Below are 679,592 nucleotides of genomic sequence, written 5' to 3' on the forward strand. Positions count from 1 at the left end.
GAAGGCGCGGGTGTCGACGATGTCGATGCCGTCCGGCCCGAGATCGGGCGCGGCCGCAACCGGGAAGTTCTCGAACACCAGCAGGCTGTCGAACAGGCTGTCGCGCGCGGGCAGTTCGCTCCATGACTGGATGTCGACCAGCGAACTGTACGAATGCGGCTCCATTGCCGTCTGGGCGGCATGGACCGCCGCCAGCCATTCGGTGAAGGGGCGCTCCGGCGCGATGCGCACGCGAAACGGCAGCGTATTGATGAACAGCCCCACGATCGATTCGACGCCGTCGAGCAGCGGCGGGCGGCCGGACACGGTGACGCCGAACACGACGTCGTCGGTTCTGGCGTAGCGCCGCAGCACCAACGCCCAGACCGCGCGTATCAGCACGTTGAGAGTGAGGCGATGGGTGCGCATGAGCGCTTGCAACCGCGCGGTCAGCGCCTCATCCAGCAGGAAACGCTGCTCCCTGCGCTTGTCCTGCCGGGCGTCGTCGCCGGCGCCTTGCCGGACCGGCTCGGCCACGATCGGCGTGGCGGCATGGAACCCCGCCAGCTCGGCGCGCCACCACGCTTCATCCTCCGAACGGGGATGGCGCGCGAGCCAGTCGATGTACTTGCGGTATCCCGGCGCCGGCGACGCGAGCGCGGGCACGCCGGTGCGGGCGATCAACAGGTAATCGTCGAACACTTCCTTCATCAGGATCGCGGTGCTCCAGCCGTCGAGGATGATGTGGTGCGCGCTCCAGCAGAAGCGATGGCGGTCCTCCGCCTCTTGGATCAGCGTGCAGCGGAACAGCGGCGCCTTTTGAAGATCGAAGCCGCGCCGCCGGTCGTCGGCGAGGAATGCATCGAAGTCCTGCGCGCGGCGGGACGCATCGCGGGACCGCCAGTCGACGAACGTCCACGGCAGGTCGACGGCGTGCAGGACGGTCTGGACCGGATGATCGCGATCGGTCCACGCAAACCCGGTGCGCAACACGGCATGGCGCTCGAGCGCATTGGCCCAGGCTTGCCGGAGCGCCGGCACCTGGAGCGGGCCGTTGACGACGAAGCTGAACTGCTGGAAATAGGCGGCAGGGTCCAGGTCGTACAGCGAGTGGAACAGAATGCCCTGCTGCAGGGACGAGAGCGGATAGCTGTCCTCGACGTTGTCCCAGCCGGTGTCGGGGACCGACGCCGCGAAGTCGATCAGCCGATCCTTGAAGTGCACGGCCAGGTTCTCGACCGTCTGTCGCTGGTGGATGCGCTCGCTGTAGCTCCAGTCCACGTGAAGCCTGCCGTTGGAAACGGCGGCGACGATCTCGAACAGGTGCGTGCGCAGCGACCGCTCGGAGCGCAGCGAACCGAGGTCTTCGGCAGCCGGACTCCAGCCGTCGGAGCGCTGCAGCACGGTATCGAGCTGCCCGTGATAGTTGAAGAGGATGTCGGCGTTCGGCAGGGCGGCGAGACTGTCGCGCACGGCGTCGTCGGGGCTCAGGTAGCGGAGCAGCGAATAGCCGAGGCCGTCGGCCGGAATGCCGCGCAACTGCCGCCGCGCGGCGCGCAGCGCGTCCTCCGGCGCTTGCAGGGCGTCGACGTCGAGCACGACGGGGTAAATCGACGTGAACCAGCCCACCGTCCTGGTGAGGTCGAGCGGCGCATCCGACACGTGGCGGCCGTGGCTTTCGAGATCGATCCGGGTGCGGGCGTTGCCCGTGACCATGCCGCATGCCTGCGCGAGCGCGACGAGCAGCACGTCGTTGATGCGCGTGTCGTAGGCCCGGGGCAGCCGGCGCAGCAAGGCCGTGGTGTCGGCTTCGTCCAGCTCGAATGAAACGGATGCCGTGTCGCCGACATGGTTGGCCGCGCCCGCGGCCGGGTAATCGACCGGCATCGGCTCGACGTGCTGCGACAGGAGCGCTCGCCAGTGCCGGGCTTCGTCGCCGATGGCCGGCGACCGGGCCAGTTGCTGCAGATGAAGGGCCCATTCGCGGAACGAAGTCGTCTTCGCGGACAACGGCTGGCCGTGGTATGCCGCATGCAGGTCCTCGAGAAGCACGCGCCATGAGACGCCGTCCACCGCGAGGTGATGAACCGACACGAACAGGCGCGCGAACGGCTCGTCGTCGAAGCAGAACAGACGGGCCGCCAGCAACGGGCCATGCGTGATGTCGATGCCGCGTTCCGCTTCCGCGGCGGCGGCGCGCATGGCCGCGATGCGCTCGCCGGCGTTGCCGGCTATCGCCTGCTTCGCGAAGAGCGCCGGCGTATCGCCGACGGCGACGACTTCCTGAGTCCAGCGGCCCGCGCGGCGCGAGAAACGCAGGCGCAACGCATCGTGATGTTCGTAGACTTGCCGGATCGCGTCGGCGAGCCTCGAATCGTCGATGTCCGCCGGCACCTGGATCAGGACCGTTTGGTTGTAGTGCGACGGCGCATCGACATCCTGATCGAAGAACCAGTGCTGGACCGGCGTGAGCGGCGCTTCTCCCAAAGGGCTGACGGTCGGTGCGAGCGCTGCCCGTTCTTCAGGCGCGGCGGCGAGCTGGGCGATCGTCTGATGCTGGAACAGCTGTTTCGCCGTCAAGCGAAGTCCCGCCTGATTCGCGCGCGAGATCACCTGGATGCTCAGGATGGAGTCGCCGCCCAGCTCGAAGAAATTGTCGTGGATGCCGATGGACGGCAGTTGCAGCACGTCTTTCCAGATCGATGCCAGCAGAATTTCGCGGGGCGTGACGGCAGGCGCGTCGGGACGGGCCTCGTCGACGGGGTCCGCCGGGACGGGCAGCGCCTTGCGGTTGATCTTGCCGTTGGGCAGCAGCGGCAGGGATGCCAGCGCGACGAACTTCGACGGCACCATGTAGCCCGGAAGCCGGCCGCTCAGATAGCCGCGAAGTTCGGCGACGTCCGCTGACGCGGTCGCGACATAGGCGATCAGGAAGGTCCGGTCGCCGTCGGTTTTCGCGATCACGACGCAGTCGGCGACCGACGGATGCTCGCGCAGCGTCGCCTCGATTTCACCGAGTTCGATGCGCAGGCCGCGCAGCTTGACCTGATGGTCGATGCGGCCGAGGAACTCGATGTTGCCGTCGGCGCGGTAGCGCGCGAGATCGCCGGTGCGGTAGAGGCGCGCGTGCGGGTCGGCGGAGAACGGATCGGCGATGAACTTCGCGGCGCTCAGTTCGGGCTCGCCATGGTAGCCGCGCCCGACCGGCGTGCCGCCGATCAGCAGCTCGCCCGCCACGCCGACCGACACGGGCTGCATCTGTGCGTCGACGATATAGACGCGGGTATTGGCGATGGGCCGGCCGATCGGGACGTTGCGGTGCGCGTCGTCGCGCCGGCATTCCCAGGCGGTCACGTCGACGGCGGCTTCGGTCGGGCCGTAGAGGTTGTACAGCCTGGCGTCCAGGCGCTCGAAGAAGCGCTGCTGCAGGTCGTAGGGCAGCGCCTCGCCGCTGCACACGACGCGGCGCAGCGACGCGCAGTGCGCGTCGAGGTCCGGATGGTCGAGGAAGGCGCGCAGCATGGACGGCACGAAATGGACGGTGGTGATGCCTTCGCGCGCGATGAGACCGACGAGGTAATCGGTCTCGCGCTGGCCGCCGGGCCGGGCGAACACGAGGCGCGCGCCGGTGACGAGCGGCCAGAAGAATTCCCAGACCGAGACGTCGAAGCTGAACGGGGTCTTCTGGAGCACGGCATCGTCGGCGCCGAGCGCGTACGCGTGCTGCATCCAGAGGATGCGGTTGGTGATGGCGCGATGGGAGTTGAGCGCGCCCTTGGGCCTGCCGGTCGAGCCGGAGGTGTAGATCATGTAGGCGAGGTTGTCGCCGCTCAGCGCAGGTGCGGGGTTGGCCGCGGGCGCGGCGGCGAACTCGTGCGCGTCGCGATCGACGACGATCAGGCGGGCGTCGGTGTCGGGCAGCGCGGCAAGCAGATGCTGCTGGGTGAGGAGCCAGCGCAACTGAGCGTTGTCGATCATGAAGCGCACGCGCTCGGCGGGGTAGTCGGGGTCGACGGGGACGTAGGCGCCGCCGGCCTTGAGGATGGCGAGCAGCGCGACGATCATGTCGAGCGAGCGCTCCATGGCGACGCCGACGAGGGAGTCGGGGGCGACGCCGAGCGCGATGAGGTGATGGGCGAGGCGGTTGGCGCGGAGGTTGAGCTCGGCGTAAGTGAGCGACGCGTCGTCATGAACGGCGGCGACGGCGTCGGGGGTGCGCTCGGCCTGCTGCTCGAACAGCCGGTGCAGCGGTTGCTCGGCGTCTGCGCCGAAATCCGTGTCGGTCCGGTTCCACTCGACGGTCAGCGTGTCCCGCTCCGCATCGCTCAGCAGCGAAAGCTCGCCGAGCGGCCGGTTCGAATCGGCGATCACGGCTTCGAGCAGATGGCGGAAGTGTTCCGCCATGCGCTCGATCGTGGCGGCGTCGAACAGGTCCAGGTTGTATTCCAGCGAGCCCGCGAGGCCGTGGCCGGCATCCTGCACATGGAGCGTGAGGTCGAACTTGGCGGTGTGGGTCTCCACCGACACCGGCGTGGCGACGAGACCGGGGAAGTTCACCGGTTGGGACGACGCCTTCTCGTACGCGAACACGACCTGGAACACCGGCGTGCGGCTCAGATTGCGTTCGAGCTTGAGGGCATCCACCACCTGTTCGAACGGGATCTCCTGCCGGCTGTAGCCGTCCAGCGCGACGCGCTTCACGCGCGCCAGCAGTTCGCCGAAGCCCGGATTGCCCGACAGGTCCACGCGCAGCGCCAGCATGTTGGCGAAGAAGCCGATCAGCGGCTCGGTCATGCTGGAGCGCCGGTTGGCGATCGGGGAGCCGATGACGATGTCGTGCTGATTGCTGTACCGCGAAAGGAGCAGCGCATACGCGGCGAGCACGACCATGAACGTGCTCGTGCCGGACGCGTGCGCGATCGCGCGCACGCCGTCGGCGAGTTCGCCGTTCAACTGGAACGGCAGGACCGCGCCGTCGAAACGCTGGATGGCGGGCCGGGGGCGGTCGGTGGGAAGCTCGATCTGGTCCGGCGCGTCCGCCAGCGACGCGCTCAGCAGCGCCAGCTCCCGATGCGTGTCGGCGGACGCCAGGCGCTCGTGCTGCCAGACGGCGTAATCGGCATACTGGACAGCTAGTTCCGGCAGGGACTGGCCTGCGTAGAGCGCAGCCAGTTCGCCGATGAGGGTGCCTGACGACCAGGCATCCGAAATGATGTGATGCATCACGACGCCGAACAAATGCACGCGCGCATCCACGCGATACAGCACGACACGATAGAGCGGCCCGACGGCGAGATCGAACGGGCGGTCGGTTTCGTCGGCCAGCAGCGCGAGCGCGTCGGATTCGCCGGCGACGTCGACGACGGCAAGCTCGACCGGCGCCGGCGGGGCGATGCGTTGAACGCCGCGGCCGTCGATGGCGGGAAACGTGGTGCGCAGGATCTCGTGGCGCCGGCTGATTTCGGACACGGCGGCCCGCAGGCGTGGAACGTCCAGGTCGCCCTCGAATCGCAGCGCGCTCGAGATGTTGTAGGCCGCCGACGGGCCTTCCAGTTGCGCGAGGAACCACAGGCGCTGCTGCGGAAAGGACAGCGGAAGGTCGTTCGCGCGCGATCGGGGCGTGATGGTGCCGGCCATCGAGCCGGACAGCGGCGACGACGCCTCGATCAGGTCGGAAACCGCGCTGATGGTCTGGAGTTCGAAGATCGCGTCGATGCCGATCTCGACGGAGAAGCTGCTCCAGATTCGCGAGACAAGCTGCATCGCTTGCAGCGAATCCCCGCCGTAGTCGAAGAAGCGGCCGTCGAGATCGACGGCCGGATTGTCGAGCACGTCGCGCCAGATGCGCACCAGCTCGCGCTGGATCGGCGTGGCGTCGAGACCGGCGGCATCGTCGGGCGTGGCGGCAGCCTCCATCGCGAGGAGCGCCGGGCGATCCAGCTTGCCGTTGGCGTTGAGCGGGAATTCGGCGATCGGGAAAATGTCGGACGGGACCATGTAGTCGGGCAGCTTCCCGGCCAGAAAGGCCCGGAGGTCCGGCACGCTCAGGCTCGCGGAGCCCTTGACGTAGGCCGCCAGCTTGCGCACCCCATGGGCGGTTTCACGCAGCATGACGGCCGCGCCGACGACGTCCTCGTGCGCGGTGAGCGCGGCCTCGATCTCGCCGAGCTCGACGCGGTAGCCACGGATCTTGACCTGGTCGTCGACGCGTCCGTAGCACTGGATCTGTCCGTCGGGCAGCCATCGGCCGATGTCGCCGGTGCGATAGATGCGCTGCTCGCCGGGCAACGGGTTCTCGACGAATTTCGCGGCGGTGACGTCGGGCCGCTTGTGGTAGCCGCGCGCGAGGCCGTGGCCGGCGATGCAGATTTCCCCCGGCACGCCGATGGGGACCGGCCGCAGCGCTTCGTCGACGATGTAGACCCGGGTGTTGGCGATGGGCCGGCCGATCAGCACCGTGGACGGCGCGTCCTCGACGAGCTTGACGATGCAGCCGACCGTCGCCTCGGTGGGGCCGTACTCGTTGTAGATTTCGATCGCGGGATCGATTTTCCGCAGCGTCGCGATGTGCTGGGGCGTCAGCTCCTCGCCGCCGACGATCACCTTGCGCACGCCGGAGCGCCCCAGGTTCATGTATTCGAGCAGGTGAATGTGGGTGGGCGTGAGCTTGAGCGTGTCGACGCCGCTGCCGGGCTGGAACATCCTGGCCAGGATGGTGTCGATGCTTTCCGATTGCGGATAGATGCGCAGCGATTTCCCGCGCACCAGCGGGCAGAACACGTTGGTCAGCGTGAAATCGAAGCACAGCGAGCTGTACAGGCCGAAACTGCCGGTCTCGCCTTCCGGAAAGTAATACCCGACGGCCCACGAGATGTAGTGGGCCAGGTTCCGGTGTTCGAGCAGGCAGCCTTTCGGCTTCCCGGTCGAGCCCGACGTGTAGATGACGTAGGCGAGGTGCTCCGGCGCCGCGCGGCGCGGCGGATTGTCCGGCAGCGGCGTCCAGCCGGGGAGCTCCTGATCGAGCAGCAGCGTCACGCCGGCGTATTCATACCACTGCGCCAGTTGGCTGGATTGGGTCAGCAGCAGCGACAGGCCGGTATCGCCGAGGATGTGATTGATGCGTTCGGCCGGGTACGCCGTGTCCAGCGGCACGAACGCCGCCCCCGCTTTCAATACGCCGAGAATCGCGACGATCATCGCTTCGGATCGGTCGAGCATGATGCCGACCAGCGATTCCGGCCCGACGCCGTAGTGTTTGACCAGCTGATGCGCGAGGCCGTTGGCCCGCGCGTTCAGGTCGGCGTAGGTCATCAGCGAGCTGTCGGTGACCAGGGCCGGCGCGTCGGGCGTGCGGGCGACCTGGGCTTCGAACATGCCGACGACCGTCGGGTGGCTGGGCCCGGCCGCCGCGGTTTCGTTGAAGGCGGCCAGCATCCGCCGCTCTTCCGCCGGGATCGATTCGATGTCGCCGACCGTCTTGTCGAGGTGTTCGAATTCCTGCAGGACCGCGCCGAGGCTGCTTGCGAAACCGTCGATGAGGAAAGGTTCGATGGCGCCCGAGTAGCGGATCTCGATTTCGCCGCGCGCGAGACTCAGATGCAACTGCATGTCGTCGTCGTGGCCGGACAGCGCGTGGTGCACCCGATCGTCCACCAGCCTGACCTTCGTGAGCTGCGCGAGATCCATGTCCTTCTCGTTGCGCACGAGCGTTTCCAGCGGGAATTGGTGCTCGGCGTAGCTGTCTTCCACGATCCCGGCCACGCGCGACAGGTAGTCGTCGATGCGCTCGTCGGGACGCACGTCGATGATCAGCGGAATGGTGGCCGCACGGGCCGGCGGATGTCCGGCAAGCCCCGGCGTGCCGAGCACCGTGACCGGGACCCGGAAGGTTTTCCAGAGCAGGAACGCGATGCCCGCGGCCGTGACCGCGAACTCGGCGAGCTCGTCGTCGCTGACGCGCCGCAGCAGGTCGAGCGACGCGGGCGTGAGCGGCACCGTGCGGGAAAGCAGGCCGCCCGGCTGCGGGCCGGGGGCGTGCGATGCGATGCGGTAGACGCCGGTGACCAACGAAAGACATTCGCGCCAGAAGCTCGCGGTCTGCGCATAGCGATGGTCGGTGACCAGGACGTTGTTGTCTTGCACAGGAAAAACTCCTTGAGACGTGTTGTTCACGTGTTCTCCTCGACGGCGTCGTCGGCGGTGGGTTCGGGCGCGGTCTTCAGGCGAAGGCCGACCCGGACCTTCTGGCCGGCTGCGGGCGCACTGCCGGAGAGCGCGATGCGATCGACCGGCGTGCCCGGATCACGCACGAAGACGTCGAGTATCTCGAGCAGCCGATCGCGCATCGCGGCGATGGTCGCGGGGCGGAACAGGCGGGTGTTGTAGATCAACTGGATACGGTGCCGGCCTTCGCTTTCGACGATCTGGAAGGACAGGTCGAACTTGGCCGTGGTGTCCGCCGGCGACAGGTCCGTGATGCGAAGGCCGGGCTGCGGCGCCGGCGCCGAAATGTAGTTCGCTTGAATGTCGAAGATCGGGAAATGATTCGCCGGGGTGCGGATCTTGAGATCTTCGAGCAACAGGTCGAACGGGTAGGACGCGTGCTCCAGCGCTTGCGCGGAGGTTTTCGCCACGGCGTCGATCACCTCGTCGACGGTCGTGGATTTCCGCAGCGGCACACGGAGCACGACGGTGTTGAGGAACACGCCGATCTGCGATTCGAGCTGTTCGCTGTCGCGCCCGGCCGACATGCTGCCGATGACGATGTCTTCACGCCCCGTATAGCGGTGCAGCAGCACGCAGAACGACGACAGGATCACCGCGTACAGCGACGTATGGTGAGCGCGGGCCAGCTTCGCGAGTTCCGCCGCGTGCAGGTCCGGCAGTTCCACGTCGAGCGTCTGCCCCGCGTGGCTGAGCCGCTCGGGGCGCGGATAGTCCGGCGCCAGTTGCAGGCGGGGCAGTGGCGGCGCCAGTTGCTCGAGCCAGTACGCGCGATGCGCGGCGGCGCGCGAATCGTCCAGGCAGGCGTTGTGCCACGCGGCGTAGTCGCGGTACTGGATGGCAAGCGGCGGCAGGTCGCGTCCCGCGTAAAGCGCATGCAGATCGTCGGTCAGCACGCGGATCGACCACGCATCCGAAATCACGTGGTGCATGTTCAGCAACAGCAGATGCTGCTCCGGCGAGAGCCGGACCAGCTTGACGCGAAACAGCGGGCCCGACGCGAGATCGAAGGGCTGCTCGCTTTCTGCGCGGATCAGCGCATCGATCGCTTGCGGCCCGGCATCTTCCGCGAGCTCCGTCTGCTCGACCCGGAATCCGGACGCTTCGCGGCTGAGGATGCGTTGCCGCAGCTCGCCTTCGATCATCGCAAACACGGTGCGCAGGCTCTCGTGGCGATCGACCAGCGCGTCGAACGCATGGACGAGGCGCGCCGTATCGACGGCGCCGTCCAGTTGCAGCGCACCCGCCATGTTGTACGTGGACGGGTCCGCGCCGCGGCTCGCGAGCCAGATGCGCTTCTGCGCGCGAGACACCGCGTACGACGGTTGCGCAGGGAGCGCCGGAATGATTTCCTCCGCGCCGGCGGTGGCGGTGGAAACCAGCTTCTTCGCGAGCTCGCGCGGCGTCGGCGCATGGAAAACATCGGCGACCGCGACGTTCAGCTTCAGTTCGCGGCGAATCCGGCTGACCATCTGGATCGCCTTGAGGCTCTGGCCGCCGTGCTCGAAGAAGTTGTCGTCGACACCGTTCGGCCGGCGGCCGAGCACCTCGGCGAAGATGCGCAGCAGCGCCGCTTCGGTGGGCGTGCGCGGTTCGGCCGCCGCGCCGTCGGGCGCGGACGCGGCATCCGGGAGCGGCAGCGCGGCGCGGTTGATCTTGCCGTTCGGCGTGACGGGAAGCGCCGGCAGCAGCATCACGGTGTCGGGCACCATATGGGCCGGCAGCTTTTCGCGCAGCGCCTGGCGCAAGCTTGCGGGCGTCCAGCCGGTTCCCGACGCGTAGGCGCACAGGGTCGTTTCGGCGTCCGCGGCGTCGCGGGCGACCACGACGGCGTTGGAGATGCCTTCGAGATCGGTCAGCGCGGCTTCGATTTCCCCCAGCTCGATGCGATAGCCGCGAACCTTGACCTGGAAGTCGCGGCGTCCGAAGAAGTGAAGGTTGCCGTCCGGCCCGAAGCAGCCGATATCGCCGGTGTGATAAAGGCGCGCACCCGGTTCCGGATTGAACGGATCGTCGCGGAACACCGCGCGGGTGCGCGTTTCGTCGAACAGGTAGCCGCGCCCGACGCCGGCCCCCCCGATGCAGATCTCGCCCTTGACGCCGATCGGGCAGAGATTCATGTCGGCGTCCACGACGTAGAGGCGCAGGTTCTCGATGGGGCGGCCGATCGGAATCGCGGGGAGGTCCGGCGCGCACTCCATGCTGTAATGCGCGACGGAGTCCGAAGCTTCGGTCGGCCCGTAGGCATTGATGAGGCGGACTGCCGGATTCAGGCGGAACCACGTTCGCACGGAGGCGGGCTGCAGGGTTTCGCCGATGGTCAGCAGCGTGTCGAGGTGCGGGAAAGCCGGCGCCGCGTGCCGTTCCAGCTCGACGAGAAAGGTCGCCAGATAGGACGGGACGAATTGCATCGCCGTGATGCGGTCGCGGTGCAGGCTGTCGATCAGCAGCGCGGGCTCGAGGATCACGGCATCGGGATAGATCACCGTCGTGCCGCCCGACACCAGCGCCGCGAAGCATTGCCAGACCGAAATGTCGGAGCAGTGCGAAGCAGTCTGCGCGACCGCGCTGTGCGCGCCGAGCCCGACCCTGCGCGCCATCGCGAGCACGTGGTTGAGCATGCCGCGATGCTCGACCATCGCGCCCTTGGGCTGGCCGGTCGAGCCCGACGTGAAGATCACGTAGGCGAGGTCCGCGGGCCGGCAACGCGGCGCCGATGGCGCCGGCGCGCCGGCGCCGCGATCGTCGGGCAGGCGCGACGGATCGACCGTCGGGATCGACGACAGCGCCGGCGGCGGCACGCAGTCGGTGGCGACGATGATCGTCGGCCGGGCCGACGCGAGGATGGCTTCGACCCGCCGGGCCGGATAGGCCGGATCGACGGGCACGTACGCCGCGCCGCACTTCCAGATCGCCAGGATCGTTTCCAGCATCAGGTGCGAGCGCGGCATCCATACGGCGATCCGGTCGTCGGGCTGAATCGGCGCGGCCTGCAGCAGATGCCGGGCGATCCGGTCGGCGCCTTCGACGAGTTCCCGATAGGTGCGGACCACCGTGCCGCAGCGGACCGCGATGCGCTCGGGGTGCGCGGCGGCGGCGGCCTCGATCAGTTCGGGCAGCGTGCGGTCGGACGGGACCGGCGCGAAGGTGTCGTTCCAGTCCAGCAGGATCTCGTCCCGCTCGGCCGGGGTGAGGAGCGGAATGCCTCCGTTCGGGCGATCCTCTTCGGACGCAAGGCCGACGAGCAGGGTTTCGACATGGCGCAGCAGGCGGACGACCGTTTCGCAGTCGAAGCGGCCATCGTCGTACAGCACCTGCAACGACAGGCGCTTGCCCGGCGTCACGACCAGCGTCAGCGGGTAGTTGTTCGGATCGGACACGTGAAATGCGCCGATGCGCAGACCGGGAAGCGCATCGGCCAGCGCTTCCTCGACCGGATAGTTCTGGAAGATGAGCAGGCTTTCGAAGAGCGGCACGCCGGGCGGCAGGCCCGCGAATTTCTGAATGTCGGCGAGCGGATAGTGCGCGTAGTCCTCCTGCTGCGCGAGATCCATCTGCAATTGCGCCAGCCACGCAGCCGTCGGGCGCTTGTCGATGCGGACCCGCACCGGCAGCGTGTTGATGAACAGCCCGACCATCTCGTCCGAGTCCGGCAGCGACGCCGGGCGACCGGAAACGATCGTGCCGAACACGACGTCCGCTTCGCCGCTATAGCGGCCCAGCAACTGTGCCCACGCGCCCTGGGCGAGCGTGTTGAGCGTGATGCGGCTGGCTTGCGCGAACGCGACGAGCCGCTGCGTATCGCGCTCGGAGAGCAGAAGCTGCTCTTCCAGATAGGCGCCTGGTGCGGCCGTTCCGTCGAGTTCGGGGCGACCGAGCACGAGCGGCGTCGTCGTCGGGAAGTCCTCGAGCTTCGTCTTCCAGAAGCGCTCCGCGGCCCCGGCGTCCTGGCGTTCCAGCCAGCGCACGTAATCGCGGAAGGCCGGCGGCGCGGGCCGCTGCGTGGTGGCATCGGCCGGCAGGGCCTGATAGGCGGCGGCCACTTCGCTCAGCAGCCGGGCGGAGCTCCACCCGTCGAGCAGGATGTGGTGATGGCTCCAGTAGAAGCGCCATGCCTGCGGGCCCACGCGGAACAGCCCCATGCGCATCAGCGGCGCGCGGGTAAAGTCGAAGCCGCGCGCGCGGTCTTGCGTCAGGTACGCGTCCCAACGCCGTTCCGCTTCCTCGGCGGAAGCCGCGCTCAGATCCTCCTCATGCCAGGGCAGGTCGATGCGGCGATGCACGACCTGCACGGGGCTTTCGAGTTCTTCCCAGTGAAACGAGGTTCGCAGGATGTCGTGCCGGTGCATCACCGCATCCCACGCGTGGCGGAACCGTTCGACATCGAGTGCGCCGTCGATGCGGAAATCGAGGCTGCTGAAATACGCATCCGACGCCGGTTCGTACAGGCCGTGGAACAGCATGCCCTGCTGGGTCGGCGTCAGCGCGTAGACGGCGTCGATCTCGTCCGCGATGACCGAGGCCAGCGCCTGCGGCAGACCTGAAGCGGACTGCTCGACATGATCGACATGGTCGGCGACGAGGGATTCGAGCGCCGCGATGTACGCCTGCGCGACGCGCCGGATGCTGTCCGTTTCGTGACAGGCCCGGCTGAACTCCCACGCAACGTGCAGACGGTTGCCGGTCACGTACGCGTTGATGTCGAGCAGATGCTCGCGCTGCTGGTTCGCGTTGCGGCCGTCTCCGCTCGGCTCAGCGGCCTGCTTCCAGTCGCGTGCGGCGGTCAGCACCTGGTCGATCTGACCCAGGTAGTTGAACAGCAGCCGGGGCTGCGGAGCCGGGCCGTCGAGCCGGTCTTGCAGCACGCCGTAGCTGATGCCCCCGGCCGGCACGGCGCGCAGTTGCGCCTTGACCGACGCAACGAGGCGCGCCGGATCGTGCGGGCCCGCATCGACCTTCAGCAGGACCGGGAAGAGGGACGTGAACCAGCCCACCGTGCGCGAGACGTCGAGGTCCGCGACGTGTTCCTCGCGCCCGTGCGCTTCGAGATCCAGCAGGACGTCGGCGCATCCGCTCCAGTCGCTGACCACGCGCGCGAGCGCGGCCAGCAGCAAGTCGTTGATCTGGGCGTCGTAGGCGCGGGGCGCGGCGGCCAGCAAGGCCGCGGTCGCGGATTCGCCCAGCTCGACCACGATCGTTTCGGCGGACGAAACGGTATTGGCGTCGGCCGTTGCGGCGCGATCGAGCAGCAGGCCGGGCGGCGTCGAACGAGCGAGGGCCTGCCAATGGGCGAGATCGGCGTCGGCGGCGCCGGAGCCGGCCCAGTTCGACAGGGCCCGGGTCCATGCGGTCCACGATGCGCCGCTGCCCGCGAATTCGGGCGCTTTGCCGCTGCGCAGCCGGGTATAGGCGTCGTACACGGTTTCGAGCAGCGCGCCCCATGACACGCCGTCGATCACCAGATGATGGGCGACCAGCAGCAGGCGCAGCGATCTGCCTTCGTCGATGCGGAACAGGTCCGCGCGCAAGACGGGGCCGTCCGACAGATTCAGGCTCGCATGAGATTGCGCGACATGCTGCGCGAGCTGATCGGCGCGGATGTCGAGCACGCCGACGGGGATCTCCGGATCGTCGACGACTTCCTGAATCCAGCCGGACGCGTCCGCGCGAAAGCGCAGCCGAAGCGCGTCATGCCATTTGGCCGCGTGCCGGAGGGCCTGGCGCAGCGCGGCCGGATCGAGGTCCGGCGGAACCTCGAGCAGCACCGCCTGGTTGTACTGGTCCTGATCGTCCTTGCGCTGCGAAAAGAAGCGCTTCTGGATCGGCGTCAGCGGCAGCGGGCCGGACGACGCGACGAACTCCGCCGCCTGGGCTTCGCCGCGAGTGGCCACGGCGGCGAGCTCGGCGACCGTCGGATGCTGGAAGATGAGCCGGGTGGTGATCTTCAGGCCCGCCTTGGCGGCCAGCGCCACGATGCGCATGCTGAGAATCGAATCGCCGCCCAGCGCGAAAATGTTGTCGTGGATGCCGGGCGACGGAATGCCCAGCGCTTCGCCCCAGATGCGGCACAGCAGCGTCTCGGTGGGCGTGCGCGGCAGCGCGGGCGCCTGAGCCGCGGCCGAGAGCCGCGACCGGTCCAGCGGCGGCAAGGCCTTCCGGTCGATCTTGCCGTTGCCGCTCAACGGCAGCGCGTCGAGCACCACGTAGATGCCCGGCACCATGTAGGCGGGCAGCGTGGCGGACAGCGCGGCGGCGATCTCGGCGTCGCTCAGCGACGCGCCGTCACGGAACGCGACATACGCGCACAGGGCGGCGCGGCCGGCCTCGTCGCGATAATCGAGCGCGGCCGCCTGGCGGATTTCCGGAATGGCGGCCAGCGCGTTGTCGATCTCCCCGAGCTCGATGCGGTAGCCGCGAATCTTCAGTTGGTGGTCCTTGCGACCGTGGAGCACGAGCGTCCCGTCGGGGAGATAGCAGCCGATGTCGCGGGTGCGGTACATGCGCACGCCGCAGGCCGGATGGAACGGGTCCTCGACGAAGGCTTCCCGTGTGCCGGCTTCATTGTTGAGATAGCCGCGGCCGACCGCGACGCCGGACACGCAAAGCTCGCCGGGAATCCCGATCGGGCACAGGTTCATCTGCGGGTCGACGACATAGATGCGCACGTTGCGGATCGGCTTGCCGACCGGCACGTAAGGCGTGTTCGGTGCGTGCGTCATGCGGTGCTGCGCGACATCGTCGGACGCTTCCGCCGGGCCATACGCGTTCACTACCGCGATGTCCGGGAATACGTCGAACCACTGTTTCACCAGGGCCGGGCTGACCATCTCGCCGGTGATGAGCAGGTGCCGCAGGTGCCGCATCAGCGCCGGCCGTTCCGACGCGCGGTCGAGCAGCGCGGACAGATAGGACGGCACCAGTTCGAGGATGCTGATCCGGGCGGATTCCAGATACTCCAGGAAACACGCGGGATCGCGAATCCGTTCGTCGTCGACGATCACGGTCTTGCCGCCGACGAGCGGCGCCGTGAAAAATTGCCAGACCGAAATATCGAAGCAATGCGGTGCGGTCTGCGCGATCACCGACGACGCCGAGATCGAAAACTCGTCGATCTCGGCGAGCATGTGATTCAGCATGCCGGCGTGCTCGACCATCGCCCCCTTGGGCTTGCCGGTGGAGCCGGACGTGTAGATCACGTACGCGAGGCTGTCGGGCGACACGGGGCGGCCGGGGTTGGTATCGTCGACGACATCGGTGGCGGCATCGAGCGACACGACCGGCGCGAGCGCGGCCAGCTCGGCGGGCAGGAGGCCGTCGCAGGTAATGACGAGGTCGGCGCCGGAATCCTCGAGAATGGTGCGGATGCGGGCCGCCGGAAAGTTGGGATCGATCGGGATATAGGCGGCGCCGCACTTCCAGACGGCGAAGATCGCCTCCATCAGGCACTCCGACCGGTGCATGCAGATCGCGACCAGCGCATCCGGCTTCAGCTCGACGGCGGCCAGCAGGCGGTGGGCGGTGCGGTTCGCGCGGGCATTCAGCTCGCCCGCGCTCAGGACGACATCCCGGTACTCGACCGCCGGCCGTTCGGGGTGGTCCGCGGCGGCCTGCTCCAGGCGATGCACGACGGTGAGCTCGGCGTCGAACGGCACGGCGGTGTCGTTGAAGGTGTCCAGCAACTGACGACGTTCGGCCTCAGGGAGAATCGGCATGCGTCCGAGCAGCCGGTTTGGATCGGCCGTGAACGCGTCGAGCGTCGCGGCCACGTGGCCCAGCATGCGCTGCATCGCGTCTTCATCGAAGCGCCGCGGGTCGAACGACAGCTCCATCTTCCAGTCGTCGCGCGCCGTCACGACGAATTCGAGGGGGATGTCGGCGCGGTTGTAGAGCTGCACGTCGTCGACCGCCAGGCCGTGCGCGCCGTGCGTCAGCGACTCGTCCAGCGGGTAATTCATGAACGTGATGTTGCTTTCGAACAGCGGCGTCGTCAGCGGGACTTCGCTGCAGCGCTGGATGTCGGGCAACGGAGTGTGCTCGAACGGCGCACGCGCGGCCACGCGCGCCTGGATCATCTTCAGCCACGGCGCGAGCGGCTGCCGCGGGTCGACCCGCACCCGCACCGGAACCGTATTGATGAACAGGCCGAGCATGGTTTCGATCCCCGGCAGGTTGGCGCCCCGTCCGGAGACGACGGCGCCGAACACCACGTCGGTTTCCCCGCTGTAGCGCGACAGCACGAGCGCCCAGGCCGCTTGCGCGAGGGTGTTGAGGGTGACGTGGTGCCGGGCCGCGAATTGCCGCAGGCGCGTGCTGAGGTCGGCCGACAGGTCGGCCTGGACTTGCGCGAGGCCTTCGCCGAAGCGCTCGCCCGCCTGCGCGCGCGCGGCCGTGGGCAGCGGGGTCGGCGTGCGGAAGCCTTCGAGATAACGCGTCCAGTATTGCTGCGCGGCTTGCGGTTCGCGCTGCTGCAGCCACTGGATGTAGTCGCGATACGGGCGCACCGGCGGGAGCGCCGGCGGCAGGCCGCGCGTGAGCGCGCCGTAGACCTGGAAGATTTCCTCGATCACGAGCGACAGGCACCAGCCATCGGCAAGGATGTGATGGTGGCTCCAGCTGAACAGGTGCGCGTCCTCGGCGACGCGCACCAGGCGGCAGCGCACGAGCGGCGCGCGATCGAGCGCGAAGCCCTCGGCCAGATCGCTTTCGAGATGCGCGCTCCACCGCGCGCGCTGCTGGTCTTCCGGCAGGTCGCGCCAGTCGTCCTGCACCCACGGCAGCGTGGCGTGCGCGTGCACGACCTGCATCGGCTTGTCGAACGCTTCCCAATGGAACGACGTGCGCATCACCGGATGCCGATCGACGAGCTGCTGCCATGCGGCATGAAACAGCGCGGGATCGAGGCTGCCGGCGATCCGGCAACTGAGCTGGTTGAAGCTGCTTCTCGCGCCGGGCGAGTGCACGGCATGAAAGAGCATCGCCTCCTGCATCGGGGAGAGCTCGTAGATATCGGCAATGGTGGCGGATGTCACGATTTGATCCTTGAGACGAGGGCGTCCAGCGCTTCCTGGCTGATGCGCGCAGCCGGAAAGTCCGACGGGCTCAGCCCCGGCTGGCCGTCGCCGCTGGCCGCGACGATCGACAGCAGACGGCTGCGGTAGCACTGCGTCAGCCGCTCGATGACGCCCGGTGCGCAGGCTTCGCGGTTGTAGTGCCAGGTGAGGCGCAGACGGCCGTCGAACACCACCCCGTCGATCTCGAAGAGATGGCCGCGCCGCGCGCGCGGACTGTGCTCGGGACTCTGGAAGTCGAGCACCGGCTTCCAGCCGGTGTCGTCGGCCAGCACGCGATCGATCTGGCCGAGATAGTTGAAGCGCACCGGCGCCGGCGGCTGCCGTTCCAGCGCCGCCGCGATGCGGGCGTCGTTGCCGAGGTAGCGGGCGATGCCGTAGCCGAGCCCGCGCATCGGCACCGCGCGCAACTGCTCCTTGACGTTGCGCAGCGCGTCGGCCGCCACGGCGGCGTCGCCGGCGTTCAGGAACACCGGGTAGTGCGACGTAAACCAGCCGATGGTGCGTGACGTATCGACGCCGTCGAAGATGTCCTCGCGGCCGTGGCCTTCGAGATCGACGACCAGCGACGCGTTGCCGGTCCAGTCGCCGAACGCGAGCAGCAAGGCCGTCAGCAGGACTTCGTTGATCTGCGTATTGAACGCGCGCGGCACGTCCTGCAGCAGCGCTTGCGTCTGCTGCGCGTCGAACTCGACGACGGTCGACCCGGCTTCGGCGACGGTGCCGACCGGCATGTCGTCGAAGCACGCCTGCGCGTCGGCGTTCCCCTGGAGCCAATAGTCCAGGCCGTCGAGCCTGGTCGCGCCGAGTTCGGCCAGGCGGTTCGCCCAGTCGCGCCACGCGGTCGTTCGGGCCGGCAGCCGCACCGCTTCGCCCGCTTCGAGCTGGCGGCACGCGGTGTACAGGTCTTCGAACAGGATGCGCCACGAGACGCCGTCGATCACCAGATGATGCGCGACCACGAGCAGGCGCTGTGGCGCGTCCGGACCGAACTGGAACAGGTGAGCGCGCAGCAGCGGCGGCGCGGACAACGTGAAGCTTTCCTGCATGCGGGTGGCGGTCGCGAGCATCGCGGCTTGGCCGCCGGCGGGCGCCTCGCCGGCCAGCGACGTGACGCCGAGCGGAATCGCCAGCGGCGGCGCCGCATGCGATTGCCGCCACGCGCCGGCCACGCGCTCGAAACTCAGCCGCAGCGCGTCGTGATGCGTCGCGACGGCGGACAGCGCCTGCTCGATCACGTCCGGCCGCAGCGACGCGGGCACCTCGATCATCGTCGACTGGTTGTAGTGGTGCGGGTCCGCGACGTCTTGCGCGAAGAACCAGTGCTGGATCGGCGTCAGCGGGGCGGGCCCGACCACCGGCTCCTGCGGGATCGTCATCGACGGCGCATCGACGGCAACCCGGGCGAGCTCGGCGATGGTCGGATGGGCGAAGAACTGATCGGCAGTGAACTTGAGGCCGACTTGCTGCGCGAGCGACATCACCTGGATGAGCAGGATCGAGTCGCCGCCCAGTTCGAAGAAGTTGTCGCGAATGCCGATCTGCTCGCGGCCCAGCACGTCGCACCAGATCTTGCCGAGGCGCGCCTCGACGTCGTTGGTCGGCGCGCTGTACACGGTTTCGCTCGGGGCCGGCGCCAGCTCCAGCGCGGCGAGCGCCTTGCGGTCGGGCTTGCCGTTGGGCGTCAGCGGCATGCGTTCGAGCGTCACGATCGACGCCGGCACCATGAACTCGGGCAGGCGTGCCTGCAGGTGTTCGCGCAGGCTGGCGACGCTGGCCGTCGCCGTCTCCACACAGGCCACCAGATGCTTGTGCTTCGACGCATCTTCGCGCACGAACACGAGCGCGTCGGCGACGCCGGCGTGCTGCCGGAGCGCCGCTTCGATTTCCCCCGTCTCGATCCGGTAGCCGCGAATTTTCACCTGCGTGTCGCGGCGCCCGGTGATTTCCAGATTGCCGTCCGGCAGCCAGACGCCGAGGTCGCCGGTGCGGTAGAGGCGCTCGCCCGGCTCGAACGGGTGGGCGACGAACGCGGCGGCGGTCAGGTCGTCGCGGCCGAGGTAACCGCGAGCGAGTGCGATGCCGGACACGCAGATCTCGCCCGTGCAGCCTTCGGGCGCCAGGGCTCCGTGCTCGTCGAGCAGGTACAGGTGCGCATTGCGGATCGGGCGGCCGACCGGCAGGCGGGCGCCGTAGGCGGTTGCGGCGTCGACCACGTAGTCGGTGATGCAGACGGTCGCCTCGGTGGGGCCATACGAGTTATGGCACGAGCGCGTCCGGGCCAGCTTGCAGAGATCCGCGACGCGGGCGTTGTCGCCCGCGCTGATCACCCGTTTCACGGCGCCGAGCGCGTCCCAGTCGAGCGCGGCGAGATAGGCCGGCGTCGCGTTGATGGTGGTGACGCCCTGCTGCGCGACGTATTCGACGAAACGCGGCGCGTCCCGGATCACCGACGTTTTCGCCAGCACGAGGCGCGCGCCCGCGAGCAGCGTGACGAAAATCTCCATGATCGAGCCGTCGAAGCCCGGCGAGTAGAACTGCACGAAGCGGTCGTCGGCATCGAAACCGAACGCGTCCACGTGATACTGCGCCATGTTCAGCAGGCCCGCGTGCTCGAGCACGACGCCCTTCGGCGCGCCCGTGGAGCCGGACGTGTAGATGATGTACGCGGCGTCGTCCGGCCGGACCTCGGCCTGCGCCGACGCGGATGCGGGCTCCAGCGTGTCGAGCTGGAAGTCGAGGGCGAACATCGGGATCGCCCAGAAATCGGCGAGCAGCGGCAGGTGCTCCGAGTGCGTCAGCAGCGCCTTGACTTTCGCGTCCTCGATCATGAAGCGCAGGCGCTCCTGCGGAAACTCCGGGTCGAGCGGCAGATACACCGCGCCGGCTTTGAGGACGCCGAGCATGCCGACGATCCAGCGCTCGGAACGGTCGGCCACCACGCCCACCACGTCGCCTCGTTCGATCGCGTATTCCGCGAGCAGGAAGCGCGCGAGCCGGGACGACTGGTCGTCCAGTTCGGCATAGGTCAGCGAGGCTTCGGCGGTCGCGACGGCGATGCTGTCGGGCGCGGACGCCGCGCGTTGCGCGAACTGCTCCAGGAACGTGCCCTGCACCGCAACGGGCTCGGCATGCGCGCGAAGGCGCGCGCGTTCCTCGTCGTCGAGCAGCGAGACCGTGTCGAGCGGCGCGTCCAGCGCGTCGAAGCCGGCCAGGACGTTGCGCAGGTGCCGCGCGACATGCTGTAGATAATGCAGCGTGAAGACCGTCGGCCGGCCCGTCAGCACGATCTCGTAGCGCGCGCGATGCCGGATCTCGATCGACAGGTCGTAGTCCGCCGACGCCCGGGCTTCGTGAAGCCCGTCGAAGCGCACGGCCACGTTGGTCGCGCGGGTTTCGCCATGCAGCTTGTGCGCGAGGGCGGCGATCGGAAAGTCCTGATACGAGTAGCTTCGCTGCACCGTGTCGCGAACCTGGTTCAGGTACTCGCGAACCGTCGCGCCGGGCCGGGCGGCGTCGATGAGCGGGACGGGGCCGGCGGAAGCTGCCGCGGATTCGGCGATCAGGCGCGGCGAATCCACGAACAGCCCGGCCGTGGCGTCGTAGCGCCCGAGGACACGGAACAGGGCCGCCAGCAGCACGACGAACGCGCCCAGCTCGTTGCCGGCGGCGAGCTTCTCCAGCACCCGCGCCGCGTCGCCGTCGAGCTCGAACGCGTGCACCGGCGCGGGGCCGAGCGGCAGCGCATACGCCTGCCACGCCTGCTGAAGGCGGAAGTCTTCGTCGATGCGACCGAGCGCGTCGTTCCAGAACGCCAGATGCTCCTGGTATTGGCCGCTGGTCGAGAGCGTGTTCAGATTCAGTTCTGACAAAGCACGATCTCCTTCGTCGCGTACAGCACTTCGGAAGCGATGCCCTTGGCCTTGCAGTGCGCGACAAACTGGGTGGACTGGATGTGGCTCGGCGAGTTTTCGTCGAAGGTGTTGTCGAGCAGGTGGTTCAGCCACGGCTCCTGACCCATCGCATAGACGTACGCCGCGTTGAACGCGAAGCCATCCACCAGCGCGGCGGCCTCGTCGATCTTGCAGCCGCGCGCGCGGCGCGACTGGTCGATGTCGCGCGGCAGCGCCTTGGGAAACAGCGGGCCATACACCCACGACGGCGGCGCGCCCTCGGTCTCCATCCCGACGAACAGGGTGTCCGGCTTGCCGGCGAGGCGGAAGACGTGCTCGTAGAGGACGGGGTCCAGGTTGCACGAATCGGCGATGCTCAGCACCGAACGATTGCCGAAGCGGATCATGAAGGACTGCTTGCTCTGGATCGCCAGGTCGTTGTGCTCGCCGAGGAACGGAATCGCGGTGATGGCCCCGTTGGGCAGCTTGATTTCCTGCGCATCCCGGACTTCCAGCACGTCGTCGAAGCCGAGCTTGCGCAACGCCAGTTCCAGCGACGGGTCTTGCGGGAAACCGTCGAAATTCCGGCCCACCACCACGGTCTTGATCTTGTGGCGAAGCTGCAGCAGCGTTTCGAGGACGATGTGGTCGTGATGGCTGTGCGTGAGCAGCACGTAGTCGATCTGGTCCGGCAGGTCGGCGAAGGTATAGCGCGGCAGGCGGGTGTCGTAGCCGTAGCTGATCAGCGGATCGAGCAGGATGCTCACGCCCCGGCTCTGGATCAGCAGGCACGCATGGCCGAAATAGCGGATGCGGATATCGTCGCCGTCGAACGAACGATCCGGTTTCGGCTCCGGCGCCTCCTCGACGAAGAACGAGCGGAACAGCGGCTCGTCCTTTTCCTCCACGCGCATCAGGTCGACGATTTTCGCGTAGCTGCCGGGCGTGTCGCGCATGCGGAACAGCGTGTCGAGCGCGGGCTCGTCGAAGGCCATGTTGCTGAACAGCGTGCGCTCGTCCTTGAGCCGAGGCGTGCTGAGAATGAATGGCCGCGGCGTGTTCTCGTCGATCGCCGACAGCGCGATGCTCTGCGCGTCGCGCGCATAGAACGGGCTCGCGTACAGCAGGCTCTCGAAGACCCGGAAGGACGGGTTGTGATTCAGGTCGTAATAGATCTCGACATAGCCTTTCAGCACCTCCGGAATCTCGGCGTAGATCGGGTCCGAGGCCATCCCCTTGGCCTGTTCCAGCAGCAGCGTGGAGAGCGCCTTGTAAGCCTTCGCCAGTTCCAGTTGCCGGGTGGCGCGCGCGGTGGTCTGCGCGATCAGCGCGCGGATTTCGTCGACGCGCTGGCCGCCCAGGTCGATGAACGGGCCGCCGCGCATCGCCGGGTCGTTGCATGCGGCCACATGCATCATCGGCGATGCGGCGTAGGACTTCATGATCGGCAGGAACCGCTCGGCCACGTTGAGCGCGGCGGTCAACGGCGGAAGCGTGTGAAACCACGCGTACCAGCCGTTGATCAGCGGTTCGAACTGGATGTTTTGCCGCAGGTAGACTTGCGTGCTGGACGAGATATTCAACGAGTTCTCCTTAGAATGCGCTGAGTTCGACGGCGGGCTGGCGGGTGTCGGCGCGCAGCGCGCGCTGTCCCAGCGTCAGGTTCCGGATGCGTACGCCCGGGTTGGCCAGAATCTCGCCGATCACGGACGTCAGCTCGTCGGCGAGGCCTCGCACCAGCGCTTCGCTGAACCGCCCGGCGTGATAGACGACGCTGATCGCGAGACCTTCGTCGCGCGGCTCGGCCAGGAACCAGAAGTCGGTCGCGGCTTCCGTGTCCGCGCCTTGCAGGTTGTGATCCGGCAGCTCCGAAATGCGCACTTGCCCCGAATAGCGATCGACGGCGCCTTGCCGCTGGTTCTGCAGCGTCAGGCCGATGTCGAAGAGCGGATTGCGGCCCGGAACGCGCTTGACGTGCAGCTCGTCGAGCAGGCGATCCAGCGGATAAAGCGGGTGGGAGAACGCTTCGATGGTGGTGTCGCGCACGCGGGTCAGCAGCGTGTCGAAACGATCGTCGCCGGCGACGCGATCGCGCAGCGCCAGCACGTTCAGATAGGGGCCGACCTGCGACTCGAGCTCGGGAAGCTCGCGGCCCGCGACCGGCGTGCCGACGACGATGTCCTCCTGGCCGGAGCGGCGGTAGAACAGCGCCTTGATGGCGGACAGCAGCGCGATGAACAAGGTCGCGCCATGACGCTTGCCGAGCGATTCCAGCGCCGTCGTCGCGGCGGCGGGCAGTTCGAAGCGCCAGGTTTTCCAGCTCGGCGCGGCAGGCTGCTCGACGTCGCCCGGCAGTGCCAGCGCGCGCAGGCCGCCGCCCAGCTTGTTCAGCCAGTAATCCTTCATGCGCTCGCCTTCCGGCCCCGCGAGCAGGCGGTTCAGCCAGCCCGCGTAGTCCTTGTACTGGATGGCGAGCGCGGGCAGCGGATTGTCCCGGCGCTCGACGAACGCGTTATAGATCTGCGACAGGTCGTCGAGCAGCACTTCCGTGGACCAGCCGTCGGTCACGATGTGATGCATCGTGCAGATGCAGACGTGACGGACTTCGGAGAGCCTGAGCAGCTTGACGCGGAACAGCGGGCCGGCGGCGAGATCCATCGGCGCGAGCCGTTCGCGGGCTTCGATCGACGCGGCCTGCGCATCGCGGTCCTCGGCATCCTGCAAATCCACGACCTCGACCGGGAACGCGGCTTCGACGGCAGGCAGCACTTGCTGGAACGGTTGATTGCCGACCAGCACGAAACGCGTGCGCAGGATCTCGTGACGTTCGCTCAACGCCCGGAACGCGCGCACGAGCGCGTCCACGTCCAGCACGCCCTCGAACAGCAGCGACGTGGGCAGCGGCCCGCCGGCTTGCGCCGCATTGAGGCGATCCTGGACCCAGAGCCGCGTCTGCGCGGGCGAGAGTTCGTATTGCGGCTGCGCGGGCAGCGGCGTCACCGGCGTGTAATCGATCGGCTGCGTATCGGCGATGCGTTTCGCGAGGCTCGAAATGGTGGGGTGCGAGAACAGGCTGCGGATTTCCAGCTTCACCTGCAGATCGCGGCGGATGCGCGCGGCGACCTTCGTCGCGGAGAGCGAATTGCCGCCCAGCTCGAAGAAATTGGCGGTCGTGCTGATCCGGTTCTTGCCGAGCACTTCTTGCCAGATTGCCGCAAGCTGCGCTTCGAGCGCGTTGCCGGGCTCGACGTGGTCCACGCCGTCGCCGGGTTCGGGCAGGCTGGCGCGATCGAGCTTGCCGTTGGGCAGATGCGCGAACGCGGTCAGGACGACGAACGCGGACGGCACCATGTAATCCGGCAGCCGCTGCTGAAGGTGCCCGCGCACCGCCTCGATCAGTTCGGCTTCGGGGTGCGACGAAAGCAGCCACGCGACGAGTCTCGCGCCGTCGTCCACGCCGCGCAGCGCCACGACGGCTGCGTCGACCCACGGGTGCGATGCCAGCGTTGCCTCGATTTCACCGAGTTCGATGCGCAGGCCGCGCAGCTTGATCTGATGGTCGATGCGGCCGAGGAATTCGATGTTGCCGTCGGCACGGTAGCGCGCGAGATCGCCGGTGCGATAGAGGCGCGCGTGCGGATCGGCGGAGAACGGATCGGCGATGAACTTCTGGGCGCTCAGTTCGGGCTCGCCATGGTAGCCGTGCCCGACCGGCGTGCCGCCGATCAGCAGCTCGCCCGCCACGCCGACCGGCACGGGCTGCATCTGCGCGTCGACGATATAGACGCGGGTATTGGCGATCGGCCGGCCGATCGGGACGTTGCGGTGCGCGTCGTCGCGCCGGCACTCCCAGGCGGTCACGTCGACGGCGGCCTCGGTCGGGCCATAGAGGTTGTACAGCCTGGCGTCCAGGCGCTCGAAGAAGCGTTGCTGCAGGTCGTACGGCAGCGCCTCGCCGCTGCACACGACGCGGCGCAGCGACGCGCAGTGCGCGTCGAGGTCCGGATGGTCGAGGAAGGCGCGCAGCATGGACGGCACGAAATGGACGGTGGTGATGCCTTCGCGCGCGATGAGATCGACGAGGTAGTCGGTCTCGCGCTGGCCGCCGGGCCGGGCGAACACGAGGCGCGCGCCGGTGACGAGCGGCCAGAAGAATTCCCAGACCGAGACGTCGAAGCTGAACGGGGTCTTCTGCAGCACGGCATCGTCGGCGCCGAGCGCGTACGCGTGCTGCATCCAGAGGATGCGGTTGGTGATGGCGCGATGGGAGTTGAGCGCGCCCTTGGGCCTGCCGGTCGAGCCGGAGGTGTAGATCATGTAGGCGAGGTTGTCGCCGCTGAGCGCAGGCGTGGGGTTGGCCGCGGGCGCGGCGGCGAACTCGTGCGCGTCGCGATCGACGACGATCAGGCGGGCGTCGGTGTCGGGCAGCGCGGCAAGCAGATGCTGCTGGGTGAGGAGCCAGCGCAACTGAGCGTTGTCGATCATGAAGCGCACGCGCTCGGCGGGGTAGTCGGGATCGACGGGGACGTAAGCGCCGCCGGCCTTGAGGATGGCGAGCAGCGCGACGATCATGTCGAGCGAGCGCTCCATGGCGACGCCGACGAGGGAGTCGGGCGCGACGCCGAGCGCGATGAGATGGTGTGCGAGGCGGTTGGCGCGCAGGTTGAGCTCGGCGTAGGTGAGCGACGCGTCGTCATGAACGGCGGCGACGGCGTCGGGGGTGCGCTCGGCCAGCTGCTCGAACAGCCGGTGCAGCGGTTGCTCGGCGTCTGCGCCGAAATCCGTGTCGGTCCGGTTCCACTCGACGGTCAGCGTGTTCCGTTCCGCATCGCTCAGCAGCGGCAGCCGGGCAACGGCGGCCGACGCATCGCCCGCGAGACTCGTCAGCAGTTTCCGGTAAATCCCGAGGAAACGCTGCACCGTGCTCTGTTCGAACAGATCGGTGTTGTAGTCGCAATCGATCAGGAGTTCCTGCCCCGCGTCGAGCACGTTGACGTTCAGGTCGAACGCGGTATGGCGGATCAGCGGGGCGACCAGGCCGACCTTCAGGCCGGGCAGTTCGGGCAGCGCCGACACGGGTTCCAGATTGAAGACCGCCGATACCAGCGGCGCGGCGTTCAGGTCACGCTGCGCACCGATTTCGCGGACCAGCTCGGCGAACGGGAAATCCTGATGCTCGAGCGCGTCGAGCAGGTTCTGGCGGGTGCCGGCCAGGAAGCTCGCCACGGTGGCCGCGTCCGGCAGCGTGGAGCGCAGCGGCAGCAGATGCGTGCAGTAGCCGGCGAGGCGGTCGCTGCCGGCCACGGAGCGGCCGGTCACCGGGATGCCGGTGACGATCTCCTGCTGGCCGGCGATGCGGTGCAGGAACAGATTGAAGCCCGCGAGCAGCATCATGTAGAGCGTGCAGCCGTTCTGACGGGCGGCGGCGCGCAGCGACGCGGCCTCCTCCGCGCTCAGATGCAGGGACACGCGCTCGCCGTGAAACGTCTTCACCGCGGGCCGGGGGTAGTCCACCGGAAGATTCAGCGGTTCGGCGTGGCCCGCGCATTGCGCCAGCCAGTACTCGCGGTTCGCCTTCGCTTCCGGGCTGTGGCGCTGGCCGTCGATCTGCTTCAGGTACTCGCGGAACTGCAGCGGCGCCGCGGCCGGCGCCGCGCCGGCATAAGCCCGCGCCAGATCCTCGAGCAGGATGCCGAACGTGGAGCCGTCGCAGATGATGTGATGGGCCGTCATCACCAGCAGGTGGCGCTCGCTGCTCAGGCGCACGAGCGCGGCGCGAAAGAGCGGGCCGTTCACCAGGTCGAACGGCTGGCGGCTTTCCTGATCCCGCCACGCGTCCTGGTCCGTGTCGATCAACGGGATCTGGAGCGTCAGCGACGGATGCACGATCTGGCCCGACCCGTCCGGCGTCAGCGTGGTGCGCAGCGCCTCGTGCCGATCGACGAGGCCCTGGACGGCCGCGCGCATCGCGGCCTCGTCGAGCCGGCCGTTCAGTTCGAGGGTGGTGTTGACGTTGTAGGCCAGCGATCCTTCAGGGTCGACTTCCGACAGGACCCACAACTGCCGCTGCGCTTCGCTCAGCGCGGCAACCGTGCCGTGCTTCGAATGAGGCCGGATGAAGCCGCCCCGGCGCAGGTCGGCGACGCTGTCCTTCACCGCGCGGATGAAGCGGTCGACATCGGCGTCCGTATGCGCGGTGGACAGGAAGCAGGTGCGCCATTCCCAGATGTAGATGCCCTTTTCGAGCATGTGATAGAAGAACAGGTCGAGGTTCTCGGTGAATTCGAAGCGGAACATCGAGCCGAACCACGTGACCTTGATCGGCGCCTCGGCCTCCGCGAAGAACGCGTTCAGCGTGGCGGCGATTTGCGCGGTCCGTTCGTTGAGCGTGGCCTGCAGCGCCGGACCTTCCTGCTCGATCTTCTCCAGCACGGCCAGCGCGGCCGACATGGCGAGCGGATACTGGCAGAAGGTGCCGCCGAACGCCGTGCGGTCCGCGGCGGGGAACGAGTGGTCGCCGTAGGTCCACATGCCGCCGTCGATCGCGTCCATGAAGCGTCGCGAGCCGGCGATCACGCCCAGCGGCAGGCCGCCGCCGATGATCTTGCCGTAGGTTGCGAGATCGGCCCGAATGCCGAACATGGCCTGCGAGCCGCCCGGATGGACGCGAAAGCCGGTGATCATTTCGTCGAAGATCAGCGCGGCCCCGGCCTCCTCGGTGATGCGGCGCAGCTCCTTGAGGAATGCGACGGGCTGCAGCGACGGGTTGCGGCTCTGCACCGGCTCCACCAGCACGGCGGCGATCGTCGACGCCATGCCGCGGATGGTCTCGAGCGCGGCGTCGCTGCCGTAGTCGAGCAGGACCATGTTCTCGACCGAGCCGAACGGCACGCCGGGGGCCATGGCTTCCGTCACGCCTTCCGCGTTCGCCGCGGCGAGCGTGCCGTCGGCATGGCCGTGATAGGAATGCGTGAACATCACGATCTTGTCGCGCCCGGTCACGGCGCGCGCGAGCCGCATGGCGGTCATCACCGCCTCGGTGCCGGTGTTCGAGAAGGCGACGCGATCGAGGCCGGTGACGCGGGCGAAGCGCGCGGCCACTTCGCCGACGAGGCTGGAGCGCGCGCCCAGTTCGAGCGGACGCTGCCATTCGCGGGTGACCTGCTGCTGGATGAATTCCGGCGTGTGGCCGAACAGGTGCACGCCGAAGCCCATCGTGAAATCGATGTACTCGTTGCCGTCGATATCCCACAGCCGCGAACCGGCCGCGCGATCGCCGACGATCGGATACAGCATCTCCTTGGTCGAGAAGCGGAAGCCCACCGTCGCGCGGCTGTCGGCCAGCACCGAGCGCGAAGCCTGCACCGACTCCTTCGATTTCCGGGTGCGCGTGGTGTAGCGCACGATCAGCGCTTCGAGATGCTCCTGCTGCACGGCGGACAGCCCGCGCGCCCGCTGTTCGACCGGGCTGCCCCACGGCATCATGGGCTTGCGGGGCTGATCGTCCGCGGCAGGCGCAGCCGCAGGCGCGGGTTTCGTTGCGGGCGCAACTGAATGGACCGCAACGGCGGCCTTCGGCGCGACGCTCGCGACGGCTTGCGCGGCGACCGTCGGCCGACCGTCGGCATGGCCGGTCAGCGACGTGCGCAGCAGCTCCATCTGCTGGCTCATGACGTGGGACAGCAGTTGATTCTGTTCGCGCAACACCCGCTCGACCGTGGAGCCGCCTTCGGCCGCGACCCATTCCACCGAGGCAGCCGGGGCGGCGGCGAGCGGCGCAGGCACGGCCGTAAGGCGCGGCGCGGCCGCCGTTGCGGACGGTTCGGCCGCTGCCGGGGGCGGCGCGTCCTCCGCCGGCAGGTTGTCGGCGACGTACTCGGCCAGCGCCTGCACCGTCGCCAGGTCTTCGAAGAAGCGGCGCATCACCAGCTTCACGCCGTACTGCTTCTCGATGTGCCGGATCGCCTCGATCAGCACGATCGAGTCGGCGCCCATTTCCAGGAAGGGCAGGTCGATGTTGATGGTGGAGGGATCGGCCTGGATCAATTCGCCGATCTTGCCGCGAAGCCATTCGAGAACCTCGCCGCTACGGTTGTGCGTCGGCGTTGCGGCGATGGGAAGTGCGCTTGTCTGGGTCATGGACGTGTCCGCTTTCTGGAACCAGGTACGACTGCGTTGGAAGGGATAGGACGGCAATGCGACGCGCGTGAGCGCGGGTGTTTCGGTTGAGGCCCAATCGACGTCGACGCCGTGGGCGTAAAGACTCGACAGCGCTTCGACCAGGGCTTGCTGCTCCACTTGCGGCCGCTGCAAGCCGAGGAACTGGATGCCGGCGTCCGGCGCGCAGCAGGCGCGCGCCAGGTTGACGAGCACCGGCTTGGGGCCGATTTCGACCAGCAGGTTGAATCCGGCCTCGACAAGGCGTTCGACGCTGCTCGCGAACTGCACCGGCTCCCGGCAGTGACGGCGCCAGTACGCGTCGGTGGGCGCCTCGTCCATCACGGCGCCCGTGAGATTGGAATAGAACGGGATCGCCGGGCGCGCGACGCGCACCGCTTTCGCCGCGGCCTGGAACTCGTCCAGCATCGGCTCGAGCAGCGGCGAGTGGAACGCGTGCGACGTATTGAGCGGCACGGACCGGATGTCTTGCGCGGCGAACGCGTCGACGAGCATCGCGATGCGCTCGCGCTTGCCGGAGATCACGATGCTGGCCGGGCCGTTGACGGCAGCCACCGCCACCTCGTGCGGATAGGCTTCGATCGCGCGCTCGACCGTGGCGAGGTCCGCGAAAATGGCCGCCATCTCGCCGTCGCGGGGCAGCGCCTGCATCAGCCGGCCGCGTTCGGCGATCAGCCGCAGGCCGTCTTCCGGCGAGAAGATGCCGGCCGCGCAGGCCGCCGCGTACTCGCCGACGCTGTGTCCCATCACGGCGTCGGGCGTCACGCCGAACGACGCCAGCAACGTGGTGAGCGCGTACTGCAGCGAGAACAGCGCAGGCTGGCTGTAGCCGGTCTGGTGAATGTCCTCGTTGCGGGCGGACAGCACCTCGAGCAACGGCTTGTCGAGCAGCGCGTCGGCCACCGCGCGGCAGCGGTCGATCGCGTCGCGGAACACCGGATACGCGTCGTACAGGCGGCGGCCCATGCCGGCGTATTGCGAACCCTGGCCGGTGAACAGGAACGCCATCTTCACGCGGGGCGCGGGCTGCGTCGCGGCGGCGGGCTCTTTCGCGTGGAACGCGCGCAGCTTTTCGACGGCGTCCTCGAGCGACGACACCGGCAGCGCCAGCCGATGCGCGAAATGCGAGCGGCCGGTCGACGCCGAATACGCCACGGCCGCGATATCGAGACCGGGTTCGGCTTCGAGCCGCCGCTGATAGCGCGCGGCAAGCTCGCGCAATGCCGCCGGCGTCTTGGCCGACAGGACGAGCGGATGCACGTTGTGCCTCGACGGCGTCGCCTGCCGCGCCGGCGCGGGCGCTTCCTCCAGCACCAGGTGCGCGTTGGTGCCGCTCGCGCCGAACGCGCTGACGCCGGCTCGCCGTGGCTGCGCGCCGCGCGGCCACGCGCTCGCCTCGGCGCAGATCTCGATCGGCAGCTCGTCCCAGCGCACCAGCGGGCTCGGGTGGCGGAAATGCAGGTGGGCGGGAATGCGCTCGTGGTTGAGCGACAGCACGACCTTGATGACCCCCGCGATGCCGGCGGCGGATTCCGTGTGGCCGATGTTGGTTTTCACCGAGCCGACGCGCAGCGGCCTGCCCGCGTCGCGGCCGGCGCCGAATACCGTCGCCAGCGCCTGCACCTCGATCGGATCGCCCAGTGCGGTGCCGGTGCCGTGCGCTTCCACGTAATCGACGGACGCGGCGGGAATCCCGCCCAGCGCCTTGCGGATCACTTCTTCCTGCGCGCGCCCGTTCGGCGCGGTAAAGCCGCTCGACGCACCGTCGTGGTTGACGGCCGAACCGCGCAGCACGGCCAGCACGCGATCGCCCGCGGCGAGCGCATCGGACAGCCGCTTGAGCACGAGCGCGCCGCAGCCTTCGCTGCGCACGAAGCCGTCCGCCGCCGCGTCGAAGGTCTTGCAGCGGCCGTCCGGGGCCAGCGCCCGCGTGCGCGACACGGCGATCGAGTTGTCCGGCGAAAGAATCAGATTGACGCCGCCCGCGATGGCGAGATCGCACTCGCCAGTGCGCAGGTTCTGGCTCGCGGTATGGATCGCGGTGAGCGACGACGAGCAGGCGGTGTCGATCGCCATGCTCGGGCCTTGCAGGCCCAGCCCGTAGGAGATGCGGCCGGCCGCCGTGTTGAGCGGATTGCCGGTGAAGAAATAGCCGTCGATGCCGCTGCCGCCGCCGTTGCGAAGCTGCAGATTCGCGTAATCGTTGGTGGTGATGCCGACGAACACGCCGGTGCGGCTGCCCTTCAGGCTGTCGACGGGAATGCCGGCATGCTCCAGCGCTTCGTGACTGACTTCGAGCAGCAGGCGCTGCTGCGGGTCCATCGCGGCCGCTTCGCGCGGCGTGATGCGGAAAAACGCCGGATCGAACTGGTCGACGCCGTCGAGAAAGCCGCCGAAGCGGCAATACATGCGCCCCGGCGCTTCGGGATCGGGATCGTAGTACGCGTCGATGTCCCAGCGCTCGCGCGGCACTTCGGAAATCGCGTCCACCCCGTCGTTCAGCAACTGCCAATAGGCGTCGAGATCGTGCGCGGCGCCCGGAAAGCGGCAGCTCATGCCGACGATCGCGATCGGCTCCTGCGTGCCGGCCTCGCGTGTCGCAACGGCGGGCGCGGCCGGCCGCGGCGAGACGGCCTGCGCCGGCGCAGTGGGCGCGGCGGTCGCGTCCGGCGCCGTGGCGGACGACTGCTCCGCCAGGAAATCCGCGAGGGCGTTGACCGTCGGATGATCGAACAGCAGCGCGACCGACAACGGCGCGCCGAGCGCTTTTTCGAGGTGCGCGCGCAGGTCCACCGCCATCAGCGAATCCATGCCCATCTCGAAGAATCCGCGGTCGCGGTCCGGCGTCGCCGAGCCGAAGCCGAGCACCTGCGCAACCGCGCGGTCGATGGCGTCCGCCAGCAGGCGCTTGCGCTCGCGGGGGGATTTGTCGCTCAGCGCGGGCATCGCCGGCGCGCTCGGCGGGGTTGCGTCGACCCGCACGCGGTCGAGGAAGGGCTTCGGTCCGCGCGCCTCGTAGGAGCCCTGGAACAGCGCGAGGTCGATGTCGACGACCGCCACCTGGGGCACGGCGGGGAGATGATCGAGCACGTCGAGCGCGCGATCCGCCGCCAGCGACCGGATGCCGACGCGCCGCAGCAGCGCTTCGGCCTCGGGGAAGGTCATGCCGCCCTGCGCCCACGGCCCCCAGTTCACGCTCGAGGCCGGCAGGCCCAGATGGCGGCGATGATGCGCGAGCGCGTCGAGGAAGCGGTTCGCGGCGCTGTAGTGCGCCTGGTCGCGCGAGCCCCACGCGGACGCGATCGACGAAAACAGGATGAAGAAGTCGAGCGGGAACGGTTCGCTGTGCTGATGGAGCAGCCATGCGCCGGCGACCTTCGGTTGCAGGACGGCTTCCAGTTCCTCGCGCTCGACCTGCATGATCGGCTTGTAGCCGACGATGCCGGCCGCATGCACGATGCCCCGCAGCGGCACGCGTTCGCGCCGGAGCGCGGCGAAGCAATCCGCGACGGCCGCCGGGTCGGTGATGTCGAGGCGCTCGCAACGGACGGTCACGTTCCGCTCGCGCAGCTCGGCGATCGCCCGCTGGCTCTCGTCGCTCGCGGCCCCTTGCCGGCCGACCAGGATCAGCGTGCCTGCGCCGTGCGCCGCCAGCCACCTGGCGGTGTGCAGCCCGAGCGCGCCGAACCCGCCGGTGATCAGGTAGGCCGCTTCCGGGTCGACCGGCAGCGCGGCCGTTTCGGCTTGCGCGAGCGGGCTCAGGCGCGCGACGTAGCGCGCGCCTTGCCGCAAGGCCACCTGTTCTTCGCGGCTCTCGCCGAGCACCTCGTGAAGCAGCGCCTGCGTCTCGTCCTCCGGCGCGGCCGGATCGAGATCGATCGCGGTGCCGAACCATTCCGGATGCTCGATCATCGCACCCCGCGCCAGGCCCGCCAGCGCAGCCTGCGCGAGTCCCGATACACGGGGCGCTTCGCCGGCTTCCACCGCGTCGCGCGTGACCACCCAGATCCTGGGCCGGGCCGACGCCGCCCAGTCGCGCTCGCCGCTGCCCAGCGCGCGCACGAGATGCAGCAGCGCCGTGGACATGCGCGACGCGCCGACGGTTTCGTCCAGCGCCCACAAGAAGACGATGCGCTGCCCGGGCGCGGCGGCCTCCTTCAGCAGGCGGACGAAATGGTCCGGCTGCTCGGGCGCGACTTGCCAGGCCGCATCTGCTTCCGCGGGTGCGCGATAGTCGCGGCCGGCGCGGACCAGCGCGCAGGATGCGCCGCGCGCGCGCAGCAGGGCCGCGAACCGGTCGCCTGCGCCGCTCTCGTCCGCGAAGATCAGCCACGGCGATGCGTCGGCGGCGAACCGGGCCGCCGGCAACGCGGCTTGCTGCTCCCACACCACGTGATAGAGCGGGTTTGCGTCCGGGGCGGCGGTTTCGGCGGGGGCGAACGCGGTCTGAAGCAGTTCCGGGAATGCGTTCAGCACTTCCTCCGAATACTTGCCGGACGTTCTGAGGCGCCGCGATGCTTCCTCGATGCTGCCGGCATCCATGCCGACGACGGGCGAGCGGTTTTTCTCGAGACTGAAGCGCTGGCGCTCGAACGGGTAGTTCGGCAAGGTCGTGGCGGGCTGGGCGGACCCCGGGAACAACGCGTTCCAGTCGAACTGCCAGCCCTGCACGTACAGGGCCGCGAGCGCGCGCTCCAGTGCGTGGCCGGCGCATGGCGGCGGCAGCCAGCCGTCGGCGAGCCCGTCCGGCGTGTGCGGCGCGTCGGCCTGATCCGGCCGCCCGGTCAACTGCAGCCAGTACTGCGGATGCGTGACCTCGTCGGTCACCTCGGTGCCGACACTGCCGGAAATCAGGCGGACCGACGGCCGTGCGAGCGCCATGTCCTGCAGCGCGGCGCGCAACGCGTCGGCATCGGACCGGGCGGCCACGAGGCGCAGCGCGTCGGCAAGGCTCACGACACCCGCCACGCAGGCCGCGACATATTCGCCGACGCCATGGCCCGACACGACGGAGGGACGGATGCCCCATGCGTTCCACAGTTCCGCCCACGCGAAGTGGACCGCGAAGCGGCCCGCATCGGTATCGAGCGCCGACAGCGGCACCGAGCAACGTTCGAAGGCTGCGCGGAAATGCGGTTCCGACGCGTGCAGCTCGCGCGCGACGCCGGTGTCCAGCGACGCGAACATGAAGCCCATGCGCGAGGCCTTGCCCGCGCGCGCCGAAGTCGTCGCCGGTTCCCGCACGCCCGACGCATAGGCCGCGCGAAACGGATAGTGGCTCCGTCCCACGGCGGCGGCGCGGCAGATCGCGGCCAGCTCGTGCGGCGGCGCGCCGGCGATCGCGCGCTCGTAGCGTTGCGCGAGCGCCGTCAGCGCCGCTTCGGACCTGGCCGATAGCAGCAGCAGCGAACGCTGCGCATCGTGCGCCGGCGCGACCGGCGGTTCCTCGACGATCGCGTGGGCATTGGTGCCGCTGAAGCCGAACGCGCTCAACCCGGCGACGCGCCGGCGCTCCCCGCGCGGCCACGCGACCGGATCGGCCGCGACGCGGATCGGGATGTCCTGCCACGGCGTATGCGGATTGGGTTGCGTGAAATGCAGATGCGCAGGAATCCTGCCGTGTTCGAACGACAGCAGCACCTTGATCAGCCCGGCGATGCCGGAGGCCGATTCCAGATGCCCGATGTTGGTCTTGACCGAGCCGATCACGAGCGGCTCGGAGGCCGCGCGCCCGGGGCCATAGACGCCGGCCAGCGCCTCGACCTCGATCGGGTCGCCGAGGGACGTCCCGGTGCCGTGGGCCTCGACATACGAGACGTCGCCGGGCGCGACGCCGGCCTGGTTCAGCGCGCGGCGGATCACGCGCTCCTGCGAATCGCGGCTCGGCACCGTCAGCCCGCCGCCCGCGCCGCCCTGGTCGACCGCCGTGCCGCGCACGATGCCGAGCACCCGGTCGCCGTCGGCGAGCGCGTCGGCGAGGCGCTTGAGCACCACCATGCCGCAGCCTTCGCCGCGCACGTAGCCGTCCGCCGCCGCGTCGAAGGTCTTGCAGCGCCCGTCCGGCGACAGCATGCGCGCCTGCGAGAAGCTGACCATGACCTCGGGCGAGAGCATGAGATTGACGCCGCCCGCGAGCGCCATGCTGGTTTCGCGCGAGCGCAGGCTTTCGCACGCGAGGTGCAGGCAGACCAGCGACGACGAGCACGCGGTGTCGATCGCCATGCTCGGGCCGGTGAGGCCCAGCACGAACGACAACCGGCCCGCGGCCATGTTCAGCGCGCTGCCGGTGCCGGCGTAGCTGCTCGACGGCGTCGACGCATTGGACACCTGAATGGCATGGTCGAAGCAGGTGATGCCGACGTATACGCCCGTGGCGGACTGCCTGAAGCGCTCGGGCGCGAGATGGGCGTTTTCGAGCGCTTCCCAGGCCACTTCGAGCAGCAGCCTTTGCTGCGGATCGAGGTAGGTGGCCTCGCGCGGCGCGATCCCGAAGAACGCCGCGTCGAATTGATCCACGCGTTCGATGAAGGCGCCGTGGCGGGTCGCCATCTTGCCGGGCGCGGCCGGGTCCGGGTCGTAATAGCGGTCGATGTCCCAGCGTTCGCGCGGCACTTCGGTGACGGCGTCGCGCGCGTGGTCGAGCAGTTGCCAGAACGCGGCCGGCGTATCGCTGCTGCCGGGAAAGCGGCAAGCCATGCCGATGACGGCGATCGGCTCGTTGCGGTCCGAACGCAGCGCCGCGATTTCCGCGCGCCGCAGGCGCAGTTCGTCGAGCGCGGCTTTCAGTGCTTGAGTGGCCTTGGCGTTCATTGTGCGCCGATCTCCTGGGCGATCAGTTCGGAAAGGTCGTCCTCGTCGAGGTCATCGGATGCTTCGTCGACGACGGGCGCAGGAAGCGACGGCGACAGTTCGTTGAGCACGTATTGGGCGAGCGTCTGCAGGTTCGGATAGGAAAACAGCAGCGTGGCGCGAAACGGTTTTCCGAACACCTTGGTGAGGCTGTCGGTCAGTTCGAGCGCGATCAGGGAATTCAGGCCGAGATCGAACAGCGATTGCTCGGGCGCGATGGCGTCGGCGCCGGAGAGGCGAAGGGTCTTGGCCAGCATCTGCGCGAGCGTGCCGGTGACGAGCTCGATCCGCTCGCGCGGCGCGCACGAACGGAGCTGGCGCAGCAGTTCGGTCTCTTGCTGCGCCGGCTGGGCGGCCGGTTGCGCCAGTTCGGAAAACAGCGCCGACCCGGCGGCCGGCGCATCGACCCGGAACAAGGTCGGCCAGTCGATCCGGGCCACCCCGGACTGGACGACGCCGGACGCCATCAGCCGCTCCAGCGCCGCGATCGCCAGTTCGGGCGACAGCGTGCCGACGCCGAGCCCGGCCAGTTGCTCGTGGGCGCGCCGCCCATAGTCGGTGGCGGCGTGGCCGATCTCCGCCCACGGCCCCCAATTGACGCTGAGGCCCGGTTTTCCGTGCGCGCGCCGATGATGCGCGAGGGCGTCGAGGAAGCCGTTCGCCGCGGCGTAATTACCCTGGCCCGGCATGGTGAGCAGCGCGGCCATCGACGAGAACAGCACGAAATGGTCGAGCGGCAGGTCGGCCGTCAGCTCGTGCAGATACCAGGCTCCGTCGGCCTTGCCGCTGCCGGCGCGATGGAAGGCATCGCCGTCCTGGCGCGTCAGCAGCGCATCGTCGAGCGTGCCGGCGAGGTGGAAGACGCCCTTGAGCGGCGGCATCGAGCGTGCGATTTCGCCGATGGCTGCGGCGACGTCCTCACGACGCGACAGATCGGCGCGAATGACCCGGGCGTCGAGCGTGCGCAGGATTTTTTCGGCCGCGGGGGACGGCTCGCCGCGCCCGAGCAGCGCGATCTTGCCGGCGCCGTTGGCGGCGAGCCAGGACGCGAGCCGCAGGCCGAGCCCGCCGAGCCCGCCGGTCACCAGATAGGTCGTGTCGCCGTGGAACCTGATCGGGCGGTGACTGACGAATTCGCGATTGTCGCGGGCGATGCGCGCGACGTAGCGCTGGTCGCGGCGATACGCGATCATGTCTTCACGGCCGCCGGCCCGAACCGCTTGCACGACGTGCGCCGCGGACGGCTGCGCGGGATCGAGGTCGACGAGCCCGCCCCACAGCGCGGCATGCTCGACGGCGATCGCCCGGCCCAGTCCCCACAGGGGCGCCTGCGCGACGGCCGTCGATTCGCCTTCCAGCACGTTCATCGCGCCCGACGTCACCAGCCACAGACGCGCCTGCCCGGCCGACGGGGCGCGTGACGCAAGCGCCCTGACCAGTTGCAGCACGCTCGTGCTGGCATGCCGTCTCGCCGCGATGTCGGACGGCTCGAGATCGAGGCTCCACAGGTGGATGACGCCCTTCAGCGGCCGGTCGAGCGCGGGCAGGCGCGGCGTCGCGTCCGCGAAGTACAGCGCGCACGTATCGCCCGCGCTTTCCAGCAGCGCCGCCACTTGCGCGCCGACGCCGCCGCGGTCCGCGAGAATCAGCCACTCGCCATGCGCCGAGCGGCCGGTTGCCGCGTCGCCGCTCGACGGTCGCCAGACGCGCTGATACAGCAGCGGGGCGACCTCTTGCCGCCCGACGGTTTGCGCGGAACGCACGTGCTGCAGCCGCAGCGCGTCGATCTCGATCAGCAGTCGTCCGGCGAGGTCATAGACGCGGATATCGCCCTCCAGCGCATCTTGCCCGACCGGCTTGCGCAGCGTGGCATGACTCCACGCGTCGGCCGACGACGGCGGCTGATGCACGCGCACCGCGCCGATCGAACTGGGCAGGTACATGCCGCCCTCGTTCAGCGCATCCGCGTCGATCGCGGCGGCGAGCACGCGGCTGCACGCGTCGAGGAAAGCGGGATGCACGTGGTATTGCGACGACGCCGGCGCATCGGCGGGCAGGCTGATTTTCCCCAGCGCCTCGCCGGCGGTACGCCAGATCTGCCGGATCGCGTCGAACACGCCGTCGATCTGAACGCCGTGTTGGCGGATTTCGCCATTGAAGTCCGCGCCCGATGCCGTTTCGGTGCAGCGGGCCTGCACCGAAGCGGCGTCGAATCGCCGTGGCGCGGCGGACGGCCTGGATGCGCACATCTCCCGCAGCCGGCGCAACTGCGGCAGATTGCCGAGGATCAGCTCGACCGGCGGACCGAAATCGAGCAGGCAGGCCACTTCATCCACGCCGATCGATTCCAGGTCCCGCACCAGCTCGACGCAGGTTTCCGGGGTGCCGATGAGGCCGCGCGATTGCGCGAAGCGTTCGTAGAGAAACTCGACGAACTCGTCCAGCTCGCGCGCGCCCATCGCGCGCACGTCCACCGACTGGCCGCGGCTTTGCGCCAGCCCGTTCAGCAGGCCGATATTGCTGCGGATGTAGTTGCAGAACGGCGCGCGCGCCTGCTCGCGCACCTGCGCCGGGTCCGCGCCGACGAACGTGTGCAGCATCACGGAGACGGTGCCCGCCGCCGGGTCGAAGCCATGCTTCGCGCGCGCGTCGCGGTAGAGCGCGATCTTGTGGGCGAGCTGATCCCGATCCTGGTCGAGCACGTGGGTCAGCAGGTTGGCGCCGACTTCGCCGGCGAGGACGAAGGTCTGCGGGTTGCTGGCCGCGGTCACCCAGATGGGCAGCTCCGGCTGCACCGGCGTCGGGTAGATGCGCAGCTGCACCGGCTTGCCGACGCCGTTGCGCGCATCCAGCGTGCCGCCGCGCCACAGATGCTGAACGGCGCGCATCGCGGTCAGCATCTCGTCCTGCCGCGTCGCGTACTTTTCCGGGGCGAACACGAAATCGTCAGGATTCCATCCGGACGCGAACGAAACGCCCACGCGGCCGTTCGACAGGTTGTCCACCATCGACCACTCTTCCGCGATGCGGATCGGGTTGTGCAGCGCGCCGACCACGCTGCCCGCGAGCAGCCTCACGCGTTGGGTGGACGCGGCGAGCGCGGCGTGCAGCACGGCGGGATTGGGGTACAGCGAGCCGAATTCGGTGAAATGGCGCTCCGGCACCCAGACGCTGGAAAACCCGTTCGCATCGGCGAAGCGGGCGCTTTCCATCACGAGCCGGTACTTGTTGCCGGACAACGCCTCTTCACTGCTGGCGAAGAACATCAGGCCGAATTTCATGCGTGGCTCCAATCCGATTCGTGAATTTCGGCACTGGCGCACATCTGCCATGTCGCGGCGGCGCTCGTGTCCTCGATCCGGTGATAGACGGCAAACGAAAACGGTCCCCCGGACTGACGGCTCAGCACGGTCTGCACGGTGCGCGATTCATGCGGATGCAGCGGCAACGGCGCATGCAGCGCGAGGTCCTTCAACGTCGCATGGCCGGCGGAACCGATCTGCGACGCGGCCGCCAGCGCCATTTCCACATAGGCGGAATAGGGCAGGACGGGCGCGCCCTTGACGCGATGCCCGCCGAGAAACGCGGTGGCCGGCGCGTCGAGGCGCGACTCCCAGATCCACGTGCCGGGCGTGTGCGCGTGCTGCTCCTTGAGGCGCCCGAGCAGCGGATGCCGGGGCTCGCGCGCGGGTATCCAGAAGCCGCGACGCTCGAACGGGTAGGTCGGCAGCGTGAGCCGCCGGTGCGCGTCGTCCTGCTCGACCGCATGCCAGTCGATGGATGCGCCGCGCACGTAGAGTTCGGCGAGCGTGTGCAGGATCGTGTCCCACGCGGCCGTGCGCGCGCCGATCTCGATCACGATGCTTCCGGCCGCATCGCCGTCCGGCGCCGGCGGCACGTCCGCAAACGAGGCCGCGGCGCGATGCCCGTCGCCGGTGCTGCGAACCGCTTGCGGCGTGATGCCGAAGGACATCCACAATTGCGCGAGCGCACGCTGGAATGCCGTGAACCGTGCTTCGGGAGTATCGAGCCCGGGCGCTTCGCGTTGCCGGTCCATCAGCGCGCGAAACGCGGGGCTGGCCGCGCGCAATTGCCGCTCCGCGTCGGCGCTGCCGCCATCGTCCGCGCAAAAGTGGAACGTCGCCGCAGGCGGTGTTTCGGCGCTTGTGCTTGCCGTAACGCCATGCAGTTGCGCACGCAACGCATCGAGACTCGACGCGACGACGGCGGCGCGCCGCGAGAAGTGGGTGCGCCCGGTGTTCGCCGTGAACGCGACATCCCGCAAACGGATCTCGGGATGGGCGTCGAGATATGCGGCATAGGACGCCGCCAGGGCCTGCAATGCTTCGGGCGTGCGCGCGGAGAGCGTCACGACGCGCGCCGCAGGTGCCGTGAGCGCCGCCGGATCGGCTTCGATCTCCCCGGGCCGCGGCGGCGCTTCGGACAGGATCATGTGCGCGTTGGTGCCGCCGAAGCCGAACGAACTCACGCCGGCCACGCGCGGCCCGTGCTCCGCATGCCAGGGCGTGACCTGCTGCGGAATACGGAAGGGCGTGCCGTCGAGCGCGATATGAGGATTGAGCGACCGGAAATGGAGGTTCGGCGGGATGGCGCGATGGTGCAGCGCCAGCGCGGTCTTGATCAGGCTGGCGATGCCCGCCGCCGATTCCAGATGGCCGATGTTGGTCTTGACCGAACCGATCCAGCAGAGATCTTCCGGGCGACGCGATCCGCCCAGGACCGCCGTCAGCGAATTCAATTCGATGGGGTCGCCAAGCGGCGTTCCCGTCCCGTGCGCCTCGACGAAGCCGACGTCCCGCGCCTGCACGCCGGCATCGCGCAGCGCACTGTCGATCACGGCCTGCTGGGCCGGACCATTGGGCGCGGTCAGGCCGTTGCTGCGGCCGTCCTGGTTCACCGCCGAGCCGCGGATCACCGCGAACACGGTGTCGCCGTCCCTGACGGCATCGTCGAGACGCTTGAGCAGCACCATGCCCACGCCTTCGCCGCGCACATAGCCGTTGGCTGCCGCGTCGAACGCCTTGCATCGGCCGTCCGACGACAGCATGCCCGATTGCGTGAAGGAGGCGCTCAATTGCGGCGCCAGGATCAGGTTGGCGCCGCCGGCGAGCGCCGCATCGCACTCGCCGCGCTGCAGCGCGCGGCACGCCTGATGAGCCGCGACGAGCGACGACGAGCACGCGGTGTCGACCGCCCAGCTCGGGCCGCGCAGGTCGAGCGTGTAGGAAATGCGGTTGGCGGCGACGCTCAGCGCATTGCCGGTCGCGACATAGGGGCCGACGTCCGCGGCTTCCTCCTGCGCCAGACGGACGTAGTCCGTATTGCTGATGCCGACGATGACCGCGGTGCGTCCGCCGGCGAGACTCCGGGGTGCGATGCCCGCGTGCTCGAACGTCTCCCAGGCGACCTCGAGCAGCAGGCGCTGCTGCGGGTCCATCGCCTCGGCTTCGCGGGCGCTGATGCCGAAGAAATCCGCATCGAACTGGTCGACCTGCTCGAGCAGTCCGGTGGCCGGAAGGTTGGCGGCGCGCGGGTTCGACGCGCCGACCGCGTCGCGGCCTTCCAGCAGAAGCTGCCAGAACGCGTCGGGATGATCGGCGCCGGGGAAGCGGCATCCGATGCCGACGATGGCGATATCCGCGCGCGCTTCGGCGGAAGCGGGCGCCGTTTCCGGGCGCGCATTCGCGCCGCCGCTCAAATGGCGCGCCAGCAGGGAAATACTCGGAAAATCGTAGACGACCGTAGGGGAAACCGGCTGCCCAAGCCAGTCCTGCAACTCGCCCGTGAGCATGATGGCGTCTTTCGAGTCGAGCCCATAGGCGCTGAACGGCGCGTTGGGGTCGAGATCGCCGGGCGCGATGCCCGACAGGCGCGCGACATGCTCGACGAACCATTGCACCAGCGCCTGCGTGCCGCGTGCGGCAGCGGTTGCGGGGGGCGCGTATTCCGCGGAGACCGCACGCCGCCACTCGCCCGCGATCGCGAGCCCTTGTCCGTTCAGGAATGCCTGCCGGGTTCGGCTCCGCTGGATTTTTCCGCTGGACGTGCGCGGGATCGTGGCGGGCTTCAACAGGATCGCCGCATACAGGTCGACGTCATGCGCTTCGGCGAGCGTGCGCCGGATCTCCGCGGCGACGGCTTCGGCGTTCAGCGTGTTGAGCGCTTCGCGGCGCACTTCGCACGCGATGACGACCCGCTCCACGTCGTCGACGGTGATCGAGAAGGCCGCCGACGCGTTGGGCGCCAGCGCCGGGTGGCTTCCCTCGGCGGATTGTTCGAGATCCTGAGGGTAGTGATTGCGGCCGGCGATGATGATGAGGTCTTTCAAGCGGCCGGTGACGAAGAGGTCGTCGCCGTCGACGAAGCCGAGATCGCCCGTGCGCAGGTAACGCGCGTCGTCACCGTCCAGCCTCGCGTGAAAGGTGCGCTCCGTTTCCTCGGGGCGGTTCCAGTAGCCGACGCCGACGCTCGGGCCGGTCACCCAGATTTCGCCGATCCGGCCCGGCGGGCACGGCTGGCCGGTCTCCGCGTTCACGATCCGCAGGCGGTGCTCCGCCCAGACCCGGCCGCACGAGACGAGCGCATGAGGCTTGCCGCCCGCGCTTTTCGTCGCCACGCCTTGGGCCAGGCCGTCGGCGTCGAAGTCGGCCACGAGCGGCAGCGAGCGCGCCGGCTGGCCGGTGATGAACAGCGTCGCCTCGGCCATGCCGTAGACCGGGCGCATCGTATGCGCGTGGAAGCCGCACGACGCGAATGCGCGCGAAAAACGCGCCACCGTGTCGGCGCGCACCGGCTCCGCGCCGTTGAAGGCAACCTGCCAGCTGCTCAAGTCGAGCTGCGCCTTGGCTTCGTCGGAAATCTTGCGCGCGCACAGGTCGTAGGCAAAGTCCGGCGCGGCGCAATGCGTGCCGCGATACTTCGTGATCGCCTGCAGCCAGCGGATGGGCTTCTGCACGAAAGCCGCCGGCGCCATCAGCACCGAAAGCACGCCGAGATGGATCGGCAGCAGCACTTTCCCGAAGAACCCCATGTCGTGAAACACGGGGAGCCAGCTCACGAACACGGTCGACGCGTCGGCATTGCTCGCCTCGGCGATGACCGCCATGTTGCTCAGGATGTTCGCGTGGCTGATCATCACGCCTTTGGGCGTGCCGGTGGAGCCCGACGTGTATTGCAGGAGCGCGAGCGTCTGCGGCGTGATGTCCGGCGCGCGCCATTGCCCGGCCGGTGCGTCGAACCCCTGATCCGTCGCAAGGATCTTCAGTTCCAGCGTGTCGGAATAGCCATCCTCGCGATGCGCGATGCCGTCGAGCGTGGCTGCGTCGGTCAGCGCGACGACCGGCCCGGCGTCGGCGACGATCGACTTGAGACGATCGGCCGGACGATGCCTGCGCGGAGGATAGGCCGGCACGCCGATCAGGCCGGCGTACAGGCATCCCGCCCATGCGCTGATGAATTCCAGCCCGGGCGGATAGACCAGCAGCACGCGATCGCCCGGTTGCGCCATGCCCTGCAATCTGGCGGCGATGCCGCGGGCCCGCTTGTCCAGGTCGCCGAACGTCAGCCGGGTCAGCTCCGCTTCGCCGTTGTCGAGAAAAATGAATGCCGTTTTCTCCGGCGTGTCATGGCCGCGAAATTGCAATAATTCCGTAACAGTCCTGAATTTCATTTCGGGAAGCATACGAAACCTTCGTTGTCTGCAGAGCATTGATTTGGAGGCACGCCACCTTGAGGCCGGTTAGCGTTCATTCCGATGGGCAACGGCAGGCTGTCCTGCGCGAAGCAGATTGAGATCCGGCGTGGCGAACGAGATAACGCATCGCCTCCGTTTCGATTGAATGATTGAACGTCAGTGTGTTTCGCCTGTGGAAATTAGAGCACCGCGAGAACCCGGTGTCTGCCCCGTAAATGCCGGACAAGACGTTTCGCGAAAGTGTTCTATGCAGGGGAGTATGGGTCCAGCAGCGACACGACGACCTTGCGCTCGCCTTCGAACGGATTGCGGCCATGCGCGAATCGCATGTTGTCGACGAGCAGCACGTCGCCGCGTTGCCATGGAAATGCGATCGCGCATTCGCGGAAGGCGTTGCGAATCTGCTCGATGTCGGCGAGATCGAGTGGACTCCCGTCGCCGTAGAAGGCGTTGCGCGGCAGCCGATCGTTGCCGAACAGGCTGACGATCGAGCTGGCGAGCGACGCGTCCAGGTTCGAGATGTGGAACAGATGGGCCTGATTGAAGAACACCCGGTCGCGGGTGACAGGATGGTAAGCGACGCCCTGGTTGATCTGTGCGGTGCGTAGCGTGTCGTCGTCGAGCCATGCGTGCTCGATGTCGTTGTCCGCGCAGAAGGCCGCGAGCTGGCCGCGGTCGCTGGTCTGAAAGACCGTTTCCCACGGAATGTCGACGTGCCGCCGGTAGTGCCGGACGTAGCGGACCTGTTTCGCCTCGAAGTCGTCCAGGATGCGCGGCCCGATCCTGCGGCTCACCTCGCGCATGTCGGCGATCGGCGTTTCGCCGCCGGCCGTGGGCGCGGTCAGGCAACAGAATGCGACTCTCAGCGGCCAGTTGCGTTGATACGCGTTTTCGCAATGAAGCGATATCGTCTCGCTCGGCGGATATTCGGTTGCGGTGAAGATGCCGTTGCCGATCGACGTGCGCGGCGTGGAGCGATAGACGTAGTCGGACTTATGGGCCGAAATCGCGTTCGCAAACGCTTCGAATCCGTCCACGGATGACACGTCGAAGCCGCGAAACAGCAGCGCCCCATGCTCCAGCAGCCGGGCGTCCAGCTCCGCTCGATTGTCGTTCACCGCCCGCACGATATCGCGCTCGTTCGATGCCGGCTCCAGCAGCCACGGCGAGGCCCCCTCGGCAAGCAGCTTGCGTTCCGTCATGCCCAGCATGGTCGATGTTCCTTTTCTGAATCTGAACGTGGATCGCGGCGAAACCCGATCCGGTTGGTGTTCACGGGTCGCGCCGCGGTGCGCCTATGCGCGGCAGGCCGTTTCCACGGCTTGCTCGAAGCGGTTGAGAATCTCGTGGATGTCCGCTTCCGACACGATCAGCGGCGGAAGGAACCGGAGTACCGCGCCGTTGCGGCCGCCGGTTTCGATGACGAGCCCGTTGTGCAGGCAATGCAGCTTGATGGCTTTTGCCAGTGCCCCATCGGTCGGGCCGGTTTGGCCATGCGTGCCGGGCTTGACGACTTCAACGCCGATCATCAGGCCCTTGCCGCGTATCTGGCCCAGGCAGGGGAAACGTTCGGCGATACGTTCGAGGCCCGCCACCAGCAGTGTGCCGACCCGGCCCGCGTGCGCCGGCAGGCCGTCTCGATCGATGATGCGCATGGTCGACAAGCCGGCCACCATCGCAATCTGGTTGCCCCGGAAGGTGCCGGCGTGCGAGCCGGGCGGCCAGGTGTCCAGGCGCTCGTCGTAGACCACCACCGATATCGGGTAGCCGCCGCCGATCGCCTTCGACAACACCAGCACGTCCGGCCGGATGCCGGAATGCTCTATCGCGAACAGGGCGCCGGTTCGGCCGAGGCCGGTCTGCACTTCGTCGACGATCAGCGGGATTTCGTGCCGCAGCGTCAGTTCGCGCAACTCGATCAGCCAGGCGTCGGAAGCGGGGATGCAGCCGCCTTCGCCTTGCACGACTTCGACGATGATCGCCGCCGGTTTCGTGATCCCGCTCTCGGGATCGGACAGCACGGTCCGAATGTAGTTGATGCTGAGCTGATCGGTCGCCGAGCCGTCGGTGCCGAACGGGCAGCGAAACGCATACGGGTAAGGCAGGAAATGAACGCCGTGCCCGCTGCCGCCGGCCGATTTGGGCATGAGATTTCCCGATGCGGCGAGCGCGCCGGCCGTCATGCCGTGGTAGGCGCCGTGGAACGCCATGATCGTCGAGCGGCCCGTATAGTGCCTGGCCAGCTTGACGGCCGCTTCGTTGCCGTCCGATCCGCTCGGGCTGCAAAACTGGATCTTGGCGGTCTCGGCGATTTTCCCGGGCAGGAGCGAGAAAAGCTGTTCGACGAACGCGTGCTTCGCCGGTGTCGCCAGGTCGAGTGCCTGCTGCATTTGATCGGAGGTCAGAAACCGCATCACGGCTTCATTGACTTCCGGGTGGTTGTGCCCGAGCGCGAGCGTCCCTGCATTGGACAGGCAGTCGATGTATTCCCGACCCTCGGCGTCGCGTATGCGTACGCCCTTGGCATGCGTAAACAGCCGGGGGAAGGAAGTCGCGTAGGTTCGGGCCTTCGATTCGACGTGCTTCAGATACTCGAGTTGTTCCATGCGCGGTGATCCGGCTTGCAACGCGGATTGATGGACAGTGGCACACGAGAGCAGCTTCATGTCGGCCAATGGTGTACCGGTATGGCCAGATTGAAGCATGGACGCCGTGTCGCGTCTGTCACGGGAAAATGGGACATGTGCGATGCAAAGTCACGTCGCCATCGTCGAGCGGAAATAGTCGATGGTCCGCCGCAGCCCCGCTTCGAGCCCGACCGTCGGCTTCCAGTCGAGCTGCGCGCGTGCAAGGCCGATGTCGGGGCAGCGTTGCGTCGGATCGTCTTTCGGCAGCGGGTGGAAGACGATCCGCGACTTCGAGCCGGTCAGGCGCAGGATGATCTGCGCAAGCTCGCTGACCGCGATCTCGTGCGGATTGCCGAGATTGATCGGGCCGGTGACGTCCGCGGGCGTGGCCATCATCCGGATCAGACCTTCGACCATGTCGTCGACGTAGCAGAACGCGCGGGTCTGACTGCCGTCGCCGTACAGCGTGATGTCCTCGCCGCGCAGCGCCTGCACGATGAAGTTGGACACCACGCGGCCGTCGTTGGGATGCATGCGCGGCCCGTATGTGTTGAAGATGCGCACCACCTTGATTCGCACGTTTTGCTGGCGGTGATAGTCGAAGAACAGGGTCTCCGCGCAGCGTTTGCCTTCGTCGTAGCACGCGCGCGGCCCGAGCGGGTTGACGTTGCCCCGGTAACTCTCCGGCTGCGGATGCACGTCGGGGTCGCCGTACACCTCGCTCGTGGAGGTTTGCAGCACGCGCGCGTGCGTGCGCTTGGCGAGCCCCAGCATGTTGATCGCGCCCATCACGCTGGTCTTGGTGGTCTGCACGGGATCGAACTGATAGTGGATCGGCGAAGCCGGACAGGCGAGGTTGTAGATCTCGTCCACCTCCACGTACAACGGAAAGGTCACGTCGTGGCGCAGCGCCTCGAAGCGCGGGTTGCCGAGCAGCGCGGCCACGTTCTGCTTGGTGCCGGTGAAATAGTTGTCGACGCACAACACGTCGTGACCGAGTTCGACCAGGCGCTCGCACAGATGCGAACCGAGGAAGCCGGCGCCGCCCGTTACGAGGATTCGCTTTCGATCAAGTTGCACAATTGCACTCCAGGTATGGCGCGGAGGCAGGTGACGCGCGGCCTCCGGGCCTGTTCGATCGGACCGCGGTTCGGGCCTGGAAGCCGAGAGGGCGCGCGCGGTGCTCCGCTTCGACGATCGCGGCGTCGGCCCCTCGGATCAGGAATGCGCCCGATCCGGTTCGGCATGAGTTAAACATGGGGCCGCGTGGATGTATGTCGTAGAAAAAGGGGACGCGGTTCAGGCCGGCCGAGCCGTTCGGCGCATCGACAGGTTCGAAGAACGAAATGATTTGAGGCTGCCGGACCGAAGCACGCGAGCACATCCGACTTGCAACGATTTACGGCTCGCCTTGCGCCGGCCGTCCCGGTCCGCCGAGCGCCAGCGATGCGGCGTGATCGCGCACGTCGGCCGGCCAATTCGCGATGAGCCTCGACAGGCGCGGCCGGTCGTCGGCGAACAGCGCGCGGACGGCCTCCTCGAATCCGGCCAGGTCGCCCGCGATCGCGGCCATGAAGTGATAGGCGCGCGCCTTTGCTTCGTGAGTGAGGCCGATGGCGGCGCGCGTCTGAATGCGCTCCTCGACGAGCTTGCGCAGCGCGACCGACGCGCCGCCGGATTGCGCGGACAGCCACGCCCATTGACGCGGCAGCAGCGTGACCTCGCGCGACACCACGCCGAGCTTCGGCCGGCCGCGGCCGCGCCGCGCACCGAGCAGCGCGGCGGCCGGCGCCGCCGGCAACCCGGCGTCGGCCGCGCCGCCCGGCTGGCTGTCGGATCGCTCGCGCTCCCGCCATGTCGAGGCTGTCGCACTGAAGCGGCCGCGAATGTCTTGGTCGGAGCCGCGGAGATCGATGTCGATGGGGCGGCCGGTCGTGTTGTCGATGATCAGGATCGCTCCAGCCGCCCCGCTATCGATCACGCGCCGTGCGGCAAGCGCGACGACCGCAAGCGGTCCGGAGGCGATCCGTCGAAAGCCATGGAAGCCGGTGTACTCGTAACAGCGCGGATCTTTCATCCCGTTGGATTGGATTTTGGGCCGCCGGCGCGGCGGCCGTCTGCCGCGCTGCGTGCAGCCTCATCGATTGAATGCCGAATACACGAGCGTGCCGGAGAACATCAACAGCACGATCGACGCGCAGCGCAGCAGCGTCGAGGCGCGATCGGCCCAGTTGCGATTCGAGGTCAGCAGGCCGCCGAGGCTGGACCAGCCGACGCCGATCGGCACCAGGACCACGAGAAACACCCCGATGGCGATGGCGAACTGGCTGACCGAGCGGAACGCGGCGAGCGGGAACAGCGTGCTGGCGAACAGCAGCGCCTTCGGGTTCATCAGCGTTGCAAAGAAAAGGTCGCGTCTGCTGACCGGCCCTCGCGCGAGATCATGCAGCTTCGGGCCCTTGGTCCACATCTTCACGGCAAGGTAGAAGATGAATCCGGAGCTGAGCAGCTTGATGCCGATGAGCATCCAGTTGTTGCCGGCGGCGAGCGCATGCAGGAAGAAGCCCCATATCGAGATCGCGATGACGTAGCCTGCCGCCTCCGAGGCGACCAGCGGCCACGTATCGCGAATGCCGGCCTTGAGGCCCGCCGAGAGCAGCAGCGTATTCGTGGGCCCCGGCACGATCAGCACGAGCGATACATAAAACGACATCTTCAGCATTGCATCCAGGGTGGGCACGATATCTCCTTGGCATGTCGGAACCCTTGCGGCCGTGCACCGTGCCCGGCCGACGCGGACGAACGGTAGCGCACGCGCAGCGGCGCCCGCGCGGACGTCCGGATTCGCGGAGCCAGCAGGAGTGAACGGCGATGCCGCGTGCCGATGTGCGCTGATGCTGCCCAGGTCGCCCGATGGGAACGGGCGGGCGGAGCGAAAGACGGCCCATTGTCCTTGGAAGGCAAAGCGCCATCAAACTGCTAAATTTAGTAGGTCGGCAGACCGACACAATCCAGGGCGATTCAGTTAGGATCGCTCAGCCAGACGTCACCCGTCGCGTCACATTCCGTATGGACCAGTCGGCGCCCATGCCGCGCGACGCATCGTGCTCCCCGGGGACGAACCGCATGTATCGGCGGGCTCTCGACGGATATCCGTCGCCAGTGTGACGCGCCATTACGTTGAGCCCCCGCCGGGGCGCTCATGGAAGTATTCGATAGGGTAACGAAATAATGGATGGTTTAGTCGAAAACACCGCCGCATTGCCGAAATCGACGATGCGCGAGGCGTTGAAGATCTCGCTGCCGATCATGATCTCGCAGTTCGTCGTGATGATCGGCGGCTTCGTCAGCAACCTGCTGCTGTCGCGCGTCGACGCCGCGACGTTCGCGGCCGGCCTGCTCATCAACTCGGTGCAGATGCTGCTGATGACGGTGGTGTTCGGCATGCTGTTCGCGCTGAGCCCGCTGATCGGCCACGTGAAGGGAGAAGGGCGCGAGCCGGAGCGGATCGGCCACCTGTTCTCGGCGGCGCTCGTGGTCGCGATGCTGCTCTGCGTGCCGACCATCATCGCGCTGCTGTTCATGGGCCCGATCCTCACGGCGCTGCACCAGCCGCCCGAGCTCGTCAGCGCGTGCACCGGCTTCTTCCGCATCTACGTCTATTCGCTGCCGGCGGTCGGCATCATCTCGGTGTGCGTGCAACTGCTGCTCGGCATCCTGAAGCAGGCGCTCGTGCTGCTCTACAGCCTGTGCAGCCTGCTGCTGACGACGCTGCTCGGCTACCTGCTGATCTTCGGCAAGCTCGGCTTGCCGGCGCTCGGCCTCGACGGTCTTGCGTGGGCGCAGTCGATCACGGCCTGGGTCGCGGCGCTGGTGCTCGGCGGCTTCGTGCTGAGCCATGGCAGCCATCGTCCGTACGGACTGCTGGCGATGCGCGGCGAGCCGGTCAGGCAGGGGGTGACGCGCATCGTCAAGGTCGGGTTTCCGATCTCGGTGCAGATGGGCAACGAGATCCTGTCGTTCTTCGTGACGACGGTCATGGTCGGCTGGCTCGGCATCGCCGCGCTGAACGTGCAGCAGGTCGCGACGCGCTACCTGCTGCTGCTCGTGATCCCGATCGTCGGGCTGTCGCAGGCGGCCACCGTCGTGTCGAGCCGGCACTTCGGCGGCGGGCGGCTCGGCGCCGTGAAGCAGGTGGGCGATGCCTACACGCGCATGGGCGTGGTCTATTCGCTGATCGTGCTCGCCGCGTTCGCGCTGATGCCGAGCCTGTTCGTGCGCGTGTTCGTCGCCGACACGCCGGAGAACGCGGGCATCTATCACACGCTGTCCGTCATCCTCGTGCTGATCGCGATCGGACAGATCTTCGATGCCGCGCGCAACACGTTGACGGGCGCGCTGCGCGGCCTGCAGGACACCCAATTCCCGATGAAGGTCAGCATGATCCTGATCTGGCCGGTGGGCGTGCCGCTCGCCTACGTGATGGGATTCACGCTCGATTGGGGCCTCGTCGGCATCACCGTCGCACACGACATCGTCATGGTGATCGGCGCGGCGATCCTCTGGCAGCGCTGGAGAAACCGCTTCCCGCGACACGGCTGATCGCCGTCGCCGGGCGCAGGGTGCGTCGTCCGGCTGTGGAGGCTCCTCAGGAGGCATCTATGGCAACGAAATCGGCGCTTGCGGGCGTCGCGATACGGCTCGCGCTGCTCGGCGGCGCACTGACAAGCGGCGCGTCGCAGGCGGAGCCCGGCTATGGAGGCGAGGTCGAATGGCCGCACTACGCGGCCGATCAGGCCTCGTCGAAATACCTGCCGGTCGACCTGATCAACCCGGGCAACGTCCGTCGCGTGGTCCAGAAGTGGGTGTGGGAGTCGCCCGACAACGCGATCGTCGCGCAGGCGAACGCGGGCGGCATGAAACTGTGGCCGAACGCGAACGAGGCGACGCCGCTGATGGCGGGCGGCCGGCTCTACGTGATCACGTCGCTCAGCCAGATCGCCGCGATCGACGCGACCACCGGCAAGACGCTCTGGCTCTTCAATCCGAAAAGCTACCTGGCCGCCGACGGCGCCACCTTCGCCTATCCGCCGAATATCGGCTTCGTCCAGCGCGGCGTGTCGTACTGGAAGCACGGCGACGTCGAACGAATCTTCTTCGCGACCGGCAGCGCACTGCTGATCGCGCTCGATGCGCGCACCGGCAAGCCCGACAGCACGTTCGGCAGCGGCGGCGTGGTCGACCTGAAGCAGGACCTGCGTCGCAGCGTGTCGCAGACGCTGTACGGCATGAGCTCGCCGCCGATCGTCTGCGGCGGCGCCGTGATCGTCGGCTCGAACATCCTCGATTTCCCGCTCGCGCAGCCGATGGCGCCGGGCGACGTGCGCGGCTTCGACCCGCGCACCGGCCAGTTGCTGTGGACCTTCCACACGGTGCCGGAGAACGGCGAAACGGGCGCGTCCACCTGGGTCGCGAACGACAACGTGAACACCGGCGGCGCGAACGTCTGGGCGCCGATGAGCTGCGACGGCGAGTCCGGCATCGTCTACCTGCCGGTCAGCACGCCGTCGAACGACTACTACGGCGGCAAGCGGGCCGGCGACGGCTGGTTCGGCGACAGCCTGCTCGCGCTGCGCGGGCGCACCGGCAAGCTGGTCTGGAACTACCAGCTGATCCACCACGGCCTGTGGGACTACGATCCGCCCGCGGCGCCGACGCTGTTCGACGTGCGGCACGACGGCCGGCTCGTGAAGGCGGTCGCGCAGGTCTCGAAGCAGGGCTTCGTCTACGTGTTCGACCGCACCAGCGGCAAGCCGATCTGGCCGATCGTCGAGCGGCCGGCGCCGCCCTCGACGCTGCCCACCGAGGCGGTGTCGCCCACCCAGCCGACGCCCACCCGGCCGTTGCCGTTCGACCGGCAGGGCGTCACCGACGACGACCTGATCGACTTCACGCCGGCGCTGCGCGCCGAGGCGCGCGCCACCGTCGCGAAATACGTGCACGGGCCGCTCTACACGCCGCCGTCAGTCGACCAGACGTCCAGCGGCGGCACGCAGGGCACGCTGATGATGCCGGGCAACGTCGGCGGCAGCAGCTGGGCGGGCGCCGCGTACAGCCCCGAGACGGGCTACCTGTACGTGCCGTCGGTGACCAAGCCGTCCGTGATCGGGCTGTTCCCGTTCTCGACGCAGACCTATGCCGGCGTGCCGAAGATGCTGAAGATGCCCGACGGCCTGCCGATCTCGAAGCCGCCGTACGGCCGGCTGACGGCAATCGACATGCGCACCGGCGACCATGCCTGGATGCGCCCCGTCGGCCGCGGCCCGGTCGACCATCCCGCACTCGCGGGGCTCAGGCTCGGGCCGCTCGGGTGGGATCGCCGCAGCTTCTTCATCGCGACCAGCGGCCTGCTGTTCGGCACGCAGGAAGGGATCGTGACCGCGAACCCGACGCAGTTGAGCCGCACCACCACGCTGAACCTGATCAAGAACGACGACGCGTACCTGTGGGCGCTCGACCCGCGCACCGGCCGGACGCTGCTCGAATTGCCGATGCGGTACGGCAACGCGTCGGGCTCGCCGATGACTTACGTCACCCACAACCGGCAATACATCGTGGTGCCCGTCGGCGGCGGCGGGAATCCCGCGCGGCTGGTTGCATACGGTTTGCCCTGAAGCCCCCGCCCTGAAGCCCGTCACGAAGGAGGAGATCGTGCTGACCACCAAGTCACGTACCCACGTTCGACCCGAGTTGTCGCTGTTGCTGCGTTCGCTCGGATCGCGCCTGGCGCAGGCGCGCCAGGCGATCGATCCCGCGCGGCTGGACCAGATCCTCGCCCAGCCGCACCTGTCCGAATACGAGCCGCGCCAGGCCGTGCACGGCCTCGACCGGTGCGAGGCGGCGCGGCATCGCTACCAGCAGCGCCTGCTCGCGCGGACGATCCTGCAGGATCACCACTACGAACGCGAGGAGATGGCCGCCGATTGCGAGGAGATCTTCGCGGCGATCGCCGGCGAGAATCCCGTCGCGGCGGCCGTGCCGCTGCCGCGCGTCGATTTCCGCACGATCTCGCCCGAGGCGTTCCACGAGAACTACGTGCGCCGCCCGCATCCGGTCGTGATCGAGAACGTCGGCCACGACGCGTCGTCCTACCATCTCGACGCGCTCGTCGAGCGCTACGGCGACGACATCGTGCCGATGATGCGCATCGACACCGGCGAGAACTACGAGGGCCCACTCGCGGAACTGCTCGAGGGCAAGTCGTATCTGGCCAACAGCGACCGGCTGTTCGTCGATCATCCCGAGCTCGAGCAGAACCTGTACTCGTCGTCGTTCGCGCCGTACACGAAGATGACGCGCATCTCGTCGCAGTTGTTCATCTCGAACGGCGGCGCGGGCAGCCCGTCGCACTTCGGCAAGATCGCGAACACGTTCTACCAGCTCGAGGGCGTGAAGGTCTGGAGCCTCGTCGATCCGGCCTTCCTCTATCTCGTCTATCCGCTGCTGCTGCCGGGGGATGCCGTCACCGCGCTGCACTGGCAGGACGAATCGGATCACGAGCGCTGCCCGCTGTTCCGCTTCTGCCCGCGCTACGAAGCCGTGCTGCAGCCCGGCGACGTGCTGTGGAATCCGTACTACTGGTTCCATTCCGTCAAGAACCGCACCAAGCGCAGCGTGGCCGTGGCGGACCGCTGGTTCGGCGTGCCGGGCAAGGATTTCCTGAGCCCGGCGCCGCTCTACGACTTTGCGTCCACGCTGTGCCCGCAAAGCGTGGACGTCGATACCTACGTGCAGTGGATGCAGATCCAGCAGAGCGTCACGAAGCGCAAGATCCCGTGGTACGAGCGCGTGTCGCACGGCCGCCGCTACCGCGCGTTCGATTCCGCGTACAACGCGGCCGCCTTCGGGCTGCAGCCGCCGGACCTGAGCCGCGGCGTGTTCAACCACGACTGACCCGATTCCCGGCGGCGGCCGCGAGCGCGGACGCCGGCCATCGAACCTTCACGAGGGCCTTACGATGAAGCGCAACTACATCGGACTCGGCACGAGTCCGCACGATCCGTCGCTCGCGATCGTCGACTCGCGCGGCCAGCTGGTGTTCGCCGAGGATGCGGAACGCTATCTGCAGAACAAGCGCGCGTGGTGCAGCCCGCCCGATGACTTCATCCGCATCGGCAAGCTGCTCGGCGAATACTGCGAGCCCGACGCGGAATTCGTGATCGTCGGCAGCTGGCGCGAGAAGTTCTTCAAGCGCCTGCACTTCTTCTCGTTCGGCCCGCTCAAGGGGCTGATCCGGCGCAAGATCGGCGCGGACAATTTCGACATGCTGCGCTGCATCGCGAGCTATGCGAACCCGCGTCACGGCATCAACACCGAGGCGCACCTGCAGCGCGTGTTCGGCCGCCGGCCCGTGATCCATCGCGAATACGAGCACCACCTGACCCACTCGGCGGCGGCCTGTTTCGGCAGCACGTTCTCCGATGCGGTCAGCGTCGTGATCGACGGGCTCGGCGAATCGACGTCGTGCAAGGTGTTCCATTTCGATCGCGGCGTGCATCGCGAGATCTCGACCAAGCCGTCGCAAGGCAGCTTCGGCCAGTACTACAGCCTGCTCTGCGAGCTGTGCGGGTTCGACCCGATCGGCGGCGAGGAGTGGAAGGTGATGGGGCTCGCGCCTTATGGCGCGAAAAGCGACCGCTACTACGGCCTGCTGCGCAGCCTGCTCGACGTGGACGACCTGCGCATCCGCGAAGGGCGCCGCGCCGCGGCCGCGATCGGCGAGCTCGTGAAGCTGCGCCGCACGCGCGGCCAGCCGGCGCTCGCTTTCGCCGATCTCGCGTACACCGGGCAGCTCGTGTTCGGCGAATTCGTCGACGAACTGCTGGCCAACGCGCATCGGCGCGGCCTGTCCGACAACCTCGTGCTGTCGGGCGGATGCGCGCTCAACTCGGCCTACGTCGGCAGCCTCGCGGGCCGCGGGCCATTCCGCCGCAGCCACGTATTCTGCGCGCCGGCCGACAACGGCAATTCGGTCGGTGCGGCGTGGCTCGCGTATCACGCGGATCATCCGGGCGAGTGGCAGCCGCGCGCCGAGGTGCAGTCGCCGTACGTCGGCAGCCGCCTGTCGGCGGACGCGCTCGACAAGCTGCTCGAATACGGCGGCTTCGACGCGCAGCGCACGCCCGATGCGGACGAGCTGTGCCGGCGCGTCGCGACCGAGCTGAGCGAAGGGAAGATCGTCGCGTGGGTGCAGGGCCGTGCGGAATTCGGCCCGCGCGCGCTTGGCAACCGCTCGATCCTCGCCGACCCGCGCGATCCGGACGTGAAGGAGCGGATCAACGCGAAGGTGAAGTTCCGCGAGGAGTTCCGGCCGTTCGCGCCGTCGATCCTCGCCGAGCACGCGCACGCCTATTTCGAGCACGCGTGCGATACGCCGTACATGGAGCGCGCGCTGCGTTTCCGTCCCGAGATGGCGCCGTGCGTGCCGGGCGTCGTGCACGTCGACGGCACCGGGCGCCTGCAGACGGTCAAGCGCGAGCTGAACCCGCGCTACCACGCGCTGATCGAGGCGTTCCACGCGATCACCGGCGTGCCGATCCTGCTCAATACGAGTTTCAACGTGATGGGCAAGCCGATCGCGCACTCGGTCGAGGATGCGATCGCGATCTTCGCGACGAGCGGCATCGACGTGCTCGTGCTCGACGACGTGATCGTGCGCAAGGGACCGGCGCGGCGCGACGAGGCGCGCGCTTTAAATGAAAACGTGAATTTATTTATTTAAAACGAGTAAATAGTTTGCTGAAAAATATTCGTCGATATATTCCAGGATTGAGCATTTCTCTGGATCAGTTGAGATTGATATGAAATTTTGCGAGGTATGCCATCGTGAACACTGCTATCGTGTATCGCAGAAGTGACGTGCACGGTATGGCAAGCCTCGGGAAGCTGACATTGTCCGAGCATCTCAATGCGCTAATGGCGATTGCCGCATCGGCAAGTCAATCTGTCGATGCGGCATCCTTTACGCGGTGTGCCGCCGATGCGATCGGCGCGTCGCATTCAGCTCGATAAGGCGGCACTTTCCATTCAGGTTTTAAATCCTATGAGAAGCGTGTCATGAGCAACCCGATCAAGAATATCGTCATCGTGGGCGGCGGCACCGCGGGCTGGATGGCCGCCTCGTACCTCGTCCGGGCGCTCCAACAGCAGACGAACATTACGCTCATCGAGTCTGCGGCGATCCCCCGGATCGGCGTGGGCGAGGCGACCATCCCGAGTTTGCAGAAGGTGTTCTTCGACTTCCTCGGGATACCGGAGCGGGAGTGGATGCCCCAGGTGAACGGCGCGTTCAAGGCCGCCATCAAGTTCGTGAACTGGAGGAAGTCTCCCGAGCGCTCGCGCGACGATCACTTCTACCATTTGTTCGGCAGCGTGCCGAACTGCGACGGCGTGCCGCTTACCCACTACTGGCTGCGCAAGCGTGAACTGGGCTTCCAGCAGCCGATGGAGTACGCCTGCTACCCGCAGCCCGGGGCGCTCGACGGCAAGCTGGCGCCGTGCCTGTCCGACGGCACCCGCCAGATGTCCCACGCGTGGCACTTCGACGCGCACCTGGTGGCCGACTTCTTGAAGCGCTGGGCCATCGAACGCGGGGTGAAACAGGTGGTCGACGAGGTCGTGGAGGTTCGCCTGAACGACCGCGGCTACATCTCCAGCCTGTCCACCAAGGAGGGGCGGACGCTGGAGGCGGACCTGTTCATCGACTGCTCCGGCATGCGGGGGCTCTTGATCAACCAGGCCCTGAAGGAGCCCTTCATCGACATGTCCGATTACCTGCTGTGCGACAGCGCGGTCGCCAGCGCCGTGCCCAACGCCGACGCGCGCGTGGGGATCGAGCCGTACACCTCCGCGATCGCCATGAACTCGGGGTGGACCTGGAAGATTCCGATGCTGGGCCGGTTCGGCAGCGGCTACGTCTTCTCGAGCAAGTTCACCTCGCGCGACCAGGCCACCGCCGACTTCCTCGACCTCTGGGGCCTCCCGGACAATCAGCCGCTCAACCAGATCAAGTTCCGGGTCGGGCGCAACGCTCGGGCGTGGGTCAACAACTGCGTCGCCATCGGGCTGTCGTCGTGCTTTCTGGAGCCCCTGGAATCGACGGGAATCTACTTCATCTACGCGGCGCTTTACCAGCTCGTGAAGCACTTCCCCGATACGTCGTTCGACCCGCGGTTGACCAACGCATTCAACGCCGAGATCGTCCACATGTTCGACGACTGCCGGGATTTCGTCCAGGCGCACTATTTCGCCTCGTCGCGCGACGACACGCCGTTCTGGCTCGCGAACCGGCACGACCTGCGGCTCTCGGACGCCATCAAGGAGAAGGTCGAGCGCTACAAGGCAGGGCTGCCGCTGACCACCACGTCGTTCGACGATGCAACGTACTACGAAACGTTCGACTACGAATTCAAGAACTTCTGGTTGAACGGAAACTACTACTGCATCTTTGCCGGCTTGGGGCTACTGCCCGACCGGTCGCTGCCGCTCTTGCGGCACCGACCGGAGTCGATCGACAAGGCCGAGGCGATGTTCGCCCGCATCCGGCGCGAGGCCGAGCGTCTGCGCACGAGCCTGCCGACAAACTACGACTACCTGCGGTCGCTGCGCGAGGGTGCCGCGGGACTGTCTCGCAGCCAGCCCGGGCCGACGCTCGCCGCGCCGGAAATCCTGTAGTGGAGCGCACCCTGGACCGGGTATGCGCGTGCGCGGCCACGCACGCCGCGGTGGCGGCCTGCGATCCGCTGCAGGCGCGGGCGCTCGTTCTGCAACTGCCTGGCCTGAACCGTAAAAAGGACGTGCCCGGCATCGTCGGCCTGTTGCGCGAGTTCCTCCCGGCGCGCGGCGTGCCCTCCGGCTGGGGCTTCGTCGAAGCCGCCGCCGCGATGCGAGACATCGGGTTCTTCCTGGGGTCGCTCAAGCGGCACGGACACGAGCCCGTGGACGTGGTGCCCGGGCTCGAGCCGGTGCTGCTCGACCTGGCGCGCGCGACCGACCTGCCGCCGCGCGAGACGCTCCTGCACGTGACGGTCTGGAACCCCGCAGCGGCCGACGCGCAGCGCAGCTACACCGGGCTGCGCGACGAAGCGCACCTGCTCGAGAGCGTGCGCATCTCGATGGCGGCCCTCGAGGCGGCCATCGCGGTGACCGTCGAGCTGTCCGACGTGCCCCTGCGGTCGCCGGCGTTCGCGCAAGGGTGCGACGAGCTGGCGGACTATCTCCACAAAATGGTCGAATCGATCGTTTACGCCTACCGCTATATCTCGGTACAGGTCTTCTACGACGAGCTCCGCCCGTTCTACGAACCGATTCGAGTCGGCGGCCAGAGCTACCTCGGCCCCGGCGCCGTGGAAATGCCCCTCTTCGTGCTGGAGCACGTGCTGTGGGGCTCGCAATCGGATCACCAAGGTTATCGAGAATTCAAGGAGACGTACCTGCCCTACGTGCTTCCCGCGTTCAGGAAGGTCTACGCCCGGTTCGCCGGGGGGCCGGCGCTCGTCGACCGCGCGCTCGGCGAGGCGCAAGCGGTCGGCGCGCGGGGCGAGGTCGGGGCCGGGCTGGCGGCCCTCGACCGGGTCTTCGAGGTCCTGCTGCGCTTCCGGGCGCCTCACCTCAAATTGGCGGAGCGGGCGTACGAAGTCGGGCGAAGCGGCCCCACGATCGGCAGCGGGGGGTACGCGCCCAGCATGCTCGGCGATCTGCTCACGCTCACGCGTGCCGCGCGGTCGCGCCTGCGCGCCGCGCTCGACGCGCCCTGACGCCTGACGCGTGCGGCCATGTGTTCCATCTCACAAGGAGAGTGTGCCCCCATGACTCAGAACAGCCCCGCGAACGGGTGCGACAGCAACCACTTCGACGTGATCATCCTCGGCTCGGGCATGTCCGGCACCCAGATGGGGGCCATCCTGGCCAAGCAACGGTTTCGCGTGCTGATCATCGAGGAGTCGTCGCACCCGCGGTTCACGATCGGCGAATCGTCGATCCCCGAGACGTCCCTGATGAACCGCATCATCGCCGATCGCTACGGCATTCCGGAGCTCGACCGCATCACGTCGTTCTATTCGACGCAGCGTTACGTCGCGTCGAGCACGGGCATCAAGCGCAACTTCGGCTTCGTGTTCCACAAGCCCGGCCAGGAGCACGACCCGAAGGAGTTCACGCAGTGCGTCATTCCCGAGCTGCCGTGGGGGCCGGAGAGCCATTATTACCGGCAAGACGTCGACGCCTACCTGTTGCAAGCCGCCATCAAATACGGCTGCACGGTCCGCCAGAAGACGAACGTGACCGAATACCACGCCGACAAGGACGGCGTCGCGGTGACCACCGCCCAGGGCGAACGGTTCACCGGCCGGTACATGATCGACTGCGGAGGCCCCCGCGCGCCGCTCGCGACCAAGTTCAAGCTCCGCGAAGAGCCCTGCCGCTTCAAGACGCACTCGCGCAGCCTCTACACGCACATGCTCGGGGTCAAGCCGTTCGACGACATCTTCAAGGTCAAGGGGCAGCGCTGGCGCTGGCACGAGGGGACCTTGCACCACATGTTCGCGGGCGGCTGGCTCTGGGTGATTCCGTTCAACAACCACCCGCGGTCGACCAACAACCTGGTGAGCGTCGGCCTGCAGCTCGACCCGCGCGTCTACCCGAAAACGGACATCTCCGCGCAGCAGGAATTCGACGAGTTCCTCGCGCGGTTCCCGAGCATCGGGGCGCAGTTCAAGGACGCTGTGCCGGTGCGCGACTGGGTCAGGACCGACCGCCTGCAATTCTCGTCGAGCGCCTGCGTCGGCGACCGCTACTGCCTGATGCTGCACGCGAACGGGTTCATCGACCCGCTCTTCTCCCGGGGGCTCGAGAACACCGCGGTGACCATCCACGCGCTCGCGGCGCGCCTCATCAAGGCGCTGCGCGATGACGACTTCTCCCCCGAGCGCTTCGAGTACATCGAGCGCCTGCAGCAGAAGCTCCTGGATCACAACGACGACTTCGTCAGCTGCTGCTACACGGCGTTCTCGGACTTCCGCCTGTGGGACGCGTTCCACAGGCTGTGGGCGGTCGGCACGATCCTCGGGCAGTTCCGGCTCGTGCAAGCCCACGCGAGGTTCCGCGCGTCGCGTGACGAGGGCGACCTCGATCACCTCGACAACGATCCCCCGTACCTCGGGTACCTGTGCGCGGACATGGAGGGGTACTACCAGTTGTTCAACGACGCCAAAGCCGAGGTCGAGGCCGTGAGCGCCGGGCGCAAGCCGGCCGGGGAGGCCGCGGCGCGGATTCACGCCCTCATCGACGAACGAGACTTCGCCAGGCCGATGTTCGGCTTCGGGTACTGCATCACCGGGGCCAATCCGCAGCTCAACAACTCGAAGTACAGCCTGCTGCCGGCGATGAAGTTGCTGCACTGGACGCAAACCAGCGCGCCGGCAGAGGTGAAAAGGTACTTCGACTACAACCCGATGTTCGCGCTGCTCAAGGCGTACGTCACGACCCGCATCGGCCTGGCGCTGAAGTAGTCGGCCGACACTTTCACGAAAACCATGGACGACGTTCAATTGGATCAAGCGGCCGCCAAGGAGCCTCTCCCGGGGGCGTACGACGCGACCACGCGCCTGGCCGCGAGCTGGTACGTCGCGATGCGCTCGGACGACCTCAAGGACAAGCCGACGGAGTTGACGCTCTTCGGCCGTCCGTGCGTGGCGTGGCGCGGCGCGACGGGGCGGGCCGTGGTGATGGACCGCCACTGCTCGCACCTCGGCGCAAACCTGGCCGACGGGCAGGTCAAGGACGGGTGCATCCAGTGCCCGTTTCACCACTGGCGGTACGACGAGCAGGGCCAGTGCGTTCACATCCCCGGCCACAGCGCGGCGGTGCGCCGGCTGGAGCCCGTCCCGCGCGGGGCGCGCCAGCCGACGTTGGTCACCGCCGAGCGATACGGCTACGTGTGGGTCTGGTACGGCTCCCCGCAGCCGCTGCACCCGCTGCCCGAAATCGCCGCGGCCGACGTCGACAACGGCGACTTCATGCACGTGCATTTCGCGTTCGAGACGACGACGGCGGTCTTGCGCATCGTCGAGAACTTCTACGACGCGCAGCACGCGACCCCCGTGCACGCGCTCCCGATCTCGGCCTTCGAGCTCAAGCTCTTCGACGATTGGCGCCCGTGGCCGGAGGTCGAGCCGCTGGCCCGGGCGGGCGCGTGGTTCGGCGCCGGGATCGACTTCACCGTGGACCGGTACTTCGGGCCCCTCGGCATGCTGTCGCGCGCGCTCGGCATGAACATGTCGCAGATGAACCTGCACTTCGACGGCTACCCCGGCGGGTGCGTCATGACCGTCGCCCTGGACGGAGACGTCAAATACAAGCTGCTCCAGTGTGTGACGCCGGTGAGCGACGGCAAAAACGTCATGCACATGCTCATCTCGATCAAGAAGGTGGGCGGCGCGCTGCGCCGCGCGACCGACTTCGTGCTGTTCGGGTTGCAGACCAGACAGGCCGCGGGGTACGACGTCAAAATCTGGAACGGGATGAAGCCGGACGGCGGCGGCGCGTACAGCAAGTACGACAAGCTCGTGCTCAAGTACCGCGCGTTCTACCGGAGCTGGGTCGACCGCGCCGCCGAGGCGACCGCTCGACCGCGCCGCCGCGAGTGAGCGGCGATGCGTGAGTCGGCGACCCCGGCAGGCTGTTGAAAGGCGTCTCGTTTTGACGGCCGGGGCACTGTTTGAAAGGGTTTCGCATGCGATTGGCTGCTGAGTTGCGGATAACTCGTCCCGGCTGTGCCCCGCTGGCGAACGGGCCAGCAGGCGAGCTGCGGTGCAACGGCCGCGCTTAGCCGGCTCATCGCATTGCCGCTTGCGGCGCCGCCGTCAGTCTTCGGGCCATTCGAGTCAGGGTGCTCGCCGCCGGACGCCGCTCAGTTGCCGGCCGGCTTGCCGGCCTGCTCGCGCGCGAGCCGCAGCTTGTCGCGCAGGCGCTGCTTGGCTTCCGGGTCCTTCGGCTTGACCCAGTCCCGGCCGATCCGGTCCCAGTCCGGGTCGTTCGGGTCCAGGCCGATGTCGATGATGTGCGGCGCCTGCGCGAGGAAGCAGCTGCCCTTGAACTGCAGCAGGTAGAAGCCGCGATGCGTGTCGAGATACTCGCGCGCGTCCTCGTAGGTCGGGAACCAGACGTTCAGGTTGAATTCGCTCGCGTTGAACTTGTAAAGCTCGGTCTCGGCGAAGTCGTCGTCGGCTTCCTGTTGCGCGCGCAACTGCCGGTTCAATGCCGGCCAGTCGTCGTGCCCCGCCTCGCGCGCCAGCAGGTCGAGATACTTGCCGGCCGGTAGCGCGTGCAGCCGCTTGCGCAGCAGCGCGTCGTTGTCGGCGCTCAGTCCGACATGCTCGCGCAGGCGCTGCACGACGGGATGCCGTGCGAGCGCGACGGAATCGTCTTCAAGTGCCTGCTTGACCGTTTTTTGCAGGCGCGCGGCCTGCAGCCGGTATTTGTCGATGGGACTGATGGTCTTCATGGTGGTATTCCGAAATGACGGGTTGCATCGACGATGCCCGCGCGGCACGCACGCATCGCGCGCGCGTGTCGCGCCCGGCCGGTCGAGTCGATTCGGAATGGAACCATCTGCGCGTGCCGGCTGCTACTCGGAAATTTAGTAGGTATTCCGATTGGTGTTTCGATGGTTAAGATGATTTGCGAGGCGAATCGATCAAGCAGCGTTGATGGCGAAGCAGGTTTCGTCATCGTCACCGCGCATCCAGTTGCAAACGCGCCTCGCCCGGCAGGCCATCGCGCCACAGTGTGCCGGACTCGTGTGAATCAATCATGTCGCGCCTGGGCCGCGCTCCCCGGATCGAATGCGGATCGGGTCGCACGGGCGGCCGGCCGTCATGGGCCCTTTTCGTCATCGAATTCGAACATTCAAGGATGGAGGCGTGGATGGAGGCTGATGTCGCAATCATGGGGGGTGGGTTGGCGGGCTTGTCGCTGGCGCGTCAGTTGCGGCTCGAGAAGCCGGACATCCGCATCGTCGTGCTCGAGCGCGGCAAGCGCCCCGCGCCGGAGGCGAGCTACAAGGTCGGCGAGTCGAGCGTGGAGGTGGCCGCGCACTACTACGGCGAGCGCCTGAAGCTGAAGGAACACATCGACGCGGCGCAACTGCCCAAGCTCGGCCTGCGCTTCTTCTTCCCGCACGGCGACAACGGCGACGTCACGCAACGGCTCGAGATCGGGCCGAGCGACTATCCGACGGTGCCGAGCTACCAGCTCGACCGCGGCCGCTTCGAGAACTACCTTCACGACCAGGTGGTGGCCGACGGCGTGACCGTGTTCGACCGCGCCCGCGTGCAGCGCGTCGAGCTGCGCCCCGGCGATCGCCACGAGATCGGCTTCGTGCACGGCGACGAGGTCAGGACCGTCACCTGCCGCTGGGTGGTCGACGCGGCCGGCCGCAGCAAGATCCTCAAGCGCAAGCTCGGGCTCGAGAAGGACGGCAACCTGCGCAACGGCGCGGTGTGGTTCCGGCTCGGCGCCGAAGTCGACATCTCCGACATGAGCGACGACGCCGAGTGGCGCGCGCGCACCGGCCCGTCGCGGCGCTTCAGCACCAATCACTTCATGGGGCCGGGCTACTGGGTCTGGTTCATTCCGCTCGGCTCGGGCTCGACCAGCGTGGGCATCGTGTTCGACAACACGATGCACAACGTGAAGGAAATGAACTCGTTCGAGAAATCGATGAACTGGCTGCGCGAGAACGAGCCGCAGTGCGCGGCGCTCGTCGAGCGCTATCGCGACACGCTGCAGGACTTCCTCTGCTACCAGGATTACTCGTACAGCTGCAAGCAGGTGTACTCGGCCGATCGCTGGTGCATCACGGGCGAGGCGGGCGTGTTCATCGATCCGTTCTATTCGCCGGGCAGCGACTTCATCGCGTACAGCAACGAGTTCGTCGGCGACCTGATCCTGCGCGACCTGCGCGGCGAGGACGTCGCGCCGCTGGCGCGCGCCTACGACCGCGTGTTCCTGCAGCTCGCCGAGATCGTGTTCATGCTCTACGAAGGGCTCTACCCGAAGTTCGGCAACGGCTTCGTGATGACGCAGAAGATCCTGTGGGACAGCGTGATCTATCTCGGCGTGACGTGCCTGCTGTACTTCAACCGCAAGTGGCACGACCTCGCGTTCCTCGGCCGCATCGACACCGAGCTCGCGCGCTACAACGACCTGCTGCGCTCCGTGGCCGATCACTTCAAGCGCCAGCCGATCCTGCACGACGCGTCGCTGGCCGGCGAATACGTCGACCTGACCAAGACCTACCTGTTCGGCCGCAACCTGAACCAGGAACTGCTGATCGAGTACACCGACGACGACGCGCTGATCGCGAAGCTGCGCGAGAACATCGGGCTGCTCGAGGAGCTGGCCGTCAGCATCCACAACAACGTCGACATTTCGCGCAACCTCCAGCCGCTGCGGGCGGCGGAACCTGCGTGAAAGGAGGGGACATGTCGCCGTTCGAGAAAAACCTGACGATACGCAGGGCCGTACTGGACGTGATGAAGCAGGGGGGATGCTACCGGCGGATCATGGACGGCGGCCCCGAGCTCGATCGCGTGAAGGAATTCCTGCTGCGCATGGCGCGGCCCGAGCACGGCGAGCGCCTGCCGAAGCAGCATCCGACCTTCCTGCCGATCTTCCCCGGCCTCGACAACCGGCCGATGCGCAGCCCGGAGGGCGACCCCGTGGCCGACTACCTGCGCGCGGCGACGCCCGCGATCCGCGACGAGGCGCTGCGGCTGCGCAGCCGCGTGCTGTCGTTTACGGGCGGCGTCGTGACCGACGGCGCGTGGCTCATCTATCCGCTCTGGTACATGGGCACGCAGCTGCCGTTCATGACCATGCACTGCCCCGAGCTGAAGCGCATCGCCGCCGGGCTGCCGCGCTGCGGCATCGCGCATCCGTTCTCGGAGGCGCTGCTGTCGTGGCAGGAGCCGAACACCCATCTCGGCGCGCACTGCAGCGTCGATTCGCTGCGCCTGCGCTACAGCGTCGGGATCATCGTCGACGCCGACTGCACGCTGCGCGTCGGCGAGATCCGCAAGCAATGGCAGGTCGGCGAATCGATCGTGTTCGAGGACTGCTTTGAGCACGAGGCCTGGAACGGCCCGAAGAGCCGCCTCGTGTTCATCATCGACACGTGGCATCCGGACTTGAGCGAGATCGAGCGCGACGCGCTGCAGGCCATGTTCCGCAAGCGCGAGGTGCGCGACATCCTCTGCGAGTTCCGCATGTCCGAGCCGATGCGGCCGTTCCTCGCGCAGCGCTTCGCCGAGGAGGATCGCGATCCGGCGCTGCGGCGCTACTGGGATGCCGACGCGTCGATCACGGCGCCGAGGATCGAGGACTGGGGCACCTGGGACACGGTGCCGGTGTTCTCGTGACGCGCGGCCCGCGCGCGGCGCCGGCCGGCGCCGCCGCGGAACGGTTCGATGTGCCCGCCGCCGCGGCGTAGCGGCGGCTCGGAGTGGGGAGCGTCTGATGGCTGGTCAGGATATCCATGCTTGGTTTCATGCGCCGATCGATCCGGCGCCGGGCCTCACGCCGCGGGCCGCGCTGGTCTGCTTCCCGTATGCGGGCGGCGGGCCGTCGGCCTATCACGCGTTCTGCCGCGCGCTGCCGCCGCAACTGCGGCCGCTGGTGGCGCGGCTGCCGGGCCGCGAGGCGAGCCGGCAGATGCCGCCGCTGACCGATCTCGACGACATCGTCGCGCACCTGGCCGATGCGCTGCGCCCCGCCGTGGGCGATCTGCCGATGGTGTTCTGGGGGCACAGCATGGGCGCGCTGGTCGCGTTCGAGGTGGCGCGCCGGCTCGGCGGCGAGGCCGGCCCGCGCAGCCTGATCGTGTCGGGCTGCAAGGCCCCGCAGTTGCCGCGCGCGCCGCGCCCGGTGCCGGTGGAGGCCCTCGACGACGCGCGTTTCGTGCAGCTGCTGCAGGGCTACGGCGGGATGCCGTCCGCGATTCTCGATAATCCGGACCTGCTCGCGCTGCTGCTGCCGCAGATCCGCGCCGATTTCATCGCGATGGACGGCTATCGCTACCGGGCCGGCGCGCCGCTCGAATGCGACCTGCTGTGCGTGAACGGCACGTCGGACCATCTGGTCGGCCGCGATGCCGCGCGCGCGTGGGCCGCACAGACGTCGCGGCACGCTGCCTGTGAATGGCTGCCGGGCGGGCATTTCTTCATCAACGAAAGCCGCGCCGCGCTGGTGCGGCTGATCGTCGATGCCGTCGAGGATGGCGTCGTGCGGTCGGATGCGGCGTCGACGCGGGGTACATGACATGCTGGAACTCGTCAACACCTACCTGCACGGCTTTGCCGCCGTCCCGCTGCTGTCGGCTTGCCGCGCGCTCGGCATCCTCGCCGCGCTCGAAGCGGGCCCCGTCGGCGTGACGCGGCTCGGCGGCGCGCTGCGCGCGAACCCCGGCTACCTGCGCCTCGCGTTTCGCGCGCTGCACGCGCTCGACTGCGTCACGTCGGACGATCAGGAAACCTATGCGATGACGGATCGGTTTCGTGCGTTGCCGGCGCTGCCCGACGGCATCGATGCGCTTTACCGGATCGACTTCGACGCCTGTCTGCGCGACGGCGTGGAGGCGGCGCAGCTCGCGCCGTGGCTGGCGCGCTCGGCGCGCGGCTGGGACACCGGCGACGCCGACTGGGCGCGCCTGCTCGACGGCGCGCTGACCGTGCCGCTGCTGCTCGCGCTGGCCAAACGCGGCGCCGGGCGTGACGGTGGCGACGGTGGCGACGGCGATGACGGCGCGAACCTCGCGACGCGCGTGCATCCGGCGCTGCACGCGATGCTGCGCGACTGGCTCGACGCGCAGCAGCTGCTGGCGCCGGCCGTACCGGCGCGGCCGCTCGCGCTGAACGAACGCGGGCGGCATCTGTGCGAGCGTGCGCTGACGATGGGCGTGACCGCTTCGTACCGGCCGCTGCTGATGGCGCTGCCCGAACTGATCTGCGGCGACCCGCGCCGTGTGCTGACGCGCGACGCCGACGGGCACGAGACCTACGTCGACCGCACCCTCAACGTGATCGGCAGCGGCTTCCAGCACGGCAAGTATTTCAGCGATCTCGCCGATCTCGTGGTCGAGCTGTTCGACCGCGAGCCGATCGACGCGCAGCCGCGCTATATCGTCGACATGGGTTGCGGCGACGGCGCGCTGCTGCGGCATCTGTACACGGCGATCGCGACGCGCTCGGCGCGCGGCCGCTGTCTCGACCGGCATCCGCTGCTGATGATCGGCGCCGACTACAACCAGCGCTCGCTCGACGCCGCCGGCCGCACGCTCGACGGGCTGCCGCACCTGCTGGTGCACGCCGACATCGGCAAGCCGCGGGCGCTGCTCGACGTGCTGCGCGAGCACGGCATCGACGATCCCGACGCGATCCTGCACGTGCGCTCGTTCCTCGATCACGACCGCCCGCTCGACCTGACGGCCGAGGCCGCCGACGCGGCGCAGCCGCCCGGCGACGATCACGTGTACGTCGACGCGCGCGGCAACTGGCTGCCTTCGGCGCGCGTCGCGCGCGACTTGCGCGAGCATCTGGCACGCTGGGCCGGCATCATGGGCCGCCACGGGCTGATCGTGCTCGAGGTGTTCGCGTTGCCGGTGCGGCTCACGCGTGAGTATTTCAGCCAGACCGAGAGCTTCAGCTTCGACTTCTATCACGCACTGTCCCGCCAGGCGCTCGTCGATGCCGGCACGTTCCACCAGGCGCTCGCGAGCGCGGGGCTCTATCCGGACCGCGATTCGCTGCGCCGCTACCCGACGGTCACGCCGTTCTCGCGGATCGTCCTGCAGCGCGTCCACCCGAAACCGTTCGCGATCCGCGCGATGACGCCGGACGATATCCCGGCCCTGCTGGAGATCGACGCGCGCTGCTGGCCCGAGCCGCTGCGGCTGTCGCGCGCCGCGATCGAGCGGCGCCATCGCACGTTCGCCGAGGGGCAGTTCGTGGTCGAATACCGCGGGCAGGGGGCCGGAGTGCTCGCTGGTGTGCTCTATACGCAGCGCATCGACGATCTCGATGCGGTGCTGCGCGTCAGGCACGCCGACTATGCCGACGCGCACGTCGCCGACGGCCGCTACTGGCAACTGCTCGCGATCAGCGTGCATCCCGATTTCCAGTCGCTCGCGCTCGGCGATCAGCTGCTCGAACACGCGCTCGACCTCGCCGCGCTGACGGCCGGCGTCGAAACCGTCTACGGCATCACGCGCTGCCTGTCGTTCGCTTCGCAGTCTGAAACGATGGCGCGCTATATCGGCCTGCGCGACGCGCACGGCCAGCCGGTCGATCCGCTCTTGCGCTTTCACCACCTGCATGGCGCGACGATCGAGCGCGTGGTGCCGGGCGCACGCCCCGAGGACGTCGACAACGGCGGCGACGGCGTGCTGATCCGCTACGACCTGTCGTCGCGGTTCCGTGCGGCGCGTGCGCAGCCGGCGCCCGCCGCCGGCGAGCATGGCCGCGAGCGCGGCACGCTCGACGTGGTGGCCGAAGCGATCCGGCGCATCATGCGCACGCCCGAGGCCTTCGCGGCCGACCGGCCGCTGCGCGAGCTGGGCCTCGATTCGATGGGTCTGATGGAGCTGCGCCTGCTGCTCGGCGCGGCGTTCTCGATCGAGTTCGATCCGGCCTCGTTCTTCACCTATCCGAGCGCGCGCGCGATCGCCGGCCATATCGACGCGCGGCTTCGGCCGGCACGAGCCGGCGCGGGGGCCGCAGCGGCGGCGCACGAGCCGCGCCGCGAGGCCGCGTCGAGCCCCTCGGCCGCGCCGGGCGGCGCGCGCGACACCGACGTCGCGATCGTCGGCATCGCGCTGCGTTTCCCGGGCGGCATCGATACGCCGCAGGCCTACTGGCGCATGCTCGACGAGGGCCGCTGCGTGATCGGCCCGCGCCCCGACGCGCGCTGGCGCGAATACCGCGACGAGCTGGCCGCGCTGGCGCCGGCGCTGCCGCAGATCCACCGGGGCGGCTTCCTGTCCGACCTCGACCGCTTCGACGCCGCGTTCTTCCGCATCACGCCGCGCGAGGCGCAGGCGCTCGATCCGCAGCAGCGGCTGCTGCTCGAACTCGTGCACGAGGCGTTCGAGCAGGCCGGCATCGACCCGGACACGCAGGCCGGGCGCGACGTCGGCGTGTTCCTCGGCGCGTACACGCACGACTACGAGGCGCTGACGCTGCGCGAGCGCGCGCTCGGCGAGATCGACGCGTGGTTCGGCTCGGGCACCGCGCTGTCGACGGCGGCCGGGCGGCTCGCGTACTGCTTCGATTTCCGCGGGCCGACGATGACGATCGACACGGCCTGCTCGTCGTCGAGCAGCGCGATCTTCTCGGCCTGCCGCAGCCTGCTCGACGGCGGCGCCGCGATGGCGGTGGCCGCGTCGGTCAACATGATGGTCGGGCCGTCGCTGAGCGTCGCGTACGGCCGCGCCGGCATGCTGTCGCCCGACGGTCTCTGCAAGACCTTCGATGCGAGCGCCGACGGCTACGTGCGCGGCGAGGGCGGCGTCGTGCTGCTGCTCAAGCGGCTGGCCGACGCGCTCGCCGACGGCGACCGCGTCCACGCCGTGATCAAGTCCGCCGCGCTGATGCAGGACGGGCGCACCAACGGCCTGACCGCGCCGAACGGGCAGGCGCAGGTGGACGTGATCCGCCGCGCGCTCGCGCTGGCCGGCTGCGCACCCGCAGACGTCGACTACGTGGAGGCGCACGGCACCGGCACGCGGCTCGGCGATCCGGTCGAGATCCAGGCGCTGCACGACGCGTACTGCGCCGGCATCGAGCGCGCCGCGCCGCTGTCGGTCGGCTCGGTCAAGACCAACCTCGGGCATACCGAGGCCGTGTCGGGCATGGCGGGCCTCGTCAAGGTGGTGCTGGCGATGCAGCATCGCGTGGTGCCCGCGCACTTGCACGTCGATGCGGTGAGCCCGCTGCTCAAGCTCGACGAACGGCGCATCGAGATCGCGCGGCAGGCCCGCGAGTGGCATGCGACGCCGGGTCGGCCGCGCCGCGCCGGCGTCAGCTCGTTCGGCTTCAGCGGCAGCAACACGCACCTGATCGTCGAGGAATTCGTCACGCCCGAGGCCGGCGACGCCGCCGCGCCGGCGCCGGCGTCGCCGCTGCCCGCCGTCGTCTCGGCCGCCACGCCCGCCGCGCTGCGCGCGAACCTCGCGGCGCTCGCCGAGTACGTCGACGCGCGCCGGGAGCGGCTCGATCTCGCCGCGCTGTCGCGCACGCTGACGGCCGGCCGCGCGCAGCATGCGCTGCGCGTCGCGTTCGCGTTCGATTCGCACGACGCGCTGCGCGAACGCCTGGCGGCGGCGCCGGCAGACGGCGGCGCTGCCGCCGACGCGCCGCGCGCGGGCCTGCGGATCGCGTTCATGTACACGGGCCAGGGCGCGCAGTATCACGGCATGGCGCGCCGGCTCGCGCAGGCGAGCCCGGTGTTCCGCGCGCATCTCGAACGCTGCGCGGCGCTGGTACGCGAGCAGGCCGGGTTCGACCTGTTCGACGTGATGTGGGGCGAGCCGCGCGCGCGCATCGACGAGACGCGCTACACGCAGGTGGCGCTGTTCTGCGTCGAGCACAGCCTTGCGCTGCTGCTGCGCGAGGCCGGCATCGAGGCGAGCGTGGTGCTCGGCCACAGCGTCGGCGAATTCGGCGCGGCGTGCTATGCCGGCGTGATGAGCGAGGCCGCCGCGATCCGCCTGCTGAGCCGGCGCGGCGAGCTGATGCACGAGGGCACCGCGCGCGGCGCGATGGTCGCGCTGCTCGCGCCGCTCGCCGAGATCGAGCCGCTGCTGCGCGGCTTCGACCGGCTGGCCGTGGCCGCGCTCAACGGGCCGCGCAACCAGGTGGTGGCGGGCGACCCGCAACAGCTCGACGCCCTCGTGAAGCTGGCCGGCGAGCGGCAGATCGCGGCGTTCCCGCTGCCGGTGGAGCGCGCGTTCCACTCGCCGCTGATGGAGCCGATCCTGAGCGCCTTCCGCGCGGTCGCCGAAGGCATCGAGTATGCCGCGCCGCGCGCGACGCTGATCTCGAACCTGACGGGGGACGTGCACACCGGGCCGCTCGGCGCCGGCTACTGGACCGATCACATCCGGCAGCCCGTGCGTTTCGAGCAATCGGTGCGCAGCCTGCTCGCGCAGGACGTCGATCTGGTGGTCGAGATCGGTCCCAAGCCGATCCTTACGCGCATGGCGCAAGCCGCCGCGCCGTCGCGCACGGTGCAGTGGCTGCCGGCGCTCGTCGATGCCGACCATCACGGCCTTGCCGCGATCTTCGCGAAGGCCAGCGAGGCCGGGCTTGCGGTCGACTGGCGCGCCTACCCGCACGAGAGCGCCGCGACGCTCGACGACTTGCCGCATTACCGCTTCCAGCGCGAGTCGTACTGGCTGCCGGCGATCGGCGCGCGGGCGCGCGAGGCGAGCGGGGCGGCGGCAGCGGTGGCGGCCGACGCGGCAATCGGCACGGCCGTGAAGACGGCCACCCACGGCGCGCCGGCCACCCGCACCGCGCCTGCCGCCCGCACCGAGGTGCGCGTCGATCCGGCACTCGACCGCGCGCCGTGGTCGCACGTGATCGGCAGCCACAGCGTGTTCCCGGCGGGCGGTTTTCTCGGGCTGGCGATCGAGGCCGGCCTGCGCTGGCTCGGCCGGCCGGCGGGCGTCGTGCTGCGCGGGCTGCGCTTCGAGCAGATGCTGCGCCTGGCCCAGGACACGGCCTACCGGCTCGAAGCGACGGCCGAGCCGTCCGAGGGCGGCCACGCGGCGATTCGCGTGCGCAGCGCGACCGGCGCCGACGGCGCGTGGACCGCGCATGCGCACGCCAGCGCGGAGCCGCTCGCCGCCGGCACGGCCGCGCCCGCGATCGCGGCGCCGGCCGATGCGCAAGCGGTCGCGATGGACGGCGCGTTGTTCTACGGGCGCGTTGCCGCGCTCGGCTACGACTATGCGCCGCCGTTCCGCGGCATCACCTGGCTGCGGCGCGCCGGCGACACGATCGGCGCCGACCTCGTGGCCGGCGGCACGCCCGAGCCGGCCGGCTACGCGGCCGCGCCGTGGCGTCTCGATCACTGCCTGCAGACCGTGCTGGCCGCCACGCTCGAATCGCTCGAAGCGGACGCCGCGCACCTGCTGCTGCCGACCGGCGTCGAGCGGCTGGCCTGGCACGGCACGCTGCCGGCGCAGCCGCGCGTGGTCTGCCGCGTGCGTGCGCATGACGAGGGCATCGAGGCCGACCTGCGCATCACCGATGCGCGCGGCACGCCGTGCTGCGAGATGGACGGCGTGCGCTTCGCGCGCGTCGATCGTCGCGGGCTCGGCGGCGCGGTCGGCAGCGCGGCTGCGACCACCGCATTTGCCGCATCCGCCGCATCGACGCTGCATGCGCCGCGCTGGCAGCCGGTCGACCTGCCGTCCGATGCGTCGGCCGACGAAGCCGGCCGGCCGTGGCTGATCGTCGGCGACGCGGCGGCGGCCGGCGACGCGTTCGCCGCCGCGCTCGCGGCGCGCGGCGCGCGCGTCGAGCGGCTCGACCTCGCCGGCGCTGACGCGGCCGGCCTCGCGGCGCTGGAGCGGCGTCTGCTCGATTACGCGGCCGCCCATGCCGAACCGTTCGGCCTGATCCATGTGCACCCGGCCGGTTCGCCGGGCGCGGCGGCCGCCGATCTGGCCGTGGTCCGTTTCGTCGCCGGCCTGAGCGCCGGCCGCCTGCATCGCGCGCTGCTGGTCACGCGCGGCGCGCAACCGGTGGCGGGCGAGGCGCCCGGCGCATCGGGCGCGGCGCTCTGGGGGCTCGGCGCCACGCTGCAGGCCGAGGCGCCGCAGCAGGCGGTCACGCTCGTCGATCTCGACGCCGGCCGGTGCGACGCGGCGGATGCCGATGCCGTGCTGCGCGCGGCCGACCACGCGGCGTCGCGCGACGCCGCGCGCTGGCCCGACCATCTCGCGCTGCGCGCCGGCCGTTGCCATCAACGCGCGCTCGGGCCGGTGCACGCGCTCGGCCCGATGGCGATCGCCGGCGACGGCACGTATCTCGTGACGGGCGGCCTGGGCGGCGTCGGCCGGCGCGTCGTCGAATTCCTGCATGCGCGCGGCGCCGGTCGCATCGTCGTGCTCGGGCGCGGCGTGCCGGCCGAGCCGCCGGCGTGGCTCGCGGCGCTCGACGCGCGCCGCGCCGCCCTTGAATGGGTGGCCTGCGACGTGACCGATGCCGCGCGGGTCGCGGCCGTGGTCGGCGCGCTGGCGCGCGAGGCCCGCATACGCGGCATCGTGCATGCGGCCGGCGTGCTCGACGATGCGCGCCTCGTCGAGCAGGACGCCGCGCGGCTGCAGCGCGTGGCGGCGCCGAAGCTCGACGGCGCGCGTCACCTGCTCGACGCGCTGCCGGCCGCCTCGCTCGATTTCGTGTGGCTGTTCTCGTCGATCACCGCGCTGTTCGGCGGCGCGGGCCAGGCCAATTACGCTGCCGCCAACGCCGCGCTCGACAGCTTCGCGCATGCGCTGCGCGCGCGCGGCGTGCCGGCCACGGCGATCAACTGGGGGCCGTGGCGCGATACCGGGATGCTGGCGCGCGTGGCGCAGCCCGACGCGACCTATGCGCGGCTGCATGCGGACCCGCTCGACCCCGCCGATGCGGCGCGCTGGTTCGACGCGCTGCTGGCGATCGACGACGCGCAGTGCAGCGTCGTGCACTGGCGGCTCGACGCGCTGGCGCAGGCGCGGCGCCTGCCTGTGCTGCTGCGCCCGCTCGCGGCGAAGGTGGCCAAGGCGGAGGGCGGCGCCGCCGCGACGGCATCGGCCGACGCCGGTTCCTACCTGCAGCGGCTCGCCGGCGCGCTGCCCGCCGAGCGTGCGGCGCTCGCGCGGCGCTTCGTCGCGGAGCAGATCGCCGCGATCACCGGCATCCCGGCCGACGCGATCGCGCCGGCGGCGCCGCTGAGCGGGCTCGGCATGGATTCGCTGATGAGCGTCGCGCTGAGCGATGCGCTGGCCGACTGTCTCGGCATCGCGTATTCGGCGACGCTGCTGTTCGATCATCCGACGCTCGACGCGCTGGCCGCGCACGTGCTGGCCGGTAACGGCCTGGCCGTGCCGCCGCCCGCGGCGTCCGCCGCGCCGGCGCCCGCCGTGGCCCCCGTCGATGCCGAACTGGCCGAAATCGAGGGATTGCAGGACGACGATCTGGCCGCGTTGCTCGGCAAGGAGTTCATCCGTGAATAAGTCCGCGTCGTCCGCCGGCTGGAAGGACGAATACCTGAGCCGGCTGTCCCGGCTGTCGAAGAACCAGTTGATGGCGCTCGCGCTCAAGCTCAAGCAGCAGCAGGTCGAGGACGGCCCCGCCGCCGAACCGATCGCGATCGTCGGCGTCGGTTGCCGGCTGCCGGGCGGCGTCGCCGGCCCCGACGACTACTGGGCGCTGCTGCGCTCGGCGGGCAGCGGCATCCGCGAGATGACGTCCGAGCGCTGGAACATGGCCGCGTACTACGACCCGGACCCGGAGGCGGGCGGGCGCATCCATACGCGCTCGCTCGGCCTGGTCGACGAAGTCGACCGCTTCGACGCCGATTTCTTCTCGATCTCGCCGCGCGAGGCCGAGTCGATGGACCCGCAGCAGCGGCTGCTGCTGGAGGTCGCGTGGGAGGCGATCGAACGCAGCGGCCACGCGTGCGCGTCGCTCGACGGGCGCCGGGTGGGGGTGTTCGTCGGCATGATGAACAAGGACTACCTGCACCTGAACGCGCCCGATGTCACCGGCGCGGACGCGCGGCACTCGCCGTACTACGCGTCCGGCGAGGCGTTCAGCATCGCGGCGGGGCGGCTCGCCTACATCCTCGGCGTGCACGGGCCCTGCATGACGATCGACACGGCCTGCTCGTCGTCGCTGGTCGCCGTGCATCTCGCCTGCCGCAGCCTGCTCGACGACGAATGCGAGCTGGCGCTCGCGGGCGGCACCTCGCTGATCCTGTCGCCGGAAGCGTCGATCGTCAGCTCGAACGCGCGCATGCTGTCGCCCACCGGGCAATGCTGGACCTTCGATCACCGCGCCGACGGCTACGTGCGCGGCGAAGGCTGCGCGGTGGTGGTGCTCAAGCGGCTGTCGCGCGCGCTGGCCGACGGCGACCCGATCCTGGCCGCGATCGCCGGCTCGGCCGTCAATCACGACGGCCGCAGCCAGGGGCTGACCGCGCCGAACACGGCCGCGCAGATCGCGCTGATGCGCGACGCACTGCGCGCCGCGAAGCTCGACGCCGCGCGCGTCAGCTACGTGGAGGCGCACGGCACCGGCACGCCGCTCGGCGACCCGATCGAGATGAACTCGATCCAGGCCGTCTACGGCGACGGGCGCCGCGACGACGCGCCGCTCGTGATCGGCTCGGTCAAGACCCAGATCGGCCACACCGAGGCCTGCGCGGGCGTGGCCGGCCTGATCAAGCTCGCGCTCTGCGTCGCGCATGGCCGCGTGGTGCCGCAGCGCAACTTCGAGCGGCTCAATCCGCACATCACGCTGCGCGACGGCGTGCGGCTCGCGCTCTCCGAGGCGCCGTTCGGCGGCGCGGCCGGCGCGCGCTACGGCGCCGTCAATTCGTTCGGCTTCAGCGGCACCAACGCGCACCTGATCGTGCGCGACGTGCCGCCGGCCGCGGCCGGCGCGCCGCCGGCGCGCGGCCCGCGCGTGCTCGCCGTGTCGGCCGCCAGCGCCGCCGCGCTCGACGCGCTGCTGCTGCGCTATCGCGACTACCTGGCCGAAGGCGAGTCCGGGGTCGAGCCCGACTGGGACGCGCTCGCCTACACGAGCCAGGTGGGCCGCAATCATTTCCGCGAACGCGTCGCGCTGACGGCCGACGGCATCGCCGGGCTGCGCGCGGCGCTCGACGCGACGATCGACGCGCGGGCCGCCGCCCGCGCCGAGGCATCGGCGCAGCGCGCGAAGGCGGCGCCGGTCGACGGGATGCGCTGGGTGTTCAGCGCGTTCGACGCCGCGCCGGCGGTGGTCGTCGAGCAACTGAAGCAGACCAGCGGCGCGTTCGCGGAACGCTTCGACGCGCTCGCCGCGCTCGCGCCGGACGGCGTGGCCGCGCGCGACGACGCGCTGGCCTACCTGACGGGCTGCGCGATCTTCCAGACGCTGATGGCTGCGGGGCTGCGCCCCGACGCGGTGGCGGGGCGCGACTCGGGCGGCCGCCTCGTCGCGGCGACCGCCGCGGGACTGGTGAGCGTCGAGACGGTGCTCGCGTGGCTGCCGCTCGATGCCGGCGCGCGCGATCTCGCGCTGGCCGGCTGGCCGCTCGCGCAGCCGGACGTCGCGCTGGTCGACGCCGGCAGCGGCGCGAGCCGCGTCGAGACCTGGCGCGATGCCACGCGTCGCCGGGACTGGCTGGCGATGCCGGCCGACGAGCCGGCCGCGCATGACGTCGCCGAGGGCGCCCTGGCCGCCGGCCGCTGGCTGGAGATCGGCGACGCCACGCTGCCCGCCGGCCCCGCGTCGCAAGCCCTGTTCTCGCGCGAGCCCGCGTCGCGCTCGTGGGATCGCGCGTGGGCCGCGCTCTACGTGTCGGGCCTGTCGCCCGACTGGTCCGCGCTGTATGGCGCGACGCGCCCGCGCCGGCTGGTGCTGCCGACCTATGCGTTCCAGCGTCGGCGCTACTGGCCGCGCAACGCGAAGGTCGCGCAGCTGCAGGCGTCGCCGCTTCAGGGCGGGGCCGAGTTCCGGCTGGTCTGGCAGGCCGCCGCGCCGACGTCCGATACCGCGCATGAGACGGCGCCCGCGCGGCGCCGCATCGTGCTGGCCGAGCCCGGCGACTGGCAGCACGCGGCAGCCTTGCCGCCCGGCGTGCAATGGCAAGCGCTGCCCGCCGGCTGGCGCGACGCGGGCGTGCTGGCCGGCGAGCTCGCCGCGCTCGCGCTCGATGCGGCGGGCGGCCCCGTCGACCTGCTGTTCTGGCTCGCGCCGTCACGCGCCGGGCTCGACGGCACCGCCCGGCAGGCCGCGCTGGCGCGCCACGCGGCTCAAACGGCGCGCGGCTTGTGCGTGATCGGCCAGACGCTGCTCGGCCTCGGCGATACGGCCGGCCTGCGGGTCGGTTTCGTGACCGAGGGCGTCGAGCGCGTCGGCGACGCTGACGAAGGCATCACGCCGAACGTCGCCGATGGCGTCGTCGCCGGCTTCGCGAAGACGCTCGGGTTCGAGCAGCCGCACTGGCGGCCGTGGGTGGTCGATCTCGACGCGCGCGCCGACGGCGCCGTGCGGGCCGCGCAGATCGTGCTCGCGCTCGACGCGGGCGACGGCGAGAACGACGTCGCGATCCGCGACGGGCGTCGCCACGTCCGGCGGCTGGCCGTCGTCGCGCCGGATGCAGCGGATGCGGCAAACGTGGCGGATGCGGTTCGCGACGCGCCTGTGCGCGGCGACCGCGCGTACCTGATCACGGGCGGCCTCGGCGGCATCGGGCTCGCGCTCGCGCGCCGGCTGGGCCGCGCCGGCGCCGGCGAACTGGTGCTGGTCTCGCGCCGCGGCCCCGACGATGCCGATGCGTGCGCCGCGCGCGACGCGTTGGCCGCCGCCGGCGTGCCGCTCACGTGGGTGCGCGCCGACGTCGCCGACCACGACGCGCTGCGCGCCGGCCTCGCCGCCGTGCGCCTGCCGCTCGGCGGCATCTTCCACGCGGCGGGCGTGCTCGACGATGCACCCTTGCAGAATCTCACCGACGCGCATTTCGAACGCGTGATGCGCGCGAAGGTGGCCGGCACGCTGAACCTCGACCGGATCGCGCGCGAGGCCGGCGTCGAGCGCTTCGTGCTGTTCTCGTCGGTGGCCGCGATCGTCGGCTCGGCGGGGCAGGCGAACTATGCGGGCGCGAACGGTTTCCTCGCCGCGCTTGGCCGCGCGCGCCGCGCCGGCGGCTTGCCGGCGACGGTGATCCATTGGGGCCCGTGGGCCGAAGCCGGGATGGCGTCGGCCGGGCGGGTGCGGCAGAAGATCGAGCGGGCAGGCTTCGTGCTGCTCGAGCCGGAGGCCGCGCTCGACGCGCTGGAGGCCGCGCTCGCGCGCCCCGAAGCCGAGGCCGTGATCGCGCGCTTCGACTGGACCCGCATCGCCGACTACCTGGCCGAGCGCACCGCGCAGCCGCTGTTCGATCTCGTCTCGGGGGCGGCGGCCCGGCCCGCCGCGAAACCCGCCGGCCCGGCCGGCGACCGGCTCGCCGATTTCGTGCGCGCGCTGCTGCAACAGACCGACGCGGCCGCGCGCAAGCAGATGGAGGCGCACGTCGAGGCCACCGTTCGCGACGTGCTGGCGATCGACGCCGGCGACGCGATCGACCCGGCGCGCTCGCTGCTGGAGCTCGGCATGGATTCGCTGCTGTCGGTCGAGTTGCGCAACCGTTTCGCCGCGCAATTGCAGCTGTCGTTGCCGGTCTCGCTGATGTTCGACTGCCCGAGCGTGGCCGCCGTGTCGCGGCGGCTGCTCGACGACCTGCGCGCGCGCGACGCCGCGCAGGCACCGCAGGCACCGCAGTCGCCGCAGCCGCCGCGGCCACGACCGGACGACGCGGCGGCCCCGGCCGCCGCGCTGCCCGTCCCGCCGCGCGCCGAAGCCGCGCGCTGCGACATCGCCGTAATCGGCATGGCGTGCCGGATGCCGGCCGGCGCGAACGACGTCGACACGTTCTGGGACCAGTTGCTGGCGGGCGCCGACATGGTCCGTCCGTTCGACGGCACGCGCTGGGACGTGTCGCGTTTCTATGCGCCGGGCTCGGCCGACGACGGCAAGATGGTCGCCAACGACGGCGGCCAGATCGCCGACGTGCACGGCTTCGACAACCGCTTCTTCGGCATCGGGGATCGCGAGGCCGAGTACATGGATCCGCAGCAGCGCATCGCGCTGGAAGTGGCCTGGGAGACGCTCGAATCGGCCGCCTACACGCCCGAGCAGCTTGCCGACGGCGCCGGCGTGTTCATCGGCCCCGGCCCGTCCGATTTCGCCGACCTGTCGCAGCGCCACGCGAAGGCGCTGGTCGGGCTGATGGGGCCCGGCCATCACGTCAGCGCGATCCCGGGGCGCATCGCGCACCTGTTCGACTGGCAGGGGCCGTGCATGGCGATCGACACCGCCTGCTCGTCGTCGCTCGTCGCGGTGCACGTGGCCGCGCAGCATCTGCGCGAGCGCGATTGCCGCGTCGCGCTCGCGGGCGGCGTCAACGTGATCCTCTCGCCGGCCAACAACATCGTGCTGTCGAAGGCCGGCATGCTGTCGCCGGCCGGCCGCTGCCGCGCCTTCGATGCCGGCGCCGACGGCTACGTGCGCTCGGACGGCTGCGGGATGGTGCTGCTCAAGCGCCTCGACGACGCGCTCGCCGACGGCGACACGATCCACGGCGTGATCCGCGGCAGCGCCGTCAATCACAACGGCCAGGGCCAGGGGCTGACCGCGCCGAGCAGCCGCCAGCAGGCGCGCCTGATCGAGGCCGCGCTCGCGCGGGCCGGCACGCGGCCGTCCGAGGTCCGCTACGTCGAGGCGCACGGCACCGGCACGCCGCTCGGCGACCCGATCGAGATGGCCGCGCTGAAGGCCACCTACGGCGCGCGTCGCGACGCGGCCGATCCGCTCTACGTGGGCGCCGTGAAGTCGGCGATCGGGCACACCGAAAGCGCGGCCGGCGTGGCCGGGCTGATCAAGGTGCTGCTGATGATGCGGCACCGGATGATCCCGCCCACGCTGCACCTGCAGACGCTCAATCCCCACCTCGAGATCGACCCGCGCGCGATCCGCATCCCGACCGCGCCGCAGCCGCTGGTCGCGCGCGACGACGGCGCGCTGACCTGCGCGGTCAGCTCGTTCGGGTTCAGCGGCACCAACGCGCACCTGATCGTCGCCGCGCCGCCGGCGCGGCCGGCCGCGCGCGACGGCCGCGGCGCGTTCGCGGTGTCGGCGCGCACGCTGCCCGCGCTCGCGCGCCTGTGCGAGCGCCATGCGCGCCATCTCGAACGCTTCGGCGCGGCCGACGCGCTCGCCGATCTCTGCGCGACGACGCTGGCCGGCCGGCGCCGCTTCGAGCACGCCGTCTGCCTCTATCCGGACAGCCTCGCCGACCTGATCGCGCAACTGCGCGCGACGGCGGCGCGGCTGCGGCGCGGGCAGGCCGGCGCGCCCGCCGTGATCGACACGCTCGCGTTGCGCTTCGTCGCCGGCGCCGCGCTGCCCGCCGCCACGCCGGCCGGCTGGCGCGGCGAGCCCCGTTTCGCGGCCGCGCTCGCGGCGGCGCGCGCGGCGCTCGCCGCGCAGCCGGGCGGGCACGCGGCCGGCCGGATCGACGCCGTGCCCGAGGCGGCGTGGTTCTGCGTGCTGCATGCGCTCGCCACCTGCGTGGCCGCGTTCGGTGTCGAGCCGGACGAGCTCGTCTATCGCGGCCGGATGTGGCTCGCGGCGGCGGCCGTCTATCGCGAGTGCTCGCTCGACGAGGCCGCGCGCCGCTTCATGGCCGCCGATCCTGCGCCGGCGCCCGAGCGGCTCGGGCGGATCGCGCTGCGGGCGGCCGACGGCGACGAACGCGGTGAAGGCGGCGGCTTCCTCGCGCTGCGCGATGCGAACGGCCGCGCCACGGGCTTTCTCGATGCAGCCGCCGGCCTCGACGACGACGCGTGGCGGCGCGCGTTCGGCGCGCTCTGGGCCGGCGCGCGCCCGGTGGACTGGCAGGCCGGCTTCGCCGGGTCCGGATACCGGCGCGTCGTGCTGCCGGCGTATCCGTTCGAGCACCGCGACTGTTCGCGGCCCGCGCGGCTCGCGGCCGGCGAGCGTTCGCTCGAACAGCTGCTGGAGGATCTGCAAGCCGAATAACCGGGCATCCGGGCGCGGTGCGCCCGGCAACTGACTTTCGCCGCCGGCATGGGGAGGACCGTGGCACATTTTCTCGATCGGATCGAACAACTGTCGAAGCCCCAGTTGCAGGCGCTCGTGCGCGCGTTGCGCGACGAGATTCTGCAGTTGCGGCCGGACGAGCCGGCGGACGCCGCGCCGGCCTCGCGGCTCGCGTACGAGACGCGCTGGCAGGCCGCGCCGCTCGTCGCCGCCGGCCCGGCCACGGCGCGCGCCGGCGCCCCGCGCGTGCTGCTGCTGACCGAGCGCGGCGCCGCGTGGCCGCCGGCCGGGTTCGCGTCGTGCACGGCGTCGGAGCTCGATCCCGGCGCCGGCTGGGCGCCCGACGCGCTGGCCGCGCAACTGTCGACGCTGTCGCAACTGTCCGGGCCGTTCGACGCGATCGTCTATGCCGCCGCCGCCCACGCCGACGCGGCCGCCCACGCCGACGCGGCCGCCGAGCCCGCCGCCGCCGCGCTCGCCGCGCGCTGGGGCGCCGCGCTGGCGCTGGCCGCCGCAGTCGCCGATCACGCGGCGCCGGCGCGGCTATGGCTGATCACGCGCGGCGCCCAGCGCCTGCCCGGCGACGCCGCGCCGGCCGACGTCGCGCTGGCGCCGCTCGCGGCGCTCGGCCGCACGCTGTCGCTCGAACGACCGGCCGCCTGGGGCGGCTGCATCGATGTCGACGATTCACCGGCCTCGCTCGATCGCGCGTTCGACGAGATCGCGCGCGACGCGGCCGGCAGCGACGACGAGATCGCCTACCGCGCCGGCCGGCGTTACCTGCCGGTGCTCGAACGCGTGGCCGACGCATCGCCGCCGCGCGCCGCGTTCGCGCCGGCGGCCGACGCAACCTATCTCGTGACGGGCGGCGCCGGCGGCATCGGCACCGTGCTGGTCGACGACCTGCTCGCGCGGGGCGCCGGGCGCGTGGTGGTGTTCGGGCGGCGCGACCCCGCCGCGCCGGAGGCGGCGGCGTGGCTCGCCGAGCGGCGCCGCGTCGCCGGCGATGCCGCGCGCGTTGCGCTGGTCGCGGCCGATCCCTGCGATCCGGCGGCGCTCGGCGCGGCCCTCGACAACATCCGTCGCGACGGCCCGCCGCTGCGCGGCATCTTCCATGCGGCCGGCAGCAACGAACGCATCCCGCTCGCGCGCCTCTCGCACGAGGACATCGCGCGCATCGTCGGCGCCAAGGCGTTCGGCGCGCTGCATCTCGACCGGCTGACGCGCGCCGACGCGCTCGATTTCCAGGTCTATTTCTCGTCGATCGCCGGCCGCTGGGGCACCGCGCAGATGGCGCCCTACGCGATGGCGAACCGCTTCCTCGACGCGCTGGCCGAGCGCCGCGAGGCCGAGGGCCGCGTCACGCGCAGCCTCGCGTGGGGGCCGTGGGCCGAGGTCGGCATGATGGTCCGGCAGCGCCAGCAGGGCTTCGGCGCGCTCGGGCTGCGCGGGCTCGCGCCCGGGGCCGCGCTCGCCGCGCTGGCGCGCGCGCTCGGCGAGCCGGGCGCGACGCGGCAGATCGTCGACGTCGACTGGCATCGCTATGCGGAGCAGGTCGCGGCGGCGAAGCACCTGCGCCCGTTCGCGGCGCTGTGCGCCGCCGCGCCCGCGGCTTCGGCCGAGGCCGCGGCACCGGTGAGCGCCGCTGTCATGGCCGACGATTTCGGCACGCCCGACGCGACGCTCGCGTTGCTGCGCGAACTGGTGGCGGAGCTGACCGGCGCGGCGCTGCCCGAGCGCGGCGAGACGCGGCCGATGCAGGAGCTCGGGCTGAACTCGCTGCTGAGCATCGAGCTGAGCCAGAAGCTGCGTCAGCGGCTCGGCGTGCCGTGCCGCCCGACCGTGGTGTTCGATCATCCGACGCTGCACGCGCTGGCCGACGCGCTGGCGCAGGCGTGGGCGAGTGCGAATCCGCGCCCGGCGCCCGGCGGCGCCGCGCAGGCCGGCGCCGATGCGGCCCGGGCCGACGCCGACGACGGCGCGATCGCGATCGTCGGCATGGCGTGCCGGCTGCCGGGCGCCGATTCGCCCGACGCGCTTTGGGCGCGACTGATGCACGCGGCGCCGGCCGGCGACGACGCGCTCGACGTCATCGACGCGCGGCCCGCCGCGCGTTTCGACCTGGCGCGCTACCTGTCCGACGACGACGCGCCCGGCAAGGCATACAGCCTCGCGGGCGGCTTCCTCGACGGCCTGGAGCAGTTCGATCACGCGCGTTTCCGCCTCTCGCATCGCGAGGCCTGCTTCATGGACCCGCAGCAGCGGCTCGCGCTGGAGACCACCTGGCGCGCGTTCGAGGACGCGGGCATCGATCCCGCCGCGCGGCTCGACGGCAGCGCGGCCGGCGCGCTGGACGCGGCCGTGTTCTTCGGCATCGGCCAGAACGAGTACGGGCCGCTGTGCCGCTCGGTGGCCGACGGCGAGGACGCCGGGCTGATGTCGACCGGCCAGTCGATGAACGTCGTCGCCGGGCGCATCGCGCACCTGTTCGGCCTCGACGGCCCGGCGATCTGCCACGACACCGCGTGCTCGTCGTCGCTGGTCGCGCTGGACGCGGCGGTGCGGCACCTGCGCGGCGGCCGGAACCGGCTCGCCCTGGTCGGCGGCGTCAACGCGCTGGTCTCGCCCGACACCTTCGTGCTGCTCGGCAAGGCGCGCGCACTGTCGCGGCAGGGGCGCTGTGCCGCGTTCGATGCGCGCGCGGACGGCTACGTGCGCGCCGAGGGCTGCGTCGTGATGGTGCTCAAGCGGCTCGCCGACGCGCGCGCCGACGGCGACGCGATCCACGCGGTGATCCGCGGCAGCGCGATCAACCACGATGGCCGCAGCAGCGGCCTGACCGCGCCGAACGGCCGCGCGCAGGAGCGCGTGATGCGCGCCGCGCTGCGCGACGCCGGCGTCGACGCGCGCGAGGTCGCGCTGGTCGAGGCGCACGGCACCGGCACCGCGCTCGGCGACCCGATCGAATACCACGCGCTGCGCGCCGTGTACGCCGACGAGACGCCGCGCGCGACGCCGCTGGTGCTCGGCGCGCTGAAGTCGTTCGTCGGCCACACCGAGGCCGCGTCGGGGCTCGCGGGGCTGCTGAAGCTGGTGCTGAGCCTGCGGGCGCGCACCGCGCCCGCCCAGTTGCACTACGCGACGTTGAACCCGTTCATCGACGCGAGCGAGCGGATCGAGATCCCGCGCGCCGCGCGCGCGCTCGCCGGCGCGGACGCGGGCCGGCTGCTGGGCGCCGTCAGCGCGTTCGGCTTCAACGGCACCAATGCGCACGTGATCGTCGAGCGCGGCGACGACCGGCCGTCGCGACGCCTCGCCGGCGAGCCGTTCGCGCGCGTGCGCTGCTGGTACACCGCTCGCCCGCTCGCGGCGAGCAGCGGGCTCGCGCAGGCGTTCGGCGCCGCGCCGGCAAGCGCCGCGCCGGCGAGCTACGTGACGCGCTGGACGCCGTTCGCGGCCGACGCCGCCGCGCCCGCGCCGGTGCGGCAGGTGCTGCTGCTGCGCGCGACGGCGGCGGCCGGCCGGGGCCATGACGACGGACGCGGCGCGCCGGCCGGCGACGCACCGCGGGACGAATCGACCGCGGCATTGACCGCGGCATTGACCGCGGCATTGACCGCACGCGGCATCCGCGTGGTCGAGGCCGCCTGCGAGAGCGCGTCGGGCGCGGGCGTCGACGCGGTGTTCGCCGCGCAGGCTGCCGCGCACGGCGCGTTCGACCGGGTCGTGCTGCGCGTCGACGACGGCGCCGCGTGGCCCGGCGACGCGCTCGATGCGGACTGGCTCGAACGGCTCGGCGGCTGCTGGGCGGCGCTCGCGCGCCTGCCTGCCGATGCGCCGCACGTGCTGGCGATCGGCGCCGCGCCGGCGCGCGGTGAGCTGGATGAGCCGGGCATGCAGCCGCGCTGGCCGGCCGTGCTGGCCTGCGCGGACAAGGAGCGCGCAGGCCCGTCGATCACCTGGCTCGAACGCTCGCCCGACGCCGACGATGCGACGCTCGCCGCGCACCTCGACGCGCTGCTCGCGATCCGCGAGCCGGCTTGCCGGCTCACGCGAGACGGCCTCATGGTGCCGCGCCTCGCGCGCGCCACGCCCGCGCCGTCGGCCGCGTTCCGCGCGCGCGACGCTCATGCCTATCTCGTCAGCGGCGGCCTGGGCGGGGTCGGCGCGCGCGTGCTCGCGTGGCTGCTCGAACAGGGCGCGCGCCACGTCGTCAGCCTGAACCGCCGCGCGCCCGACGCCGCCGAGGCCGCGTTGCTCGACCGGCTCGGCCGCCGCTACGGCGCGCGCATCGATGCGCTGGCGACCGGCGTCGCCGATCCCGCCGCGCTGCGCGACGCGCTGCAACGCACGCTCGGCGCGACGCCGCTTGCCGGCGTGTTCCATTGCGCCGCCGTGCTCGACGACCGGCCGTTCGCGCGCGAGGCCTGGGGCCCCGCTCGCGACGTGCTGCTGCCCAAGGGCGCCGGCGCCTGGCATCTGCACCGCGCGACGCTCGGCCAGCCGCTCGATCACTTCGTGGTGTTCTCGTCGCTGTCGGCGCTGCTCGGCCAGCCGGGGCAGGCTGCCTATGCGCTCGCCAACGCGCTGGCCGAGGCCGTCGTCGAGCACCGCCGCGCGCTGGGCCTGCCGGCGCTCGCGATCCAGTGGGGGCCGTGGGCCGGCGTCGGGATGGCGGCGCGCGGCGGCGATGCGCTCGCGGCGCAGCATCGCGCGATCGGCCTAGCCGCGCGCGGCGCCGACGACTACCTGCGCGTGCTGGCGGATTGGCTCGCGCCGTCCGCGAGCGCCGCGCCCGCGGCTTGCGTCGGCGTGTTCGATCTCGATTGGCGGCGCCATGCGGCCACGTACGCGCCGGCGCCGCTGTGGGCCGGGCTGGTCGCGGACGGCGCCGGCGCCGGGACGGCGGAGGCCGAGCCGCCGTCGTTCGCCGAGCGCCTCGCCGAGGTGCCGCCCGACCGGCGCCGGCACGCGTTGCGCGCGCGCTTGCGCGAGCTCGTCGCGGCCTGCGTCGGCTGCGACGCCGCGTCGATTGCCGACACCGACGGGTTCGCCGAGATCGGCGTCGATTCGCTGCACGCGACGGTGCTGCACCGGCAGCTCGAACGCGAGTTCGGCGCATCGCTGCCCGCCACCGTCGCGTTCGATCACCCGACGGTGGCCGCCGTCGCCGACTGCCTCGCGCGCGGCGCGCTCGGTGCGCTGTTCGCGCCGGCGGGGGCGCCGGCCGTCGTCCCGGCGCCGGCTTCGGCGCCGCCGGCCGCGCGCGCGCCCGCCGCCGCCGATGCGCCCCTGACGGACCACAGCGCCGCCGAACTCGCCCGCATCCTCGAACGCGAGCTCGACGGCCTCGAATCACGCGGAGCACTTTGATGACGGACATGGACAAGGACTTGCTGCTGCAATCGATCCGGACGATCCGCGAACTGAAGGCGCGGCTCGCGCGGGCCGAGCGCGGCCATCGCGACGACGTGGCGATCGTCGGCGTGTCGCTGCGTTTCCCGGGCGGGGTGACGGATCTCGACGCGTACTGGGCGCTGCTGCGCGAGGGCCGCAGCGGCGTGATCGAGGTCGGTCCGGAGCGCTGGAGCAACCGGCAGTTCGTCGATCCCGACTACGCGGCCGCCGGCAAGCTGGTGACGCCCTACGCGGGCCTGCTGGAGCGCATCTACGACTTCGACGCCGAGTTCTTCGGCCTGTCCGCGCTCGAGGCCGAGAACCTCGATCCGCAGCAGCGGCTGCTGCTCGAGCAGAGCTGGCTCGCGCTCGAGGACGCCGGTTTCGACATCGGCCGGCTGCGCGGCAGCGACACCGGCGTGGTGGTCGGGATCGGCAGCCAGGACTACGGGATGGCGCTGCTCGCCGATCCCGCGCACGCCAACCCCTACGTGGCCTCCGGCAATTCGTTCAGCATGGCGGCCGGGCGCCTGTCGTACTTCTATGATTTCAGCGGCCCGTCGCTGTCGATCGACACGGCCTGCTCGTCGTCGCTGGTCGCGGTGTACGAGGCCTGCCGGCGGCTGCAGCAGCGCGAGTGCGGCCTCGCGCTGGCGGCCGGCGTCAACGCGATGCTGACGCCGCACGCGGGCATCAATTTCTCGCGCGCGCGGATGCTGACCCCCGAGCGCGACTGCCACACGTTCGATGCGCGCGCGCAAGGCTACGTGCGCGGCGAGGGCTGCGCGGTGCTGGTGCTCAAGCGGCTCGCCGACGCGCAGGCCGACGGCGATCGCATTCACGCGGTGATCAAGGGCGTGGCGATCAATCACGACGGCCACAGCAGCGGCCTGACCGTGCCGAACGGCTCGGCGCAGCGCGCGGTGATCCGCGCGGCGCTGCAATGCGCGGGCGTCGCGCCCGGCGAGGTCGACTACGTCGAGGCGCACGGCACCGGCACGCGGCTCGGCGACCCCATCGAGGCGCATGCGATCGCCGACGCGTACGGCGCGGCGCGCGAGGCCGGCCGGCCGCTCTCGATCGGCGCGGTGAAGGCGAACCTCGGCCATCTCGAGGCCGCCGCGGGCCTGGCCGGGCTGATCAAGGCGATGCTGGTGGTGCGCCACGGCGAGGCGCCGCCGCAGCCCGGCTTCGACACGCTCAACCCCGCGATCGGCTGGGACGCGGCGAAATTCGAGGTGGCGCGGCGGCCGACGCCGCTGCCGCCCACCGACGGGCGGCCCTGGCAGGCCGGCGTCAGCAGCTTCGGCTTCAGCGGCACCAATGCGCATGCGATCGTCGCGGCGCCGCCGCCGGCATTGCAGGCGCCGGACGGCGCGCAGGCGGCCGACTGCGCCGCGCCGGCCGGCGTTCACGTGCTCGCGCTCAGCGCGAAGACGCCCGATGCGCTGCGCCGGCACGTCGACGAGGTGGCCGCCTACCTGCGCGCGAAACCCGCTGCCGAACTGGCCGCGATCGCGCATACGTCGACGCGCCGGCGCGTCGCGCTCGGCGAGCGGATCGCCGTGACGGGGCGCGACGGCGCCGAGCTCGCCGCGCGGCTGGAGCGCGCGCTGGTCGAGCGCGAACCGCGCCGCGCGCCGGGCCCTATCGTGCTGTTCCTGTCGGATGACGGCGTGGCGGACGACGCGTCGCTGGCCGCCACGCATCGTGCGTGGCTCGCGCGCTGCGCGTCGTTCGGCCTGTTTCCCGACGCGGTGGCGGTGCGCGGCATCGAGCCCGCGTTCGTGCGCGCGTGGCTCTGGCATCGCGACGAGCCGGCCGGCTTGCCGTACCGTGCCGGCGCGGCGGGCAACGATCTGCACGTGATCGCCGCGAACGAGGCCGTCGCCGATGCAACGCGCGCCTGCAGCCCGGCCGACGCGTTCGACGGCGCGCACGTGCTTGCGCTCGGCGTGCCGCCGTGCCCGTTGCCGGCCTCGGCGCGCTGGCACCGCATCGACGACGACGCGGCGCTGCGCGCGGCGCTGGCCGCGCTGTTCACGGCGGGCGTCGAGATCGACTGGACGCCGCTCGATGCGCGGCGCCATCCCGTCGTCGCCGATTTTCCGCGCCGGCCGTTCGCGCGCCGCACGTTCCGCTCGCCGCGCATCGACGCGGCGCTGGCCGCGGACGACGCGCCGCGCGAGGACGCGATCCATCCGCTCGTGCGCGACCGGCTCGCGCATCCCGACGGCCGCGTGAGCTGCCGCCTGCGCACCGCGACGGCGTGGCTCGATTTCATCGACGGGCACCGCGTGCAGGGCCGGCGCCTGCTGCCCGCGTCGCTGCTGCTCGAACTGATGCGCGCGGTCGCCGCCGATGCGCGCGGCGCGGCCGTCACGCTTGCGGATGCGCAGTTCCAGCGGCCCGTCGATCTCGATGCCGCCGCCGGCGACTATCTGGTTCAGGTCGACGCGCCGGCCGAGGGCGCGCGCGTGTCGCTGTGGAGCCGGGCGGCCGGCGACGCGGCGGCGCCGTGGGTCCGGCACGCGAGCGCGGCGTGCCGGTTCGCCGATGAAGCCGATGAAGCGGACAAGTCGGACAAGGCAGACGATGGCGACTGGCCCGCCGCCGGCTGGCGCGCGCTCGACGTCGCCGCGCTTTACGCGCATCACGAGGCCGGCGACGTGTCGCTCGGCGAGGCGTTCCGCTGCCTCGGCGCGTTGCGCGTGCAGGGCGCGCGCTGCGAGGCCGAGGTCGGCCCGGTGCGCGCCGCCGGCTACGACGCGCCGCAGCGCGCCGCACTGCTGGTCGACGCGTGCCTGCAGGCCAGCGCGGCCGCGCGCGACGCGGACGACGGCCTGTTCCTGCTCGCTGGCGTCGGCGAGGTCGCGTTGCCGCCCGCCGCGGCGCTGCCCGACCGCTTGCGGGCGCGGCTCGTGCGCGAGGCTTGCGACGACGGCTACCGCTTCGCGATCACGCTGGCCGACGCCGGCGGCCGGCCCGTCGGCCGGCTGCGCGACGTGCTGTTCCGGCGCGTGCAGGCGGCGCCGCGTGCCGCGCCGGTCTACGAGACCGCGTGGGAAGCCGTCGACTGGCCGCCGCGCGCCGCCGCGAGCGTGCGCGACGCGCTGCCGGCGCCCGACGCGCTGGACGGCCTCGAACCGTCCGCCGCGTGGGCCGCGCGCTTCGGGCTCGACGCCTACGATGCCTATCGCCGGCAGATCGAACAGGCGTGCGCCGGCATCGTCGCCGATACGCTGGCCGCGCTCGGGCACGATGCCGACGCCGACGCAGCCGATGCCGTCGACGCGATCGCGCCGGCCCAGCAACGGCTGTTCGCGCATCTGCTCGCGGTGCATGCGCGCGGCGCCGCCGCACAGCCCGCGCCGGCGGATGCGGCCGCTGCGCGGCTCGATGCGGTGGACGCCGCGTTCCCGCAGTTTCGCGGCGAGACCGAGTTCCTGCGCCGCTGCGCCGACGCGTTGCCCGACGTGCTGCGCGGCCGGCGCAATCCGCTCGAGGTGCTGTTCGGCGGGTCCGCGTTCGACGGCAGCGAGGCGGTGTACGTCGAGTCGCCGATCGCGCGCGTGCTGAACGGCCAGCTCGCGCAGTGGGCCGCGCGCCTCGCCGCGCACCGGCCGCTGCGGATCGTCGAGATCGGCGCCGGCACGGGCGGCACGTCGCGCACCGTGCTCGACGCGTTGCGCGCGATGCCGGTGGAGACCTACTGCTACACGGACGTCTCGCCGCTGTTCCTCGAACGCGCGCGGTCGCGGTTCGGCGACGCGGGCTACATCGACTACCGCCTGCTCGACATCGAGCGGCCGATCGCGGACCAGGGGTTCGCGGCCGGCTCGTTCGACCTCGTGATCGCCGCCAACGTGCTGCATGCGACGCGCTCGATCGCCGACACGCTGCGCCACGTGCGCGACCTGCTTGCGCCGGGCGGCTACCTGCTGCTGCGCGAATGCACGGCGCCGCGGCTCAGCGCCGACCTGAGCTTCGGCATGACCGACGGCTGGTGGCGCTTCGAGGATCACGCGCTGCGCGCCGACTACGCGGTGCTGTCGGTCGAGCAATGGCGACGGCAGCTCGCCGTTGCCGGTTTCGAGCACACGCGCGGCCTGCCGCCGAGCGACGCGAGCGCGGAAGCGCTGATCGTCGCGCAGGCGTCGGCCGCCGATCGCGCCGAACGCTGGCTGGTGGTCCACGACGGGCAGGGCGCCGGCTGCGTCGCGCAGCTCGCGCGCGAGCAGGCGTCGTACCGCGAGCTGTCGTGGGCCGACGCGCTCTCGGCCGACGCCGATCCGGCGCGCGACGCGTTCGACCGGATCGTCTGCTTCGCCGATGCCGGCGAGCGCGAGAACGCCGACACCGTCGCGGCGGCCACCGCGCAGTACGAGGCGAGCATCGCGCTGTGCCGGCGCTGGCTCGGCGCCGACGCGGCGCCCGGCGCGCGGCTCTGGTGCGTGACGCGCCAGGCGGAGCGCGCCGTCGATGCCGACCGCGTGGACGGGCTCGCGCAGTCGGTGGCGGCCGGCGTGCTCAAGTGCGCGTCGCTCGAATTCCCCGGCCGCATCGCGGGCGTGGTCGACCTGGCGGCCGAGCCGGCCGATTTCGGGCCGCTGCTCGCGCATTTCCGCGATCCGGGCGTGCTGCGCTACGTCGCGGTGCGCGGCGGCCGGCCCCATGTGCCGCGCCTGCGGCCGGCCGATGCCGGCGTAGCGCGCGCGGCCGTGCCGTTCGACGGCGCGGTGCTGATCACCGGCGGGTTCGGCGGGATCGGTCATGCGCTCGCCGACGCGCTGGCCGCGCGCGTCGACACGCTGGTGCTGGTCGGGCGCCGCTGCGACGGGCCCGACCGCGACGCACGCGTCGCGGCGTTGCGCGCGCGCGGCGCGCGCGTGATCGCGCTGGCCGCCGATCTCGCCGACGCGGGGCAGGTCGCGGCGCTGTTCGCGCGGCTCGCCGCCGACGGCGTAACGGTCGCGCACGTCATCCACGCGGCCGGCGTCGGCGGCAGCCGGCTGCTCGGCGAGAGCGCGCGCGGCGACTTGCGCGAGGTGGTCGACGCGAAGCTGGCCGGCACCTGGCACCTGCACACGCATGCCGGCCCGGGCCTGAAATCGTTCACGGTGATCTCGACCATGCTCGCGCTGTGGGGCGCGCGCGAGAAGGCGCACTACACGCTCGCCAATCACTTCGCGGAACGCGTCGTGGCGTGGCGCCGCGCGCGCGGCCTGGCCGCGTCGGTCGTGCATCTGGGCCCCGTCGACGGCGGCATGCTCGATGCGGCCGGCAAGGCCGCCGCGGCGCGCGTCGGCGTGCGCAGCTTCTCGCTGCGCGAGGTGGCCGGCTGGCTCGCCGCGCCGGTGCCGCACGCCGGCGCCGCGCTGCTCGACATCGACTGGGCGCGCTTCAAGCCGATCTACCGCCACGGCTGGCTCGACGCGCTGTTCGCCGAGGTGGGTGCGAGCGCCGACGCCGGCGCCGCCACGGCAGCCGCCGACGACGGCGCCGCCGCGTTCCGGCGCGCGTACGCGGCGGCCGGTTACCGCGAATCGATGCTCGACGACCTGCTGCATGCGCTGCTGCGCGAGGTGCTGGGCCTGTCGGGCAGCTTCGCCGCGTATGCCGGCACCGGCTTCCACGATCTCGGCATGGATTCGCTGCTCACGCTGTCGTTCGCCGAGAAGCTCGGCGCGCGCGCCGGCGTGCCGGTGTCGTCGGTCGACGTGTTCGACAACGCGAACCCGGCGCGCCTGCGCGGCTGGCTCGCGGCGCGGCTGAAGGCGCTCGACGCGGCCGCCGCGGCGCAGGCCGACGCGCAGGCCGCCGCCGCGCGGCCGCTCGCGTCAGCGGCCGCAAATTCGGCTGCAAATTTGGCTGCAAGCGCGGCTCCACTTGCGACTGCAACCGCAACTGCGCCCCCGGCCCCCGCGCCCGTTTCCCCCGCCGCGCGCGATGCCGCGAGCGACGCCACGACCGATGAAATCGAACGCGAGCTGCAGATGATGCAGGCGCTGCTGGAGGACCGCTGATGGAACCGAAAGACCACGACCTGCTCGCGCGGCAACGCGACGCGATCCGGCAGGGCATGCAGAAGATCCAGGCGCTGTCGGCGCGTCTCGACCAGCCGGTCGCGATCGTCGGCATCGGCTGCCGGATGCCCGGCGCCGATTCCCCCGACGCGCTCTGGGCGCTGCTGCGCGACGGGCGCGAGGCGCTCTCCGAGGTGCCGGCCGAGCGCTGGGACCTGGACGCCCATTACGACGCGACGCCGGGCACGCCGTACAAGACCTACGCGCGCCGCGCCGGCTATCTCACCGGGGTCGACCGCTTCGACGCGCGCTTCTTCGGCATCTCGCCGCGCGAGGCGCAACGCATGGACCCGCAGCAGCGGCTGCTGCTCGAGGTCAGCCACCAGGCGCTCGAGGACGCCGAACTGCCGGTCACGGCGCTGCGCGACCAGCCGGTGGGCGTGTTCGTCGGCATCAGCTCGGGCGAATACGCGGTGATGACGTTCGGCAAGGATCGCGCCGACAGTCAGGATGCCTACTCGATCACCGGCACGTCGATGAACTCGGCCGCGGGCCGGCTCGCCTATCACTACGGGTTCAACGGCCCGGCGCTGGCGATCGACACGGCCTGCTCGTCGTCGCTGGTCGCGATCCACCAGGCGTGCCGCAGCCTCGTCAACGACGAATGCCATACCGCGCTCGCGGGCGGCGTGAACTGCCTGCTGACGCCCGAGCCGTCGATCGCGCTCGCGCAGAACAAGGTGCTGAGCGCAAGCGGGCGCTGCAGTCCGTTCAGCGCCGAGGCCGACGGGCTGGTGCGCGGCGAGGGCTGCGGGATGCTGGTGCTCAAGCGCCTCGACGACGCGCTCCGGGAGGGCTGCCGGATTCTCGCGGTGATTCGCGGCAGCCACGTGAACCAGGACGGCGCGAGCAGCGGCCTGACCGTGCCGAACGGCTATGCGCAGCAGGCGCTGATCGCCGCCGCGCTCAAGCGCGCGAAGCTCGCGCCCGGCGCGATCCGCTACGTCGAGGCGCACGGCACCGGCACCGCGCTCGGCGATCCGATCGAGATCAAGGCGCTGCAGCAGGCGCTGGGCGCCGGCCGCGGCGCCGACGCGCCGATGCTGATCGGCGCGCTGAAGGCGCACATCGGCCACCTCGAGGCGGCGAGCGGCGTGGCCGGCGTGATCAAGACCGTGCTCGCGTTCCGCCACCGGCTGCTGCCCGCGCAGATCAACCTGGGCGCGCCGACGCCGCACGTCGACTGGGCGTCGGGCGGCGTCGCGGTGGTGCGCGAGCCCACGCCGATCGCGTTCGGCCCCGACGCGCCGTACTACGCCGGCGTCAGCAGCTTCGGCTTCAGCGGCACCAACGCGCACCTGATCCTGCAGGACCCGGTCAGCGCGGCGCCGGCGCGTGCGGGCGCGGCGGCCGATGCCGGCGCGGCGGCGCCGCTGCCCGAGGTGGCGCGTTTCGTCGGCGTGTCCGCGAAGGACCCGGTCGCGCTGCGGGAGCTGCTCGCGCGCTGCCACGCGTATTTCCGCGACGCGTCCGACTGGGCCGCCGCCTGCGACGCGCTCAACGCCGGCCGCGCGCACTACGCGCACCGCGCCGCGTTCGTCGCGAAGGATCGCGACGCGCTGCTCGCGCAACTCGCGCAGGCGCTGGACGCGCCGGCCGACGCCGGCCCCGGCGCGGCGCCCGGCGAGCCCGCGCTGGCCTGGCTGTTCACGGGGCAGGGCTCGCAGTACGCGGGGATGGGCCGCGCGCTGTACGACACGCAGCCGGCCTTTCGCGCGTGCCTCGAAGCCGTCGATCGCGCGCTCGCGCCGCATCTCGGCGAATCGGTGCTGCCGGTGATCTGGGGCGAGGCCGGCGCGCTCAACAGCACGCGCCATACCCAGCCGGCGATCTTCGCGCTGCAGTACGCGCTCTCGCACTATCTCGCGGGGCTCGGCCTCGCGCCGCGCTACGTGCTGGGCCACAGCATCGGCGAGTACGCGGCGGCGGTGCTGGCCGGCGTGTTCGGCCTCGACGACGCCGCGCGCATGATCGTCCAGCGCGGCCGGCTGATGGAGGCGCGCTGCGCGCCGGGCGGCATGCTCGTGCTGCTCACCGACGCGGCCCGCGCGGCGGCGCTCGCGCGCACGGCGGGCGGCGCCACGCTGGCGGTGGCGAACGGCCCGGCGAGCCTCGTCTACGCCGGCCCGGCCGATGCGATCGAGCGCCTCGCGAACGCCGCGCGCGCGGCCGACGTGCGCTGCGTGCCGCTCGCGGTCTCGCATGCGTTCCATTCGCCGATGATGGAGCCGATGCTCGCCGAGTTTGCCGAGGTCGTCCGGCAGACGCGCTTCTCGCCGCCGCGCATCGCGTTCGTCTCGACGGCGCTGGGCCGGCTCGCCGCCGGCGAGGTGACCGACCCGGCCTACTGGGTCGCGCACGTGCGCGACGCCGTGCGCTTCGACGCGGCGGTGGCCGCGTTGTGGGCCGACGAGGGCTGGCGCGCGGCGCCGGCGCGGCTGGCGATCGAGATCGGGCCGAACGAGCAGCTGATCGGCATGGCGCGGCAGATGGCCGGCGCCGACGGCGCGCAGTGGCACGGCTTGCTGCGCCCGCGCGACGACCTGACTTCGTTCGCGCAGACGATGCGCGCCGCCTACCTGGCGGGCCTGCCGCTGCGCTGGCCGCGCTGCCCGGCGCCCGATGCGGCGCGGCCGGCCTTGCCCGGCTATCCGTTCCAGCGCCAGCGCTACTGGCTGCCCGACGGCGCGCCGCGTGCGGCGCGCGCCACGGTGCGCGAACCTGCCGGCACGGGGATCGGCCATTCGGCCGATTGCGCAGTCGACGGCGCGATCGACTACGCGATCGACTGGGTGGCCGCGCCGGCGGCGGCGCCCGCCGAGCCGCCGGCCGGCCGCTGGCTGCTGTTCGCCGGCGACGCCGCGCTGGCTGCCGCGCTCGATGCGCGCCTCACGCAAGGCGGTGCGCTCGTGACGGTCGGCCGGGCGCTGACGCCGGTCGGCATCGCGGCGCTGGCCGGCGACCTGCCTGACTTCGACGCGGTGCTGGTGTGGCCGGGCGAACCGGAGCCGGCGCAGGCGCCCGGGCCCGCGCCGCTGGTCGGCCTGCTGTCGCTGGTCGCGGCGATCGAGGCGATGCCGGCCGCGCGCCGTCCGATGGTCCACTGCATCGGCGAAGCGCGCGCGTCCGGCTATCGGCCGCTCGCGTCGGCGCTGGCGGCGTTGTGCCGCTCGCTGCACGAGGAAGTGCCCGGGCTGCGTTTGACCATGACCGGCGTCGATGCCGCGCTCGATGCCGACGCGTGCGCCGTCGCGCTGGCCGGCGAGCTGGGCCTCGAGCGCGGCGCCGAGCACGAGCGGTGGATCACGGCCGAGGGCGCTCGCGTGCCGCGGCTCGTCGAAGCCGCTATCCCGTCCATGGCGTCCATGGGCGCGGGCGTGCGCGCCGATCGCTGCTATCTCGTCACGGGCGGCACCGGCGCGCTCGGCGCGCTGTTCGCGCGCGCGCTGATCGAGGCGGGCGCACGCGATGTCGTGCTGACCTCGCGGCGCGGCCCGGCGGCGGAGCCGCCGGCCCTGCGCGCGCTGGCCGATGCGCGCGGCGCGCGGCTTGCCGTGATCGCCGCCGACGTGGCCGACGCCGCGTCGGTCGAGCGCCTGTTCGCGCAACTCGCGCGCGAGCACGCGCCGCTCGCGGGCCTCGTCCATGCGGCGGGCCAGCTTGCCGATGCGGCTTACGCGCGGCTCGACGCCGATGCGTTCCGCCGCGTGTTCGACGCGAAGGTCACCGGCGCGTGGCTGCTGGACCGCGCGAGCCGCGGCGCCGAACTGGATTGCTTCGTGATGCTGTCGTCGATCGCGGGCGTGCTCGGCGCCCCGGGGCAGGCCAACTACGCGGCCGCCAACGCCGCGCTCGACGCGCTCGCGCGGCGGCGCCGGGACGAGGGGCTGCCGGCCCTGAGCCTGTGCCTGGGCGCGGTGGCCGGCGAGGGCATGGCGGACGACCCGCGCGTGGCGCGCCAGTTGCAGCGCGCGGGGGTGCGCGCGCTCGATCCGGCCCGGCTGCTCGCGCGCGGCGCGCTGTGGTTCGCGCATCCCGGGCCGCAGGCGATCGTCGGCGCGTTCGACTGGGCGCGGATCGGCGCGACGCCGCGGGCCGCCGCGCGGCCGCTGCTGCGGGCGTTCGTGGCGGCGCCGCGCGAGGCGGCGGGGCCGTCGTCCGCGTCGATCTCGCCCGCCGCGCGCACGCCGGGCGAGGTCGACGCGTTGCTGCGCGAATCGATCGCGTCGGTGCTCGACCTGCCCGATCCGGGCGCGATCGGCGCGAACGAAACGCTGCATGCGCTCGGCATGGATTCGATCACGCTCGTCGAGCTGCGCGACCTGCTGGCGCGGCGGCTCGGCCGCGAGCTGCCGTCGCGGCTGCTGTTCGATTTTCCGCAGGTCGGCCAGTTGGCCCGGCAGCTGGCGCAGGGCCAGGCTGACGCGCCGCGCGCGCCGGCCGCCACGGCCACGGCCACGGCCACGGCAACGGCAACGGCAACGGCAACGGCAACGGCAACGGCAACGGCAACGGCCACGGCAACGGCCGCAACGCCGCCGCGCGCGGCGGCCGGGCGCGAGGACATCGCGGTGATCGGCATCGGCTGCCGCTTCCCCGGCGGCATCGATTCCCCGGAGGCGTTCTGGGCCGCGCTCGGCGAGGGCCGCGACCTGATCGGCGAGATCGACGCGCTGCGCTGGGACGCGCCCGCGCTGCTGCGCGCCGGCGCGCTCACCACCACGCGCGCCGGCGTGCTCGACGGCGTGGACCGGTTCGATTGCGACCTGTTCGGCATTACGCCGCGCGAGGCCCAGTGCATGGACCCGCAGCAGCGCCTGCTGCTCGAAACCGGCTGGGAGGCGCTGGAGCGCGCCGGCTACGATTTCGCGTCGGGCGGGATCGCGGGCGGCGTCTTCGTCGGCCCGGGCCCGAACGACTATGCGCGCCGCTTCGCGACCGGCGCCGACGCGCTGTCGCACCATCACAGCACGGGCAACGCGCTCAGCGTGACGGCCGGCCGGCTCGCCTTCGTGCTCGACTGGCAGGGGCCGGCGCTGGCGGTCGACACCGCGTGCTCGTCGTCGCTGATGGCGGTGCATTTGGCGGTGCAGGCGCTGCGGCGCGGCGAATGCGCGATCGCGCTGGCGGGCGGCGTGAACCTGCTGCTGTCCGCCGAAACCTCGGTGCTGCTCTCGAAGGGCGCGATGCTCGCGCCCGACGGCCGCTGCAAGACCTTCGACGCCGCCGCCGACGGCTACGTGCGCAGCGAGGGCTGCGCGATGGTGGTGCTCAAGCGACTCGACGACGCGCTGGCCGCGGGCGACGACGTGCTGGCGGTGGTGCGCGGCTCGGCGGCCAACCAGGACGGCCACAGCCAGGGGCTGACCGCGCCGAACGGGCAGGCGCAGCAGCGCGTGCTGCGCGACGCGCTGGCCGACGCGGCGCTCGATCCCGCGCGCGTCGGGCTGCTCGAGGCGCACGGCACCGGCACGCCGCTCGGCGATCCGATCGAATTCGCGGCGGCGCGCGCCGTGTACGGCGACGCCGCCGGCCGCGATGCGCCGCTCTGGATCGGCTCGGTCAAGACCAATCTCGGCCACGCCGAGGCGGCGGCGGGCATCGCGGGATTCATCAAGGCCGTGCTGTGCCTGCGCCACGAAACGATCGTGCCGCACCTGCATTTCACGCGGCCGAACCCCGAGATCGAGATCGGCGACGCACCGATCCGGATTCCGACCGAGCCGGCCGAATGGCGCGGCGCCGGGCGCTGCGCGGCGGTCAGCTCGTTCGGCTTCAGCGGCACCAACGTGCACGTCGTGCTCGAAGCCGCGCCCGCTGCCTCGTCGGCCGCCGCGACGGTCGCTGCCCCGTGCACGGAGGATGCCCCCCCTGCCGCGCTGCGGATCTCGGCGGCGAGCCCCGCCGCGTTGCGCGCGTATCTGGCCGCCTACCGTAACCGGCTGGCCACGCTGCCGCCGCAGCGCTACGGCGCGCTGGTCGCGCAGGCCGCGCGTCGCGCGCGGCTCGCGTGCACACGCAGCTTCGCCGCCGCGAACGCCGCCGAGGCGCTGGCCGCGCTCGACGCCGCGCTGGCCGAAGCCGGCGGGGACGCGGAAACCGGCGCGGGCGCCGGCCGCGACCTGCCGCGCGGCGACGGGCCCGACGCGCCCGTCTACCCGTTCGACCGGCAGCGTTTCTGGCTCGCGCCGCGCGTGGCGGATGCGTCCGCGCCGGCGGCGCCGTTCGGCCTGCGCGTGACGGCGAAGGACGCGCGCCAGGTGATCTACGCGGTCGACTACGTGCGCCAGCCGCCGTTCCGGCTCGACGACCACCTCGTCCACGGCGAGCGCGTGGTGCCGGCCGCCGCGCACCTGGCGCTGATCGTCGGGATGCTGAACGAGCTGCGCGGCGAGCAGGGCTGGGCGCTGGCCGACGTCGTGTGCGAGACGGCGCTGATCGTCGGCGCGGACAGCGAGGCCGTGCGCTACGTGTTCGACGCGCTGCCCGATGCCGACGGCGGCGGCGCGGCGTATCGCGTCGAGGTGCTGTCGGACGGCGACGGTCGCACGCGCCGCCACTTGCGCGCCGACGCCCGCGCGCTGCCGGCCGGCGCGCAGGCGGCGGAGCGGGCAGACGAGCCGCTGCCGCCGTCCGCCGCCGCGCTCGCGCGCTTCGACGGCGCGACGTTCTACGACCGCCTGTACGGCGCCGAGATCCGCCTCGCCAACGCGTTCCGCGGCGTGGCGTCGATCGAGCAGCACGTCGGTCATGCGCGGGCCGAGATCGCGTGGCCGTGCGCGGCGGGGCAGCCGCTCGCGCCGGGCGTGCTCGATTCCCTGTTCCAGACCATCGCGCTCGCGACGCTCGCCGACGAGCCGGGCCGCAGCCACATGCACGGCGCGACGATTCCGTTCGCGCTCGACCGGCTCGTCGTGCATCCGCGCGCGGGCAGCGCGGCGGCGCCGGCGATCGCCAGCGCGCGGCTCGTCAGCGAGAGCGCCGACGGCGCGGCCTTCGTGCACGACCTCAGCGTGGCCGACGCGGGCCAGCCGCCGTTCGTGCGCGTCGACGGCCTGCTCACCAAGCGTGCCGCCGCGGCGCAATTGCGGCGCGCGGCCGAGCCCCTGCCGCCCCTCGTCGAGCGCTGGGTCGAGCGCGCGCCGGCCGAAGCTGCACCATCCGCCGCGCCGTGCCTCGTGCTGCTCGACGACGCGGCGCGCACGGCCGCGCATCCGTGGCTTGCCGCATCGGCCGATGCGCTCGATGCGAGCGCGCTCGACGATGCCGCCGTGCACGACGTGCTGGCCGGCCGCCCGGTCGTGCTGCTGGCGGGGCTGCCGGCCGCGCCCGCCGACGATGCCGCGGCCGAGGCCTGGCGCGCGCCGCTGCTGCGGTTCGTCGCCGCCGCGCGCCGCGCATCCCGGCTCGGCGACGCGCTCGAAGCGGCGGGCGGCACGGTGCGCTTCGGCGTGCTGTCGGAGCGGCAGGCCGATCTCGACGGCGGCGGCGCGCCGCTCTACGGCTACGCGCTCGGCCTCTGCAAGACCCTGAGCCTCGAATGGCCGGGGCGCGCCGTCACGCTGCTCGACGTGGACGCGCCGTCCTCGCGCGAGCACGCCGCCGCGCTCGCGGCCGAATGGCAGTCGCCGCGCGGCGACTGCATCGCGTGGCGCGACGGGCGCCGCTACGTGCGGCGCATCGCCGAACTCGCCGCGCAACCGGCCGCGCTGCCATGGCAGCCGCGCGCCGACGGCCCCTGTCTGCTGACGGGCGGCCTTGGCGACCTCGCCGCCGAGACGTGCCGCTGGCTCGCCGCGCAGGGCGTGCGTCACGTATGGCTGACGGGCCGCCGCGAACCCGACGCGGCGCTCGCGCGCCGGCTCGACGCGCTGCGTGACGCGACCGGCCTGCGCGTCGATTACCGCGCGTGCGACGTCGCCGATCGCGACGCGCTCGCGGCGGTCTTCGCGCAGGCGGCGCAGCACGGCCCGCTGCGCGGCATTTTCCACTGCGCGGGCGTGCTCGCCGACGGTGCGTTCGCGACGCTCGACGACGCCGCGTTCGAGCGCGTCGCGCGCGCCAAGGTGCTCGGCGGCTGGAACCTGCACCAGCTTTCGCGCGGGCTCGATCTCGACGCGTTCGTGCTGTATTCGTCGCTCGCGTCGCTGCTCGGCTCGGCGGGCCAGGGCAATTACGCGGCCGCGAACGGCTTCATGGACCAGCTCGCGCACGCGCGGCACGCGCTCGGCCTGCCGGCGCTGTCGGTGAACTGGCCTGGCTGGGACGGCGTGGGGATGGCCGCGCGGAGCGGCGGGCGCAATCCCGGAGAAGGGGGCGGCTTGCGGCGGCTCGCGCCGGCGCAGGCGCTCGGCGAACTCGGGCAGGCGCTCGCGAGCGGCCGCGCGCAGGTGGGCATCGCCGACGTCGACTGGCCGGCGTTCGGCCGCGACTGGCGCGCGCCGGCCGCCGCGCCGGCGCTGGTGGAGGACTGGCTGGCCGCCCATCCGCCGGCCGCGACGCAGCCGGCGTCCGTGCCGGCCGCCGCGCGCGCCGGCGAAGCGGCTCGCGAGCTCGACGCGGCGGCCGGCGGCGAGCGGCTCGACGTCGCGCGGCGCCATCTGGTGCGGATCGTGCGCCGGATCATGGCGCTCGATGCGGCGCGGCCGCTCGCCCACGACAAGTCGTTCCACGAGCTCGGCTTCGATTCGCTGATGGCGATCGAGCTCAAGCGCGCGCGCTGCAGGAAGACTTTCGCACCCGCGTGCCGTCGACGGTGATGTTCGACTACCCCGACATCGACGGCCTCGCGCACTGGCTGGCGGGCCCCGCGCAGGCGGCGGCATCGGCGCCGGCGACGGCCGCATCGCCCGCGACGGGCGCCGCGGCCACCGCCGACGACGCGCTCGATCAACTGGACGAAGGCGAGCTGGCCGACGTTCTCGACAAATTGCTGTGAGGAGTCCGAGTTGAACGACTACAAGGCATTGCTCAAAAGCTCGATCCGCAAGATCCAGGAACAGGACCGGCGCATTCGCGAGCTCGAGTCCGGCGTCGACGAGCCGGTGGCGATCATCGGCATGTCGTGCCGGTTTCCCGGCGCGGCGGACCCGGACGCGTTCTGGCGCGTGATCGAGGACGGCGCGGATACGGTCGCGACGATGACCGGCCAGCGCTGGGACATGGACGCCTGGCATGCGGACGACCCGCGCGAGGCGGGGCGGATCTACACGCGCCGCTTCGGGCTGCTCGACGGCATCGACGGCTTCGAGCCGGCCGCGTTCGGCATCTCCGAGGACGAGGCGCCGTACATCGATCCGCAGCACCGGCTGCTGCTCGAGGAGGCCTGGTTCTGCCTGGAGCGCGCCGGGCTGGACGTGAAATCGGTGAAGGGCGCCGACATCGGCGTGTTCGTCGGCCAGATGAACAGCGACTACGCGCGGCTGATCCGCCGCGCGGAGGACCTGAACCCGTACGTCGGCGCCGGCAGCGCGCCGAGCGCGGCGGCCGGCCGCCTGTCCTACGTGTTCGGCCTGAAAGGGCCGAGCATCACGATCGACACGGCCTGTTCGTCGTCGCTGGTCGCCGTGCACCTAGCCAGCCAGAGCCTGCGCCTCGGCGAATGCTCGATGGCGCTCGCGGGCGGCGTGAACCTGCTGCTGAGCCCCGAGACGGCGGTGGGCGCCTGCGTCGCGCGGATGCTGTCCGCGCGCGGGCGCTGCAATGCCTTCGGCAACGAGGCCGACGGCTACGTGCGGGCCGAGGGCTGCGGGCTGGTGCTGCTCAAGACCCTGTCGCGCGCGCGCGCGCCGACGGCGACGCCGTGCTGGCGGTGATCCGCGGCTCGGCGGTGAACCAGGACGGCCGCAGCCACGGCCTCAGCGCGCCGAACGGCCCGGCGCAGGTGCAGGTGATGCGCGACGCGCTCGCGCGTGCGCACGTCGACCCGGCCGAGGTCGGCTACCTGGAGACGCACGGCACCGGCACGCCGCTCGGCGATCCGGTCGAGGTGCAGGCGATCGACGCCGTCTATGGCCGCGCCGAGGGCCGCCGCGCGCCGCTCGCGCTCGGCGCCGTGAAGGCCAACATGGGCCACGGCGAATCGGCCGCGGGCATCGCCGGGCTGATCAAGCTCGTGCAGCTGCTGCGGCACGATCGCCTGCCGCCCGTCGCGCATCTCGATGCGCTGAACCCGCATTTCGACGGCCTGAGCGAGCACCTGCTGTTTCCGAAGGGCGCCGCCGCCGCGTGGCCGCACGGGCGCCCGGCGCTGGTCGCGCTGAGCTCGTTCGGCTATACCGGCACCAACGCGCACCTGCTGCTCGCGCGCGGCGACGAGGGCGCGGCCGGCGCGCCCGCGCGGCCCGCGCACCGTTTCGAGCGCCGCCGCTACTGGCTGCCCGACTACATGACGGCGCGCGCCGGCGCGCTGCCGGCGCTGTTCGATCCGGTCCGCCATCCGTTCTTCGCGACCAGCATGAACGAGCCCGACGGTGGCTGCCTGCTGGCGGGCGAGCTGTCGCTCGCGCGCCAGCCGTTCCTGCGCGATCACGTGGTGGCCGGCGACGTCGTGCTGCCTGCCAGCTGCTTCGTCGACATGGTCGCGCACGCGTGCGCGACGGCGCTCGGCGCGGCCGCGCGCATCGAGCAGATGAGCCTGCTGCAGCCCTGCGTGCTCGACGACGCGCCGCTCGGCCTCTATTGCCGCGTCGGCGCGCGCAGCGGCGGCGCGGTGGCCGTCGACATCCTGACGCGCCGCGCCGGCCGCGACGACTGGCAGCACCATGTGCGCGCGAGCGTGCGCGCCGCGCGCGCGCCGAGCGCGCGGCGCCATGACCTGGCGGCCGATCGCGCCGCCTGCCCCGAGCCGGTGTCGCCCGACGCGCTGCGGCGCGCGGCGCGCGAGGCCGGCGTGGCCTACGGCCCGGCGTTTCGCGCGATCGACGGCCTGTGGCGCGGCCCCGGCGTCGCGCTCGGCCGCATCGTGCGGCCGGCCGCGCTGACGGGCGGCTGGAGCGGCCCGGGCCTGCACCCGGTGATGCTCGACGCCTGTTTCCAGGTGATCGGCGCCGCGGCCGCCGGTGAAGGCGGCCTGGGCGAGCCGGGCGGCGCGCGGGGCCTGTTCGTGCCGGCCGCGCTGCACGGCGTCGAGGACGCCGGGCGCCGGGCGGCCACGCTCTGGTGCGCGGCCCGCATCGTCGGGCCGGCGCCGGCCTGGGACGACGACGCCCAACTGCACGACTACCTGCGCGAGCGCGACACGTTCTCGGTGCAGTTGCGCGTCTATGACGACGACGGCCGGGAGGTGGTGTCGGTCGAACGCTTCGACGCGGCGCGCTACCGGCCGCGCCCGGCGGCCGACGCGTGGCGCGACTGGCTGCTGGAGCGGCAATGGATGCCGTCGCGCGCGCGCCGCGCGGCCGGTTTCCCGTTCGCGGCGGCGGCGCTCGTCGCGGGGCTCGGGCCCGACGAGGGCGCCGCGTCGCGCGTGGTCTCCGCCACGGTGCGGCGCGGCTTCGACGAGATCGCGGCCGGCTATATCCGCCGCGCGCTCGACGCGCTCGACCTGACGCCGGCCCGGCTGCGTGCGGGCCTGCCGTCGCCGCAGGCGCTGGAGTCGCAGTACCGCATCGCGCCCGCCCATCACCGGCTGGTGCGCCGGCTGCTGGCGCTGCGCGACACGCTGCCCGTGCCCACGCGCAGCACGCCCGAGCTCGAGGCCGAGCTGCGCCGCGAGCTGGGCGGCGAAACGCGCGAGCTCGACCTGCTGGTGCGTTGCGGCGAGGTGCTCGCCGACGTGCTGCGCGGCCGGGTCGGCGCGCTGACGCTGCTGTTCGAGCCGGCGCAGGCGGCCGACGTCGAATCGGTCTACCAGGACAGCGCCGGCAGCCTCGCGCTCAACGATCGCATCGCGGCGCTGGTCGCGCGGCTCGCGGACGCGCTGCCCGAGGGCCGGCCGCTGCGCGTGCTGGAAGTCGGCGCCGGCACCGGCGCCACCACCAGCCGCGTGCTGCCGGTGCTGCGCGCTCGCGCCGCCGAGTACGTGTTCACCGACGTGTCCGCGCACTTCCTGCACCGCGCCGAGGACAAGTTCGCCGGCGACGCGTTCGTCACCTACCGCAGCCTCGACCTCCAGGCGCCGCCGGGCGAGCAGGGCTTCGACGCCGGCGCGTTCGACGTGGTGATCGCCGTCAACGTGGTGCACGCGACGGCCGGCATCGCGGCCTCGCTCGCGCATCTGTCCGAGTGCCTCGCCGAGGGCGGGATGCTGATCCTGCGCGAAGTGACCGAGCCGCAGGCGTGGCTCGACGTGACCTTCGGGCTCACGCCGGGCTGGTGGAGCTTCACCGATGCCGGGCTGCGCGAGGACGGCCCGCTGCTCGACGCGGCGCAGTGGGACCGCGTGCTGCGCGAACAGGGCTTCGAGCCGGCGCTCGCGACGCCCGAGGCCGGCCGCACCGAGAGCGTGATCGTCGCGCGCAAGGCGGCCGCTCGCGCGGGCGGGCACTGCGTCGTGTTCGCCGATGCCGACGACTGGTCCACGCAACTGGTGGCGGCGTTGCGCGAAAGCGGGCGCATCGTGTCGGTCGTGAGCGCGGACGAGGACGCGCCGCGCGCGCCGCTCGAACGCGACGACTTCGCCGGCCGGCTCGACGCAATCGAAACCGCGCACGGCGCCGTGACCGAGATCGTCTATGCATGGTCGGCGCGCGCCGCGACGCTCGACGCGGCCGATCCGGAAGTCGCGGCCGAACCGTACCTGCGCGAGCCGCTCGCGCTGTGCCAGGCGCTGCTGCTGCCGCGCTGGCGCGAGCTGCAGGCCAGCTTCGTGACGGCCGGCGCGCAACCGGTCGCGGGCGGCGTGACCGAACCGCTGCAGGCGCTGCTGTGGGGCCATCTGCCGGCCTTCGTGAACGAGAACGCGCGGTTCGCGCGGATCGTCGACGTCGATCGCGACGAGCCGGTCGGCCCCGCGCTGCTCGGCGCGCTCGCGCAGCGCGACGAATGCCAGATCGCGGTGCGCCGCGACGCGTGGTTCGTGCCGCGGCTGCGCGCGGCGACGCTGGTCGAGGCCGGCGCGCCCGTGGTGTCGGGCGACGCGAGCTACCTGATCACGGGCGGCTTTGGCGCACTCGGCATCGAGACCGCCCGCGCGCTCGCCGCGCAGGGCGCGCGGCACCTGCTGCTGCTCGGCCGTCGCGTGCCCGCGTCGGCCGAGGCCGCGCTCGCCGGGCTGCGCGAACAGGGCGTCGCCGTGCATGCGCTGGTGGCCGACGTCGGCGACGAAACGGCGCTGCGCGCCGCGCTCGCGAGCGTGCCGCCCGAGGCGCCGCCGCTGCGCGGCGTGGTGCATTCGGTCGGCGTGCTCGACGACGGCGTGGTCGGCCAGCAGAGCTGGGAGCGCTACCTGCGCGTGCTGCGGCCGAAGATGGCCGGCGCGCTGCTGCTGCACCGGCTGCTCGATGCGTGCGCGCTCGACTTCTTCGTGCTGTATTCGTCGGCGGCCGGGCTGATGGGCAATCCGGGCCAGGCCAATCACGCCGCCGCGAGCGCGTTCCTCGACGCGTTCGCCTGGTATCTGCGCGGCCAGGGCGTGCCCGCCGTCGCGCTCGATTGGGGCGCATGGTCGGAGATCGGCGCGGCGGCGGCGCGCGACGTCGGCGCGCGGCTCGGCGCCGAGGGCTCGATCGCGGGCGTGATCGCGCCGGAGCAGGGCGCGGCCGTGATCGCGCGCCAGTTCGGCTGCGCCAATACGCAGCTCGCGGTGCTGCCGCTGAACCTGCGCCAGCCGGTCGACGCGAGCCGCCAGCCGCAGGTGCGGCGCCTGCTCGCCGAACTGCTGGCCGACGCGCCGGCCGCCGCCGGCATGCGCGCGGTGGATGCGGCGCGGGACGGCGCAGGCGACGGCGAAGGCGAGGCCGCGGAAGCGGGCGACGCGTGGCTGGCGCGCCTGCTGCGGATGAGCGTGCGCGAGCGTCGCCGTCATCTCGGCGACTATCTCGCGCAGACGGCGGGCGCCCTGCTCAAGCGTCCCGGCGCGATCGACGCGCAGGCCAGCCTGTTCGACCAGGGGCTCGACTCGCTGCTCGCGATCGACCTGCGCGGCACGCTCGAACGGCGCTTCGGGCAGCGCTTCGAATCGACGCTGCTGTTCGACCAGCCGAGCGTCGCGGCGCTGACGGACTTCCTGCTCGGCGCGCTGGCCGAGCAGGCGCCGCGCGCCGACGCGCCCCCGGCCTCGGCCGAGGCGGCGGTGTCCGCGCCGGCAAGCGCCGCCGCCGTGGCCAAGCCGCCCGCCGGGCCGCGCGATGCGGATCGCGACGCCGGCGGCGCGATCGCTGTGATCTCGATGGCGTGCCGCTTCCCGGGCGGCGCGAATTCGCCGGAAGCGTTCTGGGAGCTGCTCGCCGACGGCGTCGACACGGCCGGCCCGATCCCGCCCGAGCGCTGGGATCACGCGCGGTACTACGACAGCGAGAAGGGCAAGCCGGGCAAGGCCTACGTCGACGAAGGCTGTTTCGTCGACACGGTCGACCAGTTCTATCCCGAGCGTTTCGGCATTGCCGGCATCGAGGCGGAGCTGATGGACCCGCAGCAGCGCATGCTGCTCGACGTCTGCTACGAGGCGTTCGAGCGCGCGGGCATCGATCCGGGCGCGCTCGGCGGTTCCGAGACGGGCGTGTTCATGGGCGTGATGACGCAGGACTACCTGCAACTGACGCAGCACGTGCGCGAGCATGCGTTCTACGTCGGCACCGGCTCCGCGAACAGCATCGTCTCGGGCCGCATTGCGCACGCGTTCGGCCTGATGGGGCCGGCGATGACGATCGACACGGCCTGCTCGTCGTCGCTCGTCACCGTGCAGCTCGCCTGCGAGCAGCTGCGCTCGGGCGCCTGCGACATGGCGGTGGCCGGCGGCGTGAGCCTGCAGCTGACGCCCGAGCCGCTGGTGCTCGAATGCGCGGGCGGGATGCTCTCGCCGAGCGGGCGCTGCCGCACGTTCGACGCGGATGCCGACGGCTTCGTGCGCGGCGAGGGCTGCGGCGTGGTGGTGCTCAAGCGCCTGGCCGACGCGGTCGCGGCCGGCGATCCGGTGCTCGGCGTGATCCGCGGCGGCGCGGTCGCGCACGACGGGCGCGCCGGCGGCCTGACGGTGCCGAACGGGCTGGCCCAGCAGCGCGTGCTCGAGAAGGCGCTGGCCGACGCCGGCATCGGGCGCGAGCGCGTGTCCTACGTCGAGGCGCACGGCACCGGCACCCATCTCGGCGACCCGATCGAGCTGAACGCGCTGCAGGCCGTGTACGGCAGGACGCCGCGCGAGGCGCCGCTGCTGCTCGGCTCGGTCAAGACCAACATCGGCCATGCCGAGGCGGCGGCCGGCATCGCGGGGTTGATCAAGGTGCTGCTGTCGATGCGGCACGAGACCTTGCCGCCGCATCTGCATTACCGGCGCGCGAATCCCAATTTCGACTGGGCGCGCGGCGCGCTCGAAGTGGTCGGCCAGCGCCGCGGCTGGCACGCGGCGGCGCCGCTGGTGGCGGGCGTCAGCTCGTTCGGCCTGAGCGGCACCAATGCGCATCTGCTGGTCGAGCAGTACGTCGCGCCGGTGACGCTGCCCGATACGCCGGCCGGCTTCGTGCCGCTCGCGATGCTTTCGCAGGTCGATCGCGCGCAACTGGCGTCCGACGCCGCGCGTTACGCGGCGGCGCTCGCGAACGGCGCCGAGGCGGCCGACGTCGCCTACACGCTCAGCGTGTCGCGCGCGGGCCATGCGGTGCAGGCGGTGCTGCCGGCCGGCTCGGCCGCGCAGCTGCGCGACGGGCTGCTGGCGCTGGCGGCCGGCACCGGGCCGGCGTTCGACCGGCCGGCCGCGCCGGCGCCGCTCGAATGGCGGCTCGGCGACGGCGGGCGGCCCGACTGGGCGGCGCGCGCCGTGCATTTCTACGACCTCTATCCTGCGTTCCGCGACGCGGTGGACGCGTGCGTCGACGGGTTGCGCGCGCGCGGCCGGGCGCCGACCACGGGCCGCGCGCTGTGCCTCGGCGACGCCGCCGCGTTCGAAGCGGCCATCCTCGTCTACGCGTTCGGGCGGCTGCTGCAGCGGCTCGGCGTGCAGCCCGAGCGCATTCATGCGCGCGGCCCGCTCTGCTTCGTGGCCGCCGCGCTCGGCGGCGCGCTCGATCCCGACGCGATGCTCGACGGCCTCGTGGCCGACGACGCGCAGGCCGTGCGCGATGCGCTGGCGCAACTGGGCGACCGCGAGAGCGAGGTCGCGCTCGCGTTCGAGCCGGTGCCGTCGTGGCCGGTCGAGCTGAACGAGGCGGCCGCGCGGGCCTGCCGGGCTCACGCGCCGGCGCGCGGGACGCAGCGCGTGCCGGCCGTCGTCGTCCTGCCGTCCTGCGCGCTGGACGGCCGCCCGCTCGGCGGGCTGGCCGGGCTGTTGGCCGCGCTGCCGGCGCGCGGCCAGCGCATCGACTGGCACGCGTATTTCGAGCCGTCGCGCGCGCGCCGCATCGAGCTGCCGGCCAGCCGGTTCCCGGCGCGCCGCTACTGGGTGCCGCAGACGCCGGCCGCGCCGGCATCTGCGCCGGCAACGGCGCCGGCCGCGGCCGGCATCGTCGTCGCGGATCTCGTCTCCGCGCGCGACGGCAGCCGCTACGTCGAATTCGCGCTCGATCGCGAGCGTCATCCGTTCCTCGACGAGCATCGCCTCGGCCGCGACAACGTGCTGCCCGCGGCCGGCACGCTCGCGCTGGTGCTGCATGCGCTCGGCCGCGACGCGCTGGCGCACGGCGTCACGCTCGAGGACGCGCGCTTCCTGAGGCCGTTGCGGTTCGGCGCGCGGCTCGACGCGCAACTCGAGATCGGGGCCGACGGACGCGCGTCGCTGCACGACTGGTCCACTGCCGAGCGCGCCGCGCAGCCGTTCGCGACGGTCGCGAAGCTGGCGGCGGAAGGCGGCCCGACGCAGGCGCAGGCCGAATCCTGGCTCGCGAGCCTGCGCGCGCTGCGCGAGCCGTCGGCCGAACGCCACGACGGCGACGCGTTCTATCGCGACCGCCTGCCGCCGCAACTGCGGCTCGGCCCGAGCTACCGGCGCATCGAACGGCTCGCCTGCGACGCCGGCCGCGCGCTGGCGGAGATCCGCGCGATCGACTCGGCGTTCGCCGTCGATCCGCGCGTGCTGGACGCGTGCCTGCAAGCCGTCAATGCGATCGACCACGCGTCGGACGGCGAAGCGGGCGCGAGCTACCTGCCGTTCGCGCTGCGGCGCGTGTCGATCGCCGGCTGGCCCGCGGGCGAGCGCTTCAGCTGCGTCGTGCGCCATCTGCCCGACGCGGGCGCGGCAGGCGAGCTCGTCTACGACCTCGCGCTCGTCGACGAGCACGAGCGCGTGTTCGCGGTGATCGAGCAGGCGCGGTTCCGCCGCGCCGCGCTGCCGGCGGGCGATGGCGATGCCGCGACCGAAGCGACCGAAGCGCACGAAGCGCACGAAGCACATGAAAAGGCCCCCGCGCAGACCGCCCCCGGCGACGCCCCCGCCGCGCTGCCCGACGATTTCGCGCAACTGAATCCCGACGCGCAGGCGCAGGTGGTCGCGACGCTCGTGCGCGACCTGCTCGTGCGGTTCCTGAAGATCGACGCGGGCGCCGTCTCCGACGAACGCCCGTTCTTCGATCTCGGCATGGATTCGGTGTCGGCCGTCGAATTCAGCGATCAGCTCGACGCGTGCTTCGCGCTCGACCTGCACGTCGACACGATCTTCGACTACCCGAGCGTGGCGAGCCTGACCGGCTACCTGCTCGAACGGCTCGCGGCGGCGCGCGCGCCGCGCGAGCCGGCGGGCGCGGCCGGGCAGGCGGCTGCCGGGTTGCCGATCGACGAGCTGTCCGCGCTGCTCAGGCAAGAGATGGGCGACGACTAACCGCAATCTCCAGGAATCCGGAACATGCAAGACATCCAGCAGCTCCTTGCGAAGAGCCTGAACGAAATCAAGCGCCTGAAGGCCGCGAACCACGCGCTCGAACACGCGCGCCGCGAGCCGATCGCGATCGTCGGCGCGGCCTGCCGCTACCCGGGCGGGATCGGCTCGCTCGACCAGCTTTGGACCGCGCTCGAAGCGGGCCGCGACGGCATCGGCACGATGCGCGCCGAGCGCTGGCCGATGCAGCGCTTTCTCAGCGACGATCCGCATCGGCCCGGCGGCATCTACAGCGACGCGATGGGGCTGCTCGACGCGATCGACCAATTCGATCCCGCGCATTTCGGGCTCAAGCGCGACGAGGCGATCCACATCGATCCGCAGCACCGGCTGCTGATGGAAGTGGCGTGGGAGGCGTTCGAGGACGCCGGCTACGCGGTGGAGACGTTCTCCGGCAGCCGCACCGGCGTCTACGTCGGGATCATGAACGACGACTACGGCCAGCTTCAGGGGCCGCTCGAGGCCGCCAGCCTCTACATCGGCTCGGGCATCGCCAAGAGCTGCGCGGCGGGACGCCTGGCCTACACGTTCGGGCTGGAAGGGCCGACGCTCGCGCTCGACACGGCCTGCTCGTCGTCGCTGGTCGGCGTGCACCTGGCCGTGCAGGCGCTGCGGCGCGGCGAATGCGACGCGGCGCTCGCGGGCGGCGTGAACCTGATCCTGTCGCCGCAAGGCACGGTGGTGGCGTGCCGTTCGCAGATGCTCTCGCCGAGCGGGCGCTGCCGCACCTTCGACGCGGGCGCGGACGGCTACGTGCGCTCGGAGGGGTGCGGCCTGGTGCTGCTCAAGCGCCTCGCCGACGCCGAACGCGACGGCGATCGCATCCTTGCGCTGATCCGCGGCTCGGCGGTCAATCACGACGGCCGCACGCAGGGCCTGACCGCGCCGAGCGGCCAGGCGCAGCGGCGCGTGATCGCGGCGGCGCTGGCCGACGCGGGCGTGGCGGCGGCCGACGTGGGCTTCGTCGAATGCCACGGCACCGGCACCTCGCTCGGCGATCCGATCGAGCTGCGCGCGCTCGAGGCCAGCTACGTGCACGAAGCCGGCGCGCGCGCGCCGCTGGTGGTCGGCGCGCTGAAATCGAATCTCGGCCACATGGAATCGGCGGCCGGCATCGGCGGCCTGCACAAGGCGATCCAGGTGGTGCGCCATCGCGTGGTGCCGAAGAACCTGCATTTCGAGACGATCAACCCGCAGATCCGCGTCGACTTCGAGCGGCTGCGCATCGCCGCCGAAGCCGTCGCGATGCCGGCCGACGGGCGCGCGCTGGCCGGCGTCAGCTCGTTCGGCTTCAGCGGCACCAACGCGCACCTGATCGTCGAGGCCTATGCGCCGGCCGCCGACGCGCACGCATCCGCGGGTGTGCCCGCGGGAGCCTCCGATTCGGCGCCGCTCCAGCTGTTCCGGCTCGCCGCGCAATCGGGCGCCGCGCTCGTCGATTACGCGGGCCGTTACCTCGGCTGGCTCGACGACGCGCTCGCGCGCCATGCCGCGCCCGATCCGGCGGCGCTCTGCTACACGGCCGCGGTGGGCCGCGGCGACGGCGCCTGCCGGATCGCGCTGACCTTCGAGACGCCCGACGACCTGCGCGCCTGCCTGCGCGAGTACCTGGACGTTGCCGGCGGCGATCCGAGCGCGCCGGTGCCGAAGTCGTGCGCGGCCGAGTGGGTGATCGGCGGCGCGGCCGACGTCGACTGGGGCGTCGCGCGGGCGCTCCATGCGCGGCGCGGTTTCTACCGCGAACGCGTCGAGCACGCGTGGGCCAGCCTCGGGGCGCATTTCCCGGACGGGCCCGCCGCGTTTCGCCGGCTCTGCGACGGCGTGGCGGACAGCAAGGACGGCGGCACGACGGCGAACGCGACGCTGCCGCATACCGTGCATCGCTGGGCGCTCGCGCAGCTGCTGATCCATCTCGGCCTGCAGCCGGCGCGCGTGCGCGGCTACGGCGCCGGCGAATATCTCGCGGCGGCGGTCGCGGGTCTCGTCGACTGGGATGCCGCGCTGCTGCTCGCGGCCGGCGGCGCGGTGCCGGCCGGCCTGAAGGCGGGCCGCGCGCGCTGCGCGTTCGCAAGCACGTTCGGCGACGGCGAGGCGCCCGCGCTCTGGCAGCGCGACGGCGGCCCGGCGGCCGGCAGCGTGCCGCCGCTCGCGGACGAAGCATGGCCCGACGACGCGGACGGCATCGTCGTCGAGCTGGGCGCGGGCCTCGCGTTGCGGCTCGGCGATGCGGCCGACACGCGCCTGTTCCGCTGGACGCACGGCCGCACCAATCGCGACGCGGCCCGGCCGCTCGAAAGCTTCCTCGCGCAGGCCTACATGGCGGGCCTGCCGGTGCGCTGGGCGCGCGTGTTCGAGGAGCAGCCGCCGCGCCGCCAGAGCCAGCCCGGCTATCCGTTCCAGCGCGAGCGCGTGTGGACCGACTGGGGCTATTCGTTCGATGCGGCGCTGCCGTCCACCGTCGGCCGCGCGGCCGGCGCGGCGGCCGTGCGCATGCCGGCGCTCGCGACCGGCCTGGCCGGCGAGCCGGTCGCGCACCCGGTGCTGCGCTCGATGTTCGCGTGTCCGTCGGGCGCGCGCAATTTCTCGGGCGAAGTGTCGCTCGCGGCGCTGCCGTACCTGGCCGCGCACCGCATCCTCGGCGAGATCGTGCTGCCGGCCAGCGCGCAGCTCGACCTGATCGCGACGGCCGGCCGCGCGTGCTGGCCCGGCCGGCCGCTCCTCATCGACGAGCTGCAGCTGCCGAACCGCTGCGTGCTCGGCGACGAGCCGCTCGACCTCTATTGCCACCTGCGGCCCGCCGAAGGGCGCGTGGAGCTGCACGGCCGGCCGCGCGGCGCGCCGGGCTGGACCCTCTACGCGCGGGCGCGCATCGGGCCCGACGAGGCAGCCGCGCCGCCCGCCGCCGATCCGGCCGTCTGGCGCGCCGCGTGCGTCGAGACGGTGCCGGTGCGGCGCCACTATCACGAGATCGCGCAGGTGGGGCTCGAGTACGAAGCCGACTTCCAGGGCATCTTCGAGTTGTCGCGCGGCGCGGGCGGCGCGCTCGCGAAGATCGCGCTGCCGCCCGGCGTCGACCAGTCGCTCGACGGCTACAGCGCCCATCCGATCCTGCTTGACGCGTGCCTGCAGGCGATTTCGGCGGCGGCGCCGCCCGATGCCGACGGCGAGCTGCTGATCCCGGCCGCGATGCGCGGGATTCATCTGTACCGGCCGCTGCCGGAGCTGATCTGGTGCCGCGTCGACGTGCATTCCGACGGCGCCGGGCGATCCACCCGGCACGCGACGCTGACGATCGCCGACATGCAGGGCGAGCCGGTGATGCGCATCGACCGTTTCGAGACGACGCGCTACACGGGCGCCGTCGCGCGCCCGGCCGAGACCTGGGCGGACTGGCTCTATGCGAAGCACTGGGTGCCGGCCGTCGCCGTCACCCCGGCCACCCCGGCCGCGCATGTCGCGCGCCACTGGCTGCTGCTCACCGACGGCGGCGCGGCCTGCGCGGCGCTCGCGACGATGCTGGCCGCGCGCGGCCATCGCGTGTCGGTGCTCGGCCGCGAGGCGGCGCCCGCCGATGCCGACGGCTTCGGCGCGCTGCTCGATCGCGTCGCGGCCGACGGCGGCCTCGACGGCGTGATCTACGGCTGGTCGCTCGACGGCTTCGATCCCGAGGCGGCCGGCGAGGGGCTCGATGCATCGCTCGGCGCGTCGCTCGGCGATTGCGCGCGCCTGCCGCTCTGGCTCTGCCAGGCCGCGCTCGCGCCGGGCCGGCGCGACCTCGCGCTGCATTTCGTCACGCGCGGCAGCCAGCCGGCCGGCGAGACGCGCGTGAGCGCGCCGCTGGCCGCGCTCGTCTGGGGGCTGGTCGGCAGCTTCGTCAACGAGCAGCGCCGCCCGGCGCGCCTCGTCGACCTCGATCCGGATTGCCGCGACGGCCGCGCCGACGCCGCGCTGCTGGTGCAGGCGATCCACGCGGACGGCGACGAGGCGCAGTACGCAATCCGCGACGGCCGCCTGCTGGTGGCGCGGCTGCGGCGCGCGACGCTGCCGGCGTCGCCGGCGCCCGTCATCGATCCCGAGGCCTGCTACCTGATCACGGGCGGCTTCGGCCAGCTCGGCGTCGAGACGGCCGCGGCGCTGGCGCGGCAGGGCGCGCGGCACCTGGTGCTGGCGGGCCGCGATCCGGCGCGCGGCGACGGCGACCCCGCGCTCGCCGCGTTGCGCGAGATGGGCGTGCAGCTGCATCCGCTCGCCGCCGACGTGGGCGATCGCGCAGCGTTCGCGCCGCGCCTTGCCGAGTGCCTGCGCGACCTGCCGCCGCTCAAGGGCGTCGTCCACTCGGCGGGCGGCCTCGCCGACGGCGTGCTCAGCGAACAGAGCTGGGAGCGCTATCTCGCGGTGTTCGGCGCCAAGGTGCACGGCACGCTCAATCTCCATCACGCGCTGCGCGGCCGCGCGCTCGACTTCTTCGTGCTCTATTCGTCGGCCGCCGCGCTGCTCGGCAACCCGGGGCAGACCAACTACGCGGCGGCGAACGCGTTCCTCGACAGCTTTGCCGCGTACCGGCGCGGCCTCGGGCAGGCGGGCCTCGCGATCGGCTGGGCCGGCTGGGCGGGGGCGGGATGGCCGCCGGGCGTGCCGATGCGCGGGCCGACGCGGCGATCGGCCTGATCCCGCAGGAGCAGGGCGCCGAAGTGATCGCGCGCCAGTTCGCGCACCGCGACGGCGATGTCGCGCTGATCCCGATGCGGATCGCCGCGCTGGCCGGCCAGGACCGCATGCCGTTGCTGCGCCCGCTGCTCGCGGAGCTCGTCGATGCCGACGCGCGCGACGCGGTGGTCGCGCGCGCCGAACGCCGGCCCGGCGGCGCAAGCGGCACGGCGCTGCTGGCGGGCCTCGCGGCCCTCGACGTCACGGCGCGCGCGGCGCGGCTCAAGCGCCACCTCGACGACGCGATCCGCAAGCTGCTGAACCACTCCGACGCGCTCGACGACCGCGCGAGCCTGTTCGATCTCGGCCTCGATTCGCTGCTGAGCATCGACCTGCGCATGCAGCTCGAAAAGGATCTTGCTTGCAGCCTGTCGACCACGGTGCTGCACGACTATCCGACGATCGATGCGCTCGCGGGCTTCCTGGCCGAACGCGTGGGCGCGCCGCCGGCGGGCGCGGCGGCGCCCCGGGCGGCTTCCGTGCCGGCTGCGGCGGCGGCAACCTCGGCAACCTCGGCAACCTCGGCAACCTCGGCAACCTCGGCAACCTCAGCGACAGCGGCGACTGCGGCGACTGCGGCGACTGCGGCATCGCCCGCCGCACACGCCGCGCCCCCGGCCGAACCGCACCGCGCCGCCGGCCAGGCGCTGCCCGCCGGCGCGGGCCCCGACGACATCGCCATCATCGGCGTGGCGGGCCGCTATCCCGGCGCCGCCGACCTGCGCGCGTTCTGGGACAACCTGCGCGACGGCCACGACGCGATCACCGCGATCCCGCCCGATCGCTGGAACCACGACGCCTGTTTCGACCGGCGCCGCAACGTGCCCGGCAAGAGCTACAGCGCGTGGGGCGGGTTCATCGACGGCGTGGACGCGTTCGATCCGGCGTTCTTCAGCATCTCGCCGAGGATGGCGGCCTATCTCGATCCGAAGGAGCGGCTGTTCCTCGAGACGGTCTGGAACCTGCTCGAGGAGGCGGGCGAGACGCGCGAGCGCATGCAGCAGGCGTACGGCGCGCAGGTGGGCGTGTTCGTCGGCGCGATGTACCAGCTCTATGGCGCGTGCGCGGCCGACGAGGGCGAGCGCACCGCCACCGCGCTGTCCTCGTACAACGCGATCGCGCATCGCACCTCGTACTTCTTCAACCTGCGCGGGCCGAGCGTCGCGCTCGACACGATGTGCTCGTCGTCGCTGACGGCGGTCCATTACGCGTGCCGCAGCCTGCTCGACGGCGACTGCGCGCTGGCGATCGCGGGCGGCGTGAACCTCTCGCTGCATCCGCGCAAGTACGTCGGGCTGAGCCAGGCGCAGATCGTCGGCAGCCACGCCGACAGCCGCAGCTTCAGCGACGGCGACGGCTACCTGCCGGCCGAGGGCGTGGGCGCCGTGCTGCTCAAGCCGCTCGCGCGCGCGCTGGCCGACGACGACCGGGTCCTCGCGGTGATCAAGGCCTCGTCGGTGAACCACGGCGGCCGTTCGAGCGGCTACTACGCGCCGAACGCGAACGCCCAGGTCGAACTGATGGAGGCCAGCTTCCGCAAGGCCGGCATCTCGCCCGATTCGATCGGCTACGTCGAGGCGGCCGCCAACGGCACGAGCCTCGGCGACGCGGTCGAGCTGAAGGCGCTCGCGCGCGTGTTCGACGGCGCCGCGCGCGACGGGCGCACGCTCCCGATCGGCACCGTGAAATCGAACATCGGCCACCCGGAGGCGGCGTCGGGCATCGCGCAGCTCACCAAGGTGATCCTGCAGATGCAGCACGAGACGCTCGTGCCGTCGATCAAGACCGAGCCGCTCAATCCGAACGTCGATCTGTCGCGCACGCCGTTCCGGCTGCTCGCGCGACAGGCGGCATGGCCGTCCGATCCGGCGCGGCCGCGTCGCGCGACGGTCAGCTCGTTCGGCGCGAGCGGCGCGAACGCGCACCTGATCGTCGAGGCGTTCGAGCCGGTCGCGGCGGAGCCGGCGCCGGCGCCGGCTGCCGGGGCGACGGCGCCGCAGGCCGAGATCGTCGTGCTGTCGGCGCGCACGCCGGCGCAACTGGCCGAAGTGGCGCGCCGCCTGCTGGCGTGGCTCGCGACGCGGGACGACGCGAAGGATGGCGCAGGCGACCCGGCGGCGGCGCTCGCCGATCGCGGCCGCGCGCCGTCACTCGCGAATCTCGCGCACACGCTGCAGACCGGGCGCGAGGCGATGGACTGCCGGCTCGCGCTGCTGGTCGACGGCCTCGACGCACTGCGCGACGGGCTGCAGCGTTTCCTCGGCATGCCGGCCGGCGCGGCGGACCTCGCGATGTATCACGGCAACGTGCAGGACCAGCTCGAGATGCGCAACCTGCTGTCGGGCGCCGCCGGTGACGCGATGGCGCAGGCGCTCGCGGCCGAACGCAACCTGGAGGGGCTGATGCTGCACTGGGTGCAGGGCGGCAACGTGCCGTGGCTCGCGTTGCGCGAGGGCCGGCCGGCGCGCCGCATCGTGCTGCCGACCTATCCGTTCGAGCGCGCGCGCTACTGGCTGTCCGGCGGTGAGGGCGAGGCGCCCGGCGAGGCGGACGCGGGCGGCCTGCCGGCCGGCGCGGACGCGGCGCGCGAGCCGGACGTCGTCGACGGCCGCGCCTGAGCCTGAGTCCGACCCGATGCGCGCCCTGACCACCCATTCCTTCAACCTGTCCAACCGTACTTCGACCATGTCGCTGTTCTCACCGTACCAACTGGGCAACGTCACGTTGCGCAACCGCATCGCGATCTCGCCGATCTGCGTGTACTCGGCGCGCGACGGCGTTCCCGACGACTGGCACCTGGTGCATCTGGGCAGCCGCGCCGTCGGCGGCGCGGGCCTCGTGTACACCGAGGCCACCGCGGTGTCGCCCGAAGGCCGCATCACGTTCGGCTGCACGGGCATGTGGAACGACGCGCAGCGCGACGCGTGGGCGCGCATCGTCGCGTTCGTTCGCGCGCGCGGCGTCGCCATCGGCGTCCAGCTCGCGCACGCCGGGCGCAAGGCCAGCACCGACCTGCCCTGGCTGGGCGGCAGGCCGCTGCCGGCCGACACGCGCGGCTGGCGGCCGCTCGCGCCGAGCGCGCTGCCGTTCGACGTCGGCTACGGCGTGCCGGCCGAGATCGACGAGGCCGGCATCCGCAAGGTGGTCGCCGATTACGCGGCCGCCGCGCGCCGTGCGCTCGAGGCCGGGTTCGACGTGATCGAGATCCACGCCGCGCACGGCTACCTGTTCCATGAATTCCTGTCGCCGCTGTCGAACCTGCGCACCGACCGCTACGGCGGCGCGCTCGAAAATCGCGCGCGGCTGCTGCGCCTGGTGGTGGCGGCGGTGCGCGAGCAGTGGCCGCGGCCCCGGCCGCTGGTGGTGCGCCTGTCGTCGACGGACTGGACGCCGGGCGGCTGGGACATCGACGAATGCGTCGAGCTGTGCGGCTGGCTGCGCGGCGACGGCGTCGACATGATCGACGCGTCGTCGGGCGGCAACATCGCCGGCGCGACGATCCCTGTCGGCCCCGACTACCAGGTGCCGTTCGCCGCGCGGATCCGCCGCGACGCTGGCATCGCGACGGGCGCCGTCGGGATGATCACGTCGGGCAGGCAGGGCGCCGACATCATCGAGCGCGGCGACGCCGACGTGGTGCTGGTCGCGCGCGAATCGATGCGCGATCCGTATTTCCCGCGCCGCGCGGCGGCCGAACTCGGCGTGCCGATCGAGGTGCCCGAGCAATACCTGCGCGCATGGTGACGCCGCCGCGCCGCGGCGCGTTCCCCCCATCTTCCGATCGTTCCAACCGAACCTGACGACGCCATGTCCATCGATATCCTGCAAGCCGCCGAGACGGCGGAAATCATCGTGCTGTCGGCGCCGGGCGTCGACGCGCTGCGCGGCGCCGCGTGGCAACTGCTCGGCCAGCTGCGCGCGTTCGCGAACGGCGCGCCCGCCGAGCCGTTCACGCTGGCCGATCTCGCCTACACACTGAAATCGTGCCGCGACGCGTCCACCTGCCGCGCCGCGTTCGTGGTGCGGCGCCTCGACGATCTCGCGGCCGGCCTCGAACACTACCTGCGGGCACGCGACGAGGCCGACGCGATCGTGCCGCGCAGCGTGACGGCGGGCCGTCACGGCGAACTGGTGACGATCCTGCGCGGCGACGTGGCCGCCGACGCAGGCGCCGCGCGGCTGCTGGCGGGCGCCGCCGCCCAAACGATGGCGCGCGTGCTGTGGGCCTCGCGCGACCTCGAAAACGTCGCGCTGATCTGGGTGCGCGGCGGCCGGCTCGACTGGGACGCGCTGCGCGACGGGCCGCCGCCGCGCCGCCTCGCGTGGCTCGACGAGGCGCCGCCCGAATCCGGCGCGCCGCCGTGCGCGGGCGATGCGCCGGCGGCCGGCATCGAGCCGGGGCTCGCGGCGATCTGGCAGGCGCTGTTCGACCTGCCGTCGATCGGCCGGCACCAGGATTTCTTCGCGCTGGGCGGCGATTCGCAGCTGGGCCTGCGCATGCTCGCGCAGGTGCGCGAGCGGCACGGCATCGACCTGCCGCTGCGCTACCTGTACGAGGCGCCCACCATCGCGCGCATGAGCGAGACGATCGTGCGGCTCGCGGCGCTCGCGCCGTCGGCCGGCGACGACGATGCAACGGAGTACGAAGAAGGTTTCATCCGCTGATTCCCCAGGTGAATTCAAAGCAACCCGCACCCTGATATCGATGGAGACCCCATGTCAACCCAACCTCAACCGCTGAAGGGCATCCGCGTGGTCGACTACACGCACTTCCTGGCGGGGCCGTACGTGTCGCGCTGTCTCGCCGCGCTCGGCGCCGACGTGATCAAGGTGGAGCGGCCGACCAGCGGCGACGCGGGCCGCGCGCATCCGTACTTCATCAACGGCGAGAGCGGCTATTTCCTGCAGCAGAACATGGGCAAGAAGGGCCTGTGCGTCGACGTGAAGGACCCGCGCGGGCTCGCGTTGATGAAGAGGCTGATCGGCGAGGCCGACGTGCTGGTCGAGAACTACCGGCCCGGCGCGCTCGCGAAGCTCGGGCTCGGCTACGACGCGTGCGCGGCGTCGAATCCGGGGCTCGTCTACTGCTCGGTGTCGGCCTACGGCCAGACCGGGCCGCGCTCGCAGCAGGCCGGCTTCGGCCTGATCGCCGAGGCGATGAGCGGCGCGATGGACCTGATCGGCAATCCCGACGAGACGCCGCCGCTGTTCCGGATGCCGGTGGCCGACATGTATGCGGGCGCGCACGGCGTCGCGGCCGTCTGCGCGGCGCTGCTGGGCCGGCATGCGACGGGGCGCGGCCAGCACGTCGATCTCGCGCTCTACGACTGCATGGTGGCGATGCACGACTACGCGGTGCAGTGCCACACGCTGAGCGGCGGCGAGGAGCGCATGACGCGCAGCGGCCACTACCTGCCGCAATCGACCGTCTACGGCGTGTTCGCGACCCGGGACGGCAGCGTGGTGATTGCCGCGCAGGTCGACGACGCATGGCGGCGGCTCGCGCGCCTGATCGGCGGCGCGGGGCTCGCGGACGACCCGCGCTTCCTCGACGCGGCGAGCCGCAACGCACACGGCCGCGAGGCCGTCGAGCTGGTGCAGGCCTGGACGCGCGGGCGCACCGCGCAAGCGTGCCTGGCCGCGCTCGACGAGGCGGGCGTGCCGGCCGCGCCGGTCCAGCGCATCGACCAGGTGCTCGCCGATCCGCAGATCCACGCGCGCGGCATGCTGATCGAGCAAGCGCATCCGGTGCTCGGCACGATCCGGCTGCCGAACGTGCCGTTCCGGTTCTCCGGCATCGACGCGCCGACCATGCGCGTCGCGCCGATGCTCGGCGAGCACAACCGCGAGATCGCCGCCGAACTCGGTTACGACGACGACGAGATCGACAGGATGGAGCGCGACGGCGTGCTGTTCGCGCGCACGCCGGTGCCCGCGGCGGCGACCCTATGAGCGCGGAGCGGCCCATGACCACGCTTCCCGCGCTGCTGTCGGACCTGCAGGCGCGCGGCATCGCGCTCACGCTGGTCGACGGCGAGCTGTCGTTCCGCGCGCCCAAGGGCGCGCTCACCGCCGACGATCGCGCGGCGCTGTCGGCGCGCCGCGACGCGATCGTCGCCTATCTGGCCGCGAAGGCCGCGCGCCGGCTCGACCCGGTGTCGATCGCGCCGTCGGCCACGCTGCGGCCCTCGCTGCTCCAGGAGCTCTGGTGGCACTGGTACGGCCTGCCGCCGCGCCAGCTGGACCAGGAGCGGCTGCCGCTCGTCAAGCTGTTCCAGGGCGTGCCGGCGGCGCGCGTGGCCGACGCGCTGCGCGGCATCGTCGCGCGCCATCACACGCTGCGTTCGTCGTTTCACGAGGAGGACGGCCGGCTGGTCCTCACGCTGAACGACGCCGACGCTTTGCCGATCGAATTCGCCGAGGCCGACGGCTCGCGCCCGCCCGCCGAACTCGAGGCCGAGCTGAAGGCGCAGGCGGCCGAGTACGCGTCGCGCCAGTTGCCGCTCGACGGCCCGTGGCTGCTGCGTGCGCGGATCGTCTCGCTCGCGCCCGACGTGAGCCTCGTGCTCTGCGTGTTCCATCACATCATCGTCGACGCGGCCTCGCTGCTGCTGATCCTGTCCGAACTCGACGCGCGGCTCGCCGATCCGCCGCGCGCGCTGCCGAGCGCCGCGCAGTTCATCGACTACGCGGCCTGGGAGCGCGAGTGGATGGCCGACGCCGCGCGCAAGCCGCTGATCGACTACTGGGCGCGGCGCTTTCGCGAGCTGCCCGAGCTGGCCGGGCCGGTCACGGGCCGCTCGCTCGCATGGCAGCCGGGCACCAAGGTCGACTACAAGTTCGTGATTCCGGCCGCGCAGCTGCGCCGCATCCAGGCGGCCGCCACACGCCTGCGGACCTCGCTGTTCAGCGCGCTGGTGACCGCGTTCGGCATCGCGCTTGCGCGCTGGTCCGGCAGCGAGCGCGTTCCGGTGCGCTGCGTCGGCGACCTGCGCACGTCGCCGGAGCTGGCGCACATCGTCGGCTACCTGGTCTGCAGCGACGTGATCGAGATCGACGCGCCCGCCGGCGCCGATTTCGTGTCGATCCTGAAGGCCACCGAGATCGAATCGCACAGCGCGATGATGCTGCGCGTGCCGACGCTGATGCGGCATCCGCTGCACGCGGGCGGCAGCGGCATCGAGGACCCGCGCGGCATCGCGGCGACCATCAACATGTTCTCGGTGCGGATTCCCGGCGCCGGCGCGCCGGCCGACGACACGGCCGATCCGCCCTGGCCGCCGCCGCTCGCGCGCACGGCGGGCGAGCCCTGGCCGATCCCGCTGCCGTCCGTCTACCTGCGGCTGATCGACTACGGCCACGCGCTGGAAGGCTCGCTGGAGCTGAACGACACGCTGCTGACGGCCGCCGAGCAGGCCGCGCTGATCGACGCGCTGTTCGATGCGCTCGACCGCTTCCTGCTGCAGCCCGCCGCGCCGGCGGCGGTTCCCCTGACAATGGAGACTTCATGAAAGCAATCCTGAGCACCGCCCCGGGCGGCCCTGAAACGCTCGCGCTGCACGAGGTGCCCGAGCCGACGCCGGCAGCCGGCGAGGTGCGCGTGCGCATCGTGTCGTGCGCGCTCAACCATCCCGATCTGCTGGTGATCCACGATCGCTACCAGGACCGGCCCGAGCGGCCGTTCGCGCCGGGCTCGGAGGTGGCCGGCGTGGTGGACGCGGTGGGCGACGGCGTCGGCGGCTTGCGGGTGGGCGACCGCGTGTTCGGCGCGACGGGCAACCGCGGCGGGCTGGCCGAGAAGGTCACGCTGCCGGCCGGCGACTGCTTCGTGCTGCCGGCCGCGATGTCGTTCGACGACGCGTCGGCGCTGCTCCTGACCTACGCGACGATGATGCATGCGCTCAAGGACGCCGCGCGGCTCGCCGCCGGCGAGACGCTGCTGGTGCTCGGCGCCGCGGGCGGCATCGGGCTGGCGAGCGTCGAGCTCGGCAAGGCGATGGGCGCGCGCGTGGTGGCGGTGGCGTCGTCGCAGCGGAAGGTGGATCTCGCGCTGAGCCGCGGCGCCGATGCCGGCGTCGTCTGTCCGGCCGGCCCGCTCGACCTGGCGGCCGCGAAGGCGTTCAAGGACGCGCTGCGCGCGGCCTGCGGGCCGCAGGGCGCGAACGTCGTCTGCGATCCGGTGGGCGGCGACTACGCCGAAGCCGCGCTGCGCGCGCTCGCGTTTCGCGGCCGGTATCTCGTGATCGGCTTCACGGCCGGGATTCCGCGGATTCCGCTGAACCTGGTGCTGCTGAAGGCCGGCCAGATGATCGGCGTGCTGTGGGGCTCGTTCGCGAGCGGCGACGCGCAGGCGAACCGGCGCAACGTCGGCGAGCTGATGGGGCTCTACGAGCGCGGGCTGATCCGGCCGTTCATCTCGGCGCGCTTTCCGCTCGAACGGGCGCCCGACGCGCTGGCCGTGCTGGCCGAGCGCCGGGCGCTGGGCAAGGTGGTGGTCCGCTGCTCGGCGGCGCTGGCCTGACGGGGGGTGCCGGGCCAGCGCCGCGCGGGCCCGGCGTCTCTGCGCCTTCAGGGCGCCGGCAGCTCGCGAAAACGCCGCTGCATCCGCGCGACGTCGGCGCGGCGCCCCGTGAACAGCTCGAATGCGCGCGCGGCCTGCGCCACCAGCATCCGCGTGCCGTCGAGCGTTTCGCAGCCGAGCGCGCGCGCGGTGCGCAGCAGGGCCGTTTCGGCCGGCGCGTAGATCACGTCGGCCACCCAGAGGCCCGCGCGCAGCGCGGCGAGCGGCACCGCCGAGCCGGGATGGCGCGCGGTGCCGACCGGCGTTGCGTTGACCACGCCGTCGGCCGCGCCGAGCGCGTGATCGGCGTCGGCAAGCGCCTCGACGGTGCGGCCGGGGAAATGCCGGCCGAGGTTCGCCGCGAGCGCGGCTGCACGGGCCGCCACGTCGTCGACGAGCGTCAGGTGCGACACGCCGAGGTCGAGCAGCGCGAACGCGGTGGCCGCGCCGGCGCCGCCCGCGCCGAACTGCACCACACGCGCGCGCCGCGCGTCGGGCAGGCCGGTGCGAAACCCTTCGCCGAAGCCGTAGGCGTCGGTGTTGTAGCCGATGCGCCGGCCGGCCGCGAAGCGGACCGTGTTGACCGCGCCGATCGCCGCCGCCTCGGGGGCGACTTCGTCGAGCAGCGGGATCACCGCCTGCTTGCACGGCAGCGTGACGTTCACGCCCGCCCAGCCTTCGCGTTCGAGCCGCCGCAGCAGGCCGTCGAGCGCGTCGACGCCGATCCCGAGCCGGTCGAGGTCGAGCAGTTCGTAGCGGCAGGGCAGCCCGTGCGCCGCCGCCTCGCCCTCGTGCAGCGCCGGGGAGCGCGACTGGGCGATGCCGGCGCCGATCAGGCCGAGCCGGACGATGCCGGTGTCGGCGGCGGCAGCCGGGCCGCGTGCGAGTGCTTCGAGCGGCGCGCCCGTCATGACTGCACCGTCGCGAGCGACGCGATCAGCGCCTGGGTCGCATCGAACACGTCGCGCACATGGCGTTCGATCGGGACCTGGCCGCCGGTGGGCACTTCGAGCGACAGCGCGGTGTCGTCGGGCAGCGCGGCCAGCAGCGCGGCGAGCGGCAGCGCGCCGCGGCCCGGCGCGAGCCGGCCGGCGCGCGCCTCCTCGAGCAGCGCCTCGGGCGTCGCGGGCCGCTCGGCCGCCGCGTCGCAGAGCTGCGCGGTACGGATCATCGACGGCGGCGCCGTGCCGATGTCGCGCTCGGAGCCGCCGGTGCGCCACACGTGCAGCGCGTCGATCAGCACGCCGCCGTTGGCCTGGCGCGCCGCCGACACGACCTCGAACGCGTCGTCGAAGCGGGCGACCGCGCGCCAGGCCATGAATTCGAGCTCGACGCGCAGGCCGAGCGGCGCGGCGCGCTCGCACAGGCGCGCGAAGTTCGCGGTCAGCCGCGCGCGATCGGGATCGTCGCCGCACACGCTCAGGCACCGCGCGCCGAGTTCGGCGCCCGTATCGAGCAGCGGATCGAGCGCGGCGACGTCGAATTCGGCGCCGATTCCGATGAATTCGATGTCGTTGACCGCCAGGCCCGTGTCGTCGAGGCGCTGGCGCACCTCGCGGATCGCGGCCGAGCCGGCCGGCAGCGAATAGAACCGCGAGCCGGCGAAGGCCGGGTAGAGCCGCAGGCCGACCGCCGCATAGCCGGCGGCCGAGGCCAGCGTGACGAGTTCGGGCGGCGGCACGTCGAGCGCCGTCAGGTGCGCGAGCGCGAGGGGAACCGGCGGGGACAAGTCCATGGGCATCCTTGTGGGTTGGCACGAACGAAGGCGCGCGGCTTTCGCAGGGAGCGAAACGGCGCGGCGGCCCGGTACGGGCCTGTCGGCGGGCGGCGGCCTCACCGGTTGTAGAGGTGCTCCTTGTCGAACTCGCTGCGTTCGAGCGTCATCGCGAGCAGCATCTCGAGATCGTCGTCGGGGTTGTAGTCGGGCTTGTCGAGCGGCTTGAGCGCCTCGATCAGCTCGAAGCCGAACGCCTCCGCGCCGAGGCGGTTCCAGTCGCCCTGCAACTGCTTGTTCGGGTGATTGCCGAAGCGCAGTTGCGTCATGTGCCGGTTCAGGCGTGCGTTGACGTCGCGGCCGGCCTCCACGAGCGAGCGCCCGGTGGTCTTGTTGACGACGCGGTAGACGCCCATCAGGCGCGGCGTGTCCTTGTACTGCTGTTTCAGTTCTCGCTTGCGATCCATCGTGTTCGTGTCGGATTCAAATGGTTGGAGGCTTTCGAGCGCCGGATGCCGCCCGGCCTCAGACGAGCAGCCCGAGCATCGCGGCGCGTGCGACCGCCGCGGTCGTGTTCGAGGTCTTCAGCTTGGTGACCGCGTTCTTCACGTGGAAATTCACGGTGTAGACGGAGATCAGCATGATCATCGAGATCTCGCTGGCGGTCTTGCCGTCGGCGACCCACTTCAGCACCTCGACCTCACGCGCGGTCAGTTCGATGGCGTTGTCGGGCGACAGCTTCGGCAGCACCGCGCGCGTGATCGCCAGATGCGCCGCGTTCACGAGCCAGCGCATCTTGAGCTCCTGCTGCTGGAGTTCACGGCGCGTGAGGGGGCCGTGCGAGCGCGCCATCGACATCATTCCGGCAACCCCGCAGTTCGACACCGCCGCGAGCGAGTAGCCGTAGCGCAGGCCATGCGCCTGCGCCTCCTGCCACAGATGCGGGGTTTCCTCGAACACGGCGTCGCTCCAGATGATCGGCGCGTACGACTGGCGCGCGTGCCGGATGACCGGATCGACATCGACGTAGCGCGCCGCGTGATAGCGCTGCTGCCATGCTTCCGGGAAATTGGTCAGCGTGTAGATTTTCGGTCGCGACAGCGGCCAGGGCGTGTGGAGGTAATACGCACTGTATTCGAACCCGACTTCCCTGACCGCAGCCGCGATTTTCTCGTACGCATCGTGTTCGGAGCGTGTCGATTCCAGGTCGAACAGGATTTGTTCCATCCAGTGCGTCGGACTTGCACTACCATCACGCGGCGGCGCGGCGGGAAAACTAATTGGACGGACTTTGACTTCGGTCATATCAATACGCATCGGTTATACCGCTATGGATTGAAGGAGACGCGAGTGCTGGCGTGCCAATGTCTTTCGACGGCAGACGTCATCGGGAATCGTGCGAATCGTGCGAATCGTTCATTAGGCAGCGTGAAAAGCGTGTCGCTCCGTCTGTGCGAATTTGCCGGGTATTGCTTTGCGAAATAAAATTTGACGAATCCATAACTTTTGCCGTGAGAGTTGTGGATTTTTAATCAATGGGAAGATCGATTCTCAAGACCTCGTCGCGAGATCGATCTGCCTGGGCTTCATGGTCGGACCTGCTCGAGGCGACACGCCATCGTTGTCGCGAAGGCAATGCGGTCGTCAATATGAAAGATTGCGCACAATTCAATGAGAATGGCGGCGAAACCGCGTGCTGCGGATGTCTTCAAGCATTCACGAAAAAGCTACGGTGACGGCCATCTGTTCTTTCGATGATCGATTGGCGTATTTATATCCGGATTAAAATTGACTGTCAACCGGATGGATAAAATACAATTCATAGAGTCGGGAAATAAAAATTAAGATATTTTCAAATTTGTAAATTATTGGAAGTAAAAATTCCCGGCGCGGTTTTAATCTAATATCAGGCGGTAAATTTGGCTGCGCGTTGTTTGCAATGGCGTGAAGCGCGCAACGAGTTTCATCCGGGACGATGAGGCACGCTGCGACGCGATCGCGACAGCGCGACGCGCGGCTTGTACGGCGAATGTCAGCCACAAGCGTGTCAGCGCTTTCAAATCGTTGATACTCCGGGAATTCTTTCTGAGAGATGTCGGCGGGGCGTCTGAAGAACGTAAGAAACGTTTCAGGTTCGACACGCAAGCGGCCCCGACGCCGCGTTACTTCAGCAGCAGGCTCGCGACGATATCGACGATCCGCTGCAGCAGCACCTCGTCGTAGGGCAGCCACGGCACCGCGCGCAGCGGCGCGGCCGGGGTTTCGAACGGCACGTCGACGGGTTCGCCGTGGCGGGTCACGCGGGCCGTCGCGCAATGCACCGCATGATCGCCGACGCGCACGTGGCGCTCGTCGATCGACAGCCGGCCCTGTTCGACCTGCTCGGCGAACACGAGCGACAGCACCTGCCGGCGCTGTCGCGCCATCGCACCGAGCGGCACGTCCAGCAGCCGGTACAGGCGATGCTCGCGCACGCCCTGCTCGACACGCAGCCGATGGGCGTCGGCGGCTGTCGCGCTCGCGTGATCCGCGGCGTCGTCCAGCGCGAAGCTCGCGACGCTCACCAGCAGATCCACCGCGCGCGCCGCTTCCGAGAACACGATCGGGTCCAGCTCGTCGAGCGGCGCGCTTGCCCAGCGCCGCTCGCGCTTGCGCTCGAAAGTCAGGAGACCTGACGTGCCGAGGCCGTCCGCGCCCGGATACAACCGCGCGGCGACGGAGAAGGTCGCGCGCACGTCGCCGAATTCGCGGGCGAGGCCGGCGTCGTCCGAACGGATCGACCAGCCCTCGCGGCGCGCCAGGCCGAGCAGCGGGCGGATCGCCAGCACGTGGCCCTCGAACAGCGCGGCTTCGCCGGCCGTTGCTTCGTCGGCGGCCGGCGCGTAGAACTCGCGGAACGCCTGCCGCACGGGCTGGCGAATCCTGCGCGCGACCACGGCGCGCTGCCACGCGGCACGCTCGTCGGCGTCGGCCGCCAGCGGATGCCACAGACGGATCGATCCGTGCGGGTCGATCTCGCACGGCTCGCCGGCCGCGTCGCGCAGCACGAGCGCGCCGTGCGCCGCGTCCGGCATGAACGACCGGCGCTGGCCGTCCGGCCCGAACGCCTGCCAGATCATCCGCGTCGAGAACGCCGCGCCCGCCGGCGCATCCACCAGCCGTTGCCGCCACTCGGCCGGGGCGAGCGACGTCGCCTGCCAGTAGCCCGCTTCCATGCACGCGGCGAGCATCGCCTGCTGCTTCTTGTCCGGCTTCGCGTCGAGCGTCATGCGCAGCGCCGTGGCCGGCCGGTCGCCGAGCGCGCGCTCCGCCGGCTTCAGGTTGCGCGCGAGCTTTTTCTGCAGGCCGGCGTGCCGGACGACGGCCAGCGCGTCGCGCAGCGCGCGCACGCCTTCCGGCGTCGGAATCGTTTCGACCGCATGCCCGAGCGCGATCGCGAGCGACTGCGACGGCGCGGTCTTCGCGGCGGTCGGCGCGACGCACACGCCGGTCAGCAGCGGGCCGATCAGCGGGCGGAACCACGCTTCGTCGCGGTACGCGGCGACGCGGGCGGCCCGCGCGACGACCTGCGCGTCGTCGGTCGTGAACGCGCGATCGGCGGCATAGGGAAGCTGCCCGCCCTGGATGTCGGCGACGCGCCGGGCCGCTTGCGTCAGCGTGTCGCGCGCGAACTCGACGTAGGCGATCTCGTCCGCGAGCGTGACGGCCGGATCGTCGAGATCGAACCACAGGCGCTTCGGCGCGAAATAGCCGTCATGGGTGCCGGCGAGCGCGAGCAGCGCGGCTGGCCCCAGTTCGGCGAGGACGTCGCACTCGCGCACGCGCAACGGCGAGTCCTGGTGGAACGCGACGACCTGGTCCCGCAACGGCGTGCGGCCGCGCCGGCCCGCGAAGTGCTCCAGCGCAACCAGCCCGTAGGACAGCGTGTTGCGCCATTCGCCGTCGGGCGACGCGCTCAGGATGCGGACGAGCTCCGCCTGCAGCGCGGGCGAAGGCGCCTGCGCGAGATACGGCAGGTCCTGCAGCGCGTGCGCCCATTCGCCGGCGCGCACGCCGCGGAACAGTTCGAGCGCGGCGGCTTCGTCGAGCTGCGGCGCGAGGTCGAGCGCCTCGATTTGCCGGTGCAGCCAGCGCAGGCATTCGGCGCGCGGATCGTCGTAGGCATGACACGCACGCTCGGCTTGGCGCAGCGCGGGCCAGACCGCGCCGAGCGCATGCGCGTCGAGACCGGACGGATCGAGCGGCGCGCCGACGAAGCGCGGATGGTCCGGCGTGCCGGTGAGCCGTGCGACGAGTTGCTCGACGATGGGCGGGCGGGGGGAGGTGTTCATATGACGTACGGAACGCGCACGCCGGGCTCTTCGGCCGGGAAATCTTTCGTGTTGCGCGAGACCAGCAGCAGCCCCCTGACCTGCGCGCTCGCCCAGACGATTGCATCGGGTAGACGAATTCGCCTCGCTTTGCGGATCGCCACGGCCCTATCGGCAATAGTCGAGTCGAGATCGACCACTTCGAACGTCGCCAGCCACGCGCGGATGGGCGCGTCGTCGGCAGGCGTGGTGCCGACCAGCACTTCCATCCAGGTGATCGTGCTGATCGCCGGCGCGGGATATCGTGCGAGTTCTGTCTTCGCTGCCTCGACTCCGTTCAGATAGTCGATCAGGATATTGGTGTCGAACAGGGCGTTCACCATTCTTCGCGCAACGCCTCTTGATACGTCAGGCCGTCGACCTTCTTTTCTTTCCAGAGGCCGAACACATCGGCGCCGACTGCGCGCTTGCGCTGTGCGAGGTAAGCGTCGATCGCGTCGCGGATGACTGCCGCACGCGGGCGCCGCTCCGCTTCGACCAGGGCCGCCAGGGCTTGGATCTGTGCGTCCGGCAGGTCAACCAGGATTCGGCTCATGGCACTCTCCATATATGATATCGATACCGTATATCATCGCGGCGTCTTGATCAAGCCGACCGAACGAAACCCTGGTCGACGGCGCGCACGTCGCGGAGTAGTTCGAGCGCCTCGATCCAGGGCCTGTTCATGCTAATAACGGGCTTGCGCTGGCCGCCCAGAAGGGCCGCGTGCAAGGATTGCGACGAAGCGCGGATCGTCCGGCGTGCCGGTGAGCCGTGCATTGCGCTGGTCGTTGGTGCAGGTCAGCGGCTTCGCAGCCGACCGACCATCTCATGAATGACGATATGGCGGATCGCGCGCAGCAGATGAACTTCGCCGCCGAGCGTCGCCGTCAGTTCGGGGCGCGCCGCGATCATCGCGTCGTTGTCCCGGGCCACTTCGCGCAGCAGCGCATCGGCCTCGGCGGGAATGTGCTGCAGCAGCGCGTCGACGTGGCGCAGCGCGGTCGCGCGCGTCAGCCCGAGCGCCGCGCCGGCCTGCTCGAGCACGTCGCGCGTGAAGTCCGCGTAGCGCCGCACGCCGGCGACCGGCCGCGTGAATTCGGCGAGGTCCGGCCAGCGGCTCCTGGGGCTGTAGGTCGCGGTTTCGTACACGCCGTCGCACAGCAGGTCATAGTGCGGCGACAGCGCGAGGCCGCTGTCGGCAACGAGGAAGCTCAGGTTCTTCAGGTGCGAATCGCCGTTGCCGACCACGATGCAGAACACGAGCCAGCGAAAGATTCGCAGCCGCGCCGGCGCGGGCGCGCGGCAGGCGTTCGCCAGCGCCGCGAGCGCGTCGAGCGACCAGCCCGTGTATTTCATCGTCGCGGCCAGGTTGAGCACCTGGCAGCCGTCGATCGCATGACGCCGCTCGACCGCGCCGTCCGTCACGTCGCGATCGAAGCGGCGGATCACGTACACGGGCGCCGGCACGTAGCGGCGCTCGATGTCGGGCACGTCGAGGCCGACGCGGCGCGCGAGCGTCATCACGAACCATTCGTTGACGACCGAATGCGGGTAGTCGTGCGCGTGCGGGTGATTCGGCTTCAGGATGTGGGTCGAGACCGCCTGCCCGCTCGGCTCGAACAATTGCCCGTCGCGCAGCACGACCGGAAGCTTGTGCTGCGCGCCCGCGAGCGACATTTTCTTCGGCGCGTCATGCGTGAGCGGGACCGTCGGCAGCGCGCGGATGCGCGCGTCGAGTTCCGCGTCGCCGAGCGGCCGCAGCCGCGTGTCCGGGTCCGCGTGATCGTCGGGCGCGCGCAGCGTCACCGAGCCGGCCGATTCGCGGCCGTAGTGCGCGAGCAACGCAAACGCGTCGGCGATGTCGGGCAGCCCCGCGTCGCTCGCGAGCAGCGCGCGCACGGTTTCCTCGGGCAGCAGGTTGTCGAAATACCACTGCACCGGGCGCGTGGTCGCGCCGTCGCGCAGCACGTCCGCCTGCAGCGGCAGGTGCGGGCTCAGCGCGAAGCGGGCGGGATGGTCGAGCCACGAACGCGCATACTCGAACGCCCACAGGTTCTGGTGCTCGTGCAGCGTGCCGATGCGCTGGCCGTCGATCGACGCGACGAGGGTGCGCGCGGTCATTGCCCGTCCCCTGGTTCGGCCGGATTGCCGCGCGGCGGGCGGGGCGCGTGCGCGTGGGCGTCCGCGTCGGCCAGCAGGCGACGGGCGACGTCCAGCGCGCGGGACGCGGCGTTCGGCACGGGCGGTTGCGATGCGCGCGTCGCGCGCGGGGCCGGTGCGGCGGATTCCGCCGCGGTTTCCGCGTCGGCGACGAGCAGCCTGGCGGCTTTCAGCAGGCGCGCCGCGTCGATGGAATCGGGCAGTGAAGCGGCATCGGCGCGCAGCAGCAGCCGCTCGGCGGCGCGCCGTTCCCTGATGCTCGCGCGATGGTTCGCCCTGGCCGACTGGTTTCGAAGGAGCTCGTCGTTCGCGTCGGGAATGTCGACGACGACCCGCACGCCGAGCCCCTGCAGGATCTGGAACACCTTGCCCCACTGGACGGTGTCCGCGCCGCGCTCGGCCTTGACCATGAACGACTCGCTGACGCCGACGCTGCCGGCGGCATCGTCCTGGCGCAGGTTCTGCACCTTCCGGGCGGCGCGGATCACGCCGCCGAGGTCGGACGCGTGCTCGATCGTGTAACGCATGTCGACGGACTCCAGCGACGGAAACGGCGGGCCGGCCGCTGGCGCGGCGCCGGTGCGTTTCGTCGCGGCAAAAGGAAGAAACTGTACGATCACACAGTATTGCACCTATATCGCGAAAAGCAAGCCGAAACTGTGTGATCGACGAGTTTTGACTGGATCGGCTTCGGATTTCTTGAAAACTGTGCGATCGAACGGTTTTTCGTGACTCAGCGGGTTTCGATGGAAAAAACCGTTCGTATGCACAGTCCGGCGGATCATGTTCGAAATTGCCATCGAATGCAAAGTCATGCGGGGGCGAACGGTGGCGTATGTTCGCGCGTCGCATCATCCGCGACGACGGAAAAGCACGTCTGCCGGTGGCTCGATACACATTTGTATGTCGTTTGAAAAATCGTGAACGCCCTTTGTTCCGGCAGTCTCTCGCGCGATGCAATGTTTGGAATTCGGTATCAATTTACATACCGCATTCGTCGGATCATAGTTTCACGCAAACAACGCGGCGCCGTCACGAGCTCCGCGAACCGACGGAGACCGAGATGAGACACCGAGGCTGGGGGCAGACGACGCAACATCATTCCGCGCGGATCGCCCGACAGGGCCGCGCACGCAACGCACCGCCATCCCGCGCGACCGGTTTCTAGCCGGCCGCATTCCACCGCCACGATTTCCGCTCTCGCGCGCCGCCGCACGACCGGCGCGCGAGGGCCGCGCATGCACGCTCACGGCCGTTGGCGGCCGGGGCGCCATCCGGCAGCCGCCGACCCGTTGCCCGGTCGACGGCGGCCGGCATCAATGGCGACGGGCCGACGAGCCCGCGCCGACGAGACACACGTTCATCATTAGGAGGGGCTGATGCGTTTCAAGCCTGGGCTGTCTGCCTTGTTGTCCTGCGCGATGCTGGCCGCGCCGTTCATCGCCGGTTGCGGTGGCGGCGACGATCCGGCGCCGATCAACGTTCCGCAATGCTCCGGCGCGACCTGCGGACCGAGCGGACCCGTGACGCAGCCGCCCGTCGTCACGAAGCTTTGCCCGGACGCGCTCGACTACACGACGACCTACACCGGCGGCGCGGGCAGCGGCGAATACGTGAAGGTGCGCTTCGACACGACGAAGCAGACCTATCAGCTGCAGTTCATCGAATCGTCGGTGCCGACTTCGGCCGGGCAGATCAACAATACGCGCGCGGGCCTCACGATCAGCGGCGCGTTCCACCATCCGTCCAACCTGCCGACGGCCGAGCAGAACCGCTGCGCGTTCGTGCTCGACAGCGGCGCGACGAGCGACGGCGCGTATGCGGTGACGATCAACCGCGCCGATCCGCCGATGCTGTTCGTCGGCAACGGCGTCGTGGGCGGCGGCATTCCCGGCGCGACGATCGCGTTCTCCGGCATCGAGCTCTTTCCGGGCGTGACGCTCGGCATCGTGCCGTCGCGCACGTTCGACTTCTATCCGTTCATCGGCTTCAGCGAGACCGAAACCGACTTCTCCAAGGTCGCCGGCAACTACAACGAGCTCGGCATCCATCTTCAGCCGACCGGCAGCTCGTTCCAGAGCACGCAGCCGCAAGGCTGGCAGCCGGACGTCGTGAACTGGAACCAGACGCTGAACGCGGACGGCTCGTGCACGATCACGGCCGGCAGCGACTACTCGTGCCAGACGACCGGCATGCCGTGGACGCTGCGCACGAACGCGGACGGCTCGCCCGACAACGTGTTCGTCAGCCTGCCGCAGACGGGGCGGCCTTACCCGATCGCGGGACAGTCGCAGACGATCGTGTTCATCACGCCGTCGCAGGCGAAGGGGATCATGATCGTCGGCAAGCTGAACGGCGTGCGCGTGCCGGTCGTGATCCGCGTCGGCTACTCGTATTCGCCGCCCGGCAATCCGGCCGGCGCGGTCGCGGACCCGGAGGTCGGCATCTCTGTGCTGGCGCCCGCGACCGCCATGCCGGCGAACGCGATGCAGGGCGGCTTCATCGGCGCGACGAGCGCCGCCGCGTGCGGTGTCGTCACCTACAACGGCGTGACGGGCGCGCCCGCGGAGGACGGGCCCGCGTTCGACCACAACGCGCCGCACCCGGACCTGCCCGGCATCTACAACGGCACCTTCTTCGAACCGGGCGCCGGCAATTGCTCGGACGGCAGCGCGATCTCGTCGATCGCGGCGAACTACACGTCGACGCTGTTCCAGGGCGCGACGGCCGCGTTCATCAATCCGCAGACGTCGGGGGTGACGGGCCAGTTCGCGCTCGACTACACCCAGGCGACGCCCGGCAAGATCAAGGTGACGGCGACGCGCGACTTCAATGCGACGAGCGCGAACGGCAACGTCGCGATCATCAGCAAGGGCGACACCGGCTGGGCGGTGAAGATCGGCAACGTCTACGCGATGGTCATGAACAACAGCCGGACGAACCCGTTCTTCACGGTCGGCGCATTCGTCCAGTAATCATCCGGCAGGCAAGGCGGCGCGCAACGCCGCCTTCGTCCACATAAACAGGATTCCTATGAAAATCTCCCATTGGATGGCCGCCGCCGCATGCGCGCCGGTGCTCGCGGCATGCGGCGGCGACGCCGATCCGCCGCCGGCGCCCGTCGTGCGCCTGTGCCCGCAGCAGATCGACTACAACACCGCGTTCATCGGCGGCTCCGGTTCGGGCGAGCTCGTGAAGGTGCAGCTCGACACGGTGAAGATGACCTACCAGATCACGTACCTCGCGTCGCCGGTGCCGGCGACGACGGGCACCGTGCAGCCGACGCGCGCCGTCGCGCCGTACAACGTGATGACCGGCACGCTGTCCGACGAGACCGGGCTGCCGACGCAGAAGCTGAACCAGTGCACGTTCCGCCTGAACAACGCGAGCCTCGATCCCGCGCGGCCGGCGCGCATGTTCCTCGGCGAGGGCGTGCTGGGCGGCGCGATTCCGGGCGCGACGATCCAGTTCGACGGCGTGATCGGCGTCGGCCGGATTCCGAAGACGACGTTCCCGACCTACCCGTTCATCAGCTTCGCGCAGGTGGAGACGGACCTGTCGAAGATCGCGGGCACGTACAACCAGCTCGGCTATCACCAGGTGCCGTCGCAGAGCTTCACGCAGGTCGCGATCGACCAGTCGGTGACGATCAACGCCGACGGCAGCTACGTCGAGACCGACAACCTCGGCGTGAAGAACGGCGGCGCGCCGCTCGCGTCGTCCGCGACGGTCAACCAGAACTTCACGCTGCGCGCGGACGTGCCGGCCTTCCAGTCGGTCAACTACCTGCCGCAGATTCCGGCGACGCTGGCCGCGGCGGACCCGGCGAAGGCCGGGCGCGCGAACCTGATCGTCGGCAAGCTGCGCAACCAGCTCGTGCCGATCCTGATCCGCACGGGGGCCGCGAACGCGGACCTGACGCAGGGCGCGCCGTCCGCCGACGACGAATCGGGCATTTCGATCCTGGGCCCGCGCAATGCGATCGCGCCGGGCTCGCAGAACGGCGAGTACACCGGCGTCGACAGCCGGCTCGACTACCGTGCGACCGCGCTCGTCGGCGCGCAGGCGACGCTGCTCGATCCGTTCAACGCATCGCAGGCGGCGCTCACGCGCGCGCTGAATCTCGACTACACGCAGCAGGTGCCGGGGGTGATCACGACGGTGCATGCGGATGCGGCGTCGGGGCCGCCGACCGGCAAGTTCGTGTTCACGGGCGGCGTGTTCGGCTTCCTCGACACGAGCGCCGCGGGCAACCCGTATTTCACGATCGGTGCATTCGTGCAGTGACGCCGGCGGACGCAACATGCGAGGAGATCCCATGAAGAAGCTGTTTTTCGCCGGCGTCGCCGTGGCAGTTCCGGCGGTCGCGCTCGCGCAGCAGGCGGGCGACAACGTCGCGACGCTCGGCTGGCTGCACGTGATGCCGCAAGGCTCGGGCGGCCCGCTGACCACCCACGTCGTGGATTCGCCGATGAACGGGCCGCTGCGGCTGCCGAGCTCGTTCACGTCGCCGGGCACGAGCCTCACCGTCAACAACGCGGACACGGTCGGCCTGACGCTCACGCATTTCTTCACCGACCACATCGCGGTCACGTCGGTGCTCGGCGTGCCGCCGGAGTTCAAGCTGACGGGGCACGGCGAGATCCGGCCGTTCGGCCCGAGCGGCTCGCTCGGCAACGTCGATCTCGGCAAGGCCGCGAACCAGCCGGCCGTGAAGAACGCGCGGCAATGGAGCCCGGCCGTGATCCTGCAGTACTACTTCAACGCGTCGAACGCGCGCTTCAGGCCGTTCGTCGGGATCGGCGTGTCGTACAGCTGGTTCACGAACATCCAGCTGAACGGCAATTTCGCGCGCGACGTCAACGAGAACCTCGGCAGCGTGCTCGCCGCGGGCGCGGGCAAGCCGGGGCCGACGTCGGTCGAGGCGAAGTCGTCGTCGTCGTTCACGCCGATCTACAACATCGGCGCGAGCTACGCGATCACCAACCGCTGGGCGCTGACCGCGACGCTGTCGTACATGCCGCTCAAGACGTACGCGACGACGACCATCAAGGCGGCCGACGGCTCGACGCTCGCGACCTCGCGCTCGAAGGTGAAGGCGGACCCGCTGATCACGTTCGTCGGCATCTCCTACAAGTTCTGATCCGGCCGGCGCCCGCCGGGCGCCGTGCCGGATTCCCGCGGCGCAAGGGCCGGCCAGGCCCGCGCGCCGTACATTCGGCGGCTCGCCGCCATTCGTCAAGTGAGGCCAGTACCATGAAGATTCGCAAAGCCGTTTCTGCAGTTGCTGCGCTTGCATTGTCATCCGCGCTCGCCGCGCCCGCATTCGCCGTCACCGTCACGCGCGCGGACGGCCATGCGATGAACCCCAATGGCGAACCGTTCTCCGCATCGGGCATCACGGGCCTCAGCAAGGGCGGGATCAGCGCGAACTGCACGGCGACGTTCAACGGCACGATCACGTCGACCGGCATCGTGACGATCACGTCGACGCAGTTCACGGGCGGCGGCACGTGCGGGCTCATCTCGGGCAGCGCGTCGAGCACGTCGCCGTGGACGGGGCAGGCGGACAGCGCGACGCAGCTGTCGGTGAACAACGCGAAGGTCACGGTGACGCTGCTCGGCACCTGCGGCCCGAGCAAGGTCGTGCTGGCGTGGAGCGATCCGAACTCGTCGCTGACGTTCAACAACGCGGTGCTGACGCCGGATTGCAAGGTGAACGGCACGTTGACGACGTCGCCGAAGTTCCACGTGCAATAAGCGGTTGAAGGGGCCGCGCGCCGCCGCGGCCCGCTCGCGCCGGTCGATCGTTGCGACGATCGGCGCAGCGGACATTTGCTCGCCCGATCCGCTGCGCGTCGACAATCGGGTCGAGTCCGTTGGTGCGCCGTGCGTACGCAATGAATGTGTAATGCATTCGTAATGCTGCGTTGTCGTCCGATTCGACCTGACGCGGAGAATCGAACGGTCAGCCCCGCTTTCCATTTCACAATCCTTCCGAATGCCCCCGGCGCGATATCGCTTTCCGGATGACGCGCCGCGCAATCATTCCCCGGCATGCATGCGCACCGATTACGGAATATGCGCGGAATTCCGGAAGTTCGAGGTCGTCCATTCCCGTCAATCGCGCTGCCGGCGTTTTTTGTGCGTGCCCGGCTTGCACCGAAACGGCGCCGCTTTCGCCAGCGCTGGCGGATGTTCGGAGGCTTGCCGCCGGGCTGCCGTCGGCGCTCGCGCCACGGCGTCGATCCCGCATTTTCAATCCGCCGCTTCATGTCGACGTTTGACATGAAAATATGCCGGATTCCATTGCTTGAACTATTAACTATCTTTTCCACGGATTTGTAAGGCACTGAAAGCTTGGCGTGCAATCGGGGTTGTTTCCTTTTCTCACGCGTGCTGCGATTCCGTTTCATTTTCGAATGAATTGACGGGCGAGCAGGTTGCGATCGATTTCGGCGAAGTGCACAATCGCGACGTAACTGAAATCAATCCGCATCGGTATTCCGGTCCGCACGATCTCTCCCGCCATTCACCGCAAGCTTCCCGCTTGCGGCCGCACGAACACCGTCCGGTGCGTCGGTGCGGCCGCCGCTTCCGGTGCATCGCGCGTCAGGGTGAGCGCCTGCGCCCGCCGCGCGATGCCCCTGGCCCATGAGCCATTCGGTTCCGACAGCACAGCATGAGCGCATCATGGCGACAACCATCGATCTCAATCTCCTGGTCGTACTCGACGCGCTGCTGTCCGAGAACAGCGTCGTCGGCGCGGCCAATACGCTGGGCCTCAGCCCGTCGGCGCTCAGCCGGTCCCTGGCCCGCTTGAGGGTGATGACGGGCGATCCGCTGCTGGTGCGCGCCGGCCGCGACCTCGTGCCGACCCCGCGCGCGCTCGAGTTGCGCGGCAAGGTGCATGCGCTCGTCGAGGACGCGCGCGCGGTCATGTGCCCGTGCCAGGAGCTCGATCTGCGTACGCTCAAGCGCACGTTCTCGATTCGCGCAGGCGAAGGGTTCGTCGAGACGTTCGCGGCGGAGCTGCTCGCGCATGCGTCGCGCAGCGCGCCCGGCATCCGGCTGCGCTTCGCGCCGAAGCCCAACAAGAACGTCGACGCGCTGCGCAACGGCGACATCGATCTCGAGGTCGGCGTGATCGGGCAATCGGGCCCGGAGCTGCGTGTGCAGGCCTTGTTTCGCGATCGCTTCATCGGCGTCGTGCGTGCGAATCATCCGCTTGCGACCGGCGAAATCACGCCGCAGCGTTTCGCGTCGTTCCCGCAGATCGGCGTGTCGCGGCGCGGGCAGTTCGACGGGCCGATCGATGCGATGCTCGCTTCGCTCGGCATCAAGCGCTGCGTGACGACCGTCGTGTCGAGCTTTCCGACGGCGCTGGCGCTGGCGCGCGATTCCGATCTGGTGGCCAGCGTGCCCGAGCGGCAGACCGAGCAATCGCGCGCCGGCATGTTCAGCTTCGCGCTGCCGATGCCGACGGAGGAACTCACGGTATCGCAGATCTGGCATCCGCGTTTCGATCGCGATCCCGCGCATCGATGGCTGCGCGACAGCCTGCGTCAAGTCTGCGCGGCGCGCACCCGGGACGAGGATTGTCCGGACGCGATCGCAACCTGACGCGCGACGCAAGCTCGGCGCCGGCCTGCACGCCGCGATTGCGTCCACGCACGGTAGTCATTGATATATTGCGTTCCATGCATCTTCCGCGTCTTAAATCGATTCGGTATGCTCAATTCTGTTCGGTATAAACCCGGAATAATCAAAGAATTGGACCGGGATCTGGAAGCGCCGGACCTTCCCGCCGGGGTCAGGCTGAATCAAGCCATGCACGCCGGCAGCAGGCAATGCCCAATCAATAAAAATCACGCTTCTCGCGTATCGAGGCACAGTGATCCGCCTGCCCGGGCGGTCAATAAATCAATTTCAATTACGAGGGACACATGAATTGAAAAAATCACTGAAATCCGCCAATTCTTTTTATTTGACGTGTTCGTCTGGATGGGGAAACGAATGGTTCGGTATGCAGCGAACGTAGCGACACCGGCGGCAGCCACACTGAGCACCCGCGAGTGCGAGGTGCTGCGGTGGGCGGCGGAGGGAAAGACAGCCTATGAAATCGGCATCATCCTCGGGCTGACGGAGCGAACGATCAATTTCCACATTTCGCGATCGATCGCCAAGCTCGACGCATCCAACAAGACCAACGCCGTCGTGAAGGCCGTGCTGATGGGCCTGATCGTCTTCGCGTGAATGGCGCCGGGGCGTCCGCGGACGCCCCGGAAAACCGCTTCAGATCGCGCCCTGGAACGCCATCACGCGCGTCCTGAATTCTTCCGGCACCGGCACCGTCGTCTTGCTGCCGTAGTCGAACATCACATGCGTGGACAACGCGCGGGCGACCACCCGGTCCTCGTCCGGCGCGTCGGCATCGTCGGGCTGCCCGTCGCGCACCATCAGGTATTCCAGCTCGAAGCTCTTCGAGCCGAACCGCGTGACGCTGCTGCGCACGGTGAGCGTATCGCCGTACTGCGCCGGCTTCAGATACTCGCACGACGTCTTGACCATGATGTGCGGCAGTTTTTGCGAATAGGGCAGCTCCAGCAGATCGTGCATGTAGGTCAGATACGCGTGCTGCAGATAGTCGTAATAGACCGGGCTGCTGACGTGGCCCAGCGCGTCGGTTTCACGATATTTCACGACGATGCTCGTCTCATAGTATTTCTTCGTCATTGCCAATCTCCTTCGATCGAATATGGGCATGGATAGCTTTACCCGGAGATCAAATTAGCGTCGAAAAGAATGCGGGAATACTGTCGGAAATTCCAGACATTCACGATATGAAACGTTTCTGAGATAAATGACAGTATCGAAGCGGATTCGAGCGCGCTCTAATTGGCCCCGTCAATCGGATCTGATCAGCGAGGCGGAGCGTCAAATGGAAGATTCTGTTCAGGCGGCATCGGAGCAAGGCGTGGCGGTGATCAGTGCGGAACGGCTGCGCGCCGAACTGCCGTGCGATCCCCTGGTGGCGCGATCGATTCGCGACGCCCGTCGCGCACTGGCACGCATCATCGCGGGCGAGGACGACCGGCTCGCGCTGATCGTCGGACCCTGTTCGATCCACGACGCGGAGGCGGCGCTGGCGTTCGCGCGACGCCTTGCGCCACTGCGCGCGCGGCATGCGGACACGCTCGACATCGTGATGCGCGTCTATTTCGAAAAGCCGCGCACCACGGTCGGCTGGAAAGGGCTCGTCAACGATCCGCACCTCGACGGCAGCTATCGGGTCGAAGACGGATTGCGCGCCGCGCGCAACGTGCTGCTCGGCATCAACGCGCTGGGCCTGCCGGCCGCGACCGAATTCCTCGACCCGATGACGGCGCCGTATCTCGACGATCTCGTGTCGTGGGGCGCGATCGGCGCGCGCACCACCGAATCGCAGATTCATCGGCAGACCGCCTCCGGGCTCGACATCCCGGTCGGCTTCAAGAACAGCACCGACGGCAACGTGAAGGTCGCGATCGATGCAATCCGCGCGTCGCGCGTGTCGCATCGCTACCTGCGGCCGTCGATGTCCGGGGGCGTGGAAGTCGCGACGACGCGCGGCAATCCCCATACGCACGTCGTGCTGCGCGGCGGCAGGACACCGAACTATGACGCCGCCAGCGTGGCGTCGGCATGCGATGCGCTGCGCGACGCGCACCTGCCGCCGTACGTCGTGATCGACGCGAGCCACGGCAACAGCGGCAAGCAGACGCGCGCGCAGCTGCGCGTGTGCGACGACCTCGCGGCGCAGCTGCAGCGCGGGCAGCGCGCGATCGTCGGCGTGATGATCGAGTCGTTCCTCGTGGAGGGGCGGCAGGACATCGTCCCCGGCATGCCGCTCGTGTTCGGCCAGAGCATCACGGATGCGTGCCTCGGCTGGGACCACACGGCCGCGCTCATCGAGCAGTTGGCTGCCGCGGTGGTTGCGCGGCGGCGTTCGCCAGTCGGCTTCATCGCGCCAGGCGTCGCCGCCGCCGCGATCCAGGCCATTTCCTACTGAAAGGAGCTCTCTTGAACTCACCCATCGACATCGCCCGCACGCTCGACTGGAAAGGCGACGGCGCGAGCCGCACGCCGTACGAGGCCTATACGAGCGACGCGCTGTACCAGCGCGAGCTCGAGCGCCTGTTTTACGCGAAGCACTGGTGCTACATCGGCTTGGAAGCCGAAATTCCTTCACCCGGCGACTTCCAGCGGACCGAAGTCGGCGAGCGGTCCGTCGTCATGACGCGCACCGAGGACGGCGAGGTCGTCGTCTTCGAGAACGCGTGCGCGCACCGCGGCATGCAGTTCTGCCGCGAGCGCGCGGGTCATGCGAAGGATTTCCACTGCCCGTATCACCAGTGGAACTACGACCTGAAGGGCAACCTGGTCGGCGTGCCGTTCCGGCGCGGCGTGCGCCAGGGCGGCAAGGTCAACGGCGGCATGCCGCCCGATTTCGATCCGAAGAACCACGGGCTGCGCCGGCTGCGCGTGTCGACGCGCGGCGGCGCGGTGTTCGCGTCGTTCGACCAGGACGTGGAATCGTTCGAGGATTTTCTCGGCCCGCAGATCCTGCAGTACTACGACCGCCTGTTCCACGGCCCGAAGCTGACCGTGCTCGGCTACACGCGGCAACGCGTGCCGAGCAACTGGAAGCTGATGGTCGAGAACATCAAGGACCCGTATCACGCGGGCCTGCTGCACACGTGGTTCGTCAACTTCGGGCTGTGGCGCGCGGACAATCCCGCGCAGCTCGTCACCGATGCGCATCACCGGCATGGCGCGATGATCTCGATTCGCAGCGGCGGGGGCGGCGGCGAGGTGACGCACAACGTGACGAGCTTCAAGGAGCGCATGACGCTGCACGACGACCGCTTCCTCGACGTCGTGCATGAACCGTGGTGGGGCGATCCGACGGTCGTGATGCTGACGCTGATGCCGAGCGTGATCATCCAGCAGCAGGTCAACGCGCTGTCCACGCGCCGCATCCGCCCGATCAGCCCGGGCGTGTTCGACTACGTGTGGACGCACTTCGGCTTCGAGACGGACGACGACGCGATGACGCGCCGCCGCCTGCGGCAGGCCAACCTGTTCGGCCCGGCCGGCTTCGTGTCGGCGGACGACGGCGAAGTGATCGAGTGCGTGCAGCAGAGCTTCGAGCAGATCCAGCACGGCAACGTGTACAACGAACTGGGCGGCCGGCAGATCGACGATCGCACCGACCACATGGTCAGCGAAACGCTCGTGCGCGGGATGTACCAGTACTGGCGTCAAGTGATGGAGGCCTGAATGAGCACGATCACGACACGGATGGGCCAGCGTGCCGCCGAACCGCATGCGCAAGGGGCCAGCTACGCCGATTTCTACGCGCTCGTCGAGCTGAACGCACGCTACGCGGCGGTGCTCGATGCGGGCGACTGGGACGCGTGGCCCGAGTTCTTCGTCGAGCAATGCACGTACAAGGTCGTGCCGCGCGAGAACCACGAACGGAACCTGCCGCTCGCGCTGCTCGCGTTCGAGAGCAAGGGCATGCTCAAGGACCGCGTCTACGGGATCAAGGACACGCTGTTCTTCGATCCGTACTACCAGCGCCACGTGATCGGCCTGCCGCTCGTTACGTATCTGGACGACGAGGTGATCGAGGCGGAGACGAATTACGCGGTGCTGCGCACGAAGACCGAGCAGATGAGCGACGTGTACAACACCGGCCGCTATCTGGACCGGATCGTGCGCACGCCGCAGGGGCTGCGCTTCGAATCGCGCATCTGCGTGTACGACAGCGAGATGGTACCGAACTCGCTGATTTATCCGATCTGAACGAGGGGGCCGACATGGATGCGGAATGGATCGAGGCCGTCGCGCCGGACGTGGTGCGCAACGACGGGGTGATCGGCGTGCTGGTGGGCGGGCGGGACATCGCGCTCTATGCGGTCGGCGACGAGATCTTCGCGACCGAGAATCAATGCACGCACGGCGACGCGCGGCTGAGCGACGGCTTCCTGCTCGACGACGAAATCGAATGCCCGCTGCACCAGGGGCGGTTCAGCGTGCGGACGGGCATCGCGCTGTGCGCGCCGCTGACGATGTGCGTGCGGACCTATCCGATCAAGATCGAGAACGGCCGCGTGTTCGTGCGGCTCGTCGCGACCGAGGCAGCGGCCGGCGCGGACGCGCGGACGTAAGCGCGGGCCGGCGTCGGCCCGGAACAGGCAATTCGAATTTCGGATGCGGGAACGGCGCGCGATGCGTCGTTCCCGCCAATTGCATTTCTACGGAGGTGATATGGCGGCATACGTGGTGTTCGATATCGACGTGCTGGATTCCGACGCATACCAGGACTATCGCCGGCTCGGCGCACCGACGGTGGCGGCGTTCGGCGGCCGTTTCCTCGCGCGCGGCGGCGACGTCGAAACGCTGGAAGGGGACTGGGCGCCGAAGCGGATCGTCGTGCTGGAGTTCGAGACGGCGGAGCGCGCGCGCGCGTGGTACGACTCGGACGGCTACCGCGAGGCGCGGCGGCTGCGCGAGCGGGCCGCGCGCACGATCGGCATCCTGGTCGACGGCTATGTGCCGGCCGCCGGCGATCCGCACTGAACGGCTTCCGGCGGGCAGCCGCGACGCGCGCGTCGGCGCGGCTTCATGACGCTCACGCGCGGCGATACCGGATCGCCCAGACGGTCAGCAGCGTGGCGCAGAACAGCAGCAGGCAGCCGAACGAGAAGTCGTTCAGCGCGAGCATGTGCGCCTGGTTGTCGAGCGTGCGCGCGACCGATGCGAGCGCGCCGGACGGCGACAGGCCCGCGCGATCGAGCTGCGCGAGCCAGTCGGCGGCGCCGGGATCGAACGGCGTGATGCGGTCGACGAGATAGGTGTGGTGCACGCGGGAGCGGCGCTCGAAATAGGTGGGCGCCACCGACGTCGCGATGCTGGTGCCGAGCCGACGCAGCGCGTTCTGCAGGCCGGACGCCGCCGGCAATTGTTCGCGCGGCAGGCCGGCGATCGACAGCGACACGAGCGGCGTGATGAAGAACGCGGTCGCCGCGCCCATCAGCAACGAGTTGGCGGCGATGTCGCCGATCGTGACATCGGTGTTGAAGCCCATCCGCCAGAACGACGCCGCGCCCCAGCCGATCAGCGCGATGGTCGCGAGCTGGCGCGGATCGGTGCGCCCCTGGAGCTTGCCGATCAGCGGCGCGAGCACGATGCCCGCGATGCCGAGCGGCGCGGTGGCGATGCCGGCCCAGGTGGCCGTGTATTGCTGCTGGGTCTGAAGCCACAGCGGCACGAGCACGAGCGCGCCGTAGTAGAGGCCGAAGCCGAGCGTGATCGCGATCGTGCCGGCGGCGAACTCGCGGCTCGCGAACAGCCGCAGATCGACGATCGGATGGCTGTCCGTCAGCTCCCACAGAATCAGCGCGACGAACGACACGGCCGCGACGACCGCCAGCACGCGGATCTGGTCGGACGCGAACCAGTCGAGGTTCTCGCCACGGTCGAGCAGGAGCTGCAGCGAGCCGAACGCGGCCGCGAGCAGCAGCAGCCCGACGATGTCGACCGGCAGCCGCCGCGTCGGGTTGTCGCGCCCCGCCAGTTGCCGCAGCAGCACGACCAGCACCAGCGCCCCGGTCGGCACGTTCACGTAGAAGATGTACGGCCAGCTCACGTTGTCGGTGATCCAGCCGCCGGCGATCGGGCCGAGCACCGGCGCGACGAAGGTCGTCGTCTGCCATACCGACAACGCGACATGGCGGCGCGCGGACGGGAACAGCGCAAGCAGCAGCGCCTGCGAGAGCGCGGTGATCGGCCCCGACGCGGCGCCCTGCAGCGCGCGGAACATCAGCAGCGCCTCGAAATTCGGCGCGAGGCCGCACAGGATCGACGTCAGCACGAACAGCAGCAGCGAGATCATGAACAGCCGCACCTGGCCGAAGCGCTGCGCGAGCCAGCCGGTGAGCGGCAGCGTGATCGCGAGCGGCGTCGCGAACGACGTCAGCATCCAGGTGCCCATGTCCGGCGCGACGCCCAGGTCGCCGGCGATCGTCGGGACGGCGACGTTCGCGATCGTCAGGTCGAGCGTCTGCATGAAATTCGCGACGCTGATCGCGATCGCGGCGAGGATCAGCGGCGCGCCGGTCAGCGGTTCGAGCGGCTGCTTCGGTGCCGGATGGCGGGCGGAGAGGGCGAGGCGGGCGAGACGGACGAAGAGGGCCATCGTCAGGCTCCCGGGGCATGCGCGCGCGCGCCGCTGCTCGTGCTGCTGATCGCGCCGCTGTTGGCACGAATCGTCGCGGCGACGAGCGCATCGCCCGCGTCGTCGTCGCGCTGGTAGATCGACGTCGCGTCGATCGACCTGCGGACCGCCACCTCCACCGGCAGCGGCGACGCGGACGCGGCGCCCGCGCCGCTGTCGACCGGCACCGACGCGGTCATCGACAGCCCGATGCGCAGCGGATGCGCGCGCAGCTCGGCGGGATCGAGCGAGATCCGCACGGGCACGCGCTGCACGACCTTGATCCAGTTGCCGGTCGCGTTCTGCGCGGGCACCGACGCGAACGCGGCGCCCGTGCCGGCCTCGATGCCGGCGAGGCGTCCGTGGAACACCACGTCGCTGCCGTACAGGTCCGCGCGCAGCTCGACCGGCTGTCCGATGCGCATGCCGCGCAGTTGGGACTCCTTGAAGTTCGCCTCGACCCACACGTGATCGAGCGGCACGAGCGCCATCGACGGCGTGCCGGGCGCGACGTGCTGGCCGACCTGCACGACCCGGCGCGTCACGAGCCCGCCGAGCGGCGCGCGGATCTCGGTGCGGCGCAGCGCGAGCGCGCAGCTGCGCACGCGCGCGGCCGCCGCGCTCACGAGCGGGTTCGCGTCGATCGACGTGCCGTCGGTGCGCGCGAGCGACGCGTCGTAGACGGATTGCTGCGCGCTCAGCGCGGCCGCCGCGCTGTCCATCGCATCGCGCGCGTGGCGAATGTCCTCGCGCGACACGCCGCCGTCCTGCGCGAGGCTCAACCGGCGCTGCAGGTCGTCGCTCGCGCGGGACCATTCGGAGCGGCGCAGCCGGATCCGCGCTTCCTCGCCGGCCGCGTCCGCGTGCGCGGTCCGGTATGCGCGCACCGCGTGCGCGAGCTGGGCCACCGCCTCGTCCAGCGCGAGCTGCGCATCCGTCTTGTCGACGCGAAACAGCAGGTCGCCCGGGCGGACCCAGTCGGCGTTCTGCACCATCACCGCGTCGACGGTGCCGCCGATCTGCGGCGAAATCTGCACGACGTCGCCGGCGACGTACGCGTCGTCGGTCGTTTCGGTGCCGCGCGCGGTGGCCCAGAAGACGACGCCGATGCCGGCCGCGACCGCGAGCCCGACGAAGAACCAGCGGAAGTAGCGCCGGCGGCGGCTGTGCAGCGACGGTTCGGCGGCGGGGGTGCCAGGGGTGGCGGGACGATTCATCAGTTGCTCCGAGAAATCCCGTCACGGATGGCGGGAAGGAAAGAAGCGCGCTTGACAGGCAGCTTCTTCCACGAGTTAGGATGGCCGGCATGATCCTTGTCTATCGCTACCGGGTGAAGTCGCTCAACGGACTCCTGAACAAGCAGAGCCGAGCGGTGAACTACGTCTGGAACTTCTGCAACGACACGCAGAAGCACGCGCTCAAGTGGAGCAAGAAGTGGCCGACGGGGTTCGACCTGAACGTGCTGACCACCGGCAGCAGCAAGGAACTCGGCATCCACTCCGGCACGGTCAATGCCACGTGCGAGCAATACGCGAAGTCGCGCAGCCAGCGCCGTCGCCCTTATCTGCGCTATCGCGGCAGAAAGTCGTTGGGCTGGGTACCGCTGAAGGGCAGAGATCTGAAGCGCGAGGGCGACGCGTTCCGCTTCGCTGGCAATACCTTCCGCGTGTTCAACAGTCGCCCGCTTCCCGACGGCAAGATCAGGGACGGCACCAACTTCGCACAGGATGCGCGCGGCAACTGGTTTCTGAACATCGTGATCGAGAGGCCCGATGTTCCGGCGCGCCCGATCCGTTCCGGCGTCGGCATCGACCTCGGCCTGAAAGACTTCGCCACACTTTCGACCGGCGAGAAGGTGGCCCACGACCGGTTCGGCCGGCGTGCGGCCGACAAGCTGGCGAAAGTGCAACGGGCGCGCAAGCACAAGCGGCATGTCGCAAAGCTGCATGCCAAGGTCGCCAACGCCCGCGCCGACTTCCAGAACAAGCTCGCACTCGATCTGGTGCGGCGCTTCGATTACATCGCGGTCGGCAACGTGTCGGCCGTGAAACTCGCCAGAACCAGGATGGCGAAGAGCGTCTACGATGCGTCCTGGTCGTCCTTCCGGGACAAGCTCCGTTACAAGGCGATGGCGCACGGAGCCACGTTCGAGGAAGTGGACGAAAGCGGTTCGACCCAGTCCTGTTCGTCGTGCGGGTCGAAAGACAGCACGACGCGGCCGAAAGGTATCGCGGGACTGCGAATAAGAGAGTGGGCCTGCAGTGGCTGTGGTGTCGTGCATGATCGTGATACCAACGCTGCATTGAACATTCTCCGATGCGGACGTGCATCGCCAGGGGTGGGAATCGCCTCCCTTTAGGGAGGCGAGGACGTCAATGCGTGGCTCCGTTTCCATTGGAGGGGGCGCCGCCGAGCGCGGCGATCAGCCGGGCGTGCTCGATCGCGTATGACGCATCCGCGCGCGCGACCGCCGAGCGGTCCTCGAGCAGCCGGCTTTCGGCGAGCAGGACCTCGAGATAGCCCGAGATGCCTTTCCGGTAGCGCTGCGTTTCGATGTCGTAGGTGCGTTGCGCGCGCGTCAGCGCCTCGCGCCGGAGCGCGCGCTGCCGTCCGAGCGCGTCGATCTGGACGAGCGCGTCGCTGACCTGCGCGAGCGCGTTGACGAGCGTGTCGTCGTACTCGGCGACCGCGGCGTTGTAGGCGGCCGTTTGCGCGCGCAGGCCGGCGCGCAGGCGGCCGCCCTCGAAGATCGGCAGCGTGATCGCCGGCCCCGCGCCGACGGTGCCGCTGTTGCCGTGCAGCAGCGCGCGGAAGCCGAAGCTCTGCACGCCGGCGAACGCCAGCAGGTTCACGTCGGGGTAGAACGCCGCGCGCGCCGCGTCGATGCCGGCCGACTCGGCCTCGACCCGGTAGCGCGCGGCAAGCACGTCCGGGCGCCGGCCGACCAGCGCCGCGGGCAGCACCGCCGGCATCGGCGGCGCGGCCGCCGCCGGCGCGGCGGGCGTCAGCGCATCGGTGTAGCCCGGCCCGCGGCCGACGAGCGCGGCGAGCCGGTGGCGCAGCCGCGCCGCCGCCGCCGCCGCATGCGCGTCGATCTCCGCCTGCGCGAGCGGCACGGGCTCGCTGGCCCTGAGCACGGCGACCGGCATGTCGAGGCCGGCGTCGGCGCGCTGCGACGTGAGGCGCAGCAGGTAGGTGTGCTGCCGCAGCGTGTCGCGCGCGATCGCCAGCAGTTGCTGTTCGAGCGCGAGCTCAAGGTAGGTTTCGACGATTGCCGCCTGCAGCGACACGGCGGCCGACTGCGCGAGCGCGCGCTGCTGGTCGGCGCGCAGCGTCGCGGCGCGCGCCAGCGCGTGCAACCGGCCGGCGAGGTCGAGATTGAACGACGCGTTGAGGAGCGCCTGCGCGTCGACCTGCCAGTGGCCGGCCGCGGGCGGCGGCGTGCGGTAGTGGCCCGGCAGGCGCGTCGGCACCGCGCTGACGTTTGCGTCGAGCCTCGGCTGCAGCGCGGCGGCGTCGACGTCCGCGTCGGCGAGCGCCTGCGCGACGCGTTCGCGCTGCGCCTGCAGCGACGGCGCGCCGGCCATCGCATCGTCGACGAGGCGGTCGAGCTGCGCGTCGCCGTACGCGGCCCACCAGCGCGCCGCGATCGCCTGCGTGCCGCCGGCGGCGGAGCGGATCGCGTCACCCGCGTCGAGCTGCTCGACGGGCGTGATCCGCGCCGCCGGGCGCTGCGGTCCGAACGGCGCGCAGCCCGCGAGCGCCAGCGCCGCGATCGCGGGAATCAGGCGCCGGATGCGGCGCGCCGGATCGAGGAGAACGGTCATGGTCGATTTCCCGTGTCCCGGTGGTCGTTGGAGAGTATCTAAAAATATATCTTTAGATATTATTTTGCGTTCGGCAACTGGCAGAAATGGCAGTTGGCCGCAGGCGGCGCACGGGCGCGGATGCGTGAAGGGGGCAGATTCTGTCTGGCGGCTTTCAGGGGGGATCGGTTCGGGTTGTCCGGGACGAGGGAATCAGCGGCTTGACCCGGCAGCGGACGGCGCGCGGCCGTCAGTCAGAAAGCGACCGATTTCATTGACGATTGTTTGGGGGGCGGCCAGCGCAAGCCCGTTATTAGCGTGAACAGGCCCTAAGCCGCAGCGAAATCGAAGCGAAGCCGAAATGGTCAGGAAAATGATGCGATCCAATGGAAAAGCCGCGGGCCGTACCAAGCGCAGCCGATCAACAGGACGGCGGTCAAGCCGACATTCCAGGCGAGAATCATCACCGTGGCATCGACCGGATGGAACAGCGACAGCGCCACCGCCGTCATTGCCGACACGGCGACGCTTCCGACCATCGCTGCAGGCATGGGTGCGAGGCGTGCAACGTGGCGCAGCATGATCAGCAACGTCGACGAAAGCGGCACGCCGGTGAGCACGAGCGTCGCGAAGCAGCGGGCGGTTTCGCCCGGCGACAGACCGTCCGGGCCAATCTGGACCCAGTTCGTCAGGCACCCATAGCCGATCGTGGAGATCCAGACGAGCAAGGCCGGAAGCGGCAGCAGCAACCAGCGTAGCGAGCGGCCGGGTACGCTGGTGATGAATGCGGCGACGACGGCGAGGACCGCCGTCACAATGGCCGCCACGATGGCTGTGACGTATGCGCTCTCATGCAACTTGAGCGGCAAGTCCGGCCGCAAGCCGTGAGCGGTCGCGATGCACGCAAGCAGCAGCACCGCAAACGTCAGCCATCCAGCCGCTCGCCAGAGCGGTCGGCGCAGCGGACGGACGGGCGCGCTGTCGGCCACCAACGCTTCGATCAGTTCGGATGTCGAGCGCCTCATCGATCGTTCTCCTGCTTTTCCAGCAACCTGCGCAACGCCTTGAGCCCGCGATGAACGGCGACCTTCAATGCGCCAACGGTCATGCCGCTCGCCACTGCCGCCTCCTTCAACGACATCTCCTCGAGTTTCAGCAGCTGGATCGCGTCGCGCTGGCCGGGGGGCAACTGGGCAATCGCGTCGCGCAGCACCCGCGCATCTGCCGCGTCTTCCATAAGATTCGCTCCAGGTCCCGGCAAGGTTTCATGGTCGGGATCGAACGGCAGCTCGCGCGATGCCGCGCGTCCCTGGCGGCGCAACGCGTCGACGATGCGGCGGCTCGCGATCGACACCAGCCAGGGCCCGAACGGCCGCTCGGGCGCGTACGTATGACGCACCTGGTGCACGGTTGCGAGAATGTCCTGAACCACGTCTTCGACGGCATCGGGATGCACGCCGTGGCGGGCGACCAGCCGCCTCAGGTACGGGGCGACGCTTTCGAGCAAGCGCCGGTAGGCGTCCCGGTCCCCGATCTGTGCGCACGCCATCAACATCGACCAGTCGGGCGAACCGTCCTCCCGAGTCGCTGCATGCCCGCCGGTGCCGCGCTCCGGTTCCGACGCCGGCCGGACCAGATGGATGCGGCTTTCCTGATGGCCTTTCTCGTCAGTCATATCCGATCGATCCCGCTGCAAGGCCCAGTGCAGAAAAAATTCCAGCGCACTGCGTAACCTTTGGTCGAAACGCAGCGAATTTTCCGACATGGTCGCGCATCGGCGATCTCCCTCTCAGGAGAAGACACCATGAACCAGTCCGCTTCAGCCATTTCCTCGCTGTCCGCCGCCGTCGGGCTGGCGCTTGCCATGCAAGCCGTCCCGGCACCGGCACAAGGCATGAAGGATATGAGCAATATGCCGCAGGTCGTGAAGGACAACATGTCGAGGATGGCACAAAACCATCTCGAAAAATGCTACGGCGTGAACGCGGTGGCCAAGAACGATTGCGCCGAGGGTGCTCATTCGTGCGCCGGCCAGGCGACGCAGGCCCGTGATTCGAAGTCGTTCGTGCTGCTGCCGGCCGGCGACTGCGGCAAGATCGCGGGCGGCAAGCTCAAGGCCGGTTGAAGGCGCGCTCGCGATGAACGTGTCCGCGCCGTTGCTCAGCGTGACGCCGCGCCCGGCTCCGGCGCGGGCAGGCGTCGGCCTGCGTTTTCGGCACCATCGGATCGTGCTCGACCAACGGCCGGCTGTCGCATGGTTCGAAGTGCACACGGAGAACTACATGGAGGGCGGAGTGGCGCTGCAATACCTGGACGCCATCCGCCGCGACTACCCGCTGTCGCTGCATGGCGTGGGCCTGTCCCTCGGCAGCGCGGACGGGCTCGATGCGAGGCATCTGGCACGCGTGCGGGCGGCGGTGCGGCGTTTCGAGCCCGCTCTGGTTTCCGAGCATCTGTCGTGGAGTGCCGTCGGCGGAACCTATCTTGCCGACCTGCTGCCGTTGCCGATGACCGACGAAGCGCTCGCCGTGGTATGCCGGCATGTCGACCAGGTCCAGGCCGCGCTCGGACGGCGCATTCTGATCGAAAACCCGTCCACCTGCCTGCGCTACGTCCAATCGACCATTCCCGAGTGGGAATTCCTGTCGGAAATGGTGCGACGCACCGGCTGCGGCCTGCTCTGCGACGTCAACAATATCTATGTCAGCGCCTGCAATCACGGCTGGGATCCCCAGACCTATCTCGCTGCGTTGCCGGCGGCGGCAATCGGTGAGATTCATCTGGCCGGCCACAGTGTCCGACAACTCGAGAACGGCCGAACGCTGCGCATCGATGATCACGGTTCGCGCGTCGCCGCGGAAGTCTGGTCGCTGTACCACGACGCCCTGCGCCGCTTCGGCGCGGCGCCGACGCTGATCGAATGGGACACCGACGTCCCGCCGCTCGAAACCCTGCTGCGGGAAGCGGCGCGCGCCGACTCGATATTGGAGGCAATTCGACATGAATCCGCGCTCGCCGACGCTCGCTGAGCTGCAGCAGGCTGTTCGACTCAGCCTGCTCGGCGCCTCGGATGACGCAGCGGCCTGGATCGCGCCCGACGGGCTGTCGCCGCACGCGCGCCTCGCGATCTATCGCAACACGGCGACGAGCGTCCTCGTCAACGCGCTGCGCCTCGCGTTTCCGGCACTGGAACGTCTGGTCGGCGCGGAATGCTTCGAAGGGGCGGCCCGGCGCTTCATCGAGGCGTCGCTGCCGCAAAGTGCGTGGCTGGACGAATATGGCGCGGCGTTTCCGGCGTTTCTCGCGCAGCTTCCGGACATCGCGTCGATCCCTTACCTGATCGACGTCGCGCACCTCGAATGGCAGGTCAATGCCGTGCTGCATGCTCCGGACGCACCGGTACGCGACGTTGCCCGCCTTGCGTCGCTCGACGACCGCACGCTCGGTACGCTGCGGCTCTTGCCGCATCCCGCAGTCCGGCTCGTGCACAGCGATTTTCCGGTCGACAAGATCTGGCGCGCCGTCCTCGAGCAGGACACCCTGGCGATGCCGGCGATTCGTCTGGACGACGAACCGGTTAATTTGCTCGTGCAGCGCGTGACCGAAGGCGTCGACGTGATCCGCCTGGGCCGCGGCGAGTACCGCATCGCGACCGCGCTCTTTGCCGGCGAACCGATGCGCGACGCGCTGTCTCATGCGACGCACGCGGACGGCTACGGACTCGTGGCCATGCTGCTCGCGCGCGGATGCTGTGTCGAGGCCGTACCGGCGTCGGACAACTGGCCGTATCACGGAGGATCATCGTCATGCGTCACCTGACCCGAACGGATCTCCATGCGTCGTCCGTGCTCGCACGCGTGTTGCGCGTCGTGCAGTGGCTCGAGCAGGTGCCGTATTGGCTACTCGCGATTCCACTCAGGGTTGCGGTCGCGACGATCTTCTGGAATTCGGCAATGGCCAAGCTTGCAAACTGGGACGCGGCGCTCGAGCTGTTTCGCGACGAATACAGGGTACCCGTGCTGCCCCCGGAGATTGCAGCCTACCTGGCCGTGTCGATCGAGCTGAGCATGCCCGTCTTGCTCGTGCTGGGATTGGGCACGCGGCTGGCGGCATGCGTGCTGCTCGCCATGACGTCCGTGATCGAGATTTTCGTCTATCCGCAGGCATGGCCGACGCACATCCAGTGGGCCGCCATGCTGCTCGTGCTGCTGTGCCGTGGAGCCGGCGTGCTGTCGGTGGATCACTGGCTGCGCCGCCGGTGGGCGTGTCCGGCCACGCACGAAGAAGGGTGATCCGGCGTGGTATGAATTCGCAATGCGGGCAGGTCAGCATGGATTCGAGGATGGCGGTCATCGCGGCTCACAGTCCACTTTCAGTAGAACAGCGGCAGCACGGCGATGGTTGAGAGTCGAGCATGTTGCTGCGCGGTGATTTCATGGGCCAACCGCTGCGCCTTGTCGCGACTGGATCACTTTACCCCGCTAAAACGCACGGAAATCAAGGAGAGGCCATCAACCGGCGGCCAGCGCGTCGAGCGCCGCCGCCAGCGATTGATCGACGGACTGGCCCGACGTATCGATCCGGCAGTGGGCGCAGGCCCGGTACAGCGCTTCGCGCGCGTCGTGCAGCGCGGCGAGCGCTGCGCGGGGATCGTCGACGTCGAGCAGCGGGCGGGACGCGTCGTCGCGCGTGCGGCGCCACAGCGTGTCGAGATCGCTCGCGAGATGGATCACGTAGCAGCGCCGGCCGAGCCGGGCGCGCGTGTCGTCGCGCAGCACCGCGCCGCCGCCGGTGGCGAGCACGAGGTTCGGGCCGCGCGTCAGCGCGTCGATGACGGCCGCCTCGCGTGCCCGGAAGTCGCCGGCGTGGAACAGCGACGCGACCGGCGCGCCGAAGCGGCGCTCGAGCTCGCGGTCGGAGTCGACGAACGGCAGCGCGAGCGCGCGGGCGAGCGCGACGCCGAGCGTGGTCTTGCCGGCGCCGGGCATGCCGACGAGCGCGATGCGCGTCGAACCGGCTCGCGCGACTGCGCTCACAGGCGGCTCCGCAGCGATGGGGCGCGGCGCGTGACGGCGGCGATGCGCTGGATGCGCACGCAGTTGGCGAGCTGGTCCAGCGCATCGGCGACGAAGGTGTGCGACGCGTGCCGGGTGGGTGGGGTGCACGACGGGGGCGGCGCGGCGGCAAGCGTGTCCAGCGCGACGCCGGCGACGACGAGCGTGCCGTCGCACAACGCGTCGGCCAGCGCGCCGATGCGCACGCCGAGCGCCGGCGACGCGGCGCCGAGATCGGCCACGACGCGGCGCGAGCGCGGCCAGTCGACGGATTCGCCGACGCGGGACGGCCAGCGAACCAGCAGCCCGCCCGGAGGCGCCGCGAGCGGCGCCGGCGCGGCGTCGAGCAGCCGCCACACGAGCGGCGGCGCGGGCAGGCGCGCGCGCCAGCGGCCATAGGCGGTCGTCGCGGCGTCGGCGATCGCGGCGGCCGGCAGATGAAGCCGTGCGCAGCGCTGCAGCAGCCGATCGGCGCCGCCGGCGCACAGCGGCGCGCGCACGAACGGCAGCAGTTCGAGTTCGTCCTCGTATTCGGCGCGCAATGCGCGCAGCCAGCGCCCCGTCTCCAGCGGCAGCAAACCCGGCGCGGCGATGCCGCACAGCACGAGCAGGCGGTCGTCACGGCCGTCGCGTATCGCGAGCACGCGCGCGGCGGCGCGGGACGCGGGCGCCGCCGGTGCCGCCCTCATCGCGCGGCCTCGCCGCACGCGTGCACGGGCTCGACGCCGGCCGCGCGCGGATAGGCGCCGAGGATGCGCAGCTCGGACGCGACGGTGGCGATTTCGGCGAGCGCCGCGTGCACCTGCGGATCGCGTGCGTGTCCGCCGAAGTCGATGAAATACCGGTAGGGCTGGCCGGCGGTTCGCGCGGGACGCACGTCGAGCCACAGCAGCGGCGCGCGGTGGCGCGCGAGCGCGTCGAACACGCGCGCGAGCACGTCCGGCGCGTCGCCCGGCAGCAGCGCGATGCTGGTGCGGTCGTCGCCGGTCGGCTCCGGCGCCGGTCCGCCGACGATCACGAAGCGCGTGCGATTGTCCGGGTCGTCCTGGATCGCGCGCGCGACGATCTGCAGTCCGTACAGTGCGGCCGCCGGTTCGCCGGCGATCGCCGCGCAGTCGTACAGGTGCGCGGCTTCGCGCGCGGCCACCGCGTTGCTGGAGACCGGCACGCGGCGCAGGCCGGGCGCGTGCGCGTCGAGCCAGGCCCGGCATTGCGCGAGCGCCTGCGGATGGCCGGCCACGCTGTCGACGCCGTCGAGCGAGCCGGTCGCGCTCAGCAGGCAATGCGCGACCGGCAGCACGATCTCGCCCGTGACCGGCGCCGTCTGCGCGGTCAGCCGGTCGATCGTCCGGGTCACGCTGCCTTCGGACGAGTTCTCGATCGGCACGACCGCGCGTTCGACGTCGCCGCGCGCGAGCGCGTCGAACACCGCATCGATCGTCTCCCGGGCGTGCGCCTGCGCGTATCCGCCGAAGTAGCGCTGCATCGCGCTTTCCGTATGGGTGCCCGCCGGACCGAGGAACGCGACGGCGGGCGCGGACTGCGCGTCCCGGCTCGCGCGGAACAGCGCCTGCCAGATCGCCGTCACGTCGCGGTGGCGCAGCGTGCCGGGGGCGCGCGTGCACAGGCCGGCGAGGATCGACGATTCGCGCGCCGGCTGCCGGATCGCGAGGCCCGCGTCCCGCTTCAACTGGCCGATCTCGGCCGCGTGTTCGAGGCGCTGGCCGATCAGCGCGAGCAGCTTGTCGTCAATGGCGTCGATCTGCGCGCGGCGGCGCGCGATCGCTGCGTCGACGGTGGGGGGCGCGGCGAGCTCGGAGGGCGTCATGGCGTTTCGACCGGTGGTGACGAGGACAGGGCCGGCGCGCGGCGCGCAGCGGCGGCGTGCGCGGCCGGCGCCGGGTGGAGGCGCGCAACCGCGCGCGCGTATTCGGCTTCGAGCCGCGCGACGATCTCGGCGACGCTGAGCACCGCGTCCATCGCGCCGACGCCCTGGCCGGCGCCCCAGATGTCGCGCCATTGCTTCGTGCCCGCGTCCGGCGAGAAGTCGAGCTGCGCGCCGTCGACGCGCGTGAGGTGTCGCACGTCGAGCCCGGCCGCCTCGATGCTCTGGCGCAGGTAGTTGCCGTGCACGCCCGTGAACGCGTCGGTGTAGACGATGTCGGACGCGGTGGCTTCGACGATCGTGTCCTTGTAGCGCTGCACGACGTTCGCCTCGTGCGACGCGAGGAAGCGTGTGCCGATGTACGCGCAGTCGGCGCCCAGCGCGCGCGCGGCGGCGATCGCGTCGCCGGTCGCGATCGCGCCGGACAGCGCGATGAAGCCGTCGTAGAAGCGCCGCACCTCGCCGACGAGCGCGAACGGCGACAGCGTGCCGGCATGGCCGCCGGCGCCCGCGGCGACGAGCACGAGGCCGTCGACGCCGGCTTCCAGCGCCTTCTGCGCGTGCCGCACGGTCGTCACGTCGTGCAGCACGAGGCCGCCGTACGCGTGAATCGCGTCCACCACGTCGCGCGACGGCGCGCGCAGGCTCGTGATCATCAGCGGCACGCGCCGCTCGATGCAGATCCGCAAGTCCTGTTCGACGCGCGGATTGGACGGGTGGCAGATGTGGTTGACCGCATACGGGCCGACCGGCGCATCGGGATGGGCGTCGCGGTGCGCGCGCAGCGCGTCGTCGATCGTGTCGATCCAGTCGCCGAGCTGCGCGCTCGGCCGCGCGTTGAGCGCGGGGAACGCGCCGACGATCCCGCTCTTGCACTGGGCGAGCACCATATCCGGATAGCTCGCGATCAGCATCGGGGACGCGATGACCGGCAGCCTGAGCCCCTGCAGGGCAAGCGGCGTCATGATCCGGCTCCGCCGCGTCAGCGGGCCGCGAGCGCCGCGCTGTCGCGCCGCTCGTTCAGCCGTTGATGAAAGCCGTCGCGGCTGACCGCGCAGCGCGTGTGCACGCCTTCGCCGACGACGCCCACCGCGTCCCGCACCTCGACCCGGTACGTCATCATGCGGCCGTCGACGCCGATCAGCTCGGCGTCGACCGTGACCTCCCATTCGGGGGGCGTCGGGGCGAGATGCTTGATCTCGAAGTTGTAGCCGACCGTCATCTGGGTCGACGGCAGCAGGTGATCGGTCGCCTGCATGCAGGTCTGCTCGATGAAGATGATCATGATCGGGCTCGCGAGCGCATGGGCTTCGCCGCCCCATTGATCGGCGAGCGAAATCGTGTCGACGCGGTGCGTGGTGCGGGCGCGCAGGCCAGGTTCGATGGTCAACGGAAGCTCCTCGGGTAAAGGTTCGAAGGACGAAACAAGCGTCACGCCGCGCGTGCCGCGCGTCGCTGCATCTGGCTGAAGATGTTGCGGCAGTGCATTTCCTCGGTGCCGCCGGCCGAGCCCATCGCGAGCGCGTCGGCGACGAAGGTCGCGAGCGGGCCGCTTCGATAGCCGTCGCTGCCGTGGATCGCCAGCAGATGCAGCGCGGCCTGCGCGAGATCGCGTGCGCCGACGAGCTTGGCGATCGAGCAGTTCGCGAGCGCGTCGGGATCATGCGCGACGAGTTGATCGAGCGCGGCGCGGGCCATCCAGCGCGTGCGCTCGATGCCGACCCGGACGTCGACGAGCCGGCGCTGCACGTGCTGATGCGCATCGAGCGCGACGCCGAGCGTCTTGCGCTCGGCCACGCGGGCGAGCGCGTCGGCGAGGAACGGCTGGGTGACGTCGGCGCACAGCAGGCCGAATAGCGCGCGATTCATCGACGCGATGTCCATCAGCAGGCGCAAGCCGTCGCGCGGCGCGCCGAGCAGCTCGTCGTCGGCCACCCGCACGCCGGCAAGCGTGACGTCGCCGATCGGCAGGTCCGCGACGCCGAGCGTCGCTTGCGGCGGGCTGCGCCGCACGCCCGGGCGCTCGGGATCGATCAGCACGAGCGCGGTGGCCGGCTTGTCGTCGACATGCGACGACGCGACGATCATCATCAGCCGGGCGTCGGGCGCGTGACTGATGTTGTACTTGTGGCCGTCGAGCCGATACCCGCGGCTGTCGCCGTCGCGCGCGAGGCGCGTCTCGAGCGCGCGCACTTCGGTGCCGGTGCCTTTCTCGGAAATCGCGGTGGCGCCGATCTCGCCCGCCATCAGCCGCGGCAGGTGACGCTCGCGCTGCGCGTCGGAGCCGTAGGCGGCGATCGCGCGAATCAGCGTCGCCTGGTTCGCGAGCGCCATCGCGAAACCGACGGAGCGCAGCGTCGTGGCGATCGCCTCGAATGCATCGGCGAAGTCCCGCCACGTGCGCCCGGCGCCGCCGTGCTGCCGGGCCACCGGCAGCCGCCACAGTCCGGCCTCGGACAATGCGCGCCACGCGTCCAGATGAAACGCGCCCGCCGGCGCGCTCGACGCGTGTCGTTCGGCAATGTCGCGGAAAGTGGCGGCTGTCGTGAGCCGCTCGTCGATGGCGGTGAGAGTCATGTCGGCGAACGAACCATTGCGAGGAACATGTCGCCAATCTAAAGAAAAGCCCCGCAGCGAGAAACTGTCAGTTATCGCACTGTGCGGGGCATGCGTCGCGCGGGGCGGCGCGCGTGCATGCGCGCCGCCGATCCGCAGCGGTCATTCAGTACTCCGGCCGTTTCGTCGCCGGTCAGGCCCGCTTCTTCGCGGCCAGCGCGGCCCGCTCGATCCACTGGATGGCCGGCGCATCGCGCTCGCCCGGCTCGGGCCTGCCGAGCAGGAAGCCCTGCACCTCGCGGCAACCGGCTTCCGTGATGCACGCGAGCTGCTCCTCCGTCTCGACGCCTTCCGCGACGGTCGTCACGCCGAGGCGCTTGCCGAGATCGGCCACCGCGCACACGACGGCGGCGCAGTCCGGGCGCGTGACCGCATCGCGCACGAAGCTGCCGTCGATCTTGATCTTGTCGAACGGGAACGCGCGCAGGTGCGCGAGCGACGAGAAGCCCGTGCCGAAGTCGTCGAGCGCGACGCGCACGCCCATCGCGCGCAGCGCGCGCAGGTCCGCGACGGCCTTGCCCTCGTCGTGCAGCAGCGCGGTTTCCGTCACCTCGATTTCCAGGCGGTCGGGCGTGAGGCCCGCGCCGGCCAGCGCCGCCGCGACGGCCGGCGCGATCGTGCCGTGGCCGAGCTGCCCGGCCGACACGTTGACGGCGACGCGCGCGCCGTCCGGCCAGCGCGCCGCCTGCCGGCACGCTTGGTCGAGCACGAAGCGGCCGAGCCGGTCGATCAGGCCGCCGCGCTCGGCCACCGGAATGAAGCGGGCCGGCGAGATCCAGCCGGCGCGCGGGTGATGCCAGCGCAGCAGCGCCTCGCGCGTCGTGATCCGGCGCGTGCGGACGTCGACGATCGGCTGGTAGAACACGTACAGCCCCTGGCTCTCGTCCAGCGCGAGCCGCAGCTTCGATTCGAGCGCGATCCGCTCCTGGGCGCTCGTTTCCATGTCGGGCGAGAACATCCGGTACGTGCCCTTGCCGGCTTTCTTGGCCGCGTAGAGCGCCATGTCCGCGCGCGACAGCAGCACCCCGGCGTCGTTGCCGTGATGCGGCGCCAGCACGCAGCCGATCGACGCGCCGATGCGGAACTGCCGGTCGGGCGACGGCGCGTAGGGCGCGACGAGCGTGTCCACGAGCCGCGCGGCCGCCCCCATCGCGCCGTCCGCATCGGTGTCGCGCATCAGCACCGCGAACTCGTCGCCGCCGATGCGCCCGAGCATCATGCCCGGTTCCGGGCACTGCCCGCGCAGGCGTTCCGCGACCTGGCGCAGCACCTCGTCGCCCGCCGAATGCCCGCGTGCGTCGTTGATCAGCTTGAAGCCGTCGAGGTCGATGAACAGCAGCGCGATCACCTTGTCCGAGCGGCGCAGGCATGCGTCGAATTCGGCGAGGAACGTCGCGCGGTTCGGCAGGCCGGTGAGCGAATCGTGATGGGCGAGCTCGTGGATGCGCGCCTCCGCCTCGGCCTGCCGCGTGACGATCGACCACGACAGCATCGGGCCGATGTAGTGCCCCTCGGCGTCGCGCACGGCCGAGACCTGGAGGTCGAGCACTTCCGGCCCGAGCCGGACGCGGGTGCGATGCGGCAGGTTCGCCGGATCGGCGAGCAGGCGGCGCTGGTGTTGCGGGTGCGGGTGGAAGACGTCGATCGGCGCGCCGAGCGCGTCGTCCGCGCGGATCGGCAGCAGGTGCTCGATCGAGCGCAGCAGGTTCAGCGACGTCGCGTTCAGGTAGTTGATGCGGAACGTCTCCGGGTCGGCCGTCATCACGGCGACCGGCATGTCGTCGATCATCTGCATCAGCCGCGTCTGCGCATGCTCGCGCATCCGCGATTCGGCCTGCGCGTCGACGGTGTGCAGGAAGCCCCGGTAGTTGACCGAGATGACGGCGATCAGCGCCGCCGACACGACGACCATGTTGACCGCGGTGGCGACGAGCGTCGGCTGGCGCGTCGAGATGAAGAACGCGATGAACGCGACGTTGACGATCACCGCCACGGTGAGCGCGGCCGAACGCAGGTACATCAGGCTGAAGACGCAGCCGATCAGCGTGATCGCCATGTAGAACGCGACTTGGGCCTTCTGCCACGCGTCGCCGTACGGGAACAGCAGCAGCGCCCACGTGGTGAACGTCACCGCGATCGGGATCACCAGCCGGTTCGTGAACGTGAGCGCGCGCGACACGGTTTCCGGCGTCGGGTCGAGGAGCCGGGCGCGGCGCCAGTGCAGCAGCCGCACGAGCGACGCGAGCGTCATCGCGCACGGCGCCGCGACCGTCAGCCAGGCCGGAGAGCTGCCCAGGTGCGTGACGGCGAGGCTCCAGGTGCTCGAGATGAGGATCAGGTACATCACCGGAAGCTGGCCGGCGAATACCCGGTATTGCGCCGCGAGCAGGTCGGGGTTCTGGGCCGGCGCCGCGATGCTTGCCAGTCTTGCCATCCGTGCGTGGTGGGTTTTCATAGGGGCCTGCCTGGTGCAACCCGGGCTCAGGTTGCCGTGTCCGGCGTGGTCGGGTACCCGTACGGGCGCGGCTGCATGTCGGAAATGGCGGCCATTTCCGGCACGGGGGCCGGCGCGCGGGCGCGGTTGCTGCCGGTCAGCGTGATCTGCCCGCTGCCGACAATTTCGTTGAGCGGCGCGGGCCGGCCGAGCAGGAAGCCCTGCGCCTCGTCGCAGCCTTCCTCGGCCAGCAGGGCAAGCTGGTCGTGCGTCTCGATGCCTTCGGCCAGGATCGGAATGCCCAGGCTCTTGCCGAGCGCGAGCACCGCGCGGATGATCGCGCGATCCTGCGGCCTCAGTTCCGCGTCCGCGACGAACGACTGGTCGAGCTTGATGCGGTCGAACGGGAACGAGCGCAGCGTGTCGAGCGACGAATACCCGGTGCCGAAGTCGTCGAGCGCGATGCTGACGCCCAGCGCCTTGATCTGCCGCAGCGTGTCCAGCGCGCGCTCGCGGCCGGCGAAGATCGTCGATTCGGTCAGCTCGAGCTGCAGGCGCGACGCCGGCAGGCGGGTTTCCTCGAGCACCCGCGCCACGAGCGCCGTCAGGTCGGCGTGCATGATCTGCATGGCCGACACGTTCACCGCGACGACATAGGGCGGCTCCCACGTGGCCGCCCGCGTGCACGCTTCGCGCAGCACCCACGCGCCGATGTCCAGGATGACGCCGCTTTCCTCCGCGAGCGGAATGAACTCGGCGGGCGCGATGGTGCCGAGCGTCGCATGCCGCCAGCGCAGCAGCGCCTCGTAGCCGCGGATCTCGCCGGTCGCGAGCGAGGTCTGCACCTGATAGTGGATGCTCAGCTGGTTGTCGGCCACCGCGCGGCGCAGGTCGGCCGCGAGGCTGCGGCGTGCGCGGACGACCAGGTCCATCGCCGGCTCGTAGAAGCAGACCGGCTGCGTGAGGCTGCCCTTGGCGCGGTACATCGCGAGGTCCGCGTTGTTGATGAGGATCGCCTTGGTGGTCGCATCGTCCGGGTAGACGGCGACGCCGAAGCTCGCGCCCGGCGCGATCTCGTAGTCGTCGATCCGGACCGGCTTGAAGAGTGCCGGCTCGAGCCGCCCGAGCAGATCCATCGGGTGCGTGCCGTCGCTCATCCGGCACAGCGCCGCGAATTCGTCGCCGCCGATGCGGGCGACGAATTCGCCGTCGCGCAGCAGGTTCGTCATCCGCCGCGCGAGGATGCGCAGCACCTCGTCGCCGGCGTGATGGCCGCGCAGGTCGTTGATTTCCTTGAAGCGGTTCAGGTCGATGCCGATCAGCGCGAGCTTCGTGCCGCGCTCGTGCGCGAGCGCGATTTCCAGGTCCAGCCGTTCGTTGAAGCTGGCCCGGTTCGGCAGGCCGGTCAGCATGTCGCTCAGCGCCATCCGACGCAGGTGTTCGAGCGATTCGGCCCGCACGTTGCTGTCGATCACGTAGCTCACGAGCCCCGTGCAGACGATCACGAGCGACATCGCCGTGACCGCCAGCGCCAGCGGGCGCAGCGCGTTCGCGTCGGTCCACGCGCCGTCGAGCGTCAGCGGCGTCACGCGCAGCGCGCACATGCCGGTGAAGTGCAGCGCGAGGATCGCGAGCGACAGCACGACGGCCATCTGGTTGACCGCGTGCCGCGACGGCAGCATCGCGAGGTGCAGCGCGAGCGCCGCGAGGGTCATCGACAGGAGCACCGACGCGATCAGGTAGCCGACGTCCCACGACACGAAGCCCTCGACCCGCCACGCGAGCATGCCGGTGAAGTGCATCAGCACGATCGCCACGCCGACGACGGCGCCGCCGAGCGCGGGGGCGGCGGCTTTCGCGGCGCGGCAGGTCGTCAGCACGAAGCCGATCGTGCTGCCGCCGACCGCGATCACCAGCGACACGAGCGTGAGCGGCAGGTTGAAGTGCACGGGCGCGCCGGCTTCGAACCCGAGCATCGCGACGAAGTGCGTGCACCAGATCGCGACGCCGGCCGAGATGGCCGTCAGCACATGCCAGCCGAGCCGCTGCGTGCCGGTGGTATTCACCGTGCGCTGGAACAGGCGCGCGGTGACCCACGAGCCGGCCCCGCACAACAGCGCGGCAAGCAGCAGCAGCCAGAGATTGTGCCTATATACGATGCACCCGAAAACTGTCGCCACAAACCTTCCTTTCGCTATCCGTCTCGCCGTTTGTTGTCGTATCGGATCGAAGCGGCGGAGCGGCGCCGCTTCGATCCGGAACGCATTAGAGATATCGGCAGGCGATGAATAAACTGAACGCCGGCGACAGATGCGCAAACGATTTCGCGGAATATTTTTTGTCGAGACCTCGCGATACGGGGGCGGGCGAAAGAAAGGATTTCGAAATGCAAGGCTGCTCCGAAGGGCGTCGATGCCTCGACGACGCTCGCCGATCAACGGGAGCCCTGTCTTCGACTCATGGTCCGGCGCCCGGGAATGAGCCCGCAGAAGCACCGAACCGAATGCGTGGCAGATAAATCAGGCGGTTGATCCCGCCCAGTACCACGGCAACGCTGACGAACAAGTTGAAGGTATCGTTGGCGATGGCCGCAACCACGATCGATGCGAATGCCACCGCCAGGTCCATTACTTCACCTTGAACGAATAGTCGCCATGCGTGCGATGTCCGTCCGCAGCCACCGCCACCCAATGGACGGTGTACCGGTCGACGGGCAACGGCGGCAGCGCAACGCTGATCGACTTCCGGTTGTCGGGGCTGACTTGCGCTTTCGCCGTGTTCATCTGCTTGCCCGCGGAATTGCTGACGGTCAGCGAGCTGAATGCGGGTTCGAGCGGCCCGTCGAACACGATCGTGACGCTGGCGGGCGCCGGCACTTCGGCGCCCGCCGACGGAGACTGGGTTTGCGGGAACACGTGCGCGAACGCGGCAGACGGCATCAGCATGACCGCCGCGATGGTAGGCGCGCGGTAGTTGCGCAGAAGACTACTGAACCGCTTCATTGCTACTCTCCTTTGCCGAAGATCGGTTTGCCGAGCGAGTTCGGCAATACATCGTCCAGGAACAGATGGGCTTGCAGCAGCACGCCCACACCCGTTCCGCTCGCATGATTGACCGGAATCTGCGCTTCGACGCCGAACTGGCCCCAGCGATTTCCCCACATCAGGCCGGGATTGATCGTCCCGGTCGTGTGGCCCGAACACGGGCTGGCGGTGCACGTGCTCATTGGAAATTCGACCACCGGAATCAGGTTGCTGAACGGCGCCTTGAGCCCGACGTCCTGCACGAAGTTCTGCAGATAAGGCAGGCTGTATTGCACGGTGACGCCCCAGCTCAACGAATTCGGATCGGCACTGTTCAATGTCAGGCGCGGGCCGACGGTTCCCGTGATCGCAAGCGGCTTCAGGTATTTCAGGCTGTCGGGCAGGTCGCCGAGGCCCTTGCCGAAATAGAGCGTCGGCGTGATCGCCGAGTGCGGATCGGCGATCGAATGCGCGCCGGTCCCGCCCAACTCCGCGCTCGCGCCGACCGATGCCATGAACTCGTGCTTTTCGTTCACGTAGAAGCGGTACTTGGCGCCGACCTGCCAGTTGTCGAAACCACGCGCCGAGCCGCCGTTCGGTGCGTTCAGGTTGATGTAGGTGCCCGTCACGGAAAGCTGGAAGCTCGGCGTGATCCGCTTGTCCCATTCGAGCGTCGTCGTATTGGTGTTCTGCTTGTCGCCGTCATCCGTGCTGGATCGCAGGTGGCCGAATTCGAGGTTCAGTTCGTCTCCGACGCCGGGATCGTCGACCGCCATCGTGGCAGGAAATACGCGATTGCCGGCCACCGCATGGGCCGACGCATCGGCTGAAAGGAGGCAAGAAGCGAGCGCGCATAGCGTTACGGCGCCCCGTTCGAGAGTGGTTCGCATGTTGATGTCCTGGTTGACTATTGAGGCATCGCCGCAGCATGCGCGCGACGACGCGGCGATGCGGTTCAATGCGCCAGCATCGCGGGAAAGCCATCAGCGGGGATCAGGACGATACGGGTGGGGCGCGTGGCTGCGCGGGTGTCAGAACCGTGTATGGTCGAAACACCGCGGCCACGACCGGCGCTGCAATTCCGGCCGGTTGTGTAGGGATGCCGAAAGCCACGGGCGCGCCAGGCAGCGTCGGTGTGTGTGCAATCAGGCTGCAATACGGGCACGCGTCGCAACCCGGCCACGAAGCGGAGCCGTGATGGTGCGCGGCAGCCTCGGCTTGGGCGAGATCAGAGGCTACGGTCGCAGGATGCGCGTGGTGCGAGTGGTGTGCGTGATGCGTGTGATGCGCGTGAAGGGCGTGATGCGCGCCTTCGGCCGACGCGCCGCGCAGTGTCTGGGATATCGTCGGCGCGACCACGCTCAGCAGGATCGCGAAGATCCCGAGGACAACCCCGATCTTCTGACGGCAACGGCTGGGCATGGCAGACCCACGAGACGTCGATACGAACAGTATGCGGAAAATCCGCGGCGGAATGGTTGAACTTTGCGTTAGGTAAAAACCCGCAAAGCGGCCGAATCGGAGACGGCGGCCGCCGGTTGCGGCCGCCAGGCCCGCGCCGTGCCTGCGGCTGTGCCGGTAATCGCCGATGCCGCTATCCTCGCGTGCCGTTGCGCGACGAAATCGAATTCCGGATCGATCGCCAATGCGGCGTCGAGCGCAATGGCCAGGGTACTTCCGCTTTGTCGTGCGATGAAGGCCGCGTGCGCGGCCTCCGAGCCTGTGTATTGGTCGCCGCGGCGACGCTCTGCGCGCATGCGGCGGACGTGGAAAGAAAGGAAATTACGCCGGACAGCGCGATGGCGATGCGGGATAAAGGATACATGGCGTTGTTCGCAGGGTTAGGGTGCAAGCGGATCGTGAGCGGCGCGCGCCGCGCGGCCGAACAGCAACCGGTCGACCAGCCACACCGCGACGATCGTCATCCCCATCAACGGAAACACGATCCCGAGCAGCACGAGCCCTGCGATCCAGGCACGCATCGGCGGCGCATCGCGTTCGCGCGCGGGTGCGCCCAGCTTGCCCGCAGGGCGGCGCTTCCACCACATCACGGCGCCCGTCACGGCCATCGCGGCGAGCCCGAGCGACAGGGCGGCGCAAACGATCTGGTTCGCGAGCCCGAAGTACCGCCCCATGTGCAGCGACGTGCCGTACGACACGGCCTGCGACACCGCGCCGTAATCGTCGTAGCGGATGTCCTTGAGCACCGCGCCGCTGTACTGGTCGATGTAGATCGTCCGCTCCGCCTTTGGATCGGCGGGAAAGTACGATGCGGTCAACACGCCGTCCGCGCCGGCCGGCAGCGCGAGCGTGTAGCCGCTCGTCACGCCGAGCCCCGCGACGATCGCGATCGCGCGGTCGAGCGTGAGCGGCGCCGGCGTCGGCGCCGACGGCGAATGCGGAACGGGCACGTTGCCGACCGCCCACGGCGTCTGCGGCAGCGGCAGGTCGTCCATCACCATCCCCGGCATCGAGTCGCCTCCATCGTGGCGATGCCCGGCGGGCGCGGCGACACGCGTTTCGGTGCCGGCCGGCGCCGCGCCCGGACGCGACGAACGCAACGGCAGGCCGCCCCATGCACCTTGCGGCTCTCCAAGGTTCACGGTCGCGGCAAGCGCCTTGAAGTACTTGCCCCACGAGCCCGACCACGGCAGCCCCGTCAGAATGAAGGCGACCGCGCCGGCGGCGAGCCAGATGCCCGCCGTCGCATGGATGCTCTTCCACAGCGGCCGGCCGCGCAGCGACAGGTCGGGCCGCAATGCGCGCCCGACGCGCGCCGTTCCGCGCGGCCACCACAGCGCGACGCCGGTGCCGATCATCACGAACGTCCAGCACGCGGCAAGCTCCATCAGCAGCTCGCCCGTCTTGCCGAGCAGCAGCTTGCGATGCAGCATCCGGTCGACCTGCATGAAGCGGCGCTCGACGCTCAGCGTGCCGAGCACGCCGCCGTCGTACGGGTTCACATAGACGCTTTCCCGGCTGCCGTCGCGGAGCCGGAACACGTATTCGGCGCTGCGAGCCGGCGCGGTGGACACCTGCGCGGAAACCGGCGTCGCACCGGCCGGCATCGCGGCGCGCGCCTTCGCGAGCAGCGTGTCGGCATCGAGTCTGGGCGTGTCGCGCGGCTCGACGATCAACCGGTGCGGATACAGCAACGGCTCGATCTGCGGCTGGAAGCAGTACAGCGTTCCCGTGATCGCGAGGATCACGAGGAACGGCATCACGAACAGGCCGGCATAGAAATGCCAGCGCCAGAGCGTCCGGTAACCGGCGCTTGCGGAACGAGCGGGCGAGATCGCCGGCTCGACGGTGGTCGACATGGTGTTAACTCCTCGTTGTCGTCGATCGGAACGAGCGGCCCGCGCCGGCCTTCGTCACGATGCGACGCGCAACCCGGCGACGACGTCGTCGCAGGTTACGCGCGGCACCGACGGGCGGCGGCACGGTACGGCACGCGCAAGCGGCGCGCATGCCGGCGTCACCCGCGCGACGCGAGCATTCGGTTGAATGGATGAAGCGGGTTCAGCGAAACGAATGGCATGGAAACCCGCGCACGTCGACGCGCGCGGGCAATGCACCGAAACGTTCAGCAGAACTGAGGCGGGGCGCGGGAGGGCGGACGATCGTCGAATATCGATCGCGCCGGAAGAGGGCAGTCGGGCGGAAGCCGGAAACGCCGCGGGGCCGCGGCGGGAAACAGCAGCACGAGCAGCACGAACGACGCCAGTGCGGCGAACAGTGCCGCGCTGAACGCGCAGACGCCGTTGCCGCTATCGGCGGGCGCCGGCTTGCCGGCGTGGGCACCGTGCTTGAGCGCGCTGACGAGCGCCAGTGCGTCGTCGGCCGCCGTGATCGGTGCACTCGCATCGAAATGCGCCGTCAGCCCGGTCGCGCCGAGGATCAGCGGACCTCGGCCAGAGCACAACACCACCGAGCCCGCATCCGGACCGTCCGGATCGAGCATCACGGCGCCCGACATCAGCGCGCGGGACAGCAGCGGCACGAGGATGAGCATCCACAGAAGCTGTCGCGCGACGCCACGCCGGTGCTGAAAGTGGCGAAGTGCGTTCATGGCGCGGGATTGTACATGGGTTCGGTGCAACGGCCGATAGCCCCGCTGCAATACGCACCATCAATCGAGTATCGGGCACTCGGCCAGGCCGAGTGCCATCTGTTCGACCTGCGTAACGCCGCGCCGGAATCGCGGGTTCTACGCCACAGCCCGGCTCAACATTGAATCGAAGTAAGCCGTGATCGGGGAGACATCGGAAAGGGAAGACGACGCGGCGATGTACGAATCGGGGCGAACCAGGATCATTTGATTCGCATACGGGCTCGTTTCTTCGCGAATCCGAATCACTTTGACGAATGCAGGCAGGTCCAATGTCGCGTTGCAGTCGCCGAACACGAGAAGCGTGAAAAACCGATAGTCCAGAAGCGAATAGATGCGCGTGTCGGCCTGCTCCCCATCGTTGCGGACCATGAAGTCGAGCAAGCGCTTGCCGTGAAGCTCGTGCTCGCCGTAGCGAATGCCCATTCCGGTGATGTAGCCGGCTCGCTTCTCGACGATTTTGACGTAGTCGTCCGCGTGCGTTCCGGTCTCGGAGTACTTGGTGGAGCGCACGAGCTGGCTGGACGTCTCGACCACGCCCATGGCCACCGGCTTGCGCTCCTGCTCGTAGGTGCGCAGCAGCGCCGCCGGCGCGCCGGAGCCGAGCACCATGCTCATCTTCCACATGATGTTGAAGGCATCCGCCAGGCCGGTGTTCAAACCTTGACCGCCGTTTACCGAGTGAATGTGGCAGGCGTCGCCAGCCAGGAAGACCCGGTCGGCAATGCCATAGTGCTCGGCCACCGATTCCTTCACCGAGAACTGCGAGAACCAGACGAGCTCCTTGAAACGCAGCGTGTGCGGCTGCATCGCGCGGTTGATCTTCGCGACCACCTGCTCGACGGTGAATTCCTTGGTATCCATCCGAACATAAAAGCGGTCAAGGTTCCCCTCGCGCGGAATCCACGCCACGTCGGAGGTCTCGGCCTGAAACACGATGATCTCCGGCACCTTCACGAAGTCGGTCTCGATGACGCCATCCAGGACTGCCCAGATCAATTGCGGACGCGTCACCTCGAACGGAACCTTGAACAGGTCACGCACGAACGAACGTGAGCCATCCGCGCCGATCACGAACCTGGACTGGATGGTCTCGCCGGTCGACAGCGTCGTCGTGCATCCATCGTCGGCGACCTTGATGTCGGTGACGGACGTGTTGCGCCGTACCGCGGCATCCACGTCCTTGAGCTTCTCGTCCAGCAGCTGCTCGACGTACGACTGCCCGAGCATGAGGAAATGCTTGTGAAAGCAGCCTTCCAGCGCTTCCCACCACGTCGACTGACGCGAGACGAACTTGCCCCCGGCCCACACCGAGCTGGTGTTGCACGGCTTCCCCTTCGGATGGAGATCGTCGAACAGATCGACGACCTCCAGCAGTTGCAAGGTGCGCGCATTGAGCGCATCGGCCCGCCCCACCTGAAGCGGCGCCGCCGATTTGTCGACGACCAGCGTGCGCAGGTTGCACAACCGACCCAGATAGGCGCAGAGCAGCCCGACGGGGCCCGCGCCGACGATGACGACGTCAGTTTCAGGTGTGCTCATGCGTATGCCACCAGGTGAGGGTTGTCGAGCGGCGGGTTGCCGAGCACGTGCACGCGGCGCAGATGTCGCGGCGCGCCGCTCGTGAACCCTTCGCGACCGTGGAGCAGCGTGTAGTTATCCGAAATCACCACGTCGCCGGTCTGCCATGCGTGCGCGTAGAAGTTCTCGGGCGCGTACAGCGCTGCGCGCAAGCTGCGATGAAAGTCGCCGATGTCGGCTTCGTCGACACCGGTGAACGCCAACGTCGGTCGGTTGACGAAGCTGTCGTCGCCTTCGATGGACGGCTCGTTGTAGCGGACGACCGGAAAACCCCGAGTCGGGTGCGTCGTGACGATCGGCGCGATCGTCTTGCTGTCGTAGAACTCCATCTTGCGATGATAGACGCCGGTCACCTTGTCCCAGAGCGCGCGGACGTGCGGCTCAGCCCGCTCCAGCAAAGCTTTCGTGTTCGAGAACGTGGTGCGTCCGCCCTGCTCGACCTCGGGGGCACTGACGCAGTGGAAAATCTGAAACTCCGGCACCTGTTTTCGGTACATGCCGTCCCAGTGAAGGGGCACGTAGTTGTTGTCGAAGATGTGGTCGTCGGGTTTTTCGTGTTCGACCAACTCGAGGGTCTTGCCGAACGGCCACACGCTGATCTCACCCCAACCGCCGCAATATTCCTCGAAAGCCTCGGCGCCATCGAACGTCTTGAAACCCCGAAGCACCAGCAAGTGGTGTTGCCGCACCAGCTCGCGCATGCGTTCGGTCGGCAGTTCGCGCACGTCCGCGTTGCCGGCCGCCGGCCGCACCATCACGCCGAACGGTGTCACCTGTGTAGTCTCGTAGTTCATCTTCATTCCTCCCCGTCGGCCGCGCCGAATTCCCGGTTGAGCGACGCCGCATCATCGAGAACGTAATGGCTCGGACGTCCGTTTTGAAAGACGAGCTCCGCGCCCGCCGCTTCGGCCTCACGTCGCTTGAGCAACGTGAAACTGCCGTTCACCAGTGCCGCGACGCCATGCCAGGGCGTGAGCCAGCTGTCCGCCGTCTCCATCATGTGGATGCCGATCTTCCTGCTGCCGCAGCTCTGTGGATGGATCGACAGGCGCACCGCATCGGGAAAGATCGTCGCGAGGAGCCCGTCCCATGCCTTGCTGCGCAGCACGACGTGGTACGCGCGCTCGCGGCATTCCTTCTGCAGCGCCGTCTTGCTGATGTTCATGTCGGGGCGGGTGGCGTCTTCGACGAGAAACCGCGTGATCCCGCAGTACATGCGCTGGGCCTCGCCGCCGGCCCGGACGGCGGCCTGCAGTTCCTCGATGGGCTGGCCATGGCTTGCCATCAGGCGCGCGCGCATCTCGTCGAAGCCGCTGCCGGGGAAGACGTCATCCAGGTTGAAGGTGCTGAGCGCGCTCGCGCCGAGCTCTTCGATCAACGCCGAGATTCCTTGTTGGTATGCCGTGACGTCGCTTTCGTTCATCCCGACCGCGTCGCTGAAGACGCGGCCGTCCGAGCACAGGATGATTCGCGCCCCCGGGGCGTACACGGCGCCGATGCGGTTGCAGAGATCGTTGAGAAACGCGAGCGACTGCCGCTCGGCCATGTCCGGCGTCGGGCCGAGCACCTTGCCCGGGTTGGGCGATTTGGCGGGAAAAGCGGGCAGGACGAACACGACGGGCTCGTCGCGCTCGATCGCCTTCATGACCCGCTCGAGATGCGGACGAAGACACGCCGTGCACAGGGTGTCGTCCTCGCACGGGCTCCGGGCCGCGACACGGCGATGCTTCATCACAAGCCCCAAAATCTCCACGGCCTGCGCGTGAATGGATTGACCGGACGGACGGCGTTTCTCGGGGGGCGCGTAAGAAATGGCGGTGTGCATCAATGATCTCGAGATTGGAGCGTGTTGACGTGATTAAAGGGAAGCAGGCGGGCATTTCGCGGGCCTGCTTTGCGCACTGTATTTAGATGGCCGAAAGATATGGAAAGTCATTTTGATACTTTTAACATTAAATAAATTTCAAGTCGAGACTCGATAATTGGAAGAGTCCGGCGATGCCGTGAGTTTTTCACCTTATCGATTCGTTCAAATCGGAAACAAATTAATCATTTGAAGCAAAAAACGAAATTATGGCGCGTGAATTTCGATTCATTTGCTTGAATTGATCGAAGTGATTGAACGAAGAAGTGTGATTTTTCGTTATTAAATAATGATGGATCTGGCGGTAATGCAATTAAATCTGATTGTCAATGAAGTCGAGGCTCTTATGAAATTTCGGCGACAATCCCGTTCCCGGTACCATGATGCGGCGCGACGTGGCCGCGTCGCGCGAGCCTTATTCAAACAACGAAATACGGAGCGCAAATGCAATCGAATCTTTCACGCGTGCGGCACGTCCGCCTGCTTGCCGGGCTCACGCTCGCGGCAGCCTCGCTGGCCACGCACGCCGCCGACTGGATCGTGTCGGCCAACGACGGCAAGTACCAGCGGGTCGAGGGCCGCGACACCTATCTGGCGGCGCCGCCGTCCGACACGCTGACGCTGCTCGACGCCGGCGTGTTCCCGCCGAAGGTGGCGCTGCAGGTCGACGTCGAGAACGGCATCCAGGGGCCGCCGCAGGCGGTGGCGGTCACGCCCGACGCGAGCGTCGCGCTCGTCGCCGCGCCGACCCGCTACGACCAGGCCGGGAAGCGGCTCGTCTTCGATACGTTCCTGCAGGTCGTGGATCTCAAGGCGTCGCCGCCGGCCGTCACGCGCATCGAGCTCGGCGCGCATCCGCAGGGCATCGCGATCGACCGCTCGGGCCGGCTCGCGCTCGTCACGGACGTCGACGGCGGCGTGTCGGTGCTGCACATCGACGGCACGCGCGTGACGCTCGACGGCAACCTGAAGATCGGCAAGAAGCGGCTCGCCGGCGTCAGCTTCACGCACGACGGCGTGCATGCGCTCGTCGCGCTGCGCGACGAGCAGGGCGTCGCGGTGCTGAACGTCGACGACGGCAAGGTCACCGACAGCGGCACGCGCCTGAGCAGCGGCGTCGCGCCGTATACGATCGACGTGTCGAGCGACGGCCGCTGGGCCGTGGTCAGCAACGTCGGGCTCGCCGGCCTGCCGGGCTATGCCGGCAAGCTCGCGGGCGACGCCGATACGATCGCGCTGATCGACGTGTCGCGCGCGCCGTTCCGCACGGTCCAGTACCTGAGCGTGCCGTCGCTGCCGGAGGGCGTCGCGATCTCGCCGGACGGCAAGTGGATCGCGGTGCAGACGATGGACGGCTCGAACCTGACGCCCGACAATCCGGGCCGCCGCAAGCGCGGCAAGGTGCTGCTGTTCGCGATCCGCGACGGCCAGGCCGTCAAGGCCGGCGAAGCAGCCGGCGGCGAGGCCGCGCAAGGCGTCGTGTTCACCGCCGACAGCCGTCACGTGATCGTGCAGTTCAACGTCGAGCGGCAGCTTGCGCTCTTCGCGGTCAACGGCGGCAAGCTGCGCGATACGGGCGAGCGGATCGCGCTGACGGGCGGCCCGTCGTCGCTGCGGACGATGCCGCGCTGAGTTCCGTCAGAGGCACTGGCCGATTCAGGCGCCCCCCGCCCGATATCGCCGCTGCCCGCCGTCCTGACCGGAATTGCCGCCCGGGCTCCCCGGCGGCAACCCCGGCGGCGGCCCCGTGTCCGTCAGGATGAACGTCGGCATCGACTCCGGACAATGAAACGTCTGCAGCACGTTGCTGGTCAGCGGATTCGCGACGCTGCCCGCGTTCGCGATGTCGAGCACGGCCTTGCGGCCGTCGAAGTCGAGCGCGACGCGCGTGCGCCCGGGCGTCGCCGTCTCGATCACCTGCCCCTTCTGCAGCAGGCGCAGCAGCGCCCACGGGCCGTCGGTCGACACCGTCGACGTGTCGGGCCGGATGCGCGGCTGCGCGGTGATCTCCGCATGGACGCCGCCGCGCGGCCCCGGCCACGTGACCGTGAACGGCGCGACGGGGCCGTGCTGGTAGAGCGTCGTCTGCCCGTCGACGTCGATCATCAGGCCCGTGATCGATGGGTCCAGCTCGGGCACCCGGAGGTCGGCCTTCCACGCGAGCTGCTTGCGGCCCGGGTCGCCGAAGAAGATCTCGCGGATCGCCTTCGCATGCTGGAACGGCTCGAGGTCCGGGCCCTGCACGGGCTCGGTCGCGCCGGGCAGCGTCTTGTAGCGCCACGGCTTCGCGGACGTGTCGACGAACGGCGCCAGCGTCTTCGTGAAGAAATCGTCGATGATGCCGCCGTGCGCGAACACCCGCGTGAAGTCGTCGATGCCGACGTCGCGCCTGCTCGTCGCGACGAACGGGTAATTGCCTTCGATCGTGAGCCGGCACGCGTCGCCGACGGTCGCAGCAAGCTGCCGCGACAGCAGCTGGCCGATGCCGCGGTTCACCTCGCGCGAGCCCTGCGCGGACAGTTCCAGCAGCACCGCGCGAACCGGCGCGGGCATCGTGTTCGCGGCCATCTTCAGCTTCGCCGCGGCGTCGTTGGCGGGCGGCATGCTGTTGTTGGACAGCGCGTCGTCGGCCACGGTCAGCGCGGTGTAGTAGTCGTTCAGCAGGCTCGTCACGCCGTCGAGGCCGGTCCTGGCCGCAGGCGCGGCGGCGGGCGGCGCGCCCGCCTGCGTGTCCGCGCTGCCCGTCACGATTTCGCGCAGCGCCGCGAAATGACTGTCGACGAGCTCGCGCTCGACGCGCTCCTCGGCGCGGATGCCGAGCGCCTTGTCCGCTTTCTCCGCCTTCTGGCCGAGCGAGTCGGTGGCCCGCTGCAGGAACGACGGGTCCGCCGCCGCGATCGGCTGGGCGAGGGTGGTTTCGCGGACCGCCGCGCGCGCAAGGCGCGCGAGCGGCGAATCCGGCGCCGCGAAGCTGCGCAGCACCACCAGGTTGAACCCGAGGCTCGTGCCGGTCACGGTGCGGATGTCGCCGAGAAAATCGTCCCACTGCCGCGCGTATTCCATCAGGTACTGGCGGCGGATCGCTTCGGTGAGCGGATCGTCCGCGCCGGTCACGTCACGCGCGAGCGACGCCGTTTTTTTTTGAGCCTCGCCGAGATAGGCGCGTCCCATCACCCACGCGTCGTCGTCGCGCGCGACCTGCACGAACTCGGGCAGCCGCTTGTCGAACAGCCGCCGGTAGCCGTCGAACGTGAAGAGGCCCGGCACGCCGCGCGACAGCGGCGCGTCGCTCGCGCGCGAGAACACCAGCCCGGCCTGCGGGCCGACGGCCCGCAGCAGCGTGAACTCGTCCGGCGCTTCCTTCTGCATCGCCGCCTTCGCGCGCTCGTAGAGCCGCTCGGTGGCGTTGCTGCCGTCGAGAAACGCGCGCGCCTGCTGGATCAGCGCATCGTTGCGGATCAGCGGGGACTGCACGACGCGCTCGCCGGAGAACAGCTGCCCGACGTGGGAAACCATCGACGCGCGGCCGCCGAACACCGCCGCGCTGTCGGTGCGGGCCCAGTCGTCGAGCACCCACGCCTCGACCTGCGCGGCATTGAAGCGCGTCTTGTCGTACAGCATCAGGTAGACGCGCAGCGCGTCGTACGCGGCCTTCGGGTCGCGGTTCGCGATCGCCTGCGCGAGCACGGCCTCGATGCGCTTGACGAGCTGCGGCAGCAGCAGGTTGTCTTCCAGCGCATCGTAGGTGCGGCGGCTTTCCGCGACGACGCCGGGCGGCGTGTACAGGCCGAAGCGCCAGCCGCCCGACGGGTCCGACAGGTCGAGGCCGGGGAAGGTCGGCAGGTAGCGCGCGTCGGTCAGCACGTCGGGCACGGCCTCGGGCTTCGGGGCCTTGTAGAGCTGGCCGACCCGGGCGCCGAGCGCGGCGGTCTTGCGCGCGATCGCGTCGAGATAGTCGCTGTTGTTGCCCATGCTGACGCGCAGGCCGATCGCCAGCCACGCGAACAGCAGCAGCGCGAGCGCGTGGCCGGTCAGGCGCAGCGTGCGGAAGCGGTACTCCCAGCGCAGGTTGGGGGACACGAGATGCATGTCCGGAAACACGATCTTCGTGAGCAGGTCGTGGAGGAAGAAGCCCTGGTTGCTTTCGTGCGCGGGCGCGGCCGTGGCCGGCACGCGTCCGATGACGGCCGCGAGACGCTGCGCCACGGTGCGCCGTTCCACCACGATCTCGTCGCCGGTCTGCGCGGCGCTCGTGAAGTACACGCCGCGCAGCGTCGCGTGGCGCTGCGTGTCGTCGTAGCGGGAATCGACGAACACGTGGTCGATCAACGCGTCGAGCGAGCGCATCAGCACGAGGAATTCCTCGGCGAACGCGGCGAGCCGGCGACGCCTGAGCGTATCGTGCTCCTCCAGCAAGCGCGCATTGACGCCGGCGGCGAGCCGCGCGGCCAGCGCGTTCAGCTCGGTCGCGCAGCGTGCGCGGAACCCGTCGGTCGCCAGGGTCTCCGTGCCGTACGGGAGCGTGAAGCCCCAGGTCTGCGCGCGGCCTTCCGTGGTCAGCGAGCTGAAGTACTCGCTGAAGCCGGGCAGTTGGTCCATCTTCGTGATCACGAGATAGACGGGGAAGCGGATGCCGAGCTCCGTGCGCAGATCGGCGAGCCGCGCGCGCAACGCGGCGGCTTCGGCGTCGCGCGCGTGCTCGTCGGCGCCGGCCAGCCCGGCGACGTCGACGGCGAGCAGCGCGCCGTTGATCGGCGCGCGCGGGCGATGCTTGCGCAGCACGCGCAGGAAGCCGAGCCACTCGGCCTCGTCGACGGTTTGCCGCCATGCGTGATCGTCTTCCTGCGCGCCGCCGGCGCCGGCCGATGCGGTGGCGCGATCCAGGGCCGCAGCCTGTGCATCGTGACGGGCGGCGTCGGCGTGGCCTGCGGCCCCGGCTGCGTCCCGCTGCGCGGCCGATAGATCGGTCGACGGCGCGGTCGACGGCGCGGCCGGGCGCGGCGGCAGCACATGCCGCGACGTGCCGTGCCGCGTGTAATGGCCGGCCGTGTCGATCAGCACCGCGTCGTTGGTCAGCCACCAGTCGACGGCGTCGTCATGGTGCGCGGGCATGCCTGCCGCGCGCTGCATCTGCGACGCCACCGGAAACGACAGGCCGGCGTTGAGCAGCGCGCTGGTCTTGCCGGACGCGGCCGAGCCGAGCGTGATGTACCACGGCAGCTCGTACAGGTAGCGCTTGCCCTGAAACAGGCGGCCGAGCCCGCGGGCGCCGGTGCGCATCGCCTTCAGCCGCGCGAGCGCGCCGGCAACTGCGGCGTTCACGCGAACCAGCCGACTTGCGGCGGGCGATGCCTCGTTGCGGCTGCCGAACTCGACGAGGTGCTTGAGGAAGTCCGGGTCGCTGCGCATCTTGCGCAGCAGCAGGAACGCGAGGTAGACGACGAACAGCGCGAGCACGACCGCGATCGCGATGACCCGCGCGGATTCCGGCGCGAACGGCGTGGCGGGCCCGAACGCGAGCAGCGGCGACGCATGCCAGATCAGCAGGCACAGCAGCGCGACGAACACGACGCTCGTCGACCAGCCCGCGAGCCAGAGCAGCACGCCGGCCAGCAGCAGCGCGATCACGACGACGCGCATGCCGGCGCCCGCGAGCGGCTTGAGGCCGCCGAACGCGACGAACGGGCCGATGAACCAGATCAGCAGCGCGACGACGGCGAGCGCGGCGAACGAGAGGAACTGGCGCGACGCCAGAAAGGACAGGACCTTGTTCATGTCGGTAGTGGAGTGGCAGTTAGGGCGCGACGGTGATTTCGACGCGGCGGTTCAGCGCGCGGCCCGGCACGGTCCGGTTGTCGCCGATCGGGTTCGCCGCGCCCTTGCCGAGCGCCGCGAGCCGGTTCGCCGGCACGCCGGCGGCCTGCAGCATCTGCATCACCTGCGTCGCGCGCGCGTCGGACAGCGCTTCGTTCGACGGGAACGCGCTGCCCCTGACCGGGGCGTTGTCGGTGTAGCCGAGCACCGTCACCTTGCCCGGCACCCTGGCGATCTCGGCGGCGATCTTCGCGATCAGCGGCCCGCTCGATGCGTTCACTGCCGCCTTGCCCGGCGGGAACATCGCGTCGCCGCGAAACGTCACCGTGCTGTGGCGGGCATCCTCGTCGACGCTGACCGTGCCGGCGGCGATCTCGTTCCTGAGCAGCGCGGCAAGACGCAGCGCGGGCGCGGCCGGGGGGGGCGGCGGCGTCATGCGGCCGATCGCGGCGATCTGCTTCTCGACACCCTCGCCGCGAGTCAGCAGCGCGTACTTGAAGTAGCCGAACGCGCCGAGCAGCAGCACCGACAGCGCGGTGGCCGTGATCCACACGGGGAAATCGTGGATCGACAGGCGCCTGCCGCGCGCGCCGGATTGCCAGTGCGGCGACAGCGCGACGGACACCGGCCCGTGCTGCGCCGCGATCTCGTTGTGGAGGCGCTGGCGCACGGCCTCGTGCTTGCGCTGGCCGTCGGCTTCGTAGCGGTAGCGGCCCTCGAAGCCGAGGCTCAGCACCCGGTAGATGACTTCGAGCAGGTCGAGGTGCTCCTGCGGCGCGTTCATCAGCCGCCCGATCAGCAGGTACACCTTGTCGCCGCCCTGGCGGTCCTCGTGGAAGGTGGTCGCGAGCCCTTCGCTGATCCATGCGCCAAGGCTGCCGTCGCCGGAGCGCGCCCACGCGGTCTGCATCGCGGCCTCGTCGAGCGCGGTGCACAGGCAGTAGCGCGCGCCGAGCACGTGATCGCGGCGCAGGTTCGCCTGCTCGCAGAAGCGCTGGAACAGCCGCACTTCCTGTTCGAGCAGCAGCCGCAGTTGGCGGATGCCTTCGCGGTCGAGCTGGTCGGGCATGTCGGCCAGCGCCCGCAACAGCGGCCGGCTCGCTTCCAGCAGCGGGTTGCGGGCGGCCTGGATCGCGGCGAGGCGGGCGGCGGGCGGCTCCGCCGGCGGCACGGGCGCGGCGCCGCGCGGTGCGAGCGGCGTGGGCGGCATGGCGGCGGCGCCACGCGTTTCCGGGCCGGACGGCTCCGGACGGTACACGGCTTCTGAGGTCACTGGCTTTCCCCCGGTTGGTTCGATTCGTCAGGACGACGGACCATGTGGCGCGGCCGTCCGCTTGCGCGCTGCGCGGCTAGCCGCGAATGCCCCACAGCTCCAGCTTCAGCGCCGGAAACTCGCCCGCGACGTGCAGCGCGAGCCCGCCGTGCCGCGCGACTTCCTCCCACAGCGGCCCGGTGCGCGCGAGCTCGTAGTAGACGTAGCCCGCGTTGAACGGGATCTGCCGCGGCGGCACCGGCAGCGCCTGCAGCGCGATGCCGGACAGGTGGCTGCGCACCAGGTCCGGCAGGCGCTCGGACGGCCCGGCTTTCGCCTGCGCGGCGAACTGCTGCTGCAGCAGGTCGGGCGGCATCTGCGCGTGCACCGCGAGCACGACCGCGCTGAAGCCCTGCATGTCGGCCGGGTCGACGACGGCGTTGCGCATCCCGTGGCCCTGGTCGGCGAGCGCGATGCTCTGCGCGCTGCGCACGAGCACCGCGTTGAGCAGCCGATGCGCGTCGTCGACCACGGGCTTCAGGCACAGGTGCGGCGCGACGTGCTGGTACGGCGGATGCGAGTCGAGCGGGCGGCGCGTGTCGGTGCGCACGTAGGTCGACAGCTCGCCCGCCATGCTGACGAACAGCGCATACAGGTCGGCGGGCGACGTGGTCGGCACCCGCTGCAGATGCTGCAGCAGCGGCTCGTAGCGGTTGAGCGCCTGCAGCAGCAGGTAGTCGGACACCTCGGCGGTCGTGCCGGGCTTGCCGTCCGCGCCGGTCAGGCGCTCGGCGAGCGCGTTCGCGCGCAGCCGCGTCAAGTCGTGGAGCTTCGCGAGCCAGCTCGCGAGCAGGTCGCTCGCGCCGTAGCCGACCACCGGCGGCACCAGCGTGTCGTCGAGCTCGATGCTCGCGTCGGCGCGGATCGCCTTCACGCGCGTCAGCGCGAGGCCGATCCACGCGTCCGTCAATTCCTTCTCCGGCAGCAGCCGCAGCCGCAGGTTCGACAACTGGACCGTCTTCGGCCCCTGGCCGATCGAGTTCGTGTCGCGCAGGTCGGTGTCGAACACGACGTAGCGCGCGAGCGAGTCCGCGGCATGGTCGAACGCGGTTTCCTCGCCGTTCGGCACGCGGATCGGCACGGCCAGGTAGATCAGCTGGTCGAGGTGCTCGGGGCGGATCGTGAGCGGCGCGGGCGGCGGCGTGCTGCCCGGCGCGTCGAACGGCGTGCCGTCCGCGAACACGCCGCTCGCCGATTTCACGACAATCTTGCCGAGCGCGGGCGCCTCGGTATCGAGGCTGTAGTGGCTGAAGCCGAAGAAGAACGGCGAGAGCGGCGCCGCGCGCTTGTGCGCATAGTGTTCGAGGTAGCGCTCCTGCTGCTGGAACAGCTGCGGGCGCATGAACAGCCCCTCGCTCCAGACGACCTTGTTATGCCAGCTCATGGTTTCGTTCCAGCGTTCGTGTCAGTGTCATTTGGCGGGTTCGGTGATCTTGACCGCGTTGCTGTCGAGATCGATGGTCAGCTTCAGCTTCGACGACCACACGCGATACCACGCCGCGTCGTGCGCGGCCGGCAGCGGATAGACCGCGCGCCATACCGCGTGCGGCAGGTCGCGGTAGGCCGCGACCACGCCGAGCGCGGTCGTCGCGGGATCGGCCTTGCGCTTGATCGCGCGATGCTCGCCCGGGCGCAGCAGGAACTGCTCGCGCGCGACGAGATCGTCGGCCAGCACGGTCTTGTCGCGGTCCTGCAGCGTGAAGAAGTCGGCGGCGTTGAACGCGCCGTCGGTCTTCAGTTCGTAGACGCGCACGACGATCGGCGCCGCGCGGTTGCGGTCGTCCGGGTTGACCGAGGGCGCCGCGTTTACGGCGAGGTCGAGCAGCAGCGGTTCCTTCGGCTTCGGCGTGCCGCTCGCGCACGCGGCGAACAGCAGCGCGCAGGCCACGGCGGTAGCGGCGGTAACGGGAGTGATCGGGCGCATTCGGGTGCACGGTGCCGGGGGAGGTCGGTCGAAGGCGGGCGCGGCCCGGCGGGCGTCGTCGACGCTCCGCCGGGGCCGCGGGGCCGCCGCTCAGGCTTCCTTGTTGCCCTTGATGTCGAAGCTGGTCGTGACGGCGCCGCCGCTGCCGCCCTGCGCGTTCTGCACGACGTACTCCTGTTTGACCCGCGCGAACGACAGCGACACCGTCTCGCGGCTGCGTTCCGTGTCGGTGCGGCTGCCGGACGGCCGCACGCGCGTGACGATCACGTCGCTCATCGTGAGCTTCAGGTATTCGAGCGGATTGCCGCCGGCCTTTCGCATCACGAGCACGGCCTGGTCGACGTGCTTGCCGGTCAGCGCGTACTTCATCAGGTTCGGGCTCGCGCGGTCGATCGCGTGCTCGAACGTCAGGTCCCTGACGCTCGCCTTGCCGGCGCCGCCGCCGCTGCCCGAATGCATCGTGGATTCCTGCTCGATTTCCCAGTCCCAGTTCAGGACTTCGATTTCGTCCTTGTGCTTGTCGTCGAGCGATTCGCCGTTGATGCCGTCGATCTTCAGAAAAATGTCCTGTGCCATGTGCTTGCTCTCTCAGGTGAAGGTAAAAACGGCCGGTCTCACGGGGCGCCGGATGCGGCAGGGCCGTGATTCCGGCCGGCGGTGGGGACGCCGGCCTGCATGGGCTCAGGCGGCTTCCTTGATCGACGGCAGCTTCGCGACGAGCCGCAGCGACACGGTCAGCCCTTCGAGCTGGAAGTGCGGCCGCAGGAAGAACTTCGCCTGGTAGTAGCCGGGGTTGCCTTCCGCTTCCTCGACCACCACCTCGGCGGCCGCGAGCGGCCGGCGCGCCTTGGTGTCCTGCGACGAGTTGGCCGGGTCCGCATCGACGTAGTTCATGATCCATTCGTTCAGCCAGCGCTGCATGTCCTCGCGCTCCTTGAACGCGCCGACCTTGTCGCGCACGATGCACTTCAGGTAGTGCGCGAAGCGCGAGCACGCGAACAGGTACGGCAGGCGCGCGGACAGGTTCGCGTTGGCGGTCGCGTCCGCATCGTCGTACTCGGCCGGCTTGTGCACCGACTGCGCGCCGATGAAGGTCGCGTGGTCGGTGTTCTTGCGGTGCACGAGCGGGATGAAGCCGTTCTTCGACAGCTCCGCCTCGCGCCGGTCGGAGATCGCGATCTCGGTCGGGCACTTCATGTCGACGCCGCCGTCGTCGGTCGGGAACGTGTGGCACGGCAGGCTCTCGACCGTGCCGCCCGACTCGACGCCGCGGATCAGCGAGCACCAGCCGTACTGCCGGAACGAGCGGTTGATGTTCACGCCCATCGCGTAGGCCGCGTTGGTCCACGCGTAGTGGCGGTGGTCGGCGCCGTTGGTGTCTTCCTCGAAATCGAACTCGTCGACCGGATTGGTCTGCACGCCGTACGGCAGCCGCGACAGGAAGCGCGGCATCGCGAGGCCGATGTAGCGCGCATCGTCGGTGTTGCGCAGCGAGTTCCACGACGCGTATTCGAGGTTCTGCGTGAAGATCTTCGTGAGGTCGCGCGGGTTCGCGAGCTCCTGCCACGATTCCATCTGCAGTACTGAAGGCGATGCGCCTGAAATGAACGGCGTATGCGCGGCCGCGGCCACCTTCGCGATCGAGCCGAGCAGGTCGACGTCGGGCGGCGTGTGGTCGAAGTAGAAGTCGGCCATCAGGCAGCCGTACGGCTCGCCGCCGAGCTGGCCGTATTCCTCTTCGTAGATCTGCTTGAAGAGCGGGCTCTGGTCCCACGCCTGCCCCTTGTAGCGCCGCATCGTGCGGCGCAGCTCCTCCTTCGAGATGTCCATGAAGCGGATCTTCAGGTGCTCGTCGGTCTCGGTGTTCGACACCATGTGATGCAGGCCGCGCCACGCCGATTCGATCTTCTGGAAATCCTCGTGATGGAGGATCAGGTTGATCTGCGCGGACAGCTTGCGGTCGATCTGCGCGATGATCGCGGCGATGCTCTTGTACGCGTCGTCGCTGATCGTCGCCGATTGCGCGAGCGCCTGCTCGGCGAGCGTGCGGACCGCGAACTCGACGGCCTCGCGGGCCTGCTCGGTCTTCGGCCGGAACTCGTGCGTGAGCAGCTGCGCGAAGTCGGACTGCGATTCGTATTCGGCGACGGCCGTTTGCGTGTGCTGTTTTTTCATGATGCGTTTCTCCGGGTTGCGCCGTGCGGCCGGTCAGAGGGCGTTGTCTTCGCGGCCCGCGGCGTCGGGCGCGTCCGCGTTGCTCGCGGCCTGGGGCTTCGGGGCGGCCGCGAGCGATCGCAGCAGCCCGGGGTCCTGCAGCAGCTGGTTCACGAGCGCTTCGGCGCCCGACTTGCCGTCCATGTAGGTCTGCAGGTTCGCGAGCTGGGTGCGCGCCTCGAGCAGCTGCCGCAGCGGCTCGACCTTGCGGGCGATCGCGGCCGGCGAGAAGTCCTCGATGCTTTCGAAGGTCATGTCGACCATCAGCTTCCCGTCGCCGGTCAGCGTGTTGTCGACGCCGAACGCGACGCGCGGCTGGATCGCCTTCATGCGTTCGTCGAAGTTGTCGATGTCGATATCGAGGAAGCGCCGGTCGGCCACGGCCGGCAGCGGCGTCACGGGCTTGCCGGAGAGGTCGGCGAGCACGCCCATGACGAACGGCAGTTCGACCTTCTTTTCCGAGCCGTACACCTCGACGTCGTACTCGATCTGCACACGGGGCGCCCGGTTGCGCGCAATGAACTTCTGAGAGCTGCTGGATGTGGACATGCGTGGCTCCATCAACGAGGGAAGGGGGCAGGATCAGTCGACCTGCCGGACGAAAAGCGGCGCCGCCGCGGACGCGGCGTCAACTGCATCGCCTGCGCGGCCGGCGCGGAACGTGAGCGCGTCCGGGGCCGGCGCGGCCGGGTCCGTGACGCCGACGTCGATGCGCGCGAGCGCATCCTGCGTGCCGTACGCATCGAGCCACAGCGCGGAGAGGCGCGGCAGCACGTGCTGCTCGATGAAGCCGATCAGCAGCCGTGCGCCGGTTTCCTGCACCAGGCAGCGCCCGACGATGTAGTCGACGACCGCGTCTTCGTAGGCGAGCACGATTCGGTGGCTGTCGGCCATGCGCCGCACGACGCGCTCCAGGTGCAGGCGCACGATGCGCGCGAGCGCGGCGGGTTCGAGCGGCCGGTAAGGGACGACGGTGACCCGCCCGAGGAACGCGGCGGGGAACACCTTCAGGAGCTCGGGCGCGAGCGCGTCGCGCAGGCGCGCGGCGTCCGGCGCGCGCGCGGGGTCGGCGCACAGGCTCGCGCTCAGCTCCGCGCCGACGTTGCTCGTCAGCAGGATCGTCGTGTTGCGGAAATCGATGTAGCGGCCGTCGCCGTCTTCCATGTAGCCCTTGTCGAACACCTGGAAGAACATCTCGTGCACGTCGCGGTGGGCCTTCTCGATCTCGTCGAGCAGCACCACCGAGTACGGCCGGCGCCGCACGGCCTCGGTCAGCACGCCGCCCTCGCCGTAGCCGACGTAGCCGGGCGGCGCGCCTTTCAGGCCGGACACGGTGTGCGCTTCCTGATACTCGCTCATGTTGATCGTGATCAGGTTCTGTTCGCCGCCGTACAGCGCCTCGGCGAGCGCGAGCGCCGTCTCGGTCTTGCCGACGCCCGACGGGCCGGCGAGCAGGAACACGCCGAGCGGCTTCTTCGGATCGGCGAGCCCCGCGCGCGCGGTCTGCACGCGCTCGCCGATCTGGCGCAGCGCATCGGACTGGCCGATCACGCGCGCGCCGAGCGTGGCGGGCAGCGCGCGCACCGCCGCGATCTCGTCGGTCATCATCCGGCCGACCGGGATGCCGGTCCAGTCGGCGACGATCTCCGCGACGATCGCCTCGTTCACTTCCGGGAACACGAGCGGCGCATCGCCCTGCGATTCGGCGAGCGCGCGCTCGAGTTCGCGCAGCGCATCGGTCGACACGGCTAACGCGGCGTCATCTGCATCGGCCGGTTGCTCGGGCGCGTCGGACAGCGCCGCCTCGCGCGCGGCGAGCAGCGCCTGCGCGGCGTCGGCCTGCGCGTTCCAGCGCGCCTCGACCGCCGCCTCCTCGGCCGACAGCGCGGCGATTCGCTCGCGGGCCGCGGCGAGCGCGTGGTCGGCCGCGAGGCCGATGCGCGCTTCCTGCGCGAGCAGCGCGAGTTCGGCGTGCGCGGCCTGCAGGCGCTGGCGGACGTCCTGCAGCTCGCGCGGCGCGGCCTGCTGCGACAGCGCGACGCGCGCGCAGGCGGTGTCGAGCAGGCTGATCGCCTTGTCCGGCAACTGGCGCGACGGGATGTAGCGATGCGAGAGCGTGACCGCCGCGCGGATCGCCTCGTCGCGCACCACGACGCCGTGATGCCGCGAGAACGTCTGCGCGACGCCGCGCACCATATGGATCGCGGCGGGCTCTTCCGGCTCCGGCACCTGCAGCACCTGGAAGCGGCGGGTCAGCGCGGGGTCCTTCTCGATGTGCCGCTTGTATTCGGACCACGTGGTCGCGCCGATCGTGCGGATCGTGCCGCGCGCCAGCGCCGGCTTCAGCAGGTTCGCCGCGTCGCCGGTGCCGGCCTGGCCGCTGGCGCCGATCAGCGTGTGGATCTCGTCGACGAACAGGATGACCGGCGCGGCGGATTTCGCGGCGGCCTCGAGCGTGCCTTTCAGGCGCGCCTCGAATTCGCCCTTCATGCTCGCGCCGGCGAGCAGCGCGCCGACGTCGAGGCTCATCAGCCGCACGTCGGCGAGCCTGGGCGGCACGTCGCCCTGCGCGATCGCGAGCGCGAGCCCTTCGACGACGGCCGTCTTGCCCACGCCCGCCTCGCCGGTGAGCAGCGGGTTGTTCTGCCGGCGCCGCAGCAGCACGTCGATCATCGTGCGGATTTCCAGCTCGCGGCCGATCACCGGGTCGATCTCGCTGTCGCGCGCGCGGGCGGTCAGGTCGGTGCAGTACTGTTCGAGCGCGGAGCCCTTCGCGGCGGCCGGCATCGCCTGGGACGCCTCGCCGGGCACCGCGGCGGCGAAATCGCTGTTGTCGTGCGGCGCGTCGGACGCTTCCGGCGATCCTTCGATCCACGCGGGCAGCAGCGCGTCGATCTGATCCAGAGGAATCCTGTCGAATGACGGCGAAATGGACAGCAGCACGCGCCGCAGGTCCGGCGTGCTCACGAGCGCCGCGACGAGCCACGCGCCGCGGATGCGCCGGTCGCCGAAGCGCAGCGTCGCCAGCACCCACGCGCGTTCGATCGCCGCTTCGATGTGATGCGACAGGTCGCTGATCGAGCTTGCGCCGGCCGGCAGCGCCGCGAGCGCCCGGGCCACGTCGCGATCCAGCGCGTCGCGGTCGATGCCGGCGTGCCGGACGATGCGATGCAGGTCCGAGTCGGTCTGCTGCAGCAACTGGTGCAGCCAGTGAACCAGCTCGACGTAGGGGTTGCCGCGCAGCTTGCAGAATGCCGTCGCCGATTCGACGCCCTTGAAGAGCGTCCCCCCCAGCTTGCCGAACAGCGCCAGACGCGAAATCGCCATGAGCAGATCCTTGCGTGGGTTGATTCCGGATTTTCCTTGTCGCCGGAATATGCGGGTGATGCGATGTGCTGCGTGAATCCGTTGACACATGCTATCTGCCGACTGAATGCGAAATCAATCGTCTGAAATAAGGGTGACAAGCAATTTGTCTCGCATGATGCGCTCACGTGTCTCATTTGAGTTTTTCTTGAATAAGTCGAGGTTTCATGAAAATGGGTGTCGGGCAATTTGTCTCGCGCGGCACGTTTGTATGTCTCATTTTCATTCGGGACAGCGATGCATGCGAAATTCAATCGATATGATCTGCTTTCAGGAACCCCGGCTTGCGGTTGAGCACGGCGCAAGGGCAGGCGGGCCCGGCAGCGGAGCAATGCGAAACGTGCAACGTCCGGCTCGACTGTTTCGGAACATGAGGCGGCGGATTCGCAGGGCGGATTTGCAAAACTCCGTTAAATGAATCGATGGGTTTTTGGAGGCGATGCGTCAGAATGTTAAATATTGAAAATTACCGGATCGGGATTTCTGGTTGATTGAATTGTTCGAGTGCATATTTTAAGAATTCGAATCGATAAATATGCAAATTCTGGATCGAAGTAATCATCCTTGATCGATTGCGTATGAGGAGGCAGGCATGCGCGCATTTAAAACGGTTCGCCGCATCGAGCCGGATTGGCACTACACCGAGCCACGGCCGTATCGCGCCGATGCATGGGCGGAAGCCGCCGGCGCCGACGACGCGCCGGCGCCGGACGTGCGACCTGCCGATTCGCCGGACGCGATGCCGCGCGACGCCGACGCGGTGCTCGACCTGATCGACGCGGTGATCGCCGCGGATGCGCTCGCGTCCCGCCAGGCCGACGACGCGATCGCGGACGCGCCGGCGGCCGGCGGCCCCGTCCCGGCCCAGGATCTGATGCATTCGTTGTACGAACAATACTGCGGCGCGCTCGAGAATCCGCAGGCGTCGCTGTCGGCCGGCTGGGCGGCGCAGATGACGGCGGCGCACCGGCCGCTGCCCGACTTGCGGGCGGACGCGCGCGAGGGCGTCGACGCAACGGACTCGATCGCCGGGCTGCTGTCGGGCGCGCGCGTGCTCGACGACGCGTTCGGCCCGCTGACGCCGGGCGACGGACCCGATCCGGCCGCCACCGAGCCGGTTCCGGAGATCCTGCGGCTGTTCGCGCCGGCCGAGTACCACGCGACGGCCGCGCGCCGGCAGGGCGGCCTGCCGCCGGCGCTTACGCGGCAGGAACACCAGACGCTCGCGATCGACAGCCCGCTGCCGGCCTGCCCGCCGGCCCCGGCCTGCGGCGCGTGATGACGACCGGCATGCACTGGAGACGCCGATGAACACACACGAGAACGGCACGAGCGCGCCGCGCGGCGGCCCCGATGCGCGCCCGGGCAGCGACGGCGTCGCGCCGCCGCGCCGCGCGAACGCCTACCTGCTGCCGACGCTGCTCGACCGCCTGCGCGACGACGCGCCGCGCCGCCAGACCGAGGCCCCCGGCGAATACGCGGTGACGCGCATGCAGATGCGCGGCATCGTCCAGCGCGATCTCGCGTTCCTGCTCAACGCGATGAACATCGACTCGCACATCGACCGCGAGCGCTATCCCGAAGCGGCGGCCTCGACCGTCAACTTCGGGATGCCGCCGCTCGCCGGCGCGTTCATGGCGTCGCGCAAATGGGCCGAGATCGAGCGGGTGATCCGCCGCGTGATTCTCGACTTCGAGCCGCGGCTGATACCGGAGACGCTCGTCGTCGCGCCGTCGCGGGACGTCGAGGCCGGCCAGCGCGCCAACGTGCTCGCGTTCGAGGTGCGCGGGATGATCCGCATGGACGCGTATCCGATCGAGTTCATGGTGCAGAGCGCGCTCGACCTGGAAACGAGCCAGGTGAGCGTTACCGGCATGCGCGCGCGTTGACGCGCGACCCGACCAACGAGGCTATCCAGTGGACCCGCGACTGCTCGACTACTACAACCAGGAACTGATCTATATGCGCGAGCTCGCGACCGAGTTCGCGCACGCGCACCCGAAGATCGCGCGGCGGCTCGGCATGCAGGCCGGCGAAGTGGCCGACCCGTACGTCGAGCGGCTGATCGAGTCGTTCTGCTTCATGGCCGCGCGCATGCAGATCAAGCTCGACGCGGAGTTTCCGCGCTTCACGGGCCGGCTGCTCGAAGTGCTGTATCCGAACTACGTGGCGCCCACGCCGTCGATGTCGGTCGCGCGCCTGTATCCGAGCCGCACCGAAGGCAATCTCGCGGACGGCTTCCGGATCGCGCGCGGCACCGCGTTCGCCGCGCGCGTGCCGGCCGGCGAGAAGACCGCCTGCCAGTTCCGCAGCAGCCAGGACGTGGTGCTCTATCCGCTGGAAATCGCCGACGCGCGGCTGACCGGGATTCCGCCCGACATCCCGGCGCTCGACCGCTACGTGCCGGCCGGCACGCAGGTGCGCGGCGCGCTGCGCCTGCGGCTGCGCACGACCGGCAACGCCCGCATCGCCGACCTGAAGGGGCTCGACCGCCTGCCGCTGTATCTGGCGGGCGACGACCAGGTCGCGTCGCACCTGTTCGAGCTGCTGCACGCGGGCGGCATCGCGACGATCACCGGCGCGCCGGGCGAATTCGCGACGCCGGGCCGGCCGCTTGCCGCGGTTACGGGCGAGGCGGTCGTCCACGAAGGGCTCGGCGCCGACCAGGGCCTGCTGCCGCTCACGTGGTCGAAGTTTCACGGGCACAACCTGCTGCACGAGTACTTCGCGTGCCCGGCGCGGTTCTATTTCTTCGCGCTGACGGGGCTCGAGGCGGGCCTGCGCCGCGTGAGCGGGCCGGAAGTCGAGATCGTCGTGCTGCTCGACCAGCCGCCCGAGCGGCTCGCGAACGTCGTCGACGCATCGCGCTTCGCGCTGTTCTGCACGCCGGTGATCAACCTGTTTCCGCGCCACCTGGACCGCATCGAGCTGTCGTCCGGGCAGACCGAATTCCATCTGGTGCCGGCGCGGCTCGCGCCGCTCGACTACGAGGTGTATTCGGTCGAGGCGATGTACGGGCAGGTCGCGGCGACTTCGGCCGAGCTCGAGTTCCGGCCGCTGTACCAGACGCTGAACGACGACGAGCGCAACCACGGCCGCTACTTCTCGACGCGCCGCGAAAGCCGCCTCGCATCGGATTCGGCGCGCCGCTACGGCACGCGCACGCCCTACGTCGGCACCGAGATGTTCGTGTCGCTCGTCGACCAGAACGAAGCGCCGTATGGCGAGGACATCCGCTACCTGTCGGTCGACGCGCTGGTGACGAACCGCGACCTGCCGAGCCTCGTGCCGCGCGACGGCGTGAACGACCTGACGGTGGCCGAATCCGCGCCGCTCGAAAGCGTCGGGCTGATCCGCGCGCCGAGCGTGCCGAAGCCGCCGTTCGCGGAGCGCGAGCTGGCGTGGCGGCTGATCCGCCAGCTCAACTTCAATTACCTGCCGCTCGAGGAACTCGACCACCGGCCCGGCGGACAGGGCCTGCGCGACCTGCTGCGGCTGTTCGTGGCCGGCGACGAGGCCGACAACCGCCGGCAGATCGAGAGCCTGATCGGCGTGAAGACGCGGCCGGTGACCCGCAAGCTGCCCGGCGCGGGGCCGCTCGTGTTCGGGCGCGGGATCGAATGCGCGCTGACCGTCGACGAGCCGGGGTTTTCCGGCGTGAGCCCGTACCTGTTCGGCGTGGTGCTCGAACACTATCTGGCGCGGCACGTGTCGATCAACGTCTTCACGCAGACCGAGCTGCACTCGGTGCAGCGCGGCCGCATCGCCCGCTGGCCGGTGCGCATGGGCGCGCGGGGAGGAGCATGACGATGCGCGCGACGCCCGAGACCGCCGTGCCCGCCGTGCCCGCCGTGCCCGAAGCCGCGCTGTCGCCGCAGTTGCGCGCGCACCTGCAGGCCGAGCCGTGGCGTTACGGCTTCCTGTCGCTGCTGCGGCGCATCGGCGCGGACCCGCGCATCGATCCGGTCGGCACCGCGAAGCGCCCGCAGGCGGAGCCGTTCCGGCTCGGCCAGCAGCCGAGCCTCGCGTTCTCGCCGCGCGAGATCGCGAGCGTCGGCGACGCGGGCGGGCGAATCCGGGTGCGCCTCTTCGGCCTCGGCATGCTCGGGCCGAACGGGCCGTTGCCGATCCACGTGACGGAGATCGCGCGCGATCGCGAGGAAAGCCGCCGCGACCCGACGCTCGGCAATTTCCTCGACATCTTCCACCACCGCTACCTGACGCTGCTGTACCGCGCGTGGGCGTCGGCGCAGGCGGCGGCCGGCCTCGACCGGCCCGGCGACGAACGGTTCTCGTTCTACGTCGCGTGCCTCACCGGCCAGGACGCCGGCGAGATCGGCCGCCGCCCGCTGCCCGCGCATGCGCGGCTGTCGGCGTCGCCGCACCTGGTGCGCGAGGCGCGCAATCCGGACGGCCTGCGCATGACGCTCGAGCGCTACTTCGGCGTGCCGGTCGCGCTCGACGAGAACGTGCTGCACTGGATCGCGGTGGACCCGCTCGAGCACAGCCATCTGGGCAGGCCGGGCAGCGCGTCGACGATGGCCGAAGGCGCGCTGCTCGGCGAGCTCGTGCCGGACCGTCAGCACAAGTTCCGCCTCGTCGTCGGACCGCTCGACATCGCCGATTACCTGCGCTTCACGCCGCAGGGCGAGGACCTGCCGCAACTCGTCGAATGGGTGCGGGCGTTCGTCGGCTACGAATTCGAATGGGAGCTGGAGCTGCGCATCCGGCCGAACGGCGCGCCGCCGGCCGTGATCGGCGGGCCGCAGCAGCTCGGCTGGTCCGGATGGCTCGGGCGTTCGCCCTCCGGCGAGCCCGTGACGGGCATGCGTTTCGAGCCCGAGCGGTATGTCGACCAGTTCGTCCGACACGGCGGCCCGCCCGATTCCACTGCGCAGGAATGCATACGATGAGCCACCACCGAACCCACGCCGGCCAGTCCGCCGCCGCGCGCACGCCGAACACGCACGACTGGATGGCGCCGGTCGATCCCGAGGCCCCTTGCGGCGCGGACCTTGAATACGATCCCGAGTTCGTCGTGCTGGCGGCGAAGGTCGCGCCGCGCGCGGAAGCCCAGTACGGCGACTTCGTCGGCTCGCCGGAACCGGTGAACTGGAACGACGTCGAGCGCGACTGCCGGCGGCTGATGATGCGCAGCAAGGACATGCGCCTCGCGATCCTGTTCACCCGATGCCGCACTCGGCTCGGCGGCGCGGCGGGCCTCGCGGAAGGCGCCGGGCTGCTCGCCGGCTGGCTGGCCGCGTTTGCGGACGGCATTCACCCGCAGCCCGGCGTCGACGCCGATCGCGACGCCGCGCTGGAGATCCGGATGAACGCGCTGCAGGCGCTGACCGATCCAGACGGCCTGCTCGCGGACGTGCGCGAGATCACGCTGGCCCGGTCGACCGCGATCCGCCTGCAGATGCGCGACGTCGAACGCGCGTTCGCGCAGCCGCGCGCGGCCGATGCGCTGGCGCCGGAATCGGTGCTGCGCCAGCTCGACGAATTGCGCGCGCAGCAGCCGGCCGCGCTGGCGGGCTTCGACGAAGCGCTCGCGAGCGTCGCCGCGATCGACGCTTGGAGCCGCGACCACCTCGACGCGTATGCGCCCGACCTGTCGGCGCTCGATGCGCTGCTGCGGCTCGTCGCGGGACGGCAGGCGCGCGCGGCGGATGCGGCGCTGGAGGCGGCGCCTGACGACGCGCTGCAGATGCAGGACGCCGTCGGCGCGCAGCCGGACGAAGCGCGGCCGGCGCTTGCCGAAGGCGTTGCGGATGCCGTGCGCCCCGGCGTGCGCGGGACGCCGCCGGATCGTATCGCCGCAGCCGAATTGATCCGCGACGCGCGCCTGTGGTTCGAGCAGCACGAGCCGAGCAGCCCGGTTCCGGTGCTGCTCAGGCGTGCAGAGCATCTGGTCGGGAAGTGCTATGCGGAAGTGGTGCATGCGATTCCGGCCGAGCTGCTGTCGCTATGGGCCGGCGACGCGCCGTGACGGCACCGGCACACGCCGCGCGCACTTCGGCGCGCTTCACCGCTTGATACCGTTTCTGGAGGGATTCCGTCATGCCGAACGTTCCTGCCGCACGCACCGTGATGGTCGGCGGCCCCGCGCTACCGACGACGCCCGTCGGCGAACCCGCGCTGCAATTGAGCGCGATCCACGGCAACGAAGCGCTGTCGGAGATCTACGCGTACACGCTCGACTGCCTGACGCCGCCGGACCTGACGATGCCGGAAGAGCAGGCCGCCAACCTCGATCTGAAGGCGATGATCGGCAAGGAGCTGACCGTGACCGTGCAGCTCGACGGCATGGGCTCGTTCGTGCCCGGGATGCCGGGCGTCTCCGGCGCCGCCCATATCGGGCAGGGCAAGCGCGAGATCAGCGGCATCGTGACCGGCGCGAGCTTCGAAGGGCAGTTGAACCGGCAGTGCCGTTACCGCCTGACGATGCAGCCGTGGATCTACCTCGCCGACCAGCGCTCGGATTACCGGATCTTCCAGAACAAGAGCGTCGACGAGATCATCGACGACGTGCTGAAGGCGTATTCGTACTCCTATGACAAGCGGCTGAGCGGCCGGTATCCGAAGCTCGTCTACCAGGTGCAGTACGGCGAGACGGATTTCGCGTTCATCCAGCGGCTGATGCAGGAGCACGGCATCTACTGGTTCTTCGAGCATTCGAACAAGGTGCACCGGATGGTGCTCGTCGATCACCTGGGCGCGCACAAGCCGGTCGACAGCGCCGCGTACCGCACGCTGCGGTACTACCCGCCGGGGCACAAGATCGACATGGAGCACGTCGACGTGTTCAACATGACGGAGCGCATCCAGTCCGGCCGCTGGACCACGAACGACTTCGATTTCGAGAAGCCGAACGCGCGGCTCGGCGTCGAGAACGCGCTGCCGCAGGACACCGCGCACAACGGGCTCGAACGCTACGAATGGCCGGGCGACTATGCGGACCCGGCGTACGGCGAGCATTTCGCGCGGGTGCGGATGGAGGAAGTGCGCGCGCAGGGGGAGCGCGCGTCGGGCGGCGGCAACGTGCGCGACGTCGTGTGCGGCACGACGTTCACGCTGGAGGGCTATCCGCACGGCGACGCGAACCGGGAGTACCTGGTGCTCGACGCGTCGTTCGAAGCCGTGGAAACGGTCGGCGCGACCGGGCCGGGCGAATTCCGGATCGGCACGTCGTTCGTCGTGCAGCCCGCGACCACGGTGTTCCGGCCGCCGCGCACGGTGCCGCGGCCGCGCACGCGCGGGCCGCAGACGGCGGTCGTGACCGGGCCGCAAGGGCAGGACATCTGGACCGACCAGTACGGGCGCGTGAAGCTGAAGTTCCACTGGGACCGCTCGCCGGTGCGCGACCAGAACTCGTCGTGCTGGGTGCGGGTGTCGTATGCATGGGCGGGGAACAGCTTCGGCGGCATCCATATCCCGCGCGTCGGCTCGGAAGTGATCGTCGATTTCGAGAACGGCGACCCGGACCGGCCGATCGTGACCGGACAGGTGTTCAACGCGCTGCACATGCCGCCGTGGCCGCTGCCGGACCATGCGACGCAAAGCGGGATGCTGAGCCGCACGCCCGCCGGCAGCGGCGAGCAGGCGAACATGCTGCGCTTCGAGGACAAGCCCGGTGAAGAGCAGGTCAAGCTGCATGCGCAGCGCAATTACGACGTGTCGGTGGAAAGGGATGCGACGAAGGCCGTCGGGCGCAAGCACCTGACGCTGGTGGGGCTCGAATTGCCGCCGGTGTCGTCCACGAAGTCGCCGCTGGATCGGCTGGTCGACGTGCTGCGGCGCGGGGGCGCGGCGCGCGGCGCGTCGGCGGGGCAGCAGCCTGCGTTCCAGCAGCAGCAACAGCGGCAGCAGCAATATCAGCCACTGAAGCAGCAGCGTCAGTTTCAATCGACGAGCGCGCCCCAGGGGCTCGCCGCGAACGTCGCGAGTCGGCTGCAGGAAATCATCGCGATACTCACGAGCCCGTTTGCGACGGCATCGGTGAGCACCGTACAGGGGGCGTCCACGTCCGTGGTGTTCGGCGATACGAAGGGGGTGAACGTCGGCAATACGGTGAAGGTCACCAGTGGGGACGCGCGATCGGAAGTCAATGGAACGGCCTTCTCGATGAAGGCGACCAACATTTCGTTGAATGGCTTGTCTGTCGGTCTCACCGGGTTCAGCACGAGTCATACGGGAACGAGCGTCGACACGAAGGGATGCAGTATCGGGACGACTGGCGCAACCATCTCGGAGACTGGTGCGAACATCTCCGATACGGGCGTCGCGGTCGGCACGACGAAAACCAATGTCAGCTGCATCAAGGGCATCGAAATCAAGATGTGACCGACACGTTCGAATGAAAATCATCAAACCCCTCAGGCTAAGCCCGCTGACACGCCTCTACCGAATGCGCGGCGAAGAGCATCTCGGCATCGCGGCGCTGATGGTCGCGACAATGGGTGACGCCCCGCAATTGCTGATGGACACGGAACTCTGGAGTCTGGCCGGCGAGGAATTGGGCGACTACACGCTCGACATGGCATTGCCGAAAGCACATCCGGAATTTCTCGTCTCCGGCTACGCATACGGCAAATATGCCAACGCGCGCGGCGGCGGCGCCTGCGACGTCGGCGTCCACGTCAACGGCATCAAGAAGCGGCTGCGGGTATCCGGCGACCGGCGTTGGGACGGCTCGCGCATCACCGCGCCGGAGCCGTTCGAGCGCCTGAAGCTCGATTGGGATCTCGCCTACGGCGGCGCGGGCTGCGCCGACAATCCGCGCGGCCGTGGCATCGCGATGCCCGATGACGACGTGCATCTTCTGCCGAACATCGAATCTCCGCACGACCCGATGCGCTTCCGTGACCAGCGCCCCGCGCCGGCAGGCTTCTGCCCGATCGACGCTGCGTGGCCGCAGCGCGCGAGCCTGTATGGCGAACACGACCGGCAATGGCTGGAGGAAGACTTCCCGGGCTTTCCGCGCTCGCTCGACCCGCGCTACTTCAACATCGCGCCGGCCGACCAGCAATGGATCGAACAGGACGAATGGCCTGACGGCGCGGCCTACGAACTGGTGCACCTGCATCCCGACCACGCGTTGCTCACCGGACGCCTGCCGGCGCTGCGCGCGCGATCGTTCATCGTGCGCGCGGGCAGCGATACGCCCGAGGAAATCCCGATGCGCTTGACGACCGCATGGTTCATCCCGCACCGCGAACGCGTGCTGATGATCTACCACGGCGCCACGACGGTCCGGGAGTTCGACGCAAGCGACGTGGACGCGCTGCTGTTCGGCGCGGATGCGAGCGGGCAGCCGAGGCCGGCCGACTGGTATCGCCAGGTGATCGACTGGCGAACCCGGCACGAGAAGGCCGCGCTCTATGCGCTGCGCGATCAGGATTTGCTGCCCGAGCGTTATCTGTCGCCCGGATTCCCGGGGATGTCCGACGCGGCGTCGCAAAGCGTGAGGCAGCAGATCCTGAAGGACAGGTTGAGCGCGTTCCCGAACGCCCGCCAGATCGAGGAGCCGCGTCCTGATCAACTCGTCGAGTTCGTCGAGCGTCAGGAGGCGGAGGCTGAAGCGCAGCGCGCCCGTCTGGAAAAATTGCGCGAAGAAGCTTCGGCAAACGAAGCAATCGCGAAGGCGGCGCGGCGCGGTCCGCCGGAACGCATCGCCGCGCCGGATGACGGAGCCGGACCGGCCGGCCGCTCACGCATGCAGCAAATGCAGCACGACGCGGATGCAAGCCTGCGCAAGCTGTATCTGCAGTCCGCGCATCATCAGGAGGCGCCGGACCGGTTGAGTACGGCCGCGTCGCGACCGCATCGCGAACGCGTCGCCGCGGTGGTCGCGGCAGGACAATCGCTGGAGGGCGCCGACCTCACCGGCGTCGATCTTTCCAGGATGGATCTGCGCGGCGCAAGGCTCTCCGGCGCGATGCTCGAAAACGCCGATCTGAGCGACGCCGACCTGACCGGCGCGGCTTTGAACCACGCCGTGCTGGTGCGCGCGAACCTGAGCCGGACGACGTTCCGCAATGCGGACCTGACCGGCGCAAACCTGTCTCTCGCGGCGTGCGACCACACGGACTTCGCCGGGGCCAACCTGAGCGATTGCATCGTCGAGCGCGTTCAATGGCGCGATTGCAGATTGAACGGCGGCGTGCTGGACAACACGCGATTCAGCGAATGCCGTTTCCACGCCGTCGATTTCAGTCACGCGACGCTGCGCAACCTGATTTTCATCGAGCAGTCTTTCGACGACGTGGATTTCTCGGGCGCGACGATCCGCAAGATGCTGCTGATGAACTGTTCGATCGTCGACGTCCGGTTCTCGGCCGCCGACATCGAGGGATTCGGGATCGTCGACACGCAGGCGAACGGGCAGCTTCGCTTCGATCGCGCGCGCGCGTGGTCAAGGCCTGCTTCATCCGGCACTGCGACCTGGGCGGCGCCGATTTCTCGTGCGCGATGCTGAATGAAGTCAATTTCCGCGAAACGAATCTCGGCGGCGCGTATTTCGGCGGCGCGCACATCAGCAACTGCGACTTTACCGACGCATGCCTGAGCGCTGCCCGACTTCGCGGTGCGAAAGTCGAAGGGAGCAATCTCGTGCGAACCGATTTCACGCAAGCCGACCTTCGCGACACCGACCTCATCGGCGCATTCATGCGGCGCTCGACGCTGGACGGCGCCGATCTGCGCCGGGCCAACCTGTTTCGCGCGAACCTCGCGCAGGTCCTGGCCGACGACGACACGCGCTGGGACGACGCTTACCTCGACAAGGCCATGCGGTATCCATTGGCGGAGAAACGCACATGAGAACGAGCGCAGCACAGTTGCATGAAGCGATCCGCCAGGGTCAGGTCATCCGGGATATCGTGATCGATTCGGCGCGCTACGATGCGCTGGATTTCTCCGGAGGCGTGTTCGAGCGCGTCAGCTTCGTCAACGCTGGCATGACGCGCGCGCGGTTCGGCGACGCCGTGTTCAACGGATGCCGGTTTCAACGCGTCGACCTGACGCAGGCGGACCTGACGAACTGCGTGTTCGAGCAATGCAGCCTTGACGACGTCTGCGTCGCGCAAGGCAATCTGAACGGCTGCGTGATGAATGCGACGCAGGCTGCCGGCACGGATTTCAGCGGCGCGCAGGCGGACGGCTTCAGCTGCATCAAGAGCGACCTGAGCGATAGCTGGTTTCATGACGGGCGGATCGAAGCCGCCGTGTTCTGCGAGACGCGGCTCGCGGGCGCCGATTTTACGCGGGCCGAGGTGCGCAAGGCGGTTTTCTACCAGCTCGACCTGACGCAATTGCGGCTGGCCGATGCGAGCTTCCACGATACGGTCTTCGCCGAATCCAGTCTGGTCGGCCAGCAGATGCGCGGCCAGCGGATGCATCGCTGCCAGTTCGTGCGCGCGGATCTGCGCGATGCCGATTTCACCGCCGCCAATCTCGCGTACTGCAATTTCCACGGCGCGAAGCTGTCGGGGGCGCGGCTCGACGGCGTCGACGCGCCGTTCAGCATTTTCTACGAGGCCGACGGGCAGGGCGCGGCCTGCCGCGACGCCGCGTTGAGCGACAGCATCTGGGTTCAGGCGGATATCCGCAACGTCGATTTCAGCGGCTCGAAACTGGACCGGGCCGTGCTTCAACATGCGCAATGCAATGGCACGCGCTTTTCGCGCACGAGCCTCGAGGGTTCGGATTTCTCCTATGCGAACCTGACCGGGGCCGAATTCGACGACGCGTGCTTTGCACGCACTGGTTTTCATGGGGCGATTTCGCCCGATATCGCGTGGCGCGCGCATCCCGGCGCGATCGAGCGCGATCAGGCATTGGCCGACGCGCAGGCGTGGTCGCGGCGCCGGGATGAACGCAGCGAGCGCGACGATCGGTAGGCGTGACGTGTTCGAACCGTCTTGAATCGAAGGAGAGAAGATGCATTCAACAGTCGCAGAACGGCGCGCCGGCGTTTCGCCCGCGACGCCGGAAACGGTGGCCACGATCGTCGACGTGCTGCTCGACGGCAGCTTCGTCGCGGCGTGCGACGGCGCGAAGCTGCATTGCCGGCGCGCATTCAGTTGCCTTGTCGAACCCCGGCCCGGCGATCGCGTCGCGATTTCGCGAGCGGACGAGCGAGGCGCGTATGTGACGTACGTGACCGCAATCCTCGAGCGTCCGGACGCGGACGGCGTGCACATCGTCGTCGACGGCGATCTCGTGCTGGAGTCGACGCGGGACGTCTGCGTGAAGAGCCGCGACGCGCTCCTGCTGCGAAGCGGCGAGCACGTGTCGATCAAGACGGCGCGGCTCGCGATGTCGGCGCAGGAGGCGTCGTTGTCGTCCGAGCGGGCGACGATGACGAGCGCGGAATTCCACGGCAGGGTCGGCAAGGTTCGGCTGATCGGCAAGATTCTCGAGATGGTGATGGACCGCGTTGTCCAGTCCTGCCGCAGCAGCTTCCGCACGGTGGAAACCGTCGAGCACCTGCGCGCGTCGCATGTCGATCACGCGGCGACCGGGACCATGCGGCTGCATGCGAACACCACGTTGATCACGTCCGCGCAGCTTTCGAAGATCGATGCCGGACAGATCCATCTCGGTTAGGAGGACGTATTCATGTTTGCGAACTCGAGTGCGGGCGGCAAGAACATGGCGACGAGCGTCAACCTGACGCCGCCGGCGAGCACGCCTGTCGCGTATCAGAACGAGGCGCAGCGTGCCGGCGCGGTGCCGAATGTTCCGAACGTGATTCTGGTTGGCGGCCCCGCTCACAATGCCGCGACGATCGTTCCGTCGTCGAGCGGCGACGCGGGCGGGGCGATGGGCGGCGTCGCGTCGGGAACGGTAGGTGGGACGTCCCGCAATCCGAAGGGCTCGGGCAAGGTGATCCTGTCCGGCAGCCCGGTCACCCGGATGACCGACCCGACGCTGCAGAATACCGGCAACGCCAGCGGCGCGGGCACGTCGCCGAGCCAGGTGAAGGTGCTCGTGCTTTCGTGAGCCGTCTTGATTCCGCAGTGTTTTAGCCAAGGGTTTACTGAAATATCGGTTTCAAAAGGTTGATCGCGGCCAGGCCGATTGCCGTGTTCGAATCGGCTTGCATTCGTTGATGGATCGCCTATTTTTAATTCCGTCTGCTCTGTCGAAAAAAAACGTCGGCCAGAACGATAAGAACAGGTCGAGCGAATAATTCCGTGGAAAATTCCATGAATGAAGCTTGCGGCATCGCGGAAGAAAAACGGCACCCTCTGCAGACATTCCTAACGGCTGGTACCCCTGTCTGCGCGACTTTTGATTCGGCATGCTTGCCGCCGCGACATCGGCCATCAGCCTACATTGGAGGTGATATGACGAAGCGAACAGAGCTGCAGGCGGAAGTGGTCCGTGCGCTTAACGAAAGCAATGCAATCGACTTCGACGCGCTGGGAACCATCATTGCCAAGTTCGGCCCTCGAGCGGCCGCCACCGGCGACGCGATCGGGCTGGTGATCAACTGGCGGCTGATCGATTTCTGCATCCCGCCCGAACCGTATCAACAGCAATTCGTCGAGCGCGTATCCGAGCGGGAATTGAAAACCTGAACGATGCGAGAGCACGCTCGCTCGCCCGACCTGGTCGGGCGAGTCCTCAACGCCCTTCACATTGCCGCGCGGATGCTTGCGTCGATCGACGAGGCGCGGCCGTCGCGCGGAGGCGATTCGGGTATTCCGGGTTTTCAGGCAACCTACCGCGACAAGATCGTCGCGGAATCCGCGATGCTCGTTTTATGCGCGAAAGGGGCGGCAAATCACGATCGGCGAATATCGGAATGTGTCGACGCCGTCATCGGCCCGATCCATCGCTTCGCGAGGAGCGAGCAGGTGGTGAGCGCGCTATGCGTCGATCCGGGGCGGGCGCTGGAACATGCGGTCGCGCACATCGTTCTCGGCCGCCTGGGCTACCCGGATGAGAAGCTCGACCATCTGCTTTCGCTGTGCCACGCCGGCGGCGCGGCGGTGGGCCCGGAACGGCTGCCGCATCGGCAGTTGGAACAGCAGTGGCTTGCTCGCCTGTGGGGTGTCGCGGATCGGCCCGGTCACGCCGAGCGATCGCTTCTCGTTCAATCGATGCTGGGCCGGGCGCTCGACGCGTTCGGTTCGAGCCGGCTCGACGTTTATGCGTTCACGCATGCGCTGATGTATGCAACGGATTTTGGCGATCGCTGCCCGAGGCTGCCGCGCAAGCTGTCCGCGATTGTCCACGATGCCGAGACCGCGCTTGCATTCGCGCTCGACACCGATGACCTGGATCTCGCGGCGGAGGTGCTGTTGACATGGCCCATGCTCGGTCGGCCATGGAGCCCCACGGCCGTATTCGCGTTTCGGCGGCTCACCGACGTGGCGGACGAACGGGGATTTCTGCCCGGCTACAACTTCGTTGCGGCCGAATACGACGAGCTGACGGGTGACGAGCAGAGGCAATATGCGCTCGTGACGTCGTATCACGCAAACTATGTGATGGGATTCCTGTGCGCGTTGGCTTTGCGACGCGGCGGCACGCCAACCGTTTCCGTGTCCGCGGATCGGCGTTATCGGGGCGCGGCGGCCGCCCTGATCGATCTCGTCGGCGACGCGGCCGAAACGCTTCCGTGGCGACGGCAGTTCGACACGCTCACGCCGGATGAACAGGATCGGGTCTCGCCATTGCTGCTCGCCACGATCCTTCGCCGAGCAAAGAACGGCGGCGATATGCGGTTGGTGCAACATGCGCTGGCTGTTGCGGTCAAGCATGACCTGTGCGGTTCGCCGTCCGCCGTGCAGGCGGCTGCGCTGCTCCGCCGCGGGCAATTCCTGGTTCGTTACTTCTCGGAGCGCGCGACCGAACGAGGATCTGCTGCGTACGTTGCCGTCGAATAAGAAAGGGAATTCAAAACGTCGGATCGTCGCTCGTCTTTTGCTCACCGGCAAGGTGTCGGGAACGCAGGCCGGACAGCGCATGCTCATGGGTCCGCTCGAACTTGAGCGGCGTGACGGTGACGTGCCCGGCCCTGAGCGAAGCGGTTTCCGAATCCGCCGCATCCTCGCGCGGCGCTCTGCTCAATTTGAGCCAATAGTAGTCGAGCTCGCGCGGATCGCGGCGTGCAACCACCTCGACACCCTGGAGGACGCCGGCGGATTGACGAAAGCATTTTCTCTGTCTAGTTTGATGGATATTAATTCCATAAAAATGGACGAGCAACCTGTCCGCCAACGAACCCCGGAGCAGAAAATGACCGAACCGATAACCATCCGGCGCGTGAGCGGCGACGAGGTGACGACCTATATCGACGCGTTGTCCGACGTGCTCATCGACTGCGTCGAGGGCGGCGCATCCGTCAGCTTCATGTCGCCGATCTCGCGGGATACCGCCGCGCGGTTCTGGCGGCAGGTCGCCGACGGCGTCATGCGCGGCGAGCGAATCCTGCTCGTTGCGCAATGCGTGGACGGCCGAGTCGTCGGCACCGTGCAACTGATCACTGCGTTGCCCGAAAACCAGCCGCATCGCGCCGACGTCGCGAAGATGCTGGTCCATCGCGACGCGAGACGCCAGGGCGTCGGCGCGCGCCTGATGGCCGCGGCGGATGACGCGGCGAGGGCGGCCGGCAAGGCCGTCCTCGTGCTCGACACGGTGACCGGCAGCGATGCCGCGAGACTGTATGAGCGGGCAGGGTGGCAACGGGTCGGGGACGTGCAAAACTACGCGCTGATGCCGGACGGCAGGTATTGCGCGACGACCTTCTTTCACAAGCAACTGGCTTAGGCTGGTCGGCCCTCGGCGATCATTGGCCACCCACGAGGCCCGGCGTCCGCCGGGCCATGCGCGACCGGAAGGACAACCCCCTCGGATATACTCGGGCCAGGTCGAGGGCATCACAGAATTCAGAGCGACTTCCCCCCGCACATCACTGCACCGTCACTCACATTGCGGCCCCTATGCAGCTAACCGAACAGCAGGTCCTTGCGCTCGCGCCCGACAGCGGGTCGGCCTCGAACGGCAAGAAACTCGCTCAGCCGAAACAATGGCCGCTCCTCGGGCGCAACGCCCGCGCAATCTGGGGCGAATGCCAGGGCAGCGGCAAGAATCCCTATCAGGTGCGCGTGGATCTGGCCGACTTCGCCAGCAAGTGCTCGTGTCCCAGCTTCAAGTTCCCCTGCAAGCATGCACTCGGCCTGCTGGTGCTGGCCGCCAACCAGCCGGACGCCGTTGCCGAAACGGACGAGCCGGAATGGGTTGCCGGCTGGCTCGACAAGCGCGCCGACAATGCCGCGAAAAAAGAGGCGCGCGCGTCCGCCAAGGCGGATGCGCCGGTCGACGAGGCGGCCCAGCAGAAGCGGGCGGAGAAGCGCGACCAGCGCGTGCGCGACGGCCTGGCGGCGCTGCAGGTGTGGCTCGAGGATCTGGTCCGCAACGGCCTGGCGCGCCTGCCCGCCGAAGGGCCCGGCTTCTGGGAGCAGGCGGCGGCACGCCTGGTCGATGCGCAGGCGAGCGGCCTGGCCGCGCGTGTGCGGGCGCTGGCCGATCTGCCCGGCAGTCGTCCCGACTGGCCGGAACGTCTGCTGGCCGAACTGGGCCGCCTGTCGTTGGCCGTGCGCGCGCATGAACGCATCGAACAGCTCGATCCGGCCTTGCAACAGCAACTGCGCCAACTGATCGGCTATTCGCTGCGGGAAGAGGAGGTGCTGGCGCAAGGCGACACGCACCATGACTGCTGGCAGGTGATCGGCCAGCACGTCGACGCCGACGAGCGGGTGCGCGTGCAGCGCAGCTGGTTGATCGGCACGCGCAGCGGGCGTCACGCGCTGCTGCTGCAGTTCGCCGCGGGCAACCAGCCGTTTGCCGCATCGTGGCTGCCCGGCACCGCGTTCGAAGGCGAGCTGGCGTTCTGGCCGGGCGCCGGTTCGCTGCGCGCGATGCTCAAGGGCGTCGCGACGCCCGCGGCTGCGCCCGGCGCGTTCCCGTTGGTCCGCACGCATCGGCAGCTGCTCGATGCGGCTGCCTCGCTGCTGGCGCTCAACCCATGGCACGAGCGCATGGCGACCGTGCTCGATGCGTGCGTGCCCGCGTTCGAGAACGGGCAGTGGCAGGTGGTCGGCGCCGATGGCGATGCGCTGCCGCTGGCCGGGCGCGATCAGTGGCTGTGGGCCGCGATCGCCGGCGGCGCGCCGCACGCGGTCGCCGTGGAATGGGACGGGCAGGCGGTGCGTCCGCTGGGCCTGTATGCGGACGGGCGGTATCAGGTCCTGACGGGAGTGCAGTGATGCAGGCGCTGGTTCGCACCGCCCTGATCGGCACCGCAAACGTGAGTGCGGATGTCTCGACGATTGCCGAAATCGACGGGCAACTGCCCGCCGCCGCCAGCCCGGAACGACGCCTGCTGTGGCAGGCGGGCTGCATGGCCGTCTACGGCGCTGCCGGCCGCGTGCCGGTTTCGGCCACGGCTCAACCGGCAGCCGAGCCGGACCCGGTGCCGGCAACGCCGGTCACGTTGATGCCCATCCTGACGTCGGCCATTGCGGGCGAGCTGGGCGGCCTGGCCGAATGGCTGGTGGCGCGCATGACGCGCGCGAACCGGCGCCTTCCGCATGCGCTGCTGCCGTCCGTGTTCGCGAGGCCGGCACGGTTGGACGTGTGGTGGCCCGTCATCGGGCGGCGCGGGCATTGGCTGGCCTCGCAGCATCCCGAGTGGCAGGCGCTGCTGGCCGCCAGACAGGCCCCGGCCGACGACGCCGCGACCTTGCTGCAAGCGTGGGACGAGGGCGACACGGCGGCGCGCGTGCGCGCGCTGACTGCGCTGCGCCGCCGCGATGCGGCCCACGCGCGCGATGCGTTGAACGCCGTGCTGCCCAAGGAAAAGGCCGAGCAGCGTCAGGCGTTCGTGGCGGTCTTGCAGCACGGCTTGTCGTCGGCCGACGAACCGATGCTGGAGCGCCTGCTGGACGACCGCAGCCAGGCGGTGCGCCAGAGTGCCGCCGAACTGCTGCTGCGGCTGCACGAATCGGCGCTGGTCAAGCGCATGGAAGCGCGTGCCGACGCTTGCCTGCGCTGGCAGCCCGCCGGGGCGGCAAGCGGCGCCGTGTCGCGGCTGGTCGCGATGCTCGGCAAACGCGCCGAGCCGGTCCTTCAGCTTGAGGTGCCTGCCGAATTGCCCAAGGACTGGGAGCGGGACGGCATCGCCGCCAAGCCGCCGCCGGGCGAAGGTCAGCGTGCGTTCTGGCTGCGCCAGCTGGTTGCGGCGATTGCGCCCGCGCGCTGGTCCGCGTCGGCGGCGACGACGCCTGACGACGCACTGAACGTGATGGCCGCGCACGAATGGGCCGACGCGCTGCTGGCGGGCTGTGCCGCTGCCGCTTGCCGCCACGGCGACGCCGATTGGGCCGAACCGCTGCTCCGTCGCGCGCTGGCCGACGCCAACGTGCTGCATCCGTACCAGGAACGCCTGTGGCAAGTGGTGCGCGCGGACGCGCGTGTCGAGCTGGTGTGCCGCCAGTTGACCCTCGGCAATCGGTACGTGGCCCGCCGCGGCCTGGAGGCGATGCCCGCACCGTGGCCGAACGCGGTGGTCAGCGCCGTCGCCAGTGCGGCGCTCGATGCTTGGCGCGCCCGGCGTGAAGCCGGCGACACCCGACAGCACGACGACGTGACCGGCCTGATCGAGCTGGCGCTCCTGCGCGTGCAGGACGCCCACCTCGCCGTGCTCGACCCGGTCGTCGACGTGTACGCCGGCAGCCTTTCGGCAGCGCCCGCCGACGCGATTTTCAATCTCGACCGCGCGAGGGGCGTCGTCGCCCTCGCGCATGCAAGACGAACCTTCATCAAGGAGATGCCGCTATGACGGCCAACCTCAACACCGTGCTGCGCAAACACGCCGAAGTGCAATATGCGGAGGAACTGGCCGAACTGGCGCGGCACGACCAGCGCCAGCGGCCGGCCAACTGGAAGCTGTCGCCGTGGGCGGTGAAGACCTACCTGCTCGGCGGCAAGCTGGACAACGGTTTCGAGGTCACGCCCAAGTACATCGGCAGCGGCCGGCTGATCGAGATCGCCGTGGCGACGCTGGCCACCGACCGTGCGCTGCTGCTGTACGGCGTGCCGGGCACGGCCAAGAGCTGGGTGTCGGAACACCTCGCCGCCGCGATCAGCGGCGACTCGACCTTGCTGATTCAGGGGACGGCCGGCACCGACGAGACGGCCCTGCGCTACGGCTGGAACTACGCGCGCCTGCTGGCGGAAGGCCCGACGGAACAGGCGCTGGTGCCGAGCCCGATGCTCAACGCGATGCGCGACGGCAAGCTCGCGCGGCTGGAAGAAATGACGCGCGTGCCGAGCGAAGTGCAGGACACGCTGATCACGCTGCTGTCGGAGAAGACGCTGCCGGTGCCCGAGCTGGGCATCGAGGTGCAGGCGCAGCGCGGCTTCAACGTGATCGCGACGGCCAACAATCGCGACCGCGGCGTGAACGAGATGTCGTCGGCGCTGATGCGCCGCTTCAACACGGTGATCCTCCCCACGCCGGACAGCTTCGACGAGGAAGTCGCCATCGTCAGCCGCCGCGTGGAGGAGCTGGGCCGCGCGCTCGAACTGCCGGCCGAGAAGCCGGCGCTCGAAGAGGTGCGGCGCGTCGTGGCCGTGTTCCGCGAGCTGCGCAGCGGCCTGACCGAGGACGGCAAGACCAAGCTGAAATCGCCCAGCGGCACGCTGTCCACCGCCGAGGCGATTTCGGTGCTGGGGCACGGCATGGCCGTGGCCGGCTATTACAGCGACGGCGTGCTGCGCGCCGCCGATCTCGCCGCCGGCCTGACCGGCGCAATCGTCAAGGACCCCGTGCAGGACAAGCTCGTGTGGATGGAGTACCTGAAGACGGTCGTCAAGGAGCGCGACGACTGGAAGGACTTCTACCGCGCCTGCATGGACGTCGCCTGATGGCGGTGCGCTACTACGGTATCCGCCACCACGGCCCCGGCTGCGCGCGGGCGCTGCAGGCGGCGCTGGCGGCGCAGCAGCCCGACATCGTGCTGCTCGAAGGCCCGCCCGAAGCGGACGGGATCGTCGCGCTCGCGGCCGACGCGGGCATGGTGCCGCCCGTCGCGCTGCTGATCTACCCGAACGACGCGCCTCGCCTCGGCGTGTTCTACCCGTTCGCCGAGTTCTCGCCGGAATGGCAGGCGATCCGCCACGCGTGCGCGCAAGGCATCCCGCTCTGGTTCATGGACCTGCCCGCGATGCACGGCTTCGCCGAAACGCTGGCGCGCGAGCAGGAGGCGGAGGCGCGCGAGGCTGCGCCTGACGATGCGGGCGCGCTCGATCTCGCGGATACGAGCGGTGAGCTGGCCCGCGACGCGGACGCGCTGGTTTCATGGCGCATGGACCCGATCGGCGAACTGTCGCGCGCGGCCGGCTTCGACGACCACGAGCTGTGGTGGGAGGTCGAGATCGAGCAACGGCGCGATGCGGGCGAGCTGTTCGCGGCCATCGAGGAAGCGATGACCGCGTTGCGCGAACACGCGCCGGCGCCGGAACTTCGCGATGCGCGTCGCGAAGCCCACATGCGCACGCGCATCCGCGAAGCGCAGAAGCGCGGCTACGAGAACCTTGCCGTTGTGTGTGGCGCGTGGCACGTCCCCGCGCTGGTCAGGCCCGCGACCGTCAAGGACGACGCGGCGCTGCTCAAGGGGCTGCCCAGGACGAAGGTGGAGGCGACCTGGGTGCCCTGGAGCGACGACCGCCTGGCCTATGCGAGCGGCTACGGCGCGGGTGTCGAATCGCCGGGCTGGTACCGGCATCTGTGGCAAAGCCCGGACCGCGCCGGCCTGCGCTGGGTCGCCGAAGGCGCGCGGCTGATGCGCGACGAGGGGCTGGATGCGTCGTCCGCGAGCGTGATCGAGACGGTGCGTCTCGCCGACGCGCTCGCGGCCATGCGCGACCTGCCGCTGCCGGGCCTGGCCGAGCAGCGCGAAGCGATGCTCACGGTGCTGTGCCACGGCCTGCCGGAGCCGCTGGGCATCATCCGTCGCAAGCTCGAGGTCGGCGAGCGGCTCGGCGCGGTGCCCGATTCGGCCGCCGCCGCGCCGCTGCAGCGCGACCTGGAGGCGCAGCAAAAGCGCCTGCGCCTGAAGCCCACGACGGAGATCAGGAACCTCGACCTCGATTTGCGCGAGGACGGCGGCCGCGAGCGCAGCCTGTTGCTGCACCGGCTCGGGCTGATCGACGTGCGCTGGGGGACGCTGCTGGGCGACGCCAATCGCACGGGCACGTTCCGGGAATCCTGGCAGCTGCGCTGGAATCCCGAAATGGTGGTCGCACTGATCGGGTCCAGCCGCTACGGCAACACGATCGAGGACGCCGCGACCCACAAGCTGTGCGAGCGCGCGCAGGCGGCCGCCGAGCTGCCGGCGCTGACCGCGATGCTCGACCAGGCCGTGCTGGCCCGGCTGCCGAAGGCGGTGGCGGTGCTGCTCGCCTGCGTGCAGACCCAGGCGGCCGTCGCCGCCGACCTGACGCACCTGATGGCCGCGCTGCCGCCGCTGGCTCGCGTGGCGCGCTATGGCGACGTGCGCGGCACGGACGTCGACGCGTTGCGGCCGATCGTGGAGGGCCTGGTCGAGCGCATCGTCGTAGGCCTTGCCGCGGCGGCGCGCCACGTCGACGAGCCGATGGCGATGACGCTGCTTGGCCATATGGACGAGGTGCAGGCCGCGCTCGATACGCTCGACGCCGCCGAACTGCTCGGCGACTGGTTGAGCTGCCTCGTGGCCCTGACCGGTGACGACGCGGTCGCGCCCGCCGTGCGCGGTTTCGCGCTGCGCCAGGCGTTCGATCGCCGGCGTCTGGATGCCGACGAACTGGCGCGACAGGCCGGCCTCGCGCTGGCCGCCGCGACGCCGCCGGCGGAATCGACGGGCTGGCTTACCGGCCTGTTGCGCGGCAGCGGCTTGTTGCTGCTGCAGCAGGACGCGCTGTGGCGCGTGATCGACGGCTGGCTGAGCGGGCTCGACGATCAGGTGTTCATGGAGCGCCTGCCGCTGTTGCGCCGCGCGTTCGCCGATTTCCAGCCGGCCGAGCGGCGCGAAATGGGCAGCAAGGTGAAGCACATGGATGCGCCGCCGGCGGCGGCGAGCGTGTCCGTCGACATCGACCCCGAGCGGGCGGCGCGGGTGCTGCCCGTGCTGGCGGCCATTCTGGGCAACTGAGCTGGGCAACTGAGCCGGGTAAATGAGATGAGCAAGGATTCCCCGATCGAAACCGACCGCATGACGCGCTGGCGACTGGTGCTGGGCAGCGACGCGCAAAACAGTTGCGGCGTCAGCCTCGACGACACGCTGACGCGCGCCGACAAGGCGCTGGACGACCTGTACGGCGGCGAGCGCAAGGGCGGGCTGAACGCCAGCACGCCCAATGTGGCGCGCTGGCTCGGCGATATCCGCGAGTTCTTTCCCGCGCCGGTCGTGCAGGTGATGCAGCAGGACGCGCTGGAGCGGCTGAACCTGCGCCAGATGCTGCTGGAGCCCGAGCTGCTCGAAGCGATCGAGCCCGACGTTCACCTCGTGGCGAGCCTGATGTCGCTGTCGCGCGTGTTGCCGGCCAAGACGCGCGACACGGCCAGGCGCGTCGTGCGCAAGGTGGTCGACGAGCTGGAGCGCCGGCTCAAGGAGCCCATGCGCCAGGCGATCGCCGGCAGCCTCAACCGCGCGGAGCGCAACTATCGGCCGCGCCCGAACGAGATCGACTGGCATCGCACCATCCGCGCGAACCTGAGCCGCTATGCGCCCGAGCGGCGCACCGTGATCGCGGAGAAACGGGTCGGCTACGCGCGCAAGCGCTCGGCGCTGCGCGACGTCGTGCTGTGCGTGGACCAGAGCGGCTCGATGGCGGCGTCCGTCGTCTATGCGGGCATCTTCGCGGCCGTGATGGCGTCGCTGCGCGCGGTGCGCACGCGCATGGTCGTGTTCGATACCAACGTCGTCGACCTGACCGACGAAGCGGGCGATCCGGTCGACCTGCTGTTCGGCGTGCAACTGGGCGGCGGCACCGACATCAACCGCGCGCTCGGCTACTGTCAGCAGATCATCGATCGGCCCGAGCGCACGATCATGATCCTGATCACCGACCTGTACGAAGGCGGCAACCGTCACGAGATGCTGCAACGCGCGGCCGCGCTCAAGCATGCCGGCGTCAATGTGATCTGCCTGCTGGCGCTCGCCGACAACGGCGCGCCCGGCTACGATCACCAGAACGCCGCCCGGTTCGCCGCGCTCGACATTCCCGCCTTCGCGTGTACGCCGGACCAGTTTCCCGCGCTGATGTCCGCCGCCATCCTGAAGCAGGACGTCAACCTGTGGGCGGCCAGGCAGGGTGTCGTGACCAACCGGGCTGCGTAAGGGGCCCGGCGGCGGACGTTATTTCCGGTTCTTCAGGAACGTCCGGCCGGCCGGCGTGATTGAAATAGTGGGCCGGCCGTTCGTCGGGTAGTTGACGAAGCCCGCGCTGATGAGCTCCCGCGTGACGGACCAGCCCAGCGCGGGCGTCTCCCGTCCATAGCGGATCTCGGCCAGGCGCTCCAGCGCCCAGATGGCGGACGCCGAAATGGTTTGGGCGTTTGACGTATCGCTGTCGCTCATTGCTTCTCCAGAATGTTGAGGGTGGCCAGGGGCGCCGGGTGTGGCGGGATCAGAGGGCAAGGCAGGCGCCCAGGCGCGTCCAGTCGTAGCTGGCGCCGAGCTCGATGCGCACGGCCGCTTCGACGAGATCGACGCTGTGCCGCCCGGCGTGACGAGCCGCGCGGGCCATCAGCGTCTCGAGCGACGGCAACCGCGCATCGCTCTTCCACGCGAAAACGATGAGGTTCTCCGCGCTGTCTTCGGCCGGGGCCAGTGCGGCCGAGGGGCCGAACGTATCGCGCAGCGCGGTGAGCGCGTCGCCGAGTCGCGGATCGCCATGCAGCAGGTTGGCGACCAGCACGCCGTCGTCATTCAGCCGCGCGCGGCAGGCCGTGTAGAAGGCCGCGCCGGCGAGTTCGGCGGGAAGGCCGTGCGCATTGAAGCCGTCCAGCAGCAGCGCGTCGAAGGTCTGCGTGGTCGTCGACATGACCTGCGCGGCGTCCGCGCAGACGACCGACAGCCGCTCGTCGTCGGGCGGGATGCAGAATCGGTCGCGCAGCGCGATCACGTCCGGATTGATCTCGATGACGGTGATGTGCGCGTCCGGCAGATGCCGACGGCAATACTTCGTCAGCGAGCCGCCGCCGAGCCCGATCATCCCGATGTGCGCCGGAGCGGGCTGCAGCAGCAGGAAGCCCATCATCGTGCGCGTGTAGCCGAGTGCGAGCGCATCGGGGGCGACGCGCAGCATGGTGCTTTGCATGCCGCGACCGTCGAAGCACAGCGAGACGAGGTGCTCGGATTCCACGATCACCGGCACATCCGCGCCAGCGTTTGAGTGAGCGGCGCGAATCCCCAGGAACGGCGAGTCGATGGGCGGCATGCAGGTCACCTCTCTTGCAGCAACGGCAACAGCGCCTGAAGCGCGGCTTCTTCATCCGGGCCGGCGGCCAGCACTTGAGCGGACGTGCCGCCGCGCACCTGCAACGATGCGATCGCCATGCCATCTTTCGCATTGCCGCGGCGCCCGTTGGCAATCAGCAGGATGTCGCTTTCGAAGCGGCGCGCCATGTCGACGAGCGCGTCTTGAGCGGCGTACGCGCGATTTCGATTCCAGCCGGAACCGACTTGTAAGTGCACAACGGTGGCCACGGTATTTGTTTGCTCTAGGGTCGTTGGGGGCAGTGCGCCGTGTCGACCTGGCAGTGCGCCAGAAACGCCCGGCACTCGATCTCCCACGTCGCGCTCTGCAAATTGATGTCGATGCCGTCGAGTCGTTTCATGTCGTCGTTCAGGTGCACCGCGCGCAGCGATCGAGGCGGTATGCCCGGTTCGAAAAAGCGGTCGTCCGCATCCAGCAGCAGGCCCGGATGGCGCCGGAACCGCGCACTGGAGACCGAGATCGGATCCATCACATGCCGGGCCGACTCCCCCGGATAGACGAACACGAGATGGATGCCTGCCGCCGCGAGCTGCTCCCCGACGTCATGGAAGCGATGAACCATCTGGAAGCCGCGTTCGCCGCCGCGCCCGACGCCCACGGCGACGAGCCCCCGGCTTCCCGCGATTTCACGCAGCGTCACGGGACGCCGGTCGGGCAACAGCAACGCACCATCCAGCTCGAACATGTCGACATCCTCAGCGAAACCGCTCGCAAGTCCAGCGAAAGGCGGCGAGCGACAAATTATAATCAAGCGGTATGAATATGTGAATTGCATTATAATGCCGTGCGTGCCGGCACGATGGCCGCCTCGGGTGAGGCGGGTTGCTTGCCGGTACTTTTTACTGATCGCCTCGAAACCGTCCAGATGGAAGCCGCAATGAACACCGTCCCCTCATGCCCGCAATGCGCGATGGAAAACACGTACCCGGACGGCGCGCTGTTCGTCTGCCCGGACTGCGGTCACGAATGGTCGGCGAGCGCCGGCGCCGACGCGGGCGACGAACCTGCGGGCAACGTCGTCAAGGATGCGAACGGCAACGTGCTGTCGGATGGCGATTCGGTCGTGCTGATCAAGGACTTGCGCGTCAAGGGCTCGTCGATCACGCTGAAGATGGGCACCAAGGTGAAGAGCATCCGGATCGTCGGCGGCGATCACGAGATCGATTGCAAGACGGACGCCGGTGCCTTCATGCTCAAGGCCTGTTTCCTGAAGAAGGTCTGACCGGCCGCTCGCGGTTGATTCGATCCACTGTTTGATTGCGCGGGCAGACCGAGAATGGCTGAGGCTCGAACCTCCTACGATGCGTACGTCGAATTCCTGTCGACGCCGATGAGCGATGAGCGGCCCTTCGTGCTGGAGACGCAGCACGCGGTGTCGCTGCACTTCGACCACTTTGCGACCCAGAGCTTCATGTCGCTCAGGCATCCTGACAAGCTCACGCTCGACTATACGTGCGCGATGATGGGATTTCTGCTGGTGCAGCCCGCTCCGAAGCACATCTGCATGATCGGGCTCGGCGGAGGATCACTGGCGAAGTTCTGCTATCGGAACCTGCCCGAGGCCGCGATCGATGCGATCGAGATCAGCCCCGAGGTGATCGCGCTGCGCGACGTGTTCAGGATTCCGGCGGATGACGCGCGGTTCAAGGTGGTGTGCGCCGATGGTGCGGACTACGTGATGCTGGAGGACGTCCGGGCGGATGTGATCCTGCTGGACGCTTTCGTCACGGAAGGGATCGCGAGCCGCTGCGCGGACGTCGCCTTCTTCGACGCATGTCGCGAGCGTTTGACCGACGCGGGCGTGCTCGTGATCAACTTCACGGACGATGATCCGGCGCTGCCGCTGCACCTTGAGCGCCTGAAGGCCGTATTCGGTGCGTCCTGTTCGATCGTGCGGTGCGGCGACGACAGCAATTTCGTCGCGTTCGCCTGGAAGAGCGGCCATCGTTTGCCGTCCAGGCGGGTCCTGCTCGAGCGCGCCCGCTCGTTTGCCTTTGCCGGCGAACTCGAGCTGGCCGCCACCGCCGGGCGCCTGAAACAAGGCGAGCGCCTCGATCCGGAACGGCTGACCTGGCACGCGCAAGGGGCTGCGCACGGGCACTGGACGATCGGCGCCTGATCGGCGCCCGCAGGCATTCTTCAGCGCGTCACTTCACCCGCTTGCCGAGCGGGCTCTTGGTCTTGTAGGTCACGCCGTGATGCTCGAGATACTCGCGGATCAGTTGCCGTACGACTTGCGACGGCGTCAGATCTTGTGCCGAGCAGAGCATTTCGAATGCCTCTTTCTTGGCGGGATCGATCAGGACGGTCAGGCGTGCGGTTTTCGTTTCCATTGCGGGGACGGGTCGGCGAATATGCTAATCGAATTATAATGCATTTGCCTTCGGCGGCGCGGCGGGAAGCGCCCGCGAGGTCAATGCCTGCGGTCGAGCCGGCAGACGTAGGCCAGGACATCATCGGCCACGGGCACGATCGCGAGCGTGACGAGCGCCGCGGCCAGCGGGACGGTCGACACGTAGCCGACGTGCTTGAAGCCGATCGCGCCGGTCAGGCCGCCCACGAAGAACGACGCCAGCATCGTGCCGTGGATCCGCAGCTTCGCGCGGTTGGCAATGACCGCGTGCGCGTCCGGATCGACCGCCGATCGATTCCAGTAAAAGAGCTTGCCCAACTCGATCCCGAGATCCGTCACGATGCCGGTCATGTGCGTCGTGCGAATCTCCGCGCCCGACAGCTTCGTGATCATCGCATTCTGCAGCCCCATGATGAAGCACAGCAGGATCACGGTCACCGGGACGAAGAACGCCTCCCACAGCGCGAGGTGGCTGCCGAGCAGGCCGAACAGGAGCAGCAGCGCGGCTTCGACCAGCAGCGGCAGCACGTACTGGCTTTGCAGGCTCCGGCGCCGCCCCCAGTTGACGAGCACCGCCGAGCATCCCGCTCCGACGAGAAACGATGCCAGCGAACCGATGCCGGCGAGCACGAGCCGGACATCCCCGAGCGTGACCTGATCCGCGATCGCCGACACGATGCCGCTCATGTGGGACGTGTATTGCCTGACCGCAAGAAAGCCGCCGGCATTGGTTGCGCCGGCGACGAACGCGAGCGACAGCCCGAGCTGGCGGTTCGCGGCCGCGCTGCGGTGTTTTCCCGTCAGGCTTCGAAAGTACTGCGCAGGCATAGGCTCTTTGCTCGTTCACTCGGCACCGCGGCAACGGCGTCGCGGATGGGACCTTCGGGCGCGCCGGGGCCGGCAAGGTGCCCGCCCCGGCGCGCCCGATTTCGTCAAGCATGTGTCTCGCATGATAACGCCATTATCATATCCTGTTATCTGGATGGGGCTTTCGATGTCATAATACGGACGGGTCGCGCCCGGCGCTTCGGGTTCGTTCCATGCTCCTCGTCCAATCCGAGCGTACTGGAGACATTCCGGATGGCACCCGTGCCGGTCGTCCATTTCGTCCTGCTGGTCGCGGCCGCCTGGCTCGCGCTCGGCGCGCTCGGTCTCGGGGTGCTGCATCGCACGCGGTTCGTTGCGCACGGGCTGTTTCCGCTCGGTGCGCTGGGCGGGCTGCTGCTCGGGGCGGCGGGGCTCGCCGCCATCTTTGCCGAACCGTCCACCGCGATCCTGCCGCTCGGGCTGCCCGAGTTGCCGTTCCATCTGCGCGTCGATCGGCTCTCCGGCTATTTCCTGTTCGTGCTCGGCGTCGTCAGCGCGGGGATCGGCGCGTTCTCCGCCGGCTATTTCCGCAAGGGCGAAGGGGCCGCGCCGGGACTCATCTGCTTCGAATACCACGTCTGCCTCGCGAGCATCGCGCTCGTGCTCGTCGCCGACGATGCCTACGTGTTCATGGTCGCGTGGGAAACGCTGTCGCTGTCCGCGACCTTCCTCGTGATGACCAACCACCGGATCGGCGAGATCCGCCGTGCGGGCTACCTGTATTTCCTGATCTCCCATGTCGGCGCGCTCGCGCTGCTGCTGTGCTTCGGCATTCTTCAGGCGCACACCGGCGACTACACGTTCGCCAACATGCGTGCGCAGTCGCTCGATGCGCTCTGGGCTTCGCTCGCGTTCCTGTTCGCGCTGGTCGGGTTCGGCGCGAAGGCGGGCGTGTTCCCGCTGCACGTCTGGCTCCCGGATGCCCATCCCGCCGCGCCGTCCCCCGTATCGGCGCTGCTCAGCGGCTTCGTGCTGAAAGTCGGCCTGTACGGCCTGCTGCGCACCCTGTTCGACCTGCTGCACGTGCAGTTCGCGTGGTGGGGCGTGCTGCTGCTCGTGCTCGGCGTCGGCACCGCGCTGCTCGGCGTCGTGTTCAGCACGATCCAGGCCGACATGAAGCGCCTGCTCGCGTATTCGTCGATCGACAACATCGGCCTGATGATCGTCGCGCTCGGCGTCGCGGTGCTGTTTCGCGCGTACGGCATGACGAGCCTGTCCGCGCTCGCGCTGACGGCGATGCTCTACCAGATCGTCGCGCATGCGGCATTCAAGAGCCTGCTGTTCCTCGGCACGGGGGCCGTGCTGCACGCCACCGGGGAGCGCAATCTCGGCAAGCTCGGCGGCCTGATCCGCTTCATGCCGTGGACCGCGTGGGCCGTGCTCGCCGGCGTCGTCGCCAGCGCCGGCTTGCCGCCGCTGAGCGGGTTCGTCGCGGAATGGCTCCTGCTGCAGTGCTTCCTGTTCACGCCGAGCCTGCCGAATTCGGTGCTCGCGATGACGGTGCCGATCACGGCCGCGTTGATCGCGATGACGGCAGCGCTGGCCGGTTACACGATGGTCAAGTTCTTCGGCATCGTGTTCCTCGGGCAGCCGAGAGAAGCGAAGCTGAGCCGCGCCCGCGACGCGAATGGCTGGGAGCGGCTCGCGTTCTGCTGGTTCGCGGCGGCCGGCGTGCTGCTCGGCCTGATGCCCGCGCAGTTCGTCAAGATTCTTGACCGGGTCACGCGCACGCTGGTCGGCGCCGGCATCGGCGCGGACAACCACGGCTGGCTTCTGTTCGTGCCCGTGTCGACCGCGCGGGCCAGCTACATGCCCGCCGTGTTCATGCTGTTTTTCGTCGCGTGCTGCGCGCTCGCGTGGGTGCTGGTGCGACGCTTCTACCACGGCCGGCTGCGCCGCGCCGCGCCATGGAGCTGCGGCTTCCCGTTCACGAATGCGCGCATGCAGGACACGGCGGAAGGGTTCGGGCAGCCGATCCGGGAGATCTTCGCGCCGTTCCTGCGCATCGAGCGGCACGTGCCGTCGCCGTTCGATGCGCAGCCGGCCTATCGGGTCTCGGTCACCGACCGAACCTGGTCCGCGCTCTACGAGCGCATCGCGACGCTCGCGCAACGCATGGGCGAATGGGCGGGCCGTCTGCAGACGGGCAAGATCGCCGTGTACCTGACCTACAGCTTCGCCGTGCTGATCCTGCTCCTGCTGCTGGTGAGACGATGGTGACCGTATCCGGCGTGTTGTCGCAAACCCTCGAGATCGTCGTGGCGCTCGCCGTCGCGCCGCTGCTCACGGGCTGGGTCAACCAGTGCCGCGCGTGGCTGCAGAACCGGCGCGCGCCCAGCATCTGGCAGCCGTACCGGATGCTCCACAAGCTGTTCAACAAGGAGTCGGTCGTCGCCAGCGACGCCAGCCCGGTGTTCCGTGGCGCGCCCTATGTCGTGTGGGCGGCGATGACGCTCGCCTGCGCGATCGTGCCGACGCTGTCCACCGAATTGCCGCTGTCGCCCGCCGCGGACGCGATCGCGCTCGTCGGCCTGTTTGCGCTCGCGCGCGTCGCGCTGTCGCTCGCCGCGATGGACGTCGGCACCGCGTTCGGCACGCTCGGCGCGCGCCGCGAAATGCTGATCGGCTTCCTGGCGGAGCCGGCCTTGCTGATGGTGCTGCTGTCGGCCTCGCTGATCACGCGGTCGACCCTGCTCACGAGCATCGTCGCGACGCTCGGACGGGGCGAGCTGACGATCTATCCGAGCCTCGCGTTCGCGGGCATCGCGTTCACGCTGGTGTCGCTCGCCGAGAACGCCCGGCTGCCCGTCGACAATCCCGCCACCCACCTCGAGCTGACGATGATCCACGAGGCGCTGATCCTCGAATATTCGGGGCGGCACCTCGCGCTGATGGAGTGGGCGGCGAGCCTCAAGCTGTTCGCGTACTCGTGCATCGGCCTTGCCCTGTTCATGCCGTGGGGCATCGCCGCGGCGGGCAATCCGCTCGCGCTGGTGTTCGCGGTGCCTGCGCTCTTCATCAAGCTGATGGCGGGCGGCGCCGCGCTCGCCGTGGTCGAGACGGCCAACGCGAAGATGCGGATTTTCCGGGTGCCGGAGTTTCTTGCGACGGCGTTCCTGCTCGCGGTGATCGGCATGCTCGTCCATCTGCTGCTGGGGGCGTGAATGCACGGCTACGCGACGCAACTGATCAATTTCCTCGCGGCGGTGCTGCTCCTGCTGTCGTTCGCGATGCTGAGCCAGCGGCGGATCCTGTCGCTGATTCATCTCTACACGCTGCAGGGCGTGGCGCTGGTGCTGGCCAACCTGATCCTCGGCATCGTGACGGGCGATGCGCACCTGTACGTGTCCGCCGGATTGACGGCCGTGCTGAAGGTGGGCGTGATTCCGTGGATCCTGTATCGGCTCGTGCGCAGGCTCAACGTGCAGGCCGACGTCGAGCCGCTCATCAACATCCCGACCACGCTGCTGATCGGCATCGTGCTGGTGATCGTCGCGTTCAACGTCGCGGCGCCGATCAGCCAGCTCGCGACGTCGGTCGCGCGCGGCACGCTCGGCATCGCGCTCGCGTGCGTGCTGCTGTCGTTCATGGCGATGATCACGCGCGCAAGGGCGATTCCCCAGGTGATCGGCTTCCTGTCGATGGAGAACGGGCTGTTCTTCGCGGCGACGGCCGCCACCAACGGCATGCCGATGATCGTCGAGCTCGGCATCGGGCTCGACGTGCTGGTCGGCATCCTGATCCTGGGCGTGTTCATGTTCCAGATCCGCGAGCAGTTCGACAGCCTGGACATCCATCACCTCGAGAAACTCAAAGATGAGTGACGCCCACGTCGTGCCAGTCGTGCTCGGCATTCCGCTCGTGGCCGCCGCATGCCTTGCGTGCGTGCGACGCACGCATGTCGCGCGCACGCTGAACGCCGGCTTCAGCTTCGCGACGTTCGCGGCGGCGCTCGTGCTCGCCGCACGCACCGTCGAGCACGGCCCGTCGTTCGCGTTCGGACGGGCTTTCTTCGTCGATCCGCTCAACGTCTACCTCGTCGCGCTGACTGCGTTCGTCGGCTGGACGACGTCGCTGTTCTCGCGCCCGTACATGCAGGTCGAGGAAGCCCGCGGCCGGATGACGGCCGCGCGGATGCGGCTCTATCACAGCATGTACCAGCTGTTCATGTTCGCGATGCTGCTCGCGCTGCTGACCGACAACCTCGGCGTGCTGTGGGTCGCGATGGAAGCCGCCACGCTCGCGACCGTGCTGCTCGTCAGCGTCTATCGGACCGCCGCGAGCCTCGAGGCCGCATGGAAGTACTTCATCCTGTGCGGCGTCGGCATCGCGCAGGCGTTGTTCGGCACGATCCTGCTCTACCTCGCCGCGAGCCGGCAGCTGGCCGACGGCGACGCGCTGCTGTGGACGAGCCTGGCCGCCGTCAAGACGCACCTCGACCCGACCATCGTGTCGATCGCATTCGTGTTCCTGCTCGTCGGCTACGGCACGAAAGTCGGCCTCGTGCCGATGCACAGCTGGTTGCCGGACGCCCATGCCGAAGGCCCGACGCCGATTTCGGCGGTGCTGTCCGGGCTGCTGCTGAACGTCGCGCTGTATGCGGTGCTGCGTTGCAAGGTGCTCGCCGACGGCGCGCTGGGCAATGGCCTGCCGGGGCGGCTGCTGGTCGGCTTCGGGCTCGTGTCGGTGCTGGTTGCGTCGTTCTCGCTGTTCCGGCAGAAGGACGTCAAGCGGCTGTTCTCCTATTCGTCGATCGAGCACATGGGGCTGATGACGTTCGCGTTCGGTCTCGGCGGCCCGGTCGCGACGTTCGCCGGGCTGCTGCACATGACGGTGCATTCCCTCGTCAAGTCGGCGATCTTCTTCGCGGTCGGCCACGCGGCGCAGAAGGCCGGCACGCAGGCGATCGACGGGATTCGCGGGCTGCTGCAGGTCAGCCCGACGGTCGGCTGGGGCATGATGCTGGGCACGCTCGCGATTCTCGGCTTGCCGCCGTTCGGCGTGTTCGCGAGTGAATTCCTGATCCTGACGACCGCCATCAACACGCTGCCGTGGGCGGCGCCGTTGCTGCTGCTCGGGCTCGCCGTGGCCTTCGCGGCGATCTTCGCGCGCGTGCAGCGCATGGTGTTCGGCGCGACGACGACGGCCAGGCCGCTCGAGCATCGCCCCGCGCCGCTGCCGGTCTTCGTGCATCTGGGCCTGGGGCTGATGCTTGGGCTCTATTTGCCGCCGTACCTGGCGATGTGGTATCGCCAGGCCGCAACGATGCTGGCGGGGTGACGCATGCGACTCGAAACGATGCAGCTTGCCGCCGCCCGCGTCGCGCGCGGTGCGGGCCAGATCCCGGTGGGCGTGGTGGACGCCGATGAAGCAGGGTGGCTCGAGATTGCGCGGACGGCGCGAGCGGAGCGCAACCGGCTCGTTGCGATGTGGGGCAGCGAAGCCGTCGAAGGCGCGTTTGCGGTGAACGCCGCGTACGAATGCGACGACGGCATCCTGTGGGCGCGCATCGCAATCGGGCGCAAGCCCGATGCCGGCGGCGACTATCCCGATCTCGTTCCGATGTTTCCGTGCGCGGCCCGCATGCAGCGGGCGATCTTCGACCTGACCGGCCTGCGGGCCCGCGGCGCCGTGGATACGCGGCCGTGGCTCAATCACGGCAACTGGCCCGCGGATTATTTCCCGCTGCAAAGGCAGGCGACGGGCGTCGAGGCATTCGAGTCGAGCGAGGCGGATTACGCGTTCGTGCAGGTTGCGGGCGACGGCGTGCACGAGATTGCCGTCGGGCCGATCCATGCCGGGATCATCGAGCCGGGGCATTTCCGGTTCTCCGTCGTCGGCGAGAAGGTGCTGCGCCTTGAAGAGCGTCTCGGCTACGTCCATCGCGGCGTCGAACGGCTGTTCGAACGCACCGCGGCGTCGCGCGGTCAGCGGGTGGCCGCCAGGATTGCGGGCGATTCGACCGTTGCGTTCTCGTGGGCCTATTGCATGGCGCTCGAACAGGCGTGTGGCGTGGCGCTGTCGAAGCGCGCGCTCCGTTTGCGCGCGCTTTTGCTGGAACGCGAGCGCGTTGCCAACCACCTCGGCGACCTCGGCGCGCTCGGCAATGATGCGGGGTTCGGTTTCGGGCTTGCCCAGTTCTCGCGGCTCAAGGAGGACTGGATACGGGAGAACGCGCGCACCTTCGGGCATCGATATCTGATGGACCGGATCGTGCCGGGAGGCGTGGCGGTCGATGTTCGCGCCGAGGACGCGGCCGTGCTGGCGGCGCAGTGCGAACGCATCGAACGCGACGTCCACGTGATGCGAAAAATCTACGACGACCAGTCCGGGTTGCAGGATCGATTTCTCGGCACGGGACGACTGGACACCAATGTCGTCGAGCATTTCGGCGTGCGCGGCATGGCGGCCCGCGCCAGCGGGCAGACGTTCGACGTGCGCGCGAACCTGCGGCCGGCGCCGTACGACGACTTCGCTGTCGTTGCGGCCAGCGACGCGCGCGGTGACGTCGCCGCGCGCGTCGCGGTGCGTTTCGCCGAGATCGATGAATCCCTGCGCGTGATTCGCGCGCTGCTGGCCGATCTTCCCGAGGGCCCGCCTGCCGTCGACATGACGCCCGCAGCGGCGCCTGCCCAAGGCGTGGGCTGGGTGGAAGGCTGGCGCGGCGACGTGTTCGTCGCGCTCGAGCTCGCACCGGGCGACGTGATCGCACGATGCCATTGCCACGATCCGTCCTGGCAGAACTGGCCGGCGCTCGAGCACGCGATCATCGGCAACATCGTTCCCGATTTCCCGCTGATCAACAAATCGTTCAACCTGAACTACGCGGGGCACGATCTCTGATGTGGCAACTCATCCGGCAATTCGCGCGCACCGATTTTCCCGACGAGCCCGTGCCGGCGGCGGAAGACGCATGGCGACACGACGCGCAGCAGATTCGCCAGCAGATTCTCGATCTGCTCGGGCGCGCGCTGTGCATCCGGCAGATCGACGCGGGCTCGTGCAACGGCTGCGAGCTGGAGATCCACGCGCTGAACAATCCCGTCTACAACATCGAGGGACTCGGGATCAAGTTCGTCGCCAGCCCCCGGCATGCCGACCTGCTGCTCGTGACCGGGCCCGTGACGCTGAACATGCGTGCGGCCGTGCTCGCCGCGTATGATGCGACACCCAGCCCGAAACTCGTGGTGGCCGCGGGCGAATGCGCGTGCACGGGCGGCATTTTCGCCGACAGTTATGCGGTGTGCGGCCCCGTCTCGTCGATCCTGCCGGTCGACGTGACGATTCCCGGGTGTCCGCCGCCGCCGGTCGACTTGCTGCGAGGCATCCTGGCAGCGTGCCGGTCTCGCTGAGCCCGACGGCGATTTCCGCTGATGGCCCAAGCTTCACCAACCTCGATACAACCCTTGTTCGCATTGACTCAAGTTTTCGCTGCATGACTCCGCTCAAATTCATTCTTCGCTATACCGCCATCCCGTTCACCGCCATCGTGGCGGTCGTCATCTGGGCTGCCATGCCGTCCTCGAAGGAAATCGATGCGAGGCAGTATGCGGCGCTGTCACGCGCGTACCAGAGCTTTCCTTCGGCATTCCGGCACGAGATCGCAGGTGCGATGGAACACGGCCGGATCAGCGACTGGCAGTACCAGACGCTCGTGCGCGACTCGCTGGCCAACGGCGTCGCATTGGACTGGCCGGCGACGGGCGTGAGCGACGTCGCTGCCGAACGGCGCAAGCTTGCCGCATTGATTGAAACCGATTCTGATCTCGCAGGGCATTAAAGATGAAGACGTTACTGGTTGCTGTCGCATTCATTTTGATTATCGGCAGCCTGATTTCCGCGCTGTACTACATGAATCGCGATCGGGGAACGACCAAGCGAATGGCGTGGGCGCTCGCGGCGCGTGTCGGGTTGTCGATCACGCTGTTTCTGGCGCTCCTTCTCGCATACTGGCTCGGCTGGATCGAGCCGACCGGGCTGCCCATCGGGCGGTAGGAATTTGTAAATTATCTCGCCGATCGGTTTTATAACTGAGCGGATTAGATTATTGGTTTGAAAAGAGGGGCTCCTGTCCTATATTTTCAGGTGCGCTGTCCCGGCGTGATTCGAAAATGTTTATTCGCGAGACAGTGCAATAAGGCTCGCCGATGAACCAAAATTGGTCGCCGGACCGGATGAGCAAAATAGGACATCGGTTACGGGTGGCGTCGCATGTCGTTCAACCCGTGCCGCGACGCCGCGCGGATTGCGCCGCCGTGTGTCGGATGCCGAACGATCAAGGCGTCCACCGATAAACGGTGATGCTGTTGCCCTTGACGTTGTTCTTCGTGATCACGTATTCGCCGGTCGATCGGCGGTATGCCCTGATCGCGTACATCGCATCGATCGCGCTGCTGGCGTCAACGGTAGCGCTGCTGGTATTGACCAGCGTGGTATCGAGATTGCCGGTGGTGAGGTTGAACGCGTCGACGTTCGGCCTGGCCGGCCCGCTGCCGCCGAACCAGTAGCCGACGAACAGATGGTTGCCGGCCGCGTCCATCGACTTCGCGCCGGAAGTGGGAAGGGTGATCACCGGGTTGGGCGCGGTGGTATTGCCCGCACGCCAGCCGTGATACACCTCGATCCGCGTGCCGATCGCCGTCCAGTCCGTGCTCCCGACGATGCCCTGGCCGAGAATCATCGTGTCGCTGTCCGCGAGATAGACGATGCGCGTCAGCGGCTGGACGCTCGCGGGAACGCGGGTCGGGACGCCGGGCCCCCATGACGGCTTGCCGCCGGCGTCGAAGCCGGTCAGCGGGTAGTGATAGATGGCACCCGTCTTGTCCAGGCCGGCCCAGACGTCCCCGTTGCCGTCGATGCTGAATCCGCTCGAGACGCGCAGGGTCGTATTGAACGCGGGCCCCGGTATCGATGCATCCGGAATCGCGATATAGCCGTTCGCCGCGTTGAAATGGAAAAAGTAGTAGATCGGCGGGTTCTGGCCGGCCGCCACGAGAATCCGGTGCGCGCCGACGGACGTGAGCAGCCCGAAATGCTCGTCGCGCTGCACGTCGTTCATGTCGATGCGCGGGTCCGACGGGTAGGTGAACGGATCGACGGTGTTCGCGACGAAGGCGCCGCCCGCGCTGCCGCTGTAGATGTGGGTGCCGCCATAGAACAGCGCGCCGTCCGTGACCGGGTCCGGTGCGGCGATGCCCTCGAAGTTGAGCGCCTGAAGCGTCCACCGCAGGTTGCCGGCGCCGTTGTACGCATGAATATCGGTGGCGCCGTTGCGGCCGAGGTCCCAGCTGCCGCCCCACGGGTTGTTGAGCACATAGAGGTTGCCGGCGGTGTCCTTGCCGATGCCGGCGACGCGGGTGAAGCGCTGCGCGCCGACCTGGCCTTTGATGCCCGTCGTGGTGTCGAGATAGCCGCCCCGAATGCCGAAGGTGCCTGCCAGCGCCGGCGTGCCTGCGACGTCGTAGCGCTTGATGTTCATGTCGGGACCCTCGTCCCCGACCATCAGCTGCTTCGACGACGCGTCGAAATAGAGCGCCGATGGCCGCGAGTCGCCAGCCATCCGGATGGTGTTCAGCAGCGCGCCGGTCGGACCGAACTCGACGATCGTGCCCGCGCTCTTCTGCGCGACCCAGACGTTGCCGGCGCCATCAAGGGCGAGCGCGCCCGGGCCCGGCACGTTGATGTCCCTCTGCCAGACGCCGTCGGTGGTGAAGACCCGGACGCGATTGCCGTAGAAGTCGCTCGCATAAAGGAGCGAGCCCGCCGTGGCGAGCCCGGTGACGACGTCGACCCGCGTCTGGTTGGTCGACGCACTGACCTGGATGAACCGGTCGCGGGCCTTGGTGGCGCGGTTGTATCGCCCCACCGCGCCGCTGCCGTACGACCTGTTGGCCTGCAGCGCCGCGAAGATCGACGTCGCGTTGCCGGTGATCGCGCCGCCCTGAAACTCGCCGTGCGCGCCGATCGAGCCGAGGCTCTTGCCGTTCTGGTAGACGGCGACGCCGCCTTCGTCCTCATCCCAATTGGACGCCGTATAGATGACGCCTTCGGGCGCGACCCACATGGAACGCGCGGCATTGCCGACGTGGGCGGCGAGGGTGCCATAGGTGTTCGCCAGCCAGTCGGTGGTGTTTTGCGCAGCAGGACAGGCCGGCGCCATCGTCGCGATCGCGGCGGCGAGGAGCACGGCATGAATTCGTTTTTTTTCGACCATGGGGAGGCTCTCCGGAAGGTGGCAACCAGTATCACGTATGAAGATAGGCAGGTCATTGCGCATTGACAAGCGCGCGCCCGTCGCCGCTGCCGCTGCACTGTTGCGGAGAATGGAAAGGACCGCTCCATTGGCGGCAATATGTGCGGTGAAAATGACCGATTATTCTCCCGATCACAGTTCCGATCCCCAGCCGACAAGCAATCGGACTGCTTACAAAATCAACCGATCAGGGAGGCCTATTCATGAGGGGCGTCGTCATTTCCAGTGGTATCGGCGCGGTGTTTGCCGTTGCGGCGTCGTCCGCGTTCGCGCAGCGTTCCGTCACGTTGTATGGCCTCGTCGATACGGCCATTCGCTATCAAACGAACGCCGGCCCGGACGGCCGGGACCTGATCGGGATGACGGTCGGCCCGGAAACGCACAGCCGGTGGGGCCTGCGCGGCAGCGAAGACCTCGGCGGCGGCCTGTCGGCGGTGTTCCGGCTCGAGAACGGCTTCGAGCTCGGCGACGGAAAACTGCACGTGGCCAACACGCTGTTCAGCCGGCAGGCGTACGTGGGGCTGTCGAGCAACCGCTACGGCACGCTGACCTTCGGCAACCAGTACGCGCCGCTGTACGACACGACGGGCGACACCTTCGACCCGCTGACCGTCGGCAACTACTGGCAGGACAGCTGGATGTACAACGGCATCGGCAACTTCCTGACGGTGCCGAACTCCGTCAAGTACCAGTTCTCGTACAACGGCTTCAGCGTCGACGCGATCTACGGCTTCGGCAATCACGCCGGCGCAATGGGCCTCGACAGCACGTACGGCGTGGAGCTGACCTATGCGCACGGGCCGGCGTCGATCAACGCGGGCTTCCACCAGACCTCGGTATCGTCGTTGAACGGCAGTTCGGTCAACGGCGCAAAGGTGAACTTCGTGCACGTGAGCGGCGCGTATCAGGTCGCCCCGGCCGTGCGGCTGCTGGCCGGCTGGCTGCACGGCCAGGACAAGACCGGCACGACGGACTTCAACATGCAGCAGGCCGGCGCGCCGACGCTGCGCGCGGGCAGCCCGAACCGCATCGACGATACGTTCTACGTCGGCGCGAACTGGCAGGCCACCGCGCCGCTGCTGATCACGGTGGCCGGCTATTACGGCCATGCGCGCAACGCGGAGCGGCTCGACGGCACGCTCGGCGCCGGCATCAACTACTCCGCGACCGTGCTGGCCGAGTATGCGCTGTCGAAGCACACCGAGGTGTACGGCACGGTGGATGTCGCGCGCGGCAACGGCGCATTCGCCGCCGACTATCCGGGCGCAACCAACCCGGCCACGGGCAGGGTCGACCAGATCGGCCGGACCAACAACGTCGGCGCGGCGATCGGCCTGCGCCAGATGTTCTGAGCGCAGGCTCGGGCGGCCGCGCGCCTCGCGCGCGGCCCTTCTTCTCCTTCATCTCGATTGCCGCAGCGGTAAGAATTTCCGGAACGATCCGACACGCTGCAACGACGGCGCGCGGCGAGCGCGCATAGCCGTGCGCCCCAGGCGCACCCGGCATGGCAAATCTGCTCACCACGATCGAGCGGGTTGGGCATCGACGGCCAGAGCGGCATTGCATAGATTCCCAAGGTTGGTGCGCTTATCCGCGCGCCACGCCACGCGCGCGCCGGCAACCGGCCGCGCGTGCCCCTATCAGCGTGAGACAAAATCGAGCGTGGAGACGACACGATGAGCCTGTCAGAGCCATTGCGTCTGCATGTGCCGGAGCCTACGGGGCGCCCGGGCTGCCAGACCGACTTTTCCTATCTGCATCTATCGCCGGCCGGCGCGGTACGCCGCCCGCCGATCGACGTGGCCGCGGCGGATACCGCCGATCTCGCCCGCGGCCTCGTGCGCGTGCTCGACGATCGCGGTGAAGCCGTCGGCCCATGGGCGCCGGATCTCGACGACGCGCGGCTGATCGCCGGAATGCGGGCGATGCTGAAGACCCGCATTTTCGACGCACGCATGCTGATCGCGCAGCGCCAGAAAAAAATCTCGTTCTACATGCTGAGCCTCGGCGAAGAGGCCATCGGCGCCGCGCATGCGATGGCGCTGCGGCAAGGCGACATGTGCTTCCCGACCTACCGGCAGCAGAGCATCCTGATCGCGCGCGACGTGCCGCTCGAACGGATGATCTGCCAGCTGATGTCGAACGAGGGCGACCCGCTGAAGGGGCGCCAGCTCCCGGTGATGTATTCGGATCGCGACGCGGGATTCTTCTCGATCTCCGGCAATCTCGCGACGCAGTTCATCCAGGCGGTCGGCTGGGCGATGGCATCGGCGATCAAGGGCGACACGAAGATCGCGTCGGCCTGGATCGGCGACGGCGCGACGGCGGAGGCCGACTTTCATACCGCGCTCACGTTCGCGCACGTGTATCGCGCGCCCGTCGTGCTGAACGTCGTCAACAACCAGTGGGCGATCTCGACGTTCCAGGCGATCGCGGGCGGCGAGGGGACGACGTTCGCGGGGCGCGGCGTCGGCTGCGGGATCGCGTCGCTGCGCGTCGACGGCAACGATTTCCTCGCGATCTACGCGGCGTCGAGCTGGGCAGCCGAACGGGCGCGCCGCAACCTCGGCCCGACGCTGATCGAATGGGTGACGTACCGCGCGGGCGCGCACTCGACGTCGGACGATCCGTCGAAATACCGGCCGAGCGACGACTGGACCCACTTTCCGCTCGGCGATCCGATCGCCCGCTTCAAGCAGCACCTGATCGCCAAGGGCATCTGGTCGGACAGCGCGCACGACGCGCTCACCGCCGAGCTCGAAGCCGAGGTGATCGCCGCGCAGAAGGAAGCGGAGAAATTCGGGACGCTGGCCGACGAGCGGATTCCGTCGCCGGCGTCGATGTTCGACGACGTGTACAAGGAGCTGCCCGCGCATCTGCGTCGTCAGCGCCAGGAACTGGGGGCGTGATCATGACGCAACGAGAAGCAACGACGACGACGCAGCCGATGACGATGATCCAGGCGCTGCGCTCCGCGATGGACGTGATGCTCGGGCGCGACGACGACGTGGTCGTGTTCGGCCAGGACGTCGGCTATTTCGGCGGCGTGTTCCGCTGCACCGAAGGGCTGCAGACGAAGTACGGCAAGTCGCGCGTGTTCGACGCGCCGATCTCGGAAGGCGGGATCGTCGGCGCGGCGGTCGGCATGGGCGCGTACGGGTTGCGGCCCGTGTGCGAGATCCAGTTCGCGGACTACTTCTACCCGGCATCCGACCAGATCGTGTCGGAAGGCGCCCGGCTGCGCTACCGCTCAGCGGGCCAGTTCACCGCGCCGATGACCATCCGGATGCCGTGCGGCGGCGGCATCTACGGCGGCCAGACCCACAGCCAGAGCCCGGAGGCGATGTTCACGCAGGTGTGCGGGCTGCGCACGGTGATGCCGTCGAACCCGTACGACGCGAAGGGGCTGCTGATCGCGGCGATCGAGAACGACGACCCGGTGATCTTTCTCGAGCCGAAGCGGCTTTACAACGGGCCGTTCGACGGCCATCACGAACGGCCCGTCACGTCGTGGCTGAAGCATCCGGCGAGCGCGGTGCCCGAGGGCTACTACACGGTGCCGCTCGACTCGGCCGCCGTCGTGCGCGCCGGCAGCGACGTGACGGTGCTGACGTACGGCACGACGGTCCACGTGTCGCTTGCCGCGGCGGAGGAGACGGGCATCGATGCCGAGGTGATCGACCTGCGCACGCTGTGGCCGCTCGATCTGGAGACGGTCGTCGCGTCGGTGCGCAAGACCGGGCGCTGCGTCGTGGTGCACGAGGCGACGCGCACCTGCGGTTATGGCGCGGAACTGGTGTCGCTCGTGCAGGAACATTGCTTCTACCACCTCGAGGCACCCGTGGAGCGCACGACCGGCTGGGATACGCCGTATCCGCATGCGCAGGAATGGGCGTATTTCCCCGGCCCGGGCCGGGTCGGCGATGCGTTGCGACGCGTGATGGAGGCTTGACATGGGTATTCACGTCATCAAGATGCCGGATATCGGCGAAGGGATCGCCGAGGTCGAGCTGGTGGCCTGGCATGTGGAAATAGGGCAGACGATCAAGGAGGACCAGCCGCTCGCCGACGTGATGACCGACAAGGCGGCGGTCGAGATTCCGTCGCCGGTGTCGGGCAAGGTGCTTGCGCTCGGCGGCAGGATCGGCGAGATGATGGCGGTCGGCAGCGAGCTGATTCGCCTCGAAGTCGAGGGCGACGGCAACCTGAAGCCGGGCGCCGACGTGCGCGAGGCCGCTGTGGCCGAAGCAGCCGCTGTCGCGGCTCCGGCTGCGGCGCCGTCCGCGGATGCAGCGCACCCGGCGAGCCGCGCGCCCGCCGAACCGCGGCGCGCCGAGCACGCCGCGCCGCCGCGCGCGGCGCTTGCACCGGACGAGCGGCCGCTCGCGTCGCCGGCGGTGCGCCAGCGCGCGTGGGACATGGGCATCGAGTTGCGCTACGTGCGCGGCACGGGCGAGGCCGGGCGCATCCTGCACGCGGACCTCGATGCGTACGCGCGCACCGGCAGCCGGGCAGACGCGCAGCCTGCACGCGGCTACGACGAACGGACCGACGAGACCGAAGTGCCGGTGATCGGCTTGCGCCGCGCGATCGCGCGCAAGATGCAGGAAGCGAAGCGGCGCATTCCGCACTTCAGCTACGTCGAGGAAATCGACGTGACCGAGCTCGAGACGCTGCGCGCGGAACTGAACCGCCGCTACGGCGACGCGCGCGGCCGGCTCACGCCGTTGCCGCTGCTGATCCGCGCGATGGTGATCGCGTTGCGCGACTTTCCGCAGATCAACGCGCGCTTCGACGACGAAGCCGGCGTCGTGACCCGTCACGGCGCGGTGCACATGGGCGTCGCGACGCAGACCGACGCCGGCCTCACGGTGCCCGTGCTGCGTCACGCGGAAGCGCGCGACGTATGGTCGATCTCCGCCGAAATCGCGCGGCTTGCCGACGCGGTGCGCACCAACCGCGCGCAGCGCGACGAACTCACCGGCTCGACGATCACGATTTCGAGCCTCGGCCCGCTCGGCGGCATCGTGTCGACGCCGGTCATCAATCATCCGGAGGTCGGCATCGTCGGCGTGAACCGCATCGTCGAGCGGCCGATGTTCCGCGACGGCGCGGTCGTCGCGCGCAAGCTGATGAACCTGTCGTCGTCGTTCGATCATCGCGTCGTCGACGGCATGGACGCGGCCGAATTCATCCAGGCAGTGCGCGCGTTGCTCGAACGCCCGGCGCTGCTGTTCGTGGAGTGATCCTGATGAAGAACGAACACACCACGCTGCTCGTGATCGGCGGCGGCCCGGGCGGCTACGTCGCCGCCATTCGCGCCGGACAGCTCGGCATTCCGACGCTGCTCGTCGAGCGCGACCGGCTCGGCGGCACCTGCCTGAACATCGGCTGCATTCCGTCGAAGGCGCTGATCCACGTCGCCGACGCCTTCGAGCAGGCGCGCGACCAGGCCGGCGAAGGCGCGCTCGGCATCCGCGTGCACACGCCGGAGATCGACATCGCGCGCAGCGTCGCGTGGAAGGATGGCGTCGTCGACAAGCTGACGCGCGGCGTCGGCGCGCTGCTGAAGAAGAACGGCGTGCGCGTGCTGCACGGCGACGCGCGCGTGATCGGCGGCAAGACCGTCGAGGTCGCCGCCGGCGGCGAGACGATCCGGATCGGCTGCGAGCACCTGTTGCTCGCGACGGGTTCCGAGCCGGTCGCGCTGCCGTCGATGCCGTTCGGCGGGCATGTCGTGTCGTCGACCGAGGCGCTGTCGCCGAAGACGTTGCCGAAGCGGCTGGTCGTCGTCGGCGCGGGCTACATCGGGCTGGAACTCGGGATGGTCTATCGCAAGCTCGGGGTCGACGTCAGCGTCGTCGAGGCGGCGGAGCGCGTGCTGCCCGCGTATGACGCGGAGCTCGTGAAGCCGGTCGCCGATTCGCTCGCGCGGCTCGGCGTCAGGCTGTGGCTCGGCCACAAGGTGCTCGGGCTCGCGGACGACGGCGCGGTGCGCGTGCAGGCGCCCGACGGCGCCGAGCGGACGCTGCCGGCCGATCGCGTGCTGGTCGCGGTCGGCCGCCGGCCGCGCGTCGACGGCTTGGGCCTCGAGACGCTGCCGCTCGAACGCAACGGCCGGGCGCTGCGCATCGACGACGAATGCCGGACGTCGATGCGCAACGTGTGGGCGATCGGCGACGTCGCCGGCGAGCCGATGCTCGCGCATCGCGCGATGGCGCAAGGCGAGATGGTCGCGGAGTTGATCGCCGGCAAGCGCCGCAAGTTCGTGCCGGCGTCGATTCCTGCGGTGTGCTTCACTGATCCGGAGATCGTGACGTCAGGCTGGTCGCCGGACGATGCGCGGGCGGCCGGCGTCGACTGCCTGAGCGCGTCGTTCCCGTTCGCCGCGAATGGGCGGGCGATGACGCTGCAGGCGACCGATGGCTTCGTGCGGGTTGTCGCGCGGCGCGATACGCATCTGATCGTCGGCTGGCAGGCGGTCGGGCGAGGGGTGTCGGAGCTGGCCGCGGCGTTTTCGCAGTCGATCGAGATGGGCGCAAGGCTCGAGGATATCGGCGGGACGATCCACGCGCATCCGACGCTCGGTGAGGCGATGCAGGAGGCGGCGTTGCGGGCGTTGGGGCACGCGGTGCATATCTGACGGAGGGCGTCGGCACGGGTGGGCGCTTGCGCGGAGTTCAAGCGTGGGGGTTGCCGGCGTCGGCGGTGCCGGATGCGCTTGCCCGGTATCCGGCATTGCCGCCCTGACGCGCCCGACACGAGACGAATGACGCGGCGATGTGAACGTCCGCCTGCATACCCGGCGACGACGGGAAAGCCGGAACTGTGATTGCGGTGTGGGATAACGACGCTATCCAGAGGTAATCTATCTATATGAACGCGTCCCTTTTGCACCGGTTTTCGGGTGTTCTGACTGACAGGATGGGCCGCAGATTACCCCATCTGCCGGCATCCATGCTTACGATTGCGTTCGGATCATAGTTTCCTATTGGTGTTCAATCGGCGACGAAATAGGTATTTCACACAATTTTAAACGTTAAAGCGCGCATCTAACCTTGATACGCGTCCCTCCTCGTGCCTGAGATCGGATGCTTTCGCGCCCCGGCTGGGGATATCCCGTGGCCGGGGCCTTTTGTTTCTGCCCAAGGGGGCGGCGCACCATTCGTGCAAAAATCTGGCGGATTGGATCAGTCTCATGACATTCGGCTTCCCGCATGAGGATTGCCAGATTCCGCACGAATCGAACGATTATCCCTCAATGCCCGACGTAGGGAATCCGGTATCGCGCCGTCGCGGCCGCGCTCGAGGTGGGGCGCGGCGGCGCATCTCGCCGGAGTACGCAGCGCGCGGAACGCGCATGTCGGCGTATTCGGCGTCCGTGCCGGTCCGGCCTTGCGGCGGCGGAACCATCGCGTCGACACGCCCGAATTGCCGGAACGCCTCGGCGATGTGCTTGCGCAGCAGCGCCACGTCCCACGGCCGGGTCAGGAGCTTCTGCACCGATCAGTTCCTGGATATCGGCAATCAGTTTGCTTTCGGTATTGAGCATGGCGTTGTCGCTCAGGCGTTGGCTGACGCCTTCGTTCATCGACTTGAGCATCGCCCGCAGATCGGCAGACGGCTCGTCGACGCCTTGCTGGTCGATCGCGCGCACGACGGCCGTCACGGCCGCGATCCGCTGCAATTGCGTCTCGATCACCGCCGTCGCCAGCTTCTGCTCGGACCGCGCGCGGATAGCAAGCAACCTGCCGCCTAACGATTTCAAATATTCCCCGGCCGAAAGACGCGCTATTGTTTGCGCTGAATGCAAGCGCAAGCCAGGCGAGTGAAGCGAAAGATACTTGCAACTTTCGGTCGATCGCCAGACGCTTTGTGGTCCAGATGTGTCCGGGAGAGGGCGAGATCTTGTCATTTCGAGTCGATAATTTCATTTTTGTATTCTTTTTCGCATTCTGCCTTGCAATTTGCAAAAAAAGCAGGTGTTCTGCAAATTGACTTTTGGAAGAGGCGACCATCTTTTGTTTGGATGGTCGGCCATTTAAAGCATGCGAGAACGTTCGGTTAGACAGAGGGTCCCCAAGCTGATTGGGCTACGCAGTGACGGAGCGGAGTTTCAAACTGGGCATCGTGCTGGACCTGAACACCGACTCAGAAGGCGCTCTCGCTTATTGCGGTGCCGAGATTGTCCGGAAAACGCGCAATTCTGGCCCTACATAGCCGGCTGCAGTGATTGGCACGTTATTCAATAATGCGTGACGATGTGCCTGATCATCCCATAAATTGATCTTTTAGAATTTCGTGTGTGGACGGGCTGCAGATTTCTGGATTTGTGCGGAAAAAATGCCTATATTTTCATGGTCGGTCGGCATCCTCGAAAAGAGGATGACGTCTTCTGATTGCAAAATAATCCACGAATTTGACGAAAAACATCAAATAGTTGCCCGCCGTCTTTATCGTGATGTGCATCGAATTCTACGATGCTCTGCACGTGTGCCGAAGAGAATGGGATAGAGCCGGCGTCGTTGCATAAAACCGTCGGCTACGAAGCTTGTTGACGTATGTACGCAATAATTGCCGGGGTGTGGCTGTTAACAATTCGGGTACCTGCGTAGATTCTCGATTTTTTCCGCGAATATGCGCAGGGACAGGAGCAGGACGCGCGAGCCGAAGGCGTGCTACCGCGTCAGGAACTGGGCGGCCTGCAACGCCGGCCAGATCAACCGAGGTGAGGTCACGATGTGGATCGATGAAGCCGCACTTGCGTGGACACCCCGCTCCAAACCGAAGTGTGGGCGCCCGCGCCTCTATAGCGACGCGCTGATCCAGGCATTGCTGGGCCTCAAGAGCGTGTTCCACCTGCCGCTGCGCGCTCTGCAAGGTTTCGCGCAGAGCCTGCGCCCCGGCTCGCCACCTTGCCCGCGCCGAACTGCACAGCGCTGTTCCGCAGTGCGCAAACGCTCGAGGTCCAACTGCCGAGCGTTCGCGACGGCGAGCCGATCCATCTGGTGGTCGACCGCACGGGCGTGAAGGTCTACGGCGAAGGTGAATGAACGGCGCGCCAGCATGGCTATTCGAAGCGCCGCACGTGGCGGAAGGCGCATCTCGCGCTCGATGCGAACACCGGTCAGGTCCGTGACGGATCGGACACGTTACGAAGTCAACGGACATTGTGACCGTGAAGATAATGCTTGTGGTCGGTTCTCTCGGTGGCGGCGGGGCGGAGCGCGTGGCAGCGACGCTCGTCAACGCGTGGGCGGAACGCGGCGATGACGTGACGCTCGTTTCGACGTTCTCTGGACGCGGCGATTGCTTCTACGAGATCTCGTCGCGCGTTCGCATCGTGTATCTCGCCGACCTCGTGCGATCGACCGCAACCGGCGCGCTCAACGCATGGCGACGTTTCATCGCGTTGCGGCGCTTGATCAGGACGACACGTGCCGACGTCGTGGTCTCGTTCCTCGCGCACGTCAACATCGCCGTAATCGCGGCGAGCCGTGGAACGGGCGTCCCCGTCATCGCCTGCGAGCATACGAATCCGATCGCGGCGCCGCGCGGCCGGTTCCAGCGATTCATGGCGCGCTGCCTCTATCCGCGTGCCGACGTATTGACCGTGCTGACAGCGGGAATCGTCGATCCGTTGTGCAAGGAAATCCCCGCGCTACGCAACGTCGTCGTCCTGCCGAATCCGGTCGATGCCGACGTCCTGCGATTCTGGAAGATGCCGGGCGCGCCTGGTTCCCGCAAGCGCGTGCTCGCCGCGGGACGCTTGCATCCGATCAAGCAGTTTGACGTGCTGATCGATGCATTTTCCACGCTGGCGCACGAGTTTCCGGACTGGGACCTGTACATCTGGGGAGAGGGCCCGACACGGGATGCGCTGGCGCGACAGATCGGCGCGCTGAAGCTCGACGGCCGCGTGTTCCTGCCGGGAATGACGCGCGAGCTGTGGGCCGAAATGGCGAACGCCGACATCTACGCACTGACGTCGCATTTCGAAGGCTTGCCGATGGCGATGATGGAGGCGATGGCCATCGGCCTGCCGTGCGTCGCTTTCGACTGCCCGAGCGGGCCGCGTGAATTGACGCGGGACGGCCGTGACGGCGTGCTGGTCGACGGGCGCGATGTCGGCGGCCTCGTGGCGGCGCTCCGCGAGCTGTTCTCGAGCGAATACCTGAGAGGCGAATTGGGGCGTAAGGCGGCGGCGTCGGTGCGTGAACGGTTCTCGACGGCGGTCATCCTTGCGCGGTGGGATCGGTTGTATGCGCGCGTGGGCGCGATTCGGGGGCGATATGAGAGTGGTTCACGTCATCACTTGCCTTGAACAAGGCGGCGCCGAAGGCGTGTTGTTCCGCCTGGCGACGTTCCCGTCGTCGCAATCGACCGCCCATATCGTCGTCTCGCTGCAGGGGCTCGGGTTCTACGGTCCCAGGCTGCTGGAGAAGGGGATCGCCGTGATACCGCTCGGCATGCCGAAAGGGCGCATCACGCTATCCGGACTGCACCGGCTGTATGGCGTGCTGCGCAACGCGCAGCCTGACGTCGTCCAGACGTGGATGTATCACTCCGATCTGATCGGCGGGCTGGTCGCGCGTTTCGCGGGCATCGGCAACCTTGCCTGGGGCGTCCGCCATGCGAACCTCGACCGGGACAAGAATTCTCCGATGACGCTGCGCGTCGCGAGACTGTGCGCGCGCCTCTCGCACCTGTTGCCGCGCGCCATCGTCAGTTGCTCGGAAGAGGCGACCGCGACGCACAAGGCATTCGGTTACGACGCGACGAAGTTCGTGAACATCCCGAACGGCTATGACCTCAATCGCTTCCGCGCCGACGCCAGTGCGCGTGAGGCGACGCGCTGCGCATGGAACATCGGCCCGGACGAGACGCTCCTCGGGTGTGTCGCGCGCTGGGACGTGCAGAAGGATCATCCTAACCTGCTCAGGGCGCTGCGCATGCTGGCGCAGCAGGGATTCCGCGGCCGCTGCGTGCTCGTGGGCCGCAACATGGACGAGCACAACGCGGAACTGATGTCGCTTATTCGCGAACTCGGCATCGAACGGCGCGTGATGCTCGTCGGTCTGCGCGATGACATCCCTTCGATCCTCAACGCCCTCGACCTGCTCGTCCTGTCGAGCTCCGGCGAGGCGTTTCCGAACGTGCTCGTCGAAGCGATGGCGTGTGGGACACCCGTCGTGACGACCGATGTCGGCGACGCACGCATGATCGTCGGCGACACGGGTTGGGTGGTGCGCCCGCAGGATTCGGCCGATCTCGCGAGCGGCTTGCGGAGCGCGCTCGACTGGCTGCGCACGACGGACAGGGCGGCGCTCGCGGCGCGGTGCCGTCAGCGCGTCGAGCAGCATTTCTCACTTCAGAAGATGGTGTGTTCGTTCGAGCGCGTGTGGGCCGACGGATGCACGGTTCAGGATGTCGAAGTACACGCATTGAAGATTGGATAAGCGCGGTTGGCCGCCCGGGCGAGCAGCCACGGGCATGGACGGAACGATCGACAGGGATGCCGTCACGTCGGGAATATCGTGAGCATGAGCACAACGCGAAACTGGGGCGTAACGAACACGATGCGAGCGCTGGCTGTGCTCGCGGGCGCCTTGCTGTGCCGCGTGTCCGTGCATGCGACGGCAGGCGACGCGCCGCAACCGCGCAAGTTCCTGACGTTTTCCAGCCGCCTACCCGATACGTGGATCATGAAGCACGGGAGCGAATACGCATTCGTCTGGGGCGAAAGCGACGGCAACAAGCGCAATCCGGCACGCGCCGATGTCTGGAAGCGGTACGCACCGAACACCGTGCTGAGCACCTACTTCCCGTATGGCCGCGATCCGGCGCGCGCCGATCCCGCGAGCTGGGAGAAGTCGCATCCGGAGTGGATCGCGTACCGCTGCGACGGCGAGACGATGGCCAAGCTCTTCGACAAGCCCATCGTGCCGCTCGATATTTCGAATCCGCAGGTGGTGGCCTGGCAGGTCGGCAATTTCGTCAACGGCCAGTACCGCGACATCGCGCTCGACAACTTTTCGACCTCGAACGTCGAGCGTGATTGCGGCGTGAAGCGCAACGGCCGCTTCGTTCGCCAGTACACGGACGACCGCGCCGGCACCGAAAGATTCGCGGAAGCCAAGGTCGCGTGGCTCGAACGCGTGACTGCGCAATTGCATGACGCGGGAAAGACGGTGACGGTCAATTACCAGATCGATCGGCCGGTCGACTCGCCGCTGGTTGGCCGCATCACGAAGGCCGTCGACTCGGTGCTCACCGAGGAAATGTTTCCGCCGCGCCGAAAGGACCGCTTCAAGGCGATTCTCGACTACGCCGATCGATTGAAGCGGGAGGACAAGGGCTTCTACGCGATCTATGAGATCGAGGCACCGTCCGCGGACAACGCGCAGTCGGCCATGGCCGCCTATCTGATCTATGCGTGGTCGAAGAGTGCCGTGTCCATTTCCGCCGTGCAGGACTACGGCAGCGAGCCCAAGTATGGCGGCTTCGATCGGTCGGTCGGCGCGCCGTGCGAGGAATACCGCAACAGCGGCGGCATCTATTCGCGGCGCTATGCGGGGGGCGTGACCGTGTTCGCCGATCCCATGTCGCCGGTCGCGGCCGTCTATCGCGTGCCGCCGGGCTTCAGCGATGTGTCGGGCAAGCCGGCGCCGTCGGCGCTCGAGTTGGAGCCGGGCGAAGGTCGGGTTTTTTACCGTACGGGCGTCATGACCTGTTAGTGAACGGGCGTGCGGATCGGCGGCAGGGGTGCGGATGCGCGTGGGTGAAGGGCGCGCGTGATGCGAGGCGACGGGAACGGGGTGAAAAAATGTTGAACTTCGTAGTGGCGATGCTGGCGTCCTTGCTGTTCACCGTGCTGATCATCCGTTATCACGGTGTCAACCAGCGGTTTGCGGGAGTGGATTTCGACATGCAGGGTGTGCAGAAATTTCACGTGCGCCCGGTGCCGCGCATCGGCGGCGTCGGGATCCTGTTCGGCGTCGTCGTGTCGATCGCCGTGTTGTGGGGGCGCTATCCGACGATCGCGCGCGACCTGCTTTACGTGTGCCTGTGCGGCGCGCCCGCATTCCTTTCGGGCTTCGCCGAGGACGTGACGAAGCGCGTGTCGGCGCGTGCGCGGCTGTTCTGCACGATGTTTGCCGCTGGGCTCGGCTATGGGCTGCTCGATATCGCCGTCACGCGCACCAGCGTGCCGCCGGTCGACTTCTTGCTCAGCTACCCGATCGTCGCGGGCCTGATCACGGTCGTGGCGGTGGCTGGGCTCGCCAACGCCGTGAACATCATCGACGGATTCAACGGGCTCGCGTCGATGGTGTCGATCATGATGTTCGCGTCGCTCGCGTATACCGCGTTCGAGGTCCACGACGAAGTCGTGATGACCGCGTCGCTGATGATGATGGGCGCCGTGCTCGGATTCTTCGTCTGGAATTTTCCGGCCGGGCTCATCTTCCTGGGCGACGGTGGCGCCTACTTCCTCGGCTTTATGCTGGCCGAACTGTCGATCGTCCTGGTCCAGCGCAACCCGCAGGTTTCGGCCTGGTATCCGATCCTGCTGTTCATGTACCCGATCTTCGAGACATGCTTCTCGATCTACCGCAAGAAGCTGCTGCGCGGCATGTCGCCGGGCCTGCCGGACGGCGTGCACCTTCACATGCTCGTGTACAAGCGAATCATGCGCTGGGTGGTCGGAACGAAACAGGCACGCGAGCTGACGCAGCGGAACTCGTTCACGTCGCCATACCTGTGGCTGCTCTGCCTGCTGGCCGTCGGGCCTGCGACACTGTTCTGGCGCAACACCGTCGTGCTGTTCACGTTCGTGGTGCTGTTCGCAGTCATGTATGTGTGGATCTACGCATGCATCGTGCGGTTCAAGGTGCCGAGATGGATCGTCGTGAGAGTTGGGCGACCAGAAGAACCGCGGACGCATGTTTCGGCTGCCTGACCGATATTCAGGCAATGCATCTCCGTGCAACAGGCATGAAGGAAGACATGCCGCAAGTCGCGGTGCAATGAACCGGTTGTCGTGATCCGGCGGTCTTGCCGGGATGGATGTTTGAAAGTCGGGGTGCCCGGCAACGAAGATAAATAACTATTTTTATATGTCACCTGGCCTATGCGTTTCCTTTCTCGTTTCGCACGAATGACTTGCACGTCGGTCCTGCCGCTCATCATGGGTGCTTGCGCACTCGCACCGGGGATGCAGTTCGATCCGCATGCGTCGATCGATGCGGACGAACCGTCGGTCCTTCCTGTGGTTACCACCATCACGCCGGCCATCATCAGGCAGCAGCGCGAAAGCAGGTTGCAGACGTCGGGCGATGCATACAGGCAGTTGATGACCGCTGTTGCGCCGTATCGCATCGGTCCTGCGGACGTGCTGTCGATCATCGTGTGGAATCACCCTGAACTGGTCATTCCGAACCTGACCTACACGATCGGCGAAACGGCGGGTTTGCAGCCGGCGGGCCCGGGACTCAGTTCGCAGGCGGTCCCCGGATTCGCGGTCGGCGACGACGGCAACATCCAGTTTCCGTTCATCGGGGCGTTCCGCGCACAGGGCCTGACGACGATCGAATTGCAGCAACGATTGACCGTGGCGCTGCAACCGTACATCCGGTCTCCGCAACTGACGATCAGTGTGGTGGCGTACCGCAGCAAGCGTGTCTTTGTCGAGGGGCCAGTGGCGCTGGCTGGCGTGAAGCCGATCACCGACGTTCCGATGTCGCTGGCCGAGGTGCTCGGCGAGGCGAACGGCGTGCAGTCCGGCGTGGGCGACCTCAGCCAGATCGAACTGCTGCGGAACGGAAAGCGATTCCGGCTGAACCTGGGGGAGATGGCGGCGGAAGGCGTGAACACCGCGCAGATCATGCTGAAGGATCGTGACGTCATCCGCATCGTGCCGCAGACCTACAACCAGGTCTTTGTGACGGGCGAGGTCGGCAAGCCGACCGGGCTCCCGATGCATGACGGACGCCTGACCTTGAGCGATGCGCTGGCGAGCGTGCAGGGCGTGAATCCGAATTCCGGCGATCCGGCCGCGGTCTATGTGATCCGTGCAACCGATGATCCCGCTCGGCCGGAAGTCTTCCGTCTGAACGGCAAGTCGCCGGTCGCCTATGCACTTGCGGAGCATTTCGAGCTGAAGCCGAAGGATGTCGTATATGTCGACGCGACTGGCCTGACCCGCTGGAGCCGGATGATCAATCAGCTCGTGCCGACGGCAATCGGTGCGAATGCTGGCCGTGGCGCCGTGAACTGATACTGCCATGCATTCGATACTTGTCGTGTGTGTCGGGAACATTTGCCGCAGCCCGATGGCGGAGGGGCTGCTGCGGGAGCGCCTGACGGATGTCGAAGTCCGGTCGGCTGGCCTGGATGCGCGGGTCGGACAGCCGGCCGACAGGCGCTCCATCGAACTGATGGAGGAACGCGAGATCGACATCAGGCCACATCGCGCCAGGCAACTTGGGGACTATGAGTGCCGCCGGGCGGATCTCATTCTCGCGGTGGAGGACGGGCACCGCCGGGCGATCGAACACGCCTATCCGTTCGCGCGCGGTCGGGTCTTCACGCTGGGGCACTACGGACGCTTTGACATTGCCGATCCGTTCGGGCAGGAGCGACGGAAGTTCGAGGAGTGCCTCGAGATGATCGAGATGGGCGTTGACGATTGGGTGCAGCGAATCCGGAAGCTTAGCTAACCCGTGGCTCGACGCCTCGCAAGGGTGGGCACAAGGCAAGGAAGGTCGTCCGGGCAAACCAAGATCATTACTTGAAGGAATCGGCTGTACTCATGACCCAATCGAACCAACGCCCAGACGTGAACGTCGTCGAGACGGCAGAACTCGATCTCGCATCGGTTCTCGATGTCCTGCTCGACAATCGGCTTTTGATCGCGGCGATTGCTGCGGTATTCATCTTCATCGGCGCTCTGTACGCGCTGCTCGTGACGCCGATCTACGAGTCGAACATCCTGGTCCAGATCGAGGACAGCCCGGATGCGTCGGCGGCAAAGGACCTGCTCGGCACGCTGTCGACGATGTTCGACGTCAAATCGACCGCCGATGCGGAAATCCAGATTCTCGGCTCGCGTCTCGTCGTGTCGCGAGCGGTCGACAAGCTCAAGCTCTTTATCCATGCGAAGCCGCATCGCTTCCCGGTGATTGGCGGATGGCTTGCGCGTCGCCATGACGGCCTGTCCGTGCCGGGACTCTTCGGTATTGGCGGTTATACGTGGGGCAAGGAGTCGATCGACGTCGCGGCATTCGATGTGCCGAAACAGCTCGAAGGCAAGCCGTACAAGCTCGTCGCGTTGGCACGCGGCCGCTATGAACTGAGCGGTCCGGGCTTCGAGCAGCCGGTCAACGGCCGTGTCGGGACGGCAGAGACATTCCCGGCGTCTGCGGGCCCGATCCACCTCTTCGTGCGCGGAATCAACGGCGCTGCAGGGGCGAGGTTCGATCTTGTCCGCGGATCGCGCATGGACACGATCGAAGACCTGCAGAAGCAACTGCGGATCCAGGAACTCGGCAAGCAGTCGGGCGTCATCAGCGCCACGCTTCGATCCGACGATCCGGAGCTGCTCAGCGCGATCCTCAACGAAATCGGCGATCAGTACATCAGGCAAAACGTGGATCGGAAAGCCGCACAAGCAGAGAACTCGCTGCAGTTTCTCGCCAGTCAGGAACCGAAGATGAAACGGGATCTTGAACAGGCCGAGAATCGGCTGAACGATTATCGGAACACGCACAAGGTCCTTGACCTGACGGAAGAAGGGAAATCCATTCTCGCGCAGTCGTCGGACGCAGAGCAGCAACTTTTCACGCTGAGGCAGAAGCGTCAGGAACTGTTGACGCGCTTTGGTCCCATGCATCCGGGCGTAGTGGCGATCGACGAGCAAATTGCCGAAACGCAGGGCTATATCGGCGAACTGACGGATCAGATCAAGCGCATGCCGACCGCGCAACGCGATGCGATTCGACTCCAGCGTGATGTCCAGATGAATACGGATCTCTACCTGGCGTTGAGGAACAACATCGAGCAATTGAGCCTGCTGAAGGCGGGGAAGATCGGCAGCGTCCGTCTCGTGGACACCGCTTCGTTGCCCGAGCGGGCGGTATTTCCCAAGAAGATGGTCGTGGTCGTCGTCGCGACGCTGCTGGGCTTGTTTGTCGGCGCGGGTGCGGCGTTCCTGCGTGACAAGCTCTTCACCGGTGTCACGAACGTGCGCTCGCTGGAGGCGCAAAGCGGACTGGCCGTCTATGCAACGGTTCCGCACAGCGAGCAGCAACGCAAGCTCGCGACCAACATGACGGAATCGACGGCAGCCGGTCAGGCAAGTCTGCTCGCGAATTTGTACCCGGGAGACCCGGCCATCGAAAGTCTGCGCAGCCTGCGCACGGCACTTCAATTCGCAATGCTGGACGCTCGTAACAACGTGGTGCTGTTGACGGGGCCGTCACCCGGCCTCGGCAAGTCGTTTGCGTCGGCCAATCTGGCGGTGGTGCTGGCCGAAAGCAAGCGGGTCCTGCTGGTCGATGGCGATTTGCGTCGAGGTATTCTGAACAAGTATTTCGGCGAAGAGCGCGGGGCCGGCATCGCGGATTTCATCGCCGGAACGCGATCCGCCGCCGACATCATCCGCAAGACGAGCGTGCCGAACCTCGATCTCGTGACGACCGGAACGCTGCCGCCGAACGCCGCGGCCTTGCTGATGAACAGGAACTGGCTTTCGTTCATGCAGAAGGCGTCCGCCGACTACGACATTGTGCTGATCGATTCGCCGCCGGTACTCGCCGTCACGGACGCGGCCATCATCGCGACGATCGCGGGTACCGTCTTCCTGGTTGCACGCTTCGGCCAGACACGTGTCGGCGAAGTGGTGGAGTCCGTCAAGCAGCTGGTGCAAAGCGGTTCGCACGTGAGCGGCCTGATCTTCAACGGAATGAAGACACGAGGCGGAAACTACAGGTATGGCGGAAAGTACGGAAGCTACAGGTATGTTTCGTATAACTATGAAAGTACCTGACCAGTTTGAAGGCGGTTTCCGGTTTCGGGATTTCGGCATGAAGCCGTGTCGCGCTTGGGGGGCGTATGTCTAATCTCAAATTCAGGATCGGGGTGATTGGCCTGGGGTATGTTGGCCTGCCACTGGCCGTGGAATTCGGCAAGAAATTTCCGGTGGTCGGGTTCGACACCAGTCGTTCGCGTGTCGATTCCCTGAACGAGGGTCACGACGCGACGCTCGAGGTGAGCACTCAGGAGCTGGCGCAGGCCCGGCACTTGAAGATCACGGCGGACGGAGGAGACATCGCGGACTGCAATGTCTTCATCGTGACCGTACCTACGCCGATCGATGAGCACAAGCAGCCGGACTTGCGCCACTTGATCGGCGCGAGCGAGACGGTTGGCCACGTACTCAAAAAGGACGACATCGTGATTTACGAATCGACGGTCTATCCGGGGGCCACTGAGGAAGTTTGCGTACCCGTGCTCGAGCGCGTTTCGGGCCTGACGTTCAACGTGGATTTCTTCGCGGGATACAGTCCCGAGAGGATCAATCCCGGTGACAAGACCCGCCGGCTGCCAATGATCCGCAAGGTGACTTCCGGTTCGACGCCGGCAGTGGCGGATATCGTCGACGGTTTGTACAAGGAGATCATCACCGCCGGCACGCACAAGGCGTCGAGCATTCGTGTGGCCGAGGCGGCGAAGGTGATCGAGAACACGCAACGCGATGTCAATATTGCGCTGGTCAACGAATTGGCGATCATTTTCAACAAGATGGGCATCGACACCGAGTCGGTGCTCGTCGCGGCCGGCACCAAGTGGAATTTTGTCCCGTACGTTCCGGGCCTCGTCGGCGGGCACTGTATCGGCGTCGATCCTTACTATTTGACGCACAAGGCGCAGGCGATCGGATACAACCCGGAAATCATCCTGGCCGGACGCAGGTTGAACGACGGAATGGGGCGGTATGTGGCGGCCCAGCTCGTCAAGGCAATGACGAAGCGGCGTATCGATATTCAAGGCGCGCGCGTGCTGGTCCTGGGGCTGACCTTCAAGGAAAACTGCCCTGATCTACGCAACAGCCGAGTCGTCGACATCATCAAGGAACTCGCGGAGTACAGCGTCAGCGTCGACGTATATGACCCGTGGGTATCGAAAGAGGCCGCGTGGAAGGAGTACGGCATTAATCCGATCGATCGACCGTCCAAGAACGAATACGACGCCATCGTGCTGGCGGTTGCACATCGGGAGTTTGCCGAGTTCGGCGCGGACGCCATTCACGAATTCGGCAGGCCCGACCATGTCTTCTACGATCTGAAGTCCGTCTTTCACGTGGATTCGACCGATATTCGTCTGTAAGACATTGCCGTTCGATTCGCTTCCGCCTCCGGCCAATTCGACCCGACACCGACATGTGCAACTGCTACGCCAGAACCAGCCAAGCGCTGCAACAGGATCCGAAGACCTGGCTCATCACGGGCGTGGCCGGGTTCATCGGTTCGAATCTGCTCGAGCGATTGCTGAACCTCGATCAGCAGGTTGTCGGCCTGGACAATTTGTCGACGGGCTATCTACGTAACCTCGACGAGGTCCGCGGCCTCGTCACGCCGGACCAATGGCGTCGCTTCCGATTCATCGAAGGAGATATCCGTTCGCTCGAGGATTGCCGCAACGCGTGCAATGGCGTGGACCATGTGCTTCACGAGGCGGCGCTCGGTTCGGTGCCGCGTTCGCTCATCGATCCGATTGCCACGAACGAAGTCAACGTGAGCGGTTTTCTGAATATGCTGGTCGCCGGCCGCGATGCCGGCGTCAAGAGTTTCACGTATGCGGCATCGAGTTCGGCCTATGGCGATCATCCGGGCTTGCCGAAGGTCGAGGACCGGATCGGCAAGCCGTTGTCTCCCTACGCGGTAACGAAGTGCGTGAACGAGATGTACGCGGAAGTCTTTGCGCGGAACTACGGGTTCCGGACGATCGGCTTGCGGTATTTCAACGTATTCGGGAAGCGTCAGGATCCGGATGGCGCCTACGCCGCCGTGATTCCGAAATGGGCGATCGCGCTCATTCGGAACGAGCCGGTGTTCATCAACGGCGATGGCGAAACGAGTCGCGATTTCTGTTTCGTCGATAACGTCATTGAAGCGAATCTTCTCGCCGCGACGGCGGACGATGCGAGCAGGAACGAGGTTTACAACGTGGCGATCGGCGATCGGACGACGCTGAACGAGCTGTTCGCCGCGTTGCAGGCGGCATTGGTGAAAAACGGCATCCGGAATGACGCGCGTCCCGTTTACCGGGACTTTCGTGCCGGGGACGTAAGGCACTCGCAAGCAAGCGTCGACAAAGCAAGAAGGCTGTTGTGTTATGACGCTTCGATTCGCCTGTTCGATGGAATCGAGCGCGCGATGCCTTGGTATATCGACTATCTGGGGTGAACGCGTACGCCCGGCGGATCGTGGCCGGTCCGCCGGGCGAAACGACTTTCACGCAAGCTTTTCGGATTCGCGGGCCCTCGGCCTGTTTAAGGGCGCATGCCTTGACACCCGTAATCGACCGAATCGGCAGCCGCTTGGCGGCAGTTCATGCCGATCACAAGCGCATCCTGCGCAGCGCGATGCTCGTTTCCTTCTTCGTGCTTGTCGGCAAGTCGGCAGGCGCCATGAAGGAAATGGCCATTGCGTATCGCTACGGCATCAGCGCCGCGGTCGACGCGTACCAACTGACACTCACGATGATCACGTGGGTGCCCGGGACCGTGGCGACGGTATTGGGTGTCGTCCTCGTACCGACGCTGGTTCGCCTGCAGAAGCTCCCGGAAAGGGAGCGAACGCTGTTTCTGGGCGAATTGCGGGGAGCAAGCCTGGTGTTGGGCACCCTGCTTGCCGGCGCGCTCTACGGTGCATGGGATGCCGTCCTGGCAGTGGTGGATACCCATCTGCCGTACCGCACGGCCGAGCTGTCCCGTGAAATGGCGCGGGGCATGTCGTTCATTTCTTTCTTTACGTTGCTGATCTGCGTGTCGGGCGCACGCCTGCAAGCGCGCGAGCGTCATGTCAATACATTGCTGGAATGCATTCCGGCGGGTGTGCTCCTCGTCTGGATATGGCTCACGCCGAACAAGAACACCTATGTCCCGCTGACTTGGGGGACGACAACGGGCTTCCTGTTGCAAGCGGTCTGCTTGAGCGTGCTGGCCGCTCGCGCCGACGGAATCCGCCCGGGCCTGCGGTTTGGCTTCCGGTCTTCGCAGTGGCCGACCATGTATCGCGCGCTTGGGGTCTTCATGGTGGGGCAGATGGTGATGAGCCTCGTGACGCCGCTGGACCAGTACTTCGTCGCAAACCTCGGCAGCGGCGCGATCGCAACGCTCGGCTATGCCAATCGGTTGTTGGGCCTGCTGTTGAGCATGGGCGCACTCGCGATCGGCCGGGCGACGCTGCCCGTTTTCGCGGACATCCTGAACAGCGCCGATCCGGACAGGACACGCACGACGGCGTTCAAGTGGGCAGCGGTGATGTTCGCCGGTGGCAGTCTTGTTGCGGTCGCGGGCTGGCTGGGCGCGCCGCAGGGCGTGCGGTTGATGTTCCAGCGTGGTGCTTTCGGTCCACAGGACACGCTGGCGGTATCGGCCCTTCTCGGATGGGGATTGATACAGCTTCCGTTTTATTTCGCCGTGCTCGTTCTGGTTCAGTGCTTCGCCAGCGAAGGGCGCTTTCGGGCGATGGCCGCGATTGCGATGATCAATTTCGGCGTAAAGGCGCTCGGCGATTACGTATTGGTTGGCTGGATGGGTATCGCCGGCATCCTGCTTGCGAGCGCGCTGATGCATGCGTCGTCGCTGGGCTGCTATCTCGTCCTTTCGAGAACAGGACGCTAAATGCCGATGAAGATCGTGTTGCTCAATCACTCGATGCGTTGCGGCGGAGCCGAGCGCGTCACGGCCAATCTCGCCAACAATTGGGCCGAGCGCGGATGTGATGTCACGGTCGCGACATTCGTGTCTTCGGACGCGGACTTCTACAAACTGGACAGTCGGGTGGCGCGTGTCGACCTGGCGTTGGCGGGTGCTTCATCGGGGGTGCTTGACGGAATGCTCGCGAACGTCCGGCGCCTCGCAGCGGTTCGCCGGCTCTTCAAGGATCGGCGCCCCGATGTCGTGATCGGGGTGATGACGGTGCCGTCGGTTCTGGGCATTCTCGGCGGTATCGGGTTGCGGCTCAAAGTGATCGCCACCGAGCACAATCATCCGCCGATGCTTCGCATGAACGCTGTATGGGAGACGCTGCGGAGCCTCACGTTCAGACACGCGGATGCGGTGGTCGCACTGACGGCGGAGACCGGCGCATGGCTTGAGCGTCATTGCAGGTGCAGGAACGTGAGCATCATTCCCAATCCTGTTGCGCTGCCGATGGAGGTCATGGAGCCTCGGCTTGCGCCATTGGAGACGATATCGGCCGATACGCGGCTGTTGTTGGCCGTCGGGCGCCTGGCGCCGCAAAAGGGATTCGATCTGCTGATCCAGGCATTCGAAAGGATTCACGAACGTGTGCCAGGCTGGAAACTCGTCATTCTCGGCGAGGGGGACGCGCGCGGGACGCTGCAGTCGGCGATCGCGGAGCGTGGACTGGATGACCTGGTCCTGATGCCGGGGAGAGCCGGAAATATCGGGGAGTGGTACGGTCGTGCCGATCTCTACGTGATGAGTTCGCGATTCGAGGGGCTGCCGATGACGCTGATGGAAGCGATGGGAAGCGGTTGCGCAGCAGTGAGTTTCGACTGCGACGTGGGGCCGCGGGACATCATTCGTGACGGCGTCGACGGAGTGCTGGTGAGTCCGGCCGGTGACGTCGGCGCGCTCGCCGACGCTTTGCTGAAGCTGATGGTCGACCATCGGGAGCGGGAGCGAATGGCGAGCATGGCGAACGGCGTGGCTGCGAAATTCGCCCCGTCGCGCATTCTTTCGCTATGGGAGCAACTTTTCCTGAGCATGGGCCTGAGCGGTGCCGATCATGCGCGTCCGCCGCAGCGGGCGGCATGTGAAACGGATTCCCGCGCGGCTGAACATTCCTGCGACAAGGCCACGCTGCGATGAAACTCTCCGTCTCGCCAGGCAAGATCGCCATCTCGATCGATAAAAGATGGATGCGGCCGTCGACATTCGTTTTTGTCGGATTGGCTGGCGTAGTCCTGAGCTTCATGGTTGTTGGCGACAGAAGCCAGCTTCTCGATCAGGACAATTACATCAATTACTTCCGCCTGACCGACATCGGCTGGTTCACGAACATATGGGCCGGCAGATCGTCGTTTCTGGGCTTTGCCACCAGCGTGATGACGGAGGAACTCGGCTGGCGAGCCTGGGTGCTGGCGATCAACGCGCTGGGCGTGGACCCGGAGGATGGCGTGCGGATCACGGTCGTGGTGCTCAACGTTGCCATGATCTCGGCACTCTGGAATACGCGACGTCCGATATTGGATTTGTGTCTGTGGTCGGTGATCCCGGTGGGTCTGGCGACGATGGGGCTGTTCCAGATCCGACAAGGCATGGCGTTTGCCATTGCCATGTACGTCGCGCTGCGGTGGAAGCGTCCGGCAACCGGTGCCTTGATCGCGGGAACCATTCACACGACTTTCGCGTTCCCGGCGCTGCTTCTGTTGGTCGCCCGGTTGTTGCGACGGCGGGGGGCGATAGTCTCCGTATCCGCGAGCGCCTGCGTCGGGTTGCTGCTTGCCCTGGCATCGCCGTTGTTGTTCGCGACATTCGGGGGGCGACGCGTCGACGAGTATCGCAATCTCGAACGCATGTTCAACGCGACTTACGTGCTGGCGCTGCTTATCTATTCGATTGCGCCTGCAATGATCATTCATCGATGGTTTCTTGAAAAGCGGCAGGACGTTCACGAGTTGGTCATCGATCAAATCGCGGTGATGCACGTCGGGCTGATCGTTTTTCTGGTCACGTCGTTTTTTGTCTTTCCGTTTGCGATGAGCCGGATTGGCTACTATGCGCCGGCCATGATCGCCATCCTGTTGCCCGAGACAAAGGTGAAGCAGCCGCTCGGGTTGTTGCTGTTGTCCGCGGTCGTGATGATGGTCATGTACGACGCGATCAAGAATTATTTCGCCGGGGTCTACGTCTTTTTCCTGTAGCGGAATCGGTCGACGTTCGGCGATGTTGGGTGTCACGAAACGATACGAACAACCAAGGACACGACCAATGACAATCAAGTTGCGTGTGAAGGTGGCCGCGAACAAGCCGACGGCCGTTGCCCTGGGGGCGGCGTTGGCATTTTGCCTGCCGGCCGGTGCGGCGAGCTCGCCGGTGCTGACCTCGATGGGCGCGTCCGGCGGGCTCGTGATTCCATACGGATTCACGCTGCCTGAAGGAACATTCGAGGGGCAATACAACAACTACATCGATCCGCAGTACGGGAAGAACACGACGAGTTCCGACATCGTCTGGGGTGCGGTCGGCCTGTTTCCGTACGTGGAGGTATCGGGCGGCCTCGCGGACTACCCCGGCAGAGTGCGCACGACGGTGCCGGGCTACGACCATTTCGTGCTTCGGCACTTGATGGCGAACGCGAAGGTCTCGATTCCGAAGTTCTTCAAATACCAGCCCGATATCGCGATCGGCATCAACGACGTCGGCGGGCAGACGCATTACTTCCGGTCCACCTATGGCGTCGTGTCGCAGCCGCTCGGGCCCGCGACACTGACGGTCGGCTACGGGCACGGCGACCGGCTCGACGGTGTGTTCGGCGGCGCCGAGCTTCGACTGTGGCAAACGGGACTGTCGCTGCTTGCCGAGCACGATTCGAAAACGCCGTATGCGGGGATACGTTACCAGTCGCCGCCGATCAGATGGCTCGCCAACGCGAGCCTCGTCGGCACCGTGACGCGCTCGCTCAAGCATACGGACGGGGTTGCGCCGCGCACGTCGTTCTCGATCGGCGTGCAGATTCCGCTCGGCAAGCGGTTCGATGCGGCGCGTTGCGGCAAGGGCTTGTGCGACGGCGCACAGGATGCGGCGGCGAATGCGGCGTCGCTCGGTGACGTTCACGCCACGGACGGCGATGCGGTGAAACCGGCCGCCGTGCTCGCGCCGTCGGGCATGTTCACGCACGTCGAGCCGGCCGCACCGATGCCCGCAACGGCGCACGTGGCGCGCGGCGACGTCGCCACGCCAGCGCCTCGCATGGCGCCCGCGTTCTTGCAGACCGGCGCGCCGGCAATCGACACGGCACCTGATTCCGCGGCGGCGCTCGACACGATCGTGCGCGTGTTGGCGGATGCGGGGCTCGAGCGCGTGCGGGCCGGCGTTGCGGGCACGGATCTCGTCGTCGAATATGAAAACCACCGCTACAACCAGAACGAGGCGGACGCGCTGGGCATCGCGCTCGGCGCGGCAGCGCAGTACGCGCCCAAGGGCATCGAGACCGTGCGCATCGTGATCAAGAAGGCGAATGAGCCGCTGGGCGAGGTGAGCGTCGACCGGACGAACTACGCGCAATTTGTCGCGGGCGGCGCATCGACTGCGGCCGGCGCATCGCTGTCGATGCGCATGCGGCCGACGCATGACGCGGATTCGATCGCATGGTCGGGCAACGCGCGCAAGCACGGACTCGTGCGGATCCAGATCGCACCCGTCACGACCTACCTGTACGGCACGGAGTACGGCAACTTCGACTACTCGATCGGCGCGAACCTTCAAGGATTCGTGCCGCTGTGGCGCGGGGCGGAACTGTATTCGAGCGTGATCGTGCCGATCGCGAACAGCAAGAACATGGACAACGGCCACGTGTACGACCGGTATCGCCTGCGCGGCGGACTGTCGACGGTCGCCCTCGTGCAGAGCTTCTGGATTGCGCCGCGCGTGTTCAACGTGACCGCGCTCGGCAAGTTCAACCTCCAGTACCTCGGCATCGAGAACGAGACGACCGCATTCGTGCCGGGCCGCCCCGACGTCGTGCGGCTGAAGCTCGCGTATTTGCATCGCGAACCGGGCAAGGATGCGCTGCCGGCGGAGAAGAACGCGCTGCTCACGTACCGGTGGGTCGAGCCCGCGTGGAAGATGTGGATCGAGGCGGGCGTCGCGCGCTATGTGGGTGGCGACAAGGGGCCGCTGATCACGTTGACGCGCTGGTTCGACGACGTGTCGTTCAGCGTGCAGGGATGGCACAGCGGGCACGGTTCGTTCGTCGGGGCATCGGTCAGCTTCCCGCTGACGCCTCGCCAGGGGATGAAGCCGGGGATCGTGCAGATCAACGGCGCAGAGCAGTTCTCGCTCAATTTCCGCACGCGCGTCGGATCGACGAACTACCTGTCGCAGGACGGCGCCGAGAACCTCGACTTTGCCTACAACACGCAACAATTCGTACTCAACCGGGGTCGCTTCAGCGCCGAATACTTTGCGACGCAGCTTTACCGGATGCGCGACGCGTACAAGCGCTATGCACAATCCGCAAGCGCTGCGCCGCCGACCACGCAGGCGACGCAGCTGCCTGGTAGTGCAGCGTGGCCCCGGACGGGGCAGTGACGCAGGCATTCAATGATCGAGTCGACCTAATGGAGAGAATCGATGAAGACGACGATGAAGAAGGTGGTACTGAGAGCATGGAAGACCGGGATGTTTGCGCTCGCGGCAGGCACGCTGGCGGGATGTGGCGGGGGCAGCGACAGCAACAGCACGACGCCTTCGAATGCATCGTTGGCCACGATCAGCGGCACGGCCGCGACCGGCGCGCCCATGGCGAACGCCGCGATCACGATCGCTTGCAAGAGCGGCAATAGTTCGGGGACAGCCGACGCGAACGGCGCCTTCTCGATCTCGTTCGTGTTCGCGGGACCGTGCGCGATCACGGGGACGAACGGGACGACCACGCAGCACTCGTTCGCGAGCGGCGGCGGCACGTTCAACGTGACGCCGCTGACCGAAATGCTGCTGACCTACATGGCGGCGCAACTCGGCACGGACCTGAACGGGTTGCTGACGGGCCTCACGACCAATCCGACGTATCAGGGCGCGTTGACGAGTCCGTCGGCCGTCGCATCGGCGCAGAACGGGGTCATCCAGACCATCAAGAACGAAACCGGCGTGACGGTGTCGGCGTCCTCGTTTCTGACGACGCCGTTCAAGCCCGGTCAGGCCGGCCAGGATGCGGACCTCGAAACCTTGAAGTCCAACGGCGCGCTCACGAGAACCGGCCAGCCGTCCCCGACGCTGCTCGACAAGGTGAAGACGGCCGGCGCGGCAGCAGGCAAGCCGACCGGCGGCACGGGCGGCAGCGGCAACCCGGCGTAACGACGGGTAAATCCTCGCGCGGACTCATTTACTAACCTTTTCGCTTGTAGAGTCGGACGTGGAGACCGCGCGATGCCCTGCTGGCAATGGTTTGCGGGGATTCTTATATGACACTAAAAACAGAAATCTTAGTAACCGCTGCACAGACAGTCTGCGATCGAGACGCGAGACGGCGCGAAGATCGATATTATCGGTTGTATTAGTCAATACTTGATCCGTCAGTATCACCTGATATCTTGAACATAGGAACTACGTTATCTTCATGCCCCATTTATCCAATAACGTCTTCAAAAACCTGTCAAGACTGACAGTTGTTCGACAGAGCATCGATTCATAAAATCATATTGCCTTATTGGCGCATATGATTATCAATTTGGTTGCTTCGTTGATAGGGCGATGCATTGAAGATTCAATTTACTTATTTTTATTGACTCTAATCATAGCTCGAGGAAATCATCATGGCAACGATTAATGTGCTTGTTTCGGTAGATGGCAACAAATTGGCGCAACAGGTCAGCGACGGGGTCATCAGCCCAGGAACGCCTGGCGCGCCCACTTCCCTTGGTTCGTACGCTCAATCAGACGTTTTCGTCACAATGGTTGCGCCCAATGCCTCTGTCGCCAACAACACCCAGGGGCAATCTGAATTGCAAATCAAAGCAGACGCCCGCGACGAGGTGGAATGGGCAATCACCACGTTCGATGTGAATGGGGATTACACTGTATATCTATACAATGGGTCATTCAATCCCGCAAATGCAATGGGTCCGTTGACATATGTGAGCGCCGAGGGATATATGTATCTGGGGACCGGGAGTCCGGCGTCGACGACACCCACCAAATTCATCAACCAGACGAATACAGTTTCTGCGACAATCGAAAAAGTCAGTGTGAATATTCAATACACGTTGTCATTCGTCCTGGTCAACAATTCAAATGGGAAAGTTGTTGGGTATTTCTACTGGGACCCGTTCATTCAAGTGGGCTGAGGTCTTGATGTTTCGCATTGAATGATGACCCGGATGGTCACGTTTTCCATCTTCGACATCAAGAGCTCGCAGGCCTGGCCGGACTCCGATCGGCCAGGTCAACCCCTTCGTCTTATACACCACGGGCTCCGACCTTCGAGGCTCATGCACCGCTTGAACCAGATCACGCCGTTGACACTGGGGCCAGCGGGCTTTTTCGCTGTGGCTTGCCCCGACACAACTGAATACACGTGCCCCTCCCGTACGCGTGCAGCATCCTTGCCGCATGGATGATTTTGCCGACCTGAACCGCCGCCTCGCAAGCATACTGCGCAAGGGCGCCGTAATCGAAGTGGGGATGACCCGCTTTCATGGACACAATCCATCCTGTCACGGAGGAGGCACGGCTCATGTCTAAATACTGTGCTGCGCGCCCCATGCACCGGGATTTCGGCAACAGATCGTGGGCCAGGTACATGCCGGGCGTCGCCCGGTAGAACTGGCCAAGGAGTTCGGCCCGAGCACGCCGACCACCTACGGCTGGGTTGCCGAGGCTGACCGGACGCGGCCGGCGTCAACGCCGACTGATCGGCAACTGGCCGTCGACCAGTCGTTCGGCATATTGCGCGACCCACGCCTGCTCGTTGCTGGTAGCGACGAACTCGCTGCACGTCGGCTGGCCGCGCCATTGCCGAGCATGGTGTTCCCTCCCACCGAAAGAGGTCATCTATCTGTCACCAGTTCGTTGCCGCATTGGCGCGGTCGCGTGCACCGCGGTAGGCAAACGCGTCGTTACCAAAGTTCCCCTCGACCCGGCCCCTGGGATCGTAGCTCGCGACGACCTCTTCAATCAGTTGTAGGCGGCCGGTGGAGAACCGCGAAGCCCTGGTCAGCTCGACGGATGGGACATTGCGGATTCTGGATATGAGCGGACTGGCGGATTCGACGACTCGTTCGATATCAGCGCCGACTATGACATGATTCTGCGCCTGTTCGGTTTACCGAATGTCAACATCGCCTACCTCCCTGACGTAACGATCAGGATGAGAGCGGGTGGGGTGAGCAATCGCTCGCTATCAGGACTGTTGAAGAAGTCGAAAGAGGATTTGCGGGCGATTCGCAAGAATCGCGTCGGCGGATATTTCACGCTCTTCTGCAAGAACGTTTCGAAAATTCCCCAATTCCTCAGGCAGCCCTTGTGAACTGCCCGACTCGTGCATCGTCGGCGAGTCGCCGCAGGTCAGACCGTTTGGCGCGTCCGCGCGAAATGCCCCGGAACTCAAGCCCTGTCGCATCCGGATCAGTCCGCCCCCATTAAAAACGCATCAGAACCAAGGGCAGGCCGCCCCAAGCTGCCGAAGTGCAGCACCGCCCGAAACACCCCCAAGACAGCCACGGATGGAGAACTGTACGAATATACAGTATAGTACTCGTCCGAAACGGGCCACAGCCTTCCGGCTGCCGCGCCCCCTGGCCAACTCATTCAGACGGGCAGACAAATTGTCATCCAGCAATCTGATCCGCATTCGCGGAGCGCGTCAGCACAATCTCAAGCACCTCGACCTCGACCTGCGCACCGGCGAAATGACGGTCGTCACCGGCCCGTCGGGCTCGGGCAAATCGAGTCTCGTGTTCGACACCCTGTACGCGGAAGGCCAGCGGCGCTACGTCGAGACGTTCAGCGCTTATGCGCGGCAGTTTCTCGACCGGATGGACCGGCCGCAGGTGGATCGCGTCGACGGCGTGCCGCCCGCGATCGCGATCGACCAGACCAATCCGGTTCGTAGTTCGCGCTCGACCGTCGGCACGATGACCGAGCTCAACGATCACCTGAAGCTCCTGTACGCACGCGCGGCGGAACTGTTCGACCGCAAGACCGCGCAGCCGGTGCGGCACGACACGCCGGAGACGATCTACGCGGACCTCTCCGCGCGCACGGCGGATCGCGATCCGCGGCTCGTGGTCACGTTCCCGGTCGAATTGCCGGAAGCCGTGACCGATGAGGAAGTCGAGCAGTGGCTGTCGGCGAGCGGCTACACGCGGGTGCAGGCGCGGCGCGAAGTCGCGTCGCCCACCGGGCCGCGCAAGGTGCTCGACGTGGTGGCCGATCGCTTCCGGCTGCATCAGGTCGACAAGGTGCGCGCGGTCGAGGCGATCGAAGCGTCGTTGAAGCGCGGCGGCGGGCGGGTAAACGTCTACGTACTCGCGCAAGAGGACGCGGCAGCAGAGCCTCAGGTGTGGCGCTTCTCCACCGGGCTCCACCACCCGGAGAGCGATCTGCGCTACGCCGATCCGCAGGCGGCGCTGTTCTCGTTCAACTCGGCATACGGCGCGTGCGAAACCTGCCGCGGCTTCGGCCGCGTGATCGGCGTCGATCTCGGCCTCGTGATCCCGGACGAACGCAAGACGCTGCGCGGCGGCGCGATCAAGCCGATGCAGACGCCCGCATGGAAGGAATGCCAGGACGACCTGATGCGCTATGCGGCGAAGGCGAACATCCGGCGCGACACGCCATGGAGCGAGCTGACCTCCGACGAGCGGGACTGGGTCATCAACGGCTCGCCGGACTGGAACGGCAAGTGGCAGAGCCAGTGGTACGGCGTGAAGCGCTTCTTCGCGTACCTCGAATCGAAAGCGTACAAGATGCATATCCGCGTGCTGCTGTCGAAATACCGCAGCTATACGCCGTGCGACGTGTGCGGCGGCGCGCGCCTGAAGACGGAGTCGCTGCTGTGGCGGCTCGGCACGAAGGCGAACGCCGACGCGGCGCTCGCGCCGGCCGGCCGCTTCCTGCCGCGCGGCGTCGACTGGACCCGCGCGCAGCTCGAAGCGCTGCCGGGCCTGACGGTGCACGACCTGATGCTGCTGCCGATCGAGCGCATCCGCCGCTTCTTCGACGACATCAGCCTGCCGAGCGCGCTGCTCGACGACGCGCTGAAGCTGCTGCTCGCCGAGGTGCGCACGCGGCTGAAGTATCTGTGCGACGTGGGGCTCGGCTACCTGACGCTCGACCGCCAGAGCCGCACGCTGTCGGGCGGCGAGGTGCAGCGGATCAACCTGACGACGGCGCTGGGCACCTCGCTCACGAAGACGCTGTTCGTGCTCGACGAGCCGAGCATCGGGCTGCATCCGCGCGACCTGAACCGGATCGTCGAGGCGATGCAGCGCCTGCGCGACGCGGGCAATACGCTGGTCGTCGTCGAACACGATCCGTCGGTGATGCTCGCGGCCGACCGGCTGATCGACATGGGCCCCGGCCCGGGCGAGCGCGGCGGCACGATCGTCTACGACGGCACGCCCGGCGCGATTCGTTCGGCCCGCACGCTGACGGGCGAATATCTCGGCGGCCGCAAGCACGTCGCGCACGCGTCGCACTGGTCGCGCCGCGCGGTGGACGCGCACACGCCGCGCATCGTGCTCGAAGGCGCGAGCGAGCACAACCTGCGCGACGTCACGGTGGAGATTCCGTTGCAGCGCCTCGTCTGCGTGACCGGCGTATCGGGGTCCGGCAAATCGACGCTGCTGCAGGACGTGCTCTATCCGGCGCTGGCGCGGCACCTGGGCAAGGCGACCGAGTCGCCGGGCGCGTACCGCCGTCTCACGGGCGCGGAGCAGGTGGGCGACGTCGTGTTCGTCGACCAGTCGCCGATCGGCAAGACCACGCGCTCGAACCCGGCGAGCTATGTCGGCGCGTTCGACGAGATTCGCAAGCTGTTCGCGAAGGCGCCGCTCGCGCTGCAGCGCGGCTACGGCGCGGGCACGTTCAGCTTCAACTCGGGCGACGGCCGCTGCCCGACGTGCGGCGGCTCGGGCTTCGAGCACATCGAGATGCAGTTCCTGAGCGACGTCTACCTGCGCTGCCCGGACTGCGACGGCCGGCGCTATCGCGCCGAGGTGCTCGAAGTGCGGATCGAACGCGGCGGCCGCGCGCTCAGCATTGCCGAGGTGCTCGACCTGACCGTCAGCGAAGCCGCGGCGTTCTTCGCGGCCGACGCCGACGTGCTGCGCGTGCTGCAGCCGATCGTCGACGTCGGGCTCGAATACGTGAAGCTCGGCCAGCCGGTGCCGACGCTGTCGGGCGGCGAGGCGCAGCGCCTGAAGCTGGCGGGCTTTCTCGCCGAGTCGGCGAAGGCCGGCAGCGGGCGCCGTGTCGTCACGGAAGAGGCGCGCATCGCGCAAGCGCGCCTGTTCATGTTCGACGAACCGACCACGGGGCTGCACTTCGACGACATCGCGAAGCTGATGCAGGCGTTCGGCAAGCTGCTGGCAAGCGGTCATTCGCTGATCGTGATCGAGCACAATCTCGACGTGATCCGCGCGGCCGACTGGCTGATCGATCTCGGCCCGGAAGGCGGCGACGGCGGCGGCCTCGTGCTGTGCGCGGGCACGCCCGACGACGTGAAAGCATGCGCCGAATCGCATACCGGCGCGGCGCTGTTGCACTACGAGCGCGCCATGGGCGCCGAAGCCGAGCCCGTGGACGAGGGTGTGCCGCTGCAGGCCGCGTTGAACGCGGCGCGGGCGCGTCGGGCGGTCGAAGGCGAGGACGTCGTGCGGATCGTCAACGCGCGCGAGCACAACCTGAAGGCGCTCGACGTCGACATTCCGCACGGCAAGTTCAACGTGGTGACCGGCGTGTCCGGTTCCGGCAAGTCGACGCTCGCGTTCGACATCCTCTTTCACGAAGGCCAGCGCCGCTACCTCGAGTCGCTGAACGCGTACGCGCGCTCGATCGTGCAGCCGGCGGGGCGCCCGGAAGTCGACGCGGTGTACGGCATTCCGCCGACCGTCGCGATCGAGCAGCGGCTGTCGCGCGGCGGCCGCAAGAGCACGGTCGCGACGACGTCCGAAGTGTGGCACTTCCTGCGGCTGCTGTATGTGAAGCTCGGCCTGCAGCATTGCATCCACGACGGCACGCCGGTGACGTCGCAAACCGTCGAATCGATCGCCGCGCAGTTGCTGCGCGAGCACCGCGGCGAGCACGTCGGGCTGCTCGCGCCGCTCGTCGTCAACCGCAAGGGCGTGTACACGGATCTCGCGAAGTGGGCGAAGGCGCGCGGCAATACGCACCTGCGCGTGGACGGCGAATTCGTGCCGGTCGACCCGTGGCCGAAGCTCGATCGCTTCCGCGAGCATACGATCGAGCTGCCGGTGGCCGATCTCGTCGTGTCGCCGGACCACGAAGCCGAGTTGAGGCAGCGTCTGGACGAGACGCTCGAGCTCGGCAAGGGCGTGATGCATCTGCTCGCGCCGCTCGACGGCCTGCATCATGCGATGACCAACGATCATTCGACCGCGCGGATCGGCGAGGTCAAGGTGCTGTCGGTGAAGCGCGCGTGCCCGGTGTGCGGCACGAGCTACCCGGAGCTGGACCCGCGGATGTTCTCGTACAACAGCAAGCACGGCTGGTGCACGACCTGCGTGGGGACCGGCGTGACGCTCACGCGCGAACAGCGCGCGGCCTACGACGACACGGTGCTCGCCGAAGACGGGCGAGGGCGCGAGCAGACGCTGCCATCCGACGAGCAGGAGCCGGAGGGCGTCGGCGACGAGCCGTGCGCGGATTGCGGCGGCACGCGCCTGAACCCGTCCGCGCGCGCGGTGACCTTCGACGGCCATCCGATCGTCGACGTCGCGCAGTGGACCGTGTCGGATACGCGTCGGTGGATCGACGGCCTGCAGCTCGCCGGGCGGGATGCGCAGATCGCGCGCGACATCGTCAGCGAGATCGGCAGCCGTCTCGCGTTTCTCGAGGAAGTCGGGCTCGGCTACCTGAGCCTCGACCGTGCGGCGCCGAGCCTGTCGGGCGGCGAGGCCCAGCGAATCCGGCTCGCGGCGCAACTGGGCAGCAACCTGCAGGGCGTCTGCTACGTGCTCGACGAGCCGACGATCGGCCTGCATCCGCGCGACAACCAGATCCTGCTGAACGCGCTGCGCAAGCTCGGCGACAAGGGCAACACGCTCGTCGTCGTCGAGCATGACGAAGACACGATTCGCCGCGCCGATCACATCATCGACGTCGGCCCGGGGGCCGGCAAGCGCGGCGGCACGCTGGTTGCGCAGGGCGGCGTCGCCGACCTGTCCGCGCAGCCCGATTCGCTGACGGGGCGCTTCCTCGCGCAACCGATCGTGCATCCGCTGCAGCCGCGCCGCAGCGTGAACCTGCCGGGTGCGAAGCACGGGCCGGCGGTGCCGGAAACCTGGCTGACGGTGCACGGCGGCAAGCTGCACAACCTGCGCGACGTCACGGTCGGCATTCCGCTCGGGCGGCTCGTCGCGGTGACGGGCGTGAGCGGCTCGGGCAAGTCGACGCTCGCGCGCGACGTGCTGATGACGAACCTGCTCGACGTGGTGGGCCGCTCGGTGCTGTCGTCGCCGGCCGCGCGCCGCGCGCGCAAGGCCGCGGAGCAGGCAGCGCCGCAGGCGGCAAATCGTCGCGCGAGCGTGCTGGCGCGCAGCGCGCCAAGGCCGTCGCTCAACGTCACGCATGCGTGGCAGGGCTGCGAGTCGATCAGCGGCTGGGAGCACATCGATCGCGTGCTCGAAGTCGATCAGACGCCGATCGGCAAGACGCCGCGCTCATGCCCGGCAACCTACATCGGCGTGTGGGACGCCATCCGCAAGCTGTTCGCGGACACGTTGGAGGCGCGCGCCCGCGGCTACACGGCGTCGCGCTTCTCGTTCAACACCGGCGAAGGGCGCTGCCCCGCCTGCGAAGGGCAGGGCGTGCGCACGATCGGCATGAGCTTCCTGCCCGACGTGAAGGTGCCGTGCGACGTGTGCCACGGGCAGCGCTTCAATCCGGAGACGCTCGCGGTCACGTGGCGCGGCCGGAACATCGGCGACGTGCTGACGATGGAGATCGACGAAGCGGTGGAGTTCTTTGCGCCGATCTCGAACATCGCGCATCCGCTGCAACTGATGAAGGACGTCGGCCTCGGCTACCTGACGCTCGGCCAGCCGTCGCCGACCCTGTCCGGCGGCGAGGCGCAGCGCATCAAGCTCGTCACCGAACTCAGCAAGGTGCGCGACGACGTCACGCGGCGCGGCCAGAAAGCGCCGCATACGCTGTACGTGCTCGACGAACCGACCGTGGGCCTGCATATGGCCGACGTCGCGAAGCTGATCCATGTGCTGCACCGGCTCGTGGATGCGGGGCACAGCGTCATCGTGATCGAGCACGACCTCGACGTGATCGCGGAAGCGGACTGGATCATCGATCTCGGCCCGGAGGGCGGCGTCGGAGGCGGCGCGATCGTGGCGGCCGCGCATCCGGAAGGGCTCGTGCAGGTGAGCGCGAGTCATACGGGGCGCGCGCTCGAACCCGTGCTGGCGCGAAGCGGCGCCGAGCGCGGCGAAAACAGGCGAAGCGGCGAGGCGGGGGCTGCGTGAGCGGGATCGGTCCGCTGGATGGGCCCTAAGCCGCAACGACCCGGTTGCGGCCTTGGTCCTTCGCGCGGTACAGGCGTTCGTCCACCTTGCGCAGAATCGCGTCGACCGTCTCCCCGTCACGGCCGAACTCGGAGACGCCGACGCTCACGGTGACCTCGATCGGCTTGCCGATGCCCGCCTCGAACGGCGTGCCGGCGATCGCCGCGCGGATACGCTCGCCGATCGACCGGGCAGTATCCAGCCCGGCTTGCGGCAGCAGCACCATGAACTCCTCTCCGCCGACCCGCGCGACGCCGTCGTATGGCCGGATCGCATCGAGGCATTTCTTGACGAAGCGCTGCAACACCTCGTCGCCGGCCTGATGCCCGTAGCTGTCGTTGATCGACTTGAAATGGTCGAGATCGAGCGACAGCACCGAGAACGGCGCGCCATTGCGTTTCGCCAGCGCGATTTCGGTTTCCACGCGGTCGAGGAAATGCCGCCGGTTGGCCGCGCCCGTCAGCGGGTCCGTCGCGGCCATATGCTCGAGCTTCTCGTTGGTCCGCTGCAACTCCTGCAGCGCTCGCTCCGTCCGCGACATGGCTTCTCTCAAGCGCGCAAACAGCTCTTCCTGGCTGTAGATTTTCGAGAATGAACGCGTCGTGTGAAACGCCTGCACGACACCGAAGCTGAGCAGGAAGAACCCGGCCGCGAAAATCGCGTGCGCCAGCCACCACATGTGATTCCACGGCCGTCCGAGGATGAAGGCGAGCGACGACAGCGCGAATGACGTCACCGAAATCCCGTAGATCGTCATCAGCGGCGAATGGATGCGGCGCAGCACGAGCGCGGCGACGTTCACGGCGAAGAGCGCGAGCGCGCCGCCTTCCATCGAAAGGCGCACCCACGGGCGGCCGGCCACCGGCGAGTAGGCGATGCCGGCAACCGCGACGTCGACCAGCACGAACAGCGCGATCCACGCCGCCCAGACGCGGCGATCGGTGCGGGTTGCCTCGCTGTCGGCTGCACGGCTGTACGCGAGCTGCCCGACAAGAACCAGGATCGACATCGCCAGGCGGGAGGCCGGCCCATACAGCAGGAACAGCCAGATATTGTGATGCGCCATGCCGGTGAAGGCGCCATGCAATGCATAGATGAGCGAAAAGCCCAGGAAGCCGAGCGTGAGCCAACGCAACAGCGGCTCGCCCGACAGGCGATAGCAACGCCAGCACACGTAGGTGACGAACCCGCCTTCGAGCGTAGCGGCGGCGATCGCCAGCTCGTGAAAGGCGTGATTCTCGAATTTCAGCGCAGGGTCCTGGAAGTAGTACAGGTAGACGATCAGATACAGCGGCACCAGCGCGAAGCCGATCAGCAGCAGCCTGGCATAGCCCCTGGTGATCGACTGGACGACCGGCCCGGATGCCTCGTTGGCGGCAACATGCATGGTCATGCTCTGCCCCATTTTCGTCGGATGGTTTTCAGTATAGGCAAAGGGGCGCATCCATACCGAACTTCATGCCCGCCGAATAACCCGCATCGCCCGAAAATCAATTTGATATCGAATTCATTCGCGCGGACGTTCAACGAAACGAAAGAGCGTTGACCGGTAAATGCAAGAATTCCTGGAATCGGTTTCCGGCAGGTCTTGTTCATTTTCGTATTCAAATCGCGAATTAATATCGAAAATTTGTTTCGGGATACCAAATGCGTCGGCGTTGACGATAGGAAAATTCATTTTGAGTTTCCAATTTCATCCATGGAATATGTGCCGGACAATTTAATTTTACTGAGAGACACTTCATGAGTCCCGGCCAGCCTCCGTGTTCGAGCGAAGGTGCGAGCCAGCCCGAGGGTGCGACCAGAAGCGCGATTCCCGCGTCTTTTTCTTCCGGTTCGCATGGCCCGGCTCGCCCGACGAGGATCTCGACCCGTTCGACCGTTCGTCTCGATCGCCGCATCGCCGCCGTCGTCACACTGCTGCCGGCGTTGGGCACGGTCGCGGCGATCGCGTTATGGGTCGGCGGCTACGTGCCGGGCGCCGTCGAACTGATCGTGTTCGCAGTCTTCTATTTCGCCACCGCATTGGGGCTCGAAGTCGGCTTTCATCGCCACGTGACGCACAAGGCGTTCAAGGCGAAGCCGTGGGTGCGGGTCGCGCTGATCGCGCTCGGCTCGATGGGCGCGCACGGGCCCGTCAACTGGTGGGCGTCGACGCATCGGCGCCATCATTCGACGAGCGACGGCGACGGCGATCCCCATTCGCCGCACTTGTCGGGCGAGGGCGCCGGCGGCCGGCTCAAGGGCCTGTATCACAGTCACATGGGATGGCTGTTCGTCGGCGAGTCGACGCGGCCGGCGGGATGGGAAAAATACGTGCCCGACCTCTATCAGGACCCGCTCGTGTTCAAGCAGCACATGGCGTACTACCGCTGGGTCTGGATCGGGCTCGCACTGCCGCCGCTGATCTGCGGGCTCGCGTCGCGTTCGTGGATGGGCGTGCTGCTCGGCTTCCTGTGGGGCGACATGGTGCGGATCTTCGCGGTCAGCCATTGCATCTGGGCGCTGAACTCGCTGTGTCACGTGATCGGCCGGCGCGATTTCCATACCACCGCGTATGACCGCAGCCGCAACAGCCTGTTGCTCGCGATCCCGACGTTCGGGCAGGGCTGGCACAACAACCATCACGCGTTTCCCGCGTCCGCCTTCACCGGGCTACATTGGTGGCAGGTCGATCCGGGCGGGCTGTTCGTGCGCGTGCTGGAACGCCTGCACCTCGTCTACGACGTGCAGCGCCCCAGCGCGGAACTGATCGAAAAGAAGCGCATCGCACCATGACCAACTCTCGACGGGAGCCGAGCGAATGAAGAGCGCCACCTCGAACGCAGTGGAACACGACACGAAAGGCCACGAGGACATCCTCGACCGGATGACCGGCTATCTGGCAGCCAGACTACGCACCGGCAGAGGATCGATCGACGTGGACAAGCAGTTCATCGACTACGGCCTCGATTCGGCCGACGCGATGAAGATGGTCGGCGATCTCGAGGATTACGTCGGCTTCGAGCTGTCTCCGAGCCTGCCCTATCAATATCCGACGATCGACGCGCTCGCGCGGGCGCTGGCCGATCTGCGGGCCGGGCGATAGGGAGACCGAACGATGACCGTCCAGATCCAGGATGCCGGCGCACCGGTGCGCGAGGTGCCGTACGGCGCATCCGCCGACGCGATCCAGTATCACTACGACATCGGCAACGCGTTCCTCGCGCTCGCGCAGGAAAGCGGCCGCAACTACTCGTGCGCGATGTACGAGCCGGGCGATACGCACGAACAGGCGCAGATCCGCAAGCTCGACTACCACATCGCGCAGATCCGGGCGCGCGGCGCGGCGCGCGTGCTCGACATCGGCTGCGGCTGGGGCGCGCTGCTCGACCGGCTCGTCACGGTCGCCGGCGTGCAGGAGGCGGTGGGGCTCACGCTGTCGAACGAGCAGTTGAAATACATCGGCGAGCGATATCGGCACCCGGGCATCGACGTGATGCTGCGGAACTGGCAGGACTACGCGCCCGAGCAGCCGTTCGACGGCATCATCTCGCTCGGCGCGTTCGAGCACTTCGCGAAGATCGACGAAGACAAGGTCGAAGCGTATCGCCATTTCTTCAGGAAATGCCATGCGTTCCTGAAGCCGGGCGGCCGGATGTCGCTGCAGACGATGGGGTACGGCGACGTCCCGCGCGACGCGCGGCACACCGATCTCTTCATCGCGCGCGAAGTCTTTCCGGAATCGGATCTGCCGTACCTCGCGGATATCGTCCGGGCCTCCGAAATGCTGTTCGAAGTGGAGCTCGTGCGCAACGATCGCCACGACTACGTGAAGACGATGCGCGCGTGGTTCGAGAACCTGCGCGCGCATCGTCGCGAGGCGCTCGAACTCGCGCCGCTCGACGTGGTCGAGCGCTACGAACGGCTGTACCGGACGATGAGCTATTCGTTCGATCTCGGCGCGTTCGTGCTGTACCGGATCACGTTCCGGCGCATCGAGCCGACCCGGATCCATGCGATCTCGCCTCGGGCGGCCGCCGTATGAAGGACGCGGCCGCCGACGGCGCCGACCGTGCGCAGGCGCCGGACCGCGCGGCATCGCCGGCCGGTTCGGCGGGCTCGCCCATGCCCGGCGAACACGCGGCCGGGCATCTGTCCCGCGCGTCGTCGGCGCGCCATCTGGGCGTCGCGTCGATACCGGCGGTCGGCACCGTTGCCGCACTTGCGCTGTGGGGCGGATTCGGCCTGGCGCCGCACGCGCAGGACATCGCGATGCTCGTGATCTTCTACGTGCTCAACATCCTCGGCATGGAGCTTGCGCTGCATCGCTACTTCGCGCATCGCACGTTCAAGGCCGCGCCGTCGATGAAGGTCGCGCTCGCGATCCTCGGCTCGCTCGCCTACATGGGGCCGCTGATGTGGTGGGTGGCGATTCACCGGCTGCATCATGCGAACGCCGACGGCCCCGGCGATCCGCATACGCCGCAGTTGGGCGGACACGGCTTCGTCGGCCGCGCGAAAGGCATCCTGCACGGCCACGTCGGCTGGCTGTTCGACCCGTCGTCCGCGCGCCCCAACGGCTGGAATCGATACGCGAACGACATGTACCGCGATCCGACGCTGTTGCGCATTCATCTCGCGTACGACTTCTGGCTGCTGCTGGGCCTGCTGCTGCCGGCCGCGATCGGCTGGCTGCTTGCCCTGTCGTGGCGGGGCGCGCTGCTGGGCCTCCTGTGGGGCGGCAGCGTGCGGATCTTCCTCGCGACGAACGCGATCTGGGCGGTCAATTCCGTCGGCCACTCGCTCGGCGGCCGCCGGCCGTTTCCCGGCCGCGACCAGAGCCGCAACGCGTGGTGGCTCGCGATCCTGACGCTCGGGGCCGGCTGGCACAACAACCATCACGCCTTTCCGCAGTACGCGAGCACGCGCTTCCGGCGATGGCAGATCGACGTGACCGGATCGCTGATCGCGCTGCTCGAAAAGCTAGGGCTGGTGTGGGACGTTCAGCACCCCGATCCGGACGCGATCCGCCAGCGGCTGGCGGACCCGCGTCGCCGCGATGCATGACTCGCGTTCCCCTGCGACAGCCATCAACCGGACCTCGCGATGACGACATCAAAAATCTTCGATGCGCGCGTGCACGTGCTGCCCGACGTCGTGTCGAAGCTCGTCTGGAAGAACTACGCGCGCGACGCATGGAAGATTCGCCATGAACTGCTCGCCGACGAATCGATCGCATTCCTGAAGGCGCGCGGCGTCGCACGCGCCGCGGGCATCTGCTATGCGGGGCAGCCGGGCATCGCGCCGTTCCTCAATGACTTCGTCGCGCAACTGGCGTCGCGCCATCCGGCGTTCCTGGTGCCGTTCGGCACCGTGCATCCGCTCGACCGCGATTGCGCGCGCGAAACCGTCCGCGTGCTGGACGAATTGAACTTCGCCGGCCTCAAGATTCACTGCCATTTGCTGAAGATGGCGCCGGACGACGATGCGCTCGCGCCCATTTTCGAAGCGGTCGCCGACCGGGGCAAAGTGCTGAACCTGCATTCGGGCGCCGTCGCGAAAAACAATGCGCAGCTGGACGACATCCGCCGCCTCTGCAATGTCGGGCGCTTCCGGCGCGCGATGCGGCATACGCCGCATCTGAAGGTCATCGTTCCGCACATCGGCTACGACGAAGTTCAGGAATACGTCGACCTGCTCGACGAATTTCCCAACCTGCATTTCGATACCGCGATGGCGATAGGCGGCCATCGCGTCGCGACCGGCGAGATCGTGCCCGATGTCCGGCCGTTGCAGGAGGCGCGCTTTCCGCGCGGCGCGCATCCGCATCTGCCGACCTCGTGGAAGCCCGCGCTGGAACAGCTGGTGCCGCAGATTTGCGATCGTCCGGGACGCTTTCTGTACGGCAGCGACTTTCCGCTGATCCCGTATGAATGGGATTTCGAAATCGAGCAGCTCAAGCGCTACCTGCCCGAGGGCGTGCTTCACAAGGTGCTGTGGGAAAACGCCAATGCACTGTTCGACGGCGGCGCGCCCGCCGGTGCATCAGCCGAAACGCTCACGCCAGAACCCACCACGGAGCCGGCGCCATGACGCATGCCGACCGCTCGACGTCCGCCGACACGTTTGCGGATTTCGTCGAATTGACGCGATACCGCGCCGCGCATCAGCCCGACCTGCGGGTCTACACGTTCGTGACGGGCGGCGAGCGCGCGGAGCAGCATCTCGATTGCGCCGATCTGGACAGGCGCGCGGGCGTCGTCGCGGCGGCACTGGAACAGGTCGCCCGCCCCGGGGATCGCGTGCTGCTGCTGTTTCCGCCCGGAATTGACTACATCGTCGCGCTGTTCGGCTGCATGTATGCGGGCGTCGTCGCGGTGCCCGCCTATCCGGTCGAGCCTGCGCAGGCGGAACGCACGTTGCGGCGGCTGATCGGCATCGTCGAGAATTGCGCACCGGCCGCGATCCTGTCGACCACGGCCGTGCGCAACGACGCCAGTCGCATCGAAGCCGGTTCGTCCACACTCGGCAGCCTGCGTTGGGTCACGGTCGACACGCTGGGCGACGTCGCCGAACGCTACGTCCCGCGCCGGGTGAATCACGGAACGCCTGTCTACCTGCAATACACGTCCGGCTCGACCGGCGTGCCGAAGGGCGTGATGATCAGCCATCGGAACCTGCTGCACAACTCCGCGCTGATCGCGAGCCGCTTCGAGCACGACGCCGACAGCCGGGGCGTGATCTGGCTGCCGCCGTATCACGACATGGGCCTGATCGGCGGCATCCTTCAGCCGCTTTACGTCGGCTTTCCGGTAACGCTGATGTCGCACGTCGATTTCCTCAAGCATCCGCTGCGCTGGCTGCGCATGATCGGCGAGCGGCGCGCGACGACGAGCGGCGGTCCGAACTTCGCGTATCAGATGCTCGCGACGATGCGCATCGCGGATGCCGATCTGGACAAGCTCGATCTCGGCTCGTGGGACCTCGCGTTCGTCGGCGCCGAACCGATCCGGCGCGGAACGCTGCACGCGTTCGCGCAGCGCTTCGCGCGCTGCGGCTTCGATGCGCGGGCGTTCTATCCATGCTACGGCCTGGCGGAGCATACGCTGTTCATGACGGGCGGCCTGAAATCGCAGCCCCCCGTCATCCCGGTCGCGCCGGGTGATGCGCAGCCAGCGCGTGAACCCGACGCGCAGCTCGCGGGCACGACGATCGGATGCGGCGACGCAGCCGGCGACAGCCTGACGCTGATCGTCGACCCCGACACCCGCGTGCCGTGCGGCGACGGCCAGGTCGGCGAAATCTGGGCGCAAGGGCCGAGCGTCGCGCTCGGCTACTGGAACAATCGCGCGCTGAGCGAGCAGACCTTCGAAGCCGAGCTGCCCGGCTACGACGGGCGCTTCCTGCGCACCGGCGACTACGGTTATCGGTCGGGGTCCGAAGTTTTCGTCACGGGACGCCTGAAGGACATGATGCTGATTCGCGGCGCCAATCATTACCCGCACGACGTCGAGGAGACGATCGAGCCGCTCGACGCCGAACTGTTTCGCCCCGGCGGATGCGCGGTGTTCGCGCTCGAGGCCGACGCCACGCCGCAGGTGATCGTCGTGCGCGAGCTGCGGGCGCGCTACCTGAAGGCGTTCAGCGACGGCGATCATGCAAGCGCTCATGCGCCCGACGCGCTGTTCGGCAGGCTGCGTCATGCCGTCAATCTGCACCACGGCATCGCGGTGCACAACATCGTCTTCACGTCGCCGTCGGCGATACCGAAGACGACCAGCGGAAAGGTCCAGCGGCACGCCTGTCGCGAACTGTTTCTCAGCGACACGCTGCCGGTGATCACGCAGTGGCGCGCGCAGCTCGACGCGCCGAACGACATCCGGAACAACTGACGAGGAACGCAGCATGCAAGAAAAACTGGACGCGGACTACTTCAACCGATTCGGCGCCGACCATCTGCCGGGCCTGCTCGGCATCGTCGTCAACCGGGTCGAGAAAAACCACGTGCTCGCCGAGCTGACGATTCGCGAAGCCGTGCTCGCGCACGGCATCCTCCATGCGGGCACGATCGTCAGCATCGCCGATACCGCATGCGGCTACGGGTGTCTCGCGAGCTTGCCGGAAGGCGCGTCCAGCTTCAGCACGCTCGAGCTGAAGAGCAATTTCATGGGGTCGGCCCGCGCCGGCGTGATCGTCTGCGAGGCGCGCGCGCTCCATAGCGGCCGCATGACCCAGGTCTGGGACGCGACCGTCCGGCATCGCGAAACGGACAAGCTGCTCGCCACGTTCCGCTGCACGCAGATGATCCTCTGGCCGACGAAGTAGATCGCGATGAGCGCCCCCGATCTGAAGGACGCGCCGCATGCGGCCGCTCGCGAACGGCGTGCCGAAATCGACATGACCTGGCTCGACCCGCTGCGGCTCGGCATGCGCGCGGCGCGGCTCAAGCGCGACCGGGCTGCGCAATCGACGCCCGGCGTGCGCTTCTGCGAGCTGCCCGATGCGAGCATTCGCGTGCGCGTCGCGGGCGAGCGGTCCGGCGAGCGGCCGACGATCGTGCTGGTATGCGATCCGCCAAGCGTGATCGAACACTACGACCGATTGGTTTCGTTGCTCGCGCCGTCCGCGCGCGTCGTATGTTTCGAGCCGCCCGGGTTCGGCTTCTCGGTGCCGAAGCGCGGTTTCAAGTTCTCGTTCGACGCTTACCGCTCGGCGATCGAGCAGATGCTGATCGAGCTGGACGAGGGGCCCTATCTGCTCGCATTCTCGTGCGTGTGGGCGCACATCGCGTTGCAGATCGCCGCGCGAGAGCCCGAGCGGATCGCAAAACTGATGCTGTGGCAAAGCCCCGCGTGGAGCGATCAGGTCCGTTGGGCGCGCCACGTCGACGCCCGCAACCTGCTGGCGACGCCGCTCGTCGGGCAGTTGGCTTGCGCGTTCGGCGCACGGAAAATCGGGATCGCGTGGTTCCGGCAGGCGATGGCGAAAGACCGTTATCGTGAATTCACACCTTTGCTGGAGACCGCGTTCGAGCAGGGCGCGTTCTGCTGCTTCGGCTCGCTCTGGCAGCATTTCTACGACCGCGCACCGCCGGCGGTCTCGGTCCGGCAGCCGACGCTCGTCACATGGGGCACCGCCGACCGCACGCATCGGCACAGCGACAAGCTGTCGATTGCACGCCAGGTGCCGCACGCCGTCTGGCATGCGTTCTTCGAGCATGCGGGGCATTCGCCGGAACTCGAGGATAGTCCGGCGTTTGCGGCAGTGCTGCTGGATTGGTGGGATCAGTGCGGGCCGTCACCGCGCTCGGGATAGTTGGGCGGTGCCTCGTCCTCTCGTGGATCGGGCCGGCCCACCGCGGATCGGCCATCGCCGGCCAGTGGTCCTTGCCGTGAAGCCGCGCACCGCCGGAAGGGGCCGCGATAGAGGTATGAACAAGGTAAGCGCAATTTCCTGTCGTAAGCCTTGAGGTTATGAAATCTCTTGCGCTTATGTCCCAAATGCATTGATCGGCGACCTACTGCTTGAAATCCCGTGAGCCAAACGCCTGATCGAACTGCCGAGCTCGCTGCACCTCGTCGCTATGCAGATAGGTCGAAGTCGTCGAGATCGACGCGTGGCGCAGGTTGTCGCGCACCATGATCAGCGCGGCGCCGCGCGCGAGCGCGTGCGACGCGTGGGTGTGCCGCATCCAGTGCGGGCTCGCGCGCCGCAGCTTCTCAGCGGTTGCCGGCCGTTCTTCCTGGATCGCGTCAGCCGACAGCACGAAGAACCGGCGCAGCACGCGCCACAGTCGCGTGCTTTCGATACCCGCGCCATCCTCGTCGAGACTCACGACGAGCGGCGTCGCCGGGTTCCAGCGCGCCGGCGTGACCGGCAGTCCGCGCTGCACGAGATACCGATCCAGCGCGGTTCGAGCGAGCGACGGCAACGCCACCTTGCCGAGCTTGCCGCCCTTGCCGAGCACGTGCAGCCAGTGATCGCCGTGCTCGTCGCGGCGGATGTCGCCGAGCGTCGCACTGACCAGCTCGCTCGCGCGCAAGCCGGTCGCGTAGCCGAAATCCAGCACGAACCGCAAGCGTTGGGCGGCCGGCGCGCTCCAGCCGTACGACCATTCGAGGCCATCGGCAAGCGTGCGGATCAGCAGCCACTCACCTTCGGTAAAGCCGCGGGACACGTCCAGTCCCGCACGCTGCACGTGGCTCTTGATCTTGACCCCGGCAAACGGATTCGCGAGCACGTAGCGCTGCTCGACGAGCCATCGAAACAGCGCCGACAAGACGTTCAGGGCATACGCTGCCGAGCGGGCGGACAGCGGACCAGTGAACGGCCGCCATTCGACGTGGTGCCGTGGCCGTGATGGACCAATCCAGCGCTCGCGCGGCGTTGGCCGCCGCAGGAAACTCCGGTAGGCGATCGCGTCGTCGGTGGTGAGCGACGATAGTGCACAACTGCGCTCGACGATCGCCCACAGGATCAGGCGTTCGGCCTCTTTTCGGTAAGCACGCCGTGTGGCGGCCGATTCGTGCAGGCTCAACCAGGACTGAACCGCCTCATAGTCGTTCGAAGCCTTCAGCAGGCAGGCGCTTTCCGGGGCGCGGAACTGGCCGCGCGACCCGTCGACCTCGTGCGGCACGCGCAACTGTTCCCACGGCACGATGCTGCCGGACGGCACCACCACGATCAATGCGCGCGCTCGTTCGGTCAGTGCCGGATGCGCGGCGAAGAACGCCTCGATGCGGCGCGCGCCGGCGACGCCGAGTCCGGCGATTGCCGACCACCAGCGACGTCGCCGCGGAATCCGCACGGTCAGGTCCGCGAGTGTCCGAATGCCGTGCGCGAGCAGCGCTTCGGCTATGCGCTGCGGCAGCCACACCTCGACTGCGTCGGTGATCAGCGGCGCTGGCTCGGGCAAGTTGCGAAGCGTCTCGATCGCGCGAACCACACTGTCGGCGGCCGCGCTCGCCGGTCGAGCGACAAACGCGGCCGCCAGGTCTGGGCGGCGGCGGACTTGCGCGTACGCGATGAGCTGCCGGCGAATCCGGCCGAGCACGCCTCGCGACGACGCTCCGACTGCCCGACGATCGCCCAGATAGCGGGCGACGGCTGCTCTCGCGTCCAGGCCGGCGTACCAACTGCGCAATGCCGCAAGTTCGGCCTCGTCGGGAAAGCCAAGTTCGGTCTCGTCGGTGGAGAGGGCGTCGCGCGTTTTCATGACCTCCAGTTTAGATCAAAATCGATGCTGGACCGATAATGTGCGTTATCTGTCCAGCATCGACCATACCCTTGCTCGTCGCTTTCATTCGCTGCCGCCGACCGTGAGCGAATCGCCCATCAATTCCGCAGGCGCACACCTCGCGCCCGGCTCTCGGCTTTCGATCGGCGCGCTAGATCCGCCGGACATACCGCTCCGAAACGACGGAGCGTTGCTGGATCCATGCGACGGCAAGCTCCAGCGCTTCATCGCGTGCCTCCTGGGCGTTGGCGAAGTCCCCATCGACGCCGAGCGTGCGTGTTTCTCCGGCCCGGTCGGTGACGACGGCCGCTGCTGCGTAGCGGCCCTCTTCGGTGGCGGTTACCACAGGCCGGACCTCGCAGCCGTGATACTCCATGACGTTGTCCGTTTGCATATGACACCTCCTACTTAGCGTTGCGCCCGAAGCAAGCCCGGCAATGCGGGATTGCAGTTCGACCGGGGGCGCACGGCATTCGGCATCGCACCGCGGGCGCGGGTCACTGAAAATGCGCGAGGACGTTACCGCGAAAGACCGGACCACGCGCTCCAGTCCGCTGCCTGGGGGGATCCCCTTGGACAAACAATTCGAACACGCAGCGCTGATCGCGACTGCCTGAGCGATGCATAAAATAGCGCAAGCAATGGAAATTTCAAGTGGCCCTGCAACATGTCATCCGGGAGGCTTCATGGACCTTTTTGACAGGCTTCAGGAACAGATCGAGAGCGTGCGCATGCCGCTCTTTGCCGTCACGGTCACGGCGGCCGCACAGGTGAATACGCCGCTCTTTGCGATACTCCACTGGCACGGATTCCGGCGCGCGACACCGCTCATCCTGCCCGGCGTCGAGATCCCGCCACGACCGGTTCCGGGCTCGGCCATCCAGATCGATGCGCCGTGGCGCAGCTTCGAGACCGTGGATGCCATGCTGCTTGATGCCGCGTGGCAATCCGGCGCGTGGGAGGTCGAGCGCGTCGAGCGGCGCGGCTGCAACGTGATCGGCGCCAGCGCTGCCGAGGCGCTCGCGTGCCGTCAGGCGTTCGGCGACTACGGAGAGCACGTGGCCCGCGACCTGCAGCTTCTCATTGACGAGACCGCTCGCGACGAACTGATGCAGCTCGCTGCGCGCAGGGGCTATGTGCGCTGGCTGTTCCGGCCCGTCAAGGGCGGCCTGTGGCGCACGCTCGATGAGCCGGACGACACCCTCGACGCCGATGGCGGACGCCGGCCCCCGTGTCCCGTGCCGCCTGAGCCCCGCCGCCCGGATGGACGCGGCCGCACCGTATATCGCCTCGGCAGGGTCCATCGCATCCTGCTGCCGCGCTGAAACAATTTGTTACAACGAGCCATTTTCACGCCCTCTTGAAGCGCGCGATGGGCGCCACTATTTCGCAATCCGCCAGACATTGGCTCGGCTGCACCGCGGCGTTCCACGCGCCCCGGTATCCGCAGCCGGATTCCCTTATTGGTGATCCTTTAATCGCTCAGGAGATGGAAATGCAGATTCGTCCCCTCTACGACCGGGTTATCGTCAAGCGAATCGAAATGCAGCGGACGACGGCTTCGGGCATCGTGATACCCGATTCAGCGGCAGAAAAACCAGAACAAGGCGAAGTCGTCGCAGTCGGCAGCGGCCGGCTGCTGCAGGATGGAACGCTGCGCGCGCTCCAGTTGAAAGTCGGTGACCAGGTTCTCTTCGGCAAATACGCAGGCCAGACCGTCAAGGTCAATGGCGAGGAGCTACTCGTCATGCGCGAGGAAGACGTCATGGGCGTCCTCGAGGCCGACATCGGCGCCTCCCGCAAGGCCGCCTGAAATCCTGAGCCGGTCGCGAACACCCGACTGGTCGTTCGCGACGCGTCGAGTCAACGACTACTATCCGGAGCAACAACATGAGTGCAAAAGACGTCCGATTTCACGACAGCGCCCGCGCCCGTATCGTCAAAGGCGTGAACGTCCTCGCCGATGCCGTGAAGGTCACGCTGGGGCCGAAAGGCCGCAATGTGCTGATCGAGCGCAGCTTCGGCGCACCCACCATCACGAAGGATGGCGTGTCGGTCGCGAAGGAAATCGAGCTGAAGGACCGCTTCGAAAACATGGGCGCGCAGATCGTCAAGCAGGTCGCATCGAAGACCGCCGATGTGGCCGGCGACGGTACCACCACGGCCACCGTGCTCGCGCAGGCAATCGTGCAGGAAGGCATGAAGCACGTTGCCGCCGGCATCAATCCGATGGACCTCAAGCGCGGCATCGACAAGGCCGTGGCCGCCGTGCTCGACGAGCTGCGCAAGCTGTCAAAGCCGATTTCCACGAACAGGGAGATCGCGCAGGTGGGTTCGATCTCGGCGAACTCCGACGAGACGATCGGCAAGATAATCGCTGACGCCATGGAGAAGGTCGGCAAGGAAGGTGTCATCACGGTCGAGGATGGCAAGTCGCTCGAGAATGAGCTGGACGTGGTCGAAGGGATGCAGTTCGACCGCGGCTACGTCAGCCCTTACTTCATCAACGATCCGGAAAAGCAGGCCGCGTATCTGGACGACGCGCTGATCCTGTTGCACGACAAAAAGATATCGAACATCCGGGATCTGCTGCCGGTCCTCGAGGCGACCTCCAAGGCAGGCAAGCCCCTGCTGATCATTGCGGAAGATGTCGACGGCGAAGCCCTGGCTACGCTCGTGGTCAACGCGATGCGAGGCATCCTGAAGGTGGCGGCGGTCAAGGCGCCCGGTTTCGGCGACCGGCGCAAGGCCATGCTCGAGGACATCGCCATCCTGACTGGCGCGACCGTCATCTCGGAAGAAACCGGCAAGCAACTGCAGAAGGCAACACTCGAGGATCTCGGCCGTGCCAAGCGCGTCGAGGTGCGCAAGGACGACACGATCATCATCGACGGCGCGGGCGACGAGAAGCGCATCGAAGCGCGCGTGAAGTCCATCCGTACGCAGATCGAGGAAGCCACGAGCGACTACGATCGCGAGAAGCTGCAGGAACGCGTGGCGAAGCTCGCGGGCGGTGTAGCCGTCATCAAGGTTGGGGCGGCGACCGAGATCGAGATGAAGGAGAAGAAGGACCGTGTGGACGACGCGCTGCATGCCACACGCGCGGCGGTCGAGGAAGGCATCGTGCCGGGTGGTGGCGTCGCGCTTCTGCGCGCGCGTTCGGCGGTGACGAGCCTGAAGGGCGCCAACAGTGATCAGGACGCCGGTGTCCATATCGTGCTGCGCGCGCTCGAAGCACCGCTGCGCGTCATCGCCTCGAACGCGGGGGATGAGCCTTCGGTGGTCATCGCGAAGGTGCTCGAAGGCAAGGACAACTTCGGCTACAACGCGGCCACCGGCGAGTATGGCGATCTCGTCGAGGCGGGCGTGGTCGATCCCACCAAGGTCACGCGTACGGCCCTGCAGAACGCCGCATCGATTGCCGGGCTGATCCTGACGACGGATGCAACGGTTGCCGAAGCGCCGAAGGACGAAAAGCCGGTGCAGTCCGCCACGCCGGAACTCGAGTACTGACCCGGCAGCGGGTCGTGCACGCGCCGGCCAACAGTCGCGGCCGGCGCAACGCGTTCGGCGCCGCACGCGGTCCTCGTAATGCGGCGCCGCTTTTTGCCGGGAACCAACATGAAACTCGAACTTCGCATTGACGGAAAACCGCTTGACATTGAGCTCGACGACGTCGTGGCAGGACTGCTGAGCGCCCGACTCAACCTGCCGGCAGGTGCAGACAACAGGGACGCACTTGCGCGCTACCTCAGCGAAAAGGGCGAGCCCTGGAGTCTCGACGAGGAGCACATGCGCAGGCGCATTCTTCGCCGGCTGATTCTGGATATCGCCGACCCGGCGCTGGTCATCCGCCATCTCATGGCCGACGAATGAACTTGCCCGACCAGCCAGGCCGGGATGCGGCGACATAAACCCGCGTCTCGATCGTCGTGCTATCCCGCTGAATCGGACATCACCATGGCCAACGAACCTCGTTCGTCTGCCCGCTCGTCGAGGGGGCTTCCTGCCGGCGTGCTCGGAATCGACTACCTCAAGTTTCTACAACTTTCGGTTGACGATGCGCTTCCCGGCGAGGAGTCACTCGGCGAAGAAGCGCTGGAGGAAGCCATGAGCGCCATCCGCCTTGGTTCGATGCGCGCGGCACGGCCGGCAATGAAGGTCTTCTTTGATGGCTGCCGGTTCTGGCTCGCCAGTCACTTTCATCGCTATGAGGCAGCCCGCCGTCTCGGTGCCCGTCATCAGGAATTCTGGTGCGAGATCGAGCCCGGTCCAAAGGACGACGCAGTGCGATATGCGTCGAGCGTTTCCAGCTTCATGCGCGTTCGTCCTAGCCGATATCGATCGTGCGACTCACGGTCTGTGCCGGCTCCGATTTCGGCACGGTCAACGTGAGTACACCGTTGTCGAACTTTGCCAAGGTGTGATCGGGGTCGGCGTATTCCGGCATCGGGATCGTGCGCATGAAGCTTCCATGGGCGCGCTCCAGCCGGTAACAGCCATTTTCCTCGCTGCGTACATCCTGCTTTTTCTCTCCGCGCAGCACGATTGCCCCATCCTCGATGCTCACCTTCAGATCTTCGCGCTTCATTCCGGGCAATTCGGCGGTCACGCGCAGCACCTTGCCTTCATCGACGACGTCGATGCGCGGCTGGAAGCGCGATGAACTGAAGTCGCCAAACCATCGTTCGAGCGCGCCACGGCCTGCAAACGGGTCATGAAAGAACTCCTCCACTGCACGCCACGGTTCGCGTGAGAACAGTCGCGGAATGTCAGGCCACGCGTTCTGCCACTGTTCGCCTGTCGGCGGGCTTTCCCGGCCTTCTGCATCGGACTTGCGGGCAGCTCCGCGAAGGAACTTGAAGGGGTTCCACTTTTTCAGATCGGTATTCATGGCGTCCTCCGATTCAGCTTCAATCTGTTTTGAGCGTGGCGGCCAGCCCATCAGGTAGCGAGCGTGCCCCGAGCGTCGACTGCGCCGAGCACGCCGCGATCGATCAGTTTCACCGCGTACTCGACCGCATTGCGCTGCGCTTCGGCCGCGCTCGTCCAGCGTTCGCCGAAGCGCGGCAGATGCCAGTCGGCCAACACCTCGTCGTTCCGGTCGATCCGGACGATCGCGATATAGCCGTCCGGTGTGGACATGCGTGTCACGATCTGTCGCACGGGAATCGTACGGATGCGGATCGCATGTCCTTTCCAGGACTCCTGCATGACATCGGACACCGGCGCCTCTGCTCCTGATTCGCGGCGGCGGCAGCGCGATCGCTGCCGCCTGCGCTTCCGACCTGCCGTTGCCGACGGGTCAGTTGGACTTGACTTCGATGCGCCGCGGGCGCGCCTCGTCGCGGCGCGGGATCGTCAGCTTGAGCACCCCGTCCTGGAGGCTCGCCTCGATCTTCGACGTATCGAAGTCCGGTGACAGCGTGAACGTCCGGGCGAAGTGCGGTTCGCGGACCTCGGCATGCTGCAGTCGCAGGTTTGCCGGCGTCGGCACGACCGCCTCGGCCTCGATCGAGAGGCTGCTGTCATGAACCTTGACGTCCAGCTTGTCCTTCGTCACGCCGGGCAGATCTGCCCACAGCGTGACGCCCTGCCTGTCCTCGTATATGTCGACGGCCGGGGTGAGGGTGATCCGGCGCGTGGCCTGTTCCGTGTCGCGACGCGTTACTGCGGATTGGTCGCGTTCAGCCAGTTGGGTCGTATCGGTCATGATCGGCTCCTGGAGTTACTGGACAGCGATGGCGCGTGGCTTGGACGACTCGCGCTTGCCGACACTGATCGACAGGCAGCCATTTTCGTAGCGCGCCTGGACCTTGTCGGGATCGGCGGTGTCGGGCAGCTCGATGACGCGCCGGAAGGCGCCGACAAAGCGCTCCTGCGCATACGTACGCGTCTCGCTTCCCGTGTCGGGTTGTGTCGATTTGCGTTCGCCGCTGATGGTCAGCAAGCCCTTGTCGATCGATACGTCGAGTTCCGTGGCGTTGATGCCCGGGGCGAAGGCAACGATCTCGATCGACTCGTCGGTCGCGCCGATGTTGATCTGAGGAAACGCGCCGAGCCGGCCGGCGCGGATGCTGGACGGGAAGCCGCCGAAGAGTTGCGCCATCTGCTGCTGCAGGCGGTCGAACTCGCTGAAGAGGTCGGTTCCGAAGTAAAGATCGCTCACGATCGTATCCTCCTTGAGTGCAGCCGGGAGGCGAACGGGCCTACGCGCTCCAGTTCGCCTGCCGGACTGCTGGCAAACAAATCGAAACACGCAGCGCGCGAGATGAGATGGCTCGCGCGTCTGCCTGAGCGAAACTCAAGATAGGAACTCTGCGGGAAATTTCAAGGGGGCGTCGGCAGATTTTTGCACTTGAAATTTCGGTGCTGGAACCTATCATCGCAGCGGCTAGTTATTGCATGCGGAGGACCCCATGGAATTCGACACGGACTGGCTTACGCTGGGCAGGCATCGTATCCGGCTGCGCTCGACGAAGGGCTTTCCGACCGAGATGATGCGCACCGTGACCGAGGTCGTCAGGCTCGCGATCGACAACAACATGAGCGCGCGGGCGCGACTCGTCGAGGTCGTCTGCCGGCAAGAAAAGACCTACGACGTGCTGGTCGGCACGACGATGGCGGAGGACAAGGTTTGTGCACCGCAACTTGAAGCCGCGGTTGCGGTTGTGCTGGGCCTGTTGCCTGACCAGATCCACATCACGGTCACCCCGGTCACGCAAAAGGAGGTCGATCTGCACTTTGGCGTGTACGAGCGGATGCTGTCGGAGAAGCTGAGCACGACGCCGCCGATCCGCTGACCGATCGGTCCGGCGCTCCGTCGTGGGTCCGGCACAGGTTCGCGCTTCCTGCCATGCCGGCAGGCGCGGCGCGGGGCGGGCACGGCGGCAACGATCGCGGAATGGGAGCACCATCATGAAAGTACGTTCACGCGGGCGACTCGCCGCGGCAGCCCTGGCCGCGGGCGCCTTCCCTGCAGCGGTGGTTGCCGTGGCGCCGCTGCCGCGGGCATTGCCGGCCCAGCAGGACATCTGGATCTCCGGCACGATCCAGCGGGGCAGCGGTCAATTCGCTCCGGGGGACTATACGACGATCCGGCTGGATCGCCCGGCCGCGTCACCGTGCAGCGACAAGGTCGTGACCGACATCCTGCTCGGCCAGGCCGGCACCACCGAACACTTGCTGCTGTTGCCGTATCTGAACCAGCGGGTCGCGGTGAGAGGGCGCATTACCTGTCCGGATTCCGGAATCCAGTTTGCACCGACGCCGGACTTCGTATTTCCGATCTACTGACCCGGCGGGGGAGCTTCCAACGCGCATGCACTACCGTGCGCGGCGTCCACTTCCTGTGCGGCTTCGGTCTAGCCGCTCGGGCGGATGTCGATGCGGCCGCCCGCGATGCCCGACAGCGCATCGGCGGCCTTGATTTTTTCGCAACTGTTTTTATATTTTGTTTTGCCAGCCCGGATAGCGATGAAGGGCAAATGGCGTATGCCCGTGACGTCGGTCGACGCGTGTCTGGGAAACACAGCGAGCGGGCAGAGTCAGGGGTGCGAAGCGAAACTTCACCGGATACGGTGAGCCTCGCAGCGCATTCGTCGGACCGGTGGTCCCGTCGGCGATCGCGCGCCCGCCCCTGAGGGAGTGACGGCCGCCTCCGATGCGGCGGCCATTGGAAGACGTGCAGGGCTGTCATGAAAACGGCGATCAGTTACCGGAACATTTCGGAGCTTGCCCGCCCCGACCTGAAAGGCCTGATTGGCAATCTCCTCGACCGACATCTTCAGCCGCACCTGTCGCATTTCCCCGCCGAACTCGTCCGGTTGCGTGCGACCCTCGAACGAAGCGGCCATCGCAGTCTCTACCGGGCAAGGCTCCGGCTCGGATTGCCGAGCACCACACTCACCTGTTCAGACGAATCGCCCGAGATCCGCAAAGCGCTCGAACGCGCCTTCGCGGAACTGGAGCGTCAGCTCGAGCGCCACATCGCCCATCTGCGTCACGAGGACAATTGGCGCCGCAAGGAGCGCCGCGCCGGGTTGCGGCGACTCAAAGGCGCGGCGGCCGGCCCCGCCGGCGCCGGGCTGGCGCTGTTCGGCGAGCTCGTGCGTCCGCTGCTTCCGGAACTCGATCGCTTCGCGGAGCGAGAGCTCGCCTACCTGCAGGCGCGCGGCGATCTCGCACCGGGGGCCCCCGCCGTCGACGAGGTCGTCGACGAAACGCTGGCCCGTGCCTGCGAAAGACTCAAGCAGTACCCACGCAGGCTCGAGCCGAGACAGTGGCTCTATCAGATCGCGCTCGAGGTGCTCGCCGAGGAAGTGAGCCGCCGGCAGACCGACGAGGGCCGCTGGGTCTCCCTGGAAGGCAGACCGCCGGTCCAGCTGCGCGAGCCGCACGAAGACGATGACGAGATCCTGTTTGAATACTGGCAGCCCGACGAAATGCTGCGGCTCGAGGACGTGACGCCGGCGGGCGATGGTACGCCCGAAGAGGAGTTGAGCGCGAAGGAAACGCGTCGTCTCGTCACGGCGCTTATTGCGGAGATGCCGACGTCGTGGCGCCAGGCGCTGGTGCTGTGTCGGATGGAAGCCGTACCCCAAGCCTCCGCCGCCCAGGTGCTCGGTATCAGCGAGCGGGAACTCGAGTGCCGGCTCGGGGAGGCCGACGCGTTTCTCAAGGCCCGGCTCGGCGAGTTGCGGCTTACGCCGCGGGACGCGGGCGTGGCCGGAGACTACATCGAGACGGGCACGCCGCCACCGGCGTCCCGGCTGACCCGGGAGTTCGACGACGCCATGCGGGGCAATGCGCCTGCGCCGGGCTCGGCATGGAGGTGAACCATCGTGACCATCAGGACACCGCATTCGGAACGCGCCGGCGCGGACGTGCCGCTCGACGAGGCCGCTGCAGGAAACCTTTCCGGCCGGCGATCCCATTGCGTGCATGCCGGCATGCGGCCGAATCCCCATGGAACCTGACGATACGGAGCCAACCATGAAAATCTGCCCATTGCATGATCGGGTCGTGGTCCGGCGGCAAGAGCAGGAGCGCAGGACCGCAGCAGGCATCGTCATCCCCGACACGGCGGCCGAAAAACCCGACCACGGCGAGGTGATTGCCGTCGGCCCCGGCACGCGGCTCGAGGACGGCCGCCGTTGCGAACCGGACGTCAAGGTGGGCGACCGCGTGCTGTTCGGCAAATACGCCGGCACCCCCATCAAAATCGACGGCGAGGAGTTGCTGGTCATGCGTGAAGCCGACCTGCTGGCGGTGGTGACCGCGGATTCCGCTCCGTGAGAGCCTCGATGGCGGACCCATGGCGCGGCGTTGCGCTTTTCTGACATGTCGGGAGGAACCGGAAAATGGCAGCCAAGGACGTCAAGTTTCACGATCTCGCCCGCCAGCGCATTCTGACGGGCGTCAATCTGCTTGCCGACGCCGTCAAGGTCACGCTCGGTCCGAGGGGACGCAACGTCGTGCTCGAGCGGTCGTTCGGCGCACCGACGGTCACCAAGGACGGCGTGACCGTGGCGAAGGATATCGAACTGCTCGACCGGTTCGAGAACATGGGCGCGCAGATGGTCAAGCAGGTCGCCGCGAAGACCTCCGATGTCGCCGGTGACGGCACGACCACCGCCACCGTATTGGCTCAGGTCATCGTGCGGGAAGGCATGAAGTACGTCGCCTCCGGCCTGAATCCGATGGATCTGAAGCGTGGTATCGACCAGGCCACGGCGGTCGTCGTCGACGAGCTCAGGAAGCTCTCGAGAGCCGTGACGACCAGCAAGGAAATCACCCAGGTCGGCGCCATCTCGGCGAATGCCGACGAGGAGATTGGGCGAATCATCGCCGAAGCGATGGAAAAGGTCGGCAAGGACGGAGCGATCACCCTTGAAGAGGGGAAATCGCTGCAGAGCGAACTGGACGTGGTCGAAGGCATGCAATTCGATCGCGGTTGGCTCTCGCCGTATTTCATCACCGATCCCGAGAAGCAGCTCGCCGTGCTCGAGGAGCCGTACATTCTCGTGCATGACAGGAAGATCTCCAGCATCCATGACCTGCTGCCCGTGCTGGAAGCCGTCGCCAAGGCGGGCAAGCCGTTGCTGATCATCGCAGAGGACGTCGAGGGCGAGGCCCTGACCACGCTCGTGGTGAACTCGCTGCGCGGCATCCTCAAGACAGTGGCAGTGAAGGCGCCGGGCTTCGGCGATCGCCGCAAGGCGATGCTGGAAGACATCGCGACGCTGACCGGCGGCCTGGTGATTTCAGAGGAAACCGGCAAGCAGCTCGAGAAGGTCGCGCTGGAAGACCTCGGACGGGCCAAGCGGGTGGAGGTCGAGAAGGAGGCCACCACGATCATCGACGGCGCGGGTGAGCGCAAGACGATCGACGGACGCATTCAGGCGATCCGGCGTCAGATTGAAGAAACGACGAGCGACTTTGACAGGGAGAAGTTGCAGGAGCGCATCGCGAAGCTGTCCGGGGGCGTCGCGGTCATCAAGGTCGGGGCGGCCACCGAAGTCGAAATGAAGGAGCGGAAGGCGCGCGTGGAGGATGCGCTGCACGCGACGCGGGCGGCCGTCGAGGAAGGCATCGTTCCGGGCGGCGGCGTCGCGCTGTTGCGCGCTCGCGCGGCGCTCAAGACGCTGCGCGGTGCCAACACCGACCAGGATGCCGGCATCCGAATCGTGCTGCGCGCGCTGGAGGAACCGCTGCGCCAGATCGCGTCGAACGCGGGCGAAGAGCCTTCGGTCGTGCTGAACCGGGTGCTGGAACAGACCGGCAACTTCGGCTGGAACGCGGCTTCCGATACCTATGGGGACTTGATGGAGATGGGCGTGGTCGATCCGACGAAAGTGACGCGTACGACCCTGCAGAATGCTGCGTCAGTCGCCGGGCTGATCCTCACCACTGACGCGGTGGTGGCGGAGTTGCCCAAGGAAGAAGCGCGACCCGTCGCACCATCGCACGAGATGGAGTATTGACTTGATCGAGAACGCGCGGCATGCGGCACGGCGCAACGGAGCGAAATTCACGAGGACATTCCCCGAACCAGAGCGAGCGAGTGAACACCATGGGCAAGATCATTGGCATCGACCTCGGCACCACGAACTCGTGCGTGGCGCTGATGGACGGCAATCAGGTCAAGGTGATCGAAAATTCGGAAGGCGCGCGCACGACACCGTCGATCGTCGCCTACATGGACGAGGGCGAGGTGCTCGTCGGCGCGCCGGCGAAGCGCCAGGCCGTGACCAATCCCAAGAACACGCTGTTTGCCGTCAAGCGGCTGATCGGCCGCCGCTACGAGGAAAAGGAAGTGCAGAAGGACATTGGCCTGATGCCCTTCAGAATTTTCAAGGCTGACAACGGCGACGCATGGGTCGAGGTGCAGGACAAGAAGCTTGCTCCGCCGCAGGTTTCGGCGGAGGTGTTGCGCAAGATGAAGAAGACCGCCGAGGATTACCTGGGCGAACCCGTCACCGAAGCCGTCATCACGGTGCCCGCCTATTTCAATGACAGCCAGCGCCAGGCGACCAAGGACGCGGGTCGCATCGCCGGCCTCGAAGTGAAGCGGATCATCAACGAGCCGACCGCGGCGGCGCTCGCGTTCGGCCTGGACAAGCAGGAAAACCGTGACCGCAAGATCGCCGTGTTCGACCTCGGCGGCGGCACCTTCGACATCTCCATCATCGAGATCGCCAACGTGCAGGGCGAGAAGCAGTTCGAAGTGCTGTCGACCAACGGCGACACGTTCCTCGGCGGCGAGGACTTCGACCAGCGCGTCATCGACTACATCATCGGCGAGTTCAAGAAGGAGCAGGGCGTCGACCTGTCGAAGGACGTGCTCGCGCTGCAGCGCCTGAAAGAGGCCGCGGAGAAGGCCAAGATCGAACTCTCGTCGACCCAGCAGACTGAAATCAATCTGCCGTATATCACGGCCGACGCGAGCGGTCCCAGGCATCTCACGCTGAAGCTCACGCGGGCCAAGCTCGAAGCGCTGGTCGAGGATCTGGTCGAGCGCACGATGGAGCCGTGCCGCATCGCGATCAAGGACGCGGGCGTCAACGTGTCGGACATCGACGACGTGATCCTGGTGGGCGGCCAGACCCGCATGCCACGGGTGCAGGACAAGGTCAGGGCGTTCTTCGGCCGCGAGCCGCGCAAGGACGTCAACCCGGACGAAGCCGTGGCCGTGGGCGCGGCCATCCAGGGCGCGGTGCTCACAGGCGAACGCAAGGACGTGCTGCTGCTCGACGTCACCCCGCTGTCGCTCGGCGTCGAAACGCAGGGCGGCGTGATGACGAGGATGATCGAGAAGAACACCACCATCCCGACCAAGTTCTCGGAGATTTTCTCCACCGCGGACGACAATCAGCCCGCAGTGACGATCAAGGTCTATCAGGGCGAGCGTGAGATGGTCGCCGGCAACAAGCTGCTGGGCGACTTCAGCCTCGAAGGCATTGCGCCCGCGCCGCGCGGCGTGCCACAGATCGAGGTGACGTTCGACATCGACGCGAACGGCATCCTGCACGTGTCGGCCAAAGACAAGGCGACCGGCAAGGAAAATCGCATCACCATCAAGGCAAATTCAGGGCTGTCCGAGGAGGAAATACGGAAGATGGTGAGGGATGCCGAGGCCCACGCCGCTGAAGATCACCGGATGCGTGAGCTGGCCGACGCGCGCAACCATGGCGATGCGCTGGTGCATAGCACGAAGAAGGCGCTCACCGAGTACGGCGACAAGCTGGAGGCGGGTGAGAAGGAAAAGATCGAAGCCGCGATCAAGGAGCTCGAGGGGGCGCTCAAGGGATCCGACAAGGCCGAGATCGACGCCCGGGTGCATGCGCTCGCCACGGCCTCGCAGAAACTCGGCGAAAAGCTGTATGCCGACGCGCAGGCGGCCGGAGGCTCAGGCGGCCCGACCGGTCAGGAAGCCGATGGCGCGACCAAAGAGGACGATGTGGTGGATGCGGAGTTCAAGGAGGTGAAGACAAAGCGGTAAGCGGCAGCAAAGTCATGCTTCGGCTCGATTCCAGGCTTGGACGAACCGATACCCGGCACGAACATCTCGTAATGGCCAGTCCGCCCGTTCGTCGTTGCGGCGGACACGATTTCCATGTTTGTCGACCATGAAGCTGAACCTGACGATTGATTCCAAGCCTTTGAGCATTGAGCTTGATGACGTAATCGCCGGGCTGCTGGCGGTGCGGCTGGACGCGCCTTCGGAAGGCGACGCCATGCGCAATGCGATTTCCCGTCATCTGAGCGACGTCGGCGGTCCATGGCTGCTGGATGAGGACCACATGCGCAATCGCATCCTGCGCCGTCTCATTTTGGAAATCGCCGATCCGGCGCTGGTCGTTCGGTATCTGATGATCGAGCAGCCGCAGTAGGTTTTCGTGCGAAACGAAACGCGGAGGCAGAAGCTGCACGTCGACGCACGCTGTCGGGATATAAGCGGCGATCACGATCGAGGTGTATATGAGCGACAGATCCTCTCGGTCTGGCATAGCCGGCGATGGCAAATCGATGATCGAACGCACCCGCAGCCCGGCCAGCGACTCGGTGCGCAGAACGTGACCGTCCGCGATGCCCTCGATGCCACTTGCCGCACGCAATTCCGGTACGACGCGGCAGCCGCCAGCGGACGAAGTAGTCATGCGGCGAGAACGCAAGGCGGCGCGAGGATTCGGCTGGATTCAATCGAGCCCGCCCTGGCACAGGTACTTGATCGACAGGTAATCGTCGAGTCCGTAGCGCGAGCCTTCGCGACCATAGCCCGATTGCTTCACGCCGCCGAACGGTGCGGCCTCGCTCGCGAGCGCGCCTTCGTTGATCCCGACGATGCCTGTTTCGAGCCGTGCCGACACGCGCGCGATGCGCCGCACATCCTGCGTGTAGAAATACGCGGCGAGCCCGAACGGCGTGTCGTTCGCGGCGCCGACGGCCTCGTCCTCGGTATCGAAGCGAAACAACGCCGCGATCGGGCCGAACGTTTCCTCGCAGTTCAGTTGCATGTCGGCGGTGGCGTCGGCGAGCACCGTCGGTGCGTAAAAGTTCGGGCCGAGTTCGGCCAGACGCTTGCCGCCGGCGAGCACGCGCGCGCCGCGCTCGATCGCGTCGCCGACGTGGCGCGCGATCTTGTCCACCGCACGCGCGTTGATCATCGGGCCGATCTGCGCGGCCGGGTCGGTCGCCGGCGCGACCTTCAGCGCGGCGACGCGCGCCGCGAGCTTCGCGGCGAACGCGTCGTAGACGCCGGCCTGCACGTACACGCGATTCGGCGACACGCAGGTCTGACCGCCGTTGCGGAACTTGGCAGCCATCAGCCCGTTGACCGCGGCATCGAGTTCCGCATCGTCGAACACGATGAATGGCGCATTGCCGCCGAGCTCCAGCGACAGCTTCTTCAGCGTCGCCGCCGACTCGCGTGCGAGCAGCTTGCCGACGGGCGTCGATCCGGTGAACGTGATCTTGCGCACGCGGTCGTCGGCGAGCCAGTCGGCCACGGCATCGATGCCGCGTTCGCGCGACGCGGCGATCAGGTTCAGCACGCCGGGCGGCACGCCGGCTTCCTGCGCAAGGAAGGCCAACGCGAGCGCGGTCAGCGGCGTGTCCTCCGCCGGCTTCGCGACGACCGTGCAGCCGGCCGCGAGTGCGGGCGCGATCTTGCGCGCGATCATCGCGAGCGGGAAATTCCACGGCGTGATCGCGGCGACGATGCCGATCGGCTCCTTCACCGCACTGAGCCGCTTGCCGCGCTGCTGCTGCGGAATCAGGTCGCCGTACGTGCGCGTCGCTTCCTCGGCGAACCACAGCACGTACGACGCGCCGTAGGCGACTTCGCCGCGCGCTTCGGCGAGCGGCTTGCCCTGTTCGCGCGACATCAGCTTCGCGAGGTCGTCGGTGTGCGCGACGATCGCCGCGTGCCACGCACGCAGGATCGCGGCCCGTTCGCGAGCGGGCGTTGCACGCCAGGCGGGCAGCGCGCGCGCCGCCGCGTCGGTCGCGGCGCGCGCGTCGGCGGCGCCGCTGTCGGGTGCGTGGGCAACGGTCTCGAGCGTCGCCGGATCGGCGACGTCGAAACGGCGGCCGTCGAGCGCATCGCGCCATGTGCCGTCGATCAGGTTGGCGGTGCGCAGCAGTTCGGTTCGGGACAGCGTAAGCGGCATGACAGGTCCTTGGATGGAGCGATTCGGTGAAGACGGCAGCGGCACGCGCGCGACTACCCCGCGCGGACAGCGGGCCGCCGCGTTCGTGGATGCCGCACGCCGTCCGTCAGTGACGTTCGCCGAACAGCGATTCGAGCGGGTAGTGCCGCTTGACGAACGGTGACTTGATGATCACGTAACTGAAGTATTTCTCGATGCCGATGTTCTGCTCGAGCAGCCCTTCGACGATCGTCTGGTAGTGGCTCACGCTGCGCGTGACGAACTTGAGCAGATAGTCGTAGCCGCCGCTCGCGAGATGGCACTCGACGATCTCGTCGACATTGCGGATCGCCGCGACGAACCGGTCGAAGTCCTCGCGCCGGTGGTCGGCCAGCGTGACCTCCGTAAACACGACCTGCACATCGCCGAGCTTCTCGAGCTGAATGTGCGCGCCGTACCCGCCGATGTAGCCGGCTTTCTCGAGCCGCTTCACGCGGATCAGGCACGGGCTGGGCGACAGCCCGACGGCATCGGCCAGTTCGACGTTGGTCATGCGCCCGCGCTTTTGCAACTGGGAAAGAATGCGCAGGTCGATCCGGTCTAGCTTGCTGTCCGTCATGTTCGCGTCAGAAGGCATGAATGGAATGTCTGGTTACTTTAGAGTCGAACGGTGGCCGCCACAAGCCCCGCTTTCCCCTTGTCCGGCTCACGCGGGCTGCGTGTGCGCGGCGTCGAGCGCGCGCTGCACGCTTGCGTCGGCCAGCACGTCGTCGAGCGTCTTGCGCACGCGCTCGAACATCAGGTCGAACTCGCCCGCGGTGAAACTCAGCGCGGGGGCGAAACCGAGCACGCCGTCGCCGAACGCGCGGAACACGACGCCGTTCGCGTAAGCGGCCGCCGCGATCTTGCCGGGCACGTTCAGCGCCGGCGCGAAGCGCGCCTTGCACGCCTTGTCGGCCACCAGTTCGAGCGCGCCGAGCAGGCCGGCCGAGCGCGCGTCGCCGACCAGCGGGTGGGCGCGCAGCGCGTCGAGGCCTGCCGCGAAGCGCGGCGCCATCGCCTGCCCGTTCGCGAGCAGCCCGCCGTCGTGATAGAGCTTCAGCACTTCGAGGCCGATCGCCGCGCTGACCGGATGCGCGGAATACGTGTAGCCGTGGCCGACCACGGCCGTATCGGCGCGGCTGCCGGCGATCCCTTCGTAGATTTCGTCGGACATGAGTACCGCGCCCATCGGCGCATAGCCGGCGGTCAGCCCTTTCGCGACGGTCATCAGGTCCGGTTCGACCCGTTCGGTCTCGCACGCGAACAGCGGCCCCGTGCGGCCGAAGCCGGTGATCACCTCGTCGGCCACGAACAGGATGCCGAGGCGCCGGCACGCGTCGCGCATCGCCTTCAGCCAGCCGGCCGGCGGCACGATCACGCCCCCGGAGCCTTGCACCGGCTCGCAGAAGAACGCGGCGACATTGTCCTCGCCGAGTTCGGCGACCTTCGCTTCGAGCGCGGCGACCGACGCGGCGATCAACGCCTGCGGATCGTCGCCGAGCGGGTGGCGATACGGGTAGGGCGACGGGATGTGATGCTGGTCCGCGCGCGGCAGGTCGAAGTGACGGTGGAACGCGGGCAGCGCGGTGAGGCCGGCGCCGATCGACGACGAGCCGTGATAGCCGCGCTCGAGCGCGATCATCTGCTTTTTCGACGGGCGGCCGGTCGCGTTGAAATAGTGCGTGATGAAACGCACGGCGGAGTCGATCGCATCCGAGCCGCCGAGCGTGAAATACACGCGGTTCAGCGACGGCGGCGCCAGCGCCGCGAGCCGTTCGGCCAGCTCGATCGCGGGTTGCGAGCCGAAATGGAAATAGCCGGTCGCGTAGGGCAGCTTCGCCATCTGCTCGGCGGCGGCCTTCACGATGCTGTCGCGGCCGTAGCCGACGTTCACGCACCACAGGCCCGAGAACGCATCGAGCAGCGTGTGGCCGTCGGCGTCGCGCAGGAAGACGCCGTCGGCGGAGTCGAGCACGGTGACGCCGCGCGCCTCGTGCGCACGATAGTTGACGACAGGGTGGATCAGGTGTTGACGATCGGCTTCGATCAGCGCGGCTTGGTTCATGGCAGGGCGGGACTCTCGTCGGGTGTCAGCGTTGAGGTCATGCTACCGGGCGAGGAATCCGCACGCGTCTTCAATTTGCGGCCTGAAACGTACGAAAGCGGTGTTTGCACGGGCCGCTTCGGCATTTTCTGCTGCGCGCCCCGCCGGGCCGGCCGCACGCGTCAGTAACCGCGCGCGCGATCGACGACGCCGATCATCGGTTGCCCCGCGCGATGTCGCGCGAGGTTCGCGAGCACGGCATCGACGGCGGTGTCGGGCCGCGTCGCGCTGGCGACGTGCGGCGTGATCCGGATGCGCGGATGCGTCCAGAACGGATGGCCAGCCGGCAAAGGTTCGGGGTCCGTCACATCGAGGATCGCGCTGTCGAGGCGGCCGCTGTCGAGTGCCGCGAGCAGCGCGGCCGCATCGAGCTGCGGGCCGCGCCCGACCTGCACGAGCGACGCGCCGGCCGGCAGCGCGCCGAACACGCGCGCGCCGAGCAGCCCACGCGTGGCGTCGGTCAGCGGCAGCAGGCAGATCAGGATGTCGGTGCGGGCCAGGAAGGTGTCGAGCGCCGCGTCGCCCGCGTAGCAGTCGATGCCGTCGAGCATGCGCGGCGTGCGGCTCCAGCCGGCGCACGGGAAACCGAAGCGCCGCAGCGTGTCGAGCACGGCCTGCCCGAGCGTGCCGAGCCCGAGCACGCCGACGCGTCGCGACGCGGCCGCGCGCACCGGCTTCTCGCGCCACGCCTGCGCGCGTTGCTGCGCCGCATAGTCGAACAGGTCGCGGTGAATCGTCAGCACGGCCTGCGTCACGTATTCGACCATCCCGTCGACGATGCCGGGCTCGACCATCCGCACGACCGGGATATGCGCGGGCACGCGCGACAGGTCGAATTGATCGATGCCGGCGCCGACCGAAAACACGATCTCGAGATTCGGCAGCAGCGCGACCGGATCGTCGGGCGGTTGCCATGCGGCGAGGTAGCGCACCGCGCGCGGATCGCCGATGTCGGGCCAGATCCGGAACGCGAGGTCGGGCGCCTGTTGCGCGAAGCGCTGCGCCCATTGCGCGCCGCGCACCGGGTCGGCCTTGTAGAGGAAGCTCATCGCGCGTGCCGCTCAGCCGAGCGCCTGGTTGACGATGGCGAACGTGCGCAGCGCCGGATCGCGGGCGGGCGCCGCGCCGCGCGCCATCGCGACGACGGTATCGACGCGCGGCAGGCCGAGCCCCTGCAGCCAGTCCGACAGCCCGCTGTCGCCCGGCACGTCGAGGCGCACGAACATGCCTTCGTGCAGCGCAAGCCAGTGGCTGATCAGCGCCTGCGCGCGCAGCGCGTCCGGCGCGACCACCGGGCCGATCACGTGGCCGCGGCCGAAGCGGCGGAACAGCGCGAAGCCGAGCAGTTCGCCGTCGCGATCGAGCGCGATCCCGTTGGCGACGCCGAGCAGCGCATCGATCACCGCGTCGCGCGGGTAGCCGGCCGCGCGCGAGGCGAGCGCGGCGAGACGCGGGCCGTCGGTGGTGCCGAGCGGCCGCAGGCGCTCGCCGGGCGGCAGCGAGATCAGCGGCGGCTGGAACGCGGCGCCCTGGTGCTGGTCGATCGTGCCGATCGCGTCGAAGCCGAACTTCACATAGAGCGGCTCGCCGGCCGGCGTCGCATGCAGGAACACGGTCCGCGCGCCGAGGCTGTCGACCACGCGCGCGAGCAGCTCGCGGCCGATGCCGCGGCCCTGGCGCTCGGGCGACACGATCACCATGCCGAGCGATGCGTGCGACTCGCCGAAGCGCCAGCCGAGCGCGGTGCCGACGACGCCGGCTTCGTCTTCGGCGACGAAGCCGCTGCCGAGCTGGAATGCGAAGCGCCAGTCGTCGAGCCGGTGCGGCCACTTGACCGCCTCCGACAGCCGGTGCGCGGCGGGCAGGTCGGTTTCGGCGAACGGGCGATAGGTAAGCGTGCTGGAAGGATTGAGGTCGGCCACGCCGGACTCCGGATGGGTAGGAATGACGTATCGACTCTGCCAGCGCCGTTGCGGCGCGGATAGGACGATTCGCCTGTTTTCCGGCGTCGGCGGGCGGTCGCGCGAGATCGACGCAAACCGGCCCGATCGGCACGGGCGAACGCGCGCTACGTGCCGGCGAGGCCCGTCATTCCGACAGCTTCTGCTGTGCGAATGCCACTACGATGAAAACGCGGTGGCGCTGCCGCTTGCCGGCGAGCCTCGCCGGGCCACGACCGCGTTGCGGTTTCGCGAAGCCGCCGGCCGGCGCCGCAGCGCCGCGCGCGATCGCGCCGCAGATCGTGCTGCCCGCGGCCTGCAACACGCGGCGATTCTGCGTTCCGAACGGCGTCGAACGATGCGCGACGGATTTTTTGCCCTGATTCAATTTCGTTGAACCCAGCCCGTCCCCGGCCCTGCCGGGGCTTCACACCGACAGGAAGTCACCATGATCCAATTTGAACCGAAGTTCATCACGTTCGACTGCTACGGCACGCTCACCCGTTTCAGGATGGCCGACATGGCGCGCGAGGTCTATGCGGACCGGCTGTCGCCCGTCGCACTCGAGGAATTCGTGCGCGCGTTCGCCGCCTACCGGCTCGACGAGGTGCTCGGCGCGTGGAAACCGTATCGCGACGTCGTCGTCAACGCGATCCGGCGCACCTGCGCGCGGGTCGGCACGAAGTTCGACGAAGCCGAGGCCGAGCGTTTCTATCATGCGGTGCCGACGTGGGGCCCGCATCCGGACGTGCCGGCGGGCCTGTCGCGGCTGGCCACGAAGTACAAGCTCGTGATCCTGTCGAACGCATCGGACGACCAGATCATGAGCAACGTCGACAAGCTCGGCGCGCCGTTCCATGCGGTGTTCACCGCGCAGCAGGCGCAGTCGTACAAGCCGCGGATGCAGGGCTTCGAATACATGTTCGGCAAGCTCGGCTGCAAGCCGGAGGACGTGCTGCACGTGTCGTCGAGCCTGCGCTACGACCTGATGACGGCCGAGGATCTCGGCATCAGGCACAAGGCGTTCGTCAACCGTGGCCACGAGCCCGGCACGCCGTTCTACAACTACTACGAGGTGTCGGACATCGGCCACCTCGCGACGCAGCTCGGGTTGTAAGCGCCGCGCTGCCTGCTGCCGGCCCGCCGCGATGCCCGGGAAAACCCGCGCACGCGGCAGGTCGTCGGCATCGGAAGGTCACATGGGCCTTGCGCATCGTCTCGTGTACCCGCTAGGGCTTCGACAAGACGGGCAATCCTCTGAACTTTCATGCGGCAGTCCTGGATGGCGTCCGGCAGCGTGCACGCGCCGCGCCCGATCAGGATGTTCCGCTCGCTTCGACCGCCGCCGGGGCACGCAGCAAATCATGCTGCGCAGGCGGCCCAAAACGGTCGAATCGTATTGTGTAGCCGCCCCGAATCGCGACAACCCGCATTTTGGCGATGCTTAAATGACCTCAATGCGCACGACGTCGAGCCCGACACCAGCAGGCGGACGCGACGGGATTCTCGAACCACGCTGGACCCCAGGACCCACTTTCACAGTCAGGAGCAGTTCGGATGAGCGACGATATCGACAACGGCGGCGGCGGCGGCAAGGGCGGCTTCACGCGCCGCGACATGATGCGGGTCATGGCGGCGAGCGGCATGATGGCCGTCGGCGGCGGCGGGCTGCTGATGGACGCGCAGTCGGCGTTCGCCGCGCCGGCGCCCAAGCGCGGCGGCAAGATCCGGGTCGCGAACGAATCGAGCTCGACGGCCGATACGCTCGACCCGGCCAAGGGCTCGACGGGCGCCGACTACATTCGTTTCTTCATGTTCTACAGCGGCCTCACGCAGCTCGACGCGAGCCTGACGCCGCAGATGAATCTCGCGCAGTCGCTGCAGACCACCGACGCGAAGACGTGGATCATCAAGCTGCGCAAGGGCGTCACGTTCCACGACGGGAAACCGGTCGGGCCGGCCGACGTGGTGTTTTCGCTGATGCGCCACAAGAGCGCGGCCACCGCGTCGAAGGTCAAGCCGCTCGCCGATCAGTTCGCCGATGCGAAGGCGAGCGGCCCGGACGAAGTCACGCTCACGCTCGCCAGCGCGAACGCCGATCTGCCGGTGATCCTCGCGACGCCGCAGCTCGTGATCGTCAAGGACGGCACGACCGACTTCAGCACCGGCATCGGCTGCGGCCCGTACAAGCTGAAGTCGTTCAAGCCGGGCGTGTCGACCGTCGGCGTGCGCAACGACAGCTACTTCAAGCCGGGGATGCCGTACCTCGACGAGATCGAGCTGATCGGCATCAGCGACAGCGCCGCGCGCCTGAACGCGCTGCTGTCGGGCGACGTGCACCTGATCAACGCGATCGATCCGCGCTCGACGCAGCGGGTCGCGTCGACGCCGGGCTATGCGCTGAAGGAAACCAAGTCGGGGCTCTATACCGACCTGATCATGCGCAGCGACAACCCGCTGACCGCGAACCCCGATTTCGTCGAGGGGATGAAGTACCTGTTCGATCGCGAGCAGATCCGCTCGGCGGTGTTCCGCGGCTACGCGGTGATCGGCAACGACCAGCCGATCCCGCCGGGGCATCGCTACTTCAACGCATCGCTGCCGCAGCGGCCGCACGATCCGGACAAGGCGAAGTTCCTGTTCCAGAAGGCGGGCGCACTGGGCGCCGCGCTGCCGCCGATCTATGCGACCTCCGACGCGAACGGGTCGATCGAAATGGCCGTGCTGCTGCAGCAGGCCGGCCAGAAGATCGGGCTGAACCTGCAGGTGAACCGCGTGTCGGCGGACGGCTACTGGTCGAACCACTGGATGAAGCATCCGCTCGGCTTCGGCAACGTCAATCCGCGCTCGAGCGCCGACGTGCTGTTCACGCAGTTCTTCAAGTCGGACGCGCCGTGGAACGAGTCGGGCTGGAAGAACGCGAAGTTCGACCAGTTGCTGCTCGCCGCACGATCGGAAACCGACGACGCGAAGCGCAAGCAGATGTACGGCGACATGCAGGTGCTCGTCGCGCAGCAGTGCCGGGTCGGCATTCCGGCCTTCATCAGCTTCCTCGACGGCTACGACAAGCGGCTCGCGGGCCTCGGTTCGATCCCGACGGGCGGGATGATGGGCTTCATGTTCGCCGAGCACGTGTGGTGGAACGCGTGACGCCGATGCGTGCCGCCGCCGCGCGGCCGGTGCGGTCCACCGCCCCGGTCGCGCGCGACTTTTCACGGAGTGCCGCTTCATGAATCGAATCCTGCTCGGGCTGATCGGCCGGCGCATCGCGGTCACCGCGCTGACGCTGCTGATCGTGTCCGCGATCATCTTCACGATCACGAACCTGTTGCCGGGTGACGCCGCGCAGGCCGCGCTCGGCCAGTCCGCGACGCCGGAGACGGTCGCCGCGCTGCGCCGGCAGTTCGGCCTCGACATGCCGGCCCACGTGCGCTACCTGCACTGGCTCGCGGGGCTGCTGCACGGCGATTTCGGCCGCTCGCTGTCCGGCGACATGCCGGTGTCCGAGATGATCGGCGGACGCCTGCCGAAGTCGCTGACGCTCGCGGCGATCACGACGGCCGTGTCGGTGCCGATCGCGCTGCTGCTCGGCATTCTCGCCGCGGTCAAGCGCGAGTCCGCGATCGATCGCGCGATCAGCCTCGGGACGCTGTCGCTCGTCGCGACGCCGGAATTCCTGATCGCGACGGTCGCCGTGCTCGTGCTGGCCGTGAAGCTGCACTGGCTGTCCGCGCTGTCGTACAGCGGCCCGATCGAAAGCCTGCACGATTTCCTGCGCGCGTATGCGATGCCGGTGCTGACGCTGTGCGCGGTCGTGATCGCCCAGATGGCCCGGATGACGCGCGCCGCGGTGATCGAGCAACTGAGCGCGTCGTATGTCGAGATGGCCGTGCTCAAGGGCGCGAGCCCCGCGCGCGTCGTGCTGCGCCATGCGCTGCCGAACGCGATCGGTCCGATCGCCAATGCGATCGCACTGAGCCTGTCGTACCTGCTCGGCGGCGTGATCGTCGTCGAGACGATCTTCAACTACCCGGGCCTCGCGAGCCTGATGGTCGATGCCGTCGGCAACCGCGATTTCCCGCTGGTCCAGGCGTGCACGCTGATCTTCTGCGTCGCCTATTTGACGCTCGTGCTGTTCGCCGACCTGTGCTCGATCGTGTCGAACCCGAGACTGCGGACCTGAGCGTCCCGTCCTCCTTCCGAGATGCCGCCCATGCACCCGACCGACCCCGTTCAACGCAGCAGCGCGCTGCCGCCGTCCGGCGATCAGCCCCCGCCGTGGGGCGGCACGACGCCGCCCGCCGCGCCCGCCCCCGACCAGCCGCGCAGGCGCCGCGCCGCGCGCGTCAAACTGACGAGCGGCGGCCGCGTCGGCCTGTCGATGGTCGGCCTGATGCTGTTCATCGCGGTGTTCGCGCCGCTGCTCGCGCCGCACGACGTCGGCGCGATCGTCACGCCGGACGTGTTCGCGCCGTTCAGCGCGAAGCTGCCGTTCGGCTCGGACTTCCTCGGCCGCGACATGCTGAGCCGGATCCTGTACGGCACGCGGCTGACCGTGCTGCTCGCGCTCGCGGCGGTGCTGCTCGCCGCGCTGACGGGCACGACGCTCGGGCTGCTCGCGACCGTGTCGGGCCGCGCGGTCGACGAGACGATGAGCCGGCTGCTCGATGCGCTCACGTCGATTCCGTCGAAGATGTTCGCGCTGATGTTCGTCGCCGCGTTCGGTTCGTCGCTGCCGCTGCTGATCCTGACCGCCGCGGTGAGCTACATGCCGGGCTCGTACCGGATCGCCCGCGCGCTGGCCGTAAACATCAGCACGCTCGAGTTCGTGCAGGTCGCGCGGGCGCGTGGCGAAAGCGCGCTGTACATCGCGTGCGTCGAGATGCTGCCGAACATGATCCACCCGATGCTGGCCGATACCGGGCTGCGCTTCACGTTCGTCGTGCTGCTGCTGAGCGGCCTGAGCTTTCTCGGGCTCGGCGTGCAGCCGCCGTACGCGGATCTCGGCTCGCTCGTGCGCGAGAACATCGCGAGCCTCGGCGACGGCTCGGCCGTCGCGATCATGCCCGCGGTCGCGATCGCGATCCTGACGGTGGGCGTCAACCTGTTGATCGACGGCCTGCCGCATCGCGGCCGCCGCAAGGGCGCGGCCGGCGCCGCGGGAGGGCACTGATGCGACACGAATCGAACCCGCTCGTCGAGGTGCGCGGGCTGCGCGTGGTCGGCGGCCGCCCGGGCGATGCTGAAACGACGATCGTCCACGACGTCGACTTCGAGATCCGGCGCGGCGAGGTGCTCGCGCTGATCGGCGAATCGGGCTCCGGCAAGACGACGATCGCGCTGTCGCTGATGGGCCATGCGCGTGCCGGCTGCCGGATCGCCGGCGGCTCGGTGAAGCTCGGCGGCACGGATGTCTGCGCGCTGCCCGCACCGGCACTGGCCGCGCTGCGCGGCCGCAAGGTCGCATACATCGCGCAGAGCGCGGCCGCCGCGTTCAACCCGTCGCGCACGATCCTCGACCAGGTGATCGAGAGCGCGCTGATCCACAGGACGATGACGAAGCGCGATGCGCAGGCGAAGGCGGTCGAGCTGTTTCGCGCGCTCGCGCTGCCCGAGCCCGAGACTATCGGCAAACGCTATCCGCATCAGGTGTCGGGCGGCCAGCTGCAGCGGCTGATGGCCGCGATGGCGCTGATCACCGATCCGGAGCTGGTGATCCTCGACGAGCCGACCACCGCGCTCGACGTGACCACGCAGATCGACGTGCTGCAGGCGTTCAAGAGCGTGATCCGGCGCTACGGGATGAGCGCCGTGTACGTGTCGCACGATCTCGCGGTGGTCGCGCAGATGGCCGACCGGATCGTCGTGCTGAGCGACGGTGTGATCCGCGAGGTCGGCGATACCGGGCAGATCCTGCATGCGCCGACGCATCCGTATACGCAGAGCCTGATCGCGGCCGTCACGCCGACCGACGCCGAGCGCGACGGCAAGCCTGCGCCCGCTGCGCCCGCGCCGCTGCTCGAGGTGCGCGGCGCGATCGCCGGGTATGGCGGACGCACCGCGAAAGGCTGGCCGTCGAAGGTGATCCTGCACGAAGTGGACCTGCGCATCGGGCGCGGGCAGACGGTCGGCGTGATCGGCGAATCGGGCTCGGGCAAGACGACGCTCGCGAAGGTGATCGCCGGCCTCGTGCCGGCGACGGGCGGGCAGATCCTGCTCGACGGCGAGCCGCTTGCGCTCGATACGGCCAAGCGCACCAAGGAGCAGCACCGCCGCGTGCAGATCGTGTTCCAGAACGCGGATACCGCGCTGAATCCCGTGCATACCGTCGAGCGCACGCTCGCGCGGCCGCTCGCGTTCTATCACGGGATCAAGGGTGCGCGTGCGCGGCGGCGCGTCGCCGAACTGCTCGAGCTCGTGCGGCTGCCGCAAGCGGTTGCCGGGCGGCGCACCGGCGAGCTGTCCGGCGGGCAGAAGCAGCGCGTGAACCTCGCGCGCGCGCTCGCGGCCCAGCCCGACCTGATCCTGTGCGACGAGGTCACGTCGGCGCTCGACACCGTGGTCGGCGCCGCGATCATGGAGTTGCTGCGCGACCTGCAGGCGCAGCTCGGCGTGTCGTACGTGTTCATCACGCACGACATCGCGAAGGTGCGCGCGATCAGCGACGACATCGTCGTGCTGTACGCGGGCCGCCGCGTCGAGACGGGCAGCCGCGACGCGCTGTGCGCGCCGCCTTACCACCCGTACTCGCACCTGCTCGTGTCGTCCGCGCCGGAGCTGCGCACGGGCTGGCTCGACGATGCGGCCGAGCGCTGCCACCGGCCGCTCGTGCCGATCGGCGCGAGCGCCGACGACGCCGAGCTGTGTCCGTTCCTGTCTCGCTGCGCGATGCGGGTGGACGGCGTGTGCAACCGGAGCGCGCCCGCGCTGCGCACGCTCGAGAACGGCGCGCAGGTGTTGTGCCATCGCAGCGAGGAAGACCTCGCGCGCTTCCAGGCCCAACCGGCGGAGGGCGTCGCGCCGGTGCAGCCGGTGCGCCAGTAGCGTGCCGCGCCATTCATTCATCGCGGTCGCCGGGCGCGGCGAGCGGCCTTCCGCATAGTGTGCTGCGGTGGTCGTGCAAAACGGTGAATCGTGCGCGCGCCGTGCGCGAATACGCGGCAACTGCGCTTTTGGACGGTGGTTAAATGGCTTTCAATGGGCGATCGCCGATCGCTGTCGACACAATGCTCGAGAAGGATCCGATGAAATTCGACTCGTACTGGCTGGATACCCGCCCCGCGTTTCGTGCCGGCTGCGAAGGGCCCGTCGAAGGGCGCGCCGACGTGGCCGTGATCGGCGGCGGCTTCACCGGCCTGTCGGCGGCGCTCGCGCTTGCGCAGCGCGGCGTATCGGTGGTCGTGCTCGAAGCCGCGCAAATCGCGGGTGAAGCGTCCGGCCGCAACGGCGGCCAGTGCAATACCGGCGTCGCGCAGGACTACGCGTCGCTGGTCGCGCGGATCGGCGCCGAACCCGCAAGGCAGTTCTATCGCGCCTACGAAAGCGCGGTGAGGAGCGTCGAGGCGATCGTTGCCGAACATGCGATCGACTGCGATTTCCGGCATGCCGGCAAGCTGAAGCTCGCCGCGAAGCCGAAGCATTTCGAGGGACTGGCGAAGACGTTCGACGTGCTGCGGCGCGAAGTGGACCCCGACATCGAACTGATCGAGCCGTCGCGGATCCGCGATGAGATCGCCTCCGACGGCTTCCACGGCGGGCTGTTGCAGCGCAACGGCGTGCAGATGCACATGGGCAAGTTCGGCGTCGGCCTCGCACAGGCGGCCGTGCGGGCGGGCGCGCGCATCTACGAGCAGGCGGCCGTCACGCGGCTCGAACGGATCGAGGGCGAGCGCCACGCGATCACCTGCACGCGCGGCACGCTCGTCGCCGATCGCGTGCTGGTCGCGACCGGCGCGTCGCAACATGGCCCGTTCGCCTGGTTCCGGCGGCGCATCGCGCCGGTCGGCAGTTTCATCGTCGTCACTGAGCCGCTGCCCGACGCGCAACTGAACCGGCTGTTCCCGCACCGCCGGGCGTACGTGACGTCGCGCCAGATCGGCAACTACTTCCGCGTGACACCCGACAACCGGCTGCTGTTCGGCGGCCGCGCGCGCTTCGCGATGTCGAGCCCGCGCTCCGACGCGAAAAGCGGCGAGATCCTGCGCGCCGGCATGGCCGGCTATTTCCCGGAACTGGCCGACGTGCGGCTCGATTACTGCTGGGGAGGGCTGGTCGACATCACCGCCGACCGGCTGCCGCGCGCGGGCCAGCACGACGGGCTCTATTACTCGATGGGCTATAGCGGCCACGGCGTGCAGATGTCCGTGCACATGGGCCGCGTGATGGCCGACGTGCTGTACGGCGCGGCGGCGTCGAATCCGTGGCGCGAGCTCGACTGGCCGGCGATGCCCGGCCATTTCGGGCACGCGTGGTTCCTGCCGTTCGTCGGCGCGTATTACCGGATGCAGGATTTCCTGCACTGAAGCGGCTGCCCCGGGAGGATTCGACATGACCACACGATTCGTTTGCCCGCTCCATGTCCCGCGGCCCGTATCGCCGGCGATCGGCGACGTGCTGCGCACGATCGATGCATCGTTCGCGCAGCCGCTGAACCTCGACACGCTCGCGGCAGTGGCCGGATTGAGCGTGTCGCGTTTCACCGCGCGCTTTCGCAGCGAAGTCGGGTTGTCGCCGCATCGATATCTGTGTCTGGTGCGCGTGCGGTGTGCGCAGGACTTGTTGCGCGCCGGTCTGGCGCCTTCGGTCGTCGCGACCGAGGTCGGATTCTTCGATCAGAGCCATCTTTGCCGGCATTTCCGGCGGGTGCTCGGGATCACGCCGCGCGATTACGTGATCGCGCGGCCGGGTGGCGCGCCGGCGCGAACGTCGTCGATGCGCACGCGCGCCGAACGCCGCGAAGGGTCGTGTCACGTTGCGTAGGCGCAAGCGCGGACGGTGTCCGCGAACAACGATTTCCGATACCGTGCGACGGGTTCTCGACAACTTCGTCGCGCACTGGCAGGAGCAGAAATGACCGCAGCTTTCGTGTTGCATCGTGCCGACAGCACGGCTAATACAACCAATACAACCGCCTTCCGCACGCAGGCGTTCGGCGAGCGCGATCCTTTCGCGCGACATCGGGAGATCGCGTGGGAAGGGCCCGACTCGATGGCCGCCGGGCGTATCCGTTTCGTTGGCAAGCTCGACGTCCCGAGTTATCCGCACATCGAAACGATCGTCGTCGTCGAAGGAGCGCTGACGCTCGAAGCGGCGGGAGCCGCGCCGTTGGTGCTGGGCCCGGGGGAGGGCGCATTCATCGGCAGCGGCACGGCGCTTCGCGTCGCCGCGCAATCGCGCGTGCTCGTCATGTTCTGCGCTGCCGCGTGCGCGAAACCGACGAAGCGCGGCCTGTTCCCGCTGCGCGCAGACGCCGACTTCAAGCCCTCTGCCTCGCTGCCGGCAGAGGTGCTGCTTGGCCCCGCACCGCAATGCCGCAGCGACAACGTCTTCATCGACGACGGCGCCGAGTACTGCGCGGGCACGTGGGATTCGACGCCCTATCACCGGATCGTTCGCCCGCATCGCGTGAACGAGTTCATGTTCCTGCTGGCCGGCAGCGTACGGTTCGCCGGGCCCGACGGCAGCGTGCTGTCGCTCGGCGCCGGCGACGCGCTGTTCGTGCCGCGCGGCGCATCGATCGGGTGGGAAAGCAGCGAACGCGTGGCGAAGTTCTACGTCGTGCAAAACGTCCGCGTATCAACCGAACGAGACTGAACATGTCCCCTCCGCTGCGCCATATAGAAACTTCACCCACGCTGCCTGCCGCGGCCGATGTCGTCGTGATCGGCGGCGGAATCATCGGCGTCTTCACTGCGTACTACCTGGCCCGGCGCGGGGTGTCGGTCGCGCTGGTCGAGAAGGGGCGAATCGGGGCCGAGCAGTCGAGCCGCAACTGGGGCTGGTGCCGGCAGCAGAACCGCGACGAGCGTGAATTGCCGATGGCGAGCAAGAGCATCGATCTGTGGGAACGATTCGCCGCCGAATCCGGGGAAGACACGGGCTTTCATCGCTGCGGGCTGCTGTATCTGAGCAATGACGAGGCCGAGCTGTCCCGCTGGGCCAGTTGGGGCGACTTCGCGAAGACCGCGGGCGTGACGACGTACATGCTCGACAGCAAGCAAGCCGGCGAGCGCGGGCGCGCAACCGGGCGGCCGTGGAAAGGCGGCGTTTTCTCGCCGAGCGACGGCACGGCCGATCCGGGGAAGGCCGCGCCGGCCGTGGCAGCCGCACTGATGAAGCTCGGCGGCAGCGTCCACCAGCGCTGCGCGGCTCGCGGCATCGAACTCGAGGGCGGGCGCGTCGGCGGCGTCGTCACGGAAGCCGGCGTGATCAAGACCAGGACGGTCGTGCTCGCCGGCGGCGCGTGGGCATCGTCGTTCTGCCGCCAGCTCGGCGTCCGTTTCCCACAGGCGTCGATCCGTCAGTCGATCCTGAGCGTGTCGCCGGTCGAACAGCGCTTGCCGGATGCGCTGTACACCTCCGGCGTGTCCGTTACGCGCCGCGGCGATGGACGCTACGCACTCGCCATCAGCGGCCGCGCGCGCGTGGACGTGACGCCGCAGTTCCTGCGATTCGCCCCGCAGTTCGTGCCGATGTTCGCGAAGCGCTGGCGGAATCTTCTTCCGGGCGGCCTCGAAGGCATGCGCGGCGGCCACGAAACGCTCAAGCGGTGGCGGCTCGATGCGCCGACCCCGATGGAGGCGGTGCGCATTCTGGATCCGAAGCCCGATATGCGGACGGTCACCGAAACGTACCGCCGTGCCGTCGAACTGCTGCCCGAACTTCGCGAAGCGACGATCACGCACGCATGGGCGGGGTTCGTCGACAGCACGCCGGATGGCGTCCCGGGCATCGGCGAAGTGCCGGGCGTGCCGGGATTGATCCTGGCGGCGGGTTTTTCCGGGCACGGTTTCGGCATTGGCCCGGGCGCCGGTCACTTGATCGCGGATCTTGCCACGGGCGCGCAACCGATCGTGGACCCGATACCGTATCGGCCGAGCCGGTTCGGCGATTCCGCATGGGGCAAGGTTGCCGATTTCTAGTTTGAGGCCGTCTCGCGGCGCATGGCATCGACTCAAGGACACCCTCCAATGAATTCACCCATCGATTCACCGGTCCGTCACCTGATGGAAGCGGGAAGGCTCGATCGTTTCTACATCGACGGCGGTTGGGTTTTGCCTGACGGCGGCGACCGATTCGCGGTCGTCTGTCCGTCCACGGAAGACACGCTGTGCGAAATCCCGCTCGGCAACGCGCGCGACGCCGATCGCGCGGTGCAGGCCGCGCGCAATGCTTTCGAGCGCTGGGCCGTGACGTCGCCGCAGCAACGCGCCGCGCTGCTCGACCGCGTTCACGCGTTGATACTGGAGCGTGCCGAACGGTTTGCCATGGCGCTCGCGATGGAAATGGGCGCGCCGATCAGCTACGCACGCGCTGCTCATGTGCCGCTCGCGGCCGAACATATCCGGGTCGCGCGCGACAATCTGGCCAGTTATCCGTTCCGGACACGGCGCGGGACAACCGCGATCGTGCGTGAGCCGATCGGCGTCTGCGCGCTGATCACACCGTGGAACTGGCCGATCTATCAAATCACCGCGAAGGTCGGCCCGGCGCTCGCGGCAGGCTGCACGGTGGTGCTGAAACCCAGTGAGCTGTCGCCGCTCAGCGCGTTGCTGTTTGCGCAAGTGATCGCCGATGCGGGCGTGCCCGAGGGCGTGTTCAACCTGGTGAGCGGCAGCGGAACGGAAGTGGGCGCGTCGCTCGCGTCGCACCCGGAGGTCGACATGGTTTCGATCACCGGGTCGACGCGTGCCGGCGTGCTGGTTGCGCAAGCGGCGGCGCCGACCGTCAAGCGCGTCGCGCAGGAGCTTGGCGGCAAGTCGCCGAACATCGTATTGCCCGATGCGGACCTGCAGCGTGCCGTCGCGCCGGGCGTCGCCGCCGCGTTCCGGAACATGGGCCAGTCGTGCAGCGCGCCGACCCGGTTGATCGTGCCGCGCAGCGTCCTGGGCCGCGTCGAGGAACTGGCCGTCGCGGCCATGGACCGGATGGTGGTCGGCGATCCGTTCGCCGAGGCGACGACACATGGCCCGCTGGCCAATCGCGCGCAGTTCGGTCGGGTCGCGCAGATGATCGACGCGGGCATCGACGAACGGGCGAAGCTGCTCGCCGGCGGCCCCGGGCGGCCGGCGGGATTCGATCGGGGTTTCTATGCACGGCCGACGATCTTTTCCGACGTCCGCACCGACATGACGATCGCGCAGCAGGAGATCTTCGGCCCGGTCCTCGCGATCCTTCCGTACGACACCATCGACGAAGCCGTCGCCATCGCGAACGACACGGTTTACGGGCTTGGCGCACATGTGCAGGGCACCGACAAGGAAAGCGTGCGCGCGGTGGCTGCGCGCATCCGGTCGGGGCAGGTGCACCTGAACTACCCGGTATGGGACCCTCAGGCTCCGTTCGGCGGGTACAAGCAGTCGGGCAACGGCCGCGAGTACGGGATCGAAGGGATGGAGGAGTACACGGAGATCAAGTCGATCCTGGGCTTCTACGATTGAAGCAGCCGCTGCGCGCGAACGCGGCGCAGTACAGAATGGAAGCCGTCTACTTTCCGAAGGTGCCGAAATTGGAATACCCCGACATTCCCGAGACGTCTCTGAAAGCACATTGCGCACACTGGGCGGCCTTGCGCCGCGATCTGCATGCGCATCCCGAGTTGCGATTCGAGGAACACAGGACGGCCGACGTCGTTGCCCGGGAGCTTGAAGACCTCGGCTATGCGGTGTCGCGCGGGCTGGGCGGCACGGGCGTCGTCGCGAGCCTTCCCGGTGCGGACCCCGGGCGCGGAATCGTGCTCCGTGCGGATCTGGATGCGTTGCCGATCCAGGAAGCCAACGACTTCGCACACGCATCGTGCGCGCAAGGGGTCATGCATGCGTGCGGGCATGACGGGCATACCGTCATGTTGCTCGGGGCCGCACGCGTCATGAGGAGCCTGCCGCAGTTGCCGGGCACGGTTCATTTCGTGTTCCAGCCAGGAGAAGAGGGCGGCGCGGGCGCGCGGAAGATGATCGACGACGGGCTGTTCGAGCAATGCCCGACGGAAGCGGTATTCGGCATGCACAACTGGCCCGGTTTGCCGGCCGGGCATTTCGGGTTGCGCACGGGGCCGATCATGGCCGCGGGCTCCCGGTTCAGGATCACGGTAACCGGCAAAGGCGCGCATGCGGCGCAGCCGCATCTGGGCGTCGATCCCGTCCCGCTCGCATGTTCGATGGTGCTGCAGTGTCAGACCATCGCTGCGCGGCACAAGGATCCCGTGGATCCCGCCGTCATTTCCGTCTGCATGTTCCATGCGGGAACGACGGACAACGTCATTCCGGACAGCGCCGAGCTGCGCGGGACGATCCGCACGCTGTCGTCTGCACTGCAGCAACAGCTGCAGCGCGACGTCCAGCTCATGTGCGAGGGGCTGGCCCGCGCCCATGGCGCGCAAGTCGACGTCGAATTTTTTCAGTACTATCCGGCGACGGTCAACACGCCGGCCGAGACCGCACTCTGCGAAGCGGTGATTCGCGAGACGTTCGGCGACGAACGCCTTTGCCCCGACGTGCCGCCGAACATGACGTCCGAAGACTTCGGCTTCATGCTGGAGGAGCGCCCCGGCGCTTACGTGCTGATCGGCAATGCGCCGGCCGAAACGGGCGCGCCGGCGCTGCATCACCCGAAATACGATTTCAACGACGACATCATTCCGGCCGGCGTCCGGTATTGGGTTGCCCTGGCACAGGGTTACTTCAGGCGTTCGTCGGGAACGCGTGCCTGACGTCCATCGCGTCGTGATGCCGGAGCACATACGGTGTCCGGCGAACTCGACACTGTCGAGTGGGCCGAGCGGCTCTGACCGAGCCTGATCTCGCCCAGGTACGCGCTGTCGCCCAATTCGCACTCGCGCCAAGCGTTGCCGAGGGCATGTCGGATTATGACTCGGTAGCGGCCGCTGCCCTTGGCCAGGCCGTCGAACCGGAAATCGCCGAAGCCGTCCGAGACGGTTTCGGCTACCTGCAGATTGCCTACATATAAGGCGACGGCCGCATCCGTGACACACTCGACCACGTTTCCTGCCTGGACGCTGACACTTCCGCCGACGAAGCACGTTTCCCAGCGCTCAAGGCCGCTATACCACACGCGGGGCTTCGTGCCCAGGTTGGGTCGCAATACCTTGAGTCCCTCGCGCCGGGCCTTCTCGGCCATCGCCGTGTCATCGACCTTGACCGTCTCGAAGACATCGGTGGGGCACGACTGCTGACAACGCGGGCGGGACCAACCCTGGTCGAGCAAATGAGCATCGAAGATCCAGATCTGGGGCAGTTGCAGTTCTTCGTTCCAGACGATCGCCTTGTAGGGGCACGCCTTCACGATGTCTTTTCGGCCTCGCGCCTTGTCCGGATCGATGATGACGATGCCGTCGGCGCGCTTGCGAATGGCGCTACCGCCCACCCGCATGCAGGGCGCGTCGTCGCAGTGGTTGCACATGACCGGCAGATAAGTGGTCTCGATCATGTGCGAATCACCCTGTATACGACGCAGGATGCGGATGGGGCTCTCGGCGCTGGCCGCGGCGGGCGCCGCGTAACCGGGGAAGTCATTGCCGACGTGCTCGTCCCGCGCGGCGATCACGCAGTTCTGGCAGTTTTCGCAACGGCCGACTTTGATAATCAGGTTCCACTTGCTCATCTGAAATTCCTCACGCTGCGCGACCGAGCATGAACGCCTCGGCACCGCGCCATTTCTCGACCTGCACCAGGCAGGAGTTCGGGCTCATGCTGCTGGTGCCGGAGGTCTGCGGCCGGTCGGGGGTAAGCATGTTCATGCAACCGCCAATCTCGACTTGCTCGCCATCGATTTCGATCAGCTGAAATTCAGCGCTCGCCTCGTAGGATTTCACCACGCCGGCGTTCACCAGGGGCGAGACATCGGCCGCACAGATCACGGCGCCGCGATCGTTGTGTACTTTGACGAGATCGCGATGCGCAATGCGTCGAATGGCGGCGTCAGCCGGATTGAGCCTCAGGAGCCAGAACCGGTGCCCCGCGATCAGCGCGCGATGATCGTCGATGCCGTTCACCGCAGAATTTTTTCCGTCGCAATGGGTATGAAAGCTGTAGCGACTGTGGGTGGCGATCAACTGCAGCGGGTAGCGCCGAGCCAGGTCCGAGCGCAGACCCTCCCAGGAGGGGATATATCGGTTGAGCGGTGGCCGATCGGGATTGTCCGCAGTGTGTCGCTTCAGCAACTCGGGCACGAACTCCAGCTTGCCGCTCGGCGTCTGCAGCCCCTTGCCGAACCGTTCCGAGAACTGTGACGGCAGCGGATGAGGTTCCGGCAGGTCCTTCTTCCTGTCTTGCGCATACCAACGCATGTCCACGGGATGACGCAGCTCGAGCTTTTCGGGCGGCACGACGAAATAGCCCTTGCGGCAAAATTCGCGCCACGAAACGTGATCGGGCAGATCCGACGAGTCGAAGACGCGCTTGACCCAGTCGAGATCGCCACAGCCTTCGGTGAAAACGCCACCCAGGCCCAACCGGGTCAGGATGGCAGTGAAGATGTCGTAGTCGGAGCGGGACTCGCCCAAGGGTTCGATGCACTTGTGCTGCAGCGTCAGCATGCGATGGTTGACCGTGCCATACCCATGGTGGGCGTAGCCACCCGAATTCGCCCATTCTCCAATGTCCCAACGCTCCAGCGAAGTGCACGCGGGCAGGATGATGTCGGCGAACTGGGCTTCGCCTTCCATCCAGATCGACTGATTGACGACGAACTCGATGCTCGAGTGCCGGTAGGCCTCCGTCCAGCGCCCGGAATTCGTCACGGTACTGAACGCGGATCCGCCGTAGCGATAGATCATGTGGATCGGCGAATAGCCGGGCATCGGGTAGGTGAACGGCGCAAACTGGGCTTCCTGGGACATGCCGTCCCAGAGATAACCGGTGGCGTGACCGTTGAGAATCGCATCGGGCATCTGCTGTCGCGGCACCATCTGCTTGACGGGATTCATGGTCAGGATATGCGGCATGCGCTGGTAGTTGTCCACCGCATTGGCGGTCCACGCCAGGTCGCCTGAAATGCCGCCGTCCGCGTAGCCAGGGAAGTAGAACTGGAGATCGTGCGGGACGCCGATTTCGAGGCAGCCGAAATTCACCCCCGGCTTGCCCCAGCCCTGCATGGACATCATCATGATCATGCAGCGCGCCCATTGCGCCCCGGTCGCCCCGCGGCCCGCGCCACCGAATCCCGCGCCGGTCATCCCGGCGGCGAGATGAACCTTTTTCTTGCCCCATAGGCGGGCAAGTGCGCGGGCATCCTTGGCCGGCACGCCGGTCTCGCCCTCCTGCCACTCTGGAGTCTTGGGGATACCGTCGGTTTCGCCCAGAAGGTAGGCTTTCCAATCGTCGAAACCGGTCGTGCGCGTCGCGACGTAATCCTTGTCGTAAAGGCCCTCCACGGTCCAGACGTACATGATGGCGGTAGCCAGGGCGGCATCGGTTTGCGGCCGGATCGGGATCCAGCGGCCGCCCAGCAGCTGTGCGGTGGGATTGCAGTGCGGGTCGATGTGAACGAACTCGATGCCGAGCTCCTTGGCCCACAGGCGGCGTGGGGTTCCCTCGAATCCTGCGTAGGCCCCGTTGGTACTTTCGGGGTCGCAGGACCAGAAGACGATCATTTCGGCTTCCTTGAGACCATCCTCGAGGCCGCCATAGCCGGAGGGCACGCCGACGCGCATCGAGTTGCCGAAATGATGCATGGCGCCCCAGTACCAGCCTTCCCAACTGTCCGGATTCGCGGCGACCCGGGTGAAGCCGATCAGGTTGGCGAATCGCGTCAGCGCGCTGAGGTAGTAGCCGACGTTGCCCCACTGGTGGTGGGACGACATCGGGAAAGTGATGGAACCGGGGCCGTGGACACGCTTCTGCCGGTTGATCTCCCTGGCGACGATGTCCAGGGCCTCGTCCCAGCTGATACGCACATAGCCGGACTTGCCCCGGTTCTGTGGATTGCGCTCGCCGTCCGGGTCGAAGTCGACCCGTTTCATCGGGTGAAGGATGCGCTTGTCGGAGTAGACCAGCGACTTCAGGGTCAACGCGTGGGGCGCGACCAGTCCACGCCGTGGCGGGCTGAAGCGGCGTCCACGTGCCTCGATCACCCAACTTGACGCATCCGTATCGTCCAGCTCGATGGGCGTCACGCGGACGATGCGGCCATCCTTGACGTAGACGAACAGGGGCCCGCCATTGGTACAGGTCGTGTAGCGCCGGGTGCCGTCGCACATGGGCGTGCCCATCGTCAGGCCGACGGTGCGCATCATGTTCAGGGTTTGCATGAGCCAAACCAGGAGTTCGTCCTCGCCCTCGGTGACCACCTTGAAGTTCTTGGCGGCGTGGACGATTTCGCCCTGGTCCGGGCTCGGGGAAAGGAACTTCAGGGCGGTGGCGACGTCCTTGAAGGCCATGCGCACGTCGGGCCGCGGATGCTTGCCGGCGCGCGACCGAATACGGCCATTCCTGAACTCGATGGCGCGACCGATGCTTTGATCCATGAGCCCGATCCACGCGACGAGATTGCGCTCCTCGAGGCGATCGCGATAGGCGGGGAAGCGGCGCGCCGTCAGGTCCAGAACCTTGGGCAATGCAAAAAGAATGGTCTTGAGAGCCTGTCGTTTCATCGTTCGATCCAAAGTATTGCTTCCATGCGGGGGGCTGGCATCGGGTCGCACCCGCTAGAACGTATAAGCGACGTTCAGGAAAACGTTGACGGGGTGGAGTCGGAGCGTCGATGTGGAAACGATCTGCGTCCCGGTCGCGGTCTGTCCGTATAACGTGAGGTGGGTCTTCACCGGCATGTAGCCGACGGAAGCACCGACAGACCAATGTTTTGTCATCGCGTAACTCGCCCCGAGCTCGAACACCGGGTTCCACGATGAACTGAGTGTCGCGCGCGCCGAGCCACCCGGCCCAAAGCTGTCGGAGACGAACTGGCGATTGGTCGCCCGAACCTGGGTGAACCACGTGTAGTTGACGCCAAGCCCTACGTACGGACGAAATTTCGATGCAGCGGAAAACAGGTGATATCGAAGTTCGATGGCGGGCGGCATCGGCCTTGTCGTGCCGAGGGTGCCATACTTCTGCAACGTCCCGTCACCGACCAGATTGACTTTCAGTGGCAGTCCAAACAGCATGGCGACACCAACGTTGTCGGTGACGTAGTACTCGGTGGTGATTCCCATCGTATCCGTCGAGCTGGCATGCGCCCCGGTACCAGCCATTTGCTGATTCACCGATACGCCGCCCACACTTTGCACGGTCAGGGGCGTCGCGTTGCCCTGCGGCGAGATGTGCAGCCATCCAACCGATGTAGTGATGCTTCCGGCCGTCTGCGCATCTGCATGGTCGGCAAGTGCAGCCGTGCAGATACAAGCCGCCACGCCTGCAAAATGCATCGTTCGCGTGAAATTCATTTTTGTCTCCTCTGTCTCTGTCCGATTCAGGAACTGCATCTAATTTGGATGCCTTATCGATCATGACGAGCCGCTCTCGAAGTTTTTGTTGTCGCGGCTAGTCTCGCGCCTCCGTCACCGCGGATCTGTTTCCGTCGGACCGGGCGATCGAATTGGTTTCGCGGCGAACGAAATTGAGAACGCAAACGAAAAACGCCCCAGCACGAAGCGCGCCGCGGTCTCGAGCCCGGGATCGCTCAGCTCGACCGAGACCGACAACCCGCCGGAATCACTGGTCGAGACGTTGACCGATGCGCCGGGAGCTCCGCCCTGGTCCAATGCCGCGCGGAGTGCGTCACTCGTCTCTCGGCGCTTGAGTTCCGGTTTGAATATCTTGCCGACGCCGGTGAGCGGGATCGCTTCGACGATTCGGACATGCTTGGGCAGGGCGGCGCGTTCAGCGATTTCCTGCTGCATGAACACTTCCAGATCGTGTTCGGTAGCGGTCGTACCCGGCTTGAGCTGAACGTACGCGACCGGCAACTCACCGGCATATGCATCGGGGCGCCCGATCGCCGCTGCGATCTGGACCGCCGGGTGTCGATGCAGCGGTTCCTCGATCGTCGCCGGGTCGATATTGTGTCCGCCGCGGATGATCAACTCCTTCTTGCGGCCGGTCAGCCAGAAGTAACCGTCGCTGTCGCAGCGGCCGAGGTCGCCGGTGTTGAGCCAGCGCTTGCCGTCGCCGAGGTCGAGCCACAGGGCCTTGTTCTGGTCGGGACGCGTATAGCCGGTGAAGACGTTCGGCCCGGAGATGACGAGCAGCCCCTCCTCGTTGGCTGCGCAGTCGCGCAGATACCGTCCCGCATCGTCCACGACGACTGCCTTCATCGCCTGGAAGGGGATGCGAAGCCCGATCGATCCCAGCCGACGCTCGCCGGTCGGCGGGTTGACGCTGCTCACGCACGTTCCTTCAGTCAGGCCGTAACCTTCGAGAATCCGGATGCCCGTTTTTTCCTGGAAGGCCCTGAAGACGCCGACCGGCATCGGCGCGGCACCGCACAGGCCGTATTCGAGCGAGTCGATGACATGATCGTCGGCAGGAACGTCGAGCAGCGAAGCATAAAGCGTCGGGACGCCACTGAAGAAATTGATGTGATGATGTTCGACGATTTCCCAGAAACGCTTGACGACGCCGTCGCCTCGGTAACCCTGCGGTGTGCCGAGCACGACATGGGCGCCGCGCGAGAAGGGCAGGAGGCCGGTCACCATCGCGGCGTTGACGTGAAAGAGCGGCAAGCCGCAAAAAGTCGCTTTGCCGGGGCCGATACTGTCGCCGAAGAACCGCCCGGCGCTCCATGCATTCGCCACTTCGTTGCCGTGGCTACGCATCGCGATTTTCGGCAACCCGGTGGTTCCACCGGTACAGAAGAAGGAGGACATGTCGCCGGGTCGAATGCGGCGCGCATTGTCGAGCGCTGTACCGGATTCCCGCGCGATTGCCGTACCGAAGTCGTGGATCTGGATGTGCGCAGGCACCGCGCTGCGCAAACCGCCATCGCCGTACAGCCGCGCACACGCGTCGTGCTGGAGCGTGCGTGCCGCCGGCTGCGCCATGCCCCGCACGCGATCGGCCGGATCGACCAGCACGAGATGCCGCAGCGGCTCGACCTCATGAAGGATATCCGCGACTTTTTGCCAGAGATCGGTCCCGGGAAATGGCGCAAGCGTCACGATTATGCTGGCACCGGCCGCTTTGAGCAGATTGCCTATCGCTTCGCCTTCGAGGAGCGGATTGATCGCGCAGACGATGCCGGCCGCTTGCCCGCCCCAGATCACGAAATGCGTTTCGGGAAGATTGGGCAGCACATAAGCGATCACCGAATGCGAGCTCACGCCGAGGCGCGTGAACATGTTGGCCGTGCGCGTGATGTCACGAACCAGCTCGCGATAGGTCCAGCACTCGGCGTCGCGGTGCGCGTCGGCGGTCATGAAAAAGGAGAGGGCGGGGGCGGACGGATCGATGGCCGCACCGGCGCAGATCATCTCGTATGTGCTGGTCGGAAGGTCGGACGGAAGGCCCTGCGCTTCGATCGCCAGCACGTCGTTCCGGGTCGCGATGCCGTTCATGCTGCTTCGTCCACGATCTCGTTACGTTGCACGCCCAGATCGATCGTTCCATCGCGGCTCGCGATCCGGGCTTCGACGATATCTCCGGCCTTCAGATACTGCGCGCGTCCTGCCTGCACCTTCATGAACATCTTCCACTTGACGGATTCGGGAAAAAGCGCGACAGCTCGCTGCTTGAGCGGCGACGGGATGCTGAGTGCGCAGCCGGCCGGCGTGCCGGTCGCGAGCAGGTCGCCGGCGCGAAGGTCGTGCACGCCCGACAATTCGGTCAACGTCTCCGCTGGACCATAGACGAGGTTCGATGTCGAGTCCTGCTGGCGCACCGCGCCGTTGACGGTCAACGTCAGGTCGAGCGCCTTCAGCTTCGGGAAGTCATGCCGCTCGAGCAGGCACAGATATGGGCCGACCGGGCCAAACGTCCGGAAGCTCTTGCCCTTGTAGAACTGCATCTGCGGGATCTGGACATCGCGCGCGGAATAGTCGTTGACGATCACGGTGCCGGCGACATAGTCGTGCAGGTTCGCGTCCGTGATCTGCTGGTGAGACGTGATGTCGCGTTTGAGGATGAGGCCGAGCTCGATTTCGTAGTCGAGAAACCGGACGTGCCGCGGTTTCACGACCTGTGAGTCGGCGGCGACGATGCAGCTCGTCGCCTTCGTGAAGATCATGTTGAACTTTTTCGCGTCAGGATCCATGCCCGATTCGATCATGTGCCGACGATAATTCGCACCCTGGCAAACGAATTGCTGGTTGGCTGTCACCGGTGGCAGCCACTCCACGTCCGACTCCGGAATCGTCGATCCGTCTAGCGTGACGAGTCGTTCAACCGGATTCGCCGCGAGAAAGCTCGCGGTCGTCTCGAAGTCGCCGGGAATCGGCGTGACGGCGCCATTGGCGACCACACCCCATTGGGCGCGGCCATGATGCCGGAAGTGCAGGACATGCAGTGACATGAATGGTCTCTCGTGAGTCGAATGGGCGGTTGGGGATCAGGCGAACAGCTTCGCCAGGGTCAGCAGCTTGCTGACCGTCAGATCGGGACTGCGGCGCAGGTTGCGAAACAGCGCCGCGAGGCTCGACGGCGTGAGCCGGGGCTTCGTGAAGCTGCGCGGCATCGTCGGGCCCCACTGCGCCATCGCTTCGCGGCTGACCGCGTGCACGCCCGTCGGCTCGTCGGCCGTGAACAGGTCGCCGTCGCAATAGTGTTCGTGCTTGTCGCCCCACGGGTCCTGCCAATAGTCGAAGATCTGGCTGCCGAGAATGTGCCGGCCGATGCCCCACGCGTGCGCCCACCCGTTGTCGCGGAGCATGCGCTGGCCCATGCCGACCGCATCGGCGTCGACCAGTTCGTACGCGCTGTGGCTATACGTCGGCACGAACCCTTGGGCGAGCGCGAGCGTATGGTGGTCGGCCGGCCTGTCGCCGAGATCGAGCCGCATGAACGCAACCGCAGGTGAGCCGTCCGGCAGCACCTGGACATCGCTGGGAATGAACCCGAAATGCCGCGTGTACCACGCGCAGGTTTCCTGGTAGTCGGCGAGCTCGAGCACGACGTGTCCGAGCCGAATGACCTCGGGCGCGCTCGCCGGCGGCCGCTGCGTTTCGTTGATCCGCACGGGCGTGTCGACCGAGTTGAACGGGAGCGGAGCGCGATGCGGCAACGTGTCGGCCAGTGTCTGGCCCGCAATCGCGTCGACCCGAAAACCCGACGGATCGACGAGCCGCACCCGGAGGCCGCCGCCGGGCCAATCCGATGCCTCGACCTCCGACGCGCCAGGGACCTTGGCGAGCGCCTCCAGATCGGCTCGGCTGTCGACCCGCAATCCGAAGCCGACGAAGCGGGCCTTCGGCGCGAGGCGAACGACGTAACAGAAGTGTGCGGCGCCCGTTCCGCGCAGCAGCAACAGCGTGTCGTCACGCAGCACCGTTCGGAGGCCGAAGTCGTTCAGAAAGTGCTCTGCCTCGTCGAGATCGGGGCGATCGAAGATCAGATAGGCGAGCGCCGATGCCTTCGTTGTAGGGTGAGGATGGCGAGCCGGTTGTGGGGTGGTCAGCTTCATGGCGGATGACAATCAGGCAGATCGAATGGCAATCGCGAAGGCAGGCGCCGTCGCATCGAGGGGCTTGCCGCGCAACGGCAGGCATGCAATCTCACCGTCGCACGACGTCACTGGCCGGACCATGAAAGTCGCGAGGTCGATCGTCGATTTCGCATCGGAGCGGCGCTCCCCGTCGCCGGTGCCGAGACTGGCCGACAAATGGCCCGATGCGGCGCCGACTGGCCTGAATCCTGCGATCAGTACACCGAGCATCGAAGGCAGCCCACGCTCCGGCGACGAGAGCGAGCTGTCGTGAATGGACGCGCTGGCGCCCGTGTGCATGTATGTCTCCACCGTATCTCCATTCGTCGTTCGATCGGTTCATCAGGCCGTGTTCCGCCGCCTTTGGTGACATTAAAGTCATAGATGATGACTTTGTCAATATAGACATTTGAATCTATACTTGGGCACGAACAAGGATCGGAAACGTCATGACGAATACACCGAGTCGCCGGACACCAAAGCGCTCCGCTCCGGAGGCAACCAGTCCCGCGGTCGCCGAAGAGCGCGAGCCGCGTGGCGCGCGCCGCAAGCGGGAGACCCGTGCCCGCCTGCTGGACGCCGCGCTCAGACTGATGGCGGAGAAGGGCATGGAAGGCGTCGCCATCAACGAAATCACCGAGGCCGCCGACGTCGGCTTTGGCTCGTTCTACAACCACTTCGAATCGAAGGAGGCGATCTACGCGACCCTCGTCGAATCGGTATTCGAGGAGTTCGCGGATTCGCTCGATCGCTTGGCCAGCGGCTTGTCCGACCCGGCGGAAATCATTTCCGTCTCGGTGCGGCATACGCTGATGCGCGCGCGGCGCGAGCCGGTGTGGGGACACTTCCTGATACGCGAGGGCTTTTCGGCGCGCGTCCTGACGCTGGGCCTGGGTCAGCGCCTGCTGCGGGATATCAAGCGCGGCATCGCCGAGAAGCGCTTCGTGGTCGACGACCCATTCATAGGCTTCCTTTCGGTTGGCGGTACGGTGCTGACCGCAATTGCCGCCGAGCTCAACTTCGTCGCTCCGGGCGCACCGGCGGCCGGTGTCCTCAAGGAACTCGGCTTCAGCGGAGAGCATTTTCCGGAACGCACGGCGGCGACGCTGCTGCATACGCTGGGGCTTAAGCGTGCGGAAGCCGAGAAGATCGCAAGCCGGCCGCTGCCGGTCGTGGAAGCGGCCGAGACGGCACGGTGACGCCATGAGCCCGGCGTGCGCCGCTCAGCCTGCGCACGCATCGCGGTGTCCTGGGTCAGCTCTTCGGGCCGTGCGTACTACGCAACAGCGCAACGCCGAGCACCGCCGCCCATTCGGCCGACGATGGCATGCGCTCCGGGGTGTCTGCCGCGCCGCTCGCCGCAGTCGGTAGCGCCGGCTCAGCGTGCAGCCGGTCGACGATCTGCCGTATCCCGGCATCGCGCAGCGCGTACAGGTGCACCTCGACCCACAGCGGGAAACATTCCCAGCCGGCGGCGATGTCCGCGGAGTCGACTGCGCGGGAGCCCCGGTGCTTGTGCGCTGCAGGCCGCATCTTTATCAGTAATCGCGGGCGGTCGCGGCGCAGGATCTCGATCAACAGCTCGCGCTTGTGCCCGAAGTTCGCATAGAACGCGCCGCGCGTATAGCCCGCGCGCTCGACGATATGCTCGACGGTCGTATCGGCGAAGCCCTTCGCGATGAAGCATTCGCGAGCGGCGGCAATGAGCCGTTCGCGTGTGTCGAGCCGGCGCTGCATGCGGGTGGGGCGGGCAGGTTTCATCCGGTGCTGTCCGTGCGGTGGAAATGGCTGAAGCGGCGCAATATCGCGCCGCGCGAAATGTCGCGTCGTCACGGCGCCGATTCAATCGTCGAGCGCGTCCGGCGCGCCGCGATCGACGGCGGGGGGCGCGATCGGGCGCCCGAGTGCGCCCGCGCGGCAATCGGCCGGCGGCGCGGCGTGCGCGGCCGCCGCGCGAATGGCCGCGGCGATCCCGAGCGCGAGCGCATCGAGCGCGCGACGATGCGCGTCGACGAGTGCATCGTCGCCCGTCGACGCGCCGGACCGAACGATGCTGCGGCACGTCAGTGCCGGCTGTCCGGACCCGGAACTCACACTCCACGTCGCGTCGAGCAGCACGTGCGACGCCGGCCACGATTCGACCCGCTGGACGTCCACCGCGACCCGGTAGACGGGCGCGCCGTCCGGGTGGGCGACGCGGTGAACATCGATCGTGCCGAGCCGGGACGCGACGCGCGTCGACAGTCCGCCGCGCATCTCGTCGCCGAGCGGCGCGGCCCAGCGCTCCTGCTCCAGGATGTCGGTCCGATCGGGGCCGCGTTGCACGACGAGCCGGTTGCCGTCCGCCGGCGCCGCGACGTGCACGCCCTGGATGTCGATCAGCCAGGCAGGATGCGAGGCGGCGGCTTCGCCACCCGCATCGTCCGCCGCCGCGAGGGTATGGAAGCGCACGGGCGGCGACGCGCACGCGCTCAGCACCGCGAGTGCGACGCACGTCGCGATGCGCGCCGGCAGACGGAGGCGACCAAACGAACGCGCTTTCATTGCCGGTCTCCCTTCTTGCCGAACAGCAGCGATTCGGGATGACGTTCCAGATAGTCCGCAAGCGCGTTCAACGACTGGAGCGTATGCGTAAGCGACTGCATCGCCTCATGTACGTCCGACTGCATCGGCGAATCCTGCCGCAATGTCGACTCTGCCGCGTTGAACGTGCGTTGCGCGGCGGCCAGCGTGTCGCGCGCCTGCGGGACGACCTGCTCGTCGAGGTGGCCGAACAACTGGTTCGCATGCGCGAGCGCGCCGTTCAGATTGTTGCCGATCCGGTCGAACGGAACCTGATCGAGCTTGCGCGCGATGTCGGCGATCTGCACCTGCAGTTCGTCGAGCGTGTTGGGCACGGTCGGCAGCTCCACCGGCGTGCGGCGCGCGTCCACGCTCGCGCGCGGCGCCTTCGGGAACATGTCGAGCGCCACGTAGAGCTGACCGGTCAGCAGGCTGCCGGTGCGCAACTGCCCGCGCAGCCCCTGGAGCACCAGGTGCTCGAGCAGTTCGTGGCCGCCGGCCGTATCGGGCGCGGGCAGCGCCGTATCGCTGTGTCGGCTCAGTCGCGACGGATAAAGCGCCATCGTGACCTTCATGCTGAAGTTGCGCGTGTGTTCGTTGTACTCGATCCCGAAGTTCGTGACCTGACCGAGCACGATGCCCCGCAGATCGACCGGCGCGCCGACCGACAGCCCGCGCAGCGACTGGTCGAAGCGCATGACGACCATCAGCGGCGTGCCGTCGGGGTCGCGCATCGCGTCGGCTTCGTCGGGGGCGAGCCGGAACGGCGCGTTGTCGGCTGCCTGCGGCGCGTCCGTTTGCCCGGGCGGCGACTGAAACGCGAGACCGCCGACGATCACCGTCGCCAGCGACTGCGTGTTGAGTTTCAGGCCGCTCGAATCGAGCCGAAGATCGACGCCGCTTGCGTGCCACCAGCGCGTATTGACGCTGACGTACTTGTCGTAGGGCGCCTTCACGAACGCCTGCACGTCGACGCCGGTACCGTCCTTGTCGAGCGAGAAGCCGACGACCTGACCGACCTGCAGATGCCGATAGAACACGGGCGAGCCGATGTCGATCGAGCCGAGCGAGTCGCCGTGCAGCAGGTAGCGTCGGCCCTGCTGGTCCGCGGTGACGGCAGGCGGCGTCTCGAGGCCGGTGAAATCGGTCTGTTTCTGCGGCGAGCGGCCGAGATCCGCGCCGATGAATGCGCCGGAGAGCAGCGTGCCGAGGCCGGAAATGCCGGTGGCGCCGACGCGCGGTCGAACGACCCAGAAGCGTGTGTCGCGGTTCGCGAAGCCCGCGGCGTCGCGCGTCAGTTGAATGCTGACGACCACGCGCTTGAAGTCGGGAGTGAGCGTGATGGTCTGGACGGAGCCGATATCGACGTCCTTGTAGCGGACCTTGGTCTTGCCGGCTTCGAGGCCCTCGGCGTTGGCGAACGTGACCGTGATCGTCGGGCCGTTGGCGGCGACGGTCCGGATCACGAGCGACAGCCCGATCAGTGCGCAAACGAGCGGCACGATCCAGACGAGAGACGGGATCCAGCGGCTGCGCGGCCGGATCTCGGGTGGCGGTAAATCGAACGGATGCATCGTTTTGAAATTCGAAGTAAAACGGGCGCTTGCGCCGGTTCAGGGTTGGTGATGGGCGGCGACCGGGCGCGGCGCACCGTCCCAGATGAGCCGCGGATCGAACTGCATCGACGCGCACATGGTCAGCACGACCACGGCGCCGAACGCGAGCACTCCGGGGCCGGGCGTGATGTCGGCGAACGAGCCGAAATGCACGAGCGCGATCGTGAGCGCGACGACGAATACGTCGAGCATCGACCAGCGGCCCACGCGCTCGACCAGCCGATGCAGCCGGGCTCGTTCGAGCGGCCGCCATTGCATGCCGCGATGGGCGGCGATCGCCTGAAATGCAAGGATCGCGAGCTTGAGCATTGGCACGAGCACGCTCGCGATGAACACGATGACGGCGAGCGCCCAGTCGCCGGACGTCCAGAAATACGCGATGCCGCCGAGGATCGTGTCGTCCTCGGCTCGGCCGAGCGACGTCGCATGCATGACGGGCAGCAGGTTCGCCGGGATGTAGAGCAACGCAGCGGCGGCGACGAGCGCGCCCGTGCGGGCGGCGCTGTGCGGGCGGCGCGCGTGCAGCGGCGATCCGCAGCGTGTACAGTGCTGGCCGCATGTGTGTGCCGGCTGCACGCGCGAGCAGAGGTGACAGGCGATCCATCCCGCGGCGCGGGCCGTCATGCCCGCCGATCCGCTGCCTTCCGTTGCCCGGGGCGCCGCTTGTCGCGCCGTGTCGGGGCGAGGCGGTTTCGTATGGTCGGCGTCGCCCGGCTGCAGTGCGACGAGTTCGTCGTGCGCTGCCCACAGTCGGGCCGGTTCGATCGTCGACAGCAGGCAGAGCATCATCGTAAGCCCTGCGAACGCGAATAGCGCGGGCCCGGCGAGCACGTGCGCGAGGTTCGTCAGTTTGACGATCGTGATGAGTACGCCGAGCATCAGCACCTCGACCATGCTCCACGGCCGCAATCGGTGTACGCCGTGCAGCACTTGTGAGAAGTGGCGCGGCACGCGGCCCGCGCGCAACGGCACGAGCAGGTATAGCCATGCAGCCAGCTCCAGCAACGGGAACAGCATCGTCGTGCAGAACACGAGCGCGGCCACCACCGGCTGACCGTTCGACCCTAGCGCGAGCACCGCGTCGCCGAGCGTCGCGTGCGACGCGATGCCGGCCGCATCGAGCGCGACGATCGGAAAGGCCTGCGCGACACAACACGTCACCAGCGCGGCGACCGTCAATGCGCACAGCCGGTCGAGCGAGCGGCGGCCGTGCGCCGCGCCGCTCACGCGAGCGCGGCATCTCGGGCAGTGTGCCGCCAGCGCGCGCAGGCGCGGCGGACGCTGAAGCAGCAGGTCGCATTCGTGGCAGGCGACCAGGTTGTCGGATTTCATCGGGACTCGATCATGCGGGTAATGAAGGCCCGGCGCCGCGCGAGGCGCGGTACGCCGGGCATCGGGCTTCGAGCTTGCGGACCGGCGCGGCCCGAACGCGCGCGGCCGGTCCATCGACGCAAGCAGCGGCTATTGCCGGGCCGCGACCGTCGTGCCGGACTCGGGCGGCAGTTCGCCCATTGCCTGCAGCAGCGCCGCCGTATCGGTCATCCGTCGGCTCGCGGCACGCACCGCATCGAGCTCCGCGTTCAGATAGAGCTGCTCGCTCGACCGTTGCGCGGACATCGGAACGGCACCCAATGAGCGGCGTTGCGCCGTTTCGTGGAAGGCCTCGCCGGCCGCGCGCGCCGCGAGTTCGTTCGCGGCCAGCGCTTGCGCGTCGTTGTCCAGCGCGGCGAGCGAATCGGCGACGTCGCCGAAAGCGGACAGCACCGCCGCCTTGTACTGCAGCACTGCGGCGTCGTACGCGTCGCGCGACGCCCGCCGGTGAGCCAGCAGCGCACCGCCGTGGAAGATCGGCTGCGACAGCCCGGCGCCGACGGCCCACAGCCCGCCCGCGCCCGACAGCAGCGCTGGCCAGCTGAAGCCGCCGCGCCCCATCGTCGCCGTGAGCGACAGGCTCGGGAACAACTGGGCGGTCGCCTCGCCGACGTCCGCCGATGCGGCCTTCACGGCTGCCGCGGCCGCGCGGATGTCAGGGCGTGCCTTCAGCAGGTCGGACGGCACGACCACGGGCACGTGTTCCGGCAGCGACAGCCCGGTGAAGGAGGGGACCGGCGGCGGCGTATCGGGCGTGCGGCCCAGCAGGATCGCCAGCGCGTGAACCGCGCTCGCACGTTGCTGGCGCAGCGTCGGCAGCGTCGCGGCAAGCGACGCCGCACCCTGCGTCGACGCCAGCGCCTGCACGTGGGACACCGCGCCGAGCGCGTAACGCTGCTGGTCCTCGAGTGCGGATGCCTCGGCGACGTCGACCTGGCGCTCCGTCAGCATGATCTGGCGGTCGAGCGTCGCGGCGCGGATGGCGGTGCCGACGATGTTGGCCGCCAGCGCGCGCCTTGCTGCTTCGAGCTCGCAACCGCGCGCGTCGACGCGCGCGGCGCTCGCGTCGTTCGCATATCGCGTGGCGCCGAACAGGTCGAAGGTGTAATGCGCCTGCAGTTGTCCGACGAACACGTTGTAGCGCAGGCTTTGCGCGCCTGCGCCGGAGATGTCCGGCGTGCGCGTGCGGGCCGCCTGCGCGTTCGCGTCGATCGACGGCAGCGTCGATGCGCCGATCTGCGCGCGCAGTTCCTCCTGCGCGGCGGCGAGCGTCTTTTCCGCCGCGGCCAGCGTCGGGTTTGCGCGCAGGCCTTCGTCGACCAGCGCGTCGAGCGCGCTGGAGCGATACAGGCGCCACCATTGCGGGACGGGCGCGGCGCCGACGTCGAATTGCTGCGCGACGCCTGCCGCTTCGGCGGTACGCGGCGCCTGAGGCGTCGCGCCGTAGTGCGCCGGCGACGGCATCGCGGGCGGCGTGCTGCTCGGGGCCATTGCACAGCCGCTCAGGCCGAGCGCTGCGCTCGCGGCGAGCACCGATGTGATACGGGGGAAATTCATCAGCATGTCTCCGAGGACGCGACGTCCATCGCGCGCGACTCGCGTTCGTCGCTGCGCACCTTGAAGCACGTCGCATAGAGGGCCGGCAGGAAGAAGATGGTCAGCACCGTCGCGATCGTGATGCCGCCCATCAGCGCGGTGGCCATCGGGCCAAAGAAGCCGGAACGCAACAGCGGAATCAGCGCGAACACGGCGGCGGCGGCCGTCAGCATGATCGGCCGGAAGCGGCGCACGGTCGCGCCCACGATCGCGGTGAAGCGTGGCTGCCCGGCCGCGATGTCCTGGTCGATTTGATCGACCAGGATCACGGAATTGCGCATGATGATCCCGAACATCGCGATCACGCCGAGCAGCGCGACGAAGCCGAACGGCTTACCGAACAGCAGCAGCGCCGCGACCACGCCGATCAGGCCGAGCGGGGCCGTCAGCACGACGATGAAGGTGCGCGAGAAGCGCTTGAGCTGGATCATCAGCAGCGTCAGCACCGCGATGATCATGAGCGGCATCTGCGCGTTGATCGACGTCTGGCCCTTCATGCTCTCCTCGGCTGCACCGCCGATCTCGATCCGGTAACCGGCCGGCAGCGTGGCGCGCAGCGTCGCCATGGCGCTGTCGATGTCGCGCGTCACGCCGATGCTCGGCGCTTCGCCACGCACGTCGGCCTGCACCGTGACGGTCGGCTGGCGGTCGCGTTCCCAGATCACGCCGTATTCGAGCGTGTCGCGCACGTGGCCGATCGTGCCGAGCTGCACCGGGCCGTGCGGCGTCGGGATCGCCAGGCCGGCGAGCCTGGACGGGTCGATGCGTTCGCTCTTCGGCGCACGCAGGTCGACGTCGATCAGCTTGTCGCGCTCGCGATACTGCGTGACCGTATAGCCGGACAGCGTCATCGCGAGAAAGCCCGACACGTCTTCCGACGTCACGCCGAGCTGGCGTGCCTTCAGTTGATCGATTTCGAACGACACCGACCGCTCCGCCGGCTCGTCCCAGTCGAACTGCACGTTGCGCGTGCGGGCATCGGCGCGCACCTTGTCCGCCACTTTTTCGGCGATGCCGCGAACGGTCGCGATGTCGTCGCCGCTCACGCGGAACTTGATCGGAAAGCCGACGGGCGGCCCGTTTTCGAGGCGCGCGACGCGCGTGCGCACGGTCGGGAAGCGGCTTGCAAGCGTCGATTCGAGCCAATGCGACAAGCGCTCGCGCGATTCGACGTCCTTGGCCGTGATCACGAACTGCGCGAAGTTCGGCTGCTGGAGCTGCTGGTCGAGCGGCAGGTAGAAGCGCGGCGCACCGGTGCCGACGAAATCGACGACGTGATCGATTTCCGGCCGGCCGTCGAGCACCTTCTCGAGCCGCTTGGCCTCACGCAGTGTCGCGTCGAACGAAGCGCCTTCGGGCAGGCGCATGTCGACCAGCAGTTCCGGCCGCTCCGAATTCGGGAAAAACTGCTGCGGCACGCGCGTGAATGCCGCCATCGCGATCGCAAACAGCACGGCCGTCACGCCGAGCACGACCCAGCGGCGCTCGATGCAGGCCGAGATCCATCCGGAAAGCCGCCGGTAAAAGCCCGTCTCGTATACGTCCGGCCCATGGGCGGAACCGTCGTGATGCTGCTGCTCGGGCAGCATGTGGTAGCCGAGCAGCGGCACCAGCACGACGGCGGCGAACCACGACACGATCAGCGAGATCGCGGACACCTCGAAGATCGATCGCGTGTATTCGCCGGTGCTCGATTTCGCGAGCGCGATCGGCAGGAAGCCCGATACCGTGACGAGCGTGCCGGTCAGCATCGGGAACGCCGTGCTCGTGTAGGCGAAGGCCGCCGCGCGCGCGCGCGGCTCCAGCCCTGCTCGAGCTTCACCGCCATCATTTCGACGGCGATGATCGCATCGTCCACCAGCAGCCCGAGCGCGAGCACCAGCGTGCCGAGCGACACCTTGTCGAGGCCGATGCCGAACGCGTGCATGCACAGCGCCGTCACGGCGAGCACGATCGGAATCGTGATGACGACGACCATGCCGGTGCGCAGGCCCAGCGACACGAGGCTGACGACGAGCACGATCGCGACGGCTTCGCCGACCGCTTCGACGAAGTCGTCCACCGAGTGCTTGACGGCATGCGGCATGCTCGACACCGCGGTCAGCTTCAGTCCGGCCGGCAAACCGGCCTGCAGCTCGGCTGCCTTCGCGTCGAGCGCCTTGCCGAGGTCGATCACGTCACCGCCTTTTTGCATCGTGACGCCGATGCCGAGCACCGCGTGACCGTTCGTACGCATCTGCGTGACGGGCGGATCGTCGTAGCCGCGCGTGACCTTCGCGACGTCGCCGAGCCGGAACGTCCGGCCGTTCACCGTGATCAGCATGTCGGCGAGCGCCCGCGTGTCCTTGAACGCGCCGCTCGGCCGCACGAACACGCGATCGTCCGCTGTCGTGATCGTGCCGACCGGCGCGACGGCATTTTGCGCGTCGATGGCCTGCGCGAGCTGCTGCGGCGTGATCGCGAGCCGCGTCAGCTGCGCGTTCGAGATCTCGATGAATACGTGCTGGGCGGGGTCGCCGAAGTAGTCGACCTTCGCGACGCCCGGCACGCGCAACAGCACGGTGCGCAGCTTGTCCGCGTAATCGTGCAGTTGCGCGGGCGAGTAGCCGTCGCCTTCGAGCGCATAGATGTTGGTATAGACGTCGCCGAATTCGTCGTTGAAGAACGGGCCGACGGCGCCCTTCGGCAGCGTCGCCCGGATGTCGCCGACCTTCTTGCGCACCTGGTACCAGGTTTCCGGCACCTGGTCGACCGGCGCGGAATCCTTCATCGCAAAGAAGATCATCGACTCGCCGGGGCGCGAATAGCTCTTGATGTTGTCGACGTAAGGTGCGGCCTGGAGCTGGCGGCCGATCCGGTCCGTGACCTGATCCTGCACTTCGCGCGCCGTGGCGCCCGGCCAATAGGTCTGGATCACCATGGTGCGGAACGTGAACGGCGGGTCCTCCGATTGCGCGAGGCGCGTATAGCCGATCACGCCGAAGATCGTCGCGAGGCCGATCAGGAAGATCACCAGCTGCTGATGCTTCAGCGCCCATGCGGAGAGATTGAAACGGCCCTCGTCGCGCGACGCGGCATCGGCTTGCGCGCCGTGACCGCCGTCGTTCGAATGCCTGTGTTCCGGAGCGTTCATGACGTGAAGTCCTCCGCATGCAGCGGCGGCACCACGCGCACGTGCTGGCCGGCGCTGACCGTATGGACGCCTTGCATCACGACGCGCTCTTCGTCCGCGAGGCCCGACGTGACGGTGATCGTGCGCTCGTCGTAGCGTCCGACCGACACAGGGCGCAGTTCCAGCGTGTCGCTGCCTTTGCGAACGACCCAGACCGCCGGCGCTTCGCCGCGATGAAAGAGCGCCGTGGCCGGCAGTGTGATCGCACGGTCCGCGGCGGCGTCGGCGGCGCCGTCGAACGTTACGCTGGCGGTCATGCCGGAGCGGACGTCCGGGCCCGGCGAGAGCAAGGTCAGCTTCACGCGCCAGGTGCGGCTCTGCGGATCGGCGGCCGCCGCGACTTCGCGCACGCGTGCGTCGAGCACCTTGCCCGGCAGCGCCGTCAGGCTGACGTGCGCGGTGCGGCCGACCGAGAGATCGCGCAGATCGCGCTCCGAGACGTCGCAGACGATGTCGAGGTCGCCGCTCCAGTCCAGATGAAACACCGCCTGGCCGGGCTCGACGTTCTGCCCGGTATCGGCATCCTCCGACGTGATGACGCCGTCGTGATCCGCGACTAGCGTCGCGTAGCGCAGGTGATCTTCCGCGAGCCCTATTTGTGCGAGCGCGGAATCGCGTTGCGCGACCGCCGATGCATACGCGTCCTGCGTTGTCTCGAGCTGCGCGGGCGCGATCAGGTTGGCCTGAGCCTGGGCGCGGTCGCGATCCAGTTGTTGCTTCGCGTAGACGACGCGATGCTCGGCGGCATCGAGCTGTGCGCGCGCGTTCAGCAAAGTGTTGCGCAGATCGGCCGGATCGAGCATCGCGAGGGCCTGGCCGGCCTTGACGGCGTCGCCGATTCTCACGCGCCGCTCGACGATCTTGCCGCCGACCCGGAACGACAACGGCGTCGAATATCGCGCCTGAACCTGCGCGGGCAGCACGCGCTGCACTGCGCCGTTGTCCGCATGAACCGGCAGCGCGACCACCGGCTGCAGTTCGGGCGCGGGGGCCTCGTGCGAGTGGCACGCCGTGAGGAGAATCGCACAGCAGGCGAACGCGATCGGGGCTCGCCGAAGCGGCGGCGCGATGCGTGTCAGAAACGGGCGCGTTGAAGTCCGCGCGTCAAGACCGGGTGATTTCACGATGTTTCCAAGACAAGTGAGGGGCCAACTGAAAAGGGTTCGGCGACCACGGCGGGTCGCCCCGGTTTATGCAGGCGCGCGCGAGCGTCTCCGCCGACGGTGCGCCTGACGATCAATCAGTAATCCGACGTTTGCGGTGCAGTTCGTTCCGATTGCCGACATGGCACGGCTTGCGCACGGCGATGGCCGCCGAGCGTGCCGACAGGGCCGTCCGCACGTCACCGACGCTCGCTGGCGTGGGTCCGGCACAGTGTCTGGACAGGAACCGGTTCTGCGATTTTCGAGATTAGACTCATAACTGATAATGTTGTCAAGTATGAGCGAGCAATCTAGAATTGCGCCATGCAGAAAATTCTTTTGGAAAGGGAAGGCGCGCTCGTGGACGACAAGCCGGTCCGGCCGCGTCGCCCGAACGCGTCAGCGGGCGAAGCGGAACAGCGCCAGCCGCGCGGTGCCCGGCGCAAGCAGGCGACACGTATGCGCTTGCTGCGGGCGGCGTTCGGCCTGATGGCGGAAAAAGGCAGGGACAACGTCGCGATCAGCGAGATCACCGAGGCGGCGGATGTGGGGTTCGGCTCGTTTTACTACCACTTCGAATCGAAGGACGGCATCTTCGCCGCGCTGACGGAGTGGGTGTTCGACGATTTCGCGGACGGGCTCGAGCGTCTTGCGAGCGGTTTGTCGGATCCGGCCGAGGTCGTGTCGGTCTGCGTGCGTCACACGCTGTTGCGCGCGCGCCACGAGCGGCTCTGGGGACGGTTCCTGATACGGGAGGGCTTTTCTGCGCGTGCGCTCGATCACGGGCTGGGCCGGCGTTTGCGGCGGGACAGCGAGCGCGGAATCGCGGCACGCCGCTTCGTCGTCGGCGATCCGTTCATGAGCGTGCTCGCGATGACGGGGACGATCCTGGCGGCGATCGCGGCGGAGTCCTACGCGGCCGACACGGCTGCGGGCGGGGCGAGGAAGCCGGTGGGAGACGAGGGCCGGCTTCCCGAGCGGGCCGCGGCGATGGTATTGCAGACGCTCGGCCTGACGCGCGCCGAGGCAAAGGACGTGGCGAACCGACCATTGCCGCCCGGCGATTTCACCGCCGCGGAGAGCAGTTGACGGTTGGTTGCCGCCGACGCAGGTCCGGCTGATCCAGTTGGGCAACGAAGGCGGTACCACCAGGTGTGCCCTTGATTTCCATGCATTTTTCCGGTCAGCCGCCTTTAAGCCTAGTAAGGCTTTGCCTTGCGGCCCCAAATTGAGCAACGTGCAACCGAGACGCTTCTCGAGCTGCTGGACGCGTTGGCTGACGATCGACTTGGCCGTGCCGAGGCGGCGCGCGGCTTCGGAAAAGCTGCCCGACTCGACGACGGCCACGAAAGTGCTCATATCGGAGAACTTGTTCATTGCATCCTTCGCGGCGGGATCGCCGGCCGTGCGCGTCCTGTCGCACGCAGGCGCGTCGCCGGCCGGACAGGCGGATTACAGCGGCGGATTACCGCGACGCCGTCCGTTCCCCGAGAAAGCGGATTCCGTCGTCCAGCGCAGCTTCGCCCCGCGAATGATTCGCCTTGTCCTTGAAGAACTGGATGAAGCCGTGCGCCTGTCCTTCGTAGACGACGACGGACGCATCCACGCCTGCTGCTTTCAGGCTGTTTGCGTAGGCGACGTTCTCGTCGCGCAACGGATCGAGCTGGCCGACCTGGATCAGCGCCGGCGGCAGGCCGGCATGATCGCCCAGCATCGGGGAAAGCAGCGGCGCGTACGGGCTCGTTTCCGGCGGCACATAGCTCGCGAGCACATTGCGCATCACTTCCCGCGTGGGAAAGTAGGCGTCGCCCAGCTCGGCCCAAGAGGCCGTATCCAGCTTGTTGCTCACGGACGGGTACATCAGCCATTGCGCAACCGGTCGAAGGCCGCCGTGATCGCGGGCGAGCATGGCGGTCGCCGCCGAAAGCGTCGCACCGGCGCTGTCGCCGCAGAGCACGATCCGCTCGGCGTCGCCGCCCAATTCGTCGGCGTGGGCGGCCGTCCATTGAAGCACGGCGTAGACGTCCTCGAGACCTGCCGGAAACGGAAATTCGGGCGCCAGTCGATAGTCGACGGCAATCACGAGCGCGCGAGCGCGGCCGGCGATCGCGCGCACGAGCACGTCGTGTGTATCCAAATCGCCGGATACGAAGCCGCCGCCGTGCGCGAACAACACGATCGGAAGCCGCTCGTACGCACGCACATCGGTCGGCCAATAGATGCGCACCGGGATGTTCCGGGAAGGTCGACCGGCGGGCACATCGATCGCGAGCACCTTGCCGACCGGGTCGGGCACGCCGGCAGACGGAATCATCGCGCGATAGGACGTTCGCATGTCCTTGGCGAACGCGGATGTGTGGTCGGTGACCCGATGGGTCGCGGCGGCGGCCGGTTCGACGATTCGATGCGGCGCCAGGATGCCGAAAAGCGAATGGCTGACGAGTTTCCACGGAAACATGCATGCACTCCCAATCTTGCTGTTTGAATACGTTCGTCGTCACCCGGGCCGCGCACGTCACGTGTGGCCCGGGTGAATCCTTCACGCGAAGGTCAACACTTCGGTCACCGGCTTGCGCGGCTTTTGCGGCCAGTTGCCCGGCGCCGGATAGCCGACCGTGACGAGCATGACGGGAACGTCGGTCGGTTCGAGGTTGAATGCTTCGGCCACGCCGTGCGGATCGAAGCCGATCATCGGGCCGGAGACGAGGCCCAGATCCTGCGCGGCGAGCATGAGCGTCATCGCCGCCAGCGAACCCGAGCGAATCGCTTCGTCGCGCTGGAACGTCTGGTTGTTCTTGTACATGTTCTGCGCCGCGCCCACCCAGCCCTTGTAGACGGCCTCGTCGATGATGCCGGCGTCCAGCGTCGGCTTCAACGCGGTGGCCAGCGTCAGATGCGGATCGAGCGTGCCGCACACGATGAACGTGACGGCGGCCTCCGCGACCTTCTGCTGCCCGTAAGCGAGCGGCAGCAGGCGTGCCTTGGCCGCGTCGCTGCGAACGGCGACGAACTTCCAGTTCTGCAGGTTGAACGCGGACGGCGCGCGGGTGGCGAGATCGATCAGATGGCCGATCTGTTCTTCCGACACCGTGCGGCCGGTGTCGTAGCGATTCGCGGAAACACGCGACTTGATCACTTCAGCAATATTCGACACTTGAGCATTCCTCTCTTCATTGCGTGGGACAACGGGATGACCGGCGACGCGGCCGTCGCGGTGCTCATCGAGCGCACCGCGTTTCGCGTCCAGGCTGAAACGGCCGGCGCCGACGCTTGCCAGAAGCAGGAAGCCCCCGGCCATGGCGACGTTCTTGAGGAACATGACCATCTGCGTCTGGTCCGCGAACTGGTTGTGGAACAGCACGCCGGTCACGAGGCAAAAGGCGGCGAGCAGCCCAGCCACGATGCGGACGCGATATCCGAGGGCGATCAGCAGGCCGGTTCCGATCTCGAAGATCACGGTCGGAACGAACAGGAGGCCCGGCACGTGGTTGGCCTCCATGTAGCCGCGGATCGCATCCGGGGCGGCGAGCTTCGACAGGCCGGAAAGCAGGAAGATCAGCGCAAGAAAAATTCGCGCGATCAGCATCGCCGCCGGCTGATATCGGGCGATGCCTGTCGTGGGCAGGGAAATACCTGTCTAGGCGTTCGAGTTCATGTTGGACTCCTATGGTTTTGATGGAATTGAAAGGTCGATGCGAGGTGATGATGGAGATCCGGATTCAGCCGGCCTGGCCGGGCAGGTCGCGCTTCATCGCGGCGGGTGAGTCGTCAGACGGACACGACGATCTTGCCCAGGGCCCGATTGCTTTCCATCAGGCAGTGGGCGCGGCGCAGTTCATCGAAGTCGAAGGTGTGCGTGCGTAGCGAAGGCATGCGGCCGTCGGCCGTGGCGCGCGCGATCTCGAGCAGCGGCACGGCCGACGCCGGCAGCGCCGTCGTGCCGAACATGCCGGACGAGAAGAAGCCGAGACGCACACCATCCGGCAGCTCGCGCATCGGATGAAAATGCTCGAGCGCCGCGCCGCCGTGCATGCCGACGACGCTCGCCGTGCCGAACGCGCGCAAGGTGCGAAGGGAATCCCGCAGCGTGCTGGCGCCCACGGCTTCCAGTACGGCGTCGACGCCGGACGGAAACGCTTTCCTGACGGTCGGCGCAATCTGCCCGTCGTCGACCAGCGCAAGATCGGCGCCGACGTCGCGCATCCGTTGCAAATGGGCTTGCGCGCGGCTGGTGGCAATGACCGTGAGGCCGCGGTATTTCGCATAGGCGATGGCCGCGAGCCCGACCGACGACGTGCCGCCGCGAACCAGCAGCGTTTGGCCGGAGCGGATCACCAGCATCCTGTCGAGCGCGCCGGCCACGGTGACATAGGCTTCCGGCAACGCGGCCAGTTCTTCCCACGATAGCGCCGCGTCGGGCACGGCGACGACGTTGCCGCGCGGCACGACGACTTGCTCCGCGTAGCTGCCCGGCCGCGTGAATTGCAGGCCGCCCATCGCGGTCGCGACGGCCTGTCCGGTTCGAAACTGGCCGGCGGGATCGTTCAGCACTTCGCCGACGGCTTCGATGCCCGGCACGCGAGGCTGATCGCCCAGCGGCCCGAGGTTGCCCGAGCGAAGATAGGTTTCGGCGCGGTTGAGCCCGAACGCGCGAACGCGAATCCGGACTTCGTCGTCGCCGGGATTCCGAATCGGGATGTCCTGCAACTGCAGGACGTCCGGGCCGCCGAAGCATTCAATGACATAGGCCTTCACGAGCACTCCAGATGCACGTCGGGCGCACGCGACGCGATCGCCGTAACGGGCGTCTGTATCTTGACGCCGGACGGAATCCGCTTCCACATGCACTGCCCGAAGTGCGACAAGTTGCGTTATGACGGCGCATCCGGCAGACGATGGCCATCGAATGCCAGACATTCTGGGTGATTCAAATCTGGAATGTAACTGGCTAGAATGGAAACATTGCTTTCATTTTTGGTAGGCTGAATTGGATCTCAACGATGTGCGGATATTCGTGGGCGTCGTGCAGACGGGCAGTCTTTCCGGTGCCGCGGCGCGGCTGGAAATGCCGTTGCCGACGGTCAGCCGCCGGATTCGCGCGCTCGAGAAGCAACTGCGGGTGCAGTTGCTGGAGCGTACCGCGCGCGGCACCAAGCTGACCGAAGCGGGAACCCGGCTCTACGAGCACGCCAGCCGCGGCGTCGAAATACTCGCCGAGGGCGAGCAGGCCGTGGTCAGCGATCAGGCTCGGCTGAAAGGGCGGTTGCGCTTGTCGTTACCGCCTGCATTCGAGGCGTGGTGGGATCTGTTGTCGGCGTTCCGGAAGCGGTATCCGGATATCGACTTGCATGTCTATTCGACCGAGCGTCGAGTCGATCTGATCGAAGACGGAATCGATGTCGCACTGCGCATCGGAGCGATCTCGCACGAAGCGATGGTGGCGCGCCGGTTACTGTCCTACCGGCACGTGCTGGTCGCCAGTCCGGGCTTGCTCGACACATTGGGTACGCCGGCGGCGCCGGACGACCTGCACCGGTTCCCGTGCGCGGTCTGGAGCACCGGTGCGAATTTCAATCGAGGGTGGCGTTTGGGCGAGCAGACGTTCGAACCCGCCGCCGTCTTGTCCACCAATGACTATTCGCACTTGCGCAGCCGCGCGATATCCGGCGAGGTGGTCACGGAGCTGCCGCCATTTCTCGCTGCCGAGCCGATCCGGCAGGGGAGGTTGACGGTATTGCTTCCCGGCCATCCGCTGCCCGAACAGCAGGTCAACCTGCTGTATCCATCGCATCGGCATCCGTCTGCGCTGGTTCGCGCGTATCTCGAGTTTTGCCAGTCGCAGGTTGCGTGGCTTGAAAGTGCCTGTGCCGTTGATTAGCCAGGCGTTTGACGTGATGCGCGGGCATGCCCCGGCCGCTGTTTGCTTACTTGAATCGTCCGCCGGTTTGTGCGGACGATGCGCCATTTCGCGGTTACGGCTCGTATAGCTCCGCCGAAGACAGGTTGTTGCCGTTGGCACCCCCCGCGACCAGCACCTTGCCGCCGTGCAGCAGCGTCGCGGTGTGGTTGTAACGTGGCGTAGTCATCCCGCCGGTGGCCGACCAGGTGCCGGTGCTCGGGTCGTACAGTTCCGCGGAGGAACGGCCGTTTCCGGGGCCGTTGACGCCTCCCGCGACCAGCACCTTTCCGGTGGGCAGCAGCGTCGCGGTGTGGTCGTAACGCGGTTCGGCCATGCTGCCCGTGGCCGACCACATGCCGGTGTTCGGGTCATACAGCTCAGTAGAAAATTCGGCCGCACCTTGCTTGTTGCGTCCGCCCGTGACCAGTACCTTGCCGCCCGGCAGCAGGGTCGCGGTGTGGCCCAGCCTCGCGATGCCCATGTTGCCGGTGGCCGACCATGTGCCCGTTTTCGGGTCGTACAGCTCCGCTGAATTCGGATTGAGGAGCGCACCTCCGGCGACCAGTACCTTGCCGTCGGGCAGCAGCGTCGCGGTGTGGTTGGCGCGCGCCGAGGCCATGCTGCCGGTCGCGGACCACGTGCCGGTGCCCGGGTCGTACAACTCCGCCGCAGACAGGAGGCCGGTGAACGTGTTGAAGCCCCCCGCGACCAGCACCTTGCCGTTGGGCAGCGGTGTCGCGGTATGGTAATAGCGCGGTGCAGCCATGCTGCCGGTAACCGACCATGTGCCGGTCTCCGGGTCGTACAATTCCGCTGACATCTGAGCGCCGTTGTTGGCGCCCCCGGCGACCAGCACCTGGCCGGAGGGCAGCAGTGTCGCGGTGTGGTCGTAACGTGGCGTGGCCATGCTGCCGGTGGCCGACCAGGCGCCACTGTTCAGGTCGTACAATTCCGCTGGAGATTTGCCGTCGAGGTAGTCGACACCCCCCACGACCAGCGTCTTGCCGTTGGCTAACGGCGTCGCGGTGTGCTCCGCCCGCGGGATGGCCATGTTGCCGGCGGGTATGAATTTACCCGCTGACACGACCGTTATGTTCACGATGGTCGAGACCGTTCCCGCGCTGTTGGTGCCGGTGACGGTATAGGACGCCGTGTCCGTCGCCGAGATGGGCGTGCCGGAGATTACGCCCGTGGCCGGATCGAGATTCAGGCCGGCCGGCAACGCCGGCTTCACGCTGTACTGCGTGATCGCACCGCCGCCGCTCGGTGAGTTGGGTTCGATCGACTGACCCACCGGGTACACCGCCGAGCCGTGGCTGTAGATCAGCCCGGCTGGAATGACACTCGTCCCGTTGACTCCGCCGCCACACCCGGTCAGCATGGCGCCGAGCAACCACATAGTGACAAGTGCGCCCCACGAGCGCTTGCGATCCGCTGCGATGGATCGCAAGCCGACTAATCTGCACAACATGTAATTTCCTCTACGGAGTTCTCTCCCGCTACGGCCCAGGACGGGCGAAGCAATATTGCGGGCAAAGCTGAAAAGGGTAACGTGAACCCTCTATGAGGGCCACGTCAATTTGGTAAGTTCGGCCGCCAGCCACGCCATGTCGGTTCAGGCTCCGGTGCCGGTTCGCACCGCGCTGGCGGCCATTCTGTTCGTGCTGAAGACCGGCATTCACAGGCGCCACCCTGATCGGACGATTACGCCAATCGAGGACGTTGCATAGAGAGCGAGGGCCTCGGCCGGCGGTCAGGCGCATGAGAAACATGCTTGACCAGCCGGCCGATCGTCCGGCTCACGCATCGATGCCGCCTACCAGCGGTAGCCGACACCTGCGCCAACCGCCACCGTGCCGCGCGTGTTGGTCGAGCCGCTGGCCTTCGCCACCCACTTCCCGTTGCGGGTGGCGGTCGACAAACCGAATGCGACTGCCGACTGGCCGGCATACGTGCCGCCCGCGACCGACACCATGCTTTCGCCGGGGAGCGCCGCTTGCGGCAAGTTCGCGATCGCGACGGCGGACGCGGTGCCGGCGTTCGAGTCACGGCGATAATCTTCGACGTCCGAGCGGAGGCTGCCGAGCGCGCTGTTCATCTGACGGACGTTGACTGCATCGGTTGGCGCCGTGCCGTCCGCGACGTTGGTGATCTGGCGTTCGTTGCCCACGGAGCCGACCGACACTGAGTTTTCCCGATCCGCGACCGAGTTCTGGCCCAATGCCACCGCATCTTTGCCCGACGCGGTCGAACCCTGGCCCAACGCAATCGCGTTTTCGCCCGATGCACTCGAACCCTGGCCGACCGCGGTGCTGTTGCTGCCCGACGCATTCGAGTCCTGACCAATCGCGGCACTGCCGCTGCCCGACGCGTTGGCGTTCTGACCGAGCCCGGTGCTGTTGTCGCCGGTCGCCTGCGAGCCGTCGCCGCCGATGTTGCCGCTGCCGTTGCCGTTCGAGACGGCCTGCTCGACAACGTCGATGCGGTTGATCAGGCCGTTGTGGCGGTTCTCGAATTCCTGCTGGATCGCGTACAACTGGCTGCCGTTCACGGCGTCCATGCTGCCGGCCGAAATCGAGCCGTTGGCAACGTTCGCGAGCACCGTGCCGCTCGTACCACCCAGCGTCGCACGCTTCAGTTCGATGTCGTCGTAGGTGAGTGCGCCGACCATCCGTCCTTCCGGGTCGACCAGACCGACTGCCCGCAATTGCGCGATCGTCACTGCATCGCGGTCGCCCTTGCCGTTCGCGAGACCGGTCAATACGCGGTTGCCTTCGGCGCCGGTGAAGTCGACGACCGAACCGCCGATGCCGCGTGCAACGGTCACGCTGTTCGTGCTCGCATCGTGCTGCACGAGGCCGACCGCGCCGCTCGACAAGTCCTGGTGCATTTGCTCGATCGAGGTTTCGTTCCGCGTCACGCGGCCGTCGAGCGTCGTCAGTGAATCGTCGATGCTCGTGATCGCGCTGCCGACGTCCTTCATCGTCTTGCCGTCGACCTTGTAGGTCGGTGCGGCGATCGAGCCGTCGGCGTTGACCCTGGCGCCGCCCCCCAGCGCGGTCGTTACGCCCTTGAGCTGCGACAGGTTGACTGCGTCTGTATCCTGCGTGCCGCGCGCGACGCTGATGATCTGACGTGTCGCCGTTGCGGTGCCGTCGCCGCCGCTGCCCACCGAGACGGCGGACAGCGTGCTGCCCCCCTTGCCGGAAGCACGATTGGCGATGGATTGGCTGCCCAGCGCTACGCCGTCGTTCGCCGTTGCGGACGCCGTTGCGCCGAGTGCCATCGCACCCGTCGCAGTGGCTCGTGTGCCGGTGCCGATTGCGATGGAATCAGCGCCGGACGCAGCGGTGTTATCGGTGGTGTTCTGGAGCGTGTCTGCGTCATTTGCGGAGGTTCCAAAAGTCACAGCCGTGGCTGCGGAGCCGAATGCGATTGAGCGTGCCCCCGATGCATCGGCTGAAGTGCCGATGGCGTTCGCATCCACACCCCGGCTCGTCGCCAGCGTGCCGAATGCATTGGAACGATCTGCGATTGCCGCCGAGAACGAACCGACAGCTATCGATTGCAGGCCGCTACTATAAGAGGCCGAGCCAACGGCAAGCGTGTTGCGGCCCACGGCATTGGCGTAACCACCGAAAGCGGCCGCACCAACCGCACTCGCGAGGGAATGTGACCCTACGGCTGTCGTGCCGGACCCCGAAGCCGCAGCATGGGATCCAATGGCCGTGGAATCCACACTGGCAAGATCCGACGTGATTTCGAAGCCGAGACCGTCCGTACGTCGGTTTCCGAATCCCTTGATATTCCAGGCACCATCGCCTTTTGCGGAAGCACCCTCACCTAAGACTGTTTCATCGGCAGCGCTGACAAAGGATGGGACCGCCACCCCCGCAGTCGCCATCACGAGCGAAGCGAACAGGATCCGAACACTGTGCGCAGCGCCCGATCCGGACGCCGTGCACGACAGCGCCAACTTCTCGACGGCAAGCGCTGGCGTGAACTTCGACGATGCGCCGACTGCGGCAACGGTCGCAGCCGAGCGCGCACTCTTCGACTTTCCGCATGACTTGACCCGCTCGTCCACAGCGACCCACACGCCAGTTGCGACGTTCCAGACGACCCGATATACCTTGTTCATTCTTGTCCTGAATTGAATATTCGAAGGACTCGATACTAAATAGAGTAGGGGATATGAAATATAAGAATCGTCCTAAAAACTGTTGTCTGACAATAGCGATGACGGTGTCAAAAGCCGACGAAATCTATGGATGCTTCTATTTCGGTATCGCCGCATACGATTCGAACCATGTGTCGAAATAAATCAAGGATTCCATAATTGATTGCCTCATGAATGATCTTCAGAATCACCTTGTGGCGCCCGCTACAGCGTTGACGAACCTGCCTACTAGAGTCGAATCACACCGGATGAGGTAGTCGAATTACTTTGTCATCCTGACGTAGTGCCCGCGCGGGACGTCGATCGCCACCTCGAGCAGTTCCGCGAACGTCATCGTGCGCTGGCGGTATGCCGCGACCACGGCGTCCACCGCTTGTCGCACGCGCTCCGGGACGTCGTCCACGACGATGCGGGCGACTTGCAGGTGGATTGCGTCGTTCGCGTCGGAGACGTCGTCGGCTGGCTGGCGTTCAATCGGCGGTATGTCGGCGCGGTGCAGTGTCCTGCAACGACGGCACCGCATGGTTGCGCAGAATCGAGCCGATGAATGTCAACGGGCCATGCGTGTCGCCAGCCGGCAACGGCAACGGATTGGCGTGGGCGGCACGTTCTCGATAAGCGTGCCAGTCGTTGGCTGTCGACGCGACCTTCGTGGTGACGTTCCAATAGGGGCACGCGGAGCGATTGCCGCGCAGGAACGACTCGGCGGATGGTCACTGGCCGAGGTCGAGAGACATCTCGCCCGAGATTTAGGGCGATTCCTATATCCCTCATTTTTCTGACATCAGAGAATTCTCATGCCAACCGCATTTGCGTGGCCTTCGAGGTTCCCTTCATGTGTTAGGACACCTCGTCTGCAATCTGTACGAATGGAGATCAATCAATGAAGTTCCGCAAACTCGTTCTCGCGCTGGGCATCACGGGTGCACTGTTCGGCGTCGCCCACACGGCGCAGGCCGACCCCTCCGTGTCGAAGAAAATCACGGTGACCGCGCAGATCAACGACGCGATGTTCGTGTCGAAGCCGGACGGCTCGTCGTGGTACGCCACCGAAGAACTTGCCCCCAGCGACTACAAGCAGACGAAGTTCTCGAAGACCGTGCCGGTGCGCGTGTGGTCGAAGAACGCCGAGTTCAACGTGTCGCTGGCGCAGCCGCTGAAGTTGTCGAACGGCAAGTATGAAATGAAGAATGCCAAGGTGACGATGGGCAGCACCGCGGGTGACACCGAAGTCAAGTTCGGTTCCGTTCAGAAGATCACGCAAACCACCGCCGGTAACGGCGGCTTCGACGAAGTCCATGACGTGACGATCGACGTCGAATCGCCGGAGCAGGTCGGTAGCCTGAGCACCAACGGCAGCTACAGCGGCGATCTCGTCCTGGTGTTCGAGCCGGTTGCTGCGGCGAACCCGTAAGCCATTTGTGCGGGAGCCCCGACCCGGGGGCTTCCGCTGCAACTCCGTTTTCAAAAAATCTTCGTGTGTCCATTCCTCAAATCCCTCCGTAGATAATTGCGTGTTTGCCGATCAAGTCCCCTTCCGTTTAAATAAGCTGTGGGTTGGTGCGTTTCTTTTTGTTTCATCTCACTCATTCGCAGAGCTTAAGATATCGTACGGCGTGCCGGAAGGGTTCAGCGCGGCCGAGATGGACGATAGCGCGAACTACGTGGCGACCTTCAACGGAAGAACGCTTCCGGGATTTATCGGTTACTCGCAGGCGGATGGTGTACTCGCGTTCGATGCGGCCAAGTACGAAGAAAACGGCATCCCTTCCGAGGACATCGACACCTTAAAGCACATCGTTTCGCAACTCGACTACAAGCGCTGCAGCAATGGCTGCGACGTCGAGATCGACGGCTATTACGTGACCGTCGACAAGCTGAAGCGATCGATTTCGATCCGCGATGCGCGCGACGACTTTGTCGCACCTCCGACGAATCTGGGCATCGTCAATAACCAGTCCGTCGATTTGCGTGCCGCGTCGGATGGCTATCGGGCCGTGAACGTCAGCGGCAACACGTGGGTCGGCCTTCCGTCACGGAGCTTCGGCTACGTGAACTGGTACGCGAACCATACCGAGTCCAGCAATTACAGCGGCGGCTCGCGCGGGCTGTCGTCGTATTACCTGCAGAAGAACTTCTCGCGCACGTATGTGCGGATGGGCAAGCAGAACAGCATCGATTATGCGTCGGGTTCGGTCAGCACACTGCTTTCGCCCAGCTTCGACCAGTTCGTGACGTTTGGCAGCCAGACGCACCTGCGGCTCAACGACAACGCCGGTTCGCTGATTCTCTATGCGACCGCGGACGGAAATTACGAGTTCTACCGCAATGGCCGTCTGATCATGAAGCTGCCGGCGGCGATCGGGCGCAACGAGATCGGCTTCGCCGATCTTCCGGGCGGCTACTACTCGGTGGAAGTGCGTCTCGTCGATCGCAACGGCAACGTAGTCAGCCGCGAAACTCGCGAAGTCAACAACCTGAACTTCGGCGCGGTGGGTGGCGGCAACACGTGGCACGTGACGGCCGGCAAGGAGATGGGCGAAGGCGGGTATCTGGTCGAAGCCGGAGTAAGCCGGAACCTGAAGCAGTTCTATCTGAACGCGTCGATGCTCGCAGGCCGTGGCGGGAAGTGGGCCGGAGAAGTGAACGTGACGCGCCCGACGCGAGTCGCGGATATCGATGTCACGCCGACGCTGGGTGTGCTGGGCGGCGAACGAGGCGCAGGCGGTTACCTGAACATCTCGATGGCCAGCGAAGCGCTGGGCAGCCTGATGGTGAGCCGCTATCAGAACACCAACGTGTCGCGCTTCTATCCGGGGCAGCCGAGCACGGCCGTGTCGTACAGTCGCAACTACCGCCGAGCGACCCTTGGCTACAACTACCAGAAGTCGAACTTCGGCGCGTCGCATCAGGCGGAAGTGCGCTGGAACTACCGACCGAACGGTCTATGGAGCACGTTCGCGCTGGGTGTGCAGAAGGGTGGCTCCGAACGCGGCAGCGGCGGTTATGGCGTGTACTTCAACATGACCATGTCGTTGGACAAGGTGCAGGCGAGCGTCAGCGCCGCACATTCCGGCGGGCAGACGCAATTGAGTGGCGACGTCCGCAAGGATTTCCGGGACAGCTTCGGCACGACAACCGTCGGGGTGAACGCCAATCGCGTCGGCAATGAATACGGTGTCAACGCGTATGGCAGCCGGTCCGGCACGCGCGGTGATGTATCGCTGAATATCGGTCACAGCAGGGGCGGCAGCAACGTCGACTTCAACTACCGCGGCATGTTCGCGGCGAGCAAGAATGGCGTCGCGTTCGGGCGCGAGAGCACGAGCGGCAGCGCGATGCTGGTGAAGACGCCGGACATCCCCGGGGTGAAATACGGCTTCGACGTTGAAGGCAACCCTGTCGCGGGCAACAGCACCTATGCGGTGCCGCTGAACGCATATAGCGATATGGCATTCGCACGCGTGCTGAGTAGCAGCCAGGACCTCGACATGAACATCGAAGTGCCTGCGAATATCGTCCGCGCCCATCCGGGGCAGGTTTATTCGGCCAAGGCGCGGGTCGACATCAGCATGATTTACAGCGGCTTCCTCCAGGATGCCGATGGCAATCCTGTGAGCGGGAAGATCGTCGAAACCGGCGATACGGTCCACCGGAACGGGCTGTTCTCGATCGTCAGCAAGAAGATGCTGCGATTGATCACCGTCGAACGGGAGGACGGCCGTTACAGCTGCGACTTGAACGACGCGAAGGGCAGCAACTATCGCTGCACGGCGACGGCACATTCGAATACAGGAGAAGCAACGTAATGAACATAAATTTTCGAACACTGCTTCCCGCGCTATGCGGGTTGCTGTTGGCGGTGACACAACCGGCCCTGGCGGAGGGCGAACTGATGGTGTTGCCCGCTACGACCAAAGTATTCAACGCCCACGAGCAGAAAGTGACTGTGAAGAACCTGGGCGACGCGCCTCTGTATCTGAACATTTCACTACAGAAGGTGACGAACCCTGGCATGACGCCGGAAAAGAAAGTTGACCTCGGCGATCTCGAGCATCCCGGCTTGCTGGCCAGTCCGGACAAGCTGACACTCGGCCCGGGCCAGACGCGCGCGGTCGTCCTGAAGTCGCTCGCCGAGCCGGAGCAGGAAGCGCTGTATCGCCTGTACATCGTGCCGGTCAGGTCGCTCCAGGTCGATGCCGCGCCGCAGGACAAGATCACGGCGCCGATGTCGATGGCGGTCGGCTACGGCGTGCTTGTCCGCCACGTGCCGCCGCCGGACAAGCAAAGGTCGGGCTGGACCCATCGTTGCGAGCGCGGCGGGCTGACGCTGGAAAACACCGGAAACATCCGCGAAGTGTTCAAAGACGTGACGATCGACAAGGCGACGGCACCGCACAGCGTTGCCGTGTTTCCGGGCACGCCGCAGCATTTTTCGACGAAGCGCATGTCGTTGCGCGTCGACGACAAGCCTGTGACGCTGGAATGCCCGTGATGACACGCCAACGGCGTTGGGCGCTGGGCGCGCTGGCGGCACTTTGCTGTACGAGCAGCATGGCCGCCGGCATTTTGAAATTGTCTCGAACGGAGCTGACCGTGGCACCCGGCAAGCCCGTTGGCACGCTCCGCGTCGAAAACACCGGCGATACGCCGCTGTATCTGGATGTCGAGCAGCATCTCGTGGCAAATCCGGGGGAAACGCCGGAGCGCCTGGTGCCGGTTTCGGAGGTGAGACGGCCGAGCTTGCTGGTGCTCCCGAACCGACTCTCTTTGGCGCCTGGGCAGACCTATCAGATGGTCGTGAAGGAGTTGAGCACACCGTCGAAACCGCATGTATGGCGAGTGACTTTCCGGCCAAGGGAGCGAATTCTCGTCGAAACCTCGCAGCATGAAAGGGTGCTTACGCCCTTGTTCGTCAGGGTGGGTTACGGCGCCGTGATCTATCAGCTCAATGCAGATCCCTTGCTGAAGTGATGCTCGCGGCGGACGTTGCCGTCTGCCTCAGGAGCCTTGGCCCATCAAAAGACGGCAGTCGATGCTCGGGAGGACGCTAAGCCATGACCGGCTCCAGTGTGAAAGCGGACGACGGAAATCATGTCCACGCGTTCGCTATCCTTATCAATTCGTAGGAGATCCAGTGAAAACGCTCACTCCCCGTAACTGGCTGATCGCGCTGCTGTTCGTGCCCGCCGTCGCGCTGTCCCAAACCGTGGTGCTAACCGGCAAGACCGAGAGCAAGGTCACGGCGCGCGTGTTCAATCCGAATGTGCTGGAAGTGACGGACGAAAAGGGCGGGTGGTTCGCCAATCTGGAAATGCAGCAGCTCGGCGGTTGGGACACGCCGTATGAAGTGCAGGCACGCCTGCGAGTCGTGTCGACGAACAAGACGTTCCAGGTTCGCCTCGACGACCCGCTGACGATCGGCAACCAGTCCAATCCGGCCCAGGTATTCCGGTCGCCGAAGGTGACGCTGGGCAGGGAAGGTGATGAGCAGAAGGTGCTGTCGGTGGGCCGGAACACGCAATTCTCGAATCCTGAACCGCCAGAGGCCGGTGTGGACTCGGTAGGCAATTACACGCTCGCGATTTCGGCTTACCCGCCGGAGGGTGATTTCAGGAGCACCGTAGGCGCTTATAGCGGCGTCTTGTCGATGACGTTCGAGCCGGTGGTCAAGGCGCCCTGACATCGTGTTGTCATCCTGAAACGGTCGCGGGAGCAAGCCCGTCGAGATTTCGACGGCAGCTTCATCTGTTTAACGTCGTTCCGCTGATCGAGCGTCGCAGGTCTCATGTGAATCTTATGGTTTCACGGCTGAGTTGCCACTCCGGGCGACAGGAACATTGGTGTTTTTAAATAATATGTATAGAGGTGCGGAATGCATGGCGATCCATTGAAAATTGCATTGATTTTGTGCGCTTTCTCCATTGCCGGAAAAGCGAATGCTGCCCTCTTGCGAACCGATGATGTCATCAATGGCTATAGCGCATGTTCGTGGAAAGATAATGGAAATGGAACAAGCACAATCAAGCTGAAGATTGACTTCAAGCCAGTGGTTGGACACCTTGCAGGTCACGAGTATAACGATTACCGGTCGCGCGCAATTCTCGTTTACGCATATGATAAAAATGGCCGACAAACCACAAGCAAGCGCGTGGCAGATGCAGTGTGGATGGACGGAGTCAAGCATATGCATACAGGAAACCACTCTGAATTTGATATATTTAATGGCCATAATTGGTTTTGGGGAGAGCCTGCTTGGATGAAAGAGGAGGCGTTTGTCGCGAACGTGGAAGTATTGATAAAGAACAGCAGGGTTTCCGCGTGGCCCGCCGTAGCGATTCAAGCTGCAAATTACGTGGCCCATACTTCCGGCCATGTTGTGGAAATCAAAGGGGGGGCCTACATCGCGCGCGATGGTCGCAACGGGAATTGCATGGTCGCGAAGGAACCGGAAACGTCGGCGCCGCCGCTTCCAATCCAAATCAAAGTGTCGGCACCGGACTGGAACCTCGGTGAACTGCCGCAAGGCGACGCGACAAAAACCTTTACCAATAGCGCGGAGCAGCTCTGCTTCACCTACACGGGCACGGCAGTCGGTGGCAAATTGTTTGTCATCAATGCGGAGAGCGCCAACGGTGTGAGCGGCAACCGTTACCGGCTCAAGCACATCGAGGATCCGACGCAAACCGTTCCATATAAGGTCACGCTGGACAGCGGCACCGCCAAACTGTCGCTGCCGAACGGCAGCAATACGGCGCTGGCGCTCAACTCCAGTGGGAAAACATGCTTCGCTCCAACCTTCGAGACATCGGTGGGCGGCCGTGTAAAGGATGGAGACTATGTCGACACGCTGACATTCACCGTCGTTACCAAAACATGAAATTGATCGCTTCCATACTTCCTGCCGTATGTATGGTGTCGTGCCTTTCCGTCGCAACGCCGTCCTTTGCTGCCATCGATCTGATGCCGAAGGAAGTGACGGTCGATGCGCACGCGATGACCGTCCAGGTCGTCAACAACGGCGATCGGCCCGAATACGTCAGCATTTCGCTGTCGCGCTTGCTCAACCCGGGCGTTCCGCTGGACGACGAGCGCCTCGAGCCGGTCAGCGATGCGGCGCGCCCTTCGCTCTACGCCTTTCCGTTCCGCATGAGTCTCGCGCCCGGGCAGACGAAGACGCTCACCCTCAAGCCGTTGCATCCGGTCGACACGGAGACGGTGTATCGGCTCGACGTCAAGCCGGTGGTGAAAGTGCTGGGCGCGGAAAAAAAGGCGACTTCCGCCAGCGTCGTGGTCAACCTGGCCTTCAGTGGGCTGGTTCGCCAGTTGCCGGCGCGGCAACGTGAAGCACTCTCCGTCGAATGCGATGAGCTGGGCGCGCGTGTGGCGGCGACCGGAAATGTGCGCTACCGCGTGGAGGGCGCGAAAGTGGACGGTCGCGCGCTGGACGCCTTCAATGTCTACCCGGGCGCGCCGCTACCCGTGAACGGGAAGGTCGTGGCGATTCCCGGACACCCGGCGTGCCATGGGCGCACCGGTAACTGAGTCGGTGTAACCAGGAACGCGGGCATCTGCCACGACGCTTCGGTGAGCGACATGCCGAAGTGCAACCCGCTCCAAAGATCCACGGCCAACGCGCTTGCGCGTTGGCCTCTGGTGCAAATCCAGCGTCTGCAAACCGTCAAGCACGGCGTGTACCTGCTCGAGTGTGCGGATTCTTGTTTCATCCAAATCGTCGATCATCCGACAGATGATCAGCCATCCAGGTAGGTCGGCATATCGCGTGGCAGCAAAGTACAGGTCAACGTGGTGGCCGACAACGTGAAGACACGCGAAGGTTTGCGATGCAAGTTCGTCGGCACCAACGGCGCGGCCGTCATCGGCATTCCTTCCACGCTGCGCATTTAACGGGAAATAAGCGGGATGGACGCCGCGACATGCATGCGCGACGTATGCGCGGTGCCGATTCGGGGCATTGTGTACATTCCGTTGAGTATCTCTGCGTCAATCTGAGCGCCGCGAGGTACGGCAAAGCGTGGCCAGACGACATCCGTCGTAACACATCCGAGGTTGCTCTGGCTCAACGCATCGATTGGCGCTTGACTGCGCCACCCCAACACCCACGTCGGCCAGCAGTTGACGCTGGCCGATCGGCCGTCTCTCGCGAATATTCGAGCAGAGACAAGTCGGCAGGTTTAAAATTATCCCCTTGCATTGAAAGGTTTGTGAAAAGAAGGGGTTGCAATGAGGCCAACGCATCAACCGATCCGGGTTGTGATTCTGGACGACCATGCCGTCGTCCAGCACGGGATCGCCTGCTACCTGACGGAGCAGGCCGGTATCGAAGTCGCAGCAAGCTTCGCGAAGTCGCGCGACCTGATTCGCTGGCTCGAATCCAATCCGGTAGACGTGGTGCTGCTCGACTACATGTTGGGCCCGGACGAAATCGACGGCCTCAATCTGGTCAAATTGGTCGCCACACGCTTCCCGGATTGCAGAATCCTGATGACATCGAGCAGCGATACGCCCGCAACCGTCAACATGACGATGCGCGCCGGCGCGCTCGGATTCTTCGGCAAAAGCGAGAATCTCCGGGAGCTGGCACATGCGATTCACGTCGTTGCAAACGGACGTCCGTATATCAGCTCCGAACTGTCCCGCAAAATGCTGACGAGCACGAGCGCCGATCCGAGCGCACTCGAGCGTCTGCCCACCGTCGATGAGAGCGCCAGCTCATCCGATTCCGAACTGTCCGAAAACCTGCGTCTCAGCCCGCGTGAGCACGAGGTTCTGCGCTGCTACCTGGCAGGCATGTCCGTTTCCGATATCGCATCGAAGTTCTCGCGCAGCCCGAAAACCATCAGTGCGCAAAAGCAGTCCGCCTATCGCAAACTCGGGATCCGTAGCGACGCCGAGCTGTTCGCGTCCCGCAAGATGCTCGAGGAAGGCTGAACGCCGAAGCGCCCCGGGTGTCTACGACGAGGCGCGAGCACGCCATCTCAGCCGAAGTTTTCAGTCTTATAAGACAAGTCCTATAGGCGGCGTCTGAAATTCGCGCCGCAAAGTGCGAAATTCGTCATTCGACGATTAGATTCATTGCTCTCGTTACACGACAAATGAATCGCACTGGCCTCTATGAAAACTTGGCTCTCCACCAATGTCGCCGTCTGGCGCTTGCTTTGCCGCGCACTGCTCGGAGCCATGCTCGTCGCGTCGCCCCCCGCGTCGGCCGAGGCCGAGAGCACGAAACCAGCGTTCACCAAAGAGGAACTGCAGTGGATCAAGGCGCATCCCGTCGTCCACATCGCAGTGGAAGCCAACTGGCATCCCATCGAATACCTGCGTGACGGCAAGCATGGGGGCCTGGTCGCGGGCTATCTCGATGCGATTTCCAGGATCAGCGGTCTGTCGTTTCAAACCGTGCCCGGTACGCAGTGGGGGCAAGCCGACGAGGCGCTCAAATCAGGCCGCGTCGATCTGCTGCCGGGCGTGTGGCGAGAACTGGTGCACGACCGTTTCGGCGACGGCGCGCTCGTCAGCATGCCGTATCTCGTCGGTCGGCTGACGGCGGTGACACGCAGCGACTCCACGATGATCTTCAGCCTGCAGCGCCTCGAGGGCCGGCGTGTCGCGATCAAGGGCAACGGCGCGGTCGAATATTTCACGCGTCATAGCGGCGTGCCTCTCGACGTGCTGACATTCGAAAGCGAGGAGCGCGCGCTCGCCGCCGTCGCCGCAGGCGAAGCGGATGCTGCGCTGGGCGTGGACGTCACGATGCTGCCAATCGTGCGCAGCCGATACCTCGGTCAGCTGTTCATGTCGGGCATGCTCGCCGATCGCCCTGTGTCGCTGGCGATGATCACGCGCACCGACATGCCGCTGCTTGCGTCGATCATCGACAAGTCGCTTGCCGCCATTCCCGTCAGCGAGACGGCGGCAATGACCCGAAACTGGGTCGAGCTGGCCGACTACGGCAAGCCGACGATTCGGTCGATCCTGTATTACCGGGCACCCCAGGTGATCGCCATCGGCCTCGTGCTGCTCGCCTTTGCGACGCTCGCCTACCTGTCGTGGAAATCCCGCGCCGCGGCGGTTCGCAGCGAGCGCGACAAGGCCATGTTCCTCGCCTTCGTCAGCCACGAGATCCGCACGCCGATGCAAACGATCCTGTCGTCGCTCGAGTTGCTGCAATGCTCGTCGCTGACCGGGCAACAGGCAAGCCGGGCGGATGCGGCGATCTCGGCCTCGGAAACGCTGCTGACGTTGCTCGACGACGTGCTCGTATTCTCGCGTCTCGAGTCGCATAAAGTCACGCTCGAGCCGCAGACGGTCGCGCTCGGGGCATGGGCCCGGGATACCGTGGGCATGGTGCGCTGGCGTGCGGACGAGAAGCAGATCGAACTGGCGCTGGACGTTGCATGCCCCCCGTCGACGCAGGTCGTGATCGACCCGGTGCGGCTCCGCCAGATCGCGCTCAACCTGCTCGTCAATGCGATCAAGTTCACGCCGGCCGGTTCGGTTACCCTGCGCGTCGACTACTTGCCCAGTCAGCAAGCGCCGCATGGCACCCTGGTGCTTGAAGTTCGCGATACCGGTGTCGGCATTTCGCCGGAATGTCGCCAACATATGTTCGACGCGTACTGGCAAGCCGAGCGCTTACAGCAACACGGTGCGCAGGGCAGTGGATTGGGGCTTGCGATCTGCCGCCAGCTCGTCGAGTTGATGAGCGGGACGATCATGGTCGACAGCACGCCGCACGTTGAAACCACGATCACGGTGCGCCTGCCGGTTTCGGCCGCCGTCGAGCCGACTGTCGCGTGCGCGCCGCCGTTCGCTTCGGACACCGCCGTTGCGTCGGAAAATGCCGACGGTAAATGCGAACGCGGCAGCAAGCCGTTGATTCTGGTCATCGACGATCACGAAGCCGTGCAGTATTCAATCTGCCAGCAGTGCGAAGAGATCGGCTGCCGTACCGTCACGGCGCAAGACGGAATGGCTGCATTGCAGCAATTGGCTCGCACTCGCTTCGACATGGTGCTGCTCGATTGCAACTTGCCTGACATCGACGGCTATGCGTTGGCCCGAATGATCCGCCTCAACGAGGCGACCGGGCAGACGGGGCGCGTCCCGATCATCGCCATTTCAGCTTTGTCCGGCGACGAACACAAAGTGCGCTGCTTTGACAGCGGAATGGATGGCGTGCTCGGCAAGCCGTTGCGGCTGGCTGCGTTGCGGCAGATGCTCGCGATGTGGTGCCCGGCTTATCAGGATGTGGCGCCGGACGAACCGGCAGCATTGCTGCCCGATGACCCGAGCGATCTGCAGGAGATATACGTCCAGACGATCGTGCAAGACTTCGAGGTGCTCTTCGACGCAATCCAGTCTGGCGATGTCACCGGTGCCTTGCGCGCCGCTCACCGGATCAAGGGCGCGTCGCGCACCGCCGGGGCGGCACGCATGGCAGAGTTGGCGGAACGCATCGAGTCGCAATTGCGCGAGCACCCCGACGCGGTCTAGGGGGCGTGCACGTTGTCGCCGTTCGCCGGTAACGTGCCACGCAACGCGGTGACCCACCATCGCGCGACCGTTTGCGACGAAAGGCGATTCATGATGTTGCCCCGGCCGAACCGCTTTCACCGTCACCGCCGTGAGTCACGGCGTCGGCGCGATGCATTTGCTGCAACTCGGCAAATCGCCTGTCGATGTCAACGGCGGTGCCGTCGGCAGATTCCCGGAGCTGGTGTTCGAGGTCGGCCGCTAGATCGCACATTGCGGTTTTTCCGGCGACTGCCGCCGCACCCTTGATCCGGTGAGCCGCGTGACGGGCCAGATCGAAATCGCGGCTTTGCAATGCGCGCGCAAGCATTTCCAGATCGCCATCGACACTTTGCCGGAAGACGGTGCTGAAATCCGCGCGCGGTACATTGGCTTCCACCGGCAACGTACCGGGCACGTCCGGCTCATAGGACGCGCACCAGAGTTCGATCACCTGTCGCAATACCGCGAGCCGCAGCGGCTTGCCGAGCACGCCGTCCATGCCGCTGTCGAGGCAGCGCGCCCGATGCGCATCGTCCGTCGCGGCCGAGATGGCGATGATCGGCGTGCGCTTGCCGTGCCGTTGACACTCGATGTCACGCATCCGACGCGCGACCGTATATCCGTCGATGCCGGGTAGATTGCAGTCGAGCAGCACCATGTCGAACGGCATTCGTTCGAATCGTTCGAGTGCCGCTTCGCCGGTGCCTGCGATCGTAGACCGGCAGGCCAGCGCGTCGAGCTGATGCTGGATCGCGTGCTGAACGGCTTCGTGATCGTCGACGACCAGGATCATCGGGCCGCCGTTCGTATCCGGCGACACGGCTTCCGTGGCGTGATCCGATGCGCGCGTCGGTGCGGGCCTGGCGACGGGGGCGGGGCGCGATTCGTGGGCGGGCGGTCGCGATGGCGTCTGCGGACGCACAGGCAGCATGACGGTAAAGACGGTTCCGATGCCGGGGTTGCTGCTGACGGTGATCGCGCCTTTCATCAGGTCGACCAGTTCGCGGCAAATGGACAAGCCCAGTCCGCTTCCGCTCGCCCCGCGGTTTCCCGGATTTTCGACGCGCTGGTAGGGCTCGAAGATGTGTCGCTGGCGATCGGGCGGGATGCCGATGCCCGTGTCGCGGACTTCGAGCACGAGCGTTCCTGAACGGCGCGATTTCCGGGGGAGGTAATCGACGCGAAGCAGGACCGTCCCGGTCGCCGTGAACTTGATCGCGTTGACCAGCAGATTGAGCGCGATTTGCCGTACCCGCATCGAATCGATATGCACTTCGAGTTGCGGCGAACATGCGAGATCGAGCGTCAGCTTCAGCTTCTTTTCATTCGATCGCCAGCGCACCATTTCGACGGTTTGATTCGCCCACGGCCCGATCTCCGTCGGTTTCGGCGCAAGCGTGACATTGCGCGATTCGAGGCGCGAGTATTCGAGCACGTCGTCGAGCAGGGTCAGCAGCGTTTCGGAGGCGGAGATCGCCGCGTCCGCGCGGTTCGCCTGTTGCCCGGTCAGCGCGGAGCGCTGCAGCAGTTCGAGCGACGACAGGATCGTGTGCATCGGCGTACGGATCTCGTGGCTGATGAACGCGAGAAACATCGCCTTCTCGCGCTCGCTGCGGACGGCACTCGCGCGTGAGCGCCACGACAGGTACGCCAGCAGCGCGAATGCAATCAGGACGGCGCCGATGACCACGACCTGTCGCTGACGGTAATAGAGGATCGATGCCAGCGTGGGTTCGCCGTAGTCCGCCGTTTCGAGCCATCGATGGCGCATGGCTTCGGTCGCCGATGCCGGAATGGATAGCAGGGACTTGTCCAGAATCGAAGCCAGTATGCGGTTGTCGCTGCGCGTTGCCAGAGCCAATGCATATGGACGATCCCACACGCTTCCCGAGAGGAAGAGCTTTCCCTTGAATTGCCGATGCAACAGCGGAAGGATCGTGGCGTCGGTGCCGAGCGCGACATCGGCGTTGCCGTCGGCAACCGACTTCAGCGCATCGTACTCGTTCGGGAAGGTGAGCAGCGTCACGGGCACCTGGCTTTGACGGATCCCGTATTCGAGGGCGCCCCCGCCCTTGATCGCGACGCGCTTGCCGGCGAGGCGCCGAAAATCGACGAAAAGATACTCGCGATCGGTCGTTACGACGTCGACCGTGCCGACGAAATACGGCGTGCTTGTGATAACGCCATTGCGGTAACGCTCCAATTCTTGGTTTTTGGGCCAGTCCGGCGACATGTCGATCTTGCCGGACGTCAGCGCATTGACCGAATTATTCCAGCACGCACCGTCGACGAATTCGAAGCGTAATCCGCTAATTCTCGAAATAGCATCGAGATACGCCGGCACAAGGCCGGCGATTTTCCCGTTCTCGACAAATTCGAACGGGCGCCACTCGGAATTGACGCACGTGCGCACCACCGGATGTGCGGCGATCCATGCCGCTTCCTCGGCCGTAAACTGCGGGGCCATGTTCGCCCATCCGAGCCCCGGCAACAACAGCATCGTCGCGACGACAAGGGGGGCGGGGCGGATCCAACTCATCATGGTCAAGGCTCTATATCACAACGTTATCGGGTTGAAGTGAGGCCAGTCTCTGCCTGGACATGTGCAGCGACTTTGGTCGAACCCGGCATTGTGCGCCTCCGTGGTATGGGTATCCGTCGCGTCCAGGCATCTTGCGCCATAGGGCGAGTATGTTGCAGCATCCGCTGAAGTTGCTCAACACGTCGTTTATCCGTTATCTCGTTAAGACGATGAGAGTTAACTCCCTTTTGTTCGGCGCGTGTTGCATATCAACAGCGTGGCTGGGGTGCGGGCGGCAGTTTTTTTGGAATGTTTCAAGGTCAGACGAGACTGGGCCGGCGTGAAGTGTCACCACGCCGGCAACGACAGTAAGGGCCGCTTGGTTGAACTCGCCACGATGAACTGCTGGTGCATCGAGTCGAGGTGATATTTATTATTTGACATAAGGTGATTTATCAACGTCAAATTTTGTAGCGGCTAAGTTGTAATGTCCGTTTCTGGCTAAGTTCAAATGTCCGCTTTCGTGCCGCGTAAGCTATTCGGCCGCCGGTGGTCCGGCGCCGGGAGCTTCGATGGCTGCGACAGAACGGATCACGATGACGATGCGCGAGCTGGACAGATTCAAGGTCATTCAGGACGTGGCGGACGGCAAGCTCAAGCCGTGGCGTGCGGCTGAGCGACTGGGGCTGACGACACGGCAGATTCGGCGACTGGTCGGCCGACTGCGGGAGCACGGGCCGCACGGTCTCGTGTCGCAGCGGCGCGCGAAGCCCAGCAACAATCGATTGGACCCGGTGACAGCCGATCGGGCGCTCTCGATCATCCGCGATCGCTACGCCGATTTCGGGCCGACGCTGGCCTGCGAGAAGCTATACGAATGCCACGACATTCGGCTGGCCAAGGAGACGGTGCGGCGGCTGATGACGGACGCCGGCTTGTGGGTGCCGCGCCGGCAGCGCCCGCCGAAGGTCTATCAGCCGCGGGCGCGCCGGGCGTGCCTGGGCGAGCTGATCCAGATCGACGGCAGCGAACATCGATGGTTCGAGGAGCGGGCGCCGCAATGCACGCTGCTGGTGTACGTCGATGACGCGACCAGTCGGCTGATGATGTTGCACTTCACGGCGACCGAATCGACCTTCAGCTATTTCGAGGCGACGCGCGCGTATCTGGAGCGTTACGGCAAGCCGGCGGCGTTGTACAGCGACAAGGCGAGCGTGTTCCGTGGCACGTCAGCCGGCAAGACCGGCAGCAGCGTGACGCACTTCGGCCGAGCGATGTACGCGCTGAACATCGGCACGTTCTGCGCGAACAGCAGCCCGGCCAAGGGGCGCGTCGAGCCCGCGCAGCGCAGCGCGTTGCGGATTCGTTACTTCTGACGTGGCATAGGTGCCGCTGGCGACCCGCTGCCGCACGCCGTCGGCCATCTCGCTCGGGAGGCTGATACTCATTGCTGGGTGATGCCCGTGGCGCCTCCTACTCCATCCTCGTAACGCCGTCACGGACCGTGGTTTGCCAGGTGCGCGCCGGGCGGGCCGAAGTACAGCGCCGCGCGATACCTGCGCTGACGCCGCTTGCGAATCAGTGTGAGCAGATCGGCACACGTAGCGACGGCGGCGGCCGTGGGCCGCGAATGAGCTGGGGTCGAACTAGCCCTCGAGCGCGTGCTCGGGCTGCGACGTCTCAACGAGACTCGCAGCCCTCCGCGCCCTGCGTCGGGTATGGAGAGCGATGCGAGCGCGGATCTCGCGCAGGGCCCCGCCGTGGACATTGTTACGCATTTAAATGCATATCCGTGCCGATGTTCAAGAATACGATGCGCTTCAACAGCGTATTCAGCTTGACTTAACCGTTATCACATTGTCATCGCCGGATTTTTTGGGATATCGATTACCCTGACATCTGCAGCCGATCAAGATGGATTTTTCTAAATAATCGTTTTCCAAGCACCTATGCCAGACTGACCTGCCCCCGGTTTTAGGACCGCCAGGCGCGAATCTCATCGTGGCGCGGGGAGTCATTCCCCTAAACGACGCCGAATAGATTTACGCAAGCCAACAACGACATCGAAATCAGTCTTGCAAAAAAGGGGGTGACCATAGATTTTCTGAAGCGCCCCGAAATTCTCCTTGCATTTCCCAAATCCTGGCCAATACTGATACCAATTTAATACCAAATACATACCAAAGTAAACCAGGCTTCATCACCGGCATCCGCCGTAAAGCAAAGGAGAATGTAATGCAACGTTCGATTCACCGCCTGTGCCTGCCCCTGATCGGCGCGAGCAGCCTCATCGTGGCCAGCTCTGCGGCCTATGCCCTGCCCAGCTGCAGCGCCTGGCAATCCAGCCAGATCTATAACGCGGGCGATTACGCCTTGTACAACGGCCAAACCTGGCAAGCGCAATGGTGGACGCGAGGGGAAGCGCCTACAGCCAGCCAAGGGGGCGTTTGGCAGCAGCGCGCCGCCAACTCATGCGCGCCTATCAGCGGCGGCGGCTCAGGCAGCGGCGTGCCGCCGGAACCCACGCCCACCGTAGGCTACAACGTGGGCTCTTATTTCACCCAATGGGGCATTTATCAGCGCCAGTACTTTGTGAAAAACCTGATGGCCAGCGGAGGCGATAAAAAACTCACCGTGCTCAACTACGCTTTTGGCAATGTCTACGCCAACGGTCAGTGCGGCATGGTCACGGTCGCGGAAAACGGCAATGGCGATGGCGGCGACGCCTGGGCGGATTACCAGCGCACCGTCTCCGCGGCGGAGTCCGTGGACGGCCAGGCAGACAGCTGGGACACCCCACTACGCGGAAACTTCAACCAACTGCGTAAGCTGAAACTGAAAAATCCGCAGCTCAAGGTGCTGATCGCCCTGGGCGGCTGGACCTGGTCCAAGAATTTCTCCACCGCAGCCGCCAGCGACGCCAGCCGCCAGGCGCTGGTTTCCTCCTGCATCAACCTCTACATCAAGGGCAACCTGCCGCAACAAGAAAACGCTGGGGGACAGGGTGTGGCGCTGGGCGTGTTTGACGGCTTTGACATCGACTGGGAATACCCGGTGGCCGGTGGCCTGCCCACCAATCATTACAGCGCGGCGGACAAGCAAAACTTCACCCTGCTGCTGGCGGAGTTCCGCCGTCAGCTGGATGCGCTGGGCCAGCAGAACAAGCGTCGCTATTACCTTTCCGCCGCGCTGGGCGCCGGAGTGGACAAAATCCGCAATACCGAACCGAGCAACTACGGCGCTTACCTGGACTGGGCCAATGTGATGTCTTATGACTTCCATGGCGGCTGGGAAGCGCAAGGCCCCACCAACTTCCACTCCAACCTCTACCCGGATCCGGCCAATCCGGCCCAGAACGACGCCAAGTTCTATGATATCGACGACGCGGTGAATGCCCTGGTCAGCGCTGGCCTGGCCCGCAACCGCATCAATGTGGGCATCCCCTTCTATGGCCGCGGCTGGACCGGCGTGGCCGCCGGCCCTAACGGCAATGGCCTGTATCAAAGCGCCACCGGCCCCGCGCCCGGCACTTACGAGGCGGGTTACGAGGACTATCGCGTGCTGGCGGGCCGCGCAGGCACGCGTTATGTGCATCCCGTCACCAAGCAGCTGTGGAGCTATGACGGCACGCAGTTCTGGAGTTATGACACCCCGGATGTGATCCGCACCAAGCTGGGCTATGTCAAAGCCCAGCAGCTGGGCGGCGTGTTCAGTTGGTCATTGGATGGCGACGATATGCAAGGCTCACTGCTGTCCACCATGGGCGAGTTGCGCAGTGCCACCGCCGCCACCAAGCCCACCGGGGTGACGCCGAACCGTTAATGCTAGCAAAGCATTTTTAGCTGGAGTCCAGCATGCCGGTCCGCGTGCCCAATCCCTCGCTCAAGGTACGCGGTCTTTTAACGACGCACCGGCATTGTCACGTTGGCGTAGGATAACGCCATGAAAACGACCTCGCTCCATCGTGGACGCCGGTTTCCTGCGGCCACCATTGCTCAGGCCGTGCGGTGGTATTTCCGCTTCCAGCTCAGCCTGAGCGATGTCGAAGAATTGCTGTTCGAGTGCGGTGTCGTGGTGAGCTGCGAAACGATCCGGCGCTGATGCGACAAATTTGGCGGGCCGAACGGGTCGATTGCGTTTCTGCGCCATCGAGGATACTTGGTCGATGAGATCGAGTGGCCAGGCATGGCGCCCGGCGACACACGGTAATGGATCCGTGGCTTCCATCTCAATGACTGATCAGCCACTCGTGTCCTGTTGGTAGTCAAGATCGTCGGACCTGGTCAAGTCCGGCTCAGCGACCAGTTCCCGATGGAGCCTGACCGCTGCAACCGGCGAGTCGACGACGGCATGGAGAGACGTTCCATCCCACAGCTCGACGGTCCACTTATCGCGCACGCGTCAGACACCGATGTTGCGGTCAGGACGTATCCTGCTGGTTACCATTTCAAAACAGAATTCCGGAAAGAAGCCAATGACGAAATACCGCGCCCGCGAGCGCCTCGCCCGCCCGGTTGTCTTTTTTCGGGCGGACAGCATTCAAAGCACCGCTATTCACGCGCCGATGTGTTCGACGCAGATGCAGATTCGACCGATGTCGATCGCGACGCCGCCTGGAAGCGCCTGCCGAGGCCGTATCGACACGCGGAGATGCGCGTCCGCCAGCGCGATCGCGCTTTGCAGCAAGGCGGCGTGCGACGTAACGTCGAGGTAGTAGAGCAGCCCCTCGCTCGAATCGTCCGCGCTTGCCCGCCTGAGCCCGAACAAGCCGACGCTGGCCAGATAGGTGTCCTGGGAATGGCCGGCGCGGGTCGCGCCTTGGGTCCGCAGAAATGCCTGCAGCACGGTGGCATCGTGCGTGCCGCGGACGCGCTCCAGCATCAGGTAGAAACGGAACAGCGATTCGTCGCCGGCATGGGCAGCCTGTTCGGATGCCAGTGCGACGACGGCCGCGCGGTCGATGCGCAGCGGGACCGCCACGCCGTCGCGTTGCACGAGGATCGGCGCGTCGCTCGCTGCGATCACGCGCAGCGAGCGACGCGGGCCTGTCGCGTTGCTTGAGTCGGTCATACCAGTCCATGTTCCCGAGCCGGGTGCTCAGGATGTTGCCCCTTTCCACGCAGCACGCGCAACCCGGCATGCACGATTTCGCGGCGCAGCCAGAGGCCGGCCATGCGGGGCCATCGGAGCCGCCATGCGGGAATCCCCGGCGGGTCCAGCCGCTCGCAACACGCCAGCGCGGAAACGACGATCATCGCCGCCAGCTGCCATCCCGGCAGCAGGACCGTCACCAGCATCAGCGCCCAGCACGTGCCGACGCACCACATCCCGTGCCGCAGCCCGAGCCGAAGGGCGTCGACATCAGCCTTCAGCCCGAAAGGCGACAGCGGACGGTGCGCGTGACAGCGATTGAGGCACCGCTGCTTGAACGGCGACACGTGCCACACGCAAGCGACGAACGCGGCCAGCGCGGCCGGACCGTACGCATTCGGCATCGCGTCCCTCACGGCCCGTTCCAGCGCCGTCATCGCCAGGCCCGGCATCACCCAGACGGCCAGGAAGCCGAGCAGGAACAGCGAAACGGCACGCGCGCGCCGGCTGGCAAAGGTGCTGGCACGAACGTGCACGATGGCAGGCAGCGTCATCGGGCCCATCATCGCCACGATCATCAACAGCCAACCGCGGCTGGCCGACAGGACCCATCCCGCGGTCAGCCACGTGGCTTGTTGCGTCGAACTGCACAGCGCGTCCAGCAGCCCCCCTTGCCCGAACCCGAACGACGACGCCGCAATCGCGATCCACGCAGCCGCGCTGGCGCCCAGCACACCGCACTGCACGCGGGCAAGCTCACGCCGATTGAAGATCATGAAGCGGCTCGCTCAATCGGGCTGCCGATAGACGCTCACCCGGCCTACCTCGATCTTCTCCTCGTCGGGCAGCGCGCGACGTGCCAGCAGGGTGACGGTGATGTTCGCGCTCGGCAGCTGGTCCTCACGATACAGCTCGTCCAGCAAGTGCGAGATGTCCAGCACGTAGGTCAGGCCGTCGCCGCCATGCGCGCCGTCGGCCGTGCTGGCGCGCCGCAGGCCGAACAGCGCGATGGCGCCCGCGTGGTGCGCGCGCAGGATCGCCGGCGTGCGGGCGCCGGCGGGCAGGTTCACGTAGACGCCCAGCACGGTCGCGTCCAGCGCGCCGCGCACGTTCTCCAGCTTGAGGTACACACGATCGGGCGGCGCCGCGAGCGACGCTTGCACGAAACTCGTGACCACGCGCTTCTGGACATCGGCGTCCAGTCGCACGCTGACGGGCCCGCTGCCGACCCCCGAGATTTCGACGGCGCCGGTGCTGGCGCCCAGCAGCTCGGCAGGCGCCTGCGTCGCCCGCGGGCTGGGCGCACGGTGCGCGGCCGCTGCCGGCAGGCCGGCGACGCCCAGCCGCTGAAGCCTCAGCAGCAGCGGCGCTGCCGCGGGATGACTGGCCACGGCAAGATCCTCGTACGTGTAGTTCAACGTGGCGAGGTTGGTCACGTCCTTGGGGGCGTACTGCCAGCTTTCGCCGCCCGGCATCGGCATCACGAACGCCTTCGCGGGGCCCTTGAGCCAGTCCGTCTCCTCGGGGTTCAGGTTGCCCGCCGCATTCCACGACGCCCACAGGCGGTCGATGTTGCAGTGATGCAGGTAGAAGATCGGGTCCAGTCCCGCCGTGCCGGGGTCCGCCATCAAGCCGTAATCCGTTTCGCTGATCTCGCCGCCCGTGTACACGTGAACCAGATCGTGCGGGTTGTGCTCCATGTTGCCGTGCGGGCTGCCTTTATGGGAAAACCACGGGTGACCGGGGCCACCGAATCCCGGCAGCGGCGTGGCCTGATCCGACCCGGTGAAGAGGTCGTTGGTCATGCAAGCTTGCGTCACGTCGCCATCGGACGGGTTGGGATCCTGTTCGTTCGCCTCCCGCGTGTCCGTCGGAATGTAGATGTCGCCGTCTCCATTCGGCCCGTACCGCATCGCCACATACAGCGGATTGGCCGTGACGCCGTCGGGCAGGGTCTGCTGGGCGAAAGCCGGCGGCATCTGCGCGTCGGCGCCCTGTGCGCCGCCGAAGTAGTTCCAGTAAGGCAGCGCCCAGGTTGCCGGGCCGCCGAGACTCACGATGTCGGCGCGCAGCTGCGCCTCGAGCGCCATCAGATACCCGCGGTGCCACGGCAGGAAGTACCAACTGCCATGCTGGCACTGATTCCAGTACCGTTCCTGCGTCGCGTGGTTCGGCAGCGGCGTGGTCGGCACGCTCGGCGGGCTCTGGATCTCGCTCCACTTCGGAAAGGTGTCCGGCGGAATCTTCTTGGTCGTGGCGGCCGTGAGGTACTCGCCGTGAATGGCTGCGAAGAACCACCAGCTGGCCGGATCGTTCAGCGATCGCGCCATCATCTTCCCGACGCCCCGCGCGTACCAGAGAAGATCCTGATTGTTGAAATCGCCGCCCGCATTCCAGGCGTCATTGCGGATATAGTTGGCCATTTAATGGTCTCCTTAATAACTTGTATTCAAGCCGAATCCGCCTGCTCTCTCTTTATCGACGGAATTTGCGTCTGTCGCGCATGAACGGCCCCGATGCGCGGAGAACGCCTTATAGGTGAAATCCCTTGCGGACGGATTTTGAAGTCTAGGACAGGCGTCGCCAGTTGTTATTCATACAAATGCGCATTGAAATTCGCATTGCATTTGCTATGAAATTTCCATTGGCGTCATCTCTCATGAAACTTGCCTGACCTGCGATCGCACGAATGAAACGTTCGCTTAATCGCATGACGTCCGAAATCCCACCGGATGTCGCTCCTTGACTTCGCCCACCCCATTGCCTAGAAAGATTAGGGCATGACTTTCTTCATAATTTTTACAAGGAGATCAGCATGGCTTACGTCATCATTGCCGCTCAGGATATTCGTGATATTCGCGAGCGTCTCGGCGCGAATAAATTGACCGACGACGACGTCAAATTCGTCGATCTGCTGTTGCAGCGTGCGCATCGCACCGCCGAGATCCATGCGGCGGCGGACCGGCTGACCGTCGACCGTCTGCCGATCGGCTTCGATCTCGTCAAATGACCGTCACGCGCAACGCGTACGAAGCGAATCCGCCGGCCGCGACGCCGTCGCCGGCGGCGTTTCGCGAAGCGATCGAGGCGGCGCTGCTCGAGGAGGCGCAACGCTATCGCGCCGAAGTGCCGCGCGCCGGGCAACTGGCGGACGCCGCGCTGCCGTTCGACACCGATTACTACATCGCGCACCGCATCGAGACGGTGCATCGCATCCGCCTGACGGCGCGCACCGATGCGCTCGCGTTGCAGAAAATGCTCGACGAGGATTACGACACCGCGTGCCGCTGGGGCGACTACATCGTCGAGGAAATGAAGCACGACCGGATGTTCCTGGCCGATCTTGCGACGCACGGCTACCGCAAGTCGATCATCGACGAGCGTCCGCCGTTGAAATCGACGCGCGCGCTGCTCGACTATCTCGACGCGCAAATCCACCGCGTCGGCTCGGTGGCCGCCGTCAGCTATTCGATTTTCGTCGAGTGGAATTCGGCGCGCTTCTCCCGCGCGGCGATCGAACGGGCCGCCGCGGTGTTCGGCGAGCGTCACGTGCGCGGCGCGAACGCGCACCTGCGCATCGACGAACAGGACGACCACTACGCGGAGATGGTGGAGATCGCCTATCGGCTGACCGCCGAACGCGGCGGCGCGCCCGTCGTCATCGCGTTGCTGCGCGAGATCGCCAGCCTGCTCCGCGCCACCTTCGTCGAGCTGCACGCGCTCACGGCCCCCGCGCCCGCCGCCGCTGCGTCATGAAGGTCGCCGTCTGCGGCGGGGGCAGCATCGCGCTCACCGCGGCGGCGGTGCTCGCGGCCCGGCCCGGCTTCGAGGTCTCGGTGCTCACGCGCGCGCCGTCGGGCTGGTCGGGCATCGCGACGATTCATTTCGGCGAGCGCCTTCGCCTGGCCGGCCCCGTCGAGGCGACGGACGACCCGGCGCGCGCGATCGGCTCGAGCGACTGGGTGCTGCTCGCGGTGCCCGCGTTCGCGCACGCCGCGCTGCTCGAACGCATCCGGCCGTTTCTCGCGCCGCATGCGTGGGTCGGGTGCATCGGCTGCGCAGCCGGTTTCGACTGGCGCGTCGCGCGGATACTCGGCAACGGCGTGCGACATTTCGGCCTGCAACGCACCCCGTGGGTCGCACGCACCGTCGTGCGCGGCCAGGTGGTTCACGTCACGGCCGCCAGGGGCCGCGTCGGCATCGCGGGCCATCCGTCGCGCGAACTGGCGGCGCTCGCGCCGCGTCTGTCCGACGCATTCGGGCTCGAGCTTCACCCGCTGAACGGCTACCTGTCCGTCACGCTCGGGTTCGACAACCCGACGCTGCATCCGCCGCGTCTCTTCGCGCTCTACGGCAGCGGCAGTCCGGTCCCGCCCTCCGTGCGCTTTTACGGCGACTGGGACGACGCGGCCAGCGCGCACCTGCTGCGCGTCGACGACGAGCTGGCGCGAATCCGACGCGCGTTGAACGTGCCCGACGAAGTCGGTGCGCGCGCCCATTTCGGCGTGGATGCGCCGGGCGCGCTGACGCCGCTCGTCCGCGCGATGACGCCGTTGCGCGACATCACCGTGCCGTCGCGCGCCGACGGTTCGCCCGATACGGATGCGCGTTTCTTTCAGGAAGACTTCGCGCACGGGCTGGCGATCCATCGGGAGATCGGCCGGGTCGCCGGCGTGGAAACGCCGGCGCTTTGCGCGCTGCTCGAATGGGCCGAAACGCTGATCGGAAAGCCACGCGACGCGCGCGCGATGCCCCCTTCGCCGTGGCACGACGCGCAATCCCTGGGGCTCCTCGACGCGGCAGCCATCGAATCCTTCTCGCACCGTGCCGGCGCCGGCGCCGCAATCCTGGAAGGCTCGCCATGCTGACCTTTCCGGCCGCAGCAGCGCTCCCGCCCGACCAGGCCGCCTGCCTGCCGACCGAGGCCGACTGCGCGGCCTACGCGCAGCGGGGCTGGCACGTGAGCGACGCGATCGTTCCTGCCGGCCTGCTCGACGCGGCCGCCGAGGACATCGCGCGCTACCGGCGCGGCGAGCGCGACGCGTCGATTCCCGCGCAGGCGACGCAGCGCGACTGGGTCGAGGGGGCCGCGCAAGTCATCCGGATCAACGGCTACCTGTCGCTGCAGATGCGTGCGGTGCGCGACCTGGTCGCCTATCCGGCCATCGCCGCGATCGCCGGGCGACTCGCGCGCACGCGCGAGATCCGCCTGTTCCATGACCGCCTGATCGTGAAGCCCGGCGGGCTCCCGGCGGCGTCGACCGAAACCGGCTGGCATACGGACGTGGCCTACTGGGGCAACTCGAGTTCGACGGAATTGCTGACCGCGTGGATTCCACTCGCGGATTGCAGCGTGAACGACGGGACGCTCGCCGTCGTCGAGGGCAGTCATCGTTGGCCGACGATCTCGCTGGAGCGGCGCTTTCTGACGCCCGACTTCGACGGACAGGTGCCGCGCACGATGGTGCCGGATGCGGTCGAGCCGGTCGTGCGCGTGTTGCCCGTCATGCGCGGCCAGGTCGTGTTCCACCACAGCCGCGTGCTGCACCGGAGCGTGCCGAATCTCGGGGAGGCCCCGCGGATCGCGCTCGCCGTCCATCTGCAGGACGAAGCGAATCGCCATCAACCGTGGATTCAGCCGAACGGTCGCCGGGCGATGCATTCGAACGAATTGCTGTGCAGGACGACACCGGGCGGCGCGCCGGATTTCGCGGACCCTCGCGTCTTTCCCGTGTTGTGGCGCGAGTAGGCGGCCGCGTCACCTGAGCATGTCGACGAGCTCCGCCGCACTTGCCACGCCGAAACGCTGCGGCACCGGCAAGCCGAACGTGTCCGGGCCCAGCGCGTGGTGGTCGTCGAGCCACGTCTTGCCCATCCAGCGCTGCGCCCAGCGAATGACCTCGTCCAGCGCCGGCGTCGCGACGCCCGCGATATCGGCGAGTGCGCGTTGCACGACGATGCCGTACGGCACGTCCTCGGCGAAATAGTAGCTGTGCAGGTCGGGCGTCCAGCCCCCGTCGACGGCCCGCATCGGCACGGGCCGGTCGCGCAGTGCCGCGATGCGCCGGATGATCCGCGTCATCTCCCGCGCGTCGCGCGCGCCGTAGTGTTCGAGCAAGGTCCGGCGGCCCGACAGATCGGCCGGACACGCGTGGCCGATCGATTGCAGATCGCCCTCGCAGGCGAGATAGCGCGCCGATGCCGGGTCGTCCCAGTCTTCGTAAAACTGCGGGCGCGTCGCCCACACGCCGTCCGGATTGGCGTCGCGCCAGAGCGCGTAAAGGCGCGCCGGATGGAAGATCGGATTGGAGTTGCTCAGGCAGACCGCCAGATAATGCGCGAGCGGCGTCGTCGGGATGTTGAGCAGCGCTTGCAGCCATCGCGCGGCGGACGGTGCGTAGCGGCTCGGCACGGTCGCGACGAACAGTTCGGGACGGATGCCCGACACCCACACGACCTCGCCGTACGAGACGACTTTCCGGACATACGGCACGCGCTGCAGGCCGAGAAAACGCTGCTCGGGGCCGAGCGCAGCGCGCACGGCCCATGGCAACCCGCCATAGCCCGGAAAGCCCGCGAGCCAGGTGCGCGGGCCCAGGTGCGGCGCGATCCGGCGCAGCACGGCTTCACGCGCGGCGTGCGGGATCGCCAGGATCACGAGGTCGGCGCCCGCGATCACGTCGCACGGGGCGTCCGACACGGCGTGCACGGTGCCGTGCAACTCGGCCTTGTCGAGATAGATCAGCCGGATGCGCCGCGACCAGCGCGCGGGCTGCCGCGTGAGCAATCGCACCTCATTCGACGCGCGCGCGCCCAGCACCGCGACCAGCGCATGCGCGAGGCTGCCGCCGCCGCACACGCAGATCCGGAGCGGCGCTCCGGGCGCCCGGTCGGGATAAAGTTCCGCGCTCATGGCCGCCCAGCCCGGCGGGCGAGCCACAGCGGCTGGCCAAAGCCGGCGACGTCGACGCGCCGGCAGGAAAAGCCGTTCGCCGAAAGCGCCGTCTCGATCTCGTGATCGTCGAAAAGATGCAGCACGTGACGATCGACGTGATGGCTGACACCGGCCGCGGCCGTCGCGACCAGCCAGTGGAAATCGAGTATCGCGTCGCGGTTGTCGCGCCTGAGCACGGCCTGCCGGCAGAGCTTGAGCGCGTTGTCGTCGTGCACGTCCATCCAGAGCGCGCCCTCGCGCGCCTGGGCCGGCGTCAGCCAGGGGCGCAGCACGAGCACTCCGTCCGGCCGCAACGCGCGCGCGAACGCCGCGACGGCTTGGGCGAGCTCGTCGCGGGAACGCAGATAGGCAATGGCCGAACAGAGGCAGAGGATCGCGTCGACGCGCTCCGGCCAGTCGAAGCCCCGGAGATCGGCCAACCGCAGCGGCGCGTCGGGAAGCTTGTCGCGCGCGACGCGCAGCATCGCGTCGCTGCGGTCGAACCCGCTCACCGCGTAATGCCGGCGCAGCGCAACCAGGTAATTGCCCGTGCCGCAGGCCGCTTCGAGCAGGTGCGCGCCGTCATGCACGCCCTGCGCGCGCAGCAGCGCATGCAGCGCGTCGGCATGGCCGGCGTAATCGAAGCCGGCGTGCACCAGGTCGTAATAGCGCGCGAAATCGCCGTACAGGAGAGGTTCCGTCATTGCGCCTCGATGTCGATCGAATTCGAATGTGCTCCGCGGTAATCGACAAGTATAGGCAGCGCCGTTCCAAAAATGACTGGCAAAAATATCAGGTGGAATATTAAATACCCGACCACTAATATCAGATTGGAAATCCATCGAAATACGGATTCGACATCCTCGGATCGGCAAATGTGACGAGTGGATGGCGGCGTCAATCGCGCCGGGCTTCCGAGCGGCAAAAAAGACAATATTTCAAAAGCAGGGTTGTGCGGCTTCGGCCGACGATCGCATAGCCGGCTGTCGCGTTTTAGCGGTTTTAAATTCAATATTTATTTAAAAAAGGCTCGCCCCGCCACCGGGTCGAACAGCCCTTCAAGGAGACCATTCGAATGGACAGCCTTGTCCGATGTCGATTCGGCGACTGATGTACCCCGCCCGATGACGTAGCCGTCCCCGCTGTCACCCCCCCCATCAAGAGGATCGTCATGAGCTTCCTTCATTTCAATGCCACGACTGTCACGCCGGTGCGCCACGCGCGTCAGCGGCGCCCGCTCGGCGCCGCGTTCTCGAACTGGATATTGGCCAACCATGGGGCCACCTACCGCGCCCGGATCGACCTGCAGCGCGCGAAGGCCGCCGAAGTCCGCGCGACGCGCGGCGCCGCCGCGTACAAGCTGTCCGCGAAGGCCGACGCGCCCCAGGTCGGGATTGTCGGCGGCGGTTTCGCGGGCATGTTCGCGGGGCTGATCCTGCAGTCGCTCGGCATCGAGTTCGAGCTGTTCGAAGCGTCGGACCGCGTGGGCGGACGCATTCATACGTGGTACTCGAGCGACTACGATCCGAACGACGTGCAGCGCGCCGGCCTGTACGGCGAGGTGGGAGGAATGCGCGTGCCGCAGTTTTCCGCGGACATGCTGCCGGTGCAGCAGCTCGCGCTGGCGGTGAACGCGGTGCTGGCCCGCAACGGCCTGGCCGACCAGGCCGTGTACTGGCGGAAGTTCTATTACGATTCGCCGCAGCAGCGGCTGCGCTACAACAACATGGCGACGGCCACGACGCTCGCGCAGTCGTCCTTGGAGAGCTTCAACTTCGGCGTGGCGGACGGCGGCGACGTGCCGCTGGTGTGGGTCACGCCGAAGCCCCTCGGCAGCGACCCATCGCAGCAGTACCTGCCGATCAACATGGTGCTGGATCAGGTGAACGCGCCGTTCCTGAAGGCCATCAACCGGTCGTTCGCCGAGGGCTTCGACCTGCTGATGCAGTACGACCAGTATTCGATGTGGGACTACCTGACGACGCAGTTCCGCCTCGGCGATCTCGGCGAGTACTACGATCCGGCGATGGGCGCGAAGAGCGACCTGCTGCCGTGGTCCGTGGCCAACTTCCTCGAGACCACCAACGTGGGCAGCGGGATGTACTCCGTGTCGTTCGTGGAGATGGTGATCGCCGTGTACGACTGGGGCGGCAGCAAGGATCCGTACCGGCCGGACGACGACGCGATCTACATGCTGACCGTGGACCAGGGGATGCAGCGCTTCCCGGACGCGTGCCGGACGGTGCTCGATCTGCAGGACGCCGTCACGGAGCAGGATGGCGTCACCGCGCAGATTCAGGTCGGCATGCTGCCGCAACCGGGCGGCCCCTACAGCTACGATCCGCCCAACCTCACGCCCGACGCCAGGCCGCCGCAAGCCACCGCCGCCTATCCGGAACCCGCGTCTCGCGGTGAAACGTCGCGGGCCGCCCACAAGCCGCGCGTGCACCTCCGGCACGAAGTGACGGCGCTGCGCCACGACCCGAGCCTGAACGACGGCCAGGGCGGCATGCGGGTCACGGTGCGCAGCACGCACGACGGCCGCGAACATGAGCGGACCTATCCGTACGTCGTCACCACCCTGCCCACCGGCGCGTACCTGAACGGCCGGAAGCACGTGAACCTGCTGGAAGGGATTTCCTTCGACAAGGCGCAGGCCATCCGCGAATGCAACTACATGGCGTCGTTCAAGGCCTTCCTGACCTTCAAGCGCCAGTTCTGGACCGAAACGGGCGAGCGCCAGGCGCAGACCGGCGGCTACGGCGCGGCGGCGACCGACCGCCCCAACCGGCAGATCATCTACCCGTCGTACGGCTATGCGGCGGACAAGGGTGTGCTGCAGGTGTATTGCTGGGCGCTGGACGCGCGCAAGCTGGGCGCGCTCGACGACCGCGAACGCATCGCGGAATGCCTGAAGGGCATTCAATACCTGTATCCCGAAGTGGATGTCTACGAGTGCTTCGCGGGCTACGAGGACGGCGTGACGACCAAGACCTGGTTCTGGGACGAGCATGCGGGCGGCGGCGCGTTCGCGCTGTTCAAGCCGGGGCAGTTCAAGAAGCTCTACCCCACGCTTCTGACGCCCGAGTTCGACGGCTGCCTGAACTTTGCCGGCGAGTGCTGCTCGGTGCATCACGGCTGGATCGTCGGGGCGCTGGATTCGGCCTACAACGCGGTGCTGAACATCCTCGAGCATGCCGGGGAAACCGACAAGATCACGGCGATGCAGAACACCTGGGGCACGTTCCTCGCGCCTGACATCGAAGGCGACCCGGCGACGGCCAACCGGATGTCGTACGCCTACGCGTACAACCTGGCGGATCGCGATGCGTCATCGAAGCCGCCGGGCGGCGGCGACAGCATCTACGGCGATCAGCACTACGTGTTCGATGGTCAGGTGCCCGCGTTCGTCGCGGACTACGACACGGTGCCGCAATCGATGAAGGCCACCAACCGCGACAAGCAGGTGCTGGCGATGCTGAACGCGGCGTGGGACGACAACGTCGCGTGGCGCGCCAAGCTGCCGCCCAAGCCGGTGGATATGGAGAACGCGGTGAAGATGCTGGAGGACATCTACTACGGCAACAACTTCCAGACGATCCCCGCGCCGAAGTTCTGGCTGAAGAGCGACGACGAGTTCGCGCGGCAGCAGTTGGCGGGCTTCATGCCGACCTTGCTTGAGAAGGTGTCGACGGCAGATTTCGACCGGCTGATCTCGGACGCCGGCATCGTCGACGCCGCCCGTCTCGGCCGGCCGGGCGCGGTGCAGTACGTGGCCAATTACCGGCGCTATCTGGAGGCCTGCACGGTGACGCCGGTCGGCTATTACCTCGCCAAGCCGCTCGTGTTCTTCACCGTGAACCACCATCACGAGCTGATGCCGGTCGGCATCCAGCTCGAACCGGGCGGCGAGCTGTTCACGCCGGACATGGCCAATGCCGAGAATGCGTGGCTGCTGGCCAAGATGCAGACCAACTGCGCGGGCCAGACGCTGCACGACGTGGGCTTCCATCAGCTGCTGACGCACCAGATCTGCGCGATGGTGTCGATCGCGCTGTTCTCGGAGGAGGTCTTCAACCCGAACACCCTGCCCCATTCCGCGGAGCCGTTCCAGCAGCACCCCGTGTTCAAGCTGCTGCGGCCGCACGTCGTGAAGACCGTGGAATTCCAGCAGACCATCTACAACCGGGACTACGACCCCTATGCCGAATCCTTCCCGGCGACCCGCGAGGCCAACGGCGCGCCCGGCGTGTACAACATCGGCTTCGTCTACGACCTGATCTTCTCGTGCGGGCGGATCGGCAACTATCAGCTGCAGGACAAGATGTACTACGACAACGATCGCTTCCGCTTCCTGGCGCAGGCGATTCCGGCCGATGCGAAGCGCCGCGGCGTCGAGCAAACGCCGTTCTCCTACGCGTACGTGCACGATGCGAGCCTCTGGTATGACGCCATCTTCCGGTTCGTCGGCAAGTTCATCGCGGTTCAGTATCCCGGCGGCGACCCGGCGATCGCGGCCGACATCCAGCTTCAGCGCTTCTTCGACAAGCTGATTCCGGCGTTCAACCATGTCGACAACGCGACGTTCGCCCATCGCTTCCCGGCCGAGGTCAAGACGGTCGCGGCGCTGCGCGACGTGCTCACGATGTTCATCTGGCAGTTCTCGGTGCAGCACACGGTGGTCAACGACGGCGCGTACAACCATGCGGCGTTCGTGCCCAACGCGTCGACGCTGATGTATCCGCTGCCGGCAGGCAAGCCGTCGTCGCAATGGAAACCGGCCGACGTGCTCGCCTGCCTGCCGTCGCAAACGGCCACCTATCCGACGCTCGGCAACATGAACTTCATGGACGTGCAGATCAACGCGTCGGTGACGGGCCAGGGCCCCTACCCCGAAACGGTGACGGGCCGCGGCGTGCTGGAGCCGTCGATCGACTTCCTGCAGGACACCTACGGCTTCGTCAACCCGAAGCTGCGGGATGTCGTGTTCGAGTACTACCAGGACGTCGTGAAGATCGGCGCGGCGATCGGCGCGCGGCAGGCCAGGGATACGGCGAACTACCTGAACGCGCATCCCGGCGCCACCGCGATTCCCGAAACGGTGCTGTTCGATCTCATCACGCCGGTCAACGTGATGAATACGATCCAGACGTGATTGGCGCGGGCTTCCGATCCGGCGCCGGGCGCCTCGATGGCGCCCGGCGCCGTTTCCGAACGGGCCTGCGTCGACGACGTTCGAGCGCGCATAGGCCTCCTCTTGATCGGGCGCCGGCCTGCACGCTGCTGGTGTACGTCGACAACGCGAAGGAATACTACATATAGCTGATGGTATAAGTCGCTGTGGCGTTGGCAGGACCGGGAGTGATGGTGTCGGCGGTTTGGTAATAGCGCGCGGAAAACGGCAACTGGATGCGCCCATCCGATTGCCATCGCGAGGTGACGTCCCAGGCCGAGCCGAACTGCACGGCCGTCTGCGCACCGGCATCGCCTTTCAGGACCTGCACGCCGACGCCGGTCGCCGCGCCCGCCGCCGCCGACAGCGCCAGCACGCCGGCGCTTTCACGGCCCGCGACGGTCTGGCCGTCCAGCGTCAGCGCGACGGAGAACGCGCCGGTATTGCCCTGCTTGCAGTCGAGCTCCAGCATGAAATCCCGCGACGGCGACGTCGAACCGATGCCGGAACCGAGACCCGAGCGGCCATTGGCCGCGAATGTGCCGAGATTGACGACAGGATTGGCGTCCCCGACGACCGAACACGTGCTCTTGGTAAACACCACGACGTCCTGCAGCCCACGGATGAAATACATCGCGTTACCGCCCTGAGACAGCAAATTCTTGGTGGGGTCCGCCACACTGAGCACGTGCACGTAGTTGCTCGGCAGCTTGGCGTCGGCACTCGTCGGCGTCGGCCCGATCTTGACGAGCTCGATGTCCACCGTAAACGGCACGGTAACGTTCTTGACCGCCGAGTCGACCAGCACGTCGGTCTTCCAGTTGGCCGCGGCATTGCCGCGATCGCCGTTGTAGGTCACATAGATCGCGAGGCCGTTGCCGATCCTGTTGCTGGTGGTCAGGTCGGGGCGCCGCACATACGCATACTCGCTCGTCAGCGGATACGTGACGTTCAGCATGCATTGCGCGCTACGACTCACGCCATGAGCGCTCATCAGCACCGTGCCGATCGGCGCGTCCTCCGGCACCAGGATTTTCTGGGTCAAATCGAGCAGCACGACGCTTTCGCCGCTGCCCACCGTGCAGTTCAACGTCGCGTGCGCCGTGCCGGCGCAGAGCAGGCTCAGCGCCAGACCCGGCAGAAGGCGCCGCATCGCTGAGCGCCCGAGCTTCAGTGTGTGTTCCTTGATCACAATCGTCCTTTCATCTTCATGGGAAATCGCCACGCGCGTGGCGGTCTCTGTCGCGGTCGCGCACGTTCAACCGGAATGCGGCGTCGCCATGCGGGCGCGCACCGACGCAGCCTGGTCCGTTTCCGTCGCGAACGGCTGGCACACCGCGTCGAAACGCTGCAGATGTTTCAGAGGACCGGTCTTGCCGTCGGCCGCCGCGTCAGGCGCCGGCTCGGGCAACACGAGCTGGCAGCCGTTGCGGTCGCGCTCGCCCCATTTGACGACGACCTTGTCGACTCCGTCGGCAAGGCGTGCGTACAAACGCCCGTTCTGACCAACGGTGCCGACCGCATTGCCGTTCATATCGACCACGGACGCGCCGAACGGCAGCACGTTTCCGTCAGGCAACGTGCCACGAATCAGAACCGGCCGTCCGACCACGGTGCCGTAGCGCACCTTGACGATCGCGCCATTGCGGGGCGCAACCTGCTGCCGCGTCGTGAGCAGTTCGACGTCGTCGGGCAGCCCGTTGGGATCGATGGACACTTCGTTGAGCCGGTACGGGTTCAGGTACGGCACCACCGCATGGCCGTTTCGATCGAGCACGATGGCCGAATACCCGAGCACGCGTGCACCGGCCGCGGCGGGCGCTTCCACGATCGCGACCGACTGCGCGTTGTACGGCGAAGCCGTGACGCCGCCACCGTCGGCCACGAGCATGCCGCTCGCGCCCGCGGACATCGCGCGGTAGCGATCGGCCACGTCGAAGCTGCCCTGCAGCGCGCTGTAGTGCGAGCGGTACAGCACCGATCCGTTGGCGCCGACGTCGCGGTTCGCATTGCGCGTCACGCCGACGCTGTAGTCGAGCGAGTTGTCTTTCAGCGCCGTGCCGTTGACGGTGGAACGCACGCTGGTGCCATCCGGCCCGTTGGTCACGGCCGTGTTGAGTGTCGGCGCGTGCGACTTCCCGCCCAGCGGCACCGACAGCGACAGCATGTAGAGGTTTTCCATCCGCCCGAGCGACGTACGGCTGCGGCTGATCGAGGCCGTATAGCCCAGCGAACGGAAATTGTTGCTGTAGCCGACCTGGAACTGCGTGTCGCTGCCGGAGCGATCCCAGAAGTTCTGGCTGTAGCCGCTGACGTAGAGATTGCCGCCGCGCGAGCCGAAACCCTGACTTGCCGTGACCGACAGCCGGTTGCGCGGCCGGCTCGTCGTCCACGACGTGTTGTCCAGCGTGCCGCGCCGCGCCTGATCGCTGTATTGCAGCGCATTCTGCAGGTCCATGTAGCCCGACGACGAGAAACGGTACGCCGCGACCGACAGGTTGCTGTTGGTGGCCGTGATCAGCTTGCTGTACGTCGCGCGCACGCTGGTGCCGTTGCGCCTGAAGCCCGCCGACGATACCCATGACTTGGTCACGTCGAGCGCCACGGCGCCCAACGGGGTGCTGAACGCGCCGCCCGCGAGCACGGCCCCGTAGTCGTTCATGATCTGCGCGCCCGCATACGCGGTGAAGCTGTTGGTCAGGCCTCGCTGCACGGTTGCCTGGATCACCTTCGGCAGATAGCTCAACCCGCTGTATCGCACCGCACCGGCGACCACGCTGTAGCGCGTCCTGCCGGGGCGCAGCAGTTGCGCGACCGATGCGTAGGGCACCTTGAACTCCTGGACGCGGCCGTCCGCCTCCGTCACCGTGACGTTGAGATCGCCGCCGTAGCCGGTCGGGTACAGGTCGTCGATCACGAACTCGCCCGGCGCAACCGACGTCTCGTACAGCACCGCGTCGCCCTGGCGCACGGTCACGCGCGCGTTGGTTTGCGCGATGCCGCGGACGACCGGCGCGTAACCGCGCATCGACTCCGGCCACATCTGGTCATCGGTGGCAAGCTGCACGCCGCGGAACGCAAAGGTGTCGAAGAGGTCGCCGCTCGTATTGGATTCGCCCAATGTCACACGCGCCTTCAGCGGCGTGATGTCACGCTGCACGTAAGTCCGGATCGAGTTGTAGCGTGATGGTTCGCGTTCGCGCCATTGATAGGAGCCGCTATGGCGAAACATCCAGCCGCCGACGTTGAAGCCGGCATTCAGGCCGACGTAAGCCGACTGTTGCGTCAGATTCCCGGATTCGCTGCGGTAGAACGTCGCGTTGTAGCCCAGCATGCCCGCCGTGACGCCCGAATCCCACAGCGCCGGATCGACGTAGCCGCGCGCATGGCGGCGCATCAAGGCCTGCGGCAGGCTGACGTCGAGCCGCAGCTCCGCGGTATCAAGGCTTGCATGCGCATCGCCCGACAGTTCCTCGATGGCGACGCAGCCGGCCGGATCTGCCAGCCGCGCGAGCGTGTCGGCTGGCACCTGTGCAGCATCGATGGCCAGGCGATCGAACAACGTGCGCGACACGCAGATGCGCGCCGCGCCGTGGGCGCCCTCCCCTGGTTTGACGGTGATGGTTTCCCGGCCGATGAAGCGATCCGCCACGTAGACATCCGCGCGGTACTCGCCGGCCAGCAACGGATTGCCGTTGGCGAACCGGGACAAATCGACGATCTCGCCCGAACCGGAGCGCAGGAAGTTCTCGTCGAAACTCGCGCTGGCCAGCGTCATGCCCGGCTGGAGGCGCGGCGCGGAAGCGGATGCGCCGTCGCTCGTGGCCGATGCGTACTGCGCCATGGTCATGCCGGCCAGCAGCACCGCCGCGGGAAGGGGTTTGAGGGCCGGCAGACACGCGCGCGCGCGCGCCGCCCTCGGGCGGGCCGATTGATTGAATTCCATGATCACTGAAGATTGAAGTGCGTCTCGCCGGGCGCCGCCGCCGGCAGTGCGACAGGTCGCGGCGCGGGCAAAAAAACCGAGGGAGCGTCAGGGGGTGCCGAGGGCGCTTTCGCCGCGCGCAATGCCGCCGTAGTCGGTGATATAGCCAAAGGCCACGCGCGCCTTGTCGAGCTGTGCCGGAAGGGGCGAAGCGAAACCGAACAGATGTGTCTCGCCCGGCGCGATCATCGCCCCCTCGCCGGCGGCGACAGCTTTGCCTTCAGGGCCGATCTCGACCGTCGCGATGTTGACGTAGTAAGCGCTGGGATTGCTCGCCAGGACGCCCTTGACGCGCCCGTTTCCGTCGCGCTGCACCTGCCATCGCACTTGCTGCGGAGCGGCCATCGCGCCCTCGTCCGTCAGCGCCGCGGGGCGCAGGAATATCTTGACGCGCGTGCGGATCGCGAGCTGCATCAGGTTCTCGCCTTCCGCGGCCTTCGGCTTGGGCGGAATATCGAGCACGTTCAGCCAGTACAGCGATTCCTTGTCCTCGGGCACGTTGTCGCCGAGAAAGGAGAGCCGCAACGTCTGTCCCTTGCCGGGCTCGACACGGGAAATCGGCGGCGTGACGACGAACGGTGCGTCGGCCTTGTCGGGCGTCGCCGTCGTGTCGCCGCGATCGACCCATGCCTGAACCAGTGAGGGCTGCTTGCCCTGATTGTTCATGCGCACCGATACTTCGCGCTGTCCCGCGGGATAGATCACGCGTGTGCCGAACAGAACCATATTGGCCGCCGCATGGGTGCTGACGACAAGGGCAACGGAGAGGATCAGGAGATGCAGCGGCGAACGGCCGCGCTTCGACGTTCGGAATGAGAGCATAGTGGATTCCAGCCTACGAAGGAGGGCTGGACAGCCCTCCTTGTCGCAAAACGGCTCCGTCAGACGACGGAGCCTTGCCGACAGCGCTTACAGATAGTCGATCGAGTAGGTCACCGAGGTCTGAACGTCACCTGCGGTGGCTTGGCCGGTCGCGTAGTACTGCGCGCCGTAGACCAGCGTTGCCGCGCCGTCGGTCAGTGCCGATGCGGCGTTGCTGCGCTGCGACTCGTTGCCGGCTTGCAGCACGACGCCGTCCGAGTTCAGCAGCTGAACCTGCACGTTCCCGGCGGCACCGTTGTTGCGCAGGTTGCCGCTCGCGGCATCGACGTTCGGGCCCGCTTCGAAGAACGAGCGAACTTGCGTGGCCTTGCCGGCACAATCGCTCAGCGCGATCGTGAAGTTGGTCGCGCCTGCCGTGTTGCCCTTCGTGCTCAGCGTGCTCGCGGCCACCGTCGGAAGCTGGACCGTCGCGTCCTGATTGCCGCCGTTCACGCTGATCGTGCAGGTCTGCGCTTCGATCGCGCCGTTGAACGTGATGGTGCCGTCCGATGCGTGCGCGGCCATGGGCAGTGCGAGCGCGGCGGAAATCATTGCGAAGGCGATTTTCTGGTTCATTGGATTTACGTTTTCCAGTTGGTTTAACAGGGTGTTACTGTCGTCGCGCGGTGTGATCGCACCGCGCGACAACGATGCATTCTGTTTCATTATTTGGATTCCTTAAATCACAGAACATCCAAATTTGAAACGGTGATTCAAACGATGGCGACCCCAGCGCCATGTCCCCTCGCGTTCATGTGCCGCGGCGCGAGGGGAGCGAGACGAACAGATCGGAGGATCAGCGACGCGCGAGCGACATCAGGCCCGCGCCGATACCGCCGGCGATGCCGCTGGCGATGCCGCCGGCGAGCAGCATGCCGCCGACGACCAGCGCCACGGCAACCTTGCCGAAGGTGTCACCCATTCCGACCGCGCCGCCCGTCAATTCCGGCGCCTCCCTCACGGTAAGGTCCGTGTTCGGCGCCGGTCGGAACATCGCCAGGATCGAGCCGGTCGTGAGATCCGACCAGCTCCACGCGCCCGCGACGTTCGCTGTTTCCATATGGTTGAGTTCGCGCATTTTCAGCTCCTTCGTTAGCGTCGGATCGTACGGACTCCGACGTTGTGAAACGGATCCGCCTCGCCCCGGCACGTGGCGTGCAACGCTCGCGCCATGCGAGACGAGGCGGTCGCGGGATTTACTTCAGTGCCGGATAGGTCGGATCGAGCAGGCTGTTCATGTTCTCGTTGAACCACGAGGCCGTCGGTGCCCAGTCGTTCATCAGACCGTAAATTGCCCCGCCCACGAGGCCGACGATCGCACCGGCGATTGCACCGACGCCGGCCGAAATGATGCCGGCGCCCACGATGCCGCCCGTGCTGCCGCCCGTCACGCCGCCCTTGAAGAAGCCGGTGGAGAAGCCCGTGAGCGCACCGAGAAAGCTAGCCCCAATACTCGACCAGAAACCTGCGCCAGCAACGTGGTCCAGTTCCATCGTGGTCAGTTCACGCATTGAAATACCCCTTTTTAGATAGTGGATTGGCGAACAAACAAAAGCCGGTTCGCCGACGGCTCGATTCGTTATCGGGCTCGTCGCGACGCGTCACGCAGTCGCTATTGCCACCGGCACGAACGTCGCGCGCCCGTTTTCCAGCAGCAAGGCCCGCTCCGCACTGCGGATGGTTTCGGGACGGTGGGCGATCAGAATGCGCGTGATCGGCATCGCGCTGACGGCCTCGTTGATCGCGAGTTCGCGTGCGACGTCGAGATGGCTCGTGGCCTCGTCCAGCACCAGAATGTCGGGACGCCGATACAGCGCGCGCGCGAGCAGCACGCGCTGGCACTGGCCGCCCGACAGGGACGATCCCATGTCGCCCACCAGGCTCTGATAGCCCATCGGCATCGCGGCGATGTCGTCGTGGATCTGCGCGAGCCGCGCCGCCTCCTCGATCCGCGCGAGATCCGGGTCGAGATCGAAGAAACAGATGTTGTCCGCGATCGAGCCCGCGAAGAGGATGTCGTCCTGCATCACGCAGCCGATGCGATCGCGGTAGTGCTGCAAGCCGAGGTGGCGAATGTCGACGCCGTCCACCGCGATCGTGCCTTCATGCGGATCGAGCAGCCCCAGCAGCAGCTTGGCCAGCGTGGTCTTTCCTTGTCCCGACGGACCGATGATGGCGACCGACTCGCCGGCGGCAATGTCGAACGAGCAACCGTCGAGCACCCACGGTTCGCCTTCGGCGTAGCGATAGCGCAAATTGCGAACGGAGATGGCCGGCGGCGCTTCGCGCTGCGTGCTCGGCATGTGCGCGATGCTCCCTTCCATGTCGGCCTCCACTTCCGTCAGCACGATATCGGCCAGGCGTTCGCCGTGCAGCCGCAGCATGCGGAATTCGATCAGCGCGTCGATCAGGCCGGAACCGCGGCCGACGAACTGGTCCGCGAAGCTGATGTAGGCCACCAGCATGCCGGCCGAGAAACTGCCCTCGATGACCTGCCGCGCGGCGAGCCAGATGAGCGCCACCCGGCCCAGGCTCGAGACCAGCCCATGAACGGCGGAAAAGCCGATGGACAAGCGCTGGATCACGATGCCCTTGTTGGCGGTCTCGACCATGGTATTGGCATAGATCGCCACGCGCTCGTCCTGCTTGTTGGCGAGCTTGATCGCCTGAACGCCGCGAATCGACTCCAGCAGTTGGGTCTGGGTGCGTGCCGCGTAGACGATCTGGTCTTCGTTGGCTTGCCGGAACGGCCGGTAGGCGAGCGCGCGCAGCAGCGCGTATACGACGAACAGCGCGATCACGAACCACGTCAGCGTGCGGTTGTAGAAGAACAGCATGCCCAACGTGACGACGGCCATCACGCCGTCGAGCAACGTGCCGACGAAACGCGACGTGAGCGTATTCTGGATCGTGCCCACCGCGCCGAAGCGCGACACGACGTCGCCGATATGGCGCTGCTCGAAATACGTCATCGGCAGCCGCAACAGATGCGCGCAGACGTTGGCGCTCCACTGCACGCTGAGCAGGCTCGAAAACCACGTCACGACCCACGAGCGCAGCGCCGTGATCGCAGTCTGGAACAGCGCAACCATCGCGAAGCCGATGCCCAGCATCGCGAGAAGATCGCGATCAGACGAAACCAGCACGTGATCCATCACCCACTGCATGTAGAACGGCATCAGGATGCCGAACAATTCCAGCGCGACGGACAGGGTCAGCACCTGGACGAACGCCGAGCGCACGCCGAGCACGCTGCCGATCAGCTGCAGCATCGAAATCGATTCGCGCTCGCGCTTGCGTTCGAACCCGGCGGTCGGCAGCAATTCCAGCGCGACGCCGGTGAAGCAGCGCGACACTTCGTCCATCGGCACCTTGCGTGCGCCGCGCGCGGGGTCGTGAATGACGACGTGGTCGCGCTCGACGCGCTTGAGCACCACGAAGTGACTCATCTCCCAATGGAGAATGCAGGGGCGACGCAACTGGCCGAGTTCGTCCAGCTCGAGCCGCAGCGCGCGCGACGCCAGCCCGAGGCGCTGCGCGATGCGCATCACGTCGCCGAGCGTCGCGCCCTTGAGCGACGTATTGAAGCGCTGGCGCAGATGCATCATGTCGATGTCGTGGCCGAAGTATCCCGCCACCATTCCCACGCACGCGAGCCCGCATTCGGCCGCTTGCGTCTGCAGGATCACCGGCAGCCGGCGTCCCCAGCCAAAGCGCAAGGCATTCAGAATACTCATCGTTCGGATTTCAGTGTCGGCATGCGCGCCGCGAGCGGAGCGGCAAGCCGATGGTTCTCAACAGTTCGGTTTCAGGCGCTGACACGACGGCCAAGCGCGTAAATCGGTTCCAGCACCCATTCGATCAGCGTGCGCCGGTCGAGCAGGAGATCGGCATCCAGCGCCATGCCGGGGCGCAACCGCTCCGTGCGGTCATAGACCGCGATGTCCTGCCGGTCCAGCGTGACGGTCAGCCGGTAGTGCTGCTCCTGCACGTTGGGTTGGCCGGTCAACGTCGCGACTTCCTGCGGAGACAGCGCACTGCGTGAAATGCCCGACACCCGGCCATATTGCTGGCCGAACTTCTGGTATGGGTACGCCTCATAGCGCAGCACCACGGTCTGTCCCGGATGAATGAAGCCGATGGCGCGGCTCGGCACCATGAGCTGCGCTTCGAGCCTGCCGTCGGCGGGCAGCACGGACGCCGCGGTCTGGCCGGCATTGATGATCTGGCCGACCTTGAACAGGATCGCCCCCACCACGCCGTCGGCCGGCGCACGCAACACGACGGAGCGGCGCGCTTCGTTCTCGACGATGGCCTGTTCGGTTTCAGCCAGCTTGCGCCCCATCTCGTTGCGCTGCTGCCGCGCATTCAGCGGCTGCTCGCGCAATTGCTGGCGCGCCTGGATCAACTGCCCCTGCACGTCGAGCTGCGCACGCACCGAATCCTGCAGGCGGGCCTCGGCGTCGAGGACGCTGGCTTCCTGCTGATCGACCTGCGAATTCGACGCATAGCCTTGGGTTCGCATCATCGACAGCTTCTCGAGCTGGCTTCGGGCGAGTTCCACCTGACGCACGCGGTGCGTGTGCTGCATTTGAAGCTCGCGCAACTGGCGCTCCAATGTCGCCGCGCGATCCTTCAACCCGCGGATCGCTTCCTCGGCCAGCACCGTCTGGCCGCTCAGATCGCTGCGGAGTCGTTCGCGCTGCGTCTCGAGTTGCGTACGCACCATTTCGCGGGCGTCGCCCAACGAAGTCGCCACTTCGGCCGACACCGTGATCAACGGATCGCCCGCGCGCACGCGCTGGCCTTCGCGGACTTCGATCCTTTCGACCGTGCCGGTGACCGGCGGACTGACGTTGAGCACGCCGGCGCTGGGGACGAGCTGCCCCATCACGCGTTCGCGCTTCGTGTAAGTGCCGAGCACCATGAACGCCGCGACGGACACGGCGATCACCGCCACGATGGCAATGAGCAACCAGCGATACGGCGGCGAGTACAGCGCGACCGTGCCGATCAGCTTGCCCTTGCTCGCGTCCAGCGCTTCGGGGCGAAACAGTGAATCAGACATGACAATCCATCAATGAAACCCTGGTCGGCGTGCGCCTAGCCAACGGTCAAACATCCAAATTCGTTCAGGTCGTCCTGAGCGATCGTGCCGAGCACGGCCGACAATTTCAGCCGCGCGGTGATATAGCGGAAGCGCGCATCGGCGAGGTCCCGCACCGCCTCGAAATACTTCTGCTGCGCCGTCAGCTCGTCGACGTTGGTGCGCAACCCGACCTCGCGGCCGTAACGCGTCGACTCGACGCGGCTGTGCGCGGACCCCACCGCACGCTGCTGCGCCTTGAGCTTGGCCGCGCCGTTGACGATGCCGAGGAAGGCAGCCCGCGCATCCTGGCGTGCGCGCCGGCGCGCGTCCTCGAGCTGATCGCCGCGCTGCGCGCGGCGGCTGTACGCTTCGCGGGACGTAGCCACCGCCCCGCCGCCCGAGAACAACGGGATCGTCACGGTGATGCCGATCATCGACGATCGCGTCTTCGACGTCGTGCCGAACAGCTCGTCGAGCGCATTGCCGCTCTGCGCACGACTCCAGTTGCCGCCATAGCTGCCCTGCAGGTTCACCACCGGCAAATGGTTCGCGCGCGCCGTCGTCACGTCGGCCTGCGCCTCGTCGAGCTGGAACGCGGCTGCGCGGACTTCGAGATTGCCCTGTTCCGCGCGCGCAAGTATCGGCTCCAGTTCTGTCATCGCAGGCGGCTGACGGCATACGCCGGCGAGCGGCTCGATGTCGGCCGCCCGCAATCCGGTCAGCCGCTCATAGGCGCCGCTGGCGACCTCGAGATCGTTGACCGCGCCGATCTCGCGCGCCTGCGCGTCGTCGTAATTGGCTTGCGCCTCGTCGACGTCGGTCCGCGTGCCCTCGCCGATCTTCAGCGCGAGGCGCGCCCGCTCGAGCTGCTGACCGAAGGTCTCCTTGGCCGCACGCGTGGCCTGCAGCACCTCGCGCTCGTACAGAATCTCGAAGAATGCATCCGAGACGTTGCTCACGAGTTGCTGCTGCGCGCTGGCCAGCTCCACCTCCGCGCCGTTCGCCTGCGCGGCGCCGCGCTGGTAGTCGGCATAGCGGCCGAGGTCGAACAGCGGCTGCGTCAGCGTGATCGCGTAGGAGTGGCGCCGCACGCCGGCCGCGTACGACGCGCTCGGCTGATCCTGGCGCGTATACGAGCCTTCGAGCTGCACCTTCGGCAGCAGCCCGGCGAATCCTTCCCAGCGCTTCTGCGCACCGGCACGCTCGCCGTGACGCGCGGCCGAAATCGCGGCGTCGAACGCACTCGCCGCCGTCACCGCCTGCGCCAGCGTCGTCGCATGCGCGGCCGGCGCCGAGACGGCGCACGCCAGCCCGAGCAACGTCCACGAGCCGGATAGCAGGACGCGCGAGATGGCGGTGATGCTCACGCCGGCCCCTGCAGCAGGCCAGACACGCAGTCTGAATGACGCTGCCCGCCGTGGAAATCTCAATTCGTCCAATTCTTCGGATGCCGATGTTCCGCTTCTCGGTGTCGCGGTGTTCGGGGTCGCTTTCATGTCAATCCGTTTTCGGTCGCGTAGCGGATCAGGTCCGCCGTGGAATGAACGCCGAGCTTGCGCATCGCGGTGGATTTCTGCGATGAAATGGTGCTGACCGATCGCCGGTATTGCAGCGCAATCTCCGACAACGACAGCCCGTTCGCGGTCAGACGCACGACGTCCAGTTCCTTTTGCGTCAGATTGCTATCGCACATGTGCGTCGATCTGCCGTCCTCCATGCGTTTTCGCATCGCCGGCGACACATGGTGCGTCGCGCCCGCGTGGACCTGCATGCAGGCCCGGATGATTTCGTGCGCCGAATCGTTCTTGCCGACCAGTGCTCGCGCGCCGAGCTGCATCGCCTTCGTCAGGATCGCCGCGTTGCTTTGCGCGGTCAGGACGATCAAGCCGCTGTGCGGCGCCACCGCGCGCACGGCGCGCAGCAGGGCCAGCCCATCGTACGAACCGCCTGGCGCGGGCATCGTGAGATCGGTCAGCACCAGATGCGTCGGGTCGCGAGCCAACGCGGCAAGGAGTTCTCGCCCGCTGTTGCACACGTGTCGCAATTGCAGCAGCGGCTGATGTTCGACGAGCAGCTTGATCGAGTGCAGGATGATCGGATGATCGTCGGCAATCGATAACGTGATGCTTGTCATGTGAGATCCGGATGAGTGAACGTGTGAGTCATGCCACCGGCCAATATTGGCCCGGCACGCAATGAGCGGCTGTTCCGCATGCACGTCGATGCATGCGCAGGTACTGAATCGCTCGGACGTTATTCTTGTCGTCCGGCCCGTCGCGCGCGATAGGCGGCATCAGAAGAATCGACGACGTTTTTCAGAGCGCGGCATCGGAATTTTCCTGGGCGTTGCCGCCGCAGCGTGACGGCGGTGGCGTGCGCGGCGCAGGTTCGTTCATGCAACGGCGTCTTGCGGCAGCCCGCGCAAATGCGTGTGCAAGACGGTGCAACGCGCGATCACGCACTCGGCCTGGGCAGCCGAGGCCGCCATGTCGGCCTCCTGCAGGCGCTGCTCCAGTTGGACGCACGCGTGTTCGAGCTCGACGTCTCCCACGATCTGGGCACTGCCCTTGATACGGTGCGCAGTGTCGCGCGCGGTGACGACGTCGCCGCCGGCGAGCGCGTGTTGCAACGCCTGAATATCGGCATCGTTGCTCCGCACGAGGATCTCGATCAGGGCATCGCGGGCGTCGGCGTCGTTGCCGGCGATCGCAAACAGCGTGCCGTCCGCGGCATGCGCTGGCGCGTCGGAGGTCGGATCTTCGTTCGCGCCGCGCAGGTGGGCGTCGAATGCATGCGCCAGGTCCGCCAGGCTGATCGGCTTGGCCAGGAAGGCGGTCATGCCCGCGGACAATGCCTGTTCGCGCGCGTCGGCGCGCGCGTCGGCACTGCATCCGAAGATCGGCAGATCGCGCCACCGTTCGTCCGCTCGCACCGCGGCGGCAAACGCATAGCCGTTCATGCGCGACATCGAGCAATCGGTCAGGATCACATCCACCGTATGCCGTTCCAGCATGTCGAGCGCCTGCTCGCCGTCGCCGGCCTCGACCGTTTCCCCGAAACCCAGCGCATGCAGCTGGCGCACCAGCAGCATGCGGTTCGGCGCGTGGTCGTCGACCACGAGCGCGCGCAACTTGCGCGCCCAATCTCGCGATATCGGCAGCGCCGCCGGCCTTGCATCGACCGACGACGCCCGCATCAGCGGCACCGAAACGCGGATCTGCGTGCCTTCGCCGAACTCGCTCTCGAGAACGATCCGGCCGCGCATCTGGGCAACCAGCGTACGGCAGATCCACAGCCCGAGACCCGAGCCGCCGATGTCGATACCGGCGCCCGCGACCTGCTCGAACGGCTGAAACAGCCGAGCCTGGTCTTCCGCGCGAATTCCGGTTCCGGTGTCGCGCACGACGATCTCGAGCGTCCCGTCGGAATCGGTACGGGATCGCCAGCGCAGGCTCAGGCCGATGCTGCCGCGATCGGTGAACTTCAGCGCATTGCCCAGCAGATTGCCGATCACCTGGCGTATCCGCAGTCCGTCCATGTGCAAGGTCGGCGGCACGCCGGGATCGATCTCCACGTTCAGCGCCAGGCCTTTTTCCGCGCAAAGCCGCCGATAGATCGACAACATCCGCTCGACACAGCTCGCCACGCGGGTCGGCCGAGGGTCGAGCTGAAGCTGCCCCGACTCCGCCCGGGATGTGTCGAGCAAATCGTCGATCAGGCGCAGCAGCGATTGCGCGGTTTCGCGCACCATCCGAATCGTGTCCCGGTTCGGCACGCCGGGCAGGCCGAGCTCCAGTTCGAGCAAGCCGAGGATCGCATTCATCGGCGTGCGAATTTCGTGGCTGACCGTCGCGAGAAATGCGCTCTTGGCCCGATTCGCGGTCTCCGCGTCGTGCATTGCCTGCTTCAGCGCACGTTCGGTCTGCTTGCGAAGCGTGATGTCTATCCAGCCGCCCAATACGGCGCCGGCGCTCCCGCTCGAACACCGCAGCGGTATCGTCCAGACGAACAGGTCCGAATCGCCGCCGCTGCCCGGCAAGGTTCTGTCGGCGAATTGCGCCTGCCGCTCCGTCAGCGTGGCCCGATACAGTTCGTCGAGCATCGCGTTCAATGCCTGTTGTCGGCCGGTCGGTGCGGGCAACACGTCGGCGCCGCCGAGCGCGTCACGCGGCAACCCGTAGGCGTCGGCGAACGATGCATTGCAACTGACGACGCGTCCGTCCGCTTGCCGGAGATAGACCGCAAAGGGCAGCGCGTTGATCAACGCGTCCTGCAATGCGATCCGCTCGCGCAGCGCGCGCGCACGGTGTCGCTGTCGGTAGCGCACGACGCCGAGCACGCACGCGCTCAGGCCCAGCGCGGCGGACAGCGCCGCGAGCGCCTTGACGATTTGCCGCCGCTGCACGGAGGACCAGCCGGAAATCACGCTGGTCGGGCGATATTGCATCCGGTCGCGCCGCAAGGCATCGAGATCCTCCGGCGGCGTTGCCCGAAGCACCTTGTCGAGAATGCCGAGCAGCGTCTCGTTGTCGCGCCGCACCGCCATCGCAATGTCGGTCACCGACGCGTTGACCGTCGTCACCGCCTTCACCTGCCCGGCGAGCCCGTCCTGCGCGATGAAATAGTTGGCGGTGGTGCACGGCAAGGAAATCGCATCGACGCTGCCGTCGACGAGCATGCGGAACAGCGTCGGAATATCGCGCGCCTCGACGAATGTCGGCTCACCGGCGAGCGGCGCCGGATCGAAACGCTGAAACCCGCGCGTCCCGGGCATGATGCCGATACGCTTGCCGCCGAGATGGGCGGTGCTGGTGACCGCGCCATCGTCCGCCCGCACCAGGATGACCCAGAGCGCCTGCGCGTACGGCGCGGTCGACGTCATCCAGTTCTCGCGCACCTCGCCGATCGCGACGTTCGGCAGCAAGTCGACCCGGCCGTCGGCGAGCGCCGCAAGGCCTTCCCGCCGCGTGCCGAACGATACGGACTCGAAGGTCAGGCCGGTGCGTTCGCCGATGAGGTTCATGACGTCGACGCCCAGGCCCGTGACGTCCCCGCGACCGCTCTCGACGAACATGTAGGGCGGCAAGTCGATCGCGCTCGCATAGCGGATGGTGGGATGCGCGTCGACGTACTGACGCTCTTCCTCGGTCAGCACGAGGTCTCGACGGATCTTGACGTGATTCGCCGAGCCGAACCAGCGCCGCTGTATTTCGTTAATCGTACCAATCGGAACGGCCCGCAACGCCGCGTTGATGCGGCTGATCAGGCGCGTATCCGCGGCGCGTGCGACGAACACGAACGGCGGTGCGTCCACGTCGGCGAAATGGGTGCTGGACAGCGGCAACTGCAATTGGTCGATCAGGTAATTGACTTCGGTCGCCTGACCGATGAATGCGTCCGCCGCGCCGTAGGCCACCGCTTGCAGTGCGGCGAGCGTCGTCGGATAGGCGGTGATCTTTTCGTGCCGGTAACGGGCGCGCAAGGCCGTATCGCCGAAATCCTCGTCCGTCACGGCGTAGTGTTCCGACGGCGCCGCCGCGGCTTCCGTCCGGGCTTTCGCGCCGATCGGACGCACTTCGACGCGCCGGTCCGTGAAGTACGGCTTCGACCGAAGCAATTGCCGGTCGGGATCCATCCGAATGCCGCCGATGAGATCGACCGAACCGCTTGTCAATGCGGCGCGAGCCTGTGCGCGCGTCTCGAACATCCAGATCTCGAAGCGGAACTCGCCGGTTTGCTGGATGGTGTAGAGATAATCCGCGGTAATGCCTTCGTACAGGTCGCGATCGCGATACAGGTTGAACGGCACGCCGCCGTCGCGCACCACGGCAACCCGCACGAACCTCGGCGCCTGCGACGAGGTCCGATCGCGCGGCTGCGCACGCTGACGCAGATCGACATCCGCGATGCTTTGCAACTGCAGCTTGTGCGGTGGTTTTTCCGGCTTCCCGGCGTCCGCGCGCGCGCCTGGCGACGCGAAACTCAGGGCGATCAGCAGCATGGCCGCATGGCGGCGCCCGGCATGGCCCATCTTCGACCCCATGCAGGATGACATCGTATTCATGTCGACGAGGCTCGCCTTCGCCGTTGGTCCGCGACGCGGCGTGTCGCGAATCGTTTTCAGATCAGGCCGTTCCTTCTCGCGTAATCGGCCAGGCCGACGACCGACGACACGCCGAGCTTCTCGAATATGTTGGATTTGTACGTACTGACCGTCTTGTTGCTGATGCACAGATCCTCGCCGATCTGCCGGTTCGACGATCCGCGCGCGAGCCCGCGCAGCACCGTCAGCTCGCGGTCCGTCAGCCCACCGGTCCTGTTGGCGGATTGCCGCGTCCGATCGTGGTAAAGCGCCGAAACGGCCTCGGCCGGAAAAAACAGGTAACCGGACAGGATGGTCTTGACCGCGATGAGCATCTGCGCGATGTCGTTTCGCTTGCTGAGAAAGCCGTTGGCGCCGGCCTTGCTCGCCCGCACCGAATAGATTCCTTCGTCCATCGCGGAAAAAATCAGGACCCTGGTTTTCAACCCCTCCGCCCGGATCCGCTTCAGCAAACGCAGACCGTCGCCGCCCGGAATCTCGATGTCGAGAATGGCCAGCTCAATGGGATGCTCGCGCAGGAGCGTCAACGCATCGTTCGCGTTGGCCGCTTCATGAAGTTGCCCGGCCTCCTGCGTCCTGGACAACACGGTTCGGATTGCCAAGCGAATGGCGGGATGATCATCGACAACCAGAATGCCGGACATCGCGGTTCCTCGGTGCGTATGCGACCATGACCGACGGCATGCATCTCCTGTGTACCGGAGCAAACCGACGACATGTCATGAATGAAAAAAGCGTGCGTCGAAGAAGCGGCCCGTGAGCTGCAACGCACGTCGATCGCCGCTCACGCCCGGATGCCCGGGCGCGCGCGATGCGCGCGTTTCCCGTCGAAAACGCCGGGCCGAGCACACACGAAACGCCAGGCGCCTGATTCGGCGCACCGTCCCGACAAGCGACGAAATCGCGCGACGCACCCACGTCGCCTGTCAGGATTCGACTGTACAGATCGCCGGTTCGTCGCTAAATCAAAATTCTTAGAAATTTCGCCGAGGTCGGCGCGGCGCACGCGCCGCGTCAGAACGGCGACTCGCGCAGATTCAGCTGCGACAGCGCTCTCGGGTTCACGCATTCGCGCCAGACTTCGGCGCGCATCGGCTTGAACAGGTAAGCGCCCTGCAGTTCGATATCTCGATATCGGCGCAGCAGTTCGAACTGGCGCCCGTTTTCGACGCCTGACACGGTCAACGTGAGACCCAGATCGTGCGCGAGCCGCGAGACGCTCGACAATATCGCCTCGGCGGTCGGCGAACCGGGCAATCGCTCGGTGAACGCTTCGCCGAATTTGACGCCCGTGACGGGCAGCACCATCAACGTCGACATCGCCGTGTGATGGGCCCCGAAATCGCCGAGCACGATGCCGTAACCTTTCTGCCTCAACCGCTTCAGGCGGTCGAGGAGACGGGGCGATTCCTCCGGCGTCGACATTTCCGGCACTTCGAACGTCAACTGGCTACTCGAGATATCGAGTTCCGCAATCGATTGCGCGAGCTGCTCGAATACGCTTTCGGCGCCCAATTGGGCGCCCGAGAGCCGCATCGACAGCGCCGACACGCCGGCGCCCTCCTGCTTCCAGCGCGCGAGTTGCCGGCACGCCTCGCCAACCGCGTGGCCGGCGATCCGGGGCGATGCGCCCAATCGGTCCGCGACGGCGTACACGACGCGCTGAGGCAACAGCCCCCAATCCGGATGATCCCATCGTATCGTCGCGTCGGCGCCGGTCACGGCCCCGGAACGAATCGAAACGATCGGCTGATAATCCATGACGAACTCTCCGACCTCGAACGCCCGCTCGAGATCGGCCTCATCCAACGGCAGTCCGTTTTCGTGTTCCCGGGCAAAGAATGCGCCCCAGCCACGCGTGATGCCCGCTTCCATATCACTCTCCCAAAGACGCCGCCGTTGCAGCGTCGCACATCGCGACTTCGCGGCCGCCGGAAAACGGCCTCGCCGCACGACGCCGACGCCCGCCGATCCAATCGCCCGTCAAATCTTCAGGAAACGTTAAATCAAGTTGCGGGCAGGGAGAATCACAAATCTTCGAATTCGAGTCGAAATCGGCGGCGCCGAGCGAAAACCCGCGCAGCGCCGCCGCGGGGGCGAGCGCCCCCGATCCGCCGGGACCGCTGCCCCGACGGTCAATCGCTCGTCAGCGCCGCCACCATCCGCTCGAGCACATCCCGAATGGCCAGCGCCTGCAGCTCGATCTCGCGGTTCCATTCAGCGGACTCGCGCGCGTAGGTCCGCAGCTCCTGGCATTGCTCATGCAGCGCGGAAGGCCCGAGGACCGCGATGCCGCCCGTTACGCCGTGAAGCCAGCGCCGCAGTTTCGGCAGCGCGCGTTCGCGCAGGATCGCGTCGAATTCCGCCAGCTCCCCGCCGGCCTGTGCGACGAACGCCCGCGCGTACGCGGCCGGCACGTCGGGAACGTCCGGCAGATCGTCCTGCACGTCGTCTTCGACACGCTCGCCCGTCGGCGCGCTGCAACTTGCGCGCACGACCGTCTCGAGCCGATCGAGCGGCACCGGCTTCGCGAGGTAATCCGTGAAGCCGCGCGCCCGGCCGTCCGCGACGTCTTCCGGCCGCGCGCTCGCGCTGACCGCGTACACCGGCATCGTCATGCCGAGCTTTCTCATTTCGGCGAGCAGTTGGAAACCGTCCATCACCGGCATGTCGATGTCGGTCATCACGACGTCCACCGGCTCCTTCGACAGCAGCGCGAGCGCCTCCTCGCCGTTCTTCGCCTCGAGGACCCGCGCGCCGAGCGTCGTCAGCTGATCGAACAGAAGGCTGCGATTGAGAAGATTGTCCTCGGCGATCAGCACCGTGATTCCAGCCTCCATCCCTTTCGGCGCCTGCCCGGTGTCGACGAGCGCCGTGCGGCCGGCGGCGAGCATGTGCGTCGCGGATTTCAGTCCCGCCAGGCTATATATGCTGATTTCCACGCCGCCCTCGTCGCGCCGTCTCGGCACGAGCGGGCCGGCCTGGCCGACCCATACGATCGAGTCCGGCCTTCTCCACCACGACAGCACGTCGGCCGGCGCGAATTCGTCGGTGACGATCAGGAAGTCGTGCGCGTCCGCGTCGATCGGGTCGGCGGGATTCGCGAGAGCCGTCACGGCCGTGACGCCCGGGTCGAACAGATTGGTCAGCCATTCGAGATTTTCCTGCGCTCGACCGAGCACGGCGACCCGGCGATAGGGAAGCGTCCAGCACGCGTTGCTCGAATCGCCCTCCGACGCGGCGAGCGGCAGCGCCACCGCGATCCGGGTTCCCACGCCGACGGTGCTTTCCAGATCGATGCGCCCCTTCATCAACTCGCAAAGGCGCGCGCAGATCGACAATCCGAGGCCGGTGCCGCGCGCCTGCCTCAGTCGATTGCTGTCACCCTGCGTAAAAGGCAGGAAGAGCCGGTGTTTCAGGTCGTCCGGGATGCCGATGCCGGAATCCGTCACGCTGATTTCGAGCGCGCCGGCATGCCAGCCGGCGCGCAGCACGATCTTGCCCGACGGCGTGAACTTCAGCGCGTTGCTCAGCAGATTGTTCACGATCTGCGATACCCGGACCGGATCGAAGTAGAGCCGCGCGGGCAGGCTGCGCTCGAACACCATGTAGAACTTCAATCCCTGCTGTGTCGCGAGCGGCGCGTGCGAGAGCGCCAGCCGGTCGAGCAGATCGGCGATGTTCGACCACTCCTCCATCAGGCTCAGCTCGCCGACGTCGATCTTCGAGAAATCGAGGACGTCGTTGACGATCTGCATCAAACCGCGAGCCGACGTTTCCATCGCCTTCACGCGCGCCTGCTGCTCGGGTGCGAGCGGCCCGCGCGCGACCAGTTCGATGTTGCCCACGAGCGATGACAGCGGCGTGCGGATTTCGTGGCTCATCGACGCGAAGAACGCCACTTTCGCCTTCGCCGCAGCGTCGCTCGTCAGCTTCGCCTCGCGCAGCAGGATCTCCGCCTGGTGGTGCGAGGTCATGTCCGTGATCGCGCAAAAGAACACTTCCTGCGCATTCAGCGTCGCGGGCGCGTACGTGATTTCGATGTGGACCGCGGCATGCCCGGCGCGCGACAGCGTGAACGGGAACTGGAAAATGCGTGCGTCGTCCGATGGCGTGTCCTGCGCGGCCAGCGACGATTCGAACGCGGTTTGCAGCGCCTGCGGCAAATGCCGGTCGGAAAGCCGCAAGCCGAGCATCGTGCGTGCGATCGGATTGGCGACGACGACTTCCAGCGTCGCGCGCCGCACGATGCACAACCCGACCGGCGTCGCATGAACCAGCAGGTGGTTGAGCATTTCGCTTTCGAGCGCGCGCGACGCCTCCTCGTAAATGCGCGTCAGGAACCGGTAGTTCCAGTATCGGAATGCGACGAACAGCAACACGATCAGCACGAGCGTCGCGCCGCCGATGAGACTCAGCTCGTACCTCATCGACCGCAGTTGCAGATCGAGCGGAAGCAGATACGTCATGTGCCCGAAGCCGGAGAACGGCGCGGGACGGCGCAGGGCCCACCCGAAGCCGGGAACCCAGTGATACAGGCCGTCCTGCTTCCCGACGAGTCGCTCGTCGACCTTCCGAACCGTTTCCGAATCGCCGGCGTTCACGAGCGGCACGCCGTCCGAATCCACGACGACCGGCTGCTGCACGCGGCCCGCGGGATCGGTCGGCGAAGCGAGGCTGTTGAGGTCCACGCTCGTCAAGACGAGCCCATAGAGCCGGTCGTCCTTGAACACGACGGACACGCCGATCATGTGAAGCTCTTCGCCGCTTTCGCCACTTCCGACCGCGAACCAGAGGATTCGCTTCTTGCGCGCGGCCTCCAGCGGATCCAGGCTGCGCGTCTTGTACCGCTCGAGCACGGCCGAAACGAGTTCGCCAGGCGTGCTGGAATGAAGCGCGTTCAGGTCGCCCGCCGGAAACAGATGCCCGTAGCCGACCGCACCGTCGGCCGTGACCATTTCGATGCTCGGCGTCTGCCCCGAGTTGGCCAGCAACTGCACCGTGTAATCGCAGCTCTCGCGCAGGATCGCATCGTCGCGGGCGTTATGGGCCATCGGCGTGCATGCGTTCGGCACCGGCACGCTCAGCGCCGAAGGCGCGCCGTTCATCCGAAGCTGCAGCACGAGGCTCGCCGTCGTCAACATCATGCGGCGCTGCAGGAACACGTCGACCACTTCCTTTTCGTGGATGCGCGCGTTTTGCTCTTCCTGCCGGAAAGCCGTCTGGAACAATCCGGTGATGGTCATGGCCGCGATACTGAGGGCCGCCGAGACGAGCAGCACGATGACGATCGCGAAGACCCGTCGTTCGCGCTTCAAGTTGGACTCGAGCGAATAGAACTTCCTCAGCGGCGACCCATCGAGCTTTTGCAGAAGTCCTTGCATCAGAGCAGTCCTTGCTCTCGGGCGCAGTTGATGAGATCGACGTTGGTGTCCACGTGCAGCTTGCGCATCGCCGAACGCTTTTGCGTCGACACGGTCCCGAGCGAGCGGTTCAGCGTCCGGGCGATGTCCGTGAGCGACATGCCGCCGATGAACAGCCGCACGACTTCCAGTTCCTTCGGCGTCAGCGCGTTGAACGCCGCTTCGCCGGGCCTGACGCTGCCGACGACCGCGAGCCGGTGGGCCATGCCGGCCGACAACGACTGGCCGACGCCGCGCGCAACGTTCAGACATACTCGCCCGAGCTCGGCAATCTCCTCCTCCTTGCCGACGAGCCCCGCCACGCCCATGCGGCACAGCTGGCTGATCACCCCGCTGTTGGTCAGCATCGTGAACACGATGATCGGGGTGCGCTCGTACGCCCTCATCAGATGCGAGATCAAACGCAAGCCGTCCTTGTCGTCATCCGCCTGATGCATCGTGAAGTCGGTGACGACGAGATTGACCTCTTGCTCGCGCATCGCGGACAGCAGTGCGTCTCCCGACGAAACCGACGCCACGACCCGAAATCCCGGCAGCGAGTTGACGTAGTCCGTCACCGCACGGAGAACGATCGGGTGATCGTCGGCCACGACGACGCTTCTTGTATGTAAGGCAACGCTGGACATAGCGGCTCCGAAAAAAACGAAAAGCGCCCGAGTGGCGCGCGAACAATGTCCAACGCGCCCTCATGCGCATTCCATGCCAAACGAAAACGATTGCCTGCTTGCGTGCGTATCGCTCGCGAGCACGATTCGCTCGAATGCGGCGGCACTGGCGCTGGTCCGGTCGCCGCTTCGCGCCGCGAATCGATTTCGAGTCGCCCGTGCTTCCATTGCACATTCACTCTTTCACTTTGCTTTCGCTTTCACGCGGCAGCGCTTCGCTCGAATAGGCTTGCCCCGGCTGCCAGGACGAGCGTTCGGCCTCATCTGCTCCACGCATGAATGGGCAATTCGTGTTGTAGCAGCTTACCCGAAACACACCCATCTGCCTTGATTTAAAAACACATTCAACCGTCTTAACGCCATCAAATCCCACCGGCAGCGGCAAATCCGCGTCGTCAGGTTGATTCGAATAGCACGAGGCTGTCTTCGCATCGTGGCTGCGGCCGCGCCGGCGTGACATTCGCACCATCATGAAGACGAAAAAGCCGATGCCGAGCAACATGGCTTCGATGAGCAAAACGAAAGCCACGATCATCCATCCGGTCAAGATGTCGACGTACCAGAGCGAAATCAGGAGGACGCAGAACCCGATGAAAATGAGCGGCACCAGTAGAAAAGTCCATTGAGAAATCCGATCCCACGAATCCTCGAATCGCGCATGCGAACGAGTCGTCGATCGAATCGACGTCGGCTGCTCCATCAAACAAATCTCCCATCGACCGCGCCGCGAAAGTCGCGCGACGCAATTGCCCAATACGATCCCGATCCGGAGATAAAAAGTGCCCGCTCGTCAAATCGAGCGAGCATCGGCATGATTTAAAATTTCACGCATTTCCACACCGGTCTTTGACGAAGATAGACGCGCATCCGGGCGGCGAAAATAATAGAGTTCCGAAAAAGCGCCGCGAGTGGAGATCGACGAGCCCCTGGCCGGACGCTTCCGCTCGAACATGTCCGGCGAACTTCCGGATCGCGTTCGATCGCACATCTCCTCTGGAGTCCGAAATCAGCCCGATTCACGCTCGCGCTTTCGCGCGCGCGTGCGACGCAATGGCATCCGTCGCCGGACGATCTTGCGTGCCGCCGATACCTGCTGTCGCTCGACGGCTGCATCCGGATCCACTTTTCGCTTTTCTCTCGATCGGATGCGTCGCATGTATTCAACGTAGCGGCCGTGCTGCGACCGATATCCATTTATATGCGAACGCACATTGGACGAACATCAAAGAAATTAGAATTTCGATGCGCGGCGGCGCCCGACACAATCAGGCCGAGTGCGTGGCGGGCTTCGCGCGATGCGAGAAACGACGAATGACGTAATAGAGCCGTCGCATGCGTGCATGCGACGGCCCGGACGACGCCCCGCGGGCCAGGCGTCGTGCGCCGGCCCGCGGGATCGCCGCGCGGTTACCACTGATACGACATGCCGGCGCCCCACACGTAGTTGCTGCCGCTGTAGCTCACGCCCGTCTTCACCTTGACGTTCTGGGTGATGCGCGCGGTCGCGCCGAGCGCGGACGCCTGGTAGCCCTTGAAGTTGGCCGTGCCGATGCCCACTGCCAGCGTCTTGCCCGGATCCACGTCCGGAATCATCGTCAACGCGGTCGCGGCTGCGATACCCGAATAGGCGTCGCGTGCGATCGAATCGATCCGGCCTTGCATGCCTGACACGGCGCTGTTCAGCTGGCCGACGTTGACGGCGTCGGTTGCATTGACGCCGGCGGCGACGTTGGTGATCCTGCGCTCGCTGCCTGCGGAACCGACCGACACCGTGTTGGCCTCCGACGCAACCGAACCGGTGCCGAGCGCGACCGAATTCGACCCCGACGCCACCGCACCCTGACCGATGGCAACACTGCCCGCGCCCGTCGCGCTCGAGTCCGTGCCGTACGCGGAACTGTTCGCGCCGGACGCGATTGCGCCGGCACCCGTCGCGACGCTGTTGGCGCCCGACGCGACCGCGTTTCCGCCCAGCGCCGTGCTCGAATCGCCGGTAGCGGACGCATTCGTGCCAGCAGCGGTGCTCGTCGTACCGGAAGCGACCGTGTTGACGCCGATGGCCGTGCTGTTGTCGCCGGCTGCCGCCGCATTCTCACCAAATGCCGAGCTGCTGGTGCCGGATGCGGTCGAATTCGCGCCGTTTGCCGTGCTGTTCTCGCCGGTCGCCGATGCGTTCGCACCGCTCGCCGTGCTGTTGCTGCCTGACGCCGCCGAGTCCGCGCCCGTCGCCGTGCTGTTCTCGCCAGTTGCCGATGCGTTCGTGCCGCTCGCCGTGCTGTTCTCGCCCGACGCCGATGCGTTCGTGCCATTAGCCGTGCTGTTGCTACCCGACGCCGCCGAGTCCGCGCCCGTCGCCGTGCTGTTCTCGCCAGTTGCCGATGCGTTCGTGCCGCTCGCCGTGCTGTTCTCGCCCGACGCGGTCGAGTTCGCGCCATTGGCCGTGCTGTTCGTTCCCGATGCTACCGAGTCCGCGCCCGTCGCCGTGCTGTTCTCACCCGTCGCCGATGCGTTCGTGCCGCTCGCCGTGCTGTTGTCGCCCGACGCGGTCGAGTTCGCGCCATTGGCCGTGCTGTTCGTTCCCGATGCTGCCGAGTCAGCGCCCGTCGCCGTGCTGTTTTCGCCAGTTGCCGATGCGTTCGTGCCGCTCGCCGTGCTGTTCTCGCCCGTCGCCGATGCGTTCGTGCCGCTCGCCGTGCTGTTATCGCCCGACGCGGTCGAGTTCGCACCATTGGCCGTGCTGTTGCTGCCCGAGGCCGTCGAGTCCGCACCCGTTGCCGTGCTGTTCTCGCCGGTCGCCGATGCGTTCGTGCCATTAGCCGTGCTGTTGCTACCCGACGCCGCCGAGTCCGTGCCCGTTGCCGTGCTGTTCTCACCCGTCGCCGACGCGTTCGTCCCGCTCGCCGTACTGTTCTCGCCCGAAGCAGTCGAGTTCGCGCCATTGGCCGTGCTGTTGCTACCCGAGGCCGCCGAGTCCGTACCCGTCGCCGTGCTGTTCTCACCCGTCGCCGACGCGTTCGTCCCGCTCGCCGTGCTGTTGTCGCCGGACGCGGTCGAGTTCGCACCGTTGGCCGTGCTGTTCGTGCCCGACGCGGTCGCGTTGTCACCGTTCGCGGTGCTGTTATTGCCCGACGCGGTTTTTCCCGCGTCTGCCGTGACGCTGCCTTGCAGATCCGACACCGAGGTGCTGAGCGACGAGACTTGCGACGTCAGCAGATCGTACTGTTGCGAGAATTCCTGCTGGAACGCGTAAAGCTGCGAACCGTTGACCGCATCCGTGCTGGTCGCGGCAATCTTCCCCGCCGCCACGTTCGTCAGGAGAACCGGCGTCGTGACGCCCGCGCCGCCGAAGGTGATCGTCGACTTCGACGAGTCGTCGTAGGACACGACGTTATCCATCGACGTCTGCAGGCCGGCCAGATTCGCATTGACCGTGCTGAGGCTCGTCGACAGCGACGTCACATTGTCTGCCGTGCCGAACAGCGACGTCGACAACGACGCGATGCCGTCAGTGACGGTGGAAAGTCCCGTCGTCGTGCTGGTCGAAAGCGACGCCAACTGGCTGACGTTGACCGCGTCCGTATCGTTGACGCCGGCGGCCACGCCCGTCAGCGTGCGCGCGCCCTGGCCGCCCGTGAAATCCACCGTCAGGCCCGGCGAATCGGCACCGACCGTGATCGCCCCGGTCGTTGCATTTTGCGTGACGACGCCCACGCCAAGCGAAAGCATGCTCGTCGAAAGCGAAGTGATGCTGGATGCCGTCGACGTCGACAACGAGGTCAACTGGGACATGTTGACCGCATCGGTCGAATTGACACCGGCCGCGAGCCCACTGAGCAATACGCCGCCGGTCGCATTCGACATCGTCAACACGTTGCCGTTGATGCCGCCCGTCCGGAAATAAATGCTCCCCGCACTGCCGTCGAGAACCACCTGCGTGTCGTCCGCGGTCAGCCCGACCCAATTCGTCTTGCTGCCCGTAACCATGCCTTGTACCCAACCGGCCGAATTACAACCATTAGCGAACCAGCCGCCACTACCTGACGTATTGTTGCTACTACCGTCGTACGTCAAGCACACGCCGGCGTTATTCGCAGCCATTGCCTCCCCGGCGAACGGCCCGACCACGCCCATCGCAACCAGCGATGCAGCGCCCAGAAGCGAAAGCTTGAGCACTTTTTTCAGCCCACCAGCGGATTCCACGACGCTCGAAGCGCGGCCACCGCGCGCCACTGCGTGCTCCGACGCCGCAACCCAAGTACGCGTCTCTTCGCACCAGACCGATTTGAAAATCTTGTTCATGAACTACTCCTCGCAATATTAGTTTCGTACTGCTATACGAATAAAAGGATCGGAAACGCCGATTCGGGTCTGCGACGTGTCGCTTGAAGATGCGGCGAATATGGAGTCGATCGAAGTTGCGGATTGATTGTCGGGCGCTCGTGCCATCCGAATGCGCACCGCCCCGCACCTTCGATTCTCATCATCAAAGATACAGAGACGCGACTTTCGGATATATCTCAAAACTTCGAAAGAACCCGCCACACGCCGAAACGCGCGAAGTTCAGCCTTTCGCGTGCGGCGTGTCGTCGCACCGATTATTCATTCGCAAAACGAAATTTCTATTTTCATTCGACCCTTGACGAACGAAAATCATTCGCACTGCCACTTCATTTCACACTGGCAATTCTGGAGGGTTCATGCGCTCGCGAATCGGCGAGCAGCAAGCACGGCGATGCGAACGCGCGCCGCCATCGCGGCGCGTGCTCGCACCAACCGGATCATCGGCAACGAATCAAGCAGCGGTCGGACGCAACCGCGAATGCGCGCGAGCGGATTCTTCCGTTACGACGGAATGAGTCACTTGTAGCTGATGGTGAACGTCGCGATGCCGTGTGCAGCGCCTGGCGTCACCACGCTGCCGGTCTGGTAATAGCGCGCCGTCATCGGAATCGCCAGCGTCGCGCCCGCAGTTGCACTGCCGGCATCGATAACGGAGCCGAACGTCACCGGCGAGCCGTTCATCAGCAATTGAATGCCGACGCCCGTCGCCGCCGCGGCGCCCTGCGTGATCGCCAGAACGCCCGGCGCGCCGGACGCGTCTGACGTCGCCGCGAACGTGAGCGAGATGTTGTATGCACCGGCCGGCTGCGTACACGTCATGCCGATGCTGAAACTTCGATCCGCGAAAGTCGAGCCGGCTCCGGTGAAGCGGTCGACGCGCACGTCGCCTAGAGGAACGGTCATGCTGCGCGATCCTGCGTCGACGTCGCAGGTATAGGAAACGAACGAAATGCCGGTCAGCCCGCGAATGTAGTGCGAACCCTTTTTATAGTTCGTATTGCTGTCCAGATAGAACGCGGGGATATCCGCCGCGCTGACAACGCCTTGCGCCGGCGTCGCGCCCGTCTTCCTCAGTTCCAGGTCGACGGTCCCGCTCGCATAGCCAGCCTTGCCTCCCAGATCGACGACCATCGGACTCTTGATTTGCTGCGCGGTGTCGCCGCCCTGTCCCGCGTAGGTCAGCCAGAATGTCAATCCGTATTGCTGAAGCATCGAGTTCAAGTCGGCGCGCCAAACGTAAATATTGCTGGTATCGAAAGGCCAGCCCACCGTGCAATGGGTGTTGAACGCAATCCCGCTCTGGCTCCACAACACCGTCCCCACTGGCGCATCGGACGCCACTGCGATGGCGGGAAGCGTGACGAGGGTCTTGTCGCCTTCGCAGGTGGCCGCGTGCGCGCCGACCGGCAGCACGACAACGACGGGCCAGAAAGCGAGCATCGACCAATACCGGCCAAGACATCGAACACATCGTTCGCGTGTCAATCGCATGTCGCCTCCGCGGCAGGATACGCGTCGCCCGCCCCTTTCCCGGGCAGCGAGTAATGCACCCGGCATCGGTTCTGCCGATCCGCGCCCCAGCGAACGACGAAATGTCCGTCAGCAGCCGGCAAGCCGGCCACGAACGCCTCGCCGTCCATCCCGACGACGCCGAGCGCCTGCCCTTCGTCGTTCTCGGCTATCGCGCCCTGCGGCGGAGACAAGCCGTCAGCGCGCGTCAACGAGAACATGGCCCGGAAGCCGACGACCGAATCGAAGCGGGTTTGAACGACCGCCGCGCGAGTCGGCACGACCTCGCTCACCGGGTTCCGGATCTCCACGTCCCGCGGCATGCGGCGCTGATCGACGACGATGCGATTGACGCGATATGGATTCAAACGCGGAATCACCGCTTCGCCGGCCCGATTCGTGGTCACGCCAGGGTGCATTTCGAAGTGAACGCCCCGCACGTTCGGCACGTCCACGATCGCCACGGTATCGCCGAGCGGTTGCGTGAACAACAATCCGGTTCCATGCCACAGCATGCCGCCGGCTGCCGTGAACGCGGCCTGCGTATATCCGCGGCCGCTGCCGATCGACGCGTCGTAGCGGCCGAACGGCGCGAGGTAACTCGTCGATGCCGAGCCGCTGACGTCCGACTGATTGGAATGCGCGACGCCCACACTGTAGTTCAGACGCTGATCGCTGCTGCTGCCGCCGACCGTCATCTGCTGGTTCACGTGGTTCTCGTTGTTTCGGCTGACGAAGTACGAAACGTTCGCGCTGCCGCCGGCCGTTGCGCGCGTTCGCGCGCCGCCGGAAAGCACCTCCAGCGGCATCGACAGCGACAACGACACGTTCCAGCTCGACGGCACGCCGCTTCCTTTGCTGTAGGCCGAATAGACCCCGTAGCTGGCGCGCCCCCAGGTTCCGCTGTGCCCGAGCTGATACACGGTGCTGTGCGCCGCACTGCCCCAGTAGGTCTGCACGACCACCGTCGCGTACATCGAGCCGAACCGGCCGAGACGCTGGTTCACCGTGCCTTCGAGACGCTGGTGTTTGGCGCCCAGCACGGCGGGCTCGCTGCCGTCGCGCAATTGCACCGCATCGGCGAAGCTTCGATAGCCCGCGCTGGAGTAACGGTACGCGAGCAATCGGAAATCCGTGCCCCAACTGCTCACGGCCTTCGCGTAAAGTACGCGAAAGGCATGCCCCGACACCGTGCTGCTGTCGGCCAGATCGACCGCGCTGCGCGCGTGCGTCACGTCGAACGATACCGCGCCGATGTTGCCGAGATTCTTGCCGACGCCGACGAGCGCCGCTTGATACATGCCGGCCCCGATGAACCCGCCGTACAGGGAGAATTCTGCCGGCAGGCCGCGTGCGACCGTCGCCATCGCGAAGCTCGGATGCGAGCCTGAAATGCCGTCGCGATACCGCCCCGCCGTGACGTTGTAGCGCCACGAACCGTCGCGCAGCAGCATCGGCACGGCGGAATACGGTTGCGTGAATGTCGTGACGTGCCCGTCGGCCTCGGTGATCGTCACTTCCAGATTCCCCGACGACGACGTCGGATAGAGATCGTCGATCGTGAATGGTCCGGGAGGCACGTAGGTGCTGTAGATGACGAAACCATTCTGCTTGATCGTCACCTGCGCATTGGTCTGCGCGACGCCGTGCACGGTGGGCGCGTAGCCCCGCAGGCTATCGGGCAGCATGGTCTCGTCGGTATTGAGCTGCACGCCGAGAAACTGAAAGCCGTCGAAAATGTTGGCGGGCGTGGTGCCTTCGCCGGCCATCAGCCGGCTGTTCCAGTCGGCGATGTCGCGCTGCGCGAACGTATTGATGACCTGAAAACGATTCCGGCCATCGAGCCCCCGCAGGAACGACGACGTATGCGATACCCGCCAGGCGCCCAGATTGATGCCGCCGCGCAGCCCCGCGTACAACGTCGTACGCGAATTGGCTGACGCGAAATTGCCGCCCGCATACTGGGCGGCGCTGAGTTGATAGTCGAGCAGCGCAGCGTCGATGCCCTGATCCCAGCGCGCCGGGTCCACCGATCCGCGCGCGCGGCGCTTCAACGCAGCCTGGGGTATCGTGACGTTCAACTGCAGCCGGTAGCTGTCGAAGTCGATCCGGGCGTAAGGAACGCTGGCGGCGATATCGACGCATGCGTCTTCGCCGGCTTGCGCCAGCCTCGGAAACGCGGCCACGTCGACGCCCCACTCGTCGAACATCCTGGCGGTCAGGCAGGGAAGCGCGTCCTCCCGTCCTTCATATGTGCCGGTGGCCCCGAATGCGACGTCACGCCGATCGATCGCCTCGCCGTTCACAAGGACCGAGACCAAATAGACGCCCGGCAGCACGCGGTTCGAGGTCGCGTACACGGAAAGATCGGCCCCGCCCTGGCCGCCGCCCAATTCGAGAAAGGCGGGATCGAACTCGAGCGCCGGTTCGCCGCGAGCGGTCGCCGAAAGCGCCGTCAACACGGCTGCCAGCATGGTCACACGTATGCGCGAAAGGCTGATATCGGCGCCGCGATGCCGAATCATCGCGCCTTACTGCTGCGATGCCTCGGGCGAACCGGCCGGTTGCGCCGTCACTTCCGTCGCCGGCGTGACGGCGCCGTAATCGTTGATGGTGGTATAGCTGAATTTGACGGGGCCGAGTTGCGAGACAGCCTTCGACGGAATCGGAACGATCAGGTCGCTCCTGGGATTCACCATGTCCGCGTTGATGCTTGCGTTCTGCTCGGCGTGAAGCTCGATAGTCGAAAAGGTCACGTGATACGGCGTCGGGTTGCTGACTTTCAACGCCACCCCTTTCCCGATCGGGCTTGCCACGACTGACCACTTGAGTTGCGACGGCGCGTCGGCCGCGTGCCCCGCCAGCCCCGCCGGCCGATAAAAGAGCTTGATGCGCGTAAGCACGGCAATCCTGAGCGTGTTGACGTCCGCCTTGCGCTTCTCGGTGGGCGGAATCTCCTTCACATTGATCCAGTAGACGGACTCGACGTCCTGCGGCAAGCCGGCGCCGCGCTTCACATAGCGCACGCCGACGATCTGTTCCTTGCCGCCGTCCAGCCGGAAGAGCGGCGGCGTGACCGTAAACGGCATTCGGCGCGTATTGCCGTTTCCATCGTCGACGAAGATCTGGATCACATACGGCGTCTCGCCCTTGTTCCGCACGGCGACCGACGCATCGCGCACATCGACTTTCGCATCGAAAATCACCCGTGTGCCGCCCACCTGGATGCCTGCGTGGGCGGCGGCGCCGCTCAGGGCAAGAAGGGTGGCAAAAGCGACATGACAAACGATAGACAGGCGCATGCTTCGTCTCTCTTCGTGAAAACCGCGGCCTCGGCGCCGCGTCAAGGAAAACGGTCTTTGTATCCTCGCACGCTCGCAGGCGAGTCGATATTCGACGCGCGCTACTTATATGTCAGTGCGAATAGCGCCGTGGCATTGGCTGCACCGCCAGTCACGGTCGCGGACGTCGCAATGTAACGCGCCGCGAAATTGAACGTATTGTCGCCCTCGGCAATCGTGTAGGCCTTGCTGCTCGAGCCGATGCTGATCGGCGTGCCGGCGTCGTCGACGAGCTGTAATGCAACCCCGCCCGCGCCACCGACCGTCGTTTGGAGCGCCGTGGGATTGGCGCTGTCCGTCGTACCCGTGAAGAGCACCGTCGCACCCGTCGTCGATGCACCGCAATTCTTGAGGACAATCTTGAACGCGGTGGCGCCGGTCGTCGATCCTACGCCATTGAAGTCGTTCGCGAAGACCTTGCCCATGGTCACAGCGTTGCTCGTAGCGGTTGTATCGATTTCGCACGGAACATCGGTAATGCTGCCGGTGAAATTGATGGTGCCGGTCGTGGCGGTCTGCGAGTAAGCCGCTCCTATATGGAGCATCGCCAGCAGAACGGCTGCGAGATTGCACTGCATTCGCCTTGCCTGCATCCCTACCCCCTACGATCCGTATAGATGAAACGGGTTTAAGAATGTAATTATTCGCTTCACAATTTTGCAGAGAGGCCGATAAAAAAGCAAGACGTCGGACGACGTGATTCCGGCTCATTTTCAACGGAATTCAAACTTCCCAATATCTGAGATGAAATTTCGACGCCTTTATTAATCATACAAATTCACACCAAACCAGTGCAGCCGAATCGACCACGAGCCTCGTTGCGTTCCGACGAATACCGGCCAACGGCATCAGTTGCTGCGCACCGACCCACACGTAGCGCAAAGCGACCCTGCCTCGTTTCCACGTACAGCGACTCATGCTGCGATCAACCTGGCCTCGTATTCGACGGGGGCGAGGTAGTCGATTGAGGTATGCAGGCGTTGGCGATTGCAATTGCTCTCGATCCAGTCGACGATATTCAGCGGGCTTGGGCGCGCGTTTCGTAGTGGGTCTGATAGATCCTTTCGACCTTCAGCGTCTTGAGTGCCACGCTGCCATGGACCGTGCAGGTCGGCGAAGAATGCCTTTACCCCGGAATCAATGGTGAAAACGGGCGTGATCGGATAGTTCCTTGCCACGATCCCAAGTCAATGACCGCCACAACCGGGCAGGCATGTCAGTCACGGTCTTCTTGAGCGTATTGGCCATCGTGATCGCTCCGTAGACAGCCGGCGCAGGTCCGTTCTTCGTCCGGAGAGTCAACCCATAGCCATTCTCCCGAGGCAGGTGCGCGAGCATGGCTTCGTCATCCGGAAAGTCTTCGGCAGCCGGTTGGAAATCTGTTCGGGCCACCAGCCATTGACCCATTTGCGGTCGCCGCGATGCGGTTTGTTTCTCCCTTCGAACGGCGCTTGTCGAGGCATATGCGCGCAGTTTCGGTCTGCAGTTCTGAACCAACGCCCGTTGAGTCGCTCGAGCTCCCATCGATTTTAAGGTTTCTTCTATAGACCGACCCGACGTAAGAATCCAAGCTACTACGCATTGTAGAAGGCATTCTGCGCTTTCTCCGCACTCCTGATAATTCCAATTTGTAAAAGAAGAGAGCAAGGTACCACATGATTCGAAGTATTGCGTCATCTCAATGGTTTCGGAAGAAGAGTATCGCGGCAGCCGTTCTGTTGCTCGCGTCGCCCCTGGTTCGCGCTCAGGCCGTTTCCGTTACCGGCGGCTCGACTGTTACGGTCGACGGCATCATCTCGACGACCAGCAACTTCGTGAGCGGATATGGCCTTTTCGTGACCAACGGCGGCACCGCAACCGGTTCGGCCGACATTTCGACGGCGGGTAGCAATGCGCAGGCCGTCTATGTTTCATATGGCGGCAACGTTAAGCTCAGTGACAGTTCGGTGGCGACCACCGGATCGCAATCGCCGGCCGTCCATGCGCTGTTCGGCAATGCGACGGCGGCACTCGACAATACCGTGGTAACGACCTCGGGAAACTGGTCGCACGGCATAGAAGCAAGCGACAACAGTACGATCATGCTGCAAGACGGCTCGGTCAACACTTCCGGACAAAACGCATACGGCTTGTATGCCATCGGCACGGGGTCGAACCTGACCGCAACCGGCATCACCGTTTCTACCTCGGGCAACAACAGCATCGGCGCATACAATCAGGGAGGCGGGTTAATCACGCTCGACGACGTGTCGATCGTCACCGCGGGCAGCAATGCGCGGGGCGTCCAGATCGGTGCGCAAGGCGTGGTCGGCAACGGCACGACCGAGAACGTCATCCAGATTTCGAACAGCACGGTCACCACGACCGGCGACAATTCGACCGGTCTGCTCGCGTCGGACAACGCCACGCTGAACGCAGCGAACGTCGGGGTGCTTACGTCGGGCGCCAGCAGTTTCGGTGCAGCCGCGCTGTTTGGCGCACAGATGCAGCTGAAAGGCGGTTCCGTCTCGACGTCCGGCGATGATGCATGGGGGCTCGTGGTCGCCGGCATGCCGGCGACGTCCGGCGACGTCGGCACGACCGCGCCGTCCATTACCGCGTCGGGCCTGACGATCAGCACTTCGGGGCAGAATGCGCCGGCTGCCTATGTCGCGGGCGGCACCAACCTGTCGGTGGCGGACAGCACGCTGAAGGCGACCGGCGCGGGTTCTGACGTCGTCTACGGCGCGGCGTACGACACGACGGCCGCCGCCTCGGCCAGCTTTGTCGACAGCACACTGGAATCGGCGCAGGCCAACGGCCTGCATGCGAGCGGCGCGGCGCTGTCCGTGAGCCTCGACAACTCGACGGTCACGGCGGGCAACCATGCGATGATCGCCGACAGCGGCGCTACGCTGAACGTCGTGGCCGATGGGTCCACCCTGACCGGTACCGCCGACGTGGATTCCGCCTCAACCCTGGATGCCACGCTGCAAAACAGCTCGATATGGAATGTGACGGGGGCGTCGAACGTCAGTTCGTTGACGCTCGACAACGGCACCGTGCGCTATCTTGGGCCGGCGCAGCTCAATGCAGGCGGCGTGACGCTGGGCGCCAACGGCGGCATCTTCGATACCGGCGAATTCGATGCGGCGCTGAACGCCGCGATCGCCGGCACCGGCTCGCTACGAAAAACCGGCACCGGCACCCTGACGCTTTCGGGCGAGAATACGTATTCGGGCAACACCACGGTCAGCACCGGCACCTTGCAGGCGGGATCGACCGGCGCGTTCAGCGCGATGTCGAGCTTCGCCGTCGCCGGCGGCGCCATGCTCGATCTGAACGGGTTCAGCCAGACCGTTGCAGGCGTGAGCAATAGTGGCACCGTCCACTTCGGCACGACGGCGGGAACCACGCTCACCGTGACCGGGGATTACGCAGGCAATGACGGCCGGCTGGTGATGAATACGGTGCTCGGCGACTCTTCATCGGTCACCGACCTGCTGCATGTGCAGGGCTCCACCTCGGGCAATACCGGCGTGCAGATCGTCAACGCGCAAGGGCTCGGTGCGCTCACCACAGGCGACGGCATCAAGGTGATTCAGGTCGACGGCATATCCGGCGGCACGTTCACGCAGTCCGCGCAGATCGAGGCAGGCGCCTACGTCTACACGCTGTACAAAGGCGGCACGGGTAGCAACGCAACCAATGGCAACTGGTATCTGCGCTCGACGCTGGAAAGCCAGTCTTCGTCATCCGAAGCGTCCACGGCAGACGATTCGTCCTCGACCGACCATTCCGGGTCAGTGCCGGCCGGCGACAACCTCACCACTCAAGATGCGCCGGCCATTCAGTCAGCCCCGATCGCCTATCGCCCCGGCACGGTCGGCTATGTGATGACGCCGCAGCTGAATGCCAATCTGGGCTTTTCCATGCTTGGCACGCTTCATCGGCGAGTAGGCGACGTTCCGGGCGCGGCCGCGCCGCAAAATACGGGTGCCGATGGCGTATGGGGCCGTATCGAAGGACAGACGTTGCAGGCGGACGCGATCTCGCGCTTTTCGGCAGACAGCCGAAGCATGTTCGTGCAATTCGGCAAGGACTGGACATTCGCGCGCGATGCGGCAGGGGGCAGCACCCATGCAGGCGTCACGCTGAACTTCGGTTCCGCATCGGCGGACTTCTCCGATCGAATGCGCAGCATCGTGGGACTCGGCACGGCAACCGGCACGGTCGAAACGCAAACGCAAGGTTTCGGCGGCTATTGGACCCGGTATTTCACGGATGGCGCTTATGCCGACAGCGTCATTCAATTCAATCACTACCACAATCGGTATGGCGATATCACCGGTAATACGGCGGGCCAGAACGGGTTTGGCGCAGCGGTATCCGAAGAGCTTGGCAAAGCCTTTCAGGTACCGCGGTTGCCGGTCGCTTTCGAACCGCAGATTCAACTCGCTTATCAATACCTGAACCTGAAGGGCTTCAATGACAACGTGTCCGCCATTTCGGGCACCACGACCCATGCGCTGCGCGGACGCATCGGTTTCCGTCTGCTGCGCTCCGACATGGAAAACGCGACGAAATCCAGCGCGCTAACGCCGTACTTCACCGCCAACCTGCTGCGCGATTTTATCTCGCCGGGCCAAACCGTTGTGGGCGGGACGCCGATCGACACCACGCTGTCACGTACTTGGCTCGACGTCGGGCTCGGCTTCACCGTGAGCTACGGAAAACACGGCAACCTGTATGCTTCCGCTCGCTATGAGCATAACGTCGGCGGTGAGCGCCGCCGAGGCGTAAGCGGGAATATGGGTGTCCGCTATATGTGGTGATGCGGCACGACGAACGTTCGTGAAATCGTCGACCGAGCGGATACGACGAGCCTGTCCGAAACCGTGTGTGTGAGGCATAAACTGACGGCCAAGGAGCCACTTTTATGCGACGCAAACGCAAGGAAGAAGTGACGATAGAACCGGGCAAGGGCTTGAACCTTGACCCGGAGCTGATCAATCAACTGGTGCCCGGCAGCGGCCGCTCGAGCCGATATATCCGGTGGTGTTCTTCGACGCCTTGCGCGTCAAGATGCGTAACGAAGGCGTGGTTCGCAACAAGGCGATCTGCCTGGGGCTGGGCGTGCACCGCGACGACACACGCGACGTGCTCGGCCTCTGGATCGAGCAGACCGAGGGGGCCAAGTTCTGGCTGCGTCGTCAACGACCTGAATGTAGACCTTAGCAAAAGTGCCTAACATGCTTTAATCCTCGGGCGTCGGGTTTGTCGACGGATACTGTTCGGCACGGGTCGCTGTTGCTCAAGGGCACGCTGCTCCAGACGAGCAATCCCAAGTCCCTGCTCTTTTTTCTCTCCGTGCTCCCGCAGTTCGCCACGGACGCAACGGCAATGCGTCGTTGCCAAGGCTGATCGCGGCGATTGCCACCTACTGCGTCGCACTCGCACTGGTGCACGCGACATATGCCGGCATTGCCAGCAGGACCAAGGCCTACCTCGGTCGCCCAGATGCCTCCCGCCTGCTGTCGCGCATCAGTGCGCTCGCTTTTTTTGCATTCGGCATCGCAATGCTGGCGCTGAAGTTCTGAACTTGTCGCATCTGCGTGGCGCGCCGAATTTCGTCACCCTGCCGATACGTCGATGCCGCGCCGATCGACGCATGGTTCCGGACGCTCGGCGGCAATCTCAATCGCCGATCGCGAAGACAGGCCACCCGTCGATCGTCATGTCTTTGCTGTCTTACGCGGACCGTGTCACCAACCAGATGCCGACGAGAATGACCAGCGCACCCACCGTCTGAGTCGGACGCAGCACATGTTCATGCAATGCCGTGAAGCCGAGCACGACAAGAATCGAAATCGCGACCATCAACGGATAAGCGACACTCAGGTTCGCCTTGCGCAGCGCGAACGCATACAGCACGAAACCGGCGCCGTATGCGCCGATCGCCGCACCGCGCAGCACCCACGGCAACAGCGCCGAAGCGCCGGCCGCCGCGCCTTGCATCGCGGCGATGCGTAGCAGCACGCTTGCCAGTCCGCCGAACGCGCCGCTTGCGGCGAGGATCAGCCAGTTCATCACGCGGTCTCCCTCACCTCGGCAATGCCGGATACACGCGGCGTACGCGTCGCTCCGCCATGGTCGGCCGCTGCCCGGCCGCCGAAGATCGCGTCGAACCGGGTTGCGCCATGCAGCGCGATCAGGATGATCGCCGGAAACACGACCGAGAAATTACGTGCCTCGTCGCGGCAACCGAACAGCAGGAACAGCAGCACCACCGGGACGAAGGCCGCGAGGAAGTAGCGGCGATAACGCGCCGGCGTATTGCGCCACGCCGTACGGAAGAACACCGCGAGCGGCACCAGCATCAGCGGATTCTCCAGGCTCGGCGTGAAAATGCCCTTGCCGACCAGGTTGTAGAACGACAGATAGGACGCCGGATTCACCCAGAATTTCAGGTTGCCCCACAGCTGGAAGGCGACGAAGTCGCCGGCGTTATTGGCATAGCCGCTCATGATGAAGTGGCGCGTCGCGAAGCAGATCGCGAGCTGCGCGGCAAGCCAGCCGAACCGCTTCGACAGCGCGACGTCGCTGTCGTGCAGGAAGAACAGCGCGAGCGGAACGAGGAAGAACGTTTCCTTGTTCAGCGAGAAGATCGCGATCAGCAGCGTGCACACCACCATGCGCTGCCGTAGCAGGAAATAGCACGCACCGAGCGCGCCGAGAATCTCGAAGAAATCGTAGTAGTACCCGCCTTGCTGAAACGTCAGCGGATAGATAAAACTGAATGCGGCAAGAAAGCCGACCGACTGGCCGAAGTTCAGTCCGTGCAGGCGTGCGAGCTTGTAGACCAGCAGCAGCGCGAACAGCATCGACAACACGATCGCGATGTACGTCAGGTGATAGGTGATCGCGACGACCGGTGTCCAGTACTCGCTCGGCACGCCCGAGAAATAGGCGTTGCGCAGCGAATCGTGGCGCGTGATCGAACGGTAGAGTTTTTGCTGCGTCTCCGGATCGAGCCGCTCGGTCAGCCACTTCGCGGCCTGCGGAAACGACGAGCGATAGGCGAACGGCTTCGGCGCGTCGCCGTTCATCATGCCGACCAGGCTGTAGCTGGTCGCAAAATTCCCGCCCTGGTCGTCGCGGAACCCCCATTTCAGCAGCATGCTGTTGGTGATGTTGCCTGCGCAGATGAACAGCATCACGTAGACGATCGCGAAACGGCAGAACGCCGCCACTCTCTTTTGATTCTTTTCCGTCATGGGTATTGATTGTTCCAATTACAGGATCGGCAGGAAATGCGCGACCAGCACGATCGCCACCATCACGAGCAGCACCCCGAGGCTGCCGCGGTTCTCGAGCAGGTGCACGATCGGGTCGTCGTGCATCGCCCCGCGCACCGTCGTGACCCACAGCCGGCCGAACAGATAGATCAACGCGATCTGCACGAGCCAGAGCAAATGCGGCGACGCATAACGCGCGGCCGTTTCGGGGGCGCTGATGAAGAGCCCGAACACGACTACCGCGGCAAGCGATGCGCCGATGCCGAACGGCCACATCACTTCGAGGTCGCCGACCCGGTAGTCGCGACCGGCGGACTCGCGCTTGTCGCTCCGCCGCAGCAGCACGAGCTCCGAACAGCGCTTGACGAGCGCGAGGCTCAGGAACGTGAGGACCGAGAACGCGAGCAGCCAGTGGCTGACGGCGATGCCGACCGCCACGGCACCGGCAACGATTCGGTGCGTGTACAGGAGCGACAGCACGATGACGTCGAGCAGCACGATCGACTTCAGCCGCCAGCTGTACGCGGTGGTCAACATCAGGTACACGACGAACATCGCCGCGAATTGCGCCGATACCGCGCAGGCGAGCACAAATGCCAGCATCAGCAGCACGGCGCCGCCGCCGATCCCCTGCGCGATCGACAGCGTGCCTTTCGCGAACGGGCGATTGCGCTTGCGCGGATGACGGCGGTCGTTGTCGAGATCCCACAGATCGTTGGCGATGTAAGTCGCGGACGCGCCAAGGGACAGCGCGAAAAACGCCAGCACCAAGGTCCCGATCTTGTCGGCATCGAAGAATGCGAACGCCGTGAGCAACGGCACGAACAGCAACAGGTTCTTCAGCCATTGATGCACGCGCAGCGCCTTGCACCAGGTCGCGACGTTGGCGCACTCGTTCGAAAACTCGCGTTCGACGCGAACGGTGTCGCGAATCGTCGCGGTCACGGCCGGTGCGGCACCCGCGAGAATCGCGCCCTGCGCCGCGGCCCAGACAGGAAGATCGGCCTTGCTGTCGCCCGCATAGACGAAACGCTCGCCGACGTGCTTGCGAATGCTCTCCAGCTTCGCTTCGCCTTTCAGGTTGGTCTCGCCATCGGTCGCGATGACTTCGTCGAACAGGTCGAGATGCTCGCCGACCCGTTCCGCGATCGAGCGATGCGCGGCCGTCGCGAGGATGATCTTGCGGCCTCGCTGCTGCTCTTGTTCGAGATACTCGACCAACGGCGCTCGATAAGGCAAATGTTCGACGCGCAGATCGGCCTGCTCCGCAATCCTGGCCTTGAACGTGCTGCGGCCGCTGGCGAGCCAGAACGGAAATCGCAGCAGGTTCGCCGGCTTGCGCCGGACGGCACGGATGACGGATTCAGCCAGCGTGTCGGTTGTTGTCAGCGTGCCGTCGAGATCGACGACAAGCGGTAAATCTCTGGTCTCACGCACTTTCAATACTATTTGTGTTTTGTTTGAATCAATTGTTCATGGCGGCCCGTTAATCAATGCCATGACTTACTGCCGGCGTGAGACTCGTTCCCTCGCACGCTTCATTTTGCTAACGGCTCGGAATGATACAGCATAGGGCAGGTCCACCATGACGTTTCGGAAGGCCCTCCCCGCCTGACGGCAAGCCTTTACCGCGCCCCGGGAATCCGGGGCGCGGTTGGCGGGTTAGGGGCGGCTAGACCGTTAGTTGCGCAATACGCGATACAAGCCGAACATTCACGCCTCATCCTTTAACACGGCGGCATTCGCCTCGTCGCGCTCATGCCGGATCGGCAATCGGATCGAGAAAGTCGAACCGCGCCCCGGCTCGCTCGTCACATCGATGACGCCGCGATGACGCTCGACGATTCCGTGCGACACCGACAGCCCGAGCCCGGTCCCCTGCCCGACCGGCTTGGTCGTGAAGAACGGATCGAAGATCCGGCGCATGATGTCGGGCGGCATGCCCTTTCCGGTATCGCTGATCGCGATCGTCACGTGGTCGCCGTCGCTCGTCGTGCGAATCGTGATGACGCCGCGCCCCGGGATCGCCTGCGCCGCATTGACGAGCAGGTTCATGAACACCTGGTTCAGTTGCGAAGGCAGGCATTCGACGTGCGGCACGTCGCCGTACTCGCGCACGACGTCGGCCTTGTACTTGAGCTCGTTGTGGACGACGTTCAGCGTGCTCTCGAGGCCCGCGTGGATGTCGACGACGCTCCATTCGTCGCTGCCCGGGCGCGAGAAGTCGCGCAGGTCCTGCACGATGCGCCGCACCCGCATCGTCCCGTCGATCGATTCATCGATCAGCGTCGCGATCTCGCCGCGGATGTAGTCGATATCCGCCGCGCGTCCCGCGGCCGCCAGCGCAACGCGGGTTTCGGCGTCGTGCCTCGGCAGCGCGGCCTCATGCGCGGCGACCACGTCGAGCAGACCGCGGACCCACGTCTTCAGCGTATTGAGATTCGCGCTGACGAAGCCGATCGGATTGTTGATCTCGTGCGCGACGCCGGCCGCGAGCTGGCCGATCGACGCGAGCTTTTCCGACTGCAGTAGTTGAACGTGGGTTTCCTCGAGCTCGTGCAGCAGGCGCCGCTGTTCGTCCTTCTCCTGTTCGAGGCGTGCTTGCGCCGCCTTGCGTTCCTCGATCTCGCGCGCCATGTGCGCGCGGGTGCGCTGCAGCGTCTCGGTCGTCAGCTCGTACCGGCGCAGCGCCTGTTCGAGCTCGGCCGTCCGCACCTGCACGAGGTCCTCGAGCATGTCGGTGATGCCGCGCAGGAACATCGTGCGCGCGTCGAAGCGCGAGATCATCAGCGTCACGATCAGGATCGCCAGCGTGAACAGCGCGACCGTCGTTGCCAGCCACGGCGTGTCGATGCCGTTCGCGGCGCCGCAACGCGCGTCCGGCGCGAAATGCGCCGCCGCCATCGCCGTGTAATGCATGCCGCTGATCGCGATGCCCATGAGCGTGGCCGCGCCCGCGCGTCGCGCGATCGCAAATCCCGCTTGCCGCGTGCGCAGCGCCTGGGCGAGCCACAGCGCGACGGTCGACGCCAGCACGGCGATGCCGATCGACGCGGCGAACAGCGCGGGATCGTAGCGGATGCCCGGCTGCATCTGCATCGCGGCCATGCCCGTGTAATGCATGCCGGCGATGCCGCCCCCCATCAGCACGCCGCCGGCGAGCAGCCGGGAACGCGTCAGTGTGGCGCGCGTCACCACGCTCAGCGCGAAGTACGACACGAGCACGGCGATCACCAGCGATACGCCCGTCTCGACCAGGTCGTAGCCGAGGGGAATCGGCAGCGAAAACGCCAGCATCCCGACGAAATGCATCGACCAGATTCCGGTGCCCATCGCGGCCGCACCGCCGCCCAGCCACGCGCGCCTGAGCCGCGGCTTGTCGAGCAGCGAAATGAACGCAGCCAGATCGAGCGCCGTGTAGGACGCCAGCGTCGCGATGACGAGCGACAGCAGGACGAGCGGCAGATGAAAAGTGCCTTGCATGGTCGCGCCCGGTCAGGTGAGTGGGCCGTTGCCGCGTGGTGCGGCAGGTCGTGCTTCCTGTCGTGCGCCGCGCCGCCGTTACCCGGCCGGGCCGCCGGCCGCCGGCGCAGGCTTCGGCGCGCTCGGGGCGGCGAGCACCAGAATGTCGAACGGCGTCCCTTCCCGCGCTTCGAAACGGCGCACGAGTTCGATCTGATGGGTCGTCATCACACTGCCCCTCGTCATCAGCAGCACGCCGCGATGCGTGCGCAGGTCGTCCGCGAGCTGCATCCCTTCGCACAACTGCTCGGATTTCACTTCGGACACGGACGATGCAATGCCCAATGTCGCGGGCCTTTGCATCAGCGCAACGAAGCGTTCGACGATCTGCGGGTCGTAACGCACGCCGGCCTGCGACTTGAGGACGTCGAGCGCCTGTTCGACGGAATGCGGCGGGCCGATCTCGCCGAGGCGCAGCCCCTCGAAATCGCGCGCGACCGCGACGATTCGCGAGCCGAGCGGAATATCGATGCCCGCGAGGCCGTCCGGCGTGCCGCGGCCGTTGAACCGTTCATACTGGTGCAGCACGATCGACGCGACCTGATGAAGCTGCGCAACCGGCGTCAGCACCATTTGCGCGCGCAGCGGATGCTGCTGGAACAGCCGCGCCTCGTCCGTCGTCATGCGGCTCAGCGGCTTGTGCAGCAGCTCGTCGGGCAACGACAGCTTGCCGATCCCGTGCAGCAGCCCGGCGTAATAGACGTCCTGCGCGTGAAGGCTGGACATCTCGGACGCGAACGCGAGATGCCGCGCGATTTCGCCGATGCGCATCGACTGCCCGCTGGCGGCCCCGCAGCGCAGCTCGATCATGCTCGCGCAGATCTGCACCATCGCCGTGAAATTGCTTTTCAGGTCGCGCTGCGCCGCTTCGAGGAACATCACGGTCTGGGCCAGTTCCTCGGTGCGGGCCCGCACCTGGGTTTCGAGCGCCGTATTGAACTGGCGCAGCGTCTCGTTCTGCGCCTGCGTGAGCGCCGCCAGCCGCGCGGCCTCGCGCCGCAGGCGCCGCTGTTCGAGCGCCTGTTCGATCGTCAGCAGCAAATCGTGGTCGTCCCACGGCTTGTTCAGGTAGCGATAGATGCCGCCTTCGTTGATCGCCTGCACCACCGAGTCGATTTCCGAATAGCCGGTCAGCAGGATGCGCATCGTGTCGGGCTGCAAGTCCCGCGCGCGGGCGAGGAACGCCGCGCCGCTCATGTGCGGCATGCGCATGTCCGATACGATCAGGTCGACTTCGGTCGACGCCAGGAGCTCGAGCGCCGCCTCGCCGCCGTCGGCGGTCAGCACCTCATAGCGCGCCGGCCTGAGCAGGCGCTTGAGCGCCGACAGCACCGCGGGCTCGTCGTCGACGAGCAGGATCACCGGCGCGGCGGGCGACTCGTCGGCCGGCTGCGTCGCATCGACTGTCGTGCTGCCGCCTGTTGCGCTGTGGGTTGCCGGCGTCGTCATGATGGCCCTCGTATTGAATTCTCACGCCTTGCCTGCAACATCGGCCTGCGCCGCCGTTTCTGCATCAGGGAAAACGCGGATCAATGTCCGGCGCGCGTTCGCATGCGCCGCTTGCAGGGAGATCGGGACAGCGGCATCAGGCTGCCGTTGCGCAGTGGATCGCGCGTTCATGATTCCCCGGAATGTGGACATGCGCGGCGGCGGCGGCCCGTTTTTCCTGTCCTTGATCGGTGCTGTTCTGCTTGTGGTGCTGGCGAGCATGGCTTTCGACAATGCTATGAATTCGAACCCGAAATTTCAAGCCGCTTTGCGCGCGCGATGTTCCGGAATTTGCGAAAGCCATCCGACCCGTCAATGCCGGGATTGAAGGCTGGCGGACCAGGCAGCCGCCCCCTTGCTACAACCCCTCTCGCTGCCCGGACAACAGCAACTTCCGATAGGCGCCGGGCTTCTCGCCTGAAATGCGGGCAAACGCCCGGCTGAACGTGGCGACGTCGAAATAGCCCAGCTTTTCGGCGACGTCGAACAAGGCGATCGCCGGGTTCTGCAGGAAGTTCTTCGCGAGATCGATCATCACGCTCTTCACCAGCGCATTGAAGTTCGCGCCTTCGATCTCGAGCCGGCGCTGCAGCGTGCGCGCATTCATGCCGAGCGCGTCGGCAACCGCATTCAGGCTTCGGTATCGGGCCCACGACTGATAGAGGAGCTGGGTCACCCGCGCCGTGATCGACTGCTTCGTGTGATTGGCCAGCTGCCATTCCAGCTGATTGCAGCGCGGCAACAATTGCCGGAAGACCGCCCGATTCGAGAACCGGAGCTTCGACATCAGCAACCAGGCGGGAAAAATGATCCGGGTATGCGGCGCATTGAATTCGACCGGACAGCCGAACATTTTCTTGAACGTTCGTTTCGGGACTTTTGATTTTGGCAGCGAAAATTCAATTTTCGTAAATGGCGCCGGATAACCGAGCATGTCTTCCGACTCGGTCCGAATCGCGGCCACGCAGATTTCCGTATTCAACTGCCGCAGGTTTTCGTTGAAGCGATATCCGTCCACGACGATCGACGCCAGATCCCCATGCTCTTCCACTCTCATTCTGAAATACGACTCGCCGGTGAGCGGATGGTCGCATGCGAATTGCCATGCCTCGCCAAAGGTCGGCGCACATTGCATCGCGTAGCCGCGCACCCCGCCGATCGAAACGTGGATCGCCTGCCCGATCTTCAAGCCGAGCGCGGGGTCCCGCGACAGGCGCCTGGCGTTCTCCAGCACGGCGAGCTCCTGCGCATACGTGATCGACACTTCGTCGTTCTCGAGCTGCTGAACGGAGATATCGGCGCCTCGCAATACCGCCTCCGCAGCGATGCCGGCCTCGCCAAGCAGATCGACGACGATCGAGACGGTGTGAAGCGAAACCGGAGTTTGAATTTCATCGACATGGTCAAGTGTTGAATCCATCGAGCCGTTCATCGCGTGCTCCATCCGAATGCGTCGGTATCGGGTGCCGGATTTCACGAGAGTATATGCTCGGTTTGTCGTGAAATGCCTAAGAATGTCGCCAAGTGCCTATTGACTATCCGGGACAAAACCGCAAAAGTACGATCGACATGATCTGAATACAAAACCACCGGGGCGAAGCGAACGAACCCTGTTGCGAAGCATAATAAAGCGGGCCGAACGTGTTATGAGAAACCATGTGTCCGGGGCGACGGGACCTCGACCGAGCGCGACCGATTTTGCATTCCTGCCCCGGTTCCGGGTGAATTCCGCATGGCTCGGGCAGTCGCTGGCCGCGCCTGCGCTGCTGCTGCTCGTGGCTGGTGTCGTGCTCCCGATGGCCGTCATCGCATTCGCGTCGATTTCCGCGCCGGAAGAATGGGGCGGCGTGCGTTGGGGGAGCTTCAGCGCCGATGCCTATTGGCGGGTTCTGTTCGAGCAGGATTTCGACGGCAACTGGACGCTCAACACGGGGCTCGCGGCAATCGCCGTTCGGACTTTCGCGCTGTCGATCGCAGCGACTATCGGCTGCCTCGCGCTCGGCTTCCCGGCCGCGCTCTATATCGCGATGCAACCCGCCCGTCGCCGGACGTGGCTGCTCATCTTCGTCACCGTGCCGTTCTGGACCAGCCTGATCGTCCGCCTGTATGCGTGGATCCTGCTTCTGAGGAGCGGCGGCGTCATTTCAACAGTGCTCGGCGGCCTGTTCGGAGCCCACGTTCCCACGATCCTGTATACCGACATCGCGACGGTGATCGGCCTGATCTACGCATTCATCCCGTTCATGGTGCTCCCGATCTTCACGAGCCTCGAACACATGAACTGGAACATCGTCGACGCCGCGTTCGATCTCGGTGCGACACCCTGGACGGTGGTCACGCGGATCATCGCGCCTTCGGCGCGGCACGGCATCGTGTCCGGGTGCATGCTGGTGCTGGTGCCGTCACTCGGCGCGTTCCTGATTCCGGACATGCTGGGCGGCGCGAAGTCGATGATGCTGGGCAACCTGATCAATCTCCAGTTCGGCGATGCACACAACTGGCCGCTCGGCGCGTCCCTGGCGATGGCGATGTACGCGCTGGTGCTGCTCTGCGTGCTGGCGAAACGCCTGCTCATGAATGCAAGGACGGGAGGCCGGCGTGCGCAATGTGCGTGAGTTCCCGGGATTGCGCACGCTCGCCTGGGTCTTCTTCCTGTTCCTGTACGCGCCCATCGTCGCGCTGGTCTCGCTGAGCTTCAACAACGGCGGATCGGCGACCGTGTGGCAAGGATTCGGGCTGAGCGGATACGTGACCGTGCTGCACGACGCCGCCGCTTTCGCGGCCGCCCGCACGTCCTTTGCGATCGCCGCCCTCGCGGCGACGATGTCGTCACTGATCGCCATTCCCACCGCACTCCATCTGTGGAACAACACGCGGCGAACGGCGGACTTCACGGGAATCCTGGTCGCGTCGCCGCTGCTCGTGCCCGAGATCGTGCTCGCGCTCGGCACGCTCATCCTGTTTTCGATCGTGGCGGTCAAGCTCAACTTCTGGACGATCGTGTTCGGTCACACGGTCTTCTGTCTCCCGTTCGCGTATCTGCCGATTCGCGGCTCGCTGTCGAGGATCGACCCGTCGTATCTCGAGGCCGCGGCCGACCTCGGCGCCAATCGCTGGCGCGTGTTTCGGCAGATCGTCTGGCCGCTGATCCGCACCGGGGTCGCGGCAGGCTTCGCACTCGCCTTCGTCGTGTCGATCGACGATTTCGTGACGACGTACTTCTTGTCGGGGACGGCGACGACGACACTGCCGATGTACATCTACGGCCTCATTACGCGGGGCGTCAAACCCAACGTGAATGCGCTTGCGACGATCGTGCTGTTCTTTTCGTTCGGCGCCGCGCTGCTGTCGGTCTGGCTCTCGCGGGCGGCCAACAGCGAAAAACAACTGTCAATCCTGGAGCGAGCATGAAGATCGTAGCAACCGTCGTCCTGGCCGGCATGGCCATGATGCAATCCGCGCAAGCCGAGCAAGTGCTGCGTTTCGGCAACTGGCCGGGCTATTACCCGGTGGAGCTGCTCAAGAAGTTCAAGAAGGAAACCGGGATCGACGTCACGCTCACCGCGTATGACAGCGACGCCGCGGTGGCGACGAAGATGAAGGCCGGCGGCAGCGACTACGACGTCGTGATCGTTTCGGACCTTTACGTGTCGATGCTGGGCAAGCAGAACCTGATCGACAAGCTCGACAAGACCAAACTGCCGAACGCCAGGAACATCCGGCCCGAGTACGCCCATCCTGTCGGCGACGTGAATCGCGATTACGGGATGCCGTACCAGGTGATCACGACCGGCCTCGTCTACGACACGTCGCGCGTCCCGAACGGGGTGCTGCCCGACACGTGGAAGACCTTCTTCGAGCCGCCGGAGTACCTGAAGGGCAAGATCGTCGCGCTGAACGTCCAGGAGGAGCTGTACATGGCGGCCTCCTGGTACCTCGGGCAGGACGAATGCTCGGAGAACCCGCAAGACGCGAAGCGCGTGCTCGCGGTGCTCGAGAAGCAGAAGCCGTCGCTGCTCGCCTACGCAAACGACGGCGTGGTCGAGCGCTTCCAGTCCAGGCAGGTCATCATGAATCACGACTGGAGCGCCGACGCGGCCAAGTATCACAAGGTGCTGCCGACCATCGTCTTCATGTATCCGCGGGAAGGGGTGCATCAATACGTCGACAATTTCGTCATCCCGAGTGCGGCGAAGAATCGCGACAACGCGTATCGCTTCATCAACTGGATGATGGAGCCGCGCAACATTGCCGAGGCGTCGAACTTCAATCGCTATCACGATGCGATCGTCGGCTCGACGCAGTTCCTGACGCCCGAACTGCAGAAGGACCCGACGATCAACCCGCCGCCCGAGTTTCAGAAGCGCCTGAAGCCGATGAAGATCTGCTCACCGGCCGCGATGGCGCTGCGCGACAAGGTGTGGGTCAAGCTGAAAGGCTGAGGCTGTTTCCATGTCCGCCGACCGGCCGGTCGGCGGACCATCGCTCGATCGAGGTTCAACGAGCCTCACCAGGTTCGCATTGATTCGCTCTCCGTAGCGAATCGGCAAATTGATTCGACAAAGAAACGTATGACGCATCATGCATTTTCTTCGCGCGACGCCTCGCCCATCCCGGACTCCCCCGGAGTCCCGTCTGGACACGCGATCAGATCCAGCCGCGTGCCTCGGATAAGCCAGACGGGCTTACGGCCTTCGACAACCACGCTCCCGTCGAGGGCCGCTTTCTCTTTCCACGCTTCACACCACCGCCAAATTCCCGTTCGGCTCTCTCTATTGGCCGGTGGCTTCGCCGCGGGCGCTTCTCCTGCGAGATGCGCTCACGGGGCCTTTTATTCCATGCCGATCGACGCCGGGCGGCGTCCGCATCGGCGATCGCCGCGTCGTGCGCGACGCACGAGGCTTCGCCAACCACACGGGGAGTGACGTCAATGCTGAACTGTATGAACGCGATCTGGACACCGACGAGCCGAACACCACCGGATGGCCGCCGCCGGCGCAGGAACAGCGCGGTTGGCGGCGGCGCGAAATCGACGACGCCGAGGAAGGCCCCTGCGCGCGCGTCGAGCGTGCAATGCCCCGCAAGCCGTTGCGCCGACGACACGAGCACAAGGCCGCCGCAGCCACTGCGTTCCACGCGTCTGCATTGGCGGTCGAAGCGGCTATGAGCGTCGCCGGAAAGGCGGGCATGAAACGGATCGCCCCGCCTCTCGTTCGAGCGACGCCAATCCATGCATGTCGGTTTCCCCCCTCTTCGACGAGAGCCTTTATGTGATCGGACACGGCCTGCCGGGAGAAGACGATGGCTCGTGCCCATTGTCGCAACTGGCGAATCTCCCGATCGTTGCGCCGAGCTCGCCGAACGGGCTGCGATTGTTGATCGAACGGGCGTTTGCGCAGGCTGGAGTCGAATTGAACATTGCAGCCGACATCGATTCATTGCCGGCAGAGCTCGAAATCGCGCATTCGGGCAACGCGTATGCAATCCTGCCGTCGTCCGTCCTGTCGACGCGAGACGCGGGAAACCGGCCGCCAGCCAGGCGAATCGTCGATCCGGAGATCCGTCGGCCGGTCAGCTTGTGCTGGTCGAACACCCTGCCGGTCAGTCCCGCAGCGCTGGCGGTGCGAAGGCGCATTGCCGAGCTCGTGTTCGAGTTGCACGAACCCGGGAAATGGCCCGGCATTACGTTGCGTTCTGCATTGCAATAGTCATACGCGATAATCGGCGGTTCCCGATCCTTGCCGGAACCCAGCATGTCGACGTCCGAACCGGTCTCCTCCGAACATTCGTGGTGGGGCGTATGGGCACTCACGCTCTCCGCCTTCATTTTCAACACCACCGAATTCGTCCCCGTCGCGCTGCTCGGCGCGATCGGCGACAGCCTTCACATGCAGCCGACCGACGTCGGCCTGATGCTGACGATCTATGCGTGGACCGTGGCCGTGACGTCCCTGCCGTTGACGCTGGCGACCCGCACGATCGAACGTCGCAAGCTGCTGGCCGGGGTGCTCGTGCTGTTCATCGTCAGCCACGTCATCACCGGCGTCGCGTGGAGCTTTCCGGTGCTGGTGTTCGGCCGGGTGGGCATCGCGTGCGCGCATGCGATCTTCTGGTCGATCTCCATCTCGCTGGCGGTGAGGCTGGCGCCGCCGCAGAAAAAGAGCCGCGCGCTCGGCCTGCTTGCCACGGGAACATCGATCGCGATGGTGGCGGGCATTCCCCTTGGACGCGTGATCGGCGAGACGCTGGGTTGGCGGACGGCCTTCCTGATCATCGCCGGCGCCGCGGCAGTCGCGTTGCTGATGCTGCGCACGACGCTGCCCGCGCTGCCGAGCCAGCGGACGGGCTCGCTCGCCAGCCTGCCCTCCCTGCTGCGCAACCCGACGCTGATCCTGCTCTACCTGCTCACGATTCTCGTCGTGTCGGCGCACTTCACGTCGTACACCTACATCGAACCGTTCCTCCAGCACGTCAGCCATGCGAGCGAAAGCGGCATCACGACCCTGCTGATCCTGTTCGGCGGCGCGGGCATTCCCGCCGCCCTCTGCTTCAACCGCCTCTACCCGCACCGGCCGGCGCAATTCCTGCTGGCGTCGATCGTCGTCATCGCGTCCTGCCTGCTGGTCCTGTTCCCCAGCGCGCTCAGCGTCGTCACGCTATCGGTTCACACCGTGGTCTGGGGCGGCGCGATCATCTGCTTCGGCCTTGCAATGCAGGCATGGGTGCTGAAACTGGCGCCGGACGCGACCGATCTCGCCGTCTCGATCTTTTCCGCGCTCTACAACGTCGGGATCGGCGCAGGGGCGCTGCTGGGCAACCACATCGCGCGCGACTTCGGACTCGCGTGGATCGGCACGTTCGGCGGCATCGTCGGCGGGCTCGGCGTCGGCGTATGCTGGCTGGCGTTGCGCGTGCATGCGAGGAGAGCGGCGCCGAATCCCGCATCGCTCGCGTAGCGGAACGGATGCGCGCCGCCGTAAGCGGGTCGGCCTGCTGCAGCGGCACATCGAATCCCGCCCGTCCCGCGCCGGCCCCCGTCACCCGCTCTTCTTCCCCCGCAACACGAATGCCGCCGCCGTGCACCCGAGCATCGCGTGCAGCTTCTGCCGCTCGACGACGATCTGGCTCGCCACCGCGATGCCTCGCCGCCGGCACGCCGATCCTCGAACTCGCGCTCGAGCACGGCTACGACAGCCCCAGCGCGTTCGCGGCGATGTTCCGCAAGGCGCTCGGCGTGCCGCCGAGCGAATACTTCCGGCGACGCCGAGCGCCGCCGGCCGATGCGCGTGTGAGCGGCCGCGACGTCCGCTCAGGCGACGCCGCCGTTCGCGCGCAATACCTGCGCGTTGATCCATGCGCCGTCCGGACCCGCGAGGAACGCGACGGCGCCGGCGATGTCGTCGGGCTGGCCGAGCCGTTCGAGCGGCGGCATCTTCGCGAACTGCGCAATCTGTTCGTCGGTCTTGCCGTTCAGGAACAGCTCGGTCGCGACCGGCCCCGGCGCGACGCAGTTCACCGTGATGCGGCGGCCGCGCAGCTCCTTCGCGAACACGCGCGTAAATGCTTCGACCGCCGCCTTCGTGCCGTTGTAGATCGCGTAGCCCGGCAGATTCAGCGCGAGCGTCGTGCTCGACAGGTTGACGATCCGGCCGCCGTCGTTCATGCGTGCGGCGGCTTCGCGCAGCATGTTGAACACGCCGCCGACGTTGATCGCAAACATCCGCTCGAACAGTTCGTCGCTGATTTGCGCGAGCGGCGCGGTCTTGAGGATGCCCGCGTTGTTGACGAGCACGTCGACCTTGCCGAGCTGCTGCTCGACCGTGTCGTACAGGCGGCGCACGTCGTCGGCCTTCGATACGTCGCCGCGCACGGCGACGGCCCGGCCGCCTTCCCGCGCGAGCTCGGTGGCCAGCGCATCCGCGTCGGCGGCGCCGGACGCGTAGTTGATCGCGACGGCAAAGCCGTCGCGTGCGAGGCGGCGCGCGATGGTCGCGCCGATGCCGCGGGATGCGCCGGTCACGATCGCGACGCCGGCGTGGTGTGCTGCGCTCATCGGAATCTCCTGTTTGGGTGGGAACGTGAGCGACATGATGACCGGCATCGGAACTGAGATAATTCGCGCAGTTTCGCCATCACTATTCCATTTGCTTTAACGATAGGCCGACGAGCATCTCATGGATCGATTTCAGGAAATGCAGGCTTTCGTGCGAACCGCCGAGCGCAGCAGCTTTTCGCGGGCCGCCGACGACCTCGACATCCCGCGCGCGACGATCACCAACCTGATCAAGCGGCTCGAGCTGCGGCTGGGCACGCGCCTGCTCGAGCGCACCACGCGCCAGGTGCGTCTCACGCACGACGGCGAGGCCCACTACCATCGCTGCGTGCGCCTGCTCGCGGACATCGACGAAGCGGAGGGCGCGTTTCGCGACGCGATGCCCAAGGGGCTGCTGGTCGCGAACCTGCAGGGCACGCTGGCGCGGCACTTCGTGGTGCCGGCGCTGCCCGCGTTCCTGTCGCGCTATCCGGACCTGCGGCTGCAGATCGGCGAGGACGACAGGCTCGTCGACCTGGTGCGAGAAGGCGTCGACTGCGTGCTGCGCGCGGGCGTGCTGCGCGATTCGTCGCTGATCGGGCGGCAGATCGCCGCAATGGAGCAGGTCACGGTCGCCAGTCCGGCCTATCTCGAACGGTTCGGCGAGCCGGCGACGCTCGCGGACCTCGACGCGCATTTCGCGGTCGATTACGTGTCGAGCGCGACCGGCAAGCCGGTGCCGCTCGAATTCACGGTCGACGGCGCCGTGGTCGAGATCCGGATGCGCTCGACGATTTCCGTGACGGGCGCGGACCTGTACACGGCCTCCGCGCTCGCGGGCGCCGGGCTGATCCAGGTGCCGCGCTACCGGATTGCCGGCGAGCTGGCGCACGGGCGGCTGAAGGTCGTGCTGCCCGCGTGTCCGCCGCCGCCGATGCCCGTGTCGGTGCTCTATCTACACGCCCGGCAACAGTCGCCTCGCGTGCGAATCTTCGTGCAGTGGCTGGAGGAGGTATTTCGGCAGGTGCCTTATCAGGTCCGGCGCATCTGATGCGTGCCCAAGCCGCACGAACGCCTACATATTCCGAAAGCGCCCCGCATAGGCCCGGCTGACCGGCAGCACATCGCCGCGGCCGTGCAGATGAATGCGCAGGCGGCCCAGCAGGTCGCGCTCGATGCGATCGATCGCCGCATAGGCGACGATCACGCTGCGATGCACTTGCGTGAAGTGATCCGGATCGATGCGCGCGCGCAATTCCTTGAGCGGCGTGCGGATCACGTGCCGATCCGTTTGCGTCACGACTTCCGTGTACTTGTCGAGCGCCTGGAAATACAGCACGTCGGCGATCGAGACGAGCCGCGTCGTGTCCTTCAAGCCGACGGTCAGCCAGCGAATCGGAGCCGGCTCCGTCAAGGCCGACCTGTCGGCGGATGCCGACGCGAAGCTTCGCGCGGGCTCGCCGCGCTGCAACCGGGCGATGCAGCGCAGGAGCCGCTCGTCCGTGACGGGCTTCAGCAGATAGTCGACCGCCGCCTGATCGAACGCGTCGACCGCGTATTCGTCATGCGCGGTCACGAACACGACGTGCACGTCCGGCACGATGCTCGCCAGCTTCAGGCCGTCGATGCCCGGCATCCGGATGTCGAGGAACGCGATGTCGGGACGATGCGCGTTGAGCGCGGCGAGCGCATCGACGCCGTTGCGCGAGCGATGCGATACGTGAACGGCGCGCGCAATCAGGATGAAACCTTCACGCGCGACGCCTGAAGCCGCCGTCGCCGGTTTGCCAGGCCCGTCCGACATCCCGTCACTCGAGCCCCTTCAGCGATTCCAGGCCAACCGGCAGCTTCGCATCCGGAAACTGCGTCGACAGCGACGTATCCTGCCAGCGCGCCGCCTCGTCCGCGCGCTGCGCTTCGGCCTGCTCGCAGACGAACACCGCATCGCCGCCCAGCAACAGCCGCATCGGCACGTCGTCGCGACGCGACAGCGCGACGATCAGCGCGGCGATCCGCGCCGGATCGCCGACCTCGTGGCCGCCATACGCGCCGAGCAAGTCGAGCATGCGCCCGACCGACGGCTGGTAGTCCGGCAGCATGCCGTCGACGCCGCGCTTCGCCTCGGCGGCCCAGTCGGTGCGCATCCCGCCCGGCTCGAGCGTGCACACGCGCACGCCGAACGGCGCGACCTCCTTCGCCAGCACGTCGCTGAATCCGCCGACCGCCCATTTCGCCGCCTGATACGCGGACAGGCCGGGCGTCGACGTCCGCCCGCCCACCGACGACACCTGGAAGATATGGCCCGCGCGCTGCTCGCGCATCGTCGGCAGCACCGCGCGCGTCACGTTCACCACGCCGAACAGGTTCGTCTCGATCTGCGCGCGGAAATCTTCGGCGCTCATCTGCTCGAACGGCGCCGTATGGCCGTAGCCCGCGTTGTTGACCAGCACGTCGATGCGCCCGAATGCGTCGCGCGCGGCAGCCACGGCACGGGTCGCCGCCGCTGCATCGGTGACGTCGAGCGCGACCGGCAGCAGCCGGTCGCCGTAACGCCCGGCCAGATCCGCGAGCCGCGCGGGATCGCGCGCACCGGCCACGAGCCGGTCGCCCGCCGCGAGCACCGCCTCCGAAATCGACCGCCCCAGGCCGCGTGCGGCCCCTGTTACCAACCAGACTTTCGACATGTTCCACTCCTCGAGAATGACATCACACAAAATGAATGATTACTCACTCATTAATAAAGACGATGCGTCGATGATTCGTCCGACGCAGCGCACGTTCACAGCGTGTGCAACACCGCCCACAGCGCCCGAAAGCCGGCTTCCCGGTAGGCATCGGCCCGCGCCGGATCGCGCGCGACCGATTCCATCGTCGTTTCCGCGATCGACGTGAACAACGCGCCGCAGAACGCGAGTGCCTCGTCGAGCCGCAAAGTGCCCGATGCGGCGATCCGCTCGCGCAGCACCGCCCGGATCGGACCGAATCCTTCCGCGCCCGCGTCGCGATGCGCGTCGTCGATGCGTCCGCTGACCTCGAGCTGCCGCAGCGCGCGCCGCCCGTCCGGATTCGCGACGCCCCACGACACGTAGCCGTTCCACGCGTGGCGCATCGCCGGCTCGGCGGGGCCGTCCTCCGGGAAGCCCGTCATCATCGCGCGCCGCAGGTCGGCCTTCAGATGCAGGTACAGCGCGTTCAGCAGCGCATCCTTGGTGTCGAAATACGTGAACACCGTCCCCTCGGCCACGCCCGCGAGCCGCGCAATGCGCGCGGTGGTCGCGGCCGCGCCGTGTTCGGCGAGCGCGGCGGCCGCCGCGGCGAGAATCGCTTCGTGCTTGTCGAGACTGCGGGGTCGTGCCAAGATTTTGCCGTCTTTAATGAGTGATTGCTCAATCATAATCGAGCCCGCCGGGATCGCGCAAGCGGCGTCGCGCGCCGAAGGCGAGCGCGCGCGCGATTCGGCAAAACCGTGCACTATTAGGGTTTTCGTTGCACCGCCGCACCGGCGCCTTCGACGTTCGTTCAACGCCCACCGTTTCAGACAGCGAACCACTCATGACGAATCAGCCTACCCAGACTGCAGCCGAGCAGCCCGTCGACATGATCATCTTCGGCGGCGGCGGCGACCTCGCCGCCCGCAAGCTGCTGCCCGCGCTGTACATGGCGCATCTGCACCGCAACCTCCCCCCCGAAACGCGGATCATCGCGGTCGGCCGCCGCGACTGGGGCATCGACGGCTACCTGAAGTTCATGGAGGAGCAGTCGCGGCCGTTCATCGACGAGAAGGCGTTCGACCCGCAGGCGTGGCGTCGCTTCCTCGACCTGTTCCGCTACGTGCTGATCGACGTGCACGACGCGGCCGACTACGCGCGCCTCACGGAAGCAACCCGCCGCGACGCGATTCGCGTGTTCTACCTGTCGACGTCGCCGGAGCTGTTCACGACGATCTGCGACAACCTCTCGTCGGCCGACCTCGTCGACGCCCGCTCGCGGGTCGTGCTGGAGAAGCCGCTCGGCCACGATCTCGCATCCGCGAAGGCCATCAACGACGCGGTCGGCAAGCACTTCGAGGAATCGCAGATCTACCGGATCGACCACTATCTCGGCAAGGAAACCGTGCAGAACCTGATGGTGCTGCGCTTCGGCAACCCGATCTTCGGGCCGCTGTGGCAGGCGCCCTGCATCCGCAGCGTGCAGATCACCGTCGCGGAAACGGTCGGTGTCGGCAGCCGCGCGGGCTTCTACGACCATACCGGCGCGCTGCGCGACATGGTGCAGAACCACCTGCTGCAGCTGCTGTGCATCGTCGCGATGGAGCCGCCCGTGTCGCTCGATCCGGACGCGGTTCGCGACGAGAAGCTGAAGGTGCTGCGCTCGCTGCGGCCGATGTCGCCGTCGGACATCGCGCGCGACACGGTGCGGGGCCAGTACACGGCGGGCGCGATCGACGGCCAGCCGGTCAAGGGCTACCTCGAGGAAGACAACGTGCCGCCGGACAGCCGCGCGGAAACCTTCGTCGCGCTGCGCGCGCACATCAACAACTGGCGCTGGGCGAACGTGCCGTTCTTCCTGCGCACCGGCAAGCGGCTGCAGAAGCGCCAGTCGGAAATCGTGATCGAGTTCGCGGACATGCCGTTCTCGATCATCCCGAGCGGCCCGCGCCACTACAGCAACCGGCTCGTGATCCAGCTTCAGCCGGAAGAATCGATCCAGCTGCAGATGCTCGCGAAGGAGCCGGGCAGCGGCATGAACATGGTGCCGGTGAGCCTCAACCTCGACCTGCAGCAGGCCATTCCGGAGCGGCGCGCGGAAGCGTACGAGCGGCTGCTGATCGACGTGATCCGCGGGCGTCTCACGCACTTCATGCGCCGCGACGAGCTCGAGGCCGCGTGGACGTGGGTCGAGCCGATCCTCGACGGCTGGCAGCAGATCGGCGACCGGCCGCGGCTGTATACGTCGGGCACGTTCGGGCCGGCCGCGTCGTCCGCGCTGCTCGCGCGCAACAACATGTCGTGGTCCGAGGAAGCCTGACCTGAACGACGGCGGCCGGCCGCGCGGCCGCCGTCAATCCGCGCGGCCGTCGGCCCTCGGCGAGAAGAGACGATCCGGAAGCCGGCGCGCATCGCGTGTGTATCATTCGGGCGTCTCCACTTCTCCGGAATCGCCAGCCAAATGGAAGCCGGCAGGTCAACGTCCAGTACGGTTCGGGCCGGTTCGGCGCTCGAAGTGTTGCGGGTATTTCTGAAGCTCGGCGTCACGTCCTTCGGCGGGCCGGTCGCGCACATCGGCTACTTTCACCGGGAATTCGTCAAGCGCCGCGGCTGGCTCGACGACGCGGCCTTCACCGACCTGATGGGCCTTTGCCAGTTCCTGCCCGGTCCGGCCAGCAGCCAGCTGGGCTTCTCCATCGGCCTGCTGCGGGCCGGATGGCGCGGCGCGCTGGCGGCATGGTGCGGCTTCACGCTCCCGTCCGTCGCGTTGCTGCTCGCCTTCGCCGCGATCGCGCCGGCGCTGAACGGCCCGGTCGGCAGCGGACTGATTCACGGCCTGAAGCTCGTGGCGGTCGCCGTCGTCGCGCAAGCCGTATGGGACATGGCCCGCCGTCTGTGCCCCGACCGTCGCCGCGCCGCGATCGCGCTCGTCGCGGTCGCGCTTCTGAACGCACTCGCCACGGTGTATGCGCAGCTGCTGGTCACCGTGCTCGGCGCGGCGCTCGGGTTCGCGTTGTGCGAAACCTCGGCGGCGACCGCCACGGCGAACGCGCGCCGGCATGCCGACGCAGTCCGCCTATCGCGAACGGCAAGCGCAATCGCGCTGACGCTTTTCTGCACGCTGCTGTTCGGGCTGCCGGCACTCGCGGCGGCCGACCCGACCGGCGCCGTTCGCGTGTTCGACGCGTTCTATCGCTCCGGCGCGCTCGTATTCGGCGGCGGCCACGTGGTCCTGCCGCTGCTGCAGCAGGCGACCGTCGCGCACGGATGGGTGTCGTCCACCGATTTCCTCGCGGGATATGGCGCGGCGCAGGCGGTGCCCGGGCCGCTGTTCACCTTCGCCGCGTTTCTCGGATGGATCATGGGGCCCGCGCCCAATCATGTGTGGGGCGCGGTGTTGGCCACTGCCGGCATTTTCCTGCCAGGCCTGCTGCTGGTGCTGGCCACGCTGCCCTACTGGCAGTCGCTGCGCGCCCGTCCCGCGGCGGTCGCGGTGCTGTCGGGCGTCAACGCCGCGGTGGTCGGCGTGCTAGCGAGCGCGCTTTACGCGCCGGTCTGGACCAGCGCCGTGTTTTCCGGGATCGACTTCGCGATCGCGACCGTGGGCTTTTTCCTGCTGACGCGCTGGAAGATGCCGCCGCTCGTCATCGTCGTGCTTTGTGCGGCGGCTGGCATCGCCGAGGCGATGCTGCGCTGACGCGCGCTGGCCGTTGAAGCGACCGAGCCGGCGCTACGTGCGCCGCTTTTCCTCGAGATGCGGCTGGCGCGCCGCGACGAGGCGCAGTTCGTCGAGCAGGCTTGCGGCGGCATGCAGCAGGTCGTCCAGCGTGACGACGCCGATGAGCCCGCCGTTGTCCGCGACCACCGGCAGCCGGCGCACGCCATGCCGGCGCATCCGTCGCGCGAGCAGCCAGAGGTCGTCGTCGCCGTGCGCGACCACGGCCGGCTCCGACATCACGTCCCCGACGAACAGCGCAGCGGCATCGGCGTCCGGGCTCACCACCGCGAGCACGATATCGCGGTCGGTCAGCACGCCGACCGGCACGCGCACCCCGTCCTGTTCGCGCACCACCACGAGGTCGCCCGCATGCAGGCCGCGCATCCGCTCGGCCGCCTCGATGACGGTCGTCCGCGGGCCGCAGGTGGCGACCTCGCGCGTGCACAACGTGGCGGCGTTCATTTGTCCTCCTTCCGGCCGCCGAGCCAGCGGACGAACCATGCGGCGGCGAGCCGCGCGACCGCGTCGAGCGCGCCGGGCTCCTCGAACAGGTGGGTTGCGCCCGGCACGATTTCGATCACCGTTTCGCACGTCAGCCGCGCGGCCGCCAGCCGGTTGAGACGCAGCACCTGATCGTCTCGCGCACCGACGATCAGCAGCGTCGGCGCGGCCACGCGCTCGAGCGCATCGCCGGCCAGGTCGGGGCGGCCTCCGCGCGACACGACGGCGCCGACGGCAGGTTCGCGCGCGGCCGCGACGAGGGCGGCGGCCGCGCCCGTGCTCGCGCCGAACAGGCCGAGCGGCAGCGGCCGGCATTCCGGCAGCGCGCGTATCCACGCAATCGCTGCGCACAGTCGACGGGCGAGCAGATCGACGTCGAAGCGATAGAGCGCCGTGACGCAGTCGACCTGCTCTTCGTCGCGATCGAGCAGATCGAACAGCAGCGTCGCGAGTCCGGCCTTCACCAGCGTCTGCGCGACGGCGCGGTTGCGCGGGCTGAGGCGGCTGCTGCCGCTGCCGTGCGCGAACACGACGACGCCGCGCGCGCCCTGCGGCAACGTCAGCACGCCGTCGAGCCGGGTCCGGTCGATCGGGATCGCGATCTCGCGTGCCTGCATGTCGCACCTCGCTTGCCGCGCACCGCGCCGGCTACGCGACCTTCCCCCGGCGGCCGCTTCGCGCACGCGTGACGCCTGTCCCGCGCCCCTTCGCCATTCGGCATCGGTCTTCGCGATCGTTCGTCCGCGGCTGCCGTCGATACATTTCACGGTACGTCGTGCGAATCGGGGCGAAATTGATCCAGGTCAGCCGCGGACGGGCGCGTTGCGCGCGCACGCACGTCGGCAGGCGCGCGCCGACCGTTTTCGTCTAGTGATACGGATCGACCGCGCAGCCGCCCGGCCATCAGAGGGCCGTCATTCAGCAGACTGAATGGTCCGCAAGCAATCCCGGCTCGAGCTCCCGGCGATCTGCGCGTTCGCCGTGCACGAGGCGGCCCTGAATAACAGGTCGCGCGCGAACGGCGGGCCGGCGCCGCAATCGCGGCGCGCCCGCCGGCCGCTCAGGCGACCTCGATGATGACCTTGAGCGCGTGCGTTTCCGCCGCGCGGCCGAACGTGTCGTACGCCTGCCCGACGTCGTCGAGCGAGAAGCGGTGGGTGATGAGCTGCTTCGGATCGAGCCGCCCCGCGCGCACGGTCTTCAGCAGCATCGGCGTGCTGACGGTGTCGACGAGCCGCGTCGTGATCGCGATGTTGCGGTCCCACAGCTTCTCGAGGTGCAGGTCCGCCTTCACGCCGTGCACGCCGACGTTCGCGACCACGCCGCCCGGCGCGACGATCGACGTGCACATCTCGAACGTCGCCGGAATGCCGACCGCCTCGATCGCGCAGTCGACGCCGACACCGTCGGTCAGCTTCAGCACTTGCGCGACCGTGTCGCCGTCGCGGCCGTCGACGCAATCGGTCGCGCCGAAGCGGCGCGCCACGTCGAGCCGATTGCGATCCGGGTCGATCATGATGATCCGGCCGGGCGAATAGAACTGCGCGGTCAGCAGCGCCGCGAGCCCGATCGGGCCGGCGCCGACGATCGCGACCGAACAGCCGGGCTGCACCTTGCCGTTCAGCACGCCGCATTCGAACCCGGTCGGCAGGATGTCGGAAAGCATCACGAGCGCGTCCTCGTCCACGCCGGGCGGCACGCGGTACAGGCTCGTCTCGGCGTGCGGAATCCGCACGAATTCGGCCTGCGTGCCGTCGATCCTGTGCCCGAGAATCCACCCGCCCGTCGCGCAGTGCGAGTACAGGCCGCGGCGGCAGTTGTCGCAGCGGCCGCACGACGAGATGCACGAGACCAGCACGTGATCACCCGGCTTCAGCGTGTCGACCGCCGCGCCGACCCGCTCGACGACACCGACGCCTTCGTGACCGAGGATGCGCCCCGGTTCGCACGACGGCACGTCGCCCTTGAGGATGTGCAGGTCGGTGCCGCAGATCGTCGTGCGCGTCATCCTGACGATCGCATCGGTCGGCGCCTGCAGTTCCGGCATCGGGCGCTCCTCGAGCGCCTTGCGCCCGGGGCCCTGATATACGAGTGCTTTCATTGCGTGTTCTCTCCGTCGATGAGGCGTTGCCCCCTGCGCTCAACAATGTAGGAGACGCGCGGGCCCGCCTGCTTGACCCGCATCAAGCGGCAACGCCTGCTCATGCCTCGAGCACGTAAGCGCCCGGCGCCGGCCCCGATCCGTCATCGGGCATGCGCGCCGGCACGTCGCCGGTCGATTGCGCGCGCAACCAGTCGCGCCAGCAGGTCCACCACGATCCGTCGACCACGGCCGCATCGCGCAGGAAATCCTGCCGGCTGCGGAAGGCCGCCCCCGGCTCGCGGGTCGCGCAGCGATAGTGGCGGCCCGGATGGCCCGGTTCGGACACGATCCCGGCGTTGTGGCCGCCCGCCGTCAGCACGAACGTCAGCGCGTTGTGCGTGAGCAGGTGCAGCTTGTAGACCGAACGCCACGGCGAAACGTGATCGCGTTCGGTCCCGACGACGAACATCGGCGCGACGAGATCCGACAGCGCGACCGGCCGGCCGTCGACGCAATAGCGGCCGGCCGCCAGGTCGTTGTCGAGAAAGAGCTGCGTCAGGTATTCGGTGTGCATGCGATACGGCATGCGCGTGGTGTCGTCGTTCCACGACATCAGGTCGTTCGGCTTCGTGCGCCGCCCGAGCAGGTACTCGCTCATCATGCGCGACCAGATCAGGTCGCGCGCGTTCAGCAGCTGGAACGCGGCGGACATCTGCGAGCCGTCCAGATAGCCCTGCCGCCACATCAGCGCATCGAGCGCCGCCAGTTCGCTCGCGTCGATGAACAGGCCGAGCTCGCCGGGCTCGCTGAAGTCCGTCAGCGCGGCGAGCAGCGTGATCGAGCGCAGCGCGTCATGCCGTGCGTCGCGGGCCAGCGCCGCCGCGCCGATCGCGACGAGCGTGCCGCCGAGACAGTAGCCGGCCACGTGCACCGCCTCGCCGCATCGTGCGCGCACCGCGTCGAGCGTCGCGAGGAAGCCGTCTCGCACGTAGTCGTCGAGGCCGAGATCGCGCGCCTGCGCGCCGGGGTTGCGCCACGAGATCGCGAACACGGTGTGGCCCGACTGGACCAGGAAGCGGATCAGCGAATTGTGCGGCTGCAGGTCGAGAATGTAGTACTTCATGATCCACGACGGCACGATCAGGATCGGCTCGCGCGCGACGTTCGGCGTCATGGGTTCGTACTGCAGCAGTTCGCACAATTCATTGCGCCACACGACCCGGCCCGGCGTGATCGCCACGTCGCGCCCCGGCAGATACGCGGGCGCCTTGCGCGCATGCACGCCGCGCATGCGTTCGGCCAGCGCATGCGCGTCTTCGAGCCAGTGCCGCAGCCCCGCCGCGAGGTTCGCGCCGCCGCTGCGGGCGGTCGCTTCGAGCACGACCGGATTGGTCGCGACGAAGTTGCCGGGCGAGCACGCGTCGAGCCACTGGCGCGCCGCGAAGCCGACCAGTTCCTCGTGATGCCGCTCGACGCCCGGCACGCCCCGCGTCGCGTCGCGCCACCAGCGCTGGGTCGCGAGAAAGCCGTCGCGATAGAACCGGAACGGCCAGTTCGACCAGGCGGGCGCGGCGAAACGCGGGTCGGCTTCCCCCGCGTGCACCGCGTAACCGTCTTCGTCCGTGTCGTCGCGCGCGGCGGGCGCCCCGGCCGACCACGACACGGCCGCGATCCACGCCTGCGTCGCGAGGTCGAAGCACTTGCCCGGCGACACCGCGAGGTGCGCGCCCCAGTCGAGCACGGCCAGCGCCATCGACACCGGCGACAGGCCGAACGTCATCGCGGCGAGGCTTGCGTGCGCCGCGCGGTTCCACTGCTCGACGGGCGTCGCATCGGGCCGCTTGCATTCGTCCGCGCGCAGTTGCGGGCGCGCGTCCGCGGCAGCGGGAGCCACGTCGTGGCTCGCGGGATCTCGTGCGGCGGAGCCGCGCATGGCGACGACTTTCATTTCATGTGCATCCCGCCGTTCACGGCAAAATCGGCGCCGGTCGCGAACGCGCCTTCGTCCGAACACAGGAACGCGACGAGCGCCGCGATCTCGTCGGGCTGCCCGAGGCGGCCCACCGGAATCTGCGGCAGGATCTTCGCGTCGAGCACCTCCTTCGGCACCGACTCGACCATCGGCGTCGCGAGATAGCCCGGCGACACGGTATTGACGGTCACGCCGTGTTTGGCGAGCTCGAGCGCCAGCGCCTTCGTGAACCCGTGCACGCCGGCCTTCGCGGCCGCGTAGTTGGTCTGCCCGTACGCGCCCCGCGAGCCGTTCACCGAGCCGACGTTGACGATGCGGCCGAAGCCGCGCTCGATCATTCCGCCGACGAACGGCTTCGTCATGTTGAACAGGCCGTCGAGGTCGGTGCGCAGCACCGCGTCCCATTGCGACTTCGTCATCTTCGCGAACGTGGCGTCGCGGGTGATGCCCGCGTTGTTGACGAGCACGTCGACGCGGCCAAGTTGATCGATCACGCGCTTCCCGCAGCGCTGGCACGAGTCGAAATCCGCGACGTCGACCTCGAACGCGTGAAAGATGCGCCCGGCGTCGCGTTCGCGCGTGAGCCAGGTCGCGACGTGATCGTTGTGTTCGGAGTGAGACACCGCCACCGTCATTCCGGCGGCATGCAGGCGGCGGCTGATCGCGGCGCCGAGGCCGCCCATCCCGCCGGTAACGAAGGCAACACGCTCATCTCGCATAGACGCTCTCCTGTGCCGCACCGCAGCCCGTCCGGCAGCCCGTCCGGCAGCCGTCCAGCGGCGTCACGTTGGCATCGCTCGTCATCGTCCCCGTTTCAATCCGGTCCGTTGATCGGAATCGGGGTCCATGCCGCCCGTCGGCGCCCGGCGCGGCGGCCCCGCCACTGTGCGTCGATGCCGCACGGGCGCCGTTGATCTGAGTCAAGCGCGCAGGCACGCCGCTTCGTAGACTGGATTGCACTGACGGATCCACCGTCGATGGAGCGACCGTGATGGGCTACAAGAGCATCGTCGTGCACCTCGACACGAGCCGGCGCGCGCATTCGCGCCTCGAGTTCGCGCTGCGGCTGGCGCGGCGTTTCGACGCGCACCTGACCGGCCTGTTTGCAGTCTATACGCCGGAACTGACTTCGTTCTACGTGATGGCCGGGTCCGCGGACTATTTCCGCGAACGCGACGAACGGCGCAATCAATGCCATGCCGCGCTCGAGCGCCTGTTTCACGCGGAAACGGCACGGGCCAAGGTGTCGAGCAACTGGGTGTGCGCGGATGCGCGCGCCAACCTCGTCGTGCCGCGACACGCACGCCATGCGGATCTCGTGATCGTCGGCCAGGGAGATCCGGACGATCCGGACACCTACATCGACGACCAGTTTCCGGAGAACCTCGTGCTGTCGGCCGGCAGGCCGGTGCTGTTCGTCCCGTATGCGGGCGAGTATCCGACGCTCGGCGAGCGCGTGCTCGTCGCGTGGGACGGCAGCCGCGAGGCCGTGCGCGCCACCCACGACGCGATGCCCTTCATCGAGCGTGCGAAGCGCACGACGGTCGTCGCCGTCGTCAACGGCAATCACGCGGACGCCGGGGTGCGCATCCCGGGCGCGGACGCGGCGTCGATGCTCGCGCGGCACGCATCGGACGTCAACGTGCTCGACATCGAGTGCGGCGCCGGCGCGTCGATCGGCGACACGCTGCTGTCGCGCGCGTACGAGACCGGCACGGATCTGCTCGTGATGGGCGCTTACGGCCATTCGCGCTGGCGCGAGCTGCTGATGGGCGGCGTGACGCGCACCGTGCTGAAGTCGATGACGTTGCCGGTGCTGATGTCGCACTGAGCGGGTCGAAGCCCATGCGCGAGGCCGGCACATCGGCCTCGCAGCCCGGCGGGAACGGCCGGGCCGCTTGATCCAGATCAGCGCGAGCGCCCCGCGTGCGCCGATGATGAAGACATCCGCGCCTCTCCAGGGAAACCGCCATGTACTCGCATATTCTCGTCGCGCTCGACGGCAGCGAAACATCCTCGCATGCACTCGACGCCGCGCTGACCCTCGCGGCGGAGACGGGCGCGCGGCTCACGCCCGTCTACGTCGTCGATCTCATGGTGCCGGCCTACGACCCGCTCGGCTACGATCCGTCGATCCTGATCGACGCGTTCCGCGAAGAAGGGTTACGCGTCACCGACGACGCCGCGCAACGGATGGCCGCGCGCGGCGTGTCCGGCACGCCGCGGATCGCCAACGTCGAGCCGGCCGGCGAAGACATCGCGGACCGCATCCTGATCGTCGCGCGGGAAACCGGAGCCGACCTGATCGTGATGGGCACGCACGGCCGGCGCGGCTTCCGGCGCCTCGTGCTCGGCAGCGTCGCCGAGCGCGTGCTGCGCGGCGCCACGCGCCCCGTCCTGATGATTCCGGCGCGCTGCGCGCCGCAGCCTGCCGCCGAAACCGCGGCGGCGTCGACCGACTAGGGTCTGTTTACATACGGAACACGCATGCGAATGCCCGAAATCGCTCGTAGGGCAAGGAGGGAGGAGCGCCGTTTGGCCGTGCCAAACAAGCGACGAGCGACGCCGCCATACGGGCGATTTCGGGCATTCCCGTGGAATGGTTTTTTTAAAATTTGGGGTTGCGACGAGAACGGCCGCTCGCCGCGTTGCGCTCCTTGCGAATACGTCCAGTATTCGCGGCGTCGCGCGCCTCGCGAGCGGCCGTTCTCGTCGCAACGCATGCGTGTTCCGTATGTAAACAGACCCTAGGAGCCGTCATGAGCTACAAGACCCTGCTCGTCCATCTCGACGACAGCGAACGCTGTCAAGCGCGCGTCGAGCTCGCGCTCGATCTCGCGGGACGCTGGAACGCGCATCTGATCGGTCTCTACGTGGTCTGCCAGGACCTGCTCGAGCCGTTGTTCCGGCCCGGCGAGCCGCTCGAGCTCGCCGCGTACGAGCGCCTGTGCGACGCGCGCCGCAAGCAGGCGGAGGCGCGCTTGCTCGCAGCGGCCGAACGCGCGGGGCGCAGCGTCGAATGGCGGGCGCCCGCCGGCCCCGCGACCGAGACCGCGATCCTGCATGCGCGGCATGCGGATCTGCTGGTGCTCGGCCAGCCCGATCCGCACGACCGCATGACGTACGTCGCCAGCCATTTCGTCGAGGACGTCGTGATGGCGAGCGGACGTCCGGCCATCGTCGTGCCGTACGCGGGCCGGGTGCGCACGCTCGGCGAGAACGTGCTGATCGGCTGGGACGGCGGCCGCGAGGCCGCGCGGGCGGTGGCGGACGCGATGCCGCTGCTGATGCGCGCGCGTTTCGTCAACGTCGAAACCGTCGCGCGCAAGCGCCCCGATCCGGACAAGACGCCGGCGGGCGTCGACGTCACCGCCTACCTCGAACGCCACGGCGTGCACGCGTCGTTCTCGACGACGCCGCGCGAGGGCGACCTCGGCTCGGGCGCGACGCTGCTGAACCGGGCCAGCGACCTGCATGCCGACCTCATCGTGATGGGCGCGTACAGCCACACGCGGACGCATGAACGCGTGCTCGGCGGCGCGACGCGCACCATCCTGGAAACCATGACGGTGCCGGTGCTGATGTCGCATTGACCGGCGCACGGGGCGGCCGAACCCGGCCGCCCGGCTGGCCGCTCCTGCGGCATGACGCCGCACGCCTGTAGGAATCGCCCTACACGGCTTCCACGTTGCCTACCTCATCTTCAATCCACGCTGATTCCGCCCGGGTGCCGGCGCGTCCATACTGCCCCCATCAAAGCCGGATAGCCGTGCGCGTCCAGGAACCCGGACGGCGGCATCGATCGAACCCGTCCGGCACGGATTTCGTTTCACGAAGACGGCGGACAATCGACGCCGCACGCCAAACGGCCGATGCGACCCCGCCCGGGTCCCGATCGCCGCAGACCCAACGAACTGGAGCAGATCATGCTGAGCCATGCCGATGCCGCGACGGCCGCCCCGTCACGCCCCGTCACGCCGCTGTACTCGGTCACCCGCGAAGACCAGCCCAAGCGCAGCGCATCCCGTTGTTCGTCCTGCGCGCTGCGCAACGTCTGCATGCCGCAGTCGCTGACGCCCGCGGAATTCGCGCGCGTCGATGCGATGATCTGCACGACGCGCCACGTGAAGCGCGGCGAGGCGCTTTACCGCTCGGGCGACGCGTTCCACAGCATCTACGCGGTGCGGACCGGCTCGTTCAAGACCGTCGTGATGCATCGCGACGGCGGCGAGCAGGTGACGGGCTTCCAGATCGTCGGCGAGTCGCTCGGGCTGGACGGCCTGCATGCCGGACATCACAACGGCGACGCGATCGCGCTCGAGGACAGCACCGTCTGCATCATCCCGTTCGGCCAGCTCGAACAGCTGTGCCACGAGGTGCGGACGATGCAGCATCACGTCTACCAGATGATGAGCGGCGAGATCGTCCGCGAATCGGGCCTGATGCTGCTGCTCGGCACGATGACGGCCGAACAGCGCGTCGCCGCGTTCCTGCTGAACCTTTCCACGCGCTTCAAGGCGCGCGGCTATTCGTCGGCGGAATTCGTGCTGCGGATGACGCGCGACGAAATCGGCGGCTATCTCGGCATGAAGCTCGAAACGGTCAGCCGCATGCTGTCGAAATTCCAGCGCAAGGGCATGCTCGCGGCGCAGGGCAAGCAGATCCGCATCGTGGATGCGGACGGCCTCGCGAGCGTGTGAGCCTCTGCGAGCGCGCGTTGCGGGAAACGCGCGCCGCTCAGCCGCGCGTGTCGAGCACCGCGGCGCCCGACACGCGTCCCGCGCGCAGGTCGTCGAGCGCGCGATTCGCGTCCGTCAGCGGATAGCGCACCGCTTCGATCTGCAGCGGCATCGCTTCGGCCACCTTCATGAACGCGACCGCGTCCGCGCGTGTCAGGTTCGCCACCGACGCGATGCGGCGCTCGCCCCACAGCAACGCATACGGGAAGGCCGGGATGTCGCTCATGTGAATGCCGCCGCACACGACGATGCCGCCTTTGTCGACCGCGCGCAACGCCGCCGGCACGAGTGCGCCGACCGGCGCGAAGATCAGCGCGGCGTCGAGCGTCTCCGGCGGCGGCTCGTCGCTGCCGCCCGCCCATGCCGTGCCGAGCCGGCGCGCGAGCTGCAGGGCGGCGGCGTCGCCGGGCCGCGTGAACGCGAACACCTTGCGCCCCTCCAGCCGCGCGACCTGCGCGACGAGATGCGCCGCCGCGCCGAAACCGTAGATGCCGATCCGTCGCGCGTCGCCCGCCATGCGCAGCGTGCGATGGCCGATCAGGCCCGCGCACAGCAGCGGCGCCGCCTGGAGGTCCGAATAGCGTTCGGGCAGGTGCACGCAATAGCGGCTGTCGGCCACGGTGCGCTCCGCGTAGCCGCCGTCGATCGTATAGCCGGTAAAGCCCGGCGCATCGCACAGATTCTCCCGCCCGGCGGCGCAATACGCGCAATGGCCGCAGGTGTGCCCGAGCCATGGCACGCCGACCCTGTCGCCGACCGTGAAACCCGTCACCCCTGCGCCCAGCGCCGCCACCGTGCCGACGATTTCGTGCCCCGGAATCAGCGGCAGCCTGGGGTCGGGCAGATCGCCGTCGACGACGTGGAGATCCGTGCGGCACACACCGCACGCATGCACGTCGATCAGCAACTGCCCCGCCGCGGGCGACGGGTCCGGCACGCGCGCCTCGCGCAACCGCGGCGTGCCGCCGTCGAAGATCATCGCAAGCATTCTGGCCTCCCCGCCCGATCGCGTTCGCACGCCTTCCATCATGCGCGCTTCGTCCGGTTCAAGGCCAAGTGTTCAGTAACCCGGTCCAGCCGCGCACGTCGCGTGTAGGAATCCGCTGATCGCGCCCGCGTGATTCCTACGACAACTTCGGGGCCGCCTGATTGAATGCCCCGGGAGCCCCGACGATACTGGATACACGGCAACAGACCATGCCGCACGCCGACACGACGCAGGTCGACCAGGAGACGCACGATGTCACACGCTACGTTTCGTTCCGAATCGGGCTATCGGGCCACGTACCAGACGGATGCCACCGCTTGCGCCGCGCCGTCTGCAACGCCTGCCGCAGGGTCGCCCGCACTGCCCGACACGCTGGCACTCGTCGCGCTCGCGCGCGACGCCGGCATGCTCGTCACGCTCGATGCGATGATCGGCCGCGAGCGCTACGAAAGCGTGACGGGGTCGATCGCGACACTGGCCCGCTTCGCGCAGGCGCTGCAGCTTGCGATGCTCGAGGCGGCGTGATGCCGGCCGCGTGCATGCGGCCGGCCGCCATGGCCGGCCCGGTTTCGCGTGCCGTCGGCGCCTTGCCGCCGGCACGCGTCGCGGCGAGACGATGCGCATCGTTCCCATAGCGCCGACGGCGAACGTGGCGCACGGCGCGCCCTTTCCGCCGGCGCACGCGCGATGAACCGGCGCCTTCTCGAACGCGTTGCCCCGCATCTCCCGGGGCTCGCGCTGCTGGCGGATTACCGGCGCGCGTGGCTCGGGCGCGACCTCTACGCGGGCGTCGCGCTCACCGCGGTGCTCGTGCCGGTCGGCATGAGCTATGCGCAGGCCGCCGGCCTGCCGGCCGTGACGGGACTCTACGCATCGATCGCCGCGCTGCTCGCCTATGCGCTGCTGGGCCCGAGCCGGATTCTGGTGCTGGGGCCGGATTCGGCGCTGGCCGCGCTGATCGCCGGCGCCATCGCGCCGCTCGCCGGCCACGACCCGTCGCGCGCGATCGCGCTCGCCGCCGCGCTGGCGCTGTCGGCCGGCGCGATCTGCGTCCTGATCGGCGTCCTCGGGCTCGGCTTCGTGACCGACCTGCTGTCGCGCCCGATCCAGTACGGCTACCTGAACGGCATCGCGGTCTCGCTCATCGTCGGCCGGCTGCCGGAATTGCTCGGTCTGCCTGCCGCGTCCAGCGACATGGCCGCCGCCGTCCGGCAGATCGCACGCGGGCTGCTCGACCATCAGGTCTCGGTGAACGCCTGCGTGCTCGGCGCGGGCGCGCTCGCGGCCATTGCGCTGCTCAAGCGCGTGGCGCCGCGCTGGCCCGCCATGCTGATCGCCGTGCTGGCGGCCACCCTTGCCGCGCAACTGCCGCCGCTGCACGGCGCGGCGGCGGTCGGCGCCCTGCCCGCCGGCGTGCCGATGCCGCGCCTGCCGGCCGCCTCGCTCGCGGACGTCGCGGCGCTCGCGTCCGGCGCGTTCGCGGTCGCGCTCGTGTCGCTGGCCGACATCAGCATGCTGTCCCGCGCGCTCGCCGCGCGCGCCGGCGATGCGCCGGACCGGAACCAGGAACTCGTCGCGCTGGGCGCCGCCAATCTGCTGGCCGGCCTGATGCAGGGCTGCGCGGTCAGCAGCAGCACGTCGCGCACGCCGGTCGCGATGGCCGCCGGCGCGCAGAGCCAGGTCACGAATCTGGTCGCCGCCGCCTGCATCGTGCTGCTGCTCGCCGTCGCGCCGACGCTGCTGATGCGGGTGCCGCGCGCCGCATTGGCCGCGGTCGTCGTCTACGCGGCACTCGGCATCGTCGACGTCCGCAGCGTCGTGCGGCTGTACCGGATGCGCCGCGGCGAATGCCTGATCTCGGTGCTGTGCTTCGCAGGGGTGATCGGCTTCGGCGTCGTGCCCGGCGTCCTGCTCGCGAGCGCGCTGTCGCTGCTGTCGTTCGTGTGGCGGGCCTGGCATCCGTACGACGCGGTGCTCGGCCGCCTGACCGGCGTGCGCGGCTATCACGACGTCGCGCGGCACCCCGAAGCCGCGCAGACGCCCGGGCTCGTGCTGTTTCGCTGGGACGCGCCGCTGTTCTACGCGAACGTCGAGATCTTCTGCGAGCACCTGCACGCGGCGCTGCGGCATGCGCCGTCGCCGGCGTCGCGCGTCGTCGTCGCGGCCGAGCCCGTCACCGACATCGACGTCAGCGCGGCGGACCGGCTCGTCGCGCTGGCCGACGAACTTCAGGCGCGCGGGATCGCGCTGTGCTTCGCCGAAATGAAAGGGCCGGTCAAGGATCGCCTGCGCGCCTACGGGCTGTTCGACACGTTCGGAGAGGCGAACTTCTTTCCGACGGTGACGGATGCCGTCGCGCACCATGTCCGGCAACGGCGGGAGGACGCGCGGGCCGGCCACGTGTCGCGCACGCGCCGCAGGCAGGTGCGGCGCAAGCTCAGGCGGCCCGTGCGACGCTGACAGCGGACGACCTCCGCATCGGGCGGGCCGGTTCGCGTCAGAGGGTGAACGTGTCCGACTTCTTCATTTCGATCCACGTCATCCCGGTTCGCAACCCTTCCAGCGCCGCTTCGCGCTCGCTGGCGAAAATCCGGCTGTGCGCGAACGCGCGTTCGCACGCGCCATCGGGCGCCTTGTGCGTCACATGGATCCGGCACTGGTAGCCGCCCCCGTCGGCGGCGGCCGTTTCGATCGCCACCGACCAGTCCGCTTCGTGAAGCTCGCCTGAAACCGCCATCTCAGCCCCCTCGCCGATCCTGCGTCGGCGCCGCGCACGGGTGCGCGCTCGACCTGCATCAACGGCGCGAACCCGCTGCGCGGCGGGTTCACGCATAAAACCGGAAAACCCCGCTGTGAAGCAATACGGGCCGTCCGCCGATCGCTTCCAGCATATCGCGCGCCGCACGCGGCCGCCTTCGACGAACGCCGGAAACGTCAGCACAAGATCCGGCCCGCAATACGCCGGAGGGTCGGCAGGAAACGAGATCCGCATGAAGGTCTCCTGATTCGGCGGCGCGGCGTCGGCCGCCAGTTGCCGAGCGGGTAGATTCGCCGTTGCGCGCTACGCCGCTGCGGCGGCACGCGGCGCGTCGTCGCTGCGCATCAGCAGGACGGGGCATTTCGAGCCGCGCAGGAAGCGCTCCGCGACGCTGCCGATGACCACGCGCCGGATCCCGCGCCGCCCGTGCGTGCCGATCACGGCCAGATCGATGCGATGCTCGTCGACATAGCGCTGCAGGCGTTCGGCGACGTCCTCGCCAATGGCCGCCGTCTCGACGAGTTCCGTGTCGCCGTTCACCGCCGCGTGCGCGATGGTCCGCTCGACCTCGCGCAGCACCGCGACGCCGTCGCGCCGGGCCTCCTCGAGCAGCACGTCGGGATCGACCCGCCCGGCGAAGGTGAACAGGATCGACGTGTCGACGACGTAGACCGCGAACAGGCGGGCGCCACTGAGCTTCGCCATCTTCAGGGCTTCGTCGAGCGCGTGCTTCGACGACGTGCTGCCGTCCACGGCAACCATGATGTTGGTATACATGCGAACCTCGCTGGGTGAATGGCCGGGCGCTGTCGTCGCGTCCGGCTCTGTCACCATCATCGACGGCCGCACGATTCGAACGTTGATTTCCGTCAAGCGTCCCGGACGACTGGCCGCGACGAACCGTCGCGTCCGACGCGCGCCGCCTGCGCGCCCGTCCCGCCCTGCGGCGGCGGCACCATCGCGTCGCCGCGCTCGAATTGCCGGAACGCCTCGGCGATGTGCTTGCGCAGCAGCGCCACGTCCCACGGCCGGGTCAGGATCTTCTGCACCGATCCCGCGCCGCTCGGGTCGCTGAGCGACTGCGCGTCGGCATAGCCGGACAGCAGGATGCGCACGACGTCCGGATACAGCGCCTTGACCCGCTGCAACAGGTCGATCCCCGAGCGGGCCGGCATGCGGAAGTCCGACACGATCACGCCCACGCGATGCTGCGCGAGCAGGCCGAGCGCTTCGTCGGCATCGGTCGCGCCGAGGATCTCGTAGCCGTCGCGGCTCAGCGCCCGCCTGAGCTGCTGCAGCACAGACCGGTCGGCGTCGACCAGCAGCAGCGTCCGGTGCAGCAGCTCGCGCCGCCGGCAATGGTCCGGCAGCTCCGCGCCGGCGGACAGCATGCCGGCGATTTCCTCGCCCGTGACCGGATGGCTGAAGTAGTAGCCCTGCATCGCATGGCAGCGATGCCGGTTCAGGAACGACAGTTGCGCTTCCGTCTCCACGCCCTCGGCCACCGTCTCCATGTTCAGCGACTCCGCCATCGCGATGATCGAGCGCGTCAGCGACGCCCCTTCCGCGCTCGTGGTCACGTCGCTCAGGAACGACTTGTCGATCTTGACGACGTCGATCGGCAGGTCCTTCAGATACGACAGGCTCGAATAGCCGGTGCCGAAATCGTCCAGCGACAGCACGACGCCCAGCGCCTTCAGCTCGCGCAGCGCATGCGCGATCGCACGGCGGTCCTGCATCAGCACGCTCTCGGTCAGCTCCAGCTCGAGCCAGGCCGGCGCGAGGCCGGTTTCGTCGAGCGTCGCGCGCACCATGCGGGCCACGTCCTGCTGCCGGAACTGGCGCGCCGACAGATTGACGGCGACCGGGATCGGCGGATGCCCTGCCTGCTGCCACGCGACGGCCTGCGCGCACGCGGTGCGCAACACCCATTCCCCGATCGGCACGATCAGCCCGGTTTCCTCCGCGATCGGGATGAAGCGGTCGGGCGGAATCACGCCGACGCCCGGACGCCGCCAGCGAATCAGCGCCTCGACGCCGCTGATCTGGCCGGTCTTCAGGTCGACCTTCGGCTGGTAGTACAACTCCAGCTCGCCGTTCTCGACGGCCTGGTGCAGCGCGTTCTCCAGCTCGGCCCGCTCCTCCACCCGGGCGCCGAGCTCGCGCGTGTAGAAGCTGTAGCAGTTGCGCCCGCGCTCCTTCGCGCAATACAGCGCGGCATCGGCCGTCCTCAGCAGCGTCTCCGTGTCGGCGCCGTCGATCGGGCAGAGGCTGATGCCGACGCTCGTCGTCACGTGCAGGTCATGCCCGTCGAACGCGAACGGCGCGACGAAGGTGCCGAGTATCTTGCGGCCGATCGCATCCGCATCGGCCGGCGTCGACAGGTTGACCAGCATCACGACGAACTCGTCGCCGCCGAGCCGCGCAACCGTGTCGCCATCCCGCACGGCCGCCTTGAGGCGCGCCGCGACGGCCCGCAGCAGGCCGTCGCCGACCGAATGCCCGAAGTTGTCGTTGACGTGCTTGAAGCGGTCCAGGTCGAGCACCATGACCGCGACCAGTTGCCCCGTGCGCCGCGCCTGCGACATCGCCTGCTCCATGCGGTCGCTCAGCAGGTTGCGGTTGGGCAGGCCGGTCAGCGCATCGTGGTTGGCCAGGTATTCGATGCGTCCCTGCTGCGCCTTGCGCTCGGTGATGTCCTGCACGATGCCGCGCAGGATGATCGCGTGGTTCAGGTCGCGGCCCGCCTCCGCCTGGTGCAGCACGTGGCGCTCGGTGCCGTCCGCGTGAATTAGCCGGTGCTCGAGCGAGAACGCGGCGCCTTCGGTGCGCAGGCTCGTGAACGACTGGCTCAGCAGCGGCTGCTCGTCGGCCGGCACGGCCTGCAGCAACCGGTCGAAGGTGGGCGGCGTGCGCCCGGCGTCGAGGCCGAGAATCCGGTACAGCTCCGGCGACCAGTAGCCGTCCGCGCGGCCGGCCTGGTACGCCCAGTTGCCCACGTGCGCGAGCGCCTGCGCGTGGGTCAGGCTGGTCTCGGCGGCCGCCAGCCGTTCGAGCGCGGCGGCGGCCCTCAGCAGGTAGCGGATCCGGTAGCCGAGCAGCTTCCAGCGCATCGGCTTCGACACGAAATCGGTCGCGCCGGCGTCGAACGCGCTCGCGATCGACGCGTCGTCGTCGTTGCCGGTCAGCATCACGATCGGCACGCGGCGCCCTTCCGGCAGCGCGCGCAGCCGGCGGCAGCAGTCGAAACCGTCGCCGCCCGGCATCTCGACGTCGAGCAGCACGAGGTCGGGGCGATGGCGCAGGAACGCATCTATGCCTTCCTGCGGCGCCGCCGCCTCCTCGACGCGAAAGCCGTCGGGCTCGAGCGTCTCCACGACCAGCAGGCGCGTCATCGCGTCGTCGTCGATGACCAGGATCACCGGTGCATCGGAATGTCGATCGTTCACGACTCGGTTCCCTCCGTTTCCAATGGCTTCAGTGGCTCATCCGGCGACCCGCTCCGCGAGCAACGCGGCCTGCGCCCGCTCGAATTCGGCGTTCGTGCCGGCGACCAGGTCCGCCGCCGCGGCGACTTCGGCGGCGCGCGCGAACTGCTCGATCTCCCGGCAACGGGCCGACAGCCGATGGGCGCCGACGTTCGCGCTGCTCGATTTCAGCGTATGCGCGGCAATCTTGAGCGCGACGGCGTCGCCCGCCGCGACGGCCGCCTGCATGTCGCCGATCAGCCGCGGCGCATCGAGATTGAACTGGTCGATGATCCGGGTCAGCACGTCGGGGCGGCCGGGCCGCTGCAGCGCGCGCAATGCGTCGAGCGCGTTGCGGTCGATCACGTTCGCGTCGTCGTCCGGGGCGGCGCTCGGCGGGTCGGTTGCCGGGTCGGTTCCCGCCTCGATCGCCGCATCGATTGCCGCATCGGTTGCCGAATCGACGGCTGTGTCGCTCGCGGCCGGCGCCACTGCCGGCACCGCCGGCGCATCGCCGCGCGCAAAGCGCGCGAGCAGCTTCAGCAGCGCGTCGCGACGGAACGGCTTGCTCAGGTAGTCGTCCATGCCGGCGGCGATGCACCGCTCCCGGTCGCCGCTGATCGCATTGGCCGTCAGCGCGATCACGGGCAGCCGCGGCGCGCCCGTTTCCGCCTCGCGCCGCCGCAGCAGCTCCGTCGCTTCGAAGCCGTCCATCAGCGGCATTTGACAGTCCATCAGCACGACGTCGAACCTTTCGTTCGCCAGCCGCTCCAGCGCCTGCCGGCCGTTCTCGGCGACGGCCACCGCGTAGCCCGTGTCTTCCAGCATCGCCAGCGTGATCTGCTGGTTGACCGCGTTGTCCTCGACCAGCAGCACGCGCGCCGACGCCGCGCCGGGCAACGGGCCGCCGTCCGGTTCGGCTTCGTCGGCGAGCGGCGCCGACGACGGCAGCCGGGGCGGCGTCACGCGCATCGCCGACGCGATGCACGCGTACAGGTCCGAGCCATGGAGCGGCTTGGTCAGGCGCGCGTCGATGCCGAGCTCCTGCGCGACCTGGATGCTGTCCATCATCTCGAACGCGGTGAGCGTGATGATCCTCAGCCCGCGCAGCGCGGGGTCATTGCGGATGTGCCGCACGAGCGAGATGCCGTCCATGCCCGGCATCCGCACGTCGACGATGGCCAGGTCGAACGGCTGGCCGTCGGCGGCGGCGGCCCGCAGTTGCGCCAGCGCGTCGTCGCCGCCGCTGGCCGTGGCGACGCGCAGCTGCCATTCGATCGCATGCTCGACGAGCACGCGGCGGTCGGTCTCGCTGTCGTCCGCGATCAGCACCTTCAGCCCGGCCAGCGACCGTCGCGCGCCCTCGACCGCGCCGGCCGCGCCGTCCGCCGGTTCGAGCCGCGCCGTCACGGTGAACACCGACCCCCGGCCGGGCGCGGATTCGACGGTGAGCGCGCCGCCCATCATCTCGGCCAGTTGCCGCGAAATCACGAGCCCGAGCCCGGTCCCGCCATATTTGCGGGCGGTCGAGCTGTCGGCCTGCTGGAACGGCTTGAAGAGCTGCGCGGACACGTCCGGCGCGATGCCGATGCCGCTGTCGGCGATCGTGAACACGACGAGGCCGTGATCCGAATACGAGACGGCCAGCTCGACCTGCCCGCGCTCGGTGAACTTGATCGCATTGCCGACCAGGTTCGTCAGGATCTGCCGCAGCCGAACCGGGTCGCCGCGCACCCATTCCGGCACCGGCTCCTGCTTGCGGAACCGCAGCGCGAGCCCCTTGCGCGTGGCGGTGGGTTCGAGCAGCGACACGACGTCGTCGAGCAGCTGGTACAGGTTGAATTCGATGCGCTCCAGCATCAGCTTGCCGGCCTCGATCTTCGAGAAATCCAGGATGTCGTCGATGATGGTCAGGAGCGTCTGGCCGGACCGATACACGGTGTCGACGAAGTTGCGCTGCTTCGCGGTGAGCCGCGTGCGCTGCAGCAGCTCGGTCATGCCGAGCACGCCGTTCATCGGCGTGCGGATTTCGTGGCTCATCCGCGCGAGGAATTCCGACTTCGCCGAATTCGCGGCTTCCGCCGCCGCGATCGCGGCCTGCAGTTCGACGTCGCGCCGCTCGATCTCGTCGAGCATCGTGTTGAAGCCGGCGATCAGCGTCGCGACTTCGTCGGTGCCGTGGTGACGCACGCGCAGCGACAGGTCGTTGCCGCCGCGAATGCGCGCCATCGTGCGCGTCAGGTTCGACAGCGGGCGCGCGATCGACGTGCCGATGCGATGGCTGATCACGAAGCCGACGACCGCGAGCAACAGCGACACGACGGCGATCATCCCGACCGCACCCGCCATCGCGCGGTACACCTGCGACACGATGCTGCGCTGCTGCAGGTCGACGCGCACGACCTGCTGCTCCGCGTAGGCCGCGAGGCGATTCGCGGTCGTGTCGACTTCCGCGACGATGCGCTGCATGGTCGCGTCGTTGGCCAGCATGTGCGACTTCACCGCCAGGATGCGGCGTGAGGCTCCGGCCAGCGCCGCTGCCAGCGGAACCATGTCGTGCGCACGGCTCAGTTCGCCCTGCCCGTTGGCGACGAGCGCGTCCCGCAGCGCGTTCGCGGAGGCGGCGAGCTTGCCGATATCCTTCCGTACCTGGTCGCCGACGCGCTCGAGCTGTTCCGTGCTCTCGCCTTGCCCGGCCAGCCGGAGGTCGGCCGTCAATTCCTCGATCCCCCCCATGACGACCGACGACAGGTATTTGATCCGGGCCGCTCGCCGCTGGAAAGCGATCGCTTCGTCGAGACGCTGCCGCGCCTTCAGAATCCGCAATGCGAACGGATCGACGATTTCCGCCAGCTTCCTGTCCAGCGCATCGAGCGACTTCGTCACCTGCTCCTCTTTTTCCTGATAGCGCGGCGCGGCGGACGGCTCCGCGAACACCCGGCCGCGCAGCGCGATGAGGCTTTCGTTGCCGACGAGGATGTCGGCCGCCACCCGCTCGAGCGCATTCGACACGTCCCGCGTCGCGGCGGCATCGACGTTCGGCGCCACGGTCGCCATCGCGTTGCGCGCGCCGTCGAAGGCCGCCTTCATCCGTTCGCGCAGCGGCGCGAGCCGGTATCGGTTCGGCGCATCGTCGACATTGTCGGTAGCGGTGATGATGTCCTTGACGTGCCCCCGGACCTGGTCGAGCGCATGAATCGTGCGGTTGAATGCGGTGTTGGCCGCCAGCGCGTCGGTCACGGCCGTTTCCGCCTGGTTGTCCAGCCGTTCCGTCTCCTTGCCGATGGCGGCCAGCGACGTCTCGCTCCGTGCCTGCACGCGCTCGATCAGCCTGCTGTCGGCGTCGAGCTGCGCGACGTCCCGCAGACGCCGGCCGACGCCTTCGTTCATCGACTGGAGCATCGCCGCCACGGCGTCGTACGGTTCGTCGATGTCGTGCACGTCGATCGCGCGGATGGCGGCCGTGACGGCCGCGATCCGCTGCAATTGCGTTTCGATCGCCTCCGTCGCCTGCTTCTGCTCGGACGCGTCCTGCGCCCGCTCGAGCCGGCTGAAATCCACCGCGAGCTCCGCGTATGCGCGCTGGAGGTCGTTGCTGCGCACCTGCAGCGGCAGCGATTCCGTCGTCAGCGTGCGCACGCCGGAGGCAATGCCGTGCACGGCGAGCAGGCTGGTCGCGGAAATCGCCAGCACGCCGAGCAGCATCAGGCTGGTGCTGGCGACAAGCTTGGCCTTGATGTCCATGCAGCCCTCCGGGATCGGGATGGCCCGCGCGCGGCCATCCTGACAGTTACTTGGCCGGCGCGTCCAGCGGCGCGACCTGCCCGTGCGCGATTTCGGTGAGGAACACCGCGTTCAGCGCCTGGTGATGGTCCGCGCCCAGATCGGCCGTGAGGCCGCCCAGGTCGAGGTGCCGGATCGATTCGAGCGCCTGAATCAGCGCCGCGCGAGTCGGCGACGGGCCGGCGCGTTCGAGCCCGATCAGCATGACTTTCGCGTCGATGCAGCCCTCGATGTTCACGACGCCGACGCGTTCCTCCGGAAAGCGCTGCCCGATCAGCCGTGCGCAGTCCCGGATCACGCCGAAGTCGCTCTGCGGCAGCGGCACGACCTGCGAGATCAGCGTGCCGTCGCCGTCGGCGCCCACGAGGCGCAGCAGGTCGTCGGTGCCGACGAAGGACACCGCCGCGAGCCGGGCCTTGAGCCCTTCATGGCGCGCCGCGCGCATGAACGCGGCGATCGGCGTATAGGGGCCGACCATGATGACGACGTCGGGCCGGCCCTCCAGCACCGCCGCGAGGCCCGAGTCGACCGCCGTCGTCCCGCGGCGGAAGGTGCCCGTCGCGACGACGTCCAGCCCATGACGCTGCAGCGCCAGACGCGTGCCCGCCAGCACCGAGAGTCCGAAGCCGTCGTCCTGGTAGAACACCGCGAAGCGTTTCGCGCCGCCGTGCGCGATGAAATGATCGACCAGCGCGCGCGTCTCGTCTTCATAGCTGGCGCGAATGTTGAAGACCTCCGGAATGACCGGCTGGCGCAGCGCCATCGCGCCGGTGAACGCGCCGACGAGCGGAATGCCGGCGTCCTTGATGATCGGCAGCACCGCCGTGGTCGTCGGCGTGCCGACGTAGCCGAACAGCGCGAACACGTCGCGCTGCTCGATCATCGCGAGCGTGCCGTCGATGGTCCGGTCGGGCTCGTAGCGATCGTCGTCGACGACGAGGTCGATCTTCCTGCCGTGCACGCCGCCGCGTGCGTTCGCGTCGTCGAACACGGCTTGCGCCCCAATGCGCAGCCCGTGTCCGAGGCCCCCCGCCGCGCCCGTCTGCGCGTTGACCATGCCGAGGCGGATCGCGTCGTCGGTCACGCCCGGTTCCGCCGCGACGCACGGGCCGGCGCACGGCATCGCGACGATGCATGCGGCCAGCGTTCCGCGCCAGCTTGCGCGAACGAAACAGAACCATGCCGAAAACGCACTCGCGCTCATGCTACGTTCCTTTGCAGCACACGGTGATGAAGGCCTGCCCGGCAATGCGCCCGCCGCCTGCCAGCGCGGCATGAAACGGCTACAAAATATATATAGATTGCATCAAATGCGATCGCAAGTCAGAGGGGCGGATTGAAAGCCGCTCGTCATTTCAATATGGATAACGATTCGGTTTTTTATTTCTTTTTTAAATCAAATGATGCATTGCATCGATCGGGCGCGTAAACGTGAATCGCCGGCAATCCGCGTGGATTACCGGCGATCGGCGCGCAGCGCACGGATGATGCGTTACATCTTCACTTCGTCGAGGAAGGTCTTCTTGCCGCTCTTGTAGCCGTACAGCGAGATCACGCCGTGCTTCAGGTCGCCCTTCGCGTCGAAGTTCGTCGTGCCGATCACGCCCGAGTAGTTCGTCGCCGGCATCGCCGCGAGAATCTTCGCCGGATCGGTCGAGTTCGCGCGCTTCATCGCGTCGACGATGATGTACACCGCGTCATACGCGAACGGCGCATCGAACTTGATGACCTGGCCGAAGCGCTTCTCGTACTTCGCCTTGAACGCGGCGCCGCCCGGCATCTTCTCGAGCGCCGCGCCGGCCTGCGAGCAGACCACGTTCGTCGCCGCTTCGCCCGCGAGGTCGGACAGCTGCTCGGTGCACACGCCGTCGCCCGAGAAGATCTTCGCGCGCAGGCCGAGCTGCTTCGCCTGCTTCGCAAACGGGCCGCCCGTCGCATCCATGCCGCCGTACATGATCGCGTCCGGATTCTCGCCCTTGATCTTGGTCAGGATCGCGCGGAAGTCGACCGCCTTGTCGTTCGTCGCGTCGTGCGACGTGACCTTCAGGCCGAGCGCCTTGGCCTTCTTCTCGAACTCGTTCGCGAGGCCCTGGCCGTAGGCGGTCGAATCATCGACCACCGCGACGCTCTTGATGCCCTTCGAGTGCGCATAGGCCGCGAGTGCCGGGCCCTGCTGCGCGTCGGTCGCGACGACGCGGTACGTCGTCTTGAAGCCCTGCTGCGTGTACGACGGGTTGGTGGCCGACGGCGAGATCTGCAGGATGCCCGCGTCGCTGTAGATCTTCGACGCCGGGATCGACGTGCCCGAGTTCAGGTGGCCGATCACCGCGGCGACCTTGTTGTCGACGAGCTTCTGCGCGACCTGCGTGGCCTGGCGCGGGTCGGCCGCGTCATCCTGGCCGTCGAGCTGCAGCGTGATCTTCTGGCCGCCGATCGTGAGGCCCTTCGCGTTGATTTCCTCGATGGCCAGACGCGCGCCGTTCTCGTTGTCCTTGCCGAGGTGGGCAATGCCGCCCGTCAGCGGTTCGACGCTGCCGATCCTGACGGTCTGGTCCGCCATCGCGTCGGCGACAGCCACCGTCGACAGAATCGCCGCGGCTCCGATCAGCATGTGCTTGCGCGTCTTGAGCGCTTTTTGTTGTCTCATCTGTGTTTCCTGAAATGTGAACGACGCTTTGATCTGCGTCTCGATGGATTGCCGATTGACGCCCGCCATCTATCTCGGAACGGCGCCGGCAATCTCAAAATTGTCGCTCTGCCGTGAAATGTGTCAAGTGAACATAATTGACCGATGCTCTACTGACGCGCATCGATTGAGCCGCATCATGAAACGGCAATGAAATAGCGGCTAAATGCGCTCAAATCGCGCTTGGGAGCCGGCATCTTCGACACGCATCTTCGTCAGCCGACGTCGCGCAACAGCCGGATCAATTGCTCGCGCAACCATTGGTTGGCCTGGTCGCGGTCGGCGCTGCGATGCCAGTAGCAGCAGTATTCGAGGTCGGGCACCTCGAACGGCAGCTCGAGAATGCGCGCCGGATAGCGGCGCAGCAGCCGGACCGGCGCCGTCAGCACGAGATCGCCGCGCATCGCGATCAGCGGCGCGACCATGTAGTGCTGCACGCGCATCTGGATGTTGCGGCGCCGCCCGAGACGCGCGAGCTCCGCGTCGACGTGGCCGGCGCCGGTGCGGCGGCTCGACACGTGGATGTGCCCCATCGCCAGGTAATCGTCGAGCGTCAGCACCTTGCCCTTGAACGGATGATCGTGGCGGATCATGCACGCGTAGCGGTCGCGTTCGACCTGGGCCTGGTGCAGGTACGGATCGTCGATCAGCGGCGCGTCGACCGCGATGTCGACGGAGCCATTCGCGAGCGCGGTCGCCACCTCGCGCCGATCGGTGTAGTAGCTGTGCACGTGCATGCCGGGCGCCTGCTGCTGCAGCAGCTCGCCGAGCGCCGGCAGCACCAGCGCCTCGGTCAGGTCGCTCATGCTCAGCCGGAACACGCGCGCGGACGACGCGGGATCGAACACGTCGCCCTCGTGCACGCTGGAGTCGAGCAACTGCAGTGCCTCGCGCACGCGGCCGATGATGTTCTCGGCCATCGGCGTCGGCTTCATGCCCGCCGGCGTGCTCACGAACAGCGGGTCGTTCAGCGACTTGCGCATCCGCGCGAGCGCATTGCTGACGGCCGGCTGCGTGATGCTCAGCACCTCGGCCGCGCGCGTCAGGTTGCGCTTGTCGTAGATCGCCTCGAATACGACGAACAGGTTCAGGTCCAGCTTCGATAAACGCATCGCGTCGCCTCCTCGCCCGCATCTTAAGGCGTGCGCCGCGCTTGCGTCCATGCCGGACCGCAGCCCCCGCTACGCGCCGCGCGTCACCGGCATGTCGGCCACGCCCGCGAGCCGGTGCAGGTGTTTCGCGAGCTCGAGCTTGGCGATCGCCGCGCGGTGCACTTCGTCCGGACCGTCGGCAAAGCGCAGCGTGCGCTGGTTCGCATACGCGGCCGCCAGCGGAAAATCGTCCGACACGCCGGCGCCGCCGTGCGCCTGGATCGCCCAGTCGATGATCTGGCACGCGACGTTCGGCGCCACCACCTTGATCATCGCGATCTCGGCCTTCGCAACCTTGTTGCCGACGGTGTCCATCATGTACGCGGCCTTCAGCGTCAGCAGGCGCGCCTGCTCGATCATGCAGCGCGCTTCGGCGATGCGCTCGTGCCACACGCCGTGCTGCGCGAGCGGCTTGCCGAACGCGACGCGCGAGCTCAGGCGCTGGCACATCAGCTCCAGCGCACGCTCGGCGATGCCGATGCTGCGCATGCAGTGGTGGATGCGCCCCGGCCCGAGGCGGCCTTGCGCGATCTCGAAGCCGCGGCCTTCGCCGAGCAGGAGGTTCGACGCCGGCACCCGCACGTCCTTCAGGTCGATTTCCATGTGGCCGTGCGGCGCGTCGTCGTAGCCGAACACCGGCAGGTGACGCAGCACCGTGATGCCCGGCGTGTCGGCCGGCACCACGATCATCGACTGCTGCTCGTGGCGGCCCGCGTCCGGGTCGGTCTTGCCCATCACGATGTAGACGGCGCAGCGCGGATCACCGCCGCCCGACGACCACCATTTGCGGCCGTTGATCACGTACTCGTCGCCCTGGCGCTCGATCCGGCATTCGATGTTGGTCGCGTCCGACGACGCCACCGCCGGCTCGGTCATCAGGAACGCCGAGCGAATCTCGCCGCGCAGCAGCGGCTCGAGCCAGCGGTCCTTCAGCGCCTCGGACGCATAGCGTTCGAGCGTCTCCATGTTGCCGGTGTCCGGCGCGGAGCAGTTGAACACTTCCGCGGCCCAGGGCACGCGGCCCATGATCTCGCAGAGCGGCGCGTATTCCAGATTCGACAGGCCTTCCGGCGCGCGCGTCGAGCGCGGCAGGAACAGGTTCCACAGGCCCGCTTCGCGCGCCAGCGGCTTCAGCTCCTCGATCACCGTGGTCGGCACCCACGCATTGCCCGCGCGGCGGTTCGCGGCCACCTCCTGTTCGAAGCGATGCTCGTTCGGGTAGATGTGCCGATCGAAGAACGCCAGCAGGCGCGCCTGCATTTCCTTGACTTTGGGCGAGTATTCGAAGTTCATGAGTCTTGTCCTGAAATGAGGGAAACGAAATTCCCGGCTGTCGACTGATCGGAATCCTGATTGCTTTCGTGTGTCCGTTCGCTCAGATCGTCAGCCCGCCGTCGACGACGATGCACTCGCCGTTCGTGTAGCTCGACGCGTCCGACACGAGGTACAGCACCGTGCCGGCCATTTCGCGCGGCTCCGCGTGGCGGCGCAGCGGAATCTTCGCCTTCCAGGCTTCGTAGATCGCCTCGTCGGCAAACAGCGCGCCGGCGAACTTTGTTTTCGTGAGGCCCGGCAGCAGCGCGTTCACGCGAATCCCGAGCGGCCCGCATTCCTTCGCGAACGCGCGCGTCATGTTGACGACCGCCGCCTTCGTGATCGAATAGATGCCCTGCCGGTCGCCCGGCTGCAGCGCGTTCACCGACGCGGTGTTGACGATCGCGCCGCCGCCCTGCGCGCGCATCAGCTTGCCGGCCTCGACCGACATGAAGAAATAGCCGCGGATGTTCACCTCGACGGTCTTGTCGTAGGCCGCGAGATCGGTATCGAGGATGTGGCCGAAGTACGGATTCGCGGCGGCGTTGTTGACGAGGATGTCGAGGCGCCCGTGCTTCGCGCGGATCTGCTCGAATGCGGCGGCGATGTCCTCCATCCGGCCGACGTGGCACGCGAGCGCCTCGGCCTTGCCGCCCGCCGCGACGATCTCGTCGGCGACCGCGCGGCAGTCGTCGATCTTGCGGCTCGACACGATCACGTGCGCGCCCTGCTCCGCGAGCAGCTTCGCGATTTCCTCGCCGATCCCGCGGCTCGCGCCGGTCACGAGCGCGATCTTCCCCGTCAGGTCGAACAGGTTCGTTGCCATGTGTTGCTCCTCCATGTATGTATGTATGTGCGTGCGGCGCGCGCGCCGCGTCGGATTCGGGTTGTTCAGCGATGCGCGTCGATCACGCGCACGGCTTCCTCGGCGAGGCGCCCCGCCATTTCACCGACCTGGCGCGCCTTCGTGCTCGACGCATTGCCCTTCAGCGCGCGGGCCTTCACGCCCTGCGCGATCGCGGCGAGCCGGAAGAAGCTGAACGCGAGATAGAAGTGCCAGTTCTCGATCGGCGCGATCCCGCGCAGCTCGCAATAACGCGCGACGATCTGCGCTTCGTGCGGGATGCCGAGCGCGTCGCGATCCTCGCCCGCGAGCCCCGGCACGTCGCCGCCGGACGGCAGCCGCAGGCACATGCAGAAATACGCGAGATCGGCGAGCGGATTGCCGAGCGTCGACAGTTCCCAGTCGAGCACCGCCTTCACGCGATAGCTGTCGCGCTCGAACATCAGGTTGTCGATCCGGAAGTCGCCGTGCACGAGCGCCGGCCGGCCCGTGTCGGCCGGGCACGCGTTCGGCAGCCAGTCGATCAGCGTCTCCATCGCGTCGAGCCGCTCCGTTTCCGCCGCGCGATACTGCTTCGTCCACACGCCGATCTGCCGCTCGAAATAATTGCCGGGCCGGCCGTAGTCGGACAGGCCGGCCGCGTCGACGTCGACCTCGTGCAGCGCGACCATCGTCTGCAGCACCGCGTCGTAGCAAATCGCACGATCCGGCTTCGGCAGGTCCGGCAGCGCGGGGCTCCAGAAGATCCGCCCGTCCTCGTAGCTCATCACGTAGAACAGGCTGCCGATCACGTCGCGGTCTTCGCACAGGTGATACGGACGCGCGACCGGCACGGCGGTGCCCGACAGCGCGGTCAGTATCCGGAATTCGCGGTCCACCGCATGCGCGGACTTCAGCAGCTCGCCCGGCGGCTGCCGCCGGAGCACGTAGCGGCCGCTCTTCGCGTTCAGCAGGAAGGTCGGGTTCGACTGGCCGCCGGCGAACTTCTCCGCTTCGACGGGCCCCTCGAAGCCGGGGATGTGTTGTTCCAGATACTGCGTGAGCCTGGCGACATCGAGTTGCTGCGGTGTGTTCGTCATCGTCGCGATCGTTCCGTGAGGTGGGTCAGCCGTAGGTCCGGAAGGCATGCCGTTCGGGGTCCTGCAGATGCGGGATGCCGTTGAACGACGCCAGGTTGAACGCATCGGCGTTGAAGAAATACTGCGAAATGGCGCTGTTGCGGATCTGCAGGTTCAGCGCGATCGCGCTCGACGGCGGCGCCGCGAGCACCTGCTGCACGGTGACGGCGATCGGCCCGCCCGAGCTCACCGCGAGCACGCGCTGCCCGCCGCCCTGCCGGATCGCGGCGCGCGCGTCGGCGACGCGCTGCTGGAACTGCGCCCAGGTTTCGGGGACGGGCCCGCTCAGCTTGTCCTCGGACCATAGCTGCAACAGTTGCCGCAGCGCGCGGAAATGCTCCTTCATCGAGCCCGCCGCGAGCCGCGCGAGCTCCGGATAGTCGGCGGCAGCCGCGGCGAACAGCCCTTCGAAGTCGTATTCGTTCAGGCCCGGGTGGCGGTCGTAGCCGAGGTCCTCGCGGCCCATGCCGCGCAGGATCGCGCCGACCGTTTGCGCGTGGCGCGCCAGCGTGCCGCAGATCACGCGGTCGAACGCGATGTCCTGCTGCGCGAAGTATTCGCCGAGCCAGACGCTTTGCCGTTCGCCGAGCGCGGAGAGCCGGTCGTAGTTCTCCGTGCCGAACGACGCCTGTCCGTGCCGTACCAGATAGAGTTCAGCCATCGCATGCTCATCCGTGAGTAGCGGTCAGATTAGCGGCCGGGCGTGCATTTTTGAAATTTATTTGTTGAATCGATGGGTATTCACGTCGCGAATTTTGACTGACCGGCCGGACGAAGCACTGAGGGTGACGGCTGGCGGCCGATCGGAACGACGCATGGAACCGTTTTCATCCAATCCGCGCAACCTGCGGCTCACCTTTCGTCGCGCCGCACCCGGTCAAAGCGCGGCCGCCAGCTCCGGCACCGCCTGAAAGAGATCGGCTTCGAGCCCATAATCCGCGACGCTGAAGATCGGCGCTTCCGGATCCTTGTTGATCGCGACGATCACCTTCGAATCCTTCATGCCGGCCAGATGCTGGATCGCGCCCGAAATGCCGACCGCGATGTACAGCTGCGGCGCGACGATCTTGCCGGTCTGGCCGACCTGGTAGTCGTTCGGCACGTAGCCGGCGTCCACCGCCGCGCGCGAGGCGCCGAGTGCCGCTTGCAGCTTGTCGGCCAGCGGCTCCAGCACCTTCGTGTAGTTCTCGCCGCTGCCCAAGCCACGGCCGCCCGACACGATGATGCTTGCCGACGTCAGCTCCGGACGGTCCAGCTTCGTCACTTCACGGCTGACGAATTGCGACTTGCCCGCATCCGCTGCCGCGTCGATCTTCTCGACCGCCGCGCCGCCGCCAACGGCTGCGACCGGATCGAAGCCCGTTGCGCGCACCGTGATCACCTTGACCGGGTCGCTCGACTGCACCGTCGCGATTGCGTTGCCCGCGTAGATCGGGCGCTCGAACGTGTCGGCCGAATCGACCGCCGTGATGTCCGAAATCTGCGCGACGTCCAGCTTCGCCGCGATGCGCGGCGCGATGTTCTTGCCGCAGGCGGTCGCCGGCGCGAGGATGTGCGAATAATCCTTCGCGATGTTCAGAACCGTCGCCTCGACGTTTTCCGCGAGGCCTTCAGCCAGCTGCGGCGCGTCGGCCAGCAGCACCTTCGAGACACCCGCGATCTTCGCCGCCGCATCCGCCGCGGCTTGTGCGTTGTGTCCCGCGACCAGCACATGGATCGCCTCGTCGACGAACGTCGCGACAACCGCTGCCGCCGCCACCGTATTGAGCGTCGCGGCCTTGATCGACGCGTTGTCGTGTTCTGCAATCACCAGAATCGTCATTTCCTTGCGCTCCCTCTTACAGCACCTTGGCTTCGGTCTTCAGCTTCTCGACCAGCGTCTTCACGTCCGGCACCTTCACGCCGGCCGCGCGCTTCGGCGGCTCGACCACCTTCAGCGTCTTCAGGCGCGGCGCGACGTCGACACCGAGGTCTTCCGGCTTCACCGTTTCCAGCGGCTTCTTCTTCGCCTTCATGATGTTCGGCAGCGTCACGTAGCGCGGCTCGTTCAGGCGCAGATCCGTGGTGACGACCGCGGGCAGTTGAAGCGACAGCGTTTCCGCGCCACCGTCGACTTCGCGCGCGACCGTCGCACGGCCGTCGGCGATCGTCACCTTCGACGCGAACGTCGCCTGCGGCACGCCCGCGAGCGCAGCGAGCATCTGGCCGGTCTGGTTCGAATCGTCGTCGATCGCCTGCTTGCCGAGGATCACGAGCTGCGGCTGCTCCTTGTCGACCAGCGCCTTCAGGATCTTCGCGACGGCGAGCGGCTCGACGCCGTCGTTCGACTCGACGAGGATCGCGCGATCCGCGCCGATCGCCAGCGCCGTGCGCAGCGTTTCCTGCGCCTGCGCAACGCCGACCGACACCGCGACGATTTCCGTCGCCACGCCCGCTTCCTTCAGGCGCACCGCTTCCTCGACGGCGATTTCGTCGAACGGATTGATGCTCATCTTGATGTTTGCCAGATCGACGCCCGATCCGTCGGCCTTCGCGCGCACTTTCACATTCGCATCCGCGACGCGCTTCACTGCTACCAGCACTTTCATTTCTGCTCCTGATTCAATTCCGTCGATACAGCGGCCGTCCAATCCCGTCACGCCACTCGCCGATCCGGATTCCTGAACGAATCGGCCACATCGATCGGTTACCCGGTTGCGCGAAGACAGGACGCGTGAGGGCTCCCGGTTTCGCGCCAGCCGGTAGCCCCGCCGCCGTCGCGCGCTTATTCCCGCGCCCACCCTTCCTGATGGAGCTTCCCGGCCAGCACGCCGAGACGCGACGTGAGGACGTAGTTCTCGCCGTCCTCGATCAGCGCGGAGCGCACGTCACGGAAGAGCTTCTCGATCGGGAATTCGCGGGTCGTGCCGTTTCCGCCGAACAGCTGGAACGCCTCGTGCGTGATCTTCATCGCTTCCTCGGTCACGCTCACCTTGGCCTGCGCGGTCGCGTACGGGTGACTCTGCGGCGACATCCGCGAATAGGCGAGGCTGCGGCGGGCGATCGCGCGCGCCATCTCCAGCCGGCGCAGCATGTCGCCCACGCGCAACTGCGTCATCTGGTGGTCGATCAGCAGTGCGCCGCCCTGCTTGCGCTCGTGCGAATACGCCAGCGCGAGCTCGAACGCCGCACGGGCCGCGCCGACGAACACCTGGCACATGTGCGTGCCGGCAAACGACCAGGTCGAGGCCAGGTTGCCGAGGTACTCGTCCTTCAACGCAATCGCGAAGCGCTTCGGCACCTTGACGTTGTCGAAATAGATCTCACCCTGCGGCAGCGCGCGCTGGCCGATCTTGTCGAGCGGCTTGCCGCGCGAGATGCCCGGCAGGTCGAGCGGAACGATCACGCCGATGCCGTGCGTGAACGCGCCCTGCTCCCCTTCGCCGTAGAAACCGTCGCCGTAATCCGCCGCCATATACGCGAGCGCGACCTGCGCGACCGAACCGTTCGAGACCCACGCCGAGCTCTGGCCGTTGATGACGATTTCGTCGGCGCCGACCTTCGCGGTCACGTTGCCCGTCGGCTGCTTGCCGCCCGCGCTGAGTTCCTGCCGATACAGGATCGCGGCATCGGAGCCGCGGTCGGGCTGCGTGTTCATCCAGCAGCCGACCTTGCCGGTACACATGTCGATCAGTTCCTGGTTGCCGACCGACTGGGCCATCATCAACGGCGTGGTCGCGGCGCCAAGCGAAACGGCCAGGCCCGAATCGCCCCAGCCGAGCTCCTCGCCGATCAGCGATTCGATGCGGACCGCGACCTCCGGCGGGAACTGCGCGATCAGTTGCGGATCAAGCCCGAGCTTCGCGCTTTCGACAACGGCCGCCCAGTACGGCGAGCCAGGCGCAATCACCTCCTCCGGCGACATGCGATCGAGCTCACGGCCGATCGGGCGCAACACGTCACGCGCGAAACGGTGGACCGTGTGCTGGATCGCACTTTCTTCCTCGCTCAACGGCGTCTCGAAACCGGTCAGCCCGACCGACGGCAATGCAGCGGATTTATGCAGACGAATCATTTCGGTTCTCCTCCTCTCCTGGAAGCATGCCGACCGGACAGCGGGTGCATCCGGCCATCTCATATCTAGTAACACATACCAAACATAGGTCATGATGACAAACACATGGAAGAAAAAAAAGACAGGGTATTCCCCTGTCTCTTCCGGATGCTGCGGTAGCGTTTCGGCCGTTACTTCCCGGCGGCGCTCGACGGCTTTCCGTACACGAGGTAATGGGCGGATTCCATGAATCTCGCCTCGAGCGCCGGCGTATGCCGCCCCGCGCCGGCTTGAAAGGCCAGCCCGTCGGCCATCGAGATCAGCAGCGTGGCGACGTGCCGGCTGTCGGCCGCACTGTGCTCCGGATTGGCGGCGCGGACCAGTTGCGCGACCTCGCGCGTCAGCGTGGCATACCATTCGTCGACCAGCCTGCGGCACTCGTCGTCGATCGCCGCGAACGAGAAGAAATGCACCCACAGCGCCCTGTATTGCGCATCCTTCGCATCGCGCAGCGCCCTCTTCATGAGCGCGTCGAGTATCTCGTGCGGCGACGCGTCGCTGTCGAGCGCACGCGTCAGGTCTTTCAGGTACGTCCCGATGGCAGGCTCCATGACCGCCCGCAATACGGCCAGCCGCGTCGGGAAGTAGTACTGGAGGTTGCTGACGCTGATCCCTGCGGCAGCGGCGACCGCGCGCTGCGAGAAATCGAGGGCGCCGCCTTCAAGCAGGAGCTTTCTTGCGACGCGAACGATCGTGTTGCGCGTGCGCACGCCCTGGGCTCGCAAGCCGTCGGTGCCGTTTCCTGCGGGTGCTGCGCTCGATGTGCGCCGTTTCCTGCCGTTGCGCTGCTCAATGGGCACTGTCATCGCTTTCCGTCGTCGTTTGGGCGCTCTGGCCTCGTGGAAATAGTCTCGCCGGCGCTTCGCCGGGCGCTGAAGACTATACCCGATGCCTGACGCATTTTCCAACCAATCGCTTACGCCCGGCTGGCTCGTCCGGGCGCGTGATCGGCCTCCGTTTCGACGCATCGGGAGCCGGCCCGCCGGACGTTCCCGAGCGGGTGACTTCAGCCGCGACACCCGTTGCTATGTGCTTCGCGCAGCCGTGTCGCGCACCTTGCGGTTCACCCGCTCGTCGAGCATGTTCGCCACGCCCAGCACCCCGTTGATCGCGCACCATCGCAACGGCTCGGGCAGCGTCGCAGGCGTCTTGTGGCGCAAGGCCGCCAGCAGCGGATGCTCGGCGCCCTGGATCCGCTCGGCCAGCAGTTCGCCGATCAGCGACTGGGTGCCGACGCCATGCCCGGAGCACCCGGCGGTGTAGATGATGTTCCGGTGCTCGCCGGTTTCGCCCGCGACGGGCAACGCATCGCCGGCCAGGCTGATATAGCCGCTCCAGCACGCGCGGACCGCGACGTCGCCCAATTCGGGAAAACGCTCGTGCAGCGTCTTCGCGAGCGCGCGATAGGCGTCGTCGTCGGGCACGTTCGGCGTCTGCGAGCCATAGACGTAATGGATCCGCTTCGTCGTCACCACGAGCGTGTTGCGCACCGTCAGGCGATGGCTTTCCATCGTCAGATGCGAGGTCACGATGCCTTCGCGCCGCGGCCAGCCCAGCGCCGCCAGTTGCGCCGCCGACAGCGGCTCGGTCTCGATCGCCGAGACCCGCAGCGGCATCACCTTGTCGCCGAGCAGGCCGAGCTGCGGCGTATAGGCATTGGTGGCGAGCACGAGGAACGGCGCGGTCGCGCTGCCGCGCGCGGTATGCGCGTTGACGACCGGTCCTTCGGTATACGAAAGCAACGCGGTGTTCTCGTAGATCTTCACGCCCGCGCAAAGCGCCGCGCGCCGCAGCCCCATCACGTACTTGCCGGGATCGAGCGTACCGCCGTGCGGCATGTGGCAGCCGAACAGGAACGCCGGCGGGATGCCCCGCGCGCGCATCGCGGCATGATCGAGGAACGCCGCCGGAGAACCGAGTTCGACGCCCGTCTCCATGCTCTCGCGCAGCCGCTTCTCCTGCGACGCATGCACGCCGGCGCGGATGATCCCCGTCGCCTGGTAGTCGCAATCGATCCCGTATTCGCGGAGCTTGCGTTCGACGTAGGCGACACCCTCGTCGTAGAAGCGGACGATCTGCTTCGCCCGCGCGTGCCCCACGCGCTTGACGAACAGCTCGTATTCGAGCCCCTGGCCGCCGGCGAGATAGCCCGCGTTTCGGCCGCTCGCGCCGAAGCCTGCGAACTCGCGTTCGAGGACGGCCACGCGCGCACCGCGCGCGGCCAGCTCCAGCGCGGTGGACAGGCCCGCGAAGCCCGCGCCGACCACCACCACGTCCGCACTGACCTCGCCCTCGAGCGGCGGCTGCGGATCGTCCGGCATTTCCACCCATCCGCCGAGCGGACGGTACGTTTCCAGCACTGCACTCACTCTGATTCCCTCCTTCCGACGGACGAGGAACGCGACCGCGCTCGCGGCCATCTGCGATCCAGTCGCCAGTGCACCGGCCGCGCTTCGCGTGCGGCCATTTCCGCCCCGACGTTGGTCCTTCGACGAACGCGCGCCGGGAAACTCGGGCTTGCCTTCCTCAGTGCCGGCTCAGGATATGGACGGCAAGCGCGGCCTCCTCGACGCCCTGCAATCCGCCGCCGTTCTCCTGGATTGCATGTCGCGCGCCCCGCACCTGCCGCTCGCCCGCCTCGCCGCGCAATTGCGTGACCAGTTCGTAGAGCTGACCGATCCCCGTCGCGCCGAGCGGATGCCCCTTGGATTCGAGGCCGCCGGACGTGTTGACCGGAATGCGCCCGCCGAGCGTGAATTCGCCGCGCTCGGCCGCGGCGCCGGCCTCCCCGAGGGGCGCGAGTCCGAGATTCTCGGCCTGGATGATCTCGCCCATCGCCGACGCATCGTGCACTTCGGCGACGTCGATATCCTCCGGGCCGAGCGATGCCTGCTCATAAGCCTGCAGTGCCGCGAGGCGGCCGATGCTCTTCCCGGGCTCGTCGATGCGCCGATGCGTGAAGCTGCGGATCACGCTCGCCGCGATCCGGATGCAGCGGCTGCGATCAGCGCCGATGCGCGCGAGGCCCTCCTCGGTGCAGAGGATCGCCGCGGCCGCGCCATCCGTCACCGGTGCGCACATTGGCAGCGTGATCGGATAGGTGATCGGCGGCGCCGCGAGCACCTCGTCGATCGTGAACGGCTTGCGGAACTGCGAATGCGGGTTGTGCACCGAATGCAGATGGTTCTTCGACGACACGGCGGCGATCTGCCGCTGCGTGGTGCCGTAGGTCTTCATGTGATACCGGCACATCGCCGCGTAGATCGCCATGAAGCGGCTGTACGGCTTGTCGGATTCCGATCCCGGAGGCGGCACGACGCCTTCGCCCATCTTCGCCAGCGTCGCGAAATTCTCGTCGACGCGGGACACGTCCCACCCCGTCTCGAACAGCGCGAGCGACTTCGCCTTGTCCTCGACGTTCATCTTTTCCGCGCCGAGCGCCAGCGCGACGTCGCACGCGCCCGCCCTGAGGTGCTGCACCGCCAGATGCACGGCGGTGCTGCCGGACGCGCACGCGTTCTCGACGTTGAACACCGGCACGCCCTCGACGCCGATCTTGCTGAATACGACCTGGCCGGGAATCGACAGCTGGCCCTGCAGCTGTCCGTTGGTGATGCCGGCGTAGAAGGCCGCGCCGATCGCATCGGCGCCGCAGCCGGCGTCCTTGAGGGCGCCGCGCAGCGCCTCGCCCGCGAGATCGTCGATGCTGCGCTCGAAGTGCCGGCCGAACACGGTCATCGCGATGCCGGCAATGTAAATGTTGCTCATGGTGTAGCGTCCGTGGAAGTGGGGCTCAGATCCTGCGTTGCCGACCCTGCCAGTACTGCTCGCGCAGGTCTTTCTTCAACACCTTGCCGACCGTGCTGCGCGGCAGCGCGGCGACGAAATCCACGCTCTTCGGCGCCTTCACCGAGCCGAGCTTCTCCTTGCACAGCGCGACGAGTTCCTCGGCGCTCACGCTCTGGCCCGCGTTGAGCTCGACGACGGCCTTCACCGCCTCGCCCCACTTGTCGTCGGGCACGCCGATCACCGCGCAATCCTGCACCGCCGGGTGCGCCCAGATCACCTGCTCGATCTCGCTCGGGTACACGTTGAAGCCGCCGCTGATGATCATGTCCTTCTTGCGGTCGGTGATGTGCAGGTAGCCGTCGGCGTCGAGATGGCCGATGTCGCCCGTGTGCAGCCAGCCGTCGACGATCGTGTCGGCCGTCTTGTCCGGCGCGTTGTAGTAGCCCTTCATCACGAGATCGCCGCGCACGCAGATCTCGCCGGTCTCGCCCTGCGGCAGCACCTCGCCGCGATCGTTCAGGATCTCGACACGGACGAGCGGATTCGGCCGGCCGACCGACGACAGCCGTTCGTCGGACGCCAGCTTGCCGTCGACGAAATGCTCGGCCGGCATCATGTTGGCAATCGATGCCGGCGCTTCGGTCTGCCCGTAGCCGCCGGCCATCACGGGACCGAACACCTCGATCGCGCGCTTGAGCTTTTCGACCGACATCGGCGCGGCGCCGTAGAGGAAATACTTCAGCGACGAGTAATCGAGCTTCTCGATGCCGGGGATGTCGAGCAGGCGGTAGATGACCGTCGGCGGCAGGAAGAACTCGGTGACGCGATGCTTCGCGATCGCGCCGAGCAGCAGCGCGGGATCGGGCTTCGGCAGCACGACCACCGTGCCGCCGCGCGCCGTGCACGGCAGCGACATCATCCCGGCGGTATGCGTCATCGGCGCAGCGGCGAGATTCACCGGGCGCTCCGCACCATACGGGCACGCCATCATGAACTGCGCGAAGTAGGTCTGGAACGAGCGATGCGTGTTCATCACGCCCTTCGGCGCGCCGGTGGTGCCGCCCGTCGCCGACAGCGTGACGACGTCGTCCATGTCGTAATCGACGAACGGCATCGTCGACGGCTGGCCCGCGCTCCACGTCGCGAGCGACGGCGCCCACGGCAGGTCGGCATCGATGCATATCCAGAGCTTCACTTTCGGCAGGCTGGCGCGCAACGCGTCGATCGCCGTCGCGAACGCCTGCTGGAAGAACAGCACTTCGCAGTCGAACGCATCGAGCACGTACTGGTTCTCCGCGGGCGTGCTGCGCCCGTTGACGGGGATATACGCCAGGCCGGCACGCCAGAGCCCGAGCGCGCAACCCCAGGCGGTCACGTCGTTGTCCGCCCAGACGGCCGCTTTGGTTTCCTTCGCGAACCCGGCGGCGAGCAGCCCGTTGGCGATGCGGCAGGACAGCTCGCCGATCTCCTGGAACGAATAGCTGCGCTCGCCCTGGATATACGCAATGCCGTTCGGAGCAATGCGCCACCCGCGGTCGAAGAAATCAATGATTGCCATGTCTCGTTGTCCTTATAGTGCGTGACGGCCCGGCGTCGACATCACAGTTGCGTCACGGTCGCGCGCGCAAGCCCGCGCTGCTCGAGGAAGCCGAGCAGGTAGCGATGCCCGAACGCCTTCGAGCCGGACGCGAAGCCGACCTTCGCGGTCTCGCCGTCGAGCAGCTTGATCACGCCGGCGGCATGAATGGCGCCCGTCGAGATGTACGGCGTGATCCCGTGGAGGGTTGCGCGCACCGACGCGAGCTGGCCGCGGCCGATCGCGAAATCGACGCTGCGCTGGATCGTCGTGCGCTCGCGCGGCGGCATCGACGGCGTGGTCGAATCGACGACCTGCTTCAGGATCGCGTCCTGTTGCTCGCGCGGCAGGTGCTTGTATTCGGCTTCCCACTTCTGCCCGAACTGATGCACGAGCTGCATCACGTTGTTGTCGTAGAAGCCGACGCACGAAATGCAGCTGCGCACGCGCGGATCGCGTTCGAAGTAGACCGGCAGCGACGTGCCGCCCCACGGCAGGCAGAACACCGGCTGCATGAACTCGGGCGCGGCGACGGTGAACGACGCGTCCGGCGCGTGGGGGGTGAGCTTCTTCTCCCACAGGTAGAAGGATTCGTGGCGGGAGCCGTCGAAGATCGTCGCCGTCGAGCCGACGCTCACCCCCGCCGCGCCGCGCGGGCCACGCGTCAGCGTCGCGGTCTCCAGCGCATCGACGCCCGGCGTCTCGAGCGCCAGCTCGGCGGCGATTTCGGCGAACGTATACATGTACGCATTCGACGAGGACGCCAGCAGACCGGCCTGCCGATACAGGTCGCCGAACTGGTCCCGCACGTTGCGGATGTAGGACTGCTCGCCCGTCGTGTCGAGATGGTGGCAGCCGGCCTTCAGTGCGGCTTCGACGCCGACGAGCCCGAAGTTGGTGAACGGCCCGACCGTGTTGCACACCACCTTCGCGCCGCGAAACGCGTTGACGAGCGAATCGACGTTGTGCTCCGCCTCGATGATTTCGTATTCCGCCGATTCGAGGCGCACGACGCGCTGCGCCATCATTTCCTTCGCCCGGCCCGCATTGCGCGCGACAGCCGTGAACGGGATGTTCTGGTCGATCAGCCAGTCCATGATCAACATGCCGGTGTAACCGCTTGCGCCATAGACGACGACGGGGTGCTTTGCCATGGTTTGTCTCCTGAAACTCGAGTGGTGATGAATCGGATCGATCAAACTTTGCCGATGTTGCCGGGACCGGATGCCGGCCGCGCATTTCTAGAACATATTGCCAATGTTAGGTCATCATGACAAACAAATGAGCGAACAAAAAGACCGGGTATTCCCTGCCCTGCCGACCTTTCGCGAACACGTCCGAACCGTCGCGCACGGCCGTCGCCGCGGCGTCGCAGGCCCGGTGCGCAACGTGGCGCGTGCCGCGAACCGATCCCATTTCGTCTGCCTCGTCGTGGTTGCGCCGGACCTAACGAACCGCGCCGTCCGCCTGCCCGGGCGACGCGCTGGCCAGGTAGTGCGCGACCGCCCGGATGTCGTCGCCCGACAGCGTCGCGGCTATGCCGTTCATCGCGCCGGCCGGATCCCTGCGCTCGCCCGTCTTGAACGCGGCAAGCTGGGTCGCGAGGTAGATCTCACCCTGGCCCGCGAGTCGCGGCGCCTGATCCCTGCCCGTCAGCGTCGCGCCGTGGCAGGCCTGGCAACTCCTGGCCTGGATCAGGGCCATGCCGCGCTTCGCGAGCGCCGCGTCGGCCGGAACGTCCTCGTTGCGGGTCGGGGTCTGCCGCGCGAAATAGGCAGCCAGCGTCTTGACCTGCCCGTCGTCGAGATCCCGCGCAAGCGGTCCCATATACGGGTTGTGCCGCTGCTCCGACGCGAACGCTCGAAGTTGGGCCGCGAGATACGCCTCGGGCTGGCCGGACAGCGCCGGATACCATGCATTGAGCGATTGGCCGCGTGCGCCGTGACAGAAGAAGCAGGTCTCCTGCGGCTGCGGCCACGGGCCGCCGTTGGTCTGGTCCGCTTCGCCGATCCGGCTCATCGCTTTCTCGAAACGCATTCCGTCAAGGATGTCGCGCCCATGGAGCGCGCCCGCGCCCGCCAATGCGACGATTGCCACGACGGCGCCGATGATCATTCCGCGCTTCATTTACACCCTCACGCTGCGTTGTGCCAGGTTGCCGAGCGCCTGCAGCGCCGCGCGGTGCCCCGAACGCACGGCGCCGTCCATCGAGCCGGCCCAGATGTCGGCGGTCTCCGTGCCCGACCAGATCAGGCGGCCCACCTCGGGCTGCAGGAACTTGCCCCATTTCGTCCAGAAGCCCGGCGGGATCGGATGGATGCACTGCAGCGTCCACGGATCGACTCGCCCCCAGTCGTAGTCGTGGAATTGCGTCGGGCGCAGCGCCTTGGCGCCGAACGCCTTCGCATAGATCGCCGATAGCGTCCGCTCCGCGGCCTTGGGCTCGGCGGGCAGCGAACCCGGCGCGACGAACGCGCTCAGCACACCGACCGAGCCGTCCGGCGGCGAGTTGTCGTAGGCAAGGAACACCGGGCCGCCAACCTGGAAGATCTGTCCGCAGTAGCCGTCGTCACGCCAGAACGGCCGTTCGTAGACGTGCACCGTCTTGCGCATCGGCGCGTTCGCGGGCCAGCGCTTCTGCAACTGCGAACGCCCTTCCGGCAACGGCGGATCGAACACGATCTGATTGCACAGCGCCGGGTTCAGCGCGACGATCACGCGGCGCGCACGCACGACGCCCTGATCGGTCTGCACCTCGACGACGTCGCGATCCCAGCCGGAGATCCTGCGCACGGGGCACGACAGCCGGACCTTGCCGCCGAGTTCGCGCGCCATCTTGGTGCTGAGCACCTGCGAGCCGCCGACGAAGCGCGTTTCCTGTGCGCCGCCCTTGATCGACTCGAGCTTGTTGTAATCGCAATCGGCGCTGTTGATCACCGACAGGTAGTGCAGCAGACCGAGTTGCGCGGGCGCCCCGCCGAGCGACAGCTTCGCGGCCAGCGCGATGAAATACCCGTCCTCGTATTTCACGCCCTGCTTCGCCAGCCATTCGCCGTACGTCAGCTTGTCCAGTTCCGACGCGCGCTGCGCATTCCACGGTGCGCCGGACGGCACGCCGCGCGCCAGTTCGCCGAGCTTCGCGCCGATCGCGTCGTCGCCGCCGGTGCCGCCGTGCAGATCCTGCGCGACCCGCGCGTCGCCCGCCAGAATGACGGACTTGCCCGCGTACCAGGTCGGAAACGTATCGACCTCGAGCTCGCGGGCGAGGTCGGCGATCGCCGTCTGGCCCGGGCCGATCCACTGGCCGCCGGCCTCGGACACGACGCCATGGCCCAGCTCGTGATTGAAGGTGCGCCCGCCGACCCGGTTGCGCGCCTCCAGCACGACGAACGAATCGCACCCGGCGCGGCTCAGGTCGCGCGCGGCCGTCAGTCCCGCCAGGCCGGCGCCGATGATCACGACGTCCAGCACATCGCGGTTCGCGGACGTCCCCGCGACACCCTCCGCCAGCGACACCTCGCCCGCAGCCAGCGACACGGCGCCCACGGCCGCAAGACGAAGGATCTGACGCCGGGTCTGCGTATCGGGCGAGTGCTGCCGATCCCGCCTCATTACTCCAAGGATTTTCATCGCACCTTTCCTTTCTCCGTTTTTATCAGGATCACTGATTCATCTACGCAGACAGGTCGAGCGTGCTCACTGCGACGCAAGCACGCCGTCCTGCGAAAACAGCAGCGGCTTTCCGCCTGCGCCGACCAGCGCCGCGGTCAGCGTCGCGCGGTCCGGGCGCTGCGCGAGCTCGAACGATTCGCCGTTCGCACGCTGCGTCAACACCAGCCCGTCGAGTCCGACCGCGAGCAGCCCGTTTCCGGTCGCGACGACGTCGGTGATCGAGCTTTTGGTGCCTGGATTCAACGGCGCCCAGGTCGCGCCGCCGTCGCTGCTCTGGAACAGGCTGCCGAGCAGCCCGCCGACCACGATCCGGCCGTCGGGCATCGCCACGCCCGTCCACAGCGAGCCTTTGCCGCCCGTCTGCAGGTAGCGCCAGTTCGCACCGCCGTCGGTCGACTTGAGCACGGTCCCCTGCTCCGACACGATGTAGAGCGCGCCCTGGCGATCGTCAAAGATGTGATACAGATTGCGGTCCGCCTTGCCGCCGCCCGGCGGCTTCGGCAACGTCGTCCGGGTCCAGGTCCTGCCGCCGTCATGGGTCTGCAGCATCAGCGACCACAGGCCGACCGCGATCCCGTCCCGGGCGTTGCTGAAGATGACGGAGAACAGCGGCTGGTCGACCGACGTGTCGATGCGCTGCTTCTCCCACGTTTCGCCGCCGTCGGCGGTCGCGAGAATCACGCCCCACTGGCCGACCGCCCAGCCGTGCTGCGCATCGGCGAACGTGATGGCCGACAGGGTTGCCGACACGGGCACGCGCCGCGACTGCCGCCACGTGCGCCCATCGTCGTCCGACAGCAGGATCACGCCGTGCTCGCCGACGGCGACGACGCGCCGGCCTGCGTGCGTCGCGTCCGTCAGCATCATGCGGGTGGGTGCGGCCCACGCGTGCGCCGGCTTCGCGGTCCAGTCGGCGACCGTTCCATGGGATTGCGCGAACGCCGCCGCGGCGGCACACAACGCGGTACAGGCAACAAGGGTCTTGATCATGGCTGGGCCTCCGTAGTGGTGTTCGCGGACGTCAGTGGGTGAACAAGCCAGCCAGGCCGAACCTCGCATCGCCGACCGCAACGGCCGGCAGCGGAGCCGACACCGGCACGCGCGGCGCCTGCCGCCAGGTTTTGCCGTCGTCGTCCGACACAAGAACGACGCCGTTCGCGTCGACGGCGGCGATGCGCGCGCCGGCGCGCGGTGTATCGCTCGGCTCGGTCCGCGCGCGGGTCGGCTTCGCGGTCCGGTCCGCAACCGATCCATGGAACGGCGCGAATGCCTCCGCGGCGGCGCAAAGCGCGGCACAGGCAACAAGAGTCTTGATCATGGCTGGGTCTCCGTAGTGGTGTTCGCGGACGTCAGTGGCTGAACAAACCGAGCGCGCGCGCCGGCTTGCGGCGCGGGAACCAGCGCTCCAGCACCGAGGCCAGCGCGGGCAGCGCCGTCATCGCCATCAACAGGTTGACGAGGAACATGAACGCCAGCAGCTTGCCCATGTCCGCCTGGAACTTCAGCGCCGAGAAGCTCCACGTCGCGACGCCGATCGCCAGCGTGATCGCCGTGAAGATCGTCGCCACGCCCACTTCGAGCATCGCGTGCTGGACCGCCTTCACGATCGTCTGGCCGCCCGCGAGGTGCACCTGCAGCCGGTTGTAGATGTAGAACGCGTAATCCACGCCGATGCCCACCGCCAGCACCATGACCGGCAGCGTCGCGACCGTCAGCCCGATCTGCAGTTCCTTCATGAACCAGTAGCCGATGAAGGTCGCGACCGACAGCGGCACGCAGCACGCGAGCATCGCGCGCCAGTCGCGGTACGCGAGGAACACGAGGATCAGGATCGCCGCGTACACGTACAGCATCATCGGCAGCTCGCTTTTCTCGACCTCGTCGTTGGTGGCGGCCAGCACGCCGGCATTGCCGGCCGCTAGGCGGATTCCGATGCCGGGGAACGGATGCGACGCACGGTATTGCTTCACGTCGTCGAGAATCCGGTTGATCGTCGTCGCCTTGTGATCGGTCAGGAACAGGTGCACTGCCGTCATGCTGCAGTCGCCGTTCATGAAGCCCTTGATGCGGCCGGCGTCGACCGACACTGCCCCGTAGTTCTCGGGGGCGATCGGCACGACGTTCATCTTCGGATAGTCCTCGTTGTAGCCTTGGTTGTAAGTGCGCAGCAGCGCCGAATACGACTGCACCGACACGACACCCGGCTCGGTGCGCATCGCCGCGGTGAAATCGTCTTCGTACAATCCGACCGCCGGGTTGTCGCACGCCTTGCCGCTCGACTCGATCGCGACCGTGAGCCAGTCGAGGCCCATGTCGTAGTTGCCCGCGATCGAGGTTGCATCGCGGTTGAAGCGCGCGTCCGCGCGCAGCTCCGGCGCGCCCGGCTGCAGCGTGCCGATCACGCGGTCGCGGCTTTGCCACGCGGCCAGCGCGAACACCGCCAGCGTCGCCGCGACGGTCACGCCTGCATGCTTCGGCTGCGCGATGCGTGCGAGCCCGCGCAGCCACGCCGAGCGCCGCTCGCCGCGCTTCAGCGCGCTGTCCGCATAAGTCTTCGAGAAGTTGAAGCAGGATGCTGCGACCGGCAGCAGGATCAGGTTCGTGACGATCTTGTACGCGACGCCGAGCGACGCGGTGATCGCGAGCTCGCGCACCATCGGAATTGGAATCAGCAGCAGCGTGATGAACGACACGAACGCCGTGATGAGCGCCAGCACGCCGGGAATCAGCAGGCCGCTGAAGCTGCGCCGCGCCGCGTCATACGAGCTGTGCCCGTGCGAAATCTCGCGCACGATGAAGTTGACCTGCTGCACGCCGTGCGACACGCCGATCGCGAACACCAGGAACGGCACCAGCACCGCGAGCGGATCGAGACCGAAGCCCAGCAGCTTCAGCGTGCCGAACTGCCAGACGAGCGACGTCAGCGAGCAGACGATCAGCAGCACGGTGAAGCGAACCGAATGGCAGTACCAGTAGACGGCGAGCGCGGTCAGCAGCAGCGCGACCCCGCAGAAGCCGAGCACGGCGGTCGCGCCGTCGGCGATGTCGCCGATCTGCTTCGCGAAGCCGATGATCTGGATCTCGTAGCCGGCGTCCTCGAACGGCTTGCGGATCTGCTGTTCGAGCAGGCGGTTGAACGCGACGTAGTCGAGCACCTTGCCGGCGCGATCGCGCTCGTTCAGCTCGGCCGTGATCATCGCACTATCTTCGTCGTGCGAGACGAGCGTACCGACGTAGCCGCCGAGCGTCGTCGCACGGCGGATATTCGTGACGATCTCCGGCGTCAGCTGGTCGGGCGTGATGGTGCCCGAGATGATCGGCTCCGCGCGAAACCCTTCGTCGGTGATCTCGTTGACGAACGCGTTCGGTGTCCAGAGCGACCGGACGCCGATCCGATCCACGTTCGGCAGGTAGGTGACCGCCTGCGTCACCTTGTACAGCCGCGTCAGCCCTTCCTTCGTCCAGATCGGCCCCTTGCGGGCGCGCACGACGACGGTGATCCGGTTCGCGCCGAGCAGGTCGTTTCGGTATTTCTGAAACGTCCGGATGTATTCATGGCCGATCGGCATCTGCTTCTCGAAGCCGGCGTCCATGCGCAACTGCACGGCGAACGCGGCCATCGCGGCGGTGAACAGGCCGATCGCGGCAAGCACGATCGCGCGATGGCCGAAGAAGCCTCTTTCCAGACGGCTGACTAGACGATTGAGCACGACATTACCCCTTCAAGTATTCCGGCGGCGCACGACGTGCGCCGTCTCCCATGGGTTCCCCCGTCAGAAGTTCCGGGTCACGAACAAGCCGACGAAATTGCGATCCGCGTAAGGCTGGCCGACCGTGTTGTGCCCGCCGAAGAACGCCGCGAAGTTGATGCCCGCCTGCCACTTCGGCGGATTCTGGTTGAACAGCACGTAGACGTTCACCGATTTCGCGCCCTGCATGTAGTTCGCGCTGAACGTCGGCGTGTAGCCGTAGAGCCCGGTGGTGAAGGTCACACCGGGCGTCACCTGCCAGCCGGGAATCAGCGAGCCGTCATACGTCCAGTTGAAGTCGATCGTCGCGCCCACCGAGCTCGACGTGCCCTGCCTCGCCGTGATCGGATAGCCGAGCCCCGAGTTGTTGTTCAGCCAGGGGAAATAACCGGTCGCCGGCACTTGCGTGACCGGCTGGCCGTTGATCGTGCGCGTCACGCTCGACCCGAGGCCCGGGTAATAGATCCACGTCAGTTCCCAGGTCAGCGCGGCGGAATCCGCGCCGAGCAGCTTGAGGAACGGATACTCGCTGCGCGTCAGCGCCAGCAGGCCGTTGATGTCGAGCTGGAATTTCTTCTTGTCGACCCATTGCCGGCACTCGGTCCCCGGCACGCCGTTCGTGTTCAGGTCGAGCGGGCCGCCCGCGCCGAAGCAGCTCGACAACGCGACCGCGTCGCGCGGCCGATACGACAGTTCCGTGCCGATCGCCCACGGGCCGAGGCCGAAGTTCGCGCTGGCGCCGAACAGCTGGCGGTTGCCGAGATACGACCACTGCGCGGTGCCGTTCGCCAGCGTCGAGAGCACCGGGGACTTGTCGATGTAGTTGATGTAGTAGAACGCGAAGTTCGCGTCGAACGAGCGCGGCGAGTAGTTGAACTTCACGCCGAATTGCGGCCGGTATTTCGCGGGCAGCTGTGTCGAGACCGGAATGCCGATGTCGTTGAACGGCGGCCCGGCAAAGCTGCCGTTCACGAGCCCGTTCTTGATGCCGTCGAGCACGCCGGAGTTGCCTGCCGCGCCGCCCCCGCCGATCGCGTTCGCAATCGTGCCCGCACCGGGGCCGGCCACGTTGAGGTTGTTCGTGTTGATCGTGAACGGTTCGGCGCCGCGGCCGAAGACGTTGGCCAGCGACCAGTACGAGCCGACCGGCGGGTAGCGGTTGCCGTTCCACTGGAACTGGTAATAAGCCTCGGTGCTGAACCCGTGGGACAGATCCGCGGCCACGCTCAGCATCGGCGCCGGCAGCAGCGCCTGCTTGAGCTGCGTGCCCGGAATCAGCAGCTTCTGGGTGTCGAGCGAGTTGGTCGTATTGATGCCGCTCTGCGCGAACACGCTCTCGCCCCAGTTGATCACCTGGTTGCCGAGCCGCACGTGCGCGTTCCTGCCGCCGATCGTGAAATCCTTCTGCGCCCACAGGTCGAGCAATTGCGCGTTGTAGACCACCTGCGCGGACGCGGTGCTCGACAACGGCGTTCTGGCCGTGTTTCCGGCCAGGAAGTCGTACATCCCCGTGCCGCGCACCATGAACTTCAGCCCTTCGCTCGGCATCTTCAGCAGCAGTTCGCTGGTCGCGCTGATGTACGTGCTGAACGGCTGCCCTTTCCGGTAGTTCAGGTCGCCGTTGTCGCCGTAGCCCCACTGGTTGGTGTTGGCCGCCGCGCCGCACCCGTAGGCGTTCGGGTCGCCGGTGAGCGAGCAGCTCGGGCTCTTGGTGCGGATTCCCGCGCCCGCCGTGAGATTGGTCACCCACGAACCCTGGACAGCGCCTTCTCCCATCGTGAAATCGTATCCGTATGCACTCGACGTCGCCGCACCCAGCACGGCAATCGAAATCGTAGTATGCCTAACGACCTGCTTCGCTTTCATCGCCCCACCTCACCCAAACCGGATGCCGACGGCGCTCGCGCACGTCGGCTCTATTAATTATTTATGCCGCACGCTTCAGCGATCGCTGACCGAGCGCAGCGATTCCGCCGTGAAGAAATCCGGCTTGAAGCGCGGATCGTTGACCTGCTGATACCAGCGAAGGTCCTTGCCCTGGCCGATCGTCGACGAATCGACCACATAGCGTCCGTTGATCAGGTCGTACTGCACGAACGGTTCGTTGTCGCAGGTGCCGCCCAGCTCCCACACCGGGATCGGGTAGCTCTCGCGCACCTTCCACAACTTGCCCTGCGCGTCGTAGTCCTCGCCGACGAGCGCGAGCCAGCTGTCCTCGTCCAGATAGAACACCTTCTTCGACGCGACGTGGCGCGCGCTCGGCTTGACCGTCGCCTCGACCACCCACACGCGATGCATCTCGTAGCGGCGGTGGCCGGCTGCGATGCCGTTCGGCGTCGCGACGTCACGCAGCTTGGCGTTGAAGGTGTACATGCCGAACGCGTTGTACGGCACGATCATGTCCTTCTTGCCCACCAGCTTCCAGTTGAACCGGTCGATGGGTCCGTTGAACATGTTCGCTTCGTCGATCAGATACTGGTTCTCGAAGCCGATCAGCGGCGCATCGTGCGTATAGGCCGGCATGCGCCTCACCCGGCGTTGCCCGGGGAAGTAGTAGTACGTTTCCGAGACCTTGTCGAAGTACTGGCGCTGCACGAACGCCTGCCCGGCCAGCGCCGCCGGCGAGTTGGCCGTGAAGTAGGCGGCCAGGCTGAGCTGATCGACGTCCTGCGGCGAGCTCTTGCCCAGCTTGCCCGACGGGAGGAAGAAGACCTGCGGGCCGATCCCGTCGATCCATTCGCTGCCGCCCGGCCGAGGCGAAATGGACGTGACGTCCAGCGGCCATTCGATGCCTTCGCCGCGATACCGCATTTCGTAGTTCAGGATGGCTTCGGCGCCGCTCTTCGGCTGCGGGAACGGCACGCCGGGCAGAATCGCCGACTGCAACGTTTCGCCGTTCGACGCGAGCTTCGCCGACGCCAGGTTCGCCTTCGAATTCTGTTCGACGACTTCCGGGAACTGGCATTCGCGATGCGACGGATAGACGTCCATCCGATAGCCCTTCTGCTGCTTGATCAGCTGGATCTGCCCCGGCGTGAGCTGGCTCGCGTACTTGTCGACGTTCGCGGCGTCGATCGAATACAGGGGCTTTTCGTTCCGATGCTTCCAGAATTCGCCGCGAACCTTCCCGTATTCCCAGCCGGAGGGCGTCGCCTGCCGGCCGGCGAAGGCGGGCACGGTGCCGTCCTTGTTCGCGCCGCGTTCGGCTCCGACCGGCGTGAGATCGTCCGCCGCGGCGGTTTCACCGGCCACGAGCAACAAGGCCGCCGCGATGACCGACACGGCTCCGAGTGTGTGCTTCTTCATCATGAGTCTCCTTCCGATTCCACATTCATTCGCCGTTCGCGCCACTGACGGACGGTCGGCGTTCGTTCCGATCCGGTTGTTCGGCCAACCGGCCAAGCCAGTTTCCGGCGGCGCCTTGCCTCGCCCCGGTCGATCGTCAAACCGGTAAGCGCCCCGCCGGATATTCGTCACGCCAATACTCAGGACTGCGACTTTTATCGGTCGCATGATCGAAATATGTTGGAAAAGCGCGTCTCACTCCATAGGCACTCCACTTGATTGCGCCGGATCCCGACCGGCCCGGCGCACCCTTCCCGACCTGCCGGAAACGGCGTCCGCGACGCCGCTCCGGCCGGGCGGTTCACGGCTCAGTCCGCACCCGACCCGGCGACCGCCACCGCCCTGATTTCGACGCACAGCCCCGGCAGCGCGAGCTGCGTCACGCCGACCGCGGTCCACGACGGATAGCGGTCGGGAAAATATTCGTCCTTGACGGCCGCGAAGGCCTCGGTTTCGCCCTGAAGGTTGGTGTGGAAGGTCGTCAGCTCGACGACGTCGGCGAGGCTCGCGCCCGCCTCCACGAGAATCGCCTTCAGCGACTCGAAGGCGATCCGGGCTTGCGCCTGCACGCCCTCGCCCGGCTTCATGTCCGCGCCGATCCCGACCTGGCCCGACACCCAGATCGTGTCGCCCACGCGCGTGGCCGGCGCGAAATGGAAGGCGTCGTACCAGGCCTTGAACCCGGGCGGGATGATCGACTGACGTTTGTTGCTGGTTGCCATGAGTTGAACTCCTTTGTTCAGACGAGTTGGCGGAAACAGGGGGCACGGAACGGATCGCCTGCTTTCAGCGACGCCAGCTCCTCGACAAACAGCACACCCGCCGGCGTAAAGCCCGACGCGCTGTTTTCGGGCAGCGGACTGAAGACTGCGTCGTCGCCGAAGAAGCGCAGCACGAGCGTGTGGCGGTCCGGGAAATCGGCGTCGACGACGCCGCCGCCGTGCAGCACGCCGGGATGCAGCAGCAACACGTCGCCCGGCTTCGTTGCCCACGAAATGACGTCGTAGGCATTCGGATCGGCTCGGCGCGCCGCTTCGATATCCGGCATCCGCGGCCACACGCCGCCGCCATGCAGCGGCTCGGTCGGATCGTCGGCGTTCTGGAACGTCGTGCCGTCGTGACGCGTGCCGCGATGCGAACCGCGGACGATCTCCAGCGCATTGCGCTTCGGGACGGCCTCGAAGCTGATCCACGCATTGCCGAAGTGCTTCCCCTCCCACGGCAGGTACGACGTGTCCTGGTGCCACAGCGAGCGAGCGCCCTTGCCGCCCTTCTTCAGAAAGAGCTCCTCGGCGAAATACCAGACGTTCTTCGAGCCCCACAGCTCGGCAAACAGCTTGCCGATCGGCAGCTTGCCGACCAGTTCGTCGAGTCGTTCCTTCGCGTACGGATTGGCGTTGTCGACGTGCGATTTGAACTCGGTGCCGTCGAGCATGCTGGAAGCCATCGGCCCGGGATTCTCGATACCCCAGTCGAATGCCGCCCGGCACATCGCCAGCTGCTCCTCGTTGAGCAGGCCTTCGATCAGAACCGCTCCGTCTTCCGCGAAAGCCTTGCGCTTGGATTCGTCCATCGGTCTTCTCCTGATGAGTCGAATGAGAGCTCGGTCGCGAATGCTTCCGGTGTTGCTCTCATAGAACATGTTGACAATGTTAGGTCATGATGACAAAAACAAAAAAATAAAAAAGACAGGGTATTCCCTGTCCTGTGCAGCGTGTGGTTCAGGAAGAAACGAATCGACCCGGCGCGCGTTCAATCAGGCATGCGATCGAACACCGCTCGCGCAAAGAAGCCTGCCAGCACCGCGTCGGCCAGCTCGTCGGTGACACGCTGCGGATCGACGACGTAACAGGACTGCACGCCGTCGCACAGCCCCATTAGCCCGACCGCCAGCACCTCGGCGGGCAGCGGCAGCGGCGCCCCCGTGCGTTCCGCGAGACCCGCGACGTACGCCGTCATCCGGTTCTGCCTGTCCCGCAGAAATGCGTTGAAATGCTCGCGGAACCGCGCATCGCGAACCGCCTGCAGTTTCGCTTCCATCCACATCAGGAACGACTCGTGCCGGCGAAAGTGCTGCCGATAGTGCGCGAGTGCCATCCTTTGCATCTCGTCGCGGGGCCCGCCCGCTTCGAGAATCCGCTGCAATTCCGCGTTGATTTCGTCGCAATCGCGCTTGAGCAACTCGAGCAGCAGCTCGGTCTTGTCACTGAAATTCGAGTAGAACGCGCCGCGCGTGTGGCCGGCCAGTATCGCGATCTCCTCGATGCTCGCCGCGCAGCATCCCTTCTTCAGGAACACTGCGCGCGCGGCAGCCAGCAGGCATTCACGCGTCCGATCCCGCTTCTGCACCCGGGTCAGGCGCGGCGGCTTCACGCTCGCGCCCCCGGCTTCCGCCCTCGGCGGCGCATCGTACTCACGCAAGGCGATGCCGCTCCCGCGCCGACGGGACGTCCCCGACGCGATCCTTCCGGTTGGCGCGCTCCAGCGCGCAATACGCGTAATAGAGCGAGGCCGTGACGTACGACCACGTGACCAGCGCGAGCACGAAGAAGTTGAACACGACGTTATGCGCGTCGCCGGGTATCGGGTAGAAATCGTAGATACAGGCGATCACCTGCGATGCGACCAGGGCCACGGTCGTGGTCACCGCATGAAACAGCTGCCCCGCGGCCAGCAATCTCCGCACGAAGTAAGCCAGATAGATCGACAGGAGCGCCCACATCGCGACGTAGAAGTAAGGCAGCACCCTGGCCATGAAACCGGCGCCCACCAGCACGGCGGTTCCCGCGAAGGACATCGCGAACAGCGCGACATCCTGGCGCGCCGACGGCTTGTAGCCGTGCGTCACCGCCATCAGGCCCGCGACGGCGACGATCGGCATGCCGAACCCGCGGGAAAACGCATCCAGCACATGCGAGACGAGCCCCGGGATCTCGAAGCCGGTTGCAAAATAGATCAGCGCATTAGTCGAGGAAACCGTCACGATCAGCCACTCGATCCCCAGCAGGTAATTGCGCTTCTTGACGAACTTCCAACCGTAGATGCACGTCGTCGTCGCCAGCAACGCACTGGCCAGGCAAAGCACGAAAGTTCTTTGATCCATGACTAAACTCCCTCTCCCGATTGCACAAGATTCATCATTGCTTCGCCGGCCTGACGCTCGCCAGGTAGTGAGCCACCGCCTTGCGGTCATCCGGCGACATGGCCGCGGCGACGCGCTGCATCGTGCCGGTGGATTCGCTGCGCGTGCCGGCGGCAAACGCGTCGAGCTGCTTCAGCACGTAGTCGACGCCTTGCCCCGCGAGGCGCGGAAACGAACCCTGGCCCATCAGTTGCGCGCCGTGACACGCCGCGCATGCCCCCTCCTTCGCCAGTTGCTCGCCGCGCGCCTTCAACCGGGCGTCCGGCTCGAAGAAACGATTCTCGGCAGCGGTCTGCTTCGCGTAGTAATCGGACAGGCGCTTGATCTCGGCGTCACTCAGCGTCATCGCGAGCGGGCCCATGATCGGATTGGTCCGCTGTCCATCGGCAAACTTGTGCAATTGCTCCGCGATGTACGAGGCCGGCTGTCCCGCCAGGCTCGGATAGCCCTGATTCAGCGAATTGCCGTTGACGCCGTGGCAACTGAGGCACACGTCGGGCAAGCGCGGCCACGGGCCGCCGTCGACCTGACTGGCCTGCGCGGACGCCGTGACGTAGCGCTGCAGGCGATAGAGATCGACGAGACCGGGGCCGTAAATCGCAAGCAGGACCACGGCGATCGCGGCGACGGCAAACAGGATGCGTTTCTTCATGTCCGCTCTCCTCATGCCCGACGCTGTGCATTGAGCGCATTGAGCGCCTGAAGCGCACCCTGGTGGCCCGAGCGCACGGCGCCATCCATATAGCCGGCCCAGATGTTCGCCGTTTCGGTGCCCGACCAGATCAGGTTGCCGCACGGCGGCCGCAGCGCCTCGCCATGCGCGCTCCAGAAACCCGGCGGAATCGCCGACACGCAGGTGATCGTCCACGGGTCCGCCTGCCCCCAGTCGCGATCGTGGTAAGCCACCGGGGACAGGGCTTCCTTGCCCCACGCCTGCGCATAGATCTCCGTCTGCATGCGCTGCGCCGCCTGAAGGTCCGACGGCATCAACGCGTTCTTGACGAACGCGTTGATGATCCCGATCTCGCCCCCCGGCGGCGAGTTGTCGTAGGCCCAGATGATCGGCCCGTCGAACTGGAAGATGTGGCCGTTCAATCCCTTGTCGCGCCAGAACGGGCGCTTGTAGATCATCGCCGTCTTGCGCGCCGGCGAATGAGCGGGCCATGCGCGCTGCAGCGCGGCCCGCTTTTCCGGCAGCGGCGGATCGAATTGCACCTGATTGCACAACGCCGGATGGATGGCCATGATGACTTTCCGGGCGCGCACCACGCCGCGGTCCGTATGCAGCGTGACGACGTCGCGATCCCAATCGGCGATCCGCCGCACCGGCGACGACAGGCGCACCTTGTCGCCGAGCTGCCGGGCCATCTTGTTGCTGAGGATCTGCGAGCCGCCGACGAACCGGGTTTCCTGCGCGCTGTGCCGGATCGAGTCGAGCTGCGAGTAATCGCAATCGGCCGAGTTGATCATCGAGAGGAAGTGCAGCAGCCCCATCTTGGCCGGCATCACGCCGCCGGAAAGCGCGATCGACCCGTTCCATCCAATCCGATCTTCGACCGCGATGTTCTGCGTGGCCAGCCAGTCGCCGACCGACAGCTTGTCGAGCTCGGCAAGCTTCGGCGACTTCCACGGCGCACCCGAAGGCACGTCGCGCGACAGCTTGCCGAGCCTGGCGCCGATCGCTTCGTCGGTGCCGAAGGTGCCGTTCAGGTCCATCTCCACGCGACCGTCGCCGCCGAGCACGACCGTCTTTCCTTTGTAGTAGCTCGGGAAGGTGCCGACTTCCAGCTCGCGCGCCAGATCCGCCACGGCAGTCTGACCGGGCCCGATCCACTGGCCCCCGACTTCGCTGACGTATCCGTTTCCGACGTCGTAGTTGAGCGTCCGCCCGCCCACGCGGTCCCGCGCCTCCAGGACCAGGAACGACTCGCAGCCGGCGAAGCGCAGGTCACGCGCGGCGGTCAGGCCGGCCAGCCCCGCGCCGACGATGACGATATCGAGCACGTCGCCCGGGCTGCCCGCCGCCTGGGCCGCGCCGGCGTTTGCCCGGGCGGCGCCCATTGCGATGCCGGCGGCGGCGACGGACGTGCCGGCGTACTTGAGCCATTGCCTTCGCTGCAGGTCCGCCGAACGGTTGGATGAAGACTTCTTCGCCATGGTGTCTTTTCTCATGCCAGGAAAGTCATGCGTCAGCGGCCTGTCGAGGCAGCGCGCGCGAGACGATCGCCCGGAATCGGGATCCGGATCGAGTCGAAGGAAATGCGCCGGCGCCGCGAAATCCTTTCGGCTTCCGAAATAAAACCCCTTCGGCACCGGAAGGTTTTCGGGCGTCCCGCCTCCCAATTACTAGTACATGCTACAAAATATAGGTCATGATACATAACACGATGGAGAAAAAAAAAGACAGGGTATTCCCCTGTCTTCGAAACTTCCGACGCATGCCGTTCCTTCCGGAACGTCGTCGCTTCACCGGGCAGCGGCCGCGCCGGTATCGGGCGGCCGCTGCGCAGGCATTCCGGATGGACTGGACTCAGCCAGCCGTCGGCGCACCTCCCGATGCCGGCGGATTCGCCGAAGCCGGGTTCGCGTTCGCCCCGGCCGCCGGCGCGACGTCCTTGTCCGACAGCCCGCCGCCGAGCGCCTTGTAGAGCGCGACCGCGTTGCCGAACTCGTCGCGCCGCAGGTCCAGCAGCGTCTGTCGGGCCGCATAGAGCTGCCGCTGCGAATCGAGCAATTCCAGCCGCCCTTCGATGCCCGCGCGATAGCGCAGGTTGGACAGGTTGGTGCGGCGCTCGGCGCTGGCGACCACCCGGGTCTGCGCTTCGATCTGGCGGTCGAAGGTTTCGCTGCCGGCCAGGCCGTCCGCGACCTCCCGGAACGCGACCTGGATCGCCCGTTCGTACTCGGCCACCGCGCTGGACTTGCGCACCTCGGACAGCCTCAGCTCGGAGCGCAGCCTGCCGCCCTGGAAGATCGGCAGCGTGACCTGCGGCGAGAAGGCCCACGCACGGTGATCGCCGTTGAACAGGCTGCCGAACCCCGGGCTGATGAAGCCGAGCGTCGTGGTCAGCGACAGCCGCGGGAAGAACGCGGCGCGCGCCGCGCCGATGTCGGCATTGGCGGCCACCAGGTTCTGCTCGGCCTGCTGGATGTCCGGCCGGCGAACCAGCAAATCGGACGGCAGGCCGGCCGGCAGCCGGGTCACGACCGGCTGCTGTTCCAGCGGCAGCGGCGCGGGCAGATCCTTGGGCAGCTCGGTGCCGACCAGCAGGCGCAGCGCGTTGCGAGCCTGCGACACGGCGCGCGAGCGCGCCTCCAGGTCCGCGGCCGCGCTGGCGACCTGCCCTTCGGCCTGCGCGATGTCCACGCCGCTGGCCTGACGCGCCTCCTTGAGCTTGCGCGCAAGCTCGAGCGACTGCTGCCAGTCGCCCAGCGTGCGTTCGGACAGCGAACGCTGCTCCTGCGCGAGGCGCTCGGCGAAGTACGCATCCGCCACCGCGCCGATCAGCGAGATCTGCGCGGCCCGGCGGCCTTGATCGGTCGCCAGGTAGCGCGCAAACGCGGCGTCCGACAACGACTTCACGCGGCCGAACAGGTCGATCTCGAACGCGTTGATCCCGACGTTGACGCCGTACTGCTGCTGTATCGACTCGGGTATCGGCGGATTCAGGTCGGCGTTGGCCGGCGTGCGCTGGCGCGTGAAGCTGCCCGTCGCATCGATGGACGGCAGCCGCGCGGCACGCTGGATGCCGTACTGCGCCTCGGCCGCCTGCACGTTCAGCACCGCGATCCGCAGGTCGCGGTTGTTGTCCAGCGCCAATTCGATCAGGCGCTGCAGGCGCGGGTCGCCGAACATCGTGCGCCAACCGAGGTCGGCCGCGTTCGCGCGCGTGTCGGCCTGGGCACCGGCCGTCGTGTAGGCGGCCGGCACCGGCAGTTCGGGCTTCACCAGCCTGGGCGCCATCGAGCAGGCCGACAGGGCCAGGGCAACGGCAACGGGAAGAACTAGCAATCGCATGACATTAACCTTCCGTTTCTTGGCTCACGGCCACGACATTCTGGCGGGACGCCCGCCATGCCCCGACGCGCTCCTGGAAGCCCATCACGAACACGAAGAACACCGGCACGAAGAAGATCGCCAGCACCGTCGCGGTCACCATCCCGCCGAACACGCCGGTGCCGATCGCGTGCTGCGTTTCGGCGCTCGCGCCCGTCGCGATCATCAGCGGCACCACGCCCAGGCCGAACGCCAGCGACGTCATCAGGATCGGGCGCAGGCGCAGCCGCGACGCTTCCACGGCCGCTTCCAGGAGCCCCTTGCCTTCCTCGCGCAACTGCTTCGCGAATTCGACGATCAGGATCGCGTTCTTCGCGGACAGGCCGATCACCGTGATCATCCCGACCTTGAAGTACACGTCGTTGGGCAGACCGCGGAGCATCACCGCGCCGATCGCGCCGATCAGGCCCAGCGGCACGACCAGCATCACCGACAGCGGGATCGACCAGCTCTCGTAGAGCGCGGCCAGCACCAGGAACACCACGATCATCGACAGCGCCATCAGCATCGGCGCCTCCGACGCGGACTGGCGCTCCTGCAGCGACTGGCCCGTCCACGCGACCGAGAAGCCCGGCGGCAACTGCTTGGCCAGACGTTCCATCTCGTCCATGGCCGCGCCGCTCGAGTAGCCGGGCGCGGCCATGCCCGAGATGCGCGCGGACGGGTAGCCCTGGTAGCGCACCATCTGCAGCGGCGTATCGGACCAGACCGGCCGGACCACTTCGGACAACGGCACCATGCCGCCGCTCACGTTGCGCACGTAGAGCTTCATCACGCTGTCGATCTGCATCCGCGCTGGCGCATCGGCCTGGATGATCACCTGCTGCATGCGCCCCGCATTCGGGAAGTCGTTGACGTAGGTCGAGCCCATCGCGCCGGACAGCGTGTCGCTGATGCTCGTGAACGACACGCCCAGCGCCTCGGCCTTCTGCCGGTCGATGTCCAGGCGGATGCTCGCGCCGGCCGGCAGGCTGTCCGGATAGACGCCGACCACGACCTTGCTTTGCGCCGCGAGCTCGAGCAGTTTCGCCTCGGCCGCCTTGAGCGCCGCATTGCCCTGGTTCGCACGGTCCTGCAGGCGCATCGAGAAGCCCGAGCTGGTGCCCAGTTCGTCGATCGCCGGCGGCATCAGGCTCATCACCGAGCCTTCGGTCACGCCCGCCATCGCCTGCTGGGCCCGCATCGCTTCGTCCATGGCCGTCGCGCCGTTACGCTTGTCCCAGTCCTTCAGCACCGCGTAATTCAATGCCGCGTTCGGACCCAGGCCGGAGAAGCCGTAGCCGACGATCGAAATGCTGGACTCGATCCCGGGGCGCGCCGCGATATGCCGCTCGAGCGTCTTGACCACGTCCCGCGTGCGCTCAGCCGTCGCGTCGGACGGCAGCAGGAAGCCCGTCATGAAGTAGCCCTGATCCTCCTCGGGCAGGAACGACGACGGCAGCTCGCGGAAGCCGGCCACCAGCACGCCGCAGATCGCGACGAACAGCAGCATCACGCGTCCCGCGCGGCCGATCAGCCGGCCGACGCGCGTCGCGTACCACTGCGTCATGCGGTCGAAACGGCGGTTGAACCAGCCGAAGAAGCCGCGCTTCTCGTGGTGCCCATGCGCGATCGGCTTGAGCATCGTCGCGCACAGCGCGGGCGTCAGCGTGAGTGCGAGGAGCGCCGAGAACAGGATCGACACCGCCATCGACATCGTGAACTGCTGGTAGATCACGCCGACCGAGCCGCTGGACATCGCCATCGGCAGGAACACGGCGGTCAGGACCAGCGTGACGCCGATGATCGCGCCAGTGATCTCCTTCATCGCCTTGACCGTCGCGTCCTTCGGCGACAGGCCTTCCTCCGCCATCAGCCGCTCGACGTTCTCCACCACGACGATCGCGTCGTCGACGATGATGCCGATCGCGAGCACCATGCCGAACATGGTCAGCACGTTGATCGAGAAGCCGGAGGCCAGCATGATCGTGAAGGTGCCGAGCATCGCGACCGGCGCGACGATGGCCGGGATCAGCGTGTAGCGCACGTTCTGCAGGAACAGGTACATCACCAGGAACACCAGCACCATCGCCTCGATCAGCGTATGGAGCACCTTCTCGATCGAGATCTTGACGAAGGGCGCGGTGTCGAACGGGATCGAATCGCTCATGCCCGACGGCATCGACTTGCGCAGCTCCGCCAGCCGCGCCCGCACGGCGTCCGCGGTCTTGACCGCATTGCCGCCCGGCGAGAGCTGCACGCCGGCGATGACGGCAGGCTTGCCGCTCTCGGTGTTGACGAAGTTGTAGGACTGCGAGCCGAGCTCCACCCGCGCGACGTCGCCCAGCACGACCTTGGAGCCGTTCGCGTTGGCGCGCAGCACGATCGCGGCGAACTGTTCCGGCGTCGTCAGCTGGCCCTGCACGGTCAGCGGCACGGTCACCCGCTGCCCCGACATGGCCGGCAACGCGCCGACGCTGCCCGGCGCGATCTGGACGTTCTGCTGGCTGATGGCGGCCGTCAGGTCGCTCATCGACAGGCCGTAGGTGATCAGCCTGGACGGATCGACCCAGATGCGCATCGCCCGTTCGGACCCGAACATCTGCACGCGGCCCACGCCCTCGACGCGACGCAGCTCCTCGACGATGTTGCGCGCCATGTAGTCGGACAGCTCGCCTTCGTCGAAACGGCCGCTATCGGACTTGAGGGCGACGAACAGCAGGAAGCCGGACGACGCCGACTCGACGATCACGCCGTTCTGCCGCACGACCGCGGGCAAGCGCGGCTCGACGGCCTTCAGCTTGTTCTGCACGTCGACCTGCGCGAGCGCCGGATCCGTGCCGGGCTTGAACGTGACGGTGATCTTCGCGGTGCCGGACGTGTCGGCCGACGACTCGTAGTAGAGCAGGTTCTTGACGCCGGACAGCTCCCGTTCGATCAGGCTCAGCACCCCGTCGCTCATGGTTTGCGGCGTGGCGCCCGGGTAGGTGGCGTTGATGGTGACGGTCGGCGGCGCGACCGTCGGATAGCGCGCGATCGGCAGTTGCGGGATCGCGATCACGCCCATCAGGATGATGAAGAGCGCGACGACCCACGCGAAGACCGGGCGCCGGATGAAGAATTGAGACATGGCAGGACGCTCCCCGTGACTCAGCGCGCGGCCGCAGTGGCCACAGCGGCCGCGGCAACTGGCGACTTCCAGGCGCTCGCGGCGACCGGGGCGCCGTCGGTCAGGCGCTCCATTCCTTCCACCACGACCTTCTGGCCCGCCTGCAGCCCCGACTTGATGCGGTAGCTGCGGCCCGTCTGCTCGCCGAGCTCGACCGGCTTCAGGTGCGCCTGGTTCTTCGCGTCGAGCACCCAGATCTGCGGCTTGCCGTCCGCGCGCACCACCGCCTGTTGCGGCACCGTCAGCGCGCTCGCGTAGTTCGCGCGCGGAATCCGGGCGCGCACGTACATGCCCGGCAGCAGCTGGCGCTTCGAGTTGTCCACCAGCACGCGCACCAGCACGTCGCCGGTGCCGGCATCGACGTTCACGCCGGAGAACAGCATCCGGCCTTTCACGTCGTAGGCCGTGCCGTCGTCGCGCAGCACCTCGACCGGCAGGCCGGTACCGGCATAGCTGTCCTGCGACGCCAGCGTGTCGCACAGGTGCTGCAGCGACGACGCCGGCTGGCGCACGTCGACGTAGACCTGGTCGATCTGCTGGATGCGCGCCATCGGCACGGCGTCGGTGCTGCCGACGAGCGCGCCTTCGGTCACGAGCGCCTGGTCGATGCGGCCCGTGATCGGCGCCTCCACCGTGGCGAACTTCAGGTCGAGCTGCCGGCGCGCCAGCGTCGCGCGCGCCTGCGCGACGTCGGCCGCGGCCTGGTCGCGCTGCGACACGGAATCGTCATAGACCTGGCGGCTGATCGCGTCCACTTCGACCAGCGGCTTGAGTCGCGCGGTCTGCACCTTGGCGCGCTCGAGCGCCGCGTCGGCCCGCTGCAACGCGGCCGCGGCGGTGTCCATGTCGGCCTTGAACGGCGCCGGGTTGATCTGGAACAGCGGATCGCCGGCGCGCACCTCGGTGCCCTGCTCGAACATCCGGCGCAGCACGATGCCGCTGACCTGCGGCCGGATCTCGGCGATCCGCACCGCCGCGATCCGGCCGGGCAGGTCCTCGGTCAGCTTCAGGGGGGCCGGCGCCACGGTCATCGCGGCGACCGGGATCGCAGGCGGGGCGGCCGGCGCGTCGGATTTCCCGCAGCCAGCCAGCAATGCGGCCACCAGCGTGTAGACGCCGCCGTAGCGGCACAGTTTTTCATTCTTCATTTGGACTCCATGGGATGCAGGCAGCCAATTGCCGACCCTGACACGCGGCAGTGTGCGTGCGCCCGATGGCGTTTCTTCTACGGTAGTATGGAGATTCGATGGAGCTGCCGAATGGATGCAACGTAGTGATCACGCCCGACACCCCCCAGCCGCCCGGCGCGGCTCACCATGCCCAACCCTTGGTCCTCATTGCCGAGGACGAGCCCGAGATCGCCGACATCCTCGCCGCCTATTTCGCGCGCAGCGGCTTTCGCACCGTGCACGCCGCCGACGGGCGCCGCGCGCTCGATCTCCACCTGTCCATCAAGCCCGACCTCGTGCTGCTCGACGTGCAGATGCCGCACGTCGACGGCTGGAAGGTGCTGACCGAGATCCGCCATCGGGGCAGCACCCCGGTGATCCTGCTGACGGCGCTCGATCAGGACCTCGACAAATTGATGGGGCTGCGTATCGGGGCGGACGATTACGTCGTCAAGCCGTTCAATCCCGCGGAAGTCGTCGCGCGCGCGCAGGCGGTGCTGCGCCGGTCGATGTCCGCGTCGCACGACAGCGAGCAGCGCGTGCTGCGCGTGCCGCCGCTGGAAATCGATCTGGACCACTACGAAGCCGTGGTGCAGGTGGGGCAGCAGCGTCATTTCCTCACGCTGACCCTGACCGAGTTCAAGTTGCTCACGCAACTGGCGCGCGCGCCCAAGCGCGTGTTCAGCCGCGCGGAGCTGATGACCGCCTGCCTGCCCGAAGGCGACGCGATGGAGCGGACCGTGGACAGCCACATCAGCAAGCTGCGCAAGAAGCTGGAGGATCTCGGCGTCAAGGGCATCCCGTGCAGCGTGCGCGGCGTCGGCTACAAGCTGTGGAGCGTCGAGTGAAGCTGGAGGGAATGAGCCGCCAGATCGCGCTGTCGATGGCGACCATCGCGTTCGGCGTGGCGGCGCTGCTCATATCGACGTCCTATGTTTTTTACTTTCTGACATTCCGTTACTGGCCCAAGCTGTGCGCGCAAATGGGCTGGGTGCCGACCGGGCCGGAGTGGGCGTGGCTGATCGCCACCACGCTGCTCGGCCTCGCGCTGGCCGTCCTGATGGCGATCAGGCTCGCGCGCCGCATCCTGGTGCCGCTCAACTCGGTGGCGAACGGCATCCGCCGCGTCGCGCAGGGCGATCTCGGCGCACGCGCCGTCGCGGGCGACCGCTCGCTGCACGAAGCGGCGTTGCTGGCCGACGACTTCAACGCGCTCGCGGGTGAGCTGCAACGCGTGACCGCGGAGCGGGCATTCTGGAATGCCGCGATCGCCCACGAGCTGCGCACGCCCGTCACCATCCTGCGCGGGCGGTTGCAGGGCCTGGCCGACGGGGTGTTTCCGTCCGACGAAACGCAGTTCCGCCGGTTGCTGACCCAGGTCGAGGGTCTCGGGCGGCTGATCGAGGACCTGCGCGTGGTCGGCCTCGCGGAAAGCGGCCATCTGAATCTCCAGGTGCACGAGGCCGACCTGGGCGCCGACGTCGAGGCGGTCGTCGCGGTGTTCGACGATGCGCTCAAGACGGCGGGCCAGCATGCCGTGCTGGACCTGGACACGCGCCCGATGCGCTGCGACCCGGTGCGAATCCGGCAAGCGCTGCTGGCGCTGCTCGAAAACGCGCGCCTGCACGCGGTGCCCGGTTCGATCCGCATCCGCACGCGCGTCGAGCAGGGGCGATGCCATCTAAGCGTCGAGGACGATGGCCCGGGCATCCCCGCCGACTTCGCGCCGCACGTGTTCGACGCGTTCAGGCGGGCCGAAGGTGAGCGTTCGGGCAAGGGCACCGGCCTCGGGCTGGCCGTCGTGGCAGCCATTGCGCATGCGCACGGCGGACAGGCGACGTGCCGGCCGGCGGCCGGCGGCGGCACGGTGTTCGAATTGCAGTGGCCGGATGATCCGGCGCCGGCGCGCGTGCCGGAGCGGGGTCAGGCCTGAAGCCCGGCGCGCGCCCGCACCGAACGAGCCGTGGCCCGAAACCGCCGTCGTCACCATCCTTTCACCAGCCATTTCGTCGACGCCGCCAGCGCTCGATGCGGGTCGCGCGATCGGCAGCGGTCTCGCCGACGCGCTTCAATACGGCTCACATCACGCATCGGTCGGCGTGGATTCGCCCGCAGCCTCGCCGGGCGACCTGATTCTGAAATCCTCCGGATTGCGTCCTTTCAACCAGTGCGGCCGCCGGCCGCGCCCTGTCCAGGTCGCGCCGGTGTCGGGATCCCAGTAGCGCGGCTCGGCATGCCGGCGCCGCTGCGTCCAGGCCGATCCGACATTCAACAAGCGCGCTTCGATCATTCGCCAGTCGATCTCGTAGTCGCGCATCAACTTGACGATCTGCTCCACGACATCTTTGCGGCGAGCGGTGCGTTGTGTCGTGATCCGGGCATCCAGCTCGGCACGACGGGCCAGCAACTCCTGCAACGATTCGCTCGACATCTGTTCTCCTTTTCATTTGCGCCCCGGAAACGCATATCGCCGTGGCCGCCTCGTCTTCCCGTGTCGACGATCAAGGCTGCGATCGGCCGCGCCCAATAAGATTTCTGGTCCCCGTAGCCGGTGATCCCGCGGGATGACCGCAGGCATGCCAATATCCGGCGCGCATCCGGCAACGCGCGCCGCAACCGCATCCGGTTACGGATGCTCGAAACGCAGCGTCGTCAACGCTGCAGCACGATCTCGACACGCCGGTTACCGGCGCGCCCCTCGGCTGTCGCGTTGGACGCAACCGGATCGGCCTTTCCGCGTCCGGTCACGACGAACGTATCGGCCCGAAGTCCACGTTCTCGAAGGTAGCCGGCAACGGCATCCGCGCGTTGCTGCGAGAGCTGGAGGTTCGACGTGTCCGAGCCGATCGCGTCCGTGTGGCCAGTGACTGCCACGCGCGTGAAGTGCGGGTCGCCTTGCTGGCTCGTCAGCTTGTCGAGCGTTGCGCGAGCGGCGGGAGTCAGCGTCGCCGATCCGAATGCAAATAGGGCATCCGACGAGAGACTGACGTTTTGTACGGGAGCCGGCGCCGCCGCAACGGGTGCGGGTGCGGACGCCGCCGCTCCAGCAGCAGCACCGCATTGGAATACGAGCGTTCCGGGGTCCGCACCATCGCGCAACGGCCTGGTCGAATCGACCGCTCGAACGGGCTGGTCTGCGCACATGCGCGTGGCGACCTTCATGCACGTCGCCTGGCTGGAAAAGATGCCGTGACAGTCGACCTGGTACGTCCGGATGCCATCCCTCGGTTGCAGCTCGTATGCGCTGAACGTCGGGCCGGATGCGCTGGTGCATGCAGAAAGCAACAGCGCGGACAGAATGGGTGCGAGATAGAGATTTTTCACTGTAATGCTCCGGAAAATCCGTATGTAGTAGAAGCCGGGCAGGTACGCGAAATGCCCGGCCTCTCCGTTACTTCCACTGATACAGCATGCCGGCGCCCACGACGCGCTGGCTTCCGCTGAAGCCGCCATTCAGCGTTGCCTTGAGGTTCTCCGTGATACGGGCCTGCATGCCGAGCGCCATGGCCTTCTGGCCCGAGAACGTCGCCGTGCCGACCCCCATCGCGAAATTGGAATCCCGATCCATGTGCGGGATCGACGCGATCGCGGCCGTCGCGGCAATCCCTTGACGCGCCATCGCGTCCGTCTGCTGGACCTGCTGCTGCACCTGGTTGATCTGGTTGCCCAGATTGTTCACCGACGTCGACAATGCGCCCGACACGGCGTTCAGCTGGTTGACGTTGACCGCGTCCGTCCCTTCCGTTCCCGCCGCGACGTTGACGACCTGCCGTGCCGACGTGGCCGAGCCCACCGAGAGCACGCCCGAGCGCCCGCCGTCGCTGCTGCCGGTGCCGATGGCCGCCGAATTGCTCCCGGTTGCCGTCGCACCCATGCCGATGGCCGTCGAGCCATTGCCCGTCGCTTGCGCACTGTTGCCGACCGCCGTGCTGCTCGCCCCGGACGCCACCGCCCCCAATCCACCCGCGGACGCGTTCGAACCGGTCGGCGCCGGCGCGCTGTTCGGGCTGGACGGGTTGGACGTAAACGATCCTCCCGTCGATCCACCGGTATTGCTCGTTCTCTGACTGATCAGCGTGGTCAACTGATTGGCAACCGCGTCCAGTTGGGACACGTTGACCGCATCGGACCCGATACGGCCCGCGGCCAGCCCGGTAATCTGACGATTTCCGACGTTCACTTCGCCTGCCGACGACTGCGGCGAACCGAGCCCGTACGCGACATAGTTGTTCAGCGCGCCGACCGACGTCAGCGAGCCGGCGCCGAGCGCAACGCTGTTCGCGAATGTCGCGCTCGCACCGGCGCCCAGTGCGACCGCATCGATCGCCGTGCTGTGCGCCCCCGAGCCGAAGGCCATGCCGCCCGCCTTGAGCGCCGATGCATTCGCGCCTTGCGCGAGCGACTGCGCGCCCGCCGCGACCGAACCGCTGCCCAGCGCGATCGCGTCCGCCTGCGCCGAGCTCGCGCTCTGGCCGATGGCGACGCCGCCGGGCGCGGTCGAATCGACGATCGCGCCGTTGCCCATGCCGATGCCGTTGTCGCCATTGACGACGGTCGTCGGGCCGACCGCGACCGACTCCGCCCCCACAGCGAGCGAGTCGGTCCGTGCCGAATTCACGTGGAAGTACTTCTGGCCCGTTACCGCGAAGGATGCCAGCGCGCCGGCGAGCTGGCGCACCGTGACCGCATCCTGCGCCTGCGTACCGTCGGCGACGTTGATCAATTGACGATAGGTGTTGCCGCTCGCATCGCCGAACGACACCGCACCGAGCAGCGTCCGGTCGGCAGTGTTGAACGGAATCGCATGGCTGCCGACCGCGATCGACCCGATGCCCGACAGGACGGCCCTATCCGACACCGAGCCCGAGCCGATCGCGACGCCGCCCGCAATCGACACGCTCGACTGAGCACCCAGCGCCATCCCGCCGGCAGCCGTCGCCTGCGCATTATTGCCGGCCGCCAGGCTGCTCGGTCCGCTTGCGATGGCCTGCGGGCCGATCGCGACGCTATCGGCGCCGATGGCCTGACTGTCGGCCGCGGTGGAGTTCGCGCGGAAGTACTTGATGCCGCCGCCGTTCTGGATAGCGTTGACGGCATTCGTCACGTTGGTCACGTTCTGGTTCGTCGCGTACAGTTGCGAGCCATTGACCGCGTCCGTGCTCGTCGGGCCCAATGCGCCGGCCGCGACGTTCGTGATCGTATTCGGACCACTGCCGCCATGCTTGGCGCTGAACGCGCCGGCGCCGCCGTTCGCCGTCGGGTCCCACAACAGCGCATCGTTCTGCACCTGACTGACCTGCGAACTGACTGCCTGCAGCTGGCTGACGTTCACGGCGTCGGTCGGCGCGGCGCCTGCCGCCACGTTCGTGATGCGCCGCTCGGCCCCCGCGGAACCCACCGACACTTCACCCGCGGGCGTCGCGCCGGCCAGCGGCGCGGTGCCCGGGTTGTAGGCGGCAAGTCCCAGATTGGCGCTCGTCGTCGAATTCGCGCCGAGCGCTACCGAATTCGCGGAGGTCGCCTGCGCGTTGCCGCCGATCGCGACGCTGTCCGCGCCGGTCGCCTGGCTGTCGGGCGCCGTGGAATTGGCATGGAAATACTTGATCCCGCCTCCGTTGGCCATGTTGTTGATCGCCGTGGTATTCGCGGTGACCTGCTGGTTCGTCGCGTAAAGCTGCGAGCCGTTGACTGCGTCGGTGCTGTTCTGGCCGAGCTGGCCGGCGGCGACGTTCTGGATCTGCCGTTCCGCGCCGGACGCGCCCACGCTCACCGCACCGGCCGGATTCGCACCTGCGAAGCCGTAGCGGGTGCCGCCGATGATCGTGTCGGGTGTCGGGGTCGCCGCCGTGGTCGTCGAATTGGCGCCGAGCGCAACATCGAGCGCACCGTTCGCGACCGCATTCGTGCCGATCGCGACACTGTCGGCGCCGAGCGCGCGGCTGTCAGTGCCGGTCGAATTGGCGTGGAAATACTTGACGCCCGCGGTCGTCCCGCCTCCACCGATCGCGTTCAGCACGTTCTGGACGGAGTTGTACGTATTGCCCGCATAGCTGAGGTTCGCCGTCACGGCGCCCGTCGTACTGTCGTAAGTGCTGCCGCCGCCGAGGCTGGACGCGACGCTGTTGCCGAGCGTATTGACACCGGAAACCACCGAGAACAACTGCGATCCATTGATCGCATCGGTGCTCGCCGCCGAGATCACGCCCGCGGCGACGTTTTGCAACTGCCGCTCCCGGCCGGCGGCGCCAATCGATACGACGCCGTTGGCCGCGCTCGCGAGGCCTGCCGCAGTGCCGCCGTACTGTGCGGTCGTTCCCGTGTTCGGGGCGGCCGTCGTGCTGCCGGCGCCGAGCGCGACGCTGTTGGCGAGCGTGGCATTCGCACCGGCGCCCAGCGCCAGCGCATTGATCCCGTTGCTATGCGCGCCGGACCCGAGCGCCACCCCGCCCGCGTTCAGCGCGATCGCATTGGCGCCTTGTGCGATCGACTGCGCGCCGGCAGCCGTCGCACCGCTGCCGAGCGCAATCGCGTCCGCCTGCGCCGAGCTCGCGCTCTGGCCGATGGCGACGCCGCCGGGCGCGGTCGAATCGACGATCGCGCCGTTGCCGATGCCCACGCCGTTGTTGCCGTTGACGACGGTCGTCGGGCCGACCGCGACGGCATCCGTTCCAACCGCGAGCGAGTCCGCCTGGGTCGAATTCGCATGGAAATACTTCTGCCCCGTCACCGCGAACGACGCCAGCGCGCCGGCGAGCTGGCGCACCGTGACCGCATCCTGCGCCTGCGTGCCGTCGGCGACGTTGGTCAACTGACGATAGGTGTTGCCGCTCGCATCGCCGAACGACACCGCGCCGAGCAAGGTTCGATCGGACGTGTTGAACGGTATCGCGCGACTGCCGATCGTCACCGATCCGGCGCCGGACAGGACGGCCCGGTCCGACACCGAGCCCGAGCCGATCGCGACGCCGCCCGCGACCGACACGTTCGACTGCGTGCCGAGCGCCAGGCCGTTGGCTGCGGCGGCCTGCGCACCATTGCCGGCCGCCAGGCTGCTCGTTCCGCTCGCAATGGCCTGCGGGCCGATCGCGACGCTGTCGGCGCCCGTCGCCTGGCTGTCGGCTGCCGTGGAGTTCGCGTGGAAATACTTCAGCCCATGAGAATTGATATTGTCGATGGCCGAGCCGACGTTGTTGTTGATGGTCGTCGTGCCGTCCGCGTTGTACGTCGTGTACGACGGAGCGGAGAGCGTGCCGGTCGTCGAGTTGTAGGTTGCACCGCCGCCGAGTGCCGTCGCCGTGCCGTTGCCGAGGTTGTTGGTCGTGCTGATGACCGTGCTCACACCGGTCGACAGCGATGCGACCGAACTGTTGGTCGACGAGAGGCTGGTCGACAGCGAACCGATGCCGGTCGACGTCGACGTCGATAGCGACGCGATCGAACTGACTGCCGACGAGAGGCCGGTCGATGCCGAGGTCGAAAGCGATGCCACCGAGCTGTTGGTCGACGACAGTCCGGTCGACGTCGACGTGGACAACGACGCGATCGAACTGACTGCCGACGAGAGACCGGTCGATGCCGAGGTCGAAAGCGACGCCACCGAGCTGTTGGTCGACGACAGTCCGGTCGACAGCGAGCCGATGCCGGTCGACGTGGACGTCGACAACGAGTCGATCGCCAGATTCGTCGCATTCAATTGCGAGCCGTTGATCGCGTCCGTGCTGGCCGAGCTGATTCGCCCGGCCGCCACGTTGGTGATCTGCCGCTCGCTGCCGCCGGCGCCCACGCTGACGACACTGCCCGGATTCGTTCCCTGAAAACCGTACGTCTTGCCGCCGATCGTCGCGCTCGCGGTGGGATTCGGCGCAGCCGTCACCGAGCCGGAGCCCAGCGCGACGTCACCCGCATTGTTGGCGACCGCCGAAGAACCGAACGCAACCGCGCCGGAGGCCGCCGCCGTCGACGTATTGCCGAGCGCGACCGAACCTTGCCCCTGCGCATTGTTCGAATTGCCGATGGCGACCGCGCCGTCGCCGTTCGCGGTGTTGTTCGAGCCCGCCGTCACGGCGCCGGTGCCGATCGCCGTGCTCGGATCGCCGATGGCCACCGCGCCGTTGCCGCTCACCGTTTGCCCTTCGCCGAGCGCCACCGCGCCGATGCCGCCGAGCACTCGAGAGTTGTGGCCGCCCGCTATCGAACCGGTGCCGGCAGTCGCCGCCACCACGTTGCCGTCGCCGATGGCCACGGACGACGTCGCGAGGGCTTGCGACTTGAAGCCGACCGCCGTCGCATCGCCGTTGCTTGCCACCGTCTGGTTGCCCAACGCGATCGCGCTGCTTCCTGACGCCGTTGCGTTCGTCCCCATGGCGATGGCGTTGGTGTTGACGCCCGTGCGCGCCGAGTCGCCTATCGCAATGGACGAGGCGCCAGCCGAGTTGGCGCCGGTGCCGATCGCAATGGCGCGAATGCCCGACGCCGCGGCGCCCGCCGCTGCCGCCGGCGCGGATGAACCGCCTTCCGCGACGGAATCAGCGCCACCCAACGCTATTGCGTTTGCGCCGCTGGCGCTGGAGCCGTTCATCATGCCGAGCGCATTCACGCCGCTGGCGGCGGCTCCCGCTCCCAACGCCACGGCGTTCTGCGCCGTGGCCTTGGCCACCGTTCCCGCTGCCAGCGACGAGGGGCCGGATGAAGTCACGTCCGTGCCGATCGCAACCGCCCCCGCCCCCGTTGCGCCGGTGCCCGCGACGGTACGTGCCCCCAGATACACGGCATTGAGGCCGCTGGCGATGGCTTGGAAGCCGACAGCCGTGGTGTGCTGCGCAGACCCGTTGGACATATAACCCAGCGCAAGGGCTTCGGGCCCGCCCGCCGCCGCCTGGAAGCCGACCGCGGTGGCAAAGTCGCCGGTAGCGGCAACGTCGGTGCCGATGCCCGTGGACGATTGTCCGGTCGCACCGGTGCCTGGCGCCGTGCGCGCGCCCAGGTAAATGGAATTGAGCCCACTGGCAACGGCCTGCAAGCCGATCGCGACGGCGTTCTGCCCGCTGGTGACGCTCCCCCAGCCAGCCGCCAACGAATACACCGCCAACGCGCTGGAACTGACGCCGAGCGCGGTGGCGTTCCCCGCCGATGCAACGGCGAAGGTGCCCAACGCGCTGGCGCCGGCCGCGGTGGCACTGGAACTGACGCCCAGCGCCACCGAATTGATGCCGTTCGAGACCGTGCCCCCGCCCAGCGCCATCGAGCCCTGCCCCGTCGCCGCGGCGCTCTGGCCGAGTGCGACCGTGTATTGCCCGTTTGCATTGGCCTGGTAGCCGATCGCCGTCGCCCCGGCCTGATTGGCTGTCGACTGATAACCCACACATGTGATGCTGCCGCTATAAAGGTTATAGGGCGCTGCCGTGCAGTCCACCTGCGCCTGTGCGTGCACGCTCCATCCGCCCACGCCAATCAGCGTCAGCGCGACGAGACGCGTTGGCGATGTACTCCACCCGGTGTTCCCGCTTTTCGACGACGCAACCCGCTTCCCCCGCGCACGATCAAGCTCGGACGCCGCAACCCATGCGCCCAATGCTTCGTTCCAGATTGTTCTGAATGACTTGTTCATCTAAGTTTCCCCTCGGTTTTCACGTACTTGATGACGCAAAAGCGGACCCTGCAGAGAGCGAACGCTCCGCTGGCCTTCTTCAATTCACTTCGGATTACTGAATTCGATACGGAAGTGCTTCTTGCCTTCCTCTTGCAAACAGGGAGAACGCGCGAATACAGGCCTACGCGCCAAGCGAAGGATGAGTCAGTCGGATCGGCCTCCCAGGTCGCAAGCCGGCTTCAGTGATATGGGCGTAGTGTGCAAGGATTCAGCGAGACGGACTTTTTTCCGAGCGGAAATATTCTTTTCCGGAGCGGACAACGCGAACATTCATTTCGCGTCGGGCATTCGAAGATTGCAACGCGGCAGCCAAATCAAATCCGGAACAAATATTCACCGGTAATCCACAACAAAAATGCCGCACTGCCGCACAGGTCGTGCAACCGTGCAGGAGCCCAAAACATCACTTCCGCCCGCTTATGATTTTTGCAACAATGGCACGCCCGTGGCTCTCGATGCTGTCCGTCCAATAAGATCCGCCCCCAACTCGTTCCCAACCATGTCATCTTGCTTGTCCGGTTCGATGTCGCTTCGTGCCGCACCCGATCTCTCTGACGCACATATTCTCGTCGTCGACGATCGCCCGGACGAGCTCCGTTTCCTGATCGATATCCTGCGGGTTGCGCGCTGCAGGATCAGTGTCGCGTTCGACGGCTTGCAGGCCTACAACCGTGCTCAGGCCATCTCCCCGGACCTGATCCTGATGGACGTGCGCATGCCCCGCATGGACGGCTTCGTCGCTTGCCGGCTGCTGACGTCGGCGCCCTCGACTCAAGCCATCCCGATCATCTTCCTGACTGCCGTCGGCGATCTCGAGGACCGTATCGAAGGGCTCGAAATCGGCGCGGTCGACTACATCGTCAAACCATTCGAACCGGCCGAAGTCGTTGCGCGAATCCGGAATCACCTGAAAAGGGCGCGCGGCATCCGGCCGCTCGAGCAACTGCCGGTGCTTCCCGACCATCCGGATGCATCGCTGGTGCGCGCCGCGAGCGAGATCCTGCTGCGCGACCTGCGCAATCCGCCGGCGCTCGACGATCTCGCCAGACTGGTCGGCACCCACGAAAAGCGCTTGTCCCGGGCGTTCCGCGACAATCTCGGCCAGACGGTATTCGAATATCTGCGCGACACGCGGCTGCGGATTGCCCATCGCTTTCTCGCCGAAACGTCGATGGGCATCGGGGATATCGCTGTGGAGATCGGCTTTTCCACGGCAGGCAATTTCGCCACGGCGTTTCGCGAACGCTTCGGCGTCACGCCGTCGGATTGGCGAAAGCAGTGCATGCGGGGTGATATGGCCGACACCGCCGAAGCATGTCAGGCCGATGCGTAGCGATCGAATGCATGCGTGTCGGGATGTGCATGGCGAGGCTGACCTTGCTTGCCGCCTCGCGATCACCAGTCGTATTTCGCGGTGGCCAGCACGGTTCGCTCATTACCGAACACGCAGGCCTCGTAAGAGTTGCAACCACTGATGTAGCGCCGGTCGAACAGGTTCGCGACGTTCAGCGCGAAACGCCAGTTGCGGATGTCGTAGTGCAGCGCAGCGTCGTACAGCGTATGGCTCGCGACCTTCAGCGAGTTGTCCGGCGCACCCGCGGTCGCGCTCCGGTAGCGGATGCCGCTCCCGATCCCCAGCCCCGAAAGTGCGCCCATGCGCCATGTCCAATCGACCCACAGCGATGCCATCTGGCGCGGGAGCGGAACCGCGACCGGCCAGTTGTTCAGCGAGGCGTCGTTCGCCTTCACGTTCTTCACGTCCTGGTAGGCGTATGACGCGACGACGGACAGCTCTCGAGTCGCCTTGCCTGCCACGCTCAGCTCGATTCCTCGCGAGCGCACCTCGCCGGTCTGCACGGACGACGTGCCGGCCGGATCGAGACTCCTCGGCGCCGGCGTCACGACGTTCGTCTGGTTGATCTGGTAGACGGCCGCGCTCAGCGCAAGATTCCCGGCCGGCGACTGCCAGCGCAGGCCGGCCTCGGTCTGCCTGCCGCGCGTCGGCTTCGGCAAGCCGCCGCCGACCATCCTCACGCCGATGACCGGATTGAACGACGTCGAATAGCTGACGTACGGCGACAGCCCGTAGCCGCCCTGGTACGTGAGTCCGATGCGGCCCGAGAACGCACTGACGTGCGCATCGGCTCGCATGCCCGCCGCGCGGTCGTCCTTGCGCATGTTCACGCGATCTTCCCGACCGCCGAGCGTCAGCGTCCAGCGATGCCATCGGATCTGGTCCTGTGCGTATGCGCCGAACGTGTTCATCGCCGTGTACTGATTGACGTGGCCCAGCGAAGTCGGGCCCGAGAAGATCGCGCGCGTGACCGGCGTGTAGACGGGATGGTAGAGATTCAAGGGCCGCGCCAGCGCGAGCCAGACGCTGTCGGTCGTCGTCTGCCGGTTGTATTGGAGGCCGAGCAGCAGCACATGCTCGATCGGACCGGTGCCGAAACGCGCCTGCACGTTGTTGTCGACGTCGAAGCGGGCGTAGTTCAGCTGAAACAGCCCCGCGAAGCGCATCATGCGGGTCGTGCTGCCGTAAGCAAGGCCGTTGCCGAAGACCGATGCATCGTCGAGCGACAGATGCATCCAGCGCGCACTCTGGCGCAGCGTCCACATCGAATTCAGCGTGTGCTCGACCTGATAGCCGAGCGACCATTGTTTCTTTCGGTAGGCGTTGAATGCCGGATCGCCCGTATAGACATCCGGTGACAGGCGCCCATTCGGGTTCGGCAGCACGGTGCCCCGCGCAGGCAGGAAATTGAATGAGATGTCACTCCGGTCCTGCAGATAGGATGCCGAGATCGTCAGCGACGTGTCGGCGTTCGGCCGCCAGCGGAACGACGGCGCAAGCGCCACGCGTCGATCCGCATTCGGGCCGGTCAGCGCATTGCCGTCGCGCGCGACGCCAACGAAGCGATACGCAGCCGCATTGTCGGGGGCGAGCTTGTCGCCGACGTCGAACATGAACTGTTTGCGCGCGTAGTTGCCGATCTGAACACCCGCTTCACGGATGCGCTCACCGTCGGCCTGCTTCGTCCGTGCGTCGACGATCGCGCCCGGGTCGCCTGCCCCGTACAGTCCCGACGTTGGCCCACGCAGCACCGTGACGCTGTCGATCATCTGAGGATCGACGCGCCAGTTCGCGATGACTGCCGTATTCGGCGCCTGCAGACCATCGACGAACAACGTGGGCGTAAAGCCGCGCAGCGCCGCATACCCGTCGGTGCGGCTGTCGGATCCGAATGTCGAGAAGCCGGGCACATAGCGGAGCGCCTGGTTGAGATCGGTCGCGCCGGTCATCTCGATCTGCTGCGCAGTGACGACGTTGATCGTCTGCGGAACCTCGGCGACCGGCGTGTCGGTCTTCGTGCCGGTCGCGGTGCGCATTTCGACGAGCCCGCTGGACGACGCCTTCGCCTGCACGGTGATCGCCGGCTGCGTCGCCTGTGCATACGCGTTGCCGGCGAGCGTCGCGCATGATATCGCTCCAGCAGCGAGTGCAAACGTATCTCGCACCGTGCTCGTTGCCCATTCCATCTTCAGTTGCTCCGTCATGCAGGTGGCCTTTCTTCCTCGTGGTCCGCCGCACGGAATATGAACGATCGCCGCACCTGTCAGAAAAAGCAGGTGCCTCAACAATCGATTTTCATGCACAGTTTTCCCCCGCGGGATGCTTCCCGCTTTCCGCCCTCCGGCGCTTCGATGCGCCGGTTCAAGATTCACGCAATCGTATCTGCTTGTGTCGTGACGAACGCGACAGTCGGGCATTCGACTGCCGCGCCCATGAACGCTTCGCGCATTCGAACCCTCGACGAAACAGGAGGTTTGCCGTGAAATTCCACCGCACCCTGGCGGCTGCCGCGATCGGCGCCGCGTTGTGTTCCCGCGCCGCCTTTGCCGTCGATCCGCTGCCCGCGCTGGGCGCCGATCCCGCCCATACGTCCGTCTCCGGGCTGTCGTCCGGCGCGTTCATGGCCGTGCAGTACCAGGTCGCCTACTCCAACTCCGTGGTCGGCTCGGGGATCGTCGCCGGCGGCCCGTACTACTGCGCAACCGGCAAGCTGGCGAACACCAGCAAATGCATGGGGATGCTGCCGGGCTCCCTGCCCAATCCCGCGCAGTTGCTGCGCACCGCCAAGGGCTTCGCCGCGCGCGGCGAGATCGATCCGCTCGCCGGCCTGCAGAGCGACCGCATCTACGTGTTCAGCGGCACCAAGGATAAGGTGGTGTACCAGCGGGCCGTCGACACGACCGTGTCGTTCTTCAAGGACGCCGGCGTGCCGGCCGACAATCTCACCTACGTGAAGACGATCCCGGCCGGTCATGCGCTGATCACGCCGGATTTCGGCAACAACTGCCCGATCACGGCGACGCCCTACATCAACCATTGCACGGTCGACAAGCAGAGCTACGACCAGCCGGGCGCGCTGCTGTCGTTCATCTATGGCCCGCTGAATCCCCCGGCCGACCAGCCCGCCGGAAAGATCATCGCGTTCAACCAGCGCGAGTTCGCCGGCACCGCGACCGGGATGGCCGAACAGGCGTATGCGTACGTGCCGCAGGCATGCACGCAGGGCACCGCGTGCCGGGTTCATGTGGCGTTCCACGGCTGCAAGCAATCGGCGAGCGTCGTCGGCGACGACTTCTATCAGAAGACCAGCTACAACCGCTGGGCCGACACCAACAACATCGTGGTCCTGTATCCGCAGGTCGATGCGTCCAAGGTACCGAACAACCCGCAAGGCTGCTGGGACTGGTTCGGCTATACGGGCAAGGATTACGCGGTGAAGGCCGGCGTGCAGATGGCGGCCGTCAACGCGATGATCGGGCGGCTCACGTCGAAGCCGTGACGCGGTGAGGTGAACGCATGCGCCGCGCCGGTGCGGCGCATGCGAAGAGGCGCTTACTGCGCGCTCGCCAATTCGGCGTCGATCGCGGCGACGAGCGCGGGATCGTCCGCGCCGACGTTCGGCGCGAAGCGCGCGACCACCTTGCCGTCGCGGCTCACCAGGAATTTCTCGAAGTTCCACAGCACGTCGGGCGCCGGATTCGGCTCGATCCCGTACCCCTTCAGGCGTTCGCGGAACGGACCGTCGTCCGCGGCCTGCGGCTGCGCCTGCGTGAGCGCGCGATAGAGCGGATGCTGATCGTCGCCCACGACCGAGATCTTCGCGAACAGCGGAAACTTCACGCCGAACGTCGCGCTGCAGAAGGCCTGGATTTCGTCATTGGTGCCCGGCTCCTGGCCCTTGAAGTCGTTCGCGGGGAACGCGAGCACTTCGAGGCCGCGTGCGCGCTTGTCTTCGTAGAGGGCTTCGAGGCCTTCGTATTGCTGCGTCAGCCCGCATTTCGACGCGACGTTGACCACCAGCAGCACTTTGCCTGCGAACGGGCGCAACGTGGTCGGGGTGCCGTCGATGGCGTTCACGGGGATGTCGTAGAGGGGCGAGGTCATGTGCGAGTCCTTGCGGTTGGGGGAGACGGTGACGTTCGCGGCAGCGGCGCGTACGGTGTGGCGGGAATCGTAGCAGGATCGGCAAAAGCGCGTGGGCGCCGACCGCGCATTGCCTGCAACCCCGACACCTGCGCGCTCACCCGGCCAGCAGTGCCGCCCCGCCGTCGTCTCCGGCCGCCGCGCGGCCGTCGCCGCGACCCTGCGAAATCCCGACCAGTTGTTCGGCCGGCTGCGGCCGTGCGAGCAGGAACCCTTGCACCTGGTGGCAGCCGATCTCCTGCAGAAACGCGAGCTGCTTCTCCGTCTCAACGCCCTCCATGACGACGTCGAGGCCGAGCGCGCGCCCCATCGCGACGATCGCGCGCACGATCGCGTCGTCCGGGCTATCCGTGCCGCAGTCGGCGAGAAACGACCGGTCGATCTTCAGCGTGTCGACCGGCAGGTCCTTCAGATACACGAGCGACGAATAGCCGGTGCCGAAATCGTCGATCGCGAGGCTGATCCCCCGAGTCGCCAGCTCCCGCAGCAGAATGCCGATTTCCTCGCGCGTGTTCATCGCCATGCTTTCGAGCAATTCGAGCTGCAGGTATTCGGGCGGCAGCGCGGTCTCGCTGAGTATGGTCGTCAGGTCGGTGAGGAAGCTGTCGGCGAAGCACTGCCGCGCCGACACGTTCACCGCGATGCGGCCGAATTCGAAGCCTTCGTCGAGCCACCTGCGCGCCTGCCGGCATGCTTCGCGCAGCACCCACTTGCCGATCGGCACGATCAGCGCGGATCGTTCCGCGAGCCCGATGAACTCGCCCGGCGGCACGAGCCCCTTGTGCGGATGCAGCCAGCGCAGCAGCGCCTCGACGCCGACGATCGTGCCGCTCGACAGATCGTATTGCGGTTGGTAAAAGAGGCGGAATTCGTTCTGCTCGAGCGCGCGGTGCAGTTCGCCGAGCGTTTCGAGCTGCTCCATCGCCGACGACGTCATCTTGCTCTCGAAGAACTGGAAGACATTCCTGCCCCGGCTCTTCGCGCCGTACATCGCCTGATCCGCGAGCAGCATCAATTGCTCCGCCTCGGTGCCGTCGTCGGGATAGATGCTGATGCCGATGCTCGGCGTCACGAAGATCTCGCGGCCGCCGATGTCGATCGCCTGCCCCACTTCATCCAGCAGCTTGCGCGCAATCCGCCCGACGTCGCGGACATCGTCGAATTCCTCGAGGACGAGCGCAAATTCGTCCCCGCCCATGCGCGCCACCGTGTCGCTCGCGCGCACGCCCGCGACGATCCGGCCGGCCACCACCTTCAGCACTTCGTCGCCGGCGTTGTGGCCGAGCGTGTCGTTGACGAGCTTGAAGCGATCGAGATCGACGTACATCACCGCGACCTTGCGGCTGCGCCGCTTCGCCTGAACGATCGCGTGCGCCAGCCGCTCCTCGAAAAGCGTCCGGTTCGCGAGGCCGGTGAGCACGTCGTGCGTGGCAAGGTAGCCCAGCCGCTCCTCCGCCTGACGCCGCTGGGTGATGTCGGAGAAGATCGCCGCATAGTGCGAAATCTGGCCGTCGTTGTCGCGAATGCTGGTGATCGTCAGGTATTCGAGGAACAGCTCGCCGTTTTTCCGGCGGTTCCAGATTTCGCCTTGCCAGTGGCCGTCGGTCGTGAGCGAATGCCAGAGCTTCCGGTAGAAATCCGGCGTCTGGCGGCCGGAGCTCAGCAGGCTCGGATCACGCCCGACCACTTCGTCCTCCGTGTACCCGGTCAGGCGCGTGAACGCCTGGTTCACGCGCTCGATCCTGGCGTGCCGGTCGGTCACCATGATGCCTTCGAGCGCCGACTCGAAGACCCGGTCCGCCATGCGCAGGTTGAAGCGCGCGAGGCCGAGCGCTTCGTCGCGCTCGCGCAACGCGCTGCGAAGCTCGTTGACGTATTCGTGCTCGATGCCCTGCAGGACGTCCGCAAAACTGAGCAGCCCGGTGAGCGCGCCGTGGTCGTCGTGAATGCCGACGTGGCGCATGTTCTGCTGCATCATGTAGCGGTGGGCCGCGTACAGGCTCTGATTCGTGGCGAGCATCCGCAGCGGCCTGCTCGCATGCTCGCCGACAGCCCCCCGCAAGCCGCCGCCCGCAATCAGCCGGACGACGTCTCGCTCGGTCAGGATGCCATGCCCGCCATCGTCATAGGCGACGAGGACGGCATCGAGCTTCTCCGCACGCATCCGCGCGACGACATCATGCAGCGCGACATGCTCGGGCACCATGACGGGCGAACGGACGCGGATCGATTCGATCGGCTTCAGGCGCAGGAAGAACTCGGCCCCCTGGTTCACCACGACGTCGGTCTGGGTCAACACGCCGATCGCAACGCCGTCCCTGACGACCACGAAATGACGCACGCCCGACTGCTTGAACTTCACCGCCGCTTCGCCGAGCGGCGTATCGGCCTCCAGCGTCAGCACCGGGCTGCTCATCACTTCGCCGACCGGACGGTCGAGCGCCTGCGGGCTGTCTCCGGCCGCCAGCGCGTCCTGCTCGGTCCAGATGCCGACGGCCTCGCCCTCCTCCATCACGACGATCGAACTGCAACGCTCGGCGAAGATGCGCCGGGCGACCTCTCGCACCGGCGTGGCTCGCGTGCAGGAAAGTATCGAACGCGCGACGAGGCGCGCAACGGGAACATCGTAGGTGCTCGGATACATGCTCAGACCAAATCCAATGACCGCGCAAACAGGAACTGTGACCGATCGCTCGGCGCGTCGCGGCGGAGAACGCGGCACACTGGCCTCGATGGCGCATTTGACGATCCTGTGTCAACCTGGTCCACGCTTTGGGTCGCACATATCCAGAGGTGGCCATCCCGGGTTAACGACAGGTTCGGACAAGAATTGAGTGCCGCGGCGGCCACGGACGCAGCGCGCCGGCAGGTCGACCAGCAACGACGGCTTTCACTTTCCCGACAACGGGCCCGTCGACCCGGTAAATCGTACCGGCGATTAAAAAAGACGCCGCGCCCGGAAAACAATAAACGCGGCGCATATTCAGCGAATGGACCCGTGCAACAAAGACATCGCACGCCGTTGCCTTACAGTTTCTCAATAATTCAATATTGTTGAATATTAAAATAAAGAATTCCTTTTTTATGCACGTCCGCGCATCCGGGAAATTCATGCACCGAAATTGCGAGAATGTCGACGTAGAGTGGATATTCAGGAGATCCGCGCCAACGGTTCTTGATTATTCGGGCCCATTCCGATAGCGTGCCGCACACCGTCAAGAAACACATCGCTCGGCTGTTTCATTCATTGCGACATACCGGGTTCCGGAGGGCGTTGACCTGTTGTCGGTTGACGGTGACAGGAAGCTGCTCCGAAGAAAGCTTCGTTTGAACGACCATTTTTTCGATCGCTGAAAGACGCGCCGTCAAGTGCCTGCATACGCTTGCGATCGCACATTGGTCAAGCCACGCCATATGGAACGCGCATGAGAATTCACCCGATTCCACCCCTGCAATGCCTGGTTTTCTTCGATGCCGCCGCCCGGCATGGCAACTTCACGCGCGCAGCCGAGGAACTGAACGTGACGCAAGGTGCGGTCAGCAAGCAGGTCGTCAAGCTGGAAAGCTTTCTCGGCATGCAGTTGTTCGTGCGAGACGCAAAGGCGCTTCATTTGACGCGTGCCGGGCAAACCTATGCCGACCGGATTCACGACATGCTGATTTCCTGCTCGGAGGCCACGGCGCTCGTCATGAAAGAGCCGACGCCCCACAGCATCACGATCGCCTGCGCATCCGGCACGGCCGGCATGTTCCTGACGCCCCTCATTGCCGAATTCAGCCGCGAGTATCCGAGCGTGGCGGTCCGGATCCTGGTTCGAGAGGGTGTTTTCAATCTGAATCCCGCCGAATTCGACATCGGCGTTTATTACATACGCGATGCGCCGCCCCCCGGCATGAGCGGCATTCGCATCATCGAGGAAGAGGTGCACGCGTATTGCGCGCCGGATTATCTGGGGCGCCGGCGCGTCTTGCCGCTCGAATTGATGAGCTCGACATTGCTCGTCGCGGAGGAACAGCAGCGTCAATGGATGAGCTGGCGCGACTGGTTTCACCTATGCGACAGCGAGATCACGTACAAGCCATTGCGCACGATCACCGCCAACAGCTATCCCGTATTGCTGCAGCTTGCGCTGCGAGGCCACGGTGTCATCCTGGGATGGAACCACATGATCACGCCGCTGGTTGAAAGCAATGATCTGGTGCTCGCGTCGGATGCAAGCGCCAGCTTCGGCGGCGCGTACCAGCTGGTTTGGCCCGACGATCGGCGCGATACGGCAGCCGTGGCGCATTTCCGGGAGTGGTTGCTGAAGCGGATGCCGCGGAGGCGATAACCAGGTATTCCAGAAACTCGGCCTTGCCAGAAAAAATTTCAGAGTAAATAGTCAGGAAAAACCCGTACCATTGGCTGCGCCACTGATCGATGCCAATGGCGCCATAACATCAAAATCCGAGGTCACAAGAATATGGAAACCACCGTTGGCTTGCACGGGAGCAGGCGAGACTCCACCGCGCAGGAAAGGACAAAGGCCGTCGTCGCCGTCATCGTCGGAAATGGATTCGAGTGGTTCGATTTTATTTCTTATGGCTTCTTTTCCGTCATCATTGCGAAACTATTCTTTCCAACCTCGGATGACAACCTGTCCCTGTTGCTGTCCGTTTCCACGATCGGCGTCGGATTCTTCATGCGGCCGGTGGGCGGCATCATCCTCGGGGGCATGGCGGACAAGATCGGGCGGCGTGCGACGCTGGTCATCACGATATCGTTGATGACCATCGGCACGGCATTGATTGCCTTTGCGCCGACCTACAAGGATGCCGGAATCCTTGCGCCATTGATGATCGTGTGTGCACGCCTGCTGCAAGGTTTTTCCGCCGGCGGCGAAATGGGCGGCGCCACCGGATTCCTGAGAGACCATGTCCCTGCCGAGCGGCTGGGCTATTACACGAGCTGGATTCAGGCGAGCATCGGATTCGCGATCATTCTCGCATCGGTGCTGGCGGTCGTGCTCGTCAAGTATCTGAGTGTGGATCAGGTCGAGTCGTGGGGGTGGCGCATACCGTTCCTGATCGGCTTGTGCCTGGGGCCGCTCGGGATCTACATCCGCAACCAGGCGCATGATTCCACGGAGGACGTGACGCGCGTTCGGGAGCGCACGCCGGTGATCGAGATTGCGCGTCGCTGGAAGAGCAAGACGTTGATCGGGTTCGGCCTGGTGATCTTCTGGACCGTTTGCTCGTATGTGCTGCTCTTCTATATCCCCACGTATGCAACCAAAGTGCTGCACTTGCCGGCATCGACGGGGTTCATCGCCGTTCTCGTCGGGGCGTCGATCGTTCTTTTCGTCACGCCGATCTTTGGTCACCTCTCCGATCGATACGGACGGCGCCGCTTTCTCATGGGGGCGCTCGTCATGGCCATCATTGCCGCGCACCCACTGTTCAAGCTCTTGAATGCGAGCCCCGGGCTGCATTCGCTGCTGCTGTTCCAGATCGTATTCGGACTGGTTATTGCATGTTATGAAGGGCCGATCCTCGCCGCGTTGAGCGATACGTTTCCGCGGCAAATCGTCTCCACGGGCATTTCGATTTCGTACAACCTTGCCGTCATTACGTTCGGGGGATTTTCCGCGGCCATTCTCACCTGGGCGATTGCTGCAACGCAGAACAATCTTGCCCCGGCCTTTTACGTGATGGGAACCGCGGCCCTCAGCTTCATCGCAACCGCGTGTTGGTCCCCGCGCAAGGATTGAGCCGATCAGTCAAGCGGAACATCTCGTCGAATTCAATGATCAGGGATGGAAATTTATATAGGTGAGCAAAAATGAGCGAACTGTATTCTGAAACCTATCGAGAACTCCAGGCCAGATTGAAGTCGGTGTCGGAGGCGGCCGAGATTGCACGGAAAAAGGAAGCCGCGGATGCGATCAAGGCGATACGGCAAACCGTCTGCCAGTACGGCATTTCCGCGGAGGACATCTTTGGCCGGGCCAAGCCGAACGGCGGTCGCGGGAAACGCCGTGGTTCGGTCGCACCGAAGTACCGCAATCCGGAAACCGGCGCGACGTGGAGTGGTCGAGGCAGGCCGCCGCTGTGGATCGCGGGCCGCAGCCGCGACGCATTCCTGATCACCCGGCAGCGCGAACGCGACGCGAGATGACCGCTCGCTCGCAAGGGTTCCGACGGAGTTCGGGCGAATGATCGCCGAGATGATCCGCCGCTTTCCGGCTCGGGCACCTGCCCGACCCCGAGTGCCTCAGGCGCGGCTGCATGGCCGCGTCCCGTCTTCGCTGGGTGGCCTCGAGTTCCAGCAGATGGATTCAGGCGATTGCTGGATGGCAATCGCCTTTTTTCTTGGCCGGGTTCGGTTGAACCGATTGGGAGCGGCAACCGGTTTTTATCCGATCATCGACCGGAGGCATCACCGGCAATCCGCTTTGGCGCGCTCGCGCTGACGACTCTTTCGACGATGACGCGCCGTTCGCGTACGGAGCACTACCCCCGAACAGCCGGCGTCGACGCCAGCCGCGACACGACATCCCGCCCCTGAACCGACAGCAGCACGCGCACCTGCGCGCTCGCATCGGCGTCGAGCCGCACGAGGCCGTGGCCGAGCAGCGCGCGAACCTCGGCCAGCTCGCCGTCCAGCTGGCATGGCGTGCTGGCCAGCACCATCAGCGCGGCGATTTCATGAGGACTGAGCAACATATCCGCACCTCGTTAGACAGGTCAACCCACCCGCTCACAACAGCACGATCTGATGCTCGACCGCCGGCTCCGCATCGGCCTGCCCCGGCGCGGCGCGCTCGGACACGATCCGGCCAGGCGTCGCCGGCGCGAGCGTCCCGGTCTTCAGCCAGCCGAGCGGAATCGGCCACAGCGTCGCTTCGAAGCGGCTATGGAAGAACGCGAAATGGCCGATGCCGTCGACGCCGATCGCATCCGGCGGAATCCGCAGGTGCACGACGCTGCTGCGCGTGAAATAACGCAGCAGCCGTTCGATCGCGGCAATCGTGCCGAACGGGTCGTCGGTGACGCTCGCGGCGAGCACCTGCGCGCGCATCCCGGCAAAGCGCCGGACGAGCGCGCGGCGCTGCGCGTCGTCGCGCGCGATCGGCGCGCGCCGGTAGGTGTCCTCGAAATCCGGCCGGCTGCGGCTCCACGACAGCGCGACGCCCTTCGGCGTGTCCTCCATCCAGCCGAGGCGCTTGGCCGGAAAATAGCCGAACAGCGCGGACAGCACCGGCATCACGACATGCCACTTCCACAGCATCGCGAGCTTGCTGCGCGGCGCGTAGTCGCGCCAGTGCGCGTACTGCGCGCCCATCGTGAACACGCGGCGCACCAGGTGGTTCGACGGCGCGAGGCCGGCGACGAAGCCGCCGATGCTGTGCGCGACCACGTCGATCGGCTGGCCCGGAAACTCGGCGAGCGCATAGCGCAGCACCGCCTCGAAATCGTGCTCGCCCCAGTCGAGCCACGTCGCGTCGAGCCGCGCGAGCTGCGCGGGCCGCGATTCGCCGATCCCGCGATAGTCGTACACGATCGCGTCGTAGCCGTGCCGGTGCAGGTAGGCGGCAAACCGGAAGTAGTAGCGGCAGCGCACCGACGTCGCCGCGTTCACGATCACGACGGGCCGCGGCTCGCCATCGTCCTGGCCCGTGCGATGGCGCCAGACGAAGCCCTTGATCGGATAGCCGTCGGCCGCCGTCAGCGCGATCGATTCCGGCTCGGCGATGCGTGTGTCCCCGTCATTCATTCCGCTCATTCGAAACCCTCCACGTCACAGCATCTATTTCACTTGACCGGGCTGTTTCGCTCAATCAATCTTCTTGCATCTCTCGCATGACGAACACGCATGGCAGTCACGCTCGTCCGGCTACCTTTGCTCGACCTGGCCTGCGGCTTCGTCGCGGTCGGCCGCCCCGGACGAGACCCTCGCGCACCCGGCGCCGCGCCGCCACCTACCAAAGCTGGTAGTTGTCCGCGCGCGGCGCGACGCGGTGAAATCGACGGCGTCCCAACGACCGCATCGCAGCGTCCGCGACGCCCGAGCCGAGCGTCCGCCCGCCGCGCCTCAGGAGGCAGACACGATGAAACACCTCAAACCCTGGTTGGCCGCCGCGCTCGCGCTGGCGGCGCTCGCCGGCGCGGGCCGCGCCGCCGCCGAAGAGCGCATGATCCGGATCACCGGCTTCGGCGCGACGTCGGGCGTGCTGCGCCCGTTCGGCGTCAACAGCGAGGCGGCGCTGCGCGCGGCCGCCGACGACATCAATCGCGCGGGCGGCGTGAAGCTCGGTGACGGCGCGCGCGGCCGCATCGAGATCCGCTACCTCGACGACAACTGCAAGCCGACCGAAGGCGTGGACATCGTGCGGCGCCTCGCGCAAGCCGACACGCTGGCGGCGGTCGGCACGACCTGTTCGCCGGTCGTGCAGGCAGTGTACGGCTCGCTGCAGAAGAAAGCCGGCGACGCGGCCGATTCCGGCCTGCAGCTTCCCGTCTTCACCGACGTCGCGATGAAGATCGGCCTCGCGAAAATGTCCGACTGGTCGTTCCGAAACATTCCCGACGAGAATGCGATGTACGAAGACGTGTTCGCGTGGGTCCGGCGCACGCACCCGGACGCGCGCACCGTGTACGGCGGCGTCGAGCAGAATTTCGTCCATTCGAACCAGACCTGGTACCAGGTGATGAAGCCGCGCGCGCAGGCGGCCGGCTTCGACGTGCTCGGCGAGACCCGCTGGCTGCTCGACGACACGAACTTCGCCGAGCAGGTGCGCGCGATCAAGGCGGCCAATGCCGACGTCGTCGCGGTCTCCGCGCATCCGTACTCGGCATGCGGCGTGCTCAAGGAGATGCAGCGCCAGGGCGTGCGGCCGAAGGTGCTGGTCGGCCTCACGAGCAGCTCGACGCCCGAGCTGCTGAAGGTGTGCGGGCCGGCGGCCGAGGGGCTCGTGATCCCGACCAGCTTCGCGACGATCAACCCGGACGCGCAGAAGGCCGCGACCGAGACCGCCCGCTACGGCGGCTACGCGGACCTGCACAGCATGGCCGCGTGGGAGATCCTCGCCATGATCCGCGCGGCGATCGAGACGCGCGGCGTGCTCGCGAAGCCCGACACCGTGCAGGCCGACCGCGAGAAGATCCGCGAGGGGCTCGCCGCGATGAAGACGGCCGACGGCCTGCTCGGCCCGGTGAAGCGCACGGCGGATCGCGAGTCGATCAAGCCGTTCGTGCTGGTCGAGGCGCGCCGCAACGAGTGGACCGTCATCGAGCGGCCCGCGCCGCGCAGCGAGCTCGCGGGCGCCGCGCCGACGGCTCGCCAGCCGTGACGCAGCCGCTCGTCGCGCTGCGCGGCGTGACGTGCCGCTTCGGCGACGTGTGCGCGGTCGACGGGCTGGACCTCGACGTCGCGCAAGGCGAGACGGTCGGCCTGATCGGGCCGAACGGCTCCGGCAAGAGCACGACGCTCGGCCTCGTCGCGGGCACGCTGCGCCCGACGGCCGGCGCGATCCGTCTCGCGGGCGCCGACGTGACGCGCGTGCCCGCGTGGCGGCGCGTCGCGCTCGGCATCGCGTGGACCTCGCAGCAGCCGCGGGTGTTCGAGCGGCTGTCGGTGCGCGACAACCTCGCGGCGGCCGGGCGTGACGCCGCCGACGCCGCGCTGCACGACGCGGCGCTCGCGCACCGGCGGCATGCGCTCGCGGCGACGCTGACCTTTGCGGAGCGGCGCCGGCTCGAACTGGCGCGCGCGCTGGCGCTGCGCCCGCGCGTGCTGCTGGTCGACGAACCGGCGTCGGGGCTCGACGCGGACGAACTGGCGACGCTGCGCGAACGGCTCGCCGCGCTGCGCGCGCGCGGCGTCGCGATCGTGCTGGTCGAGCACCGGGTCGGCTTCGTCGCGCAGCTCGCCGAGCGCATCGTCGTGCTCGAACACGGCCGCGTGCTCGCGGCCGGCACGCCCGCGCACGTGCTCGCCGAACCGGCCGTGTGCCGCGCGTATCTCGGCGCGCATCTCGGCGCGCATCTCGGCGATACGCCGGCCCCGCAACCCGGCTGCGCGGCGGCCTGACATGAGCGCGCTGCCGTTCGACGCCCTCGCGCTCGGCGCATCGTATGCGCTGCTCGCGTCGGGCTTCACGCTCGTGTTCGGCGTGCTGCGGCGCGTGAACCTCGCGTACGGCGCGACCGTGATGTTCGGGCTGTACGCCGCGATCTGGCTGACGGCGCCGCTGCCGCCCGTCGCCGCGCTGGTCGCCGCGCCGCTCGTCGCGGTGGCGGCGACGCTCGTCGCGAACCTGTACGTCGAGCGCCTGTGCTTCGCGCCGCATCGCGGCGGCGCGAAGGTCGGCGCCAATGTCACCGCGATGGCCGCCAGCTTCGCCGTGTGGATGCAGGTCGAGGAAGCGAGCGCGCTGCTGCTGCCCGCGCACGCGAACCCGTTCCCGTCGCCGTTCGCGCGGCTGCCGGCCGCGTGGCAGGCCGGCCCGCTGCGCGCGGACCACGCGATCGCGCTCGGCTGCGCCGCGCTCGCGACGCTCGGCTGCTGGCTGCTGATCCACCGGACCCGGTTCGGCCTCGCGGTGCGCGCGGTCGTCGACGACGCCGCGGCCGCCGCGTTCATGGGCGTCGACGTGCGCCGCGTGTCGGCGCGGGTGTTCGCGCTCGCGGCGGCGCTCGGCGCGCTCGGCGGCTGCCTGATCGCCGGCCTCCACGGCCAGGTGAGCGCGATGTTCGCGATGTGGGCGACGCTCAAGGGGCTCGCCGCCGCGGTGCTCGGCGGCTTCGGCTCGATGCCGGGCGCGATCGCGGGCGGGCTCGCGCTCGGCGCGGTCGAGACGGTGCTGCAGGCCCGCGTCGGCGCCGAATACCGCGATCTCGCGTCGAACCTGCTGCTGCTCGCGGTGCTGTGCGTGCGGCCCGGCGGGCTCGCGTCGCTCATGCCCGGCACCCGCGCGCGCGCCGCGCTGCCCGGCCGCGCGGAGGCCGGCCCATGACGCTGCTCGCGAACTTCGGGCTGCTGGCGTTTCTCGCGCTGTCCGCGTACGTGCTCGCGATCGGCGGCGACTGGTCGTTCGGCCAGCAGGCGCCGTTCGCGCTCGGCGCGTATGCGGGCGCGGCGGCGACGGTGCTCCTCGCGTGGCCGCTCGCGGCCGCGCTCGCGCTCGCGGCGGCGGTCGGCGTCGCCGCCGGGCTCGTGCTGCGCGCGCTCACGCTGCGGCTGCACGCGCTCGGCTTCTCGCTCGCGACGCTCGCGGCCGCCGAAACGGTGCGCCAGGCGCTGGCGGTCGTGCGCGTGCAGCGGTCCGGCGCGGACGGCGAGCCGGTCGGCCCGAACGGCGCCGAAGGCTTCGCCGGCATCCGCTACGTGTTCGAGCACGGGATGACGCCCGCCGACGTCGCGCTCGTCGTGTGGAGCGTGCTCGCGCTCGTGTTCGCCGGGCTCGTCGCGCTCGAACGCACGCGCTTCGGCCGCGCGCTGCGGATGACCGGCGAGGACCCGGCGCTGGCCGGCGCGCTCGGCATCGACGTGCGGCGCACGAAGCTCGGCGCGGCGGCGCTCGCGGGCGGGATCGCGGCGCTCGGCGGCGCGCTGTACGCGCACTGCAACACCTATGTCGAGCCGGACAACTTCGACGTGATGCTCGGCATCCACGGGCTGTCGTACGCGCTGATCGGCGGGCTCGGCGCGCCGCTCGGGGCGTTCGCGGGCGTCGCCGTCGATCTCGGCCTGCTCGAGGGCAGCCGGCTGTTTCACGGCTACCGGATGATCGTGTTCGGCGGGCTCGTCGCGGTGATCCTCGTCGCGCGCCCGCGCGGGCTGATCGATGAAGCCCTCGTCGCGAAGCTGTGCGGGTGGAATGCAATGCGTATTCGGCGCGTGATGCGCGTCTTTTCCCTCTCGCCGCTGCTGCTGCCGCGCCGCTTGCGCCGCCGCGCGGCGCGACGCCAACCGGAACAAACATGACCCTTCCGCATTCCTGCCTCGCCGCCGCCCGGTGGCCGCTGCGCCGTGCGCGCGCGCTGTCGACGATCGTCGTGCTGGCGGCCGCCCTCCCCGCCGCACACGCCGCGGCTCCCGACGCGCGGATCGCGTGCAAGCCGGCCGGCGCCGCGTCGGCCTACGACTGCACAATCGATCTTGCCGATCCGCGCACGCACGCGCCCGTCGACGGCGCGCGCTTCACGGTGACGGCCGACATGCCGTCGATGCCGATGGCGCACAACATCACGCCAGTCGATCCGATGCCCGGCGGCCAGCCGGGGCGCTACCGCGCACGGCTCGCGCTGGAAATGGACGGCGTGTGGCTCGTGAAGCTGACGTTCAGCGCGCCGGTGCGCGACCGCGTGGTGCGCAAGCTGCGCTTCGACGGCGGCGGCGGCGGCAGCGGCGGCAGCGCCGGCTGACCCCGGCCCACCGTCTCGCATGCGCGCCGTGCATGCGAAGCCGCCTGAAGAGTCACTTGAGGGAACGGTCCGGCCGGCGCTCTAATAGCCGAACGGTCGTCGCCTGCGTGCGACGCACGCATGAAAGTGTCCAACAGAAGAAGGAGACGACGGTGATCGGACCTGAAGAGGCGTGGAAGCGCCGCTGGCTGCTCGTGATCGCGGGCGGCATCGTGATGGGCGCGGCGCTCGGCGTGCGCAACGTGCAGGGGCTGTTCCTGATGCCGGTCACGCTCGACCGCGGCTGGTCGCGCGAAGCGTTCGGCCTCGCGCTCGCGCTGCAGAACCTGCTGTGGGGCGTCGCGCAGCCGTTCACGGGGATGATCGCCGACCGTTTCGGGTCCGCGCGGGTCATCTTCGTCGGGGCGGTGCTGTATGCGCTCGGCCTGCTCGTGATGGCATACGCGGCGACTACGGGCGTCTACACGCTCGGCACCGGCGTGCTGGTCGGGGTGGCGCTGTCGGGCACCGCGTTCGGCGCGGTGTACGGTGCGCTGTCGCGGCTCTTCGCGGCGGACAAGCGCGGCTGGGCGCTCGGCGTCGCCGGCACGATCGGCGGGCTCGGCCAGTTCTGCATGGTGCCGCTCGCGCAGGGGATGATCGGCGGGCTCGGCTGGGTGTCGGCGATCGTCGTGCTCGCGGTCGTGATGCTCGCGACCGCGCCGCTCGCCGGCTGGCTGCGCGATCGCCCGGTCACCCACGGCGCCGAGGGCGGCCACGACCAGACGATCCGCGCGGCCATGACGGAAGCGCTGTCGCATCGCGGCTTCTGGCTGCTCAATATCGGCTTTCTCGCGTGCGGCTTCCAGCTCGCGTTCATCGCCGCGCACTTGCCCGCGTACCTGCTCGACAAGGGCATGACCGCGCGCGAGGCGAGCATCGCGCTCGCGACGATCGCGCTCGCCAACACCGTCGGCACATTCCTGTGCGGCTACGCGGGCGGCTTCCTGCGGCGCAAGTACCTGCTGGCGGGCATCTACTTCGTCCGCTCCGCTGCGATGGCGCTGTTCGTGCTCCTGCCGCTCACGCAGGCGAGCCTTTACGTGTTCTCGTTCGTGATGGGACTCATCTGGCTCGGCACGGTGCCGCTGACGAACGGCGTGGTGTCGCAGGTGTTCGGCGTGCGCTACATCACGACGCTGTTCGGCCTCGTGTTCTTCGGCCATCAACTCGGCAGCTTCTTCGGCGTGTGGCTCGGCGGCGTCGTGTACGACACGACCCGCTCGTACGACCTGCTGTGGTACGGCTCGATCGCGCTCGGCGTGATCGCCGGGCTGCTGCACCTGCCGATCAACGACCGGCGCGTCGCGCGGCTCGCCGTGCCGGCGGCGGCCCAGCCCGCATGAGTACCGCACTGCATCCCGGCCGCGCGGCCCGCACGATGCGCATCGCGCGCGTCGGGGCCGTGTGGATCGGCCTGCTCGCGCTCGTCGCGTGGAGCTTCGCCGGCTACCTGACGCCGTCCGCGCTCCTGTCGCTGCTCACCGGCTTCTCGCTCTGCGGGTGACGCCCATGACGCCTGCCTCCGCGCTTCCCTCCTCGCTTCCGGCCAGGCTCGACGCCGCGGCGCGCGCGCGCGTTCGGTCGACGTGCGCGCCGCGACGTTTCCCGACGACGAGGAAATCGTGCAGGACCTGCTGCTCGAATACGAAATGGCGCTGCTGCGGCACGGCGTGACGATGCCGCGGCTCGGCGCGGAGCTGACGTCGCTGCCGGGGCCGTATGCGCCGCCGTACGGCGCGGTGTACGTCGCGCGGGTCGACGGGACGCCGCTCGGGTGCGCGGCCGTTGCTGCTATCGCGGCCGACGGCGGGCCCGCGAGCCCGCGCGAGATCCGCCGGCTGTACGTGCGCGACGGCGCGCACGCCGCCGACGTGCTTGGCGCGCTGCTGGCGCGGATCGCCGCGCTGGCCGAACTGGACGGCTGCGCGGCCGTGCGCTGCGCGGTGTTTCCCGATCTCGACGCGCGCCACGCGACGTTCGCCCGCCACGGATTCACGGTGTGCGGAATGGACGGCCCGCCGCCGGACGGCATGCGCGTGCCGCCGCGGCTGCGGGTCGCGACGCTCGAACGCCCGTGCGCGCCGGCGCGTGCCGCGCAATGGCGCGCGCTGCTGCGGCGCGTGCTGATGCGCGGCGAGCCGGGGCGGATGTAGTGGTATTTAGCGGAGAAGCGCGGTCAGCATCAACCGATGCCGCATCATTATCGATAATTGCGCGAGTTGCCGTACGTGAATTCGACGCAAAGTCACACCGAATCGGGACCCGGCCGTAACCGGGTCCCTTTGCTTAACCACCCCAAGAGCACGGCACGCTCAACACTGCGCGGGAATATACCATTCCGGTTTGCATTGGAATTGATGGAGGGCAGTTAGTGTCGCGGCGTTCGGCAGCGTTACGGCGACTACTGAGAAATGCCTACCACGGTTGTCTGGGCAAATCGAACCAGATTGGCAATTGGCACAGTAGAAGGCCCGCCCTTGGGGTTACCTAAAGCGACCCAGAATGTATACGTGCCAGCAGCGATCCAGGGAATATTGACCGTATATTGGTTACCAGGATGTTCACAATCCACCATGTGAGCATTGGGTTCATCGCCGGCGCTCACCCAAAGGCATGCATATTCGGCAACCGGTTTGGCGCGCGATTCATCCCATGTCCAGCGCAGCGTCGTCGAGCCCGTCCCATTTTGCGGAACACTGACCTGTTGAGGAGATGCCGATACGCTGCCTACCGGCGGCGGGCAATTGAAGAGGCAAAAAGGACCCGTGCCTGGATTCCAGTATGGCGTTGCTCCAAAATAAGGCCCCTGATAGTTTTGCCGAGGATAGGAACCAAGCGCCTGATCGAGTTCGGCTTGTTGCGCGGCATCCAGTTTAAAGCTCCCCTTTTTGCCACTATCGCTTGATATATTGTTCGCAGCGACTTCGGATGTTTGAAATAATTCCGCGGCAATCACCGGCTCGACCGCTACGCCAACGCCGAACGCAAACAAAATCACACCCATACGCACCGATTTCATAAGAATCTCCTTGTTGAATTTTTCACTGCATATGAAGAAGACTTCGACCGCATGATGCGACTGGAAGCTAGCAAAATTGTCAGATAACAAACACGATCCTGACGAATTGATTATATGATTTAATCATGAAACCGGAAATTGCGACGATGAACCGTATATTTGTCGCGATACACGAAAGCAGCATTTGAATATCGGATTTTCACCGGCCTTCAAACGTTGTTCTCCGCAAAACCGATGCCGATCGGCACCACCATGCCCGCAAGCGGCAGGTCGTCGCGCGCGATCCACGCGGTGAGCGCGGCCGCGACGCACGCCGCGGGCGACGGCCGGAACCGCAGCGCGAACGCCTTCAGGCCGTCGCGCGCCGCGTGCCACGCGTCCGGGGCCGCCGCCTCGGCCACCGGCTGCAGGTGCGCGACGTTCACGCGCACGCCGAAGCGCAGCATCTCCTTGCCGAGACTCTTCAGCGCGGCGTGCCGCGCGCGCACGTCGATCGGCAGCGCGCCGGGCGTGGTGTCCAGGTAATAGCCGACGCTGTCGTCCTGCGTCAGCGCCCAGATCTGCGCGCCGTCGCCGCGCCGCAGCGCGAGCGCCGACGCCGCCTGCAGCGTCGCGAGAAACGCGTCGAGCCGCGTTTCGACGCCTTCCGCGAGCGCGTCGAACGGATCGACCTCCGGGGCACCCGTGCCCGCGCGCGCATCGCGCGGCTGGCCGAACACGATCCGGTCGAACGGGCCGTGCGCATCGTTCCAGTCGTCGAGCGCGGCGGCCGGATCGGCCGCGCGCACAACCTGCACGCCCGGCGCGTCCGGCCAGTCCGCCGCACCGCCGTCCGCTTCATCCACGACATGCGCGACGACCCGCAGCCCGGCTTCGGCGAGGCTCGCGCAAAGCGCGCGCTCGATCGGGCCGTGCGCATCGATCACCAGCACCCGCGCGCTCAAGCCGTGACCTGCGGCAGATGGTCGAGCACGAGGCTCGCGAGGCCGCCGACGCTGTTGCGCGGCCCGTCGATCAATTGCCGGTTCAGCACCGGCAGCTTCACGCCGAAGCGGCGCTCGAGCGCCACCTGCAGATCGAGCACGTCGAGCGAATCGAGCGCGAGCCCGTTGTCGAGCAGCGCGGTCTCCACGCCGATCGATTCCGGCGCCACGCCCGCCGCCGATTCGAGCGCCGGCAGCAGCTCCGTCCTGATCACGTCGATCACCTGATTCTTCGTCCAAGGCTGGCTCATGTGCGTCTCCATTCGGGTTGAAGGCCCGGCGCAAGCCGGGCGGATTGCGTTACTGCGTCAGGTAAATCGTCACGCTCGCGCTCATGCAGCGCACGCCGCCGCGCAGCACGGTCGCGTCGAACGTCGCGATGCCGCCCGCGCGCGGCAGCGCGCCGTCAGGCCCCGCGCGCACGTGCGCCTCGATCGCCTGCGCGGGCCGCACCGGCTGCGCGAAGCGCGCGTTGCGCACGCCGACGAGATGGCAGCGCGCCTCGCCGCCCGCGAGATGGCCGACGAGCAGGTTGGCCGTCTGCGCAACGAACTCGATCAGCACGACGCCCGGCACCAGCGGATCGCCGGGAAAATGCCCGGCGAACCACGGCTCGTCGGGCGCGAAGGTTCGATGCCCGACGATCGCGAGCCCGTCCGCCGCGACCTGCGCGCGCTCGACGAACAGGAACGGCGGCCGGTGCGGCAGGCAGCGCAGCACGTCGGCGGCGGCGAGCGTGAAGCCCGCTTCGGTCGCGGCCGTCATGCCGGCGCACCCGCGCGCTTCGCCGCATACGGCGCGAGGCAGTCGATCAGCGCGGGCGGATGCGGCACCGCGCATCGCGTCGCGCGATCGACGGCGACCATCTCGATCGTGACCTGCGCGATCGGCGCGCCGTCGCGCGCGACGTCGGTCACCCACACCGAGCGCGACACCGACACGCTCGCGATCCGCGCGCGCAGCGTCAGCCGATCCTCGAGCCACGCGCTCGCGTGATACACGGCCTCGACGCGGCGCACGATGAACAGCGCGCCGTCGTCCGCGAGCCGCGCGAACGAATAGCCGGCCGCGCGCATCAGCCGGTTGCGCGCGCGCTCCGCCATCTCGATGTAGCGCGCGTGATAGACAATGCCGCCCGCGTCGGTGTCCGCGTAGCCCACTTCGTAGTCGAGCGTCGTGTCGTCTTCGTCTGTCCGCATGGTGCGTGTCCGTTGTCAGGTTGAACCCGATGAAGACCCGTCGTCCGGGTCACCGGTTGAAGCCGCCGTCGACGCGCAGCGTCGTGCCGTGCACGTAGCCGGGCTCGAGCAGGAACTGCACGGCCCGCGCGACCTCGTCCGCGCGACCGACCCGCTTCGCCGCGCTGCCGCCGACGATGTGCGCGGTCATCGCGGGCGTGAGCGACGCGATCATGTCGGTGTCGATGAAGCCCGGCGCGACCGCGTTCGCCGCGAGCCCGGCGCCGGCGTAGCGGCGCGCGAGCCACTGCGTGAAGCCGATCAGCCCGCCCTTGCTCGCCGCGTACGCGACCTGCCCTTCCTTGCCGACGACGCCGCCGAGCGACGCGACGTTGACGACCGCCGGCCGCGCCGACTTCAGCAGGTGCGGCAGCGCCGCGCCGGTCGTGCGGATCGCGCCGAGCAGGTTGGTGCGCAGCACGTTCGCGCCGCGCTCGCGCGGCAGCGTGACGAACGGCGCGTCGTCGACGATGCCCGCGTTGTTGACGAGCGCGTCGAGGCGACCGAAGCGCGCGACGACGTCGGCGACGAGCCGGCGCACCGCGTCCGGCTCGGTCACGTCCGCCTGCAGCACCGCATGCTCGACGCCCGCGCGCGCCAGCGCTTCGGCGAGCCGCGCGCCGGCCGCCGCATCGCCGCGATACGACGCCGCCACGCGCCAGCCGGCCGCCGCGAGCCGGCGCACGATCGCGAGCCCGATGCCGCGCGTGCCGCCGGTGACCAGCACGGCGCGCCCGTCGCCCGCCCCCGCGCTCATTGGCGCGGCCGCGAGACGCTGCCCGCGATCACGATCTTCTGGATCTCCGACGTGCCTTCGTAGATGCGCAGCGCGCGCACCTGCCGATACAGCTGCTCGGGGGTCGAGCCGGCGACGAGGCCGGCCGCGCCGAACAGTTGCACGGTGTCGTCGACGACCTGCGCGACGCCGTCGGTCGCGAACAGCTTCGCCATGCTCGCGTGCGCGGCGACGTCGGCTGCGCCCGTGTCGAACTCCCACGCCGCGCGCGCGACGAGCAGCGCGGCGGCGTCGGCGAAGGTCGCCATCCCGGCCAGCTTGTCGACGGTGAACTGCTGCTGGATCAGCTTGCCGCCCGCGACCGCGCGCTGGCGCGACCAGTCGAGCGACGCGGCGAGCGCGCGGCGCGCGAAGCCGAGCGCGGTCGCGCCGACCGTCACGCGATACAGGTTCAGGATTTCCATCGCATAGCGGAAGCCCGCACCGGACGCGCCGATCAGCGCGTCGGCGGGCAGCGCGACGCCGTCGAACGTCAGGCTCGCGAACGCGCGCGGCGCGACCAGCTCGATCCCGCTCGCCGCGAGCCCCGGCGTCGCGGCGGGCGCCGACAGGAAGCTCAGGCCGAGCCCGCCGGGGCCGTCGCCGGTGCGCAGCAGCACCGCGTGGTGCGTCGCGATCGTGCCGTTCGACACCCAGGTCTTGCGGCCGTTGACCGCATAGCCGTCCGGCGTGCGCTCGGCGGCCGCCGTGAGCGCGGCGAGGTTCGAGCCGGCGTCGGGCTCGGACAGCGCGAGCGAGCCGACCGCGGTGCCGTCGCGCAACGCGCCGAGCCATGCGGCCTGCTGCGCGCCCGAGCCGAACCACGCGATCGGCGCGGCCGCGAGGCCCTGGATCGCGAACGCGAAGTCGACGAGATCGTCGAGATACGACAGCGCCTCGCGAATCAGGCACAGGCTGCGCACGTCGGGCCGCGTGCGGCCCGGCGCCGGATCGACCGCGTAGCGCAGCCAGCCGTGCTCGCCGAGCACGCGCGCATAGACGCGGCCGCGCTCGGACGGGCTCAGATGCGCGTATTCGCGCGGCAGGTATGCGTGCGCGTCGACCCACGCTTCGAGGTCGGCGGCCAGTGTGCGGTGCGCGGCGTCGTAGAACGGCAGGTTCAGGATCGAGGCATCGAAGATCTTCATGTGGCTCCCGAATGGGCGGAGTGGTCAGCGGCGCGCGTCACGCGAATGCCGGCGGCGCGGCGATGCCGAGCTCGTCGAACAGGCTGCGCAGCGTCGCGTAGTCGCGGTTCAGCTTCACGCCGCGCGTGCGCGCGTCGAGCCGCGCGAGCATCCGCTCGCGGCCCGGCACGTCGAGGAACGCGAGGATCGACGCCCACGCGCTCGCATCGGGCGTCGTGTACACGTCGAGCGCGGCGGCGATCTCGTCGCGGAACGCCTGCTGCCCGGCGGGGTCGAGCGCGCGGTACACCGACGCCACGATCTCGTGGAACGCGGTGCTGTGCGCGGCCTCGTCGCGGCGGTGCATGTCGGTGTTGATGCGGTTCAGCGGCTGGATCGTCATGTCGCTCGACACCTGCGTCAGGTACGCGTTGATCGACATCTCGGCGATCGACGCATACGCGAGCCGCACGATCGCCGCGCGGCGCGCGTCGTCGCCCACCTGCGCGAGCCGCGCGCGCTGCCCGGCGCCGACCAGCGGCTCGGGCAGCACGTAGCCGTCGAGCGCATGGCGCTCGCGTGCGCAGTGGCAGACGTCGACACACATCAGGATGTGGAACTGCTCGTCGACCTGGATCTGCGCGAGCACCTGCTTGAGGCGCGGGTCGCCGGCGCCCGGCAGCCGGCCCTTCAGCAGCAGGCTGCACAGCGGCTGAACGATCTCGTCCTCGAGATACATCGCCTTCTCGTTGTACGCGACCCACGCGGCGCCGAGAAAGCGCCGCTTCCGCGCGTCGGCCAGGCCCGCGAAATCCTCGTCGTCCCAGAACGGCACCATCGACACCGGGAATTCCGGAATCCCGTCGTCGCAGTACTGCGTCAGGTCGAGCCGTTCCTGGCGCACGGCCACGCGGTGGTTCCAGCTCGCCGCGAGGCGTTCGACGACTTTCTGCGTGAAGCTCGCATCGTGATTGAGCGTCGTGTACATGTGTCGGTCTCCGTGAAAGGCAGCCATCACGCGAGCACGAGCGGGCCGTATACGCGGCGGCCTTGCGCGTCGCCGCGCCGCGCGAAGCCCGTCTCGATCGAATCGAAGAACGCCAGGCGCGCGTCGACGAGCGCGTAGCCCGCGCTCAGCATCGCCGGAATCCGCCCGGGGTCGCGCTGCGCGATGTCGACCATGATGTCGCGCATCGTCTCCGCGTGGCCGTCGTCGCATTCGACGTGGAGGTGGAAGAACGCGAGCGCCGGCGCGGCGACGCCGTGCCGCTCGAAGCCCTTGATGATGTCCGCGTAGACGGCCGGCACCAGCGCCTCCGCGCCAAGACACAGCGCGGCGAGGCCGCGCGACGCGTCCGGGTGGCGGCAATGGTCGAACATCGCGTCGATCAGCCTGCGCGTGCCGATCAGCGGCTGCGCGCCGTCGGTCGTCAGCCCGAAGTGCTCGAGCATCGCGCGGTAGACGAGGCTGTGCGGCGTCTCGCTGTCGTCGGTGAGGCCGAGCTCCTCGCACAGGTTGCCCGCGAGCTTCAGCACGTCCGCGTTGTCCGGCAGGTTCGCCATCAGCGCGCACAGATAGCGCGTGAAGTAGCTGCCGTAGAGGCCCTGCTGGACGAGGAACAGCTTCAGCTCGTCGAGCGGCACGTCGCCCGCGCGGCAGCGCGCGAGAAACGAATGATCGCGAATCCGGCCGACGAGATCGGCCTTCGCTTCTTCCAGCACGGTGAGATGCATCTTCATTGCCCATCACTCCTTGTCAGAAAGTCGTTCGCCCGCGGGCCGGCCCGCGCCGTCCAGGAACGCCGCAACCCGTTCCTGCAGGGCCCGGCTCGTGTACACGCCGAAGTGGCCGGCGTCGTCGATCGTCTCGAGCGTCGCGCCGGGCAGCGCCTGCGCGACGCCGCGCGACGTCGCGGCATGAATCACGTCGTCGCGCGCGCCGTGCAGCACCCGCGCGGGCAGCGCGAGGCGGCCGAGCCGCGCCGCCCAGTCCTCGCGCAGGCACGCGGCCTGCATCCGCGCATAGCGGCAGATCGAATCGTCGTCGCCGAACGGCAGCGCGTTCAGCGTCGAAAGCTGGTAGTCGAGCGAGCCGTCGTCGACGCGCCGCGCCTGGCTCAGCAGCACGCGCACGAGCGCCGCGTGCTTCGCGCCGGCTTCCGCGATGCGCGCCCACAGCGGCAGCACCGTCTTCTGGTAGAGCGTCTTGTCCGCGACGCCCGCGATTTCGAGCGACGGGCTCACGATCGCGAGACGGTCGGCGGCCAGCACGCGCTCGTCGAGCGCGTACGCGGCGACGTTCGCGCCCGAGCAGTACGCGACGAGCGCCGCGACGCGCACGCGCGCGCCGGCGAGCGCGGCGAGCACGTCGGCCGCGTCCCGCGCATGGCGCGCGAGCGACAGGTCGGACGCATCGCCGCGCGCATCGGGCAACCCGCGCGATTCCCACGTGATCACGCGGCAGCGATCGGCGAGCCGCGCGACGAGCGGCGCGACGAACACGGCGGATACGCCGAGCGCATTGACGACGAGCACCGTCGGCGCATCGCGGTCGCCCGCGTCGAACGCGGCGAGCGGTACGCCGTCGCTCGCAGTCACGACGTGCGGCGTCAGCGCGTCGAGCGGGCGCAGTGCGTCGAACGCGCGCAGCCGCGCATCGAGGTACGGCAGCGCCGCACGCACGCGCAGATCGATGAGGTCGGCCATCGAGTCACTCCCTGACCGGTTGGTTGTCGACGATCACGCACGTGGCGAGCGCGCCGAGCCCTTTCACGACGAGCGCGTGCAGCCCCGGCCGCCATGCGCCGGCGAGACCTTCGGCAAGCGCGACCGGCGCGCTCGCCGCGAGCCGGTCGATCGTGCCGGGCGCGCCCGGGCGCACGACGTGCACCGCCGGCGCCGTATCGGCCGGCGCGCCGGGCAGCGCGGCCGCGACGAGCGCCGGGAAGCCGCGCGCGTGCGCCGCGTCGAACGCGTCGGCGTCGAACGCCTGCTGCGACCAGCCGACGATCCGGCCGAGATCGCCCGCGCGCGCCGCGCCGGCCGCGAGCCATACGACGCCCGCACCCGGATGGAGCGCCTGCGCGTCGCGCAGCGGCGCGTCGGCGCGCGCGACGTAGCGGGCGCTCGGCAGGTCGAAGCCGCCCGCGCACACCGCGTCCGCGTGGCCGGCCGCGAGCTGCCGGCACGCGCCGACGATCGCGTCGAGGCCGGCCTGGTAGCCGAGGAAGGTCAGGTTCGGGCCGCGCCAGTCGAACAGCGATGCGACGATCGCGGCGGTCGCGTTCGGCAGGCCCGCCGCGTACCACGACGGCGTCACCTGCTCAAAGCCTTCCGCGCGCACGGTGCCGACGCATTGCTCGGCGACGTCGATCGCGCCGAACAGCGTGCCGAAGCTCACGCCGATCCGGCCGGCGGGCGTCGCGCGGTCGGCGTCGTCGAGCGCGGCGCGCAGCCGCTCGGCGGCGGCAAGCGTCATCCGCGCCTTCAGCGGCAGCGGGCCGACCTTGCGCGAGCGGCGCTCGGCATGCAGATGCGCGTCGGTCAGCACGCCGTCGGCGGCGGGCACGATCGCGGCGGCCGCCGCGATCCGGAACGCGCGGCGGGGCGCGCGAGGCATCAAGGCAGTCATGCGCGGGCCTCCTGATGGGCGCGCGCGGCGTCGGCGACGACCATCACGCAGTTGTTGCCGCCGAAGCCGAACGCGTTGACGAGCACGCTGTCGCCCGCCAGCGGCAGGCCGTCGCCGTCGGCGATGCGCACGTCGCCGAGCGCGTCGTCGCGCACGGCGAGGTTCGCGGTCGGCGGCAAGCGCCGCCGCGCGAGCGCAAGCGCCGCGGCAACGAGCGAGAACGTGCCGGCCGCCGCCTGCGGGTGGCCGAGCGTCGACTTGATCGACGTGACGGGCGGCAGCGCGTCACGGCCGTAGGTGTCGGCAAACGCGCGGCGCAGCGCGGCGATTTCGGCGCCGTCGTTGGTCGGCGTGCCGGTGCCGTGCGCGAACACGCCGCCGAGCGCGTCCGCGCGCACGCCGCTCGCGGCGAGCGCGGCGGCGATCGTGCGCGCGACGCCGTCGATGTCCGGCGCGGTCGCGTGCGCCGCGTCGCAGCCCGCCGCATGGCCGGTCACGACGGCCCGGATCGGCGCGCCGCGCGCGAGCGCCGCGTCGAGCGGTTCGACGCACACGCAGGCGACGCCCTCGGACAGCACCACGCCCTGCCGGTCCCCGCTGAACGGCCGGCACCGGTCGCGCGTCGCGACGCGCAGCCCGTTGAAGCCGCAGATCGTGTATTCGAGCAGCACGTCGACGCCGCCCGCGATCATCACGTCGGCTTCGCCGGCCGCGAGCGCGTCGATCGCGAGCGCCGGCGCGAGCAGCCCCGACGAGCAGGCGGTCGACAGCACCGCGAGCGGGCCGCGCCAGCGGCCGTCGCGGCCCGGCAGCAACGCGCTCGCATCGAGATCCGCCGCGCCGGCCGCGCCGCTGCCGGGCGCGTCGACGAGCACGTTCTCCGCGACCTCGACGCCGGCCGTCGTCGTGCCGAGCATGCAGCCGATTCGCAGCCCGCCCGCGCCGACGAGCCGCGCGTCGGCCAACGCCTGCCGGATCGCGTGGCGCGCAAGCGCGGCCGCGCGGTTCTCGACGCCGGTCGCACCCGGCTCGAGCGTGCGCCAGACCGCCTCGGGCACCGCGATCACGTTGTCCGCCGGATAGCCGGCCAGCGGCCGCTTCGGCCACGGCCCGTTCAGCACCGCGCGCGTCTCCAGCGCGCGCCACAGCGCGTCCGGCGTCGCGCCGGCCGGCGACAGCACGCCGAAGCCGGTGATGGCGATCGGCGTGCTCATCGCGCGCCCTTTCCCGCGTCGCGGGCGGCCAGGATGCCGTCCGCGAGCGAGCCGAGCGTCAGCCCGACCAGCAGCTCGGGCGGGAACTCGATCGCATGGCGCGCCTGGCAGCTTACGATCAGGTCGATCAGCTCGACCGACGTAAGGCCCGCGTCGGCGAGCGGCAGGTCGGCATCGAGCGTGGCCGGCGCGACGTTCAGCGTCGCCGCGACCATCGCGCGCAGTTCGTCGATCAGTTGCACCCGCAACTGTTCTGGTGCGACGTCGGTTTCGAGGATCAACGGTTGGTCGTTCACGAATCGGTCCTTGTGGTTCGTCAGCGTTCGGGGAAATCAGGCCGGCGTGCGCACGGTGGCGAGCCGCAGCGAGCACGCGATCGCGACGAGTGCGAGCGCGCCGATCGCGAACGTCACGTCGGCGATCGCGCGCGCGGACGCCAGATGCGCGCCGGGCGCCGCGACCGCGAGGTAGATCGCGCCGAGCGCGGCAACCCCGATCACGATCGACAGCTGCACCGACGTCGTGACGAGCCCGCTCAGCGCGGGCGCGTGCTGCGGCGCGGTGCGCTGCGCCATCTGGTTGACGGTGGTGCCGAACGTGAGCCCGTGGCTCGCGCCCGCGCAGAACAGCAGCGGCACCATCACCGCGGCAACCCAGCCGGCGTGGCGCGCGGTCATGCCGAACGCGAGGTTCGCGGCCGCCATCGCGATCAACGCGACCGCCGGCGTGAAGCGCAGCAGGCGCGCGGGCAGCTTCGACCAGCTCACGTTCGAGATGCCGAAGCCGAATGCATACGCGGCGAACACGAAACCCGAGATCATCGGCGAGAAGCCGAGGCCGGTCTGCAGGTACAGCGCGCACGCGAACAGCCAGCCGCCGTAGCCGATGAAGCCGATCGACACGACCGCGAGCCCGGGCCGGATGCCGGTGGCGAGCACCGCGTCGAGGCTGAGCAGCGGGCTGCCGCCGCGCAGCGCGAGCGCACGCTCGAAACGCAGGAAAGTCGCGATGCCGATGACGCCCGCCGCGAGCGACGCCCATACCCACGCGGGCCAGCCGACGTCGTGGCCGAACGTGAGCGGCACGACGATCAGCAGCATCGCGCCCGTCAGCAGCGCGACGCCGGCCAGGTCGAGCTTGCGCCGCTCGGGCCCGGCGAGCGCCGGCAGCACCGAGCGCGCGCTCGCAAGCAGCACGATGCCGATCGGCACGTTGATCAGGAACGCGGGCCGCCACGACAGCCCCGCGAAATCGGCGGTGATGATCACGCCGCCGAGCGCCTGGCCGGCGGTCGAGCCGAGGCCGAGGATCATCGAGTAGTAGCCGATCGCGCGGGCCCGCGCGGGCCCCTCGAAGCTGCGCTGGATCAACGACATCACCTGCGGCACCAGCATCGCGGCGCCGACGCCCTGCGCGATGCGCCCGACGATCAGCAGCCACGTGCCCGGCGCGACGCCGCATGCGAGCGACGACACCGTGAAGATCGCGAGCCCGGTCACGAACAGCCGGCGGTAGCCGTAATCATCGCCGAGCCGCGCGCCCGTGATCAGGAACACCGCATACGCGAGGATGTAGCCCGCGACGACGAGCTGCAGCAGCGCGCCCGAGATGCCCAGGTCCGCGCGCAGCGCGGGTGCCGCGACGTTCACGATCGACGTGTCCATCGCGGCCATCCCCTGCCCGATCAGCAGCAGCGGCAGCATCCGGCGGTGCGGCGCCGCGCGTTCAGGTGTTGCCGGCAAGACGCCGGCCCCGTTGATACCAGCATTCGACATGAAAAATCCTGGTTGCTTACGCGATCACGTCGCGCTTGAGTTGTCGAAACTTGCCCTCGACATCCTTCCACTGCGCCGCGTCGGGCAGCGCCGGCTTGCGGATCGTGAGGGTCGGCCAGCTTTGCGCGAGCTCGCGGTTCAGGCTCGCGTAATGCACTTGATCCGCGTCGAGCGCGACGTCCTGGCGGATCGCGCCGACCGGGCATTCCGGTTCGCAGACGCCGCAGTCGATGCATTCGTCCGGATCGATGACGAGAAAATTCTCGCCCTCGTGGAAACAGTCGACGGGGCACACCTCGACGCAATCGGTGTGCTTGCAGTTGATGCAGTTCTCGGTGACGACGTAGGCCATCGCGGTTCTCCGGTGGGGACGGGATTCAGTAGCGGGTTCACGACCTCAGTGTCGTGACGTGGGCGGCGTGGGCGGCACACCCGGCCGACCGCGCACGTGCAGCGCGCGCCGCGCGGGAAACATCGCGACGGACGCGACCGTGCACTCGCGCCGCACGTCGCCCGTCGGCGCGACCTCGATCGGCGGCTCGCCGAGCAGCGCGAGACAGGCCGCCGCATCCGCGTCGTCCGGCAGGCGCGCGAGCCCGGCGCGGCAGGCGTCCAGCCGGCGCAGCGACGACGTGCGCGCGAACGGGTTCAGCGCGTCGCCGGCCGCGAAGGCCGGATGCAGGAAGTGATTCGCGTGCGCATGCTCGGCGCCTTCGATCACGACGAGGTCGTCGGGCAGGGTCTCGACCGTCACGACGCGCCGCGCGTCGGCGATCGTCAGCGCGCGCGAGCTGGCGCGCGGCAGCCGGCGCAGCGTGTCCACGCATTCGTCGACGCTCGCGCAGGTGTCGAGCAGATGGCGGATCGCCAGGTAGCCGGGAATGCCGGGCCGCCATGCGCCGCCGAGCACGAGGTTCAGGCCGATCGCGACGCCGTGGCCGTTGATCCCCAGATAGCCGAGCAGCCCGGTGAAGCTGACGAGCGCGACCTGCGCGCCCGCGTCGGGCGCGATCTCCAGCACGCTCAGCTCGCCCGCCATGTCGCCGTTCAGGTCGATGGTCTGCGCGACCACCGCCTGCCCGTTCGCATGCCGCGCGAAGGTCGTGCAGTCGCCGCGCGCGGGCATCCGCTGGAAGCCCGTCAACTCGCGCCGCAGTTGCAGCAGGTACGCATCCTCGAGCGTGATGCCCGCGCCTTCCGCGAGCCCGTGCACCTCTTCCGCGAGATCGGGCAGCGCGCGCTCGATCACGCGCGCATGGTTCGCGACGAGCGGCGCGAGCTCGCGCAGCCGCGCGTGGGTGACGAGCGGCGCGAGCCGCGCGATGCGATCGGTCAGGAACCGGCCGATCGCATCGCGCAGCGCCGCGCCGTGCCGGCGGCCGATCTCGCGGCGGCTGCCCGCGAGCCGCACGCGGCGCGCCGGGTCGACGTCGGCGTCGATCGCGAACGGCGCGTCGTGCGGCGCGCGCGCCGCCGGCTCAACGAAAGCGGGTTGCACGGACATCGGGCCACTCCGCCTTGAGGATGCTGTAGTAGATCGCGTCGCGACGGCGGCCACCCGGCATGACGTTGAAGCTGCGCATCACGCCTTCTTCGGTCGCGCCGATCGCCTTCAGCCCCGCGCGCGCCCGCGCGTTCAGCACGTCGGTCTTGAACTCGACGCGCTCGCAGCCCAGCTCGCCGAACGCGTAGTCGAGCAGCAGCCCTTTCGTCGCGCGGTTCACGCGGGTGCCGCGATACGGCGCGCCGAGCCACGACCAGCCGATCTCGATGCGGCGGTCGGCCGGCGCGAGGTTGCCGAACGCGGTCGTGCCCGCGAAGCGGCCGCTCGCCTTGTCGATGATCGCGAACACGATCCGCGTGCCCGCGAGCGAATCCGCGATCGCGCGCTCGAGGAACGCGACGAGGCCCGGCTCGTCGTGCACGACCGACACCATGTAGGTCCAGCTGTCCGGGTCGTAGGCGATCTGCGCGAAGCCGGCCTTGTCGTCGATGCCGATGCGGCGCAGCTTCACGACGTCGTTCTCGAGCGTCGCGTTCAGGAGGTTCGGAATGTTCCAGCTCATCAGTGGTCCTTTATGCGTGTACTTTGGCGGCCAGCAGGTCGACGATGTCGCGGCCGGTGCGCAGCTTCGCGAGATCGTCCTCGCCGAATTCGGTGAGCGGCACGCGCGCGGTGTCGCACACGCCGCTCAGCAGCACGATCAGTTCGAGCGACGCGAGGCCGAAGTCGAACGTCAGGTCGTCGTCGAGCGGCAGCGTCGCCGCGTCGGACGCGGGCCGCCCCGCTACTTCGCACAGGTGGCGCCGCACGATGGATTCGATGTCGGTCACGCTTGCCCTCCATAAAGTCGCTCGATTTCGTTGTTGAACGCGCTGAAGATTGCGTTGCGCTTCGGCTTGAACTGCGACGTGACGAAGCGCGTCTCGCCGCCGAACGGCCGCGGCGCGATGAACGCCTTCACGATCCGCTCGTGCGGCGCGAGCGTCGCGTTGAGTTCCGCGAGATGCGCGTGGATCGCCCTATGGTCGGCGCGCGCGTCCTGCGGCGAGATCACCGCGACGAGGAACGGCCGGCCCGCGCCGTACAGCACGCATTCCTCGACGCCGACGTGCGCCTTGACCTGCTCCTCCAGCTTGCGCGTATGCACGTTCTTGCCGTTCGCGAGCACGATCAGGTCGTCCGCGCGGCCGAGGATGTACAGGTAGCCGTCGTCGTCGAAGCGCGCGAGATCGCCGGTGCGCACCTCGCCCGTCGGCAGGAAGATCCGCTCGCTCGCGCCGGGCTCGCTGTACAGGTATCGGGTGTTGACCGGCTCGTCCGCGCCGACGATCAGCACGCCGTCGTCGTCGATCCGCGCGCGCTTGCCCGGGATCAGCCGGCCGACGCTGCCCGTGCGCGCCGCGCCCGGATGGTTCTTGGTCACGATGCAGGTCTCGTTCATCCCGTAGCCTTCGAAGATCGGCACGCCCGCTTCGTCGAAGAAGCGCAGCGTCTGCGGGTTCGCCGGCGCGGAGCCCGTCCACAGGTAGCGGATGCGCGGGCCGAGCAGCGCGTCGATCCGCCGCCTGCGCGCGTCGAGGCCGGCGTCGTCCGGCGGCGTGGCGCGCTCGATGCGCTTCTTGATGCCGTCGTAGAAGCCCGGCACGCCCATCACGACCGTCGGCGGCTGCTCGCGGATCGCCTCGAGCGCGAACTCGAACGGCGCGACGGTCGCGTCGTGCCCGTAGGTCAGCGCCGAATAGATCCAGTAGCGCTGCTGCAGCAGCGACAGCGGCAGGAACACCAGCACGTCGTCGCCGTCGCCGTGCGCGTAGAGCTGCTGGACCGCCGCGAGCGACGCGTCGATGCTGCCCGCGCGCGCCGCGAGCCCCTTCGGCTCGCCGGAGCTGCCGGACGTGAACTTGATCGTCGTGACGTCGTCGCGCGCATACGCGGCGGATTCGAACGGCGGCGCGACCGGATCGACGTCGCGCCCGTTACGTCCATCGCGGCAGGCGCGCACGTGCGCATCGACGAGCGCGCGCAGGTCGCGCGCCGGATCGAACGACGTGGCGCCGTCCGCATAAACGGCGTCGAGCGCGTACCGGTCGACGAGCGCCTGGTCGGGCCGGAACTTGCCGAACTCGAAGCCGGCCGTCACGATCCCCGCCTTCAGCGCGGCGAGATCGAGCAGCACCCACGCGAGCCCGTTGCGCGCGACGACCCCGATGCGCGCACCGGGCGCGAGGCCCCTCGCGCGCAACGCGTGCGCGAGCCGCGCCGCCTGCGCGTCGAGCTGCGCGTGCGTGAGCACGATGCGCCCGCCCTGCTGGAAGAACGTGACGCGATGCGTCGCGCGCTTGCCGCCGTTCGCGGCGACGGTATTGACGACGCTTGCCGTGGACGCCGTCACAGTGCGCCCTCCGCGGCCGTCGCGCGCAGTGCATCGGCCGCGTTCGGCAGCACGTCGCCCGCGAGGTCGAGATAGGTGCCCGCGTCGAATCCGTTGACGGCGAGCCGGTGCGCATCCGGCGTCATCAGGTAGTTGACCAGCGCGGTGTACAGCGCTTCGAGCCACAGCGTGCGGCGGCGCACGCGCAGCATGTCCTCGGTCGAGTATTCGTCGCCTTCCGCGCGCACGACGCGCACGTCGTAGAAGCCGCGATAGCGCCGGCCCGCGATGTTCAGCGGCGGGCGCGACATGTCCGGGCCCGGCACGCGGATCGAGTACTTGACGCGCGCGCGGTTGTGCGCGGCGCGGTGCATGTCCGAATGCGACGAGATGTCGGGCACGAGCGGCGGGTAGTACCAGTGGCGAGACGCGCGGATCAGCGGCCGCTCGAAGTTGCCCGGGATGAAGTGCCAGCGGTTGAACTGCATGCGCTTTTGCACCGAGGTCGCGATCATCGTGCTCTCCGGCTCGCCGAAGCGCGCGATCGTCCGGTGCGACACGTAGGCGGTGAAGAAGCTCGCCGGCGTGAGCGCGTGGATCGTGTCGAGCAGCGTCGTCTCGTCGTACGCGACGAGCTGGCCGATGTCGCGCAGCGAGCTCGACATCCCGTAGTCCGAGCCGGTCGCGAGCACCGCCGATGCGACGGTCTTCTCGATCAGGTATTCGATCCAGCTCGTGACGGCCGTGCTGCCCGCGTCGCAGCGCACGCCCGCGACGTCGCGCGCGATCGCGGCGTTCGCGAGCAGCGCCATCGCGACGTATTCGGGCGGCGAGAATTCGCCGCGCGGCGACACGAACTGGCGGAAGTCGTCGCCGAACTCGCGATACCACTGGTCGTGCGCCTCGGTCGACGCGCTCGAACGCAGGATCCGCTCGGTCTTCTGGAAGTTGAGCCCGTAGATCCACCGGTAGCGCAGCCACGGCTTGCCGATCGCGCACAGCGTCTGCTCGCGGATCTTCCGCGCGCGCTCGAACAGGTCGAGCCCTTGCGGCACCGCAACCTCGCATCCGGCGTCCGTATAGGCGGCCGCGAGCCGGTCGAGCCGGCCGACCAGGTCCTGCGCGCTCAGCAGCGCGCCGTTGAATTCCTCGAAGCGCACCGAGCGGCCCGACAGGAACAGCGCGTGCAGCGCCGCGACGATCAGCACGTCGTCGTCGCTCCAGGCCGGGTACGGCTGGTCGCGCAGCCCGGGCAGGTGGCCCTTGCCGCCCTTGCTGTCGATCAGGTTCGTGTAGCGGTCGATCAGCGCGAAGAAGCGGTCGCCGACGTAGAAGCACACCGATTCGACGTGCTCGACGTGATCGATGACTTCCTCCAGCACGCGCGGAAGCTGGCCTTCCGCATGCACGCGATCCATCGCGACGCGCACTTCGGCTAAGCTGCGGCGCTCGATCGCGCGCCACGCGGCGACGCCCGCGTCGATCTCGGCGAGCACGCCGGCGCCGACGGTCACGGTGCCGAGATCGACCCAGCTGTCGCGTGCGTCGTAGGCGACCTTCGGCGCCGCTGCCGGCCGGATGTGCAGGCGCCCGAGCGAGTTCACGTAGAGCGCGAGCATCGCGGCGCCGCCGGTGTCCGCTGGCGTATCGGCCGGCGTATCCGCGTCGATGAGCAGTTCACGATGGCGCTGCAGCACGTCGAGCGCGGCGCGTTCGTAGGCGCCGAGCGCCAGGCGCGCCTGCTCGAGCGGATAGATGCCGCCGTGCGTGACCGCGTGCCGCGCGACCTCGCCGGCCGGGCGGCCCGCATGCGAGCCGCCGCGCAGGTACGCGGTCATGTCGAACCCGTACAGGCTGTGCGATTCGCGGTCCTGCGTCGGCATGTGTGCTCTGGGGTCCATCGTCAACCTCTCTTCAGGCAAGGAAACTCGATCAAATGACGCGCTCGTCGGACCTGCCGGAGAGCACGCGTGCCGGGGTGCGTCGTTTCGACGGGATGAAGCGAGGCGAACGACCGATTCGTGCGGACATGGCGGCAACCGCACCGGACCATTCGCTGGAGTGAGATTTCAGCGCGCGACGTGCGGCGCGACAACTACCAGAGTTAGGAGCTACAACCGTTTGCGCATCGCATGCGACGCTCGTACAGCGCGCATGCGATGCGGCGGCGCGTGCACAGCGTCGGGGAAGGTGCCGCTTCGGCACGATCAGCGGGAAAGACGCGCGCGAAGAATCAGCTCAGCAGCCCGAGCATCGTCGCGCGCACCACGGCGGAGGTCTTGTTCGCGGCCTTGAGCTTCGACACCGCGTTCTTGACGTGGAAGTTGACGGTATCGACGGAGATCACCAGGATCGTCGAGATCTCGCCCGACGTCTTGCCGTCGGCCGCCCATTTGAGGACTTCGACCTCGCGATCGGTGAGGCAGCGCTCGGTGTCGGGCGCGAGCTTCGGCATCAGCTTGCCGGTCATCGCGAGATGCGCGGTGCTGACGAGCCAGCGCATCTTGAACTCGTTCTGCTCGAGTTCCGCCGGCGTGATCGGCCCGTTGGAACGCGCGAGCGTCAGCATGCCGGATACGCCGCAACTGTCGAATGCCGATTGCGTCCAGCCGTGCCGCAACCCGTGCGCCTGCGCCTCTCGCCAAAGCTGCGGCGTGGCGGCGAAGCATGCGTCGCTCCAGACGATCGGCGCCTGGGAGCGGCGCGCATGCTTCACGGTCGGATCGATGTCGACGTAGCGCGCCTCCCGATAGCGCTTCTGCCACGCCTCCGGATAGTTGTCGAGCATATGGATCCTCGGCCGCGACACCGGCCACGGCATGCGCAGGCCGTACGCGCAGTACTCGTAGCCGAGACTGCGCGCCGCGTGCTCGATCCAGCCGTAGACCTCCCGTTCGGAACCGGCCTGCTCCAGTCCGGCCAATAGTGCTTCAACCCAGTTTGTCATCTTGGCTCCTGATCGCGTCTCCGGTCGTGCCGGCGCGTCATGCGCGGAACCGGCGCGTCGCACGGGCACTGCGGCCCGGCCGACGCACGCGCTCCCGGACGGGGTCGCCGTCCGGCCACCATCGAGAAAGGCACACCGGGGACTTTGGTTCGATGGTGGGACTGCTCGATTTGCAACGACGATGAAATTTCGCTTCGATGCGGCGGAATCGGACCAGTTGCCATCCCGTGATCGGCGATCCGGCGATGTTCCGTCACGTTTTACGAATTATTTTAAAAGAACGACGAGAACTGTTTTGATTTCCGCCATCAAAAAAAGGGATTTCGTATTGGAAGTGAATACCCAATTCGACTCAAATTACATTTTTGCAGAATTCGCATGCGCCGCAGGCATGCAATGAGCCAAAGTGCGGCCTGGAAGCGTGAATTTCCGCAGTTCCTCACGAATAATCCTCGAAATCATTTCGATAATCGAAAAAAATTCGCGAGCAAGTACGGATTACCGGAATTTTGTCAAGATGCGGATACCGATAACCCGTTTCAAACAGGGTTACCCAGAGAGGCGAGCCTAATTAATGATTCGATCAGAATATCGGAGTAAATCATCCGATCAGCCCCGGACGATAATCGCCCCGTATTCGGATTCAATCCGCGCCTGTCACGCACCGCGCCCGCCCGGGCCTCGACGAAAACCGTACAGCGCCGTCCGTCACGCAGATAAGCATGTGACAGGATGTTCTTGGACACCCCCGGCGCCGCTCAATAACATACCGCTCGTACTGTTTCCTTGCCCTTTCCCTGTTCAGCGCAACCCGACGGGGCGCGCCGCACGCCAGACCATGACGAATGCCGTATCGACCACGCCGCCGCGCGTGCGACGCTCGCAGCACGAGCGCAGCGCGTCCGCTCGCTTCGCGCTGATCAGCGCCACGCTCGATTGCCTGATGGAAATCGGCATCGCGCAGACGTCCATCACCGAGATCTGCAAGCGCGCCGGCCTGTCGCGCGGCGCGCTGCTGCACCACTTTCCGCACAAGAACGAGTTGCTGGTCGCGTCGTACATGGCGTGGCTCGAAGGCAAGCTCGTGACGCTGGAGGCGCGCCTCCAGCCGGCGGCCAGCGTGCGCGCCGAAGTGGCGGCGTGGCGTGCGCAGATGAAGGAGACGTTTTCGATGACCCAGGAGTTCTACTGGGCGCTGCGCAACGACCGCGACCTGCGCGAACGCTTCAACGCCGCACTGCTCACACATCCGGTGGGCGACGATGCGAGCAACCACCTGCCGCGCACCCGCATCGACGCGTCGCGCTCGCCCGAGCTCACGCGCTACGTGATCGCGTGCTTCATCCGCGGGCTGTGTTTCCAGGAGCTGTTCGTGCGCGACCAGGCGATTCCCGATCGCGCGTTCGAGCATTTCGTCGACATGCTCGGCGCGTTCCTCGACCAGCCGGGCGCCGATCCCGCATGAGTTTCTTCCACGGCTGATTGCCACCCGTTCCCGGCGTGCCGGAATCCACCTGAAATATCGCATTCCTATCGATGAAGACAAGAGCATTCCGCATGCGCATGCTTTCCGCCCTGCTGCTGGGCACGGGAACGCTTGCCCTGTCCGTCGCGCACGCCGCCGACGACGCCCCGACCACGACGCCCGCCGCGCCGAAGCCGCCCGCGAAGGTCCACGAGCCCGCCGACGGCAAGGTCCACAGCCTCGCGACCGTGACCGTCAACGGCAAGCGCCAGCATGCGCCGCACGTGTCGAGCGGCGCGCTCGGCACGCGCTCCGACCTCGAAACGCCGTTTTCCACGCGCGTCGTGAAGCAGCAGGAACTCGAGGACCGCCAGGTCAAGGCGCTCGGCAAGGTCTTTGCGGAAGACGCAGCCGTCCTGTCGCTGGGCGACACCTATTCGTTCAACGCGTATTCGATCAACGTGCGCGGCATCGCGCTCGACGACTACAACGGCTACAAGATCAACGGCCTGCCGTTCTACATGACGACGGTGGAGCTGCCGGTCGAGTCGTTCGAGTCGATCCAGCTCCTCAAGGGCGCGTCCGGCTTCATGTACGGCTTCGGCGCGCCGGGCGGCATCATCAACTTCGTCACGAAGAAGCCGACCGATACCTTCACGTTCAGCGCCGACGCCGGCTACAGCTCGGACGGCGTGTTCAGCGAGCACATCGACACCGGCGGGCGCTTCGGCCCCGACCGCCGGCTCGGCTACCGCTTCAACATCACGCACGAGCAGGGCGGCACCTACAGCGGCTCGTCGGTGCTGCGCAACTCCGAATCGCTGTCGCTCGACGCGCGGCTCACGAACGCGCTCACGTGGACCTTCGACGGCATCTACCAGTCGCGCAAGGTCGCGGGCGGCATCCAGGATCTCACGCTCGACGCGTACAAGGGCGCGAGCCTGCCGCGCGCGCCGAGCGGCCGCACCAACCTGTCGGCCTACGACGATACGTGGTTCAACTCAAACGTCTATTTCCTCGGCACCGGCCTGCACTGGCAGATCGATCCGGCCTGGAAGGCCAGCGTCGACTACAGCCACAGCAAGGACGAACGCAGCTACTCGGGCCAGTGGCTCGGCCTGCTCAATCCGCAGGGCGACTTCGATACGTTCCTCAACCGCGCGCGCGGCTCGTCGATCTACGACCAGGTGCAGGCGACGGTCGAGGGCAGGTTCTCCACCGGCCCGATCGCCCATCAGGTCGTGGCCGGCGTCGCCGAGCAATGGCTCGGCAAGAAGACCGTGCCGAAGTCGCTGTATACGGACATCGGCTCGAACAACCTGTATGGGCCGATCACGACGCATACGTGGAACGGCACCTACGACTACGGCCTGCAGTACGACAACTTCAGTTCGCAGCAGAAATCGGTGTTCGCGAGCGACACGCTCAGCTTCCTCAAGTATTGGTCGCTCCTCGCCGGCATCCGCTACACGAACTACCACCAGTCGTCGCGAACCAGGCCGGGCGCCGCGAGCGCGACCTATACGTACACGCCGATCACGCCCACGCTCGCGCTGATGTTCCGTCCGCGCAGCGACCTGCTGTTCTACGCGAGCTACGTGGAAGCGCTCGAAGACGGCGGCACCGTCGGCCAGACCTACGTGAACGCGAACGAAGTGCTCAACCCGATGAAAAGCAAGCAGTACGAAGTCGGCGTGAAATTCGACGGCGCGAAGGTCGGCGCATCAGCCGCGCTGTTCCGGATCGAACGCGGCGCCGAATACGGCAACGCGCAGAACGTCTACGTGTCGAACGGCTCCGAACGCATCCAGGGTCTCGAGCTGAACGCGCGCGTGGACCTGCCGGCCGGCTTGCGGGTCACGGCGGGCGCGTCGTGGACCGCGGGCACCTATACCGAGACCGAAGCCGATCTCGTCGGCAAGCGCATCGAAGGCATTCCGCGCTGGCAGGGCGTGCTGCAGGTCAGCGACCGGATTCCGGGCCTGCCCGGCGTGACGGCCAGCGCCGAGGCGCACTATTTCGGCGCGATGATGGCCGACAGCTTCAACCAGTACACGTTGCCGAGCTACACGCTGTTCAATGCCGGCGTCAGCTACCGGACGACGGTCGGCGGTCACGGCGTCACGTTGCGTGCCGAAGTCGACAATCTGTTCAATCGCCGCTACTGGGGCTTCCTGCAGTCCGGCTACCTCTTCGTCGGCACGCCGCGCACGGTCGCGCTGAACGCGAGGTTCGATCTGTGAGCGCGCTGCGTCGCGCCGCGGCGGTCGCGGCGCTGTGTGCCGCGACCGCGACCACGGGCGTGCCTGTCGCGCGTGCGGCCGCCGGTGCGCCCGTCGACGCTGCACCGCACTGGCAAACCGTGCTGTCCGCCTTCGACGACGTGCCGCCCGGCCCGGCGTTCGCGCGCTTGCCGTGGGCCGACGCCGAGCCGCCGCGCGACGGCACGCTCACGCTCGCGAACTACGACGCGTTCTCCACCTACGATTCGCTCAATCCGTTCCTGCTGCGCGGCAACCCGGCGCCCGACCTGCTGAACCTGATGTTCGAAACGCTGATGCAGCGCAGCCTCGACGACGTCGACACGCAATACCCGCTGCTCGCCGATCGCGTCGCGCTCGCGCCGGATGGTCGCTCCGCCACCTTCCACCTGAACCCGGCGGCGCGCTTCTCCGACGGCACGTCCGTCACCGCCGACGACGTGCGCGATTCGTTCGAACGTCTCACGAGCCCGGCCGCGTCGCCCGTCTACAGCAGCCGCTATGCGCCGATCCGCGCGGCGATCGTCGTCGATGCGCGGACGGTGCGTTTCGAATTCCGCACGCCCGGCCGCCGCGCGGCCCTCGCCGCCGGCGATCTCTACGTGTTCTCGCGCAACTGGGCGCGCGCACCCGGCGGCGCGACGCTGACCTTCGATCAGCTCGCGACGGTGCCGCCGGTCGCGAGCGGCCCGTACCGGATCGCGTCGCACGCGAGCAACCGCGACATCGTCTACCGGCGCGACCCGCGCTACTGGGGCGCGGACTTGCCCGTGCGGCGCGGCATGTTCAATTTCTCGACGGTGCGCTTCCGGCTCTACAGCGATCCGTATGCGCCGTTGCAGGCGTTTCGCGCCGGCGAGATCGACGCGATGTTCGAAGGCAGCGCCGGGCAATGGACGCGCAGCTATGCCGGCCCCGCGTTCGCGAACCGCACGCTCTTCAAGCGCGAATTCCCCGAGCACGGCATCAGCGACATGCAGGGCCTCGTCTTCAACCTGCGTCGCGCGAAGTTCCGCGACCGGCGCGTGCGCGAAGCGATCGGCCTGGCGCTCGACTACGCGTGGATCAACCGCAACATGTTCTACGGCCAGTACACGCGCACCCGCAGCTATTTCGACGACAGCGAATTCGCGGCGACCGGCGCGCCCGGCGCGGACGAGCGCGCACTGCTCGAGCCGTTGCGCGACACGGTGCCGGCCAGCGTGTTCGGCCCGCTGCCGCCGCCGCCCGATACGTCGGGCCCGGACGGCCTGCGCCGCAACCTCGCGGCCGCCGAGGCGCTGCTCGCCGACGCCGGCTGGCGGTATCGCGACGGCGTGCTGCGCGACGCCGGCGGCGCGCCGTTCACGCTCGAATTGCTCGACGACGGCTCCGGCATGGAACGCATCCTGCTGATCGTCGTGCGCAACCTGCGCCTGCTGGGCATCGACGCACGGCTGCGCATCATGGACCAGACCGTCGTCAACGAACGGCTCAAGCGCTTCGACTTCGACATGACCACGGTCGGCTACCGCGCGGCCAGCCTGCCGGGCGCGGAGCTCGAACGGCGCTTCGGCAGCCGCGCGGCGCGCACTCCCGGGTCGGAGAACTACGCGGGCGTCGCGTCGCCGGCCGTGGACGCGCTGGTCGCGGCCGTGCAGCACGCGCGCGGCAAACGCGAGCTGACCGCGGCGGCGCGCGCGCTGGACCGCGTGCTGCTGGGCGAGCACGTGATGGTGCCCGAGTGGCACATCACGCATGCTCGGATCGCGTGGAACCGGCGCATTGCGCCGCCCGCGCGCACGCCCCGCCAATATCGCTGGGCCGACTGGGTGATCGGCTGGTGGCATGCCGGCCCCGATGCCGCCGGCCCGGCGGCGCACGAGGAGAATGCACGATGATCGCGTACATCGGCCGCCGGCTGTTCCTGATGATCCCCACGCTGCTCGGCGTGCTGACCGTCACCTTCGTCGTCATGCAGTTCGTGCCCGGCGGCCCCGTCGAGCAGGTGATGGCACGGCTGCAACACGCGTCGCCGCATGGCGAGGGCGGCGGCAACGGCGATGGCGGCTATCACGGCGACGAAGGCGTCGATCCGGCGCAGATCGCCGCGATCCGCCATGAGTTCGGCTTCGACGCGCCGCCGCTCACGCGCTACGTGCGGATGCTGTCGCGCTACGCGCGGCTCGACCTCGGCCAGTCGTTCTTTCAGCACCGTTCCGTGTGGGCGCTCATCTGCAGCAAGCTGCCCGTCACGATCGCGCTCGGCAGCGCGACGCTCGCGCTCACGTACCTGATCTCGGTGCCGCTCGGCATCGCCAAGGCGCTGCGCCGCGGCTCAGCTTTCGATCTCGCGACGAGCGCCGCGCTGCTCGCGGGCTACGCGATTCCCGGCTTCGTGCTCGGCGTGCTGCTGCTGATGCTCCTCAGTGGCGACCGGTTCCTGCACCTGTTTCCGCTCGGCGGCCTCGCGTCGGACGGCTACGACCAGATGCCGTTCGTCGAGCGCATGCTCGACCGCATGTGGCACCTCGTGCTGCCGGTGACGGCATCGGTCGCGAGCAGCCTTGCGGTGGTCGTCATGCTGACGCGCAACGCGTTTCTCGACGAGCTTGCGCGACAGTACGTGCTGACCGCGCGTGCGAAGGGCGCGTCCCGCCGCAGCGTGGTGTGGCGACACGTGCTGCGCAACGCGCTGATTCCGATCGCCACCGGTTTTCCGGCTGCGTTCGTGGCCGCCTTCGTCGGCGGCAGCGTGCTGATCGAAACGCTCTTCTCGCTCGACGGCGTCGGGCGGCTCTCGTACGACGCGATCGTCGGCCGGGATTATCCGGTCGTGCTCGGCTCGCTGTTCGTCTTCACCGCCGTGAGCCTGCTCGCGAAGCTGGCCGGCGATCTCATGTATGCGCTGATCGATCCGCGCATTCACTTTGGCGGCCAAGCACGATGAAACCGTCCACTTCGATGACAGCCGTTTCCCCTGCTCACCCGGACGTTGCGGGCGCGATCGCGCTCCCGCAGCCTTGCCCGCCCGCCGGCATCCTGCGGCGCTTTCGCCGTCACAATGTTGGCTTCGCGAGCCTCGTCGTCTTCGCGATCCTGTTCGCCGCGAGTCTCCTTGCCGACTGCCTCGCCAACGACCGGCCGCTCGTCGCCCGCTACGACGGGCGCTGGCTCTTCCCGGCGCTGCACGCGTATGCCGACCGGCAATTCGGCGGCGCGCTGCCGACCGAGGCCGACTACCTCGACCCGTTCATCCGCGACCAGTTCGCGCGGCCCGGCAACTTCGCGCTCTATGCGCCGGACCACTATCGCTACGACACGGTCGCCTATCATGCCGCGCGGCCGTTTCCTGCGCCGCCCTCCGCCGAGAACTGGCTCGGCACCGACGCACTCGGCCGCGACGTGTTCGCCCGCGCGCTGTACGGCTTTCGCAGCTCGATCCTGTTCGCCGCCGCGCTCACGCTGTCGGGCGCGCTCGTCGGCGTGCTCGCGGGCGCGGTGCTCGGCTATCACGCGGGGCGCGTCGATCTGGTCGGGCAACGCCTGATCGAGATCTGGAATGCGCTGCCCGACCTCTATCTGCTGATCATCCTGTCGTCGATTTTCGAGCCGAGCCTGCCGCTGCTGTTCGCGCTGCTCGCCGCGTTCGGCTGGATCACGCTGTCCGACTACGTGCGCGGCGAGTTCCTGCGGCAGCGCTCGCTCGACTACGTGCGCGCCGCGCGCACGCTCGGGCTGTCCGACTGGCAGATCATGCGGCGGCACATCCTGCCGAACAGCCTCACGCCCGTGATCACCTATCTGCCGTTCCGGATGAGCGCCGCGATCGTCGCGCTCACGAGCCTGGATTTTCTCGGGATGGGCGTGCCGCCGCCCGCGCCGAGCCTCGGCGAACTGCTCGCCGAAGGGAAGGCGCATCTGGACGCGTGGTGGATTTCGGCGACGGCGATCGGCGTGCTGGTGGTGACGTTGCTGTTGCTGACCTTCATCGGCGATGCGCTGCGCGAGGTGTTCGCGCAGCGCGAGCAGGCGGGCGTTGGGGCGGGTGATCTATGATGCTATGCCCTATCCGGAATGTTGCCCTCGATGACCTACACGTACACACTGACGGACCACGCGGACGAAAACATTCGCAAGCAGATCGTCGAGCCGCTGGTTCGGTTCAACGAAGCCCAGGCCGGCCCCAGCCACTATCGCCCGCTGGTCGTCGTGCTGAGCGATGCGGAAGACAAGATTGTCGGCGGGATGTGGGGAGCCACGGGTTATGGCTGGCTGTTCACCCAGTTGCTCGTCGTGCCGGAAAGCGCGCGCGGTCGGGGCGTGGGCACACGGCTCATGCAACTGGCCGAACAGGAGGCGATGGCGCGCGGGTGCCACAGCGCATGGCTCGATACGCACGAATTTCAGGCGCGGCCGTTTTATGAAAGGCTCGGGTATGTCTGCTTCGGCGAATTGCCGGATTATCCCGTTGGGCATTCGCGGATTTTCCTGAGGAAGAAGCTGGGGGGCTGACTGCTGTATGGATGTTTCCCTCCGACGCGACCAGCCTGTCACCGCTTCCTTGAAGTACGGTGATCGCCATACCAACATGAGAGTCGAATGACAACGTATGTCTTCCGCCTGCTGAATGTATTTGCCGAGTCTACGTTCGGCGGCAATCCCCTATGTGTGTTCGAAGATGCGCGCGGCCTTGATGAAGCGACGATGCAGGCGCTGGCCGTACAGTTCAACCTGTCCGAAACGACATTCGTTTTGCCGTCGGACCGTGCACATGCGCGGGTACGCATCTTCACACCCGGCTACGAAATGTCCTTTGCAGGCCATCCCACGCTCGGTACGGCGCACGTCGTACGAGACATGTTGGATGCCGGCAACGATATCGAACTTGAATTCAAAGCCGGGGTTGTAGCCGTCCATGCAGATCACGACGTGTGGACATTCGCCGCGCCGCACGCGGGCATGCCGAAAACAGCCGCTTGCGAACTGCCTGATACAGAAGCCGCAGCGCTGCTGGGACTGACGGAGGGCGATTTGCTCGCGTCACCCATGTGGATCGACACAGGCGCGGATCAACTGCTGGTCGCAGTCAAGGACGCCGACACCGTGCGCCGCACCCGGGCCGATAGCGCATGGCTCGATATGTGGCCGAAAAGCAGTCTCGGCCGCAAGACGGCATATGTGTTCGCGTTTGACTCCGGCCGCCCCGGGAAGGTGGTCTCACGCTATTTCTTTGCGAAGGCGGGAGGTGGCATCTCGGAGGACCCGGGTACCGGCTCGGCCTGTGCGAATCTCGGCGGCTGGTTGCTTGCCAACAACCAGCATTTGCCCGCCGTCTTTCAGGTCGAGCAAGGTGAAGCCGTTGGCCGGCCTTGTCTGCTGCGGCTGTCGGTTAGCGCGAATGGCGAGATCGGCGTTGGCGGTCGTGTGATCGAACTCGGACGCGGTGTGATCAACGTTTAGACGCAGAAATCCGCCGGCAGGCATTGCATGGGAGCAGGCGCCTTTGGGCGCCTGAATGACCGTTTCGGGTTGCGGATTCAAATGGTCGACGCGACACATTCAGCGAGCCGGCGAGTCGGTCGGCACCGGACCTCCCGTGACGAGGCGAAGGGGCTGCGTCGCCTCATCAACGCACGATTGGCATGCCCGCGCGAAGAAGCAGCGATACAAGTTCCGCCTGCCGGTGCGTGTCCGTCTTCGCCAGGATCTGCTTCAGATAACCGCGCGCGGTTCCCAGGCCTATGCCCAATTGCGACGCCGCCTCGGCGAGGTCCGGGCCGCGTACGAGCAGCGCCGCAAGCATCGCCTCGCGTCGCGTGAGGTCAAACGTCGCGACGAGGAAGCTCGGATCAATCTCCGGCAGCTTGGCCGGTTCCATGACGAACAGAATCACCCGTGTGGCCGTACTTATTCCGTTCGGTATTTCCGACGCAGAGACCGGCACCACACGAATGACCAGTGGAAGATGGGGCGAACGGCGCGACACATAGCATTTCAACGGCGCCCAGGGTCGCGCGACGGCTTCGCTGGCATCCCGGCCGCCGGCGTTCAAGCGGACCGCCGTTGCAATGGCGTCGCGCAGGCTCTGGGCGTCGGCGGGCGACGACGCAGACACTTCGTTGCGTTTGAGCAGAAGTCCGTCGCCGCAGTGTGCCAATGCTTCGGCGCGACCATTGGCGAAAATCGGGCGCATCCTCGCGTCGAGGAGAATCACGCCACACTCCAGGCTCGAAATAACTTCGTATGCCTCTTTTGTCCTGAGATCCGCCGCGGCGAGACGATTCTGTACCTGCAGCGCCGTCGTCAGATGCGGCACGATCAATCGGGCGGCCTCGACATCGTCGTCGCTGAAATCGGCCATCCCGAGATCTCTGCCCACTACAAAATAAACACCTCGATCGGGAACAAGCGGCGCGAGCATTCCATAAAATCCACCCGTCGGTCGCACTGCGTCGCAATAGAATTCCGATCGCCGGAACGCCCCATCCGAGATAAACGAAGTCTGGCGCAGCGGCATACCGACCGGAATCGCCTTCACCCAGTTCGGTGGTTGCGTTTCGAATTTCCGTTGCATGCGCCGCGCGTACTCGGCATCAAAGCCGGTCGTGATTGCCGACCCAGGTACCGTCGCCGCCGACACTCCCAGGAAAATTGCCTTGCGCGCCCCAGTCGCCTCGGTGACAGAGATACCCGCGTGTGACCAGCCGTCGGGTGCAAGCGCCGCTTCATAGACATGCCGGATCGCTTGATGGATTGTTTCGACGCGCGTCATGTTTGCCACCGGTCTGAGGACGATTTCCCTCCCAAATGGGAGTGCCGGACGTACTCAATCTGAACGAAAGTATAGGCGCGGGCGTTTCAGGTACGAAACGCAAAACCCTATACGTCATCGAACAGGACGGGGAAAAAAATGGTCAAATTGGCTGCCTCAAATCAATTCGGCATTTCGGATCAGACCGACGTATTTCTCGTTGATAGAGAGGGCGCCCTGCAGGTCGCCTGGGTAAACGGTGCCGGAAGGTGGAACGGGCCAGTTCCGATCAGTCCGCCGGGCCTTTTCCCTCTCGGCGCCGCCGTCGCAGCGTCGAATCAGTTCGGACTTTCGGATCAGACCGACGTGTTTGGCGTGGACAGAAATGGGGCCTTGCACGTTGCCTGGGTCAATGGCGCTGGCGGATGGAACGGGCCGGCTCCGATCAGTCCGCCGGGCCTATTCCCTCCCGGCGCCGCCATCGCAGCGTCGAACCAGTTCGGGATTTCGAATCAGACCGACGTGTTTGGCGTGGGCAGCAATGGGGCCTTGCAGGTTGCCTGGGTCAATGGCGCCGGCGGATGGAACGGCCCGGCTTCGATCAGTCCGCCGGGCCTTTTCCCTCCCGGCGCCGCCGTTTCAGCGTCGAACCAGTTCGGGCTTTCGGATCAGACGGACGTGTTTGTCGTGGGCAGCAACGGGGCCTTGCACGTTGCCTGGGTCAATGGCGCCGGCGGATGGAACGGACCGGCTCCGATCAGTCCGCCGGGCCTTTTCCCTCCCGGCGCCGCCGTTTCAGCGTCGAACCAGTTCGGGCTTTCGGATCAGACGGACGTGTTTGTCGTGGGCAGCAATGGGGCCTTGCACGTTGCCTGGGTCAATGGCGCCGGCGGATGGAACGGACCGGCTCCGATCAGTCCAGCGGGCCTTTTCCCTCCCGGTGCGGTCGTTGCAGCATCGAACCAGTTCGGGCTTTCGGATCAGACGGACGTGTTTGCCGTTGACGGCAACGGGACCCTGCACGTTGCCTGGGTCAATGGCGCCGGCGGATGGAACGGACCGGCTCCGATCAGTCCGCCGGGCCTCTTCCCTCCCGGCGCCGCCGTCGCAGCATCGAACCAGTTCGGGATTTCGGATCAGACGGACGTGTTTGCCGTTGATGGCAACGGGATCCTGCATGTTGCCTGGGTAAATGGTGCCGGTGGATGGAACGGACCGGCCCCGATTGTCCCACGACTGCGTCCAACTATTACGCTTCGTCCAGTGGCCGATGAAGGACGATTCATAGAGGTTACCGGCAACGGGTTCACTTCTGGCGGGACCGTCCGACTCAGTTACGACATCTTTAGCGGAAGCGGACCCACGACGCACCAAACCGGACAGAAAACGCTTACGAGCAATGGAACGGGAAACTTTCTCGACCACATTCCCGTAAACTTGGGCGAGGTAAGCGGTGCACAGGTAGAGGCAACCGATACAGCCTCGGGCGCGACAGCGGACGGATCGATTTGACTCCGCTGCAATGGAAGGAATCGTCCGACCCATTAGCGACATACTTCAAGCTACGCGCTGCATCGACGACGTCCGTAAAAATCTGCCGACCGGCGGCAGTGGGTCGATAGTGGGCTGCCCCGGTCACAGAAAGCGGTCGTTCTCAGCGACGATCGCGGCGGTTGCGCCGAACATTCGCCCCGGTCAATCTTCGGTCCGCGACCGAATGGAAGATGTCTGCCACAGCCACCGAAATTGCCCGTCGACGTCACCATCAGCACATTGAACTCCCCAATTGAAGCGCCGAGGACGTCGGCGCCAGTACAACTCGGTCATTCGCTACCGCACGGCATGCGCGAAAACACGCCCGATCGCAACATATTCGCGTTCCCGGACGCGCATGGCGACTTGCTGAAGCGATTGTTGCGACGCGACGGCGGCCTTCACCTGCCCTCGAAGCGCCCTGAGAAAGAACCTGCGCGGCCGCGCGCTGCCACCCACGCAAGCTCGCCAACAACCACGCGGCCTGCGCGCTTGCTACCCACAATCCACATTCAATAAAATCAACCCCTTTGGCCTTGCTCCCCCGAGCAAGCAAGCCCAGCACAAGCGGCTTCGAGCCCATGGCCGAAATCCTCGAATCCGCCTGACTCCACCCCAGCACAAGAACAATGCCGAAAACCACGTTGCTGCACCGAAACCTGATCGCCTCGCTGACGGCGAGCCTGCTTTGCGTCTCCCATGCCCACGCCAGCTCGGACGATAGTTGCTATTCGCCCGTCACGCTCCGGCAGAACACCTATTCCTGCGGAGGCATGCCAATCCTGACCCCTGCCAACGACACGCGCATCAACGCGATGCTGCTGATGGTCGACAGCGGCAAGGTCGCGCAGCTCTTCCCGGACCCGAAGACCATCCCGCCGGCAGACCGGGTAAACCGGATCATCGTGCCGTTCTCGTACGACTTCTCCGGATGGATCGACATCGGCCAGAAGCAGCCCGACACGGCTGGCAACGCGTCGGACGCCGCCGCCCCGTCGAATCGATACGCCGATGGCGAAGGCAGCATCTGCCGCAGCATGAATGCCGGCGTCGACGCGTTCAACGACGCACTGAACGCCGCCAAGGACCTCCCCGCTGACGAAGCCGCGCGCCTGCACGCCGCGCGCGTCGAAATCGCCCAAAAGACCTGCTCCGCAGGCGGCGCCAGTGCCGCGTGGACGAAGCCCTCGGTCAAATCGCCGATCGGGCAGCAGTTCGCGGCCTACCTCGACGGCACGAACGCGTTCTACCGCTTCGACTTCCTCGCCGCGACCAGGGCGTTCGCCGGCGCATCGCGCGGCGCCAACCCGTGGCTGAAGGAAACCGGGCTCTATATGGCCGGGCGCGCGCAGTTGAACGCCGCGCAGGCCAATGCCTTCGACAACGACAGCCCCACGCCGTCACGCGAACGCGTGACGAAGGTCTCGCTCGACGCCGCGAATACGGTCTTTCACACGTACCTGCGGATTTATCCGCAAGGGCGCTATGCGGCCTCCGCGTCGGGTCTGTTGCGGCGCGTCGCATGGCTCGGCGGGAACGTCGCGCAGCAAGCCGATCTCTACGACAAGGCGTTCGCGCGCTGGTCGCCCACGGCGTCGAACGTGCCGCTCATGCAACTGGCGAATGAACTCGACAACAAGCTGCTGTTCGCATCGGGATTCGACGCGCGCCAGGTCCAGTCGCCCGCCATGCTGGCGACCGTCGACCTGATGCGCATGCGCACGTCGAACAGCGGCGACTCGAGCCGCGACAAGCCGCTGGCACTGGGCGAATTGCAGGCGCAGAAGCCGAGATTCGCCGCTATGCCCGCGCTCTACGATTTTCTGCTTGCCACCTGGTACGTCTACGTCGGGCATAAGCCGGACGCGGCGCTCGCCTTGTTGCCGCAGACGCCCGGCGCGTCGCTCGACTACTTCGGCCTGAGCCAGCAGACGCTGCGCGCCTTCGCGCTGGAGGACGGCGGCCAGACCGACAAGGCACGGCAGCTCTGGCGCGATCTGATCCCGCTCGCGAAACGCCCCTTCCAACGCGAAGCGCTGGAGCTCGCGCTCGCGATCAACCTCGAGCAGGCCGGCCTCGTCGACGACGCATTCGCCGACGATTCACCCGTCCAGAACGCCGCCATCCGTGCAATCCTGCTGCAACGCGCAGCCAATGCGGACCTGCTGCGCGCACAGGCACAGAACAAGTCGACCAGCGCCGCACTGCGCGACATCGCGCTTTATACGCTGCTGTACAAGGAGTTCACGCGCGGGCACTACGCCGACTTCGTCGCGGACGTCGCACTGGTGCCCGACGCGCCCGCCGACGCGTTGAAGCCGTTCACCCTGCCCGGCGCCAGGAACGAGGACGGCTACGTATGCCCGTCCGCGCGCGACGTCGCGGCGGCGCTGCAACAGAATCCCGCCGATGCGAAAGGCCTGAACTGCCTCGCCGATTTCGTGCGCCGCCATCCGCCCGCTGCGGGTCTCGACGAATATTCGACGCCGTCGTGGGCTGCCAGCCCCGCGCCTGGCAGTGCCGCGCGCGTGCCGCCGACGCTCGGGAGCGCGCCGTCACTGTTCAAGGGCAAGCGGTACGAGCGGATGCCGAGCTACGTGGCGGTGATGGACGATGCGCAGGCGAACCCCAACGACCGGGCCTACGCGCTCTATCGGGCGATCAAATGCTATGCGCCGTCGGGCTCCAACGATTGCGGCGGCAAGGACGTTCCGAAGACCACCCGCAAGCGCTGGTTCAATACGCTGAAGTCAGCCTATCCGGGCAGCCCGTGGGCGCAGACGCTCAAGTACTACTGGTGAACCCGGCGTGAAGCGCATCTTGTGCACCGCGTTGCTGCTCTGTGCGCGCATCGCGCTGGCCGGCACGGTCGATCCCGCGCAGTACGATGCGTTCTGGCTATGGGCGGGTGTGAAGCCGCAAGCCGTCGTGCGCGATGCACGCACCGTCTACGTACTGCAAGGCCAGATCGAAGCGTCGCCCCGGGACGATGCGCAAGTGCGCTTCATTGCCCAGGGCGTCGCGCTGCCGCCCGCGCCGAATGCGCGCATCTGGCTCGTCTATCGTGCGCATACGCTGCGCTGGACGCCGCGCGTCACGCAGATCATGCTGGCCCAGCTCGCGCGCTGGCGTGCGTCGGGGCGCAAGATCGCGGGCATCCAGATCGACTTCGATGCGCGCACGCGCCATCTTCAGGACTACCTCGCGTTTCTGCGGACCCTGCGCGAGACCCTGCCCGCCGATTGCCGGTTGAGCATCACGGGGCTCCTCGACTGGAGCAGCCGCATCGATGCCGACCAGGTCAACCAGCTCAGGGGAATCGTCGACGAAGTGGTCGTGCAGACCTATCAGGGGCGCAGCACGATCCCCACCTACGCCGCCTATCTCCCCCGCGTCGCCCGGCTGCAGCTGCCGTTCCGCATCGGCGTGATCGAAGGCGGCGAGTGGGATGCGCCGCCCTACCTCGCGGCGAATCCGTGGTTTCGCGGGTACGTGGTATTCCTGCGCAATGCGTCCTAGGCCAGCATCCGCAACGCATCCGCGAGCGACAGCACCGTCGTGCGCGAATCGAATGCGGTGGAGAACAGATGTTCATGTACGACCTGATCCGGGTCGTAACAGCAATCCTTGACCGTATACAGGCGGAAATCCGCGTCGCTCGCATACGCGACCGACGACAGCACGACGCCGGTCGACGCAATGCCGACCATGATCAGCGAATCGACGCCTCGCGCGGAGAGTCGTACTTCAAGATCGGTGCCGAAGAACACGCTGGCGCGATGCGCGGTGATGAGCGGTTCATTCGCCTGCTGGCCTAATTCCGGCGCGGTCCGGTCGTCGATGAAGAGACCCAGCTGCTTGATCCCCTGCCCGTTCCTGTTCAACGGGCTGACTTCCGGATAGCCCGGACTGAACCGGAGGTTCGCGAAATAGACGCCGACGCCTTTGGCCCGCGCCGCGTCGCACAGTTTGCGCGTATTGGCGAGCAAGGCCGGCGCGACCGATGGAAAAAGCCCGAGAATGTCGGTCTGGTAATGCATGACGACCAGCGCGGTTTGCGCCGGCGCGATTGCCGGCAACGCTACTGCCTCCATTTGCACTGCTCCTTTATGTCGACACGCGGTTCATGCCTATAACCTGAGAACGTCGAATGCAGCGAACGCCAGTCATTATCGTTCCATTCGTTTGAATTGTATTTGGCCAAGCACTCTGCCGCACTGCATTGGATGACGCCCGTCATGCCGGGTCCGCCGAACGCATATGCCGACGTCGTGGAACGCATGCCGAGAGCGCCAGCAGTCCCAGCGCCAGAACCGACGCGGCAAGCACCTTGCCACTCGTGCCGAACAGCGCGCTCACGCTCGTCGCGACCAGCGCCGCGCTGCCGATCTGGCAAAAGCCGACGAGACCCGATGCCGTGGCCGAATGACCGTGCTCGCTCGCAACCGCGCCCGAAACGGCCAGCGACAGCGAAGACCCATTGGCCAGGCTGACCACGCACATCGGCAGCACCACCGCGGCGACGCCCTGAAGCCGAAACGCGGCCGCGGCGGCAAAGGCGATGCCGCCGACCACGAAGCAGGCGATGCCGGCCGCGACGATGCGATCGTAGGGCCAACGGTCGAGCAAGCGCTTGGCCAGCAGGTTGGCCGAGATGATGCCGGCCGTCAGCGGCAGGTACAGCCAACCGCTTTGTTCCTCGCTCAGCCCCTGCCGCGCGAACAGGAACGGTGACTGCGTCAGGTAGACGAACCACGCGCAATAGATCGTGCAGACCACCAGCGTGTAACGGCGGAAGGCGGGGTCACGCAACACATCGCGAAATCCGGCAAACGGCGACGTCCGGGTTCGCGCGCCCTCAGGAAGCGTCTCGGGCAGCAACGCGAGCACCATCAGCAGCGCGGCCGCGCCGAATGCCGCGACGAGCAGGAAGTCGGCACGCCAGCCGACCGCCGCGGCAAGATGGCCGCCGATGGCCGGTGCGAGCGCCGGCGAAAGCGAAACGAGCGGATAAACCACCGCATAGACCTTGGCGGACATGCGCTTGTCGCAGGTGTCGGCGATGACGGCCCGGCCGATGACGAGGCCCGACGCGGCCCCCAGCGCTTCCACCATGCGCCAGATCAGGAAGGCCGCGAAGCTGCCGGCCGCTGCACAACCCAGCGAGCCGACGATGTAGAGCGCGATGCCCGCCAGCAGGACCGGCTTGCGGCCGTGACGGTCGGAAAGCGGGCCGTAGGCCAGTTGCGCGGCCGCCAACACCAGCAGATAGGCGGAGACGGATTGCGGCATCTGCCAGTCCGCGATACCGAACGCGATGGACATGTCCGGCATGGCGGGCAGATAGACATCCGACGCGATGAGGCCGAACGCGCTCAGCATCGCGACGGTGAGAATCAACGATAGTCGTGGCATGACGAAACTCCGGGCACGCCGGCGCCGCCGGCATGCTTGGTTGGGACAGGAGCGGGCCATGTTACGGAGCCGTCGAACAGGTGAAAATGCACGAATTCGCAGATATGATCTGCAAATTTGCAGCCTCGACCGTGAACATGAACTGGGACGACGTCCGAATCTTTCTCGCCGTGCATCGCGCCGGCACGCTGCGCGGCGCGGCGGAGCAGCTCGGCGTCGATCAGACGACGGTGGGGCGGCGGCTGGGCAGCCTGGAGCGCGACTTGGGCAGCCGCCTGTTCCTGCGCACGACCGGCGGCCTCACGCTGACGGACAGCGGCCAGCAGGTATTGGGAACGGCCGAGGCGATGGAATGCATGGCCATCTCGTTCGAGCGGCGCAGCGAAGGCGCTGACGCGCTGGCGGCCGGCGAGGTACGCGTGACCACGACCGACGCGCTGGCGGTGGATTTCGTGGTGCCGGCGATCGAGCGCTTGCAGTGCCGCCACCCGGCAGTGCGGGTGATCATGAGCACCACGCCGCGCGTGCTCAATCTCGCGCGGCGCGAAGCGGATATCGCCGTGCGCACGTCGCGTCCGGATCAGCCCGAGCTGATCGTGCGCCTGCTCGGGCGCTGGGAGGTCGGGCTCTACGCGACACGGCGCTATCTGGAGCGTTTCGGCGAGCCCCGGCCCGGCAGCCATTTCGCCGGGCACGACATTGCCCGGTACCAGACGGGCGTCACGCAACAGCAAGACGACACGCTGGTCGGCGAACCCATGACCGACGGGCGCGTCGTGGCCGAACTGGACTCCAGTCTCATGCTGGCCACGTTCGTGCGCGCGGGCCTCGCGCTCGGCGAGCTGCCTGCCTACCTCGCGCTTCGTGACCCCGAGCTGGTGCGCATCTGGCCCGAGCGGCAGCGCGCCAGGCCATACGAAGCCTGGCTGGTATTGCACCAGGATCTGGCGCATACGGCGCGGGTGCGGGTCGTGGTCGACGCGCTTGTCGACGCGTTTGCGCGTTGAGACGCGCTGCCCGACCGGCGGCGCCCTCTTCCCTCACAGCGTCAATTCAAACGCGCGCACGAGCGCGCCCGGCACCTGCGCGCCGCCCGTCGCGCGCTCGCCCCAGCCGGCATCGTTCAACTGCAGCGCAGGCGTCGCGCCGAGCTGCTCCAGCTCGGCGCCGAACAGCCGATAGAAGCTGTCGTCGAAACGCATCGCGTCGACCGGCGCGACGATCTTGCCGCCCTCGACCCAGAACGTCGCGAAACGCGTCATCCCGGTCATCCGGCAATTCATCCGGTCCGAGAAATTCAGGTACCAGAGATTGCCGACGTACAGCCCGGTATCGAGCGCCGCGAGCACGTCGTCGTCCGCGAGCGTGCCGCCCGCGATCGACAGCGATTGCGGCATCTCGCCGGCGTCCGCGCCATTCGGCGTCAACCCGTACTCGCGGGCGCTGCGCGCGCCGACGAGCCGCGCAGCGCTGCGCCCCGCGACGACGAGCGGCACGCTCTCGCGGCGATATCCGTCCGCATTGAACGCGGGCACGAGGTCGAGCGCCAGGTCCTCGGCGATCGACACGCGCGGATCGAGCGCGACGTCGCCCGCGTGCAGCTTGTGCAGCGCGCTGCGCGCGCTCCGGTCCGCGCGCGCCGAAAAGCCGTCCGAGCCGATCAGGCTGGTCATCTCGTAGATCGCCGCCGGCGCGAAATACGCGCGATAGCGGCCGGGCGCGAGCGCCTTCGGCGCACGGCCGAGCACCGGCAGCCGCGCGGCAGCCGCTTCGACCTTGCGCGCGAACACCGCGTCGTCCCAGGCGTCGCCGACATAGGCCGTCTTGATCGCGCGGCCGCCCGGCTCGTACAGCGACCAGTTGAAATCGAAGCTCTCGACTTCGTGCCAGCCGCGGCTGTCCGTCGACGACGCGAAGCCGCGCGCCAGCGAGCCGCCCGAATAAAAACCGACGAAGTCGAGCCCGCGCGCGCATTCGGCGACGATCCGCGCGAGTGAATCCGCGTGCGGCAGACGGCCGGTGCGGCGCGTGTCCTGCATCCACGCCGACGTGTCGTACAGCAGGTGCGGATCGTCGGTCGCGTCGCGCAGCCCGTCGCGCAGCGCGCGAAGCGTCGCCGCGAGGTCCGGCAGGTCGGCGGCCGTGTCGCCGGCCAGCGTCGACGTCGCGCTCGCCTGCCGCGCGCCGTCGATCAGCCGCACCGACAGCTTGCCCTGCACCACGCGCCCGGTCTGGCGAATCCGGCCTTCGTTGAAGCGGACGAAATCGGTCGTCTCGCCGGCGAACCACAGCAGCACCGTCTCGCCGGGCGCCTTGAGCCGCCCGGCTTCGTCGGCGAGCCGCGCGAAGTGCGTGCGCCAGTCGAGCGCCGCGGCGGCCGTCGTCATATCGAATCCCGTCATCACGCGCCCCCGAAAACGTCGACGTCGGCGAACACACACGCGGGCGACGCGTGGCCGACCCGGATCACCTGCATCGGTTCGCCCTTGCCGCAGTACGGCGTGCCGTAGACGCCGAAGGTGCTCGCGTCGCCGACCGCGCGCAGGCTGCGCCAGAAGCTCGCGGAAATGCCGCGGTAGTTCGGCTGCTTGACGACCTGCGTCAGCTTGCCGTCTTCGATCAGTTGTCCGAACTCGCAGCCGAACTGGAACTTGTTGCGGCGATCGTCGATCGACCATGACGTGTTGGTGCGCATCAGGATGCCGTGCTCGATGCCTGCGATCAGCGCGTCGAGCGGCTGGTCGCCGGGCTCGACGTTGAGGTTCGCCATCCGGTCGATCGGCGCGCGGTTCCAGTTCGACGCGCGCGCGTTCGCGACGCCGGCCAGGCCCGCGCGCTGCTGCGACAGCGCACCGCCGAGCGGCCGCTCGAGCACGCCGTTGCGGATCAGGTACTGCTTGCGCGCGGCGCTGCCGTCGTCGTCGAACGCATACGACGCGGCCTCGGAGGGCAGGCCCGGATCGAACGTGACGTTCAGCAGCGGCGAGCCGTACTGGTAGGCGCCGAACATCCCGGGCGTCACGAAGCTCCAGCCCGCGAAGTTGCGCTCGTCGCCGAGAATGCGGTCGAGCTCGAGCGGATGGCCGATCGATTCGTGGATCTGCAGCATCATCTGATCCGGCATCAGCAGCAGGTCGCGCCGCCCCGACGGGCAATTCGGCGCGGCGAGCAGTTGCAGCGCCTCGTCGGCGACCCGCGCGCCCGCGCCGTCGAAGCCGTAGCGCGCAAGCACGTCGAGGCCGCCCTGCGCGAGCGTGCCCGACCGGCCGAGCGAGCGCATCTGCGTGTCGCCGTTCGCGTGCGCGACGACGCTCAGCTCCGGCATCAGGTAGCGGAAGCGCTGGTCGATCCGCACGCCGTCGCTCGTCACGTAAAGCTGGTCCGTGTGCATGACCGACACGGTCGCCGTGCGCTCGACGATCCGCGCGTCGACGCGCGCCGCCGCGCATTCGTGCGCGAGGCGCTCGATCCACTCGGCGCGCGACGGCAGCGGCGCGTCGAGGCCCGGCGACGCATAGGCGCCGCTCTCGTGCGGACGCACGGCCTGCCGGTGATCGATCAGCGACCACGCGGCGCTCGCCTTCGCGCGCGCGGTGGCCACGTCGAGCGCCGCCTGGAGTCCGGCCGGCGACAGGTTCGCGGTCGCCGCATAGCCCGCGCCGGCGCCCGCCCACGCGACCAGCATCGCGCCACGGTCGCGCACCCGTGAAAACGGCAGCGCGACGTCGTTGCGCACCTGGTGGTCGTCGGTCGTCTCGTCGACGACGCGCAGCGACCAGAAATCGGCGTCGCTGCGCAATCCGCGGGCGGCGTGCGCCCAGCTTTCGTCAATCATGTGCCCTCTCGTAGGGTTCCCGCATCGGCGTCAGCATCGACGACGCCATCAGCGCGCGGGTATACGGATGGGACGGCGCATGCAGCACCTGCAGCGTCTCGCCTTCCTCGACCACGCGCCCCGCCTGCATCACGATCACCCGATGCGCCATCGCGCGCATCACGGCGAGATCGTGCGTGATGAACAGGTAGCTGAGCCGGTAGCGCGCCTGCAGGTTCGTCAGCAGCGTCAGCACCTGTTTCTGGATCGACACGTCGAGCGCGCTGGTCGGCTCGTCGAGCACGAGCAGCTCAGGCTCCACGGCCAGCGCGCGCGCGATCGCGATCCGCTGCCGCTGCCCGCCGGAGAACTCGTGCGGGTAGCGCGGCAGCGCGTCGGCCGGCAGCCCGACTTCGTCCAGCAACGACGCGATCCGTGCGCGGCGCGCGGCGCGCGCCAGCTCAGGCCGATGCAGCGCGAGCCCTTCGCCGACGATCTGCTCGATCGTCATGCGCGGCGACAGCGAGCCGAACGGATCCTGGAACACCACCTGCATCCGCCCGTACAGCGCGCGCCGCCCCGCGTTCGCGCGCAGCGCCGCGAGCGGCAGCCCGTCGATCTCGATCGCGCCGGCCGCCGGCTGCTGCAGGCCGAGCACGGCGGACGCGAGCGTCGACTTGCCCGATCCCGATTCGCCGACGATACCGACGGTCTCGCCGCGACGCAAGCGCAGCCGCACGTCGTGCACCGCGCGAAACGCGCTCTGGCCGAACACCGCGCGCCAGCCCCTGGCGGCGGTCCGGTAGTCGACCGCGAGCGCGCGCACGTCGAGGATCGTCCGCGCGTCGGCCGCGACCGGCTCGATCGCGCGGCGCGGCGCGCTGTCGAGCAGGCGGCGCGTATACGGATGCTGCGGCGCGTCGAACAGCGCGCCGGTCTCGTTCGTCTCGACGAGCACGCCGCGCTCCATCACGGCGACGCGCTGCGCGAAGCGGCGCACGAGGTTCAGGTCGTGCGTGATCAGCAGCACGGCCATGCCGCGCGCGGCCGCCTCCTGCGCCTGCAGTTCGAGCAGCAGGTCGACGATCTGCTGGCGCACGGTCACGTCGAGCGCGGTGGTCGGCTCGTCGGCGAGCAGCAGGCGCGGCCGGCACGCGAGCGCCATCGCGATCATCGCGCGCTGCCGCTGGCCGCCCGACAACTGGTGCGGATAGCTGTCGATACGGCGCTCCGGCTCCGGAATGCCGGTGCGGCGCAGCAGCTCGATGCCGCGCGCGCGCGCCGCGCCGGGCCGCAGCCCTTCGTGCAGCCGCAGGCTCTCCGCGATCTGCCGGCCGATCGTATACAGCGGATTGAGCGCGGTCATCGGCTCCTGGAACACCATCGCGATGTCCGCGCCGCGAATCCCGCGCATCTGCGGCTCGGTCTTCGTCAGCAGGTCCTCGCCGTCGAACAGCATGCGTCCCGACAATCGCGCCTGCCGCACGAGGCGCAGGATCGACAGCGCGGTCACGCTCTTGCCCGAGCCCGATTCGCCGACGAGCGCCACGCGCTCGCCGCGCGCGACCGACAGGCTCAGCTCGCGCACGACGGTCCGGTCGCCGAACTGCGCGGTAAAACGGTCGATTTCCAGCAACGGCTTCGTCATCATCGGCCTCCACCGAATGCGGACCCGCGCGTGCGCGCGTCGAGCGCGTTGCGCAGCGCGTCGCCCATGAAGGTCAGCAACAGCAGCGTGACGACCAGCGCGGCGAACGCCGACACCGAAATCCACCACGCATCGAGATTGTTCTTGCCCTGCTTCAGCAGCTCGCCGAGGCTCGGCGTCGGCGGCTGCACGCCGAGCCCGAGGAAGTCGAGGCTCGTCAGCGACAGGATCGCCGCGCTCATCCGGAACGGCAGGAACGTGATGACCGGCGTCAGGCTGTTCGGCAGCACGTGCCGCCACATGATCTGGCGGTTCGTCAGTCCCATCGTGCGCGCGGCCTTCACGTAGTCGAGCCCGCGGTTGCGCAGGAACTCGGCGCGCACGTAGTCGGACAGCATGAGCCAGCCGAACATCGACAGCAGCACGAACAGCAGCCACAGCGACGGCTCGAAGATCGACGCGAAGATGATCAGCAGGTACAGGTCCGGCATCGCGCTCCAGATCTCGATCAGCCGCTGCCCGATCAGGTCGGTGCGGCCGCCGTAGAAGCCCTGCAGCGCGCCCGTGAGCACGCCGATCAGCGTGCCCGACGCGGTCAGCGCGAGCGCCATCAGCACCGACAGCCGGAAGCCGTACAGCAGCCGCGCGAGCACGTCGCGGCCGAACTGGTCGGTGCCGAGCCAGTTGCTCGCCGACGGCGGCGCCGGGTACGGCCGGGACGCGAAGTAGTCGATCGTGTCGTAGCGAAAGCGGTTCGGCGGATAGATCGACAGGTTGCCGCGCGCGTCGAGCTTCTCGCGAATATAAGGATCGAGATAGTTCGTCTTCGCCGGGAAATCGCCGCCGAACTGCGTTTCCGGATAGTCCTTCAGGATCGGAAAGTAATAGTGCCCGTCGTAGCGCAGCACGAGCGGCCGGTCGTTCGACAGCACGTCGGCGCCCAGGCTGAGCGCGAACAGCGCGACGAAGATCACGAAGCTCCAGTAGCCGAGCGGCTGCGCGCGGAAGCGCCGCCACGTGCGCCGCCACGGCGATGCGGATTGGCCGGCGCGCGCCTGCTCAGCGGTCCAGGCGGTTGAATTGGATGCGGGGGTCGACGAGGACATAGCAGACGTCAGCGATGAGTTTGGTCAGCAGACCGATGAGCGTGAACAGGAACAGCGAGCCGAGCACGACCGGATAGTCGCGGCGGATCACCGAGTCGTACGAGAGCTGGCCCATGCCGTCGAGCGAGAACAGCGTCTCGATCAGCAGGTTGCCGTTCAGGAACGCGCCGACGAACGCGGCGGGCAGCCCGGTCACGAGCGGAATCGCCGCGTTGCGCAGCACGTGCTTCCATAGCACGTCGCGCTCGGGCGCGCCCTTCGCGCGGGCGGTCAGCACGTACTGCCGGCCGATTTCGTCGAGGAACGTGTTCTTCGTCAGGATCGTGACGATCGCGAAATTGCCGATCACCGCGGCCGTGACAGGCAGCACGATGTGCCACAGGTAGTCGAGCGCCTGGCCGGCCAGCGTCAGCTCGTCGAAGTCGTCGGACGTGAGGCCGCGCATCGGGAACAGCTGCCAGAACGTGCCGCCGCCGAACAGCATCAGCAGCAGCACGCCGAGCACGAAGCCGGGAATCGCGTAGCCGGCCAGCACGAGCACGCTCGTCGCCGTATCGAAGCGCGAGCCGTTGCGCACCGCCTTCGCGATGCCGAGCGGCACGGAGATCAGGTAGGTGAGGAACACCGTCCACAGGCCGAGCGTGATCGACACCGGCAGCTTCGAGCGGATCACGTCCCACACGCGTGCGTGCACGAAGTACGACTGGCCGAGGTCGAAGCGCGCGTAGGCCTTCAGCATCATCCCGTAGCGCTCGAGCGGCGGCTTGTCGAAACCGAACTGCCTGCGGATCTGCTCGATCTGCTGCGGGTCGATCCCCTGGCTGCCGTGATAGCCGCCCCCGCCGCCGCCCGCTTCGCCGCCATGCGCGCTGCCGTGGCGCAATTGGGTCAGCACCTGCTCGACCGGGCCGCCCGGCACGAACTGCGTGACGACGAACGTGATCGTCACGACGCCGATCAGCGTCGGGACCATCAGCAGCAGCCGTCTGAGTATGTAGGCAAGCATCGTCGCGCCCTCCGTCAGGTGCCGGCAACCGGCGCGGCGCCCGCAGGCCGCTTCCGGTACCAGTAGTCGATGATCCAGTCCTCGTATTGGTAGGAGCCTGGAATCACGGCCGGATGCCCGAAGGTGGTCTTGTAGGCGATCCGCGCATTCGGCAGGTAGTACTGCGGCACGAGGAGGCAAAGGTTGATCAGCACGCGGTCGAGCGCACGCGTCGCCGTCTCGAGGTCTTCCAGCGTGTCGGCGGCGAGCGCCGCGCGGATCAGCGCGTCGACCGCCTTCGAGCGCACGCCCGGATAGTTCTCCGAACCGACCTCGGACGCCGCCGCGCTGCCGAAGCGGCGCGCGAGCTCCGCGCCCGGGATCGTCACCGGCGGGTAGATGAAGGTCGTCATGTCGTACTGGAAGTTGTCCATGCGTCGCTGGTACAGCGCGCTGTCGAGCTCGTGCAGCGACGCGCGGATGCCGAGCGTGCCGAGCGCCTGGATGTACGGCAGGATCAGCCGGTCCATCCCCGGCTGGTCGTCGATGATCTCGATCGTCATCGGCGTGCCGTTCGCGTCGCGCAGCGCGCCGTCCCGGTAGCGCCAGCCGGCCTGCGCGAGCAGGTCGCGCGCCGCCTTCAGGTTGTCGCGCAGCGAGCCGGGCGGCAGCGTCGACGGCTGCCGGACCATCGGGCCGAACACCTCGGGCGGCAGCTCGGCGCGATGCGGCGCGAGCAGCGCGAGCTCCTTCTCGCTCGGCATGCCTCGCGCGCCGAACGGGCTCGCCTCCCAGAAGCTGTTCGTGCGGCGGTACTGCCCGTAGAACATCATCCGGTTCATCCAGTCGTAGTCGAACGCGAGCGCCAGCGCACGGCGCACGCGCACGTCGCTGAACTGCGGCTTGCGCAGGTTGATCAGGAAGCCCTGCATCTGCGCGGGGCCGTCGGGGAAGGTCGCGCGCGTCAGCAAGCCGCTGCGGAAGTTCTTGCCGACGTACCGGCGCGCCCATTGCGTCGCGCTGTATTCGGCACGCGCGTCGATGTCGCCCGCCTTGAACGCCTCGAGCATCGTGTACTGGTCGAGATACAGCTTGAACGACACGCGCGCGAAGCGGTACATGCCGCGCCGCGACGGCAGGTGCGCCGCCCAGTAGCGCGGGTTGCGCGCGTAGACGATCTGCTTGTCGTTCCTGCGCTGCTCGATCAGGTACGGGCCGCTCGCGATCGGCGGCACGGTCGCGATCTGGTCGAACGGCGGCCGCGTGCCGTCGGGCCGCATCCCCCACTTCGGCGAGAACACCGGCAGGTCGCCCGCGATCAGCGGCGCCGCGCGCTCGGCGCGGTTGAAGTCGAAGCGGACCGTCTGCCGGTCGACGACCACCGCGCGCCGGATCACCGCGAACTGCGCGTTGAAGAGCGGCGACGCCTGCGGGCTCGACAGCGTGTCGAACGAGTACTTGACGTCCGCCGCCGTGATCGGGTCGCCGTTCGAGAAACGCGCGGCCGGATCGACATGGAACGTCGCCGACATGCCGTCCGACGCGACCTGCACGTCGTCGGCGATCAACGCGTACTCGGACGCCAGCTCGTCCCAGCTGCGCTGCATCAGCGTATCGAACATCAGATGCTGGATGTCCGGAGCGGCCGAGCCGCGCACGAGGAACGGATTCAGCGAGTCGTAGCTCTGCGCCTGGTCGTAGTTCTGGAAACTGAGCGTGCCGTCGTCCGGCGCGTCCGGGTCCGCATAGTCGAAATGCGTGAACCCGGCGGGATACTTCGGCTGGCCGAACTGCGCGATCGCCGGCGCCGCCGCCGCGCCCGCCGTCGCGACACCGTAAGCGAGCACGGCCGCGCTCATCGCACGGGCAACGCGCGTCGCGAGCGAGCGCGCATGCAACATCAACACTGTCATCGTCGATTTTCGTGTGGCCGCATCGGCGCGCGGCCGATGCGAGGTCGATTCGAAATGCCGGCGCGCAAGCGTGCCGGCCTCACGCGGTCAGAACCGGTACGTCGCGCCGGCCTGCGCGAAGCGGCCGACGTACGTGTACAGCGACGTGTCGTAGCCGGTCTGGTAGGCCGCGTTCATGTACACCGGATCGAACGGCGGCTTGCGGTTGAAGATGTTGTTGATGCCCGCATACAGCGTCCAGTGCTTGAACCCCGTGTAGCTGACGTTCAGGTTGAACTGGCTGTACGACGCGACGCTGTCCTGCTGGCCCGGATAGTTCCCCGCCGGCAGGATCGCCTGGCTGTACGGGCCCACGTAGATCCACGTCAGCGTCGTGTTCCACTTCCGGTAGTTCCAGTTCAGGTCGGTGTTGCCCTTCCAGCGCGGGAAGCTGCCGCCGAACGGCTGGTTCACCGAGCCGTTGTTGCCCGCGAAGTCCGTCTCGACGCCGCCCACCGGCATCTTGAAGTGCCACACGTACGCCCAGTCGCCCGACAGCGTGAACGTGCCGACCGCCGTCTTCACCGACTGGCGGAACGTCGTCTCGAAGCCGTCCGTGTCGAGGTGCGACAGGTTCTTGTACGGCAGCAGCACGTACGCGATCGAGCCGTTCGGGTTGCGGACCACGCGCGACGGATCGTTCGCGTCGACCACCGCCTGCACGTCGTCGGTGCCGATCACGTTGTCGACGTGGATCTTGTACCAGTCGAAGCCGATGTCGGTCGTGCGCGTCGGCGACAGCTGGAAGCCGATGTTGTAGTTCTTCGTGCGCTCGGGCTGCAGGTTCTGGTTGCCCGCCTGGATCTCCTCGGTCAGGTTGTACGCGCCCGGGTTGTTCGGATCGTGCGAATCGATCACGCCTTGCGTGCCGAAGGTGCGGGACGACGTGTTCTCGATCAGCGTCGGCGCACGGAAGCCGCGCGTGTACGACGCATACGTCGTGAACTCGCGCACCGGCTGGAAGCGCAGCGCGAAGCGCGGCGAGAACGCGCCGCCGAAATCGCTGTAGTGATCGTAGCGGCCCGACTGGCTGAAGGTGAGGTTTTTCAGGATCGGCACGTCGATCTGGTAGTAGATCGCCGCGACGTTGCGCTGGCCGTTCACCGATTGCATCGCCGGCGCGATGAACGTGCCGTCCGCCCAGCCGAGGCCGGTGCCGATGTACTGGGACTCGTGCCGGAACTGCGCGCCGAGGCCGAGGCCGACGTTGCCGGTCGGCAGCGTGAACAGGTTTGGCGTCGCGAGCGTCGCGTCGACCGTGTCGAGCTTCGTGATCGCCTGCGTTTCCGCGTTGCCGTACAGGCCGTTCAGGCCGTTGGGCGTGGCGGACGGGTTCGCGAAGTCGAATCCGCCGTTCTGGATGAGGTTCTCCAGCACGGACGCGCGAATCCGGTTCGAGAAGTTGTTCGACACCACGCTCTGCGAGTGCGAGTACGCGACCGACCAGTCCCAGTCGCCGGCCTTCGGCGTCTCGAACGTGCCTTTCACGCCCGTCGCCGCGCGCCAGAAGTTCGCGCTGGTGCGCACCGACTGCGTTTGCCCGAACGCATAGCGCAACTGGGTCGGCACGCCGAACGGGTTGTACGGATTGCTGCCCGGCACGACGTTCGACACCAGCTTGACGCCGCCCGTCGCCGGATCGAACGTCTGCGTGCTGGAGCCCAGGCGGCCGACGCCGGAGTTCGTGACCGTCGTATTGTTGCTTTCCCACAGATCGGCGAATGCCTGCATCGCCTCGCTGATCTTGAAGTCCGCGTGCACCTTCGCGCTCAGGCGCTCGGTCCACGGCGAGATCGACGACGCGTAGGCGGTGTTGTTGCCGCACACGGTGCCGCTCGAGCCGAACGCCTGCGCGGTCGAACCGGACGGAAGCTGCCGGCCGCCGTTCGGGCAGGGGCCGAGCGGAATGTTGGTGCCGTTGCGCCGCCAGTACGACAGCGATTCGTTGTTCAGGCCGCCGGGAAAGTTCGAGAAATCCTGGTTCTGCGTCATGTCCCGGTCGGACGCCAGAATCCCGTTCGACTTGTAGTAGCTGAGTGCCGCCGTGACGTTGAAGCGGTCGGCATTCAGGTCGCCGATGCCGCCCAGGATGCTGAACTGGGTCGTGCCCGCGCCGCCGCCGTCCTGCGTCGCGCCGCCGTAGCTGCCGCCCAGCTCGAGGCCCTGGAAGTTCTTCTTCGTGATGATGTTCACGACGCCCGCGATCGCGTCGGAACCATACTGCGACACGGCGCCCGTCTTGACGATCTCGATCCGGTCGATGATGTTGATCGGCAGCGTGTTCAGGTCGAAGAACTGGTCGGTGCCGTTCACCGCGAACGCGTACGGCGCGACGCGCTGCCCGTCCACCAGCACCAGCGTGTATTTCTCGCTCAGCCCGCGTAACGCGATGCCCGCGCCGCCGGGCGCGAAGCTGCCCTGCGCGCCCGAGCCCTCGCCCCAGCTGCTCGACGAGTTGGCCGATACGCCGCGCAGGAAATCCGACACGGTCGTGTAGCCGCTCTGCTCGATGTCCTTGGCCGTGACGGTCTGGACCTGGTTGAAGCCGACCTTGTCCGCGCTGCGGATCAGCGAGCCCGTGACCTCGAAGCGCTTGATCTGCGCGACCTTGTTCTTGCCCTGCGTCGCGGCCTCCGCGCCGGTGGACGCGGGCGCGTCGTTCGCAACCGCCTCCGCGACCGTCGCCCCTCCGGGCGACGGCTGGCTCTGCGCGAACGCCGGCGCCGCCAGCGTGGCCGTCAGCGCCACTTCCGCCCAGATCATTCTCTTGATAGCCAACGCCAAAGCTCTCTGCTTCATCTTCCCCACTCGCTCATCAATAAGAATCCGCCGGTTTTGCAGCGGGATCTCGTCCATCCCCGCCCGATGCCGGGCGTCTGCATACCGGTCCCCGTCATTGCCGACCTGCCACTTGCGCTCCTTCGAACCCGTCCTTCCGTGTTTCTGATCGAATGATCCGAATCATTCAGTCATCCTTATGTGATCGCCCGGTCGGACGCACGATGCCCTTCTTGTCGATCAGCCCTGTCTTGGCGCACCGACCCAGACGATCACCGCTTCCTCGTCGGCGGCGTTGCTCCATGCATGAGCCACCGTCGATTCGTAATGCGCGGTCTCGCCCGCCTTCAGCACGATGGTGCGGCCGTCCAGCGTCAACTCGATCTCGCCGTTCATCACGTAGAGAAATTCCTCCCCCGCGTACGACGCGGCTTCCCGCGCCGCCTGGCCAGCCGGTATCCGGAACAGCGTCGCATCCAGCTTCGTCCCGTTCGCCAGATGGGAGACCTGAGCCAACGCGTGCGCGATCGCCTCGGCGCCGGGCTGCGGCAGTGCTTCGCACCGGCACGCCGGCGGCGCGTCGCCCGGCGCGCCGACGAAGTGGTCGATCGTCACGCCCAGCGCCCTCGCGATCCCGACGAGCGACGCGATCGACGGCATCGCGCGCCCGCGTTCGATCTGTGACAGGAACGGCTTGGAAATGCCGGCCGCCGCGGCGGTCACGTCCAGCGTCAGCTTGAGCTGCCGCCGCAGCATGCGAATCCGGTTTCCCATCGAGGTGGCGACAAGCATCGATTCATCGGAAGGCGAAGCCATAGTGAGACACGAACCCTTAGTCGAAACTGTTTGATGAATGCGCGCCCGGCCCACACGATCGCAGCACGCCTGCAGCGCGGCTGCGTACCGGCAGGAGCCGTGGTCACGCGACCTGGATTCGATGTTACGGTTTTCCCGCTATTCACATCGCCTCGCGTCAATTTGCACTGCAAACCAATGCGGATATCTCGCCTTTTCCCGATTCCCGCCGTTACCGCTGCCGTTGCCGGATCACCGGCACGCCCGCCCGCTTCACGGCATGTACTGCTCGTTGCCGATGAGGCCGATCCTGGTTGCGCCGACGCGCTGCGCGCTGGCCAGCACGCCGGCCACGGCCTTGTACGGCGCGAGCCGGTCCGGCCGCAGACGGATCTCGGCCTGCACGGGCTGCGCGGCCACTTGCGCGAGCTTCTGCTCGAGCGCCGCGCGATCCGGCACCCGCGCGCCGTTCCAGTTCGTCGCGCCGTCAGCGCCGATGTCGATCTGCACGGCCTCCGGCGGCTTCGCCGGCGGCGGCGGATTGCCGACCGGCAGGTCCATCCTGACCGAGTGCATCTGGATCGGAATGGTGATGATCAGCATGATCAGCAACACCAGCATCACGTCGATCAGCGGCGTGGTGTTGATGTCGACCAACACGTCCGGCTCGCCGCCGCTACCCGAAGATACGTTCATGCCCATCGTCGACTCCTACCCGCCGCGCGCCGGCGGCTCGGTGATGAATGAAACCTTGGCGATGCCCGAGCGCTCGCACGCGGTGATCACGCGGCCGATGAACTCGTAGCGCGTGTTCTCGTCGCCGCGCACGTGCACGTCGGGCTGCGGCGACATCTGCGAGATGCCCTTCAGCTTCGCGAGCAGCGTCGCGCCGTCCACGTGCGTTTCGCCCCAGAAGAATTGCCCGTCGCGATTTACCGCGATCTCGACGCTTTTCGGCGTCGTCTGCAGCGGCTGCACCGTTTCCTTCGGCAGCGTCAGCGGAATCGTGTGCGTCACGACCGGGATCGTGATCAGGAAGATGATCAGCAGCACCAGCATCACGTCGACGAGCGGCGTCGTGTTGATGTTGGCGATCACCTCGTCGCTGTCGTCCTGCCCGACGTTCATGGCCATCGCGCACCCCGCCCGCGTCAGTGGACGAGCGACGCGGCCCGCGCGCCCGCGGCGGCCCGCACCGGACGCTTGCTGCCCGCGAGCAGCACCGTGTGGAGCTGCGCGCCGAAGTTGCGCACGCGCTCCATCACCGACTTGTTGCGGCGAACCAGGAAGTTGTAGCCGAGCACCGCGGGCACGGCGACCGCCAGCCCGATCGCGGTCATGATCAGCGCCTCGCCGACCGGGCCCGCGACCTTGTCGATCGACGCCTGCCCCGCGATGCCGATCGCCGTCAGCGCGTGGTAGATGCCCCACACGGTGCCGAACAGGCCGACGAACGGCGCGGTGGAGCCGACCGTCGCGAGAAATGCGAGGCCGTCCTGCAGACGGTTCGACACGTTGGTGATCGCGCGCTCGACCGACACGTCGATCCACGTGTTGCGGTCGACCGCCTCGAGCAGCGCCTCGTCGTGATGCTCGCCGGCCTCGATCGCGGTCTCGGCGATGAAGCGGAACGGCGATGCGTCGTCCAGCAGCTTCGCGCCGTCCGACAGCGTCGGGGCCGACCAGAGCTGCTCGTCCGCGAGCTTCGCCCGCCGGTTCGCGCGGAATTGCTCGAGGAACTTGGCGATCATGATGTACCAGCTCCCCATCGACATGACCACGAGCAGGCTCAGCACGAACCGCGCGACGAAATCGCCGTTCTTCCACAGCGCGCCGAGACCGTACGGATTCTCGACGGCTTTCGTCGCCGCCGGCGCGGGCGGCAGCAAAGGCGCGTCCGCGGCGGCCTGCGGCGCGGACGTCGTCGTGGCCGATGCCAACGCGGCGGCCGGCCCGCTCGCCTGCGCGAACGCCGCCTGCGGCGCCACGACCGCATCGACCGCGGCTGCGGAAATCAACATGCAGGCCGCCAGCGCGGCCAGTGAACGCTTTTCCATACCTGCTCCGATTCTTTCGTTAAACTTACTAATTTACCTGCCAGCTCATGCCGTTCCGGCGCCGCTCGTCCCTGCTCAGTTCAGGTTGAACGAGAACGGAACCTGCACGCGCACCGACTGCCCCTGCGCCACGCACTTGAATCGCTTCACCGTGTTGTATGCCGCGCGGTCCAGGATCGGGTCCGCCGATTGCGCGACACGCTCGTTGGTGATGTTGCCGTCGGCATCGACGACGAATTCGATCGTGACGTCGCCGGTGATGTTGTTTTCCTGTGCTTCCTTCGGATACTGCATCGATGCGCGCATTTGATCGGAATTCGGGCAGACGACGCCGACCTCGTGGCTCACCGGCTTCGCGACGGGCGCGGGCGGCGCGACGACGGGCGCCTGCACGGCCGGCGCGGACGGCACGGGTGCGGCCTGGTGGGTGATCGTCGCCTGCGGCGGCGCCTGCACCGGCACTTCCGGGGGCGGGACGAACGGCGGCGGCGGCAGCGCCACTTTCGGCGGCGGCAGCTTGACCACCGGCATTGGCGGGGGCGGCGGCGGCTTCACCGGTTCGATGATGCGGGTTTCGATCGGATGCTGGACGACCTGGACGACCTTGGTCGCGAGGCCGTTCAGGAGCGCATAGACCAGCACGACGTGCAGCAGCAGCACGATCGCGATGCCGCCGAACCGGCGCACCGGGTTTTGCGGCTTCCCGCCGAATTGCCGCGGCCGCCCGAGCTGAGCCAGCCCGCTGTTGGACGCGAGCACGCCTTCGTCGACTTTGATACCCACCTTCAATCCCCCAACGCGAAATTCGCCGGTCTTTTCGGACACCGGCCCGGATTACGACGCGCTTGAATTCAATTTCCCTTAATCCTGAATTGCTTATTTATGAATATGCAGTTCACGTCGTCCGCCGCTCGCGCACGGACAAAGCGGCTCTTACGTCGAGCCCAATTCGATTCAGGGAAATGTAGCGAATATTCGTCCGCTCGAACGGCGGCCGGCAGCGTGCGGCCAAGCCGCAATCAGGCGAGCCGCCCCGAGAAATAACCCCGAGCTGATTGAATATTCATAAACAAACCGTCGCTTCGTGATTGAGGAAGATATCAAGGAAAAAAAATGAGCGTCAAACTTTTTTTGATGAAACACTCAAAGTTTGATCACATCAAACTTAACAGATTAATTACGGAAAATACCGGACGTTTGATTGAATCAAACACCTTTTATATCCAGGATTCTGAATAATCGATAAAAGTTTGATCACATCAAACTTTTATCCGGATATGACCACTTGAAACCGCCTCTCGCGAAGCCGAAATGGCCTTCATGTCATTTCGTCATGCGATCATTAAGCATCCGAAATGAATGGGCGATCACCGCGGCAACGCGCCGCCGACGCATGCCGTCAAACCGGCGCCGGATTGATCAGCGCGGTCAGAACGTGATCGGCCCACGCGCCGTTGATGCGCAGATACGCGCGCGCATAGCCTTCCCGCTCGAATCCGAGCCGTTCGAGAAGCCGCGCACTGCGCCGATTTTCGGGACGATGATTGGCCATCACGCGATGCAGCGCGAGCTCGTCGAACACGTAGCGAATCGCGGTCTCGAGGCATTCGTGCATCAATCCCCGCCCTTCGCGATCGCGTGCGATCGAAAACCCGAGATAGCACGCGCGAAACGGCTCCGGAACGATCTGCGTGAAATTGCAATCGCCGATCAATCGATCGTCATCCTTATCGAACATCAGAAGGTGCACGGCGCGGCCGGCGGCGATGTTTTCCTCCATCGACTGCAGCCGCATCTCGATCGCATGCCGGGTGTAAAACGAATCGGGCCGCGACGGCTCCCACGGCATCAGATGCGCCCGGTTTTCGACGTAGTACGCGAGCAAATCCGGCGCGTACGCCCGATTGGCCGGGCGGAGCAGCAGGCGGTCGGTGACGAGTGGGTTCGGCAAGATCAGGGGCGCGAATTTCATCGACGGATTGGGCAGGAACGGAAGTCGCAGGCGGAAAGATAGCGCAGTCTGCCTTCGTCGGCATGAGCGCCCGCGCGACCGATCGGACGAACAGGAGAAAGCGTTGCAGATCCTTGCGACGGCCCGGATCGCGGACAAAAAAATGCCCGCGGTACGCGGGCGAGCTTCGCTCTGAGAAACCTCAAAAACAAACTGGACGACTGATCGTACTCCTCGAAAATCCCGCGTTCGACACAGGTAAACCCCCTCGCGGTTTACCCGCTCGGCGACACGCGATACCGGGCAAATCGCTCAGTGCAATTGCTGCTTCAGCTCCGAGAGCTCCGAATGCATCGTGCTCACCGCGTTCATGACGCCGGCATCGATACCGCCGGCCTGCATGCAGGCGCGCTCGGCGCGATCACCGATCCGTTCGAGATCGTCGATCCATTGGCGGATGCGATCGTCGTCGCCGGACGCCGCGATCTTCTTCGCCGACTTGCATTCCTTGTCCAGTTCGTCCACCCAGTTCAGCAAGTCCCTGGGCGCTGTCTTGTCCGAGTGGCAGGTCCGTGATGCCTCGCTGATTGTCTGCTGCAGGTGGCTGAAGCGCTGTTGCATCTCGCTGGCTTGCAACATGATGACCTCCTACATGAATGTCGGCGCCCGGCGAATCCGGGCAGCCGATCACGCCGTATCTCCGTTCCACCGCTATCTACAGGCGGCGAGCCGGGGGTCGAAGCAATGCAGGTTGGTTGTGCCGGAACGGCCACCGGCCCACGAGGAGCGGGCTTCTAGTGTAGGTCATCGGCGACGACCCATTCGTCGGCGCACGCGTGGAGCAGCCGCGCGCCGCCGCTCGAGCGGCAGGCTCGCGGTCGAATGAATGAACGGATCGGACCCCGAGCGCGGGCTCGAACGGCCCCGGCCCGGTCGTCGCGCGGCGCAACGCGGCGTACTCGGCGCACGCGTCGCCGTTCGATTCAGGGGACGCAGGCATGCCACTTCGCTGACTCGCTACCGTCATCGTCGGAAACGTCAGCGGGAAGCGACCGCGCCGGCCGAGCGGCCGGGATCAGGCGGGCCGTATCGGCAGCGCCCGACCGGATTCCATCAATCCTCGCCCGGCCACCATGGCTTGGCCTCGGGTCGGATCAGATAGTCGTCCGGATTCTTGCCGGCCAGCCATTTCGGGCGGGCGCCGCGCCCCGTCCAGGAATTACCCGACGACGGATCGTAGTACTTGGCGGGATGCTTCTTCGGCCGGTCCTTCACGAAGCCGGCCGCACGGAGGAGTTCCACCTCCGTGATGCCGTATTCCTTGACCTGTTCCCGGATCCTGGCCAATGCTTCCGCCTTCTCTTTCGCCCGGGCTTCTTCGACGAGCAGGTTGAGGTGGCCGAGCTGCTGCTGCAGCGTCTGAATTTTGCTGGATGTCACGTGGCGTTTTCTTCGTCGATGCGGTGCCCGGCATCGACCGGGGCACGCGGGGATTCCCTTCACTCGTTCACAGTCTGCCTGACCGTTGCCGAATGAGGCGGTATCGGGGTTTTGACCGCCCGGCTTTCTGCGCAAGTCGATCATGCCGCTCGCGAGCCGTTCAGAGTCCGTAACGTCAAGCACACTGAATGAAACAAGTCGCGATTGTAGCAGTCCGCGCGGGCATCGCCGCTTTCGATCGACGTTCGCGGCAATCGACGGATAATCGGGGCCGCAAATGAACCGGGGCGGGCCCTTGCAGCCCGCCCCGGCCCTGCCCTTCGCTCGATGCCGCCACGAATCCGGACGCGGGATCCGCGTCGCCGAATCAGGACAGGCGCTCGATCGCGATCGCCGTCGCCTCGCCGCCGCCGATGCAGAGCGACGCCACGCCGCGCCGCAGCCCATGCGTCTCGAGCGCCGCGAGCAGCGTGACCATCACGCGCGCGCCGGACGCGCCGATCGGGTGGCCGAGCGCGCACGCGCCGCCGTGCACGTTGACTTTGTCGTGCGGCAGGTCGAGATCGCGCATCGCGGCCATCGCGACCACCGCGAACGCTTCGTTGATCTCGAACAGATCGACGTCCCGCAGCGCCCAGCCGGTCTTCTCCGACAGCTTGCGCAGCGCGCCGACCGGCGCCGTCGGGAACAGCGCGGGCTTGTCGGCATAAGTCGAATGGCCGACGATCACCGCCTTCGGCGTCAGGCCGCGCTTCTGCGCTTCCGACCGGCGCATCAGCACCAGCGCCGCGGCGCCGTCCGAGATCGACGACGAATTCGCGGCCGTCACCGTGCCGCCTTCGCGGAACGCCGGCTTGAGCGTCGGGATCTTGTCGAGCTTCGCCTTGCCCGGCTGCTCGTCGATGCTCACCACCGTGTCGGTCTTGCCCGCGCGCACCTGCACCGGCGCGACTTCGGCCGCGAACCGGCCGCTCGCGATCGCCTGCTGCGCGCGCGTGAGCGACGCGATCGCGAACGCGTCCTGCGCGTCGCGCGTGAAGCCGTAGGCCGCCGCGCAATCCTCGGCGAACGTGCCCATCAGGCGGCCCTTGTCATACGCGTCCTCGAGGCCGTCGAGGAACATGTGGTCGAGCACCTGCCCGTGTCCCATCCGGTAGCCGCCGCGCGCCTTCGGCAGCAGGTACGGCGCGTTGCTCATGCTCTCCATGCCGCCCGCCACCAGCACGTCCGCCGAGCCCGCGACGAGCAGGTCGTGCGCGAACATCGCGGCCTTCATGCCGGACCCGCACATCTTGTTGACCGTGGTCGCGCCCGCCGCCAGCGGCAGCCCCGCCTTCAGCGCCGCCTGCCGGGCCGGCGCCTGACCCTGCCCCGCGGGCAGCACGCAGCCGAAGACGATCTCGTCCACCTGGTCGGCCGGCACGCCGGCGCGTTCGAGCGCCGCGCGAATCGCCACCGCGCCCAGCTCGCTCGCCGTCGCGGCGGCCAGGTCGCCCTGGAAACCGCCCATCGGGGTGCGGGCCGCACCGACGATGACAATCGGATCGTGTTGTGTCGTCATGATTCCTTCTCCTTGAGAGTCAGCGCGGCGCCATCCGCAACGCGCCGTCGAGTCGAATGACTTCGCCGTTCAGCATCGTGTTCCCGGCGATGTGCCGCACCAGCGCGGCGAATTCCTCCGGGCGGCCGAGACGCGACGGAAACGGCACGCTCCGGCCCAGCGAGTCCTGCACGTCCTGCGGCATCCCGGTCATCATCGGCGTCGCGAAGATGCCCGGCGCGATCGTCACGACGCGGATGCCGAAGCGCGCGAGCTCGCGCGCGATCGGCAGCGTCATCCCGACCACACCGCCCTTCGACGCCGCATAGGCCGCCTGCCCGATCTGCCCGTCGAACGCGGCGATCGACGCGGTGTTGACGATCACGCCGCGCTCGCCGTTCGCGTCGGCGTCCTGCTTCGACATCGCGTCGGCCGCCAGCCGGATCATGTTGAAGGTCCCGACCAGGTTGATCGAGACCGCGCGCACAAAGCTCGCGAGCCGGTGCGGCCCGTCGCGCCCGACGACCTTCTCGCCAGGCGCGACGCCCGCGCAGTTGACGAGCCCGTCGATCCGGCCGAACGCGTCGAGCGTGGCGGCGAGCGCGGCCTGCCCGTCGGCTTCGCTGGTCACGTCGGCCGCGTGGCTGCGCGCCGCCGCGCCGAGTTCGCGCGCGACGCCCGCCGCGGCGTCGCCGTTGACGTCGACCAGCATCGCCCGGCCGCCGTGCTCGACGACCATGCGCGCCACGGCCGCGCCGAGGCCGGAGCCCGCGCCCGTGACCAGAAACACGCGGTTATCGATGTTCATTCGTCGTTCCTCCGTTCAGTTCGTCGCGTTTTGTTCGGCCGCCATCTTGCGCAGCACGAAGCGCTGGATCTTGCCGCTCGGCGTCTTCGGCAACGCGTCGACGAATTCGACCGCGCGCGGATACGCGTGCGCGGACAGGCGCTTCTTCACGTGCAGGCTCAGTTCGTCGGCCAGCGCCGGCGAGCCCGCGTGGCCGTCCGACAGCACGACGTACGCCTTGACGATCTCGGTGCGCTCCGGATCGGGCACGCCGATCACGGCCGCCTCCATCACGGCCGGATGCTCGATCAGCGCGCTTTCGACGTCGAACGGCCCGATCCGGTAGCCGGCGGACGTGATCACGTCGTCCGCGCGGCCGATGAAGCTGATGCTGCCGTCCGGCTCCAGCTCCACGTTGTCGCCGGTGCGGTAATAGCCGCCGGCGATGGCCGGCGTCTGCTGGCGCCAGTAGCCGGTGAACCACAGCAGCGGCGAGCGCGCGATGTCGACCGCGAGCACGCCGGGCTGGTTCGGCCCGAGTTCGCGGCCCGCGTCGTCGAGCACCGCGACCCGGTAGCCGGGCATCGCGACGCCGGCCGAGCCGGGACGCACCGGGTGCGCGAGGCCGTGATGGTTGTTCACCACCATGCCGAGCTCGGTCTGCCCGTAGTGATCGCGAATCGGCGCGGCAAGCTCGGCGTCGAACCAGCGGATGACTTCCGGATTCAGCGGTTCGCCCGCGCTGCTCACGACGCGCAGGCGGCCCCGGATGCGCGCGGCCGGCCCGGCGCCGGCCGCCATCAGCAGCCGGTACGCGGTCGGCGAGCCGGCGAGGCTGGTGATGCCCAGCCGCTCGATCACGTCATAGGTGGCGTCGACGGAGAAGCCGCCTTCGACCAGCGTCGTCGCATGGCCGAGCAGCAGCGGCCCGGTGATCGCGTAATAGAGCCCGTAGGCCCAGCCCGGGTCCGCGATGTTCCAGAAGCGGTCGTCCGGGCGCAGGTCCACCGCGTCGCGCATGTACGCGCCGAACGCGAGCAACGCGTGCAGCGGCACCGGCACGCCCTTCGGCAGCCCGGTCGTGCCCGACGTCGACATCATCAGGAACAGGTCCGTGCCCGTGCGCGGCACGGGCTCGAATGCATCGGGCTGCGCATCGAGCGCGGCGAGGAAATCGATGTCGCCGCCGCGTAGCGGCTCGTCCGGCCGGCGCACGGTCGCCACCGGCGGGCACGCCGCGACCTCGTCGAGCTTCGCGCGGTTCGCGACGTTGGTCACGACCAGCTTCGCGTCGCTCATGCGCAGCCGGTGCTCGATCGCCTTCGGCCCGAACGCCGTGAACAGCGGCTGGTAGACCGCGCCCGCGCGCCACACGCCGAGGATCGTCGCAACCAGTTCGGGCGTGCGCGGCAGCAGGCCGGCCACGACGTCGCCGGGCCCGACGCCCTGCGCGACGAGGAGATGGGCGACGCGCGCCGACAGCGCCCGCATCCGCGCAAAGCTGAAGCTGTGATGCCGGCCGCCGGCGTCGATCCAGTCGAGCGCGGTCCCGCCGGCCGCCACGTGCCGGTCGCAGCATTCGACGCAGGCGTTCAGCCCGCGCGCGAGGTCGCCGTCGAGGCGCGCCGCGGCGGCATCGAGGCTGAAGCGGGCCACCGCGTCGGCGTAAGCGGGGATGGCGTCGGCGATCTGATCTGGCATGGGTGTCTCCTCCCGTTGGCTCGCTGCCGGCAGATCGGCCGGCGCGGCAGATTCGTTCCCGATGGTAGTCATCGCCGACATTGCAAACAATGACAAATCGAGTCTACGATCCTGATCGGAAATGCCATATTCGGAGGGTCCGTGGTGGAACGGCACATGATCGCGCCGGGCTTCGTCGAGGACGCGCTCGCGTGCCTGCGCCAGCAAGGTGTCGACGTGCAGCCGCTGCTGCGCGCGGCCGGGCTGCCGGCCGCGGTGGACAGCCCGGTCACGATCCAGCAGTACGGGCGGCTGTGGCTGGCGATGGCCGACGCGCTGGACGACGAGTTCTTCGGCCTCGCCGCGCGGCCGATGCGCGTGGGCAGCTTCGCGCTGCTGTGTCACGCGGTCCTGCATGCGGCCACGCTCGAGCAGGCGCTGCGGCGCGCGCTGCGGTTTCTGCGGGTGGTGCTCGACCACCCGCACGGCCGGCTGCAGGTGGCCGGCGGCGAGGCGCGCATCGTGCTCGCCGACGCGGGCGGGCCGCGCCCCGCGTTCGCGTATCGCACGTTCTGGCTGATCCTGCTCGGGCTCGCGTGCTGGCTCATCGGGCGGCGCATTCCGTTGCGGCGCATCGATTTCTCGTGCGCGAGCCCCGCCCATCGCGCCGACTACAGCCAGTTCTTCGGCGCGCCGGTGCATTTCGACCGGCCCGATTGCCGGCTCACGTTCGACGCGGCCTATTTGCGCCTGCCCACGATCCGCTCCGAGCAGGCGCTGAAGACCTTCCTGCGCGGCGCGCCCGCCAACATCCTGGTGCGCTACCGGCACGACTCGGGATGGGTCGCGAAGATCCGCGCGCACCTGAAGGCCATTCCGGCGGCGGATTGGCCGAACTTCGACGCGCTGGCCGCGCGGCTCGACATGCCGCCGGCGACGCTGCGGCGGCGCTTGCGCAGCGAAGGGCAGAGCTTCGCGGCAATCAAGGACGAGATGCGCAGCGTGATCGCGCAGTCGCTGCTGCGAGACGGCACGCGCAGCGTGGCCGACATCGCGGGCGAGCTGGGCTTCTCCGAGCCGAGCGCGTTTCATCGCGCGTTCCGCAAATGGACCGGGCAGTCGCCCGGCGGGTTTCGGTCGGATCATGCGGGCTTGCGTCGCTCGTCCGGTTCGCCGCGCGAGCGGATTGCAGACGATTGAGGTACCTTGCGTGCGTGCCGGCCGAAGCCGAAAGCGCTTGCTTGCGCGTCGCGCGCCAATCCATCACGACAACAACGGCCATGTCCTATACCAACGCATTCGTCCATCCGTCCGCCGGCATCGTCGGCCGGCTCGCCAACCGGGTCGTCGCGAGCCGTCCGCTGCTGCGCGCCCGCCGCGCGCTGCTGTCGCGGCTGCCGTTCCTGCAACTCGCCAGCGACGTGCAGGATGTCGTGTATTGCACGTGGCTCGTCGATCTCGCCAACGTCGCGCATCTGGTGCCGCCCGGCGTCAGGCTCGCCGCGCGCGACGGCAAGACGCCGTTCACGATCCTGACCTACGCGCACCGCCACTTCGGCCCGCGCGCCGCCGGCCCGCTGCGCCGCCTCTTTCCGTCGCCGCTGCAAAGCAACTGGCGGCTTTACGTCGATACGCTTGCGGGACGAAAACCTGTCGAACCGACGGTCCTGTTCGTGAAGAACGTCTTCGACCATCCGCTTTATGCGCTCGGCAGCCGGCTGTTCAGCGACGCATTGCCGTCGCATCTCGCTCAACGCTTCGAGCATACGGCGCGCGACGGACGATTCAGCACGCTGCTCGCGGGCGGCGACGGCAGCGCGCCGGATTTTCGCTGCATCGCCGAGACGACGTCCGAATGCACGCTGCCCGCCGAACTCGCGCCGTTCTTCGATTCATGGCGCAGCGCGGTGACGTTCCTGAGCCTGCAGCATGGTGCGATTGCGCATGTCGAGGATTGCAATGGCCTCGCGCATGCGCGCATCGACCTGCCGATCGACGTCGAGGCTGTCAAGCCTCTCAGGACGGTGGAACCGGTCGGTCATGGCGAGTTCCTGCGGCGGATCGGCGCGGTTGGCGCGCCGTTCTGCTTCGTCGTTCCGGGTGTCGCGTTTCGTGTGTTGTCGGAGCGATTGCTCTGACGCCTGGTCGCGCGTCAAAGCGCGCGACGCAGCCGAAGATTCGCGCTGTCGGACGTGCTCGCGAAGGTCGCGCGAGCGAGGTGAGCGCGGCGGACTGCTCGCAGCGATCGAACTGCTCGAACCGCCCCCGCCGCTCGCCGCGATCCGCGGCACCCGCCGTCACGGCTTGATGCCCTCGATCACGCTATGCGCGCCTTGCGTCGGATGAACGGCCGTCATCGACAGCCCGGCCGCCGCATAGAGCCGCCCGTACCCTTCGGCCGTGCGCCCGTGCCCGCCGGAACTCATGATCAGCATTTCGAGATCGTGCAGCTTCGCGAAATGCGGCTCGCCCGGCGGCGTGAGCACCGCCTCGACGAGGAGGAGCTTGCCGCCCGGGCGCATCGCTTCCGCGCAGTTCGTCATGATCCGCGTCGCCTGCTCGTCGTCCCAGTCGCAGATCACGTGCTTCATCACGAAGACGTCACCGTGCGCGTCGATCGATTTGCTCGCGTCGCCCGCGACGACCTTCACCCGCCCGGTCAGCCCGTGCTTCGCGAAAAGCTGCCGCGCGCCTTCGCACGCGTGCGGCAGCTCGAAGAGCACGCCGTTCGCATTCGGGTTCGCGAGCAGCAGCGTCGCAAGCAGAAAGCCATGGCCGCCGCCCACGTCGACGATCGTGCGCGCTTGCGAAAAATCATAGGCGCGCGCCACCGCCGGCGATTCCAGTTCGCTGATGCTCGTCATCGCGTCGTTGACGATCGCCGCGATCTCCGGATGCGCATCGATGTACGCGAAGCCCGGCCCGCCCACGACATGCTCGAACGCGCTACGTCCGGTCTTGACGCTGTACATCAGTTGCCCCCATGCCCGCCATCCCGCGTCCATCCCCGCGAGCCGCACGAAGCCGCGCATCGAGCCCGGCGCGTCGCGCCGCAGCGTGTCGCTGAGCGGGCTGTTGCGAAACCGCCTGCCCTCCTCCTCGACGAACACGCCGAGGCTGCCGAGCGCGCGCAGCACGCGGTAAAGCGCCTCGGGGTGGGTGTCCGTCGCGGCGGCCAGCTCGTCCGCCGTCCGTTCCCGCTCCGCCAGCAGATCTGCAATGCCGAGCTCGGCGGCGACATAGAGCGCCTGCGCGTGCCACTTGCCGGTGACCATCTGCAGTATCGCGATATGTGGCGGCTGTCCCGTCTGCACTTCCGTCATCAGATTTCTCCTTTCGATCGATCGAAATACGAATGCGTATGAATGCGGCCCGCCGCCGTGCGAGCCGGTACGGTCAGTCCGCGATCAGCTTGATCATCTCGGCCGTGTCGAAGTGATCCTCGAACGTGATCGCCCGGCCGTTCTCGAACCGCCATACGTGCACAAACTTCAGCGTCGCGTTGCGCCCGTTGGCCGCGGTGACGCGGCGCGTGCCGAGCACGACGATCCGCTCGCCGGACTCGATGAACTCGTCCGGCGCGATCCGCATCTCGGCGATGTGCGTCGGCACGTGCCTGATGAACGCGATCACTTCGTCGTGGCCGCGCTTCGTTCCGCCGAGCCCGTACGGGCTCATGCCGTCCGGATGGGTCCAGCGCACGTCCGGCGCGAGCGCCGCGAGCACGCCGGGCAGGTCGCGACGGTGGAAGGCCTCGTAAGATTCGCGCACGGTCTGCATGTTGATCGACATTGCAAATAGCTCCTGTCTCGCGCGTCAACGCTGCTCGACCGGCAGCGTCTTCACCGCGCCGGGGAAGTGGGTTTCGATGGTCCGGCGCACACCTTGCTTCCAGTGCACCGTGCAATCGCCGATCAGCGCGCGACGCTTCGTGTTGTCGAACGCATAGGTTTCGCGCGTCACGTCGCTGCGCTCGAAACGCGCATCGACGCCCGTGATGTCCGCCACGTATTGCAGGCAATCTTGAATGCCGACGGCCTCGTCGCCGCCCCAGTTCAGCACGAGCGCGGGCGAGCTCGCCGCCTCCCACAGCAGCGGCACCTGGCGGACGAGATCGTCGGTGTGGATCAGCGACGCCCAGTTCTGGCCCTCGCGCGGTACCGGCACCGGCTTGCCGGCGAGCAGTTGCCGATACAGCAGCACCGGCACGCCGCCATGGCCGTATGGGCCGTACGCGACGTTCAGGCGCGCGATCACGGTCGGCAGGCCGAGCGTGGCCGAGAACGCGCGCACGACGCCCTCGCACGAAATCTTCACGATCGGATAGGCGGGCAGCCAGTGCGCGACGCCGTTCAGCGGGTCCGTCTCCGCATATGGATGATCGAGCGCCTGCCGAGCGTACAGGCTGCCGCTCGACACGTAGATGAACGATTCCGCGCGGCGGCAATGCGTCATCAGGCGCCCGGTGGCGACCGTGTTGATCTCGATCGCCTTGTCGAAATCACCGTCCTCGCCGCGCCTCACCGCCGCGTGCAGCACGTGCGTGAAGTCGTCGGGCAGGCCGTCGAGCGTGTCGCGCTCCATGTCCCACCGCCACGTGTTCACGCCCTTCGCGCGCAACGCGTCCTCCACGCTCGCATCGCCGAACCGGCCGATCGCCCACACCTCGTCCCGCGCCGCCAGCGCTTCGGCGACGGGCCGCGCCACCTGGCCGGTCGCACCCGTGATCAGAACCTTGCGCTTCGCGTGCCGCTGTTCCGCGTCACCGCGCGCTTCGTTGACAGACACTGCCATGAGCCTCTTCTCCTTGTTCATCGTGATGTCGGACATCGGTCATTTGCCGCCGAGCGCGCGATCGAGCTCGGCCCGCAGCACCGCCTGGAACGTCGCGACGTGCGCGGGACCCATCAGCGTGTAGTGCTCGCCCGCCACGTCGATGTAGCGATTCGGCGCGCGCGTGAACTCGTCCCATCGGCGCAGTTGGTCGTTCAGCCAGTCGTCCTTCGTGCCGCGCAGCGGGATCGCGTAGAAGATCGACATCGCCTGCACGCTGCCCGACGGCACGTACGAACGCCCGAGCGTCAGCAGCGATTGGGCAAGCCCCGCCCATGCGCGGAATTTCGGCAGATCGAGGTCGAGCTCGGCGAGCCGCCCGGGGGGCGCGTGGTCGATCAGGTACGCGAGCGGGTCCTGCTCCGGCATCGCGGCGCGCAACTGCGGCGGCAGCGTCAGCGACTGCTGCTTGTCGATCAGCGACAGGAAGAACGCGAGGTTGACCGCGCCTTCCACCTCGTCGAGCTCGTCCATCCGGTACTTGATGTGCGGCGGCAGATTGAAGCTGCCGACGAAATCCACGCGCTCGCCCTGCGATTCGAGCACCTTCGCGATCTCGAACGCGACCGCGCCGCCGTACGAATAGCCGGCCACCGCGTACGGCCCGTGCGGCTGCCGCTTGCGGATCGCGTCGACATACGTGCTCACCATCTCGTCGAAGCTGGAGAAATACGTCTCCCCTTCGTTGAAGCCGCGCGCGCGCAGCGCGTAGAACGGGCGCTCGTTGACGAAATACTTCGCGAGATTGACGAACACGAGCACCTCGCCGACGCCGGGGTGCACGCAGAAGAGCGGCGTCTTGCCGCCCGTGAGCTGTAGCGGCACGACGGGGTCGTAATCGCCCGCCGTCACGCGCTCGCCCGGCGCGAGGCGCGCGGCCAGCGCGCGCACGGTCGGATTCTGGAGAATCGTCACGATCGGCAGGTCGACGACGCCGAGCCGCTGCTCGACGTGGCGCTTGAGCTTCAGGATGTCGAGCGACGTGCCGCCGAGATCGAAGAAGCTCGCGGTCGCGCTGATCGCGTCGGGCGCGACCTGGAACATCTCCGCAAAGATCGCGGCGACCGCGGCCTCGGTGTCGCCCTCGGGCGCGGCGTAGCCGCCCATCTGCCGGTTCGCGAGATCGGCGACCAACGCCTTGCAGCCGTCGTAGCCGCCCGCTTCGAGCCGCTTGCGCATGATCGTGCGCTGGGTCTTGCCGAGGCTCGTCTTCGGAAACTCGTCTTCCGGCAACGGCAGGATCAACGCGGGCCGGAAGCCCCACAGCAGGATCGTGCTGTTGCGGATCGCGATAATGACGCGATACAGCGCGTCATCGTCGTCGAGCGGGAACGACGGCGTGAACGTCACGACGAGCTGCTCGGATTCGTCGCCGGTGCTGCGCGTCGGGAACGCCGCGACGAACGAGCGCTTGATGCCGTCGAGCGCTTCGAGCGTCGTCTCCAGCTCGTGGCTGAAGTAGTTGACGCCGTTGACGATGATGCTGTCCTTGCTGCGGCCGACGAGCCACAGCCGGCCGCGCTCGATGCGCCCGAGATCGCCCGTGCGGAACCAGCCGTCGCTCGTGAACGCCGCGCGCGTCGCCTCGGCGTTGTTGTAATAGCACTGGAAGATCATCGGGCCACGCACCTGGAACTCGCCCGCTTCGCCGTCCGGCAGCACGTTGTTGCGGTCGTCCGCGATGCGCATCTGCAGCCCGGCCACCGGCAGGCCGAGCGACGCAAACTCGCGGCCCGCATCGCCGTACGGAAATTCGCGCGAATACACGGAGCCTGCGCACGTCTCGGTCATCCCGAACGCGGGCCACAGCGCGTCGGGCGCGAGGCCGCACGACGCGAGAAGATCGAGGAAGCGCTGCCCGGTCGCGACGACGATCGCCTCGCCGCCCGACACGGCGTGCCGCAGCGACGAGAGATCCACCGAGCGGCGCCACGCCGCGAGCGCCTCGTCGCCCATCGCTTCGAGCGCGGCGTTCAGTTGCCCGAACAGGAAGTTCGGCGAGAAGGTCATCGTGACGCGATAGCGGCTGATGAGCCGCAGGAAGCGCAGCGGATCGGTCAGGATCGCCGCGGATTCGACATGGAGCTGCACGGCACCCACGTAGAGCGGCAGCAGGTGGGCTTCGAGCAGCGCGGCGACGTGATCGAACGAGATCCAGTTGAGCGTGACGTCCGCGCCGGCGAGCTGCTGCCTGTCGTTCTTGCCCGCCATCGATGCGAGCAGGTTGCCGTGCGTGAGCACGACCGCCTTGGAATTGCCGGTGGAGCCCGACGTGAGCACGAAGACGGCCGGGTCCGACGGTTGCGCGGCATGAACCGATTCGTCGGGCGCGCCGGCGCGCAGCGCGTTCAGGTTGACGGCGAGCGCGCCGTCCGGCAGATCGTTCTTTAGCGCTTCGGTGGTGACGAGCAGCGGATGGTCGAGCAGCGTGTCGACGTGCGCGAGATGCTTCGCCCAACGCTCCGGATCGTTGCGGATCGGCACGAGCGGACACGGCACGAATCCGCCAAGCGCGCACGCCCAGAACGCCGGGATGAAATCGTTCGCGTGCTCGAGCAGCAGCGCGACCTTCATGCCGGATCGGTAGCCGCGCGAGCGCAGACCGCCCAGGATGCGGCGCGCCTCGTCGAGCAGCTCGGGATACGTGACGAAAGCGCCCTTTTCCTCGGATTCCGCGGCGATGTAACGCACGCCCGTATGCGGATGCAGCCGTGCGGCCCGCAACAGCAGATCGACGATGTTGTGCGGCGAAATGGCGCGCGATTCGTGTTCGGAAACGCGCGGCGAATCGAGAGTGGATGTCGTCATGGTGCAGGTACTCCATGCTGGTGGTGCAAGTGGTGAACGAACGTCCGGGCGCGTCCGCGCGGACGCGTCGATTGACGATTGCGGGTGAATCCCTACCTGACTGGGGCCGCCGATCCTCGCGAAGAGGACCGGCAGCCGATTGACACTCGACTGCGTGAGACGAACCGGCCGCTTGCCCGGCAAATAGCGGAATTGTTCGATCGAATTCCGACAACGTGCGCCGATGCGATCCGAAATACCAGATTTCATTCAGAATCGCACACGGCGATGAACGTGATTTCTAAATAATCTGCTGATTTAATGTATAAAAAATCCGAATGATTCGATTGTTTTCCGTGCGTCAATGATCGGCGCGATTCATCGGCCGCATGCAAACGACTTGGCCTCGGCGACCGACATGGCGCCGCACCGAAATCGGCCGATCAACGGCGTTCCCGCGCCAGCAGCCCGCCGGCACCGGTTCGAGCGACAAGCATTGAAAACGAAACGCAGTCTACGACAAAACGTGTGAAGTTTAAACGCGATTTGCACAAACTCATTCGTACAAAAGTGCGGCATTTTTATTAAAAATGATTTCACACAAGTCAATTAACCCATCCGTTCACGCCATCGAAATTATGCGATTTTATTTGGCACCTTATATCCCGCTCGAATGATATAAGAATATCAACAAGGTTCGTGATTATGCGCTACAGCGCATAATTCCAAATCCCGGCCGACCCTCGCCAGCGCGGGAACGCGACGTCACCGGCGCGGGGCGCCGCGCGTTCCCAGTCGCCCCGCTCGAACAACCGCCAACCGAGCGAACATGCCGTGCTCGCGAAGATCAGGTGCCACCCGGCCCGGCGTGTTTGGAGCGCCAGCTGCGGCGTTCACCGGTGGCAGTGCGCGGCTTCAACTCATCTTGTGTCGCAATGAACGGTGGCCGAGGCCAATTCTGAGGGAGAGAACCGCACGGCTGCGATGACGGCGAGATAGCGGGCTGAGTGACACTTACAGATGGCCAATGCGCAGCCATTGGGGGACCGGCTGTGGTTTCGCAACCGTTCAGCTGACTGAGCCCGGCGTGGTGTCGGTCATACAGGAGATCTACGAGGCGCATGTTGCGAAACCTTGACCACGCTACTGCACTTCTCCTGCAAGCCCAAACCGCAACGCTTCTCGATTCTCTGAATGGAATGGGCCTACGCGTGGGAATGAGATCCTAGAAGTTGCGCGCCAAGCCGACCATGAACATGTCCTGGTCCTTGTTGTTGCCGGTTGCGACACGATTGAAGCGCAGGCTCGCAGCCCAGTCGTTCGTGACCTGATAGGTCACCTGCGCGCTGAGCAAGGCATTGAGTCTCGTTTTGCTCGAGACCTCGTCACGATCATGCGAGAGATACGGGCCTACACCTGCCGAAAGCGTCCATTTGATCTTGATCGGCGCGACGTACCAGAATTGCGCGGCCACACCTCGTCGGCCGGCGACGCCGTTGTTGCCTTCGTAGACGAAGCTCGCCGAATAGGCCCACGCATTGCCGAGCGGCCGCTTGACTTCGACCATATACCCCTTTTCGATCGGCACTTGGGGACGGTTCGTCTGCGACGTCCCGGCCCAAACGCCAACCTGCGTCTTGCCGTCCGAGAACGCCGGGCCAGGATCGCCGCCAAAATCCGAGCCGATGCCGAAGAGCACCGCGTCGGAATTGAATCCGTCGATCATCTGGATGTGGTTGTACTGCACCTTGAGGAAGAAGCGGTTGGGAACGAGGTAATACCGCACCGCCGCTGACGCACGCACGCCCCATCGCTTTTCGTTGCGCGGCTGGTTGTCGACATGCGTCGTGTCCATGCTGAAATACGGCCCAGCCGACAATTCGAGCGCCAAGCGAGCGCCGACCGGCCAACGAAACGAACCCAGCGCGGCGAAGCCGTCACGGTGGTGATCGCTGGGATGCCCCTCGTTCACATACGCGAGGTAGACCGAAAGGTAGTCATTCAGGACGTCGCCGAAGCCGACTTCGTAGGCACGCCAATGCATGTTGCCACCCTCGGTCGCGCGTCCGTTGCCATACACCGCATAGACGTCGATCGTTCTTTCCGATGGCTTGAACCCGGTCGGCACGCTCGAAGGACTGTCCTCGGCGTGCGCGAGGCCTGCCAGACTTGCCAGACCGGCGATCGAGCTTGTGAGGACGAAGCGCGAATAGATGCGACGGCACTGTCCCATTTGGACACCCCCTCACCTTGGTAACCGCGACATCTTGGACAAGTTGATGGCGATTATAGGTGGCCTCAGGTTATAGGGGCAATCCACACTGACCCGCAACCAGGTCACGAAGGCATAGACCAGCAGCGCAAGCGCGCAAACGGTGCAGACCTGCGCTGCAAGTCGGCTGTGCCAGGCGCCGAGGGCTTGGGCCAGAGCCACGAGAAAGAAGACCACTGACCAGAACGCCGGGTTCTTAAACATTCGCATCGCCGCGCCCTTTTCCATCAATGTGAACCCACGGCGGACGTGAGGCTAACCGCTCCGAGGTTCATCATGTTTTCCTAGTCCTTCATCACGCCCCACTCAAGGTCGGCTGGCGCCGCCCCGAGTCGACGCGAGAGGCGGCGCTTTGCATTCTTCACTTCCTTGGGCATCGAGAGGATGCTCACCGTTTCGGCCCTACCGGATTCATTCCAGCGTGGATCGCTCTTCGAGCTGATCCACCAAGAACCGGGGCGGCTCAACACATCCGACAGCAGTCCCATGTCTTTCTCCGTTTTCCGAGTCACCAGCGCGCGCCGTTACGAGATTCAAACTCCGCACCGAGGACAATGGGCCGCCATTTGTACGGGATTCGATTCTGCTTCAAATAACGTCGTACCCCGTTCCACTGACGATGCCCAATCAAGTGCTCTACACAACCGCGTGGGACAGCGCCATCTTCACCGCCTGACATGTCTGCGCAGCCGAAAATCCTGTAGAGAGAATTCTCGCTTTTCAACTGGATGCCAATATTGGCGCTTGCGTTGTTGCCGGTGAGAAGTTGCCTATTCGATTTACCCATACTGTCCTCACTCTTCTGATTCGTCACGGTTATCTTATGTGGCGCACAATCCACGCGTTTTCCGTTTGTTTTACCAGACCCCTGAAATCTGCGGAGCATCGAGCGTCAAGGTCATGACTCTCCCGAGATCATTCCCGATGGTCATCTTGGACTCGATCTTCCTCGGAGGCTTTCGATACCAGTGTGCCGCTATTCCAATGAGGTCCTTGACGTCGTTGCGCTGTATGTTCTTTGTCAAAAGCTCTCGAGTAAGATCCATGTTCGAGTTCAGGTAGAAGTCGCCTGGCGACTTTAAGGCTGCAAGCCCCTCGGCCATACTGCTAAGCGGCTTCTGAAACATCCTTCGATCACGGACCCCTGTATATCCCGAGTGCTTGGCCATTTCAGGAAACAATGGCGACGTAAAGTCGAGGCACCAGCCGTCGGCTTCCACCCAGCAGTGAAATCCTTCCCTCGAGCTCAACTCAAACTGCTGCGTCGCATCGGCAATCGCCAAGACACGATCACTCGCATCGAGTTTATAGAATGCCGCACCAACGATAGGGCGAGCACCGATGCCGTAGTGAGTGTTCAACAGATGGGCACCCGCGATACTGAAGAAAACGCAGCTTTTCGACGTGTCCTTTCCGACCTCGCGAATGATTCCGTGCGCAACCTGGAAAATGCGCTGATAATCGACCAGAGGCAAGAGGTTTGTGGCTCGCTTCATTCTAAATGCTTTCCGTGCCGTAATTAGAAGTCGACCGACATCCCCGTTTCCCGTCCTACGCGGTCGGGGTATCCCTTTCGATCATCTGTTCCGCTTTCTCATTGTTCTCGGCAAAGAATACATGGCTCAATGCCGCGTCCCACGCCTGGCTTTGGGTCCTGTTGACCTGAGCGTTCTCGCGAGTTGGATATGACCACACAACACCGCATGACCTGGCGACAGGACAACGCCTGACGTCGTCTTCAATCGCGCCTGCCTGAATCCAAAGTAATAGGGCATCACGAACGTCCTTTCCAGTTTTCCTATCTGTGCCTCAAAGTCTTTCCCACACCCGTCGCACTGTACGGATGCGTAAAATTCCTCGTCCCTGTCGCTCGCCGTGTCAGTCGACGATTCCTGCATGTCGACATGCAAATTCTGGTCGACAAATGCACCACACGGACACGAAAATGCTACGTTCAGTTCCATGTTTTCATGTCCGCATCCGCGCCTTCAGGTCGGCGATCTGCTGTCCGACGGCCAACGTCTGACGGACATACTCCGTGAGCTGCGGGACCATGCCCTCGAAGTGATTCGACTGCCCTTGGCGTGCGGCCGGCAGGTTGATCCATCTCACGCCCTTCTCCTGTAGATGAATCTCCATCATGCGGAAATAGGAGCGGTGCGCGGAATTGCGGTAGGCCAGCACCTCGAAGTGCCACTCGCTGTCGAAAGCGGCGACGAGGATGGCTTTGACCTCATCCCAGCCCGTCACATTGCTCTTCGCCTGACGGATCACCGTCATCGCAACCTTGTCTTCAGCGTAGCCGAGGCGAAACGCGGTATTGACCCACTGCTGGAATAGGTCCCATGCCCCGCAGAGCTCCCAGAAAAACGAGCGCAGATGCCACTGGAGGGCGTTCACGTCGGGCTCCCCATCGCAGCGCTTCAGCATCGCCGTGATCTTCGCGAGCGCCTCTTCAGCGCCGCTGATCGAGACGCGGGCGAGGTGATGTGCGTCGACGTCGGGGGCCGACTTTAGGTCGTGGTGGACTTCAAATGCAGGAGGTCTCGGTGTGTCGCTCACGGGCTGCTTTTCCTTGTGCCGGCCAGACCGGCGTTTTCCAAGTCGTCTTGCTGATCGGCGCGTCAACCGTACACGATCAACAGTGAAGGGAAGTTGGTTAGGCGCTCGGTCCATGTTTTCTATTGACAAGTTTTCCTATTAAGCGGCAAAGGCAACGACGCCGACCATCATCGCGCAGACTAGCGGCACGAAAGCGAGCTTCCGCCTGCCGCGCAACAGACACCAAGCGCCGACGCCCGCGAGCGTAATCGCTTCGATGCCTTGAACAAGGTTCCACACGTGCATGTCCGTTTTCCGATCAGTTTCCAACGAGGCGCTTACACGCTGCGAGGCTGCTTGGGCCGCTCTGGCCATACGCATCGAAGCGCCGGGTCTGGCCCAAGTGCCGAAGTTCTTCTCGCCCTAACGCCTCGAGGTCACCTGCAATTCGGTCGCCAACCGCGATGTCAATATCAGCCATCGACTCGAAGACAACAAAGTCGCCTTCGTCAATCTGGACAACAAACATACCGCGCCTCTGGTTCGTGACGACGACAGTTCCTTCTTGCATCCTTTCCCCCTGTTCTCCGAGGCTCATTTTGATTTGGCGGGCGTCGCCCAGTTCGGCGTCGGCATCTCAAACGGCGTGGTCGCTAAGCGGGTGACTCGGCCATCCTAGGCGAGATACAGCAACTCTGGAAAGGTCCTAAATTCGTCGAGCTTCCCGTCCGCATAGTGGCCATTCTTCATGACCATAAGGCAATCTTTCGACGCATGCCAATCCAAAATAAGATCCGCCCCGTCCTTCAGTCCCGGCGTGTAGGGTCGTGGCCATGGAGGAGGCGTATCAAACCGAACCCATAGGACCTCGCCGTCCGTTACAGCATAGATTGCCCGAGGGTAGCCGGGGGGCTTATATTGCACATCTTCGATTACGTAGGGTTGCAATCGCGCTCCTTCCGGTATTTCTGTGCATACTGGGTTTGCATATCCCAGAACTGGTAGCCAGAACACCAGCCACACCAGCCGCGTTTTCATATCGTTTTCCGATTTATTAGTGATGGACCGCGTACATTGCGTTGGGGAATTGGAGAAGAAATCCCACGCTGATTAAAGCGATGCCAACCCTCGATAGACGTTGGTAGCGATGAATTTCGGGCGTCGTCTCGAAGTCGGTGTACGCTCCTGATTCGAGAACCTCGATATTCGGCAGCCCAAAGCGGTACGTCATCACGCCCCCGACAAAGCCACAGACCACTCCGACGACGTTCAGCCAAGCGAGCGCATGTGCCATCTACACTCTCCGGTTTCGGTTCTCATCGATAGATTGTTATTCCGACTGCACCAGTTGCAAAGTAGGGCTCCACCTCGGCGAGACTGAAGCGCTGTTTCATTTTTTTGCTTGATTTTCTTCTCGCAATCGAGCCAGTCAGAACCCACACCAACGATCTTCCAGATCGTCATGGTCGGTTTGTAACGCACTGTTTGTCCAATCTTGTAGTTGTTGGTCTCGGGCGGGTTGGTTTTGGTGTCGTCGCTCATTTCGTCTTCATCTCTTGATGATGATCGTGTTTTCCTATCGCACCGTGCCGTTTTTGCAGTGACCACACCACATGCCCTTGCTGGCGCTGCACACCGCGGGTCTGCCGCAATGCGGGCAACGGATGCTTGTCGCTCCGAGCGTCGATCCTATGTACTTCATGCGCTTTCCTTGGTTTCCTGTTTATCGGCTTGCACGGTGATTACTTGATCAACTGCATCCCTGCGACCTTGGCAGCCCCGACATCAAAGGTAGCTGTGTACTCGCAATCGGCTGCGTGGCCGGAACGCTCGATCAGGCAGTCTGCAAAATCCGCCTTTGAAGATGCCGCGTACACGCGAAGTGCCTTTCGCACCGTGTCCGCACCTTCAACGGCCAGTTCCTTGGTGCCGATCATCGAGTCGATGATGTCCTTCATCTGCTCGCGCTCGACGCCATAGCATCGCCCGAGTACCCACACAACTTCGACCAAGGCGACCTGCGAAACGTATCCCGGCCGCTCGGCCGACAGGGACTCCATCAGCGCCGTCGCCTTCCTCGACTGTACGGCGTCGTCCTGGGCGAAGTAGCGGACCAGCACGTTCGTATCCAATCCGATCATCTCGCGGATGCTCCTTGGTCCGCGATGGCCCGATTCATTTCCTCGATCGACACCGGTTTCGCGGGCTTTTTCACGATGCCCTTGAGCGACGCAAGCGAGCGCGTGGCCGGGTAGACCTCATACCTGCCCGTTGCCTCGTTAAGGCTGAACTCGATCCGGTCGCCGGCCTGCAGACCAAGCTGATTGCGCACGTCCACGGGAATCGTGACCTGACCCTTTGAAGTGATGGTTGCTGCTGTCATGATGACACCTCCGATATTCCTTACTTTAAGGTAAGGCGTGCGGTAACGCAAGGGCAAGATGGATGTTAGACAAGCGAGTCGCCCCGTCTCAAATCACCCCTCTTACAATCGCCGACAGGCGCACCGGATCGCCGTCGATGAGGTTCTTAACGGCAGACAGGCTCGAAACTCCGATCAGTTCCTGTATGAGCTTCAAGGAGCGACCGTCACGATGGAGGCGCACAGCGAATGTCCGTCGCGCAGCCGACGCGTTGCCGCCCTCGATGCCAGCTTGCTGATGCAGACGCCGGACAATTTCTGTCAGCGTTTCACACGAGTAGCTGATCGCGCCGCTACCTGTAATGCGCCGTGTGAAGGTGAACGGCTCACCGTCGCTCGACATGAATAGCGGCCCACGCGGGTCCAGCCCGCGATACGCTGCCGCAGTGGTTGTGACGCCATGCCGCGCCGCGAGCCGGTACGCGAGGTAGTCATCAATCGCCTGGCAAGTCCTCGTGTTCGCCCATATCAACTGTCGAACTTTGCCGTTGAACGCAATTTCGGCGCGAATAGCAGAGTCAACGCGCACAGCTCCGTTCGCCTCCAAATAATCCGAAACAAGTAGCTTTGCCGCCTCGTTCGGCATCAGCCCTGTGCCGTAGAAAAGGAGCAGAAGCGCTACGTCACGAACTGGACTATGTCCCGTCACAGCGGCGACTTTGAGCGCGTGGCGAAGCTGATGAGGTTCAATTACTGGAGGTTTTGACATCGCGTAACTCCGAGGAGTTGGTGCTGAATTCTCGGTCATTTTACGAGGATGTCTGCCCGTGCCAGCGGGCAAACCAGGCCGACAGCCGCAAGTTCCCTCACCTCCTCGGAAAAACCGGCGCAGCCGATCACCGCGCCGAAGACATTCCCGCCAATCAATGCCTAGCAAGGCTCAGCAGGGAATCGCGCTTCAACAAAAGTTGTGTCTAGCGGCGGGACTGCGTCAACTCAAGTTGTAACCCGATACGCGGTTTCAACTCATGTGGTGTCGCAATGGTCGATCGGCGGGGCCTCCTGGGCGGGCGCCCGCCGGCGCTGGCCAACTCACCGCGCCGATCTTGCCGCCGTGGATTAGCCGCGAACCCAGACCTGGCAAGGTCCGATGTCCGGCGCCCGCGTGCTGCAGGGGGCCGGGGAGAAGCGAGCGCTCGATCGGCACAACTTTAGTTGTGTGAGCGGTGCGACGGCAATGCCCGTCCGTGATACCCATCACATATTAAGATTGCATTTTCACATTTTGTGTGATTTTATTATCATCCATGCGCGGACCACCCTTCCCCGGCATCCGCCCCAAATCATTCCAAGGAAAACAACGCATGGAGACAATCGCGGTCATCGGCAGCAACATGGTCGACCTGGTGACCTACGTCACCCGCATGCCCATGCGCGGCGAAACGCTCGAAGCACCCGGCTTCGAGCTCGGCTGCGGCGGCAAGGGCGCGAACCAGGCCGTCGCGGCCGCGCGCCTCGGCGCACGGGTCGTGATGGTGACGAAAGTCGGCGACGACGTGTTCGCCGACAACACGATCCGCAACTTCGCACACGCCGGCATCGACACCGAGCACGTGCGCAAGGTGCCCGGCGTGCCGAGCGGCGTCGCGCCGATCTTCGTCGAGCCCGATTCGAGCAACAGCATCCTGATCGTCAAGGGCGCGAACCGCCACCTGAAGCCCGCCGACATCGACGCGGCCGCGCCGAAGCTGCGCGAATGCGCGCTGATCGTGCTGCAGCTCGAGATCGAGCTCGACACCGTCTATCACGCGATCGCGTTCGGCGCGCGGCACGGCATCCCGGTGCTGCTGAATCCCGCGCCGGCAGTGCCCGACCTCGATTTCGAGCGAATCCGCCCGGTCGAATTCTTCGTCCCGAACGAAACCGAGCTCGCGATCGTGTCCGGCATGCCCGTCGATTCGCCCGAAACCGCCGCGCGCGCCGCCGCGTCGCTCGTCGAGCGCGGGCTCAGGCAGGTGATCGTCACGCTCGGCGACAAAGGCTCGCTGCTCGTGTCGCGCGACGGCGTGCGCCACGTGCCGGGCGTCAGCGTCGACGCGCGCGACACCACCGGCGCGGGCGACGCGTACATCGGCTGCTTCGCGCGCTACTACGTCGAATCGCGCGACGCCGCCGCCGCGATGCGCTACGCGTCTGCATATGCCGCGCACTCGGTGACCGGCCTCGGCACGCAGAAGTCATATGCCGACGCCGCCACCTTCGAGCGCTTCATGCGCGACGCCGGACTCTGACGGCCGCGACGCGACGTCCAAAGACAAGACAACCCGGGAAGGAGACACCCATGAGCCGAGCCAGAATCGAACCCACACCCGACGGCTATTACCTGAACCGCACGCCCCTGTTCGCGTTCACGCTGCTGTGCTGCCTGTTCGCGCTGTGGGGCACCGCGGCGAACCTGAACGACGTGCTGATCGCGCAGTTCAGGAAAGCGTTCTTCCTGTCCGATTTCGAATCGGCGTTCGTGCAATCCGCGTTCTATCTCGGCTATTTCTTCGTCGCGATTCCCGCCGCGACCGTCGTGAAGAAGTTCAGCTACAAGACGACGATCCTCGTCGGCCTGCTGCTGTATACGATCGGCTGCCTGCTGTTCTTCCCGGCCGCGTCGATGGCGAAGTACGGGATGTTCCTCGTCGCGCTGTTCGTGATCGCCGCGGGCCTGTCGTTCCTGGAAACGGCGTCGAACTCGTACTCGACGCTGATGGGGCCGCGCGCAACCAGCACGCGCCGGCTCAACATCTCGCAGACGTTCTATCCGTTCGGTGCGATGGCCGGCGTGGTCATGGGCAGCTTCCTGATCTTCAAGGAAGGCGACGCGTCGCATGCGCAGCTCGCGGCGATGTCGGCCGCCGACGCGCACCTGCACCAGCTCGCGATGATCCGGGCCACGCTCGAGCCGTACCGGTGGCTGATCGCCGTGCTCGCCGCGGTGTTCGTCGTGTTCGCGCTGACGCCGTACCCGGCCTGCAAGGGCAACGGCTCGGACGCCGCGACGCACCGCGTCGACGCGCGCGGCACGCTCGCGCGCCTCGCCGGCAACCGCCGCTTCGTCGCGGGCGTCGTCGCGCAGTTCCTGTACGTCGGCGCGCAGGTCGGCGTGTGGAGCTTCACGATCCGGCTCGCGATGCAGATCGGCGGGCTCACCGAGCGCGGCGCATCGCGCTACCTGCTCGCGACGTTCTTCGCGTTCTTCGTCGGCAAGCTGATCGCGACGCTCGTGATGAAGCGCGTCGGCCCGGCCAAGGTGCTGATCGTCTACGGCATCCTGTGCATCGCGCTGCTCGCGTACACGATCAGCGTGCGCGACATCACCGCGGTCTACACGGCGGTCGGCGTCAGCATCTTCCTCGGCCCGTGCTGGCCGACCATCTACGGCCTCACGATCGACGGCCTCGGCAAGGACACCGAGTACGGCGGCTCGATCCTCGTGATGAGCATCGTCGGCGGCGCCGTCGTGCCGCTGATCCAGGGGCTGATCTCCGACCACACCGGCGGCAACATGCAGCTCGCGTTCGTCGTGCCGCTCGCGTGCTTCGTCGTGATCGTCTACTACGGCTTCCACTGCCTGCGGCACCTGCCCGCCGCCACGCCGGACGCGGCACCGGCCGGGCATGCGAACGCGCGCTACGCCGACACGCGCAATCCGTCGGAGGCCTGAGCATGCAACGCGAAATCGGACTGCGGCGCGACGATTTTCGCGAAGCGCCGCGCGCGCTGTACCGGACCGACGGGCTCACGGGCTACCTGAGCGCCGAAGAAGCGCGCACCCGGACGGCCGCGCCGCATGCGTGACGTCGCAAGCCGTGCGTCAGGTCACGAGCGCGATGCCGTGCTCGCGGATCGCCGTCTCGTAGCGGCGGCTCAACTGCCCGTCGGAGATCACGTAGTTGAAGTCGGTCAGCTCGGCGAAGTACGCGGCGCGCACTTCGTCGAACTTGGTGTGATCGACGAGCAGGAAGCGGTTCTGCGCGTGCTGCATCACCTTCTTTTTCGCATCGACTTCGTGGAAGTTGAAGCAGGTGACGCCGCAGCGTTCGCTGACGCCCGCCGCCGAGATGAAGGCCTTCGACACGCGGATCGTGTCGAGAATGCCGGATTCGGCAGCCGACTCGAACACCATGTTCTTGCGGTGAAACGTGCCGCCGCACAGGATCACGCTGCAGTGCGGCTTCTGCTGCAGCTTCGCGAACACGTTCAGCGAATTGCAGACGGCGGTGAATTCGAGGTCGTCCGGAATGAAGTCGACGACAAACGGCGTGGTCGAGCCGCAGTCGACGAAGATCGTGTCGCCGGTCTTCACGAACTGCGCGGCGAGCTTGCCGATCCGGCGTTTTTCCTCGGTCTGCCGGTTGTTCTCGGCGCTGATCAGGTATTCGCCGATGTCGCTGCGCTGCGCGGCGAAATGGCGCGTCACGTAGCCGCCGATCAGGCTGACGCCGTGCGGATTGTCGGCGAGATCGCGGCGGATCGTCATTTCGGACACGCCGAACAGCTCGGCGACTTCGCGCAGATGGATCGCGTTCTGCCCCTGCAGCACGTTCATCAGCGTCTTGATCCGTTCGCCCTTCTTCGTTTCCATGCTCGTGCCCTGCTTGCCAGCCGCTCGTCGGGCCGGACGCCAGCGCCCGGCCGAAATGTCGTATTTGTAACAAACCGATGTGAAAACATCAACTTTTCGTGCGGCGGCACCGTCGCACGGCTCAGTGGAGTCTGAAACATGCCGCTTTCCAACGCCCAACTCGCCCAAACCATCGATCACACGCTGCTCGCGGCCGACGCCTGCGACGCGCAGATTCGCGAACTGTGCCGCCAGGCGGCCGAGCACCGCTTCTACTCGGTCTGCGTCAATTCGGCGAACGTGCCGCTCGCGGCCCGCGCGCTCGCCGGCACGGGCGTCAACGTGTGCGCGGTCGTCGGCTTCCCGCTCGGCGCGGGCCTCTCTGCCGCGAAAGCGTTCGAAGCGTCGGCCGCGATCGCGGCCGGCGCAGGCGAAATCGACATGGTGATCAATCTCGGCGCGCTGAAGAGCGGCCGCCTCGCCGACGTGACGGCGGACATCGCCGCCGTCCAGGCCGCGTGCGGCCCGGTGCCGCTCAAGGTGATCCTCGAGACCGGGCTGCTGACCGACGACGAGAAGGTGCGCGTCTGCGAGATCTGCCGCGAGCTGCGCGTCGCGTTCGTGAAGACGTCGACCGGTTTCGGTCACGGCGGCGCGACGCTCGCGGACGTCGCGCTGATGCGCCGCACGGTCGGGCCGGAGATCGGCGTGAAGGCGTCAGGCGGCGTGCGCGACCGCGCGGCCGCCGTCGCGATGATCGACGCCGGCGCAACGCGGCTGGGCACGAGCTCGGGCGTCGCGATCGTGACCGATGCAAGCGCGAGCGACGGGGCTTATTGATTCGATTCGCCGGGCGCGGAGGCTCGGGAATGGCGGTGTGTTCGCTGCGCGCTTGACGAAGCGCGCAGCGGCACTCGGCATCAGATAAACGAAACGACGAGCGGATCACCCCACATGCTGCACGCGGACGAGCCCCTCCGCCTCGACCACATCGAACCGCCCCGCATGATCGAGCACGAACTGCGCGGCGATCCGCCCTGACCGCGCGCCACGTTCGAGCGCCCACTGCAGCGCCGGCTCGCGCGCCGCGCGAATCTGCTCCGCACCGAAGCCGGCGGCGGCCAGGCGGCTTTCGACGACGGCCAGGTACTGGTCCTGCGTGAAGCCGTAGAACGTCACCCGGATGCCGAAGCGCTCGGACAACGAGATCCGCTCCTCGACCGCATCGCCGGGATGCAATTCGCCGTTCTCCGCGCGCGACACGTCCGCGTTGTCGCTCGCGTGCTCGGGCAGCAGGTGCCGGCGGTTCGACGTCGCGTACACGAGCACGTTCGACAGGTCCGTCGCCACCGATCCGTCGAGCACGGTCTTCAGTTCCTTGTATCCGGTCTCGCCCGCCTCGAACGACAGGTCGTCGCAAAACACGACGTAGCGCTCGGGCCGCGCACGAACCAGCTCGACGATCGCCGGCAGATCCTTCAGCCCGTCCTTGCCGACCTCGATCAGGCGCAGCCCATCCTTCGCGAACGCGTGCAGGCATGCCTTCACGATCGACGACTTGCCGGTGCCGCGCGCGCCCGTCAGCAGCACGTGATTCGCCGTGCAGCCCCGCACGAACTGCCGGGTGTTACGTTCGACAACGGCCGCCTGCCGCTCGACGTTGCGCAGCGCATCGAACGCGATCAGCGCCGGCGACGGGATCGGTTCAAGCGGCGCGGCGCGCTGCGGATTGTCGAAGCCGCGCCAGCGGAACGCGACGGCCGCGCCGAAATCGACGTCGATCGGACCCGCGGTGCGAGTCATCGCTTCGAGCGCGGCCGCGATCCGGTCGAGCTTGTGCGCGAGGCCGAACATGAAGCCTTCGGGAGACGGAATCGGTTCCGGCATCCGCGGATCGGCGCTCATTGCCGTGCTCCTCGCGATTGACGCAACCGCGCCGGGAAGCGTTGCGCGACTGCGCGGTGACGAAACAGCGTGATCTTGTTCATAACGTGCGACGGATTAATATCGTTGTAGTCAGCTGACGTGAATCGAAGCGTCATCGTGCCTGCCCGCCAACTGCCTGTCTCACGCCAACATGTCACGACCTGTCGCCAATCGGCCAACCCAGCCCGTGCGCGAGGATGCGCACCTGCCATACGAGTCGACGCCGATGCCCGTGTCCGCGATGGCCGCGTCATATCCTCACGGCGCCTGGATCGCGCCGCATCGCCATCGGCGCGCGCAACTGCTCTATGCGATCGAGGGCGTGATGCACGTGCAGTCCGACGGCGCGTCGTGGATCGTGCCGCCGACGCGCGGCGTCTGGCTCGAAGCGGGCCTCGACCATACGGTGCAGATGAGCGGCAACGTCGAGATGCGGACCGTGTTCGTCGAGCCCGGAGCGGTCGAGCATCTGCCCGGACGCAGTTGCGTCGTCGAAGTGCATCCGCTCCTGCGCGAACTGATCCTCGCGGCAGTCGACGTCCCGCTCGACTATGCGCCCGGCTCGCGCCACGACCACCTGATGCGCCTGTTGCTCGCCGAGGTGACGGCCGCACCGCTGTTGCCGCTTTACCTGCCGTGGCCGCACGACGCACGCCTGCGGACGATCTGCGACGCGCTCGTCGCCGCCCCGGACGACCTGCGCACGGTCGCCGAATGGGCCGGCATCGCCGGCATTTCAGTCAGGACGCTGCATCGCGGCTTCCAGCGCGAGACGGGGCTCGGCTTCCGCCGCTGGCGCGAGCAGGCGCGGCTGCTGCTCGCGCTCAAGCGCCTCGCGCATGGCGAGAAGGTGCTCACGGTCGCGATGGACCACGGCTACAGCAGCCAGAGCGCGTTCTCCGCGATGTTCAAGCGCCATTTCGGCGTGCCGCCGTCGGCGTTCTACGTGTAGGCCGTGCGGTACGATCACGCGGCGGCGCTACCTTGCCGCGAGCGCGGCGATGAACAAGCCGCATGCCGCCGCCGACGCCACCGTGCGCGCGTGATTCCAGACCGTCCAGTCGCGCAGGTAGCGTGCCCAGAACGCGCCCCCTTCCGCGCTGGACGCATCGGTCGCCGAAAGCGCGTCGTTGAGCGGCACGTTGAAGGCCATCGTGACGACGAACATGCCGATCACATAGATCGCGCCGCCCGCGACGATCCATATCGCGCCGGGTTCGCTCCGGTTAAGCAGCGCGAGGATCGCCAGCGCCAGCGACGCCAGCGTCGTGCCGAGAAAGACCGGCATGAACAGCGACCTGACGATGTCGACGTTGATCGCGTTCATCGCGGCGACGCCGGCCGCCGGCGCGAGGCGGCCGAGCGACGTCATCACGAACGTCGAAAACGCGAAATAAACCCCCGCCATCAAGCCGCAGCCGATCGCGGAAAACCACAGCAGGACCAGCGTGACGAGCGCGCGCATGGGTCAGGCGCTCCACACGCCGGTCGCGGCGGTCGCGCGCCACGCGCCCGTTTTGCGTGAATCGCCGACGATGAGGACAGGAAGCGTTGCCATGTGCGTCTCCATTCTGAAAGCGAGAATGTCTCGCGTTTTGAAAACACGATAGACTCTCGCATTTGAAAGATCAAGTTTTTCCGGAGGCGCAATGGCAACGCGAACGGCAACGCGAAAATCGGAGCAGACCGGCAGCGACGACACCGCGAGCGTTCCCGGCCGCGCGCGGCTCGTTCCGGCCCAGCAACGCAGCCGCGAGCGTTTCGAGCGCATCCTCGCGTGCGCGGCCGAGGTGATGGTCGAGAAGGGCTGCGACGCATTCCGGATGAGCGACATCGTCGAGCGGACCGGCATCGCGTTCGGCTCGCTCTACCAGTACTTTCCGGACAAGACGGCCGTGATCGGCACGCTGGCGGAGCGCTACAACGCGCTCGGGCACGAATGCGTGCGGCGCGACCTGTCCCGGATGAAGCGGGTCGAGGACCTGCACGGCACGCTGTGCCGCATCACGGACAGCTATTACCGGATGTTCGCCGACGAGCCGCTGATGCGGGACATCTGGCGCGCGACGCAGGCCGACCGGGCGCTGCAGGCGCTCGACGAGACGGACGGCGCGTTTCTGGCGGGGTTGCTGACGGAGCGGCTGCGGGAGATCGCGCCCGACGCGCGCGATGCGCAGTTGTCCGCGTTCTCGGAACTGACGATGGTGCTGATCGCGGCGGCGGTCCGCTACGCGATCGGGTTGCCGCCGAAGGCGGCAAGGCAGAGGCTGGCGATGTTCAAGCGGACGTTGCCGGTGGATCTGGCGGTGCTTGAAGCGTAGAGGTGATTTGCGCCGATAACGGCAAATCCGGAAAGCATGCATCGCCGCGACGACCGGTCCCCCGGCCCATCGCGACGATGCGGCAGCATCACGCGCTGTAGTCGTACACCCCGCGCCCCGTCTTCCGCCCGAGGCGCCCGGCCGTCACCATCTCGCGCAGCAGCGGGCACGCACGATACTTCGGATCCCCGAAGTCCTTCAGGAACACGTCCATCACCGCGAGGCACACGTCGAGCCCGACCAGATCCGCGAGTGCAAGCGGCCCGATCGGATGGTTCGCGCCCAGCTTCATCCCCTGGTCGATCTCCTCGGCCGACGCGATCCCTTCGGCGAGCACGAAGAACGCCTCGTTGATCATCGGCACCAGGATGCGGTTGACGACGAAGCCCGGCGAATTGCGCACGCCAATCGGCGACTTGTCGAAGCGCTCCGTCAGCGCGCGCACCGCGGCCGCGGTCGCGTCGCTCGTCTGCAGCCCGCGGATGATCTCGACGAGCGGCATCAGCGGCACCGGATTGAAGAAGTGCATGCCGACGAAGCGCGACGGGTCGGCCAGCGGCGCGGCGAGCGCGGTGATCGAGATCGACGACGTGTTGGTCGCGACGATCGCGTCCGCGCGCACCACCGCTTCGATCTGCTTCAGGATGCGCGCCTTCAGCTCGACGTTCTCGGTGGCCGCCTCGATCACGATGTCGGCCGCGGCCAGCCGCTGGTAGTCGGTCGACGTCTCGATGCGCGCGAGCGCGGCGTCGCGCGTCGCGGCGTCGAGCTTGTCCTTCGACACGAGCCGGTCGAGGCTGCCCTTCAGCGTGGCGACGCCCTTCGCGAGCGCCGCGTCGTTGACGTCGATCATCACGACGTTGAGTCCCGCAACGGCCGCGGTTTGCGCGATGCCGTTGCCCATGGTGCCGGCGCCGATGACGCCTACGGTTTCGATTGCCATGACGATTCCTGTGGTCGGGTGCTGAGCGCTCGATTATTGAAGGTTTTCGAAGATCGCCGCAATCCCCTGCCCGCCGCCGATGCACATCGTCACGAGCGCGTAGCGGCCGCCGATGCGCTTCAGCTCATAGAGCGCCTTGACCGTGATCAATGCGCCGGTCGCGCCGATCGGATGGCCGAGCGAGATGCCCGAGCCGTTCGGGTTGACCTTCGCCGGATCGAGCCCCAGCTCCTTCGTCACCGCGCACGCCTGCGCGGCGAACGCTTCGTTCGCCTCGATCACGTCGAGATCGGCGATCGTCAGCCCCGCGCGCTCGAGCGCCTTCTGCGTCGCCGGCACGGGGCCGATGCCCATGTAGGCCGGATCGACGCCCGCATGCGCATACGACACGAGCCGCGCGAGCGGCTTCACGCCCTGCGCGCGCGCCGCATCCGCGCTCATCATCAGCACGGCCGCCGCCGCATCGTTGATGCCCGACGCGTTGCCGGCCGTCACCGTGCCGTTCTCCTTCTGGAACACCGGCTTGAGCTTCGTGAAATCGTCGGCGCTCGCGTCGTTGCGCACGTGCTCGTCGGTATCGAACTGCACTTCACCCTTGCGCGTGCGAATCGCGATCGGCAGGATCTGGTCCTTGAAGCGCCCTTCCGCGATTGCGCGCGCCGCGCGACGATGCGATTCGAGCGCGAGCGCATCCTGGTCGTCGCGCGTGATGCCGTACTTGCGCGCGACGTTTTCCGCCGTCACGCCCATGTGGATCGTCTGGAACGGGTCGTGCAGCGCGCCGAGCATCATGTCGACGAGCTTGCCGTCGCCCATCCGCTGCCCGAAGCGCGCGGCCGGCACGGTGTACGGCGCGCGGCTCATGCTCTCCGCGCCGCCGCCGATCGCGACGTCGGCGTCGCCGAGCAGGATCGTCTGCGCGGCCGACACGATCGCCTGCAGGCCCGAGCCGCACAGCCGGTTCACGTTCATCGCGGGCGTGTGCTGCGCAACGCCGCCGTCGATCGCCGCAACGCGCGACAGATACATGTCCTTCGGTTCCGTGTTCACGACGTGGCCGAACACGACATGGCCGACCGCGTCGCCGGGCACGTTCGCGCGCGACAGCACTTCGCGCACGACCTTCGCGCCGAGTTCCGTCGGCGCGAAGTCCTTCAGGCTGCCGCCGAAATCGCCGATCGCGGTGCGAACGCCGCTCACCACCACCACTTCCTTTGCTGCTTGGCTCATCATCTCTCTCCAGTTCGGTCGCGCACGCATGCGCGGTCACGCATTACATGTTCGGGTAGTTCGGCCCGCCGCCGCCTTCCGGCGTGACCCACACGATGTTCTGCGTCGGGTCCTTGATGTCGCAGGTCTTGCAGTGCACGCAGTTCTGCGCGTTGATCACGAGCCGATCGCTGCCGTCGTCGTTCTTCACGAACTCGTACACCGCCGCCGGGCAGAACCGCGCCTCCGGCCCCGCGTACGTGCGCAGGTTCACGTTCACCGGCACGTTCGCATCCTTCAGCGTCAGGTGCGCCGGCTGGTTCTCCTCGTGGTTCGTGTTCGAGATGAACACCGACGACAGCCGGTCGAACGTCAGCTTGCCGTCCGGCTTCGGATACTCGATCGGCTCGCACTGCGACGCCGGCTTCAGCATCTCGTGGTCCGCATGCTTGTGATGCAGCGTCCACGGCACGTTGCCGCCCATCACCTTCTGCTCGAGGCCGACCATCAGCGTGCCGAGGTACAGCCCCTTCGCCATCCACTGCTTGAAGTTGCGCGCGCGATACAGCTCGGTGTACAGCCACGACTGCTTGAAGGCGTCCGGATACGCATTCAGTTCGTCCGCCTGACGGCCGGCCTGCACCGCATCGAACGCAGCGTCGGCCGCCAGCATCCCGGTCTTGATCGCCGCGTGGCTGCCCTTGATCCGCGACGCGTTCAGGAAGCCCGCGTCGTCGCCGATCAGCGCGCCGCCCGGGAACACCGTCTTCGGCAGCGACATCAGCCCGCCCGCGGTGATCGCGCGCGCGCCGTACGACACGCGCTTGCCGCCTTCGAGGAACGCGCGGATCGACGGATGCGTCTTGTAGCGCTGGAATTCCTCGAACGGCGACAGGTACGGGTTCGTGTAGCCGAGGCCGACCACGAAGCCGACCACGACCTGGTTATTGTCCATGTGGTACAGGAACGAGCCGCCGTAGGTGTCGGACTTCAGCGGCCAGCCGGCCGTGTGGATCACGAGGCCCGGCTTGTGCTTGGCCGGATCGATTTCCCACAGCTCCTTGATGCCGATCCCGTACGCCTGCGGATCGGCGTTCGCGTCCAGCTTGAACTTCGCGATCAACTGGCGGCCGAGATGGCCGCGGCAGCCTTCGGCGAACAGCGTGTACTTCGCGTGCAGCTCCATGCCGAGCTGGAAGTTCTCGGTCGGCTCGTCGTCCTTGCCGATGCCCATGTTGCCGGTGGCGACGCCTTTCACGGAGCCGTCGTCGTTGTACAGGATCTCGGCGGCCGGGAAGCCCGGGAAGATCTCGACGCCCAGCGCCTCCGCCTGCTGGCCCAGCCAGCGCGTGACGTTGCCGAGCGAAATCACGTAGTTGCCGTGGTTCTTGAAGTTGTCCGGCAGCGCCCAGTTGGGCGTGGTGATCGCGCTCTTCTCGGACAGGAACAGGAAGCGGTCCTCGGTCACCTCGACGGTGAGCGGCGCGCCCCGTTCCTTCCAGTCGGGGAACAGCTCGCTGATCGCGCGCGGGTCCATCACCGCGCCCGACAGGATGTGCGCGCCGATTTCCGAGCCCTTCTCGAGCACGCAGACGCCGATCTCGGCGCCTTTTTCAGCGGCGAGCTGCTTGAGCCGGATCGCCGCGGACAGCCCGGCAGGGCCGCCGCCGACGATCACGACGTCGTATTCCATCGATTCGCGCGGGCCGTATTGCGCGATCAGTTCATCTTTGGTCAAAGTTGAGTCTCCTCCTGCCGCAGTTCCCGATCAGAACTGGTCTTCCGTCAACGCGAGCACGCCCTCGCCGCCCTTCGCGCCGACGATCGACGCTTCGAGCCCGCCCGCCTGCACGAGGATGTGTTCCGCGTAGAACTGTGCGATCGCGATCTTCGCATCGAAGAACGCCGGATCGTTCGCGCGGTTCGCCTGCGCCACCACCAGCGCGCGCGCCATCTGCCACCCGCACAGCACCACGCCCGCCAGCTTCAGGTACGGCACGCTGCCCGCGAACACCGCGTTCGGGTCCTGCTTCGTGTTCGCCACCACGTAATCGACCACCGCCGACAGCGAGCGCGCGCCCTTCTCCAGCTGCGCCTTCATCGATGCCGCCGCCGCGCCGTCGAGCTTGGCCAGCGCATCGACCGTCCGACCGATCTCGCCGAGCAGCGCCTTCGCCACCGCGCCGCCGTCGCGCACCGTCTTGCGGCCCACCAGGTCGTTCGCCTGGATCGCCGTCGTCCCTTCGTAGATCGCCAGGATTCGCGCGTCGCGGTAGTACTGCGCCGCGCCCGTCTCCTCGATGAAGCCCATCCCGCCGTGCACCTGCACGCCCAGGCTCGCGACGTCGTTCACCATCTCCGTGCTCCAGCCCTTCACGACCGGCACGAGATACTCGTAGATCGCCTGATGGCGCGCCCGCGTCGCCTCGTCCGGATGACGATGCGCCATGTCGCTGTGCGCGGCCGCCACATAGGCCAGCGCCCGCGCGCCTTCCGTCAGCGCGCGCATCGTGCCGAGCATCCGGCGCACGTCCGGGTGGTGGATGATCGACACCGACTGCTTCGCCGAGCCGTCCACCGGCCGGCTCTGCACGCGCTCCTTCGCGAACGCCGCCGCCTTCTGGTACGCGCGGTCCGCCACGCCGATGCCCTGCATCCCGACGCCGAAGCGCGCCGCGTTCATCATGATGAACATGTATTCGAGGCCGCGATTCTCCTCGCCGACCAGGTAGCCGATCGCGCCGCCGTGATCGCCGTACTGCAGCACCGCGGTCGGGCTCGCCTTGATGCCGAGCTTGTGCTCGATCGACACGCAGTGCACGTCGTTGCGCGCGCCGAGGCTGCCGTCGTCGTTGACCAGGAACTTCGGCACGATGAACAGCGAAATCCCCTTCACGCCTTCCGGCGCGTTCGGCGTGCGCGCCAGCACGAGGTGGACGATGTTCTCGGCCATGTCGTGCTCGCCCCACGTGATGAAGATCTTGGTGCCGAACACCTTGTACGACCCGTCGCCCTGCGGCTCGGCGCGCGAGCGCACCAGCGCGAGGTCGGAGCCGGCCTGCGGCTCGGTCAGGTTCATCGTGCCGGTCCATTCGCCCGAGATCAGCTTCGGCACGTAGCGCTGCTTTTGCTCGTCGGTGCCCGCGGTCAGGAGCGCCTCGATCGCGCCGTCGGTCAGGAGCGGACACAGCGCGAACGACAGGTTCGCCGCGTTCAGCATCTCGATGCACGGCGTCGCGATCAGCTTCGGCAGCCCCTGGCCGTCATACTCGGCCGGATGCTGCAGCCCCTGCCAGCCGCCTTCGACGAACTGGCGGAACGCGTCCTTGAAGCCCGGCGTCGCGCTCACGACGCCGTCCTTCCAGCTGCTCGGATCGCGGTCGCCGTCGACGTTCAGCGGCGCCAGCACTTCGCCGCAGAACTTCGCGGATTCGTCGAGCACCGCCTGCGCGGTGTCGAAGCCCGCGTCCTCGAAACCCGGCAGCTGCGCGACGGCGTCGATGCTGGCCAGTTCCTTCAGCACGAACAGCATGTCCTTGACGGGGGCGGTATAGCTCATGGTCGATCTTCCAATCAGGCGGAAATTAGGGGTTCACCATGCGGTCCGATACGGCAAAATCGGCCATCGAACGGCGATGTCCGGCAGATCGTAACGCCATGTTTCCGAATTCCCATTGTCATATCCGGCCCACCTACTGACAAAATCGGCCACGCCGTCGCCGCGGCCGGACCCTACGCCCGCCGCCGATACGTACCCGGCGTGCTGCCCGTCCAGTGCCGGAACGCGCGATGAAACGCGCTCGGATCGTCGAAGCCGAGATCCGCGCCGATCGCCGCGATCGTGTCGTGGGTGTCGGTGAGCCGCTGGATCGCGATGTCGCGCCGCAGTTCGTCCTTCAGCACCTGGAACGTCGTGCCCTCGGCCAGCAGGTGGCGGCTCAGCGTGCGCACCGAGCAGTGCAGGCTCGCGGCGGCTTCCTCGATCGTCGACAGGTCGGGCAGCCGGCCCGACAGATACTGCCGCACGCGATGGCAGACGAGCTGCTCGCTGAACGATTCGAAGATCCAGTCGCCGGGCGCGCGGGCGAGGAATTTGCGCAGGTTGCGCTTGCTTTGCCGGATCGGCACGTCGAGGTAGCCGGCGCTGAAGCGCATCAGCGTGCGGCTGCAGTCGAACTGCACCGGCCCCGAAAAGAAGTAGAGATGGTCGACCGCATGGCGCGGCCGCGGACACGCGAACTCGACCTGCAGCAGCGGAATCTTCTGACCGATCAGCCAGGAACACACGCCGTGCACGAGCTTGAGCATCAGCTCCTGGCCGAGCGGGCCAAGCGGGCCGAGGGCCGGATTCGGCCGGATCACGACCTGGCCGATCAGGCCATCGCGCTTCGATTCGACGTAGAAATCGTCGAGGAGGATGTGGAAGAACTGACCGAAGCGATGCAGCGCCGTTTCGAGGTTGCGTGCATCGAGCAGGCTGAGGCACAGGTATTTCAGCGTGCCGCCGCGCAACGGGCGCGAGAAGATGCCGGGCATTTCGTCGTCGAGGTCGATCGCAAGCGTCCGGTACAGCGTCGAGAACTGCTCCTCGGTCACGCGCGCATTCGGTTCGCCCTGCAGCTCGCTCGGAATGCCGGCCCCGCGCAGATAGCGCTGGATCACGTCGGGCGGCAGGCCCGCACTCGCGAGGAAACCGTTGACGAGGGAAATCGGCACCGTCGCGCTCGGCGACGCCGACGGTCGGTCAGGCTGGGGGGAACTGGAATCTGGGCCGGTCATGGCGTACGCGTCCAACGAACCGACGGCATTGTACTTGACCCGGCGCCGGCGCACGGCGCTCGCCGCCCCGGCGCCGCGCTGCCGCCCCCGCATCAGTCGGCGTGGCTGAGTTCCCGCCGCAGGATCTTGCCGACGGTCGATTTCGGCAGCCGTTCGACGAAACGGATCACCTTCGGCACCTTGTACGCCGCGAGGTTCGCGCGGCAATGCGCGATCAGGTCCGCCTCGGTGATGACGGCATCCTCCGCCGCGACGACGAACAGCCTGACCGCCTCGCCCGTCCTTGGGTCCGGCACGCCGATGCACGCGCACTCGGCCACGCCCGGGAACGCGGTCGCCACCGCTTCGACCTCGTTCGGGTAGACGTTGAAGCCCGACACGATGACCATGTCCTTCTTGCGGTCGACGATCTTCAGGAAGCCCTGGTCGTCGAACACGCCGATGTCGCCGGTGCGGAAGTAGCCGTCCGCGGTGAACGCCCGCGCGTTCGCTTCCGGCTGCTGCCAGTAGCCGCGCATCACCTGCGGCCCCTTCACGCAGACTTCGCCGGGCGCGCCGATGCCGGCCTCGCGATCGTTGTCGTCGAGCAGTTTCACGTCGGTGGACGGCAGCGGCAGGCCCGTGGTGCCCGTGAACGCGTCGATGGACGGCGGATTGAACGTGACCACGGGCGAGGTTTCCGACAGCCCGTAGCCTTCGCGGATGAAGCAGCCCGTCACGGCCTTCCAGCGCGCCGAGATCACGTCGATCACCGCCGTGCCGCCGCCCGCCGACAGCGTGAGGCGCGACCAGTCGACCTCCTTCAGGCGCGGGTGGTTCGCGAGCCCCGCGTACAGCGTGTTCACGCCGACGAACACCGTTGGCCGCGCGGCCTTCAGCACGTCGATGAACGCGTCGAGGTCCCGCGGATCGGCGACAAGCCAGTTCTCCGCGCCGATCGCGAAATAGGACAGGAAATTCACCGTCAGCGCGAAGATGTGATACAGCGGGATCGCGGTGACGACGACTTCCTCGCCCGGCCGCTGCGCATCGAACACGAACACGCCGAACTGCGCGACGTTCGCGAGCAGGTTGCGGTGCGACAGCGCGGCGCCCTTCGACAGCCCGGTGGTGCCGCCCGTGTACTGGAGCAGCAGCAGGTCGTCGCCGCCGAGCGCGACCGGCTCGCAGGCGAGCCGCTCGCCTGCGGCGAGCGCGTCCGCGAGCGCAATCGCGTTGCGCGGCAGCGCTTCGCGCACGGCGTCGGGCACGTCGACGACGCCGAGATCGCCGCGGCCCACGGTGAGCACGGTGCGGATGCGCGGCGTGTTGGCGATCACGTCCGCGAACGTGCGCGTCGAGCCGCCGCACACGACGATCGTCTCGACGCCCGCGTCGTTGAGCTGGTGCTCGAGCTCGCGCGCGGTATAGAGCGGATTGACGTTGACCTGGACGGCGCCGATCTTCGCGACGGCGATGAAGACGACCGGAAACGCGAGCACGTTGGGCAGCATCACGGCCACGCGATCGCCCTTGCGGACCCCGACGACCTGCTGCAGATAGGCGGCCAGCGCGGTCGACAGGCGATCGACGTCCGCATAGGTCAGCGTCCGGCCCGACGCGCGGAACGCCGGCTTGTCGGCGAACCGGCGCATCGCGTCGTCCAGCAGCGCATTCATCGAGGGATGGCGATCGGCGTCGATCTCGGCGGGGATCGCGCCATACGACGCGCTCCAGTGTCTCTTGATCATGTAGGTATCCTTGTGCGGCCGGCGCGCAGGCTTCGCGCATCGCGGGAACCGCTCCCGGATCGATGCTGGCGCCGCTCGGTCGACGCCCCGTGCCGCTCGGGCGCAGGTCGTCTCACGAATGCCGACTATCGCCCGCCGGCCGTGCTTTGCAAATGATCGACGCGGCCGTAAAGATGATCGAAACGGACACGCATCGGATGTCGTCCCGCAGCCAACGCCGACGCTCATATCGGCCGCCTTTCCGACGCCGTATTCATCACCGGCTCTTTTGCGCGATTTTCCGGATAAAAGCGTCCGCCATTCACGCAACGCGCGTACGACTCGAACGGCGACATCGGAATGCGTGGCGTCGGGACCATTCGAACCACATCAACGCAAGGCTCTTCTCGACGCGCAAGCAAGGTCATCGGAAGATCTTGCGCGACGAGACCGGTATTGCGGCCACGCTGGCCTTTCTGAACGAAGTCGCGTAGCCTCCGCGATTCTTCACTGCGAAAGCGCATCACCTCGATCTTCTTGCTCTATGTTGACGCTATATAAGTACGCGCTTGGCCCGGTCCTGCTGGCTCAGGCACGTTGGTTGCGCAGGACCGCGCTGCGCCTGCCCGAGGCCAACGGTCCCCGCAGAGGAAGCGAGGGCGCGGATGATGGTTCGACGGCGCCCCTGCGCATTCTGGTGGTCGGCGATTCTTCGGCGGCGGGCGTGGGCGTGGACGAACAGGAACATGCACTGGCGCAGCCGGTTGCACGGCTCCTGGCACGCGCCACGGGCCGACGGATCGAATGGCAACTGATCGCGAAGTCCGGCGTCAATACGGACGAGGCGTTGAAGCTGTTGATGCGCAGCACGATCGGGCCGGCCGACTACCTCGTCACGGCGCTCGGCACGAACGACGTCACGTCCCAGCGCAAGCCGGGGCAATTCATCCGCGACTATATCGCGCTCGCGGATCATCTCGGACTGCGAACCGGCGCAGCCGGCATCGTCGTGACAGGGCTGCCGCCGTTGCGCATCCTGCCGGCCGCACCGCATCCGCTGCGGTGGTACCTCGGCCGCTACGCCATTCGACTCGATCGGGCCTTGCGGCGCTGGGTCGACCTCCATCCCGCGCGACGTTACGTGTCGCTCGAGTGGGCCGCGAATCCCGCCGAGATGGCAATCGACCGGTACCATCCCGGGCCGAATCAATATCGTCGATGGGCCGAACTCGTCACCGACAAAATTCTGACGTTGCTCAGCGAGACGAGCCCGCCTCTACACACGGGAAAGTAGTCGACATCGGGCAAAACGGAGCGCCGGCGCCATGCGCGGCGGACGGTTCGACCCACGGGCGGCAGCCGGACTCAGGGTGAACCCTGTGGCGACCCGGCGCATTCGAGGGCAGAATCGCGTACCCGGAATCGGTATCGAATCGGACTCAGGACTCACCCATGCTGCGCGACGCGCCGTTGAAACCGGCCAAGACACGGCCCCTTGGCGATCGGTCGCCCGACGCCGCGCTGCCCGCCATGCTGCGCGAGAAGTGCTTCTCGCCGTCCAAGCTCGCGGTCCTGCTGCAGGTCGCGTCGGACCTGGGGCTCGACGCCGGTGCGGTGCTCGCCGGGACCGATCTCGATCCCGCCGCGGTCGCCGATCCGTTCACGCTCACGTCGTCGCAGCAGTTCCTGACGGCCGCGAGCAATGCGATCCGCGCCTACGGCAACCCGGATCTCGGCGTGCGGGTCGGGCACCGGCTGCACGCGTCGAGCTACGGGATGTACGGCTACGCGATGCTGTGCTCGGAATCGATGGCCCACGCGTTCGACTCGGCCGTCAAATACCACCAGCTCGCGAACCGCATGCTCGAGATTGGCTGGGTCGTGCAGGACGACACGGTGTCGTGGCTGTTTCCCGATCGGGAAACCATGCCGCTGCCCTGTCTCGACGAGCCGCTGTACCGCTTCCTGATCGACATGCAGTTCGCGCTGCACGTGACGATCATCAAGGACGTGATGGGCGCGTGGTGCGTGCCGGCGCGTGCGCAGTTCACGCAGCCGGAGCCGCCGCATGCGGCCATGCTGTCCGACGCGCTCGAATGCCCGCTCGCGTTCGACCAGCCGCGCAACCTGCTCAGCTACCCGGCCGCGTGGCTCACGCGCGCGCCGCAGCTCGCGAACCCGATCACCGCCGCGCAGGTGTCGTCGCACTGCGCGCGGCTGCTCGACGAACTGCGCACCCAGTCGGGCGTCACGCGCCGCGTCTACCAGGAGCTCACGCGCATGCCGGGGCAGTTCCCGGACCTCGACGCGATCGCACAGACGCTGTGCATCACCGCGCGCACGCTGCGCCGCAAGCTCGAGGCCGAAGGTACGTCGTACAGCGAACTGCTGACGAGCGTGCGCAAGGCGCTGGCGATCGACTACCTGAGCACGACCACGCTCAGCACCGAGGACATCGCGGCGACGCTCGGCTTCAGCGACGCGGTGGGGTTCCGTCACGCATTCAAGCGCTGGACCGGCAAGACGCCGAGCGACGTGCGGCGCAAGCGGAGCGCGTAAGCGGAACACATAAGCGGAACGCATAAGCGGCGCGGCGGGCGGAATCTCAGTGCGCGCCGCCCGAACGGCTCGCCGCATCGCTCGCGCCGCGCGCCGCCGGCAACGTGAACTCGAACACCGCCCCCCGCCCGGCCCGGTCGACCAGCCGGATCGTGCTGCCGTGCAGCAGCAGCATCCGGTGGACGATCAACAGCCCGAGCCCGCCGCCCTGCGCCGCGCCGCCCGCGCCCGTCGGCCGCTGCGGCCGCCGGAACAGCCCTTCACGCCGCTCCGGCGGAATGCCCGGGCCGGTGTCCGCGACCGTCACCACGACCGTGCCGTCGCGCGGCTCCAGCGCGATCTCGACCTCGCCGTGCTCCGGCGTGTGCCGCAACGCGTTGTCGAGCAGGTTGGTCAGCACGCGCTCGATCATCCCGAGATCCGCCGATACGTTCGGCACGCGCGGCGGAATCCGCGCATGCAGCGCGACGTCGCGCGCCTTCGCGGCCAGCTCGAATTTCTGGAACACGTCCTGCACGAGATCGACGAGCGAGAACGGCTCGCGCTCGGGCTGCACGCCGCCCGATTCGAGCCGCGCGAGCTCGAACAGCGCCTGCGCGAGCCGGCCGACCTTCGCGCTCTGCGCGAGCGCGATCGACAGGTAGCGCCGGCGCTCGGCGTCGCCGAGCGAGTCGGTCTTCAGCGACAGCGTCTCCAGGTAGCCGTGCAGTGACGTGAGCGGCGTGCGCAGGTCGTGCGAGATGTTCGCGATCAGCTCGCGCCGCTGCTGGTCCTGCCGCGTCAACGCGCGCCATTGCTCGCCGATCCGGTCGGCCATCTGCGCGTACGTCGATTCGAGCAGCGCGATGTCGTCGCCGCGCCGCCCGGGCGGCGAGCGCGGCACGGCCGGCTGCGTGTCGGGCTCGCCGTCCGCGTCGAAGCGGCGCATCGCGTCGGTCAGCCGGCGCAGCGGGCGCGTGATGAAGCTGAACGCGGTCAGGCCCGCCAGCAGCCCGAGCAGCGCGACGAGCGCCATCGACCACAGCGTCGTGCGCAGCACGTTGCCGGCGTCGAACCGCGCCGCGAGCCTGTCGTGCGCCTCGCCGAGCAGCACCACGTAGATGTAGCCCGCCGGCGCCTGCCCCGCGCGGCGCAGTGGCGCGGCGCTGAAGATCTTGCGCGCGCTCGGGCTGCGCGGATCGTCGCCGAGGATCGGCAGCGGCTCGCCCGCGAGAAAGCGCTGCACCGGCGCGAGATCGACACGGTCGCGCTTCACGTGCCCGGGCGGCGCATCGTCGCCCTTGATCCGCCCCGCGTCGTCGAGCAGGTACACCTCGACGCTCGGGTTCACGCCCATCAGCTGGCCGAACAGCGTGCGCACGGCGTCCGGGCGCAGGCCGTTCGCGTCAGTCAGCGGCGTGATGTTCGCGATGTGCGCGGCGAGATCGCGCGACAGGCCCTGCACGACTTCCATCTCGCGCATGTCGTTCGCGCGGATCTGCAGCCACGCCGACGCACCCGAGCACGCGAGCAGCAGCACCGAGAACACGAGCGACAGCCGCTGGGTGAGCGTCAGCTTCATGACGCGTCCCGCTGGCCCGGCGCGGCCAGCTTGTAGCCGCGTCCCCACACGGTGAGGATTCGCGCGGGCTCGGCCGGGTCCGCCTCGATCTTCGCGCGCAGCCGGTTGATGTGAGTGTTGACCGTGTGCTCGTAGCCTTCGTGCTGGTAGCCCCACACCGCGTTCAGCAGGTCCATCCGCGAGAACACCTTGCCGGGGTGCCGCGCGAAGAAATACAGCAGGTCGAACTCGCGCGGGGTCAGGTCGATGCGCACGCCGTCGACGCTCGCCTCGCGCGCGATCGGGTCGACCGACAGCCCCGCGACGTCGAGCGTGCCCGCGTCGACGCGCGAATCCCGCGCGAGCGCGTCGACGCGGCGCAGCAGCGCCTTGACCCGCGCGACCAGTTCGAGCACCGAGAACGGCTTCGCGAGATAGTCGTCGGCGCCGAGCTCGAGGCCGAGGATCCGGTGCACCTCGCTCGAGCGCGCGCTCGTGATGATGATCGGCGTGTAGCGCTGCATCCCGCGCGCGCGCCGGCAGATCTCGAGGCCGTCGACACCCGGCAGCATCAGGTCGAGGATCAGCGCGTCCCAGTTGCCCTGCTCGAGCAGCCGCTGGCCCTCGGCGCCGTCCGCGCTGTGCACGACCTCGTAGCGCTCGTCGCGCAAGTGCAGGCTCAGCACGTCGGCGATGTCGGCGTCGTCCTCGACGATCAGGATGCGTTTCGGGTGGTCCTTCGGATGGTCCATGTCGGAGCGGCGCCGCACGCGGCGCGTCGGGTTTCGGTCGGGGTCGGATGGCGGCGGATGCCGCCCTGCCGCCATTGTGCAAAATTTTGCGGCGGCAAGTGATCACGATTAGTTTAACTTTTGGCGTCACATGCGCTGTGAGCCAGTACCCGCAAGGTTTTCCGCTCCGGTCCTTGAAAAGCAATCTTCCTTGCCCCGGTTCGAACACTAAAAGGCGGAAGTGACGAAGCGACACTTGGCAAGCGCTGGCAGAAGTCGACGGATTTCCAGGCGGAATCCGAATTGCTCGCCGCTTCAACGCCCCCTCGTCGCTGCAATGCGTCACGGTCGGGGCTGACCTGACTAACCGGCGACGGCACGCTCGACACGGAAACTCCGACGTGTCGTTTTATGACCCACGCGTTCCGCTGCTGCGCATCTGCTCAGCACATTTGGGGCACGAGAAACTCACATCGTTCCGCCACCACGGACGTGCCCCGTTGTCGGACTTTTCGGACAACTGCACCCGGCGTTGTCTCGCCAGCCCCGCATCAGACGCGCTTCTTCGGGCCTGCATCGACAATTTGCCCATTTCACAGACCCGGCCGCATAGCTGGATTTAGATCATGCAGAGGCGTCCGCTGCGGCCTTGCTAGTCGTCGGGCGTGACACACCGTATTCCTTCGCAAGTCAGCACGCCGTCGAGCATGAACCAATCGGGCCGGCGTAAACACCCACGCACGTCGCGTCTTAGTATGGTCGCCCCCGTCGTCCTTGGTTCGATCTGGCTCAATCCTTCGCGATTGTCCGTGCGATCTTGGGCACGGCACGCTGACCGCCCTGCGCCCATCTCTTGTAAGCACCTCACTCGACGTTGTCGAGAATCGATTGATCTCGGACCGACGCCCGATCCCAAATGTCGCCCATTAAACCGAACTGTCGTCTCCACACGTCAGTGAGTTGCGCCGTCAGCCTCAGGTAAAGCGACGCATCGGATCGGAGGTCGTCTATCCAATGCTGCCTCTTGTCCGCGACAAATGTCGCGACAGCTCACGCATTTGCGGTCCGCTGAACATCCAGAATCTCGCGCGAGTGGGTCAGCGTCTTTCGACCATTAACGTGATTGACTCCTGCGGTAATCAACGCTACGACTACTGTACCGATGCGCCCCGCGAGGACGTTTGAAATTTCCATCGTTGTAGCTGACCGTTCTGTATACGCTGGACCGCGAGAGCACCCATTCGCAGCAACATCTCGAATCGTTCAATGAAGTGTTTCAAATCGATGCCTACCGCTCCCGTTCAGCAACCGGATAGTTCAACACGTCCGACCGCGTTCCGCACTGGGCACGCTGATTTACACATCCTCAAATTTTAAATATATTTGATGCGAACCAGTAAACAATCACATGATTTCATCATTTTGATGATACATTCCGACCAATTGATAATAAAAATGAATTTCTAAAACCATTCGCCTGTCAATCTTGTCAGGTGAATTATGTAGTGAGGTTGTTCCCGCGGTGGCACAATTCCGTAATATTCACAAAAATGTATTGACAAAATTTGCAGCAATGTGAAAATTGACGCTATTGCATAAAGTGACTAAAGCATGGAGACCCTTCCGCGCAACCTTAGATTCGGCTACGCGACGGTGCCGAGCATTGGCGAGCGAATACACCGGACTCGACATGGCGCAACGATGCCGTAGATGCGTATCGCAGATTAACGCGTCATTCAGTACCAGCACGACTTCGATCGCCAGCCCCGAATTTAAGCGAACACTCACAACAATATGCGTTTATGCGTAGAAAAATACTCCCTATCGTTTTGCTGGGCGTTTTAGCAACAATCAAAACATCATCGTCCTTCGCAGACAATGTCAATGGAAGAAACCTGTACATGCAAAGATGTGCCATGTGCCATGGAGCAGATATTAGAGGTACAGGGCCACTAGCCAACAAAAGCACCCCTCCCACACCCGACCTGACAACTCCCGCATTCAAGAAACGATTAATTGACTACCCGGGCGTTATTATATCGTCGGTAGTGCTTCGACCAAGCGGAGATCTAATTCCAAAAACCTTGCAACAGAATGGCGTAAAGGTGCCCCCACACGCCTGGAGCATTAATGATCTACGCGACCTGAACAAATACATGATCAGCGTAATTTCAAAAAGTCGATGATTTTAAAATCAGAATCGAACTTGTAACTCAAAAAACATTCTCAACTTGATTTTGGGCGGATTGCTCATTTAATGAATTTGGCAATACGCCATAAATCCGACAGAATTCAATTCAACCTATTATATTAGGACTGCAAACTCATGCGGACGAAAGTTGCGATCATTGGAGCCGGCCCGGCTGGATTAATGTTAGGGCAACTTCTCTCTCTTATGAACATAGATAATGTGATCATCGAAAACAGATCACAAACATACGTGGAGAGCAGGAGTCGCGCGGGTCAGATTACCCCCGCCACCGTCCAAATTTTAACCGAAAGCGGGGTTGGATCCAGGCTTCGTTCCGAAGGAATGACACATTCTACGTTGCAGTTCCATTATGGCGGCGCAACGCGAGAGTTGAATTTTTCCGCACTAACTGGACGCACAGTAACAATCTATGGCCAACAGGAAATTATCAAAGATTTAATTTCAGCGCGCCTGGCTACAGAAAACCGACTTCTATTTGAAGTTTCGGAAGTCCAGATTCATAATATCGATGGAAACACACCGTTCGTTTCCTTTCAAAAAAATGGCGCAGAAAAAATCATAGAGTGCGATTTTATAGTTGGGTGCGATGGATTTCACGGCATATGCCGCCCGCATATCGCTGATTCACTCAACTATTTTTCGCACAGTTACCCCTTTTCCTGGCTGGCAATTCTCGCTGAAATGTCGCCAATCTCGCGGGATGTCATTTTTTCCAGTCACGAAACCGGTCTCGCATTATTCACCATGCGCTCTCCGCGCGTTTCAAGAATTTACTTGCAATGCTCTCCAGGAGAAAATATCGAAGAATGGTCGGGCTCACGAATTTGGGATCTCTTGCAATCACGTATAGAAGGAAGGCCTGAAAAGATCAATGGTGGCGAGATTATGGAAAAAAACATTGTCCACCTTAGAAGTTTCGTCGCCGAAAATATGCAAAAAGGACGGCTATTTCTTGCGGGGGATGCGGCCCACATCGTGCCCCCCTCCGCGGCAAAGGGACTGAATCTCGCGATCTCCGATGCACATATACTTTCCCGCGCCTTCGAATATTACTACGCCAGCGGCAAAGAGGATCTTCTGCTTTCGTATTCTGCTATCGCATTGAAACAGATATGGAGAGATGTACGGTTTTCTCATTTTATGGCAATGCTACTGCATCGCTTCGACGAAAATTGTCATTTTCATAGAAAACTACAGATATCTGAACTTGATCGCATTCTCAGCCCTGGCCCAGCAGCACAAAATTTTTCGGAACTATGGGTCGGCCCTCCCCCATTCGCCTCATCAAATGCGACTCAGTCAAATTAATCTAGAAACATAGAACATCGTGGTGAGAAGAATGCAAAAGATTCTAATCATTCTGCATCAGGAGCAATCTACGCCTGGCCGAGTAGGCGTCCTCCTGCGTCAACTCGGATTGGAGCTCGATATCCGCAGACCGCGATTTGGCGACCCTCTTCCAGAGCACATGAGGGACCACGATGGCGCGATTGTTTTCGGCGGCCCCATGAGTGCCAACGACGGCGACACGTATATTCGCGAAGAAATCGACTGGCTCGCTAAGCCGTTGGCAGAAGGCAAGCCGTTCCTCGGGCTTTGTCTGGGCGCACAAATGTTGACTAAGCACTTGGGTGCGCGCGTCTACCAAAGAGATGACCGGAGAATTGAGGCCGGCTATTATCCGATAGCGCCGTTGAGTACTGCACACAAGATTACTGCGAATGCGGGCGTACCATTTCCAGACCATGTCTATCAGTGGCATAGCGAAGGCTTTGATTTGCCGGCAGACGCTACTTTGCTTGCCGAAGGTTCGACTTTTCCGATTCAGGCCTATCGTTATGGAATTAATGCTTACGCATTACAATTTCATCCGGAAGTTACTTACGAGACGATCGAGCGCTGGGTAATGCGCGGTACTGAGCGACTCAAAGCACCTGGCGCGAAACCTGGGTGCGAACATATTACTGGTTGGCACAAGTACGATTCAGCTGTAGCGAGCTGGTTCAGCGCATTTCTTCCCGAATGGCTGGGATACAGCAGGCAGCGGACACTCAGCGATTAAAGCATCGAGACCAGATGAACACCTCCGACCTGCACAAAATTGTCTGAGAATTGAAACTTCTACGGAGATGACGCTACATGGATTTCCAGCTCTGGACTTTATTTTGCGTCGTATTTTTTTCGGCAGTGATTCTTCCGGGGCCAAATGTAGCCTTTTCTATGGCTCAAGCATTGGATCACGGATTTAAAGAGTCATTTCCGGGCGCGATCGGTTTCGGCTTCGCAAGCGGCGGCCACGCAATTATTGTTCTTTCCGGCCTCGGCATAATTGTACGAAACCATCCTGGCATTCTGTTTTGGCTAAAATTATTGGGAATTTTATATCTCACCTATCTTTCACTGAAGGCATTTCGCTCGCACTCTCAAGTAGCGGCTGCGACATCAAGCAAGCGCACGCCAATTCAAATGCTTAGCGGAGCCATGATCGTTTCATTCACAAATCCCAAGGCAATATTAACAAATATAATATTATTCCCAACATTTATAAGCAAAGATTTTCCGTATACTCCACAATGCCTTGCCTTGACCGCAACGGCAATAATCATTTCCACATTGGTATATTCCGTGTACATGCTTATGGCACGTCATGCGTCGAAAATTCTTCGAACGAAGCGGCAAATCGGCATTGTGACCGGCGCTTTATATCTCGGCGTCGCTGTCGCAGTGGGAATTACAGTCTAATTTCTAATGCCAATATTCAGGAGATTCCCGGTGATTGGAGTATTCGATTTCGGTAGTGGTGGGCTTACGGTGATGCGTGCGTTTGAGTCCGCGTTGCCAGATCAGACCTTTGTCTATCTTGGAGATCACGGGAATGCACCTTATGGCAATCCAGAGTCCAGCGATATTTATGATTTGACGCAGCTCGCTCTTGCAAGATTGTTTAGGTATGGCTGCACATTGATAGTTGTCGCCTGCAATACTGCAGTGGCAACCAGCTTGCGGAAATTGCAACAAGAATGGCTCCCTAAAAGTTATCCTGATCGAAAAATACTTGGTGTTATCGCGCCTACCGTGGAAGAAATCATTGGCGAGCCTGACAGTTCGACCGACTCTGGAATGCAAACTCATCCTGTTTTTTCTGGCAAGAAGATCGCTGTCTTTGCCACTCCGCACACCGTTCAATCCGATATTTTCCCGATGGAGGTTTACAGGAGGAATCCTTCCATTGAGGTGTACCAACAAGCGTGCCCCGGCCTCGCCTTGCTTATCGAGCAAGCTGCACCGGAAGATGTATTGCGTCGAGAAATTCGCAAAAACATCAATAATCTCCTAGATTCCATCCCGACGATTCCAGATGCTTGCATACTAGGGTGCACACATTATCCGATAGTTGAACACATCTGGCAGTCGGAACTACCGGAAACAATGCGTATTATTTCACAGCCGAACGCGTGCGCCCGAAGTTTGGTTGAGTTTCTCAAGAAAAATCCGCAATTTTCTGACACCAGAGTTGGAAACAACAGATTCTTTACAACTGGTGATATCAGTGAAGTTTCGGACCGGGCATCTCTTTTTTACACCATGAAAGCGGATTTTCGCAATATTGACGAGTGTCTTGGCGATTTTACGAGCAGCCAATAATAGCAACTGTTTGATTCATTTTTTAATCATTTTAGCAACTCAAATTCCCGGAGTAAATAATGAAACTCGTTGGCATGATGGGATCACCCTATGTTCGCCGTGTAGCACTTTCGCTGCGATTGATGGGGATCAAGCATGAACATCAGCAGATTTCGGTGTTTCGCGATGTTGATCAATTTCGCTCTATTAATCCGGTTGTCAAGGCGCCAACCCTTATTTTAGCGAACGGCGAAATGATCATGGACTCTTCCATGATCATTGATTATCTCGAGTCGATCGTCGAACCCGAGCGCAGGCTGATACCGATCGATTCCGGGCAGCGTTTGCGAGTGCTTGCCCTTGTTGGACTTGGTCTTGCCGTTTGCGAGAAGGCAGTCCAACTCGAATACGAGTACAACAAACCTATCGCATATCAATATGAGCCGTGGCTAACTCGCGTCACGGAACAATTGCATGCGGCGTTGGCACTTCTGGAAGAAGCCGCCGTCCGTGCCGATACATGGCTCGCTACCAGCCAGATTTCTCAGGCCGATGTTACGGTGGCCGCCGCATGGCGCTTCACGCAATTCCGGGTATCTCACTTGGTGGATGTCCGAACTTATACGTCGCTCGCAGCCTATTCCGATCAAATCGAACAGCTGCCTGAGTTCCGCGCTACACCACTAAAATGAGCTCCCCCCAATGGCGACGTTTCGTCACCAATAACGGAGAGGCGGGCTAGCTGATTCTGGCGAACACTCGTACCTCCTACGAGCAAGAATCTACTTGAGTAGCAGAAACTTCAATCCATTGGCCGTCTCGCTGATCATCAACCAAAGGAAAAAAATGCGTCCTTCCGATGCAATGAAATTAGCGATCAATGCTTTGAAGGATGTCGCGCACTCGCGGCAGCTGCCTTCCGGAACTGCATTGGATCAACCCGTCGTTAATTTATATATCGATGCTGCGGAGTCTCTTGCCCAGACTCTGCAGAACTTGTTGGATCAGGAAAATGGTAGGTCTAAATGGAACACAAACTGGACTTGATGAAGTTGCCCCTGTAACTCAGGACACGCCGACACCGTTAGGTTGATGACGACGCAGCACGCCTGAACTCGCGAGGCGAGCGGTATTTCAGGGCTTTGTGCGGGTGGCGCTCATTGTGGTGTTCAAACGCGATAGCCGCATTGGTTTTTCGTTTTGTCGCCATCGTTGCTCCGTGCTGCGACCGATTGTACCTGCCGCCTCCCGGTGAGCGGTCGATCAGCATGATCGCCAGCATGGCGTCAGCGCTGACGCAAGGTGGTTTCTCAACCCTGCGACGTCGCAAATTGAAGCCGTCCCGAAATGAAGGGGAACATAGCCCTTACTATGTTCCCCTTCATTTCTCGCGATTGAGCGCCGCGACCTCGACGAGGTGGTATGCCTTCCCGCAGATCCCTCCCCGTCCCAGGATTCGATGAGCCCAGCTCGAGGTTGACACGTATCAACAGTGCTCACGAGAGACGTGGCCTGCGTAGCAACGTAACGCTCACCCATGTGACCTGCGATTCCGGGATACGCGACGCCGCTGCATCCGGCTAACGGCCGATTGAACGCGCGTTTGTGCAGACGTCTGCACTTTCTGCCGTGCAGATCCGCCTTACCCGTCTGGCCGACCGTCGCGCTTACTCAAGGCGCGTTCACTGCATACTTGAATGCCTTGCCTAGCACCGGCGACCACGCTTGTTCCGACGCCAAATGCAGTTACGCCGGCTTCTGCCCAGCGAGCAGAAGAAAGTTGCGGACAACGGCAGACGGGTCATCGCATCGCGACGTGATCGCCAGCCTTGCGCGGAGTCCATTGCCCGCTATCGGCCGATAGCTCACGCCTGCAACCTGCACCTGCGTAATCGCCTTCGGCACGATCGAGACGCCCAGCCCGGCCGCGACCAGGGTCACCGCGGACGCGATTTGCGGCGCGGGCTGCGCCATGCGCGGCTCGAACCCGGCGGCATTGCATGCGGCGACGATGTCGTCGAACAGCGCACTGCCGGCCTCCCGCGGCACTTGCACGAACGACTCGTCGGCCAGCTCGGCCAAATCGATTCGCCGCCGCTGCGCCAACCGATGAGCAACGGGCAGCGCGACAAACATGGGCTCCTCGTCCCAGTCGGATACACGCAGCATCGCGGCGACACGGCGCACCGGCCGCACGATCGCGACGTCGAGGCGCCCTGCCTCCAACGCCTCCAGCAGGACGCCCGAGGTCGCTTCCTGCAACGTCAGCTCCGCATCCGGAAACGCCTCACGGAAGCGGCGAATCAAATCCGACACTTTCGAATTGAACGCCGCCGTTCCGGTAAAGCCGACCCGCAGATGCCCGATTTCTCCGCGCGCGGCGCGCCTGGCCGCTCGTGCCGCACGCTCGGCATCGTCGAGCACGCGTCGCGCCTCTTCCGCGAAGACCTCGCCCGCCAAGGTCAGCTCGGCGCCGCGCGCGGTCCGCTTGAACAGTTCCACGCCGAGTTCGCTCTCGAGCGCCTTGACCTGCTGGCTCAACGGCGGCTGCCCGATGCCGAGCGTTTCAGCCGCCTTGGTGAAATTCGACGTAGCCGCCACGGCCAAAAAATATCGGAGATGCCGAAGTTCCATTCGCTATGTGACCTCACGGTGAGTCGGGCCGGCTTGCCAGCCAGTGCTAAAACATATCGCTACGGTTCATTTCATATATTGGACATATACATGACGGTGCGCAAGAATTCGCATATTCCCCGGCACATCGAGTGCATCCATGTCCTCCCCTTCGATTTCCCCATCCATGCCCGGAACGCGGAAAACCGCGTCCGACGCGCTGCCAGCCGGCGTTTCCCCGCGCTCGGCGGCGTACAAGCGCATCGCGCTGGCGCTCTTCCTTGCCGGTTTTTCCACCTTCTCGCTGCTGTACTGTGTCCAGCCGCTGCTTCCCGCGTTCGCACGAGCGTTCGGTCTGGGCGCGGCTTCCAGTTCGCTCTCGTTGTCGCTGTCGACCGGGATGCTCGCGGTCTCCATCCTGTGCGCCGGCGCACTTTCCGAACGCGTCGGGCGGCGCGGGCTGATGTTCGCGTCGATGACGCTTGCCGCGCTGTTCAATGTGCTCGCAGCGCTCTCGCCAAACTGGAACCTGCTGCTGGTATGGCGTTCGCTAGAGGGCTTCGCGCTGGGCGGCGTCCCGGCGGTCGCGATGGCCTATCTCGCCGAGGAAATCGCGTCCGACGGGCTGGGTTTCTCGATGGGGCTCTATGTCGGCGGAACCGCGTTCGGAGGCATGATCGGCCGGATCGGCATGAGCGCGCTCGAAGAACACTTCTCGTGGCGGACGGCCATGCTGACGATCGGCGTCGTCGATCTCCTTGCCGCGGTCGCCTTCGTGATGCTGCTGCCGCAATCACGACGCTTCGTGAAGCGAACCGATCTGACGCTGCGCCACCACGTGCGGCTGTGGAACGAGCAGTTGCATCACGCCCGGCTTCCGTTCGTTTTCGCGATCGGCTTCCTGGTGATGGGCGCGTTCGTGACGGTATACAACTACGCCGGGTTTCGACTCACGGCCGCCCCCTTCAACCTGAGCCCGACCGCATGCGGCCTGATCTTCGGCGCGTACCTGTTCGGGATGGTTGCGTCATCGAGCGCGGGCGCGCTCGCCGACCGTCTCGGACGGGCGCCGATCCTTGTCAGCGGTATTCTGGTATTCGCTGCGGGGCTCGTGCTGACGCTGTCGCACTCGCTCGTCGCGATCATCATCGGCATCGTGCTCGTCACGATCGGCTTCTTCGTCGCCCACTCGGTCGCGAGCGGCTGGGTTGGCCATCTCGCGGGATCCGCCAAGGGACATGCCGCTTCGCTCTACCTGCTGGCCTACTATCTCGGGTCGAGCGTGCTCGGGTCGGTCGGCGGCGCGTTCTGGCAACATGGCGCGTGGGCGAGCGTCGCCGCGTATGTCGCGGCGCTGCTCGCCCTCGGTCTGCTGGCTGCACGCCGGATGATCCGCGTGGAGCGTATGCGGTAAACGCCCCGCGCCGACGGCTTCGGCGCGCACCTTGTGTCGAATGATTGCACTCGCGGTCTTCGTTTGCATTCCGAAGGTGTCGACGAGGTACTGCCGCATGCAGATCGTCTACGTGCAAAAGTTGTCGTGATCTCGTCGAGCAACCAACGCGAAGAAGCCGCGCCCGCGCGTCACGCCGACGACGAATCGGCCGTGCGCAGCGTGATGCCGGTCCAGGTTCCGCTCGCGGCCAGTTCGCCGATCAGCTCGACGATCGTTTGCCGGACGGCCAGCGCGGCGGAATTGACGGGGGACGTATTCGACCAGCACAGGCTCGCGGGGCGGCGGATCTCCGGATCGACGATCCGGCGCATTTTCGGCCGGTTCGACGCCTCGCGCAGCGCCATTACGGATGCGGGCAGGATCGTGCATGCCATGCCCGACTGCGCGAGCGAGATCAGCGTCGGCAGCGAATCGACGTCCGCGATGATGTTGAGCGGCACCTCTTCGCGGGCAAACGTGCGCTCGAGCAGCAAGCGCAGCCCGTTCTGCACGCCGGGCGCGACGAGCGGCACGCCGGCGAGCGATGCCAGGCTGCAGGTGCGCGCACGCGGCGCCACGGCGCCGCCCGGCTCGCCGAGCAGATGCAGCACTTCGTCGAACAGCGGCATCGCGGTGATGCCCGTCGTGTTCGATTCGCGGAACAGGATCGCGAGATCGAGCCGCCCGTTCACCAGCAGTTCGTTGATGAACCCGCTCATGCTCTCGACGTACTGCAACCGGATGCCCGGATAGCGCGCCCTCACCCGTTCGAACAACGGCACCGCGAGGATCGACGTCATCGTCGTCGGAAAGCCTACCGCGACGGTGCCCGACTCGCTGCCCGCGCCCTCCCGCACTTCCTGGCGCAGCTGCTCCATCTGACGGAGCACGAGGCGCGCATGCCGGTAGAGCGCCTGCCCTGCCGCGGTCGGCTTGACGCCCTGAGGGCTGCGCACCAGCAGCGTGACGCCGATGTCGCCTTCGAGCTTCGCGATCTGCTGGCTCAGCGACGGCTGCGCGACGAACAGTTTTTCGGCCGCTTTCCCGAGGCTCCCGTATTCCACGATGCTGACAAAGTAACGGAGCTGACGGATGTCCATGGTCGTTCGGGCAAGGCGAAAGTCATAGGATACCCCTATGACCGGCACATTCAAACGGTATTTCCGCTGCGCTCCCGCTTCACATAAAGTCGTCTCAATCCAGGTCAAGACAGCCGGCGTGCCCGGCGATGGAGGTGACGATGAACGCTCCCCGGTCGCATCCCGGCGACGATGCCAAACAGGTCGCGATCGACCTGATCAGCGCCGAACGTGCCGCGGCATTCGCCGCCACGCTCGACCATCCGACGCGCCCTGTAGCGGGCGACGCGTTGCCGCCGGCGTGGCACTGGCTCTATTTCTGGTCGATCGCGCAGCAGTCCGAGCTTGGCCCGGACGGCCATCCGCGCAAGGGCGGTTTCCTCCCGGATCTGGGGCTGCCGCGGCGCATGTGGGCCGGCGGCCGACTGACGTTCGAGCGCCCGTTGACGATCGGCCAGATCGCGACGCGCACGTCGCGCGTGCTGTCGATCGAGCGCAAGCAAGGGCGCAGCGGCCCGCTCGGCTTCGTCACCGTCGAGCACGTGATCGAGTCCGCGGGCACGGTCGCGATCCGCGAAGAACACGACATCGTCTATCGCGGCCCGGCCGCGCCCGGCGCCGTCGCGCCCGCGCCGCAAGCCGCGCCCGACGACGCGCAATGGCAGCGCGACATCACGCCGGACGAAGTGCTGCTGTTCCGCTATTCCGCGCTGACGTTCAACGGCCATCGCATTCACTACGACCGGGCCTACGCTCGCGACGTCGAAGGCTATCCGGACCTCGTCGTGCATGGGCCGCTGATCTCGACCCTGCTGCTCGACCTCGTGACGCGCTCGCTGCCCGGTGCGGCGGTGCGCGAATACGCGTACCGCGCGGTGCGGCCGACCTTCGTCGGCAACACGTTCGGCGTATGTGGCCGCGTCGCCGACGACGGCAAAACCGTCGACCTCTGGGCAAAGGACCACGAAGGCCTGCTGACCATGTCCGCTCGCGCGACCCTCGCCTGACCCGTTCCGACGATTACCCCGATCCGCGCCATGAATCAGACCGACGCTTACCAAGACATCCGTGAAGCCGTTCGCGACCTGTGCGGCGAGTTTCCCGCGGAATACTTCCGCAAGATCGACGAAGCGCGCGGCTATCCCGAAGCGTTCGTCGACGCGCTGACGAAAGCCGGCTGGCTCGCCGCGCTGATTCCGCAGGAATATGGCGGCTCCGGCCTCGGCCTGACCGAAGCGTCGGTGATCATGGAGGAAATCAACCGCGCGGGCGGCAATTCCGGCGCGTGCCACGGCCAGATGTACAACATGGGCACGCTGCTTCGCCACGGTTCCGCCGAGCAGAAGCAGCAGTATCTGCCGAAGATCGCGAGCGGCGAGCTGCGGCTGCAGTCGATGGGCGTGACCGAGCCGACCACCGGCACCGACACGACGAAGATCAAGACGACGGCGGAACGCAAAGGCGACCGCTACGTGGTCAACGGCCAGAAGGTGTGGATCTCGCGCGTCCGGCACTCCGACCTGATGATCCTGCTCGCGCGCACGACGCCGCTTTCGGACGTGAAGAAGAAATCGGAAGGAATGTCGATCTTCATCGTCGACCTGCATCACGCGATCGGCAACGGAATGACGGTCCGCCCGATCCCGAACATGGTGAACCACGAGACCAACGAGCTGTTCTTCGACAACCTCGACATCCCCGCGGAAAACCTGATCGGCGAGGAAGGCCAGGGCTTCAGGTACATCCTCGACGGCCTGAACGCCGAACGCACGCTGATCGCGGCCGAATGCATCGGCGACGGCTACTGGTTCGTCGACAAGGTGTCGCAGTACGTGAAGGATCGCGTCGTGTTCGGCCGCCCGATCGGCCAGAACCAGGGCGTGCAGTTCCCGATCGCCCGCGCGTTCGTCAACGTCGAGGCCGCGAGCCTGATGCGCTTCGAGGCCGCGCGCCGGTTCGACGCGCACGAGCCGTGCGGCGCGCAGGCGAACATGGCGAAGCTGCTCGCGGCCGATGCATCGTGGGAAGCCGCGAATGCGTGCCTGCAGTTCCACGGCGGCTTCGGCTTCGCGTCCGAATACGACGTCGAGCGCAAGTTCCGCGAGACGCGCCTGTACCAGGTCGCGCCGATCTCGACGAACCTGATCCTGTCGTACGTCGCCGAGCATATCCTCGGCCTGCCGCGTTCGTTCTGACGGGGAGCGTCCATCATGCGCCCACTTGAAGGAATCAAGGTCGTCACGTTCGAGCATGCGATCGCCGCGCCATTCTGCACGCGTCAGCTTGCGGATCTCGGCGCGCGCGTGATCAAGGTCGAACGCCCGGGTGTCGGCGATTTCGCGCGGCGCTACGACGAACGCGTATCGGGGCTCGCATCCCACTTCGTGTGGACCAACCGCTCGAAGGAAAGCATCACGCTCGACGTCAAGCAGCCCGCGGCGCTCGAGGTCGTGCACAAGCTGCTCGCCGATGCCGACGTGTTCGTGCAGAACCTCGCGCCCGGCGCGACGCAGCGCCTGGGGCTCGACTACGACACGCTGCGCGAACGCCATCCGCGGCTGATCGTCTGCGATATCTCCGGCTACGGGCTCGACGGACCGTTCCGCGACAAGAAGGCGTACGACCTGCTGATCCAGAGTGAATCCGGATTCCTGAGCATCACCGGCTCCGACGGCGAGCCGGCCAAGGCCGGCTGCTCGATCGCCGATATCGCGGCGGGCATGTACGGCTACACGAACATCCTCGCCGCGCTCATCGAGCGCGGGCGCACCGGGCGCGGCCGGCACATCGACGTGTCGATGCTCGAAAGCATGGTCGAATGGATGAGCTATCCGCTCTACTACGCGATCGACGGTCAGTCGCCGCCCCGGCAAGCCGGCGCGTCGCACGCGACGATCTTCCCGTACGGCCCGTTCACGGCGGGCGACGGCAACACCGTGATGCTGGGCCTGCAGAACGAGCGCGAATGGAAACGCTTCTGCGATACCGTGATCGGCATGCCCGAGCTGGCCGCCGACGAGCGCTTCGGTTCGAACAGCCGCCGTGTCGCGAATCGCGACGAACTCACGGCCGTCATCGTCCGTGCGTTCTCGACCTTGACGGCCGCCGACGTGATCGGCCGGCTCGAGCAAGCCGGCATCGCCAACGCGCGGATGAACGACATGCATGGCGTCTGGGCGCATGAACAGCTCGCCGCCCGGCATCGCTGGACCCGGGTCGACACGCCTGTCGGCGAGATCCCTGCCCTGCTGCCGCCCGGCGTCGGGCCGACCGACCATCCGCGCATGGACCCGGTGCCGGCGCTCGGCCAGCATACCGATGCCGTTCTGCGCGAACTCGGCTATGCCGACGAACAGATTCACGCGTTGCACGCATCCGGCGCTGTCTGACCGGCCCGTTCCGCGCTGATCGAAGCGCGCCCGTCACCCACATATCGAAGCGTCTCCGCGTCCGTTCACGGACGCGAGAGCGCCACTATTGCGCGAGTACATCGTCGCGCATCATCCGCCGGCCGCCTCGTTCGAAGCGGCGTCGACGGCAGCGGCCAGCCGGGCGATCCACGTGGCGCGCGACAGCACGGGCCGATCGACCATCCTGCCGTCGACGGTCACCACGCCGCCGTTGGAATCGCGCATCGCATCGACGATCCGGTGCGCCCAGCGAACCTCGTCCTCGCTCGGTCGGAAGCACTTGTGCACGAACCCGATCTGCTTCGGATGGATGCAGAGCTTCGCACCGAAACCCAGCTGCTTGCCGTTGAACGCGTTGCGCTCGATCCGTTCCCCGTCGTGAATATCCGGCGTCACGCCGTCGACCGGTGCTTCGATGCCGGCCACCCTCGACACCAACGCGAGCTGCGAGCGGAAGTAATTGAGCGACACGCCATCGTCCGACATGCCCATGTCCGCGATGAAATCGAGCGTGCCGAACATCAGTCGCTCGACGTACGGCGCTTTCGCGATATCGAGCGCGTTCCACATGCCGTTCGCGCTTTCGATCAGCGGATAGACGGGCACGCGCCGGCGCGCGAGCGCAACGGCGGCGCAAACGTCGTCGGCGCTCTCGGCCTTCGGGAGCACGATGCCGGCCACGCCCTTCAACGCGCCGAGCGCGGCGTCGGCCTCGAACCACGGCGTGTGCCGCGCGTTGATCCGAACGAGCACCGGATGCCCGGGTGAAACCCACCGTGCCATCGCGTCGCGCGCCGACGTTTTTGCTTCAGGCTCGACGGCGTCTTCGAGATCGATGATGACCGCATCGGCGCCGCTTGCGAGCGCCTTGTCGAACCGCTCGGGCTTATTCCCCGGCACGAACAGGTAAGACTGGGCGGGTATCGAGCGTCCGGCGCCGGCATGATGCGCGGCGTCGCCAGCGGATATCGCGGCATCAGATGGCATCGATCAACTCCGGAACCCGTTCGATTGCGTCGAACGGGTTCATCGACGTCTTCACGTTGTAATCGACCACCCGCTTCGTTGCTACCACGATCTTCACGCGTCGCTCCTCCATCCGTTCGTCGGCATCAACCCATTTCGCAGGCCATTACACGCGGAATCCCGTACGTCGACAACTATCGATTGGCTCTACCGGCCATAGCCCAAACCTATTGGCCGGTTCGCCTTCGGACAGGAACTGATTCCGGGTCAGGGGCAGCCGGGCGACCTTCCTGCCCGTCGGTTATCGACCGTCCACGAAAAAACGCCGTGCTACTCGTTCGCGTATTCCAGTTGCAGCGCAATCCAGTCCGACGTAGCGGCGCCATAGCGTGCCGCTATATCTCCCAGCACACCGGGCAGCACGGCATCTCCACGCCGCCCATCCGGAATCGTCACGCGCGCGCGCGCCCGATACTTGCCGGCCGGGTCAGCAACCTCAACCCGTGCCTTGATACAACCTCCCGCCCCTCTCCCGTCGCAACGACGTCGCTGCGCCACGTCCGTACCCACGCATCCACGCTCAACGCGACCGACAATTCATCAAAACCGGGTTCGAGCGGCAGATCGAACGTCTCGTGCCGCCAGAACGCTACGCGATTCGTCAGCGCGGCCACCACCGTACGCGCGGTCAACCCATACCGGCTGCCGTCGTGCTCGTCGTTCCAGGCTTGCACGCCGATGCTCCGCGCAGTGTCACGCGCTGTCGCGGGCCCGGCAAGCACGCTCACCAGCGCAAGCGACGCGGGAATGGACGCCGACACGCCGCTCGTCGTCATCACGCTGCCGTCCATCACGTAGCGGCGATCGTCAACCCAGGTCGTATCGGCAAACTGGCGGCGCAGGCCGTCGCGCGAGTACCAGTGAGACGTCGCAGTACGATGCCGCAGCAGTCCGGCATGCGCGAGCACCTTCGCGCCATCGCAGATCGCCACCATCGTCGCACCGGCAGCGGCCTGCTTTTGCAGCCATGCCGATACCGCAGGTCGGTCGGCACGGTGCATCGCGGGCACGATCACGACATCTGCCCCGGCAGGTATCGCGGCATCGAACCGGTCGAAGGTCGTATCGGCGAGCATGCGCAGCGCGGGCATCAATTCGACGGGCCCTGCATCGACCGACACGGCGACGACATCAACCGCGCCGGACGCCTTCAGGATCGAATAGGGAACGATGAAATCGGTCGTCTCCGTTCCCGCGTTGTCCGCGACGATCGCAACGAGCGGCCGCTTGCGCCCGTCCTTTGGCGCGGACACCGTCAGCGCTCGTGTGTCCGGCAACATGCGCTCCGCCGGCGCTTGCGTCGACGCACCCCACGCCCACGCACAAAACTGCATGCAGGCAAACAGCGCCACCATCGTGCGCGTCGCCCTGCTCCTCGTTCTTTCCAGCATCGCCCGCCCGCGTTAATCGATTGCACGTCCGGAAAATTACAAGGATCATGCCTGCGCTCACAAGGACAACGCCACCGCACTTTCCGCCATGTCTCAGTCAATCCGTCCGGCCCGCGACATCGTTGTCGTCGGCTTCGAAGGCGTGCAGTCGCTCGACGTCACCGGTCCGATGGAAGTGTTCGCGGTCGCGAACCGTTACCTGCCGGATCATGCCGCACCCTATCGGCTCACGCTCGCATCGCAATTCGGCGACGACATCCTCACGCACGCCGGCTTGCGACTCGCCGGCCCAATCGCACTCACGGCGCTGCCCGAGCACATCGACACGATCATCATCGCCGGCGGCAGCGATGCTGCGCTGCGGCACGCAGCATCGGACGCCGGCGTGCTGCCGTGGCTGCGCACGCGCATCGCGAACACGCGTCGAATCGCCAGCATCTGCACGGGTGCGTTCGTGCTTGCCGCAGGCGGCTGGCTCAACGGAAAACGTGCGACCACGCACTGGATGCAGTGTTCGACGCTGCAGGCACTGTGTCCCGACGCCCGCGTCGAGCCGGACGCGATCTACGTCAGCGATCCGCCGTTCCACACCTCGGCCGGCGTGACGGCCGGCATCGACCTGTGTCTCGCGCTTGTCGAGGCGGACTGCGGCGCGCCGACCGCGCTCGCGGTCGCACGCGAACTCGTGCTCTTCATGCACCGTCCCGGCGGTCAAGCGCAGTTCAGCGTCGGACTCGACGTACAGGCGAACGCGACGCCGCGCATGCGGTCGCTGCTCACCGCCATCGTCGACGACCCGACCGGCAATCTCGGCGTGCCAGCCCTGGCAGCACGCCTGCACATGAGCGAGCGGACGTTCGCCCGCCATTTCCGCGAGCAAACCGGGCAATCGCCCGCGCAGTTCGTCCTGGCGGCACGGATCGAACGTGCGAAGTCCCTGCTGGAGCAGGCCGACTGGCCGCTCGAACGGATAGCGGAACGCGCGGGATTCGGCAGCGTGGACGCGTTGCAGCGCGCGTTCGCCAAGCAGGTCGGCGTGTCACCGGGCGATTATCGTGCACGCTTCGGCAAGCGACACGACGCGCCGCCGGCAACATAGGTCGGCAATTGGCTACAACGCTTCACCGACACCAACGCACATTTGCGCGCATCGCATTTTGCTTCGCAACAGGCACGCAGCGGCTGCCAAGCCCGAAACTCGCTCTTGCCGATTCGGGCCCGGCTGACGTACCGGCTTCGACCGAACCGGCTGGCCGGCCGCACACGTTTGCGGCCACGTCGCGCCGATTCGCTTAGCATCCGGACCTCGATTTCTTCGCTTGCCTGCCGTTAACCCGGATTTCAGCGCAGTCCGGCTTATCTCACCGGTCCTCCCCTTCGAGCGCGTAGCATGTCCGCATCCACCTCCATCGAAAAGATCGCCGACTGGGCGGGACGAAACCATCTTGTCGTCGGCGCGCTCGGCACACTGATGTCGCTCGCTGCGCTGGGCCTCAGCGCGATGACGCTCTGGGCCGCGAGAAGCGAAGTCGTCGAGCACGCGCATGAAACGTCGCGCAACGTCGCCGCGGTGCTGGTCAGCGAGATCGCGCGCACCGTCGAGACGTCCAACAACGCGTTGACGTCGCTCGCCGCCGATCTCGGCAGGCCGGCGGTCCGACGCATGGACGCCGGGCTGCGGCACGATCTGCTGTTCCAGCGCGCGGCTGCGCCATACGTGGTCGGGATGGGCGTGACGGACCGGTTCGGCCAGTTGATCGACGGCTGCTGCGGCCCGTCCCACCGCTGGAACTTCAGCGATCGCGACTACTTCAAGGTCCATCGCGACGCGGCGAATGTCGGCCTTTACGTGTCCGAGGCCTATCGCGCGCGCTCGCGCGGCGGCACGAAGTCCATCGCACTCTCGCGGCGCATCGAGCGGCCGGACCACACATTCAACGGGATCGCGGTCGTCGCCATCGACCTCGACTATTTCGATCAGCTGCTGTCCCGGCTGAACGTCGGGCCGCACGGCATCACCGCGATCCTGCGCGCGGACGGCACCATCCTCGCCAGAAATCCGCCACTGAGCGATCACCAGATGATCCGCCTGAGCCGATCGAAGGCGTTCGACCGCATGCTGAGCCAGGACTCGGGATTCTATGCATCCCGCTCGCGCATCGACGGAACCTTGCGGCTCTATACGTTCCAGCGGGTGCCCGGTACGCCGCTGATTGCGGTCGTCGCTCCTGCCGAGCACGACGTGCTGGCCGGCTTCGTACGCATGTCATGGTCGGTCGGCGTGCCGGCGTCGATCATCTGCGCGCTCTTCTGCGCCGTCGTCTGGCTGCTCGCATTCGCGTTGCGGGACAATCTTCGCAAGCAGACCCTGCTGACCGATCTCACCCGCACCGATCCGCTGACGGGCCTGAGCAACCGCCGCGCACTCGATGTCGCGCTGGCCGACGAATGGGAACGGCTCCAGCGCGGCAACGACGCCAGCCTGTCGGTGCTGTTCATCGATGCCGACCACTTCAAGCAGTACAACGACCGATACGGGCATGCGCAAGGTGACGCGGCGCTGAGGTTCCTGGCCGAATGCATCCGTGCCCACACGCGCCGGCGCGGCGATATCGCCGCGCGTTACGGCGGCGAAGAGTTCGTCGCGGTGCTGCCGGACACGGATGAAAGCGGCGCCGCGAAAGTCGCGGAGGCCATTCGCCGGGAAGTGGAAAACAACCGGCTCGCCGGATTTGCCGAGGCGGTTCCCGCTTTTACGGTGAGCATCGGATGCGCGACCGCCCGCAATGCGCACCCGTCGTCCATCGACGCGCTGTCGCGTCAGGCGGACCTCGCGCTGTACACCGCCAAGCGCCAGGGACGAAACCGCGTCTGCCGCGCACCGGCGGAGCAGCACACGCATGCGGCGTGACGCGCGGATCGATCCGCGCTTTTCACGCCAGATCCCGACCCTATGAAGCACGCCTGATTCGCAACCGTCGGTCCGCACCCAACCGATAGCGATAAAAATTCCCGCTCACCCACGGCCGCCGCATCGGTAGCCGGCCGCTTCGCGTCACACGCAACACCACGACTTTACGATTGCAAATGCCTCTCATTTGCATTAAATTTCCGCGCGAATGTACTGTTTGGAACACAGACCACATCAAGGGACGGGTATGAGCAGGAAGAACTGGGCGGCCGCACCGATGGCCATCGTCGTCGGCACGGCCGGCCTGAGCGCCGCCGATGCGCAGGAGTTGTCGCTGCCCGCCATCGAGATCTCGGGGCAGCGCGCGAGCGCGCCGTTTCGCGCGCCCGAATCGACGAGCGCGACGCGCACCGAAACCGACGTGATGGAGATTCCGTTCGCGGTCAGCAGCGTCGACACGAAGCTGATCCAGACGGTGGCCGCGACGCGCGGCGAAGACCTGTACGACTGGGTCGCGGGCGTCGCGCGGCAGAACAACTTCGGCGGGCTGTGGGACAACTACGCGGTGCGCGGCTTTGCCGGCGACGGCAACACGTCCGGCACCGACTACCTCGTCAACGGCTTCTCGTGGAATCGCGGGATGAGCGTGCCGCGCGACACCGCGACGCTCGAACGCATGGAAGTGCTCAAGGGGCCCGCGTCCGCGCTGTACGGCCGCGGCGATCCGGGCGGGCTCATCAGCTACACGACGAAGCAGCCGCAGTTCGCGCGCTCGAACACCGTCGGCGTGTCGGCCGGCAGCTACGGCGCGTTGCGCCAGACGCTCGATTCGACCGGCCCCGTCACGAAGTCGCTCGCGTACCGCTTCATCGCGATGAACGAGGACAACGGCAGCTTCCGCGACACGGTGTCGAGCAAGCGCTACCTGTTCGCGCCGTCGTTCACGTGGGACATCGGCGCGGACACGACGCTGCACTACGAATTCGAAACCGTCCGCCAGCGCGCGCCGCTCGATCGCGGCGTGGTGGCGGTGGGCGGGCAGCTCGGCGCGATCCCCGCGTCGCGCTTCCTCGGCGAGCCGCGCGACGGCGACTACGACGTGCGCAACTCGGGCCACCAGTTCACGCTCGAACATCGCTTCAACGCGGACTGGTCGATCAACGCCGGCTTCGCGCAGCGCGACACCGACCTGTCCGGACGCTCGTCCGAAGCGTTCGCGCTGCAGCCGGACGGCCGCACGCTGTGGCGCCGCTACCGCCAGGTCGCGTTTCACTCGAACGACTTGCAGGGCCGCCTGGAAACGACCGGCAAGTTCCGCACGGGCGGCATCGCTCACACGCTCGTGATGGGCGTCGATGCATATCGCTTCAACTACGACCAGTTCGTCGCGCGCTCGACGCCGACCGCCGCCGCGCCGTACGCGATCGACATCTTCGCTCCGGTCTACGGCCAGCCGGCGCCCGTGCCGCGCACCGCGACCAGCCTGCTCGAGCGCGACGACGGTCAGGGCGTCTACGCGCAGGACACGCTGGCGTTCGGGCCGCACTGGAAAATCCTCGCCGGGCTGCGCTGGGATCGCTTCCACCAGTCTGTCGAGAACCGCCTGAAGGGTGTCACGAGCAGCCAGTTGCAGACCGCGTTGAGTCCGCGCATCGGCGTCGTGTATGAAATGAGCCCCGCGCTGTCGCTGTATGCGAACACCGCGTATTCGTTCCGGCCGAACAACGGCGCCGACGTCACCGGCCGTGCGTTCGACCCGGAGAAAGGGCATGGCTACGAAGCCGGCGCGAAATGGGCCGGCGAGCGCTGGCTCGCGACCGTCGCGGCGTTCCACGTCACCAAGCGCAACGTGCTGACCGCCGATCCGGCGAATGCCGGCTTCTCGCGTGCGGCCGGCGAGGTGCGCAGCCGCGGCGTCGAATTCGAATGGAACGGCGACCTGGGTCACGGCATGCGCGGCATCGTCAACCTTGCGTACGTCGATGCCGAGGTCACGCGCGATACCGTGCTGACGCCCGGCGCACGCCTCGTCGACATTCCGCGGCTGAGCGGCAGCGCGCTGCTCATGTACGAAACCGCGCTGCCGTTCGCGGACAAGGCCGGTGCGGGCGCGGGCGTGATCTATGTCGGGCGCCGCGCCGGCAACACGGCGAACACGCAGGACGGCTTCGAACTGCCCGCCTATGCGACCGTGCAGCTCAACGGCTACGTGCAGGTCAACAAGCACCTGCGTGCGTCGATGGTGCTGAACAACCTGTTCAATCGCACCACCTACGTCAGCTCCTACAACAGCCTGTGGGTCACGCCGGGCGCGCCGCGCAGCCTGTTCGCGTCGCTCGCCTACGCGTTCTGATTCGATTCGGTTTCCTGACGGGCATCGCCCGTCAGGCGCCGAAGAGGATCGCGTCGATCGTCGAGCTCGCGACGCGCTTTCGCACAGATATTGACAAATTTCACACACTTTCCGCGCAACAAATTCGCTAGGATCATTGCACTGATTTTCCAATTCATATTTTCGGCAAGGAACAGTGACAAATGAAGAAACCTATCCGACATGCAACTATGGCGTTTGCGCTTTTGATCATCGCGCAGCTTGCGAACGCACAAGCCACTGCTGACAAACCACAATCCGATGGCGCTCTGCCAGCGACGCTACCTCAACCGGATTACTCTTCGCAGCGCGTGAAAGTCGGTTTGTCGAGCAAAGAAACGACGCTCGTTCTTCCGTGGTTCGTCGAGGAACTGATCGCGACGGCCAACACCAGCAAATCACTGGATGAAGCGGCCAGTGATTATGCGGGGCGCTTAAAGCGCGGCCTTTAACCCATTATCTGTCGTCAAGTCCTCGAATAGGTTGACAGCAGCCAGACGCCAGAACGCCCGATGCACTGCATCGGGCGTTTTCTATTTCAGGGCGGTCACCCTTTGCAGGGTTTGACGGCCGATTGTCCGATGGGATAATCCATCATCGCCGTCCTGCACGACGGATATCCGCCATATTTTGCATTATCGACGGAGTCTATATGCCATTAACGGTTGGCATGCTTGCGCGGCGTTGCGGCATTACCGTCCGCGCATTGCACTATTACGATCAGACAGGCCTGCTGAAGCCGATCGGCCGCTCCACGTCGGGCTACCGGTTGTACGACGAAGCCAGTGTGTCGACGATCAGGACGATTCAAGCGCTGCGTGGCCTGGGGCTGACACTAGACGCGATTGCCCAGATGCTGCGCAACCGGCAGATCGCGTTGGCGGAAGTGATTGCCGAGAGCCGGCTTGCAATCGACGCCGAGCTGGCAAGGTTGAATACGCTGAACGAGCGGCTCGGCGTGCTGCAAGCCGCCTGCGATTCCGGCGTGACCTGGCTTGATGCGGATTGGCCGGAAACGCTCGCGTTGCTCGAGCGATATCGCGCACATTTCAACACGGCCGAGATTGCGAAGATCCTCGCGCGCTGGAAGGACATGGAAGCGGCCTTGTCGGCATTATTTGCGGACGTGCGCGACGCAATGGATCGGCATGTCCCGCCCGCCTCCGGCGAAGCGCAGAAGCTCGCGTATCGCTGGCTTGCCGCCGCGATGCAATGGATGGACGGCGACATCGCCATCGCGCGGCGCTGGCGGCAGTTGCATGACGGCGCGGCGCCGGCCCCCGACCACACAGGGCTCGATCGGACAGTGATCGCCTACATCGAGCAGGCGACCCGTCTGCATGTGGCGGCCTGGCGGCGCCACCTGACGGAAGAGGACATCCAACGCCTCGACAAGACGCTGTCGGCGGAATGGATCACACTCGGTGCAGACGTCAGACGGGCAATCGCTTGCGGCGCAGACAATGGAGACGCCTCCGCGCTCGCGAGCCGTTGGCACGCGCTGCTCGAGCGAACGACGCACGGCGACGTCGCGTTACGCGGCAAGCTGCTACGGGCACTGCATGATGAGCCGATTCTGCAAGCGGGCCATCCGATGGGTCCCGACGTACTCGCATGGCTTCAACGTCAGGGAGCCGCCGTTGTATATGACGGCAACGTTGAGACTGGCGCTTGACCCTCACGTGGACGTCAGGGTTCATGCTGGCGCCTTTTCACCGGAGGTAGCGCATGAATCTCATACCGGACGAATCGAACCCGTTCCGGATCGGTGCTCGTCCCGTTCGAACGATGCAGCTGGACGGCGGCATCCTGGCCGCACAGGTGGGTAGCGAACCGCCAGCGGTCATCGTCCTGAACGGCGGACAAGCATTCGTCTCGAAGACGACCTCGCATCGGCTGCGGCGCGACCTGCGCCGCGTCGCCGGGATTTTGCCGCCCGACACGCCATTCGTACTGCTCGGGTATCCTGACGAGCCCGGTACGCAATACCGAATCGCCGACATCGTGGAGCATATCGCGCGCGGCATCGCCACGCATTGGCGGTGCACGACGCTCATCGGCATCTCGTTCGGAGGCGTCGTAGCGGCGCGCCTCGCGGCCGCCCATCCGGAACGCGTCTCACGACTCGGGCTGGTTTCGAGTGCGCATCGCCTTGCGCCGGACGGCTGCCGGCTCATCGAGCAGCAAATCGCTCATACGACCCGCTCCGATTACGTCCGTCTGCTCGAAACGATGTCCGGATGCTTCCGCGCGGGCTGGCGCAACATGCTCCTGCGCGCGGCACTGCTGAGTCGACGCCGCCATGTCGCGTCATCGGTCAACGAACGACACGTCATTGTCCGCACCCTGCGCGCATTGCGTGACGACGCACGCGACGACTCGCCGTGGCCCCGGCGGATCCGCGCAGATACGTTGATCGTCGGTGGCGCCGACGACCCGATTTTCGCCGAGGCGGCGCTCGAAACTTCCGCGTGGGTGCCGTCGGTGACCCATCATGCGCTGCCGGGCGAAGGGCATATGGTGATGATCGAGCGCCGGAAGCAGGTTGCGCGACTCGTTCGGAACTGGCTCGAGCCGCGGTCTTGATTTTCGCGTCCAACGTGTACGCCTGCGCACGATCGATCCGGTGATATCCCCGAGACTATGCCACTGTCATGGCATCGCACCCGCCCGCAACGGCTGCTGCCGGAGGCCGAACGATACGGCGCGCGTCAGCGCGCACCGATAGGGACGACCTCGCTCACGGCGTCGCCGTATCGCTCCGCCCGCTCGACGACACGCGCCAGCCGAATGATGTCGGTCAGCGCGAAATCGCTCGCATCGGGCCTCGGCCGGTCGCGCTCGTCCGCCATGCGCATCGCGAACGCGAGCGCTTCGGAGCGCTCCCGCAGCAGCGCGCGCAGCGCATCCGCGATGACGCGGCGGTCGCGCGGATCGCCCAGGCCGAGCACCGGCTCGTGGTCCTGTTCGACGTGCGGCTGCGCGAGCGGCGCGGCCGCCGGCATCGAGATGCCGGGCACGGGAACCGTGTTCCGTTTCATGTCTTCCCCCCGTTGACCTGCAACTGGGCGCCGCCTCACCGCCGGTTCGACCGCGACACCACGTCGATCCACACCGCCAGCACCAGCACCGCGCCCTTGACGATCATCTGCCAGTACGCGTCGACGTCCAGCATCGACATGCCGTTGTCGAGGCTCGCCATCACGAGCGCGCCGATCAGCGCGCCATGCACGGTGCCCGAGCCGCCGCGCATCGACGTGCCGCCGATGAAGCACGCGGCGATCGCGTCGAGTTCGCCCATCGTGCCGGCGGACGGCGAGCCGGCCGCGAGCCGCGCGGTGTTCACGATGCCGGCGAACGCGCACATCAGCCCCATCAGCGCGAAGATCGCGAGCTTCACGCGATCGGTATCGACGCCCGACAGCCGCGTCGCCTCGAGATTCGAGCCGACCGCGTAGATGCGCCGGCCGAACACGGTCTGCGTCGCGATCCACGAGAAGATGCCGAGCAGCGCGAGCAGCAGCAGCACCGGCACCGGAATGCCGCCGTAGCGGTCCAGCGTCGCGACGAACGCGAACAGCACCGCGCCCGCGCCCGCGATCTTCACGACGTCCTGCCACAACGGCGCGACCGCGAGCCGGTAGCGGCGCCGCGTGCCGCGCTGCCGCACGACCAGCAGCACGACGAGCGCGAACAGCAGCAGCGCAAGGCCGTCGCCCGCCATGCGCGGCAGGTAGCCCTGCCCGAGGAACACGAAGCCGTCGGACACCGGCGCGATCGTCGAGCCGCCCGTCACGCCGAGCAGGATCCCGCGAAACGCGAGCATCCCGCCGAGCCCGACGATGAACGACGGCACGCGCCGGTAGGTCGACCACCAGCCGTTGAAGAGCCCGACCAGCACGCCGAGCGCGAGCACGGCAGGGACCGTCGCGACGACCGGCCAGTGGCGGTTCACGTCGAGGATCGCCGCGACGCCGCCGAGCAGCCCGAGCAGCGAGCCGACCGACAGGTCGATCTCGCCCGCGATGATCACGAACACCATCCCGCACGCGAGCATGCCGGTGATCGACATCTGCCGCAGCAGGTTCGACACGTTGCGCGGCGTGACGAACGCGCCGTCGGTCAGCACCGAGAAGAACACCCAGATCGCCGCGACCGCGAACAGCAGCGCAAGGATCTTGTAGCGCACGAACACCTGGCGAAGCTGACGACGCGTTGGACGATGTGCTTCTGCGTCCGGCGTCACCGGCGTAGAGGAAGAAAGTTCGGAGTTCATATCGCACTCGCTGCGGTGGGTTCGGTCGGCCGCCGGCCGGCTTGCAGCGCGGCGCCGAGGATCTGTTCCTGCGTGAGGCCGTCGTTGGCGAAATCGCCGCGCAGCTCGCCTTCGCCGATCACCAGCACGCGGTCGGCGAGGCCGAGCACCTCGGGCAGTTCCGACGACACGACGATCACCGCGACGCCGCGCTTCGCGAGCGCGAACACGAGGCGGTAGATCTCCGCCTTCGCGCCCACGTCGACGCCGCGCGTCGGCTCGTCGAGAATCAGCACCTGCGGCTCGGCCAGCAGCATCTTCGCGAGCACGGCCTTCTGCTGGTTGCCGCCGGACAGGCTCGCGATCGGCAGGAACGGATGCGCGGCGCGCACCGACAGCCGCTGCATCTCGGTGCGGATCGCGTCCAGCTCGGCGGCCGCGTCGATCCGCCCGCGCGCCGCGAAACGGCGCAGCACCGCCAGCGTGATGTTGTGGCCGACGCCGAGCTGCGGCACGATGCCGTGGCGCTTGCGGTCCTCCGGCACCATCGCGATGCCGGCGCGAATCGCGTCGGCCGGCGAGCGGATCGCAAGCGGCCGGCCGTTCATCAGCACGGTTGCCGTGCTCACGCCCGGATACGCGCCGAAGATCGCCTGCATCAGCTCGGTGCGGCCCGCGCCGACGAGCCCGGCGACGCCGAGGATCTCGCCGCGCCGCACGCTGAACGACACGTCGTCGACGCGCTTGCGGCGCGGGTTCGTCACGTCGCGACAGGTCACGTGGCGGGCTTCCAGCACGACGTCGCCGATCTCGTGCGGCTCGCGCGGATACAGGTCGCGGATCTCGCGGCCGACCATCATCGCGATGATCCGGTCGGTGCTCAGCGCACGCATCGGCTCCGTCGCGACATGGCGGCCGTCGCGGATCACGGTCACCGTGTCGCACACGGCCTCGACCTCGTCGAGCTTGTGCGAGATGTACACGCACGCGACGCCGCGGCGCTTCAGGCCGCGCACGATGTCGAGCAGGATTCGCGTCTCGGCCGCGCTCAGCGACGACGACGGCTCGTCGAGGATCAGCAGCTTCGCGCGCTTGTTCAGCGCCTTCGCGATCTCGATCAGCTGCTGGTGGCCGCCGCCGTAGTTCATCACCGGCTGCGCGACGTTGATCGCGTCGATCCGCAACTCGCGCAGCAGTTCCTCCGCACGCTGGACCATCGCCGCGTAATGCATGCGCCCGCCCGGCAGCGTGATCTCGTTGCCGAGGAAGATGTTCTCGGCCACCGACAGTTCCGGCACGAGCATCAGCTCCTGGTGGATGATCACGATGCCCGCGCGCTCGGTGTCGCGCACGCCGGAAGCGACGAGCGGCGCGCCTTCCCAGCGGATCTCGCCATCCCACGTGCCGTGCGGATAGACGCCCGACAGCACCTTCATCAGCGTCGATTTGCCCGCGCCGTTCTCGCCGCACAGGCCGACGCACTCGCCGGGCCGCACGGTCAGGTCGATTCCGTCGAGCGCCTTCACGCCGTCGAAATCCTTGACGATGCCGCGCATCGTCAGCAAGGGTTCGGTCATGCCTTCATGTCTCGCGATAGGCGGGCGGCCGCACCGGCGGCCGCCCGCGTGCGTTGCGCCGTTACTGGCTCGCCAGTTGCGCCTGGGTATAGAAGCCGTCCTTCACGACGACGTCGACGTTGCGCTTCGTCAGCAGCGTCGGCTGCAGCAGCACCGTGTCGACCTTCTTCCTGCCGTTGTCGTATTGCGCGTTGAACGCGGGCTTCGCGCCCTTCGCGAGATCGACCGCGAGCTTCGCCGCTTCGCTCGCGATCAGCTTGAGCGGCTTGTAGACGGTCATCGTCTGCGTGCCGGCGATCACCCGCTTGACGGCCGCGAGGTCCGCGTCCTGCCCGGACACCGGCACCTTGCCGGCCAGGTGCTGCGCGGCGAGCGCCTGAATCGCGCCGCCCGCGGTGCCGTCGTTCGACGCGACGATCGCGTCGATCCGGTTGTTGTTTGCGGTCAGCGCATCTTCGACGATCCGCAGCGCGGTCGACGCGCTCCACTCGGGCACCCACTGCTGGCCGACGATCTTGATGTCGCCGCGATCGACCGCCGGCTTCAGCACCTTCAGCTGGCCTTCGCGCAGCATCTTCGCGTTGTTGTCGGTCGGCGCGCCGCCGAGCAGGAAATAGTTGCCCTTCGGCTTCGCATCGACGACACCCTGCGCCTGCAGCTCGCCGACCTTCTCGTTGTCGAACGAGATGTATGCATCGACGTCGGCGTCGAGGATCAGCCGGTCGTACGACACGACCTTGATGCCGGCCTTTCTCGCCTCGGCGACGACGTTGCCGAGCGTCTTCGAATTGAACGGCACGATCACGATCACGTCGACGCCGCGCGAGATCAGGTTCTCGATCTGCGAGATCTGCCGCGCCTCGCTCGCGTCCGCCGATTGAACGGAAACTTTCGCACCGAGCTTCGTCGCAGCGGCCACGAAATAGTCGCGATCGCGCGACCAGCGCTCGACGCGCAGGTCGTCGATGCAGAAGCCGATCTCCGGCTTGTCCTTGCTCGCATGCGCGAGCGGCGCGCATAGCGCGAGGGCCGCCAGCGCACTCAATACGGTACGACGCGTCACGGATTTCATATGTCTCCACTCCTCTTTATTGGACTGCTGCTACGGATGCCGGGCCCTGTTCACGCGCCGGCCGCGAACACCGGTTCGAGTGCGCGATACAGCGCGCGAAACGTCGGGCGCCGCGCGTCGCGATACCACGCGTGGCGCGCCATGTCGGGCTCGCGCACGGCGACGACGGGCGGCTGCGGGCACACGGCGTCGAGCGGCGCATCCGGTTCGAGCGCGAGATGCGCGAGCCGCGCGGCGCCGAGCGCCGGGCCGACTTCGCCGCCCGCGCGCAGCGTCAGCGCGCGGCCGCTCAGGTCGGCGAGCATCTGCGTCCAGTACGCGCTGCGCGAGCCGCCGCCGATCACGGTGATGCTTTCCGGCGCGAGCCCGGCCGCGTGCAGCGCGTCGATCCCGTCGAGCAGCGCGAAGCCGACGCCTTCGAGCGTCGCGTTCGCGAGATCCGCGCGCCGCGTGTCGGGCGTCAGCCCGTAGAACACGCCCTTCGCGTTCACGTCGTCGTGCGGCGTGCGCTCGCCGCTCAGGTAAGGCAGGAACCACGGGCGGTCCGCATGCGCGTTCGCCTCGGCGTCGGCGAGCAGCGCGGCGACGTCGTCATAGCCGGTGAGCTGCGCGGTGAAGTCGATGCAGCCGGCCGCGTTCAGCATCACCGACATCAGGTGCCACGTATCGGGCAACGCATGACAGAAGCTGTGCACCGCCGATTCGGGATTCGCGCGAAAGCCGTCCGACACCGCGAAATACACGCCCGACGTGCCGAGCGACAGCAGCGCATCGCCGGGTCGCACGATGCCCACGCCCACCGCGCCGGCCGCGTTGTCGCCGCCGCCGGCGACGACCGGAATCTCGGGCAGCCCGAGCGCACGCGCAACCGCCGGCAGCAGCGTGCCGGTGATGCGGTTGCCTTCGAACACCGCGGGCATCTGCGCGCGCGACAGCCCGCACGCGGCGAGCAGCGCGTCGTCGTAATCGCGCTTCGCGACGTCGAGCCACAGCGTGCCCGCCGCATCCGACGGATCGGTCGCGAATGCGCCGGTCAGCCGGTAGCGCAGATAGTCCTTCGGCAGCAGCACCTGCGCGATCCGCGCGAAGACGTCCGGCTCGTGCCGGCGCATCCACAGCAGTTTCGGCGCGGTGAAGCCCGGCATCGCGAGGTTGCCGGCGACGGCCCGCAGCGTCGGCGCCAGCCGCTCCAGTTCCTCGCACTCGGCATCCGCGCGGCCGTCGTTCCACAGGATCGCGGGGCGCAGCACGTCGCCGTGCGCATCGAGCAGCGTCGCGCCGTGCATCTGCCCGGTCAGGCCCAGCGCGCGAATCTCGCGCGGGTCGAGGCCGGCCGCACGCGCGTCGGCGACGAGCGCGTCGAGCGCGCCGCACGCCGCGTCCCACCAGTCGCGCGGCGCCTGTTCGGACCAGCGCGGCCGCGGCCGGCTCACGGTTAGCGGCCGGCTCGCGCTGGCCCGCACCGCGCCGTCGCGGTCGAGCAGCACGGCTTTCACGCCCGACGTGCCAAGATCGAGTCCGATGACCATGGCGTCAGCGCAGCCCGTAGATCGCCTGGTTCACGATGTTTTCGAGCCGCTCCTGCGCACCGCTCGCATGCTGCGGGTTCACGCCGCGCGCGAGCGCGTCGGCGGCAAGCGACTCCAGCGTATAGCCGCCCGCCAGGATCTCGCGGCCGAATGCGCTGTCCCACTGCGCATAGCGCTGCCGGCGCAGCGCGTCGAGCCGGTCGTTCTCGACCAGCACCGCCGCGCGTTCGAGCGCGAGCGCGAGCACGTCGATCGCGCCGACGTGGCCGTGGAACAGGTCTTCCGGATCGACGCTCTGGCGGCGCACCTTCGCGTCGAAGTTCATGCCGCCGGTGGTAAAGCCGCCGTGGCGCAGGATCTCGTAGAACGCGAGCGTCAGTTCCTCGACGCTGTTCGGAAACTGGTCGGTGTCCCAGCCGTTCTGCGGATCGCCGCGATTCGCATCGACGCTGCCGAACACGCCGAGCGCGAACGCGTTCGCGATCTCGTGATGGAACGAATGGCCGGCAAGTGTCGCGTGGTTCGCCTCGATGTTCACGCGAATCTCGTTCTGCAATCCGTATTGTGTGAGGAAGCCGTGCACGGTCGCGACGTCGTAGTCGTACTGGTGCTTGGTCGGCTCCTGCGGCTTGGGCTCGATCAGCAGCGCGCCGTTGAAGCCGATCCGGTGCTTGTGCTCGACGACCATCGACAGAAAGCGGGCGAACTGCTCGCGCTCGCGCACGAGATCGGTATTGAGCAGCGTCTCGTACCCTTCGCGTCCGCCCCACAGCACGTAGTTCTCGCCGCCGAGCCGATGTGTCGCGTCGAGCGCGTGGCGCACCTGGGTGGCCGCCCACGCGAACACCTCGGGGTTCGGGTTGGTCGCCGCGCCCGCCGCGAAGCGTGGATGCGAGAACAGGTTCGCGGTGCCCCACAGCAGCCGCACGCCCGTCGCCTGCTGACGCTCGCCGAGGTAGTCGCTCATCCGCGCGAAGTTCTCGACGTACTCGCGCAGGCTGTCGCCCTCCGGCGCAACGTCGGTGTCGTGGAACGTATAGAACGGCGTGCCGAGCTTCGTGAAGAACTCGAACGCCGCATCGGCCTTCTGCCGCGCGCGCTCGAGCGGGTCGCCCGGCTGCTGCCACGGCCGCCGGAATGCGCCCTGGCCGAAGATGTCGTGGCCCGGCCACACGAACGTGTGCCAATAGCACACGGCGATCCGCAGGTGCTCCTCGAGCGTCTTGCCGAGCACCCGCTTCGTTCGGTCGTAATACCGGTAGGCAAGCGGGTTGTCCGATTGCGGACCTTCGTAGCGAATCGCGGGAATCTGTTCGAAATACGACATGGCGTCTCCGTCCGGTTTCTTGTTGCGGTGCGGCGCGCATCGCGATGGCGCGCGCCGGATTCGATCTGGCTGGATCGTGCCCGCCCCCAACCGCGCCCGCAATTGCGAAATTGCGCAGCACGCTTAACGTTTCTTGCCAGCACGCTGCGCACGGCGCGCGTTCCGTCCTACAATCGCCGACAACAGAAACGAGCACCGCGCGGCCCTGCCCGCGCGCCCCGGAGACAACGGCGCGACGCCCGGACGGCGCGCGCCACGAGACCGAGATGACCCGCGCCCCTTCCACCCAGACGCCGCATCGCATCGCGCTGCTGTTCAACGCCAACAAGGTCTACGACCGCGAGATCATCAGCGGCATCGGCCAGTACCTGCGCTCGACGCGCGTGGTATGGGACCTGTTCCTCGAAGACGATTTCCGCTGCCGGCTCGCCGGCATCGAGCACTTCGATGGCGACGGCATCATCGCGGACTTCGACGATCCGGCCGTCGCCGACGCGCTCGCCGGCTCGCCGCTGCCGATCGTCGCGCTCGGCTCGTCGTACGAGGACCCGGCGCAGTATCCGGACGGCGTGCCGTATATCGCGACCGACAACGCAAAGCTCGTGTCGCTCGCCTACACGCACCTGATCGGCGCCGGGCTGGCGCACTTCGCGATGTACAGCCTGCCCGTCGCGCAGCAGAACCGCTGGGCGCAGCAGCGCGAGCTCGCGTTCGACCGGCTCGCGCGCGCGGACGGGCTCGACGCGCCGATCTACCGCGGGCTGTCGACGAGCGCATCGGGGTGGAATCACGCGATCGAGCAGCTGATCGGCTGGCTGCACGCACTGCCGAAGCCCGTCGGCGTGATCGCGGTGACCGACGCGCGTGCGCGGCACCTGCTGCAGGCATGCCTGATCGCCGGCCTCGCGGTGCCGGAGCAGGTCGCGATCATCGGCATCGACAACGACCCGCTCACGCGCACGCTGACGCGCATTCCGCTGTCTTCCGTCATCCAGGGCACCGAGGAAATGGGCCGCACCGCCGCGCATCTGCTGCACCAGATGCTGCGCGGCGCGCGTTTTTCCGACCGGCGGATCCTGGTGCCGCCGGTCGGGATCAACGTGCTCGAATCGACCCGCCACCAGCCGCTCGCGAGCCCGCACGTGATGCGCGCACGCCACTTCATTCGCCAGTACGCGTGCCAGGGCATCAAGACCGAGCAGGTCGCCGACTACGTCGGCGTGTCGCGCTCGCTGCTCGAAGAGCACTTCCGGCGCGAACTGCAGCGCACCGTGCACCAGGAAATCCTGCGCCACAAGCTCGAAGCGGCGCAGGCGCTGCTCGCGAGCAGGCAGGCGTCGAGCGCCGAGGTCGCGATCCGCTGCGGGTTTACGTCGCTGCAATACATGTATGCGGTGTTCCGGCGCGAGCTGGGCTGCACGCCGCGCGAATACCAGGACCGCGCGCCCGCCGCGCATTGAAGCCCGCCGTTCACATCGAATCCGCCCATGCACATCGATACCGATTCCCCCCGCCTGACGCCCGGCGTCGCACGCGTGCAGTCCGAGCCGTGGGGCACGCTGCCCGACGGCGACGCGGTGCGGCGCTACACGCTGCGCAACGCGCACGGGATGCGCGTCGTCGTCAGCGACCTCGGCGCGACCGTCGTGTCGTGGCTCGCGCCCGACCGCACCGGACGCTTCGCCGATATCGTGCTCGCGCACGATACGCCCGCCGAATATGTCGAATCGGGCGTCTACCTCGGCGCGACGATCGGCCGCTGGGCGAACCGGATCGCCGGCGCGCGCTTCACGCTCGACGGCGTCGACTACCTGCTCGATTGCAACGAGAACGGCAATCTGCTGCACGGCGGCGCGAGCGGCTTTCACCGCCAGCGCTGGGAAGTCGTCGACGACTGCGGCGGGCTGACGCTGCGGCTCGATTCGCCCGAAGGCGACGCGGGCTTTCCGGGCAACGTGAGCGTGCAGGTTCGCTACGCGCTCGACGACGACGGCACGCTGACGATCGACTACACCGGCGTCGCCGATGCGCCGTCGCCGCTCAACCTCACGAATCACAGCTACTTCAACCTCAGCGGCCGCGCGGGCAGCGACGTGCGCGGCCACGTGCTGAGCATCGACGCCGACGCGTTCCTCGAAGTCGACGACGCGCTGATCCCGACCGGCGCCGCGGACGTGACCGGCACGGCTTTCGATTTCCGGCAGAGCGCGCCGCTCGGCGCGCGCCTCGACTGGCCGCATGCGCAACTCACGCGGGCGCGCGGCTTCGATCACTGCTTCGTGCTGCGCGACGGCGCGGGTGCGGTCAGGCCGGTCGCGCGCATCTACGATCCGGAAAGCGGCCGCGAACTCGCCGTATCGACCGATCAGCGCGGCCTGCAGCTCTATACGGGCAACTATCTGGACGGCGTGCGCGTGAGCGGCGGCACGCGTTGCGCGCGACACGCCGCGCTATGCGTCGAAGCCGGCGGCTTTCCGGACCAGGTCAACATGGCCGACCTGCGCGACGACGTCATCCTGCGGCCGGGCGCGCTCTATCGTCAAACGACGACGTACCGGGTCGCGGTTCGCGCGTAGCGCGCGCCGGCCGCCTTCGACACGCGCCGGCCGCCGCAGCGCGCCGAGCCCCGTGCCGCCCGTGCGCCGCCGCGCCGCGTGCCGCTCGATGATCCGCTGCAGCAGGCAGAACACGCACAGCAGCGCGCCGATCACGATCCGCGTCCACCACGAGCTCAACGTGCCGTCGAACGTGATCAGCACCTGGATCGTGCCGAGGATGCCGACGCCGAACACCGAGCCGATCACGTAGCCCACGCCGCCGGTGAGCAGCGTGCCGCCGATCACGGTCGCGGCGATCGCGTCGAGCTCCATCCCCTGCGCCTGCAGCCCGTAGCCGGACAGCACGTACAGCGTGAACACCACGCCGCCGAGCGCCGAGCACAGCCCGCTCAGCGCATAGACGCCGATCTTCGTGCGCGCGACCGGCAACCCCATCAGCAGCGCCGAGCGCTCGTTGCCGCCGATCGCATACACGTTGCGGCCGAAGCGCGTGAAATGCGCGACGTGGATCGCGACGAACAAGGTTGCGAGCGCAACCAGCGCGCCCGCGCTCAGCGTGCCGCCGCCGAGCGGCACGCTGACGCCCGCGATCGCATGAAACGTCGGCTCGTTGATCGTGATCGACTGCGTCGTGATCAGGAAGCATGCGCCGCGCGCGAGGAACATCCCGGCCAGCGTGACGATGAACGGTTGCAGCCGGAAATAATGGATCAGCGCGCCCATCGCCGCGCCGTACAGCGCGCCGAACGCGAGCACGAGCGGCACGATGATCCACACGGGCCAGTGCAGCCGCTCGGCGCCGACCGCGCAGAAGATCGTCGTCAATGCGACGACCGAGCCGACCGACAGGTCGATGCCGCCCGACACGATCACGAACGTCATCCCGATCGCGACGATCAGCAGGAATGCGTTGTCGACGAGCAGGCCGGTGAGCACCTGCATCGAGAAGAAGCCCGTGTACATCACGGACCCGAAGCCGAACAGCGCGGCAAACAGCACGATCGTCACGACGATCGGCAGCGTGCGCGGATCGGCGAGCCGGCCAAGGAATCGGGTCATCGGGGCGTTGCTCCGTGGGTGGCGCGCGAACGCGCGGAAGGCAGCAGCCGCGACGCGTGGCGGACCAGGAGCGCACGCGCCGCGTCGGACTGGATCAGCGTCACGACGATCACGACGACCGCCTTGACGACCAGCGTCGCCTCCGGCGGCACGCCGATCGAATAGGTCGTATAGGTGAGCGTCTGGATGATCAGCGCGCCGAGCACGGAGCCCGCGAGGCTGAAGCGGCCGCCGAGCAGCGACGTGCCGCCGAGCGTCACCGCGAGGATCGCGTCGAGTTCGAGCAGCAGCCCCGCGTTGTTGCCGTCGGCGCTGCGCACGTTCGAGCTCGCGAGGATGCCGGCGAGCGCCGCCATCACGCCGGAGCACAGATACACGCCGAACACGACCGCGCCCGAGCGCAGCCCGACGAGCCGCGTCGCGACCGGGTTCACGCCGATCGCGCGGATGAACAGTCCGAGCGCCGTGCGGTTCACCAGCAGCGCGGTCGCGGCGATCGTCGCGAGCGCGATCCACACCGCGCACGGCACGGTCGCGAGATAGCCGCCGCCGAGCGCGAGGTAGCCGGGCGCGCCGATCGGGATGATCTGGCCGCCCGTCAGCAGTTGTGCGACGCCGCGGCCGGCCACCATCAGGATCAGCGTCGCGATGATCGGCTGCATCCCGACGAACGCGACGAGCAGGCCGTTCCACGCGCCGGCCAGCAGCCCGACGCCGAGCGCGGCGGCCAGCGCCGCGCCGACCTGCGACGGATCGCCTTCGAGCACGATCGCCGCGGCCGCGCCGGCGATCGCGACGATCGCGCCGACGGAAATGTCGATCCCGCGCGTCGCGATCACGAGCGTCATCCCGAGCGACACGATCACGAGCGGCGCCGCGCGGTTCAGGATGTCGATCGGCGCGCCGAACAGGTGGCCGTCGAGCAGCGCGATCGACAGGAAGCCCGGGCGATGCGCGACGTCGAGCGCGAACAGCAGCGCGAGCGTCAGCACCGGCCACGCGAGCGGGTGACGAAACAGCGTGCGCACACGCGTCATGACTGGCCTCCTGCGATCAATCGGTACACCTGTTCTTCGGAAGCGTCGGCGCCGCTCAGTTCCGCCACCTTGCGCCGGTCGCGCAGCACCGCGATCCGGTGGCTCACGCGCACGACCTCGCCGATCTCCGACGAGATGAACAGGATCGCGAGCCCTTGCGCGCACAGTGCGAGCACGCGCTCCATGATGTCGAATTTCGCGGCGACGTCGATGCCGCGCGTCGGCTCGTCGAGGATCAGCAGCTTCGGGGCCGTCGCGAGCCAGCGCGCGAGCAGCACCTTCTGCTGGTTGCCGCCCGACAGCAGGCCGATCGGCTGCTCCGCGTCGCGCGCCTGGATGCCGAGCCGCGCGATATACGTGTCGGCGATCTCGCGCTGGCGCGCGCGCCCGATCAGGCGCCACCAGCCGCGCCGCGCCTGCAGCGCGAGGATGATGTTCTCGCGGATCGACAGCGCGGCGACGATGCCCTCCTTCTTGCGGTCCTCGGGGCAATACGCGATCCCGTGCCGGACCGCATCGTGCGGCGAAGCCAGCCGCTTGCGCGCGCCGTCGATCTCGATCGCGCCGGTGTCGGTGCGCTCCGCGGCGAACGCGAGCCGCGCGGTTTCGGTGCGCCCCGAGCCGAGCAGCCCGGCGAGCCCGACGATCTCGCCGGGCCGCACGTCGAGATCGAGCGCGCTCATCATCCCGCGCCGGCCGACCTGCTGCATCGACAGGAACGGCGTGGCCGCGCCGGCGGCGGGAACGGCCGCCGCCGCCCCCGCACGCAGCGCGTCGGACATCCGCTCGCGGCCGGTCATCTTCGCGACCAGCGCATCGACCGGCAGGTCGCGCGCCAGGTACTCGCCTTCGCGCTCGCCGTTGCGCATCACGGTGATCCGGTCGGACACCGCATAGGTCTGCTCGAGGAAATGCGTGACGAACAGGATCGCGATGCCCGACGCCTTCAGCCGGCGCAGCACGTCGAACAGCCGCGCGACCTCGCCGTCGTCGAGGCTCGAGGTCGGCTCGTCGAGTATCAGCACGCGCGCGTCGACCGACACGGCGCGCGCGATCGCGACCATCTGCTGCACGGCGATCGGATACGCGTCGAGCGAGCGCGTGACGTCGAGCGACAGGTCGAGTTCGGCGAGCGCCGCGCGCGAGCGAGCATGGATCGCTTTCCAGTCGATCGCGCCGCGCCGCATCGGCTGCCGGCCCGCGAAGATGTTCTCGGCGACCGACAGGTTCGCGCACAGATTCACTTCCTGGTAGAGCGTCTGGATGCCGGACGCCTCGGCTTCGCGCGGCGCCGCGAAGCGCACGGGCGCGCCGCCGACGCGAATCTCGCCCGCGTCGTGCGCATGCACGCCGGTGAGCACGTTGATCAGCGTCGACTTGCCCGCGCCGTTCTGGCCCATCAGCGCGTGGATCTCGCCCGGAAACAGCCGGAAGCTCACGCGCTGCAGCGCGCGAACGCCCGGAAACGCCTTGTCGATGTCGATCATCTCGACCACCGGCGGATGCGTCATGAACCCTCCCTCGAAGCGGTTGCCGTCCGGGCGGTCGCGACGCCGCGGCCCGTGCAGGACATCAGTACTTGCGGGTCGGCAGCACCTGCGCCGCAACGTTCATCGGGAACACCGTCTCGTTCGTCACGATCCGCTTGGGCAGCGGCTTGCCGGCGACGACGTCCTTCACCGCGCTCATCAGTTGCGGGCCGAGCAGCGGGCTGCATTCGACGTCGACGTTGATCTTGCCGGCGACCATCGCCTGGAAGCCGCCCTTCGTCGCATCGAACGACACGACGCTCACGTCCTTGCCGGGCTTGATCCCGGCCTCTTCCATCGCCTGGATCGCGCCGAGCGCCATGTCGTCGTTGTGCGCGTAGACGACGTTGATCTGCTTGCCGTAGGTCTTCGCGAACGCCTCCATCACCTGCTTGCCGCCGGCGAGCGTGAAGTCGCCGCTCTGCGACGCGATCACCTTGAATTTCGGATTGCTTTTGATCACTTCGAGCAGGCCCGCGCGGCGATCGTTGGCCGGCGCCGAGCCGACCGTGCCCTGCAGCTCGACGATGTTGATCGGGCCCGCGTCGTTCCTGTAGCGCTCCTCCAGCCAGTGCCCCGCGCGCCGCCCTTCCTCGAGGAAGTCCGAACCGATCATCGTCACGTACAGCGACGGGTCCCTCACGTCGACGCCGCGGTCGGTCAGGATCACCGGAATGTGCGCGGCCTTCGCTTCGGTCAGCACGGGCTCCCAGCCCGATTCGACGACCGGCGAGAACGCGATCACGTCGACCTTCTGCGCGATGAACGAGCGGATCGCGCGGATCTGGTTCTCCTGCTTCTGCTGCGCGTCCGAGAACTTCAGGTTGATGCCGGCGTCCTTCGCCGCGCCCTTCACCGACACGGTGTTCGCGGTGCGCCACGCGCTCTCCGCGCCGACCTGCGAGAACCCGAGCGTGATCGGCTTTTGCTGCGCGAACGCGCCCGGCGCGAGCACCGTCGCCGCGGCGACGACCGCACCGGCCGCCAGCTTCCTGATGAATGTCATGGTCCGTCTCCGATGATGTCGTTGTATGCCGCGGCGCTGTTCTGTTTCTGCTTGGCGCGTGCGCGGTTCGGGGCCGAACCGGCCGGCGCGTGCGGCCGGCCCGGTATGCATGCCCCGGATCAGTCTAGGAGCAAGTCCGATAACCTTCCAATGAAATATTGGATCGAGGGGATATCGATATCGGCATTCGTATAAACACCTAAGCCGGCGGGCAAGGATCGGCGTGCGAACGCGAATCAGCTTCTGGCGAGCCACTGGTCGAGACCGATGCGGCCGAGCCGCACAGGCCCGAGCGGCACCAGCGATTTTTCCTCGACGCGGCCGCCGTAGTAGCGGGCGTCGCGATCGGTCACTACCGCGCGCGCGTCGCCGACCGACTTCAGATAGCGCGCGACGATCTCCGCGAACGGTGCGCGATCCGGGCCCGCGATCTCGACCGTGCCGTTCAGTGGCGCGGCGAGGGCGATCTGCGCGAGGAGCACCGCGACGTCTTCCGCCGCGATCGGCTGGAACAGTCCGTCGCCGATGCGGACCGTGCCGCCTTCCGTGCCGAAATCCGCAATCCCGGCGATGAACTCCATGAATTGCGTGGCGCGCACGATCGTATACGGCACGCCCGCCGCCTCGATCGCCTCTTCCTGCGCAACCTTGGCCGCGAAATAACCGTTCTCCGGCATCCGGTCGCAGCCGACGATCGACAGCGCGACGTGATGGCGCACGCCCGCGGCCACTTCGGCCTTGCCCAGATTGCGTGCCGATGTGCGGAAGAAGTCCAGCACCGCCTGCGGTTCCCATGACGGCGCATTCGCCACGTCCACGACGACGTCCGCGTCCGTCAAGGCGTCGGTCAGGCCTTCGCCCGTGATGGTGTTGACGCCGGTGCGCGGCGACGCGGCAAGCACCTGATGGCCCGCTTCGCCGAGCAGCGTGACGACACGCGAGCCGATCAGGCCCGAACCGCCGATGACAACGATCTTCATCGCAAAATCTCCTGATGAAAGGATTTCATTGAACGCGCGAGGCATGTGACGGGCGCCGTATCCGATCGAGGCGGTCATGGCCATCGCATCGCGTGGCGCAATTGTGGAAGAATCATGTCCCATCCATCAGTGCCAAGAATCGTCGATCGGACTGGTCCATGCCGTGTCCGTTCGCGTCCCCCACGAGACCGTGATGTCTGCGCAAACGCCCACACTGGCCATCGAAATCGACCGGCAACATCGGTTGCCGATCTATCTGCAGATTTGCGAGCGGTTCAGGACCGCGATCGCCGCGGGCCATCTGCGTCCCGGCGATCGCGTGCCCGCGCTGCGCGGTCTCGCGACGCAACTGAACACGGCGCGCGGCACCGTCGAACAGGCTTACACGATCCTGGTCGACGAGGGATATTTGCAAATGCGCGGCGCGGCAGGCACCTTCGTATCGCCGTCCCTGCCGAAATCGCTGACGCGATCGCCGCCCGCGCGCGCCGACGTCCATGCACGGCACGTGGACAACGCCGGCGTGCTTCAGGCACCGGGCATGTCGCGCGACAGCCCGCCTCCGCGGCGCGCGCAACCAATCGCCGTCGCGATGAGCGGCGAGCCGCGCCCGTTGCAACCCGGGGTCCCGGCGCTCGACGCATTTCCGCGCAAGGTGTGGCACCGGCTCGTGTCGCTGCGCGCGCGCAGCGGCGAACGCGCGCTGCTCGGCTACCCGCATCCGTCCGGTTACCGGCCGCTGCGCGAACACATCGCCACCTATCTGGGGTTGTCGCGCGGCGTCGCCTGCGTGCCGGAACAGGTGTTCATCACCAGCGGCTACCGTGCCACGCTGGAACTCGTGCTGCGCAGCCTCGCGCGTCCGGACGACCGCATCTGGTTCGAGGACCCCGGCTATCTGCTCGCACGCAGCTTCCTGTCCGAGACCGGTGTGCAACTCGTCCCGGTGCCGGTGGACGCCGACGGGATCGACGTCGAGCGCGGCATGCACCTGGACGCGCAGGCACGCTTCGCGCTGGTGACGCCGTCGCATCAGAGCCCGCTCGGGCACACGCTGTCGCTTTCCCGACGCATCGCATTGCTGGATTGGGCCGAAAAAACGTCGGGCTGGATCGTCGAGGACGACTACGACAGCGAGTTTCGCTATCTCGGCCGCCCGCTGCCGGCGCTGAAGAGTCTCGACCGGCGGGATCGCGTCATCTATTGCAGTACCTTCAGCAAGGCGATGTACCCCGGTTTGCGGCTTGCGTACGCGGTCGTGCCGGAGCGCGCGGTGGAGCGCGTCGAACGCGTGGCGTGCAGCATGAATGCCGGCTCGCCGACGCTCTTGCAGGCGGCCCTGGCGGACTTCATCGAGCAGGGGCACTTTGCCCGGCATCTGAAGCGCATGCGCACGCTGTATGGCGAGCGACGCATGCTGATCGTGCACGCATTGCGGCAGGCGTTCGGCGAGCGGCTGATCGTCGAATTGCCGTCCGGCGGCATCCAGTTCGCGGTGCGGTTCGTGGACGGGCCCGAAGGGCCGGTCGACGACGTCGCCGTTGCCGCGCGCGCCCGCGACGCGGGACTCGCGGTGTTGCCGCTGTCGATCTGGTACACGAACGGTCACACGCAGCAAACGCCGCGCGGCCTCGTCATCGGGTTCGCGAACATCGCCGATGCGGCCGAAGCGCACCGTCACGCGCAAACGCTGCGCGCGTGCCTGGGCCGCTGACGCGCGGTATGCGGCAACCGCGTGCGCCGGTGCGCGCCGGCGCCGCGTAAGCACGCGCCCTCGGCAATTGAAATGCGCATCCGCCCGCAACGCATCATGCGATGCGTTGCGGGCGGATGGCACATGGCGCGTCGCCGCGCTCAGGCCTTCAGCACCCCGAAGATCTCGCCCAGCATCGACTTCGCGTCGCCGAACAACATGCGGTTGTTGTCCTTGTAGAAGAGCGGGTTGTCCACGCCGGCATAGCCCGAGGCCATGCTGCGCTTCATCACGATCGAGGTCTTCGCCTTCCAGACTTCCAGCACCGGCATGCCGGCGATCGGGCTCGCCGGGTCGTCCTGCGCCGCCGGGTTCACGATGTCGTTCGCGCCGATCACCATCGACACGTCGGCCTCGGGGAAGTCGCCGTTGATCTCGTCCATCTCAAGCACGATGTCGTAAGGCACCTTGGCTTCGGCCAGCAGCACGTTCATGTGCCCCGGCATGCGGCCTGCCACCGGGTGAATCGCAAAGCGCACGTCGACGCCCTTTTCGCGCAGCAGCTTCGTGAGTTCGAACACCGTGTGCTGAGCCTGTGCAACGGCCATCCCATAGCCGGGCACGATGATCACGCGCTTCGCTTCGCGCAGCAGCTCGGCCGTTTCCGCGGCGCTCACCGCGACCGCCTCGCCGGCCGGCTGCGCACCGCCGCCCGCTGCCGCCGGTGCGCCCGCGCCGCTGCCGAAGCCGCCCGCGATCACGCTGATGAAGTTGCGGTTCATCGCGCGGCACATGATGTATGACAGGATCGCGCCCGACGAGCCCACCAGCGCGCCGATCACGATCAGCAGGTCGTTGCCGAGCATGAAGCCCGTGGCCGCCGCCGCCCAGCCCGAGTAGCTGTTGAGCATCGACACCACGACCGGCATGTCCGCGCCGCCGATCGCCATCACCATGTGCACGCCGAACAGCAGCGAGATCACCGTCATCACGACGAGCGGCGTCATGCCGTCCTGAATGCTTTCCGCATGCAGGAACGTGCGGCCATAGGCGATCACCACCAGCAGCGCGGCCAGGTTGAGCCAGTGCCGCGCCGGCAGCAGCAGCGGCTTGCCGCCGATCTTGCCCGACAGCTTGCCGAACGCGACGACCGAGCCCGCGAAGGTCACCGCGCCGATCAGGATGCCGACGTAGATCTCGACTTCGTGGATGGCCTTCTCGGCGCCGCTGAACTGCACCGACGTATCGATGTAGCTGGCGAAGCCCACCAGGCATGCCGCGAGGCCGACCAGGCTGTGCATCAGCGCCACCAGCTCGGGCATCTGCGTCATCTGCACCTTCTTCGCGGCGATGAGGCCGACGGCGCCGCCGACGACCAGCGCAGCGACGACGTACGGAATGCCCTCGGCCGACACGCGCGGACCGAGCACGGTGGCGAGCACGGCGATCAGCATGCCGATCATGCCGAGCAGGTTGCCTCGCCGCGCGGTCTCGGGATTGGCCAGCCCGCCGAGGCTGAGGATGAAGAGGATGGCCGCGCCGATGTAGGAGACGGTAGTCAGGTTCGAACTCATGGTTGTCGTCTCCTTATTTGCGGAACATCGCCAGCATGCGCCGCGTCACCGCGAAACCGCCGAACATGTTGACGGCGGTGAGCGCCAGTGCGCCCACCGCCAGGCCCAGGATCAGCCCCGACGGCCGGTCGCCCGCGCCGCCTGCCAGTTCGCCCAGCGGAGGCGCGACCTGCACCAGCGCACCGATCGCGATGATCGACGAGATCGCGTTGGTCACGCTCATCAGCGGCGTGTGCAGCGAAGGCGTGACGTTCCAGATCACCATGTAGCCGACGAAGCAGGCCAGCACGAACACCGTGAAGTGCGACAGGAAGCTGGCCGGCGCGTATTGGCCGACCAGCAGGAACGCCAGTGCGCCGATCGCGAACACAATGGCCAGCGCCTTGGCCGACATCGGCTCGCCGCTATGGCCATGGCCTTTCGACTTCGCTGCTGCAGCCGCTGCGGGCGCGGCCGCTTGCGGCCTGGGCGCGACGGTCGCCTGCTTGATCGGCGGCGGCGGCCACGTGACGTTGCCCTCCTTGATGACGGTGAGGCCGCGGATCGCGTCGTCGTCGAAGTCGACGTTGATCGTGCCGTCCTTGGTCTTGCACAGCTCCTCGACCACGCGCAGCAGGTTGGTCGCATACAGCGTCGACGACTGCCGCGACAGGCGCGATGCGAGATCGGTATAGCCGACGATGGTCACGCCGTGGCGCACGACCGCCTCGCCGGGCACCGTGAGCTCGCAGTTGCCGCCTTGCTCGGCCGCCATGTCCACGATCACGCTGCCCGGCTTCATCGACTGCACCATCTCGGCGGTGATCAGCTTCGGCGCCGGCTTGCCGGGAATCAGCGCGGTGGTGATGATGATGTCGGCGTCCTTGGCCTGCTGCGCGTACATCGCGCGCTGCGCCTGCTGGAAGCCCTCGCTCATCACCTTCGCGTAACCGCCGCCGCCCGAGCCTTCTTCCTCGTAGTCGACCTTGACGAACTCGCCGCCCAGCGACTTGACCTGATCGGCCACTTCGGCGCGCGTGTCGTTGGCGCGCACGATCGCGCCGAGATTGGCCGCGGTGCCGATGGCAGCCAGCCCCGCCACGCCGGCCCCGGCGATGAAGACCTTGGCCGGCGGAACCTTGCCGGCGGCGGTGACCTGGCCGTTCAGGAAGCGGCCGAACGCATGCGCGGCCTCGATCACCGCACGGTAGCCGCTGATGCCGGCCATCGACGTGAGCGCATCCATCTTCTGTGCGCGCGACAAGGTGCGCGGCAGCGAATCGATCGCCAGCACCGTGGCCCGCCTGGCGGCCAACTGCTGCATCAGCTCGGGGTTCTGTGCGGGCCAGACGAAGCCGATCAGCGTGCCGCCTTCGCGCATCAGCGCCACTTCGTCGCTGCCCGGGGGGCGCACCTTGAAGACGATGTCGCTGCCGGACCAAAGTTCGGCGGCTGACGCCACGACCTCGGCGCCGGCCGCGCGATAGGCGTCGTCGTCAAAGTTCGCGCCGGCACCGGCGCCGCTTTGGACGGCCACCGAAAACCCCAGCTTGATCAGTTTCTCGACCACCTCGGGCACGGTCGCCACGCGCCGTTCCCCGGTGGTTGTCTCCAGAGGAATTCCAATCCGTAATGTCATATTGAGAATTATTCGTAATGGACGTCGCAAGGAATTCGGGCATGCCCGTCAAGCTACCAGATTCAAGCGCGGATTTTGTGGCATGCGCTCGGCTGTGGCGGATGAAACAACTCCGCATTGACAATCACGCCGCCGCGCTGTCGACGAGGATAATCTGGCTCCGTCGCCGAACGGATCAGGTGTGCTGAGCATATCGAGTGTCGAGGTCTTCCTGAAATTTATCTTTTGAATCGTTCGGCATTCATTTCGTGAATCCCATCCCGGGATGTGCTTGACCTGCGGCGCTATCGCGATCGGGGGATGGGAGCGGGCGGGCGACACCGGCCTCCTGGAAGTCCTTGGGCACGCCGAGCGTCATGCCGGCGGCGGTCAGGCCCGGCGCCACGCAGTTTCCGCGGTTCTCGATCCCGAGCCGTACTGCTGTGGATGGGTGAGGAATTGCGGGTGGGCGTTGCAGCGAAGAACGCCAGAACCATCACCGAGCGGATCGCCGGCGCGAACAAGGGAATGGATTGACGAGACTCGCCGACCTCGGTAGCGGCGCGTTGGTCACTGTCAAAGCCGGTCGGTCTTGACCCGCTCGCCCGGGGACAGCGATGAGGCACACGCCATGCACTCGAAACCCTTCTGCACGCCCAGACATCACAAATCTTTTAACTTTCCGTGAGGACTTCGACACCGGCCCGTCCCTACGCTGTGCGCATGTTTCCAGGACCTGCCCCCAGGAGCCCATCATGCACACCCGCAGACGCTTTCTGTTCGCCGGCGCCACCGGTCTCGCGGCGCTGGCCGCGCTGACCTCCGCGGGCCGCCGCGCGCTGTTGCGCAGCGCCGTCGCCGCCCCGGCGGCCGGCGCCTTCGAAGTCACCCGCAGCGACGCCGAATGGCATCGGCTGCTGACGCCCGCCCAGTACGAGATCCTGCGCGAAGCCGGCACCGAGCGGCCGTACAGCAGCCCGCTGAACGACGAGCACCGGCGCGGCACGTTCGCGTGCGCGGGCTGCCAGCTCCCGCTGTTCTCGTCGACGACGAAATTCGACAGCCACACCGGCTGGCCGAGCTTCTGGGCGCCGCTCGATCACGCGGTCATCACGAAGACCGACCTGTCGTTCGGGATGATCCGCACCGAAGTGCTGTGCCGCCGCTGCGGCGGCCACCTCGGCCACGTGTTCGACGACGGGCCGAAGCCGACCGGGCTGCGCTACTGCATGAACGGCCTCGCACTCACGTTCCACCCGGCCCCGGCCTGATCCCGCCCCGAAACCTCACGGAGACTGCCTCATGCTGCTCATCGTCCTCGCCTATCTCGGCGGCGTGCTCACGATCCTGAGCCCGTGCATCCTGCCCGTGCTGCCGTTCGTGTTCGCGCGCGCCGACCAGCCGTTCACGCGCACCGGCCTGCCGCTCCTCGCCGGCATGGCGCTCACGTTCGCCGTCGTCGCGACGCTGGCCGCCGTCGGCGGCGGCTGGGCCGCGCAGGCCAACCAGGCCGGCCGCTGGGCCGCCCTCGCGCTGCTCGCGATGTTCGGGCTGACGCTGCTGATGCCGCGGCTCGCGGAACACCTGACCCGCCCGCTCGTCGCCGCCGGCAACCGGCTCACCGGTCTCGCGCAGCGCGACGGCCGTCCGGCCGGCCCCGGCTCGTCGCTTCTGCTCGGCATCGCGACCGGCCTGCTGTGGGCCCCGTGCGCCGGGCCGATCCTCGGGCTCGTGCTGACCGGCGCCGCGCTGCACGGCGCGAACGTCGGCACGACGCTGCTGCTCGTCGCGTATGCGGCCGGCGCGGCGACGTCGCTCGGCGTCGCGCTCGTGATCGGCGGCAAGGTGTTCGCCGCGATGAAGCGCTCGCTCGGCGCCGGCGAATGGATCAAGCGCGGGATCGGCGCCGCGCTGCTGGCGGGGGTCGGCGCGATCGCGCTCGGCCTCGATACGGGCGCGCTGGCGCAGTTGTCGACCGTCACCACGGCCGGTCTCGAAACGAAACTCGTCGACCGCCTCTCGGGGCGCGGGCCGGCCGCGCAACCGGCGATGGCCGCGACGGGCGCCGCGGACGGCGCGACGACCGCCGCAGGCGCGCCCGCGCAGCCGGACGGCGCGATGATGCGGGCCGCGGACACGTCGCCGCAACCGGCCGTGCAGGCGATGCGCGCCGCCGCCGCACCGGCCGCGCTGCCGGTCGAAGGCACGCTGCCGCCGCTCGACGGCGCGGTGCAGTGGCTGAACTCGCCGCCGCTCACCACGGCCGGCCTGCGCGGCAAGGTCGTGCTCGTCGACTTCTGGACCTATTCATGCATCAACTGCCTGCGCACGCTGCCGTACATTAATGCGTGGGCGCGCAAGTACGCACCGTACGGGCTCGTCGTGATCGGCGTGCACGCGCCGGAATTCGCATTCGAGCGCGACATCGGCAACGTCCGGAAGGCCGTCCACGATCTCGGCATCGGCTATCCGGTCGCGATCGACAACAACTATGCGATCTGGCGCGCGTTCGGCAACGAATACTGGCCGGCGCACTACTTCGTCGACGCGCAGGGCCGGATCCGCCGCCACCACTTCGGCGAAGGCGACTATGCGGAATCCGAGCGGGCGATCCAGGCGCTGCTCGCCGAAGCGGGCCGTCCCGACGCGCTGAAAGTGCCGGTCGGGCTTGCCGGCGCACCCGCGCAAGGCGCGCAGGCCGCCGCCGACAACGCGGACGTCCGGTCGCCCGAAACCTATGTCGGCTACGCGCGCGCGGCGGATTTCGCGTCGCCCGGCGGCGTGGTGCGCGACGCCGCGCATCGCTACGACGCGCCGGCCCGGCCGGGCCTGAACGACTGGGGCCTCGCCGGCACGTGGCAGGTCGGCGCGGAGGACGCGGCGCTCGCGGCGCCGGCCGGCCGGATCGTCTACCGCTTTCATGCGCGCGACCTGCACCTCGTGCTCGGGCCCGACGCGAACGGCCGGCCGGTGCGCTTCCGGGTCACGCTCGACGGCGCGGCGCCCGGCGACGCGCACGGCGCGGACGTGGACGCGCGCGGCTACGGCACCGTGACCGGACAGCGGCTGTATCAGCTCGTCCGCCAGGCCGGCCCGATCGCGGACCGCACGTTCTCGATCGAGTTTCTCGACCCCGGCGTGCGCGCGTATTCGTTCACGTTCGGCTGAGCGCCGGCGGACTTCTTGCACAGGAGCACATCGTGAGTACGACATCATCGCCCAACCCGGCCCCGCGGCGCGGGGCCGTCGTCCGGCATCGCGCAGCCGTTCTCGCAGTCGCCGCCGCGGCCGCGTTCGGTTATCAAGGCATCGTCAATTCGGCCGAACCGGTCGCCGCCATGCCGGCGCCCGCGCTCGACGAAACGCCCGCTGCATCGCACAACGAGACGGCCGTCCTCGCCGGCGGCTGCTTCTGGGGCGTGCAGGGCGTGTTCGAGCACGTGAAGGGCGTGAAGCAGGTCACGGCCGGCTACGCGGGCGGCATGGCGGCGACCGCGCACTACACGCTCGTCGGCACCGGGCTGACGGGCCACGCGGAATCGGTCAGCATCGTCTACGACCCTGCGCAGATCACCTACGGCCGGCTGCTGCAGATCTTCTTCTCGGTCGTGCACGACCCGACCGAGCTCAACCGCCAGGGCCCCGACGACGGCACGCAGTACCGCTCGGCGATCTTCCCGACCAACGCGCAGCAGCGCGCGGTCGCGAACGCGTACATCGCGCAGCTCGGCAACGCGCACGTGTTCCCCGCGCCGATCGTCACGCGCGTCGAGCCGTTCAACGGGTTCTACCCGGCCGAGACCTATCACCAGAACTATCTGGAGCTGCATCCGGACGCGCCGTACATCGTGATCAACGACCTGCCGAAAGTCGCCGGACTGAAGCAGCTGTTCCCGTCGATCTACCGGTCCGACGCGGTGCTGTGGCGGCAGACGCGCCTCTGACGCGCCAGGCGCGCGCAGCAGGCGCGCGCAGCAGGTATCGACGGCCCGCCGCGCCGCCGGCCGCCGCCGTCGAGATCGACGCGCGCGCAACGATCCGCATCGTGCATGTCGTCGTGCCAGGCGGATCGCATCGCCGCATCGCCCTCCCGCACGCGCGGATTCGTAGAGAACAACCCTAGCCCTGCCACGCAAGGCCGGCTCCCTCCGGGCAACTTCGCGTAGACTGAATCACGGCGGCCGCTCGCGTTCGGAGACGATCGCCGCTCCCGCCCCGGATGGAGACGTCAAGCATGCGTATCGCGCCTTTGCTGGACAGCAGTCCCGTCGAACCGCCCGCCAGCACGCAGACGCGTGACCTGCGGCGCGTGCCGATTCACCCCGATCACTGGTATCCGCTCGCCTGGTCGCGCGAGATCAAGCGCGGCGGCACGCTCGGCGTGCGCTTTGCCGGCGATCCGATCGTGCTGGTGCGCACCGCGTCCGGCGCGGTGTTCGCGCTCGAGGACCGCTGCGCGCACCGGCAGGTGCCGCTGCACGCGGGCGTCGTCACCGGCGAATCGATCCGCTGCTGCTATCACGGCTGGACCTACGACTGCACCGGGCGCTGCATCGACGTGCCCTACCTCGGCCGCGAGCGCCTGCCGAACGGCGTGCGCGCGTATCCGTGCCGCGAGGTGCACGGCCTGGTCTTCGTGTTTCCCGGCGATGCCGCGCTGGCCGGCGAGCGGCCGCTGCCCGAACTGCCGTCGGCGGAGGACAGCGCGTACAAGACGCGCCGCTTCGGCCGCGAGGTCAAGTGCCACTACTCGTTCATGCACGAGAACCTGATGGACATGAACCACCAGTTCCTGCATAGGCGGCAGATGGGACAGATGCGCGCGCGTTCCGTGGGCCGCCGCCGCGGCGACGACTGGGTCGAGGTCGACTACACGTTCGCGCGGATGGAGGGCAAGCAGCCCGTCGGCGAGGCGCTCGTGTTCGGTGCGAGCAAGAAGCCCGCCGACCAGGCCGACAAGAGCGTGATGACGGTCCGCACCGGCTATCCGTACCAGACGCTGCGCATCCGCTCGAGCGAAGGCACGCTGGTGATGGACCTGTGGATCGTCTACGTGCCGCTCGACGCGGCGCAGCGCACCAACCGCACGTTCGGCCTGCTGTCGGTCCGCAAGCCCGGCATCCCGTTCGCGCTGGACCTCGCGTGGCCGCTGCTCGTGTGGTTCACCGAACGCATCTTCAAGGAGGACCGCTGGATCGTCGAGCTCGAGCAGCAGGCGCACGACGCGCAGGGCGCCGACTGGAACCACGAGGTGTTTCCGGTCATCAACGAATTGCGCGACCTGCTGCGCCATTGCGGCGGCCGCACGGTGATCCCGATCCGCGACGCGGGCGCGAGCGACGACGCCTGACGCCTGACGCAGCCGAACCCGCGCGGCGGCGTCACGGCGCGCCGCGCGGGCTCGCTACAGACGAAACGCGCCCGGCAATAGCGCTTGCGCGGTCGTCACTTCGATATCGCCTTTCAGGTTGCCCAGGATCACCTCGATATCGGGCGCGCCGATTTCGATGATCACCTGCCGGCACGCGCCGCACGGCGCGACGGGGTCGTCCGTGTCGGCCACGACCGCGAGCCGCGCGAAATCGCCCGGACGATAGCCGGCCGCGATCGCGGCAAAGAGCGCCGTGCGTTCCGCGCAATTGCACAGCCCGTACGACGCGTTCTCGACGTTGCAGCCGTGAAAGACCGTGCCGTCGCGCGCCTCCAGCGCCGCGCCGACCTTGAAGCGCGAATACGGTGCGTACGCGCGTTCGCGCGCCGCCTTGGCCTGTTCGATCAGTTTGTCTCGTTCCATTGCGACGATGCCTCGGGTGTTGGGGGAAGTGCGGCGGGATCCGATGCCGCGCGCATCAGTCGATCCACTGATAAATCGTCGGCGGCGCGTCGCCCGCGTCGCCCACCGTGTAGACACGCTGGATTTCCGCGACCGCGCGCGCGGCGGCGTCCGCGTCGCGCGCATGCACGAAGCCGAGCGGCTCGCCGGCTTCCACGCGCTGCCCGAGCGCCGACAGCGCCGACAGCCCGACGCCGTAATCGATCGCGTCTTCCGCACGCGTGCGGCCGCCGCCGAGCGCGACGACCACCAGCCCGAGCGCACGGCAATCGACCTGCTGCACGACGCCGCTCGTGCGCGCCGGTACCGGCACGGTCACGGCGGCCCGCGCGAGATGACGCGCGGGCGCGTCGAGCAGGTCCGCCGGACCGCCCAGCATCGCGATCATCTTCGCGAAGCGCTCCGCGGCCGCGCCCGAATCCAGCGCCTGCTGCAGCATCGCGTGCGCGCGCGCGGCGTCGCCGGCCAGCCCGCCGGTGACGAGCAGCTGCGCCGACAGCGCCATCGTCACCTCGTGCAGCCGCGCCGGCCGCGACTTGCCGGTCAGGTAGTCGATCGCGCACGCGACCTCGATCGCATTGCCCGCGCACGGCGCGAGCGACTGGTTCATGTCGGTGAGGATCGCGGTCGTCTTCATCCCCGCGCCGTTGCCGACGTCGACGATGCTGCGCGCCAGCTCGACCGATTTCTCATAGGTCGGCATGAACGCGCCGGAGCCGACCTTCACGTCCATCACGAGGCCGTCGAGCCCCGCCGCGAGCTTCTTCGACAGGATCGACGCGGTGATCATCGCGACCGATTCGACGGTCGCGGTGATGTCGCGCGTCGCGTAGATCCGCTTGTCCGCCGGCGCGAGCTGCGCGGTCTGGCCGATGATCGCGACGCCGACGTCGCGCACCGTGCGGCGAAACGCCTGCGTGTCCGGCGTGACGTCGTAGCCGGGAATCGCACTCAGCTTGTCGAGCGTGCCGCCGGTATGGCCGAGCCCGCGCCCGGAAATCATCGGCACGAAGCCGCCGCACGCGGCAACCATCGGGCCGAGCATCAGCGACACGACGTCGCCGACGCCGCCGGTCGAATGCTTGTCGATCACGGGCCCGCCCATGTCGAGCCCGCGCCAGTCGAGCACCTCGCCCGAATCGCGTTGCGCGAGCGTCAGCGCGACGCGTTCGTCGATGCTCAGGTCGTTGAAGTACACGGCCATCGCGAAGGCCGCGACCTGGCCTTCGGTGACGCTCCCGTCGGTCACGCCGCGCACGAACGCGGCAATCTCGTCGCGGCCGAGCGGCTGGCGGTCGCGCTTCTTGCGAATGAATTCCTGCGGCAGAAACATCGTCGAACCTCTCAATAGGAAGATGGCCGGACCGCGCCGGGCGCGTGCCCGAGCACGGCAAGCAGATTCGCGAGCAGGCTCGACGCGCCGAAGCGGAACGTCGCGGGCGTCGCCCAGCCCGGCCCGAACACCTGCTCGGCGAGCATGAGATAGGCGGCCGCCTCGTCAGCGGTGCGCACGCCGCCCGCCGCCTTGAAGCCCACCGCGCGCCCGGACTCGCGGATCGTGCCGAGCATGATCGCGGCCGCGTCGAGCGTCGCGTTGACGGGCACCTTTCCCGTCGACGTCTTGATGAAATCCGCGCCGGCCTCGATCGCGATCTCGCTCGCCTGCCGGATCAGCGCCGGCTCGCGCAGCTCGCCCGATTCGACGATCACCTTCAGGCACTTGCCGGCCGCGGCCGCGCGGCATTGCGCGACCAGCTCGCGGCCGATTTGCGCGTCGCCCGCGAGCAGCGCGCGATACGGGAAGACGACGTCGATCTCGTCCGCGCCGAGCGCGGCCGCGTCGGCGGTTTCGCGCGCCGCCGCGTCGGGCGGCAGGTCACCTGACGGGAAGTTCGTCACGGTGGCGATCCGCAGCGCGAGGCCGCGCGCGGCCAGCGCGGCGCGCGCGGTTGCAACGAAGCGCGGATACACGCACAGCGCCGCGGGCGTGCCGACCGGCGTGTCGGCGGACGCGGCCAGCGCGTCGATCCGGGCGTCGGTGTCGTCGTCGTTCAGCGACGTCAGATCGACGAGGTGCAGCGCCTTGAGCGCCGCCTCGGTCAGCAGGTTGCGTGACACGGAGTCGATGGGGGAAGCCTTCATGCGGGAAAATCTCGCTCAATGCAGGGAAAAGAACAGGCCGGCGATCGCGGCGCTCATCAGGTTCGACAGCGTCGCGGCCGTCAGCGCGCGCAGGCCGTGCCGGGCCACCTCCGAGCGGCGTTCCGGCGCGACCGCGCTGAAGCCGCCCGCGAGGATCGCGATCGACGAGAAGTTCGCGAAGCCGCACAGCGCGAACGACACGATCGCGATCGTCTTCGGATCGAGCCCTTGCGCGCCGTTCTTCAGGTACGGCGACAGGTCGCCGTACGCGACGAACTCGTTGAAGATCAGCTTCTCGCCGATGAAATTGCCGGCCAGCACCGCATCATGCCACGGCACGCCGATCATCCACGCGAGCGGCGCGAACACGCGGCCGAGCAGGCCCGGCAGCGTGACGTGCGGAAAGCCGGCCAGCGCCGCCGCGCCGCTCACGATCAGGTTCATCAGCGCGATCAGCCCGACGAACGCGATCAGCATCGCGCCGACGTTGATCGCGATCCGCAAGCCCACGGATGCGCCGGACGCGGCCGCCTCGATCACGTTGGCCGCGCGCTTGTCGTCGAAGTCGAGCCCCTCGACGACGATGCGGCTCGGCTCGACGGTCGGGAACAGCAGCTTGCCGAACAGCAGCCCGCCCGGCACGGCCATGAACGACGCGGCGAGCAGGTACTCCATCTTCACGCCGAGGCCGGCATAGCCGACCAGCACCGAGCCTGCGATCGACGCCATGCCGCTCGCCATCACCGTGAAGATCTCCGCACTCGTCATCTGCTTCACGAACGGCTTCACGAGCGCCGGCATCTCGCTCTGCCCGAGGAAGATCGTCGCGACGGCCGAGCACGCTTCGATCCGGCTCACGCCGAGCAGCTTCGCCAGCGCGGCGCCAAGGATCGCGACGATCCATTTCATCACGCCGAGGTAGTACAGCACCGCGATCAGCGCGGTCACGAAGATGATCATCGGCAGCACGCGCAGCCCGAACACGAAGCCGCCGTCGCCGAACAGCTGGAACATCCGGTTGTCGACCAGCCCGCCGAACACGAACGCGATGCCGTGGTTGCCCATGTCGAGCACGCGGTTGACGCCGTTGGCGGCCGTCGCGAGCGCCGCGCGGCCCGCGGGCACGAACAGCACGAGCGCGCCGATCGCGAGCTGCGTGAGCAGCGCCGCGATCATCGTGCGGCCGCGCACCGCGCGCCGGTTGTTCGACAGCAGATAGGCGATCAACAGCAGGAACAGCATGCCCGACAGACTGCGCAGAATATCCACGTGGTGCCCCCTCTCTCGTTGTTGGAACGCGCTCGCCGGGAGCGAGCGCGTCAGTTGCCCGCGCCGCATCCGGCGCGAGCCGGTGTCACGCGCATGGCCGCCGTCACTCGGCCGGTACGCCGTGCTGCCAGTGCGCCCAGTCCTTCACGATCGCGTTGACGAGCGGCGAACCGGCGAGATAAAGATTGTCGAGCGCCGGCAAGAACCCGCCCTGGTTCTGATAGTCGAGCAGGTTGTCGACGTCCGAGCCGCCGGGCGGCGGACGATCGAAATCCGAGCCCGAGCGCAGCACGGCCACGCGCTGCGGATCGGCAAGGCCGGCCGCCGCCGCGCGCTTGATCACTTCGAACGTCGCATTGTCTTCCTGCTGCGTCGTGCAGTACACCCCCTTGCCGTCGGTCAAGAGGCGCGTCCACTCGCTGGCGCGCTCGCCGAGCTTCGTGCCGGAGAACCACGTATCGCCCGCCAGCGTGTCGCACTGGATCACCGTCGGGCGCTGGTTGGCCGGCGCAGCGGGATACTTCGCGCGATAGGCGGCCGCCTCCTTGCTGTCGTGCAGCGTCACGCCGCGCGACAACGCGAGCGCCTTCTGCAGCAGCGCCTCGTTCAGCTGGAAGACTTCGGTCCGGTAGTCGAGCGGCGGCTTGTCGTTCTCGCTCTTCGTGTTGATGCCGAGATAGCCCGACTTCCAGCCGGCCGGAATCTCGCGCGCATCCAGCTCCCACTGGATGCCGAAGTCGACCAGGTAGCGGGCCCACGCCGCCGAGCCGAGCGTGCCCTGCGCGGGATCGATGCCGGCGATGCCGGTGACGAGGAAGTAGGTCCGGCGCAGGTCGAACCGGCGCGAGTAGACCAGCGCGGCCATCGAGGCCGCCGCGTTCGCGTGGCCCATCCCGGTCGTCAGCACGCACACGTCGTCGCGCGTGCAGCTCACGGCCGGATAGTCGGGCGACAGGCCCGGCACCGCGATCCGCTGCAGCGGCCCGAGACGATCGAGCCACGCGTTGCCTTCCGGCCCGAACATCGTGACGATCAGCACCTTGACCGGGCGCGGCCGCCGCGCGCCGTCGCCCGCCGCATGCGCGGCGGTCGCGAACGTGCCTGCCAGCGCCAGCACGGCAAGCAGTTGAAGCATTCTCTTCTTGATCATGGAAATCCTCGCGTGAACGTTTCTTGTGATGGCGTCGTGCATCAGATCAGAACTGATAGCCGACGCTCGCGTAATAGCCCCAGCCGGTCGAGCGGTTCTGGAACGGCCCGTCGCCGAAGTTCAGCTCGGTGCCGTTCCACTGGCCGCCGTTATGGAAGTAGCGGGCCGCGGTCCAGAACCGCCAGTGCTTGAACGAATAGATCAGCACGTTGGTCGAGACGAACGCGGTGTCGGTGCGCGCATTGCCGCCCGACTCCTCGCGCAGCTTCGAGCCGAAGTCGTAGTTGAAGAAGCCGACGTAGGTGAGGTTGCCGCCGTGGAACGTGCCGATCGGGTAGATGTACTTCATCTGCGCGCGGTAGCCGTCCCACGAGTTCTGGTTGGCGGCGCCGTAGTTTTCCCACTGCCGGCGCACGTACAGGTTCGCGGACAACAGCAGCTTCGTATGCGTGTCGATGTCGGTGCCGAAGCCCGCATACAGCGTGTTCTGGCGTCCCGCCGTGTTGTGCCCCTGGTCGTAGATCCAGTCGAACGCCACGTACCACTCCTTGAACGGACCGAAGCCGAGGCGGCGGCCGACGAGATCGTCGATCGACACGCGCGGCTCCTGTTCGCTGAAGAGCGGCGAGCCCTTGTTCGTGACGCCGGTGTCGTAGCCATTGCCGACGCCGAACACGCGCGGCACGTCCACGTAGCCGTACAGGTCGAACGGGCCCTTCCTGCCGAAGTACTCGTATTCCAGGTACACGTCGTTGGTCCGGTGCGGCCCGAAACGGATGTCCTTCGACCCGATCACGCCGAGGCTCTGGTGAAACCACGTCGACAGGTACGGTGACGGCGCGGGCGGCGGCGGCGGGTTCGGCACGACCGCGCCGCTCTCGGCGAGCAGCGGTCCGGCCGGCGGCGACTCGGCCCGCGCCGGCATCGCGGCCAGCATGCCGGCCGCGAGGGTCAGCAGCGCGAGGCCGATGCGTGCCGCCGGGTATTTCGAATGCCTTTCACCTCTCGACTCGTTATTCAGTTCTTCTATGCACATGCGCCTGATCCTGCGTCCGTATTGTTGTTGTCGAAGGCCCGACGCGCCTGTCGTCGAGCATGGCTCGCCCGGCGTTCCAATTGCCCCACATTCGAGCGCGCCGCCTGCTTCAGGTGCGCGCGTGCATCGATGTTGACCAATCAGTCAGCTTCAGGCGAGTCCTGCGGATGAAACCGGAAGGATCAAGCACAACCCGTGCCATATATTGACCGTTCGGACAGGTTGCGGCGCGCGGGCTCAGCCGTCTCGCTCGACGGGATGCGGCTCCCTGAGCCGGTTCGCGAGCCGCGCCGCGTCGTAGTAGGCCGCGGTCGGCGGCCGCTTCAGATAGCGCCCGGCGCCGCGCACCGCGCGCAGCTCGCCGTCCGCCCACGCCAGCGCGCCGCGCGTCAGCGTATGCGTCGCGACGCCCTGCACCGTCATCCCTTCGAACACATTGAAGTCGACCTTCTGATGATGCGTGTTGACCGAGATCGTCTTCGTCGCCGCCGGGTCCCACACGACCAGATCGGCGTCCGCCCCCACCTGCACCGCTCCCTTGCGCGGGTACAGGTTGAAGATCTGCGCGGCGTTCGTCGACGTGATCCGCACGAATTCGTTCGGCGTAATGCGCCCGCGATTGACGCCGTGATGCCACAGCACCGACATCCGGTCCTCGACGCCGCCGCAGCCGTTCGGGATCTTCGTGAAGTCGTCTCGGCCCATCGCCTTCTGCGACGCGCAGAACACGCAGTGATCGGTCGCCGTCGTATGCAGCTGCCCGGACTGCAGCCCCCGCCACAGCGCCTCGCGATGCTCGGCCGAGCGGAACGGCGGGCTCATCACGTGGGCCGCCGCGCGCGTCCAGTCCGGGTCGCGGTAGACGGCTTCGTCGATCACGAGATGGCCCGGCAGCACTTCGCCGAACACCCGCAGGCCGTCGATGCGCGCGCGCGCGCGATCGCGTCCACCGCGTCCTTCGCCGACACGTGGACGATATACACCGGCACGCCGAGCACCTGTGCGATGCGGATCGCGCGGTTCGCGGCCTCGCCCTCCACTTCCGGCGGACGCGACAGCGGATGCGCTTCCGGCCCGGTCATCCCGCGCGCGAGCAGCGCCTGCTGCAGGCGGAACACGAGCTCGCCGTTTTCCGCATGCACGGTCGGCAGCGCGCCGAGTTCGAGCGAACGCGAGAAACTGTTCACGAGTATCTCGTCGTCGGCCATGATCGCGTTCTTGTACGCCATGAAGTGCTTGAAGCTCGACACGCCGTGATCGTGCACGAGCGTGCCCATGTCGCGGTGCACGGTCTCGTCCCACCACGTCACCGCGACGTGAAAGCCATAGTCGGCCGCCGCCTTCTCCGCCCAGCCGCGCCATTCGCGGAACGCGTCCATCAGCGGCTGCTTCGGGCTCGGGATCACGAAATCGATGATGCTCGTCGTCCCGCCCGCGAGCCCCGCGGCGGTGCCGGTGAAAAAATCGTCGCTCGCCGTCGTGCCCATGAACGGCAGCTCCATGTGCGTATGCGGATCGATGCCGCCCGGCATCACGTACTGGTCGTGCGCGTCGACGATCGTCGCGCCGGCCGGCGCATCGATCCGCTCCGCGATCTGCAGGATCGTGCCGCCGTCCTGCGGGTCGGCGCACAGGATGTCCGCGCGATACGTGCGGTCCGCATCGACGACGGTGCCGCCGCGAATCAGGGTTGCCATGTTGCTGCCTCCTCGTTGACTGACAATGTCCGTGCCGTTCAGGCGCTCGCCACCTGCGCGCTTTGCCCGGCGCGCCATTTCATCCACGTTCCATACACGGCCGACGCCAGCACGAGGCCGACGAACCAGGCATAGGTATAGAGCGCGTTGAAAAACGCCGGCACGTTCGGAAACGATGCGGGAAACGCCGTATGCAGGAACCCCGGCAGATTCGGCAGCACGCCGACTGCCAGTGCGGCAAGCGCCGCGGGGTTCCAGCCGCGCGCGTAACTGAAGCGGCCGTTCTCGTCGAACAGCGCGCGCGTATCGAGCTGCGTGCCGCGAATCAGGAAGTAGTCGACCATCAGGATGCCCGCGACCGGCCCGAGAAGCGCCGAATAACCGACCAGCCACGTGAAGATGTAGCCGTCGGTCGTCGCGAGGATCTTCCACGGCATCATCACGATCGCGATCGTCGCGGTGATCAGGCCGCCCGTGCGATACGAGATCCGCTTCGGCCACAGGCTCGAGAAATCGTAAGCAGGACCGACGAGATTCGCGGCGAGGTTGCAGCACATCGTGTCGAGCGTGAGGATCACGAGCGCGATGCCGACGCCGATGCCCGTCATCCGGCTCGTCAGGTCGATCGGATCCCAGACCGCCTTGCCGTAGATCACGATGGTCGCCGACGTCACCACCACCGACACGACCGACAGCAGCGCCATCGGCACCGGCAGCCCGATCGACTGCCCGATCACCTGGTCGCGCTGCGAATGCGCGAAACGCGTGAAGTCCGGAATGTTCAACGCGAGCGTCGCCCAGAAGCCGACCATCGCGGTCAGGCCCGGCCAGAACGTCGCCCAAAACAGCCCTGCCTTCCTGCCGCCGGCCGCGAACTGCGACGGCGCCGACAGCATCGAGCCGAATCCGCCCGCCTTCGACGTCGCCCACCAGACGAGCGCGACGCACATCACGACCTTGATCGGCGCCGACCAGCTTTCGAGCCAGCGGATCGAATCGGTGCCGTGCAGGATGAAGTAGAGTTGCAGCGCCCAGAACACCAGGAAGCACGCGAGCTGCCCGACGGAGATGCCGAGGACCGGCAGCGCGGCGCCGTGCAACGCGTTGCCGGTCAGGATGTTCAGCAGCGTGTAGATCGCGCTGCCGCCGAGCCAGGTCTGGATGCCGTACCAGCCGCACGCGACGATCGCGCGCAGCAGCGCCGGCAGTTTCGCGCCCTGCGTGCCGAACGACGAGCGCACGAGCACCGCGTACGGGATGCCGTGCTTCGCGCCCGCGTGGCCGATCAGCAGCATCGGCACGAGCACGATCAGGTTGCCGAGCAGCACGGTCAGCACCGCCTGCCACGGCGACATGCCCTCCTCGGTCAGGCCGGCCGCGAGCATGTACGACGCGATGTTCATCACCATCCCGACCCACAGCGCCGCGAAGTGATACCACTTCCACGTGCGCTGCGCGGCCGTCGTCGGCGCAAGGTCGTCGTTGTAGAGACTGCCGCCGTGCGCGGCTGCGCCGTCGGGATCGGCGGGGTTCGCTGTCAGCTTCATCAAGAACGCTCCACGGAATCATCCACGCCCGCGCCGCGTGGCGCGCGACGCCGGACCGGAAGGATCGGAAACGGCGCCCGGACCGGTACCGGGCGCCGCACGCCGGTCAGGCAGCCTTCGCGTGTTTCGCGGGCTGAGCCGCGCTCGCGCCTGCGTCGACGCGCGCCGGATTGTTCGGATGCGTGGTCCAGTTCGCATAGCCGCCCGCATCGACACGCGCCATCGTGATGCACTGCTCGACCGGGCACACATGCATGCATAAATTGCACCCGACGCATTCCGCATCGATTACCTCGAAGTGGCGCACGCCGTCCTTCTCGCGCGTGATCGCCTGGTGCGACGTGTCCTCGCACGCGATATGGCACAGCCCGCACTGGATGCAGCGGTCCTGGTCGATGCGCGCCTTGATGTCGTAGTTCAGGTTCAGGTATTGCCAGTCGGTGACGTTCGGCACCGCGCGCCCGCGCACGTCGTCGAGCGTCGCGTAGCCTTTCTCGTCCATCCAGTTCGACAGGCCGTCCACGAGATCCGACACGATCCGGAAGCCGTAATGCATCGCGGCCGTGCACACCTGCACGCTGCCCGCGCCGAGCACGATGAACTCGGCCGCGTCACGCCACGTCGAAATGCCGCCGATGCCGGAGATCGGCAGGTTCGGCGTTTGCGGATCGCGCGCGATTTCGGCGACCATGTTCAGCGCGATCGGCTTGACGGCCGGCCCGCAGTAGCCGCCGTGCGTGCCCTTGCCGTCGACCGTCGGGATCGGCGCCATCTGGTCGAGATCCACCGCGACGATCGAATTGATCGTGTTGATCAGCGACACGCCGTCCGCACCGCCCTTGTAGGCGGCGCGCGAGCCCATCCGGATGTCGCTGATGTTCGGCGTCAGCTTCACGAGGCACGGCAGCTTCGTGCCTTCCTTGACCCAGCGCGTGACCATCTCGACGTACTCCGGCACCTGCCCGACGGCCGCGCCCATCCCGCGCTCGCTCATCCCGTGCGGGCAGCCGAAGTTGAGTTCGACCGCATCGGCGCCCGTATCCTCGACGAGCGGCAGGATCCATTTCCAGTCGCGTTCGTTGCACGGCACCATCAGCGACACGATCAGCGCGCGGTCCGGCCAGTCACGCTTCACCTGCGCGATCTCGCGCAGGTTCACGTCGAGCGGACGGTCGGTGATCAGCTCGATGTTGTTCAGCCCCGCGATGCGCTGGCCGTTCCACTGCACCGCGCCGTAGCGCGAGCTGACGTTGACGACGTGCGGATCGAGCCCGAGCGTCTTCCAGACGACGCCGCCCCAGCCCGCTTCGAACGCGCGGTTCACGTTGTAGGCTTTGTCGGTCGGCGGCGCGGACGCGAGCCAGAAGGGATTCGGCGAAGTGATGCCCGCGATGGTGCAGCGAAGGTCGGCCATGTTCGGCTCCGTGAGAGTGGGGTCGTTGTCGTGATCGATCAGGTGGGCGGCGTGTGCGTGCTGCCGGCTCAGGCCGCCTGCGCGTCGCGCCGCACGAGGGCCGCGTCGATCGACGCCGCCGCGCGCTTGCCGTCCTGCACGGCCTGGACCGTCAGGTCGACGCCGCCCGTGGCCGCGCAATCGCCGCCCGCCCAGACGTCCGGCAACGTGGTCCGTCCGTCCGCGTCGACCGCGATCCGGCTGCCGTCGAGCGTCAGCAATTCGCGCTCGATGCCGACCGGCACGAGGGTCTGGCCGATCGCCTTCAGCACCATGTCCGCGTCGATCGTGAAGCGTTCGCCCGACGCCGTTTCGAATTCCACACCCGTCACCTGCCCGTCGACGCCGATCAGGCGCACCGGCTTCGCGTGCGTGACGAGCGTGACGCCGCTCTTCTGCGCGAACTCGCGTTCCGCCCAGGTCGCGCTCATCGCTTCCACACCGCGGCGATAGACCATCGTGACGCGCGCCGCGCCGAGCTTGCGGCTCTGCACCGCCGCATCGACTGCCGTATTGCCGCCGCCGATCACGACCACGCGGCGCCCGACCGGCACGTTCTCGAGCGCATCGGCCTGCCTCACCTGCTCGATGAAATCGACTGCATTCATCACGCCGGCAAGGTCCTCGCCGTCGAGCGCCAGCGCGCGCACGCCACCGAGGCCGATCGCGAGAAACACCGCATCATGCTGCTGGCGCAGCGCGTCGAGCGTCACGTCGCGTCCGAGCGCGACGCCCGTCTTCAGCTCGATGCCGCCCACCGACAACAGCCAGTCGACCTCGCGCTGCGCAAAATCGTCGACGGTCTTGTAGGCCGCGATGCCGTATTCGTTGAGCCCGCCTGCCTTCGCGTGTGCGTCGAACAGCGTGACGCGGTGCCCCGCGAGCGCGAGCCGATGCGCGCACGCAAGCCCCGCCGGCCCCGCGCCGACCACCGCGACATGACGCCCCGTGTCGGGCGCGCGACGGAACGCGACGGCGCCCGATGCCATCGCCCAGTCGGTCGCGTGCCGCTGCAGCGCGCCGATCGCGACGGGCTGTGCGTCCTGGTGATTGCGCACGCATGCGCCTTCGCACAGGATCTCGGTCGGACACACGCGTGCGCACATCCCGCCGAGCGGGTTCGCGGACAGGATGTCCGTCGCCGCGCCTTTCAGGTTGCCGTTGCCGATCTTGCGGATGAAGCCAGGGATGTCGATCTGCGTCGGGCACGCGTGCACGCACGGCGCGTCGTAGCAGTAGTGACAGCGGCTTGCCGCCGCGGCCGCGGCGGTCGGATCGAGCAGCGGCGCGATGTCGGCGAATTCGCACGAGAGTTGCGTGGACGACAGGCGGTGCGCGGCGATATCGCCGGTTTGCTGGGTGGCCATACACGTTCCTTCGTCAAAGTGAGGACATAGCCGTACCTGCCGGCTGCGCGAATGCGGAACCGGGACGGCGGTTTTATGGGCGATGCGGTCAGTCGATAACGGGAATGCCGGCTAGGGCTGCGTCGTCATGAAGCGGGTTCGCACGCGCGCGACAGCATCGCGTGCAGCAGCACGTTCGCGCCTGCCTCGATCCATTCGGGCGTCGCGTCTTCGATCTCGTTGTGGCTGATGCCGTCGACGCATGGCACGAACACCATCGACGTCGGCGCGACCTGTGCGAGATAGCACGCGTCGTGGCCCGCGCCCGACACGATGTCGCGATGCGAATAGCCGAAGCGATCGGCCGCGGCGCGCACGGCCGTAACACAATCGGCGTCGAACGCGACGGGCTTGTAGTAGAAGATCTGTTCGAGCTGCGTGTCGAGACCGATGCCGCCCGCGATGCGTGCGACGCCGTCGCGCAACGCGGCGTCCATCTGCGCGAGCACGGCGTCGTCCGGATGCCGGAAGTCGACGGTGAAGAACACGCGCCCCGGGATCACGTTCCGCGAATTCGGAAAGACCTGCATCATGCCGACCGTCGCGCACGCGAACGGCGCGTGATCGAGCCCGATCCGGTTGACGAGATCGACGACGCGCGACGCGCCCAGCAGCGCATCGCGGCGACGCGGCATCGGCGTCGGGCCGGCATGCGCCTCCTGACCCGTCAGCGTGATTTCGTACCAGCGCTGCCCCTGCGCGTCGGTGACGACGCCGATCGTCTTCTGCTCGGCTTCGAGAATCGGCCCCTGTTCGATATGCAGCTCGAACGCCGCGTGCAGCGGACGCCCGCCGCACGGCACGTCGCCGGCATAACCGATGCGCGCGAGCTCGTCGCCGATCGTCTTGCCGTCGACGTCCTTGCGCGACAGCCCGTAGTCGAGCGAGAACACGCCGGCGAACACGCCCGATGCGACCATCGCGGGCGCGAAGCGCGAGCCTTCCTCGTTGGTCCAGATCACGACTTCGACCGGATGCTCGGTCTCGATCCCGTAGTCATTAAGACTGCGAATCACTTCGAGCCCGCCCAGTACGCCGTAGATGCCGTCGAACCGGCCGCCTGTCGGCTGAGAATCCGCATGCGACCCGGTGACGACGGGCGGCGCGTCCGGCACGCGGCCCTCGCGGCGCATGAACACGTTGCCCATCTGGTCGACCGTTACCGTGCAGCCGGCGGCTTTCGCCCAGCTGACGATCAGGTCGCGGCCGGCCTTGTCCAGATCGGTGAGGGCGAGACGGCAGACGCCGCCTTTCGGCGTTGCGCCGATCTTCGCCATTTGCATCAGGCTGTCCCACAAACGCTTGCCGTCGACCTTGATCGACGGGTCGAGTGCCGCCCGCTTCGCTGCTTCGGATACCGCGTTCATTCGCGTCGCTCCTCTGATCAGTCATGCTGTCGGTTCAGTCGCTGCCGGTGCATGCGCGGCCTGTTCCGGGGCATGGCCGCACGCACAAGGTGCACGTTTCCGGTTCACTGCCGGCGAGTGACCCGGCGATTCGCCGAGGCCCTCCACCGCTCATCCAATCCTGTCCGATTGGACAGGTTTTAGGCGAATCCCATTGGCAAATCAATGTCTTTCTTGCGTGAAGACTTGTAGCGAGAAGCGTGCCACTGCGTCGCAACATCGCGTGGTGTGCAACGCAATCCGGGTGCGTGCCAGCCCGTGGACGAGCGGCTAGAATGAAGCGCAACGCGGCATCCGCGCCGCGCGAGGCCAACGATGAAACGTGACGATGCCGTAACCGAAGCGATGGAAAGCGAAGCAACGCCCACGCCTTTGCGGCGGCGCAAGGCGCACATCCGGGAGTCGAATGAAGCGCATCTGCTTGCGTGCGCCGAAGCCGTGTTCGCGGAGCGCGGGCTCGAAGGCGCGAGCACGGCGATGATCGCCGAACGCGCGGGCCTGCCGAAGGCCAACCTGCATTACTACTTCCCGACGAAGCTGGCGCTGTACCGCCGGGTGCTCGAAGACCTGTTCGAGGACTGGCATCGGGCAGCCAACACGTTCGAGAACAGCGACGACCCGGTCGAAGCGATCGGCGGCTACGTGCGAGCGAAGATGGAGCTGTCGCGCCGGCGGCCGCTGGGCTCGAAGGTGTGGGCGAACGAGATCATCCACGGCGCGGAGCACATGCAGGACATCCTGGCGCAGCGCGTCAAGCCGTGGTTCGATACGCGCGTGAAGGTGATCGACGACTGGATCGCGCGCGGGTTGCTCGCGCCGATCGACGCGCAGGCGCTGATGTATCTGATCTGGGCGACGACCCAGCATTACGCGGACTTCGATGCGCAGATCCGCGCGCTGAGCGGCAGGCGCGCACTCACGCAGAAAGCGTTCGCGGAGAAGACCGAGCAGGTCGTGCAGCTCGTGATTCGTGCGTGCGGAGCGGTTTCACCGAATGTGAATCGATAGGCGGCGATATTTCCGTCGCTGGAAATGCAAAAACCCCCGCCGGTTGGGCGGGGGTTTCTGGCTTGAGGGAGCCTGACGATTACCTACTTTCACACGGGAATCCGCACTATCATCGGCGTAGAGTCGTTTCACGGTCCTGTTCGGGATGGGAAGGGGTGGGACCGACTCGCTATGGTCATCAGGCAAAGAGGGTTGTTCTGCTGGCTTGGCCAGCAGAACCAATCTGGGAAGAAGCAGTAATCCTGGGGTTGTGCGTATCGCACACATCGCGGTCATTCAACCGCTCTAAAACAGCCTTGTTATAGGATCAAGCCTTACGGGCAATTAGTATCGGTTAGCTGAACGCATTACTGCGCTTACACACCCGACCTATCAACGTCCTGGTCTCGAACGACCCTTCAAGGGGATCAAGTCCCCAGGGATATCTCATCTTAAGGCGAGTTTCCCGCTTAGATGCTTTCAGCGGTTATCTCTTCCGAACATAGCTACCCGGCGATGCGACTGGCGTCACAACCGGTACACCAGAGGTTCGTCCACTCCGGTCCTCTCGTACTAGGAGCAGCCCCCTTCAAATATCCAACGCCCACGGCAGATAGGGACCAAACTGTCTCACGACGTTTTAAACCCAGCTCACGTACCTCTTTAAATGGCGAACAGCCATACCCTTGGGACCGGCTACAGCCCCAGGATGAGATGAGCCGACATCGAGGTGCCAAACACCGCCGTCGATATGAACTCTTGGGCGGTATCAGCCTGTTATCCCCAGAGTACCTTTTATCCGTTGAGCGATGGCCCTTCCATACAGAACCACCGGATCACTATGACCTGCTTTCGCACCTGCTCGACTTGTCGGTCTCGCAGTTAAGCACGCTTATGCCATTGCACTATCAGCACGATTTCCGACCGTACCTAGCGTACCTTCGTACTCCTCCGTTACGCTTTGGGAGGAGACCGCCCCAGTCAAACTGCCTACCATGCACTGTCCCCGACCCGGATCACGGGCCAAGGTTAGAACCTCAAACAAACCAGGGTGGTATTTCAAGGACGGCTCCACCGAAACTGGCGTTCCGGTTTCATAGCCTCCCACCTATCCTACACAGATCGGTTCAAAGTCCAATGCAAAGCTACAGTAAAGGTTCATGGGGTCTTTCCGTCTAGCCGCGGGTAGATTGCATCATCACAAACACTTCAACTTCGCTGAGTCTCGGGAGGAGACAGTGTGGCCATCGTTACGCCATTCGTGCAGGTCGGAACTTACCCGACAAGGAATTTCGCTACCTTAGGACCGTTATAGTTACGGCCGCCGTTTACCGGGACTTCAATCAAGAGCTTGCACCCCATCATTTAATCTTCCGGCACCGGGCAGGCGTCACACCCTATACGTCCACTTTCGTGTTTGCAGAGTGCTGTGTTTTTATTAAACAGTCGCAGCCACCAGTTTATTGCAACCCCTTCACCCTCCTGGCGCAGGCCAGTCAAGCTACAAGGGCGTACCTTATCCCGAAGTTACGGTACCAATTTGCCGAGTTCCTTCTCCCGAGTTCTCTCAAGCGCCTTAGAATACTCATCTCGCCCACCTGTGTCGGTTTGCGGTACGGTCATCGTTAGACTGAAGCTTAGAGGCTTTTCTTGGAACCACTTCCAATTGCTTCGCTCCCGAGGGAGCTCGCGCCACACCCTTGAATCCTGCGCCCGGATTTGCCTAAGCGCCTTCTCCAATGCAGCGACCGGGACTTCCAACACCCGGACAACCTTCCGCGATCCGTCCCCCCATCGCATCTAACGACGGTGCAGGAATATTGACCTGCTTCCCATCAGCTACGCATTTCTGCCTCGCCTTAGGGGCCGACTCACCCTACGCCGATGAACGTTGCGTAGGAAACCTTGGGCTTACGGCGAGGGGGCCTTTCACCCCCTTTATCGCTACTCATGTCAGCATTCGCACTTCCGATACCTCCAGCACCCTTTACAAGGCACCTTCGCAGGCTTACGGAACGCTCTCCTACCATGCGAGACTAGCTCGCATCCGCAGCTTCGGTATATGGCTTAGCCCCGTTACATCTTCCGCGCAGGACGACTCGATCAGTGAGCTATTACGCTTTCTTTAAAGGGTGGCTGCTTCTAAGCCAACCTCCTGACTGTTTTAGCCTTCCCACTTCGTTTCCCACTTAGCCATATTTGGGGACCTTAGCTGGCGGTCTGGGTTGTTTCCCTCTTGACACCGGACGTTAGCACCCGATGTCTGTCTCCCGTGATTGCACTCTTCGGTATTCGGAGTTTGCTATGGCGGGGTAATCTGCAATAGACCCCCCAACCATGACAGTGCTCTACCCCCGAAGGTGAGACACGAGGCACTACCTAAATAGTTTTCGGAGAGAACCAGCTATTTCCAGGTTTGTTTAGCCTTTCACCCCTATCCACAGCTCATCCCCTAACTTTTCAACGTTAGTGGGTTCGGACCTCCAGTACGTGTTACCGCACCTTCATCCTGGCCATGGATAGATCACCTGGTTTCGGGTCTACGCCCAGCAACTGAACGCCCTATTCGGACTCGCTTTCGCTACGCCTGCCCTATACGGTTAAGCTTGCTACTGAACGTAAGTCGCTGACCCATTATACAAAAGGTACGCCGTCACCCCTTACGAGGCTCCGACTGTTTGTATGCATGCGGTTTCAGGATCTATTTCACTCCCCTCCCGGGGTTCTTTTCGCCTTTCCCTCACGGTACTGGTTCACTATCGGTCGATCACGAGTATTTAGCCTTGGAGGATGGTCCCCCCATCTTCAGACAGGATTTCACGTGTCCCGCCCTACTTGTCGCACACCTAGTTCTTTCATACTGTTTTCGCCTACAGGGCTATCACCTGCTATGGCCGCACTTTCCAGAGCGTTCGGCTAACAATACAAATAAAGAGTGCAAGGCTCATCCCATTTCGCTCGCCACTACTTTGGGAATCTCGGTTGATTTCTTTTCCTGCGGTTACTTAGATGTTTCAGTTCACCGCGTTCGCTTCACATGGCCTATGTATTCAGCCATGGATACTCCATAAGGAGTGGGTTTCCCCATTCGGACATCTACGGATCAAAGCTCGTTTGCCAGCTCCCCGTAGCTTTTCGCAGGCTACCGCGTCCTTCATCGCCTGTGATCGCCAAGGCATCCACCACATGCACTTGTTCGCTTGACCCTATAACGAGTCTGTCTCGTTACAGGTTGAGTTCTCGCGTTGTGCCGTATTCCAATTGAGCCGAACATGAAGTTCGAATCATCTTGAGATACATCGATACAATCACAACCCGGATAGTTTCCACGTCCATCTCAAAGACGCTTCCGCTATCCAAATTACTTGCTTCTTCCAGATTGTTAAAGAACGACAGCCGATATGGTGTTACTCATATCACTCTGACTGGCTCAATCGCCAATGGCAAAAGTTCGATCAAGTCGAACGCTTGTCATTGAAGATTGTGGTGGAGGCAGACGGGATCGAACCGACGACCCCCTGCTTGCAAAGCAGGTGCTCTCCCAGCTGAGCTATGCCCCCATACAGAGACTTCCCAGGGTACTTCCGCCAGACAATTGGTGGGTCTGGTTGGATTCGAACCAACGACCCCCGCCTTATCAAGACGGTGCTCTAACCGACTGAGCTACAGACCCCTGAGTCTGTCCTGATTTACAGCCGATAAGCGTGAGCGCTCAACTTGTGCGAGATAGCTCTGGAAAGGAGGTGATCCAGCCGCACCTTCCGATACGGCTACCTTGTTACGACTTCACCCCAGTCATGAATCCTACCGTGGTGACCGTCCTCCTTGCGGTTAGACTAGCCACTTCTGGTAAAACCCACTCCCATGGTGTGACGGGCGGTGTGTACAAGACCCGGGAACGTATTCACCGCGGCATGCTGATCCGCGATTACTAGCGATTCCAGCTTCATGCACTCGAGTTGCAGAGTGCAATCCGGACTACGATCGGTTTTCTGGGATTGGCTCCCCCTCGCGGGTTGGCGACCCTCTGTTCCGACCATTGTATGACGTGTGAAGCCCTACCCATAAGGGCCATGAGGACTTGACGTCATCCCCACCTTCCTCCGGTTTGTCACCGGCAGTCTCCTTAGAGTGCTCTTGCGTAGCAACTAAGGACAAGGGTTGCGCTCGTTGCGGGACTTAACCCAACATCTCACGACACGAGCTGACGACAGCCATGCAGCACCTGTGCGCCGGTTCTCTTTCGAGCACTCCCGAATCTCTTCAGGATTCCGACCATGTCAAGGGTAGGTAAGGTTTTTCGCGTTGCATCGAATTAATCCACATCATCCACCGCTTGTGCGGGTCCCCGTCAATTCCTTTGAGTTTTAATCTTGCGACCGTACTCCCCAGGCGGTCAACTTCACGCGTTAGCTACGTTACTAAGGAAATGAATCCCCAACAACTAGTTGACATCGTTTAGGGCGTGGACTACCAGGGTATCTAATCCTGTTTGCTCCCCACGCTTTCGTGCATGAGCGTCAGTATTGGCCCAGGGGGCTGCCTTCGCCATCGGTATTCCTCCACATCTCTACGCATTTCACTGCTACACGTGGAATTCTACCCCCCTCTGCCATACTCTAGCCCGCCAGTCACCAATGCAGTTCCCAGGTTGAGCCCGGGGATTTCACATCGGTCTTAGCGAACCGCCTGCGCACGCTTACGCCAGTAATTCCGATTAACGCTCGCACCCTACGTATTACCGCGGCTGCTGGCACGTAGTTAGCCGGTGCTTATTCTTCCGGTACCGTCATCCCCCGATCATATTAGGACCAGG

501 protein-coding genes, 2 tRNA genes, 3 rRNA genes and 16 pseudogenes (1 of these 522 running past the window's edge) are annotated in these 679,592 nt (G+C 67.2%); 230 read left to right on the forward strand and 292 right to left on the reverse strand.

What is annotated here, in order from left to right:
- From KY49_RS14825 to KY49_RS14880, 12 genes are all read right to left on the reverse strand, one after another.
- Nucleotides 1–8,121, reverse strand: partial view of a non-ribosomal peptide synthetase gene (locus KY49_RS14825; protein ID WP_042585411.1) — the 5' portion only. The gene continues 1,386 nt to the left of window position 1, outside the view; 8,121 of the gene's 9,507 nt are visible here — the first part of the coding sequence; its start codon is at nt 8,119–8,121; the stop codon falls past the left edge of the window.
- A gap of 26 nt (nt 8,122–8,147) precedes the next feature.
- Nucleotides 8,148–17,231, reverse strand: a complete 9,084-nt coding sequence (locus KY49_RS14830; protein WP_082062384.1) for a non-ribosomal peptide synthetase — start codon at nt 17,229–17,231, stop codon at nt 8,148–8,150.
- Nucleotides 17,228–21,142: a non-ribosomal peptide synthetase gene (locus KY49_RS14835; protein WP_042585413.1), complete on the reverse strand. Its 3,915-nt coding sequence runs from the start codon at nt 21,140–21,142 to the stop codon at nt 17,228–17,230. Before KY49_RS14835 ends, KY49_RS14830 begins: the two co-directional genes overlap by 4 nt.
- The gene (locus KY49_RS14840) at nt 21,130–22,746 is read right to left on the reverse strand and encodes an MBL fold metallo-hydrolase (protein ID WP_042585414.1); all 1,617 of its coding nucleotides are present in this window, start codon (nt 22,744–22,746) and stop codon (nt 21,130–21,132) included. Before KY49_RS14840 ends, KY49_RS14835 begins: the two co-directional genes overlap by 13 nt.
- 10 nt (nt 22,747–22,756) lie before the next feature.
- Nucleotides 22,757–36,151 (reverse strand): hybrid non-ribosomal peptide synthetase/type I polyketide synthase, encoded by a 13,395-nt coding sequence (locus KY49_RS14845; RefSeq protein ID WP_042585415.1) that lies wholly within the window; start codon nt 36,149–36,151, stop codon nt 22,757–22,759.
- Nucleotides 36,148–39,471 (reverse strand): type I polyketide synthase, encoded by a 3,324-nt coding sequence (locus KY49_RS14850; RefSeq protein ID WP_042585416.1) that lies wholly within the window; start codon nt 39,469–39,471, stop codon nt 36,148–36,150. The genes KY49_RS14845 and KY49_RS14850 overlap by 4 nt, the downstream gene beginning before the upstream one ends.
- Entirely contained in the window at nt 39,468–43,892 is a 4,425-nt protein-coding gene (locus KY49_RS14855; RefSeq protein ID WP_042585417.1) for a hybrid fatty acyl-AMP ligase/type I polyketide synthase, read from the reverse strand. Before KY49_RS14855 ends, KY49_RS14850 begins: the two co-directional genes overlap by 4 nt.
- 257 nt (nt 43,893–44,149) lie before the next feature.
- Entirely contained in the window at nt 44,150–45,115 is a 966-nt protein-coding gene (locus tag KY49_RS14860; protein WP_042585418.1) for a TauD/TfdA family dioxygenase, read from the reverse strand.
- Nucleotides 45,116–45,199: 84 nt separating this feature from the next.
- Entirely contained in the window at nt 45,200–46,510 is a 1,311-nt protein-coding gene (locus tag KY49_RS14865) for a diaminobutyrate--2-oxoglutarate transaminase family protein (protein ID WP_042585419.1), read from the reverse strand.
- A gap of 150 nt (nt 46,511–46,660) precedes the next feature.
- Nucleotides 46,661–47,611 carry a UDP-glucuronic acid decarboxylase family protein gene (locus KY49_RS14870; RefSeq protein WP_029226804.1) on the reverse strand — a complete coding sequence of 317 codons (951 nt, stop codon included), beginning with the start codon at nt 47,609–47,611 and terminating at the stop codon, nt 46,661–46,663.
- Nucleotides 47,612–47,930: 319 nt separating this feature from the next.
- Complete coding sequence (locus KY49_RS14875; protein ID WP_042585420.1) at nt 47,931–48,608, reverse strand: DUF2239 family protein; 678 nt, start codon at nt 48,606–48,608, stop codon at nt 47,931–47,933.
- Nucleotides 48,609–48,668: 60 nt separating this feature from the next.
- Nucleotides 48,669–49,253 carry a LysE family translocator gene (locus KY49_RS14880; RefSeq protein WP_042585421.1) on the reverse strand — a complete coding sequence of 195 codons (585 nt, stop codon included), beginning with the start codon at nt 49,251–49,253 and terminating at the stop codon, nt 48,669–48,671.
- 509 nt (nt 49,254–49,762) lie between these two features.
- On the opposite strand from KY49_RS14880, the gene KY49_RS14885 reads away from it, so the two are divergent.
- The 8 genes from KY49_RS14885 to KY49_RS14920 all read left to right on the forward strand — a co-directional run bounded on the left by KY49_RS14885 (nt 49,763) and on the right by KY49_RS14920 (nt 62,235).
- Complete coding sequence (locus tag KY49_RS14885) at nt 49,763–51,133, forward strand: MATE family efflux transporter (RefSeq protein WP_042585422.1); 1,371 nt, start codon at nt 49,763–49,765, stop codon at nt 51,131–51,133.
- A 59-nt stretch (nt 51,134–51,192) separates the two neighbouring features.
- Entirely contained in the window at nt 51,193–53,205 is a 2,013-nt protein-coding gene (locus KY49_RS14890; RefSeq protein WP_042585423.1) for a pyrroloquinoline quinone-dependent dehydrogenase, read from the forward strand.
- Nucleotides 53,206–53,242: 37 nt separating this feature from the next.
- Nucleotides 53,243–54,484 carry a cupin-like domain-containing protein gene (locus KY49_RS14895; protein ID WP_143134867.1) on the forward strand — a complete coding sequence of 414 codons (1,242 nt, stop codon included), beginning with the start codon at nt 53,243–53,245 and terminating at the stop codon, nt 54,482–54,484.
- 64 nt (nt 54,485–54,548) lie between these two features.
- Entirely contained in the window at nt 54,549–56,312 is a 1,764-nt protein-coding gene (locus tag KY49_RS14900) for a carbamoyltransferase family protein (protein WP_042585425.1), read from the forward strand.
- A 335-nt stretch (nt 56,313–56,647) separates the two neighbouring features.
- Nucleotides 56,648–58,264, forward strand: a complete 1,617-nt coding sequence (locus tag KY49_RS14905) for a tryptophan halogenase family protein (RefSeq protein WP_042585426.1) — start codon at nt 56,648–56,650, stop codon at nt 58,262–58,264.
- The gene (locus tag KY49_RS14910) at nt 58,264–59,346 is read left to right on the forward strand and encodes a monodechloroaminopyrrolnitrin synthase PrnB family protein (protein ID WP_042585427.1); all 1,083 of its coding nucleotides are present in this window, start codon (nt 58,264–58,266) and stop codon (nt 59,344–59,346) included. Before KY49_RS14905 ends, KY49_RS14910 begins: the two co-directional genes overlap by 1 nt.
- Before the next feature lie 51 nt (nt 59,347–59,397).
- Nucleotides 59,398–61,098, forward strand: a complete 1,701-nt coding sequence (locus tag KY49_RS14915) for an NAD(P)/FAD-dependent oxidoreductase (protein ID WP_042585428.1) — start codon at nt 59,398–59,400, stop codon at nt 61,096–61,098.
- Nucleotides 61,099–61,122: 24 nt separating this feature from the next.
- Nucleotides 61,123–62,235 (forward strand): Rieske 2Fe-2S domain-containing protein, encoded by a 1,113-nt coding sequence (locus KY49_RS14920; protein ID WP_042585429.1) that lies wholly within the window; start codon nt 61,123–61,125, stop codon nt 62,233–62,235.
- A gap of 263 nt (nt 62,236–62,498) precedes the next feature.
- Here the strand turns inward: KY49_RS14920 and KY49_RS34515 are convergent, their stop codons facing one another.
- Complete coding sequence (locus KY49_RS34515) at nt 62,499–63,092, reverse strand: hypothetical protein (RefSeq protein WP_052495708.1); 594 nt, start codon at nt 63,090–63,092, stop codon at nt 62,499–62,501.
- Between the two features lie 422 nt (nt 63,093–63,514).
- Here KY49_RS34515 and KY49_RS14930 point away from each other — a divergent pair, with 422 nt between their 5' ends.
- From KY49_RS14930 to KY49_RS15025, 18 genes are all read left to right on the forward strand, one after another.
- A complete protein-coding gene (locus tag KY49_RS14930; RefSeq protein ID WP_052495743.1) occupies nt 63,515–65,062 on the forward strand; it encodes an NAD(P)/FAD-dependent oxidoreductase in 1,548 nt (515 codons plus the stop codon).
- Nucleotides 65,063–65,073: 11 nt separating this feature from the next.
- Nucleotides 65,074–66,009 carry an aspartyl/asparaginyl beta-hydroxylase domain-containing protein gene (locus KY49_RS14935; RefSeq protein ID WP_042585431.1) on the forward strand — a complete coding sequence of 312 codons (936 nt, stop codon included), beginning with the start codon at nt 65,074–65,076 and terminating at the stop codon, nt 66,007–66,009.
- A gap of 97 nt (nt 66,010–66,106) precedes the next feature.
- Nucleotides 66,107–66,907 (forward strand): thioesterase II family protein, encoded by an 801-nt coding sequence (locus KY49_RS14940; RefSeq protein ID WP_052495709.1) that lies wholly within the window; start codon nt 66,107–66,109, stop codon nt 66,905–66,907.
- 1 nt (nt 66,908) lies between these two features.
- On the forward strand, nt 66,909–74,867 hold the full coding sequence (locus tag KY49_RS14945; RefSeq protein WP_042585432.1) for a type I polyketide synthase: 7,959 nt from the start codon (nt 66,909–66,911) through the stop codon (nt 74,865–74,867).
- Nucleotides 74,860–81,480 carry an SDR family NAD(P)-dependent oxidoreductase gene (locus tag KY49_RS14950; RefSeq protein ID WP_042585433.1) on the forward strand — a complete coding sequence of 2,207 codons (6,621 nt, stop codon included), beginning with the start codon at nt 74,860–74,862 and terminating at the stop codon, nt 81,478–81,480. The genes KY49_RS14945 and KY49_RS14950 overlap by 8 nt, the downstream gene beginning before the upstream one ends.
- Before the next feature lie 60 nt (nt 81,481–81,540).
- On the forward strand, nt 81,541–86,874 hold the full coding sequence (locus KY49_RS14955) for an SDR family NAD(P)-dependent oxidoreductase (RefSeq protein ID WP_042585434.1): 5,334 nt from the start codon (nt 81,541–81,543) through the stop codon (nt 86,872–86,874).
- On the forward strand, nt 86,874–92,924 hold the full coding sequence (locus tag KY49_RS34520) for a type I polyketide synthase (RefSeq protein ID WP_052495710.1): 6,051 nt from the start codon (nt 86,874–86,876) through the stop codon (nt 92,922–92,924). Before KY49_RS14955 ends, KY49_RS34520 begins: the two co-directional genes overlap by 1 nt.
- Nucleotides 92,924–101,743, forward strand: coding sequence for a type I polyketide synthase (locus KY49_RS34525; RefSeq protein ID WP_052495711.1), 8,820 nt, complete (start codon nt 92,924–92,926; stop codon nt 101,741–101,743). The genes KY49_RS34520 and KY49_RS34525 overlap by 1 nt, the downstream gene beginning before the upstream one ends.
- The gene (locus KY49_RS14975) at nt 101,743–101,922 is read left to right on the forward strand and encodes a hypothetical protein (protein WP_156162534.1); all 180 of its coding nucleotides are present in this window, start codon (nt 101,743–101,745) and stop codon (nt 101,920–101,922) included. Before KY49_RS34525 ends, KY49_RS14975 begins: the two co-directional genes overlap by 1 nt.
- A 10-nt stretch (nt 101,923–101,932) precedes the next feature.
- Entirely contained in the window at nt 101,933–102,799 is an 867-nt protein-coding gene (locus KY49_RS34530) for a beta-ketoacyl [acyl carrier protein] synthase domain-containing protein (protein WP_052495712.1), read from the forward strand.
- Nucleotides 102,787–110,889: an SDR family NAD(P)-dependent oxidoreductase gene (locus tag KY49_RS34535; RefSeq protein WP_052495713.1), complete on the forward strand. Its 8,103-nt coding sequence runs from the start codon at nt 102,787–102,789 to the stop codon at nt 110,887–110,889. The genes KY49_RS34530 and KY49_RS34535 overlap by 13 nt, the downstream gene beginning before the upstream one ends.
- A 24-nt stretch (nt 110,890–110,913) precedes the next feature.
- Nucleotides 110,914–115,614, forward strand: a complete 4,701-nt coding sequence (locus KY49_RS34540) for a type I polyketide synthase (protein ID WP_052495714.1) — start codon at nt 110,914–110,916, stop codon at nt 115,612–115,614.
- On the forward strand, nt 115,566–118,271 hold the full coding sequence (locus KY49_RS15000) for a beta-ketoacyl synthase N-terminal-like domain-containing protein (RefSeq protein ID WP_052495715.1): 2,706 nt from the start codon (nt 115,566–115,568) through the stop codon (nt 118,269–118,271). Before KY49_RS34540 ends, KY49_RS15000 begins: the two co-directional genes overlap by 49 nt.
- Nucleotides 118,272–118,287: 16 nt before the next feature.
- On the forward strand, nt 118,288–119,397 hold the full coding sequence (locus tag KY49_RS15005; protein WP_231636427.1) for an NADH:flavin oxidoreductase/NADH oxidase: 1,110 nt from the start codon (nt 118,288–118,290) through the stop codon (nt 119,395–119,397).
- A 63-nt stretch (nt 119,398–119,460) separates the two neighbouring features.
- Complete coding sequence (locus KY49_RS15010; RefSeq protein ID WP_042585437.1) at nt 119,461–120,318, forward strand: phosphopantetheine-binding protein; 858 nt, start codon at nt 119,461–119,463, stop codon at nt 120,316–120,318.
- A 51-nt stretch (nt 120,319–120,369) separates the two neighbouring features.
- Complete coding sequence (locus KY49_RS15015; RefSeq protein ID WP_042585438.1) at nt 120,370–121,605, forward strand: CaiB/BaiF CoA transferase family protein; 1,236 nt, start codon at nt 120,370–120,372, stop codon at nt 121,603–121,605.
- 14 nt (nt 121,606–121,619) lie between these two features.
- The gene (locus tag KY49_RS15020; RefSeq protein ID WP_156162535.1) at nt 121,620–123,164 is read left to right on the forward strand and encodes a condensation domain-containing protein; all 1,545 of its coding nucleotides are present in this window, start codon (nt 121,620–121,622) and stop codon (nt 123,162–123,164) included.
- Nucleotides 123,161–124,174, forward strand: a complete 1,014-nt coding sequence (locus KY49_RS15025; RefSeq protein WP_042585440.1) for an NADPH:quinone oxidoreductase family protein — start codon at nt 123,161–123,163, stop codon at nt 124,172–124,174. The genes KY49_RS15020 and KY49_RS15025 overlap by 4 nt, the downstream gene beginning before the upstream one ends.
- Nucleotides 124,175–124,221: 47 nt before the next feature.
- Here the strand turns inward: KY49_RS15025 and KY49_RS15030 are convergent, their stop codons facing one another.
- The 9 genes from KY49_RS15030 to KY49_RS15070 form a co-directional block, all read right to left on the reverse strand.
- Nucleotides 124,222–125,124, reverse strand: a complete 903-nt coding sequence (locus KY49_RS15030) for a shikimate dehydrogenase (protein WP_080403337.1) — start codon at nt 125,122–125,124, stop codon at nt 124,222–124,224.
- Nucleotides 125,121–125,948: a sugar phosphate isomerase/epimerase family protein gene (locus KY49_RS15035; protein ID WP_042585441.1), complete on the reverse strand. Its 828-nt coding sequence runs from the start codon at nt 125,946–125,948 to the stop codon at nt 125,121–125,123. Before KY49_RS15035 ends, KY49_RS15030 begins: the two co-directional genes overlap by 4 nt.
- A 98-nt stretch (nt 125,949–126,046) precedes the next feature.
- On the reverse strand, nt 126,047–126,394 hold the full coding sequence (locus KY49_RS15040; RefSeq protein WP_010098558.1) for a GIY-YIG nuclease family protein: 348 nt from the start codon (nt 126,392–126,394) through the stop codon (nt 126,047–126,049).
- Nucleotides 126,395–126,452: 58 nt separating this feature from the next.
- Nucleotides 126,453–127,154 (reverse strand): autoinducer binding domain-containing protein, encoded by a 702-nt coding sequence (locus KY49_RS15045; RefSeq protein WP_042585442.1) that lies wholly within the window; start codon nt 127,152–127,154, stop codon nt 126,453–126,455.
- A gap of 935 nt (nt 127,155–128,089) precedes the next feature.
- Nucleotides 128,090–130,258 carry a DUF4132 domain-containing protein gene (locus KY49_RS15050; protein WP_042585443.1) on the reverse strand — a complete coding sequence of 723 codons (2,169 nt, stop codon included), beginning with the start codon at nt 130,256–130,258 and terminating at the stop codon, nt 128,090–128,092.
- On the reverse strand, nt 130,255–130,620 hold the full coding sequence (locus KY49_RS15055; RefSeq protein ID WP_042585444.1) for a type II toxin-antitoxin system VapC family toxin: 366 nt from the start codon (nt 130,618–130,620) through the stop codon (nt 130,255–130,257). The genes KY49_RS15050 and KY49_RS15055 overlap by 4 nt, the downstream gene beginning before the upstream one ends.
- Nucleotides 130,614–130,832, reverse strand: coding sequence for a ribbon-helix-helix protein, CopG family (locus KY49_RS15060; protein ID WP_042585445.1), 219 nt, complete (start codon nt 130,830–130,832; stop codon nt 130,614–130,616). The genes KY49_RS15055 and KY49_RS15060 overlap by 7 nt, the downstream gene beginning before the upstream one ends.
- 245 nt (nt 130,833–131,077) lie before the next feature.
- Nucleotides 131,078–132,400: a HipA domain-containing protein gene (locus tag KY49_RS15065; protein ID WP_042585446.1), complete on the reverse strand. Its 1,323-nt coding sequence runs from the start codon at nt 132,398–132,400 to the stop codon at nt 131,078–131,080.
- A complete protein-coding gene (locus KY49_RS15070; RefSeq protein WP_042585817.1) occupies nt 132,397–132,966 on the reverse strand; it encodes a helix-turn-helix domain-containing protein in 570 nt (189 codons plus the stop codon). Before KY49_RS15070 ends, KY49_RS15065 begins: the two co-directional genes overlap by 4 nt.
- Before the next feature lie 852 nt (nt 132,967–133,818).
- On the opposite strand from KY49_RS15070, the gene KY49_RS15075 reads away from it, so the two are divergent.
- From KY49_RS15075 to KY49_RS35700, 7 genes are all read left to right on the forward strand, one after another.
- A complete protein-coding gene (locus KY49_RS15075) occupies nt 133,819–135,414 on the forward strand; it encodes a DUF2957 domain-containing protein (protein ID WP_042585447.1) in 1,596 nt (531 codons plus the stop codon).
- A 58-nt stretch (nt 135,415–135,472) separates the two neighbouring features.
- Nucleotides 135,473–136,726, forward strand: a complete 1,254-nt coding sequence (locus tag KY49_RS15080; RefSeq protein ID WP_042585448.1) for a DUF2957 domain-containing protein — start codon at nt 135,473–135,475, stop codon at nt 136,724–136,726.
- Between the two features lie 31 nt (nt 136,727–136,757).
- Nucleotides 136,758–137,582, forward strand: a complete 825-nt coding sequence (locus tag KY49_RS15085) for an OmpW/AlkL family protein (RefSeq protein WP_042585449.1) — start codon at nt 136,758–136,760, stop codon at nt 137,580–137,582.
- 113 nt (nt 137,583–137,695) lie between these two features.
- Nucleotides 137,696–138,199, forward strand: coding sequence for a hypothetical protein (locus KY49_RS15090; protein ID WP_042585450.1), 504 nt, complete (start codon nt 137,696–137,698; stop codon nt 138,197–138,199).
- Between the two features lie 321 nt (nt 138,200–138,520).
- Entirely contained in the window at nt 138,521–138,787 is a 267-nt protein-coding gene (locus tag KY49_RS38595) for a hypothetical protein (RefSeq protein ID WP_156162536.1), read from the forward strand.
- A gap of 345 nt (nt 138,788–139,132) precedes the next feature.
- Nucleotides 139,133–140,062, forward strand: coding sequence for a LysR family transcriptional regulator (locus KY49_RS15095; RefSeq protein WP_042585451.1), 930 nt, complete (start codon nt 139,133–139,135; stop codon nt 140,060–140,062).
- A gap of 393 nt (nt 140,063–140,455) precedes the next feature.
- On the forward strand, nt 140,456–140,695 hold the full coding sequence (locus KY49_RS35700) for a helix-turn-helix domain-containing protein (RefSeq protein ID WP_060379452.1): 240 nt from the start codon (nt 140,456–140,458) through the stop codon (nt 140,693–140,695).
- 39 nt (nt 140,696–140,734) lie between these two features.
- Here the strand turns inward: KY49_RS35700 and KY49_RS15100 are convergent, their stop codons facing one another.
- Complete coding sequence (locus KY49_RS15100; protein ID WP_042585452.1) at nt 140,735–141,175, reverse strand: acyl-CoA thioesterase; 441 nt, start codon at nt 141,173–141,175, stop codon at nt 140,735–140,737.
- A 205-nt stretch (nt 141,176–141,380) separates the two neighbouring features.
- Here KY49_RS15100 and KY49_RS15105 point away from each other — a divergent pair, with 205 nt between their 5' ends.
- From KY49_RS15105 to KY49_RS15125, 5 genes are all read left to right on the forward strand, one after another.
- Complete coding sequence (locus tag KY49_RS15105) at nt 141,381–142,490, forward strand: 3-deoxy-7-phosphoheptulonate synthase (RefSeq protein ID WP_042585453.1); 1,110 nt, start codon at nt 141,381–141,383, stop codon at nt 142,488–142,490.
- 11 nt (nt 142,491–142,501) lie between these two features.
- Nucleotides 142,502–143,761: a Rieske 2Fe-2S domain-containing protein gene (locus tag KY49_RS15110; RefSeq protein ID WP_042585454.1), complete on the forward strand. Its 1,260-nt coding sequence runs from the start codon at nt 142,502–142,504 to the stop codon at nt 143,759–143,761.
- Nucleotides 143,762–144,289: an aromatic-ring-hydroxylating dioxygenase subunit beta gene (locus KY49_RS15115; RefSeq protein ID WP_042585455.1), complete on the forward strand. Its 528-nt coding sequence runs from the start codon at nt 143,762–143,764 to the stop codon at nt 144,287–144,289.
- A gap of 14 nt (nt 144,290–144,303) precedes the next feature.
- On the forward strand, nt 144,304–144,654 hold the full coding sequence (locus KY49_RS15120) for a non-heme iron oxygenase ferredoxin subunit (RefSeq protein ID WP_042585456.1): 351 nt from the start codon (nt 144,304–144,306) through the stop codon (nt 144,652–144,654).
- 100 nt (nt 144,655–144,754) lie between these two features.
- Nucleotides 144,755–145,066 carry a DUF1330 domain-containing protein gene (locus tag KY49_RS15125; RefSeq protein ID WP_042585457.1) on the forward strand — a complete coding sequence of 104 codons (312 nt, stop codon included), beginning with the start codon at nt 144,755–144,757 and terminating at the stop codon, nt 145,064–145,066.
- A gap of 52 nt (nt 145,067–145,118) precedes the next feature.
- Here KY49_RS15125 and KY49_RS15130 read toward each other — a convergent pair whose 3' ends face one another.
- Together KY49_RS15130 and KY49_RS15135 are read right to left on the reverse strand one after the other, a co-directional pair.
- A complete protein-coding gene (locus KY49_RS15130) occupies nt 145,119–146,684 on the reverse strand; it encodes a DHA2 family efflux MFS transporter permease subunit (RefSeq protein WP_042585458.1) in 1,566 nt (521 codons plus the stop codon).
- 2 nt (nt 146,685–146,686) lie between these two features.
- The gene (locus tag KY49_RS15135) at nt 146,687–147,919 is read right to left on the reverse strand and encodes an HlyD family secretion protein (RefSeq protein ID WP_042585459.1); all 1,233 of its coding nucleotides are present in this window, start codon (nt 147,917–147,919) and stop codon (nt 146,687–146,689) included.
- A gap of 89 nt (nt 147,920–148,008) precedes the next feature.
- Here KY49_RS15135 and KY49_RS15140 point away from each other — a divergent pair, with 89 nt between their 5' ends.
- Nucleotides 148,009–149,061, forward strand: coding sequence for an RNA-guided endonuclease InsQ/TnpB family protein (locus KY49_RS15140; protein WP_042585818.1), 1,053 nt, complete (start codon nt 148,009–148,011; stop codon nt 149,059–149,061).
- Between the two features lie 13 nt (nt 149,062–149,074).
- Here KY49_RS15140 and KY49_RS15145 read toward each other — a convergent pair whose 3' ends face one another.
- The 3 genes from KY49_RS15145 to KY49_RS15155 form a co-directional block, all read right to left on the reverse strand.
- Nucleotides 149,075–150,529 (reverse strand): efflux transporter outer membrane subunit, encoded by a 1,455-nt coding sequence (locus KY49_RS15145; RefSeq protein WP_052495716.1) that lies wholly within the window; start codon nt 150,527–150,529, stop codon nt 149,075–149,077.
- Between the two features lie 344 nt (nt 150,530–150,873).
- Nucleotides 150,874–151,533, reverse strand: coding sequence for an NrsF family protein (locus tag KY49_RS15150; RefSeq protein ID WP_042585460.1), 660 nt, complete (start codon nt 151,531–151,533; stop codon nt 150,874–150,876).
- Complete coding sequence (locus tag KY49_RS15155; RefSeq protein WP_042585820.1) at nt 151,530–152,183, reverse strand: sigma-70 family RNA polymerase sigma factor; 654 nt, start codon at nt 152,181–152,183, stop codon at nt 151,530–151,532. Before KY49_RS15155 ends, KY49_RS15150 begins: the two co-directional genes overlap by 4 nt.
- Before the next feature lie 129 nt (nt 152,184–152,312).
- On the opposite strand from KY49_RS15155, the gene bufA1 reads away from it, so the two are divergent.
- The 4 genes from bufA1 to KY49_RS15175 are packed head-to-tail and all read left to right on the forward strand — an operon-like array spanning nt 152,313 to nt 154,800.
- Nucleotides 152,313–152,633 (forward strand): BufA1 family periplasmic bufferin-type metallophore, encoded by a 321-nt coding sequence (bufA1, locus tag KY49_RS15160; RefSeq protein WP_042585461.1) that lies wholly within the window; start codon nt 152,313–152,315, stop codon nt 152,631–152,633.
- Between the two features lie 13 nt (nt 152,634–152,646).
- On the forward strand, nt 152,647–153,537 hold the full coding sequence (gene bufB, locus KY49_RS15165; protein WP_042585462.1) for an MNIO family bufferin maturase: 891 nt from the start codon (nt 152,647–152,649) through the stop codon (nt 153,535–153,537).
- Complete coding sequence (locus KY49_RS15170) at nt 153,509–154,327, forward strand: HvfC/BufC N-terminal domain-containing protein (RefSeq protein ID WP_042585463.1); 819 nt, start codon at nt 153,509–153,511, stop codon at nt 154,325–154,327. Before bufB ends, KY49_RS15170 begins: the two co-directional genes overlap by 29 nt.
- A complete protein-coding gene (locus tag KY49_RS15175) occupies nt 154,315–154,800 on the forward strand; it encodes a DoxX family protein (RefSeq protein WP_042585464.1) in 486 nt (161 codons plus the stop codon). Before KY49_RS15170 ends, KY49_RS15175 begins: the two co-directional genes overlap by 13 nt.
- 219 nt (nt 154,801–155,019) lie before the next feature.
- Here KY49_RS15175 and KY49_RS15180 read toward each other — a convergent pair whose 3' ends face one another.
- The 18 genes from KY49_RS15180 to KY49_RS15255 all read right to left on the reverse strand — a co-directional run bounded on the left by KY49_RS15180 (nt 155,020) and on the right by KY49_RS15255 (nt 173,037).
- Complete coding sequence (locus KY49_RS15180) at nt 155,020–155,544, reverse strand: shikimate kinase (RefSeq protein ID WP_197083581.1); 525 nt, start codon at nt 155,542–155,544, stop codon at nt 155,020–155,022.
- On the reverse strand, nt 155,541–156,251 hold the full coding sequence (locus tag KY49_RS15185) for a hypothetical protein (RefSeq protein ID WP_156162537.1): 711 nt from the start codon (nt 156,249–156,251) through the stop codon (nt 155,541–155,543). The genes KY49_RS15180 and KY49_RS15185 overlap by 4 nt, the downstream gene beginning before the upstream one ends.
- Nucleotides 156,248–157,390 (reverse strand): prephenate dehydratase, encoded by a 1,143-nt coding sequence (pheA, locus tag KY49_RS15190; protein WP_042585466.1) that lies wholly within the window; start codon nt 157,388–157,390, stop codon nt 156,248–156,250. Before pheA ends, KY49_RS15185 begins: the two co-directional genes overlap by 4 nt.
- Nucleotides 157,387–158,412: an NAD(P)H-dependent flavin oxidoreductase gene (locus KY49_RS15195; protein ID WP_082062389.1), complete on the reverse strand. Its 1,026-nt coding sequence runs from the start codon at nt 158,410–158,412 to the stop codon at nt 157,387–157,389. Before KY49_RS15195 ends, pheA begins: the two co-directional genes overlap by 4 nt.
- 17 nt (nt 158,413–158,429) lie before the next feature.
- The gene (locus tag KY49_RS15200) at nt 158,430–158,837 is read right to left on the reverse strand and encodes a thioesterase family protein (protein WP_042585467.1); all 408 of its coding nucleotides are present in this window, start codon (nt 158,835–158,837) and stop codon (nt 158,430–158,432) included.
- A 41-nt stretch (nt 158,838–158,878) separates the two neighbouring features.
- Nucleotides 158,879–160,024, reverse strand: coding sequence for an acyl-CoA dehydrogenase family protein (locus tag KY49_RS15205; RefSeq protein WP_042585468.1), 1,146 nt, complete (start codon nt 160,022–160,024; stop codon nt 158,879–158,881).
- A 172-nt stretch (nt 160,025–160,196) separates the two neighbouring features.
- Nucleotides 160,197–162,518, reverse strand: a complete 2,322-nt coding sequence (locus KY49_RS15210; protein WP_042585469.1) for a putative bifunctional diguanylate cyclase/phosphodiesterase — start codon at nt 162,516–162,518, stop codon at nt 160,197–160,199.
- Between the two features lie 26 nt (nt 162,519–162,544).
- Nucleotides 162,545–164,677 carry a putative bifunctional diguanylate cyclase/phosphodiesterase gene (locus KY49_RS15215; protein ID WP_042585470.1) on the reverse strand — a complete coding sequence of 711 codons (2,133 nt, stop codon included), beginning with the start codon at nt 164,675–164,677 and terminating at the stop codon, nt 162,545–162,547.
- Nucleotides 164,678–164,954: 277 nt separating this feature from the next.
- Nucleotides 164,955–165,125, reverse strand: a complete 171-nt coding sequence (locus tag KY49_RS37340) for a hypothetical protein (RefSeq protein ID WP_156162538.1) — start codon at nt 165,123–165,125, stop codon at nt 164,955–164,957.
- On the reverse strand, nt 165,125–165,499 hold the full coding sequence (locus KY49_RS15220; protein WP_042585471.1) for a copper resistance CopC family protein: 375 nt from the start codon (nt 165,497–165,499) through the stop codon (nt 165,125–165,127). Before KY49_RS15220 ends, KY49_RS37340 begins: the two co-directional genes overlap by 1 nt.
- Before the next feature lie 2 nt (nt 165,500–165,501).
- Nucleotides 165,502–166,410 carry a hypothetical protein gene (locus KY49_RS15225; RefSeq protein ID WP_042585823.1) on the reverse strand — a complete coding sequence of 303 codons (909 nt, stop codon included), beginning with the start codon at nt 166,408–166,410 and terminating at the stop codon, nt 165,502–165,504.
- 103 nt (nt 166,411–166,513) lie between these two features.
- Nucleotides 166,514–166,942 (reverse strand): DUF2946 domain-containing protein, encoded by a 429-nt coding sequence (locus KY49_RS39300; RefSeq protein ID WP_082062390.1) that lies wholly within the window; start codon nt 166,940–166,942, stop codon nt 166,514–166,516.
- Between the two features lie 68 nt (nt 166,943–167,010).
- Nucleotides 167,011–167,277, reverse strand: a complete 267-nt coding sequence (locus KY49_RS15230; protein WP_042585472.1) for a hypothetical protein — start codon at nt 167,275–167,277, stop codon at nt 167,011–167,013.
- A gap of 84 nt (nt 167,278–167,361) precedes the next feature.
- Nucleotides 167,362–168,840 carry a PepSY-associated TM helix domain-containing protein gene (locus KY49_RS15235; protein WP_042585473.1) on the reverse strand — a complete coding sequence of 493 codons (1,479 nt, stop codon included), beginning with the start codon at nt 168,838–168,840 and terminating at the stop codon, nt 167,362–167,364.
- 266 nt (nt 168,841–169,106) lie between these two features.
- A complete protein-coding gene (locus KY49_RS15240; RefSeq protein WP_042585474.1) occupies nt 169,107–169,592 on the reverse strand; it encodes a hypothetical protein in 486 nt (161 codons plus the stop codon).
- A gap of 138 nt (nt 169,593–169,730) precedes the next feature.
- A complete protein-coding gene (locus tag KY49_RS15245; RefSeq protein ID WP_042585475.1) occupies nt 169,731–171,173 on the reverse strand; it encodes an FAD-binding protein in 1,443 nt (480 codons plus the stop codon).
- Nucleotides 171,170–172,012, reverse strand: coding sequence for a TauD/TfdA dioxygenase family protein (locus tag KY49_RS15250; RefSeq protein ID WP_088581312.1), 843 nt, complete (start codon nt 172,010–172,012; stop codon nt 171,170–171,172). Before KY49_RS15250 ends, KY49_RS15245 begins: the two co-directional genes overlap by 4 nt.
- Nucleotides 172,009–173,037 carry an L-tyrosine/L-tryptophan isonitrile synthase family protein gene (locus KY49_RS15255; RefSeq protein WP_231636429.1) on the reverse strand — a complete coding sequence of 343 codons (1,029 nt, stop codon included), beginning with the start codon at nt 173,035–173,037 and terminating at the stop codon, nt 172,009–172,011. Before KY49_RS15255 ends, KY49_RS15250 begins: the two co-directional genes overlap by 4 nt.
- Before the next feature lie 483 nt (nt 173,038–173,520).
- On the opposite strand from KY49_RS15255, the gene KY49_RS15260 reads away from it, so the two are divergent.
- A complete protein-coding gene (locus tag KY49_RS15260) occupies nt 173,521–174,708 on the forward strand; it encodes a YncE family protein (RefSeq protein WP_042585477.1) in 1,188 nt (395 codons plus the stop codon).
- A 24-nt stretch (nt 174,709–174,732) separates the two neighbouring features.
- Here the strand turns inward: KY49_RS15260 and tssM are convergent, their stop codons facing one another.
- The 8 genes from tssM to tssH form a co-directional block, all read right to left on the reverse strand.
- Nucleotides 174,733–178,851, reverse strand: a complete 4,119-nt coding sequence (gene tssM / locus KY49_RS15265; RefSeq protein ID WP_042585478.1) for a type VI secretion system membrane subunit TssM — start codon at nt 178,849–178,851, stop codon at nt 174,733–174,735.
- A gap of 19 nt (nt 178,852–178,870) precedes the next feature.
- Nucleotides 178,871–180,100 (reverse strand): type VI secretion system protein TssL, long form, encoded by a 1,230-nt coding sequence (gene tssL, locus KY49_RS15270; RefSeq protein WP_042585825.1) that lies wholly within the window; start codon nt 180,098–180,100, stop codon nt 178,871–178,873.
- Nucleotides 180,101–180,239: 139 nt separating this feature from the next.
- Nucleotides 180,240–181,586, reverse strand: a complete 1,347-nt coding sequence (tssK, locus tag KY49_RS15275; RefSeq protein ID WP_042585479.1) for a type VI secretion system baseplate subunit TssK — start codon at nt 181,584–181,586, stop codon at nt 180,240–180,242.
- A gap of 27 nt (nt 181,587–181,613) precedes the next feature.
- Entirely contained in the window at nt 181,614–182,126 is a 513-nt protein-coding gene (gene tssJ / locus KY49_RS15280; protein ID WP_042585480.1) for a type VI secretion system lipoprotein TssJ, read from the reverse strand.
- A gap of 90 nt (nt 182,127–182,216) precedes the next feature.
- Nucleotides 182,217–182,702 carry an Hcp family type VI secretion system effector gene (locus KY49_RS15285; protein ID WP_010088970.1) on the reverse strand — a complete coding sequence of 162 codons (486 nt, stop codon included), beginning with the start codon at nt 182,700–182,702 and terminating at the stop codon, nt 182,217–182,219.
- A 105-nt stretch (nt 182,703–182,807) separates the two neighbouring features.
- The gene (tssC, locus tag KY49_RS15290) at nt 182,808–184,301 is read right to left on the reverse strand and encodes a type VI secretion system contractile sheath large subunit (protein ID WP_042585481.1); all 1,494 of its coding nucleotides are present in this window, start codon (nt 184,299–184,301) and stop codon (nt 182,808–182,810) included.
- 33 nt (nt 184,302–184,334) lie between these two features.
- Nucleotides 184,335–184,889 carry a type VI secretion system contractile sheath small subunit gene (tssB, locus tag KY49_RS15295; RefSeq protein ID WP_042585482.1) on the reverse strand — a complete coding sequence of 185 codons (555 nt, stop codon included), beginning with the start codon at nt 184,887–184,889 and terminating at the stop codon, nt 184,335–184,337.
- A gap of 33 nt (nt 184,890–184,922) precedes the next feature.
- Entirely contained in the window at nt 184,923–187,667 is a 2,745-nt protein-coding gene (gene tssH, locus KY49_RS15300; RefSeq protein WP_042585483.1) for a type VI secretion system ATPase TssH, read from the reverse strand.
- A gap of 631 nt (nt 187,668–188,298) precedes the next feature.
- On the opposite strand from tssH, the gene KY49_RS15305 reads away from it, so the two are divergent.
- From KY49_RS15305 to KY49_RS15395, 18 genes and pseudogenes are all read left to right on the forward strand, one after another.
- The gene (locus KY49_RS15305; protein ID WP_080404757.1) at nt 188,299–188,985 is read left to right on the forward strand and encodes a TagK domain-containing protein; all 687 of its coding nucleotides are present in this window, start codon (nt 188,299–188,301) and stop codon (nt 188,983–188,985) included.
- A 28-nt stretch (nt 188,986–189,013) separates the two neighbouring features.
- Complete coding sequence (tssE, locus tag KY49_RS15310) at nt 189,014–189,595, forward strand: type VI secretion system baseplate subunit TssE (RefSeq protein ID WP_042585484.1); 582 nt, start codon at nt 189,014–189,016, stop codon at nt 189,593–189,595.
- Nucleotides 189,596–189,623: 28 nt separating this feature from the next.
- The gene (tssF, locus tag KY49_RS15315) at nt 189,624–191,513 is read left to right on the forward strand and encodes a type VI secretion system baseplate subunit TssF (protein ID WP_042585485.1); all 1,890 of its coding nucleotides are present in this window, start codon (nt 189,624–189,626) and stop codon (nt 191,511–191,513) included.
- Between the two features lie 2 nt (nt 191,514–191,515).
- Nucleotides 191,516–192,619 carry a type VI secretion system baseplate subunit TssG gene (gene tssG / locus KY49_RS15320; protein ID WP_042585827.1) on the forward strand — a complete coding sequence of 368 codons (1,104 nt, stop codon included), beginning with the start codon at nt 191,516–191,518 and terminating at the stop codon, nt 192,617–192,619.
- A gap of 62 nt (nt 192,620–192,681) precedes the next feature.
- A complete protein-coding gene (locus KY49_RS15325; RefSeq protein ID WP_197083586.1) occupies nt 192,682–193,698 on the forward strand; it encodes a type VI secretion system protein TssA in 1,017 nt (338 codons plus the stop codon).
- A gap of 71 nt (nt 193,699–193,769) precedes the next feature.
- On the forward strand, nt 193,770–196,052 hold the full coding sequence (locus tag KY49_RS15330) for a type VI secretion system Vgr family protein (RefSeq protein WP_042585487.1): 2,283 nt from the start codon (nt 193,770–193,772) through the stop codon (nt 196,050–196,052).
- Nucleotides 196,053–196,065: 13 nt separating this feature from the next.
- A pseudogene (locus KY49_RS15335) lies at nt 196,066–198,530 on the forward strand (DUF2169 family type VI secretion system accessory protein).
- On the forward strand, nt 198,527–199,609 hold the full coding sequence (locus KY49_RS15340; protein ID WP_042585488.1) for a pentapeptide repeat-containing protein: 1,083 nt from the start codon (nt 198,527–198,529) through the stop codon (nt 199,607–199,609). The pseudogene KY49_RS15335 and the gene KY49_RS15340 overlap by 4 nt, the downstream one beginning before the upstream one ends.
- Before the next feature lie 40 nt (nt 199,610–199,649).
- Entirely contained in the window at nt 199,650–200,318 is a 669-nt protein-coding gene (locus tag KY49_RS15345) for a DUF3540 domain-containing protein (RefSeq protein WP_042585489.1), read from the forward strand.
- Nucleotides 200,319–200,330: 12 nt separating this feature from the next.
- The gene (locus tag KY49_RS15350) at nt 200,331–200,714 is read left to right on the forward strand and encodes a DUF4150 domain-containing protein (protein ID WP_042585490.1); all 384 of its coding nucleotides are present in this window, start codon (nt 200,331–200,333) and stop codon (nt 200,712–200,714) included.
- A 206-nt stretch (nt 200,715–200,920) separates the two neighbouring features.
- Nucleotides 200,921–201,295 carry a hypothetical protein gene (locus tag KY49_RS38605; protein ID WP_156162539.1) on the forward strand — a complete coding sequence of 125 codons (375 nt, stop codon included), beginning with the start codon at nt 200,921–200,923 and terminating at the stop codon, nt 201,293–201,295.
- Between the two features lie 3 nt (nt 201,296–201,298).
- Nucleotides 201,299–202,609 (forward strand): DUF6895 family protein, encoded by a 1,311-nt coding sequence (locus KY49_RS15360; protein ID WP_156162540.1) that lies wholly within the window; start codon nt 201,299–201,301, stop codon nt 202,607–202,609.
- 352 nt (nt 202,610–202,961) lie between these two features.
- Nucleotides 202,962–203,492 (forward strand): GNAT family N-acetyltransferase, encoded by a 531-nt coding sequence (locus KY49_RS15370; protein ID WP_042585493.1) that lies wholly within the window; start codon nt 202,962–202,964, stop codon nt 203,490–203,492.
- A 173-nt stretch (nt 203,493–203,665) separates the two neighbouring features.
- Nucleotides 203,666–204,991, forward strand: a complete 1,326-nt coding sequence (locus KY49_RS15375) for an SWIM zinc finger family protein (protein WP_042585494.1) — start codon at nt 203,666–203,668, stop codon at nt 204,989–204,991.
- A complete protein-coding gene (locus KY49_RS34545) occupies nt 204,991–206,565 on the forward strand; it encodes a DUF5691 domain-containing protein (RefSeq protein WP_052495717.1) in 1,575 nt (524 codons plus the stop codon). Before KY49_RS15375 ends, KY49_RS34545 begins: the two co-directional genes overlap by 1 nt.
- The gene (locus tag KY49_RS15385) at nt 206,562–207,653 is read left to right on the forward strand and encodes an ATP-binding protein (protein WP_042585495.1); all 1,092 of its coding nucleotides are present in this window, start codon (nt 206,562–206,564) and stop codon (nt 207,651–207,653) included. Before KY49_RS34545 ends, KY49_RS15385 begins: the two co-directional genes overlap by 4 nt.
- Complete coding sequence (locus KY49_RS15390) at nt 207,653–209,920, forward strand: DUF5682 family protein (protein WP_042585496.1); 2,268 nt, start codon at nt 207,653–207,655, stop codon at nt 209,918–209,920. Before KY49_RS15385 ends, KY49_RS15390 begins: the two co-directional genes overlap by 1 nt.
- A 27-nt stretch (nt 209,921–209,947) precedes the next feature.
- On the forward strand, nt 209,948–211,108 hold the full coding sequence (locus tag KY49_RS15395; protein WP_042585497.1) for a vWA domain-containing protein: 1,161 nt from the start codon (nt 209,948–209,950) through the stop codon (nt 211,106–211,108).
- A gap of 18 nt (nt 211,109–211,126) precedes the next feature.
- Here KY49_RS15395 and KY49_RS15400 read toward each other — a convergent pair whose 3' ends face one another.
- Genes KY49_RS15400 through KY49_RS15415 form a run of 4 tightly spaced genes read right to left on the reverse strand, consistent with a single transcriptional unit; the run spans nt 211,127 to nt 212,955 of the window.
- Nucleotides 211,127–211,348, reverse strand: coding sequence for a hypothetical protein (locus KY49_RS15400; protein ID WP_042585498.1), 222 nt, complete (start codon nt 211,346–211,348; stop codon nt 211,127–211,129).
- A 49-nt stretch (nt 211,349–211,397) separates the two neighbouring features.
- The gene (locus KY49_RS15405) at nt 211,398–212,210 is read right to left on the reverse strand and encodes a fused MFS/spermidine synthase (protein ID WP_042585830.1); all 813 of its coding nucleotides are present in this window, start codon (nt 212,208–212,210) and stop codon (nt 211,398–211,400) included.
- Between the two features lie 5 nt (nt 212,211–212,215).
- A complete protein-coding gene (locus KY49_RS15410; protein WP_042585499.1) occupies nt 212,216–212,479 on the reverse strand; it encodes an HPr family phosphocarrier protein in 264 nt (87 codons plus the stop codon).
- Between the two features lie 14 nt (nt 212,480–212,493).
- Nucleotides 212,494–212,955, reverse strand: coding sequence for a hypothetical protein (locus tag KY49_RS15415; protein WP_042585500.1), 462 nt, complete (start codon nt 212,953–212,955; stop codon nt 212,494–212,496).
- A 192-nt stretch (nt 212,956–213,147) separates the two neighbouring features.
- On the opposite strand from KY49_RS15415, the gene KY49_RS15420 reads away from it, so the two are divergent.
- Nucleotides 213,148–213,492, forward strand: coding sequence for a zinc ribbon domain-containing protein YjdM (locus tag KY49_RS15420; RefSeq protein ID WP_042585831.1), 345 nt, complete (start codon nt 213,148–213,150; stop codon nt 213,490–213,492).
- Nucleotides 213,493–213,546: 54 nt separating this feature from the next.
- Nucleotides 213,547–214,389: a spermidine synthase gene (locus KY49_RS15425; RefSeq protein WP_042585501.1), complete on the forward strand. Its 843-nt coding sequence runs from the start codon at nt 213,547–213,549 to the stop codon at nt 214,387–214,389.
- A gap of 28 nt (nt 214,390–214,417) precedes the next feature.
- Here KY49_RS15425 and KY49_RS15430 read toward each other — a convergent pair whose 3' ends face one another.
- Both KY49_RS15430 and KY49_RS15435 read right to left on the reverse strand, forming a co-directional pair.
- On the reverse strand, nt 214,418–214,603 hold the full coding sequence (locus KY49_RS15430) for a CopG family transcriptional regulator (protein ID WP_010097212.1): 186 nt from the start codon (nt 214,601–214,603) through the stop codon (nt 214,418–214,420).
- Between the two features lie 80 nt (nt 214,604–214,683).
- Nucleotides 214,684–215,451 (reverse strand): YoaK family protein, encoded by a 768-nt coding sequence (locus tag KY49_RS15435; RefSeq protein WP_042585502.1) that lies wholly within the window; start codon nt 215,449–215,451, stop codon nt 214,684–214,686.
- A gap of 252 nt (nt 215,452–215,703) precedes the next feature.
- Between KY49_RS15435 and hyfB the strand changes: the two genes are divergently transcribed.
- From hyfB to KY49_RS15475, 8 genes are all read left to right on the forward strand, one after another.
- Nucleotides 215,704–217,710: a hydrogenase 4 subunit B gene (gene hyfB, locus KY49_RS15440; RefSeq protein WP_042585503.1), complete on the forward strand. Its 2,007-nt coding sequence runs from the start codon at nt 215,704–215,706 to the stop codon at nt 217,708–217,710.
- The gene (locus KY49_RS15445; RefSeq protein ID WP_042585504.1) at nt 217,704–218,654 is read left to right on the forward strand and encodes a respiratory chain complex I subunit 1 family protein; all 951 of its coding nucleotides are present in this window, start codon (nt 217,704–217,706) and stop codon (nt 218,652–218,654) included. The genes hyfB and KY49_RS15445 overlap by 7 nt, the downstream gene beginning before the upstream one ends.
- Complete coding sequence (locus KY49_RS15450; protein ID WP_042585505.1) at nt 218,655–219,314, forward strand: formate hydrogenlyase; 660 nt, start codon at nt 218,655–218,657, stop codon at nt 219,312–219,314.
- Nucleotides 219,307–220,770 (forward strand): hydrogenase 4 subunit F, encoded by a 1,464-nt coding sequence (locus tag KY49_RS15455; RefSeq protein WP_042585506.1) that lies wholly within the window; start codon nt 219,307–219,309, stop codon nt 220,768–220,770. Before KY49_RS15450 ends, KY49_RS15455 begins: the two co-directional genes overlap by 8 nt.
- A gap of 3 nt (nt 220,771–220,773) precedes the next feature.
- Nucleotides 220,774–222,333: a hydrogenase large subunit gene (locus KY49_RS15460; RefSeq protein ID WP_042585507.1), complete on the forward strand. Its 1,560-nt coding sequence runs from the start codon at nt 220,774–220,776 to the stop codon at nt 222,331–222,333.
- A complete protein-coding gene (locus KY49_RS15465; protein WP_042585508.1) occupies nt 222,333–222,842 on the forward strand; it encodes an NADH-quinone oxidoreductase subunit B family protein in 510 nt (169 codons plus the stop codon). Before KY49_RS15460 ends, KY49_RS15465 begins: the two co-directional genes overlap by 1 nt.
- 83 nt (nt 222,843–222,925) lie before the next feature.
- Nucleotides 222,926–223,270, forward strand: coding sequence for a hypothetical protein (locus KY49_RS15470; RefSeq protein ID WP_042585509.1), 345 nt, complete (start codon nt 222,926–222,928; stop codon nt 223,268–223,270).
- A gap of 2 nt (nt 223,271–223,272) precedes the next feature.
- Nucleotides 223,273–223,485, forward strand: coding sequence for a twin transmembrane helix small protein (locus KY49_RS15475; protein WP_042585510.1), 213 nt, complete (start codon nt 223,273–223,275; stop codon nt 223,483–223,485).
- Between the two features lie 280 nt (nt 223,486–223,765).
- Here the strand turns inward: KY49_RS15475 and KY49_RS15480 are convergent, their stop codons facing one another.
- Nucleotides 223,766–225,703, reverse strand: a complete 1,938-nt coding sequence (locus tag KY49_RS15480) for an SMP-30/gluconolaconase/LRE-like region family protein (protein WP_042585511.1) — start codon at nt 225,701–225,703, stop codon at nt 223,766–223,768.
- Between the two features lie 242 nt (nt 225,704–225,945).
- Here KY49_RS15480 and KY49_RS15485 point away from each other — a divergent pair, with 242 nt between their 5' ends.
- The 24 genes and pseudogenes from KY49_RS15485 to uvrA all read left to right on the forward strand — a co-directional run bounded on the left by KY49_RS15485 (nt 225,946) and on the right by uvrA (nt 261,433).
- Nucleotides 225,946–227,094: a porin gene (locus tag KY49_RS15485; protein ID WP_042585512.1), complete on the forward strand. Its 1,149-nt coding sequence runs from the start codon at nt 225,946–225,948 to the stop codon at nt 227,092–227,094.
- A 324-nt stretch (nt 227,095–227,418) separates the two neighbouring features.
- Nucleotides 227,419–228,651, forward strand: a complete 1,233-nt coding sequence (locus KY49_RS15490; RefSeq protein ID WP_042585513.1) for a 3-methyl-2-oxobutanoate dehydrogenase (2-methylpropanoyl-transferring) subunit alpha — start codon at nt 227,419–227,421, stop codon at nt 228,649–228,651.
- A gap of 2 nt (nt 228,652–228,653) precedes the next feature.
- The gene (locus tag KY49_RS15495) at nt 228,654–229,694 is read left to right on the forward strand and encodes an alpha-ketoacid dehydrogenase subunit beta (protein WP_042585514.1); all 1,041 of its coding nucleotides are present in this window, start codon (nt 228,654–228,656) and stop codon (nt 229,692–229,694) included.
- 1 nt (nt 229,695) lies between these two features.
- Nucleotides 229,696–230,988, forward strand: coding sequence for a dihydrolipoamide acetyltransferase family protein (locus tag KY49_RS15500; protein WP_042585515.1), 1,293 nt, complete (start codon nt 229,696–229,698; stop codon nt 230,986–230,988).
- Nucleotides 230,989–230,993: 5 nt separating this feature from the next.
- Nucleotides 230,994–232,385, forward strand: a complete 1,392-nt coding sequence (gene lpdA, locus KY49_RS15505; protein WP_042585832.1) for a dihydrolipoyl dehydrogenase — start codon at nt 230,994–230,996, stop codon at nt 232,383–232,385.
- A gap of 555 nt (nt 232,386–232,940) precedes the next feature.
- The gene (locus KY49_RS37350; RefSeq protein ID WP_156162541.1) at nt 232,941–233,501 is read left to right on the forward strand and encodes a hypothetical protein; all 561 of its coding nucleotides are present in this window, start codon (nt 232,941–232,943) and stop codon (nt 233,499–233,501) included.
- An 878-nt stretch (nt 233,502–234,379) separates the two neighbouring features.
- Nucleotides 234,380–234,879, forward strand: a pseudogene (locus KY49_RS15515) (transposase); the annotation flags it as partial.
- 41 nt (nt 234,880–234,920) lie between these two features.
- Entirely contained in the window at nt 234,921–236,066 is a 1,146-nt protein-coding gene (locus KY49_RS15520; protein ID WP_042585833.1) for a glycosyltransferase family 4 protein, read from the forward strand.
- The gene (locus KY49_RS15525; protein ID WP_042585517.1) at nt 236,035–237,201 is read left to right on the forward strand and encodes a glycosyltransferase; all 1,167 of its coding nucleotides are present in this window, start codon (nt 236,035–236,037) and stop codon (nt 237,199–237,201) included. Before KY49_RS15520 ends, KY49_RS15525 begins: the two co-directional genes overlap by 32 nt.
- A gap of 120 nt (nt 237,202–237,321) precedes the next feature.
- The gene (locus tag KY49_RS15530) at nt 237,322–238,479 is read left to right on the forward strand and encodes a putative glycoside hydrolase (RefSeq protein WP_157380425.1); all 1,158 of its coding nucleotides are present in this window, start codon (nt 237,322–237,324) and stop codon (nt 238,477–238,479) included.
- Between the two features lie 89 nt (nt 238,480–238,568).
- Nucleotides 238,569–239,702 carry an MraY family glycosyltransferase gene (locus tag KY49_RS15535; RefSeq protein ID WP_042585519.1) on the forward strand — a complete coding sequence of 378 codons (1,134 nt, stop codon included), beginning with the start codon at nt 238,569–238,571 and terminating at the stop codon, nt 239,700–239,702.
- Nucleotides 239,703–239,957: 255 nt separating this feature from the next.
- Nucleotides 239,958–241,019 (forward strand): polysaccharide biosynthesis/export family protein, encoded by a 1,062-nt coding sequence (locus KY49_RS15540; protein WP_052495719.1) that lies wholly within the window; start codon nt 239,958–239,960, stop codon nt 241,017–241,019.
- 7 nt (nt 241,020–241,026) lie between these two features.
- Nucleotides 241,027–241,461, forward strand: coding sequence for a low molecular weight protein-tyrosine-phosphatase (locus KY49_RS15545; RefSeq protein WP_042585521.1), 435 nt, complete (start codon nt 241,027–241,029; stop codon nt 241,459–241,461).
- A gap of 92 nt (nt 241,462–241,553) precedes the next feature.
- Nucleotides 241,554–243,788 carry a polysaccharide biosynthesis tyrosine autokinase gene (locus KY49_RS15550; protein ID WP_042585522.1) on the forward strand — a complete coding sequence of 745 codons (2,235 nt, stop codon included), beginning with the start codon at nt 241,554–241,556 and terminating at the stop codon, nt 243,786–243,788.
- A 65-nt stretch (nt 243,789–243,853) separates the two neighbouring features.
- A complete protein-coding gene (tviB, locus tag KY49_RS15555) occupies nt 243,854–245,128 on the forward strand; it encodes a Vi polysaccharide biosynthesis UDP-N-acetylglucosamine C-6 dehydrogenase TviB (protein ID WP_042585523.1) in 1,275 nt (424 codons plus the stop codon).
- A gap of 53 nt (nt 245,129–245,181) precedes the next feature.
- Complete coding sequence (locus KY49_RS15560) at nt 245,182–246,207, forward strand: NAD-dependent epimerase/dehydratase family protein (RefSeq protein WP_042585524.1); 1,026 nt, start codon at nt 245,182–245,184, stop codon at nt 246,205–246,207.
- Entirely contained in the window at nt 246,204–247,649 is a 1,446-nt protein-coding gene (gene murJ / locus KY49_RS15565; RefSeq protein WP_231636432.1) for a murein biosynthesis integral membrane protein MurJ, read from the forward strand. The genes KY49_RS15560 and murJ overlap by 4 nt, the downstream gene beginning before the upstream one ends.
- Nucleotides 247,650–248,864 (forward strand): glycosyltransferase family 4 protein, encoded by a 1,215-nt coding sequence (locus KY49_RS15570; RefSeq protein WP_052495720.1) that lies wholly within the window; start codon nt 247,650–247,652, stop codon nt 248,862–248,864.
- Nucleotides 248,861–249,919 carry a hypothetical protein gene (locus tag KY49_RS15575; protein WP_042585525.1) on the forward strand — a complete coding sequence of 353 codons (1,059 nt, stop codon included), beginning with the start codon at nt 248,861–248,863 and terminating at the stop codon, nt 249,917–249,919. Before KY49_RS15570 ends, KY49_RS15575 begins: the two co-directional genes overlap by 4 nt.
- A gap of 67 nt (nt 249,920–249,986) precedes the next feature.
- Complete coding sequence (locus KY49_RS15580; RefSeq protein ID WP_042585526.1) at nt 249,987–252,308, forward strand: YjbH domain-containing protein; 2,322 nt, start codon at nt 249,987–249,989, stop codon at nt 252,306–252,308.
- Nucleotides 252,309–252,350: 42 nt separating this feature from the next.
- Nucleotides 252,351–253,073 carry a carboxypeptidase-like regulatory domain-containing protein gene (locus KY49_RS15585; protein ID WP_042585527.1) on the forward strand — a complete coding sequence of 241 codons (723 nt, stop codon included), beginning with the start codon at nt 252,351–252,353 and terminating at the stop codon, nt 253,071–253,073.
- Between the two features lie 458 nt (nt 253,074–253,531).
- Nucleotides 253,532–254,062: an AidA/PixA family protein gene (locus tag KY49_RS35710; RefSeq protein ID WP_071749999.1), complete on the forward strand. Its 531-nt coding sequence runs from the start codon at nt 253,532–253,534 to the stop codon at nt 254,060–254,062.
- A gap of 956 nt (nt 254,063–255,018) precedes the next feature.
- The gene (locus KY49_RS15590; protein WP_052495721.1) at nt 255,019–255,243 is read left to right on the forward strand and encodes a hypothetical protein; all 225 of its coding nucleotides are present in this window, start codon (nt 255,019–255,021) and stop codon (nt 255,241–255,243) included.
- 298 nt (nt 255,244–255,541) lie between these two features.
- On the forward strand, nt 255,542–261,433 hold the full coding sequence (uvrA, locus tag KY49_RS15595) for an excinuclease ABC subunit UvrA (protein WP_042585528.1): 5,892 nt from the start codon (nt 255,542–255,544) through the stop codon (nt 261,431–261,433).
- Nucleotides 261,434–261,458: 25 nt separating this feature from the next.
- Here uvrA and KY49_RS15600 read toward each other — a convergent pair whose 3' ends face one another.
- A complete protein-coding gene (locus tag KY49_RS15600; RefSeq protein WP_042585837.1) occupies nt 261,459–262,865 on the reverse strand; it encodes a GGDEF domain-containing protein in 1,407 nt (468 codons plus the stop codon).
- 114 nt (nt 262,866–262,979) lie between these two features.
- On the reverse strand, nt 262,980–263,150 hold the full coding sequence (locus KY49_RS37355) for a hypothetical protein (protein ID WP_156162542.1): 171 nt from the start codon (nt 263,148–263,150) through the stop codon (nt 262,980–262,982).
- A 65-nt stretch (nt 263,151–263,215) separates the two neighbouring features.
- Between KY49_RS37355 and KY49_RS15605 the strand changes: the two genes are divergently transcribed.
- The 8 genes from KY49_RS15605 to KY49_RS15640 are packed head-to-tail and all read left to right on the forward strand — an operon-like array spanning nt 263,216 to nt 270,769.
- Complete coding sequence (locus tag KY49_RS15605; protein ID WP_042585529.1) at nt 263,216–264,250, forward strand: acyl-CoA desaturase; 1,035 nt, start codon at nt 263,216–263,218, stop codon at nt 264,248–264,250.
- A 25-nt stretch (nt 264,251–264,275) separates the two neighbouring features.
- The gene (locus KY49_RS15610; protein WP_042585530.1) at nt 264,276–264,560 is read left to right on the forward strand and encodes an acyl carrier protein; all 285 of its coding nucleotides are present in this window, start codon (nt 264,276–264,278) and stop codon (nt 264,558–264,560) included.
- A 12-nt stretch (nt 264,561–264,572) separates the two neighbouring features.
- Nucleotides 264,573–265,499, forward strand: a complete 927-nt coding sequence (locus KY49_RS15615; RefSeq protein WP_042585531.1) for a class I SAM-dependent methyltransferase — start codon at nt 264,573–264,575, stop codon at nt 265,497–265,499.
- A complete protein-coding gene (locus KY49_RS15620; RefSeq protein ID WP_042585532.1) occupies nt 265,496–266,521 on the forward strand; it encodes an acyl-CoA desaturase in 1,026 nt (341 codons plus the stop codon). The genes KY49_RS15615 and KY49_RS15620 overlap by 4 nt, the downstream gene beginning before the upstream one ends.
- A 39-nt stretch (nt 266,522–266,560) precedes the next feature.
- Entirely contained in the window at nt 266,561–267,547 is a 987-nt protein-coding gene (locus KY49_RS15625) for an amidohydrolase family protein (protein WP_042585533.1), read from the forward strand.
- Nucleotides 267,544–269,346: a fatty acyl-AMP ligase gene (locus KY49_RS15630; protein ID WP_042585534.1), complete on the forward strand. Its 1,803-nt coding sequence runs from the start codon at nt 267,544–267,546 to the stop codon at nt 269,344–269,346. Before KY49_RS15625 ends, KY49_RS15630 begins: the two co-directional genes overlap by 4 nt.
- Nucleotides 269,347–269,359: 13 nt before the next feature.
- Entirely contained in the window at nt 269,360–269,779 is a 420-nt protein-coding gene (locus KY49_RS15635; RefSeq protein ID WP_042585535.1) for a PaaI family thioesterase, read from the forward strand.
- Between the two features lie 6 nt (nt 269,780–269,785).
- Nucleotides 269,786–270,769, forward strand: a complete 984-nt coding sequence (locus tag KY49_RS15640; protein WP_042585536.1) for an alpha/beta fold hydrolase — start codon at nt 269,786–269,788, stop codon at nt 270,767–270,769.
- Nucleotides 270,770–270,971: 202 nt separating this feature from the next.
- Here the strand turns inward: KY49_RS15640 and KY49_RS15645 are convergent, their stop codons facing one another.
- Together KY49_RS15645 and KY49_RS15650 are read right to left on the reverse strand one after the other, a co-directional pair.
- Nucleotides 270,972–272,669 (reverse strand): site-specific integrase, encoded by a 1,698-nt coding sequence (locus KY49_RS15645; protein WP_042585537.1) that lies wholly within the window; start codon nt 272,667–272,669, stop codon nt 270,972–270,974.
- A 172-nt stretch (nt 272,670–272,841) separates the two neighbouring features.
- On the reverse strand, nt 272,842–273,084 hold the full coding sequence (locus KY49_RS15650; protein ID WP_042585538.1) for a hypothetical protein: 243 nt from the start codon (nt 273,082–273,084) through the stop codon (nt 272,842–272,844).
- Nucleotides 273,085–273,376: 292 nt separating this feature from the next.
- On the opposite strand from KY49_RS15650, the gene KY49_RS15655 reads away from it, so the two are divergent.
- The 5 genes from KY49_RS15655 to KY49_RS37360 all read left to right on the forward strand — a co-directional run bounded on the left by KY49_RS15655 (nt 273,377) and on the right by KY49_RS37360 (nt 277,085).
- Nucleotides 273,377–274,015: a hypothetical protein gene (locus KY49_RS15655; protein ID WP_042585539.1), complete on the forward strand. Its 639-nt coding sequence runs from the start codon at nt 273,377–273,379 to the stop codon at nt 274,013–274,015.
- Nucleotides 274,016–274,185: 170 nt separating this feature from the next.
- Nucleotides 274,186–274,503 carry a co-chaperone GroES gene (locus tag KY49_RS15660; protein ID WP_010092706.1) on the forward strand — a complete coding sequence of 106 codons (318 nt, stop codon included), beginning with the start codon at nt 274,186–274,188 and terminating at the stop codon, nt 274,501–274,503.
- A gap of 77 nt (nt 274,504–274,580) precedes the next feature.
- Entirely contained in the window at nt 274,581–276,203 is a 1,623-nt protein-coding gene (gene groL / locus KY49_RS15665; protein WP_042585540.1) for a chaperonin GroEL, read from the forward strand.
- A 108-nt stretch (nt 276,204–276,311) separates the two neighbouring features.
- The gene (locus KY49_RS15670; RefSeq protein ID WP_042585541.1) at nt 276,312–276,566 is read left to right on the forward strand and encodes a hypothetical protein; all 255 of its coding nucleotides are present in this window, start codon (nt 276,312–276,314) and stop codon (nt 276,564–276,566) included.
- 84 nt (nt 276,567–276,650) lie between these two features.
- Nucleotides 276,651–277,085, forward strand: a complete 435-nt coding sequence (locus tag KY49_RS37360; RefSeq protein WP_156162543.1) for a hypothetical protein — start codon at nt 276,651–276,653, stop codon at nt 277,083–277,085.
- Here KY49_RS37360 and KY49_RS15675 read toward each other — a convergent pair.
- From KY49_RS15675 to KY49_RS15690, 4 genes are all read right to left on the reverse strand, one after another.
- Entirely contained in the window at nt 277,021–277,584 is a 564-nt protein-coding gene (locus tag KY49_RS15675) for an Hsp20/alpha crystallin family protein (RefSeq protein WP_042585542.1), read from the reverse strand. The two genes, KY49_RS37360 and KY49_RS15675, sit on opposite strands and share 65 nt — an antisense overlap.
- A 50-nt stretch (nt 277,585–277,634) precedes the next feature.
- Entirely contained in the window at nt 277,635–277,835 is a 201-nt protein-coding gene (locus KY49_RS15680) for a DUF6566 family protein (protein ID WP_230461552.1), read from the reverse strand.
- A gap of 160 nt (nt 277,836–277,995) precedes the next feature.
- Nucleotides 277,996–278,403, reverse strand: a complete 408-nt coding sequence (locus KY49_RS15685) for an Hsp20/alpha crystallin family protein (protein WP_042585544.1) — start codon at nt 278,401–278,403, stop codon at nt 277,996–277,998.
- 15 nt (nt 278,404–278,418) lie between these two features.
- On the reverse strand, nt 278,419–278,859 hold the full coding sequence (locus KY49_RS15690; protein WP_042585545.1) for an Hsp20/alpha crystallin family protein: 441 nt from the start codon (nt 278,857–278,859) through the stop codon (nt 278,419–278,421).
- A gap of 250 nt (nt 278,860–279,109) precedes the next feature.
- On the opposite strand from KY49_RS15690, the gene KY49_RS15695 reads away from it, so the two are divergent.
- The gene (locus tag KY49_RS15695) at nt 279,110–279,493 is read left to right on the forward strand and encodes a hypothetical protein (protein ID WP_042585546.1); all 384 of its coding nucleotides are present in this window, start codon (nt 279,110–279,112) and stop codon (nt 279,491–279,493) included.
- Nucleotides 279,494–279,608: 115 nt separating this feature from the next.
- The gene (locus KY49_RS15700; RefSeq protein ID WP_042585547.1) at nt 279,609–279,986 is read left to right on the forward strand and encodes a hypothetical protein; all 378 of its coding nucleotides are present in this window, start codon (nt 279,609–279,611) and stop codon (nt 279,984–279,986) included.
- Nucleotides 279,987–280,054: 68 nt separating this feature from the next.
- Here KY49_RS15700 and KY49_RS39005 read toward each other — a convergent pair whose 3' ends face one another.
- On the reverse strand, nt 280,055–280,177 hold the full coding sequence (locus KY49_RS39005) for a hypothetical protein (protein WP_256098808.1): 123 nt from the start codon (nt 280,175–280,177) through the stop codon (nt 280,055–280,057).
- Between the two features lie 210 nt (nt 280,178–280,387).
- Here KY49_RS39005 and KY49_RS15705 point away from each other — a divergent pair, with 210 nt between their 5' ends.
- The 5 genes from KY49_RS15705 to KY49_RS15725 all read left to right on the forward strand — a co-directional run bounded on the left by KY49_RS15705 (nt 280,388) and on the right by KY49_RS15725 (nt 286,084).
- Nucleotides 280,388–281,527, forward strand: a complete 1,140-nt coding sequence (locus KY49_RS15705) for an RNA polymerase subunit sigma-28 (protein ID WP_042585548.1) — start codon at nt 280,388–280,390, stop codon at nt 281,525–281,527.
- 157 nt (nt 281,528–281,684) lie between these two features.
- A complete protein-coding gene (locus KY49_RS15710) occupies nt 281,685–281,987 on the forward strand; it encodes a co-chaperone GroES (RefSeq protein WP_042585838.1) in 303 nt (100 codons plus the stop codon).
- Between the two features lie 65 nt (nt 281,988–282,052).
- Nucleotides 282,053–283,675, forward strand: coding sequence for a chaperonin GroEL (groL, locus tag KY49_RS15715; protein ID WP_042585549.1), 1,623 nt, complete (start codon nt 282,053–282,055; stop codon nt 283,673–283,675).
- Between the two features lie 89 nt (nt 283,676–283,764).
- Complete coding sequence (dnaK, locus tag KY49_RS15720; protein ID WP_042585550.1) at nt 283,765–285,693, forward strand: molecular chaperone DnaK; 1,929 nt, start codon at nt 283,765–283,767, stop codon at nt 285,691–285,693.
- A 127-nt stretch (nt 285,694–285,820) separates the two neighbouring features.
- Nucleotides 285,821–286,084: a hypothetical protein gene (locus tag KY49_RS15725; RefSeq protein WP_042585551.1), complete on the forward strand. Its 264-nt coding sequence runs from the start codon at nt 285,821–285,823 to the stop codon at nt 286,082–286,084.
- A gap of 306 nt (nt 286,085–286,390) precedes the next feature.
- On the opposite strand, the gene KY49_RS15730 is transcribed toward KY49_RS15725, so the two are convergent.
- The 5 genes from KY49_RS15730 to KY49_RS15750 form a co-directional block, all read right to left on the reverse strand.
- Nucleotides 286,391–287,863, reverse strand: a complete 1,473-nt coding sequence (locus KY49_RS15730) for an NAD-dependent succinate-semialdehyde dehydrogenase (protein ID WP_042585552.1) — start codon at nt 287,861–287,863, stop codon at nt 286,391–286,393.
- Between the two features lie 106 nt (nt 287,864–287,969).
- Entirely contained in the window at nt 287,970–288,461 is a 492-nt protein-coding gene (locus tag KY49_RS15735; RefSeq protein WP_010100337.1) for an Lrp/AsnC family transcriptional regulator, read from the reverse strand.
- Between the two features lie 87 nt (nt 288,462–288,548).
- The gene (locus tag KY49_RS15740) at nt 288,549–289,949 is read right to left on the reverse strand and encodes an aspartate aminotransferase family protein (RefSeq protein WP_042585553.1); all 1,401 of its coding nucleotides are present in this window, start codon (nt 289,947–289,949) and stop codon (nt 288,549–288,551) included.
- A gap of 161 nt (nt 289,950–290,110) precedes the next feature.
- Nucleotides 290,111–291,037 (reverse strand): 2-hydroxyacid dehydrogenase, encoded by a 927-nt coding sequence (locus tag KY49_RS15745; RefSeq protein ID WP_042585554.1) that lies wholly within the window; start codon nt 291,035–291,037, stop codon nt 290,111–290,113.
- Between the two features lie 12 nt (nt 291,038–291,049).
- Nucleotides 291,050–291,910 carry a GNAT family N-acetyltransferase gene (locus KY49_RS15750; protein ID WP_042585555.1) on the reverse strand — a complete coding sequence of 287 codons (861 nt, stop codon included), beginning with the start codon at nt 291,908–291,910 and terminating at the stop codon, nt 291,050–291,052.
- Nucleotides 291,911–291,932: 22 nt separating this feature from the next.
- On the opposite strand from KY49_RS15750, the gene KY49_RS37365 reads away from it, so the two are divergent.
- The 12 genes from KY49_RS37365 to KY49_RS15810 all read left to right on the forward strand — a co-directional run bounded on the left by KY49_RS37365 (nt 291,933) and on the right by KY49_RS15810 (nt 305,855).
- The gene (locus KY49_RS37365) at nt 291,933–292,325 is read left to right on the forward strand and encodes a hypothetical protein (protein ID WP_143134466.1); all 393 of its coding nucleotides are present in this window, start codon (nt 291,933–291,935) and stop codon (nt 292,323–292,325) included.
- A 51-nt stretch (nt 292,326–292,376) separates the two neighbouring features.
- Nucleotides 292,377–293,045: a haloacid dehalogenase type II gene (locus KY49_RS15760; RefSeq protein WP_042585557.1), complete on the forward strand. Its 669-nt coding sequence runs from the start codon at nt 292,377–292,379 to the stop codon at nt 293,043–293,045.
- Nucleotides 293,046–293,485: 440 nt separating this feature from the next.
- A complete protein-coding gene (locus KY49_RS15765) occupies nt 293,486–295,078 on the forward strand; it encodes an ABC transporter substrate-binding protein (RefSeq protein WP_042585558.1) in 1,593 nt (530 codons plus the stop codon).
- Nucleotides 295,079–295,157: 79 nt separating this feature from the next.
- On the forward strand, nt 295,158–296,111 hold the full coding sequence (locus KY49_RS15770) for an ABC transporter permease (RefSeq protein ID WP_042585559.1): 954 nt from the start codon (nt 295,158–295,160) through the stop codon (nt 296,109–296,111).
- A gap of 30 nt (nt 296,112–296,141) precedes the next feature.
- On the forward strand, nt 296,142–297,101 hold the full coding sequence (locus KY49_RS15775) for an ABC transporter permease (RefSeq protein ID WP_042585560.1): 960 nt from the start codon (nt 296,142–296,144) through the stop codon (nt 297,099–297,101).
- Complete coding sequence (locus KY49_RS15780; RefSeq protein ID WP_042585561.1) at nt 297,101–298,972, forward strand: ABC transporter ATP-binding protein; 1,872 nt, start codon at nt 297,101–297,103, stop codon at nt 298,970–298,972. Before KY49_RS15775 ends, KY49_RS15780 begins: the two co-directional genes overlap by 1 nt.
- Before the next feature lie 200 nt (nt 298,973–299,172).
- Nucleotides 299,173–300,450 (forward strand): NAD(P)/FAD-dependent oxidoreductase, encoded by a 1,278-nt coding sequence (locus tag KY49_RS15785; protein WP_042585839.1) that lies wholly within the window; start codon nt 299,173–299,175, stop codon nt 300,448–300,450.
- Nucleotides 300,451–300,475: 25 nt separating this feature from the next.
- Nucleotides 300,476–300,907 (forward strand): helix-turn-helix domain-containing protein, encoded by a 432-nt coding sequence (locus KY49_RS15790; protein WP_042585562.1) that lies wholly within the window; start codon nt 300,476–300,478, stop codon nt 300,905–300,907.
- A 90-nt stretch (nt 300,908–300,997) separates the two neighbouring features.
- Complete coding sequence (locus KY49_RS15795; protein ID WP_042585563.1) at nt 300,998–301,741, forward strand: cupin domain-containing protein; 744 nt, start codon at nt 300,998–301,000, stop codon at nt 301,739–301,741.
- Nucleotides 301,742–301,743: 2 nt separating this feature from the next.
- Entirely contained in the window at nt 301,744–303,069 is a 1,326-nt protein-coding gene (locus KY49_RS15800; RefSeq protein WP_042585564.1) for an NAD(P)/FAD-dependent oxidoreductase, read from the forward strand.
- A gap of 48 nt (nt 303,070–303,117) precedes the next feature.
- Nucleotides 303,118–304,587, forward strand: a complete 1,470-nt coding sequence (locus tag KY49_RS15805) for an aldehyde dehydrogenase family protein (protein WP_042585565.1) — start codon at nt 303,118–303,120, stop codon at nt 304,585–304,587.
- Between the two features lie 68 nt (nt 304,588–304,655).
- Nucleotides 304,656–305,855: a M20 aminoacylase family protein gene (locus tag KY49_RS15810; protein ID WP_042585840.1), complete on the forward strand. Its 1,200-nt coding sequence runs from the start codon at nt 304,656–304,658 to the stop codon at nt 305,853–305,855.
- On the opposite strand, the gene KY49_RS15815 is transcribed toward KY49_RS15810, so the two are convergent.
- The 7 genes from KY49_RS15815 to KY49_RS15845 form a co-directional block, all read right to left on the reverse strand.
- Nucleotides 305,822–306,766, reverse strand: coding sequence for a 4Fe-4S dicluster domain-containing protein (locus tag KY49_RS15815; RefSeq protein ID WP_042585566.1), 945 nt, complete (start codon nt 306,764–306,766; stop codon nt 305,822–305,824). The genes KY49_RS15810 and KY49_RS15815 overlap by 34 nt on opposite strands.
- A 10-nt stretch (nt 306,767–306,776) precedes the next feature.
- Entirely contained in the window at nt 306,777–309,755 is a 2,979-nt protein-coding gene (locus tag KY49_RS15820; protein WP_042585567.1) for a molybdopterin-dependent oxidoreductase, read from the reverse strand.
- A gap of 54 nt (nt 309,756–309,809) precedes the next feature.
- Nucleotides 309,810–310,547 (reverse strand): OmpW/AlkL family protein, encoded by a 738-nt coding sequence (locus KY49_RS15825; protein WP_042585841.1) that lies wholly within the window; start codon nt 310,545–310,547, stop codon nt 309,810–309,812.
- Between the two features lie 114 nt (nt 310,548–310,661).
- A complete protein-coding gene (locus KY49_RS15830) occupies nt 310,662–312,656 on the reverse strand; it encodes an acyl-CoA synthetase (RefSeq protein WP_042585568.1) in 1,995 nt (664 codons plus the stop codon).
- The gene (locus KY49_RS15835; protein ID WP_042585569.1) at nt 312,653–313,609 is read right to left on the reverse strand and encodes a fumarylacetoacetate hydrolase family protein; all 957 of its coding nucleotides are present in this window, start codon (nt 313,607–313,609) and stop codon (nt 312,653–312,655) included. The genes KY49_RS15830 and KY49_RS15835 overlap by 4 nt, the downstream gene beginning before the upstream one ends.
- Nucleotides 313,610–313,645: 36 nt before the next feature.
- A complete protein-coding gene (locus KY49_RS15840) occupies nt 313,646–314,716 on the reverse strand; it encodes a VOC family protein (RefSeq protein ID WP_042585570.1) in 1,071 nt (356 codons plus the stop codon).
- Nucleotides 314,717–314,728: 12 nt separating this feature from the next.
- Nucleotides 314,729–315,037 carry a hypothetical protein gene (locus tag KY49_RS15845; protein ID WP_042585571.1) on the reverse strand — a complete coding sequence of 103 codons (309 nt, stop codon included), beginning with the start codon at nt 315,035–315,037 and terminating at the stop codon, nt 314,729–314,731.
- Nucleotides 315,038–315,186: 149 nt separating this feature from the next.
- On the opposite strand from KY49_RS15845, the gene KY49_RS15850 reads away from it, so the two are divergent.
- A complete protein-coding gene (locus tag KY49_RS15850; protein ID WP_042585572.1) occupies nt 315,187–315,936 on the forward strand; it encodes a TetR/AcrR family transcriptional regulator in 750 nt (249 codons plus the stop codon).
- Nucleotides 315,937–315,991: 55 nt separating this feature from the next.
- Here KY49_RS15850 and KY49_RS15855 read toward each other — a convergent pair whose 3' ends face one another.
- The 7 genes and pseudogenes from KY49_RS15855 to KY49_RS15885 form a co-directional block, all read right to left on the reverse strand.
- Nucleotides 315,992–316,570, reverse strand: a complete 579-nt coding sequence (locus tag KY49_RS15855) for a TetR/AcrR family transcriptional regulator (RefSeq protein ID WP_231636433.1) — start codon at nt 316,568–316,570, stop codon at nt 315,992–315,994.
- A gap of 9 nt (nt 316,571–316,579) precedes the next feature.
- A complete protein-coding gene (locus KY49_RS15860) occupies nt 316,580–317,281 on the reverse strand; it encodes a PqiC family protein (protein ID WP_042585574.1) in 702 nt (233 codons plus the stop codon).
- Nucleotides 317,278–318,873, reverse strand: a complete 1,596-nt coding sequence (locus KY49_RS15865; RefSeq protein WP_042585575.1) for a PqiB family protein — start codon at nt 318,871–318,873, stop codon at nt 317,278–317,280. The genes KY49_RS15860 and KY49_RS15865 overlap by 4 nt, the downstream gene beginning before the upstream one ends.
- A gap of 39 nt (nt 318,874–318,912) precedes the next feature.
- Nucleotides 318,913–320,247, reverse strand: coding sequence for a paraquat-inducible protein A (locus tag KY49_RS15870; protein WP_042585576.1), 1,335 nt, complete (start codon nt 320,245–320,247; stop codon nt 318,913–318,915).
- Nucleotides 320,248–320,376: 129 nt separating this feature from the next.
- On the reverse strand, nt 320,377–321,843 hold the full coding sequence (locus KY49_RS15875) for an efflux transporter outer membrane subunit (protein ID WP_042585842.1): 1,467 nt from the start codon (nt 321,841–321,843) through the stop codon (nt 320,377–320,379).
- Nucleotides 321,843–325,015, reverse strand: a pseudogene (locus tag KY49_RS15880) (efflux RND transporter permease subunit). Before KY49_RS15880 ends, KY49_RS15875 begins: the two are co-directional and overlap by 1 nt.
- Entirely contained in the window at nt 325,012–326,178 is a 1,167-nt protein-coding gene (locus KY49_RS15885; protein WP_042585577.1) for an efflux RND transporter periplasmic adaptor subunit, read from the reverse strand. Before KY49_RS15885 ends, KY49_RS15880 begins: the two are co-directional and overlap by 4 nt.
- A gap of 342 nt (nt 326,179–326,520) precedes the next feature.
- On the opposite strand from KY49_RS15885, the gene KY49_RS15890 reads away from it, so the two are divergent.
- On the forward strand, nt 326,521–327,285 hold the full coding sequence (locus tag KY49_RS15890; protein WP_442854627.1) for a TetR/AcrR family transcriptional regulator: 765 nt from the start codon (nt 326,521–326,523) through the stop codon (nt 327,283–327,285).
- A 147-nt stretch (nt 327,286–327,432) separates the two neighbouring features.
- Here the strand turns inward: KY49_RS15890 and KY49_RS39010 are convergent.
- From KY49_RS39010 to KY49_RS15905, 5 genes and pseudogenes are all read right to left on the reverse strand, one after another.
- Nucleotides 327,433–327,573 (reverse strand): annotated as a pseudogene (locus KY49_RS39010) (LysR family transcriptional regulator); the annotation flags it as partial.
- An 88-nt stretch (nt 327,574–327,661) separates the two neighbouring features.
- The gene (locus KY49_RS15895) at nt 327,662–328,492 is read right to left on the reverse strand and encodes an alpha/beta hydrolase (protein WP_231636434.1); all 831 of its coding nucleotides are present in this window, start codon (nt 328,490–328,492) and stop codon (nt 327,662–327,664) included.
- Nucleotides 328,493–328,735: 243 nt separating this feature from the next.
- Nucleotides 328,736–329,350, reverse strand: coding sequence for a nitroreductase family protein (locus KY49_RS38150; RefSeq protein WP_042585845.1), 615 nt, complete (start codon nt 329,348–329,350; stop codon nt 328,736–328,738).
- 207 nt (nt 329,351–329,557) lie between these two features.
- A pseudogene (locus KY49_RS38155) lies at nt 329,558–329,782 on the reverse strand (DoxX family protein); the annotation flags it as partial.
- A 182-nt stretch (nt 329,783–329,964) separates the two neighbouring features.
- Nucleotides 329,965–330,951: a zinc-binding dehydrogenase gene (locus KY49_RS15905; RefSeq protein WP_042585846.1), complete on the reverse strand. Its 987-nt coding sequence runs from the start codon at nt 330,949–330,951 to the stop codon at nt 329,965–329,967.
- Between the two features lie 232 nt (nt 330,952–331,183).
- Between KY49_RS15905 and KY49_RS15910 the strand changes: the two genes are divergently transcribed.
- Nucleotides 331,184–332,074 carry a LysR family transcriptional regulator gene (locus KY49_RS15910; RefSeq protein WP_042585578.1) on the forward strand — a complete coding sequence of 297 codons (891 nt, stop codon included), beginning with the start codon at nt 331,184–331,186 and terminating at the stop codon, nt 332,072–332,074.
- 94 nt (nt 332,075–332,168) lie between these two features.
- On the opposite strand, the gene KY49_RS15915 is transcribed toward KY49_RS15910, so the two are convergent.
- The 3 genes from KY49_RS15915 to KY49_RS37370 all read right to left on the reverse strand — a co-directional run bounded on the left by KY49_RS15915 (nt 332,169) and on the right by KY49_RS37370 (nt 336,678).
- Complete coding sequence (locus KY49_RS15915; protein WP_197083582.1) at nt 332,169–333,494, reverse strand: kelch repeat-containing protein; 1,326 nt, start codon at nt 333,492–333,494, stop codon at nt 332,169–332,171.
- Nucleotides 333,495–333,911: 417 nt separating this feature from the next.
- Nucleotides 333,912–336,236: a YadA-like family protein gene (locus tag KY49_RS35725; protein ID WP_082062394.1), complete on the reverse strand. Its 2,325-nt coding sequence runs from the start codon at nt 336,234–336,236 to the stop codon at nt 333,912–333,914.
- A gap of 301 nt (nt 336,237–336,537) precedes the next feature.
- Nucleotides 336,538–336,678, reverse strand: a complete 141-nt coding sequence (locus KY49_RS37370; RefSeq protein WP_156162544.1) for a hypothetical protein — start codon at nt 336,676–336,678, stop codon at nt 336,538–336,540.
- A 480-nt stretch (nt 336,679–337,158) separates the two neighbouring features.
- Between KY49_RS37370 and KY49_RS15930 the strand changes: the two genes are divergently transcribed.
- The 9 genes from KY49_RS15930 to KY49_RS15970 all read left to right on the forward strand — a co-directional run bounded on the left by KY49_RS15930 (nt 337,159) and on the right by KY49_RS15970 (nt 347,792).
- Nucleotides 337,159–337,689 (forward strand): CS1 type fimbrial major subunit, encoded by a 531-nt coding sequence (locus tag KY49_RS15930; protein WP_042585580.1) that lies wholly within the window; start codon nt 337,159–337,161, stop codon nt 337,687–337,689.
- Between the two features lie 229 nt (nt 337,690–337,918).
- Nucleotides 337,919–340,084 carry a TcfC E-set like domain-containing protein gene (locus KY49_RS15935; RefSeq protein ID WP_042585849.1) on the forward strand — a complete coding sequence of 722 codons (2,166 nt, stop codon included), beginning with the start codon at nt 337,919–337,921 and terminating at the stop codon, nt 340,082–340,084.
- On the forward strand, nt 340,084–340,770 hold the full coding sequence (locus KY49_RS15940) for a pilus assembly protein (RefSeq protein ID WP_042585581.1): 687 nt from the start codon (nt 340,084–340,086) through the stop codon (nt 340,768–340,770). The genes KY49_RS15935 and KY49_RS15940 overlap by 1 nt, the downstream gene beginning before the upstream one ends.
- Nucleotides 340,771–340,829: 59 nt before the next feature.
- Nucleotides 340,830–341,249 carry a hypothetical protein gene (locus tag KY49_RS15945; RefSeq protein ID WP_331456551.1) on the forward strand — a complete coding sequence of 140 codons (420 nt, stop codon included), beginning with the start codon at nt 340,830–340,832 and terminating at the stop codon, nt 341,247–341,249.
- A 163-nt stretch (nt 341,250–341,412) separates the two neighbouring features.
- On the forward strand, nt 341,413–341,958 hold the full coding sequence (locus KY49_RS15950; protein ID WP_042585582.1) for a hypothetical protein: 546 nt from the start codon (nt 341,413–341,415) through the stop codon (nt 341,956–341,958).
- Between the two features lie 192 nt (nt 341,959–342,150).
- A complete protein-coding gene (locus tag KY49_RS37375; protein ID WP_042585583.1) occupies nt 342,151–343,155 on the forward strand; it encodes a hypothetical protein in 1,005 nt (334 codons plus the stop codon).
- Nucleotides 343,152–343,820 (forward strand): hypothetical protein, encoded by a 669-nt coding sequence (locus tag KY49_RS15960; protein WP_331456552.1) that lies wholly within the window; start codon nt 343,152–343,154, stop codon nt 343,818–343,820. Before KY49_RS37375 ends, KY49_RS15960 begins: the two co-directional genes overlap by 4 nt.
- Before the next feature lie 699 nt (nt 343,821–344,519).
- The gene (locus tag KY49_RS15965) at nt 344,520–345,227 is read left to right on the forward strand and encodes a response regulator transcription factor (protein ID WP_042585585.1); all 708 of its coding nucleotides are present in this window, start codon (nt 344,520–344,522) and stop codon (nt 345,225–345,227) included.
- 183 nt (nt 345,228–345,410) lie between these two features.
- The gene (locus KY49_RS15970; protein ID WP_157636674.1) at nt 345,411–347,792 is read left to right on the forward strand and encodes an ATP-binding protein; all 2,382 of its coding nucleotides are present in this window, start codon (nt 345,411–345,413) and stop codon (nt 347,790–347,792) included.
- Nucleotides 347,793–347,880: 88 nt separating this feature from the next.
- On the opposite strand, the gene KY49_RS15975 is transcribed toward KY49_RS15970, so the two are convergent.
- The gene (locus KY49_RS15975) at nt 347,881–350,352 is read right to left on the reverse strand and encodes an ATP-binding protein (RefSeq protein ID WP_042585852.1); all 2,472 of its coding nucleotides are present in this window, start codon (nt 350,350–350,352) and stop codon (nt 347,881–347,883) included.
- Between the two features lie 554 nt (nt 350,353–350,906).
- Here KY49_RS15975 and KY49_RS15980 point away from each other — a divergent pair.
- The 3 genes and pseudogenes from KY49_RS15980 to KY49_RS15990 form a co-directional block, all read left to right on the forward strand.
- Nucleotides 350,907–351,677: pseudogene (locus tag KY49_RS15980) on the forward strand (ISNCY family transposase); the annotation flags it as partial.
- Nucleotides 351,678–352,569: 892 nt separating this feature from the next.
- On the forward strand, nt 352,570–354,156 hold the full coding sequence (locus KY49_RS15985) for a glycosyl hydrolase family 18 protein (protein ID WP_042585587.1): 1,587 nt from the start codon (nt 352,570–352,572) through the stop codon (nt 354,154–354,156).
- A 120-nt stretch (nt 354,157–354,276) separates the two neighbouring features.
- Nucleotides 354,277–354,432: pseudogene (locus KY49_RS15990) on the forward strand (IS6 family transposase); the annotation flags it as partial.
- 456 nt (nt 354,433–354,888) lie between these two features.
- On the opposite strand, the gene KY49_RS16000 reads toward KY49_RS15990, so the two are convergent.
- The 3 genes from KY49_RS16000 to KY49_RS16010 are packed head-to-tail and all read right to left on the reverse strand — an operon-like array spanning nt 354,889 to nt 357,848.
- Nucleotides 354,889–355,404, reverse strand: a complete 516-nt coding sequence (locus tag KY49_RS16000; RefSeq protein WP_042585589.1) for a DUF7868 domain-containing protein — start codon at nt 355,402–355,404, stop codon at nt 354,889–354,891.
- Entirely contained in the window at nt 355,401–356,201 is an 801-nt protein-coding gene (locus tag KY49_RS34555; protein WP_052495725.1) for a DUF2182 domain-containing protein, read from the reverse strand. Before KY49_RS34555 ends, KY49_RS16000 begins: the two co-directional genes overlap by 4 nt.
- Nucleotides 356,202–356,213: 12 nt before the next feature.
- Entirely contained in the window at nt 356,214–357,848 is a 1,635-nt protein-coding gene (locus KY49_RS16010) for a tyrosinase family protein (RefSeq protein ID WP_042585590.1), read from the reverse strand.
- A 392-nt stretch (nt 357,849–358,240) separates the two neighbouring features.
- Between KY49_RS16010 and KY49_RS16015 the strand changes: the two genes are divergently transcribed.
- Genes KY49_RS16015 through KY49_RS16030 form a run of 4 tightly spaced genes read left to right on the forward strand, consistent with a single transcriptional unit; the run spans nt 358,241 to nt 361,174 of the window.
- Nucleotides 358,241–358,435 carry a hypothetical protein gene (locus tag KY49_RS16015; RefSeq protein ID WP_038740699.1) on the forward strand — a complete coding sequence of 65 codons (195 nt, stop codon included), beginning with the start codon at nt 358,241–358,243 and terminating at the stop codon, nt 358,433–358,435.
- Nucleotides 358,432–359,181: a hypothetical protein gene (locus KY49_RS16020; protein WP_231636435.1), complete on the forward strand. Its 750-nt coding sequence runs from the start codon at nt 358,432–358,434 to the stop codon at nt 359,179–359,181. The genes KY49_RS16015 and KY49_RS16020 overlap by 4 nt, the downstream gene beginning before the upstream one ends.
- Nucleotides 359,178–360,293, forward strand: a complete 1,116-nt coding sequence (locus tag KY49_RS16025; protein ID WP_042585591.1) for an NAD/NADP octopine/nopaline dehydrogenase family protein — start codon at nt 359,178–359,180, stop codon at nt 360,291–360,293. Before KY49_RS16020 ends, KY49_RS16025 begins: the two co-directional genes overlap by 4 nt.
- Nucleotides 360,287–361,174 carry a phytanoyl-CoA dioxygenase family protein gene (locus KY49_RS16030; RefSeq protein ID WP_042585592.1) on the forward strand — a complete coding sequence of 296 codons (888 nt, stop codon included), beginning with the start codon at nt 360,287–360,289 and terminating at the stop codon, nt 361,172–361,174. The genes KY49_RS16025 and KY49_RS16030 overlap by 7 nt, the downstream gene beginning before the upstream one ends.
- 9 nt (nt 361,175–361,183) lie before the next feature.
- On the opposite strand, the gene KY49_RS16035 is transcribed toward KY49_RS16030, so the two are convergent.
- Nucleotides 361,184–362,338, reverse strand: coding sequence for an NAD/NADP-dependent octopine/nopaline dehydrogenase family protein (locus tag KY49_RS16035; protein ID WP_042585855.1), 1,155 nt, complete (start codon nt 362,336–362,338; stop codon nt 361,184–361,186).
- Nucleotides 362,335–363,063: a class I SAM-dependent DNA methyltransferase gene (locus KY49_RS16040; RefSeq protein ID WP_042585593.1), complete on the reverse strand. Its 729-nt coding sequence runs from the start codon at nt 363,061–363,063 to the stop codon at nt 362,335–362,337. Before KY49_RS16040 ends, KY49_RS16035 begins: the two co-directional genes overlap by 4 nt.
- Before the next feature lie 467 nt (nt 363,064–363,530).
- Between KY49_RS16040 and KY49_RS38160 the strand changes: the two genes are divergently transcribed.
- The gene (locus KY49_RS38160) at nt 363,531–367,514 is read left to right on the forward strand and encodes an FAD-dependent oxidoreductase (protein ID WP_063840489.1); all 3,984 of its coding nucleotides are present in this window, start codon (nt 363,531–363,533) and stop codon (nt 367,512–367,514) included.
- Between the two features lie 157 nt (nt 367,515–367,671).
- Here the strand turns inward: KY49_RS38160 and KY49_RS34560 are convergent, their stop codons facing one another.
- From KY49_RS34560 to KY49_RS35750, 23 genes and pseudogenes are all read right to left on the reverse strand, one after another.
- Nucleotides 367,672–368,757, reverse strand: coding sequence for a fimbrial protein (locus KY49_RS34560; protein WP_143134344.1), 1,086 nt, complete (start codon nt 368,755–368,757; stop codon nt 367,672–367,674).
- Nucleotides 368,758–368,790: 33 nt separating this feature from the next.
- Nucleotides 368,791–371,478: a fimbria/pilus outer membrane usher protein gene (locus tag KY49_RS16055; protein ID WP_231636436.1), complete on the reverse strand. Its 2,688-nt coding sequence runs from the start codon at nt 371,476–371,478 to the stop codon at nt 368,791–368,793.
- A gap of 87 nt (nt 371,479–371,565) precedes the next feature.
- Entirely contained in the window at nt 371,566–372,339 is a 774-nt protein-coding gene (locus KY49_RS16060) for a fimbrial biogenesis chaperone (protein ID WP_052495727.1), read from the reverse strand.
- A gap of 87 nt (nt 372,340–372,426) precedes the next feature.
- Nucleotides 372,427–372,954, reverse strand: coding sequence for a fimbrial protein (locus tag KY49_RS16065; RefSeq protein ID WP_042585594.1), 528 nt, complete (start codon nt 372,952–372,954; stop codon nt 372,427–372,429).
- 220 nt (nt 372,955–373,174) lie between these two features.
- Nucleotides 373,175–373,456: a hypothetical protein gene (locus KY49_RS16070; protein ID WP_042585595.1), complete on the reverse strand. Its 282-nt coding sequence runs from the start codon at nt 373,454–373,456 to the stop codon at nt 373,175–373,177.
- 118 nt (nt 373,457–373,574) lie between these two features.
- Entirely contained in the window at nt 373,575–373,889 is a 315-nt protein-coding gene (locus KY49_RS16075) for a hypothetical protein (RefSeq protein WP_042585596.1), read from the reverse strand.
- A gap of 90 nt (nt 373,890–373,979) precedes the next feature.
- A complete protein-coding gene (locus tag KY49_RS16080) occupies nt 373,980–376,115 on the reverse strand; it encodes a peptidase domain-containing ABC transporter (protein ID WP_042585597.1) in 2,136 nt (711 codons plus the stop codon).
- 71 nt (nt 376,116–376,186) lie between these two features.
- Nucleotides 376,187–377,446, reverse strand: a complete 1,260-nt coding sequence (locus tag KY49_RS16085) for an HlyD family secretion protein (protein ID WP_042585598.1) — start codon at nt 377,444–377,446, stop codon at nt 376,187–376,189.
- A gap of 35 nt (nt 377,447–377,481) precedes the next feature.
- A complete protein-coding gene (locus KY49_RS16090; protein ID WP_231636437.1) occupies nt 377,482–378,834 on the reverse strand; it encodes a TolC family outer membrane protein in 1,353 nt (450 codons plus the stop codon).
- A gap of 125 nt (nt 378,835–378,959) precedes the next feature.
- Nucleotides 378,960–379,685 (reverse strand): response regulator transcription factor, encoded by a 726-nt coding sequence (locus KY49_RS16095; protein WP_143136353.1) that lies wholly within the window; start codon nt 379,683–379,685, stop codon nt 378,960–378,962.
- Nucleotides 379,686–379,859: 174 nt separating this feature from the next.
- On the reverse strand, nt 379,860–383,699 hold the full coding sequence (locus KY49_RS16100; RefSeq protein WP_197083583.1) for an ATP-binding protein: 3,840 nt from the start codon (nt 383,697–383,699) through the stop codon (nt 379,860–379,862).
- A complete protein-coding gene (locus tag KY49_RS16105; RefSeq protein ID WP_042585601.1) occupies nt 383,588–384,214 on the reverse strand; it encodes a response regulator transcription factor in 627 nt (208 codons plus the stop codon). Before KY49_RS16105 ends, KY49_RS16100 begins: the two co-directional genes overlap by 112 nt.
- A 370-nt stretch (nt 384,215–384,584) precedes the next feature.
- Nucleotides 384,585–385,331 carry an EAL domain-containing protein gene (locus KY49_RS16110; protein ID WP_042585861.1) on the reverse strand — a complete coding sequence of 249 codons (747 nt, stop codon included), beginning with the start codon at nt 385,329–385,331 and terminating at the stop codon, nt 384,585–384,587.
- 374 nt (nt 385,332–385,705) lie between these two features.
- Nucleotides 385,706–388,954, reverse strand: a complete 3,249-nt coding sequence (locus KY49_RS16115) for an ATP-binding protein (protein ID WP_042585602.1) — start codon at nt 388,952–388,954, stop codon at nt 385,706–385,708.
- Nucleotides 388,954–389,619 carry a response regulator transcription factor gene (locus KY49_RS16120; protein WP_010094192.1) on the reverse strand — a complete coding sequence of 222 codons (666 nt, stop codon included), beginning with the start codon at nt 389,617–389,619 and terminating at the stop codon, nt 388,954–388,956. Before KY49_RS16120 ends, KY49_RS16115 begins: the two co-directional genes overlap by 1 nt.
- A gap of 214 nt (nt 389,620–389,833) precedes the next feature.
- Nucleotides 389,834–390,358, reverse strand: a complete 525-nt coding sequence (locus KY49_RS16125) for a hypothetical protein (protein WP_231636438.1) — start codon at nt 390,356–390,358, stop codon at nt 389,834–389,836.
- Between the two features lie 707 nt (nt 390,359–391,065).
- Entirely contained in the window at nt 391,066–393,957 is a 2,892-nt protein-coding gene (gene bpaC / locus KY49_RS16130) for a trimeric autotransporter adhesin BpaC (RefSeq protein ID WP_042585604.1), read from the reverse strand.
- 558 nt (nt 393,958–394,515) lie between these two features.
- Nucleotides 394,516–395,490, reverse strand: coding sequence for a fimbrial protein (locus tag KY49_RS16135; RefSeq protein WP_042585605.1), 975 nt, complete (start codon nt 395,488–395,490; stop codon nt 394,516–394,518).
- Entirely contained in the window at nt 395,481–397,982 is a 2,502-nt protein-coding gene (locus tag KY49_RS16140; RefSeq protein WP_042585606.1) for a fimbria/pilus outer membrane usher protein, read from the reverse strand. The genes KY49_RS16135 and KY49_RS16140 overlap by 10 nt, the downstream gene beginning before the upstream one ends.
- 57 nt (nt 397,983–398,039) lie before the next feature.
- The gene (locus tag KY49_RS16145) at nt 398,040–398,810 is read right to left on the reverse strand and encodes a fimbrial biogenesis chaperone (protein WP_042585607.1); all 771 of its coding nucleotides are present in this window, start codon (nt 398,808–398,810) and stop codon (nt 398,040–398,042) included.
- Between the two features lie 101 nt (nt 398,811–398,911).
- Complete coding sequence (locus tag KY49_RS16150; RefSeq protein ID WP_052495729.1) at nt 398,912–399,442, reverse strand: fimbrial protein; 531 nt, start codon at nt 399,440–399,442, stop codon at nt 398,912–398,914.
- A gap of 321 nt (nt 399,443–399,763) precedes the next feature.
- A pseudogene (locus KY49_RS37380) lies at nt 399,764–399,930 on the reverse strand (IS3 family transposase); the annotation flags it as partial.
- Nucleotides 399,926–400,363, reverse strand: a pseudogene (locus KY49_RS35750) (IS30 family transposase); the annotation flags it as partial. The pseudogenes KY49_RS35750 and KY49_RS37380, both read right to left, overlap by 5 nt.
- A gap of 141 nt (nt 400,364–400,504) precedes the next feature.
- Here KY49_RS35750 and KY49_RS16155 point away from each other — a divergent pair.
- The 4 genes and pseudogenes from KY49_RS16155 to KY49_RS16165 all read left to right on the forward strand — a co-directional run bounded on the left by KY49_RS16155 (nt 400,505) and on the right by KY49_RS16165 (nt 404,428).
- Complete coding sequence (locus tag KY49_RS16155; RefSeq protein ID WP_082062396.1) at nt 400,505–403,663, forward strand: autotransporter family protein; 3,159 nt, start codon at nt 400,505–400,507, stop codon at nt 403,661–403,663.
- 190 nt (nt 403,664–403,853) lie between these two features.
- Nucleotides 403,854–404,039: pseudogene (locus tag KY49_RS16160) on the forward strand (transposase); the annotation flags it as partial.
- A 66-nt stretch (nt 404,040–404,105) separates the two neighbouring features.
- On the forward strand, nt 404,106–404,252 hold the full coding sequence (locus tag KY49_RS39305; protein WP_369679245.1) for a LysE family transporter: 147 nt from the start codon (nt 404,106–404,108) through the stop codon (nt 404,250–404,252).
- Nucleotides 404,240–404,428, forward strand: a complete 189-nt coding sequence (locus KY49_RS16165) for a hypothetical protein (protein ID WP_042585610.1) — start codon at nt 404,240–404,242, stop codon at nt 404,426–404,428. Before KY49_RS39305 ends, KY49_RS16165 begins: the two co-directional genes overlap by 13 nt.
- Before the next feature lie 151 nt (nt 404,429–404,579).
- Here KY49_RS16165 and KY49_RS16170 read toward each other — a convergent pair whose 3' ends face one another.
- From KY49_RS16170 to KY49_RS16190, 5 genes are all read right to left on the reverse strand, one after another.
- Nucleotides 404,580–404,918, reverse strand: a complete 339-nt coding sequence (locus KY49_RS16170; protein WP_042585611.1) for a multidrug SMR transporter — start codon at nt 404,916–404,918, stop codon at nt 404,580–404,582.
- Complete coding sequence (locus tag KY49_RS16175; RefSeq protein WP_231636439.1) at nt 404,918–406,105, reverse strand: hypothetical protein; 1,188 nt, start codon at nt 406,103–406,105, stop codon at nt 404,918–404,920. Before KY49_RS16175 ends, KY49_RS16170 begins: the two co-directional genes overlap by 1 nt.
- Nucleotides 406,106–406,123: 18 nt before the next feature.
- Entirely contained in the window at nt 406,124–407,563 is a 1,440-nt protein-coding gene (locus KY49_RS16180; protein ID WP_042585864.1) for a UbiA family prenyltransferase, read from the reverse strand.
- 276 nt (nt 407,564–407,839) lie between these two features.
- Complete coding sequence (locus tag KY49_RS16185; RefSeq protein ID WP_042585612.1) at nt 407,840–409,609, reverse strand: histidine kinase; 1,770 nt, start codon at nt 409,607–409,609, stop codon at nt 407,840–407,842.
- A gap of 78 nt (nt 409,610–409,687) precedes the next feature.
- On the reverse strand, nt 409,688–411,097 hold the full coding sequence (locus tag KY49_RS16190; RefSeq protein ID WP_042585613.1) for an HD domain-containing phosphohydrolase: 1,410 nt from the start codon (nt 411,095–411,097) through the stop codon (nt 409,688–409,690).
- On the opposite strand from KY49_RS16190, the gene KY49_RS37385 reads away from it, so the two are divergent.
- Complete coding sequence (locus KY49_RS37385; protein ID WP_146021010.1) at nt 411,096–411,464, forward strand: hypothetical protein; 369 nt, start codon at nt 411,096–411,098, stop codon at nt 411,462–411,464. The two genes, KY49_RS16190 and KY49_RS37385, sit on opposite strands and share 2 nt — an antisense overlap.
- A gap of 30 nt (nt 411,465–411,494) precedes the next feature.
- On the opposite strand, the gene KY49_RS16195 is transcribed toward KY49_RS37385, so the two are convergent.
- Nucleotides 411,495–412,568, reverse strand: a complete 1,074-nt coding sequence (locus KY49_RS16195) for an AraC family transcriptional regulator (RefSeq protein ID WP_177316601.1) — start codon at nt 412,566–412,568, stop codon at nt 411,495–411,497.
- A 289-nt stretch (nt 412,569–412,857) separates the two neighbouring features.
- Between KY49_RS16195 and KY49_RS16200 the strand changes: the two genes are divergently transcribed.
- From KY49_RS16200 to KY49_RS16210, 3 genes are read left to right on the forward strand one after another with little or no spacing between them, the layout of a single operon-like run.
- Nucleotides 412,858–413,751: an ABC transporter permease gene (locus KY49_RS16200; protein ID WP_042585615.1), complete on the forward strand. Its 894-nt coding sequence runs from the start codon at nt 412,858–412,860 to the stop codon at nt 413,749–413,751.
- Entirely contained in the window at nt 413,735–414,547 is an 813-nt protein-coding gene (locus KY49_RS16205) for an ABC transporter permease (protein WP_231636440.1), read from the forward strand. The genes KY49_RS16200 and KY49_RS16205 overlap by 17 nt, the downstream gene beginning before the upstream one ends.
- Nucleotides 414,544–415,578 (forward strand): extracellular solute-binding protein, encoded by a 1,035-nt coding sequence (locus KY49_RS16210; RefSeq protein WP_042585617.1) that lies wholly within the window; start codon nt 414,544–414,546, stop codon nt 415,576–415,578. Before KY49_RS16205 ends, KY49_RS16210 begins: the two co-directional genes overlap by 4 nt.
- A 205-nt stretch (nt 415,579–415,783) precedes the next feature.
- Here the strand turns inward: KY49_RS16210 and KY49_RS38165 are convergent, their stop codons facing one another.
- Entirely contained in the window at nt 415,784–416,368 is a 585-nt protein-coding gene (locus tag KY49_RS38165; RefSeq protein ID WP_197083584.1) for a hypothetical protein, read from the reverse strand.
- Nucleotides 416,369–416,370: 2 nt separating this feature from the next.
- Here KY49_RS38165 and KY49_RS16215 point away from each other — a divergent pair, with 2 nt between their 5' ends.
- From KY49_RS16215 to KY49_RS35760, 3 genes and pseudogenes are all read left to right on the forward strand, one after another.
- Nucleotides 416,371–416,844, forward strand: coding sequence for a LysR substrate-binding domain-containing protein (locus KY49_RS16215; RefSeq protein ID WP_052495731.1), 474 nt, complete (start codon nt 416,371–416,373; stop codon nt 416,842–416,844).
- A 45-nt stretch (nt 416,845–416,889) separates the two neighbouring features.
- Complete coding sequence (locus KY49_RS16220; protein WP_042585618.1) at nt 416,890–418,092, forward strand: sugar transporter; 1,203 nt, start codon at nt 416,890–416,892, stop codon at nt 418,090–418,092.
- A 170-nt stretch (nt 418,093–418,262) separates the two neighbouring features.
- Nucleotides 418,263–418,400, forward strand: a pseudogene (locus KY49_RS35760) (helix-turn-helix domain-containing protein); the annotation flags it as partial.
- A gap of 45 nt (nt 418,401–418,445) precedes the next feature.
- Here KY49_RS35760 and KY49_RS16225 read toward each other — a convergent pair.
- Complete coding sequence (locus tag KY49_RS16225) at nt 418,446–419,189, reverse strand: SDR family oxidoreductase (RefSeq protein ID WP_042585866.1); 744 nt, start codon at nt 419,187–419,189, stop codon at nt 418,446–418,448.
- A 121-nt stretch (nt 419,190–419,310) separates the two neighbouring features.
- Between KY49_RS16225 and KY49_RS16230 the strand changes: the two genes are divergently transcribed.
- Nucleotides 419,311–420,219, forward strand: coding sequence for a LysR family transcriptional regulator (locus tag KY49_RS16230; RefSeq protein ID WP_042585619.1), 909 nt, complete (start codon nt 419,311–419,313; stop codon nt 420,217–420,219).
- Between the two features lie 24 nt (nt 420,220–420,243).
- On the opposite strand, the gene KY49_RS16235 is transcribed toward KY49_RS16230, so the two are convergent.
- The 3 genes from KY49_RS16235 to KY49_RS16245 form a co-directional block, all read right to left on the reverse strand.
- Complete coding sequence (locus KY49_RS16235) at nt 420,244–420,972, reverse strand: LytR/AlgR family response regulator transcription factor (protein WP_231636441.1); 729 nt, start codon at nt 420,970–420,972, stop codon at nt 420,244–420,246.
- A gap of 4 nt (nt 420,973–420,976) precedes the next feature.
- Entirely contained in the window at nt 420,977–421,852 is an 876-nt protein-coding gene (locus KY49_RS16240) for an SDR family NAD(P)-dependent oxidoreductase (RefSeq protein ID WP_042585620.1), read from the reverse strand.
- 95 nt (nt 421,853–421,947) lie between these two features.
- On the reverse strand, nt 421,948–422,526 hold the full coding sequence (locus KY49_RS16245) for a TetR/AcrR family transcriptional regulator (protein WP_042585621.1): 579 nt from the start codon (nt 422,524–422,526) through the stop codon (nt 421,948–421,950).
- 194 nt (nt 422,527–422,720) lie between these two features.
- Between KY49_RS16245 and zwf the strand changes: the two genes are divergently transcribed.
- Together zwf and chrA are read left to right on the forward strand one after the other, a co-directional pair.
- Nucleotides 422,721–424,196, forward strand: a complete 1,476-nt coding sequence (zwf, locus tag KY49_RS16250) for a glucose-6-phosphate dehydrogenase (RefSeq protein ID WP_042585622.1) — start codon at nt 422,721–422,723, stop codon at nt 424,194–424,196.
- 141 nt (nt 424,197–424,337) lie between these two features.
- Nucleotides 424,338–425,573, forward strand: coding sequence for a chromate efflux transporter (chrA, locus tag KY49_RS16255; RefSeq protein ID WP_042585623.1), 1,236 nt, complete (start codon nt 424,338–424,340; stop codon nt 425,571–425,573).
- A 33-nt stretch (nt 425,574–425,606) separates the two neighbouring features.
- Here the strand turns inward: chrA and KY49_RS16260 are convergent, their stop codons facing one another.
- The 5 genes from KY49_RS16260 to phbB all read right to left on the reverse strand — a co-directional run bounded on the left by KY49_RS16260 (nt 425,607) and on the right by phbB (nt 430,869).
- Nucleotides 425,607–426,056 carry a CBS domain-containing protein gene (locus tag KY49_RS16260; RefSeq protein WP_042585624.1) on the reverse strand — a complete coding sequence of 150 codons (450 nt, stop codon included), beginning with the start codon at nt 426,054–426,056 and terminating at the stop codon, nt 425,607–425,609.
- Nucleotides 426,053–426,712 (reverse strand): dienelactone hydrolase family protein, encoded by a 660-nt coding sequence (locus KY49_RS16265; protein WP_042585625.1) that lies wholly within the window; start codon nt 426,710–426,712, stop codon nt 426,053–426,055. Before KY49_RS16265 ends, KY49_RS16260 begins: the two co-directional genes overlap by 4 nt.
- Before the next feature lie 443 nt (nt 426,713–427,155).
- Nucleotides 427,156–428,196, reverse strand: a complete 1,041-nt coding sequence (locus KY49_RS16270) for a zinc-dependent alcohol dehydrogenase family protein (RefSeq protein ID WP_042585626.1) — start codon at nt 428,194–428,196, stop codon at nt 427,156–427,158.
- A 100-nt stretch (nt 428,197–428,296) separates the two neighbouring features.
- Nucleotides 428,297–430,126, reverse strand: coding sequence for a PHA/PHB synthase family protein (locus tag KY49_RS16275; RefSeq protein WP_231636442.1), 1,830 nt, complete (start codon nt 430,124–430,126; stop codon nt 428,297–428,299).
- Nucleotides 430,123–430,869 (reverse strand): acetoacetyl-CoA reductase, encoded by a 747-nt coding sequence (gene phbB / locus KY49_RS16280; protein ID WP_042585627.1) that lies wholly within the window; start codon nt 430,867–430,869, stop codon nt 430,123–430,125. The genes KY49_RS16275 and phbB overlap by 4 nt, the downstream gene beginning before the upstream one ends.
- Nucleotides 430,870–431,141: 272 nt before the next feature.
- On the opposite strand from phbB, the gene KY49_RS16285 reads away from it, so the two are divergent.
- The 4 genes from KY49_RS16285 (at nt 431,142) to fnr (ending at nt 434,850) form a co-directional block, all read left to right on the forward strand.
- A complete protein-coding gene (locus KY49_RS16285; protein WP_042585628.1) occupies nt 431,142–431,981 on the forward strand; it encodes a universal stress protein in 840 nt (279 codons plus the stop codon).
- Between the two features lie 140 nt (nt 431,982–432,121).
- Entirely contained in the window at nt 432,122–432,613 is a 492-nt protein-coding gene (locus tag KY49_RS16290) for a universal stress protein (RefSeq protein ID WP_042585629.1), read from the forward strand.
- A 296-nt stretch (nt 432,614–432,909) separates the two neighbouring features.
- Nucleotides 432,910–433,743: a universal stress protein gene (locus KY49_RS16295; protein WP_042585630.1), complete on the forward strand. Its 834-nt coding sequence runs from the start codon at nt 432,910–432,912 to the stop codon at nt 433,741–433,743.
- 333 nt (nt 433,744–434,076) lie between these two features.
- Nucleotides 434,077–434,850 carry a fumarate/nitrate reduction transcriptional regulator Fnr gene (gene fnr / locus KY49_RS16300; protein ID WP_042585631.1) on the forward strand — a complete coding sequence of 258 codons (774 nt, stop codon included), beginning with the start codon at nt 434,077–434,079 and terminating at the stop codon, nt 434,848–434,850.
- A 37-nt stretch (nt 434,851–434,887) separates the two neighbouring features.
- Here the strand turns inward: fnr and KY49_RS16305 are convergent, their stop codons facing one another.
- Entirely contained in the window at nt 434,888–435,877 is a 990-nt protein-coding gene (locus tag KY49_RS16305) for a zinc-dependent alcohol dehydrogenase family protein (RefSeq protein ID WP_042585632.1), read from the reverse strand.
- Nucleotides 435,878–436,129: 252 nt separating this feature from the next.
- Between KY49_RS16305 and KY49_RS16310 the strand changes: the two genes are divergently transcribed.
- Together KY49_RS16310 and KY49_RS16315 are read left to right on the forward strand one after the other, a co-directional pair.
- Nucleotides 436,130–436,402, forward strand: coding sequence for a hypothetical protein (locus KY49_RS16310; protein WP_042585633.1), 273 nt, complete (start codon nt 436,130–436,132; stop codon nt 436,400–436,402).
- Nucleotides 436,403–436,564: 162 nt separating this feature from the next.
- Nucleotides 436,565–438,337: a SulP family inorganic anion transporter gene (locus tag KY49_RS16315; protein WP_042585634.1), complete on the forward strand. Its 1,773-nt coding sequence runs from the start codon at nt 436,565–436,567 to the stop codon at nt 438,335–438,337.
- A 37-nt stretch (nt 438,338–438,374) separates the two neighbouring features.
- Here the strand turns inward: KY49_RS16315 and KY49_RS16320 are convergent, their stop codons facing one another.
- From KY49_RS16320 to KY49_RS16490, 36 genes are all read right to left on the reverse strand, one after another.
- Nucleotides 438,375–438,614: a hypothetical protein gene (locus KY49_RS16320; protein ID WP_042585635.1), complete on the reverse strand. Its 240-nt coding sequence runs from the start codon at nt 438,612–438,614 to the stop codon at nt 438,375–438,377.
- Between the two features lie 324 nt (nt 438,615–438,938).
- Nucleotides 438,939–439,412, reverse strand: coding sequence for a universal stress protein (locus tag KY49_RS16325; protein WP_042585636.1), 474 nt, complete (start codon nt 439,410–439,412; stop codon nt 438,939–438,941).
- A 92-nt stretch (nt 439,413–439,504) separates the two neighbouring features.
- Nucleotides 439,505–442,084 carry an EAL domain-containing protein gene (locus KY49_RS16330; protein WP_042585637.1) on the reverse strand — a complete coding sequence of 860 codons (2,580 nt, stop codon included), beginning with the start codon at nt 442,082–442,084 and terminating at the stop codon, nt 439,505–439,507.
- A 36-nt stretch (nt 442,085–442,120) separates the two neighbouring features.
- Nucleotides 442,121–445,846, reverse strand: a complete 3,726-nt coding sequence (locus tag KY49_RS16335) for a response regulator (protein WP_042585638.1) — start codon at nt 445,844–445,846, stop codon at nt 442,121–442,123.
- A 46-nt stretch (nt 445,847–445,892) separates the two neighbouring features.
- Complete coding sequence (locus KY49_RS16340) at nt 445,893–447,089, reverse strand: ABC transporter substrate-binding protein (protein WP_052495732.1); 1,197 nt, start codon at nt 447,087–447,089, stop codon at nt 445,893–445,895.
- Between the two features lie 288 nt (nt 447,090–447,377).
- Entirely contained in the window at nt 447,378–448,532 is a 1,155-nt protein-coding gene (locus KY49_RS16345) for a branched-chain amino acid ABC transporter substrate-binding protein (RefSeq protein WP_042585870.1), read from the reverse strand.
- 254 nt (nt 448,533–448,786) lie between these two features.
- Complete coding sequence (locus tag KY49_RS16350; protein ID WP_042585639.1) at nt 448,787–449,683, reverse strand: LysR family transcriptional regulator; 897 nt, start codon at nt 449,681–449,683, stop codon at nt 448,787–448,789.
- 69 nt (nt 449,684–449,752) lie between these two features.
- Nucleotides 449,753–451,015, reverse strand: a complete 1,263-nt coding sequence (locus KY49_RS16355; RefSeq protein WP_042585640.1) for an acyl-CoA dehydrogenase family protein — start codon at nt 451,013–451,015, stop codon at nt 449,753–449,755.
- 82 nt (nt 451,016–451,097) lie between these two features.
- The gene (locus tag KY49_RS16360) at nt 451,098–451,862 is read right to left on the reverse strand and encodes an SDR family oxidoreductase (RefSeq protein WP_042585641.1); all 765 of its coding nucleotides are present in this window, start codon (nt 451,860–451,862) and stop codon (nt 451,098–451,100) included.
- 65 nt (nt 451,863–451,927) lie between these two features.
- Nucleotides 451,928–452,959 carry a phosphotransferase gene (locus KY49_RS16365; protein WP_042585642.1) on the reverse strand — a complete coding sequence of 344 codons (1,032 nt, stop codon included), beginning with the start codon at nt 452,957–452,959 and terminating at the stop codon, nt 451,928–451,930.
- A gap of 25 nt (nt 452,960–452,984) precedes the next feature.
- Nucleotides 452,985–453,659, reverse strand: coding sequence for a histidine phosphatase family protein (locus KY49_RS16370; protein WP_042585643.1), 675 nt, complete (start codon nt 453,657–453,659; stop codon nt 452,985–452,987).
- A 216-nt stretch (nt 453,660–453,875) separates the two neighbouring features.
- The gene (locus KY49_RS16375; RefSeq protein ID WP_042585644.1) at nt 453,876–454,820 is read right to left on the reverse strand and encodes an electron transfer flavoprotein subunit alpha/FixB family protein; all 945 of its coding nucleotides are present in this window, start codon (nt 454,818–454,820) and stop codon (nt 453,876–453,878) included.
- 16 nt (nt 454,821–454,836) lie between these two features.
- Nucleotides 454,837–455,586, reverse strand: coding sequence for an electron transfer flavoprotein subunit beta/FixA family protein (locus KY49_RS16380; protein ID WP_042585645.1), 750 nt, complete (start codon nt 455,584–455,586; stop codon nt 454,837–454,839).
- 176 nt (nt 455,587–455,762) lie between these two features.
- Nucleotides 455,763–457,052 carry an acyl-CoA dehydrogenase family protein gene (locus tag KY49_RS16385; RefSeq protein WP_042585646.1) on the reverse strand — a complete coding sequence of 430 codons (1,290 nt, stop codon included), beginning with the start codon at nt 457,050–457,052 and terminating at the stop codon, nt 455,763–455,765.
- 170 nt (nt 457,053–457,222) lie between these two features.
- Nucleotides 457,223–457,897, reverse strand: coding sequence for a TetR/AcrR family transcriptional regulator (locus KY49_RS16390; RefSeq protein WP_029227021.1), 675 nt, complete (start codon nt 457,895–457,897; stop codon nt 457,223–457,225).
- Between the two features lie 219 nt (nt 457,898–458,116).
- On the reverse strand, nt 458,117–459,511 hold the full coding sequence (locus KY49_RS16395; RefSeq protein WP_042585647.1) for an NAD(P)/FAD-dependent oxidoreductase: 1,395 nt from the start codon (nt 459,509–459,511) through the stop codon (nt 458,117–458,119).
- 106 nt (nt 459,512–459,617) lie between these two features.
- Entirely contained in the window at nt 459,618–460,859 is a 1,242-nt protein-coding gene (locus KY49_RS16400) for a thiolase family protein (RefSeq protein ID WP_042585648.1), read from the reverse strand.
- A gap of 25 nt (nt 460,860–460,884) precedes the next feature.
- Entirely contained in the window at nt 460,885–462,438 is a 1,554-nt protein-coding gene (locus tag KY49_RS16405) for a class I adenylate-forming enzyme family protein (RefSeq protein ID WP_042585649.1), read from the reverse strand.
- Between the two features lie 41 nt (nt 462,439–462,479).
- Nucleotides 462,480–463,610, reverse strand: a complete 1,131-nt coding sequence (locus tag KY49_RS16410; protein ID WP_042585650.1) for a saccharopine dehydrogenase family protein — start codon at nt 463,608–463,610, stop codon at nt 462,480–462,482.
- 106 nt (nt 463,611–463,716) lie between these two features.
- Nucleotides 463,717–463,872 (reverse strand): hypothetical protein, encoded by a 156-nt coding sequence (locus KY49_RS37390; protein WP_156162547.1) that lies wholly within the window; start codon nt 463,870–463,872, stop codon nt 463,717–463,719.
- 30 nt (nt 463,873–463,902) lie between these two features.
- Nucleotides 463,903–464,583 (reverse strand): c-type cytochrome, encoded by a 681-nt coding sequence (locus tag KY49_RS16415; protein ID WP_042585651.1) that lies wholly within the window; start codon nt 464,581–464,583, stop codon nt 463,903–463,905.
- Complete coding sequence (locus KY49_RS16420) at nt 464,584–466,086, reverse strand: flavin monoamine oxidase family protein (RefSeq protein ID WP_231636443.1); 1,503 nt, start codon at nt 466,084–466,086, stop codon at nt 464,584–464,586.
- A 66-nt stretch (nt 466,087–466,152) separates the two neighbouring features.
- Nucleotides 466,153–467,118 carry a WD40/YVTN/BNR-like repeat-containing protein gene (locus tag KY49_RS16425; protein ID WP_042585653.1) on the reverse strand — a complete coding sequence of 322 codons (966 nt, stop codon included), beginning with the start codon at nt 467,116–467,118 and terminating at the stop codon, nt 466,153–466,155.
- Nucleotides 467,119–467,149: 31 nt separating this feature from the next.
- The gene (locus KY49_RS16430) at nt 467,150–467,446 is read right to left on the reverse strand and encodes a hypothetical protein (RefSeq protein WP_042585654.1); all 297 of its coding nucleotides are present in this window, start codon (nt 467,444–467,446) and stop codon (nt 467,150–467,152) included.
- 31 nt (nt 467,447–467,477) lie between these two features.
- Complete coding sequence (locus KY49_RS16435; RefSeq protein WP_042585655.1) at nt 467,478–469,838, reverse strand: efflux RND transporter permease subunit; 2,361 nt, start codon at nt 469,836–469,838, stop codon at nt 467,478–467,480.
- 63 nt (nt 469,839–469,901) lie between these two features.
- Nucleotides 469,902–471,743, reverse strand: coding sequence for a DUF1302 domain-containing protein (locus KY49_RS16440; protein ID WP_042585656.1), 1,842 nt, complete (start codon nt 471,741–471,743; stop codon nt 469,902–469,904).
- Between the two features lie 75 nt (nt 471,744–471,818).
- Nucleotides 471,819–473,186: a DUF1329 domain-containing protein gene (locus tag KY49_RS16445; RefSeq protein ID WP_042585657.1), complete on the reverse strand. Its 1,368-nt coding sequence runs from the start codon at nt 473,184–473,186 to the stop codon at nt 471,819–471,821.
- A gap of 344 nt (nt 473,187–473,530) precedes the next feature.
- The gene (locus KY49_RS16450; protein WP_042585658.1) at nt 473,531–473,944 is read right to left on the reverse strand and encodes a RidA family protein; all 414 of its coding nucleotides are present in this window, start codon (nt 473,942–473,944) and stop codon (nt 473,531–473,533) included.
- A gap of 17 nt (nt 473,945–473,961) precedes the next feature.
- Nucleotides 473,962–474,795 carry a phytanoyl-CoA dioxygenase family protein gene (locus KY49_RS16455; protein ID WP_042585659.1) on the reverse strand — a complete coding sequence of 278 codons (834 nt, stop codon included), beginning with the start codon at nt 474,793–474,795 and terminating at the stop codon, nt 473,962–473,964.
- Nucleotides 474,796–474,974: 179 nt separating this feature from the next.
- Complete coding sequence (locus tag KY49_RS16460; RefSeq protein WP_042585871.1) at nt 474,975–475,595, reverse strand: TetR/AcrR family transcriptional regulator; 621 nt, start codon at nt 475,593–475,595, stop codon at nt 474,975–474,977.
- 40 nt (nt 475,596–475,635) lie between these two features.
- Entirely contained in the window at nt 475,636–476,325 is a 690-nt protein-coding gene (locus KY49_RS16465) for a hypothetical protein (protein WP_042585660.1), read from the reverse strand.
- A 34-nt stretch (nt 476,326–476,359) separates the two neighbouring features.
- The gene (locus KY49_RS16470) at nt 476,360–477,016 is read right to left on the reverse strand and encodes a c-type cytochrome (protein ID WP_042585661.1); all 657 of its coding nucleotides are present in this window, start codon (nt 477,014–477,016) and stop codon (nt 476,360–476,362) included.
- Between the two features lie 11 nt (nt 477,017–477,027).
- On the reverse strand, nt 477,028–478,521 hold the full coding sequence (locus tag KY49_RS16475; protein ID WP_042585662.1) for a flavin monoamine oxidase family protein: 1,494 nt from the start codon (nt 478,519–478,521) through the stop codon (nt 477,028–477,030).
- A gap of 373 nt (nt 478,522–478,894) precedes the next feature.
- Nucleotides 478,895–480,382, reverse strand: a complete 1,488-nt coding sequence (locus KY49_RS16480) for an efflux transporter outer membrane subunit (protein ID WP_042585663.1) — start codon at nt 480,380–480,382, stop codon at nt 478,895–478,897.
- Nucleotides 480,383–480,386: 4 nt separating this feature from the next.
- Nucleotides 480,387–483,530 (reverse strand): multidrug efflux RND transporter permease subunit, encoded by a 3,144-nt coding sequence (locus KY49_RS16485; protein ID WP_042585664.1) that lies wholly within the window; start codon nt 483,528–483,530, stop codon nt 480,387–480,389.
- A 20-nt stretch (nt 483,531–483,550) separates the two neighbouring features.
- Nucleotides 483,551–484,717, reverse strand: a complete 1,167-nt coding sequence (locus tag KY49_RS16490) for an efflux RND transporter periplasmic adaptor subunit (protein ID WP_042585665.1) — start codon at nt 484,715–484,717, stop codon at nt 483,551–483,553.
- 98 nt (nt 484,718–484,815) lie between these two features.
- Between KY49_RS16490 and KY49_RS16495 the strand changes: the two genes are divergently transcribed.
- Nucleotides 484,816–485,586, forward strand: a complete 771-nt coding sequence (locus KY49_RS16495; RefSeq protein WP_042585666.1) for a response regulator — start codon at nt 484,816–484,818, stop codon at nt 485,584–485,586.
- Nucleotides 485,583–486,671: an ATP-binding protein gene (locus KY49_RS16500; protein WP_042585667.1), complete on the forward strand. Its 1,089-nt coding sequence runs from the start codon at nt 485,583–485,585 to the stop codon at nt 486,669–486,671. The genes KY49_RS16495 and KY49_RS16500 overlap by 4 nt, the downstream gene beginning before the upstream one ends.
- 150 nt (nt 486,672–486,821) lie before the next feature.
- Here the strand turns inward: KY49_RS16500 and KY49_RS39015 are convergent, their stop codons facing one another.
- From KY49_RS39015 to KY49_RS39310, 4 genes and pseudogenes are all read right to left on the reverse strand, one after another.
- On the reverse strand, nt 486,822–487,169 hold the full coding sequence (locus KY49_RS39015) for an H-NS histone family protein (protein ID WP_059661070.1): 348 nt from the start codon (nt 487,167–487,169) through the stop codon (nt 486,822–486,824).
- 221 nt (nt 487,170–487,390) lie between these two features.
- Entirely contained in the window at nt 487,391–488,062 is a 672-nt protein-coding gene (locus tag KY49_RS16510) for an OmpA family protein (RefSeq protein WP_042585668.1), read from the reverse strand.
- A gap of 67 nt (nt 488,063–488,129) precedes the next feature.
- Nucleotides 488,130–494,198 (reverse strand): YadA-like family protein, encoded by a 6,069-nt coding sequence (locus KY49_RS35765; protein ID WP_442854629.1) that lies wholly within the window; start codon nt 494,196–494,198, stop codon nt 488,130–488,132.
- 81 nt (nt 494,199–494,279) lie between these two features.
- Nucleotides 494,280–494,345, reverse strand: a pseudogene (locus KY49_RS39310) (ESPR domain-containing protein); the annotation flags it as partial.
- Between the two features lie 541 nt (nt 494,346–494,886).
- On the opposite strand from KY49_RS39310, the gene KY49_RS16520 reads away from it, so the two are divergent.
- On the forward strand, nt 494,887–495,720 hold the full coding sequence (locus KY49_RS16520; protein WP_042585669.1) for a response regulator transcription factor: 834 nt from the start codon (nt 494,887–494,889) through the stop codon (nt 495,718–495,720).
- Nucleotides 495,721–495,782: 62 nt separating this feature from the next.
- On the opposite strand, the gene KY49_RS16525 is transcribed toward KY49_RS16520, so the two are convergent.
- Nucleotides 495,783–497,927 (reverse strand): TonB-dependent siderophore receptor, encoded by a 2,145-nt coding sequence (locus KY49_RS16525; RefSeq protein WP_042585874.1) that lies wholly within the window; start codon nt 497,925–497,927, stop codon nt 495,783–495,785.
- Between the two features lie 293 nt (nt 497,928–498,220).
- Here KY49_RS16525 and KY49_RS16530 point away from each other — a divergent pair, with 293 nt between their 5' ends.
- Nucleotides 498,221–499,240 (forward strand): extracellular catalytic domain type 2 short-chain-length polyhydroxyalkanoate depolymerase, encoded by a 1,020-nt coding sequence (locus KY49_RS16530; RefSeq protein ID WP_042585670.1) that lies wholly within the window; start codon nt 498,221–498,223, stop codon nt 499,238–499,240.
- A gap of 53 nt (nt 499,241–499,293) precedes the next feature.
- Here the strand turns inward: KY49_RS16530 and KY49_RS16535 are convergent, their stop codons facing one another.
- Both KY49_RS16535 and KY49_RS16540 read right to left on the reverse strand, forming a co-directional pair.
- Nucleotides 499,294–499,845, reverse strand: a complete 552-nt coding sequence (locus KY49_RS16535) for a glutathione peroxidase (protein ID WP_042585671.1) — start codon at nt 499,843–499,845, stop codon at nt 499,294–499,296.
- Between the two features lie 136 nt (nt 499,846–499,981).
- Complete coding sequence (locus tag KY49_RS16540; RefSeq protein ID WP_042585672.1) at nt 499,982–502,528, reverse strand: EAL domain-containing protein; 2,547 nt, start codon at nt 502,526–502,528, stop codon at nt 499,982–499,984.
- Between the two features lie 781 nt (nt 502,529–503,309).
- On the opposite strand from KY49_RS16540, the gene KY49_RS16545 reads away from it, so the two are divergent.
- The 4 genes from KY49_RS16545 (at nt 503,310) to KY49_RS37395 (ending at nt 506,336) form a co-directional block, all read left to right on the forward strand.
- On the forward strand, nt 503,310–504,215 hold the full coding sequence (locus KY49_RS16545) for a LysR substrate-binding domain-containing protein (protein ID WP_042585673.1): 906 nt from the start codon (nt 503,310–503,312) through the stop codon (nt 504,213–504,215).
- 132 nt (nt 504,216–504,347) lie between these two features.
- Complete coding sequence (locus KY49_RS16550) at nt 504,348–505,634, forward strand: MFS transporter (RefSeq protein ID WP_042585674.1); 1,287 nt, start codon at nt 504,348–504,350, stop codon at nt 505,632–505,634.
- Between the two features lie 71 nt (nt 505,635–505,705).
- Nucleotides 505,706–506,041, forward strand: coding sequence for an H-NS histone family protein (locus tag KY49_RS16555; protein WP_042585675.1), 336 nt, complete (start codon nt 505,706–505,708; stop codon nt 506,039–506,041).
- A 37-nt stretch (nt 506,042–506,078) separates the two neighbouring features.
- Nucleotides 506,079–506,336 (forward strand): hypothetical protein, encoded by a 258-nt coding sequence (locus KY49_RS37395; RefSeq protein WP_156162548.1) that lies wholly within the window; start codon nt 506,079–506,081, stop codon nt 506,334–506,336.
- A gap of 40 nt (nt 506,337–506,376) precedes the next feature.
- Here the strand turns inward: KY49_RS37395 and KY49_RS16560 are convergent, their stop codons facing one another.
- Both KY49_RS16560 and KY49_RS16565 read right to left on the reverse strand, forming a co-directional pair.
- Nucleotides 506,377–506,589 carry a hypothetical protein gene (locus KY49_RS16560; RefSeq protein ID WP_042585676.1) on the reverse strand — a complete coding sequence of 71 codons (213 nt, stop codon included), beginning with the start codon at nt 506,587–506,589 and terminating at the stop codon, nt 506,377–506,379.
- A gap of 34 nt (nt 506,590–506,623) precedes the next feature.
- Nucleotides 506,624–507,640, reverse strand: coding sequence for an alpha/beta hydrolase family protein (locus KY49_RS16565; RefSeq protein ID WP_042585677.1), 1,017 nt, complete (start codon nt 507,638–507,640; stop codon nt 506,624–506,626).
- Nucleotides 507,641–507,974: 334 nt separating this feature from the next.
- Between KY49_RS16565 and KY49_RS16570 the strand changes: the two genes are divergently transcribed.
- The 8 genes from KY49_RS16570 to KY49_RS34580 all read left to right on the forward strand — a co-directional run bounded on the left by KY49_RS16570 (nt 507,975) and on the right by KY49_RS34580 (nt 514,487).
- Nucleotides 507,975–509,216, forward strand: a complete 1,242-nt coding sequence (locus tag KY49_RS16570) for an ABC transporter substrate-binding protein (RefSeq protein WP_042585678.1) — start codon at nt 507,975–507,977, stop codon at nt 509,214–509,216.
- Nucleotides 509,213–509,956 carry an ABC transporter ATP-binding protein gene (locus KY49_RS16575; protein ID WP_042585679.1) on the forward strand — a complete coding sequence of 248 codons (744 nt, stop codon included), beginning with the start codon at nt 509,213–509,215 and terminating at the stop codon, nt 509,954–509,956. Before KY49_RS16570 ends, KY49_RS16575 begins: the two co-directional genes overlap by 4 nt.
- A gap of 1 nt (nt 509,957) precedes the next feature.
- The gene (locus tag KY49_RS16580; protein ID WP_042585680.1) at nt 509,958–510,881 is read left to right on the forward strand and encodes a branched-chain amino acid ABC transporter permease; all 924 of its coding nucleotides are present in this window, start codon (nt 509,958–509,960) and stop codon (nt 510,879–510,881) included.
- A complete protein-coding gene (locus tag KY49_RS16585; protein ID WP_042585681.1) occupies nt 510,878–511,852 on the forward strand; it encodes a branched-chain amino acid ABC transporter permease in 975 nt (324 codons plus the stop codon). The genes KY49_RS16580 and KY49_RS16585 overlap by 4 nt, the downstream gene beginning before the upstream one ends.
- Nucleotides 511,849–512,292: a FixH family protein gene (locus KY49_RS16590; protein WP_042585682.1), complete on the forward strand. Its 444-nt coding sequence runs from the start codon at nt 511,849–511,851 to the stop codon at nt 512,290–512,292. The genes KY49_RS16585 and KY49_RS16590 overlap by 4 nt, the downstream gene beginning before the upstream one ends.
- A gap of 215 nt (nt 512,293–512,507) precedes the next feature.
- Nucleotides 512,508–513,677 (forward strand): MFS transporter, encoded by a 1,170-nt coding sequence (locus KY49_RS16595; protein ID WP_231636450.1) that lies wholly within the window; start codon nt 512,508–512,510, stop codon nt 513,675–513,677.
- Nucleotides 513,674–513,838, forward strand: a complete 165-nt coding sequence (locus tag KY49_RS38170; protein WP_176728151.1) for a hypothetical protein — start codon at nt 513,674–513,676, stop codon at nt 513,836–513,838. The genes KY49_RS16595 and KY49_RS38170 overlap by 4 nt, the downstream gene beginning before the upstream one ends.
- 82 nt (nt 513,839–513,920) lie before the next feature.
- Nucleotides 513,921–514,487: a hypothetical protein gene (locus KY49_RS34580; protein ID WP_052495736.1), complete on the forward strand. Its 567-nt coding sequence runs from the start codon at nt 513,921–513,923 to the stop codon at nt 514,485–514,487.
- A gap of 248 nt (nt 514,488–514,735) precedes the next feature.
- On the opposite strand, the gene KY49_RS37400 is transcribed toward KY49_RS34580, so the two are convergent.
- The 21 genes from KY49_RS37400 to KY49_RS16700 all read right to left on the reverse strand — a co-directional run bounded on the left by KY49_RS37400 (nt 514,736) and on the right by KY49_RS16700 (nt 532,918).
- The gene (locus tag KY49_RS37400) at nt 514,736–515,443 is read right to left on the reverse strand and encodes a hypothetical protein (protein ID WP_156162549.1); all 708 of its coding nucleotides are present in this window, start codon (nt 515,441–515,443) and stop codon (nt 514,736–514,738) included.
- Between the two features lie 119 nt (nt 515,444–515,562).
- Nucleotides 515,563–516,285, reverse strand: coding sequence for a hypothetical protein (locus KY49_RS16605; protein ID WP_042585877.1), 723 nt, complete (start codon nt 516,283–516,285; stop codon nt 515,563–515,565).
- Nucleotides 516,286–516,293: 8 nt separating this feature from the next.
- The gene (locus tag KY49_RS16610) at nt 516,294–516,587 is read right to left on the reverse strand and encodes an acyl carrier protein (RefSeq protein ID WP_042585878.1); all 294 of its coding nucleotides are present in this window, start codon (nt 516,585–516,587) and stop codon (nt 516,294–516,296) included.
- A gap of 49 nt (nt 516,588–516,636) precedes the next feature.
- A complete protein-coding gene (locus tag KY49_RS16615; protein ID WP_042585683.1) occupies nt 516,637–517,101 on the reverse strand; it encodes a 3-hydroxyacyl-ACP dehydratase FabZ family protein in 465 nt (154 codons plus the stop codon).
- Nucleotides 517,098–517,535, reverse strand: a complete 438-nt coding sequence (locus KY49_RS16620; protein ID WP_042585684.1) for an acyl-CoA thioesterase — start codon at nt 517,533–517,535, stop codon at nt 517,098–517,100. The genes KY49_RS16615 and KY49_RS16620 overlap by 4 nt, the downstream gene beginning before the upstream one ends.
- 49 nt (nt 517,536–517,584) lie before the next feature.
- Nucleotides 517,585–518,331: an SDR family NAD(P)-dependent oxidoreductase gene (locus KY49_RS16625; RefSeq protein ID WP_042585685.1), complete on the reverse strand. Its 747-nt coding sequence runs from the start codon at nt 518,329–518,331 to the stop codon at nt 517,585–517,587.
- Nucleotides 518,328–519,497, reverse strand: a complete 1,170-nt coding sequence (locus KY49_RS16630; RefSeq protein ID WP_042585686.1) for an acyl-CoA dehydrogenase family protein — start codon at nt 519,495–519,497, stop codon at nt 518,328–518,330. Before KY49_RS16630 ends, KY49_RS16625 begins: the two co-directional genes overlap by 4 nt.
- A 37-nt stretch (nt 519,498–519,534) precedes the next feature.
- Nucleotides 519,535–520,464, reverse strand: coding sequence for a diiron oxygenase (locus KY49_RS16635; protein WP_042585687.1), 930 nt, complete (start codon nt 520,462–520,464; stop codon nt 519,535–519,537).
- A gap of 26 nt (nt 520,465–520,490) precedes the next feature.
- Nucleotides 520,491–521,216, reverse strand: coding sequence for a TenA family transcriptional regulator (locus KY49_RS16640; RefSeq protein ID WP_042585688.1), 726 nt, complete (start codon nt 521,214–521,216; stop codon nt 520,491–520,493).
- Between the two features lie 6 nt (nt 521,217–521,222).
- Entirely contained in the window at nt 521,223–522,182 is a 960-nt protein-coding gene (locus KY49_RS16645) for an alpha/beta fold hydrolase (RefSeq protein ID WP_042585689.1), read from the reverse strand.
- 4 nt (nt 522,183–522,186) lie between these two features.
- The gene (locus KY49_RS16650; RefSeq protein WP_082062400.1) at nt 522,187–523,107 is read right to left on the reverse strand and encodes a beta-ketoacyl synthase N-terminal-like domain-containing protein; all 921 of its coding nucleotides are present in this window, start codon (nt 523,105–523,107) and stop codon (nt 522,187–522,189) included.
- Entirely contained in the window at nt 523,104–524,321 is a 1,218-nt protein-coding gene (locus KY49_RS16655) for a beta-ketoacyl synthase N-terminal-like domain-containing protein (RefSeq protein WP_042585691.1), read from the reverse strand. The genes KY49_RS16650 and KY49_RS16655 overlap by 4 nt, the downstream gene beginning before the upstream one ends.
- Nucleotides 524,318–524,617 (reverse strand): acyl carrier protein, encoded by a 300-nt coding sequence (locus KY49_RS16660; RefSeq protein WP_156162550.1) that lies wholly within the window; start codon nt 524,615–524,617, stop codon nt 524,318–524,320. Before KY49_RS16660 ends, KY49_RS16655 begins: the two co-directional genes overlap by 4 nt.
- 36 nt (nt 524,618–524,653) lie before the next feature.
- On the reverse strand, nt 524,654–526,096 hold the full coding sequence (locus KY49_RS16665; RefSeq protein ID WP_042585693.1) for an MFS transporter: 1,443 nt from the start codon (nt 526,094–526,096) through the stop codon (nt 524,654–524,656).
- Nucleotides 526,097–526,112: 16 nt separating this feature from the next.
- Nucleotides 526,113–526,448 carry a ferredoxin FdxA gene (fdxA, locus tag KY49_RS16670; protein WP_042585694.1) on the reverse strand — a complete coding sequence of 112 codons (336 nt, stop codon included), beginning with the start codon at nt 526,446–526,448 and terminating at the stop codon, nt 526,113–526,115.
- 45 nt (nt 526,449–526,493) lie between these two features.
- On the reverse strand, nt 526,494–527,600 hold the full coding sequence (locus KY49_RS16675) for a C45 family autoproteolytic acyltransferase/hydolase (RefSeq protein WP_052495737.1): 1,107 nt from the start codon (nt 527,598–527,600) through the stop codon (nt 526,494–526,496).
- The gene (locus tag KY49_RS16680) at nt 527,575–528,162 is read right to left on the reverse strand and encodes a GNAT family N-acetyltransferase (RefSeq protein ID WP_042585695.1); all 588 of its coding nucleotides are present in this window, start codon (nt 528,160–528,162) and stop codon (nt 527,575–527,577) included. The genes KY49_RS16675 and KY49_RS16680 overlap by 26 nt, the downstream gene beginning before the upstream one ends.
- 10 nt (nt 528,163–528,172) lie before the next feature.
- Nucleotides 528,173–528,430, reverse strand: a complete 258-nt coding sequence (locus KY49_RS16685; protein ID WP_042585696.1) for a hypothetical protein — start codon at nt 528,428–528,430, stop codon at nt 528,173–528,175.
- Nucleotides 528,427–529,992 (reverse strand): AMP-binding protein, encoded by a 1,566-nt coding sequence (locus KY49_RS16690; protein WP_042585697.1) that lies wholly within the window; start codon nt 529,990–529,992, stop codon nt 528,427–528,429. Before KY49_RS16690 ends, KY49_RS16685 begins: the two co-directional genes overlap by 4 nt.
- On the reverse strand, nt 529,989–531,872 hold the full coding sequence (locus KY49_RS16695) for a hypothetical protein (protein ID WP_042585698.1): 1,884 nt from the start codon (nt 531,870–531,872) through the stop codon (nt 529,989–529,991). Before KY49_RS16695 ends, KY49_RS16690 begins: the two co-directional genes overlap by 4 nt.
- Before the next feature lie 332 nt (nt 531,873–532,204).
- Nucleotides 532,205–532,918 carry an autoinducer binding domain-containing protein gene (locus KY49_RS16700; protein ID WP_042585699.1) on the reverse strand — a complete coding sequence of 238 codons (714 nt, stop codon included), beginning with the start codon at nt 532,916–532,918 and terminating at the stop codon, nt 532,205–532,207.
- A gap of 838 nt (nt 532,919–533,756) precedes the next feature.
- Here KY49_RS16700 and KY49_RS16705 point away from each other — a divergent pair.
- The 7 genes from KY49_RS16705 to KY49_RS16735 all read left to right on the forward strand — a co-directional run bounded on the left by KY49_RS16705 (nt 533,757) and on the right by KY49_RS16735 (nt 542,086).
- The gene (locus KY49_RS16705) at nt 533,757–534,383 is read left to right on the forward strand and encodes a TetR/AcrR family transcriptional regulator (RefSeq protein WP_042585700.1); all 627 of its coding nucleotides are present in this window, start codon (nt 533,757–533,759) and stop codon (nt 534,381–534,383) included.
- Between the two features lie 92 nt (nt 534,384–534,475).
- Complete coding sequence (locus KY49_RS16710; protein WP_231636444.1) at nt 534,476–536,626, forward strand: TonB-dependent siderophore receptor; 2,151 nt, start codon at nt 534,476–534,478, stop codon at nt 536,624–536,626.
- Complete coding sequence (locus tag KY49_RS16715; RefSeq protein WP_042585702.1) at nt 536,623–538,524, forward strand: extracellular solute-binding protein; 1,902 nt, start codon at nt 536,623–536,625, stop codon at nt 538,522–538,524. The genes KY49_RS16710 and KY49_RS16715 overlap by 4 nt, the downstream gene beginning before the upstream one ends.
- Complete coding sequence (locus tag KY49_RS16720; protein ID WP_042585703.1) at nt 538,521–539,573, forward strand: ABC transporter permease subunit; 1,053 nt, start codon at nt 538,521–538,523, stop codon at nt 539,571–539,573. The genes KY49_RS16715 and KY49_RS16720 overlap by 4 nt, the downstream gene beginning before the upstream one ends.
- Nucleotides 539,570–540,682 (forward strand): ABC transporter permease, encoded by a 1,113-nt coding sequence (locus KY49_RS16725; RefSeq protein WP_231636445.1) that lies wholly within the window; start codon nt 539,570–539,572, stop codon nt 540,680–540,682. Before KY49_RS16720 ends, KY49_RS16725 begins: the two co-directional genes overlap by 4 nt.
- A 30-nt stretch (nt 540,683–540,712) precedes the next feature.
- Nucleotides 540,713–541,138: a GNAT family N-acetyltransferase gene (locus tag KY49_RS16730; RefSeq protein WP_042585704.1), complete on the forward strand. Its 426-nt coding sequence runs from the start codon at nt 540,713–540,715 to the stop codon at nt 541,136–541,138.
- Nucleotides 541,139–541,225: 87 nt separating this feature from the next.
- Nucleotides 541,226–542,086 (forward strand): PhzF family phenazine biosynthesis protein, encoded by an 861-nt coding sequence (locus KY49_RS16735; protein ID WP_042585705.1) that lies wholly within the window; start codon nt 541,226–541,228, stop codon nt 542,084–542,086.
- A gap of 166 nt (nt 542,087–542,252) precedes the next feature.
- Here the strand turns inward: KY49_RS16735 and KY49_RS16740 are convergent, their stop codons facing one another.
- Nucleotides 542,253–543,398, reverse strand: a complete 1,146-nt coding sequence (locus tag KY49_RS16740; RefSeq protein WP_042585706.1) for a helix-turn-helix transcriptional regulator — start codon at nt 543,396–543,398, stop codon at nt 542,253–542,255.
- Between the two features lie 138 nt (nt 543,399–543,536).
- Here KY49_RS16740 and KY49_RS35770 point away from each other — a divergent pair.
- From KY49_RS35770 to KY49_RS16750, 3 genes and pseudogenes are all read left to right on the forward strand, one after another.
- Nucleotides 543,537–544,607 (forward strand): annotated as a pseudogene (locus KY49_RS35770) (hypothetical protein); the annotation flags it as partial.
- Between the two features lie 932 nt (nt 544,608–545,539).
- Nucleotides 545,540–547,711: a hypothetical protein gene (locus KY49_RS16745; protein WP_042585707.1), complete on the forward strand. Its 2,172-nt coding sequence runs from the start codon at nt 545,540–545,542 to the stop codon at nt 547,709–547,711.
- A 7-nt stretch (nt 547,712–547,718) separates the two neighbouring features.
- Complete coding sequence (locus KY49_RS16750) at nt 547,719–548,429, forward strand: DUF3142 domain-containing protein (protein ID WP_042585708.1); 711 nt, start codon at nt 547,719–547,721, stop codon at nt 548,427–548,429.
- Here the strand turns inward: KY49_RS16750 and KY49_RS16755 are convergent.
- Both KY49_RS16755 and KY49_RS16760 read right to left on the reverse strand, forming a co-directional pair.
- Nucleotides 548,426–549,004: an isochorismatase family cysteine hydrolase gene (locus KY49_RS16755; protein ID WP_060131045.1), complete on the reverse strand. Its 579-nt coding sequence runs from the start codon at nt 549,002–549,004 to the stop codon at nt 548,426–548,428. The two genes, KY49_RS16750 and KY49_RS16755, sit on opposite strands and share 4 nt — an antisense overlap.
- A gap of 142 nt (nt 549,005–549,146) precedes the next feature.
- Nucleotides 549,147–550,325 carry a multidrug effflux MFS transporter gene (locus tag KY49_RS16760; protein WP_052495738.1) on the reverse strand — a complete coding sequence of 393 codons (1,179 nt, stop codon included), beginning with the start codon at nt 550,323–550,325 and terminating at the stop codon, nt 549,147–549,149.
- 137 nt (nt 550,326–550,462) lie between these two features.
- Between KY49_RS16760 and KY49_RS16765 the strand changes: the two genes are divergently transcribed.
- Nucleotides 550,463–551,332, forward strand: coding sequence for a LysR family transcriptional regulator (locus KY49_RS16765; protein ID WP_042585881.1), 870 nt, complete (start codon nt 550,463–550,465; stop codon nt 551,330–551,332).
- A 33-nt stretch (nt 551,333–551,365) separates the two neighbouring features.
- Here KY49_RS16765 and KY49_RS16770 read toward each other — a convergent pair whose 3' ends face one another.
- The 18 genes from KY49_RS16770 to KY49_RS16855 form a co-directional block, all read right to left on the reverse strand.
- Entirely contained in the window at nt 551,366–552,727 is a 1,362-nt protein-coding gene (locus tag KY49_RS16770) for a metallopeptidase TldD-related protein (RefSeq protein ID WP_042585711.1), read from the reverse strand.
- Nucleotides 552,727–554,160 (reverse strand): TldD/PmbA family protein, encoded by a 1,434-nt coding sequence (locus KY49_RS16775; protein ID WP_042585712.1) that lies wholly within the window; start codon nt 554,158–554,160, stop codon nt 552,727–552,729. The genes KY49_RS16770 and KY49_RS16775 overlap by 1 nt, the downstream gene beginning before the upstream one ends.
- Nucleotides 554,153–555,787 (reverse strand): ABC transporter ATP-binding protein, encoded by a 1,635-nt coding sequence (locus KY49_RS16780; RefSeq protein WP_042585882.1) that lies wholly within the window; start codon nt 555,785–555,787, stop codon nt 554,153–554,155. The genes KY49_RS16775 and KY49_RS16780 overlap by 8 nt, the downstream gene beginning before the upstream one ends.
- Nucleotides 555,787–556,893, reverse strand: a complete 1,107-nt coding sequence (locus KY49_RS16785) for an ABC transporter permease (RefSeq protein ID WP_042585713.1) — start codon at nt 556,891–556,893, stop codon at nt 555,787–555,789. The genes KY49_RS16780 and KY49_RS16785 overlap by 1 nt, the downstream gene beginning before the upstream one ends.
- On the reverse strand, nt 556,847–557,899 hold the full coding sequence (locus KY49_RS16790; protein WP_042585714.1) for a microcin C ABC transporter permease YejB: 1,053 nt from the start codon (nt 557,897–557,899) through the stop codon (nt 556,847–556,849). The genes KY49_RS16785 and KY49_RS16790 overlap by 47 nt, the downstream gene beginning before the upstream one ends.
- 14 nt (nt 557,900–557,913) lie before the next feature.
- Complete coding sequence (locus KY49_RS16795) at nt 557,914–559,737, reverse strand: extracellular solute-binding protein (RefSeq protein WP_059641881.1); 1,824 nt, start codon at nt 559,735–559,737, stop codon at nt 557,914–557,916.
- A 141-nt stretch (nt 559,738–559,878) separates the two neighbouring features.
- Complete coding sequence (locus KY49_RS16800; protein WP_042585716.1) at nt 559,879–562,629, reverse strand: TonB-dependent receptor; 2,751 nt, start codon at nt 562,627–562,629, stop codon at nt 559,879–559,881.
- 219 nt (nt 562,630–562,848) lie between these two features.
- Complete coding sequence (locus tag KY49_RS16805; protein WP_042585717.1) at nt 562,849–563,424, reverse strand: helix-turn-helix domain-containing protein; 576 nt, start codon at nt 563,422–563,424, stop codon at nt 562,849–562,851.
- Nucleotides 563,425–563,676: 252 nt separating this feature from the next.
- Nucleotides 563,677–564,105 carry an ExbD/TolR family protein gene (locus tag KY49_RS16810; RefSeq protein WP_042585718.1) on the reverse strand — a complete coding sequence of 143 codons (429 nt, stop codon included), beginning with the start codon at nt 564,103–564,105 and terminating at the stop codon, nt 563,677–563,679.
- Between the two features lie 9 nt (nt 564,106–564,114).
- Nucleotides 564,115–564,537 carry an ExbD/TolR family protein gene (locus KY49_RS16815; protein WP_042585719.1) on the reverse strand — a complete coding sequence of 141 codons (423 nt, stop codon included), beginning with the start codon at nt 564,535–564,537 and terminating at the stop codon, nt 564,115–564,117.
- A 17-nt stretch (nt 564,538–564,554) separates the two neighbouring features.
- The gene (locus KY49_RS16820) at nt 564,555–565,460 is read right to left on the reverse strand and encodes a MotA/TolQ/ExbB proton channel family protein (protein WP_042585720.1); all 906 of its coding nucleotides are present in this window, start codon (nt 565,458–565,460) and stop codon (nt 564,555–564,557) included.
- 75 nt (nt 565,461–565,535) lie between these two features.
- Nucleotides 565,536–566,237 carry an energy transducer TonB gene (locus KY49_RS16825; RefSeq protein ID WP_042585883.1) on the reverse strand — a complete coding sequence of 234 codons (702 nt, stop codon included), beginning with the start codon at nt 566,235–566,237 and terminating at the stop codon, nt 565,536–565,538.
- 622 nt (nt 566,238–566,859) lie between these two features.
- Nucleotides 566,860–567,432 carry a GNAT family N-acetyltransferase gene (locus tag KY49_RS16830; protein ID WP_052495739.1) on the reverse strand — a complete coding sequence of 191 codons (573 nt, stop codon included), beginning with the start codon at nt 567,430–567,432 and terminating at the stop codon, nt 566,860–566,862.
- A gap of 291 nt (nt 567,433–567,723) precedes the next feature.
- Nucleotides 567,724–568,050: a hypothetical protein gene (locus KY49_RS16835; RefSeq protein ID WP_042585721.1), complete on the reverse strand. Its 327-nt coding sequence runs from the start codon at nt 568,048–568,050 to the stop codon at nt 567,724–567,726.
- A 474-nt stretch (nt 568,051–568,524) separates the two neighbouring features.
- Nucleotides 568,525–568,851, reverse strand: a complete 327-nt coding sequence (locus KY49_RS16840; RefSeq protein WP_010096224.1) for an H-NS histone family protein — start codon at nt 568,849–568,851, stop codon at nt 568,525–568,527.
- A gap of 367 nt (nt 568,852–569,218) precedes the next feature.
- Nucleotides 569,219–570,412 carry an acetyl-CoA C-acetyltransferase gene (locus KY49_RS16845; RefSeq protein ID WP_042585722.1) on the reverse strand — a complete coding sequence of 398 codons (1,194 nt, stop codon included), beginning with the start codon at nt 570,410–570,412 and terminating at the stop codon, nt 569,219–569,221.
- 19 nt (nt 570,413–570,431) lie between these two features.
- The gene (locus KY49_RS16850) at nt 570,432–571,199 is read right to left on the reverse strand and encodes a 3-hydroxyacyl-CoA dehydrogenase (protein WP_042585723.1); all 768 of its coding nucleotides are present in this window, start codon (nt 571,197–571,199) and stop codon (nt 570,432–570,434) included.
- 15 nt (nt 571,200–571,214) lie between these two features.
- The gene (locus KY49_RS16855; protein WP_042585885.1) at nt 571,215–572,879 is read right to left on the reverse strand and encodes an acyl-CoA synthetase; all 1,665 of its coding nucleotides are present in this window, start codon (nt 572,877–572,879) and stop codon (nt 571,215–571,217) included.
- 156 nt (nt 572,880–573,035) lie between these two features.
- On the opposite strand from KY49_RS16855, the gene KY49_RS16860 reads away from it, so the two are divergent.
- Together KY49_RS16860 and KY49_RS16865 are read left to right on the forward strand one after the other, a co-directional pair.
- Entirely contained in the window at nt 573,036–574,058 is a 1,023-nt protein-coding gene (locus tag KY49_RS16860; protein WP_042585724.1) for an AraC family transcriptional regulator, read from the forward strand.
- A gap of 80 nt (nt 574,059–574,138) precedes the next feature.
- Nucleotides 574,139–574,996 (forward strand): DUF2071 domain-containing protein, encoded by an 858-nt coding sequence (locus tag KY49_RS16865; protein WP_042585725.1) that lies wholly within the window; start codon nt 574,139–574,141, stop codon nt 574,994–574,996.
- Nucleotides 574,997–575,155: 159 nt separating this feature from the next.
- Here the strand turns inward: KY49_RS16865 and KY49_RS16870 are convergent, their stop codons facing one another.
- From KY49_RS16870 to KY49_RS16930, 18 genes are all read right to left on the reverse strand, one after another.
- On the reverse strand, nt 575,156–576,181 hold the full coding sequence (locus tag KY49_RS16870; RefSeq protein ID WP_042585726.1) for a methyltransferase: 1,026 nt from the start codon (nt 576,179–576,181) through the stop codon (nt 575,156–575,158).
- 73 nt (nt 576,182–576,254) lie between these two features.
- On the reverse strand, nt 576,255–576,650 hold the full coding sequence (locus KY49_RS16875; protein ID WP_042585727.1) for a nuclear transport factor 2 family protein: 396 nt from the start codon (nt 576,648–576,650) through the stop codon (nt 576,255–576,257).
- A 24-nt stretch (nt 576,651–576,674) separates the two neighbouring features.
- Entirely contained in the window at nt 576,675–577,673 is a 999-nt protein-coding gene (locus KY49_RS16880) for an NAD-dependent epimerase/dehydratase family protein (RefSeq protein ID WP_156162565.1), read from the reverse strand.
- 18 nt (nt 577,674–577,691) lie between these two features.
- Nucleotides 577,692–580,499: a non-ribosomal peptide synthetase gene (locus KY49_RS16885; RefSeq protein ID WP_042585728.1), complete on the reverse strand. Its 2,808-nt coding sequence runs from the start codon at nt 580,497–580,499 to the stop codon at nt 577,692–577,694.
- Between the two features lie 1,204 nt (nt 580,500–581,703).
- Nucleotides 581,704–582,711 carry a hypothetical protein gene (locus KY49_RS16890; protein WP_042585729.1) on the reverse strand — a complete coding sequence of 336 codons (1,008 nt, stop codon included), beginning with the start codon at nt 582,709–582,711 and terminating at the stop codon, nt 581,704–581,706.
- A 12-nt stretch (nt 582,712–582,723) separates the two neighbouring features.
- Entirely contained in the window at nt 582,724–582,954 is a 231-nt protein-coding gene (locus KY49_RS16895) for a hypothetical protein (protein ID WP_156162551.1), read from the reverse strand.
- Between the two features lie 80 nt (nt 582,955–583,034).
- Entirely contained in the window at nt 583,035–583,238 is a 204-nt protein-coding gene (locus KY49_RS37405) for a hypothetical protein (protein WP_156162552.1), read from the reverse strand.
- Nucleotides 583,239–583,258: 20 nt separating this feature from the next.
- A complete protein-coding gene (locus KY49_RS37410; RefSeq protein ID WP_156162553.1) occupies nt 583,259–583,564 on the reverse strand; it encodes a hypothetical protein in 306 nt (101 codons plus the stop codon).
- 43 nt (nt 583,565–583,607) lie between these two features.
- The gene (locus KY49_RS34585) at nt 583,608–584,246 is read right to left on the reverse strand and encodes a DUF2026 family protein (protein ID WP_052495740.1); all 639 of its coding nucleotides are present in this window, start codon (nt 584,244–584,246) and stop codon (nt 583,608–583,610) included.
- A 472-nt stretch (nt 584,247–584,718) separates the two neighbouring features.
- A complete protein-coding gene (locus KY49_RS16905; protein ID WP_042585731.1) occupies nt 584,719–585,312 on the reverse strand; it encodes a hypothetical protein in 594 nt (197 codons plus the stop codon).
- A 138-nt stretch (nt 585,313–585,450) separates the two neighbouring features.
- On the reverse strand, nt 585,451–585,597 hold the full coding sequence (locus KY49_RS37415) for a hypothetical protein (protein ID WP_156162554.1): 147 nt from the start codon (nt 585,595–585,597) through the stop codon (nt 585,451–585,453).
- Between the two features lie 13 nt (nt 585,598–585,610).
- Nucleotides 585,611–585,862: a hypothetical protein gene (locus tag KY49_RS38175; RefSeq protein WP_042585888.1), complete on the reverse strand. Its 252-nt coding sequence runs from the start codon at nt 585,860–585,862 to the stop codon at nt 585,611–585,613.
- A 104-nt stretch (nt 585,863–585,966) separates the two neighbouring features.
- Nucleotides 585,967–586,329 (reverse strand): hypothetical protein, encoded by a 363-nt coding sequence (locus KY49_RS37420; RefSeq protein ID WP_156162555.1) that lies wholly within the window; start codon nt 586,327–586,329, stop codon nt 585,967–585,969.
- A gap of 16 nt (nt 586,330–586,345) precedes the next feature.
- On the reverse strand, nt 586,346–586,585 hold the full coding sequence (locus KY49_RS16915; RefSeq protein WP_042585732.1) for a hypothetical protein: 240 nt from the start codon (nt 586,583–586,585) through the stop codon (nt 586,346–586,348).
- Nucleotides 586,561–586,833 (reverse strand): hypothetical protein, encoded by a 273-nt coding sequence (locus tag KY49_RS37425; protein ID WP_156162556.1) that lies wholly within the window; start codon nt 586,831–586,833, stop codon nt 586,561–586,563. Before KY49_RS37425 ends, KY49_RS16915 begins: the two co-directional genes overlap by 25 nt.
- Nucleotides 586,834–587,033: 200 nt before the next feature.
- Nucleotides 587,034–587,432 carry a PIN domain-containing protein gene (locus KY49_RS16920; protein WP_038740790.1) on the reverse strand — a complete coding sequence of 133 codons (399 nt, stop codon included), beginning with the start codon at nt 587,430–587,432 and terminating at the stop codon, nt 587,034–587,036.
- Entirely contained in the window at nt 587,429–587,674 is a 246-nt protein-coding gene (locus tag KY49_RS16925) for an AbrB/MazE/SpoVT family DNA-binding domain-containing protein (protein WP_042585733.1), read from the reverse strand. Before KY49_RS16925 ends, KY49_RS16920 begins: the two co-directional genes overlap by 4 nt.
- An 88-nt stretch (nt 587,675–587,762) precedes the next feature.
- Nucleotides 587,763–588,422: a site-specific integrase gene (locus tag KY49_RS16930; RefSeq protein ID WP_042585734.1), complete on the reverse strand. Its 660-nt coding sequence runs from the start codon at nt 588,420–588,422 to the stop codon at nt 587,763–587,765.
- A 595-nt stretch (nt 588,423–589,017) separates the two neighbouring features.
- Between KY49_RS16930 and rbsK the strand changes: the two genes are divergently transcribed.
- Genes rbsK through KY49_RS39025 form a run of 3 tightly spaced genes read left to right on the forward strand, consistent with a single transcriptional unit; the run spans nt 589,018 to nt 591,502 of the window.
- Nucleotides 589,018–589,944, forward strand: a complete 927-nt coding sequence (gene rbsK / locus KY49_RS16935) for a ribokinase (RefSeq protein ID WP_042585735.1) — start codon at nt 589,018–589,020, stop codon at nt 589,942–589,944.
- 50 nt (nt 589,945–589,994) lie between these two features.
- On the forward strand, nt 589,995–591,368 hold the full coding sequence (fucP, locus tag KY49_RS16940) for an L-fucose:H+ symporter permease (protein WP_042585736.1): 1,374 nt from the start codon (nt 589,995–589,997) through the stop codon (nt 591,366–591,368).
- 2 nt (nt 591,369–591,370) lie between these two features.
- Nucleotides 591,371–591,502 carry a hypothetical protein gene (locus KY49_RS39025; protein ID WP_256109763.1) on the forward strand — a complete coding sequence of 44 codons (132 nt, stop codon included), beginning with the start codon at nt 591,371–591,373 and terminating at the stop codon, nt 591,500–591,502.
- A 16-nt stretch (nt 591,503–591,518) separates the two neighbouring features.
- Here the strand turns inward: KY49_RS39025 and deoR are convergent, their stop codons facing one another.
- Complete coding sequence (gene deoR, locus KY49_RS16945; protein ID WP_042585737.1) at nt 591,519–592,289, reverse strand: DNA-binding transcriptional repressor DeoR; 771 nt, start codon at nt 592,287–592,289, stop codon at nt 591,519–591,521.
- 138 nt (nt 592,290–592,427) lie between these two features.
- On the opposite strand from deoR, the gene deoC (KY49_RS16950) reads away from it, so the two are divergent.
- The gene (deoC, locus tag KY49_RS16950) at nt 592,428–593,108 is read left to right on the forward strand and encodes a deoxyribose-phosphate aldolase (protein ID WP_042585738.1); all 681 of its coding nucleotides are present in this window, start codon (nt 592,428–592,430) and stop codon (nt 593,106–593,108) included.
- A gap of 105 nt (nt 593,109–593,213) precedes the next feature.
- On the opposite strand, the gene KY49_RS16955 is transcribed toward deoC (KY49_RS16950), so the two are convergent.
- Nucleotides 593,214–594,173: an ATP-binding protein gene (locus tag KY49_RS16955; RefSeq protein WP_082062402.1), complete on the reverse strand. Its 960-nt coding sequence runs from the start codon at nt 594,171–594,173 to the stop codon at nt 593,214–593,216.
- Between the two features lie 172 nt (nt 594,174–594,345).
- On the opposite strand from KY49_RS16955, the gene KY49_RS16960 reads away from it, so the two are divergent.
- Nucleotides 594,346–595,146, forward strand: coding sequence for an AraC family transcriptional regulator (locus KY49_RS16960; protein ID WP_082062403.1), 801 nt, complete (start codon nt 594,346–594,348; stop codon nt 595,144–595,146).
- Between the two features lie 27 nt (nt 595,147–595,173).
- On the opposite strand, the gene KY49_RS16965 is transcribed toward KY49_RS16960, so the two are convergent.
- Complete coding sequence (locus KY49_RS16965; protein ID WP_042585739.1) at nt 595,174–595,659, reverse strand: anthrone oxygenase family protein; 486 nt, start codon at nt 595,657–595,659, stop codon at nt 595,174–595,176.
- 184 nt (nt 595,660–595,843) lie between these two features.
- Here KY49_RS16965 and KY49_RS16970 point away from each other — a divergent pair, with 184 nt between their 5' ends.
- Nucleotides 595,844–596,515: a TetR/AcrR family transcriptional regulator gene (locus KY49_RS16970; protein WP_042585740.1), complete on the forward strand. Its 672-nt coding sequence runs from the start codon at nt 595,844–595,846 to the stop codon at nt 596,513–596,515.
- An 88-nt stretch (nt 596,516–596,603) separates the two neighbouring features.
- On the opposite strand, the gene KY49_RS16975 is transcribed toward KY49_RS16970, so the two are convergent.
- From KY49_RS16975 to KY49_RS17000, 6 genes are all read right to left on the reverse strand, one after another.
- Entirely contained in the window at nt 596,604–597,458 is an 855-nt protein-coding gene (locus tag KY49_RS16975; protein ID WP_042585741.1) for a 3-hydroxybutyryl-CoA dehydrogenase, read from the reverse strand.
- A 33-nt stretch (nt 597,459–597,491) separates the two neighbouring features.
- Complete coding sequence (gene bktB, locus KY49_RS16980) at nt 597,492–598,688, reverse strand: beta-ketothiolase BktB (protein WP_010091542.1); 1,197 nt, start codon at nt 598,686–598,688, stop codon at nt 597,492–597,494.
- 43 nt (nt 598,689–598,731) lie between these two features.
- Nucleotides 598,732–600,405, reverse strand: a complete 1,674-nt coding sequence (locus tag KY49_RS16985) for an electron transfer flavoprotein-ubiquinone oxidoreductase (protein ID WP_042585742.1) — start codon at nt 600,403–600,405, stop codon at nt 598,732–598,734.
- 30 nt (nt 600,406–600,435) lie between these two features.
- Nucleotides 600,436–602,226 (reverse strand): acyl-CoA dehydrogenase, encoded by a 1,791-nt coding sequence (locus tag KY49_RS16990; protein WP_042585743.1) that lies wholly within the window; start codon nt 602,224–602,226, stop codon nt 600,436–600,438.
- A gap of 173 nt (nt 602,227–602,399) precedes the next feature.
- Nucleotides 602,400–603,539 (reverse strand): AraC family transcriptional regulator, encoded by a 1,140-nt coding sequence (locus KY49_RS16995; protein ID WP_042585744.1) that lies wholly within the window; start codon nt 603,537–603,539, stop codon nt 602,400–602,402.
- A complete protein-coding gene (locus KY49_RS17000; RefSeq protein ID WP_042585745.1) occupies nt 603,539–605,176 on the reverse strand; it encodes an AMP-binding protein in 1,638 nt (545 codons plus the stop codon). Before KY49_RS17000 ends, KY49_RS16995 begins: the two co-directional genes overlap by 1 nt.
- A 523-nt stretch (nt 605,177–605,699) precedes the next feature.
- On the opposite strand from KY49_RS17000, the gene KY49_RS17005 reads away from it, so the two are divergent.
- Entirely contained in the window at nt 605,700–606,449 is a 750-nt protein-coding gene (locus tag KY49_RS17005) for an SGNH/GDSL hydrolase family protein (RefSeq protein ID WP_042585746.1), read from the forward strand.
- 158 nt (nt 606,450–606,607) lie between these two features.
- The gene (locus tag KY49_RS17010; protein ID WP_042585747.1) at nt 606,608–607,714 is read left to right on the forward strand and encodes an AraC family transcriptional regulator; all 1,107 of its coding nucleotides are present in this window, start codon (nt 606,608–606,610) and stop codon (nt 607,712–607,714) included.
- Between the two features lie 46 nt (nt 607,715–607,760).
- Here the strand turns inward: KY49_RS17010 and KY49_RS17015 are convergent, their stop codons facing one another.
- Together KY49_RS17015 and KY49_RS17020 are read right to left on the reverse strand one after the other, a co-directional pair.
- Nucleotides 607,761–609,275, reverse strand: coding sequence for a sensor histidine kinase (locus KY49_RS17015; protein ID WP_042585748.1), 1,515 nt, complete (start codon nt 609,273–609,275; stop codon nt 607,761–607,763).
- The gene (locus KY49_RS17020) at nt 609,272–610,006 is read right to left on the reverse strand and encodes a response regulator transcription factor (RefSeq protein WP_042585891.1); all 735 of its coding nucleotides are present in this window, start codon (nt 610,004–610,006) and stop codon (nt 609,272–609,274) included. Before KY49_RS17020 ends, KY49_RS17015 begins: the two co-directional genes overlap by 4 nt.
- A 1,781-nt stretch (nt 610,007–611,787) precedes the next feature.
- Between KY49_RS17020 and KY49_RS35780 the strand changes: the two genes are divergently transcribed.
- The 7 genes from KY49_RS35780 (at nt 611,788) to KY49_RS37430 (ending at nt 616,868) form a co-directional block, all read left to right on the forward strand.
- Nucleotides 611,788–612,171, forward strand: a complete 384-nt coding sequence (locus KY49_RS35780) for a c-type cytochrome (RefSeq protein WP_059704985.1) — start codon at nt 611,788–611,790, stop codon at nt 612,169–612,171.
- 140 nt (nt 612,172–612,311) lie between these two features.
- Entirely contained in the window at nt 612,312–613,505 is a 1,194-nt protein-coding gene (locus KY49_RS35785) for a 4-hydroxybenzoate 3-monooxygenase (RefSeq protein ID WP_082062404.1), read from the forward strand.
- A 31-nt stretch (nt 613,506–613,536) separates the two neighbouring features.
- Nucleotides 613,537–614,259 carry a glutamine amidotransferase gene (locus tag KY49_RS35790; protein WP_088502851.1) on the forward strand — a complete coding sequence of 241 codons (723 nt, stop codon included), beginning with the start codon at nt 613,537–613,539 and terminating at the stop codon, nt 614,257–614,259.
- Between the two features lie 77 nt (nt 614,260–614,336).
- Entirely contained in the window at nt 614,337–614,939 is a 603-nt protein-coding gene (locus KY49_RS35795) for a LysE family translocator (protein ID WP_082062405.1), read from the forward strand.
- Between the two features lie 30 nt (nt 614,940–614,969).
- Nucleotides 614,970–615,842, forward strand: a complete 873-nt coding sequence (locus KY49_RS35800) for a glutamate racemase (RefSeq protein WP_197083585.1) — start codon at nt 614,970–614,972, stop codon at nt 615,840–615,842.
- Between the two features lie 59 nt (nt 615,843–615,901).
- Complete coding sequence (locus tag KY49_RS17030) at nt 615,902–616,513, forward strand: glutathione S-transferase family protein (RefSeq protein ID WP_042585750.1); 612 nt, start codon at nt 615,902–615,904, stop codon at nt 616,511–616,513.
- A gap of 94 nt (nt 616,514–616,607) precedes the next feature.
- Nucleotides 616,608–616,868 (forward strand): hypothetical protein, encoded by a 261-nt coding sequence (locus KY49_RS37430; RefSeq protein WP_143134404.1) that lies wholly within the window; start codon nt 616,608–616,610, stop codon nt 616,866–616,868.
- Between the two features lie 699 nt (nt 616,869–617,567).
- On the opposite strand, the gene KY49_RS17035 is transcribed toward KY49_RS37430, so the two are convergent.
- Nucleotides 617,568–618,455 (reverse strand): LysR family transcriptional regulator, encoded by an 888-nt coding sequence (locus KY49_RS17035; protein WP_042585751.1) that lies wholly within the window; start codon nt 618,453–618,455, stop codon nt 617,568–617,570.
- Between the two features lie 139 nt (nt 618,456–618,594).
- Here KY49_RS17035 and KY49_RS17040 point away from each other — a divergent pair, with 139 nt between their 5' ends.
- Nucleotides 618,595–619,848, forward strand: coding sequence for an MFS transporter (locus tag KY49_RS17040; protein WP_042585752.1), 1,254 nt, complete (start codon nt 618,595–618,597; stop codon nt 619,846–619,848).
- Between the two features lie 170 nt (nt 619,849–620,018).
- On the opposite strand, the gene KY49_RS17045 is transcribed toward KY49_RS17040, so the two are convergent.
- On the reverse strand, nt 620,019–620,969 hold the full coding sequence (locus tag KY49_RS17045) for a LysR substrate-binding domain-containing protein (protein WP_042585753.1): 951 nt from the start codon (nt 620,967–620,969) through the stop codon (nt 620,019–620,021).
- Nucleotides 620,970–621,109: 140 nt separating this feature from the next.
- On the opposite strand from KY49_RS17045, the gene KY49_RS17050 reads away from it, so the two are divergent.
- The 3 genes from KY49_RS17050 to KY49_RS17060 are packed head-to-tail and all read left to right on the forward strand — an operon-like array spanning nt 621,110 to nt 624,337.
- Complete coding sequence (locus KY49_RS17050) at nt 621,110–621,955, forward strand: FAS1-like dehydratase domain-containing protein (protein WP_042585892.1); 846 nt, start codon at nt 621,110–621,112, stop codon at nt 621,953–621,955.
- Nucleotides 621,956–621,985: 30 nt separating this feature from the next.
- Nucleotides 621,986–623,143: an acyl-CoA dehydrogenase family protein gene (locus tag KY49_RS17055; RefSeq protein ID WP_042585754.1), complete on the forward strand. Its 1,158-nt coding sequence runs from the start codon at nt 621,986–621,988 to the stop codon at nt 623,141–623,143.
- Nucleotides 623,144–623,158: 15 nt separating this feature from the next.
- Nucleotides 623,159–624,337, forward strand: coding sequence for a CaiB/BaiF CoA transferase family protein (locus tag KY49_RS17060; protein ID WP_042585755.1), 1,179 nt, complete (start codon nt 623,159–623,161; stop codon nt 624,335–624,337).
- 111 nt (nt 624,338–624,448) lie between these two features.
- Here KY49_RS17060 and KY49_RS17065 read toward each other — a convergent pair whose 3' ends face one another.
- Together KY49_RS17065 and KY49_RS17070 are read right to left on the reverse strand one after the other, a co-directional pair.
- Complete coding sequence (locus KY49_RS17065) at nt 624,449–625,345, reverse strand: HpcH/HpaI aldolase/citrate lyase family protein (protein WP_042585756.1); 897 nt, start codon at nt 625,343–625,345, stop codon at nt 624,449–624,451.
- Nucleotides 625,346–625,654: 309 nt separating this feature from the next.
- A pseudogene (locus tag KY49_RS17070) lies at nt 625,655–626,739 on the reverse strand (DJ-1/PfpI family protein).
- Nucleotides 626,740–626,863: 124 nt separating this feature from the next.
- On the opposite strand from KY49_RS17070, the gene KY49_RS17075 reads away from it, so the two are divergent.
- The 6 genes from KY49_RS17075 to KY49_RS17095 all read left to right on the forward strand — a co-directional run bounded on the left by KY49_RS17075 (nt 626,864) and on the right by KY49_RS17095 (nt 634,643).
- Nucleotides 626,864–627,874, forward strand: a complete 1,011-nt coding sequence (locus KY49_RS17075; RefSeq protein ID WP_042585757.1) for a GlxA family transcriptional regulator — start codon at nt 626,864–626,866, stop codon at nt 627,872–627,874.
- Between the two features lie 291 nt (nt 627,875–628,165).
- The gene (locus tag KY49_RS17080) at nt 628,166–629,686 is read left to right on the forward strand and encodes a GGDEF domain-containing protein (RefSeq protein WP_042585758.1); all 1,521 of its coding nucleotides are present in this window, start codon (nt 628,166–628,168) and stop codon (nt 629,684–629,686) included.
- Nucleotides 629,687–629,933: 247 nt separating this feature from the next.
- On the forward strand, nt 629,934–632,039 hold the full coding sequence (locus KY49_RS17085; RefSeq protein ID WP_042585759.1) for a TonB-dependent siderophore receptor: 2,106 nt from the start codon (nt 629,934–629,936) through the stop codon (nt 632,037–632,039).
- A 182-nt stretch (nt 632,040–632,221) separates the two neighbouring features.
- On the forward strand, nt 632,222–632,509 hold the full coding sequence (locus KY49_RS35810; protein WP_080430387.1) for a hypothetical protein: 288 nt from the start codon (nt 632,222–632,224) through the stop codon (nt 632,507–632,509).
- Nucleotides 632,510–632,709: 200 nt separating this feature from the next.
- A complete protein-coding gene (locus KY49_RS17090) occupies nt 632,710–633,732 on the forward strand; it encodes a MerR family transcriptional regulator (protein ID WP_042585760.1) in 1,023 nt (340 codons plus the stop codon).
- A 53-nt stretch (nt 633,733–633,785) separates the two neighbouring features.
- A complete protein-coding gene (locus tag KY49_RS17095) occupies nt 633,786–634,643 on the forward strand; it encodes an alpha/beta fold hydrolase (RefSeq protein ID WP_080402308.1) in 858 nt (285 codons plus the stop codon).
- Nucleotides 634,644–634,768: 125 nt separating this feature from the next.
- Here KY49_RS17095 and KY49_RS17100 read toward each other — a convergent pair whose 3' ends face one another.
- From KY49_RS17100 to xylA, 6 genes are all read right to left on the reverse strand, one after another.
- Complete coding sequence (locus KY49_RS17100; RefSeq protein WP_042585762.1) at nt 634,769–635,098, reverse strand: hypothetical protein; 330 nt, start codon at nt 635,096–635,098, stop codon at nt 634,769–634,771.
- A gap of 35 nt (nt 635,099–635,133) precedes the next feature.
- Nucleotides 635,134–636,333 carry a sugar ABC transporter permease gene (locus KY49_RS17105; RefSeq protein ID WP_042585763.1) on the reverse strand — a complete coding sequence of 400 codons (1,200 nt, stop codon included), beginning with the start codon at nt 636,331–636,333 and terminating at the stop codon, nt 635,134–635,136.
- Nucleotides 636,330–637,889 (reverse strand): D-xylose ABC transporter ATP-binding protein, encoded by a 1,560-nt coding sequence (gene xylG / locus KY49_RS17110; RefSeq protein WP_042585764.1) that lies wholly within the window; start codon nt 637,887–637,889, stop codon nt 636,330–636,332. The genes KY49_RS17105 and xylG overlap by 4 nt, the downstream gene beginning before the upstream one ends.
- Before the next feature lie 61 nt (nt 637,890–637,950).
- Nucleotides 637,951–638,961 (reverse strand): D-xylose ABC transporter substrate-binding protein, encoded by a 1,011-nt coding sequence (gene xylF / locus KY49_RS17115; protein WP_042585765.1) that lies wholly within the window; start codon nt 638,959–638,961, stop codon nt 637,951–637,953.
- 50 nt (nt 638,962–639,011) lie between these two features.
- A complete protein-coding gene (xylB, locus tag KY49_RS17120) occupies nt 639,012–640,490 on the reverse strand; it encodes a xylulokinase (protein WP_042585766.1) in 1,479 nt (492 codons plus the stop codon).
- Between the two features lie 4 nt (nt 640,491–640,494).
- Entirely contained in the window at nt 640,495–641,817 is a 1,323-nt protein-coding gene (xylA, locus tag KY49_RS17125) for a xylose isomerase (protein WP_042585767.1), read from the reverse strand.
- A gap of 266 nt (nt 641,818–642,083) precedes the next feature.
- Here xylA and KY49_RS17130 point away from each other — a divergent pair, with 266 nt between their 5' ends.
- A complete protein-coding gene (locus KY49_RS17130; RefSeq protein WP_042585768.1) occupies nt 642,084–643,277 on the forward strand; it encodes a XylR family transcriptional regulator in 1,194 nt (397 codons plus the stop codon).
- 150 nt (nt 643,278–643,427) lie between these two features.
- Nucleotides 643,428–644,321: pseudogene (locus tag KY49_RS17135) on the forward strand (aldose epimerase family protein); the annotation flags it as partial.
- Here KY49_RS17135 and yjfF read toward each other — a convergent pair.
- The 5 genes from yjfF to KY49_RS17160 form a co-directional block, all read right to left on the reverse strand.
- A complete protein-coding gene (gene yjfF / locus KY49_RS17140) occupies nt 644,268–645,434 on the reverse strand; it encodes a galactofuranose ABC transporter, permease protein YjfF (protein WP_231636446.1) in 1,167 nt (388 codons plus the stop codon). The pseudogene KY49_RS17135 and the gene yjfF overlap by 54 nt on opposite strands.
- Entirely contained in the window at nt 645,431–646,471 is a 1,041-nt protein-coding gene (locus KY49_RS17145) for an ABC transporter permease (protein WP_042585770.1), read from the reverse strand. Before KY49_RS17145 ends, yjfF begins: the two co-directional genes overlap by 4 nt.
- Complete coding sequence (locus tag KY49_RS17150) at nt 646,468–647,982, reverse strand: sugar ABC transporter ATP-binding protein (protein WP_042585771.1); 1,515 nt, start codon at nt 647,980–647,982, stop codon at nt 646,468–646,470. Before KY49_RS17150 ends, KY49_RS17145 begins: the two co-directional genes overlap by 4 nt.
- Before the next feature lie 61 nt (nt 647,983–648,043).
- Nucleotides 648,044–649,006: an ABC transporter substrate-binding protein gene (locus KY49_RS17155; protein ID WP_042585772.1), complete on the reverse strand. Its 963-nt coding sequence runs from the start codon at nt 649,004–649,006 to the stop codon at nt 648,044–648,046.
- Between the two features lie 236 nt (nt 649,007–649,242).
- Complete coding sequence (locus KY49_RS17160; RefSeq protein ID WP_042585773.1) at nt 649,243–649,986, reverse strand: SDR family oxidoreductase; 744 nt, start codon at nt 649,984–649,986, stop codon at nt 649,243–649,245.
- Between the two features lie 193 nt (nt 649,987–650,179).
- Here KY49_RS17160 and pdxR point away from each other — a divergent pair, with 193 nt between their 5' ends.
- Nucleotides 650,180–651,700, forward strand: a complete 1,521-nt coding sequence (pdxR, locus tag KY49_RS17165; protein WP_042585774.1) for a MocR-like pyridoxine biosynthesis transcription factor PdxR — start codon at nt 650,180–650,182, stop codon at nt 651,698–651,700.
- Nucleotides 651,701–651,840: 140 nt separating this feature from the next.
- Here pdxR and pntB read toward each other — a convergent pair whose 3' ends face one another.
- Complete coding sequence (pntB, locus tag KY49_RS17170; protein WP_042585775.1) at nt 651,841–653,253, reverse strand: Re/Si-specific NAD(P)(+) transhydrogenase subunit beta; 1,413 nt, start codon at nt 653,251–653,253, stop codon at nt 651,841–651,843.
- 13 nt (nt 653,254–653,266) lie between these two features.
- Complete coding sequence (locus KY49_RS17175; RefSeq protein WP_042585776.1) at nt 653,267–654,871, reverse strand: Re/Si-specific NAD(P)(+) transhydrogenase subunit alpha; 1,605 nt, start codon at nt 654,869–654,871, stop codon at nt 653,267–653,269.
- A 734-nt stretch (nt 654,872–655,605) separates the two neighbouring features.
- Between KY49_RS17175 and msrB the strand changes: the two genes are divergently transcribed.
- The 4 genes from msrB (at nt 655,606) to KY49_RS17195 (ending at nt 660,200) form a co-directional block, all read left to right on the forward strand.
- Nucleotides 655,606–656,121: a peptide-methionine (R)-S-oxide reductase MsrB gene (gene msrB, locus KY49_RS17180; protein WP_042585777.1), complete on the forward strand. Its 516-nt coding sequence runs from the start codon at nt 655,606–655,608 to the stop codon at nt 656,119–656,121.
- A 31-nt stretch (nt 656,122–656,152) separates the two neighbouring features.
- Nucleotides 656,153–658,018 (forward strand): cytochrome c biogenesis protein DipZ, encoded by a 1,866-nt coding sequence (locus KY49_RS17185; protein WP_042585778.1) that lies wholly within the window; start codon nt 656,153–656,155, stop codon nt 658,016–658,018.
- Between the two features lie 32 nt (nt 658,019–658,050).
- Nucleotides 658,051–658,794, forward strand: coding sequence for a peptide-methionine (S)-S-oxide reductase MsrA (gene msrA, locus KY49_RS17190; protein WP_042585779.1), 744 nt, complete (start codon nt 658,051–658,053; stop codon nt 658,792–658,794).
- A gap of 290 nt (nt 658,795–659,084) precedes the next feature.
- Nucleotides 659,085–660,200, forward strand: a complete 1,116-nt coding sequence (locus KY49_RS17195; RefSeq protein WP_042585894.1) for an aromatic ring-hydroxylating oxygenase subunit alpha — start codon at nt 659,085–659,087, stop codon at nt 660,198–660,200.
- Nucleotides 660,201–660,254: 54 nt separating this feature from the next.
- Here KY49_RS17195 and cdd read toward each other — a convergent pair whose 3' ends face one another.
- From cdd to KY49_RS17250, 11 genes and pseudogenes are all read right to left on the reverse strand, one after another.
- The gene (gene cdd, locus KY49_RS17200; protein ID WP_042585780.1) at nt 660,255–660,644 is read right to left on the reverse strand and encodes a cytidine deaminase; all 390 of its coding nucleotides are present in this window, start codon (nt 660,642–660,644) and stop codon (nt 660,255–660,257) included.
- Between the two features lie 55 nt (nt 660,645–660,699).
- Nucleotides 660,700–662,016 (reverse strand): thymidine phosphorylase, encoded by a 1,317-nt coding sequence (gene deoA / locus KY49_RS17205; RefSeq protein ID WP_042585781.1) that lies wholly within the window; start codon nt 662,014–662,016, stop codon nt 660,700–660,702.
- Nucleotides 662,017–662,027: 11 nt separating this feature from the next.
- Entirely contained in the window at nt 662,028–662,825 is a 798-nt protein-coding gene (gene deoC, locus KY49_RS17210; protein WP_442854628.1) for a deoxyribose-phosphate aldolase, read from the reverse strand.
- 15 nt (nt 662,826–662,840) lie between these two features.
- A complete protein-coding gene (locus KY49_RS17215; protein WP_010098703.1) occupies nt 662,841–664,094 on the reverse strand; it encodes a NupC/NupG family nucleoside CNT transporter in 1,254 nt (417 codons plus the stop codon).
- A 103-nt stretch (nt 664,095–664,197) separates the two neighbouring features.
- The gene (locus KY49_RS17220) at nt 664,198–665,244 is read right to left on the reverse strand and encodes a purine-nucleoside phosphorylase (RefSeq protein ID WP_042585782.1); all 1,047 of its coding nucleotides are present in this window, start codon (nt 665,242–665,244) and stop codon (nt 664,198–664,200) included.
- A 46-nt stretch (nt 665,245–665,290) separates the two neighbouring features.
- Nucleotides 665,291–666,280: a nucleoside-specific channel-forming protein Tsx gene (locus tag KY49_RS17225; protein WP_080405517.1), complete on the reverse strand. Its 990-nt coding sequence runs from the start codon at nt 666,278–666,280 to the stop codon at nt 665,291–665,293.
- Between the two features lie 237 nt (nt 666,281–666,517).
- A pseudogene (gene hydA, locus KY49_RS17230) lies at nt 666,518–667,977 on the reverse strand (dihydropyrimidinase).
- 38 nt (nt 667,978–668,015) lie between these two features.
- A complete protein-coding gene (locus KY49_RS17235; protein WP_042585783.1) occupies nt 668,016–669,524 on the reverse strand; it encodes an NCS1 family nucleobase:cation symporter-1 in 1,509 nt (502 codons plus the stop codon).
- A gap of 106 nt (nt 669,525–669,630) precedes the next feature.
- On the reverse strand, nt 669,631–670,938 hold the full coding sequence (gene preA / locus KY49_RS17240) for an NAD-dependent dihydropyrimidine dehydrogenase subunit PreA (RefSeq protein ID WP_042585784.1): 1,308 nt from the start codon (nt 670,936–670,938) through the stop codon (nt 669,631–669,633).
- Nucleotides 670,939–671,006: 68 nt separating this feature from the next.
- Nucleotides 671,007–672,344, reverse strand: coding sequence for an NAD(P)-dependent oxidoreductase (locus KY49_RS17245; protein WP_042585785.1), 1,338 nt, complete (start codon nt 672,342–672,344; stop codon nt 671,007–671,009).
- A 125-nt stretch (nt 672,345–672,469) separates the two neighbouring features.
- The gene (locus tag KY49_RS17250; RefSeq protein WP_042585786.1) at nt 672,470–673,750 is read right to left on the reverse strand and encodes a Zn-dependent hydrolase; all 1,281 of its coding nucleotides are present in this window, start codon (nt 673,748–673,750) and stop codon (nt 672,470–672,472) included.
- A gap of 354 nt (nt 673,751–674,104) precedes the next feature.
- Here KY49_RS17250 and KY49_RS17255 point away from each other — a divergent pair, with 354 nt between their 5' ends.
- On the forward strand, nt 674,105–674,797 hold the full coding sequence (locus KY49_RS17255) for a TetR/AcrR family transcriptional regulator (RefSeq protein WP_042585787.1): 693 nt from the start codon (nt 674,105–674,107) through the stop codon (nt 674,795–674,797).
- A gap of 70 nt (nt 674,798–674,867) precedes the next feature.
- Here the strand turns inward: KY49_RS17255 and rrf are convergent.
- The 5 genes from rrf to KY49_RS17280 all read right to left on the reverse strand — a co-directional run.
- A 5S ribosomal RNA gene (rrf, locus tag KY49_RS17260) occupies nt 674,868–674,980 on the reverse strand.
- 120 nt (nt 674,981–675,100) lie between these two features.
- Nucleotides 675,101–677,982: ribosomal RNA gene (locus KY49_RS17265) — 23S ribosomal RNA — on the reverse strand.
- A 278-nt stretch (nt 677,983–678,260) separates the two neighbouring features.
- Nucleotides 678,261–678,336: transfer RNA gene (locus KY49_RS17270), tRNA-Ala, on the reverse strand.
- A gap of 36 nt (nt 678,337–678,372) precedes the next feature.
- Nucleotides 678,373–678,449: transfer RNA gene (locus tag KY49_RS17275), tRNA-Ile, on the reverse strand.
- 63 nt (nt 678,450–678,512) lie between these two features.
- A 16S ribosomal RNA gene (locus KY49_RS17280) occupies nt 678,513–679,592 on the reverse strand; the annotation flags it as partial.

The organism is Burkholderia sp. MSHR3999 (assembly GCF_000833595.1).
GTDB lineage: Bacteria > Pseudomonadota > Gammaproteobacteria > Burkholderiales > Burkholderiaceae > Burkholderia > Burkholderia ubonensis.

Coding starts and splice junctions, on each gene's coding strand:
- KY49_RS16560 (WP_042585676.1), bottom strand. CDS start 506,589: ATGTTGCTCAGTCCTCATGAAATCGCCGCGCTGATGGTGCTGGCCAGC.
- KY49_RS15205 (WP_042585468.1), bottom strand. CDS start 160,024: ATGACTCTCACCGCCATCGACGAGCGGCTCACGACAGCCGCCACTTTC.
- KY49_RS16350 (WP_042585639.1), bottom strand. CDS start 449,683: ATGCGTTTATCGAAGCTGGACCTGAACCTGTTCGTCGTATTCGAGGCG.
- KY49_RS15095 (WP_042585451.1), top strand. CDS start 139,133: ATGGCGACAACCATCGATCTCAATCTCCTGGTCGTACTCGACGCGCTG.
- KY49_RS16025 (WP_042585591.1), top strand. CDS start 359,178: ATGAAGGTCGCCGTCTGCGGCGGGGGCAGCATCGCGCTCACCGCGGCG.
- KY49_RS16010 (WP_042585590.1), bottom strand. CDS start 357,848: ATGGCCAACTATATCCGCAATGACGCCTGGAATGCGGGCGGCGATTTC.
- bufA1 (WP_042585461.1), top strand. CDS start 152,313: ATGAACCAGTCCGCTTCAGCCATTTCCTCGCTGTCCGCCGCCGTCGGG.
- KY49_RS16085 (WP_042585598.1), bottom strand. CDS start 377,446: ATGTCTGATTCACTGTTTCGCCCCGAAGCGCTGGACGCGAGCAAGGGC.
- KY49_RS15015 (WP_042585438.1), top strand. CDS start 120,370: ATGTCAACCCAACCTCAACCGCTGAAGGGCATCCGCGTGGTCGACTAC.
- KY49_RS16615 (WP_042585683.1), bottom strand. CDS start 517,101: ATGACGGCCGCGACCGAAGCGGGCTTCACGCTCGCCGCCGCCGACGTG.
- KY49_RS15965 (WP_042585585.1), top strand. CDS start 344,520: ATGAGGCCAACGCATCAACCGATCCGGGTTGTGATTCTGGACGACCAT.
- KY49_RS16390 (WP_029227021.1), bottom strand. CDS start 457,897: ATGACAGTGCCCATTGAGCAGCGCAACGGCAGGAAACGGCGCACATCG.
- KY49_RS16815 (WP_042585719.1), bottom strand. CDS start 564,537: ATGGCCATGAACGTCGGGCAGGACGACAGCGACGAGGTGATCGCCAAC.
- KY49_RS34515 (WP_052495708.1), bottom strand. CDS start 63,092: ATGAAGACCATCAGTCCCATCGACAAATACCGGCTGCAGGCCGCGCGC.
- KY49_RS14875 (WP_042585420.1), bottom strand. CDS start 48,608: ATGAAAGATCCGCGCTGTTACGAGTACACCGGCTTCCATGGCTTTCGA.
- KY49_RS17085 (WP_042585759.1), top strand. CDS start 629,934: ATGAGCAGGAAGAACTGGGCGGCCGCACCGATGGCCATCGTCGTCGGC.
- KY49_RS17035 (WP_042585751.1), bottom strand. CDS start 618,455: ATGGAACTTCGGCATCTCCGATATTTTTTGGCCGTGGCGGCTACGTCG.
- KY49_RS17075 (WP_042585757.1), top strand. CDS start 626,864: ATGTCTCAGTCAATCCGTCCGGCCCGCGACATCGTTGTCGTCGGCTTC.
- KY49_RS17040 (WP_042585752.1), top strand. CDS start 618,595: ATGTCCTCCCCTTCGATTTCCCCATCCATGCCCGGAACGCGGAAAACC.
- KY49_RS38165 (WP_197083584.1), bottom strand. CDS start 416,368: ATGGATTGGCGTCGCTCGAACGAGAGGCGGGGCGATCCGTTTCATGCC.
- KY49_RS15040 (WP_010098558.1), bottom strand. CDS start 126,394: ATGGATCGCAAGCGAGAACTGAAACAGCAGTACAAGGACACGCCGCGC.
- KY49_RS16240 (WP_042585620.1), bottom strand. CDS start 421,852: ATGTCGAAAGTCTGGTTGGTAACAGGGGCCGCACGCGGCCTGGGGCGG.
- KY49_RS15330 (WP_042585487.1), top strand. CDS start 193,770: ATGCCGAACGTTCCTGCCGCACGCACCGTGATGGTCGGCGGCCCCGCG.
- KY49_RS15085 (WP_042585449.1), top strand. CDS start 136,758: ATGAAGAAGCTGTTTTTCGCCGGCGTCGCCGTGGCAGTTCCGGCGGTC.
- KY49_RS16860 (WP_042585724.1), top strand. CDS start 573,036: ATGATCGCGCCGGGCTTCGTCGAGGACGCGCTCGCGTGCCTGCGCCAG.
- KY49_RS15185 (WP_156162537.1), bottom strand. CDS start 156,251: ATGAGGGCGGCACCGGCGGCGCCCGCGTCCCGCGCCGCCGCGCGCGTG.
- KY49_RS15735 (WP_010100337.1), bottom strand. CDS start 288,461: ATGACGGACAGCAAGCTAGACCGGATCGACCTGCGCATTCTTTCCCAG.
- KY49_RS15985 (WP_042585587.1), top strand. CDS start 352,570: ATGCAACGTTCGATTCACCGCCTGTGCCTGCCCCTGATCGGCGCGAGC.
- KY49_RS16110 (WP_042585861.1), bottom strand. CDS start 385,331: ATGGATTATCAGCCGATCGTTTCGATTCGTTCCGGGGCCGTGACCGGC.
- KY49_RS16035 (WP_042585855.1), bottom strand. CDS start 362,338: ATGAGCGCGGAACTTTATCCCGACCGGGCGCCCGGAGCGCCGCTCCGG.
- KY49_RS16030 (WP_042585592.1), top strand. CDS start 360,287: ATGCTGACCTTTCCGGCCGCAGCAGCGCTCCCGCCCGACCAGGCCGCC.
- KY49_RS16270 (WP_042585626.1), bottom strand. CDS start 428,196: ATGAAAGCACTCGTATATCAGGGCCCCGGGCGCAAGGCGCTCGAGGAG.
- KY49_RS15210 (WP_042585469.1), bottom strand. CDS start 162,518: ATGAAAACCCACCACGCACGGATGGCAAGACTGGCAAGCATCGCGGCG.
- KY49_RS15030 (WP_080403337.1), bottom strand. CDS start 125,124: ATGACGGGCGCGCCGCTCGAAGCACTCGCACGCGGCCCGGCTGCCGCC.
- KY49_RS15135 (WP_042585459.1), bottom strand. CDS start 147,919: ATGAATCGTCCCGCCACCCCTGGCACCCCCGCCGCCGAACCGTCGCTG.
- KY49_RS16305 (WP_042585632.1), bottom strand. CDS start 435,877: ATGCTTGCGATGATCTTCGACGGCGGCACGCCGCGGTTGCGCGAGGCG.
- KY49_RS16995 (WP_042585744.1), bottom strand. CDS start 603,539: ATGCGGGGGCGGCAGCGCGGCGCCGGGGCGGCGAGCGCCGTGCGCCGG.
- KY49_RS16955 (WP_082062402.1), bottom strand. CDS start 594,173: ATGAGCGCCGATCCGCGGATGCCGGAACCGATTCCGTCTCCCGAAGGC.
- KY49_RS14920 (WP_042585429.1), top strand. CDS start 61,123: ATGGACGACGTTCAATTGGATCAAGCGGCCGCCAAGGAGCCTCTCCCG.
- KY49_RS16015 (WP_038740699.1), top strand. CDS start 358,241: ATGGCTTACGTCATCATTGCCGCTCAGGATATTCGTGATATTCGCGAG.
- KY49_RS16810 (WP_042585718.1), bottom strand. CDS start 564,105: ATGGGCATGAACGTATCTTCGGGTAGCGGCGGCGAGCCGGACGTGTTG.
- KY49_RS15005 (WP_231636427.1), top strand. CDS start 118,288: ATGCGCGCCCTGACCACCCATTCCTTCAACCTGTCCAACCGTACTTCG.
- deoC (WP_042585738.1), top strand. CDS start 592,428: ATGCCGCTTTCCAACGCCCAACTCGCCCAAACCATCGATCACACGCTG.
- KY49_RS15420 (WP_042585831.1), top strand. CDS start 213,148: ATGAACACCGTCCCCTCATGCCCGCAATGCGCGATGGAAAACACGTAC.
- KY49_RS15140 (WP_042585818.1), top strand. CDS start 148,009: ATGATCCTTGTCTATCGCTACCGGGTGAAGTCGCTCAACGGACTCCTG.
- KY49_RS15635 (WP_042585535.1), top strand. CDS start 269,360: ATGCAAGAAAAACTGGACGCGGACTACTTCAACCGATTCGGCGCCGAC.
- KY49_RS16265 (WP_042585625.1), bottom strand. CDS start 426,712: ATGCAGGCACGCGAGATCGCGATCCCGATCGACCGGACCCGGCTCGAC.
- KY49_RS16470 (WP_042585661.1), bottom strand. CDS start 477,016: ATGAAGAAACGCATCCTGTTTGCCGTCGCCGCGATCGCCGTGGTCCTG.
- KY49_RS15710 (WP_042585838.1), top strand. CDS start 281,685: ATGAAAATCTGCCCATTGCATGATCGGGTCGTGGTCCGGCGGCAAGAG.
- KY49_RS15775 (WP_042585560.1), top strand. CDS start 296,142: ATGCACCCGACCGACCCCGTTCAACGCAGCAGCGCGCTGCCGCCGTCC.
- KY49_RS34525 (WP_052495711.1), top strand. CDS start 92,924: ATGGAACCGAAAGACCACGACCTGCTCGCGCGGCAACGCGACGCGATC.
- tssJ (WP_042585480.1), bottom strand. CDS start 182,126: ATGCGCCCGATCACTCCCGTTACCGCCGCTACCGCCGTGGCCTGCGCG.
- KY49_RS38160 (WP_063840489.1), top strand. CDS start 363,531: ATGAGCTTCCTTCATTTCAATGCCACGACTGTCACGCCGGTGCGCCAC.
- KY49_RS37355 (WP_156162542.1), bottom strand. CDS start 263,150: ATGAATTTTCCTATCGTCAACGCCGACGCATTTGGTATCCCGAAACAA.
- KY49_RS15220 (WP_042585471.1), bottom strand. CDS start 165,499: ATGAAGCGGTTCAGTAGTCTTCTGCGCAACTACCGCGCGCCTACCATC.
- KY49_RS16345 (WP_042585870.1), bottom strand. CDS start 448,532: ATGAGACAACAAAAAGCGCTCAAGACGCGCAAGCACATGCTGATCGGA.
- zwf (WP_042585622.1), top strand. CDS start 422,721: ATGACGAATCAGCCTACCCAGACTGCAGCCGAGCAGCCCGTCGACATG.
- KY49_RS15530 (WP_157380425.1), top strand. CDS start 237,322: ATGCGAGCGCTGGCTGTGCTCGCGGGCGCCTTGCTGTGCCGCGTGTCC.
- KY49_RS15235 (WP_042585473.1), bottom strand. CDS start 168,840: ATGTCGACCACCGTCGAGCCGGCGATCTCGCCCGCTCGTTCCGCAAGC.
- groL (WP_042585540.1), top strand. CDS start 274,581: ATGAGTGCAAAAGACGTCCGATTTCACGACAGCGCCCGCGCCCGTATC.
- KY49_RS15175 (WP_042585464.1), top strand. CDS start 154,315: ATGCGTCACCTGACCCGAACGGATCTCCATGCGTCGTCCGTGCTCGCA.
- KY49_RS37395 (WP_156162548.1), top strand. CDS start 506,079: ATGATCGCCGAGATGATCCGCCGCTTTCCGGCTCGGGCACCTGCCCGA.
- KY49_RS16710 (WP_231636444.1), top strand. CDS start 534,476: ATGCGCATGCTTTCCGCCCTGCTGCTGGGCACGGGAACGCTTGCCCTG.
- KY49_RS16150 (WP_052495729.1), bottom strand. CDS start 399,442: ATGCAGGCAAGGCGAATGCAGTGCAATCTCGCAGCCGTTCTGCTGGCG.
- KY49_RS16260 (WP_042585624.1), bottom strand. CDS start 426,056: ATGAACGCCGCCACGTTGTGCACGCGCGAGGTCGCCACCTGCGGCCCG.
- tssG (WP_042585827.1), top strand. CDS start 191,516: ATGCGCGCGACGCCCGAGACCGCCGTGCCCGCCGTGCCCGCCGTGCCC.
- KY49_RS15485 (WP_042585512.1), top strand. CDS start 225,946: ATGAGGGGCGTCGTCATTTCCAGTGGTATCGGCGCGGTGTTTGCCGTT.
- KY49_RS17220 (WP_042585782.1), bottom strand. CDS start 665,244: ATGATCAAGAAGAGAATGCTTCAACTGCTTGCCGTGCTGGCGCTGGCA.
- KY49_RS38595 (WP_156162536.1), top strand. CDS start 138,521: ATGCGCGGAATTCCGGAAGTTCGAGGTCGTCCATTCCCGTCAATCGCG.
- KY49_RS16525 (WP_042585874.1), bottom strand. CDS start 497,927: ATGGAATGGGCAACGAGCACGGTGCGAGATACGTTTGCACTCGCTGCT.
- KY49_RS15600 (WP_042585837.1), bottom strand. CDS start 262,865: ATGACCATGCATGTTGCCGCCAACGAGGCATCCGGGCCGGTCGTCCAG.
- msrB (WP_042585777.1), top strand. CDS start 655,606: ATGCACACCCGCAGACGCTTTCTGTTCGCCGGCGCCACCGGTCTCGCG.
- KY49_RS15405 (WP_042585830.1), bottom strand. CDS start 212,210: ATGCCGCCCATCGACTCGCCGTTCCTGGGGATTCGCGCCGCTCACTCA.
- KY49_RS15795 (WP_042585563.1), top strand. CDS start 300,998: ATGACCGCAGCTTTCGTGTTGCATCGTGCCGACAGCACGGCTAATACA.
- KY49_RS37375 (WP_042585583.1), top strand. CDS start 342,151: ATGCATGGCGATCCATTGAAAATTGCATTGATTTTGTGCGCTTTCTCC.
- KY49_RS16830 (WP_052495739.1), bottom strand. CDS start 567,432: ATGAAATTCGCGCCCCTGATCTTGCCGAACCCACTCGTCACCGACCGC.
- KY49_RS15360 (WP_156162540.1), top strand. CDS start 201,299: ATGCGAGAGCACGCTCGCTCGCCCGACCTGGTCGGGCGAGTCCTCAAC.
- KY49_RS15000 (WP_052495715.1), top strand. CDS start 115,566: ATGGCCGCCGGGCGTGCCGATGCGCGGGCCGACGCGGCGATCGGCCTG.
- KY49_RS16655 (WP_042585691.1), bottom strand. CDS start 524,321: ATGAGCACGCCGATCGCCATCACCGGCTTCGGCGTGCTGTCGCCGGCC.
- KY49_RS16405 (WP_042585649.1), bottom strand. CDS start 462,438: ATGGCAATCATTGATTTCTTCGACCGCGGGTGGCGCATTGCTCCGAAC.
- KY49_RS16135 (WP_042585605.1), bottom strand. CDS start 395,490: ATGCGATTGACACGCGAACGATGTGTTCGATGTCTTGGCCGGTATTGG.
- KY49_RS15825 (WP_042585841.1), bottom strand. CDS start 310,547: ATGAATTTCACGCGAACGATGCATTTTGCAGGCGTGGCGGCTTGTATC.
- KY49_RS16400 (WP_042585648.1), bottom strand. CDS start 460,859: ATGAGCAACATTTACATTGCCGGCATCGCGATGACCGTGTTCGGCCGG.
- KY49_RS15940 (WP_042585581.1), top strand. CDS start 340,084: ATGAACATAAATTTTCGAACACTGCTTCCCGCGCTATGCGGGTTGCTG.
- KY49_RS16080 (WP_042585597.1), bottom strand. CDS start 376,115: ATGAGTATTCTGAATGCCTTGCGCTTTGGCTGGGGACGCCGGCTGCCG.
- KY49_RS15145 (WP_052495716.1), bottom strand. CDS start 150,529: ATGACCGTTCTCCTCGATCCGGCGCGCCGCATCCGGCGCCTGATTCCC.
- KY49_RS35725 (WP_082062394.1), bottom strand. CDS start 336,236: ATGAACAAGGTATATCGGGTCGTCTGGAACGTCGCAACTGGCGTGTGG.
- KY49_RS15125 (WP_042585457.1), top strand. CDS start 144,755: ATGGCGGCATACGTGGTGTTCGATATCGACGTGCTGGATTCCGACGCA.
- KY49_RS16385 (WP_042585646.1), bottom strand. CDS start 457,052: ATGATTCGTCTGCATAAATCCGCTGCATTGCCGTCGGTCGGGCTGACC.
- KY49_RS15340 (WP_042585488.1), top strand. CDS start 198,527: ATGAGAACGAGCGCAGCACAGTTGCATGAAGCGATCCGCCAGGGTCAG.
- KY49_RS16755 (WP_060131045.1), bottom strand. CDS start 549,004: ATGGAGGCAGTAGCGTTGCCGGCAATCGCGCCGGCGCAAACCGCGCTG.
- KY49_RS15610 (WP_042585530.1), top strand. CDS start 264,276: ATGAAGAGCGCCACCTCGAACGCAGTGGAACACGACACGAAAGGCCAC.
- rbsK (WP_042585735.1), top strand. CDS start 589,018: ATGGAGACAATCGCGGTCATCGGCAGCAACATGGTCGACCTGGTGACC.
- KY49_RS16885 (WP_042585728.1), bottom strand. CDS start 580,499: ATGACGACATCCACTCTCGATTCGCCGCGCGTTTCCGAACACGAATCG.
- KY49_RS17050 (WP_042585892.1), top strand. CDS start 621,110: ATGAACGCTCCCCGGTCGCATCCCGGCGACGATGCCAAACAGGTCGCG.
- KY49_RS17005 (WP_042585746.1), top strand. CDS start 605,700: ATGTTGACGCTATATAAGTACGCGCTTGGCCCGGTCCTGCTGGCTCAG.
- KY49_RS17020 (WP_042585891.1), bottom strand. CDS start 610,006: ATGGACCATCCGAAGGACCACCCGAAACGCATCCTGATCGTCGAGGAC.
- KY49_RS37390 (WP_156162547.1), bottom strand. CDS start 463,872: ATGGGATCGGTTCGCGGCACGCGCCACGTTGCGCACCGGGCCTGCGAC.
- KY49_RS15630 (WP_042585534.1), top strand. CDS start 267,544: ATGACGCATGCCGACCGCTCGACGTCCGCCGACACGTTTGCGGATTTC.
- KY49_RS16375 (WP_042585644.1), bottom strand. CDS start 454,820: ATGACGATTCTGGTGATTGCAGAACACGACAACGCGTCGATCAAGGCC.
- xylF (WP_042585765.1), bottom strand. CDS start 638,961: ATGAAATCCGTGACGCGTCGTACCGTATTGAGTGCGCTGGCGGCCCTC.
- KY49_RS15760 (WP_042585557.1), top strand. CDS start 292,377: ATGATCCAATTTGAACCGAAGTTCATCACGTTCGACTGCTACGGCACG.
- KY49_RS16075 (WP_042585596.1), bottom strand. CDS start 373,889: ATGCGTGAACTGACCACGATGGAACTGGACCACGTTGCTGGCGCAGGT.
- KY49_RS34585 (WP_052495740.1), bottom strand. CDS start 584,246: ATGAAGCGAGCCACAAACCTCTTGCCTCTGGTCGATTATCAGCGCATT.
- KY49_RS15105 (WP_042585453.1), top strand. CDS start 141,381: ATGGAAGATTCTGTTCAGGCGGCATCGGAGCAAGGCGTGGCGGTGATC.
- KY49_RS15605 (WP_042585529.1), top strand. CDS start 263,216: ATGAGTCCCGGCCAGCCTCCGTGTTCGAGCGAAGGTGCGAGCCAGCCC.
- KY49_RS17225 (WP_080405517.1), bottom strand. CDS start 666,280: ATGTGCATAGAAGAACTGAATAACGAGTCGAGAGGTGAAAGGCATTCG.
- KY49_RS15870 (WP_042585576.1), bottom strand. CDS start 320,247: ATGAAATCCGACAACCTGGTCGCCTGCCACGAATGCGACCTGCTGCTT.
- KY49_RS15425 (WP_042585501.1), top strand. CDS start 213,547: ATGGCTGAGGCTCGAACCTCCTACGATGCGTACGTCGAATTCCTGTCG.
- KY49_RS16320 (WP_042585635.1), bottom strand. CDS start 438,614: ATGGCGGTTTCAGGCGAGCTTCACGAAGCGGACTGGTCGGTGGCGATC.
- KY49_RS16620 (WP_042585684.1), bottom strand. CDS start 517,535: ATGCGGACAGACGAAGACGACACGACGCTCGACTACGAAGTGGGCTAC.
- KY49_RS38170 (WP_176728151.1), top strand. CDS start 513,674: ATGAGTACCGCACTGCATCCCGGCCGCGCGGCCCGCACGATGCGCATC.
- KY49_RS15445 (WP_042585504.1), top strand. CDS start 217,704: ATGGTGACCGTATCCGGCGTGTTGTCGCAAACCCTCGAGATCGTCGTG.
- KY49_RS15230 (WP_042585472.1), bottom strand. CDS start 167,277: ATGCGCGCAGAGCGTCGCCGCGGCGACCAATACACAGGCTCGGAGGCC.
- KY49_RS16275 (WP_231636442.1), bottom strand. CDS start 430,126: ATGAAAGTCGTCGCCATGCGCGGCTCCGCCGCACGAGATCCCGCGAGC.
- bktB (WP_010091542.1), bottom strand. CDS start 598,688: ATGAGCCAAGCAGCAAAGGAAGTGGTGGTGGTGAGCGGCGTTCGCACC.
- KY49_RS15100 (WP_042585452.1), bottom strand. CDS start 141,175: ATGACGAAGAAATACTATGAGACGAGCATCGTCGTGAAATATCGTGAA.
- KY49_RS16890 (WP_042585729.1), bottom strand. CDS start 582,711: ATGGGACAGTGCCGTCGCATCTATTCGCGCTTCGTCCTCACAAGCTCG.
- lpdA (WP_042585832.1), top strand. CDS start 230,994: ATGAAGAACGAACACACCACGCTGCTCGTGATCGGCGGCGGCCCGGGC.
- KY49_RS16790 (WP_042585714.1), bottom strand. CDS start 557,899: ATGCTTGCCTACATACTCAGACGGCTGCTGCTGATGGTCCCGACGCTG.
- KY49_RS15525 (WP_042585517.1), top strand. CDS start 236,035: ATGAGAGTGGTTCACGTCATCACTTGCCTTGAACAAGGCGGCGCCGAA.
- KY49_RS16195 (WP_177316601.1), bottom strand. CDS start 412,568: ATGAACGGCTCGATGGATTCAACACTTGACCATGTCGATGAAATTCAA.
- KY49_RS17250 (WP_042585786.1), bottom strand. CDS start 673,750: ATGAACGCGGTATCCGAAGCAGCGAAGCGGGCGGCACTCGACCCGTCG.
- KY49_RS17235 (WP_042585783.1), bottom strand. CDS start 669,524: ATGAAGCTGACAGCGAACCCCGCCGATCCCGACGGCGCAGCCGCGCAC.
- KY49_RS15670 (WP_042585541.1), top strand. CDS start 276,312: ATGAAACTCGAACTTCGCATTGACGGAAAACCGCTTGACATTGAGCTC.
- KY49_RS16485 (WP_042585664.1), bottom strand. CDS start 483,530: ATGTCTCAATTCTTCATCCGGCGCCCGGTCTTCGCGTGGGTCGTCGCG.
- KY49_RS15075 (WP_042585447.1), top strand. CDS start 133,819: ATGCGTTTCAAGCCTGGGCTGTCTGCCTTGTTGTCCTGCGCGATGCTG.
- KY49_RS15260 (WP_042585477.1), top strand. CDS start 173,521: ATGCAATCGAATCTTTCACGCGTGCGGCACGTCCGCCTGCTTGCCGGG.
- KY49_RS16125 (WP_231636438.1), bottom strand. CDS start 390,358: ATGGAGCAGCCGACGTCGATTCGATCGACGACTCGTTCGCATGCGCGA.
- fdxA (WP_042585694.1), bottom strand. CDS start 526,448: ATGGCCTACGTCGTCACCGAGAACTGCATCAACTGCAAGCACACCGAT.
- KY49_RS15615 (WP_042585531.1), top strand. CDS start 264,573: ATGACCGTCCAGATCCAGGATGCCGGCGCACCGGTGCGCGAGGTGCCG.
- KY49_RS16930 (WP_042585734.1), bottom strand. CDS start 588,422: ATGTCAAAACCTCCAGTAATTGAACCTCATCAGCTTCGCCACGCGCTC.
- KY49_RS15935 (WP_042585849.1), top strand. CDS start 337,919: ATGGACGATAGCGCGAACTACGTGGCGACCTTCAACGGAAGAACGCTT.
- KY49_RS16520 (WP_042585669.1), top strand. CDS start 494,887: ATGTCATCTTGCTTGTCCGGTTCGATGTCGCTTCGTGCCGCACCCGAT.
- KY49_RS16060 (WP_052495727.1), bottom strand. CDS start 372,339: ATGCTCTCATTCCGAACGTCGAAGCGCGGCCGTTCGCCGCTGCATCTC.
- cdd (WP_042585780.1), bottom strand. CDS start 660,644: ATGGAACGAGACAAACTGATCGAACAGGCCAAGGCGGCGCGCGAACGC.
- pntB (WP_042585775.1), bottom strand. CDS start 653,253: ATGAGTTCGAACCTGACTACCGTCTCCTACATCGGCGCGGCCATCCTC.
- KY49_RS15370 (WP_042585493.1), top strand. CDS start 202,962: ATGACCGAACCGATAACCATCCGGCGCGTGAGCGGCGACGAGGTGACG.
- KY49_RS16455 (WP_042585659.1), bottom strand. CDS start 474,795: ATGGACGAATCCAAGCGCAAGGCTTTCGCGGAAGACGGAGCGGTTCTG.
- groL (WP_042585549.1), top strand. CDS start 282,053: ATGGCAGCCAAGGACGTCAAGTTTCACGATCTCGCCCGCCAGCGCATT.
- KY49_RS14935 (WP_042585431.1), top strand. CDS start 65,074: ATGTCGCCGTTCGAGAAAAACCTGACGATACGCAGGGCCGTACTGGAC.
- KY49_RS16310 (WP_042585633.1), top strand. CDS start 436,130: ATGTCACACGCTACGTTTCGTTCCGAATCGGGCTATCGGGCCACGTAC.
- KY49_RS39015 (WP_059661070.1), bottom strand. CDS start 487,169: ATGTCGAGCGAATCGTTGCAGGAGTTGCTGGCCCGTCGTGCCGAGCTG.
- KY49_RS14905 (WP_042585426.1), top strand. CDS start 56,648: ATGAGCAACCCGATCAAGAATATCGTCATCGTGGGCGGCGGCACCGCG.
- KY49_RS15545 (WP_042585521.1), top strand. CDS start 241,027: ATGCATTCGATACTTGTCGTGTGTGTCGGGAACATTTGCCGCAGCCCG.
- bpaC (WP_042585604.1), bottom strand. CDS start 393,957: ATGAACAAGATTTTCAAATCGGTCTGGTGCGAAGAGACGCGTACTTGG.
- KY49_RS15120 (WP_042585456.1), top strand. CDS start 144,304: ATGGATGCGGAATGGATCGAGGCCGTCGCGCCGGACGTGGTGCGCAAC.
- KY49_RS16155 (WP_082062396.1), top strand. CDS start 400,505: ATGATTCGAAGTATTGCGTCATCTCAATGGTTTCGGAAGAAGAGTATC.
- KY49_RS15225 (WP_042585823.1), bottom strand. CDS start 166,410: ATGCGAACCACTCTCGAACGGGGCGCCGTAACGCTATGCGCGCTCGCT.
- KY49_RS14865 (WP_042585419.1), bottom strand. CDS start 46,510: ATGGAACAACTCGAGTATCTGAAGCACGTCGAATCGAAGGCCCGAACC.
- KY49_RS16170 (WP_042585611.1), bottom strand. CDS start 404,918: ATGAACTGGCTGATCCTCGCCGCAAGCGGCGCGTTCGGCGGACTGGCA.
- tssK (WP_042585479.1), bottom strand. CDS start 181,586: ATGAGCTGGCATAACAAGGTCGTCTGGAGCGAGGGGCTGTTCATGCGC.
- tssL (WP_042585825.1), bottom strand. CDS start 180,100: ATGCCGCCCACGCCGCTCGCACCGCGCGGCGCCGCGCCCGTGCCGCCG.
- KY49_RS16855 (WP_042585885.1), bottom strand. CDS start 572,879: ATGCCAGATCAGATCGCCGACGCCATCCCCGCTTACGCCGACGCGGTG.
- KY49_RS15930 (WP_042585580.1), top strand. CDS start 337,159: ATGAAGTTCCGCAAACTCGTTCTCGCGCTGGGCATCACGGGTGCACTG.
- KY49_RS15240 (WP_042585474.1), bottom strand. CDS start 169,592: ATGAACGCACTTCGCCACTTTCAGCACCGGCGTGGCGTCGCGCGACAG.
- KY49_RS16550 (WP_042585674.1), top strand. CDS start 504,348: ATGGAAACCACCGTTGGCTTGCACGGGAGCAGGCGAGACTCCACCGCG.
- tssE (WP_042585484.1), top strand. CDS start 189,014: ATGAACACACACGAGAACGGCACGAGCGCGCCGCGCGGCGGCCCCGAT.
- KY49_RS37350 (WP_156162541.1), top strand. CDS start 232,941: ATGACATTCGGCTTCCCGCATGAGGATTGCCAGATTCCGCACGAATCG.
- KY49_RS16555 (WP_042585675.1), top strand. CDS start 505,706: ATGAGCGAACTGTATTCTGAAACCTATCGAGAACTCCAGGCCAGATTG.
- KY49_RS15790 (WP_042585562.1), top strand. CDS start 300,476: ATGACCACACGATTCGTTTGCCCGCTCCATGTCCCGCGGCCCGTATCG.
- KY49_RS15345 (WP_042585489.1), top strand. CDS start 199,650: ATGCATTCAACAGTCGCAGAACGGCGCGCCGGCGTTTCGCCCGCGACG.
- KY49_RS17060 (WP_042585755.1), top strand. CDS start 623,159: ATGCGCCCACTTGAAGGAATCAAGGTCGTCACGTTCGAGCATGCGATC.
- KY49_RS14940 (WP_052495709.1), top strand. CDS start 66,107: ATGGCTGGTCAGGATATCCATGCTTGGTTTCATGCGCCGATCGATCCG.
- KY49_RS16020 (WP_231636435.1), top strand. CDS start 358,432: ATGACCGTCACGCGCAACGCGTACGAAGCGAATCCGCCGGCCGCGACG.
- KY49_RS15035 (WP_042585441.1), bottom strand. CDS start 125,948: ATGGACTTGTCCCCGCCGGTTCCCCTCGCGCTCGCGCACCTGACGGCG.
- KY49_RS15850 (WP_042585572.1), top strand. CDS start 315,187: ATGACGAATACACCGAGTCGCCGGACACCAAAGCGCTCCGCTCCGGAG.
- KY49_RS16565 (WP_042585677.1), bottom strand. CDS start 507,640: ATGAATGACGGGGACACACGCATCGCCGAGCCGGAATCGATCGCGCTG.
- KY49_RS15250 (WP_088581312.1), bottom strand. CDS start 172,012: ATGAAGATGAACTACGAGACTACACAGGTGACACCGTTCGGCGTGATG.
- KY49_RS16740 (WP_042585706.1), bottom strand. CDS start 543,398: ATGACGCGCGTCGAAACAATCCATCAAGCGATCCGGCATGTCTATGAA.
- KY49_RS16730 (WP_042585704.1), top strand. CDS start 540,713: ATGACCTACACGTACACACTGACGGACCACGCGGACGAAAACATTCGC.
- KY49_RS15070 (WP_042585817.1), bottom strand. CDS start 132,966: ATGCGTTACACGATCGAGCACGCGTCCGACCTCGGCGGCGTGATCCGC.
- KY49_RS16570 (WP_042585678.1), top strand. CDS start 507,975: ATGAAACACCTCAAACCCTGGTTGGCCGCCGCGCTCGCGCTGGCGGCG.
- KY49_RS16185 (WP_042585612.1), bottom strand. CDS start 409,609: ATGCAAGGCACTTTTCATCTGCCGCTCGTCCTGCTGTCGCTCGTCATC.
- KY49_RS15470 (WP_042585509.1), top strand. CDS start 222,926: ATGACTCCGCTCAAATTCATTCTTCGCTATACCGCCATCCCGTTCACC.
- KY49_RS14845 (WP_042585415.1), bottom strand. CDS start 36,151: ATGAACGCCAAGGCCACTCAAGCACTGAAAGCCGCGCTCGACGAACTG.
- KY49_RS14860 (WP_042585418.1), bottom strand. CDS start 45,115: ATGCTGGGCATGACGGAACGCAAGCTGCTTGCCGAGGGGGCCTCGCCG.
- KY49_RS15475 (WP_042585510.1), top strand. CDS start 223,273: ATGAAGACGTTACTGGTTGCTGTCGCATTCATTTTGATTATCGGCAGC.
- KY49_RS14930 (WP_052495743.1), top strand. CDS start 63,515: ATGGAGGCTGATGTCGCAATCATGGGGGGTGGGTTGGCGGGCTTGTCG.
- KY49_RS14850 (WP_042585416.1), bottom strand. CDS start 39,471: ATGAAATTCGGCCTGATGTTCTTCGCCAGCAGTGAAGAGGCGTTGTCC.
- KY49_RS15060 (WP_042585445.1), bottom strand. CDS start 130,832: ATGAGCCGAATCCTGGTTGACCTGCCGGACGCACAGATCCAAGCCCTG.
- KY49_RS37385 (WP_146021010.1), top strand. CDS start 411,096: ATGATGGCCCTCGTATTGAATTCTCACGCCTTGCCTGCAACATCGGCC.
- KY49_RS17195 (WP_042585894.1), top strand. CDS start 659,085: ATGCGTATCGCGCCTTTGCTGGACAGCAGTCCCGTCGAACCGCCCGCC.
- KY49_RS16770 (WP_042585711.1), bottom strand. CDS start 552,727: ATGACGGGATTCGATATGACGACGGCCGCCGCGGCGCTCGACTGGCGC.
- deoA (WP_042585781.1), bottom strand. CDS start 662,016: ATGTTTCTGCCGCAGGAATTCATTCGCAAGAAGCGCGACCGCCAGCCG.
- KY49_RS15770 (WP_042585559.1), top strand. CDS start 295,158: ATGAATCGAATCCTGCTCGGGCTGATCGGCCGGCGCATCGCGGTCACC.
- KY49_RS17145 (WP_042585770.1), bottom strand. CDS start 646,471: ATGACGCGTGTGCGCACGCTGTTTCGTCACCCGCTCGCGTGGCCGGTG.
- deoR (WP_042585737.1), bottom strand. CDS start 592,289: ATGGAAACGAAGAAGGGCGAACGGATCAAGACGCTGATGAACGTGCTG.
- KY49_RS14945 (WP_042585432.1), top strand. CDS start 66,909: ATGCTGGAACTCGTCAACACCTACCTGCACGGCTTTGCCGCCGTCCCG.
- KY49_RS15550 (WP_042585522.1), top strand. CDS start 241,554: ATGACCCAATCGAACCAACGCCCAGACGTGAACGTCGTCGAGACGGCA.
- KY49_RS17255 (WP_042585787.1), top strand. CDS start 674,105: ATGAAACGTGACGATGCCGTAACCGAAGCGATGGAAAGCGAAGCAACG.
- KY49_RS16335 (WP_042585638.1), bottom strand. CDS start 445,846: ATGGACATCAAGGCCAAGCTTGTCGCCAGCACCAGCCTGATGCTGCTC.
- yjfF (WP_231636446.1), bottom strand. CDS start 645,434: ATGACCCGATTCCTTGGCCGGCTCGCCGATCCGCGCACGCTGCCGATC.
- KY49_RS17100 (WP_042585762.1), bottom strand. CDS start 635,098: ATGAAACGGAACACGGTTCCCGTGCCCGGCATCTCGATGCCGGCGGCC.
- KY49_RS35795 (WP_082062405.1), top strand. CDS start 614,337: ATGGATTTCCAGCTCTGGACTTTATTTTGCGTCGTATTTTTTTCGGCA.
- KY49_RS37340 (WP_156162538.1), bottom strand. CDS start 165,125: ATGGACCTGGCGGTGGCATTCGCATCGATCGTGGTTGCGGCCATCGCC.
- KY49_RS16675 (WP_052495737.1), bottom strand. CDS start 527,600: ATGTCCGTGCAACCCGCTTTCGTTGAGCCGGCGGCGCGCGCGCCGCAC.
- bufB (WP_042585462.1), top strand. CDS start 152,647: ATGAACGTGTCCGCGCCGTTGCTCAGCGTGACGCCGCGCCCGGCTCCG.
- KY49_RS17055 (WP_042585754.1), top strand. CDS start 621,986: ATGAATCAGACCGACGCTTACCAAGACATCCGTGAAGCCGTTCGCGAC.
- KY49_RS15255 (WP_231636429.1), bottom strand. CDS start 173,037: ATGCACACCGCCATTTCTTACGCGCCCCCCGAGAAACGCCGTCCGTCC.
- KY49_RS16975 (WP_042585741.1), bottom strand. CDS start 597,458: ATGGCAATCGAAACCGTAGGCGTCATCGGCGCCGGCACCATGGGCAAC.
- KY49_RS15740 (WP_042585553.1), bottom strand. CDS start 289,949: ATGAACCAAGCCGCGCTGATCGAAGCCGATCGTCAACACCTGATCCAC.
- KY49_RS14880 (WP_042585421.1), bottom strand. CDS start 49,253: ATGCTGAAGATGTCGTTTTATGTATCGCTCGTGCTGATCGTGCCGGGG.
- KY49_RS16070 (WP_042585595.1), bottom strand. CDS start 373,456: ATGCGCGAACTCAACCATATGGAAACAGCGAACGTCGCGGGCGCGTGG.
- KY49_RS16120 (WP_010094192.1), bottom strand. CDS start 389,619: ATGTCCAGCGTTGCCTTACATACAAGAAGCGTCGTCGTGGCCGACGAT.
- KY49_RS35700 (WP_060379452.1), top strand. CDS start 140,456: ATGGTTCGGTATGCAGCGAACGTAGCGACACCGGCGGCAGCCACACTG.
- KY49_RS15645 (WP_042585537.1), bottom strand. CDS start 272,669: ATGAAAACGCGCGACGCCCTCTCCACCGACGAGACCGAACTTGGCTTT.
- KY49_RS16735 (WP_042585705.1), top strand. CDS start 541,226: ATGACAACGTATGTCTTCCGCCTGCTGAATGTATTTGCCGAGTCTACG.
- tviB (WP_042585523.1), top strand. CDS start 243,854: ATGTCTAATCTCAAATTCAGGATCGGGGTGATTGGCCTGGGGTATGTT.
- KY49_RS16705 (WP_042585700.1), top strand. CDS start 533,757: ATGACGAATGCCGTATCGACCACGCCGCCGCGCGTGCGACGCTCGCAG.
- KY49_RS16540 (WP_042585672.1), bottom strand. CDS start 502,528: ATGTATCCGAGCACCTACGATGTTCCCGTTGCGCGCCTCGTCGCGCGT.
- pheA (WP_042585466.1), bottom strand. CDS start 157,390: ATGACGCCCTCCGAGCTCGCCGCGCCCCCCACCGTCGACGCAGCGATC.
- KY49_RS15875 (WP_042585842.1), bottom strand. CDS start 321,843: ATGAATTTCCCCCGTATCACATCGGTGCTCGCCGCGAGCGCAGCGCTC.
- KY49_RS16440 (WP_042585656.1), bottom strand. CDS start 471,743: ATGAAAGCGAAGCAGGTCGTTAGGCATACTACGATTTCGATTGCCGTG.
- KY49_RS16490 (WP_042585665.1), bottom strand. CDS start 484,717: ATGAAGAATGAAAAACTGTGCCGCTACGGCGGCGTCTACACGCTGGTG.
- KY49_RS15860 (WP_042585574.1), bottom strand. CDS start 317,281: ATGAAAGCGCGTTCGTTTGGTCGCCTCCGTCTGCCGGCGCGCATCGCG.
- KY49_RS35710 (WP_071749999.1), top strand. CDS start 253,532: ATGGCAACGATTAATGTGCTTGTTTCGGTAGATGGCAACAAATTGGCG.
- KY49_RS16230 (WP_042585619.1), top strand. CDS start 419,311: ATGGATCGATTTCAGGAAATGCAGGCTTTCGTGCGAACCGCCGAGCGC.
- KY49_RS16190 (WP_042585613.1), bottom strand. CDS start 411,097: ATGACGACGCCGGCAACCCACAGCGCAACAGGCGGCAGCACGACAGTC.
- KY49_RS15460 (WP_042585507.1), top strand. CDS start 220,774: ATGCGACTCGAAACGATGCAGCTTGCCGCCGCCCGCGTCGCGCGCGGT.
- KY49_RS16040 (WP_042585593.1), bottom strand. CDS start 363,063: ATGACGGAACCTCTCCTGTACGGCGATTTCGCGCGCTATTACGACCTG.
- KY49_RS34555 (WP_052495725.1), bottom strand. CDS start 356,201: ATGATCTTCAATCGGCGTGAGCTTGCCCGCGTGCAGTGCGGTGTGCTG.
- KY49_RS15050 (WP_042585443.1), bottom strand. CDS start 130,258: ATGAACACCTCCCCCCGCCCGCCCATCGTCGAGCAACTCGTCGCACGG.
- preA (WP_042585784.1), bottom strand. CDS start 670,938: ATGGCCGACCTTCGCTGCACCATCGCGGGCATCACTTCGCCGAATCCC.
- KY49_RS16780 (WP_042585882.1), bottom strand. CDS start 555,787: ATGACGAAGCCGTTGCTGGAAATCGACCGTTTTACCGCGCAGTTCGGC.
- KY49_RS16960 (WP_082062403.1), top strand. CDS start 594,346: ATGTCACGACCTGTCGCCAATCGGCCAACCCAGCCCGTGCGCGAGGAT.
- KY49_RS16430 (WP_042585654.1), bottom strand. CDS start 467,446: ATGATCAAGACTCTTGTTGCCTGTGCCGCGCTTTGCGCCGCCGCGGAG.
- KY49_RS16880 (WP_156162565.1), bottom strand. CDS start 577,673: ATGAACAAGGAGAAGAGGCTCATGGCAGTGTCTGTCAACGAAGCGCGC.
- KY49_RS15970 (WP_157636674.1), top strand. CDS start 345,411: ATGAAAACTTGGCTCTCCACCAATGTCGCCGTCTGGCGCTTGCTTTGC.
- xylA (WP_042585767.1), bottom strand. CDS start 641,817: ATGTCGTATTTCGAACAGATTCCCGCGATTCGCTACGAAGGTCCGCAA.
- KY49_RS14975 (WP_156162534.1), top strand. CDS start 101,743: ATGTTCGACTACCCCGACATCGACGGCCTCGCGCACTGGCTGGCGGGC.
- KY49_RS16065 (WP_042585594.1), bottom strand. CDS start 372,954: ATGAACCAGAAAATCGCCTTCGCAATGATTTCCGCCGCGCTCGCACTG.
- KY49_RS16625 (WP_042585685.1), bottom strand. CDS start 518,331: ATGAGCGCGGGGGCGGGCGACGGGCGCGCCGTGCTGGTCACCGGCGGC.
- KY49_RS15575 (WP_042585525.1), top strand. CDS start 248,861: ATGAAACTCTCCGTCTCGCCAGGCAAGATCGCCATCTCGATCGATAAA.
- KY49_RS16595 (WP_231636450.1), top strand. CDS start 512,508: ATGGGCGCGGCGCTCGGCGTGCGCAACGTGCAGGGGCTGTTCCTGATG.
- KY49_RS16290 (WP_042585629.1), top strand. CDS start 432,122: ATGTACTCGCATATTCTCGTCGCGCTCGACGGCAGCGAAACATCCTCG.
- KY49_RS15415 (WP_042585500.1), bottom strand. CDS start 212,955: ATGTTCGAGCTGGATGGTGCGTTGCTGTTGCCCGACCGGCGTCCCGTG.
- KY49_RS16700 (WP_042585699.1), bottom strand. CDS start 532,918: ATGACAAACTGGGTTGAAGCACTATTGGCCGGACTGGAGCAGGCCGGT.
- KY49_RS15170 (WP_042585463.1), top strand. CDS start 153,509: ATGAATCCGCGCTCGCCGACGCTCGCTGAGCTGCAGCAGGCTGTTCGA.
- KY49_RS16990 (WP_042585743.1), bottom strand. CDS start 602,226: ATGAGCTATACCGCCCCCGTCAAGGACATGCTGTTCGTGCTGAAGGAA.
- KY49_RS15590 (WP_052495721.1), top strand. CDS start 255,019: ATGATTCTGCGCCTGTTCGGTTTACCGAATGTCAACATCGCCTACCTC.
- KY49_RS38605 (WP_156162539.1), top strand. CDS start 200,921: ATGAATGAAGCTTGCGGCATCGCGGAAGAAAAACGGCACCCTCTGCAG.
- KY49_RS17010 (WP_042585747.1), top strand. CDS start 606,608: ATGCTGCGCGACGCGCCGTTGAAACCGGCCAAGACACGGCCCCTTGGC.
- KY49_RS15830 (WP_042585568.1), bottom strand. CDS start 312,656: ATGAACGGCATCGCGACCCGGAACGACGTGCTGGCGATCGAAGCGCAG.
- KY49_RS15695 (WP_042585546.1), top strand. CDS start 279,110: ATGGAATTCGACACGGACTGGCTTACGCTGGGCAGGCATCGTATCCGG.
- KY49_RS15325 (WP_197083586.1), top strand. CDS start 192,682: ATGGCGCCGGTCGATCCCGAGGCCCCTTGCGGCGCGGACCTTGAATAC.
- KY49_RS16145 (WP_042585607.1), bottom strand. CDS start 398,810: ATGCGCCTGTCTATCGTTTGTCATGTCGCTTTTGCCACCCTTCTTGCC.
- KY49_RS15845 (WP_042585571.1), bottom strand. CDS start 315,037: ATGCACACGGGCGCCAGCGCGTCCATTCACGACAGCTCGCTCTCGTCG.
- KY49_RS15655 (WP_042585539.1), top strand. CDS start 273,377: ATGGACCTTTTTGACAGGCTTCAGGAACAGATCGAGAGCGTGCGCATG.
- KY49_RS15195 (WP_082062389.1), bottom strand. CDS start 158,412: ATGACGCCGCTTGCCCTGCAGGGGCTCAGGCTGCCGGTCATCGCGTCC.
- KY49_RS15390 (WP_042585496.1), top strand. CDS start 207,653: ATGGCGGTGCGCTACTACGGTATCCGCCACCACGGCCCCGGCTGCGCG.
- KY49_RS16820 (WP_042585720.1), bottom strand. CDS start 565,460: ATGGAAAAGCGTTCACTGGCCGCGCTGGCGGCCTGCATGTTGATTTCC.
- KY49_RS15025 (WP_042585440.1), top strand. CDS start 123,161: ATGAAAGCAATCCTGAGCACCGCCCCGGGCGGCCCTGAAACGCTCGCG.
- KY49_RS15435 (WP_042585502.1), bottom strand. CDS start 215,451: ATGCCTGCGCAGTACTTTCGAAGCCTGACGGGAAAACACCGCAGCGCG.
- KY49_RS16835 (WP_042585721.1), bottom strand. CDS start 568,050: ATGTTGCAAGCCAGCGAGATGCAACAGCGCTTCAGCCACCTGCAGCAG.
- KY49_RS15490 (WP_042585513.1), top strand. CDS start 227,419: ATGAGCCTGTCAGAGCCATTGCGTCTGCATGTGCCGGAGCCTACGGGG.
- xylB (WP_042585766.1), bottom strand. CDS start 640,490: ATGGTCATCGGACTCGATCTTGGCACGTCGGGCGTGAAAGCCGTGCTG.
- KY49_RS16765 (WP_042585881.1), top strand. CDS start 550,463: ATGAACTGGGACGACGTCCGAATCTTTCTCGCCGTGCATCGCGCCGGC.
- KY49_RS16355 (WP_042585640.1), bottom strand. CDS start 451,015: ATGAACTTCGAATACTCGCCCAAAGTCAAGGAAATGCAGGCGCGCCTG.
- KY49_RS34545 (WP_052495717.1), top strand. CDS start 204,991: ATGCAGGCGCTGGTTCGCACCGCCCTGATCGGCACCGCAAACGTGAGT.
- tssB (WP_042585482.1), bottom strand. CDS start 184,889: ATGTCCACATCCAGCAGCTCTCAGAAGTTCATTGCGCGCAACCGGGCG.
- KY49_RS15480 (WP_042585511.1), bottom strand. CDS start 225,703: ATGGTCGAAAAAAAACGAATTCATGCCGTGCTCCTCGCCGCCGCGATC.
- KY49_RS17245 (WP_042585785.1), bottom strand. CDS start 672,344: ATGGCCACCCAGCAAACCGGCGATATCGCCGCGCACCGCCTGTCGTCC.
- KY49_RS15245 (WP_042585475.1), bottom strand. CDS start 171,173: ATGAGCACACCTGAAACTGACGTCGTCATCGTCGGCGCGGGCCCCGTC.
- KY49_RS15675 (WP_042585542.1), bottom strand. CDS start 277,584: ATGAATACCGATCTGAAAAAGTGGAACCCCTTCAAGTTCCTTCGCGGA.
- KY49_RS16720 (WP_042585703.1), top strand. CDS start 538,521: ATGATCGCGTACATCGGCCGCCGGCTGTTCCTGATGATCCCCACGCTG.
- KY49_RS16235 (WP_231636441.1), bottom strand. CDS start 420,972: ATGTCGGACGGGCCTGGCAAACCGGCGACGGCGGCTTCAGGCGTCGCG.
- KY49_RS16545 (WP_042585673.1), top strand. CDS start 503,310: ATGAGAATTCACCCGATTCCACCCCTGCAATGCCTGGTTTTCTTCGAT.
- KY49_RS16845 (WP_042585722.1), bottom strand. CDS start 570,412: ATGACGACACAACACGATCCGATTGTCATCGTCGGTGCGGCCCGCACC.
- KY49_RS39300 (WP_082062390.1), bottom strand. CDS start 166,942: ATGCCCAGCCGTTGCCGTCAGAAGATCGGGGTTGTCCTCGGGATCTTC.
- tssM (WP_042585478.1), bottom strand. CDS start 178,851: ATGAACAAGGTCCTGTCCTTTCTGGCGTCGCGCCAGTTCCTCTCGTTC.
- KY49_RS15815 (WP_042585566.1), bottom strand. CDS start 306,766: ATGAGCAAGTGGAACCTGATTATCAAAGTCGGCCGTTGCGAAAACTGC.
- KY49_RS16665 (WP_042585693.1), bottom strand. CDS start 526,096: ATGTCGAATGCTGGTATCAACGGGGCCGGCGTCTTGCCGGCAACACCT.
- KY49_RS16585 (WP_042585681.1), top strand. CDS start 510,878: ATGACGCTGCTCGCGAACTTCGGGCTGCTGGCGTTTCTCGCGCTGTCC.
- KY49_RS37360 (WP_156162543.1), top strand. CDS start 276,651: ATGGCCAACGAACCTCGTTCGTCTGCCCGCTCGTCGAGGGGGCTTCCT.
- KY49_RS14855 (WP_042585417.1), bottom strand. CDS start 43,892: ATGCTTCCCGAAATGAAATTCAGGACTGTTACGGAATTATTGCAATTT.
- KY49_RS15500 (WP_042585515.1), top strand. CDS start 229,696: ATGGGTATTCACGTCATCAAGATGCCGGATATCGGCGAAGGGATCGCC.
- KY49_RS15305 (WP_080404757.1), top strand. CDS start 188,299: ATGCGCGCATTTAAAACGGTTCGCCGCATCGAGCCGGATTGGCACTAC.
- KY49_RS16495 (WP_042585666.1), top strand. CDS start 484,816: ATGGAGCTGCCGAATGGATGCAACGTAGTGATCACGCCCGACACCCCC.
- KY49_RS16800 (WP_042585716.1), bottom strand. CDS start 562,629: ATGAAGCAGAGAGCTTTGGCGTTGGCTATCAAGAGAATGATCTGGGCG.
- KY49_RS16680 (WP_042585695.1), bottom strand. CDS start 528,162: ATGAGCTGGAACATTCCGAACCTCCTGAACGCGACGCTCGAGAACGAC.
- KY49_RS16340 (WP_052495732.1), bottom strand. CDS start 447,089: ATGAGCGCGAGTGCGTTTTCGGCATGGTTCTGTTTCGTTCGCGCAAGC.
- KY49_RS15580 (WP_042585526.1), top strand. CDS start 249,987: ATGACAATCAAGTTGCGTGTGAAGGTGGCCGCGAACAAGCCGACGGCC.
- KY49_RS16875 (WP_042585727.1), bottom strand. CDS start 576,650: ATGTCGATCAACATGCAGACCGTGCGCGAATCTTACGAGGCCTTCCAC.
- KY49_RS15115 (WP_042585455.1), top strand. CDS start 143,762: ATGAGCACGATCACGACACGGATGGGCCAGCGTGCCGCCGAACCGCAT.
- KY49_RS16865 (WP_042585725.1), top strand. CDS start 574,139: ATGTCCTATACCAACGCATTCGTCCATCCGTCCGCCGGCATCGTCGGC.
- KY49_RS16425 (WP_042585653.1), bottom strand. CDS start 467,118: ATGATCAAGACCCTTGTTGCCTGTACCGCGTTGTGTGCCGCCGCGGCG.
- KY49_RS17065 (WP_042585756.1), bottom strand. CDS start 625,345: ATGCCATCTGATGCCGCGATATCCGCTGGCGACGCCGCGCATCATGCC.
- KY49_RS16210 (WP_042585617.1), top strand. CDS start 414,544: ATGAAGATCGTAGCAACCGTCGTCCTGGCCGGCATGGCCATGATGCAA.
- hyfB (WP_042585503.1), top strand. CDS start 215,704: ATGGCACCCGTGCCGGTCGTCCATTTCGTCCTGCTGGTCGCGGCCGCC.
- KY49_RS15685 (WP_042585544.1), bottom strand. CDS start 278,403: ATGACCGATACGACCCAACTGGCTGAACGCGACCAATCCGCAGTAACG.
- KY49_RS15765 (WP_042585558.1), top strand. CDS start 293,486: ATGAGCGACGATATCGACAACGGCGGCGGCGGCGGCAAGGGCGGCTTC.
- KY49_RS16220 (WP_042585618.1), top strand. CDS start 416,890: ATGTCGACGTCCGAACCGGTCTCCTCCGAACATTCGTGGTGGGGCGTA.
- KY49_RS15495 (WP_042585514.1), top strand. CDS start 228,654: ATGACGCAACGAGAAGCAACGACGACGACGCAGCCGATGACGATGATC.
- KY49_RS15010 (WP_042585437.1), top strand. CDS start 119,461: ATGTCCATCGATATCCTGCAAGCCGCCGAGACGGCGGAAATCATCGTG.
- KY49_RS15455 (WP_042585506.1), top strand. CDS start 219,307: ATGAGTGACGCCCACGTCGTGCCAGTCGTGCTCGGCATTCCGCTCGTG.
- KY49_RS38175 (WP_042585888.1), bottom strand. CDS start 585,862: ATGCAAGAAGGAACTGTCGTCGTCACGAACCAGAGGCGCGGTATGTTT.
- KY49_RS16055 (WP_231636436.1), bottom strand. CDS start 371,478: ATGGAATTCAATCAATCGGCCCGCCCGAGGGCGGCGCGCGCGCGCGCG.
- tssC (WP_042585481.1), bottom strand. CDS start 184,301: ATGAAAAAACAGCACACGCAAACGGCCGTCGCCGAATACGAATCGCAG.
- KY49_RS16225 (WP_042585866.1), bottom strand. CDS start 419,189: ATGAGCGCAGCACACCACGCCGGCGTCGCGATCGTGACCGGCGCATCC.
- KY49_RS15090 (WP_042585450.1), top strand. CDS start 137,696: ATGAAGATTCGCAAAGCCGTTTCTGCAGTTGCTGCGCTTGCATTGTCA.
- KY49_RS34520 (WP_052495710.1), top strand. CDS start 86,874: ATGACGGACATGGACAAGGACTTGCTGCTGCAATCGATCCGGACGATC.
- pdxR (WP_042585774.1), top strand. CDS start 650,180: ATGTCTGCGCAAACGCCCACACTGGCCATCGAAATCGACCGGCAACAT.
- KY49_RS35790 (WP_088502851.1), top strand. CDS start 613,537: ATGCAAAAGATTCTAATCATTCTGCATCAGGAGCAATCTACGCCTGGC.
- KY49_RS15535 (WP_042585519.1), top strand. CDS start 238,569: ATGTTGAACTTCGTAGTGGCGATGCTGGCGTCCTTGCTGTTCACCGTG.
- KY49_RS15890 (WP_442854627.1), top strand. CDS start 326,521: ATGCAGAAAATTCTTTTGGAAAGGGAAGGCGCGCTCGTGGACGACAAG.
- KY49_RS15130 (WP_042585458.1), bottom strand. CDS start 146,684: ATGGCCCTCTTCGTCCGTCTCGCCCGCCTCGCCCTCTCCGCCCGCCAT.
- KY49_RS17130 (WP_042585768.1), top strand. CDS start 642,084: ATGACCCGCGCCCCTTCCACCCAGACGCCGCATCGCATCGCGCTGCTG.
- KY49_RS16695 (WP_042585698.1), bottom strand. CDS start 531,872: ATGGACCCCAGAGCACACATGCCGACGCAGGACCGCGAATCGCACAGC.
- KY49_RS35785 (WP_082062404.1), top strand. CDS start 612,312: ATGCGGACGAAAGTTGCGATCATTGGAGCCGGCCCGGCTGGATTAATG.
- KY49_RS16295 (WP_042585630.1), top strand. CDS start 432,910: ATGAGCTACAAGACCCTGCTCGTCCATCTCGACGACAGCGAACGCTGT.
- KY49_RS15155 (WP_042585820.1), bottom strand. CDS start 152,183: ATGACTGACGAGAAAGGCCATCAGGAAAGCCGCATCCATCTGGTCCGG.
- KY49_RS15730 (WP_042585552.1), bottom strand. CDS start 287,863: ATGCCGCTTACGCTGTCCCGAACCGAACTGCTGCGCACCGCCAACCTG.
- KY49_RS35810 (WP_080430387.1), top strand. CDS start 632,222: ATGAAGAAACCTATCCGACATGCAACTATGGCGTTTGCGCTTTTGATC.
- KY49_RS16445 (WP_042585657.1), bottom strand. CDS start 473,186: ATGATGAAGAAGCACACACTCGGAGCCGTGTCGGTCATCGCGGCGGCC.
- KY49_RS15840 (WP_042585570.1), bottom strand. CDS start 314,716: ATGAAGCTGACCACCCCACAACCGGCTCGCCATCCTCACCCTACAACG.
- KY49_RS15055 (WP_042585444.1), bottom strand. CDS start 130,620: ATGGTGAACGCCCTGTTCGACACCAATATCCTGATCGACTATCTGAAC.
- KY49_RS15350 (WP_042585490.1), top strand. CDS start 200,331: ATGTTTGCGAACTCGAGTGCGGGCGGCAAGAACATGGCGACGAGCGTC.
- KY49_RS17095 (WP_080402308.1), top strand. CDS start 633,786: ATGAATCTCATACCGGACGAATCGAACCCGTTCCGGATCGGTGCTCGT.
- KY49_RS16580 (WP_042585680.1), top strand. CDS start 509,958: ATGAGCGCGCTGCCGTTCGACGCCCTCGCGCTCGGCGCATCGTATGCG.
- KY49_RS15585 (WP_042585527.1), top strand. CDS start 252,351: ATGAAGACGACGATGAAGAAGGTGGTACTGAGAGCATGGAAGACCGGG.
- KY49_RS15465 (WP_042585508.1), top strand. CDS start 222,333: ATGTGGCAACTCATCCGGCAATTCGCGCGCACCGATTTTCCCGACGAG.
- KY49_RS15700 (WP_042585547.1), top strand. CDS start 279,609: ATGAAAGTACGTTCACGCGGGCGACTCGCCGCGGCAGCCCTGGCCGCG.
- KY49_RS15785 (WP_042585839.1), top strand. CDS start 299,173: ATGAAATTCGACTCGTACTGGCTGGATACCCGCCCCGCGTTTCGTGCC.
- KY49_RS34540 (WP_052495714.1), top strand. CDS start 110,914: ATGCAAGACATCCAGCAGCTCCTTGCGAAGAGCCTGAACGAAATCAAG.
- KY49_RS16635 (WP_042585687.1), bottom strand. CDS start 520,464: ATGTACACGACGCTCAATCACGATGCGAGCTTCACGCAGAAAGTCGTC.
- fnr (WP_042585631.1), top strand. CDS start 434,077: ATGCTGAGCCATGCCGATGCCGCGACGGCCGCCCCGTCACGCCCCGTC.
- dnaK (WP_042585550.1), top strand. CDS start 283,765: ATGGGCAAGATCATTGGCATCGACCTCGGCACCACGAACTCGTGCGTG.
- KY49_RS16870 (WP_042585726.1), bottom strand. CDS start 576,181: ATGACGGAAGTGCAGACGGGACAGCCGCCACATATCGCGATACTGCAG.
- KY49_RS35780 (WP_059704985.1), top strand. CDS start 611,788: ATGCGTAGAAAAATACTCCCTATCGTTTTGCTGGGCGTTTTAGCAACA.
- KY49_RS17155 (WP_042585772.1), bottom strand. CDS start 649,006: ATGACATTCATCAGGAAGCTGGCGGCCGGTGCGGTCGTCGCCGCGGCG.
- KY49_RS37420 (WP_156162555.1), bottom strand. CDS start 586,329: ATGAAAACGCGGCTGGTGTGGCTGGTGTTCTGGCTACCAGTTCTGGGA.
- KY49_RS17090 (WP_042585760.1), top strand. CDS start 632,710: ATGCCATTAACGGTTGGCATGCTTGCGCGGCGTTGCGGCATTACCGTC.
- KY49_RS15065 (WP_042585446.1), bottom strand. CDS start 132,400: ATGACCGCGCGCACCCTCGTCGCGTCGATCGACGGCCAGCGCATCGGC.
- KY49_RS15430 (WP_010097212.1), bottom strand. CDS start 214,603: ATGGAAACGAAAACCGCACGCCTGACCGTCCTGATCGATCCCGCCAAG.
- KY49_RS17000 (WP_042585745.1), bottom strand. CDS start 605,176: ATGATCAAGAGACACTGGAGCGCGTCGTATGGCGCGATCCCCGCCGAG.
- KY49_RS16115 (WP_042585602.1), bottom strand. CDS start 388,954: ATGCAAGGACTTCTGCAAAAGCTCGATGGGTCGCCGCTGAGGAAGTTC.
- KY49_RS16465 (WP_042585660.1), bottom strand. CDS start 476,325: ATGGATCAAAGAACTTTCGTGCTTTGCCTGGCCAGTGCGTTGCTGGCG.
- chrA (WP_042585623.1), top strand. CDS start 424,338: ATGGAAGCCGGCAGGTCAACGTCCAGTACGGTTCGGGCCGGTTCGGCG.
- tssH (WP_042585483.1), bottom strand. CDS start 187,667: ATGGCGATTTCGCGTCTGGCGCTGTTCGGCAAGCTGGGGGGGACGCTC.
- KY49_RS15285 (WP_010088970.1), bottom strand. CDS start 182,702: ATGGCACAGGACATTTTTCTGAAGATCGACGGCATCAACGGCGAATCG.
- KY49_RS16420 (WP_231636443.1), bottom strand. CDS start 466,086: ATGAAAATCCTTGGAGTAATGAGGCGGGATCGGCAGCACTCGCCCGAT.
- KY49_RS15800 (WP_042585564.1), top strand. CDS start 301,744: ATGTCCCCTCCGCTGCGCCATATAGAAACTTCACCCACGCTGCCTGCC.
- KY49_RS37415 (WP_156162554.1), bottom strand. CDS start 585,597: ATGCACGTGTGGAACCTTGTTCAAGGCATCGAAGCGATTACGCTCGCG.
- KY49_RS16850 (WP_042585723.1), bottom strand. CDS start 571,199: ATGAACATCGATAACCGCGTGTTTCTGGTCACGGGCGCGGGCTCCGGC.
- KY49_RS15945 (WP_331456551.1), top strand. CDS start 340,830: ATGGCCGCCGGCATTTTGAAATTGTCTCGAACGGAGCTGACCGTGGCA.
- KY49_RS16285 (WP_042585628.1), top strand. CDS start 431,142: ATGGGCTACAAGAGCATCGTCGTGCACCTCGACACGAGCCGGCGCGCG.
- KY49_RS16140 (WP_042585606.1), bottom strand. CDS start 397,982: ATGCTGGCAGCCGTGTTGACGGCGCTTTCGGCGACCGCTCGCGGCGAA.
- KY49_RS14885 (WP_042585422.1), top strand. CDS start 49,763: ATGGATGGTTTAGTCGAAAACACCGCCGCATTGCCGAAATCGACGATG.
- KY49_RS15960 (WP_331456552.1), top strand. CDS start 343,152: ATGAAATTGATCGCTTCCATACTTCCTGCCGTATGTATGGTGTCGTGC.
- KY49_RS15705 (WP_042585548.1), top strand. CDS start 280,388: ATGAAAACGGCGATCAGTTACCGGAACATTTCGGAGCTTGCCCGCCCC.
- KY49_RS16365 (WP_042585642.1), bottom strand. CDS start 452,959: ATGACGAACACACCGCAGCAACTCGATGTCGCCAGGCTCACGCAGTAT.
- KY49_RS16725 (WP_231636445.1), top strand. CDS start 539,570: ATGAAACCGTCCACTTCGATGACAGCCGTTTCCCCTGCTCACCCGGAC.
- KY49_RS37365 (WP_143134466.1), top strand. CDS start 291,933: ATGACGTATCGACTCTGCCAGCGCCGTTGCGGCGCGGATAGGACGATT.
- KY49_RS16370 (WP_042585643.1), bottom strand. CDS start 453,659: ATGGCTGAACTCTATCTGGTACGGCACGGACAGGCGTCGTTCGGCACG.
- KY49_RS16105 (WP_042585601.1), bottom strand. CDS start 384,214: ATGTCCGGCATTCTGGTTGTCGATGATCATCCCGCCATTCGCTTGGCA.
- KY49_RS16410 (WP_042585650.1), bottom strand. CDS start 463,610: ATGGCAAAGCACCCCGTCGTCGTCTATGGCGCAAGCGGTTACACCGGC.
- xylG (WP_042585764.1), bottom strand. CDS start 637,889: ATGACCGAACCCTTGCTGACGATGCGCGGCATCGTCAAGGATTTCGAC.
- KY49_RS16650 (WP_082062400.1), bottom strand. CDS start 523,107: ATGACTGCCTTGATGCCTCGCGCGCCCCGCCGCGCGTTCCGGATCGCG.
- KY49_RS17045 (WP_042585753.1), bottom strand. CDS start 620,969: ATGGACATCCGTCAGCTCCGTTACTTTGTCAGCATCGTGGAATACGGG.
- KY49_RS16795 (WP_059641881.1), bottom strand. CDS start 559,737: ATGAGCGCGGCCGTGCTCGCTTACGGTGTCGCGACGGCGGGCGCGGCG.
- KY49_RS16645 (WP_042585689.1), bottom strand. CDS start 522,182: ATGGCCGACCTCATCGATCTGCGCGTGCGTGCGGCGCTGCCGTACCTC.
- KY49_RS16475 (WP_042585662.1), bottom strand. CDS start 478,521: ATGGCGAAGAAGTCTTCATCCAACCGTTCGGCGGACCTGCAGCGAAGG.
- KY49_RS15915 (WP_197083582.1), bottom strand. CDS start 333,494: ATGTGGTTGCTCGGCGCCATGCTGACCGGGTGTGGCGGCGGAGTCAAC.
- KY49_RS15625 (WP_042585533.1), top strand. CDS start 266,561: ATGACGACATCAAAAATCTTCGATGCGCGCGTGCACGTGCTGCCCGAC.
- KY49_RS15680 (WP_230461552.1), bottom strand. CDS start 277,835: ATGTCCACACCGGACGGCTATATCGCGATCGTCCGGATCGACCGGAAC.
- KY49_RS16480 (WP_042585663.1), bottom strand. CDS start 480,382: ATGCGATTGCTAGTTCTTCCCGTTGCCGTTGCCCTGGCCCTGTCGGCC.
- KY49_RS16895 (WP_156162551.1), bottom strand. CDS start 582,954: ATGTTTAAGAACCCGGCGTTCTGGTCAGTGGTCTTCTTTCTCGTGGCT.
- KY49_RS37425 (WP_156162556.1), bottom strand. CDS start 586,833: ATGAGCGACGACACCAAAACCAACCCGCCCGAGACCAACAACTACAAG.
- KY49_RS15780 (WP_042585561.1), top strand. CDS start 297,101: ATGCGACACGAATCGAACCCGCTCGTCGAGGTGCGCGGGCTGCGCGTG.
- KY49_RS15560 (WP_042585524.1), top strand. CDS start 245,182: ATGTGCAACTGCTACGCCAGAACCAGCCAAGCGCTGCAACAGGATCCG.
- KY49_RS15045 (WP_042585442.1), bottom strand. CDS start 127,154: ATGGAACAAATCCTGTTCGACCTGGAATCGACACGCTCCGAACACGAT.
- KY49_RS16325 (WP_042585636.1), bottom strand. CDS start 439,412: ATGTATACCAACATCATGGTTGCCGTGGACGGCAGCACGTCGTCGAAG.
- KY49_RS15080 (WP_042585448.1), top strand. CDS start 135,473: ATGAAAATCTCCCATTGGATGGCCGCCGCCGCATGCGCGCCGGTGCTC.
- KY49_RS16315 (WP_042585634.1), top strand. CDS start 436,565: ATGAACCGGCGCCTTCTCGAACGCGTTGCCCCGCATCTCCCGGGGCTC.
- KY49_RS16000 (WP_042585589.1), bottom strand. CDS start 355,404: ATGACCGACTCAAGCAACGCGACAGGCCCGCGTCGCTCGCTGCGCGTG.
- KY49_RS15650 (WP_042585538.1), bottom strand. CDS start 273,084: ATGCAAACGGACAACGTCATGGAGTATCACGGCTGCGAGGTCCGGCCT.
- KY49_RS16775 (WP_042585712.1), bottom strand. CDS start 554,160: ATGATTGACGAAAGCTGGGCGCACGCCGCCCGCGGATTGCGCAGCGAC.
- KY49_RS15975 (WP_042585852.1), bottom strand. CDS start 350,352: ATGAGTTGGATCCGCCCCGCCCCCCTTGTCGTCGCGACGATGCTGTTG.
- KY49_RS15620 (WP_042585532.1), top strand. CDS start 265,496: ATGAAGGACGCGGCCGCCGACGGCGCCGACCGTGCGCAGGCGCCGGAC.
- KY49_RS17105 (WP_042585763.1), bottom strand. CDS start 636,333: ATGAACTCCGAACTTTCTTCCTCTACGCCGGTGACGCCGGACGCAGAA.
- KY49_RS16640 (WP_042585688.1), bottom strand. CDS start 521,216: ATGAAGATGCATCTCACCGTGCTGGAAGAAGCGAAGGCCGATCTCGTC.
- KY49_RS15540 (WP_052495719.1), top strand. CDS start 239,958: ATGCAGTTCGATCCGCATGCGTCGATCGATGCGGACGAACCGTCGGTC.
- KY49_RS16805 (WP_042585717.1), bottom strand. CDS start 563,424: ATGGCTTCGCCTTCCGATGAATCGATGCTTGTCGCCACCTCGATGGGA.
- KY49_RS16745 (WP_042585707.1), top strand. CDS start 545,540: ATGCCGAAAACCACGTTGCTGCACCGAAACCTGATCGCCTCGCTGACG.
- KY49_RS16915 (WP_042585732.1), bottom strand. CDS start 586,585: ATGGCACATGCGCTCGCTTGGCTGAACGTCGTCGGAGTGGTCTGTGGC.
- KY49_RS15570 (WP_052495720.1), top strand. CDS start 247,650: ATGCCGATGAAGATCGTGTTGCTCAATCACTCGATGCGTTGCGGCGGA.
- KY49_RS15385 (WP_042585495.1), top strand. CDS start 206,562: ATGACGGCCAACCTCAACACCGTGCTGCGCAAACACGCCGAAGTGCAA.
- KY49_RS14890 (WP_042585423.1), top strand. CDS start 51,193: ATGGCAACGAAATCGGCGCTTGCGGGCGTCGCGATACGGCTCGCGCTG.
- KY49_RS17175 (WP_042585776.1), bottom strand. CDS start 654,871: ATGACATTACGGATTGGAATTCCTCTGGAGACAACCACCGGGGAACGG.
- KY49_RS15865 (WP_042585575.1), bottom strand. CDS start 318,873: ATGCATCCGTTCGATTTACCGCCACCCGAGATCCGGCCGCGCAGCCGC.
- KY49_RS37405 (WP_156162552.1), bottom strand. CDS start 583,238: ATGGGACTGCTGTCGGATGTGTTGAGCCGCCCCGGTTCTTGGTGGATC.
- KY49_RS15820 (WP_042585567.1), bottom strand. CDS start 309,755: ATGAAACGACAGGCTCTCAAGACCATTCTTTTTGCATTGCCCAAGGTT.
- KY49_RS39025 (WP_256109763.1), top strand. CDS start 591,371: ATGCAACGCGAAATCGGACTGCGGCGCGACGATTTTCGCGAAGCGCCG.
- phbB (WP_042585627.1), bottom strand. CDS start 430,869: ATGCGAGATGAGCGTGTTGCCTTCGTTACCGGCGGGATGGGCGGCCTC.
- KY49_RS16785 (WP_042585713.1), bottom strand. CDS start 556,893: ATGTCCTCGTCGACCCCCGCATCCAATTCAACCGCCTGGACCGCTGAG.
- KY49_RS17160 (WP_042585773.1), bottom strand. CDS start 649,986: ATGAAGATCGTTGTCATCGGCGGTTCGGGCCTGATCGGCTCGCGTGTC.
- KY49_RS17015 (WP_042585748.1), bottom strand. CDS start 609,275: ATGAAGCTGACGCTCACCCAGCGGCTGTCGCTCGTGTTCTCGGTGCTG.
- KY49_RS17080 (WP_042585758.1), top strand. CDS start 628,166: ATGTCCGCATCCACCTCCATCGAAAAGATCGCCGACTGGGCGGGACGA.
- KY49_RS17185 (WP_042585778.1), top strand. CDS start 656,153: ATGCTGCTCATCGTCCTCGCCTATCTCGGCGGCGTGCTCACGATCCTG.
- KY49_RS15640 (WP_042585536.1), top strand. CDS start 269,786: ATGAGCGCCCCCGATCTGAAGGACGCGCCGCATGCGGCCGCTCGCGAA.
- KY49_RS15450 (WP_042585505.1), top strand. CDS start 218,655: ATGCACGGCTACGCGACGCAACTGATCAATTTCCTCGCGGCGGTGCTG.
- KY49_RS16965 (WP_042585739.1), bottom strand. CDS start 595,659: ATGCGCGCGCTCGTCACGCTGGTCCTGCTGTGGTTTTCCGCGATCGGC.
- KY49_RS17030 (WP_042585750.1), top strand. CDS start 615,902: ATGAAACTCGTTGGCATGATGGGATCACCCTATGTTCGCCGTGTAGCA.
- KY49_RS15835 (WP_042585569.1), bottom strand. CDS start 313,609: ATGTCACTGCATGTCCTGCACTTCCGGCATCATGGCCGCGCCCAATGG.
- KY49_RS15725 (WP_042585551.1), top strand. CDS start 285,821: ATGAAGCTGAACCTGACGATTGATTCCAAGCCTTTGAGCATTGAGCTT.
- KY49_RS16535 (WP_042585671.1), bottom strand. CDS start 499,845: ATGACCTCGCCCCTCTACGACATCCCCGTGAACGCCATCGACGGCACC.
- KY49_RS16215 (WP_052495731.1), top strand. CDS start 416,371: ATGTCGGTTTCCCCCCTCTTCGACGAGAGCCTTTATGTGATCGGACAC.
- KY49_RS16925 (WP_042585733.1), bottom strand. CDS start 587,674: ATGACAGCAGCAACCATCACTTCAAAGGGTCAGGTCACGATTCCCGTG.
- KY49_RS15745 (WP_042585554.1), bottom strand. CDS start 291,037: ATGAGCTTCCTCTACAAGGCCGACCCGGTGCGCGGCGCGCAATGGGCG.
- KY49_RS16175 (WP_231636439.1), bottom strand. CDS start 406,105: ATGACGGAAAAGAATCAAAAGAGAGTGGCGGCGTTCTGCCGTTTCGCG.
- KY49_RS15375 (WP_042585494.1), top strand. CDS start 203,666: ATGCAGCTAACCGAACAGCAGGTCCTTGCGCTCGCGCCCGACAGCGGG.
- KY49_RS14915 (WP_042585428.1), top strand. CDS start 59,398: ATGACTCAGAACAGCCCCGCGAACGGGTGCGACAGCAACCACTTCGAC.
- KY49_RS16395 (WP_042585647.1), bottom strand. CDS start 459,511: ATGGCCGCGAGCGCGGTCGCGTTCCTCGTCCGTCGGAAGGAGGGAATC.
- KY49_RS15805 (WP_042585565.1), top strand. CDS start 303,118: ATGAATTCACCCATCGATTCACCGGTCCGTCACCTGATGGAAGCGGGA.
- KY49_RS16380 (WP_042585645.1), bottom strand. CDS start 455,586: ATGAAAGTGCTGGTAGCAGTGAAGCGCGTCGCGGATGCGAATGTGAAA.
- KY49_RS16630 (WP_042585686.1), bottom strand. CDS start 519,497: ATGAAGATCTTCGATGCCTCGATCCTGAACCTGCCGTTCTACGACGCC.
- KY49_RS14900 (WP_042585425.1), top strand. CDS start 54,549: ATGAAGCGCAACTACATCGGACTCGGCACGAGTCCGCACGATCCGTCG.
- KY49_RS15400 (WP_042585498.1), bottom strand. CDS start 211,348: ATGAGCGACAGCGATACGTCAAACGCCCAAACCATTTCGGCGTCCGCC.
- KY49_RS15660 (WP_010092706.1), top strand. CDS start 274,186: ATGCAGATTCGTCCCCTCTACGACCGGGTTATCGTCAAGCGAATCGAA.
- KY49_RS16360 (WP_042585641.1), bottom strand. CDS start 451,862: ATGGCAACGAACCTGTTCGACCTGACGGGGAAGATCGCGCTCGTGACC.
- KY49_RS16450 (WP_042585658.1), bottom strand. CDS start 473,944: ATGGCAACCAGCAACAAACGTCAGTCGATCATCCCGCCCGGGTTCAAG.
- deoC (WP_442854628.1), bottom strand. CDS start 662,825: ATGAAGGCTTCCCCCATCGACTCCGTGTCACGCAACCTGCTGACCGAG.
- KY49_RS16760 (WP_052495738.1), bottom strand. CDS start 550,325: ATGCCACGACTATCGTTGATTCTCACCGTCGCGATGCTGAGCGCGTTC.
- KY49_RS17150 (WP_042585771.1), bottom strand. CDS start 647,982: ATGACGCATCCGCCGGTGGTCGAGATGATCGACATCGACAAGGCGTTT.
- fucP (WP_042585736.1), top strand. CDS start 589,995: ATGAGCCGAGCCAGAATCGAACCCACACCCGACGGCTATTACCTGAAC.
- KY49_RS16590 (WP_042585682.1), top strand. CDS start 511,849: ATGACCCTTCCGCATTCCTGCCTCGCCGCCGCCCGGTGGCCGCTGCGC.
- KY49_RS16970 (WP_042585740.1), top strand. CDS start 595,844: ATGGCAACGCGAACGGCAACGCGAAAATCGGAGCAGACCGGCAGCGAC.
- KY49_RS15020 (WP_156162535.1), top strand. CDS start 121,620: ATGACCACGCTTCCCGCGCTGCTGTCGGACCTGCAGGCGCGCGGCATC.
- KY49_RS16610 (WP_042585878.1), bottom strand. CDS start 516,587: ATGAGCCAGCCTTGGACGAAGAATCAGGTGATCGACGTGATCAGGACG.
- KY49_RS16920 (WP_038740790.1), bottom strand. CDS start 587,432: ATGATCGGATTGGATACGAACGTGCTGGTCCGCTACTTCGCCCAGGAC.
- KY49_RS16415 (WP_042585651.1), bottom strand. CDS start 464,583: ATGAAGCGCGGAATGATCATCGGCGCCGTCGTGGCAATCGTCGCATTG.
- KY49_RS15150 (WP_042585460.1), bottom strand. CDS start 151,533: ATGAGGCGCTCGACATCCGAACTGATCGAAGCGTTGGTGGCCGACAGC.
- KY49_RS15395 (WP_042585497.1), top strand. CDS start 209,948: ATGAGCAAGGATTCCCCGATCGAAACCGACCGCATGACGCGCTGGCGA.